Genomic DNA, 707,987 nt, shown 5'->3' on the forward strand with positions numbered 1-707,987 from the left:
AAACGCCCGGTTACATTCCGAACCCGGAAGCTAAGCCTTACAGCGCCGATGGTACTGCAGGGGGGACCCTGTGGGAGAGTAGGACACCGCCGAACAATCATTCAAAGGGTTGGTCCCTGAACTTTGGTTCAGGGACCAACCCTTTTTTGTTTTCGGCCACTTGAAGTTCATGTTCCGCCTTCAGCATCCACGACATGGGTACTGCCGCAATGCTCAGGGCCGCAGGCGTCGGAGTCGGTGACGAGGTCATCGTGCCGGCCTTCGGGAATATGGAAGTCGCCGGAGCGGTCGCCCTTGCGGGGGCGCTTCCGGTGTTCGCCGATGTCGATCCGGTGACGTACTGCCTGGACCCGGCCGCCGTCGAAGCGGTCGTAACTCCGCGCACCGCGGCGGTTGTTGTCGTGCACCGCTTCGGCCGGCCGGCGGATGTGGGGCGGTTGCACGGGGTGGGTCAGCGGCACGGGCTGCTGGTGTTGGAACAGGGCGAGTCCGAGGCGCCGTACGCCGAGATCGCGCAGCGTCGGGAGCGGGCGGCTTACCTGGACGGGCGGTTGCGTGGGGTGCGGATGCCGGACGGCGGGGACGGGCACACGTATCAGCAGTACGTCGTACGGGTGCCGGGGAACGGTCGGCCCGATCGCGACGCCTTTGCGCGGGCCTTGCGGGGAAAGGGAGTCGAGTGCCGGGTGCCGGTGAAGACCCCGTTGCACCGGCTGCCCGAGTTCCGGCGGTGTGTGTCCCTGCCGGAGACCGAGCTCGCGGCGGACGAGACCCTGGCGCTGCCGGTGGACGCCTCGCTGACGAAGCGGGACATGCAGCGGATCGTGTCCGCCTGCAACGCGCTCGGCGGACTGCTTCAGCCCGCCTTCTGAACGAGTTTGGGAACACCGGCCACTTCGGGGTACGATCTGTTCTGTTGCCGCGAGGGAAACCTCGAAAAAGCAGCCGGCCCTCTTAGCTCAGTCGGTAGAGCGTCTCCATGGTAAGGAGAAGGTCAACGGTTCGATTCCGTTAGAGGGCTCCACAAAGAAAGCCCCCGCCCTTCCGGGCGGGGGCTTTCTCATGCCCTGCGTACTTTCTTCTCACGCCACTCGCATCGCCAGGATCGCCATGTCGTCGGAGGGGGCGTCGGACGCGAAGCGTTCCACCGCGCGCATGATGCGGGCCGCGACCGCGCCGGCGGTGAGACCGGTGCAGGTGGTGAGGACGTCGGCGAGGCCGTCGTCGCCCAGCATGCGAGTGCCCTCACGGCGTTCGGTGACGCCGTCCGTGACGCAGAGCAGGACGTCGCCCGGATCGAGGATGACCGTCTGCTCGTAGAGCTCCAGGTCCTCCATGACGCCCAGCAGCGGCTGGGGCTCGGCGGCCGCCTCGACCGTGCCGTCCTGGCGCAGGCGCAGGGGGAGCGGGTGGCCGGCGCAGACCACCTTCAGCTCGGCGCTGCCGTCCTCGTGCGGGCGCATCTCGCCGTAGAGGAGGGTCAGGAAGCGGCTGCGGGCGCCCTCGTCGAGGATCGCGGAGTTCAGACGCTCCAGGACGGCCGGGCCGCTCAAGCCCTCCCTGGCCAAGAGCCGCAGGGCGTGCCGGGCCAGTCCCGTCACCGCCGCCGCGTTCGGTCCCGTGCCGCAGACGTCGCCGATGGCGAAGCCGTAGACGCCGTCGCTGATGGGGAAGACGTCGTAGAAGTCGCCGCCGACTTCGTTGCCCTCGCCGGCCGCGCGGTAGATGACCTCGACCTCGACGCCGTCGATCTTGGGAGTCTCCGGGGGCAGGAGGCTGCGCTGGAGGGCCTGGCTGATGGCCGTGCGCTCCGAGTAGAGGCGGGCGTTGTCGAGGGCGAGGGCCGCTCGGCGGCTCAAGTCCTCGGCCAGTTCCAGGATTTCCTGGCGGAAGTGTTCGTCGGTGGGCTTGCCGAGGGTCAGCATGCCGATGACGCGGTTGCGGGCGACCAGCGGAAGGACGACCGTCTCGCCGCCCACCGCCGAGGCGGTGGCGAGCGTGGGGCCGATGCCGGACGCCACCTGGTGGTTCGGGCCGCCGGTCAGGCCGAGGCTGCGCATGGAGCTGCGCAGGGCCGCGTCGTGGGCGGCGGCGGCCGGGGCCGCCCAGACCCGGGCGCCCGGGGTGGGGACCGGGTCGGGCGGTGCGATCTTCGAGAGCAACGACTTGATGCCGTCGATGAGTTCCTCGTCCTCGTGCAGGACGTACGACAGGTAGGGGTCGGAGGCCTGGTCGGCGATCGTGTAGACGGCGCACCAGGTGGCCAGGGTCGGAACCGTCATCTGGGCCATCAGAGCCAGGGTCTGATCGCGGTCCAGGGTGCCCGCGAGGAGGTCGGAGGCCTCGACGAGGAAGCTGAGGGAGCCTCGGCGCAGGCGTTCCAACTCGCCGAGGCGGGCCGACTCCACGGCCAGGGCGATGCGGTCGGCCGCGAACTGGAGGCGCAGCGCCTCCTCGTTGGAGTAGCGGCCGGCGCCCTCCGCCGCCACGCCGAGGGAGCCCGTCAGGCGGCCCTCGACCTTGAGCGGGACGGTGACGACGGAGCGCATTCCCGTGCCGTTGAGCAGGGGGACGGCGCCGGGGACGGCCAGGAGGTCCTCGTGGACGGCCGGCATGCGGGCGGAGCCGTAGCGGCCGGGGCCCGCCTCGACGGGCACGCGCGCGAAGCGCTGGCGGGCGGAGGGCAGGCCCGTGGAGGCGCGGACCTCCAGCTCCGTCTCGTCGTCGGTCGCCAGCAGGAGGAAGGCCGAGTCGCCGTCGAGCATGTCGCGGGCGCGCTCGACCGTGCGCTGGAGGAGGCCGTCGAGATCGTCCGGGGCCGGGGAGCCGATGAACACCTCGAAGGGGTCGGTGTTCTGGCCGTCCGAGGTGGTGGCCTGGTCGGAGGCCGGGCCGCGCGACGGGGTCTGGAGGACCGCGCGTTCGTGGTCGCGGACGAGCAGGCAGACCGTGGAGGGCTCGCCGTCGGTGTCGCGGACGCGGAGGTGGGAGGCGTACACGGGTGTGACACGGCCGTTGGCGCCGCGCACGCCGTAGCTGCCCTCCCAGCGGGAGAGCTGGAGGGCCTCGACGATGCCGGTGCTCGTGCCGGGCGTCTGCGGCCAGGCGGCGAAGTCGGTGAGGGGTTTGCCGGTGACCTGGTCGGCCGGGTAGCCGAAGAGTTCCTCGGCGTCCTCGTTCCAGGCCGAGATGGCGCCCGCCCGGTCGATCTGGACGACGGCCACGCGTACCCGGCTGTCGGCGAGCGGGAGGAGGTCGGCCGGGAGGGAGGGGCCGGCCGTGCGGGTGCCGACCGGGCGGTCGGGGAGGTCGAGCTGGAACCAGACCTGCTTGTGGGTGGGGGTGTACTCGACGCCCCAGCGGCCGGCGATGGCCGCGCACAGCTGGAGGCCGCGGCCGCCTTCGCGGTCCGGGCTGCCCATGGTGGCCAGCGACCCCTGGAGGGGAATCTCACGTTCCGGATACCGGTCCGACACCTCGACGCGTACGCCGTCGGCGCTGCGCAGACACAGGACGTCGGCGTGGGTGCCCGCGTGGACGACCGCGTTGGTCACCAGTTCGCTGGTGAGGACCACGGCGTCGTCGATGATGTCGGCGAAGCCCCAGCCCTGGAGGGTGTCGCGGACGAAGGAGCGGGCGGTCGCCACAGATCTCCCGACGGGCTCGAAACTGGCAGCCGCGCGCGCGGTGATCACTGAACTCCTCGGCCGGTCGTCGACGTGCAGGGCTCCCTGGCCGGTCAGGTCGCCTCGCTGGTGGGGCGGGCGCGTGCTGGAAGGCCGGGGGTCCGGGGTCTGTCCCCCCGGGATCAGTCCGGTGGTCATGTGTGCGGCCGCCCCTCCGATGCCCGCTCGTGCTCGTGCCACCGCCCAGGCCGGTCGGACCGGCGTGGCTGGACAGCCGCATGCAAGGTTACTTACCTTCCCGGCCCGTACGGATGCCGGTCGCCAGTGTTTCCGCCCGAGGGTGTGCGGACGATGTGCGAAGCTGCCGAACTGTTATGGCCTGGTTCGGCAAGGGTGAAACACTGGGCAGGCTCCTTGTGAAGGTCCGGGCAGACCGGGTGTCTTCTGAGTACAGGGGGCAGCAGCCCCCCGGGTCCGCCTGATTTCATCGGGCGGGAAACCGAGTGGCAACAGGTACGGCGAGCAGTAGTACCCAGGCACAGCGGTAACGGTCGACCCCTGCGGGAGGGACAAGTGGAGTCTGGCGCAGCGACGCGGGGCACTAAGGCGCGCGCGAAAGGCGGACAGTCTCTGAGCAGGCCACGGACACCTGGTGGGACGACCGTCGTGGACACGGCGGCCCTGAACCGGCTGCTGGGGGCCCTCGGCTCCATGCGGGACGGTAATTTCCGCAAGCGGCTCACGGTGTCCGGCGACGGCGTGATGTCGGAGATCGCGGCCGTGTTCAACGAGGTCGCGGACCGGAATATGCATCTCACGGGTGAGCTGTCGCGGGTGCGGCGCATGGTGGGACGTGAGGGAAAGCTCACCGAGCGGCTGGAGACGGGCGCCTGTGAGGGCTCCTGGGCGACGGCCGTCGACAACTCGAACGCGCTGGTCGACGACCTCGTACGGCCTGTCTCCGAGGTCGGGCGGGTGCTGTCGGCGGTCGCCGAGGGCGATCTGTCGCCGCGGATGGAACTCAGGACGCACACGCCGGAGGGGACCGGGCATCCGCTGCGCGGTGAGTTCCTGAAGGTGGGGCGGACGGTCAACAACCTCGTCGACCAGCTCTCCACGTTCACCGACGAGGTCACGCGTGTGGCCAGTGAGGTGGGGACCGAGGGCAAGCTGGGCGGCCAGGCCCAGGTGCGCGGTATGTCCGGTTCGTGGAAGGACCTCACCGAGTCCGTCAACACGATGGCGTACCGGCTGACGGCGCAGGTGCGGGACATCGCGCTGGTGACGACGGCCGTGGCCAAGGGTGATCTGTCCCGGAAGGTGACGGTTCACGTCGAGGGCGAGATGCTCGAGCTGAAGAACACCGTCAACACGATGGTGGACCAGCTCTCCGGGTTCTCGGTCGAGGTGACCCGGGTCGCCCGCGAGGTGGGCACCGAGGGCATCCTCGGCGGCCAGGCGCAGGTGTCCGGTGTGGACGGCGTGTGGAAGGAGCTCACCGATTCGGTGAACACCATGGCCGGGAACCTGACGGCCCAGGTGCGCGGGATCGCGGAGGTGACGACGGCGGTCGCCAACGGCGACCTGTCGCAGAAGGTGACGGTGTCGGCGCGCGGTGAGGTCGCGCAGCTCGCGGACACGATCAACCAGATGACCGAGACGCTGCGGACCTTCGCCGACGAGGTCACGCGGGTGGCCAACGAGGTGGGGGCCGCGGGACAACTGGGCGGCCAGGCGAACGTGCCGGGCGCCGCGGGTACCTGGAAGGACCTGACGGACTCCGTCAACACCGTCTTCCGGAACCTGACCACTCAGGTACGGGACATCGCGGCCGTGACGACGGCCGTGGCCAGCGGAGACCTGTCGCAGAAGGTCACGGTGGACGTGGCCGGCGAGATGCTGGAGCTGAAGAACACCGTCAACGGGATGGTCGACCAGCTGTCGGCCTTCGGCGCCGAGGTGACCCGCGTGGCGCGGGAGATCGGGGTCGAGGGTGAGCTGGGCGGCCAGGCGCAGGTGTCGGGTGCGGCCGGGACGTGGAAGGACCTGACGGACTCCGTCAACACGGCGTTCCGCAATCTCACCGGACAGGTGAGGAACATCGCGCAGGTCACCACGGCCGTGGCCAACGGTGACCTGTCGCAGAAGGTCACCGTGGACGTCTCCGGCGAGATGGCCCAGCTGAAGAACACCGTGAACACGATGGTGGACCAGCTGTCGTCGTTCGCCGACCAGGTGACCCGGATGGCCCGGGACGTGGGCACCGAGGGCCGACTGGGCGGGCAGGCCCGGGTGGACGGCGTGTCGGGCACCTGGAAGGAGTTGACGGACTCCGTCAACTCGATGGCCGGGAACCTGACCTCCCAGGTGCGCAACATCGCGCAGGTGACGACGGCCGTGGCCCGTGGTGACCTGTCGCAGAAGATCGACGTCGACGCGCGCGGGGAGATCCTCGAGCTGAAGAACACCATCAACACGATGGTCGACCAGCTCTCCGCCTTCGCCGACCAGGTGACCCGGGTGGCGCGGGACGTGGGCACCGAGGGCCGGCTGGGCGGGCAGGCGCAGGTGCCCGGCGTGGCCGGTGTGTGGCGGGACCTGACGGACTCGGTGAACGGCATGGCCGGGAACCTCACCGCGCAGGTGCGCAACATCGCCCAGGTCGCCACCGCCGTGGCCCGCGGTGACCTCTCGCAGAAGATCACCGTGGACGCGCGCGGGGAGATCCTCGAGCTGAAGAACACGCTGAACACGATGGTGGACCAGCTGTCGTCGTTCGCCCAGGAGGTCACGCGTGTGGCCCGTGAGGTGGGTACGGAGGGGCAGCTCGGCGGGCAGGCCGAGGTGCAGGGTGTCTCCGGCACCTGGAAGGACCTCACGCAGTCCGTGAACTTCATGGCGAACAACCTGACGATCCAGGTGCGTCAGATCGCCGAGGTCACGACGGCGGTCGCCAAGGGCGACCTGTCGAAGAAGATCACCGTGGACGCCAAGGGCGAGATCCTGGAGCTCGTCACCACCGTCAACACGATGGTGGACCAGCTGTCGTCGTTCGCCGAGCAGGTGACCCGGGTGGCCCGCGAGGTGGGCACCGAGGGCATTCTGGGCGGTCAGGCGCACGTGCCGGGCGTCACGGGCATCTGGAAGGACCTCAGCGGCAACGTCAACCTGATGGCCAAGAACCTGACCATGCAGGTGCGCAACATCTCGCAGGTCGCGGCGGCCGTCGCCAACGGTGACCTGACGCGGCAGGTGACGATCGAGGCGCGCGGTGAGGTCCAGCAGCTCGCCGACACCTTCAACACCATGGTGAAGACGCTGAGCTCGTTCGCCGAGCAGGTCACCAAGGTGGCCCGTGAGGTGGGCACGGACGGCATCCTGGGCGGTCAGGCGCATGTGCCGGGTGTGGCGGGCACCTGGAAGGACCTCACCGACTCGGTGAACGGCATGGCGTCCAACCTGACCGGTCAGGTGCGCAACATCGCCATGGTCACGACGGCCATCGCCAAGGGTGACCTGACGAAGAAGATCGACATCGACGCGCGCGGGGAGATCCTCGAGCTGAAGACGACCATCAACACGATGGTCGACCAGCTGTCGTCGTTCGCCGAGGAGGTCACCCGGGTCGCCCGCGAGGTGGGCACCGAGGGGCAGCTGGGCGGTCAGGCACGCGTGCGTGACGTCGACGGCACCTGGCGCGACCTGACCGAGTCCGTGAACGAGATGGCCGGGAACCTGACCCGGCAGGTGCGTGCCATCGCGCGCGTGGCGACCGCGGTGACCCGCGGTGATCTGAACCTGAAGATCGACGTGGACGCGTCCGGGGAGATCCAGGAGCTCCAGGACTACATCAACAAGATGATCGCCAACCTGCGCGACACCACGATCGCCAACAAGGAGCAGGACTGGCTCAAGGGCAACCTCGCGCGCGTGTCCGCCCTGATGCAGGGCCGGCGCGACCTCCAGGACGTGGCCTCGCTGATCATGAGCGAGCTGCCGCCCCTGGTGGCCGCGCAGCACGGCGCGTTCTTCCTGGCGATGCCGCCGGCCGAAGGGGACACGGACCTGTACGAGCTGCGGATGCTGGGCTCGTACGGCTACTCGATGGGCTCCATGCCGACGTCGTTCCGGCCCGGTGAGGCGCTGGTCGGGACGGCGGCGGAGGAGAAGCGGACGATTCTCGTCGCGAACGCCCCGACCGGCTATCTGAAGATCTCCTCGGGGCTCGGCGAGGCGCCGCCCGCGCAGGTGATCGTGTTGCCGGTGCTGTTCGAGGGCCAGGTGCTCGGGGTGATCGAGCTGGCGTCGTTCACGCCGTTCACGCAGATCCAGAAGGACTTCCTGAACCAGCTCGCGGAGATGATCGCGACCAGCGTCAACACGATCTCCGTCAACACCAAGACGGAGCAGCTGCTGAAGAACTCGCAGGAGCTGACCGAGCAACTGCGGGAGCGGTCGGCCGAGTTGGAACAGCGGCAGAAGGCCCTTCAGGCGTCCAACGCCGAACTGGAGGAGAAGGCCGAGCTGCTGGCCCAGCAGAACCGCGACATCGAGGTGAAGAACACCGAGATCGAGGAGGCGCGGCAGGTCCTGGAGGAGCGCGCCGAGCAACTCGCGGTGTCGATGCGGTACAAGAGCGAGTTCCTCGCCAACATGTCGCACGAGCTGCGCACACCGCTGAACTCGCTGCTGATCCTGGCCAAGCTGCTCGCCGACAACGCGGACACCAACCTGACGCCGAAGCAGGTCGAGTTCGCCGAGACGATCCACGGCGCCGGGTCCGACCTGCTCCAGCTGATCAACGACATCCTCGATCTGTCGAAGGTCGAGGCGGGCAAGATGGACGTCTCGCCGACGCGTATCGCGCTCGTCCAGCTGGTCGACTACGTGGAGGCCACCTTCCGCCCGCTGACGGCGGAGAAGGGCCTCGACCTGTCCGTGCGGGTGTCGCCGGAGCTGCCGGCCACGCTGCACACCGACGAGCAGCGGCTGCTCCAGGTGCTGCGCAACCTGCTGTCCAACGCGGTGAAGTTCACCGACTCCGGGTCGGTCGAGCTGGTGATCCGGCCGGCCGGGGCGGAGGTGCCGGTGGCGATCCGGGAGCAGTTGCTGGAGGCCGGTTCGCTGACCGACGCGGACGCGCCGCTGATCGCGTTCTCGGTGACCGACACCGGCATCGGGATCGCGGCGAGCAAGATGCGGGTGATCTTCGAGGCGTTCAAGCAGGCGGACGGCACCACCAGCCGTAAGTACGGCGGTACCGGCCTCGGGCTGTCGATCTCGCGGGAGATCGCGCAGTTGCTCGGCGGTGAGATCCACGCGCAGAGCGAGACGGGCCGCGGCTCGACGTTCACGCTGTATCTGCCGCTGCACCCGAGCGAGCTGCCTCCGCAGGGCTACCAGCAGGTCGTGCCCGCCCTGGAGGCCGGTGACCTGGTGGCCTCGGAGAACGGGGCGCGCGAGCTGTCGGAGCTGTCCGAGGCGGAGATCCAGATGCCGGCCGAGGTGCGGTCGTACCAGGACGCGCAGAACGGACCGGCGGCTCTCTTCCGGCGCCGGCGTCGATTGGTGAGCGGCGGCGAGCAGGTGGGGCGGCCGGAGCAGTGGCCGGCCCGCGTGCAGGAGGCCGGGGCGTACCAGCGCGAGGGCATCCGGTTCGGCGGTGAGAAGGTGCTGATCGTCGACGACGACATCCGTAACGTGTTCGCGCTGACCAGCGTCCTGGAACAGCACGGTCTGTCGGTGCTGTACGCGGAGAACGGCCGTGAGGGCATCGAGGTCCTGGAGCAGCACGACGACGTGGCGGTCGTCTTGATGGACATCATGATGCCCGAGATGGACGGATACGCGACGACGACGGCCATCCGCAGGATGCCGCAGTTCTCGGGGCTGCCGATCATCGCGCTGACCGCGAAGGCGATGAAGGGCGACCGGGAGAAGGCGATCGAGTCGGGCGCCTCCGACTACGTGACGAAGCCGGTGGACCCCGATCACCTGCTGTCGGTGATGCGGCAGTGGATGCGGGACGAGTGAGGTGACCTGCGGCGTGGCGGGAACCTTCGGGAGGTGCCCGGAGTTGCTGACTCAGGGTGTCCGTTGTCGTGTAGCGGGACGGAATTCGGGGAACCTTCTGGTCTCCTGCTGCGTTCCTGCTACGTGCACAGTGACATCACGGTGACAGGGTGTGGCGACGGTCGGGGTGCGGCTACCATGACCGGCACAAGGAAGGGCGGCGCAACGGAGTCGTCCCCAGGGGCGGCGCCCGGTGCACTGCCGGGGCGAGGAGGGCGGGCCATGGTGCAGAAGGCCAAGATCCTCCTGGTCGATGACCGGCCGGAGAATCTGCTGGCGCTGGAGGCGATCCTCTCTGCGCTCGATCAGACGCTGGTGCGGGCATCGTCCGGGGAAGAGGCGCTCAAAGCACTGCTGACGGACGACTTCGCGGTCATTCTGCTGGACGTCCAGATGCCGGGAATGGACGGCTTCGAGACGGCTGCGCACATCAAGCGGCGGGAGCGGACCAGGGACATCCCGATCATCTTCCTCACCGCGATCAATCACGGGCCGCACCACACCTTCCGCGGATACGCGGCGGGCGCGGTGGACTACATCTCCAAGCCGTTCGACCCGTGGGTGCTGCGCGCGAAGGTCTCGGTGTTCGTCGAGCTCTACATGAAGAACTGCCAGCTGCGCGAGCAGGCGGCGCTGCTGCGGTTGCAGTTGGAGGGTGGTGGCGGCAAGGCCGCCGCGGGCGGTGGCGTCAAGGAGTCGGCGGGGCTGCTCGCCGAGCTCTCCGCGCGCCTCGCGGCCGTCGAGGAGCAGGCCGAGGCCCTGTCCAAGCAGTTGGATGACGAGTCCGCGGACGCGGCGGCGGTGGCCACGGCGGCGCACCTGGAGCGCAAACTCACCGGTCTGCGCCGGGCGCTTGACGCCCTGGAGCCGGGCACCGGTGGGGGCACGGCCGCGCTGCCGTCGCCGAACTGAACGGAACTGACGCGTGCGACGCATCGAGTTGTGCGTGAGGGCGCGTCAGTTCCCTCTCCACCGAAGGCAGACGTGTCAGTTCCGCGCCTTCGGGACGGCGACACGAACGGGTGAAGCAGTGGGCACACGTGTCCGCTGCGGTCTCCACCGGTAACCTCACACCCATGGCCTCACGTCCGTCCGCAGCCAAGAAGCAGCCCGCCAGGAAGGCGGCTGCTCCCGCGAAGGCTCCGGCGAAGAGGGCCGCCGCCAAAAAGGCCCCGGCGAAGAAGGCGCCCGCCAGGAAAGCCGCGGCCAAGAAGCCCGCGCCCGCGCCGGCCCCCAGTCCCACGGGGGGCGTCTACCGGCTGGTGCGCGCCATCTGGCTCGGACTGGCGCACGCCGTCGGCGCCGTGTTCCGCGGCATAGGGAACGGCGCGAAGAACCTCGACCCCGCGCACCGCAAGGACGGCGTCGCGCTGCTGCTGTTCGGCCTCGCGCTGATCGTCGCCGCGGGGACCTGGGCCGACCTGCGCGGCCCGGTCGGCGACCTGGTCGAGATCCTGGTGACCGGTTCCTTCGGGCGGCTCGACCTGCTGGTGCCGATCCTGCTGGCGGTCATCGCCGTGCGCTTCGTCCGGCACCCCGAGAAGCCCGAGGCCAACGGACGTATCGTGATCGGCCTGTCCGCGCTCGTCATCGGCGTGCTCGGGCAGGTCCACATCGCCTGCGGTGCGCCCGCCCGCAGCGACGGCATGCAGGCGATAAGGGACGCGGGCGGACTCATCGGCTGGGGTGCGGCGACCCCGCTGACCTACACCATGGGCGAGGTCCTCGCCGTACCGCTGCTGGTGCTGCTCACGGTCTTCGGGCTGCTGGTCGTCACGGCCACCCCGGTCAACGCCATCCCGCAGCGGCTGCGGCAGCTCGGGGTGCGGCTGGGTGTGCTGCACGATCCGGCGGCGGACGAGTACGACGACCTCGACGACGACGCGCGCTACGACGAGCAGTGGCGCGAGGCGCTGCCCGGGCGCCCCCGTCGGCGCTCGGGCGCCCCCCAGGCGCACGATCCCGAGGACGCCGAGCAGGAGGCGCTCTCCCGGCGGCGCGGCCGCCCCAGGCGCTCCGCGGTGCCGCAGCCGGCCATGGACCGTCGGCTGGACGCCGTGGACATCGCCGCGGCCGCCGCGGCCGACCTCGACGGCGCCGTCCTGCACGGCATGCCGCCCTCGCGGATCGTCGCCGACCTCACCCAGGGGGTGAGCGGCGGCGACGGGGAGCCGACCACGCCGACGCCCGTTCCGGCACCGGCCTCGCGGCCCAAGCAGGAGAAGCTCAGGACGGGCGGGGGAGCGGTCCCCGACCTGACCAAGTCGGCCCCCCAGGAGACGCGCGAGCTGCCGCCGCGCGCGGAGCAGCTCCAGCTGTCCGGCGACATCACCTACTCGCTGCCCTCGCTCGACCTCCTGGAGCGTGGCGGCCCCGGCAAGGTGCGCAGCGCGGCCAACGACGCGGTCGTCGCCTCGCTGACGAACGTCTTCACCGAGTTCAAGGTCGACGCGGCCGTCACCGGCTTCACGCGCGGACCGACGGTCACCCGCTACGAGGTCGAGCTCGGCCCCGCCGTGAAGGTCGAGCGGATCACCGCCCTGGCGAAGAACATCGCGTACGCCGTCGCGAGCCCCGATGTACGGATCATCAGCCCGATCCCCGGCAAGTCCGCGGTCGGCATCGAGATCCCGAACACCGACCGGGAGATGGTCAACCTCGGCGACGTGCTGCGGCTCGCCGAGTCCGCCGAGGACGACGACCCGATGCTGGTCGCCTTCGGCAAGGACGTCGAGGGCGGCTACGTCATGCACTCGCTGGCGAAGATGCCGCACATGCTGGTCGCCGGCGCCACCGGTTCCGGCAAGTCGTCCTGCATCAACTGCCTGATCACCTCGGTCATGATCCGGGCGACCCCGGAGGACGTCCGGATGATCCTGGTCGACCCCAAGCGGGTCGAGCTCACCGCCTACGAGGGCATCCCGCACCTCATCACGCCGATCATCACCAACCCCAAGCGGGCCGCCGAGGCGCTCCAGTGGGTCGTACGCGAGATGGACCTGCGCTACGACGACCTCGCCGCGTACGGCTACCGGCACATCGACGACTTCAACCGCGCGGTGCGCGAGGGCACCGTCAAGCCGCCCCCGGGCAGTGAACGCGAGCTCCAGGCGTACCCCTACCTGCTGGTGATCGTCGACGAGCTCGCCGACCTGATGATGGTCGCGCCGCGTGACGTCGAGGACTCGATCGTGCGCATCACGCAGCTCGCGCGCGCGGCCGGCATCCACCTGGTGCTCGCCACCCAGCGGCCGTCGGTCGACGTCGTCACCGGCCTGATCAAGGCGAACGTGCCCTCGCGGCTCGCGTTCGCGACCTCCTCGCTCGCCGACTCGCGCGTCATCCTCGACCAGCCGGGCGCCGAGAAGCTGATCGGCAAGGGCGACGGGCTGTTCCTGCCGATGGGCGCGAACAAGCCGACCCGTATGCAGGGTGCCTTCGTGACCGAGGCCGAGGTCGCGGCCGTCGTGCAGCACTGCAAGGACCAGATGGCGCCGGTCTTCCGGGACGACGTCACCGTGGGCACCAAGCAGAAGAAGGAGATCGACGAGGACATCGGCGACGACCTCGACCTGTTGTGCCAGGCGGCCGAGCTGGTCGTCTCCACCCAGTTCGGATCGACGTCCATGCTCCAGCGCAAGCTGCGCGTCGGTTTCGCCAAGGCCGGACGGCTGATGGACCTCATGGAGTCGCGGAACATCGTCGGGCCCAGCGAGGGTTCCAAGGCGCGTGACGTTCTCGTGAAGCCGGACGAGTTGGACGGCGTGCTCGCCGTGATCCGGGGGGACTCTGGGGGGTAGACGTCAGTCAGGGAAGTGGAGGCCGGCCGTGACTCACCCGTTAGAGAGCAGTGGGCAACCGTTTCCCTTTGGCATACGTCCAGTTGAGCGAGAGGACAGGTGCGGCTCCCCGCCGGGGCCGTAACCGGCCCGTCATCGGTGTGACCGGCCATACCGATGGCGTACAAAGTCGTACCGCCCGGTTGCCCCTCCCTTTGGCACCCCCCCTAGACTGAACCTCCAGCACAGGTGGCTACACGCTCGAAAGGCGCCCCCGTGTCCATCGGCAACTCTCCTGAAGACGAGCGTCCGTTCGAAGACCCGTCCGAGGAAGCCCCCCTCTCCATCGGCCGCGCCCTGAAGCAGGCCCGTATCGCGGCCGGGCTGACCGTCGATGACGTCAGTTCAGCCACCCGGGTCCGCATCGTCATCATCCACGCCATCGAGTCGGACGACTTCGCCCCCTGCGGCGGGGACGTCTACGCCCGCGGGCACATCCGGACCCTGGCCCGGGCCGTCCACCTCGACCCCGCCCCGCTGATGGAGCGGTTCGACGACACCCACGGCGGCCGTCCGGCGCCGACCCCGGCCGCGCCCCTTTTCGAGGCGGAACGCATCCGCCCCGAGCGGCGCGGGCCGAACTGGACCGCGGCTATGGTCGCCGCGATCGTCGCCGTGGTCGGCTTCGTCGGCTTCACCGCGTTCACCGGCGGTGACGACGACGGGTCCAAGGAGCAGGTCGCCGACGGCGCCACCCCCACGACCGGCAAGACCGCCTCACCCACGACGAAGTCCGACAAGCCCGTCACCGAGAAGCCGGAACCGTCCGACAGCGCCATCGCCGCGGCCCCCCAGGACAAGGTCACCGTCCAGGTCAGCGCCACCGACGGTCGTAGCTGGGTCGCCGCCAAGGACCACAACGGCCGGCTGCTCTTCGACGGCCTGCTCAAGCAGGGCGACTCCAAGACCTTCCAGGACAGCGAGAAGATCAACCTGGTCCTCGGCGACGCCGGTGCGATCGATCTCTACGTCAACGGCAAGAAGCTCGACGACGATTTCCGGCCCGGCGCCGTGGAGCGGCTGACGTACACGAAGGGCGACCCTCAGGTCGGATAGGCCAGGCGTGCCTTCGGGTGTACGGGGTTGGCGAAGATCGCCAACCCCGTCGACGTTCGGTGTCGGTGGGACAAAGTAGTCTTGAGCCCATGCCTGAACGCCGTACCGTCGCACTCGTCACCCTTGGCTGCGCCCGTAACGAGGTGGACTCGGAGGAGCTCGCAGGCCGTTTGGAGGCGGACGGCTGGCAGCTCGTGGAGGACGCCGAGGACGCGGACGTCGCCGTCGTCAACACCTGCGGCTTCGTCGACGCCGCCAAGAAGGACTCCGTCGACGCCCTGCTGGAGGCCAACGACCTCAAGGGGCATGGCAGAACCCAGGCCGTCGTGGCGGTGGGCTGCATGGCCGAGCGCTACGGCAAGGAACTCGCCGAGGCCCTGCCCGAAGCCGACGGCGTGCTCGGCTTCGACGACTACTCCGACATCTCCGACCGCCTCCAGACCATCCTGAACGGCGGCATCCACGCCTCCCACACCCCGCGCGACCGGCGCAAGCTGCTGCCGATCAGCCCGGCGGAGCGGCAGGAGTCGGCCGCGTCGGTGGCCCTTCCCGGGCACGGGCCCAACGATCTCCCCGAGGGCGTCGCCCCGGCCTCCGGCCCCCGCGCGCCCCTGCGCCGCCGGCTCGACGGCGCCCCGGTCGCCTCGGTCAAGCTCGCCTCCGGCTGCGACCGGCGCTGCTCCTTCTGCGCCATCCCGTCCTTCCGCGGCTCCTTCATCTCGCGCCGGCCGAGCGATGTGCTGAACGAGACGCGGTGGCTGGCCGAGCAGGGCGTCAAGGAGATCATGCTGGTCTCCGAGAACAACACCTCCTACGGCAAGGACCTCGGCGACATCCGGCTGCTGGAGTCGCTGCTGCCCGAGCTGGCGGACGTCGACGGCCTCGAGCGGGTGCGCGTCAGCTACCTCCAGCCGGCCGAGATGCGGCCCGGCCTGATCGACGTGCTGACCTCGACGCCGAAGATCGCCCCCTACTTCGACCTGTCCTTCCAGCACTCGGCGCCCGGCGTGCTGCGCGCGATGCGCCGCTTCGGCGACACCGACCGCTTCCTGGAACTGCTCGACACCATCCGGAGCAAGGCGCCCCAGGCGGGTGTGCGCTCCAACTTCATCGTGGGCTTCCCCGGCGAGTCGGAGGCCGACCTGGCCGAGCTGGAGCGCTTCCTGAACGGCGCGCGGCTCGACGCGATCGGCGTCTTCGGCTACTCCGACGAGGAGGGCACCGAGGCCGCGTCGTACGACGGCAAGCTCGACGTGGACGTCGTGGCCGAGCGGCTCGCCCGGGTCTCCCGGCTCGCCGAGGAGCTCGTCTCGCAGCGCGCCGAGGAGCGGGTCGGCGAGACCGTGCACGTACTGGTCGAGTCGGTGGACGAGGAGGGCGTGTACGGCCGCGGGGAGCACCAGGCTCCGGAGACGGACGGCCAGGTGCTGCTCACATCGGGCGAAAACTTGAGCGTCGGTCGTATGGTCGAGGCGAAGGTGGTCGGTACGGAAGGTGTCGACCTGGTGGCCGAGCCTCTGCCGGGCTCGATCGGGTGTAGCGAGGAGGCGGGCAGATGACGGGTGTTCCGGCATCGGCTGCGGGCGGCTCCTCGCAGGCTTCACCGGCTTCGCAGGCTCCACCGCCTTCGCAGACCTCACCGGGTTCGCAGACCTCAGCGGGTTCCCAGGCTTCGCAGGCCGGGCAGGCGGCGGGAGCCGTGGCGGCTCCTTCGGGAGTGCCTGCCGACGCGGCCGCGATCGTCGACCCGGAGGATGCCGGCAGGCCGCCGCGGGGCGCGAAGCTGGCGGCCGCGGCCGTCAACCAGGCGAGCGTGTGGAACATCGCCAACCTGCTGACCATGCTTCGGCTGATCCTGGTGCCGGGCTTCGTCGCGCTGATGCTGGCCGACGGCGGTTACGACCCGGCGTGGCGGGCGTTCGCCTGGGCGGCCTTCGCCATCGCCATGATCACCGACCTGTTCGACGGGCACCTGGCGCGGACGTACGACCTCGTCACCGACTTCGGGAAGATCGCCGACCCCATCGCCGACAAGGCGATCATGGGAGCGGCGCTGATCTGTCTCTCCTCGCTGGGCGACCTGCCGTGGTGGGTGACGATCGTGATCCTCGGCCGGGAACTCGGGATCACACTGCTGCGTTTCCTGGTCATCCGGTACGGGGTCATCCCGGCGAGCCGGGGCGGGAAGCTGAAGACGCTCACGCAGGGCGTGGCGGTCGGGATGTACGTCCTGGCGCTGACGGGGTGGCTGGCCACCCTGAGGTGGTGGGTGATGGCCGCGGCGGTCGTCCTGACCGTGGTGACCGGGCTCGACTACGTGCGACAGGCCGTTGTGCTGCGCAGGCAGGGAATCGCCGAGCGCAAGGCCGCGTTGGAGGAGACGCAAGCGTGAATTCCCCGGCCACCGAGGTGGTGCGACTACTCACGGTGAACGAGCAGACGCTCGCCGTGGCCGAGTCGTTGACCGGTGGCCTGGTCGCGGCGGAGATCACCACGGTCCCCGGCGCGTCCAAGGTCTTCCGGGGTTCCGTGACCGCCTACGCCACCGACCTCAAGCACGGACTGCTCGCGGTCGACGCGGACCTTCTGGCCGCACGCGGAGCCGTGGACGCGCAGGTCGCGGCCCAGATGGCCGCCGGAGTGCGGAAGGCGCTGGGCGCCGACTGGGGCATCGCGACCACGGGCGTCGCCGGCCCCGACCCCCAGGACGGACAGCCGGTGGGGACGGTTTTCGTGGCGGTGGATGGCCCGTCCGCGGTGGATTCCGGTTCCGCCGGCGGCGGAAAAGTGGAGGCCCTGCGGTTGAACGGCGACCGGGCGGAAATTCGTAGAGAGAGTGTACGGAGCGTACTCGCACTGCTCCTGACAGGGCTTGCGGGCGAACACACCGGGAATGAGCGGGCACAGGATACGGAACAGAACGGGGGGTTTTGATGTTTGCAGCCCTGAGTGAACACGACATCGCTCCCCGCACGGCCGCAGCGCGAGGCGGTACGGTGGGGCGTGAAGGATGCGGCTACGCGGTCCGAGGAGGGAGCCACCGATGATTCTGCTCCGTCGCCTGCTGGGTGACGTGCTGCGTCGGCAGCGCCAGCGCCAGGGCCGTACTCTGCGCGAAGTCTCCTCGTCCGCCCGAGTCTCACTCGGCTATCTCTCCGAGGTGGAGCGGGGGCAGAAGGAGGCTTCCTCCGAGCTGCTCTCCGCCATCTGCGACGCGCTGGACGTACGGATGTCCGAGCTCATGCGGGAAGTGAGCGACGAACTCGCTCTCGCCGAGCTGGCTCAGTCTGCTGCCGCCACCCCCAGGGAGCCTGTACCGACGTCGGTTCGTCCGATGCTGGGTTCCGTATCGGTGACCGGTGTGCCACCGGAGCGGGTGACCATCAAGGCACCCGCCGAGGCGGTGGACGTGGTCGCCGCGTGACATTCACGCGCGCGGGCGTGTGCCGCGTGAACGTGTGACGTGACGCAAGCACGTATGTAGGCATGTGTGAGGCCCCGGCCGGGGCTTCTCCGGGAAGACCCGGAGAGGGTGCGGTCGGGGTTTTTCGCGTCCGTCGTCCGTTTGCCGGTGTCGGGTGCCGCGGTCATCGTGGAGGGGCACGACGGGGGCCAACCACCGGAGGTACGGATGTACGTCGTGAAGAGTCCCCTGTCCGACGCCGATCTGAAGACCGTCTCCGAGGCGCTGCAAGGCGCGCTCGTCGACCTGGTCGACCTGTCGCTCGTCGCCAAACAGGTCCACTGGAACGTCGTCGGGCCCCGGTTCCGGTCCGTCCACCTCCAGCTCGACGAGGTCGTGGACGTCGCCCGCACCCACTCCGACACCGTGGCGGAGCGTGCCTCGGCGCTGGGCGTCTCGCCGGACGGACGTGCGGCGACGGTGGCGGCCGGCAGCGGGATCGGTGCGGCGCCGGGGGGCTGGGTCAAGGACTCCGACGCCGTGGGCACGCTCGTCGCCGCTCTGGGCGCGGTGATCACCCGGATGCGGGAACGGGTGACGGCCACGGGTGACGCGGATCCTGTGAGCCAGGACATCTTCATCGGGATCACCGGCGATCTCGAGAAGCATCACTGGATGTTCCAGGCGGAGAGCGTGTGAGGCCCCAGGAGTGCGAGCGGCGGATCGGCTCGGCCGATGCGCCGATGTGCCGCCCGTGCGCCCTGCCGGGGGTGGAGGCGGGCGTCTAGCGTCCTCTGCGGAGGAGCGGAGGAGCGGAGGAGCGGGGGGGGGTCACGGGGGCTACGGGGGTGTCGTGGTGAGGCTCGGGCTGGAGGTGACGGCCGTGGTGGCTCGAATAGCAGGGCGAGGGGCCGCGCTCGGGCTCGGCCTGGGGCTCGGCGCGGCGTGGTGGTGGGCCGTGCTGAGGCTCGCCGTGGCGCCCGACGCCGGGGCGCTGGAGGGAGCCGTCGCCGCCGGAGGGTGGGGGCTGAGCCTGCTACCGGTGCACTGCGTGGCCAAGGTGCGTGCGGTGGGGGCGGTCGGGGAGGGGCGATGGAAAGCCGCCTGGCGAGGAGTCGCGGCGGGCGGGGGCGGGGGCGGAGGCGGAGGCAGGAGCGTCGACGGTTAGGGCGGCGGGGACGGTCGGGGCGCGGGGGGTGGCGGGGGGCCGGTGGGGCTGTGGGGGAGGCGCCGGGTTGAAGGTGCTGGGGATGGGGGCCGGATTCTCTCCCGGGCGGGGTGTGGGCGCGGTGAGCGGTTGGGGGTGGAGTGGGACGCGGGCAGGGTGGGTTCGGATGTGGGCGCTATGAGGCGGTTGAGGGTGGGGCGCGGGTGTGGTGGGCCGGGAGGTGGTTCGAGGGCAGGTGGGGGCGCGGGGCCGGGTGTGGGCGCGTTGAGGCGGTTCGGGGATGGGTGGAGGGTGAGTGTGGTGGGCCTGGGAGGCGGTGCGGGGTCTGGTGGGGTGAGTGTGGTGGGCCCGGGGAGGCGGTTCGGGCGGTGGGTCTGGGAGGGGTGGGAGTGACGTGGCCATGGAGGGGGCCGGGGAGGTGTCCGGGGGCAGTGGTTACCAGGGCATGGCTACGCCGCCGTTCGGGCGGAGGATCTGGCCCGTGGTGAACGCCGACGCGTCCGAGGCCAGGTGGAGCACGGCGTGGGCGATGTCCTCGGGTTCGCCGACCCGGCCCAGCGGCGACATGCGGGCCATGAGCGCCTCGGTGTGCGCCTGTGCGCCGGGTTCGTGGCGGTCGGTCATGGGGGTGCGGATCCAGCCCGGGGCGACGGCGTTGACGCGGATGCCGTGTCGGCCGACCTCCGTCGCCAGCGTCTTCGTCAACTGGACCACGGCCGCCTTGGCGACGCCGTAGCAGAGCAGGCCGGCGCCGCCGGTGTCCACGGCGCCCGAGGCCATGGTGACGATGCTGCCGCCGGTGTCGCGCGCCAGCATCAGACGGGCCGCCTCCTGGCACGCGTACAGCACGCCCTTGAAGTTGACGGCCAGGACCCGGTCGAGATCCTCGTCCCGGGTCTCCAGGACCGGACTGCTGTGCATGATCCCGGCGACGGCGGCCATGACGTCGAGCCGCTCGCAGGACTCGACGGCCTGCCGGATCTGGGCGCGATCGGTGACGTCGAGAGGGTGGGTGCGGGCCGTGCCGCCCCGGTCCTTGATCAGCGTCGCCGTCTCGTGCAGGCCCTGCTCGTCGCGATCCGCGCCGTGCACGGTGGCGCCCGCCTGGGCGAGCAGCACGGCGCAGGCACGGCCGATTCCGCTCGCGGCGCCGGTGACGAATGCGGTGCGTCCGGTGAGGTCGTACGCCTTCACGGCCATGAGGGGACGGTACGAGGGTTTCTGACGGTCCGTCAATTGTGGTGGGATTGTTCGGTGCTGCGCGAGGCGCGTCAACTCGTCGACGGGGTTCCGCGGATCGGTCGTCGAGGGACGTCACCGGATGGTGCGGGGGCGGAGGCGGCGCGTCGGCGGGGAGCCCGGCGCCGGCACGGGGCCGATCTGGCAGGCGGGGCACCAGTAGGTCGGGCGCTCGCGGGAGCCGTCGCCCTGGTCGGCGACCCGGACCTGCGTCCCGCAGCGCAGACAGGGGCGGGGCGCGCGGCCGTAGACGAACAGGTTCTGGCCGCGGCGGCCCGTCGTGTTGCGGGCCGGACGGTCGCGGTTGGCCTCCAGAAGCTTCTTCGCGAGGGCGGGCAGCTTCACGGCGCGGTCGGCGGGGAGCGCGCCGACGGGGAGCCATGGGGTGACGCCGAGGAGGAAGCAGAGCTCGCTCTTGTACACGTTGCCGATGCCGGCGAGGTTGCGCTGGTCGAGCAGGGCCTCGCCGAGGGAGCGGGCGGGGTCCGTCAGGAGGTTGGCGAGGGCTCGCTCGGGGTTCCAGTCGGGGCCCAGCAGGTCGGGGCCGAGATGGCCGACGGCTCGTGACTCGTCGGCGGTGCGCATCAGGTCGAGGACGGGGAGGCGGTAACCGACGGCGGTGCGGCCGTGGGTGCCGAGGATCGCCCGGATCTGGTGCGCCGGGCCGCCGGTCCAGCGCTGGCCGTCCGTGAACACCTTCCAGGAGCCGTCCATCCGCAGGTGCGAGTGGAGCGTCAGGTCGCCTTCGACGCGGGTGAGGAGATGTTTGCCGCGCGCAGTGACGTCCAGGACGGTGCGGCCGGTGAGGTCGGCGGTGGCGTACTTGGGCACCCGGAGATCCGAGCGGGTCAGTACCTTGCCCGCGAGGGCGTCGTGCAGTCGCCTCGCGGCCTGCCAGACCGTGTCACCTTCGGGCATGGGTCAAGGGTGACATGCGAGTCGCTCCGGGCGGGGTATGGCGGTCATGCGCGCAGGCGCAGGCCGCGAGGGGTCGCGATGAAGCCCGCTCCTTCCAGCAGGGTGCCGATGGGGGAGGTGAGTGCCGAGGCGCCGTTGACGCGCTCCACCGTGACCGTGCCGAGGGAGCCCGCGCGCGCGGCCTCCGCGAGAGCCTCCGCGGCGGTGTGCAGGCGTGGGTCGTCGGCGGGGGCGTCCTCGCCGTCCGGGGTGGAGGGCCAGGCCAGCAGGGTCTTGCCGCCGCGCTCCATGTAGAGCGTCAGTTCGCCGTCCACGAGCACCACCAGGGAGCCTGCCTTGCGGCCGGGCTTGTGCCCGGCGCCGCTCGGTGGCTCGGGCCAGCCCAGGGCGGCGCCGTACGCGTTCGCCGGGTCGGCGGCGGCGAGGACGACGGCACGGGAGACGCCGGACGGAGTGCCGTAGCGGTCGCGGCTGTTGGCGCTCCGGGGGTTGTGGTGGTCGGGGAAACCTGAGCCGGTCGGGAAGCCGGAGCCGTTCCGACCGCCTGAGGCGTTCGGGAAGCCGCTGCCTCCGCGAGGGCCGCCGGCGCCCGCCGAGGCGAAGTCGTGGGGCGAGACGTACTCGTCCGGCGAGGCGAGGCCTGGCGGGGCGTCGAAGGGGGACGGCGAGCCGGCGTCGAGGCCCGGGACGTCCCAGGCGTCGGCGGACGGGAAGCCGGGGGAGCCGTCGGGGAAGGCGAAGCCGTCGGAGGAACCCGTCGCCGAGTTGGGGCCGGGCGGCGGCTCGCCGCGGTCGCGGGCGTTGGCCACAGCGCGGAGCCGGTCCACGGCGCCGTCCATGGCGAACTGCGCGGCGCCGAGGCCTTCGACGACGTACCCGCGACGGGCCTGACCGCTCTCCTCGAAGACGGACAGGATGCGGTAGATCGCCGAGAAACCGCCTTCGACGCCCTCGGCCGCGACCGCGCCCCGCGTCACCACGCCGTGCCGGTCGAGGAGCGTGCGGGCGAGGGCGTGGGCGCGGACCGTGGGGTCGGACTCGTGGGCCGGCAGGAGGGACCAGCGTCCGGCGACCGTCGGGGGTCCGCCGCGCGAAGCGGGGCGGACCGCGGCCGTCAGCGAGCCGTAGCGACCGCGCGGGACGCTGCGCTTGGCACGGTGGGCCGTGGAGCCTGCCGTGCGCCCCGAGCCCAGCAGGGCGCGCAGGGGGGTGAGCGTGTCGTTGGTGAGCCGGCCGGACCAGGCCAGGTCCCAGACGGTGTCGGCGAGCTGCGGGTCGGTGGCGTCGGGGTGCGTGGTGGCGCGAACCTGGTCGGCGATCTGGCGGAAGAACAGGCCGTAGCCCCCGGCGAGGGCGTCCAGGACCGACTGGTGCAGCGCCGTCAGCTCCAGGGGGTGGGGCGGCGACAGGAGCAGGGGCGCCGCGTCCGCCACGTACAGGGAGATCCAGCCGTCCTTGCCGGGGAGGGCGCCCGCTCCGGCCCAGACCACCTCTCCGGCCGCGGTGAGTTCGTCGAGCATCGCCGGGGCGTAGTCCCGCACGCGGGAGGGCAGGACGAGCTTCTCCAGGGCGGAGGCGGGCACCGACGCGCCCTGGAGCTGCTCGACGGCGCGCACCAGTCCGTCGGTGCCGCGCAGGGAGTGGCCTCGGCCGATGTGCTGCCACTGGGGCAGGAACTGGGCCAGCGCGGGCGGCGGGACCGGCTCCAGCTCGTGCCGCAGGGCTGCCAGGGAGCGGCGGCGCAGCCTGCGCAGGACCGTCGCGTCACACCACTCCTGGCCGATGCCGGCCGGGTGGAACTCGCCCTGGACGACGCGCCCGCTCGCCGCGAGCCGCTGGAGGGCGCCCTCGGTCACCGCCACGCCGAGGCCGAAGCGGGCGGCCGCGTCTGCCGAGGTGAACGGGCCGTGCGTGCGGGCGTGACGCGCGAGGAGGTCGCCGAGCGGGTCCTTGACCGGTTCCGTGAAGGCTTCCGGCACGCCTACCGGGAGGGCCGTGCCGAGCGCGTCGCGCAGTCGGCCCGCGTCCTCGATCGCGGCCCAGTGGTCGGCGCCGGCGATACGGACCCGGATGGCGCGGCGGGCGGCGGCCAGTTCCTGCGCCCACCGGGGGTCGGCGCCGCGCTCGGCCAGCTCGGCGTCGGTGAGCGGGCCGAGGAGGCGCAGGAGGTCCGCGACGCCCTCGGGGTCCTTCACCCGGCGGTCCTCGGTGAGCCACTGGAGTTCCCGTTCCAGTTCCGTGAGGACCTCGGCGTCGAGCAGTTCGCGCAGCTCCGCCTGGCCGAGCAGCTCGGCCAGCAGGCGTGAGTCGAGGGAGAGAGCGGCCGCGCGGCGCTCGGCGAGCGGGGAGTCCCCTTCGTAGAGGAACTGGGCGACGTAACCGAAGAGGAGGGAGCGGGCGAAGGGCGACGGCTCCGGGGTGGTGACCTCGACCAGGCGTACCTTGCGGGCCTCCAGGTCGCCCATCAGCTCCACGAGGCCGGGAACGTCGAAGACGTCCTGAAGGCACTCGCGGACCGCTTCCAGGACGATCGGGAACGAGCCGTACTCGCTCGCCACCTGGAGCAGTTGGGCGGCGCGCTGGCGCTGCTGCCACAGCGGGGTGCGCTTGCCGGGGTTGCGGCGCGGCAACAGCAGCGCGCGGGCGGCGCACTCGCGGAAGCGGGCCGCGAACAGGGCCGAGCCGCCGACCTGGTCGGTGACGATCTGGTCGACCTCGCCCTTGTCGAAGACGACGTCCGCCGCACCGACCGGTGCCTGCTCGGCGTCGTATTCCGTGCCGGCCCTCGTCGGCTCCTGGTCGAGCAGGTCCAGGCTCATGAGGTCGGCGTCCGGCAGTCGCAGGACGATGCCGTCGTCGGCGTGCATGACCTGGGCGTCCATGCCGTAGCGCTCGGAGAGTTTGGCACCCAGCGCCAGGGCCCAGGGGGCGTGGACCTGGGCGCCGAAGGGGGAGTGGACGACGACCCGCCAGTCGCCCAGCTCGTCCCGGAAGCGCTCCACGACGATCGTGCGGTCGTCGGGGATGTGCCCGCAGGCCTGGCGCTGCTCGTCCAGGTACGAGATCACGTTGTCGGCCGCCCAGGTGTCCAGCCCCGCGGTGAGCAGCCGGAGCCGGGCGTCCTCCTTGGACAGGGAGCCGACCTCGCGCAGGAACGCGCCGACCGCGCGGCCGAGCTCCAGCGGGCGACCCAGCTGGTCGCCCTTCCAGAACGGCAGACGGCCCGGGACACCGGGGGCGGGGGAGACCAGGACGCGGTCACGGGTGATGTCCTCGATACGCCAGGAGCTGGTGCCGAGCGTGAAGACGTCGCCCACGCGCGACTCGTACACCATCTCCTCGTCGAGCTCGCCGACCCGGCCGCCGCCCTTCTTGGGGTCGGCGCCCGCCAGGAACACGCCGAACAGGCCACGGTCTGGGATCGTGCCCCCGGAGGTGACGGCGAGACGCTGGGCGCCGGGACGGCCGGTGATCGTGCCCGCGACGCGGTCCCAGACGACGCGCGGGCGCAGCTCGGCGAACGCGTCGGACGGGTAGCGGCCGGCCAGCATGTCCAGGACCGCCGTGAACGCGGACTCGGGAAGTGACGCGAACGGGGCGGCCCGGCGGACCGTGGTCAGCAGGTCGTCGACCTGCCAGGTGTCGAGCGCCGTCATGGCGACGAGTTGCTGCGCCAGGACGTCCAAGGGGTTGGCGGGGACCTTCAGGGACTCGATCGAGCCCGTACGCATCCGCTCGGTGACCACCGCCGCCTGGACGAGGTCACCGCGGTACTTCGGGAAGACCACACCGGTGGACACCGCGCCCACCTGGTGTCCCGCGCGGCCGACGCGCTGGAGGCCCGAGGCCACCGACGGCGGGGACTCGACCTGGACGACGAGATCCACCGCGCCCATGTCGATGCCGAGCTCGAGGCTGGAGGTCGCCACGACGGCGGGCAGCCGGCCCGCCTTGAGGTCCTCCTCCACGAGCGCGCGCTGTTCCTTCGAGACCGAACCGTGGTGGGCGCGCGCGATGACGGGCGGGGCGCCCTGGGCCGCGCCCGAGCCGCCCATGAGCTCAGCGGGGGAGTGGTGCTCCTTCAGCGGCTCGCCGGTGGCCCGCTCGTAGGCGATCTCATTGAGCCGGTTGCACAGGCGTTCGGCGAGCCGGCGGGAGTTGGCGAACACGATCGTGGAGCGGTGGGCCTGGACGAGGTCGGCGATCCGCTCCTCGACATGCGGCCAGATCGACGGACGCTCCGCCCCTTCGGAGCCTTCGGCGACCGGGGAGCCGCCCAGTTCGCCCAGGTCCTCCACCGGGACGACGACCGAGAGGTCGAACTTCTTGCCGGACTTCGGCTGGACGATCTCCACCTTGCGGTGCGGGGAGAGGTAGCGCGCCACCTCGTCGACCGGCCGGACCGTGGCCGACAGGCCGATGCGGCGGGCCGGCTTGGGCAGCAGTTCGTCCAGCCGCTCCAGGGAGAGCGCCAGGTGCGCGCCTCGCTTGGTGCCCGCCACCGCGTGCACCTCGTCCAGGATCACCGTCTCGATGCCCGTCAGGGCGTCGCGCGTGGCCGACGTCAGCATCAGGAACAGCGATTCGGGTGTCGTGATCAGGATGTCCGGGGGGCGGGTGGACAGCGCGCGGCGCTCCGCGGGCGGGGTGTCGCCGGAGCGGATGCCGACCTTGACCTCCGGCTCGGGCAGGCCGAGACGCACGGACTCCTGGCGGATGCCCGTGAGGGGGCTGCGCAGATTGCGCTCCACGTCGACCGCGAGGGCCTTGAGAGGCGAGACATAGAGGACTCGGCAGCGCTTCTTCGGGTCCGCGGGAGGGGGCGTCGAGGCGAGCTGGTCCAGGGCGGCGAGGAAGGCGGCCAGGGTCTTCCCGGAGCCGGTCGGGGCCACCACCAACACGTCCGAGCCCTCGCCGATGGCCCGCCACGCGCCCGCCTGGGCCGCGGTGGGCGCGGAGAACGCCCCCGTGAACCAACCGCGGGTCGCGGGGGAGAAGCCGTCGAGGGCTCGGTGTGCGGAGCTGACCATGCGTCCATCCTGCACCCGGCCACTGACAATTGCTCTGACCTGCGCAGATGCGGCGTTCTCTCGTGCCCAGGCTGTCGGCTCCCTCCGTGCCCGGACTGTCGGAGTTCGCCGTGCGGCGGGGCGCGGGATGGCCGGGGGGGGAAGGGGCTGAGGTCCGGTGGGTCGGGGGCGCGGAGCACAGTGGCTCGGGTGGCCGGTGGTCCGGTGGCGTGTCGCGGAGAATGGGCAGGTGGTGCATTCGGGTTCTGGATCGGGTGAGCTGGCGCGGCACTGGCGGTATGCGGAGCTGCCCGGCGTCGATCTGCTGCGGGCCCGGTACGTCCGCAAGACGTTCGTGAGGCACACCCACGAGCACTTCGTGATCGCCGCCATCGCCGAGGGGGTGGAGGTCTTTCACCACCGTGGGGCCGATCAGTACGCGGGGGCGGGAACCCTCGCACTGGTCAACCCGGACACTCCGCACACCGGGCGGGCCGGGGTGCCGCAGGGCTGGCGGTACGGAGCCGTGTATCCGTCGCCCGAGGTGGTGGCCGAGATCGCGGCCGAGACCACGACCCTTCGGGGCGCCCCGGGATTCGTCAGCCCCGTGCTGGACGACGCGTACGCCGTCGGGCTGGTGCACCAGGTGCTCCGAGCCGCTGAGGAGGGCAACGCGCTGGCCGCCGACACGCTGCTGCGGGTGGCGGTGACGCGGCTGCTGCGGCTCAACGGCGGACCGCTGCCCCAGCGGGAGGTGCGGTCGGCCGGAGCGCGCATCGCCGCACGCGCGCGTGGCGTGCTGGAGGAGCGGTTGGCCGATCCGCCGACGCTGGAGGAGCTGGCCGCGGACCTGGGGACCAGCTCGTTCGCGCTGCTGCGGGCCTTCCGGGACGTGTACGGGCTGCCGCCCCACGCCTGGCTGACCGACGCCCGTGTACGGCGGGCGAGGCGGCTGCTGGACGCGGGGACCGCACCCGCGGAGGCGGCCGTCGCGGTGGGGTTCACCGACCAGCCGCACCTCAACCGGCACTTCGCCCGGATCGTCGGAGTCCCTCCGGGGGCGTACCAGCGTGAGCGCAAGAACGTACAAGACATGACCGGAGGGCTGCTCGTACCGTCGGGGTCGTGGCAGAACAGACAGCTCTCACGGACATACGCGCCGACGGCGGAGGACGGCCCGACGCCGCCGTCGTACGGGACGCCCTCGGGGTCGGGATCGCCGTAGGACTCTCGGGGTTCGCCTTCGGGGTGACCTCGGCGGGCAGCGGACTCTCGGTGTGGCAGACCTGCGCGCTCAGTCTCCTCGTCTTCACCGGTGCGTCCCAGTTCGCGCTCGTCGGGGCGCTGGCGGCGGGCGGCAATCCCCTGACGGCGGCCGCGGGCGCCTTCTTCCTGGGTGTGCGCAACGCCTTCTACGGCCTGCGTCTGTCGCAGTCGCTGGCGCTCCCGCGCGCGGTGCGCCCGTTCGCCGCCCAGTGGGTGATCGACGAGACGGCGGCGGTCTCCCTCGCCCAGCCCGGACGGCGTGCCGCGCGCATCGGCTTCGGCGTCACCGGGCTGACCCTCTACGTGCTGTGGAACCTCACCACGCTGCTGGGCGCCCTGGGCGCCGAGGCCATCGGGGACACGGACGCGTGGGGGCTCGACGCGGCCGGGCCCGCCGTCTTCCTGGCGCTGCTCGCGCCCATGCTGAAGACCACCGCCGAGCGGGCCGTCGCCGGACTCGCGGTGCTCCTGGGGCTGGGCCTGCTGCCCGTGCTGCCCGCCGGAGTGCCTGTGCTGGCGGCCGCGCTCGCCGCGCCCGTCGTGCTGTACCTCGAGGGTCGGCGCCGGGTCGGCGGGGCCGACCGGGTCGACACGGGGGAGGAGAAGCGTTGAACACCTGGATCGCGATCGCCGCGACCGCTCTCGGCTGCTACGCCGTCAAGCTCGCCGGCCTGCTCGTGCCCGCGGGCCTTCTCGAACGGCCCGTCGTCAGGCGGTTCGCCGCCCTGCTCCCTGTCGCCCTGCTGGCCGCCCTCACCGCCCAGCAGACCTTCGCGGACGGGCAGGCGCTCGTGCTGGACGCGAGGGCCGCGGGGCTCACCGCGGCTGTCGTCGCCCTCATCCTGCGGGCTCCCTTCCTGCTGGTCGTCGCGGCCGCTGTGCTGGTGACGGCGGGGGTGCGGGCCCTGGGTGGGTGAGAGACAGGGCAGGACGGCCGGTCCGGGTGATGGGCGGCGCCGGCGGCACGGGCGGGGATCAGCCGATGGCGCGGCCGTAGGCCCTGAGGGTGCGCAGGGCCTCGATCGTCACGATGGGGCGGGCCTCCAGGGCGGTGCCCGGCGCCCAGCGGCGCCACCGGATGGGCCAGCCGCCGTCCGGCCGCTGATCGTCGGCGAGATGGTCCAGGGAGCGCTCCATCTCGTCGTCGGTGAACCACGCCCGCGCGAGGGAGTGCGGTGTCCGCGCGAAGTCGTACGGGAAGTGGTGCTCGCCGGGGGCGTAGCCGGGTGCGACCGGATACGCGTCCAGGTGGTCCGGGTCCAGCACGGCGAGCCGGTGCGCGCGCACCAGGCGGCCCAGACGGTCGGCGGCCGCCTCCGCGCGCGGGCGGTCGGAGGCGGAGTCCAGGAAGGCCACGGCGGCCTGGATCTCGTACGGGTGGGACCGCTCCAGGGAGTCCACCGCCTGCCAGCAGAAGTCCGTGGCCCTGAACAGCCAGGCGTGCCATACGTCGTTGCGGTGCAGCAGACCCACGACCGGACCGGTGGACAGGAGTTCGCTGGGCGGGTCGTCCACGATCGGGATGAAGGGCGCCGCCGGGTACCCGCGCTGGCTGGGATGGACCGCCGGCAGCGCGCCGTCGCCGGTCGAGACCGAGGTCAGGTAGCGGCACACCCGATCCACGCGCCGGCCGCCGAGGCGCCCGACGGAGTCCAGGACGCGCAGCGCCCGCGCGGTGTGCAGGGGCTGGCTCACGGGGCCGCGCAGATCGGGCTCCAGCGCGTGGCCGTATCCGCCGTCCTCGTTGCGGTAGGCGTCGAGCGCGGTCTCGACGGGGTCGGCGGCGCCGTGCAGGAAGTCGTGCGCGAAGAGGCGCTGCTCCAGCACGCGCGCGGTGAGCCAGACGAAGTGCTCGGCGCGGAAGAGCGGGGAGCGCGCCGGGGGCGTCGGGGGGAGTGGGGATGCTCCGGATTCGGCCATGCGTCAGACCGTAGGGCGGAAAGCGGTATCGGCAGGCGGTCCCGGCGAGGGCCACCCCCGCGCGCGGGATACTGATGTCATGCGGTTGACGGTCTTCTGGCAGCGAATGGACGAGCACTTCGGCGCGGGGTACGCCGAGACGTTCGCGCGCGATCACGTGATGGCGGAACTCGGCGGACGCACGGTGCACGAGGCGCTGGCGCACGGCTGGGAGGCCAAGGACGTGTGGCGCGTGGTGTGCACGGTGATGAACGTTCCACAGGAGATGCGCTGATCCCACAAGAAGATCGCAGGCGGTTCTCCGATTGTCGGTGGCGTAGGCGAGACTTGGCCCGTGGCACCCACTGACGAGACCGGACAGGTCGCCCGGCACACATCCCGGCTCGGCGCGACGCCGCCCACCGGGCCGCCCCCGGCCGACGGCGGCGCCGGTCAGGGCGCGCGCATGCCACGCTGGCTTCCGCGCGCCATGGTGCTCGCGCTCGCTCTCATCGGTGTGTTCCAACTGGGCCTCTGGGCCTTCCACCAGCTCATCGGTCTGCTGCTCAACATCATGATCGCGTTCTTCCTGGCCCTCGCCATAGAGCCGGCGGTCAGTCGGATGTCGGCCCGCGGGATGCGCAGGGGGTTGGCCACCTTCCTGGTCTTCTTCGGCCTGCTGATCGTGGTCGCCGGCTTCTTCACCCTGCTGGGCTCGATGCTCGCGGGTCAGATCATCAAGATGATCGAGGGCTTCCCGGAGTACCTCGACTCGGTGATCAACTGGGTCAACACCACGTTCCACACCGACCTCAGGCGTGTGGACATCCAGGAGGGCCTGCTCCACTCCGAGTGGCTGAAGAAGTACGCCCAGAACAGCGCCGCCGGGGTGCTGGACGTCTCCACGCAGGTCCTCGGCGGTCTCTTCCGGCTGCTGACCATCGCCCTGTTCTCGTTCTACTTCGCCGCCGACGGACCACGCCTGCGCCGCGCGCTGTGCTCCGTCCTGCCGCCCGCCCGGCAGGCCGAGGTGCTGCGGGCGTGGGAGATCGCCGTCGACAAGACCGGCGGCTATCTGTACTCGCGCGGGCTGATGGCGTTGATCTCAGGCGTCGCGCACTACGTGTTGCTCGAGGCCCTCGGCATCCCGTACGCGCCCGTGCTCGCCGTCTGGGTCGGCGTGGTCTCGCAGTTCATCCCCACCATCGGCACCTATCTCGCGGGCGCCCTGCCCATGCTGATCGCCTTCACCGTCTCGCCCCTGTACGCGCTGTGGGTGCTCATCTTCGTCGTGGTCTACCAGCAGTTCGAGAACTACATGCTTCAGCCCAAGCTGACCTCGAAGACCGTCGACATCCACCCCGCCGTCGCCTTCGGCTCCGTCATCGCGGGCACCGCCCTGCTCGGCGCCGTCGGCGCGCTGATCGCCATCCCGGCGGTCGCGACGCTCCAGGCGTTCCTGGGCGCCTACGTGAAGCGTTACGACGTCACGGACGACCCCCGCGTCCACGGACACCGGGGGCGCGGGGAGGGCCCGCTCACGCGCGCGCGGCGGCTGTGGGGGCGGGTGCGGCACCGTCGGGACGGGTCCGGCTGAGGGGGAGCGGCAGTCAGTACCTGAGGACCGCCCACGCTCCGGCCGCGACGACCGCGGCCGTGTAGCAACCCACCGCAGCGGCCACGATCCGCCGGCGTAGGGCCTCGCTCCAGGGCGTGCGGGACAGCAGCCGGGCCAGGGCGGGCAGCACCAGGACGGCGTGCAGGCTCACCCCGTGCAAGGGCTTGAGCGAGGCCGTCGAGTGGTACGCCGCCTCCTGGTGTCCGGTGCGGGTGAGCACGACACCGCGCGCGATCATCGCCGCCCCCGAGGCGAGCGCGACGAGCAGGATCGCGAAACCGGAGCGCACCGCGAGGGCCATCCCGGCCGGGCCTGTCGGCCGGTGCCGGAAGGACGCCAAGGCGAACCAGGCGAGCAGCACCACGAGGACCCCGCCGCCGACCGCCAGCGTCATGGACACGGCCGTGTCGAAGGGCGTCTCCATGTCCAGGTGCGAGGGCACTTTGCGCCATGCCTGGAGGGTGATGCCGGCGACCTCCACGACGCAGTCCGCGGCGAAGACCCCGAGCAGCGCGGCGCGCAGCCGTGGTCCGACACGCACGTACGAGGTGACCCGGACGACCGCGAGGAGCGTCACCCCGAAGGAGAGTCCGAAGGTCACCGGCTTGCGCCAGGAGACGGGTCCGCTCCAGGGGCCGCCGTCGACGGCGAATACCGCGAGATGGACGAGCCCGGAAAGGATCAGCGCGAGCGCCGTCGCCTCGTAGAGGTGGTATCGGCGGGATCGGGGGTACCGGACGTCCTGGTGGCACCGGCTGTCCGGGGGACGTGGGTGCGGGATCGGGTGCCCGGTCTCCGCTCCGCCGCGGGCGTGCCCGGTCTTCTGCTGGTCCATGCACCGAGCGTCCCTGCCACGTCGTCCACCGTCGTCGTCCTGCCGAAGACACCCGCCGTACGTCCGGGGAAGTAGCCGGGGTCGCCCGGGACGAAGGCATGCGTGAGCCGGATCGGGGGGCGTTGTCGGCGTGTGAACGTAGCCTCGGAAGTGCCGCGTGGTGCGCTTGACACGGAAATCGAACATCCATTCTTATTAAGGCACCGGTGAGACGCTGGTCGGGTGTTCTGTCCTGGTTTGGATGGAGAAGCGCCCGAGTTATCCACAGGCCGGACCGGCGTCGGGGCGCATTGTCAGTGGCAGGCGTTAGCGTCTTTGACGTGAAGCGATCGACTCAAGCAAACCGGGTGGAACCCATGGCAGGAACCGACCGCGAGAAGGCACTGGATGCCGCACTCGCACAGATTGAACGGCAGTTCGGCAAGGGCGCCGTGATGCGTCTCGGCGAGCGACCGAACGAGCCCATCGAGGTCATCCCCACCGGGTCGACCGCACTCGACGTCGCCCTCGGGGTCGGCGGGCTGCCGCGTGGCCGCGTGGTGGAGGTGTACGGCCCGGAGTCCTCCGGTAAGACGACGCTGACGCTGCACGCCGTGGCGAACGCGCAGAAGGCCGGCGGCCAGGTCGCCTTCGTGGACGCGGAGCACGCCCTCGACCCCGAGTACGCGAAGAAGCTGGGCGTCGACATCGACAACCTGATCCTCTCGCAGCCGGACAACGGCGAGCAGGCCCTCGAGATCGTGGACATGCTGGTTCGCTCCGGCGCCCTCGACCTCATCGTCATCGACTCCGTCGCCGCGCTCGTCCCGCGCGCCGAGATCGAGGGCGAGATGGGAGACAGCCACGTCGGTCTCCAGGCCCGTCTGATGAGCCAGGCACTGCGGAAGATCACCAGCGCGCTCAACCAGTCCAAGACCACCGCGATCTTCATCAACCAGCTCCGCGAGAAGATCGGCGTGATGTTCGGCTCCCCGGAGACCACGACCGGTGGTCGGGCGCTGAAGTTCTACGCCTCGGTGCGCCTCGACATCCGGCGTATCGAGACCCTGAAGGACGGTACGGACGCGGTCGGCAACCGCACCCGCGTCAAGGTCGTCAAGAACAAGGTCGCGCCGCCCTTCAAGCAGGCCGAGTTCGACATCCTCTACGGGCATGGCATCAGCCGCGAGGGCGGTCTGATCGACATGGGCGTGGAGAACGGCTTCGTCCGCAAGGCCGGCGCCTGGTACACGTACGAGGGCGACCAGCTGGGACAGGGCAAGGAGAACGCCCGTAACTTCCTGAAGGACAACCCCGACCTCGCCAACGAGATCGAGAGGAAGATCAAGGAGAAGCTGGGCGTCGGCGTGCGTCCGGAGGAGCCTGCCGCCGAGCCGGCCGCGGTCGCCTCGGCCACCTCGGCCACCCCGGGCACGCCCGCGGAAGACGCCGCCAAGACGGTTCCGGCTGCCGCGGCCAAGACGGCCAAGACCAAGGCCGCGGCTACCAAGAGCTGATCCGTGACGCGACGAACGGACTGGGCCGAGTACGTCCCCCCCGACACTCCCCGGGGGGCGGGGGGCGGGGTCGACGGCGGCCCCGCCCAGGCCGGCGACGACCGGCCGGAGAGCGGCTCGCACCGCGCTGACGGGACGGTCGGCGACGCCCGGCCCCGTAGCGGCCGGGCGCGGCGCGGCGACGAAGGAGGTCCACGCGGTGGGCGTGGGCGCCGTCGGCGCGGCTTCGCAGAACCGTCCGCCGAGGACGAAGGCGCCTCCTCCTCGTCGAGGGCCGAGCAGGGGGAGCCTTCAGGGGACCCGGCTGAGCGGGCACGGGCGATCTGCCTGCGCCTGCTCACCGGGACCCCGCGCACCCGTAAGCAACTCGCCGACGCCCTGCGCAAGCGGGAGATCCCGGACGACGTGGCGGAGGAGGTGCTCTCGCGGTTCGAGGAGGTCGGGCTGATCAACGACGGCGCCTTCGCGGACGCCTGGGTGGAATCCCGGCACCACAGCCGGGGGCTGGCCCGACGAGCGCTCGCCCAGGAGCTGCGGACCAAGGGGGTCGACTCGGAGCTCATCGAAGAGGCCGTCGCCCAACTCGACTCCGACCAGGAGGAGGAGACGGCGCGCGAGCTCGTCGCCCGCAAGCTGCGCTCGACCCGCGGTCTCGACCGCGACAAACGGCTGCGCCGCCTCGCCGGCATGCTCGCACGCAAGGGCTATCCCGAGGGCATGGCCCTGCGGGTGGTCCGACGGGCGCTGGAGGAGGAGGGCCAGGACACGGAGTTCCTGGACGACGAGGGGTTCTGAACGAGACGTTCGCCGGCAGTGGGGTGGGGACAACCCCCCACTGAGGACGCCGGGCCGCCGCAGTGCACAGGCATCTGTGCACAGGCGAGTGTGTACGCATGCCTCAGGAACCCGGTGCCAACGAGCCCCCGGACGCGGAACACGCCTCCGCGGCCCCCGTCGAACTCGGCGACCTCGCCGCTCTCAGGGCGCTCGCCCAGCCGCGTCGTCAGCGCATGCTCGAACACCTCACCCTGCACGGCCCTGCCACCTCGGCGACGCTCGCCCGCGCCCTCGGCCTGAACACCGGATCCACCAGCTACCACTTGCGTGAGCTGGCCAGATACGGCTTCGTCGAGGAGACCGACGCAGAGAGGTCCGCGCACCGGGGCGAGAACCCGGCCGAAGCGCGGCACGCGGAGCCGTCCACGCATCGGGAGCGCTGGTGGCGGGCGGTCCCCGGGGACCGCCGGTTCCCACCGCGCAGCCGTCAGAGTCCCGAGATGCGGCTCGTCATGGACGAGCTGAACCACCATGCCTACGCGGCCGATCTGGACCTCTTCGAGCGGCTCCAGCGGGACGCGGAGGGCGACGACCCGTGGGCGGACGCCTTTCCCTACTCACGCGGCACCATCCGGCTCACGCTGCCCGAACTCCGGGACTTCTTCGAGGAGTACATCGCTCTCCTCAACCGCTACAAGCGACCCGCATCAACGACGCCTCCGGGCGCGCGCACCCTCCTCACCCGCTTCCTCGCCTTCCCCACCTCCCCTCCCGACTCCGCCCCCTGCGTCAGCGACGGAAGAGAGGCCGATCCCTCATGATGCTGCGCTATGCCCTGAAGACCGTTCGTGCCCGCAAAGCGGGCTTCCTGGGGGCCTTTCTCGCGCTGCTGTGCGCGGCCGCCCTGATCAGCGCGTGCGGGACCCTCCTGGAGACGGGGCTGCGGGGCACCATCCGCACCGAGCGCTATGCCGCGTCGCCGGTCGTGGTCTCCGCCGACCAGAACGTCCACCGGACCACCGTCAAGCACAAGAAGGGCAAGACCAAGGTCAAGCACAAGGCCAAACCCATCGCCGAACGCGCCTGGCTCCCGGCCGACCTCGAGCGCAGACTCGCCACGGCACCCGGTGTCGCTCGTGTGATCCCCGAACTCACCTTCCTCGCCGAGCCGTTGACCACCTCCGGTACCCCGGACGCCGACGGCAGGCCGGCCTACGGCCACGCCTGGGACTCCGCCGCGCTGACGCCGTACCGGCTCACCGCGGGCACCGCTCCCGCAGCCGCCACCGACGTGGTCGTCGACCGCGACCTCGCCGTACGCGCCGGCCTCGCCCCCGGCGACCGGATCACCGTCCAGTCGACACAGGCCCCGCGCACCTACCGCGTCTCGGGCATCGCCGCCCCCGCCGCAGCCGTACGCCACCAGAGCGCCCTCTTCTTCTCCACCGACGAGGCCCGCCGTCTCGCCGCACACCCGGGGCAGGTCACCGCGTTCGGCGTGCTGCCGAAGGCGGGCATCGGGCCGAGCCGGCTCCGCGAGGCCCTGGCCGCGGCGCTGCACGGCACCGGAGTCCAGGTCAGCACCGGTGACGACCGAGGCCCCGTCGAGTTCCTCGACGCTGCCGCGGCCCGCGTCAGGCTGGTCAGCATGGGCGGAGCGATGGGAGGCACCTCGCTGCTCGTGGCGGTCCTGGTGGTCGTCGGGACCTTCGCGCTCTCCGTCCAGCAGCGCGAGCGCGAACTCGCCCTGCTGCGGGCCATCGCCGCCACCTCCGGGCAGATCCGCGGCCTTCTCGGGCGCGAGGCCCTGATCGTGGCGCTGGCCGCGGGCACGGCCGGAGCTCTCCTGGGGCTTCCTCTGGGGGGTTGGCTGCACGGCAGGTTCGTCGCCCTCGGTGCCGTACCGGCCACGCTTCAGCACACCGTGAGTGCCCTCCCTCCGCTCGCCGCGGTCGCCGCGACCCTGTTCGGCGCCTGGGCCTCGGCGCGGATCGCCTCCCGCCGAGTGGCCCGGATCCGTCCGGCCGAGGCATTGGCCGAGGCGCGGACCGAGCGCACCCGGCCCGCCTGGGGGCGCCTTCTCGCCGGCCTGTTGTTGCTCGCCGCCGGGGCGGTCCTCGTCACCCTGCTCGGCTTCCTGCGCACCGAGCCCGCCTCGACGCCCGTGACATTCCTCGCCGTCGTCGTACTGTCCACCTCCGTCGCGCTGCTCGGACCGCTCCTGGTCAAGGCGGCCGCTCTTCTCCTCGGTCCGCTGCGCCTGACCGGTCCCAGCGGCAGGCTCGCCACCGCCAACCTTCACGGGAACGCCGCCCGCATGGCCTCCGTCGTCACCCCTCTCACCCTGCTCATCGGCATGACCTGCACGGTGCTGTTCGTCCAGCCCACCCTCGGCGACGCGGCCCGCGCCGAGGTCCGCGAGGGCGTACGCGCCGACTGGGTCGTCGCCTCCCAGGGGCCCGGTGTGCCCGGCGAGGCGGCACGACGACTGCGTAGGCAGCACGACGTCGTCACCGAGGTGGTCCGTACGACCGTCAGGGTCGGCCTCGACAAGTACGCGGCCCAGGGCGTCACTCCGGCCGCCGTCAGCCGTACCTGGGACCCCGATGTCACCGCCGGCTCCCTCGACGGGCTCACCGAGCACACCGTCGCCGTCAGTGAACTGGCCGCGGACCAGCTCCACCTGGCGCCGGGAAGCACCCTGAAGCTCACGCTCGGCGACGGCACGCCCGCCACACTCACCGTCGCCGCCGTCTACGCCAGGGGTCTCGGCTTCGGCGACCTCACCTTCGCGCACGACCTGGTCGCCCGCCACGTCGACAACCCGCTCGCCTCCTCCCTGCTCGTCAGCACGACCCGTACACAGACACAACTAGCGACTACACTGCGTGAGTTCCCGGGACTCAGGGTGATTTCCCCGGCCGTCGCCGACGCGCTGCGGGCCGAGCGGCAACAGACGAACGCGGAGGTCGACTTCCTGGCCATGGGGCTGATGCTGGCGTTCACGGCCATCGCCGTGGTCAACACGCTCGCCATGTCGGTCGCCGAGCGGGTGCGGGAGTTCGCACTGTTGCGCCTCGCGGGGGCGACCCGTCGTCAGGTGCTGCGCATGCTGCGTACCGAGGCCCTGTCGGTCCTGCTCCTGGCCGTCGCCCTCGGCAGCGCCATCGCCGTGGCGGTCCTGACCGCGTTCAGCATCGGCATGACCGGGCGGGCGGCCCCGGCGGTCGTACCGCTCGTGTACGCCACGGTGGTCGCCGGGGCCGGGCTTCTCGCGCTGATCGCCACCGCCGTGCCGGGACGCGTGGCGCTCAGGGTGCGCGCGGTGACGGTGGCGACCGCGAAGGAGTGAGCGACGCTCCACCTCCCCGCCGGGAGGCGTGATCTCCGAGACCCCCTGGGAGCGCAGGATTACCTTGCGCTCCCAGGAGGGTGAGTTCGTCCGGCCTGCCGGTACCGTCTGCTGCCGCCCGTGAACCCCCCTCTCTCCTGCGGGGGTTGTCTCCCGCACCTCCTGACAGGCGGCCTTGCCATGCCCGTGCCCACCCGCTCCCGAAGACCGTTCGTCGTCTCCGCCCTCGGCGCCGGTCTGCTGCTCACCGGCTGTGGAGTGTGGCCCTCACAGGCCTCGGCGCCCGCGGGCGCGGTCAAGGGCAGGATCACGCTGGGCTTCGTCAACGGCGGTACCACCGAATTCCATACGTGCCTCCAGGAGTCCGTCGAGCGGACGGCCCGCAACAACGGTGTCCATCTGCTGACGGCCAACTCGCGCCAGGACGGCGCCACGGAGGTCTCCAACATCGAGGACATGATCGCCCGCAAGGTGGACGCGCTGGTCGTACAGACCGTCGACGTCGACGCCCTCAAGGGGGACATCGCCGAGGCGAAGGCCGCCGGGGTGCCGATCTTCCTCACCTCGGTGGCCCCTGACGACACGTCCGATCTCCTGGGGGCCGTCGTGGTAGACCTGAAGGAGGTGGGGAAGCTGGACGCCGGGTGGATCGAGCGGGACGCCGCCGGCCGCGAGGTCGGCGTCGCCGTGATCGCGGGAGCCCCCGGTGCCGCCTCCGACGTGCTCACCGAGGCCTTCACCAAGAGGCTGCCGGACAACGCCGAGGTGGTCGCGAGCCGGCCCGGCATGTACGACCCCGTCAAGGCGCGGACGGTCGCCGCGGCCATGATCAAGGAGAATCCCGGCCTGGACTACGCCTTCGTCGCCAACGAGGAGATGGCGTTCGCCGCCCGCAAGGCATTCGACGCGGCCGGTGCCGAGGACGTCAGGATCGTGACGGTCAACGGCACCGACGAGGCGCTGGCCGCGCTCAAGGCCGGCAGTCTCGCCGCCACCGTCTCCAACTCGGCCGCGGACACCGGCGAACTGGCGGTGCAGAACGTCGTCTCCCTGCTGCGCAGGGACAACAGGGCCGACAAGATCGACAAGACGCCCGTCCGCCTGGTCACCAGGGACAACGCGGACACTGCCCCGCTGTACTGTCCGCGGGACTGAGCCCGGCGCACCACAGTCCCGCTACGACGTCACGGGGAGCCCCGCCGCCCGCCACGCCTGGAAGCCGCCGACGAGGTCGGTGGTCCGGTGCAGCCCCAACTGGTGCAGGGAGGCGGCGGCCAGGCTCGACGCGTAGCCCTCGTTGCAGATCACGATCGCCCGCACTTCATGACTCGCGGCCTCGGGGAGGCGATGACTGCCCTGGGGGTCGAGACGCCACTCCAGTTCGTTGCGCTCGACGACCAGGGCACCGGGGATCAGACCGTCCCGCTCGCGCAGGGCCGCGTACCGGATGTCGATGAGCAGCGCCTCACCCGCGCGGGCGGCCTCGTACGCCTCCCGCGCCTCCACGCGCGCGTACCCCTCACGCACCCGCTCGAGCAGCTCGTCCACACCCGTCGGCCGCTCCTCCCGAGATGCGCCCGGGCCGCTCACTGCCAGTCCTCCGGGCGCTCGACCTGCTCCAGCCGCAGGACGTGTCCCGTACGGCTGTAGCGGCGGATGCGGGGCAGCGGGGGGTAGTAGGCGTGGACGGAGACGGCATGTTCCTCGGTGGACCGGTTGAGGACCTCGTGGACGTGGTGACGTCCGAAGGAGCGGCCCCGGCCGGCCGGCAGTGTGCGCTCCCGGTCCACGTCGTCCGTCAGTTCGAGGGTCTTCCAGCCGTCGGTGGGCAGCCGCGCGGCGAGCGAGTACTCCTGCAGCTCGCCCCGCGCGGTCAGGAACGCGCCGACCGAGTCGGCATGGTCGTGCCAGCCGGTGCCGGTGCCGGGCGGCCAGCCGATCAGCCAGGCCTCGCTGCCGCCGGGGCCCTCCAGGCGCACCCAGGTGCGGCCTTCCGGGTCGAGGGGGAGCGAGGCGATCAGCTCGGCGTCGGCGGCCGTGCGGCGGACGAAGTCGAGGAGGTCAGCCTGCGTGGGCGCGGCGACCGCGGCGGTGGGCACGGAGGGGGAGACAGACACGGATACCGTCCTGAGAACGTTCGCGGGAGCGCACGGCCGCGCACGAGACGAAAGTGCGCATCGGCGGCGCGCGCCGGTGGAAAAGGGGGATGCGAGTTCAGCAGGACGGGCGACACACGCAGCCCGCATAGCGGACGAGGTCCATATGGACCCTCCGCCACAGGCGCACATCGGTGTCGGTCACGATCCGGAGTACACCACGCCGGTGTACCCCGGTCAACTCACCGTCACCATGTGGACCGCACAGTCACAGCCGGTACGAGCGCGCGTTCGTCGCCCGGCTCTCCTCCGGTCGTCGGCCGGGCTTCGTATGGGCTGCGCACGGGCGTGCGCCGGGCGGGGCCCCGCCCTCACTTGGCCGCGGAGCCGGCCGTGGCACCCGCTTCGGACGTCTCCCGTGCCCCCTCCGGCCCGCCCACCGTCGCCTCCGCCGCCGCGTACAGGTCGGCCGGACGTACTCCGTTGAGCGCGGTGACCAGACGGCCGTCGGGCCGGATCAGCAGCACGGTGTGCGCGGCCGCGCCCGGATAGCTCTCGGCCACCAGCAGCTCGGCCGGGCTCGGCAGGGCCGTCACCGCAGCGGCGAGCCGGGGCATGATCCCGGCGCCCACCCAGTGCCTGCGCTCCCACACGCCGGTGCCCGGCGCGATCAGCAGGACGAGCAGGGCACCGCGTCCCAGCCGGTCCCGCAGCCGTACGAACGAGCCGTCCTCCGCGGTCACGCGCACGTCCTCGACCGGCGCGCCCGGAGGCGTGTCCACCGGCACCTCCGCCTCCAGGTGCCGGGGCGCCAGAGGCGAGCCGTCGTAGGCGCCCGGCGCGCCGAGCGGACCGCGGCCGAGGTGACCGTCGGTGAGCAGCACGTCGTGACCGCGGGCCGTGCCGGGGACGTACGCCCTTATGCCCGCGCCGCCGCGCAGCACCGGCAGCGCCTGGTCGGCGGCCCGCAGCCGGGCGGCGACGGCCGCGCGCCGCTCCGCCTGGTAGCTGTCGAGCAACGCCTCGTGCGACCCGTGGTGCCAGGCCAGGGCCAGTTTCCAGGCCAGGTTGTCGGCGTCCCGCAGGCCTTCGTCGAGGCCCTGGGTGCCGAGCGCGCCGAGCAGGTGCGCGGCGTCCCCGGCGACGAAGACCCGCCCCACGCGCCAGCGGCGGGCCAGCCGGTGGTGCACGGTGTGGACACCGGTGTCGAGCAGCTCGTACGGAGGCGTGGAACCGCCGCTCCAGCCCGCCAGGGTCTCGCGGATGCGGGCCACGAGCAGCTCGGGCGTGACGAGGTCCTTGCCGGGCGGCAGCAGCCAGTCCAGGCGCCAGACGCCGTCCGGCAGCGGGCGTCCGGTGACTTCCCCGGCGGAGGGGCCGGACACCCGCCACGGCGGTGTCCGATGGAGCAACGCTTCGTCGGGCCACGGAAGTTCCGTGCGCAGCGCGGCGACGGCGTGTCGTTCCACCGCCGTACGGCCGGGGAAGCGGATGTCGAGGAGTTTGCGGACCGTGGAGCGCGGGCCGTCGCAGCCGACCAGGTGGCTGCCGCGCCACCAGGTGCCCCGGGGGCCGCGCGTGTGGGCCGTGACGCCGGAAGGTTCCTGCTCGATGCTGTCCAGGCGGCTGTCCACGGCGACCTTCACCAGCCGCTGTCCCACCAGGGCGGCGCGCAGGACGCCCGTCAGCACGTGCTGGGCGATGTGCAGGGGAGCGGGATCCGCCGGGTCGTCGAAACTGACCTCGCGCGTCACCTGCTTGCGCCGCATCGACCGCCATCCGGCCCAGTGGACCCCGGCCTCCTCGAGGGACGCTCCGGTGAGCCGCTCGATGAGGGCGGCCGTGTCCTCCCGCAGGACGACGGTGCGCGCGAGCCGTGGCTCGTCCTTGCCGGGGCCCTCGTCGAGGACCACGGAGGGCACCTGCTGGCGCGCCAGCGCCAGGGCGAGCGTGAGCCCCACCGGCCCCGCTCCGACGATGATCACCGGGTCCACGGCGTGCCGCCCCCTGCCCGTGACGGTGTCCGCGGGGACGTAAGGGAACAAGAGGTAGGAGCAGGGTGCACGATCACAGAACGTATGCAACCCATTGCCGCTGCTTGCGTCAAGTGACGGAGGCAGCGGCGCGCACGCCACTGCCTCCGTACAGGTCACACCACTTGAGTGGACGTCAGGCCGACGCGCCGCTCCCGAAGCCGCCGCCGACCTCGGCCGCGTTCAGATCGTCCACCTTGTCGACGCCGAGCACCGCGCCCGTGCTGCGCTTGCTGCGCCGCAGGTAGCGCTCCAGCCAGCTCGCGAAGCTGGTGAGGATGAAGTTCAGCACGATGAACATGATCGCGACGACGATGAAGCTCGGGATCACGTTGGCGTAGTTGGCCGCCAGCGTGCCGCGGGAGTTGAGCAGCTCGGGGAACCCGAGCATCACGCCGCCGAGCGCGGTGTCCTTCACGATGACCACCAGCTGGCTGACGATCGCCGGGAGCATCGCGGTGACCGCCTGCGGAAGCAGGATGCTGCTCATCGTCTGGCCCTTGCGCAGGCCGATCGCGTACGCGGCCTCCGTCTGTCCCTTGGGCAGGGAGAGGATGCCGGCCCGGACGACCTCGGCGAGGACCGAGGCGTTGTAGAGCACCAGGCCGGTGACGACGGCGTAGAGCGGCCGGTCCTCGCTGGTGACGTCCGTGGAGCGGGCGTAGAACTCGTTGGCGAACAGCATCAGCAGCAGCACCGGGATCGACCGGAAGAACTCGACCACCGTGCCGGACACGGCCCGCACCCACCGGTGGTCGGACAGGCGGGCGATGCCGAAGACCGCGCCGAGCGGAAGGGCGATCACCATGGAGAGCGCGGCCGCTTTGAGCGTGTTCTCGAGGCCGGGCAGCAGGTACGTCGTCCAGGCCTCGGACTCGGTGAACGGCTTCCACAGCGCGGAGGTGAGCTGGTCCTTCTCGTCCATCGTCTGCCACACCCACCACAGGAGCAGGGCGAGCAGGACGGTGAAGACCACCGAGAAGAGGACGTTGCGCCGCTTGGCGCGGGGTCCGGGAGTGTCGTAGAGGACCGAGCTCATCGCTTCACCGCCAGTCGCTTGCTGAGCCAGCCGAGGAAGAGGCCGGTCGGCAGGGTCAGTACCACGAAGCCGAACGCGAAGACCGCGCCGATGAGCAGCGTCTGCGCCTCGTTCTCGATCATCGTCTTCATCAGGTAGGCGGCCTCGGCGACGCCGATGGCGGCCGCCACCGTGGTGTTCTTGGTCAGGGCGATCAGGACGTTCGCCAGCGGCCCGATGACCGAGCGGAACGCCTGGGGAAGCACGATGAGCGTCAGGGTCTGGGTGAAGCTCAGCCCGATGGCCCGGGCCGCCTCCGCCTGCCCCATGGGCACCGTGTTGATGCCGGAGCGGATCGCCTCGCACACGAAGGCCGCGGTGTAACCGATCAGACCGAGCACGGCGAGCCGGAAGCCCTGGACCTTGAAGTCCTCCGCGCCCAGGGTCATTCCGAAGACGTCGGCCAGGCCGAGCGAGCTGAAGAGGATGATGACCGTCAGGGGGATGTTCCGGACGATGTTGACGTAGGCGGTGCCGAACCCGCGCATCAGCGGGACCGGACTGACCCGCATTCCGGCCAGCAGGGTGCCCCAGATCAGGGAGCCCACGGCGGAGAGGGCGGTGAGCTTCACCGTCATCCAGAACGCCCCTAGGACGTCGTAACCATCAAGAAAGTCGAACACGATCTCCCGCGCTTCCGGGTGGGTGGCCTATGAGGAGGGCGGGGCGCGCCGCCGCCGTGATCGCGACGGACGGCGGCGCACCGCAGGTACCCCGCTGGGTGAGCTGTCGTTACGAGGCGTTCGGGACGATGACGCCGATCTTCGGGGCAGCCTCGTTCTTGTAGCCCGCCGGGCCGAAGTTGGCGTCGACGGCCTTCTGCCACGAGCCGTCGCTGACCATCTGCTCCAGCGCCTTGTTGATCTTTTCCACGGTCGCGGTGTCGCCCTTCTTGACGCCGACGCCGTAGTTCTCGTTGCTGAGCTTCAGGCCCGCGAGCTTGAACTTGCCCTTGTACTGGTCCTGCGCGGCGAAGCCGGCGAGGATCGAGTCGTCAGTGGTGACCGCGTCCACGGAGCCGTTCTGGAGGCCGGCGATGCACTCCGAGTAGGAGCTCACCTCCTTGAGGTTCGCCTTGGGGGCGATCGACTTCTGCACGTTCTGCGCCGAGGTCGAACCGGTCACGGAACACAGGTTCTTGCCGTTGAGGTCGTCGCCCTTGGCGATCTTCGAGTCCGTCTTGACCAGCAGGTCCTGGTGGGCCAGCAGGTACGGGCCGGCGAAGTCGACCTTCTGCTTGCGCTCGTCGTTGATCGAGTAGGTGGCCGCGATGAACTTCACGTCACCGCGCGCGAGGGCGTTCTCGCGGTCGGCGCTCTTCGTCTCGACGAACTCGATCTGGTCCGGCTCGTAGCCGAGCTGCTTGGCGACGTAGGTCGCGACGTCCACGTCGAAGCCGGCGAAGGACCCGTCGGGCTTCTTCAGACCGAGGCCGGGCTGGTCGTACTTGATGCCGACCTTGATCTTGCCGCCGCCGCCGCTGGAGCTGCTGCTGCCGCTGTCGTCCTTGTTGTCGTCGCCACCACAGGCGGTCGCGGTCAGGGCGAGGACGAGGGCTACGGCGGAGGCGGCGGTGACCTTGCGAAGCTTCATGAGGAACTTCCTTAGAAGAGTGGTGAAGTACTGCGTGCGGTGCGGGTTCCGTCAGTGATGCAGGTCAGCGCTGCAGGTCAGTGGTGCAGGATCTTCGACAGGAAGTCCTTGGCACGGTCGCTGCGCGGATTGCTGAAGAACTGGTCGGGCGCAGCCTCTTCGACGATGCGTCCGTCCGCCATGAACACCACGCGGTTTGCAGCCGATCGTGCGAAACCCATCTCGTGGGTGACGACGATCATCGTCATGCCGTCCCTGGCCAGCTGCTGCATGACTTCGAGGACCTCGTTGATCATCTCGGGGTCCAGGGCCGACGTCGGCTCGTCGAAGAGCATGACCTTCGGGTCCATCGCCAGCGCCCGCGCGATGGCGACGCGCTGCTGCTGACCGCCGGAGAGCTGCGCGGGGTACTTCTCGGCCTGGGTGGCCACACCGACCCGGTCGAGGAGGGCGCGCGCCTTCTCCTCGGCCTTCTTCTTGTCGGCCTTGCGGACCTTGATCTGGCCGAGCATCACGTTCTCGAGCACGGTCTTGTGCGCGAACAGGTTGAACGACTGGAACACCATGCCGACGTCGGCGCGCAACCGGGCCAGTGCCTTGCCCTCCTGGGGCAGCGGCTTCCCGTCGATGGTGATCGCGCCGTCGTCGATCGTCTCCAGGCGGTTGATGGTGCGGCACAGGGTCGACTTGCCGGACCCGGAGGGTCCGATGACCACGACGACCTCGCCGCGGTCGATCGTGAGGTCGATGTCCTGGAGAACGTGCAACGCGCCGAAGTGCTTGTTGACGCTCTTCAGGACGACCAGTTCACCGCTCGCGACCGCGTCTTCCTTGGTCACCGATACTTCGGTCATCGCTCTGGTGCTCCGTCCTCCTCGGTTTCGGAGGACAGTAGTGACCTGCCGCGACCAGCGTCATTACATCTGAGGGGAATCTGAGCATCACGATCCGATAGCAATCGGACACGTGTCGTAGCACTTGCGACCTGCGGGCGTATCGGGCGGATAACGGAAGCCGGGTGCAACCGGAACCCTCTTGACTGCGTCCTCGTCCATCAGCGTGACTGCCATGATGCACACACGCGTGTGCCCGCGTTTTTCCGACCGAAGAACCGAACACCCGTTTTAGTGAGTCAGACCGTATGACCGATGAACCGGAGGAGGCCGGCATGAGACTGCTGCTCGTCGAGGACGACAACCACGTCGCCGCCGCCCTGTCCGCGGTCCTGAAGCGGCACGGTTTCGACGTCACCCACGCGCGCAGTGGCGAGGAGGCGCTCCAGGCGCTCGTCCCGGAGGGCCCCGGCTTCAGTGTCGTGCTGCTCGACCTGGGCCTTCCCGACCAGGACGGATACGAGGTCTGCGGCAAGATCCGCAAGCGCACCGCCACCCCGGTGATCATGGTGACCGCCCGCTCCGACGTGCGCTCCCGCATCCACGGCCTCAACCTGGGCGCCGACGACTACGTGGTGAAGCCGTACGACACCGGGGAGCTGCTCGCCCGTATCCACGCCGTCAGCCGCCGCACCGTCCACGAGGACCCGGAGGCCGGCGGGGAGGACGCGCTGCGCCTGGGCCCCGTGCACATCGAACTGCCCACCCGGCGCGTCACGGTCGACGGTTCGGTCGTCCAGCTGACCCGCAAGGAGTTCGACCTCCTGGCGCTGCTCGCCCAGCGTCCCGGTGTGGTCTTCCGCCGCGAGCAGATCATCAGTGAGGTGTGGCGCACCAGCTGGGAGGGGACCGGGCGCACCCTGGAGGTGCACGTGGCCTCGCTGCGCGCCAAGCTGCGCATGCCCGCGCTGATCGAGACCGTACGCGGCGTCGGCTACCGGCTCGTCGCCCCGGGCGCGTAGCGGGGACCGCGGTTGCGTACTCGTCTTCTGCCGCTGCTCATCGTGCTGATGGCGGCCGTGCTGCTGGCCCTCGGGGTGCCGCTGGCCGTCAGCGTGGCGGGCGCCCAGCAACAGAACGTGGTCGTCGACCGCATCGACGACACCGCGCGGTTCGCGGCGCTCGCCCAGTTCGTCACCGCCTCGTCGGGAGTCAACGACTCCGCGTCGGCCACGAACGAACGACGCGCGACGCTCAGCAGGGAGCTCGACAGCTACTACGACGTCTACGGCATTCGCGCCGGTGTCTTCTACGGCACCGACACCCCCATGGCTCATGCCCCCAGCGACTGGTACCTCCCCGAAACGGGGGAGGTGCGGGAAGCCTTCGAGGAGGCGCTGCTCAGCCGTCGCAGCCACGACCCCCGGCAGGTGTGGCCGTGGCAGCGCAACCGGCTCGTCGTGGCGTCTCCGGTCATCCGGGACGGTGACGTCGTCGCCGTCGTCGTCACCGATTCGCCCACCGGGCCGATGCGGTCGCGGATCCTGCACGGCTGGCTGGTCGTCGGCGCGGGCGAGATCGCCGCGATGCTGCTGGCCATCGGCGCCGCCCTGCGGCTGACCGGCTGGGTGCTGCGACCGGTACGGGTCCTGGACGCCACCACCCACGAGATCGCGAGCGGCCGCCTGAAGTCCCGGGTCGCGGTGGCCGGTGGGCCCCCGGAACTCCGGCGGCTGGCCGGGGCGTTCAACGAGATGGCGGACAACGTCGAGGACGTGCTGGAGCAGCAGCGCGCCTTCGTCGCCGACGCCTCGCACCAGCTGCGCAACCCGCTCGCCGCACTGCTGCTGCGCATCGAACTGCTCGGGTACGAACTCCCGGAGGGCAACGAGGAGATCGCCTCCGTCCAGAACGAGGGCAAGCGACTGGCCCAGGTCCTGGACGACCTGCTCGACCTGGCCCTGGCCGAGCACGCCGAGGCCGACCTGCGGGTCACCGACATCGGCGCGCTGGCCGCCGAGCGCGTGGCCGCCTGGGCGCCCACCGCCGCGGCCAAGGGCGTCCGGCTGGTCGGCGACTGCCCGCCCACCACGGCATGGGCCGACCCGGTGACGCTGTCCAGCGCGCTGGACGCCGTGATCGACAACGCCGTGAAGTTCACCCCGCGGGGGGAGAACGTCACGGTCACCGTCGCGGCCGACGGCGAGACGTCGACCGTCGTCGTCACCGACAACGGGCCGGGGCTGACCGACGAGGAACTCACCCGTGTGGGCGACCGTTTCTGGCGCAGCGGCCGCCACCAGAACATCAAGGGCTCGGGGCTGGGCCTGTCCATCTCCAAGGCCCTGCTCGCGGCGGGCGGCGGCTCCCTCTCCTACGCCCACCACGAGCCCGGTGGACTGACGGCGACGGTGTCCGTGCCGAGGTCGCCGACGTCGTAGCCGGCGGTCCTACGGCTTCACGGAGCGGTAGTAGCGCCGGGCGCCCTCGTGCAGCTTCAGCGGGTCGGTGTAGATGGCCGTGCGCAGGTCGACCAGCTGCGCGGAGTGCACATGCGCACCGATCCCGTCCCGGCTCTTGATCACGGTTCGGGTCAGCCACTCGGTGAGCCGGGGCGCCATGTCCGTACGGGTCATCAGCAGGTTGGACACCGCGATCGTCGCCACGGTCGAGCCGTTCTGGATCGTGGGATACGCCGACTCGGGCATGTTCGTGGCCCGGTAGAACCCGGTGGCGTCGTCCTGGTCGTGCATCTTGGCGACGAGGTCGGGGCCGATCGGCACGAACCGGAAGGTGAAGTCGTCGGCCAGCTTCTCCAGTCCGGCCGTCGGCACCCCGCCGGACCAGAAGAAGGCGTCGATCCTGCCCTTCTTCAGCTGCTCGGGACCGGTGTCGATGCCCTGCGACACGGCGTCGATGTCCTTCGCCGGGTCCAGGCCGGCCGCCTTGAGCACCCGCTCGGCGATCAGCCGCACACCCGAGCGGGGCAGCCCGGTCGCCACGGTCCTGCCCCGCAGGTCAGCGACGGACCGGATGTCGGAGTCGCGCGGCACCACGAGCTGGACGTAGTCGTCGTACAGGCGGGCCACCCCACGCAGCCGGGCGGCCGAGCCGGGGTGCTGCCGCTCGTACGTCTCCACCGCGTCGGCCGCGGCGATCGTGAAGTCGGCCTTGCCGGTCGCCACGCGCTCGACGTTCTCCTGAGATCCGTTGCTGGTCGACAGCTTCACGTCCAGGTCGGGCATGTCGCGGGCGAGCTCCGCGCGCAGGCGGCTGCCGTACTCGTAGTAGACGCCGCTCGACGTGCCCGTGCTGAAGGTGATCGACCCGCTCGGCGGGTCCTCGCCCAGCGGCAGCAGCCACCACAGCAGCAGCCCGAGGACGACGACACCGGCGGCCGTGCCCTGGAGGGCGCGGCGCCTGTCGATACGGGAGAACAACGGGGACATGGGCGCGATCCTGCCAGCCGGAACGCGGTGCTGACCAGGGCGGGGCTCACAGGGCCGGTTGCGGACCGCAGTGTCAGTGGCCGTCGTTACAGTCGGTGCATGAGTTCCTCGCCCGCCGAACTGGTCCGTGAGTTCCACCGTGCCTTCGGGCTCGACGCCCGCAGCACGCCGACGGAGGTGTCGCCCCGCCTCGCCGCGCACCGCGGAGAGCTCCTCGCCGAGGAGGCGGCGGAGGTCGCCGAGGTGTCGGTGAGCGGCCCGCTGGACCGGCTTGCGCACGAGCTGGCCGACGTCGTCTACGTCGCCTACGGCACGGCCCTGGTGCACGGGATCGACCTCGACGCGGTGCTCGCCGAGATCCACCGGTCCAACATGACCAAGCTGGGCCCCGGTGGCCAGGTCGCCCGCCGTGCGGACGGCAAGGTCCTCAAGGGCGAGCACTACGAGATACCGGACGTGTCCGCGGTGCTGCGCCGCCAGGGCTGGACCCCTGGCGGCGCGGCCTGAGGCCGGTGGTCCGGTCAGGAGGCCGACCCGCCGCCCGCCAGCTTCCACTCCCGGTGCAGCGCGCCCAGCGGGATGTCCCGCTGGAACACGGGCGTGCCGAAGATCGTCAGCTGGAGCCGCAGGGTGCCGCTCAGGTCGACACCGCCGTACACGGCCCAGGAACCCGCGGCATCGAACACCGCGTCGGTGCCGGTGACCGTGCCGGCGCCCTCGCCGCGGACGTAGGGCGCCAGATCGGCGACGACGCCGACACTGCCGTACAGGCCCACCGTGGCCTGGGCGCCGAGGGCCGCCTTCACGCTGCCGGCGGTGGTGACGGAGGTGCGCACCGGAGTGCTCTTCATGTTTGAGGAGCTGACCGGGGTCCAGCCCTGGCCGAGGCCGAAGGTGCCGCCCGCCGTGAAGTCGCCCTGGAGGCTCTGCTCCACGTCGACGGTGATCCTGCCGTCGCCGCTGATCTGGAGGTAGCAGGTCAGGTCCAGGTTGACCACGACGGGCACGGGGCCGACCTGGAGGACCGGATCGGCGTGCAGGGTGGCGAAGGGGATCCGCACCGGAGTGGCGGAGGCGCCCGCGCGGCCCTTGAGCGACCAGCCCGAGGTCCAGTCGCCGGACACGCCCAGGTACGCCGAGGCGGGCGCGGCGTCGGTGCCCTCACCGCCGTAGCGGAAGTCGACCTGCGGGGCGACCTGCACGAAGCCGGAGACGGAGGCGGCCGCCGACGCGGATGTGTCCCCGACGGTCGGGAGGTCGGCGCGCACGTCGAGTCGCAGGCTGCCGAGCGGAACCGTCGCGCCCTCCGGGCCGACGTGCACGTCGGCCGTCTTCGACCAGGAGACGTCGACGTCGGGCAGCAGCTCGTCGATGTCGAAGGCGGCCGGGGCGACCGGCACGCTGCCCTTGGCGGTGTCGTTCCCGAGCAGGGCGTTGAGCTGAGCCGGCGCGGTCTGCACCTCGGTGCCCTCGTCGGTCTCGCCGATCACCTTCGTGACCTCGGCGAGGAGCCCGTTCGGGGCACCGGGCGCGGGGGCGCTGGCGATGACGTCGCCGACGGCGGTGCGGTGCGGGGCCGACGACGCGCCCGGCGAGGCCGAGGCCGAGGAGGAGCTCGTGGCGGAGGGCGTGGCGGAGGGTGCGGTGTCGGAGGCGATGACGGCCCGTCGGGTCTTGCCGTCGTACGAGCTGACGCTGAGCTTCGTCCGGTGGGCTCGTCCGTCGGAGTCCCCGGGGTGGGCCGTGGCGGTCGCGGTGCTGCCCGTGGGGGCGGCGGCCACCGCCAGCGAGCGGTCGGCGGCGGAGGCGGCGGTCTCCGCGTCGGCCTGACGGGCGGCTGCCGAGGAGGAGGGTTCGGCCTGCGACGAGGGGGAGGAGCAGCCCGCGGCGAGGAGGAGGGCGGATACGGCTAAGGCGGGCATGAGGGCACGGGAGTGCCTCGTGCGTGTGCGCAAGGTCGGTCCTGGAGGTGGGGGAGAGGAAGGGGGGACCGGCCTGGCAGCGGATTCCTACTGGCCGGTAACGAGCCATGAGCATGCCATGACCGTCTCCTCGCCACTCCGTGATCCGGACACGCTGTGCTGTGACGTGCGCCACGGAGTGTGGCGGGCCACGGGGTGTGGTGAGGGCCCGGCCACGGGGTGTGGTGAGGGCCCGGCCACGGGGTGTGGTGAGGGCCCGGAGGGGGTCCGGGCCCTCACCACGCCTCAGTACCTCAGTCGCGCACCGGCGTCTGCGTCCGCGCCTCGGGCGACTGCTCGGTCGTGGCGTGCTCGTGCGGCGTCCGGCGCCGTGCCCACCAAGCCGCCAGCGGCTCCGTGTAGCGGGCGGTGAGCGGGCCCAGGACGACCAGGATCAGGACGTACGCCGTGGCCAGTGGTCCGAGAGAGGACTCGATCCCGGCGGTGACCGCCAGCCCGGCGATGACGATCGAGAACTCCCCGCGAGCCACCAGCGAGCCGCCCGCCCGCCAGCGCCCCTTGACCGAGATCCCGGCTCGCCGGGCCGCCCAGTAGCCGGTGGCGATCTTCGTCGCGGCGGTGACCACCGCCAGCGCGAGGGCGGGCAGCAGGACGGGAGGGATGCTCGCCGGGTCGGTGTGCAGCCCGAAGAAGACGAAGAAGACGGCGGCGAACAGGTCGCGCAACGGGCTCAGCAGCGTGTGCGCGCCCTCGGCGACCTCGCCGGACAGCGCGATGCCCACCAGGAACGCCCCCACGGCCGCCGACACCTGGAGCTGCTGCGCCACGCCGGCGACCAGGATGGTGAGCCCCAGCACGACGAGGAGCAGCTTCTCCGGGTCGTCGCTCGACACGAACCGGGAGATGACCCGGCCGTAGCGCACCGCCGCGAACAGCACGAGACCCGCGACGCCCAGCGCGATCGCCAGGGTGACGCTGCCGGCCGCCAGCCCGACCCCGGCCACCAGAGCGGTGACGATGGGCAGGTAGACCGCCATGGCCAGGTCCTCGAGGACCAGCACGCTGAGGATCACCGGGGTCTCCCGGTTGCCGACCCGGCCCAGGTCGCCCAGCACCTTGGCGATCACCCCGGACGACGAGATCCAGGTGACGCCCGCCAGCACCACGGCCGCCACCGGCCCCCAGCCCAGCAGCAGCGCGGCGGCCGCGCCCGGCAGGGCGTTGAGGGCGAAGTCGACGAGACCGGCCGGATAGTGGGCCTTGAGGTTGGAGACCAGATCGCTGGCCGTGTACTCCAGGCCGAGCATCAGCAACAGCAGGATGACGCCGATCTCGGCACCGGTGGCGACGAACTCCTCGCTCGCGCCGAGCGGCAGCAGCCCGCCCTCGCCGAAGGCCAGACCGGACAGCAGGTACAGCGGGATCGGCGAGAACCGGAAACGGGCGGCGAACCGGCCGAGCAGGCCGAGGCCGAGGATGATGGAACCGAACTCGATCAGCAGGACCGCGGAGTGCACTCGATCACTCCCGACCGAGTATGGCCGCGGCCGCGTCCACACCTTCGCGGGTGCCGATGACGATGAGGGTGTCACCGCCCGCGAGACGGAAGTCCGGCGCCGGCGACGGGATCGCCTCGGCCCGCCGCAGCACCGCCACGATCGAGGAGCCGGTCTCCGTCCGCATCCGGGTGTCGCCCAGCAGCCGCCCGTTCCAGCGCGAGGTGGCCGCCACCTCGATGCGCTCGGCGACCAGCCCCAGGTCGGTGGTGTAGAGCAGGCTCGCGCTGTGGTGGGACGGCATCAGCGCGTCGATCAGCGAGCCCGCCTCGGCTCCGGTCAGCCGTAGCGACTGGGCGCAGGAGTCGGGGTCGTCCTCCTGGTAGAGACCGACCGTCCGCGTGCCGTCGCGATGGGCCACCACGGACAGGTGGCGCTGCTCCCGCGTCACGAGGTCGTACTGGACTCCGATGCCTGGCAGCGGTGTCGTCCGGAGGCGTGGAGCAGACACGTTTCTTCCCCTTGCTGGTCGTTTGCTGGGCGTTTCGTGGTCGTTCCTGGGACGTCTGGGACGGGTGCCCAAAACCGCCATGCTGCCATCCACACGTACGGTGACGACATGGGTGTCGTGACGGATGGACAGGGCCGACGGTGGGCGGAGAGGCTGGTCACGGCGGTGCCATGGAGAAGCGGCCGGTATCGCCCCGGGAGCCGACAGGAGCCGGAAACCGGAAGGCCCGCAAGGCCCGCAAGGCCTGCAAGACCCGGAAAGCCCGGAGGGGCCAGAGGGGCCGGAGCGGCGGGAGGGGCGGGAGCGGCCGGAGCGGCGGGAGGGGCGGAAAGAGCGGCACGACCTGCACGAGACCAACGAGACCAACCAGATAAGCGAGGCGGACGAGCCAGGCGAGTCTGCGGAGTCAGGCGACTTCACGGAGTCGGGCGAGTCAGCGGAGTCGGGCGAGGAGGAGCCGCGCACATGTCGCTGTTCTGGCGGATCTTCGTGCTCGACGCAGTCGGCCTGGTCGTCGCGGCCGCACTGCTGCTGGGCCCGGTCACCGTCTCCACGCCCATACTGCCGGGCGAGGTGCTCGTCGTGGTCGCGGGACTGGCCGCGCTGCTGACCGTCAACGTGGTGGTGCTGCGCGTCGGACTGGCCCCGCTGGGGCGGCTGGGACGGGCCATGGCCGCCGCCGACCTGCTGCACCCCGGGGCCCGTGCCGTGGTCGCGGGACCGGTCGAGACGGCCGAGCTGATCACGACGTACAACGCCATGCTGGACCGGCTGGAGGCCGAGCGCGCCGCCAGCGCGGCCGGGGCGCTGTCCGCCCAGGAACGCGAGCGTCACCGCATCGCCCGCGAACTCCACGACGAGGTCGGCCAGACCCTCACCGCCGTGCTGCTCCAGCTCAAACGCGTCGCCGACCGGGCCCCGCGCGACCTGCGCGAGGAAATCGGCCTGGCGCAGGAGGCCACCCGCGCCGGCCTCGACGAGATCCGCCGCATCGCCCGTCGGCTGCGCCCCGGAGTCCTCGACGAACTCGGACTGCTCAGCGCCCTGCGCTCGCTCGCGGGCGAGTTCACCACCCATGGACTGACGGTGCGCCACGACCTTCGCGCCGGTCTGCCCCTGCTGACCGAGGAGACGGAACTCGTGCTCTACCGCGTGGCCCAGGAGGCCCTCACCAACACCGCCCGGCACTCCGGCGCCGACCGCGCCGAGCTCCGCCTCCACCCTGTCGCCGACGGGGTCGAGCTCCTCGTACAGGACAACGGCAGGGGTCTGGGCGCGACGGCCGGGGAGGGCGCCGGGATCCGGGGGATGCGGGAGCGGGCCCTGTTGATCGGCGCGACCCTCACGGTGTCGTCGAGGGCGGACGGCGACGGCGGAACGGGCATACGGCTACGGGCGGCGGCGAGTGCCGGCCGGGACGCGGACGCGACGGCCCCGGTCGGAGGCCGCTGATGGTGGACGGCACGGCACCGGTCGGAGGCCGCTGATGGCGGACGGCACGGCACCGGCCGCACCCGGGTCCGCGACCTCTCCGACCCGCGTCCTGCTCGCCGACGACCACACCCTCGTACGCCGGGGGGTACGGCTCATCCTGGACGGCGAGCCCGATCTGACGGTGGTCGCCGAGGCCGGGGACGGCGCCGAGGCGGTCGATCGCGCCCGGGCCGGGGACATCGACCTGGCCGTCCTCGACGTGGCCATGCCCCGGATGACCGGTCTCCAGGCGGCCCGTGAACTGTCCCGCCGCCTCCCGGCCCTGCGCATCCTCATCCTGACCATGTACGACAACGAGCAGTACTTCTTCGAGGCGCTCAAGGCCGGAGCCGGCGGGTACGTCCTGAAGTCGGTCGCCGACCGGGACCTGGTCGAGGCGTGCCGGGCGGTGGTGCGGGACGAGCCGTTCATCTATCCGGGCGCGGAGCGGGCCCTGGTCCGTTCGTACCTGGAGCGGCTGCACCGCGGCGACGGTGTCGACGGGCTGCCCGCGCGGCCCATCACCGAGCGCGAGGAGGAGATCCTCAAGCTCGTCGCCGAGGGGCACACCTCCAGGGAGATCGGCGCGCTGCTGTTCATCAGCGCCAAGACGGTGGAACGCCACCGCGCCAACCTCCTGCACAAACTCGGCATGCGCGACCGTCTCGAGCTCACCCGCTACGCGATCCGCGCGGGCCTCATCGACCCCTGACGCCCGTCCCGGTCGTGGCCGCGCGATCTCCGGCCCCGGTCCCGCCGGTCCGCGGGTCGTGAGAACGGAGGACCGACGGGCGTTCCTCGGGGAGCGCCTACCCTTGAGCCATGACCAGCAGCAGCGACCGGAGCCTCGCAGTGGACGTTCACACACCCAAGAGCTACGAGATCCGCACCTATGGGTGCCAGATGAACGTCCATGACTCCGAGCGATTGTCCGGGCTGCTCGAAGAAGCCGGGTATGTACGCGCCCCCGAGGGGTCCGACGGCGACGCCGACGTCGTCGTCTTCAACACCTGCGCGGTGCGCGAGAACGCCGACAACCGCCTCTACGGCAACCTCGGCCGGCTCGCGCCGAGGAAGGCGAGCCGGCCCGGGATGCAGATCGCGGTCGGCGGCTGTCTCGCCCAGAAGGACCGCGACACCATCGTCAAGAAGGCGCCCTGGGTGGACGTCGTCTTCGGCACGCACAACATCGGCAAGCTCCCGGTCCTGCTGGAACGCGCACGCGTCCAGGAAGAGGCCCAGGTGGAGATCGCCGAGTCGCTCGAAGCGTTCCCGTCCACCTTGCCGACGCGGCGCGAGAGCGCCTACGCGGCGTGGGTGTCGATCTCCGTCGGCTGCAACAACACCTGCACCTTCTGCATCGTCCCGGCCCTGCGCGGCAAGGAGAAGGACCGCCGCACCGGCGACATCCTCGCCGAGATCGAGGCGCTGGTCGGTGAGGGCGTCTCCGAGATCACCCTGCTCGGCCAGAACGTCAACGCCTACGGCTCCGACATCGGCGACCGCGAGGCCTTCAGCAAGCTGCTCCGCGCGTGCGGCGCGATCGAGGGCCTGGAGCGCGTCCGCTTCACCTCCCCGCACCCGCGCGACTTCACCGACGACGTCATCGCGGCGATGGCCGAGACGCCCAACGTGATGCCGCAGCTGCACATGCCCCTCCAGTCCGGCTCGGACACGGTCCTGAAGGCGATGCGCCGGTCCTACCGGCAGGAGCGTTACCTGGGGATCATCGAGAAGGTGCGCGCGGCCATCCCGCACGCGGCGATCACCACCGACATCATCGTGGGCTTCCCCGGCGAGACCGAGGAGGACTTCGAGCAGACCCTGCACGCGGTCCGCGAGGCCCGTTTCACGCAGGCGTTCACCTTCCAGTACTCCAAGCGCCCCGGCACCCCGGCCGCGACCATGGAGAACCAGATCCCCAAGGAGGTCGTGCAGGCGCGCTACGAGCGTCTCGTCGCCCTCCAGGAGGAGATCTCCTGGGAGGAGAACAAGAAGCAGGTCGGTCGCACCCTCGAGCTGATGGTGGCCGAGGGGGAGGGCCGCAAGGACGGCGCCACCCACCGCCTCTCCGGCCGCGCCGCTGACAACCGCCTGGTCCACTTCACCAAGCCGGAGCAGGAGGTGCGCCCCGGCGACGTCGTGACCGTCGAGGTGACGTACGCCGCTCCGCACCACCTTCTGGCCGAGGGCCCCGTCCTGGACGTGCGCCGCACGCGCGCGGGGGACGCCTGGGAGAAGCGCACCGCCGAGAAGGCGGCGAAGCCGGCCGGCGTCCTGCTCGGCCTGCCCAAGATCGGCGTGCCCGCGCCGCTGCCGGTGGCCGCGGGCAGCGGCTGCGGCTGCGACTGACAGCCGGCGCGACGCCTGGTCGGTAGCCCCGTGGCCCTTGTACGGGGTTACCCTGCCGATCATGCTTGTCGCCGCCGCAGTCTGCCCCTGTCCGCCCCTGCTGGTGCCCGAGGTCGCCGCGGGCGCCGCTGCCGAGCTGGATGCCGCGCGAGCCGCCTGCTCGGACGCGCTGGCCGTGCTGGCCGCCGCCCGGCCGGATCGGCTCGTGGTCGTCGGGCCGGCCGAGGAGTCCGGGCGTGGCCCGCACCCGGAGGGCGGACGGGGTTCGTTCTCCGGCTTCGGGGTGGATCTCGCCGTACGGCTGGGCCGGGGCGGCGGGGACCCGCCGTCCGCACGCGAGCTGCCGCCGTCGCTCGCCGTCGCCGCCTGGCTGCTCGAACGGACGGGGTGGTCGGCCGCCGCCGTCGAGGGGCTCGGCGTCGGGGAACCGCTCGCGGCCGAGCGGTGCGTCGAAATCGGCCGGGGCATCGGCGCGGCGGCGGAGCGGGTCGCGCTGCTGGTGATGGGCGACGCCAGCGCTTGCCGGACGCTGAAGGCGCCGGGCTATCTCGACGAGCGCGCGGCGCCGTTCGACGCCGAGGCCGCGCGGGCGCTCGGCACGGCGGACCTCGCGGCCCTCAAGGCGCTGGACGCCGACCTGGCGTACGAGCTCAAGGCCTCGGGCCGGGCGCCCTGGCAGGTGCTGGCGGGCGCGGCCGAGGGCGCCGGACTGACGGGCGCGCTGCTCTACGAGGACGCGCCCTACGGGGTGGGATACGTGGTCGCGGCCTGGTCGTAGGGGCGCAGGTGGCGTAGGGGGCCTCTGGGGGCGTGCGGGTCGCAGGCGGCCGGACGGCGACGTCGTGCGGCCCCGGGGAGCGGCGCTGCCGGTGAAACGGCGGACGGCCGCGAGCGTCTCCGCCGCGCGGCCGTCCGCCGATCGATGGGCCCGTGTGAGGTGCCGCTCAGGAGGCCGGCGGGGGAGTGTTCGGCGGGGTGAAGGTGTCGCCGCCCCCGGCGGGTTCGTCCTTGTGCGCGAGCCGGTCCATGGCGCCCTTGGCCTTACCGGTGCCCGACTGGATCCTGTCGCTGTACTTGCCCTTGGTCTTCTCGTCGACGACCTTCGCGGCCTTGTCGAGACCGTGTTGGACCTTGTCCCCGTGCTGTTGCGCGAGGCCCGAGACCTTGCCCTTGGCCGGGGAGAGCCTGGCCTTCAAATTGTCCAAAAGACCCATGGGGCACCTTCCTCGCGGGTTCCGTCACGCACGAGCGCCTTCGCCCGCTTCGCTGTCGGCCGCCTCTTCGGCGGACTGCTGCCGAGGAATCTCGACCCCGTCGGTAGCGGCGACGGGGTCGAGTTCCTTCGTCTTCACCGGCTCCGGCTCGACGGCGCCTTCGGCCTCCTCGGTCCCGGCCGGCTCCCGCGCCGACGTCGGCTCGACCGTCCGCTCCGCCTCGACGCCGTCCGCCGGCGTACCGGCCGACGCGTCGGCGGCGCCCGCCGCCTCCGCCGTCGCCTCCTCCGTCGTCCTCGACCTCCGAAAAATTCGCGCCAATACGCCCATAACCACTCCATACGGTACTCGTGCGGGCGAAATCCCGCGTTGGCCGGTACGTCCGTTTGCGTCACCGGGGTCACCGCCCCCGTGAAGGGAGACGGGAATCTCGCAACGGGCAACGACGTCGGACCGGCGCCGTCACGTAACTCGTTCGAGGGCGGGGGCCGGGGTTTGCGAGACTGGTGCCGTGAGCAGCGCACCCCCCGCCCCCCGCGTCATCGCCGTCGTCGGACCGACCGCGGCCGGAAAGTCCGATCTGGGCGTATTCCTGGCCCAACGGCTCGGCGGCGAGGTCGTCAACGCCGACTCCATGCAGCTCTACCGAGGGATGGACATCGGCACCGCCAAACTGACGCCCGATGAGCGCGGTGGCGTCCCGCACCACCTCCTGGACGTCTGGGACGTGACGGAAACCGCCTCCGTCGCCGAGTACCAGCGGCTGGCCCGCGAAAGGATCGACACCCTGCTCGCCGAGGGTCGTTGGCCGATTCTCGTCGGCGGCTCGGGGCTGTACGTCCGGGGCGCCGTCGACAACCTGGAGTTCCCCGGCACCGACCCCGAGGTCCGGGCCCGGCTGGAGGAGGAGCTCACGCTGCGCGGCTCTGGCGCGCTGCACGCCCGGCTGGCCGCCGCCGACCCCGAGGCCGCGCACGCCATCCTGCCCGGCAACGGCCGCCGTATCGTCCGGGCCCTCGAGGTGATCGAGATCACCGGCAAGCCGTTCACGGCCAACCTGCCAGGTCACGACTCGGTCTACGACACCGTCCAGATCGGGGTCGACGTGGCGCGCCCCGAACTCGACGAGCGGATCGCCCGCCGCGTCGACCGGATGTGGGACGCGGGGCTCGTGGACGAGGTCCGCGCGCTGGAGGCGCGGGGCCTGCGAGTGGGGCGCACTGCCTCGCGCGCGCTCGGCTACCAGCAGGTCCTCACCGCCCTGACCGGCGAGTGCACACAGGATGAGGCGCGCGCCGAAACGGTCCGTGCCACCAAGCGCTTCGCGCGCCGTCAGGATTCGTGGTTCAGGCGCGACCCGCGGGTGCACTGGTTGAGTGGGGCCGCTGCTGACCTCACAGAACTTCCGGAGCTCGCGTTGGCGTTGGTGGAACGACCGGTCACAGCCTGATCACGTCATGGCATCGGGACGCCCAGGCCGTCATCCGGGCATCCGACGCCGTGCCATCATCGAGCTTCGATCGACCAAGTGGAGTCCGAGTTGGGAGGGCGCGTGGCGATGGAGGCCGGCCCTCGCGACACCGCAAAAGGCACCGAGCACCTCACCACCGAGCGTGGTGAACCGGAGCCCGAGGAAGTCCGTCTGAGCCCCGACGGGCCGGACGAGGACGACACCCGGGACGGCGTGAGCGACGACGGGCCCGAGCCCGAGGAGATGTTCGCGGGCGGCCCCGAGGTCGAGGTCGAGCTGCGCCCGCAGCGACGGCTCCAGATCTGGCAGCTGGCGCCCATCGTGGCGCTGGCCGCGGTCGGCTCCCTGATGTTCGCCTTCCCGCTCGCGTTCGACTTCGGTGACAGCGGCGCCATGATCGCCATGCTCGGGCTGCTGATCTGCTCCTGTGCGGCCGGCTGGGGAATGACGGCCGCGCGCCGCGTGGGTTACACGTGGCCCGGTCTGCCGCAGCGCGGCTCCGGTCGCCGTCCCGACTGGCGGGTCGTCCTCGCGTACGTCGTGATGGTCGCCGCGGTGGTGGCTCTGGCCGTGGGGCGGGTCGCCCGGCTGCGCTGAGCTCCACGCGCGCGTGGAGCTCACCGGCGTCGCCGCCCGGGACGGGGTGTCCTACCCACCCCGTACGATCGAGGAATGAGCACGCGGATCGCCTTCCTCAAGGGGCACGGCACCGAGAACGACTTCGTGATCGTCCCGGACCCCGAGAACGCCATCGACCTCCCCCCGACCGCCGTGGCCGCCCTGTGCGACCGCCGCGCGGGCATCGGCGGTGACGGGCTGCTGCACGTCGTGCGGTCCGCCGCGCACCCCGAGGCGAAGGACATGGCGGCCGAGGCGGAGTGGTTCATGGACTACCGCAACGGCGACGGCTCCGTCGCGGAGATGTGCGGCAACGGCGTCCGGGTGTTCGCGCGCTACCTCCAGCACGCCGGTCTCGTCACCGAGGGCGACCTCGCGGTCGCCACGCGCGGGGGCGTGAAGCGTGTGCACCTCGACAAGGAGGGCGACGTCACCGTCGGCATGGGCAGGGCCCGCCTCCCCGAAGGGGATGTCACGGTGAGAGTCGGCGAGCACAGCTGGCCCGCGCGGAACGTGAACATGGGCAACCCGCACGCCGTCGCCTTCGTGGCGGACCTCGCGCACGCGGGCGATCTCCTCGCCCCGCCGCCGTTCAGTCCCGCCTCGGCCTACCCGGACGGGGTCAACGTCGAGTTCGTCGTGGACCGCGGCCCGCGGCACGTCGCCCTGCGCGTGCACGAGCGCGGATCCGGCGAGACCCGCTCGTGCGGCACGGGCGCGTGCGCCGTCGCCGTGGCGGCCGCGCGCCGGGACGGCGCCGACCCGGCGGTCACCGGTGTGCCGGCGACATACGTCGTGGACGTCCCCGGTGGACGTCTGGTGATCACCGAGCGGCCCGACGGCGAGATCGAGATGACCGGGCCCGCAGTGATCGTCGCCACAGGCGAGATCGATCCGGGGTGGCTGGAAACAGTCGCCCGCTGATTCCGTCGAGGCTTGGCATCGGAGGCGGGACCGGCCCGACGACCCTGGGGGTCGCACCCCGGGGTCCGGTCGCGGGCTCGAATTCACGATCGAGATCGAGTCAGGCGGCTCAAAATCGTAAACCCCTGACCCTTCGCTCGAATGGGTGATCCGTTTCACGCTCGGCGAGAGGCGGTCAGTCGCGCGTGATGGGCTCGGTAGCATCAAGCACCGGCCCGGACGGGGAACCGTTCGCCAGTCCCCTGAGCCGTGTCCGCCCTGGGACACCCCGTCCGCCGGTCCACGCAGCCGGAGGTGCCCATGAGTGCGGAGGCCACGAATCCCGCGACCCCAGGCCCGGTAGTGCCTTCAGCGCCCCGCAGGCGCAGTCGCCCCCGGATCGACCTGCGGCGCCTGGGCCGGGCCGCGCTGCTCGGCCCGGCCTCCCGCGGCCGGCTGCCCGACGCGATCGGCCATGTGGTCGAGGCCCATCGCGCCCACCACCCCGACGCCGACCTGGAACCGTTGCACCGCGCTTATGTGCTCGCCGAGTCCTCGCACCGCGGCCAGATGCGCAAGAGCGGCGAGCCCTACATCACCCACCCGCTCGCCGTGACCCTGATCCTCGCCGAACTCGGCGCGGAGACCACGGCCCTGACGGCCTCGCTGCTCCACGACACCGTCGAGGACACCGATGTGACGCTCGATCAGGTCGGCGAGGAGTTCGGCGCCGAGGTGCGCTATCTCGTAGACGGCGTCACGAAGCTGGAGAAGGTCGACTACGGCGCGGCCGCCGAGCCCGAGACCTTCCGCAAGATGCTCGTCGCCACCGGCAACGACGTCCGCGTGATGTCGATCAAACTCGCGGACCGGCTGCACAACATGCGCACCCTCGGCGTGATGCGCCCCGAGAAGCAGGAACGCATCGCCAAGGTCACCCGCGACGTCCTCATCCCGCTCGCAGAACGCCTGGGTGTCCAGGCCCTCAAGACCGAGCTGGAAGACCTCGTCTTCGCGATCCTGCACCCCGAGGAGTACGAGCACACCCGCGAACTGATCGTCGACAACGCCTCCCGCGCGGACGACCCCCTCGCGGAGTTCGCCGAGGCGATGCGCACGGTCCTGCGCGACGCCGACATCCAGGCCGAAGTCCTCATCCGGCCAAGGCACTTCGTCTCCGTGCACCGCGCGTCCCGCAAGCGCGGCCGGATGCGGGGCGCCGACTTCGGCCGGCTGCTGGTGCTGGTGAACGAGGACGCCGACTGTTACGCCGTCCTGGGCGAACTGCACACCTGTATGACGCCGGTCGTCTCGGAGTTCAAGGACTTCATCGCCGTTCCCAAGTTCAACCTGTACCAGTCCCTGCACACCGCCGTCGCCCGCGAGGACGGCCAGGTCGCCGAAGTCCTCATCCGCACCCACCAGATGCACAAGGTCGCCGAGGCCGGCGTCATCGCCCTCGGCAATCCCTACACGGCTCCCGCGGAGGAGCAGGCCCGGGGGAGGGTCCCCGCGGACGAGGAACGCGTCGACCCGACCCGGCCCGGCTGGCTCTCCCGCCTCCTGGACTGGCAGGAAGCCGCGCCCGACCCCGACACCTTCTGGTCCACCCTGCGCGAGGACCTCGCCCAGGACCGCGAGATCACCGTCTACCGCCCCGACGGCGGCACGCTCGGCCTGCCCGAGGGAGCCACCTGCGTCGACGCCGCGTACGAGCAGTACGGCGAGGACGCCCACGCCTGCATCGGCGCCCGGGTGAACGGCCGTCTGGCGACCCTCAGCACCGTCCTGCGGGACGGCGACACCGTCCAGCTCCTCATGGGCCAGGACCCCGCCTCGGAGCCCTCCAGGGAGTGGCTGGAGCACGCCCACACCCCCGCCGCCCGCATCGCCATCCAGCGGTGGCTGGCGACGCACCCCGCCCCGGCCGAGCACGAGGGCGCGGAGAGCGCGGAGGACTCCGGGACCGCCAAGGCCGCCGAGGCGACCGCCCGTTCCGCCGCCGACACGGCCACACCGGACGCCCCCGCATCACGGCCCGGCGCCGCGATCACCGTCGTCGGCCGGCCCGACGCGAGCGTCCGGCTCGCCGGGTGCTGCACGCCCGTGCCCCTCGACGAGGTCACCGGCTTCGCGGTCCGCGGGGGAGTGGTGACCGTGCACCGCGCCGAATGTTCCGCAGTGGCGCGCATGGCGGACGCGGGCCGCGAAGAGGTCGACGTGCGCTGGGGCGACACCACCGGATGCCGGGTCACCCTGGTCGCCGAATCGTTCGGCCGCCCCCATCTGCTCGCCGACCTCACCGAGGCCATGGCACTGGAGGGCGCCGAGATCGTCGCCGCGACCGTCGAGCCACCGAGCCAGCAGCGGGTGCGCCACACGTACACCGTGCAACTCCCGGACGCCGGCCACCTGCCCACCCTCATGCGCGCCATGCGGAACGTGCCCGGGGTCTACGACGTGGGCCGCGCGCAGCATCACGCACCCGCATCCCCGGAGCCGACGTAGCAGGTGTCCACGCGCCCACGTGCGTGCGCCGCGCCGACCTCCACGCGCGCGTGGAGCGAAGGCGCGTCGCGCAGGTGTCCTCCCGGGCGTCAGGCACACGCGCGTGCGCAACCCGTTCGAGTGGGCCGGGCGCGCGTCGCCGACGCGACGGACGTGCGCGCTGGTAGCGGTGGTGCATGCTGCTCACCCCTCGCGCCCGGCTGAAATCCGCGCTCCTCGCCTCGGCCGTCTCCGTCTGCCTCGTCGCCGCGAGCGCCCGGGCGGTCCCGCTCGGCGTCGGCGACCGTCTGTTCCCGTACCTGGGCAACCCGGGGTACGACGTCGCCTCGTACGACTTGGCCTTCTCGTATTCGGGCACCAACACCAAGCCCCTCCAGGCGATCACCACCATCGACGCCTGGACCACCACCGCCCTGGACCGGATCAACCTCGACTTCGCCCAGGGCAAGGTCGAATCCGTCGAGGTCGACGGCGCGCCCGCGACCTTCAGCAGCGCCGGCGACGACCTGGTGGTCACCCCGGAGGACTCGCTGCCGGCAGGCAGCTGGATGCGGATCACCGTGCGGCACACCAGCGACCCCGTGAGCACCGACGGCCGGGACGGCGGCTGGGTACGGACCGCGGACGGCCTCGCCATGGCCAACCAGGCGGACGCCGCGCACCTGGTCTTCCCGTGCAACGACCACCCGTCCGACAAGGCGATGTTCACCGTCCGGATCACCGCTCCCAACGGCTACACGGCCGTCGCGGGCGGGCTGCCGACCGGGGTCGAGCGGGCCGAGAAGGCCACCACCTGGACCTACCGCACCCAGCACCCCATGGCCACCGAGCTCGCCCAGGTGTCCATCGGCCGTTCCACGGTCGTGCACCGTGAGGGGCCGCACGCCCTGCCCGTACGGGATGTCGTGCCCACCAAGGACCGAGAACTCCTCGAACCGTGGCTGAAGAAGACCCCCGACCAGATCGCCTGGATGGAGGGCAAGGTCGGCCCCTATCCCTTCGAGACGTACGGCCTGCTCATGGCCGAGGCCTCCACCGGGTTCGAACTCGAGACGCAGACCCTCTCCCTCTTCGAGAGGGACCTCTTCACCGAGCCCGGCTACCCCAAGTGGTACGTCGAGTCGATCATGGTGCACGAGCTGTCCCACCAGTGGTTCGGCGACAGCGTCAGCCCGCGCACCTGGTCCGACCTGTGGCTGAACGAGGGACACGCCACCTGGTACGAGGCGCTGTACGCCGAGGAGAAGGCGGGACGCACCCTGGAGGCGCGGATGAAGGCGGCGTACGGCGCCTCCGACCGCTGGCGCTCCACGGGCGGCCCGCCGGCACAGCCCAAGGCCCCCAACCCCGGCCAGAAGATCAGCATCTTCCGGCCCAACGTCTACGACGGCGCGGCCCTCGTCCTCTACGCCCTGCGTCAGGAGATCGGCCGGACCGCGTTCGAGCACCTGGAGCGGGCGTGGGTCCACAACCACCGGGACTCCACGGCGACCACGGCCGACTTCGAGCGCCTCGCCCAGGAGATCTCCGGACGCGATCTGGCCCGGTTCTTCAAGGACTGGCTGTACGGCGAGAAGACCCCGCCGATGCCCGGCCACCCGGACTGGAAGCCGGCGGCACCGGTCGCCAAGGGCGAACCGAAGGCCGCGCCGAAGGTCGCCCCGCCGGCTCGGCGGACCGCGAAATAAGGCCGTGACGAGACGGGCCGTACCGTGCGACCATCGTGAGGTCGGTGCGGCGCGGGACACGGGAATCTCCCAGAGTGCTCGCGCGTTGACCCTCATGAAGGCCGCTGTACCGGCATCCAACGACGTAAGGACCCAATGACCTCCTCTTCTTCCCCTTCCCAGGACACCCAGCGCGTTGCGCACGCCTACCCCGAAGGTCTCCGGGCCGATGCCCTGATGGAAGAGGACGTCGCCTGGAGCCACGAGATCGACGGAGACCGGGACGGCGACCAGCTCGACCGCTCCGAGCGCGCGGCCCTGCGGCGCGTGGCGGGCCTCTCCACCGAACTCGAGGACGTCACCGAGGTCGAGTACCGACAGCTCCGCCTGGAGCGGGTCGTACTCGTCGGCGTCTGGACCACGGGAACCGCACAGGACGCGGACAACTCCCTCGCGGAGCTGGCCGCCCTCGCGGAGACGGCCGGCGCGCTGGTGCTCGACGGCGTCATCCAGCGCCGTGACAAGCCCGACGCGGCCACCTACATCGGCTCCGGCAAGGCCCAGGAGCTGCGCGACCTCGTGCTCGAGACGGGCGCGGACACCGTCATCTGCGACGGTGAGCTCAGCCCGGGCCAGCTGATCCAGCTCGAGGACGTCGTCAAGGTCAAGGTCATCGACCGCACGGCCCTGATCCTGGACATCTTCGCCCAGCACGCCAAGTCCCGAGAGGGCAAGGCGCAGGTCGCGCTCGCGCAGATGCAGTACATGCTGCCGAGGCTGCGCGGCTGGGGTCAGTCGCTGTCCCGGCAGATGGGCGGCGGCAAGGGCGGCGGCCTCGCCACCCGTGGCCCCGGTGAGACCAAGATCGAGACGGACCGGCGCCGGATCCGCGAGAAGATGGCGAAGATGCGCCGGGAGATCGCGGACATGAAGACCGGCCGCGAGATCAAGCGCCAGGAGCGCAAGCGCCACAAGGTGCCGTCCGTCGCCATCGCGGGCTACACCAACGCCGGCAAGTCGTCGCTGCTCAACCGCCTCACGGGCGCGGGCGTCCTGGTCGAGAACTCCCTGTTCGCGACCCTGGACCCGACCGTGCGCCGGGCGGAGACGCCGAGCGGTCGCCTGTACACGCTGGCCGACACGGTCGGCTTCGTCCGGCACCTGCCGCACCACCTGGTCGAGGCGTTCCGCTCCACCATGGAGGAGGTCGGCGAGGCCGACCTGATCCTGCACGTGGTGGACGGCTCGCACCCGAATCCGGAGGAGCAGCTGGCCGCCGTACGCGAGGTGGTCCGCGACGTCGGCGCCACCGGCGTGCCCGAGATCGTCGTGATCAACAAGGCGGACGCGGCCGACCCGCTGACGCTCCAGCGGCTGATGCGGATCGAGAAGCGCTCCATCGCGGTCTCGGCCCGTACCGGCCAGGGCATCGACGAGCTGCTCGCGCTGATCGACAACGAGCTGCCGCGGCCGTCGGTCGAGGTGGAGGCGCTCGTGCCGTATACCCACGGCGGCCTGGTCGCCCGCGCCCACACCGAGGGCGAGGTGATCTCCGCGGAGCACACGGCGGAGGGCACCCTGCTGAAGGTGCGGGTGCACGAGGAGCTGGCGGCGGACCTCGCGCCGTACGTACCGGCTCAGCTCGCCTGAGCCCTCGCGGCCCGCTGAACGCCCGAAGGCCCGCCCCCGCTTGCCGCAGGGGCGGGCCTTCGGCGTGCTCGGCTCACTGACCGCCGTACGTCTTGCTCATGTTCTCGTAGAGCGCCTCGGCCTCCGGGCCGAGCTGGGGCCCGGCCAGCCAGCTGTTGTCGGCCGGGCCGATCGAGGTGTTGGAGACCAGTTCGGTCCTGCCGTCCACCACCCGGAACCAGCCGCCGCCGGACGAACCGCCCGTCATCGTGCAGCCGATGCGGTACATCGCCGGCAGCGAGGGGTCGAGTGAGAACCGCCCGGGCCGGTCGAGGCACTTGAACATCTTCAGCCCGTTGTAGGGCGGGGCCGCCGGGTAGCCCCAGGCGCCCATCGCGGCGACCTCGGTCGCGGACGGCGCGGAGAAGTCCACGTCCAGTGCCCCGCCGACCGTCTCCTCCAGCGACTTGGAGCCCTGCTCCGGCGTCACGTGCAGCACGGCGTAGTCGTACGCGGCTCCCGCGCCGCCCGTGTCCGAGCCGCCGGCGATCCACTCGTTCGACGTCGACGCCCAGTCGGCCCACCAGTTGCCGTAGGGGGCGATCTCCGAGGCAGTGGCGTCACCGAGCTGCGCCTCGGACTTGCCGAGGTCGTTGTAGGCGGGGACGAAGACGAGGTTGCGGTACCAGCCACCGTCGCCGCCGGCGTGCACACAGTGCCCGGCCGTCCAGACGAGGTTGGACTTGCCGGGGTGGTTCACGTCCTTGACGACCGTGCCGGAGCAGACCATCGCGCCCTCGGGCGAGTCGAAGAAGACCTTGCCGACCGGGGCCGCGTTCTCGTGGTACGGCGTCTTCTCGGCCTCCGCCTTCACGGCCGTCGGATCCGGATCGCCGGCGCTCTGGTCGGCGGCGGCGTCCTTCGTGGTGACGGTCTTGTTCGCCTCCTTCGCGGACTGCATCCGCTCGGGCTTCCACAGCCCCTCGATCACCGGATTGACGAAGTCCTTGGCCGCGCTGAGCCACTTGTCCTTGTCCCAGTCCTGCCAGCCGCCGTCGGCCCACTTGTCGACGTCGACGCCGTGCTTCGCGAGCTTGTCGGCGACGCCGGCCGGGACCCGGACCTTGCTGTCACCAGAGCCGGAGCCGGAGCCGGCGGCCGTCCCGGAGGCGGTGGCACCGGCTTCGGCGTCGTCGGAGCCGTTGCACGCGGCGGTCGTCAGAGCCAGTGCGGTGACGAGCCCGGCCGCGAGCAGGGTGCGCCGTCGGCCGTGTGGGCGCGCGACGGGCGTACGTGTGGAACGCATGGTGCGAGGTCCCCCGTTGAAGCGTGTGTAGGTGGAGCGGGTGTCGGTGAATCGGGTGAACGTGAAGCGGGCGAACGTGAAGCGGGTGGATCGTCGAACGTGCGAGACGACCTGGAATGTCATGCGCCTGACAGGTGAATCGCCGAGTCGACGCGGCGCTCGCCCGCAGGCAACACCCCACTATGCCCGTGGAATTCGGGACGAACAGCGGTGGGACGGTGAAGGTTCCCGACAGGCGTCCCACCGCCGATCAAGCTACTGACCGGCGAACTTGTCGCTCACCGAGTCGTACACGCCCTTGGCCACGGCACCCAGCCGCGGCCCCGCGAGCCAACCCGCGTTCACCGGGCCGATCGAGGTGTTGGACACCAGCGAGGGCTTCCCGTCCGACCCCGCCGCGACCCAGCCGCCGCCCGACGACCCACCGGTCATCGTGCAGCCGATGCGGTACATCGTCGGATCCGAGGAGCTCAGCGAGAACCGCCCCGGCTTGTCCTGGCACTGGTAGAGCTTCTGCCCGTCGTACGGCGCCGCCGCCGGGTAGCCGGTCGCGGTGATGCTGCTCACCTTCGGCACCGCCGGGGCGTTGAAGTTCACCGGGAGCGCCGAACCGACCGTCTCCTCCAGGGACTTGCCCGTACCGCCCTCCTCCGGCGTCACATGGATGACGGCGTAGTCGTACGAGGCGCCGTCGCCGCCGGTCTGCCCGCCCTGCGCGATCCACTGGTCGGACGTCTTCGTCCAGTCGCCCCACCAGACCCCGTACGGAGCCGCCTGCTCCTTGGTGGCCGTCTCCAACTGCTCGGCCGACATGCCCGAGTCGTTGTACGACGGCACGAACGCGATGTTGCGGTACCAGCCGCCCCCCTTGCCGGCGTGCACGCAGTGGCCGGCCGTCCACACCAGGTTGGACTTCCCGGGGTGAGCCGGGTCCTTCACGACCGTCGCCGAGCAGACCATCGTGCCCTCGGGAGAGTCGAAGAACACCTTGCCCGCCTCGGCGGCGTTCTCGTGGTACGAGGGGGAAACGGCCTTCGCGTCCACCGCCTGCGGCGTCGCGTCGGTCACGCCCTGGTCACCGGAGAGATCGTTCTCGTCGACGCTGCGGTCCGGGTCCTCGGCCTCTCGCATCCGGTCCGGGTCCCACAGCCCCTCGATGATCGGGTTGACATAGTCCTGCGCCTCACGCAGCCAGTCGTCCCGGTCCCAGTTCTTCCAGGCGCCGTTCTTCCACTTGTCGAGGTCGATCCCGTGCTCTTTGAGCCTGTCCTTGATGTCGTCCGGGATCGTGATCTTGCCGTCGCTGCCGGTCGACGCCGTCGCGTCGGTCTTGCTGCCCGCGTCGGTGTCGCCGGAATCACAGGCGGTCGCGGTGAGCGCGAGCACCGAGGCGAGGGCCACGGCGCCCAGTACGGGGGAGATTCCGCGGCGCGCGTTCCTCCCCCGCCGAGCGGTGAACGACGGCCGTATGGATCGCATGATCTGACTCCCCCTGCTGTCAACGAACTTGAAGTACCGGCCGGTCCCCGCGCAGTGGAACTCATGGTGATCTCACACCGAGTTCAAGCGGGTCTCACGGCCATGTGTGATGCCACCACACGATATGCGGTCGCCGCGGAGGACTCCCGACCGAATGGCAACTGTTCCGCCACAGACCACCGACGGGACCCGACAAGGGGGGATCGCAACGGGCGACGTGGGGTGCACAGGCGTCGGCGCGGGCACGGTCATTCTCGTCACGACCCGTAACCAGTACGGCTGTCCGGTGTTGGTAGCGGTGGGAACTGCTGTGTGTGCTCGCCCTTCGACCGGCGGGAGGACAGAGGAGGCGTGGCCGTGACCGAGCCAGTACCCGAGGAGGCCCCCTCGGGGCGTACCACCGCGACTCGCCCCGACGGAGCTCCTGGCGCCGAGTCTTCCGTCGCGGGAGCCCTCGTCGCCGATACGGCCGCCGCGGCGGGGAGCGGGACGGGCGGCCGGCCCGCGCACGAGGGGATCCTGCGGCGTCAGTCGGCTCGTGAGTCCGCCGCGCGCACCTACGCCCGTGCCCTGCCGATCGTGCCGGTACGGGCACGCGGGCTGACCATCGAGGGCGCGGACGGCCGTCGCTACCTGGACTGTCTCTCGGGCGCCGGAACGCTCGCACTGGGCCACAACCATCCCGTCGTGCTGGAGGCCATCCGCAAGGTCCTCGACTCGGGGGCGCCCCTGCACGTCCTCGACCTGGCCACCCCGGTCAAGGACGCCTTCATCACCGAACTGTTCCGGACGCTGCCGCCCGGTCTCGCCGACCACGCGCGCGTGCAGTTCTGCGGACCGGCAGGTACGGACGCCGTGGAGGCCGCCCTCAAGCTGGTCCGGGCCGCCACCGGCCGCACCGGTGTCCTGGCCTTCACCGGTGCCTACCACGGGATGACCGCCGGATCGCTCGAAGCCTCCGGGGGCGCCTTCGACGTGCGGGTGGCGCGACTGCCCTATCCGCAGGACTACCGCTGTCCGTTCGGCGTCGGCGGCGAGCACGGCGCCGAACTGGCCGCCCGCTGGACCGAGTCCGTCCTCGACGATCCCAAGTCGGGGGTACGGCACCCCGCCGGGATGATCCTCGAACCGGTCCAGGGCGAGGGCGGTGTGATTCCCGCGCCGGACGGGTGGATGCGGCGTATGCGGCAGATCACGGCCGAACGCTCGATCCCGCTGATCGCCGACGAGGTCCAGACCGGCGTGGGCCGGACCGGCGCCTTCTGGGCGGTGGAGCACAGCGGGGTCGTCCCCGATGTGATGGTCCTGTCCAAGGCCATCGGAGGCAGCCTGCCGCTCGCCGTCATCGTCTACCGTGACGCCCTGGACGTCTGGCGACCCGGCGCCCACGCGGGCACGTTTCGCGGCAACCAGCTCGCCATGGCCGCCGGCACGGCAACCCTCGCCTACGTCCGAGAGAACCGCCTCGCCGAACGCGCGGCCGCCCTGGGAGCCCACCTGTTGGGCCGACTCCGCCGCCTCGCCCAGGACTTCCCGTGCATGGGAGACGTGCGGGGGCGCGGGCTGATGATCGGGGTCGAGATGGTGGACCCCGAAGCGGAATGCGGGCCCGGCGCGCTCGGCGCTCCACAGGCCGTCGCGCAGGCCGGTGACGAGCCCGGCGGGTCGGCCGGCGCCGTCCATGCCAATGACGTGACGCCCCGCCCGATGCTGCCCTCGGCTCCCGGGCCCGCTCCCTACCCCGCCGCCCCCGCGCTGGCCGCCGCCGTCCGGCGGGAGTGCCTGCGGCGGGGCCTGATCGTCGAACTCGGTGGCCGCCACGCCAGCGTCGTACGGCTGTTGCCGCCCTTGACGATCACCGACGAGCAGGCCGCCGCGGTACTCGACCGACTGGCGGACGCGATGGCGGCCGTGTCCCGCAGCCACAGCCGCGGCGCGAGCCGCAGGGTGCCCGATCAGCCGACCCGTCAGCCTCACCCCGATCACCAGCCCGAGCCCCAGTCCGAGTCCCAGGCCCAGCCCCGGAGCCAGAGTCGGCCGGGTCTGCCGCCCGGTACGGACCGACGGCAAGGTGGCCCTGCCGAGTGGGCGGGGTAGCCCCGGCAACCGCCGGCGCATCCACGCGACCGCGAGCACGGGCGTCGGCGGTACCGGTAAGGACCTCTCGGTCGGTGCGCGACGCCCACGACCCGCGAGCGCGCGAACTCGACGCCACCGCCTGCCCCCCACGGCCTGGTCCCCACGGCCTGCTCGCGGCCGACCCACGACTTCACGAGGAACGACCTTGACCACCTCTTCCCATCAGTCCACCTCCCTCACGTCCCCCGTCCCCCATCAACAGGGAGACGCCGTCCCCATGACGCCGCCGAGCCGCGCCGCCGATCTCCTGGACCATCCCGATCCGTACACGGCGGCCGACGCGGCTGCCGTGGAGAACCTGCTGCGCTGCTGGGTGCGCGAGACGGGCTTGCCGGCACCCGATGACGGCGTCCTCCGCGTGCCGCTGCCCGCCAGCGGCATCACCTTGCTCGTCCCCGTCCCCTACTGGTCCCCGACCGGCTGGCACCGCTTCGGCCTTCCGCGCCTGGCCGACGCACCCGAACAGTCACCGCCCGTCGACGCCGTCACGGTCGCGGCCCTGTTGGTCCGCGAGACGCTCCGGAACGGTGGCCCGTCCGACGGATCCGCCGAAGCCGCGACGGCGGTCGACACGGGCGCCCTCTCGGTGGAACGCGCCTCCGCTGCCGAGCGGACGCCCTGTCCCGCGCCCGTGAAGACGAGGGGCGGCGAGGGGTCCGACCTCGTCGCCCGCGTCGCCGACTCCGTCCGCCGTACCGCGGTGTTCATCGGCGAGCGCCGGGAGCGCCCCGGCGACGAATCCGACCTGTTCCTGACCGCCGAACAGGCGCTGTTGCTCGGGCACCCGATGCACCCGACGCCGAAGAGCCGGGAAGGCCTCTCGGACGGCGAAGCGGGCCTGTACTCGCCGGAGTCGCGTGGCTCCTTCCCCCTTCGCTGGCTCGCTGTCGCTCCTTCCGTGGTCGCCACCGACTCCGCCTGGACCGAAGGCGGCCGTCCCGTCCCCGCCGCCCGGCTGACGGCCCGACTCGGCGGCTCCGGGCTGCCGTTGCCGACCGGGTTCGCCGCGTTGCCGATCCACCCATGGCAATTGCGTGAGGCGCGGCACCGTCCCGAGGTCGAGGCCCTGTTCGACGCCGGACTTCTCCAGTACCTGGGCGTCCATGGACCTTTGTGGCATCCGACCTCCTCGGTACGCACCGTCCACCGGCCCGGATCCCCCGTGATGCTCAAACTGTCGCTGGGGCTGCGCATCACCAACTCCCGTCGTGAGAACCTCCGCAAAGAACTCCACCGTGGTGTCGAGGTGCACCGCCTGCTCCGCGCGGGGGTGGCCAAGCAGTGGCAGGCGGCCCACCCGGACTTCGACATCGTCCGGGATCCGGCCTGGCTCGCGGTCGACGGTGCCGACGGCCTCCCGCTGACGGGCCTCGACGTGATGATCCGGCACAACCCGTTCGCTCCGGCGGACGACGTCTCCTGCGTAGCCGGTCTCGTCGCGCCCCGGCCGGATGCGGCTTCCGCCCACCGCTCCCGGCTGACCGCCATCGTCGGGCGCCTCGCCGCGCGGACAGGCCGTCCGCCGTCGGCTGTCGCCGCCGAGTGGTTCCTGCGCTACCTGGAGCAGGTCGTCCGTCCCGTCCTGTGGCTCGACGGGCAGGCGGGGATCGCCCTGGAGGCGCATCAGCAGAACACCCTCCTCCTCCTGGACCCCGACGGCTGGCCCGCCGGCGGTCGCTACCGTGACAATCAGGGCTACTACTTCCGCGAGTCCAGCCGCGCGGAACTCGAAGCCCAGCTGCCCGGTATCGGCGAACGCAGCGACACCTTCGTGTCCGACGACGTCGCCGACGAGCGCTTCGCCTACTACCTGGGCATCAACAACGTGCTGGGACTCATCGGCGCGTTCGGGTCGCAGCGGCTCGCCGACGAGCGACTGCTGCTCGCCGCCTTCCGGCGGTTTCTCACCGACGCCGCCTCAGGCCCCCGCCGGCTGAGCGGTTCGCTGCCCGCCCGGCTGCTCGACTCGCCCCGCCTGCGCTGCAAGGCCAATCTGCTGACCCGGTTGCACGGCCTCGACGAACTCGTCGGCCCCGTGGACACGCAGTCCGTCTACGCCACCATCGCCAACCCCCTGTGCTCCTGAACCGTCGCCCCATCGGCCACCCACCCCTGCCTTTCTCCGGTGAACATGCCCCACCCGACCTGCTGAGAGGAGCTGCCGTGGCTCCCGTCGAGACAGCCGCCGACAGCCGTACCCCTTGCGCCGCCTCCGACCTGCTCGACCGCGTCGGCTCCTGGGGGCCCACCGCCACCCCGGCAGGTATGTTCCACCTGGTCCCCGTACAGGTCGAGAGGGACCTCTGCCTCGTCGGCCGGTGGATGAACGACCCCGCCGTCGCGGCGTTCTGGGAACTGGCGGGACCCTGGTCCATGACGGCGCGACACCTGCGTCGCCAACTCGCCGACGACGGGCGCAGCGTCCCCTGCCTCGGAGTGCTGGAGGGCCGGCCCATGAGCTACTGGGAGATCTACCGGGCGGACCTCGACCCGCTGGCATGCCACTATCCGGCCCGACCGCACGACACCGGTATCCATCTGCTCATCGGCGGTGACGCCGACCGCGGGCGAGGCCTGGGGAGCCGTCTGCTCAGAGCCGTCGCCGACCTGGTCCTCGACAGGAGGCCCGCCTGTGCCCGTGTCGTCGCCGAGCCCGACCTTCGCAACACTGCGTCCATCGCCACCTTCCTGAGCGCGGGTTTCCGTTTTCTCGCAGAGGCCGATCTGCCCACCAAGCGGGCCGCCCTCATGGTCCGGGACCGGGTCCCGTGCGATCTGTCATGACGCTGTGTAATCGCACCGTCACATCTCGAACGCCTCACGCGGCCCGTCAGTTCCCGGTCCCGCGGAAGTCCGGCGTTCCCACCCCCACCGAGAAATCCACAGTCTTGATCCATTCCCTGTCGTCCGCCTTGACCACACGTTTGTCAGTGCCGCGCCGTAGGGTGGTCGCGCTATGACGAAGCCCTCACTCCCCGAACTCCTGCACGCTGCCGTCACCGCTGTCGGCGGCACGGAGCGCCCCGGCCAGGTGACCATGGCCGAAGCCGTCGCCGAGGCGATCGACGACGGATCCCATCTGCTGGTCCAGGCCGGCACCGGCACCGGCAAGTCGCTCGGCTACCTCGTGCCCGCACTCGCGCACGGGGAGCGCGTCGTGATCGCGACCGCCACGCTGGCCCTGCAGCGCCAGCTCGTGGAGCGCGACCTGCCGCGTACGGTCGACGCGCTGCATCCGCTGCTGCGCCGCCGCCCGGAGTTCGCGATGCTCAAGGGCAGGTCGAACTACCTGTGCCTGCACCGACTCCATGAAGGCGTCCCGCAGGACGAGGAAGAGGGCCTCTTCGACCAGTTCGAGGCGGCCGCACCCACCAGCAAGCTGGGCCAGGACCTGCTCCGGCTGCGGGACTGGTCGGACGACACCGAGTCCGGTGACCGGGACGACCTCACGCCCGGTGTCTCCGACCGGGCCTGGGCGCAGGTGTCGGTGTCCTCCCGGGAGTGTCTGGGAGCCACGAAGTGCGCCTACGGCGCCGAGTGCTTCGCGGAGATGGCCCGCGAGCGCGCCAAGCTCGCCGAGGTCGTCGTCACCAACCACGCGCTGCTCGCCATCGACGCCATCGAGGGTGCGCCGGTCCTTCCGCAGCACGAGGTGCTGATCGTCGACGAGGCGCACGAGCTGGTCTCGCGGGTCACCGGTGTGGCCACCGGCGAGCTCACTCCCGGCCAGGTCAACCGGGCCGTACGCCGGGCGGCGAAGCTGGTCAACGAAAAGGCCGCCGACCAGCTCCAGACCGCCGCCGAGGGCTTCGAGCGGCTCATGGAACTGGCGCTGCCCGGCCGTCTGGAGGAGGTCCCGGAGGATCTCGGCTATGCCCTCATGGCACTGCGTGACGCCGCGCGGACCGTCATCTCGGCCATCGGCGCGACCCGCGACAAGTCCGTCCAGGACGAGGACGCGGTCCGCAAGCAGGCCCTCGCGTCCGTGGAGAGCGTGCACGACGTGGCGGAGCGGATCGTCAACGGCTCCGAGTACGACGTCGTCTGGTACGAGCGGCACGACCGCTTCGGCGCCTCCGTGCGCGTCGCGCCCATGTCCGTGTCGGGCCTGCTGCGGGAGAAGCTCTTCGCCGACCGCTCCGTGACCCTGGCCTCGGCGACCCTGAAACTGGGCGGGGACTTCAACGGTGTGGGTGCCTCGATGGGGCTGGCCCCGGAGGGCACCGAGGGTGAGGACGTCCCGCAGTGGAAGGGCATCGACGTGGGGTCGCCCTTCGACTACCCCAAGCAGGGCATCCTCTATGTGGCCAAACACCTGTCGCGTCCCGCCCGGGACGGCGACCGCGGCGACATGCTGGACGAACTGACCGAGCTGATCCAATCGGCCGGCGGACGTACGCTCGGACTGTTCTCCTCCATGCGGGCCGCGCAGCTCGCCGCCGAGGAACTGCGCACGCGTGTCCCCGAGTTCCCGATCCTCCTCCAGGGCGAGGAGACACTGGGTGAGCTGATCAAGAACTTCGCGGCTGATCCGAAGACATGCCTCTTCGGCACCCTGTCGCTCTGGCAGGGCGTGGACGTCCCCGGGCCCAGCTGCCAGCTGGTCGTCATGGACAAGATCCCGTTCCCGCGCCCGGACGACCCTCTGATGAGCGCCCGCCAGAAGGCGGTGGAGGACGCCGGCGGCAACGGCTTCATGGCCGTCGCGGCCACCCACGCGGCGCTGCTGATGGCCCAGGGCGCGGGCCGACTGGTACGGGCGTCGGGGGACCGCGGTGTGGTCGCCGTACTGGACCAGCGGCTGGCGACGGCCCGCTACGGGAGTTATCTGAAGGCGTCCCTGCCGGACTTCTGGTACACCACGGACCGCAATCAGGTCCGCAAGTCGCTCGCGGCGATCGACGCGATGGCAAAGCAGGCGGAGGCACAGTGAAGGAGGGGGCCGTCCCACTGCCGGGACGGCCCCCTCCTTCATGGTTCAGCGGGCACGGCGCCAGGGCCCCGGAACCGGCGCAGGGCCCCGGAACCGGCGCAGGGATCCCGGGGCCCAGTTTCAGGGGGCGGACGGAGACGGGTCCCGTCCGCCGCCGTACTCAGATGCGGCGGAGTACGGCCACCACCTTGCCGAGGATGGTCGCGTCGTCGCCCGGGATCGGCTCGTAGGCCGAGTTGTGCGGGAGGAGCCACACATGGCCGTCCTCGCGCTTGAAACGCTTGACGGTGGCCTCGCCGTCCAGCATCGCGGCCACGATGTCGCCGTTCTCGGCGACGGGCTGGCGGCGGACGGTGACCCAGTCACCGTCGCAGATCGCGGCCTCGATCATCGAGTCACCGACGACCTTCAGCACGAAGAGCTCGCCGTCGCCCACCAGCTGCCTCGGGAGGGGGAAGACGTCCTCGACCGACTCCTCGGCGAGGATCGGGCCACCGGCGGCGATGCGGCCGACCAGCGGGACGTACGACGCGGCGGGCTTGCCGGCGGTGTCCGTGGGCTGCACGGAGCTGGCCTGGTCGGAGCCTCGCACCTCGTAGGCGCGGGGCCGGTGCGGGTCCCGGCGCAGGAAGCCCTTCCGTTCCAGTGCCATCAGCTGGTGGGCGACCGAGGACGTGCTGGACAGGCCGACCGCCTGACCGATCTCCCGCATGGACGGCGGGTAGCCGCGCCGCTGTACGGAGTCCCTGATGACCTCGATCACTCGGCGCTGCCGGTCGGTGAGTCCCGAGCTGTCGGCGCGGATGCCTGGAGGTCGCCCAGGCAGAGAGCGCTTTTGTGCCTCGGGATTCATGGCTTCGTTCATCGCATGCACCGGCTCGAGTCGGCCCTGGGAGCGGTCCTGGGCAGTGATGGTGGCACTGTCTGCGGTGGTGGTCACGTCGGCCCCTCTCGATTGTCTCCCTGCTGGACAACGGTAGTTGCTTTCGAAAGGTTGCGCCAAACACACGTTCGAGTGAAAAAGCGTGGATAGCCTGACTTGATCATGTGTCTAGGTGTATGGCTAACGTGCCGCACGGCAGGCGGAAGGGCTCATTGTTGTACCCTTCACCGCCGAGACGGGTGACCTTGTTGAGGGCCGGCCCCAGTCTGCCATCCGGCGCTCCGCGGGCCGGGAATTGGCCCCGCTCTGCGCGAGAGTCCCACCACTCCTCCCTGCGACGCCCACGGTATCGCCGTATCCGGCGCGCCGATACAGGTGCACGCGCGCGTGCACGGGTGGTTTTCGGGTGCTCGGCGTGACGATGGAATCGCGAGGGGTGAGGTCGTCGGACGCGACACGCGATACAGCCTGGATGTATGGGCCAAGCCCCCATATGTAGTGGTTGGATTGCACCAGCGGCCCAGAAGTTGTGGTCCCTGGTGTCTTCGGATGCTCATGGATCCCCTATGCTTGGGGCTGCTTCGAGGGGCCCGTGAGGTCCGGCGAGGCTATTGAGTCTGCTCTGAGGAGGGTTGGAGTTCATGCACTGCCCCTTCTGCAGGCACCCCGACAGCCGTGTCGTCGACAGCCGTACGACGGATGACGGCACGTCGATCCGCAGGCGCCGCCAGTGCCCTGACTGCTCCCGTCGTTTCACGACCGTGGAGACGTGCTCGCTCATGGTGGTGAAGCGGTCCGGAGTCACCGAGCCCTTCAGCCGTATCAAGGTCATCAATGGCGTGCGTAAGGCATGCCAGGGGCGGCCTGTCACCGAGGACGCTCTGGCTCAGCTCGGCCAGCGGGTCGAGGAGGCGGTGCGGGCCACCGGAAGCGCCGAGTTGACCACCCATGACGTGGGGCTGGCCATACTCGGCCCGTTGCAGGAACTCGACCTCGTCGCCTATCTGCGATTCGCCTCCGTCTACCGGGCGTTCGACTCGCTGGAGGACTTCGAGGCCGCCATCGCGGAACTCAGGGACCAGCCGGCACGCCCCGACGCGGACGACGACGACCGTGAGGGAGTTGCAGGGGCTGTCGTGGGGAGCCGGGAGGACGAAGGCGGGTCCGGAGGGACCGGGCAGGTCCCCGAGCCCGCTCACGCCGCCGACTGACCGGAGCGCCGGAACCGGGGTTTCGAGTCCGGGGACGGCCGGGCGGCGGCGGACCAAGACCTGCTGTGGGCGATAGCGCGTGGGTGCTCACAGCACAAGACAGAACACCGTGTCACGGGAACAACGTGGCATTTCAGGGCGTTTTCGCCCGTAGAGGGAGGCGGCATGACAGAGACGGCGAGCGGTCCGGCGCGAGGTTCCCGAGCCAAGGGGACCAAGATCACCAAGGGCCTGCGTATCGAGCGCATCCACACGACCCCCGGCGTGCACCCTTACGACGAGGTTGCCTGGGAGCGTCGTGACGTCGTCATGACCAACTGGCGCGACGGCTCGATCAATTTCGAGCAGCGTGGCGTCGAGTTCCCCGACTTCTGGTCGGTGAACGCGGTCAACATCGTCACCAGCAAGTACTTCCGCGGTGCCGTGGGCACCCCTCAGCGCGAGACCGGTCTCAGGCAGCTGATCGACCGCATCGTGAAGACGTACCGGAAGGCCGGCGAGGACCACAAGTACTTCGCCTCGCCCGCCGACGCCGAGATCTTCGAGCACGAGCTGGCGTACGCCCTCCTGCACCAGATCTTCAGCTTCAACAGCCCCGTCTGGTTCAACGTCGGTACCCCCCAGCCTCAGCAGGTCTCCGCCTGTTTCATCCTGGCCGTCGACGACTCCATGGAGTCGATCCTCGACTGGTACAAGGAAGAGGGCATGATCTTCAAGGGCGGCTCCGGCGCAGGCCTGAACCTGTCCCGCATCCGCTCCTCCAAGGAGCTCCTCTCCTCCGGTGGCAACGCCTCGGGACCGGTCTCCTTCATGCGTGGCGCCGACGCCTCCGCCGGCACCATCAAGTCCGGTGGAGCCACCCGTCGCGCGGCCAAGATGGTCGTCCTCGACGTGGACCACCCGGACGTCGAGGACTTCATCGCCACCAAGGTGAAGGAAGAGGAGAAGATCCGCGCTCTGCGTGACGCGGGCTTCGACATGGACCTGGGCGGCGACGACATCACGTCCGTCCAGTACCAGAACGCCAACAACAGCGTCCGCGTGAACGACGAGTTCATGACGGCCGTCGAGAACGGCACCGAGTTCGGCCTCCGCGCCCGTATGACCGGCGAGATCATCGAGAAGGTCGACGCCAAGGCGCTGTTCCGCAAGCTCGCCGAGGCCGCGTGGGCCTGCGCCGACCCGGGCATCCAGTACGACGGTGTGATCAACAACTGGCACACCTGCCCCGAGTCCGGCCGGATCACCGCGTCGAACCCGTGCAGCGAGTACATGCACCTGGACAACACGTCCTGCAACCTCGCCTCGCTGAACCTGATGAAGTTCCTCAAGGACGACAGCAAGGGCAACCAGTCCTTCGAGGCCGACCGCTTCCAGAAGGTCGTCGAGCTCGTCATCACCGCGATGGACATCTCCATCTGCTTCGCGGACTTCCCCACCGAGAAGATCGGCGAGAACACCCGCGCGTTCCGCCAGCTCGGCATCGGCTACGCCAACCTCGGCGCCCTGCTGATGGCCACCGGCCACGCCTACGACTCCGACGGCGGCCGTGCGCTGGCCGGCGCCATCACCTCCCTGATGACGGGCACGGCCTACCGCCGCTCCGCCGAACTGGCCTCCGTCGTCGGCACGTACGACGGCTACGCCCGTAACGCCGACGCCCACAACCGCGTCATGAAGCAGCACTCCGACGCCAACGGGGCGGCCGTCCGCATGGACGACCTGGACTCCGGCGTCTGGGCCGCCGCCACGGAGGCCTGGCAGGACGTCCTGCGGCTCGGTGAGAAGAACGGTTTCCGTAACTCCCAGGCGTCCGTGCTGGCCCCGACCGGCACCATCGGTCTGGCGATGTCCTGCGACACCACCGGCGTCGAGCCCGACCTCGCCCTGGTCAAGTTCAAGAAGCTGGTCGGCGGCGGCTCGATGCAGATCGTCAACGGCACCGTCCCGCAGGCCCTGCGCCGCCTGGGTTACCAGGAGGAGCAGATCGAGGCGATCGTCGCCCACATCGCCGACAACGGCAACGTGATCGACGCCCCCGGTCTCAAGCCGGAGCACTACGAGGTGTTCGACTGCGCCATGGGCGAGCGTGCCATCTCCCCGATGGGCCACGTCCGCATGATGGCCGCGATCCAGCCCTGGATCTCCGGCGCCATCTCCAAGACGGTCAACATGCCGGAGACGGCGACCGTCGAGGAGGTCGAGGAGATCTACTTCGAGGCCTGGAAGCTCGGAGTCAAGGCGCTCGCGATCTACCGCGACAACTGCAAGGTCGGCCAGCCCCTCTCCGCGAAGACCAAGGAGAAGGAGAAGACCGAGGTCACCGCGAAGGCCGAGGAGACGATCCGCACCGCGGTCGAGAAGGTCATCGAGTACCGCCCGGTCCGCAAGCGTCTGCCTAAGGGCCGTCCCGGCATCACGACCTCCTTCACGGTCGGTGGCGCCGAGGGTTACATGACCGCCAACTCCTACCCGGACGACGGTCTCGGCGAGGTCTTCCTGAAGATGTCCAAGCAGGGTTCGACCCTCGCCGGGATGATGGACGCCTTCTCCATCGCGGTCTCCGTCGGCCTCCAGTACGGCGTGCCGCTGGAGACGTACGTCTCGAAGTTCACCAACATGCGCTTCGAGCCGGCCGGCATGACCGACGACCCGGACGTGCGGATGGCGCAGTCGATCGTCGACTACATCTTCCGTCGCCTGGCGCTCGACTTCCTGCCCTTCGAGACGCGTTCGGCGCTCGGCATCCACTCCGCCGAGGAGCGTCAGCGCCACCTGGAGACCGGTTCGTACGAGCCGACCTTCGAGGAGGAGAACGTGGACGTCGAGGGGCTCGCGCAGTCCGCTCCGCGTCAGACGGACCTGAAGGCCGTCGCCACTCCCAAGGCCGACGTCGAGGTGGCCGAGCCCGCCCCGAAGCAGGCCCACACCAGTGCCGAGCTGGTGGAGATGCAGCTGGGCATCCAGGCCGACGCCCCGCTGTGCTTCTCCTGCGGCACGAAGATGCAGCGGGCCGGTTCCTGCTACATCTGCGAGGGCTGCGGTTCGACCAGCGGTTGCAGCTGATCCCAGCCGTGCCGGTCAGGTCGCGATGACCTGACAAAGGGCGGTGGAGCCGGTTCTCGGCTCCACCGCCCTCGGTGTTTTCCGGAGGTCCACCGGCCGCGAGGGGCCGGTGGCGTCCGCCGTGCCTTCAGGAGTGGCGCACCTGGCCCATGGTCCTCGTGAACGTCGCCGGGTCGTCCTCGAAGCCCTGGACGCCGGGGTGGAACGACCACCCGTCGGACGACTCGCGCAGGAACTCCCCGACCGTCGCCGCGGTGGCACCGAGGACGCCGGCGAAGTCGTCCTGGTCCAGGACGGTGTAGCCCTCCCGTATACGGAAGGCGGGGTTGAGCACCCCCACGAACGTCCGGTGCTCCGGGTTCTGCTGGATGACGACACCGACGACCACGCGCGCGTACCGCGCGTCGAGGCGGTCGAGCTCCAGGGTCATCACCTCGTCCCAGCCGAAGCCCTTGCCGTCCTTGCTGTCCCGGTTGAGATAGATCGTTCCGTCGGGGGAGCGACTGTCGAAGTGCACCACATAGGCAGGAGCCCCATGCGGATCGCTCTCCAGGTAGGTGGCGGCCACGATGTCCAGGTCGGTGGGCGGCTGCCCCGTCGGACTCGGGTCCCACTTCAGCGCCATCTCGACCTTGCGGATTCCTTTGTTGAGGCCGCTCACCGGAATTCCCCTCCCCGTTTCCCCGTCTGACATCGCCCCGAACCCGCCGACTTGCAGGGCCGGTTGTCCATCCTGCCACGCGTGCGTGCGCCAACGCAGCGCCGCACTGTGAACGAGCGTGACCAACGCCACGCCCACTGGCCTTACCATGGCGCGGTGCTGGTCAAGTGGATTCGCTGCACCGTGGTGGACCGCCGCGGTTTCGAACGGGGACAGCGAAAGTGGGCGGGGCTTCTGGGGGAGCCGGGGTTCCGGGGGCAGGGCGGGGGCTGGAGCAGGGCGCGGCCCTCCGTCGCGCATGTCTTCGCGTTCTGGGAGAGCCGTGCCTTCTACGACTCCTTCATGGCGCGCTCCCACGACCGGCTGGCGGCGACTCAGTCGGGCACCTTCAAGGACGCCCAGGTGCGGCTGTTCGACTACCGCTTCGACGTGAAGACGGGCTTCGAGCCCCGCTTCACCGACTCCGACCTGCTGCGGGTGGCGCTCTGCCGGGTCCACGAGGAACGCGCCGAGCACTTCTCCCTCATGCAGGAGAAGGTGTGGAACCCCGCCATGGCCGGCTCGCCCGGCATGATCCGGGGACTGTTCGCCGAGGCGCCCGGGCACGAGTTCATGGTGCTCTCGATGTGGCGCTCGGCGGCCGAACACGGAAAATACCGAACCGAACGCGTGGAACGGCTCGCGCTGCGGGCTCAGACGGAAGCGGACATATCCTCTCTCACCGGTGACATCGTCGAACTCGAGTCCACCTGGACGGTTTGAAAACCGGACTCACTGCCGGCTCGCGGATCGTGCCTTGTATGCGCTTTCTGGTGCGGGATTCGTGTGACCTACGCTGTATGGAGGCCGTACGAGTGCTCGATCGGCCGTCACCCGATCTAGGGTTTTGGCATGGCACGACCACGGCGCATCGTCCTTGTCCGGCACGGGGAGTCAACGGGCAATGTTGATGACACCGTCTACGAGCGTGAACCCGACCACGCACTGGCCCTGACCGAGCGAGGCTGGCAGCAGGCCGAGGAGACGGGAAAGACCCTGCGGGAGGTGTTCGGCCGCGAGCCGGTCAGCGTGTACGTCTCCCCTTACCGTCGTACGCACGAGACGCTCCGGGCCTTCCACCTGGACCCCGAGCGCATACGCGTACGTGAGGAGCCCCGGCTGCGCGAGCAGGACTGGGGAAACTGGCAGGACCGCGACGACGTACGGTTGCAGAAGACGTACCGGGACGCCTACGGGCACTTCTTCTACCGATTCGCCCAGGGCGAGAGCGGCGCCGACGTCTACGACCGGGTCGGCGGTTTCCTGGAGAGCCTCTTCCGCAGCTTCGAGGCCCCCGACCACCCGCCGAACGTGCTCATCGTGACCCATGGCCTAGCGATGCGGCTGTTCTGCATGCGCTGGTTCCACTGGACGGTCGCGGAATTCGAGTCCCTCGCGAATCCGGGGAACGCCGAGATGCGGATGCTCGTTCTCGGGGGCGACGACCGGTACACGCTCGACCGGCCCTTCAACCGCTGGCGAGATCCGGAACCGTACGGAATCACCGGATAGAGTGGCAGACCGATGACCGTTGACTCCTCTCCCGACCGGCGCCTGGAGCGCGCGCTGGCCAGCCTGCGCGGCCTGGCCGTGGGTGACGCGCTGGGCTCACAGTTCTTCGTGCCGGTGAACTATCCGCTGCTCCAGCGCCGTGAGCTGCCGCCCGGCCCCTGGCACTGGACCGACGACACGGAGATGGCCTGCTCCGTCGTGGCCGTCCTGGCCGCCCACCACCGCATCGACCAGGATGCGCTGGCCCAGTCCTTCGCGCAGCACCACGACTTCGACCGCGGGTACGGTCCCGCGGTCAACCGGCTGCTGAGGTTGGTCAGGGAGGGCGCCGACTGGCGTGAGCTCGCGGCCGCCCTGTTCAACGGGCAGGGATCCTGGGGCAACGGCGCCGCGATGCGCGTCGCCCCGCTGGGCGCCTGGTACGCGGACGATCCCGAGCAGGCGACCCATCAGGCCGAGATCTCCGCCTACCCCACGCACCAGCACCGGGAGGCCGTGGTCGGGGCCATGGCCGTCGCCGCGGCCGCCGCGCTGGCCGGTGCCCCCGGAGGGCCGCCCACCGCCGAGGCGCTCCTGGACGGCGTCGTCGCCCTCGTCCCGAAGAGTGCCGTCGGTGCCGGTCTGCGGCGCGCCAGGGACATGCTCGACTACGCCGACGCGGCCACCGTCGCGGCGGTGCTGGGGTGCGGGAGACGGACGTCGGCCCACGACACCGTCCCCTTCGCGATCTGGTCGGCGGTGCGCGCCCTCGGCGACTACGAGACGGCGTTCTGGACGACCGCGCAGGTCGGCGGCGATGTGGACACGACCTGCGCCATCGTGGGCGGCATACTCGCGTCCGGCAAGGCGGGGGCTCCCCCGGAGGCGTGGGCGGGGCAGGTGGAGGCGCTGCCGGGGTGGATGCCCGCGCGCCACGTGATGCCCGAAGCCCGAAGCTGACGCCGGATGCCTGACGTCTGACGTCTGACGCTTGACGTCTGACGCCCGAGGTGGGCCCGCGTCGGCGCGCCGGGCCGGGTGGTGCGGAGGGCCGCTGAGAACTCTCGGTGTCCGATGGGAACTCTGTGTGACCACTCGCGCGTTGTTCGGACATCCGCTGTGCGGCCTGTGCGTGCAGGTGGGCGGGTGACCGTGGGACGAAATCGGGGGTGGGCATGCGGTTCGAGCTGCTGGCGATCATGTCGGTGTCGGTTTCGAGAGGCCGCGCGGGCCGACCCGGAAGCGGTGGACGCGCCCTCGGTGTGACAGGCGGTGACGCTCCCGGGTCGGCCGGCGGCGGTGTTCCGTCAGCCGGCGGTGGGGGCCGCCGTGCCGGACAGTGCCTCCAGGTCGCTCTTCTGGATACGGATGACGAACCAGGCCGTCACCAGAGCGAGTACGGCCATCGCGGCGGCCGGGATGAAGGCCGTCGAGATGCCGTGGGCGAGTACCTCGTGCCCCCAGGGGGCGGGCAGCTGGTGCGTCTTGGCGAACTCCGCCTTCTGTTCCGGGGTTCCATCCGTGAGGAACTTCGGCAACTGCTTCTCCGCCTCGTCCTTGCTGGCCGTACCGAAGACGGTCGTGAGGATGGACAGGCCGAGCGAACCCCCCACCTGCTGCGTGGCGTTGAGCAGGCCGGACGCCGCGCCCGCTTCGTGCGGGGCGACACCCGAGACGGCGGTGACCGTCACCGTCACGAAGTTCAGTCCCATGCCGAAGCCGAAGACCACCATCGGTCCGAGCACCCCGCCGACGTAGGAGCTGTCGGGGCTGATGAAGGCCTGCCAGGTGAGGCCGAGCGCCACCAGCGCGGAACCGACGATCATGAATGGCTTGGGGCCGACCGTAGGCAGGAAGCGCTGCGACAGCCCCGCGCCCGCCGCGATGGCGACCGTGACGGGAAGGAAGGCGAGACCCGCCTTGATCGGGCTGTAGCCCAGCACGTTCTGCACGAAGAGCACGATGTAGAAGAACATGCCGAACATGGCCGCGGCGAGGCTCAGCATGATCACGTAGGTACCGGAGCGGTTGCGGTCCGCGAACATCTTCAGCGGAGTGATCGGCTCCTTGGCCCGCGCCTCCGTGAACACGAAGGCGACCAGCAGGACCAGCGCGACCGCGAAGGCGCCGAGGGTCACGCCGTCCCGCCAGCCCTCCTCCGCCGCGCGGATGAACGCGTAGACCAGGGAAGCCATGCCGAGCGTCGAGGTCAGCGCGCCGGCTATGTCGAAGCGTCCGGGGTGGCGCTCGGACTCGCTGATGTAGAGCGGCGTGACGAAGGCGATGAGTATCCCGATGGGCACGTTGACGAACAGGACCCAGCGCCAGTCGAGCCACTCGGTGAGCATGCCGCCCGCGAGCAGGCCGATGGCGCCACCACCTGCGGAGACCGCGGCGAAGACTCCGAAGGCCCGGTTCCGCTCCGGCCCCTCGGGGAACGTGGTGGTGATGAGCGCCAGCGAGGTGGGCGACGCGATGGCGCCTCCCACGCCCTGGAGGGCGCGTGCGGCGAGCAACTGCCAGGGTTCCTGCGCCAGTCCGCCCAGGAGCGAGGCGAAGGTGAAGAGGAGGATGCCGGCCATGAACACTCGTCGCCGGCCGAGGATGTCGCCCGCTCTGGCGCCGAGCAGCAACAGGCCGCCGAAGGTGAGCGTGTAGGCGCTGACCACCCAGGTGAGATCGGTGGTGCTGAACTTGAGCGAGTCTTGAATGTGCGGGAGCGCGATGTTCACAATCGTCGCGTCGAGTACCACCATGAGTTGGCAGGCCGCGATCACGGTGAGTGCGATGCCGGGGTGTCCCTCCCGACGGGCCGCTCCGGGTTTCTGGTTCTGAGTCAGCTGAGAGGTTGTCACTATGAGTCCCCCACAAGAGCGTTAGTGAACGATGGCGTTCACTGGCCCGTCAACGGTAGTGAGTTCTTCGTAGTGAACGCAAGCGTTCACTCGCGGCGTCGCCTCTCGGCGTGTCCCCCGTCGCGGTCGCGGTCGCGCAGAGCATCGCTCCGACCCTTGATCCCCGCTCCCTCTGCTCGCTGGAGACACTCGGATGGTTACTTCGCGCTGGACGGCCGCCCCCGCTCGGGCGTCCTCTCCCCGCCGGCGCGGCGCCGTGCTCGAACGTGCGATTCTCGATGCCACGCTGGAGCAGTTGGGCACCGTCGGCTGGAACGGCCTCACGATGGAGGGGGTGGCGGCCGGCGCCCAGACCGGCAAGGCCGCCGTCTACCGCCGCTGGCCGTCCAAGGAGGCGCTTGTCGCGGACGCCCTGCGGGCCGGATTGCCCCGGCTGGACGCCGTACCCGATCTGGGCAGTGTGCGTGAGGATCTGATGGCGCTGTGCCGTGACGCGCGTGACGCGATGTTCTCCCGCCCCGGGTTCGCGCTCCGCTCGATCATTCACGAATGCGATCCGATCCAGGTCGAACGCTTCCATGCCTTGATCATCGAGGGAGTGGTGGAGCCGACCGTCAAACTCCTCCACGAGGTGGTCTCCCGCGGAATCGAACGAGGTGAGGTGCGGCCCGACGCGGCGAACGGCTATGTCTTCGATGCCATCCCGGCCATGATGATGTACCGCTCAAAGATGTGCGGATGCGAATGGAATGATCGTGAGCTCGATGAGATGATCGACTGGTTCATGCTGCCGCTGCTGCGACCGGACATGCCCTGAGGACGGATTCGGCGCACCTGCGCCCGGTCGGCGCCCGGTCGGCGAGGGGTCGGCGGCGACCGGGGTGTCGCGACGGGATCCGGGCGGCGTAATCTAAGGGCGCCATGCCGTACGAACCACCCACTCACGCCGTCGAGCGCTCCCTTCGCGCCACGACCGGAGCGAAGGTCATCGCCGGCGTCGACGAGGTGGGCCGAGGTGCCTGGGCCGGACCCGTCACCGTCTGCGCGGCCGTCACCGGACTCCGTCGACCTCCCGTAGGCCTTACCGATTCCAAGCTGCTCACCGTCAAGCGGCGCAACGAACTCTCGCAGGAGCTGCTGACGTGGGTCACGTCGCACGCCCTGGGGCACGCCTCCCCGGAGGAGATCGACGACCTGGGGATGACCGCCGCGCTCCGGCTCGCCGCCGGGCGGGCGCTGGAGGCCCTCCCGGTCCGCCCGGACGCGGTGATTCTCGACGGGAAGCACGACTACCTCGGCGCCCCGTGGAGGGTCCGCACGGTGATCAAGGGCGACCAGTCCTGTGTGGCGGTCGCGGCGGCCTCGGTGATCGCCAAGGTCCAGCGCGACAAAATGATGGCCGAACTGGGCATCGAGCATGCAGACTTCGGTTTTGCGGACAATGCCGGGTATCCGTCGCCCGTGCACAAGGCCGCACTGGAGGAGCGGGGACCCACTCCGCTCCACCGGTTGTCGTGGGCGTATCTTGATGCGCTGCCCCAGTGGCGGCACCTCAAGAAGGCCCGTACCTGGGCGATCGGGAGCGTTCCGGGAGTCGAAGGTCAACTCGGCTTCGACTTCTGACGATTTCGGTCGCACTGATGTGCCACCCGCTGGCGCTTCCCGCGCCACCGTTTGATAAATAACAGCTCATGCCTCTCATTCCCCAGGAGCCTCAGATTCACGAGAGTGCCCAGGGTCCTCGCGCCACCGCGGCCAGCGGCCGCACAGCGCCGACCCCTCGACCTGTACCCGGACCCCGTCCCGCGGCTCCGTCGCGTCCCGGTCGTCCAGGACCCGTCCGGCCCACGCCACCGGCGCAACGCGCGCCGCGTGACGCGGCCGCCAAGCCCGGGCCCTTGGCCCCGGCCGCCCCTGTCGTCGCCGCGTCCGGTTCGGCGACTCCCCAGGTCCAGTTGCTCCCGGCCTCGGCCGAGGGCGCGCTGGACGCCGCCGAGGAGGCTGTGGACCTCCTCCTGGACTCGGGCCGTACTCCGGGGGACGTGCTGGTGATCACCACCGGCGAGCAGCACCCCTGGGCCACCCATGAACTGACCTTCGGCGAGGCGTCCTACTGGGCGCAGCATGACGCGGGAGACGACGTCTTCTACGCCGATGCCGCTGTGGTGGACCGGGCGGGCGTACGTCCCGTCGTCGTGGTCGCCGTCAACGGCGGCCCCGACACCGTGGCCACCACCGTTCTGCCGCTGGCCCGTGCTCGGGCGGCCGGCCTGCTGATCGTCTGTGGCGACCCGCAGCAGATCAACGCGGCGTTGGGCGCGGGCGTCTGAGCCGGCTCCGGTAGGCCGGGAGGCGCCGGGCCCACGGAGGCGTCGCTGTCGCGGCGCCTCTGTCGTGTGCCCTTGCGATCCGACCTCGCGCGGAGGACCCAGGTCTCGGCGCGCGACGGTGCATGGCGGCCCCCGGGAGGTTTACGCTCTCCGGGGGCCGACGTCTTTTGCGGGTGCTGGCCGACCGGCCGCCTCTCAGCGGGCTGCCGCGCGACGTAGTACCTCCGAGGCGGCGCCGCCGGTCCGGGGCAGCATCGGTGGGGCCTCGGACAGAGCGAAGGGTTCCGGAGTCGAATCCGCGTGGGGCCGACGGCCTCCGCGCCCCTCACCGAGGACCTGCCAGCCGTCCCGGGTGAGAGTGATGTACGCCCCGCAGCGCAGCCCGTGCAATGTGCAGGCATCTCGCAGACCCCACATCCACGCCCCGTCCTCCTCGGTCCAGCGCGCGTCGCCGTCACGGCAGTAGAGCAGCACGGCGGTGCGCACGGGGGTGCGCAGCCGCAGATCGTGCGGGATGACGCGGCGCAGCTGGGCGAGCAGGGCGTTGCGGAACATCCAGCCGTCGGTCGATGCCTGGCGCCGGGTGAACGAGGCGCTGGCCCGCACCCGTTCGTCCTGGTCGAGCACGGCCACGATCGCCGTGGCCGGCCGTGGTCGGTGGCGAGAGTGCAGTCCGCTGACGACTTCCCGTGGGTTGCGCAGCAGGGGGATGCCGGCCGCTGCCCATTCGGCGGGCTCGAGCAAGCGGGTGGCGGAGGTGGCGGACGTGGACGTCGACAACGATGCCGCCGAGGACGGAGCGAATCCGAAGGTCACGATCCTCCCTTCGGCTACGGCCCACATGCGGGCGGGTCGGGTTCGGGGGAGCGCACGCCGCAGCAGAGCCCTACCGGACTACGGGCGAGCCGTGCGGGGAGCGGAACTCAATTCTTCCTGCCGAACTTGGATGCGGCAACGAGCAATTGGGGCCACCGACCGTTATGTGACGATGAGTGACTTATATCCTTACCCAGTGATTCGCGGAAGGACACGTGAGCCGGCAGCTCACGCCTCGGGCGCGCTTCCGAAGCGGCGGATTCGACGGCACACGGACGCCGAGGCGCCACCGGCAGGCAGCCGGGGACGCTCGGGGCCGGCTGCGTCGGTCGCCATCTGTGGTCAGCCTTGCACAGCCAGTACCAGGGGCAACACCCCTTGCGCGCCCGCACGACGGAGCATCCGGGCCGCGACCGCGAGGGTCCAGCCCGTCTCGGTGTAGTCGTCCACGAGGAGAACGGGCCCTGGGGTCTCACTGAGTGCGGCGGCGAGCGCGGGCGGCACCTCCAGCATGCCGTGGAGCGCCTTGAGGCGTTGGGCGCTGTTGCTCCGGGAGATCGGCGAAGCGTCAGCGGTGTACTCCACCGAGCCCAGGAGCGGCAGTCGGCCGACTTCGGCGATGCGCGCGCCCAGCGAGTGGATCAACCGCGGTCGGGTGCGGGAGGCGATGGTGACCACGCCGACCGGCCGCGGCGAGGCGTCGGCCACCGCGGAGGCCCAACCGCCGGGGCCCTTCGCCCAGTCGGTCAGTACTCCCACCACGGCCTTCGCCACATCGTCCGGAACCGGCTCGTCGGCAGCCTGGGCGGTGAACATCGGGCGCAGCCGATTGCCCCAGCCGATGTCCGAGAGGCGCCCCAACGCACGCCCGGTCGACGCCTGCTCACCGGCCGGAATGCGCCCCTTGAGCTCTACGCCGATGGCCGGGAGGCCGGTCGGCCACATCCGGCGGGACTCCACCTCGACGCCCGCGCGGCCCAGGTCCACTCGCGCGGCGTCCAGTGCGGCCGTGGACGTCTCGGCGGCGTAACGCGCTCCCGCGCAGTTGTCGCAGCGGCCGCAGGGCTTGGCGCCTTCGTCGTCGAGCTGGCGCTGAAGGAACTCCATGCGGCAGTCCGTCGTCGACGCGTACTGCCGCATCGCCTCCTGTTCGGCCTTGCGCTGTTTGGCGACCCACTCGTACCGCTCGGTCTCGTACCTCCACGGCTGCCCGGTCGCGAGCCAGCCGCCCTTGACCCGCTTGACCGCCCCGTCCACGTCGAGGACCTTGAGCATGGTCTCCAGGCGGGAGCGGCGCAGTTCCACCAGGGGTTCCAGGGCGGGCAGCGACACGGGCCGCTCCGCGCGCGCGAGGACGTCCAGCGTGCGGCGCACCAGCTCCTCCGACGGGAAGGCGAGCGACGCGAAGTACTCCCAGATCGCCTCGTCCTCCTTCCCCGGCAGCAGGAGCACCTCCGCGTGCTCCACGCCGCGACCGGCCCGGCCCACCTGCTGGTAGTACGCGATGGGGGAGGAGGGCGAGCCCAGGTGCACGACGAATCCGAGGTCGGGCTTGTCGAAGCCCATGCCGAGCGCGGAGGTGGCGATCAGCGCCTTGACCTTGTTGGCCAGCAGGTCCTCCTCGGCCTGCTGCCGGTCGGCGTTCTCCGTGCGTCCGGTGTACGAGGCGACGATGTGGCCGCGCTGCCGGAGGAAGGCGGTGACCTCCTCCGCGGCGGCGACGGTGAGCGTGTAGACGATTCCGGAGCCGGGGAGGTCGTCGAAATGGTCGGCGAGCCACGCCATCCGGTGCGCGGCGTCGGGCAGCCGCAGCACGTTCAGGCTGAGGCTCTCCCGGTCCAGTGGACCGCGCAGCACCAAGGCGTCCGAGGTGCCGCCGGTGCCGAGCTGTTCGGCGACGTCAGAGGTCACGCGCGCGTTGGCGGTCGCGGTCGTCGCGAGTACCGGCACGCCCGGCGGGAGATCGGTGAGCATGGTCCGCAGTCGACGGTAGTCCGGGCGGAAGTCGTGACCCCAGTCGGAGATGCAGTGGGCCTCGTCGACCACGAGCAGGCCGGTCGCGGCCGCCAGCGCGGGCAGTACCTCGTCACGGAAGTCCGGGTTGTTGAGCCGCTCCGGGCTGACCAGCAGGACGTCGACCTGGCCGGCGGCGATCTCCTCCTGCACGGTGTCCCACTCCTCGGTGTTCGAGGAGTTGATGGTCCGTGCGTGGATGCCGGCCCGGGCCGCCGCCTCGACCTGGTTGCGCATCAGGGCGAGCAGCGGAGAGACGATCACCGTGGGGCCGGAACCACGGGCTCGCAGCAGAGAGGTCGCCACGAAGTAGACGGCGGACTTGCCCCACCCCGTCCGCTGCACGACCAGGGCCCGGCGCCGGTCCGCGACCAGCGCCTCGATCGCCCGCCACTGGTCCTCGCGCAGCCGGGTCACACCTGTGTCGTCCCCGACGAGGCGGGCGAGGACGGCGTCGGCGTCGGCCCGGAGATCCGCGTTGCTCGTGTGCTCCATGCCCCCATACAACAGGACGGCGCTGACAATCCGGTCAGCGGCGGGAAGGAGCAGGGCTTCGCTCGGCGGTGCCGGGGCCCGTCCACCCCGGATGTCTGACGTGTTCCTGATCGGACTTATCCACAGGCTAAGCGGAACTTCATGATCCGCGAGATCGTCGGCGCATGACGAATCACAGCGAAACCACCGGATCCTCCGAAAACGGCGACATCACCGGACGGGACGGAAGTGAGCACCCGGCCTACGTCAGCCACACGATGTACGACGGAGAGGTCGGGTACGGCACACGCCCCGCCGACCACCAGGTCACCCTGCGGACGCCGGGAGAGCTGGCCGACGCCCTGCCCTATCTGCTCGGGTACCGGCCGGAGGACAGCATCGTCCTGGTCGCCCTGCACGACCGCGGCGGGCGAGGCCGGTTCGGCGGCCGGGCCCGGCTCGGCATTCCCGCGAACCCGGACGACTGGGAAGCCGTCGCCCAGCAGCTGGCGCAAGGGCTCGTGAAGGGCAGCGAACGCCGTGGCACCCGTCCCGCGAACATGGTCGCCTACCTCTGCCAGGAACCGGGGAAGGGGGAGACGGGCCGTCAGGTCATGGAGCGGCTGCAGCCGCTGGCCCACCGACTGCGTCTCGAATGCGGCCGCCTCGAGGTCCCCGTGATCGAGGCGCTCTGTATCTCCGACGGCCGTTTCTGGTCGTACTGCTGCGGCGGCAAGGGCTGCTGCCCGGTCGAAGGGGTGGCGATGGGGTTGCCCGGCACCTCCGTGCTGGCCGCGGCCGCGACCTACGCGGGGATCCAGGTCCGGGGCACCTTGCGCGAGTTGCGTGCCCGACTGCTGCCCCTGGAGACCGGCGCCGCGCTGGAGCAGGAGGTCGCCCTGGACACGGCAGGCATGGCGCTCGTCCCGCGGATGCTCGACGAGGCGAGTCGCGCGGAGGTGGCCGAGGAGACGCTCGAACTGGCCGGACGGCTGGTGCGCCGTCTCGCTGAGGCGCCCGTCGTGCCGGGTGCTCTGGTCGCGGACCGCCGAGACGACGGACTCCTCGGATTCGACGAGGCCGCGGCTTTGATTCTCGGCCTTCAGGACCGGGTGACGCGTGACCGGGCGGCGGGGTGGATGGAGGGCGACGAGGCGGCCCCCGCCCTGCGTCTCTGGCGGGCACTGTCGCGGCGCTGCGTCGGGCCCTACGGCGAACACGCGGCGGCGCCCCTCACCCTCGCCGGCTGGGTCGCCTGGTCCAGCGGCGATGAACTCGAGGCGAGGGAGGCCCTCGCCATGGCCCTGGGCGCGGACCCGGACTATCTGTTCGCCCGCCTCCTGCACCAGGCCTGCAACGAAGGCCTCGACCCCGAGTCGGTACGACGCTGCCTGCGCACCGAGCGAGAGGGACGCGTGCTGCCCGCGGCAGTGGAAACGCCTGGCAAGGCGGCTGAGGCCGAGGACTCCGAAGGCGTCGAGGGCGCACAGGACCCGGGCGGGACGGAGCTCCGCGCAGGCCCGTGCGGAACCGAACGGGGAGGCGCGTCCACTGACCTCCGGTGTCCCGAAACGGAGAGTCACCCCGGCGACGGAAGCTGCCCCGAACAGCGCGACCGCTCCGGCCAAGGGAACCGCTCCGGCGAACCGAACGACGGAGACGGTTCCGGCGAAGCCGCGCACGAGGACCGACCCGGCGATGGGAAGGGCACCTCCGGCTCAGTCCCCGGCACTCCGGCCGCCTGCGCAGCGGAACCGGCGCCGACCTCCGCCCTCACGCCTGCTCGCAGGCGTCGCCGCGTCCGCTCCACCGATGCCGACGCGGGCCACGCGAAGGCTGTGGCCGGAGCGGAAGAAGGCCAGGAACCGCAATGCCGCACGCGGGGAACGAACAAGCTTCGCGCTCACCCGCCGAGGCCGCACACCACGCGTCCCGCCGCGCCGAGCCGAGGAGGATCCCGCACCCGCCCGGTGGGGAAGGCCTCCACGCGCCGCCGCGACGACTCCTCGGAAGGCCAGAGGCCCGACAGCGACGACACCATGGGGAAGGGGTGACGCCCGCCCTGCCATCGTGGTGAGGGAGGGTGCCCGCGCGGGCTGCCGACGACGACCGAAGCCGGCACGAGCGGCCTGCCGGGCCCGAGGAACGCCGATGGTCGGACACGCATCCCGGCCGGCCCAGGGTGCCCCGAAGCCGGCTCCGGCCTGTTCGGATCCGGCCGCCATTCGGTGGCCCTGTGGGCACGGGGCGTGACCTGGGGGAGCCCCGCCCGTTCACCTGAGTGGCGGAACGCCCGCACGGGTCGTGCCGCCGCAGCGCACCCGCCCTGCCGGAGCCGCCCACCCGGCCTCGACCATGCCCGAGGCGCACAGAGAGCAGAAGAAGTCACCGCATGCATCAGCCGACTCCGCCCTCAGCCGCCGACGAACGCTCCAGCCACGAGAACCCGGTGCCGGCCCCTGGCGCGGGGGCCGACCCACCGCGCGCGGGCGGAGCCGCCCCGCAACGGGCCGGATCTCCGGGCGAGGGCCGGCGCACCTCGCCACCCTCTCCACCCATCGGGCCGGCGGGAGGCCCGCGCCTGTCCGCCGGTCCGGGCATCCGCAGCACGTCCGCCTTCCCGGCGGCCGGCACAGGGCGTCGCCCGCCGCCAACCCCGTCCAGAGGCGCCGGGCCACCGCCCGGGGCGCCGACCCAGTCACGCTCCGTCGGCCTGCCCCCCGCCCACACGGCGATGATCTGCGTCGCCCTGCCGGGTCTCGCCATCTCCACGGAACAGGGGCAGCTGACGGGACACGGGCTGGAGGGGTTCTACCGGGCGGGCCGGCGCATCCTGTCCCGTTGCCAGGTGCGGGTGGCGGGACGCGAACCGCTGGCGGTCCAGGCCCGGATGACCTCGGCCGACCGGGCCCGCTTCGTCGGCACGCTCCGTGTCACACCGCACGGCGGCCCGGACCCGGACATCGTCGTCGAGCGGACCCGCTCCGCGGACGGTACGGAAGTGATCACGCTGCACAGCGCCGCCGCCCGGCCGCTGCGCCTCCCGGTCGAGGTGGCGCTCGGCGCCGATCTGGCCGACCTGGGGGCGATCGCGTCCGGCACCGCGGGACCCGAACTGGCCGCCAGCGTCCACGATTCCGGTCTGCGGTGGTCCTGCGCCGCCGGGGCCTCGTACGTCACGGCCGACCCGCCCCCGGCCGACGCGATCGCCACCGCGGGTCTGCTGCGCTGGAACTTCGACGTGCCTCCCGGCGGCACCGTCCGTCTGGAGTTGAGGGTCCGCCTCGACGGTGCGGGGCCGGTCCGAGCCGTGGGGCGGGTGGCCACGAGCCCGTTGTCTCCGGCAGCGGCGACGGGCGACGATCCGCGCGTCCCGGCGCTCCTGGCGACGAGCGTCGCGGATCTCCAGGCCCTGTTGGTGCGAGACCCCGCGCACCCCGCCGACACCCACCTCGCGGCAGGGGCGCCGTGGCGCTGCGGTCTGGCACCGGCGGACGCGCTCGCCGCGGCCCGTATGACACTGCCTCTCGGAACCCGGCTCGCCTCGGGCACGCTGCGCACCCTGGCCCGCACACAGATCACGGCTCCGGGGCCGCGGTGCGGCATGATCCCCGGCCCCCGGCGGGACGCGGGCGCGCACCTTCCACCGGGCTGTACCGGCACCGAGGCCACACTGCTCTTCCCGGTACTCCTCGCGGAGGCCCGCCGATGGGGCCTGCCCGACCACGAGACCGAGGAACTGCTGCCGACGGCCGAGCGCTGCCTGACCTGGCTGCGGACGACGGTCGGCGAGGGGCCCTACCTCAGCGACCCCCAGCCCAGTGGTCCCGTCCGCTGCGAGACACAGGCCCACGCCCACCGGGCCGCACTGCTCGGCGCCGACCTGCTCGACGCCTGCGGCAGACCGGGCGGAGGCGGGCTACGGGAGTGGGCCCGGAAGCTGCGCGCCACCTTCCGGCGGGACTTCTGGATCGACGGTCCCGGAGGCGGCCGACCCGCGGCCGCCCGTACCCCGGACGGGCGGCCGCTGCCCCACCTCTGCGCGACGGCCGTCCACCTCCTCGACACCGGGTTGCTGGGCGGCGGCGCCCACGCCCCCGGGCTGTTGGACCGAGTGCAGACCGAACAACTCGCCCGGTTGCTCGGCAGTCCCGTCATGGACTCGGGCTGGGGACTTCGTGGCCTCGGCGCGAAGGAGGTCGGCTACAACCCCTTCGGCCACCGCAGCGGTGCCGTCCGGGTCCACGAAACGGCCGTCGCCGTAGCCGGCCTCGCCGCCGCGGGTTACGAGAAGGAGAGCGCCGCGCTGCTGCGAGGCGTGCTGACGGCGGCCGAGGCCTTCGGGCACCGGCTCCCGGAGATGTACGCGGGGGAGCAACGCGGTGACGGGAGAGCCCCGCTTCCCCATCCGGCCGCGTGCCGTCCCGCGGCCACGTCGGCGGCGGCCGGTGTCCTGGTGTTGACCACGCTGGCCGGCGTCCGGCCCGACGCTCCGGCCGGAAAGGTCACCCTGCGACCCCTGCGCGGCGCGCCCCTGGGGGAGATCGGTCTGACCGGGCTGCGGGTCGCCGACGCGCCCTTCTCCGTACGGGTCAGTCGGCTCGGTCTCGCCATGGTGGAGGAGGCGGCCGACGGACTGCAATTGGGAGTGTGACCTCGTACGACGCGGCTCCGGACGTCGGCCGGGTGGACGACGACGACCCTGCGGCACCGAAGTGGATCAGCCATCGAAGCGGCCGACGAAGGGAGTGTTTATCGTCAGGAAGACGACTATGATCGCCGCATGCCCTACGACCCGTCAGCCTTTCCGCCCTTCGCCGTCACCGTGGACCTGGTCGTGCTGACCGTGCGCCGCCATGCCCTGTGCGCGTTGGCGGTGCGCAGGGGTGAGGCGCCGTTCCAGGGGCGGTGGGCGCTTCCGGGCGGCTTCGTACGGGCCGACGAGGATCTCACCCAGGCTGCGGCGCGCGAGCTGGCCGAGGAGACCGGACTCCGTGCCCACGACCCCTCGGCTCCGGCCCACGACAACGGCGCCCACCTGGAACAGCTCGCCACGTACGGCGATCCCAAGCGCGACCCGAGGATGCGGGTCGTCAGCGTCGCGCACCTGGCGCTCGCCCCGGACCTGCCGGCGCCGCGAGCGGGCGGAGACGCCAGCAACGCGCGTTGGGCGCCGGTCGAGGAGCTGCTTCAGCACGGCGGTTACGGCCGCGACGGGGAGCCGGTCGCACCGCTCGCCTTCGACCATGCCCAGATCCTCGCCGACGGCGTGGAGCGGGCCCGTTCCAAGATCGAGTACTCGTCCCTGGCGACCGCGTTCTGCCCCACCGAGTTCACGGTCGGCGAGCTCCGCCGGGTCTACGAGGCGGTGTGGGGCGTGGCGCTCGACCCGCGGAACTTCCACCGCAAGGTGACGGGCACGCCCGGCTTCCTGGTGCCCACCGGTGGCACCACCACTCGGCAGGGTGGCCGCCCGGCCCAGCTCTTCCGGGCGGGCGGCGCGACCTTGCTCAACCCGCCGATGCTGCGGCCCGAGGTGTGACCCGGGCCGACCGTGCCACTGACAGCCGGGGAGGGATTCCGAACCGATCGGTCGAGGCTGCGTGACCGTCCGCACGGTGTCACCGTGCGGTGAACGGAGAAAAGGGATATAACGCGCTATCTTGCTACGGGTGATCCAGGCCTTCGGACTGACCAGCAACCCCCGCAAGGCGCTTCCGCCCGCCGTCGACGATGTCTCCTTCGAGGCGCGCGCGGGCCGCGTCACCGTGCTGCTCGGAGCGCCGGGCGCGGGCAAGACCACGGCGCTGAGACTCATGCTCGAACTCGAACAGGGCCGCGGCCTCACCCACTTCCGGGGCCGTCCGCTGCACCGCATCGCCCACCCCTCGCGTGAGGTCGGCGTCCTCCTCGGCGACGTGCCGGGTCACCCGGCCCGCACGGTGCGGGGCCACCTGCGCATGCTGTGCGCGGCCGCCGGGGTGCCGGTGCGGCGGGCCGACGAAGTGCTCGAGGTGGTCGGCCTGGTCAGCCTGCGCGACGAACGCCTCGGCACCCTGTCCCGTGGCGTGGACCGGCGGCTGGGACTGGCCTGCGCTCTTCTCGCGGACCCGCACACCCTCGTCCTCGACGATCCGACCGACGGGCTCTCCGGGCGCGAGAACCGTTGGCTGCACGGCATGCTGCGCGCCCACGCGGACCAGGGCGGTACCGTCCTGACGACCACGACCGACCCCAAGGAGGCGGCTCGCACCGCCGACCGGGTCGTCACCCTGGACCGGGGCACCCTGGTCGCCGACCAGGAGGCCGCCGACTTCGCCCGCACCCGGCTGCGCCCCCGGGTGGTCGTCCGCAGCCCACACGCCGTCCGCCTGGCCACCTTGCTGGCCAGGGAGGCCCGAGCCGCGCAACGCTCCGTCGAGGTGGTGCACGAGGACGGCAACCGGCTCTCCGTGTACGGCAGTAGCTGTGCCCTTGTCGGCGAGACGGCGTTCCGGCACGACATCCTGGTCCATCAACTCGCCGACGAGACCGGCGACATGGGGCCCGGAGCAGGAGCGGAAGCTCCGTCGCGTACGCACTCCGAGGCGAGGCCGGCCCCGTCCGGGCAAGCGGACCAGGGCTTCCGCGGCGGCGAACCGGCCACCATCCCCGCCTCCGAACCGGACACGGAACGCGCGGGGGTCCCGGCAGGCGCACGTGTGGCGAGCGAATCCTGGCGCACCGGCGCCGCGGACGCGTCGTGCCGCCCCGACGGCGGACCGCCGCCGTCTCCAGCGCCGTACCGGCCGGTCGACGCGGGGCCGCACGACGGCATCCTGTCCTCCGACGGCGACTTCCCGTCCGGTGTCGTCGCACCGGCTGTCGTCGGTCGGGCTGCGGAGACCTCGGAGGCGACGGCGTCCCCGACTGTCCCGGGCAGGCGCCCTGCCAGTGGTCCGGACGCCTCCGAAGACACGGTCGTCGGCGAACTCCGGCAGCCCGGAGAGGTCGACGCCGCGGACGGCACCACCTCCGGTGCCCACCCCGACGCCTCCCGTTCCCCGGCCGCGTCTGTCATGCCCTCGGCGCAGCGCCCCATGCGCCCCTCCGCGTCCCGTGGTGTCGACACCCTGCCCGCCCTGCCCCCTCCCATCTCCGTCCGCTCGGCCCCGAGCCCTCTGCGTCCACTCCGCTACGAACTCCGTCGCGCCACCGGGATCGGCACCGGATTCACCACCGGCGCCCTGGTCCTGGTCGTCTCAGCCCTCACCGCCGTACTCCTGGCCCGCGTGGGCCACACCCCGCCGGCACGGCTGCTGGCCGCGTGGCCCACGGAGCTTCCGCTGCCGCCCGCGGCGCTCGGCGCGGGACTGCTCGGTGCGCTGGCCTTCGGAGACGAGTTCCGCCACCCCGCCCTGGCCGCGGACCGCGGTACCGTGCCCCGAAGGCTGGGTGTGCTCACCGCCAAGCTCCTCGTCGCCGCTCTCACCGCACTGGTGCTGGCCTTTCTCACGGTGGGCTGCGACGCCGAAGCGCTCTATCTCGTCTACGGACGGGAGGTCGCACAGGTTCCCGCGGGCTGGCTTTCACTGAGTGCGAGTTGGATCGCTCTCGTGGTCGGCTGCGCCTGGACCGGTGTGCTGGCCGCCGGCGTCTTCCGATCCACCACGGCCGGGCTGGCGGCGGTGGTCGCCATGCCCGTCGTCGTCCTGCCCGTCGTACAGAAGGCCGTGGAGAGCGCGTCCGTGCGGACGGCGGCCGGATTCTCGATGCGGTTGCGTGAGCTGCTCCTGGTGCAGTGGCCCTTCGGCGGCGAGCGCTACCTGGCCGCCGTGGCACGCCTGGTCGCCCAACCGGTCGGCGGGGCAATGGCGTTGTCGCTGACGGCCCTGCTGTGCGCGTACCTGCTCACGACCCTGCGCAGCAGAGTCCGATGACCACCGTCCAGGTCGGATCCGATCCCGGTGTGTGCGCAACTCCCCGCAGAAAGCTCATTTCTTTCCGATAAGGCGTCAATTGCGACGGGGTGAGCGATCACCCTTTCGTGTGCTTTTCACCAAAGACCTCAAGGGAGTTGGGAGCAGCGCCGACAAAGGATCCGTGAGTACCCTTGCGCACACCATGATGACCGCCGCCCGCTCCACCGACTCCGGTATGGCCGGCCCGGGCGAACTCGACCGCTACCCCTTCGGTGAGGCTCCTGTGGCCGAACGTGTCGGAGCCCCCGTCTGGGAGTCCGCGGAACCCGAGCTGGGCCGCGTGGGCCGCCGTACCGCGGGCAGCCGCGGACGCGGGCTGCACGGCCAACTCGTCCAGCAGCTCGGGCAGATGATCGTCTCGGGCGACCTGGGCGCCGATCGACCGCTGGTGCCCGAAGAGATCGGTCAGCGGTTCGAGGTGTCCCGCACCGTCGTCCGCGAGTCGCTGCGTGTCCTCGAGGCCAAGGGCCTGGTCAGCGCCCGGCCGAACGTCGGCACGCGCGTGCGTCCCGTGAGCGACTGGAACCTTCTCGACCCGGACATCATCGAGTGGCGGGCGTTCGGCCCTCAGCGAGACAATCAACGGCGCGAGCTGAGCGAGCTGCGCTGGACGATCGAGCCGCTTGCCGCTCGTCTCGCCGCGGGGCACGGGCGCGCCGACATCCAGCAGCGACTGTCCGACATGGTCGAGATCATGGCGCACGCCATGGGGCAGGGGGACGCGCTCACCTACTCCCGGGCCGACGCCGAGTTCCACTCGTTGCTCATCCAGGTCGCGGGCAACCGCATGCTGGAACACCTTTCCGGGATCGTGTCGTCCGCCCTCCAGGTCTCCGGCGGCCCGGTCACGGGCTGTGACCGCCCCACCGACGCGTCGCTGGGGCACCACGGCCGGATCGCCGACGCCCTCGCGGCGGGCGACGGCGCCGCGGCCGAGACGGCCATGCGCCAGCTGCTCACCGTTCACCCCGAGGTGGAGCGCGTCGTGCCGGCACCGCGCGAACACTGACCGCATCGCGCGGGAGGTGCGGTCGGGGGACGTCCTCCCCCTCCCGCGTCGTCCTGGGCCGCTGTACCCGCACTTCCGTCGGACCCCGCAGAACCCGTCACGGGGGCTGCGGGGTCCGACGATCGACATGGCGGAACCGGTCCCGGCGGCACCGGTAGGCTTCAGGGGTGACCTCGTCTGCCCGCGTCTGACCTTTTTTGAACGCTTACGGGGTGTGACTCGGGCCACGAAGATTGGGCGTAACGCTTGTGGAAACAACGCGATGACCTAAGAGGTGACTGCCGCGGAGGGAATACGGACGCCGTTCAAGGCGCTGTGAATCCTCCCGGCCCCCGCCCGCGCCGTCGGCCCACCTCCAGGCCGGTGGTCGGCTCCTGTCCGTCACGGACGGGGCCGGAAGCCGTTTTCCAACGTTCCGAGAGGTTGTTCGTGTCGGCCAGCACATCCCGTACGCTCCCGCCGGAGATCGCCGAGTCCGTCTCTGTCATGGCGCTCATTGAGCGGGGAAAGGCTGAGGGGCAGATCGCCGGCGACGATGTGCGTCGGGCCTTCGAAGCTGACCAGATTCCGGCCACTCAGTGGAAGAACGTACTGCGCAGCCTCAACCAGATCCTCGAGGAAGAGGGTGTGACGCTGATGGTCAGTGCCGCGGAGCCCAAGCGCACCCGAAAGAGCGTCGCAGCGAAGAGTCCGGCCAAGCGCACCGCCACCAAGACGGTCGCGGCGAAGGCGGTGACCACGAGGAAGGCCACCGCCACGGCCGCCCCGGCCACCCCGGCCGCTCCCGCTGTGGACGATCCCGCAGACGAAGCCGCCCCCGCGAAGAAGGCGGCTGCCAAGAAGACGACCGCCAAGAAGACGGTCGCCAAGAAGACCGTCGCGAAGAAGACGGCGGCCAAGAAGACCACTTCCGGCAAGGACGACGCCGAGGTCGCCGAGGACGAGGTCCTCGAGGACGCCAAGCCCGGCGAAGAGGAAGAGGAGGGGGGCGAGAACAAGGGCTTCGTCCTCTCCGACGACGACGAGGACGACGCGCCCGCCCAGCAGGTCGCCGTGGCCGGTGCCACCGCCGACCCGGTGAAGGACTACCTCAAGCAGATCGGCAAGGTCCCGCTGCTCAACGCCGAGCAGGAGGTCGAGCTCGCCAAGCGCATCGAGGCCGGTCTGTTCGCCGAGGACAAGCTGGCCAACGCCGACAAGCTCGCCCCCAAGCTCAAGCGCGAGCTGGAGATCATCGCCGAGGACGGCCGACGCGCCAAGAACCACCTCCTGGAGGCCAACCTCCGTCTGGTGGTCTCCCTGGCCAAGCGTTACACCGGCCGCGGCATGCTCTTCCTGGACCTCATCCAGGAGGGCAACCTCGGTCTGATCCGCGCGGTCGAGAAGTTCGACTACACCAAGGGCTACAAGTTCTCCACGTACGCCACCTGGTGGATCCGTCAGGCGATCACCCGCGCGATGGCCGACCAGGCCCGCACCATCCGTATCCCGGTGCACATGGTCGAGGTCATCAACAAGCTCGCGCGCGTGCAGCGTCAGATGCTCCAGGACCTGGGCCGCGAGCCCACCCCGGAGGAGCTGGCCAAGGAACTCGACATGACCCCGGAGAAGGTCATCGAGGTCCAGAAGTACGGCCGCGAGCCCATCTCGCTGCACACCCCGCTGGGCGAGGACGGTGACAGCGAGTTCGGTGACCTCATCGAGGACTCCGAGGCCGTGGTCCCGGCCGACGCGGTCAGCTTCACTCTCCTCCAGGAGCAGCTGCACTCGGTTCTCGACACCCTGTCCGAGCGCGAGGCGGGCGTCGTCTCCATGCGGTTCGGTCTCACCGACGGTCAGCCGAAGACCCTCGACGAGATCGGCAAGGTGTACGGCGTGACGCGCGAGCGCATCCGTCAGATCGAGTCCAAGACCATGTCCAAGCTGCGCCACCCGTCCCGTTCACAGGTGCTGCGCGACTACCTCGACTAGGTCGTAGCCGTACGAAGCGAAGGCCCGGTCTCCCGTGAGGGGGACCGGGCCTTCGGCTTGGGCGCGGGTGCGGGGTGCCGCGCGTTGGATCACTCTGGGTGTCCATCGGTCACTCCAAAGTGAGGAGCGCGCATGCGTCGTCCCCTTGTCCGGGCCCTGTCCCGGCCGTTGATCCTGGCGGCCGCGGCGGTGGCCATACCCTTGGCCTCCGCCGCCCCGGCGGCCTCCGACGGTGTCGTCGTGGGCGGCTTCCCGGTCGACGTCTCCCAGAGCCCCTGGACGGTCGCGCTGTCCAGTCGTGACCGGTTCGGAGGTATGCGTTCCGGGCAGTTCTGCGGAGGCGTGGCGGTCGGCCCGTCCACCGTGCTCACCGCGGCCCACTGCATGGGCGAGGACGTCCTGGGAGCGCCGCCGGGGCAGGTGGCCGACCTGAAGGTCGTCGCGGGCCGTACGGACCTGTACAGCGACACCGGGCAGGAGGTCTCGGTGCGCAGTGTCTGGGTGAATCCCGCCTACGACAGTTCCAGCAATGTCGGGGACTTCGCCGTACTCACCCTCGCCGAGCCCCTTCCCGCGGGTGCCGTCATCGCCATGGCAGGCGAGGGCGACCCGGCGTACGCGGCCGGCACGGACGCCGTCGTCTACGGGTGGGGCGACGCCACCGGGTTCGGCGCGTACCCCCGCGCCCTGCGAGCGGCTCGGGTCCATGTGCTGGCCGACGCGCAGTGCGAGCAGGCGTATCCCGGTACCTCCGACGGCACCTACGACGCGAGGAGCATGGTGTGCGCCGGGGAGGTGCGGGGCGGTCGCGATGCCTGCCAGGGGGACAGCGGCGGGCCGCTGGTCGCCCAGGGCCGAGTCATCGGGCTCGTGTCGTGGGGCAGCGGCTGTGGGCGGCCGGGCAGTCCGGGCGTCTACACGCGCGTGTCGGACGCCGTACGGACGCTGGGCTGGGCGCGGAGCGCGGAAGGCTCCGAGAAGCCCTCTGAGGGCGTCTGAGCGGGTCTCACCGCAGCATGGCCGGCTTCCTGCCATGAGAGCGGGCGGCCGCCCCTGGGAGCAGGGACGGCCGCCCGGATACCGGCCTGTGCCGGTTCTGGCTCGTCGTGGACGCGCAGATCAGCGATCTTCTTCCGAACTGGAAGCCGGAACGGTCGTCAGCCGCTCTGTCTCGTCCTGTATCTCAGCGGCGATCTTCTTGAGTTCCGGCTCGAACTTGCGGCCATGGTGGGCGCAGAAGAGCAGTTCTCCGCCGCTGAGCAGCACGACGCGTACGTACGCCTGGGCGCCGCAGCGGTCGCAGCGGTCAGCGGCCGTCAGCGGGCTCGCGGGGGTCAGAACAGTAGTCACGTCGCCTCTTCTCTAGCTCGACGAGCTGTCGTACCAGGGTCAACATCCAACCAGCCCCAAAACGTTCCCGCTCGTGGCTTGTCCTCGAAAAAATCTTTCCGAGGTGGCCGTCTGCTGCCGGTTTGGCGGCGAATGTGCCGTATTGCGTGGTCTGTGGTGCTTACGGTTTCGCTCTGTCGGTCATGGTTCCATCCTCCCGGCCGGCTTGCCGGTTTGTTCATGAGGACGTGCCCGGAGCCTAAATGGTTCATGCCCCGAAGGGAACGTGATATGTACTTCACTCCATCGAGGGATCGAACACGCATGCGACGCTGGACTAGTCTGAGTTTCGGACGAGGGTGGCGTTACAACGGCTCTACCAGGCCTCGGTACCCTCTTGGCGGCTACCCAAGCCGCGCCCTTACCCAGAAGGGCCCCAAGTGAAATTCAGCGAGGAGCGAACCGCGTGACCGCCGAAACGTCCGTGCCGTCCACAGCGCTGCTGGCAGGAGCAGACCGGGACGGTTCCAACTACACCGCGCGGCACCTACTCGTCCTCGAGGGGCTCGAGGCCGTGCGGAAGCGCCCGGGTATGTACATCGGCTCGACCGACAGCCGTGGTCTGATGCACTGCCTGTGGGAGATCATCGACAACTCCGTCGACGAGGCCCTGGGCGATTATTGCGACCACATCGAGGTGATCCTCCACGACGACGCCTCGGTCGAGGTCCGTGACAACGGCCGAGGCATCCCCGTCGACGTCGAGCCCAAGACGGGTCTGTCCGGCGTCGAGGTCGTCATGACCAAGCTGCACGCCGGCGGCAAGTTCGGCGGCGGCTCCTACGCCGCCTCCGGGGGTCTGCACGGCGTCGGCGCCTCCGTGGTGAACGCCTTGTCCGCCCGCCTCGACGTCGAGGTGGACCGCGGCGGCCACACACACGCCATCAGCTTCCGGCGCGGAGTTCCGGGCTCCTTCGCCGCGGACGGTCCCGACTCCAAGTTCGAGCCGGGCGGTCTGCGGAAGGTCAAGCGGGTCGCCAAGAACCGGACCGGCACGCGGGTGCGTTACTGGGCCGACCGCCAGATCTTCCTCAAGGACGCCAAGCTCTCCCTGGAGAACCTCCACCAGCGCGCCCGCCAGACCGCGTTCCTGGTGCCCGGCCTGACCATCGTCGTTCGTGACGAGTACGGTCTCGGCGAGGGCGGAAGCAAGGGCGAGGAGTCCTTCCGCTTCGACGGTGGCATCAGCGAGTTCTGCGAGTACCTGGCCACCGACAAGCCCGTCTGCGACGTCCTCCGCTTCACCGGACAGGGCACCTTCAAGGAGACCGTCCCGGTCCTGGACGAGCACGGGCAGATGACTCCGACGGAGGTCACCCGTGAGCTCGGCGTCGACGTGGCGCTGCGCTGGGGCACCGGCTATGACGCGAACGTCAAGTCGTTCGTCAACATCATCGCCACGCCCAAGGGCGGCACCCACGTCGCCGGCTTCGAGCAGGCGGTCGCCAAGACGATGAACGAGGTGCTGCGCGCCAAGAAGATGCTGCGCGTCGCCGAGGACGACATCGTGAAGGACGACGCTCTGGAGGGCCTGACGGCCGTCGTCACGGTGCGCCTCGCCGAACCCCAGTTCGAGGGTCAGACCAAGGAGGTCCTCGGCACCTCGGCGGCCCGGCGCATCGTGAACACCGTGATCTCCAGGGAGCTCAAGGCGTTCCTGACCTCAGCCAAGCGGGATGCCGCAGCTCAGGCGCGGGTCGTCATGGAGAAGGCGGTCGCTGCCGCACGGACGCGTATCGCGGCCCGGCAGCACAAGGACGCGCAGCGCCGCAAGACGGCTCTGGAGTCCTCGTCCCTGCCCGCCAAGCTCGCCGACTGCCGCAGCGACGACGTCGAGCGCAGCGAGCTGTTCATCGTCGAGGGAGACTCCGCGCTCGGTACGGCCAAGCTCGCCCGCAACTCCGAGTTCCAGGCTCTGCTGCCGATCCGGGGCAAGATCCTCAACGTCCAGAAGTCGTCCGTCACCGACATGCTCAAGAACGCCGAGTGCGGGGCGATCATCCAGGTCATAGGGGCGGGCTCCGGGCGCACCTTCGACATCGACGCGGCCCGCTACGGCAAGATCATCATGATGACCGACGCCGATGTGGACGGCTCCCACATCCGGACGCTGCTCCTGACGCTGTTCCACCGCTACATGCGGCCCATGGTCGAGGCCGGGCGGGTGTTCGCCGCGGTCCCGCCCCTGCACCGCATCGAGCTCGTCCAGCCCAAGAAGGGCCAGGACAAGTACGTGTACACGTACTCGGACCGTGAGCTGCGCGACAAGCTGATGGAGTTCCAGAGCAAGAGCGTCCGGTACAAGGACTCCATCCAGCGTTACAAGGGTCTCGGCGAGATGGACGCCGACCAGCTGGCGGAGACGACGATGGACCCGCGCCACCGCACTCTGCGTCGCATCAACCTGTCCGACCTGGATGCGGCCGAGCAGGTGTTCGATCTGCTCATGGGTAATGACGTGGCGCCGCGCAAGGAGTTCATCTCCAGCTCGGCGGCGACGCTGGACCGGTCCCGTATCGACGCGTAACCGCTGCGTCCGGTCCGGCCGGGTCGCGCGGCTCAGCCCGGGTTTCGCGGCTCCGGCCGGGCCTCAAGCAGGGCGGGCCGGGTCTCAGGTATCTCCGGCCGGGTCTCAGGCAGGTCCGGCTCGGGGAGTTCTCCACCTGCGGGTGGAGAACCCCGGCCTCCGGAGATCCACCCATGATCCACCCCTGCTCCGATCTGCGGACCGGCGCGTTTCCGTAGCGTCGAAGGCGTCGGCAGCGCTCGCTGCCGGCCTCCCCTTCCCGCTCGCGGAGGCTGATGTCCGGGCTCGTCAACGCACTGGTGATCGTGGCTGTGGCCGCACTCGTGATCGTGCGGCAGTTCCGCGCGAGCCGCATCGACACGGATCGGCGATGGTGGCTCCTTCCGGGAATCCTGGCCGTCATAGCGCTGCGCGAACCCGATCTGCTCGACGCCCGTCACCACACCCGGTCGGCCTTGGTGCTCGGCGCCGAACTGCTCGTCGCCCTGGCCATGGGAGCCGCCTGGGCCTGGACCCCCCGCATCTGGGTGGAGCCGGACGGCAGCGTGTGGAGCAAGGGCACCAAAGCGAGCGTGGGCGTCTGGGGAGCCGGCATCGGTCTGAGGGTTGGCCTCCTCGGGGTCGGCGCACTGCTGGGCCTCCACCAGGACAGCGCGGCCCTGATGCTGGGACTCGCGGCCACTTTGCTGGTCCGCTCCGGGATCCTGATCTGGCGCGCGCAGTCTTTGAACCGGACTCCTGTGCACGCCACGGCGTACGGTGACCACCTGCCCCGGTCCCCGTGGAAGGAGCGCGTGTGACGGACAACGTCTGGACACGCTGGCCCTCACGGGAGGCGCTAAGACCCAGGGGGATCTCGCGCCCCAGGCGGCTGTTGGCCTGGGCCGTCAGGCTGCTGGTCGTGGGCGCGCTCCTGTGGAGCGCTTTCCACGACAGCCGGATCCAGGGGTGGGTCGCGGTCGCCGGGGCCGGCGGCGTTCTGGTGACAGGTGGGCTGGCATGGGCCCTGTTCCGGACGACGCTCGAACACCGGCTGTGGCCGTCCCTGACACTGCTCCTCATGCTGCTGGGGCTGGCGGCCGGGGCCGAGGCCGCGGACTTCCGCTCCCCGGCCACGGTCCTGTGGTGCGGGTGCGCCATCGCGGCACTGGAGCGACTGCCCCTGGGGGCGGCGCTGCCGGCGGCTTCGGTCGGGTTCGCCGCCTTCGCCATGGTCAACGACGACTCGGGGGTGACCTCGGCCGCCGCCATCGGGGGCATGGCCCTTGCCGGATATGCGCTGCGTCTGGACGCCGAAGCCAGAGGCACCGCTCAGCGACTGCTCGCCCAGGAGCGGGCGGCGCGGGTGGCCGAGGCCGAATCGGCCGCACTCGCGGAGCGGGCCCGCATCGCCCGGGAGATCCATGACGTCCTGGCCCACAGTCTCTCGGCGCAGCTCGTGCACCTGGAGGCGGCCCGGCTGCTGATCGAGCGGGGCGCGGACCGCGAGCAGATTCTCGACCGGGTGGTGGCGGCCCGAGGGATGGCCCGCGACGGTCTTGAGGAGACCAGGCAGTCGCTCTCCGCGCTGCGCGGTGAACTGACGCCGCTGGAGGACTTCCTGACCGATCTCGTCCGCATGTCCGACGGTGCCGAGGTCACGGTGGGGGGTGAACGCAGACCGCTGACGGTCGAGGCGTCGCAGGCCGTGCGCAGAGTCGCGCAGGAGGCTCTGACGAACGCACGCAAACACGCGCCGGGGGCCAAGGTGCGTGTGCGGCTGGACTACGGCCGGCATGAAGTGACCCTGGACGTGCGGGACTCGGGTGGTCCGCCGGGCGAACTCGCAGGGGCCGGAGGCGGGTACGGTCTGCTGGGTATGCGGGAGCGCGCCGAACTGCTGGGCGGGTCGCTCGCTGCCGGGCCGCACGAGGAAGGGTTCGTGGTGACGCTGAAGGTGCCGGTATGACGGAGGCGGCGGCGGGGAAGACCGCCAGGGTCGTGGTCGCGGACGATCAGACGGTCGTTCGGGAAGGCATCGTCATGCTGCTCGGGCTGCTGCCGGGAGTCGAGGTGGTGGGCGCCGCCGGGGACGGGGAGGAAGCCGTGCGGCTCGTCGCGGAACTGGCTCCCGACGTGGTGCTGATGGACCTGCGCATGCCTCGCTGCGACGGAGTGGAGGCGACCCGGCGGATCCGGTCCGAGCATCCCGGGACACAGGTCGTGGTCCTTACGACCTACGCGGACGACGAGTCCCTGTTCCCCGCGCTGAAAGCGGGCGCACGGGGGTATCTCACCAAGGACGCGGGCGGGGACGAGATCGTACGGGCCGTGCACAGTGTGCTGTCCGGGGACGCGGGGCTGTCGCCGAGTGTCCAGCGGAGGCTGCTGGAGCGCCTGTCGGCGCCCGAACCGGAGCCGGCTGCCCCCGCCGTCGCCCCCGACGGGCTCACGACACGGGAGGCGGAGGTGCTGGTGCTGATCGCCGAGGGGCTCAGCAACCAGGAGATCGCGCGCAGGCTGAGCGTGTCCACCGCGACGGTGAAGACGCACATCAACAACATGTTCTCCAAGACGGGGCTCAAGGACCGGGCCCAGGCGGTGCGTTACGCGTACGGGAAGGGGCTGGTCCGGCCGCCTGCGGGGTGAACGGCGCGTTGGTCACCTGATGGGGTGAAGTGTTCGGGGAACAATAGTCGGGGATCTTCCCGTTCTGTCCATCCTTGGGCATGCAGTCAAGCAACGGTCGTGCCCGCGCCGACGGGGACGGTTCCGATAGCGGTGCCTCCACGCCACACGCGCACGGACATCATCAAGACCAGGGCCAGGCGTACGCCGAGGCGCCAGGGGACGTGCGCTACGAGGACCCGTGGTACGACGCGCTCGCCTCGGGCTGGGGCGAGTCGGCCATCATGAGCACCCCCGGGCCCGAGGTTCCCGCGGCACGTCGGCGGGAGACCGGAACCGGGGCAGCGGCTCAGATCTACCTCGAGGTGCAGAAAAGCGCGGCCTTCCAGGAGGTGCGCAGCCGGTACCGACGGTTCGTGGTGCCCGCCACGGCAGGGTTCTTCGTCTGGTACGTGGCGTACGTGGTGACCGCGACGACCGCGCCCGGACTGATGGCGCGGCCGGTGGCGGGCGCGGTGAACGTGGCACTGCTCGCCGGGCTGGGGCAGTTCCTCAGCACGTTTCTGCTCACCTGGGCCTACGCCCGGCACGCGCGGCTGCGCCGGGATCGTGCCGCGCTCGAACTGCGCTGGGACACACAGGAGTTGACTCGGGGAGCAAAGGGCGGTGCGTCGTGACCGGCAACCATCAGGCGCTGGCGTTGTTGCTGTTCAGCGCCTTCGTCGCGGTCACCTTGGGGATCACGACCTGGGTGAGCCGCAATCGCCATGGTTCGGAGGAGGAGTTCTACGTCGGCGGGCGGCTGTTCTCCCCGATGGAGAATGGTTTTGCCATCGCGGGCGACTACATGTCGGCCGCTTCCTTCCTGGGGGTCACCGGGCTCATCGCGCTGTTCGGGTACGACGGGCTGCTGTATGTGGTCGGCTTCCTCGTGGCCTGGCTGGTGGTGCTGTTCCTCGTCGCCGAACTGGTGCGCAACTGCGGACGGTTCACGCTCGCCGACGTGGTCGCCGCACGGATGAGCGAGCGCCCGGTGCGGATCGCGGCGGGAACCGCCTCGGTCACCGTGTCCGTTCTCTATCTGGTGGCCCAGATGGTGGGCGCCGGCAGCCTGGTCGCGCTGCTCCTCGGGAACACCGGGGAGGCGGCCCAGTCCTGGGCCGTCATCGGGGTCGGTGCGCTCATGGTGATCTACGTGTCGTTGGGAGGGATGCGGGCGACCACGTGGATCCAGATCGTCAAGGCGGTTCTGCTGCTGGCCGGCACCATCGCCCTCACCGTGCTCGTCCTGCTGCGCTTCCACGGTGACTTCGACCAGTTGCTGCGTACGGCGGCCGAGCGCAGTGGGCACGGTGACGCGTTCCTGGCGCCCGGGCTGAAGTACGGCGGGGACTGGACCGCGCGTTTCGACTTCATGAGCCTGGGGCTCGCGCTGGTGCTGGGTACGGCGGGACTGCCGCACATCCTCTCCCGCTTCTACACCGTGCCGACCGCGCAGGCCGCCCGTCGCTCCGTCGTGTGGTCGATCGGGCTGATCGGCGGCTTCTACCTGATGACCATCGTCCTGGGTTTCGGTGCGGCCGCGATCGTCGGCCCGGAGGCGGTGCGCGGCTCGAACGCGTCCGGGAACACGGCGGTTCCGCTTCTGGCACTCGACCTGGGCGGCGGGGCCGACTCCACCGGCGGAGCGGTGCTGTTCGCGGTCGTGGGGGCCATCGCCTTCGCCACGATCCTCGCGGTCGTCGCCGGGATCACGCTCGCCTCCTCGGCGTCGGTGGCGCACGACCTGTACGCCTCCTTGCGCCGTCGGCAGGCCAAACCCCGCAGCGAGGTCGCGGTGGCGCGGGTCGCCGCCGTGGGGGTCGGCGTGGTCGCGATCGCCCTCGGCCTGCTGGCCCGCGATCTCAACGTCGCCTTCCTGGTCGGGCTCGCCTTCGCCGTCGCGGCGTCCGCGAATCTGCCGGTCCTGATGTATTCGCTGTTCTGGCGGGGCTTCACCACGCGGGGCGCCGTATGGGCGGTGTACGGCGGGCTGGTCCCGGCCCTGGCGCTGGTCGTGCTGTCGCCGGTGGTGTCCGGCAGCCCCGAGTCACTCTTCCCGAGCGTGGACTTCCAGTACTTCCCACTGCAGAACCCCGGCCTGGTCTCGATTCCGCTGGGCTTCCTGGCGGGCTGGCTCGGCACGGTCACCTCGGCCGAGATGGCGGACGAGGCGAAGCACGCGGAGACCGAGGTGCGGTCACTGACCGGGGCGGGCGCCGCGTAGCGGGCGAGTCCTCATCGCCGTACCGCATCGGAGTCCTGGCGCACGGCTACGGCGCCACCCAGGCGTACCGGTGTTCCGGGCGGCCCGTGTCGCCGTACTTGAGGGAGAGGTGCAGGCGTCCGGCCTGTTCCAGGTGGCGGAGGTAGCGCTGGGCGGTGGAGCGGCTCAGTCCGGTCTCGGCGGCGACCTCGTGGGCCGACAGCGGGTGGTTCGCGCGGTGCAGAACGTCGCAGATCAGGTCCGTGGTCGGTTCCGAGTGGCCGCTCGGCAGGCCGGGGGACGACGGCGCAGGTCCGGTGCGCAGGGCGCCGAAGATCCGGTCGACCTGCTCCTGGCCGGCGATGCCCTGCCCACCGACCCGGTCCACCGTGCGGCGCAGGGCGGCGTACGAGTCGAGGCGGGTGCGCAGGGCGGCGAAGGTGAACGGTTTGACCAGGTAGTGCAGGGCGCCCAGGCGCATCGCGGTCTGGACCGTCGTGACGTCACCGGCCGCCGTGATCATGATGACGTCGGTGCGATGGCCCTGTTCCCGCATGCGGTGGATGAGCTGGAGGCCGGTCTGGTCGGGCAGATAGTGGTCGAGCAGCACGAGGTCGATGGTTCCGCGCTCGATGGCTCCCAGCGCCTGGGCGGCACTGTGCGCGCGGGCGGCCACCCGGAAGCCGGGAACCTTTCCCACGTACTTGGCGTTGATCTCGGCGACACGGAAGTCGTCGTCCACCACCAGGACGTCAATCATCGGGCCTCTCTCCGTGAAGGCCAGGCGGGCGTTAAGCCCGTGTTTCGGCTTCGCTGTTCTAGCGGGAGCAAAACGAGCACAACAGGCTACTGCAAGCAAAAGAAGCGCATGCGGCCAGAAGGCTGATGCCGCCTCCCGGGTCACCTCTACCGTCCCCGGCCATGAGCGCACACACCAGCCCCGCCATCGAGCTGCGGGGCGCGAGCAAGGTCTTCAGGACCCCGTCGGGGGCCCCGCACACCGCCGTGCGGGAACTCGACCTCACTGTCGGACGTGGCGAGTTCGTGGCCGTCGTCGGCCCGACCGGCTGCGGCAAGTCGACCACGCTGACCCTGGTCAGCGGTCTGGAAGAGCCCACTCAGGGCGAGGTGATGGTCGCCGGGCAGCCCGTGCGTGGCGTCGGTGACAAGGTCGGCTTCGTCTTCCAGCAGGACGCCACTTTTCCCTGGCGGACGGTCCTGTCCAACGTCATGGCCGGGCCCCGTTTTCGCGGTGTGCCCAAGGCGGAGGCGAAGCGGAAAGCGCGTGAGTGGCTGGCCCGGGTCGGGCTCACCGACTTCGAGGACCGCTACCCGCACCAGCTCTCCGGCGGTCAGCGCAAGCGCGTGGCCCTCGCCGCGACCTTCGTGAACGACCCCGAGATCCTCCTCATGGACGAGCCGTTCTCGGCGCTCGACGTGCAGACCAGGGCATTGATGTCGGACGAACTCCTCGAGCTGTGGGAGGGCACGGGCGCGTCCGTCGTCTTCGTCACCCACGACCTGGAGGAGTCCATCGCGCTGGCCGACAGGGTCGTCGTGATGACCGCCGGCCCCGCCACCGTGAAGCAGGTCTTCGACATCGACCTGCCGAGGCCGCGCAAGGTCGAGTCGGTGCGTCTGGAGCCGCGGTTCATCGAGATCTACCGCGAGATCTGGGAGTCCCTCGGCGAAGAGGTCCGCATCACCCGCGAAAGAGGTGCCGCCCGTGTCGCCTGAGCTGCTCAGCACACCGGTCGTCGACACGGCCAAGGCACCTGACCGCGCCCACTCACGCGCGCGTGCCGCTCGCAGACGCAAGGCCGTCGTGACGGCGTTCCGTGTCCTGCTCCTGGTGGCCGTGCTCGCCCTGTGGGAGGCGCTCTCCCGGGCCGAGGCCATCGATCCCTTCAACTTCTCGATGCCCACGAAGATCTGGGACCAGATCTGGACGTGGGTGACGCACGGGACCGCGCTCGGGTCACTGGGCGAGCAGATCTGGTACACGCTCTACGAGGCGCTGCTCGGCTGGGTCATCGGTGTGGTCGCCGGTGTCGTGTGCGGTATCGCACTGGGGCGGATCACCTTCCTCGCCGACGTCCTTGGTCCATACATCAAGGTGCTCAACTCCATACCCAGGATCGTGCTGGCCCCGATCTTCGTGATCTGGTTCGGCCTCGGCCCCGCCTCCAAGGTCGCCTCGGCCGTCGTCCTGGTGTTCTTCCCGGTCTTCTTCAACGCCTTCCAGGGCGCCCGCGAGGTGGACCGCAATCTGGTCGCCAACGCCCGCATCCTCGGCGCGAGCGACCGCAGGGTGACGCTCCAGGTGGTCGTCCCGTCCGCCACTTCCTGGATCTTCACCAGCCTCCATGTGAGCTTCGGCTTCGCCCTGATCGGCGCCATCGTCGGCGAGTACATCGGCGCGACCAAGGGCATCGGCCTGCTCGTCGCGCAGTCGCAGGGCACGTTCAACGCGGCGGGTGTCTACGCCGCGATGGTCATCCTCGCCGTCGTCGCGCTCGTCGCGGAGGGCCTGCTGACCTTCGCCGAGCGCCGCATCTTCCGGTGGAAGCCGTCGGGCTCCGACAGCTGACCCGTCGTTGAACGATCCCCCCAGGAGCCGTTCCCGCGAAAAGGCCCTCGGGGTCTTCCGTCGACGGTGTCTCCCCGCCCCCCTCACCCCTGTCCCACCTCCGCATCGCCCTCTCACAAGGACGTGAACCCGCCATGCGCACAACCGCCAGATACACGGCCCTGGCCGCCGCCGGTCTGCTCGCCCTCTCCACGCTCACCGCCTGTGCCAACGACGCGGCGAGCACCGCGTCCACCGGGTCCGGAGGCAAGGGGGACGGCAAGGGCACCAAGGTCAAGATCATGGTCGGTGGCCTGGACAAGGTCATCTACCTGCCCGCCATGCTCACCCAGCGTCTGGGCTACTTCGACGCCGAGGGGCTCGACGTCGAGATGCTGAGCGAGCCGGCCGGTGTCCAGGCCGAGACAGCGCTCGTCTCCGGCCAGGTGCAGGGAGCCGTCGGCTTCTACGACCACACCCTCGACCTTCAGGTGAAGGGCAAGGAGGTCGAGTCCGTCGTGCAGTTCTCGCACGCGCCCGGTGAGGTGGAGATCGTCTCCACCGAGGCGGCGGACGACATCACCTCGCCGAAGGACTTCAAGGGCAAGAAACTCGGCGTCACGGGCCTCGGCTCCTCGACCGACTTCCTTACCAAGTACCTCGCGGTCAAGAACGGCGTGAAGGTCAGCGAGTTCACCCCGGTCGCCGTGGGCGCGGGGCCGACCTTCATCGCCGCGCTCCAGCAGGGCGCCATCGACGGCGGTATGACGACCGACCCGACCGTGGCGACCATCCTGGACAAGAAGGCCGGCAAGGTCCTGCTCGACATGCGCACCCCGCAGGGCTCCGAGGACGCGCTCGGCGGACCGTATCCCTCGTCAAGCCTGTACATGCAGACGGACTGGGTCAACAGTCACCAGGACACCGTCCAGAAGTTGGCCAATGCATTCGTCAAGACGCTCAAGTGGATGTCCACCCACAGCGCGGCCGAGATCGCCGAGAAGATGCCGACGGACTACTCCCAGGGGAACAAGCTGCTGTACTCGGTGGCCATCAAGAACACGCTGCCGATGTTCACCAAGGACGGCGTGATGCCCACGAACGGTCCCGAGACCGTCGAGAAGGTCCTCAAGGCCTTCAATCCCAACATCCAGAACGCCGACGTGGACCTGAGCAAGACCTACACGACCGAGTTCGTCGACAAGGCGGTGGACTGACGGTCGAGCAGCGGGCGGGCCGGGATCCGTGTCCCAGGAGGGGCACGGTTCCTTCCCCCGCCCCCGAGGACCGTGCCCTCAGGCGCGGGTCGCCCACACGTAACGGTGTTCCGGGCGGCCCGCGTCGCCGTACTTCAGCGTCAGCCGGGCCCGCCCCGTGCGTTCCAGGAGCTTCAGATAGCGCTGGGCGGTCTGGCGGCTCACGCCGGTCCGGTCGGCGATCTCCTGGGCCGACAGGGGCCCTTCGGCGTTCATCAGGGATTGGCGTACGAGTTCGGCGGTGGTGGGGGAGTGCCCTTTGGGCAGACCGGGCTCCGAGGGGGCGGACAACGCGCCGAAGATGCGGTCGACATCGGCCTGTTCGGCCTCGCCGCCGCCGTCCAGCGTGCGGCGCAGCTCGGCGTACGCCTCCAGCTTGGCGCGCAGACCCGCGAAGGCGAACGGTTTCACCAGGTACTGAAGGGCGCCCTGGCGCATCGCCGCCTGCACCGTCGTCACGTCCCGTGCGGCCGTCACCATGATCACGTCGGTCTGGTGGCCGCGTCGGCGCATCTCCTGGACGACCTCGAGACCCGTGTCGTCGGGCAGATAGTGGTCCAGCAGGACGAGGTCCACGCGGGGCAGCAGCTCCAGCCGGCGCAGCGCGTCGGCCGCGTTGTGGGCCTCGCCGGCGACGTGGAAGCCCGGCACCTTCTCGACGTAGGCGGCGTTGACCTGGGCGACCCTGGTGTCGTCGTCCACGACCAGGACCTCGATCATCGCGACTCCTCCTCGGCAGTGCTCTGCGCCGGTGCGGCCAGGGCGGGTTCCAGGTCGGGCTCGGTCAGTGCCTCGGGCAGGACGACGGTGAACTCGGCGCCCCCACCGGTCGCTTCGTCCACCGTGGCGTGGCCGCCCTGCCGCTCGGCGAGCCTGCGCACGAGGGAGAGCCCGATGCCACGCTTGCCGTGCGCAGGCGGCTTCTTCGTGGACCAGCCCTCGGTGAAGATCAACTCCCGCTGCTCGGCCGGGATGCCGGGGCCGGTGTCCCGCACCCGCAGAACCGCGGTACGGCCCTCCGCGCGCAGTTCGACCTCCACGCGCGCGTGCGGCTTGCCGGCGACGGCGTCGAGCGCGTTGTCCACGAGGTTGCCGACGACCGTGACCAGCCCGCGCGGGTCGATCAGGCGGTCGGGCAGCCGGGTGCGGTCGGAGACCCACAAGGCGACACCGCGCTCGGCCGCGACGGTCGCCTTGCCGACCAGCAGAGCGGCGAGCAGCGGGTCCGCGATCTTCTCGGTCACCTGCTCCGCGGTCGCCCGGTGATCGCCGACCACCTCCCCGACGAAGTCCACCGCGTCGTCGTACATCTCCAGTTCGAGCAGCCCCAGCAGCGTGTGCATGCGGTTGGCGTGCTCGTGGTCCTGGGCGCGCAGCGCGTCGATGAGGCCGTGCGTCGAGTCGAGTTCGCGCCCGAGCTGCTCCAGCTCGGTGCGGTCGCGCAGGGTGGCCACGGCGCCGCCGTCGTCGGTGGGCATGCGGTTGACGACCAGGACGCGCTGTCCTCGCACGGCGATCAGGTCCGTGCCGGTCACCCGGCCCGCCAGGACGTCGGCCGTACGTCCCGCGCCGAGCGCCTCGTCGGGTGAAGCTCCCACCGCCTCCTCGCCGATGCCGAGGAGGCGCTGGGCCTCGTCGTTGAGCAGCCGGACGCGGCCGACGCGGTCCAGTGCGACGACGCCTTCCCGGATGCCGTGCAGCATTGCCTCCCGCTCGGAGAGCAGCGCCGAGATGTCCGAGAACGCCAGGTCACGCGTCTGGCGCTGGACCCGCCGGGAGATCAGCCAGGCGGCCAGCGCGCCCACCGCGAGGGCGCCGCCGGCGTAGGCGAACAGTCCCGGGATCGCGTGGATCAGGCGGGCGCGCACGCTGTCGTACTCGATGCCGACCGAGACCGCGCCGACGATCTTGTCGTCGCCGTCGCGCAGGGGCACCTTGCCGCGGGCCGAGCGGCCCAGGGTGCCGCTGTCGATCTCCATGACGTCCTGACCCGCCAGGGCCTGGCTCGGGTCCGTCGACACATGGCCGCCGACCTGCTCGGGGTCGGTGTGCGACCAGCGGGTGCCGTGCAGATCCATCACCACGACGTACTCCGCGCCACTGGCCTCGCGGATCCGCTCGGCCTCCCGCTGCACCGGTCCGTCGACCGAGGGCCGAGTGGTCCGGAGGTCCTCGGCGATCTGCGGCACCGCCGCGGTGGTCTGCGCGATGGCGAGGGCTCGGCGCATCGCCTGGTCGTCCAGCTGATCGCTGAGCGGAGCGAGGAACAGCCCGGTCGCGAGCACCACGACCCCCGCGGCGATCGTCAGCTGCATGAGCAGGACCTGCGAGAACATGCGCCGCGGCATTCCGAGGCGCAGACGGCGGGCGGGGGGAGTGGGGCTCATACCCAAGACGGTACGTGGGTGGACCGGCGCAGCCGTAGGGGTGGGTGATGTGGATCTCTTGACCGACTCAAGAGGAAAGGATTCCGCCGCGCCCGCGCGGGGTGTGGCCGCATCGCGTTTGGATGCGTGTCAGCCCACCAGGGCCGCCCCGGCCAGCTCGCGTACCGCCACCACGTCCATCCGTGCAGGTGAACCGAGGACCGAGGTGCCGCAGCTTTCCGGCCGGGGCGGCAGCGAAGCGCCCTGGGCGACGACGACCTGCCAGTGGCGTCCGTCCGTGTGCGCGACGGTCACCTCCCAGCGCGGTGCGCCGCCCGTGGTCCGCACGACGCTCAGCGCCTCGGCCGCGTCCTCGCCGGTCGCCGAGCGCACCGCCAGTTCCGCCGCCTGTCCGGGCCGCTCCCAGGCCGAACACCCGCGGCACCCGTCCACGACGATCCGCCCGCCCCGGACGCCGCGCAGGACCTCCTTGACGGTGTGGGCCTCGGCGCGGCCGTACGCGTACCCGTACGGCAGGACGAGCAGGGTGGGGGAGAAGCGATGACCCCCCAGATGAGTGACCTCCCAGGCGCCCCGCACCCCCGACGCGGCGAGCTCCGCGGCCAGTGGACGGCCGAGGAGCGCACAGCAGCGGTCGCGCTTGCCGTTGGTGCAGACGAGGGCGAGCGGGTCACCCGTGTGGGGCCCGCCCCGCAGCGCGGTGTCGAAGATGTGGTGGTCGCCCCTGCCGAGCGCGGCGAAGTCGAGGTCCAGCAGCTGACGTGGGTCGTGGGTGGTGGCGCTGCGTAGCCACACCTTGCCGGGGACGGTGTGGGCCGCGTACACCTGCCGCAGGGGCGACGCGCCGAAGTCCGCGTGGCGCCCGGGGCGGCGGATGAGCGCGACGCGTACGCCCGTGTCCCGCGCGGCGGCGTTCAGGGCGCGGCCCAGAGCCGGGTCCAGGTGGCTCGAGACCAGCGCTTCGGCACCCCAGGGGCCGGGCTGTTCCAGGAGGAGCCAGGTCGTTGCCGTGGCCGCGGTTCCGGAAATGGGCTCGTCGAGATCCCGCGAGACGGTCGCGCACGTACTCACAGAGGCAAGCCTAACCTGACTTGCCGGAGCGCGACTTCCGGCCGGGTCATACGCTCGGCCGCCCGGGTCCGCGTGCGCGTGCCACGAGAGGAGGCCCCGGTCTCCCCGGGAGTCGCGCTTGGTCACGGCGGTGCCGCTCCTGCGCTCCTTCCGGAACGGTGACCGTGGCCCGCTCGCGACGTGATCGCGGCCCCTCCTACCTCGGTAGCGGCTGGGGTGGCTTGGGCCCCACGTAGTGTCCGCTCGGGCGCATCCGCAGGGGCCGCTCGCCGTACTCCTCCAGGGCATGGGCGATCCAGCCCGCCGTACGGGCGACGGCGAAGAGCGTCTCGCTGGCCGAGGACTCCATGCCGCACGACGCGGTGAGGACGGCGAGCGCCAGGTCGACGTTGGCGTGCAGCGGCGTGTGCCGGGCGGTCGTGGCGACGATGTCCCGGGCCGCGGCGAGGGCCGGCCCGGCAGCGGGGATCTCCTCCAGGAGGGCGAACAGGGCACGCGCGCGTGGGTCCTCGCCGGGGTAGAGCCGGTGACCGAGGCCCGGAATGCGGCGGCCGGCGCGTAGCTCCTCGGCGATCACCGGGGCGGCACTGCCGATGTCGAGCACCTCGAGCAGCAGGCGGTGTGCCAGCCCTCCGGCCGCGCCGTGCAACGGCCCCTCGATCACCCCGAGCCCGGCGGAGACCGCCGCGTAGGCGTGTGCGCGGGCCGACGCGGCGACGCGCACCGCGAGCGTCGAGGCGGCCAGGTCGTGGTCGACGAGCAGGCCGAGCGCCGTGTCGAGGACGCGCAGCTGCGCCTTCTCGGCGGGCCGTCCACTGAGCCGACCCCACAGGCGCAGGGCGAGCGGGCCCTCGTCACGATGCGTGGGCACCTTCGGGGGCAGGGCGGCGACGAGGGTCGGGATCAGGATGCGGGCGGTGCCGAGGACGGCGTCCTCGGAGAGGTCGAACCGCAGTGGGTCGGCTGCCGCGGCGGCGACGGCGGCGACCCGCAACCGGTCGGTGGGACCGGTGTGTTCGGGCAGCGCCTCGACGACGCGCCGGGCGGCCTCGACGGACGCCTCGGGCGCGGCGAAGGTGACGCCGGGCCGCAGCCGACCCGTCCACAGCCACTCCGCGACCTCTTCGTAGGAGTGCCGGGAAGCCAGCTCGACCGCGTCGACGCCCCGGTAGTAGTAGCGGTCCTGGTCGATGAAGGTGACACGCGTGCGTACGGACAGCTCCGCCCCGGAGCCCGGACTCCCGCTGCTCTCCCGCTTGTTGCGTCGAGCGAGCGCCTCGACCTCCTTGGCGTCGAAGGTGCTGCCCCGGCCCCCGGGCGTGCGCCGGCTGCTCAGCTGGCCGCGACTGACGTACGCGTACACGGTCTCGGGTTTCACACCGAGCAGCTCGGCGGCTTCCTTGGTGCTCAGCCGTCGTTCGGGGTGGCCGGGGCCGGGTTCCTGATCACGCATGGGGGTCACCGTATCCACAAGACGCATGCATTGATTCAATCAATATTGACAGAGAATGAGTCAAGCATGGACAGTCGAATCAAGTTCAGGGAGGAAACATGTCCGTCAACCTGTCAGCAGCCTCTTCCATCGACGTGCCCCGGGGACTCGCGGGCGTCGTCGTCGCCGACACGGAGGTCGGCGACGTCCGAGGACGCGAGGGCTTCTACCACTACCGCCAGTACTCCGCGGTGGACCTCGCGCGCACGCGCCGCTTCGAGGACGTCTGGCACCTCCTGGTCCACGGTGAGCTGCCGGACGCGCGGCGGAGCGCCGCCTTCGCCGCCGAGACCGCGGCGCTGCGGAGCCTTCCCGCGGAGGTCGCCGCCGCCCTGCCCGCACTGGCGGCGGCCGGCGCGGACGCGAATCCGCTGGCCGGGATGCGGACGGCGTTGTCGTTGCTGGGCGCGGCGAAGGGCTTCCGACCGGTGTACGACATCGACGCGGACCGGCGCCGCGAGGACACCTTGGTCGCGTCCGCGGCCGTGCCCACGCTGCTCACCGCGCTGTACCGGCTGGGGCGCGGCCTCGACCCGGTCGAGCCGCGCGAGGACCTGCCGTACGCGGCGAACTACCTCTACATGCTGACCGGCGTCGAGCCCGATCCGGAGTCGGCCCGGGCGATCGAGCAATACTTGATCTCGACCATTGATCACGGCTTCAACGCATCAACCTTCACGGCCAGGGTCATCGCCTCGACCGGGGCGGACGTGGCCGCGTGTCTCGTGGGGGCGGTGGGAGCGCTGTCGGGGCCGCTGCACGGTGGCGCGCCCAGCCGGGCCCTGGACACCCTGGACGCGATCGGCACCCCGGACCGCATCGATCCCTGGATCCGCGAGCGTGTCCTCGCCGGTGAGCGCATCATGGGCTTCGGCCACGCCGTCTACCGCACGGAGGACCCGCGTTCGCGCATGCTCCGCGAGATCGCCCGGCGATTCGGAGGCCCGCGAGTGGAGTTCGCCGTCGAGGTGGAGCGGTGCGTCGAGGCGATCCTCGCCCAGCTGAAGCCCGGCCGGGAACTGCACACCAACGTGGAGTTCTACGCGGGCCTGGTCATGGAGCTCTGCGGGCTGCCCCGCGAGATGTTCACCCCGACCTTCGCGGCGGCGCGGGTGGTGGGCTGGAGCGCCAACATCCTGGAGCAGGCGGAGGACTCGAAGATCATCCGTCCGGCTGCGCGGTATGTGGGGCCGTGGGCGCCGGCCGAGGTGCCTGAGGTGGCCTGAATGTGCCCCGAGGGCACTCGAACGCGAGGAAGGCCCGGCATCGCGGGCGGGCCGGCCGGGCCGTTCCTCGCGAAAGACGCTAAAGGTCCGGAATATCGGCCTTCGCGCGAATCAGAGTCTCGCGGGTGATGACGACAATTCTCTCGTGGTCGCCGCGTGAGGCGTCGGAGGGAAGGTCCGGGTCCAGTGAATCCGTGGCATCCGTGCCGATAACGGCGAAATTGCCATCGGCAAGCTCGAAAATATCGGGGCAATTTGCACCGCTCACGCTTCCCCGAGCGCGCGGAGATGCACCGATCCGACGGATGATCTGACTCACTGTTGCTTCCTTGGGTCCGTTGGTTTGCGCACGACGACTGCGCGGTGCAGCGGGCCCTGTGGGGTCGCTCGTCATCCGGCGGCGTAGGCGACGATCTGGTGGGGTCCTCTACGCGATCAAGCGCGAGTCAACTCCCTGACGCCCCACTTAACTCTGGACTTGACCTTTTCGTAATGGGCCGAGGGTGTGATTCCGCTGGAGGGGGTGCGAGCCCCGGAGCGTGAGCCCTCGGCTGTCGGAGTGCGCCGAGGGCCGGTGGAAGTTCACGAGCTCGGCGGCTCGCCCACCACCCACCATTCGTCGGCGTCCGACTCCTCGAGTTGCGTCAGGAGTTCGTCCACCATACGGCCGAGTTCCGCTTCGTCCGAACCGTCGGCAATGGTCGCCCGCTGGTGTCGTGTCGCGTACCAGTACTCCCGTACCACAGGGTTCTGAAGAATGCCCCGAATGTACCCGAAGAACTCCTCGCGGGAGATGTTGCCTATCCGGTAATAAAACAGCGCGTTCGTATAGAGAGCGTTGGCGTAGAGGTACTGGCGCCGTTGCTTGGTGGAAACGGGCGCCTCGAAGAGGTCCAACACTTCCGCCAGTTCGGGGTCGTCGATGGCTTTGCTCAGCAATTCCCAGTGCAGGCGCTGCTGGTTGGCCAGATTGGTGTGCTGCTGGGAGTGGGCGGTCCGTTCCAGGTGCTCCAGTCGTACCCGCAGTGTCTCCAGCGCATGGCGTTGTGCGGCCATGGTGACGAGGGCACCCGCGGCCATGCCGGCGGCCGCCGCCGCGGCGACTGCACCGAGTCCGCGTACCCGAAACCTCTGTGTGGCCATGTCAAAAACCCCCGATCGAGCGGCCGTGCGCCGGTCGTCGGGGTGCGGGTGGACGTGACGGGGACCGGCGAGCGGTGGGCGGCGCTTGCCGTCTCCCAGAGTGCCGAGCGGCTCTGATCGGCGGGGGAGGCGGAGGGGAGGCGCACGGAGGGAAGCGAGGGTCGCACGCCAGGGCGCCTTGCCCAACGTCTGCCCCGCGGACGCTGCTAACAATCGTTCACTTCGCGGTGATTCCTGCGGCTCGTATCCTGGGGCGGCATTCAATCCTCGTACGCGCGCCGGGCCGCGCGCCGGTGCACGCGTAGGTTTCAGAAAGGTCGCACGTGTCGCAGAGCCGCAGTCCGCAGCAGATCCCGGTCGTCGTACTCGCTGGATTCCTCGGTTCCGGCAAGACGACCCTGCTCAACCATCTCCTGCATCGCAGCGGAGGCAGCCGCATCGGCGCGATCGTGAACGACTTCGGCGCCATCGAGATCGACGCCATGGCCGTGGCCGGCGCGCTCGGCGACTCCACCGTCTCCCTCGGCAACGGCTGTCTGTGCTGCGCCGTCGACGCCAGTGAACTCGACGTGTACCTCGAACGGCTCGCCGGGCCGGCCGTCGGCATCGACGTCATCGTCATCGAGGCCAGCGGTCTCGCCGAGCCCGAGGAGCTCGTGCGGATGGTGCTGGCCAGTGAGCATCCCGGCATCGTCTACGGCGGGCTCGTCGAAGTCGTCGACGCCGCCGAGTTCGACGAGACCCGGGCGAAGCACCCCGGGATCGACCGGCATCTCGCCCTCGCCGACCTCGTCGTGGTGAACAAACTCGACCGCGCGCCCGATGCCGACCGCGTCCTCGGACTGGTCCGCTCCCTCGCCGACCGGGCCGCCGTCGTCCCCGCGACCTACGGCCGTATCGACCCCGAGTTCCTCTTCGACTGCCGGCCGGGCGAGGAGCGTGTCGGGCAGCTCTCCTTCGACGACCTGCACGACCACTGCGGAGACAATCACGCGGAGCACCTCCACAGCTCCTACGACAGCGTCTCCTTCACCGCCGAAGCGCCCCTCGAACCCCGCCGGTTGATGGAGTTCCTCGACAGCCGGCCCGAGGGGCTGTACCGGATCAAGGGGTATGTCGACTTCGGCCCGCACGACCCGGCCAACCGGTACGCGGTGCACGCCGTCGGGCGCTTTCTCCGCTTCTACCCGGAGCCCTGGCCGACCGCCGAGGGCCGCCTGACCCAGCTCGTCCTCATCGGCTCCGGCATCGACACCGCCGCCCTCGGCAAGGAACTCCAGGCGTGCGAGGACGATGCCCCACACGCCGACGAGCACGGCATGTGGGGCGTCCTGCGCTACGTGCGGGCTCCCGACGGCGAGGCCTTCCAGGAGGCCTAGACCGGCCCCGCCACCACCGAGACCGTCTTCATCAGCGACACACCCGAGCCGTCACGGCGCGGGTCCATCTCCGGCAGCTCGGCCGGCAGGCCGTTCTTCTGCGCGGCTTTGGCTGGCACGGGGCCCGCCCAGGCCAGGGACAGGCAGTCCTCGCCCTTCAGGAACCGCTGGCAGCGCACACCGCCCGTGGCGCGGCCCTTGCGCGGGTACTGGTCGAAGGGGGTCACCTTGGCGGTCGTCTGGACGGAGTCGTCCAGGGTTCCGCGCGAGCCCGCGATCGTGAAGACCACCGCGTCCACCGCGGGGTCCACGGCCGTGAACGAGATCACCTTCGCGCCCTCGGTGAGCTTGATGCCCGCCATACCGCCCGCCGCGCGGCCCTGCGGACGCACCTGCGAGGCCTGATAGCGCAACAGCTGGGCGTCGTCGGCGATGAAGACCAGGTCCTCCTCGCCGGTCCGCAGTTCGACGGCACCGACGATCCGGTCGCCGTCCCGGAGGGTGATGACCTCCAGCTCGTCCTTGTTGGTCGGGTAGTCGGGCACGACCCGCTTGACGACGCCCTGTGCCGTGCCGATGGCCAGGCCCGGGGACGACTCGTCGAGCGTGGTCAGGCACACCACCGTCTCGTCGCCCTCCAGGGAGACGAACTCCGCCAGCGGGGCACCGCCCGACAGGTTCGGCGCCGAGGCCGTGTCCGGGAGCTGCGGCAGGTCGACGACGTTGATCCGCAGCAGACGGCCCGAGGAGGTGACCGCGCCGATCTCCCCGCGCGCGGTGGCGTGCACCGCCGAGACGATCACATCGTGCTTGGTGCGCTTGCCGCCCTCGTCGTCGGCGTCCTCGGCGTCCCGCGTGAAGGGCTCGCCGTTCGCCGTGCGGGCCAGCAGGCCCGTGGAGGACAGCAGGACACGGCACGGGTCGTCCGCGACCTGGAGGGGCACGGCGGTGGCCGTGGTACCCGACGACTCCAGCAGGACCGTACGGCGCTCGGTGCCGAACTTCTTCGCCACCGAGGCCAGTTCGGCCGAGACCAGCTTGCGCAGCTCCGCGTCCGAGTCCAGGATCCGGGTCAGCTCGGCGATCTCCTCGTTGAGCCTCTCCTTCTCCGCCTCCAGCTCGATGCGGTCGAACCTGGTGAGCCGGCGCAGCGGGGTGTCCAGGATGTACTGGGTCTGGATCTCCGACAGCGAGAAGCGCTCCATCAGGCGCTGCTTCGCCTCCGCGCTGTTGTCGCTGGAGCGGATCAGGCGGATGACCTCGTCGATGTCGACGAGCGCCGTCAGCAGGCCTTCCACCAGGTGCAGCCGGTCACGGCGCTTGGTGCGGCGGAACTCGCTGCGGCGGCGCACCACGGTGAAGCGGTGGTCGAGGTAGACCTCGAGGAGCTCCTTGAGGCCCAGCGTGAGCGGCTGGCCGTCGACCAGCGCCACGTTGTTGATGCCGAAGGACTCCTCCATCGGGGTCAGCTTGTACAGCTGCTCCAGGACGGCCTCCGGCACGAAGCCGTTCTTGATCTCGATGACCAGGCGCAGACCGTGCGCGCGGTCGGTGAGGTCCTTGACGTCGGCGATGCCCTGGATCTTCTTCGAGCCGACCAGGTCCTTGATCTTGGCGATGACCTTCTCGGGCCCGACGGCGAAGGGCAGTTCGGTGATGACCAGACCCTTGCGGCGGGCCGTGACGGTCTCCACCGAGACCGTGGCGCGGATCTTGAACGTGCCGCGGCCGTTCTCGTAGGCGTCCCGGATGCCGGAGAGGCCGACGATCCGGCCGCCGGTGGGCAGGTCGGGGCCCGGAACGTACTTCATCAGGGCGTCCAGATCCGCGCCGGGAAAGCGGATCAGATGGCGGGCGGCCGCGATGACCTCGCCCAGATTGTGCGGCGGCATGTTCGTGGCCATGCCGACCGCGATCCCGGACGCGCCGTTGACCAGGAGGTTCGGGAAGGCGGCGGGCAGCGCGACCGGCTCCTGCTCCTGGCCGTCGTAGTTGGGCGTGAAGTCGACCGTGTCCTCGTCGATCGACTCCGTCATCAGGCTCGTCGCCGCGGCCTGGCGGCACTCGGTGTACCGCATGGCGGCCGGCGGGTCGTCGTTGCCCAGCGAACCGAAGTTGCCGTGGCCGTCGACCAGCGGGAGCCGCATGGAGAAGGGCTGGGCCATCCGCACCAGCGCGTCGTAGATCGACGCGTCGCCGTGCGGGTGCAGCTTGCCCATGACCTCGCCGACGACCCGGGCGCACTTCACATAGCCGCGCTCCGGGCGCAGGCCCATCTCGTTCATCTGGTAGACGATGCGGCGGTGCACCGGCTTGAGGCCGTCACGGGCGTCCGGCAGGGCGCGGGAGTAGATGACCGAGTACGCGTACTCGAGAAAGGAGCCCTGCATCTCGTCGACGACGTCGATGTCGAGGATCCGCTCCTCGTACGAGTCGTCGGGCGGCGGGGTCTTCGTGCTGCGGCGGGCCATCGCTGCCGGCTCCTTGCTGGGGCGTGATACGGGATCTGACGCGGACCATTGTGGACCGTGGCACTGACAGCGCGGGCGAGGACCTGGCGTCGGCAGTCCGGCCCGAACGCAGAGGCATCTCCTCCACGGCTGCCCGCAGGCTACGCGATCTCGCTCTCGGCGTATGTCGCCCGGGAACTTCGCGGACCGTCCGCACGCTTGCATACAGTGGCAGGACCGGCAGGAAAACCGCGGTTTCGACGACCGCGTCCGCGATCGGAAGGGACGTACATGCCCATGGGTCACACGGCCACAGCCCAGGCAGGCTCCGGGGGCCTGACAGCGACCGAGCACCGTCTGGCCAACGGCCTGCGCGTGGTGCTCTCGGAGGACCACCTGACCCCCGTCGCGGCGGTGTGCCTCTGGTACGACGTCGGTTCACGCCACGAAGTCAAGGGGCGTACGGGTCTTGCTCACCTTTTCGAGCACCTGATGTTCCAGGGCTCGGGCCAGGTCAAGGGCAATGGCCACTTCGAGCTGGTCCAGGGGGCCGGCGGCTCGCTCAACGGCACCACCAGTTTCGAGCGCACGAACTACTTCGAGACCATGCCCACCCACCAGCTGGAGCTCGCCCTCTGGCTGGAGGCCGACCGCATGGGCTCGCTGCTCACCGCGCTGGACGACGAGTCGATGGAGAACCAGCGCGACGTCGTCAAGAACGAGCGCCGTCAGCGCTACGACAACGTCCCCTACGGCACGGCCTTCGAGAAGCTGACGGCCCTCGCCTACCCGGACGGCCACCCCTACCACCACACGCCGATCGGCTCGATGGCCGACCTGGACGCGGCGACCCTGGAGGACGCGCGCGCGTTCTTCCGCACGTACTACGCGCCCAACAACGCGGTCCTCTCCGTGGTCGGCGACATCGACCCGGAGCAGACCCTCGCCTGGGTCGAGAAGTACTTCGGCTCCATCCCCGGCCACGACGGCAAGCCCGCGCCCCGTGACGGCGGCCTGCCCGACGTCATCGGCGAGCAGCTGCGCGAGGTCGTCGAGGAGGAGGTGCCGGCCCGTGCGCTGATGGCCGCCTACCGGCTGCCCGAGGACGGCACGCGTGCGTGCGACGCCGGCGACCTGGCGCTCACCGTCCTCGGCGGCGGCGAGTCCTCCCGCCTCTACAACCGGCTGGTGCGCCGCGACCGTACGGCCGTCGCGGCCGGCTTCGGCCTGCTGCGGCTCGCCGGAGCGCCCTCCCTGGGCTGGCTGGACGTCAAGACGTCCGGCGACGTCGAGGTGCCCGTCATCGAGGCCGCCATCGACGAGGAGCTCGCCCGGTTCGCCGAGGAGGGCCCCACGGCCGAGGAAATGGAGCGGGCCCAGGCGCAGTTGGAGCGCGAGTGGCTCGACCGGCTCGGCACGGTCGCCGGCCGCGCCGACGAACTGTGCCGGTTCGCCGTCCTGTTCGGTGACCCGCAGCTCGCCCTCACCGCCGTCCAGCGCGTGCTGGACGTCACGCCGGAGGAGGTGCGGGAGGTCGCCAAGGCCCGCCTGCGCCCCGACAACCGCGCGGTGCTCGTCTACGAGCCGACCGCCGCCGAAGCCCCCGCCGACCAGGACGAGAACGAGGAGGCGGCCCGGTGACCGAGCTCGCCACGATGGACTTCCACCCCCAGCCCCGGGCGGGCGAGGCCAAGCCGTGGGCGTTCCCGGCGCCCGAGCGCACCGCGCTGGCCAACGGCCTGACCGTGCTGCACTGCCACCGTCCCGGCCAGCAGGTCGTCGCCGTCGAGATCCTCCTCGACGCGCCCCTGGACGCCGAGCCGGCCGGCCTCGACGGCGTCGGCACGATCATGGCGCGCGCCTTCTCCGAGGGCACCGACAAGCACTCCGCCGAGGAGTTCGCCGCCGAACTGGAGCGCTGCGGCGCCACCCTGGACGCGCACGCGGATCACCCCGGTGTCCGGCTGAGCCTCGAAGTGCCGGCCTCGCGCCTGCCCAAGGGCCTCGGTCTGCTCGCCGACGCCCTCAGGGCCCCGGCCTTCGCCGACAGCGAGGTCGAGCGCCTCGTCCGCAACCGCCTGGACGAGATCCCGCACGAGCTGGCCAACCCCTCCCGGCGCGCCGCCAAGGAGCTCTCCAAGGAGCTGTTCCCGGCCACCGCGCGGATGTCACGCCCGCGTCAGGGCACCGCGGAGACGGTCGAGAAGATCGACTCCGCGGCCGTACGCGCCTTCCACGAGAAGCACGTCCGTCCCGCCACGGCCACGGCCGTGATCGTCGGCGACCTCACCGGCGTCGACCTGGAGGCGCTTCTGGGCGACACCCTGGGCGCCTGGACGGGCTCCTCGGCCGAGCCGCGGCCCGTGCCGCCGGTGACCGCCGACGACACCGGCCGGGTCGTCATCGTGGACCGTCCCGGCGCCGTCCAGACGCAGTTGCTGATCGGCCGGATCGGCGCCGACCGGCACGACCGTGTGTGGCCCGCGCAGGTGCTCGGCACGTACTGCCTCGGCGGCACCCTCACCTCCCGGCTGGACCGCGTCCTGCGCGAGGAGAAGGGCTACACCTACGGTGTCCGCGCGTTCGGGCAGGTCCTGCGGTCCGCCCCGGACGGCTCGGGCGCCGCGATGCTCGCCATCAGCGGGTCCATCGACACCCCGAACACCGGTCCCGCTCTGGACGATCTGTGGAAGGTGCTGCGCACCCTCGCAGCCGAGGGGCTGACCGACGCCGAGCGTGACATCGCCGTGCAGAACCTGGTCGGTGTGGCGCCGCTGAAGTTCGAGACCGCCGCGGCCGTCGCCGACACGCTGGCCGACCAGGTCGAGCAGCACCTGCCGGACGACTTCCAGGCCACGCTGTACCGGCAGCTGGCCGCGACCGGCACGGTGGAGGCCACCGCGGCGGCCGTGAACGCCTTCCCGGTGGACCGGCTGGTGACCGTCCTCGTCGGCGACGCGGCCCAGATCAAGGAGCCGGTCGAGGCCCTCGGCATCGGCGAGGTCAAGGTCGTGTCCGCGGAGTAGTTCCCGGCAACGGCACACGCGTGTGGGGGCCCTGGTCGACGAAAGCGTCACCAGGGCCTCCGCATGTCCGAATTGATGCGGAGGTTGCCTGTCTGCCCTGTGGGATGCGCTACAAAAGCCGGGATCCGTTTGAGGATTGAAACCCGCGCCGCTTAGCGTCATCCGGGCTGTTCGTCAGGCAGTGCGCCGCAGCCGCGGCACCGGACAGTCATCGCCGAGTCCCCGTATGGCGCGAGCCAGGGGAGCCGGGGACCCACTTGTGAAGTCCCTGGGGTGAATCGGACGCCCGCGCGTGAACGCGAGGGGGTCCGTAGGAGACCTTCCTGCTCCGAACCCGTCAGCTAACCCGGTAGGCGAGAGGGAAGGAAAGGACACCCCCAACTTCATGGCGTTCACCTGCGCCACCGGCAAGCACCGTCGGCCCAGCCGGATGCAGCGCACCAGCGTCCGCGCTGCGGGCATCGCGGCGCTCACCACCACCGGTGTCATGGCCACCGTCGCCTCCACCCCGGCCTTCGCCGCCGAGCCCACCCCCGAGCAGACCGGGCTGATCCCCGTCGTCGCCGCCGGCGAGTCCGTCGCCGAGCAGATCGACGACCAGGTCGCCGTGCAGAAGCACGCGGCCTTCGAGGAGGCCGCCCGCCAGGCCGCCGCGAAGAAGGCCGTGGAGGAGCGCGAGGCACGCGTGCGTGCCGCCCGCGACGCCGAGCGCAAGCGCCTCAACACCTTCGTGTCGCCGATCACCGGTTCCTACGTCTCCACCGGCTACCAGGCCAGCAGCTCGCTGTGGTCCTCCGGCAGCCACACCGGCATCGACTTCCACGCCGCGAGCGGCACCTCCGTGCACGCGGTCGGCTCCGGCACCGTGGTCGAGGCCGGCTGGGGCGGGTCCTACGGCAACCAGATCGTGATCAAGATGAACGACGGGACCTACACCCAGTACGGTCACCTGTCGTCCCTCGCGGTGTCGGTGGGCCAGACGGTCACCCCGGGCGAGCGGATCGGCCTGTCCGGCGCCACCGGCAACGTCACCGGCCCGCATCTGCACTTCGAGGCCCGCACCACCGCGGAGTACGGCTCGGACATCGACCCGGTCGCGTACCTCCGCAACCACGGTGTGAACGTCTGACGACCCTCGGCGACAGATCGTCTTGCCCCGGCCCTCCCGGCCGGGGCTTTCGCCGTTTCCGAGACCCTGCTGTCCAAAAAATATCCCTGGATTCCGGCCCGCCATCGGAAATTCCCGCTGATTGCAATAGAGTCACGGAACACACGTCAATCGTCGACGTTTCACGGGGATTAAGGCGGAGGTCCGTCATGCGTATTCCGGCGCACTCGGTGTGCACGGCCATTCGGGACGACATCGTCGCGGGTGTCTACGAGCGCGGCAGCCGCCTCACCGAGGAACTCCTCGCCCGTCGCTACGGCGTTTCCCGCGTCCCCGTCCGCGAGGCGCTGCGCACGCTGGAGGCCGAGGGCTTCGTCGTCACGCGGCGGCACGCGGGCGCGTGCGTCGCGGAGCCGACCGAGCAGGAGGCGGCGGACCTGCTGGAGATGCGCATGCTCCTGGAGCCGCTCGGCGCCTCCCGGGCCGCCCAGCGGCGCACCGAGGCCCATCTGAAGGTGCTGCGCGGACTCGTCCGGCTGGGCCAGGAGCGGGCCAGGCGGGGCAACAGCGAGGATCTGCGCTCCCTGGGGAGCTGGTTCCACGAGACCCTCGCCCAGTCCTCCGGAAGCCATGCCCTGACGTCGATGCTCACTCAGCTCCGCCACAAGATCGCCTGGATGTACGCGGTGGAGGCGCCGGCCAACCCCGTGGAGTCCTGGGCGGAGCACGGCGCGATCGTGGACGCGGTGGCGCGCGGCGACGGCGAGCGCGCGCGGGCGATCACGGCGCTGCACACGGAGCGCGCGACGTCCGCGCACCGGCTGCGCTTTTCCGGCGGCCCCGAGCGCGCCGACCGTGTGAGGACTTCGCAACCTCCCGTAAACATGACGGGTCTGCGGCATTAACACGGGGGCCGTATACAAAGAGGGGGATAATTCGCGGGGGATTATTTCTGCTGCCCGTAAGGGGAAATGCGAAGGGCTCGCCCGATAATTCGGACGAGCCCTTCGGGGTCAGCGGGACGGCACTTTAGAAGTGACGAACACCGCCACCGTCAATTGAGCAACCCCGACGACGCGCGACCGCGTCCGCGAGAGCGGCGTCGGCTCGGGCGCACAGAGGGCTGCGCGCTCAGACGGTCTCGGGGAGCTCCTCGAGACCCTCGGCGACCAGCTTCGCCAGCCGGTCGAGGGCCGCGTCCGCGCCGTCGGCCTCGGAGGCGAGGACGATCTCCTCGCCGCCCTGGGCGCCCAGGCCGAGAACGGCCAGCATGGAGGCCGCGTTGACGGGGTTGCCGTCGACCTTGGCGATCGTCACCGGGATACCTGCGGCCGTGGTGGCCCGGACGAAGATGGAAGCGGGGCGGGCGTGAAGGCCCTCGGCCCAGCCGACGTTGACGCGGCGCTCAGCCATGTGATGCTGCCCTTCAGTGTTCAGGTTGTCTAGACCAGTGTTCCACACGTGAAGCGAGTGAGGGAGGGGTCGTGTGGTCCCCTCCCGACGTGGACGTCGGATCGCGGCCTCGATCCGACGTGCGTCCTCCACAGACTGCCTCGCGCCGTTGTCGTACGCGAGCCGTACTCTGGGCCCCATGCAGAGCGCGTCGGACCGGCACGAGTACCCCGCCCACTGGGAGGCCGACGTGGTGCTGCGCGACGGCGGCACCGCGCGCATCCGCCCCATCACCATCGATGACGCCGAGCGCCTGGTCAGCTTCTACGAGCAGGTTTCGGACGAGTCGAAGTACTACCGTTTCTTCGCGCCCTACCCGCGCCTGTCCGACAAGGACGTCCACCGCTTCACGCACCACGACTTTGTGGACCGGGTGGGACTCGCGGCCACGGTCGGCGGCGAGTTCATCGCCACCGTACGCTATGACCGCATTGGTGCCGACGGCATGGCAGCCTCGGCGCCGGCCGACGAGGCCGAGGTCGCGTTCCTCGTGCAGGACGCCCACCAGGGCAGGGGCGTCGCCTCCACGCTGCTCGAGCACGTCGCGGCCGTGGCACGCGAGCGCGGCATCCGCCGCTTCGCGGCCGAGGTGCTCCCCGCCAACACCAAGATGATCAAGGTGTTCACGGACGCCGGTTACACCCAGAAGCGCAGCTTCGAGGACGGCGTCGTCCACCTGGAGTTCGGCCTCGAACCCACCGAGCGCTCCGTCGCCGTGCAGCGCGCGCGGGAACAGCGTGCCGAGGCGCACTCCGTGGGGCGGCTGTTGGCGCCCGGCTCCGTAGCCGTCGTCGGCGCAGGCCGCACCCCCGGCGGCGTCGGCCGAAGCGTCCTCGGCAACCTCCGCGAGGCGGGCTTCACCGGGCGGTTGTACGCCGTGAACAAGGCTTTCCCCGAGGACCTGAAGGAACTGGACGGGGTGCCCGCCCACCGCTCGGTGCGCGACATAGCGGCGCCCGTCGACCTCGCGGTCGTCGCCGTCCCGGCGGAGCAGGTCCCCGAGGCCGTCGCCGAGTGCGGCGAGCACGGCGTGCAGGGACTCGTGGTCCTCTCCGCCGGTTACGCCGAGAGCGGCCCCGAGGGGCGGGAGCGCCAGCGCCAACTCGTCCGGCACGCACGCGCGTACGGTATGCGGATCATCGGCCCCAACGCCTTCGGAGTCATCAACACCTCCCCAGAGGTGCGGCTGAATGCCTCGCTGGCCCCGGAGATGCCGAGGCCCGGCCGCATCGGTCTGTTCGCCCAGTCCGGCGCCATCGGCATCGCCCTGCTGTCCCGCCTCCACCGGCGTGGCGGGGGCGTCACCGGCGTCACCGGCGTGTCGACGTTCATCTCCTCGGGCAACCGCGCGGACGTCTCGGGCAACGACGTCCTCCAGTACTGGTATGACGACCCCGACACGGACGTCGCCCTCATGTACCTGGAGTCCATCGGCAACCCGCGCAAGTTCACGCGCCTCGCGCGGCGGACGGCGGCCGCCAAGCCCCTGGTCGTCGTCCAGGGCGCCGGTTCCGCCCCGCAGGGACACGCCGTACGGGCGACGCGGCTGCCGCACGCGACGGTGTCGGCGCTGCTGCGGCAGGCCGGCGTGATCCGCGTGGACACCATCACCGAACTGGTCGACGCGGGCCTGCTGCTCGCCCGACAGCCGCTGCCGACCGGCCCTCGGGTGGCGATCCTCGGCAACTCCGAGTCGTTGGGCCTGCTGACGTACGACGCCTGTCTCTCGGAAGGGCTGCGGCCGCTGCCGCCGCTGGACCTGACGACCGAGGCGTCGGCCCAGGACTTCCACGCGGCGCTGGCCCGGGCGCTGGCCGACGAGACGTGCGACGCGGTGGTCGTGACGGCGATCCCCGCGATCGGGGAGAGATCGCCCGGGGACGCGGAACTCGCGGAGGCCCTGCGGTCGGCCGCGGCGGCCGCTCCGGCCAAACCGGTGCTCGTCGTGCACGTGGAACTCGGCGGTCTCGCGACGGCGCTGTCCGCCGCGACGAGCACCGCGCCGCGCGCGGAAGCGGCCCCACGCGCGCGTGCCGACGTGTCCGGCGGCGCGCAGCCGGTGCCCGCCGCCGTCGAGGCCCCCGAGGGAACGCACCTCATCCCCGCCTACCCCGCCGCCGAACGCGCCGTCCGCGCACTCGCGGAGGCCGTGAAGTACGCCCAGTGGCGGCGCGAGGCGGCCGACGCCGGCAAGGTGCCCGAGTACGAGGACGTCGACGAGAAGGGCGCCGCCGAGCTGATCGGCGGGCTCCTCGCGCGCGGTCAGGGCCTGACCCTCGGCGCCGACGACACGTGTGAGCTGCTCGGCCGCTACGGCATCCGCACCCGGCGGGCGATCCCGGCGCCCACTCCGGACGAGGCCGCGCGGGCCGCGGACGCCCTCGGCTACCCCGTCGCCCTCAAGGCCACCGCGCCGCACCTGCGGCACCGCGCCGACCTGGGCGGCGTACGGCTCGACCTGGCCGACGAGGAGCAACTGCGCCGGTCGTACGCCGAGTTGACCGAGCTCTTCGGCAAGCCGGAGGAGATCCGCCCGGTCGTCCAGGCGATGGCACCGCGCGGCGTCGACACGGTCGTCCGCGCGGTCATCGACCCGGCGGCCGGAGCCGTACTGTCCTTCGGGCTCGCCGGGGCCGCCTCACAGCTGCTCGGGGACATGGCGCACCGGCTGGTTCCGGTCACCGACCGCGAGGCGACCTCGCTGATCAGGTCCATCCGGACCGCCCCGCTCCTCTTCGGCTGGCGCGGCTCGACACCCGTCGACACCGCCGCCCTGGAGGACCTGCTGCTGCGGGTGTCCCGGCTGGTCGACGACCATCCCGAGGTCGTCGCGGTCACCCTGGAGCCGGTCGTCGTCGCCCCGCACGGCCTGAGCGTCCTCGGCGCCTCCGTACGCCTCGCACCCCCGCCGGCACGCGACGACCTCGGACCGAGGACGCTGCCGACCTACTGAGCAGCCCGTCCCGGAGCACCTCGTCGGGCACGCGCGCGAGGACACGCGGCCCGGGCGGCGGCTCGCCACGGGGAGGCGTACCCCGGACCGCCGACGGAGCGCGCCCCGGCCGCCGCCGACGTACCGGAGCGGTGCCGAGCGGTGCCTCGCAGTCAGTGGGTCCCCGTAGGATGGAGGGCATGGCCAAGACCAGTACGACGACCCAGGGGCTGCGCGCGGCGATCGAGCGCAGCGGCTACTACCCGGCCCTCGTGGCCGAGGCGGTGGAGGCCGCCGTGGGCGGCGAGCCGATCCGGTCGTACCTGGTCCACCAGGAGACCACGTTCGACCAGAACGAGGTGCGCCGGCATGTGACCGTGCTGGTCCTCACCGGCAACCGCTTCATCGTCAGCCACACCGACGAGCAGGCCGCCGACACCACCTCCCCGACGCCCTACGCCACGACGTCCACGGAGTCCGTGAAGATCGGCCGGATCTCGTCCGTCGTCCTCAGCCGGGTGGTCGCCAACCCGGAGTCGTACACGCCGGGCACCCCGCCGCGCGAGGTCGTGCTGACCATCGGCTGGGGCGCCGTCTCCCGTATCGACCTGGAGCCGGCCGCCTGCGGCGACCCCAACTGCGACGCCGACCACGGCTACACCGGCAGCTCGACGGCGGACGACCTCAGCCTGCGCGTGAGCGAGGCCGGCGACGGCCCGGAGACGGTCCGCCAGACGCTCGTCTTCGCGCAGTCCCTCTCCGAGGCGACAGCGGACGTAACCCGCTGATGTCCCACCCGCCTCCCCCCGCCGCCCATGACCGAGGGCGCTCCGCGCCCGCCCCTTCCGACACCGCGCCCTGGGACTTCCCCGAACCGCTCGCCGTCGGCTCCGCCCCCGTCCCCGAGTACGGCTCCGGCTCCCTCGCCGACCTGCTGCCCACGCTGGCGGCCGGCATGGGCGTACCCGGCACGACCGCGGCGATCCCCGAACTCGCCCCGGCCGACCGCAACTGCGTCTTCCTGATCGACGGCCTCGGCTGGGAGCAGATCAAGTCGCACCCCGACGAGGCGCCCTATCTGCACGCGCTGCTCGGCAGCTCGCGGGGCGGCACCGGACGCCCGCTCACCGCCGGCTACCCGGCGACCACCGCGACCTCCCTCGCCTCCGTCGGCACCGGCCTCCCCCCGGGCGCGCACGGCCTGCCCGGCTACACCGTGCGCAACCCGGCGACCGGCGCCCTGATGAACCAGCTCCGCTGGCAGCCGTGGACGGACCCGGGCGCCTGGCAGCCGTATCCCACGGTCTTCCAGCTCGCCCACGAGGCGGGTGTGCACGCCGCCCAGGTGTCGTCCCCCACCTTCCAGAACACCCCGCTGACCAAGGTCGCGCTCAGCGGCGGAACGTTTCACGGGCGGCTGACCGGCGAGGAGCGCATGGACTTCGCCGCCGAGCAACTCGCCGCCGGCGACCGCTCCCTCGTCTACACGTACTACGCGGAACTGGACGGCGCCGGGCACCGCTACGGCGTCGCCTCCGACACCTGGCGCGGCCAGCTCATGTGCGTCGACCGGCTCGTCCAGCGCCTCGCCGAGCAGCTCCCGCCGCGCAGCGCGCTCTACGTCACCGCCGACCACGGCATGGTCGACGTGCCCTTCGACGAGGAACACCGCATCGACTTCGACGCGGACTGGGAGCTGCGCGCCGGGGTCGCCCTGCTGGGCGGCGAGGGCCGCGCCCGCCATGTCTACGCCGTGCCGGGCGCCGAGGACGACGTCCTGACCTGCTGGCGCGAGGTGCTCGGCGAACAGTTCTGGATCGCCTCGCGCGACGAGGCGATCGCCGCGGGCTGGTTCGGGCCGCAGATCGACGAGCGGGTGTACGCCCGCCTCGGCGACGTGATCGCGGCCGCCCGGGACGACGTCCTGATCATCGCCTCCGAACGGGAGCCCAAGGAGTCGGCGATGGTCGGCAACCACGGTTCGATGACCCCTGCCGAGCAGCTGGTCCCGCTGCTCGAAGTACGCTCCTGACGCCCAGAACCGTTGCTTCTCCTCATCCTTCAACCTCCAACCTTCACCGAAAGGCGCTCGACTCCCCATGCCCGAGCTGGTGTTCTTCTCCGGAACCATGGACTGCGGGAAGTCGACGCTGGCTCTCCAGATAGAGCACAACCGCTCCGCGCGTGGTCTCCAGGGCATGATCTTCACGCGGGACGACCGCGCGGGCGAGGGCAAGCTGTCCTCCCGCCTGGGTCTGGTCACCGACGCGGTCGAGGTCGAGGACGGTCAGGATCTCTACGCCTCCCTCGTCGACCACCTCTCGCAGGGCGGCCGCGCGGACTACGTGATCGCGGACGAGGCGCAGTTCCTGGCCGAGGAGCAGATCGACCAGCTCGCGCGCGTGGTCGACGACCTGGACATCGACGTCTACGCCTTCGGGATCACCACCGACTTCCGCTCCAAGCTGTTCCCCGGCTCCCAGCGACTCGTCGAACTCGCCGACCGGGTCGAGGTCCTCCAGGTCGAGGCCCTGTGCTGGTGCGGCGCCCGCGCCACGCACAACGCCCGCACCGTGGGCGGTGTCATGGTCGTGGAGGGCGCCCAGGTCGTCGTCGGCGACGTCGACCAGGCGGACACGGTCGGCTACGAGGTCCTGTGCAGGCGCCACCACCGCCGCCGTATGACCTCGGCGTCGGCGCGGGCTGCGGCCCTGTCGCCGGACGTGCTGCCGGTGCAGCAGGTCTAGCCGCCCACGCCTTCCGGGAGCGTTCCTCACCGAGGCCCCTGGATCAGGGAGAAGTGGGCCCCCTCGGGGTCGGCCACGCCCGCCACGCGCCCGTGCTCGCTGTCCTGAGCCGGTTCGAGGATCCGCCCGCCGAGCTCGACGACGCGGCCGAGCGTCGCGTCCGTGTCGGCCACCTCGAAGTACGTCGTCCAGTGCGGTCCCCGGTCCCGGGGCAGCGCGGCGCCCACCCCGTGGATGCCGGCGACCGGACGGCCGGCGACGTGCAGGGTCACATGGTCGAAGTCGGCGGACACCACCGTCTCCTCGTAGCCGAAGACCGTCTCGTAGAACTTCCGGACGCTCGCGGCCTCGTAGGTCGTCAGCTCGTTCCAGGCGGGGGTGCCGGGCACGCCGGTGATCGTGGTGCCGACGTGGGCCGCCGCCTGCCAGACGCCGAAGACGGCGCCGGAGGGGTCGGAGCCGATCGCCAGCCGGCCGGCCTCGGAGGCGTCCAGGGGGCCGACCCCGATCGTGCCGCCGCACAGCCGGACCGTTTCGGCGGTCGTGTCCACGTCGTCCGAGGCGAAATAGGGCGTCCAGGCGACCGGGAGGTGGCGGTCCGGGGGCAGTTGGCCGATGCCGGCCACCTCGCTACCGTCGAGCAGCGCCTGCACATAGGGGCCCAGCTGCTGCGGGCCGGGCCGGAACTCCCAGCCGAACAGCTCGCCGTAGAACTCCTGCGTCGCGGTCAACCCGTGCGCCATCAGACTCACCCAGCAGGGTGTACCGGGCGCGTACCGGGCGTGTGCTGCGCCGATCGGGCCGGCCGACCCACCTGCCTCGGTCATCGTCACTCTCTCCTCGGCCCCTTGCGGTGGCCGTGTCGCGTCCGCCCTCGGAGGATGCCTGATAGGGGGTTTCTCATTGGTTTACGCGTGGTTGTCGACGTATGTCGATCGCCTGTACGGCATGTGCTCGATCCCGCACGCCCCGTGATCGAGCCTGTCCGGCCGAGCAGAGTAGCCGGACACGAGCGATGGGGCCACCCCGTGCGCGAGGATGGTGACCATGAACGCCATCATCACCGCACCGGAACTGGCCGGCGACCTGGCGGGGGAGAATCCGCCCGTCGTCCTCGACGTCCGCTGGCAGCTCAGCGTGGCAAAGGCGGCGGGGGAGCCGCCGTTCGACGGGCGCGCCGCGTACGAGGCCGGGCATGTGCCCGGTGCGGTCTACGTCGACCTGGACCGGGAGCTCGCGGGAGCGGCGGGCGGCCGCGGCCGGCATCCGCTGCCCGACATCGCGCTGTTCGGTTCCGCGATGCGCCGGGCGGGTGTCTCGGCGGGCAGGCCGGTGGTCGTGTACGACGGCGGGCAGGGCTGGGCGGCGGCCCGCGCGTGGTGGCTGCTGCGCTGGACGGGTCACCCGGACGTGCGGGTCCTCGACGGCGGGTTGCCGTCGTGGCAGGGGGACCTCTCGGTCGACGTCCCCGCGCGCGGGGAGGGCGACTTCGAGCCGGTGCCGGGCGCCACGGGACTCCTGGACGCCGACGGGGCCGCCGCTCTCGCCCGCTCCGGAGTGCTGTTCGACGCTCGCGCGGGGGAGCGCTACCGGGGTGAGGTCGAGCCGATCGACCGGGTCGGCGGACACATTCCGGGTGCCGTCTCCGCGCCCACGAACGACAACGTGGGCCCGGACGGCCGGTTCCTGTCCGCCGAGGACCTCAAGGACCGCTTCAAGGCGCTCGGGGCGTCCGACGACACCGAGGTCGGCGTGTACTGCGGCTCGGGCGTCTCCGGCGCCCACGAGGTGCTGGCCCTGGCGGTCGCGGGAATTCCGGCGGCCCTGTACGTCGGCTCCTGGTCGGAGTGGTCCTCGGACCCGGCCCGGCCGGTCGCCGTGGGCCCCGATCCCCGCTAGTCCCCCCGCACACACATGGGGGAGGGCCGCACCGAACGGGTGCGGCCCTCCCCCATGTGTGTACTGGCGTGCTCACCGGATCACGCGAACCGGCCGACGCCCCGGGCGAGTTACCCGAGGGCCGGTTACTCCTGCTTCTTCCGCCGGGTGCCGAACACGATCTCGTCCCAGCTCGGCACCGCGGCCCGGCGGCCCGGACGGACGCCGTCCGCCTCGGCCTGACGGTCGGTGGCGCCGACGAGACGGTCGCGGTGGCTGCCGACGGAACGCGGCATGAGGACGTCCGCGTAGGCGGATCCGGCGGAGGCGGCCGGTGCCGGGGGCTCCTCGGCCTCGGGCTCCTGCTCGTCGGGCTCCTCCGGGGCGGGCTCCGTCGGTCGTTCCGGGACGACCATGTCGCCACGGAAGCTCGGCACGGCCTCCAACAGGCTGGTCAGCGAGTCGCGTTCCCGCTCGCCGGTGCTCTCGTCGGCCGACTCGGACGGCAGGGCCGGCAGGCCGGGCCGGTCGAGCGCGCGGTCCAGCGGACGGTCGCGCGGCAGCCGTGCGATGCGCGGGACGAACGGAAAGCTGGGCTCGGGAGCGGCCAGGTCGTCGGACTCGCCGATCAGCGAACGCGCCTCGTCGTCGACGGCCTGGACGAGCCGCCGGGGCGGGTCGTACGTCCAGCTCGCCGAGTGCGGTTCGCCCGCGACCAGGTAGACCAGCAGGACTTCCCAGGTGCCGTCGTCGCGACGCCACGAGTCCCACTGGACGGTGTCCTTGTCGGCGCCGCGCAGCAGCAGCCGTTCCTGGACGGCCTCGCCGAGTTGGGGGCCGGCGTTCTCACCGGGCCGACGGACCGGAGTCTTCCGGGCCCGCTCGGCCATGAAGGCGCGCTCGGCCAGCACGGGGCCCTCGAAGCGGCGCACACGGTCGACAGGGATGCCGGCCATCTGGGCGACTTCTTCCGCGGTGGCGCCGGCACGTATACGCGCCTGGATGTCACGGGGGCGGAGATGGCTCTCCACCTCGATCTCGATCTGGCCGAGGCGGGGACGGTCGCCGCGGACGGCGGCACGCAGACGCTCGTCGATCGGAAGCGTGTACTCCGTGCTGTCCGCAGCCTTCAGCACCAACCGTGTGCCGTCATTCGAGACGGCCACGACACGCAGTTCGGGCATGGGGACCTCCCGGGTGGTGCCTGCCGACGTCACGTGCGTCGCTGCTTCCGCTAGTCGAGTGTGGCCTGCCCGGGTGCAGCCTGCCACAACCTTGCCGAGTTGCCCGGCGTGTCGCGCTCAGGTCCCGCGTCGCCGTTATGGCACGGTTACCTGTTTCGCCACGCTAAGTGACCAACACCGTCACCCTGTGCAACTAGCCCCCCTCAAGCGGTCCAGCGAGGCCCCGGACATCCTGGAGGGAGACCGGGCCCAGGGCTCGCAACAGTACTCCATTTGGGCCACGTGCGTGGATTGGCGCGCCATCCAACTTCTGTCGAGAGGTGGGACTTGACCGTCCGTGGCGGGCTTTTCGTGATCTTGGGCGTGGCGTAGTTCACGCAATCTCCCGAAAAGGAACTATCGGTTTCGTCCGTACGTCCCCTTCTCGTGCAGTTGATTGATCAAGTGCGGGAAAGGCAGGCAAGCTCCCGGTATGCGTGAAAGGCCCGAAGTCGTTGGTGCGTCGAGTGCCGGGGAGGAGGTGAAACGGAAGCGGATCGATCTGAGCGTGCCTCAGGTCGCCGGCAGCGCCGTGGCCGCGGTCGTGGCCGCGAAACTCGCCTCGTACTTCGGGGTCTACGGCACGATCCTCGGCGCGGGTCTGGTCAGTGTCGTCGCCACCTGCGGTGGATCGCTCTTCCAGCACTTCTTCAGGCGCACCGGGGAGCAGTTCCGCGACGTGCAGACGCACGACGCACAGATGGCTGTGCCACTGACCGTGCGAGTGCCGCCCGCCACGGGCGAGTTCACCGAGGGCACCGTCCACCGCGCCCGGATCGGGCGCCGCAAGCGACCGATGGTGGCGGCCGCGCTGGTCTTCGGGGTCGCGATGGCCGGGATCACCACGTACGAGCTGGTGTCGGGCGACAGCTTCAGTGGCGACCGGAGCACGACGGTCGGTCAGGCGGTCACGGGCGGCGGTTCGTCGTCCGGTTCCCCGTCCGGCTCCTCCGACGAGGACTCGGCCACCACCTCGCCGTCGCCGTCCTCGTCCTCGACCTCCCCTCCTCCGACCGGGGAGACGGCTCCCTCGGGCGGGGCGTCCTCCTCGGCGAGCGACGGCGGGGAGGACGCGGGCGACGACACCGGCGACGGTACGACGGGCGGCACCGCGCCGACTCCCGCGGCCACGGAGGACGGCACCGGGGCCGGCGACTCGGCGGCCCCCGCACCCACGGAGTCCGCTACTACCCCAGCACCCTCCGCAAGTAGTCGTTCTGGAACAGGCGATCAGGATCCAGCCGATCCCGCAGCGCCGTGAACTCGCCGAAGCGCGGATAGACACCGGCGAAGTACTCCGCGTCCCGCGTGTGCACCTTGCCCCAGTGCGGCCGGCCCTCGTGCGCGGTGAAGATGCGCTCGGCGGCGGTGAAGTACCCCTGGTAGGGCGCGCCCTTGACCATGTGGACGGCGATGTAGGCGCTGTCGCGGCCCGAGGCGGTGGACAGCGTGATGTCGTCGGCGGGTGCGGTGCGCACCTCCACGGGGAAGCTGATGCGCAGGCCCGAGCGGTCGAGCATCGCCTTCAGCTCGCGCAGCGTCTCGGTCACCGCCTCGCGCGGGACGGCGTACTCCATCTCCACGAAGCGAACCCGGCGCGGAGACGTGAAGACCTTGTAGGGGATGTCCGTGTAGGTGCGCGCGGACAGGGCCTTGCTGGACACCTGCGCGATCGTCGGGATCGTGGCGGGCGCCGCCCGGCCCACCCACTGGGCCACCTGGAAGACGCCGTTGGAGAGGAACTCGTCCTCGATCCAGCTCGAGACCCGGCTCACCGGTTCGCGGGGGCCCGCGCTGCGGTTGTTGCGCTTGGTGTTGGTGCTGCCGGTGTGCGGGAACCAGTAGAACTCGAAGTGCTCGTTCTCGGCCCACAGCTCGTCGAAGTCGGCGAGGACCTTGTCCAGGGGCATCGGTTCCTCCCGCGCGGTGAGCAGGAAGACCGGTTCCACGGCGAAGGTGATCGCGGTGACGATGCCGAGGGCGCCCAGGCCGATCCGGGCGGCGGCGAAGAGCGCGCGCTCCTCTTCGGTGCCCTTCTCCGAGCAGGTGAGCACCGAGCCGTCCGCCGTGACGAGTTCGAGGCCCTTGATCTGGGCGGCGATCGAGGCGGACTCGCGGCCGGTGCCGTGCGTGCCGGTGCTGGTGGCCCCGGAGACCGTCTGTTCCATGATGTCGCCCATGTTGGTGAGCGACAGACCCTCGCGCGCCAGCGCCAGGTTGAGCCTCTTGAGCGGCGTGCCGGCCTCGACCGTGACAGTCATGTTGTCGCGATCAATGTTGCGGATGCCGGTCAAGAGTTGAGGGCGGATCAATACGCCGTCGGTCGCCGCGATCGACGTGAAGGAGTGGCCGGTCCCGACGGCCTTCACCTTCAGCCCGTCCTCGGCGGCCCGGCGCACGGCCTCGGCCAGTTCGTCGACGGAGGCGGGCGTGACCTCCCGCGCGGGACGTGCGGCGACATTGCCGCCCCAGTTACGCCACGTGGCGTTCGTCCCGCTCGCTGTGCTGCTCAACGGTGCCTCCCCGACCCGGAGCCGGCCTGCTCAGCCGGCGGTACCCCAGGAAACCGACCGCGACCGCGACGGCTCCGGACACCGCCGGAACCCCGTACCCGGCCCGTGCGCCCGCCGCGTCGATGACCCAGCCGGCGATGGAGGAGCCGAGCGCGACGCCGACCGCGAGCCCGGTGCTGATCCATGTCATGCCCTCGGTCAGTTGTGCGCGTGGTACGTGCTCTTCGATGAGGGACATCGTGGTGATCATCGTGGGAGCGATGGCCAGACCCGCAAAGAACAGCGCCACGGCCAGAAACGGCAAGTTTCCGACCAGTAGGAGGGGGATCATACTCACGCCCATCATGAACACGCCCAGCAGCCAGCGACGTTCCGGTGCCCCCTTGAGGTGCAGCAGGCCGAACACGAGCCCGGCCACGCAGGAACCGGCCGCGTAGAGGGCCAGGACGACACTGGCGGCGCCCTTGTGGCCCTGCTCGTCGGCGAAGGCGACGGTGACCACGTCGACCGCCCCGAAGATCGTTCCGGTCGCCACGAAGGTGACGGCCAGGACCTGGAGTCCGGGCGAGCGCAGGGCCGAACCGCCGCCGCGCTGCTCGCGCGGGTGCGGCGCGGGCTCGGTGGCCCGCTGGGCCGTCAGCCAGAAGACGCCGACCGCGAGGAAGCCGGCCGCCAGCAGCGGTCCCGCCTCCGGGAACCAGGCCGTGGACAGACCGATGGAAATGATCGGCCCGAAGATGAAGCACACCTCGTCCACCACGGACTCGAAGGAGTACGCGGTGTGCAGGTGCGGCGTGCCTCGGTACAGGGCCGCCCAGCGGGCCCGGATCATCGCGCCGAGGCTCGGCACGGAACCGATCCCGGCGGCGCACACGAACAGCACCCAGTCCGGCCACTCGAAGTGCGCGGCCAGCAGCAGCCCGGTCGCGGCGGCGAGCGCGACCAGCGTCGCGGGGCGCAGCACCCTGCGCTGACCGTGTACATCCACCAGGCGCGATATCTGCGGTCCGAAGGCCGCCGCCGCCAGCGCGATGGTCGCCGACAGGGCGCCCGCGAGCCCGTAGCGCCCCGTGAGCTGGGAGACCATCGTGACCACGCCGATGCCCATCATCGACAGCGGCATCCTGCCGACGAGCCCCGCGGCGGAGAAGCCCTTGGAGCCGGGGGCGGCGAACAGGGCGCGGTAAGGGCTGGGCACGGGGTCTCCGGTGGGTCCGGGCACGCGCGCGTGACGGCTCGGCGCGGCGTGAGGGAAGGCGGCTCGGCAGGGACTCGGTAAGGCGTGCGCAGAGCCCGGCAGAACCGGTAAGGCGTGAACGCGGCTCATACAGCTTACGAAGTTAGGCAACCCTAACGCATGCGGGTGCGGGCGACACCCCGCCCGGGACCCCGCCGTTCACGGCCTGTCAGAGGCGGGTGGCAGGATCGACTCATGCGAGACGCGCTCGATGCCACCCCCTACGACGCCCTGCTCCTGCTCTCCTTCGGCGGCCCGGAAGGCCCGGACGACGTGGTTCCGTTCCTGGAGAACGTGACGCGCGGGCGCGGCATCCCCAAGGAACGCCTCAAAGAAGTGGGCCGGCACTACTTCCTGTTCGGCGGGGTCAGCCCCATCAACGACCAGAACCGCGCCCTCCTGGACGCCCTGCGCAAGGACTTCGCCGGCCACGGCCTGGACCTGCCGATCTACTGGGGCAACCGCAACTGGGCCCCGTACCTCACGGACACCCTGCGCGAGATGGTCACCGACGGCCGCCGCCGCATCCTCGTCCTCGCCACCAGCGCCTACGCCTCGTACTCCGGCTGCCGCCAGTACCGCGAGAACCTCGCCGACTCGCTGGCGACGCTGGAGGCCGAGGGCCTCGAGCCGCCGAAGGTCGACAAGCTGCGGCACTACTTCAACCACCCCGGCTTCCTGGAGCCCATGATCGAGGGCGTCCTGCGGTCGCTGGCCGACCTCCCCGAGGAGGTCAGGGAGGGCGCGCACCTCGCCTTCTCGACCCACTCCATCCCCCACGCCTCCGCGGACACCTCCGGCCCGGTCGAGGACCACGGCGACGGCGGCGCGTACGTGAAGCAGCACCTGGACACCGCGCGGCTCATCGCCGACGCCGTCCGCGAGCGCACCGGCGTGGACCACCCCTGGCGGCTCGTCTACCAGTCCCGCTCCGGCGCCCCGCACATCCCCTGGCTGGAGCCCGACATCTGCGACCACCTGGAGGAGCGGCACGCGGCCGGCGTCCCGGCCGTCGTGATGGCCCCCATCGGCTTCGTCTCCGACCACATGGAGGTCCTCTACGACCTCGACACGGAGGCCAGGGCCAAGGCCGAGGAACTGGGTCTGCCGGTGCGCCGCTCGGCCACCGTCGGCGCCGACCCGCGCTTCGCCGCCGCGATCCGTGAGCTCGTCCTGGAGCGTGCCGCGGCCGAGAGCGGCCTCGAGGTCACCCCGTGCGCCCTGGGGGCGCTCGGCGCGAGCCACAACCTGTGCCCGGTCGGCTGCTGCCCCGCCCGCGCCCCCAAGCCCGCCGCCGCGGGCGCCGACAGCCCCTACGCGTGAGGAACGGCGTGACCGACCCCCTGCACACAGAACTGCTCGAGATCGCCAAGGAGGCCGCCCGCCGGGCCGGCGAGCTGCTGCGGGACGGCCGCCCGGCCGACCTCGCGGTCGCCGCCACCAAGTCGAGCCCGATCGACGTGGTCACCGAGATGGACATCGCGGCCGAGAAGCTGATCACGACACTCATCTCCGGGCACCGTCCCGACGACGGCTTCCTCGGCGAGGAGGGCGCCTCCAGCGAGGGCGGCAGCGGCATCCGCTGGGTGATCGACCCCCTCGACGGCACGGTCAACTACCTCTACGGACTGCCCACCTGGGCCGTCTCCATCGCCGCCGAGCAGGACGGCGAGACGGTCGCCGGGGTGGTCGAGATCCCGATGCGCGGTGAGACGTACCACGCGGTGCGCGGCGGCGGGGCGTGGGGGAGCGGCGCCCGGGAGGGCGAACACGCCCTGTCCTGCCGTCCCGCGGCCCCCCTCGACCAGGCCCTGGTCTCCACCGGCTTCAACTACGTCACCGAGGTCCGCGCCCACCAGGCCGACGTCGCGCAGCGGCTGATCCCGCTGCTGCGGGACATCCGGCGCAGCGGCTCGGCCGCGGTCGACCTGTGCGACGTGGCCGCGGGTCGCCTCGACGGCTACTACGAACGCGGGCTGCATCCCTGGGACCTCGCCGCGGGCGACCTGATCGCCCGGGAAGCGGGTGCGCTGACCGGTGGGCGGCCCGGAGAGCGCCCCGCACGTGACCTGACGGTGGCTGCAACCCCCGGCGTCTTCGAGCCCCTCCAGCGACTCCTGGAGGACTTCGGCGCCTGGCACGACTGAGCCGCTCTCCCGGGCCACGCGAAGGGGCCCCGGCGCTGGATTCGCCGGGGCCCCTCCGCGTACCTGCGAACTGCTCAGACGACGCTGATCGCGCCGACCTCCACACCGTGCTCGGCGGCGAGGCGGCGCAGGTCGTCGAGCTCGGCCTGTTCCACCTCGACGAGGAAGTCGTCGCCCTCGTCGCGAGCCCGCGTCAGGTCGGACTCGGTCGTCCTTATGCGGTGCAGAAGACCTGCGGTGAATGCGTCCATGCTGCGCCCCCTCGTCCTGGGTCGTGGGTCGGTGGCACGGGGGTGTGCCGGTTGGGAAGGGGCGATCACGTCTGCCATAGGTGCCCAGCGCTGCCCTGCCGGGCGGCGACGGTGCCGGACACCCACGCCCGCTCTGCGGCAAACGGACCGCGGAGTACCGCATGGTGCTGCGGCACATGCAGAGCGTGATCGCGGGGTGTAAAGCCGTCCTCCCCCCGCGCTCTTCCACGGAAACCTCAACCTCACGAGAAAATCTCGCATTCCCGGGCTTCACACCCGTCCTTCATCTCCCGCCCACCCGCCTTACCGCCGACTTATGGCCGAAAAGGGCAGGATGGAGGCCCACGCTCACCCAAACCCCTGCCCGAGAGCGCTCACGGAGCGCTACGCGGGTGGACACAGGAAGGACAAGCGACGTGCGCGTACTCGTCGTCGAGGACGAGCAGCTGCTCGCCGATGCGGTGGCCACCGGACTGCGCCGGGAGGCCATGGCCGTCGACGTCGTGTACGACGGTGCGGCCGCCCTGGAGCGCATCGGCGTCAACGACTACGACGTGGTCGTCCTCGACCGGGACCTCCCCCTCGTCCACGGCGACGACGTCTGCCGCAAGATCGTCGAACTCGGCATGCCCACGCGCGTGCTGATGCTCACGGCCTCGGGCGACGTCAGCGACCGGGTCGAGGGTCTGGAGATCGGCGCCGACGACTACCTTCCCAAGCCCTTCGCCTTCAGCGAGCTGATCGCACGCGTGCGTGCCCTCGGCCGGCGCACCAGCCTGCCGCTGCCGCCCGTCCTGGAGCGGGCCGGCATCAAGCTCGACCCCAATCGCCGCGAGGTCTTCCGCGACGGCAAGGAGGTCCAGCTCGCGCCCAAGGAGTTCGCCGTCCTGGAGGTGCTGATGCGCAGCGAGGGAGCGGTGGTCTCCGCGGAGCAGCTCCTCGAGAAGGCCTGGGACGAGAACACCGACCCGTTCACCAACGTCGTGCGCGTGACCGTCATGACGCTCCGCCGCAAGCTGGGCGAACCTCCGGTGATCGTCACCGTCCCCGGTTCCGGCTACCGGATCTGATCCGCCGTGGCATCGACACCCGCGCCTCCCCAGGCGCCCCCGAAGCCCACCTGGGACCCCAGGAGCCCGCAGACCCCGTTCCCCTGGCTGCGCCCGACCATCCGGATACGCCTCACGCTGCTGTACGGCGGGATGTTCCTGATCGCCGGCATCCTGTTGCTGTCGATCATCTACCTGCTGGCCGCGCAGGCCCTGCACGAGGGCGGCGGCGGCCAGTCCCTGCAGGTGAGCGGGGTCAATCTCAAGGTCACCAGCGCGTCCTGCCCCGCCGTGAACTCCGCGACCGGGGACGAGATCAACTCGGTGCTCAAGCAGTGCGACGCCGTCCAGCGGCAGCACGCCCTGGACGACCTCCTCAGCCGGTCCCTGCTGGCCCTTCTGGGGCTCGCCGTGATCGCCTTCGCGTTCGGCTACGCCATGGCCGGCCGGGTGCTGTCCCCGCTCGGCCGGATCACCCGGACCGCGCGCGCGGTGGCTGGCTCGGACCTGTCCCGCCGTATCGAGCTGGACGGACCGGACGACGAGCTGAAGGAGCTGGCCGACACCTTCGACGACATGCTGGAGCGCCTCCAGCGGGCCTTCACGGCGCAGCAGCGCTTCGTGGGCAACGCCTCGCACGAGCTGAGGACGCCGCTGGCGATCAACCGCACGCTGCTCGAAGTCCACCTCTCCGATCCGAACGCGCCGGTCGAGCTGCAACAGCTCGGCAAGACGCTGCTGGCCACCAACGAGCGCAGCGAGCAACTCGTCGAGGGCCTGCTGCTGCTCGCCCGCAGCGACAACCAGATCGTCGAGCGCAAGCCGGTCGACCTCGCGGAGGTCGCCGAGCAGGCCATCGACCAGGTGCACGGGGAGGCGGTGGCCAAGGGCGTGGTGATCCGCGGGGAGCAGAAACCCGCGGTCGTCCAGGGCAACGGCGTCCTGTTGGAGCGGATCGCGCTGAATCTCGTGCAGAACGCCGTACGGTACAACGTGTCCGAGGACGGCTGGGTCGAGGTGACCACCGAGGTCCGGCACGGACAGGCGGTCCTCGTCGTGTCGAACACCGGCCCGGTCGTTCCCGCCTACGAGATCGACAATCTGTTCGAGCCCTTCCGTCGCCTGCGTACGGAGCGGACGGGCAGTGACAAGGGGGTCGGGTTGGGCCTGTCCATCGTGCGGTCCGTGGCTCGGGCGCACGGCGGCCATATCGCGGCCCAGCCGCGCGAGGGGGGTGGGCTCGTGATGCGGGTCACCTTCCCCGTCTGAGATCATGTCGCCGACACACGCGGGGATGTTCGCTTTGCGCGGAATTTTCTGGGTCCCGACCTAGGTTCCCCGTGTGTGATCGATCACAAGGGCAAATTTCGGGCCATCTACTCTCCGTGATCATGAATGCCGTCGTAAAGCCCGGAAAATCCGGGTTTTCAGGGGTCCCGATCACGGGAAGTACACGGTGAGACGCCTTTGAAGTGCGGCATTCGGACCGTGTACGGTCCCGATCGCCATCCAAGCCGATCACTCGTGAGGAGTTCGGTTGGGTGTCGATTGAGTAACAGACCTTGATGTGAGGCAAAATCTCCGCCTCGGGGCGGGCACAAGTCCGGCCTCTCACGCGTTACGTGCGCTGGAGACACCAGCAGATACCCAGAGGGGGAGAGGCGAAATGGCTACCGATTACGACACCCCACGCAAGACCGATGACGATGTCGACTCAGACAGTCTCGAAGAGCTGAAGGCCAGGCGGAACGACAAGTCCGCCTCCGCAGTCGACGTCGACGAATTCGAGGCCGCGGAGGGGCTCGAGCTGCCCGGCGCAGACCTCTCGAACGAGGAACTGGCCGTCCGGGTGCTGCCGAAGCAGCAGGACGAGTTCACTTGCATGAGCTGCTTCCTTGTGCACCACCGCAGCCAGCTGGCCCGGGAGAAGAACGGCCAGCCGATCTGCCGCGACTGCGACTGAGGCGGGGTCGGCCGTGACTGGCTCGACCCCACCTCGGAAGCGCCGCTTCCCCCCGTGGGGAACGGACAAGGGGCCCTCCCGGGGCCCTCACGGCGTGCGTGACGACGAGCGAGGCTCATCCGGTACGGGAGCGGTCCCTGCGGGATCGGCCTCGCTCGAACCCGCGGCTGACCGGGCTGACCTCCCGGTCCCGACGCGGAGCGCCGCCCCCGTCGCCAAGCGGCGGGCGGCGGTCATCCGGGACAGAGCGACGGACCTGGCCCGGGAAGGCGTCCGCAAGGGCGGCAACCGCGCCAGGGCGGGCCTGGGGCACCTCGCCGACCGGATCATCGACATCGCCCCACGGGTCCCCGTACGGGACCTCCAGACGCTGCGCAGGCAGTTCCCCGGTCTCGGGCCCGAGCAGCTCGCGGACAAGCTCGTGTCGGGCGCGGCGAACGCCACGTCGACCGTCGGCGCGGGCATCGGGGCGGCCGCGATGCTGCCCGTGCCGCCCGCGATGCCGACCGAGCTGGCCGCGGAGATCACCGGGGTCGCGGCGATCGAGCTGAAACTGATCGCCGAGCTCCACGAGGTCTACGGCGTGCGGCCGGCGGGCAACCTCAAGGACCGCAGTGCCGCGTATCTGCGCTCGTGGTCGGGCGAGCGCGGCGTCAACGTCATGAAGCCGTCCTCGATCAACTCGGCGCTCGGCGGCCAGATGAAGCGTGAGCTGCGCCAGCAGATCATGAAGCGCATGCTCCGTGACCTGCCGAACCTGATGCCCTTCATGGTGGGCGCCGCCGTCGGCGCGGTCATGAACCGCCGGGACACCAGGAGAGTGGCCGCGAAGATCCGGGCCGACCTGCGGAAGACGCAGGTGCCGTGGGACGCGCTGCCCGAGCTTCCGCCACTGGAGAGGCCGACGGATCCCCTGGCCATGGGGGAGATCTCCAGAAACCCCTTGAACCCCCTGGGTCCCGACGACCGTGAGAACCCTGAGAACCCGAGAGAGCTCGGGGGCTGAGGGCTCCGGTCAGGCCGTCGCCTCCCGGGCCGCCTTCAGCGCCTCTGCCAGGCGCTCCGGCTCCCGCGTCGACAGATACAGGTAGGGCGTCGGGTCGTCCGGGTCGGTGACCTCGACCCGCAGGGCCCCCGGGATGTAGGAACGCAGCAGCAGGAAGGCCCGGGTGTCGGCCTTGTACGTGCGCCAGGCGCGCGCCTCGTCCGCGTCCAGGACCTCCGTCCCGCCCAGGGCCGCGACCGGGATCTTCGCCTCGCCCGCGATCAGCGAGTCGCCGACGACGCGGATGCGCACGGAACCGTAGGAGCTGGCCACCACCGCCGCGGCAGCGGTGCCGCCGACCAGACCGCCGAGCAACGGCAGGGTGCCGAAGGGCAGCAGGATCAGGGCCAGGGAGACACCCACGAGGAACGAGACGAACCACCACGACCGGGGGGCGGTGAGGCGTTCTTCGTACGGGGTGGTCGAGAGCTGCATGGAGCCAAGCTTGGCACGGTGTCCTGATACGGCGGACGCGCGGGTAAGGTCTGCGGCTGTGAGTGGTACTTCCGCAGCTCTTGAGCCTCCGGCCGATGCCGTGAAACCCGTTCGGCACCCCGACGCTCCCGTGCCCGGCGAGCTTCTCGGTGCCCACTACGAACACTGTTTCGGATGTGGCGGCGAGCAGACCCATGGGCTGCGTCTGGAGGCACGGGCCGGCGAGGGAGTGACCGTCACCGCCGAGTTCACCGTGCAGCCCGCCCATCAGGGCGCGCCCGGCCTGGCGCACGGCGGGATCCTGGCCACCGCCCTCGACGAGACGCTCGGCTCGCTGAACTGGCTGCTGCGGACGATCGCCGTGACCGGACGGCTGGAGACCGACTTCGTGCGGCCCGTGCCGGTCGGTACCACGCTGTACCTCGAGGCCGAGGTGACGGCGGTGGCCAGGCGCAAGATCTACTCGAGTGCCACCGGACGGATCGGCGGTCCCGAAGGGCCGCTCGCCGTCCGTGCCGACGCGCTCTTCGTCGAGGTCGCGGTCGAGCACTTCGTGAGCCATGGCCGTGAGGCGGAGATCCAGGCCGCGATGAGCGACCCGGACCAGATCAGGCGCACTCGCGCCTTCGAGGTGAACCCGTGAGCCGCGACCCCCTGCCCGTTCTGATCCGGCGCGTCGACCCCGACGTACCGCTTCCGACGTACGAGCACCCGGGCGACGCCGGGGCCGATCTGCGCACCACGCGCAGCCATGAACTCGCGCCGGGGGAGCGGGCCGTACTGCCCACGGGGGTGTCCATCGCCCTGCCCGAGGGGTACGCGGCCTTCGTGCACCCGCGATCGGGGCTGGCCGCCCGGTGCGGCGTCGCCCTCGTGAATGCCCCGGGGACGGTTGATGCCGGGTACCGTGGGGAGATCAAGGTGATCGTGGTGAATCTCGACCCGCGCGAGTCCGTGCGGTTCGAGCGCTTCGACCGGATTGCCCAACTGGTCGTCCAGCAGGTCGAGAGGGTCCGCTTCCAGGAGGTGGCGGAGCTTCCCGAATCGGCGCGGGCCACAGGGGGCTTCGGGTCCACCGGCGGGCATGCCGCCGTGGGCGGTGAAAGCGGTACAAGCGCCTCGGCCGCCGAGGGCGGCGCGACGGGTGGGAATCGATACGCATCGGTCGTATCCGACCGGGAAGGACAGTGACGTGTTCGGACGTCGCAAGAAGAAGGGTGCCGCCGAGGACGCGGCCGGCGAGGCCGAGCAGGTCGTCGACAGTGTCGACGCTGAGGCGGACGACGTAGAGGGCGAGCGCGAGCGGGTGCGGCTCGAGCCCGAGCCGCGGCCCGACGGGCCCTGGGACGACTCGGAGGTGCGCGACCCGGCCGAGGGCCGCGTGGACCTCGGCGGGATCTTCGTGCCCGGGGTCGACGGCATGGAGCTGCGGGTCGAGGTCGCCGGTGACGCGATCGTCGCGGCGACCGTCGTGCTGCGCGACAGCGCCATCCAGCTCCAGGCCTTCGCCGCTCCCAAGCGCGAGGGCATCTGGGGCGAGGTGCGCGAGGAGATCGGCTCCGGCATCACTCAGCAGGGCGGCATCGTCGACGAGGTCGAAGGCCCGCTGGGCTGGGAGCTGCGCGCCCAGGTGCCGGTGCAGCTGCCGGACGGCACGGGTGGCTTCCACGTCGTGCGGTTCGTCGGTGTGGACGGTCCCCGCTGGTTCCTGCGCGGAGTGATCTCGGGCCAGGGCGCGGTGCAGCCGCAGGCGGCCGGTCTGCTCGAGCAGATCTTCCGGGACACCGTCGTGGTCCGCGGCGAGGGCCCGATGGCGCCCCGCGACCCGATCGTCCTCAAGCTGCCGAACGACGCGCAGATGGTCCCCGAAGGCGTCCAGCAGCAGCAGGACGACAGCTCCCGCTTCTCCGGCGGCATGGGCCAGCTCCAGCGCGGACCGGAGATCACCGAGGTCCGCTAGTCCACGACGGCAGACCTCCGTACGACGACAAAGGGCCGCACCCCCGCTCGGGGTGCGGCCCTTTGTCGTGTTCGCGTCGCGCTCTTCTCGTGTGTGAACCCTTGACGGTCCATTGGTCTGGACCTACGGTCTCCGCTCAACGCCTGAGTTCATAAGGGCGCTCTGTGTTCATATACACGAACGAGAACGGAGCTGCTGTGCGTCGAACCGCATTCCTGGTGACCGTCACCGCCCTGGTCCTGGGCGCTCTCGTGTCCCCGAACGTCCCGCGGGCCCAAGCCGCCCCCGCCGCCTTCGCCCACCCCGGGGTCACCGTCTCCCGGGCGCAACTGGACTTCGTCCGGGGCAAGGTCGACTCCGCCGCCCAGCCCTGGAAGGGCGCCTTCGACCAGCTGCTGGCCGGCAAGTACGCCAGTCTGAGCCGCACCCCCAAGCCCCGCGCCGTGGTCGAGTGCGGGTCCTACTCCAACCCGAACTACGGCTGCACGGACGAGCGGGAGGACGCCCTCGCGGCGTACACCGACGCCCTCGCCTGGTACGTCACGCGGGACGAGCGGTACGCGAAGAAGGCCATCGAGCTGATGGACGCCTGGTCGGCCGTCGTCAAGGACCACACGAACAGCAACGCGCCCCTCCAGACCGGCTGGGCCGGCTCGTCCTGGCCGAGGGCCGCCGAGATCATCAAATACACGTACACCGGCGGCTGGGCCAACTCCGGCCGCTTCGCGAGCATGCTGCGGGACGTCTACCTGCCCGAGGTCATCAACGGCTCCAACTCCAACGGGAACTGGGAGCTGTCCATGACGGAGGCCGCGATCGGCATCTCCGTCTTCCTCGAGGACAGGACGTCGTACGACAAGGCCATGGCGAAATTCCGCACCCGCACGGCGGCCTACGTCTACCTGGCCTCCGACGGCGAGCTGCCGAAGACCGTGCCGAGCCAGAACCTGAACACCCGGGACAAGATCGTCGCCTACTGGCAGGGCCAGGGCACCTTCGTCACCGGCCTGACCCAGGAGACCTGCCGCGACCTCACCCACACCGGGTACGGCATCTCCGCGATCTCGCACGTCGCCGAGACCAGCCGGATCCAGGGACAGGACCTGTACGGCACCGACGTCGGCGAGCGGCTGCGCCAGGCCCTCGGCTTCCAGTCGAAGTACGAGCTCGGCGCGGCCGTTCCGAGCTGGCTGTGCGGTGGCTCGCTGAACCAGGCGCTCGGCCCGGTCACCGAGGTCGGCTACAACGCGCTGCACAACCGTCTGGGCATCGCGATGAGCAACACCCAGACGCTGACCCTCCAGAACCGCCCGGCCGGCAGCAACAACCTCTTCGTCGCCTGGGAGACGCTCACCCACGGGGACAATCCCGCGTGACCCGGTGGGCGCGGCCCGTGTCCGTGCCCCGATGTGCGTGAACCGATTCGAGGGGCTCGTCCGATGAAGGGGTGAGGGGCGCCGGTGTTCGTCCGACCGCGTCAGGGTTGCGTCAAAGGCGCTCCTCACCCTTCAGCTCGTCCCTTATGCCGGAAGTGTTGGCCGTAAGGTCGACGCTGCGTACGCAGGAGTCACGGGAAGACAATGAGGCCATGGCACGCGGAAAGCTTCGGATCTACCTCGGCGCGGCACCGGGCGTGGGCAAGACGTACGCGATGCTGTCCGAGGCGCACCGCCGGGTGGAGCGCGGCACGGACTGCGTGGTGGCGTTCGTCGAGCACCACGGGCGGCAGCGCACCGAGGTGATGCTGCACGGCCTCGAGCAGGTGCCGCGCCGGGAACTGGAGTACCGGGGCGGCGTCTTCACCGAGATGGACGTGGACGCCGTCCTCACCCGGGCCCCGCGGGTCGCCCTGGTGGACGAACTCGCGCACACCAACGTCCCGGGCTCGCGCAACACCAAGCGCTGGCAGGACGTGCAGGAACTGCTCGCCGCCGGAGTCGACGTGGTCTCGACCGTGAACATCCAGCACCTGGAGTCCCTGGGTGACGTCGTGGAGTCGATCACGGGGGTACGGCAGCAGGAGACGGTGCCCGACGAGTTCGTCCGGCGCGCCGACCAGATCGAGCTGGTGGACATGTCACCCCAGGCGCTGCGGCGGCGGATGGCGCACGGGAACATCTACAAGCCGGACAAGGTCGACGCAGCCCTGTCCAACTACTTCCGGCCCGGGAACCTCACCGCCCTGCGGGAGCTGGCCCTGCTGTGGGTCGCCGACCGGGTCGACGAGTACCTGAAGCAGTACCGCAGCGAGCACCATGTGTCGGCGATCTGGGGTTCGCGCGAGCGGATCGTGGTCGGGCTGACCGGCGGCCCCGAGGGACGCACCCTGATCCGGCGGGCCGCGCGGCTGGCGGAGAAGGGCGCCGGCGGGGAGGTGCTGACCGTGTACATCGCGCGCAGTGACGGCCTGACCTCCGCCTCGCCCAAGGAACTGGCGGTCCAGCGCACCCTCGTGGAGGACCTGGGCGGCACCTTCCACCACGTGGTCGGCGACGACATCCCCGCCGCGCTGCTCGACTTCGCCCGCGGGGTCAACGCCACGCAGATCGTGCTCGGCTCCTCGCGCCGCAAGGCCTGGCAGTACGTCTTCGGGCCCGGGGTCGGCGCGACGGTCGCCCGGGAGTCGGGGTCCGACCTCGACGTGCACATCGTCACCCACGACGAGGTGGCCAAGGGGCGCGGGCTGCCGGTGGCCCGGGGCGCCCGGCTCGGGCGGGCCCGGATCGTCTGGGGCTGGCTGGTCGGCGTGGTGGGCCCCGCGCTGCTGGCGCTGCTGCTGAACACCGTCCACCTCGGCCTCGCCAACGACATGCTGCTGTTCCTGGCCGTGACGGTGGCGGCGGCGCTGCTCGGCGGGCTGCTGCCGGCCCTGGCCTCGGCGGCGGTGGGCTCGCTCCTGCTGAACTACTTCTACACGCCGCCCCTGCACAGATGGACGATCGCCGACCCGAAGAACATCGTCGCCATCTTGATCTTCGTCGGGGTGGGGGTCTCGGTGGCCTCGGTGGTGGACCTGGCGGCCCGGCGTACGCACCAGGCGGCCCGGCTGCGGGCCGAGTCGGAGATCCTGTCCTACCTGGCGGGCAACGTGCTGCGGGGCGAGACCAGCCTCGAGGCGCTGCTGGAGCGGGTGCGCGAGACCTTCGGGATGGAGTCGGCGGCACTGCTGGAGCGGGCGGACGACAGAGCGCCGTGGACCCGCGCGGGCCACGTCGGGTTCGGACGACCGGTCGAGCGGCCCGAGGACGCGGACGTGGACGTGCCGGTCGGCGACCACCTCGCGCTGGCGCTCACCGGGCGGTTGCTGCCCGCGGAGGACCGGCGGGTCCTGGCCGCGTTCGCCGCGCAGGCGGTCGTCGTACTGGACCGGCGGCGCCTCCAGGAGGAGGCCGACCAGGCCCGTGCGCTGGCCGAGGGCAACCGCATCCGCACGGCCCTGCTGGCCGCCGTGAGCCATGACCTGCGGACCCCGCTGGCCGGGATCAAGGCGGCGGTGTCCAGTCTCAGATCCGACGACGTGGCCTGGTCGGAGGAGGATCAGGCGGAGCTGCTCGAGGGCATCGAGGAGGGCGCGGACCGCCTCGACCACCTGGTGGGCAACCTACTGGACATGTCCCGCCTCCAGACCGGTACGGTCACGCCGATCATCCGGGAGATCGACCTGGACGAGGTGGTGCCGATGGCGCTCGGCGGGGTGCCCGATCCGGCGGCGAGCGTGGAGCTGGACATCCCGGAGTCGCTGCCCATGGTCGCCGTGGACGCCGGGCTGCTGGAGCGGTCGGTCGCCAATCTCGTGGAGAACGCGGTCAAGTACAGTCCGGGCGGCGAGCCCGTACTGGTCTCGGCGAGCGCGATGTCCGACCGGGTCGAGGTACGGGTCGTGGACCGCGGGCCGGGCGTTCCCGACGAGGCCAAGGAGCGGATATTCGCTCCCTTCCAGCGCTACGGCGACGCCCCGCGCGGGGCCGGGGTGGGACTGGGCCTCGCGGTCGCGCGTGGCTTCGCCGAGGCCATGGGCGGAACCCTCAACGCCGAGGACACCCCCGGCGGCGGCCTCACCATGGTCCTCACCGTCCGCGCGGCGGGACCGCGCCTCGAGTCGCAACCCGCGCAACCCGCGCAACCCGAAAGGCACGCCTCATGCTGAGCCCGGCCGAGGGGACGCCCCAGGCCCCCACGAGAGTGCTCGTGATCGACGACGAGCCGCAGATCGTGCGCGCCCTCGTGATCAACCTCAAGGCCCGCAGGTACGAGGTCGACGCGGCCCACGACGGCGCCACCGCGCTACGGCTCGCCGCCGCCCGCCACCCGGACGTGATCGTCCTCGACCTGGGGCTGCCGGACATGGACGGTGTCGAGGTGATCAAGGGGCTGCGTGGCTGGACCAGGGTGCCGATCCTGGTGCTGTCCGCCCGGCACTCCTCGGACGAGAAGGTCGAGGCGCTCGACGCGGGCGCCGACGACTACGTCACCAAGCCGTTCGGCATGGACGAGCTGCTGGCCCGGCTGCGAGCCGCCGTCCGCCGGGCGGAACCCGCCGGGGGCGCCGAGGACGAGGTCCTGGTGGAGACCGACGGGTTCACCGTCGACCTGGCCGCGAAGAAGGTCAACCGCGCCGGGAAGGACGTACGGCTGACCCCCACGGAGTGGCATCTGCTGGAGGTGCTGGTGCGCAACACCGGCCGGCTGGTCAGCCAGAAGCAGCTGCTCCAGGAGGTGTGGGGGCCGTCGTACGGGACGGAGACCAACTACCTGCGGGTGTACATGGCGCAGCTGAGACGCAAGCTGGAGGCGGACCCCTCGCATCCCAGGCACTTCGTCACGGAACCCGGGATGGGCTACCGGTTCGAGCGCTAGTGCGACGGGTGGGGCGGCGGCTACGGCTCTGTGGGCGTGCCCCGGTACCCTTCAGACATGAGTGCTGTCCCTCGTTCCGAAAAGCCGGTGGGCCGGTTCCGGCGCATGCTCGACCGGCTGTCCTCGTCGCAGGAGGACCTGGAGTCCGAGGAGCTGCGAGAGGAAGCCGAGACGGTCGGGTGTACGCGGATCGGCGACTGCCACGACCGCCAGATCGTCACGGTTACTGGTACCTTGCGCACGGTCACTCTGCGGCCACGCGCCGGGGTTCCGGCCCTGGAGGCCGAGCTGTTCGACGGCAGCGCCGCGCTGGACGTGGTGTGGCTGGGCAGGCGCTCCATAGTGGGCATAGAGCCGGGACGCAGGCTCATCGCATCGGGGCGGGTCTCCATGAGCCGGGGCCGCCGGGTGCTGTTCAACCCCAAGTACGAACTGAGACCCCTGGGTAGGGAGTAGCCGGTGACGTCGCTCGACAAGCCGACCGAAGAAACGACCGCGGACGACACGACCGCGGCCGACGCCCGGGCGGTGACCGAGGCTGCGCTGTTCGAGGCGTTCGGCGGGGTGCGGGGCATGGTCGAGACGGTCGTGCCCGGCCTGCTCTTCGTCACGATCTTCACGATCAACAAGGATCTGCACATGTCCGCGATCGCCGCGCTCGCGGTGTCGCTGATCCTGGTCGTGGTCCGCCTGGCGATGAAGGACACGGTCAAGCACGCCTTCAGCGGGGTCTTCGGCGTCGCCTTCGGCGTGGTCTTCGCGATGATGACCGGCAACGCCAAGGACTTCTATCTGCCGGGCATGCTCTACACGCTGGGCCTGGCCCTCGCCTACATCATCACGACGCTGTGCGGGGTGCCGCTGATCGGTCTGATCCTGGGCCCGGTCTTCAAGGAGAACCTCTCCTGGCGGACCCGCAACCCGGGCCGCAAGAAGGCGTACGCCAAGGCCAGCTGGGCGTGGGGACTGATCCTGCTCGCCAAGTGCGCGATCCTCTTCCCGCTCTACTGGTGGGCCAACACCGCGCAGCTGGGCTGGGTGCTGATCGCCCTGAAGATCCCGCCGTTCCTGCTCGCGGTCTGGCTGACGTGGGTCTTCCTCGCGAAGGCGCCCGCGCCGATCGACGTGTTCGCGGAGATGGAGGCGGAGGAGAAGGCCGCTGCCGCGGAGAAGGCGTCGTCGGAGACTGGTGCGCGGCACCGTCGGGAGGGCTAGCACCCGCGTTCCGGTGACCGGCCCTGGGGGCTGCGCCCCCAGCCCCCCGCTTCGGCCCCGAACGGGCCTCGGCCTCAATCGCCGGACGGGCTGGTAGCGCGGACCGGCGTCCATGTCGTGCCGTGCGCCGCAGACACTGCGATGGGGGCGCCCGGAGATCTCCGGGCGCCCCCATCGGCGTGTCTCTCGGACCGAAGGTCAGCTGCCGGTGTCGTCCTTGCGGACCGACAGCAGGTCCTCCAGCTGTTCCTCCCGGGCCTGGGCGGCCACGAAGAGCAGTTCGTCGCCCGCCTCGAGGGAGTCCTCGCGGGTCGGGGTCAGGACCCGGGTGCCGCGGATGATGGTGACCAGCGAGGTGTCCTCCGGCCATTCCACGTCGCCGACCTGGGTGCCGGCCAGGGCCGACTCCTCGGGGAGGGTCAGTTCGACGAGGTTGGCGTCGCCGTGGCTGAAGCGGAGCAGGCGGACCAGGTCGCCGACGCTGACCGCCTCCTCGACCAGGGCCGACATCAGACGCGGGGTGGAGACGGCCACGTCCACGCCCCAGGACTCGTTGAAGAGCCACTCGTTCTTCGGGTTGTTCACCCGGGCGACGACGCGCGGGACGCCGTACTCCGTCTTGGCCAGCAACGACACGACCAGGTTGACCTTGTCGTCGCCGGTCGCGGCGATGACGACGTTGCAACGCTGGAGGGCCGCCTCGTCGAGGGAGGTGATCTCACAGGCGTCGGCCAGCAGCCACTCCGCCTGCGGGACGCGCTCGACCGAGATGGCGGTCGGCGCCTTGTCCACGAGCAGGACCTCGTGGCCGTTCTCCAGCAGTTCGCCGGCGATCGAGCGGCCGACGGCGCCGGCTCCGGCAATGGCGACCCTCATCAGTGACCGTCCTCCTTGGGACCCTCGGCGAACGAGGCCTCGACCTTCTCGACCTCGTCGCTCCGCAGCATCACGTGCACCAGGTCGCCTTCCTGGAGCACCGTCTGGGAGGTGGGCAGGATCGCCTCGCCGAGGCGGGTGAGGAACGCCACGCGGACGCCCGTCTCCTCCTGAAGCCTGCTGATCTTGTGGCCGACCCAGGACGGGGCGGCGTGCACCTCGGCGAGCTCGACGCCCCCGGTGGGGTCGCGCCACAGCGGCTCGGCGCCCGAAGGGAGCAGCCGGCGCAGCATCTGGTCGGCCGTCCAGCGGACGGTGGCGACGGTGGGGATGCCCAGGCGCTGGTAGACCTCGGCGCGCCGCGGGTCGTAGATGCGGGCGGCGACGTTCTCGATGCCGAACATCTCACGGGCCACCCGGGCGGCGATGATGTTGGAGTTGTCGCCGCTGGACACGGCGGCGAAGGCGCCGGCCTCCTCGATGCCGGCCTCGCGCAGAGTGTCCTGGTCGAAGCCGACTCCGGTGACCCGCCGGCCACCGAAACCCGAGCCCAGCCGTCGGAAGGCGGTGGGGTCCTGGTCGATCACGGCGACCGTGTGCCCCTGTTGCTCCAGGGTCTGCGCGAGGGCGGAACCCACCCTGCCGCAACCCATGATGACGATGTGCACGACCGTCCTTCCGAGGTCAAGAAGTCAAGAAGTCAATAAAAATTCTGGCCTGGCTTTGAACAGGGTCTCAGACCGTCGACCAAGCTACACACGTGCGGTCGGCGCAGGGCACCCCCGTGCACGCTTTGCGCGATCATCGGCGGCTGATGCTCCAGAGACTGAGGAAGGTAAGGATTCCGAGGCCGACGAGGGTGCCGACGGCGCCGATGATCTCCGCGGTCGTGTGCATGGACCCTCCAAGGGGGCGGCAGCGGGCGGGGATTGTCATATAGGCATGGGGATCGGCACGGTCGCAGAATCCGCAGCGCGGGCATGGCCGATTTCACCCGGGAGGCAGACGCGGCACGCCATCACCCGACTGAGGCCGGGGGAGGGTGGGCGGTCCCGTGTTCGAAGGCCTACGATCCTCTGTTGTGTCCAAACTGACCGACGTGCCCAAACGGATTCTGATCGGGCGCGCACTGCGCAGTGATCGGCTCGGAGAAACGCTCCTGCCGAAGCGCATCGCCCTGCCCGTCTTCGCTTCCGACCCGCTGTCCTCCGTGGCCTACGCGCCCGGGGAGGTACTGCTGGTCCTGTCCATCGCGGGCGTGTCGGCCTACCACTTCAGCCCCTGGATCGCCCTCGCGGTCGTCGTGCTGATGTTCACGGTGGTCGCCTCCTACCGGCAGAACGTCCACGCGTACCCCAGTGGCGGTGGCGACTACGAGGTGGCCACCACCAACCTCGGCCCCAAGGCCGGCCTGACCGTCGCGAGCGCGCTGCTCGTCGACTACGTCCTGACCGTCGCCGTCTCCATCGCCTCCGGCATCGAGAACCTCGGCTCCGCCATCCCGTTCGTGGTCGAGCACAAGGTGGCCTGCGCGGTCGCCGTGATCGTGCTGCTGACGCTGATGAACCTGCGCGGCGTCAAGGAGTCCGGCAAGCTCTTCGCGATCCCGACCTACGTCTTCGTCGCGGGCGTCTTCATCATGATCGCCTGGGGCGCCTTCCGCGGACTGGTCCTCGACGACACCATGCGGGCGCCGACGGCCGAGTACACGATCAAGGCCGAGCACCAGGGCCTGGCCGGGTTCGCCCTGGTCTTCCTGCTGCTGCGCGCCTTCTCCTCCGGCTGTGCCGCGCTCACCGGCGTCGAGGCGATCTCCAACGGCGTCCCCGCCTTCCGCAAGCCCAAGTCGAAGAACGCGGCGAGCACCCTCGCCGCGATGGGCCTGCTGGCCGTCACCATGTTCTGCGGCATCATCGTCCTGGCGCTGGTCACCGACGTCCGGATGGCCGAGAACCCGGCCGTCGACCTGCTGCACAACGGGGTCGCGGTCGGCGCCGACTACGTCCAGAACCCGGTGATCACCCAGGTCGCCGAGGCCGTCTTCGGCAAGGGCAGCTTCCTCTTCCTCGTACTCGCCGCGGCCACCGCCCTGGTGCTGTTCCTGGCGGCGAACACCGCCTACAACGGCTTCCCGGTGCTCGGCTCGATCCTCGCCCAGGACCGCTACCTGCCCCGCCAGCTGCACACCCGCGGCGACCGCCTCGCCTTCTCCAACGGCATCGTGCTGCTCGCCGGCGCGGCCACCCTGCTCGTCGTCATCTACGGCGCCGACTCCACCCGCCTGATCCAGCTGTACATCGTCGGCGTGTTCGTGTCCTTCACGCTCAGCCAGATCGGCATGGTCCGGCACTGGAACCGCCTCCTGGCGACCGAGACCGACCAGCTCAAGCGCCGCCACATGGTCCGCTCCCGCGCGATCAACACCTTCGGCGCCTTCTTCACCGGCCTGGTCCTGGTCGTCGTCCTGGTCACCAAGTTCACGCACGGCGCCTGGGTCGCCCTGCTCGGCATGGTGATCTTCTACGGGACGATGACCGCGATCCGCCGCCACTACGACGGCGTCTCCGCGGAGATCGCCGCTCCCGAGGGCCCCAGCGACGACACCGTCCGGCCCTCGAGGGTCCACTCGGTGCTGCTGATCTCCAAGATCCACCGCCCGACGCTGCGTGCCCTCGCCTACGCCAAGCTGATGCGCTCCGACACCCTCGAGGCGCTCACCGTCAACGTCGACCCGGCCGAGACGAAGACGCTGCGCGACGAGTGGGAACGGCGCGGGATCGACGTACCGCTGAAGGTCCTGGACTCGCCCTACCGCGAGGTCACCCGGCCGGTCATCGAGTACGTCAAGAGCCTGCGCCAGGAGTCGCCGCGCGACGCGGTGTCGGTGATCATCCCGGAGTACGTGGTCGGCCACTGGTACGAGCACCTGCTGCACAACCAGAGCGCGCTCCGGCTCAAGGGCCGGCTGCTGTTCACACCGGGCGTCATGGTCACATCCGTCCCGTACCAGCTCCAGTCCTCCGAGGTGGCCAAGAAGCGGGCCCGCAGGCGCTCGGAGTGGAACGCCCCGGGCGCGGTGCGACGCGGTCCCCTGCAGGAGGGACGCCCGAAGGAGCCGTCGGGCACCGGTTCCGGCAGCGCCCCGGGCAGTGCTCCCGGCAGCGCTCCGGGGTCCTCGAAGCCGGACGCGAAGAACTGACCCTCGCGCCGGGCGGGCGCTCGACCCTCGCCCCTCGTCCCGGCGCGTGGTGAACGGCCGGACGACAGCCACGTAGACTGGTGGGCTGTTGTCCGGCCGTTCCTCGTTCGACGTTGTGGAGTCACCCCGCCATGCAGGCAGAACCGAAGAAGTCGCAGGCGGTGTCGCTCGTGGGGCAGGAATACGAGGTCGAGATCGGCCCCGTCGCCCACGGCGGCCACTGCATCGCCCGAACGGAAGCCGGCCAGGTGCTGTTCGTCCGGCACACGCTGCCCGGCGAGCGGGTCGTGGCCCGGGTGACCGAGGGCGAGGAAGGGGCCCGGTACCTGCGCGCGGACGCGGTGCAGGTGCTCGAGGCGTCCAAGGACCGGGTCGAGGCACCCTGTCCGTACGCCGGCCCCGGCCGCTGCGGCGGCTGCGACTGGCAGCACGCCAAGCCGGGCGCCCAGCGCCGCCTCAAGGGCGAGGTGATCGCCGAGCAGCTGCTGCGGCTCGCGGGCCTCACGCCCGAGGAGGCCGGCTGGGACGGCACCGTGATGCCGGCCGAGGGCGACAAGCTGCCGCCCGGCCAGGTGCCCGCATGGCGCACCCGTGTCCAGTACGCGGTGGACGCCGACGGCAACGCCGGCCTGCGACGCCACCGCTCGCACGAGGTCGAGCCGATCGAGCACTGCATGATCGCGGCGCCGGGCGTCAGCGAGCTGGGCATCGAGGACCGCGACTGGTCCGGCATGGAGTCCGTCGAGGCGATCGCCGCGACTGGTTCCCAGGACCGCATGGTCATCCTCGAGCCCCGCCCCGGTGCCCGCCTGCCCCTCGTCGAACTCGACAGGCCCGTGTCCGTCATGCGCGTCGAGGAGCACGACGGCGGTATCCACCGCGTCCACGGCCGGGGGTTCGTCCGCGAGCGGGCCGACGGCCGGACGCACCGCGTCGGCAGCGGCGGCTTCTGGCAGGTCCACCCGCAGGCCGCCGACACCCTCGTCAAGGCGGTCATGCAGGGCCTGCTGCCGCGCAAGGGCGACATGGCGCTCGACCTGTACTGCGGCGTCGGCCTCTTCGCGGGCGCCCTCGCCGACCGCCTCGGCGACAAGGGAGCGGTCCTCGGCATCGAGTCCGGCAAGCGCGCCGTCGAGGACGCCCGGCACAACCTCGCCGGCTTCGAGCGGGTGCGGATCGAGCAGGGCAAGGTCGAGGCCGTACTCCCGCGCACCGGGATCACCGAGGTCGACCTCGTCGTCCTGGACCCGCCGCGCGCGGGAGCGGGCAAGAAGACGGTCGAGCACCTGGCGTCCCTGAAGCCGCGCAAGATCGCGTACGTGGCCTGCGACCCGGCGGCCCTCGCCCGCGACCTGGCGTACTTCCGCGACGGGGGCTACAAGGTGCGGATGCTGCGGGCGTTCGACCTGTTCCCGATGACCTCGCATGTGGAGTGTGTGGCGATTCTCGAACCGGCTTCAAAGGCGCTCTGACCTGCGGTTTTCGTGGACTGCTCAGGTGCGTCGAGGTGTGCCCGACCTATTTCCCTCAGTCCATCGCGTGGAGTGCGTCGCAGGCTCGTGTCACATGCCTCACCTGCTGCTTCGAACAGCGGGGTGCGGGCGATGAGCGTTCTGCCCCGTCTTCGTGAGGGGCGGTGGGGGACATGTCTTGACGCTCGTTCGACGCTGCTTCTGATGGGGCGTCACGGCGCTCGTTCGATTGGCTGTCAAGCCCGCGAAGGTCCTGTTCGGCGTTCGCGGTGTCGGTCTCGGCGGTTTCCGACGCGCGGTTGAGGTGCAGGGCCAGTAGGACCAAGCGGTCAGAAGACCTCCCCGAGGCCGGTGACTAGCGTGTCTCTTTGATCTGCTCGTCGGTTGATCGGATGTGTCTGTCCGGTGGGTGATCACTGATGCGATGTGGGACCGGATCGAACCGTTGATGCCGGCCGATCCGGTCCGTGGTCGGCGATGGGCCGGCCATCGTCGAACCTGGAGGCCATCGCGTGGAAGTACCGCACCGGCTCGCCTTGCCGTCCACAGCCCACCTGAGCAGCCGTTTGTGAGCGGTCTGGAATGAACGCTGCGCTCCTGGCAGCGGCCGATGGTGCTGACGACATCTGCCGGGCTCACCAGCACGCCGCCGGGGCCAGGAAAAAGGGGCGCCATTTCGGGCTGAGCCTGATGACCAACCGCTCGGACGTTCCCGCGGCGGCCTGAGTACGAAGGCCCATCTCGTCAGCGACAGCCATGATCACGACGGCGCCGGTCGCCGCGCGTCACGTCACGCGAATGCCCTCGCGGTCTTCGAGGGCGCTGATGGCGGTGGCGGTGAGGCTGTGTGTGACGTGGCCTCGCATCAGCTGGGCGGCTTCGGCGGCACGGCCGTCCACGATGAGGGAGACAAGTTGGTGGTGTTCCTGTAGGTCCCTGGTACGTGGTTCGTCACCGGGAGGGAGTTCGAGGCCGAGGCGCCGGTAGCGATCGGACTTGTCCCACAGGTCGTCCAGGAGACGGATGAGTACGTCGTTGTGGGAGGCCCGGTATAGCGCCTGGTGGAACGCGCGGTGGGCCGTGAGTGCCTCCTCCCCCCATTGGCGGGTGACGGGGAGGAGCTTGTTGACGGCGGCCTGCATGGTGGCGATGTCGTCGTCGGTCCGTCGCTGGGCGGCAAGTTCGGCGGCGGTCGGGTCCAGGGACAGACGTACCTCGAAGAGCTGGCGGGCTTCGTTCGAGTTCATGACGGAGACCCGGACGTCGCGGTGGGTCTCGACGGTGACGAGTCCCTCGCTGCTGAGGCGGCGGATGGCCTCGCGCAGGGGCGTGATGCTCATGTTGAGGGACTCGGCGAGGTCGTACTGGGCCAGCCGTGAACCGGCAGGGAGAGTGCCGGAGAGGATCTGATCGCGGAGTTCCGCGTAGGCGAGGTCGCTCTTGCTGAAGAACAGGTTCTGCCCTGCCATAGCCCCCTGACCGTTCCCTTCCGAAGGTTTCCCACCCCTTGACATCCCGCATCGGACCAGCTCAGTCTAACAGGCGTCGTATCTTATAAGATATTAGAGAGGTTCGCAGTGAAGATCACCAACGTCTACGAGGGCGTCGTTCCGATCAGCTCCTCCATCCGCAACGCCTGGATCGACTTCAGCTCCATGGACTGTTCGATCGTGGCGATCGAGAGCGACGTCATCGTCGACGGCAAGCCCGTGGTGGGCTACGGCTTCAACTCCAACGGCCGCTACAGCGCCGGAGAGATCCTGCGCCGCCGGGTCCTCCCCCGCCTCCTGGAGGCCGAGCCCGGCAGCCTGCTCGACGAGCGGGGCGACCTGGACCACGCCAAGGCGTGGGACGTGATGATGAACAACGAGAAGCCCGGCGGGCACGGTGAGCGTTCGGTCGCGGTCGGTGTGGTGGACATGGCCCTGTTCGATCTGGCCTCCAAGATCGAGGGCAAGCCGCTGTACCGGTATCTGTCCGAGCGCTACGGCGACGGGCAGCCCGACGACTCCGTCTTCGTCTACGCCGCCGGCGGCTACTACGCCCCTGGCAAGACCCTCACCGACCTTCAGGACGAGATGCGCGGCTTCCTCGACCTGGGCTACGACGTCGTCAAGATGAAGATCGGCGGCGCCGACCTGGCGGAGGACCTGCGCCGTATCGAGGCCGTCATCGACGTCCTGGACGGCGACGGCTCCCGGCTGGCCGTCGACGTCAACGGCCGCTTCGACCTCAACACGGCCCTGGAGTACGGGCGGGCCATCGAGCCCTACGGGCTGTTCTGGTACGAGGAGATCGGCGACCCGCTCGACTACCACCTCAACGCCACCGTCGCTGAGCACTACACCGGCTCCATCGCGACAGGTGAGAACCTCTTCTCCCTGCAGGACGCCCGCAACCTGATCCGCTACGGCGGCCTGCGCCCCGACCGCGACACCATCCAGGTCGACCCCGCGCTCTCCTACGGTCTGGTGGAGTACCTGCGCATCCAGGACATGCTCCGTCAGCACGGCTGGTCATCGAGGCGCTGCATCCCGCACGGCGGGCACCAGTTCTCCCTGCACATCGCAGCCGCCCTCAAGCTCGGCGGCAACGAGTCCTACCCGGGCGAGTTCCAGCCCACCGGCGGCTTCGCCGACGACGCCGTCGTCGAGAAGAGTCGTGTCGGCCTGACCGAGACCCCCGGCATCGGCTTCGAGAGCAAGGCCGCCTTCCACAAGGTGCTGCGCGCCCTGCACAGCTGACCGCCACCCCACCGCGGACGCGCCCGCCACCGGGCGGGCGCCGTCGGCCGGCGCCGCCGGATAGAGCCGGATAGGGGCGCCACACACGAGATCGGGGGCGCGCGAGCCGCGTCGCGTCCCTCGCGACCCCCCACGGGACAGGGCTACACACGATCGTCGTGCAAGGGAGCACCAACGATGACAAGCACCCACACCGCCGGCCGCCCGCAGCGGTCACGGCTGAGCCGTCTCATACATGAGCTGTGGTTCCAGGTCGTACTGGCCGCCGTCCTCGGCATCGCCGTCGGCATCCTTGCGCCCGGGCTGGGTGAGGACCTGAAGCCGCTCAACGACTGGTTCATCGCGCTGGTCAAGATGATCGTGATCCCGGTCGTCTTCTGCGTGGTCACGACCGGCATCGCCTCCATGGACAACCTGCGCAAGGCCGGCCGGATCGGTGTGAAGGCGATCGGCTACTTCCTGGTGCTGTCCCTGGCGTCCATGCTGATCGGGCTGGTCGTCGCCAACATCTTCCAGCCCGGCTCCGGCCTGCACGTCGACCCCTCGTCACTGAACGCCGACGACGTCCCCAAGACCGCCGCCGAGCACGCCACCTTCACCGGCTTCGTCTCCTCCCTCATCCCCGCCTCCCTGCTGGGCGCGATCACCGGGGACGCGATCCTGTCCGCGCTGATGGTCTCGATCGTCTTCGGTGTGGCCCTGAACATGGCCGGCGAGGAAGGGGCACCGCTGACCGGCGGCATCAAGGCGCTCTCGGACGTCGTCTTCCGCATCGTGGGCTGGGTGATGCGGCTCGCGCCCTTGGGCACCTTCGGAGCCCTGGCCACCGTGGTCGCCACCTACGGCGCCGAGAGCCTCAAACAGCTTGGCTTCCTCATCATCCTGTTCACCGCGACCTGCATCATCTACGTCCTGGTCGTCCTCGGCGCCATCATGCGGGCCTGCCGCCTGAGCCTGTTCGGCCTCATGCGCTTCCTCAAGGCCGAACTGCTCGTCGCCCTCAGCACCTGTTCCAGCGAGGCCGTCCTGCCCCAGCTGGTACGCAAACTGGAGATCCTCGGCGTCGGCCGGCCCGTGGTCGGCATCGTCATCCCCTCCGGGTTCTCCTTCAACCTGGACGGCTCCGCGGTCTACCTCACGATGGCCTCCCTCTTCCTGGCCCAGGCCATGGGCATCGACCTGTCCTGGCAGCAGCAGCTGATCATGGTCGGCGTCATGATGCTCACCAGCAAGGGCACCGCCGGGATCGCGGGCGGCGCGTTCATCGTCCTCGCCAGCACCGTCACCGCGGTCGGCCACATCCCGCTCGCCGCCCTCTCCCTGATCGTCGGCATCGACCGCATCCTCAACGAGGGCCGCGTGTTCATCAACGTCCTCGGCAACGCCGTCGCCACCATCGTGATCGGCAAGTGGGAGAACGACTTCGACACCGAACAGGCCCGCAAGGTCCTGCACTCTCGCACCACCACGCCGCCGCAGGCCGACTTGGACACCGCCAAGGTCGGCGCGGGCAAGTAGCCGTGCCCGTCGAGCGCAGTCACACCTCGACGGCATATATCTCACCCACCGGCGGCATCCTCCAGGCCGCCGTGCGCCAGCACAGATGAGGGCCCGAGGGTCCTTCCCGTGAGCACGCCCAGCGTCTCCTTCTCGATGATCATCCGGCTCGAAGTCCCGCGGCAGGAACGCGGTCTTTCAGCTGACGGCCACGATGGAGGCGCTGGGCGGTCCAGTCACCGTCCTCGCCTCGCCAGCCGCCTTCCCTGAGATTCTCGACGGAGTGCCTGGGCCCAATGCAGGGCACATCCGAGCCTCCTTCCATGGCTGCGCGTTCGCCCAGGGACCAGGTCTCAGCGCTGAGGTAAAGCAGGGGAAGGGGCGCACCTTGCGGATCGTCTCTGACCAGGCACCCCACATCCACGAAGGCGCCCGCTGGTCAGCCGGATCGGCCTGGCGGATGTGGCGTGTGCGGCTATCCGACGGGCTTGGGCCCCAGAGCGGCTGGACTGTTCAGTTCCCGGTGTCAGAAGGGGAAGTCAGTGTGGGCACGTCCAGGGCCAACCTCGATTGACGCGACGCCGAAGCGACACCGGATCCACTGGGTGGGGCCACTCCACCAGGCAGAGACCGCCGATCCATGGATAAACCGTCCTCTCCCGCCCCTGCGCGGGCGCCCCTACCGTCGAGGCTGCGGGCGCTCACCGGCCCGCCGTACCGAAGGAGCAGGACCCCCATGAAGATCACCGGCAACACGATCCTGATCACCGGCGGCACCTCGGGCATCGGGCTCGGCCTGGCCCTGCGTCTGCACGAGGCCGGCAACAAGGTGATCGTCGCCGGCCGGCGCAAGGAACTCCTCGACGAGATCACGGCCGAGCACCCGGGCATCGACGCGCTCGTTCTCGACGTCGCCGACCCCGACTCGATCGCCCGGGCCCGTGAGACCGTGGCGGCGAGCCACCCGGATCTGAACGTCCTGGTCAACAACGCCGGCATCATGCTGCGGGAGAACATCCTCGACCCGGCCGAACTCACGGTCGCCGAGGACCACGTCGCGACCAATCTGCTCGGCACGATCCGGATGACGTACGCCTTCCTGCCGCTGCTGGCGGGCAAGGACGACGCGGTCGTCATGAACGTCACCTCCGCGCTGGCGTTCGTACCGTATGCGAGCACCCCGACCTACAGCGCGACCAAGGCCGCGCTGCACTCCTTCTCCGAGAGCCTGCGCATCCAGCTCGCCGGTGCTGACTCCGGCGTCCAGGTGATCGAGGTGGTCCCGCCCGGGGTGCGCACGACCCTGATGGGCCAGCAGGACAACGAACACTCCATGCCGTTGGACGACTTCCTCACCGAGGCTCTCGACCTGCTGCGCGAGAAGCCCGACGCGAAGGAGATTATTGTCGAGCGCGCGAGGTTCATCCGCGACGCGGTGGCCGCCGGCTCCTACGACGATGTCCTCGCCATGATCGCCGGCAGCTGACCGACCTGTAGTGGCGTACGCGGAACAGCAGCAAGCGGGAAGGTCCTGTTGGGCCACATCATGGACGAACGCGAGCTGGAACGCCTCGGGGAGGGACTCACCGGACGCGCGGAACGGTGAGGAAGCGTCTTCGGCGTCGCCACGCTCGTCGCACGGGAGGCGCCCCGCTGCGTCCTGAGTGCCGTCGGGAAGGCGAGCGCCTGGCCGACACTGCGCACATCGTCGTCCGCCAGCCCGGCCGCGAGGCCCGGGGACGTTCCCAAAGCGTCGGGCGCCGTCGACGGGGGACCGTCGCCGCACGCCGCCTTCCATACCCGGTGGCCTGCGGCGTGCCGTCGACGGCCAGCGCATTTCCCAGCGGGTCATGCAGGTCAAGGGCCCATCGGGTCTTCCTGCCGCGAGCGGCCTCGGCATCGGCCTCACTCAGGGGCGGCTTGGCGCGGGTGGGAGAGGAGGGCTCAGCCATGGATCAGTGGTCTCTGGATAGCCGGGCGGGATACGGCGAGGATGGACGGCATGGACAAGAAGGAACTGGCGGAATTCCTGCGCCACCGACGTGAGACGCTGCGGCCCCGCGACGTCGGACTGGTCGAGGGGCCGCGCAGGCGTACCCAGGGACTGCGCCGCGAGGAGGTCGCGCAGCTCGCCGGCATGTCCACCGACTACTACGCCCGGCTGGAACAGCAGCGTGCTCCGCAGCCCTCCGTCCAGATCACCACGGCGCTGGCCCGGGCGCTGCGGCTGTCCCTGGACGAGCGCGATCATCTCTTCGTCCTCATCGGCCACAACGCTCCGGCCCGCTGCCACCGCTCCGAACATGTCAGCCCGACGCTGCTGCGGGTCCTGGACCGCCTGGACGACTCCCCTGCCATGGTGCAGACCGATCTGTTCGACACCCTCGCGATGAACCCCTTGGCCGTGGCGCTGCTCGGCGACCAGACCCGCCACACCGGTCTGGCCCGCAGCGGGTACTACCGCTGGTTCATGGATCCGGCCGAACGTTTGATGGTTCCCGAGGAGACCCACGAAAGCCACGGCCGTGCCCAGGCGGCACGTCTGCGGGCCGCGCTGACAGCCGGCAGCGACACCCCTCGAGCCGCCCGGATCCTCGCCGACCTCCAGGAACACAGCCCCGAGTTCGTCCGCATGTGGGAACTTCAGGAGGTCGCACAGAGCTACGACGACTGCAAGACCATCCTGCATCCCGAACTCGGCCGCATCGACGTCGACGCTCAGCTCCTGTACACCGAGAACCGCGCCCAGAGCCTGGTGGTGCTGACCACCCGCCCCGGCACCGAGAGCCACAGCAAACTCGAACTGCTCTCCGTCATCGGACACCAACAGCTCACCCCCTGACGTCCTGGACCGGGTACCGGGCCGGGCTCGGCGCGGGAGGGGCCGGACAAGGGCACGCTGGAACGGTGCAGCCCGCACCCCTTCTGTCCTGCGATCTACGGCCAAATATGTTGGCCCCCTGCGATGTCCGGACTCCGCGCCCAGGCCGCCGGTTTGACCGGACGCTGCCTCCGTTTTACTCTCGACTAAGTGCGGAGGCAGCATCCGTTTTGATGCGGCCGCAGGATCACGAGAGTCAGGAGGGCGCATGAGCGCCGGTGAACAGCGGGGACGCAGGCCCCGCGCGGACGTCCAGCGCAACCGCGCTGCCCTCCTGGAGACCGCGCAGCGTCACTTCCTGCAGCACGGGGTCGGCACTTCTCTCGAGGCGGTGGCCAAGGAGGCGGGCGTCGGGCCCGGCACCCTGTACCGGCACTTCCCTACCCGGGAGGCACTGCTGGCGGCCGTGCTGCAGACACGCTCCGAGGAGCTGGTGGCCCGCCAGGCGGACATCGAGCAGCTCGGCGACCCGGCCGAGGCGCTGGAGCAGTGGCTGCGGGCGATGGAGGAGTACTTCAGCGCCTTCAGCGGGCTGCCGGACCCGCTCATGGCCGCGGCCCGGGCGCAGGAGCCGGACAACCCGCTCACCATTCCCTGCCACATCCTCATCACCGCCACCGATCAATACGTGCGAGCCGCACAGCTCGCGGGGTGCGTGCGCGCGTCGGTGCGGGGGTACGACCTATTCCTCGCCGCCTGCTCCATCGCCTGGATCAAAGGCAACGGCGCCGAAAAGGAGTCGCTCGACCGGCTCCGCACGCTCATCGCGAGCGGCTACCGCCAACAGGACACCCAGGCGTAAACCGCCGGGCACCCCGCCCCGGCCCCCGCAACGCCAGGCGGCACCATGACCCGGCCATCACATCGCGCTGCCCTCAGGGGCAGCGCAACCTCTGAAGGAACAAATCATGAAAATTACTGTCATAGGCGCCGGTGCCATCGGCGGGAACCTCGCTGCCAAGCTCAGAACGGCCGGTCACGACGTCCAGGTGGCCGACGCCCGCGGCCCCGAGGCCGTCCGGGCGGAGGTGCTGGAGTCCGGGGCCCGCGCGGTGGAGCTCTCCGACGCCGCCGTCCAGGGCAGGGACGTCATCGTCCTGTCGATCCCGTTCGGGGTGGCGGGGCAGCTGGCGGACCTGTTCGCGTCGGCGCCCGACGAGACGGTGGTCATCGACACCTCGAACTACTACCCCGGCATGCTCAGCGAGCCGATCGAGGCGGTGGACAACGGCCAGGTGGAGAGCGTGTACACCGCCGAGCAGCTCGGCCGCCCCGTGGTCAAGGCGTGGAACGCCGCCCTGGCAGAAACGCAGCGCACCAAGGGTGTCCCGGCCGGAACGCCCGGCCGCCTCGCCATCCCCGTCGCCGGCGACTCCGAGGAGGCGCGGAAGGTGGCCATGAGCCTGGTGGACGACACCGGCTTCGACCCCTGCGACGCCGGCACGCTGGCCGACTCCTGGCGCCAGCAGCCGAACAGCCCCGCCTACTGCACCGAACTGACCCTCGACGAGCTGCCGACGGCCCTGGCCGCGGCCGACCGCGTCAAGGACGCGGCCATCCGCGACAGCCTCCCGGAACGCTTCGCCGCCCTCCCGGCCAACCCCACCGTCGACGACGTCGTCGAGATGAACCGCGCCGCCCACCGCTGAGACACCCGACGCGGCACTCGTGCACCCAACGGCACGAGGGCGGCAGCGCCGGCACGCCGCGAACACACAAAGACGAACACGAAGAGCGCACAGTCCCCCACGCTGCAGCCTCGGCACCCCGCTGCCTGCGAACATCCGCAAGCCTGCAGGTACCCGCAAGAGTGCATCTCGCGTCCGGCCCTCACTTCGGTTGCCACCTCGCATGGCCTGCCGTACTGCGCTGTGCCGCGGCCGCCGTGGCGGCGACTGCGCGCCATGGAGAGGAACCGCCTTGCCCGACACCGCATCGCCCTTTACCGAGATCGCACGCTCCCGACGCTCTCCCCGGCGGTTCCTGCCCACCTCCCTGTCCCCTTTGGACATCCGCGGTGTGCTGGAAGACGCACAGACGGCCCCCTCGAACAGCAACACCCAGCCGTGGACGGTGCACGTCGTCTCGGGTGCGGCGCGGGAGTCCCTGGGCAACGAGCTACTCCGGGCCGAGGAGGAGGGAGGGACCTCTCCGGATTTCACTGATGGCTACGGCGAGGGCATCTACCTCGAGCGGGCGCAGGCCCTGGGCGCGAGCAACTACCGGATCCGGGGCGTGGAACGCTCGGACCGGGACGGCAGGAGGGCGGCGGTCCGCGAGAACCTGGAGTTCTACGGCGCTCCCCATGCCGCCTTCCTGTTCATGCCGGCGCTCGGCGACGGGGTGCGGACGGCCGGCGACATCGGCATGTACGCGCAGAACTTCCTGCTCTCGTTGGCGGCCCGGGGGCTGGCCGGCATCCCGCAGACCGTACTCGGCGTCTACGCCGACATCGTCCGCGAGTTCCTGAGTGTCCCCGCGGAGCTCAAGCTGCTGTTCGGCATCTCCTTCGGCATGGCCGACCCGGCGGCACCGGTGAACACGCTCCGCACGGAGCGGGTTCCGCTGCAGCGGAGCGTGGTCCTCCACGACACACCCGGAGTCCTCGACAGGCCGTAGATCCTCCGCCCGCAGAACCATCCGGTGCCGTGCCCGGGTTTGGGGCCGACACTCGGCCCCAAACCCGGGCACGGCACGGCCTTTGACCACCCCGAAGATGCCTCCGTCCTCGAGAAAGCAAGGGGAGGTGTTCTCCCCTTTCCATCGCTCATCCTGGAGAAGTAACCGTGACAAGCCGACAGATGGTCCTGGGCATGCAGTTCAGCGGCGGATACGGGGCCGCACCCGGGGCCTGGCGGCTGCCGGGCGCGAACCTGAACAGCTACACCGACATGGACCAGTTCGTGCGGTACGCGCAGGCCGCCGAACGCGGCAAGATCCAGCTGCTGTTCATCGCGGACACCCCGGTCCTGGACGTCGATCTCGACCACCATGCCCCGCACCACATGATCGACCCCCTGCTGATCCTGACCGTCCTCGCGCGCGAGACCGAGCGGATCGGCCTGGTCACCACCGCCTCCACCACGTTCACCGAGCCCTACAACCTCGCCCGCCAGTTCAAGGCCCTGGACGTGATCAGCCACGGCCGGGCCGGCTGGAACGCGGTGACCACCTCCGACCCCGCAGCCGCGGCGAACTTCGGCGCGACGATCCCGCCGCGCGCGGAGAAGTACGAGCGTGCCCATGAGGTCATCCAGATCGTGCAGGGGCTGTGGGGCAGCTGGGAGAAGGACGCCTGGCTGCTCGAGGTCGAGGCGAAGCTGTTCGCGGACATGGACAAGATCCAGCCGGTCAACCTGCAAGGCAAGCACGTCGCCTCCCGTGGCCCGCTGCCCATCCCGCCGTCCGAGCAGGGTCAGCCGGTCATTTTCCAGGCGGGCGGAGGCAGTTACGGCCTGGAGCTCGCGGGCCGTTACGCCAGCGGCGTCTACGCCAATCCGTACACCATCGAGGACGCCCGGGCCCAGCGCCAGGCCCTGCGGGACGCCGCCGAGCGCGCCGGCCGCGACCCGGACGAGGTGAAGATGCTCGCCGGCTTCATGCCGACCATCGCCCCCTCCCGCCAGGCCGCCCTGGAAAGGCGCCGCTTCCTGGACGAGGTCGTCGACCTGAACCAACGCGTCCGCTACCTCGGCGCCATGATCGGCCTGCCGCTCGGCCCCGGCCAGCTCGACGAGCCCTTGACCGCGGCCCAGCTCGCCGACGCCATACCCAGCCCGCACGACCCACGCTCCGCCCGCGCCCTCGAAGTGGCCCGGGAAGGCTGGACTTTGCGCGACGTGCTCGCCCACGGCGTCATCGACTACCACCCGGTGGTCGCCGGCACCGCCGCCGACGTCGCCGACCACATGCAGCAGTGGTTCGAGGCAGGGGCATGCGACGGCTTCTCGATCGCCATCGACAGCTACCACGACGGCTTCGACGCCTTCGTCGACCAGGCCGTCCCGATCCTGCAGGAACGCGGCCTTTTCCACGACGACTACGAAGGCCCCACCCTGCGCGAGAACCTCGGCGCCCATGAGCAGTACGGCCTGGACCCGCGCCTCGTAAAGCCGGCCCGGTCATGACCACCACCGGAAAGGTCAGAGAGAGTGCCTCGTGAGCGGCCGCCACTCCAGCCCGAACAGGTTCCACGCCTCCGTGCCGCCCTTGGCGCGGTAGGCGAACCGTAGATCCAGGGGGTACGGGGAGCCGAGGGCGATCACGTCCGCCAGGAGCTGTGCGTGCGACTCCGGCATGTCCGTCACGCGGCTGCCCGGGTGCGGGAGGCGAGCTGCGGGAAGGCGTCCTCCCATACGGTGCGCACGGTGCGACCGACGAGGATGCGCAGCACGGGCCACATCTCGAGAAGCAGGTCCTGGTCGAGGTAGTGAGGCAAGTCGTCGTGCAGGCCCTCATGCAGGACAGTGCGGTACAGGCCCATGCGCCGGCGAGGGTTGCTTATGTCGTACGAGGTCATCCCGGACCAGGCGATGTGCAGCGGCAGCTTCACAACCCCCTGGGTGGGGCCGCGCAACACGTCCAGTGACTCCGGCAGACGACGCTGGAACTTCTCCCGGTACAGCGCGAGGTCGTCGGTGTCCGGGCCCGAGAGATCCCTCGGTGCGGGAGCGGGGTGCTGTGGGCTGGAGGGCATGGACCCCATTATGGCGGTGCGAGAAGAGGCGACCGGCGTGATGTGTGAGCCCGTGGTTGGAATGAGCCGCGGTGTCTCGGGAGATGCTTGAGACGGCAGTCGCTCGTGACGCTCGTTTGACGCTCCGGCTGGTTCGCGGTCCCTCTGTCGGGCAGGAAAATTGTGCCTGACCTGCATGTTTTTCGATCGAGCTTCCCTGTGACATCTTTCCGATGACGCATCACGTGGAGTGCGTGGCTATTCTTGAGCCTGCCCAAAAAGGGCTGTGACCTGGGGTTTTCTTGGATTCTTCAGGATTGGCCGGCGGTGTTCGACCTGTTTCCCGAAATGAACGCGGTTGAACCTGTCCTGGCATAGGAGAGCGGGTTTGACCTGCGGCTTTTGTAGACGTCTCGGGAAATGATGGACTCTTTCTCCGCGCTGCGTGGGGCATACGCGAAACGGTCCTGACGCTCATTTGACGCAGCTTCTGACGGAGCGCCAGGGAGGCCAGCTCGCCTGCTTGGCCGCGGCTGGCCCTGACGTACTCGTCCGCGGCCGCTCTGTCCCGCGTCGGGACAGGCGATCCTGTCTTCGTCGGGGATGGTCTCCGCCTGTCAGAGAGCAGGGGCGAGATCCACCGGTCGCCTCCGGGAGCGGCCCGTCGCCGTCAGCTTATGAGGGTGCGATTGCCTCGCGCCTGTGTACGGCGAGCGGACGGCCAACCCGACCGGGTGCGCCGGTATCCGTCGGACATGAACGGACGCGGGGTGGGCGGCCGTCCGGCCGTTGCTGCCGGTGCCGACCTGGCTTCCCGGCCTGCCCTCCTACGCCGTCGCGGGCGTACTGACCAGCGGCAAGGTCTCCATCACGGCCGGCCTGACACCCACTCGACGCATCCGTTGAGGGAGATGAACCCGACGACGATCCGTCCCGCGCGCTGACCGTGGCGCACCCGACGATGCCGGCGCGACGTACATCTCACTGATGGGCAACACCTACGGCATGCGGGTCACCGGCGAGTCGACCAGCGGCCGCTATTGCCTGATCGACATGCACGTCCCCGACGGCGGCGGCCCACCGCCACACCGGCCTGACTTCGAGGAGATGTTCACCATCCTCGAGGGCGAGATCGTTCGCCTTCCGCGGTGAAAGGCACACCGTAGAGGCTGGGTAAGGATGCGCCGGCGCAGCTCGCCACATCCATGCCCGTGCTCTCCGCCGAAACGTCCACGCCTGCCTCCGGCCGTCTCGCGGCGTCCGATCGCCCTGCCAGCAAGAGCCGTTGAAGTGTCAGGTTCCCGAAGCTCCGACAGCTCGGAGTGTGCCCTTTGCGGAGTGTGTCGGCCATGCGATCGCCGAGCGGGGGGAAATGGGTTACCCGCGCCTCTCGCGGCGGAACGCGTGGGCGATGGCGCGCGCCTCGATGCCCGCCTGTCGAAGGACACCTGTGAGGGGATTGGTGTATCCGGCGAAGTAGAGACGCGGGGCCCCGGGATGGGTCTGTGCCCCTACGGCGAGGGGGCGCCCCTCATCGTCGAGTACGCCCAGGGACCCGACCAGGTCGTGCAGGTCGGGCCGGTACCCCGTGGCGGCGATGACCGTGTCGGGTCGCAGGCGGGTGCCGTCGGCCAGTATCACGTAGGGGCCGTCGAACGCCTGGACGGCCGCGACCGGTTCGACCTGCCCGGAGCGGACGGCGTCCACGAAGCCGTGGTCGAGCACCGGGTTGACCGCTTCGCGGGCGTTGCGGGTGTACAGGCCCGTGCGGGGCCGCGGCAGTCCCCGAGAGGTCAGGTCGGGCACCGCGAGACGTTGCGTGAGCAGGGAGGTGCGGTCGCGCCACGCGAGCGGGAGGGCCTCCGTCAGCCGGCCGGCCGCATGCCATCGGGCGCTGGAGCGGGGCAGGATGTTGGGTGGGGTACGGACCGCGATCCGTACCCGTTCGGCTCCGGCTCCGGCCAGGACGCTCGCGATCTCGGTCCCGCTGTTACCGGCGCCGACAACGAGGACGTGCTGCCCGCGGTAGGGGGCTGGACAGCGGTAGTGGGCCGAGTGCAGCAGCGTGCCGGTGAAAGTCGAACACCCCTGCCAGTCGGGGATGTTCGGGGTGTGGCAGCGTCCGGTGGCCACCACGACCGCGCCAGTGGGCACCGAACCGTCGGGAGTATGGACCAGCCACCGCGCTCTCGAACCCGGCTCGGCCCGCTCGATGCGCTGCACCGGGGTTGCCAGCCGGACGTCGAGCCGATGATGGACGACGTACCCCTGCAGGTAGCGCACATAGTCGTCCCGGCTCACCCACCGGCCCGCCTGGCGCGGCACCGGCAGGCCGGGGAGTTTCGACGTGCTGGGAGTGGTGTGCAGGCGCAAGTGGTCGTAGCGCTGTGCCCAGCTCGCTCCCACGTGGTCCGACCGTTCCAGGACCACGGCCGGCTCTCCGGAGCGGTTCAGCAGCGCGGCGGCCGACAGGCCGTGGGGGCCGGCTCCGATCACGATCGTGGGAGCGCTGAGGTCTCGTGGTGGTGTCGTGGGCATCGCCTCCTACAACGGCGCACCGCGGCGCACGTCACGCCCAACTGGCGGTCGGAGACAAGCGGATGACCACCGTTACACCGGCGGTGCGCAGTCGTTGGACACCGGGCAGCAGACCTTGCGGGGGGGCATGAGCCTGCGGGGCCCTGGTCCTGCCTCTGTGCGGGCCTTTCCTCCGGGTTCGGCCCGCTCGACCTGTCCGATCCTTCGAGGGGCTCATGTGCCGGCAGTGACGACGCGCCACCGGTCACACCGGCCACGGCTGCGGATCAGCGGAGTCTGCAAGGGGTACGGCGGCAGGCAGGTCCTGCACGATGTGGATCTTGATGTGTCTGCCGGGACGCTGGTGGGAGTCGTCGGCGAGAACGGGGCGGGGAAGAGCACTCTTCTGGAGATCGCCGTGGGGCACCTCGCACCCGATCGCGGAACGGTGACACGGACCGGGACGGTGGGGTACTGCCCGCAACGGGCGGTGCTGAACGACGGGTTCACCGTCGGACAGCATCTGCGGTTGTTCCAGATGGCCTACCGGCTGCCGACACTGGAGCGCGCCGACGAGCTGATGGAGCTGCTGGCGCTGACCGGCTGCCGGCGGCAGCCGGCCGGCGAGCTCAGCGGCGGAACGCGACAGAAGCTGAACCTGGTCATCGCTCTCATGCACGATCCGCAGTTGCTGGTCCTGGACGAGCCCTACCAGGGCTTCGACTGGGACACCCATCAGCGGTTCTGGACCCTGGCCGCCGACCTGCGTGATGAGGGCCGGTCCATCATCGTGGTCTCTCATCTGCTGCACGACCTGCACCACTTCGACGCGATCGCTCACCTGCGCCAGGGCCGTCTGCACTTCAAGGAGCCCGACCGATGAACCTCTCCCGGACGGCATTCACCGAACTGCTGCGCTGCACTTTGCTGGGTCACCTGCGCAACCGGCTGGCCCTGGTTCTGGCGATCGCGTTCATCCCCGTCTGGATCGCCGTGGCACGCCTGTGCACCTCCGGCCACGTGGTGCACATCCGGCTCGACGCCATCAGCACCCCCGTCCACGCCCCGGCCAGCCAGGCCGGCCAGGTGGCCAGCGCGCTGGGCGCCATCACCATGGTCGCCGGCTTCATCGCCTTCACCGAGACCTTCCAATCGCGGGAGATGGACCGCCGTCTGCTGCTGGCGGGCTACCCTCGGCTGCCGATACTGCTGGCCAAGCTCGCTGCCGTCGCCCTCACCGCCGCCCTGCTGGCCCTCTACACCACGATCCTGCTGTGGGTCTCCCTGCCCGTACGCCACACAGCACCCCTGGCGCTGGCCCTTGCGGGCGCCGGCCTCGTCTACGGCGGCATCGGTCTTCTGCTCGGTTCTCTGGTCCGCGGCGAGCTGGAGGGCTTCTTCCTCATCATCATGCTCAGCCTGGTCGACACCGGCCTGCAGAATCCCGTCTTCAACACGCTCATGGATGTGGCGGGCGTGTCCGCGCTTCCTCTGTACGGCGTGAACCAGCTGGCGCTGAGCTCAGCCCTCACCCCGCACATCCCCTGGTCACACGGCCTGCTCTCCCTCACCTGGTCCGCAGCGACCGGCGCTCTGGCACTGCTCGTCCTCCACACGCCCCGCCCTTCCCGCTCCCCGTGGTCTCGCAGAACGAGAGTCCAGACAGGGCGGTCACGGTGAGGAAGGTCTCCCTCCAGGGCCCTGATCGATGGCAAGTTCCGCGCGACGCCGCCAGGGCTCCGGCTGGCGGACTGGGCGCTGTTCGACCACGGATCACGTCAGCGGGATCGATCGGCGTGAGTGTCTTCCACTACCCCTCAATGCCCCCCATGCGGCCCCAGGTGGGGCGCGAATCGACACGTATTGCGACCCCCTGTCGCTGTGGTGGATCTTCGACCAGGTCGAGCGGGCGATCTTCCAGTGACGGGGCCGCCGTCCGGTCGTGGCGGTGCGGTCGAAGCATCGCCCGTGATCGGCCGCGGTTGACGCCCGGCGTGGCAGCTACCACGCTGGTGAGGGGCGGCGAAAGGACCGCGGTCGTGAGTGGTGGGCGCAGTGGGTATCCCGAGCTGCTGACGGCTGCGGAGACGGCGGCGCCGGCGGAGGCCGTCGACGTGTTCGCGGAGGAGTTGCGGCGGCGTTTCGGCGCCCAGAAGGTGTCGTTCCTCATCGTCGATCTGACGGGGAAGGCGGTGGCGCGGCTCTCCACAGCCGGGACGGTGGAGGAGGGGCGGGATGTGGAGCGGATTCCTCTCTCCGGCAGCGTCTACGAGGTCGTGATCCGGACCCAGCGGCTGTGCCAAGAGGCGATGGACCAGGGGCAGCGGGTGATCGTGCCGGTCACCAACCGCGGAGACGCCATCGGGTTGCTGGAACTGCTCCTGCCGACCACCCCCGGCCCGGACGTCCTGGAAGCGGTCGAGGAAGCCGCTCACGTGCTGGCGTACGTCGTGATCGCCAACGGGCGCTTCACCGATCTGTACACCTGGGGCAAACGCTCCCGGCCCTCCACCCTGGCGGCGGAGATCCAGTACCAGCTGCTGCCCCAGTCGCTGTCGTGCGAGGCTGCCCAGTTCACTCTGTGCGGGAGTCTGGAGCCCTCCGCAGCCCTGAGCGGCGACACCTTCGACTACGCCCTGGACCGTGACACTCTGCACGTATCGGTGACCGATCCCATGGGCCACGACATCGACGCGGCCCTGGCCGCCACGGTCCTGGTGGGCGCCCTGCGCGGCGCCCGCCGGGCAGGAGTCGGCCTCGCCGAGCAGGCCCACCTGGCCGACCAGGCCCTGGCGGGCCACAACCGCGGCCACGCCACCGGACAGCTGCTGCGCATCAACCTCCATACGGGGCGGGCCCAGCTCGTCAACGCCGGCCACCCATGGCCCCTGCGTATGCGCGACGGGATCACGGAGACGATGACCTGCGAGGTGGACCACCCCTTCGGGCTGTCCGTGGACGTGCCCCACCCCTACCGGGTCCAGGACCTCGATCTGCGCCCCGGTGACCGTCTGCTCATGCTGACCGACGGCATGCTCGAACATCACGGAGAGAAGGTCGATCTGCCTGCCCTGCTGGAGGGGAGCCGGGATCTGCACCCCCGGGAGGCCGCGCTGATGTTGACCTCCGCAGTCCTGGACGCGGCCGGCGGCCGGCTCGAAGACGATGCCACCGTGATGTGCCTGGACTGGCACGGTCCCCAGCACACGCAGCGACACGTCAGCTCCGGCGCGGACACCCGTCAGGCCTCGGCCGCCCGTATGAAGCAGCCGTGACGGCGGGCGTTCTCCCGGAGCATCCTGGCCGCGGACTCGAGTGACGGTGAGGGCGGTCCCGCCCGCTCGTCTCCTGCCAGGGGGCCAGGGGGGATGCCGTCTGTTCCGCCTGTTGCCGGTGGCTGCGACAGGTGGACGTCGAACGTGGTTGTCATCGGGCAGCGCGAATATCGGTTCGCAGCGCCGACCGGAGCCAGTTGACGATCGGTTCGGGGACGTGGCTGGAGTTGGCCTCGATCATCGGGGCGTGGCCGTTTCCGGTCAGGCCGGTGTCGGCGCCGCCGATGACCACAGCGCCGTGGGCGGAGAGCGCCTCTCCGATGACGTGGCTCGCCGCGTCGGAGCAGAGCCACAGCACGGTCTGGGCTACTTCCTCCGGTTGGCCCAGGCGGCCGATGGGCGTTACCGAGAGCATGCGGTCCTTCACCACGTCGGGGAGGGCTGCGATGAACGGTGTGTCGTCCGATGACGCCGTGCTTGGACGCGGTGTACGTCGCCGGCCAGTACCCGCCGACGAGCCCGGACGCGGAGGCGGTGTTCACGATCGCTCCGCCGCCGCTTTCGAGTATCGCGAGGTCCGGCGGCACACGCTCAGGAGTCGATGTCACAGGACGGCGCCGTCAGCGTCGGATGATCTCTTCCAGCCGCCTTCATGGCGGTGGCCCGTCGCGGTCAGCCGGCGGGGGAGGAGGCCGGCAGGTCCTGGTCGGCGGCCCAGGAGGCCAGGATGCGCAGCCGTTCGTGGGTGGGGGAGCCGGGCGCGGCGGTCCAGACGGTCAGATGCTGGTCGGGGTCGGTGTTGGCGGTGAGGGTGTCCCAGTCCAGGACGAGTTCGCCGACGACCGGATGGTCGAGGGTCTTCGTGCCCACGGTGCGGGCGGCGACGTGGTGATCGCCCCACCAGCGGGCGAACTGCTTGTCCCGAAGGGACAGTTCACCCACCAGCTCGATCAGGCGGGGGTCCTCGGGATACTTCGCGGCCTCCATGCGGAGCTGGGCGACGGCGATGTGCGCGGAGCTCTCCCAGTCGGCGTACAGGGTGCGCATAGCGGGGTCCGTGAAGATGATCCGCGGGTAGTTGCGGTGCTTCTCCTCGATGCGGGAGAAGTCGGTGACCAGGGCGGCGGCCAGCGCGTTCCAGGCCAGGATGTCCCCGCGCCGGCCCTGCACGACGGCCGGAGTGGCGGTGAGGTCGTCCAGGACCCGTTGCAACTGCGGCTGGACCTTCTGCCGGCCGCGGCGCCGGGTGCGGGTGGTGGTCTTGCCCGCCAGCTGGAAGAGGTAGCCCCGCTCGTCGTCGTCCAGATGGAGCACCCGCGCGAGGACGTCCAGCACGGGCGCCGATGCCTGCATACGGCCTTGTTCCAGGCGGGTGTAGTAGTCGGTGCTGATACTGGCGAGCTGGGCGACCTCCTCGCGGCGCAGCCCCTCCACCCGGCGGGGCCTGTCGGTCTCGGGCAGGCCGACCGTGCGCGGGCTCAGCACGGAGCGGCGCTTCTTGAGGAATTCTCCCAGCTCATTGAGGGGGACGTTGGCGGTCATGCTTCCCAGCATGGCACCGATCGCATCTGCGCAAGGGGGGAGAGTTTCCTCCCCGGATGTTTCTCTCCCGGGATACTTCTCTCCGCTTTTCGCGCCTGTTCTCGCGTGTGACTCTCGATCGTGAGCAGTCGTTCCTGACCGCGGCTGCGGTCCGCAGACACCCGCACCGAAGGAAGCACCCCATGCGCGGAGCAGTCATTCACGCCCCCGGCGACGTGCGTTTCGAGAGCCTCGACGACCCGAAGCTCATCGAGTCGACCGACGCGGTGATCCGTACGGTCGCCACCTGCGTGTGCGGCTCTGACCTGTGGCCGTATCGCGGTCTCGAGCCGGTCGGCGACCCGCACCCGATGGGACACGAGTACGTGGGCATCGTCGAGGAGGTCGGCAGCGAGGTCACCAACGTCGGGCCCGGCCAGTTCGTGGTCGGTTCCTTCGCCACCTCGGACAACACCTGCGTGAACTGTCTGGGCGGCTGGCAGTCGTCCTGCCTGAACCGTGAGTTCATGAGCACCTGCCAGGCCGACTACGTGCGCATCCCCAACGCGCACGGCACCCTGGTCGCCACCGACGAGCACCCCGACGCCGAGATGGTGCCGAGCCTGCTCGCCGTGTCCGACGTGATGGGCACCGGCTGGTACGCCGCCCTCGCCGCCGAGGTGAAGCCCGGCTCCACCGCGGTCGTGGTCGGTGACGGGGCGGTCGGCCTGTGCGGAGTGATCGCCGCGAAGGAACTCGGCGCGGAACGCATCATCGCCATGAGCCGTCATGAGTCCCGTCAGAAGCTCGCCCTGGAGTTCGGCGCCACCGACATCGTCGGCGAGCGCGGCCTTGACGGCGTCGCCAGGATCAAGGACCTCACCGGCGGCATCGGCGCGGACTCCGTGCTGGAGTGCGTGGGCACCGCCGAGTCCATGAGCCAGGCTCTGCACTCCGCGCGGCCGGGCGGCAACGTCGGCTTCGTCGGCGTCCCTCATGAGGTGGCCGTCGACGGCCAGGAGCTGTTCTTCTCCCAGGTCGGCCTGCGCGGCGGCCCCGCCCCCGTACGCCGCTACCTGCCCGACCTCATCGACCGCGTCCTGACCGGCCGCATCAACCCGGGCAGGGTCTTCGACCTCACCCTGCCCCTGGACCAGGTCGCCGAGGGCTACCGGGCGATGGACGAACGCCGCGCCGTCAAGGCCCTCCTCAAGCCCTGATCTCCAGCCCGTGACCGGCTGGCCCTGTCGAGCACCACGGAAATGAGACAAAAAGTGCCTGCAGCGGACAATTACATCTTCGACCTGGACGCGAACGTCACCCGGAAGCCGGTGTCGTACGAGAACAGGTACGGGATCACCCTCTCCGCGGACCTCTACCGGCCGAAGGACTTCGACGCCTCCCAGGAACACCCCGCGATCATCGTCGGCGCACCGTACGGCGGCGTGAAGGAGCAGGGCCCGGGCATCTACGCCCAGAATCTGGCCCGGCGCGGCTTCGTGGCCCTCGCCTTCGACCCCTCCTACAACGGCTGCAGCGGCGGCGACCCCCGACACGTCTCCTCCGCCGACGTCTTCACCGAGGACTTCAGCGCGGCCGTCGACTACCTGGGCACCCGTGACTTCGTGAACCGGGACCGCGTCGGCGTCATCGGCATGTGCGGCAGCGGCGGCTTCGCGCTCAGCGCGGCCCAGGTCGACCGGCGCATCAAGGCGGTCGCCACGGTCGTCATGTACGACATCGCCCGGATCGCCTCGGAGGGCTGGCAGGGCTCTCTCACCGCGGAGGAGCGAGGCGCCATGTTCGACGCGATCGCCGAGCAGCGGTACGCGGACTTCGAGGCCCCCGCCCCCGCCGTGACCCCGCGCGGCGCGCCCATCGGGTTCGACGAGAACACCGATCCGGTCGGCCGCGAGTTCGGTGAGTTCTACTCCACTCCTCGGGGCTACCACCCGAACTCCATCACCCAGTTCACGCTGACGAGCGGCATGTCGCTGATGAACTTTCCGCTGCTGTCGAAGATCGAGTGGATCGCGCCGCGGCCCATCCTGTTCGTCGTCGGCGAGAACGCCCACTCGCGGTACTTCAGCGAGGACGCCTACGAACTCGCCGCCGAGCCCAAGGAGTTCTACGCCGTCCCGGGCGCCGGACACGTCGACCTGTACGACAGTACGGACCTGATCCCGTTCGACAAGCTGGAGGAGTTCTTCAGCAAGAACCTGGCCTGATCGCACGCCGCGCATCGCGTACGGCCGCACCGGACGGCGCGGGGCGCGGATCGTCACGGCCCCTCGGCCCCCTCCCGCCCACACGCACACCGTCGGGCCGCATCACCGACAGCGCGGATGCCGTCGGGAGCCACCGCCTCACCCAAGGAACGACGACATCCATGACGACCTTCGCGCTCATCGGCGCCGGCCCCGGTCTCGGGCTGGCCACCGCCCGCCGCTTCGGCGTCGCCGGCCACACCGTCGCCCTCCTCGCACGCAACGCCGAGCGCCTGGAGGAGATGACGGCCGAGCTGGTCCGCGACGGCATCCGGGCTCGCGGCTTCACCGCCGACGTCCTCGACATCGAGTCGCTGACCACGGCCCTGCACGCGGCGGGGACCGCACTGGGGCCCATCGAGATCCTGCAGTACAGCCCGGTGCCGCGCGCCGACTTCATGAAGCCGGTCCTCGGCACGAGCGCTGACGACCTGGACGCGCCCCTCGCCTTCTCCGTCAAGGGCCCTGTCACCGCCGTGAACGCCGTCCTGCCCGGCATGCTGGCCCTCGGCCGCGGCACCCTGCTGTTCGTCAACGGCTCCAGCGCCGTACGCCCCAGTCCGAACGTGGCCGGCACCTCGATCGCCTTCGCCGCCGAGAGCGCGTACGCCCGCATGCTGCACGACACGCTCGCCGGGGAGAACATCCACGCCGCCCAGCTGATCATCCCGGGCGCCATCCGGCCCGACGCCGAGCACAGCGGCCCCGAGACGCTGGCACAGCGGCTGTACGACATGCACGCCGAGCGGGACGGCTTCCGCCACTACGCCGAGCCCCTGCCCGACCAGCCACAGGTGACGTCGTGAACCTGGCACCCCTTCGCGCTGTCGCCCGCGTGGTCCCGGCCGCCGCCCTGCTGCTGGTCGTGACCGCCTGCACCGACGACTCCCCGTCCTCCGCCACTTCCGGGCCGGCATCGGCTCAGGCTTCGTCAGCCCCGGTCGCCCCCACCTCATCCGGCAGGACAACCGCCATGAACATCCGGCTCACGCTCAACGGCCACCCCATCGCCGCCACCCTGAACGACAGCGCCACCGCCCGCGACTTCGCCGCCCAGCTCCCGCTCACCCTGTCGCTGCGCGACCTCAACGCGGCCGAGAAGATCGCCGACCTGCCCCGGAAGCTGTCCACCTCCGGCGCCCCGGAAGGGGCCGATCCCGAGGTCGGTGACCTGGCGTACTACGCCCCCTGGAACCAGCTCGCCACGTACTACCGCGACGCTCCCTATGCGGCCGGCCTGGTCATCCTCGGACACATGGCCGACGGCGGCACCGAGCAGCTCGCCACCGCCGACGAGATCACCATCGAAGCCACGCCCTGACCCGCCTCCCCACCGCTCGCCCTCAGGGAGGCGGCCTCAGCGGCCTCAGCGGCCTCATAGGAAGGGGGGAGGGGATCCTCTCCTTTTCGTCCGGTTCGCTTCATGGAACCGTCGAAGACGCGGCCACGCCGTCCGCGGTCCGCCGAGACGGCTCCGCCGCCCCCTGATCCGTCGTCTTCCACGCAAGGAGAGACCACACGTATGCCTTCCGCATCCGGGACCACCCCCGGCAAGCTTCCCTTCGTCGTCTGGGTGCTCGCCGCCGGCACGTTCCTGATGGGGACCACCGAGTTCGTCGTCGCCGGCCTGCTGCCGGAGCTGGCCGGCGACCTCGGAGTCAGCGTCTCCCACGCCGGCCTGCTGATCACCGCCTTCGCCCTCGGCATGATCATCGGCGCGCCGACCATGGCCATGGCCACCCTGCGCCTGCCTCAGCGCCGGACGCTGGTCCTCGCCCTGTCCGTGTTCTGCCTCGGACATCTGGTCGCCGCCCTCAGCACGTCCTTCACGATCGTCCTCCTCGCCCGAGTCGTGACCGCTCTGGCGACCGGTGCGTTCTGGTCCGTCGGCTTCGTCGTCGCCACCAGGGCCGCGGGACCGCGCAACGCCACCCGCGCCACCGGCGTCATGATCGGCGGCCTGACCCTGGCCAACGTCGTCGGCGTGCCGATCGGCTCCTTCGCCGGCCAGTTCACCGGCTGGCGCGGCCCCTTCTGGGCCCTGGCCGTCCTCTCCGGGCTTGCCGCCGTGTTCATCGGCCGCTTCATCCCGGCCCAGGAGCAGCGCGCCGAGGTGTCCCTCCGGGCCGAGGTCCGGGCTCTGCGTCAGGGCCGGCTGTGGCTGGCCCTCGGCGCCGCGATGCTGATCATGGGCGGTGTCCTGGCGACGTACACCTATGTCACGCCGCTGCTGACCGACCGCGCCGGCATCCCTGCAGGCGCCGTACCGCTCGTCCTGATCGCCTTCGGCGTCGGCGCCCTGGGCGGCACCACCACGGGCGGCCGCCTGGGCGACCGGCGTCCGATGGTCACCACCATCACGGCCGCCGCGGCCACCGCCCTGGTCCTGTTCCTGCTGATCCCGCTGTCCGGCACCCCGGTGACGGCCACCGTCCTCGTCTTCCTCATGGGTCTGACCGGCTTCACGGTCAACCCGGTCGTGACGGCCCTCGCCATGCGCTTCGCGGACGACGCTCCCACCCTCACCTCGGCGCTGACCACCTCCGCCTTCAACACCGGCATCGCCGCCGGTTCGTTGATCGCCGGTACGGCCCTGGACTCCTCCCTCGGCCTGACCGGACCGCCGCTGGTCGGCACCGTCATCGCCGCTCTCACGCTGCTGCCCCTGATCGCCCTCGCCGTCCACGGCACTTCCCACAAGGGCCGGATCGTGGCCCGGAGCAGCGCTCCCACGCACACGCGACACGACGAACCAGCGCAGGCGCCGTCGCGGCACTGACCCAAGCCCGGATCCGCGTACTGCCGATACGAAACCGACGACGTACCAGCATGCGAGAGGACTCTGCCCATGACTGTGAACAACGCGGCCTTCACCGGCAAGGTGGCCTTCGTGACCGGAGCCGGCTCCGGCATCGGTCGCACCACCGCCGTCGCCTTCGCCCGCGCGGGCGCCCGCGTCGCCCTCGCCGACCTGTCCGATGACGGCCTGCGGGAGACCGCCCGGCTCATCGAGGAAGCGGGCGGGCAGGCTCTGGCCCTCGCCTGTGACGTCACCAGTGAGGACGACGTGCGGTCCGCGCTGGACGACACCATCGAGGCGTTCGGACGACTGGACGCGGCCTTCAACAACGCCGGCGTCGAGCAGCCGGTCAAGCCGGCCGCGGACATCGAGAAGGACGAGTGGGACCGCGTCATCGGCGTCAGCCTGACCGGGATGTTCCTGTGCATGAGACACCAGATCCCCCTCATGCTCCGGCAAGGGGGCGGCGCGATCGTGAACGCCTCGTCGGGCGCCGGAGTCAAGGGCTTCAGGGGACAGGCGGCCTACGCCGCCGCCAAGCACGGCGTCATCGGCCTGACGCGCTCGACCGCCCTCGACTACGCGGCGTCCCACGTGCGGGTCAACGCCGTCTGCCCCGGCATCATCGACACCGAGATGATCCGGCGCTTCGCGGAGAGCACCCCCGGAGGACGGGACGCCCTGATCGCGGACGAGCCCATCGGACGGCTCGGCACACCGGAAGAGATCGCGGCCGCCGTGCTCTGGCTCTGCTCGGACGCCGCCTCCTTCGCCACCGGCCACGCCCTGGTCGTCGACGGCGGCCAAACCGTCTGACGGCGGCGAAACCGTCCGACGGCGGTCCATGGCAAGGCGTCGTGCCGCCGCAGACCGTCCGGGCGGACCGACGCCACTCGCGCCACCACCCCTCCGCACTCGAACGGAGACCACGACGTGAACCCCAACGCCATCGACCTCCGCGGCGTGTGGGCCTGCATGAAGCACGAGCTGCGGCACATGCCGGCCCGGGGCAGCGGGGCCATCGTCAACTGCCCCTCCCTCGGCGGCCTGGTCGGCCTTCCCGGTCGCGCCTCGTACCCCGCCTCCAAGCACGGCGTGATCGGCCTGACCACCAGCGCCGCCCTCGAATACGCCCCCGGGGCATCCGCGTCAACGCCGTCTGCCCCGGCACCATCGACACCCCCATGGTCAGCGACATGATCGCCAAGGGGGAGCTCGACCGTGCCGAGGCCGAGGCCGACCAGCCCATCAACCGGCTCGGCACCGCCGAGGAGATCGCCCAGGCGGTCCTGTGGTTGTGCAGCCCCGGCGCGGGTTTCGTCGTCGGGGTCGCCCTCCCCGTGGACGGCGGCTACGTCGCCCGCTGAAGACAGCCCACACACGAAGGAGAGCTGAGAGACACCATGGAATTCATCAAGCAGCAGCCCAGCAGCAAGGCCCCGGCGGACTGGTTCACCGGCGACGTGTGGTGGGACGTCATCGTGGCCGGTCAGGAGCCGTCGAGGATGCGTGCCAACCTGGTCCGCTTCTCGCCGGGCGCCCGCACCCACTGGCACTCCCACGCCGTGGGCCAGACCCTGCACGTCGTATCCGGCGTCGCCCTGATCGGCACCCGGGACGGCACCGTCTTCGAGGCCCACCCCGGTGAGACCGTGGCGTGCCCGCCGAACGAGGAACACTGGCACGGCGCCGCTCCCGACCGGTTCATGGAGCACATCGCCCTGTGGGAGGGCACCGGTGACGGCACCCCCGAGACCACGTGGGCCGAGCCGGTCACCGACCAGCAGTACAACGGCCGCCGCACTCGCGACCGGTAGCCCCGGCCCGTTCATCACGCATCCGGGGCCCACTCAGGACGTCACCGCATCCCGGCCACAACCCGGGAAGCGAGGCTCCGTCCTGCCTCGCCCCGCGCGTGAGTGCCCCCGATGATGTCGCTCAGTCGCTCCTGACGGAGCTTCAAGGGGGGAGAAAAGTCTCCCTGTCACGAGCGTTGCCGGTGGTGCAACACTCCCCAGGTGACCAGTAGCCGCGGCCAGAGCACGCGGTTGCCGGCGTTCCCGCGGTGACGACGATCCACTCTCCCGTCCCGCTGATGTGTACGGCCGATCCGTCCGCGATACGAAGGCGTACGTATGTCCACTGAACTCCCCGAGTCTGCCGTTCCGCCCCCCACCGGCGCCGGCGAGTCCTCCCCGGCGCCCAGCCGGCGCACCTTCATCGCCACGAGTACCGCGGTCGGTGGCGCGGTCGTCGCGGGGGGCGTGCTCGCAGGAACCTCCCTCGTCGGCGCGGAAGAGGCGACGGCTGCCGAGAGGTCGCCCTCCAGCCGTGTCACCCTGACGGTCAACGGCACCCGCCGGACGGTGACGGTCGACAACCGCACCTCGCTGCTGGACCTGCTGCGCGAGCATCTCGGTCTGACAGGCTCGAAGAAGGGCTGCAACGCCGGGGCCTGCGGTGCGTGCACCGTGCTGGTCGACGGCCACCGGGTCAACGCCTGCCTGACGCTCGCAGTGCGGCTGGAGGGCGCCGAGGTCACCACGATCGAGGGCCTGGCAGACGGGAACGAACTCCACCCGTTGCAGCAGGCGTTCATCGACGAGGACGCCTTCCAGTGCGGTTACTGCACCCCGGGTCAGATCGTCTCCGGGGTGGGTTGCATCAAGGAAGGCCACACCGGTTCGCCGCAGGAGATCCGGGAGTGGATGAGCGGCAACATCTGCCGCTGCGGCTGTTACGTGAAGATCGTGCGCGCGGTCGAGCAGACCGCGCGACGGAAGTGAGGATCGGCCGCCATGCATCCCTTCTCCTACTCACGTGTCTCCGACACGCGTGAAGCTCTCGACGCCGGTGGCCGAGGCGGGCGTTACATCGCCGGTGGGACCACCCTGGTCGACCTGATGCGCGAGACCGTCGAGCGCCCCGGCAGCCTGGTCGACATCAGTGGCCTGCCCTTGCGTGAGGTCACGGTGACCGAGCGCGGGGGTCTGCGGATCGGCGCCCTGGTGACCATGTCCGAGGCCGCCGCCGACGCAAAGGTGCGCACTTTGTATCCCGTCGTCTCCGAGGCGCTGGAGCTGAGTGCTTCGGCTCAGCTGCGGAACATGGCGACCATCGGCGGCAACATCATGCAGCGCACCCGGTGCACGTACTTCCGGGACGTGACCGCCGACTGCAACAAGCGTGAGCCGGGCTCGGGTTGTGCCGCCCTGCACGGCCACAACCGCACGCACGCCATCCTCGGGACGTCCGACGCCTGCGTGGCCACCCACCCCTCCGACGCCGCCGTGGCCTTCGCCGCCCTGGAGGCCCGGGTGCACCTGCTGGGCCCGGACGGGGCACGCCAAGTCCCCTTCGCCGAATTCCTGTTGCGGCCCGACGGCACCCCACAACGCGAACAGGCGCTGCGTAAGGGTGAGTTGATCACCGCCGTGGAGATCCCCGCTCTTCCGCGCCCGCTCAGGTCCGGCTATCTGAAGGTGCGTGACCGGCAGTCGTACGAGTTCGCCCTGACGTCGGCGGCCGTCGCGCTGCAGGTACGCGGCGGGGTGATCCGCGAGGCCAGGGTCGCCGCCGGGGGAGTGGGCACCGTGCCCTGGAAGCTGCCCGCCGTCGAGCAGCACCTCATCGGCGAACGCCCCTCGGCGGCCCTGTGGGCAGTGGCCGCCGCGAAGGCGGCGGACGGCGCCCGTCCCCTACAGCACAACCGGTTCAAGGTCGAGTTGCTCAAGCGCACTGTCGAACGCCAGCTGCGCGTCGTAGGAGGTGCGAAGTGAGCCCCCAGCCGCAGGCAGCCGTGGGTGCGCCGCTGTCCCGGGTGGACGGCCGGCTGAAGGTCACGGGCAAGGCGTTGTACGCCGCCGAGCACGATGTCGACGGGACCGTGCACGCCGTGATCGTCGACGCGAGCATCGGCCGCGGCCGCGTCACGGCGATCGACACCGGCGCCGCCGAAGCCCTTCCGGGCGGGCTCAAGGTGATCCACCACCGCAACGCGCCGAAGCTGCCCTACCGCGACAACAGCGGGTCGAACAACCCGCCCGGCCGGCGACTTCGCGTCTTCCAGGACGACCGTGTCCGCTTCCACGGTCAGCCGGTCGCCGTCGTGGTGGCCACCACCCTGGAGGCCGCGCAGCACGGTGCGAGCCTGGTCGAGGTGCGCTATGACGCCGAGCAGCCCTCGACCGACCTCACCGAGGCCGAGCCGGACGAGCCGACCCGATACGCGCGCGGCGACGCCGACGCGGCTCTGCGCTCGGCGGCCGTGCGCCTGGACCTGACGTACCGCACGGCCCGCAATCACCACAACCCGATGGAGCCGCACGCCACCATCGCCCGCTGGGACGGCACCAAGCTGACCGTATGGGACAAGACGCAGTGGGTGGTGGGCACGCAGACCGAACTCGCCGCGGTGTTCGGCCTGGAGACGGACGCGGTGCGCGTGATCTCGCCGTTCGTCGGCGGCGGATTCGGCACGGCATTGCGCTGCTGGCCGCACGTGGTCGTCGCCGCGCTGGCCGCCCGTGAGACGAAGCGTCCGGTCAAGCTCGTGCTCAGCCGCAAGCAGATGTACCTCGGGACCGGTTTCCGGCCCTCGTACGAGTACCGCCTGCGTCTGGGCAGCGACCGGCGGGGCCGTCTGTCCGCCGCGGTGCACGAGCTGGACGCGGAGACATCGTCGTACGAGACGTTCACCGAGTCCATCCTGGCGGCCGGACAGATGCTCTACAGCATGCCCAACGTCAGCCAGGCGTACCGGACGGTGCCGCTGGATCTGCCCACGCCGCTGTACATGCGAGGCCCCGGCTTCCAGACGGCCTCCTTCGTCATCGAGTCGGCCATGGACGAACTCGCCCACAAGCTCGGCGTCGACCCGATCGAGCTGCGCCGGCGCAACGAGCCGAACGAGGACGAGTCGTCCGGGCTGCCGTTCTCCACCCGTCGGCTGCGCGAGTGCTACGCGGCCGGCGCGCGCGAGTTCGGCTGGGATCGCCGCGACCCCAGGCCCCGCGCGACGCGTGAGGGGGACTGGCTGATCGGCAGGGGCATGGCCGCCGGCGTCTACGACACCGCGCGCATGCCCGCCCGGGCCCGGGCCCGCCTGGACGCCGACGGCACCGCGCTCGTCGAGGCCGCCGCCACCGACATGGGCCCGGGCACGTACACCTCCCAGACCCAGGTCGCCGCCGACGCCCTCGGACTGACCGTGCGCACGGTGACCTTCCGGCTGGGGGACTCTCTCTACCCGCCGACCCCACCGCACGGTGGCTCGATGACCATGGCCAGCGTCGGCTCCGCCACCCTCGACGCCTGCGACAAGGTCCGCCGTCAGGCGATCGAACTGGCCGCCGGGGACCGCGAGTCGCCGCTGTACGGGGCGGCGGCCGACGATGTCGTGGTACGCAACGGCCGACTGCACCTGAAGAACGATCCCGCGCGCGGTGAGACCTACCGGCGGCTGCTGACCCGCAACGACCGCACCCACCTGGAAGCGGACGGCTCCTTCGCCCCGCCGTCGGGCCCGGAGCGGCACTCCTTCTACGGCTACAACGCGACCTTCGCCGAAGTGGCCGTCGACGCGACCCTGGGCCTGGTGCGGGTACGGCGGGTCCTCGGCGTGTACGACGCGGGCCGCATCATCAGCCCCAAGCTCGCCGACAGCCAGGCTCTCGGCGGCATGGTCGGCGGCATCGGCACGGCCCTGCTGGAGCACACCGTCACCGACCACCGCGACGGACGCATCGTCAACGCCAACCTCGCCGACTACCTCGTCCCCGTCAACGCCGACATACCCGACCTCAAGGCGATCTACCTGGACGGCGAGGACCGCGAGGCCGACCCGCTCGGCGTCAAGGGCCTCGGCGAGCTCGTGATGATCGGGGTGGCACCCGCCATCGCCAACGCGGTCTTCAACGCCACCGGCCGCCGGGTCCGCGAACTGCCCATCACCGCGGAGGCGTTGCTCTGACCCACCGCCACTTCGGCCCGGCCAAGTGCGCACCGCTCGTCCGGCAGCCTGCCCGGTCCGGCTGCCGGACTTCCCAGGGCCGCCGCCGCGTGACGTCTCCCCGGCGTCGTGGCGGCGGCCCGCTCCCCATCCGACCCCGGTCCTGCCATGGAGAACCCCCATGCTGAACATCGCGGACACCCTGCACCGCTGGTGCCGCGAGGCACGTCCCTTGGCCCTGGCCACCGTCGTCGGCGTGCACGGCAGTGCCCCTCTGCCGGTCGGTACGTCGGTCGCCGTGGACGAGGACGGCAACGCCGTCGGCAGCATCTCCGGCGGCTGCGTCGAGGGAGCGGTCTACGAGCTGTGCCGACAGGTGCTCCGTGACCCGGGCACTCCGCGGCGGGCCTGGTTCGGCTACTCCGACGACGACGCTTTCGCCGTCGGCCTGACCTGCGGCGGCGAACTCGACGTCTTCGTCCAGCGCATCGATCCCGCAGCCCAGCCGCACCTGTCCACGGCCCTCGCCGACATCGATCGAGGGCGACCGGTCGCCGTGGCACAGGTCGTGGACGGCCCGGAGGGCCTCCTCGGCTCCACGCTGAGCGTGCTCGGCGGCGGCCATGTCATCTACGGCCGCGTGGACGGCGGCCCGGCGGACCGGGCGGTGGCCGACCGGGCCAGGGCCCTGCTGCGGGCGGGCCGCACCGTCCGCGTCGACATCGGCGGGCAGGCGGACGAATGCCCCGAACGGCTGTCCGTCCTCGTTCATGTCCATGCGTCCCCGCCGCGCCTGCTGGTCTTCGGCGCCGTCGACTTCGCCGCGGCCCTCAGCCGGGCCGGCCGCTTCCTGGGCTACCACGTCACCGTCTGCGACGCCCGCCCCGTCTTCGCCACTTCCGCCCGCTTCCCGCACGCGGACGAAGTGGTGGTCGACTGGCCCCACCGGTACCTGGAACGCACCGAGGTGGACGTCCGCACCGCTGTATGTGTCCTCACGCACGACGCCAAGTTCGACATCCCGCTGCTTCGCCTGGCACTCGACCTGCCCGTCGCCTACGTCGGGGCCATGGGCTCCCGGCGCACCCACGACGCGCGCATGGGCCGCCTGCGCGAGCAGGGCGTCACGGAGAGCCAGTTGGCCCGGCTGCGTTCCCCCATCGGCCTCGATCTCGGAGCCTCCACACCGGAGGAGACGGCCGTCTCCATCACCGCGGAGATCATCGCCCAGGCCAACCACGGCACGGGCCGGCCACTGACCCGGATCACCGGCCCGATCCACCGGCCGTCGGAGTCGGCGAGCTCCCGGTAGGCCGGTCTCGCGAACCGACAAGGGCTCATCGTCCCTCTGAGGGCAGCCGTCGGCCTGGAAGAACCGAGGCCCAGGCGTTCTCGACGGAGCGCAGGGGTTACGGCTTCACCGGAGGCATGCCTGCCGTGCCGACGGGTCGTGCCGGGGCAGTCGGTCGTGGCGGCCTGTTCCGTCCCGGAGAGGAGGGACGTGCTGTACCTCGTGACGCTCGTTTGCCGCTCTGGGCTCCCGCAGGCGGCACAGCGAGCCGAGAAATGGCCTCTGACCTGCCCTTTCATGAGATCCGCTCAAGCCGACATCTTTCCGATGACGCACCACGTGGAGTGCGTGGCGATCCTGGAGCCGGTGGGCAAGGGGGCCTGACCGCACGGCCGAGGGGGCTTCGCCGGCTGCGTTCCGGTGATCGGTCGCTCGTTCCACGACTCCCGGCAGGCGGATTCAGAAGAGGACGAGAGCGCTGAGCAGGCGGTGCAGGTCGTCGCTCCACTGGAACTGAACGAAGGGCAGGAGGCGGTCATCCGGGCCGTCATGGTCCGCAGACTCACTGTCGCCACCGGACCGCCCGGCACCGGGAAGAGCCAGCTCATCGTCAACGCGGTCGCCACCGCCAGAGCGGCCGGCCAGACCGTGCTCGTCGCGTCGACCAACAACAAGGCGGTGGACGAGGTCTGGGAGCGCTGCGAAGACCTGGCACCCGGCCTGCTCGTACGTACGGGCAACCAGGCCGCCGTCGAGGAAGAGCTGCGGACTGGAGCGGCTGACTCGACGCGCCCGGCCCCACCGGTCTTCCCAGGCGCACCGGGGCGAGCTGCGGAACCAGCTCCGGGAGCAGGAGGCGCTGCGCCGTCAACTCGCGGAGGTCGCAGGGAGAGAACGGGAACTGGCAGACCTCGGTCGATTGCACTTCTCCTACGCCGAGGGGCGTCAAGGTGACCCTCAGGCGCTCGCTACGGCCCTGGGTGACGAGGTGTCCCTCAGCCGGTGGCTGCGCCGGGCTCGCACGGCGGTACGCCTCGGGATCTTCGGCGGGTGGCTGCGAAGCCGGTGCTTGCGAGGTCTCGCCCCGCTGTCCGTGCAGGCCGCAGGGCGACCGGAGTTCGCCGGCCTGGTGTCCTTCGCTGAGGCCGAGGCCGCCTGGCGGCGGAAAAGCACCGAAGCCGACGCGGTAGCGGACGACCGCCGGCTCCTGGCAGCGCTTCGGGCGACCGATCGACAGGTCCGGGACACGGCGGCAGCGCTGTTGCAGGCCCTGGTGGCGGAGCAGGCGACGACCGCGCGGGCTGCCATACACGATCGCATCGAAGCCGTGAAGTCGCGATCACCGCGTCAGTGGTCGTCCTTGGAGCGGATCATGCCGCAGGTGTCGGGCTGGGCCGTCACCGCCAGGTCCCCCCGGCGCTTCCGGGACCGGGCCGCCCTCTTCGATCTGGTCATCGTCGACGAGGCGAGCCAGTGCTCCACACCGGATGTGCTGCCCTTGCTCTTCCGCGCACGGCGAGCCCTGGTGATCGGTGACCCCATGCAGTTGCAGCACATCACCACACTTCAGCCCCGGCAGGAGGCCGAAGCGCACCGTGGGGCGGGGTTACGGGCGAGCTGGCTGGATGAGCACCGGCTTGAACACCGCCGCTACTCCTCGTTCCATGCGGCTGCCCGAGCAGCAGGACGTGATCCTGTTGTCGCTTGTCGCGGGCGCGAGAATGCGCCCCAGTGCGGTCAACTGGCTCTGCCGCGAGGTCAATCTGTGGAACGTCGCCATCACGCGCGCACGTTCGCATCTCATCGTGTTCGGCGACCGTGACTTCTGGTCGGCCCGGTCGGGGATGCCGCACGCGCTGCTGGACGCGGCCGAAGCCAAGGCCTCGCTGTTGTCGCCCGCAGCGGACCCAGGACAGCAGCACGAGCTTGTCGGTGTCCGCCTTCAACTCCTGCTGACGGACGAGATCCCCGGAGTCCTGCTCGACCGGAACGTCACGACCGACGGCTATGCCTGCGACTTCGACGTCCGCCGGGGCACGGGTGCGGCCCAGGTTCGGTTGGACCACGGGGCACCTGCCGATGTGGAGGTCGCTCGCCATCTGAGGCTTGCCCTCAGTCACGCAGCCCTTCTGCCGAACGGAGTGCGACTGCCAGCCTGGCACGTGTGGGCCGGCCGGCCGGAACGCGTGACGGGGCGACTCGACGGCCGATGAGGACGAAGCGCGGATACCGGCGTGCGGACAGCGACCGTGCCGACCGTCCGCCCGGAGGCGTGCCGACAGCGAAGGGAGGCCGAATTAAAGGATCTTGGCGAGGGCATTTTGAGCACGTCCGCCCCTACGCCGACGTCCTCGCACTACCATGCGATCGGGGGATCTCGGTGACTCGGCGTGCGCGCTGGTGACCGAACGTCTGCATGTCGCACGAGCGCCTTCGACGACCGACTTCTTCACAGTCCGGCAGGAGCCCAACGTGCCGTATACGGCAGAGATCAGCCGCAGCAATCCGACGAGCATCATTTTCCTCGTCGACCAGTCGACCTCCATGACCGATGCCATCGGCGGTGAAGTTCCTCAGCAGAAGGCTGATGTCGTTGCCGACGCCATCAACCGGCTCCTCACCGAACTCTCCGTCAAGTGCGCGAAGGAAGAAGGCGTACGCGACTACTTCCACGTCGCGGTCGTCGGATACGGCGCCACCGTCGGCTCGGCGTTCGCAGGCTCGCTCGCCGGACGGGACATCGTTCCTCTCAGCGAGGTGGCGGACAACCCGGCCCGCGTCGACGAGCGAACCAAGAAGGTGCCCGACGGCGCCGGCGGTCTGGTCGAGACCGTGGTCAACTTCCCGCTGTGGATGGACCCGATCGCCCACGGCGGAACCCCGATGAACCGCGCTCTCCAGTACGCCGAGAGCCTCGTCGCCGGGTGGACCGAGCGCTACCCGGCCGGCTTTCCGCCCATCGTCATCAACTTGACGGACGGGGAGTCGACCGATGGCGACCCGACCGCGGCCGCCGAGGCCATCACCTCGCACGCCACGGCCGACGGTGCGGCGCTGCTGTTCAACTTGCACGTCTCCGCGGCCGGTGGAACACCCACCGCCTTCCCCGACAGCGCGGACGGTCTCCCCGACAGCTACGCCCGCACACTCTTCTCCATGTCGAGCCCTCTGCCGAGTCATATGCGTTCGTACGCCGCCTCGCAGGGCCAGCGGGTCAGCGAGACTACCCGCGGCTTCGTCTACAACGCCGACATCACCACAGTCGTGCAGTTCCTCGACATCGGCACCCGCGCCACCGAGCTGCGGTGACGGCTCCACCCTCCTGCGTGTATGTCACGCACCTTGTAGCCCCCAAGTACGGGAGCACGGAGGCGGAATGTGAGGATGCCGTCGTCGTGCTCCCCGACCGCTCGCACGACCACATGCTGCGAGAACCGCTCACCGCGGGCGTCTGTGACGGGGCGACGGAGAGTGCCCTGGCCAAGGACTGGGCCCGGCTCCTGTCCCGCGCGGCGGCCGAACACGCCATGCGTCGCCCCGACCTGCTGCACGGTGGTGCCGCCTTCGAGGAGTTCGCGTCTTCGGCTGTCGCTCAATGGGAACCCTGGCTCGCGCAGTACACGCAGGCGCGCAGTGCGGAAGGGCGCCCCTTGAAGTGGTACGAGCACACCAAGCTCGCAGAAGGCGCCTACGCAACTCTGCTCACGGTGCGCGTCGACCCGGACCCCGGTCCCGGCTCGAGCGCGGACTCCGACCCGTCTGAACCGGCGTGGCGCTGGCGGGCCGCCGCGCTGGGAGACAGCTGTCTCTTCCATCTGCACGACGACCGGCTGGTACAGGCCTTCCCAGTGGAGACTGCCGACGACTTCGGCACAGCCCCCGACCTCTTCGGCAGCCGCAATCACGATGTGGCGCTGCTGGCCTGCCGTACTCGGTTTACCGAAGGCCGGTGCCGGCCCGGCGATCGGCTGCTCCTGATGACCGACGCACTGGCCGCGTGGTTCCTGTCGGCCCCCGACCAGGACACCGCGGTGCGCCAGCTACTGGAATTCTCTGGGCCCGACGACCTGGGTGCTTTCGTGGACTGGCTGAACGGTCTCCGGGACCGCAAAGAGCTACGTAACGACGATGTGGCCGTCGTGCGAATCGATTTCGAAGGACGGTGAACGTGGGCTCGCCCACCGGTCAGCAGAGACAGTTCCCCAGTGGCGCCGCCTACGCCGAGGCCTTGCAGCACACACAGCTGTGTTTCGAGCACCCCGAGCTCAAGGGTGCGAGGCCGGAACTGACCAAGCTTGGCCTGCCCCGCGCCATCTCCGGCGCCTTCGCGAGCGTGTTCTCGCTGACCTCGGCCGCGTCGGGTCGGCGGTACGCGGTCAAATGCTTTACCCGCCACGTCCCTGATCAGGAACTTCGCTACCAGGCCATCAGCAGCAGACTTGCGCAGCTTGACCCGGCCGAGCTCTCCCAGCCGTGGAACCTCGGCTTCGAGTACCTACCTGATGCGATCGGCGTCGGCCAGGAGCGTTACCCGGTCCTGAAGATGGAGTGGATCGAGGCCGTCACCCTGTCGTCCTGGCTCGACGACAACCACACCGACCGGTTCGCCGTCGAGCGCCTGGCCGCCAGGTTCGAGGCGCTGACCCGCGATCTGTCGGAACACGAGATCGCCCATGGCGACCTCCAGCACGGCAACCTGCTTGTCGCGAGCGACGACACCCTGCGCCTCGTCGACTACGACGGCATGTACGTGCCGGCGCTGGCAGGCCTCGGCGGCACCGAGCGGGGCCACCGTAACTACCAGTCGCCCATGCGTGGAAACGATGACTTCGGGGCGGCGTTGGACCGGTTCTCCGCCTGGGTCATCTTCATGTCGCTCAAGGCAACCGCCGCCGACCCCGCTCTGTGGCATCGGCTGCACGAACCCAGCGGCGAGTTCCTGCTGCTCACCGAGGAAGACTTCAAGAGTCCGGGCGGCTCCACAGGGCTCCGGACGCTACTGGCCCATCCAGACCCGACGGTGAGTGGGCTCGCTGACCAGGTGAGGTCCCTGGCCTTCCAGCCCTTGGACGTACTGCCTCCGCTCGCCCACGCGATCCCCAAGCAGCGGGCCGCCGCGACGACGACCACTTCGGCATCGGCTCCCCCCACGACCACAGCTCCGGGTATGGGGGGACTGCCCGACTGGATGACCGGGCACGTTTCCCCGCAGGCCGCGCCGCCACCGGCCGGGCCCGCCGCCACTTCACCGGACGGCTTCCACACCCGGACGCCGTTGGACGTCGTGGCGGCCGTGCTCTGGCCGCTGTTGTCGGCCGCGACGGCCTTGATGATCGTCGCAGGATTTCCGACCCCCCTGATCGGATCCGGAGCTCCTGTCATCGTCGCGGCCGTCATCACCGCCTTCGCACGGAGCCGTCGGGCGGAGAGGGCCCGCTCACGGGCCGTCCTGGCCGGCCTGACGGACGAACTGGCCCGGCTTGACGACCCCGTCAAGGGAGCGGCGAAGCTGCGTAAGGACAAGGAGAAGTTCGACGCGGCGGAGGCGAAGCGGACCACCGCCTACCCGCAGGCACAGGTCAGGCTCACGGCTCAGTATCACGCCGCGCTCAAGGAGGCCGAGAAGCGCAAGGTCCGCAAGCAGCGTGACATCGACAAGAAGATCGACGGGCTCTCGGAGGAACTCCGCAGAGCCTTGGCCAAAGCGCTTGCCGACAAGCAGACCGCGTACGTTCGGGACCAGCTCGGCCGTCGGCTGATCGTCCAGTCCCCGCCGCACGGCATCGGGCCGAAACTGGCCGCTCGTCTGGCCGCGGCGGGCATCCGGTCGGCAGCTGATTTCAAGGGCTACCGCTCCGTGCAGAACAACGCCTACAACAGCACCGGCGCCGTACTCGTGCTGACCAGCGGCCGGACCATCAACGTTCAGGGAATCGGCGAGGCCAAGGCCATCGCTCTCGAGGTCTGGCGTAAAGACCTGTTCGCGTCCGCCGTCGCGCGCCAGCCGAGCGCTCTCAGCGCGGCGGAACGACAGCAGATCGAGCAAGGCATCACGCACCGCCGGGCCCAACTCACGGTCCAGCGCAAGGCCGTGGACTCCGAGATCGAGGCCTCGCGCGAGCAGGCGCGGAAGCATCTGGAGGACGGTCAGGAACGGCTCGCCCGGGAGAACACGCTTGCGGGCGACCGGGCCCGGCAACAGCGGCAGGAGTTCGGCCGGCGCACCGTCGCACTCCAGCAGAACAGCGCACTCCACGGGAGACTGAGTGCTGCCATGGAAGCCGCCGAACTCCGGCACCGCAGGCTGTCGTACGTGTCCTACGTGCGGTTCCTCTATATCGGTCGCTGAGACCGTGCCCGGCTGGGGATGGGCTGTGGAACGGCCGGATCGGGGCGTCGCGACCCGGTGTCGCAACGGACTGCGCGGAGTCCTCCGGATCGGCGGACTCGCCGGGTAACTGGGTCTGGGGACCGACCAGTTCACGGCTCTGTCGGTCGAACCTGAGCTCGTCAGGGGTGTCCCACAGCCATGGCTCGCTGCCGTAGGTGTCCCGCAGGAACCGTCGGTGTTCCTCCACGTTCGCGTACGGCGCGATGTGTACGCGGAAGTCGCGGAAGTCGAAGCGCCGCATCCGGGGCAGCGGGGGGTCCGTCTTTGTCGCGTGCCGGCAGTCGTCGCGGGTGAGTGTCGTGGTGCGTGTCGCCTCGGCGAGGCTGACCTCACCAGGTTCCGTAGTCCTCGACCAGTGTGGCGATCAGTGCGAGCAGCGCGTCGGCACGGTGTCGGTCCTCGGGCTGGTTGCGCAGGGACTCGTGGGCGGCTCGGAGCCGGGCCAGGGCGGGCGGTTCGCCGTCCATCACGTCTTCGATCACCGGCGTGGTGATCAGGTCCAGGCATTCGGTGAACAGGCGGCGGGTGGCGGGCGAGGGCGGGTCGGGGTCAGGGGCGGCGAACCCAGGGGTCAGGTACCGGACCGGGTCGGTGAGGCTCCAGCCGACGACCGTGCCCCGCTGGACGAGGAGCGCCACGTCGGGGGCGATGCCGATGCGGGCCTCCAGCGGCTCGTCGAGGACGTCGAGGTCGCGCAGACAGGTGAGCACGGCATCGCCGGGGGCGCGGCACAGCACCGTGCACATCTCGTGCCGGAAGTTCTCGACCTCGTCCGCGCGGAGGCCGCCCGGGCGTACCGGGGGCGTGACGGGGAGGCGGGCGCATTCCTCGGCCGGCGCGGACTCTTCCGGAATCCGGAATTCGGCACCGACCAGCTGTCGGCCGGTCGGGTCGAAGCGGAAGACGTCAGGGAGGTCCCACAGCCAGTCCTGGCTGCCGAACGTGTCCGCGAGGAACTTCTCTCGTCCCACGCTGTCCGCATAGGGGGAAAGGATCAAGAAAGTGCCCACGAGCCGGGGCACGAGGTGGAGCGGTTCGTCCGTCACGGTCGCCTGCCAGCCGCCGTCGAACTTCAGTGTCGTCGTCATCCCTGCCTCATCTGATCCGCACCGCCGGAGGCTGGAAGCCGCCGTCCTTGGCGGGAATCCTGCCCGTCACGATGGCCTCGTCGGTCACCGGCGCACCCGGGTCCGTGGGTTTGCCGCCGAGCGCCTCGGCTCCGGAGGGGCCCTTGACGCCTGACGGCCCGTACGCCGTGATGGCCTGACCCTGGGTGGTGCCGGGACCGTCGATCACGACGATGTCCTCGCCCTGTCTGAAGGTGAACGTCCCGGCCGTGCCCGTCGAGTGGTACACGGCGTCCGGGTTCTTCAGGATCTCGATGACCCGTTCATCGCTGAAGGCGTGCCGGGTGTCCCCGTGGTAGTCGAAACGCTTCTTGAACTCCGCGTTGTTCGCCCTGTCGACGATGCCGTCCACGATCTTGTCGATCCGCTTCTGGGCCCGCTCCTCCCTCGTGTACTTGGGCATCAGGCCCAGCGGGTCGCACCCGGAGTGCGGGTTGTCCACATAGGCGACGGGATTCGGCCCGGGAGCCAGGCCGAGGGGGTCGGGGGAGGTGTAGCGGCCGGTCTCGGGGTCGTAGTGGCGGAAGCAGTTGTAGTGGAGGCCGGTCTCGGGGTCGTAGTACTGGCCGGGGAAGCGGAGCGGGGTGTAGGCGCTCGCGTCACGGGACCAGGCCGTGGTGCCCCACAGCGTGCTCCTGCTGCGCCAGGCGATGTCGCCCGTCTCGTCGATGAGTTCGGTCGGGGTACCGACGAGGTCGGTGGCGATGGCGAAGAACCGTCGGTCGATCTCCTCCTGCCGGGCGTCGGCGGTGAGGATGCGCTCGGTCTGGGTCAGGGGGACGACGTCCCGGTGGTCCCAGGTGAGGGCGACCGTGTGCGGAGCGTCCGGTTGGTGGCTCGTCTGCTCGCACAGGGTCAGGCCGTCCCAGGTGAAGCGGACCTCCTCGACCACGCTCTCGCCGTCGGCCGCCAGGCGCTGTTTCGCGGTGCGCCGGCCCAGGGGGTCGTAGCGGTACCTCCACCGTGTTCCGTCGGGGGTGGTGACGCAGGTGAGGCGGTTCTCCGAGTCCCACGCGAAGCGCCATGTGTCGGGCTTGCGGGAGAGACGGGTCTTCTGCCGGAGGGTGACCCGCCCGAGGGCGTCGTGCTCGAAGCGGACGTCCCCGGCGCGGGTCAGGGAGGTGCCGCTGTAGGCGCGCTCCCCGGTCGCCTCGCTGCCCGAGTGCCGGGCCGGCCAGGACGCCGACGTCTGGTTGCCCGCCTCGTCGTACGCGTACCGCTCCGTCCAGCCCGGCGCGTGGACGGCGGTGACCCGGCCCATCGGGTCCAGGTCGAACGTGCGGGTGCCCGACAGCCGGTCCACGACGGAGGTCGGACGACCGTCGGCGCGGTAGGTGTAGGCGCGGTCGTTGACGGTGCGCGCTCCGGCGGTGATGTGCTGCGCGGTCAGCCGTCCGACTCCGTCCCAGGCGGAGGTCACGGCGATCGTGTCGTCGAAGACGCGGGCGAGTTCCCGGCCGGCGGCGTCGTGGGTGAAGTCGACGTGGTGATCACCGCTGGTCAGGCGGTGCGGTGTTCCGTCGGCGGCGTAGGCGTAGGTGGTGACATGGCCCGTGGGGGTGGTGCGGCGTGTGCGGCGGCCGAGGGCGTCGTAGGCGTAGGTGACGGGACGGCCGTCCGTCAGCTCGGTCTTGACCATGCCCCGGCGGTCGTACTGGTAGCGGAGTTCGCCGTCCGGGCCGGCTGCCTCCAGCAGGCGCCCGGCCCGGTCGTAGGCGTACGTCGTCACCCGGCCGTCGACGTCCTTGGCGACCACCTGGCCGAGCCGGTCGCGCTCGAACGAGACGGTCCCGCCGAGCGCGTCGCCCCGGGCGGCCAGCCGGCCCGCGGCGTCCACCCGGTACGTGAGGGTGCGGCCGTCGAAGTCGGTCTCGGAGACGACGTTGTCGGCGGCGTCGTACTCGTAGGTCCAGGCCAGCCCCTGCGGGCCGGTGACGCGGGTGAGGCGCAGCGCGGCGTCGTGCTCGAACTCGTAGCGCGCGCCGTCGGGTCGCGTACGGGCGGCCGGCAGGTCGAAGTGGGTGTACTCGAAGCGGGTGACGCCACCGGACGGGTCGGTGCGGGTGAGCAGGTTGCCCTCGCCGTCGTGGGTCCACGACTCGGTGGCGCCGTCGGGACCGGTGCGCCGGGCGAGCTGCCCGTCTGCGTCCCACTCCAGGCGGGTGACGCCGCCCACCGGATCGGTGACGCGGATCGGCCTGCCGAGGGCGTCCCGCTCCGTGCGGGTGAGGGCGCCGACCGGGTCGGTCACCTCCACGGGCAGCCCCGCCGCGTCACACACCACGTGCGTCGTGGATCCGAGAGGGTCCGTGATCGAGGTGAGGCGGCCGGTGTGGTCGTACGTGTAGCGGGTGGTGGCGCCGGCCTGGTCGGTGATCGCCGTGCGGTTGCCGCGCTCGTCGTACGCGTGGACCATACGTGTGCCGTCGGGGCTGATGACCTCCACCGGCAGGCCGAACGGCCCGCGCACCGTGCGCAGTTGGCTGCCGTCGGGGCGGACGGCGGAGACGACCCGGCCCTCCTCGTCGTAGGCGAAGGCGGTGGTGAGGCCCAGCGGGTCGGTGCGGGCCACGAGGTTGCCGCTCGTGTCGTGGTGGAACCGCGTGGTGTGGCCGAGCGGGTCGGTGGTGGCCAGGACGTGGCAGCCGGGGCCGATCAGATGCCGGGTGGCCCGGCCGTCGGCGGTGGTCAGGACCGTCGTGCGGTGACCGGTCTCGGCGTCCGGTTCGGTGTAGGTCAGGGTGATCTGGACGTGACCCGCCTCGCCGCCCTCCGCCACGACGCGGTCGCGGTCGTCGTAGACGTAGTCGTAGCGGCTTCCGTTGGAGTCGATCCAGGCGATGACGCGGCGGCGGTCGTCGTAGAGGAAGGTGGTGACGGCGCCCGACGGCTTGGTGACCGTGGTGAGGTCGCGGTCCTGGTAGCCGTAGCTCATCAGCGGCAGATCCGTCCCGCCCTCGCCCGCGCCGACCAGGGACAGGCCGGTGACCAGGCCGTCGGTGACGGACAGGTTCACCCGGTGGCCGGCCGAATGGACCAGGGCCAGCGGCAGTCCGTCCTCGCCGCGGTCGACTTCGACGGCGTGGCCGTTGCGTTCGGTGATGCCCGACAGCCAGGCCACGCCGTCGCCTCCTGGTTCGCCCCCGGACGGGGCGGTGAAATGGAAGGCCAGGCCGCTGTCGAGGGCGGTGACCGTGTAGCCGCCATCGGTGTCGCGGGCCAGCAGCGTGCGGGCCCGGCCCGTCTCCGGCCGGGTGGGCGAGCCCGGGACCGGGTGCGGGTACGGCACCAGAAGTCCTTCGGCGGTGACGTGGACGACGCCGATCGCGTCGATCTCCAGACGCTCGTCGACCGTGGACGTCCACGCGGGCCCCAGGAAGCGGCCGGCCGTGCAGCCCGACTCGGTGCGGCGGGTGAAGAGCAGCGGCAGGATGCCGGGGATCACGAGGTCGGTCTGGGGCAGGAACATCCGGCCCGAGGCGAGGTCCACCGGGTCCGTGCCCTCGGCCGGGCGCTCCCCGTCCGGTCGGCTGTGGGTCCCGTCCGGGGCGTCGTCGATCAGGCGACGCAGCCGCGCGGCGTCGGCGGCCTCCTCGGCGATCCGCACGCCCTTCACCGCGGCGCCGCCGCCCCCGGTGGCCGCGGTCAGGGCGAGGTCGGGGATCAGCCGGCCGAAGCCCTCGGCCGGGTCCTTCATGAAGTCCTTGACCATCTGGGTGCCGGTGCCGACCGGGTCGTTGGCGGCCACCACCAGACCCGCGGCCAGGCTGTTGAGGGACGTGGCGTACTCGGCCGGGTGCGTGATGTTGTACGGGTCCATGGGGTTGACGCTGCGGACGAAGTTCAGCAGCCCCGCCGTGCCCTTGACGACACCGCCGCCGACATGGTCGCCCATGAGCTGGAGCTCCTGCATCCCGTCGCCCAACTGCTCGGCGTAGGACGGCTTCTGCGGGGCCATGTCGCGGGCGGCGCGGACCGCCGTGCGCGCGGTCTCCGCCGCCGAGTTGCGCTGCTTGCGGGCCTCGGCCAGAACGTCCTGGGCCTCCTGCATCAGCTTCTTGCCTGGGTCGTCGAACGTCGCCGTGGGCTTGGGAGGGAGCGAGGCCGGGTCGCGTTTGTCGGCGGGCTGGGCGTTGTAGCGATCGACGGCTTTGTTGTAGTCGTCGACCTTCTGGCGGTGGGCGTCGGCTGCGTCCTCGGAGGCCTTGACGCCCTCCTTCCACTTGTCGATGGCCGTCTGTGCCTGTGCCTGCGCCCAGGTCACGGTGCCAGCGAACGCGTCCAGCGCGCCGACCGCCTTCGCGCAGGCGTCGGCGGCGGTGTACCACTTGGGCGGCTGGGTGCTCACCGCGGTGCGCAGCGCGTCGGCCGTCTCACCCTTGAGCCGGGACGAGTCGAGGCCCTTGAGACCGTCGCCGGCGTCGTCGAACGCTGACTGGAAGGCTCGGAGTTTCGTGGCGGTGGAGGTGATCTCGCTCGGGCTGCCGTAGATCAGCTCGGTCTTGTCCTCGGTCTGCCCGAGGTCCATCTCGTCGACCTCGGCGCCCAGCCGGTTGGCGACCGAACGGGACTGTTCACGCACCCAGTCCGCGCCGGACTCCCAGCCGACGTCGTCCAACCGGTCGGCGGTCCAGTCGCCCGCGTCCTCGACCCGGTCGCCCACCCACTCGACGCCGTCCTCGACCGCGTCCTCGACCGAGTCGGGCGTGATGTCACTGATGAAGTCGCCGATGCCCACCGTCAGTTCCCCCCGGACTCACCCTGCTGCCGCTCCTGCTGGGCGCGTTCCTCCGGCGAAGGGCCGAAGGTGTCGTCCAGTGCCTGGTTCCACTGGTCGTCGGAGATGCCGAGAGCGTCGTTGAGCACGCGCGACTGCTGACCGCCGTGGCCCTCGGTGAGCACCGTGCGGCCGGTGTCCTTCCACGTCTGCTCCATGTCCTGGCCCGCCTTGTCGAACGATTCGGCGCTCCAGTCCGGGTCCAGGTAGTCCGGCGTGAAGATGTCGCCCCAGTTCTGCTGGGCGATCTCCTCCTCACTGGCGTGCGGGTTCCCGCCGAACAGGGAGTTGGCGCCCACCTTGAGCGTGGCCGCGACGTACTGGTCGTGCTCCCACTGGGTGCCCGCTGCCAGGCCGAGGCGGTTCGCGAGCGCACTGGCGTCGTGCACCAGGGCGCGCACGCCCCACTCCCAGCGCTCGCAGAAGTCCTCGAAGTCGACCGCGAGGCCGTGGTGCCCGGCCTCCATCCCGGTCATCGCCAGTTCAGAGAAGCCCTTCCCCAGCACCGACCCGGTGGCGCCGCCGAGTTCACCGAGCTGGTCGATGGTCGCGCCCACGCCCTGGGTGAACTTGGCGACGGACGCCTTGTCGAGCCGCAGGTCCGGTCCCTCACCGCTCATGACCGCGGCCCCTCTCCCGCCGCGCCGGCGTCGACGGCGGCCGCGTCCGGCACGATGCCGACGACCGGCGGGAAGAACATCGACCCGTCCTCGGTGGCGATGTCGACGGCGAGACCGGCGGGCTCGCCCAGGGCGGGCACGATCTCGTCGACGATGCGCGCGCCCAGCAGCGCCGCGTAGTCCATGGGCTCGTCACCGCGCGTGTGGCGCAGGGCGAACCGGGCCAGGGCGGCCTCGTCGGTGAACCCGCAGATCCACCGCACCCCGCCCGAACGCACCGACCACAGAACTCCGTCGGCCATCGGCACCAGGAGCACCGAGCGTCTCATCTCGCCGACCAGAGCACGCGGGTCGTCGCCTCCGCTCCTCCGCTCGGCGATGCGTTCGGCGAGCGCCGCCTTCGGCTGCTGCACGGTTCCTCCCCGGTCGTGGGTGGTCGTAGGTGGTCGTAGGTGACTGATGGCACCGTAGAGCAGGACGCGCGAGAAGAAGCCGGCGGTTCTGTCGAGGTGTACCCGAGCCGACTCGCCCCGCGCGGCCGTGGCAGGGGCACGGGGAACCGACCTCGGTGTGACACGGCGGTCTTCGGTCCGACGCGGTGCTCTTCGGTCTGAAACGGTTGTTTTCGGTCCTAAGCGGTGGTCTTCGGTACGAAGGTGTCGGATTCTGTCGTCGGTGCGACGCTGACCTCGTTCCGGTTCGTGCCCGAGTCGCGCCAGGTCATACGCGAGTCGCGCTCAGGTCGCACCCGATTCGCGCCCAGGTCGCACCCGGTTCGCGCACGGGCCGTGCCCGATTCGTGCACAGGCCGCACCCGAGTCGCCCCCACGGCGAAGATCCGCCACAATGGGCGCCCATCGACCGTTCGTCCGCACCGAACCACCCGAGGTTTCCCGTGACCCACTCCGTGGCCCGCGAGCCGCAGCGGCGTAATTCGCGGTCCAACCGGGCGCGCATCCTGGCCACGGCCCGGCAGGAGCTCGGCCGGAACCCGGACGTCACCCTGGAGGAGATCGCGCGGGCCTCCGGCGTCGTACGACGGACCCTCTTCGGCCATTTTCCGGGGCGGGCGGCGTTGTTGGAGGCGCTCGCGGAGGAGGCGTCCGAGGCGTTGTGTGGCGCGCTGGCGGTCGCGGCGGCGCCGCAGGAGCCGGCCGAGCGGGCGCTCGCGCACTTCGTGCACACGATCTGGCCGGTGGGCGACCGCTACCGGCTGCTCCTCGCGCTGGCCCGGCGTGACCTGGGCGACGAGCGTGTCGCCGAGATCCTCGCCCCCGCCCGAGACGAGGTCACCGCCATCCTGGCGCGCGGGCAGCGCGACGGTGTCTTCCACACGCAGCTGCCGCCCGCCGTGCTGAGCGCGGGGCTCGAGGCGATGCAGGTCGCGCTGCTGGAGGAGGTCAACACCGGGGCGTTGGAGGACGACGGGACCCGGACGGCCGTCGTGACACTCGTCGCGGCAGGTGTGCCGGAGGAGCGGGCCCGGGCCGTGGTCGGGGAGGTCGCGTCGTCGGCGGCAGCGGCGGCGGCAGTGGCAGCGGTGGCCGAGCCGGGGCCTGAGGAGCCCGGATCGCCGTAGGGCCCGGCCTTTCCGTTCCGTGCTCAGAGGTCCTCCAGAGATCCTTAGAGGCCCCGGAAGTCCCCAGAAGTCCTCAGAGGTCCTGGTTCGACGACGTCTCGTCCGGCCGGAAGGTGACCGACCTGCCCGTGAAGCGGGCGTCCAGGCCGGTGGCGGTGGCGGTCACGGAGCGCAGGCTCAGGCCGTCGGGGAGGTTCCGCAGCTGGATCGGCTGCGCGAAGACCTGGTCGAGCACCGCCTGCCCCAGCGCGGGCAGCACGCCGCCATCGACCTGGAAGTCGTCGAACGCGATCCGGTTGCCGGACGCAGCCGAGACGGTCGTGGTCACCGTGATCCGCCCGCCCCCGAGAGGCAGCAGGACGTCCGCGCTGATCCGGCCCGGGCCCGTGCCCTGGGACACCTCCAGACCGAGGGCGTCGGACACGTCCCGGTACGTCAGGCGGGCGGTCGCCTCCGCGGAGCGGGCCCGCGCCTCGCTGTCGTCGTCGGATGTGGTCAGCCCGTCCAGCCGTAGGTCGAGTTCGGACAGCGGCAGCGGGCGGGCCGACCCGTCGGCGGGGATGTCGTGGGCGGTGATGTCCACCCGCCGCAGGGTCCCGGAGGCCACCTGCGTCAGGACGGGGAACCCGCGCACGTGAACCTCGGGCCGCGCCGGGGTGTCCATGCCCTCCTGGAACGCCTTCGCCGTTCGGGACTCCACCCGTGCCGTCACGAGTCGGTCGACCGCGACGGGGAGCAGGACCAGCGTGAGCAGGGCGGCGAGGGCGATGGCGGTGGCGGACGGTCGCCGCCGGCGTCGGGTGCGGGGCGCTTCGGGTGTGTCGTAGGACGCGCCGGTCTCGTACGTGGGCTGGTACATCAACTCTCCTTCACGGCAGGCGGCTTGGTCTGCGGGCGGTGTGCGGGCGGCGGGCGGCGGGCGCCATGCGGTCGAGGCCGCGGTGTCGCGGTGTCGCCTTCGGTGTCCGCGGCGGCGATCAGGGCGAGGAAGCAGCGGCAAGAAGGCGGTGCGGGACTGTCATGTCCCGGGTGGTGGTGAGGAGTTCGCCCCGGCGAGCGGCGTGAAGGCCTGGCGGGTGAGCCGGTGAGCGAGCGCGATGCGGGAGCCCGGTGAGCGAGCCCGATGAGCGTGCGGTATCGGCCGTCCGTCGCCCAGGAGGTGAGGACGGAGCGTGCCAGGGCACCCGTGGCGTCGGGGATCTCTGCGGTCTCGGCGGTCTCGGCGCACTCGGGGATCTTGGTGGGGCCGCCGTCGGGGCCACGGCCCGGATCCCGCAGCGGCGATCGGCCGGTCACTTCGCCTCCTCTGGGCTCGGAAGGGCGGGTCGGTGTGCAGCGGGCGTCGGGGTGACGAGACGGCGGGTCAGTGGGGCGGCAGGGATGACCGAAGGGCGGGTCACGAAATATTTGCACACCAGTGGGCAATAAACTAGTCTGCACATCAACGGGCAATTAAATCGTCCTCCGAGGAGCCCCCCATGCCCTTCCCCGTCCGCACACCCGTCGAGAAGATGACCGGGCCGTACGCCAAGCGCTGGTCGGCGCTGATCGTGCTCTGCCTGAGCCTGTTGATCGTGGTCATGGCCAACACCTCGCTGATCGTGGCCGCGCCGGACATGACCATGGACCTGGGCCTGAGCAGCAGTGACCTTCAGTGGGTGATCGACGGCTATACGGTCCCGTACGCCGCGCTGATGCTGGTGCTGGGGTCGATCGGCGACAAGTACAGCCGTCGTGGCGCGCTCGTCACCGGGCTGGTGGTCTTCGCGGGCGGTTCGGTGATGGGCAGCCTGGTGGACCAGACCGAGTTGGTCATCGCGGCCCGCGCGATCATGGGCGTCGGTGCCGCGGTCGTCATGCCGGCCACGCTGTCGCTGCTGGTCGCGATCTTCCCCCGGCGTGAGCGGGCCAAGGCCATCACCGCCTGGACGGCCACCTCGGGGCTCGCCATCGCCGTCGGTCCGCTGGTCGCCGGCTGGCTGCTCCAGGACCACGCGTGGGGCTCGACCTTCCTGATCAACGTCCCCATCGCGGTCGCCGCCGTCGTCGGCGCGCTCGCGCTGGTCCCGCCGTCCAAGGCGGCGGGCATGGGCCGGATCGACTACGTCGGCGCACTGCTGTCGATCGTCTCCGTCGGCTCGCTGGTGTACGCGACCATCGAGGGCCCGCACTTCGGCTGGGGCGCCGGTCCGATCGCCGCGGCCGTGGTCGCCGGGGTCGGCCTGGCGGGGTTCGTGGCCTGGGAGCTGCGGCACCCGCATCCGATGCTGGACGTCCGCAGGTTCCGGCTGCGTCCCTTCAGCGGTTCGATGCTCGCGGTCCTGTTCTTCTTCTTCGGCACCTTCGGCGCGATCTACTACTCCACCCAGTTCCTCCAGTTCGTGCTGAACTACGACGCGCTGCAGACCGGTGTACGGCTGCTGCCGCTGGCCGGCGCGGTCTTCGTCGGCGCCGCGGTGACCGGGCGGCTGACCCCGAAGCTGGGCGTGCGGGCGATGGTCGTGTCCGGCATGGTGATCGGCACCGCGGGCGTCTTCATGCTCACCCGGGTCGACACGGGTTCGACGTACGCGGACTTCCTCGCGCCGATGATGATGCTGGGCTTCGCGATCGGCCTGAGCGTGTCGCCGGCGACCGACACGATCATGGGCTCGTTCCCGGAGAGTGAGCTGGGCGTCGGCGGCGGCGCCAACGACACCGCGCTGGAGCTGGGCGGTTCGCTCGGCATCGCGATCCTCGGCTCGCTCCTCGGCACCGCGTACCGCGACGAGCTGACCGACCTGGTCGGCGGCAACCTCCCGGCCACCGCGCTGGAGACCGCCAAGGACTCGGTGGGCGGTGGCCTGGCGGTCGCCGAGCAGGTCGCGAAGGACCCCGCCGGTGGGGTGCAGCAGGCGCAGGCCCTGGTCGAGGCTGTGCACGAGGCCTTCGCGCACGGTGTCGCCCAGACCAGCCTGGTCGGCGGGATCATCATGGCCGCCGGCACGATGATCGTCTTCGCGGTCCTGCCCGGCCGCAAGGCCTCCGTGGACACGGAGGCGTCGGAGCGGCTGGAGGGGGCGGACCAGGACGCGGACGCGACCGCGGAGGAGTACTCCGACGCCGCCCGGTAGGACGGCCCACTCTGCCGCCTGCCGCCTGCCTGTCTGCTGCCTGCCGGCCCGCCGGTCGCCCGTTCTCGCCCCGCCGTGGTGTTCCTCGGAACTCCGCCGGTGGGGCGTCCGGCGTCTCCCGCGGATCATCTCGGCCGAGTTCCTCGCGGCGCGGAGCGGGCGGCCGTCAACCCGAGGGGTCGGCGGCCGTCAAGCTGTCGGGGCTCAGGGCTGCTCAGGGCTACTCAGGGCCGTCCAGGACTGCCCAGCGCTGCTCAGCGGCGCTCAGATATGTACGTGCCCAGGGGCTGGGGAGGGCGGAGCGGCGTCCGGGACTTCAGTCCGAGACGGTGGCCGGCTGCGGCTCCGACTCCGCCGCCGCGTCCGTCGCCGCCTTGGGCATCAGCCCGCTCATCGCGGCGCACTGCTCGGGCCCCATGACATGGGCCAGCGCCCCCGTCACCGTCTCGGCCAGGGCGCCGGACGCCTCCCGGAGCATGGCCCGGGCCTTTTCGGTGAGGGCCACCTCCACGCCGCGCTTGTCCTCGCACACGGACCTGCGGGTGACGAGACCGGCGTGCTGCAGGCAGGCGATCTGGTACGTCAGCCGGGTCTTGGGCCGTCCCAGCAGTTCCGCGACGCGGGTCATGCGGAGGCCGCCCTGGGGCTGCTCCGCCAAGAGGCACAGGACCAGGAACTCGTCGTGCGAGACGTCGAGCCGCTCCTTGACCACCGAACGCAGCCGCTGCTCCACGGCGCCCGTCGCGGCCAGCAGCAACATCCAGCCACGCAGCTCGGGCGGCAGGAGGCCGGCCCCGGCGCCCTGCGCGGACGGGCATGGAGGCAGGTCGGCGGGGTGTTCAGGGGAATCGGCCATGGTTCGAGTGTATCTCTAGTCCAAATTTGCATGACCCTGTTGTTCAGATTTGGATAACCGGCTAGCGTGGCCATGACCCTTATCCAGATGTGGAACACCAAGGAGAACGTCCATGACCGTCGCCGTGGAAACCGGACTGTGGCAGCTCGACGCGGGCGCCTCCACCGTCGCCCTGAAGCACAAGGCGATGTGGGGCCTGGTCACTGTCAAGGGCGTCTTCGCCACTGTCGGCGGCGGGGGCGAGGTGGCCGCCGACGGGACCGTCACCGGCACCCTGGTCCTGGACGCGGCCTCTGTCGACACCAAGAACGCCAAGCGGGACACGCACCTGCGCAGCGCGGACTTCTTCGACGTCGAGAAGCACCCCGAGATCACCTTCGCGGTGCGCGCCGCCGAACTCGGTGCCGACGGGGTCGTGAAGGTGTCCGGCCAGCTGACGGTGCGCGGCATCAGCCGGCCGCAGACCTTCACCGCTCGCCTGAGTCAGGCGGACGCCGACGCGGTCACCCTGGACGCGACCTTCACCGTGGACCGGAACGAGTTCGGCGTGACCCTGAACCAGTACGGCATGATGGGCGGCCTGACGACGATCACCACCACGCTCCGTTTCACGCGCACGGTCGCCGCCTGAGTCGTCGCCTGACGCAACGTCAGTGAGTGTTCACACGCAGGGTTTTGCCCACGACCGCGCTCGACGACGTCCATGGCGTCGAGCGCGGACGTGGATGCGGCGCCGGTGGGGGCGCGGATGCCGGCGCGGGCAGTCAGATCCGAACGTCCGGGCCCGCAGCGTTGACCTCCCTGCGGGCGACCGGAGTTCGTAGTTCGCGAGAACGCTGTCACCCGTGGTGCCGACATCAAGTGCCATGTGCAAGGCGGCAGTCGCGAAGGTCCGTCGGCCGTCAGCGCGGCCACTGTGATACGAGTCGCCCTCTCGCGTGCGCCGGCCGGCCTGAGCGGGCGCGGCTACCCGACGCGAGGACCGAGCCGACGCACGAACGGCACCGGCAGCAGCACCAGCGACGGCAGCGCTAGCAGCACCAGCACCAGCAGCAGCACCGGCACCACCAGCGCCAGCAGTACCAACAGCATCAGCACCAGCAGCGCCGCCGCCGCCGTCAGCATGCTCGCGTGCCCGGCCCGCACCGGGAGCCGGTGGCTGTCGCCGGTGAAGCGCAGCGACACGCCCACGGGGGCCGTGGTCATGGATCGCCGCGCCCTGGGCGGCGGCAGCGTGATCCCCCGTGACTTTGCCCAGTACGCGGTTTCGCAACGTCATCGTGGCTGGTGGGCGGGGCGCGCCCGGAGGCGAGGATTCCCCCCGTGGCCTCGCTGCGAACCCCCTGCACGGCACCGGAGACGGTGGCGGTCCGTGTCGCTGTTGGGCTGAACGGGTGACTTGGCGTAAGAATGGCTGGTGCAGGCATTGAAGGCGAGTCAGTTCGGGGGGTGCCGGTGAACCGTTACGACGTCACCGATGAACAGTGGGAAGGCCTCGCGCAGGTTGTTCCGCTGCGAGGCCGGGACGCGTGGCCGTCGGCGGTGAGCCACCGCTCGCTCCCCGACGCGGAGACGGAGACCAGGCGCCGTTTCGTGGTGCTGCGGGTCAATGTCTTCGCGGACGCCCGCGAGGTCGCCGAGACGCTGATGTCGGGCATCCCGGTGCTGCTCGACCTGACGGGCGCGGAGACCGACACCGCCAAGCGTGTCCTGGACTTCTCCACCGGAGTGGTCTTCGGCCTGGCCAGCGGCATGCATCGGGTCGACCGCAACGTCTTCCTGCTGACCCCGCCGGGCACCGAGGTCAGCGGAATCATGGAGGGGGCGGGGGTTCCCGGGGTCTGAGCCGAGGCTGAGCGGATCGTGGGCGTCGAGTGACCGCGCCGAGCGCGGCGCTCGGCGTTCTGCGCTCGGCGGCCTTCCGGCCCGTCGGCGCGCCGCCTTCACCGCTCCCGCCGCATGTCGCGCTCTCCGCGACCGATGTCGGGGTCGCTCGATCGTAGGAAGCTTCTCGGGGCGGAACGGTTCGTCTGGTGGCGGAGTCCTACGGTCCGGATATGCCCTCGCCGTATGCCTCCCCCGCCGCCTTTTCCGCTGTCTCTTCCGCGCCCTTATCCCACCCGACGTCCGACCACCCGACGTCCGACGCGCCGCCGTTCGACAGTCCGCCGTCCGACGGTCCGCCGTCCGGGGACGTTGCCCCTACCGTGCCCGCGCAGGCGCAGCCAGCGGCGGAGGGCCACGTTTCGCCAGCGGCGGAGGGGCAGGTTCCGTCAGTGGCGGAGCGCCACGCTCCGTCTTCCGCGCCGGGTCCCCGTACGACGTCCGCCCAGGTGCGTCACGTCCGGCCCTGCGTCACCGAACTGCGGCTCTCCGCCTTCGCGGGGCATCGGCGGGCGCGCTTTCCGCTGGGGCCGGTCACGCTGTTCGTCGGGGCCAGCGGGAGTGGCAAGAGCAGCGCGCTGCGGGCCTACGAGGCGCTGGCCCGGCTGGGGGGCGGGGCCCCGCTCGCCGAGGTGTTCGCCGACCCGGCCGCGTGTGTGCCGCAGGGGGCGCGGCCGGATGCCCAGCGGCGTCGGGGGTTCCGCATCGGATGCACGGCCGACGGACCCGGCGGACCGGTTCGGCTCGACGTCGCCGTGCAGGCCGAGCCCGAGCTGCGCATCGTCGGGGAGCGGCTGAGCGCGGCGGGTGTCGTGCTGCTGGAGACGGCGCTGCGCGATCCCGGGCGCCGCTCGGTACAGGCGGCCTGGCACACCGGCGGCTCCGCGCCCGTGACGCGCGCCCCCCTGCCCGACGACCGGCTCGGCACCGCCCTGCTGCCGCTGCGCGTGGCCGGCAAGACCGACGGACAGCGGCAGGTGCTCGCCGCCGCCGAACAGATGGTCGTCGCCCTGCGGTCCGTCTTCGCCTGCGATCCGCAGCCCGACTGGATGGGGGTCCCCGTCCCCACCGGCTCCGGCCGACTGCTCACCGGCTGCGACAACCTCGCCGACGTCCTCTGGCGCACCCGCGAGGAGTGCGGACGGCGGCACGCGCAACTGGTGGCCGCGCTGTCGGCCGGATTTACCGGACCGGTCGTGGACCTGCGCGCCGAGCCGTTGGCCGACGGTACGGTCCGCGCGCTGCTCCACCGCGCCGACGGCAGCCGCACGGAGCTCGCCCGGCTGGGATACGGCGAGCTGCGCTATGTCGCCCTGGCCTTGGTGCTGCTCACCGGGCCGGGCGTCCTCGACGTGGACCCGGCCGGCGAGGTGCCCGCCGCGATGCAGACCCTCACCCTGCTCGCGGACGGCCTCGACCGGGGCCTCGACGTACGACAGCGCGCCGAACTGCTGCGGCTGGCGGTGCGGATGGCCGAGCGCGGGCACATCCGCTGCGTCGGCGCGGTCGGCGACGGGTACGGTGCCGCCGGGACGGAGGGAGTGACGGTGGTACACCTGGGTCCGTGACAGAACAACACCTCGACGTGGCGAAGCTCCAGCGCAGACTCGCCGAGTTCGCGGCCGCGCGGAACTGGCAGCCCTTCCACACCCCGAAGAACCTCGTCTCCGCACTCAGCGTGGAGGCGTCCGAACTGGTCGAGATCTTCCAGTGGTTGACGCCGGAGGAGTCGGCGGACGTGATGGCAGACCCGGACACCGCCCACCGGGTGACGGACGAGGTCGCCGACGTGCTCGCCTATCTGCTCCAGCTCTGTGAAGTGCTCGGTGTCGATCCGCTGGCCGCGCTGGCCGCGAAGATCGACCGCAACGAGCACAGGTTCCCTGCGCCGTAGGTGTTGCCGTAGCGGTGCCGTAGCGGCGCCTCGGAAGTGAGCCGAGCACTCCGTTTTCACTCTCCGGAGTCAGCAGGCGGACCGAAATCGATTTGTTGTCCACAGATTTCGGTCTTCCTCTGGCTTTTCGTCCCACAGACCCTCACTCTGGGTAGTGGACTGGTGGACACGGGTGTTCGGGCGGACGTGCGGGCAGCACGTCGGGGCAGACGGGGGCAGCGCATGGACGCGGTGCGGCTCATCCTGACGAGCAGGCGCGCGCTCGCGGGCAGCGGCGACGGAGCGAGGATCCTCGCGGAGGTGTGGCAGGCGCAGGCCCTGGCGCAGGCGATCGGCAGTCGCCTCGCCGTCTCGGGCCCGCCCGAACTGCGCGGCGAGGCACTGGGACTGACCGAACTGGCGGGCAGAGGCTGCGGTGTGCTGGGCGCGCCGGACCTCGACCCCGGTGATCTGCTCGCCGCACGGCTCACCGAACTGGACGACGCCCGCCGGGCGCTGATCGATCTGAGCGGCCTGCTGGGCGAGGTCGGCATCGCCCTGGTCGGCCTGGCGAGCTCGGCGGACGACCAGGGCACGTACTGGAAGTGCATGGAGGCCATCGACGCGGCGGACGAGTCCAGGGACCGGGTCCTGGAGATGCTGCGCAAGTTGGCGGCGAGGGAGGAACGGGAGGAGAGAGAGGGCGCGCTACCGGAGAGGTAGGCAAACCCGACCTGTCCGGTGCTCGGGGAGAGGGAGAGGAGAAGGGGCGGGGGGGAGGGGGGAGGGGGGAGAGGGAAGGGGGTCAGCCCGTCGTGCCGCCTTCGTCGCTCGGCATCCGCCGCGCGCCCCCGGGCGGGGCAGGGGACCGGTGGGGTTGACGGGAGGGCCGGAGTGCAGGATGGGGGTATGGATCTGCGTATCTTCACCGAACCCCAGCAGGGGGCGACCTACGACACCCTCCTCACCGTGGCCAAGGCCACCGAGGACCTCGGGTTCGACGCCTTCTTCCGGTCCGACCACTACCTGAAGATGGGTGACGTGAGCGGCCTCCCGGGCCCCACGGACGCCTGGATCACCCTCGCCGGGCTCGCCCGCGAGACCAAGCGCATACGCCTCGGCACGCTGATGACGGCCGGCACCTTCCGGCTGCCCGGCGTCCTCGCCATCCAGGTCGCGCAGGTGGACCAGATGTCCGGCGGGCGCGTCGAACTGGGCCTGGGCGCCGGCTGGTTCGAGGAGGAGCACGCGGCGTACGGCATCCCCTTCCCGAAGGAGAAGATCGGCCGGCTGGAGGAGCAGCTGGAGATCGTCACCGGCCTGTGGGCGACGGAGCTCGGCAAGACCTACGACTTCCACGGCACGTACTACGACCTCACCGACTCGCCCGCGCTGCCCAAGCCCGCGCAGGCGAGGATCCCGGTGCTGATCGGCGGCACCGGCGCGACCCGCACGCCGCGGCTGGCCGCCCGGTTCGCCGACGAGTTCAACATGCCGTTCGGCTCGGTCGAGGACAGTGAGCGCCAGTTCGGCCGGGTACGGACCGCCGCGGGGGAGATCGGCCGGGCGGCCGACGCGATCACCTTCTCCAACGCCCTCGTCGTCTGCGTCGGAAAGGACGACCAGGAACTCGCCCGGCGCGCCGCCGCGATCGGCCGCGAGGTCGACGAGCTGAAGGCCAACGGGCTGGCGGGCTCCCCGGCCGAGGTCGTCGACAAGATCGGCCGCTACGCCGAGGCCGGCTCTCAGCGGTTCTACCTCCAGATCCTCGATCTCGACGACCTGGACCACCTGGAGCTGATCTCCGCCCAGGTGCAGGCGCAGCTGACCTGACATCTGGTACGGCGATCAGGGACGCGGGACGGCGGCGTGCCCCGGCCCGGCTTGGACATCGTTGTCCTCCTTGTCCGGCGGCCGGGACGCGCCGACGATCGTCTGTGACACGGCTGTGACCGGAGGTGTGGCTTCCGTCACGGTCGCTGCGGCCGGGCGCTGATGAGCTGGCCGGATGCGCAGACCCCTCCCGCTTCTCCCGGCCCTCGCCGCCGTGCTGCTCCTCACGGCATGCGGATCGGAACACGCCGGCGCGCAGGACGACGGCGTCGGCACGAGCGGCTCGACGCCACGGACCCAGGTCACCGAGCCCCTGGTGGACGGGGTCCGGATCACCTCGGTGACCGTCCCCTCCGCCGCCGCGACCCCCGGCGCTTCCGGCGACGGCCTCGTCGAGGCCGAACGCCTCCCGAACGGGCTCGCCGCCGACTCCGGTATCTCGGCCGCCTACGAGGTGACCAACTCCGGAACCGAAGAGCTGACGTACACCGTCCGCTTCGACTTCACGACGAGCGCGGGCGAGGTCATGAGCAACGAGAAGGTGACCGTGCGCTCGGTGGGGGCCGGCCGGACGGTACGGGGGACCGTCCGACCGGGGATGCTCGCACCGGGAGCGTCCGCGGTGACGGCGGTGAAGGTCGGCGAGGTGACCAAGGTCCCGGCGGACGAGGCGCCGACCGAGGCCGGGGTCTGCCCGCCCTCGGGGATCCGTGTCTCGGCCGACGACGGCGACGCCGCGATGGGGCTGCGCGTCGTGGGACTCGTCCTGGAGAACTGCGGACAACGGGACTACACCCTCGACGGCTATCCGCAGGTGAGCCTCCTGAACGAGGACCATGAGCCGGTCGACGGCGTCAAGATCTTCAAGGGCGGCGGCGGCATCTCCACCGTCGCCGGGTTCGACGACCCGCCCCGGCCCGTCACCCTGAAGCCCGGCGAACGTGCGAGCGCCGGACTGATGTGGCGCAACACCACCGGCTCAGGCACCGCGGTCGACGTCCCCTACGTGAGGGTGCGAGCCAGGTCCGACGCCGCGCCGGTGACGGTGACCCCCCACCTGGACCTCGGCACCACCGGAAAACTGGGCGTGAGCCCGTGGCGAAGCACGCCGGAGTAGCCGACGGCGGGGCGGAACGGCGGAGGTCCGGCGATTTCTCCTGCCCACCGGCACCCCCTCGCCCCTCTCCCCCCCCCGCCACGCCTTAGGCCCGGTGTCTGACCAGCACGGACAGGTGTCGACCGGCCGGGAAAATCGCGAGTGGCGCGGAAACGTTCTCTGTACGTTGTAGGGGTGCGCGAGCGCACGATCAGCGCTTCCGCTCCTCCTTCCGAACCCTACCGAGGCACCCACGTGTTCCTGACGATCAGCACCACCGGCACTCCCGAACGCCCCGCCACCGACCTGGGCTTTCTGCTGCACAAGCATCCCGACAAAACGCAGGCGTTCTCCACCTCCTACGGCAAGGCCCACGTCCTCTACCCCGAGGCCGATGCCGAGCGCTGCACGGCGGCGCTGCTGCTGGAGGTGGACGCCGTGGCGCTGGTCCGGCGCGGCAAGGGCAAGGGCCGGGGCGGCGCTCCGGACGCGGCCCTCGCCCAGTACGTCAACGACCGCCCCTACGCGGCCTCCTCGCTGCTCGCGGTCGCCCTGAGCGGCGTGTTCTCCAGCGCGATGCGCGGCGTGTGCGCGGCGAAGCCGGAACTCCCTTCGCAGACACGGCCGTTGCGGGTCGAGGTGCCCGCACTGCCCGCACGCGGCGGCGCTGATCTCGTCCGCGGTCTCTTCGAGCCGCTCGGCTGGGCGGTGAGCGCCGAACCGGTGGCCCTCGACCCGGAGTTCGAGGAGTGGGGTGACTCGCGGTACGTGAGCCTGGTCCTGGAGTCGGAGGCCCTCACCGTCGCCGAGGCCCTGCGGCACCTGTACGTCCTGCTGCCCGTCCTCGACGACGCCAAGCACTACTGGGTGTCCTCCGACGAGGTCGACAAGCTGCTGCGCGCCGGTGAGGGCTGGCTGTCCGACCACCCCGAGCAGAAACTGATCACCAGTCGTTACCTCTCCCGCCGCTGGTCGCTGACCCGGCAGGCGATGGAGCGGCTGGAACTGGTCCGGCTCGCCGAGGCCGACGACAGCGAGGTCGAGGAGATCGACAACGCGGTCGAGCCCGAGGCCGAGACGGAGGACCGCCCGACCCCGCTGGCCGTGCTGCGCCGCGAGGCGATCGTCACGGCGCTGACGGAGTCCGGCGCCGCCCGGGTCCTCGACCTCGGCTGCGGGCAGGGCCAGTTGGTGCAGGCGCTGCTGAAGGACCCGCGCTTCACCGAGATCGTCGGCGTCGACGTGTCGATGCGGGCGCTCACCATCGCCTCCCGCAGGCTGAAGCTGGACCGCATGGGCGAGCGGCAGGCCTCCCGCGTCCAGCTCTTCCAGAGCTCGCTCGCCTACACCGACGCCCGCCTCAAGGGGTACGACGCCGCCGTGCTCAGCGAGGTGATCGAGCACCTCGACCTGCCCAGGCTGCCCGCCCTGGAGTACGCGGTGTTCGGTGCGGCCCGTCCGCGCACGGTCCTGGTGACCACCCCGAACGTCGAGTACAACGTCCGTTGGGAGAGCCTCCCGGCAGGCCACGTCCGGCACGGCGACCACCGCTTCGAGTGGACCCGCGAGGAGTTCCGCGGCTGGGCGACCGCGGTCGCCGAACGGCACGGATACGGCGTCGAGTTCGTACCCGTCGGCCTGGACGACCCGGAGGTCGGCCCGCCCACCCAGATGGCCGTCTTCACCATGAGCAGCGTGAACGAGAAGGAGGCGAAGGCAGCATGACCGAGACTCAGGTTTCCACGAAGCAGGGCCGTGTGCTGCCCGTCACCGATCTTTCCCTCGTCGTCCTGATCGGCGCGTCGGGGTCCGGCAAGTCCACCTTCGCCCGCCGCAACTTCAAGCCCACCGAGGTCATCTCGTCCGACTTCTGCCGAGGTCTGGTCTCCGACGACGAGAACGACCAGAGCGCGACCCGGGACGCCTTCGACGTCCTGCACTACATCGCGGGCAAGCGGCTCGCGGCCGGGCGGCGCACGGTGGTCGACGCCACCAGCGTGCAGCAGGACGCCCGCCGCCAGCTGATCGAGCTGGCGAAGCAGCACGACGTGCTGCCCATCGCCATCGTGCTGGACGTGCCGGAGGAGGTGTGCGCCGAACGCAACGCGGCCCGCACCGACCGCGCCGACATGCCCCGCCGGGTCATCCAGCGTCACACCCGCGAACTCCGCCGCTCGCTGCGTCACTTGGAGCGTGAGGGCTTCCGCAAGGTGCACGTCCTGCGGGGCGTCGAGGACATCCAGAACGCCTCGGTCGTCACCGAGAAGCGCTACAACGACCTGACCCACCTCACCGGCCCCTTCGACATCATCGGCGACATCCACGGCTGTGCCCTCGAACTGGAAGGTCTCCTCGGCAAGTTGGGCTACGTGGACGGCGTCCACCCGGAGGGCCGGCAGGCCGTGTTCGTCGGCGACCTGGTGGACCGGGGCCCGGACAGCCCGGGCGTCCTGCGCCGCGTCATGGCAATGGTCAAGTCGGGCGACGCCCTGTGCGTTCCCGGCAACCACGAGAACAAGTACGGCCGTCACCTGCGCGGCCGCAAGGTCCAGCACACCCACGGCCTGGCCGAGACCATCGAGCAGATGGAGAGCGAGAGCGAGGAGTTCCGCACCGAGGTACGGGAGTTCATCGACGGCCTCGTCAGCCACTACGTCCTCGACGGCGGCAGGCTCGTCGTCTGCCACGCGGGTCTGCCGGAGAAGTACCACGGCCGCACCTCCGGGCGCGTCCGCTCGCACGCGCTGTACGGCGACACCACCGGCGAGACCGACGAGTTCGGCCTGCCGGTGCGTTACCCGTGGGCCGAGGACTACCGGGGCCGCGCGGCGGTGGTCTACGGCCACACGCCCGTCCCGGAGGCCACCTGGCTGAACAACACCATCTGCCTGGACACCGGCGCCGTGTTCGGCGGCAAGCTGACCGCGCTGCGCTGGCCGGAGCGCGAGCTGGTCGACGTACCGGCGGAGCGGGTCTGGTACGAGCCGACGAAGCCGCTGCGCTCCGAGGCGCCCGGTGGGCACGACGGACGCCCGCTGGACCTGGCGGACGTGCGCGGCCGACGCATTGTCGAAACCCGTTACGACGGCCAGAACCGTGTCTCGATCCGCGAGGAGAACGCGGCCGCGGCCCTGGAGGTCATGAGCCGTTTCGCGGTGGACCCGCGGCTGCTGCCGTATCTGCCGCCGACGATGGCGCCCACGGCCACCTCGCACGTCGAGGGCTACCTGGAGCACCCGGCGGAGGCGTTCGCGCAGTACGCGCAGGACGGTGTCGCGCGGGTCGTGTGCGAGGAGAAGCACATGGGCTCGAGGGCGGTGGCCCTGGTGTGCCGGGACGCGGAAACAGCGCGTAAGCGTTTCGGAGTGGACGGCCCCACTGGATCCCTCTACACCCGCACGGGCCGGCCGTTCTTCGACGACGAGAGCGTGACGGAGGAGATCCTCGGCCGGATACGGACGGCGGTGGACGAGGCGGGCCTCTGGTCCGAGCTGGCCGCACCCGACAGCGCCTCCGGCACGGTGGACTGGCTTCTGCTGGACGCCGAGCTGATGCCCTGGTCGCTGAAGGCCTCGGGTCTGCTCCGCTCGCAGTACGCGGCCGTGGGCGCCGCGTCCCGCGCGGTCTTCCCGGGTGCCCTGTCCGCCCTGGAAGGCGCGGCGGCACGGGGCGTCGACGTCGAGGGCCTGCTGTCCCGGCAGCGTGAACGCGCTTCCGACGCGGCCGCGTTCACCGAGGCGTACCGGCGTTACTGCTGGACGACGGACGGCCTGGACGGCGTACGCCTGGCCCCGTTCCAGATCCTCGCGGTCCAGGGGCGCAGCCTCGCGGGCCTGCCCCACGACCAGCAGCTGTCGCTCCTCGACCGGCTGGTGGAACACGACAACACGGGGCTGCTCCAGACGACCCGGCGTCTGTACGTCGACACGGCCGACCCCGAGTCGGTCCAGGCCGGCGTCGACTGGTGGCTGGAGATGACGGGCCGAGGCGGCGAGGGCATGGTCGTCAAGCCACTGGGCGCCCTGGTCCGACAGGGGTCCCCCCGTCCGGGCGAGGCCGAGAGCGGGGGAGGGGTGGGCCGGCTGGTGCAGCCCGGCATCAAGTGCCGGGGCCGCGAGTACCTGCGGATCATCTACGGCCCGGAGTACACCCGTCCCGACAACCTCACCCGACTGCGTGGCCGCTTCCTCAACCACAAGAGGTCGTTGGCGATCCGCGAGTACGCCCTCGGTCTGGAGGCATTGGCCCGCCTGGCCGAGGGTGAGCCCCTGTGGCGTGTCCACGAGGCGGTGTTCGGGGTCCTGGCCCTGGAGTCGGAGCCGGTGGACCCGCGGTTGTGAGCGGGACGTCGCACTGCGACGCGAGGGTCGAGGGGGCCGGGCGAGGGTCGAGGGGCGACGGACGACGGGCGAGGAGCAGGCAGCCTGACCGGTGGGCCTGCGCAGCAGTTCCCGGCCCGACCGGTGGGCGGGGGCGCGGCTCAACCCCTGACCGGCGGGCGGGGGCCGGCGCGGCGGCTCAGCCGACGAGCCGCAGCGCCGCCTCCGCCCGTCCCACCCGTACCCGTTGGCCCCACGTCAGCTCCACCGCATCGCTCTCGATCCCGTCCCCGAAGGCGATGAGCCGTTCCGACTCGACGGTGAGGGTCAGCCGGCCGCCGGCCGCGAGCTCGCCCGCGACCAGCGAGGTGCCGGTCGCGGGGGACGGCCACGCCTCCCGCACGAACCACACCAGCCGGTCCTCGGTCGGGCCCGGAAGCCGCAGGCCGCTGTCGCCCGGGCCGCCACCGCCCCGCTCCTGCCACACCGACCGGATCCAGCCGGTCGCCCCGGTGCCCGTGCCCACCAGCACCCCGGAGGAGGCCTGGGCTTCGACGGCACCCCCGTCGTCGTCGAGGCCCAGGCGGTAGCGGGCGGTCTGGTGCCCCGCGGCGCCCAGATAGATCTCGTTGAGGGCCAGCAGCCGCTGGGTGTCGTCGGCCACCGCCTCGACCATGGTCAGCCCGTCCGTGCCGGTGCCCGCCGCGAGCACGGAGGGCAGGAGCAGCCGGGCGTCCGCCGGGCGGTGGCGGACCAGGACGCCCGGATTGCGGCCGGGGTCGGTGTCGATGCCCACCACCGGCTGACCGGCCAGGTACTTGGCGACGTTCGCCACCAGCCCGTCCTGGCCGACCACGACCACCACGTCCTCCGGTGCGAAGAGGAAGCGGTCCAAGTCCGCTCGCTCCACCCGGGTCTGGCGCCAGGTCAGGGGAATGGCCGCTGTCACCTCCGCCATGGCCCGCCTGGTACGCCGGTGGCGTTCGGCGATCTCCTCGATGTCCCGGCCCCGCGAGGAGAGGAAGAAGGCGGCCTGGCCGTGCGTGCCGTGCCGGGCCACCAACTCCTCGTACTCCGTGATGCGGTGGACCAGCACGGCCCGCGGGGCGAGACTCATTCCCGTTCCCCGGCGCCGAGCCTCGACAGCAGCCCGGTGAGGACGTCCGGCGAGATCGTCACGCTGTCGATGCGCGGGAGGTTCTCGGCGAGACGCGTCCCGGTGAGGGCGTGCAGGGTCGCCACGTCGACGTCCGCGTGCACGCGCAGCCAGGCCGCCTGTGCCTGGGCCCGCGCCTCGCCGACCTCGCGCGCCGCCTGTGCCTCGGCGTGGGCGAGCTGGACCGAGCGGGCCGCCTCCGCCTCCGCGAGCCGGACTGTGCGGGTCGCCTCCGCCTGGCTCAGCCGCTCCGTGCGCTGTGCCTCGGCCTCCGCCAGCCGCACCTGCTTCGTGGCCTCGGCCTCCGCCAGCTTCACCGCCCGCGCGGCCTCCGCCTCCGCGAGCCGTACGGATCGCGTGGCTTCCGCCTCCGCCCGCACCTTGTCCGCCGCCGCGCTCTCCTCCGCCTCACGACGGGTGTTCGTACCGCGCTGCTCGACCAACTGCTCCTCACGACGGGCCAGTTCGATCTTGCTGGCCAGCTCGTTCTCGGCGATCGTCCGCTCCCGCTCGACGGCCACCGCCCGCCGTTCGTACGTCGCCCGGTCGGCCTCCTGCTGGATCTGCTCGCGCGCCGGGGTGCGCAGTGCCCGCTCCACCTCCGGCTCCGGACGCAGCGCGACGACCCGTACGGCCACGATCTCGATGCCCGTGGCCGGCAGCCGAGGCTCGGCCGCCAGCCCCGCCGCGACCCGCTCCCGTACCGACTTCACGCCGTCCATCAGCGCCGACGCCAGCGACGTACGGGCGAGGACGTCCAGCGCGTGCTGCTGCGCCATCTCCGTCAGCAGGGTGCCGAGCTGTTCCAGGGGCGCACTGCGCCACGCGCCCGTGTCGGGGTCGATGGAGAAGTCGAGGCGGGCGGCGGCGACAGCCGGGTCGCTGATCCGGTAGGTCACCGTCGCCTGCACCGCCACGTCCTGGAAGTCGACCGTGCGGGCGTGGAAGGTCATCGCCAACTCGCGGTCGTCCACCGGCACTTCGGAGAGCGCCGCGCTCAGCGGGCGGAACCAGAAACTGAGCCCGGGACCGTCGTGCGCCAGCCTGCCGGAGCGGTGGTGGCGCACGTGCGCCGTCGGGGCGCCGCGCAGATGGCGCCAGCCCAGGCGCCGGGTGATGTCGGCCATGAGAGACCCCCCTCGTTCCTTTTCTCGTCAGTGCGACGATAAGAAAAACGATAGCCGCGCGTTCCCCTTGTCGTCAAGGGGACGAGAAGCGGTGGAGGTGACGGAAGGTAACGGAAGGCGACGGAAGACGGTGGAGGGCGGTGGGGGCGACGGAGGGCCGCGGGCGGTTTGAGGACGGCGGAGAACGGCCCGGCGAGGAACAGACTCGCGCGGAAACGGTCCAGTAGGGGGTGAAGGTGGTCCCCGATGGTCAGGATGGAGACATGGGATTCCATGTCGACTCCGAGGCCGGGCGGCTGCGCCGCGTCATCCTGCACCGGCCGGATCTCGAGCTCAAAAGGCTCACCCCCAGCAACAAGGACGCACTTCTCTTCGACGACGTGCTGTGGGTGCGCCGGGCGCGCGCCGAGCACGACGGGTTCGCCGACGTGCTGCGCGACCGCGGTGTCGCCGTACACCTCTTCGGCGACCTGCTCACCGAGGCCCTGGAGATCCCGGCGGCCCGAGCGCTCGTCCTGGACCGCGTCTTCGACGAGAAGGAGTACGGGGTGCTCGCCACCGACCACCTTCGCGCCGCCTTCGAGACACTCCCCGCCTCGGAACTGGTGGAGGCCCTCGTCGGCGGCATGACCAAGCGGGAGTTTCTGGAAGCGCATACCGAACCGACCTCCGTGCGCTTCCATGTGATGGACCTCGACGACTTCCTCCTCGACCCCCTGCCCAACCACCTCTTCACCCGCGACACCTCCGCCTGGATCTACGACGGCGTCGCGATCAACGCCATGCGCTGGCCGGCCCGGCAGCGCGAGACCGTCCACTTCGAGGCGATCTACCGGCACCACCCCCTGTTCCGCGGCGAGACGTTCCGCGTCTGGTCCGAGGGGCAGGCTGACTATCCGTCCACCATCGAGGGCGGTGACGTCCTCGTCATCGGCAACGGCGCCGTGCTGATCGGCATGAGCGAGCGCACCACCCCGCAGGCCGTCGAGATGCTCGCCCACAAGCTGTTCGCGGCGGGCTCGGCCGAGACCATCGTGGCCCTCGACATGCCGAAGCGGCGCGCCTTCATGCACCTCGACACCGTGATGACGATGGTCGACGGCGACACCTTCACCCAGTACGCGGGCCTCGGCATGCTCCGCTCGTACACCATCGAACCGGGCGTTGGCGAGAAGGAGCTGAAGGTCACCGACCATCCGCCGGAGCACATGCACCGCGCGATCGCCGCCGCCCTCGGCCTGAGCGAGATCCGCGTGCTCACCGCCACCCAGGACGTCCACGCGGCCGAGCGCGAGCAGTGGGACGACGGCTGCAACGTCCTCGCCGTGGAGCCGGGTGTCGTCGTCGCCTACGAGCGCAACGTCACCACCAACACCCATCTGCGCAAACAGGGCATCGAAGTGATAGAGATCCCCGGCAGCGAGCTGGGCCGGGGGAGGGGCGGGCCCCGCTGCATGAGCTGCCCGGTCGAACGGAGTGCCGTATAGGCGTACATGTGTCTGTATAAAAATGCTGAGCGTCGTATAGACTTCCGAGGGTCCCTGCCACCGCAGTCCCGTGCACTGCATCTCTTCACCGCACTTCTGGAGCGACCCCCATGGCGACAGTCCCGACCGCCCTCGCCGGCCGCCACTTCCTCAAGGAGCTGGACTTCACCGAGGAGGAGTTCCGCGGCCTGATCGAGCTGGCCGCCGAGCTGAAGGCGGCCAAGAAGGCCGGGACCGAGGTCCAGCACCTGCGCGGCAAGAACATCGCCCTGATCTTCGAGAAGACCTCGACGCGCACCCGTTGCGCGTTCGAGGTCGCCGCCGCCGACCAGGGCGCCTCCACCACCTACCTCGACCCCTCCGGCTCCCAGATCGGCCACAAGGAGTCGGTGAAGGACACCGCCCGCGTGCTGGGCCGGATGTACGACGGCATCGAGTACCGCGGGTCCAGCCAGGACAAGGTCGAGGAGCTCGCCGCCCACGCGGGCGTGCCCGTCTTCAACGGCCTCACCGACGACTGGCACCCCACCCAGATGCTCGCCGACGTGCTCACGATGACCGAGCACTGCGCCAAGAACCTCGTGGACGACGGTTTCGTGCTCGCCTACCTCGGCGACGCCCGCTTCAACATGGGCAACTCCTACCTGGTCACCGGTGCCCTGCTCGGCCTGGACGTCCGTATCGTCGCGCCGGAGGAGTACTGGCCCGGTGACGAGGTGATCGCGCTGGCCCGCAAGCTGGCCGAGGACTCCGGGGCCGAGATCCTGCTCACCGAGGACGTCGCCGAGGGCGTGGCGGGCGCCGACTTCGTCGCCACCGACGTGTGGGTCTCCATGGGTGAGCCCAAGGAGGTCTGGGACGAGCGGATCGCCGCCCTCGGCCCGTACGCCGTGACGATGGACGTGCTGCGCGCCACCGGCAATCCGGACGTCAAGTTCCTGCACTGCCTCCCGGCCTTCCACGACCTCGGCACCAAGGTCGGCCGCGAGATCCACGAGACCCACGGCCTGGACTCCCTCGAGGTGACGGACGAGGTGTTCGAGTCGGCCCACTCGGTCGTCTTCGACGAGGCGGAGAACCGCCTGCACACGATCAAGGCCGTGCTGGTGGCGACGCTCGCCTGAGCGGACGCCCCGATTCCGCGCTCCCTGTCTTCTCTGTGGGGGCGCAGTGGTTCGCGGCTCTACGGGTGGCGTGGCTCGCGTTCGGCGCGGGGCACGCCTGTCGGGGCCGGGTCGGCGCAGGTCACGCCGGATGCGGACGCCACTGCGGCGGAACGGCGGTCAGTCTGAACCACACCGCCTTGCCCTGGTCGGTGGGCCGGTGTCCGCAGGACGAGCTGAGGCTGCGGATGAGCAGCAGCCCGCGCCCGTGCTCCTGCCAGGGGTCGGGCTCCTCCCCGGAGGGGCGGGTGAGATCCCCGGGCGGTACCGGGTCCGGGTCGTGCACCTCGACCTGGCAGCCGGTCGGCTGCAACTCCACCACCAGCTCTATCGGGGCGTCCCCGGCGGTGTGCTCCACCGCGTTGGCGACCAGCTCGGCGGTGAGCAGTTCCGCGGTGTCGCTGTCCGCCCCGTGCTTCAGGTCGGCCAGCGCCGTGCGGACCAGCGCACGGGCCACCGGCACGGCCGCGGCGGAGTGCGGCAGCGCGATACGCCAGGAGGCGGCCGGCTCGGAGGGGCGTTCGTACAAGGCGAGTCCGTTCATGGCGCAGGGGCCGGTGATCGACATCAGGCGGTCCTGCTTTCAACTTCAGGAATGGTACGGCGGCTCCGGCAGAGGCGCTCGTCGGGTGCCGTAGGGGACCTTCGGCCCCTGCCGGCGACTTACCCGCGTCAACGGTCCCTCTCGCGTACCTGATCCCGTTGTTACCGCGTTATCGACGACCGGTGACGTGTGTGACGAGAACATGCCGTGCGGTGACACAGCGAGTCTTCCCGGCACCCCTATCGCGTACTCATGACGACAGTCACCAAGAGGTGATAACTTCGGGGAGACTGTCGAGGAGGCCGCCCTCATGAGTCCCTTCACCGGCTCCGCCGCCCGCACCCCCGACTGGCGCCACCTGCGCGTCGAACGCACCGACGGCATCGCCACCGTCACCCTGGCCCGTCCCGAGAAACTCAACGCCCTCACCTTCGGCGCCTACGCCGACCTGCGCGACCTGCTCGCCGAACTGTCCCGGGAACGGTCGGTCCGCGCCCTGGTACTCGCCGGCGAGGGCCGCGGCTTCTGCTCCGGCGGAGACGTCGACGAGATCATCGGCGCCACCCTCGGCATGGACACCGCCCAGCTCCTCGACTTCAACCGGATGACCGGCCAGGTCGTGCGCGCCGTACGGGAGTGCCCCTTCCCGGTCATCGCGGCCGTGCACGGCGTGGCGGCGGGCGCCGGCGCGGTCCTCGCCCTGGCCGCGGACTTCCGGATCGCCGACCCCAGCGCCCGCTTCGCGTTCCTCTTCACCCGCGTCGGCCTCTCCGGCGGCGACATGGGCGCCGCCTACCTGCTGCCCCGGATCGTGGGCCTCGGCCACGCCACCCGGCTGCTGATGCTCGGCGAACCGGTCCGCGCCCCCGAGGCCGAGCGCATCGGCCTGATCAGCGAACTGACGGACGAGGGCCGGTCCGACGAGGCAGCCCAGGCACTCGCCCGCCGCCTGGCCGACGGACCCGCACTGGCGTACGCCCAGACCAAGGCGCTCCTCACGGCCGAACTGGACATGCCGCTCGCCGCGTCCGTCGAACTGGACGCCTCCACCCAGGCCCTGCTCATGAACGGCGAGGACTACGCCGAGTTCCACGAGGCGTTCACGCAGAAACGGCCGCCGCAGTGGCGGGGGCGGTGACCATGACAGCCGAAGCGGGGCCACCGGCGTCCACGGCGCCGAGCCGTGCCGACACGCGGCTCCACCGAGGGCCGCGGCGCATCGCGATCATCGGCGGAGGCCCCGGCGGTCTCTACGCCGCAGCCCTGCTCCAACGCCTCGACCCCGCCCGCGAGATCACCCTCTGGGAACGCAACGCCCCCGACGACACCTTCGGCTTCGGAGTCGTCCTCTCCGACGAGACCCTCGGCGGCATCGAACACGCCGACCCGCAGGTCTACGCCGCCCTCCAGCGGGACTTCGTCCGCTGGGACGACATCGACATCGTGCGCCGAAGCACCCGGCACACCTCCACCGGACACGGCTTCGCCGCCCTCGGCCGGCGCAGACTCCTGGAGATCCTGCACGAACGCTGCCGCTCCCTCGGCGTCGACCTGCGCTTCCGCGCCGAGGCGCCGGACCCCGCACGACTGGCGGAGGAGTACGACCTCGTCATCGCCGCCGACGGGGTCCACAGCACCACCCGAGAAACGTACGCCCGAGTGTTCCGGCCCCAGGTGACCGCGCACCGCTGCCGCTACATCTGGCTCGCCGCGGACTTCGCCTTCGACGCCTTCCGCTTCGAGATCGCCGAGACCCCGCACGGCGTGATGCAACTGCACGGCTACCCCTACGCCGCCGACTCCTCGACCGTGATCGTCGAGATGCGCGAGGAGGTCTGGCGGGCAACCGGTTTCGACGAACTCGACGAACAGGAGTCGGTCGAGCGCTGCGCCAAGATCTTCGCGGACGCCCTCGGCGGACGCTCACTCAAGTCCAACCACTCCACCTGGACCACGTTCGCGACCGTCGTCAACGAACGCTGGTCGCACGGCAACGTCGTCCTGCTGGGCGACGCCGCCCATACCGCCCACTTCTCCATCGGATCCGGCACCAAGCTCGCCGTCGAGGACGCCCTGGCGCTCGCGGCCTGTCTGCACGAACACCCCGATCTCCGCACCGCGTTGACCGCCTACGAGGAGGAGCGCAAGCCCGTCGTCGCCTCCACCCAACGAGCCGCTCGCGCCAGCCTGGAGTGGTTCGAGAACATCGGCCTCTACCTCGACCAGCAGCCCCGCGGATTCGCCTTCAACCTGCTCACCCGCAGCCGCCGCGTCACCCACGACAACCTGCGTCTGCGCGATCCCCACTTCACCGAGGCCGTGGAACGGGAGTTCGGCTGCCCGCCCGGCACGCCCCCGATGTTCACCCCGTTCCGACTGCGTGGCCTGACCCTGCGCAACCGGGTCGTCGTCTCGCCCATGGACATGTACTCGGCCACCGACGGCCTCCCCGGCGACTTCCACCTCGTCCACCTCGGCGCCCGCGCGCTCGGCGGGGCCGCACTGGTGATGACCGAGATGGTGTGCGTGTCTCCCGAGGGACGCATCACGCCCGGCTGCACCGGCCTCTACACCGATCGCCAGACCGACGCCTGGCGGCGCGTCACCGACTTCGTGCACGACCGGGCGCCGGGTACCGCGATCGGCGTCCAACTCGGCCACTCCGGGCGCAAGGGGTCGACGAAGCTGATGTGGGAGGGCATGGACGAGCCACTGCCCGACGGCAACTGGCCGCTCGTGGCCGCCTCCCCGCTGCCGTACAAGCCGGGCGGTCAGCAGCCCCGCGAACTCACCACGGCCCGACTCGCCGACATACGCGAGGAGTTCGCCGCCGCCGCCGAGCGCGCCGCCCGGTCCGGCTTCGACCTGCTCGAACTGCACTGCGCCCACGGCTACTTGCTGTCCGGCTTCCTCTCCCCGCTGACCAACCGCCGAACCGACGCCTACGGGGGCTCGCTCGCCCGGCGGCTCCGCTTCCCACTGGAGGTCTTCGACGCGGTCCGCGCGGTATGGCCGACGGAACGCCCGATGACCGTCCGCATATCCGCCACCGACTGGGCCGAGGGCGGCACTTCGGCCGACGACGCCGTAGAGATCGCCCGTGCCTTCGCCGCACACGGCGCCGACGCGATCGATGTCTCGACCGGCCAGGTGGTGGCCGAGGAACGGCCCGAGTTCGGACGCTCGTACCAGACGCCGTTCGCGGACCGGATACGGCACGAGCTGGGCGTGCCCGTGATCGCGGTAGGCGCGATCTCCTCCTGGGACGACGTCAACTCGCTCATCCTGGCAGGCCGTACGGACCTCTGCGCCCTCGCCCGGCCCCACCTCTACGACCCGAACTGGACCCTGCACGCGGCCGTCGAGCAGGGCTACTCCGGACCGGGCGCCGACTGGCCGGCGCCTTACCGGGCAGGCAGCCGACAGCCGCGTACCGGACGCACGGACGCACCGAAACCCCGCCTGACACTCACGAGTTGAGGTGCTGGGGAGCAGAGCCGGGGGCCACCCCGTGAGCTGCCCCGGGGGTTGCCCCGGGGGCCGTGCCATGAGCCGTCCCATGCGCCGTGCCACGGGCAGCGCCATGTGCCGTGCCATGAGCTGAGCACGCCCCGTTCACACCAGCCCCCGCTCCGCCAGCACCGCGTACACCGCGTCCGCCGAGTCCGGCGGGGTCCGATCCTGTGTCGTGAGTACGAGCTCGGGGTCGACCGGCGCCTCGTACGGGTCGTCGACGCCGGTCAGCCCGGTCAGCTCGCCCGCGGCCTGCCGGGCGTACAGCCCCTTCACGTCCCGCTCGCGGCACACCTCGACCGGGGTCGCGACATGCACCTCGATGTACGGTGTGCCGCTCCTCTCGTGCCGGAGCCGCACCGCCTCGCGGCTGTCGGCGTAGGGCGCGATCACGGGGACGACGGACAGGACGCCGTTGCGGGCGAGGACCTCCGAGACAAGACCGACCCGCTGCACGTTGATGTGCCGGTCGGCCCGGGAGAAGCCGAGTCCGGCGGACAGGAAACGGCGTATCTCGTCACCGTCGAGGACCTCCACCCGACGTCCCTCCGCCTTGAGTCGATCGGCCAGGAAACGTGCGAGCGTCGTCTTACCCGCGCTCGGCAGCCCCGTGAGCCAGACCGTGGCCCCCCGCGTCCTCGGCGTGACGGCCCTCGGCGCGAAGGCCTGCGGCTGGACGGCCCTCGGTGGGACTGCCCTCGGTGGGACGGCCTGCGGTGTGACGGCCCTCGGTGGGACGACCTCCGGCTTTTCGGTCATGCGCAACAGTCCTCTTCCCTGCCCGTCGTACAACCCCGTACAACCTGTCGAACGGTAGGTAAGGAATCTGAGAGGACCGGTCAAAGAGCCTGAGGTTTGCCTGAGTGACTCATGGCGTGTGCGGGGCCACTCCCGCGAACTGCGCCCCCGCGTCCCGCAACCGCTCGTGCAGTCCCTGGAACACGGCCGCCGAACGGGTCCCCGGCCACTCCTCGGGCAGCAGGCGGGCGGGCAGGCCGGGGTCGGTGTAGGGCAGGTGACGCCAGGCGTCCAGGGCCAGGAGGTAGTCCCGGTAGGCCTCCTCCGGCGGGGTGTCCGGACGCTGCCGCCAGGCGTGCAGCACGCGCGCGTGACCGTCGAGAAACGTCTCGTGCTCCTTGGCGATGGCCGCCAGGTCCCACCAGCGGGCGACGGACTCGACGGTCGGCGAGAAGCCGAGGTGCTCGCCGCGGAAGAGGTCCACGTACGGGTCGAGGCCCAGCCGTTGAAGGGTGTGCCGGGTCTCGTCGTGCAGCCGCGCCGGCGCGATCCACACCCCCGGTGCGGCGGTACCGAACCCCAGGCCCGCGAGCCGCGACCGCAGCACATGCCGCTTCTGCCGCTCCGACTCCGGCACGGAGAACACCGCCAGCACCCAGCCCTCGTCCGGCGGCGCGGCCGTGGCGTAGATGCGCCGGTCACCGTCGTCGAGCAACTCCCGTGCCTCATCGGACAGTTCATAACCGGCCGCGCCCTGTGCCGTACGGGCCGGCAGCAGCAGTCCGCGCCGCTTCAGCCGGGACACCGAGGAGCGTACGGAAGGCGCGTCGACGCCTACCGCGGCTAGCAGCCGGATCAGCTCGGCGACGGGCACCGGGCCCGGCGCGAAGCGGCCGTACGCGCCGTAGAGCGTGACGATGAGAGACCGGGGTGCGGGCTGGTCGGACACGTTGATCATCTTAGGTCTTTGGTATCACTGCTGGTCACCATTGGTGTCATCACTGACGTGATCTTCACTGCGGTCTTCGCTGCGGTCCTCGGTGCGACCCTCGCCGAGGGCTTGGGCGCGGGCTTGGGTGGGCGCTTTGGCGCGGGCGTCGGTGCCGGCATCGGCGCCGGCTTCGCCGTGGCCTTGGGTGCGCAGCCTGAATCTCTGGAGCTTTCCGGTCGCCGTGCGGGGCAGCGCGTCCAGGAAAACGAACTCGCGCGGGCACTTGTACGGTGCCAACTCCTCCTTGAGGAAGGCTCGCAGCACGTCCGTGTCGCGCCGGACGCCCGCCCGCAGGACGGCGAACGCGACGACCACCTGCCCCCGTTGCTCGTCGGGCCGTCCCACGACCGCCGCCTCCACCACGTCCGGGTGGCGCAGCAGCGCCTCTTCGATCTCGGGGCCGGCGATGTTGTACCCGGCCGAGATGATCATGTCGTCGGCGCGGGCGACGTACCGGAAGTAGCCGTCGGCCTCACGGACATAGGTGTCGCCGGTGACGTTCCAGCCGTCGCGAACGTACTGCTGTTGACGCGGGTCGGCGAGGTAGCGGCAGCCGACCGGGCCGCGTACGGCGAGCAGTCCGGGCTCGCCGTCGGGCACGGGCCTGCCGCCGGGGTCCTGCACGCGCGCGTGCCAGCCGGGGACGGGCACGCCGGTCGTGCCGGGCCTGATGCGTTCGTCGGCGGCCGAGATGAAGATGTGCAGCAGTTCGGTGGCGCCGATGCCGTTGATGAGCCGGATCCCGGTCCGCTCGTGCCAGGCCCGCCAGGTGGACGCGGGCAGGTTCTCGCCGGCGGAGACGCAGCGGCGCAGCGAGGAGACGTCGTGCGCGTCCGGGAGGCTGAGGTCGCTGAGGTCGCTGAGCTTGTTGGGGTTGTTGCGGCCGTTCAGGTCGTCGAGCATCGCGCGGTAGGCGGTGGGAGCTGTGAACAGCACGGTCACCCGGTGCGCGGCGATCGCGGGCAACAACTGTCGGGGGCCGGCTTGTTCGAGCAGCAGTGCGCTGGCGCCGGCCCGCATCGGGAAGACCACCAGCCCGCCGAGGCCGAAGGTGAAACCGAGCGGGGGACTGCCGGCGAAGACATCGTCCGGAAGCGGTTTCAGTATGTGCCGCGAGAAGGTGTCGGCGATCGCCAGTACGTCCCGGTGGAAATGCAGACACCCCTTCGGGCGGCCGGTGGTGCCGGACGTGAAGGCGATCAGCGCCACGTCGTCGGAAGCGGTTTCGACGGCTTGATACGGCTCTGGCGGCGCCGACCGGTTCAGCAGATCGTCGGGGGCGTCACCGCCGTACGTCGTGATCCTGAGCCCGGGTATCTCCGCCTTGGCGAGGTCGTCCACGGCCCTGATGTCGCAGAGCGCATGCTCCACCCGTGCGATCTCGCACATGGTGCGCAGCTCGTTCGGCCGCTGCTGGGCGAGGACGGTGACCGCGATCGCGCCCGCCTTCAGCACCGCCAGCCAGCAGGCCGCGAGCCAGGGCGTGGTGGGGCCGCGCAGCAGCACACGGTTGCCGGAGGCGACCCCGAGGTCGCCGCTGAGCAGATGCGCGATCCGGTCGACGCGGGTGCGCAGCTCCCCATAGGTCCAGGACGGCCCGGAGACGGTGTGGAACACGGGCCGGTCCGGTGCGGTGCGGTCGAGCAGCTCGGCGGCGCAGTTCATCCGATCGGGGTAGTCCAGTTCGGGCAGATCGAAACGCAGGTCGGGCCAGTGGCCGGGCGGCGGAAGGTGGTCGCGCGCGAAGGTGTCCACGTAGGCCGAGACGTTCATGGGCGTTCGCCCCCCTTGCCTGGATGGACTGTCCGGCTGGGCTGCCCGGGCGGGCGTCGCCCTGGGGTCACTGGGGTCGCGCAAGGAGCGTAGCGCGTTGGTGACGACAGTCAACGGTACGCGATACCGTCATGGGAAGGCGCGAACGGCCGAGCTGAACATGCGGAGCACGAACACGGCAGGGCGGCCACGACCTCTCGGGCACGGCAGAAACGGTTACGGCAAGCCCACCGCAGCGGAAACAACACGACGGAAACAGGTACAGCAGAGACAGGCCCAGCAAGACAGGCCCAGCAGGTCATGTACGGCAGAGGGGACAGGCGATGCCCGCATTCTCGCTCGAACCGGCGCAGGTCGCCTGGTGCGCCGAACTGCGCGCCCTTGCCGCCGAACGGCTGCGCCCACTCGCCGAGAAGGGCGAACCGGGTCGCGTCAACCGCCCGCTCGTCGCCGAACTCGGCCGGCTCGGCCTGCTGGCGCGGCTGTTCACCTCCGGCGCCGTCGACCTCTGCCTGATGCGCGAGTCCCTCGCGTACGCCTGCACGGAGGCGGAGACCGCGCTCGCGCTGCAAGGACTGGGCGCGCATCCGGTCCACGCCCACGGCACCCCCGCCCAGCGGCAGCACTGGCTGCCCCGCGTCACCGACGGCACCGCGATCGCCGCCTTCGCCCTCAGCGAGCCGAGCGCGGGCTCGGACGCGGCGGCCCTGTCCCTGGCCGCCGAGCGGGACGGACCGGACGGCTGGCGGCTCACCGGGGAGAAGTGCTGGATCTCCAACGCCCCCGAGGCCGACTTCTACACCGTCTTCGCCCGTACCACCCCGGGGGCCGGCGCCCGTGGCGTAACCGCTTTCCTCGTTCCCGCCGACCGTGCCGGCCTCACGGGCTCCGCCCTCGACATGCTCTCCCCGCACCCCATCGGCGCCCTACGCTTCGACGCCGTCCCGGTCACGGTGGACGACGTGCTCGGCGAGCCCGACCGCGGCTTCCGGGCCGCCATGAGCACCCTCAACCTGTTCCGCCCCAGCGTCGGCGCCTTCGCCGTCGGCATGGCTCAGGCCGCCCTCGACGCGACCCTGGCCCACACCGCCCGACGGGACGCGTTCGGCGGCAAGTTGAGCGGCCTGCAGACGGTCGCCCACCAGGTCGCCGAGATGGCCCTGCGCACGGAGGCCGCGCGTTTGATGGTCCACGCCGCGGCGACGGCGTACGACAGCGGTGCTTCGGACGTCCCGAAGCGTGCCGCGATGGCCAAGCTGTTCGCCACCGAGACCGCGCAGTACGTCGTCGACACGGCCGTCCAACTCCATGGCGCACGAGCCCTGCGCCGCGGCCATCTGCTCGAGCACCTCTACCGGGAGGTGCGCGCGCCGCGGATCTACGAGGGGGCCAGCGAGGTCCAACGCGGCATCATCGCAAGGGAGTTGTACGCGGAACTCGCAGACCTGGAGGCCAGGTGACCATCGAACGCGTCAACCCGCCCGAACTCTCCCCGCCCGTCGGCTTCTCCCACGCCGTCGTCGCCGCCGGCGGACGGATCGTCTTCCTGGCGGGCCAGACCGCACTCGACGCCGACGGGAAGATCGTCGGGGAGTCGCTGCCGGAGCAGTTCACCCGGGCGCTGACGAATCTGCTGGCCGCGCTGACGGCTGCGGGCGGTACGGCGTCGGACCTGGCGCGCGTCACCGTCTACGTCACGGACGTCGCCGTGTATCGCGAGAAGGCTGCTGAGCTGGGCGCGATCTGGCGGGAGTTGGCGGGCCGCGACTACCCGGCGATGGCGGTCGTCGGGATCGTACGACTCTGGGACGAGCAGGCACTCGTCGAACTGGACGGCTTCGCGGTGCTTGACCAGTGAATCGGGCCGGTAACCGGTATCAGCGACGGGTTTGCGTAACCGGTATCGGCGACCGGTTTGCGTAACCGATATCAGCAGCCGTTTCTGACAATCGGTGTAACCGGTGTAACCGTTGTCAGTGACCGGCTCCGGTAACCGGTGACAGAAACCGCCATAGGCGACGCTTGCGTAACCGGTGTCAGGAACCGCCTCAGCCACCGGCTTCGGTGAAGCCGATCGGCGGGCCGGCCTCGATGATCAAGGTCAGGCGGCGACGGCCAGCTGTCCGGCGGTCACCCGGTGCGGGTCCACGACCCGGCCGTCGGGCAGCAGTTCGCCGGAGTCGTCGAAGATGATGGTGCCGTCGCACAGCAGGTTCCAGCCCTGCTCCGGGTGGGCGGCGACGATGTGTGCGAGGTGTGCCGGGCGGGCGTCGGCAGAAGCGCTGGGAAGCTGGTGAGAACACATGGAGCACCTCCACGTCGGTGGGGTCGGCCGTCCGGTCGGCCCCATGGTTAGACCATGCGCCCGACCCGCGGGCATCTCCAGAGGGTGCTCGGAAGCGTGACAGCACCAGGACAACTCCAGGACCGTTCGTCGACGACCGGTGCGGACTCGCCACCGAAGGAGTGACGATCACCGTCCCGGGCGCGCCCGCCCGGTACCTGTGGAGGCCCCCCACAACAGGAGGTACTCCCATGTCGTTGCGTCCCGCCCTCTCCGCGGCCGTCGGTGCCGTTCTGCTCCTGCTCGCCGCCCCGGCGGTCACGGCCACCGCTGATGCGTCGGAGTCCGTCACCGTCGACCTGGTCGGCAGCATCGCCTCGGACGGCACCGTCACCCTCTCGGGGACCTACCGCTGTGTCGGCAACACGGGTCCCGTCTTCGTCAGTTCCTCGGTCGGCCAGGGTTCCGGCAAGGTCCGGCACGGCATCGGCGGCACGCGTGCCGTGTGCGACGGCGCCGAGCACGCCTGGAAGAACACCGGCAAGGCCACTCCGGCCGACCTCGTACCCGGGGCGGCCCACGTCGAGGCCACGCTGATGGAACTCCGCCCCCAGGGCAGCCTGCCACTGCCCCGCTTCCGCGCGGCGCAGGAGCGGGACATCACCCTGACCGCCGGCTGAGCGGCCGGTCCTGGACGGCGGGCCCCTTGACGGGCACCGCATCCTGAGCGGCGGGCCCGACGGACGGCCCGCCGCTTCCGGCGTCGCGTACGGGGTCGACCGTCGAGGCTAAGTTTGAAAGTTCAATCGGCTGTGCTGGGGGCGTGCCCCGCAGCACACAGCACGCAGCACACAGCACGCAGCACACAGCACGCAGCACACAGCACGCAGCGCACAGCACACAGCACGCAGCGCACAGCACGCAGCGCACAGCCAGAGCCGACAGCCGAGCCGACAGCCAGTGGACGCCCGCACTGAGGCCGAGACGGAGACAGAGACCGAGACCGAGACAGAGACCGAGACCGACAGCCAGTCGACGTCGATGGCCGACAGCGGCGACGGCGCGGTGCCGTCTTCAGGTGCGGGCTCAGACCGGGTAGGCGTGGGTCTGGGTCGCCTTCACGGTCGCCCAGACCCGCGCGCCCGGGTGCAGGTCGAGTTCGGCCGCGGCGACCGTGGTGAGGTCCGCGGCGAGCGGGAGCTCGCCGGTGAGGTCGGCGCGGATCTGGTCGCCGTGGGTCTCCAGGCCCGCGACCTCGCAGCGCCAGAGGTTGCGGGCGCTGGCGCCGGTCGGGCGGTCGCGGTAGAGGGTGACCGCGCTCGGCGGGAACGCCACGAACACCGGGCCGGACAGGACGTCGGTGGTGGTGATGAGCGGGCCGGAGTCGAGGCGGACGGTGTGGCCGTCGGATTCGCCCCGGTAGAGGTTCAGGCCGACCAGCTGGGCGATGTAGTCCGTACGGGGATGGCGGGCGATGTCGGACGGCGCGCCCTCCTGGACGACCCGCCCGTGCTCGACGACGACCAGCCGGTCGGCGAGCACCATGGCGTCCAGCGGATCGTGTGTGACCAGGACGGCGACGGCCTCGAACTCGGCGAGATGGCGCCGAAGCTGGGAACGGACCTCCAGCCGGGTGCGCGCGTCAAGCGCCGCGAGCGGCTCGTCGAGGAGCAGCAGCCGCGGGCGGGTCGCCAGCGCACGGGCCAGAGCGACCCGCTGGGCCTGGCCGCCGGACAGCCTGCGCGGCTTGGCGCCGGCGTGTGCCGCCAGGCCCAGACGGTCCAGCCACGCGGCGGCCTGGGCGCGGGCCTCCGCCTTGGTCGCGCCCTGGCAGCGCGGCCCGAAGGCCACGTTGTCCAGGGCGGTCAGATGCGGAAAGAGCAGATAGTCCTGGAAGACGACACCGACGGGGCGGGACTCCGGCGGCGTACCCTCCAACGCGCTGCCGTCCAGTCGTAGCCGGCCGCCGGTGAGCGGCGTCAGACCGGCGAGCGCGCGCAGCGCGGTGGTCTTCCCCGCGCCGTTCGGACCGAGCAGGGCGACCACCTCACCCGGTGCCACGCTCAGCGCCACGTCCAGTCGGAACGCGCCGCGCTCCACGACCAGGTGGGCGTCGAGCCCGTTCGCGGGGGTGCCGGCGTGGACGTCGAGCCCGTCCGCGGGCGCATCGGCGCCACGGACGCCACGGACGCCACGGACGCCACGGACGCCACGGACGCCACGGACGCCACGGACGTCGTGGACGGCCCGGGAGTCGGCGGCGGTCTCCTGGGGCTCGGTCATCGCGCTGTCATCCAACGGTCGCGCAGGCCCGCCAGTACCGCGACGGACACCGCAAGCAGGACCAGACTGAGGGCGATGGCGGCCTCCGGGTCGCTCTGAAGGGCCAGATAGACGGCCAACGGCATGGTCTGGGTACGGCCGGGGAAGTTGCCGGCGAAGGTGATCGTCGCGCCGAACTCGCCGAGCGCCCGGGCCCACGCCAGGACCGCGCCGGCCGCGATGCCCGGCGCGATCAACGGCAGCGTGACGCGGCGGAACGCGGTGAAACGGGAGGCGCCGAGGGTGGCCGCCGCCTCCTCGTAGCGCGGGTCGGCGGCACGCAGGGTGCCCTCGACGCTGATGACGAGGAACGGCATCGCGACGAACGCCTCGGCGACCACGACCCCCGCGGTGGTGAACGGCAGCGTGACGCCGAACCACGAGTCCAGCGTCTTCCCGACGATGCCGTTGCGGCCCAGCGCCATCAGCAGCGCCACACCGCCGACCACCGGCGGCAGAACCAGCGGCAGGGTGACGAGGGCCCGGACGATGCCACGCCCCGGGAACTCGACGCGGGCCAGCAACCAGGCCAGCGGCACGCCGACGACCAGACTCACGGCGGTCGCGGCGGTCGCGCAGACCAGCGACAACCGGAGCGCCTGCCACACCTCGGCGCTGGTCAGCAGCTCGGGCAGACTGCGCCACGGGGCCCGCACCAGCAGGGCGATCAGCGGCACCACCAGGAATGCCAGGCCGATCAGCGCGGGCACCAGCAGGGGCAGCGGCACGCCGCGCACCTGGGCCCGGACACGCCGACGCCGCGGCCCACCCCGGACGGTGTCGGCCGCGACGTCGGACCTGCCGGTCGGGAGGGTCACGGCTGGAGGAACCCTGCCTCGGTCAGGACCTTCTGGCCGTCGGCGGACTGCACCAGCGCGATGAACGCCTTGGCGGCGTCGGTGTTCTGCGCGTCCTTGAGCTGGACGATCGGGTAGTCGTTGATGGCGTCGGCGGACTCGGGGAACTCCACGCCCTCCACCTTGTCACCCGCCGCGTGCACATCGGTCTTGTAGACGACGGCCGCGTCGGCCTCCTTCAGCTCGACCTTCGTCAGAGCGGCTTTGACGTCCTGCTCGTAGGAGACGGGGGTGAGCTTCAGCTTGCTGGCGTCGAGGGCCTTCTGGGCGGCGGCGCCGCAGGGCACCGTCTTGTCGCACAGCACGACCTTCAGGCTCGACTTGGTGAGGTCCTTGAGGGAGGAGATCTTGTCGGGGTTGCCCGGCAGGGTGGCGATCTCCAGCTGGTTGCGGACGAAGGTGGCGGGCGTCCCCGAAGCGTCGCCCGCGTCCGTCACGATCGCCATCGTCTTGGGGCTGGCGGAAGCGAACACGTCCGCCGGGGCGCCCCCGGTGATGCTCGCGGCGAGGGAGTCGCTGCCGCCGAAGCTGAAGGTGACCTTCGTACCCGGGTGCGCCTTCTCGAACTCCTTGCCCAGCGTCGTGAAGCTCTCCTTCAACGAGGCCGCGGCGAACACGGTGACCGTGCCGGACAGCTTGTCCGAAGCGGACGCGGATGCGGACGCGGAGGAGTCCGACTTCGCCGACGAGGAGTCGTCGGACGACGAGCAGGCGCCCAGGGCCAGCAGCGCGGTGACTCCCAGGGCGGCCACCTGCATCGATCGGCCGGTCCGGCGCGCGGTACGGGTCATCACGGGTCCACTCCCTCTGGTCCTCACGGACACAATCACGTGTGGTCCTGGCGGACCATCTACGGTCTCTCGACGACCACGTTGGTCGACTTGATCACGGCAATCGCCGGAATCCCGGGCTCCAGCTCCAGTTCATCGGCCGACTCGCGGCTGACCAGTGCCACCACCCGGAACGGTCCGGCCTGGATCTCCACCTGCGCCGACACATCGCCGAGGAGCACGTCGGTGACGATGCCGGAGAGGCGGTTGCGGGCCGAGGAGCCGGTGGGCCCCCATTCCGCGCGGTGCACCTGCCGGGCGTAGGCCGCGAGAGCCGGCCCGGGAATGATCCGGCGGCCCAGCTCATCGCGTTCGGCGGTGAGTTTCCCGCCGTCGACCAGGCGCCTCACGGTGTCGGCGCTGACACCGAGTAAGGCCGCGGCGTCCCCGATCCAGTAGGTGTGCACGCGCTGATGATACTGCCGCAGATGCGAGGGAAAAGTCTCCTGTGGCTTCGCATGAGCCGGAACTGCGATCGACAGGGGTGGCATGTGCGTTTGCACGGGAGGCGGCTCCGGGTACGGTCATGAAGGAGGTGATAGCCCATGAGCCAGTCCCTCGCAGCAGCCGGTACGCCCGCCGGTACGGCCGCCAGTACGACTACGAGCACGGTCGCCGGTACGGCTGCCAGTCCGGCCACCAGCACGGCCACCAGGAGGGCCACCAGTCCGGTCGCCGGTACGGCTGACGGCCCGGCGGCGGAACTCGTCCTCGCCGGTGATCTGAGCCGACCGGCCCGGCTCACGGTGCCCGACCTGCTCGGCTGGCCGCAGCATCAGACCGAGGTGGCCTTCGAGTGCGCCACCAGCGGTGTCCGGCACCATCGCTTCACCGGACCACTGCTCCACGAGGTCCTCGCGGACGCGGGCCCCGGCTTCGACCCGGCCCGGCGCAAGGACCGCCTGCGCTTCCTGATCGCGGTGTCCGGCGCGGACGGCCACCACGCCCTGCTGTCCTGGGCGGAGATCGACCCCGACTTCGGGCGCGCGCCCGTCCTCCTCGCGGTCACCATCGACGACACCCCGCTCGACCACGCCGGACCCCAGCTCGTCCTGCCGCAGGACCGCTGCGGTGCCCGGCACATCAGCGGAGTCAACGCGATCCGCGTGGATGGCGGCTACACCTCGTGGGCGTGACACCGAGCGATGTCGGCCCCTTGAGACCTCGGCCCCTTGAGACCTCGGCCCTGAGACCTCGGTCGCCGGGCACCTCGATGGCCCGACAGCTCTCAGGTCCGGTCGATGTGCACGTTCGTCGACTTCACCCGGGCGGTGGCCTCCACCCCGACCTCCAGGCCCAGTTCCTCCACGGCCTCCCGCGTCAGCAACGACACCAGCCGGTGCGGCCCGGCCTGGATCTCCACCTGGGCGGCGACATCACCGAGTTTCACGGCCGTGACGATGCCGGGAAACGCATTACGGACCGAGGTGTACGAGGCACCCTCATCGCCGCCGTCGTTCTTGGCCAGCTCCACCGAGAAGGCAGCCAGATCCCGGCCGTCGATGAGGCGTCGTCCGCTCTCGTCCCGGTGTGTGGCCACCCGGCCGGCGTCCGCCCACCGTCGAGCGGTATCCGGACTCACTCCGAGCAGACGCGCCGCCTGGCCGATCGTGTAGGACTGCATAGGCGCCAAGATAGGCGATCAACGGCCACCCGACCGTGCACAGGGGTGCGCATCCCCGCGCAACCAGAAGAACCGAGGCCTGCCGGCCCAGGGACCTTGGGGCTCAGGGCAGCAGAGCCCCAGCCTTAGTGGTCGACGCTGGAAGTCCTTCGGAGGTTGATCAGGCTGCCAGGGCAGCGGAGGATTCTTGGTGTCGGTCGGCGGGTGGGCGTCGGTCGAGCCGGGCCAGTAGATCGTCCGGGTCTTGTGGCCGTAGGCCATCTTCTTGAGCCGGTGGCGCTCGGCAGCGGTCAGTTCCAAGGGCACGGCGGAACACGGGCACGGACGGAGGGCGGCCCATCTGTCCGTAGTGGAGAACGAAGTGGCCGGGCCGGCTTCCCGCACGGGCCGTCGGCTCGCCAGGGCCACAGACTGGGCATCGGACCCGGTGAACCTTCCAGGTCAGAGCCGAATTACTCGTCAGGCGTTGGAGTGAACACCGATGCCGCCGGAGACGGTGAGGTTGTCGCCGGTGATGTAGCCGGCGGCGTCCGAGGCGAGGAAGGCCACGGCTTCGGCGATGTCGGCGGGAGCGCCGACGCGGCCGAGCGGGACGTCCCGGGCCCAGGAGTCGATCATTTCCTGGGAGACGCCCATCTTGCCGTAGGCAGGGGTGTTGACCAGTCCTGGGCTGACGGCGTTGACGCGGATGCGGCGGGGGGCGAGTTCGAGGGCAAGGGACCGCATGAGGGGCAGCAGAGCGCCCTTGGCCGCTGTCATCGCGGCCCCGAGCCCTTCGGCGGCGCCCACGGTGAACACGACCGAGGCGCCCTCGTTGAGAGCGGCAGCGCCTTTTGCAGGGTGAAGAAGTTTCCCTTGACGTTGATGTCGAACAGGGCGTCGAAGGCGTCTTCGTCGGTTGATTCGATCGGGCCGGGGCGGGAGATGCCCGAGTTGAGGAAGAGCAGGTCGAGGGAGCCGAGTTGCCGGCGCGCCTGGTCCATCGCCTGGTCGATGTCCGGCAGGGACCGCGCGTCGGCCCGGACAGCCGTGACGTCCTCGGGAAGTCCGGCGTCGGCGACATTGCCGAGGCCGGTGACCATGACGCGGTAGCCGCGGGAGTGGAGCAGTTCGGCGGTCGCCTTGCCGATGCCGCTGGTTCCACCGGTGATCAAAGCTGTGGGTGCAGGCATGATGCCGTACTTCTGGGCGGGGGGCGGCTCTGTCCGTGGGGCAGTGGCGGTGCTGCGCCACCGCCCGCTGGCAGCGTACAACAGTCTGACAGTGACTGCCAAACAGGATGTGACTGTCGGCCTGGCAGTGCTGAGCTAGTCTGGTGACATGAAGCAGGAAGCCAAGTCAGCGACGGGCGCACCGACCACGCTGTGGGACCGGACGCGGCAGCTGGCTTCCCAGGAGATCCTCGAGACGGCGCTGCGCCTGTTCACCGAGCAGGGCTACGACGAGACGACCATCGCCCAGATCGCCCGGGAGGCCGGCGTCTCCCAACGCACCCTCTTCCGCTACTTCGGCACCAAGGAGGACCTTCTCGGCGGCGGCCAGGACCGGTTCGGCCAGGTCCTGATGGACACGATCAGCGAACTGCCCGCCGATGCCGGTGTCTGGGAGGCCCTGCGCGCAGGGGTTGCTGCCGTACAGGCCTTGCATGACAGCCGCGAGCAGGCCCTGGAGCGGTTCCGCCTCCTGCACAACACCGCCTCGCTTCGTGCCGGTTGGCTCGAAAAGCGACTGCGGTTCCAGGAGAACCTGCTGCCGCTCATCGAGACCCGTATGGACGCAGCTGCCGGCAACGAGGGCGCGAAGGCCCGCGCGGTGATCGCGACGGCGTTCGCGTGCCTGGACGCCGCATCGATGACGTGGGTCGCCAACGACGGCAAGGGCGACATCATGGACCTGTACGACGAGTGCCTGGCTGCGGTGCGCGGCTGACCCGCAGCGGCAGACCAGCCCGGAAACCGTGGACGGAAACGGGGCACATCCGCTGCCACAGACCGGGTCCGTATCCGGATCTCCCACCTGGGAGCCTCCGCCATCTTGATTTCGGCTGGTCGCGGGCCCTGGCGTGATGGTGGGTGGGGCTGCTCGGGCTGGTGGCGGGGCAGTGTCCAGCATGTAGATCATCTGTGCAGGCCGTGGCGGTGGTGCTTGCCGGGAAAGTTCTTCCGGTCTTCCCGTCCGGTGCGGCGCAGGGCGGGGATGAGGGTGCCGTCGACCAGGACGACCTCCCCGCCTCGCTTCGCAATCTTCTTCAGGGCCCGGTCCAGACGCGGGGCCTTCGCGGCGAGCAGGCCGATCATCTCGTCGCGCCAGCGGCGCACGGTGGTTCGGCGACATGGTTGCCGCCGGCCATGTCGGTCAGGCGCTGGCCGTGACGGAGCACAGCCAGGACGATCACCGCGATCTTCCCCGGCGGCAGCGACCGTCAGCGGGAACCTATCGATTTCAGGTGGCTCCGCAGCAGGCCGGCGAGGTGGTTGACGGTGCTCGTGGACAGCGGCAGACGGCACTTGTAGACAAGGGACACGGTGTCCCCGGCGTGCTCTTCGGTTTTGCTCACACATTCCCAACGAGCCCCGGAGACACCGCAGTTACGCCCGCCCCCACTGGCTCGCGCCTCACGGGCGGACGGTGAACCGCCCGTCGGGACGCTTGCGCAGCCAGCCCCGGTCGGCCAGCTTGGTCAGCGAACGCGACAGCGAACCGGAACAAGCGAACCGCCCCGCCCGACGATCTACATGCTGGACACTGCCCCACCCACCATCACGCCAGGGCCCGCGACTAGCCGAAATCAAGTTGGCGGAGGTTCCGTGAAGCGAGTCTGCGATCGTAGGCGTTGTGTGCAGCGTAGGGACGGTTCGTCCAACGTCTCGGTTCGTCAGGGACGGAAGCCGTCGGCGTTGTCCTGCGCCCATTGCGCGAAGGTCTGGGCCGGCCTGCCGGTTAGCTTCTCGATGATGAGCCCTGACGTGTCCGGGACCGTGTCGACGCCCGCCTGCCACGCGCCCATGTGCGTCACGACCCTGGTCGCGGGCACCCTCTTGGCCAGCTCGGCCCGTGCCTCCTCCGGTGTCACCTCTTCGACCGGGATCTTCCTGCCGATGGCGGCGCCGATGTGATCGACTTGCTCGCGCAGGCTGAGCGCATGCGGCCCGTACAGGGTGTACGCCTGCCGCGAGTGTCCCGGCTCGGTCAGCGCGGTCACCGCGACCGCGGCCATGTCCCGCTCGCTGATGGGAGCCGTCAGCGAGTCCGGGTACGGCAACAGCACGGGCTTCCCGGCCTTGATCGTCTCCCCCCACCACCGCAGGGCGTTGCTTGAGAACATCCCGGGCCGCAGGAACGTCCAGGACAACCCGGACTCCATGAGAGCCGACTCCACGACCTTGTGGTCCCGTCCGACCGGCTGGTGGTCGGCGCCGGGCAGGACGACGCCCGCGGACGAGAGCAACACGACATGCCGCACGCCGGCCGCACACGCGGCCTCGACGAACGCGTAGATGCCTGCCGACTTGCTGTACAGAAAGACCTGCTCCGCGCCCTCCAGTGCGGCGGGCAGCGATTCCGGCGCTTCCAGATCCGCCGGCACGTGAGAGGCGTCCGGCGTCCGGCTCGTGCGCCGGAGGGGTACGTCCAAGGCCGTCAGACGTGCGGCGACATGGCGGCCGACGTTTCCCCGAGCGCCGAATACAACTGTGGCCATCGGGTAGGGCTCCTCTGATTCTCTTGATCCTCTGTGAGCACGTCGAGAAGTCGGGTGCGCGGGGGACTGCTGGGCGGGTGACACCGGGCTGCGTTGCCATGAGCGCTGACGGCGCCCACGACCGCTTGACCTCTTGCCAGACATGGGGCGGTTCTTGATGCAGTTCGCAAATGTGCGCGCCGTAAGTCGCTGAGCAGCGATGATGCCCGTTGCTGCCTGCTGCCTGCTGCCTGCTGCCTGCTGCATGGAGACGTTACGGAGCGCGCGCTGCCCTCATATCGGGGAATCCGCAGTCCACCGTGAGTCACTTGGTGGCGCCTCGCGTGATGCGTGATGCGTGTGCCATCTTGCCGACGGCGTTCGACGCCGGTCAGTACCGCCGCCCGTGCGGCGCGTCCGCACTCCCGAGCAGATCGCGGCGACGATCTTCTCCCTCGTCTTGCCGCGGTACCTACGTCACCGGCAAGACCATCGAGGTCGACGGCGGGAGTCAGGTCTATCCCCTCCACGGCCGACTGCTGGATCTGTGACGGGCCATTGATGCAAGGGCGGAGGGAGCCCCGGCCTGTCCGGGCCGCCCATCGCCGGTCCCCGAGCGCGCTTACGGCGTTTGAAGAACTCGCCGTCACATGGGCTGCGGCGCCGATGCCCGCTCAGACGGGGAACGTGACCCCGGTCAGTTACTCCGAGACGGTCCACAGGCGGCGCTGGGCGGCCGGGTCGTGGGATTGCTCGCTGGATTCGACAGGCTTCGGGTAGCCCTTGTACTGCTGGAATCCGCCAGGGCCGTAGTACTGGCCGCCGATCACGTCGGGGTCGGTCGCGGCGCGCAGCGTGGGCAGGGCGCCCATCGCAGGCTTCTGTGTCATGACCGGTGCGAGGAGGCTGTTGATCGCGTGCATGGGCGCGGGCGAGTTGCGCGTCAGCTCGGTGTCGGCGAAGCCCGGGTGGGCGGCGGCCGCGATGGTGGTGCCCGAGGTGGTCAGGCGGCGCTGCAACTCGTAGGTGAACATCAGGTTCGCCAGTTTGGACCGGCTGTAGGCGGCCGTGCGGCTGTATGCGCGCTCCCACTGCAGGTCGTCGAAGTCGATGCTGGTCCCGCGGTGGGTGAGGCTGCTGACCGTCACCACGCGGGAGCCTGGTACCGGCAGCATGTGCTCGATCAGCAGCCCGGTGAGCGCGAAGTGACCGAGGTGGTTGATGCCGAACTGCAGCTCGAACCCGTCGCGGGTGAGCTGCTTGGGCGGGTACATCACCCCGGCGTTGTTGATCAGCAGGTCGATTTTCTGGTGCTTGGCCCGCAGGGCGTCCGCGGCGGCGCGGATGGACTCCAGGGAAGCCAGGTCGAGGCGCTGGACCATGACGTCCGCGCCCGGGGCTGTGTCGGTGATCCGGGTGGCGGCCTGCTTGCCCCTTTCCACGTCCCGCACCGCCAGTACCACGGATGCGCCGTGTGCAGCGAGGACGCGGGCGGTCTCAAAGCCGAGGCCGGTGTTCGCGCCGGTGACCACGGCGAGTCGGCCGTCCTGCGCCGGCACGTCGCCGCTCGTCCACTTTTCGTTCATGACCCCTCCGGTGCCAGACCTGCGGCCTGGTGTTGCAGGCGTTCTCCTACTCCGAGGAGAACCGGTGAGATCCATTGCATCGCTCGAGCAGTGGGCAGGCTAGAACTATCCTCGCTGCTTCTTGCACGATCCTCCTCCGCGGCCCTCTGTTCAGGGCAGGAGTCCCTCCGGGACTCGTACGGTGTTCCGCAGACCGGCCGCGTCCCGGCTCGGAGGGACGCCGAACTGGCGGCGGTACTCCCTGCTGAACTGCGAGGGGTTGTCGTAGCCGACGCGCTGGGCGACCCCGGTGACGTCGCGGGGGTGGGTGGCGAGCAGCAGCCGGGCCTGCTGCAGACGGATCTGCTTCTGGAACTGGATGGGGCTCATCGCGGTCACTGCCTGGAAGTTGCGGTAGAAGGCGGACACGCCCATGCCGGACATGCGTGCCACATCCTCGACGCGGAAAGGCTGCGCGTAGTGCTCGCGGATCCAGCGCACGGCCCGGGAGATGTGGCTGAGGCTGCTGTCCGCCAGGCCGAGCTGGCGCACCGTAGCACCCTGCTCGCCGGTGATCAGCCGCCACAGGATCTCGCGTTTGACCAGCGGCGCCAGCGCGCCTCGGTCGCCTGGTTCGTCAAGCAGGCGCAGCAGCCTGACCACCGCATCGAGGAGCGCGGCGGGAGCGTCGCTGACGGCGATTGCCGATGGCACGCCTACGCCGGTGTGCGGGATATCCCCAGGGCCGGCCTCCAGCAGCAGTTCGGCGACGGCGGACGCCTCCAGCGTGAGAAGGAAGCCGAGGGCGGGCTGGTCGGGCTCGACCTGCAGGAGCTGCCCCGTGACGGGCAGATCGACAGACGCGATCAGATACCGCCCGGGGCCGTACTCGTAGACCCGGTCGCCCAGCGCGAGGCGTTTGGCGCCCTGGGCGATGAGCCCCAGCACCGTGCCGGACATGAAAGGCGCCGGAGGATCCGGCCGGTCGACTTTCGAGAGGAAGACGCCGTCGATGGCCGTGGTCCAGTCAGAGCGGGCATGCCGGGCTACCAAGGCGCGGAACTCGTCGAGGCACATGCGCCCATTGCAGCACGATTCCGCACCATGGCTCTGATATTCGCGAGCATCGTGCAAGTACAGCCTGCACCCCAGGTGGCGTACGTAGGCCCGGACCGCGGGCGCGTGGGCGTCGAGCGGTCTGTCCGCCGCGGGTGCCGTCCGCTTCAGCCGGGGCAGTCCGCCCTCGTACGCGGCGGCGGGTGGGTCGGAGAGCTTCGCGATGTAGGTGCCCTGGACTTAACTCGCCTCGTTCGCGGGGAGTTGGTCTCAGAGGCCTGAGCCGGGGGTATGGCGGTGGCCAGCTCAGCGTCAGGGCTCCGGCGAGGAGTGGTGCGAGGGCGACCGGGACCGTTCTCGGGTGTATGTGACGATCTGATCGGGTGGCACAACCGCCAGGGACTGTCCGAACCGGCCAACCAGTTCCACTACGCCCGGATGACCGCCGACCACCGCATCCTCTTCGGCGGCTACGACGCGATCTACCATGCCGGACGACTGATCCGGGAGAAATACGAGGACCGGCCCGCGACCTACCGGAAGCTGGCCTCGCACTTCTTTACGCTCTTCCCCCAGCTGGAAGGCATACGGTTCACCCACCGCTGGGCGGGCGCGATCGACACCTCGACCCAGTTCTGCGCATTCCACGGGCTGGCCGGGAACGGCCGAATCGCCTACGCGGCCGGCTTCACCGGACTCGGCGTGAGCGCAACACGTTTCGCGGCGGAGGTGATGCTCGACCGTGCCGGCGAGACGACGGAACGCACCGCGCTGGAGATGGTTCGGCGCAAGCCCCTGCCCTTCCCGCCGGAACCGGCCGCCTACGCGGGCATCCAGCTCACCCGTTGGGCCCTGGACCGCGCCGACCACCGGCAGGGCAGCCGCAACGCGTTCCTGCGCGCCCTCGACGCACTCGGGCTCGGATTCGCCTCGTGATCGTCGCGTGACTGGTTCCGGGAACGGGTTCTGGACCACACGCCAGAACGGGGCCAGTGCAGACCGTTGACGCCAGGAGGCGGCCGCCGCACTGAAGGCGCGGCGCTCACCGAGGCGTACCGGGCCGCGACCGGGCACGCCGTCTTCTCCCTGGTCTTCTCCGACTGGTGCCAGGAGCCGACCACCAGCGACGCCCTGCAGATGGCGGGGAAGGCGAATCGCCGCAGGTCAGCCGGCATGTTGAGATGTCGTGCCCCTTGCTTGTGGGGGGCACGGCATCGCGCCCCTCAGATGTCTCTGCCCGGCCGCGCGAGAAGCTTCCGTGCTGACCGGGTTCGGCCTCACTCTGGGGAGCTTGATCGCGTCGGTAGCGGGGTGTGACGAGCTGTTGTGCGTCAGGGCGGAAACTGTCCGAACAGAGAACGGCCCGGTTGTCTGATGAGCCATGCGACTGCGATGCCGCCGTCGCATGGCACCGTGATGTTGATGTTGGCGCCAGATCCGGGGGAGGCCGTGATCGTCGGCTGTTTGCTGGCGCGCCGCAGACGCGACGAACCGGCGGTTGGGGGGCTGGCGGGTGGTGGCCACGGCGTGGAAGACAGCAGAACGGCGGCGATGAGCAGGAGAGGGACGGCCGTGTCGGTTGCGGTCCCCTCACCGCTGTCGGAGAACGGAGCCGGCGCGAGGCGGGGCACCGTCACGGACAGGACGGCCACGACGCTGGACGCCGCGCTCGTCTTCGCGCTCACGGCCGTCGGAGCACCGGGGCAGACGGCGATCTCGGCGGTCATCGGCTACCGCCTGCTCACCGGATGGCTGCCGATGGCACCGGGACTGCTGGTCCTGGGGGTGCTCGCCCGCCATTCGGCGCTCCCGCGGCCGTCACGTCGTGATCGCTGAGCGGTCGGGGTCCCTTACGTCACGGACGGGTCTTCTCGAAATCGCTTTGCGGGGGAGAGTGTTCGGATGGGTGGCTGGAGCCGTGCCGCCTGAACACCCAGGTGCGGTACACCCAGAAGCGGAAGCCGGTTGCGGCTGCCAGGCCGATGGCCTTGAACAGGTTGCTCTGGAGAGCGGTGTCCCAGCCGAACCGGTAGGTCGCCGCGTACAGCACGCCGTTCTCGATGACCAGGCCGATGATGCTGAACACGACGAACAGGGTGAACTCGCGGGCCGGCCGGCGCTTGTCCCGGTCGCGGTAGGCGAAGTAGCGAAAGCCCAGGTAGTTGACGAGAACCGCCACGCTGGTGCTGATCACGCTGCACCGCACCACAGGCAATGTCGTGACCGCGCGGCACAGGTTGAACACCGCGAAGTTCACCAACACACCGAGCCCGCCGACCGCCGCGAACCTCATGATCTCGCCCGTCAGGGCGCGACGCGTCCGGGTGCCCGGCGGCCGATCAGGAGCGGAATCCGACGTGAACATGATCGTGATGGGTCGGGTCGCTGAAGAACCGGCCTGCGCCGGCACCGCTCGGCAGTACCGGTCCACCCACGTTGTAGGAGCCGGCCATCGCAGCATCCCGCATGAACGACTCGATCAGACGGCGGGGGGTGGCCGAGTCGACCACGGGGCGGCCATCGATCTGCCAGACATCGAACACCCGGCCGCGCGGGTGGTCGCTGGGGCGGGCCGTGCCGAAGACGTTCAGCGGATGGCCCGAGCGGATCACGCTCAGGTTCATCCTGTACGTGTCCGCCAGCCGCAGCAACGCCTCCAGGACACTGGTGTGGATGTGCCCGCTGCGCACGTCGGCACGTGCGGCCGGCGGCAGACCGACATGCGGGTCGTCCAGCACCTTGCGTGCGGCTGGGGGCAGGGACGAGACCGCCGGACCCGGGCGGGCCGGATGCAGGGCGGTGACCGCCCACCGCGGACGGGCACGGCTCAGCCGTACGTCCATGGTGGTCCCACCCGCAGTGACCGCGCCTGCCTGGCGGGTCCATTGCCGGCAGACCACCAGCACGCTGGCCGCGTCCGTCAGCATGCCGCCGTACTGGGCGTCCACCACCCGCACCACGGCCTCGTCGGCCGAGGCCAGCAGCGGCCCCGCCTGTCCCACGAGGCCCGGATCCAGCCCGAGGGCGGATACCCGGCGCTGGGCCGCGGCCACCCCCTGCTCCCCGGTGCGCCAGTTGCCGAGAGCCTCGATGAGCTGTACGGCGCGCAGCTTGACCTGCGGATCGACATCATCAGGGCTGGGATGCCACGGCGTGGCGCGCGGGAGTCCCGACGGGCTTGCGGGGCTTTCCGCTGCGGTGGCATGAGGGCGGTCACTGGAACAGCCTGCGGCGCCGAATGCCATTCCACCCGCCGCCAGCAGTACCGTCCGGCGACCGACCAGTGATGCCGACTGCCCGAAGTCACGCATCAATCAGTCCCCTCCTTGCCCGGAAGGTGCGCCGGGCCGTCCCGGCGCGAGAACCAGAGCCCTGTGCGCCTGACGGAGCGGCCCCGGTTCTGGTGAGAGACGCCGCAATCAGGGGCTGGGCTGGGGAATGACAAGCCCGAAGGCTCTTTTGGTCGATTTCAGCAATTAACTCATTGTTTGGCAGTATTCGCAGCAGATTATGGGAGCAGGGCGTGGTCACGGCGTCCGGTTCGTGCGCTGCGGTCCGGTGCCGCGACGAGGGCGTCGGTCTCGGTGGTGGTGAGGTGGTTGACGATGGCTCGGTCGAAGCGTTCGGGCCCCGCTGGATCACGCCGCGTGTCCGGGTGCCCGTAGGCCTCGTAGCGCAGGAACGATTGCATCGCGGCGAGACGGATGTGGCGGGTCGCCGCGGTGTTGCCGCGGACTGTTTCGAGGTGCTGGAGGAACGCACCGATCGTCGGTGCGTCCAGGTCGGCGATGCTCAATCGGGTCGGCTGCCAGCCGGTGCGCCGCCCTGCGAAGCCGAGCAGGAAGGTGAAGGTGTCGCGGTAGTCCGCGAAGGTGCGCCGGCTCTCCTGGAGCTGGAGCATCGGTTTTTCGGTGCAGAAACTCTGCGGCCGGGGGTACGAGGTCGCTCATGACCGGACTCTGAAGCTGTGCACAGGAGGGCGTTGATCCCAGTCGGCGACCGAGTCAGGCGTGATGCGTGCGGACAGGTGAGGACGGATCTGCCCGTCAGGTCCGGGCGGTCGCGGTTACGGCCTGCCGGGCCGCCCGCTCCACCAGTGAGATGCCGTCGCTCATCGACGCGCTGCCGTCCGACAGCACGGTGACGAGGTAGTGGTGTCCGTCCACCGTGATCCGGCCGACGCTGTTGACGTCCCAGAGCCCGGAGGTGGTGCGCTGCAGCCAGCCGTTCTTCAATGCGTACTCGGCGCCGGAGGCTGTCGAGACGCCCCACGCCTGATCGCTCGCGATACGACTCATCAGGATTTGGATGTAGGTCCGGGACTCTTTGTTCAGCGGGGAGCCGGTCTTCGACGTCGCAGCGCCGTCGAACACGGAGAGCAGGAGCCTGATCTGGTCACTCGCCGTCGTCCGCGTCAGCCCCCACTTCCTGCCGTGACCACCCTTGGTCGAGGTCAGTCCCAGACGTTCGTTCGCCGCCTCCAGGCCGGGTGCCTGGCCGATCTCGCGCCACAGGAGGTTCGCCGCCGCGTTGTCGCTGTTGCGGATCATCGGTTCGGCCAGCGCGCGTTCATGGGGGGTGAGGTGCCGGCCCGCGTCCTGAGCCTGCAGCAGCAGTGTCGCGAGGATGTCGACCTTGATGATGCTGGCGGTGTCGTACAGGGCGTCCTGACCGTACAGCGACGGCTCCCGGCTGCCGCCGTCGAGGCTGAGCACGGCCGCTGTCACGCGTGCCTTGCTCTGAGGCTGCATCGCGGCGTTGACGCCGGCCGTGGCCTGGGTCTGCGCCGACAGCGCGGGCGCGGCTACCGCGGGTGCCGTGTGCAGGGCGCCAAGGGAGAAGAGGGTCGTCACCGAGGCCAGGATCACACCGGTGCAGGCGCCGACGCGGCTTTCACGGCGCCTGGCTGACGTCTTCGAATACGTTTTAGAACGCGGGCAGGGCATGGTCGGGCAAGCCTCGCAATGGGTCGACAAAGGGGAACTGCATGGCAAACGTAGGGATCATGTGCGCGAAGTGAAGTGGTCCCCGTCACTACGAACCCATTTCGGCCCGAATTGTGAGAAGGCTCATGTGGCCGTGATCTCGGCATACCGGCTCCGTCGCGAGTTCCGTGAAACCCGAGATGTCGATCTTCGTTTCCTCTGATCATGCTGGGCCCGCCGCCGCGCCCTGCTCGGCGAGGCCGTTGACGGCCCTCGCTATGGCCTGGCGGCGACTGCCGTGGTCGCGTCGGGGTCGTCGCCATGTCCGCCGTCCTGCTGGTCGGGACGGTGCTCGGCTGGTTCGGTCTCGCCTGGCGCTCCGCCTCGGACTTTGCCCCGCCATTGCTCCTTCATGACCAACTGACTACAGGCCTGTAGTCATGATGGACCGGGCATGGATAAGGTATGCCTTCGCTAACTTGTGCCGGCTCGGCCGGAGCTGGGAGGGCCGTATGTGGGGCGACGCGTTTCCGAGTTTCCTGATCGGGCTGAGGGAGGGACTCGAAGCGGGACTCATCGTCTCCATCCTGGTCGCCACCCTGGTCCGGGCCGGGGCCACGTCCCGTCTGTCGCAGGTATGGACGGGCGTCCTGGCGGCCGTCGCCCTGTCCATGAGCTTCGGCGCGGTGCTCACCTTCACCGCCGCCTCCCTGTCGGCCGCCGCCCAGGAAGCCTTCAGTGGCACTCTCAGCGTGATCGCGGTCGTGTTCGTCACCGCGATGGTCTTCTGGATGCGCCGCTCCGCACGCGGCCTCTCCGGCGAGCTCAGGGAGAAGGTCACCGGTGCGCTCGGCACTGGCGCCGGTGTGCTGATCGTCACCTCCTTCCTCGCGGTGGGTCGTGAGGGCCTGGAGACGGCGCTGTTCCTGTGGACCACCGCCCAGGCCGCCGGCGAGTCCGCGGGCCCCCTCGCCGGCGCCGGGATCGGCCTGGTCCTTTCGACCGGGCTGTGCTGGGGCCTCTATCGCCGGGCCCTGAAGATCAACCTCACGAAGTTCTTCACCGCCACCGGCGTCGTCCTCATCGTGATCGCCGCCGGTGTCCTCGGCTACGGCCTCCGCGACCTCCAGGAAGGCGGTGTGCTGCCCGGCAAGTCGGCCTACGCCCTCGACCTGAGCGGCAGCATCGACGCGGGCTCCTGGTACAGCACCCTCGTCCAGGGCGTGTTCAACCTGACCCCGACGATGACCTGGCTCCAGGTCCTCGCCTACGTAGGCTACCTCGCCGTCGTCATGACCCTGTTCGTCCGCGGTGTACGCGCCCCCAGCCGGACCACGAAGACGGAGTCCACGAAGGCCGACGCGGCGAAGGAGCCGGGGGAGCGGGCCGGGAAGGGCGAGAAGGCACCCCGTCGCCGTCCCACCTGGGTCGTCCCCGTCACCGTCGTCGCCGTCCCCGTGGTGATCGCCTCGCTCGCTGTCGCCCTCGGCCGCCCCAAGCCCACGGCCGCGCAGACCATCGCCGTCTCCGAGAAGGAGTGCGGCAACGGCTTCACCGCGCCCGAACCGGGTCGGCAGACCTTCCAGATGCACAACACCGGCGGCAAGACATCCGAGGTGTACCTGATCGACCCGTCGACGAGCGCCGTCTACGGCGAGATCGAGGGACTGGCCCCTGGCACCACCCGCGCGCTGGTCGCCACCGTCGCCGGCGGCACCTACGCCTGGCGTTGCGTGCCCACCGGCGGGACCGCCGTCACCTCCAAGGCCGTCCGCGTCACCGGCGGCGGCAGCGGCAAGGCCGTCGTGCCGGTCTCGGAGGAGGACCTCGCCGCCCCGCTCCAGGAGTACAAGGCGTACGTCAACCACGGCTTGGCGACCCTTGTCACCCAGACCCGCACCCTCGACGATGACATCAAGGGCAACCACCTCGACAAGGCCCGCACCGACTGGCTCACCGCGCACCTCACCTACTCCTCCCTCGGAGCCGCCTACGGCACCTTCGAGGACTTCGACAGGAAGATCAACGGCCGGGCCGACGGCCTTCCAGGCGGCGTGCGGGACAAGGACTTCGCCGGGTTCCACCGCCTCGAGTACGGCCTGTGGCACGGCGACCCGGCCGCGAGCCTCAAGGCCCCGGCCGACCAGCTCGTCGCCTCGGCCGCCGGGTTGCAGAAGGCGTTCCCCAGCCAGGACTTCGACCCGTCGGACCTGCCGCTGCGCGCCCACGAGATCCTGGAGAACACACTCCAGTTCGAGCTCACCGGCGACACTGACGAGGGCAGCGGCACCAACCTCGCCACCGCCGGCGCCAACCTGGCCGGCACCCGCGAGCTGCTCACCGTACTCAGGCCGCTGCTGACCACTCGCGCGCCCGAGCTGCTGCCGACCGTCGACGGGGACATCGCCCGTCTGCAGACGCTTCTCGAGGCCGCGCCGCACGGCACCGCCTGGACCCCCGTGGATCACCTGGACGCAACCACCCGGGCCCAGGTCAACGGAGCCACCGGACAGCTTCTTGAGGACCTGTCGCCCGTCCCGGACCTCCTGGAGATCAGGAAGGCCGACGGATGACCGCCGAGCACCCCGTACCCACGCCCGCATCCATGGAAGGGAACCAACCGATGCCGTCCGCCGAAACGCCCCCCTCGTCGGGCGGCTGCCCCGCCGGTCACGGCCGCCGCGCCTTCGTGAGGTCGGCGCTCGGCGCCGGAGCCGCCGGCGCGGTCCTGGCGGGCGGAGGATTCGCCCTCAGCCAGGCCGACGCGCCTCAGGCGCAGGCCGCGGACACCACGAACGCGACCAAGGTGCCCTTCCACGGTGCCCACCAGGCGGGCATCCTCACCCCCACTCCGACGGCGGCCACATTCGTCTCCTTCGCCGTCATCGCGCCGTCCCGCGCGGAACTGGCCGGCCTGTTCAGGACGATCACGGAGCGGGCCCGTTTCCTCACCGAGGGCGGTACCCCCGCCGACCTGGGCGTCGGCGCCCCGCCCTCCGACAACGGCATCCTCGGCCCGACCGTCCCCGCCGACGCGCTCACCGTCACCGTCGGCGTCGGCGCCTCCCTCTTCGACGAACGCTACGGCCTCGCCAAGGCCAAGCCGGCCCACCTCACACCGATGCGGACCTTCCCCAACGACAACCTCGACCCAGCTGAGTGTCACGGCGACCTCTCCCTGCAGATCTGCGGCAACCGCCAGGACATCGTGCTGCATGCGCTGCGCGACATCGCCAAGCACACCCGCGGCGCCATGCAGATCAAGTGGCGCATAGACGGGTTCCAGAACACCCCGCGTCCCACCGGCGCCCCGCGCAACCTGCTCGGCTTCAAGGACGGCATCGCCAACCCGGACGTCACCTCCACCCGTGAGACCAGCCGCGTGATCTGGGTCGGCGACGGCCAGGGCGAGCCCGCCTGGGCGAGGGGCGGCAGCTACCAGGTGATCCGCATCATCCGGATGCTGGTGGAGTTCTGGGACCGGGTGTCGCTCAGCGAGCAGGAGCTGATGTTCGGCCGCCGCAAGGACACCGGCGCCCCGCTGGACGGCGCCAAGGAGACCGACATCCCCCAGTACGCCAAGGACCCCAAGGGCAACGCGATCCCGCTGGACGCCCACATCCGGCTGGCCAACCCGCGCACCGCCGCCACTGACACCTCCCGCATCCTGCGCCGCGGTTACAACTACGACCGCGGCGTCGACAACGTCGGCAACCTCGACATGGGGCTGGTCTTCTGCTGCTACCAGCAGGACGTCAAACGGCAGTTCGAAGCCACCCAGACCCGCCTGATCGACGAACCCCTCGTCGACTACATCTCCCCCACCGGCGGCGGCTACTTCTATGCCCTGCCCGGTGCCCGCAACTCCTCCGACTGGCTCGGGCGCACCCTGCTGGAAGCATGAGCGGCGTCCTTCACCTGGTGGCGGGGCGGCTTCGGCGTTCAGGCGGCCCACACCCCGGTTGAAGCGGCGCAGCAGGAGGACAACGGTGGCGGCGCGGCCGGTGAGCAGGTCGACCAGCCAGTGACCGACGACGGTGACCCGGAATCTGCCCCTGACCACAGTGAGTTTGCGGCTGACGCCGACGGACACGGCGTGCGCCAGACCGTCGGCGACCTGGGGGACTGTGCAGTCGAGCTGGCCTCGGCCGGCCGGGCCCCGGTGTGTACCCGGCCGGGGAAGATGGAGTATTGAGATGCGAGAATCTAGGGTCGGCACGTGGCTTTCATCCTGGTGTGCGAAGACGACGCGGCGGTTCGTGGCATCCTCAGGCGTGCCCTGGAGCACGACGGGCACACCGTTTCCGTCGCTGCCACGGCAGACAGTCTGCTGCGGCAGCTCGCACCGGTGCCCCAGCTGGTCGTCCTGGACCTCGGGCTGCCGGACGCCGACGGCCGCGATGTCTGCCTGGCCCTGAGGGCTCGCGGCGTCGACGTGCCGGTGCTGATGCTCACCGCCCTGGACGGTCTGCATCACAAGGTGGGCGGCTTCGAGGCGGGCGCCGACGACTACATGACCAAACCTTTCGACATCCCGGAACTGCTGGTCCGCGTCCGGGCGCTGCTGCGCCGGGCCACCGTGGCGCCCGCATCGCACGAGGTCGTCCTCGATCCGGCGAAGCACATGGTGACCTACGATGCGGCGAGCATGAGCCTGACCCCGACCGAGTTCCGTCTGCTGGGCCGCCTGATCGCCTCGCAGGGCGACGCGGTGCGCCGCCATGCCCTCGTCGCCGCCGGCTGGCCGCACGGGGCGCACGTCAGCGACAACACCCTCGATTCCTATGTGCGCCGGCTGCGGACGAAGCTCGGTCCGCTGGGCGTGGCCGGGCGTCTGGCGACGGTCCGCGGTGTGGGTTACCGATGGCAGTGACGGGTTTCCGCAGAAGCGTCGTCGCGCTCACCGTCCTGATCGCCACCGCCGTGGTCGCCATCCTGGTCGTCGTCTCGCACGTGCTGCTGAGCAGGGTGACGGACGCCGACGCGCACGATCTGGCCCGGACGCGCGCCGAGGCGGTCGCGGCGAACGTCACCGCCAAGGGCGGCCGTGTCGTGCTCACGGAGAACGGCAGCGAGGCGCTGGACGAGGTCGCCTGGGTGTATGCCGACGGCCGCCTGGTCGACGGTAACGTACCGGCGAGCATGGTCGGGCGGGTCGAGGAGCTGGTGGACTCGGGGCGCTCGCAGACCGCGACCGTCGGCGACTCCCTCCTGTACGCGCGGCAGGTCCCCGTCGACGGCCACCACGTGATGGTGGTCGTCCGGGTGGACCTCACGCCTTATGAGACGTCCGAGCAGCGCAGTCTGACCTTGTCGCTGATCCTGGGCGGCCTCACGATCGTCCTCGCCGGCGGTGTCGCGCATCTCGTGGTGCACCGCGCGCTGCGGGTCGTGCACGAAATGGCCGCCCTCGCCGACGACTGGGGCCATCACGAACCCGGGCGCCGCTTCGACCTCGGCGTCCCCCGCGACGAGTTCGGGGAACTGGGACAGACCCTGGACCGCCTCCTGGAGCGCGTCGACAACGCGTTGGCGGACGAACGCCGGCTCACCGACGAGATCGCCCACGAACTGCGGACACCGCTCACCGTCCTGCGGGGCGAGGCGCAGCTGGCTCAGCTGTCCGGCGACCCGGTGCCGCCGGAGGCGGTACTGAGCGAGGTCGACCGCCTCGACGCGGCGATCACGACGATCCTGCGCGCCGCACGCGCCCGCACGGACGAGGGGACTCGGTGCGATCTGCGCTCCGCCGCGCGGCAGGCGATCGGCGATCGCGCGGTCGAGGTCGCCTTTCCCGCGAAGATCGAGGTGGCCGTGGCACCCGACGTCGCCGTGTCGCTGCTGTCCCCCCTGCTCGAGAACGGCCTGCGGCATGCGCAGACGCGTGTGTGGATCACCGCACGCAACCAGGGTGCGGCCGTCGTGGTCGATGTCCTGGACGACGGCCCGGGGTTCGATCCCGCGGATGTCGAGCGGGTCTTCGAGGCGGGTGTGACCGGCGGCGACGGATATGGGCTGGGGCTGCCGGTGGTCCGGCGCATCGCCGCCTCGGCCGGTGTGGAGGTCCGTGCGATCGCGGACGGCCGCGGGCACGTCGAGGTGACGCTCCCGGCCGTGCGTGCGATCACGTAGTCAGGTTGCTTGCAGGTTCCCCGCGTGAACCTGGCCGCATGACAACGACAGCGGAAACGCGCACGCGCAGCGGGCGCCTCATGCTCAACAAGGTCCCCGAGGTCACCATCTGGTTCTGGGTGATCAAGATCCTGTGCACCACTGTGGGTGAGAGCTTCGCCGACTGGATCAACATGAAGCTGGGCGTCGGCCTGGTGAACACGGCCTGGATCTTCACCGGGGTGTTCGTGGTGGTCCTGGCCGTCCAGCTGCGGCTGAAGCGGTACGTCCCGTTCCCCTACTGGCTGACCGTGGTCGTTGTCAGCGTCACGGGAACCCTGTACACCGACATCCTCACCGACCAGCTCAACGTGCCGCTGTGGATCAGCTCCGCGGTCTTCTCGGTGCTGCTCGCGGTGGTCTTCGGCGTGTGGTGGCTGCGCGAGCGGACGCTGTCGATCCACTCGGTCACCACGCTTCCGCGCGAGTCGTTCTACTGGCTCGCCGTACTCGTCACCTTCGCGCTCGGCACCGCGACCGGCGACTGGACGCTCGAGCTCACCGGCTGGAGCCCGGGCGCCTCGGTGTTGCTGCCGCTCGGCCTCATCGCCGCGATCACACTGCTGTGGAAGTTCGGCGCGAACCCGGTGCTGTCCTTCTGGCTCGCCTACATCCTGACCCGCCCGCTGGGCGCGAACATCGGCGACTGGCTCGCCTCCCCGAAGGTCGCCCAGCCGGGCGAGCCGACCGGCCTCGCGCTGGGCACCTTCACCACCAGTCTGATCTTCCTCGGCCTGATCCTGGCGACCGTGGTCTACCTGACGGTGACGCGCTCGGACGTGACCGAGACCTACGACGCCGCCCACGCCGTCCACGCCACCGGCGACCTGCGAAAGGAACGCGTCGGCCTGGCCGGCTTCGCGCTGCTTGCCGTCGCCACCGCAGGCCTGCTGATCTGGGCCCACGGCCAGCCGCACACCGGCCCGGCACCGGAGGAGGACAACACCTCCGCGGTCCAGATGGCCCCCGGTGAGGCGGTGAAGAAGTTCCCGCCCGCCAAGGTCGCCGCCCTGAAGGCTCTCGCCTCCACCTCGCTCAAGGACGCACGCTCGGGGAACGCGAAGGGTGCGCACACGGCCGCACAGTCGCTGCGTGACCTGTGGGATGCCGACCAGGCCTCGCTGGAGCCGCTGGACCCGACCGGATGGGACTCCGTCGACGCCCAGATGGACAAGGTGCTGGGGACCTTCGGCATCGATCACTCGAACCCGCCCATGCCGCCCGCGCAGCAGGAGAAGGAACTGAGCGCCCTCCTGACGGACATGGGCTGACCGGCCACCCCGTCTCCGCGAACGCCGTCGGGGCGGTCGAAGCCGGTGTTGACGGCTCCGACCGCCCCGTGTCCCACACAGGTGGGGGGCATCCCGGTCCGCGGTCTCACCTCATGCCGCGGCGTGCGCGCCCCTGTCGCGTTGTGACACGGCCAGGTAGCCGACGAATCCGATGATCGCCACCGTCCAGGCGAGGGTGACCGGTGCCAGGCCGAGGTCGAGACCGCCGCGGGTGTGGGGGAGGGCCATCCAGTCGGCGAGGGAGGCTCCGAGGGGGCGGGTGATGACGTAGGCGGTCCAGAAAGCGGTCACCGCGCCGAGGGTGCCGAAGCGGTGGGCCAGGGCGGGTACGCAGATCGCGGCCGCGAAGAGAGCGACCGAGCCCAGGTAGCCGAAGCCGACCGTGGCCGTGAGATCGCCCGCGGCGGTACCGAGGGCGAAGGTGGCCAGGACGGCCGCCCAATAGAACGCCTCGCGGCGCCGGGACCGGATCGTGTGGATGGAGAGGGTCCGCTCGCTCGCGTACCAGAGAGCGAAGACCACGGCCAGTACGACGAGGAACGCCGGCGTCGAGACGGCGTACGGCACGCCGAGGCCCACGTGCAGGACATCGGCGGCCATGGTGCCGAAAACGCTGACCATGACGACGGCGGTCCAGTAGGCCCAGGCGACATACCGGCGGAGCGTGAACTGCACGGCCAGGGACGCCACGAGGGCGAGGCCGCCGAGCGCCACCGCCGGGATCGGACCGAGCGTGCGGGCCAGGAGGTCCGACGCCGTCTCGCCCATACCGGTGGTCAGCACCTTGATGATCCAGAAATAGACGGTCACCTCCGGCACCTTGTTCGCCAGTTGCCGTGCGGGGGTGAGGGGGCGTTCGTCGAGGACAGGTTCTGCGGTCATGATCCGCACGATCGCACTCCGAGCATGAACGCAACCTGAATGGGGCCGCTACGCCGTTCGGGCCCTCTCGTGTGGGCTGCGGGCCGCCGTCCCCTCACCGTGGACAGGGGTGGAGGGAGACGACTCCTCTCACCCGTCTCTAACCGACGAGCCGTACGGTGCAGTGGCCTCCTACGAGGTGTAGGAGATCATTTTTCCGGGGCGCGTGACGACGAAAGGTGCAGGATGGCCGACGGCCCGAACGTCACGTTGACCGGTGCCTCTCGCACCGGCTTCCCGCCGTGGACGGCCCGGCCTCGGCACCGGTGGGGCGAACCTTGGCTCGCGGCGGTCGCGGGAGCTTTCACGCTCGCCCAGATCGTCCTCGTACGACCGGATCTTGGTCTCGGCTGGGACGAGACGGTCTACGTCAGCCAGGTCAGCGGCCAGGTTCCCGCCGCCTTCTTCAGCGCGCCCCGCGCCCGTGGCATCTCCCTGCTCGCCGCGCCGATCGCGTCGTGGTCCGACTCCACCGCCCTTCTCAGGGGCTACCTGGCGGTCCTCTCCGGTCTGGGCCTCTACTTCGCGCTGCGCGTCTGGCGAGCCCACGTCATGCCGCGCGTCCTGGCGCTGGCGGGTGCCCTGTTCGCCTCCCTCTGGGTGACCTTGTTCTACGGCCCGCAGGCCATGCCCAACTACTGGGTCGCCGTCGGTGCCCTGGCCTGCGTCGGCTGCTTCCTGCGGGTCCGCGCGAACGCAGGGGACCGGGCAGCCTGGTGGGGTGTGTTCGCGGGCGCGGCACTGATGGCGTGGATGCGCCCTATGGACGCCGTGTACGTGGTGCTTCCCCTGCTCGCCCTCGCCCTCGCCCTGCGCCGCCCCCGCCTCCTCGCCGTGCTGGTCGCCGGCCTGCTGGCCGGCGCCGGTGAGTGGGTGATCGAGGCATACATGAGCTACGACGGCCTCGCGCAACGCCTCTCCGACGCCTCCCGCATCCAGGGCGGCCTCGGTCTGCACCTGGCAGTCGTCGACCAGTTGCACAGTCTCGGCGGGCGTACCCTCTGCCGCCCCTGCACCGGATCGGCCCCCAACCCGGTGGTGACCCTGTGGTGGTTCGCGCTGCCCGCCCTCGCCGCGCTCGGCGCCGTCACCGCCGTCCGCGCCCGACGCGCCCTGCCCGTCCTGCTGCCGCTGGCCTGCGCGGCCACGGCCGCCGTCCCCTACCTGTTCCTCATCGGCTACGCAGCCCCCCGCTTCCTGCTGCCCGCCTACGCCCTGCTCGCCCTCCCTGTCGCCCACGGCCTCGCTCACCTGGTCGGCGCCCCGACCCGGGGGAGCGCGCGCATCGTCGCCGTGAGCCTCGTCGCGGCCTGTCTGGCGGCTCATCTGGCCGTGCAGTACGTCGTCCTGGAACACACCGTGCGCAGTTCCGCCGCCAACCGAGACAACTGGTCCCGCACCGCCTCAGCCCTCCACACGCTCGGCGTGCGGCCACCGTGCCTGCTCAGCGGTTACGAGGCCGTGCCCATCGCCTTCTACACCGGTTGCGGCTCGGCACAGACCAGCGGCCACGACACCAGCACCACCGCGGCCGCACTGGTCCGGGCCGCCCACCGGACCCCCCTCGCCGTCCTCACCCAGCCCGGCGACCGTCCGCCCGCCTACGCGCGCACCTGGCCCATGAAGCGGGCCGGCGTTCTCCACGCCTACGTCGCTCCCGTCGTCCGGCAGGGGCGGTGACGGCGGTGACCGTGACCGACAGCGTGACCATGTCCGACAAGGTGACCGTGACCGCGGGCAGGCGCCACTACGTCCAGCTGGGCATCACCCTCGTGGTGCTCCTCGCCGCCGGCGCCATCCTCGCGGCGCACCGGGCCACCCTCGACAGCGGTACCGACCAACTGGCCGCAGCCGACGGGGAATGGCTCGTGCTCGCCTGCTTCGCCACCGTCGCCACGTGGGTGTGCGCGGCTGTGGCGCAGCAGGGGGCGGTCGTCGAGCGGCTGCCGAAGGGACGGCTGGTGGCCGCTCAGTTCGCGGCGTGCGCCGCCAACCACCTCCTGCCCGCGGGAGCCGGGGCGAGCTTGGTCAACCTGCGGTTCCTGACCCGGTGCGGCCTGTCCACCAGGCGCTCGGCGACCGCGCTGGCGGTGAAGGCGGCTGTCGGCGGGATCGTCCGGTGCGTGCTCGGCGTCGCCCTGCTGGTGGCCTCACCGGGCGCTGTCCCGCTGTCGGCGCGGGTCCCGCACGCGCTGGTCCTGGTGCCGGTGATGGCGGCAGCCGTCGTGCCGGCGGTGATGACCAACGGTCGGATCAGGCGGGCGGTGCGGCGGGCCGTGACCGACGTGCGGGAGGTGCATCGCTCCCGAGGGCGGGCCTGCGCGCTGTGGGGCGGCTCGGTCGCGTTCGCGTTGCTGCACGCGGGAGTGGTCGTCGCCGTGGTCCACGCGCTCGGCCTCACGTTGCCCACCAGCCATGTGGTGATGGCGTACCTCGTGGCCAGCGGGGCGGCGGCCCTGCTTCCCACGCCCGGTGGGCTGGGGTCGCTGGACGCCGCGCTCGCCTTCGCGCTCACGGCCGCCGGAGCGCCGGGGCAGACGGCGATCTCGGCGGTCATCGGCTACCGCCTGCTCACCGGATGGCTGCCGATGGCACCGGGGCTGCTGGTCCTGGGGTTGCTCGCCCGCCGTTCGGCGCTCTGAAACGGCGGAACGCCCTTGCACGGTCCGCTCCAACGGCCCTGCATGTCCCTGCCCTCAGCGACGTGGCAGCCGTTTCATCGGCCGCCTCGCCCTGCGTGGCGATCCGGTCGGCGGGCGGTGCAGGCGATGGCGGGCGACGAGTTCGAGCGTCACCGCGACCGCGACGGACTGCACTGCCATGAGCGCGATCAGGACGAACAACTGCACCGCCCCGGCCATCACGGGACTCGCCCCTGCCATCAGCATGCCGACGAAAGCACCGGGGAGGGTGACCAACCCGACCGTCCGAGTCTGGTCGAGGCCCGGCAGGAGTGCCTCTGATGCCGCCGGGCGTGCGATCTCCATGCGCGCGTCCCGGTCCAGGAAGCCCAGTGCCATCGCGGCTTCCACCTCTCCATGGCGCTGGGTCAGTTCGTCCAGGGCACGACGTCCGGCGAGGACGGTCACGGTGAGTGCGCCGCCGATGAGGATGCCCGTGATCGGGATCAGTGCTATGCCGCGCAGCGGGACGAGCCCCGTCAGCAGCAGTGCCGCGACGACCGGCACCACGCCGGCGGCGATCGGGGCGGCCGTGAGCCACCAGGTGTGGTCGCTGGTGATTCGCCGTCCGGCCGTACGCACCGCCACCGAGAACATGACGGCAAGGAACGCCAGCAGCCCTGCCACGGACTTGACGGCCCACGCGATGACCACCGACACGACGGCGAGCTGGGCCGCGGCCCGCAGCCCGGCGACGAGGATCTCCCTGGCCCGGCTCTTGTACGGGTACGGATCGAGATGGAACCGCCCCGCGACCACGGCCGCCGCCAGGAGCAGAGCGGCGAGCAGGACGCCGAGGGTGATGTTGACCGGGACGAGGGAAGCCGCACTCGACGTCACGTTCTCCACCTGTCCTTGCCCGCGGACACGTCAGCCGCTTCTCAACCCACCGGATCCGGCGGCCGTTCCAGCCGGTATCCGTGCCCTCGCAGCGTAGTGATCTCCGGAAGGCGGGCAGGGCCGCCCCCCGCCTGCACCGCCTCGGTCAGTCTGCGTCGCAGGCCCGCCATCGTCACGTCGAGAGTCTTGGTGGGTCCGAACCAGTTCTCGTCCCACACCTCGGCCATCAACGTCTCCCGCGACACCGCCTCGCCGACCCGCTCGGCCAGCACCGCGAGCAGGTCGAACTCCTTGGCCCGCAGGGGGATTTCGACACCGTGCAGCGCGCATCGCCGGGCCGAGACGTCGACGACCAGATCGCCCAGCCGCACCGGCTTCCGGACCGGGGCGGCCACTGCCTGCCGCCGCAGATGCGCTCGCAGCCGGGCGAGCAGCACGGTCATGCTGAACGGTTTGACGAGATAGTCGTCGGCCCCGGCATCCAGTCCGGCGATGACGTCGATGTCCTCGGTCCGCGCGGTCAGCACGACGATCAACAGATCGGGGAGGCGGGCCCGCAGATCCCGGGCCACGTCCAGGCCGTCCATGTCGGGCAGCCCCAGGTCCAGCAGCAGCACGTCGTACGGTGCCCGCGCGGCCTCGGCCAGCGCTCCCGCCCCCGTACGGCACCAGGTCGGCGCGTAGTCGTGGCCGCGCAGGCCGGCATCCAGATGGCGGCCGATGGTGTCGTCGTCCTCGACGACGAGGACACGGTGGTGGTAGCGGTCTGCTGCGGCGGGCGTGCGCATGGACGACAGCCTAGGAGTGGACAGGGTGGCGAGCCCGTCGTACGCGCGGGGAGTGTTCACAGGTCGCGGAGCTCCTCCACGGCGGGGCGTCGGGTGGTGCGGATGCCGTTGAGGGCCGCGGCGAGGATGGCGGCGACGGCGGCGGTGCCGGTGAGTGCGAGGTAGGTGCCGGGGACCGAGAGGCCGGCGGGTGGGGGATCGAAGACGCCGGTCAGGACCTTGACCAGCATCTGTGACAGGGCCCAGCCGATCAGGGCGCCTCCGGCGAGACCGCCGGCGGCCAGCAGCAGGGCCTCGGTGAGGACCATGCCGCGCAGGTGGCGTGCCCGTGCGCCGAGGACCGTGGCGATCGCGAAGGTACGGCGGCGTTCGGCGAGCCCGAGGGCGAGGACGAGCCCGCCGGCTCCCGCGGCCAGCAGTACCGCGAAGGCGAGTTCGATGCGCGTCAGGCCCGCCAGATCGACCGAGGTCAGGCTGGTGCCGACGGTGCCGCGGGTCTGGGTGAGGTCGGTGACGGTGGCACCGGTGCCGAGCTGCCGGTGCAGCTGAGCGGCGATCTGCTTCTGGTGGCTGCCGCCGGTGTCGAGGAGGAAGGCGCCCACCGCGTCGCTGCCGGTGGCCTTGGCGATGTAGGAGGCGTTGGCGACGAAGAAGCTGTCCTTGGGGGCGGTGGGGAACTCCTTGGCGATGCCCGCGTAGTGGAAGGGGACCGTGTGCAGGGCTTTGGTGCGGGCGTCCTGGACGCGCAGGTTGACGGTGTCGCCGGGGGAGAGCTGGAAGTCGTTGACCGTCTCGACGCTGACCAGCAGGTTGTCCGGGTGCTGGGCAAGTCGTTGCATCAGCTGCCGGGCGGTGCCGCCGGCGAAGTAGGCGTCCTGGAGCGAGGTGGCCCTTGCGATGGTGTCCGGGCGGACGCCGTAGAGGTCCTGGAGGTCGGAGCCGACGTAGGCGAAGCGGTGCTGGAGGGGTTCGACGTGCCGGACACCCGAGATCTTCAGGGCCGCGCCGGAAGCGGGTGGGACCTGGGCTCCGGGCGGTTCGGTGACGGTGACGTCGGCGCCGTTGGTGAGCCGGGCGTCGACCTCGGCCTGTTGCTGGTACGTGGCGTTGAAGACGGCGGTGGACACGGCGAAGGAGACGGCCAGGGCGAGCAGCACCACCGAGCGGGCGAGCGGTCGTCGGCGCCGGGTCAGTACGGCCGCCGTGGTCCCGGCCAAGGTCGCGGTCAGCGGGCGGGCCAGCCGGGTCAGAACGGGACGGCCACGGGTGAGGACCAGCAAGGTCAGGCGCCACAGCAGCAGGGCCGCGCCGATCCAGAGCAGGGCCGGGCCGAGGAAGGCCCAGTACGACACGGAGATGCTGGGAACACCCTCGGGGGCGAGGACCAGCGCGTACTGGTTGCCGGAAGAGGCACGGAAGACCAGCCACGAGCCGATCAGGAGCACGAAGTCCAGGCCGTACCGCAGCCACCAGGGCGACCGGGAGGGGCGTACGCCCTCCTGTTTGCGGGTGTCGGCGACGGTGACTGAGCGCAGGTCCCGCCACGCTGGGACGAGCACGGCTCCGGCGGCCACCGCTGCTCCCAGTGCGAAGGCGATCGCGTACCAGACGGTCCACGTCCCCGCGCTCGCGCCGAACGAGGCCGTGCCGAAGGCGAGACGGCCGGTGAGCGCGGCGACCCCCAGCCCCGCGAGGCCCCCGGCGAGGCCGATGAGGGCGGCTTCCAGGCCCGCGAGGCCGGTGATCTGGCGGGGCCGCAGCCCGCGCAGTCGCAGCAACCCCTGTTCCTGGCGCCGCCGTTCGCCGCCGGCCGAGGCGACCGCCGCCGTCAGCGCGGCCGCCAGGGCCGCGCCTGGCACGCCGAGGAAGAGGAAGAGGATCTGGGCGTACAGGGCGTCCTGGCGGGCGGAGTCGAGAGCGGCGCCGATGTTGTTGCCGACCAGGGCGGTGCCTGCGGAGCGTGCTTCCAGGTTGTGTGCGGCACCGGTGACCGAGGAGAACGCGGCGGCCGGGTCGGAGGGCAGCCGGGTGTTGTCGCGGTCGACGTGGATCTGGGTGGTGACGGCGGTGGCGCCGCGGGTGAGGGAGGCGAACCGGGCGGTGGGCAGCAGGACGACGTTGTCCGGGGGCGCGGTCGGCTGCGACTGGCTGGGGGCACCGACGGTCTGGAAGAGGGAGTCGGCCTGCGGCAGGTCGACCACGCCGTCCACCTTCACCCGGTGCAGGCCGGCACCGGGAAGCCGGATGGTGATGGTGTCACCCGGGGCGGCGTGCAGGTTGGAGGCGGTCTGCTGGGCCAGCAGGACGCCGGTGGAGGAGCCCGACAGCGTACGGACGGCGTCCGGGAAGCGGGCCCGGTAGCCGTCGGGCAGCCCGAGGGCGACACCGGGGCCGGTGGTCTGGGTGCTGCCCTGCACGCGGGCGGTGAAGCCGCTGGTGTGGGCGAAGCCGACCGGCAGCGCGGCGCGCGTGCCGGGGGTCTTCTGGACGAGGGACAGGACGGCGTTCGGGTCGGCGCCCGGCTGCACCTGGACCTGCCAGTCCACGGCGACCGAGCGCAGGGCGCGCTGGGTCATGGTCGCCTTGGACGCGGTGAGGAAGGAGCCGAGCGCGGCGACGAGGGCGACCGCGAGCGTGACACCTGCCAGGGCGGCCAGCAGCCGGCCGGTGCGGTGGCGGGCCAGTCCACTGGCCCATGCGGTGATCATGACACCTCCTCGGGTGCGAGCAGTCGTCCGTCGCGCATGCTGCGCCGGACGGTGAGCCGGGCGGCGACGGCCGGATCGTGGGTGGTGACGACGAGCGCCGCACCGGTGTGGTCGGCGGCCGTCAGCAGGGCGTCCAGGACACGGGTGCCGGTGGCGTGGTCGAGGCGGCCGGTGGGTTCGTCGGCGAGGATCAGGCGAGGTGCCTGGGCCAGCACCCGGGCGGCGGCCACCCGTTGGGCCTGGCCGCCGGAGATCTCCTCGGGCAGCCGTTCGGCGAGGTCGGCGGCGTTCACCAGGGCGAGCGCGGCGAGGGCGGTCCGCCTGGCCTCGTCCTCGGCGCGGTCGGTGAGGACCAGTGGCAGGGCGGTGTTCTCGGCGACGTTCAGGGCGGGGATCAGGCTGTCGCCCTGGAAGACGAGGCCGATGTCGTACGGCCCGAGGGAGGCGGCGCGGGTGACGGTGCCGCGGGTGGGCTGTTCGAGTCCGGCGATCAGATGGAGCAGCGAGCTCTTGCCCGATCCCGAGGGGCCGACCACCGCGAGCCGGTCCCCGGCCCGGATCTCCAGGTCGGCGCCCTGCACGGCCACGACCGCCTGGGCTCCCCGGCCGAAGGTCAGGGCCGCGTCCGTGCAGCTGACGAGCACGTCATCCGACGACATCGTGTGCCCCCTCACGGTCGTGCGGCGGCGGGGCACTGGTGGCCCTGCCGTCTGTCAGCGTGATCACCCGGTCCGCGACCCGGACCGCCTCCGCGCTGTGCGTGACGAGCAGCACCGCGCAGCCTTCCGTGGCCCGCTCCCGCAGCAGTGAAAGCACCAACTGTTCGGTCTCGCCGTCCAGCTCACCGGTCGGTTCGTCGGCGAGCAGGACGGCGGGCGCGTTGGCCAGGGCGACGGCGAGCCCTGCCCGGGCCAGCTCGCCGCCGGACAGCTGCCGGGGCAGGGCACGTGCCCGCCCGGCCAGCCCGACCTGCGCCAGCAGGGTCTGGGCCCGGACGGGGGCCCTGCGGCCCTGCGCCCGCTGCGGCAGGCGGACGTTGTCGAGCACGTTCAGGTGGGGCAGCAGATTGCGGGTCTGCAGCAGGACGCCGATGTGCCGGGCACGCAGCCGGGCCCGCTCGGTCTCCGGCCGGTGGCTGATCCGTACGTCCCCCACGTGGACCTCGCCGCCGGAGGGTTCGTCGAGTCCGGCCAGGCATGCCAGCAGAGTCGACTTTCCGGCCCCGGACGGTCCCACCACCGCGACGGTCTCACCGCGTCGCACCGTCAGGGACACCCCGCGCAGCGCGAGCGTCTCCTCCTCGCCGGCGCGGTAGAAGCGGTACAGCTCTCGGGCCGTCAGCACATCGTCGGCCGAGCCGCGGGAGTCGTACGAGTCGACGGGCATCGCGCTCACCGCCACGAGAAGGAGTCGCTGACGATGCGCCAGGGATCGACGTTGTCCGCCTTGACCGGGCCGGACAGGGTCAGGTCGACCTCGTGCCCCGCGCGATAGAAGGCATACCGTTCGAACGCGTCCCGCACGACCTTGCCGGTCACCGGGTCCTTCGCCGAGTCGCCCTGGTAGGTCAGCAGGACCACGCGGCCGGAGCGCCGCGTCACCTCCGACACCTTGGGAGCGGCGAACTTCGGTACCTGGGAGCGCAGTTGCGGTACCACCCTGTTGGTGACCGAGCCGGTCGTCGGCGCGCTGTTGGCGGAGACCGCCGTGATCTTCACGGTGTTGAGCTTGTCCGTGAACACGGTGGTGCTGCCCTGGTCGGTGCGGGCCCAGCCCTCGGGCACCTTGACCGTGAAGCCGGTGAAGGAACCGCCGCTCGGCCGGTAGGCGACGAACGCCTGGTTGTCGGGGATGTCACCGGGAGGGTTGGACTCGGTGGGCGCCGCGTTGTTCTGCCCGCCGCCCCCTCCGCCGCCTCCGGAGGAGGAACCGGCCGTGGGAGCGGCCGGGGACGTCGTCGAACCGGAGCCCGAACCCGACCCTGACCCCGTCCCGGAACAGCCCGCGGTCACCGCTGCCACGAAGGCCAGTCCGACGACCGCGTACGTCCGTGTGCGTGCTGCCATGACCACTGCCCTCCAGGGGAGTCCTCGGACCGGACGATCCACAGCACCGACGCTAGGGAGAGGCCGGTTAACGCCCTGCCCGTCGCGGGTTAGAGGACGGCAAAAGCGGGTGGCGCATCGCGTCCGCCCAGGTGAACGGCCCGCATGATGGGGTCATGAGACAGCGTGTGGTGCGAGTCGCCCTGACCGCCGCTCTGGTCGCCGTCGTCCTCCTCGCCGTCCCGCTCGCCCTGGCCATCAGGTCGTCCCTGTACGCCGGCCAGCGCGACACGCTGGAGCGGTCCGCCCTGGCCGGGGCCGTACGTGTGAGCCCGGACTACGCGACCGGCGACCCGGTGGAACTACCCAAGCCCCCGGCGGGCGGGCACCTCGGTCTGTACGACCCGCAGTCGCGGCTGCGGGCGGGCAGCGGCCCCCGTTCGGGCGATGCCCCGGTCCGTCGCGCCCTGGGCGGAGAGGCCGTGCGGGGCCGCTCGGGCGGTGATCTGGTGGTCACCGTGCCCGTCTCCCACGCCGAGAAGGTGATCGGCGTCGTGCGGGTCTCGTCCCCCGTGGCCTCCGTGCGCGATCGCGTCCTCGTCGCGTGGGCGGTGCTGCTGGGGGTGGCGGCGTTGGCGCTGGCCGTCGCTGTCGTCGTCGCCCGCCGTCAGGCACGCGCCCTGGCAGCCCCGTTGGAGGATCTCTCCCGCCACTGCCGGGCCGTGACCGAGGGCGACCTGAACGCCCGGGCAGCCCCGAGCAGCATCGCCGAGATCGACCAGGTCGCCCGCACCCACAACGAGATGCTGCACAGCCTCTCCGAACTCCTTCGCCACGAACGCGACTTCACCGCCAACGCCTCCCACCAGCTGCGCACCCCGCTCACCGGCCTGCAACTCGCCCTGGAGGCGGGCCTCGCCCAGGACGACGACGCCGGGCTGCGACCCGTCCTGACCGAAGCACTGGCCACCACCCACCGACTGCACCACACGGTGGAGGAGGTGCTGCGTCTGTCGGGTGCCGGCAAGGTGTCTCCCTCCGCCGCCGGGAAGATCACGGTGGGGCAGCTGCTGCGGGATGCCGAGGAACGCTGGCACGGCCTGTTCGCCCGGGACGGCAGACGCCTGGAGTGCGCCGCACGGGACACACCGACCGATGTGCTGGTCCCGGCCTCGCCTGTGTCGGAGGTGCTCGGAAATCTGCTGGACAACGCCCGCGTGCATGGGCGCGGCACCGTCCGGGTCGCCGTGCGGGACCTGGAGGACGCCCTCGCCTTCGACGTGAGTGACGAGGGTGCCGTGGCGGGCGAGCCGGCCCGGCTGTTCGACCGGGGGCACACCGGGGGCGGACCGGGGGCGGGCATCGGCCTGGCCCTCGCCCGTGACCTGGCCGTCTCGCTCGGCGGCAGGATCTCCCTGACCAGTGCTCGCCCCGCCACCTTCACCTTGCTCATTCCCGTCGACCGGGACGAGGCACCAGAGTCGTCCGGGTGAGAGGGCCGTGCTGCGCCGCCCTGCCGGTCGTGGCTCACTCGGCATGCGCATGCCGAATTGGTCCGGCGGTGCCGTACTCGAAGCCTGGCCGGAACGGACGCCGGCCTCGTCGCGGGTCTGGTGCCTCTTTGGACCGGGCTGCTCGACGGGGCTGCGGCCGTCCTTCGGTCTTGAAGACCTCGCTCCCTGCAGGCTGTGCGCGAGGAGCACACCACGGTGCTGCCGGTCCGCTGACCGGTCCGGTGCGCCCCGCCTGACGCGGGGCGCACCGGCCGCTTCCCCGTCGAAGCGCGTGCTCACGGCTCCCGCAGCAGTGCGGTGACCTCGATACGGTCGATGCGACGCAGTGCCGAGCCCAGCGCGAGTGCGGAGAGGGCCACGACCAGGCCGGCCAGCAGGGCGAGAGCACCGAAGGGGACGGTGACCAGGGGCGGAGGAAGAGCGAAGAACAGGCCCAGGACACGGATGGAGAGCACACCGGCGCCAAGGCCCAGGGGTATGCCGATCAGCAGGCTGCCGGCCACGGCGACGATGCCCTCGACGACGGGGCCGGTCAGGGCCTGTCCGGCAGCTGCGCCGACCGTACGCAGGACGGCGAACTCCCTTCTGCGTTCGAGGATCAGGAAGGCGCCGAGCAGCCCGACCCCCAGCGCGGCGACCGCCCCGGACGAGACGGCCTCGATACGGCTCAGACCGTCGAGGTTGAGCGCGGTCAGCCCGCGCTGCTGCTGCCGGACGCGTTCGGTGAGCGTGGAGACGGTGTAGCCCGCGGGTCTGCCCTCCTGCCGCATCCGGTCGGCGACCGCGCCGGGGCTGAATCCCGGGGCCACGGCCGCGAGATAGAAGTCCGGTGGAGGCAGCGGGGCGGGGACTTCGGAGACGCTCATGACCATCTCGGAGAGGGGGTCGGTGGGCGGGAAGGCACGGTAGACGCCGACCACGTGCAGGTCGAGCTTCTGGGACAGGTCGAGGTCGTCCGGGAAGACGGTGACGGGGATGGTGTCGCCGGGGGCCACGCCGAAGTCCTGGGCGATCTCCTGGGAGACGAGTACCCCGTTCGCCCGGCGGGCCAGGGTGTCGAGCCCTCCGCCCCGGGTGATCTGCGGCGCGGTGACGGCCGCGGAGCGGTACGAGCCGGGATCCACGGCCATGATCGTCTTACGGTCGCTGCCCGCGCGGGCCGGAACGGCGCGGATCGGTGTCATCGCCCGTACTCCCGGCCCTCCGTCGGGCGGCGGCTGTGTCACCTCGGTGGCGGGTGTGAACCGTAGATCGGCGCCGAACGATGCCTGGGCGTCCCGGTGCGCGGCCGTGCGGTAGGTGGCTGCGAAGGTCGCCGTCTGCGCGGCGAACGCCACCGCGAGCACTCCGAGGGTCAACGCCACGGCCGTACGGGACGGTCGGCGGCCCAGCCAGCGCAGCATGGTCCCCGGCCAGGTGGTCAGCGGCCGGGGCCGGTCGGGCCTGCTCCACCGGGCGAGCAGCGCCAGCAGACCGCGTACGGCGAGCAGGGCCGTGCCGAGCCAGAGCAGCAGCGGTGCGAGCAGTACGTAGAAGGTCAGAGCCAGGGCCGGCCCCTGGACCGGGACCGGCTTCAGCCCGCCCGAGGCGAAGTTGCCGGCCAGGATGCCCAGCCCGACGACGACAGCTACGGCGTCCAGATGGGCCCGGCGCCACAGCGGGGGCCGTGGCGGCGGGAGCAGGCGCCGGTCGACGACCACCGCGGCCTTGCGTCCGGCCCTCACGAGCGGGATGAGGCGGGCGGCGGTCACCGACGTGCCGACGAGGACCGCCAGTACGACGGCGACGGTCAGCGAGCCTGCCGGAATGTCGCGCCACACGGCGTGGCCGACGACGCCGGACACCGCGGCGCCCGCTGCCACGAGACCGATGACGGTCCCGGCGGAACCCGCGAGCGCCCCCTGCTCGACGGCCAGCCGCACGAGGTGGGAGTCGGACGCGCCCCGCAGCCGCAGCAGTGCGTCTTCTCTGCGGTGGGCCTCGGCCAGTGCGGAGGCGGCGGCCAGGCCCAGGGCTGCCGACACCAGCACTCCGGGGATGCCGAGGAGGAAGAAGAGGGACCTCGCGTTGGTGGCGTCGGTGCCCGCTTCGAGGAGTGGTTCGGCCGCGTTGTCGGCGACGAGGACGTCACCGGGTGCGCGGCGCTCGAGCGTCCGGCGCAGGGTGCCCGACCACCGCTCGGCGGCGGACGGGTCGGCGGGATAGGTGCCGTGGTCGACGGCGACATGCGATTCCAGGCTCACCGGCGGCAGTTCGGACAGCCCCGGGTTGGTGATGGAGGTGGCGGGCCCCAGCGCGTGGCGGACGGCGGGCAGGACCGTCCGCCGGAAGGTCGCGTAGTCCACGACGATCGCCCGTGGCACCTGGGCGATGTCGCCCTGGACGTCCCCGGCGGGGATGGCGTACCAGGTCGTGGCATCCCGCAGGTCGGCCCGGCCCGCGACCGGCACGGACAGCCCGAGCGGCTTGTAGTCGCCGCGCAGGTCGACGGTGACCCGCCGCGCCCCGGAGAAGCCGGGTGAAGCGGCCACGGCGTCGTTGAGCAGCACCCCGGCCCGCAGGTCGCCGTACGCGTGCACCCACGAATGGTGCGCCAGGTATGCAGGGTCGACGGCGAACAGCCGCGCGCTCACCCGGGCCTGCGAGCCGGGCGCGGACACCACGACGTCGGCGGAGGCGAAGACGTCGGCCTGTTTCACCCCGGGCACGCTTCGCAGCTGCTGCCCGAGCCGTACGGGGTCGCTGTCCAGGGTCGTGGCGAGGGCGCGCATCTCCACCTGGACCGGCTGAAGCGCGACCCTGGTCATGGCGCGGGAGGCGTCGTCGACGTACAGGAGAGTCGCGGCCAGCGTGGCCACGGGGAGCGCCACGGCCAGTGCTGCCAGCAGCAGTCGCAGCGGCGCGCGGCGCGCGATCTGCAGGACGAGCCAGAACATGCCGCTCACTCCTCGGGCGACTCGTGTACGGGGGTGTCGAGCCGCCCCGAGTGGAGACGGGCGATCACATCGGCGTGCCGGGCGACCTGCGGGTCGTGGGTCACCAGCACCACCGCGGCGCCGCGTTCCCGGGCCGCCTCCAGCAGCAGGCGGACCACGGACGCGGCGGTCGCCGAGTCGAGGCTGCCGGTCGGCTCGTCGGCGAGGATCAGGGCCGGTCCGTTCACCAGTGCCCGAGCGATGGCCACGCGCTGCTGCTGGCCGCCGGAGAGCTGGTCGGGCAGTTTGGCGCCCTGGTCCGCCAGGCCGACGAGGGCGAGGGCCTCGGCGACCCGAGTCCGCCGGGCGCCCGGCGCCACACCGTCGAGCAGCAGCGGAACCTCGATGTTCTCGGCGGCCGTCGCCTGCGGCAGCAGGCCCAGCCCCTGGACGACGAACCCGCAGGTGCGCCGTCGGAAGCGGGCCCGCTCACTCCCGTGCAGCGTCTGCCAGTCCGTACCGGCGACACACGCACGGCCCTGGTACCCGGTGTCGAGGCCGCCGAGGATGTGGAGCAGGGAGGTCTTGCCCGCCCCGCTGGGACCGGTCACGGCCACCACCTCGCCGGCCGACACGGTCAGCGACACCTGGTCAAGGCTCTTCAGCTCGCGCCGCCCGTCGCGATGGACGCGGGTCACCCGCTCGGCGCGCACCGCCGGGCCTTCGGGCGCCGGGTCACTCGATGACGATTCCATCGCGCATCCTCAGACGTAGGTCCGCTCGTTCCGTGACGGACGGATTGTGCGTGACTGTCAGAATCGCCGTGCCCTCGTCGTCCCGTACGCGAGCCAGGATGTCGAGGACACCGGTGGCGGTCCGCGCGTCCAGCTCGCCGGTGATCTCGTCGGCGAGGAGGACGGTGGGCCGGGCCGCGAGGGCGACGGCGATCGCCACCCGCTGCGCTTCGCCACCGGAGAGCTGCCCCACCGGCGCTCGCGCGCGGTCGGACAGGCCAAGGCCGTCGAGCAGCTCGCGTACGCGACTGCGTATGTGAGGAGCGGACCGCCCGTCCAGGCGCAGCGGGAGGGCGATATTGCCCCCCACGTCGAGCAGGGGGTGGAGATTGTCGCGCTGCAGCACCATGCCGATGCGGCGTCGGCGTCGCCGGGCGCGTTCCGCGGGCGGCAGGCGGGTGATGTCCTCGCCGTCGATGACGACGCGGCCACCGCTCGGTTCGAGCAGGCCGCCCAGGACATGGACCAGGGTGCTCTTGCCGCTGCCGGATGGGCCCATCAGGCTGGTCCAGGTGCCCTCGGGCAGCGCGATCTCCGCTCCCCGCAGGGCCACGGTCTCCAGGTCGCGCTCGCGGTAGATGACGTAGAGCCCCTCGGCTTCGACAGCCGCCGCGGTGGACATCAGCCGCGCCTCTCGGTGAGTGCGATGTGTTCGGGGTGGCCGCTGCGGACCCGGTCGGCCAGCACCAGGCCGACGCCCGGTGCGTACGACTTGTGGTCGGCCTTGTCGGGGTTGAGCGGGTCGGTGTCGTCCGTCACGACGACGTTCGTGAACCGCCCCACCGGCACCTTGACCGTGGCCGTCGTACGCAGCACCTTCGCCATGTCCTCGGCCTCGCCGGGCCGGTACTCCTGGCGGTAGCTGTCACCGGGCGTGGGGTGCGCCTTCATGACGACGCCCGGCTGAGCGGTGTCCACGCCGGCCTCCCACGAGCCCTTGGTGCTGGTGAGGTTGCCGTTGGTGTACTCGCCGGTGGCCTCGCCGAAGTACCAGACATCGCCGACGGCGGACTGCGCGTACCAGTCGGTGGTCTTCTCCACCAGGGCCCCGTTGCTCGTCACGGTGTCCCGGACGACCGTGCAGCGCACGCCCAGGATGACGCGCGTCTCCTTGGTGATGACCACCTCGTCGCGCTGGGGGCGTCCGTCGCGGGTCCCCTCGTAGACCAGCGTGGTGCCGACCGGGAGCGGGAGGTACCGGTTGGTGACGCGGTTGCTGAACTTCGCCGGATCGATCACGGGGTGGTACGCCCGGTCGCGTGGTGCGGTCGATGACGGTGGGGACGGGGGCGACGGGGCCGGAGCGGGGCCGGACGTGGTGTCCGAGCCGCCGGACGGGCCGGCACCGGAACCGCAGGCACCGACGGCGACGCCGGAGCCGATCAGGACGCCGATCATGGTCAGCAGGGTGGGTTTGCGGGTCATGGCTCCTCCCCAGGGCCTGGTGAACCCACAGCGTGTGCGGCCCCGGGTAAGCGCCCCTTAAGAGAAGGCCCGTTCGGGAGGGGGCGGCCGTCTCTTGCCGCTCTCTTACCGGGGCGAAGTAAAGTCAACGCACAGTAGTCAGGGGAGGTGTCGTCATGACAGCTCGCCAGTCGGCCCGGGTTCTCGTCGTGGAGGACGAGACCGCGCTCGCCGAGGCTCTGGCCGAGGGCCTGCACCAGGACGGATTCGCCGTGGAGACGGTGGAGGACGGCCTGCTCGCCTGGGACCGGCTGCTGCACCGGACGTACGATTTGATCCTGCTCGACCTGATGCTGCCGGGGCTGGGCGGCCTGCCGCTGTGCGCCCGGCTGCGTGACACGGGCGTGGCGACCCCCGTCCTGGTCCTGACCGCCCGCAGCGCCGAACCCGACCAGCTCCGCGCCTTCGACACGGGCGCCGACGACTTCCTGGCCAAGCCCTTCTCCTACCAGGTGCTGCTCGCGAGGGTGCGGGCGCTGATCCGTCGTACGACGAAGGCCGACGCCCGGATCCTCACAGCCGGTGACCTCGTACTCGACCGGGGCGCCCGCAGCTGCCGCCGTGCCGGGACCGAAATCGAGCTGACCCCCCGGGAGTTCGCCCTTCTGGAACTGCTCATGGCCCGGGTCGGGCAGGTGGTCAGCCGGCGATCGGCCCTGGACGAGGTGTGGGACTTCGCGCTGGAGGAGGAGTCGAAGGTGCTCGATGTCTACATCGGTTACCTGCGGCGGAAGGTCGACCTGCCGTTCTCGCGGCACGCGGTGCAGACCGTGCGCGGTGTCGGCTACCGGCTCGATGCCGGCGGCGGATAGGGCCGGGGGAGTTGTCCGTCGTGGCCGGCCGCATCGCTGACGGAGCGTCGCGGCCACAGGGGCGGCCGGGGTGGTGGGGGCGGCTGCTGCGACGCCGGCCGAGCGGCATTCGTGTGCGCCTGACGCTGCTTGCCGTCCTGGTGGTCGGAGCCGGTCTGGTGCTCGCCTCGGTCGTCGTGCTCGCCCTCGTCAGGAACGACCTCACCGGCAATGCCCGCTCGGCGGCCACGGAGCGGGCACAGGACACGGCGTCCCAGCTGACGTCCGGTGCACTGCCGGTGCTGCCCGGCACCAACGAGGACCGTCCGGTCCTGCAGATCGTCGACCAGCACGGAACCGTGCTCGCCGCCAGCCCCGAACTGCGCGGCCGGGGCCCCCTGCTGCCGCAACGCCCGACGGATCACGCCGTCGGAAGCCGACTGCGCCGGCTGCCGATCGGTGACGGCGCTCCTTACTGGGCGGTGGGTGTGCCGGCCCACCTCGCCGGCCGCCCGGTGGCCGTCTACGCGGCCGCCTCACTCGAACCTGTCGGAGAAGGCGTGGACGCCGCGCTCTCCGCACTCCTGGTCGCGAGTCCGGTGATCCTGGTCGTCGCCGGAGCAACGGCCTGGCTGCTGGTCGGGCGGGCGCTGCGGCCGGTCGAGGCCATGCGCCGCCAGGTCGCGGAGATCACCTCCAGCGAACTGGACCTGCGCGTACCCGAGCCGCCCGGTACGGACGAGATCGGGCGGCTCGCAAGGACGATGAACGCCATGCTGGATCGGCTGCAGCAGGCAGGCGAGCGACAGCGCCAGTTCGTCAGCGACGCCTCGCACGAACTGCGCAGCCCGCTCGCGGTGCTGCGGACGCGTACCGAAGTAGGGCTGGCCCACCCGGCGGCCACCGAGTGGCCGGTCCTTGCCCGTGACGTGCACAGAGAGGTGGGACGACTGGATCAACTCGTCGAGGAACTACTGGAGTTGTCGCGGTCGGGCAACGGTAACGGCGCTGCTCCCGCCTCGTCGGTGGACCTCGACGAGCTGTTGCTGACGGAGGTGGAGGCGATCCGCGCCCGCGGTCGAGTGGACGTCGACCTGTCAGGGCTGTCGCCGGTCCGCGTCCAGGGCCACCCGCAGCAGCTGCGGGCTGTCGTACGCAACCTGCTCGACAACGCGGAACGGCACGCGCACGCCAGGATCGCCGTACGCCTGTTCCCCGTCGGGGACGGGAGTGGGCGCGGGTACGGGAACGTCGGCCGAGCCGAGGCGGGCCCGGCGGCCGAGCTGGTCGTGGCCGACGACGGTCCGGGGATCGACCCCACCCACCGCGAGCAGGTCTTCGACCGGTTCTTCCGCGTCCAGTCCGCCCGCGACCGGAACTCCGGCGGCGTCGGGTTGGGCCTTGCGATCGTCCAGGACGTGGTCACCTCTCACGGCGGCCGCGTGTGGGTCGCCGATTCTCCGACCGGCGCCGAGTTCCACGTGCGGCTGCCCGTGATGCCTTCGTGACTCATCGGTGTGGAGCCGCCCAGCCGATGCTGCTGGTGCGGCTCCGTGAGCGATGCGTGCGGCTCAGCCGTTCGGTCCTGCCGGGGTCGTGGTGGTCTTGAAGCCCTCGGTCTTGTTGGCCTGGAGGGCGAAGTCGTTGGTGAACGTCTTGCCGAGATCGACCGACCCCTTCACATTGCCCACCAGCTTCTCCGTCGCCAGGGAGGTCTTCGGACCGCCGGCCGGCATGAGGCCGTCGGGGAGGAACTGACCCTTGTCCTCGGTCAGGGCCGCGATGTAGTCGGCCTTGGTCACCAACTGGTTCGACACGTACGACGCGGGCAGCTTGTTCGCGATGTCGGCCGCACTGTGGGTGTTGATCCAGTGCATGGTGGCGACGAGCGCGTCGACGACCTTCTGCACGGTGTCCTTGTGCGAGTTCACCCAGTCGGTGCGGGCGAGCACACTGGCCGCGGGAAAGGCGCCGCCCATCGCCGCCGTGGCACCCTGCGTGGTGGCCAGGTCGATGGCGGAAGTACCGACGCCCTTCTTCTGGATCGCGGCGACCGTCGGCTGCGTCGTCATCACGCAGTCGACCTTCCCGTTCTGCAGCGCGGCGATGGCGGTGGATCCCGCACCGACTCCGATCCGGTGGAACTCGCTGGTCTTTACGCCCTTCTTGGCGGCCAGGAACTGGGTGAGGGTGTCGGTGCCCGACCCCAGGTCGGTGACACCGAGGGTCTTGCCCTTGAAGTCGGCGCCCGAGGTGACGCCCGACTTCTTGGTGCACATCTCGCGCTCGCCCGGCGCGCCGGACAGCTGGACGACGTCCTCGACGGCCTTGCCCTTGGCCTGGAACTCGATGGTGTGGTTGTACCAGGCGCCCGCCATGTCGACCTGTCCCGAGGCCATGGCCTCCTCGGCGCCGACACCGCCGTCCTGCTCGGTGCTGAGCTCGACGTTGACGCCGTACTTCTTGTAGAAGCCCAGCTGCTGCGCCAGCTGGTACGGAAGGTAGATCTGCTTGTCGAGTCCGCCGGCCATGAGCTTCACGGTCGGAGTGGAGCCCGAAGTGCCGGTCGAGGCCGAGGAGTTGCCGGAACAGGCGCTGACGGCGCCGAGGGCGAGAACGGTGAGGACGGACGCGGCGACGGCGGCGGGTCGTCTGGACATGGCTGATCACATTCCTTTGCTGAGGGTGTTGGGTGAAGGAGGGGGAAGGGCGGGGAGGTCAGATGGTGTTGGCGGCCTCGGACGGGGCCGGCGGCCGCCAGGACAGCAGCCGGCGTTCGAGCTTGCCGATCAGCCACTCGGCGCCGAGCACGATGACCGAGATGACGAGCATCGTGGCGAACACGCCGTTGGGGTCGAAGTTGTTCTGCGCGGTCTTGATGACCAGGCCAAGGCCGCTCTGCGCGCCGAGCACCTCGCCGACGAGCGCACCGACGATGGCGAAACCGAAGGCGCTGTGCAGGCTGGCGATGATCCACGTGAGTGCGGAGGGCACGGTGACGTGCCGGATCGTCTGCCACTGCGAGGCGCCGAGGACCTTGGTGTTGGCGAGGATGTTTCGGTCGACCTCGCGGACGCCCTGGAAGGCGTTGAAGAAGACGATGAAGAACACCAGCACGGCGGCGAGCAGGATCTTCGGCAGCACACCGATGCCGAACGCGACGATGAAGATCGAGCCGAGGACGATACGCGGGATCGCGTTGACCATCTTGATGTAGGGGCCGAGCACGTCGGCGAGGAAACGGCTCTGGCCGAGCGCGACGCCGACGACCACTCCCGTGACGGCTCCGAGGGCGAAGCCGGCGAGCGCCTCCTGGATGGTGGTCCAGATGTTGGCGTAGAAGGACCCGAACTCGGTACCGTGCCGGAAGAGGTCGACGAGCCGTTGGGCGATGCCGGACGGCTGCCCGAAGAAGAACTTGTCGACGATCCCCCACGCGGTGAATGCCTGCCAGCCACCGAGGACGAAAGCCGCGAGACCGACGCGCCCCGCCCACACCAGCGCGGTGCGCCGCCGGACGGCGCTCCTGGCGGCGGCCGCGGCCGAGACGGGTGAGCCGTCCTTGACCGGGGCCGTGGAGACGGTGGACGTCGTACTCATGCCGTACCTCCTGCGGTGCGTGCGTAGGCGCGCTCCACCTCCTCGCGCAGCGAGTCCCAGATCTGGTGCTGAAGTTCGATGAACCGCGGCTGGAAACGGATCTCCTGGACCGAGCCGCGCGGACGGGGCAGGTCGATGTCGAAGACCGCCTTGACCGAGCCGGGGCTGGACGTCATCACGACGACCCGGTCGGCGAGCGCCACTGCCTCGTCGAGGTCGTGGGTGATGAAGATGACCGACGGGCGGATCTGCTCCCACAGACCGAGCAGTTCGGTCGACATGATCGCCTTGGTCTGCACGTCCAGGGCGCCGAACGGCTCGTCCATGATCAGGATCCGGGGTTCGTTGATCAGTGCCGCGGCCATCGCCACGCGCTTGCGCATGCCGCCGGAGAGCTGGTGCGGGTAGCGGTCCTCGAACCCCGTCAGACCCACCCGGCGCAGCCAGTCACGGGCCGAGGCCTGGGCCTGCTGCTTGGGCACCCTGCGGAAGACCGGGCCCATCAACACGTTGCCGAGGACCGTCTTCCAGGGCAGCAGCGCGTCACTCTGGAACATGAAGCTGACGCCGTCGGTGACGCCGTTCACCTCACGGCCACCGACCTTGACCGAGCCCTCGCTGGGCCGGTCGAGCCCGGACACCATGCTCAGCGTCGTCGACTTGCCGCAGCCGGTCGGGCCCACCACCGCGCAGAACTGGCCGGGCTCCACGGTGAACGAGACGTCCCGCAGCGCCGTGAACACTCCACCCGCGGGGGTCAGAAACCGTTTGGTGAGTCCTGAGATCTCGACTCGTGCGCTGTCCCGGCCGGTCGTCCCGGCACCTGGGCTCGTCGCAACATCGTTTCGCGAAGCCATCTGAGGCTGTCTCCTTCCTGACCTCGGAGGTCGAGGAAGGCAGACGCTAGATGCCGGCGGGTGTTACGTCGCTGTTTCATCCGTATCTCGCGTTAGCCGTGTTAGCCATGCTTTTGCTCGTTCTGCTCAGCAGGGCGGGGGTGGGCAGAAGGCCGGTGACGGGGGCACAATCACGCCACCACGGGTACGGCGCAGGGGCCGCGCCCGGCAGCCGTACGACAGGCAAGAGACACCCGTGACACGCATCCGTATCCCGATCGGCCGCGGTGGGAAGGGGCGGCTCTCCGCGCGGATTCTGGCCAACCAGTTGGCCATCCTGGCGCTGACCGGGCTGATCGGTTTCGTGCTGTTCGCCTTCGCGCAGCGAGGTGAGATCGACCGTGCCTATGAGAAGCGGGCCCTGGCCATCGCCGAGACCACGGCCGCCGAACCGCGGATCCGCCACGCCATGCAGTACGGGGGCGGCGGCGACGTGGTGCAGACGGTCGCCGAGCGGATCCGCAAGGCGTCGGGCGCGTCGTACGTGGTCGTGCTCGACCTGCGCGGTATCCGCCACTCGCACCCCGACCCGGCGCTGGTCGGTGAACCGACGGGGGACCGGATCGTGGTGCTGGACGGCGGGACGCACGTCGGCACCGACCAGGGCGCGACGGGGCGCTCCGCCAACGGCAAGGCCCCGCTGTACGGGCCCACCGGCAAGCTGGTCGGCGAGGTGTCCGCAGGGATCCCCGAGCACTACGTGCTGGGTGAGCTCTGGCGTGAGCTGCCCACCTTCGGCCTGTACTCCGCCATCGCCGTCGCGCTCGGCTCGACGGCCGCGTTCCTGCTGGCCGGCCGGCTCAAGCGGACGACGTTCGGGCTGGAGCTGGAGGAGATCGCCGGGCTGTTGCAGGACCGGGAGGCGATGCTGCACGGAATTCGTGAGGGAGTCGTCGCCTTCGACCCGGACGGCCGCATCACGCTGGTCAACGACGAGGCCCGCGACCTGCTCGGACTCGGCACCGCGCTCGGCAGCACGCTGGCGGAGGTCCTGCCCGACGGGCGGCTGCGCCGAGCCCTGGACGGCACCCTGACGGGCGGCGACATCAGCGTGCTCACCGACGACCACTGCCTGGTCGTCAACCGGATGCCGGTCGCCTTGCACGGACGGGAACTGGGCGCCGTGGTCACCGTGCGCGACCGCACCGAGCTCATCGGTCTGCTGCGCGAGCTGGACTCGGTGCGCGGGCTGACGGACGCGCTGCGCGCCCAGCAGCACGAGTTCACCAACCGTATGCACACGGTGGCCGGGCTGCTGGACATCGGCGACCACGACGCCGCCTACGAGTTCGCCGTCGACACGGCCGGTGCCGAGCAGGGGCTGACCGAGTCCGTACGGGAACGGATCGGCAACCCGCTGCTCGTGGGACTGATCGTCGCCAAGACCACGGTGGCCGCGGAACGCGGCGTACGGATCGTGCTCAGCGAGGACTCCGCCCTCGGCGAGGACCCGCCGCATCTGCCCAGGCTGCTGACCATCGTCGGCAACCTGCTGGACAACGCGATCGACGCGTCCGCGACCGGAGCGGCGCCCTCGGGCGGTGCCGAGGTCTGTCTGTCGCTGATCGAGGCCGTCGACGCGGTGCGGGTGGAGGTGGCCGACACCGGCCCCGGCATCCCGCCGGACACCGCCGAGTCCATCTTCGAGGACGGCTGGTCGACCCGTCCGGACCGCGGCACCGCCCGGCGCGGCCTCGGCCTCGCCCTCGTCCACCGGCTGGTGCAGCGGCACGGCGGCACGATCGCCGTCAGTGAAGGGCCCGGCGCCGTCTTCACCGTGATGCTGCCGGTGCCCGATGCCACTCCAGGCCCCCGGGGCGCCCTGTTCACGACGGCCTCGCCGGTCTTGGACGGCGTGGCGGGAGGTGATCGCTGGTGATCCGGACCCTGGTGGTGGACGACGACTTCCGGGTGAGCGGCATCCACTGCGACTACGTGTCCCGCGTCCGGGGCTTCGAGGTGGTCGGTCAGGCGGCGACGGTGGCCGAGGCGCTGGCCGCGGTGCGCGACCTCCACCCCGACCTACTGCTGCTCGACATCTTCCTGCCGGACGGCAGCGGACTGGACGTGCTGCGCCGGCTCAGCGGCGACGAGGGCGGCAATCGCCCCGACGCCATCATGATCACCGCCGACCGGGACATCACCTCGGTACGGATCGCGATGAAGCTCGGCGCCGTCGGCTACCTGGTCAAGCCCTTCGGCGCGCCCGACCTCGCCGAGCGGCTCACCGCCTACCGGGAGCTCCAGCACCGTATGGACGCCCTGGGTACGGTCCCCGAGACCGACCAGGCCGACGTGGACGCCCTGTTCAGCGCCGCCCGGCCGCCGGCCGTGCCGCGCGTCCCTGCGAAGGGTCACTCCGCGCCGACGCTTGCCCTGCTGCACCAGACCCTGCGCGGCGCGCACGACGCCCTGTCGGCCGCGGAGGCCGCCGAACGCACCGGAGTCTCCCGCGCCACGGCTCAGCGTTATCTCTCCTACCTGGTCAAGGAGGGCATGGTCCGCCTCGAACTTCGCTACGGGGCCACCGGCCGCCCCGAGCACCTGTACCGCATCACGCACTGAGCGCAGTTCACGGTGACGCAGGGCAGGGCGGGTGCCGACGAGCCGCTGTCCGCACGACCCGGCTCGCGGCCGTCTTCTGCAGCAGCCCGTAGGCGAGCACGGGCAGGAGCAGGTGTGGTTTGTCGGGCAGCGTGGTGGTGATCAGGACCGCGCTCGCGCTGCTGTTGTTCATCCCGCAGGCGAGGGTCAGCGAGGAGGAGGCGGGGGCGTCCAGGCGCAGGAGCCGAGCGGCGGTCCGGCCCAGCATGAAGGACAGCAGGCAGACGAGCGCGGCCACGACCAGTGCGGCGCCGAACAGCAGCGGGCGCGGATGCGCGAGGAAGGAGCCCAGGGCGCCACTGGCGTTGACATAGGTCAGGACGAGCGATCCGAGCAGCGCGACGGGCACGATCACGCGCAGGGCCCGGCTGAGCCACCCCGTCGGCAGCGCGAGTCGGAACAGGATGCCGAACGCACAGGGGAGGACCACGGTGACGAGGGCGAAGCCGCCCTGGGCCGTGTGGCCGGTCGTTGCCAGTGTGTCCGCGTAGCCGCCGTCGAGGAGCGGCACCAGGGTGGTGATGATCAGCGGGATGGTGAGCGGGCTGAGGAGGGTGGAGGCGAGGACGAGCCCCACCATGGCGGGTTGGTCGCCGTCACCCTTGCCGGTCCAGACGGTGGCTCCGGCGGCCACCGGCATCGCCACGATCAGGATCATCGAGGTGATCAGTCCGCTGCCGCCGTCGCTGTCCGGGGTGCGGTGCAGTCCGAACGCGACGACGGGGATGACCAGGAGCGGGATCACGAGGTGGAGGACCATTCCGGCCAGCAGGGTGGTCGGCTTGCGGAGCAGGCGGCCCAGTTCGCGGACGGGTACCTGGAGTCCGGCGGAGAAGAGCACCAGGGACAGCAGCAGCGGGGCGGTGCTCACAGGCAGGCCGGTCACGGTGCCGATCGGCACGGTGTGGTCCCGGCGCAGCCACAGGCCGGGGGCGGGCAGGACGAGGGCGGCGGCGTAGGACAGCACGACAGCCCGGCCGAGCCGACGGCGCAGCCAGGTCGTCACCGGGTCAGCAGACGGTGGGGAGGCAGTTGGACGGTTCAAGGCGGCCTTCTTCCAGGGCGGCGGAGGGGACGGGGCGTAACGCCGCTATGCAGGAGCCGTGATCACGAGTCGTCATGTCACTCATAGTGCTCGGGTGAGGCGGATGGGGCAGCCGATGACGCACGGCGGTCAGGATGCGTTCAGGTATCCCATGGCACGGTCCGGCCTCATGACATACGAGACCTCCCAGACGCCCACGCCCTCGGCGGCCGACATCCAGGTCTCGCCCTCCGACCGCCGACCGGACTGGAACAAGGTGCCCCGAGTCACCGTCTGCTTCTGGGTCATCAAGGTGCTGTGCACGACGGTCGGTGAGACCGCGGCCGACCTGCTCGACGAGAAGGCCGGTCTCGGTCTGACCGGTGTGTCGGTGCTGATGAGCGCCCTGCTGGCGGTCGTCCTGGTCGTGCAGTTCCGCACCGGCGCCTACCGCGCCGGGGTGTACTGGCCCGCAGTCGCCCTGATCGGCGTCGTCGGCACGCTGATCAGCGACAACCTCACCGACAACATGGGCGTACCGCTGGAGACCGGCACGACCGTCTTCGCGGTGATCCTCGCGATCGTCTTCCTGGTCTGGTACCGGTGTGAATGGACGCTGTCCATTCACCACATCGACACCACCGGACGGGAGTCCTTCTACTGGCTCGCCGTCCTGTTCACCTTCGCACTCGGCACCGCGGCCGGCGACCTGGTCTCCGAGCGCATGGTCCTCGGCCACTGGCTCTCCGCGCTGCTGATCGCCCTGGTCATCGCCGCGGTCGCCCTCGCGCACTTCTCCCTCGGCCTGGACGAGGTGTGGAGTTTCTGGATCGTCTACCTCCTCACCCGTCCGCTCGGCGCGTCCGTCGGCGACTACCTCTCCCAACCCACCGGCGACGGCGGCCTGGGCATGGGAACCGTCGTCACCAGTGCGCTGTTCCTCACCGTCATCCTCGGTCTGGTCGTGCATCTGGCGGTGACCCGCAAGGACGTGGCGCAGTCGCGGTGCGCCGCCAGGCATGCGGCCTGAGCAGGGGCGCGGCCTGCGTTCAGGATGCGTTCAGGCTGGCGCTGTCAAGATCGGCTGCGGCGATCACTCTTCGAGGTCGCTCTGTTGCAAAGGGTGCTCGCCCCTCAGTCTCGGGGCGGGCGTTCTGCCGTACGACCGAATCGGAGCCCCCCACCGTGCAGCAACCGGAAGTGTTCACTGATCTCGACGTCGCGAGCGCGACCAAGTCGGTGATGAAGAAGCTGCCCGAGGTCACTCTGGCGTTCTGGATCATGAAGATCGCCGCGACCACCCTCGGTGAGACAGCGGGCGACCTCTTCGCCCAGACCCTGAAGCTCGGCTACTTCCTCACCACGATCGCCCTGTTCCTTCTGTTCGTGGTGACCTTGGTCGTCCAGCTGAGGTCCAGCCGCTACAACCCGTTCTTCTACTGGACCGTGATCCTGTCGACCAGCATGGCCGGCACCACGATGTCCGACTTCATGAACCGTGACGCGAGCACCAAGTACCTTTCCGGCGGCGCCACTTCGCTCGGCTGGGGACCTCAGGGTCTCGGCCTCGGCTATCCCACTGGGGCGGCGATCCTCATCTCGATCCTGCTGGTCATCTTCGCCGTCTGGAAGATGTCCGGGATGACCTTCCAGATCCGTGACATCGTCACCTTTCGCGGCGAGGCGCTGTTCTGGTCGGCGATCCTCGTCTCCAACACCCTCGGCACCTCCATGGGTGACTTCCTCTCCGACAGCTCCGGGCTCGGTTATGCCGGCGGCGCTCTGCTCGTGAGCGGGGCGCTCGCCGTGCTCGTCGCCCTGATGAGGGTGCCGGTGGTGCCGAACGTGCTGCTGTTCTGGATCGCCTTCGTGCTCACCCGCCCCCTGGGCGCCACCGCGGGTGACTTCCTGACCAAGCCGGTCGCCAAGGGCGGCCTGGACCTCGGCACCGCAGGGTCCTCGGCCGTGCTCCTGGGCATCCTGCTCGCTCTGGTGGCCTACGCGAAGGTCCAGGAACGCCGGACCACCGCACCGCGGCCGGCGGGACGGGAGCCGGTCACTCAGCGGGCCGACTGACAGCGGGCCGACCGAGTCCGGTCACCCGACAGGCAGGTCGACGTGGAAGCGTGCCCCGCAGGTGTGACCGCGATCGTGGGACACCTCGCCGCCGACGGCGCGGGCCAGGCGCCGTGCGAGCGGCAGTCCGAGACCCGCGCCGTCGTGCCCGTCGTCGGTGTCGGCGCGGCGGCCGGGCTGGAAGAGGTCGTCGGCGAACGACGGCGGCACACCGGGGCCGTCGTCGGTGACGTCGATACGCACGCTGCCGGTCAGCTGCCGCGCGGAGGCGGTCACCTCAGAGTGTGCGTAGCGGACCGCGTTGGTCAGCAGCGGGCTGACGATGCGTTCGAGGAGGGCGGGTGCGATGCCCGCCTGCACTCCTGGATCCCCCACGTCGACGAAGATCTTCACCTGCTCCGGTGCGTCGAGGCTCTCGACCAGTCGGTGCAGGACCGGCACGACGGAGGTGGTGCCAGGGGCCGTCGAGGCGTTCTGCGCTCTGTCCCGGGCGTCGTCGAGGAGCGTGTCGCAGATGGTGCGCATGGACTGAGCGGCCTCGGCGATCACCCGATGGGTTGCGCGGGTCTCGGCGGCGGTGCGCGGGCGCGCCTGCCACCAGTCGAGCTCGACGACGATCCGGGTGAGCGGGGTGCGCAGTTCGTGGGACAACTCCCCGGTCAGCTGCTGCTCGTGACGCAGCACGGTGCGGATGCGGTCCAGCAGTGCGTCCAACGAGGTGCCCAGACGGGCCAGTTCGGCCGGCTGGTCCTCGGCGCCGAAACGCTGGTCGGAGCCGACGGCGCTCCACTGGCCGGCCTGGTCGGTCATGGTGCGCACGGGGCGCAGCGCCCGTCCGACGGCCAGCCGCGTCAGCGCGTAGGTGCACGCGAGCATGACAGCGTCGGCGGTCGTTGACGGTCTCCGGGACCCGCACCCGGGGCCCGCTGGTGTCGATGGTCGTGGCGACGGCCGCGGCACGGTTGCGCAGCTGGTCGTCCGCCTGGTGCTGCAGGTGCCGGTCCATCGCGGTGTTGAACACGACGGTCAGCACGGTCATCAGCAGCGCGGCGGTGGTCAGTGCCACGAGGGAGAGCCGACCGCGCAGCGTGCGGGGCGCCAGATGGCGCGCGAGATGGTTCATGACAGGCGGTGTCCGATCCCGCGCGTCGTGGTGAGGCCGAGGCCGCTGCCGGCCTCGCGCAGCTTGCGGCGCAGCCGGCTCAGATACTGGTCGAGGGTGTTGTCACTGACCTGCGCGCCGTCCGGCCACGCGGCCCTGACCAGGTCGCGGCGGGACACGAGGGTGCCGCCCGCGGCCATGAGCGTGGCCAGCAGACGGAACTCCGTGGGAGACAGGTCGACGTGGACGTCACCGACGTGCGCGCTGTGCCGGGTCGCGTCCAGGACCAGGTCTCCGGCGGTGGCCACGGCCGCGGGCGCGGCTCGTTTGAGTGCGGCCCTCAGCCGGGCGGCGAGTTCGGCGAGATGGAACGGCTTGGGCAGGTAGTCGTCGGCTCCGGCGGAGAACCCGGACAGCCGGTCGGTGAGGTGATGGCGGGCCGTCAGGAAGATGATCGGGGCGGTGAACCCGCCCGCGCGCAGCGCCTGGCAGACGTCCCGGCCGTCCGCGTCGGGCAGCCCGACGTCCAGGACGGCCGCGGCGATGCCACCGGTGGCCAGTCGCAGGGCGGACGCCCCGTCCGGGGCGGGCACGGGGTCGAAGTCCTCGTCGCGCAGGCCGCGCAACAGGACGTCACGCAGGCCGTGATCGTCCTCAACGACCAGGATCTTGTGGCGCATGGCCCTCCGTTGGATTGTCCGGCGCATGGGGCGTCCCGGAGACGAACGCTGCGGGCAGCCACCGGGTCATCGCGTACAGGCACACGCCGAGCCATCCGGTGGCGAACAGCCAGCCTCCGATGACGTCGGTGAACCAGTGCACGCCGAGATAGACCCGGGACAGCCCCACCAGCACGCCCCAGCAGGCGATGACGATCCGGAGCGAGGTGGCGCCGCGCGGGGCGCGCAGCGAGAGGGCGACGATCAGTAGCCCGGCGGTCAGGGCCGCTGTGGTGGTGTGCCCCGAGGGGAACGCCCAACCGCCCGCGGACGCCGCCCAGTCGGCATGCGCCGGGCGCGGCCGCTGGACGAGCGCCATCACGCCGTAGCGCAGCGCCTGCCCGGTCCCCAGACAGGCAAGGCTCAGCGCGGCGGCCCACATCCGTTGCCGCACGCTTCGCCCCGCGATCATGCCCGCCAACAGCGCGAGGCCGTAGGGTACGGCGCCGCTGCCGGTGTCGGTCACCCCCCGGCCCAGCGCCTGGGCCACGTCGGGGCGGTGGCTGAGCGACCAGGTCAGGAAACCGTCGTCCGCCCACAGCGGAGCGCCGTTGTGGCCGGTCACCAACCTGGTGAGGACGCCGAATGCCACCCAGGCGCCGAGACCGACGGTCCCGGCCAGGTTGGCGGCGTCGCGCCGGTTCATGAGGCGGTAAGCAGCGGGCGCAGGCGTCCGGAGGTCAACCATCCGGCCACCGGTCGCGACCACCGCCGCAGAGCGAGCATCGAGCCCAGGGCGACGAGCCCGCCGACGATCACCCCGGCCACGACGTCGTGCGGATAGTGCGCGCCGACCCACACCCGCGAGACCGCCATCGCCAGGGCCGCCACGGCCGCGACCGCCCCCAGCCGACGCGTGACGAAGAGCAGGGCCACGGCAGCGGCGGCGGCGATCGCCGCGTGGTTGCTGGGGAAGGACCAGTCGCCGGGCGCCGGACACGTCTCCAGGGTCTTCACTCGCAGACTCTGGCACGGCCGGTCCTCGCGCACGGCGAGCTTCACCAGGGCATCCACGCCATACGCAACGACCACGACCACCGGTACGGCCAGCGCCCTCACCGCAGCCGCATCCCCACCCCGTCGAGCGAACCACCAGCCCACTACCGCGAGCATGGCGAACACCGCGAGCCCGTACGTCGACCAGAACGACACCGCTCCGTCCAGCCAGGCCAGCGCATGCCGGGCCAGACGCACCACATCCAGATACGCGGAGCCGTCTACAGACGACCCGTCGAAAGCCATGATCACCTGCGTCCCCCCTCGGGCCGGCCATCCCGCCGAGCCCTGTACACCTCGGCAGCCAGGGGGATCAGCGACACGAAAATGATCAACGCCACCAGCGGGAGCAGGTAACGGTCGACGTTCGGGATCGACGAGCCCAGCGCGTACCCCGCGAGGGTGAGTCCGAGGCTCCACACGAGCCCGCCGATGATCTGCCACAACGTGAACGTCCGCACCGGTACCTCCAGCGCGCCGGCCATCGGATTGAGTACGGTCCGCACCACCGGCACGAAACGGGCCAGCGCGATCGCCTTCGCATGTCCGTACCGCTCCAGCAGTTCCTCGGCGCGTTTCGCACCCTCGTGCAGACGCTGCGAGCGGCTACGGGCCAGCAGTGCCCCACCCGCCTTCCGGCCGAGCACATAGCCGCACTGTGCCCCGGCCAGGGCGCCTGCCGCCGCCGCGACCAGGAGCGGTCCCAGCGACAGGTGGACACTCGCCTCCGCCGAGCCCGTGCACAGCAGACCGGCTGTGAAGAGCAGCGAGTCGCCCGGCAGGAAGAAGCCGACCAGCAGCCCTGTCTCCGCGAACATCACCACCCCGACGCCGAGTACGCCGAACGCCGCCAGCAGCGAATGAGCGTCCAGCACGTTCACGGCCAGCTGTGACGCCGGATGCATCGGTGTGGTCATGGCGAGGATGCCTTTCCCGCAGACAGATTGTTCGTCCATCCGCGTGTACGTGGCCTGGATGGAACCGCACGCGCCGAGCCTACATCTACAACATGTAGTAGATGTTCTGTGGGTGGCCGGATGCAAACGGTCACTCAAACGGAAGACGAGGCGGAGGAGACGGGCGTCATGGCTGACACCTATCGCACCGGGACCGGCACCTGGACTCTGCGGCGTGCGGCCACGAACCCGACGGCGCCACCCCCGACCCCGGCCCGGGTGTCCGGTGTCCCGGGCGCCGGGCCCCAGCAGTTGCACCGAGGGATGACCCTCGTGGCCACGATCAGCCTGTTCATCGGGACACGGTCCGCCTGGACGACCGCGATGGCCTCACGTCCGGCCGTCGCCGGCGTCATCTCCGTCTGCTACGCCTCGATCCTCATCTGCGCCGCTCTCAGCCTTCTCGTACGGAGCCGTCGGGCGCTGATCAGGGTCGACGCCGTTGTACTGATGACCGCCGTCGCACTGGTGATCTGCGGCTACCTGCTCGATCACGCGGGCACCGACGAGGGAGTGCTGACCGCCCAGGCGGCGAACGAGATCCTGCACGGCCGTCCGGTCTACGGCCAGCCGTGGCCCTGGCTGTTCGGCACACCGCGCGTCGGGATCACCAAGACCATGTCCGGCGGTGCCGACTACACCTACGGCTACCCGCCGCTGACCGCACTGCTCGCGGCCCCGGTGCACGCCGTGGTCCACTCGACGGCGGCCGCCACCCTGGTCACCACGGCCGCGCTGCTCGTCTCCTCGGTCCTGCTGTGGTTCCTGCTGCCGGCACCCTGGAGGTCGGCCGCCACCGCGGTCTGTCTCGGCTTCGGCCTCCTGCCCCACTACGCCTACGCCGGCTACCCGGCGATCACGGCTCTCGCCCTGCTCATCCCTGTGGTGGTCCGCTGGCCCGCAACCGGTGAGGGTGGCCGTCTCGGCTCAGGGGGAGTGCTGCGGGCGGCGTGCCTGGGCGCTGCCTGCGCGGCCCAGTAGCTCGCCTGGTTCCTCGCCCCGTTCCTGCTGATCGGCCTGTACGCGGTCAGGCGCGGGGAACTCGGTCCGAGGCGGGCTCTGGGGGTGACCGCCCGCTACACGGCTACCGCCGCCCTCACCTGCGCAGCGGCCAACGCCTACTTCGCCGTCGAGGGCTTCTCCGCCTGGTTGCAGGGCGTACTCCTGCCGCTCGACCAGAAGGCGATCCTGCACGGCCAGGGCCTGATGGGCATCTCGTACTACTTCACCGACGGCAGCAGCCGCCTCGACTACTACTCCTACGGCAGCCAACTGTTCCTGCTCGGCCTGCTCGTCGCCACCCTGCTGTTCGTCCGGCGGCTCGGCCCCGCTCTCACCGTCCTGCCGTGGGTGGCGTTCTACCTCGCCACCCGCTCCCAGGACGGCTACTTCCTGATGATGACCCCGCTGTGGCTGGCGGCCGCAGCCACCGTCCCGGCCGCCGCGTTCGCCAACGCCTGGCAGCCGCGTCTTCCCCTCGTCACCGGCCACCGTGTGAAGGCCGTCGTGGCGGGAGGCTTGCTCATCCCCGCCCTGGCGTGCGTCGTGATCGCCGCGGCGAGCCCGCCGCCCCTGCGTATGAGCCTCTCGCCGCACTTCGCCACGCACCACGCGCGCGTGGGTGTCACCGCAATCGAGGTGCGGGCCGTCAACACCACCGGTACGGCGCTCACCCCGCACTTCGCGAGCCGCACCGGGCAGGGTGCCTCCAACTGGTGGACCATCGCCTCCGGTCCCGCGGTGCTCGCCCCGCACACCACCGGCGTCTACGACGTGAAACCCGCGGGAGGCTTCCGCGCGATGCCGGGCGGCCACGGCCCGGGTGCCTCTCTCATCGCCGTCACCGGCACCCCGATGACGATCACCACGGCTCACATCCCGGCTGCTCCTTCCGCGATCCAGTAGCGAGGGAACCAGGCGGGGGTACATCCACGGGCGCGCCTGGCGAAGCTGCGGTAGCTGCCGGCGACGTGCGTTGCCGAGCCCGTACCCCGACTGTTCGGCGTGCGTGTTGGTCAGCCGTGGTCGCGCAGCGGACCGACGCCGTAACCCCCTTCCTGGCAGGTGTCGAGGATCCGGGGCAGCGCGCCCAGCGCCGAGCGCCAGGCGCCCGGTGCTGAGGTGCAGTCAGAGTCGTGGAGCAGGATCGTGCCGCCGCCGTCCAGGTCGGCGGTGACGGTGCGGTGGACGGAGTGCGGGGTGGCGCGTGCCGTCCAGTCCTCTCCCCAGCAGGTCCACAGCACCGGGGTCAGGTCGAGGCGGCGGGCCGCGAGGTGGGCCGCGGTGGACATGACGCCGTACGGGGGCCGGAAGAGTGTGGGCTGCCGTCCGGTGATCGCCGCGACGGTGTCGCGGGCCCGGCGGAAGTCGTCATGGGTGGCACGCGGGCCGCGCAGCAGAAGGGGGCGGTGCAGCCAGCCGTGGACGGCGACCTCGTGACCGGCTGCCGCGATCTCGCGGACCAGGCCGGAGGAGCGGTGTGCCTCGCTGCCGAGCAGGAAGAACGTGGCGTGTACCCGGCGCTCGGCGAGCAGATGCAGGAAATGCGGGGTGGAGCGGGGGTCGGGGCCGTCGTCGAAGGTCAGGGCGACATGGTCCGGGCGGCCGTGGCCGGCGAGGCGGGGCATGAGGCGGTTGCGCAGCGGCCCGAAGGTGGAGATGACGGGCGCGGCGTGGGCCACGGTGAGGACGGGCAGGGCGGCCAGGGCGGCCGTGCGCAAGGTCCGGGCGGCGTTCACGAGTGGTGGTCTTTCGACCGGGAGGGGGTGTGACCCGGTGGGAAGTCGTCCAGGCCGAGGCGGTGGCCGAGGGAATGGATGAGGTCCGGGGTGCCGTAGGTCGTCACGACTCCGGTGGCGACGGCGCCCGCCCAGATGGAGGAGGCGAGGGCGGCGGTGGCGGCAAGCCGGCGTGGAGTGCGGCGCCGGCGTGTGACGGGACGCAGACTCCGGCCCGGGACTCCTCCTGCCCGGTGCACGCGCGCAATCTCGGCTGCCGGACCGGCGTCCGGGGTCCGGGCGAACAGAGCGAGCCCTGTTGCCCGTTGGCGAAGTCCGAGCGGGCCGTCGATCAGGTCGCACAGCACCGTCTTGAGGTCGGCCGGGTCGCGTATCCACACGGCCGCACCGGCCTCGTCCAAGGCTGCGGCGTTGGTCAGCCCGTGCCCTGGTATGCAGCGGTAACTGGCCACGGGTAGGCCCGACGCGAACGCCTCCAGCGAGGTCAGCCCGCCGGCGTTCTGCACGAGGACGTCGGCGGCGTGCATCAGGGAGGGCATGTCGTCGACCCAGCCGAAGGCATGGTCGATGCCGTCCGCGCGCAGCTGCTCGGCGAGGGCCTCGTTGCGTCCGCATACGACTGCCGGCACGGCGGCGCCGCAGTCGCGTAGTTCCAGCGCCACCCTGCGGACCGGGCCGACGCCCCAGGACCCGGCGACCAGCAGGGCCAGTGGGGCGTTGCGCGGCAACCCGAAGACGGCCCGCGCCCGCTGGCGCCGCTCTGTGTCGCAGGGCCGGAAGCGCGGATCGGTGACCGGTCCGCATACGCGCACGTCCCGGGCCCCGACGGCCCGCGCCTGGGCGGCGGGCACGGCGTGGGCGGCGAGGTGGACATCCACGCCCGGGGCGACCCACAGCGGATGCACCGAGAAGTCGGTCAGGTAGGTGAGGACCGGCGCGGCCAGCCGACCGTCCAGGCGCAGGTTGCCCAGCACCCGGCTGGCCCCCGGATAGGTCGAGACGATGGCCCCGGTGTCCGGGGGCAGAGTACGCAGTACCCGGTCCTGCGCCGTGCGCAGCAGCGCCCGCGCCAGCTGACCGCCGCCCCCGGTACGCTCGGTGCTGGTGTAGATCCGCTGGTAGGCCCATGGGGCCCGCACCAGCATCCGGTGGTAGCCCTCCTGGACGGTCCGCCCGAGGTGGGCGGGCAGCAGGTCCAGCAGGTCGAAGCGGTCCACGGCGTAACCCTGTGCGCTGAGGCGACGGGCGAGCTCGGCGGCGGCACCGTCGTGACCGGCTCCGACACTGGCGGAGACGATCGAGACCCGGCCCGCGCCGGACGTCGCGGCGCGTTGCCGGGGAACAAGGGCTGCGGGCGCGCGTGTGGGCGCCGTGTTTGCGGCGTGGGGCATGGGGCTTCCTCCGCGCATGACGGGAGCGGCGGAACTCTACGAGATGTAGTAGTTCGCGGGTCGAGCCCGGAGCATACCTCCTACGACTAGTAGGAGGTTGCGGGGGTAGTCTGTGCGGGCGACTGGCGAAGAGAGGATTCCGGTGGAGGAGCGAGGGGGCGAGGGTGTGTCCGGGGTGTCGGGCCGGCGGGCCCGCGGTGAACTGGAGAGCGATGTCCTTGCCGCGCTCTGGGCCGCCGACGGACCCCTGACGGCCCGCCAGGTCCGAGAAGCGTTGCCGGGTGACCTGGCCTACACGACCGTGCTGACCATCCTGTCCCGGCTCTACGACAAGGAGATGCTCGTCCGGCACCGCGAGGGCCGTGGCTACGCGTATGAGCCGGTGCGGGACGAGGCGTCGCACACCGCCCAGCGAATGCGGTCGCTACTCGAGGGTGGTTCCGACCGCGAGGCGGTCCTGGCCCGCTTCGTCTCGGAACTGTCCGAGCAGGATGAGCACGTGTTGCACCAGCTCCTGTCCGGGCATGATGCTCGCACCGGAGAAGATCGCTCAGGAGGGAGGGCGTAAGCCCGTGCTGTTCAGCGTCTACGTCCCCTTCGCAGTCACGGCTGTGCTCGCCGTGCTCGCGCCCCGACTGGCGCACATGCTGCCCCCGCGCCGCGCTGCCTGGGCCCTGGCCTGCGCCGCGCTCGTGACTGCGATCGGCTGGGCGGGGGCACTCGCCTTGCTCGCCTTCACCGGCGTGGCACAGATCCCGGAAGTTGCGGAGGAGGGCCGCTGGTCGGTGGCCGCCCTGCAAGCCGAGGACCCGGTCTACCTCGTCGTCGCGGGAGGCAGTGCCCTGATGCTGGCCGCGGGCGTCGTCTCGCTGGGCGTGGCCGCCGTGGGACAGGTCCGCCTCTTCGTCCGGGCGCGCCGGGAGCACGCCCGGCTGCCGGAGGAGACGGAGCTGGTCGTGGTCGACGACGACGGCCCGGTGGCCTTCGTGTTGCCCGGGCCGCCGGGCCGGATCGTGGTCTCCCGTGGGATGCTGCGCTGTCTCACGGACCGCGAGCGCGAGGCCCTCCTCGCACACGAGCGGGCTCACCTACGCTGCCGTCATCACCTCTTCCAGATCCTGTGGCGGCTCACGGCCGCCTTGAACCCGCTGCTGCGGCCGCTGGCCGTCGCGGGCGGCTTCGTCCTGGAACGCTGGGCCGACGAGGAGGCCGCGCAGCGCGTCGGCGACCGTAAGATCGTCGCGCACGCCGTCGGGCGCGCCGCGCTGGCATCCGCCGGTGCCTCATTCCCGGCCGCACTGGCCGCGACCGGCGGGGCGGTGCCGCAGCGGGTGCGGGCCCTGCTGGCCCCGCCGCCCCCGCGCCGGAGCCTGCCCCTGGTCGCGGGTGGCCTCCTGCTTGCCGTGTGCTGCGCGAGCCTCGCCAACGCCGCATCCGACAGCGATCAGCTGGTGGACAGTGCGCAGTGCGCGGCGTACGCCGCCACGGCGAGCGCACCGTCGGCCGGAGACCACCGGCACGGGCCCGACTTCTGCTTCGGGGAACACGATCGCCGGGAACTTCAGGAGCACCGCCCGTAACGAGGCGGCCGGGACCTGTCGGCTACGCGTCTTCAGGTCGCGAGCAGTCCGCGGCCGAACCAGTCCCCGCTGTGGCGGACGCCGGGCAGGGCGAAGAAGTAGCCGCCGCCGGTGGGGGAGACGTAATCGACGAGGGGTCTGTCGGTCAGGCGGGTCTGGGTGGCCTCGCACGGTCGCGGCACGTCCTGCTGAGAGCAACAGCTCACCCAGGCCCATGTCGAGGTTTCCGACGTGGTCGTCCCGCGGTCGTAGTTGTAACCACGGTGCACGATGCGGGAGTTGTCGGTCTTCGCGGTGCGCGGGTCGGCCGGCGGATGTGGGTGTCCAGCGGGATTGCGCTGCCAAGCGGGTCCTTGGCGTAATTCGGCAACGAAGCTGCGCTGTGACGCCGTTGAGGGGCAGCTGACGGTGCATCCACCAGGTCATGGCGCTTCCACGTCAGGGCGTTCGAGATCTGGCGGGTAGCCCTTGGCGCGCAGCCAGCTGTCGAGAGCCAGTGCGACGATGTCGCCGTGCGGTAGGTCGTGGTCGGCGTTGTAGCGGCGGACGCGTCGCTGGAGCTGGAGCGCGTCGGGAACGGCGTAGTTGAACTGTCCCCGTTTGGTGTGGCGGTTGCCAATGACCTGCATCGTGTCGGGGTGGGGGGAGAAGGCATCGCAAACGACGGAGCGGCGTGACAGACGGCGACGGAGTCGGGCCGACCGGGGCGACCCCGGTGACGTCAGCCGCTCACCGCCCGCAGCGCTCCGGGCCTACGGCCGTTGAGACGGTCGAGCGCGGTGGCCGTGGCCTCGTCGGCCGGGAAGTGCACCACCAGGCGCTGGCCCTCGTCCGAGAGCGTGAGCGTCTCGTACGACAGGCGGAGGCGGCCCGCCTCAGGGTGGTCGACGAGCTCGGTCCCGAACCGGGTGGGCAGGGCCGGAACGGCGAGCCGGTCGCTGAACGGCGCCCCCACCGTCGCGGTCAACTCCTTGGCCAGGGCGGCCACATACGGGTCGTGCGGCGAGGCTTCGTCGCGCAGATGGGCGACCTGTTCGTCGGCCAGCTTGCCCCATCCCGGGTACACCGCGCGTGCCCGGGCATCGGTGAACAGATACCGCATCATGTTGGGCGGATCGCCGTCGAGCAGGCCGAGCGGGCGGGCGTACCGCTCGTAGCCCTGTGTGCAGGCCACGATGTCACCGATCCAGTTGAGCAGGACGGCCGGTGCGGGCTCCAGATGGTCGAGAAGCGCCTGGAAGGTGGCACGCACTGTACGTACCGGCGGTACGGTGACCGACTGACACACCGCCTTGGCATCGCCGTGGTCCTTGGCCAGCCGGTGCATCAGGAGACGATCCGCGTGCGACAGGCGCAGGGCGTCGCCGATGGCGCCGAGCACCGGGGGCGAGGGGTTGCGGTCGCGGCCCTGTTCGAGCCGGGTGAGGTACTCGACGCTGATGCCGGCGAGCGTGGCGAGCTCGGCCCGGCGCAGCCCCGGCGCAGACCCGTGGGCAGACCCACCTCGGCGGGGGTGACGGCTTCACGGCGGGTGCGCAGGAAGGTGCCCAACTCGTTGTCGTTCACCTGTCGAACCGTACAGCGCGTGCCGTCGCGGAGGATGGCCCTGCCACTACTACCATTCGCCCCGCCTCCCTCGCCCGCCTCGGGGCTCGCACGATGAAGCCATGAGCAATGACAACTCCGCGAACATCACCGCCGCTTCCGTCGCCGCGCTGCCCCTCTCCCCGGGCGACTGGGAACTCGACCCCCTTCACTCGGCGGTCAACTTCACCATCCGCCACCTCGGGATCGCCAAGGTCCGCGGCCGGTTCACCGAGTTCAAGACCGCGCTGTACGTCGGTGAGACCCTCGACGCCGTGCGGGTGAGCGCCGAGATCGCTCTCGCCTCCATCGACACCGGCAACTCCGACCGCGACGCGCACACCCGCTCCGCCGAGCTGCTCGATGTGGAGAAGCGGCCGACGATGGCGTTCCGCTCGACACGGGTGTCCGGAGAGGGCGAGGACTGGACGATGGCGGGGGACCTGACCATCGGGGACGTGACCCGCCCGGTCACGCTCGCCGTCGAGTTCGGCGGGGTGGTGGACCACCCTGTGGACCAGAGGAAGCACGCCGGGTTCGAGGCGACGGGTGAGATCCGGCGCAGCGACTTCGGGCTGGACTTCGGCACCGGGCTACTCGGCGATGTCGTCAAGCTTCACCTGGACATGCAGTTCGTCGGACCGCAGGGCCAAGACGGCTGACCGAGGACGGGCAGCGCCTCGCCGGGAGTCTCCGTGGGGCGCCGCCCGGCACGCGGCCGACATCGTCATGGCCTGGCACGTTCCGTTCCTGCTCCAGTACGTCCATGCAGGGGCCCAGCGGCCCGACCGGCGCCGCACTCTCCTCGCCGGTGAACTGGGCGGTCGGCGTCGGCGCCCGCGTCGACGCCGGCCAGGACGGCGCGACCTGGTCGGTGAGGCGGGTCTCCAGAACCGCCGGGCCGCTGACGTTCGACGAGCTGTCCCAGGGCGCCGCAGTGACACCCCCCCAGCTGGAATCTGCGCTCTTCCGCCTCGACTTGCTCGGCCTCATCGCCCCCCAGAGGCAAAGGAGAAGCCGTACGTCTCGTCGCGGGCCGCATTGCCTGGGCCGCTCTGCATCAGCTGACCGACCTGCGGAGACGCGTCATCGACACGGTCCGCGAGTAGACGCAAGCCCACCTCCACCCGGCACCGGCTTACCTCGCGCTGAATGGCACCGTCCTCGAAGGAACGGCATCACATCCCGTGGACGTACAAGAGCTGATCTTCGTTGCGCCGACAACCACTCCGGCTGACTGGCAGGACGCGGGCGCCGCCCTCGCCACACAGCTGTCCCATGATCTGGGCAACGTCGTCGTCCACCGCGGCGCCCATGACACCCAGGAGGCGGAGGCCATGGGGGAAGGAGCGCCGTACGCGTTGTCCCTCCGTGATGGCCAGGACATGTTGGCTGACGCAGTGTCGTGGCCCGGTGCAGACGAAGGGTCGCCTACGCCTGGATCCACCGCCTCAGCGCCTCGACCGTGTTCTCCGGCGACGTGTTGAAGCACAGCCGGATCCCGGGCGCCTCCTCGGTGAGGAGGTTGCACTCCTGCGGCGAGGGGCGGGCCCCGCATATCGGGAGCAGGCCGCCGGGATGGATGGGTCGCAAAGGGCCGAATTCCGCAGGCAGTTTGCGCTGCCTGTTCGCGGGACCGGTGTGTCAGAGCATGCCATGCGGCGAAGCCGTACCGCCCCCCGATCGCCCGAAATGTCTGCCGAATGGTCAGTCCTGTTCCAGCATCCGATGTCACGCGGTGACACCGGGCTTCGGCCCAGGCGGCCCTGATACGGATGGTGTCCCGCCGGGTGGTGCAGCCGATCAAGTCGCCGGAATCCGCATATCGGCGGCGGTGGCTCCGCACGACCGGTCGCTCAACTCGCCCCAGCATCGCGCCTCGTGGATCGCTGGCTCGGCGAAGATCACCTGGAGTCTCGTACCGGAACGCCCAACGCTTGATCCCCTACACCACGACGCGGGACGCGACCCTGATACGGATCTGCGGTGTCACGACCAGTAGTCCCGGCCCCACCTCGGATACAGCCGGTCACAACGGTGGTCATCCGTGTTCCAGACCTGCTTAAACACCTGACCGAGGGCTGACCATGACTTTCGAGGGACACACCGATCGTGCGCCGCGCCTCCTGCCGCACCGCGAGCAGGGCGAAGCGCTCCTCGCCATCCGGGAAGCCGTCCCGACGGCGCCCAGCGAAGAGGGCATCGATCTCTTCGCCGTGCCCGCCGGTGAGGTTCAGGGGCGCGGCTTCGACATCTCGCGCTTTCACCGGCTCTCGCGCCTGCCGGCCGCGCCGAATGGATCGGTCTCGCCTTCGACTGACGGCCCGCCGGACGCGGCCTGAGTGGCCCGGCCACGTACCCCGAGTTGCAACTCGAACCGGCCTCGGCCCTCTGAGGCGCGACGACACCCTGACGAGAGGATGATCATGACCGCTCCCACTCACGAATCGCCACCGGCTCCGGCCGCGCCGAACGACCACAGGTCGCGCGCTCTTCTCCTCGACCTCGACGGCGTCCTGCTCGACACGCGTCCGGTGATGCGGAAGGCGTGGCAGAGGGTCCAGGAGATCCATGGCGTCGCGTTCCCCTTCCGTGACTACGAGCGCCACCTGGGCCGCGAGTTCGGGGACATCATGCAGCGATTGGGCCTGACCGACATCGAAGCGGTCCGCCAGACGTACGAGGCGGAGTCCGTGGCCACCGCGCACCTAGCGGAGGAGTTCGCCGGCATCGTCGAGACGCTCCACGCCTTCGTGGCCGCCGTGGCGGCTGGGCGTCGTGACGTCCAAGCACGTCGACCGGGCGGCCCCGCTCCTTGCGCGCCTTGGGTGCCCCTTCGCGACCGTTCGCACGCCCGCGGGAGCGGGCCGGACGAAGCCGGCCCCGGATCCCCTACTCCTGGCGCTGGTCGACCTGGGAGTCGACCCCGCCGCCGCCGTCTACGTGGGTGACATGGCGGTCGACCAGGAGTCCGCCGCACGCGCCGGCGTCCCCTATGTACACGCTGGATGGGGCTACGGGCAGCCGACGGATCCCGCCCCCGAGACTGCCGCTTCGCCCAAGGAACTGCTGAGCTTCCTCCTCCCTGCCAAGCAGCTCGTCGAGGGGAGCACGGTGTGAGTCCCCGCACGACTGGCGGCCTCGGCCTGGTCCGCTCCTCCGACGCCGGGAAGCCGACGTGGGCTCTCGTCGGAACCGGTGCCCTGGCGCACGCGCGAACCGACCACGTCCACACCACGGACCTGGAAGCGACGACCGTCGACAAGCAGGTACTGCGCTCCGGCGTCGAAGACGTCATGGCCGCCCTCGACCACTACAGCGCCACACTGGCCTCCACCCCGGGCGGAGCCGGCTGGCTCCACGTCCAGCACGTCCCCGTGCGACGCTTCGTCGCCGATATCGTGCGCAAGCTCCTGGCCCTGAACGCCTGGGCACCGTTCGCCTCGACCCCAGGGCCCCTGACCCTGGCCCCGTACGAAGGACTCGTGGGACTGCGTTCGAGCAGCTCGCGTGAGTACCTGGCCTACACCGTGACGTGGTCCGGCGTCGCGTACGTGCTCGGTGCTGCGGCACCGCACAACCCGACCCGCTCCGCCCAGCTCCGCGACCGCGCCCGGACGAGTACGGCGAACACGGAGCCGAGTCCGCTCCCCTCGGATCTCGGACGGCAGGACGTTCTGGCGCTGTCATGGACCTCCCGCCACGCGGCCACGCTGACCCCGGTTCTCGCCGAACTGGCGCGCGGCGGGCAGAGGAGTCTCCTGCTCGATCTCGCCACTGATGCCGCCGAGCGGTGCAGCGCGGGATCGGTCACGGGTATCGAGCTGCGCTCGGCTCCGAGCGACCTCTTCACCCTCTCCGGCACCGCCGAGGGCCTCCACCGTCCCGACGACGAGCACGTCGTCCAGGTGGGAGGCCACGGTGTTCAACTTGCCCGGCTCATAAGGCTCTTGTCCGTGCTCTTGGAGACCAGCGGGGGCTGCACCCAGCCGTCGTGGCGGACGGTGGTGCGGGCGGAGAGCTGGCTCGACGACATGCTGTCGACCACCCGGCCGCACACCGTCTTGCTGAGCAACGACACCAGCCCCCTGGGCGTGCTGGCCGCGCACGTCGCCGAGCGGCACGGGGCGAACTCGGTGCACGTCCAGCACGGGGCGTGGACGGCGGAATCGGTCGTCTGGCCGGCCCTGCACAGCCGCGACATTGTCGTCATGGGCGAGCGGGACCTCGCTCTGGGCCAGAGGTGGGCACGCCACCCCGAGGCCGAGGTGCACGTCCTCGGGCAGCCACGCTTCGACATCCTCGCCGGCCTTGGCCGCCAGGCACAGCGGCGGTACCTGGAGAAGATGTTGGCTCCGGGTGGATGGCGCGCGCCCGCCCGGATCGCGGTGTGGGCCTGCCAGCCCTTCAACCCCGATCACCTCAAGTCCCGCGCGGACGTCCTCCTGGACGGGCTCGCCGAGGCGGACGGCGACTGGGGGCTCGTCATCGCTCCACACCCGGCACAGGGAGCCGACGCCTTCACCGCTCTGGTGAAGCGGGACGGCGGGACGCCGGTCGCGGTGGCCGATCCCCGGGTCGGAGCACGAGGCTGCCTCGCCGGCGCTGACGCCATAGCGAGCGCGTACTCGACGTGCGGGATCGAAGCCGCGCTGCCCGGCATCCCGGTCCTCGAAATCGGCCCGCCGGGCGAACGCACCCTGGGCCTGACCGGTCACGGACTGGCGACCCGGTGCGAGGCAAGCGGTGACGTCGCCGAAGCGCTCTCCGGCGTGCGCGGGGGCCCGGCGCCGATCCCGCGGGCGGCTCTCGACGAGGTCTGCCGGTGGCGCGGCGACAGCGCCGCTCGGATCGCCCGGCTCATCACCGACCGCGCCCCCTCCGGCCCGAGGGCCGACGACTCCACCCACCACCACCCGGGCGCCGCTGCGTCGCCCCAGGACGAAGGAGCATCCGTCCGATGACATCCCTCACGGCCGACAGCATTGGCGAGCCGGGGGCCGGGGCATATCAGCCCGGGGTCCGAGGTGGCTGGGTGAAGGTTCGGCATGCCGAAGCCCGTCCCGCCGATCTCCGTGCCGCCACCGGGTCCTCGTCTCCATCCTGACCATCTTGTTGGTCGGGTTCGACGACAACAACACACATCTCACTGCTCACCTGACGCGCTACTGAACAGGGCTGCTGCGCATGCGGCGAGCGCCTCGGTCGGCAAACCACCGCCCCGGACGTGGGGGCAGCCGGATGACCGAAGGAGTGCCAGTACGTGTGGAGGTCCGGGCCGGAACTGGCCGTAGCCGTGTGATGCGCGTGCGCGGCGAGGGCTGAACTCCGAATTTTAAGGGACGTCAGTGGCGGCGTCGTTGCGGGCATGGCGAGGCCCCTCTGGTGAGCACTCTCCGTAAAGGATGACGGGCAATCAAGCATGCCTGACGCATCGTTACCCATTCAAGATCATCTTGCACACGCGTGCGCAAGGTGATGAAAAGTGGCGGTGATCAATGGAAGGTCGAGAAAGGGTATAACCGCAGGTCGTCAGGCATTTAGGGGTGTCGTGCCCCGTGCCCCCAAGGGGCACAACGCCCCGCCGGTCAGATGTCCCGGAAGATCTCGATCTGCGCCCCGACGGAGTTCAGCCGTTCGGCCAGGTCCTCGTAACCGCGGTTGATGACGTACACGTTGCGCAGCACCGACGTGCCCTCCGCCGCCATCATCGCCAGCAGGACGACCACCGCGGGCCGCAGGGCCGGCGGGCACATCATCTCGGCGGCCCGCCAGCGCGTCGGACCCTCGACCAACACCCGGTGCGGGTCGAGGAGTTGGAGCCGTCCGCCGAGCCGGTTCAGGTCCGTCAGATAGATCGCACGGTTGTCGTAGACCCAGTCGTGGATGAGGGTCTTGCCCTGCGCGACGGCCGCGATGGCCGCGAAGAAGGGGACGTTGTCGATGTTCAGCCCGGGGAACGGCATCGGGTGGATCTTGTCGATCGGCGCCTCCAGCTTGGAGGGCCGGACCGTGAGGTCGATCAGACGAGTGCGGCCGTTGTCGGCCGGGTACTCCGGCGTACGGTCGTGGTCGAGCCCCATCTCCTCCAGGACCGCCAGCTCGATCTCCAGGAACTCGATGGGTACCCGGCGCACCGTCAGCTCCGACTCGGTGACGACGGCGGCGGCCAGCAGGCTCATCGCCTCGACCGGGTCCTCGGAGGGCGAGTAGTCGACGTCGACGTTGATGTTCGGCACGCCGTGCACGGTGAGCGTGGTGCTGCCGATGCCCTCGACCCGCACGCCCAGCGCCTCCAGGAAGAAGCACAGATCCTGGACCATGTAGTTGGAAGAGGCGTTGCGGATAACGGTTGCACCGTCGTACCGGGCCGCCGCCAGGAGAGCGTTTTCGGTAACCGTGTCCCCGCGCTCGGTCAGCACGATCGGCCGGTCCGGGCGGATGGCGCGGTCGACGACGGCGTGGTACTGCCCTTCCGTCGCCGCGACCTCCAGCCCGAACCGGCGCAGCGCGATCATGTGCGGCTCGATGGTCCGCGTACCGAGGTCGCAGCCACCTGCGTACGGCAGCTTGAAGTGGTTCATCCGGTGCAGCAGCGGACCGAGGAACATGATGATGGAACGGGTGCGTACGGCGGCCTCGGCGTCGATCGCCGCCATGTTCAGCTCGGCCGGCGGCACGATCTCCAGGTCGACACCGTCGTTGATCCAACGGGTCCGTACGCCGATGGAGTTCAGGACCTCGAGGAGGCGGTAGACCTCCTCGATCCGGGCGACCCGACGCAGCACCGTGCGCCCCTGGTTGAGCAGCGAGGCGCAGAGCAAGGCCACGCAAGCGTTCTTGCTGGTTTTCACGTCGATCGCGCCGGACAACCGACGGCCGCCCACGACTCGCAGGTGCATCGGTCCCGCATAGCCCAGAGAGACGATTTCGCTGTCCAGGGCTTCACCGATTCGAGCGATCATCTCAAGGCTGATGTTTTGGTTGCCTCGCTCGATGCGGTTGACGGCACTCTGGCTGGTTGCGAGCGCCTCGGCCAGCTGCGCCTGTGTCCAGCCCCGGTGCTGCCGGGCGTCACGGATGAGCTTGCCGATGCGTACGAGGTAGTCGTCTGCCATGGGGTTGAGGTTATCTCAGATATGAGATGGCACCTCTTAGGGGGTCCGTTCGGGTGACGTCCCGTCAATGGTGCCCGTCCTTACGGGTACGGCGCCACCCGAAAGGTCCGGGCAAATCAACCGATGTCGTACGACGTCCGGTACTGCTGTGCGTGTGACGGGGTCCGTGCTTGCCGCCGCCGGTCGTGATGGACCAGGAATGCCGATTGATGTTCAGCCGCACCCCGGGAAGGATGCGGAAACTCTTGCGGAAAGTGAGGGGCATCGAGCCTCCTTCGTCGCGTGGCGTCCGTCCGCACACGTCTACCCCGACTCGGCGAACCCATGACCGGCGTGTTGTCAATGCCCCTCTCTTCGAGGCTCGTTCAGGCGTCGACGTCCCGCACCGCCGTCACCGTGACCGTCGGGTGCGGAGCGGTGAGGCCGCCGCCCCTCGTCCTGATCGCGGCCCCGACCTCGGCTCCGGCTCCGACCCCGACCTCGGCTCCTGCGGAACTCGGCCGCTTGGTCGGCCGGAAGGCGGGTGAGGATGCCGTGGCCGACGCTGCCCTGCCCTGCCCGCCGATGGAAGGCGTGAGGTGTCGATGACCTCGCCCTCCCGGCTCGGTTCGTCGGCGCGGTATCTGAGCGTCGTGCGACCGGCCGAGTCGAGCGCTGTGGGTCACAGGCTGTGGGCGAGGGGGTGCAGCGGTTCGTACAGCGGAAGTTCGGCGCCGCTGGGAAGCCGGATCGCAGTCAGTTTGCCCCAGCGTTCTTCGCTGACCGGGCGGGTGATCTCAACACCCTTGGCACGGAACTCGCCGAGCTGGGAATCGAGGTCGTCGCACATCAGGTAGAACTCGTGCTGGGGCGGGCCGTCGGTCGGGTGCACGGCGACTTCGGCCGGGGGCAGCTTGAAGATGAGCCAGCCGCCGCCCGCGTCGACGTCGGGAAGGTCGAGGACGTCTCAGATGAAGGCGCGGTCCGCCTCGGCGTCCTGGCTGTAGAGGATGACATGCGCACCGCTGATCATGGCTGGCTCCGGTCCTCGGCGGGCTGGCGGTCGTGTCCCCGGCATCCTGGCACCCCAAGGTCAAGAAGATCTTCGACTGGGTTCGATGACACGGCGACCGACCTGAATGTCAATGGACGAGCGAGCCCGGGCATGACCATTCAGCCCCCATGTACTAGAGTTATCTCGACATCGAGATATCTGCCCAGGCGTCCCGCAGCCGCCAACCCGGTAAGGGTTACCTAACTTAGCCTGACCTCAGCGGATCGGCCAAGTCTGCGTGGCGGCAGGATGCGGTGGTAAGCGCACATCAATGAAGGAGACTGTCGTGTCGGCGAACAGCTTCGACGCCCGCAGCACGCTGCAGGTGGGCGACGAGTCGTACGAGATCTTCCGGCTGGACCAGGTGGAAGGCTCGGCTCGCCTTCCGTACAGCCTGAAGGTGCTGCTGGAGAACCTGCTCCGTACCGAGGACGGCGCGAACATCACCGCCGACCACATCCGTGCGCTCGGCAACTGGGATTCCCAGGCCCAGCCGGCGCAGGAGATCCAGTTCACGCCGGCTCGCGTGATCATGCAGGACTTCACCGGCGTGCCCTGTGTCGTCGACCTCGCCACCATGCGTGAGGCCGTCAAGGAGCTCGGCGGCGACGCGGCGAAGATCAACCCGCTGGCCCCGGCCGAGCTGGTCATCGACCACTCCGTCATCGCCGACAAGTTCGGCACCAACGACGCCTTCGCCCAGAACGTCGAGCTGGAGTACGGCCGCAACAAGGAGCGCTACCAGTTCCTGCGCTGGGGCCAGACCGCGTTCGACGAGTTCAAGGTCGTCCCGCCGGGTACCGGCATCGTCCACCAGGTGAACATCGAGCACCTCGCTCGCACGGTCATGGTCCGCAACGGCCAGGCCTACCCCGACACCCTGGTCGGCACCGACTCGCACACCACCATGGTCAACGGCCTCGGCGTCCTCGGCTGGGGCGTCGGCGGCATCGAGGCCGAGGCCGCGATGCTCGGACAACCGGTTTCGATGCTGATCCCGCGCGTCGTGGGCTTCAAGCTCACCGGCGAGCTCACCCCCGGCACCACCGCCACCGACCTTGTGCTGACCATCACCGAGATGCTCCGCAAGCACGGCGTCGTCGGCAAGTTCGTCGAGTTCTACGGTGAGGGCGTCGCCGCCACCTCCCTCGCGAACCGCGCCACCATCGGCAACATGTCGCCGGAGTTCGGCTCCACCGCCGCGATCTTCCCGATCGACGACGAGACGCTGAAGTACCTCAAGCTCACCGGCCGCTCCGAGCAGCAGGTCGCCCTCGTCGAGGCGTACGCCAAGGAGCAGGGCCTCTGGCTGGACCCGCAGGCCGAGCCGGACTTCTCCGAGAAGCTCGAGCTGGACCTCTCCACCGTCGTCCCGTCCATCGCCGGCCCGAAGCGCCCGCAGGACCGCATCGTCCTCGCGAACGCCGCCGAGCAGTTCAAGACGGACGTGCGCAACTACGTCGACTCCGTGGACGAGGCCGGCCAGGAGTCCTTCCCGGCCTCCGACGCCCCGGCCGTCGCCCCGAACGGCACCCCGTCCAACCCGGTCACCGTGACCGCCCCCGACGGCTCGACGTACCAGCTCGACCACGGTGCGGTGACGGTCGCCGCCATCACCTCCTGCACCAACACCTCCAACCCGTACGTCATGGTCGCCGCCGCGCTCGTCGCGAAGAAGGCCGTGGAGAAGGGCCTGACCCGCAAGCCGTGGGTCAAGACCACGCTCGCCCCGGGTTCGAAGGTCGTCACCGACTACTTCGACAAGGCGGGCCTCACCCCGTACCTCGACAAGGTCGGCTTCAACCTCGTCGGCTACGGCTGCACCACCTGCATCGGCAACTCCGGCCCGCTGCCGGAGGAGGTCTCCAAGGCCGTCAACGACCACGACCTCGCGGTCACCTCGGTCCTCTCCGGCAACCGGAACTTCGAAGGCCGGATCAACCCCGACGTCAAGATGAACTACCTGGCCTCCCCGCCGCTGGTCGTCGCCTACGCCCTCGCGGGCTCCATGAAGGTGGACATCACGCGCGACGCCCTCGGCACGGACCAGGAGGGCAAGCCGGTCTTCCTGGCCGACATCTGGCCCTCCGAGGCCGAGGTCAACGACGTCGTGGCGAACTCCATCGGCGAGGACATGTTCAACAAGTCCTACCAGGACGTCTTCGCGGGCGACGCCCAGTGGCAGGCGCTGCCGATCCCGACCGGCAACACCTTCGAGTGGGACGCCGAGTCGACCTACGTCCGCAAGCCCCCCTACTTCGAGGGCATGACGATGGAGACCACCCCGGTCTCCGACATCGTCGGCGCGCGCGTCCTGGCCAAGCTGGGCGACTCGGTCACCACCGACCACATCTCCCCGGCCGGTGCCATCAAGGCCGACACCCCGGCCGGCAAGTACCTCACCGAGCACGGTGTCGAGCGTCGTGACTTCAACTCCTACGGCTCCCGCCGAGGCAACCACGAGGTCATGATCCGCGGTACGTTCGCCAACATCCGCCTGCGCAACCAGATCGCGCCGGGGACGGAAGGCGGTTACACCCGCGACTTCACGCAGGACGGCGGTCCGGTGTCGTTCATCTACGACGCTTCCCGCAACTACATCGAGCAGGGCACCCCGCTGGCCATCCTGGCCGGCAAGGAGTACGGCTCCGGCTCGTCGCGCGACTGGGCAGCCAAGGGCACCGCGCTCCTCGGCGTCAAGGCCGTCATCGCCGAGTCGTACGAGCGCATCCACCGCTCGAACCTCATCGGCATGGGCGTGCTCCCGCTCCAGTTCCCGGAGGGCGCCACCGCCGAGTCCCTCGGCCTGACCGGCGAGGAGACCTTCTCCTTCACCGGCGTCGAGGAGCTCAACAACGGCACCACCCCGCGCACGGTCAAGGTCACCACCGACACGGGCGTCGAGTTCGACGCGGTCGTCCGCATCGACACCCCCGGTGAGGCCGACTACTACCGCAACGGCGGCATCATGCAGTACGTGCTGCGCAGCCTGATCCGCAAGTAAGCGATCGGGTAAACGCTTCCGCAACCGATCGGGTAAGCGGTTCCGTAAAAGATCGAGCAGCGGATCCGTAAGCGGTAGGGCAAGCAGTACGGCACGGTAGTGGAGGGCCGCATCCCCGTCAGCGGGGGTGCGGCCCTCCGACGTGCCGCCCGGACGCCGATCTCCCGTGACCGACGAGTGTCAATGCCCCCTTGGGGCAGGGCAGTTGGCAGACAGTCGGTGGATCTCCCCGGGCCCTGGGGAGGCCTACCGCGGGAAGCCCACAGATCCGCGCAGGTGGGAAGAATCCCGGTTCGCACGGCTTCGGCTCAGTCGGAACACAGGGTTCCCTCAGCCAACCGGGACAGGATCAGGACATGGCTGGCATCTCCGGTACCCGAAGCGAACGGGTCCGCGTTCTGATCGTCGACGACGAGCCCGCGCTCACCGAAGTTCTCTCCGTGGCCGTCACCGAGGCGGGCTGGCGCCCATACCCCGCCGCCGACGGACACAGCGCGCTCAGGATCGCGCGCGGCTGCGCCCCGCACGCCGTCGTCCTCGACGGCATGCTGCCCGACCTCGACGGCATCCAGGTGCTGCGCCGTCTGCGCTACGAGAACCCCGAGCTGCCCGTCCTCATGCTCACCGCCCGCGACGCCCTGGAGTTCCGCATCGACGGGTTGGAGAACGGGGCCGACGACTACGTCACGAAACCGTTCTCCCTGGAGGAGGTCGTGCTGCGACTGCGCGGACTGCTGCGCCGGTCCGGTGCCCAACGGACCCGCACCGACGACTCCGTACGCGTCCTCGGCGACCTGGTGCTGACGGGCGAGAGCCGTGAAGTGCTCCGTGACGGTTCGCGGATCGCCCTGACCGCCAAAGAGTTCGAACTCCTCAGCCTGCTCATGGAGCACCCGCGGCAGGTGCTGAGCAAGACGCAGATCCTCGACCACGTCTGGACCAGCTCCTTCGACGGCGGCGGCAACCTCGTCGAGGTGTACATCTCCAGCCTGCGCCGAAAGCTCGACCGCGGCCGCTCACCCATGATCCACACCGTGCGCGGGCTGGGGTACGCCATCAGGCCGGTGGAGGACGGAAGATGAGCATGCATCCGAGTGGCGTCCACCCGAAGGCCGCCGGTCCTGGAGATGCCGGTCCGAGAGGCGCCGGTCCAAGGGACTCCCGCCCGAAGGATGCCCGACCCATGGATGCCTGTCTGAAAGACGCCGGTCCGAGGGATGGCCGTGCGGCGGAGGTTCCTCCGAGAGGTGTCCGGCGATGCGGTTTCCGTATGCGGGACGCCTCTTCGCGGGGCGGCTCCCTGCGCACCCGTCTCCTGATCTTCATCAGCGTCGTTCTCGTCGCCGTGTGTGCCGTGATGGCTCTCACAACCGTTTTCGCCCAGCGTGCCTACCTACTGGGCAACCTGGACGACCGTGTCACCAACGCCGCGGAACGCAGCCTGGGCGGCGCATCGCTCCACCCGCAGCTGACGCAGGACCTCACTTTTCTCAACGAGAGCGGCCAGCCGGCCGGGATGCTCGCCGCCCGCCTGGACACCGACGGCGCCGTCCTCGCGGCGGCGACGGTGGGCCAGGACGCACCGCCGCGGAACCTGACGGAAACCCAGATCGCGGCCCTGAACGGCATCGGGACCGACGGCGGCCTGCACACCAGGACGGTCCCCGGCCTGGGCACGTACCGCTTCACCGCACTCGACAACAACGGCGTACGCGTTCTCACGGGACTCCCGATGGACGACGTCCAGGACATGATCAGCGGCCTGGTGGTCGTAGAGGCGGTCGTGGCCGCGGCGGGCCTCACCGTGGCCGGCTGTGTCTGCGCGGTGGTCATCCGACGCCAGCTGCGCCCCCTCGGCAGGGTCGCCGCCACCGCCGTCGAGGTCTCGCACGCCCCGCTCTGCCGTGGCGAGGTAACCGGTCTCACCAGAGTTCCCGAACGAGACACCGATCCCGGCAGCGAAGCCGGTCAGGTAGGCGCCGCCCTGAACCGCATGATCGACCACGTGGAGTCCTCGCTCGCCGAACGCCAGCGCGGCGAGGAGCGCATGCGCCGCAGCGAGGAACGCATGCGCCGCTTCCTGGCCGACGCCAGCCATGAACTGCGCACCCCTCTCGCCTCCATCGCCGGATACGCGGAGCTGATGAACCGGGGAACGGACCGCATCGAACCGGGACTGGCCTGGCGCCGGGTGACGGCCGAGTCGGCGCGGATGACGGGCCTGGTGGAGGACCTGCTGCTGCTCGCCCGACTGGACGAGGGCAGACCGCTGCAATCCGCCGAGGTGGACCTGGCGGCGCTCGTCGCCGAGGCGGTGTGGGACGCCCGGGCCGCGGGCGGCGGTCACGACTGGCAACTGGAGCTGTGTCTCGACGAGGCGCCCCTGGTCCACGGCGACGAGGCACGCCTTCATCAGGTGGTCGCCAACCTGTTGGCCAACGCGCGTGTGCACACACCCGTCGGCACGAGTGTCGTGGCGGTGGTGGAGGCAGGGCGGGGGATGTGCGCGGTGCGCGTCCGGGACGACGGCCCCGGCATCCCGCCCGACCTCCTCCCGAGGGTCTTCGAACGCTTCACCCGCGCCGACGCCTCCCGGGCCCGCGCCACCGCAGGCAGCGGCGCCGGCCTCGGCCTCGCCATCGTCGCGGCGATCACGGCGGCCCACGGCGGTCACATCGACGTGCACAGCGAACCGGGCCGCACGGAGTTCACGGTGGAGCTGCCGCTCGCGGGCGACACCGGCGCGGACACCCTGACCTGGAGTCCGCGGGTGTCGGTGCGATGAGCTGAGACGCCCCCGAGGCGCCCGAGCCGGTGAACCCCGCCATCCAGAGCCCGGTCGAAAGGAGTTCCTGCGCCGGCATCTTCCGACCTCGTCGCACCGCCACTGACGGCCGACGTTTCGCAGGAGCGTCGTACGCGGCCCGTTTACAAATGGTCCGTACGGCGCTACCTTCCGCCACAGGTGAGGTGGGAGCGCTCCCATATCCGCTCGTGTCCGGCGGACCGGAACCTGTCGGGCTCGGGTCCGGGAGGCTCCCACCTCACGCCCCCACACCCGCATCCGCAGTGCACCCCATGCACGCACGGTCCGTACACGGAAGGCGGACTCATTTGCCATGCAATCTGTCATGATCACGTCAGACCCGAGGTCGAGGTTACGCACCCGGGCCCTTCTCCTCGTCGTCCTCGCTCTGCTGGCCACCGTCCCCGCTCTGGGCCTGATCGTCACGACCGGCGGCAGGGCCGAGGCTCACGGCACCCCCATGAAACCCGGCAGCCGCACGTTTCTGTGCTGGCAGGACGGGTTGACCGACACGGGTGAGATCAAGCCGGTCAACCCCGCCTGTAAGAACGCGCAGCAGGTAAGCGGTACCACGCCGTTCTACAACTGGTTCTCGGTGCTGCGCTCCGACGGGGCCGGCCGCACCCGCGGCTTCGTGCCGGACGGTCAGCTGTGCAGCGGCGGTAACGCCAACTTCACCGGTTTCAACGCGGCCCGCAGCGACTGGCCGCTCACCCACCTCACCTCGGGCGCGAACGTCGACTTCTCCTACAACGCCTGGGCGGCGCACCCCGGTTGGTTCTACGTCTACGTCACCAAGGACGGTTTCGACCCCACCCAGACCCTCACCTGGGACGCGATGGAGAGCCAGCCCTTCCTCTCCGTCGACCACCCGCCGCTCAACGGCAGTCCGGGCACGGTCGAGGCCAACTACTCCTGGACCGGCCAACTCCCGGCGAACAAGTCCGGCCGGCACATCATCTACATGGTCTGGCAGCGCTCTGACAGTGCCGAGACCTTCTACTCCTGTTCCGATGTCGTCTTCGACGGCGGAAACGGCGAGGTAACCGGCATCCACGAACCGGGCAACCCGACCGAGCCCGTTCCCGGTGCCTGCACCGCCACTCGGCGGACCACCAACAGCTGGACCGGCGGCTACCAGTCCGAGGTGACCGTCACCAACTCCGGCGATGTTCCGATGCTCGGCTGGATGGTCGACTGGACGCTGCCCGGCGGCCAGTCGGTGGCCAGTCTGTGGAGCGGCAACGCGACGTACAACGGGCAGGCGGTGATGGTCCACAACGCCGACTGGAACGGCTCGTTGAGTCCGGGCCAGAGTACGACGTTCGGATATGTCGTATCCGGTTCGGGCGGCGACAGTGCCACGAGCCTTCCATGCAGGGTCGGTTGAGCAAGAGCAGCTCAGGGCGGGCCCGGTGGGCGGGGAGCCACACGCCCACCGGGCCCGCGAGCCGGGCCTGCCCCAAGGGGGGAGCGGGGCGGTCCGGGGTGTCCCCGCCCGGACGGTGCCACGGACGGGGAACGCGGTTCGACAACGTTGTCTCGACGTTGTATCGATGACCCTACCGGGTCAACGCGTGTAGGAGCCAACCGAGTTGACCGTAGTTGGCCGGGAAGCGCCTGTCGGCGCCCAAGTGCCTGCGCTCAACTGCCTGCGCACGTTCTCACGGGGATGCCTGATCGCCGCGGCCTGACGCGTGGAGCCCCGCTCCGCAGCAGGGCCCGGCTTCCCCCGTGACGTACAGCGCCGGCGGCCTCGAGCGGGTGATGGCGCGATGTGGCTGTCAGCCGGTCAACGTCGCTGAGAGCCAACGCAGTTGGCGTGCCACCTGCTCTCCCTCGCCGCCCTCGTGCCCGTTGAACGGGTACGCGTGCATCTCCCTCCGAGGAGCGGCGCCGCCGCTCAGCTCCCCGTACCGGTTGAACGCGGCGTACGCCCCGCTCGGCGGACAGACCGTGTCGCGCAGGCCTGTGCCGAAGTGCGCGGGGGCTTGGGCGCGGCGGGCGAAGAAGACGCCTTCCAAGTAGGAGAGCGTGCGGTACGCGGCTTCTTCGGCGCCGCGGTGGACGGAGAGGTAGGTGGCGATCTCGCCGTACGGACCCGTGTCGGTCAGGGCCAGGGCGCGCCGGATCCCGCACAGGAGTGGGGCTGTGACCAGGACGGCGGCCAGGTCGGGGACCAGACCCGCGACAGCGAGGGCGAGCCCGCCGCCCTGACTGTTGCCGGCGGCGACCGTACGGGTGGAGTCGACACCGGGTAGCGCCCGAGCCGCCGTCACCGCTCGCACCGCGTCCGTGATCAGACGGCGGTAGTGGTGGTCATGCGGGGAGAGAAGGCCGCGCACGGCCGGACCGGGACCGCCGGGCGCGGTGGCGTGCGGGTCGGGGGTGGCGCCTCCGTTTCCGTACTGGTCGCCTTGGCCGCGGTTGTCCATCAGCAGGTGGGCGTAACCGGCGTTCACCCAGGTCAAACGCTCGTGGGGGAGACCGCGGCCACGTCCGTAGCCGACGTATTCGACCACCACCGGAAGCGGTTCCCGAGCGCCTGCCGGCAGGCTGAACCAGGCGCGCACCGGATCCCCCGCGAAGCCCCGGAATGTCACGTCCCAGGTGTTCGTGAGGCAGAGACCGGTTTCGACGGGGTGGACCGACACCAGTGGGGCCCGCTGCCCGGCCTCCCGCAGGGTGTCCCTCCAGAACGCGTCGAAGTCAGCGGGCTCGTCGAGCTCGGGGCGGTGTCGTTCCAGCTCCGGCAGCGGCAGGTCGAACGCGGGCACGAAGGCACCTCGCAGAGGTCGGGGGCGAGCGATCGTTGCGTAGGTCGGCCAGAAATTTGCGGTGGACGCTAGCACTCAACTTCCCGGTTCTACCCCATGAGTGACGGAATCCAACACCACGAGCCGTCCCACCAGTCCGCCGTGCAGCACCCATTGACAGCGCTTTCCGTGAGCCCATACGTTGCCGCAGAGTTACCGGTAAGGGCACGAAAGTTTCGAGATCACGCGCTGCGAGTCGAGCGTTTCGAAGAACGCCCCGGGAGGCCCGAGCATGAGCACCTCCACCACATCGGCCCCACCCCCAGGAACCCAGGACCCGCCGTCCAAGATCCGGCGCCGTCCCGCGCATCCGGTCACCGCGCGCCGCGGCTGGCGGCGAGCGCTGCGCCGCGATTGGCAGTTGTATTCGCTGGCCGTGCTGCCGTTGCTGTTCTTCCTGGTCTTCCGCTATCTGCCGATGATCGGAAACGTCATCGCGTTCCGCCGTTTCGAACCGGGCGGATCCATCCTGGGGGAGCAATGGGTGGGTCTGCGCTATGTGCGGATGTTCCTGACCGACCCCACTTTCTGGCAGGTCTTCCGCAACACCTTGTGGCTCGGCGGACTGACGCTCCTGTTCTGTTTCCCCATCCCGATCGTCCTGGCACTGCTGCTCAACGAGGTGCGCCGCCGCTCGCTGAAACGGTTCGTGCAATCGGTTTCGTACCTTCCGCACTTCCTGTCGATCGTGATCGTCGCGGGCATCACCATGCAGATGCTGGCCACGGACGGCCCGGTCAACCATGTGCTGGACTGGTTCGGCCACGATCCGGTCCGGTTCATCCAGGAACCCGGGTGGTTCCGCACGATCTACGTCGGCTCCGAGATCTGGCAGACCGCGGGGTGGGGCACGATTCTCTACCTCGCCGCGCTCACCACGATCGACGAGGACCTCTACGAGGCCGCCCGGATCGACGGTGCGAGCCGCTGGCGGCAGATCTGGCATGTCACCCTGCCCGGCATCCGCCCCACCATGATCACGTTGCTGATCCTGAACATCGGCACGTTCATGGCGGTCGGTTTCGAGAAGGTCCTGCTGCTCTACAACCCGCTGACCTACCCGACGGCCGACGTGGTCTCGACCTACCTCTACCGGGCCGGCGTCGAGTCCAACAGTTTCAGTTACGCCGCCGCGATCGGGCTGTTCGAAGCGATCACCGGCCTTGTGCTGGTCACCGGCGCGAACCAGCTGTCGCGCCGCACGGTGGGGACGAGCCTGTGGTGAGCCTCCTGACGTCCCGTGCTCCGCGTCCGCGCACCTCCGTGAACCAGCCGACACGTGGTTACCGCGTCTTCCAGGGCGTGAACGGTGTGATCCTCACCGTTGTCGTGCTGGTGACCCTCTACCCCTTCGTCAACATCATCGCCCGGTCCTTCAGCGGGGAACGCCAGATTCGCGCCGGTGAGGTGACCCTGTGGCCCGAGGGGTTCAATCTCACCACCTACAGAATCGTTTTCCAGGACTCGATGTTCTGGCGCAACTACGGAAACACCGTGCTGTACACGGTTGTGTCCACCGTCGTCGCCATGGTTCTGACGACCTGTTACGCCTACGTCCTGTCGAAGAGGAACCTCAAAGGGCGGGGCGTTCTCGTCGGAGTCGCCGTGTTCACCATGTTCTTCACCGGCGGTCTCATCCCGAACTACGTCCTGGTCACCAGCCTCGGTCTGAAGAACTCCGTCTGGGCGATCGCGCTGCCCAACGCGATCAGCGTCTTCAACCTGCTGGTCATGAAAGCCTTCTTCGAGAGCCTGCCGACCGAGCTGGAGGAGGCCGCGGCGATCGACGGCCTGAGCACCTACGGCATTCTGCTCAGGGTCGTGCTGCCGCTGTCCAAGGCGGTCATCGCGACGATGCTGCTCTTCTACTCCGTGTCCTTCTGGAATTCCTGGTTCTCCGCGTACCTCTACATGGACCGGACCGAGCTCATGCCGGCCACGGTCTATCTGCGCAACCTCATCTCCGGCGCCACCACGGGAGGCAACGCTGGCGCCGGTACGGAGCAGCTCAGTCAAGTGGGGGCCAATATCCAGGCGGTCACGATCGTGCTGACGTCGTTGCCGATCCTCTGTGTCTACCCGTTCGTCCAGCGCTATTTCGTCTCGGGCGTGATGCTCGGCGCGGTCAAGGGCTGAGAACCGTCCCTCTTACGGAACAAGGGAGTATCCGTGAAGAACGCCGGTCAGCTGTCCCGACGTCAGATCCTCACCGCCGCGGGCTTCATCGGCCTCGCCACGCTCACCGGGTGCGGCAGCGGCGACGACGGAGAGGATTCCAAGGACCTCTCCAAGAAACAGAACGGCGCGATGAAGGAGTACCGCGCGGGCCAGCAGTTCAAGGCGTCGAAGCCGCTTTCCTTCTCGATCCTGCACAACAACAACCCGGTGTACCCGTTGAAGGACAGCTGGCTCTTCTGGGCGGAACTGACCAAGCGCACCGGTATCACGCTGAAACCCGTTGCCGTGCCACTGAGCGATTACGAGAAGAAGCGCAGTGTCCTCATCGGCGCGGGCGACGCCCCGTTCCTGATTCCCAAGACGTACCACCCGTCGGAGGTCGCCTTCGTCTCGTCGGGTGCGATCCTCCCGGTCAGCGAGTATGTGCACCTGATGCCCAACTTCCAGGAAAAGGTCAGAAAATGGAAGCTGGAACCGGAGCTGGATTCCATCAGGCAGTCCGACGGCAAGTACTACCTTCTCCCCGGCCTGCACGAGAAGGCCAAGTCCGGCTACTCGCTGTCCTTGCGCACGGACGTCCTCGACAAGCTCGGCCTGAGCCTGCCCACCACCTGGGACGAGGTGTACGACGTCTTCAAGGCGATCAAGGCCGAATATCCCGATCGCTACCCCCTCACCGATCGCTGGAGCACCAACACACCTTTCCCGGCAGCGGCGTTGCTCAGCTACCTCGGCCAGGCGTACGGGGTGAAGGCGGGGTGGACCTACGACAACATCAGCTTCGACACGAAGGCCGGGGAGTTCGTCTTCACCGGCGCCACGGACGGCTACCGCCAGATGGTCGAGTACCTGAGAAGGCTCGTCGCCGAGAAGCTGATGGACCCGGAGAGCTTCACCCAGACAGATGACGACGCGGTGCAGAAGCTGCTGGGCGAGAAGTCCTTCGCGATCAGCGCCAACCCGCAGGAGCTGGTCCAGAACTACCGCTACAACCTGGAGAAACAGGTCAGCGGAGCGAAGATAGAGATGGTGCCCGTACCGCTCGGCCCGGCCGGTCCGGTGGTGATGGGCGGCGTTCGGTTGGAAAACGGTGTCATGGTCTCCACCAAGGCGCTCAAGAGCGACACCTTCGTCGCGATGATGCAGTTCGTCGACTGGCTGTGGTACTCGGACGAGGGCGAACGGTTCGCCAAATGGGGTGTCCAGGGCGTCACCTACACCCGCTCCGGCGACCAGTACGAGCTGGAGCCCGGCATCACCCTCATGGGCTCGGATCCGGACGCCCCGAAGGACCTGCAGAAGGACTACGGCTTCTTCAACGGCGTCTTCACCTACGGCGGCAGCTGGGCGCTGGTCTCCTCCTCCTTCGGCCCGGACGAGAAGAAGTACCAGGACGCGATGGCCCAACGCGAGCAACTGCCGATAGACCCGGCCCACCCGTTGCAGTCCGTGGAGCAGGAGCAGGCATCGCTCTGGGACACGCCCCTGAGGGACCACGTCACCCAGAACACGCTCAAGTTCGTCATGGGTAAGCGCCCGCTCTCCGAATGGGACGACTACGTCACCGAGTTGAAGGCCAAGAACATGGATCAGCTCGTCGGCCTGCACAACAAGGCACGTGAACGCTTCAAGAAGGAGAACGGGTGAGCACTGTTTCCGCCGAGCCGATGGGCCGGCTCTCCGACGCCTGGCGATTCTGTGTGGGCACCGGCCGGGTCGAACTCGCCCTGCGGCGTGACTACCAGGACTCCCTCGCCCTCATCCAGCGCGAAATCGGTTTCCGACACATCCGCGGCCATGGCCTGCTCAGTGACGGCATGGGCACGTACCGCCCGTACGACCATGAGGGGGTCCGCCATGTCCACCACTCCTTCACCTACGTCGACCAGGTCGTCGACGCGTACCTGGCGGCCGGCATCCGCCCCTTTCTCGAGCTCGGCTTCATGCCCGCGGAGCTGGCCTCCGGAAACCGGACCGTCTTCTGGTGGCGGGGCAATGTCACCCCGCCCCGCTCACACCGTGAGTGGGCCGACCTGGTGCGCTCCACCCTCGTCCACCTCGTCGACCGCTACGGCCTCGACGAGGTGCGCACCTGGCCGATCGAGGTGTGGAACGAACCGAACCTGCCCGACTTCTGGCAGGACGCGGACGAAAAGGCGTATCACCGCCTGTACGAGGTCACCGCGCACACGGTGAAGGAGGTGGACGCCGGCCTTCAGGTCGGGGGCCCGGCGATCTCCCCGGGCGCCGACGACTGGCTGGAGCGGTTCGCCGAATTCGCGGAGCATCGGGACGTGCCCGTCGACTTCGTGTCGAAGCACGCGTACACCTCCGGCCCCGCGCAGCACGTGCCGTTCGGCGTTCACCAGACCCTGGCCCCGGCGTCCGGCCTGCTCGACCAGTTCGGCACACCCCGTGCACTCCTCAAGGGCACCCGGCTGGCAGGACTACTGGTACACATCACGGAGTTCAACTCCTCCTATCGTCCCGACAACCCGATCCACGACACCGCTTTCCATGCCGCATACCTGGCCCCGGTCCTCGCGCACGGCGGCGACCTCGCCGACTCCTTCTCGTACTGGACGTTCAGCGACATGTTCGAGGAAACCGGTGTCCCCACGGCCCTCTTCCACGGCGGGTTCGGGTTGCTCACCCACCGACAGATCAGGAAACCGACCTACCACCTGTACGCCTTCATGGCGCGGATGGGCCCCGACCTGCTCGCCCGCGGCGACGACCACCTGGTCACCCGCCACCCCGACGGCCGGATCACGGTCCTGGCCTGGGCGCCCGTCGACCCGACCGGCGAAACCCACGGCCCCGACCGGCACGTGCTGCGACTGTCGCTCCCGGTCATGGCGCGCGAGGTCTTCGTCCGCCGGTCCACCGTCGACGACGAGCACGGAAACGCCTACACCGCCTGGCGGCACATGGGCAGTCCGCGCTCGCCGAAGCCCGGGCAGCTGGACGTCCTGCACGATGCCGCCGAACCCGCCCGCAGTCACCGACGGCTGCCCGCCCGGGAGGGGCGCGCCGAGCTGGACCTCACCCTGGCCCGCCACGAGATCACCCTCGTCGAACTCACCCCGGTCACCGACGAGACCCCTCCCTGGTGGGACGAACGGCGGCTGCTCGGCGGGACGGCGGCATGAACCCGGTAAGTGCTTCGACACCGCTTTCCTCCTTCGCCGGTCACCCGGCGGAGAGACCTCATGAGCGGCTGCGTGAGCGCTTTCGACACCGGTTTCCCGCCCCGCGGCCGACCACCCCGCGGCCGACCACCCCGCGGCCGACCACCCCGCGGCCGACCACCCCGCGGCAGGGGCGCCCGGGCCGCAGCCTGAATGCTTTCGGAACCGGTTCCCCCCGCCGCAGCCCGCCGACGGCAAGGAAAACCTCCTCATGAGCACCGCGAGCACCGCAGGCGGGTTCGGCACCGGACCCCTGTCCCGCGCCGCCGCCCTCCTGCACACCCTCCTCACCGTCGAGGCCCTTCTGCTCGTGACTGCTGCCCCCGGTCTGATCGGCCTGCTCTTCCTGGGTCCCGACCCGGCGAATTTGCCCCTCGCCGCCGGCTGTCTGCTGCCACTCGGCCCGGCCGCCTCCGCCGCCCTGTACGCCCTGCGCCACCGCAGCCGCGACCTCACCGACCTCCACCCGGCCCGCGTCTACCTGCGAGGCTGGCGTCTCAACGCCTTCCCCGCGCTGAAACTCTGGGCACCCCTGCTGGCCTGGCTCACCGTGATCGCGTTCACCCTCACCCACTTCGCCGCCACCGGTCTGCCCGGCTGGTGGGCGGTGCTCCTCGGAGTGATCGGCGTGGCCTCGCTCCTGTGGGGCGCCCACGCGCTCGTCCTCACCTCGCTGTTCACGTTCCGCGCCCGTGACACCGCTCGCCTCGCCGCGTACTTCCTGCTCCGGAGGGGCCGCGCCACCCTCGCCGCGGCCTCCCTGCTCGCCCTCGGGGGCGGTCTCACCGCCCTGCTCACGGAAGTCCTGCCCGCGCTGTTGGCCGCACCGCTGCTGCTCTCCCTGCTGGGGTCGAGCGGCCCGGTGATCGTCGAGACTCAGGAGGACTTCACCGTATGACCGTGCCCGACAGCGGAAACGACGGCCGTCTCCCGCACACGAACGGCATCCCGTACGGCGGCGACTACAACCCCGAGCAGTGGCCGCAGGACGTCTGGGACGAGGACCACCGCCTGTTCACCCAGGCCGGTATCGACACCCTCACCGTGGGCGTCTTCATCTGGTCGCTCACTCAACCTGACGAAAGCGTTTACGACTTCACGATCCTCGACGGCATCCTCGACCGGGCCGCGGCCGAGGGGCGGCAGGTCTGCCTCGCCACCGGCACCGCCGCCCTCCCGCCCTGGCTCGCGAAGAAGTATCCCGAGGTCAACCGCACCGACTTCGAAGGCCGCCGGCACCGATACGGCCAACGGCACAACTTCTGTCCCAGTGCACCCGACTACCGTCGACTGGCCACGGCTCTGGCCGGTCGCCTCGCGGAACGGTACGCCGAACACCCGGCATTGCTGGCCTGGCACATCAACAACGAATACGGCGGGGCCTGTTACTGCGACCTGTGTGCCGCAGCCTTCCGGCACTGGCTGCGTGAACGGCACGGCACACTCGACGCCCTCAACGACGCCTGGTGGACGACGTTCTGGTCACACCGCTACACCGACTGGGACCAGATCGAGCCGCCCAGCGCCCTCACCGAGCACTGGCGCGGCCCCGACCACACCGCCTTCCAGGGCGTCACCCTCGACTACCAGCGCTTCATGACCGATGCCCTGCTCGGCTGCTTCACCGGCGAGAAGGAGGCCATCCGCGCCCACGACCCCGACACGCCTGTCACCACCAACCTCATGGGCGCCTACCGTCCGCTCGACTACCACCGTTGGGCGCCCCACCTCGACTTCGCCTCCTGGGACAACTACCCGCCCCTCGACGCTCCGCCCACCCGCCCCGCCCTGGCCCACGACCTGATGCGCGGCCTCAAGGACGGTGCTCCCTTCTGGCTGATGGAGCAGACCCCGTCCACCACGGCCTGCCGTGACGTCAACCCTTTGCGCCGCCCGGGCGAACTCCGCCTTGCGACCTGGCAGGCCATCGCCCACGGGGCGGACGCCGCCCTCTACTTCCAGATGCGCGCCTCACGCGGCGCCTGCGAGAAGTACCACGGTGCGGTCATCGGTCACGCGGGCCGTGACGACACCCGCGTGTTCCGCGAAGTCGCCGCCCTCGGCCGGGAACTGGGCGAGCTCGGAGCGGCCACCCTGGGCGCCCGGACCCCGGCCCGCACCGCACTTCTCTTCGACTGGGACAGCTGGTGGGCGCTGGAGATCTCCGACGGCCCCTCACGACTGATCCGTTACCAGGACGTCGTACACGCTTACTACCGAGCCGCCCGCGAGGCGGGAGCCGACGTCGATGTCGTGGCGGCGACCGCCGAGCTCACGCCGTACGACGTGGTCCTCACCCCCGTGCTCCATCTCGTCAAGGACGATCTGGCGAAACGCCTGGAGACGGTGGCCCGACGAGGCGGCACCGTCCTCGCCACCTTCCTCACGGCCCGCTCCGACGAACACGACCGTGCCTTCCTCGCCGATGTCCCCGGCCCGCTCGCTCCCCTCATGGGCATTCGGGTCGACGAATGGGACGCCCGGCCGGATGGCGTCGAACAGCCGGTACGCATGGGCAAGGTGATGGCACAGGCCCGCCTCGTCTTCGAGATCGTGCAGCTCCGGGGCGCCGAACCGGTCGCCACCTACGGAGCCGACTTCTACGCCGGCACCCCGGCCGTGACCCGCAACCTCTTCGGCGCGGGTCAGGCCTGGTACGTGGCGACCGCCCTCGACCAGCCCGGCGTCGACCACGTCGTCCGCCAGGTCCTCGCCCGCCATGACCTGATCGGCCCCTACGCCGACCATCCCACCGTCGAGACCGCCACCCGCGTCGCGCCCGACGGAACCCGTCTCCTCTTCCTCCTCAACCACGCGTCTGAGCCCGTCCGAATGCCTGCCCACACCGCCGCGACCGACCTCCTCACCGGCAAACGGCTCGAGCAGGGCGAGGTGCTCGCCCTGGACCCGCTGGGTGTGGCCGTCCTTCGGCTTCAGTAGATCGTGCGTCCCCGGCCGTCCGGGATGCCGGACTTCCGCAGGAAGTAGCTGTTCACCTGGTCCCGCCACTCGCGTGCGCCGCGCACCTGTTCGTCGTACCGTTCCGCCACGCGCGCGTGCCACGCCGGTTCCGCCAGGTCCGCGAGGCCCGCCCACACCCGGCGGGCCTCCTCAGCCTCCTCCACGCCCTCGAAGTGCGTGTCGTAGATGTGTTGCACAACCGTTTTCCCGCTCCTCAGCACATGCCCGTACGGCACGTGGTGGAAGAACAGCAGAAGCTCGTCGGGGCACGACGCGGCCGACTCGTACAGCTCGGCCCAGGGCTTGGCGTACTGCGCCGCGTACCCCGTGCCGGTGGCCGCGCTGCGGTCGACGCCGATCCCGTCCCGGTCGGCGAAGTGGTAGGTCCCCCAGGGGCTGTATTCGTAGCCGTCGACACTTGGCCCATAGTGGTGGCCCGGCTGCACCATGAAGCCGACGCCGAGCGGCGCGGTGTACTTCTCGTACGTCCGCCAGGAGCCGTGCAGCACCGCCCGCAGCCCGGCGGCCAGCCGCTCGGAGGCGCACGGGAAGGTGAGCGCGATCCACTCGTCCAGGATCCGATGCGGGTCGGCATCCGGGTGCCAGGCGAGCCGGCCGAAGGTGTAGAGGTTCGCCTGTGCCAGCGGATGCCCGGTCCAGAACGGGTCGTCACCGACGTTGGCGACCGCCACCAACCCGCCCCCCGCCAACTCCGCTACGCGCGGGCGCTGTTCACCTTCCGGCCGGAAGCGCAGCACCTCGCTCCACATAGGTCCGAGCCAGCACGCATGCCGTTGCTGCCCGGTGTACTCCTGAGTTGCCTGCACCTCCACAGCGAGCCGTGTGCGAGGCAGGGCTCCCAGCACCGGTGAGACCGGCTCGCGCACCTGGAAGTCCATCGGTCCGTGTTTCACCTGCAGCACGGCGTTGTCGGCGAACTTGCCGTCCAACGGGGCGAAATGGTCGTACGCGGCCCGCGCCCGGTCCGTCGAACGGTCCCGCCAGTCCTGGCGGTGGTTGTACACGAACGCCCGCCAGTGAACGGTGCCGCCGTGCGGAGCGAGAGCCTCGGCCAGCATGTTCGCGCCGTCCGCGTGCGAGCGGCCGTACGTGAACGGCCCCGGCTGACCCTCCGAGTCGGCCTTCACCACGAACCCACCGAAGTCCGGGATTGCCGAATACACCCCCCGCACGGCCCCAGCCCACCAGTCGCGCACCGCCTCGTCCAGCGGGTCGGCGGTGGACAGTCCGCCGAGCACGACCGGCGCGGCGAAGTTCACGGACAGATGTGTGCGGATCCCGTACGGGCGCAACGCCGCGGCGATGTCGGCGACTTCGCCGATCCAGTCAGTGAGGAGGTGCGCCTCGGTCTCATGCACGTTGACGTTGTTGACCGAGACGGCGTTGATCCCGCAGGCCGCGAGAAGCCTGGCGTACGACCGGACACGCTCCCACTCGCCACGTGCTATCCCGTCCCGCCAGAAGAGGGAGCCGCCCGCGTAACCGCGTTCCACCTGGCCCATCACCGGATGCACGGCCACGTTGTCCCAGTGGTCCAGCATCCGCAGCGCCGTCGCCGGGCGGTGTGCCTCACGCGTTCGCGTGTCCCTGAAGGCGTCCTCACCGAGCCTTACGACATGGAACAGGCCGTACAGGAGGCCGGGTTGACCCCCTGCGGTGACGGCGGTGATCCCGTGGGTCCGCTCGACGACGAACCCATCCGCACCGAGTTCGCCGCCATCACCCCGGCCACCGAAAGCACTCGGGCCACCGACAGCACCCGGGCCACCGGCGCCACCGGTGCCGCCGGCACCACCGAGACCGTCGAGGCCGCCATGGCCCCCGACAACGCCGAGACCCGGACCGGAGTCACTGGAGTCACCGGAGTCACCGGAGTCACCGACATCAGCCACCCTCAGCACGAGGTCGTACGAGGACGACACATCCGATCTGCCCCGTATGATCACCTCGCCGCCGAACTGCGCACACGCGTGCGCCAGTTCACCGTGCACCGTGTCCACCAGCGGGCCCGAACCGTCGATCAGTGTTCGTCGGCTGCCGACCGGCCGGAACGCCTCAAGTGGCAGCCAGGCGGGGTCGATCCCCTCGGGCAGGACGGGCACGGTGAGCGGCATGGTCCCTCCGAGTGTTGCGGGCTTGCCTAGGCGATGGCCGATCCGGTGCCGCGGGCGGCGCCGATGAGGTCGGTGAGCGCTGCGTCGTCGTAGACGGAAATGTCGACGAAAGCGCCTTCGGGCAGGTCGAAGTCCTGAACCTGGTAGTCCAGCACCGCCGTGGTCCCGGGCGGGCTGAAGGTGCCCAGGTCGTGGGTCGTGCCGCCGGACGTGTAGCTGACCTTGACGTAGTACGTGTCACCGTCGTTGGCGGTGTCGTACACCCACAGCTTCTCGTCGTTGGGGTGGAATTCCACCTTGCCGACGAATGCCCCCGAGTTGGTCAGCTCCATCTTCACGGCGAGGCCGCCGGCGTCGTTCGCGAAGTACGTGTTGTCGAACGGGTCGGTGAGGTCACCGCCGCTGCAGGGGCAGTTGTCGGTGTCGTAGTAGTAGGCGTGGAACACCGGGTTGGGGCTGTACGCCTGTGCCGGAGCCGCTGTCGCGAACAGGGCTCCCGCTCCCAGTGCCGCACCCGCGAGCAGTCCCGTGAACCGTCCGATGATGTTCATGTGCCGTTCTCCCCCTCCATGACGGACCGCCCGGTGTCCGCGGGCGGCCTGGTCATTCTGGAACACGGGTGACAGCAGGTACAGCAGGCCATCGCTGTTGGTTACCGGATCAGGACAACAACTCGACCTCCGCGAGGCTGACTTGGGCTGCTTGGGCTCCGGGGGTCGCGTTGCCCGTAGCGCCCCCGGTGCCCGCCCCTCCCGCGTCGCCGTCGAGGACGAGCCGGTAGTGCGCGTACGTGCCCGGCTGTTGGAGTGTGAAGGCGCGTGTCTGCCGGTCCCACGGGAAGGTCTGGCCGGAGCGCCGGTCCAGGTCGGTCCACGTCAGCCCGTCGGCGGAACCCTGGAGTGCCCAACTCGTCGGTGCCTGTGTGTGGTCGGCCGAGGTGAGGGTGTACTGCACTGCTCTGGTGGCGGCCGTGATCGGCAGGGCGAGTGGGCTCGACACCGTTTCCTGTGTTGCCGACGTGTCGTCGAACAGCGCGCCCGCGCCCTTCAGCACGTCCGTGCGCGGCGCCGGCGTCTTGTCGTCCTGAGTGATCGAGACCGGACCCGCGTTCTTTCCGGAACCCCATGAAGAGGGCCGCGGTCCCATGTCGAACTCCAGGACCCCACCCTTGGCAAGGAGCGTATGGGGCAACGAAGTCGACGTCCAGGCACGGCCGTTGACCTTCAGGCCCTGTACGTACACGTTCTTGGCGCTGTTCTTCGGAGCCTTGACCACCAGGTCCTTGCCGTTCTCCAGGTGCACGGTCGCCTTGGTGAACAACGGTGAGCCGACGGCGTATTCGCCGCTTCCCATCACCAACGGGTAGAAGCCGAGCGCGGAGAACAGGTACCAGGCCGACTGCTCGCCGTTGTCCTCGTCGCCGTGGTACCCCTGCCCGATCGAGCTGCCGGTGTAGAGCCGTGCGAGCACCTCGCGGGCCTTCGCCTGCGCCTTCCAGGGCTGCCCGGCCGCGTCGTACATGTAGATCGTGTGGTGGGCGACCTGGTTGGAGTGCCCGTACATGCCCATCCGCACGTCCCGCGCCTCCGTCATCTCGTGGATGACGGAACCGTACGAACCCGCAAACTCCGGGGAAGCGGTTTCCGGGGTGGCGAAGTAGGTGTCGAGCTTCTTCGCCAGACCGTCGCGGCCGCCGTACAGGTTCGCCAGGCCCCGGCTGTCCTGCGGGGCGGTGAAGGCGTAGCCCCAGCCGTTGGTCTCGGTGTAGTCGTAACCCCACACCCGCGGGTCGTAGGCCTCCGACGCCACCCGCCAGTCGCCCTTCTCGTCCTTGCCCTGGAAGAACCCCGCCTTCGGGTCGAAGAGGTGGGCATAACCCTGTGCGCGGTTGAGGAAGTAGTCGGATTCCTCCTGGTACCGCTTCTCGCCGGTCTTCCGGTACAGGGCTTGGCCCATGCGGGCGATGCCGTAGTCGTTGAGGTAGCCCTCCAGTGCCCAGGACAGGCCTTCGTGCGTCGTCGTGCTCGTATAGCCGAGGAAGGGCGAGGTGGACATGCCCTTGCGGCCCACCCCTGACGCCGGGGGCACGACCGTCGCGTTCTTCAGAGCCGCCTCGTACGCCGCCTTGGCGTCGAAGCCGACTCCCTTGACGAACGCGTCCGCGAAGGCGACGTCGGACGAGGTGCCGGTCATCAGGTCGGCGTACCCGGGCGAGGACCAGCGAGAGGTCCAGCCGCCGTCCTTGTACTGCTGGACGAAGCCGTCGGTCAGCTGGCCGGCCTGAGTGGGTGTCAGAAGGGCATAGGCGGGCCAGGTCGTCCGGTAGGTGTCCCAGAAACCGTTGTTGACGTACACCTTGCCGTCCACGATCTTCGCACCGGTGTGCGTCGGGGTGTCCGGGCCCGGCATCGGTGAGAAGGGCGACGCGTACTGGTACGTCGAACCGACCTTCTCGAAACCGGAGTTGGGGTACAGGTAGAGCCGGTACAGGCTGGAGTACAGCGTCGTGAGCTGGTCCTGGCTCGCGCCCTCGACCTCCACCGTGCCGAGGAGCTTGTCCCATTGCTGCTGGGCCCGCTGCTTGACCGTGTCGAAATCGGTGTCCTGCGGGATCTCCTGGCGGAGGTTGTCGCGGGCCTGGTCGACGCTGATGAGGGAGGTCGCCAGGCGCAGGGTGACCGTGCGGTCGGCGCCCGCGTCGAAACGCAGGTAACCCTTTACGCCGCTCGACGTACCGTCCGTCACCGGGGCGTCGAACTCGCCGTACACGAAGAGCCGGGTCGCTCCCGTGGACAGTCCCGACTTCACGTCCGAGTAACCGGTTACGACGCCGGCTTCCTTGTCCAGGGTCAATCCCGCCTGGTCGGTCACGTTGTCGAAGACGACGCTCGCGTCCGAGCCCGGGTAGGTGAAGCGCAGGGCGGCCGCATGGTCGGTCGGTGCCATCTCCGCGGTGAGACCGTTTTCGAAACGGACTCCGTAGTAGTACGGGCGGGCGGTCTCGTTCGCGTGCCGGAAGGCCAGGGCCCGGGCCGTGCGCCCGGTGTCCGGGACGCCGGCCGCGGCCGACGGCATCAGCTGGAAGGTCTGCCGGTCGCCCATCCACGGACTCGGCTCGTGACTCGCGCTGAACGCCTGGATCGTGGGCAGGTTGTCCGCGTTGTTGGCCCGCGCGTAGTCGTACAGCCAACCGAGTGAGGACGCGTTGGTCACCGGCGTCCAGAAGTTGAAGCCGTGCGGCACGGCCGTGGCGGGAAACGTGTTTCCGCGCGAGAAGCCTCCGCTGGAGTTGGTGCCGCGGGTGGTCACCGCGTAGTCCGACAGATGTGCCTTCGCCGTCTCGGGGGCAACGGTGCGCAGCGCGATGTCGTCCACCCAGCCCCTGAACCGGGCCGGTCCGCCGGGGGAGTCGTAGGCGATGAGGATTCGGTCGACCGTCTTCCCGGCCGCCACGGTTCCGATCCCCGACACCACGTCGTTCCACTGGTTGACGTACAGCACCTTCGCGGCGCCCTGCCCACGAGGCGACAGGGGGAAGCCGTACTGGTCGTTCGCGCCGAGCCCGCTCAGATACGTGCCGTCCGTGAAAGCCAGGTCCACGGAAACATGTGTCGCGTCGTAGTCGCGGTCGCCGTCCGCCATCCCGGGGAAGATCCGGTACGCCAGCTGCGTGCGTGAGCCGACCCGGACATTCACGTCGAAAACCTTGTTGTACGAGTACCCCCGGCCGGAAGCGGTGTGTCGACCCGCGTATCGCAGCGCCCGTCGCCCGCTGAACCCGGCGCCCGACTTCGCGGTCGGTGAGCCGCTCGGGCCCCGGTCGACGACGGTGAGCATGTCCGGCGGGACCGGCCCGTCGCTGGCGCCCGTGCCGAACCGCACGTCGGCGAGCTGGAGGATCCCGGCGCCGTGGTTGCGGGTGACCTCCAGTCGGAAGTGCCGATACTCGGCCGGCGCCGCGAGGGTGTACGTACGGGTCTGGAACCGCTCGGCGAAGGATTCCCCGGAGCGGGTGTCGAGGGAGGTCCAGGCGGTGCCGTCCGCCGAGCCCGAGAGGGTCCAGTCGGCGGGGTCGCGCTCGGCGGAGTCATTGGCCGAGGTGAGTGCGTAAGCGTTTACCCGCGCGGGCTCGTCGAGGTCGAACTCGACCCACCCGGTGGACGCGAACGCCAGCCACTTGGTGCTCGCCTCGCCGTCGACGAGGTTCTCCTTCACCTCGCCGGCGCCCGTGTTCTCCGCGCTCGCCCGGACGTCCGTGACCCGCTCGGTCACATCGCCGGGCAGCCCGCCGCCGTAGCCGCCGTCCACCCCCGAGGCCCGCTTGGCGCCTCCGGGCGTGGTGTCGACGGTGCTCTGCCAGTCGGGGGCGTGCTCACCCGCCTCGAAGGAGGAGGCGAACCCCCGGCCCGGTATCGGCACCGGGGAAGGCAGTGCGACCGCCGTCCCCTGTGCGCCGACCGCCATGACCAGAGCAGCCGTGATCACGACCGCCCGCAACCGTCCCAACCGCTGCATGCGTGAGCACCCTCCCCGCGCCGGACAACGCCCCGGACAACGTTGTCCTCGTGGTTGCGCAGGAATCAGTAGGTGGCCAAGTGGACAGTGATGTCAAGGATGTTGATTGCGCCAGGCGAGGCTCATGTCATGCAATTTTCCGGCAAGGTGCCCACCGGCCGGTCATATTTCCGGGAGGTCTCAACTCGGAAAAGACCAACGGCCAACCTTGCATTCGATCTTGCTCCGCTGGCAAGAAGTGGACTATACCTGTCGGCGATTCACCCTCGATTCCGGTGATGCCGTCCGACCGCACGATCCGTACGACCCTGCTTGACCTGACCGCGGTGCCGGGAAGGATCCGGTGCACCGCCTGAGTCCTGGAGAAGGCGAGGACTTGAGCATGGGATCCCACACCGAGAACATCGGCTCGAACAAGAACGGCTCCGCAGGTGTCGGCCGCCGAGACCTGATCAAGAGATCCGCGGCGCTCGGCCTGATCTCCGTCCCCACGATGAGCTTTCTGTCCGCCTGTGCCAGCAGCGGCGGAGGTGACGAGGACAAGGCCAAGGCCGGTAAGAAGAGCGCGAAGAATCCTCTCGCGGTCAACGAGACCGCCCAGATGGAATTCGTCCTGTTCGACGGCGGTTTCGGCAAGGAGTACGCCGAGGACGCGGTCAAGATCTATGAGAAGGGCTTCCCCGACGCGAAGGTGAAGTTCTCGGCCACCCAGAAGATCCAGTCGACCCTCCAGCCCCGCTTCAACCAGGGCACCCCGCCCGACCTCATCGACAACTCCGGCGCCGAGCAGATGGACATGGGCGTCCTGGTCGGCAAGAAACAGCTTGCCGACCTCACGCCGCTCCTGGACGCCCCGTCCTACGACGACCCGAACAAGAAGGTGCGCGACACCCTGCGGCCCGGCATCGTCGAGATGGGCCAGTTCGACGGCGACCCGGTCTGGATCATGTACTACGCCTACACCGTCTACGGCGTCTGGTACTCGCAGAAGGCCCTGGACTCGCTCGACGCCACGTATCCCGAGACCTGGGACGAGATGCTCGCGGTCTGCGAGAAGGCCAAGAAGAAGGACATCGCGGGCTGGACGTACGCGGGCAAATACCCGTACTACCTCCCGTTCTCGCTGTACCCGATGATCGGCAAGGTGGGCGGTCGCGAAGTCCTCGACGCCATCGACAACCTGGAGCCGAACGCCTGGAGACACCCGGCGGTAAAGGCTTGCTTCGACGCCTACTACGAGCTCTACAAGAAGGGTTACATCCTTCAGGGCACCCCGGGCCTGGACCACATCCAGTCGCAGACCGCCTGGGCCAAGGGCAAGGCCCTGTTCATCCCCAACGGCTCCTGGGTGGAGAACGAGTCGGCGAACGTCATCCCCGCGGACTTCGACCTGGCCGTCTCCGCGCCCACCGGCATCGACTCCTCCGACAAGATGCCCTTCGGCACCATCTGGGCCTCCGGCGGCGAGCCGTTCGTCGTACCGGCCAAGGCGAAGAACACGGCAGGCGGCATGGAACAGCTGCGCATCATGCTCAGCGAGGCGTCCTCCAAGAACTTCACCGCCAAGGTCAAGTCGCTGACCGCCTACAACGGCGGCACCGACGGCATCACCCTCACTCCGGGCCTCAAGTCGGGCGTGGCGGCACTGGACAAGGCCGGCGAGAACGTGGTGAATCCGCGACTTCAGGACTGGTATGTCCAACTGCAGAAGGAGAAGATCGGGGTGTCCGGTCTCGGCGAGATGATGGCCGGCCGACTCACTCCGGCCGAGGCGATCAAGAAGATCCAGGGTTACGCCGACGAGGCCGCGAAGGACACGACGATCAAGCATTACAAGCACCAGTGACGGTGGGAATCACGGCGAAGTATCCATAAAAGCACCGGAGTGGCGATGCAGCACGGCAAGTACCGGTTCATCGTGGGGTTCCTGGCGCTCCCCCTGGGACTGTACGCGCTCTTCGTGGTGTGGCCGTTCGTCCAGTCCATCTACTACTCGTTCACGGACTGGACCGGCCTGAGCCCCGAATTCAAGATGGTCGGCCTGGACAATTACCGGAGGATGCTGGACGACGAGATCTTCTGGAAGTCCTTGCAGCACAGCTTGATGTTCGCGGTCGTGCTGCCGCTGGTGACGATCAGCCTGGCGTTGTTCTTCGCCTTCATGATCAATGTCGGTGGCCGGCGGCGGAAGGGCGGCCCGGCGATCTCCGGGGTCCGCGGCTCTTCCTTCTACAAGATCGTGTACTTCTTTCCGCAGGTGTTGTCGATCGCCATCGTGGCGTTGCTGTTCGCCTTCGCGTACAACCCGGACAGCGGCGCGATCAACTCCTTCTTCCGGGGGATCGGGCTGGACGGTCTCCAGCCCCTCTGGCTCGGCGACCCGGATCTCGCGCTGTGGTGCGTGATGGCGGTGCTCGTCTGGTCCACGGTCGGTTTCTTCGTGGTCCTGTTCTCGGCGGGCATGGCCTCCATCCCGGCGGACCTGTACGAGGCCGCGCTGCTGGACGGCGCGGGCCGGGCCGCGACGTTCTTCCGCATCACCCTGCCCCTGCTCTGGGACACCGTGCAGTCGGGCTGGGTCTACATGGGGATCCTCGCGCTCGGCGCCGAGTCGTTCGCGGTCGTCCAGATCATGACGACCGGACCCGGCGGCCCCGACTACTCGACCACCGTCATGGTCCTTTACGTGTACCAGAAGGCCTTCCGTGACGGTCAGGCCGCCTACGCCACCACCATCGGCGTCGCCCTGCTCATCGTGACGCTGGCCTTCGCCGCGGTCGTGATGCGGCTGGGACGGCGCGAGCGGCTGGAGTACTGACGATGAAGACGACCGAAACCCCCGCGCCCCTGCCCGCCGAGTCCGGCTCGGCTCTCCCTGTCACGAAGGTCGGTCTGGCCACCAAGAAACCGCCTACGGAGAAGAAAACGGAAGGAAACGTTCTCAACGCCTTCTCCCACGGCATCCTGGTCCTCTGGGCGATCATGGTCGTCCTGCCGTTGCTGTGGGCGGTGATGACCTCCTTCAAGAACGACAGTTCCATCTTCGGGTCGCCCTGGTCGCTGCCGGACAAACTGCACTTCGACAACTGGTCACGGGCCTGGACCCAGGCCAACATGAGCGACTACTTCCTCAACACCATCCTGGTGGTGGGCGGTTCGCTCATCGGCACGCTGGTCCTCGGCTCCATGGCGGCCTACGTCCTGGCGCGTTTCGACTTCCCGGGCAACCGCTTCATCTACTACCTCTTCATCGGCGGCATGAGCTTCCCGATCATGCTGGCGCTGGTCCCGCTGTTCTACGTCGTGAACAACATGGGCCTGCTGAACTCCATCCACGGCCTGATCCTCGTCTACATCGCCTACTCGCTGCCGTTCACGGTGTTCTTCCTGACGGCCTTCTTCCGCACGCTGCCGACCTCGGTGGCGGAGGCCGCCTTCGTGGACGGCGCCTCGCACAGCCGTACGTTCTTCCAGATCATGGTGCCCATGGCCAAGCCGGGCCTGATCAGCGTCGGTATCTTCAACTTCCTGGGCCAGTGGAACCAGTACATGCTCCCCACGGTCCTCAACACCGATCCCGACAAACGCGTCCTCACCCAGGGCCTGGTCCAACTGGCCGTCAGCCAGGGCTACAAGGGTGACTGGTCGGGGCTCTTCGCGGGCCTCGTGATGGCGATGCTCCCGGTGCTCGCCGCGTACATCGTCTTCCAGCGGCAGGTGGTGCAGGGGCTGACCGCGGGGGCGCTGAAGTAGGAGCGCGTCCGGAACACGGCCGGGCGCCCGCGTCGAGCCGCCCTTCGGTTCTGCGCGGGCACCCGCTCAACTCAACCGAGATCGCCCGCGCAGCCCTGCCGTCAGCCGTCAGCCGTCAGCCGTCCTCCGTCGCCGTTCGGCCGTCGCACCTTCGCCGTCACCCTTGCGGCGCTTGCCCGTGGCGCCATGCCCGCCCTCCCGGGGCCCGCGTTCATCGTCGTTCACGTCCTCAGCCGGCCTCCGTAGTCGTTAACGTCCTCCGTCGGCCTCCGTCGGCCTCCGTCGTCCTCCGTCGGCCTCCGTCGTCCTCCGTCGGCCTCCGTCGGCCTCCGTCGGCCTCCGTCGCCGTTCGCGCCTTCGCCGGTCTTCCGCAGCGGTTTCGACGCAAGGCCGCGCCACCCGCACTCTCTTCCGGACGTCGGCTCCGCCGCCGGGACCCGGCTCCCCGCACGGACTCCGATGGCGGCCGCGCGCGTGGCCGTGGCCGTGACCCTGGCTTGGTTTGGCATGGCATGGCGTGGCGTGGCATTGCCACGGCAGGGCGGGTGCCGGCCGAGGAAATGTGGCGAAACCGGCTTCGCCTTCATTACCTGGCCCCGGACGCTCACCCCTGCGGCCCGCCGCCCCGCACTCTCCCCGGGCGCTCACTCCACGCCGCCCCTTTTCACCACCTGTTCTCCCTGCCCCCAGCCCCGGCCGAGCCCTGGCCGCAACGCCCCGCAGCCGCTCTTGCACGCCGCGCAACCGCGGCTCGGACACCCTCCGTGTCTCTTCGCACGCATGCGGATACTGTTCAACCTCTTGACGGGAGGCGACCCGAACGGCTCAGCTTAGAGTTCACTAGTTGGACATAGACGGGGCCTCATTGAAGCGGTCCCGCGCGCAGGAGGTCGTCGTGGAGACTCCGGGGTCGCAGTCGTCGCTGCACCGAGCCAACTTGGAGCGGGTCGTACGCGCCGTGCGTCTGGCAGGGTCCCTGACGCAAGCGGAGATCGCCCGGAGCACGGGTTTGTCCGCTGCGACCGTCTCCAACATCGTGCGGGAACTCAAGGACGGCGGAACCGTCGAGGTGACACCCACCTCGGCGGGTGGACGAAGGGCTCGCAGCGTCAGTCTGAGCGGCGACGCGGGCATCGTCATCGGGGTGGATTTCGGCCATACCCACCTCCGGGTCGCCGTGGGCAACCTGGCGCACCAGGTCCTCGCGGAGGAGTCCGAGCCACTCGATGTGGACGCCTCCTCGACACAGGGCTTCGACCGGGCGGAACAGCTGGTCAACCGGCTGATCGAGGCCACCGGGGTGGACCGCGAGAAGGTCGCGGGAGTCGGTCTCGGCGTGCCCGGGCCGATCGATCTGGAGTCCGGGACGCTGGGTTCGTCCGCCATCCTGCCCGGCTGGATCGGTACCAGACCCGCCGAGGAGATGAGAGGCCGCCTCGGCGTGCCCGTGCACGTGGACAACGACGCCAATCTGGGTGCCCTCGGCGAGATGGTCTGGGGCAGCGGCAGAGGTGTACGTGATCTTGCATACATCAAGGTCGCGAGCGGTGTCGGCGCCGGTCTGGTGATCGACGGCAAGATCTACCGGGGTCCCGGCGGTACCGCTGGAGAAATCGGACATATTACACTTGACGAGTCCGGCCCCGTCTGCCGCTGCGGAAATCGGGGCTGCCTGGAGACCTTCGCGGCGGCGCGCTATGTGCTCCCGCTCCTCCAGTCCAGCCACGGCACGGATCTGACGATGGAAGGCGTCGTGCGGCTGGCGAGGGACGGTGATCCGGGCTGCCGTCGGGTGATCGCCGACGTCGGCCGACACATCGGCAGTGGAGTCGCCAATCTCTGCAACCTGCTGAATCCGAGCCGGGTGGTGCTGGGCGGTGATCTCGCCGAGGCCGGTGAGCTGGTGCTCGGTCCGATCAGGGAGTCTGTCGGCCGCTATGCGATCCCGAGTGCGGCGCGCCAACTTTCCGTTCTTCCGGGGGCACTTGGTGGCCGTGCGGAGGTGCTGGGGGCGCTCGCCCTCGCGCTGAGCGAGATGGGCGATTCGACCCTTTTGGACGGCACGCTGACCGCGGCGACACCTGCCTTCACTTAGAGAACGAATGAGGCCGTTGCCATCTCGTTAAGTATTTACTTCTTGACGTCGAACTTGCGGCCGAGTTGACTTCGAGCCACCTCGGCCGCAGCGTTGCGGCCCTGTCAGGGAGGCACACCTCAAATGAACGCAACGATGCGTAGAGTCGTGATCGGCGCCACCGCCGTGTCCATGGCGCTTTCGATTGCCGCGTGTGGCAAGGCGGGCGACGACAAGGACAGCGACTCCGGCAGCAGCAGCTCGGGCGACAAGTCCATCGGCCTGCTGCTCCCCGACAGCGTCACCGCGCGGTACGAGAAGTTCGACAAGCCGTACTTCGACGCCAAGGTCAAGGCGCTCTGCTCCGACTGCAAGCTCGAGTACGCGAACGCCGCGGCCGACTCGGCCAAGCAGGCCCAGCAGGTCAGCAGCATGGTGACCAAGGGTGTCAAGGTCATCGTGATCTCCGCCCAGGACTCCGCCGCGATCAAGTCCTCGATCCAGTCCGCGGTGGACAAGGGTGTCAAGGTCGTCGCGTACGACCGCCTCGCTCAGGGCCCCGTCTCGGCCTACGTCTCCTTCGACAACGTCAAGGTCGGCGAGCTCCAGGGCCAGGCCCTGCTCGACTCCCTCGGCGCCAAGGCGACCCCCAAGGCCAAGGTCGTCATGATCAACGGTGACGACGCCGACCCGAACGCCGGCCAGTTCAAGGAAGGCGCTCACAAGGCCCTCGACGGCAAGGTCGACATCGCCTACGAGCAGTCCGGCCTCTGGAAGGACACGGTCGCCGCGCAGAAGATGTCCGCGGCCATCACCCAGCTCGGTGCCAAGAACATCGCGGGCGTCTACGCCGCCAACGACGGCATGGCCGGTGGCATCGCCAACACCCTCAAGGGCGCGAAGATCAGCGGCATCCCGCTGACCGGCCAGGACGCCGAGCTCGCGGGTATCCAGCGCATCGTCGCCGGCACCCAGTCCTCCACCGTCTACAAGGCCTTCAAGCCCGAGGCCGAGGCCGCCGCCCAGCTCGCGGTCGACCTGCTGGAGGGCAAGGACATCAAGGCCCTCGCCACCGAGACGCTGACCAGCGGCTCCGGCGACAAGGTCCCCTCGCAGCTGCTGACCCCGGTGTCGGTCACCAAGGCCAACATCAAGGACACGGTGATCAAGGACGGTCTGTACACCGTCGCGGACATCTGCACCGCCGAGTACGCCGCCGCCTGCAAGACCGCCGGTCTCCAGTAGTCCGCCGGTCCTCCCGTAGGCACCGGGTCCCGAGGGCCCTCGCGAGTCGCTTCTCGAGCCGGCCCTCGGGTCCCACCGACCGCTCAGCGGTCCCGTGAGACCTGTTCGACGCCCGCCCCACCTCATACCCCGCTGCCGGGGCGGGCGTCGGACGGAACCGTTGCCAAGCGCAGCGGATTCACGCATGTTCATCTTGTAAACCTCGTGCGACGGCATCGCGTACCCCGCGTGTCGCGCACATCCCTCCGCGCCTGTCTTTGAGCGCGGCATCCCCGCCGGTCAGGCGGCGAAGGAGATGGTTCACGTGTCCGCTACGCCCGTGCTGGCGTTGCGCGGAGTCTCCAAGCGATTCGGTGCGGTGCAGGCACTCACCGACGTCGAGCTGGAGGTTCACGCCGGAGAAGTGGTCGCCCTGGTGGGCGACAACGGCGCAGGAAAGTCCACCCTGGTCAAGACGATCGCGGGTGTCCACCCCATCGATGAGGGCGTCATCGAGTGGGAGGGAAGCGCGGTCAGCATCAACCGGCCGCACGACGCTCAGGGACTCGGCGTCGCGACCGTCTACCAGGACCTCGCCCTGTGCGACAACCTCGACGTGGTCGGCAATCTCTACCTCGGGCGCGAGCTGCTGCACCGCGGCGTCATCGACGAGGTGACGATGGAGAAGAACGCCCGCGAGCTGCTGTCCACGCTCTCCATCCGCATCCCGAGCGTCCGCATCCCGATCGCCAGCCTCTCCGGCGGTCAGCGCCAGGTCGTCGCCATCGCGCGCGCCCTCATCGGTGACCCGAAGGTCGTCATCCTCGACGAGCCCACCGCCGCCCTCGGCGTCGAGCAGACCGCCCAGGTCCTCGACCTGGTCGAGCGGCTGCGTGAGCGCAACCTCGGCGTCATCCTCATCAGCCACAACATGGCCGACGTCAAGGCGGTCGCGGACACCGTGGCCGTCCTGCGTCTGGGCAAGAACAACGGCTCCTTCCCCGTGAAGGACACCAGCCATGAAGAGATCATCGCCGCGATCACCGGGGCCACGGACAACGCCGTGACCCGTCGTGCGGGGCGTCGCACCGCGGAGGCGGCAAAGTGAGCGACACGTCCAAAACCGTGAAGAGCGAATCCTCGGAGCCCGGGAAGGTCGAGAAGACCGGGGGCGTCATCGAGGACCAGACCACCGTCGCTCCCGCCGACGACCCGACGGCCGCGCCGGTCTCCGTCGTCGACCCGCGCCTGCTGGTGCGGGAAGAGGGCTTCAAGGGCTACCTCACCGAGTTCAAGCGCAAGGTGAAGGGTGGCGAGCTGGGCCAGATCCCCGTCGTCATCGGTCTGATCGTCATCTGGACGATCTTCCAGGCGAAGAACGACCTCTTCCTGAGCGCCGACAACCTCTCGAACATCAGCTACTTCATGTCGGCCACCGGCATGCTGGCCATCGGCCTGGTGTTCGTCCTGCTGCTCGGCGAGATCGACCTGTCGGTCGGTTCCGTCAGCGGCCTGGCGTCGACACTGTTCGCCGTGTTCGTGGTGGACCACACCATGAACCCGTGGCTGTCGCTGGTCCTGACGATCGCCGTCGGCGCCGGCATCGGCGCACTGCAAGGCTGGTTCTTCGCGAAGATCGGCGTACCGGCGTTCGTGGTCACCCTGGCCGGCTTCCTCGGCTGGAACGGTCTGATGCTGTGGCTGCTGGGCTCCAGCGGCACGATCAACATCCCGTCGGACTCCGGCCCGGTGCACCTGCTCGGCCAGAACTCCTTCTTCATGGACCAGGCCATCATCGGCGCCTACCTGCTGGCCGGTCTCGCGGTCGTGCTGACCGCCGTCGGCAACTTCGGCGAGCAGCGCCGGCGTCGGGCCGCCGGTGTGCCGTTCCGGCCGACCACCGAGATCCTGCTGCGCGTCGGTGCGCTGGCCGTCGCGTCCTTCCTCGCGGCGAGCGTGCTGAACAACGCGTCCGGTGTCTCCAACGCGCTGGTCATCTTCCTGGCTGCGCTGGTGATCGTCGACTTCGTGCTCCGTCGCACCACGTACGGCCGTAAGGTCTTCGCGGTCGGCGGCGGTATCGAGGCGGCCCGCCGCGCCGGTATCAACGTGCCGATGGTCCGTATCACCGTGTTCTCCATCTCCGGTGGCTTCGCGGCGGTCGGCGGCATGTTCTTCGCGGGCCAGACGGCGTCCGCGACGCTGAACGCCGGTGGCGGCAACACCCTGATGCTCGCCATCGCGGCGGCCGTCATCGGTGGTACGAGCCTCTTCGGCGGCCGCGGCACGGTGTGGTCCGCCCTCCTGGGCATGCTGGTCATCCAGTCCATCCAGACCGGCCTCGACCTGCTGAACATGAACACCTCGATCCAGTACATGATCACCGGTGGTGTTCTGCTGGGCGCGGTCGTCATCGACTCCATCTCCCGCAAGAGCCAGAAGGCCGCCGGTCGCGGCTGACGCTCCAGATGGCCCCCTGTGCCCGGCATCCGTCTCGATGCCGGGCACAGTCGTGTCATAGGAAAGGCTCATTCTGGGTACGGCCGTTCGCGTGACCTATGACGCATGGGCCGGAGTCCGACCGCCCGGGCGGAACATTAGACTCGACGAGCCCGGCAACAGCTCGATCAGCTTTTACTGCAAGGAGGCACGGGTGCCGCTGCTGACCCGCATCAGGGGACCGCGTGATCTGGACCGGCTCAGCCCGGAGGAGCTGGACCAGCTGGCGGAGGAGATCCGGACCTTCCTCGTCGACGCCGTCTCCAAGACCGGTGGCCACCTCGGCCCCAATCTCGGCGTGGTCGAGCTCACCATCGCCCTGCACCGGGTCTTCGAGTCTCCGAAGGACAAGGTGCTGTGGGACACGGGCCACCAGTCCTACGTGCACAAGCTGCTCACGGGCCGCCAGGACTTCTCCCGGCTGAAGATGAAGGGCGGCCTCTCCGGCTACCCCTCACAGGCCGAGTCCGAGCACGACGTCATCGAGAACAGCCACGCCTCCACGGTGCTCGGCTGGGCCGACGGCCTCGCGAAGGCCAACCAGATCCTCGACCGCGACGACCACGTGGTCGCCGTCATCGGTGACGGCGCGCTCACCGGCGGCATGGCCTGGGAGGCGCTGAACAACATCGCCGACGGGGACCGCCCGCTGGTCATCGTCGTCAACGACAACGAGCGCTCCTACGCGCCCACCATCGGCGGTCTGGCCAACCACCTCGCCACCCTGCGTACGACGGACGGCTACGAGCGCTTCCTCGCCCGCACCAGGGAGGTGCTGGAGCGCACCCCCGTCGTCGGCAGACCCCTCTACGAGACCCTGCACGGCGCCAAGAAGGGCCTGAAGGACTTCATCGCCCCCCAGGGCATGTTCGAGGACCTCGGCCTGAAGTACGTCGGCCCGATCGACGGCCATGACATCGAGGCCCTGGAGTCCGCCCTGGCCCGCGCCAAGCGCTTCGGCGGCCCGGTCATCGTGCACTGCCTCACCGAGAAGGGCCGCGGCTACCAGCCCGCCCTCCAGGACGAGGCCGACCGCTTCCACGGCATCGGCCCCATCCACCCCGACACCGGTCTGCCGATCAAGGCCTCGGGCGCCGACTGGACCTCGGTCTTCGGCGACGAGATGGTCGCGCTCGGCAAGGAGCGCGAGGACATCGTCGCCATCACGGCGGCGATGCTGCAGCCGGTCGGCCTGAAGAAGTTCGCGGACGCCTTCCCGAACCGCATCTACGACGTCGGCATCGCCGAGCAGCACGCCGCGGTCTCCGCCGCGGGTCTGGCGGCGGGCGGGGTGCATCCGGTGTTCGCGGTGTACGCCACATTCCTCAATCGTGCCTTCGACCAGGTCCTCATGGATGTCGCCCTCCACAAGTGCGGTGTGACGTTCGTACTGGACCGGGCCGGTGTCACCGGCACCGACGGCGCCTCCCACAACGGCATGTGGGACATGTCGATCCTTCAGGTCGTCCCGGGCCTCAGGCTCGCCGCCCCGCGCGACGCCGACCAGGTCCGCGCCCAGCTGCGCGAGGCCGTCGAGGTCGAGGACGCGCCGACCGTCGTCCGCTTCTCCAAGGGCGCCGTCGGCCCCGCCGTACCCGCCGTGGGACGCGTCGGCGGCATGGACGTACTGCGCGAGAGCGGCACCGACACCCCCGACGTGCTGCTGGTCTCCGTGGGCGCCCTCGCCCCGATGTGCCTGGAGATCGCGACCCTCCTCGACCGGCAGGGCATCACCACCACGGTCGTCGACCCCCGCTGGGTCAAACCCGTCGACGAGGCCATGGCCCCGCTCGCCGAGCGGCACCGCGTGGTCGTCACCGTCGAGGACAACTCCCGCGTCGGAGGCGTCGGCTCGGCGATCGCCCAGGCACTGCGCGACGCCGGCGTCGACGTCCCGCTGCGCGACTTCGGCATCCCGCCCCGCTTCCTCGACCACGCCTCCCGCGCCGAGGTCATGGCCGAGATCGGGCTCACCGCCCCCGACATCGCCCGCCAGGTCACCGGCCTGGTCTCCAGGCTCGACGGCAAGTACGGCAGCACGGCCGCCGAGGTCGACTCCGTGGAGTCCGCGCGCGACTGACGCCGTCCCCGGCAGGACGACACACCCGGATGGGCCGGTTCAACCACTGTGAAGAGTGGTTGAACCGGCCCATTCGCGTTAACTCGCCCGCGTCGGGGCATACGCTCTACGCCCCCTCTCGATCATGTCGAGGACGACACTGCGTGGGAGGTACCCCGTGAGCAGCACCCTCTTCCGGACGAAGAAGGTCGAACAGTCCATCCTCGATACCGAGGAACCCGAGCACGCGCTCAAGAAGTCCTTGTCCGCGCTCGATCTGACCGTCTTCGGCGTCGGCGTCATCATCGGCACCGGCATCTTCGTCCTGACCGGCACGGTGGCCAAGAACAACGCCGGTCCCGCCGTCGCTCTGGCCTTCGTGGTGGCCGGGGTCGTCTGCGCGCTCGCCGCGCTCTGCTACGCCGAGTTCGCCTCGACCGTGCCGGTGGCCGGCTCGGCCTACACGTTCTCGTACGCCTCCCTCGGTGAGCTCCCCGCCTGGATCATCGGCTGGGACCTGGTCCTGGAGTTCGCGCTCGGCACGGCGGTGGTGGCCGTCGGCTGGTCCGGGTACATCGCCTCGCTGCTCGACAACGCGGGCTGGCACCTGCCGGCGGCGCTCAGCGGCAGGGAGGGAGCCGACGGCTTCGGCTTCGACATCCTGGCCGCCGCCCTCGTCCTGGTGCTGACCGTCATTCTCGTGATCGGCACGAAGCTCTCCGCGCGGGTCACCTCCGTCGTGGTCGCCATCAAGGTGACCGTCGTCCTGACCGTGATCATCGCGGGCGCCTTCTTCATCAACGGCGACAACTACGACCCCTTCATCCCGAAGGCACAGGCCGTCGACGCGGGCGACGGACTCCAGTCCCCGCTCATCCAGCTGATGTTCGGCTGGGCGCCCTCCAACTTCGGCGTGATGGGCATCTTCACCGCCGCCTCCGTCGTCTTCTTCGCGTTCATCGGTTTCGACGTCGTGGCCACGGCCGCCGAGGAGACCAAGAACCCGCAGCGCGACATGCCCCGCGGCATCATCGGCTCCCTCATCATCTGCACGGTCCTGTACGTGGCCGTGTCGATCGTCGTCACCGGGATGCAGCACTACACCAAGCTGTCGGTCAGCGCCCCGCTCGCCGACGCCTTCAAGGCCACCGGGCACCCCTGGTTCGCGGGCTTCATCAGCTTCGGCGCCGCCGTCGGCCTGACCACCGTCTGCATGATCCTGCTCCTCGGCCAGACCCGGGTCTTCTTCGCGATGAGCCGCGACGGACTGCTGCCGCGCTTCTTCTCCCATGTCCACCCGCGGTTCAAGACCCCGCACCGGCCGACGATCCTGCTCGGCGTCCTCATCGCGATCCTGGCCGGCTTCACCAGCCTCAGCGAGCTCGCCGAGCTGGTGAACATCGGCACCCTCTTCGCCTTCGTGGTCGTCGCGATCGGCGTGATCATCCTGCGTAAATCCCGCCCCGACCTGCCGCGGTCCTTCCGGACCCCGTGGGTGCCCTTCCTCCCGATCCTGTCGGTGTGCGCCTCGCTGTGGCTGATGCTCAACCTGCCCGCCGAGACCTGGCTGCGGTTCGGCATCTGGATGGTCATCGGGTTCGTCGTGTACTTCCTCTACGGCCGCTCGCACAGCCGTCTGGGACGGCGCGAGGCGGCGACCGCCGACGGGACCGTCGGGCCGGGCCGCGACGACACCGTGTGACGCCTGTGGAGCCCCGGCCCCGCACCGTTCACGCGGGGCCGGCTCCGGTGCCCTGCCGCATCGGCGGCGGGCCGCTTCAGTCCCGTACCGAGCGCGGTCCCGTCACGTCCGCGCCCAGCTCCGTCACCCGGCGGCGCAGCTCGCGGTCGGCCGTGACCACCAGGCGGGAGCGCCCCGCGGATCCGGCGACCAGCTCGACGACACGGTCGTCCCCGCTGCCGGGCGCCGCCTCCACCCGGACGCCGGGCACCGGCTCCACCCCGCGGGCCGCGCCCTCCACGACGAGGACGATCTCCTGGGGCCCCTCGTGCCCCCGCAGCCCGTCCACGGCCAGCCGGTCGCGCAGGCGCTCCGCGGCCCCGCGCCGGTCCCGCCACCATCCGTCGGGCACCGACCCGACGACGTTCGCGGCGTCGACGATCACGAGCAGCGCGGCGTTGTCGTCCATGGGCCCAGCGTCGCACGGACGACCCCCCCCGGGTGTGACCCTCGCGCAGGCGCCGCCAAGGGTCCGACATAAAGTGATCGGGTGAACGGCGACTGGCTCATACGCGGCCGCGACGGGCGGCTCGGTGTCTATCTGATGTCGGACGACGCCGTCCTGTGCCGGGCGGAACGTACCCCGGGCGGGCCCTGGGAGGCCCCACGCAGGGTGGGCGGCGACCAGAAGGTGTATCCGGACCCGGCCGTCGGCCAGGGCGCCGACGGCTACGCCCATCTGGCCTCCTGGCGGCCCACGGTGAAGGGGGAGGCGGGCCTGGTGCACTCCGCGCACTTCCGGCCGCACCTCGCCGCCCTGGACTGGACACCCATCGGCCATCCCAACAAGAAGGGCGACCGCACCGGCACGCCCGCCGTCGCGGTGGACGCCCAGGGACGCGCGCACGTCTTCGCCCGCAACATCGGCACGGGACTGTGCATGGTCGCCCAGAAGGAGAAGGGCGGCTGGGACCCGTGGCGCGACCTGAAGGGACAGGGCGTCGAGGGGCCGCCGATCGCGGTGACGGGGGAGTCCGGCTGCGTCCAGGCGTACGCGGCCGTCTCCGGCGGGATCCTGCACTGGCGCCAGGAGACGCCGGGCGCCCAGCCGGTGCTCCAGGAGCCCCTCAAGACACCGGTCCGACCCCGCACCCTGCGGGCGTTGGCCACCTCCCCGGAGCACACCACGCTCTTCTACACCGACGACTCCGGTGACGTGTGCGCGTGGCGTCCCGGCACCGAGCCCGTCTCCGTGCTCGCCGCCGCCGGCCCCGGCCCGGTCGCCGCGATCCGCACCGAACTCGACGGTCACGACTGCACGTTGCTCGCCCAGCGCTCCGCGAGCGGCCGGGTCGCCTTCGCGGCGTATCCGACCGAACGGGAGTCGGCGGGCGCCTGGTGGGCCGAATCGGGTCCTCAACTGCCCGCCGACGCCGTGGTGGCGCTCGCCAAGGACCACGAGGAACGGGTGGTCGCCGCGGCCCTGTCCCCGTCGACCGGCCTGCTCCAGCTCACCCGCCGCAAGGACGAGCCCGGCCTGGCCCTGATGGCCTGGCGGACGGTGTGACGCGGAACGACCGGGTGACGCGTCCGCCGCGATAGGCGGTACGCCCACTTGCATCGCCGTATCGCCGTATCGCCGTATCGGAGGCCGAGGACGCCGAACCGGAGGCGGGCTGGTCGCCGGGGCCCGACAGGGCGGCTGGAACGCAGGAAAAGAGGGCCTCCGCCGGTGGCGGAGGCCCTCTTCACGTCCGAGGACGCCGGACGGCTGTAGCGGTGACGACGGTTACGCCGGAACCGAGGCCAGGCCCGGCGCCAGGAACTTCTTGCCGTTCACGCGCTCGGAGACGCCCTCGCGGTCCAGGTACGGCGTGATGCCGCCCAGGTGGAAGGGCCAGCCGGCGCCCGTGATCAGGCAGAGGTCGATGTCCTGAGCCTCGGCGACGACACCCTCGTCGAGCATGAGGCCGATCTCCTGGGCCACGGCGTCCAGGACGCGCGCCCGCACCTGCTCCTCGGTCAGGACGGTGTCGCCCTGCTTCAGGAGCGCGGAGACCTCGGGGTCCAGCTCGGGCTTGCCGCTGTCGTAGACGTAGAAGCCGCGCTTGCCGGCCTTGACGACGGCCGCGAGGTTCGGGGAGACCGTGAAACGGTCCGGGAACGCGCGGTTAAGCGTTTCCGAGACGTGCAGACCGATCGCCGGACCGACCAGCTCGAGGAGCACCAGCGGGGACATCGGCAGGCCGAGCGGTTCCACCGCCTTTTCCGCCACCTCGACCGGGGTGCCCTCGTCGATGACGTTCTGCACCTCGCCCATGAAACGGGTGAGAATGCGGTTCACGACGAACGCCGGAGCGTCCTTCACCAGGACCGCCGTCTTCTTCAGCTTCTTGGCGACGGCGAAGGCGGTGGCCAGCGAGGCGTCGTCGGTCTGCTCGCCCCGGACGATCTCCAGGAGCGGCAGGATCGCGACCGGGTTGAAGAAGTGGAAGCCCACGACCCGCTCGGGGTTCTTCAGCTTCGACGCCATCTCGGAGACCGACAGCGAGGAGGTGTTCGTGGCGAAAATCGCGTGCGCCGGGGCGACCGCCTCGACCTCCGCGAACACCTGCTGCTTGACGCCGATCTCCTCGAACACGGCCTCGATGACGAAGTCCGCGTCGGCGAACCCCTCGGCCTTGTCCAGCACACCGGTCACCAGGGCCTTCAGGCGGTTGGCCTTGTCCTGGTTGATGCGGCCCTTGCCGAGCAGCTTCTCGATCTCGGCGTGGACGTAGCCCACACCCTTGTCGACGCGCTCCTGGTCGATGTCGGTCAGCACGACCGGCACTTCGAGACGGCGCAGGAACAGCAGCGCGAGCTGCGAGGCCATCAGGCCCGCGCCCACGACGCCGACCTTGGTGACCGGACGCGCCAGGGACTTGTCCGGGGCGCCGGCCGGGCGCTTGCCACGCTTCTGCACCAGGTTGAACGCGTAGATGCCGGCGCGCAGTTCGCCACCCATGATCAGGTCGGCGAGCGCGACGTCCTCGGCGTCGTAGCCCTGCTGAAGGTCGCCGTTCTTGGCGGCGGCGATGATGTCGAGGGCGCGGTAGGCGGCCGGGGCCGCGCCGTGCACCTTGCTGTCCGCGACGAACCGGCCGCGCGCGACGGCCTGGTCCCAGGCCTCACCGCGGTCGATCACCGGGCGCTCGACCTCGACGTCGCCCTTGAGGACGTTCGCCGTCCAGATCAGCGACTGCTCCAGGAAGTCCGCGCCCTCGAAGATCGCGTCGGCGATCCCCAGGTCGAAGACCTGCTGGCCCTTGAGCTGCTTGTTCTGGTTGAGGCTGTTCTCGATGATCACCGAGACGGCCTTGTCGGCGCCGATCAGGTTCGGCAGCAGGGTGCAGCCGCCCCAGCCGGGTACCAGGCCGAGGAACACCTCGGGGAGGGAAAACGCGGGAAGCGCCTTCGAAACGGTGCGGTACGCGCAGTGCAGACCGACCTCGACGCCGCCGCCCATGGCCGCACCGTTGTAGTACGCGAACGTCGGGACCGCGAGGCCCGACAGGCGCTTGAAGACCTCGTGACCGCCCTTGCCGATGGCGAGCGCGTCCTTGTGCTCCTTGAGGAGCTCGACGCCCTTGAGGTCCGCGCCGACGGCGAAGATGAACGGCTTGCCGGTGACGCCGATACCGACGATCTCGCCGGCCGCGGCCTCCTTCTCCACCTGGTCGATCGCGGAGTCGAGGTTCGCGAGGGACTGCGGGCCGAAGGTGGTCGGCTTGGTGTGGTCGAAACCGTTGTCCAGCGTGATCAGGGCGAAGCGCCCCGCGCCGTAGGGCAGGTCCAGATGACGGACGTGCGCCTGGGTGACTACCTCGTCCGGGAACAGCTCGGCCGCGCCCTTCAGGAGTTCGGTGGTGCTCACTTGTCGCCTCCGGCGGCCTCGAAGTGCGGGTTCTCCCAGATGACGGTGGCGCCCATGCCGAAGCCGACGCACATGGTGGTCAGGCCGTAGCGGACGTCGGGCTGCTCCTCGAACTGGCGGGCCAGCTGCGTCATCAGGCGGACGCCGGAGGAGGCCAGCGGGTGACCGAAGGCGATCGCGCCGCCGTACTGGTTGACGCGCTCGTCGTCGTCCGCGATGCCGTAGTGCTCGAGGAAGGCCAGGACCTGGACGGCGAAGGCCTCGTTGACCTCGAAGAGGCCGATGTCGGAGATGGACAGACCGGCCTGGGCCAGCGCCTTCTCCGTGGCCGGGATCGGGCCGTAGCCCATGACCTCCGGCTCGACACCCGCGAAGGAGTACGAGACGAGGCGCATCTTGACCGGCAGGTTGTTCTCGCGGGCGAAGTCCTCGGACGCGATGAGGGAAGCGGTTGCGCCGTCGTTCAGACCGGCCGCGTTACCGGCCGTGACCCGGCCGTGGACCCGGAACGGGGTCTTGAGACCAGAAAGGTTTTCCAGCGTCGTTCCCGGGCGCATCGGCTCGTCGGCGGTGACCAGGCCCCAGCCCGTCTCACCGGCGTCCGGGTTGGTGCGGCGGACCGAGACCGGCACCAGGTCGGCCTGGATCTTGCCGTTCGCGTAGGCCTTGGCGGCCTTCTCCTGCGAGCGCACGGCGTACTCGTCGGCGCGCTGCTTGGTGATCTGCGGGTAGCGGTCGTGCAGGTTCTCGGCGGTCATGCCCATGAACAGGGCGGACTCGTCGACCAGCTTCTCGCTGACGAACCGGGGGTTGGGGTCCACGCCCTCGCCCATCGGGTGCCGGCCCATGTGCTCGACGCCGCCGGCGATGGCGATGTCGTAGGCGCCGAAGGCGACGGAGCCGGCGACCGCGGTGACGGCCGTCAGGGCGCCCGCGCACATGCGGTCGATGGAGTAACCGGGCACGGAGGTCGGCAGACCGGCCAGGATGCCGGCGGTGCGGCCGATGGTCAGGCCCTGGTCGCCGATCTGCGTGGTCGCGGCGATGGCGACCTCGTCGATCTTCTTCGGGTCGAGACCGGGGTTGCGGCGCAGCAGCTCCCGGATCGCCTTCACGACGAGGTCGTCGGCCCGGGTCTCGTGGTAGATGCCCTTCGGGCCCGCCTTGCCGAACGGGGTACGGACGCCGTCGACGAAGACGACGTCCCTGACGGTACGAGGCACGATGGCTCTCCTCCAGGTGCGGGATGGCACTGCTGCGGCACGCAAGCGCTGAGCGCGCGCTCAGTACCCATGCTACTTGTGGGTAACGTAGCTGCCCAGTCCCGGAGGGCCAAGCGGCGAACGTCACACCCGGAACGGGTCCGAGGTCACCCTCGCACTCAGCCCCGCGGCGGCGCCGTCGAGCCCCGCGGTGTCAGCACGGGCGTCGGCACCGGGTGCGATCCGGGACCCGACCCGGTGATCACGCCGAACAGCGTCCGTGCCGCCTCCGCGCCGAATCCGTGCACGTCATGGCTCATCGCGGAGAGCGTCGGATGAGTGAGCCGGCACAGCTGGGAGTCGTCCCAGGCGAGGAGGGAGACGTCGCCCGGCACCCCGAGCCCCATCTCGGCGGCGACGGCCAGCCCGGCCACCGCCATGATGTCGTTGTCGTAAACGATTGCCGTCGGCCGGTCCGCCGGGGCGGCGGTCAGCATCGACCGGGTCGCCCGCGCCCCCGCCTCCCCGGAGTAGTCCGTGGCGACCTGCCACGCCCCGGCCAGCCCCAGAGTCCGCGCCGCCGCGTCGAAGGCAGCGGTCCGCATCACGGTGTGCCCGAGCGCGGCCGCGCCCCCCACCCGCGCGATCCGCCGGTGCCCGAGCGCCGCCAGGTAGCGCACCGCCTCCGTCACCGCCGTCGCGTCGTCGGTCCACACCGACGGCAGGCTCCCGGTCAGGGCGGGGTGCCCCACCGCGACCACGGGCATCCCGAGCCGCTCGGCCGCCGCCACCCGGGGGTCGTCGGCCCGGAAGTCGACCAGGATCGAGCCGCCGATCTGCCGCCCCCGCCACCACGACTCCAAGAGCCCCGCTTCCTCCTCGACGGTGCGCACCAGCCTCAGCAGCAGCGAACAGGAGTGCTCGGTCAGCACGCTCTCCACCCCCGAGACGAACTCCATGTAGAACGGTTCCAGGCCCAGCATCCGCGCCGGCCGGCAGATCGCGAGCCCCACCACGTCCACCCGCGAACTCGACAGCGAGCGTGCCGTGAGGTTCGGCTCCCAGCCCAACTCCCGCGCCGCCGCGAAGATCCGGTCCCGGGTCGCCTCCGACAGCCCCGGCTTGCGGTTGAAGGCGAGCGACACGGCGCCCTTGGACACACCGGCGCGCGCCGCGACCTCCTTGATGGTGACGCGGGGCGACGGGGACGCTGTCATCGAGCGGGCTCCTGGCAGTACAGCGCGGCCCGGGCGGCGGCGACGTCCGGAGTCTCCCAGCCCTCGACCCCGATGGTCACCCGTTCCCCGGGCAGCAAGGTCACGAGCCCCCGGTCGGCGCGCGCCCGCGGCCCCAGTCGGTCGGCCTGGAGCAGCAGATCCCGTACGAGGGTGTGGGCCGTCACCGTGACACTCCCCGGCGCCACGGTCACCTCGAACCGCGGTTCCCTGTACGGGATTTCGCGGTCGGGCACCGGAAAGTGAACGGCCCGCAGCCCTCCGCCGATCTCGGCCTCGCGCCCACTCTCGGCTTCGCCACCACTCTCGGCTCTGCTCGTGCCGGGGGAGCCCCATGAGCGGGGGGATCCCGATGGGCGGGGGGATCCCGATGGGCGGGGAGACCCCGAAGCGTCGGCCACCAGGAACTCCTTCGCCCCGGCCGGCTCCAGCTCCGCCGGCACCCGTACCTCGCCCACCACCCGGGCGCCGACCGCCAGTTCCACGCTCGCCGCGCCGATCACCTCGCCCTCCACGGACATCCGCCGCAACGACAACGTGCCCGCCCACGGCTCAGCCGACTGATTGACGGCCGCCAACACCAGGTCGGCACCCCGCGCTTGAAAGGTGAGCAACCGGTCCGCATAGAGCCGCCGCAACTCGTGGTACAGCGGTTTCTCCCTCCCGTCCCCGTCTATCGCCGCCCAGGAGGTCACCGGCCAGCAGTCGTTGAGCTGCCAGACGATCGTGCCCGCGCACACCGGCCAGTGCGACCGCCAGTGCTCGATCCCGGTCGCCACGGCGCGCGCCTGATTGACCTGCGTGAGGTAGTGCCAACGGTCGAAATCCCCGTCCGGGACGGTGAAGTGACGGGCGAGACCGCGCTCCAGCTTGCCGTTGCCGTCCTCGGCCTTCTGGTGGTGCAGCATGCCGGGGGAGTCCACCGCGAGCTCCTCGCCCGGCAGCGCCCGCCGCAGAGTCGCCAGCGCGGGCGGCGCCTGCCAGCCGAACTCGGCCACGAACCGCGGCACTTCGCTCCGGTACTCGGCGTAGTCCCGCCGGTTCCACACCTCCCACGAGTGATGCGTCCCGTGCGCCGGGTCATTGGGATGGTGCCGCCACGACCCCGACCACGGACTCCCCGCCGTGTACGGCCGCGTCGGATCCAACTCGGACACGACCCGGGGAAGCATGCCCAGGTAGTACCCCTCGCCCCAGGAGTCCCCGCCGAGCCGCTCCTCCCATCCCCAGTCCCTGAACCCCCACAGGTTCTCGTTGTTGCCGTTCCACAACACGAGCGACGGATGCGGCATCAGCCGTACGACGTTCTCGCGGGCCTCCGCCTCCACCTCGCCCCGCAACGGCTGCTCCTCGGGATAGGCCGCGCACGCGAACGGGAAGTCCTGCCATACCAGCAGGCCCAACTCGTCGCAGGCGTCGTAGAAGTCCTCGCTCTCGTAGATCCCGCCGCCCCAGACCCGGACCAGGTCGACCCCGGCGTCGGCCGCCTGTCGCAACCGCTTGCGGTAACGCTCCCGAGTCACCCGGGACGGAAACACATCGTCCGGGATCCAGTTCACGCCCCGGGCGAAGAGCCGCTCCCCGTTGACGACGAGGGTGAAACCGGTTCCGTGGGCGTCCGCGGAGGTGTCCAGCACGACGCCGCGGAATCCGACGCGCCGCTGCCACGCATCGAGCGGCGTGCTCCCGTGATGCAACGTCAGCTCGACCTCGTAGAGCGGTTGCCCGCCGTATCCACGCGGCCACCACAGCTGAGCGTCCGGCACCTCGACGCGCACGACACCGCTGGTGCCCGTCACCCCGGCGCGCACCGACCGCCCCGCCACCCGGGCCTCCAGCGTGAGCCCGGCCTCCACCCGGGTCCGCTCCACCTCCACCCGCAGCTCGACGATCCCGACGCCCTCCTCGACGGTCACCAGCGGGCGCACCCGGGCGAGCCGCGCCGTCGACCAGCGCTCCACCCGTACCGGCCGCCAGATCCCGGCCGTCACCAGGGTGGGCCCCCAGTCCCAGCCGAACGAGCACGCCATCTTGCGGAGGTACTGATACGGCTCGGCGTAGGCGGCCGGGCGGTCGCCGACCTTGCCGCGGACGGCCTCCGCCTCGGCGTAGGCGGAGACGAACCGGACGGCCAGCGGCCCCTCCAGCCCCGTCACGTCGAAGCGGTACGAACGGTGCATGTTCCGCACCTGGCTGAGGAGTTGACCGTTCAGGGTGATCTCCGCGACGGTGTCGAGCCCGTCGAAGACCAGGTCGGTCTGCTCGTGCCCGGACGGCACGGCCGACAGCTCCCTCTCGTACGTCCACTCGCGCCGCCCCACCCACGCGACCTCGTCCTCACCCCGGCCGAGGAAGGGGTCCGGGATCACCCCGGCGGCGAGCAGATCGGTGTGCACACAGCCCGGCACCACGGCCGGGAGCAGCTTTCCCTCGTGCCGCAGGTGCCATCCGTCGTCGAGCGGTGAGGCCTCCAGCATGCGCACTCCCTAAACCGGTCAAGCCCACGGCTGAGCGCCATTTCTTCATCGTTGGCGGGAATCGGACTTTACCGGTTGAGAAAGCGCTGTCAGAGTGCCGAATCAGCCAACCCGCTCGTGCTCGACCAACCCGCACGTGCTCGTCCGTCCCGAGAACATCCCGAGAACGGAAGTGATGCACATGAACCGCCGTACAGTCACGGTCCTCGCCACGGTCGCGGGAGCCGCCCTGCTGCTCCCGGGCTGCACCGGCACCGGGGGCAGCGCGAAGGGCGCGGACGCCAAGGCGCCCGACGACCCCTCGAAGGTCAGCGGAACCATCACCGTCCTCACCGTGCGCACCGACCTCGTGCAGGACGGCACGATGAAGAAGTACGCCGCCGAGTTCAACAAGACCTATCCCAAGGTCAAGGTGGAGTTCCAGGCCCTCACCAACTACGAGGCCGAGATCAAGATCCGGATGAACACGGACGACTACGGCGATGTCCTGCTGATCCCCGCGGTCATCAAGAAGGACGACTACCCGAAGTTCTTCGCCTCCCTCGGCACCGCCGCCGAACGCGGCAAGAAGTACCGCTTCACCGACTTCACCACCGTCGGCGGCAAGGTCTACGGCCAGAGCCCGGTCGGCGTGATGCCCGGCTTCGTCTACAACAAGCGGGTCTGGAAGGAGGCGGGGGTCACCGAATGGCCCACCACCCCGGCCGAGTTCCTCGCCGACCTGAGGGCGATCAAGACGAAGACCGACGCGGTCCCGTACTACACCAACTTCGCCGCGCAGTGGCCGCTGACCTCGTGGACGTACGTCGACGGCGCGGTCCACTGCGACCCGCAGGCGACCACGAAGCTCGCCGAGGACGATCCCTGGGCCGAGGGCTCCGACCTGCGCGTCGGGGACACGCTGCTGCACGACATCGTCAAGCAGGGCCTCGCGGAGAAGGACCCGACGACCAGCAACTGGGAAGAGTCCAAACCCCGGACGGCCAAGGGCGAGATCGCCACCCAGTGGCTCGGCACCTGGGCGATCATCCAGTTCCAGGACGCCGCGAAGAAGGCCGGCGTGAACCCGGACGACATCGGTTTCATGCCGTTTCCCGCCCAGACGGACGGCGCCTTCTGCGCGACCGTGGGCCCCGACTACAACCAGGCCGTGAACGTCCACTCCCCGCACAAGGAGGCGGCCCGCGCCTGGATCGACTGGTTCACCGACAAGTCCGGCTACGACAAGGACAACCTGGCGATCTCCCCGCTCAAGGACGCGGCCATGCCCGAGGTGCTGAAGCCGTACGAGGAGGCGGGCGTCAAGCTCATCGAGCTGGACGATTCCGCGGGCGCGAAGGTCAAGCTGATCGACGACCAGTCCGAGGTCGGCATCTACAAGCCGGAGTACCGCCAGGACCTGGTCGATCTCGCACGCGGCGCCAAGAAGGGCAGCCTGGACGACTTCCTCGGTGACCTGGGCGAGAAGTGGACCGAGACGCAAGCGAACGTGAGCGACTGATGGCGCACGCGCACCCGCGAACGCACACCCCGGCGCACCGCGGCGAGCAGACCGACTCCGAGGCCGTGAAACCGGTTTCGAAGCCTGCCGCTCCCGCACCGGCCCCACGCCGGGCGCGCACCTGGCGGCTGGTGACCCCCTGGCTGTTCCTGCTCGCCCCGCTCGCGCTGCTGATCACTTTCACCTACGCGCCGATCGCCAACATGGTCGCCTACAGCTTCACCGACTGGGACGGCGTGAGCCCCGAACTGCACTACACGGGCGCCGAGAACTACACGGAGATCTTCACCAGGGAGGACCTCTTCCAGGTCTTCTGGGTAAGCGGCTACTACCTGGTTGCCTCGGTGATCCAGATCGTTGCCGCGCTCTACTTCGCGACGATCCTGAGTTTCACCGTCCGTTTCCGGAACTTCTTCAAGGGCGTGCTCTTCTTCCCGTCCCTGGTGAACGGCGTGGCAATCGGTTTCGTCTTCCTCTACTTCTTCCAGGACGGCGGCACCCTCGACACGGTCCTCGGCCTCTTCGGCTACCACACCGACCACGCCTGGCTGGGCACCCCGGCCTCGGCGAACGTCTCGCTCGCGGGCGTGTCGATCTGGCGCTACCTCGGTATGAACTTCGTCCTGTTCCTCGGCGCGATCCAGTCGATCCCGGGGGAGTTGTACGAGGCGGCCGAACTGGACGGCGCCGGCCGCTGGCACCAGTTCCGCTACATCATCCTGCCCGGCATCAAGCCGGTGCTGACCCTCACGGTGATCCTGTCCGTCTCCGGTTCTCTCTCGGCCTTCGAGATCCCGTACATCATGACCGGCGGGGCGACCGGTACCGAGACCTTCGTGATCCAGACCGTGAAGCTGGCCTTCCAGTTCAACAAGACGGGGCTCGCCTCGGCGGCGGCGGTCGTGCTGCTGCTGATCATCCTGCTGGTGACCTGGGTGCAGCGACGTCTCGTCCCCGACGACAGGGTGGACCTCGTATGACACGCCGTACCGTGGCCCGGGCCCTCGTGTACGTGTCGCTGATCGCCGCGACGCTGGTCGTCCTGCTCCCGCTGGGCGTCGTACTCCTGACCTCGCTAAAGACCGAGAACGAGACGGCGAACGGCAGTGGGGCGCTCACCCTGCCGCACGACCTGTTCAACTTCCACAACTACGTGACGGCGTTCCAGGACGGCGGCATGCTCACGGCGTTCGGCAACACCGCGTTCATCCTCGTCGTCTCGGTCGGCGGAACCGTTCTCATCGGGTCGATGACGGCGTACGCGATCGACCGGTTCACGTTCCGTTTCCGGAAACTGGTGATCGCCCTGTTCCTGGTCGCCGCGCTGGTTCCCGGGGTGACCACCCAGGTGGCCACCTTCCAGATCGTCCACAGCCTAGGCATGTTCGACACCCGCTGGGCCCCGATCGCCCTCTACATGGGTACGGACATCGTCTCGATCTACATTTTCCTGCAGTTCGTGCGTTCGATCCCGATCTCCCTGGACGAGGCCGCCCGCCTCGACGGAGCCAATGCCTTCACGATCTACCGGAAAATCATCTTTCCGTTGCTGAAACCGGCGATAGCGACGGTCGTGATCGTGAAGGGGATCGCCGTCTACAACGACTTCTACATCCCTTTCCTCTACATGCCCTCACAGGATCTTGGCGTGATCTCGACGTCCCTGTTCCGCTTCAAGGGGCCCTACGCCGCTCACTGGGAAACGATCTCGGCAGGAGCGGTGTTGGTCATCCTGCCGACACTGATCGTCTTCCTCGCCCTTCAGAAATACATCTACAACGGTTTCATGAGAGGAGCGACGAGGTAACCGCTTGCGGCTCCCGCGCCTCGTGCAGCCCGTTCTCGGGCGCCTCAGACGCCTCAGGCACGTCAGACGCCTCAGGCGCCCCGGACGGGTCCGCGGCGGTCAGGCGTCCTGACCGGACAGTGCCGCGGCGAGCACCGGCGCGACCTGTTCCACCTGCCACGGCCGGGCCCCGTACGACGCGAGCGCATCGGCAACCGCTTCCTCGTCGGCCGCCGGCGGCTCCCAGCAGACCCGCCGCACCGCGTCCGGAGCGATCAGGTTCTCCTGCGGCATGTTCAGCTCCTCGGCCAGCGCGGAGACAGCGGTCCGCGCCGCGGACAGCCGTGCCGCCGCCACGGGGTCCTTGTCGGCCCAGGCCCGCGGCGGCGGCGGGCCCGCCACCGGCTGCCCGGGCTGCGGCAGCTGCGACTCGCTCAGCTCCTTCGCCCGGTCGACCGCCGCCTGCCACTGCTCCAGCTGGCGCCGGCCCATCCGGTGCCCGAATCCGTTCAGCGCGGCCAGCGCCTGCACGTTCACCGGGAGCGACAGGGCCGCCTCCACGATGGCCGCGTCCGACAGCACCTTGCCCGGCGACACGTCCCGCCGCTGCGCGATCCGGTCCCGCGTCTGCCACAGCTCCCGCACGACACCGAGCTGCCGCCGCCGGCGCACCTTGTGCATGCCGGACGTACGACGCCAGGGGTCCTTGCGGGGCTCGGGCGGCGGGGCGGACGCGATGGCGTCGAACTCCTGGCGGGCCCAGTCCAGCTTGCCCTGCCGGTCCAGCTCCTTCTCCAGCGCGTCGCGCAGGTCGACCAGGAGCTCGACGTCGAGAGCCGCGTACCGCAGCCAGGGCTCGGGCAGCGGCCGGGTGGACCAGTCCACCGCGGAGTGGCCCTTCTCGAGGACGAAGCCCAGTACTGACTCGACCATCGCGCCGAGGCCGACCCGCGGGAACCCGGCGAGCCGTCCGGCCAGCTCGGTGTCGAACAGCCGCGTCGGCACCATGCCTATCTCGCGCAGACACGGCAGGTCCTGGGTGGCCGCGTGCAGCACCCATTCCACGCCGGACAGCGCCTCGCCGAGCGCGGAGAGGTCGGGGCAGCCCACGGGGTCGATCAGCGCGGTGCCCGCGCCCTCGCGCCGCAGCTGCACCAGATAGGCGCGCTGTCCGTAGCGGTAGCCGGAGGCGCGCTCGGCGTCCACGGCGACGGGGCCGGTGCCGGCGGCGAAGGCGGCGATCACCTCGGCGAGGGACGCCTCGTCGGTGATCACGGGAGGAATGCCCTCGCGCGGTTCGAGCAAAGGTGTCGGCGCCCCGGAATCAGCTGATCCGCCGTCGTCCGGAGGGGCGCCTCCGGTGGTTCGCAGTGAACTGGCTGCTGCGGTTTCTTGGGCGTCGGTCACCTGTCAAGGGTATCTGTGTATGGACGGCACCCGCCGACGGAACGTTCCGTCGGCGGGTGCCGGAGGGTCGTAAACCAGTCAGGACGGTGAACGACAGGGAAGGGATCGGGAGGAAACCGGGCAGAGTCGGGAGGAGCCGGGCGGGGGGTGCGGGTTCCCGGGGGAGGTCCCCGGGTGCCGGGTGGGGTGTCAGTGGATGATGCCGGTCCGCAGGGCCACCGCGACCATGCCGGCGCGGTCGCCCGTGCCGAGCTTGCGGGCGATGCGGGCGAGGTGGCTCTTGACGGTCAGCGCGGACAGGCCCATGGAGACGCCGATCGCCTTGTTGGACTGGCCTTCCGCGACCAGTCGCAGCACCTCGACCTCGCGGCCGGAGAGCTCGCGGTAGCCGCCCGGGTGACTCGGGGCACCCGGGGGGCGGCGGTGCATACGGGCGGCGGAGCCCATGGGAGCGGCACCGGGTCGGCTGGGGAGGCCGAGGTTGGTGCGGGTGCCGGTGACGACGTAGCCCTTGACGCCGCCCGCGAGGGCGTTGCGCACGGCGCCGATGTCGTCGGCGGCGGAGAGGGCCAGCCCGTTGGGCCAGCCCGCGGCGCGGGTCTCGGACAGAAGGGTGAGGCCGGAGCCGTCGGGCAGGTGGACGTCGGCGACGCAGATGTCGCGGGGGTTGCCGATGCGGGGACGAGCCTCCGCGATGGACGAGGCCTCGATGACGTCGCGCACACCGAGCGCCCACAGATGGCGGGTGACGGTGGAGCGGACGCGCGGGTCGGCCACGACCACCATGGCGGTGGGCTTGTTCGGGCGGTAGGCGACCAGGCTTGCGGGCTGCTCGAGGAGAACGGACACCAGGCCTCCTGGGTGGGGGACGGGGGCCGGCTCGCGGGGCTTGTGGGGAGGAAGCCGGGACGAACCGTGCTTTCAAGGTCACAGTCGTCTTCGGCAGCGAACCCGGGGTCCTTTAGAGAATGATCACGATCTAGTGAGTAACAATACGTGCAATTCGGACACGCGATCGATCATCCGAAGATCGAGTCGGTTTAAGTGGGCGTCTTACGGGATCGAAAATGGCCGTATCGACAAAGAGATGGTCAACGCGACTGGGGCCCCCTGCGCTGCGGCAGCGTCACCACCGACGCGTCACCCGGACCGGCCGGCGGCAGCCCCGCCACCTGCGCCAGCAGATCGCACCAGGACGCCAGGTGCGCCCCCGCCTCCGGCACCCCGCCCAGCCCCTCACGCGGGGTCCAGGAGGCCCTGATCTCGATCTGCGAGGTCGCCGGGCGCTCCGCCAGCCCGCCGAAATAGTGCGAACTCGCGCGCGTGACGGTCCCGCTCGGCTCGCCGTACGTCAGCCCGCGCGCCTGGAGCGCGCCGGTCAGCCACGACCAGCACACCTCCGGCAGCAGCGGGTCCGCGGCCATCTCCGGCTCCAGTTCGGCCCGGACGAGGGTCACCAGCCGGAACGTTCCGTGCCAGGCGTCGTGCCCGGCCGGGTCGTGCAGCAGCACCAGCCGGCCGTCGGCCAGGTCCTGGTCGCCGTCCACGACCGTCGCCTCCAGCGCGTACGCGAACGGGGCGAGCCGCTTCGGGGCCGGTGTCGGCTCCACCTCGATCTGCGGCCGCAGCCGCGCCGCCCTCAGCTGGTCGACGGCCGCCCGGAAGGGCGGTGGAGCCGACCTGGTCCCATCCGGGTCCCCCTCGTTCGCGTCATCCATCCCGCCAGCGCCGTCCGACAGTCGTCCCTGAGCCGCAGCCATGCGGGGAAGATTAAGGGGAACGGGGCCTTCGCGCAGGGCAAGACACCCGTGCGGGGCTCGCGGACGGGTGCGCGCTGGGCGAACAGGCGCACGGACCGCGCACGCCCGAGGCGCCCGACACCGGTGGGACGGAGGCGGGGCGGGGGCGGGGCGGCGGCGGGGCGCGGGCACGGCAGGGGGCGGCCTCACCGCCCCCGGCGCCGTGCGAGACTTGCCGTCGTGAGTGCGAACGAGAGCCCGGCGGGCCGGCAGCCGACAGCGACCTACGACAGTGCCTTCCTGAAGGCGTGCAGGCGCGAACCGGTGCCGCACACGCCCGTGTGGTTCATGCGGCAGGCCGGGCGCTCACTGCCCGAGTACCGCAAGGTCCGCGAGGGCATCGGGATGCTCGATTCCTGCATGCGGCCCGAGCTGGTCACCGAGATCACCCTCCAGCCGGTGCGCCGGCACGACGTGGACGCGGCGATCTACTTCAGCGACATCGTCGTCCCGCTCAAGGCCATCGGCATCGACCTCGACATCAAGCCGGGCATCGGCCCGGTCGTCGAGCACCCGATCCGCACCCGCGCCGACCTCGCCCAGCTGCGCGACCTCACCCCCGAGGACGTCTCCTACGTCACCGAGGCCATCGGCCTGCTGACCGCCGAACTCGGCGCCACCCCCCTCATCGGTTTCGCGGGCGCTCCTTTCACCCTCGCGAGCTACCTCGTCGAGGGCGGCCCGTCCCGCACGTACGAGAACGCCAAGGCGATGATGTACGGCGACCCCGAGCTCTGGGCCGACCTGCTCGACCGCCTCGCGGAGATCACGTCCGCCTTCCTGAAGGTGCAGATCGAGGCGGGCGCCAGCGCCGTCCAGCTCTTCGACTCCTGGGCCGGCGCGCTCGCGCCTACGGACTACCGCCGCTCGGTGCTGCCCGCCTCCGCGAAGGTCTTCCGCGCGGTCGAGGGGTACGGCGTCCCGCGCATCCACTTCGGCGTGGGCACCGGCGAGCTGCTCGGGCTGATGGGCGAGGCCGGAGCGGACGTCGTCGGCGTCGACTGGCGCGTCCCGCTCGACGAGGCCGCCCGCCGGGTCGGCCCCGGCAAGGCGCTCCAGGGCAACCTCGACCCGACCGTGCTGTTCGCCGGCGCCGAGGCCGTCGAGGCCAAGACCCGCGAGGTCCTCGACACGGCCACCGGCCTCGAGGGCCACGTCTTCAACCTCGGCCACGGCGTGATGCCGTCCACCGACCCGGACGCGCTCACCCGCCTCGTCGAGTACGTCCACACGCAGACCGCCCGCTGAACCCTCTCACCAGGTGTGCCGGGGACGCGCCCGTCTGCCGAACAGCAGACCGCGCGGCTCCGGCGGCGGGGGAGTGCCCGGCTTGAGCGGCCAGGCGAGCAGCATGCCGGCGAGGAAGCCGACGACGTGCGCCGCGTACGCCACGGTGCCCGCGCCGGAGACGCCCTCCCCGGAGGAGTACGCCGCCTGGAGCACGAACCAGAAACCCAGCACCAGCCAGGCCGGCAGCCGCAACGGCAGAAACACCAGGAACGGGACGAGCACCCACACCCTGGCCTTCGGATACAGCACGAGATATCCGCCCAGCACCCCCGCGATCGCCCCCGACGCGCCGATCAGCGGGTCGGTCGAGTCGGCGTTGAGCAGGGCGAATCCGTAGGACGCCGCGTAGCCGCAGGCGACGTAGAAGAGCGCGAAGCGGACATGCCCCATGCGGTCCTCGATGTTGTTTCCGAAAATCAGCAGAAACAGCATGTTGCCCAGCAGGTGCAGCCAGCCGCCGTGCAGGAACATCGCGCTGAGCACGCTCAGTGCCGGCGACTTGGCGTAGCCCGGCGGGGCGAGCGCGCAGCCCGCGCCCCGCACATCGCCGCTGGGGACCAGCTGCGGCAGCTGATGGTGGATCAACTCCCGTGGCACGGCGGCGTAGTGCTCCAGAAAGGCGTGCAGATGACACGTCTGGGCCAGGCTGCTGTCGCCCGCCGTGGAGCCGGACAGGCCGGGCATGAACAGGAAGACGAAGACGTTCGCCGCGATGAGGGCGTACGTCACCACCGGCGTGCGGCGCACGGGATTCACGTCATGGACGGGGATGACCACAAGGAATTACTGCCCCCGATCCGTTCGGCGAACCGGTGAACGGGGCTCCCCACGGGCGCGTATGAACCGTCAACCGCTCGCGGCACGAGGAAGGCGGGCCGCGGGGACGACGTGAGGAACAGGCGATGAACGACCGAGTTACTGCCCCGATGCACGCGACTCCGGACGGCGAGGCGGAGATCTCCCTGGTGATCCGGCTGCCCTGGGAGGACGTGGCACGGCTCGGCCAGGAGGCCGGGCGGCTCGCTGCGCAGATGCAGCGGCCGGTGACGCTGGACGAGGCTGTCAGCAGCCGTCTGCGGTCGAGGCCGGCGCCGGCGGCGCATGCCAAGCCCGCCGAACAGGCGCCCGCCGCGGCCGTGTCCGCGCTGCCACGACTCAGTGGAACCGCTTGAGCAAAGTTGCGGAGTCCGGGTGCGCGGGGGCTGGGGCTGGTCGCACAGCTCCCCGCGCCGCTCGGGCCGGCCGCCCCGGCGCCACGACCGGCTAGGAGTCGCGTACCTTCGCCGACGCCTTTCTCGCCGCGACCAGGACCGGATCCCACACCGGTGAGAACGGCGGCGCGTACCCGAGGTCCAGGGCCGTCATCTGTTCCACCGTCATCCCGGCCATCAACGCCACCGCCGCGATGTCGACGCGTTTGCCCGCGCCCTCCCGGCCGACGATCTGGAGGCCCAGCAGACGGCCCGTCGCTCGCTCGGCCAGCATCTTGACCGTCATGGGAGAGGCGCCGGGGTAGTAGCCGGCGCGGCTGGTCGACTCGATGGTGACCGCTTCGAACCGGAGGCCGACGCGACGCGCGTCCTTCTCCCGGAGGCCGGTGCGGGCGATCTCCAGATCACAGACCTTGCTGACCGCCGTGCCGACCACACCGGGGAACGTGGCGTAGCCGCCCCCGACGTTGGCGCCGATGACCTGGCCGTGCTTGTTGGCATGGGTGCCCAGGGGCGATGTGGCGCTCCTGGCCGGAGACCAGGTCCCGGACCTCGACGCAGTCACCGCCGGCCCAGACCCTTCCGTCGGCGAGGGGCCCGCGCACCCGCATCGCCAGATCCGTGAGGAGCCCGCCGTGACTGCCCAGAGGCAGGCCCGCGGCCTTCGCGAGCCCGGTCTCCGGACGGACCCCGATGCCCAGCACGACCACGTCCGCGGGGTACTCGGCGTCCTCGGTGACCACCGCCCGAACGTGGCCGTCCTCGGCGGTGCGCAGTGCGGTGACCTCGGTGTCGTTCACCATCGTGATGCCCAGGCCCTCCATGGCCCGGCGCACCAGCCGCCCCATGTCCGGGTCCAGGGTCGACATCGGCTCGCTGCCCCGGTTGACGACCGTCACCTCGTAGCCGCGCTTGATGAGCGCCTCGGCCATCTCCACACCGATGTAGCCCGCCCCCACGACCACGGCCCGCCGCCCACGCGCGCGTGCCAGCGTGTCGATCAGCGCCTGCCCGTCGTCCAGGGTCTGCACCCCGTGCACGCCCTGCGCGTCCACGCCCGGCATGTCCGGCCGGATCGGGCGGGCCCCCGTCGCGATGACGAGCTTGTCGTACGACGTCCAGGACTCCGCCCCGGAATCCAGCGCACGCGCGCGTACCCGCCGTCCCGCGACGTCGATCTCGGTGACCTCCGTGCGCAGCCGCAGGTCGATCCCCCGCGCGCGGTGTTCCGCCGGGGTGCGGGCGATCAGATCGTCCCGCTCGGTGACGTCACCGCCCACCCAGTATGGGATGCCGCACGCGGAGTAGGACGTGAAGTGGCCGCGCTCGAAGGCCACGATCTCCAGCTCCCCGGGCCCCTTCAGACGGCGGGCCTGGGACGCCGCGGACATGCCCGCGGCGTCCCCGCCGATCACCACCAGTCGCTCGATGCTCATGCGAACACGCTACGGGGGGCTCGCAGTTCAGTGCTGCCCGGGCTCGCCCGTCTCGCTCCCGGCCTGTGCGGCTCCGGTGTGCCCGGCCTCGGCCTGTGCGGCTCCGGTGTGCCCGGCCTCGGCCTGTGCGGCTCCGGTCTGCCCCGGCACGCCCAACCGGGCCCAGCTCGCCTCCGCGGCCCGCCGCCGCGGCCGCACCAGCCGCAGCCACGCCAGCACGAGCAGGACGCCCACCGCGAGGAACGGCAGCGCCGCCCCGAACACGACGGCGATCCACCGCAGCATCGTCACGAACGCGTCCCAGCCGCCCGCCACCGCGTCCACGAACCCCGGGTCGTCGTCCTCGGCGGCCCGGACGACCGGCTTCTCGGACAGGGTCAGCGTGACGGTCGCCAGGCTCGTGCGGTCCTTCAGGGACGCCTGCTGGGCGAGCAGCGCCTCGAGGTCGCCCTCCCGGCTGCTCAACTCACCCTCCAGGGTGACCACGTCGCTCAGCTTGGTGGCCCGGTCCATCAGCTCGCGGACCCGGGCGACGCTGGCGCGCTGCGAGGCGATGCGGCTCTCGACGTCGACGACCTGGTCGGTGACGTCCTGTGCCTTCGCCGTGCGCTCCAGGAGCTTGCCCGCGCCCTGGAGAGCGGCGAGGACGTCGTCGTACTTCGCGACCGGCACCCGCAGCACCACCCGGGTCCGCTCGGCGCCGTCCTCGTCCCGCACGGTCGTCTCGTCGCCGACGTACCCGCCCGCGTTCTCGGTGGTCGCGCGAGCCTCGTCCAGGGCTTTCGGCACCTCCTTGACCTGCACGGTCAGGGAGGCGGTGCGGATGATGCGGTTGAGGGTGAGATCCGGGGCGGCGGTGGCCTTCGAGCCGCTCGAGCCCGCGCCCTCCTTCGCGTCCTGCGCGGCGTCCGCGTCACCGGCGCCGGCCTCCCCGACGGCGGCCTTGTCGGCCGTGCTGTTCGCGCCCGAGTCGTTCGCGCCGCTGCATCCGGCGAGCGCGAGGGCCGCGGCCAGCAGGATCCCGGCCAGGGCGTGGGTGGGGCGGGCGGAACGTCGTGCGGAGCGTTCCGCGGAACGTCGTGTGCGCATGTGGGTGTACCCCCGAGACGGTGACGACTGTGACGTTCCTTGGACGCCCGGGCGGGCCGGGACGTTGGCGGGGATCGGTTCCGAACAGGTCACGGTCGGGACGCGGGGAGGACACCGGGCCCCGACGGGGGTGTCGGTGGGGTCTGAGAGAGTGGACGCATGAGCTCAACGGGTACGGGCACGGGCCACCGCACGGGGCAGCACGTCGTCGTCATCGGCGCCGGGATCGCCGGGCTGGCCGCCGCCCACCGGCTGCTGCGGCGCGGGGCCCGGGTGACCGTCCTCGAGGCCTCCGACCGGGTGGGAGGCAAGCTGCTGCCCGGCGAGATCGCGGGCGTGCGCGTGGACCTCGGCGCCGAGTCGATGCTGGCCCGCCGGCCCGAGGCGGTCGCCCTCGCGCGCGAGGTGGGCCTGGCCGACCGCCTGCGGCCGCCGGCCACCGCGACGGCCTCGATCTGGACCCGCGGCGCGCTGCGCCCCATGCCCAAGGGCCACGTCATGGGCGTGCCGGGCACGGCCGCCGCCCTCGCCGGACTCCTCTCCGACGAGGGGCTGGCCCGGATCGAGCGCGACGCGGACCTGCCCCGCACCGAGGTCGGGGACGACGTGGCGGTCGGGGAGTACGTGGCGGCGCGCCTGGGCCGCGAGGTCGTCGACCGCCTCATCGAACCGCTGCTCGGCGGGGTGTACGCGGGCGACGCCTACCGGATCTCGATGCGCTCCGCCGTCCCGCAGCTCTATCAGGCGGCACGGACCCACACCTCGCTGACCGAGGCCGTCCGCGAGATCCAGGCCAAGGCCGTCGCCGACCCGCGGACCGGCCCGGTCTTCATGGGCGTCGAGGGCGGTGTGGGCTCCCTGCCGCTCGCGGTCGCCGAGTCCGTGGCGGCGCGCGGCGGCGAGATCCACACGCGCGTACCCGTGACCGGACTGCGCCGCGCGCCCGGCGAAGGCTGGCGCGTCACCGCCGGGGAGCGGGTGCTGCACGCCGACGCCGTGGTCGTCGCCGTGCCCGCGCCGGCCGCCGCCGCGCTGCTGGCCGCCGAGTCCCCCGAGGCCGCCGCCGCACTGCGCACGGTCGAGTACGCCTCCATGGCCCTGGTCACCCTCGCCTACCGGCGTGCCGACACCGCCGGCGTCCTGCCCGACGGCAGCGGTTTCCTCGTCCCGCCCGTCGACGGACGCACCATCAAGGCGTCCACCTTCGCCTCCCAGAAGTGGGGCTGGATCGCCGACGAGGACCCGGACACGGTCGTGCTGCGCACCTCCGTGGGGCGGTACGGCGAGACGGAGATCCTGGGCCGCGAGGACGCCGGCCTCGTCGACGTCTCCCGGCGCGACCTGCGCGCCGCCACGGGCCTGGACGCCGCACCCCTGGAAACCCGCGTCACCCGCTGGACTGACGGCCTGCCCCAGTACCCGGTCGGCCATCACGCGCGCGTGGCCCGCATCCGCGAGCACGTCGCCGAGCTCCCGGGCCTCGCGGTCTGCGGCGCCCCGTACGACGGCGTGGGCATCCCGGCCTGCATCGCGAGCGCGTACGCCGCCGTGGACCAGCTCGGCGGCGACCTGAGCGCCGTGCGGGAGCTCGCGGCCAACCCGGTGCAAAGTCTGCACGGCGGAGCGGGAGAATGAGAGCCATGAGCGACGACGCCCCCACCACCGAGTCCGGCAGGGTCCCGAACAAGGGCAAGCTGGCCAAGGACCTCAACGAGGTCATCCGCTACACGCTGTGGTCCGTCTTCAAGCTGAAGGACGTGCTCCCCGAGGACCGCGCGGGCTACGCCGACGAGGTCCAGGAGCTGTTCGACCAGCTCGCCGCCAAGGACGTGACGATCCGCGGCACGTACGACGTGTCCGGCCTGCGCGCCGACGCCGACGTCATGATCTGGTGGCACGCCGAGACCGCCGACCAGCTCCAGGAGGCGTACAACCTCTTCCGCCGCACCCGGCTGGGCCGCGCCCTGGAGCCCGTGTGGTCGAACATGGCGCTGCACCGCCCCGCCGAGTTCAACCGCTCGCACATCCCGGCGTTCCTCGCCGACGAGACGCCCCGCAACTACGTGAGCGTCTACCCCTTCGTGCGCTCCTACGACTGGTACCTGCTGCCCGACGAGGACCGTCGCCGCATGCTCGCCGACCACGGCAAGATGGCCCGCGGCTACCCGGACGTCCGCGCCAACACCGTCGCCTCGTTCTCCCTGGGCGACTACGAGTGGCTCCTGGCCTTCGAGGCCGACGAGCTGTACCGCATCGTCGACCTCATGCGCCACCTGCGCGCCTCGGAGGCCCGCATGCACGTCCGCGAGGAGGTCCCGTTCTACACGGGCCGTCGCAAGGACCTCACGGAGCTCGTCGCGGGCCTCGCCTGATCAGCGCCCCGGCCGGGCGGCGCGCTCCGCGGGGGCGACCGCCGGCTCGGGTTCCGGGTGCGGTGCGCAGGCCGCGCGCCGCACCGGGAGCCGGCCCTCCAGCAGGTACGCCTCCAGGTGGCCGTTGACGCACCGGTTCGGGCCGCCCGCGATGCCGTGCGTGCCGGCGTCCCGCTCGGTCACCAGCACCGAGCCCGTCAGCCGCCGGTGCATCTCCAGCGCCCCGGCGTAGGGCGCCGCCGCGTCCCGTTCGGAGGCCAGGATCAGCGTCGGCGGCAGCTCGCCCGGACCGGTCCGCACGTCGACCGGCTGCTGCCGGGGCGCCGGCCAGTACGCGCACGGCAGGTTCGCCCACACGTTGTCCCACGTCTCGAACGGCGCGACGCGCGCCAGCCGCGTGTTGTCGCGGTCCCACACCCTCCAGTCCGTCGGCCAGGACGCGTCGTTGCACTCCACGGCCGTGTACACGGCATTGGCGTTCTCCGCCTCCGCGGCGGCCTCCCGTACCGGACCGGCCTGCGCGATCAGCTGCTTCGGGTCGCCCTTCAGATACTCCGACAGCGCCTGCGCCCGCGCCGGCCAGTAGTCGTCGTAGTACCCGGCCTGGAGGAACGCGCCCTGGAGCTGCCCCGGGCCCACCTTCCCGCCGGCCGGCTCCGCGGCCAGCATGGCGCGCGCCCGCTCGTAGCTGTGCAGCACCGCCTCCGCCGTGCCGCCCAGGCCGTACACGTCGTCGTGCTTCGCGACCCACTCCCGGAAGTCCGTCCAGCGGCTCTCGAACGCCGCCGACTGGTCGAGGTTGTTGCGGTACCAGATCTGCGTCGGGTCCGGGTTCACGGCCGCGTCGAACACCATCCGCCGCACGTGGGAGGGGAACAGCGTCGCGTAGACCCCCCCGAAGTAGGTGCCGTACGACGCCCCCATGAACGTCAGCCGCTCCTCGCCGAGCGCGGCGCGCAGCACGTCCAGATCACGGGCGTTGTTGAGCGAGTTGTAGTGCCGCAGTGCGCTGCCCGACCGCTTCGCACACCCCTGCGCGTACGCCTTCGCCTGCGCGATGCGCTCCCGCTTGTACGACTCCGAGGGGTGGTCCGGGGCGGGGGCGGGGCCCTTGAAGAAGCGCTTGGGATCCTGACAGGACAGCGGCGCCGAACGGCCGACCCCGCGCGGGTCGTAGCCGACGAGGTCGTAGGCCGCCCCGATCCGTTTCCACTCCGGCAGCAGCCCGATCAGCGGGAAGTAGAGGCCCGAGCCGCCGGGACCGCCCGGATTGAAGACCAGCGCGCCCTGCCGGGGCACCCGGTGCTTGCTGTTGTGCGGATCCCGGTGGGTGGCCCGCACCCGGCTTACGGTGAGCCGGATCTGCCGGCCGTTCGGGGCCGCGTAGTCGAGCGGGACGGAGACCGTGCCGCACTGCATGCTGCCGGGCAGGTCCTGCGCGTCGGAGCAGTTCCCGAAGTCGACGCCCTTCGCCGCGGCCCGCGCGGCGGCCCGCACGACGCCGGCCGAGCCGGGCAGGCCGCCGGCGTTCGGGGCGCCGCCCGCCGGGACGGCGGAGAGGGCGGTCAGGAGGAGGGCTCCTGCGGCCGAGTGGAGGGCGGCGGCTCTCATCGGGTGTCCCTTCGGTGCACGGCGGCGACAGAAGGGATGTTTGGTTCGACCGTGGGGGAAGGCAAGCACCGTCGGCGGGTGTCGGCGCCAATGCCCCTTGTGCGCCCCCCGGTGGTCGAGCGCGCCCTGCCTCAGTCCCGCCCGTACTGCTCACGATGGGCGAACGCAGCCCGCAGGTCCGGCTCGCCCACCGCGCGGATCCCGCGTACGGCGACGGAGGTCAGGTACGTGCGATCGTCCCCCGGGCCGCCGGCCCGACGGGCCAGCGCGCCCAGCAGTCGCTGCCCGGCCGGGGAGGCCCAGCGCGAGTACGGATGCACCTCCACCCGCGCTATCGCGAGGCAGCTCAGCGTGAGCGCCAGGGGCAGCGCGAACCAGAGCGCGACGAGGTTGCGGGGCATGTCCGGGGTGGCGGGGACCAACAGTGCGGTGACGCCCAGCGCGAGAACGGCCACGGCCGCGACCCGCACCTGCCGCACCCCGGTCGCCACCGTCGTACGGGCCCCGTCGGGCACCGCGAGACCGGCGCGGACCAGCCGGTTGGCCAAGCCGCCCACCGCGTCCGCGGCGGCCGCCGCCGCCCGCGCCGGGGCGATCCGGGACTGTCCCTCGGGCCCGATGGCCCCTATGACCGAGCGCTCCATCTCGTCGCGCCCGCGCGGGTCCACGACGGTCGCCCAGCCGGTGCGCGCGAGCACCAGCCGCCGCTGTCGCGCCATGGAGACCATGGTCAGGTCGGCGACCCTGCGCGGACCGCCGGACAGGAAGGCCGCCTCGTAGAGCGTCAGATCATGTCCCTGGCCGGCGTTCTCGTCGACGGCCGCCGCCCGTACGGCGGCCAGGCACAGCCGTGTGCACGCCGCACCCGCGACGGTCCATGCCAGCAGCAGGAGAAGCACCCAGACCATGCCGCGTTTCTATGCCATGTGCCCCGAGAAACGCCATGCCCTGTTCACCATCCGGACCGAGCGTTGTGGATATGTGACGTTCCGCTTCCCCTCGCGGGTTTCAGCCGCCGGGTGGCGGGCTGGCCGCGGCCGGCGGGAGCGGGTAGGTGGGATACGGCGACGGCGTCACCGGCACGGCCGACCCGGGGTCGGCCGTCGGGCCCGGCGGGCCGGGGGAGCGGGTGATCGGCGGCGTGCTGTCGGCGGCCAAGTCCCGGGCGAGGGCGTCGAAGTCGACGTCCCCGGTGGCCTCCAGGATCTTGATGTGGTCCAGCACGGTGGTGTTGGCGTCGTCGGCGAGCTCGCGCACCAGCGAGTTGCGGGTACTGGCCCGCACCTGGGCGACGACGGAGAACACCCGGCCGTGCGCGAGACGCAGGATGTTGGCGAACTTCCAGTCGTACTGCTGCCCCTGCGCCGCGTCGAGCTCGCTCAGCCAGCCCTTCTGCTGGTCGTTGGGCTCGTTCGGCAGCGAGAGGCCCAGCCGGGAGGCGACGGTGCGCACCCGAGCGTCCAGGAAGGTGTGCCCCTCGACCAGGTGCCGGCCCGCCGTCCGTACGGCCTCGGTCGTGCCCTTCGTCTGCGCCTGCTGGCCGGCGGGCAGCTCCCACAGCCCCGCCAGCCGGACCTTCGTGACGAACTCCCGGTCCAGCGCGGACAACGGCCCGTACTGCGTCGACACCGTCTGCGCGTTCAGCACGTCCACTCCGGTGCCCGACCGGTCGGCGTACGACCAGATAGGGAAGACCAGCGCCGCCAGGGTCGCCGCCAGGCCCGTGATGATGAGCCCGGTGCCGCTGAAGATGCCTCTGCCCTGGATGGGGGGTCGCGGCCGCATGGGTGCCTCCTGCTCGCGGCACTGCACGCTAGTGCGCTTTCGGTTGCGGGACTGGCTGGCATATTACTGCGCCTGCACCGTCAACTGCCGTACAGGGGCAAACGGTTACAACGAGGGCATCGCGTGCGAAACGGGAGGACTGGAAGAGGCTCCAAAACGGGAGAAACCATGTGGAAACGGTGAGGGAACGGTTGCGGAGCGCGTCGCGGGCTGCGGGGTGTTAACCCCGGCACATTCGGGCGGCCCACGGGCCCGGATCCCTCACCGTCGTGTCAACGTCCGCCCCACCCGTCCTGCCCGTCCCACCTGCCCCAGCCGTGACTTCGGCCTCGGGGCGGGGCCCGAGCGGTCCAGCCACCAGCGGCGCAGTTCGCGGCGGGCCCGGCCCTCCGTCAACCGTCCGCCCAGAAGCGTCGCCTCGGCGAAGTCGAGGGCGTCCTGCCGGTAGCCGCCGTGCATCGGACGCCCTTGGGCGTACGCGAGGAAAGCGGTGCGGTAACCGCTTCCGAGAATCAGCGGCAGCTCCGGGGCCACCTTCGCCACCACATCCGCCCGCTTCGCCGCCAGCGCCCGGGACTGTACGCCGAGTCGCACCCGGTCGAAGCCCTCGGGGACCGGTGTCCCGGCGACCAGCGCGGACAGCAGGGAGGCCTGCGCGAGACCGAGGCGCTGACGAGTGGCCTCGCCGAGAGCGGCCGGGACCGGCTCCGGGGTGCGCGAGGCCGATTCACCACCGGCCCTTGTGTCGGTCCCGGCACCGGTCGCGGTCCCGGCACCGGTCGCGGTCCCGGCACCGGTCGCGGTCCCGGCACCGGTCGCGGTCCCGGCACCGGTCGCGGTCCCGGCACCGGTACCAGTCGCGGTTCCGGTCCCGGTGCGGGTCTCGGTCCCAGCCTCGGCTCCGGTCCGCGTTCCCGTCTCCGTCGCGTCGTGCGGCCTCGCGCTCGAACCGGCTCGCGCGAGGGCGCCCTCTCGCCCGCCGGCTTCGACGGCCGCCCTGATCGTGCCCAACTCCCTTTCCAGTTCGGCCGGCTCGGGGAAGTTCTCGTCCCGCTCCAGCAGCACCCCCGGCGGCGACACCCGGCACGCAAGGTCGGTGAGGATGTCGAGGACCGGCCGGGGCACCGGGTGGGCGTGACTGTCGTGCCAGACGCCGTCCCGCTCGAAACCGCCGGCGACATGGACGTAGGCGATGGCCTCCAGGGGAAGTTCGGCGAGCGCCTTGGCGGGGTCCTCGCCCCGGTTGACGTGGTTGGTGTGCAGGTTGGCCACGTCGATGAGCAGCCGTACGCCCGTGCGGTCGGCCAGCTCGTACAGGAACTGCCCCTCGGTCATCTCCTCGCCCGGCCACGCGAGGAGCGCGGCGATGTTCTCGACGGCGAGCGGCACGGGCAGCGCGTCCTGCGCGATGCGCACGTTCTCGCACAGCACGTCGAGGGCGTCACGAGTGCGGGGCACGGGCAGCAGATGCCCTGCCTCGAGCCGCGGGGAAGCCGTCAGGGGGCCGCCCGCGCGGACGAACGCGATGTGCTCGGTGACCAGCGGCGAACCCAGTGCCTCCGCCCGCTCGGCGAGCGCGGCCAGCCGCCCCGCGTCGGGCCGCTCCGCGTCGCCCAGTCCGAGCGAGACGCCGTGCGGGATCACGGTGACCCCGCGCTCGCGCAGCCGTAGCAGCGAGTCGGGCAGATGCCCGGGACACACGTTCTCGGCGACGGCCTCGACCCAGTCGATGCCCGGCATGCGCTCCACGGCGTCCGCGATCTCCGGCCGCCAGCCGATCCCCGTCCCCAGTCGCCTCATGGTCCCCGCCTCCTTCGTGCCCCCTGCGTGGTGACGGTGGTATGGCCCCGCCACCGCCTCCCGAACCGCCCGCCACCCTCCTTCAGAGCAACATTTGAGGTTCGGGCGGGAGGGTGGAGGGCTGAAGGGCCGGAGGGCTGGAGGGCTGGGGAGCTGGGGAGCTGGGGAGCTGCTGCGGGGTCGTCCGGCTGTAGGGGCGAGGGACGGTGGGCTCGGGGCTCGGGGCTCGGGGCTCGGGGCGAGGGACGGTGGGGATTGGAGCTAGGAAGCGGCCCTCAGGGCCGGGTGGTCCGCGACCACCGTGCAGCTGCCCGGCGCGATCTCGGTGAATCCCGCGTCCCGCACCAGCGGCAGTCCGCTCTCCGTCAGCTCACGCCACCGTCGCGGATCCGCGGTCCGCACGGCGAGCGGGAAACCCGCCTCGCGCCAGGCGGCCTTCTCCTCGTCCGACAGCTCCCACCAGGCGAGCTGCGCGCCATGCCCGGCCTGCGCCATCGCCTTGCCCGCGGACATGCCGACCTCCGGGTTCTGCCAGATCACCGGAGCCGTCGGGTCGATGTCGGCCGGCGGCTCCGGGTCCTCGAGATCGGTTCCGGAAACCTGGAGCTTCGCCAGGTCCTTGGGCCAGCCGTCCAGCGGAACGGGCGGGAAAACCCTTACTTCCGCCGCCTTGCCCGTGACCGTGATGCCGGGCAGCGCCTCCGCCCGCCGCCACTCGGCGCCACGCGCCCGCCGCACCACCTTGCGGATCCGGGCGTCCTGCCAGTCACGCACGGCCGCCGCCCACTCGCCGTCGCCCAGCGCCCGCTCGTCGGCGAGGAGGGTCAGCACGGCGCGCGCGGCCGTCTCCAGCGCGTCCGTGCGCGCCGGCGGGTCGGCACGCTCGATACGGACCACCAACGGCAGGACGAACTGCGGGGCCTCGTCCCGTATCGAACGCTCGGAACGGAAAGGGCTGTCGCCGGGAACGGCCGGATCACTGGTCACGTCCTCCAGTCTGCCAGGTGGAAGATCCCTGCATCCGCGGCGAGAGGACGGTCCGCATGCCACGTGAGCTACGGCTGGAGGCCGTGGGCCGCCGCTACGGCGTTCGCGGCCCCTGGGTGTTCCGCGACGTGCATCTGAACCCGGCCCCCGCCACCCTCACCCGGATCGAGGGCCCCAACGGCACCGGGAAGTCCACCCTGCTCCGACTGCTCGCCCGCATCGACGCCCCGACCGAAGGCAGGGTCACCGGCACCCCCCGCACCGCCTACGTTCCCGAACGTTTCCCCGCCGCCCTCCCCTTCACCGCCCTCGGCTACCTCACCCACCTCGGCGCGCTGCACGGCCTGTCCCGTCCGGCGGCCGGACGTGCCGCGGCCGACTGGCTGGACCGCTTCGGCGCCACCGCACACGCCCACACCCCGATGAGCCGCCTCTCCAAGGGCAGCAGCCAGAAGGTCGCCGTGGCACAAGCACTGCTCGCCGAACCGGAGTTGCTGATCCTGGACGAGGCATGGACCGGACTCGACACCGACGCGCGCGCCGAACTCGAACGTGCCGTCGCCGAGCGGACGGTCGCCGGAGCGGCCGTCGTCTTCGTCGACCACGACACCCGCCGCCTCGCCGGCCGGGCGGACGCCGAGTACACCGTCCGCGACGGCACCCTCCACCGCCGAACCGCGCCGGAGCCGACCACCGCGCCCGACGGTCCCCACATGACCATCGAGGTGCACGGCCCGTCCGCCCCGCTCCCGCCGGAGGCGCTCCGGCTGGCCACCGCCACCGAGGAGACGGCCGACCGCACCCACCGGCTCACCGTCCCCGCCTCCCACTCCGACGTCCTGCTCCGCGCCCTGCTGACCGCCCGTCCGCCGTGGCACGTGGTGAGCGTCCGTCAGGACGGGAGGCCTCACCGGTGATCGCCCTCCTGCGCTATCAGACCGCGCTGCTCCTGCGCTCGCAGCGCTGGCTGCCTCCGTTCCTCCTCTACGCCGTCTTCCTGGGCGTCGGCGTGCAGGGAGGCCAGCCGCTGCTGGACTCGCTCGGCTACACGGCCGCGTTCCTGCTGCCCGTCGCCGCCTGGCTGGTGCGGATCTGTGTCACCAACGAGCCCCCGGCCGCCCGCACCGTCGTCGCGGCGGCGATCGGGCCCGGGCGGGCGCATCTGGCCTGTGTCCTGGTCGCGCTGACCACGGCCGTCGCGTTCGGTACGACGGCGACTGTGATGGTCACGCTCATCAGCGACCCGGTCGGCAGCAACCACGACAAGCGTGTTCCCGTCCTGGAGGCCGCCGGCGCCGGACTGCTCGCCGTCCTGACCTGCGCCCTGCTCGGTGCGGCCGTCGGCGCGCTCACCGCCTGGCCCGTGCTCCGCTCGCCCGGCCGCGCGGTTCCCGCACTGCTGCTGGCGGCCCTGCTGGCGCTGGTGGTAACCGGTTCCCCGGCGCAGGCGGCGGTGAGCGGCCTGGTCGGCGGCTCCCACTCGGCGACCGTCCACGTGCCGCTCCTGCCCGCGGCCGCGGCAGCCTTGCTGAGCGCCGCCGCGACGGCCGTCGCGTGCGCGCTTACGTCCCGCCGATCGCCGTGAGCGGCGTGAGCGGCGTGAGCGGCGTGAGCGGGGGAGGGGCGTGAGGGGGAGGCCCGGGAAAGCGGTTACGCATCAGTGGACGATTGCGCGCCGGTGATGTGCGGTGGTAACCGATTACGGCCCAGCAAGCGAACGGGCGTGTGCTGACGCCCGGGTAACCGATTACGCGTCGGTGAGACGATCGCGCGCCGGTAAGCGGAAGCGGTAACGAACCAGTGTCCGGCCGCTAGCCACCCGCCACAGCCACCCGGCCCACCGCCACGGGCCACCCGCCCACCGCCACGGGCTACCCGTCGGCAACCGGTTACTTGCCGGGTAACCGGTTGCCCGGCCGTGCCTGGTCGCGGTCGCGCGGGACAAGCGGTTACCTTGCGCACGCCTCGCGAGGCAAGGGCAAGCGGTTACCCCGAGCACGCCGTCCGCTGCGCCTCCTGCCACTCGCACACCGGGCACAGCGTGATCCCCTTGTACGACTCCGGATACTCCGTCGGCTTCCGGCACAGCACGCACTCGGCGTAGGGCGGCCCCTCGGCCCTGGGCGGCGTGGTCGCGTCGATCAGGCAGTAGTCCCGGTCGCTGTCGTCGCTCATACCTCCACCGTACGTAAGCGGTGACCACGTACGAAGCGAGATCGGCGGCCGGAGCGGGGCGTGGCGGGGCGTGCGTGGTTCACCGCCGTCCGCTCGCCGCCCCGATCAGCTCGGACACCTTCACGAACCGGTATCCCCGACGGCGCAGCTCCGGCACGACGGCCCGTACCGCCCGCTCGGTCGTCGGGGCGGCGGTGCGCGTGCAGTGCATGACGACGACGGAGCCGGGCCGGACCCCTTCCAGCACCTGCCGGGCCACCGCGTCCGCGTCGGTCGCGAACGCGTCCCCGCTCACCACGTCCCACTGCACCGCGGTCACGCCCATGCCGCTCACCGCGCGCAGCGCCCGCCGGTCGTAGCAGCCGCCGGGAAAACGGAAGTACGGCATCGCGTCCGGCACCCCGGCCTTGCGGAACGCCGTGTACGCCCGCTCCACGTCCGCGCGCATCCTGTCCTCGGGGACGGTCGGCAGGCCGTAGCAGTCATCGGTGAAGGCGTAGTGGCTGTAGGAGTGGTTGGCGATCTCGAAGCGGGGGTCGCGGCCGAGGGAGCGGGCCTGGTCCGGGTACTCCTCGGCCCAGCGGCCGGTCATGAACACGGTGGCCGGCACCTTCAGCGCCCGCAGTGCCGCGATCAGCCCCGGGTTGTCGAAGTGCTCGCCGGCCGCCGCGCGGGCTCCCTGGTCGGCGGTCATGTCGGCGTCGAAGGTGAGGGCGACCGTCTTGTCGGCGGTACGGGGCGCGTTGCTGAAGACGGGGGTGATACCGGCCGGACCGGGGGCCAGGGTGGGGGGCCGGGCGGGGGCGGTGGAAGCGTGTGCGGGGGCGGCCGGACGCGCGGCGTGCGGTTCCTGAGGGGCGCCGCAGGCAGCGAGGGGGGCGAGTGCGGCCCCGAGGGCACAGAGGGCGGCGAGGCGACGTACGGGAAGGATCATCGTATGAAGTTATGAGGGTTGTGCTGGTGTTTGTGCCGATATGTGACCGCGCCTCGGGTTGTGTCACCCAGCCGGGCTCTCGTTCGCCCAGGCGGTGTCAGGCGGTGTCAGGCGTTGTTCAGGCAGTGTCGAGGCGATGTCCAGGCAGTGGCCAGGCGGGCGAGGACGCGGAACGCTCGTGCGCCGACGGCTCCCGTGACGTCACGTCAAGGCCGAGCGGGCCAGGAGCTGCCCCACCGCACGCCGGTCCGGGGCCGTGCCGGTGGGGCGACTCCCGGAACCGGTGTTAGCGCCGCCAGGGCCCCGTGACCGCGAAGGTCGTTCCCGGGGTGTAGCAGTTCACGTACATCGTGTCGCCGTCGGGGGAGAAGGTGACGCCGGCGAACTCGCCCCATTCGGGGGCCTGGGGTGTTCCGATGTTCTGGCGGCCCCGCGCCATCGCGTACACCTCGCCGGTCCTGGTCACGCCGAAGACGTGCTGGGCGCCGTTGCCGTCCTCGCAGACCATCAGGCCGCCGCTGGGCGCCAGGCAGATGTTGTCCGGGGACTCGCCCGGGAGCTGGACGTCCGTGTCCGGGCCGAAGACGATGACGAGGGTGAGGCGGCGGAGCTTCGGGTCGTACCGCCAGATCTGGCCGAAGTGGTCGGCCGCCGAGCCGTCCGAACCGTGTGCGAACGACGACACGAAGTACACGCACCGCCCGCCCCAGTAGCAGCCCTCGAGCTTCTGGGCGTGCGTGATGCCCTTCGGGCCGAAGTCCTGGAGGCGGACCGGGGTTTCGACGGCGAGGGGGTCCGGTACGTCGACCCACTCGATGCCGTCGAAGGTGGCGCCCGTGTCCTGGATCGAGGACAGGTCCGGAACGCCGGGTACGCGCATCGCCTGGAGACGGCCGCCCGCGCGCAGCGAGCCCGCCCCGCCGAGCGGTTTCTTCGGCAGAAAGCGGTAGAAAAGGCCGAACGGCTCAAGAAACGCGTCCTCGGTTTCGTAAACGATTCCGAGCCGCGGGTCGACGGCGATCGCCTCGTGCTGGAAGCGGCCCATCGCGGTCAGCGGGACCGCTCCGCTGCGGTGCGGGTCGGCCGGGTCGACCTCGAAGATGAAGCCGTGATCCTTTGTGTAACCGTTTGTGCCGGCTTTGTCCTCGGTCTCCTCGCAGGTCAGCCAGGTGTGCCACGGAGTGGGTCCGCCCGCGCAGTTGACGGCGGTACCGGCGATGGCCACGCGCTCGGAGAGCACGTGGTTCCGGGAGTCCAGCGTCAGGGCCGTACAACCGCCCTTGCCCGCCGGGTCGTAGGTCAGCCCTTCGACCGTGGGGACGGGGAACTTCGCCGCGGGGCGGTTCTCGTGGTTGCGGACCAGGTGGACGCGACCGCCCCGGCCGGGCAGGGCCGTCATGCCGTCGTGGTTCGAGGGCACCGGACCCTCCCCGGAGCGCAGCGGGTCGCCCTCGCGGGAGAGGACCCGGTAGCGGAAGCCCGCGGGGAGGTCGAGCAGGCCGTTCGCGTCGGGCACGAGGGGGCCGTAGCCGTCGCGGCCGAGGCTCTGCGCGGCGGCGGTGCCCGCGAAGAGGTCGGAGAGGGCACCGGTGAACGCGATGCTCGCGCCCACTCCCAGGGCGCCGGTGCCGGCGAGGATCTGACGTCGTGTCGCAGACATGGGGAAACCTTCCTGCTGGCGGACAGGAACTGTGATCCCGCTGTGTCTATCACCCGGAGTGCGCCCCGGGAACCACGCGCGTAGCTCGTGTCACTCCTCCCCGTCCTTCGGGGACGGGGACTAGGGCGGGGGAGGCGGCAGGGGCGGTTGTTGTGGTGGCTGTTGCTGTGCCTGCTGCCGTGGCTCTCGCGGTGGCTCCTGCGGTGGATTTTGTGGGAGCGGTTGCTGGGCTTTTTCCAGGAAACGCAGCAGCTCCACCGGGAACGGCAGGACGAGGGTGGAGTTCTTCTCGGCGGCGACCGCCACCACCGTCTGGAGCAGTCGCAGCTGGAGTGCGGCGGGCTGGTCGGACATCTCCTTCGCCGCCTCGGCGAGCTTCTTCGACGCCTGGAGCTCGGCGTCGGCGTTGATGATCCGGGCCCGCCGCTCACGGTCGGCCTCGGCCTGCCGGGCCATCGACCGTTTCATCGTGTCCGGCAGGGACACGTCCTTGATCTCCACCCGGTCGATCTGCACGCCCCAGCCGATGGCGGGGCTGTCGATCATCAGCTCCAGGCCCTCGTTGAGCTTCTCCCGGTTGGACAGCAGGTCGTCCAGCTCGCTCTTGCCGATGATCGAACGCAGCGAGGTCTGCGCCATCTGCGAGACGGCGAAGCGGTAGTCCTCGACGTTGATGATCGCGGCCGCCGCGTCCACCACCCGGAAGTACACGACGGCGTCGACCCGCACGGTCACGTTGTCGCGGCTGATGCCCTCCTGGGCCGGAATGGGCATGGTCACGATCTGCATGTTGACCTTGTGCAACCGGTCCACGGCGGGGACGACCAGGGTGAACCCCGGCGGGCGGACCTCGCCGCGCAGCCGGCCTAGCCGCAGGACCACCCCGCGCTCGTACTGCTTGACGACCCGCGCCGCCGCCCCGACGTACACGAGGCCTCCGGCGGCGACCGCCGCGGCCACGCCCAGCAGCTCCTGGAGCATGTCGACCTCCTCGGCAAGAGGCCCGTAAGAGCGTTTCTGTCCGCCCTGTAACGATATGCCCGCCGTCCGGTCCGGGGCCACGCCCCGAGTCCCGGGCCGGACGGCGAGGGGGGCGGGGCTACACGGTCGTCACCGGTTCCGTGACCTTCACGGGTGCCGTGCCGGCCGCGCTGTGCCGTTCGGCCCAGGTCTCCAGCGCCGTACGGCAGGCGTGGTCGAGGTGGTGCAGACCGGAGAGGTCCAGCTCGACGGGGCGGTCCTGCGGAAGGGCCTCCAGGCTGTCGAGGATCTTCGGCAGCCGCAGGAACGTCGCGTTGCCCGACAGGTACGCCTGGACGGGGCCGGCGCCCTTGTCGACGACCTCCAGCCTGATGTGCGAGGCCTCCCAGGCCGTCTTGGCGACGGCCAGCGCGAGACCGATGAGAACGCCCTCGAACATGCTGACCGCGACGATCGACACGGCTGTGACGACCAGGATCAGCGCCTCGCCGCGGTGCTCGCGCCACAGCCCCACGACCGCCCGCACGGGGACGAGCTTGGCGCCCGCGTGCACGAGGATGCCGGCCAGCGCCGGGATGGGTATGTACGCCAGCACGTTCGGCAGCAGGGCCGCGAACAGCAGCAGCCACACGCCGTGCAGGACGCGCGAGGCCTTCGTCCGCGCGCCCGCCTGTACGTTGGCCGCGCTGCGCACGATCACCGCGGTCATCGGCAGCGCGCCGAGCGCCCCGCAGATCGCGTTGCCCGCGCCCTGCGCCATCAGCTCCCTGTCGTACTCGGTGCGCGGACCGTCGTGCAGCCGGTCCACCGCCGCCGCGCTGAACAGCGACTCGGCGGACGCGATCAGGGTGAACGCGACGATCGTGCCGAGCAGGCCGACGTGCGCCAGTTCGCCGAAGGAGCTCAGCGACGGAGGCTGGACGGAACCGAGCAGGCCCTGCACCTCGACCGTGGCCACGGGCAGGTTCAGCAGCAGGGCGCTGAGCGTCGCCAGGCCCACCGCGGCGAGCGGGCCGGGCACCGTACGCACCTTCGCCGGCAACCGCTTCCACAACACGAGCACCGCGATGGTGCCGGCGCCGATCGCGAGCGAGGCCAGTGAGGAGGTGCTGCCGGCCGCGTCCACGAGGGCCTCGGGCAGTCCGGTGATCTTGTCGACGCCGGACGCCGGCGCCTTGGCGCCCGCTGCCGCGTACAGCTGACCGGCGATCAGCACCAGGCCGATTCCGGCCAGCATGCCCTCGACGACCGAGACCGAGATGGCCCGGAAGTAGCGGCCCAGCTTCAGGGCGCCCATGGCGAGCTGGAGGACGCCCGTGGCGAGGACGATCACTCCGAGGGCGGACAGGCCGAACTCCTGCACCGCCTCGAAGACCAGCACGGTCAGGCCGGCCGCCGGACCGGACACCTGGAGGGAACTGCCCCGCAGCAGACCGGTGACGATGCCGCCGACGATGCCGGTGACGAGCCCCAGCTCGGCCGGCACGCCGGAGGCCACGGCCACGCCCACACACAGCGGCAGCGCGACCAGGAAGACGACGAGAGAGGCGGCGAAGTCCTGCCTCAGGTGGGGGAACCGGGATATTCGTCCGGCGGGCGTCTGGTTCATCGCGGCGCTCACAGGGCCTCGAAGCCGTCGGTGTCCACGCGGTGTTCGCGTACGGCACCGGTGTGCACCTCGTAGTACCAGCCGCGCACCCGCAGCCGGCCGTCGGCCAGCCGCTTCTCCACGCACGGGTAGGAGCGCAGCCGCAGCAACTGGGCGAGTACGTGGTTCTGCACCGCCCGCATGACCGTCGGGTCGTCGGGGTCGGCGGTCCCCGGTTCGTCCGCGGCGTGCGCGAGCCAGTCGCGTACGGCGGGGACGCCGTCGAGGTCGTCGCCGCGCACCAGCGCGCCGACGGCGCCGCAGTGCGAGTGGCCGCAGACGACGACGTCCTGGACGCCTAGGACCTCGACGGCGTACTCGATGGTGGCCGCCTCGCCGGTGGGGCGGTCGGAGCCGTAGGGGGGCACGATGTTGCCCGCGGTGCGCAGCTCGAAGAGCTCGCCGGGCCGGGCGCCCGTGATCAGGGCGGGAACGACCCGCGAGTCGGAGCAGGTGATGAACAGGACCTCGGGGGACTGGCCCTCCGCGAGCCTGGCGAACTCCTCAGGGCGCTGTCCGAACGTACGGGCGTTGTCGATGAGGGGCTGCATGACGTGGTGACTCCTCCTGGCGCGCCGTGGGGGCGCGTCGGATGTGCAGGACACAGGACAGGTGGGGGAACTGCTGTTCTGCTCTGCTCTCTCAGCAGCGGAAGACCTGGAGGGCCGCCGGAGAATGGGCCGCCGAGGATCTCGACGAGCGGTGATAGGGGTCGCCGGGCCGGGGCGGCTGATGCGCGGCCGCGGGATCCTGCGCCAGCAGCGCGCGCTCGGGCTCCTGGGGTGCCGAGGCGGCCGAGGCGGAGGTCGTGGCGCGGTGGCGGTCGCGGGTGCGCAGTGGATCGGAGTCGGCGAGGCCGCCGGAGCGGTCGCAGTCGCGGAACGTGGCGATCTCGTCGCGCATCGCTTTGCCGGAGGGTGTGATTCCGGGCTGGGTCTTGGCCTCGGCCTGACGCACCGTGTGCGCGTGTGCGAAGGATGACGTGGGCGCGAAGAACGGGAGGGCGAGCAGGACGGCGGCGAGGATCGAGATGACGGTCCGGGACGTCGTACCTCGGAACATGCGCCCCCCTTCGGTCGGTTCGCGTTTCTAGTCCAGACCAACGGTTGGTCAATCACTGGTCAAGAAACACGTTAACCCTGCGAAGTTGTTTGCAGGGTTAACGCGACGTTGCGAGATGAAGTGCGCCTCAAAAGGGAGGTGTTCTTGGCGCGAACCACCTCTTGACCTGACGGCCAAGATCGTTTATTGGGTCTCGACGAGCCGCTTGGCGTCGCGGGCCAGTGCGGTGAGCCGGGAGATCGCGCGGAAGTACTTCTTGCGGTAGCCGCCGTTCAGCATCTCCTCGCTGAACAACTGGTCGAAGGGGAGCCCGGAGGCCAGGACCGGGACCTCGCGGTCGTAGAGCCGGTCGGCCAGGACCACCAGCCGGAGAGCCGTGGACTGGTCGGGCACCGCCCCCACGTCCGTGAGGCAGACCGCCTTCAGGCCATCCGTCAGCGCGCCGTAGCGGCTCGGGTGGACCTTGGCGAGGTGCTCCAGCAGATGCGGGAAGTCGTCGAGCGACGCGCCGTCGGCGGCGTACGCCGCCTTCGTCACCTGCTCGTCGGAGTAGGGCGCCGGCGCCTCGGGCAGACCGCGGTGGCGGTAGTCCTCGCCGTCGATGCGCAGCGCGCGGAAGTGCGCGGACAGACCCTGGATCTCGCGCAGGAAGTCGGCCGACGCGAACCGGCCCTCGCCGAGCTTGCCCGGGAGGGTGTTGGAGGTGGCGGCGAGCGCGACGCCCGCCTCGACCAGCTTGCCGAGCAGCGTCGAGACGAGGACGGTGTCGCCCGGATCGTCCAGCTCGAACTCGTCGATGCACAGCAGCCGGTGCCCGGACAGGGTCCGTACCGTCTGCTGGAAGCCGAGGGCGCCGACCAGGTTGGTCAGCTCGACGAAGGTGCCGAAGGCCTTGAGGGCGGGCTCCGCGGGGGTGGCGTGCCACAGGGACGCCAGCAGGTGGGTCTTGCCGACGCCGTAGCCGCCGTCCAGGTAGACGCCGCGCGGCCCGGCGGGGACCTTGGGCGTCCTGGACCTGCCGAAGCCGAGGAACCCCCGCCTGGCGCCGCCCGTGGCGTGCGCGCCGCCGAGCCCGGTCGCGAATCCCTCCAGGACGCCGACCGCCTCGGTCTGGCTGGGCTGGTTCGGATCCGGGATGTAGGTGCTGAAACGGACCGAGTCGAAGCGGGGCGGCGGCACCATCTCGGCGACCAGCCGGTCCGCGGGGACGTGCGGCTGACGGGTGCAGAGGGACACCGGGGCCGCGTCGGCTATCGGGCTGAGGCCGGGGGCGGAGGAGGAGGACGACACGGTTCCCCATGCTACGGGGCGTGCCAGACTGCCTGGCATGCGACGGCTGTTCCCTGTGACCGACCAGACAGTGACGACCGGCTCCGGCGGCAGGCCGCTCGGGGCCCCCGACGAGGGCGGTGGCGAGGGGGGTGGCGCGCCGGAGGACCATGAGTGGAGCCTCGACGAGCTCGCCGACGCCTACGCGTATCCCGCGCCCGGACCCGGTGGGCCGGGGCCCTGGCTGCGGGCCAACATGGTGTCCACGCTCGACGGCGCCGCCCAGCACGACGGGCGCTCCCAGCCCATCTCCACCGCCACCGACATGCGGATCTTCGGCACGCTGCGGGGGCTCGCGGACGTGGTGGTCGTGGGCGCGGAAACGGTACGTCTGGAGGGGTACCGTCCGGCACGCGCGCGTGCCGAGTTCGCCGAGCGGCGCGAGGCGGCCGGGCAGGGTCCCGCGCCGGCCGTCGCGGTGGTGACCGCGAGCCTCGACCTGGACTTCTCGCTCCCGCTCTTCACCTCGCCGCTGGTCCCCACCCTGATCCTGACCGGCGCCGCGGCGGCCCCCGACAGGGTCGCGGCCGCGGAGAAGGCGGGCGCGCGCGTGGTGATCGCCGGCGACGGCACGGGGGTGGAGCCGGACCGGGCCGCACGGGCGCTCACCGAGCTCGGGCACACCCGGCTGCTGACGGAGGGCGGGCCCCGGCTGCTGGGTCAGTTCGTGGCGGCCGGGGTGCTCGACGAGCTCTGTCTGACCGTCTCCCCGATGCTCGCCGTCGGCGACGCGCAGCGGATCGCGGGCGGGCCGTCGGTCGCCGTTCCGCGGCGGTTCGCACTGGTGTCCCTCCTGGAGGAGGAGGGTTTCCTGTTCAGCAGGTATCAGCGGCGTGATGCCGGATAGGAGTTCGAACGCCACCGTCGGTCCGGAAAGATCGGAATGAACCGTTCCGTTTAGCCTCCGGCGGGCACACTGAATGTCGCAGTCCCTGTGCGCACACGGGGAAGGATGGTTTCCGCAGGGCCGCGAACGGCCCACGGAGGAGAGAGGGCCACGGGGGTCCTCGAAGGAGAATGGGGCGCTGGTGTTCACAAGCGTTTTGATGATCGAGAAGGCCCTGACGTCCGCCGACGTGGAGTTCGTCAGCACCTTGCACGGGGACGAGCAGGTCACCTTCCACGTGCTGCTCCAGCCGCGCGGCGACCAGGCGGACCGCTTGCTGCGGGCCATCGACGACGTGGCTCTCGGCGAACTGGACGAGGCCGCCCGGGAGGGCGAGACGCCCGAGGGGGACGAGGCGAAGGGGTTCGGCGTACGGGCCCTGGAGGTGTCCTTGCAGGCCCTGCACGCGGCGGGCCACGACGCGGTGGGCCGCCTCGTCGAGGACCATCCGCTGGACGCGCTGACGTCCCTGGTGGCGGAGGCGGGGGCGGACGAGGTGATCGTGCTGACCGACCCCCACTACGTCGAGGAGTTCTTCCACCGGGACTGGGCCTCCCGGGCTCGGCACAAGGTGGGCGTGCCGGTGCTGAAACTCTTCTCGCACAGCAAGGCGTGAGCGGACCCCGGTGAGGTGCGGGTGCGGGTGCGGGTGCGCGGTGGCCGCTCGCGCCCGCGCGGCGCGGTCGTACACCGATACGGTCCCGCGCCCCTGGGTGGGTGCGGTGCGCCTCGCGCAATAGGGTGGGGGCGCACCGAACCGTCGTAGCGCACCCTGGGAGAACACGCATGGCACCCGGCCTTCCTACCGCCATGGACCGACCGCACTTCATCGGCATCGGTGGGGCGGGGATGTCGGGGATCGCGAAGATCCTGGCGCAGCGCGGCGCGAAGGTGGCCGGCAGCGACGCCAAGGAGTCCGAGACCGCGGCGGCGCTGCGGGCGCTCGGCGCGACCGTGCACATCGGCCATGCCGCCGGCCACCTGGCCGACGACGCCAGCTGCGTCGTCGTGTCGTCGGCCATCCGCGCGGACAACCCGGAGCTGGCCCGCGCGGCCGAGCTGGGGATTCCGGTGGTCCACCGCTCGGACGCGCTCGCCCGGCTGATGGACGGGACGCGACCGATCGCCGTCGCCGGCACCCACGGCAAGACGACCACCACGTCCATGCTGGCGGTGTCGCTGTCCGAGCTGGGACTCAACCCCTCGTACGCGATCGGCGGGGACCTGGACGCGCCCGGCTCCAACGCGCTGCACGGCGACGGCGAGATCTTCGTCGCCGAGGCGGACGAGTCGGACCGCAGCTTCCACAAGTACGCGCCCGAGGTCGCCATCGTCCTCAACGTCGAGCTGGACCACCACGCGAACTACGCCTCCATGGACGAGATCTACGCGTCCTTCGAGACCTTCGCCGAGAAGATCGTGCCCGGCGGCACCCTGGTGATCACCGCCGACCACGAGGGCGCGCGGGAACTGACCCGGCGGGTCGAGGGCGTGCGGGTGGTGACCTACGGGGAGGCCGAGGACGCCGACGTGCGCGTGCTGGCCGTCGTCCCCCAGGGGCTGAAGAGCGAGGTGACCGTGCTACTCGACGGGCAGCAGCTCACCTTCACGGTCTCCGTGCCCGGCCGCCACTACGCGCACAACGCCGTCGCCGCGCTGGCCGCGGGCGTCGCCCTGGGCGTCCCGGCCGCGGAACTGGCCCCCGCCCTGGCCGCGTACACGGGCGTCAAGCGCCGGCTCCAGCTCAAGGGCGAGGAGGCGGGCGTCCAGGTCATCGACTCCTACGCCCACCACCCGACGGAGATGACGGCCGACCTGGAGGCGATGCGCGCGGCGGTCGGCGACGCCCGCATCCTCGTCCTCTTCCAGCCCCACCTGTTCTCCAGGACCCAGGAACTTGGCAAGGAGATGGGCCGGGCCCTGGCCCTCGCGGACGCCTCCGTCGTCCTCGACATCTACCCCGCCCGCGAGGACCCGATCCCGGGCGTGACCAGCGAGCTGATCATCGACGCGGCCAGGGCGGCCGGCGCGGACGTGACCGCGGTGCACGACAAGGACCTGGCGCCGGAGGTCGTGGCGGGAATGGCGAAGGCGGGTGATCTCGTTCTCACCATGGGCGCGGGCGACGTGACGGACCTGGGCCCGCGCATTCTGGACCGTCTTTCCCAGTAAAGGGGCTGAGGCTCATGTCGTACGACGTCGAGAAGCCGGACGAGCAGTGGCGGGCGGAGCTGACGCCGGGCGAGTACGCCGTCCTGCGGCAGGCCGCGACCGAGCCCGCGTTCACCGGTGAGTACACCGACACCAAGGCCGAGGGGGTCTACTCCTGTCGTGCCTGCGGCGCCGAACTGTTCACCTCCGAGACCAAGTTCGACTCCCACTGCGGCTGGCCGTCCTTCTTCGACCCGAAGGACACCGACGCCGTGGAGCTGATCGAGGACCGCACGCACGGAATGCTGCGCACCGAGGTGCGGTGCGCCCGGTGCGGTTCGCACCTCGGACACGTGTTCGCGGGCGAGGGGTACGGGACCCCGACCGACCAGCGGTACTGCATCAACAGCATCTCGCTGCGGCTGGCGGCCGACGGCGAGGGCTGACGGCAGGGCAGGGCTGACGGTGGGGCAGGGCTGACAAGAGCAGGGCTGACCGGGGCAGGGCTGGCTGGCGGCCGACGGGGAGGGCCGACGGCTCACAGCTGCTTCCGCTGAACCAGCGCCGAGAGCACCAGCATCCCGGGCAGCAGGGGCAGCCACACCGTCAGGACCCGGTAGCCGATGACCGTCGCCGTGGCCAGGGGCAGCGGGGTGCCGTAGCCGGCCAGGGTGAGGACCAGGGCCGCGTCGACCGGGCCGATGCCGCCGGGTGCCGGGACGGCGCCGGCCGCGGTGCTCGCCGCGAGGAACGCGAAGAGCAGCTGCGGCCAGGAGAGGGGCAGGCCCAGCGCCGTTCCCACCGAGGCCACCACGCTCGCCTGGATCAGCGGCGCCGCGACCGCCCCGCCCCACAGGGGGAGGAAGCGGGCGGGGCGGGTGTGCAGATGCCGGGCGTCGGTGAGGGCCGTACGGACGAAGTCCAGGGCGGGGCGCCGCAGCGGCCGTACGAGGACGAGCAGTGCCGCGGTCGCCGCGGGGGCCAGCAGGAGGCCCGCGGCGGCCAGCAGCAGCGTCCGTCCCTCCGGGAGAAGCCTGGCGGGAGGTATGGCGCTGGGCGCGGCAAGCAGGAAGATCAGCACAACGGGAGTCTTCGCCACGGCTCTGACCAGGGAGTACAGGGCGATCGAGGCGGTGGCGCGGGGGAGGGCGACGCCCTGGCGTTGCAGGAAGCGGACCGTGACCGCGTGGGCCCCGATACTCGCGGGCAGTATGTGGTTCGCGGCGCCCGCGGCGATCTGGGAGGCCAACAGCAGACCCGGTGGCAGCCGGTCCGGGATCGCTCCCTGGCGGACGCAGGCCGCGGCGACCGAGCCCAGGTAGGTGAAGAGGAGTCCGACCAGCAGCCACCAGGGATCGGCGGTGGCCAGCAGGGCGGTGCCGTCTCGCACGGCACTCCAGTCGAGCGCCGCCCACACCGCCAGCAGCAGGATCGGGGACAGGCCGATGGCCCGGCGGGTGGCGGTGGCGGCCAGGGGGCGGCGGCCGTCCTCCGTGAGCTGGGGCTGGGGCTGAGGCGGGGGTGGGGACGCGGGATCGTCGAGGGGCAGCAGGGACACGGCGCACGTCGTCCTTCCGCGTCGTGACCGCGCGCGGCGGCGCGACGGATCGGGCCTGGGGAGGGGACGGGGATGTCGTTCCCCTCCGGTGTGACGGTGCGGTGTCCGTAAGCCGACGGAGTGCGGGCCGAAGGGCGACCGCAGTGCGGTGAGGCGGGGTGCGGTGCGGCTGGTGCCGTGAGGCGGGGGGAAGTGCGGTGAGACTGTGTGATTTCTGCCCGCACCCCCCGGGGTTCATCCCGGGCATGGCCCGAGGTTCACCGGCCCGCAGTACGGTCGGCCCCTCCCGCGCGATCCGGTCGGTCGCCCTCGGGGCGACGGAAAGTTTGTTCCCGGCGCACCCGAAACAGCTGTTCGGCTTCTCGGCGACGGTGACGGTGACAGCGGCCCGCTCGCGTGCCGGTCTCTCCACCACGGATGATCGTTGCGGTTGCGGTTGCGGTTGCGGTTGCGGTTGCGAGGGCCGGGCCGTGCGCAGAAACTCCCGGATCACCGATTCTTCGCGTTACTGCGTTACTGCGTTACTGCGTTACTGCGTTACTGCGTTACTGCGTTACTGCGTTACTGCGTTACTGCGTGACCGGGCCGGCTGCGCCCCGCCCGGGCGTGACCGGTCCCCGTGGCAGCGTCACCGTGAACACCGTGACCCCCTCCCTGTCGCCCAGTTCCAGCGAGCCCCCGTGTGCCCGCACCAGGGATCGGGCGACCGACAGGCCGAGGCCGCTGCCGCCGCGGTCACGGCTGCGGGCCTTGTCGACGCGGTAGAACCGGTCGAAGACGCGGTCGCGGTCGCCGGGCGGGATCCCGGGGCCCTTGTCCGTGACGTGGACGCGTGCCGTGTCCGGCGAGACGGCGACCTCGACGCGGACGGCGGTGCCGGCCGGGGTGTGCACGGCCGCGTTGGTGAGGAGGTTGTCCAGGACCTGGCGGATGCGGTGCGGGTCCATCCGCAGCGGTACGGCGGCCGGGCCGGGGGACACCGTCAACGGATGGCCGGGGTGGCTCGCGCGGAACGCGTCGGCCGCCTGCTCGACCAGTTCCGTCAGGTCGGCGTTCTCCATCCGCAGGGGCGTCTCCACCTCGGCCGCGTCCAGGCGGGCGAGCAGCAGGAGATCGTCGAGGAGGACGCCCATCCGGGCGGCCTCGGCACGCAGCCGGGCCAGATGCTTGTCCCGTTCCTCGGGCGCGTTGGCGGCCGCGTACTGGAAAAGGTCCGCGTAACCGCGTACCGACATCAGGGGCGTGCGCAGTTCGTGCGAGGCGTCGGCGACGAAGCGGCGCAGGCGTTGTTCGGCCTCCGCCCGTACGGCGAGGGAGTCGTCGATGTGCTGCAACATCGTGTTGAAGGCGGTGCGCAGCTCCTCGACCTCCGGGCCGCCGCCGGGTGCGTCCGCGCGCAGGTGCAGCCGGGACGCCGACTCGGTCAGGTCGTGCGAGGCGATGCCGTGCGCGGTGTGCGCCATGTCGCTCAACGGTTTCAGACCGTGTTTCAGCATCCGCCGGCCGAACACCACGAGGGCCAGCAGGGCGAGGCCGAAGGCGACCACCTGCACGGTGATCAGCTGGCGCACCGTGCCGTCGATGTCCTCCGTCGGCGCGGCGCTGACCAGGACGACGCCGGGTGAGACCTCGCAGGCGCGCAGCAGATAGGTGCCCTCGCCGTCGATCCGTACCGTGCGGGTGACGTCGTCGTCGACGTCCTCCATCCGGCGGGCGAGGGCGGTGAGCGCGGTGGTGTCCGGCGGCACGTCGGCGGGCTTGCGCAGCACGGCCGAGCCCGCCGAGACGTCGTACACGGCCGTGTACCAGCCGTAGTACGGCTTGCGTTGCACGATGCCGTGCGCCTTGGCGTCCTTGGACTGCACGACCTGGACCAGCTTGATCTGGTCGCGCAGCTGATGATTCAGGTAGTCGCGCATGTACATGGTCAGCGTGGCGCCGACCACCGCGAACACGACGAGCGACAGCGCGCCCAGGCCGAGCGCCAGCCGGGTGCCGAGCCGCAGTCTGCGGTACGCGTGCCAGAAGCGGCTGATCACTCGGCCGCCTGCCGGATCACGTACCCGAAACCGCGTACCGTCTGGATCAGCGGGTCGTCGCCCGTCGTGTCGAGCTTGCGACGCAGTCGGCTGACGACCAGTTCGACGACGTTGGAACGGCCGCCGAAACCGTATTCCCACACATGGTCGAGTATCTGCGCCTTGGTGAGCACGGTCGGTGACTTCCGCATCAGGTAGCGCAGCACCTCGTACTCGGTGGGTGTCAGCGTCAGCAGTTTTCCGCCGCGCCGGACCTCCCGGGTGTCCTCGTCCATGGTGAGGTCGGCGACCCGCAGTACAGAGCGCTGGACACCGGGACCGGCGCTGCGCCGCAGCACGGTCCGCAGCCGGGCCATCAGCTCCTCCACGGCAAACGGTTTCACCAGATAGTCGTCCCCGCCCCGGGTGAGCCCCGCGACCCGGTCGGCGACCCCGTCGCGCGCCGTCAGGAACACCACCGGCACCATCGTGCCCGTCTGTCGCAGCCGGTCGAGCACGCCGAAGCCGTCGATGTCGGGCAGCATCAGGTCGAGCACCACGATGTCGGGATGGAAGTCGGCGGCGCGGCGCAGCGCCTCCGCACCCGAGTTGGCGGTGACCGCGTCCCAGCCTTCGTAGCGGGCGACCGTCGCCACGAGATCGGCGATCGGCGGGTCGTCGTCCACGACGAGGAGTCGTACTTTTTCCACCCGCTCATAGTGCGCCACACACCCCGCAGCGCCAGACCCTCGTCTCACGCGCGCGCGAATCGATAAGATCTTGAAAGTTGAACGACAGGAAAACGACAGCGAAGCACGGACAAGCTCTGTGTTCTGAGGACCCGATCTAGGAGTTTCCGTCCGTGACGACCGTCCAATCGCCTCCCGTACCCCCCACGGCGATACGTCCCAAAGTCGTGGCCCGCACCGGCCTGTACGCCGTGCTCGCCGCGAACGCGGCCGTCGTGACCCTCTTCGCCGTCCAGGCGGGCTTCGCCTCCAACGCGCTCGTCGTGATCGGCCGCTTCGCCGGCCTGTACAGCGCCCTGCTGATGGCGTTCCAGCTGCTGCTGGTGGCTCGGCTGCCCTGGCTGGACCGCCGCATCGGCATGGACCGGCTGACCAACTGGCATCGCTGGACCGGTTTCAGCCTGTTGTGGACGCTGGTCGGTCATGTGGTGTTCATCACCCTTGGCTATGCCGACTCCTCGTCGATGAACCCGGTGAGCCAGCTCGTCGACCTCGCCGAGACCGTCGAGGGCGTGCTGCGCGCCGCCGTCGCGATGGTGCTGATCCTGGTCGTCGGCGGCGCCTCCGGCCGCTGGGCCCGTCGGCGCCTCGCCTACGAGACCTGGCACTTCATCCACCTGTACACCTACATCGCCGTGGTGCTGGCCTTCACGCACCAGGTCGCGGTCGGTACGACCTTCACCGCGTCGTCCGCCGCCACGGCGTACTGGTACGCGGTGTGGGGGGTGGCCCTCGGCTCGGTGTTCCTGGGGCGGCTGGTCCTGCCGCTGTGGCGGAACTGGCGCCACCAACTACGCGTCGAGGCCGTCGTTCCCGAGGCCGACAACGTCGTAAGCGTTTACATCACCGGTCGTGACCTGGACCGGCTGCCCGCCCGGGCCGGCCAGTTCTTCCTGTGGCGGTTCCTGACCAAGGACCGCTGGTGGCAGGCGAACCCCTTCTCCCTCTCGGCCGCGCCCGACGGCACCCGGCTGCGCCTCACCGCGAAGGCGGCCGGCGACGGCTCCGCCGGACTGCGCCACCTCAAGCCCGGCACCCGCGTCTTCGCCGAGGGCCCCTACGGAGCCTTCACCGCCATGCACCGCACCCGGCCCGAGGCGCTGCTCATCGCCGGCGGCGTCGGCGTCACCCCGATCAGGGCGCTCCTCGAGGAGATCGACGGGCATGCGGTGGTCATCTACCGGGTGGCCGGCGAGCGGGACGCCGTGCTCTACGACGAGCTGCGCGAACTCGCCCTGACCAAGGGCGCCGAGCTGCACCTGGTCACCGGACCGCCGGTGCCGGACCAGCTGGCGCCGCGTGAACTCGCCGCGCTCGTACCGGACATCGCGGAGCGGGACGTCTTCCTGTGCGGGCCGCCGCCCATGATGAACGCGGTCCTCGGCACCCTGCGCGAGCTGGACGTGCCCAAGCCACAGATCCACTTCGAGCGCTTCAGCCTGGCGGGATGAGAGAGACATCGTGAAGCGAGTAATACCTGTCCTGGTCCTGTCCGTGGCGGGTCTGATCCCGGTCTGGCGCTACGAGCCGTCGACCGGTACGACCTCCACCACCGAGGCCGCCTCGACGCCCTCCGTGTCCTCCTCCTCGGGCTCCTCCGGCGCCTCGGGATCGAGCACCTTCACCGGTTCGACCGTGGGCACGGAGAAGGGCGACGTCCAGGTCCAGATCACCTACGACGCCGACAAGATCACGGCTGTGAAGATGCTGAAGCAGCCGAATCATCCGCAGACGACCGCGGCGGTGCCGAAGTTGATTGCAGAAACGCTTACCGCGCAGAGTGCGGACATCGACACCGTTTCCGGCGCGACCATCACGAGCGACGGTTACAAGGAGTCGCTCCAGGCCGCGATCGACGCGCAGGCGGCCGCCGCCACCGCGACCCCCTCGGCATCGGCTTCGGAAGCCGCCACGGCCTCGCAGACCGTGGCGGGTTCGACCGTGGCCACGGAGAAGGGCGACGTCCAGGTCCAGATCACCTACGACGCCGACAAGATCACGGCTGTGAAGATGCTGAAGCAGCCGAATCATCCGCAGACGACCGCGGCGGTGCCGAAGTTGATTGCGGAAACGCTTACCGCGCAGAGTGCGGACATCGACACCGTTTCCGGCGCGACCATCACGAGTGACGGTTACAAGGAGTCGCTCCAGGCCGCGATCGAAGCGAAGGGCGCCTGACGTGCACCGCGTCGAACACGTCATGGGGTTTCCGGTGTCGCTGCGGGTCGACGACGCCGTCGTCCCCGACGAGACCGGGGACGCCGTGTTCGCGTGGCTGCGCGAGGTCGACGCACGGTTCAGCCCGTTCAAGGACGACAGCGAGGTCTCCCGGTACGGCCGGGGCGAGCTGTCGGCCGACGAGCTGAGCGCCGACCTCGTGGAGGTGCTCGAGATCTGCGAGCGGTACCGGGTGGCCACCGGCGGCGCCTTCGACATCCGGCTGCCCGGTCGCGGCCTGGACCCCTGCGCGGTGGTCAAGGGCTGGTCCGTGCAGCGGGCGGCGGAGCTGCTGACCGGGGCCGGGCTCAGCCGGTTCTGCCTCAACGCGGGGGGCGACGTGGTCGTCTCCGGCGGGCCCTGGCGGGTCGGCGTACGGCATCCCGAGATCGCCGACCGGCTGTGCACCGTCCTCGAGCTCATCGACGGGGCCGTCGCGACCTCCGCTCGCTACGAGCGCGGCGACCACATCCTCGACGGCCGCACGGGCCGTCCGGTGACCGACCTCGACAGCCTCACCGTGGTGGCCCCGACCCTGACCGAGGCGGACACCGTCGCCACGGCCGCCTTCGCCATGGGCGCGGACGGTGTCGAGTGGGCGGCCGCGCGGGACGGCTGCGAGGTGTACGCCGTACTGCCCGGCGGGCGAGTGCTGCGCACCGGCGGGTTCCCGGCGGCGGAGGCAGCGGCCGCGTGAGCGCCGAGGCGGGGGCCCTGGGAGCGGCCCTGTGGCTGCTCGGCTGGAGTGCCACGGTTCTCGCCTGGACGTCGAGGCGGGGACGCCGGCCGCAGACCCGTCATCCCCGCCGGTGTCGCTGACCGGGCTGCTCCGGTACCACTCGCTCCGAAGCGGTTTCACAACGGGTTTCGGAGCAGCAGAAGAGGCGGGCCGCCGAGTGAAACCGGCGGCCCGCCTCTTCTGCTGACGACCTGACCCGTCGTTCTCAGCCGACGTCGGACGCGTCCAGGCGGTAGAGACCGCTGTAGTCGGACACGGCCGTGCCGTTCGCCTTGACCCAGGTCGAGATCTCGGAGTTCGAGGAACCCTGGCCGCTGTCGCTGACGACGATGTAGTGCAGCTTGCCCGCCTTCACGAGACTCTTCAGCTTGGCCAGGGTCATCGCGTTGTCGCTGCCGGACCAGCCGCCCATCGAGATGACCGGCTCACCGGACTCCAGGATGATCGAGGAGGCCGTCTGGTCGGTGGCCACCGCCACCAGCCAGGTGGCGCCGTCCTGGTTCGTCTTCAGGTACGTGATCATCGCGGACGACACCTCGGTATCGCCGCCCATACCCCCGCCGGTGCGACCGCCGGCGGTGCCGGACTCCGCAGTACCCGACTCGGTTGTGCCGGACTCCGCCGTGCCGGATTCGGTCGTGCCCGACTCCGTCGAGCCGCCGTCGGCCGTGGAGCCGCCGCTGTTCGACGGCGGCTGACCCATTTCCTGGCCTTCGCCCGAACCGCTGGGCGCCTCACCGGAGTTGGTTCCCGTTCCGCCGTCGGCGCCGCTGGGCCGCTGGCCTCCGTCACCGCCCATGCCCCCCATGCCGCCGGTGCTCGGCCCGGCCGTCGGATTGGTGCCGTTGGTGCTGGAGGTCGCGGCCGAGGCCGAGTAGGCGGCCGGACCGGCGAGCAGCGCCACGACCGCCGCCAGCGCCGCGACGCCCATCAGCCGCTGCCGCTTGGTGAACCGGCCGACCAGCAGCCCGATCACCGAGGCGGCCCCCGCCACACCGGCCACGACCTCGGCGACGGTGTACAGCGTTCCGGAGCCGGAGACCCGCTGCAGCAGGACGACCGCCCACAGCGAGCTCGCCGCCACCGCGCCCGGCAGCACCCAGCCCCACTTGACCGCCGATCCGTTTCGGAAAGCGTTGTAGAGCATGACGCCGCCCGCGCCGGCCAGGGCCGCGATTCCGGGCGCCATGGCGGTGACGTAGTACGGGTGGAAGGTGCCCTCGGCGAGCGCGAAGGTCAGGTAGTGCAGGACGAACCAGCCGCCCCACAGCATCAGCGCGGCCCGCCTGGCGTCCGTACGGGGCGCCCGGCCGCGCAGGACGAGACCCGCCACCAGTGCGATCGCCGCGAACGGGATCAGCCAGGAGATCTGGCCGCCCATGGTGTCGTTGAACATCCGGTACAGACCCGCCTCGCCGCCGAAGCTGGCGCCGTTGCCCTGTGAGCCCACCGACGAGCTCGCCCCGAAGATACGGCCGAAACCGTTGTAGCCGATGACGAGGTCCCAGACCGTGTTGTCCGTCGAGCCGCCGATGTACGGGCGGGACGAGGCCGGGATCAGATCGACGACGACCATCCACCAGGCACTGGAGACGATCAGCGCGACCGTGCCGACGGCAAGGTTGCGTATCCGCTTGCCCAGCGAGGCGTTCGCGGCCCACAGGTACACCAGGAAGAACGCGGGCAGGACGACGTATGCCTGCATCATCTTCGTGTTGAACGCGAAACCGATTGCGACCCCCGACCACGCCAGGGGCATCAGTCGGCCGGTGCGCACGGACTTCAGCAGTGCCGCCGCGCCCAGCAGCATCAGGAAGACGAGGATCGGGTCGGGGTTGGTGTCCCGGGTGATGGCGACCGTGATCGGGGTGAGTGTCAGCGCCAGCGCGGAGATGGTCGCCGCGACCGCGCCGAAGTCCCGCTTGATCAGCCGGTACAGAAGCGCGACGGAACCGGTTCCCACAGCGACCATCGGCAGCGTCAGCTGCCAGGTGCCGTACCCGAAGGCGCGGGCGGACAGGCCCATCACCCACAGGGCGAACGGCGGCTTGTCGACCGTGATGAAGCTGCCCGCGTCCAGGGCGCCGAAGAAGAACGCCTTCCAGCTCTTGGTGCCGCTGTAGACGGCCGCGTCGTAGAAGGTGTTGCCGGTGATCGAGGAGAGGTTCCAGGCGTAGAGGGCCGCGGCCAGGACGAGGATCGCCCAGAGGGTCGGGCGGGCCCAGCGCGGATCCTCGGGTGCGCCGGTGAACAGGCGCCTGGCGCGGGAGGAGAGTCCGCCGTCACCGGGCGGTGCAGCCCGGTGACGGGTGCCGTCCTGTCGGGCGGGGGCGGGCGGCGGGGCGAGAGTCGTCATGACGCGTGCTCCAGGTGGGTGTTCGCCCCGGTGGGCAGGACGGCGGAGGAGATGGTCGTGTGTGCCGCCGACACCTGGGGGGTGCTCGTGCGGCCGGGTAGGGCGGGGACGCGGGTGCGGCCGGTGAGGGTGGAGCGGAGCATCCGGCCCCTGCCCTTGAGGCCGTCGACGGCCGTGCGGACGATGTCGCCCTGGCTGTCGGGGGTGTCGGGGCTGCCGGGGGCGTCGGGGGCGTCGGGGGCGTCGGTCCAGTCGACCGGCACCTCGTGGACGCGGAGCCCGTTGCGCCGGGCCAGGACCAGCAGTTCGGTGTCGAAGAACCAGGCGGTGTCCTCGATGTGCGGGGCGAGCGCGCGGAAGACGTCGGCGCGGACGGCCGTGAAGGCGCACTGCGGGTCCGATATGGGGTTCCCCCCGATCGAACGGAGCCGCGAGTGCGGGAGGGCGCCGAGGCCGGCCCTGAGCAGGAGGTTGTGGAAGCGGGAGGCGAACTCCCGCTGGGTTCCCCGGGCCACGGTCGCCCGTCGGTGCAGCCGGCTGCCGATGGTGAGGTCGCTGTGGCCGGACAGCAGTGGGGCGACCAGGGGGAGGAACGCCTCCAGGCCCGTCGACAGGTTCACGTCCATGGAGGCGACGACGTCTGCGCTGGAGCGGTTCCACACGTGTTTCAGGGCGTGGCCCCGACCCTTCTCCTCCAGCCGCAGGGCGTGCACGTGCGGGAGGCGGAGTGTCAGGTCGGTCGCCGTGAACCAGGTGGCGTCCGTGCCGGCGGTGTCCGCGATCGTGATGCGGAACGGGAACGGGAAGGACCCTTCGAGGTATGCGTGGAGACGGCCGATGCTGTCGGCGAGGACGTGTGGCTCGTTGTCCACCGGCACCACGATCTCGACCGACCGTTGCCGGACGCCTCCCGCGTTCGTTTCGTTCATGGCCATGACGATCGGGGCCATGTCTGGGGGATCCCTGAGCCGGCCCTGAGGGAAGAGTGAGAATCAGCGGACTCACAGGCTGCGCACAGAGGTTGTGCGCAGAGGTCGCGCCCAGAGGCTGTGCGCAGAGGTTGTGCGCGGAGGAAACCCCTTTCACCCAGGGGCGGGTGACGTGATCCGCTGAGGGCGTGAGCCTGACGAGCGAGGTCTTCATGGTGGGGGACGACGGCGACCTCGACATCCTGGCCGGGGAACGGGACGGCCGGCCCGACGGCATGGATCTGGCCGGGACGGAGCCGTGGCGCACAACGGTCCGGGGAGCGCGGCCCTGGTGAGCGTGCATGAGGGTGACGTCGTCGCTCCGGACGAGATCCCCGCCTTCCTGGCGGAAATCGCTCCAGTACGCGCTTACTCGGAGCAGCTCGTCGTCGAGACCCGTCCACCCGACCAAACGGTCGAGAGCCACCGCCACCACACCTTTGGCCGTTTGGCCGGCGTCGAAGCGAGCGCGCGGTACGCGCAGGGGACCGGCGGCGGACTGCTGATCTGGTAAGCGGTCTAGACTCTCCCCGCAACGGCCCGAACTCGTATCGAGAGCGGGCAGAAATTGCCAGACCCGAAGGGTATTCGGCGCTTTGATACGGATAGATTCAGTCACCAAGCGATACCCGGACGGCACGGTGGCGGTCGACCGGCTCTCCCTCGACATACCGGACCGTTCGATCACCGTCCTCGTCGGCCCCTCGGGCTGCGGCAAGACGACCACCCTGCGGATGATCAACCGGATGGTCGAGCCCAGCGAGGGCACGATCCTCATCGACGGCGTGGACAGCCGTCAGCAGCCGGTCAACACCCTGCGCCGGTCCATGGGTTACGTCATCCAGAACGCCGGACTCTTCCAGCACCGCACGATCGTCGACAACATCGCCACCGTGCCCCGGATGCTCGGCTGGAGCAAGGACAAGGCCCGCGCGCGGGCGCGGGAGCTGATGGAACGGGTGGGGCTCGACGCCTCGTTCGCCAAGCGCTACCCCTACCAGCTCTCCGGCGGCCAGCAGCAGCGCGTCGGCGTGGCCCGCGCGCTCGCCGCCGACCCGCCGGTGCTGCTGATGGACGAGCCGTTCTCCGCCGTCGACCCCGTCGTCCGCAAGGGTCTTCAGGAAGAACTGCTGCGCATCCAGGCCGAGTTGGGCAAGACCATCGTCTTCGTCACGCATGACATCGACGAGGCCGTCAAGCTCGGCACGATGGTCGCGGTGCTGCGCACCGGCGGCCGGCTCGCCCAGTTCGCGCCGCCGGCCGAGCTGCTGTCCGACCCCGCCGACGCGTTCGTCGAGGACTTCCTCGGCGCCGACCGGGGCATCCGGCGCCTGTCGTTCTTCTCCTCCGCCGGCCTGGAGCTGCTCACCGCCCCGATCGTCGCGATCGACTCCACGGCCGAGCAGATCGCCGCACGCGGCGCGAGCGACGCCCCCTTCCTCCTCGTCACCGGACTTGACGGCCGTCCGCTCGGCTGGAGCGAGCCCGGCGCGCTGACCGCCGGCCGGATCGACGCCGACCGACTGCTGCCGTACGGGAGGCCGTTCGTCGCCGGGCGGGACTCGCTGCGCGCAGCCCTCGACTGCGCGGTCCTGTCGCCCACCGGCTGGGCGGTCGCCGTGGACGCCGAGGGCCGGGCCGCCGGAGTCGTCTCCCAGTCGGCCATCGGCGATGCCATCCGCGGCGCCCACGCGGCAGGCCGTGAGGAGAGGCCGACGCCCGAGGAGACCGCCCAGAAGGTCATCCGGTGAACCGCTTCTTCGACATCCCCAGCGACCTCCAGCACGACTGGCTCGGCCTCATCGGGCTCCACCTGCGCGAGGCCCTGCTGCCGGTGCTGGGCGGACTGCTGCTCGCGCTCCCGCTGGCCCAGCTCTGCGTGCGGCTGCGCTGGCTGTACCCGCCCGTGCTGTGGGTGACGACCGTGCTCTACGCCATCCCGTCCCTGGCCTTCTTCGTCGTCCTCATCGACTACACGGGGCAGACCGAGCTGACGGTGATGATCCCGCTCACCACCTACAGCCTGGTCGTGCTCGTCCCGGCGATCGTCGACGGTGTCCGTTCGGTCCCGCAGGAGACCCTCGCCGCCGCGACCGCCATGGGCTTCGGGCCCGTACGCCGTTACCTCCAGGTCCAGTTGCCGATCGCGGTGCCCGCCATCATCGCCGGCCTTCGGGTGGCCACCGTGTCCAGCATCAGCCTCGTCAGCGTCGGCATGCTGATCGGCAACCAGGGTGCGCTCGGCAACCTGCTGCACGACGCGCAGATCTACAACCGGCCGGAACTCGCCTGGAACTCCGTGATCACCAGTGCCGCGCTGGCGGTGCTCGCGGACGCCGTGCTGGTCGTCGTGCGCATCCTGCTCACCCCCTGGATGCCGAGCGGCGCGCGCGGCGGAAAGACCAAGCCCGCCGGGGTCCGGCCCGATCCGGCCGTGCCCGTTCTGAAGGACGCAGCCCGGTGAACGTAATCAACTTCGTCAGCGCCTTCTTCAGCGACAGCGCGCACTGGCACGGCTACGACGGAATTCCCACCCGCTTGTGGGAACACGTCCAGTACTCCCTGGAAGCGCTTGCCATCGCCACCGCCATCGGGCTGCCGATCGGCCTGGTAACCGGTCACTACGGACGGGGCGGAAACGTCCTTTCCCTGGTCGCCACCGCCGGCCGGGCGCTGCCCACCTTCGGCCTGCTGGTGGTGACGACCATCGTCCTCGGGTTCGGCATGCTGCCCGTGATGATCCCGCTGGTCGTCCTCGCCGTCCCACCGATCCTGGTCACCACCTACGAGGCCGTGCGCTCCGTCGATCCGTCCCCCGTGGACGCCGCGCGGGGCATGGGCATGGGCGAGGCAGGCGTCCTGCTGCGCGTCGAACTACCCGTCGCTCTCCCGCTGATCTTCGGCGGTATGCGCTCGGCGGCCATCCAGATCGTCTCCACGGCCACCATCGCCGCGTACGTCAGCCTCGGCGGCCTCGGCCGCTACATCGTCGACGGTCTCTACCAGCACGACTACGAGAAGGTGGTGGGCGGCGCCACCCTCGTCGCCGGCATGGCACTCGCGACGCTCGCGGTGTTCTGGGCGGCGGCGAAGGTGACGGTCTCACCGGGGGTGCGCCGGAGCAACTAGGACAGGTCCTGGTCCCGGCCCTGGTCCCGGCCTTGGCCCCGGTCGCGGTCCCGGCCCCCGTCCTGGTCCCGGGGCGAAGGCCGTACGGCGATCGCGTCGACCTCGAACAGCATGCCCGGCAGGGCGAGCGAGGCGACTCCGCTCAGGGTCTGCGCGGGCAGCCGCTCACCGAAGCGAGAATGCAGGGCCTTGCCCAGGATCTCGAGCCTGCCGGGGTCGTGGTCGACGATGAACGTGCCCAACCGCACGACATGCCGCAGCCCGAGGCCCACTCCGGCCAGCGCCGCCTCCAGCCGGTCGAAGGCCAGCCCCACCTGGGCGGCGAAGTCGCCGGGCACGGGGGCGCCCGACGCGTCCGAGGCGTACTGACCCGCGAGGAAGACCGGCTCGCCGGGCGCCGACACGGCATGGCTGTAGCCGAAGGGCGTGGGGTCGTGCAGGGCCGGCGGATTGGTGATCGTACGGTCGTCGTGGCTGAAGTCGCCGACGTGGCTGTCGCGGTGGCTCATGACGGAACAACCGCGGTGCGGGGGACAGTCATTCCCCCGCACCGCAGTACTGGCTCTGCTGCAACTGGCTTTGCCGTTTCCGACTGTTCCGGCTCTCCCGACTGTTACAGCCGTTTCCAGCCGTTTCCGGCCATGTCAGCCATTTCTTTCGTTTCTGTCGTTCCAGGCGTCTCTGTCGTTCCAGGCGTTTCGGCCGTTTCGGGCCGTCCGCGGCGGCGTCAGCCGCCCGAACGCGCCAGCGCCTGTTCCAGTACGACCAGCAGGGCGTCGCGTACCGACCCGCGCTCGCGGGCGTCGAACACGAGCAGCGGGATGCCTTCGGACACGTCGAGGGCCCAGCGGACCTCGTCCAGCGTGTGCGCGATCTGGCCGTCGAAAGCGTTTACGGCAACGGCGAACGGGATCTGCTTGTGCTCGAAGTAGTCGACCGCCGCGTAACAGTCGTCGAGCCGGCGGGTGTCCACGATGACGAGCCCGCCGACCGCGCCCTCCACGATGTCGTCCCACATGAACCCGAACCGCTCCTGCCCGGGTGTGCCGAACAGATACAGCTTGAGCGTCGGGTCGATGGTGATGCAGCCGAAGTCCATCGCGACCGTGGTGGTGGTCTTGCGCGGGGTGTGGCTGAGGTCGTCCACACCCGCCGCGACCTCGGTGATGGCCGCCTCGGTGGTCAGCGGCTCGATCTCGGAGATCGAGCCGACGGCGGTGGTCTTGCCCACGCCGAAGCCGCCCGCGATCACCAGTTTCACCGGCAGCGGCGGCCGTACGGCGGCCTGGCCGGCCGAGGTGCGGACCAGCGGTTCAGTCGGTGTCACGGAGTACCCCCCGGGAGTCGGGGATGGCCCGTAGGCCATCGATAACCCTGCGCAGAACGGAGGCGTCGTGGGTGACGCCGGAGTCGGGCACGTGCACCGACAGCTGCCCCGCCGTCCGGAGGTCCTCGGCGAGGACCCGCACCACGTTCAGGTGCAGCCGCAGCCTGGCCGCGATCTCCGCGATGGACTGCGGGACGCGGCAGGCGGCGACGATGTCGTGCTGTTCGAAGGAGAGCCGGTCGAGCGCGTCGAGCCCGCCGGTGGTGGCCACGAGCTGAGTCTCCACGGGCATCGTCCGGCCCGACGACGCCTCGCCGACGGCGCCCGCCACCCGGCCGGCGGTGACCAGGAAGGGCCGGACGGCGGGTGCGGGGCCGACGGGGGCGACGCCGTCCTCGCCGGCCCCGCGCGGTGTGCGGCCGTCCGCCATCGGTGTTCGCTCTCCCTACGGTGGCACGCGCTCAGCGCGTACGCGTGGCGCCGACGCTGTTCTTCAGTTCCAGGACGAGCTGCGGGCTGAGCGCCGTGCCGGCGCGGTTGGCGAACACCGTCATCTCGTAGGCGATGTTGCCCAGCTTGGCCTCCTTGTCGGTGACGACGCCGAGCACGGCGCCGCTGCCGATCGCGGAGACCAGGACGTGGCCGCCCTCCAGGTCGATGATGACCTTGTTCAGGCCGCCCAGGCCGTAGTTGCCTGAGGCGCCCGCGGCCAGGCTGGTGATGCCCGAGACGATCGCGGCCAGTCGTTCGGAGTCCGCGTGCTCGCGCAGCTCCGACACCGCGATCAGCAGTCCGTCGGAGGACACCGCGATGGCGTCCACGACCCCTGCGGTCTCGGTGGCGAAGCGGTTGAGCAGCCAGGTGAAGTCGGCTGCGGCGGCCCGCAGGTCGGTCGGCCTGGCGTCTCCGGCGGGAGTCTCACCTGTCGACGTGCTCACTGCTCGGCTCCTTCCGGAAGGTGGTTCTGGTGGTGCGTGGTGTCCCGGACGTTGATCGGATCGGCGATCGGTTCGGTCCGGTCGGACGCGTCGGACGGCTCTGTCCGGTCGGTCCGGTCGGGCGAAACGTCGGGACGGTGGTCGTGCCGGTGGTCGGGCCGGCGGTGGATCGGGTCTTCGGCGGTGGGGGCGAGGGGGCGGGTCTCGGCGGGGCGCGGGTGCTCGCCGGTGTCCCGGTGCGCGCGGGCCACGGCCGCCTCGAACTCGTCCAGCGAATCACGCACGGCGTCCGCGTCGGCGGGGCGGACGGCCTGCCGTGCGGCCTGTTGGGCGGCGGCGTCGGCGGTCGTCCGCAGCGTCGCCCCGCGCACCCGTCGCCGGAGCGGACGGGAGCCGTCGGGACCGACGGCGAACGGGTCGGCCCCGGCCCGGTCGGGAGCGGAGGGGGGACCGGCGGGCCCGGCGGCTCGGTCGAGCGCGGACGGTTCGGCGCCACGGTCGGCGGCGACCCGCTCCGTCCCGCGGACGAGGTCGCCCTCGGGGCCGGACGGGTGGGCGTGCGGCGCGGGCCCCGTCGTACGGGCGGCGGGCCGGGACTCGGCCGCGCGGCCGTACGACGCCTGCGCCGTGCCCGTGAGGGTCGTGCCGGCGAGGGTCGTGTGCTGCGCGGTACGGGCGTGGTCCTGGTCCCCGGGTTCGTCCTCGGCGCGGGCGTGGAGCGTCGCCTCGGCCGGGCGAGGCGCCGGGATCCCGACGCCGGCCGGGTAGGCGGGGGCCGCGGGCTCGGCCGTGGTCCCCGGCTCGGCCCCGGTGGTGGCCGGATCCTCGGACGGGTCGGGAACGGCGAGGGAGGCGGACTGCGCCGTACGGGCGGAGACACCGGTTTCGACGGCACGGTCGGAGGAAGCGGTTACCGCCGTACGGCCGGAGGCTGAGGAACCGGTTCCGGCAGCAACGCGGGAGGAATCGGTTTCCGCCGCACGGGTCGAGATACCGCTTTCATCGGTTTCGGCGGAGGCGCCGGTCACCGTGGAGGCGGTGTCGCGCGGCGGGTCGTCGGTGCCGGCCACCGGAGTGAGCGGGGCTTCGGTCTCTCGCTCGCCCGGGGAGGGGTCGCGGCGGGGGACCCGGCGAGGGAGCGCGGTCGGATCGTCCTCGCTGGTGGCCCAGGAGGGGACCGTGGACGGGATCGAGGACGACGGCGAGGGGCCGGCCGCGGGGGCCGACGGAGCGGCGAGCGTCGCCGCGGCCGGGGACGAAGCGGTGCCGGTGGCTGCGGGCCTGGCCACCGCGCCCAGCTCGCTCACCGTCAGGAGCAGCGTCGACGGGATCAGCACCTCGGCCGTCACGCCGCCGCCGGGGGTGCGGGACAGGGTGACGTCGACGTCCCAGCGACGGGCCAGGGCGCCGACCACGAACAGACCGAGCACCTTCGTCGGGACGACGTCGAGGCGTTCACGGCGCACGAGGCGGGAGTTCTCCTCGGCGAGGCGCTCGGCGCTCATGCCCAGACCGTGGTCGGCGATGGTGATCGAGGCGGCGTCGTCGTCGGAACCGACCACCACCTCGACGGGGCTGCCCTCGGGCGAGAACGACACGGCGTTCTCAAGGAGTTCGGCGATCATCAGCGTCAGGTCGCCGATGATGTCGGGCTCCACCATGGCCTCGCTCGCGGCGCGCAGCCGCACCCGCTGGAAGCCCTCGATCTGGCCCAGCGCGGCGCGTACGACGTTGGTGAGCTCGGTCGGCCCGGCCTCCAGGACGGTCTCGCGGATGCCGGCCAGCAGCATCAGGCTGTCGGCGTTGCGGCGCAGGCGGACCGCGATGTGGTCGATGGAGTAGAGGCGTTCGAGCAGCGCCGGGTCCGTCTCGCCGCGCTCCACCGCGTCGATCAGGGCGAGTTGACGAGTCGTCAGGTTGCTGACGCGGCGACCGACGTTGCCGAACATCTCGGCGACGTTGCGCCGGCTGAGCACCTGGCGTTCCAGCAGTGCGGCCGCGGTGGTCTGCACGTTGTTGAAGGCCTCGGCGAGTTCACCGATCTCGTCGTCCGCGGTGACCGGCAGCTCACGCAGCTTCGGGGGGCCGGACTCCTCGGCGTCGTCGTCGGCGACGCGGGCGAGCTCGCGGCCCGCGACGTCGGCCACCTCCTGGGCGGCCCCCGTCAGCGCCAGCACCGGGCGGACCACGGAACGGCGTACCAGGATGGAGAAGGCGATCCACAGGGCGAAGCTGAGCAGGGCCAGGTTCAGCAGCAGGCCCGCGCGCCACTGGGCGCTGGAGGCGGTGTCGTCGGCCCGGTCGGCGATCTGGTCGATGAGCGACGCGGTGATCTTCAGCCGGGTCCGGGCCTGTGCGCTGTAGTCGGGGTAGGAGGCGATGGCCGCCCGGAACGCCGTACGGATCTCGGCCTTGGAATCGGCCTGCAACGCGCTCGGATCCACGGCCAGTTCGGCGTAGTGCTGGCCGATCGAAGCCTGCGAGGAGTTGTGCTCGATACCGCCGAACTCGTCGGTCTGCGCCTCGTTGGCGAACCGCCCGAACCGCTCGGCCTGGTAGGTGAACAGTTCGTACGAGCCGACCGCGCCGGTGAACTCGATGAGGGCGTTGCTGTCGCCGGTCCGGGCGGAGAACACGCCGGTCTCGAAGGCGCCGTGCGCGGCGTCGGCGCGCAGCAGCGAGTCGAGGAGGTTGCCGGTGAAGGTCGTCGCGAGGTCGGCGTTGCGGTCCAGGCCCAGGCCGTCGATGAGGCCGTCGGCCGCACCCGAGTACGCCGGGTCGATGTTGTCCGCGGGCAGATAGCCCTGCTCGATGGTGGCCCGCAGGCCGGCCAGGCCCTGGACCTCCTTCAGAGCCTGTACCTCGGAGTCCGGAAGCCGGTCGCCGAAGGCGTCGACCACCTTCTGCACCTGCGTGTCCACGGCGGCCTGGGCCTGCCGGTAGCCGTCGGTGGAGGGGGTGCCGCCGTCGAAGGACGCCTCGTGCCGCACGGAGAGCAGGATCGCCTGCTGGTGTTCGTCCTGCAGCACGGCGACGAGCTGGGCGACCTGGGCGCTGTCGCGCACCAGTTGGGCGGCGTCCTCGGCGCGGTTGGACTCCTGCACCAGGTCGACGATGAGGTACGTCAGCAGCAGCGCGATCACCGTCAGCGGGATACCGACGAGTACGTTCAGCTTGCGCTGGAAGGGCCACCGGTCTGCGAAACCCCGCAGGCCGCGGCGTGCGGACGGGGGTGCCGAGGATGCCGACCGGGCGGGCGCGTCCACCTCTTTCGTGGACACCGGGCCTCCTTCAAGGGGGTGCTGCGGGCGTGCGAGGGGCTTCTGCATGCATGCCGACTTTCTGCACACACGTGTCCGAATATGAATGATACGGAAGCGGCCCCCGTACACCGCTGTGGCCGACGCCGACTGCTGTGGCGGACGCCAACTCCGGCGAGACTATCCCCTATTCGAACGGTCGAGCGCGTCGCCCTACGTCAAGAATCCATTACGAAGAGGTGTACAGGCGCCTTTCGGGGGCCTCCCGGGAGGTACACAGGTGATCTTCCATTCGTGCGCAAGTGATCACGGATCGAAGCCAATCGGTAACCCGGCTCCTCTTGACTGATCAAGAAGCGGGTGGATTGGATCAGGCCAGAGTGTTTGAGTTCTCATCAACCCCCCAGCTCGGAACGGGAACCGTGACTACCAACGCCCACAGCAGCAGGTCCATCAGGAACCACCCAGGTGCGGCGGCCGTCGCCCTCGCGGCGGCGACGGTCCTGCTGGCGGGATGTTCCTCCTCGTCCGACGACACCTCCGACCCGCTCGCCGGCGACAAGGCGGCCGGCGACACCGTGGTCGTCGGCTCCAACAACTTCGCCGAGAGCATCCTGATCGCCGACATCTACGGCGAGGCCCTCAAGGCCAAGGGCATCAAGGTGTCCTACAAGCCCAACATCGGCAGCCGTGAGACCACGTACGGCCTGCTCAAGAACGGTTCCATCACCGTCCTGCCGGAGTACAACGGCTCCCTGCTGGCCTACCTGGACGCGAAGGCCGAGCAGACCTCGCTCGCGAAAGTGAACGCCGACACGAAGGCCAAGCTCGACTCCAAGCTGACGCTGCTGGAGTCGTCGCCGGCCGAGGACAAGGACTCCGTCACCGTCAACGCGGCGACCGCCAAGAAGTACAACCTCACCGCCACGTCCACGCTCGCGGACCTCAAGGACATCGCGCCGGACCTGGTCCTCGGTGGTTCGCCCGAGTTCCAGACCCGCCAGCAGGGCATCCTCGGCCTGGAGTCGGTCTACGGGCTGAAGTTCAAGTCCTTCAAGGCCCTCGACGCGGGCGGCCCGCTGACCCAGGCCGCGCTGAAGAAGAACACCGTGCAGGCCGCGGACATCTTCACCACGGACCCGACCATCACCCAGGAGAAGTTCGTCGTCCTCCAGGACCCGGAGAACCTCTTCGGATTCGCGAACGTGACCCCGCTGGTCTACAAAAGCGGGCTCTCCCAGGAGGGCGTCGACGCGCTCAACGCCGTCTCCGCCAAGCTCGACACCAAGGCCCTGCTCGACCTGGACTCCCAGGTGCAGCTGGAGAGCAAGGACCCGCTGGACGTCGCCAAGGCCTGGCTGAAGTCCGCCGGCCTCGGCTGAGGTTCCACCGGATCGCCTGAACCGTCGGAAACGACAGCGGACGGACCGGTCCGGGTTCCCCCGCACCGCGGGGACGCCTGGACCGTCCGGACCGTCCTGAACGGAACCACCCTCACCGTCGGCGAGCCGATCGCGCTCGTCGACGGTGAGGCCGTGCCCACGGTGTGCCTTCGAGGTCCGTCAGCGGGCAGCCCTCTCCTGGCGCACCCCGCCACCCGTGCGCTCCCCGCCGGGGCCAACGGCGGCGGCCGAACTGCTGCCGGTGCCGGCCGAGTTGTGAGCCGGCCGGCCCGGGGGCCCCGGTGAGGAGCCCGACTCAGTAACCCACGTAGAACGTCGCGTCCTGCTTCTCGGCGGTCGTCGAGACCGGGTCGATGCGCAGTACGTAGTTCGCGTGCCGGATGTAGCGCGTCGGGTTGTTGTAGGAGCGGAAGGACGCCCATCCGGAGTCCGCCAGGCCCGCCGTGCGGTAGAAGGTCGCGTCTCCGGCGAACGTCGATGTGCCGTCGTTGACGTCGAGTTGGAGCTGGTAGTTGTAGTGCCGCAGGTACCTGGTCGGGTAGTTCACCGACTGGAAGGAGACCCCGGAGCTGTCGGCCAGGCCGGGGACGAGCTTCCACTGCGAGTCGGTGTACAGGTCGAAGGGGTACGTGTCGATGCGGCCGACGTAGTTGGCGTGGCGGACGTAACGGTCCGGGTAGTTGAAGGACTTGAGCCGGTTCCAGGCCGGGGCGCCCCACTTGGCGACGAGGTTGCTGTACTGCGTGCTGGTGATCGTCGTGACGCCGCAGTGCTTGGAGTTCACCGGCTGGGTGTACGTCTTCTGGTCGAGCGCGGTCCAGGTGCCCGCCGACAGGTCGGTGGACTGCCAGGCGTAGAAGACGCCGTTGGGCGTGTAGGTGTCCCCCCACAGCCACCAGGTGCTGGAGGTGAGCGACTTGACGAGGGTCGGCGCCTCGGTGCCGCCGTGGGCGACCCCTGTGTTGAAGACCGTGAAGCTGCCGGGGTCGAGGGAGCTGGACCGCGCGCCGACCAGCGTCTGGTCCTTCTTGAAGTAGAGGTAGTTGACGCCGTTCACGCCCACGGCCATGTCGCCGTCGATCACGTCGTAGCCGGGGTCGAAGAAGACCTGAGGGGCCGAGGCGGTGACGAAGTCGGTGGTGTAGTTCACCATGATCACGTTGTGGCCGCTGCTGTTCACGGCGGAGTAGATCAGTGCGTACTGCCCCCGGCCCGCGTCCCAGAACGCCTCCGGCGCCCAGCTGTGGGTGTTCATGTCGTGCAGCTTCAGCCGGTGGTAGCCGGTGAAGGTGCGCAGGTCGGTCGAGTTCCACACGTGCACGTACTGGCTGACGTAACTCCAGTCGGTGCCCTTGAGGTCGGTGGCGATCACCACGTAGGTGCCGTCCTGCTTGCGCAGGATGAACGGGTCGCGCAGCCCCAGCGCGCCCTCGGTGGGCGTGACAACGGGGTTGTTCTGGTTCAGCGGCATCCACTGCAATCCGTCCGTGCTGACGGCGAGGTGGAGGCCGTAGTCGGTGCCGGCGCCGAGGCTGGTCGACTCGGTGAAGTAGCCCATCACATAGGCCGAGTCGGCCGCGTGGGCGGACGGGACGCCGAGGGTGAGGGCCAGGGGGACGGAGGCGGCCGCGCTCAGGACGAGGCGGCGGGAGGGGTTGGGGGTCATATGCGCTCCAGGGGTGCGGGGTGCCCTTTGATGCCGACCCTGGGTTCGAAATGTCGAACCAGGTTCGGTGAGTCGGTCAGAAAGTAGGGGCGTGTGGGGACCAGGTCAATCACCGGGACACGCTTGGCGGTTTTCCGCCTTGCACCCGTGTGCGGCCCAGGGAAATTCCGGCGATGCCGTCGGCCGTCCGGGCTAGTCTCGGCGACCGTGAACAGGAGACGGCAGAAGAAACTGACGAAGCGTCTGTTGTCGGCGGTGATGTTCGGCGGCGGTCCTCAGGTCGACCGGCTGCTGCGGGCCGGCGCCGACCCCACGGCCGCCGACGTCCACGGGACAACCCCGTTGTACGAGGCCTGCGTTCAGGGTTCCGCCGATGCCGCACGCAGACTGCTCGAGGCCGGTGCGCCGCCCGACGCCGAGAGCGCGGGCCTGGGCGCCGAGGGAACCCCGTTGTGCGCGGCGGCCTGTTGGGGCCACCTCGACACGGTCCGCACCCTGCTCGCTCACGGCGCCGACCCCAACCTTCGCGAGGACCACGGCACCGGAATGACCCCACTGGAATGGGCGGCCGCGGGACCGCACCCGGAAACGGTTGCCGCACTGCGCGCCGCGGGAGCTCACTGACGGAGTCCCGGATACCCGGGGCGGTCCGGCGGTCCGGCGGGCAGTCGGGCGGTCGGTCACGCGTGTCCGGACGCGGTCAGTGTGCCGGGCTCGACCGGAGGACGACGTCTTCGATCAGCCGGTCGATCAGGGCGATCAGTACGTCCCGGCACGAGTCGCGCTCCCGTGCGTCGCACAGCAACACGGGAACATGCGCCGGCAACGCCAGCGACTCCTTGATCTCCTCCGTCGGATACGGGTGCAACCCGTGGAAACCGTTTACCGCGACGACGAACGGGACACCCCGGCGCTCGAAGAAGTCGATCGCGGCGAAGCTGGACTCCGGCCTGCGCACATCGATGAGCACCACCGCCCCCAGGGCGCCGATGGCCAGGTCGTTCCACATGAACCAGAACCGCTGCTGGCCGGGCGTGCCGAAGAGGTACAGCACCAGGTCGTCGCCGATGGTGATCCGGCCGAAGTCCAGGGCCACGGTGGTGGACCGTTTCTCCTCGATGCCCTTCAGGTCGTCCACCTCCAGCCCGGCAATGGTCAGCGGTTCCTCCGTGCGCAGGGGCGTGATCTCGCTGACCGACCCGACCATGGTGGTCTTCCCGACGCCGAAGCCGCCGGCGATGAGGATCTTCACCGTGTCGGGTGCCGCGGCCGGCCCGGCGCTGAGGGCGGTGGGAGCGGTGGAGTCAGATCCGGCCAAGGCCGTCCCTCACTTTCTCCAGCAGGTCGAGATCGGAGGTGCCGGTGACCGGGCGGGGCGGCCGGGCCGTGATCAGGCCCGCTTCCAGCAGGTCGCAGAGCATGATGACGACCACGCTCACCGGCAGGTCGAGATGGGCCGCGAGTTCCGCCACGGCGAGCGGCCGGGCGCACAGCCGCAGGATCCGGGTGTGCTCCGGCTGCGGCCGCGCGGCCCGCTCGGGCGGCGGGTCGACCGCGGTCACCGTCGTGATGAGCGTGAAGTCGGCACGGCTGGGCCGGGTCCGGCCACCGGTGAGGGTGAACGGCCTGACGAGTCGGCCCGCTTCGTCGCCTCCGCTCACCTCACCCGCCGTTGGTGCGGACGGCGGGACCGACATGGGCCCGCGGCGCCGCGCTGAGGTGCTCGCCGATCTTCTTCACCAGCATGTTCATCTGGTACGCCACCACGCCCACGTCCGCGTTCTTCCCCGCCAGCACGACGAGATGGGCCCCCGGGCCGGCCGAGGTGAGGATCAGGTAGCTGTTGGCCATCTCGATGAGCGCCTGGCGCACCGGGCCGCCGCGGAAATCCATGCTGACGCCCTTGCTGAGACTCATCAGGCCGGACGCGGTCGCCGCCAGCCGCTCGGCGTCCTCGCGCAGGAAACCGGTGGACTTGCTCACCACCAGCCCGTCCTCGGAGAGTACGACGGCCTGGTTCACGTCGGCGACGCGGTCCACGAGACCGGTGAGCAGCTGGTCGAGCTGGGTGTTCGTGCCGGGGATGGAGGGTGTCATCGCGAAGTCCTTCATGAGCGGTCGGCGGGCGGTGTCGGGGTCTGGGAGGTGCCCGCGGCGGTGACCGGCGGGCCGGGGGTCTCCTCGGCGGATGTTTCCTGCGGGTCGTCGAGCGACAGGTCGGCGTCGGCGTCGGCGTGTGCCCGCAGCGTGCCCCGCTGGAAACCGGCGAGGGAAGAGGCGGCGCGCTCCGCGGTGAAGTCGTCCGGGAAACCGTCCTCCTCGACGGCCGAGGCGGAGGCGGAGTCCTCGCGCAACTCGGTGGCGAGGCTGGTCTGCGGGATCCTGCGGGGCAACGGGGTGAGACCTGCGGACCGAGCGGCCGGAACCGGTGACCTGGCCGTGGCGGCCGCCACCCCGCTCGCCGGGAGGCCCACGCCGTCCGCGACGCCCGGTGCACCGGAGGCGGTGCCGGACGCGCCGTCCGCGTCCGCGGGGCCCGTCGGGAGGGACGAGTCGCTCGTCGAGGACGCGACGTCCGCCGAGGTTGCGGTGTCCGCCGTGGACGGGGAGTCGGCCGTGGACGGGGAGCCCGTTGAGGACGGTGACGGAGAGTCCGTCGAGGACGGGGAGTCGGCCGAGCCGGGGGCGGGACGCTTCGGGGCGGGTCGGCTGAGTGCCGGGTCCCACCTACTGGCCGCCCGGGACGGCGAGTCGGGCGCCGGAGCGGAGGTGTCCCGAGTGGGGAGGGGCGACGCGACCGGGTCGGCGCCCGACCTGCTGTGCTCACGCGCCGCGTCCGGTGTGTCCCGCGCAGGTGACGCGAGGCCCGCCTCCGGGGAGGGGGAACCGGCGGTCGTCGGCTCGCTGGAGTCCTCCGCCGCCGGGGCCGATGGGCCCAGGGCCTCGCGGACCACGATGTCGTGCGGGACCAGCACGATCGCCGTGGTCCCGCCGTACGGTGACGAGCGCAGGGTGACGGCGATGCCGTGCCGGGTCGCGAGCCGGGCGATCACGAACATGCCCAGCCGCAGGTCGTCGGCGAGCGCCACCACGTCGAACTGGGGCGGGACCGCCAGCTGCGCGTTGAACGAGGCGTAGTCCTCCTCGGACAGGCCGAGCCCACGGTCCTCGACCTCGATCGCCAGGCCCCGGGCCACCAGCGCGGCCCGTACGCCGACCGGGCTGGGCGCCGGTGAGTAGGAGGTCGCGTTGTCGATGAGCTCGGCGAGCAGATGGATCAGGTCCGCCACGGCGGGTGGCGCGATGTACACGTCCTCCTCGGTGTGCACCTCGGCCCGCCGGTACTCGGCGACCTCCCCGACGGCGCTGCGCAGGATGTCGATCAGCGCCACCGGCTCCGTCCAGCTGCGTCCCGGCCGGCCACCGCTGATGATGACGAGGTTCTCCTCGTAACGCCGCAACTGGCTGGCCGTGGAGTCCAGTTCGTAGAGGCCGTTGAGGACGTCCGGGTCCTGGTGCCGCCGCTCCAGCGCGTCGAGCTTGCTGAGCTGGAGGTTGACCAGGTTCTGGCTCTGCCGGGCGATGCCCAGGATGACCTTCTGGAAGCCGCGCCGGGTGTCGGCGAGTTCGACCGCGGTGTGCACGGCGGTGCGCTGCGCCGTGTTGAACGCCGCGGCGACCTGGCCGAGTTCGTCGCCGCCGTAGTCCAGAGGAGGGGTGGCCGAGTCCACGTCGACCGTCTCGCCCCGGTCCAGCCGGGCCACGACGTCCGGGAGCCGTTCGTGCGCGAGGCTCAGCGTGGCCATCCGCAGCCCGTGCAGCCGCCGGGACAGCGAGCGGGTGATACGCCAGGACATGCCGACGCACAGCAGCAGTGCGACGAGACCGCCGGCGCTGAGTGAGGCCGCCGTGATGAGCAGCTCGCGCGCCTCGTCCGCGCTGCGCTGGAGCAGCGTCGTGGTCTGCAGCCGGATCAGTCCCGAGTACTGGTCGGAGACCTCGATGAGCGCGGCACGCCACTGCTTCTGTACGTCCGGCAACGCGATGTCACCGTTTTCGCCCTGTTTCGCGCGGGCCGCGAGCACCTTGTCCTCGACGGACTCCAGGATCTGCCACTGGTAGCTCGTGAGGATCTTCTCGGTCTGCGCCTTCGCCGCGCCGGTGAGTGAGGGGACGATCTGGTCCTGCACGAGCCAGCGCCGGGTGTTCACCAACTGGGCGAACTCCGCCCACGTCTTCTCGTCCATCCGCTGCCGGGGCCCGGCGAGCGTGAGCTGGAGGTCCTCCTCGGAGACCAGTTCGGCCGCGTGTTCCAGGGCGATGAGCGGTCCGGCCTGTGAGGTGAGGTCGCCGTCGTCGACCTGGGACAGCTCCTGGAAGGCGTGGATCTGGTCGTCGATGATCGACGTGTACTGGTCCAGCGCCTGGGCGGCGGTGATGTCGACGGGGTCGTCCACCTGGCCCCGGTAGTACTCCAGGCTGCCCACGGAGGCGACGACCGAGTACATCCGGTCCCTGACGCGATCGGACGCCTGCTGGATGTCGTCCGACCGGGCGACGAGCCGCGCGACCGCCGCGTCCGTCTTCTCGCGCTGTGCCTCCAGCGCGGCCCGGGAACCGGCGGGTCCCGAGGCCAGCCACACGGCGGACAGGCTGCGTTCCTGCTGGAGCATGAGCGTCGCCTCGGTGCCCATGGCGCCGGTCGACCGGCTCAGTTCGGTCTGCGCGCGCAGCCGCAGCCCCTCCGCGAACATCTGGGTCGTCGTCACACCCCACATGGCGGCGAGGGTGACGCTGGGCACCAGCGCCAGCAGGATCAGGGAGAGACGTATGGAGCCGAGACGTCGGCGCCGGGCACCTGTCCGTGGAGACATAGTCGTCCTAGAGCGATCAGCGGAGGGAGGGGGAGGGGGAGGGAGGCGCGGAAGAGCTGGGGGAGGGGGAACGGCTCGGTCAGCGGGTGCCGGCGTCGGCGAAGCGGGCGACCTCGGCGACGTTGGTCTTCGTGACGAAGGCGGGGCCCGTCAGTACGGGCGCCGTGCCGCCGCCGCTGAGATTGCCGTTGGTCTTGTAGAGCCAGAGCCCGTCGACGGCCAAATAGCCCTGAAGGTAAGGTTGTTGGTCCACCGCGAACTGCACGCTGCCGTCGCGTACCGCCGTGACCAGGTCCTTGTTGAGGTCGAAGGTGGCGACCTTGGCCTTGCTGCCCGCCTTCTCGGTCGCCTGCACCGCGGCGAGGGCGAACTGCGCCCCGTTGGCGATGACTTCGTCGATGTCGGGTTCCTGCCGCAGGCGTGCCGCCACGGCGGCGGTCATGGCGTCCATGTCCGTTCCGTCGACGTAGAGCATCTCGGTCTCGCCGGTGAACGTCTTCTTCACGCCCGCGCAGCGCGCCTCCAGGGCGATGTTGCCCCGTTCGTGGATGACGCACAGGGCGTGCTTCGCGCCGAGGCTGTCGAGTTTGTCGCCGACGGCGCGGCCCGCGACGCTCTCGTCCTGGCCGAAGTACTCCAGAAGGCCCGCCGAACGCCAGGCGTCGATACCCGAGTTGAGTCCGACCACGGGTATTCCGGCCGCCTTGGCCCGGGCCACCGGACTCTTCATCGCCTGCGGCTTGGCGAGGGTCACCGCGATGCCGTCGACCCGGTCGCCGATCGCGTCTCGCACCAGTTCGGCCTGTCCGGCGGCGTCGGAGTCGCTGGCGTAGGTCAGATCGACGCCGTCCTTGGCGGCCGCGGCCTCGGCGCCCTTGCGCACCAACTCCCAGAAGTCGTCGCCCTCGGCGCCGTGGGTGACCAGGGTGATCTTGATCCGGTCGCCCGAGCCGCCGGCCGTGTCCATGTCCGCGCCGGACGACGAGGAGCCGGAACAGCCGGTCAGCAGGAGGAGGCAGCAGGCCGCGGCCAGGGCGGTGAGGCGTACGGATCCGAGGGGGACGGAAACGGAGGGAGCGGGGAGGGGAGTGTTCATGGGGGGCTGCACCTCGCTGTGCGGCAGAGCAGGGAGGACGGGGCGAGCGCCGCCGGAGCGAGGGGGTGTGCACCGGCGAGAGGCATTCGTTGGCTCGGAGCCAACCGTGTGTGACCGCTGGTAGTCAAGTGAGCAACCACATGGGGTGAGGAGCTGCTGCCGCATTGTGATCCGGGGCGGTGCGGCGAGGACGCAAGGGAGCATATCCGCAGCTGAATTGACTGATCGTCAATCTTGTCGACCGGTTCGGGGCTTGTGGGCCACCGCCCCGTACATCGCGATGTCCGCGTCGCGGGGGAAGTGGTCCTTGCCGCCGATGATGTAGTCGTAGATCCGGGCGGAGTGCGCGGTCCCGGTGTCGACCGCGTCGCTTTCGGGACTGGTTTCGGCGCCGGTCGCTCCGCCGCAGTCCCATTCGTCGCTGTCCATGGTTGTCAACCTTCCACTGACGCACACCGGTTGAGCCTGAAAACGCGTTTCTGCCCCGGGTGGACCCTGGACCTCCTCCGACTTCGCGCCTTTCTCCCGCTTCGCGCTCTTCTCCCGCTCCGCCAGTCCTCCTAGTCCCCCTGTCCTCCTGGTCCTCCTGGCGTCTAGTCCTCCTGGCCGTCCCAGCCGTCCTGGCCGTCCTCGCTCTCCTCCGCTTCGTCCTCTTCCTCTTCCTCCCCCTCGAAGAAGTCGTCGATCTCGTCGACCACTTCGGCCGCCACCATGCCGCCGACGACCCCCACGGCCAGACCCGCCGCGCCCGCGGCGACGGCCGTGCCCACGCCCACGCCGGAGCCGCGGCCATGGACGGCGAGGTGGTCGGCGTGCGGCGCGGAGTGGACGTACGCCTGCGCGCCGTACGCCTCCCGGTGCTCGGTCAACTTGCGGATCCAGCCGTCGACCTCGCTGTTCCAGTCGGGGACGGGCACGTCCTCGTGGCGCACGGTGAAGCGGGTCAGCACGTCATGGCCGGGGGTGAGCGGGCCGCCGCGCTTGTCGGCCTCCAGTACGACCTCCAGGCCGGAGGCGGTGGCGAGGAAGGTCAGCTCTATCTCGGTCACCGCGTGCGCGTACCGCGGGGGAGGGGTGAGCTCGATCTCCTGGTAGAACGGCAGCCGTTGACCCGTGCCCCCGATGCGGCCGTGCTCCAGGTCGGCGGAGCGGAAGCCGAACCCGAGCTGCCCGAGCGCCTCGAGGACCGCCTCCTGCACGGGCAGTGGACGGACGGCGAGCGGGTCGAGATCGCCCCGGTCGCGGGCGTCGGCCACCGCGAGTTCCGTGCGCACGCCCAGGACGACGCCCAGCGGCTGCCCGTACAGCTCGGTGACCGGTGTCTCCCAGGGCAGCGTGACCGTGAACGGCACACCGCGTTCCTCGTTCTCACCGAGTCGGAAGCCCCCGCCGACGACGTAGCGCTCGAACGTGACGGTGCCCTCGCTGTCGCCCTCCTCGTGCTCCACCTCGACGCGGGCCACCAGCTCCAGGCCGATCTCCTCGATCTCCACGGCCGCACCGCCGCCCCGCAGCCGGACCTGCCCCGACAGTGCCCCACCCGGCAGCACCGCGCCGCCGCCGTCGAGCATCGTGTCCACCGAGGGGCCGCCTACGCCGATCGCCCCGAGCAGCCGTTCGAACGCCATGCCGCTGTCGCTCCTTCACGCCGAACCCATTGCCTCGAACCCATTGCAGTGATCTTCCGCTGAACTCGCCGCGACGGCAAAGAAGTTCCCAAGTCACCTGTTCGAATGACGTGCGGTGGAGGGGTGACGAAACCGGCGGGGCCGGGAGCGGCCTGCAGCGCGCAGGTCGTCCCGGCCCCGCCGGTGAGGTGGCGTACAGCCGGCTGTCACGGCCGTACGTCAGGTCCGTACGTCAGGTCCGCGCGTCAGTCCGCGCAGCTCCGCGTGTCAGGCGGTCTTTCCCGCTCCGGGCAGTGGACCGTCCTGCCGGACCGCATCGGCCGTGTGTTCCGTCCGCAACTCCTTGCGCCGCTGCCGGCGGCTCGAGCGCGGCTCCTGGTCGGGCAGCCAGCCGAAGGACAGGCTGCTGCCCACGGCGCCCATCAGGAGGCCGATGACGAAGCCGCCGATGTTGGAGGTGAGCCAGGTGCCCAGGGAGAGCAGGATGGCGATGATCGAGTAGAACAGCCGCTGGGTCGGGTTGAAGATGATCAGCAGACCGCAGAGCACCATCAAGGTGGGCAGGAGGTAACCCGCCAGGCCCTGCATACCCACATGAAGGATCACCGGGAGCGGCGCCTTCATGGTCACCAGGATCTCGGCGCCGCCCAGGACCAGCAGCACGCCGCCCGCGAAGGGCCGGTGGCCTCTCCACGCCCGGAAGCGGTCCCGCCACTGGGTGAAGGTCATTACTTGCAGCCCTCGCTCGAGAAGCTCATCTTCAGTCCGGGAAGCTTGAAGACGGCGGCGGTGGCCGCGTAGTTGTGCTGGTACAGGTTCTTGATGACGACCGTGTCCGCCTGCTGGCCGTAGACACCCGCGGGGCCCTGGATCGGGACCTTGTCGAAGGTGCTGGAGTCGCGGCCGATCTCGATGTTGGTCATCTCGGCGTCGCCCGAGACGACGTCGGAGTCGATGGCGAGATTCTTCACGCTCACCGGGGTGGATCCGCCGCCGGCCTTGAGGATGAGCTGGATGCCGCCGAGGTCGACGCTCTGGCACATGTTGGTGATCTTGCCGTTCTTCACGACCGAGGTGACGACCAGGACCTGGCCGCCGGTGTCGCCCTGGTTGGGGCTGTTCTCGATCATGTTGTCCAAGCCGCCGAACTGCGCGAAGCCCTCGCCGTCGAGCCTGTCGGCGGTGACCACGAACGGCATGCCGGAGATCGCGAACTGCACGCCCAGGGCGCCCTGCGCGGTGAGGACCGCGAGCCCCGCGGCGACGAAGGTGGCGGGCACCGCCATGACGGCGGCCCGGCGCAGCCGGACCCTGCCGCGTCTCGTTGCGGAACCGCTTTCAGGGTTCTCGGGTGTGTTGTCGGCGGACGAAGTGACGTCCGGGGACGAGGCCATGTCTGCTCCCATGCGCTTAGTCATGCGGGTTGGGCTTCAGTGGCACGTTGTCCTGGCGCGGACAGCGGCTGCCGCGCACGCCCCCTCGCAACTCCCGGAAACCGCAAGGGCTTTCTGGTTACGCAGCAGTAGCCGTCGAGGAAGTTACCGATGGTTACACCACCCGGTCAAGGGAGATGTGGAAAAAGAGTGTTCATTATGTGCTGCCTGTCGGTCGAGTGCCCCGACGGCCTTCCGCATATATCTGTTGGGCCATCAACTTCGTTCAAGGGCCTTGACGTTGACTGAGCATCAGGTCTAGAACTCTCCCTGGTTCAGCCGGGATCCGTGGCGCCGGATCCGCAGCGCGACGACATGGCCGCGCTCCCGGACGCTTTTCAGCCAGTACGGGCCACTCGGTCCCGAGCTCGATCCCTTCACGGCACCGGTACGGCCGCTTTCCCCCGCGGGCCGCAACCGGTTGCCCCTCCCCGCCCGGCCCGGCCGGAGTCACTCGCCAGTGCCTCCGTCCGGTCACCGGCCGGCCGCCGTTGCCGGTCCGTCACGTACGGAGAAGGCGTCACGGGCCGGCGACGGCGGACGCCGATCAGCGTCCCCTCCTGTTGCGACAAGCGACGCGCCGGTTCACCCCCCCCACCGACCGATCCCCCCCCATGAAGCCCCACTTGAGAAAGAGGCACCCGCATGCTGCGCACCCGCTCCCTCCTCGCCCTCGCAGGTACTGTCGCCGCCCTCTCGCTCACCGCCGTCACCCCGGCCTCCGCGGCCGGCGCGGTGCTGACGACCGCCAACGGCGACGTCGCCGTCGGTGACGTCCTCAACGCCTCCCTCGCCACCGGCACGGCCGCCACGCTGTACTCCAGCGCGACCGGCACCAGCGGCGTCTCCTGTGCCGCGTCCGCGTTCAGCGCCACCGTCACCGACAACCCCACCGCGCCCGGCACCGCCACCGAATCGCTCACCTCGCACACCTTCGGCAGCTGCACCGCGAACGTCATCGGAGTGCTCGGCGTCACCAGCATCACGGTCAACAACCTGTCGTACACCACGAGCGTCGGCTCGGACGGCACCGTCACGGTGACTCCGCCGAGCGGCTCCACCATCCAGACCACGGTCGTGCTGCGCACCCTGCTGGGCAGCATCAACTGCGTCTACCAGGCGCCCAGCCTGACCGGCACGGCGAGCAACGCCGACAACAGCATCACCTTCACCGGCCAGCAGTTCACCAAGACGTCCGGCTCGTCGCTCTGCTTCGCCAACGGCTACTTCACCGCCAAGTACGCCCCGGTGACCGACGCGGGCGCGGCCGTCACCGTCAACTGAACACCGTCACCGTCACCGTCGACTGAAAACCGTCCGCGCGACTGATCGGTGATGCGCAACCGAAGGCCGTGTCGACGGAGTTCAGCGCCGACGCAGACGTACGACGAGGGCGGCACCGCCGGTGAGCAGCAACACCGTCGCGGCGCCGCCCGCCAGCATCGGCGCGGACGGCCCGGAGCCGGTCCCGGTGGTGGACGCCACCGGGGTGCTCTCCGGGCCGGCCGCGGCGGCCCGGTCGGGTGCGGCGTCGGACGCGGTCGACACCGACGGAGCGGCGGACGGTGAGCCGGGCGTCGTGCTCGCGGACGCCACTGGGGTGGCCGAAGCGGGCGCCTTCGTCGTCGGGGTCGGGCTGCTCTCCGGCTTGCTTTGTGAAACCGCTTCCGGGAACACCACGTCCGAGCAGGAGTAGTACGTGTCCGGCGTGCTGCTGTTCTGCCAGATCGTGTAGAGCATCTGACGTCCCGTCCGGTCGGCGGGCAGCTTCGCCGTGAGGTGGTAGGCGCCCTTCGTCAGCGCCGGGTCCTTGATCTCGGCGAACGGATTCGTCGGCAGATCGGACCAGGTGAGCGGTTTCGACGGGTCGTACCCCGGCTTCGTCAGATACAGCTTGAACGTGCCGGTGTGCGCGATCGTCGAGGCGTACGTCATGCGCAGCGTCCCGCCCGGGGTGAGCCGGGTCGACGGCCAGTCGGCGCGGGCGAGGTCGAGTCCCTTGTACGCGGACAGGCCGCCGCTGCACAGCTGCCCGTCGGGAATGGTCTGCCGGTCACGGCCGTTCACGTTGGCCACCCGCAGGTTGTCCCACGCGGTGAACGAGGCGCCGTTGGCGTCGACGGCCGCCCGGCAGGCGGCGGTCCTCGCGTCGGCTCCGCCTTCGGGGGAGCAGGCGAACACCCGGCTGACGGGATCCGTGGGGGCGCCGTGCGCCTGAGCCGGTCCGGCGGCCCACAGGCCCAGCAGGAACGGGCTCACGGCGGCTGCCGCCAGAGCTGCGGTGCGGTGTGCGGTGGTGCGGGGCATCGGGGACGTCTCCTCGGCCTGCGCGGGAACGGTCTGTGGTGAGTACGGGAATCCGGTCCGGCGCGTTCAGTTCGCCGCCCGATGGCTGTCGAGCCGCACGGACACGATCAAATCGGGCGTGCAGTGACTGATTGTCGTCGTCGAGGGTGGGTTTTTGGCCGGATCGAGGGTTTCCCCTGTATCCGGATGACTGATCCTTTGCCTATCGTTCCTGCACAGCCGACCCACAGGTAACCCCGACGGGGTCGGTTCCCGCGCCTGGCCGGCCTTTCGCGCTGCTCTTCGACGCACCCCCCGCCGCTTCCCCGCCGAAGCGAATCGACCGCCGCTCCGCCCTGTCCGGAGACGGTTACGAAAGGCACGCCCTTGCGCACCTCACCCACCCTGAGACGAAAGCTGATATCCGTCGCCGCGGCCTCCGCGGCCCTGCTCACCGCCGCGTCGACCGCCTCGGCCGTCGCCGCCCAGGAAACCGTTTCCCAGGGTTCCGCCGTCCCCGCCGCCCAGACCGAGGCGGCGCCCGGCATCGCGGCCGAGCGCCTCATCGTCGGCTACAAGTCCGGTGCCGCCGAGGCCAGGTCGAACCCGGCCGCCGAGGCCGACGCCGCCGCCAAGGGCGAGCAGAGCGGTGAGGACGTCGACTTCCAGCGCCGTCTCGGCACCGGCGCCGCCCTGGTCGACCTGGGCGACGACCTCACGAAGGCGGACGTCGCCGACGTCGTCGCCCAATACCGGGCGGACCCGCAGGTCGCCTATGTCGTCCCGGACCGGTTGAACAAGCCGAAGGCCGACCCGAACGACACCGAGTACACCAAGCAGTGGGACCTCTTCGAGTCCACCGCCGGTATGAACGTGCCGGGCGCCTGGGCCACTTCGACGGGCACCGGTGTCACCGTCGCCGTCATCGACACCGGTTACGTCGCGCACACCGACCTCGCCGCGAACATCGTTGGCGGTTACGACTTCATCGCCGACACCGCGGTCTCCGTGGACGGCGACGGCCGCGACAGCAACCCGGCCGACCCGGGCGACTACTACGCCGCCAACGAGTGCGGCTCCGGCATCCCGGCGAGCAACTCCTCCTGGCACGGCACCCACGTGGCCGGCACCATCGCCGCCGTCACGAACAACAACAAGGGTGTCGCGGGCATCGCGTACGGCGCGAAGATCTCCCCGGTCCGGGTGCTCGGCAAGTGCGGCGGTTACGACTCCGACATCATCGACGCGATCACCTGGGCGTCCGGCGGTACCGTTTCCGGTGTTCCCGCCAACTCCAACGTCGCCAAGGTCATCAACATGAGCCTGGGCGGCGACGGGGCCTGCACCTCGGCGACCCAGAGCGCGATCACCGCCGCCGTGAACCGGGGGACGACCGTCGTGGTGGCCGCCGGCAACGAGAACGACAACGTCGCGAACCACTCGCCGGGCAACTGCAACAACGTCATCTCGGTCGCGGCGACCAACCGCACCGGCGCCAAGGCGTCCTACTCCAACTACGGTTCCCTCGTGGACATCTCGGCGCCCGGCGGCCAGACCAGCACCGGCACCGCGAACGGCATCCTGTCCACCCTGAACTCCGGGACCAAGACGGCGTCGACCGAGTCGTACGCCTACTACCAGGGCACCAGCATGGCCACCCCGCACATCGCGGGCCTGGTCGCGCTGGTCAAGTCGGCGAACTCCGCGCTGACCCCCGCGCAGATCGAGACGGCCATCAAGAACAACGCCCGTGCCCTGCCCGGCGCCTGCTCCGGCGGCTGCGGCGCGGGTCTGGCGGACGCGGCCAGGACGGTGCAGGCGGTGAACGGCTCCGGCGGCTCCACGGGGGGCACCACCTTCTCCAGCACGACCGCGCTCTCGATCCCGGACAACGGTTCCGCCGTCGAGTCCTCGATCGCCGTCAGCGGCCGCACGGGCAACGCCCCGGCCGCCCTTCAGGTCGGCGTCGACATCACCCACACCTACCGCGGCGACCTGGTGATCGACCTCGTCGCGCCCGACGGCACCGCCTACCGGCTGAAGGCGGCCAGCTCCTCGGACTTCGCCGACAACGTCAGCACCACCTACTCGGTGAACGCTTCCGGTGAGACCGCCAACGGCACCTGGAAGCTGCGCGTCCAGGACACCGCCGCGCAGGACACCGGCAAGCTCAACGGCTGGCAGCTGACCTTCTGAGGAAACGCGCTTCTCGCCGCGCGCGACGAACGGGCGGGCCGGCCGGTGTGGATGGACACCGGCCGGCCCGCCCTCTGTCTGTCTCTGTCTGTGTCGGTAAGTGCCGGTCATGGGCAACGAGTTGTCTGTGTGTTTCCAGCCGTTTCCCCGGAAAACAAACCGGTCGCCTCGCACATGAATGCCGCCCGAAAGGTGTGCTCCGCAGGGTGCCGTGGAAAGCTCGGTATGCGGTTACACGTGTCGATCGAGCGTTCCGGCATCCTGTCCTTCAAGGGCTCACAAGCGGAAACCGCACACCCCGTCTCTTTTGATTGCGGCTCGATTATGCCGCCGGTACGTTCTCTGTGGCAGGCTTCCGGTAGCGGGCCAGCGGTGGCGCACAAGTCGGGTGAGCGCAGGGGCCGTCGGCGGTCTTCACTCCCGTGGCCAATACAGTCGTACCGTGAGCTATTGTGTACGGGGGGTAAGAAAAAACGGCATGACCCGTTCGTTACCGGCCCGGGAGAGTACCAGTCGATGGCGAGGCAGTTACGCGCCGAACAGACCCGCACGACGATCATCACGGCCGCCGCCGATCTGTTCGACCGGCACGGCTACGAGTCGACAAGCCTCAGTGACATCGTCGCGCACGCCCATGTCACCAAGGGCGCCCTCTACTTCCACTTCGCGGCGAAGGAGGATCTGGCCCACGCCATCATGGAGTTGCAGTCCTCGGCCTCACGCCGGATCGCCGGCGAGATCGACGACCGGGGTTACGCCTCCCTCGAAGCCCTGATGCGCCTGACGTTCGCCCTGACGCGACTGTCGGTCGAAGGGCCGATCCCCCGGGCCGGCCTGCGGCTCGCCACGGGGGGAGTGGCGGTCCGACCACCCTTGTCGCATCCCTTCGTGGAGTTGCTGGACCTGATCTCCCGGCGGCTCGGCGGCGCTCTCAAGGAGTCCGACATCCATCCGGACGTCGACGTCGACGTCGTGGCGCACTCCCTGGTCTGCTTCTTCGTCGGCACCCGAGTCGTCGGCCGCTCCCGCGAACCCGCCGGCCGGCTGCCCCGCCGGATGGCCGAGATGTGGCACGTCCTCATCCGTGGCTTGGTACCGGTACCGCGCCGACCGCGCTATCTCAGCCTCGCGGCACGACTGGAGCGGGAGATCATGGCGGCGGTGTGAGGAGCGCGGGGACGCCTGCTCTTCGGCGCCCGGTTCTCGACGCTGACCGTGTGGCGCTCGCCGTGTGATGCTCGCCGTGTGCGCTCGGCGTCCGAGGTGAGGGGCTCGGGGCGCGCGGCCGTGGTGCGGTGACGGTCGGCCCGAGCGATGCGCCCCCGGGATACGGTGAGCCGCATGTCCGACACCCCCGCGCCGCCGGTGATCCGCGGCGACGAGCCCGGCTCGTTCCCCCACAGCGTCCTGGCCGAACGGCATCCGGCGATCATCCAGCAGGTGCGGGAGGCGTTCCCCTACGGTCCCGACATCCACCGGAGGCTGGACGCGCTGCTCGACAACTGCGCCAAGGGTGTGATCGAACCGCTCTCCGTCACCGCGCCCGACCGGGAACGGTGGCGGAGCTGGGGTCTGGACGCGTACGCCGGCCGCTCCTGGTTCGACGTGCCCTGGCTGTGGTCGGAGAGCTACTTCTACCGGCAACTCCTCGACGCCGTAGGTTACTTCGGGCCGGGCGCCTGGCAGGGCATCGACCCGTTCCGCCCCTTCAAGCTCGCCGAGCTCGACGCGCCCGAGACCGACGAGGAGTTGACCGCGCTCGACACCCTCGAGGACCGACCGGTCGACGAGCGGGCCCGCGCGCTCCTGCACGGATCCCTCTGGGGCAACCGCGCCGATCTCGGGTTCCGGCTGTCCGACGTCGAGGCGGAGAAGCGGGCCGCGGTGCCGGGGCTGGTCGCCGACGACAGCGAGACGCTGTGGTCGCTGCTGCCGGACACTTCGGCGGACACAGGCACGGAAAACGGTTCCAGCAACAGGACGAGCATCGCTAGGGGCGCCGGCAGCACCGGCACCCTGTGTCTGGTCGCCGACAACGCGGGACGGGAGCTGATCCCCGATCTCCTCCTGGCCGCCCATCTGCTCGCGCACGGGCGGTGCGGCCGCGTCGTCCTGCACGTCAAGCCGTACCCCTACTACGTCTCCGACGCCACCACGGCCGATGTCGTCGACGCGCTCAGGAAGCTGACGGCCGCGCGGGGTTCGGCCGGCGACCACGGTCGGCGACTCTGGGCGGCCATGGCCGACGGCACCCTCACGGTGCGCGCCCATCCGTTCTCCGCCGCTCCGCTGCCCTACGCCGCGATGCCGGAGGACCTGCGGGCCGAGTTCGCGGCGGCCTCCCTGACGATCGTGAAGGGCGACCTCAACTACCGTCGTCTGGTGGGCGACAGCCGGTGGGCCCCGACCACCCCGTTCGCCGACGTCACCGCCTACTTCCCCGGCCCGGTCGCGGCCCTGCGCACCCTGAAGTCCGACGTGATCACCGGCCTGGACGCCGACACCGAGGCGGCCCTGGTCGCCGCCGAGGGGCAGCGCTGGCGCACCGGGGGAACGCACGCGCTGATCCAGGTACGGGCGTGACGTTCGCCGGGTGACCGAACGCAGACGCCTTCGCGGACGGCGAGGCCGGCCGGGCGGTAAAGGGCGCCGAACCGCCCGGCGAACGCGGTCGAAGTGCCAACCAAGCGCCGAACGAACCGCCGCCCGAAGCCCCGGCCGGAGCGCCGAACGAACGGTCGCCCGGAGCGGGCCCGCGTGCACGGCGCCGCCCGACGACGATCGGGCACGCGGCGCGAGGGCCGCGCCGACGGATACGCCAAGTCCGGTGCGGTGCACGGCTTCCCGCCCGATTCACGCGATGGTGTGATCATGTGCCGCCCCGTGGATGACCGTGCGGACCCCCGGGTAGGGCCCGGCCATGACGCAACCGTTCGAACTCCCGCACTTCTACATGCCGCACCCCGCGCGCCTGAACCCGCACGTCGAGGAGGCGCGGACCCACTCGACGCAGTGGGCGCGCGACATGGGCATGCTGGAGGGGTCCGGGATCTGGGAGCAGGCCGACCTGGAGGCGCACGACTACGGCCTGCTCTGCGCCTACACCCACCCCGACTGCGACGGTCCCGCGCTGTCGTTGATCACCGACTGGTACGTGTGGGTGTTCTTCTTCGACGATCACTTCCTCGACATGTTCAAGCGCACCCCGGACCGGGCCGCCGGCAAGGCGCACCTGGACCGGCTGCCGCTGTTCATGCCGCTGGACCTGTCGACTCCCGTGCCCGAGCCGCGGAACCCGGTCGAGGCGGGCCTCGCCGACCTGTGGACGCGCACGGTGCCGGCCATGTCGCAGGACTGGCGACGCCGATTCGCCGTGGCGACGGAGCACCTGCTCAACGAGTCGATGTGGGAGCTGTCCAACATCAACGAGGGGCGGATCGCCAACCCCGTCGAGTACATCGAGATGCGGCGCAAGGTGGGCGGAGCGCCCTGGTCGGCGGGGCTCGTGGAGTACGCGACCGCCGAGGTCCCGGCCGCCGTCGCCGGGTCGAGGCCGCTCAGGGTGCTGATGGAGACCTTCTCCGACGCCGTGCACCTGCGCAACGACCTGTTCTCCTACCAGCGCGAGGTGGAGGACGAGGGCGAGAACAGCAACGGCGTGCTCGTGCTGGAGACGTTCTTCGGCTGCACCACCCAGGAGGCCGCCGACACCGTCAACGACATCCTCACCTCCCGCCTGCACCAGTTCGAGCACACCGCGTTCACCGAAGTGCCCGCGGTGGCCCTGGAGAAGGGCCTCACGCCCGACGAGGTCCTCGCGGTCGCCGCCTACACCAAGGGCCTGCAGGACTGGCAGTCCGGCGGCCATGAATGGCACATGCGCTCCAGCCGCTACATGAACAAGGGCGCCACCTCCGAGGCGCCCTGGCAGAAGCTGACCGGCCCCGGCGCCTCCGCCGCCGACGTCGGCGCGCTGCTCGCCTCGGCCGCCGCCGAGCGTTTGCGGGCGTACGCGCACGTGCCGCACCAGAAGGTCGGCCCGTCGCTGCTGCCCGACTTCCACATGCCCTTCCCGGTGGAGCTGAGCCCGCACCTGGAGGCGTGCCGCCCGCGCCTGACGACCTGGATGCACCGGATGGGCATGCTCGAGGAGGGCGTCTGGGACGAGGACAAACTCGCCGCCTACGACCTTCCGTTGTGCTCGGCCGGTCTCGACCCGGACGCCACCGCGGACGAACTCGACCTCAGCGCCGCGTGGCTCGCCTGGGGAACCTACGGCGACGACTACTACCCGCTCGTCTTCGGCAACCGTCGCGACCTGGCCGCCGCCCGCCTGACCACGGGCCGGCTGTCCGCCTGCATGCCCGTCGACGGCGAGGAGGCGCCCGTCGTCCCCGTCAACGGCATGGAGCGCGGTCTGATCGACCTGTGGGCGCGCACCACCGCGGACATGACCCCCGACCAGCGGCGCACCCTGCGCGAAGCGGTCGACGTCATGACCGAGAGCTGGGTGTGGGAGTTGTCCAACCATCTCCAGAACCGTGTCCCCGACCCGGTCGACTACCTGGAGATGCGCCGCGCCACCTTCGGCTCCGACCTCACGCTGAGCCTGTGCCGCATGGGCCAGGGCCCGGCCGTCCCGCCGGAGGTCTACCGCAGCGGCGTCGTCCGCTCGCTGGAGAACGCCGCCGTGGACTACGCGTGCCTCACCAACGACGTCTTCTCGTACCAGAAGGAGATCGAGTACGAGGGCGAGATGCACAACGCGATCCTCGTCGTGCAGAACTTCTTCGGCTGCGACTACCCGACCGCGCTCGGCATCGTCCATGACCTGATGACCCAGCGCATGCAGCAGTTCGAGCATGTCGTCGCGCACGAACTGCCGGTCCTCTACGACGACTTCGACCTCTCGCCCGAGGCGCGCGAGGCGATGGGGCACTACGTCGCGGACCTGCAGAACTGGCTGGCCGGCATCCTGCACTGGCACCGCGAGGTCGACCGCTACAAGTCCACGTACCTGGCCCGCCGTACCCACGGCTTCCTGCCGGACTTCGCGCCGCCGACGCCCCTGTCACAGCTGTCGGTCTCCGCGCTCTCCTACAGCTGACGCTCCTTGCGGGAGGCGTGCTCGACCGCGGCTCGCGCCAGTGCCCGCACGATCGGGTGCGGGCGCGAGCCGTCGCCGGACAGCTCCGGCTGGAAGAGGGAGGCGAGGAAGAAGGGATGGCCCGGCAGCTCGGCGATCCGGACCTGGCCCTCCTCGTCGTGGCCGGAGAAGCGCAGGCCGTGGGCGCGCAGGGTGTCGAGGTGGCGGGAGGGGCCGTACGCGCAGAAGTAGCGCTCGACCGTGCGCTCCGAGCCCATCACGGACTGGGCGAGTGATCCCGGCTCGATCGTCACGACCCCCTCGTGGCCCACGAGCGAACAGGCCAGGGGCTCGATGAGCAGGTCGTCCGCCTCGGGGTCGTTCTCGGCGTGCGCGGCTCGCGACAGTCCGCAGACGTCGCGGGCGTACTCCAGGAGGGCGTGCTGGAAGCCGCCGCAGGTGCCGAGGAACGGGATGCCCTCCTCGCGCGCCGTGCGGATCGCGGACAGGACGCCCGCCTCGCTGCGGTAGGGGCTGCCCGGCACCACCCACACCGCGTCGAATCCACGCACCGCGCCCTCGGCCTCCGCCTCCTCGGAGGGGATCCAGTAGGCGTCCAGGACGAGCCGGTCCCGGGCGGCGAGAGCGTCCACCAGGAGCGGGATACGAGTGTGCGAGACGACGTTCGGGGAGCGGTCGCCGACCAGGGCGACCTTGGCGATCTGAGCTGTGGTGTCGGTCATGCCGTTCATCCTGGGGGCGTCCCGGACTTCACGTCCAACGATGATCCCTGCACTGTCGATAAGCAGAACTGATGCGGTCTGCGACCCTGGGCGCATGGACCCGCATCTGCTGCGCACCTACGTCACCGTCGCGCGCCTCGCCTCGTTCTCCGAGGCCGCCCGGGAACTCGGCTACACCCAGTCCGCCGTCTCCCAGCACATCGCGGCCCTCGAACAGGACCTGGGTGCGCCGCTGCTCACCCGCCGGCCCGTCCTCCCCACCAGCGTGGGCGAGCGGCTGCTCGAACACGCGGGGCCGCTGCTGTTGCGCCTGGACGCGGCTCGCGCGGACGTCGTCCGGATCGCCTCGGCGCCCTCGCACGGGCTGACCCTGGCCGGTTCGCCGACCGCCCTCGGCCCGGCCGTCCTCGCCGCACTCCCGCCCGCCGGTGTGACGCTGCGGGTGCTCGGCCGTGACGCCGTCTGTACCGCCGTCGCCGACGGCACGGCCGACGTGGGCCTCGTCGACGGTCTGGCCGCGCCCAGCGACCCGCTCCGGCTGCCCGACGTCGCGCCGCTGACCACGTACGGCGTCGGCGAGGAGCCGGTCCGCGTCCTGCTGCCCACCGGTCACCCGCTGGCCCGGCGCAGCGGGCTGCGCCTCGGCGACCTCGCCGACGCGCGCTGGCTGGACGCCCCCGACGCCGGGCTGCCGTTGCCCCAGCTGAGGGCCGCGAACGGCGGCCACGGCTTCCGGCCCGCCCTGCGCTACGACGGCGCCGACCTCCGCGTCCTGACCGCCCTGGTGGCCGCCGGCCACGGCCTCACCCTGCTGCCCCGCGCGGTGGCGGCCGATGTGCCGGGCACGGCCGCCGTCCCGGTCACCGGCCCCCGGGTCGTGCACCGGGTCGAACTCGTGTACGCGGGTGCGCCGTCGGGCGCGGCGCGGACGCTGGTGGAGTCGCTGTCCACCCGCCCGTGACCTGCGCCGCGGCCGACGCGTACCGCTCCTGAACCTGGGTCAGTCTCACTCGTTCGTGGCTCGTGGGGCGCCGGTGCGCCGGGTAGAGCATCAGCCGGAGGCGATCCATGGAACAGACAGCGTTGCGTCCCAAGCCCATGCCCGGTTCCGAGCCCGGCGGCGGTGCCGGGCCGGGCGGCGGCGTCGGGCCGGGCGGTCAGGGTCGGCGCCCGCATGCCGCGCGCCGCCGCGGCCGACGGCTGACGACCCTGCTGTTCGGCCTGTTCGCCGGCACCGTCCTGGTCCTGTCCGGCGTCGGGCTCGGCACCGTGGGGGCGACCGTGATCGGCATGAGCAGACTGGCCGAGCTCCAGCGGCAGGCGGGGCCGGGCGTGCCGGGCCCGGCGGGCGTCGTGTCCGCCCCGGGCCGGCCGAGCCCGGCCACACCGGACGGTCCGTCCGGGTCGGCCACCGCGCCACGGCGCGCACCGGATGCCACCCTGGGCCTGGAGGCCGTGGACGCGGAGCGGGCCGGCGCCGAGATCGTCGCCGTCCACATCCCCGGCCCCGGCTACACGTCGGGCCTGGTCCGCGGCGACGTCCTGCTGAAGTTCGGCGATACCGGGATCGGCTCGGCGACGGACCTCGCCCGGGCGGTCGACGAGGCCCGCCCCGGCAAGAGGATCCAGCTGACGGTGCGTCATCGCGGCGGCGGATACGGGCGGTTGACGGTGATCCCCGGCGTCGTCACATGAACGGCGCTCGGCGCGGCCGCCCGCACCGCCCGGCCGCCGGCGCCCAGCCGTCGCCACCACCGGGGCGCAACGCCGGTCAGGTCGCGGGCCCCGCCACGTCACTGTGAGCGCCTGCCGACCTTCCTCCTGACCTTCCCGGGCGCCCGCACCCTCGTCGCCGCCTCACCCGGGCCGAGCACCCTGTGCCTCCTCGGCCTGCGCAGGGCTCTGGACGGCCGGCCCGGGGCCGGTCACCCGCCCGACCCGCCCGAAAGCATCGTCAACCGGCTCGCGCGACCCCCGCCGGGCGGGCAGGATGCTGCCCGTGGTCATCACGCCAGCATCACCACGTCCGTCACACGTCAGTCGCCACGTCCCCTCTGGGAGGCCCGGATGACCGGCACCGCCCCCGCGCCCTTCACTGCCGACGACTACCGGGCCCGCATGGAGCGGGCCGCGCGCCAGGCCGCCGACGCCGGACTCGCCGGGCTGCTCGTGGCGCCCGGACCCGACCTCGTATGGCTCACCGGCTACGCGCCCACCGCCGTCACCGAACGGCTCACCCTGCTCGTCCTCGCCCCCGGCCGGGACCCCGTCCTCGTCGTGCCGACGTTGGAGGCCCCCGACGCCGCGAAGGCGGTCGGCGCCCCCGCCCTCGGCCTGCGGGACTGGACCGACGGCCAGGACCCCTACACGGCCACCGCCGCCCTCCTCGACACGGGCGGCCGGTTCGGGATCAGCGACAACGCCTGGGCGATGCACCTGCTGGGCCTCCAGAAGGCCCTGCCCGCCACCTCCTACGCCTCGCTCACCGAGGCCCTGCCGATGCTGCGCGCCGTCAAGGACGCGGCGGAGCTGGAGCTGATGGCGGCCGCGGGAGCGGCCGCGGACGCCACGTTCGAGGAGATCCGCACGGTTCGCTTCGGCGGGCGCCGGGAGACGGAGGTCGGCGCCGACCTCGCCGCACTGCTGCGCCGGTACGGGCACTCCCAGGTCGACTTCACCATCGTCGCCTCCGGGCCGAACGGCGCCAACCCGCACCACGAGGTCGGCGACCGGGTCATCGAACACGGTGACATGGTCGTCCTGGACTTCGGCGGCCTCAAGGACGGTTACGGCTCCGACACCTCCCGCACCGTGCACGTCGGCGAACCCACCGACGAGGAACGCCGGGTCCACGACCTCGTGCGCGAGGCCCAGGAGGCGGGTTTCAGGGCGGTCCGGCCGGGCGTCGCCTGCCAGGAGGTCGACCGGGCCGCCCGCGCGGTCATCGCCGACGCCGGCTACGGCGAGTACTTCATCCACCGCACCGGCCACGGCATCGGCGTCACCACCCACGAGCCGCCGTACATGATCGAGGGCGAGGAGCGGCCCCTCGTGCCCGGCATGTGCTTCTCCGTGGAGCCCGGGGTGTACCTGCCGGGCCGGTTCGGCGTGCGCATCGAGGACATCGTCACCGTCACCGAGGACGGCGGCCGCCGTCTCAACGACACCACCCGTGAGCTGGTCATAGTGGACTGACCCGCCTCCAGGAGTCCCGGCATCCCACCCGAACGGCAACGGCGCGACCATGACCCAGGCACCGACACCCACCGCGGACACCGTCCGCCGACTGGTCCGCGCGCTCCTCGACGAGGGCGGCGCGGGCGGCTCCGGACCGGAGGTACGGCCCGTCGCCGAGGGCGGCACGCCCTCCACCTGGTGGGTCGGCGCCCGCCATGTGCTGCGCCTCGCCACCGACCGCGAGACGACCCTGCGCCGCCGCCGCGAACTGCGGCTGCGCGACCTCGTCCGCCCGCACGTCCCGGTCGCCGTGCCCACCAGCGTCGCGCACGGCGAGTGGTCGCCCGGGCTGGCGTACACCCTCGACACCAAGCTGCCCGGCGGCACCGCCGAGGAGCACGACGTGTCGGCCGTCGGCGAGGCCGACCTCGCCGGACTGCTCCGAGGGCTGCGCGAGGTGCCGCCCCGGCAGGCCGAGGCGCTCGGCGTGCCGCGCACCGCCCCGCGCTCCCTGGAGGCGCTGCGCCGGATGGCCGTGGCCGCCGCCGAGCGCCTCGCCCGCGCCGACGAGTTCGACCCGGCCCGCCTGCATCAGCTCACCTCGCCCGGCGCGGCCCAGCTGGCCGCCCAGCCCGGCACCGCCGTCCTCGTCCACCACGCCCTGCGGGGCGAGCACCTCGTGGTGAGCGCGGACGGCCGGGTGCGCGGCGTCCTCGACTGGACCGGCGCGATCCTCGGGGATCCCGCCGAGGACATCGCCGGGCTCGCCCTCGCCGTCGGATCCGGCGCCGCCGTCCGGGCCGCCACCCTCGCCGGTTACGGACCCCGCCCCTGCCTGCGCGGCCTGTGGCTCGCCCGCTGCGACACCGTCGTCCGCCTCGCGCAGCGCCTCGACGGCCGCACCACCGGCCCGCACGACGCCGAAGCGCTCACCCTCCCGCGGGTCCGGCTGGGACGCGCCTGGGAGGCGATCCTGCTGGAGCGGGTGACGGAGCTGCGCGAGGAGGGGGAGAGCGGCGCGGCCGACGAGAAGGGCTGAGGGCAGGGGACGGAGGACAGGGCAGGAGGCGACGGAGACCGCGCGCCGCCCCTGCCCCTCCGCCGGGGGTTCCTCAGTCCTGCCGCAGCACCACACACGACTCGCCGGGCACATGCAGCAGCCCGTCCCGGCCCGGTACGTCCACCGGGTCCCAGGTGGCGAGTACGCGGGCCGGGCGCGGGCCCAGGGGGATCGCGGCCGGCTCCTTGCCGAGGTTGACGGCCACCCGGACGTCGCCGCGCCGGAACGCCAGCCAGCGGGCCGGCGCGTCGTAGGCGACCTTGATGTCGGCCAGATCCGGATCGGTGAGGTCCGCGGTCGCGTGCCGCAGCGCGATCAGCTCGCGGTACCAGGCCAGCACGCGCGCGTGGGGCTCGCGTTCCGGCTCGGACCAGTCCAGGCACGAGCGCTCGCGCGTCGCCGGGTCCTGCGGGTCGGGCACGTCCTCCTCGGCCCAGCCGTGCGCCGCGAACTCCCGCCGCCTGCCCCGCCGTACGGCCTCGGCGAGCTCCGGGTCGGTGTGGTCGGTGAAGTACTGCCAGGGCGTGCCCGCCGCCCACTCCTCGCCCATGAAGAGCATCGGCGTGAACGGCGCGGTCAACGTCAACGCCGCCGCGCAGGCCAGCAGGCCGGGGGACAGGGACGCCGAGAGACGGTCGCCCTGGGCGCGGTTGCCGACCTGGTCGTGGGTCTGTCCGTACCCGAGGAGCCGGTGCGCGGGCAGACGGGTGCGGTCCAGCGGGCGGCCGTGGCGCCGGCCACGGAAGCCGGAGTACGTGCCGTCGTGGAAGAAGCCGCCGGTGAGGGTCTTGGCGAGCGCGGCGAACGGGGCGTGCGCGAAGTCGGCGTAGTAGCCCTGGGACTCACCGGTGAGCGCGGTGTGCAGGGCATGGTGGAAGTCGTCGTTCCACTGCGCGTGCAGGCCCAGACCGCCCGCCCGGCGGGGCGTGATCAGGCGCGGGTCGTTCAGGTCGGACTCGGCGATCAGGAACAGCGGCCGGCCGGTCTCCGCGGCGAGGGCGTCCACCGCCGTCGACAGCTCCTCCAGGAAGTGGCACGCGCGCGTGTCCGCCAGCGCGTGCACGGCGTCCAGCCGCAGTCCGTCGAGCCGGTAGTCGCGCAGCCAGGCCAGCGCGCTGCCCAGCAGGTAGGAGCGCACCTCGTCCGAGCCGGGCGCGTCCAGATTGATGGCGGCGCCCCACGGCGTGTGGTGGGTCTCCGTGAAGTACGGGCCGAACTCGGGCAGGTAGTTGCCGGACGGGCCCAGGTGGTTGTGCACCACGTCCAGGACGACGCCCAGCCCGAGCGCGTGGGCCCGGTCGACGAACCGCTTCAGCGCCTCGGGACCGCCGTACGGCTCGTGCACCGCCCACGGCGACACCCCGTCGTACCCCCAGCCGTGCCGGCCGGGGAACGCGCACAACGGCATCAACTCGACGTGGGTGACGCCGAGTTCGGCGAGGTGTCCCAGTCGCTCCGCGGCCGCGTCCAGGGTGCCCTCGGGGGTGTAGGTGCCCACGTGCAGCTCGTACAGGACCGCGCCCGGCAGCGGGCGCCCGGACCACTCCGTACGCCACGTGTGGCGGGTCTGGTCGACGACCGCGCTCAGCCCGTCCGGGCCGTCCGGCTGACGGCGGGAGCGGGGATCGGGGCGGACGGGTCCGTCGTCCACCGCGAACCCGTACCGCGTGCCGTCGACGGCCTCGGCTTCGCCCGTCCACCACCCCGCCCGCTCCTGATCGCGCTCCAACGCGCGGGTGACGCCGTCGCACTGGAGCGTCACACGTTCGGCCTGCGGTGCCCACACCTCGAACTGCACGGACGGTTCCCCTTCGTCTGCTCACCGTGATGTAGCCCGTTCGCGTCCATCGTGCTCCACCCGAGATCAATCCGCTTTTGGAACACTCCCATTGCCGGTACGCGCGCGTGCCGGGCGTTTCGCGTCTTCTGGACACCCGGGGCCCGCTGACCGACAATCACGAGCGTGACGTCGTCCTTCGAGTTCAACACGTACCCCGCGCGGCTGTCCGACGTGGAGCGCGACCAGGCGCTGAAGGTGCTGCGTGACGGCGTCGCCATGGGGCGACTGTCGCACGACACGTTCATCCGGCGCATGGAGCTGGCTCTTGTCGCGCGCCGCTCCGACGAGCTCGCCGTCCTCACCGCCGACCTGCCCCGGGAGAACCGCCTCTCGCGGGCCGTCTTCGGTACCGTCGAGGCGGTCTCCGGCTTCACCGTCCGGCTGCGCAGGGCCTGGCAGGCCGAGCGGCTGCCCAAGCTGCTGCTGCCGCACCCCGGCACCGAGAGCGCGCTGCGCATCGGCCGCGACCCCGTGAGCGGCCTCAGGCTGACCCACGAGAGCGTCTCGCGCGTGCACGCCGAACTCAGCCGCCGGGGCGGGATGTGGGTGCTGCGCGACCTCGGCTCCACCAACGGCACCACGGTCAACGGACGTCGTGTCATCGGCGCGGCCGTGGTCCGCGAGGGCGACCAGGTCGCCTTCGGCCGCATGGCCTTCCGCCTCTCGGCGAACTGAGCCCCGCGACCGCCCCGCCGACCGGCTCGCGTGGCCCACGACCATGCTCCGCCGGCCCGTCCGGGATCGGCGTTGCAGCCCGAGCCGCCGCCTCGCCACCCCGCCGGGCTCGCTCGGCCCGTCGGTTCGCATACGGCCCGTCGAACCGTGGCGTCCCGGCGGACCGACGGGACCCTCGAGCTCGCTCGAATCGTCCTAGTCCGCTCAAGTCCGCACGCTTACCGCGGTGTTGACGAACCCCCGGCCCATGACTCACTGTGCGTACACCAGACACGCCAGGTGAACCGACGGCGCCGCCTTGTGGGAGGTGTGCCCTGCCGCCCCTCCTCCGCTACCCGACCGTGGACGAACTCGCGGCCCGCGCGGCCGCGCTCGCCGTCCGTGGTTCCGGGGACGTCCGGCTGCGCCGCGTCGGGGTCTCGCGCGCGGGCTCGCCGCTGTGGCTGCTGTCCGTCGGCCGGGGCTCCCGCCAGGCCCTCGTCGTCGCCGGACCGCACGCCAACGAGCCCGTCGGCGGCGCCACCGTCCTGCGGCTGGCCGAACGCGTCCTCGCCGACCCGCGGCTCACCGTCGGCGCCGACGCCACCTGGAACCTGCTGCTCTGCCTCGACCCCGACGGTCTGCGCCGCAACGAGAGGTGGCTGACCGGCCCGTACAGCCTCGGCCGCTACTTCCGTCACTTCTTCCGGCCCGGCTTCCTGGAGCAGCCCGAGTGGCTGCCCGACGGCGCGGCCGCCGCCGCGCTGCCGGAGACCCGTGCGCTGCTCCGTCTCCAGGACGAACTGAAACCCTTCCTCCAGTGCTCGCTGCACGGCGTCGACGTCGGCGGCGCCTTCGTGGAACTCACCCGCGACCTGCCCGGACTCTCCCGGCGCGTCGCCCACGCCGCCGCCCGGCTCGGCATCCCCCGCGAACTCGGGCCCTACGACACCCTGTACTGGCCGCGCCTGGGACCCGCCGTCTACCGGATCCCGCCACCGCGGCCGCGTGATCTGGCCGCCGCCATCACCGAGGCCGCCGTCGAGTCGACCTGGTACCACCCGCACCGGCACGGCACGGTGACCGCGGTCGTCGAGGCGCCCATGTGGGGCGTCGCCACCGTCGAGGACGGCTCCCCGCCCGCCGACCGGGACGCGGTACTGCGTGCCGTCAGCTCTGCCCTGCGCCATGACGCGCAGTTGCTGGAACGTATCCTCGCGCGGGTGCGGCCCCACCTCGCCGGCACCCCCGACACGGCCCGTCTGCTCGCTCCGGTCGACGACTATTTACTGGTCTGCCCCGGTCTCGCGGACGCCTGGGACCCCGCCACCGCCGACCCCGCCCGCCCGCTGCCCCCGCTCAGCACCGCCCATCTGACCGCGCTGCGCATCGCCGGCCGCCGGATCGCCGTCCGGACGGCGGGACTGCTGCACCAGCTCGTCACCGGCGCCGGACGTGACCCCGCGGGCGCGCTGCCGGAGCTGGACGGGCTCATCGACGCGTGGTGCGCCGGGTACGAGGAGTGCGGGGCGCGCTGGATTCCCGTCGCGCGCCAGGCGGAGTATCAGGCGCGGGTCGTGTTCGCCGCGTTCGAGCTGGCCGGCCGCCGAGCCGCCGAGTCCGCCGGTGCCCGTTCGGGTGAGTCGGACTGGGGTACACGGCCGGCCGTGCCGATGCATCGGGAATGACGTACTTCCTCACCTGTCTCCGGTCGGCGAAAGCCGTACGGCGCGCGCTCCCGGCCGCGGCCGCCCTCCTTCTCGCCGCCGGCGCCACCCCGGCCCTGGCGGCCTCCCACGACGCCCTCCCCGGCAACTGGCTCCAGCTCACCGTCACCCGCGGCGACGCCCGCTCCAGCGACACCCGAGGCACCCTGCTGCTGTGCGACCCGCCCCAGGGTCACTCCCGCGCCGCGGAGGCCTGCGACGTCCTGGCGAAGGCCGACGGGGACGTCGACGCCCTCACGTCCGACGGCAGCCGCATCTGCCCGCTCGTGTACGCGCCGGTGACGGTCCGCGCGCAGGGGCAGTGGAACGGGCGCCCGGTCGACTACGAGCGCACCTTCGGCAACGACTGCGAGCGGGAGGCGCTGACGGGAGCCGTGTTCGCCCTGGACGACCAGGAGGTGCCCGAGGTCTGACCCGGCCAGGTCGGCTGCGGGCACGCGCGGGCGCCCGCGCGTGCCCGCAGCCACCGCCCCGCCCCTCACGCCGCCCGTTCGCGCGCGTGCAGGGCCGCCGCGACGACCGTCCGGGACTGGTGCTCGACCTGGTGCTCCAAGGGCACCCAGCGGGCCCGGAAGCGATAGGCGAACGCGTCGCTCCAGGTCTCGACGAGCTGTTCCAGACGCGGTGCGGCGTGGTCGTCGCTCTCCTGGAGGACCCGCCACAGCATCGCGGCCGCCCGCAGCGGCAGCCGCCGGGCGAAGGCGTCCACACTGCCGACGTACGCCATCGTCGTGTCGGCGGGCGGGGTGTCCGTCCAGTCCGCGGCCAGCCCCGGCACCAGCTCCAGCGCCCACTTGGCCGCCCGCAGCAGGGGCCCGTCGACGCCCTCCAGCCGCGGCAGCGCCTCGACGAGCACCCGCTCCACCTCCGTGGTGTCCCGCAGCAGCCGCTGCGCCAGCCGCCGTATCGCCGCGGCCGGGGCGGGATGCGGGGCGGGGTCGTCCACCATGTCGCTCGCCCACATCGGCACCTCCACCACCGCGGTCAGACCGCCGTAGCGATGGGCGTGGTACCAGGTGCTGTGCCGAGCGTCGTCCGGCATGCTCGGGTACGCCGCCTCCGCCCCGGCGGCCGGCATCACGTGCACGCCGGGCCCGGACGCGGGCCAGCCCGCCGCGTCCGAGGCGCCCGTCTCCACCGGGATGTGCAACTGGGCCGCGGACTTCACGAACGGCTCGGCGAGACCCGGGATGTCCTTGGTCAGCTGCACCCAGCTGCCGCCCAGATCGGTGCCGTGCAGCGTCACCTGGAGGTAGGGCCGCAGCTCGTCGATGACCCGGGTCAGCGCGCGCGTCTCGGGCGGCAGCCGGTCCGGCGGCAGCACGGCGGGGGACCACTCCGGCTGTTCCGGACCGGCGGGCCGGAAGAAGCCGAGGTGGTACTCCAGCAGGCTGCGCGGAGCCGGCGTCACATGCAGGCTCGCCCCGTCGGGGTCCGCGCACAGCAGGAAGTGCCAGGACGTTCCGTCCCGCAACTCCCTTTCCTGGACGACCCGTTCGGCGAGCGCCAGCAGCGTCGAGCCCCCGGTCGGCTCGTTGGCGTGGGCGCCCGCGACGACGAGCACGGCCCGCCGGGCGCGCCCCACGGACAGCAGATGCAGGGGCCGGCCCGCACGGGAGACGCCCACCTGTCGTAGCGCGCACATTCCGGGCTGGTGAGCGGCCAGCGCCCGGACAGCAGAAGTCAGTTCGGCCACCGTGGGGTAGCGCAGCTCCGGCAGGAGACTCACCCCCGTATTGGTCCGCCCGGCCTTCGCATCCGCAGTACCCCATGGTCTCTGGGAACTGTCAAGAACGCCTGGGGGGAGGCTCCAGGGGGCGCTCGGATGCGCGCGCCGGCGGTGGGTACGACCGTGCCGTCCTCACTCCTCGTGCTCCCTCCCGGCTCCGGCAGGCCTCGCGGGCGGGGCCGGGGGCCGGGGGACCCGAGCGAGGAGCGGGACGTTCGTCGCCTCCTCGAAGTCGAGGTGGATGTGCAACTCCCGTGACGTGAAGCCCAGTTCGGTATGGAAGCGCTCGGGGTCGGCGATGGCGACGCCCGCCGGCAGGGTCACCGGTTCGTAGGAGATCGCCCCCGCGCCCTCACTCCGCCCGCTCCAGCAGCGCCACCGGCAACTGCTCGAACAGGTCCGCCACGCGCGCGTGGCCCGTGAACTCCCGCTCGGGAGCCAGGACGTCGACCCACGTCCCCGGGGGCAGCGCCAGCCGGGTCTCGCGCCAGCCGCCCCCCTCCGCCAGCCGCAGCGACAGCCGCGTCACGGCCGTCACCACCCGGCCCGAGCGCGCGAACGCCAGACAGTGGGCCGCGGCCGCTCCCTCGGCGGGCAACGGCTCGTACGCCGCCAACTCCCCGAAGACCTCCGGCCGCCGCCGGCGCAGCCGCAGCGCGGCGGCGGTCACCGCGCCCTTGACACCGGTATCCTCCGGCGGGAACCGCACCGGGCGCCGGTTGTCCGGGTCCACCAGCGCCCGGTACTCGCTCTCCGTGCCCTGGTAGACGTCCGGCACCCCGGGCATCGTCAGATGCACCAGCGCCGTACCGAGCACGTTCGCACGGATGTGCGGCTCCAGTGCGGCGCGCAGCGCGGCCACCCGATCGCCCGGCGCCCCGCACGGTCCGGCCGCCACGAACGCGGCCACCGCCTCCTCGTACGCCGGCTCCTGCTCCGTCCAGCTCGTGTACAGCCCCGCCTCGCGCGCGTGCTTGAGCAGCGCCTCCTGGACGCGCTCCGGGGCCGCCGGGCCGAGTCCGAAGACCGTCTGCCAGGCCGCCCACGCCAGCTGTCCGTCCGGTACGCCCTCCTCCGCTCGGGTGACCTCCGCGAGGACGTCCGCCCAGCGGCCCGGGCACTCGGTGAGCACGGCGAGCGCGGCGCGCACGTCGGCGCTGCGCTTGGTGTCGTGCGTCGTCACGACCGTCCCGGAGGCCGGCCAGTCGCGCTGCACGCGCGCGCAGTAGGCGTGGAAGCCGGCCGGGGACACCCCCGGGGCCCCCGGGTCGCCGCCCACCTCGTTCGCCGCCGCCAGCGGCACGTACCGGTAGAAGGCCGTGTCCTCCACCGACTTGGCGCGCAGGGCGGACGCCGTCTGCGCGAACCGCGCCCGGAAGTCCGCCCCCGACGCTCCCTCCCCGCCGAGCACCAGTCCCCGCACCACGTCGACGGCGCCCGCCTCCTCCGGCACGACGAACGCCTGCCGCGCCTGGGCGGCCGCCTCCTCGGTGACGACGGCGGCCGGGTCGCCCGAGGCGTACGGCCGGTACACCTCCATGCGCACGAGGAGCTCCTCCAGTGCCGTCCGCAGCGCCCAGGGCGCCCGGTCGCGCAGGCCGGCGTCGGCCGACGCGGCGCACACCCGGGTCGCCGCCCGCGTCAGCCGCTCCGTCTCGGCCGCCAGCTCGTGCGTGAGCACCTTGTACGCCGCCCGGCGCACCGTCGCCGCCCAGTCGCCGCCCCGGTCCGTCTGCGGGGCCGCGAAGCGCCGGTAGATGTCCAGCAGCTCCCCGGCCCCCTCGACGTTCGTGAAGAGGCCGTCGATGTGACGCAGGGCGTCGTAGCCGGTGGTGCCCGCCACGGGCCAGGAGTCCGGCAGCCGCTCCCCGTCGGCCAGGATCTTCTCGACCACCGTCCAGCGGCCGCCGCTCGCCGTGTGCAGCCGCTCCAGGTAGGCGTCGGGGTCGGCGAGGCCGTCGGGGTGGTCCACGCGCAGCCCGTCGACGACGCCCTCGTGCAGCAGCCGCAGGATCGTGCCGTGGGTGGCCTCGAACACCTCCGGGTCCTCCACCCGCACCCCGATGAGCTCGGAGATGCTGAAGAAGCGCCGGTAGTTCAGCTCGGTGCGGGCCAGCCGCCACCACACCGGCCGGTACCACTGGGCGTCCAGCAGCCGCGGCAGCGGCAGCCCCTCGGTGCCCTCGCGCAGCGGGAGGACGTGGTCGTGGTAGCGCAGGACGTCGCCGTCCACGCGCAGGTGGGCCAGCTCCGTCCCGACGGGGCCGCCGAGCACCGGGAGCAGCATCTGGCCGCCCTGCGCCTCCCAGTCGATGTCGAACCAGCGCGCGTACGGCGACTTCGGACCCTCCCGCAGCACCTCCCACAGGGCGTGGTTGTGACGCGGGGCCATCGCCATGTGGTTCGGCACGATGTCCACCACCAGCCCGAGCCCGTGCTCCCGCGCGGTGCCCGCCAGCGCCCGCAGCCCCTCCTCCCCGCCCAGCTCCGCCCGCACGCGCGTGGGGTCCACGACGTCGTAGCCGTGCAGGGAGCCCGGTACGGCCTCCAGGACGGGGGACAGGTGCAGATGCGAGACGCCGAGCGAGGCCAGGTACGGCACGGCGGCCGTCGCCGCCCCGAACGGGAACTCGGGCTGGAGCTGCAACCGGTAGGTCGCCGTGGGCGGCACGGGAACGGAGGCGTCACGTCGCTCAGGGGTCATGACAACCTACGTACCCGTCCCGCGGCGTTTCGTGTCACACCCCCCTCCAGGCGGGTCGCGCCCGCGCCGTCCACGGACCGGCTAGGTCGGCCGCTGCAGCACCGTCATGCTCCGGTCCACCAGGGTCAGCCGGGCCCCGGCCTGCACCTTCGGTCCCGCGCCCGGCGCCGGCGCCTCCGGGTTCCCGGTGTCCACGACCACCTGCCACTGCCGCCCGTGGTCGACCGGCACCACGAACTCCATCGGCTTGGCGGAGGCGTTGAACATCAGCAGGAAGGAGTCGTCGGTGATCCGTTCGCCGCGCGCGCCCGGCTCGGAGATCGCGTTGCCGTTGAGGAACACCGACAGCGCGGACGCCTGTGCCCGGTCCCAGTCCCGCGGCGCCATCTCCTTGCCCTCGGGAGTGAACCAGGCGATGTCCGACAGCTCGTCGTGCGTGCCCTCCACCGGCCGGCCGTGGAAGAAGCGGCGCCGCCGGAAGACGGGATGCTCCTTGCGCAGCCACACCAACGCGCGCGTGAAGTCCAGCAGCTCGCTGCCCTCCTCGGGCCACTGGACCCAGGCCAGCTCGCTGTCCTGGCAATAGGCGTTGTTGTTGCCCTTCTGGGTGCGCCCGAACTCGTCCCCGTGGCTGATCATGGGCACGCCCTGGGACAGCATCAGCGTGGCGAGGAAGTTCCGCATCTGCCGGGCCCGCAGCTCCAGGACCCCGGGATCCTCGGTCGGGCCCTCCGCGCCGCAGTTCCAGGACCGGTTGTGGCTCTCGCCGTCCCGGTTGTCCTCCCCGTTGGCCTGGTTGTGCTTGTCGTCGTAGGACACCAGGTCGTGCAGGGTGAACCCGTCGTGGCAGGTCACGAAGTTGATCGAGGCCAGCGGGCGCCGGCCGTCGTCCTGGTAGAGGTCGGAGGAGCCGGTCAGCCGGGAGGCGAACTCGCCGACCGCGCGGGGCTCGCCCCGCCACACGTCCCGCACGGTGTCGCGGTACATGCCGTTCCACTCGGTCCACAGCGGGGGGAAGTTCCCCACCTGGTAGCCGCCCTCGCCCACGTCCCACGGCTCCGCGATCAGCTTCACCTGGGACACCACCGGGTCCTGCTGGACCAGGTCGAAGAACGACGACAGCCGGTCCACCTCGTGGAACTGACGGGCCAGGGTCGCCGCGAGGTCGAACCGGAACCCGTCGACGTGCATCTCCAGCACCCAGTACCGCAACGAGTCCATGATCATCTGAAGGACGTGCGGGGACCGCATGAGCAGCGAGTTGCCGGTGCCCGTGGTGTCCATGTAGTACCGGGGGTCGTCCGTCAGCCGGTAGTACGACGCGTTGTCGATGCCCCGGAAGGACAGCGTCGGGCCCAGGTGGTTGCCCTCGGCGGTGTGGTTGTAGACCACGTCGAGGATGACCTCGATGCCCGCCTCGTGCAGCGCCCGCACCGCCGACTTGAACTCCAGGACCTGCTGACCGCGGTCGCCCCAGGAGGCGTACGCGTTGTGCGGGGCGAAGAAGCCGATCGTGTTGTAGCCCCAGTAGTTGTTCAGGCCCATGTCGACCAGCCGGTGGTCGTTGACGAACTGGTGCACCGGCATCAGCTCCAGGGCCGTCACCCCGAGTTCCGTCAGATGCTCGATGATCGCCGGGTGCGCGAGGGCCGCGTAGGTGCCGCGCAGCTCCTCCGGCAGCCCCGGGTGGCGCATCGTGAGGCCCTTCACATGGGCCTCGTAGATCACCGTGTGGTGGTACTCGGTACGCGGCCTGCGGTCGTCGCCCCAGTCGAAGTAGGGGTTGACCACGACCGACGTCATCGTGTGGGGCGCCGAGTCGAGGTCGTTGCGCCGCTCGGGGGCGTCGAAGTGGTAGCCGTACACCTCCTCGCCCCAGCGGATCGAGCCGCTGATCGCCTTCGCATAGGGGTCGAGCAGCAGCTTCGCCGAGTTGCAGCGCTGCCCGCGCGCGGGTTCGTAGGGGCCGTGCATCCGGAATCCGTACCGCTGTCCGGGCATGACGCCCGGCAGGTACGCGTGCCGGACGAACGCGTCGCTCTCGCGCAGTTCCACCGCCGTCTCCGAGCCGTCGTCGTGCAGCAGACACAGCTCTACTCGGTCCGCGGCCTCCGTGAAGACCGCGAAGTTCGTGCCGGCGCCGTCGTACGTGGCACCGAGTGGATACGCCTCTCCAGGCCATACCTGCATGGACACGACTCTTTCAGGTGTCTCGCCCCGTCGGGGGCGCCTTGGGGTCGAGTCTCCAGGAAAGTGAGGGAACCACCTGTGACTTACGCCCCTCTTACCGAACGACCAGTGCACAGGACGACAGGTGACCCACGTCCTGTGCCGAACCAGTGGGGCATACACGTACTCCCGGGCAACAGGGGGAGTAGGGGGAATTTGTGCGCACGACAGTGCGCCGCCACCTGGGCAAGGTGGTGGCGGGTACGGCCATCGCGGTGGCCGCGACGGCCGTGATGGTGGGGATCACCCTGCCGGGCACGGCGGGGGCGGACGACACAGGAGGCGGCAAGGGCGGGCAGAGCACCGGGCAGGCGGCCGGACAGCCGCAGGGGGACGCGGCGGCGGCGGTACAGCCCGGTGTCGTCGAGACGGCGCCCGCCGAGGGGACGAAGGGCGAGGGCCGCGACCCGCTGACCGACGACGAGATCGCGCGCGTCGAGAGGATCGCGCTCGACCGGCAGCGGTTCAACGCGAGCGAGGACGTGGACGGCGACCGCGGTCCGCAGCGCCTCGGCGTGGACCTCGCCGAGCCGGCGGCCGACGAGGTGGACGACCCCGACGCGCCCCGGCGCGCGGTGGTGTCGTTCTACGACTACAAGGACGACACGCTCGTCACCAGGACCGTCAACCTCGACACCGGCAAGGTCGAGGGCACCGGCACCCAGCACGGCGTTCAGCCGCCGCTCAGCGCCGCCGAGCAGACCGAGGCCGCGAGCCTGCTGATCGCCGACCCGCTCGGCGCGGGTCTGAAGGCCGACTTCAAGGACGCCACCGGCAAGGAGCTCAGCTCCCCGGAGCAGCTGCAGATCGCCGCCATGATCTACCGGGCGGTGCCGGGCGCCGAGCCCGCCGTCCTCGACAAGTGCGGGGAACACCGCTGCGTACGGCTGCTGCCGAAGGTCAAAAACGGCCCGTGGATCGACGCCCGGTCCCTGGTGATCGACCTCAGCACCCGCAAGGTCGCCCGGCTCACCGGCTGAATCCGTGGCAGGCCCACCTCCACGTCCGTTTTCCGAGGTGCTTCCCGCAGCGGGAGGCAAAGGGAGTCATGTCCTCATGCGTGTTCCGAATCTGATCGGCGGCCTCCGGCCGCAGGGCGCCGTCCGTGCCCGCCGGGGGGCGGCCGTCGGCCTCTGTGTGGCCGCGCTGGCCGCCGGCGCGGCCGCCGGAGCCGGTCCCGCCGCCGCCCAGCCGAAGGCGGCCCCCGCGGCCGCCGCCGACTGCAGCGCCGCCTACCGCATCGAACAGAAGCTCGCCACCGGCACGACCTGGCGCATGTGCTGGCGCTTCGAGGCCAAGTCCGGCCTGGTGCTGGAGAAGATCTCCTACCAGCCGCCCGGCGAGGCCAAGCCGATCAGGGTCCTCAACAGCGCCAAGATCGCCCAGATCCACGTGCCGTACGACGACGGCAAGAACGAGTACAACGACATCACCGACTACAACTTCGGCTCGGGCCTGGTCAACATGGCTCCCGCCGAGTGCCCCGGCGGGACCATCAGGACGGTGAAGGTCCCGGAGTCCTTCTCCGACAACCCGAACGTCAAGGGCCTGTGCACCACGACCCGTTCGCGCGGTCACGCCTACCGCATGCAGGCCGACACGGGCAACAAGGTCTTCCAGGCCCAGGGCAAGGACCTGATGATCTACACCGTCAACAAGGTCGGCTGGTACGAGTACATCACCGAGTGGCGCTTCTCCGACGACGGCGCGATCAACATGAACGTCGGCGCCACCGGCAGCCTCTCGCCCTTCGACTACGACGCCGGCGACGGCCGCGGCTGGCCGATAGGCAAGGGCGCCAAGTCCTACGCCACCAGCCACAGCCACAACGTCTTCTGGCGGCTCGACTTCGGTCTCGACGGCTCCTCGGCCACCAAGGTGGAGCAGTACGACTCGGTGGTCAGCCCGCCCGCGGGCGGACAGCAGGGCCCGACCAACAAGACCACCCGCACGGCCGTCACCAAGGAACTCGCGGGCGACGCCCAGAACATGCGCTGGTGGCGCGTGGTCAGCGCGACCGGCAAGAACAAGGACGGCCACGCCCGCTCCTACGAGCTCGTCCCGGGCGCCACCACCAAGTACTCGGGCCGCAAGTTCACCCAGCACGACGTGTACTTCACCCAGTACAACCAGTGCGAGCAGTACGCCAGCAACAACGTCCGCGACTGCGGCAGCCCCCTGCACGGCGTCTCCGTCGACAAGTGGGTGAACGGACAGACCCTCACCCACCCCGTGACCTGGGTGAACGTGGGCTTCCACCACATCGCCCGGGACGAGGACCAGCAGCCCATGCCGGTCCACTGGCAGGGCTTCTCGCTCGTCCCCAGGGACGTCACCGCTATGAATCCGCTCACTCCGTCCGCGCTGGCGGGACAGAACGGACAGTCGAACAGCGGTAGTTGAGAAACGACCTGTCCATCCGGCTGCACCGCCCGCCGCTCCCGGAGTACCCTTCCTTGATCGTTGGGACGGGGATGCTCGGGGGAGCGGAAGGCGGTGCGCGGGTGGGCTCGGGAGGGCTGGAGCTGCCCCCTGGTGACCAGGGTCACGAGGGGGGCTCCGCAGACGTCCCGCCCGGCACGGTGTCCCTGGCCCGGCCGATGGAGACGAACGCCATCGGACCGGAGCTGGACTGGGACGCCGAAGCCTGGCGCGAGGTACGCACCCGCGCCCAGCGGGCCGGCCGGGCCTACATCTGGCTGAACCTCGTCGAACAACGGCTGCGGGCCGTCGTGGCCGCCGTGCTGCGGCCCATCTACGAACCCGTCCACGGCGACGAGTGGGTGGTCGCCGCGGCCGGACCCGCCGGCCAGGAGTGGGTGCAGCGCGCCGTCGCCGTACGCGAAGTCAGCCGCCGCAAGGGCTACTTGCTGGACCCGGCCGACGACAACGTCATCTCCTTCCTCACGCTGCCGCAGCTGCGCGAGCTGATGGTGCAGCACTGGCCGTGCTTCGAGCCGTACTTCGACGACCGCCGGGACGTCGAACTCGCCCTGGACGAGCTGGAGGTGACCCGCAACGTCGTCTCCCGCAACCGGGCCCTGTCCGAGGCCGTCCTGGGCCAGGCCGAGCGGGCGTCCGCGCGCCTGCTGGAGATGCTCGGCACCAGCGGCGACGTGCCCTCGGCGCGCCGGCTGCCCGTCGACGCCGTCGAGGACCTCGTCGGCGACCGGTACGCGGACGTGGTCGCCGTCCACTCCGACCGGGTGCGGCTGCTGCGCCAGTTCCCCGCCGAGGACATCTTCGACGGCGCCCGCCGCCTCGACGCCATCGGCATCGGCCTCAACCTGCTCGTGCAGAACTTCTCCGGCCGCCGCCTGGTCCGCCTCGCCGAGGCCGGCTCCCGCGTCCGGCTGCTGTTCCTCAACCCGGCCTCCAGCTCGGTCAAGCGCCGCGAACGGGAGCTCGGGATGAAGCGGGGCGAGTTGAGCCGGGCGGTGGAGATGAACATCCTGCACATGCGCCGGGTCCGCGCCCGGCTGCGCGACCCGGGGGCCTTCCAGATCCAGGTGTACGACGAGACGCCCCGCTTCACCGCCTACCTGGTCGACGGCGACGGCACCGACGGCATCGCGGTGATCCAGTCCTATCTGCGGCGGATGCGCGGCATGGAGGCGCCGGTGCTGGTGCTGCGCAACGGCAACCGGGTGGTCAAGCCGGGCGAGATGGACGACGGCGGACTTTTCCCGGCATACCGCGAGGAGTTCGAGCTGGCCTGGGCGGACTCACGGCCGGTGTCCTGAATCATCCGTTTCGGCCCCTGCGTAAGCGGAACGCGATCCTCTGATTGTCAGTGGCGCATGCGAGGGTGGAGACCACTGGGGGAAGCACCACCAAGAAGGGGGGCCACCATGGCCTGGTACCGGGAGCTGCTTGTCGGCTTCGACCTGGAGACGACCGGGACGGACCCGCGCGAGGCGCGCATCGTCACGGCAGCCGTGATCGAGGTCAGGGACGGGCAGGTCCTGGGACACCGCGAATGGCTGGCGGACCCGGGCGTGGAGATCCCGGCGGACGCCGTGGCGGTGCACGGGATCACCAACGAGCGGGCCGCCGGCGAAGGCGCCCCCGCCGACCGGGTCGCGGACGCGATCGCCGACGTCCTCGCGGGCTACTGGCGCACCGGCGTCCCGGTCGTCGCCTACAACGCGGCCTTCGACCTGACCCTGCTCTCCGCCGAGCTGCGACGCCACGGACTGCCCTCCCTGCGCGACCGGCTGGGCGGCCAGGACCCGGCGCCGGTCGTCGACCCGTACACCATCGACCGCTCGGTCGACCGCTACCGGCGCGGCAAGCGCAACCTCGAAGCGGTCTGCGCCGAGTACGGCGTCCTCCTGGACTCCGCGCACGACGCCTCCGCCGACGCCCTCGCGGCCGCCCGCCTCGCCTGTGCGATAGCCGGCCGCCACCCCAAGGTCGCGGCCCTCGGCCCGGCGGAGCTGCACCGCCGCCAGATCGAGTGGTACGCCGAGTGGGCGGCGGACTTCCAGAGCTTCCTGCGTCGCAAGGGGGACGCGGACGCGGTGATCGACGGCGCCTGGCCGGTCCGGGAGCCGGCGGAGAAGACCGTCTGACGCTCCCGCGCACCCGACCGCCTCACCGACCGCCCTCACCGGCCGTCGGACGGGGGCTCGTCGGCGTCCTTCCCGATCCGGGCGGCGGCCCGCCACGCCCGCAGCACCCGGATCAGAACGGATACCACCGCACCGCCTCGTCGCCGTCCCGCAGCGACGCCACCCGGCGCCGGAACTCGGCCAGGGCCTTGGGGTCGGTGGGCGCGTGCTGGGCGACCCAGGCGCAGCTCGCGGTCTCCCGGGCGCCCCGCAGGACCGTGCAGCCCGCCCACTCCCGCACGTCCCAGCCGTAGCTCCCGGTGAAGGCGTCGTAGGCCTCGGCGGGCAGCCCGTACCGGTCGCGGGAGAGCGCCATCACCACCAGGTCGTGCTCGCGCAGATCGGCGGAGACGGTCTCCAGGTCGACCAGGACCGGGCCGTCGGGCCCGATGTGCACATTGCGGGGCAGCGCGTCGCCGTGGATCGGGCCGGGCGGCAGATGCGGGGTGAGCGCGGCGGCGGCCGTGGCGAAGCCGTCGCGGCGCTCGCGCAGATACGCCGCGTCGGCCGGGTCGATCGCGTCGCCCGCGAGCCGCAGCCAGCGTTCGACCCCCGACAGCAGATCACGCGCGGGCAGACCGAACGAGGGGGCGGGCAGGGCGTGCACGAGACGCAGGAGTTCGGCCAGATCCCGTGGTCCCGCCGGGCGCACGGGGTCGGGCAGCCGGTGCCACAGGGTCACCGGATGCCCTTCGACGAGCAGCGGCTCCGGTTCGGCGGCCCGCACCGCAGGGACGCCCGCGCCGGCCAGCCAGGCGGCGACGTCCAGTTCGCGCCGGGCCCGGTCGAGGAGTTCGGCGGCACGGCCCACCTTCACCACCAGGTCGCCGGCGGCGAACACCGCGTTCTCGCCCAGGGCGAGGAGAGCCGCGTCCGCCGCCCGGCCGGGCAGAACCTCCGCCGCGGCGAGTACGTCCCGCGCCCGTGCCTCGTCCATCGTCCGCCTCCGTGTGGTGCGCCGCCCGTCCCAGTCGGACGGCGTCGGGATCCGGCCATCCGACGGCCAGTGTCGCATTCGCACAGATCGGGCCGTGCGCAAGGTCTCTTGACGGGGTACAGCACCTTCACGACCATGGCGGCGCCCGTCACAGCCGCGGGAAGGGGGCCGTTCCGGTGTCGTTGGCGACCGAGAAGAGACGGACCGCGCGTCGCGTGTCCGGCGCCGGCCCGCCGCGCGGCACCGCGGGCGGCCACGGCGCGTGGTTCCTCGTCCTCCCCGCCCTGCTCCCCATCCTGGCCCTGAGCGTCGGCCCGCTGCTGTACGGGATCCTGCTGGCGTTCACCGACGCCCAGTCGGGCCGTACCGCGCCCACCCGGTGGATCGGCGTCCTCAACTTCTCCGACCTGCTGCACGACACGCTGTTCTGGGAGTCGTTCCGGATCGGCCTGCTCTGGGCGATCGGGGTGACCGTCCCGCAGTTCCTGCTCGCCCTCGGCCTCGCCCTGCTCCTCGACCAGGACCTGCGGCTGCGCTCGCTGGCCCGCGCCCTCGCGATCATCCCCTGGGCGATGCCCGAGGTCGTGGTCGGCGTCATGTGGCGGCTCGTCTACAACCCGGACGCCGGCATCCTCAACGAGACCCTGCGCGACCTGGGCCTCGGCGACGGGCGGGACTGGCTCAGCGGGCTGGCGACCGCGCTGCCCGCGGTGATCGTCGTAGGCGTGTGGGCGGGCATGCCGCAGACGACGGTCACCCTGCTCGCCGGCCTGCAGAACACCCCGAGGGAACTGCACGAGGCGGCCGCGGTGGACGGCGCGGGCGCCTGGCGCCGCTTCCGGACGGTCACCTGGCCCGCCCTGCGGCCCATCGCCCTCGCCGTCACGGCCCTCAACTTCATCTGGAACTTCAACTCCTTCACCCTGGTCTACGTGCTGACCAACGGCGGACCCGGCGGCCGCACCCGGCTGCCCATGCTCTTCGCCTACGAAGAGGCCTTCCGCTACGGCCAGTTCGGGTACGCGGCCGCGATGGGCTGTGTGATGGTCGCGGTGATCTCGGTGTTCCTGGCCCTGTTCCTGGTGGGCCGGATCAGGGGAGGTGACGACCGTTGAGGACCCGCCCCGCGGCCCGGGCCGGACAGTACGCGGCCCTGCTCGGCTACCTCGTCTTCCTCGCCTTCCCCTTCCTCTGGCTGCTCTCCGTCGCGTTCAAGCCCGCACGCGAACTGGGCAGCCTGCACCCCACCTGGATCCCGGAGCACCCCACCCTCGCCAACTTCCGCCAGGCGTTCGACGAACAGCCCCTGCTGCACGCCGCGTTCAACTCCCTGCTCGCCGCGGCGAGCGCCGCCGTGATCGCCGTGGTCCTCGCCACCCCGATGGCGTACGTCATGGCCCGGCAGCGCACCCGGCTCGCGCGGGCCGCGTCCGGCTGGGTGGTGGTCAGCCAGGCGTTCCCGTTCGTGCTGGTGATCATCCCGCTGTTCCTGGTGCTGAAGAACCTGCGGCTGATCGACTCCGTGCCGGGGCTGGTGATGGTGTACGTGGTGTGGGCGCTGCCCTTCGCGCTGTGGATGCTCGTCGGATACGTCCGGGCCGTCCCCGTCGAGCTGGAGGAGGCGGCGGCGATCGACGGCGCCGGGCGGCTGCGGACGCTGGTCTCGGTGACGGCGCCGCTGCTCGCTCCCGGGATCGTGGCGACGGGGCTGTTCGCGTTCATCACGGCGTGGAACGAGTTCTTCTTCGCGCTGGTGCTGCTGAAGACCCCGCAGAGACAGACCCTGCCGGTCGTCCTGACCCACTTCATCGGCGCGGAGGGCGTCGCCGACCTGGGCCCCCTGGCCGCCGCCGCCTTCCTCGCCACCCTCCCCTCGCTGGTCGTCTTCGCGATCGTCCAGCGACGGATCACGGGCGGCATGCTCGCCGGGGCGGTGAAGAGCTGATGCGGACCGCGGCGCTGATGCGGACCGGAGCGCTGATGCGGACCGGAGCGCTCATCGTGGCCGCCCTGCTGCTCCTCGCGGGCTGCACCGCCGGCGGCGAGGACGACGACGGCCCCGTCACCCTCCGCTTCCAGTCCCTGGCCTGGCAGGAGGAGTCCGTCCAGGCCAACAAGGAACTGGTCGAGGAGTGGAACGCGACCCACTCCGACGTCAAGGTCGAGTACGTGCAGGGGAGTTGGTCGAGCGTCCACGACCAGCTGCTCACCTCCTTCGAGGGCGGCGAGGCCCCCGACATCATCCACGACGCCTCCGACGACCTCGCCGACTTCGCCTACGGCGGCTACCTCGCCGACCTGACCGACCTGCTGCCCGCCCGCCTCAAGTCCGACATCTCGCGGCGCAGTTGGGAGACCACCACCTTCGACGACGGCGTCTACGGCGTGCCGTTCCTCCAGGAACCGCGCGTCCTCGTCGCGAACGCGACCTGGCTGAAGCGCTCCGGCGTACGGATCCCGACCCCCGAACACCCCTGGAGCTGGGCGGAGTTCCGGCGGATCACCGAGCAGCTCAGCGGCGACGGCAGGTACGGCGTGGCCTGGCCGCTGAAGGAGCCCGTCTCCGCCACCCTCAACCTCTCCCTGTCGGCGGGCGGACAGCTCTTCCACCGGGGAGCGGACGGAAAGGTCACCGTCCGCTTCGAGGCCGGCGACGAGGTCGTACCGCGCACCGTCCACGACCAGGTCGACACCGACCACAGCGCCTCGCCCACGACGCTGGGCAGCGGCGGCTCGGACACCCTGCCGGGCTTCTTCGGCGGCCGGTACGCGATGGTCCCGCTCGGCTTCTCCTACCGCCAGCAGATCGTGCAGCAGGCGCCCGAGGGGTTCGACTGGCAGGTGCTGCCCGCCCCGGCGGGCGCCGACGGACTCGCCCAGGGGGTCAGCCCGCAGACGCTGTCCGTCGCCGAGGACAGCCCGCACAAGAGGGAGGCGGCGGCGTTCATCGACTTCCTGCTCCGGCCGAAGAACATGGTGCGCCTCGCGCTGGGCGACTGGATGCTGCCGACCGGCACGCGGGCCCTCGCCGACCCCGCCCTGCACACCGCGAAGGACGACTGGGCGACCGGCACCGCCCTCGCCGAGCACCTGCGCCCGGCGCCCGCCCAGTCCGTCAGGGGCTACGCCGAGTGGAAGGACAAGGTCGCCACCCCCGCCTTCCAGGAGTACTACAGCGGGGCGATCGGTCTCGGTGAGCTGCGCGAGCGGCTCGAGCGGGACGGCAACCTGGTGCTGGCCCGCTACCAGCGCTGAACGGCCGGTTCAGGGAACGGCGGGGCCGGTGACGAGCCGTCCCCGGTCGTCGTACGGCCAGACGTTGGGGACACAGCCGTCCATGCCCTTGATCTGCTGCATCATCGCCGGGGCGGGCTTGCCCGGACCGGGACAGCCGACGTGCCCGTGACCGAGGAAGTGGCCCACCTCGTGGTTGACGATCAGCGCGCGATAGGCGGTGACGTCCTTGGCGTAGACGGGGGTGGCCAGCAGCCAGCGCTTGAGGTTGACCATGACGTTGTCGGCCACGCTGCAGTTGACCTCGCCGCCGGTGTCCAGTCCGTACTCCCCGCAGATCTTGTCCACGGTGCCGGGCGTCGCGACCCGTACGACGAAGTCGGTGGCGCCGCCGGAGACCCGCCGGAACGCCGAGCGACCGTCCGCCGTCCAGCCGCGCGGGTCGCCCAGGATGATCTCCACCTGGCGGGCCACGTCGGTGGCGGACAGGTCGAGGCCGTCCTCGACGTCGACCCGGTAGCGCAGGGCCGTGCCCTTGCCCACCTTGGCGCTCGTACCGGAGGCGGTGGTGAAGGTGCCCGGGCCCGAGGCCGGGATGTCCGACGCGGACGGCCCGGCGGGCGCGCCGACGGATGTCCCGGCCGACGGACTGCCGGACGGACTGCCGGACAAGCCTGCGGACGAACCGGCCGGCGGACTGCCCGAGGTGTGCGAGGCGGCGCCGGCCGTCGGCCCGGTGGGCGCGGGGCCGGACTTCCCGGATCCGCCCGGTTCGTCGGACGCGGTGGAGCGGCCCTCGGCCGACGTCCCGCCCGCGTCGGCCGAGGTCCAGCCCACGGCCGTGAGACCGGCGGCGCCCAGCACGACCAGCGCGGCGGTCCCACCCCACACCGAACCCTTCCGGACACGTCGGTCGAAAGCGTGCGCGGGGCCGCTCCGACGGCGACGGGTGGGGGAGGGAGTTGCTTTGTGCGCGGTCATGGTCAGTCAGATTGTGATTGCCATGTGATCGGATCTGGCCCGGACGGTAACGAAAGCATAACGACCAGACCGGTTCCGTTTCATGTGATCATCCGGTAACAGTGCTCCGAACGGGCCGACGGCGTACGGATACTGAACACATGCCACGAGTTCTGCTGATCGAGGACGACCGCGCCGTGCGGGACGGCGTCGCCCTCGCGCTGCGCCGCCAGGGCCACGAGGTCGCCGCCGCCGAGACCGGGGAGGACGGCCTGGACCGGGTGCGGTCCTTCCGGCCCGACGTCGTGGTGCTGGACCTGATGCTGCCCGGCATGACCGGCCTGGACGTCTGCCGCAGGATGCGGGACCTGGACCAGACGCTGCCCATCATCATGGCGACCGCGCGTGGCGACGACGAGGACATCGTTGTCGGTCTCGAGGCCGGCGCGGACGACTACGTGGTCAAGCCCGTTCCGGCCCGAGTGCTCCAGGCCCGCATCCGCGCCGTCCTGCGCCGGGCGGCCGGCGCGCCCGCCGACGGCGGCATACCGAAGATCGACACCTACGGCGACCTCACCGTCGACCGGGCCGGACTCTCGGTCACCTGGCAGGGGGCGCCGGTCGCCCTCGCCCCCTCCGAACTGCGACTGCTGCTGACCCTGTCCGCCTCGCCCGGCCAGGTGTTCAGCCGGCAGCAGCTCCTCGAGGCGGTCTGGCAGCACAGCTACCACGGCGACGCGCGCCTGGTGGACGCCTGCGTCAAACGGCTGCGCGCCAAACTGGGCGAACCCCCGCGCGAGCCCCGACACATCCACACCGTGCGCGGCTTCGGCTACCGGTTCGCCTCCCGGTGAGGCCCCTGGCGACCCGCGTCGGGACGCATCGACTGCGGGGTCTGCGCGTGCGGCTGGTGGTGGCGTTCGCGCTGGTCGCCGCCGTCACCGCCACGACCACCGGCGCGCTCACCTTCCGTGAGGCGCGCACCGGCGTGCTCCAGCAGAGCCAGGACACCGTGATCGAGCGGCTGCGCACCCAGGTGACACGGCTCGCCCCCGCCCTCGTCCTGCCGACCGGCCGGGACGAACTGCGGAGGTTCGCCGCCGAGGTGGCCGACGCCGAGCCGTCGGGCGCCTGGCGCGTGCTGGTCGCCTACCGCGGACTGGAGGCCACGTCCGTCGCCGACGACCCGTTCGAGGAACTGACGCCCGCCCTGCGCGAGGCGGTCGACTCCCGGTCGGCCACCGTCTTCCAGCGGGTGAACCGCGCGGACCACACCGCACTCGTCGTCGGCATGTCGGTCGCCTTCACCTCCTCCCTGTCGAGCAGATGGCCCCTCTCCGGACTCCAGGTGTTCCTGACGGTGCCGCAGACCACCGAACAGGCCTACGTGGACGCCCTGGTGACCGCCGTGGAGCGGGCCGCCGTCCCCGCCCTGGCCCTCGCCGTCCTGCTCGCGCTGCTCGCCGCCCGCGGGGTGCTGCGGCCGGTACGCGCGCTGCGCCACGCCACCCGCAGCATCGCCGAGGGCCGACTGGACACCCGTCTCGCCGTCGACGGCTCCGACGAACTCGCCGAGCTGTCGCACACGTTCAACGAGACGGCCGCCGCCCTGGAGGAGTCGGTGGCCGAGCTGCGCGGCATGGAGGCCCGGGCCCGCCGTTTCGCCGCGGACGTCTCGCACGAGCTGCGCACTCCGCTGGCCGCCATGTCCGCCGTCACCGACGTCCTCGACGAGGACGCCGCCGGCCTCGACCCCGACACCGCCACCGCGGTCCGGCTGATCAGCGAGGAGACCGTGAAGCTGGCCCGGCTCGTGGACGACCTGATGGAGATCTCCCGCTTCGACGCGGGCGCGGCCGTGCTGCATCTGGACGAGATCGACCTCGCCGAGTCCCTCCGGCGCACCCTCGCCGCCCGGGGCTGGACCGACACCGTGGAGGCCCGCCTGCCGGAGCCGGACGCGCTGCGCGGACGCGTCGACCCGCGCCGCCTCGACGTCGTCGTCGCCAACCTGGTCGGCAACGCCCTGCGGCACGGCGCCCGTCCGGTGCGGTTGAGCCTCCACGAGAGGGGGAGTCAGGTCGAGGGCCGGGTCGAGAGCCAAGGTCAAGGCCAAGGTCAGGGCGAGGGCGAGGGGTCCGGCACCGGACGGCGGGCGGTCATCGAGGTGCTGGACAGCGGGCCCGGCATCCCCGACGGCGTGCTGCCCCATGTCTTCGAACGCTTCTACAAGTCGGACGCCGCCCGGTCCCGGACCGAGGGCAGCGGACTGGGGCTGGCGATCACCGAGGAGAACGTCCGGATGCACGGCGGCACCGTCCGGGCGGCGAACCGACCCGAGGGCGGCGCCGTCTTCACCGTGGAACTCCCGCTGCGCCGGGACGAGTCGGCGCTGAACGAGCCGGCGCTGGACGGGCCGACCCTGGACGGGCCGAGGTGGGGCGGGCCGACGTGGGACGCATCCGCGCCCGACGAGCCCCTACGGGAGGAGCGAGCATGAGGGCCCTGCGTCGAGCCTTGGCGCTGTGCGTCCCGGCGCTGTGCACGCTGGTCTCCTGCGGCATTCCGGCGACCGGCGTGGTGGAGGCGGGCGGACCCGCGCACGGGATCGTGCCGATGGTGCGGGTCTATCTCGTCGAAAGCGGTTCCCTGGTCGCGGTCCCCCGCAGACCCGTCGGTGCGGTCGACGCCGAGTCGGCGGTGAGGAGCCTGCTCGAGGGTCCTACGGACGCGGAACGGGCGAAGCGGCTGACCACACTGCTGCCTCCGCTGACGGCCGCCCCGACACTCGCCCCGACGCCCGTCGCGACGCCCGGCGCGAGCGTGGCTCCCGTCACCGGCGCGTCCGGCGGTCCCGCCGACGAGGCTCCGGCGTCGGCCACCGTGTCCGTGAACGCGCGGAGCGGTGTGGTGTCGATCCAACTGCACGGTTTCGCCGAGGAGTTGGCCGACCTGGCGGTGGCGCAACTGATCTGTACGGCAGCCGAGGCGCAGCGCACCACGGACATCGGCGCCGGGGCCGGGGCCGGGGCCGGGGCCGTGACCGTGAAAGTGACGAACGCGCTCGGCCGGAGCGTCGAAGGATCCGATGAACGCTGTCCCGATGACTGACGGCCGCGTTATTCACATTGCACGAGACGTCTCGTCTCGCTTAGGGTCGACGACATGACCAGTCGCCCCGCCCATGTCGCCATGTTCTCCATCGCCGCCCACGGACACGTGAACCCGAGCCTCGAGGTGATCCGCGAGCTCGTCGGGCGCGGGCACCGGGTGACGTACGCGATTCCGCCCGTCTTCGCCGAGAAGGTCGCCGGTACCGGCGTCGAGGTCAAGCCGTGGCGCTCGACGCTGCCCTCGCCCGACGACGACCCCTCCGCCTGGGGGAGCACCCTCCTCGACCACGTCGAACCCTTCCTGGCCGACGCGATCCAGGCCCTGCCCCAGCTGATCGAGGCCTACGACGGCGACGAGCCGGACCTGGTGCTGCACGACATCACCGCCTACCCGGCCCGCGTCCTCGCCCGCCGCTGGGGCGTGCCGGCGATCTCCCTCTCACCCAACCTCGTGGCCTGGGAGGGCTACGAGGAGGAGATCGCCGAACCGATGTGGGCGGAGCCGAGGGAAACAGAGCGCGGGAAGGCTTACTACGCGCGTTTCCATGCCTGGCTGGAGGAGAACGGGATCACCGAGCACCCCGACTCCTTCGTCGGCCGCCCGGCCCGCTCCCTCGTGCTGATCCCCAGGGCGCTCCAGCCGCACGCAGACCGGGTCGACGAAAGCGTGTACACGTTCGTCGGCGCCTGCCAGGGCGACCGCGCCGCCGAGGGTGAATGGACGCGCCCCGAGCAGGCCGAGAAGGTCGTCCTCGTCTCGCTGGGCTCGACCTTCACCGACCAGCCGGACTTCTACCGGGAGTGCCTGCGGGCCTTCGGCGACTTGCCCGGCTGGCACCTCGTGCTCCAGATCGGCAGGCACGTCGACCCCGCCGCGCTGGGCACCGTACCCGACAACGTCGAAGTACGTTTCTGGGTACCGCAGTTGGCGGTTCTGAAGCAGGCAGACCTGTTCGTCACGCACGCCGGCGCGGGCGGCAGCCAGGAGGGGCTGGCCACGGCCACACCGATGATCGCCGTACCGCAGGCCGCCGACCAGTTCGGCAACGCCGACGTGCTCCAGGGCCTCGGTGTGGCCCGGCGGATCGCCACCCCCGAGGCGACGGCCGAGACCCTGCGGGAAACCGCCCTCGCGCTCGTCGACGATCCGGACGTGGCGCGTCGGCTCAAGGCGATCCAGGCGGAGATGGCGGACGAGGGCGGCACCCGCCGGGCGGTGGACCTCATCGAGGCCGAGCTGATGGGGAAGCGGTCCTGAACATCGTCCCGAAGCCTTGAGTACCGGTCCTCGACCGGTACCGAACCGATCCATGACCGGTCCTGGATCGGTCGCCTGTCCAACCAGGCGTGAGTGAGGGCCCGTTGGCTCCCCCGGGAGGTCAACGGGCCCTCGGTTCACGCTGCTTCAGCAGGCCTCGCTCGGTGTCAGACCCGCAGCGACTCGCCCTCGTCCCGCGTCACCGGCGCGACCGCCTCGGGCGACTCGTCGTGGGTGAAGTCGGGCAGCCAGTGCAGCCACTTCGGCAGGTACCAGTTGCGCTCGCCCAGCAGCGCCATCACGGCCGGGAGCAGCACACCCCGGATGATCGTCGCGTCGATCAGCACCGCCGCCGCCAGGCCCACGCCCATCTGCTTCATGGACTGCATGGACAGCGTGCCGAAGATCGCGAACACGGCGACCATGATGACCGCGGCGCTGGTGACCACACCGGCCGTGGTGACCACACCGTGCTTGATGGCCTCGTTCGTCGAACGGCCCCGCATCCGCGCCTCACGGATCCGCGAGACGACGAACACGTGGTAGTCCATCGACAGGCCGAACAGGATCACGAAGAGGAACAGCGGCAGCCAGGTGACGATGGCGCCGACACCCTCCGCGCCCACCAGCGACGCGCCCCAGCCGTGCTGGAAGACGGCGACCAGGATGCCGTAGGCGGCGCCCACCGACAGCAGGTTGAGCACGATCGAGGTGATCGCGACCGTCAGCGACCGGAACGACAGCAGCATCAGCAGGAAGGCGAAGACCACGACGAACGCGAACACCGGGGCGACGGCGCCGCCCAGTTGGTCGTTGAAGTCCTTCGAACCGGCCACCTGTCCGGTGATCGGCGCCTGAAGGCCGTCGATCTTGCCGAGCGTGGCGGGCCGCACCTCGTCGCGCAGCTTGTCCAGGCTCGCCCCCGCCTTGTCCAGGTCGGAGCCGCCGACCAGCGGAACGTACACGTACGCGATGTTCTGCGCGTCGTGCAGCTTGATCTCGACCGGTCCGCGGGAGGCGCCCGAGCTGACCGCCCGCTCCTTGAACTGCGCCAGCGCGGTCTTCACCTCCGCGGCGTTGATGTCGTCCGCCTTGACGATCATCTCGGCCGGTTCGGAGCCGCCCGGGAATGCGTCGTTGACCCGGTTGTAGGTCTGCACGATGGGCAGCGAGTCGCCGAACTCCTGGTCCAGGGTGAGGTTCTGGGTCTTCATGCCGACCGCCGGAGCGGCGATCGCGAGCAGCGCGCCGGCCGCCACGACCAGCGACACGCCGGGCTTGGCGAGGACGACCTTGAGGACGGCACTCCAGAACCGGCTGCCCTCGTCGGCGCGCCCGCCGTTGCCGTTCTTGCGGCGCTTCTCGGGGTGCAGGAACGGGATCCGGCCCTTCTCCACCCGTCGGCCGAGCAGCGACAGCAGCGCGGGCAGCACGGTCACCGAACCGACCATGGCGACCGCGACCACCATCAGGGAAGCCAGACCCATCGCCTCGAACGTCGCGAGCCCGGTGAACAGCATGCCCGCCATCGCCACGCACACGGTGACACCGGAGACGATCACGGCCCGGCCACTGGTGGCCGCGGCGATCCTGAGAGCGGTTTCCGGGTCACGTCCCGCGGCCCGCTCCTCGCGCTCGCGGCGCAGGTAGAACAGGCAGTAGTCGACGCCGACGGCCAGACCGACCAGCAGCATCACGGAGCTTGCGGTGTCGTCCATCGGCTGGAAGTGGCTGACGATGCTCATCAGGCCCATCGTCGCCATGATCGCGGTGACCGCGAGCGCCACCGGCAGCAGCGCGGCCACCAGCGCGCCGAACGCGATCAGCAGAATGCCCAGGGCCACCGGCACGGCGGAGAGCTCCGCCTGCTGGAAGTCGTCGCCGAACGCGTCGTCGAACGTCTTCATCATGCTGGCGCCGCCGATCTCCTCGATCCGCAGCGAGGAGTGGTCCTTCTGGACGCCCTCGACGGCCTCGAGAACCGGCTCCACCCGCTCGCCCGCGGTGTCGGAGTCGCCGCGCATGTCGAACTGCACGAGCGCGCTGCGACCGTCCTCGGAGATCGTGCCCGAGTCGTACGGCGAGGTCACGTCGGTGACCTTGCCGGTCTTGTCGACGGCCGCGACGACGGCGGCGACGGCGGCCTTGAACTCCGGGTCCGTGGCCTTGACGGAGCCGCCCTTCGACTGGATGAGGACCGTCTCACTGGCCGGCTCCTCGATGCCTGCGTCCTCGATGATCAGGGCGGCCGTGTGGGTCTCACCCCCGAGCTGGTCACTCTCCTTGACCTCGACGGTGCCCGCCGCCGAGCCGATCCCCATGGCCAGGACGACGAACAGCACCCAGATGCCCACGGCGGCCCATCGGTGCCGGGCGCTCCAGCCGCCTGCCCGCGCGGCGATGCCCCGCACCCGTATATCTCCGGTCCCCATGACGGGCCTGCCCTCTTGTGATGTGGTGGAAGCCCCCTGCCGCCACCTTTCGATTCGAAGGTATGGGCTGGATAAGGCCATCTCGTCGTGCTGCCCGGTGAGGTGCCGGACCCTCGACTCCTCCCGTCGGACCCCGTCGTCTCACCGCTGGGGAGGACAGGGGTCCCCTACATCTATCCGGGGATCTCGGGGATGACGATCAGGGTGCGAGCCGGCGGCGGAGGCCGATGGACGGTACGAGGGTGAAGGTCGGTTCGGTGATTACGAAAGTTTGTCGAACAAGTCGCAAGCCTGTGGAGATGTTCGGAAGATGTCGCTCCGCGCCCCGTCGATCGGCCAGAGTTTCGCCCGACGCTCCACCCCGGCCGCGGCCGTCGTGCCCACCCCCACGGGGCACGACGGCCGCTTAGGGTGAGCGGATGACGACGACGTACGCGGCACTGCTGCACGGCATCAACGTGGGCGGCAGCAGGAAGGTCCCGATGGCCGAACTGCGCACCCTGCTGGACGGACTCGGCCTCGGGGACGTCCGCACCTACCTCCAGAGCGGTCAGGCCGTCTTCTCCTCCGCCCACGGGGACGAGGAGAGCATCGCCGCGGAGCTCACGGCCTCGATCGAGAAACACTTCGGCTTCGCCGTGGGCGTGATCGTGCGCGACCACGCCTTTCTGAAAGCGGTTGCCGACACTTGCCCGTTCCCGGCCGCCGAGCTGGAGGCCAAGCAACTCCACGTCACATATTTCTCCACCCCCGTCGAAGCGGAGCGCTACGCCGGGATCGACCAGGCCGCCCACCTCCCCGAGGAGTTCCGCCTCGGCGACCGTGTCCTGTACCTGTACGCCCCCGAGGGCCTCGGCCGGTCCAAGCTCGCCGAGCAACTGTCCAGGCCACGGCTGAACAAGGGGCTCATCGCCACGACCCGGAACTGGAACACCGTCGTCAAACTGGTGGAGATGACGGGAGCGTGACCGTGCGCAGCGCAGCCCGGGGAAGGGCGCCAGGGACAGGATCTCGCGGGGCACGGTGAGCCGCGGATCGGCGTAGCGCCGCCCTCCTCGCGGGTGCGGGCGGCCCTCCTCGCAGGTGCGGGCGGCGGCCACCGCGTCCACGGCGGCGGCCGCCTGCACGGGAGCGACGGCCGCGCTCCCGTGCAGGCGTACCCGCCCCGGATGCGGGACGGCGTCCCCGTCGCGCACAGCAGCGAACACAGCAGCAGCGAACAGGGACTCCGCGTCGAGGTGCAGCCGCTCCCCGGGGAGATCTGGTCCCGGACTCCTTCTCCTTCCGGCCGATGCACCATCAGATCGCGTACAGGGCACATGAGTTCACGAGGATCGCGGGGCGGATCGGAGACGTCCAGGTCGCCCGGATCGCGGTACGGCGTCCGCCGCAGGGAGGCATCGTCCCTGTCCGGACCCTCGGCCCTGTCCCAGAGACAAGGTCAACCCGGGCCGGACCTTTTTCCCACGCTTTCGACGGGGCGTACGCACTGCTGTGCGAGGCTCGTCCCATGCGTTACATCATCATCGGGGCAGGGGCGATCGGCGGCACGGTCGGCGGACGACTGGCGGAAGCCGGACAGGAGGTCGTCCTGGTCGCGCGCGGCGCGCACCGGACGGCGCTCACGGAGGGCGGACTGCGGCTCAGGGTGCCGCAGGGCGAGCTGACGTACCGGCTGCCCGTCGTCGACGGACCGGACGCGCTCGGCACGCTGCGCGCCGACGACGTCCTGTTCCTCGCCGTCAAGACCCAGGACACCGAGGCGGCGCTCCAGGCGTGGGGCCCGGCCCCGGTCGAGGGCGGCGGCACGGCCGCCGAGCTGCTGCCCCTGGTCTGCGCACAGAACGGGGTGGAGAGCCCGCGCCTCGCCCTGCGCCGCTTCCGGCACGTCTACGGCGTCTGCGTCTGGCTGCCCGCCACCCATGTCGAACCGGGTGTCGTCTCCGCCGCCGGCACCCCGCTCACCGGCATCCTCCACCTCGGCCGGTACCCGCACGGCACGGACGACACGGCCCGCCGTATCGCCGCCGACCTGGAGAAGGCGCACTTCGAGGCGCCGGTCGTGCCCGACGTCTCCCGCTGGCAGTACGCGAAGCTGCTGTCCAACCTCGGAAACGCCCTGGAAGCGGTGAGCGGCCTGGTGGGCGACCCCGAGGCAGAGGCGCTGTACGCGAGGGTGCGGGCCGAGGGCGAGGCCGTGCTGCACGCCGCCGGGATCGCGTGGGCGAGCGCCGAGGAACAGCAGGCCCTACGCGGTGACAAGGTCACCCTGGTCCCGCTCGCCGGCGCCCCGCGCGGCGGCGGCTCCTCCTGGCAGTCCCTCAGCCGTGGCGCCGGCACCATCGAGGCCGACCACCTCAACGGCGAGATCGCGCTCCTCGGCCGTCTGCACGGCGTACCGACCCCGCTGAACGAGTTGCTGCAACGACTTGCCAACCAGTTCGCCCGGGACCGGAGGGCGCCCGGCTCCCTGCCGCTGCCGGAGCTGATCAGGCTGGCCGACGACCGGACCGCCGGCGCTGTCGCGTTTGTTCAAGAGTCCTGAGCACTCCGCTGCCTAGCGTGGGGCGCATGAAGTACGACGAGACACACCAGTACATGTCCGAATGCGCCGCCGAGGCGTCGCGCGTCGCCCGAGGTGTCCCGACGGCACGGTTGAACGACCCGACGCACTGCCCGGGTTGGGACGTCCGCACCCTGGTCGACCACTGGGTCCTCTACACCTCCCACGGCCTCGAGCACCGCGCCCTGCGCAAGCAGCTCCCCGACGACCTGATCGCCCGTGACTTCACCGCCGACCCGCAGTGGGCCGAGGCGTACGCCGACCAGCTGGAGCGCGCGGTCGCGGCCTGGACGGATCCGGCCGTGTGGGAGGGCGAGGTCGACATGGGAGCGGGCTCGATGCCCGCCGCCGAGCTCGCCTCGATGATCGTCAAGGAGATGGCGGTGCACGGCTGGGACGTGGCGGTCGCCACCGACCAGGAGTTCCGCATCTCGGACGACGCCGCCCGCTTCGTCCTCGACGTCGTCGAACGGCACGGCGACCTCTACCGCCAGTACGACGGTTTCGCGGCCGTGGTGCCGGTGGCGGAGGACGCGCCGGTGTTCGAGCGGGCACTGGCGGCGAGCGGGCGCGATCCGCGCCAGGGCGCGGCCCACGCGGACCGCTGAGCGATCACCTCGGGCCGACTTCACCGGCCCCGATCGGTTTCGCAGGTTTCAGCAGATGTGTCGTACCGGTGTTGCAAAACGAAATCGGTACGGCAGCAGAGAGGTGCCGCGTCGGAAACCGCTGTCGAAAAGGAAACCGGTACCGCAACGGAAACCGGTACCGCAACTCAGACCGGGCCCAAAACAGAAACCGGTACCGCAACTCAGACCGGCACCGCAGCGGACACCGGATCGCAGCGAAACCGGTACCGCAACAGAAACGGAGCCCCTCGCGGCGCGAGGGACCCCGGCGTCGGTCAGGCGCCGACAGCGGCCAGCGCCGGCGTGCGTGCCGCGTCGTACCGTTCCAGCAGCACCCGCGCCACCTCGGGCGCCGCACCCAGCACGTCCGCCAGGACATCCGCCCCGGCCGCGCCTCGCGCGATGCGGTCCGGCAGAAAGCCGGGGGCCAGGACGTACGGGGCGACGGCGACCCGCGAGCACCCCAGCGCCCGCAGTTCGCGGACCACGTCCTCGGTGCGCGGGAACCCCGAGGGAGAACCGGCGGAGGCGAACGCAGGCCGCACGGCACACCAACCGGTGCGCCGCCACTCCCGCGCGATTTCTGCGATCACTGCGATCGCCTCCGGGTCGGTGGACCCCGCCGAGGCCAGCACGACCCCGGTCGAGGACTTGTCGGCGGGCGTCAGGCCGGCCTCGTACAGCCGTCGTTCCAGGACGGCGAGCAGCAGCGGCGACGGGCCGAGTACCTCGGCCTGTCTGATCCGCAGCTGCGCCGGAGCGTCCCGCAGGACCGCCGGGATGTCCGCCTTCGCGTGGAACGCCCGGGTCAGCAGCAACGGCAGCGCCACGACGTCACGGACGCCCTCCGCCGCCAACGACTCCAGCACTCCAGCGACGGAAGGGATGTTGAAGTCCAGGAAACCGGTCTCTACCCGCAGGCCCGGCCGCAACGACCGCACCCGCCGCACCAGGGCGTGCACGGTCGCTGCGTGCCGCGGATCACGACTGCCGTGGGCAATCACCACGAGAACGGGAGGAACCGGTTTCCTGTACATGGGACTTCAGCTCTTCACCAGCAGACCACGGCTTCGCAGCACCCACCGCTCCAGCGGACTGAAGATCAGCAGGTCGATGGCGATGCCGACGAACAGGATGAGCAGGATCGCCTCGAACACCATCGACATGTCACTGGCGTTGCGCCCGTTCTCCAGCAACTGACCGAGACCGACGCCGAGGTCGGGGAAGGACGCGATGATCTCCGCCGCCATCAGCGAACGCCACGAGAACGCCCAGCCCTGCTTCAGACCCGCCACATAGCCCGGCAGCGCGGCCGGCAACGTGATGTACACGGTTCCCCTCAGACCCGTCGCGCCCATGGTGCGACCCGCCCGCAGGAACAGCGGCGGCACCTGGTCGACGCCGGACACCAGTCCGTTGGCGATGGACGGCACCGCGCCGAGCAGGATCACCGCGTACATCATCGAGTTGTTCAGGCCCAGCCACAGCACGGCCGGCGGCACCCACGCCACCGACGGCAGCGACTGGAGACCGGACAGGATCGGACCGATCGCCGCCCGCACGAACTTCACCCGTGCCACCAGCAGACCCAGCGGGGTGCCGATCGCCAGCGCGAAGAGGAAACCGAGCAGACCGCGCGAGACGCTGGTCCAGATGTAGCCGAGCAGCTTGCCCTCGAGCCAGGCGTCCTGCAGCGTCCGCCAGACGTCCAAGGGAGAGACCAGCTTGGTCGGGTCGTCGACGACCTTGTAGGTGATCTGCCAGACGATCAGCAGCAGCACCGTCGCCAGGATCGGCGGCAGGATCTTGTCGACGAAGGTCCGCCGAAAGGGCGTGCGGACGGCGGGCGCCACGACGTCCAGCGCGTCGAGCCCCGCCTCCACCCCGGCAAGCTCGGTGGTACCCGCCTTCGTCACCGTCGACTTCGTCTCAGTGCTGGCCATGACGGCGGATCTCCCCACGCAGGACTTCGGTGATCTCGATGGACAGTTCCGCCACCGGGGCGTCCTCGATCCGGCGTGGCTGCGGGATGTCGACGGTCCACTCGCGCGCGACCCGGCCGGGCCGGGAGGACAGCAGGACGACCCGCTGCGCGAGCCGTACCGCCTCCCGCACGTTGTGCGTGACGAAGAGGACGGACAGTCCCGTCTCCCCCCAGATCCGGGTGAGCTCGTCGTGCAGAACGTCCCGCGTGATGGCGTCCAGCGCCGCGAACGGCTCGTCCATCAGCAGCATCTTGCTCTCCTGCGCCAGCGCGCGGGCCATCGCCACGCGCTGCCGCATACCGCCGGAAAGTTCGTGAACACGCTTTCCGTACGCGCCCTTCAACCGCACCAGCTCGAGGAGCTCCTCGGCCTTGTCGCGCCGCTCGGTCTTCGCGACGCCCCGGAGCTTCAGGGCGAGCTCGATGTTCTTGCCCGCGGTCAGCCACGGGAAGAGGGCGTGCTCCTGGAACATCAGCGCCGGACGGCCGTCCGTCGTGATGGAACCGGCGGTGGGCTCGTCGAGCCCCGCCACCAGGTTGAGCAGAGTGGACTTGCCGCAGCCCGAAGCCCCCAGGAGGGTGACGAACTCGCCGGGAGCGACATCGAGGGTGATGTCGTCCAGGACGAGCTGCTGCCCGCCCGGCCCCGCGAAGGACTTCGAGACGTGCTCAAGCCGGGCCGCGTATTCCACGGACTCCGCGGACTCGGCGGCCTTGGCGAAGGTCGTGGCCATGGTCGTCACCTCCTGGGAACTCATCGGACTCCGATCAGCTGACGCCGAGACCGGCGTCGTCGACCGTGGACTCACCCTCGGCCTTGAGGACCTTGTTCAGGATGCTCAGGTCGTAGATGCCCTTGAGGTCGGGCTTCTCCAGCAGGCCCGCCTTGACCGCGTGCTCCGCCTCGCTGTTGAGCGTGGAGGCCAGCGGGTCGTTGATGAACTGGATCGACGTCCACGCCGGGTCGAGCACCTCGGTCGGCAGCGCCTTGCCGGAGTCCGTCTCCAGCTGCTTGTTCGCCGCGGCCTTGGCCGCCGCCGGGTTGGCGTTGATCCACTTGTTGGAGTCGACCGACCCCTTCAGCACCGCCTCGACGACCTTCGGGTGCTCGGTGAGGAACTTCTGCGACACGATGATGTTCGTGATCACGAACTTCTTGTCGGGCCACAGCGACGCCTCGTCGAGCAGCACCTTGCCGCCCTCGGCGACCAGCTTGGACGCGGTCGGCTCCGGCACCCAGGCGCCGTCGAGCGAACCGGCCTTGAAGGCGTCCGGAGTCACCTTGTTGTCGCTGCGGACCACGGTGACGTCGCCCTTGCCGCTCTGCGCGTCGACCTTCCAGCCCTGGTCGGCGATCCAGTTCAGGAACGCCACGTCCTGCGTGTTTCCGAGCTGCGGCGTGGCGATCTTCTTGCCCTTGACGTCCTTGAGGGACTTGATCTTGTCCGGGTTGACGACGAGCTTCACACCGCCGGACGCCGAACCGCCGATGATGCGCAGGCTCTTGCCGGCGGACTTGGTGAAGCCGTTGATCGCCGGGGAGGGGCCGATCCAGCCGATGTCGATGGAGCCGGCGTTCAGCGCCTCGATCTCGGACGGGCCCGCGTTGAAGGTCGCGTACGACGCCTTGGTGGCGCCCAGCGCCTTCTGGAAGATGCCCTGCTCACGGCCGACCAGCGCGGTCGCGTGCGTCAGGTTGCCGAAGTAGCCGATCTTGACGGTGTCGAGCCCGTCGATCTTCTCCGATCCGGCGGCGACCTTCTCGTTGGCGTTGTCGTCCTTGGCGTCGGAACCGTAACCGCAGGCGGCGAGGGCGAGCAGGGGAAGGGCCGCTGCGGCGGCGATGCCGCGGCGAAGAAGAGCTGAGCGGTTGGCAGGCACGGGAGGGGTTCCTCTCGTTGGCCCGGCGGTCACGGATTTTCAGGTCGTGGCCGGGAAATCGGCAAAGGGTTTTCGTCGCTTCCGGGACGGCGGGTGGGGGGACGGGGCGCGCAGGCAGTGCGCGTACGTCAGAGCGCACATCGCGCGACTCCGCCCTGCCCGCTGCCGAGGGCGCCGCTGCCGATGCGGCCGCCCTCCTTCGCGAACGTGGAGTAGAAATCGGTTGTGGTCATTTTCAGAAGTCCCAACCGTCGTCGTCGGACTCGTCCTTGACCGGCTCCGGCGACGCGAACGACTCGCCGACCATGCCCGCGGTGAGCGTGGTGCCGTCGGCCGGGTCGATCAGGATGAACGAGCCGGTGCGGCGGGAGTCGGCGTAGGAATCCACCGGAAGCGGTTCCGAGGTGCGGATCTTCACGCGGCCGATGTCGTTGGCGACGAGCTGTCCCGGGTGCGGGTGCAGGGACAGGTCGTCGAGCGTGAGTCGGGACGGGATGTCCTTGACGATCGCCTTGACCGTGCGGGTGCCGTGCTTGATCAGCACCCGGTGCCCGACGGTCAGCGGCTGGTCCGCCACGTGGCACACGGTCGCCTCGACGTCCTGTGTGGTGGGCGGCGCGTCCTTGGTGGGCACGATCAGGTCGCCGCGCGAGATGTCTATGTCGTCCCTGAGCAGCAAGGTCACCGACTGGGTCGTCCACGCCGCGTCCACCGGCTCGCCCAGCAGGTCGATGCCGGCGATCGTCGAGGTACGGCCGGACGGCAGAACCGTCACCGCCTCACCCACATGGAACGTGCCGGCCGCGATCTGGCCCGCGTATCCCCGGTAGTCCGGGTGCTCGGCGGTCTGCGGACGGATCACGTACTGCACGGGGAGCCGTGCGTGGCAGTGCGCCAGGTCGTGACTGACCGGAACCGTTTCCAGGTGTTCCAGGAAGGTCGGCCCGCCGTACCAGTCCATGTTCGCCGACGGATCCACCACGTTGTCACCGGCGAGCGCCGAGATCGGGATCGCGGTGACCTCGGGAACGCCGAGCTCGCTCGCGTACGCCGTGAACTCCTCGGCAATCTCCGCGAAGACGGTTTCCCTGTACTCGACGAGGTCCATCTTGTTGACGGCGAGGACGACGTGCGGAACACGAAGCAGGGCCGCGATCGCCGCGTGCCTGCGGGTCTGTTCCACAACCCCGTTGCGGGCGTCGACCAGGATCACCGTCAGCTCGGCCGTGGAGGCACCCGTCACCATGTTGCGGGTGTACTGCACATGGCCGGGCGTGTCGGCGAGGATGAAGCGGCGCCGGGGCGTGGCGAAGTAGCGGTAGGCCACGTCGATGGTGATGCCCTGCTCGCGCTCGGCGCGCAGGCCGTCGGTGAGGAGCGCCAGGTCGGGGGTGTCCTGACCGCGGTTCGCCGAGGCACGCTCCACGGCCTCCAGCTGGTCGCTGAGGATCGACTTGGAGTCGTGCAGGAGCCGGCCCACGAGCGTGGACTTGCCGTCGTCGACGGAACCGGCGGTGGCGAACCGCAACAGGGTCGTGGCCGAGAGTTCCTCGGAGGTGATCGTGCTCATGCTTAGAAGTACCCCTCGCGCTTGCGGTCTTCCATCGCGGCCTCGGACATCTTGTCGTCGGCGCGGGTGGCGCCGCGTTCGGTGAGCCGGGAGGCGGCGATCTCGGCGATGACGTCGTCGAGCGTCACCGCGTCGGAGTCGACGGCGCCGGTGCAGGACATGTCGCCGACGGTCCGGTAGCGCACGAGGCGCTTCTCGACGGTCTCGCCGTCCTTCGGCCCGCCCCACTCACCGGCGGTCAGCCACATCCCGCCGCGCCGGAAGACCTCCCGGTCGTGCGCGAAGTAGATCTCGGGCAGTTCGATGCCCTCACGGGCGATGTACTGCCAGACGTCGAGCTCGGTCCAGTTGGACAGCGGGAACACCCGGACGTGCTCACCGGGGGCGTGGCGGCCGTTGTAGAGGTTCCACAGCTCCGGGCGCTGGCGGCGGGGGTCCCACTGGGAGAACTCGTCGCGCAGGGAGAACACCCGTTCCTTGGCGCGGGCCTTCTCCTCGTCGCGGCGTCCGCCGCCGAAGACGGCGTCGAACTTCTCGGACTGGATCCTCTCCGTCAGCGGAAGCGTCTGGAGCGGGTTACGCGTGCCGTCGGGGCGTTCGCGCAGCGCACCGCGGTCGATGTAGTCCTGGACGGAGGCCACATGGAGGCGCAGCCCGTGCGCGGCGACGACCCGGTCGCGGTACTCGAGGACCTCGGGGAAGTTGTGCCCGGTGTCGACGTGCAGGAGCGAGAAGGGGACCGGGGCCGGGGCGAAGGCCTTCAGGGCCAGGTGCAGCATGACGATGGAGTCCTTGCCACCGGAGAACAGGACCACCGGGTTCTCGAACTCGCCCGCCACCTCGCGGAAGATGTGCACCGCCTCGGACTCCAGCGCGTCCAGGTGGCTGAGGGCGTACGGGCTGGCCGTGCCCTCCTCGGCCTCGGCGACGGTCGTCGTCATGCCAGTCCCCTCTCGGTGAGCAGGGCGTACACCGACGCCGCGGACTCCTGCACGGTCTGGTCCTGGGACTCGATCCGCAGATCCGGCGACTCGGGGGCCTCGTAGGGGTCGTCGACCCCGGTGAGCCCGGTGAGTTCGCCCGCCGCCTGCTTCGCGTACAGACCCTTCACGTCCCGGACCGAGCACACCTCGACCGGGGTCGCCACGTGCACCTCCAGGTAACCGGTTCCGCTCTCCTGATGGCGCTTGCGCACCGCTTCACGGCTGTCTGCGTAGGGCGCGATCACCGGAACCAGGGCCGTGACGCCGTTACGGGCGAGCAACTGGGCCAGAAAACCGATGCGCTGCACGTTGATGTGCCGGTCCTCGCGGCTGAAACCGAGGCCCGCGGAGATGAACTCACGGATCTCGTCGCCGTCGAGCACCTCGACGCGGTGGCCCTCCTCGCGCAGCCGGCCGGCCAGCTCGTACGCGATGGTGGTCTTGCCGGCGCTCGGCAGACCCGTGAGCCAGACGGTGGCTCCGGTCGTCACGTGGTTCTCCCGGTTCGTAGAAGTGGGGGTGGGGGTGGGGATGTTCGTGGAGGTCGAGGCCATGGCGGTCAGCCGTGCAGCCCGCACTCGGTCTTCGCGCGTCCCGCCCAGCGGCCGGCGCGCGCGTCCTCGCCCGCCTGCACCCGGCGGGTGCACGGGGCGCAGCCGACGGAGGCGTAACCGTCCATCAGCAGGGGGTTGGACAGCACCCCGTGCTCGGTGATGTACGCGTCGACGTCGTCCTGGGTCCAGCGGGCGATGGGCGAGATCTTGACCTTCTGCCGCTTGTCGTCCCAGCCGACGACCGGAGTGCCCGCCCGGGTGACGGACTCGTCGCGCCGCAGGCCGGTGGCCCAGGCCCGGTAACCCGTGAGGCCCTCCTCCAACGGCTGCACCTTGCGCAACTTGCAGCACAGGTCCGGGTCGCGGTCGTGCAGCTTCGGCCCGTACTCGGCGTCCTGCTCGGCCACCGTCTGTCGCGGGGTGAGCGTGATGACGTTGACGTCCATCACGGCCTCCACCGCGTCGCGGGTGCCGATGGTCTCGGGGAAGTGGTAACCGGTGTCGAGGAACACCACGTCCACGCCCTTCTGGACCCGGGACGCCAGATGCGCGACCACGGCGTCCTCCATCGAGGACGTCACGCAGAACTGCTTGCCGAAGGTGTCCACCGCCCACTGGAGGATCTCCAGCGCGGAGGCCTCCTCCAGATCGCGGCCGGCCTGTTCGGCCAGCGCCTTCAACTCCTCGGTGCTACGGCCTTCCTGAAGCGTCGTCATATCCGGTCCTCTCCCGGGTCGGTGCGCTGAACGCCCCGGGCGAGCAGCCCGAGGAACTTCAGCTGGAATGCGCGATTGCACGCCGCGCATTCCCAGGCGCCGTGACTGGCTTCCGCGGCTTCGCTCGGACGAAGGTCCTCGTCGCCGCAGTAGGGGCAGTAGAAAGGGGCGGCCCGCTCGCTCATGAGAGGGCCTCCTCGCTGGCGCGCGTGGCCCAGACCGCGAAGCGCTCGCCGTCCTCGCGCTCGTCCTGGAACCGCTTCAGTACGCGTTCCACGTAGTCCGGCAGCTCCTCCGAAGTGACCTTCAGACCACGGACCTTGCGGCCGAAAGCGGCTTCCAGCCCGAGCGCTCCGCCCAGGTGCACCTGGAAGCCCTCGACCTGCTCGCCCTGGTCGTTGAGGACCAGCTGACCCTTGAGACCGATGTCCGCGACCTGGATGCGGGCGCAGGCGTTCGGGCAGCCGTTGATGTTGATGGTGATCGGCTCGTCGAACTCCGGGATGCGGCGCTCGAGTTCGTCGATCAGGGTGGAGCCGCGCTGCTTGGTCTCGACGATGGCGAGCTTGCAGTACTCGATACCGGTGCAGGCCATGGTGCCGCGCCGGAACGGGGAGGGCTTGGCGGTCAGGTCCAGCGCCTCCAGCGCCTCGACCAGCGACTCGACCTGCCCCTCCTCGACGTCGAGGACGATCATCTTCTGCTCGACGGTGGTACGCACCCGACCCGAGCCGTGCGCCTCGGCGAGCTCCGCGATCTTCGTCAGGGTGGCGCCGTCCACGCGGCCGACGCGCGGGGCGAAACCGATGTAGTAACGGCCGTCCTGCTGGCGGTGCACACCGACGTGGTCGCGCCAGCGCTCGACGGGGGCGGCGGGCGCCGGGCCGTCGGTGAGCGCGCGCTTGAGGTACTCGTCCTCCAGGACCTGGCGGAACTTCTCCGGGCCCCAGTCGGCGACCAGGAACTTCAGGCGCGCCCGTGTGCGCAGACGCCGGTAGCCGTAGTCGCGGAAGATGCCGATCACGCCCGCCCAGACGTCCGGGATCTCGTCCAGCGGGACCCAGGCGCCGAGCCGTACGCCGATCTTCGGGTTGGTGGAGAGCCCACCGCCGACCCACAGGTCGAAGCCGGGGCCGTGCTCGGGGTGCTCGACGCCGACGAACGCCACGTCGTTGATCTCGTGGGCGACGTCCAGGAGCGGGGAGCCGGAGATCGCCGTCTTGAACTTGCGCGGCAGGTTGGAGAACTCTTTGCTGCCGATGAACCGGCGGTTGATCTCCTCGACGGCCGGGCTGCCATCGATGATCTCGTCCTCGGCGATGCCCGCCACCGGCGAGCCGAGGATCGTCCGGGGCGTGTCACCGCAGGCCTCGGTGGTGGAGAGACCGACCGCCTCGAGGCGGTTCCAGATCTCGGGCACGTCCTCGATGCGGATCCAGTGGTACTGGACGTTCTGCCGGTCGGTGAGGTCGGCGGTGCCGCGCGCGAACTCCTGCGAGATCTCGCCGATCACCCTCAGCTGCTCGGTGGTGAGTCGGCCGCCGTCGATGCGGACGCGCAGCATGAAGTACTTGTCGTCCAGCTCCTCCGGCTCCAGGATCGCCGTCTTGCCGCCGTCGATCCCCGGCTTGCGCTGGGTGTACAGCCCCCACCAGCGCATCCGGCCGCGCAGATCGTTGGGGTCGATCGAGTCGAAGCCCCGCTTGGAGTAGATCGTCTCAATGCGTGTCCGCACATTGAGACCGTCGTCGTCCTTCTTGAACTGCTCGTTGCCGTTGAGCGGGGTGAAGTGTCCCGCGGCCCACTGGCCCTCACCGCGGTGACGGCTCACCTTGCGGCGGGGAGTCTCGGCGGCAGGGTTCTGCGGGGTGGCGGCCATGGTTGATACGTCCTTCGGGACAGCGGAGGAAGGTGTCGGCGCGTGGCGCCGTCCGTGCGGGGTGCGGGTCGGTGACGTGCGGCGGCTCTGACCTGCGTGCGGGCGCATGGAGATACGTGCGCGTCATTGCGCAGGCGGGAGGACTCGAGCGGAGATGTCCGGCGCTGCCGCGGCCCGTCAGCTCGCCGGACAGATGGCGCTGGACATGCGGCCGAGGTCGACGTGCCGCCGACTCACCAAGGCAATTCCAGTTCCGGACATGGCGAAAGCGTGTCACGGCGATCTGGACACAGTCCAGCTTCGTCCGCGATGCGGACACCCTGGTCCCGAAATGTGAGACAAGGGTGTCCTCGATCACATGCCCTGTGAGGCCTCTTGTCGGCGCAGGTCACAGCCGGTATGAGCAAGGGGTCAGACCGGGAGGGCGCCCGGCCAGGGGCCCGGCGCGGACACCTCGGGCTGCTCCTCGACCTTGGTGTCGAACAGCTTGAAACCGCGCCGCTGATAGTTGTCCATGGCGTGCTCGCCGTCCAGGCTGCACGTGTGCAGCCACACCCGCTTGGTCTGCGGCAGCCCCGGCCAGCGGTCCGTGAGGTCCCAGGCCCGAGCGGCGCCGTACGCCAGCAGGTGCCCGCCGATGCGCCGCCCTCGGAAGGCCGGGAGCAGACCGAAGTAAACGATCTCTACGACACCGTCGTCCTGCGGCTCCAGCTCCACGTACCCGGCCGGCGTGCCCCGGTCGTAGGCGACCCAGGTCTCGACCCCCGGACGCCCCAGATGCTCCTGCCACTGCGCGTACGTCCAGCGCAGCCGGTCGATCCAGCGGATGTCCCCGCCGACGGACGCGTACAGGAAACGGCTGAACTCGGGGGAGGGGACCTCGGAGCGGACGATCCGGACGTCGCCCTCGGGCGCGGCGGCCGGGAGGACGTCGGTCGGGTCGGTCTGCTCCAGGGACCAGGTGGTCACGGGGATGTTGGTCATGCCCGTCAGGGAATCATCTACCCGCTTGTTCTGTCGATCGAGGCCAGCGGCAGCGCGAAGAGCGCACGTCCCGACTGGGTCCAGACCTCGCCTGTCTCCTCCCAGTAGGAAAGGGATTCGGTCTGCGGGCTCCAGCAGCTGTGCGTTTCCTCGGCACCGCACACGGCCGCCTCGGATCCGCCCGTCCTGTCGTCCTCGTCGTCACTGGCGCCGGCGTCCTGCCGCCACAGCGTCCCTTGTTCCTCCTGCGGGCCGGCGGCACGGGTCACGTACCACTCCGCCCCGTACGACAGCACGCCCCGTACGCCCGTCACCTTCGTCCGGTAGGCCTCCGAGGCCCGTACCCGGCCGGTGGCGCTCGTCGCGAGAAGTCCCTCGTGGCCGGGGGCGCCGCTGAAGGGGTAACGCCACAGGCGGGCGGTCCGGTCGCCGTCGTCGCGGGTCCACTCCCCGGCGACCAGGCTGTCCGGCACGGTGCTGCGGTCGAGGGAAACGGTTGCCGGGTGCGGGGCGTCGGAGCCGCCACTCAGCTCGTAGGAGCCGATGGCCGGCAGTACGAAGCGGTAACCGTTTGCGGACCAGCCGCCCGGCACCCGCCCGACCGCGTCATCGGTGATACCCGCCCGCTGGACGCGGTTCATGTCGTACACATAGAGCGCCGTACGGTCTCCGTCGTCGGCGGTGACCAGCAGTTTGTCCTGGTACCAGACCATGCCGGAGACATGCGAGACCAGTCCCCGGTAGTCCCGCCCCTCGTCCACCGGGACGGCGAGCAGCGCCCAGGTGTAGGTGAGGTGGCTCAGGTCGCCCGCGTTCACGAAGCCGACCCGGGCCAGACCCCGGTCGGCGGCCGGGCCGCCGCTGCGCGACCAGCCGGAGAGGATCACCCGGTTCGAGCCCCAGACACCGTCGTCGTCCGCGTCCCCCGACGTGGTGACCGCGCCCGGCTGCCAGCCCTCGGTGTCGTCCGTGTTCCAGCAGTAGGCACGGGAGGCCACGGGGGAGACGGGCAGGGCCCTGCGCTCGCCTGCCGAGCAGTCGATCGCGTCCCGCAGGGTGCGGTCGGCCTCGTCCAGCACCGCGCCGACGCCGACCGGTCGGCCCATTCCCGCGGCGAGCCGGTCCAGGGAGGCCTGCGGTACCCGGTTCTCCGTCAGGCGCAGTTTTCCGATCTCGGCCGAGGCCGTAAGCGGTTTCAGATCCCCGGGTCCGTCGTCGGTGACCGTGGCCTGGGAGGCGCTGATCATGGTGGCGGCGACGGTGAGCGCGAGGGCGGTTCCGGAGAGGAATGCGCGCAGTGCCCTGCCTCGTCTGCGCCGGCGGTGTCGGCCACGTTGCTTCATTTGCCCTCCCGAGGCGGGCCAACTGCGCCTGATGATCCGTACGTTGACCGAGGAGCAGGTGGGGTGACCCGTAGAGGGATGCTACGGCAGTCGGGCGCCGTCAGGGGCGAAGACCCCGCAAATATGCGGAAGACGCCACCGGAAGGACGCGGGTGAGCCATGGTCGCTACGGTGCCGCCGCCCGGTTTCTCACCACTGCGGGCGCGGTCGAATGCGGTAGCAGACCCTTCGGATCTTCCGGCAGGAGCACCTCGACCTCGGCGTCCTCGCAGAAACGATACGGCCGATGTTCCAGAAAACCCCCGAGATACCGCCGCACCCGGGACATCTCGGCCCGCACCGTCACCGTACGGCCCGAGTCGCCGAACACGTCCTCGGCCAGGCCCGCCGCGCTGCGGCCGCCACGGTCGGCCGCCAGCAGGTAGAGCAACTCGGCGTGCCGAGGACTGAGTTCGTGGGACCACGACCCCGCGCCCCCCGACACCGTCACCGACCAGCGCCGGGGCCGGGTCAGATCCAGCACGATCCGGGTCGCGCCGCGCGGCAGCGGCTCGGCGGTCTCGTCCACCGACCGCACCAGCCAACCCCCGGCCAGCGGCTCGATCGAGCAGAGCCCGAGCGCCGGGAGCCAGCGGCGGCCCGGGGACGGCGACTTGGGCAGCGCGATCCGGCTCGCGTACGGCATCCCGGTCACCGCGGCCGTCCACCCGTCCGCGTCCACCGCGGCCGCCCGGCCGCCCAGCCGGGCCAGCACCGGTGCCGCCACCGCGCGCAACCGCTCGAGCGAACCAAGGTGCCTCACCCGAAGCCTCGACTCGGCGAGCTTCGCCACCGAGTCGACCCAGGCGAGCGTGGCCGGATGCATCGTCTCGAGCGGCCCGCTGACATCGACGACGCCGAGCAGCCGGCCGTTGCGCGGGTCGGTGATCGGGGCGCCCGCACAGGTCCAGGCGGCCTGCGAGCGCACGAAGTGCTCGGCGGCGAACACCTGCACGGGGCGGCGCACCACCGCCGGCGTGCCCACGCCGTTGGTGCCGACGACGTCCTCGCCCCAGTCCGCGCCCAGCTCGAAACCGAGCCCGTCGGCCTTGCGCAGCACGGGTCCGCAGCCCTCGCGCCACAGCACCCGGCCCTCCTCGTCGGCGACGACCATGATGTGGTGCGCGACGTCCGCGACCGAGAGCAGCCCCTCGCGCAGCACCGGGAGCACCTCCCGCAACGGCGACGCCTCCCTCCTGCGCCGCACCTCGTCGGCGCTGAGCAGCCCCGCTCTGAAGTCGTGCTCCGGGTCGACACCGCTGCGCAGCATCCGGTCCCAGGACTGCTCGATCACGGGACGCGGGGCCACACGCGCCTGCTGACCGGCCAGCCGGGCGTCGCGCACCTCGCTGAGCACCCGCGCCGCCCGCGCGGCGTCGACGGCCGCGAGTTGCGGCACGTTCATCCGTGGCATCACCACTGGGCCTCCCGTGAGCACACAGTCGGACAATCGGATGTCAAGTTTCTGCACCGAATGTTTCCGGTCTTGCTGAAGGCCCCCATCTTGCCGCCCACGGGTGACGGAGGGGCACAGTCCGGTCACAACCACCGATGAGTTGCAACCCCCTGCAACCCTGGTGAACATCCACAGGGTGTTTGAAACTTGAGCCACGTCGTCCCGAGCGGCGATTCTGGCCTCGCAGGGCCATTGCGGCGGGGGTGGTGCCGTGTCGGCGCAGCACCACCCCCGCTTCCTGTTCGCGCAGGCCGGCGCGGTCAGGAGCGAGGCGCGGCCCGCTCGACGATCGACGCCAGGTCCAGGCTGTGGGGCAGTGTCCCGAAGGCCGCGCCCCCGTCCCCGCCCAGCCGCGAGGCGCAGAACGCGTCGGCCACCTCCGGCGGCGCGAATCGCACGAGCAGTGCCCCCTGAAGCACCAGAGCGAACCGCTCCGCCAGTCGGCGCGCCCGTCCCTCGACGCCGTCCAGATCAGCCAGTTCCGTCAGCAGGCTCTTGGTCGCCCTGTCCAGCCGGTGATCGGCCCCGCGCGCCTGCCCCACCTCCTGGAGATAGGCGTTCAGTGCCTGCGGCTCCCGTTGCAGTGCGCGCAGCACGTCCAGTGCCTGGACATTTCCCGCGCCCTCCCAGACCGAATTCAACGGCGACTCGCGCACCAGCCGGGGCATCCCCGACTCCTCGACGTAACCGTTTCCACCCAGGCACTCCGACGCCTCCACCGCCAGCGGCGCACAGCGCTTGGTCACCCAGTACTTGGCCGCCGGAACCGCGATCCTCAGCAGCGCCCGCTCCTGCTCCCCACCGTCGTCATAGGCCGCCGCGAGCCGCAGCGCGAGCACGGTCGCCGCCTCCGACTCCAGCGCGAGGTCGGCCAGAACGTTGCGCATCAGCGGCTTGTCGACGAGCTTCCCGCCGAACGCCTCACGGTAGGTGCAGTGATGGATCGCCTGCGCCACCGCCTGCCGCATCAGCCCCGCCGAGCCCAGCACACAGTCGAGCCGCGTCGCCGCCACCATGTCGATGATGGTGCGCACCCCGCGCCCCTCCTCACCGACCCGACGGGCCCACGTCCCGTCGAACTCGACCTCGGCGGACGCGTTGGACCTGTTTCCCAGCTTGTCCTTGAGCCGCTGGAGGCGGAAAACGTTTCGGGAACCGTCTTCCAGCACGCGCGGCACGAGGAAACAGGTGAGCCCGCCTTCGCCCCGGAAAGGGGTTGCCTGCGCGAGCACCAGGAAACCGTCCGACATGGGCGCCGAACAGAACCACTTGTGGCCGGTCAGTTCGTACGTTCCGTCCTCGGCGAGAGGCGTGGCGACCGTCGCGTTCTCCCGTACGTCGCTGCCACCGTGTTTCTCCGTCATTCCCATGCCGAACAGCGCCCCGGCCTTCAGCCGGGCCGGGCGCAGCTCACGGTCGTAGATCGTGGACGTCAGCCGCGGCTCCCACTCGGCGGCCAGCTCCGGATCGGCGCGCAGCGCGGGCACCGCCGCGTGGGTCATGGACAGCGGACAGCCGTTGCCCGCCTCCACCTGCGTCCACACCAGAAAACCCGCCGCCCGACGCACATGCCCACCCGGCCGCACCCAGGCATCCGTCAGATGGGCCCCGACGCCCTTGCCGAGCAGCCGGTGCCACGCCGGATGGAACTCCACCTCGTCGATGCGGTGGCCGTAACGGTCGTGCGTAAGCAGTTTCGGCGGATGTTCGTTCGCCTGCACCGCCCACTCCTGCAACTGCGCCGATCCGGCGGCCCGGCCGAGCGCCGACAACTCGCCGTGCGCCTCGTCGAGCAGTTCCGGATCGAGATGCCGTTCCACGGCCGCCACCAGCGCTTGATCGGCGCCGTACACGTCGTACCCGGTCAGGGGCGGGGGCTGGTTGGTCACGGTGTGCGTGGTGCCTGCCATGGCCCGAACCTACCCCCGGGTACGACGGTCATGGCCATCCGGGAGCCCGCGAGCCGCTCCCCGACCCGGTGAAGCGGCCTTGCCGGAGGTGAGTGCAGCCCCGAACGGCGGATACCTTTAGGGCGTGCAGCCAGGAAGTCAGTCACCCGAGCAACCCGGGAGCCCCACCGGGCGTCTCCACCGGGCGCGTGCCCTTTACCGGAACGTTTCCAAGCGACGGACAGCCTGGCTGCTGTTGAAGGACACCGTCAACTCCTGCATCGAGTACCGCATCCTCGGTCTCGCCGCCGAAGCCGCTTTCTTCACGTTGCTGTCCGTGCCGCCGCTGCTGCTCAGCCTCATCGGCCTGCTCGGCTACGTCGACGACTGGACCGGTACCGACACCATCACCAGCTTGGAGGCCAACCTCCTCGACGCCTCGCGCACGGTCCTGTCGGACAAGGGCGTCCGGCAGATCGCCCAGCCGATCCTCGACGATGTGATGAAGGGCGGCCGCCCCGACGTCATCTCCATCGGCTTCCTGTTCGCCCTCTGGTCCGGCTCGCGCGCGGTGAACGTCTTCATCGACACCATCACCGTGATGTACGGCCTCGACGGCGTGCGCGGCATCGTCAAGACGCGGCTGGTGGCCTTCCTGCTGTTCGTCGGGGCCCTGCTGATCGGCTCGATCGCGCTGCCGCTGATGGTCGCCGGGCCGGACGCGGTGGTGCGGATCGTCCCCTGGTCGACCACCGTGGTGCAGGTCCTGTACTGGCCGGTCGTGATCGTCCTGTCCGTCGCGTTCCTGACAACGCTCTACCACGTCTCCGTACCCGTGCGCTCGCCGTGGATCGAGGACGTCCCCGGCGCGCTCGTCGCCCTCGCCATGTGGGTGCTCGGCAGTTTCCTGCTGCGCATCTACCTGACGAACACGATCGAGGGCGCCACCATCTACGGCTCCCTCGCCGCCGCCGTCGCCGTACTGCTGTGGATCGGTGTGTCCGCGTTCGCCGTGCTGGTCGGCGCCGCCATGAACGCCGCTATCGACCGGGTCTGGCCGGCCGCCGCGACGGCCGCGGCCCGCGCCGCCAACGAACGGCTTCGCGAGGAGGAGGCCGCGGAATATGTGGCCCGCATGGCGGCGATCCGCTCCCACGAGGACGACGACCCCGACGACCCCGACATGCCGTCCGAGTTTCCCGAGCGGTGGTCCCGCTTTCTTCCACCGGAGGACGTGACGGGACGTTTCCGGACGCATGTGAGGAGTTATCCGAAGGGACACGGGGGAAACGCCGGGAACGGGGAAGAACAGCCTCCGGAGAAGTGAGCCCCGGGCAGCGAAGCGAGGAGATGCGTCCCCGGAGCGCCCCGGAAACGCGGGAGCTACGCCTTCCAGACGCCCGCCCCCGCCGACTCCTTCGCGAACTCCGCGAAATCACGCGGCTCACGGCCGAGCACCTGCCGGACGCCGTCCGACAGGTAGGCGTTGCGGCCGTCCAGCAGTGACTCGAACAACTCCACCAGGAAAGCGACTTCCTCCGGCGGTACCCCGAACCCGGCCAACTGCTCGCCGTACTGAAGCGCCGGCACGGGGGTGTACGTCAGCTCGCGCCCGGCCGCCCGCCCGATCTCCGCAACCGCTTCCCGAAACGTCAGCAGCCGCGGCCCGGACACCTCCAGCGCCTCGCCCACGTACTGGTCACCCTCGGTAAGCGTTTTCACCACCACGTCCGCGACATCCCGCAGGTCGATGAACGGCTCTTGCACCTCCCCACCCGCGAACACCAGCTCCCCGCTCTGCCGCAGCCCCTCCACTAGCGGCCCCTCACTGAAGTTCTGCGCGAACCACGCGGCCCGTACGACCGTCCAGTCGGCGCCCGACGCCCGCAGCGCCTCCTCGGTCGGCAGCGCCCGCTCCTCACCCCGCGACGACAGCAGCACCAGCCGCCGCACCCCGAGTGCGACCGCCTCCCCGGCCAGCCGTCCCACCGCCTCGGCCGCGTCCGGCGCCCCCACATCCGAGGGATACACCAGGTACGCCGCGTCCGCGCCGCGCAGCACGTCCGCCCACGTCGAGGCGTCGTGCCAGTCGAACCCCTGGGCCCGCGAGGCCGTCCGTACCGTCAGCCCGGCCGTCCCGGCCGCCTGCGCCACCCGGCTGCCCGTACGACCGGACGCGCCGGTCACCACCACCGTCATCCGCTGTGCCGTGTTCTGTGTCATGCGTTCAGTCAACTGCCGTACACCGCACGGTCCCATCGCTGAACGGCTCATTCCCATAAGCGCGCGTCTACGCTGGCCTCATGGACGCTCCTCCACGTTCGAACATGCTCACGCGGGGGGACCCCCTCGCGGGCCTGCTGGAGGGTCCACGCGCGCGTGGCGCTCTCATGATCCGCGCGTGCTTCGACCCGCCGTGGGCCGTACGGGTCGAGGACCGCGCCCCGCTGACGGTGATGCTCATGGTGCGCGGCGAGGGCTGGGTCGTGCCGGACAAGGGGGAGGGCGTCCGCCTGCGGGCCGGCGACCTCGCCATCGCCCGTGGCCCCGCCCCGTACACCTGCGCCGATGTCCCCGGTACGCCTGCGCAGGCGCTGATCCTCCCCGGCGGAGAGTGCGCCTACCCCGACGGACGCCTCCTGAACGGCTCCATGGACCTGGGCGTGCGCACCTGGGGTGACCGCCTGGACGGCTCCACGGTCGTCCTGATCGGCACGTACCTGATGCAGGGCGAGATCAGCGGCCGGCTGCTCGACGCGCTGCCCCCACTGCTGTCCCTCACCTCCGACATCTGGCAGTGCCCGCTCACCCCACTGCTCATGGAGGAGATCGTCCGTGACGAACCCGGTCAGGAGGTCGTCCTGGACCGCATGCTCGACCTCCTGGTCATCGCCGCGCTGCGGGCCTGGTTCTCCCGCCCGGAAGCGGCGGCCCCGGCCTGGTACCGAGCACTGGCCGACCCGGTCGTGGGCCGCGTTCTGCGGCTGGTCCAGGACGACCCGGCGCACCCCTGGACCGTCGCGACCCTCGCCGCGAAGGCGGGCGTGTCCCGGGCGGCCATGGCCCGCCGCTTCAGCGACCTCGTGGGCGAACCCCCGATGACCTACCTCACCGGCTGGCGCCTCGCTCTCGCCGCGGACCGACTGCGCGACACCGAGGACACCATCGGCGCGATCGCCCGCCAGGTCGGTTACGGAAGCGCTTTCACCCTTTCCAGCGCCTTCAAGCGGGTGTACGGCGTCAGCCCACAGGAACACCGGACACGGGCGGCTTAAGGGGCCCAGGGGGGAGGGGAGGAAGAGGCACCCGGTCGGCGGTTTGGGGAAAGGGGCGGTCGGGGCGGTGGAGCAGACGGTGCGATGCCCTGCGCAGATAGGCATATCGGGAGGGAAACGGCCGGGGCGAGGTGACGGCAGCGTGTTTCGGTTGGCGTTTCGGTGGGTGTCTCGGTCCTGCGGCAACCGGCCTGACGCCGTGGCTACGACGGTGTCCGGATCGAGGCCGTGGAGCGCGGTAGCCGGCGGTATGCCGTTTCCTCGCCTTCCTCGCCGTGTCAGCTGGCAGTGCTGCGCCGGCGTGATGTGTTTCAGCCGCCCGGGCGCGGCTTCGTGACTCAGGGGGAATCCGGTTTCCGCCGCGGACGGACGCTCTGACACCGCGCGGTGCAGAGGCCCCGACCGCGCACGAGGCGGTGGCGGAAGCGAGCGGGAAGCGGTGGCGGGAGCCGCGGGAAGCGGTGCTGCTCCGTCTGCGTACCGGCACCCCGTGTCCCGGCGGCGTAGCCTGGCGTACATGTACGAGGAGCGGCCCTCCCGGCTGGCCGGGGCGGTGGTGTGGACGAACACGCCGTCCGCGGCACTCGGCGCACTCCCCGTACTCCCCGACGGCTGCATGGACCTGCTGTGGCGCGAGGGCAGACTGCTGGTCGCCGGACCGGACACTCAGGCTCATCTTCCCGAGGGCCCGCCCGCGTCCTGGGCCGGCATCCGCTTGTTCCCCGGCACCGCGCCCGCGCTGCTCGGCGTACCGGCCCATGAACTACGCGATCGCCGCGTTGAGTTGACCGACCTGTGGCCGGCACCGGAAGTGCGTCGCCTGACCGGCCGGGTCGCCGCGGCCGCGTACCCGGCGTTGGCACTGGAGGAGCTGGCGCTGGAGCGGGCGGCACCGCCGGACCAGGCGCTGCGGAGACTGGTCGCCGCCCTCGCCGCAGGTGCGACGGTGTCCGAGACGGCCGACGAACTCGGTCTCGGAGCGCGCCAGTTGCACCGCCGTTCGCTTGCCGCCTTCGGCTACGGCCCCAAGACGCTCGCCAGGATCCTGCGCCTGCAACGGGCTCTCGCGCTGGCTCGGCAGGGCGTGCCGTACGCGGACACGGCGAACCGGGCCGGTTACGCCGACCAGGCCCATCTCTCGCGGGACGTCAGGGAGTTCACGGGCCTCACGCTGGGCGCCCTGCTGCGCTGAGCGGGCCGGGTCACTGGGGGAGCGGTGCGAACAGGTCGACACCGTTGCCGTCGGGGTCGAGCACGACGGCGTAACGCTGGCCCCAGAAGGCGTCCCACGGCTTCAGGTCGCCTCGGTGACCGGCGCCCAGCAACTCCTCGTACACGGAGTCGACCTCGCCCGGTGTGTCACAGCGCAGCGCGAGTGAGGCCCGACCACCACCGGACGGCGGCTTCCACTCCGGATTGAACGACCGGACGGTGTCCTCGGTGTCCAGCAACAGCCGCAGTCCACCCGGCAGTTCGGCCTCTGTGTGCGGCTCCTGCTCGGCCCCCTCGGGAAAGGCGAAGCCGAGTCGGCGGTAGAAGGAGACGGACGCGGCCATGTCGGAGACGATCAGGCCGATGGCATCGAATCGTGGACTCATGCGGCAACGGTAGGCAGCGCCGGCGCGGACGGTCTTGAAAGAAACGGACACGCCCCGGAAAACCTTTCCGCACCCCCCGGACGGCGCTGGTGGCGGGAAACCCGACCAGGCGGACTCGGAACCCGCCCCCGTCCCGGCGGCCGGCTGAGCCTTGTTACCGATCGTCTTCTCGGCTGCCGCTTGCCACGGGGCGCGCGGACCCGCGCCGGACAGGGGCGGGAGAAACCTGCCATCGGTTGGCTCAGGGGCGTGGGCGGGGAGCGGACGGCCGCTGCCGCGAGGTTCACCGACGCGGACTCGGCCGGCCCACTCCGCTTCCCGGCAGGGCCGGGGCCGGACGGTTGCGCCCGTTGAGGCGGGGGCGCCCCGGGTCAGCTGAAGGTCACCGGCCCGTTGGGCGTGGCCACCGTGAAGGAGAATCCCGCCGGGCCCTCGGTGAGGGCGAGGTCGGTACCGAGGGCGGTCAGCAGGGGGCGGACCTCTTCGGGGTCAGGAGCGGTGGCAGTCAGCTCCAGCAGGGGAATGACGGGCAGGCCGGACGCGGAGGGGTGGATCGTGCTGCCCCAGTCGATGAGGAAGGGCACCAGGCCGGACGGATGCGGGGAGCCGCCGTCGGTCAGCCGCCATTGAAGCAGGCTGCCGTCGGGGCGACGCCGGCTCATCTCCCGTACGTCACCGGTGTCGTAGCCCCGAGCACGGGCGCCCGCAACCGTCGCGTCGAGGTCGGGCGGGCTGATGGCCCAGGTGATCGTCCGCGCGGAGGCGAGCGCGTCCACGCCGAAGGGGCGCGGGTCGGTGGGCGCGGGCTGTTCCGGGTCGGGGCCGATGATCTCCAGATACGCGCAATGGCCCAGGCCGACGAGGTAGTTGCGGGTGCCGAGCCCGACATGCACACCACCCGGCGCTGGGGCCACTCCCGTGCGCCGGGTGAACTCGGCGACCGTCGCCGCCAGATCGGGCGTTGCGAGGACGATGTGGTCGAGGCGTGCGGGAATGGTGTTCATCCCGCCCGAGCCTACGCGCCCGGCTTCTGAAACGGCCGCGCCCATGGAACACCTGTACGGCAGGCCGGCGTGCGGGGTCCAGGCCTTGCTCGAGACCGATGCCGTACCCACGCGGCCGGTATAGCTGCTGATCCGAGCGCGTTCGTTGTCGACGGCCAGGAGTGATCGGCGGCGGTCGGCATCGGAAACCGCATGAAAGCGGTGGACCCGCTTGTTACTGCTTATTACCGCTTGTGACGGGGCGTCAAGCGGAAATGCCGGGCAGACAGCGGAGTCGCGCGAACACGAGGCAACCGGTTACACCCCTGCTCAGCTGTCCTTCTCCGGTTCAGCTTCTCTGAACCTGAACGCTCCGACCGGGATCCTTCCCACGCATGCGCGCGGGTCCCGCAGGCGTGGGCGCCGCGTCCGGCTCGGGGCCGAGCCCGTGCCACCGCCTCCGGAACGACGGCCACCGCCGAAACTGTCGCCCCGATCATCTCCCTGGGACCCGAACTCCCGTCGGCCTAGGCTCGTCCCCATGACCGCCCGCCTGCTCGTGTACACGCGTACCACCGATTACCGCCACGACTCCATCCCGGACGCCGTCGCCGCCCTACGCGGGCTGGACGGGTTCGCCGTCGACCACACCGAGGACCCGGCCGTCCTGGAAGCCTCGCTGGACGGATACGCGGCCGTGGTCTTCCTCTCCACCAGCGGCGAGGTGCTGACCCCGGCCGGGCAGGAGCGTCTTGCCGGTTACATCGAGGCGGGCGGCGGTTTCGCCGGGGTGCACGCGGCGGCCTGCACCGAGTACGACTGGCCGTACTACGGCGAACTCCTCGGCGCCCGCTTCGCCCGCCACCCCGAGTACCAGCCGGGCAAGGCGGTGATCGAGGACCACGACCACCCAGCCACCCGCTCGCTGCCGACCGTCTGGGACTTCACCGACGAGTGGTACGACTTCCGCGCCAACCCCCGCGGGCGGGTACGCGTTCTCGTCGCCGCCGACGAGTCGTCGTACACGGGAGGCGGGATGGGAGCCGACCACCCGCTGGCCTGGTGCCGTGAGCAAGGCCGGGGACGCGTTTTCTACACGGCACTCGGACACGCGTCCCAGGCCTACGCCGACCCCCACTTCCGTGCCCATCTGGGCGGTGGCGTCGCCTGGGCCGCTCGGCTGCGGGACCAGTGACGTTTCTCCGGTGAACAGGTTGCGCCATTGGGGTGAGCAAAGCCTTCACATGGAGAGAGCCGTGCATCGACATAGAGATCCTTTTGTCTTCGTAAAGGGCTGTTGTGTCGCAATGGCTGTCTTGCACCTGGTGTGTTGACCCCTCGACTCCATTGGAGGAGCCGGACGGTGACTTACGGGAACAAGTTGCGGGAGCGGATTACCGACCCGGGAACGACCCCGCTGATCGGCGTGTACGACATGTACTCGGCGTCGATCGCGGCGGAACACTACGACGGGATGTTCGTCTCGGGCTTCGGTTTCGCGGCCTCGCACTACGGGCTGCCGGACATCGGTTTCATCGCCTGGCCGGACATGGTGGCGTTCGTCCAGCGGTTGCGGGGCGCGTTCCCGCAACAGCACCTGCTGGTGGACATCGACGACGGGTACGTCGATCCGGAGGTCGCCTGTCACGTGGTGGAGGGTCTCGAGCGCATCGGGGCCTCGGGTGTGATCCTGGAGGACCAGAAGCGGCCGCGCCGGTGCGGGCACGCCGACGGCAAGCAGGTGCTGCCGCTGAGCGAGTACCTGGCGAAACTGGAGATGGTCCTGGCCACCCGGCGCGACCTGGTTGTGGTGGCCCGCACGGACGCCACCGACGAGCACGACATCCTGCAGCGGGCCAGGACGCTGGCCGCCACCGACGCGGACGTGATCCTGGTCGACGGGGTCCGCACCGTGGAGTGGATCCGCCGGATCCGTGACGTGGTGGGAGACAAGCCGCTGCTGTTCAACCAGATCGCCGGCGGAAAGTCCCCGAGGCTCTCGCTGAGCGAGCTGTCCGACCTGGGCGTGAACGTCGCGATCTACAGCACGCCGTGCCTCTTCGCCGCCCACGCGGCGATGCACTCCGCGCTCGTCGACCTCAAGCAGACCGACGGCCGGCTCCCCGAGGTCGACGCGGTGAGCGGCATCGGCGTGCGGGCCTCGACCGAGTTGTTGGAGCGGAACATCGCGCGCCTGCGCACCGCGCCCGAGAGCGTGAACGCGTGAGCCCGGTCGCTCCCCGGCGCAGGACGGCGACGATCCTGGCAGCCGTCCTGCTGGGCGCCGCCGCGACGCCGGCGGTCGCCGAGGGCAGCCTGATCACCGTGATCGACAACTCGCACGCCGACTCGATCCTGGAGGTCGACCGGGCGGCCAACGTCCAGCAGGGCAGCAGCGGCACAGCGGGCAGCGACCACGACGGAAGCGCCGTCGACATGATGGAGGCGCTGGTCGGCGCGCCGGATCGGGGTGAGGACTGAGAAGAGGCGAACACCGGCCGGGAGCCACCGTGATGGTGGCGCCCGGCTTTCCGCTGTCGTTACGACGCTTTTTCTCGGCCACCTCAGCGAGCGCTCCGCCGCCAGGTGAACTACCCCAGGGTGAAGAAACGCAGCACAGCGACGGTGAGGGCGACGGCCGGGACCCGGGTCACGGCCGTGACGTTCGTGACATGCCGAAGCATGCGAGCGGCACGGACCGTGCGTGCGGGTTGCCGGACGGTTCGTCAGTCCTCGTCGACGTCGGGGCGTCCGGCCTCGTCCAGTTCGACGTCTTCGGGCTCGTCGCCGGTCTAGTCACCGGATTCGCTCACGGTGGCGTGGGCGGTGGCGTCCCGGGGGACGGGACCGAGAGTCGTGGCCCGGGCCGTCCCCATGACGGTGATGAGGGCGGCGGAGGCAACGACGAACACGACTGTGGTGCGGGTGTTGAGATTCATGCCCGGAAAACGATCAGTAACGCCGGGAGGTCACCGTTTCACGCTCTTGCCCGCCGGTGCGGCGGAGCGGTGCTCGCCCGCTCCACGAGCCGTGTCGACAACTCCGTCCGTGTCCCCTCCGGGTGCTCGCCGTCCATCATCCGCAGCAACAACCGCAACCCCGTTGCCGCCATCTCCGCCAGTGGCTGGCGCACGGTGGTGAGAGCGGGGGTGGTCCACCGCGACTCCGGCAGGTCGTCGAAACCGACCACGCTGACGTCGTACGGGATCCTCAACCCTCTTTCCGCCAACGCCAGATAGGCGCCGAGGGCCATGCGGTCGGAGCAGACGAAGACGGCCGTAGGAGGTGCGGGGAGATCGAGCAGTTCCTGCATACGCCGGTGGGCGACGGACTCGTCGAAGCCGCCGTCGCGTAGGTACTCGGGGCGGAACGCGACCCCTGCCGACGCCAGGGCCGAGCGGTAACCGGCGACCCGGGCGCTGCTGCACATCTTGCGGCGCGGGCCGGCGATCACGGCGATGCGTTCGTGGCCGAGCGCCAGCAGGTGCTCGGTCGCCGTCACCCCGCCCTGCCAGTTCGCCGCGCCCACCGACACCACCCCGGGCGGCGGCTCGACCACCGGGTCGATCAGCGCGAACGGGGTGCGGTGCTGCTCCAGCCAGGCGTACTGAGAGCCCGTCAACTCAGTCAGGTTGAACAGGACTCCGGCCGATCCGCGCACCGTCAGCTTGTCCAGCCAGCCGCGCTGCGGGCGGCCGACGCGGGTGCGGGACAGGGCGGCCGAGACGACCACGTCCAGACCCGCGTCGTATGCCGCCTCCTCCACGCCGTGCAGCACCGCGCCCGACCAGGAACTGTCCAGCGAGTGCACGACGAGGTCGATGATCCGGGGCGGCTTGGACGCGTCGAAGCGTGGTCTGCGTACGTACCCCAGCCGGTCCAGCGCCTCCGTCACCCGGCGTCTGGTCTCGGGGGCGACATCCTCCCTGCCGTTGACCACCTTGGAGGCGGTCGGCACCGATACCCCCGCCTCGCGGGCCACGACCGCCAGGGTCGGCCCAGCCGCCACGCCCGCACCCGTGCTTGCCGTGCGCACCATCGGGAACCACCTCTCCGGCCCGCCCGAAGGCCGGCGAAAGTTCGACCAGCGCCCTTTCGGAGCCGATACGGAAACAGACGGCTCACAGAAAGCGCTTGCTATCCTAGGTGTGCCTCGGCGTGACGTGAAGACTCCGGAAAACGCGGGATCTTGGGCGCGGCAAATTTTTCGAAACTGCGGACAGGTGACGCAGCCCGGACGGCAACGGGCGCCTGAGCGCGACGGACGCCCCGAAGCAGCCAGCGGACGCCGGACCGGGTCGGGTGCGCCCAGCCGGTACACGTCGGCAGAGCCGGTGTCGCGGCTCCCGGACTGCACGGTGACTTCACACGGGCGAGCAGGTCAGCCGGAAGTCCCTGAAGTCGGCGGTGAAGGACGCGTCGACCAGGTCCCGGACGTGGATTCCGGCCAGGGTGCCGGTGAAGCGCAGTCGGCCGCCGTGGTCGTCCGACAGTCGGCCGGCGTCCAACGGCGGACCGACCGGAGTGCGTACCCCGTCGCACACGTACCAGAATCGCGCCTCCGCCCCCGCCACCGTCACCGTCACACCCACCGTGACCGGCGCATTCGGGTCGACGTCCACGACCGCCGCCTGTCGCGCGCCGTTCTCGTCGCGCTCCACCAGACTGAGCACCGTCCGTCCCACACCGCGCCACTGTTGACCGCGCTGCGGTTCGGCCGGGGGCTCCGCCCACGTCAGATCGAGGGACAGGTACGCCTCCGCGTCGTAGCGAAGGATGAGCCCCGCGGCCTGGGTGAAGGTCGAGGGCCGTGCCTGCAGGGTGACTTGGACGGTGGCCCGGTGTTCGGTGAGGCGCTGCGCGAGCAGGCTCTGCGCCCAGCGCGACTCCGGACCGTGCCGCCCGCGCAGCCGGATCCAGCCGTCCCGGATGACGAGGTCCACCCAGGACGGATCCGGTGGTTCACGCAACGTGCTCCAAGGCCAGCCCAACACGTCTTCCGTCGAAGCCTGTTGGACGACCTCGCAGGGGATTGTGGGGACCTCGACCTCGACCGCCGGGAGCCAACCACCCTGCCGCAGCCTAGGCTTGCCCGCCGCGTCCCAGATCACCGCCTGGATCGCGGTTTCCCTGCCGAGGGTGCAGCGGAAGCCGTTTGCCGTGTCGAGCGGACGGGCCGTGAGGTGGCTCAGAAACCACTCGCCGTCCGGCGTCTCCACCAGCTCGGCGTGTCCCGCCTTCTGCAGCGGCAACTGAGGGTCGTCGCGAGACGTGAGCAACGGACGGTCGTCGAGTGCGTAGGGCCCGGTGAGACTGCGGCTGCGGGCCGTACGGACGCCGTGCTCGAAACCGGTTCCACCCTCGGCGAGGACCAGGTGGTACCACCCCGCATGGAAGAGCAACTTTGGTCCCTCGATGAGCCGTTCATGCTGGACCAGGAGGTGGGTGACGCCGAGCGGGGCGAGCGTGCCGCGGTCCAGTTCCGTCAGGACGACGCCCGCGAATCGCGCTGCGCCGGGCCGGTGATCGTTCTGGAGGTTGAGCAGCCACAGCCGGCCGTCCTGGTGGAAGAGGGCGGGGTCGAAGCCGTGACTCGCGATACGGCGCGGTGGTGCCCAGGGGCCGGTCACGTCACTGGCCGTGGTCACGTAGGTGTCCTGGTCGAAGTACGGCGTGCCGACGGACCGTACGACCGTGTAAACCACCCAGAAACGCTTGCCGTCCCAGCTCAGCGACGGCGCCCAGATGCCGCCCGAGTCGGGGACGCCGGCCAGCGTGCCGCCCGGAGCGGCCCCCTGGACGTGCCCCGCGTACTCCCAGTGCGCCAAGTCACGCGATCGGTGGATCGGGATCGTCGGGAACCATTCGAAGGAGCTGGTCGCCACGTAGTACCAGTCGCCGACCCGGATCAGGGAAGGATCGGGCGCGAAACCGCGGATCACGGGATTGCGCAGGACGGTCACTTGAGCGCCCCCAGCGTGACCCCGGTCCGCCAGTAGCGACGCATCGCGACCATCATGACGGCCATCGGCACGATGGACAGCAGTGCGCCGGTCAACACCAGGCTCGTGAGGTCGACGCCGGATTCCAGGCGCTTGCCGCTCCAGTTGTAGAGGCCGATGTTGAGCGTCCAGTTCTCCTGACCGCGCAGTACGGTCAGCGGCAGGAAGAACGCGTTCCAGGTGTTGACGAAGGCCAGCAGGAACACGGTCGCGCCGCCCGTCGTCATCATGCGCAGCACGATGCTGACGAAGATGCGCAGTTCGCCCGCGCCGTCGAGGCGGGCCGCCTCGAGCAGCTCGAAGGGAATCGTCGCCTCGGTGTACACCTTGGCGAGATACACGCTGAACGGATTGATCAGGCAGGGGATCAGCATCGCCCAGGGAGTGTCGACCAGACCGATCTCCGAGAACAGCAGATACAGCGGCAGCGTGAGCAGGGCTATCGGGATCAGGAACGAGCCCACCACACAGGCGAAGACCACGGCGCGGCCTGGAAAATCAAAGCGGGCCAGGCCGTAACCGGTTGCGAGCGCGACCAGGGTGCCGCCGAGTGAGCCGACACCGGCGTACAGCAGGGAGTTGGCTGTCCAGCGCAGGAAAATGCCGTCCTCATAGGTGAACAGCTGATGCAGGTTGTTCCAGAGGTGCATGCCGGAGAACCACAGACCGTTGCTCTGGTAGAGCCCGGTGCGATCCTTGGTGGCGGCGACGATGAGCCACCACACCGGGAACAGACTGTAGGCGCTTGCCAGGACCAGTCCCCATAGCAGGAACCGCTGGCCGCCCTGCGAACGGGCGGCGGGGTCGGGGTCCGTACGTCGGCGCACTGCCGACGCCGGCTTCTTGCGCGCGCGGTCTTCGGTGAGCGTCATCAGTAGGCCTCCCTCGAAGTCAGCCGGTAGAAGAGGAAGGAGGCGACACCCAGAATCAGCGCGAGCAGTACCGACAGGGCGGCGGCGTAGTGGTAGTTGCCGGCGTTGAACGCCTGGTTGTAGATGATCATGATCGGGGTGAAGCTGTCGTCCACGGTCTGCGGAGTGACATTTCGAAACAGTGCCGGCTCATTGAAGATCTGCAACATCTGGATGACGGAGAGGAGCCCAGTCAGCACCAACGCCCCGCGCACGTAGGGCACTTTGATGCTGCGGGCGATCCGCACCTCGGAGGCGCCGTCCAATCGAGCAGCCTCGAACAGCTCGCGAGGCACGGCCTGAAGCGCCGAGTAGATGATCACCATGTTGTAGCCGATGCCATGCCAGGTGAGCAGATTGCCGATCGACGGCCAGACCATGGACGGTGAGAAGAAGTTCCAGTCGGCGCCGAACAGCTTGCCCAGCGGGGTGAGCGGACCGACGTCCGGGCTGTAGAGGTTGATCCACACGAGGGCGGCCACCACCCCGGGGATCATGTACGGGACCAGCAACAGGATCCGGAAACGGCTCGCCGCCCGTGAGCTGAGTGCGTCCAGGAACAGCGCCAGCACCAGACTGACGAAAAGCATCACCGGTATCTGTACACAGGCGAACAGCACCACACGCAGGATGGAGCTGACGAATGCCGAATCGGTCAGACCCTGTTGGTAGTTGTCCAGGCCGGAGAACCTCTCCGACGCGCCTCCGAAACCGAGCCCGGACTGCTGGGTGCGGAACAGTGACTGGTAGACGGCGTAGCCGATCGGCACCAGATACAGGAACACGAAGCCGAGTTGGAAGGGCACCGTGAACGCGGCGCCCTTCCAGCGCAGGGAGTGAATCACCGGCTGCGCCTCAGCCCTCGACGCTGATGCCGCGGGACTTCAGGTCGTCGACCGTCCACTCCTGCATGTGCGCCAGCAGGTCGGTGACTTTCTGGTCCTTGTTCACGACCTTGGCCCAGCCGGCCTGCATCTCGGTGAACATCGCCGTCCAGTCCGGGCCGAAGGTCCAGTCGGTGGTAACCGTGTTCAGGCTGTCTTTCACGATCTGCTGAGCAGGTTCGTAGTTCGTGCCGAGCAGCTTGTCGGAGATCGCCTCCCCGACGTAGACGCCGCTGTCGGCCAGCGCAGGCATCACACCGTTGCCCGTGGTCGGGCTCGCCATCGTCTTGACCGCGGCGGTGTCGGTGGACATCCACAGCGCTGCGTCGGCTGCCTGTTGCGGGGTCTTGCACTGCTTGGTGACCAGGGTCAGACCACCGCTCTGGTTGGTGCCCGCAGGGGTTTTGGCCGTCCCGCCGGGGAACGTCGGCCAGGGCGCGAGCGCCCACTTGCCGAAGGATTTGGTGAAGTTCTGCACCATGCCGGCCATCTGCCAGGTGGAAATCTGGCGGGTAGCGGTGCCGCCGTTGTCGTAGTTGCGCTGGACGGCGGCGTAGTCGGCGAAGGAAAGCGTGGAGTTGAGGTCGTTGTCGACTATCTCCTGGATCACCTTTGCGGCCTTGAGCGTGCCCTCGTCCTGGAAATTCACTTTCCAGGAGTTTCCGTCGATCGCGTACCAGTGGGCGCCGCCCTGCATGGCGAGCACCTCGAGGGTGCTGGGGTCCTCACCGGCGTAGTTGGTGATCTTGACGCCGTGCTTCTTCAGCTCCTTGCCTGCGGCTATGAAATCGTCCCAGGTGGCAGGCGCCTTCAGTCCGTACTTGGCGAAGACGTCCGTGCGGTAGATGGTGAAGGAGGGCGCCGAGCTGGTCGGCACGCCGTAGACCTTGCCCTGCACCTGCCCGGCGGCCCAGGAACCGGCGTTGAACTTGTCCTTGCTCGACTCGACGTACTCGGTGATGTCGGCGAGTGCTCCTTGCGACACCCAACTGGTCACGTACTCGGCGGTGTTCTGCACCAGACAGGGCGCGTTACCCGCCTTGACCGCATTGGTCAGCTGCTTCTGCATGGTCAACTGGTCGGTGACCTTGGTGTACTTCAGCTGGATGTCCTTGTGGGAGGCGTTGAACGCCTTGACGACCGCCTCCTGCCCGTTTGCCCAGCCCCAGAAGGGGAGGGTGACAGGGCCGGACGCCGAGGAGTCCCCGTCGCCCGACCCGCCGCAGGCGGAGAGCAGACCTGTCAGCGCGATACCCGCCACGGTGCGGGCGAACCTTCTCCGGGAGCTGGTGGAGTTCATCTGACCGTGATCCTTCGGAAGTAGGCGTCTCGGAACGAGAGAACAGCGGCTCGGTGCTGGCCGGGAACGGCGGCTGGGAGGCCGGACGACGTCGGCATAGCGGAAGTTGTAGTAACCGGTTGCTACGAAGGTAGGCCGAGAGATTCGGCTGTATCAAGGGGCGCGCAGGAAAATGTTGCGTCGGTGCGTCGCGGTGGAGCCTCGTACGGTGCGGAGAGCCCATGATGCCTTCTATAGAAGCAGCTCAGGGGCGTATTTCAGCAGTGGGTCGAGTTCCGTGGCAGAGCCTCCGGAGAGGCCCGCCCACACGGAAGACGCAGGGAAAACGGTTACGAAACAGATCGATGATCAGCGCTCTGCGGACGCTGCGGCTCACCTACGCCGCTTGGGCGGCCGCACCGAGTCCCGTACGACGACATGGGTGCCCAGGACCAAGTGCTCGGCGTCTCCGCTCTTGCGCCGGGCGCCGCCCCCGGGCCCCTGCCGCCGGTCGGCCACCGCGCGCAGGGCGACCCGGCCCATTTCCTCGTAAGGCACGTGCACCGTGGTCAGTTGAGGGGTGAGCTGGGACGCGAGGGGGATGTCGTCGTAGCCCGTGATCGACACGTCGTCCGGCACTCGCAGACCTGCCCCGCGCAGTGCCTGCATGGCCCCCGCGGCGACGATGTCGGTGCCCGCGAGCACGGCGGTGAAGTCCGGAGGCTCGTGCAGAGCCGCCTGCACCGCGGCGTACCCGTGCTCGTCGTCGTACGGACCGTGCCGTACCAACCCCTCGTCGAACGGCACCCCGTATGCCTCGAAGGCTCGTCGGGCACCCTTCAACCTGCCCTGAGCAGTGGTGAGTTCAGCCGGACCGGGCAGGGTCAGGATTCGCCGGTGGCCGGCCGAGAGCAGGTGGCTGGCCATGGCGTAGGCACCGGACTCGTTGTCGTAGTCGATGGTCGTGGCCGGGACGTCTCCCTCCAGCGGTGGCCTGCCCACCAGGACCAGATGCGAGCCGGCCGCGTCCAGGGAACGGGCGAACCGGGCCATACGCAGCTGGTACTCGTCGTAGTCGTAGGCGCCGCCGAGCAGGACCACAGCGTCGACGCCCTGCTGGCGCATCAGGTTGACGAGCGCGAGCTCGCGTTCAGGATCGTCGCCCGTGGTGCCGACGATCGACAGCCAGCCGCGCAGGGTGGCCGCACCCTCGACGCCCTTCGCCACGTGGGCGAACGCGGCGCCGGTGATGTTGTTGATCAGTATCGCCACCGTCGGAGTGGCACCACCGGCCAGGGAGCGGGCGTGCGCGTTGGTGACGTAGTCCAGGTCGCGGACGACCTTCATCACGCGGCGCCGCAGTTCCTCGGAGACCGGGTAGTTGCCCGACAGCACGCGGGAAACGCTTGCTACGGACACACCCGCGCGTTCCGCCACATCCCGTATGGTCGCCCGGCCGGCGTCACCCGTCGTCCTGCGCTGACTCACGTTGCGGCTCCTTCACTGTTCGTGGGCGCCGACGAGGGCGCCATGGAGGCCACGCTCGCGGACATCGCCGTGGCCTGGTCAAAGCACGGCCGGGGCCCGGCCCCCCGTTGGTGCGGGAACCGTATCCCAACGGTCTGCCAGGGGGACCGGCCTGTGGATAACCCCGGTCATCGCCGTGGCCAGAGACCTCGCCAACGGGGTGGACCTGCGCATCACGCCACTCGGGCCAGGTCGGCGTGGCGTACCTCGTGGGCGAGGGGCAGGCCCTCGGCCAGGCGTTCCAGCTCCTCGACGACGATGCGGCCGAGCCGTTCCAACTCGTTTCCGAGGGAGCCGGCGATGTGCGGGGTGAGGAACACGTTCGGCAACCGGTACAGGGGAGAGCCTGGGGGCAGCGGTTCGGGTTCGGTGACGTCCAGGACGGCATGCAGTCGACCGGAGACGAGCTCGTCGGTGAGGGCGGAGTGGTCGACGAGGGCGCCCCGAGAGGTGTTGATCAGCACGCCGCCGTCACGGACCAGGGCGAGACGGGCGCGGTCGAGCATGTGGTGGGTCTCGGGGATATCGGGCGCATGCAGGCTGACGATGTCGCTGTGTCGCAGAAGATCTTCCAGAGAGAGGAGCCGCGCACCGAGTTCTGAGGCCTCCGCCGCGTCCACGTACGGGTCGTGCAGGAGGACCTCGAAGTCGTACGGACGCAGCAGTTCCAGGAGGCGGCGCCCCACACGCGAGGCGCCGATGACACCGATCCGGCGGCCGAGGTTGCCGGTGGCCGCGGTCTCGGCGGGGGTCGGCTGGGCGTGGGTGCGGCGAAAACGCTCACGATGGACGAAGGCGTCCTTCCCGGCGAGCAGGATCATCGCGAGTGTGTACTCGGCGACCGGGACGGCGTTGCCGGTCACCGCGCTGGAGACGGTCACCCCTCGGTCCCACAGGGCCTCTCCGACCAAGGGGCGTACCGAGCCCGCAGCATGCAGGACCGTGCGGAGCCGAGGTGTCGAGTCGAGGATGTCCGTGTCGAGGCGGGGACAGCCCCAGCCAGTGATCAGGATCTCGGCACCGGCCAGCGCAGACGCCGCGGCGGGCTCTGTGAAATCCCTGACGACGAGCGCGGGGTCGATCTCGGCCGCCCGCCGCAGTCGGGCCACGAGGGGCGGGGGGAACAGCAGAGGAAGGTGCACCGGATCCATGGCGAACACGGCCCTGGGCAGCTGGGCGCTGGGCATGACTCTCCTGAGGTGCGTGGGAAACGTTTTCTGAAAGCGTCTTCTACCGTAGATCTGGCGCAGAGGCGGGGTCAATCGGTCGAGGGTCGCCAGGGGTAAGCCTTTCGGATGGCTCTCGAGTAAATGGGCACCTCAGAGCGGCTTTTGAGGCGGAATTCAGGGCTGGCTCCGTCGGATGCGAGGCCAGGTGGAACCTGTTTCCGACAGGCGAGGCGTGAAGGGCGAGAGGGGGATGAGGGGTGTTGGATCAGCGTGCGGTACGGCAGTGCATTAGCAACCGGTTGTCGCGGTCTCGTCGAAAGTCGCGCGCCCGATGGACCGCTTCGGCCGGCATGGCATGGTCGGCTGGTGCCGGGATGCGCGTAGGGGCAGTTACTCCGATCTGTGCAGGTCGGGGAGTCGCCGTCCATAGTCGACGTGACAACTGTCCGCAGGCGGGGACGTATCTGGGGCGCGCTCGGAGTTTTCGAAAGTCTGCGGGGCCCCTTGACGGGCCACCGGGAGCGGAAGAAGCTCTGGCCACCTCGTCGTAGCAAACGGTTCCTACCTGTTACTGCCTCGCGCTCCGCGACTGTAACGCTCGCGCCCACCGAGTCCGAAACGCTCACTCCACCGAGTCCGGGACGCTTACGTCCTCCCGAAACAGAAGCCGAGGCTCCCCATGCGCTTCCACGTCGGTACTTCTCCCAGCCGCCGAGCTTCCTCTCCCCGGCGGTCGAAGGCGTCGGGGTCGGCACGGCGACCCTCAACGGGTGTGCGTTGCGGGCGTCGAGCGGAGTGGGCGGACCGGGCGAGACCGTCACGTCGAGGGTCATGCCCGACGACATCTCCCCGGAACTGATCGAGCAGGCCCAGAAGAACAGCGGCGTCAAGACCGTCACCGTCAGGTACGACATCACCCAGCTGCTCGGGTGACGACCAGGGACGGCCCGCCCGACCTGCTGTGCGGTGTCGGTTCCGTGGATGCGCCGTACTGGGCGGCGCGGGACGTGAGGGAGGAACTGGACCGGTGATGTACGCCGTGCCCGTCCGGCTGGTCTTCCTCGTCGCTCAGCGAGCCTTCGTTGCAGGGATGGCGACGTCCGGCCTCGAGTAGTCCGACGTTCCGGATTTCGAAGTAACCCCTTACCTACCGTTGCAAGGAGTCATGCATGAACACGCCCCTGTCCCGTCGCACCGCCCTCCAGGCGGCCGGCGCCACCGTGCTCACCGCCGGCCTGTCCGGGGGTCTCACGGCCACGGCGGCTCACGCGGAAAACAGCAACTCCCCCTCCAAGCTGGTCACTTACCCTCGCCCGGCCACCCTGCCGACCAACACCAGCTTCAAGGTGCGTGTGCGCACCGCCCCTGACGGCGACTGGCGGACCCTCGACATCTACCGGCCTCAACTGGAGGAGATCAACGCCACCACCGGTTCCGGCAAGGTCTACAACACCTCGATGGTGTACTTCGATTTCCGTGGTTCCGTGGAGCTGGAGATCACCTACCTCAAGGGTGGCGCGACCAAGGCCGGAGTGCGGCCGGACGCGCTGGGTATTGCGCCCGAACTCCTAGGGGACACGCTTCGGTTCACCCTCGACGAGCCGCGCGACGTGGTCGTGCAGATCAATGACGAGATCTTCGACTGCCTACACGTCATCACCAACGGCATCGACCCGCATCCGCCCTGCGCCGACGACCCCGACGTGATCTACTTCGGCCCCGGCGTGCACACGGTCACCGGCAACGTCCTCACCGTGCCCAGCGGCAAGACCGTTCACCTTGCCGGTGGCGCCGTCCTCACCGCCCAGGTCTTCTTCAAGGACGTCGAGAAGGCCGCTCTGACCGGCCACGGCATGCTCTACGCCGGCCCCGGCGGGATCCTCTGCGAGGGCAGCAAGAACATCCGCGTCCAGGACGTCATCATCATGAACCCCAACGGATACGCGGGCACGTTCGGCGAGAGCGAGAACGTGCACGTCAAGAAGGCCCGTTCGTTCAGCTCGAAAGGCAATGGAGACGGTTTCGACGTCTTCTCCTCGACCGGGATCGTCTTCGACGGCTGCTTCATGCGCAACTCCGACGACTGCTTCGCCATCTACGCCCACCGCTGGGACTACTACGGCGACACCCGTGACATCACCATCCAGAACTGCACCCTCTGGGCTGACGTCGCCCACCCCATCAACGTCGGCACCCACGGCAACACCGATGCTCCCGAGGTGATCGAGAACCTCGTCATCAAGAACCTGGACATCCTCGACCATCGTGAGCCGCAGATGGGATACCAGGGTTGCATCGCCCTCAACCCCGGTGACTCCAACCTCATCAAGAACGTCCGCATCGAGGACGTACGGATAGAGGACTTCCGCTGGGGCCAGGTCATCCACATGCGGATCATGTACAACACGAAGTACAACACCTCGGTCGGCCGCGGCATCGAAGACGTCTACATCAAGAACCTCAGCTACCGCGGCACCCACGCCAACCCGTCGCTGTTCCTGGGCTACGACACCGAGCACGCCATCAGGAACGTCACCTTCGAGAACCTGGTGATCAACGGGCAGGTCATCGCCGACTCGATGAAGAAGCCCAGTTGGTACTACACCACCGACGCCGTGCAGTGGTTCTACAACGAGCATGTTCTGAACCCCAAGTTCCTCACCACGGCAGAGGCAGAGGCGGTCGCGCAATGAGCGACATCAGTCGCCGCGGCCTGCTGAAGTCATCCACGGCACTGTTGCTCGCCGCGGGCGCGAGCATCCCCTTCGCGCCTGCGGCCCGGGGGGCAGCGACTGCGGGGACGGCAGGTGACGGCTCCACGTTCGCCTTCACCCACCCCGGTCTGCTGCACAGCGCAGCCGACCTCGCACGTATGAAGTCCGCAGTCGACGGTAGACAGTCACCTGTCTACGACGGATTCCTCGCGCTCGCCGCACACAGCCGATCGCAGACTGCCTACCTCATCCAGAACACCGGCCAGATCACCTCCTGGGGCCGCGGCCCCACCCATTTCATGAACCAGGCCGTCGCCGACTCGGCCGCCGCCTATCAGAACGCACTGCTGTGGGCTGTCACCGGAGAGCGCGCTCACGCCGACAAGGCCCGCGACATCCTCAACGCCTGGACGGCCTCCCTCACGAAGATCACCGGAGCCGACGGACCGCTCGGCGCCGGCCTCCAGGCCTTCAAGTTCGCCAACGCGGCCGAACTCCTCCGCCATACCGGCTATGACGGATGGACCGACTCGGACATCTCCCGCTGCGCGGAGTCCCTTCTGGACGTCTGGTATCCCGCAGTCTCCGGGTACATGCTCTACGCCAACGGCAACTGGGACCTGACGGCCATCCAGTCCATCCTGGCCATCGGCGTGTTCTGCGAGCAACGCACCCTTTTCGAGGACGCCCTACGGTTCGCCGCGGCCGGCGCCGGAAACGGCAGCGTGGCCCACCGCATCGTCGCGGCGACCGGACAGGGGCAGGAGACCGGTCGCGATCAGGGCCACGAACAGCTAGCCGTGGGCCTCATGGGCGACGCCGCCCAGGTCGCCTGGAACCAGGGCGTCGACCTGTGGAGCTATGACGGCAACCGTATTCTTGCCGGCGCCGAGTATGCCGCCCGCTACAACCTCGGTGGCGAAGTCCCCTTCACCCCTGACCTCGACCGCACGGGCAAGTACATCAAGAAGGCGGTTTCGGCGACCGGACGTGGCACCCTGCCTCCGATCTACGAGATGTACCACGCGCACTACGCGGGAGTCCGAGGCCTGGAAACCCCCTATACGCGGGCGGCGGTGTTTCGCGGCGCAGGCGGCGTACGAGTCGTCGAGGGCAGCAACGACGACCTGCCCGGCTGGGGAACCTTCGCCTACGCCGGCGCGACCACCCCCACCCCGACCGACCCGGCATCGCCGGCCGGTGTCACGGCGGTGGGGGAGGAACGGTCCGTCACGGTGTCATGGCTGCCGTCCACCTGGGCGGCCGGCTACACGATCCTGCGCGGGACCGCCCCCGAGGGCCCCTTCGAGCGGCTCGCGACCGAGGTTCCAAAGCCTGCGTACACCGACACCGACGTACGGGCGGGGCGCACCTACCACTACCTGGTCGCCGCAGCCAACTCACTTGGCATCAGCGGGAGTTCGATGGTGACATCGGCTGCCGCCGGGCTGCCCGGGCCGTGGTCGACGACCGACGTCGGCGCCGTCGCGATCCCGGGCTCGGCCACCTTCGACGGCGAGCGGTTCCTGCTGGAGGCTTCCGGCGACGCCGACTCCTCTCGCCTCGTGCACCTCCCTCTGCGCGGCGACGGATCGGTCACCGCCCGCATCGTGTGGCCACTCAGCTCCCAGTACTCCAAGATCGGCGTCACCGTCCGCGCCTCGCTGGACGCGGACGCGGCGCACGCGTCCATGCTGATCCAGGGGCTGCCCCTGCACACATGGAGCGGTGTGTGGACCGTACGGCCGAGCGCCGGGCTGCCCGTCTCGGCGACCGGGAGTACGCCCGTCCCCCCGTCGCAACAGGAGGCGATCACCAGCAAGGCCTCGTTCCCGATCTCCGACCTGGGTGCCTTGCCCGAGTCCGCCACCCCGATCCAGGCCCCCTACGTCGAAGGCGCCGGCGACGGATATCGCATGCGGGCGCCGTACTGGGTGCGGGTGACCCGGAAGGGCCGACGCTGCACAGGATCCATCTCGCCAGACGGTATGCAGTGGACCGTAGTCGGTACGACGGACGTCGACGATATGTCGCATATTGCATACGCCGGCCTCGTTCTTACCTCCTCCCTCGGTATGGCCGAGGAGTACGCCGAGACAGGCACCGGCGCCTTCGACAACGTCAGTGTCACCGGGGCGAGCGAGGACGTCTGGCGCACGCCTCGTCCCACCCGCACAGCCGCCGACCTGAGCGCCACCACCGGCGCCGACGGCGTCCGCCTGACGTGGACCGACTCCGACCTGTCCGCCCGCTACACGGTGCTGCGCGCCTCACGCACGCATGGCTCCTACCGGACGATCGCCACCGCCGTCGGGCCGGTCGGCTTCGGCACTCGCATCCGCTACATCGACGCGAGCGGCACCGCCGGGATGACGTATTACTACGTTGTTTCCAAGACCAACTCATCCGGCCGGGGCCCTCGTTCGAAGCCGAGCAGCGCCGTTGCGCCGGTTCTCTCCGTGACCGCCGCCAAGCCGATCCGCGTCGGAGCCGGGCCTCTTCCGGCTCCCTGGACGTACGGCGACCTCGGTGACGTGGTTCTCGAGCCGAGGGACTACGGAACCTTCGGCGCCGTCGCCGTCTTCACGCCCGGCGACACGGCGTACGACGACGGGACTTTCGTCGTACGCGGATCGGGTGTCGATCTCAATGTCAACTCGCAAGGCATGACAGGACAGTTCGCCCGGCGGAGCATGTCCGGGGACGGTGAGATCGTCGCGCGCCTGCTCGCCCGCGAAGGGGCGACCGCCGACAGGGTCGGTCTGCTGATGGCCAAGTCCCTGTCGCCGTTCGACCAGGCGGCCGGTCTGATCGTCACCGGCGGTACGACCGCGCAGCTCATGCTGCGCCCCACGGCGGCCGGCGCCTCCGCCTTCTCCGGCGCGGTCGACGTCCAACTCCCGCTCCTCTTGCGGCTGAAACGCGCGGGAACCGCATTCGCCGCCTCCGTCTCCGCCGACGACGGCGTCACCTGGGCCCTCCTTGCCGAGGGCTCGATCCCCGGTTTCGGCGACGCCGCCTACTACGTGGGCCTGGTGGTCTGCTCCCGCAGCCCGCTGGCCCTCGGCACCGCACGGTTCGCCGAGGTGATCGTCACCTCGGCCTAGCCAACCCGGGATCCCCCACGGATCCGCCACGATGGGAGCCGCACTCCATGAGCCGCACATCCCCCCACCACGAAGATGACCACCGTGTGAGCCGTCGCGGACTGCTGCGGTCCGTCGGTGGTCTCACCGCCGCACTCGCTCTGGGCGCGAGCGCCACCACCACCACCACGGCGGACGCGGCGCCGGCCGCCTTCACCCACCCCGGCATGCTGCACAACGCCGGTGACATCAATCGTGCCAAGGTCAGGGTCGCGGCAGGGGCCGATCCCTGGCTGTCCGGCTGGAACAAACTGACCGCCAACCCCCACTCGCTGTCCAGCTGGACGCCCAGGGCGACAGCGACGGTCATCCGCGGCGGCACCGGCGAGAACTACAGCCTGCTCTACAACGACATAGCCGCCGCCTATCAGAATGCCCTGCGCTGGCGGGTGGGGGGCACCGAAGCCAACGCGCGGTGCGCGGCGAGCATCCTCAACGCCTGGGCGAAAACGCTTACTGCGGTCATCGGGAACGCCGACCGCTTCCTCGCCGCCGGCCTCTACGGCTGGCAGTTCGCCAACGTGGCCGAGCTGATGCGGGGGTACGACGGCTTCGACCTGTCCGCCTTCCAGGAGATGATGGTCAACGTTTTCTACCCGCTCAACAACAGTTTCCTGACCCACCACAACGACGCCTGCATCACCAACTACTGGGCCAACTGGGACCTCTGCAACACGGCCTCCATCCTGGCGATCGGCATCCTCAACGAGGACTCCGCCAAGTACGACCAAGCAGTCGCCTACGCCAGGTCCGGCGCGGGAAACGGTTCCATCGCACACGCTGTGCCGTACCTGTACACGGATGCGGACGGTTACGCCCTCGGCCAGTGGCAGGAGTCGGGCCGGGACCAGGGGCACACCGTGATGGGCATGGGGCAGATGGGCGCGATCTGCGAGATGGCCTGGAACCAGGGCGACGACCTCTACTCCTACGACAGCAAGCGGTTCCTGAAGGCCGCCCAGTACGTCGCCACATACAACCTCGGCAACGACGTGCCCTTCACCACCTACACCTGGGGCAGCGGGCAGAACTGTGCGCAGAACTCTCAGACCGTCATCTCCACCTCGTCGCGTGGGCAGGTCCGTCCGGTGTGGGCGATGCTCCACTACCACTACAACCGACGCCTGTCCCTCGACGACAAGTACATCTCCCAGATGTGCTTCTCCGTCGCCCCCGAGGGCGGCGGCGGGGACTACGGCGCCACCAGCGGCGGCTACGACCAGCTCGGGTTCGGCACCCTGATGTACGCCAAATAGCCCTGCCACAGGCTCGTGCACCGGAATACCGCGTGTTGTTGTGGTGCTCTGGTCATACCGGTGCGCGAGCGCGGCGAAGGGCTGGTGAGCAGATGGCTGTAGACCAGACGTTCCCACGGGCCGAGGCCCAGGGGGACCCCGACCCCGTCGTCACGACCCCCTACGGGGCCGTACGCGGGAGGCACGAGAACGGCATCGCCGCCTTCCGCGGGATCCCGTACGCGGCGCCCCCCTTCGGGGCCCGCAGGTTCAGGCCGCCCGTTCCGCCCGAGGCCTGGGACGGGGTGCGCGACGCGGGAGCCTTCGGCGCGACGCCGCCGAAACCGCCGTACTCCGAAGCCTTCGCCCAGTACCTGTCCGACCCCGTCGTGGCGGGCGACGACTGCCTCAACCTCAACGTCTGGACGCCCGAGCCAGGCCCGGCCGCGCGGCTTCCCGTCCTCGTCTGGCTGCATGGCGGCGCCCTGACCAGGGGCTCCTCGGCAGTGCCGGTCTACGACGGACGCAACTTCGCCCGCGATGGAATCGTTTTCGTCTCGATCAACTACCGGCTGGGGGTGGAGGGCTACGGACTGTTCCCGGATGCTCCCGCGAATCCCGGTCTACGTGATCAGCTCGCCGCGCTCGAATGGGTGCATCGCTCGATCAGGGCTTTCGGCGGTGACCCCGACAGGGTCACCCTGGCGGGACAGTCCGCCGGAGCCATCAGCGCCGGAGCCCTGATCGCGGCCCCGCAGGCACAGGGCCTGTTCCGACGGGCCATCCTCCAGAGCGGACCCCCGGAGGCCTTCGAACGGGACAAGGTCCGGCGCATGGTCCGCCGTATGGCGACCCGGCTGAAGATCCCCGCCACCGCCGAGGCCTTCGCCGCCGTCGACCGGGATCTGCTGCTGCGCACCCAGGCGGAGGTCGGCCGGCTCAGCAGCCCCGTCCTGGGCGGGCCCGCCTTCGGCATCATCGTCGACGGCGACCTCGTTCCGCGCGACCCTCTTCAGGCACTCGTCACCGGGGACGCGGCACCCGGCGTCGACCTCCTCGTTGGCTGGACTCGGGACGAGTACCGGCTGTGGCTGGTCCCGGGCGGTCTGATGGAGCGCGTCGACCGGCTGGGGGCCGTCGCCCTCGCCGGCGCCATGGCCCGCTGTCACTGTGGCCACGAGGTGCCGCGCGGCTACCGCGCCCTGCACCCCGAGGCCGGCACCGCCGAGATCGTCGGCCAGATGGTCACCGACAACCTGCTGCGCCGCCCCCTGCAACAGCTGGCCGAAGCTCGCCCCGGGTCGTCCTATGTGTACGAGTTCGCCTGGTCCTCGCGTCGGCCCGGCCTCGGTGCCTGCCACGCCCTCGAGCTCGGCTTCGTCTTCGACACCGGCGAGACGGCCGAGTCCGCGAAACTCGCCGGGGACGGTGCCCCCCAGGAACTCGCCGACGCGATGCACGGGGCGTGGACCCGGTTCGTCGCTCTGGGCGACCCGGGTTGGGAGGCCTGGGGACCGGCGCATCCCGTGCGGATCTTCGGCGAGGTGGACGGCGGGCGGTATGAGGACGACAGTATGGCGCACGAGGTGGACGGTATGTCGTATACCGCATACGGTCCCCAGGACCGTGAGCTAGCCCTGTGGGCCGCGGAGGCAGCGAGCGCTCCACCGGGAGAACCCATCGACGGGACGGCGACGCCGGATCCGCCGCTCGGCAAGACCCTGCGTAGTACGGAGCTCAGGTCCGCGATGCGCCGACTGCGCCGGGCCGGGGGAGTGAGAGGACGCTGACCGCCGGGCCACCGCGGCGCTGGGGGTGGTAAGTGGTTTCCACGTTACGTCGGAAACCGAGTCACCCCGCGAGTGCCGTGGCGGAGGTCAGCAGCGGCGGGCGGGTGGCCGGAGAGCTACACGGAGATCAGCGTGCGGGCGATCGATGCGACCGCTTCCGGACCGACCCGGCAGCAGCCGCCGATCAGACGCGCCCCCGACTCCCGCCATCCCAGGACCTGTTCGGCGGTGAAGGTGGACCGGCCGTTCCAGGCGCGGGCATCCGCGTCCCACACTTCGCCGCTGTTGGGGTAGACCACGACCGGTTTGCCCGTCGCCCGAGCCGCGGTCGTCACAGCTGCTTCGACGTCTTCCGGGGCGCAGCAGTTCACCCCGACCGCGATCACCTCGTCGGAGTCGGCAGCCAGAGCGAACGCCTCTTCCAGCGGCTGCCCGGCGCGTGTACGGTCGCCGGCGATCGAGTACGACAGCCAGGCGGGCACGCCGAGCCCGCGTACCGCCCGCAGCAGCGCCTCGGCCTCGTCGGCGTCGGGAACCGTTTCCAGCGCCAACACATCAGGCGCTGCGGCGGCCAGGACCTCCAGCCGGGGACGGTGGAAACGTTCCAGTTCCTCGACGCTCAACCCGTAGCGGCCCCGGTACTCGGAGCCGTCCGCGAGCATCGCCCCGTAGGGCCCCACCGACGCGGCCACCCACAACGGGTGAGCGAGGCCCTTGTGCCGGGCCTGCCGGGCGGCCTCCTGGGCCAGTTCCACGCTCAGCGCCAGCAGTCGGGCAGCCTCGGCGTGGTCGATGCCGCGCTTGGCGAAGCCCTCGAACGTGGCCTGGTAGCTGGAGGTGATCGCCACGTTCGCGCCCGCCTCGAAGTACGCGAGGTGCGCCTGGGTGATCGCCTCGGGCTGCTCGGCGAGCAGCCGCGCCGACCACAGTTCGTCGCTCAGGTCGTGCCCGGCTGACTCGAGCTGGTTGGACATACCGCCGTCAAGGACGACGGCGCCGACGGCGAGAGCTGTGCCGAGGGAGGTCTCGGCCGGGGAAGCAGGGATGTCGCTGGTCATGCCACGACGCTAGTCGAAGGGGCGGAGGACGGTCGGATCCGTCCGGTGTATGAACGCGGTGACCACGATGTGGGACAGGCGATGGGGGCGGGGCGCCCTTGCCCCACTTTTCCCTGCCCGGGTGACATGCGACGGCTCATCGCCCGTGCGCCGAGTGCCGTCCAGCTTGGCGACGCGCGCCGCCCCGCGCGCGCTTGGTCGCAGGGACCAGTAGTCCGCCGAGCAATCCGGCTGCCAGGACGTACGGCCACCAGCCGAACGCGCCGCTCTCGGCCGCGCTCGTGCTGCGCGTCTCGGCTGTCACCGACCCCGACGAGGCCTGTCCGTGCGAGCCCGCCGAGCGGCTCACGGCTGTCGCTGTGAGGACGACGTCGTTGCCGTCCCCGCCCTTGTAACTGATCCGGTAAACGGTGTCGGCGAGTTTCACCTCGGCTCCCTCGCGCAGCTTGTCGAAGGTGCCTGTCGTGGGGGCGTCACCGGTGTGGTCCAGGACGGTGATCTCCTGGGCCGGCGTGTCGCCGGTCGCGGGGGAATCCTTGCCGGAACCGGTACCAGTTTTGGTCGGGGCGGAGGATGTGTCGTAAGCGGTACCAGTCCGGGTCGTCGCAGTGGCCGTACCTGCCGCGGACAGGTCGAGTCCGCCGCCCAGCGTGACCTTGCCGCCCACCTTCAGGGGCGTGTCCGCCAGGACCAGTTGCCCCTTGTCGTTCTGCGTGTAGGCACCGGTCACGGTCAGCCCGCCCGTGACCACACCCTCGTTCGTCACGGCGCCGTTCACGGTGCCCTTGCCGCTGAGTGCGCTCGTCACCCGCAGTGCCGAGCCGCCGGTGTCCAGCCGCGCTCCCGCCGACGTCAGTCGGACCGCCCTGCTGTTGGCGAGGGTGGCCCCGTCCCTGAGCGCCAGGGTTCCCAGCTTGACCGTCGTCGTCCCGGTGTACGTCACCGCGGTGCCCGTAAGAGTCGTCGTCGCCGCTCCGGACTGGACGAGCGAGCCGCTGCCGCCGAGCCGGGAAAGAGAGATCGCGGTCTTCGTGTTGCGCACGACGAGAGTGCCGTTGTTCACGATCCGGCGCCGGTCGGTACCGGTGAGCAGGGAGCCGTCTCCCTGTGCCGACCCGAGTCGCAGAACGGACCCCTCTTGTACGGTCGTTGAACCGTCGTAATACTGCGCGGCCGCGAAGGTGACGTCGTTGCCCTTGGTCCCGGCGATGACGACGTCACCGGCGCCGGGCGCGGCCAGGGTGTCGTGATACTTGCCGCCGCCGATCGGCGCTCCCAAGGTGACCGGCCCGTCGTAGTCGAACGTCAGCAGCGACCGCCGTCCGCTGGCCTCGTGCAGGTTGATGTAAACGGTGTCCTTTGTTCCCGGCATGAAGATCTTGTGCGTGGTGCCATCGCCCCACTGCACGTCGGCGCCCTCGATGTTGGTGCCGCGCTTGTTCAACTGGTGCGCGACGGGACGCCAGTTGATGTCCGGGTCGCTGAGCGAAGGATCGGTGTCGCCGCCCTGGTCGCTGTAGCTGTACTGCCCGGTGAGGATGACCTTGCTGCCGGGCCGCGAGTGGACGTTGACGTCGCTGCCGTACTCCCGCTGGTAGAAGTCCTGCCGCAGGGTGATCGTCTGGTACAGCGGGGTGTCGATGATCCAGCTGCCCTGGTTGAGGATCGCCCGGGCGTGGGGCAGCGACACCGCGTACTCGGGGCGGCCGACCGCCATCCCGGTGCCGTTGTCGATGACCCCGGAGAAGGGGTGGGTGCCCGCCAGGTCGAGGGTCCCCCACATGTTGCGGGGCTGGGTGACGAGGCCGGAGCCGCTGATCGTGCCGATGTTGAAGGTGCGGGTCAACGAGAGCCGGAGAGTGCCGTCGACGCGGACGTTGAGCTGATTGAGCTGGTAACCGGGAGTGTCGTAGGGGAAGTGCCCGATCAGCCCCGTGCCCCCGCCGGTGCCGTACTGGAGGGTCGTCCCACGCTCCACTGTGATCGCGGGCGGATCGGGGTTGCCGACCGTCGTGTAGGGATGGTTTCCGCCCTGTGTGCGCACCACCTGCCGCTGGCGTGCCTTGGGCAACGTGAAATCGCTGTCCTTGCTCAGGACCAGCGTTCCGCCACCGCGCACGGTAAGCGTTCCCTGGCCGCGGAAAACGCCGTCGTAGGTCGTTGTCCCGGAAGCCACGGTGACCACGGTGTCGCCGGCGAGCGTCACGTCCCGATTCGCGAGGACATCGGCGGTGACGTCCCGGGCGCCGGCGGCCACGGCCGGGGGAGCGGTGGCCACGAGGGCGGCGACGGCCGCGAGGGCGCCGACGACCGCTGCTGAGGTGTGGAGAGGGCTGCGCACGAAGAGGAGACGTGTCGGGGCGACACGGATAACAGAAATTTGTTCCCCCGAGTGTCGACGGGCGCCTCGCCGCACCCAGAAACGCCCTTCCCGCCGGAAACCTCCGGAAAGGGCTTTCCGTCAAGTCCCGTCCGACCCGTTGACCTGCTCGTAACGCACCCTTACCTTTTCGGCGTTCGCCATTCCACATGTTGTTCGCAGTTCCGAACAATTTCTGAACACCCCCAGTCGCCAGACCCGGATCCAGGCATGCGGCCCGCACCTGGACGGCACCCCTACTTCGGCGTCCCCGTCGCCGACCCTGTGAAGGAGAGTGCGTGAGATGAGACGTGCATACACGACCCTGCTCGCCCTCTGTCTTGTGCTGATCGGCGCCCTTGCGACGGCGGGACCCGCCCAGGCGGCTCCTGTCACGATCGTCAACGGCACCCAGTTCACCGACAGTTCCGGCAGCCCCGTACACGCCCATGGCGGCGGCGTCCTCAAAGTGGGCTCCTACTACTACTGGTTCGGCGAGAACCGCAACGCCGACAACACCTTCCGGTACGTGGACGCCTACCGCTCCACCGACCTGAAGAACTGGGAGTTCCGTAACCACGTCCTGACCCAGTCGAGCGACTCCGAGTTGGCCGCCGCCAACATCGAACGTCCGAAGGTCATGTACAACGCGTCCACCGGCAAGTTCGTGATGTGGATGCACAAGGAGAACGGCACCGACTACAGCGAGGCCCGAGCCGCCGTCGCCGTGTCGGACACCGTCGACGGAAACTACACCTGGCAGGGCAGTTTCCGCCCGCTCGACCAGCACATGTCCCGTGACATCACGGTTTTCGTGGACAGCGACGGAGCCGGATACATGGTCTCGGCCGCACGCGAGAACTACGACCTCCAGATCTACCGGCTCACCGCCGACTACACCGGTATCGCGAGCCTGGTCGCCGACCCCTGGCACGGCGGTCACCGTGAGGCGCCGGCGCTGTTCAAGCGGGGTGGCGTCTACTTCATGCTCACCTCCGGCGCGACCGGCTGGAGCGCCAACCAGCAGCAGTACGCCACCGCGACCTCACTCGCCGGCCCCTGGTCGGCCATGACGAACGTCGGCGACTCGACGGCGTACGGCTCGCAGACCGCGTACGTACTGCCCGTCCAGGGCACCTCCGGGACCTCGTACCTCTACCTGGGTGACCGCTGGGGCAACTCCTTCGGCGGGACGGTCAACGACTCCCGTTACGTCTGGTTGCCGCTGACCTTCCCCACGACCACCTCGCTGTCGATGTCCTGGTCCCCCGAGGTCACCGTCGACGCGGCGGCTGGAACGATCACCGGAACGAGTGCCACGTACAACACGCTCATCGCCCGGCACAGCAGCAAGTGCGCGGATGTCACGAGTCAGTCCCTCTGGGCGGGTGCCCAGATCAAGCAGTACGACTGCAACGGCGGTAACAACCAGAAGTACTGGTTCAAGTCCGTCGGAAGCGGTTACTACCAGTTGATCGTCAGAAGCAGTTCTCTCTGCGTGCAGGAGAACGAGAGCTCGGTCAGTCAAGAGAACTGCACGACGGCCACCGGTCAGCAGTGGTCGCTGACGACTTCGGGCAGCTACGTCAACGTCAAGTCCCGCGCGAGCGGCGAGTGCCTGGACGTGAACGGCGCGTCCACCGCCAACTCCGCCGCCCTCATCACCTACACGTGCAACGGAGGAACCAACCAGCAGTGGACGCGCGGCACCTGACCGATCTACGTCAGGCGAGCAGGTCGATCGCGTCGATCGACGTGCCCGCGCTGAGGTAGGAGGTCGTCCCCGAACCGCTCACCACGTTGATCTTCAGCACGTTGTACTGGCTGGTGTCCGTGAGCCACGCGCTCGCCGGCACGCTGTAGGTGAACGTGTAGTTGTTGCCCCGGTAGGACCCGTTGGTCAGGGACCGGGTGCTCGGCTGGGTGGGCGGGGAGGGGATGGCCGAGGTCCAGGCGTCGTTCACCGCGACCTGCGGCCGGCCGTTGGCGTAGGCCGTCGTCACGCCGATGCGCAAGGTGTGCGCGGCGGCGGCCTGGGCCGCGGTCAGCTTGAAGTACACGAGCAGACCGCTGTTGACGTCCTTCCAGATGTAGCAGGGGAAGGCCGAGGTCTCGCTGCCGCTGCCGATCACCACGTTGCCGGTCCAGGCAGCGGCCCGCACGTCCGACGGGTGCGCGTACGTCATCAGGTCGGCGTTCTTGAATCCGCTCGGTGTGCCGGTCCAGTCGTTGATCCGCCAGATCGCGCTCGCGTTGCCCGGGTCGTTCGAGGTCGGGATCGAGAGGGAGTTGAGGGTGGTCGTCCCGCCTGCGGACACAGTCACCTGTGTACTGTATACAGCCAGTTCGCTCTTGTGGACGGTCAGTGTGTACGTTCCCGGGAGCACCCCGCCGATCGAGAAGTAGCCGTCGGACGACCGTGCCGAACCCCAGTACTGAGCAGCCGAGTTGGCCAGGCCGACCGTGTATGGGTAGGCCGTGTTGCGTCCCGTGATGCCGACTCCCGCGACCCGGCCCCGGCCGCTCGCCGCGACGTAGCCCGAGATGCCGAGCGAGTCCGCCCATGAGGTGGTCAGGGTCCCCGGGAACAGTGACGAGGAGGGTGCGCCGCCGTCGGTGAAGGCGATGACGTAGGGGCCCTGGAGGCCGAAGCGCTGCTCCTCGGTCTGGTTCTGGCCGTAGTACAGGATCTCGTACAGGCCGCCGCCGTCGGCGCTCTGGTGGCGCAGGAGGGAGCGGTAGAAGGGGCCGCCAGACGCCTTCTCGTGGTTGCTGCGCACGATCCACAGACCGACGCTGCCGGTCGTCCAGCCGATGTAGTTGTAGTCGATGACGCGCAGCTTGGAGTAGTGCTTGGAGCGGGTCTGGCCGTCGGACTTCGCGAAGACGTCGGAGGCCTCGATGGTGCTGGTCGTGTACGTGTAGGAGTCGGGCTCGTCGTTGAGGAACAGGCCCGCTTTGACACGCACGATGTAACGGGTTGCCGAAACGGATGTGTCGGCCTTGTTGGTCCACAGGTAGACGTTGTTCTCGCCGCTTCGGGCCGCGTAGTAGTGCTTGAGGGTGCCGTGTGTGACCGAGATCAGGATCGTCGAACCGGACTGCGTGATCGTCACGGTGGAACTGCCGAGGCCCGACTCGATGTGCGAGTTCATGCCGCCGTAGCCCTGGTACTCGGTTCCCCTGTAGACCAGTGAGGTCAGGTCACCGGTGGATTTGCTGACCTTGAAGACCAGGTTGGCCCCAGTGTCGACGACGTAGTTCGAGCCGTCGTCGGTGTAGCCGAAGGCTGCTGCGGCGGCCGGCGCGGCGAGCGGCCCGGCCAGGGCGGCCGAGCCTGCCGTGGCCGCGGTGCCGAGGACGAAGGTGCGGCGTCGGATCGGCCGGTGGCTCTCGGATCCGGACATGGGGGTGCCTCCTTCGGGAGGTGTGGGGGTGCGGGTGCCTGAGAGAGTGACAGTTGAATCGATTTCGCGAAAGGGCTTTCACTCGCGGGAGGTTGGCAATCTTGTGAAATCGGCCCCAGGTCTAGAAAGCGCTTGCCGGAGGCGGTACGGTCCAGCCGCCAGCCCTGTTGCCGTGACGGAGGAGCCGCAAGTGAGACGTTTCAACATCGCCGTCCTGGCGGCGCTGACCCTGACCGTCGGTCTGACGTCGGTACCCGCCGCTCAGGCGCGCAGCGGTCACACGCCCCTCGGTATCGAAAACTGCACAGCAACCGCTTGCCACTTCGATGTCCCGCCCGGCACCTACAACGTTGAGGTCGTCCTCGGTGGCGACGCCGAGTCGAGCACCGGCATCAGCGGGGAGACCCGGCGCGCGCTTCTCCCCGAGACCGGCGCTCCCGCCGGTGAACGCGTTGTCCGCAGCTTCACGGTGAACGTCCGCACCCCGGAGGGCGAACCGACGGGGGCGGCCGGAACCGCCGGTCTGGATCTGGCGGTCGGCGGCTCGGCGCCGGCCCTTGCCGACATCAGGGTCACCCCGGCCCGGCACGCACGGCAGGTCTTCCTCGTCGGTGACTCCACCGTCTGCGACCAGCCGGCGGATCCGTACACCGGCTGGGGCCAGCAGTTGCCGCAGTACCTGCGCAGGGGCGTCTCGGTCGCCAACTACGCCGACTCCGGAGAGAGTACGGTCACCTATCTGGGGAACCCGCTGCTCTGGGCCACGGTTCAGCCGCTGATCCGCCCCGGCGATCTGGTCCTGGTCCAACTCGCCCACAACGACAAGACGACCGACGAGGCGACCTACCGGGCGAATCTCGAGACACTGGTGGCGGGAGTGAGGGAGAAGGGCGGGCAGCCGGTCCTGGTGACCCCCATCGTGCGCCGCTGGTTCAACGCCGACGGCACGCTGAACAATGGAACGGCCCTGCTGGTCAACGGGCTTGGCGTGGACCACCCGGCGGTGATCCGCTCGGTCGCCGCCACTCAGGAGGTTCCGCTGATCGACCTCACCGCCAAGACCAAGGCGCTGGTGGAGTCCCTGGGCGTCGAGGGCTCCAAGGCGCTCTACCTCTACAACGAGAAGCGCGACAACACACACACCTCCGTGCACGGAGCAACGGTCTACGCGGGCCTGGTCCGCGATGAACTCGTCGCCCAGCATCTGGTGCCGAGGGGCACCGTGCGGGTGGGATGAACGCCTGGGGGCGCCCCGACCGGAACCGGGACGCCCCCAGGTCCTGGCATCACCAGGCTCCGCACCGGCCGCGAAGGAAAGAAACAGCAGATGCACCTGCCCCCGCCCGACCTCGCCCGCAGCCCCCGCACCGGCTACACCCGCGCCCACTGGGAGGCGGCCGCCGACGCGCTGCTCGCCGCGGTGGAGCCGTACGCCACCGAGGATCGCGCTCTCTACCACTTTCCCGGTGACCGAGCGAGCTGGTCGGGCCGCCTCTCCGACGGCCTGGAAGGGTACGCCCGTACGTTGCTACTGGCGGCCTTCCGTCGTGACGAGACGGCGCTGGAGCGTTACGCAAGCGGTCTCGCGGCCGGCGTCGGCGGCGTCTGGCCCCGCATCGAGGACCGCGGTCAGCCCCTCGTCGAGGCGGCGTCGATCGCCCTGGCACTGCGACTCACCCGTCCGCTGCTCTGGGACCGTCTCGACGACGGCGTCCGACAGCGCGCGGCGGCCTGGCTCGGAGACGCGCTCACCGCCGAGGCCTGGCCCTGCAACTGGGAGCTGTTCCCGGTGACGGTAGGCGGTTTCCTGGAGTCCGTCGGCCATGAACCGGAGGACTCTCGCAAGGCGATCGACCGAGGGCTGGAGCGCATCGAGCAGTGGTACGTCGCCGACGGCTGGTACAGCGACGGGGCCGGCCGGGCCTTCGACTACTACAACGGCTGGGCGATGCACCTCTACCCGGTTCTGCACGCCTGGCTGGCCGACGACCCCGAGCTGCTCGCCCTCTACGGCGGACGGCTCAGGACCCATCTCGACGACTACGCACGCCTGTTCGGAGGCGACGGCGCCCCCCTGCACCAGGGCCGTTCCCTCACCTACCGCTTCGCCACCACCGCCCCCCTGTGGCTGGGCGCCCTGACCGGCCACACCCCGCTGCACCCCGGCGAGACCCGCCGCCTGGCCTCGGGAGCGCTGAAGTACTTCCTGGAACGCGACGCGGTCGACGCACAGGGCTTGCTGACCCTCGGCTGGCACGGTCCCGACGAGTCGGTCCTCCAGGGCTACTCGGGACCCGCCTCCCCCTACTGGGCGAGCAAGGGATTCCTCGGTCTGCTGCTTCCACCGGAACACGAGGTGTGGACGGCCACGGAGGAGGCGGGTCCGGTGGAACGGGGAAACGCGGTTACCCCCGTTGCCGCTCCCAATTGGCTTCTTCAGTCGACGAGTTCGGACGGTCTGGTCCGCCTGCACAACCACGGCAGCGAAGACGTCCGCTACGACCCGTACTACACAAGGTTCGCGTACTCCACGGTCACCCGGCCGCTGGACGCGCCACCGGACAACGTCGTCATGGTCGGTGGCGACCCGCATCGCGAGGGCATCGTCCCGCTCGGAGTGGGGGAGGACTGGGCGGCCTCCCGATACGTGCTGAGCTCCGGGGCCGAAGTCACCAGCCTGGTGGTGGCCGACGGCGCGGTGGAGGTGCGGGCCCACCTGGTGGCCGGAGCGGAGCCGGGAACGGAAGTGCGCATCACGGGCTGGGCGCCGGTGGCGGGCGGGGCCGAGCGGGCGGAGCTCGTGCCCGTGCACGGGCTGGCGGGCACGTCCCCCCTGTCGGGTGTGCTGGGAGAGGGGCCGGCGACACTCTTCGTCGCGCTGGCCCGCCTCACCGCCGAGCCGGACCCCCTGCCCCTGCGGGAACTGGTGTCCGTGGAGGTGCAGAGGGCCGATGCCGACACCGCTCATGGCGCGTACGACCTGAGCGTCCGCCGGCCGACGGGTTCGGAACGCCACTTCCGCTTCATGGCTTCAGACGAGCGATCCGCAACGTCGTCGTGGTCGGTGACGCCCCGGTGAGCGGCTTTGCGTAGGTCGGCGTCACGGGGGCGTAGGCCCAGGTCAGTGTCCCGTCCTTGAGGACCGCGAGGTCACCGGTGATGCGGGTGCCCACCACCTTGTCCGGGCTCTGGAACCTGCCGTTCCAGTCGACGAGACGCAGGTGGGTGCCCGTGAAGGCGCCGGTGCAGGTACCGCTCGCGCACTTGGCGCCCTTGAGGGACTCCCAGGAGACGAGGAGGCGGTCCTTGCCGTACGGGGCGACATGGACGTTGACGTTCTCCGTGCCGGCGGCGCTGGTGAGATAGACGGCCTTGCCCGGACCGGAGTTGCGGTTCTTCAGGAACGCCAGCGCGACCTGATGGGTGCTCGTCTTCGGCTTCACCGTCCAGCCGCGGCCGCTGGCGTCGTCCGGGTTCTTCTTGGCGGAGGCGGCGCCGCGCGAGGCGAAAGCGATTACGTAACGGCCGGTGGACGACTTCACGAGGTCGCCGGTGCGGCCGGGGAAGGTACCGCCGCAGTACCCGGCCCAGCACTGCTCGCGCTGCACCACGGGAGCGGTGTCCGGAGCCCCGATGCCGGTCGAGACGAACAGCCCCGAGCGCCAGTCGTCGAAGCACAGGGAGGTGAAGGCACCGGAGGTCTCCGCGTGCAGGGCGATGCCCTCGTTGTGGCTGCAACCCCAGCTCCAGCCCCCGGTGAGCTTCGCCCCCTTGGCGCTGAGGTACGCCATCCTGTCCCCGAAGTGCCCGTCGGCGAAGCCGCCCGCTCCGTGCACGACGAAGTAGGCGCCGTACTTCGTGCCGTTCCAGGTGAGTTGCCCGTCGAGCAGCGGAGCGGTGTCGTGGGAAGCGGTTCCGGTGAGTTTCGTGAGGAAGGTCCGCTTGCCACCCGTGTAGCGGACGATGGCGGCAGCCGTCTCCTTCCACTTGTTCGTGTCGGCGACTCGAGTGAGCAGGGCGAAGCCGTCATTGTGCGCGACCAGGCCGCCGACCTCCTTGGCGCCCTTGACGACGGTGTCGGCGCCCGAGCGCTTTCCGGCCGCGGTGAGCGGGGTGACGTGCACGCCGTCCGCCGCCGGCCAGGCGACGCGGAGTGTGCCGTTCGGGGCCACCGCGGTCGTCGTCCGCGTCCACTCCCGGGTGTTGTTGTAGCCGGCCGACAGATAGGGGAACTTGGCGGCGAGCGTGACGGCGGTGGTGGTGGGGGTGAGGTTAGGGGAGGTCGTCGCGGCCCCGGCGGTGCCCCACCAAGCGCCGGCGACCACCCCGGCAGCCGCGAGAGCGCCGATCGCGGGCTTGCGGGCAGCGCGTAGACGGCGGTGGCGCGTCGTGCGTCGTGCAGATGTCATGGCCATTGGTCGCTACAGGGCAGGAAAAAGTTGCCGTGCCGGGTGGACACGGAGACTGTCGTGGCGGACGGGGCCACGATTAACTGGAACCGAGCCGGCTTGGCGGACGCGGCTCTGTCCGGGCGCCTCCATGTGTGCGTGCAGGTGGAGGGGGGAGATTCTCCGTTGCCCCGCGTGAGCGGAGTGCACAAGAATCCTCGTATGACTTCTGCCATCCGTCACGTGACGATCGACAGCTCCGACGCCTACGCCCTCGGCACCTTCTGGTCCGAGGCGCTCGGCCAGCCTCTTCACGAGGACGACAAGCCGGGCGACGAGGAGGCGTTGATCGAGGGCGCGGGAATACTCTTCGTCACCGTCCCGGAGACCAAAAGCGGGAAGAACCGCATCCATTTCGACCTCCAGCCGCAGGACCGTACCCGCGAGGAGGAGGTCGAGCGACTGCTCGCCCTCGGCGCCACACTGATCGACGACCGACGAAGGGCCGACGGCACCGGGTGGGCGGTCCTCGCGGACCCGGAGGGGAACGAGTTCTGCGTGGAGCGCAGCGCAGGAGAGCGGGCCGCAGGCTGAGACGGCGGTAACAGAGCAGGAAACGGATGGGCCGGCAGCCCCCTCTCCAGTAGGCGGCCGGTGAGGAAGAAAATTCCGCTGGAAACAGTTCGTTGGAAGTTCGCCGGAAACAGCCCGGCGAAGACGGATCAGCGGAGACAGTTCGGCGGAGGCCGAAAGGACGCGCCCCTAGCGTGGACCGCATGCGTGCACTCAGGGCGACCTCGAATCCCTTCGCCGACCTTCACCACGCCGAGACCCCCTTCCTCTTGCCCAACGCCTGGGACCACGCCAGCGCGATGGCCATGGCGGGAAAGGGTTTCCGAGCGATCGGCACGACGAGCCTCGCGGTGGCGGCGGCGGTGGGGCTGCCGGACGGTGCGTCGGCGACGCGCGACGAAACTCTGCGGCTCGCGCTGATCCTGGGTTCGCAACCGTTTCTCCTGTCCGTCGACGCGGAAAGCGGTTTCAGTGAAGATCCCGACGAGGTGGGCGAGTTCGCCTGTCAGCTCGTGGCGGTGGGTGCGGTCGGCATCAACCTGGAGGATGCCCTGGGGTCGGCCGACCAGCACGCCGCGAAGATCGCCGCAGTGAAGGCGGCCGCGCCCGGCCTATTCGTCAACGCACGCACTGACACGTACTGGCTCGCCGACCATGGCGAACGTGGCGCACGCGAGTTACGCAACGGAGCCGAAACGCTGTCCCGCCTCGATGCCTATCAACAGGCGGGCGCGGACGGGGTCTTCGTCCCGGGTCTGACCGATGCGCGTGAGATCGCAGCTCTCGTCGCACGACTGGACGTTCCCCTCAACGTCCTCTACTCGCCGACCGGCCCCACGGTTCCCCAGCTCGGCGACCTGGGGGTGAGTCGGATCAGCCTCGGCTCGTTTCTCTACCGGCGAGCCATGGGCGCGGCGCTTGACGCGTTGGACGAGATCCGTGAAGGGCGTGAACCGGGTGGTCGCACGCCCACGTACCAGGACGTACAGGAGAGGGGCGCTGACATAGCGGACCATGTCTGACGGCGTCAGCCACCGGCGTCGCCGGTGTCGGTCTCCCGCGGCCAGTGGGTCAGGGCCATGTGCAGGGCCTCGATCGCCTTGTCCCACGACCGCTGCACATCCCGGGGCGCTCCGAAGCCGCCCGCGGCCTCCAGCGTGCAGTACCCGTGGAAGGTGCTGCGCAGCAGGCGAACGGCGTCGGTGAGGTCAGGTTCGTCGAGACCGTAGGCGCGGAGCATTCCGTAGGTGATCTCGACGGTCCGGCGCGGAGCGGGGGACTGGGCGGCCAGCTCCCGGTCGATCTCCTGGTCGATCCGGATCTGGGTGGCGGCGTACCGGCCCGGGTGCTGGAGGGCGTACTCCCGATACGCCCCGGCGAAGGCGACCAGCGCCTCCTTGCCGGCGAGTCCCACGACGGCCACGGCGATCCGGTCGATCATCTCGCCGCCGACCAGCAGCGCGAGCCTTGTCCGCAGTTCCCGGAGGTTTCTGACGTGCGAGTACAGGCTCGCGTCCTTGACTCCGAACCGACGGGCCAGCGCCGAAATGCTGACCTTGTCGAAACCGACTTCGTCGGCCAGCTCCGCGGCGGCTTCGACGAGGCGGTCGGTGGTCAGGCCGACTCGTGGCATGGGGACCGCCTTGTGTGCGCTCGGACCTGCAGGTATCAGCCAGGATCCTAAGGGTTTCCCAGGTGGGACAACGGGGCGGCGGGTGGAGACTCCACCCTGGGGTCGAGCCTAGGGCCCTGGAACGCTCCGTAACGGCTTACCTGCTTCGCCCCACAGCTCGACGCACCTGGTCTGCCCGGCCAGGAAATGACGGGCACCGAACGACATGGGCTGCGATCATGACCGGCACACCGACCTCGGCACACCGACCCCGGCGCCCAGCCCCAGCCCCAGCGCCAGACCCAGAACTCTGATCCGCCGCGCCCAGACCCGAGTCGCCGGCCCCGAGCCTCATGAGGACGCATCGCATGCCAGTGCCCGCCGACCCCACCCTCCTGCACCCCATGCCCGAGCAGCCGCGGGTCGTGCTGCTCAGGCCGCTGGTGAAGTCTCCGCTGATCGAAGTCGGGGAGTACACGTACTACGACGATCCCGGGGACGCCACCGCGTTCGAGACGCGCAACGTGCTGTACCACTACGGTCCGGAGAAGCTGGTCATCGGCAGGTTCTGCGCGCTGGGAACCGGGGTGCGGTTCCTCATGAACGGCGCCAACCACCGCATGGACGGCCCCTCCACCTTCCCCTTCCCCACCATGGGCGGTTCCTGGTCCGAGCACTTCGATCTGCTCACCGGCCTGCCGAACCGCGGGGACACCGTGGTCGGCAACGACGTCTGGTTCGGTTACGGCACGACGGTGATGCCCGGCGTCCGGATCGGGCACGGCGCGATCATCGGTGCCGGGTCCGTGGTCACCGCCGACGTGCCCGACTACGGGATCGTCGGCGGCAACCCGGCCCGTCTCATCCGCACCCGCTACAGCGCAACGGACGTCGTCCGGCTGCTGGCGGTCGCCTGGTGGGACTGGCCCGCCGAGCACATCACCCACCAGGTACGGACGATCATGTCCGGCAGCGTCGACGACCTCGAAGCCGCCGCGCGGGCCTGACAACCTGGAAGCCGCCACGCCGGGCTGACTACCTCGCAGTCGCCGCTCCGGGCTCCGCGGCCCCGCGCACGGCCACTCCGGAAACCGTTTTCCCGGAGGCTTCGGCGTCCGCGCGAGGGCCTGTCTGGCCCGCCGGGCGCCTGGGCGGAGGTTCTGCCACAGGACCCGGCGGGGGAGTACTCGTCGACTTTACCCGTGGACGTGGACGTGGACGCGGATCAGCTGATCGGCGCGTACAGCACGCCCAGCTTGTCCACCTCGTCGGCCGCGCGGCCCGTGAACCCGACGATCTGCCAGCCGGACGGGGCCGTGAAGGTGGCGGCGTCGGTCGTCGCCGTGCCGGAGGTCAGTGTGCGGTTCTTGTCGGTCGTGAACGCTGCCGAGAAGACCCTGGTGTGGCCGTCCTTCTGGCCCTGGGTCAGCTTTACCGAGGTGAGGTGTTCGCCCGTCGCCAGCGTCAGTGACGTCGCCCTGCCGCCCGTGCCCCCGTGCGTGACCGTCGTACCGCCGTCGTGGGTCAGCGTCACCGCGTCGAGTCGGGCGCCGCCCCGCAGGGTCAGCGTGCGCGGGGCCGGAGTGGCCGGCAGGTCGTCCGCGTCGTTGAACGCGGTACCGTGCGGGCCGCCGAAGAAGTCGCTGGCTCGCAAAGTCGAGTTGAGGGTGTAGGAGAAGTCGACCGTGTGCGGAAAGTGGTCCGACAGGTTGCCGCCGGCGGAGTCCAGGAACGACGCCCACTCGTTGTTGTAACGGGTTGCGTTCAGGGTCAGGAGCTTGCTGCCCCGGTAGAAGACCTTGTCCACGACCTCGCAGTCGTTGGTCGGCGCGGTCGTCGGGCACAGCAGCGCGTCCGCGCCCTGGGTGGGCCGCGTGCCGCCCTTCACCCGCTGTACCCACGCGTCCGTCAGGCCGTTCTCGTCGGCGAGGGTGCGGATGTTGTCTCCGGTGCGGGTGTAGCGCGTGTTGGTGTCGCCCATCACGAGCACCGCGTTGCCGGACGAGTTCGCCTGGATGAAGTCCGACAGCTGCTCGATGTTGGCGCGGCGGGCGGCCAGTGCGTCGTCCGAGTCGTCGGCGTTGGTGTGCACGTTGTAGAGGTCCACGAAGACGCCTTCGGCCAACCGCACTCGAGACAGCGTGAAACCCTTGGGCGTGAGGCAGTTGGTACCGGTGCAGTCGTTCCAGCGCACTCGCTCGAAGTCGTCGAAGGCGTAGTCCGAGAGGGTGTTGAGCCCGTCGCCTATGCCCGCGCCGCCGCTGGTCGCGGTGCGGTACGGGTGGTTGTCGCCCGCGTAGAGCGCCGCGTGGTAGTTGAAGTCCTCCTGGACGTTGACGATGTCGTATGCCGCCAACCGCGGTGACAGCAAAGGGGTGTTGGTCGCCGGGTGGCCGGAGCTGAGGCCCTCGGGCAGGCCTGCGACGTTGTACGTCAGGACGTTGAAGGTGCCGGACGTGGCGGCGGTGGCTGCCTGGGCAGGGGCTGCGGCGGTCGCGGTGAGACCGGTCAGGGCCAGGACGCCGGCCGCCAGGGTGCCGATGAGTCGTCTCATGTGAGGGTGTCTCCGGTGGGGGAAGTGCGGCGGAGGAGCTGAACAAAGCTCAGATTGGGGCCGCCCGGAGTGACGCACAAGGGCTGTTGAGGAAACAGTGAGCGCGGAAGGGAAAACGCTTACCGCCGCGGGTTCTTCTTGCTCCGCTTGTTCTGTTTGCGCTGCTTGCGGCGCTCCCTCCGCGACCGGTGCCACTCCTCCAGCTTCCCGACCGGCGCCTGCACGTGCCCCGGTTCCCGCTCGTCGCTTCCGCCCGCGCACCTCCACACCGCCGGCCCGTGTTCTTCACCCGCCTGCATCCTGAGCGGCTGCTCGGTGCAGACGGGCCACACCTGCCACAGGCACCCGAGCACCGTCTCCGCACCGGCTCCTGCGCGGCCTCGGCGAGTGCGTTGCCGGGGCCGGGGCCGGTGCTGGTGCCCGCGTCCTGGGTGGGTTGTTGCCGTCGCGGCGGACGTCGGGGAGGGCGACGTACACGTGCGCGGTCGCACCTCAATAACGGGACCATTCCCTGAGCATGTCCTCTCTGGACGTACGAGAGGACACGTCAGGCACGTCAGGCGTTCGGGTCGAGCCCGTTGGACAGCCCGGTGTACGCGGGCTTCGCCGCGTAGCTCTCGTTGTACGGCAGGGCCGCCCCGTACCCGCTGAACGTTCCCGGCACCCACGAGTACTTGTCGCTGACGCCCCAGAGAGTGACGCCGGCGCAGCGTGGCACGCCCAGGCAGTTCTCGCTCGCCGTCTTGTAGTCGGCGGACTGCTGGGCGAGTTCGGCGGAGGAGGCGGGCAACGGGATACGGATGTCCAGCTCGGTGATCGACACCTCCAGGCCGAGGTCGGAAAACCGTTTCAGGTTCGCCTTCATCGACGTCGGAAGCTTGCCGACCTCGAAGTGCGACTGGAAGCCGATGCCGTGCAACGGCACTCCCTGCGCCAGAAGTTGCTGCGCCAGGGCGAACAGGGCGTCGCTCTTGGCGTTGTCCGCCTCGATGTTGTAGTCGTTGATGTACAGCTTCGCGGCGGGGTCGGCGGTGTGCGCCCAACGCAGTGCGTTGGCGATGTAACCGGTTCCGAGCTTGTCCTGCCACAGCGAGCTTCGCATCGAGCCGTCCTCGTTGAACGTCTCGTTGATCACGTCCCAGGCGTACACCTTGCCCCTGTAGCGGCCGACCTCGGTGTCGATGTGACTCTTCAGGATGGTGTTCAGCTCGGTGGCGGAGAAGTTTCCGTTCTTCAGCCAGGACGGCAACTGGGCGTACCAGGCCAGGGTGTGACCGCGTACGCCCTGGTTGTGGGACGCCGCATGGGCCACCAGCCGGTCGGCGGCCGCCCAGTTGAAGCTGCCCCGGTTCGGTTCTACGGCGTCCCACTTCATCGCGTTCTCCGCCGTCACCGAGTTGAACTCCCGGTCCAGGACCGCGGTGTACGACGCGTCGGAGGTCAGCGGGGTGTCGCCGACCGCCGCGCCGATCTTCACGCCCCGCCCGTCTGCGAATCCGCGCAGGGTGGTGGCGGCCGAGGCTTCCGGCGTGAGCTGCGGCAGTGCGACGGTGGCCGTGGCGACGAGCGCGGCCGCGAGGGCGAGCGGGACCGGGCGCGGAGCGCGGTGGCGGCGACGGTGGGTTCCCGGTGTGTGGGGCACGGCTGCTCCTTGGGGGAGTGGGGGAGTGGGGGATGCGGGTGCTCACCCCCTTGTCGCCGGAGACGCACGCAAGGTTGCCGCAGACCTTGGGGACTTGGGGACTTGGGGACCTGGGGAGGGCAGGTAGGCGCCGGCGCGGGCGGCCACACCGCCTCCGACGCGCTCTCTCGAGCCCTCACCCGGCGGTGTACGCGGCCCCCACGCGGCGGAGTTCGGCTCCCCCCCCCGCGGTGTACGGCTCCCCTCCTCGGCGGTGTACAGCCCTTATCCGGTGGTGTACGACCTCACCCGGTGGTGTCCAGTCAGCCGTTCACCCCCGTGTAGTGCCCCAGACTCCACCGCCACAGCAGCCGGGAGCCGAGGTACGCCAGCAGGCCCAGCAGCGGGGACGCCGCCGCCAGCCAGTAGGGGACACCGGTGGCGTGGCCGTGGCCGGTCAGGACGGCGGCGGGGAAGTACGCGACGAACGCGAGCGGGAGGCCGTACGTCAGGAGGCCGCCCACCGCCTTGGGCAGCACGTTGAGCGGGTAGCTGCCGAAGGTGCCGAGGAGTTCCTCCAGCCAGCGGCCCCAGTAGTCGGCGGTCGGGAAACGCAGAGCGGCGGAGGCGACCGCCGTGAACAGGGCGGCCTCCAGCAGCATGCCGCCGAGCACGGCCGCCACGAGGTACGAGATCCGGCCCGAGGTCCAGTCGAGGTGACTGCGGCCGAGCGCCGCCACCATCAGCCCCACGGCAACGGTCAGATCGCCGATGGCGTTGGTGGGAAACACGCGCAGCTGGACCTGGAGATGCACCGGCAGCGGCCGCACCAGGCAGACGTCGATCTGGCCTTCCTGGATGTAGTAACCGATTCCGTGCATGCGTCCCAGGAAGAGGACGAACAGACCGTGGGCGAGCATCCGGGTCGCCGGGATGAGCAGCACGTCCGAGCTGTCCCAGCCGCCCATCCCGCTGAAGCGGGTCAGCAGCACGGTCGCGAACACGATCACCGAGACCTGCCAGACGGCGCCGATCGCGACCATCATCAGGAATTCGGAACGGTATTCCAGCTGGGCACGGAAGTTGAGACGGGTGATGCGCCATGCGAGGCGTACGGCTTTCAAGGGCATCAGCCTCCTTGGGAGATGACCCGCCGGGCGGCGAGTCGCCACACCAGCCGGGTGAACAGGGCCAGCACCGCCACCCAGGCGACCTGCACCAGCAGGGCGGGGACGGCGTCCGACAGCGGGATGCGACCGACGTAGAGCGACAGCGGAACGCTCAGCGTGGCCTGGAACGGCAGGAAACCGCTCAGCGTGACGAACCAGTCGGGGAAGAACCACAGCGGTGCGTACACCCCGGACAGCAGGTTCTGCGCGAAGATCAGGATGAGCATCGCCGCGTTGTTGCGCAGGGTGAAGAAACACAGCTGGTCGATGGCCAGCATGACGTAGTACAGGATCCACTGGCCGAGCAGGAGGCTCAGGGCGAAGACTCCCGCCACGGCGGCCGACCGGGGCGGATCCACCACCCCGGCGGCGAGGCAGACACTGAATCCGGTCAACGCCCAAGCCAGACCGTACAGTTGCTCGCCCAGTGCCCGCAGGGCGTAGTAACGCTGGGGCGACAGCGGACGCAGGTACCAGTAGACGATGGTGCCGAAGTGCATGTGCTGGATCACGGTGTCCCGGGCCGCGTACTGGTCCAACTCCCGCAGCCGAGAGGCCAGTACGGCCAGCACGGCGTAGGTGACCGCCTGGTCGCGGGTCATGCCGGCGGTGGTCCCCGTGTGGGCGTAGAGGCCGTGCCACAGGGACGCGACCAGCACCACCTGGACGGCCAGTCGCAGCAGGGCCGCGGTCATCCGGGGCGGGGTGTGCAACTCGCCGAGCGGGGTGACCCGGGCCGTGCGCCAGGCGTGCAGGACCGCCATCACGCGTCTCCGGCCTGCACGTAGGCGGCCCGCATGACGTCCTCCAACTCGGCCTCGTCGAGGGCGATGTCGGTGACCTCGTACCGTTCGATGACCGACTTGAGCGCCTGGTGCACCGTCGGTGCGCCGGGTCCGTCCGGTCCGAACACCATGTGGGACCCGTCGTGGCGCAGCACCGCGATGCCCGGCAGTGCCACGACCTCGGTGTGCGGGTCGGCGAGGGTGGCCCGCACCTGCCATGTCGAGCCGAACTTGCGACGGATCTCGTCGAGGGTGCCGTCCAGGACCAGCCGTCCGTGGTTGATCAGCACCACGCGCTCGGCGAGCCGCTCGACCTCCGTCATGTCGTGGGTGGTCAACAGGACGGTCCGGCCCCGTTGTTCGACCTGGTGGCGCAGGAACTCGCGGACCTGTTCCTTCACCACTACGTCCATCCCGATCGTCGGCTCGTCGAGGAAGACGACGGGCGGGTCGTGCAGCAGGGCAGCCGCGAGGTCGCAGCGCACACGCTGGCCGAGGGAGAGATGGCGCACACGGGTGTCCCAGAAGGAGGACAGTTCCAGCAGGGTGTCGAACTCCCGCAGCCGGACGGCGTGTTCGGCCCTCGGCACGTCGTAGATGTCCCGCAGGATCGCGAACGACTCGCGTACCGGCAGGTCCCACCACAGCTGCGTGCGCTGCCCGAACACGGCGCCTATGTTGCGGGCGTTGCGTTCCCGTTCCCGGTACGGCACCACCCCCGCGACGCGTGCCTCGCCGGAGGTGGGGGTGAGGATGCCGGTGAGCATCTTGATGGTGGTGGACTTCCCGGCGCCGTTCGGGCCGAGCAGGGCGAGGAGTTCGCCCGCGGCCACGTCGAAGGTGATGTCGCAGACGGCTTGCTTGGCGACCCGCTCGGGGTTGACCAGGGAGCGCAGGCCGCCGGCCAGGCCGGGTCGGCGGACGGTGGTGTGGAAGGTGCGGGAGAGGTCGCGCACTTCGATGCTGCCGATCACTTGTTCAACCTCCAGTGCGGCGCGGCCGGCCGGCTGGGGGCCGGCCTGCCGCGGGAGACGTCATCACCGTGGCGGAATGTCGATCAAATGGTCAATCGATTAATCGATCTCCGAGAACACGAAGGGGAAGAAGGAGAACTCGACAGGTTCGGCGTTCAGGAAGTACCGCGGAAGCGGGCCCGGGCCGCACGGCTGGGAGCCGATGCCGAGCCGATCGTGGTCGAGGTTGACCCGGACCGTGTCGCCGGGTGTGAGGTCCGTCAGGTGGCGCGCCGCTTCCAGTTGTTCGGTCGTCCAGCGCCGCGCGGAGAACCAAGGACTCCGGGTCGCCCTCGCTCCGCGGTCCGTCGGGCTCCGCCTAGCGGACGTCGGCCCGGGCGGCGTTCGCCTGTGGGCGCACGTACGGGGTCCGCGTCTCCTCGATGCTCCCGTCCCACTGGCCGGGCATGGCCGCGGCCCTGGTGTCCGGGTAGGCCTCGACCAGGCCCGGTGACGGCCTCCGGTCCGGGAAGACCGGACCGTCGCGGACGAAGTTCCCGTCGTGCGGCTCCTCGCCGAAGTCGTCGAAGTCGCCGCCGTAGGCGCAGTCCTGCTTGGGGTGCCTGACGCCGTGGTCAATCAACTCCCGTACGGGGGCAGCCTGGAGGCGCTCGTGCGCCGCGAAGAGCCGCTGGTGGTCGGCCAGTCCGCCCGGCCCCGTCGCCCATGGCGTCGGCGTACTCGCAGAGCGCGTGCGGGGCGGAAGGGCCCCGCTGCCCGGCGAGACGTTCTCGACGTGGTCGGCGGCCTTGGTGCGGAAAGCCATCGCTCTCCTGGGTCAGCCCTTGATGCCGGTCTGCGCGATCCCCTGGACCAGCCAGCGCTGGAGGAAGAGGAACACGAACACCAGGGGCAGGATGGAAAAGGCGGTGGCCATGAAGATCAGATGGAAGACGACGGTCTGGTTGGTCATGTAGTTGGAGAGCGCGACCTGGACGGTCCACGACCCCGGGTCCTGGCCGATGACCAGCGGCCAAAGGAAGGAGTTCCAGCCGTTGATGAAGGTGATGGTCGCCATGGCCGCGAAGAAGTTGAGCGAGTTGGGCACCACGATGCGCCAGTACGCACCCCAGTAACCCAGTCCGTCCACCCTCGCCGCCTCCTCCAGCTCCTTGGGGAACCCCAGGAAGTACTGCCGGAACAGGAAACAGGTGAAACCGCTGAACAGGCCCGGAATGATCAGACCCCGGTAGGTGTCCACCCAGCCGAGCGACGAGACCAGGACGAAGCTCGGGACGAAGGTGACCGCCGTCGGGACCATCAGGGTGCCCAGGACGGCGTAGAAGACCTTGTTGGCGTGCCGGTACGGGATGCGGGCGAGACCGTAGCCCGCGAGGGAGCACACCAGCAGGACGCCGACGGTGTGCAGGGTGGCCACGACCGCGGAGTTCCACAGGGACTGGGCGAAGGGAACCGTCTCGTCGGTGAACAGTTCGCTGATGTTGCCCCACTGGATGTCCGTGGGGAAGAACTTCCAGTTCTCGCCGGTGATCTCGGCGTCCGTGGAGAGGGCGTTGCGGATCAGCAGGTAGAACGGGACCAGGAAGAAGAAGCAGGCGACGCCGGTGGCGAGGTAGAGGCCGGTGGAGCTCATCACGCCGCCGCCACGACCGTGGCGGCGGGGCCTGTCCGACGGCGGCGCGGATTCCCGTACTTCGGGCAATGTGGTGGTCACTTGGAGTCCTCGCCCCTTCCGAAGCCCAGGAACTTGCCCTGGAGCAGGGTCACGGCGCAGATCAGCACGGTCAGGATGACCGCGCCCGCACTGCCGGCCCCGTAGTCCTGGCTCTCGCCCAAAGCCTTGTAGTAGAGCTCGACGAGGGGTGGACGGCCCCATGTGGTCTTCGACAGCAGGTTGAAGAACTCGTCGAAGGCCTGGTACGCCGCGATGAGCAACAGCAGGATCACCGCCGTGGACGTGGCGCGCAGTTGGGGCAGGGTGATGTACCGGAAGGTCTGCCAGCCCGGCTTGGCGCCGTCGATGGCGGCGGCCTCGTACAGCTCGCCCGGGATGTTCTGGAGCGCGGCCAGGAACAGGATCATGTAGAAGCCGGACTGGAGCCACAGCCGAGCGCTGACGATGACCACCCAGTACCAGGGCGGATTGGGATCGACCAGCCAGGCGATGTTCTCGATTCCGAACCAGCCGAGGACCGTGTTCATCAGGCCGAACCGGACCCCGCTGAAGATGGACATCTTCCAGATCAGCGAGGCGGCGACGTAACTGCACGCGGTGGGCAGGAAGAAGACCGAGCGGAAGAACGCCCGCATGAAGCGCAGCCGGTTCACGAGCAGGGCCAGGCCCAGGGAGAGCGCCCAGGTGGTGGGCACGATGAACGCGGCGAAGGCGGTGAAGGTGCCGAGCGAGCCGACGAAGTCGTCGTTCGTCAGCATGTACGTGTAGTTCTCGAAGCCGACGAACTTGTCGGGCGTGACGGTGAAGCGGGCCTCGAAGAAGCTGAGCCAGAGGCTCCAGAGGATCGGCGCGTAGACGAAGATCGCCAGACCGACGAGGAACGGCCCGGTGAAGAGCCAGAAGTTGAAGGTGGGGCTGCCCCGCAGACCCCGCCGCGGCTTGGCCGTCGAGGCCTTCGCCGGGGCGGGGCGCGCGAGGTCGCGCGTCTCGGTCGTCGACATGTCGTGATCCGTCCCGCGGCCTATCCGAACAGCTTCTTGAGTTCGCGGTTGACGGCCGTGTCGGCCTTGTCGAGCGCGGCTTCCGGGTCCATGTCCTTGCGGACGCTGTTGGCGAAGACGTCCTCGAGGGAGGTGATCATGGCCTGGGTCCAGCCGATGTTGTCGAAGTGCCCGAACTCGTTGAAGAGCCTGACGCCTTCAGCGGCGTTGCCCGACTTGAGCTTGGTGGCGCCCTGCGCGATCGAGGTGCGCGGCGGAATGTGGAAGCCGAAGTTGGTGGCCCACTCCTCCTGGTACTTCTTCTGGTCGATCCAGAGCCACTTGACGTACTCCTTGGCGGCCTCGACGTTCTCGCCCTTGGCGTTGACGAACATCGACCAGCCGCCGTTGTAGACCGACTGCTTGCCGGAGTCGATGGTCTTCGGGAACGGGAAGACCCCCCAGTCGTCGCCCAGCGCGGTCTGGATCCCCGGCATCGCCCACATGCCGCAGAACTGGATGGCGCACAGGCCCTGGTTGAGGGAGGAGGGGTCCCACGAGGCGGTCGGTGCGCCGAGGAGGAGGTGGCCGCTGGTGAACAGCTTGCGCATCTTCTTGATGCCCTCGATGACGCCGTCCGTGTGGTAGGCGATCTCGTTCTTCTCATTGAGGGTGTCGGCGCCGGCGGACCAGATCATCGGGTTGATGACGCTGTGCAGGTCGTCACCCATGTACAGGCCCTTGACCTTGCCGGTGGTGAGCTTGGCGGCGGCCTCCATCAGCTCGTCGAGCGTGGTCGGCACCTCGACCTTGGCCTTCTCCAGCATCGACTTGCGGTAGAAGAAGAACTGCGGGTCGTCGATCATGCGGACGCCGTAGATCTTGCCGTCGACCGTGTGCGACTGGATGTCGGCCGGATTGAAATCGCTCTTGACCGGATCGATGAGGTCGGTCAGGTCCGCCACCTGACCGCTCTTGATCATCTGGATCTGCGGGTGGAACTCGAAGAGGTCGGGCGCGTTCTTGGTCAGCAGGGTCGCGAAGAGCTTGCTCTCGAAGTCGGCACTGGTGATCCACTGCGTGGTCACGTCGGCCTTGTCGTAGGCCTTCGCGTACTTCTTGATGGCCTGCTCGGTGCCCGCCTCGCCGTACGCGTGGAAGTACTGGGTGAGGCCGACACCCGAACCGGATCCGCCACTGCGGCCGTTGTTGCCGCCGCAGGCGGCGAGCGTGCCGGCGGCGGCCATGCCCGCGGCGGCTCGGAAGAGGGACCTGCGGGACCAGTTGCTGTTGCTCATTGCCGACATGGCGGACGTCCTTGTCTCGAAGTGCGGCTACGGCTCTGTGGCGCGGCGCAGGTGGCTCAATTCCTGTCGCGGAGCGGGACGTTAACCTTCGGCTAAGCCTTCGGCAAGGGGTTGGACGAAGTCTGTTCGAAGCGTTGTGATCGGTTCGGCATGGCGAACGAGAGGGGCCGCAGCAAAGGGTGTGGAGTGCTTGTCGCAGGGGTAACGCGGGCGCGTGACAAGGGGGTTGAGGGCCGCCGGTGTCAGGGCCGGCGGCCCTCGGTCAGTGGGGTGTCCCCGGACGACTATCGCCTGGTCAGGGCCGCGTCGGCCTCGCCGGCGGCGTCGTGGAGGATCACTTTTGAGCCGCCGAGGGTTTTCTCGGGTTGCCCGGGTCTCCCCGGGCGGGGGACGTACGTGGTTGTCGGTGCGCGTAACACTGCGTCCCTTCCGGCGTGGTGAAGGTGGTGCGGTTCCGCATGGTTCACGCGGGCGGTGCGGTACGGCCCCTCACGGCGGCGAGAGCGGCGCGCTTGGCGTTTCTCTGCCCGACCGACTGCAACGCCCCTTCCAGGGCGAACGTCGCCGCCCCCAGACACGCCGGGTCGGAGGGGATGGGGGAGAGGACGATCCGGTTGGCGGCCAGGGGTCGTTTCAGCGCGTGCCGGGCGACGGCCTCCCGCACCTCGTCGAGGAGGGGTTCGCCGAGCCGGGCGGCGACCCAGCTGCTCAGGACGACCACCTCGGGGTTGAGCACGTTGACCAGGTTGGCGATGCCCGCGCCGAGATAGCGGGCGGTGTCACGGACGACCTTGACGGCGACCGGGTCGTTCGCGGCGACCCCCGCGGCCAGGGCGTCGATGGTCGCGGTCTGGTCATCGGGATGCAACAGCGGGCTTCGCGGACTGAGTTCACGCAGGTTCTGCATGATGCCGGGCGCGCCGACGTACGTCTCCACGCAGCCGTGGTTGCCGCAGCGGCACAGCCGCCCGTCGAGCACGAGCGTGGTGTGCCCCCACTCGCCCGCGCTGTTGCTGACGCCCCGGTGCAGCCCGCCGCCGAGGACCAGGCCGGCCCCGACTCCCGTGCCCAGGTTGACCACCACGGCGTCCCCGTGCCCGCGCGCCGCCCCGAACCACAGCTCGGCGACCGCGCCGGCCCGCAGCGGGTTGTCCAAGTACAGGGGATACGCGATGTGTTCGGAGAGCAGGTCGAGCAACGGCACGTCGTGCCAGTCCCAGTTGGGCGCGTACTCGGAGACGCCGGTGGCGCGGTCCACCTGCCCCGGCACGCTCACCCCGACGCCGAGCACTCGGGCGGCCTCGACCCCTGCCTGTGCGACCACCGAACCGGCGGCCGCGGCGACATGGCCGACCACCTGCTCGGGGCGGCTCTCGCCGGGCCGCATGTTCTCCTCGGCGCGGGCCAGCACGTTCAGGGCGAGGTCGAAGAGCTCGACATGGACGTAGGTCTCCGCGATGTCGACGCCGATCAACGCGCCCCCCGACGCGTTGACGGCCACGAGGCCCCGGGGGCGGCCACCCGCCGAGTCCTCGAAGCCGACCTCGGTGATCATGCGGAGGTCGAGCAGCTCGCCGACGAGGGTGGCGACGGTGGCGAGCGAGAGACCGGTCGCGGCCGCGAGCTCCTGCCGGGAGGTGGGCGAGGCGGCGATGATCTGACGCAGCACCTCGTAGCGGTTCGCGGTGCGGATGTCACGTGATGTGCCGCGCTTCATGCAGCGTGCCCCCTCATCCCTTCCGTGCCTTTCCATGCAGGGCGGGCCCGCACTGCGACGGCACCGGCGCCGCGCCAGGTTATGGGCTGTCGAACCGTTCGACAAGGGGTTAGGAAAGGGGCTTTATAAAGTCGTCCGCTACGGTTGTCAGCCCGCCAGGACGTCGCGCACGAAGGCGTTGGTGAACTTCCCGGCCGGATCCAGCACCCGCGCCAGAGCCGTGAAGTCGTCGATCCGCGGGTACCGCCCGCGCACCACGCCGGCCGGCACCTCGAACACCTTGCCCCAGTGCGGCCGCGGCGCGAAGGGCTCCAGTGCGGCTTCCACCGCCCGTACCACCGGGAGCACGGCCGCCGTGTCCTCGACCCAGGTGAAGTGCAGCGCCACGGTGTCCCGCCCGTAGGAGGGGCTCAGCCACTGCTCGTCGGCGGCGACCGTGCGCACCTCGCAGACCTGGAGCACGGGGGCGACCGTCTGCCGGATACCGTCGATCGCATGCAACGCCTCGGTGGCGTGCCGACGCGCCAGCAGGTACTCGCTCTGCAACTCGTTCCCGCTGCTCGGGGTGAACTCCGCCCGGAAATGCGGCAGCCGCTCGTGCCACGGCCCCGGCACCCCGAACTGCTCGGTGCAGTTGACCGCCGGCATCCCCGGCACCGGATGCAGCGCCTCCACGGCCGGCGTCGCCCACGGGAAGTCGGCGAGGGGCTCGTCCGTGCGTCGTTTCAGCCACACCTGTCGGAAGCCGGGCGCGCCCCAGTCGGTGAACAGGCTGACGCTGTACGCGGCCGCCGCGATGGTCTCGAAGTCCAGCCCGTCCAGGGGAAGTTCGGTGAACAGATGCTGCTCGACCTCATAGTCGGGCTGAAGATCGAGGACGAGCGCGGTGACCACCCCGAGAGCGCCGAGCGAGGTGACGGCCCCGCCGAACCGCCGGTCGCCGCGTCCGATGACGACGGTCGAACCGTCGGCGGTGACGATCTCCACCTCCCGCACGGCCGAGGCGAGCGAGCCGTTGCCCACCCCCGACCCGTGCGTACCGGTGGCCACCGACCCGGCGACCGAGATGTGCGGCAAGGAGGCCATGTTCGGCAGCGCGAGCCCGCGCTCGTGCACGCGGCGCGCCAGTTCGGCGTACCGGACCCCGCCGGCGACCCGTACGGTCCGGGCCGCCGTGTCGACGTCGACCTCATCGGCCAGCGCGCCCAGCGACAGCAGCACCCCGTCGACGCCGGGCTCGGCGATCTCGTTGAAGGAGTGCCCGCTGCCCAGCACCCGCACCCGACCGCTGTCCGCCACGAGGGAGCGGAGCGCGTCGAGGGAGGCCGGTCGGTGCAGCTCGCCGGCGGCGAAGGTGATGTTGCCGGCCCAGTTGGTAACGGTTTCGGTCATGCGACTGCTCGCCCCTCCCGAGGAGATCGAGAACCCGGAATTCCCAGGTGGAACCTACCCTGCCCGCAACACGAGCCCCCCGCCCCCGCCTCCGCCTCGCCGGGGGCATACCGTGAGGAGTCGTACGCCTGAGCCGGGAGGAGAGAGGGATGGACAGCCGTACCGCGCTGGTCGAGGATCTGATGGAGCGGTTTCCGCATGTTCCGCGGGAGGCCGTTTTCAAGGAGGACCTGCTGCGCGGAGGTGTGGCCTTCGACCCCTCCGCGCTGAGCGACAACGAGTCTGGCGAGGTCAAACCGAAGTCCTACTTCATCTTCTCCTTCGACCACGGCACCCTGCCCGAGCTGGGCGAGGCCGCGCTGCGCCGCCCGCCGGAGGAGATCATCCTCACGGGAGGCCCGTACGACCTGCGGCGGACGGTCGTCTCGGTCCGGGTGAATCCCTCCTCCCCGTACCGTGTCGCGGCGGACGACGAGGGTCTGCTCGGGCTCTACCTCGACGGAAAGCGCATCGCCGACGTCGGCGTGCCGCCGATGCCGGAGTACTACCGGCACAAGCTCTCCAACGGGAAGTCCGTCATGGAGGTCGCCCCGACCATCCAGTGGGGTTACCTGATCTATCTGACCGTTTTCCGGGTGTGTCAGTACTTCGGCGCCAAGGAGGAGTGCCAGTACTGCGACATCAACCACAACTGGCGCCAGCACAAGGCGGCCGGCCGGCCGTACACGGGGGTGAAGGACGTCGAGGAGGTCCTCGAAGCCCTGGAGATCATCGACCGGTACGACACCCAGAAGGCGTCCACCGCCTACACCCTCACCGGCGGCGCGATCACCAAGACCGTCGCCGGGCGGGACGAGGCCGACTTCTACGGGCACTACGCCAAGGCCATCGAGGAACGCTTCCCGGGCCGCTGGATCGGCAAGGTCGTCGCCCAGGCGCTGCCCCGCGACGACGTGCAGCGCTTCAAGGACTACGGGGTGCAGATCTACCACCCCAACTACGAGGTGTGGGACCGCCGTCTGTTCGAGCTGTACTGCCCGGGCAAGGAGCGCTACGTCGGCCGCGACGAGTGGCACAAGCGGATCCTCGACTCGGCGGAGATCTTCGGCGCGCGCAACGTGATCCCCAACTTCGTCGCGGGCGTGGAAATGGCCGAGCCGTTCGGTTTCACCACCGTCGACGAGGCCATCGCCTCCACCACGGAGGGCCTGCGCTTCTTCATGTCGCAGGGCATCACGCCCCGCTTCACCACCTGGTGCCCGGAACCCACCACCCCGCTGGGCAAGGCCAACCCGCAGGGCGCGCCGCTGGAGTACCACATCCGGCTGCTGGAGGCCTACCGCGCCACCATGGACGAGTTCGGTCTCGCCTCGCCGCCCGGCTACGGACAGCCCGGGCCCGGCCGCGCGGTGTTCTCCGTGAGCTCCTTCATGGACAGCCTTCCGGCGGAGGACTCGGCGACCGTATAGTCCGGGCAACGGTCACCACAGTCCGAAGAACTCCGCGAAGAAGTCCGCGAAACCGGTGTCGAAACATGGCGCCGGCAGTGAACACAGGGCGGTCCGCGTCCGTACTACAGGCCGGAGTACCGGGCGCGGCCGCCTTCTCGCCGTCTCGTTCAGCTGTCTGTCCTGCTGTCCTGACATGACATCTGAACAGGGCGCTTGTCAGTTGTGTTGGAAACGTGAAAAGCTCTGCCCCTGCCGCGAGGTTCCCCCCAACTCCATTGCCGTCATGGTGAGTTGACCTCGCTTGTGGATGCAGGAGACTCATGCCCGACCTGCCGACCCCGAAGGACGCCGCCGAGGCCGCGCTGTTCTCCGAGTGCTGGGACGCCGTCCTGTCGTACGCCGACCTGTGCACGTCCGGCTCGACCGCGGCGAACCAGCTGGCCCGCGAGGCGTTCGCCCTCGGCATACGCGAGGCCCGCGCCGCCGAGGACGGTACCGCACGAGGTGCCGGCCGTCGCTCGTCCCGGTTGCCCCGGATCCCGCTGCTGCTGACCGCCGTACGCACCACGGCCGCCACCTGGGAGGCCCGAGGACAGGGCCACAAACTCGACCCCGATCTGCGCCTGTGGCTGAACTCGGACAAGGCCGCACGGTACGTCGGACCGCCCCTGAGCCGGCCCATCGCCCTGCGCGGCCTGCGTGACATGCAGGAACCGGACGCCGCTCTGCTGTGGCTGGCGGAGGTGGAGGCACTGCCGCTGCACGCCGTGGTCCGCAGGCAGGGCCTCGACCCGACCACCGCGGTGGAGGAGCTGAACCAGGTCCGCGGACTGTTCCGGGACCGCTGCCACCGCAACCATCTCGACACGCCGATGGACGCGGAGTGCCGCAGCTACGTCCGGCTCCTGGACGCCGTCACCCGCTCGCCCGCCGCCGACACGCCCCCCGACCTCTCCCGCCACCTCGCCACCTGTGTGGAGTGCGCGGAAGCCGCCGCCTGTCTGCGGCTGCACGGGGGCGGGCTGCCCGCCGCCCTCGCCCAGGGCGTCATCGGCTGGGGCGGCCTCGCCTACCTGGAACGCCGCCGCCGGGCCGCCGAGGTGCGTCTCGGCGCCGGACGCCCCGACGCGCTGGACGCCGAGGGCGCGGCGGCACAGGCCGCCGCCGGCAGGGCGCGCGTGCTGCGGAGCGGAATGCTCGCCGCCGCCGTCCTGGTCTCCGTGGTGGCACTCGCCGTGTCGATGATGCCCGGCGACACCGGCGGCGGCACCGGCGGCGAGAACGTCGCCCAGGGCAACCCCGCCGACAGCAGCCCGGTGGCCGGTCCCGGCTCCGTCCCGCCGTCCTCGGACGCCGCCACCTCCGCCGCGCCGTCCTCGTCCGGCCCGGCCGCGAGCGGTACGCCCTCGGCGACGGGTGGCGACGACGCCGAGAAGCCCGACCCCGAGCCGCAGGGCACCTCCTCGGCCACCGCCGGCGCCGGGGGGAGCGAGGACGCGGCGGCCTGCGAGGTCACGTACGACCTCGTCAACCAGTGGCCCGACGGCTTCCAGTCCACGGTCACCGTCACCACCGCCGTGACGCTCGACTCCTGGCGCGTGGCCTGGTCCTTCCGCGACGGTCAGAAGGTCGACCAGATGTGGGACGCGAGCGTCGCCCAGAACGGCTCACGCGTCACCGCGACCGCCGCCGACTACAACAGGTCCGTCTCGGCGAACGGCACGCTGACCTTCGGGTTCCTCGCCTCCTGGCAGAACAAGAACAGCGCGCCGTACGCCTTCACCCTCAACGGGCGGACGTGCACGATCTCTTGACGCACGGCGGCTGAACCGACGGGCGCCGCCGGTCATGGGCGACACCGCCCGGCCGGCGGCGGGACCGGCGTTCTGCCGGGCTGAGCAGAGAGTGATCCGGGAAGGGCCCGTCGCGTAGGCCACGCGCGCGTGACGACATCGGCGAGCGGGCCGAAACTGGGTAGCAACCGGCTTCCGGCGCCCCTATCCTGAGTGAGCATCGAGCGGGCCGACGGCCGCGCTGTCAGTCGTGCGAGGAACATGAGGAACGGGAGGTGTGACCGATGACTGTCGCCGAGAAGGGTGCTGTCCGCAGCGACCAGACGTTCGTCCACTCCACCTCCGCGGTCTCCGGCTGACCACTTCTTCCGCTTCGCTTGTGCGAGCGCGCCGGGGCCGTCCCTGTGAAGGGTCTCCCTTGCATTTCTCCTCCACCCCCTCCTCCTCTGACTCGTCGCCTTCGCCTTCGTCGCTGCCTCTCGCCGCGTACGGCTGGGACGCCGACCGGGAAGCCGAGTTCGTCCCCTACGCCCAGCAGGGCCTGCTGCCCGGCCGCGTCGTGCGGGTCGACCGGGGGCTGTGCGATGTCGTCACCGAGGCGGGCATCGTGCGCGCCGACACCGAGTTCGTCGTTCCCCGTGACCCGCTGAAGGTCGTGTGCACGGGCGACTGGGTCGCCGTCGACCCCGAGGACGCCGATCCGCGGTACGTACGGACACTTCTGACGCGCCGTACCGCCTTCGTGCGCTCCACTTCCTCCAAGCGGTCCGAGGGGCAGATCCTCGCCGCCAACGTCGACCACGCGGTCGTCGCGATGTCCCTGGCCGTCGAACTCGACCTCGGTCGCATCGAACGGTTCCTGGCGCTGGCCTGGGAGTCCGGCGCCCAGCCCGTCGTCGTGCTCACCAAGGCCGACCTGGTGCCCGACCCGGTCGCGCTGTCGTACCTCGTCGACGACGTCGAGGCGAGCGCGCCCGGCGTGCCCGTGCTCACCGTCTGCGCGCGCGACGGCGACGGCGTCGAGGAGCTCGCCGCGCTCCTCGGCCTGGGCACCTCCGTGCTCCTCGGGGCGTCCGGCGCGGGCAAGTCGACGCTCGCGAACGCCCTCGTCGGCGAGGACGTGATGGGCGTCCAGGCCACCCGCGACATGGACGGCAAGGGACGCCACACCACCACCACCCGCAATCTGCTGACGCTGCCCGGCGGGGGCGTCCTGATCGACACGCCCGGACTGCGCGGCGTCGGCCTCTGGGACGCCGGCGCCGGGGTCGGACAGGTCTTCGCGGAGATCGAGGAGTTCGCCCGGGGCTGCCGGTTCCACGACTGCGCGCACGAGTCCGAGCCGGGGTGCGCGGTGCGGGCGGCCGTCGAGGACGGAGACCTGCCGCCGCGCCGACTGGAGAGCTACCACAAGCTCGTCCGGGAGAATCGATGGATCGTCGCCAAGTCCGACGCCCGCGTGCGCGCCGACGTCCGCCAGGACTGGCAGCGCAAGCAGGCCGCCGGCCGGGCCGCCGGGGAGGCGAAGCGGGGACGCGGGCCGTGGCGACCCGCTCCTCCGCGGTAACGCTTGCCTGTTCCGGTAACGCGTCCCCGTTCCGGTAACGCGTGCGTGGTGCGGTGACGCGCGCCTGTTTCGGTAACGCGTGCGTGGCCCAGCGATGGGTGCCTATTTCGGTAACGCGTGCGTGGCCCGGTGACGCGCGGCCGTTCCGGTAACGCTTGTCGGACCCGGTGAACGGGTACCTGTTTCGGCAACCGTTTGCCGACCCCGGAATCCGCTCTGCCGGTCCCGGAAACCGTTTCCTCGTCGCGGTAACCGCTTCCGGGTTCGCGGTAACCGCTTCCCGGTTCGCCGTAACGCGTGCGGTTCGCGGTAACGCGTGCGGGGGTCGGTAACGCTTGCCCGGCCGGTGTCGTTTGCCGGTCCGGCAAGCGTTACCGGTCCAGCGTCACGTCCGATTTCCGCTAGCACGGTTTCCCTCGGGCGCGAAGACTGGGGTCCATGAAGGACCAGGACACGCGTTACGAGGCGGTTCGCAGCAGGGACGCCCGGTTCGACGGCGAGTTCTTCTTCGCCGTCGAGACCACCGGTATCTACTGCCGCCCCAGCTGCCCCGCCGTGACGCCGAAACGCCGCAACGTGCGTTTCTTCGCGACGGCCGCCGCCGCGCAGGGCTCGGGTTTCCGGGCCTGCCGGCGGTGCCGCCCGGACGCCGTGCCGGGATCGGCCGACTGGAACGCGCGTGCCGACGTCGTCGGCCGGGCCATGCGGCTCATCGGTGACGGCATCGTCGACCGGGAGGGCGTCACCGGGCTCGCCGTACGGCTCGGGTACAGCGCCCGCCAGGTGCAGCGGCAGCTCACCGCCGAACTCGGCGCGGGGCCGGTGGCCCTCGCCCGCGCGCAGCGCGCGCACACCGCGCGGGTCCTGCTCCAGACGACGGGCCTGCCGGTCACCGAGATCGCCTTCGCGGCCGGATTCGCCAGCGTGCGCCAGTTCAACGACACCGTCCGGACCGTGTACGCGACGACGCCGACCGAACTGCGGGCCGCGGTACGCGCGACCCGCCGCACCGCCACTCCGTCCGCCGGGATCCCGCTGCGGCTCGCCCACCGGGGCCCGTACCACGCGGGCGCCGTGTTCGACCTGCTGCGGCGGGAGGCCGTGGCCGGGGTGGAGGAGGTGAGCGGGCCGCCCGGCGGGCGCACCTACCGCCGTACGCTGCGGCTGCCGTACGGCACCGGGATCGTCGCGGTGGACGAGCGGGCGGGCGACCCGGGCCGGGCGTCGGCCGTCCATCCCGGCGGTTGGCTCGACGCCCGGCTGCATCTGACCGACCCGCGCGACCTCACCACCGCCGTCCAGCGGCTGCGGAGGCTGTTCGACCTCGACTCCGACCCGTACGCCGTCGACGAGCGGCTCGGCGCCGATCCGCGGCTCGCCCCGCTGGTCGCCGCCCGGCCCGGACTGCGTGCGCCGGGGGCCGCCGATCCCGAGGAGCACGCGGTGCGGGCGGTCGTGGGGCGGGTGGCGGCGGAACGGCTCGTTCGCGCCTACGGCAAGGCCCTCGACGCGCCCTGCGGGACCCTGACCCACCTCTTCCCCGAGCCGGCCGCCCTGGCGCAGTCCGAGCCCGAGGGGCCGCTGGGCGCCCTCACCGCCGCCCTCGCCGACGGCACCGTACGGCTGGACCCGGGCGTCGACCGGGACGACGCCCAGGAGGCGCTGCTCGCGGTGCCCGGGCTGGACGCCCGTACCATCGCGGAGATCCGTGCCCGTGCCCTCGGCGACCCCGACGTCGTGCCGCCCGGCCCGGACGTCCCCGACACCTGGCGCCCCTGGCGCACCTACGCCCTGCACCATCTGCGCGCCGCGGAGGAACGATGACCGACCTGACGTACTGGACCAGCGTGGCGAGCCCGCTCGGCCCCCTGCTGCTCACCGCCGACGCCGACGCCGCGCTGACCTCTGTCTCCGTGCCCGGCCAGAAGGGCGGGCGGACCGTCCAGGACGACTGGCGGCACGACCCGGGGCCCTTCCGCTCCGCCACGGAGCAGCTCGCCGCCTACTTCGCCGCCGAGCTGAAGGAGTTCCGGCTGCCGCTGCGCAGCGACGGCACCGAGTTCCGCGAGCGCGTGTGGGCCGCCCTGGAATCCGTGTCCTACGGGGCGACCACGACCTACGGTGAGATCGCCGCCCGTGTCGGCGCCTCGCGGATGGCCGTACGGGCCGTCGGCGGGGCGATCGGGGCGAATCCGCTGCTGATCGTGCGCCCCTGCCACCGGGTGATCGGCGCCGACGGCTCGCTGACGGGTTACGCGGGCGGGCTGGAGCGCAAGGTGCGGCTGCTCACGCTGGAGGGCTCGCTCGAGGAGCGGTCGCGGACCCTCGCCTGATCGAGAGGCCGCCGCCGGGGCGCGTCATCCCAGAGACGTCATCCCCAGACGTCATCCCCAGACGTCATCCCCAGAGACGTCATCCTCAGAGCAGTCATCCCCACAGAACCGTCCCCAGCCACGCCCCCATGATCAACAGGCAGGTGAACAGCTCCGCGAGGACGCTGGAGCCGCCCGAGCGCATCGCCGTGCGCAGGGACGCCCGCGCTTCGCCGGGGCGGCCCAGGCGAAGACGCTCGCAGAGATAGATGCCGCCCATGAAGCCGGGGATCGCGCCGATCACGGGGAGCAGGAAGAAGCCGAGGAACGCGCCGAGCCCCGCGTACACCGCCATCCGAGGGGTCGCGCCGCTCTCCCGCAGCCGACGGGGCGGCAGCGTCCAGCGCACCACCTGTGACAGGAACAGCGTCACCGTGGCACCGACCAGCACGCCCCAGGCGACCGGCTGCGGATCCTCCAGCGCCCACCACAGGACCGCGGCCCACACCAGCCACGACCCCGGCACGCCGGGCACCAGCACTCCGCACAGGCCGAGCAGAATGACCAGTCCGACCAGTAGGAGTTGTGCCACTCCCATCTGCCCAGGGTGCCCGAGTCGACGAGAACGCGCAGGTCAAGACGTACGGCCCGACCCGGCCCCGCCCGGCCCGGCCCGATGACCCGTGCGGTCAGTGCTCGCGGGCCACCCAGCCGCGTTCGTACGCGTGCCAGCCCAGTTGCAGCCGGGTGGTCACTCCCGTCAGCTCCATCAGCCTCTTCACCCGGCGCTGTACGGTCCGCAGCCCGAGGTCGAGCTGCTTGGCCGCGCTCGCGTCGGTCATCCCGGCCAGCAGCAGGGAAAGGATCTCCAGGTCGGCGGCGTCGGGACCGTCCGGGACCTGTTCGACGACGCCGGCCGTGCCGAGGCGCAGCGGCAGCGCCTCCCGCCACACCGACTCGAACAGACCCGACAGCAGCTCCAGCAACCCGCTGGCGTGCACCACCAGCGCGGCGGGCTCCGCCGAGCGGCCGGTCAGCGGCACCAGGGCGAGCGAGCGGTCGGCGACGACCAGCTTCGTCGGCACCCGGTCCACCACCCGCACCTGTTCGTCCCGGTTCAGCGCGGCGGTCAGCTCCGTCATGCCGTCCGACCGGTCGAGCACCGCCCGTTCCAGTACGACGCGGTAGCGCACCCCGCGGGCGGTCGCCCGCTCCTCGGCGTCGTTCTCGCCGCCGGTCACGGCCACCGGGGTACCGGTGACCAGCGCGCAGACCTCCTCGCTCGCCCCGAGCTGGATCTGCAGGAAGCGCTGGGCGACGGCGGCGGCGCCCGTCACCACCTCGACCAGGTCGTGCACCGCCGGTTCGGCGGCGGCCGCCCGGTACTCCTCGGCGAGCAGGGCCGCCGCCAGTTCCGCCTTCTCCAGCTCGTGCCGCTGCTGGGTGAGCAGCGCGCCCAGTGCGACGCCCGGAGGCGCGGCGACCCAGCGACCGGGGCGACCCGAGGACTGCGCGGCGAGGCCGTGCCGCTCCAGCCGGCGCAGCGCGCGTTCGGTGTCGTGCTCGCCGAGGGCCAGCCGACGCGCCAGGTCGGGCACGTCGGCGGCGCCCACGGACACCAGCGCCCGGTACGCCGACTCGTGCGTCTCGTCCAGCCCTATCGCTCCCAGCATCGGGGGTCTCTCTCCTTCTGACGTCCCGTGAAGTGGCGGGAAACAGCCACGGCGTAAACCCGCCGCCGCACATCATCGCCGTACCGCCGGTCACTCTGCCAAGGTGTGGCCACGGCGGAAACACGTGATCATCCACTGAACATCCACAGCGGAGGTCCAGGAACGCCGTGCAGACTCGGGCCGGTCGGCCACCGCGCCGCGGCGCGGAAACCTTTCGAGAACGTGATCCGGGCTCATGACGCGCAGGGGCGCATAGGGGATATGAGCGTGGGTCACCCCATGTCGCCGGGCGGTTCCCCCGTGGGGGGTGGAACCGCCCGGCGACCTTTGTCGCACCATGCTTCGCACTGCCGTTCAGGACGTCACTCGGCCCCCTGTTCGACACACGTGCGGTGGCGCATTTTCCGGATGCCCCGTTTTCATCGGGCCCGCGCGGTGGACAATTGGGGGCATGAGCCAGCAGGGGGGAAGGCCCACCGGTCACGAGGACGACTGGTGGGGGCAGTTGTACGACGACGCCACCGAGGACGCGGGGCCCGCGCGCACCGCGGACTCCCTGGACGACCGTTTCGCCTCGGCCGCCGGAGCGGTGCGCTCCGCGGATACGGCGGAGAGCGCCGGTACGGCGACGAAGGGTGCGGGTACGCCGGACGGCGTCGGCGGCACGGGAGGCACGGCGGCTCCTCGGCGCCCGGAGGACACGGGCGGCAGACAGGGCCACGCGGGCGGCGCGGACGTTCCCGGCGGCGCGGGCCCGGTGCCGCCACCCCGCACCGAGCGGTCCGGTTCCGCCGGGCAGACCGACTGGTGGTCCTCGTCCGCCGCGACGACGGCAGGGGCGCCGCCGTCCCCGGATGCCACCGTTCCGCTGCCCCGGAGCCGATCCGCCGCCGAGTCCGCCCCGCGGCGGGAAACCGGGTGGAACACCCCCTGGAATACCGGGCCTGACCCCGAACAGCCTGGTGCTGGTGCTGGTGCTGGTGCTGGTGCTGGCGCCGGTGCCGGACGCGAAGGTGACGAGCGTCGTGACGGCTGGAGCGACGCCGAGCGGGACGGCACCGGACGTGACACTGAGCGTGACGGCATCGGACGCGGTGCGGAGCGTGACGTCGCCGAACGGGGGGCGGGCCTCGGCGCAGGCGCCGTGGAAGCGGACCAGGGTGCCCGTCCGCCGGGACGGCACCGCGCTCCGTGGGAGCCGCCGTCGGCCACGCCCGCCGGTCCCACGAACTTCCCGCCCCGCCAGCTGCCACCGGGATTCGCCCAGCGGACGCTCCATGACTCCGCCCCCGCGCCCACTCCCACTCCCGCCCCCGCCGCCGACGACGACGGCCTTGCGCCGAGGGAGACGCCCCCCGGCGTCTCCGAACCCCCGTTGCCGTCCACTCCACCCGCGCCGCCGTCCACCCCGTCCACGCCGCCGTCCACCCCGCCCCCGCCGCCGCCGAGCTCACCCGCCGGTTCGGTGACCGCGACCGAGTCCGTGGAGGGCGCCACGTCCGCCTCACCCGCCGCGCCGCCGCCACCGCCCGCGATGCCACCCGTTCCGGCCCACGCGCCGCCGCCCCCACAGGCCCCCACCGCCTCCGTCGACGGCTCGGCAGCCCCCCTCCACGCGACGGACCCCGCGCCCGCCCCGGGACGCGAGCCGGACTCGGAAAGCGCGTCCGTCACCCCGAGCACCGCCCCGCCGGACCATCCCCCCACCGTCCTCAGCCTGCCCGCCCCGCCCGCCCGGCCGCCCCTGTCCACCTCCAAGGACTACGTCGGTTCCGGGCCGCCCACCTACGACGCCGAGCCCACCGCTCTTCCGCCCGCGGACCCGGACGACCTCGCCGACCTGGTCGCCGACACCGTCCTGGACGGCGCCCGGTACGGGACCTGGGCGCTGCGGGCCGCGTCGGTGCGGGGGGACTCCGCGCGGTATCGCGGGGAGCCGCGCCGCGACTCGCTTCTCACCGCCCGCTTCGGCACGGGCGAGCAGGCGCTGATCCTCGTCGCGCTGGCGACCGGCGCCCGGGCGACCCCGGGAGCGCATCGGGCGGCCGCCGAGGTGTGCCAGTGGATCGGGCGGGCCGTGGGCCGCAGCCACGTCCGGCTCTCGGAGGACATAAGGGCGGCCCGGCGCGGCGACCTGAAGTCGGGCCTGCACCGGCTCACCGACCGCAGTCTCGGGCGGCTCCGCGCCGGCGCCGCCGAACAGGGCCTGGAACCGGACGAGTACGCGGCCACCTTGCGTTGCCTGCTCCTGCCCGCCGACCCGGCCTGCCGCACGCGCGTCTTCTTCGGCGTCGGCGCCGGCGGACTGTTCCGGCTGCGGGGAGGCGTGTGGCGGGACATCGAACCGCAGGTGGGCGCGGTGGCGGGCGAACCGGTGGTCGGGTTCGGCTCGCTGCCCGCGGAGACGCCCGAGGGCGACCGGCTCACCATGGACCTGGGCATCACCACACCGCCGAACCCCTACGACCCGGACCCGGAACCGCCCCGCGAGCCCTTCCGTTTCCGCGCCTCGGTAGCCCGCCCGGGTGACACGCTCCTGATGTGCAGCGACGGTCTGGCCGAACCCCTGCGCGGGGAGCCGGAGCTGTCCGGGTACCTGACGGGGCGCTGGTCGGGCCAGTCCCCGCCCGGTCTCGCCGCCTTCCTTGCCGACACCCAGGTGAGGGTGAAGGGCTACGCCGACGACCGCACGGCGGCGGCCGTCTGGGAGGCGTAACCGGGTCACCGCGGCCACTGTGGAGGGAGGGAGCCCGAGGAGACCGAAGGGTGCGTCGAGCCATGGCCAAGCAGAACGTCGCGGAACAGTTCGTGGACATCCTCGCCCGCGCGGGAGTGCGGCGTCTCTACGGTGTCGTGGGGGACAGCCTCAACCCCGTCGTGGACGCGGTGCGGCGCAACCCCGGCATCGACTGGATCCACGTCCGGCACGAGGAGACGGCCGCCTTCGCCGCCGGGGCGGAAGCCCAGATCACCGGGAAGCTCGCGGCCTGCGCGGGGTCCTGCGGACCCGGCAACCTCCATCTCATCAACGGCCTCTACGACGCCCACCGCTCCATGGCCCCCGTCCTGGCCCTCGCCTCGCACATCCCGTCCAGCGAAATCGGTCTCGGCTATTTTCAGGAAACCCACCCCGATCAGCTGTTCCGCGAGTGCAGCCACTACAGCGAGCTGATCTCCAGCCCGAAACAGATGCCACGGCTGCTGCACACGGCCATCCAGAACGCGGTCGGGCGCGGCGGCGTCAGCGTCGTGTCGCTCCCCGGCGACATCGCCGACCGGCCCGCTCCCGAGAAAGCGGTCGAAACCGCTCTCGTCACCGCACGGCCCACCGTCCGCCCCGGCGACGCCGAGATCGACGCGCTCGTCGCGATGATCGACGCGGCGGACAAGGTCACCCTGTTCTGCGGCAGCGGCACGGCCGGCGCGCACGCCGAGGTCATGGAGTTCGCCGGGAAGATCAAGTCGCCGGTGGGGCATGCGTTGCGCGGCAAGGAATACATTCAGTACGACAATCCGTACGACGTCGGGATGAGCGGTCTCCTCGGTTACGGCGCCGCCTATGAGGCCACGCACGAGTGCGACCTGCTGATCCTGCTCGGAACCGATTTCCCCTACAACGCCTTCCTCCCCGACGACGTGAAGATCGCCCAGGTCGACGTGCGCCCCGAGCACCTCGGCCGACGCTCGAAACTGGACCTCGCCGTGTGGGGCGACGTACGGGAGACCTTGCGCTGTCTCATCCCGCGTGTGCGGGCCAAGGAGAACCGGCGGTTCCTCGACCGGATGCTGAAGAAGCACGCCGACGCGTTGGAGGGGGTGGTGAAGGCGTACACGCGGAAAGTGGAGAAACACGTTCCCATCCATCCCGAGTACGTTGCCGCCGTCCTCGACGAACTCGCGGACGACGACGCCGTGTTCACCGTCGACACCGGTATGTGCAACGTCTGGGCCGCCCGCTATCTCACGCCCAACGGCCGTCGCCGTGTCATCGGTTCCTTCTCGCACGGTTCCATGGCGAACGCGCTGCCGATGGCGATCGGCGCCCAGTTCACCGACCGCCGCCGTCAGATCGTGTCGATGTCCGGCGACGGCGGTTTCGCCATGCTGATGGGCGACTTCCTGACGCTGGTGCAGTACGACCTGCCGGTGAAGGTCGTCCTCTTCAACAACTCGTCACTGGGCATGGTCGAGTTGGAGATGCTGGTCGCCGGTCTGCCCTCGTACGGCACGACCAACAAGAACCCCGACTTCGCCGCCGTCGCCCGCGCCTGCGGTGCCCACGGTGTGCGCGTCGAGAAGCCCAGACAGCTGGCCGGCGCCCTGCGGGACGCCTTCCGGCACAAGGGTCCAGCCCTCGTCGACATCGTCACCGACCCCAACGCCCTGTCCATCCCGCCGAAGATCAGCGCCGAGATGGTAACCGGTTTCGCACTCTCCGCCTCGAAGATCGTTCTCGATGGCGGAGTGGGCCGGATGCTTCAGATGGCCCGTTCCAATCTGCGCAACATGCCACGGCCGTAGGACGGTGGATGGTGGACGGTAGTGGACGGCGACGGCCGGCGGACGGCGACGGCCGGGGTCAGGGGTGTCAGTCGCCGGTCGGGACCCACTGACGTTCGCCGTTCTCGGAGCCGTACCAGTAGCGCGGCAGTCCCTTGATGCCGCTCGTGCGGAACGGGCGGCCGTGGTCGTCGACACGGGCCGTGCCGGTGCGGCCCTGGGACGACCAGTCCAGTTCGAGGTACCAGTCGCAGGCGCAGGTCTCGGTCCGTGCCGTGACCAGGAGCACCTCGGGGTCGGCGCTGGACACGCGGTAGGGCAGGCTCACCGCCGGGATCGGCGTGCCCGCGTCGTCGCCGGCGACCGAGTGCGCCACCGGACGGTCCTTGTCCAGGTCGACCGCGAAGTAACGCTTGCTGAGCGAGCCGCCGCAGCCCTGGTCCATGGCGTACGCCGTGCCCGGCACGGGGGAGGCACGACCGACGACCCGCACCCGCAGCGCGGTCAGCACGACGGCCGTGGAGGTGCGGCCCTGCACCGAGATCTCCACATTGGTCTCCCGCCCGTGCACCGCGCCCTGGGCGGTCGCCCAGGGGCCGGCGTCCTGCTCCGCCGGGGGCGGCGGGACCTGCGCCGGCGGCTTGTCGATGACGTAGTCGTGACCGCAACCCTGCGCCCACAGCTGCGAGTCGACGGTCCAGGCGAGCGGCACGCCCGACGCGGGCGCCGAGGCCTTGCCGCCGGCCGGGGAGGTGCCCGGGGAGAGGGTGGTCCTCGTGGGGCGGGCGGAGGCGGAGGAGGCGCCGGGTGTGGAGGAGGCGGTCGAGCGTTCGCCGGTCGTCGGGGAGGGGGACGGGGCCGTCGTCCGGGGCGCGGCCGTGGCGGAACCGGAGGACGGGGCCGCGTCGCCGGAGGCCGAGGGGCGGCCGCCGCCGGGCAGCGCGGACAGCGTTCCGAGGGTGGCGAGCAGTGCGCAGGCGACGCCGACGGCGACCGTGGTGCGCCGACGGCGGTACCAACGGCGAGGCGGTACCTGTTTCCCGTCAGGTTTCCGAGCCTGCGCTTCTGCCGAAGGCCGGGCGTCCGTTTCCGCCGGCGTTTCAGCGGGTTTCACGGTCTCTGAGGTTGCTGCGGTTGCCGGCGTTTCCGGCGCCACCGACGTTTCTTTCGTTACCGGCGTTACCGGTGTCCCCGTCGTTCCCGGTGTTTCCGACTGTTCGTAGGGCTCACGTGTTTCCCGGGCTTCCCGGGCTTCCTGTGTTTCCGGGGCTTCCTGTGTTTCCGGGTTCTCCGAAGTCGCCGTGATCCGGGACCGTTGGCGGGCCGCCACCGCTCGCAGCCAGCGTCGGTGCAGTTCGAGGCGTTCGTCCGGTGTCGCGCCGCAGAACTCCGCGAGCCGTTCGACGGGGGCGAAATCCTGCGGAACCGCTTCCCCCGCGCAGTACCGGTGCAGCGTCGAGGTGTTCATGCCCAGCCGGCGGGCGAGGGAGCCGTAACTGCGCTCCGTGCGGCCCTTCAGTTCCGTCAGCAGCGCCGCGAACTCCGCCACATCGGCCACGCCGTCGTCGGTCGACACCGTTCTCCCCGTGTTCGTCCGGCCCGGCGGTCATCCCAGGCACTCATATACCTGCACGTCAGATGGGATGGGATGGTTCCACCCCGGCCGATCGGGCGTCGAGCGTTGCACCGAGCCGCCCGGACCGCCGATGCTCTTGGTGTCGCACCGACCAGGGCCGGACCGACCAACCGGTGTCGAGATGACAACCCACAACCATGCACTGACTCACGGGGGACACCCATGTCCAAGCGCACCCGAGCGGGCACGCTCACCGGGCTCACCGCACTCACGGCCGCGGGCCTCGCCCTCGGCTCCGTGCTCGCCGTACCGGCGGGCGCCGCCACCGTGCGACCGCCCGGATTCCTCTCGGCCGCCGACCTTCCGCCGCACCCCAGCTCGTCCTGGACGGCGGGCAAGATCACCGCCGGCGCGTCACCGGACGTCGAGGTGGACCGCTGCCTCGCCATGGTGCTGGGCGACGGCCGGAACTCCTGGTACCGGGACTTCCGGACCGACCTCGACACGAGTGCCCGTCAGGTGAGCGTCGAGCTGTCGAGCGTCAGCGCGGCGAAGGGGCGGTTCTCGCGGGTCGACCGGGACATCAAGTCCTGTCCCGCGTGGATCGAGCAGGCGGACCCGGAGGTCGAGGCCACGCTCAAGGACTACGGGAAGCTGAACGTGGAGGAAGGCGCCCACGTCTACGGCCTGCACACCGAGACCTCCTGGGGCGCGAACGACATCCGCCTCCTCTCCGTCGGCCGCGACGGCACGACGGTGACGGTCGTGGACTGGGGCCAGCTGGGCGACTTCGGCGACGCCCCGGTGAAGGCCTTCAAGAAGACGACCGTCAGGGCCGTCAACAAGCTCCACTGACACACGACCACCGAGGAAGAACCGGGGCCGCCGCCCTCCCGCCACGGGGGTCGGGAGGGCGGCGGCCCCGCACGACCACGCAGCCACCAGTGGGGCCGCATGGGCCGCACACACGAGACCGACGGGGAACACGCACATGACCAGCGACAACAGCACGACCGGCACCATCGACACGACCGACACCATCGACACGATCGGTGCGGGCAACACGACCGGCAACGGCACGTCCCGTTTCCGTACCACCCGGCGCCGTACGGCAGTGGCCGCCGGCCTCGCCCTGGCCCTGGGTCTCGGCGTGACGGCGCAGGCCTCCGCCGGCAGCCCGCGCAGCGTGAGCGGCAAGCCGTCGGACAACATCACGCGCATCGCCGACTTCTACGGCGCCTACATCGACGCGGTGAGCGACGAGGGCGGCGACAAGCTCGCGGACGAACTCCGCAAGCACTACCTCACCCCCGCCTTCCAGAAGGAGCTGGCGGCCTGGGAGGACAAGAACCACGCCAACGGCGTCCTCCAGGCTCAGAACGTCCCGCTCGCGTGGAAGGTCACCGACAACGGGACGGCGAACTACACGGAGGCCGTCGTCACCCTCACCTGGGGCGACCAGACCACGAAGCTGATCGTCGACATGACCCGTGGGACCCGCAAGATCTTCCACATCGGCACGACGGGAGCCGAGGTCGGCTAGAGCACCCCGCACCCACGCACCGCCGCGCCCGGCACCGCCGCGCCCACGCACCGCCGCTCGGCCGGACGCCGATGCCGCACACGCCAGGCCGACGGGGTGAGCGTTCGGCCGAGGGGGGCCTCTGTTTCTGCCAGCTGTCTACTGTCTGCTGTCTGCCGGGGCACTTCCGGCGACGCGTACGTCGATCGCCCGACCACCGGCTCGATCGTCGGTCCACCCCACCGTTTTCCCCGCCGCGGCCGTTCGCGCACCAGCGGATTCCGGCCAACCTCGTCGGCCCTGCGAGGGCGCGCTCGTCGCGGCGGGGCGGTGCGGGGCCGCGGTCGACGCGGTGCGGGCGGTACCTGCTGCCCCACCGCTTCTTCGCATACGGCCAGGTCGGCAGGGGCGACTCGGCAGACGGGCCGATCCCCGGCGGTCAGTCGGCCACCCGGGTGCGTAGGTCCGGAGCCGGGCGGGACGGTCGGATCGGCGGCCGTATCGCACCGCGGGTACGCCGGCTCACTCCCGCTCGCCAGGGAGGAGACGGTCAGATTCCGTTGCGCGGGCGCGCGCCCCCCGACGGCACGTCGGCGCCGTCGTACGGCAGCCCCATCGGCGGGAAACCGGGGCCGATCACCGTCCCCGCCCGGCGACCCGCCCTCTTTCCCGGTATTCACCCCGCCAAGCGGAACCGGCCGCTCGACCTGGGCTTTTCTCTCGGGGCGTCGGCCGCGGCGGGATCGTGGGCGGCGCGCACGGCCCGGTCCGCCGGCGTCGGCCCGTCCGGCCTGTGCCGCGCCGACGTCACCGGCGGCGCACGGGCCACGTACCGCGCAGGAGGTGCGAACCGTCCCGGCGCTCGCTCCGGACGCGCTCGATCGAGGGGCGGACGCGCCGTGGAAGGCCCCTCCCCGGCGGCCCGAACAGTGCTGTCGGGCGGTCACCCCCTTCCCGGGAGCGTCCTGGCGGCCCGCCCGAACATGGCCGAACACCCGGGCGTCGATGATTCGACATGACTGGCGAGGTGTCGACCGGGCAAGGATCCCCGTGAACGTGTTCGAGCAGGAGGGGAACCCACATCGACACGCGGGCGGGGGTCATGGAGAGGCAGGCACGGGGAAGCGGTCCGACGGCGATCGTGGGCACCTCGGCGACGAGACAGGCGGGGGAGAACAGGGCCGAGGACGTGACGGATCAGGACCGGGCGTCGCAGCTCAGGCGCAGACTGGGGCGGGCGGACCTGCGGGCGGTGCCCGAGACGCGCCGGGCGCTGAGGGAGCTGTTGCGGGGCTGGGGAAGGCCGGGGCGGTCGGAGACGGCGGAACTGCTCACCAGCGAACTCGTCACCAACGCGCTCGTGCACACCGATGACGACGCGGTCCTGACGGCCACCGTCTCACCGTCAGGCCTGCGGGTGGAGGTGCGGGACTCCGCGGCCCACCGCCCCCGGCCGAGGGTGCCGAGCGCCGACGAGGCCACGCACGGCCGGGGTCTGGTCCTGGTGGAGTCCCTCGCGGACACGTGGGGGATACGGGCGCAGGGCGGCGGCAAGGTCATCTGGTTCGAGCTGGGCGCCGGGGCCGCGTGAGCGCAGGCCGACGGGCGAGCGGCCGACTGGCGAGCGGTCGTCGGGCAAGGGGCCGACGGGCAACCGGTTGTCGAGCGGCGGCCGCTGAGCGGCGGGCAACGGGAAGGGGGCGCGACCTCGGCGGTCGCGCCCCCTTCCCGTGACAACCGATGATCCGTCAGCCGAACTGCTGCTCCAGGTCCTTGAGCTTGCGCTCCAGGGAGTCGAGGCGCGGCAGGGCCATGGTGTCGTCCTCCGCGGTGAGGTCGACGGTGATCGAGGAGTCAGCACCGTGGCGTACGGGCTGCAGGGAGTGACGTGAGCGTGCGGGCAGCTGCTCCGCCGAGTTGGCTATGGCAGGCTCCGCGGCGACCCGCTCGGCCGTGGCCGGCTCCAGGGCGGCCGGAGCCTCCACCGGACGGCCACCGCCGCCACCGCGACCGGGGAAGCGGGGGCCGTGGCCCCGGCTGATCGCCTTCAACTGGGCCCGCTCGACGCGGTGCTGCTCGCGGCGCCGCAGCTTCGTCTCTTCCTTGCGGGCCTTGTCCTCGCGGACCTCGTCGACGGCCTCGTCCAGGCTGCGCACGTTCTCGAGCAGCATCAGCGACCAGGCCTTGTAGGTCTCGCGGGGGGCACGGGCCCAGCGCACGACACGGATCTGCGGGAGCGGACGGGGCACGAGGCCCTGCTCGCGCAGCGCGGCCCGGCGGGTCTGCTTCAGGGCCCGGTCGAAGAGTACGGCCGCCGAGAGGGACATGCCGGAGAAGAACTGCGGCGCGCCGTCGTGACCGAGACCCCTGGGGGCGTGCACCCAGTTGAACCAGGCTGCCGCGCCCGCGAACGTCCATACGAGTATCCGGGAGCCGAGTGCGGCGTCACCGTGACTGGCCTCGCGCACCGCGAGCACGGAGCAGAACATGGCGGCGCCGTCGAGGCCGAACGGGACCAGGTACTCCCAGCCGTTGGTGAGGCCGAGGTTCTGCTGGCCGAAGCCGACCAGGCCGTGGAAGGAGAGCGCGGCGGCCACGGCCGCGCAGCAGAAGAGAAGAACGTAGGAGGCAGTGCCATATATGGCCTCCTTGCGCCTGCGGCGCTCCTCGGTACGCTCCCACGAATCGTCCGCGCTCGCGTTTGCCCCGGAGGAGCGCTTGCCGCGCGCGAGCACCGCCACCGCCGCCAGCATGCCCAGGAGCAGTACGGCGCCGGGAAGCAGCCAGTTCAGCGATATGTCGGTCAATCTCATCAGGGGTCCCTTGCATTGGGATAGGGCGTAACGCCCGCCATAGTGGCGCAATCCCGCCGTCCCTCAGGGGGTTTCGGGGCAAGAGGCCGCCAAGGAAGTGCAAGGGGATGCCCAGGGCGACGTTCTGCTCGAACTGCCGCTTGAGGGGCGGGAGTTGAGTTCGAATAAGACTACCCGTACGAGTGGTTCCTCGGAAAGTTCCCGGGGGAAGTGAGGAAGTTGTGAATTGCCTGTAACCCGGGGGAGTCTCGTCCGGGTGATCTTACGGGACGTCCGACTGCGTCCGGCCCCGGGGGTGTGCCTGAGGCGCCCTCAACTGGCGGCGACCGCGGTGAGCTTGGTGACGCGGTCCGCGTCGCAGGTGCGCGGGCAGGTGGCGCAGGTGTCGTCGGGGCGCAGTGTGTAGAACATGCAGCAGCTCGCCCGGTCCCGGGTGGGCAGGGTCGCGCCGTCCGGTCCGGTCAGCTCACGGAAGGAGGCCGAACCGACGTAGGGGCGGGTGGCGCCCGGCAGGAGCAGCTCCAGTTCCCGACGCGCCCGGTCCTTCTCGCCCTCGCCGAGCAGCTCGGCGACGTACCAGAGGCCCTCGACGATCTCGTCGGTCACCATGCCCCACAGGGCCCGGCCCCGGCGTCGCGTGGGCGGTCCGAACCCGGCGAGCACCGGCTCGTGGTGCTCGGCTATCGCCACCCGCACCTCCGCCCGCAGTGCCTCCTCGTCCGGGACCACCCGGGCGCCGGGCAGCAGTGCAGCCGGATCGCCCGGCAGACAGGCGAAGGAGGTGGGCGGCCGGACGGCCATCCGCATGCCGTCGCCCGTGCGGTCGTACGAGACGTGCGTCACGGGGAGGCGGGGCACCCGGCGGTGCAGGAACCAGGGGACGGTGATCAGCAGGCAGGCGGGCCAGGAGTACCGGTGCAGTCCGAAGCTCGCCACGACGTCCGGGCGGGCGGGTCGTCCGTAGTCACGGACGACCTGGGCGTCGTCCCAGGCGAGGAAGGCCTCGAGTGCCGGTCCGCCCTTCGCGAGGTCGGCCGCCGTGACCCAGCCGCCGCCCTGCGGAAACGGTTCCTGGTGCCCCAGCTCCGTGACGGTCAGGTCCGGGAAGACCTCCGCGAGACGGGTGTAGGCCTCCGCTGTGGCCGACGGGGCTGTGGGCATGCCGGGACCGCCGTTTCGAGTGGGATTAAAGGTAAGCCTTACCTTACTGAGTATGGTCGGGATTTGAACTGACGGCCAGTACGCCTAAGGTGCTTGACGGACGAGTAACAACCCGCCGTAATGACCCCAAGTACCGACAAGGCCGGAGGAGGCCCCGTGGAGCAGGGTGCGCAGGGCTCCACCGGTACCGGGACCCCGGCCGTGCCGGGGGCCGAAGGCCGTGCCCGGGTGCCGGCGCAGTCACGGGGGTCCGCCGAGTACGGCGCGGGCGCGGACCGGGAGAGATGCGGCCCGACGGGCGCCGCGCGCGGTGAGCACACGCACAGCGAGACCCCTGTCCCGCGCCCCCGGCCGGTGGTGCAGCGCGCCTCGGTGCGCGGCCAGATCCTCGACGCCCTGCGCACCGCGCTCGTCGCCGGGGAACTGCTGCCGGGCGAGGTCTACTCGGCGCCGGTCCTCGGTGACCGCTTCGGGGTCTCCGCGACGCCGGTGCGCGAGGCGATGCAGCAGCTGGCGCTGGAGGGCGCCGTCGAGGTCGTCCCGAACCGGGGCTTCCGGGTGATCGTGCGCAGCACGCGCGAGCTGGCCGAACTGGCCGAGGTGCGCGCGCTGATCGAGGTTCCCGTGATGCTGCGGCTCGCCAGTACGGTGCCCGCCGAGCGCTGGGCGGAGCTGCGGCCGGTCGGTGAGGCGAGCGTGCGCGCGGCGGCCTCCGGCTGTCCGGCCACGTACGCGGAGGCCGACCGGGTCTTCCACCGGGCGGTGCTCGCCCTGGCCGGCAACGAGCAGCTGGTCGGCGTCGCCGAGGACCTGCACCGGCGCTCGCAGTGGCCGCTGGCCGGCGGGTCGGTGCGGCGCGGGCGGGCGGATCTCATGGCCGACGCGGCGGAGCACATGGCGCTGCTGGAAGCGCTGACGGCGGGGGAGCCGGACCGGGCGCAGACGCTGGTGCGCGGCCACTTCGCAGGCACGCGCAACTGAACCGCCCCTGTGCGCGTCGACACGGTGGTGCCCGGTGCGATCGGCGCCGTGAGCATCCATCCCTCGTTCGGTGAGTTCGGCGAGTACGAGAACGACTTCGACCCGGACCTCGCGAACAACACGGCGGTCCTGACCGTCAACTGACGTGCCCGGCCAGCGCGATGAACACCCCGGCCGGGCATGCGGTGCGCTGTCACTCCTTTGAGCTGCTCAGGCCGTCGGAGCAGAACAGCATGCCGTCGGGGCGGCCCATGGTGAAGTCGTCCGCCGCCCTGTCGTACGACGCTCCAACCGGGCGCCGGCTCCTCCCACGCGGGGAAGTCTCGAACCCGGTCGCGTCTGGACATACATCCATCCGCAGGACGCGCCGCGTGGGGCCGGGGCAGGACCGCCCCGACCCCTCCTGGTCACTACTCCCGGCTGAGGTAGTCCGGAGGACGGCCGCAGCCAGGACGCTCCAGATGATCCACTCGGAGGCTGCGGCCCAGGGCAGGGTGTTCGTCAGGTGGGCCGCCAGCAGCATCAGGCAGACGTGCAGCAGGAGAACCCTGCGCGGGGGCCGGTGGACGGCGAACGACCCGATCTTCTTGCCGTCGTCGGTGTGGAAGCCGCCGGGACTGGCGCAGTGCCCGGCAACACCCATCGGGCCCGGAGCCAGGCAACTCGGGTCGGACAGCCGGCCCCGACATCACCCAATCAAGTTCAGTGGCTCCTCATTCCGCCGCTTGCTGGAGGCCGTCGAGGATGAGGTCCAGTCCGAATTCGAACTCGTCGCCGTAGGCGTACCCGGGACGCAGCACGTGAGCGGTCGCGATCTCGGTCAGGTACGGGTACTCGCCGTCGGCGAAGCCGCTCATGATGGACTCCGCCAGTTCAGCGGTCTCCTCCGGGGTGTCGAAGGGCAAGGCCTTCTCCTGCAGGGCGAACCCGTAGATGTAGCTGTCGATGAGCGAGATGGCGTGGGCAGTCCGGGTGAGCGAGAACCCGCCCTGCCGCAGGCAGCCGAGAACGGCATTGTGGTGACGCAGGGTGGCCTTGCCCGGAGTGGATCGTGACGCCATCAGCCCGATCGCCCAGCGGTGGCGGGACAGCACGAGGCGCATCGAGATTGCCCGCTGCCGCATCGCCTGCCGCCAGTCGTCACCCGGCGTGGGCAGTTCGACATCGCCGAAGACCAGGTCAACCATGCCGTCGAGCAGGTCCTCCTTGTTGGCCACATGGTTGTACAGGGACATTGCCTCGACTCCGACGGCCTCGCCCAGCTTGCGCATGCTGAGCGTCTCCAGGCCGCCGCTGTCGGCGAGTTCGACGGCTGCTTGCAGTACCCGCTGCCGGGTGAGCGTCTCGCGGGTCGGCTGCGGGGTGGTGCGTCGAGTCACTGTGGTCGCTCACTCCCTCTTGAGGTTTCCCAGCATTGACGAGCTTACGCCGTAAGTGCTCTACTTACGGCGTAAGCATTTACTTACACCGTAAGTAAGCAGGGGACGATGCAGAACATGAGCGAGCCGATCACAACCACCGGTGGGGTGAGGACGATGGTGGCGGTCGTGCAGGAGCGCTACGGCGTCGAGCCGGAAGACGTGCTGCGCACGGCGCGGTTGGCCCGGCCCGGCATCGGGCCGGGCGAGGTGCTGGTGCGGGTGCGCGCCTCCAGCGTGGACCGGGGCACCTGGCACATGATGGCCGGTCTGCCCTACGCGGTCCGGCCCGTGAGCGGGCTGCGCAGGCCGAAGCTCCCCAACCCCGGCCGCAACATCGCCGGCGTCATCGAGGCGGTCGGCTCCGACGTGACCGGGTTCGCGCCCGGCGACGCGGTCTACGGCACGGCGGTCGCAGCGTTCGCCGAATACGCCGCCACCCGTCCCGACAGGATCGCTCCCAAGCCGACGGGACTCACCTTCGAGGAGGCGGCGACGGTACCCGTCAGCGCGCTCACCGCACTCCAGGCGGTCCGCGACAAGGCCAAAATCCGGGATGGCCACCGTGTCCTGATCACTGGAGCCGCCGGCGGCGTGGGCACCTTCGCCGTCCAACTCGCCCACGCCTTCGGCGCCCGGGTCACAGCCGTCGCGAGCACTCTCAAGCTCGACGCCGTACGGGCGCTGGGCGCCGACCACGTGATCGACTACTCCCGCGAGGACTTCCTCGTCGGCCCGCGACGCTACGACGCCATCATCGACATCGCGGGCAACCGCGGTCTGCGGGATCTGCGCCGCGCCCTCACGCCCCGCGGCAGGCTGGTCATCACCGGCGGTGAGACGAAGGAGCCCTGGCTCGGCGGCGCCGACCGGCAGCTGCGCGCACAGATGCTGTCCCCGTTCACCGGCCGGCACCTGGGCACCTTCATCTCCTCCGAGCACGCCGACGGGCTGCGCGATCTGACCGGTCTCTTCGACGCGGGCGCGCTCCGCCCTGTCATGGACCGCGTCTACCCACTCGCCGAGACTGCCGCAGCGGTCCGACACCTCCTCGACGGCCGCGTCACGGGCAAGCTGGCGCTCACCCTGCCCGCCGGGTGACACCGTGGCCGACACCGACAACGTGCCATCCACCAGCAACTCCTGGGCATCTCCACGCCTGGCGACCGACTGCCCCGCTTGCCCGACAGCGGCAACGCCTCCCCAACCGGCCACTGAGCACAGAGCAGCGAACTGAAGGCTCTCTCGCCAACCGGGTGGGCCAGTTCGACGCCCATCGGCTGCCATGCTATTTTTTGTGATCGATCGTTCAACTATGCGTTCAGCTATGGAGGGCCGGTGGGACGTAAACAGCTCTGGAACCGGGTGGAGGTCCTTGCCTCCGCCATGCGACTGTTCCGCCACCGGGGATACCTCGGAGCCTCGCTGCGGGACATCGAGGAGGCGACCGGGTTGCACCCTGGCAGCCTGTACCGGGCCTTCGAAAGCAAGGACGGCCTGTTCCGCGCCGCCCTGGACGCCTACAACGACCAGGTTGTCCACGGCCGGGTCCGAGTCCATCTCCTGGAGTCGGCAGACCCCGTGGCGGGCATCCGGTCGTTCTTCACCTCGGCGTTCCAGACCGGCCCCGAGCCCGATCCGGGCTGTCTGCTCACCAACACCGCCGTGGAGTCCTTCACCGTTCCGCAGGCCGCCGCCGGAGTACGCCGAGGGCTGGAGACGATCGAGTCAGGCTTCGCCGAAGCCCTGACGCGCGGCCGCGCCCTCGGCCTGCTCTCGGCGGATCTGAACGTCGAGGTGTCGGCAGCCCACCTGCTGGCGCTCTATCAAGGCCTGTTGGTACTGGTCAGGGCTGGCACGCCCTTCACCAAACTGCACACGATCACCGACGGCGCGATGGCGTCGATCGGCCCCGAGAAAGAGGGACAGCGATGAGTGACTCACAGCAGCTCTGGGAGAACTATGCCGCGTGCTGGTCGATCGACCCCGGCGAGCGGCTCACCGCACTCGACGCGGTCGCGGTCAAAGACGTCGCCTACCGGGACCCGGGCACGGAGGTCGGCGGACTGACCGAGCTGGCCGCCTACATGACCGGATTCGCCGGAGCCTTCCCCGGCCACCGGTTCCGCATCGACCAGGTACTCGACCACCACGACCGGTCGCTCGCACGGTGGACCCAGCTCGGCGAGCACGGCGAACCCGCCATGGCAGGCGTGAGCACCGCACTCCACCGCGACGGCCGACTCGCCGACATCACCGGGTTCTTCCTCCCCGCATAGCGGATCCCGCAGCCTCGCTGAGCGCCTCGCCGATCAGCCGGCGCCGCTCGGCGAGGTCACTGTCGACCGTCCCCCAGGAGTACCCGGAGTTACTCCGCACCCTCGTCGGCAGGTGGCCGGCCGACCAGTACCGCGCCTTGTCCGCCCTGTTGGACGCGTGCGAGGAGAAACCCCGCTCTGAGACTCTCTCCTGCATTTACGGCCTCCTCCCCACGGTGACGCGGCTCGGCGGCCCGGACACCCCGGAGGGCCTGTTCCACGTGGTCGACGAGATCGTCACCACCTGGCCCTGACCGCTGCCTCCGCACCGGTGTGGACCGATCCCCTACGTGGTGATTGGACCGTCGAGCGCACGCTCGGCTGGCTGATGAATCACCGCCGCCTCGCCCGCGACTACGAAGCCAAACCCCACCGCTCCGAAGCCATGATCCACGTCGCGATGATCAACCTCATGACCCGTCGACTCACCCACGAATCCACCCCTACACGGCGCGGCACCCAGAACCCACCGAACCGGGACATCAAGGGACTGAATCTTTGGAGAAAACGCCCTCTGAGCCGGGCGGAGGCTCCGCCTGCTCGCGCCCCGGCGAGATCTCGCCTGCTTGCGCCCTACGAGACACCGCCCCATGCACCCCGGCCAGGCCCCATGCGCACCCCGACCAGGCTTCACCCCATGTGCACCCCGGCCAGGCGTCGCCTATGCACACCCGACCAGGCTTCGCCTGCCCGGCTCCGATCGGGCCTCGTTCTCAGACTCCGGACGGGCTGGGCGTCGGCGGTGGGGTCAACTGCCGTGCCAGCCAGGTCGGTACGCCGCCCAGCAGTCGGAACAGCCGGCGCGCCTCCTCCCGCAGCCGTGAGGCCTCCGGGTCGACCTCCGCGTCCGCCAGCGAGGCCAGTGCCGGGGCGGTTCCCACCAGGTAGCCCAACTCCTCCCGGATGCGCAGGGATTCGGCGAAGCCGTGCCGGGCCTCCGCCATCTCGCCGTCGCGCAGGGCGAGTCCGGCGAGGTGGCGCCAGGTGAAGGACAGCAGCAGCAGGTCGGAGTGGGCCGCGGCCGCCGTGTGGGCGCGGCGGTACGCGGCCCTGGCCGCCTGCGGGGAACGCGAGATGTTCTCCGCGAGCAGGCCGCGGCGGAAGTCCAGCAACGCCCGTCCGGGCGCGTCCGGCGGGATCAGCGCCGCCGCCCGGCCGAGCGCGGCCCGCGCCTCGTCCACCCGGTCGCGCACGCCGTGCAGCGTGGCCGCGTACGCAAGCTGCCCTCGTTCACAAGCGGCCGCGCCGCGCTCCTCGTCGTCGTGGGCCAGCGCCTCCGCCGTGCGCAGCGCGTCCTCGGCGTCCTGCCAGCCCTGCTCGGTGTACAGGCACCGTTCCACGAGCAGCGCGGCCCGCTGGATCGAGCCCGCCGCGCTGTCGGGCGGGAGCAGGGCCGCCGCGTCGGTCCAGCAGGCGCGCGAGCGCAGCCGCCATACCGCGGTCTGGAGGGGGTCGTCACCTGAGGTCGTTCCGGTACCAGACATGGCGGTGTACGCCACGTTGCCCTCCCCGAGCGCGCCGTCGAGCTTTGAGTGGTGGCCGCATCTCAGCACGGAACGCGGGGCCGGGCCAAGGGGGCGGGTGAAGGATTTCACAAAGTCGTGGACTCCGCGCCCCGAAGGTGTCGACCGGCCGTGACCCAGGGGTGGCGACCGGCGCCGGTCCGGTATCAGCTCATCCGCAGTGCGAGAAAGAAATCCAGCTTGTCCTCCAGCCGTGAGAGGTCACGGCTCGTCAACTGCTCGATCCGTCCGACCCGGTAGCGCAGCGTGTTGACGTGCAGGTGCAGACGGGACGCGCACCGGGTCCACGAACCGTCGCAGTCCAGGAACGCTTCGAGGGTCGGGATCAGCTCGGCGCGGTGCCGTCGGTCGTACTCGCGCAGCGGGTCCAGGAGACGGGCGGTAAACGCTTTCCGCACATCGTCGGGGACGAACGGGAGCAGCAGCACGTGCGAGGCCAGTTCCTGATGCCCCGCGGCGCAGACCCGGCCGGGGCGGGCGGCGGCCACGCGCCGGGCGTGTCGTGCCTCCTCCAGGGCCCCGCGCAGCCCCTCCGCCGAGTGCACGGCCGCGCTGACGCCGAGGGTGAGCCGCCCGTCGCCGTCGAGGCCGGACGACAGCGGCTCCCGAACGGCCGCGAGCAGCGCGTCGGCGAGGACGCCGGTCTCGGAGCCGTCGTGCTCGCTCGACACCGCGGGCAGCGGGACCAGGGCGATGGCCTCGTCGCCGGTGTGGGCCACGGCGATACGGTCGGAGGGCTCGGGTCCGGTGGCGAGCGGGTCGACCAGGATCTCCTCCAGGAGCGACTGGGCGACCGGGCCGGCCTCCGGCCCGCCGTCGTCCCACTCGACCCGGGCCACGATCACCTGCCAGTGCGGGGCGGCCCCCAGCCCAGGCAGCAGCACCGGCGCGGCCACCCGCAGGCGGGCCGCGATCTCGGCCGGGGCCGCGCCCGTCTGGACCAGCTCCAGCACCTCCTGCGCGAGACGCCTGCGCACCGTGCGCGCGGCGTCCCGGCGGTCCCGTTCGACGGCGATCAGCTGGGTGACGCCCTGGAGCAGGTCGAGGCGCTCGTCCGCCCAGTCCCCGGCGTCCGCCTCGACGGCCAGCAGCCAGTCCGACAGGACGCTCTCGCGCACGTCCCGTGATGCCTGGAGGGCCTGTGCGGCACGTGAGGTCTGCGCAGCGCGGCCACCACCGTTGCGGATCGGGAACAGCGAGTACGTCGTCTGGCCCAGGATCACCCGGTGCGGTCCGCGCCGTCCGGTGCGGACGGCCGCCAGGTGCTCCGCCGCCAGCTTCGCGCACGCGTCGGGCGGCAGCCCCGGGCCGGCCATCTTCGGGCCCGCGATGAGCCGCCCGGTGGGGGACAGGACCCAGGCGCGCAGGTCGAGGTCGGAGCCGAGCAGGTCGAGGACCACGTCCGGGCCGCCGCCCGCCGGGCCCGAGGTCATCATCCGGCGGTGCCGGTCCACGACGGCCGCCAGGTCCCCGGCGCGCTCGCCGGACACCTGCCGCACGACATGCTCGGTGATCGTCGCGAAGGCCACCGACTCGTGCACCGCGAACAGCGGGAGACGGTGCCGGGCGCAGGCCACGGCCAGGTCCTCCGGAACGTCCCCCAGCTCCGCCTCGCCGGCCGCGAGCGCGGTCACCCCGGCCTGCACCAGGATCCGCACGAACGGCTCGGAGTCCGCCGCGTCCCGGCGCCACGCCAGGCCCGTCAGCACCAGCTCGCCCCCGGAGAGGTAGCGGCTGGGGTCCCGCAGGTCGGTGGTCATGACACCCCGTACCGTGCGGTCCAGCTCGTCCTCGCCGCCGAGGAGCCTGAGGCCCAGCGCATCGGTGTCCAGCAGTGCGCGCAGCCGCATCTCGTCGCCGCCGTTCTTTGTCTCGAAAACTACGATGAATCCTGAAGGACAGGGTGGAGGAGGACCCGCCGTCGGTCCCGCTCCCGAGGGCCCGGCCGGTGCGGCGGACAGTCACGAACCGCATTCTTCGGTCGCCAGGTTGTTTCCTACGTTTCCACAGGAAAACCAGGAGGTTACTGAGGGCCTCCGTTCATACGAATCTACAAGATGCCTGGGCCGACCAGCCAACTCCTTCATGGTTTCCGTGACTGACCCGGTCGGAGCAAGGCGCTGTGTACTGGCCCCACTCCGCGTGAACACCACATGAACGAGCTGGGCCCGCCGCACCCGATTCTGGCTCGATACGACTCACGAGACTCAAGAGACGAAGAAGAGAGCCGGTCATGGACTTCCTTCGCCCCGCCAGCTGGGAGGAGGCGCTCGCCGCCAAGGCCGAGCACCCCACCGCTGTGCCGATTGCGGGTGGCACCGACGTGATGGTCGAGATCAACTTCGACCACCGCAGGCCCGAGTACCTGCTCGACCTCAACCGCGTGGGTGATCTCTACGAATGGGAGGTCGGCGAGGAGAGCGTGCGGCTCGGCGCCTCCGTCCCCTACACCCGGATCATGGAGAACCTGCGCGCCGAGCTGCCGGGCCTGGCTCTCGCCTCGCACACCGTGGCCTCTCCGCAGATCCGCAACCGCGGCGGCGTCGGCGGCAACCTCGGCACCGCCTCCCCGGCCGGCGACGCCCACCCCGCCCTGCTGGCGGCCGGCGCCGAGGTCGAGGCGGAGTCGGTACGCGGTACCCGCCGGATCCCGATCGACGCCTTCTACACCGGCGTGAAGCGCAACGCGCTCGCTCCCGACGAGCTGATCCGCGCCGTCCACATCAACAAGGCCGACGGCCCGCAGCAGTACTCCAAGGTGGGCACCCGCAACGCCATGGTCATCGCCGTCTGCGCCTTCGGTCTCGCGCTGCACCCGCGGTCCCGGACCGTCCGTACCGGCATCGGCTCGGCCGCGCCCACCCCCGTTCGGGCGAAGACCGCCGAGGACTTCCTCAACGCGGCGCTCGAAGAAGGCGGTTTCTGGGACAACGGAAAGATCATCGCCCCCTCGGTCGCCAAGCAGTTCGCGGACCTGTGCGCCGCCGCCTGCAACCCCATCGACGACGTCCGGGGGACGGCGAGTTACCGACGGCACGCGGTGGGCGTCATGGCCCGCCGCACGCTGACCTGGACGTGGGAGTCGTACCGCGGCCCCCGCCGCACCGCGAAGGGAGCCGCGTGATGCGCGTCAACTTCACTGTCAACGGACGCCCGCAGGAAGCCGACGACGTGTGGGAGGGCGAGAGCCTGCTCTACGTGCTGCGTGAGCGGCTCGGGCTGCCGGGGTCGAAGAACGCCTGCGAGCAGGGCGAGTGCGGCTCGTGCACGGTCCGGCTGGACGGCGTCCCGGTGTGTTCCTGCCTGGTGGCCGCCGGACAGGCCGAGGGCCGTGACATCGTCACCGTCGAGGGCCTCGCGGACTTCGCCAAGCAGCGCGCCGAGCACGGCGGCGCCGGTTGTGGAACCGGTTCCTGCGGCACCTCGGGAACGGCGGTAACGCCTGGCGCGGCGGGAACGGCGGGAACGGCGGGAACGGCGGGAACGGCGGGAACGCCGGAAACGGCGGGCACCTCTCCCTACCCCGGCGGGGCCGACGGCCGGCCGGCCGAGGGCGCCGACTCCCAGACCCGCGAGGGAACCGAACTCGCCCCGATCCAGCAGGCGTTCATCGACGCAGGCGCCGTCCAGTGCGGTTTCTGCACACCGGGTCTGCTGGTCGCCGCCGACGAGATGCTGGAACGCAACCCCAACCCGAGCGACGCGGACATCCGCGAGGCGCTCTCCGGCAACCTCTGCCGGTGCACCGGCTACGAGAAGATCATGGACGCGGTCCGCCTGGCGGCCGCCCGTCAGGGAGAGGCGGTCTGACCCCGATGCCCACCAACGGCACTCCCACCACCCTCACCCAGGGCTCCCGCACCAAGGGCGGCATCGGCGAGTCGACGCTCCGCCCCGACGGCACCCTCAAGGTCACCGGCGAGTTCGCCTACTCGTCCGACCTGTGGCACGAGGACATGCTCTGGGGCCAGATCCTGCGCTCCACGGTCGCCCACGCCGAGATCGTCTCCATCGACACGTCCGAGGCCCTGGCCCTGCCCGGCGTCTACGCCGTCATGACGTACGACGACCTGCCGACCGACGTGAAGAACTACGGCCTGGAGATCCAGGACACCCCGGTCCTGGCCCACGGCAAGGTCCGGCACCACGGCGAGCCGGTCGCGATCGTCGCGGCGGACCACCCGGAGACCGCCCGCCGCGCCGCCGCGAAGATCAAGGTCGAGTACCGCGAGCTGCCCGTCGTCACCGACGAGGCCTCGGCGACCGCGCCGGACGCGATCCTGATCCACGAGGGCCGCGACGACCACCACGTCGGTCACGTCGCGCACCCGAACATCGTCCACCGCCAGCCGATCATCCGGGGCGACGCGACCGCGGCCGCCGCGCGCGCCGACGTCGTCGTCCGGGGCGAGTACACCTTCGGCATGCAGGACCAGGCCTTCCTCGGCCCCGAGTCCGGCCTCGCCGTGCCCGAGGAGGACGGCGGCGTCCACCTCTACATCGCCACCCAGTGGCTCCACTCCGACCTGCGCCAGATCGCGCCCGTCCTCGGCCTGCCCGAGAGCAAGGTGCGGATGACGCTGGCCGGCGTCGGCGGCGCGTTCGGCGGCCGCGAGGACCTGTCGATGCAGATCCACGCCTGTCTGCTGGCCCTGCGCACCGGAAAACCCGTCAAAATCGTTTACAACCGTTTCGAGTCCTTCTTCGGTCACGTCCACCGCCACCCGGCGAAGCTCTCCTACGAGCACGGCGCGACCAGGGACGGCAAGCTCACCCACGTCAAGTGCCGGATCGTCCTCGACGGCGGCGCGTACGCCTCGGCCAGCCCGGCCGTCGTCGGAAACGCCTCCTCGCTCGGTATCGGTCCGTACGTCGTCGACGACGTCGAGATCGAGGCCATCGCCCTCTACACCAACAACCCGCCCTGCGGCGCGATGCGCGGCTTCGGCGCGGTCCAGGCGTGCTTCGCCTACGAGGCCCAGATGGACAAGGTCGCGGCCGAACTCGGCATGGATCCGGTGGAGTTCCGCCGGCTCAACGCGATGGAGCAGGGAACCCTCCTGCCGACCGGGCAGCCCGTCGACTCCCCGGCGCCGGTCGCCGAGATCCTGCGCCGCGTCAAGGCGATGCCGTTGCCCCCGGAGCGCCAGTGGGAGAGCAGCGAGGGCGCGGACGTACGGCAGTTGCCCGGCGGTCTGTCCAACACCACGCACGGCGAAGGCGTCGTACGCGGAATCGGTTACGCGGTCGGCATCAAGAACGTCGGTTTCTCCGAGGGGTTCGACGACTACTCGACCGCCCGGGTCCGCATGGAGGTCATCGCCGGCGAGCCCGTCGCGACCGTCCACACGGCCATGGCGGAGGTCGGCCAGGGCGGTGTCACCGTCCACGCGCAGATCGCCCGCACCGAGCTGGGCGTCTCGCAGGTGACCATCAATCCCGCGGACACCCAGGTGGGCAGCGCCGGCTCGACCTCGGCCTCCCGGCAGACGTACGTCACCGGCGGCGCCGTCAAGAACTCCTGCGAGCTCGTCCGGGAGAAGGTCCTGGAGATCGGCCGTCGCAGGTTCGGCTCCTACCACCCCGCCTGGGCCACCGCCGAGTTGCTCCTGGAGGGCGGCAAGGTCGTCACCGACGGCGGTGAGGTCCTCGCCGACCTGGTCGACGTGCTCGAGGGCGAGAGCGTCGAGGTCGAGGCGGAGTGGCGGCACCGGCCCACCGAACCGTTCGACCTGCGCACCGGGCAGGGCTTCGGACACGTCCAGTACTCCTTCGCCGCGCACCGCGCCGTCGTCGAGGTCGACACCGAGCTCGGCCTGGTGAAGGTCATCGAGCTGGCCTGTGTCCAGGACGTCGGCAAGGCGCTCAACCCGCTGTCCGTGATCGGTCAGATCCAGGGCGGCACGACCCAGGGCCTGGGCGTGGCGGTCATGGAGGAGATCATCGTCGACCCCAAGACGGCGAAGGTCAGGAACCCGTCGTTCACGGACTATCTGATCCCCACGATTCTCGACACGCCGACCATCCCGGTCGACGTGCTCGAACTCGCCGACGACCACGCCCCCTACGGGCTCCGCGGCATCGGCGAGGCACCCACCCTGTCGTCCACTCCGGCGGTCCTCGCGGCCATCCGGAACGCGACCGGGCTGGAGCTCAACCGCACGCCGGTACGTCCGGAGCACCTCACCGGAACGTGACCCCACGGGGTCTGAGCAGGTGTCGTCCGGGGGTGCCGCACCCCCGGACCACCCCCCCCTTGTTCGTCTCGGGCCGTCCCCCGGGTCGTCCATTCCCAAATCCCGCGACCTGCCGAAGGCACCGCGCGGGTGTCCCTTTGAACCTTGGGAGATGGCCCATGACCCAGCAGTCACTGGAGCCGAGGACCACAGCCGAAGACGCGGGCGAAGGCACCCGCGTCCCGGCCGGACGGTCCTGGCTCGATCGGTACTTCCACATATCCCAGCGAGGATCCACGGTCGCCCGCGAAGTGCGCGGCGGCGTCACCACCTTCATGGCGATGGCGTACATCCTCCTGCTCAACCCCCTGATCCTGTCCGGCAAGGACGCGGCCGGGGACACCCTCGGCCAGCAGGCGCTGATTACCGCAACCGCTTTCGCGGCTGCTTTCAGCACGCTGCTGATGGGCTTCTTCGGCAAGGTGCCGCTCGCGCTCGCCGCCGGACTCTCCGTCTCCGGCGTCCTGTCCTCCCAGGTCGCCCCGGAGATGACCTGGCCGCAGGCGATGGGCATGTGCGTGGTGTACGGCGTCGTCATCATGCTGCTGGTCGTCACCGGCCTACGCGAGATGATCATGAACGCGATCCCGCTCGCGCTCAAGCACGGCATCACCATGGGCATCGGCCTGTTCATCGCGCTCATCGGTTTCTACAAGTCCGGCTTCGTGCACCAGGGCGAGGCGACCCCTCTCACCCTCGGCCCGGCGGGCGAACTCGCGGGCTGGCCCGCCCTGTTGTTCGCCGGCACGCTGCTGCTGATCTTCATGCTCCAGGCCCGGAACATCCCCGGCGCCATCCTCATCGGCATCGTCGGCGGCACGGTCGTCGCCGCGGTCCTCAACGCCACCGGGGTCGTCGACCCGAAACAGTGGGCGGCCGGCGCTCCCGAACTGCACGGCAGCGCGGTCTCGATGCCCGACTTCTCGCTCTTCGGGGACGTGGAGTTCGGCGGCTGGGGCGAGGTCGGGGCGATGACCGTCGGCATGATCGTCTTTACGCTCGTCCTCGCCGGGTTCTTCGACGCGATGGCCACCATCATCGGCGTCGGCACCGAGGCGAAGCTGGCCGACGACAAGGGCCGAATGCCGGGCCTGTCCAAGGCGCTGTTCATCGACGGCGCCGGCGGGGCGATCGGCGGGGTGGCCGGCGGCTCCGGTCAGACCGTGTTCATCGAGTCGGCGACCGGTGTGGGCGAGGGCGCCCGTACGGGTCTCGCCTCGGCCGTCACCGGCGCCTTCTTCGCGGCCTGTCTGTTCTTCACCCCGCTCACCGCGATCGTCCCGCAGGAGGTCGCCTCCGCCGCCCTGGTCGTCATCGGCGCGATGATGCTGATGAACGCCCGTCACGTCGACTGGGCCGACCGGGCAACCGCTGTCCCGGTGTTCCTGACCGTCGTCCTGATGCCGTTCACGTACACCATCACCACCGGTGTCGCCGCGGGCGTCATCTCCTACGCCGCCATAAAGGCCGCGCAGGGCAGGGCGCGGGAGATCGGCACCTTCATGTGGGTGCTGACGGCGATCTTCCTCGTCTACTTCGCCCTCAACCCGATCGAGAGCTGGCTGGGCGTGCACTAGCCGCCCCGGCCGGCGGGCACCCGCCCAGCACGCACGCACGCACCCGCCCGCCACGCACCCGCCGTACAACCGCCCTCCACACCACCGCAGTCAAGGAGACCGAGAGATGCTGGACATCGCCGAGGAGCTGAACCGGTGGGTCGAGCAGGGCCGTGACTTCGCCGTCGCCACCGTGGTGGCCGTCGGTGGCAGCGCGCCCCGCCGGCCGGGCGCCGCCCTGGCGGTGGACTCCGAGGGCACCGCGATCGGCTCGGTCTCCGGGGGTTGCGTGGAGGGCGCGGTGTACGAGCTGTGCCGGCAGGCGCTCGAGGACGGGGAGTCCGTCCTCGAACGCTTCGGTTACAGCGACGACGACGCCTTCGCCGTCGGCCTCACCTGTGGCGGGGTCATCGACATCCTCGTCACCCCGGTGCGGGTGGGCGACCGGGTCCGTCCGGTGATCGCGGCCGCTCTGGAGACCGCCGCCTCCGGCGGGGCCACGGCGCTGGCGAGGATCGTGACCGGACCGGCCGATCTCGTCGGCCGTGCGCTGCTCGTCCGCCCCCGCGGCAGCGACGACAGCGGTTCCTACGGGAGCGCCTCTTACGACAGCGGTTCCCACGACCGTGCTTCCCGTGACGGCGGTTCCCACTACAGCGGTTCCCGCGACGGCGGTTCCTACAAAAGCGGTTCCTACAAAAGCGGTTCCTACGAAGGTGGCTTCGGCGCTCATCCGGAGCTGGACCGCACGGTCGCGGCCGAGGCCGGCGCCTTCCTGGACGCCGGCCGCACCGGCACCCTGGAGATCGGCGAGCAGGGTTCCCGCTGCGGGGCGCCGCTCACGGTCCTGGTCGAGTCGTCCGTCCCGCCGCCCCGGATGATCGTGTTCGGCGCGATCGACTTCGCGTCGGCGCTGGTGCGGGTCGGCAAATTCCTGAACTACCGCGTGACGGTGTGCGACGCGCGTCCCGTCTTCGCGACCGAGGCCCGTTTCCCGGAGGCCGACGAGATCGTGGTCGAGTGGCCGCACAGGTACCTGGAGCGCACGCGGGTGGACGCGCGGACCGTGCTGTGCGTCCTGACCCACGACGCCAAGTTCGACGTACCGCTGCTCCGCCTGGCGTTGCGGCTCCCGGTCGCCTACGTCGGCGCGATGGGCTCACGCCGCACCCATCTGGACCGCAACGCCCGGCTGCGTGAAGTAGGCGTCACCGAGCTGGAGTTGGCCCGTCTGCGGTCACCCATCGGTCTCGATCTGGGCGCCCGCACGCCCGAGGAGACGGCGCTGTCGATCGCCGCCGAGATCGTGGCCGACCGGCGCGGCGGCAGCGGGGTCTCACTCACCGGCGCGCACACGCCCATCCACCACGACGCGGCCTCACTGCCCACGGGCCGGATCGGCTCGGTGGCCTGACCCGCCGCACGGCCGGTCCCGCGCACGGCCGGCCGGTCCGGCCAGGTGAACGCGGGCTCCAGTCGTTCCCCGGTCCGGCCCGGGCCCGGACGGCCCGGACGGTCCCGGCCGATGCGACGCTCGCTCGGTCATCGGCCGCGGAGCAGGCGGTTGACCGCGCGCCCGAAGACCGAGCGGGCCGTGGCTCCGAGGAGCGGGTCGAAGAACGACGGTAGAAAACGCACTCGCAACTCCTCCCGCCAGAGCACCCTGGCCCGCCCGCCGGGGCCCGGCCGCACCTCGATCTCGGCCCAGCCCAGGACGACCCGGCCACGTTTCTCCAGCCGGCACCGGCCCGGCTCGTCGTCGGACGGCGGCTGCCACACGGTCACCTCCATCCGGTCGGCGAAGGCGAACGGGCCGAGACCCGAACGCGCGACGAAGACCGTGCCCTCGCGGGTCGGGGCGGGAGTGAGCACGGCGACGTGGGTGAGCGGTACCACGTCGCCGTGCCGGGACCACTCCGTCAGACGACGCCAGGCGTCGTCCAGGGAAAGCGGTACCGTGCGTTCGAGCTGGAAGAAGACCACGCGCCGATCGTAGGGAGTCGGGGTCGTCCGACGGAGTATTACCCTCCGTCTCACAGGTTCGGACTCATCTTCGCGGTGTGGTGTTCGGGTCAGCGGTAGACCTGCCCCGGCACCGCCGTCCCCGGCGCCAGCAGCTGAGGAACCGTCACGAAAACGTATCCGCGCTCTTTCAGCGCGTCGATGATCCCTGGTACGGCCGGCACGGTCCCGTCGTAGATGTCGTGCAGCAGGATGATGCCGTCCCGGTCGGCCTGGGCGAGGACCCGGCGCTGTATCAGCGCGGAGTCGGTCGTCGTGTAGTCCTTGGCGGTCACCGTCCACAGCACCTCGGCGAGGCCCAGCTCGCGGCAGATCTCGGGCACGGTCTCGTTCGTGCGGCCCTGCGGCGGGCGCATCAGGGTGGGGCGGCGGCCGGTGAGGCGCTCTATCTCGTCGTTGGGGCGCTGGAGTTCCTCGTGTATCTCCTCCGGCGTGATCCTGGTGAGGATCTTGTGGTCCCAGGTGTGGCTGGCCACCTCGTGTCCCTCGGCGGCCATGCGCCCGACGAGCTCCGGGTACTTCTCGATGTGCCGCTCGCCCAGCAGGAAGAAGGTCGCCGGGACCTGTCTCTCCTTCAGGATGTCGAGCAGGCGGGCCGAGTTCTCGCTCGGGCCGGCGTCGAAGGTGAGGGCGATGCACTTCGCCTCACGGCAGTCGACGGCGCCGAAGCGGGCGGCCTGGGTGGTGGCGGCGGGGAGGGCGCGGGCGGCGCTCGGCCGGGTGATGTCGGCGCCGCCGCAGCCGGTCAGCGTGACCGCCAGGCAGGCGGCCGCCGCCGAGACGGCGACGGCCCGCAACCTGGCCCCCGTTTTCTTCATCTTCCTGGTCAGAGAAGGCATGTCGAGACTATACATAGAGCGTATACACCCTATGTATAGTCTCGGTCGTCATGCGCTCCTCAGGCCGGGCGGAGCCTCACTGGGCGTAGAAGGTCGCGTCTCCCCTGTCCGTGGCCGTGCTCGGCGTCTGCACGTACAGCACGTAGTTGTAGTGGCGGACATAGCGACCGGCGTAGTTGTACGACTCGTACGAGACCCCCGCGGAGTCGGCGAGGCCGGCCCGCCGGTAGAAACTCGCGTCGGACGCGAACGCCGACGTGCCGTCGTTCTTCTCCAGCCACACCTCGAAGTTCTTGTGCCGCAGGTAGTAGCCGGGGAAGCCGGCCGCTTCCAGGGAGACCGTTCCGGTGCCCGCGAGACCGGTGACCACCCGGAACTGCGAGTCGGCGAGCGGGCTGACGTTCGCCTCGATGCGGGCGCGGTACTCCCAGTGCCGGATGAAACGGTCCGCGTAGTTGTAGGAGGAGAAGCGCTGCGGCGTGACTCCGTCGGCCACCGGGATGCCGAAGTCGGGGGTGCCGTCCGCCTTCCAGTACACCTTCTGCACCCGGGTGCGGCGGTTGGGGTCGTTCAGCGGGTCGCCGGTGATGTCCTTGTAGCTGCGGTCGTGGTAGACGAGGATGTCGGACTTGCCGTCCTCGGAGACCGTGAACGAGTTGTGGCCCGGCCCGTACTGCGAGGTCGAGGCGTTCGAGGTGAAGACGGGCTGCGTCCCCTTGGTCCAGGACGCCGGGTCGGTCAGGTCGGCCGTCGCGGAGGCGGTCAGCATGCCCAGGCAGTAGTTGGCGTCGGTCGCACTCGCCGAGTAGGTCATGAAGACCTTGCCGCCGTGCTGGATCAGCGCGGGGCCCTCGTTGACCTTGTAGCCGACGGTCTCCCAGGAGAGCGTCGGCTGCGAGATCTCCGCGGCGGTCCCCGAGATCGTCCAGGGATTGGCCATCTTGGCGATGAACAGGCTGGTGTTGTTGTCCTCGGACGGGTTGCGCTGGGCCCAGGCGAGATAGCGGACGCCGTTCACGACGAACGTGGTGGAGTCCAGCGAGAAGCTCTCCCACGTGGTCTTGATCTGGCCCTTCTCGGTCCAGGTCGCGGTGAGCGGGTTGGCGCCGGTGCCTTCGAGCACGTACATCCGGATCGCCCAGATGTCACTGGTGGATCCGGCCGCGAAGTACACGTACCACTTGCCGTCGATGAAGTGGATCTCCGGCGCCCAGATGTGGGCGCCCATGACCCCGCTGCTGTGCTTGGTCCAGGTGGTGACCTCCTGGGCCGTCGACAGGCCCTGGATGGTCGTCGCCCGGCGCAGCACGATGCGGTCGTACGCGGGGACCGTGGCGGTGAAGTAGTAGTAGCCGTCGGTGTGCTTGTAGATGTGCGGATCGGCGCGCTGCTCCGCGATCGGGTTGGTGTACGTCACCGCGGGGGAGTCGGGCACGGCGGCCTGGGCGGGGGCGCCCACGCCGGCGAGGACGGCCGCGAGGGCGACGAGGCCGGCCAGGATCAGCCGAACGGCGTTGCGTCTCAAGGGTGTTCTCCAGACGAAGGGAGAGAGGAGGGGGAGGGAAGGGAGGAAAGTCTTTCCCGGGTGTTTCTCCCGGGTGCTTCCTCGGGGTGTTTCTCCGAGATGTTTCTTCAAGGTGGGGGAGGTGGCGGCGGGGCTCAGGTGGTGGGCACGAGGCGCCACTGCTGGCAGGTGTTGTTCAGCCAGGTCCACTGCCGTACGTCGGTGCCGTTCGCGGTTCCGCAGTCCGCGACGTCGGCGACCTTGCCGCTGTTCTCGCCCACGAGCCGGACGTAGTCGCCGGTCGCGGTGAAGACGAGACGGAAACGCTGGCAGGTGTTGTTCAGCCATGACCACTGGCGCAGGTCGGCGCCGTCGGCGGTGGAGCAGTCGGCGGTGTCCATCACCCCGCCGGTGGCCACGTTCACCAGCCGGGCGGTGTCGTCGCCCTGGTCCTCGATCCGCCACTTCTGGTTGGTCCCGCCGGTGCAGGTCCACTGGAGGATGTTGGTGCCGTTGGCCGTGGAACCGCCTTCGACGTCAAGGCACTTGCCGCTGTTGCGGTTGACGAGGGTGTACGCCGTCGGGGTCGCCGCCGTCTCGCCGGACGGACCGGGGAGCGTCGTGCCCAGTGCGACGGGGGTGCCGAAGTTCGGGGTGCCGTCGGCGTTCCAGGTGAACTTCTGGGCGCGGGTCGTCCGGCCGTTGCCGCAGCCGCCGCTCGCGGAGGAGTTGGCGTGGTAGACGATCCAGTTCTCGGTGCCGTCGGGTGAGGTGAAGAAGCCGTTGTGCCCCGGGCCGTAGACGCCGGCCGTGTCGTTGCGCTGGAAGACGGGCGTCTGCTTCTTGGTCCACGACGCCGGTTTCAGCGGATCGCTGCCCGTCAACTCGAGTTGGCCGAGCTTGTAGTCGGCGGTCTGGCAGTAGCTGGCGGAGTAGCTGAGGAAGGTGCGGCCGTTGTGGTACAGCGGTTCCGGTCCCTCGTTGACGGGCGCGCCCACCCGTTCCCAGTCCAGTGTGGGGCTGGAGATCACCGTGAAGGTGCTGCTGGACAGCGTGTACGGGTTGCTCATCGGCGCGATGACCAGGCTCTGCGCGCTGCCGTTCACGGAACCGCTTCCGACGAGATACAGGTTTCCGTTCGCCTGGAGCACGCTCGCGTCGATGAGCCAGCCGCCCGGCGTGAGGTTGGAGCCGGTCAGGGAGCCCTTGTAGGTGTAGGGGCCCAGCGGGTCGGTGCCGGCGCTCTCCAGGACGTGGGTGCGCTGGGAGTCGCAGCAGGCGGTGCCGCCCTGGCCGGCCGAGTAGTACAGGTACCAGTGGCCGTTGAACTGGTGGATCTCCGGGGCCCAGATGTTGGTGTTGCGGGTCGAGGTGGTGTCCGACCACACCTGCACGGTGGGCGCGGTGGCCAGACCCGCCAGGGTCGGGGCCTTGCGCATGCCGAGGACGCCCGTGAACGTCGTGGTGATCAGGTAGTAGTTGCCGTCGTAGAACTCCAGCCAGGGGTCCGCGCCCTTGGTCGACTTCAGCGGGTTGGTGTACGGGCGGCCGGCGACCGCGGCTGCCGGCTGGGTCGCCGCCACCAGGGCGACGAGGAGGGCCAGGACGCAGACGAGCAGGGGTCTGCGGCGGTACTTCCGAGGCATACAGGACCGTCCCTTGTCCGTGAAACTGCCTGTCCGGGATTTCGAACATGGTTCGTAACTTCGGCCAGAAGATAGGGGGCGAGCATGTTCTCGTCAATGGTTTCGACAGTCCCGCCGGCATCGGGAGCCCGTCGGGGCGACAGCCGTCACCGCACGGCAGGCGCACGCCGGGAAACGCGCCGGGGCGCCCCGCCCGGTCACTGTGAGACCGGGCGGGACGCCCTGGACGTGTTGCTGTTCTATTCCTTCCGGCCTCTCCCGGCGGAGAGTCCGGGATCAGACCAGGTCGAACCGGTCGAGGTTGGAGACCTTGACCCACGCGGCGACGAAGTCGTTCACGAACTTCGCCTTCGCGTCGTCGCTCGCGTAGACCTCGGCGAGCGCGCGCAGCTCGGAGTTCGAGCCGAAGACGAGGTCGGCGCGGGTGCCGGTCCACTTGACCTCGCCCGTGGCGGCGTCGCGGCCCTCGAAGGTGGTCTGGTCCGAGGACGTCGACGACCACGTCGTGCCCAGGTCGAGCAGGTTGACGAAGAAGTCGTTGGTCAGCGTGCCCGGCGTGTCGGTGAAGACGCCGTGCGAGGACTGGCCGTGGTTGGCGCCCAGCACGCGCAGACCGCCGACCAGGACGGTCAGCTCGGGGGCGCTCAGGGTCAGCAGGTTCGCCTTGTCGAGCAGCAGGAACTCGGCCGGCAGGCGGTTGCCCTTGCCGAGGTAGTTGCGGAACCCGTCGGCGGTCGGCTCGAGCGCGGCGAACGACTCGACGTCCGTCTGCTCCTGCGTGGCGTCCACGCGGCCCGGCGTGAAGGGGACCTCCACGGCGTGACCGGCGTCCTTGGCGGCCTTCTCCACGGCGGCGGCGCCGCCGAGGACGATCAGGTCGGCCAGCGAGACCTTCTTCGCGCCGGAGTTGAACTCCTGCTGGATGCCCTCCAGGACGCGCAGCACCTGGGCCAGCTCGTCCGGGTTGTTGACCTCCCAGCCGCGCTGCGGCTCGAGGCGGATGCGGGCGCCGTTGGCGCCGCCGCGCTTGTCGCTGCCGCGGTGGGTGGAGGCCGACGCCCACGCGGTGGACACCAGCTGCGAGACGGTCAGTCCCGAGTCGAGGAGCTTGGCCTTGAGGGCGGCGATGTCCTCGGCGCCGATGACCTCGCCCTCGGCCTCCGGCAGCGGGTCCTGCCACAGCAGGGTCTCCGCCGGGACCTCCGGGCCGAGGTACAGGGACTTCGGGCCCAGGTCGCGGTGGGTCAGCTTGTACCAGGCGCGGGCGAAGGCGTCCGCGAACTCGGCCGGGTTCTCGTGGAAGCGGCGCGAGATCTCGCCGTAGATCGGGTCGAAGCGCAGCGCCAGGTCGGTGGTGAGCATCGTCGGGAGCTTCTTCTTCGACGGGTCGTGCGCGTCGGGGATGATCGCCTCGGCGCCCTTGGCCACCCACTGCTTGGCGCCGGCCGGGGACTCCGACAGCTCCCACTCGAAGCCGAAGAGGATGTCGAAGAAGTCGTTGCTCCACTGGGTGGGCTTGGAGGTCCAGGTGACCTCCAGACCGCTGGTGATGGCGTCGCCGCCCTTGCCGGTGCCGTAGGAGGACTTCCAGCCCAGGCCCTGCTGCGCGAGGGCGGCGGCCTCGGGGTCGTCGCCGACGTGGTCCGCCGGACCGGCGCCGTGGGTCTTGCCGAAGGTGTGACCACCGGCGATCAGGGCGACGGTCTCCTCGTCGTTCATCGCCATGCGGCGGAACGTCTCGCGGATGTCGCGGGCCGAGGCCAGCGGGTCCGGGTTGCCGTTCGGGCCCTCGGGGTTGACGTAGATGAGGCCCATCTGGACCGCGCCGAGCGGGTTCTCCAGCTCACGGTCGCCGGTGTAGCGCTGGTCGTCGAGCCAGGTGGTCTCCGGGCCCCAGTACACGTCCTCGTCGGCCTCCCAGACGTCCGCGCGGCCGCCGGCGAAGCCGAAGGTCTCGAAGCCCATCGTCTCCAGCGCGACGTTGCCGGTGAGGATCATGAGGTCGGCCCAGGAGATGGACTGGCCGTACTTCTTCTTGACCGGCCACAGCAGACGGCGGGCCTTGTCGAGGTTGGCGTTGTCCGGCCAGCTGTTCAGCGGGGCGAAGCGCTGCTGTCCGCGGCCACCGCCACCGCGGCCGTCGCTGATGCGGTAGGTGCCGGCGCTGTGCCAGGCCATGCGGATCATCAGCGGGCCGTAGTTGCCGAAGTCGGCGGGCCACCAGTCCTGCGAGGTGGTCAGCACCTCGGCGATGTCCTGCTTCACGGCCGCCAGGTCGAGGGCTTCGAACGCCGCGGCGTAGTCGAACTCGGCGCCGAGCGGGTTCGCCACGACGGGGTCCTTGGCGAGGATCTTCAGGTTGAGGCGCTCCGGCCACCACTGACGGTTTCCACCGCCCTGGGTCGGGTGCGCGGCGCGGTCGTGCGCGACCGGGCAGCCACCTGCCTCCGCCGCCTTCGAGTCGGTCACGATCGCATCATGGTTCTCGGTCATGGGGGAATCCTTCTGGACTGGTCGGATCACATGCTCACGTACCGCAGGCGTCGGTTCCTGCGGGCGCTCAGGTGCTGCGGGCGGTGGAACAGTCGGGGCACAGGCCCCAGTAGATGACCTCGGCCTCGTCTATGGCGAAGCCGCGGTCGTCGGAGGCGGTCAGACAGGGGGCGTGGCCGACGGCGCAGTCGACGTCGACGACCGCGCCGCAGGACCGGCAGACGAGGTGGTGGTGGTTGTCCCCCACACGTCCCTCGAACCGGGCGGGGCTGCCCGGGGGCTCGATGCGGCGCACCAGTCCCGCGCCGGTCAGCGCGTGCAGGGCCTCATACACGGCCTGGAGGGAGATGTGGCCCACGCGGCCGCGCACCTCGGTGGCGATCGCCTCGACACCGAGGTGGTCGCCGTCCCGGACGGTCTCGAGCAGTGCGACACGGGCGGCCGTCACCCGCAGGCCGACACCGCGCAGCTCCTCGGCGGTGGTCGGTGTACGGGGTGCTGTCATGGCGTCGAACCTACTTCATAAACACGAACCATTCAAGAAAACGAATGGTGCAAGTCTGGGAAACGGCACACGTCAGAGAAACGAGGCGAGCCCGTCGAGGAGCCTGTCGACGTCCTCGGCGTCGTTGTAGGGCGCGAGGCCCACCCGCAGCGCGGGCTCGTCGAGCTTCAGCGCGGTGAAGGCCTCGTAGGCGTAGAACGAGCCCGCCGGGGCCACGACACCCCGTGCGGCGAGATGCGCCTGTGCCGCGCGTGCGTCCCGGCCCTCGAAACTCATCAGCACGGTCGGGGTGCGGTCCTTCGCCCTCGAATGGACGGTGACCGCGCCGCCCAGCGCGCGCAGCCCCTTCTCCACCCCGGCCCGGACCTCGTTCTCGTGGTCGTGCAGGGCCCGCAGCGACCGCGCCAGCCGTTCCCGGCGCGACCGCGCCGTCCCCGGCGCGTCCCCGGGCGCCCCTGACGGCCCCGGCCCGATCGTGTCGAGCGCGGCCAGGAAGTCCACGGCGGCCGTGGCGCCCGCCAGGATCTCGTAGGGCAGCGTCCCGAACTCGAAGCGCTCCGGCACGGTGTCCGGCGACGGCAGCAGCTTGTCCGGTGAGAGCGTGTCGAGGACGTCGGGCGATCCGGCGAGCACCCCGCAGTGCGGACCGAGGAACTTGTACGGCGAGCAGACGAACAGGTCGGCCCCGAGCGCCGGCACGTCCACCAGGTGATGGGCGGCGTAGTGCACCCCGTCCACGAACACCAGGGCGCCGGCCTCGTGGGCCCGGTCGGCGATCCGGCGCACCGGCGGCCTGGTGCCCAGCACGTTCGAGGCCGCCGTCACCGCGACCAGCCGGGTCCGGGGCGACAGCGCGCGCTCGTAGGAGCCGAGGTCGAGTTCCGTGGTCGCGCCGTCGATCTCGATCCAGCGCACGGTGACCCCGGCGCGCTCCGCCGCCTGGACCCAGGGGCGGACATTGGCGTCGTGATCGAGCCGGCTGAGGACGATCTCGTCGCCGGGCCGCCAGTGCTTGGCCAGGGTCCGGGAGAAGTCGTACGTGAGCTGCGTGGCGCTGCGACCGTGCACGACGCCTGTCTCCGGCACGCCCAGCAGGTCGGCGTAGGCGGCCCGGAAGCCGGCGACGGCCTGTTCGGCGTTGCGCTCGGACGCGCTGACCAGCCCCCGGTTGGACAGCGGACCGGTCATCGTCCTGGTGACGGCCTCGGCGACGGGGAGAGGCGTCTGGGTGCCGCCCGGTCCGTCGAAGAAGGCGAGACCCTGTGCGAGGGACGGGAAATGCGCCCGGAGGGCGGCGACGTCGATGGCCATGGCCCCGACTCTGGCACCCGGGCCCCGGGCCCACCAGGGAGCCACGGGAAAAGGATCTCCAGGTCTGGTTCGGGTGCCGCTCGGGCGGGAGGCCGGGACCCATTCGTGGACCGACGCGACGAATTACGCGACGAATGCCGGACAGAGGACTACGACTGACCTGACCTGACCTGACCTGACCTGACCTGCCGTCGAGAGGTCCTCGCATGCATTCCGTACTCGACCGTGCGCTCGACTGTGTCGTCGGCGCGCTCGGGAAGACCACCGACCCGACCGGAGTCACCCTGCACCGTTCCCCGGACTCGGGACGGGCGCGGCTGGCCGACCGGGCGTTCGACTTCAACAGTGCGGTGCCGTCCGGAGTGCGGTTCGAGATGCTCACGGACGCCACCGAGCTCGAGCTCGACGCCCGGCTGACGGTGGTCCTGCCCCTGGGCCTGCCGTCCCGGGGCAGCGTCTTCGACCTGGTGGTCGACGGCGAACTGCGCGAGCCGGTGGTGGCGACGGAACAGAGCCCGGTCTTCTTCGACCTCGCCACCGGCTCGCTGGAGCCCGGGCCGGACGAGCCCGCGACCGTGCGCTTCCGCCTCGGCCCGCGGGCCCGTGAACGCCGCGTGGAGATCTGGCTGCCCGTCACCCCGGCCGTCACGCTGATCGACGTCCGCGTCCCGGACGGTGCGTCGGTGCGTCCGGCTCCGGCGAGCGGCCCGCTGTGGGTGCACTACGGCAGCTCCATCAGCCAGTGCTCGGACGCGGACCGCCCGACCTCCACCTGGCCGGCCGCCGTGGCCCGCGCCGCCGGCCGGTCCCTGGTCAATCTCGGCCTCGGCGGACAGTGCCAGCTCGACCCGTTCATGGCCCGCGCCGTCCGCGACCTGCCCGCGAGCGCGATCAGCCTCGAACTGGGCATCAACGTCCACAACGCCGACAGCATGCGGGAACGCGCCTTCGTCCCGGCCTTCCACGGCTTCCTCGACACGATCCGCGACGGGCACCCGCACACCCCGGTGCTGATCATCAGCCCCATCGTCTGCCCGGCCGCCGAACAGCGCCCCGGGCCCACGCTGGTGGGCTCCGACGGTATGGTCCACACCGTCGACCGCCCCGCCGAACTCGCGTTCGGCGCGCTCACGCTCACCCGCATCCGCGAACTGCTGGGCCGGCATGTCGAACGGCGCCGCGAAGAAGGCGACGACCGGCTTCGACTCATCGACGGGACCACGCTGTTCGGGCCCGGCGACGTGGCCGACCTGCCCGACGGCCTGCACCCGAACGCGGCCGGCTACGCCCGGATGGCCGAGCGCTTCCTGCCCCTCTCCTTCGGCAGCTCGGGCGCGTTCGGACGATCCGGCGGCGGCGCGGGGGTCAACTCCCGTGCGTGACGCTGACCTTCACGGTCAGCGCGCCCCGGTTGTCCTCGGAGCAGAGCCCGGCGGTGTCGTTCATGCCCAGCTGAAGGGTCCCGTTCCCGGTGGCCGTGAAGGTCAGCTTCTTCCCGACGGTGCGGACGGGGGAGTCCTCGTCGCCCGCGAGGACCGCCAGCAGGGTGCCGAACGGCGCCTCGGGATCGACCTTGCAGTCCTGCGCGCCGGCCAGCAGCGCGTCGGTGTCCGCGTCATAGCCGGCCGGCCCGGTCAGGGGCATGTTGCGGTGGTCGGCCGTCCATTCGCCCGAGACGAACCGCACCGTGACCCGGTCGCCCCGCTCGACGGCCGCTCCGGTCACCGGCTGCCAGCCCGTCGCCGACTGGACGACCTGACCGACGGTCGTCGTCTTCCGGGCACTCTCGAGCGGCAGCACCCCGGTGAGGAACAGCCCGGCCGCGACGGCCGCCGCCGACACCGCCGTACCGGCCGCCGCCGTCCACAGCCGCTTCGCGCCCGAGGAGCGGGACGCCCCGCGCCGCGCGGGCTCGGGCGACGCGGTGTGCCGCGCCGTCGGCACGGTCTCCCCGGCCGGGACGAGCCCCGTCCGGTCGCCGCTGCTCACGGTGTCCGCGTCGGCGAGCGGGGACGACGGCCGGGGCACCCGCACGGTCGCCGACGGCAGTGGCCCGGCGTCCGCCTCCCCCGCCGCGACGCGGCGCAGGGCGGACCGCGCACCGGCCGCCGAGGGGCGATCGCCGGGGGACTTGCGCAGCAGCGCCTCGACGACGGGCCGCAGCGGGCCGAGCCGGTCCGACAGGACGGGTTCCTCGTACGCCACCGCGTGCAGGGTCGCGGGCCCTCCCGGTCTGCGGAAGGGGGAGTGGCCGCCGCAGACCGTGGCGAGGGTCGCGCCCAGGGACCACAGGTCGGAGGCGGGTCCGGTCCGCGATCCCGTCACCCGCTCGGGCGCCATGAAGTCCAGGGAGCCGACCATCTCGCCGGTGGTCGTCAGGAACTCGCCGTCGTCCAGGGCCGCGATGCCGAAGTCGGTGAGGACGGCGCTGCCGTCGCGGCGCAGCAGGACGTTGGCGGGTTTGACGTCACGGTGCAGGGCGCCGGCCGCGTGCACGGCCTCCAGGGCGTCGAGCAGCTGCTGACCGAGGGCCGCCGTGTGCTGCGGGGTGAGCGGTCCGGTCTCGGCGAGGTACTGGGCCAGCGAGGGCCCGTCGACGAGTTCCATGACGATCCACAGCCGGTCCTCCGCCTCGACCAGGTCGTGGACGCCGACCACGTGCGGGTGCGGCACCCGGGCGACCGCGCGTGCCTCACGGACGGCGCGGCGCATCCGTACGCGGTGCTCGTCGTCGCCGTGGGTGAGGATGTGCAGTTCCTTGGCGGCGACCGGGCGGTCCAGCAACTGGTCGTGGGCTCGCCAGACCGTGCCCATGCCGCCTCGGCCGAGCAGGTCGTGGAGCAGATACCGGCCGGCGATCAGTCGCTCCGGGCGGCGTTCGGAACGCGTCGCTGCCTGGTCCTCGCCGTGTCCCGGTGTCACGCGCTCTCTCACGTTTCCTTCCCGGGAGGGCTCGGCGCCCGCCGGGACATCGCTCGCTCGATCGATATGTCGTTCGGCCGGTCGTCACTCGTTCGAACGGGGCTGAGCATAGCGGAGCGCGGGATGATCACGTGCCGTCAACTGTGGTGCGCCGCACGGACTTTGGACCCGGCGGCGGGCCCACGGTGCCGGAGGGGACGGTCGGACCTCCCTGCTGAGGTCGGCGTTCCTCGCTCGGCGTCCGCCCGGCTACCGCGCGCCGCCGGCGCCCCGGACGACGTCGAGCACGTGCCCGGCCCGCGTGCCGTCCGCGCCCCGCCACGCGATGTGCTGGTCGGGCCGGATCAGCAGCAGGGGGGCGCCGTAGCGTTCGGGCGGGGCCAGGCCGGTCAGGTCCACGGCGGTGAGGGGGACGTTGCGGGCCGCGGCCTCCCGGGTGAAGGCGGCGCGGTCGGCTTCCCGGTCACCGGCCAGGAGGAGCAGCGTCAGACCGTCGCCGAGCAGGTCGTACAGGGAACGGCCGTCGGGGAGCCAGCTGTGCGGCAGCCGGGCGCCCGGGAAGGACAGGCCGTGGTAGCTGCGCGGCACGAGGGGCGGGATGGCGGAGCCGTCGTCGACGACGACGGGGGACGAGGCGTAGTGCTGGCCGAGGACGAGGCCCTCGCTGTGGAACTCACCGGCCTTGGCCCGCAGGGTGACCGCGGTCCGCGCACGACGGCGGCCGGCCTCGGGACCGTCCCCGAGGAGTGCGGGGTCGGCGAAGGACGGGGCGAGGAGCCGGTCCTGGGCGGCGCCGCTCGCGATGATCTGCTGAGCCACCGGGCGCCGCTCGATCTGGTAGCTGTCCAGCAGCTCCGCGCCACCCCAGCCCTGGAGGACCGCGGCGAGTTTCCAGCCGATGTCCACCGCGTCGCCGACACATGTGTTGAAGCCGTGCCCGCCCCACGGGGGGTTCAGATGCGCGGCGTCGCCCACCAGGAAGACGCGGCCGCGCCGGTAGCGGTCGACCAGCAGCATGCGCGCCGTCCAGGGGTCGGTGGCGAGCACCTCCACGGGCCCGGGATGTCCGCCGCCGACGAGGCCGCGGACCAGTGCCTCGGGCTCCACCGGTCGGCCGGGGTCGGTCCGCTGGACGATGGCCCACCACCGGTCGTCCAGGTCGAGACGGCCCATCAGACCGGACGCCTCGGGGCTCACCACCCAGTACTGCACCGCCCGGTCCAGGCCGACGGCCTCGCCCAGGCCCGGCGCCCGGAAGACGACGCTGAGGTTGGGCCGTTCGCCGGACGAGCCGGCGTACACCGCTCCGACGGCCTGCCGGACGACCCCGGCGCCGCCGTCACAGCCCAGCAGATAGTCGGCCGTGAGCACGCGGACGGAGCCGTCGTCGTCGGCGACCGTGGCGCGCACGGCGTGTTCGTCCTGCTCGACGGCGGTGACCCGGTGGCCGGTCAGGCAGGTGACCGAGGGCAGTTCGGCCACCGCCGCGCGCAGGATCCGCTCGACGACCGGCTGCGGAACCTGCTGGCCCGGCTCCGCCCAGCGCTCGTCGCGGCCGTCGTACAGCCCGAACACGTTGCGGAACCGGGTCAGTTCGGTGCCGAGGAGCGCGGTGCAGAAGATGACGTCCTGGGACCAGGCCACGGGCAGCGGAGCGGCCGTGCGCAAGCGGTCGGCCAGGCCCCAGCGGCGGAAGTGCTCCATGGTGCGGATGCTGGTGGTCTTGGCCCGCGGCCGGTCGTCGTCGACGGTGGTGCGCGGCTCGACGAGCACGGTGCGGATGCCGCGGCGGCCGAGCTCGACCGCCGCGGCGAGACCGGACGGCCCGCCGCCGGCGATCAGTACCCGGACGCTCGTCCCGGTCACGCGCCGGACCTCGCGGACGCGTCCGTGACGGGCGTGCGCAGCGTGCCGAGCCGGTCGACCTCCACCTCGACGACGTCGCCGGAGCGCAGCAGACGGGGCGGCGTACGGACGTAGCCGACGCCCTCCGGGGTGCCGGTGGCGACGACGTCGCCCGGATGCAGGGTCAGGGTGGCGCTGATCCGGGACAGCAGCTCGGGCACCCCGAAGATCATGTCGCGGGTGTTCCCGTCCTGCACGGTCTCCCCGTTGACGCGGGTGACCAGGCGCAGCCCGTCGGAGAGGCTGCCCACCTCGTCGGCGGTGACGATCGTCCCGATCGGGCCGCTGAGATCGGCGTTCTTGCCCAGCGTCCACTGGGCGGTGAGCTTCTGCGCGGTACGGGCGGTGAGGTCGTTGAAGACGGCGTAACCGAGGACGGCGGCCTCGGCCTCCCGCTCGCCCGCGTCGCACAGCCGGGCGCCGACGACGGCCACGACCTCGCCCTCCCAGTCCAGGCCCGGTTCGTTCGCGGGCACCGGGACCGGTGTGCCGTCCACCGACAGGGAGGCCGTCCAGCGGCCGAACAGGGTGGGGTGCTCCGGCGCCCGGAAGCCGCCCTCGGCCGCGTGCGCACGGTAGTTGAGACCCACGCACAGCACCCGCGCCGACGCCGGGACCGGCGGGGCCAGGGACACCTCCGCGAGCGGGATCGTGCCGTGGCGGACCGTGCGGGCCCGCTCCAGCCAGTGGGGGAGGTCCGCGTAGAAGTCGTCCACCTCCGTGAGCGGGGTGACGCGACCGTCCACGGCGACGCCGATCATGACCTGCCTGCGGCCGGACCCCCGGTCCGGATCCACCATGCCGACGAGCTTCATGCGCGCGTTCCTCCTGTTTCCGCCGCGGGCGCCGCGGCCAGACGGATGTCGAACTCGGCCTCCAGGAACGGCCCGTCCATGCCGAACCGGCGTGCCGTGTCCTCGTCGGCGGCCGGTGCGAAGGGCGCGATCAGCGCGTCCTTCACGGCGAACGCCGCGTCGGAGCCGAGGTAGGGGTCTTCGGCGGCGAACACATGGGTGGTGAGGGACCGGTGACCGGCCGCCTCCACCCGCAGGTGGATATGGGCGGGACGCATGGGGTGCCGGCCGAGCGCCCGCAGCAGTTCGCCCACCGGGCCGTCGGTCGGTACCGGGTAGCTGGCGGGCTTGACCGTACGGAACCAGTAGGCGCCGTCGGGGCCCGTGGTGAACAGCGCGCGCAGGTTGCCGTCGGGCTGCTCGTCGTCCTGACTGTCGTACAGACCCGTGTCGTTCGCCTGCCAGACGTCCAGCACGGCGCCGGCCAGCGGCCTGCCGTCGCAGTCCGTGATCCGGCCGTGCACCACGGCCCGCTCACCGCGCCGGAGTTCGGGGCCCTCGGCGATCCAGGCACCCATCGGGCGGGGCGGCGCCGGCGAGTGGAAGGGGCCCTCGACCGAGCTGGGCGTCATGGTGGGCGGACCCGTGTGGTTGACGTCGTCCACGGCCGAGGTGAGGCCCAGCATGTCGGAGAGCAGGATGAACTCGTTGCGGCGGTCGGTGCAGGCCCGGCCCGTGCGGACCAGGAAGTCCACCGCGCGCAGCCACTCGTCCTGGGAGGGCCGGGTCTCCCGCACGAAGGCGTGCAGATGGGTCACGAGGCCGCCGATCAGCTCCCGCAGCCGCTCGTCGTCGCCCCGGACCGTGGAGAGGACCTGGCGCGCCAGATCGTCCGGCCGGCGGTCGTGGGCGGTGCCGGTGTTGGTGCCGGTGTCGGGGCCGGGGGGCGCCGTCGCTCCCGCGGGGGTGGGTCGGGCCGTTCCGGTGGGGTCGGTCATGCGGTCGCTCCCATGGGAGTCGGGGCGGCGTCCGGTGCCGCGCAGTCGTAGGCGTGGATGCCGGGCCCGGCGTCGTGCCGGGCGCCGTCGGGCAGGGCGATGTGCGCGGTGGTGCCGGGCGGCACGGTGACGGAGAGGCGGAAGCGGCCGTCCTCGAGGTGCCAGGACGAGGCGATCGGCCCGTACGGCGAGTGGTGCTCGGCGCGGGCCCGGGTCAGGCCCCCGCCGGGGCGGGGCGCCACGGTGAAGCGACGGTAGCCCGGAGCGTCCTCGTCGGGCCTGATCCCGGCCGTGCAGCGGTGCAGGAAGGAGACGACCGCGCCCTTGGAGCAGTGGTTGAGGGAGTCGTGCGGGGTGCCGTCCGCGCCGACGCCGTCCCAGTGCTCCCAGACGGTCGTCGCGCCCCGGTCGATCATGTGGAGCCAGGACGGGGCGGTGTCCTGGAGCAGCAGTTCGTACGCGACGTCCAGGTGCCCGGAGTCGGCGAGCACCGGCAGCAGGTCCGGGGTGGCGAGGAAGCCGGTGCCCAGGTGCGTGCCCGCGGCGCGGACGAGTTCCACCAGCCGTTCGGCGGTCCGCGTCCGCAGTCCGGCCGGGACCAGGTCGAAGGCGAGCGCCCGCACATGGTGGGCCTGGGTGTCCGGGCGCAGCGAGCCGTCGGCCGCGATGAACTCCGTCCGCCAGGCGTTGCGCACCCGTTCGCTCAGCTCCCGGTAGCGGTCGGCGTCCTCGTAGCGGCCCAGGACGCGGGCGACGCGCGCCGCCAGCCGGGTGGAGTGGGCGTAGTAGGCGGTGGCGACGTCCGCCTTGTCCAGGGCCGCGTACGCCTCCAGGTCGCCGATGTGTTCACCGGGCACGAGCCACTCGCCCCAGTGGAACCCGGTGTCCCACAGATACCGTTCATGCGGCGCCGGGCGGGGGGAGCGCCGGATCCGGTCCGGGTGACGTTCCTCGCGGGCGGCCCGTTCGACCCGGCCGAGCCAGGCGGTCATGGCCGGCCACAGCTCCTCCAGGATCCCCGGGTCGCCGTACGCCAGGTACAGCTGCCAGGGCACGATGACCACCGCGTCGCCCCAGCCGGCGGAGCCGTTGAGGTGCGCCACCGGCCCCTTGGGGCCCTCGGTGCGGCAGGCCGGTGAGATGTTGGCGACGGTGCCGTCCGGCCACTGGTCGGCGGCCACGTCGCGCAGCCACTTCGCCGAGAAGCCCGACACGTCGTAGAGGAAGGCGGCGGTCGGCACGAACAGCTGCCAGTCCCCGGTCCAGCCGGCGCGTTCGCGGGTCGGGCAGTCCGTGGGGATGTCGCAGACGTTGCCGCGCAGACCCCACCGGGCGGCCTCGTGCAGCCGGTCGACCCGCTCGTCGTCGCAAGTGAACCAGCCGGTCCGCCGCAGGTCGGAGTGGACGACCACGCTGCGCAGGTCATCGGCGGTCAGCTCGCCGGGGTGGCCCTCGACGCGGACGTAGCGGAAGCCGTGCGTGGTGTGCCGCGGTTCGAAGACGGCACCGGGCCGGCCGGCGGAGACGACCTGGTCGACCTGGCCGGCGGCGAGGGGCTCGGGCAGGAACGGCATGTCCACGCGGAGGTGATCCGTCGTCACATCGCCGTCGGGGCCCAGGGACTCGCCGTGCGTGAGGGTGAGACGGGTGCCCGCGGGACCGAGGTCGGTCAGCCGCACCCAGCCGTTGATGTTCTGGCCGAGGTCGAAGACCTGCCGGTCGGGGCGCGGGCGGGTCACGGAGACCGGGGCCAGTTCCTCGACGCGCCGCACGGGCGGGGCGGGTGAGGCGACCAGCCCGGCGTGTCCGTGGTCGGCGACCTCCACCGGCGTCCACGCCGAGTCGTCGTAGCCCGGCAGGTCCCAGCCGACGGGGGTGCGGCGCAGATCGGTGACCTGTCCCGCGATCAGGTCCGCGGCCACGATCGGCCCGGGAGCCCAGCGCCAGTGCCGGTCGGTGCACACGACGGACGTGGTGCCGTCGGCGTGCTCGAGGCGCAACTGGGCCAGGAACGACACCCGTTCGCCCCACTGGTCGTGGGCCCGGGTGACACCCACCTGTCCGCGGAACCACCCGTCGGACAGCACCGCCCCCAGGGCGTTCTCGCCCTCCCGCAGCAGCGCCGTCACGTCGTACGCCTGCACCTGGAGGCGTACGTCGTACTGGGTGAAGCCCGGCGTCAGCTCGGCGTCCCCGACCCGCTCCCCGTTGAGGAAGACCTCGTAGAGACCCTGCGCGGTGGCGTAGAGGCGGGCCCGGCGGACCGGGGAGCCCGCGGTGAACGCCGTGCGCAGCAGGGGGGCGGGCCGGTGTCCGGCGGGCGGCGCCGAGTGCTCGGCGGGCTCGACCCAACGCGCCTGCCAGTCGGCGGGCTCCAGCAGACCGGTCTCGAACCAGGCCTCGTGCGACCACGCGCTCTCGCCGAGGTCGGTCCAGACCTTGACCCGCCAGGTGATCCGCTCCCCGGAGCCGGGCGGCGGCCCGTCGTACGGCACGTGGGTGCTGTCGGAGGAGTCGACGCGGCCCGAGTCCCAGCCCGCGCTCGTGGCGACGCGGTAGGCGAACTGCTCGCCCGAGCCCGGCGGCAGCCACCAGGACAGCCGGGGACGGCGGTTGCCGAGGCCCAGGGGCTGTTCCAGCTCGTCGGCACGCAGGCAGGTGGGAGCGGCGTTCATGCGGGTGACCCAACGTTCGGTGGCGCGAGGACACCGGTCTGCCGACCGGTGGACGGGCAGGAGGAGTCAGGACGGGGCGGGAAGCCCGCGGGGATCGCAGACCTGGACGGCGAACTCCAGGGCCTCGTCGAACACGGTCTCCGGGTCGGGCAGCCCGGCCCAGAAGTGGTCCGCGCCCTCGACCAGGTGCAGGCTCACCCGGCAGCCGTGGGCGCGCAGGGCGGCCGCGAGTTGTTCGCTCTGCCCGGTGGGGACGAACCGGTCGGCCGTGCCGTGGGCGAGCAGGAACGGCGGGGCGGCGGCGGAGACGTGGCTGACCGGGCTCGCCGCGGCGGCGCGTTCCGGAGCCGCCGGTACGGGTGCGCCGATGAGGAGCGACTCCCGCGAGTCCACGGCGTCCGCGGAGCACACCGCGTCGGGCCGGGACTGGCTCTGCATGGTGCGCAGGTCCGCCGGTCCGAACCAGTCGACGACCCCGGTGACGCGCACGCCCGGTCCGGGCTCTCCGACGTCGCCCTCCCACTCGGGCCTGCCGTCGGTCAGCGCGAGGAGGGCCGCGAGATGACCGCCCGCCGACTCGCCCCACAGCACGACCCGTCCGGCGTCGAGCCCCAGCGCGTCGGCGTGCGCGCGCAGCCAGCGCAGCGCGGCCTTGCCGTCGTGCAGCTGGGCCGGGAAGACGGCCTCGCCGCTGAGCCGGTAGTCGAGGGAGGCGACCGCGAAGCCCGCCCGGACGAGACGGTCGAACGGGCCGACCTGCCATCCGGCGAAGGCCGAGCCGAACTGGTCCCGCCGTCCGGTCCGCCAGCCGCCGCCGTGCAGGAAGACGATCAGCGGGGCGGGCTGCTCGGGGTCGCGGGCGGGGCGGTACAGGTCGAGCAGCAGCGGCCGGAATCCGAGCGGCGAAGCGTAGGCGACCCCTCGCAGCAACCGGGCGCCCGCGGCGGTGGTCTGCTCGGCCGGGAGGGCGGCGGCGTCCGCGGTCATGTCAGCCGTCCAGGGGGCGGAGGTCGAACCGGAACTCCTGCCGGTACTCGCCGGCGGCCCGGCCCAGCTGCTCGGGGGAGGGGATGTACGGCGGGTCCGGAAGCTCCGTCGAGTCCGTGCGGGTGCCGGCCGTGCCGAAGAACCGCTCGAAGCCCGCGCTGGACACGCCCATGATCTTCGTGTCGTCGGCCTCGACCCGGAAGGTGTGCAGACAGCCGGCCGGCACGTAGCCGAAGTCGCCGGGCTTCATCAGCTTCTCGTACCGCTCTCCGTCGGGGTCCTGGATCCAGACCCGGGCACGGCCGGAGAGGATGTAGAAGGTCTCGTGCACGTCGGCGTGGCTGTGGGTGGGGATCGCGTCGCCCTGGGGAGCCGCGAGGGTGAAGATGCCGAACTGGCCGGCCGTCTCGTCCTTGCTGAGCAGCACGGTGATGAGGGAATCGAACAGGTGTGCCCGCTCCCCCTCTCCGTCCGCCAGGAAGAAGGGCGTCGGCTTCCCCGGCAGGGGCAGGTGCAGCGCACCGCCGCCGCTCTGGGCGAACTCCGCGGTCATGAGGTCTCCTCGGAAATCTGATCGGCTCCGCCCGAGGTGGGCAACACGTCGACGTGTGCGGTCAAGAATGCGATCCGCCGCACCGGCCCACCAGGCGGAATTCCATTGAATGGAATACGTTCGAAACCTGGTCGCCACGCGTTCCCGGTCACCGGGTGGGTCACACTGCACGGGTGACGAACGACGCGGGCGCTCCCCGCCCCGCCGCCCGGGGAAGACGGCCGCCGCAGGGCGAGCCGGTCATCGACCGTGCGTTCGCGCTGCTCACGGCCTTCACCGAGGACCGCCGCGCGCTGACCCTCGCCGAGCTCAGCCGCGTCACGGACACGCCGGCGAGTACGACGCTACGCCTGGCCCGGCGGCTCGTGCACTGGGGCGCTCTGGAGCGGGACGCCGACGGCCGCTACGTCGTGGGCCTGCGGCTGTGGGAGGTGGCCTCGCTGGCGCCGCGCGCGCACGGGCTGCGCAGGGTGGCGCTGCCGTACATGGAGGACCTGTACGAGGCGACCCACCAGCACGTCCTGCTGGCCGTACGGGACGGCGCGGACGCGTTGCTCGTCGAGCGGCTGTCGGCCCACACCGCCGTCGACGTCCTGTACCGGGTGGGCGGCCGGCTGCCGCTGCACTCCACCGGCGTCGGTCTGGTGCTGCTGGCCCACGCCGAACCCGACTTCCAGGACGAGATCCTCGCGCAGGCCCTGACGTACGAGCCGGAGGGCGTCCCGCTGTCCTCCGCCGCGCTACGGCGCTCCCTCGCCGAGATCCGCAGCACCGGGGTGGCCGTCGTCAACCGCGCGGAGCCCGTCCCGCTGCACGCCGTGGCGGCACCCGTGCGAGGGGCCGACGGCGAGGTCGTCGCGGCGCTGTCGGTCGTCGTGCCGGCCGGCCACGCGGAGCCCCGCGTGCTCGCCCCCGCTCTGTGCGCCACGGCCCGGGCCCTGTCCCGCAGCCTCGGCGCCGTCACGGCCCCACCGGCTCCGGCGCAGGGCGGCCTGCGCCGACGGCAGTGAAGCCCCGGTCCCGCGAGGTCGAACCCCGGCGGATCGACGTCGTCGCCCCCCGCCCTGGGGCTCGGCGGGGGGCGACGGTGGCGGTGCGGCTCGGTCAGGCGGCGGCCGGGGCCGCGTCGCTCTCCGCCGGATCCCGCAGGGCCGGGATGAACAGGGACACCGCCAGCGCCGCCAGCAGGATCAGCGCTCCGGTCCAGAACACCCAGGTGTAGCCGCCGTCGAGGTAGAAGGCGGTGCCCCGCAGAACCGTGCTGTGCGCGGCGAGGACGGCGAAGCACACGGCGGGGACGACCGTGCCGAAGAAGTTGAAGAGCATCTGCATCAGGCCGCTGCCCTGCCCCTGCTCCTCCACCGAGACCACGCCCAGGACCAGCACGGGGGCGATGGAGACGATGAGGCCGGTGCCGAGGTTGGCCAGACACGCCGTCAGGACGAGCTGGGCGGCGTCGGCGTGGAAGAGACCCATCAGCCCGTATCCCGCCGCGCCCAGCCCCAGTCCGACCGCCCACAGCACTCGGGCGTCGGCCTTGCGCAGCAGGCGGCCGGCCATGAAACCGGTGCCGAGCATGACCAGGTTCCAGGTCAGGCCGATCCGCGCGTTGTGCGTGCTGGTCCAGCCCAGCCCGTCGGAGACCCCGGGGATGCTGGGGTAGAGGGCCAGCAGGATGCCCATGGAGGCCATCGCCAGCGCGGTGGCCTGGCCCACGGCCGCGGCGCCGACGGTCAGCGCGACCGGTCGCCGGCCGAGCACGCGCAGATCGAGGATCGGATGGGCGCTGCCGCGCTCGACGCGGACGAAGGCGACGAGCGCCAGCAGTCCGCCGGCCGTCCAGCCGAGGGTCGCACCGCTCGTCCAGCCCCAGCTCTGCCCCTGGCCGACCGCGTACACCACGGCCGTCAGGCCGCCGCCGAGCAGCGTTGCGCCCAGCCAGTCGAAGCCGTTCTGGAAGTCGTGCCGCGGGGTCTCGGGCACCAGCAGGGCCACCAGGACGAACGCCACCGCGGTCGCCGCGGCGATGAACCACAGCGCGGCCCGGTAGCCCCCGGCGTCGATCAGCCGGCCGGCGAGCAGCGGCCCCACGACGCCCACCAGACCCATGCTGCCGCCGAGGACGGCGCTGGCCTGCTTCACCATCCGGGCCGGGAAGAGGTCACGCACGGCGGGGAAGGACAGGGCGGCGAACGGGGCGTAGCAGGCGGCGACGCCCCGGCCGACCAGCAGCAGCCAGAAGCTGCCCGCCATGGCCGCGACGATGTCGCCGACGACCCCGAGGCCGATCATGGCGAGCATGATCCGCCGCCTCCCGTACCGGTCGCCCGCCTTGATGACGAACGGGATGAGCAGGGTCGACACCATGGTGACGATCAGCGAGAACCAGGCGACCTGGGTGGTGTGGAAGCGTTGCGCGATGTCGGCCGTCGTGTTGGCCGTGACGATGCCGGCCACGGCCAGCAGCTGCGTCGGCCAGATCAGGGCCACCAGCAGGGACACCAGCCGGGGGTTCCAGCGTTCGCAGGTCCGGGCGGACGATGCCGTGAGCGAGGGGCTTGCAGACGTCGATGTCACGCAGCCGCTCCTTTCGGGAGCCGGGCGGTAAGGGCAGAACGCTCGGGAGCGGCATGTCCGACACATGACGGTCGGCCCCCGCGAGGCGTGCGGCAAGAATGGGCGTACGCCGCCCCGGCCACCAGGCGGATTTCCATTGAATGGCATACGACCGAAACGTGTCCGCACCGCGTGCCCGGCACCGGGCCGGGTCCGCCGGGTCCGGTCCGCCGGGCCCGGCGCGGACGCCTTCCGTCCGCGCCCGCGGGTGCGTTGCGGACGGAAGGTGTCCGCAACTCCCGTTACGTTGCCGTACATGACGAAGACGACGTACCCGGCGGGCCCCGTGCTCGGCGCTCGCGCCCTCAACCGCGCCACCCTCGACCGGCAGTCGCTGCTGCGGCCGTCGTCGATGTCCGCCGGGGCCGCCGTGGCGCACCTGCTCGGACTCCAGGCGCAGAACGTCAAGCCGCCGTACTACGCGCTGGCCGCCCGTCTCGACGGCTTCGTCCCCGAGGAGCTGTCGACGCTGATGGCCGACCGCGAGGTCGTCCGCATCGTCAGCATGCGTTCCACCATCCACACCCACACCGCCGACGACTGCCTGACGCTCCGGCCGTTCGTCCAGCCCGCCCGCGAGCGTGAGCTGACGTACTTCCGCAAGGGCCTCACCGGAGTCGACCTCGACCGGCTCGCCGCCCTCGCCCGCGACCTCGTCGAGGCCGAGCCGCGCACCATGAAGGAGCTGCGCGAGGCCCTCTCCGCCGAGTGGCCGGACGCCGACCCCCAGTCCCTCGCCGTCGCCGCCCGCTGCCGTCTGCCCCTCGTCCAGGTCACCCCGCGCGGGCTGTGGGGCAGGAGCGGACAGGTCGCGCTCACCACCGCCGAGCACTGGCTGGGCCGGCCCGCGCGGCCCGCCCCCACCGCCGACTCCGTGGTCCTGCGCTACCTGGCCGCCTTCGGCCCGGCCTCCGTCAAGGACATGCAGACCTGGGCCGGCCTGACCCGGCTGCGCGACGCCTTCGAGCGCCTGCGCCCGCAGCTCCTCACCTTCCTCGACGAGCAGGGCGTCGAGCTCTTCGACCTCCCCGACGCGCCGCGCCCCGACCCGCACACCCCGGCCCCGCCCCGCTTCCTCCCCGAGTTCGACAACCTCCTTCTCTCCCACGCCGACCGCACCCGGGTCGTCCCGGCCGAGTACCGGGGCCGCTCCTGGCAGGGCAACCAGGCGTACCGCACCCTCCTCGTCGACGGCTTCCTGGCGGGCGTGTGGAAACTGGAGCGGGACGCCCTGGTCGTCGAGCCCTTCGGCGCCCTCGACGAGGCCCGGCGCCGGGACGTGGCCGCCGAGGGCGAGCGGATGCTGGCCACCGTGCACCCGGGGCAGTCCTACGACATCCGGTTCGGGACCGTCGTACGGCCGTGACCGCCGCGCTCCACCGGCAGCCGAGAAGCCCCCACCGGCGACCGGTGAGGGCTTGGAGAGGGGGCGCTGCGGGCCGCTCGTGGAGGCTCGCAGCGCCCCCCGGTCTTTCCCTGAGGGGTACTCAGGAGATCTCGGGGACTGCTACGCGGTCACCGGTCAGGAGCTGACCGGCTAGGAGTTGACCTGCGTCGTCACCAGGCTGGAGAAGGTGGTCAGCCGGGTGTACACACCCGGGTAACCGGCCTCCGCGCAGCCCTCGCCCCAAGAAGTGATCCCTGCCAGGACGCCCCCGATGAGCAGGGGACCGCCGCTGTCGCCCTGGCAGGTGTCTACGCCGCCGGATGTGTATCCGGCGCAAACCATGTCGGTCGCGACGAAGTCGGAACCGTAGGAAGTCTTGCAGCTGGAGTCGGACACGATCGGGACGGTCGCGGTCCGCAGCTGGTTGGAGGAGCTGCCGCTCTCCGAGGTGGTGCCCCAGCCGATGATGCGGGCGGTGGTGCCGGCCGCGTACACGCTGGTCTGGGACGAGGAGACGTACGACGCCGTGGTGTAGGGCATCGACGTCGACAGGGTCAGGACGGCCACGTCGTCACCGTTGGTGGCGTCCGTGTAGCTCGGGTTGATCCAGATCTTGCTGACCCGGCTGACCGTGCCGTTGGTGCCGTTGAGGTAGGTGCGCCCACCGACGACGCGCACACTGCTCGTGGTCTCGCCGACCATACAGTGGGCGGCCGTGACCACCTTGGTCGCCGAGACCAGGGTGCCGCCGCAGAACTGGTTCTGCGAGGCGTCCGTGATCTGCATCATGAACGGGTACGTCGTGGTCGTCGTCGTCGTGCCGCCGACGATCGGCTGCGGCGCTGCGACAGCGGTGGGGGCGCTGAGCAGTGCGGTCGCCGCCGCCGCGGCGGTCGCCGCGAGGACGGCGGCGGTCTTCTTGAACCGGTTGAGCCCGAACATGGATCTCCTCGGTGGGGGGTTGCCGGTGGGGGAGTCGCGCGGGTGTGGGGGGTGACACGGGGGTCGCGGGACCGACCCCCGTATGCCCGGGCGAGCGGCACGTCCCTTAAGCTAGAACCCGGCACCCGTTCCCCCCAATGAGGGAACCCCCTAAGGGAGTTGGGGCAGGGAAAACCCTCGGTCGGCTCAGGCGAGCCACAGTCGCCGCCGAGGGGACGCTCAGAGAACCCGCCGCGCGGGGCGCAGCACCCGCCGAGGGTGGGGAGCCCCTGAGGGGCAGTTAACCCGCGGTTTCCTCACTTCGCATGACGCCCCGCCGCCAGTCGGACGATGTCCACCCGCGAACGGATCCCCAGCTTGCGGTACACCCGGGTCAGGGTCGCCTCGACCGTCTTGACGCTGATGAACAGGCGCGCGGCGATCTCCCGGTTGGTCGCGCCCTCCATGACGAGCGCGGCGACCTGACGCTCCATCGACGCCAGTCCCTCCAGCGCGTCGGACGGGGGAGCCGTCTGCTGGGGCACGGCGACCGCCCCGGGCGCCGCCGCCGCGACCGCCGCGTCCACCTGGCGCAGCCAGGGCAGCGCCCGGCACCGCCGGAACAACCGCGCCGCCTCGTCGTACGACGTCGGACCCGGCCGTCCGGTGCGCAGCACGGCCAGCACGAACGCCGCCCGCGCCTCCTCCAGGCCGTACCCCAGCTTGGCGAGCCGGTCCTGAACGGACGTCAGCCGCGACAGCGCCGCCTCGTGGTCGCCGCGCGCCGCCCGCACCATCGCCTCCGCCCGGTCCAGCACGGCCAGCACGCTCTCCCGGCCCAGCCTCAGCGCGTGCTCGCGCGTCACGTCGATGACGTCCTGCGCCTCGCCCGGCTCGCCGACCCGGACCAGCGCCTCCGCGAGGTCGCCCTGCCAGCGGCCCCGGGCGGGGTCGGTGATCCCCAGACCCTGCTCCAGTTCCCGCACCCGGCGCAGCGAGCCGACCGCGCCCGCCGCGTCCCCGGCCACCAACTGGGCGTGGCCGAGCGCGGCGAGCGCGCGCGAGACGTACATCTGGTCGCCGTCCTCCTCGGCCTTCCCCGCCGCCTCCCGGGCCAGCGCCAGCGCCCGGTCGACGTCGCCGCCGGAGGCCTCGGCGAGGGAGGCCAGCATCGCGGAGGCGCCCAGGCCGATGCCGGAGTCCCGGGCCAGCCGGAGGCTCTCGCGAGCGAGGTCCAGGGCGCGCCCGCAGTGCCCGGAGCGCAGTTCGGTCTCGGCGAGGAAGCGCTGGAAGTGCACCTCGCTCTCGACCATTCCGCGCCGGCGCACCTCGCGCAGCAGCGCGGTGATGGTCGACCGGGCCTCGGGCAGCTGATCGCTCATCAGCAGCCAGCGGAACCGGGCCGCCCCGACGCCGTTGTGATGGCACGCCACATAAGGGTCCTGGGGTTCCCGCAGGGCCCGCTTGATGGTGGTGGGGGCGTTCGGGTGGCCCATCAGGGTCTCGGTCGAGGCCTGGAAGGAGAGCGCCATCAGCTCGGTGCGCCGGTCGTCGCCGCGGGCCGCCAGGTCGGCCGTGTGCGCGGCCTCCTCGCGGGCCTCGGCGAAGTCGCCCTCCACGATCAGCTTGCGCCAGGCCAGCCGGTAGTGGACCAGGGCCAGCAGCCGCGGGTCGTCGCCGGCGTCGGCGAGGGCCTGCGGGAAGACGGCGTCGACCTCGCCCAGGGACTGCCCGGCGGCCTCGATCACCACCTCCCAGGCCCGGATCCGCTCGGCGGGCACGGTCGCCCGGGTCAGCACCTCGCGCGCGATGTCCCGGGCGAGGTCCACCTCGCCGGCGGTGATCGCGTCCTCGGCGGCCTGGAGCCGCCGGTCGTCCGGCGCGGGGGCGCCGTCCGGCGGGGTGTGCCGGGCGGCGAGCAGTCCGAGGGAGGCGGCGACCGAGGGGGCGCCCCGGTCCCGGGCGAGCGCGGCGGCCTCGGCGAGCCGGGCGGCGACCTCCGGGTCGGTGCCGGTGGTCGCCAGGGCGAGGTTGCGGGCCCGCTCGATCGGATCGGAGGCGGCGGTGGACAGCGCGGCGTGCGCGGCCCGGCGCTCCTGGGCGGGCGCCTCCGCGTACAGCGCGGCCGAGATCAGCGGATGCGCGAACCGTACGGCCGGCCCCTCGGGCTCCGTCGCCAGCAGCCCGAGCGCCGCGGCCTGCGCCGTCTCGGCCTCGGCGTCCTCACGGCCGGCCGCGTGCAGCAGGGCCAGCGTGGGGCGGGCGCCGGCACTGGCCACGAGCAGGGTGCGACGGGCCTCGCCGGACAGCATGTCGAGGCGGCTGAGGACCAGGGCGCGCAGCGAGGTCGGCACCGGCAGCGGCTCGCCGGGCCGGGGCGGCGTCGGGCTCTCGCCGAGGGCACGGCCCAGTTCCAGGGCGAAGAGCGGGTTGCCGCCGCTGGTGCGGTGGATCTCCCGCATCGTCGAGCGGGGCAGGTCGGTGTAGCCGCGGTGGTCGAGCAGCGCGGAGACCTGGGCACGGGAGAGGGGGTTGAGCCGGACGGCGAGGGTGTCGGGAGGGGACGCGCGTAGATGACGGTCGTACTCCTGCTCCTCCGTCCGCACCGCGCACAGCAACTGGACGGGGGTGTCGCCGAGGCGGCGGGCGGCGAAGCCGAGGAGTTCGGCGCTGGCGGAGTCCAGCCACTGCAGATCGTCGGCGACGAGCAGGACGGGCCCCGCGGCGGCGAGGGCGCGCAGGGCCGACAGCACGGCCAACCGCAGGGCGAGGCCGTCGCGTTGCAGAGTCGATTCGCCTCGGCCGGTGAGCGCCGACTCCAGGGCGGTGCGCTGGGCGACGGGCAGCTTGTCCGAGATCTCGTCGAGCACGAGGCCGAAGAGGTCGGCCAGAGCCAGGAAGGGGAGGTGGGATTCGGACTCGGTCGCCGAGCAGCGCAGGACGGTGCGGGCCGACTCGCCGTAATCCGCGGCCAATGCCCGCAGCACGGTCGACTTTCCTATTCCGGCCGGGCCGTGCAGCAGCACACTGCCGCCCCGCGTCAGCTGGTCGCGGGCGGCCGTGAACAGCTCGTCCCTGCCGATGACCAGGTCGGGGCGGCATCTGGCAGGCTCCTTGAAGTCCCGTCGCACGGTCACCGCTCCCCTCCGAGTGTCGTGTCCGGGGCAAATTCTAGGCAACGTCCCTTTGAAATTCGGAGACACGGCGTGGTGAGGCATATAACAACGTGACGCATAGGGAAATTCATAGAGACGATGAATGAATGGTCACTTGTCGTGAGGGGCCTCCCTGGCTTGATGTGATCGCTGCTCCCAGGCATCTTGCACCGTCCGCGCTACGGCCATGTTGCGCGCCCCGAGTTCAGGGCAGCAGCCCCGCCCGCCGGGCCGCGACCACCGCCTCCCCCCGGGTGCGCGCGCCCAGCCTGCGCATCGCCGACCTCAGATAGCCCTTGACCGTCTCCGGGCGCAGCCCCAGCCGCTCGGCGACCGCCGCGTTCGTCGCTCCCGCCGCCACCCACGCCAGTACGTCCAGCTCACGCGGGGCCAGGGCGACCGGCTGCCCCGCCGACCGCTCCGGCGACCCCGAGGTCAGCAGCCCGCACACCTCGAGGAGCTCGGCGCGCAGAGCCGGGTCGGCGATCCGCGGAGCCAGGGCGCGCAGGGCCGTGTGCGCCTCGCGCACCTGCTCCCAGCCGGCCCCGGCCCCCGCCGCTGCCCCCGCTCCCGGCCCGCCGCCGGGACCGGGACCGGCGCCCGGACCGGGCCCCGTATGCGCCGCGCCCGGCCGGGCCGCCGTCAGCAGGTCGCGCGCCTCGTCCCCGACCACCAGCGCCTGCTCCACGTCCCGCGCCGCCTGCACGGCCGCGGTCAGCGTGCGGTCGCCCAACGGCTGGGCCGTGCGCAGGGCGCCGTACAGCACCCCGCGCACCCGGCGCCGTACGACCACCGGGATCGCCAGCACCGAGCGCAGGCCCTCCTCGGCGACGGCCGCGTCGTACTCGTGACTGATCTGCCGGGACAGGGAGTAGTCGGTCACCGCGCACGGGCGGGCCAGCGCCACCGCCTTGCCGCCGAGACCGTTGCCCGACGTCACCGCCAGTCCGCGCAACGCGAGACCGGCCACGCCGCTGAACTCGCTGATCCGCATCCGCTGCCGCCCCGGCTCCACCAGACCGCCGAAGGCGACCGGCAGCCCCGTCACCCGCCGCAGCCGCGCCAGCGCACCGCGAATCTCCACCGTTCCGGCCGCGTATGCCGCCACGTTCTCGCCCTTTCCGCGCGGCGTGGTGCCGCACACCCCCGTCCGGGGGTAGTGAGACCTGCATCACGGATTACACGATGGCAGAGAGCCGCCCGGCAATGGTCCGGCAGCACGGGAGTGAGCCGCAGGGGCTGAGAGCGCCCCGGAGGCGCACGACCGAGCAGGCCGAGAGGACGAGTGAGGACAGATGACGACGGCGACGGAGCGTTTCCGCAGAGCCCGCGACTTCCTGTTGGAGCACCGCGAGGACTACACAACCGCTTACGAGCGTTTCGAGTGGCCCCGACCGGAGCGCTTCAACTGGGCGCTCGACTGGTTCGACGTCATCGCCGACGGCAACGGGCGCACCGCCCTGCACCTCGTGGAAGAAGACGGTTCCGAAACCCGTCTCAGCTTCGCCGAACTGTCGGAGCGTTCCGACCGGGTCGCGAACTGGCTGCGCGGGCAGGGCGTCGCCGCCGAGGACCGGATCCTCGTCATGCTCGGCAACCAGGCCGAACTGTGGGAGACCGCGCTGGCCGCGATGAAGCTGCGCGCCGTCGTCGTCCCGGCCACTCCGCTGCTCGGCCCCGCCGACCTCAGCGACCGCGTCGAACGCGGCCGCATCCGGCACGTCCTCGTCCGCACCGAGGACACCGGCAAGTTCGACGAGGTGCCCGGCGACTACCGGCGCATCGCGGTCGGCGGCGCACCCGAGGGCTGGCAGCCGTTCGAGGACGCCTACACCGCCCCGGCCGGCTTCACCCCCGACGGCCCCACCCTCGCCGACGACCCGCTGATGCTGTACTTCACCTCCGGCACGACCGCCCGCCCCAAGCTGGTGGAGCACACCCACACCTCGTATCCGATCGGCCATCTGTCGACGATGTACTGGATCGGGCTCCGGCCCGGCGATGTGCACCTCAACATCTCCTCGCCCGGCTGGGCCAAGCACGCCTGGTCCAACCTCTTCGCCCCGTGGAACGCCGAAGCAACCGTTTTCATCCACAACTACACCCGCTTCGACCCGGCCCGGCTGATGACCGAGATGGACCGGGCCGGGGTGACGACGTTCTGCGCCCCGCCCACCGTCTGGCGCATGCTCATCCAGGCCGACCTCACCCAGCTGCGCACCCCGCCCCGCGAGGCGGTGGCCGCGGGCGAGCCGCTCAATCCCGAGGTCATCGAGCAGGTGCGGCGCGCCTGGGGAGTGACCGTCCGGGACGGCTTCGGGCAGACCGAGACGGCCGTGCAGATCGCCAACAGCCCCGGACAGGAGTTGAAGACCGGCTCGATGGGCCGGCCGAGCCCCGGCTGCCGGGTGGAGCTCCTCGACCCGGTGTCGGGCGCGCCGGGCGCGCAGGAGGGCGAGATCGCGCTGGACCTGGCCGCCCGGCCGGTCGGCCTGATGACCGGTTACCACGGCGACGCCGACCGGACGGCGGAGGCGATGGCCGGCGGCCACTACCGCACCGGTGACATCGGCAGCCGCGACGAGAACGGTTACATCACCTACGTCGGCCGGGCCGACGACGTCTTCAAGGCCTCCGACTACAAGATCAGCCCCTTCGAGCTGGAGAGCGCGCTCCTGGAGCACGAGGCGGTCGCCGAGGCGGCCGTCGTCCCCGCCCCGGACGCACTGCGCCTCGCCGTGCCCAAGGCGTACGTCGTGCTCGCCGAGGGCTGGGAGCCGGGCCCCGACACCGCGAAGGTGCTGTTCGAGCACTCCCGCGAGGTCCTCGCCCCCTACAAGCGCGTGCGACGCCTGGAGTTCGCCCCGCTGCCCAAGACGGTGAGCGGCAAGATCCGCCGGATCGAGCTGCGTCAGGCGACCGAGGCGGGCTCGCCCGACGAGTACCGCGAGGAGGACTTCCGGTGAGCGAGGCGTCGTACCCGCGGGGCAAGACCGTTTCGTACGCGCACGGGACGAGCGCGACCGCGCTGCTCGGGGACACCATCGGCGCCGACCTGGACCGGACGGCGGAGCGCTGGCCGGACCGCGAGGCGCTCGTCGACGTGCCGTCCGGGCGGCGCTGGACGTACCGCCGATTCGTCGAGGACGTCGACCGGCTGGCGTGCGCGCTGCTCGCGAGCGGGGTCGCCAAGGGCGAGCGGGTGGGCATCTGGGCGGTCAACTGCGCCGAGTGGGTGCTCGTGCAGTACGCCACCGCCCGCATCGGCGCGATCATGGTGAACATCAACCCGGCGTACCGCACGCACGAGGTCGAGTACGTCCTCCAGCAGGCCGGGATCTCCGTGCTGTTCGCCTCGCTGAGCCACCGGACGAGCGACTACCGGGCGATGGTCGAGCAGGTACGCGGCAGATGCCCGCAACTGCGGGAGACCGTTTACTTCGGGGATCCGAGCTGGGATGCGTTGCTGGGGCGCGGAACGCCCGACCTCCACGAGGAGCTCCTCATCCGCGGAAACGAGTTGTCCTGCGACGACCCGGTCAACATCCAGTACACCTCGGGTACCACGGGCTTCCCCAAGGGAGCCACCCTCTCCCACCACAACATTCTCAACAACGGTTACTTCGTGGGCGAGTCGATCGCCTACAGCGAGCAGGACCGGATCTGCATCCCGGTGCCCTTTTATCACTGTTTCGGCATGGTGATGGGAAACCTTGCGGCCACCTCGCACGGCGCCTGCATCGTCGTCCCGGCCCCGTCCTTCGACCCGAAGGCCACGCTGGAGGCGGTCCAGCGGGAGCGGTGCACCTCCCTGTACGGCGTGCCGACCATGTTCATCGCGGAGTTGAACCTGCCGGACTTCGCGACCTACGACCTGTCCTCCCTGCGCACCGGCATCATGGCGGGCTCGCCCTGCCCGGTCGAGGTGATGAAACGGGTGGTCGCGGAGATGAACATGGCGGAGGTGTCGATCTGTTACGGCATGACGGAGACCTCGCCCGTCTCCACCCAGACCCGCCGCGAGGACGACCTGGAGCACCGCACCGGCACCGTGGGCAGGGTCCTGCCGCACATCGAGGTGAAGGTGGTGGACCCGGTGGACGGGGTGACCCGGCCGCGCGGAATCGCGGGCGAACTGTGCACCCGCGGTTACAGCGTGATGCTCGGTTACTGGAACGAGCCCGAGAAGACCGCCGAGTCGATCGACGCGGGACGCTGGATGCACACCGGGGACCTGGCGGTGATGCGTGAAGACGGTTACGTCGAGATCGTCGGCCGGATCAAGGACATGATCATCCGGGGCGGGGAGAACATCTACCCGCGCGAGATCGAGGAGTTCCTCTACGGCCACCCGAAGATCCGGGACGTCCAGGTCGTCGGCGTCCCGCACGAGAGGTACGGCGAGGAGGTCCTCGCCTGTGTGATCCCGGCCGACGCGGCGGACCCGTTGTCGCTGGAGGAGCTGCGCGCCCACTGCGAGGGCCGGCTGGCGCACTACAAGATCCCGAGCAGGCTGCGGATCATGGAGACCTTCCCGATGACCGTCTCGGGGAAGGTACGCAAGATCGAGCTGCGCGAGGGGTACGCCCCTTAGCGGTGGCCGGCGCCTCGGGTGCCTCGGGTGCCTCAGGCGCCTCCGGCGTCGAGTGCGTCGGCCATCGCGTTGACCGGCTGCGGGGTGCCCGTGAGGTCGAGGACGAAGAGCGGGACCCGCAGCTGGTCGGCGCGGGCCCGGGCGTCCTCGGCGTACCCCGCGAGGGAGAAGTAGACGCAGTCCGCGGATTCCGTCATGGCCGTCAGCCACAGACACTCCACGTCCCGCAGTGAGGCCGGGCGCACGCTGGGGTCCACCTGGGCCACCAGCCCGCGGGCGGCGAGGCCGATACCGGAGGTGGGCCGCTGATCGGCCCGCCGGATGTCCCCGTGTCCGAGCCAGTTCAGATAGAGCGCGGCGGCCGTGACCGCGTCACGGGCCGTACGGATGGCGACGGGTCGGAAGGGACGCCGTTGCTCTGCGGGTGCGGGTGCGGGTGCGGGTGCGGGTGGGGCTTGCGGCGGCGGTGTTGATGTCGATGTCGATGTCGGCGCTGTTGGGTCATGCCCCGACTCAGGCTCCGGCTCCGGCGCCTGCCCCGGCCCCGGCCCCGACTCGGGCACCGACTCGTGCGCCTGCCTCGCCCCCGCCCCCGGCCCCGACTCCGCCCTCGAATCGGGCCGCGCCCCCGCCTCCGGCTCGGGGGTCGGGTCGGTCACCGGGATTCGTATCACCGCTCCGCAGGCGCAGCCCAGTTCAGGGTGCGGCCACTGGTGCCGGCGGCGGCAGGCGGGGCACCGCAGGGCGACCCACTCGTCGTCCCACGCCCGGTGTACGACGGTCGTCGGCGTCGTCCGCCGGTCCAGCACAGGCGTGACGGGAGCACCGCACGCGCACGGGTAGCACGGTGCGGTGTAGAGGCGCTCGCGCCGACAGGCCGGGCAGCGCACCGGCACGCTCTCGGACATGGCCCCATCGTCCTCCTCCGGCCTCCGCTTGTCCGTCTCTTGACGACCTTCGCGTGCCCACTTACATTACTTCCAGATAGCAGAAACTGTTTTCCGCATTACGGAAACATACGCAATGCTCGAAACCGATGGAAGGGCTCACCGCGGGGCGCGACGGGAGAGCGAATCCGACAGCTGAAGCAGCTGAAGCAGTCGAAGCAGGAGTAGCCCATGGCTCGTATGACCGCTGCCCGCGCGGCAGTCGAGATCCTCAAGCGCGAGGGCGTCACCAGCGCGTTCGGTGTCCCCGGCGCGGCGATCAACCCCTTCTACGCGGCGCTCGAGGCCTCCGGTGGCATCAACCACACCCTCGCCCGTCACGTCGAGGGCGCCTCGCACATGGCCGAGGGCTACACCCGTACCCGTCCGGGGAACATCGGTGTCTGCGTCGGCACCTCCGGCCCGGCCGGCACCGACATGATCACCGGGCTCTACTCCGCCATCGGCGACTCCGTCCCGATCCTGTGCATCACGGGCCAGGCCCCGACCGCCGTGATCCACAAGGAGGACTTCCAGGCCGTCGACATCGCCTCCATCGCCAAGCCGGTGACCAAGATGGCGGTCACCGTCCTGGAGGCGGCCCAGGTCCCCGGCGTCTTCCAGCAGGCCTTCCATCTCATGCGCTCCGGCAGGCCGGGTCCGGTCCTGATCGACCTGCCGGTCGACGTCCAGCAGACGGAGATCGAGTTCGACGTGGACACGTACGAGCCGCTGCCCGTCTACAAGCCGGCCGCGACCCGTGTGCAGATCGCGAAGGCGCTCTCCATGCTGAACGCGTCAGAGCGGCCGCTGATCGTCGCGGGCGGCGGTGTCATCACGGCCGATGCCACGGAACTCCTGCTGGAATTCGCTGAGTTGACGGGTACTCCGGTCATCCCGACACTGATGGGCTGGGGCGCGATCCCCGACGACCACGAGCTGAACGCCGGCATGGTCGGCCTGCAGACCTCGCACCGCTATGGCAACGCGACGTTCCTGGAGTCCGACTTCGTCCTCGGTATCGGCAACCGTTGGGCCAACCGTCACACCGGCCGCGTCGACGTCTACACGGCCGGCCGCACCTTCGTCCACGTCGACGTCGAGCCCACCCAGATCGGCAGGATCTTCGCTCCGGACTACGGGATCGCCTCGGACGCGAAGGCGGCTCTGGAGCTCTTCGTCGAGGCGGCGAGGGAGTCGAGGGCGGCGGGCACGCTTCCCGACCGTTCCGCGTGGGCGGCCGCCGCGCAGGAGAAGAAGGCGACCCTCCAGCGCCGTACCCACTTCGACGACGTCCCGATCAAACCGCAGCGCGTCTACGAGGAGATGAACAAGGCCTTCGGCCCGGAGACCCGGTACGTCACCACCATCGGCCTCTCGCAGATCGCCGGCGCCCAGATGCTGCACGTCTACCGGCCACGCCACTGGATCAACTGCGGCCAGGCGGGGCCCCTGGGCTGGACGATCCCGGCGGCGCTGGGCGTGGCGAAGGCCGACCCGGAGGCGCAGGTCGTCGCCCTCTCCGGGGACTACGATTTCCAGTTCATGATCGAGGAGTTGGCGGTCGGGGCGCAGCACAAGATCCCGTACGTCCACGTCCTCGTCAACAACTCCTATCTGGGGCTGATCCGGCAGGCGCAGCGGGCGTTCGACATCGACTTCCAGGTCAATCTGGAGTTCGAGAACATCAACTCGCCCGAGCTGGGCGTGTACGGCGTCGATCACGTCAAGGTGGCCGAGGGCCTCGGCTGCAAGGCGATCCGGGTGACGGACCCCGCGGAGTTGGCGGCCGCCTTCGAGCAGGCCAAGAAGCTGGCCGCCGAGTTCCAGGTGCCGGTCGTCGTGGAGGCGATCCTGGAGCGCGTCACCAACATCTCGATGAGCGGCACCAACGACATCGGCAACGTGGTGGAGTTCGAGGAACTCGCCACCGAGCCGGGGCACGCGCCGACATCGATCAGGACGCTGAAGGTCTGAGGCTGAACGGCTGACGCCGAAGGTCTGACGCCGAAGGGCTGGTGGCGAAGGTCTGACGCCGAAAGGCTGACGCTGGGGGTCCGGCGAGGCTCGCCGTCGCGAAGGGCGGCCCATCCGGGGGATGGGCCGCCCTTTTCCGAATGCGCTTTCCGAAAGTTGCCGTGCGTAGTACGTCCCGTAGGCGTTTTCTGAGCCCGTTTCTGGAGGGCGAGGAGGCTCAGTCCGAGCCGCCGCCCCCGCCTCCGCCCCCGCAGGAGTACATCCCGCCGCCTGTGCCGCCGCCCCGCGGCGAGCGCCGGTGGAACCCCTTGTCCGCCACCTCGGCCCGGGCGATCAGACCTGCCCGGAGGGCGAAGCGCGCCGCCAACACACTCAGGGCGGACTCGCCGTACAGGGCCACCGCCATCAGGATGTCGTCCGTCGCCAGCCCCTTCCTGCCGGCCGGCAGGGGATGCCCCTCCCGCAGGGCGCGCAGCGCGCGTCGAGCCGTGCGGGTCCGGCGCGGCGGAAGGGAGCGCAGCATCCCGGCCGCCACCAGCTGGACCCGCAGCCCGGACAGCGCCCCCCGCACATCCGGCCGGGCCTGCAACTCCGCGATGCTCGCGGGCCGTTGCAGCGCCGCGTACACCACCTCGGGCAAGGCGGCCAGGGCAGGCAGGGCGGCCAGGGCATCCAGGGTGGGCCGACCGTCTCCCGGCTCCTCGGCCGGCGTCGCCCCCGCTGCCCCCGCTACCCGCGCCGTTCCCGTCGCCCCCGCCGTTCCCGTCGCGCGGATCCTCCCCTGTCGGCCCGCGTCGACCAGGCCCCTCAGTTGAAGGGCGAGCGCGGCCACCGTGACCGCCGCCCGCCGCCCGCGGACCGCCCCGCAGCAGTGCGACCTCGTACGGCTTCAGTCGGACCGATCCAGCGCCGTTCATGTCCCCACCCCCGGAACGAGGCCCGCCGCCCCCGTGTCGGCGGGCCCCGCGTGACCACAATGTGCCCTTCCCCGGGGGTGGTTGAAGCCTGTTGAACAGAGTTCAGAGGTTGATTTGAGGTTGGCGCGCCCGGTCTACTCCCCGTGCTCCTCCGACAGTCCCGGCCAGTCGTCGGGCCCGCCGCCCTGCCACTCGATGAGGTCGCTCTCCTCCACCTCGATCCGGTCCAGGTCGGCCAGGCGCAGGATCTCGACGACGTCGTCGAGATGGGAGGCGACCCCGAGCACGGCATCACCCGAGGTGACCCGCCGGGAACCGTCCAGCGCCGGAGGGTGGACCACGATGTGCGGATATTGCGGTGAATCATTCATATTCGTATTCATATCCAGACCGCCGCGCTATCCGTAGGGCAACGCGCAGCGCTCCCTCGTCGGTCCTGCTGACGGGGGAGCGCTGTGGCAGGGGTGGCCGTCCGACGGCGCGAGGCTGGGCGCGACAGGACGTTCGCGCCGCCGGACGGAGCTCTCGGGAGGGGGCGGGGTGAGGCGGGTGAGGCGGGGTGGCGAGGTGCGGGGTGGGGTCGAGGTGGGGGCAGGGACCGCGGCGGGTTGCGACGGAGCCGGGAGCGGGCTTCCCTCAGGTCGAGAAGCGGGCCCCGTTCCTTCACCACCGCACTGGCTCGCACGCCGCCGCGGTCCTCGCCCTGCCCGCGCCCGTACCCGGCGACCACCCCTCATCCGGGTCGCACGGTACGTCCGCGGGCCGCGCGCACGGCATCATGACCTACCGTCAGATCCCGTACGCGAGCCTGGTGTTCGGTTGTCGCCGGGGTGGTGCGCACCGACGACAACCGGTTGCTGAAAGCGGTTCAGCGGTTTCCGGACGGCGTCGCCGCCTGGGCGCGACAGGACAGATGTCAGCGACGGCGCCGCCCGGAAGTCTCAGAGTCGCGCGCCCGACAGGCGCTCCACGGCCCGCAGCAGGGCCGAGTGGTCCAGCCCGCCGTCGCCCTGCGCGCGCAGGCTCGCGACCAGCTGGGCGACCACCGCGCCGACGGGCAGGGCCGCGCCGACGTTGCGGGCGGCGTCCGTGACGATGCCCATGTCCTTGTGGTGCAGGTCGATGCGGAAGCCCGGCTTGAAGTCGCGGGTGAGGAAGTTGTCCTTCTTGCGGGCCAGCACGGTGGAGCCGGCGAGGCCGCCGCCCAGGACGTCCAGCGCCGCCTTCAGGTCCACGCCCGACTTCTCCAGGAAGACCACGGCCTCGGCGCACGCCTGGATGTTCACGGCGACGATCAGCTGGTTGGCGGCCTTCACGGTCTGGCCCGAGCCGTGCGGACCGCACAGCACGATGGTCCTGCCGAGCGCCTCGAAAAGGGGTTCCGCCTCGTCGAAGTCGGCCTGCTCGCCGCCCACCATGATGGACAGCACGGCCTCGACGGCGCCGGCCTCACCGCCGGACACCGGGGCGTCGAGCACCCGGATGCCCCGGTCCTTCGCCGCCCGTGCCAGGTCGATCGAGGTCTGCGGGGTGATCGAGGACATGTCGATCAGGAGCGCCCCGGACCGCGCGTTCTCCAGGATGCCCTCGGGGCCGTAGGCGATGGCCTCGACCTGCGGGGAGGCGGGCACCATCGTGATCACGACGTCGGCGTCACGGACGGCCTCGGCGATGGACCCCGCGGCGCTGCCGCCGGCGGCGGTCAGCCGGTCCAGCTTGTCCTGCTCCAGGGTGAAGCCGGTGACGTCGTAGCCCGCCTTGACGAGGTTCTCGGACATGGGCGAGCCCATGATGCCGAGGCCGATCCAGGCGATCTTGGGAAGTGCGGGAACCGCGGGAAGTGCGTTGCTCATCGGGGGTGCCTCTCGGTACGGGGGATCAGCGGGGCAGCCAGTCGAAGGCCTCGGCGCTCGGACGGTCGCCCGGCTTGTACTCGAGGCCGACCCAGCCGTCGTATCCGGCCTTCCGCAGCCGGTCGAGGAGGTCCTCGAGGGGCAGCGAACCGGTGCCCGGCGCGCCTCGGCCCGGGTTGTCGGCGATCTGCACATGGCCGGTCCTCGACGCGTACCGCTCGATCACCGACGGCAGGTCCTCGCCGTTCATGGACAGGTGGTACAGGTCCATCAGGAACTTCGCGTTGCCGAGCCCCGTCGCCTCGTTGACCTTGTCGACGATGCCGATCGCGGCCGGTGCGCTGACCAGCGGGTAGCGGGGCGACTCGGGCCGGTTCAGCGCCTCGACCAGCAGGATCGCGCCGATCCGGTGTGCGGCCCGGGCCGCGAGGGCCAGGTTCTCCAGCGCGAGCGCGTCCTGCTCGGCCGGGTCCACGCCGTCGAGGCGGTTGCCGTACAGCGCGTTGAGCGCGCCGCAGCCCAGCGACTGCGCGAAGCCGGCGGCCACGTCGATGTTGGCGCGGAACCGCTCCGACTCCTCGCCGGGCAGCGACAGGGCGCCACGGTCGGGGCCCGGGAGCCGGCCGGCGTAGAAGTTGAGGCCCGTGAGCCGCACGCCCGCGTCCTCGATCGCCTTCCTCAGGGCGTCCAGCTCGGACGGCTCGGGGGTGGGGGAGTCGATCCAGGGCCACCACAGCTCGACCGCGGTGAAGCCGGCCGCGGCGGCGGCCGCGGGGCGCTCCAGGAGCGGGAGTTCCGTGAAGAGGATCGACAGGTTGACGTTGAAGCGCCGGTCTTCGAATCCCATAGGGGTTCCGCGCTCCCTTCCGTGTCGAGTGTTTCCGTATTGCGGAAGTTATTTTCTGCTTGTTGGAAGATTGCCGTTCGGTCGGGCGGCTTGTCAAGGGGATGGGGGAGCGTCGGAGCCCGGCCGAGGTGGAATCCCGACTCCCGCGTGATCGTCCGTCCGGTCCGTTAGGGTCGGGGTCCGGGCGCCGACGGTCCGGTCCCGTTGAGAGAGGTGTGGGGCGCGATGCGACTGAAAGTGGAGTTCACCACCGAGCCCTTCGACCTCGACGAGGCGCCCGCGCACGCGCTGGTCGCCCGTGAGGTGATCGAGGCGGCCGACCTGGACACGGTGGACGTCGGGCCGTTCGGCAACACCGCGGAGGGTGCCGCCGACGCCGTGCTCGCCGCCGTGGACACCCTGCTGCGCAAGTCCCTCGGCGCGGGCGCCACCCGCATCTCGCTCCAGGTCAACGTCATCGGGGACGCGGACCGGGCCGCGGAGGGCGACGTCGTCGGGGAGGGCGTGTGAGCGCCGCCGGCGACGAGGCCTTCATCGCGGCCGTGAAGCCGCTGGTCGACGCGATGGGCGGGGAGATGCTCCCGCCGGACGAGGCCGGTGTCGACGACGTCGTCCTGGCCTGGGAGGGAGTCGACGCCGTCGCGGTACGCCTGCCCCAGCTCGCCGACTCCCTCGATCACATCCTGGCCGCCATGGAGCGCAGGAAGGGCAGACCGCTCGCCGACCTGGACCGCAAGGCCAAACAGGAGGTCGTACGGATACTCGAGGCGCGCGGCGCCTTCTCCGTACGGCACGGCGTGGAGACCGTGGCGAGCGCGCTCGGGGTGAGCCGCTTCACGGTCTACAACTATCTCAACCGGGAGAAAGAGGCCTGAGTGCCGTCCCCGGGGGAGGCTCCGGGGCGGTGGAGGGGCCGGCGGGTTTCGTTACCCGGAATTTTCAACAAAGTGTTGACGTGGTGTCGCGGACAGGCGTTAGCTGGCCGCAGCCCGCTCAAGCACGAAGGCCGTCTCGCGGCCACGGAGGCTCCCGTGACTTCGACTTCCCCACCCCCGGGCCCGGCCCGGTTCAACGACCTCGAGGAGTCCGCGGCCCGCGCCGCGCTCCACGAGGCGTGCGCCTCCACGGCGTGGGCCACCCGACTGCTCGCGGCCCGCCCCTACGCCACCGTCGCCGACCTGTACGCCGCCTCCGACGCCGCCATGGCCGACCTGACCGCCACGGACCTGGCGGAGGCGATGGCCGGGCATCCGCCGATCGGCCGCCCGAAGCCCGGCGACCCGACCTCGGCCCGCGAACAGCGCGGTATGGCCGGGGCCTCCGAGGACCTCAAGGCCGAGATGCTCGAACTGAACCTGGCCTACCAGGAGAAGTTCGGCCATGTCTTCCTGATCTGCGCCACCGGCCGTACCGGCGAGCAGATGCGCGACGCGCTCAAGGAGCGGATCGGCAACGCGCCGGAGCAGGAACGGGAGATCGTCCGCGTCGAACTGGGGAAGATCAACCGTATCCGCCTCGCCCGACTCGTCGAAGAGGACTGACACACCCCATGAGCACCAGCGGCACCGCATCGGTGTCCACCCACATCCTGGACACCTCCGTCGGCCGACCCGCCGCGGGAGTCGGCGTCCACCTCTCCGCCCGTTCGGGCCTGGACGCCCAGCACGGGCAGGGGGCGGACTGGCGGGCGCTCGGGGGTTCCGCGACCGACGCGGACGGCCGCTGCAAGGACCTGCCGGCGCTGCCGGAGGGGACCACCCATGTACGGCTCGACTTCGCCGTGGAGGCGTATTTCGAGCGATCCGAGAAGAAGCGATCCGAGAACAAGCAAGCCGATGCGCAGCAGGACGCCCCCGCGAATCGGGACAGCGGTGCCACCCGGGTGTTCTTCCCGGAGGTGGCGATCACGTTCGCCGTCGAGCCGGGCGAGCACTACCACGTACCGCTGCTGCTCAACCCGTTCGGCTACTCCGTTTACCGAGGGAGCTAGCTAGATGACTGACCATTCCCACCCGGCCCGCCCTGTGTTCCTGGGACAGAACCAGTACGGCAAGGCCGAGAACCGAGTCGTGAAGATCACGCGGGACGGCGCCACGCACCACATCAAGGACCTCAACGTGTCCGTGTCGCTGAGCGGCGACATGGACGAGGTCCACTACTCCGGCTCGAACGCCAACGTCCTGCCGACGGACACCACCAAGAACACGGTGTACGCGTTCGCCAAGGAGCACGGCATCGAGTCCGCCGAGCAGTTCGGCATCCACCTCGCCCGCCACTTCGTGACCTCGCAGGAACCGATCAGGACCGCGCAAATCCGGATCGAGGAGTACGCCTGGGAGCGGATCGAGACGCCCGGCGAGGACGAACACTCCTTCGTCCGCCAGGGCCAGGAGACCCGCCTCGCCCAGATCACCTACGACGGCTCCTCCTGGGAGGTCGTCTCCGGGCTCAAGGACCTGACCGTCATGAACTCGACGAACTCCGAGTTCTGGGGCTACGTCAAGGACCAGTACACGACCCTGCCCGAGGCGCACGACCGCGTCCTGGCGACCGAGGTGTCCAGCCGCTGGCGCTTCAACTGGTCCGACGACGCCCAGCAGGCGCCGGACTGGGAGGAGTCGTACGCCCAGGTCAAGAAGCACCTGCTGCTGGCCTTCGCGCAGACGTACTCCCTCTCCCTGCAGCAGACCCTGTACGCCATGGGCGCGCGGATCATCGACCACCGCGACGAGATCGACGAGGTCCGCTTCTCGCTCCCCAACAAGCACCACTTCCTGGTGGACCTGAAGCCGTTCGGACTGAAGAACGACACCGCCGACGGAGCCGTCTACTTCGCCGCCGACCGTCCCTACGGCCTGATCGAGGCGACCGTTCTGCGGGACGGCTGCGAGGCGAAGATCCCGGTGGACCTCACCAACCTCTGAACCGCCCCCTTTCGAACCGCCCCCTTTTCGGCACCCGTGGCCGGCGAGCCCGCGCCTCACCGGCCACGGCACTCAAACTCCCAGGGTCCTGCCGTGCCCTCTCCACCAGAGTCCACTGAGTGAAAAGGACGAAACCATGGCAGCAGACCGGCGCACCGTCATCGAGAACTGTTCGATCGCGACCGTCGACGCCCAGGACACCGAGTACGCGAACGGTCACGTCGTCCTCGTCGGCAACCGGATCGAGTCGCTCGGCGCGGGCAGGGCCCCGGACGGCCTGGAGAACGTCGAGCGCCGCATCGACGCCACCGGGCACCTGGTCACCCCGGGCCTGGTCAACACCCACCACCACTTCTACCAGTGGATCACCCGGGGCCTGGCGACCGACCACAACCTCTTCGACTGGCTCGTCGCCCTCTACCCCACCTGGGCGCGCATCGACGAGCCGATGGTCCGCGCGGCCGCCCAGGGCTCCCTCGCGATGATGGCCCGCGGCGGCGTCACCACCGCCATGGACCACCACTACGTCTTCCCCAAGGGCTCCGGCGACCTGTCCGGCGCGATCATCGGCGCCGCCCGTGACATGGGCGTCCGCTTCACGCTCGCCCGCGGCTCCATGGACCGCAGCGAGAAGGACGGCGGCCTGCCGCCGGACTTCGCCGTCGAGACCCTGGAGGGCGCCCTCGCCGCCACCGAGGAGACCGTCCGGCAGCACCATGACGCCTCCTTCGACGCGATGACCCAGGTCGCCGTCGCTCCCTGTTCGCCCTTCTCCGTCTCCACCGAACTGATGCGCCAGGGAGCCGAGTCGGCCCGCCGGCTCGGTGTGCGCCTGCACACCCACGGCTCGGAGACGGTCGAGGAGGAGAAGTTCTGCCACGAGCTGTTCGGCATGGGCCCGACCGACTACTTCGAGTCCACCGGCTGGCTCGGCGAGGACGTGTGGATGGCGCACTGCGTCCACATGAACGACTCCGACATCGACGCCTTCGCCCGGACCGGGACGGGCGTCGCCCACTGCCCGTCGTCCAACGCCCGGCTGGCGGCGGGCATCGCCCGGGTCCCCGACATGCTGAAGGCCGGCGTCCCGGTCGGCCTCGGCGTCGACGGCACGGCCTCCAACGAGTCAGGCGAGCTCCACACCGAGCTGCGCAACGCCCTGCTCATCAACCGCCTCGGCGCCCATCGCGAGGCCGCCCTGAACGCCCGTCAGGCGCTGCGTCTCGGCACGTACGGCGGCGCCCAGGTCCTGGGCCGCGCCACGCAGATCGGCTCCCTGGAGCCCGGCAAGCTGGCCGACCTGGTGCTGTGGAAGCTGGACACCCTCGCCCACGCCTCCATCGCCGACCCGGTGACCGCGCTGGTCCTCGGCGCGGCCGCCCCCGTCACCGCCTCCTTCGTGAACGGCCGTCAGATCGTGGAACACGGACGCCTGTTGCACGCCGACGAGGACGCGATCGCCCGCTCGACGCGGGAGGAAGCGCAGCGGCTGGCGCGTATCGCCGCCCAGGGCTGAACACCCCCGCCCCGTGAGGGACCCGGTCCCCGCGGGCACTGAACTCCGGTCGAGGGGGACGGCCCTCGACCGGTAGCCGTGGCCGGGGCGCGCGCGTCCGCGCGTGCCCCGGGAAACGGTTCCCCCGCCGTTCCCGTCTCCGGGTACCCCGGTTGCAGGTACCCCCGCTTCCAGACACCCCCGCTTCCAGAAACCCCCCGCTTCCAGGTGCCTCCGGCTTCAGGTACCTCCAGCACCGCCGCACCACCTCCCTGACACCCGCGTCAGAGCCGACGCGTACCCGACCGGAGGAGAGCCGCCGTGTCCCCGCATGCAGTCGACCACCCCGTCGACGAGAAACTCCCCGCCCTGAGAATGGCGACGAGCGGCCTCCAGCACGTGGCCGCCATGTACGCGGGAGTCGTCGCCCCGCCCCTGATCGTCGGTGCGGCCGTAGGCCTCACCGGCACCGAACTCACCTTCCTCACCGGCGCCTGTCTGTTCACGGCAGGCCTCGCCACCTTCCTCCAGACGCTGGGCGTCTGGAAGATCGGCGCCCGCCTTCCCTTCGTCAACGGCGTCACCTTCGCCGGGGTCGCCCCGATGACGGCGATCGTGGCCTCCACCGACGACAAGCGGGACGCCCTGCCCGTCATCTTCGGCGCGGTGATCGTCGCCGGCCTGCTGGGCTTCCTGGCCGCGCCCGCCTTCTGCAAGGCGGTCCGCTTCTTCCCACCGGTCGTCACGGGGACGGTCATCACCCTGATCGGCGTCTCCCTCCTCCCCGTCGCCTTCGGCTGGGCGCAGGGACCCGACCCCGCGGCGCACGACTACGGTTCGACGACGAACCTGGGCCTTGCCGCGGCGACGCTCCTGATCGTGCTGCTCCTGCGCCGCTTCACACGCGGCTTCGTCAAGCAGATCGCCGTGCTGCTGGGGCTGCTCGCCGGCACGCTCGTCGCGATCCCCTTCGGCGTCACGGACTTCGGCCCGGTGGCCGAGGCGGACGTCATCGGCTTCCCCACCCCGTTCCACTTCGGCGCCCCGCAGTTCCAGCTCGCGGCGATCCTGTCGATGTGCGTGGTGATGGTCGTCTCGATGACCGAATCCACCGCGGACATGCTGGCGTTGGGGGAGATCGTCGAACGTCCGGCGGACGAGCGGACTATCGCGGCAGGTCTGCGCGCCGACACCCTGGGCTCGGCGCTCAGCCCCGTCTTCAACGGCTTCATGTGCAGCGCCTTCGCCCAGAACATCGGTCTGGTCGCGATGACGAGGATCCGCAGCCGCTATGTCGTCGCCACCGGCGGCGGTTTCCTCGTCCTGATGGGCCTGTGCCCGGTGGCCGCCTCGCTCATCGCCGTCGTACCCCGCCCGGTGCTCGGCGGAGCCGGCGTCGTCCTGTTCGGGTCGGTCGCCGCCAGCGGCATCCAGACCCTGGTCCGGGCCGGCCTGGAGAAGGACAACAACGTCCTGATCGTCGCCGTCTCGCTCGCCGTCGGCATCATCCCGATCACCGCGCCGGAGTTCTACCACGCCTTCCCGGAGACGGCGAAGATCGTCCTGGACTCGGGCATCTCCACGGGCTGCCTGACCGCCGTCCTGCTCAACCTGGTGTTCAACCACATCGGCCAGGGGCGGAACGCGGCCGACGTGACCCACCCGATGGAGGCGGGGGAGGAACTCACCGGGACGAACCGGGCCCCGGCCACGCCATGAGGTTCGCGAGCAACTCGGCCTGTTCGACGGCGTCGTCCAGCGCATGGTGCGTGTGAGGGCGCCTGGACAGCAGGTGCGCCGGCATCGTCCGCTTCGCCACCGCCCGCAGCGGCAGCCCGGCCTTGGTGGCGTACAGCGTCTTCATGTCGAGGCAACCGGAGTGCCCGAAGGGACTCTCCCCGGTGAAGCGGATCAGGTACCAGTACAGGAACGTCCAGTCGTACGACGCCGGGTAGCCGCACATCACCGGCTGGGCGTCGGCGCTCACCTCGCGCACCCACCCGGTGAACTGGGCCAGCGCCAGGGCGGGTTCGAGCCCCTCCTTGGCCAGGCGCTTCCGATCGAGTCCGCTCACGGCCAGCGCCTCGGGGACGAACTCGTCGCTGATCGGCCGTAGTTCACGGTAGAAGGTGTGCCGGGTGGGGTCGGTCGCGGTGAACCCGTCGGCGTCCTGCCGTCCCGCGACCGCCGCACCCAGGCTCAGCAACGAGTACGGTCCCGGGATCGGGCCGTCCGCCTCGACGTCGACGGAAATGTAGAGGCTGGGTTTCACGCGTCGTACGGACATGGGACCGGAGCATCGCAGGCCCGCGCGGCTCTCCGCATCCGAATTCACCGCTGCCGGAGCGCCTGGCAGGGGGTGGCCCGGGGCAGCCGCACGGTGAAGAACGCCCGTGGCGGGACACCCATCAGGGTGCGGAAGTCGGCCGTCATGTGCGACTGGTCGTAGTAGCCGGTGGCGGCGGCGAGCTCGGCCCAGGGGGCGGATGCCGCGTGCGTGAGGAGGTGGCGCAGCCGGTCGATACGGGCGTAGTGCTTGGGGGAGACGCCCACGCCGTCGGCGAACAGGTTGCGCAACTGGCGTTCGCTGACGGCGAGTTCGCGGGCCACTTCGCGTACGGGGGCGGGGGTCCGGTACGGGCGGGTCGACAGGGCGTCGACGGCGGCCCGCAGCAGCCGCTCGCGCGGGCCGTCCCCGGCGGGCGGGAGCAGGTCCGCCAGACGTGCCGTGATCCCGTCCCGCTCGACCCCGGTCAGCTCGCGGGCGAGCCGCCGAGCCGTCCCGGCCGGCAGGTCGCCCAGCGGGACCGCCCGGCCGACGAGGTCCACCGCCGCCACACCGAACAGCGGCCCCACCGCCCCTGGTTCCAGGCGCAGTTGGACACAGGACACCGACCGCTTGTGCAGGTCCGTGTGGTACGAGGCACGGGTGCGCGGGCCCACCAGCAGGGTGTCGCGCCGCCCGTTCCTCTCCTCCCGGACGACCACCTTCGTGTCCGTGTCCGGTACTTGCGCGAAGGCGTCGTCTAAGGGGCCGTCGACCGTGACCGCCCCGATGCCGGTGAACCAGGGGCGCAGCGCGGAGGGGACGGGCACGGCCCGCTCGGGCGGGGGCGGGGACGGGGGAGGCGATGGGGACGGGGACGGGTACGGCGGATCTGCCGGATCCGCGTTGGTGTTCGTCACGCCTCCACGGTAGGCGCGTCCCGGGGCCCCCGGGCGGCCGAAGCGTGCCGGAATTTCCTAGAGACGCGGCGAGGGCGGACGGCAGCGTGGTCCACATGATTCTCGTGACCGGTGCCACGGGCACCATCGGCAGCGAACTCGTACGACACCTGGCCGCGCGCGGAGAGAAGGTGCGTGCGCTGACCCGCGACCCGGCGAGGTCGAGGGTGCCTTCGGGGGTCGAGGTGGCACGTGGGGACTACCTCGACCGGTCCTCCCTGGAGGCGGCGATGTCCGGAGTGACGGCGGCCTTCCTGGTGGGTCTGCCCGGGCCGTCCGTGCAGCACGACGGCGCGCTGGTGGCGGCGGCGCGGGCCACGGGCGTGGGACGGCTGGTCAAGCTGTCCGCGATCGGCACCGGGGATCCCGCGGTGGGCCCGGGAGGGGAGTGGCATGTCGCCGGTGAGCGGGCCGTCCGGGAGAGCGGGGCGCAGTGGGTGGTGCTTCGGCCCTCCTCCTTCGCCTCGAACACGCTCGCCTGGGCGCAGCCGATCGGCGCCGACGAGCCGGTGCCGAACCTGAGCGGCGACGGGCTCCAGGGCGTCGTCGACCCGCGGGACGTGTCCGAGGCGGCGGCCGCGGTGCTCCTCGACGAGCGGTGGGCGGGGCGGACGTACACGCTGACCGGACCCGAGGCGATCAGCGTGCCCGGCCAGGCCGCCGTCCTCGCCGATGTCCTCGGCCGGCCGGTGACGACACACGACCTCGCCCCGGACGAGGTGCGCGAGCACCTCCTCGGCCAGGGGCAGGACGAGGCCGTCGCGGACGGGGTCGCGAGGGGTTCCGCGTACGTCCGCCGAGGCGGGAACGCCGTCGTCACCGAGGACGTGCGGGAACTGCTGGGGCGTCCCGCGCGAACGTACCGCGCATGGGCGCGGGACCACCGGGAGGCCTTCGGGGCGGCATGAGGAAGCGGGGGCGGCCGCCGGCCTCCACGCCCGCAGCCCGCCCCCGCCGTCCTCGCCGCCCGGCTCCGCGGGGCCTTGGCCGGCCTTGCCGCGTACCGGGGTCCGCCTTCGCGCCGCTGGATCTCGACCGGCGTGGCCTTCGCCTCGCCAGGCCTTCGTCCTCTCAGTCTCCGCCGCTCTCAGCCCCGGCCCCTCTCAGTTCTCGTTCCTCTCGTCCGGGTGCCGTGTGCGGAGGGTCAGTGCTGCAAGTGCCAGGGCTGTCACCGCGGTCGCCGAAGCGACCCGGAACGCCAGTTGGTAGCCGTCCGCCGTGGCCTGCGACAGCTGGGCGCCCCCGTCCAGCAGGTCGTCCGTGTGGCTCGCGGCCAGGGTGGACAGGATCGCGAGGCCGAGCGAACCGCCCACCACCTGCGTGGTGTTGAAGAGGCCGGACGCCAGGCCGCCGTCCTCCTCCCGGGCCCCCGACATGGCCAGTCCGGTCAGCGCGGGCATCGCGGCGGCGAACCCGGCGGACATCAGCATCATGGGCGGAAGGAAGTCGGCGGCGTAGGAGCCGTCGGCCGGTGCGCGGCTCAGCAGGGCCATGCCGGCGGTGATCAGCAGCAGACCGGCCAGCAGGACCCGGTACGGGCCGAAACGGCCGATGGTCCGCGCGGACAGGACCAGCATCAGCAGGCCGATCGCGATCGGCGCGGGCAGGAACGCCGTGCCGGTCGCCAACTCGCCGTATCCGAGGACACGTTGAAGGTACAGCGCGCCGATGAACTGGAAGCCGAACATCGTCGCGATCATCAGTACCTGGACGGCGTTCGCCCCGCTGAGCAGCCGGGAGCGGAACAGCCGCAGCCGCAGCAGCGGGCGCGCGGCCCGGGCCTGGCGCAGGACGAACGCCGTGAACAGGACCGTGGCGAGCAGGGCCAGGAGCGCGGTGGCGGCGCCGTCGCGGTCGCCGGCGCCGACGATGACGTACACGGTCAGCATGAGCGCGCTCGTGACCAGGGCCGCGCCCGGGTAGTCGGCGCCCTTGCCGAGCCCGGCGCCCTTCTCCGGCGCGAGGACACGGACGGCCGCGAGCCAGGCCACGATGCCGATCGGCAGGTTGATGAGGAAGATCCAGTGCCAGTTGACGAGTTGGGTGAGCGCCCCGCCCAGGAACGTGCCCAGCGCGCCGCCCCCCGCGCCGACCGCGCTGAACACCGCGATGGCGCGGGCCTGTTCGCGCGGCTCGGGGAAGAGCGTCACGAGCATGCCCAGGACCACCGCCGAGGTCATCGCCCCGCCGACACCCTGGAGGGCACGCGCCGCGATGAGGGCACCCTGGCTGCCGGCGACCCCGCACAGCACGGACGCCGCGGTGAACACGGCGAGGCCCGCCGTGAACATCCGCTTGCGTCCCACCAGGTCGCCGAGCCGGCCGACCAGCAGGAGCAGACCGCCGAAGGGGATGAGGTAGGCGTTGACGACCCAGGCCAGACCCGGGCCGCTGAACCCGAGGTCGCTCTGGATGGCGGGCATCGCCACGGTGACGATGTTGCCGTCCAGGATCGTCATCAGGGTCCCCGCGCACAGGACGACGAGGGACGCCCAGCGGGAGTAGGTTCGTTCCGACGCCGACGGGTGTGTCGGTGTCGGTGTCGACGCCGGTGTCGGGGACTCGGTTGTGACCGTCATGGCGGCGTGGCCTCCACATTCTCCAGGGGAACCCTTGGTGCACGACTTGTAACGGGGACCATCGTGGGTAACCATGGAGATCGGCATAAGGAGGCACTTCGATGTCCCAGGGGAACACCGGTGTTACCTCGCAGGTCGTGAACGCGCACGCCTGCCCGGTGCGAGAGGTTCTTGACAGGGTCTCGGGGAAGTGGAGCGTGCAGATCCTCGTCGCGGCGACGCACGGCCCCATCCGCTTCACGGAGCTGGAGCGCAGCATCGAGGGCATCAGCCGCCGCATGCTGACGCTCACGCTGCGCAACCTGGAGCGCGACGGGCTCGTCACCCGCACGGTGCATCCGACGGTTCCGCCGAAGGTCGAGTACGCCCTGACCCCGGTGGCGCAGGAGTTGCACGAGACCCTGCAGCGTCTGACGAACTGGGCCGAGCGCAACAGGGTCTATATCGCCGAGGCCCGGGCGGCCTACGACACCGAGCGGGAGACGGAGTCGGCGTGACGGCGGAGTCGGCGTGAAGACGGGACCGGCGTGAAGACGGGACCGGTGTGAAGGTGCGACCGATGTGAGCTACAGGCCGAACAGGCCCGGATCCGTGGCCAGTTCCTTGAAGTGGACCGTCGGGTCGGCGACCATCCGGCGTTCCGTGAGGTCCAGCAGCCCGCCGATCGAGGTGAGTTCGGCGGACACCGTGCCGTCCGCCTTGCTGATGGTCTGTCGGATCCGGAACGTCTTGCCGCCGCTCCACTCGAACACGCAGGTCACGTCGACCTCGTCACCCGCGAGGAGTTCGCGCCGGTAGCGGATGGTCGTCTCCAGGGCGACCGGACCCACCCCCTTGGCGCGCAGACCGGCCTGGGTGATGCCCGCGGCCTGGAGCAGTGACCAGCGGGCGTGTTCCGCGTAGTTGATGTAGACGCTCTGGTTGAGGTGCCCCTGCACGTCGGTCTCGTATCCGCGCACGGTGATCCGTACGGAGAACGGCTCGCTCACGGTGTCCCCTTCTCGCTTTCTCGATGTCGGTGCCTGACCGCCGATCTTGGCATGTCCCTCACACCCGGCGCGGGGAGGCCAGCAGATAGCGCGCTCTCGTGCGGGGATCGGTGTGCTCGCCGGCCTGCCAGCCCGCCTTCTCCAGCGTCGCCGCGCAGGCCCGCAGTGTCGCGTCGTCCGGTCCGTGCACGGCGACCGCCTCCGGCTGCGGGGTCGCCCGTACCCGGTAGCCGTCGGCGCCCCGCGGCCCGGCGGGACGGTGGCCGGCGGCCTCCAGGGCCAGCGCGGCGGCCCGCACGAGGTGGGTGCGCTCCCAGCCGCACGGTCGGTCCGTGCCCCCGTCCGGGTTGGTCATCCGACGCAGTTCGAGCAGGCCCTGCCAGGCGCTGTGCACCTCGCGGGCCCGGGAAGGAGCGACCTGCCCGGTGTCCTCCTCGCCGCCGACGCGGGCGGCGAAGACCCCGGTGTCCGCCGGCGGCCGCTCGGGAGCGACCCGCGACGCGTCGTGTGAAGCGGCTTCGGACGCGGCCGCGGGCGCCGCCGGGACCTCGTCCCGTGTCCGATGCCCCGCCGGGGTCAGGAAGTGATCGTGCGGCGGGCGCGGGTGCCGGAAGGCGAGTCCGTGCCGCACCAGCGCCGCCAGCTGGGTCGCCGTGCCCCGCAGCCGCCCGGTGACCGGTTCGGCGGCGTCGATCACACGCCGCTGGGCGGCGGTCGGCGGTCGTGTCACGGCGTGCTCCCCTCGCGTGTCGCCCCCGGACGGGGGCCTCATCGAAGGCTACGACCCGGGTCTGACATTCCAGGCGGCGATCACCGGCCGCCCGTGCTCGGTGCCCAGTCGGCACAGCGTCCCCGTCGCCAGCTGGAACAGCGCTCCGGCCGACGCCGGCAGTCCGAGCCGGCGGGCGGTCAGCACCCGCAGGAAGTGCCCGTGCGCCACCAGCACCACGTCTGCCTCGGCGGCGGCCTGCGCCGCGTCGACCTGGGCCAGCACCCGGTCGGCCCGCTCGCCGACCTGCTCGGGCGTCTCCCCGGGATGGTCGGCGGGGCCGGGTGCGACCCCGTCCGTGAACAGGAACCAGCCCGGTCGCGTCCGCTGGATCTCGGGCGTCGTGACGCCCTCGTAGCCGCCGTAGTCCCACTCCCGCAGACCGGCGTCGACCTGGACGTCGTGCAGTCCGATCAGCTCCGCCGTCTCCCGCGCGCGCTGCGCCGGGCTGACGAACGCGGCCCCGATCCGGTGTGAACGGATCAGCGGCTCCAGCCGTCGTGCCTCGTCCCGGCCGTGCTCGGTGAGCGGGACGTCCGTCGATCCGGTGTGCCGGCCCGAGCGTGACCATTCGGTCTCCCCGTGCCGCACGAGAAACAGGTCGCCCACGCGCGCGCTCCTTCTTTCTGCCGTGCTTCCCAGCACCGTGCCACAGGGGCTCGGGGCACGCGGTCCGGGCTGGGCCGATCGGCCGCTTCCAGGCCGACGGCCTCCCTCGGGGGTTGGCGGGATCAGCTGGACTCCCTCAGGCTTGCCGGGCGGGAGGAACCGATGGCCGAATCCGGGTACGCCGTCAAGGCCCCCCGGACGGCTACGCGGCCCCCTTCTCGGCTGACGCACGTATGGCTGACGCCCCGCGTGCTGCGGGGCGTCGATTCGTCGTATGTCAGTGATCGGCGGCGTACGAGACGAAGGCGGCCCACTCGGTCGCACCGAAGGCGAGTTGGGGGCCTTGCTCGATCTTCGAGTCCCGTATGTGGATGGCCCCTGGGGCTGAAGCGACCTCGACGCAGGCGGGCCCGTCGTCGGTGCTGTAGCTGCTCTTGAACCACTTCAGCTCGGAGCCGTGACCGGCCGAGGGCTTCACGCCACCCCTCACTTCACCATCCGTCTCTCGGCCACGCCCAGAGGCGCCCGCCTCGCCCGTCACCTGGCCGCCGAGCAACTCGACACCTGGGGCTGGCCCTACGCCACCGACGCCAACGGCACGGCCGCCCTGCTCGTGGCCGAACTCGCGGCGAACGCCGTACGGCACGGCCGGGAGCGGGGCCGCGACTTCCGGCTCCGCCTCACCCTCCACCCGGAGAACGCCACTCTCCGTATCGAGGTGACCGACGCCCGCCCCGGCCGCCGTCCGCCCACCCCCGGAACCCTCGAACCACCTGCCCCCTACGCGGAGTCGGGCCGGGGCCTCCTCCTCGTCGAGGCCCTGGCCGGTCACTGGGGAGCCACGTGGGGCGACCAGTACACCAAGACGGTGTGGTGTGAAGTCGCGCTCACCTGAGTGTCAGTGGCGTCTGCGACTCTGCCGACATGACACGGACGGTGTTCGGGGAGATCTCGTTCTTCTGGTTCTGGTGGACTCTTTACGAGGCGGTGCTGATCCTCGCGCCGTGGACGAGCCGCACTCGGGTGCTGGGTGCGCGTCTGCAGCGCGTTCCGGGAGTGATGCGCATCCGGCGTCGTGCGACGGAGAGACGAGTCGGGCAGGTTCTGGCCCACCTGGAGCGGGTGGGCGTGCCGGTGCGGGACACGCCGGACCCGGATCAACTCGTGGACCGGTGGCACCGGATGGGAGTCGGCCGCGCTGCCGGTGTCCTGCTCCAGGCGGTGCCGCTGATGGTCGTGGTCGTCTCGATGTGCCGGATGACGCCGGCCGGCGGAGCCTCGGTCGTACCTCTGTGGATGTTCGCGTCCTTCGCCGCGTTCGGCGTGCTGTCCATCGGGCTCATGGTGCTCGACGACCGAGCCGTCTCCGTGTCCGACGCGGCCGGTGGCGTGACGTCCAAGGCAGTGCTCTTCCTGGAAGCGCTGTTGGTGCGTGAGGAACGCAGGACGGAGCAGTCGGCGCTCGACACCCACGGAGGGGCGTTCGACCTGCTGTGCCGCGCCCTCCGCGCCCAGGCCCGGCACGAGACGCGCAAGATGGCCTCCGAGGTCCGCGAGCAGGCCCGCCAGGACACGGAGCGGCTGGTCGCGGCCCTCACCGAGTACCACCGTCGCGTGCTCTTCGGCGAGGGAACCGAGAAGGAGGCGGTGGTGCGTGACCTCGCGCACCTCGTCTCCAGCACGTTGCGTTACAGCTGTCGCCCCCGGGTGCGGCTCGACGGACTGGTGATCGTCGCACCGGCACTGCTCGCGGACACACCGGTTCCCGAGGCGTCGGCCACCGCGGGAGAACCGCCGCGGACGCGGATCGCCCGGGCGGCCGGACGGCTCGCCGTAGCCGCCGGCCTGCTCGCCGCGGCAGCGCTGTTCCCCGGCGCGGGGGCTGCGACGGAACTGCTCACCGCCGCCGGGCTGGTGAGCCTGGCGCTCGTCTGCCCGCCGCTGCGCGAAGCCCTGGAACGGGTCAGGGAGCTGCTGTCCCGAGAGCCCCCTGCGGATCCGGGATGCGAGCAGCCCGCTCCACCTCCCCCCTGCCCCCACTGCGCAGCCCGATCCGCCGTCACCGCGGGATCACGGCCGGTACGCTGACGGGCGACCAGGAGTGACAACATCCGTCCGGACCTGTCACGGTCCGAGCTTCTCGACGGCCTTTCCTGACGCTTGCGGCGCTTCCGTCTTCCCCTGGGCTCCGGCATGCTCCCTTCCGCTGTTGGGGGAGCAGGGCGGTATTACCCGCTGACGCCGCCTACTGGCGGTACCCGCTGAGGAACCGCCCGATGCGGCCGATCGCCGCCTCCAGGTCGTCCGCGTGCGGCAGGGTCAGGATGCGGAAGTGGTCGGGGGTCGGCCAGTTGAAGCCGGTGCCCTGGACGACCTGGATCTTCTCCCGCAGGAGCAGGTCCAGGACGAACTTCTCGTCGTCGTGGATCTTGTGCACCTTGGGGTCCAGACGCGGGAACGCGTACAGCGAGCCCTTCGGCTTCACGCAGGACACGCCGGGGATCTCGTTGAGCTTCTCCCAGGCCACGGTGCGCTGCTCGTGCAGGCGCCCGCCCGGGGCGGTCAGCTCGTGGATGGACTGGCGGCCGCCGAGCGCGGCCTGGATGGCGTACTGCGCCGGCGCGTTGGCGCACAGCCGCATGGAGGCCAGCATGGTCAGGCCCTCCAGGTAGCTCTTCGCGTGCTGCTTCGGGCCGGTGACCACCAGCCAGCCCGAGCGGAAACCGGCCACCCGGTACGTCTTGGACAGGCCGCAGAAGGTCAGGACCACCAGATCGGGCGCGAGCGCCGCGACCGAGTGGTGGACGGCGTCGTCGTAGAGGATCTGGTCGTAGATCTCGTCGGCGAAGACCATCAGTCCGTGCCGGCGGGCCAGGTCGAGGATCCCCTCGAGGATCTCCTTCGGGTAGACGGCGCCGGTGGGGTTGTTCGGGTTGATGATCACGACGGCCTTCGTGCGGTCGGTGATCTTCGAGGCCATGTCGTCCAGGTCCGGGTACCAGTCGGCCTGTTCGTCGCAGAGGTAGTGGACCGCCTTGCCGCCCGCGAGCGTGGTGACCGCCGTCCACAGGGGGAAGTCGGGGGCCGGGATCAGGATCTCGTCGCCGTCCTCGACCAGTGCCTGTACGGCCATCGAGATCAGCTCGGAGATGCCGTTGCCGAGGAAGACGTCGTCGACGCCGACCTCCAGTCCCAGCGTCTGGTAGCGCCCGGCCACGGCCCGGCGGGCCGACAGGACGCCCCGCGAGTCCGTGTAGCCGTGTGCCTGGGGGAGCATCCTGATCATGTCCTGGAGGATCTCCTCGGGCGCCTCGAAGCCGAAGAGCGCGGGGTTGCCGGTGTTCAGGCGCAGGACGCTGTGGCCCGCCGCCTCCAGCGCGTCGGCGTGCTCGATCACCGGGCCGCGGATCTCGTAACAGACCTCGCTCAGCTTGTTCGACTGCCGGAACTCCATGCGCGCTCGCCCCTCCGGTTCGTTGTGTTGCTTGGTTTTACCAAGTTCCAGCTTGGAAAGTCCAACGACATGTCTAGACTGCGTGCCATGTCACCTCGCCGAAGCTACGACCAGTACTGTTCCGCCGCCCGTGCGCTCGACGCCGTGGGCGACCGCTGGAGCCTGCTGATCGTCCGGGAGCTGCTCGCCGGCCCGCGCCGTTACACGGACCTGCACGCCGATCTGCCGGGCGTGAGCACGGACGTGCTCGCCTCGCGGCTGAAGGACATGGAGCGGGACGGGCTGACCACCAGGCGCCGGCTGCCTCCGCCGGGCGCGGCCTATGTGTACGAACTCACCCGACGCGGCCGGGAGTTGCTGCCCGTCCTGCAGGCCCTGGGGAAGTGGGGAGAGGGCGAACTCGGTGAGCGGCGGCCCACCGACGCCCTCCGTGCGCACTGGTTCGCGCTGCCCCTGCTGCGCGGACTCGACGCCGAGGGGGCCGCGGGGGCCGGGAGCGCGGGGCTCGTCGAGGTCCGGCTCGACGAAGGGGTCTTCCATCTGTACGTCGGCGCGGAGGACGGGCAGGTGTACGGAGACGGACCCGCGCCCGGTGAGCCCGACGCGCGACTCGTCCTCGACACGGACACCTGCACGGCCATCGCCCAGGGCGAGTTGGGCGTGCTCGACGCGGTACGGGCCGGGCGGATCGAGGTCGGCGGCGACGGCACCCTGGCCAAGGCCCTGCGAGAGGCGTGAGGGCAGGTTCGGGGAGGGCGTCACGGACGGGCGGGGTTTACGGCGGAGGGCCGGGGAGGGGGACGGCGGGGCGGGCGCGCCGGGCGGGCGGTATGGCGGAAGGCCCGCCGCTGTGCAGCGGCGGGCCTTCTGATGATCTGTCAACCGACGCTCACGCGCCCGGCGGTACGTGCCGTGGCCGTCCCGATCCCCGCGTCAGCGTGTACCCGCCGATCCCGGCGAGGGCGGCCAGCACCGCGCCGATCGCGGTCCACACCCAGCGGTCCGACCACCAGCCGGACGCCCATCCGTCGTCCGGCTCGATGCTCGACAGCACGGCCGTGGCCGACGAATCGTCGTCCTTCGCGTCGGACGTGACGGCGATGCCCGGGACCAGCGGCTCCGCCAGCGAACCGTCGACGGCCGCGGCGCCCCCGATGTCCTTGGAGTCCACCCGCAGTTCCGTGCCGACCGGCAGGCCCAGGTCGGCCGGCTTCAGGTCGAGGGCCGTCAACCGGACGTAGTACGTGCCCGGCAGCGGGTCGTCGGCCCACGGCTCCGACCAGGCGCGGACCGTGCGCAGCACACAGGCCAGCTCCACCGAGGCCGTGCCCTGGGCCGCGGTGCGCGTCTGGGCGCCGTACTGGCAGGCCTGGCGGCGCCGCAGACCGTCGTACACGTCGACCTGCCAGGTCTGCGTGGTGTGGCTCTCCGGCAGCTTCACCGTCGCCTTGACGGTGGGGCGTTGGCCGGAGTCGGCCGGGAACGACCAGTAGAGGTAGTCGCCCGCGGAGCCGCTCGCCGTCGCCGTCTGCCCCTGGTCGATCTCCGTCGACGTACGGAACGAGGTGCCCGCCTCGGTCGGCGCGGAGCTGTCGTCGGACGGGCTCGCCGACGGGGTGGAGTCGGCCGCGGCCGGTGCGGCCGCCGGCCCGAGCGCCAGCCCGAGCACCGGACCGAGCGCCAGCAGGGTGCCGCTCAACACACGTGTGATACGCATCAGTTGGTCCTCCAGACCGCGACCCGCCAGCGGGACGCCCAGCCCCACAGCACACCCGCGAGGAAACCGAACAGCACCAGGACGCCCAGCAGCCACCAGCCGCGCCCGAGGCCGAAGGAGGCCACGTCGCTCGCCTGCGAGGGGCCGTCGACCACGTCCACGGTCAGCTCCAGCGGCATGCCCGGCGTGGTCTTCACCCCCGCGGCCGCCGAGTAGGAGTTGGTCACCTGCACGCACACCGTCTCGGCGGGCGCCTCGTCCTCGTCGCTCTCCGCCTTCGGGTAGCGCAGACCGGTCGAGATGACGTCGGTACGGCCGTTGCCGGCCGCCTCGCCGCGCACGATCTCCCGGCCGTGCACCGTGACCGCGCGCAGCAGCACCCCGTAGTCGGGGTTCATGGTCCGGTCCGCCGACACGCTCACCGAGGCGCGCAGCTCCTGGCCCGGCTCGACGTCGACCTTGTACCAGCGCTCCTGGCCGAACTCCTCGCGGTCGGTGTACAGGCCGGACTTCAGGGCCGGGGCCGCGGAGCAGGAGGCCGCGCCCTCGGTGGCGACCGGCGTCACCACGGGGTCGGCGGCCCGGTCGACCAACTGGTTGACGCGGTCGGTGAGTTCGTCGGTGTGCTCCACCGAGGTGTAGGTGCCGCCGGTCGCCTCGGCGATGCAGCTGAGCTGCTGGCGCATCTTGACGTTGGGCACCAGGCCGAGCGTGTCGATCGTCAGGCCGATGCCCTTCGCCGCGATCTCACGGGCCACCTCGCACGGGTCGAGCGGAGCGCAGGTGTCCTCGCCGTCACTGATCAGCACGATGCGCTTGGATCCGGTGCCGCCGTCGAGGTCGTCTGCCGCCTTCAGCAGGGCGGGGCCGATCGGCGTCCAGCCCGTGGGCGACAGGGTCGCCACCGCGGTCTTGGCCTCGGTCCGGTCCAGCGGGCCGACCGGATAGAGCTGCGCGGTGTCCTTGCAGCCGGTTTTCTGGTCGTCTCCCGGGTAGTTGGCGCCCAGGGTGCGGATGCCCAGGAGAACGTTCTCCGGGGTCGCGTCCAGCACCTCGTTGAACGCCTGCTTGGCCGCGGCCATCCGCGTCCCGCCGTCCATGTCCTTCGTCCGCATCGAACCGCTGACGTCGAGGACCAGGTCGACCTTGGGCGCGGTGGCGGTGGTCTCGTCGGCGACCGCCCCGGCCGGGAACGCGATCCCGGCCGTGAGCGCGGCGAGCAGGGCGCAGACGCCCGCCGCCAGCCGTTGTGTTCTGATCATCGGCGGATCCTATTGATCAGAGGCGTCCGGCCACAAAACGGCGGCGGAACCGGATTCGACTTCCGGGTCGGACCTCGTCGTCGGCACGCGCTCGTCTCCCGGTCAACACGCGTCCCCGGCCAGCGGGTTGGGCAGCAGGGCCCACTGGTCCCCGGGCGTCCCCGTCGACAGCCGCATCAGCGTCAGCGCCTTGGCCGGAAGCGGTTCCTCGCACAACGCCACGAGGTCCGGCGAGCGGGGGAGCTCCCGTACCGCCGCCTCCAGGGCCGCCCGCAGGGCCGGAAGGCTGCCCGCCGTCCCGGCCAGCGCGCCCGCGATCAGGGAGCCGAACAGCTTGCGCCGCAGCGCGGTCACGTCGTCCGTGCGGATCCGCTCGGGTAGTTCGTCCGGCAGCGGGATGCCGTGCCGGGCCAGCCGGGCCGGGCTGACCCGGATGTCGGCCAGATCGCGGTAGACCAGCCGCAGTGGGGCGCCCGACGCCGACAGCACGACCAGCAGGTTCTGGCCGTGCGCCTCCAGCGCCACGCCCAGCTCCAGCAGCCGCAGCCCGACGGTGAGCGCGAGACGCGCGAAGTCCGCCAACCAGGAGGAGGAGTGCGGTAGTCCGGTGCCGGAGAGCGCGGCCACCGGGACGACGTGCTCGCCCGGCGCCCCGAACACCCGCGGCGACTCCCGGAACACGGCCGCCAGATCAGGGGAGTTCGCGGTGGCCGCGCCCAGGGTGCGGGTCATGTGCAGCAGGCCGTCGGTGTGCGGGGTCAGGGTCTCCGCGAACGCCGAGAGGGCCGCGGAGGCGGCGATGGAGCCGACGGAGATGTCCCGGACGGAGGACGTCAGCCGGGTGCTCAGAGCGGTCTTGACGTGCGGACCGTCGGGAAGGGCGAGCGTGCGCAACGACATCAGCGGATGCGCGGGGACCCCCCGCTCGCAGGATCGCTTGAGCACGTGCGCCGCCTGCCACGGATGCACCGGGATCACCAGCCGCGTCCCGTCCCGCAGCTCCCGCGGCCACGCGCCGGACACCAGGCACTCGACGGCCGGCACCGGCAGCAGACCCAGCCGCACCGAGGGCCGGTGCTCGGGCCCGTACGCCAGCTGCTCCGCCACCGAGAAGCCGGGCCGCGCACGGCAGTTGGGATGGTACGGATGCCCGTCGACCACCCGCTGCTCCCACTCCCAGTCGTGCACCGGCCACTCGCCCGGATCCGTCAAGGAGACGAGGTCGGGCTCCTGCCCGGCCCGTGACAGAGCCAACGACACCACGCTGTGGCCGAGTTCGCCGGCGAAGCCGGTGCCGTGCGGCACCGCCAGCTCCGTCATCAGCCGCGCCGGATCTTCGTACGCCACGCCGTCCAGCCGTACGTCCGTCACATAGGCGGCGGTCGCGTACGGATCCGCGCGCGGGCCGTGCAGCCGGCGGCCGTCGCGCAGCCGCAGCAGGCTCTCCCCGCCGGACTCCTCCCGGCGCGTGATCCACGGCAGGGGTTCGTGGACGAGCGCCCGCCACAGCCGGGTCAGCACGGCCGCCCTCGCCCCGGGCAGCGCGGCCGTGAACCGGGGGCCGAGCGAAGGGCGTACGGCGGCCAGTTCCGCGGCCAGCTCGGCCTCGGCGGTGGGGGGACGGTGCACGGGTGGGCTCCTGAGGGTGCGGGTACGACGTCACGGAGGGGCCGTGACGACAGCGATACTGATCGTCTCCGCCCGGAAGAACCGTAGGGAACCAGGGAACCAGTGGATCGCGTGGACCTCATCCCCCCGCCCGCCGAGGCCGCGGCGCCCGCCGACGGCGTCGCCGAGCGCGCCGACGCCTACGCGGCGGCGCCGCTGCTGAACTGTCTGCTGCGGGAGGTCGCCGAACCGCTGCCCCACCCGCCGGACGGCGACGGACGGTGCGACGGCCGGTGTGACGGTAGGTGTGACGGTAGGTGTGACGGCCGGTTCGTGTACCGGCTGCCCGGCGAGGGGTCGCCCGGCGGCGGCCGGCTGCTGCGGGTGCGCGGCGCCCGGCGGCCCGCCGAGCCCGAGGTGTACACGGCGGGCGCCTGGCGCCGCCTCGGCCATGCCGAACTCGTCGCACTGGTCGCCGAGGTGCTGCGCGGGCACACCGGGCTGGACAACCGCGAGCTGCCCGCCGAGATGACCGACAGCAGGGACGTGGTCGCCGCGATGCTCACCGCACGCGCGCGTGCCACCCCGCCGCCGGGCGCCTATCTGCTCTCCGAGCAGTCGCTTCTCACCGGCCATCCCCACCATCCCGCGCCCAAGGCGCGCGGCGGCGGCCCGCCGGCCGGCTGGCTGCCGTACGCCCCGGAGGCTCACGCCCGCTTCCCGCTGGTCCTGCTGGGGCTGCGCGAGGACGCGGTCGTCGAGGAGGGCGACACCTGCGCGCTGGACGCCCTCGGCACGGCCCCGCCCGGCTACCGGCTGCTGCCCGCCCACCCCTGGCAGCTGGAGCTGGCCGGACCGGAGCTCGCCCCGGCCTTCGCCGACGGCCGTCTGATCCGGCTCGGCACGACCGGTTTCGACGCCTGGCCGACGGCCGCCGTACGGACGCTCTACGCACCCGAGCGGGACCTGTGCCTGAAGTTCAGCCTCGACGTCCGGATCACCAACGACATCCGCCGGCTGTGGCGGCACGACCTGCTGACACTGCGCCGCACCGACGAGGCGGCGGTCCAAGCCTTCGCGGCGGGCGGCGGCTCCGACGCCCGCCGTCCGGCGGTCTGGCTGAGCGACCGCGGCTACCGCACCGCCGCGTTCGCCTTCGAGGCGCTCGCCGTCCTGGTCCGCGACGGGCTCGCGGGCGCGCTGCCGCCCGGCACGACCCCGCTGCTGGCCGCCGGTCTGGTGGAGGGTTTCGACGGCAGCCCGCCGGCCCCCGCGGCGGACCCGGCGGCCTGGTGGGAGGCGTATCTCGCCGTCGTCGTCCCCCCGGCGCTGACGGCCTTCGCCGACCACGGTGTCGTCGTCGAGGCCCATCTCCAGAACACGCTCGTCGCCGTGGACGCCGACGGCACCCCCGTGCAGGCCCTGTTCCGGGACGCCGAGGGCGTGAAACTGCTGGCGGACGTGGGGCGGGCGGCCGGCTGGGAGCGGCTGGTGTACTGCCTGGTCGTGAACCATCTGTGGGAGGTCGCGGCGGCGCTCGCCGAACGTCACCCCGGCCTCGACCCCTGGCCGGCCGTGCGCCGTGAACTGGCCCGCCACGACCTTCCCGAGGTCACCGCCCTGCTGACCGCGCCCACCCTGCCCGGCAAGACGAACCTGCTGCTGCGCTGGACGGGCGCGGACGGCGCCGACGCCCGCTATCTGCCGCTGCCCAATCCCCTCGTTCGGTGAGGCGGACCGGGGGACGGAAGCGTGATCAGTAGATAAGGTAAGCCTAACTTTACCTGGCGGGATCCTCGGGGTGGGGAGAGACGCCCGGCGCAGAGAGAGGCTCTTATGGCGGACTACGCGAGCGCCGCACTGACGCTCGACCGGGTGCGGCTCGGCGCGGGCGGGCCGCTCGCCCGGCTGCGGATCGCGGACGGCAGGGTCACCCACGTCGTCGCGGAGGCGGAGACCGGGGGACGGGCGGTGGAGGCCGACGGCGAGCGCGTCGTCGACCTGGACGGGCGGGTGCTGCTGCCGGGCCTGTGGGACGCCCACGTCCACATGGCGGAGTGGGCGAGCGCCCGGCACCGCCTGGACCTGGCCGGCACCGCCTCCGCACGGGCGGTGGCCGACCTGGTCCGGGAGCGCGGCGGCGCGGCGCCCGACGGCACGGTGCTCTTCGGGTACGGGTTCCGGGACGGACTGTGGCCCGACGCCCCGCACAAGCGGCTCCTCGACGCGGTCCTGCCCGACCGGCCGGTCGCCCTGGTCAGCGCCGATCTGCACGCCGCGTGGCTGAACTCCGCCTGTCTCGCCCTCGTCGGCCGGGGCGACCACCCCACCGGCCTGGTCAGGGAGACCGAGTGCCACGAGGTCCTGTCCGCCCTCCCCAAGGCGCCGGCCGCGGTGGTCGACGGCTGGATCGCGGACGCCTGCGAGGCCGCCGCCGCACGCGGGGTCACCGGCGTCATCGACTTCCAGTTCGGCGACACGGTCGCGGACTGGGAGCGGCGCTCGGCCGCGTTCCGGCCGGCCGTGCGGGTGTCGGCCGCGATCTACCCGAGCCGCCTGGACGCGGCCGTGGAGCGTGGACTGCGTACGGGGGACGAGGTCGGCGCGCCCGGCGGCGTGGTGCGGGTGGGCCCGCTGAAGCTCTTCACCGACGGCTCGCTCAACACCCGCACCGCCCTGTGCCGCGATCCCTATCCGGGGCTGGAGGGCACGGACGGTTCGCACGGCATCGAGGAGACGCCCCCGCACGAGCTGGTGCGGCTCATGCGGCGGGCCGCCGCGCACGGCGTGGAACCCGCGGTGCACGCCATCGGCGACCACGCCAACACGATGGCCCTCGACGCCTTCGAGGCGGTGCGCTGCCGGGGCCGGATCGAACACGCGCAGCTGCTGAGCCCCGAAGACCTTCCGCGGTTCGCGCGGCTGGGCGTCACGGCGGGCGTCCAGCCCCGGCACGCGACGGACGACCGCGACGTGGCGGACCGGCACTGGGCCGGACGCACCGGACGCGCCTTCGCCTACGCCGATCTGCTCGCCGCCGGGGCGCGTCTGGAGTTCGGTTCCGACGCCCCGGTCTCGCCGCTCGACCCGTGGCTCGCCATCGCGTCGGCCGTCAGCCGGACCGACGACGAACGCCCCGCCTGGCACCCGGAGCAGCGTCTGTCCGTCCAGGACGCGCTGGTCGCGGCGGCCCGCGGACGCCGGCTCATCAGGGTCGGGGACCCGGCCGACCTGGTGGTCGTCGACGTGGACCCCTCGGAGGCCGGCCCGGACGCCCTGCGCGCGATGCCCGTGCACGCCACGATGACGGACGGCCGCTGGACCCATGGGCCGTACTGAGGCGGGGAACGACGGCCCGGCCACGCCGCCCCCGGACCGGTCGGGCCGGCCCGTCCCTCCGCGGCGCGCCGCTCTCGCGGTCCTGACCGCCCGGAACCACGTCCTGCGCGGCCTACGGGAATGCTGCACGCCGGTAGCCCAACTCCTCGCAGCGGTCAGCCTGTTGACGTGGTCGGCGCGGGCGTGCGTCCGGTGTGCGGCCGGGCGCGGCGCCCCGGAGCGGGGCGCCCGGCCACCGAATGGTGCGGGGGCTTCGGGGCGGACCCCGGGCCCGGAAGGGACCGTACCCTGCGGGCCCGGGGAGTTCGGGTGCGGTCAGGCCGCCGAGCTCCCGGCCAGCACGGAGCGGTGGATCTCCTCCGCCCGGACGGCGACCGTCGACAGCAGGGTGCTGGTCAGGACGGCCAGCCAGAGGGCGAGCCGCCCGGCGTCCCGTCCGGCCACGGCCTGGTCGATGACGACGCCGATGAGCACCGGTACCAGAGCTTCCCCGAGTTGGTGCACACACCCGAGCGCCGCGCCGAGACCGACGCGTCGCGCCTGCCCCTTGAGCGAGCGCGCCAGGACGTCCCGCCCCGACTGTTCCCCTGATCTCACCAGCCACCCTCCGGAAACCGGTCAACTTAGGCGAGGCTACTCTAAATAGATGCGGGCGAGTCAATGCCTTGTCGGCCCGCCGACCGCGCGCGAGCTCCCGCCCGCGACGGTGGTCCGGCCGGGCCGGGACCACTGTGCTTCAGTGAAGGGCGCGACCTTTTCGGCCGCGCCGCTCGGACCTCGTATCGCGGAAGGGACCCGGACTCCGTGCACGTACTGATCCTGGGCGGGACCACCGAGGCCCGTCGCCTCGCCGAACTCCTGGCGGCCGACGCCCGGCCCGGGATCCGCGTGACGACCTCCCTGGCCGGACGGGTGGCCGCGCCCCGGCTGCCGCCCGGCGAGGTCCGGGTGGGCGGCTTCGGCGGGGCCGGGGGGCTGGCCGCGTGGCTGGGCGGGCACGGAGTCGACGCGCTCGTCGACGCCACCCACCCCTTCGCCGGGACCGTCAGCCGCAACGCGGCGAAGGCCGCGGCCGACACCGGTGTCCCCCTGCTCGCGCTGCGCCGCCCGGGCTGGGTCCCGGTGGCCGGCGACGCCTGGCACGAGGCCGCTTCGCTGACGGAGGCCGCCGAGCTGCTGCCCTCGCTCGGCCGACGGGTGTTCCTCACCACCGGACGCCTGGGGCTGGCCGCCTTCGCCGCCCTGGACGACCTGTGGTTCCTCGTACGGTCCGTCGACGCGCCCGAGGCGCCCGCCCCGTCCCGCATGGAGGTGCTGCTCGATCGCGGGCCGTTCACGTTCGACGGCGAGCGCGAACTGCTGTGCCGTCACCGCATCGACGTCCTCGTGACCAAGGACAGCGGGGGAGCGGCCACCGCCCCGAAGCTGGCCGCAGCCCGCGCGGCGGGGCTGCCCGTGGTCGTGGTGCGCAGACCGCCGACGCCCGCGGGCGTCCGGGTCGTGGCGGGGCCGGAGCAGGCCCTGGAATGGCTCAGGGGCGTCGAACCGGATGGACCCGATGGGCCGGATGGACCGGGCGAACGGTGGGAACGGGCAGGGGAATAGGGGGCGTCGACGCCGCGTCAGGGGTGGACACGGCGCCGGGAAGCGTATGTGCGGGCGGTCGTCGGGGCCGCCGCAGGCCACCGCGCGCCCCTCCTCGAGGACGACGAGCCGGTGGTCGGCACGCCTGGTTACTATGTTTCTCCAGGCCAGAGGGAGAGCCATGTTGACCGAGGTCACAGCGACCCGCTACGTCGCTCCTCTGCGGGCGGGCGGCTCGGTGCCCGCCGTCGTCGAGGCCGACGACCTGGGCACCTACGTCGTGAAGTTCACGGGCTCCGCGCAGGGCCGCAAGGCGCTCGTCGCCGAGGTGATCGTCGGCGAGCTGGCGCGCGCCCTCGGGCTGCGCTTCCCCGAGCTGGTCCTGGTGCACTTCGACCCGGCGATCGCGGAGCGCGAACCGCACCAGGAGGTACGGGACCTGCACGCCGCGAGCGCGGGGCTCAACCTCGGGATGGACTTCCTGCCGGGCGCGCGGGACTTCACGCCGGAGGTCGCGGAGGCCTTCCCGGTGGAGCCGCTGGAGGCCGGGAGGATCGTCTGGCTGGACGCCCTGACGGTGAACGTCGACCGTACGGTCCACAGCTCCAACCTGATGGTGTGGCCGACGCTCGGCACCGTCCCGCCCCGGCTGTGGCTCATCGACCACGGCGCCGCCCTCGTCTTCCACCACCGCTGGGACGGCGCCGACCCCGAGAAACGCTACGACTTCCGCCACCACGCCCTCGGCCGCTGCGCCCCGGACACCAGGGCGGCCGACGCCGAGCTGGCGCCCAGGGTGACCGAGGAGCTGCTGCGCCGGATCGTGGCGGAGGTGCCGGACGCCTGGCTGGCCGACGAGGCGGAGTTCGCGGCCCCGGACGCGGCCCGGGAGGCGTATGTGCGCTACCTCCACGCGCGCGCGGCGGCCTCCGCGGCCTGGCTGCCCACCGACTTCCCCGCCCCGGAGGAGCTCGCCGCCGACGAGGCCCGGCGCGCGGCGAGGACCCGGCAAGGACGGCCCGACTGGCTGAAGCAGGTCCCCGACCTGCACGGCAAGCCGGCCGCGGAACAGGATTGGTCGGTGCACCTCGGATGAACGAGACGAGTGACGCGAGCGGGCGGGTCGAGATCGAGTACTGCACCCAGTGCCGGTGGCTGCCGCGCGCGGCCTGGCTGGCGCAGGAGCTGCTCACGACCTTCGAGGCCGAGCTGACGGAGCTCGCCCTGAAGCCCGGCACGGGCGGGGTCTTCGTCGTCCGGGTGAACGACGAGGTGGTCTGGGACCGCCGTGAACAGGGCTTCCCCGAGCCGACCGCGGTGAAGAAGCTCGTACGCGACCGAGTGGCCCCGGGGAAGTCCCTGGGCCACTCGGAGAGGTGAGCGGTCCGGTCGGCGCCGGTGCTCAGCCCTGGAGCCGCTCGTACGCGGGCAGGGTGAGGAAGTCCGCGTAGTCGTCGTCGAGGGAGACCGTCAGCAGCAGGTCGTGGGCCTGCTGCCAGTGGCCCGCCGCGAAGGCCTCCTCGCCGATCTCCGCGCGGATCGCGGCCAGTTCGGCGGCGGCGATCTCGCGGGCCAGCTCGGGCGTGGCCTTCACGGTCGTCCCGTCGTGCTCGAACTCGACCCCCGCGTTGATCCACTGCCAGATCTGCGAGCGGGAGATCTCGGCGGTGGCCGCGTCCTCCATCAGGTTGAAGATGGCGACCGCGCCCAGGCCGCGCAGCCAGGCCTCGATGTAACGGATCCCGACCTGCACGGCGTTGACCAGGCCCGGGTACGTCGGCCTGGCCTCCAGCGAGTCGACGGCGATCAGGTCCGCCGCCTTGACGTCGACGTCCTCGCGCAGCCGGTCCTTCTGGTTCGGCCGGTCGCCGAGCACGGCGTCGAAGGAGGCCAGGGCGATCGGCACCAGGTCCGGGTGGGCCACCCACGACCCGTCGAAACCGTCGTTCGCCTCGCGGTCCTTGTCCGCCTTGACCTTCTCGAAGGCGACCTTGTTGACCTCCTCGTCGCGGCGGGACGGGATGAAGGCCGCCATGCCGCCGATGGCGTGCGCGCCGCGCTTGTGGCAGGTGCGGACGAGGAGTTCGGTGTACGCCCGCATGAACGGGGCGGTCATCGTGACCGCGTTGCGGTCCGGGAGGACGAACTTGGCGCCGCCGTCACGGAAGTTCTTGATGATGGAGAACAGGTAGTCCCAGCGGCCGGCGTTCAACCCGGAGGCGTGGTCGCGGAGTTCGTACAGGATCTCGTCCATCTCGTACGCGGCCGTGATCGTCTCGATGAGCACGGTGGCGCGGACGCTGCCCTGCGGGATGCCGACGTGGTCCTGCGCGAAGACGAACACCTCGTTCCAGAGGCGGGCCTCCAGGTGCGACTCCGTCTTCGGGAGGTAGAAGTACGGGCCCTTGCCCAGGTCGAGGAGACGCTGGGCGTTGTGGAAGAAGTAGAGGCCGAAGTCGACGAGGGCGCCGGGGACCTGACGGCCGTCCGCGTCGACGAGATGACGCTCGTTCAGATGCCAGCCGCGCGGGCGCATGACGACCGTGGCGAGCTCGTCCGCGTCCTTCAGGGCGTACGACTTGCCCGAGCCGGGATCCGTGAAGTCGATGCGCCGGGTGTAGGCGTCGGCCAGGTTGATCTGACCGAGGACGACGTTCTCCCAGGTCGGCGCCGAGGCGTCCTCGAAGTCCGCGAGCCAGACACGGGCGCCCGAGTTGAGGGCGTTGACGGTCATCTTGCGGTCGGTCGGGCCGGTGATCTCGACCCGGCGGTCGTCCAGGGCCGCGGGGGAGGGGGCCACCCGCCAGGAGTCGTCGGCGCGGATCGCGGCGGTCTCCGGGAGGAAGTCCAGGGTGGAGGTGCGGGCGATCTCGGCGCGGCGCTCCGCGCGCCGGGCGAGGAGCTCGTCACGGCGCGGGGTGAACCGCCGGTGCAGCTCGGCCACGAAGGCGAGCGCCGCCTCGGTGAGGACCTCCTCCTGCCGCGGCAGGGGCTCGGCGTCGACGATGGCCAGCGGGGACGGCGCTGGTGCGGACATGAGCGGTCACTTCCTTCAGCGGTGGCACCGGGTGCCAGTCGAACCGGGTGCGGCGGGCGGGGGCCCCGGACGGGCCGGGTCCTTCTGAACAGTGGATACTAGTTTCCTCATCGTGGAACTTCAATGATTTGTTGATGTCGAGAATCTCTGCGTCGAGGCGAGGTGGCGCTCAGTGCCAGGCCCCTCACTCAAGGTGGACGAGATCCTGCGGGGTGTCGATGTCGAAGGGGCGGGCCACGTCCGCGCACTCGACGAGCGTGATCGCCTGCTCGTGCTCCTTCAGATAGGCCCGCGCCCCCCGGTCGCCGGTGGCGGTCGCGGCGATGCCCGCCCAGTGGGCGGCCCCGAACAGGACGGGATGGCCGCGTACGCCGTCGTAGGCGGCGCACACGAGCGAGGACTCGTCCTCGTGGGCGGCCAGCACCCGGGCCACGGCCCGCGGCCCGATGCCCGGCTGATCGACGAGGAGGACCAGCGCGGCGCGCGCCCCCGTCCCGGCGAGCGAGTCCAGCCCGGCCCGCAGCGACGTGCCCATGCCCTGCTCCCACTCCGGGTTCGGCACGATCACGCACCCCTCCAGCCGCGCCCGCTCCCGTACGGTGTCGGCGGCGGCCCCGAGGACCACGTGCACCCGCGTGCAGCCCGCCGTACGCAGGACCCCCACCGCGTGTTCGACGAGCGGCCGACCCCGGTGTTCGAGCAGCGCCTTGGGGCGCCCGCCGAGCCGGCGGCCCCCGCCCGCCGCGAGGAGCAGGCCGGTCACCTGGTGCGCGGCCCGGTCTTCGTTTTGCGTCATGCGTCCTGCATACCTGACGTGGCGTCGGCCGCGCGGTTTCGTGGGGCTGAATTTCGGTCCGCGCAGTGGCGCGCGCCGCATCGGGTGGCGTTTACTGACCCGCGCGTCCTACGGTTCCCGGGCGGTGCCGCGGGGCTGCGGGGCGGGTGGGCGCGCACGCGCGCCCAGTGGAGCGCGCGGGGGGAGAGCTGTGTTGCGGAGCTTGAGACAGAGGGCAGTGACCGGCAGCTACGAGGATCCGAGGGTGGTGCGACTGCGGACCGCGGTGTCCCGGCTGCGCCGCGAACTCGCCACGTATCCGGCCGAGTTCCCGGACCGGGCGATCGCCGAGGACGAACTCGCCGCGCTCGCCGCGATGGTGACCCACGGCGTCCCCGAAGTCCCCCGGTTACGCCGCTCCTTGCTGCTGATCGCGAGCGCGATCGGCTCGGTGAGCGCACTGGCCCGGGGCCTGTCGGAGGTACGTGACGCCGTGGAGCTGTTCGGGCGGACGCCGCGCCGCTGAGCGGTCGAGGGCGCCGCCGGGCGGGTGGCGGCGAGACCCCGCCGCGGGCCCGTCCTAGACCGCGGGACCGGAACTCGTCAGCGCCTGTGACAGCTCCACCGCCACCTGCCGCAGTACCGGCACGATCTTCTCCGTGGCCGACTCCGTGACGCGGCCGGCCGGGCCGGAGATGGAGATCGCCGCGGGGGTGGGGGAGTCCGGCACCGGCACCGCCAGGCAGCGCACGCCGATCTCCTGCTCGTTGTCGTCGACCGCGTAACCGGCCTGCCGCACGTCCGCGAGGGCCGCGAGGAAACCGTCCGCGGTGGTGATCGTCTTGTCGGTGGCGGCGGGCATGCCGGTGCGGGCCAGCAGGGCGCGCACCTCGTCGTCCGGGAAGCCCGCGAGCAGCGCCTTGCCGACGCCCGTGGAGTGCGGCAGGACGCGACGGCCGACCTCGGTGAACATCCGCATCGAGTGCTTGGACGGCACCTGCGCCACGTACACGATCTCGTCGCCGTCGAGCAGCGCCATGTTGGCCGTCTCGCCGGTCTCCTCGACCAGGCGGGCCAGGTAGGGGCGGGCCCAGGTGCCCAGCAGCCGGGCGGCGGACTCGCCGAGCCGGATCAGCCGAGGGCCCAGCGCGTAGCGCCGGTTGGGCTGCTGGCGGACGTAGCCGCAGACCACCAGGGTGCGCATCAGGCGGTGAATGGTCGGCAGGGGCAGCCCGCTGCTCGCGGACAGCTCGCTCAGGCCGACCTCGCCGCCCGCGTCCGCCATCCGCTCGAGGAGATCGAAGGCGCGCTCGAGGGACTGGACCCCGCCGCTGGCTGACTTGGCGGAGTCGGTGGTGCTGGCGCTGGACGTCGGCACGGCGCGTTCCTTTCGAAACCTGGCGGAAGGGCTGAAGCCTACCCGGCGGTCGGTTGACTCCCTGCTTGCGCGTCGTTAGGTTCTGCTGGCCGGAATAGTAATTCCATTATGTGGAAACGTCCAGAGTGTCGGGGGTGGGTGCACTCTGGGGGAGTGTGCCCTTGACGGCATGGGGGCGGGAGGGAAGACTCCTTCAACAGAACGTTGAATTCCGTTACGTGGAAGTTTCTTCGGCGTGACCGGAGGAGAACGGAAGAGAGGGGTCCGGGTGTCCGACGCCGAACTGGTGCTGCGCTCGACGCGCGTCATCACTCCCGAAGGGTCACGGCCCGCCGCGGTCGCGGTCGCCGCCGGCCGGATCACGGCCGTCCTGCCGTACGACACCCCCGTCCCCGAGGGGGCCGGGCTGGAGGACTTCGGCGACGACGTCCTGCTGCCCGGCCTGGTCGACACCCATGTGCACGTCAACGATCCCGGCCGCACCCACTGGGAGGGCTTCTGGACCGCCACCCGGGCGGCGGCCGCCGGCGGCATCACGACCCTCGTCGACATGCCCCTCAACTCCCTCCCGCCGACCACGACGGTCGACCACCTCCGGATCAAGCGGGAGGTCGCCGCCGACAAGGCGCACATCGACGTCGGCTTCTGGGGCGGCGCCCTGCCCGACAACGTCAAGGACCTGCGCCCGCTGCACGAGTCCGGCGTCTTCGGCTTCAAGGCGTTCCTCTCCCCGTCGGGCGTCGACGAGTTCCCGCACCTCGACCAGGACCGGCTCGCCCGCTCCCTCGCCGAGATCGCCGGCTTCGACGGCCTGCTGATCGTGCACGCCGAGGACCCGCACCACCTCGACGCCGCCCCGCAGCAAGGCGGCCCCAGGTACGCCGACTTCCTGGCCAGCCGTCCCCGCGACGCCGAGGACACCGCCATCGCGCATCTCGTCGCGCAGGCGAAGCGCCTGCACGCGCGCGTGCATGTGCTGCACCTCTCCTCCAGCGACGCGCTGCCGCTGATCGCCGCCGCCAAGGCGGAGGGCGTCCGCGTCACGGCCGAGACGTGCCCGCACTACCTGACCCTGACGGCCGAGGAAGTCCCCGACGGCGCAAGCGAGTTCAAGTGCTGCCCGCCCATCCGCGAGTCCGCCAACCAGGAGCTGCTCTGGCAGGCCCTGGCGGACGGCACGATCGACTGTGTGGTCACCGACCACTCCCCGTCCACGGCCGACCTCAAGACCGACGACTTCGCGACGGCCTGGGGCGGCATCTCGGGCCTTCAGCTCAGCCTGGCGGCCGTGTGGACGCAGGCCCGCCGACGGGGCCACGGCCTCGAGGACGTCGTCCGGTGGATGTCCGCCCGCACGGCGGCCCTGGTGGGCCTCCCCGGCAAGGGCGCGATCGAAGCGGGCCGCGACGCCGACTTCGCCGTCCTCGCCCCCGACGAGACCTTCACCGTCGACCCGGCGGCACTCCAGCACCGCAACCGCGTCACGGCGTACGCCGGGAAGACCCTGTACGGCGTCGTGAAATCCACCTGGCTGCGCGGCGAACGCATCTTCTCGGACGGCGAGTTCACCGAGCCGAAAGGCCGGCTCCTCACCCGCACCCCCTGAGCCGAAGGGGCGCCCGACCCGCCCTCCGGCTCCAACCCGCACCGGCCGACTCCCGAAAGGCAGACCTGATCACCGTGACGGCGATAGAGAGCTTCACCGGCGACGCGAACCCCTACGGCGGCGGCGACCCGTACGCGGACTACCGCACCGCCGACTTCCCCTTCACCCGGTACGCCGACCTCGCCGGCCGGCAGCTCGGAGCCGGGGTCGTCGCCGCCAACGACGAGTTCTTCGCCCAGCGCGAGAACCTGCTGACGCCCGGACCCGCCGAGTTCGACCCGGAGCACTTCGGGCACAAGGGCAAGGTCATGGACGGCTGGGAGACCCGCCGCCGCCGCGGCGCCTCCGCCGACCACCCCTGGCCGACCGCCGAGGACCACGACTGGGCGCTCGTCCGCCTCGGCGCGCCCGGCGTGATCCGGGGCATCGTCGTCGACACGGCGCACTTCCGCGGCAACTACCCGCAGGCGGTGTCGGTCGAGGGCGCCTCGGTACCCGGCTCGCCGTCCCCCGAGGAGCTCCTCGGCGACCATGTGAAGTGGACGACGCTGGTCCCGCGCACACCGGTCGGCGGCCACGCGGCGAACGGCTTCCCCGTGTCGGTGGAGCAGCGCTTCACCCACCTGAGGGTCAACCAGCACCCCGACGGCGGCATCGCCCGCCTGCGCGTGCACGGGGAGGTCGTGCCCGATCCCGGGTGGCTGACGGCGCTCGGCACCTTCGACGTCGTCGCCCTGGAGAACGGCGGCCGCGCCGAGGACGCCTCCAACCTCTTCTACTCGCCGGCGAGCAACACCATCCAGCCGGGCCGCTCCCGCAAGATGGACGACGGCTGGGAGACCCGCCGCCGCCGCGACCGGGGCAACGACTGGATCCGCTACCGCCTGGCGGCCCAGGCGCGGATCCGCGCGCTGGAGATCGACACGGCCTACCTGAAGGGCAACAGCGCCGGCTGGGCCTCGGTGTCGGTCAAGGACGGCGAGAACGGCGAGTGGACGGAGATCCTCCCGCGCACCCGTCTCCAGCCCGACACCGACCACCGCTTCGTCCTGCCGGCCCCGGCGGTCGGCACGCACGCGCGCGTGGACATCTATCCCGACGGCGGCATCTCCCGTCTGCGCCTGTTCGGCTCCCTCACGGAGGCGGGCACGGCGGCGCTGACGGCCCGCCACCAGGAACTCGGCGGCTGAGCCGACCGCCGCCCCCGTGCCCCCCGAAAGGGAGGCGGCGTTCACGGGGGCGGTGACACGCCCCCGTCCGCCCCCCACCCTCCACGAGAGCCTCACCCGACCCGGGCCTGATCCTGATCCCGGCCCGGCCCTGATCCCGGCCCGGGCCCGGGCCCGGGCCTGATCCCGGCCCAGGCCCCGGCCCCGGTCCTGATCCCGGTCCCGGTCCTGATCCCGGCCCAAGCCCGATCCCGGCCCCGCCCCCGGTTCCGATCCCGGCCCCGATCCCCATCCGGATCTCGGCCCCGGCCCCGGCCCGGTTCCGATCCCGGGCCGATGCCGATGCCGATGCCGATGCCGATGCCGACGGCGATGCCGATCCCTATGCCGCGTGACCGCCGTCGACGGCGAACTCGGCGCCCGTGACGTACGCGGCCACCGCCAGGTGCGCGACCGTCGCGGCCACCTCCTGCGCCGTGCCGAAGCGGCCCAGCGCGGTCATCGTCGTCTGACCCGCCGCGTACGGGCCGTCCGCCGGGTTCATGTCCGTGTCGATCGGGCCGGGGTGGACGAGGTTCGCGGTGATCCCGCGCGGGCCCAGTTCCCGGGCGAGCGCCTTGGTCAGGCCGATCAGGGCCGACTTGCTCATCGCGTACAGGGTCCCGCCGGGGCCGGGCACCCGCTGGGTCATACAGGTGCCGATCGTGATGATCCGGCCGCCGTCCGCCATCCGCCCGGCGGCGGCCTGCGAGGCCAGGAAGACCCCGCGCACGTTCACGGCGAGCACCCGGTCGACGTCGGAGAGGCCGAGCCCCTCCAGCGGCCCGAGGACGCCGATACCCGCGTTGTTCACCAGCACGTCGAGGCCGCCCAGCGCCCGGACCGTACGGTCCACCGCCCCGGCCGCCTCGTCCGGGTCCGCCGAGTCCGCGCGCAGGGCCACCGCCCGCCGTCCCAGCGCCTCCACCGCCCGTACGACGTCCTCCGCCGCCTCCTTGTCGTTCACGTACGTCACCGCCACGTCCGCGCCCTCGCCTGCGAGCCGCAGGGCGGTGGCCGCTCCGATGCCGCGGCTGCCGCCGGTCACGAGGGCCACCTTGCCGTTCAGCGTCTTCTCGGTCGTTGTCATGGGTCCATCCCAGCGGCCGGCTCCGCGTCCTGCTGGCGGTGAACGGACGTCGAGGTCCGGCCCCGCGCGGGTACGCCGTCCGAGGAGACCGGAACTCTTTCCTCCGCCTTCCGCGTTCTCCTTCTGTGACCCTTCAGCAAGAGATCGTCGGCAACGCCATGCAGATGGCGGTCGTCAGCCTGCAGCCCGGCCAGACCGTGTACTGCGAGGCGGGAAAGTTCCTCTTCAAGACCACGAACGTGACCATGGAGACCCGGCTGGGCGGCCCCTCCGGCGGCAGCGGTGGGCAACCGCAGGGCGGCGGCCCGTCCGGCGGCGGCATGGGCGGCATGCTGCGCCAGGCCATGGGCACCGCCATGCAGGTCGGCCAGCGCGCGCTCGCGGGCGAGTCGCTGGCGTTCCAGTACTTCACCGCCCAGGGCGGCGAGGGCACGGTCGGCTTCGCGGGCGTGCTCCCCGGTGAGATGCGCGCCCTGGAGCTGGACGGCACACGCGCGTGGTTCGCCGAGAAGGACGCCTTCGTGGCCGCCGAGGCCAGCGTCGACTTCGGCATCGCCTTCCAGGGCGGCCGGACCGGCATGAAGGGCGGCGAGGGCTTCGTCCTGGAGAAGTTCACCGGCCGCGGCACGGTGATCATCGCGGGGGCCGGCAACTTCATCGACCTCGATCCGGCCGACTTCGGGGGCCGCGTCGAGGTGGACACCGGCTGCGTGGTCGCCTTCGAGGAGGGCATCCGGTACGGCGTCCAGCGCGTCGGCGGTCTCAACCGCCAAGGGGTCATGAACGCGGTGTTCGGCGGCGAGGGCCTGTCCCTGGCCACCCTGGAGGGCAGCGGCCGCGTCATCCTCCAGTCCCTCACCATCGAGAGTCTCGCCAACGCCCTGAGGAAGGCCCAGGGCGGCGACAAGCAGGGGCCGACCGGCGGACTGTTCTCGACGAACGCGGGCTGAACCGAGAACCCTCCTCGGCCGTCGCGCCGACCGGCCGGACGTGCCTCGCCCCGCGGCCTGGAGACGTGGGGGGTCCGCGGGGCGAGGGTCTGGGGATCGGACTGGCGAGCGGTGTCGGTCAGCAGCCGTAGTTGATCAGGTTGAAGGTGACGTAGTGGTCCGCGGTGTAGTAGTCCTCGGCGGACTTCTTCCCGGTCACGATGCGGCGCGCGCCGCGCGTCGAGGAGCCCGGGGTCTTCACCGTGTACTCGTGGTAGTAGCCGGTGGTCTGACCGGGCAGCACGCCTTCCCGGTTCTGGAAGACGGCGCCGTCCTGCGAGTACGGGAACGGCCCGCCCGCGTCGATGAGGTCGAGCGTGTCGTACGCCTGGGCGGGCAGCTTCGTGTAGCAGACGCTGCCGACGGCGGCGTGCGCCGTGGTGGCGGAGACGGCGCCGCCGACGAGGAGGGCGGACAGGACGGCCGCCGACGTGACGGTACGAGTGATCCGTGGGGGGAATCTCATGGCCACATGATGACGCGCGTAGACAGTGTCATGTCAATGACAAGGCGCGGGAATTCGCCTTCGGGTCCGAGAAGTTTTCACGGCGTTAACCGGAGTCCGGACCCGTGCGCTCAGCCGGACTTCCGGCTCTCCGCACCGGCGAACAGGGCGAACGCCGGCACGATCGGCGCGGCGCTCAGGCACACCTCGTAGCCGTCGAGGAACCCGAGGCGCCGCAGTGCGCAGCCTCCGGTGCGCTGGTGACCCGGCGGTCGCCCCGCCCAACCCCCGCCTGCCGCCGGGCCCCGGCGCCGGCTCACCCCGTCCCGGAAGTCACCGGGATCTCCGCGAGCCACACCGCCCTGCGGTCCCGCCGGGACAGCTCGCAGGCCTCGGCGATCCGCAGGGCCTCGAGCGCCTCGCGGCCGCCGCAGGGGTTGGCCCGCTCGCCCCGCACCACGTCCACGAAGGCGTTCAGCTCCGCCGTGTACGCGGGCTCGAACCGCTCCAGGAACCCCGTCCACGGTTTGTCCGCGGCCGGTGGACCGGTGGGTTCGGTGGACGCGATCGGGGTGCGGTCGTCCAGGCCCACGACGATCTGGTCGAGCTCCCCGGCCAGCTCCATGCGGACGTCGTAGCCCGCCCCGTTCAGCCGCGTCGCCGTCGCCGTGGCGAGGGTGCCGTCGTCGAGCGTGAGGACCGCCGCCGCCGTGTCCACGTCCCCCGCCTCGCGGAACATCGCGGGCCCGGCGTCGGAGCCGGCGGCGTACACCTCCGTCACCTCGCGGCCGGTCACCCAACGCAGACAGTCGAAGTCGTGCAGGAGCGCGTCCCGGTAGATCCCGCCGGACACGGGCAGCCACGCGGCCGGCGGCGCCGACTGGTCGGACGTCAGCGCCCGCACGGTGTGCAGCCGCCCGAGCCGCCCCGAACGCACCGCTTCCCGGGCCCCTGTGTACCCCGCGTCGAAGCGGCGCTGGAAGCCCATGTGAAGGATCGTTCCGGCGGTCTCGACCTCGGCGATCGCCTGTAAGGTCCCCGCCAGATCGAGGGCGATCGGCTTCTCGCAGAAGACCGGAAGCCCGGAGCGTGCTGCCCGACCGATCAGTTCGGCGTGGGCCGAGGTGGCCGTCGTGATGACCACGGCGTCCACGCCCCAGCGGAAGATCTCGTCCACCCCTGGGGCGGCCGTCTCGCCCAGCCGGTGCGCGAGCTCCTGGGCCCGCGCGTGGTCCGCGTCCGTCAGGATCAGGGATCCGACCTCGCGGTGACGGCTGAGTGTGTTCGCATGAATGGTGCCTATGCGGCCCGTCCCGATGACCCCGATGCGCATGAGACAAAGGTGCGTTGCGGGCCGGGCGCTGTCAATGCGTATGTCCGGACAACCGAACTACACAACTTCCCGTCAACCGGTCACGGAGCTACGCTCGGGCCGTGCCGAAACCAGAAGTGGACCCGACCGTGCAGCTAGAACTACGTGTGGACCGAAGTTCTCCGGTGCCGTTGTACTTCCAGCTCGCCCAGCAGCTGGAGGCCGCTATCGAGCACGGATCGCTCACTCCCGGCAGCCTGCTGGGCAACGAGATCGAACTCGCCGCCCGGCTCGGCCTGTCCCGGCCGACCGTCCGCCAGGCGATCCAGTCGCTCGTCGACAAGGGCCTCCTCGTCCGTCGCAGGGGGGTCGGCACGCAGGTCGTGCACAGCCAGGTCAAGCGCCCGCTGGAGCTCAGCAGCCTCTACGACGACCTGGAGGCCGCCGGGCAGCGTCCCGCGACGACGGTGCTGGTCAACACCATGGTCCCGGCGTCCGCCGAAGTCGCCGCCGCGCTCGCGGTGGCCGAGGGCAGCGACGTGCACCGGGTGGAGCGGCTGCGCCTGGCGCACGGGGAGCCGATGGCGTACCTGTGCAATCACCTGCCGTCCGGCCTGCTCGACCTGGACACCGGGCAGCTCCAGGCCACCGGCCTGTACCGGCTGATGCGGTCCGCCGGGATCACCCTGCACAGCGCCCGCCAGTCCATCGGCGCCCGCGCCGCCACCGCCGCCGAGGCCGAGCGGCTCGCCGAGGAGGAGGGCGCCCCGCTGCTGACGATGCAGCGCACGACCTTCGACGACACCGGCCGGGCGGTGGAGTTCGGCGACCACATCTACCGGCCGACCCGCTACTCCTTCGAGTTCCAGCTGCTCGTACGCCCCTGAGGACCACTCGTGCACCCCTGAGGACCACTCGTGCACCCCTGAGGACCGCTCGTGCGTCCCTGAGTTCCGGCTGCGCGATCGGCCCGCGTAGGTCGCATTGTCCGGACAATGTGACCGGATGTCCGGACAAGGGGAGTGATGGGTGATCTCCGCCCCGCACGTGCGTGACCCTTGTGTTCGACAAGGGAGTGTCCGGCACGCGTCCTGCGGAGGGGCGACCCGCCGCCTCGAGATCGCACGCGCCGGACGCCGCGAGCCTCGCCCTTCGGGCACCCGGCGCCCCACCGCGGACCCGAGCCGGGGGGCGCGGGGCCGTGCCGAGGCGCAGACGGCGCGACCGGCCACGACCCGCCCGGGCCCGGCACAGGCCGCCCGGCCCCGCCGCCGCCCCGCTCGGCACCCGGCGGGAGGGTGAGGCAGAATCGGCGGCGATGAGCACCTACGGCAACTTCACCGCCCCCATCGGCTCCCGCCGCGCCCCCGCACTCCGCACCGTGGGCACCAGGGAGCGCCGATCGCACCTCACCGCGCCCCGAGTGCCGACGGTCGGCATCGACATCGGTGGCACCAAGGTGATGGCGGGGGTCGTCGACGCCGACGGCAACATCCTGGAGAAGATCCGCGCGGAGACTCCGGACAAGTCCAAGAGCCCGAAGGTCGTGGAGGACACGATCGTCGAGCTGGTCCTGGACCTGTCCGACCGCCACGACGTGCACGCGGTCGGCGTCGGCGCGGCGGGATGGGTCGACGCGGACCGCAATCGCGTCCTGTTCGCACCCCACCTGTCCTGGCGCAACGAGCCGCTGCGCGACCGCCTCTCCGGCCGTCTCGCGGTTCCCGTGCTGGTGGACAACGACGCCAACACCGCCGCCTGGGCGGAGTGGCGTTTCGGCGCGGGCCGCGGCGAGGACCACCTGGTCATGATCACCCTCGGCACCGGAATCGGCGGCGCGATCCTGGAGGACGGGCAGGTCAAGCGCGGCAAGTACGGCGTCGCCGGTGAGTTCGGCCATATGCAGGTCGTGCCCGGCGGCCACCGCTGCCCGTGCGGCAACCGCGGCTGCTGGGAGCAGTACAGCTCGGGCAACGCGCTGGTCAGGGAGGCCCGTGAACTGGCCGCCGCCGACTCCCCGGTGGCGTACGGGATCATCGAGCACGTCAAGGGCAACATCGGCGACATCACCGGCCCGATGATCACCGAGCTGGCCCGCGAGGGCGACGCCATGTGCATCGAGCTGCTCCAGGACATCGGCCAGTGGCTCGGCGTCGGCATCGCCAACCTGGCGGCCGCCCTCGACCCGTCCTGCTTCGTGATCGGCGGCGGAGTCTCCGCCGCCGACGACCTGCTGATCAGCCCCGCGCGGGACGCGTTCAAGCGCCAGCTCACCGGCCGCGGCTACCGCCCCGAGGCCCGGATCGTCCGCGCCCAGCTGGGCCCCGAGGCGGGTATGGTCGGCGCGGCCGACCTGGCCCGCCTGGTCGCCCGCCGCTTCCGGCGCGCCAAGCGCCGCCGCGTGGAGCGCTACGAGCGCTTCGAACGGTTCACCGAGGCGGCCCGCCGTACCACCCAGGACACGGCGTGACCGCCGTACCGCCCCGCCCCCAGGACACCGCATGACCGCCGCACGACCCCGCACGACCCTGGACACCGCATGACAGCATCGCTGCCCCGCCAGGCCGCGCCCCCCGACGAGCCGCACCGCCCGCCGGAGGACCGCCGGCACGTGATCCGCCGCAGGGCGCTCACCCTGCTGATCATCGTGCTGCTCATCGGCGTCCCGGCCGGCTACCTGGTGATCTCCGCCAACCAGAGCCGCGACAGCGGCAAGGACAAGGAGGCCAAGTACTCGGCGACCGGCCTGACCGAGGGCTGGCCGTCGAAGGTCCAGCGCCGCCTGTACCAGGTGCCGATCCCGCACCCCTCGAACCAGGTCGCCTACTACGAGACGAACAACTGGAAGACCAGCCGTCTGTACGCGCAGTTCCAGACCACACAGGTCGGACTCGACGAGTTCCTCGCCGGCATCGGCGTCAGCAGGGCCGACCTGAAGAAGGGCGAGATCACCATCAGCGCCCGCGACCAGGAGGTCACGGGCTGGAAGTTCACGGGCCCCGGCTCGCGCCCCGGCGACGACTTCGGCATCGTCCACGAACAGAAGAAGCCCATGCCGACGCTGGACGTCGTGGTGAACACCGGCAACGCGATCTACCCCTTCGTCTACGTGGTCTCCCGTACCGTCCCCTGACCGGCCTCGGCCAAGGTCCCGGCCGGACCGCGAAGCGGTGCCCCGGCCGGCCGCCGGGACCGATTGTCAGACCCCGCCCGTAGAGTCGAAGACGACTGATCCGACACGCGGGCGGGAGGTGGACACCCGGCATGAGCGTCATGGCCGACGGCACGGCCGAGGCGGAGCCCGGCTCCGTCTCCGTGCGACTCGCCGCCGTCTTCCTGCCCGCGCCCCTTCCGCGCGAGGGCCGCGTCGCCTTCTGGGACCCGGACGACGGCCCACTGCCCGGCACACCGGACGCGGAGCACACGGAGCTCACCGTCGTCCGGCGGCAGGGCTCGTCCATCCGCCGCCGGCAGGCCCCCGCCCTCTGCCTGCCGCTCGACAAGGCGCTCCCGCTGCTCGTGCGGGCCCGCCGCGACCCCGCCGCCCACCCGGCGACCGCCTGCTGGGGCGCGGCGGCGCTGCACGCGCTGCGGCTCACCGCCCGCGGCCGCCTGCTGCCCGGCCTGACACCCACAGGCCACGACGCCTGGCGGGCGGGCCCGCTGGACCCGGAGGACATCGCACATCTGCGCGCGGTCGCCGCCGCGCTCCCGCACGAGGGCCACGCGGTGCCGCTCCCCGGCTCCGGGCCGCTCCTGCTGCCCCGCCCCGAGGCCCTGATGCGGTCCTTCCTGGACGCCGTGGCGGACACCCTGCCCCGCACCCCGGCCGCGCCGCACGCGTGCGGGAAGCCGTTCGCCGACCGTCGGCCCCAGCGGCTGCCCGGCGCGCACGACTGGGCCGCGGAGGTCGCCGCGGGCATGGACGCGGGCGTGCGGATCTCGCTCCGCCTCGACCTGTCCGCGTACGACATGTTCGACCGGCTCGACGACGGCGAGCGGGCGCGCCGGGCGGGCGCGGCGATCGTCCAGGTGCACAGCCTCGCCGACCCCACCCTGATGACCGACGCGGCGGCCCTGTGGGCGGGCGAGGCCGACGCCGCCTTCGGGGCACGCGCACGCGTGGACGCCGCCCTCGCCGTACGGCGCGCCGCCCGCGTCTGGCCGCCGCTCGCCCGGCTCGCCGAACAGGACGCACCGGACGTCCTGGCCCTGTCCGAGGACGAGCTGGGCGATCTGCTCGGGGTGGCGGCCACCCGGCTCGCGGCGGCCGGGGTCGCCGTGCACTGGCCGAGGGACCTGGCGCAGGACCTCAGCGCCGCCGCGGTGGTCCGGACCGCCCCCGGTTCGGCGACCGACGGCACCGGCTTCTTCGAGAGCGAGGAACTGCTCCAGTTCCGCTGGCAGCTGGCGCTCGGCGGCGACCCGCTCAGCGAGGCCGAGATGGACACCCTGGCGGAGGCCCACCGCCCGGTGGTCCGCCTCCGTGACCAGTGGGTCCTGGTCGACCCGGCGCTGGTGCGCAAGGCCCGCAAGCGGGAACTGGGTCTGCTGGACCCGGTCGACGCCCTGTCCGTCGCCCTCAGCGGCACCGCCGAGATCGACGGCGAGAGCGTCGAGGCGGTGCCCGTCGGCGCCCTGGCCGCCCTGCGCGACCGCCTCACCGCCGGTGTGCACCCCGCCGACCCGCCCGCAGGCCTGCACGCCACCCTGCGCGACTACCAGCTGCGCGGCCTGGCCTGGCTGGACCTCATGACCTCCCTGGGCCTCGGCGGCTGCCTCGCCGACGACATGGGCCTCGGCAAGACGATCACCGTCATCGCCCTGCACCTGAAGCGGGCCCGCACCGAACCGACCCTGGTGGTCTGCCCGGCCTCCCTCCTGGGCAACTGGCAGCGCGAGATCAACCGCTTCGCGCCCGGCGTCCCGGTCCGCCGCTTCCACGGCGCCGACCGCAGCCTGGCGGACCTCGACGGCGGCTTCGTCCTCACCACGTACGGCACGATGCGCTCGGCGGCGCCGACCCTGGCCGGGCAGTCCTGGGGCATGGTCGTCGCGGACGAGGCCCAGCACGTGAAGAACCCCTACTCGGCGACGGCGAAGGCGCTGCGCACGATCCCGACCCCCGCGCGCGTGGCCCTGACCGGCACCCCCGTCGAGAACAACCTCTCCGAGCTCTGGGCCCTGCTCGACTGGACGACACCGGGACTCCTCGGCCCCCTGAAGTCCTTCCGCGCCCGGCACGCGCGCGCGGTCGAGAACGGCGAGGACGACCAGGCGGTGGAGCGTCTCGCCCGTCTGGTCCGCCCGTTCCTCCTGCGCCGCAAGAAGTCCGACCCCGGCATCGTGCCCGAGCTGCCGCCCAAGACCGAGACCGACCACCCGGTCCCGCTCACCCGTGAACAGGCCGCGCTGTACGAGGCGGTGGTACGCGAGTCCCTGCTGGCCATCGAGACGGCGGACGGCATCGCCCGGCGCGGCCTGGTGCTGAAGCTGCTGGGCGCGCTCAAGCAGATCTGCGACCACCCGGCCCTGTACCTCAAGGAGGAGACCGCCTCCGTCGGGGACGCCCTGGCCGCCCGCTCCGGCAAGCTCGCCCTGCTCGACGAGCTGCTGGACACCCTGCTCGCCGAGGACGGCTCGGCCCTCGTCTTCACGCAGTACGTCGGAATGGCCCGCCTGATCACCGCCCATCTCACCGCCCGCGCGGTCCCGGTCGACCTGCTGCACGGCGGCACCCCGATCCCTGAGCGGGAGCGGATGGTGGACCGTTTCCAGGCCGGGGCGACCCCGGTCCTCGTGCTCTCCCTGAAGGCCGCCGGCACCGGCCTCAACCTCACCCGCGCCGGCCATGTCGTCCACTTCGACCGCTGGTGGAACCCCGCGGTGGAGGAACAGGCCACCGACCGCGCCTACCGCATCGGCCAGACCCAGCCGGTCCAGGTGCACCGCCTCATCACCGAGGGCACGGTCGAGGACCGTATCGCCGAGATGCTCCAGGCGAAGCGAGCCCTGGCCGACGCGATCCTCGGCTCCGGCGAGTCGGCCCTCACCGAACTCACGGACCGTGACCTGTCCGACCTGGTCAGGCTGCGGAGGGAGGCGTGATGGGGGAGACGGAGAAAGCCGAGACTCCGGCCGAGAGCACGGCCGAGAGCACAGCAGTGAGCACGGCCGAGACCGCAGCCGCCGTCACGGCCGGGGAGCGACGGGAGAAGGCCGCCGGCCCGGCCGACGAGGCACGCCGGGCGCTGCGGGCGGCTCGGGAGCGCACGCAGGAACAGGAGCCGACGCAAGGACCGACGAACGGACCGACGAACGGGCCGACGAACGGGCCGTCGCCCGAGTCCTCGGTGCGGCCCGAAGGACCCGCCGTCAGGCCCGGCGACGCGGCCCGCGCGGCCCTGCGGCGCACGGCGGAATCCGCGCCGCCGGCCGACGCCGTGACCGTGGCGGATCCGCCCCCCGTGGAAGCCGCTGGGGCCGACGCCGCCGCCCCCACCACGGCCCCCACTCCGCCGGCGAACCCCATGCCGACGGACCCCACGCCCTCGACCCCCACCTCGTCGGATGCCTCGCCCTCGACCCCTACCTCGTCGGATGCCTCGCCGGCGGACGCCGAGCCGCGCGCCCCGCAGGCCGGCACCGGCTCGCGCCCCGGGGACATCGCGCGTGAGGCGCTGCGCGCCGCCCGCGCGGAGGCCCGGCAGGGCCCGGCCGAGCCCCGGACGCGGGCAGGCCGCAGGACCCCGCGCGGCGACGGCGGCCTCCGCCCCCGCGCCGACGCAGGTCCCACCGACGCGCGTCCCACCGACGCCCGGCGACACGGCAGCGCACACGACCGTGTCGCCGACGAACGAGCGCGAGTCGTACGGGAGTTGCTCGCGGGCGCCTTCCAGATGCCGTCGGAGGATACGGCCGGGGCCGAGGTCCAGGCCGAGGCCCGGGCCGCGGGTGAGGTCCAAGCCGAGGGCGAGGTCCAGGCCGAGGGTGAGGCCGAAGTCCAGAGCGAGGGCGAGGTCCAGGCCGAGGGTCAGGCCGAGGGCGAGACCAGTCCCGGCAACGCGACGGCGACGGCGTCGGCGACCGCGGGAAGTTCACCCGAAGGTTCACCGTTCGCGGCTCCGGTCGGAAGCGCGCCCGCGTCGCCCCACCGGCTTCCCGAACCGCCCCACACCCCCCGCACCATGGCCGCCCCCGCACGGGACGGCGAGCACCGCCGCACCTTCCCCGCCTTCCCCCCGCGCACCGGCGGATCCTTCGCCGGGACCTGGTGGGGCAACGCCTGGGTGACCGCGCTGGAGGAGGGTGCGCTCGACCCCGCGCGCCTGGCCCGCGGACGCGGTTACGCGGAGCGGGGGAACGTGGACGCGATCACCGTCACCCCGGGGCTCGTCCTGGCGTACGTGCAGGGCAGCCGTCCCCGCCCCTACCGCGTGCAGGTGCGGCTGCGCACCCTCGGCGGCGAGGACTGGGAGCGCTTCCTGGAGGCGGCCGTCGAGCGCCCCGGGCACATCGCCGCGCTGCTCGACAAGGAGATGCCCGAGTCCCTCGCCGAGTGCGGGGTGCCGCTGCTGCCCGGTCCCGGCGACCTGGAGCCGCAGTGCAGCTGCCCCGACCGCGGTCACCCCTGCAAGCACGCGGCCGCCCTCTGCTACCAGACCGCGCGGCTGCTCGACGCCGACCCGTTCGTCCTGCTCCTGCTGCGCGGCCGGGGCGAACGCGAGGTGCTCGACGCGCTGTCCCGCCGTAACGCCACCCGCGCGGCCCGCGCCGCTCAGGAACAGGAGCCGGAGCCGCTGCCGGGCGTAAGGGCCGCCGAAGCCCTCGCCGAGCGCCGGCTCCCGCCGCTGCCCGCCCCGCTGCCCGTGCCGCCGCATCCCGAGCAGCCCCCGGCCTACCCGTCCGCGCCGAACGGCCCCGACTCCTTCGCGCTGGACCACCTCGCGACCGACGCCGCCGCCCGCGCCCACGCCCTGCTGACCACCGGCCACGACGAGATCGGCGAACTCGACCTGTGGCGGGACGCCGTACGGCTCGCCGCGTCCCGCCCCGGTTCCGGGCTCACCGTCACCACCCGCGCCCTCTACGCCGCACTCGCCGCCGCCGTCGGCCGCACCCCCTCCGACCTGGCCCGCGCGGTGGCCGCCTGGCGGCAGGGCGGACCGGACGGCCTGACCGTCCTGGAGGAGACCTGGGACCCGCCGGCCGGCCGCTTCGACCGGGCCCGGCCGCTCCTCCTCGCCGCCGACCTCCCGGCCTTCCGCCCGCGCCGCAACCACCTCACCCACCCGCGCGGACACGTCCAACTCCGCTTCGGCCGCGACGGGTTGTGGTACGCGTACGAGTCGGAGCCGGGCCACGACGACTGGTGGCCTCGCGGCACCCCCGACCCGGACCCGGTGGGCGCGCTGACCGGACTGGGCGGCTCGGGCGAGCTCTGACCCGCCCTGCGCGTTGCCGCGTGCCGCCGGGTGTTCACCGGGCCGGTGGGCGGCATCCAGGCCAGCGACCACTACGGTGTCGTCGCGGATCTGGCGCTGCCGCCGCATACCCCCGGACGCTGGGCCGAGGCACAGGGGATTACCGCCGCAGAGCACAACGGCGGTGGGAGGGCCGGGCGGCCGGTGCGGGACGAGGAGGTGATCGGGTCCGGCACGGTCACGCCGTCGCGGCACCGCCTGGGCCGGCCCGCATGCTGAGGATCGGAATTCCTGTCATCGGCGTCTCGGACATCCCCCGTGCAGCGGCCTTCTGGACGCGGGCCCTGGACCTGGTGGCCAGCGAGGAATGGAAGAGCGAGACGTGGCAGACGCTCAACCACACCGACGGCTCCGGCCGAGCAATCGGCTTGCTCCGCAGCACGTCGCGGGCGGAGCCGCACCCCCGTCTCCACCTGGATCTCTTCATCGACACGACGCAGGAACAACAGGCAGAGGTGGAGCGACTGGTCGGCCTCGGTGCACAAGTGGTCGACCGGGACCTCTACCCGCCCGACCCCGATTTCGTCGTGCTCGCTGACCCGGACGGAAACATCTTCTGCATTGTCGACCTGAGCCGTGCTCCCAGCGGCGGCAATCGACCGACGCCCTGAAGGCCCTATCCTCCCGCTGGATCTGCTTCGACCCGGGGCGAGAAACTCACCTGTTACCGACCATGCGTGGACTGATCGTAGGCCCACGAACCAGACATCATCATTCACGAGCCGACCCGATCCGCTGCCGGACCCTCCTCGCCCTGCGCCAGGCGCCGGCCTACCCCGCCGACCTTGCCGACACCCTCGGCATCTCCCGCACCCGCTTGTCCGACCACCTGGCCTGCCTGCGTGACTGCGGCCTGGTCGTCACCATCCTTGACGGACGACGCACCCGCTACGAGCTCGCCGACGAACGCCTCGGCCACGCCTTGGAACACCTGCTCGCCTCGGTAGTCGCGGTCGAGGCGGACAGCATCTGCCCGGACGCCGCCGAGAAGGGCTGCTGCTGACGTCACCGCGATATCCCTCGGGCCGTCCCCGGCCCACCGCGATGTCCTCACCCGGCGCATACGCCTGCTGGTCGCCGCGACCATCACCTACAACGTCATCGAAGCCGTCGTCGCCCTCACCGCCGGCACGATCGCCTCCTCCACTGTGCTGATCGGCTTGGGCCTGGACTCCGTCATCGAGGTGTCCTCGGCTGGGGCGGTCGCCTGGCAGTTCTCCGCCCGCGATCACGCCGTCCGCGAAGCCCGCGACCAGCGCACGCTACGGATCATCGCCGTCTCCTTCTTCGCGCTTTCCGCCTACGTGAGCATCGACGCCATCCGCGCCCTGACCGGACAGGAGGTACGTTTTCCGGCAGCAAACGTCTCACGAGGTCGGTTGTGCGCGGCGCGTCCCGCGGGCCTTCCCGGGAATCCAGTGAGGTCGACCGTTCCCTCCCCGGCATCGTCATCGCCGCCCTCTCACTGGAGATCATGCCGTTCCTGTCCGCCGCCCAGCGCAAGGCCGGGCGCGACCTCGGCTCCGTCAGCGCCGTCGCGGATTCCAAGCAGACCCTGCTGTGCACCTGCCTCTCCGCCGTCCTCCTGCTCGGGCTGGTCCTCAACGCCACCCTCGGCTGGTCCTGGGCCGACCCGATCGCCGCCCTCGTCATCGCCACCATCGCCGTCAGGGAAGGCCATGACGCCTGGCAGGGCAAGGACTGCTGTGCTCCCACCGCCCACACCCCGGCTTCCGCCGGGACCGCTGCGGCTGTGACGGACACGGTCCGTTGGCGCGGATGGCTCGTTCGGCCAGGTGCGAGGCGATGGCTCGGGGAAGACGACTACGGCGGACATGGCTCATCGTCCCGCCCTCCGGTGAAGTCTCCGCGCCTCCTCGCGCAAGTCCGCGTTGCAGAGCACGTCCGCGGCCGTGCAGGCCAGCGCGCTGGTGACGGCGACGAGTACGTCGCGGGCCCGGGGGGAGGCGGCTGCGGCGGCGAACTCGGGGGTGTGGTCGGACCCGTCGTCCATGATGGCGACGAAGGGGTGGATGGCGGGCACGTGTGTACTGACGTTGCCGATGTCCGACGATCCCAAGTAGACGCCCGGCGCAGGTGGCGTCAACTCGATCCCCGCCCCGGACAGGTGTCCGGCGAACGTCTCGGACAGCAGGCCGCTGTCACGGAAGTGCTCGTAGCGGACCGTGGCTCGTTCCACCTCGGTCCTGGTGCCCGTGGCGTGGGCCACGCCCTCGGCGCCGGTGCGCAACTGCCCCGTCAGGTCGTCCAACGCATCGGTCGTTGCCGCGCGCAGGCCGAACAGCCCCTCCGCGTACTCCGGGACGATGTTGGTGGCCTTGCCCCCGTCGGTGACGATCCCCTGAATGTGAGAGGCCGCCGGCAGACGCCTGCCCAGGGCGGTCAGGACGTTGAACAGTTCGAGCAGCGCCAGGAGAGCGTCGACACCTTCGGTCGGGTTGCCTGTGGGGTGCGCGGCGCGGCCGTGGAAGGCCACCCGGTACTGCACCTGCGCCGTCAGTGGCGCCCGCGTCCAGTTGTACACGCCCGGGTGGAACATCAGCGCGGCGTCGACGTCGTCGAACACGCCGGCCTCCACTTCCAGGACCTTTCCGCCCCCGCCCTCCTCGGCCGGCGTCCCGACAGCCGTGACACGTCCGGTCGAGGTGGCCAGCACAGAGTTCAGCGCGAGCGCCGCTCCCAGACCGGCGGCTGCGATGAGATTGTGCCCGCAGGCGTGGCCGAGGCCCGGCAAGGCGTCGTACTCCAGCAGCAGTGCCACGGCGGGACGGCCTTGACCCGAGTGGGCGGTGAACGCGGTGGGCATCCCGGCCACCCCGCGCTCGACCTCGAAACCGGCCTTTTCCAGTTCGCCCGTCAGCAGTGCCGCGGCCCGGTGCTCGGCGAAGGCGTGCTCGGGGTGGGCGTGCAACTCGAGGGCGGTCTCCCACAGCAGATCCGCCCGTTTCGCGACCTCCACGCGTAGCCCGGCGTGGACATCGGCGCTCAAGTCGTCGCCGGAAGGCGTACGGGCCACCTGGCCTCCTCTGATCGAAGTGCCGTCGTCCGTCTTCGCTTCGTGCACCACCGGGTGCCACCAACCGGGCGTCGCAACACCCCGGGGTTTCAACCGAGGCACCGGTGCAACTCGTCCGGTGCGCTCTCGGACGACGCGAAGCAAGTCATGCCGAAGTGCGGCCGGGCGGAGGATGACCGCTGGGAGGAACGATGGATCACTCGCGGGTACCCGTGCTGGAGGCGCTCCAGGAGTTCCGGCGTCGTGGAGACGTGGCGTTCGGCCCGCCGGGGCACAAACAGGGCCGCGGCGTGGATCCGCGGGTGGCTGACATCGTCGGGCTCGACGTGTTCCGGTCGGACGTACTGTCCCTCAACGGATTGGACGACCGCCGTCAATCCCAGGGCGTGCTCAGCCAGGCTCAGGAATTGATGGCCGACGCGGTGGGGGCCGAACAGGCGTTCTTCTCCACCTGTGGCAGTTCCCTGTCGGTCAAGACCGCCATGCTGGCCGTGGCCGGTCCCGGCGAGAAACTGCTGCTGTCCCGCAACGCGCACAAGTCGGTGATCGCGGCCGTCGTCGTCAACGGCGTGGAGCCCATCTGGGTGCACCCGAAGTTCGACGCCGAACGGCACCTCGCGCACCCCCCGGAGCCCGACGACGTCCGGCGCCGTCTCGAGGAGCACCCGGACGCCAAGGGCATGCTGCTGATCACTCCCACCGACTGGGGCACCTGTGCGGACGTGGCGGGCGTGGCCCGTGTCTGCCACGAGTTCGACGCACCACTGATCGTCGATGAGGCATGGGGGGCTCATCTGCCGTTTCATCCCGGACTGCCGGCCTGGGGCATCGACGCCGGGGCCGACCTGGTGGTCACCAGCGTTCACAAGATGGGCGGGGCCATCGAGCAGAGCTCCGTCTTCCACCTCCAGTACGACCGGGTGTCGCCGGAGGCCCTCAAACAGCGGGAGGACCTGCTGGGCACCACGAGCGCCTCGTCCCTGGTCTACGCGACCCTCGACGGCTGGCGCCGTCAGATGGTCGAACACGGGCGCGATCTCCTGGAGGCCGCGCTGCACCGGGCGGAGCGCATTCGGTCGGCCGCCGCAGATCTGCCCGGTCTGCGACCCATGGGCGGGGAGGTTGTCGAGGAAGGGTTCGCCGCCGCGTTCGACCCGCTGAAGATCGTGATCGACGTACGGGAACTGGGTATCAGCGGCATGCAGGCGGCCGAGTGGTTGAGGGCGAACCGGCACGTGGACGTCGGTGGCTCCGACACCTGCCGGATCAGCGCGTCCATCACGCACGCCGATGACGACGAGACCGAGAAAATCCTGCTGGACGCCCTGCGCGCGCTCGTCGAGGGCGCCGACTCCATCGAGAAGCAGCCGCCGGTGCGCCTGCCCGAGCCCTCGGACCTGGAACTGGAGCAGGCGATGCTGCCGCGGGAGGCGTTCTTCGCCCCGGTGGAGCACGTGTCCGCCGAGCGCGCCGCCGGACGGATCGCCGCGGAGATGATCAGCCCGTACCCGCCGGGGGTGCCCGTTGTCGCTCCCGGTGAGGTCATCACCGACGAGGTTCTGGACTACCTGCGCAGCGGTGTCGAGCACGGGGTCCTGATCCCGGACGCGGCCGACCCGTCGGTCAAGACGCTCCGTGTGGTGGCGCGGAACTGACGACGGTTGATCAGAGACATGGTCCTTCTCGGTGCGGCGAGTACCTGAATGTCGGCGTCGGCAGTGACCGACGTGATGCCCCCGCCGCGAAGCGGGCCCCGAGGCGCTCCCCTTCGGCCCGCGACGCCGGGGGCGCCGGAGGCCCTTCTCAGGAACCCGGGATGGGCCTCCGGCGCTGCTCAGCGGTCAACAGGCGCCCGTCATGAGTGCTGTGCACCGCCAGGCCGCGAGCGCTGAGCGGCACGGCGGCGCAGGCGCAGCGGCAGCACGTACCAGCACAGACCGAACCACAGCATGACTCCGCCGACCAGCACTTCGGCCAGGACACCAGGCACCACGAAACGCAGGATCAGCAGGAGCGTGCAGCCGATGGTCAGCGCCAGGAGGACCATGCCGCACATCATCAAGCGGCAGGCGGCCTCGACCACCTCGTTCTTCATCCGCTGACCGGACAGGAAGCGGTGGATGGAAACGGGGGCTATGAGCGATCCGGTGGCCGCCGCGCCGAGCACCACGGTCAGGACGTAAATGACGCGGTCCACCGTCTCCAGCTCTCGGAACAGGGGGGTGAAGGCCACGCTGAGCAGAAAACCGAAGAGAATCTGCACGCCCGTCTGAGTGACCCGCGTTTCCTGCAGGACCTCGTTCCAGCGGCGGTTGACGCGCTCACGCGGCGACTCCGGCTCATCTCCACCGGATCCCGGATAATGGCGGTGGTGGTGCGGGCAGCAGGCGGTGTCCTCTTTCGCCAGGTGCCCCGGCTGTTCTGTCATGGTCAAGGCATCCTCCGATTCCCAGGAACAGCGGTTGCCCCGATTGGCGCCTTTCATGCAGGTCGGGGCCGTGTTGGCGCGACCGGTCCGAGCGGGCGGGGGAGAGGGTGTCGCATGCCCGTTCGGATGCGCTGGGCGTCTGTGGCTGGGTTATGCGCTGACCGGTTCGTGTCGGCGTAAGGTCCTCATATGGGCGCATCACGTCACGCCCGGCTAGTCGGCTTCTCGTCGACCGAGGAGGTGTCTCGTGGTCAGCGCGGGCGACCCCTCTGTCGCGGACGATCCTGTGGAAGCGGCGTTCGCTGACTCGGTCCGCCGGACCGGCGCTTCCCTCGGCGCTCTCTTCCTGCTGGAAGCGGACCGTCGGCTGCTGCGGCTGCAGCTGTTGAGCGGAGCACCGGCCGAGTTCGCCGCTCCCTGGTCGCAGGTGCCACTGACTGCGCCCGCACCGGTGGCCGACGCGGTCCGCGAGGAACGTCTGGTGTGGGTGAGCAGTCACGAGCAGATGGCCCACGCCTATCCGCGCACCGCCATGGCGCTTCCCTACCCACTGGCCATGGTCGCCGCTCCGGTCATCGGGGTCCGGCCGCACGGAGCCATGCTGCTGATCTGGCCGGCCGGCCGCCCGCCGTACATGACCGCCCGGGAGCGCGGCAACATCGAGTCCAGTTGCCGACGCCTGGCCCGGCTGCTGGAAGAATCCGCGGAGGCCGGCGTGAGCACGGTCTCGGCCGATGGACCTCGCGTCGTCCGCCTGGGCACCGGCCGACCGTCCGTGAGCCAGGAGCTGGCCGCGGCGGACCTCGTGGAGCGCCTGCCCGGCGGAAGCTGTTCCGTGGATCTGGAAGGGCGGATCACGTACGTCAGCTCCGGGGCCTGCGAGCTGCTGGGCCGCCCCGCAGACCAACTGCTGGGCACACTGCCCTGGCAATCCCTGCGCTGGCTCGACGAGCCCACGTACGAGGACCGTTACCGCGCCGCTGTCATCAGCCGCGAGCCTGTCGTGTTCTCGGCGTGCCGTCCGCCGGACCTGTGGCTGGACTTCCACCTCTACCCTGACGCGAGCGGCATCAGCGTGCGCATCGTACGCACCGGTTCCGACCCGCCGCCGGTCCCCGCGCCCCCCGGCTCCCCGCGCAGCGCCGCACCGACCCGCGCCGGCCAGCTCTACCAACTCGTACATCTCGCGGCCGCGTTGACGGAGGTCGTCGGCGTCCAGGACGTCATCGACCTGGTCGCCGACCAGGTCATGCCGGCCTTCGGGGCGCAGGGTCTGGTGCTGTCCATGGCCGAGGCCGGCCGACTGCGGATCACCGGCCACCGTGGCTACCCCGCCGACGTCGTGGACCGACTCGACCACCTGCCCCTCGACACCGCCTTCACCCCGGCCGGGCGTGCCCTCGGCAGCGGCATCCCCGCGTTCTTCTCGGATCCGGCCGAGATGCGGCGCATCAGTCCGGAAGCTCCCTTGGCCAGTGGCAAGCAAGCCTGGGCCTTCCTGCCGCTGATCGTGTCAGGCCGGCCGGTAGGGATCTGCGTCCTGTCGTACGACACCCCGCACGTGTTCTCGGCGGCGGACCGGGCCGTGCTGACCTCGCTCGCCGGGTTGATCGCCCAGGCTCTGGACCGTGCCCGCCTCTACGACACGAAGCACGACCTCGCCCACAACCTTCAGCAGGCGCTGCTCCCTCGTGCTCTGCCCGCGGTCACCGGCCTACAGACGGCGGCCCGCTATCTGCCCGCGACGCGTGGCATGGACATCGGCGGCGACTTCTACGACTTCATCCCGCTCGGGACCGCCGGCGCCGCGGCCGTCATCGGAGACGTCCAGGGACACAACGCCGCCGCGGCCGCCCTCATGGGGCAGGTGCGTACGGCAGTACACGCCCACGTGGCCCTCGGCGCGGCCCCGGACCAGGTGCTGTCCCGTACCAACCGGCTCCTGACCGATCTGGGTCCCGATCTGTTCACCAGCTGCCTCTACGCGCACGTCGACACCCTTCGCGGGCACGTGACGTTCGCCAGCGCGGGCCACCCGCCACCCGTGCTGCGCGGGCCCGACGGCGCCGCTCTGCCATTGGACGTTCCGCCCGGGCCTCTCCTGGGCATCGATCCCGACGCCGCTTTCCCCCTGACCGAGGTTCCCTTCGTCCCGGGAGCCGTGCTGGCGTTCTACACCGACGGTCTGATCGAAGAGCCAGGAGCGGACCTCGACGACTCCATCGCCCGCCTCGCCCGGCGACTCGCTCACATCGGCGACGGCCCCCCGGACGCGCTCATCGACGACCTGCTCAGGACGGCCGGTCCGGGAGGGCAGCGCACGGACGACATCGCCGTGCTCCTCCTGCGCCGGGCCGTGCCGGGCTGAGCGGGGGGTGCGCTTTTCGGCCCAGCCCTGAAACCGGGCGAGCGAGGCGCACGGACGGCGTCCGGCCAACGGCTCCGTCCAGCGCCGGAGCCCAACCGGCCAGGCCGCAGCAGCCAAGGCGGAGGCGACGTCGACGGCCGTGCCGAGGTGCACCTGGATGACCAGGCGGTGACCGGTGGTGTCGGACTTGTCCCTGGGAGTGACCTGCCGCGTGTTGCGCTCTTCCCACTCGTGACGGTTACGCCCGCTGTGCCGCGACATCGGCCGAGTGGTCCTCGCGCGTCGAGGGGCCGCTTGCAGGTACGTCGACGTAATGACCCCGCACATGAAGAGGCCCTCGGCATGACGACCGACGAGGCGGCAGCCGCCCGCATCGCGGCACTGGCCGGGGAACTGCCCACGACGGAGCTTCCCCGGCGTCTGTGCTCGGCGGCGTGTGCCGCACTCGACGCAGACGGGGCCACCCTGTCGCTGCTCACCGACACTCCCGCCCGCCAACTCCTCGCCGCCTCCGGCGCGACGGCACTGCGGCTCGAGGAGATCAAGTTCACCGTGCTGGAGGGTCCCTGCATCACGGCCGCGGCCGCAGGTGTCTCGGGGCGGCTTTGGCCGGGGGCAGGGCGCTAATGCTTTTTCAGTAATGCTTTTCATTCAGTGCACCGAATGCGTGGAGGGACGAGCACCGGGGTTACGGGGACGCGATGCCGGGGTACCGAGGATGCGGTCGGCGCGGCGGGTGCCGGCTGTGATGGAGAGGTCCGGCATGGACGCTTCGGTGGACCGCATCGCGCAGCCGTGGGGCGGCCGCACTCCGTATGGGCGCCACGAGGTGTGGCCCGCGCGGGTGGACACTCATCTCGAAGAGGGCGTCGCACCGGATGACGTTCAGCGATGGGTGCAGACCGCGTCGATTCTGCACTCCGACGGTGACGCGATGGACATCGCGGTCATGGACGGTCGGATGGTCGGCGTCCGGGGACGCGCGCAGGACCGGGTGAACCACGGCCGCCTCGGGCCGAAGGACCTGTTCGGCTGGCAGGCCAACGCCTCTCCCGACCGGCTGACCCGGCCGCTCGTCCGCGCGGAAGGCCGTCTGGTCGAGACCGACTGGGCAACCGCCATGGACCGGATCGTGTCCCGCTCCCGGACTCTTCTGCACGAGAAGGGCCCCGGTTCGATCGGCTTCTACACCACCGGCCAACTGTTCTTGGAGGAGTACTACACGCTGGCGGTGCTGGCCCGCGCCGGCATCGGCACGAATCACCTGGACGGCAACACCAGGCTCTGCACCTCCACGGCCGCCGAAGCGCTCAAGGAGTCCTTCGGCTGCGACGGCCAGCCCGGAAGCTACGACGACGTCGATCACGCGGACGTCATCGCGTTGTACGGGCACAACCTGGCCGAGACGCAGCCGGTGCAGTGGATGCGCATCCTGGACCGGCTCGACGGCGCCGATCCGCCCCGCCTGGTCTGCGTGGACCCCCGGCCGACGCAGGTGGCGCGCCGGGCTACGGTGCACCTCGCCCCGCGCGGCGGCACCAACGTGGCGCTGCTCAACGCGCTGCTGCACGAGATCATCCGCACCGACCGGGTCGATCACGCCTACGTCGAAGCGCACACCGTCGGCTTCGCGGAGCTGGAAGCCCGGGTCAAGGAGTGCACCCCCGAGTGGGCGGCCGGCATCTGCGACGTCCCGGCCGCGCGCATCCGCGAGGCGGCGGAGACCATCGGCTCGGCCGACCGGCTGCTGTCGACGGTCCTGCAGGGCGTCTACCAGTCCCACCAGGCCACCGCGGCCGCCGTGCAGATCAACAACATCCACCTGATCCGCGGCATGCTCGGCCGACCGGGAGCGGGCGTGCTGCAGATGAACGGCCAGCCCACCGCCCAGAACACCCGGGAGTGCGGCGCCAACGGTGACCTGCCGGGCTTCAGGAACTGGGAGAACGACCAGCACGTCGCGGACCTGGCGAAGGTCTGGAACGTCGAACCGAAGCAGATCCCGCACTACGCGCCGCCCACCCACGCGATGCAGATGTTCCGCTACGCCGAACAGGGCTCGATCCGCATGCTGTGGATCAGCGGCACCAACCCCGCCGTCTCCCTGCCCGCGCTGTCCCGCATCCGCTCGATCCTGTCGCAGGAGCGGCTGTTCGTCATCGTGCAGGACCTGTTCCTGACGGAGACCGCCCAACTGGCCGACGTGGTGCTGCCCGCCGCGACCTGGGGGGAGAAGACCGGGACGTTCACGAACGCCGACCGCACCGTGCACCTGTCCGACAAGGCCGTCGACCCGCCGGGCGAGGCCAAGCCGGACCTGGACATCTTCCTCGACTACGCCCGGCGTATGGACTTCCGCGACAAGGACGGCGGCGCCCTGATCCACTGGCACGACCCGGAGTCGGCGTTCGAGGCGTGGAAACGGTGCAGCGCCGGCCGGCCGTGCGACTACACCGGCCTCACCTACGACAGACTGCGCGGTCCCAGCGGTATCCAGTGGCCGTGCAACGAGGACGCACCCGAAGGCACGGAACGTCTCTACACCGACGGCATCAGCTGGGCACACCCCGATGTGTGCGAGACGTACGGAAAGGATCTCCTCACCGGTGCGACGGACAGTGTGGTGGAGTACCGCTCCCTGAATCCGGACGGCAAGGCGGTGATCAAAGCCGCCGCGTATGTGCCGCCGCATGAGCAGCCCAATGCGGAGTACCCGTTCCAGCTCACCACCGGGCGGACGATCTATCACTTCCACACCCGGACCAAGACCGGGCGTGCCCCGCAGTTGAACGCAGCCGCGCCCGATGTATGGGTGGAGGTTTCCGTCGCCGACGCGGACGAGCGGGAGGTGAACGAAGGCGACCTGGTGGAGGTCTCCACGCCCCGCGGCGCGCTGCGGGCACGGGTCCGGGTCACCGACATCCGGCCGGGACTGCTGTTCGTGCCGTTCCACTACGGCTACTGGGACACCCCGGCCGGTCACGGCCCGGACGAGAAGACGCCCGGGCGCGCCGCCAACGAGACGACCGTCACCGACTGGGATCCGGTCTCCAAGCAGCCGTTGTTCAAGACGGCCGCGGCGGCTCTCACCCTCGTCGAACGCGGTGACGGCCAGGCGGCCACCGCGCCGACCACCACCGCGTCCGCGCCGTCACGGAGCGGCGGCGTTCCCGCAACGGCGGGAGGCCCCTCGGCGAGCGTGGCGCAGTCGGACGGCGCCGCATGGCACGGACAGGCGGAGGGAAGCCGGTGAACGGCATCACCCTGACCCTGCGCCTGCTGCACCACGGCGAAAAGCATCTCGCCAGGCATCTGGTCACGGTGGCGGAACGTCATCGCGTCGAGCACGAGATCCACCACGTCGCCACCGACCTGGCCGTCTGGTCCCGCGAACACGTCCAGCGACTGGCCGACACCGGTCACCACTACGGGGTGAAGCTCGATGAGCCGGCTGACTCGTCCGACTCGGGCGTCCTGGCGACACTCAGGGAGAAGGCGGCTGAGGCCATGGGCCACCGGCCCGAGCCCGGCCTGCTCCTGCTGCGCGACCTGCGTGAACTGCATCTGGGAGCGACCGAGAACTCGCTGCACTGGGAGATGCTCGCCCAGGCGGCCCAGGCCACCCAAGACGACCGGCTCCTGGCGCTCGCCTCGTCCTGTCACCCGCAGACCCTGCGGCAGATGCGCTGGTCCAACACCATGATCAAGAACATCTCCCCGCAGATCCTGACCAGCCTCTAGCCGGCAACAGGACGGCCAGGGGTCGCGGGCGAGGACGACGGTTCGGGGCCGGCCGTCACGGGCGTCGTCATGCCGGTCAGCAGCAGCGCTCCTGCTCCTCCCACGCCCTCGTCGCGTCCGGCGTGCTCCACAATGCCGAGGTGGCCTCGGCCGGCAGCGTCAGCCGGTCCAGTGCCTTCCGCGGTACCTCATCGACGTCATGGTCATCCATCGGCCCCACCGAGGTCGCGCGATGCACGGGAACGCCGTTCCCGTACTCCACTCCGGGAGTCACCAGTCCACGTCGGTACGGCACCGCACGAGCTCCGGCCGCGGTCCCGCTGGATGCTCCGCCTCAATGACCACAGCCCTGCCCGCCCGGGCGTGGCGAGGCACAGACCGCGTACGAGCGGCCGGGGGACACGTCCTGGCCGGGCAGAGCACCGCGCGTCACCGAACCACATCAAGGGGCCCCACGGCGCTTGGCACACGGCGCGGCGGTTACTCGTCCGCCATGAAGCACACACCGCCAATCGCCCTGATCACCGGCGCGTCCAGCGGAATCGGCCGTGAGCTGGCCCGGCAGTTCGCGCTCCACGGTTACGACCTCGTGGTGAACGCCGAGGACGAGCGGCTGGAGTCCGCCGCGCAGGATCTGCGCGAGTCGGGCGCGGAGGTCCACGCGGTGCGCGCCGATCTCCGGACGGCCGCAGGACGACACCGGCTGCTGGACGCGCTCGACGGGCTGACGGTCGACGTCGCCGTCCTCAACGCGGGAGTCGGCCGGGGCGGTGCTTTCGTCGACACCGACCTGACCGACGACCAGGAGATCATCGATCTCAACATCACCGCGACCGTTCGGCTGGCCAAGCCGCTGCTGCGGGCCATGGTGGAGCGCGGTGCCGGCCGGATCGCCTTCACCTCGTCCGTGGCCGCGACGATGCCGGGCTCTTTCCAGCCCGTCTACAACGCGTCCAAGTCCTTCGTGCAGTCCTTCGCCGAGGCGTTGGCGGAGGAGGTGAAGGACACCGGTGTCACGGTGACCTCGTTCATGCCGGCCGCCACGGAGACGGACTTCTTCCGGCGGGCGGGCATGGCGGAGGACACCCGGATCGGCACCATGAAGAAGGACGACCCCGTACACGTGGCCGAGCAGGCGTTCAAGGCGATCGTGGAGGGCGAGAAGAAGGTCGTGACGGGATCCTTGAAGGCCAAGGCACAGGGGCTGGCCGGAAAGGTGCTGCCCGACGGAGTCAAGGCGGCGGCCCACCGGCGGCTGGCGGAGCCGGGGACCGGGGCCGGGACCGAGGAAGATCCCGGGCGGCGGGAGTGAGGGCGTGACCGCCGTCGGCGGCTGAAATCGTGCCCGTGTCGGGAAGGCCGCCACGGGCACTCCGGTGCCATGAGTTCTCACCGATCGGTTCCCGAATCCCTGGCTCTCCTGACGGAGGGCTACGCCTGGTTGCCCGACCTGATGCGCGCCGAGGGCGACACCGCGCTGAACCTGCGCGTCCTCGGACGCCCGGCCCTGGCCGTGCGGGGCCCCGAGGCGGTCCGGTTCTTCTACGACGAGGAGCACGTCCGGCGCCACGGCGCACTTCCCGGCCCGGTCCTGAGCACCCTCTTCGGCCACGGCGCGGTTCACACCCTCGACGGCGACGCCCACCGGCAGCGCAAGTCGCTCTTCCTGCCCCTGCTGGAGACCGACGCGGTGACGGGCTCGGCCGAGCACATCGCCACCGCCTGGGACGAAGCCGTACCGTACTGGCGGCAGCAGCCGAGCGTGGTGCTCTTCGATGCCGTCGGCCGGGTGATCACGCGCGGTGTCTGCCGCTGGGCCGGCGTCCCCCTCGCCGAGGACGAGGAGGAACCCCTGGCGCGGGACCTGCTGGCCATGGTGGACGGGTTCGCCACGGCGGGCGCCCGGCACTGGCGGGCCAGGCGAGCCCGCACCCGCCAGGAACAGCGGTTCGCCGGCCTCGTCACCGAAGTGAGGTCCGGGACGGCTCGGGCCCCGGAGGATTCCGTGCTGGACCGGGTCTGCCGCCACCGCGACGCCACCGGCGCCGAAATGACGCCCAGGATCGCGGCGGTGGAGCTGCTCAACGTCATCCGCCCCACCACGGCGCTGAGCTATTTCGTGGCCTTCGCGGCACACGCCCTGCACCGTTGGCCCGAGCACGGGAAGCGCCTGCGCGCGGGTGAGGCGGGGTTCGCCACGGCGTTCGCCCACGAGGTCCGCCGGTTCTACCCCTTCGCCCCCTTCCTGGGCGGCCAGGCCGTCACCGACCTGACCTGGCAGGGCCGCCACGTCCCGGCCGGCGGCCTCGTCCTGTTGGACGTCTACGGCCAGAACCACGACGAACGCCTGTGGAAGGATCCGTACTCCTTCCGCCCGGAGAGGTTCCTCGACCGTCCGCCCCGCCGTGACGAACTGATCCCTCAGGGCGGTGCGGACCCACGGACCGGACACCGCTGCCCCGGCGAGGCCCTGGCGGTGGGCATCCTGGAGACGCTTTCCCGTCGCCTGGCCGACCTGAGTTACGAGGTTCCGCCGCAGGACCTGACCATTTCCCTGGACCGCATCCCCACGCGGCCGCGCAGCGGAATGATCATCCGAACGCTCGGGTAGCACGGATCACGGAGCCGCGTGCAGCGGTAGTTGTGGTCACGCCGGGTGCAGCGCGTTGGGCGGCCACGGGGCAGGTCCTGGCAGAACCGGCTTTCCGGCCCATCGGCAGAGGCTGCTGGGCGTCGGTGCCGACCCTGTACCGCAGGCGCTGCGTAAACCCGCAGCGTGCGGCGAGTCCGCCCCTGTGCCGGCGACTGTCGAGACGCTCGACGGCAGGCTCACGGGATGAATGTCTCGGCTGAACGTTTGGGGCGGAGCCCGTGAGCCACCCGTGTGATCGGCAAGTGTTTCGGTGTCGAGGTAAAGCAAGCGCGAGGTAACGCAAGGAGGAGAGCCGATGTCGAACCCGCAACAGCCCGAGCTGCGGCGCAGTGACAAGGGGGCGGGCACTCCGCAGGACAGCCAGGCCCGCAAGGCGGAACAGCCCGCCCACGAAGGCGGCAGCCATGCCCATGGCACGGACCGCGGCGACAAGGGCGGAGGAGAGGGCGGCGGTACGCCTCCCGAGCAGCAGCCGGACCACCCGGCCTGAGCCCGCCGTAGGAACGAGCGAGGAGAAGTCGTGACCGTACCCGAGGAGAACCGCCCGAAGACGACGTCCACCGATGACGTCATCGAGACGCCTGGTGCCGAGACCACCAGCGGGCAGGGCGACGGCGCCACCGGCCGCACCATGCGGGAGACGATGGAGGAAGCCGGGCTTAGCCAGGACGACGTACGCGACGAATCTTGAGGCCCTCGCCAAGCCGGACTTCGCCACGCGCGGGGTCCGGCATTGCCGTCCGCGCCGTCCCCGCTCGCCCGCCACAGTCCGAGGGGATGGGACTTGGGGGGCCTTGTCTCACGGTCCATCTGGGCGCGGCGGGGGGCCGATCCACCGCTCCTGAAGCCGCCAGACCTCTCCCCACCACGCTGGGACGACGACTTGCCCTGCGGCCCACCCTCGGATGCTCCCCGTCCCTTGGCGCTGTTCGTGAGGTAGTGGCGCCGCGAGCTGATCGCTCCCTTTCGGTGCCCGACGTGCAGCTTTCTGCTGAACCGTCGGTTCCACGCGTCTCGGGCGGACGCCCCTCAACGCGAGGGAAACGGCTGCGTGTCAGGCTGACAATGCGATGAACTGCCGCAGGAGAGGCAGCGGGTATCCCGCAGCGAGCAACGGGCCACGGACATCGCGGTCGAGGTCGGGCAGGTAGCCCATGAGGACGTCGGCCGGTCCGCTGATCTCGACGTCACGGCACGCCGCGGGCAGCAGGAGTGTCTCCGCGCGGCCGAGTTCTTCGATCCATGTGTCGGCCCGGACTCGTACGGGGGCGCCGACGTTCGAAAGGATCTGCGCGGTGCTGAAGGTGTGTCGCAAAGGTTCCGCGGTTCCGGCACGCCAGCGTTCCAGCGCGACGTACGGGCCGGCACAGAGGCGGACAGGTCCAGGCTGGTGCGCCCGGAGCGGATGACGCCGTCGCTGGCGGCCCGCTGTCCGGGGCGCGGCAGCATCACATCGCCCGGCGCCAGGTCGCCGGGGGCGAGTTGGACCTCGTGTCCGCCGCGGAGGACAGAGGCGGTGTCGGGGACCAGGTTGAGCAGGACGCGCAGGCCGTGCCGGGGTGCGGACGACCGCGTAGTGCTCGAGCCCTTCGGCGATGGAGAAGAGCACGCCGAGCATGGCGGCCTCGAAGAACTGACCGAGTGCCACCGCACCAACCGCGGCGATGGTCATCAGCGTGCCGACACCGACGTGCCGGTGCGTGAACAGGTTACGGACGGCCGCCGGGACGAAGGTGGAGGCGCCGACCGCGACTGCGGCCAGCTCCAGCACCTTGAGGGTCTTCGCCCCGGCGCGGCCGGTCAGCCACGCGGCCAGCAGCAGGGTGCTCTGGCCATGGCCCACGAACCCCAGGCAGATCACCAGCCCGTTGAGCAGCACCGTGAGGTCAGGGCAAAGCGCCGCGATCCGCGTGGTCCACCGTGTTCCGCGGGCCGTGTCTCGTGTCCGACTCCCCATCACCGTTGATACCAGGGGGGGCGCTATGGGTGAGCCGTCCGCTGCGCCCGGATCCTCAGTGGTCCTGGCCGTCTGCCGCGCCGGATTCGGGGCGGACGAAGGCGCGGGCGACGACGCCCCGAGCAGAGCATCCATCTCCCGGAGAAGGTAAGGGGAAACGGGCGAGAATCTCGCGCAGCAGCTACAGAACTTGTGGCCGGCCGCTTACCAACAGAGGGTCCGAGGCCGTTCGTGCCCCGGTCGACGAAGGACAGCCGATAAGGCGGGCCACACGGCTGCCCGTCAATGCCGGTCACGAGCAGACGAAGAGTCAACTCATTGTCACCCCGCCCAGGCCAGGTTGAGCGCCGGTTCGGCCGAAGCCATCCGGCAGTGATCGAGTCATGCCGTTGTGCCGGGATCAATGGGACGGTTGCGCGATGCCGTCCCGGACGGGGGTCTGACTCATGAGATCTATGACCGAAGTGTCCAGTCACGGGCTTGTCGACTGTCGTTGCGGGATGGCGCCTGCTGGTACCGAGCCACAGGGCGTGTCCCCATAGGGGCCTTGCCGACGATCAGGCGCCATCACAGTTCAGACCGCCCGAGCAGGCCGGTGCCATCCACCCAGCCAGCACGTCACACACGTGGGAGGCGAACCATCATGACGACCAGACAGCGCAGCACCTCCTCCAGCACGGATCCTCCAGTTCGGCGCGAGGTCGTTCTGGGCGTGGACACGCACGGAGAGGTGCATGTCGCCGCCGTGGTCTCCCCGCTCGGGAAAATCCTGGGCACCAAATCCTTTCCGGCCACGGCGGCCGGCTACCGACAGCTGCTCGTCTGGGCCCGCAAGCGGGGGACGGTGCGCCGGGCCGGCGTGGAGGGCACCGGCACCTTCGGAGCGGGCCTCTCCCGGTACCTGCTGGCTCAGCACGTCAAAGTGATCGAAGTGAACCGGCCCGACCGCACGGCCCGCCGGCTGCTCGGCAAGTCGGACCCGCTCGACGCGCAGGCCGCCGCGCGGGCCGTGCTCAGCGGCCGCGCCCGGGCCCGGGCCAAGTCCGGCGACGGTCCGGTGCACAGCGCCCGGATCTACAAGCTCGCCAAGGACTCCGCGGTCAAGGCCCGCACCCAGGCGATCAACCAGCTCAAGGCCGTCCTGGTCATAGCCGACCCCGCCCTGAGGGAACGAATGTCGAGCCTCGGCAACGCCGAGCTGTTCCGCACCTGCGCGCGCCTCGGCCCACTCGACGGTGGGGGAGACGAGGACGCGGTGACCCAGGCCACCCACATGACGCTGCGTATGCTCGCCGAGCGCATCGAACAGCTCACCGGACAGATCGACGAGCTCAACCAACGCCTGACCCGGCTCGTCGAGCGTCACGCCCCACAGCTGCTGACACCGGTGGGCATCGGTCCGGACAGCGCCGTCACTCTCCTGATCACCATGGGAGACAACCCCGAGCGGCTGAACACCGAGGCGTCCTTTGCTGCCCTTTGCGGAGTCAGCCCGATCGAGTACTCCTCTGGCCGGCGGAGCACGCGCCGGCTCAACTACGGCGGCGACCGCCAGGCGAACGCCGCCCTGCACCGCATCGTCTTCACCCGGCTGCGCCACGACCCGCGCACCCAGGCGTACTACGGACGCCGCACCCAGGAGGGCAAGACCCGTCGTGAGATCATCCGATGCCTCAAGCGATACGCAGCCCGCGAGGTCTTCAACCTGGTCAGACCGGTTTCCCGCACCCCCGCGTTATAGGGGCGTCTGTGAGACGTGAGAGGGTCTGGGGCGTGAGTGAGACACCGTCGAACACCCTGCAATACCGCTTTGACGGGCCAGAAGAGGCTCCCGTCCTGATCCTCGGTCCCTCACTGGGTACCACCTGGCACATGTGGGACCGCCAGGTCCCCGAGCTGGCTCAGCAGTGGCGGATCTTCCGGTTCGACCTGCCCGGCCACGGCGGCGCCCCGGCCTACCCGGTCGGCTCGGTCTCCGACCTCGCCGCGCGGCTGCTCGCCACCCTGGACGCGCTGGGTGTGCAGCGCTTCGGGTACGCGGGCTGCGCGTTCGGCGGCGCGGTCGGCGTGGAGCTGGCGCTGCGGCACCCGGAGCGGGTCGCCTCGCTCGCGCTGATCGCGGCCTCGCCGCGGTTCGGCACGGCCGACGAGTTCCGGCAGCGGGGCGTGATAGTCCGCACCAACGGCCTCGACCCCATCGCCCGCAGCTCGCCCGACCGCTGGTTCACCAGCGGCTTCGCGGCCGCACAGCCCGCGATCACCGAGTGGGCCGTGCAGATGGTGCGCACCACCGACCCGGGCTGCTACATAGCGGCCTGCGAGGCCCTCGCCGCCTTCGACGTGCGGGCCGAGATCGGCCTCGTCGGGGTGCCGACGCTGGTCCTCGTCGGCTCGGACGACCAGGTCACCGGCCCGGCCGAGGCGCGCACCCTGGTGGCCGGCATCCCGGACGCCCGGCTGGCCGTCGTACCGGGCGCCTCGCACCTGGTCCCGGTGGAGCAGCCCGCGGCCGTGACCGACCTGCTGGTCCGCCACTTCTCCACCGCCTGGCAGCCCGCCCACGACTCGGCCACCGGGCAGACGGCCGTCCCGGGCATCCCCGTCAGGGCGGTCCCGAGCGCGCCCCAGCAGCCTTTGCAGCCGGTGGCCATCGCGGAGATCGCCCCCGCCCCGGTCCTCGAACCGGTGCAGGTCATGGGCCGCCCCGATCCGTACGACGCCGGTCTGAAGGTGCGCCGGGAGGTCCTCGGCGACGCCCATGTCGACCGGGCGCTGTCCCAGGCGGACGACTTCTCCGGGGAGTTCCAGGAGTTCATCACCCGCTACGCCTGGGGCGAGATCTGGGACCGGCCCGGTCTGGACCGGCGCTCCCGCTCCTGCGTCACGCTCACCGCGCTGGTCGCGGGCGGCCACCTGGAGGAGCTCGCCTTCCACATCCGCGCCGCGCTGCGCAACGGCCTCACCCCCGGCGAGATCAAGGAGGTGCTGCTCCAGGCGGCCGTCTACTGCGGCGTACCGGCGGCGAACAGCGCGTTCAAGGTGGCGCAGGAGGTCATCCGGGAGGAGACCACCCCCACCGAGTGAGCCCCGCACAGGACGCGGGGGCAGGATGGACCTCATGACGGCTCTGAAGCTCACCAAGAAGTCGCACGCGTGTGTGCGCCTGGAGAAGGACGGCCGCACGCTCGTCCTCGACCCGGGCGGGTTCAGCGAGGCGGACGCCGCTGTCGGCGCGGACGCGATCCTGATCACGCACGAGCATCCCGACCACTTCGACGAGAAGCGGCTGCGGGCAGCCCTGGAGGCCGACCCGGCCGTCGGGATCTGGACCCTGAGGTCCGTCGCGGAGAAGCTGTCCGCCGCGTTCCCCGGCCGGGTGCGCACCGTCGGCCACGGCGACACGTTCACGGCCGCGGGTTTCGACGTGCAGGTCCACGGCGAGCTGCACGCCGTCATCCATCCCGACCTCCCGCGCGTCACCAACGTCGGCTTTCTCGTCGACGAGGGCCGCGTCTTCCACCCGGGAGACGCGCTCACCGTCCCCGAGCACCCGGTGGAGACCCTGCTGGTCCCGGTCCAGGCCCCCTGGAACAAGATCTCCGAGGTCATCGAGTACGTCCGCGAGGTCCGGCCGCAGCGCGTCTACGACATCCACGACGCCCTCCTCACCGACCTCGCCCGCCCGATCTACGACACCCACCTGGGCAACCTGGGCGGCGCCGACCACGGCCGGCTGTCGCCGGGGGCGTCCGCGGAGGTCTGAGGGAGGGCGTTGTCGGACCCTCCGGGTAGGTTGTGAGGCATGCGCATCGCGACCTGGAACGTGAACTCGATCACCGCCCGCCTGCCCAGGCTGCTGGCCTGGCTGGAGAGCAGCGGCACCGACGTGCTGTGCCTCCAGGAGGCCAAGGTCGCCGAGGCGCAGTTCCCGCTCGACCAGCTGCGCGAGCTGGGCTACGAGGCCGCGGTGCACGCCACGGGCCGGTGGAACGGCGTGGCGGTGATCTCCCGCGTCGGCCTGGCGGACGTCGTCAAGGGCCTGCCGGGCGACCCCGGCTACGAGGGGGCGCAGGAGCCGCGCGCCATCTCGGCGACCTGCGGCCCGGTCCGCGTCTGGTCGGTGTACGTGCCGAACGGCCGCGAGGTCGACCACCCGCACTACGCCTACAAGCTCCAGTGGTTCGAGGCCCTCAAGGCGGCCGTCGCGGGCGACGCGGCGGGCAGCCGCCCCTTCGCGGTGATGGGCGACTACAACGTGGCGCCGACCGACGACGACGTGCACGACGTGGCCGCCTTCGAGGGCCTCACCCATGTCACCCCGGCCGAGCGCGCCGCCCTGGCGTCGCTGCGCGAGGCCGGCCTGTCGGACGTCGTCCCGCGCCCTCTCAAGTACGACCACCCCTTCACGTACTGGGACTACCGTCAGCTCTGTTTCCCCAAGAACCGCGGCATGCGCATCGACCTGGTGTACGGCAACGAGCCGTTCGCCCGGGCCGTCAAGGACGCCTACGTCGACCGTGAGGAGCGCAAGGGCAAGGGCGCCTCGGATCACGCCCCGGTCGTGGTCGACCTCGAGGTGTAGCGGGAGCCGGGGCCCGGCCGACGACGTGCGCCCCCCGCCCGGGCCGGGGCTTCGGCCGTCGGCGTATGCCAGCGCGCCTGTGGTGCGCACGCCGGTACGAATGTCACGCTGGGCTTATGAACATCCCTTTCCTGGGCAACAGGAGCAAGAAGTACCGTGCGACGGTGCTGGCCGAGGACCCCGAGGGGATCGCCGAACTCCTCTCCGAATGCGAGCTGTTGCGTGCGCACGCGGCCCGGCAGGGGATCGGGCTCGACGACACGGCCGCCTCGTTGGAGGCGCTGGACCAGCTTCCGCCGCGCTGGCGCGAGGACGACGAGACCCTGCCCTGGTTCGGTCACGACGCCGGGCTCTACCTGGGGACGGTCGTGGTGCGTACGGTGCCCGGCGCCGTCTGGGCGATCTGGCCCGGCGGGGAACCGGTCGTCAGGCTGACGTCCGGCCGCGAGGTCGACGTGGTCGCCGCAGGGCGCGAGTGGGCCGCGACCGGGACCCCCGAACTGTCCCAGCTGTACGCCGAGGTGGCCGAGAACTGAGGCGCGAGCGCGTAAATACGGCTAATGACAGAAAAGTGCGTGTCGTGCCTCAACCCCATTCTTATGTGGATAGTTTGCGGCAACCACGACACAGCTGAAAGTGAGTAGGGCTGCGCATGGCCGTCGATCCGTTGATCGAGCTCCGTGACGTCAACAAGTACTTCGGGGAGCTGCATGTCCTGCAGGACGTCAACCTCACCGTCGGCCGGGGCGAGGTGGTCGTGGTGATCGGCCCTTCGGGGTCGGGGAAGTCGACACTGTGCCGCGCGATCAACCGGCTGGAGCCCATCCACTCCGGTTCGATCACGCTCGACGGACAGCCGTTGCCCGAGGAGGGCAAGGCTCTGGCGGGACTGCGTTCCGAGGTCGGCATGGTCTTCCAGTCCTTCAACCTGTTCGCCCACAAGACCGTGCTCGCGAACATCTCGCTGGGCCAGGTGAAGGTGCGCAGGCGCAAGAAGGACGAGGCCGACAGGCGCTCCCGTGAACTGCTCGACCGGGTGGGCCTCGCCGACCAGGCCGACAAGTTCCCCGCCCAGCTCTCCGGAGGCCAGCAGCAGCGCGTGGCCATCGCCCGCGCCCTGGCCATGGATCCCAAGGCGCTCCTGTTCGACGAGCCCACCTCCGCCCTCGACCCGGAGATGATCAACGAGGTCCTCGAGGTCATGCAGCAGCTCGCCGAGGAGGGCATGACCATGGTCGTGGTCACCCACGAGATGGGCTTCGCGCGCTCGGCCGCCAACCGCGTGGTCTTCATGGCCGACGGCCGCATCGTCGAGGACCGCACCCCCGAGGAGTTCTTCACCGCCCCGCGCAGCGACCGCGCCAAGGACTTCCTCTCCAAGATCCTCAAGCACTGAGCGACGGCGTCAGCCGCAGAGCCCACCCACCCCGGCGGCGGCCGGAGATCACTCCTCGCGCAGCGGAACCGACACGTACGACGGGTCGTTCGCCGGCGAGGAGAAGGTCAGCCGCGCGCCGGACGGGTTGTGCTCGATGTAGAGCGGGTCGACGGTGTCGACGACCAGGGCGAGCCGGTGCCCCGCCGGGACGTCGTAGGCCGTGGAGAACAGGTCCAGATCGAGACCGAACGGCTCGCCCGGCGTGTTCCCGTGGAAGGTGTACGGCGCGTTGGCGACCAGCTTGCCGAGGCCGAGCGGCCCCACGTCGTAGAGGTAGGCGACGAGGGTGCCGCTCTCCTCGGTCGGGGTGACGGTGGTGTGCACCTTCGCGGTGCCGCGCACCCGCTGGGCGGTGGCGTACGTCCCGGACTGCCATACGGCGGTCCAGCGGCGGAGGAGCAGGGGGATCGCGGCCACGGGGGGCAGCTTCGCCGCCTGGTCGAGGATGCTGGACAGGAAGACGATGCCGCCGTCGGCGCCCGAGTCCACGTTGGTGTGGATCGTGGTGGAGCCCGCGAGGGCGATCTTCCCGCGGGTCGCGTTCACCGACTTCCAGTCCGGATATCCCTCGTAGCCGCCGGTGGAACGGGACTTGAGCCGGACGGGCTGTTCGCGGTCGATGCCGTTGTCCTCGCCCTTGAGGTAGTGGTCGAACCAGCGCGCGGTGTCGGTCCACACGTCGTTGGGCAGCCCGAACAGACCGGTGAGCTCGGCGGTCGCGTGGTCGCCGGGGCGCAGCTCCAGCCGCTTCGGGCCGGTCAGCTTCTCGTAGAAGGCGGCGGACTGGTTGGGCGGGAAGATCGTGTCGCCCCAGGCGCCGGCCATCATGATCGCCGTGTCGTTCTGGTTGAGCTGGTCCAGGTAGGTAGCGGGGGAACGTTTCTGCCCCCAGGCGACGATCTCCTTCTCCTTCGACAGGTCGGAGGAGTAGAAGGCCGAGAAGACCTCCTGGGACTCGGCGCTCCGGCGGCCGACGACCGCGCCCACCGTGTCGAGCACGGCGGCGGCCTGGACGTGCTGGGTGCGGCCGGAGTAGATCGAGTCGATCAGGTCGCCCCAGCCGCTGAGCGAGGCGACGGCCTTGACGCGCGGGTCGTGGGCGGCCGCCAGCAGGCTGATCCCGGCGCCGTACGAGACGCCCGCCATGCCGACGTTCTCCGGGTCGCTGGGGGTGTGGGCGAGTGCCCAGTCGACGACCTTGGCGGCGTCGGCGACATCGTGCGGCCCGGCCACGTCGATCTCGCCGCCGGACTGCCAGAAGCCGCGCACGTTGTAACTGAGCACGACATAACCGGAGTCGGCGAGTCGCTGCGCCTGGGCGAGGTACTGCACCTGGGGGAAGCCCCAGCTCGTCGGCAGCACGATCAGCGGGTGGCGGCCGGCGTTGTCGGCGGGGGTGACCACGTTGGCCTTGAGGACCGTGCCGCCGTCCCCGGCGATGTCGACGTAGCGGACCGCGCCGGTGGCGGCCCGGGCGGCGGGCGTCAGGCCCAGCACCCCGCCGGCGACCAGGGTCGCGCAGGCGGCGCCCATGGCGGTCGTACGAAGGGCCATGCGGTGCTGTCGTCCCACGGGTCACTCCTCTTGCCTGCGCCATCGCAAAGTGACCCGACGGTAACCGCTCCGCCCCACCAGAGGTAACCGTCGGTAAGTTACGTGGGAGTAACAATTGTTGGGTCCGGCAGGGGCGCCTGCGCCGCCCGGGTCACGTCCTCGACCAGTTCGACCACATCGGGGCCGTACGCCTGGGAGTTGATGACCTTCAGGAGCAGCACGAAGGAGCCGTTCCCGTGTTTGCGGGCCAGTCGCTCGTGGTTGCGGACCAGGTAGCGGGTGGCGGCCTGGTTGTTGATCGCGCGCTGGCCGCAGAACAGGAACACCGGCCGCGCCTCGCGCCGTCGGCCGGCGGTGAGCCGGGCCAGCAGGACGTACTCGGTGACGCCCGGTTCCATACGGTGGTGCTCGCCGCCTATCTGGAACGCCAGCCGGTCCGGGCCCGGTTCGCGGTCGGTGTTGACGCGCACCCCGGGCAGCATGGCCTGGATGTGGGCCGCCATCCGGCGGTTCGACCCCGGGCCGCCGACGCAGAACTCCGTCCGCTCTCCGAAACCCTGCCGGGCCACGTCCTGGGTGACCACCTCGGCGCCCGCCCCGCAGTCCTTGATGAGCGCGGCGAGCTCCAGCAGTGCGAACACGTCGTGGCGGTGCACCGCGAGGTCGGGGCTGCCCGCGTCGCGGTTGACGACGAGCAGGCACTCCGAGTTCTCGGGCAGCCCGAAGAAGGCCTGCTTGCGCCGGAGTCTGCGCTTCCACAGATGGGTGCGGGTCAACCAGCCGAGCGCGGCACTGATGCCGGCCGCGACCACGCCCAGGACGATATTGCGCACGTCGTCGTTCATGGGCGCGCATGGTAGCGGGCGAGCACGGCCGGGGCGTACCCGTGTTCGAGGTGTGGCAGTCGTATGACAGTGCCCGGAAGGAGGCTGTCGGGGCCCCGGGAAACTGGTTACGCTGCGCGGACGTTCCTGGACTGGAGGTACGGATGCGTCGCCCTGTCGCGCGGAAACTGTCGGTCCTGGCGGTCTCGGCCGCCGTGGTCACGGTGGGGGCCGCGGCGCCACCCGCCGCTGAGAGAGCCACTGTCGCGAAGGTCCCGGTCGCCGTCGGCTACGGCGGTGCGGTCGCCAGCGTCGACGCCGACGCCTCCGCGGCCGGCATCGAGGTGCTGCGCAAGGGGGGCAACGCCGTCGACGCGGCCGTGGCCACCGCCGCCGCCCTCGGCGTCACCGAGCCCTACTCCTCCGGCATCGGTGGAGGCGGCTACTTCGTCTACTACGACGCCAGGTCCCGTACGGTGCACACCATCGACGGCCGTGAGACCGCCCCGCTGAGCGCGGACTCCGGTCTCTTCCTGGAGAACGGCAAGCCGCTCGCCTTCGCCGACGCCGTCACCAGCGGTCTGGGCGTCGGCACCCCGGGGACCCCCGCCACCTGGGCGACCGCGCTGAAGGAGTGGGGCAGCGAAAAGCTCGGCACGGTCCTGAAGCCCGCCCAGCGCATCGCCCGCGACGGCTTCACCGTCGACGACACCTTCCGCACCCAGACCGCGGCCAACGAGACCCGCTTCCGCTACTTCCCGGACACGGCGAAGCTGTTCCTGCCCGGCGGTCAACTCCCCGTGGTGGGATCCACGTTCAAGAATCCCGACCTCGCCCGCACCTATGAGGAGCTGGCCCGCAGGGGCGTCGGCGCGATCTACCGCGGCGACCTCGGCGACGACATCGTCTCCACGGTGAACAAGCCACCCGTGGACCCGGGTTCGGGCTGGAACGCCCGGCCGGGCGAGTTGTCCGCCAAGGACCTCGCGGCCTACCGCGCCAAGCTCCAGGCCCCCACGAAGACCTCGTACCGCGGCCTGGGCGTCTACTCCATCGCGCCCTCGTCCTCGGGCGGCACGACGGTCGGCGAGGCCCTCAACATCCTGGAGAGGACGGACCTCTCGAAGGCGAGCGAGGTCCAGTACCTGCACCACTACCTCGAAGCCAGCCGGATCTCGTTCGCCGACCGCGGGCGCTGGGTCGGCGACCCCGCCTTCGAGGACGTCCCCACCAAGCAGCTGCTGTCGCAGAAGTACGCCGACTCGCGCGCCTGCCTCATCAAGGACGACGCGGTCCTCACCAGCCCGGTGGCGCCCGGCGACCCGCGCCACCCGGCCGCCTGCGGCACGGGCGGCACGGCGGCGCCGACGACGTACGAGGGCGAGAACACCACGCACCTCACCGTCGCCGACAAGTGGGGCGACGTGGTCTCCTACACGCTCACCATCGAGCAGACCGGCGGCAGCGGCATCACGGTGCCCGGCCGCGGCTTCCTGCTCAACAACGAGCTGACGGACTTCTCCTTCGCCCCCGCGAGCCCGACGGTCCACGACCCGAACCTGCCAGGACCGGGCAAGCGGCCGCGCTCGTCGATCTCGCCGACGATCGTGCTCGACCGGAACGACAAGCCGGTGGTGGCGCTGGGTTCGCCAGGCGGCGCGACCATCATCACCACCGTGCTCCAGACCCTGACCGGGTTCCTCGACCGCGGACTGCCGCTCGTCGACGCGATCGCCGCCCCGCGCGCCAGTCAACGCAACGCCGCCCAGACGGAGTTGGAGCCCGCGCTCTACAACGACACCAGTCCCGACGGGCTGCGGGCCCGCCTGGAGGCCATCGGGCACTCCTTCAAGCTCAACCCCGAGATCGGCGCGGCGACGGCCGTGCAGCGGCTGCCGGACGGCAAGTGGCTGGCCGCCGCCGAAACCGTACGACGCGGCGGCGGTTCGGCCCAGGTGGTGCGTCCGGCGCCGTAGAGCCGTCCGGTCGCCCCGACAGGATTCAGCTCCCGGGGGCGGGTGGTTCGCCGGTGTTCGTACGGAACGCGAGCCGCCCGTCCTCGACCTCCACCCTCACCCGGTCGCCCTCCTCGACCCGCCCGTCGAGCAGCAGCCGGGACAGCTGGTTGTCGACCTCGCGCTGGATCGTGCGGCGCAGCGGGCGGGCGCCGTACTCGGGCTGGTAGCCGCGCTCGGCGAGCCAGTCGACGGCCGCGTCGGTGAACTCGGCCGTGATGCCCTGGGCTTGCACCAGCCGCCGCGTCCGCTCCAGCAACAGGTCGGTGATCCGCCGCAGTTGCTCACTCGTGAGCTGCCGGAACACGACGATCTCGTCGATCCGATTGAGGAACTCCGGCCGGAAGTGCTCGCGCAGCGGACGCAGGATCTGCTCGCGCCGCGCCTCCTCGTCGGCGTCCGCGCCACCCGATCCGAAGCCGATGCCGGCGCCGCGCCGGGTGATCGCCTCCGAGCCCAGGTTGCTGGTCATCACGATGACCGTGTTGGTGAAGTCGACCGTACGGCCCTGGGAGTCGGTGAGCCGGCCGTCGTCGAGGACCTGCAGCAGGATGTTGAAGACGTCCGGGTGCGCCTTCTCCACCTCGTCGAGCAGGAGCAGCGAGTACGGGTGCCGGCGGACGGTCTCCGTCAGCTGCCCGGCCTCCTCGTGGCCGACGTAGCCGGGCGGGGCGCCGACCAGACGGCTCACCGTGTGCCGCTCCTGGTACTCGCTCATGTCGAGCCGGACCATGCGATCCTCGCTGCCGAACAGCGACTCGGCGAGCGCGCGGGCCAGTTCGGTCTTGCCGACCCCGGTCGGGCCGAGGAACAGGAAGCTGCCGATCGGCCGGTCCGGGCTGGCGAGCCCGGCGCGCGAGCGCAGCACCGCGTCCGCGACGACCCGTACAGCCTCCTCCTGGCCGACGACCCGCTCGTGCAGGTGCTCCTCCAGGGCGAGCAGGCGGGCCTTCTCCTCCTGGGTGAGGCTGGCGACCGGGATGCCGGTCTGCCGGGACACCACCTCGGCGATCGCCTCCGCGGTCACCTCCAGATGCCGGCCCTCGTCGGAGGTGGCCTCGCCGCTCGCGTCCGCGATGCGCTGCTTCAACTCGACGATGCGGTCCCGCAGCCGGGTGGCCTGCTCGTACTGTTCGTCCGCGACCGCCTGGTCCTTGTCGCGGGCCAGTTCCTCGGCCTCGCGCTCCATGGCCCGTACGTCCGTGCCCTTGGTGCGGGCGCCGAGCCGCACCCGGGCGCCGGCCTGGTCGATCAGGTCGATCGCCTTGTCGGGCAGGCGGCGGTCGGTGAGGTAGCGGTCGGACAGCTCCACGGCCGCGACGAGCGCCTCGTCGGTGTAACGGACTTGGTGGTGGGCCTCGTAGCGGTCGCGCAGCCCGCGCAGGATCTCCAGCGCGTCCACGACGGACGGCTCCGGGACGAGGATCGGCTGGAAGCGGCGGGCGAGCGCCGCGTCCTTCTCGATCCGCCGGTACTCCTCCAGCGTCGTCGCGCCCACGATGTGCAGCTCGCCGCGGGCCAGGGCCGGCTTGAGGATGTTGCCGGCGTCCATCGACCCCCCGCCCTCGCCACCGCCTCCCGCGCCGACGACGGTGTGCAGCTCGTCGATGAAGACGATCAGCTGGTCGGAGTGGGCGCGGATCTCGTCGACGATCGTGGTCAGCCGCTCCTCGAAGTCGCCGCGGAAACGGGTGCCCGCGACCACGCCCGTCAGGTCCAGGGCGACCACGCGCCGCGCGACGAGGACGTCCGGCACGTCCCCGTCCACGATCCGCTGGGCCAGTCCCTCCACGATGGCGGTCTTGCCGACGCCCGCGTCACCGATCAGCACCGGGTTGTTCTTGCCGCGCCGGGAGAGCACCTCGATGGTCTGCTCGATCTCGTCGTCCCGGCCGATCACCGGGTCGATCCGGCCCTGGCGGGCCAGCTCCGTGAGATCCGTGCCGTACTTGTCCAGCGTCGGCGTGCCGGTGGGCCGCTGCCGGTCACCGGGGCGGGACGCCTGCGCGGTGTCCGGCGGGTCGCTCGGCAGGCCCGTGGCGGCGAAGCGGGCCGCGTTGAGGATGTGCCCGGCCGCGGAGTCCGGGTTCGAGGCGAGAGCGCTGAGCACGTGCTCCGGGCCGATGTAGCCGGCGCCGCGCGAGCGGGCCAGGTCGTGCGCGTCCAGCAGGGCGCGTTTGGCGGCCGGGGTCAGCGACAGCGACGTGGGAGGCGGCACCTCGCCCGGCGGGTGCTGGACCGGGCCCGAGCGCTCGTCGATCTCCGACGCGAGGGACTCGGGGTCGGCGCCGGCCCGGCTGAGCAGCGTGCGGGTCGGCTCCGCGCCGAGGGCCGCGCGCAGCAGGTGCTCGGTGTCCAGGTCGCGGCTGCCGTGCTCGGCCGCGTACTGGGCCGCGCCGCGCACGAGCTCCCTCGCGGGCCGGCTGAGGAGCTGGCCGATGTTGATCTGCCGGGGGCCGGGGCGGGGTCCGCCGAAGAAGCGGGCCAGGAACTCTCCGAAGGGGTCGCCGTACCCCTCCGGGCTGGAGAAGTCGCTGGTCATGGCGTTCCGTTCGATCGACGTGCGCTGCCGGAGCGGACGGTTGCCCGTGTCCGTGCCGGGCTACACCACGATGGCACGATCCGCAGGGCGCGGCATGTCCTGGGACCCGCCGCCGTACGGCGTCCCGCCGACGCCCCGCGCCCCTCGGCGGAACGGTCCTACCGGCGCTCGGTGAGGATCCTCGGACCGCTTTCCGTGATCGCCACCGTGTGTTCCGCGTGGGCCGCCCGCGAACCGTCGTTGGTGCGCAGGGTCCAGCCGTCCTCGGCCTCGTGGTAGCCGTCCTTGCCGCTCGCGATCAGCATGGGTTCGATCGCGAGGGCCATGCCGTGGCGCAGGGGGTAGCCGCGGCCAGGGCGGCCCTCGTTGGGGACCGAGGGGTCCTCGTGCATGTGGCGGCCGATTCCGTGGCCTCCGAAGCCTTCCGGGATGCCGTAGCCCGCCTCCCGGCACACCGTGCCGATCGCGTGCGCGATGTCGCCGATGCGGTTGCCGACGACCGCCGCCTCGATGCCGGCCGCGAGGGCGCGCTCGGCGGTCTCGATCAGCCGGACGTCCGCCGGGCGCGGCGTGCCCACGGTGAAGCTGATCGCGGAGTCGCCGGCCCAGCCGTCGAGCGTGGCGCCGAAGTCGGCCGAGAGGAGGTCGCCGTCGCGCAGCCGGTATCCGGTGGGGATGCCGTGCACGATCGCGTCGTTCACGGACGCGCAGAGCACCGCCGGGAAGGGCGTCATGGCGAAGGACGGGCGGTAGCCGAGGAAGGGGGACGTCGCCCCCGCCTCCCGCAGCACGTCGTGCGCCAGCTCGTCCAGTTCCAGCAGGGACACGCCCACGTCGGCGGCGTCCCGCACGGCCGTCAGCGCCCGTGCGACGACCTGTCCCGCTGCGTACATGGCCTCGATCGATGTGTCTGTCTTGAGCTCCACCATGCCAATTACTATACCGGTATTAGAATGGGGTCATGGTGCGTACCCCCCTCACCCCCGAAGAGCGCGAACGCGGCGAACGGCTCGGGCTGCTGCTGCGCGAGGCCCGCGGCGGCCGGAGCATGGCCATCGTCGCGGCGAACGCCGGCATCTCCGCCGAGACCCTCCGCAAGATCGAGACCGGCCGCGCCCCCACCCCGGCGTTCTTCACCGTCGCCGCGCTCGCCCGCGTGCTCGGCCTGTCGATGGACGAGCTGGCGGGGCTGTGCGTGCCCGCCCCGGCGTGACACCCTGGGGTCGCTGTCCGCGCCCGGTCGCGATCGTGCGCACACGTCGTCGCGTCGGTTTCGAAAACTGGCCGTAGCCGCGCTGTAACACCGTTGGTGTTTTCTACGAACCGGAGTGTTCCGGTCGGGGCGGGAGTCGAGCGATGGTTGTGGATCAACTCCCGGGCCGGGTACGGGAGTTCGCGAGCTACCTGAACGGACTGCTGGCACGCCTCGATCAGGGCGCCGGCTGGTGCGCGGTGTTCTGGCAACGCGATCCCGACGGCATGCAGGCCTGCCTGGACGGGCGTGAGGTGCCGCCCTGGGACGTGGTGGAGGCGGTGCTCCAGGACCTCGCCGCCGAGTACGGGACCGCGGTCGCCGAGCAGCAGGCGGAACGGGTCCGGCCCCTGCACGCCGCCGCCCTCGCCGCCCACGACGCCCGGCCCGGTGGCCGCGACGCCCTCGGGGACCGGCTCGACGTGATGCTCCGCGAGCAGCGCTACGCCGCCGAACGACTGGCCGACCTGGGGCGCAGGCTCCCGTCCGCGGCCACCCAGGAGCAGGCCGACGCGATCCGTCTCGACCTCGCCTGGGCCCACGACGACCATGAACGGGCCACTGCGCGGTGCGCCGAACTCCGCTACCGGATGGCGGAGTCGGACCGGCTCCCGACGCCCGGCGCGCCCCCCGGCCCCAGGCCCGCCCAGCACACCGCCGACCCCGCCCACGGGGCTCCCGCCGCCCACGGAGCTCCCACCGGCTACGACTCACCTGCCGGGTACGACGCCTCCACCGGGTACGACGCTTCCACCGGGTACGAAGTCTTTGCCGGTCATGGCGTCGCCCAGCCCACGGCCGGACCGCAGGTCGACGCGTACGAGGCCGAGGCGCCGGCGGCCGACGCCGCAGCCCCCCGGCCGGCCCCCGTCGAGCCGGCTCCCGCCGAGGACACCGCCGCCGCGGCCCCCGTCCCCAAACAGCGCAAGCGCCGCCGCGGCAGCGCCCGTTTCGCCGGGATGGCCGAGGAGGAGGCGGACGCCGCCTCCGCCGCCGTACCGCCCGACACCGCGCCGGTGGCGCCCGCGCCCGCCCCGACCGGGCGCCGCACGCCGCGCGGCGCCCGCTTCGCCGGGGCCGCCGCCGAGACCGCCGAACGGACCGAGCCGCGGCGCGAGCCGCTGGACACGGCGGCCCGGCGGGAGACCGTCGAGACGGTCGAGCGTCTGGTGCGCCTGCGCGGGGAAGGCCGCAGCGGCGAGGCGCACGCCCTGCTCGTCGAGCTCGCCTACTGGCCGGCCGCCCGCATCCCGCTGCTCGCGGCCGAACTCCAGCGCGCCGGGCTGACCGCCGACTGGACCACCCTGCTCTGGGAGGCCGCCTCCTTGCCCGCCGACCGGCTCGTCGCCGCGGCCGACGCACTGGTCGCGGTGGGGCGCACGGCCGACGGCGAGCAGATCCTGCGCCAGGGCGTCGCCCGGCCGGCCACCGAGATCGGGCAGGCCGTCCTCGGTCTGGTCGAGGAGGGCCGGCGACGCGAGGTCAGCGCGCTGCTCGACGCCTACGTCCGGGTCCGCACCCCCGAGGAGGCCGCCCGCAGCGTCGCCCCGGCCCCGCAGACCCTCGTCCCCCTCGTGCTGGAGGCCGCCCGGACCGTCTCGGAGGAACGCCACTGGGACCTGGTGCACGCCCTCAGGGTGGCCGGCTTCACCGCCTGACCCGGTCACCCCTTGCGCCGTACGGCCCGCGACTCACCCACCGGAGTGTGAAACGCGATCGACTCGGCGGGTTAACGACGATGGTCTTGGCAAGCCCGTCCCGGAGGCTTACGTTCGTCCCTCTACGACCTTCGTCTACGGGCGTAGAGGCTCTGACGTCCCGTCGAAGGAGCAGCTCATGGCCAACGTCGTACGTGCCGCACTCGTCCAGGCCACCTGGACCGGCGACACCGAGTCCATGGTGGCGAAACACGAGGAGCACGCCCGCGAGGCGGCCCGTCGGGGCGCCAAGATCATCGGGTTCCAGGAGGTCTTCAACGCTCCCTACTTCTGTCAGGTCCAGGAGCCGGAGCACTACCGCTGGGCCGAGCCGGTCCCCGACGGGCCGACCGTGCGTCGTATGCAGGAGCTCGCGCGCGAGACGGGGATGGTCGTCGTCGTGCCGGTCTTCGAGGTCGAGCAGTCCGGTTTCTACTACAACACCGCCGCCGTGATCGACGCCGACGGGTCGTACCTCGGCAAGTACCGGAAACACCACATCCCGCAGGTGAAGGGTTTCTGGGAGAAGTACTACTTCAAGCCCGGCAACATCGGCTGGCCCGTCTTCGACACGGCCGTCGGCAAGGTGGGCGTCTACATCTGTTACGACCGGCACTTCCCGGAGGGCTGGCGGCAACTCGGTCTCAACGGCGCCCAACTGGTCTACAACCCGTCCGCGACCCACCGCGGCCTCTCCGCCCACCTCTGGCAGCTGGAGCAGCCCGCGGCCGCGGTCGCCAACGAGTACTTCGTCGCCGCGATCAACCGGGTCGGCGTCGAGGAGTACGGGGACAACGACTTCTACGGGACGTCGTACTTCGTCGACCCGCGCGGGAAGTTCGTCGGCGAGGTCGCGAGCGACAAGGACGAGGAACTCGTCGTCCGCGACCTCGACTTCGACCTGGTCGAGGAGGTCCGCCAGCAGTGGGCCTTCTACCGCGACCGCCGACCCGACGCCTACGACGGGCTGGTGCAGCCGTGAGGGACCTCCACGCCCGCCACCGGAAGGTCCTGCCGGACTGGCTCGCCCTCTACTACGAGGACCCGCTGGAGATCACCCACGGCGAGGGCCGGCACGTCTGGGACGCCGAGGGCAACAGGTACCTCGACTTCTTCGGCGGCATCCTCACCACCATGACCGCGCACGCGCTGCCCGAGGTCACCAAGGCGGTGAGCGAGCAGGCCGGGCGGATCATCCACTCCTCGACGCTCTATCTCAACCGGCCCATGGTCGACCTCGCCGAGCGCATCGCCCAGCTCAGCGGCATCCCCGACGCCCGCGTCTTCTTCACCACCTCGGGCACCGAGGCCAACGACACGGCGCTGCTGCTCGCCACCACCCACCGGCGCAGCAACACCGTGCTCGCGATGCGCAACAGTTACCACGGCCGTTCCTTCAGCGCGGTCGGCATCACCGGCAACCGCGGCTGGTCGCCGACCTCGCTGTCCCCGCTCCAGACGCTCTACGTGCACGGCGGGGTACGCGGACGCGGCCCGTTCGCCGCGCTCTCCGACGCCGAGTTCATCGAGGCCTGCGTCGAGGACCTGAAGGACCTGCTCGGTCACACCCGCCCGCCCGCGGCCCTGATCGCCGAGCCCATCCAGGGGGTCGGCGGGTTCACCTCGCCGCCGGACGGACTGTATGCGGCATTCCGTGAAGTGCTGAACGCATACGGGATCCTGTGGATCGCCGACGAGGTGCAGACCGGCTGGGGCCGCACCGGCGAGCACTTCTGGGGCTGGCAGGCGCACGGCCGCAGCGGACCGCCGGACATCGTCACCTTCGCCAAGGGCATCGGCAACGGCATGTCCATCGGCGGTGTCATCGCCCGCTCCGAGATCATGAACTGCCTGGACGCCAACAGCATCTCCACCTTCGGCGGGACCCAGGTCACCATGGCGGCCGGCCTCGCCAACCTCTCCTACCTGCTGGAACACGACCTCCAGGGCAACGCCCGGCGGGTCGGCGGCCTGCTCATCGAGCGGCTGCGGGCCGTCGTCGCCCAGGATCCGGGGGTACGGGAGGTGCGCGGGCGCGGGCTGATGATCGGCGTCGAACTGACGAAACCCGGCACCGACCAGGCGGACCCGGACCGCGCGGCCGCCGTGCTGGAGGCGGCCCGCGCCGACGGGCTGCTGATCGGCAAGGGCGGCGGCCACGACACCAGCGCCCTGCGCGTCGCCCCGCCGCTGTCCCTGACGGTGGCGGAGGCCGAGGAGGGCGCCGCCATCCTCGAAGGCGCGCTGAGGAGCACGCGGTAGCGCAGGCATGAGCCAAGGGAACACAACGCCATGACCATCACCCTGGAGCCCTGGGGGCCCGTAGAACCCCTGGAACCCGCACTGTCGGTCCGTCAGGTCCTGGCCCTGGAAAGGGTGCTGGCCGGGGAGCCCGAGGTGGTGGCCGGCGCGGCCCAGCTCGACCGGCCGGTGCGCTGGGTGCACGTCGCCGAGGCCGCGGACGTCGGCGTGATGCTCAGCGGCGGCGAGATGGTCCTCACCACCGGAGTGCTGCTCGCCGGTGACGAGAACGCGCAGACCGAGTACATCCAGTCCCTGCACCGCGCGGAGGCCGCGGCCGTGGTGCTGGGGCTGGGGCGGGCCTTCCCCGCTCCGCCGGACGTGATGCGGCGGGCCGCCGAGCGGTGCGGACTGCCGATGGTCGTCCTTCACCGCCCTTTCCCCTTCGCCGAGTTGACGGAGGAGGTCCAGTCCCGGCTGGTCCGGCGGAAGTTCGCCGCCGTCAGCCTGTCGGAGGCGGTACGGACCGCCCTCACCGGACTGATCACCGCGGGCGCCCCGCTCCAGCTGCTGCTCGACGTGATCGCCCAGCACGCCGCCTGTCCGGTCGTCGTCACCAACCTCGCCCACCGGGTGCTGGCGACGGCGGGGGAGCGGTCGGCGGTCGACGACGTGCTGCGGGACTGGGAGCGCATCGCCCGCCAGGCCGGCGGCAGTGAGGGCGACGGCTGGATCCGCGCCGAGCTGGGCGGACGCGGCGAACGGTGGGGGCAGATCATGCTCTGCGGCCACCGCGGCGACACCGCGGGCGGACGGCTCCTGGCCGACCGGGCCGCGGAGGCCCTCGTCCTGCACCGCATGCTCGGCGGCGCCTCCGCCCACACCTGGGAGGAACAGTCCGCGCAGAGCCTGCTCACCGACCTGATCTCCGGTGTCGTGCCGGCCCGGCAACTGCTGCCCCGGGCCCGGGCGGCCGGGCTCCCCGTCAACCGGCGGACCTTCGTCCCGCTGGTCGTCCGGGACGGCGATCCCGCCCAACTCGAGCGCATGCTCCGCCTGCTGGGGATGCCCGGGCTGGTCGCCGAGCTCGCCGACGGGGCCACCGCCCTGCTGCTCAGCCTCGCCCGCGACCAGGACGCCGAGGCGCTCGCCGCGCACTTCGCCGCCCGGCTGCGGACCGAGTCGGGGGAGAGCCGTACGGTCGTCGCGGCGGCCGACCCGCGCATCGTCTGGGACGACGTGCCCGCCGGGCTGCGCGAGGCCCAGCATGTCGCGGACGCCGTGGCCGACTCCTCGGCCGCCCTCGCCCTGCCGGCCGTCGTCCGCCTGAAGGACGTCCATCTGCGCGGCCTGGTCCGGCTGCTGCGGGACGACCCGCGGGTGCAGTCCTTCGCCGAGCGGGAACTGGACGGACTGCTGTGCGCGGCCGGGGACGACCTGCTCGCCGTGCTGCGGACCTATCTGGCAACGGGCCGCAACAAGTCCCGCACCGCCCAGCTCCACCATGTCTCCCGGCCCGCGCTGTACCGCCGGCTGGAGGCGATAGAGGGGCGGCTGGGCGTGGACCTCGACGACTTCGAACAGGCCGCATCGGTGCACATCGCGCTTCTCGCGCACGACGCGCAACTGGGCTGACCGCGCACCGCGGCAACAGCTCCGAAACATGGAACGACCAGGGAAAACGGTGGTGAAACATGGGTCCGGCAAGACGTGACACGGTGGCACGCCGGACGCCCGTAGGCGTGACACCGTGCAACTCAAAGCGGGCTCGCCGGCTTCCTAGGCTCCTCGTACACCGAGCGACCGGAGGTCCCGATGAGCAGAGTGATCCGTGCCGCCGTCTTCCAGACGGCCTGGACCGGCGACAAGGAATCGATGATCCAGGTACACGAGCAGGCGGTCCGCGACGCGGCCGCGCAGGGTGCTCAGGTCCTGTGTTTCCAGGAGCTGTTCTACGGACCGTACTTCTGCCAGGTCCAGGACCCGCAGTTCTACGAGTACGCCGAGCAGATCCCGGACGGCCCGATCGTCAAGCGTTTCCAGGCGCTCGCCAAGGAGCACGGCATCGTCCTGGTGCTGCCGATGTACGAGGAGGAGCAGCCGGGCGTCCTCTACAACACCGCCGCCGTGATCGACGCCGACGGCTCGTACCTCGGCAAGTACCGCAAGCACCACATCCCCCAGGTGAAGGGTTTCTGGGAGAAGTTCTACTTCCGGCCCGGGAACGTGGGCTGGCCGATCTTCGAGACCGCTGTCGGAAAGATCGGCGTCTACATCTGCTACGACCGCCACTTCCCCGAGGGCTGGCGCGCGCTGGGGCTGGAGGGCGCCGAGATCGTCTTCAACCCGTCGGCGACCTCGCGGGGTCTGTCCGCGTACCTGTGGCAGCTGGAGCAGCCGGCGGCGGCCGTCGCCAACGAGTACTTCGTCGGCGCGATCAACCGGGTCGGTGTCGAGGACCTCGGCGACAACGACTTCTACGGGACCTCGTACTTCGTGGACCCGGAGGCCCAGTTCGTCGGCGAGGTGGCGAGCGACAAGGAGACCGAACTCGTCGTCCGCGACCTCGACATGGCCAAGCTGCGCGAGGTCCGCGACCGCTGGCAGTTCTACCGGGACCGTCGCCCGGAGGCCTACGGCCCGCTGACCGCACCGTAAGACCCGAGGCCCCCGCGTCCCCGTCCGGGGCGCGGGGCAGCGTCCGTGGGCGGCTCCGCCGCGGGGCGCGACCGGCCTCGAACGACCCGCACGTCACGACCTCAACCCAGCGGAGCGTCCACGTATGAGCACCCGTACCGTCATCCGCGGCGGCCTCGTCGTCACCGCGTCCGACGAGATCCACGCCGACGTCCTGATCGAGGACGGCCGTATCGCCGCCCTCGCCGCCTCCGGCACCCCGGCCGCCGCGGCCTGGACCGCCGAGCGGGTCATCGACGCCACCGGGAAGTACGTGATCCCGGGCGGGGTCGACGCCCACACCCACATGGAGCTGCCCTTCGGCGGCACCTTCGCCTCCGACACCTTCGAGACCGGTACCCGGGCGGCCGCCTGGGGCGGCACGACCACGATCGTCGACTTCGCCGTGCAGAGCGTCGGACACAGCCTGCGCGAGGGGCTGGACGCCTGGCACGCGAAGGCCGAGGGCAACTGCGCGATCGACTACGGCTTCCACATGATCGTCTCCGACGTGAACCAGGACACGCTGAAGGAGATGGACCTGCTGGTGGAGGAGGGCGTCACCTCCTTCAAGCAGTTCATGGCCTATCCCGGCGTCTTCTACAGCGACGACGGTCAGATCCTGCGCGCCATGCAGCGCTCCGCCGAGAACGGCGGACTGATCATGATGCACGCGGAAAACGGTATCGCCATCGACGTCCTGGTCGAACAGGCGCTGGCGCGCGGCGAGACCGATCCGAGGTATCACGGCGAGGTCCGCAAGGCGCTCCTCGAGGCCGAGGCCACCCACCGCGCCATCAAGCTCGCGCAGGTCGCGGGTGCTCCGCTGTACGTGGTGCACGTATCGGCGATGGAAGCGGTTGCGGAACTGGCCCGGGCGCGCGACGAGGGGCTCAACGTCTTCGGTGAGACCTGTCCGCAGTACCTGTTCCTGTCGACGGACAACCTCGCGGAGCCCGACTTCGAGGGCTCGAAGTACGTGTGCTCGACGCCGCTGCGGCCCAAGGAGCACCAGGCCAAGCTGTGGCAGGGCCTGCGGACCAACGATCTCCAGGTCGTCTCCACCGACCACTGCCCCTTCTGCTTCGTGGGTCAGAAGGAGCTCGGCCGGGGCGACTTCTCGAAGATCCCCAACGGTCTGCCGGGGGTCGAGAACCGGATGGACCTGCTGCACCAGGCCGTCGTCGACGGGCACATCAGTCGCCGTCGCTGGATCGAGATCGCCTGCGCCGCCCCGGCCCGCATGTTCGGCATGTACCCGAAGAAGGGCACCATCGCGCCGGGCGCCGACGCCGACGTCGTGATCTACGACCCGCACGCCGAGCAGATCATCTCCGCGGACACGCACCACATGAACGTCGACTACTCGGCGTACGAGGGCAAGCGGCTCACCGGCCGCGTCGAGACGGTCCTGTCGCGGGGCGAACTCGTCATCACCGAGCGGGAGTACACCGGACACGCCGGTCACGGCGCCTACACCCCGCGCTCCACCTGTCAGTACCTCAACTAGGAGCAGCGCACATGGACTTCGGACTCGTCCTGCAGACCGACCCGCCGGCCTCGAAGGTCGTCGAGCTGATGAAGCGTGCCGAGGGCAACGGCTTCACGTACGGCTGGACCTTCGACTCCGCCGTGCTCTGGCAGGAACCGTTTGTGATCTACAGCCAGATCCTGGCGAACACCAGCAGCCTGACGGTGGGCCCCATGGTGACCAACCCGGGCACCCGTACCTGGGAGGTCACCGCCTCCACCTTCGCCACCCTCAACGACATGTTCGGCAACCGCACGGTCTGCGGCATCGGCCGCGGCGACTCCGCGATGCGCGTCGCGGGCCGTACCCCGAACACGCTCGCCCGGATCAGCGAGGCCATGAAGGTCATCAGGGCGCTCGGCTCGGGCCAGGAGGCGGACCTCGGCGGCACGGTCGTCAAGTTCCCGTGGATCAAGGAGGACGCGCACCTCCCCGTCTGGATGGCCGCCTACGGCCCCAAGGCGCTGAAGATGACCGGCGAGGAGGCCGACGGCTTCATCCTCCAGCTCGCCGACCTCTACCTCACCGAGTACATGGTGAAGGCCGTCAAGGACGCCGCCGTCGCCGCCGGCCGCGACCCCGCCGAGGTGAAGATCTGCGTCGCCGCCCCGGCGTACGTCACCGAGGACGACTCGCCCGAGGCGCTCGCCCACGCGCGGGAGCAGTGCCGCTGGTTCGGCGGGATGGTCGGCAACCACGTCGCCGACCTGGTGTCCAAGTACGGCGAGCACTCCGCCGCCGTACCGGACGAACTCACCGACTACATCAAGTCCCGTGAGGGGTACGACTACTCGCACCACGGGCGGGCCGACAACCCCGACACCGCCTTCGTGCCCGACGAGATCGTCGACCGGTTCTGCGTCATCGGCCCGGTCGAGAAGCACATCGAGAAGCTCGAGGCGCTGCGTGCGCTGGGCGTGGACCAGTTCGCCGTCTACGACATGCACGACGCCCAGGAGGCCACCATCGACGCCTACGGGGCACGGGTGATCCCGGCCGTCAACGGCTGACCCGTGCGCACGACCGCCGTACGGCGCCACGGACCGCCGTACGGCGTGGAAAACCGCAGAAACCAGCGAAACCGCTCAACTCCCCATCCCCCCACTCCAGTTCTCCCCTCCCCCGACTTTCCGGGGGAGGGGGCCGGAGCCCGCACGGCCTTTCCGGATCCGCCCCTCGTTTGATTGGCCTGCCCATGACCGACACCGCTCCCACGGCCATACCGCCGACTTCCCAAGTCACCCTCGCCGACGGCCGGGTGGAGATCGCCCCGGGCGCGCCGCAGCCCAGCGGCCCCTACGCCAACGAGGACCTGCTTCCGGTCCCGGTGGAGAAGCGCACCTGGACCACGTACAACTTCTCCGCGCTGTGGGTCGGCATGGCCCACAACACGGCGTCGTGGACGCTCGCCTCCGGTCTGATAGCCGTCGGCATGGACTGGAAGCAGGCGGTGCTCACCATCGCCCTGGCCAACGTCATCGTGCTGGTCCCGATGCTGCTCACCGGGCACGCGGGGCCGAAGTACGGTATCCCCTTCCCGGTCTTCGCCCGTGCCTCCTTCGGTGTCCGCGGCGCCAACCTGCCCGCCGTCGTGCGGGCGTTGGTGGCATGCGGCTGGTTCGGCATCCAGACCTGGATCGGCGGCGAGGCGATCTACTTCCTCGCCGGGAAACTGATCGGAAACGGCTGGAGCGACGCCGGTGAGATCGGCGGCTACGCCTGGACGATGTGGCTGTCGTTCGCGATCTTCTGGGCGATCCAGGTCGCGATCATCTACCGGGGCATGGAGACGATCCGGCGCTTCGAGAACTGGGCGGCGCCGTTCGTCCTCGTCGGCGCCCTGGTGATGCTGATCTGGATGAGCAACAAGGCAGGCGGTTTCGGCCCGTTGCTCGACCAGCCGTCGAAGCTCGGCTGGGGCGGCGACTTCTGGAAGCTGTTCTGGCCGTCCCTGATGGGCATGATCGGTTTCTGGTCGACGCTGTCGCTGAACATCCCGGACTTCACGCGGTACGGAAAGTCGCAGAAAGCGCAGACCTGGGGACAGGCGCTCGGTCTGCCGACCACCATGACGCTGTTCGCCCTGCTGTCGGTGATGGTCACCTCCGGTTCGCAGGCCGTGTACGGCGAGACGATCTGGGATCCGGTACAGCTCGCCGCCAAGACGGACAACGTCTTCGGTCTGCTGTTCGCGCTGGTGACCGTGCTGGTGGCGACCCTGTCCGTGAACGTCGCGGCCAACCTGGTCTCGCCCGCCTTCGACTTCTCCAACATCGCGCCCCGGAAGATCAGTTTCCGAACCGGCGCCCTCGCCACCTGTGTCCTCGGGGTGCTGATCTTCCCGTGGAAGCTGTACTCCGACCCGCAGGGCTACATCTTCACCTGGCTCGGTCTGGTCGGCGGTCTGCTGGGCACGGTCGCCGGCATCCTCATCGCCGACTACTGGGTGCTGCGCCGCGGCAAGCTCGACCTGACCGATCTGTACCGCACGGGCGGCCGTTACTGGTACGACGGCGGCTGGAACTGGCGGGCCGTGGTGGCCTTCGCGACCGGCGGAGTGCTCGCCGTCGGCGGCGCCAGCTTCAAGCCGCTGGTCGACGGACGGCCGATCCCGGCGCTGGAATCCCTCGCCGACTACGGCTGGGCGGTCGGGCTCGGCACCTCGATGGTGCTGTACCTGGCCCTGATGCTGCTGCTGCCCCCGCGGCAGGAACAGGACGCCGTCTGACGGACAAAACGAGAACGGCCGGAGGAGCGACCGGGCTCCTCCGGCCGTTCTCGTGCCTCGGCCCGTGCGTCTCGGTGCGTGTGTGTCTCACTCCGTGCGGTTCGGCCTGTGCGGCTCGGTGCGTGCGGGGCGCGGCGGGAGCGTGCGGTCAGCTCTTCTCGCCATTCAACAGGGCGGCCACCACTTCCTTCGCGGCCTTGATCGCGCCCTTGTTGATCTCGTCGGTGCTGGGCGCCTTCTTCGTCTCGAAGTCGCTGCCGTTGAAGTTGACGACCACCAGCGCGTTGGACACCCGGGCGATGACGACGCCCTCACGGGTCTGCTGCTTGTCCTCGGTCGTCAGGTTCACCACCGAGTAGGCCTCGTCACCGAGCCCGGGGACCGCGCCGCCGCCGCTCTTCTCGCCGGTCCGCTCCTTGTACGACGTCCGGGCCGCGTCGTCCGACTCCGTGATCTCGAAGGAGACGTCGAGCCACCGGTAGTCGTATCCCTTGAGCGCGTTCCATGAGCAGGTGCGGCGCAGAGCGGTGTCCGTGGACGGGATCTCCTTGCCCGCCGTCTTGGCGCCCGGCACGAGGGCGGTGACCGTCTTCGCGGCGACGCTGGTGCACGGGGCGGGCGCGGCGGCGTACGTCTTGGACACGGCCGTGGAGGAGGGGCCGGACGTCTTCTCGGACTGGGTCTTCTGCGTGTCCTTGACCGCCGTGTCCTGCTTTTCGGTCAGCGGCCCGGACGACATCGCCCAGCCCGCGCAGGCGAGCACGACCACGGGGGTCAGGCGCGCGGTGAGGGCGAGCGGCAGTGGGAGTGAGCGCACGGCGCACTTTCGTGGGGGACGGTGCGGACGGAGTCCGCAGTGCGGACGGGGGACGCCAGTGTCACACGACTCCCTGTGGGGCGGAAGCGTGAACTCGCTCCGTGGCTGCGCGGTGACGAAGGGGCCCGGCCCAACCGGGACATCACGGTTCTTCATGGGGCACCGGCCGGGGAACGGTGCCACCGGCCGGGGAACGGTGCGAGCGCGCGGCGGGTGCGTGCGTACGATCCCGGGAACGGCCGCAGCGCAGTGAGGAGCCCCCGTGTTCACCACCCGCCCCACCCTCCAGGGCACCTTCGGCATGGTGTCCTCCACCCACTGGCTGGCCTCGCAGTCGGCGATGGCCGTCCTGGAGGGCGGCGGCAACGCCTACGACGCGGCCGTGGCAGGCGCCTTCGTGCTGCACGTCGTCGAACCGCATCTCAACGGGCCCGCGGGCGAGGTGCCCATCCTGCTCGCCCCGGCCGGCGGCGAGGTGCGCGTGCTGTGCGGGCAGGGAGTGGCGCCGGCGGGCGCGAGCGTCGCCCACTACCGGGCACTCGGCCTGGACCTCGTACCCGGCACCGGACCGCTGGCCGCCGCCGTGCCCGGCGCGTTCGACGCCTGGATGCTCCTCCTGCGCGACCACGGCACCAAGTCCCTCGACGACGTACTGCAGTACGCCATCGGGTACGCCGAACACGGGCACGCGCCCGTGGAGAACGTCGGCGCGACCGTCGAGACCGTACGCGAGCTGTTCGAGACGGAGTGGACCTCGTCGGCGGAGGTGTACCTGCCGGGCGGGAGGCCGCCGCGCCCCGGCGCGCTGCTGCGCAACCCGGCCCTCGCCGCCACCTGGAGGCGACTGCTCGCCGAGACCGCCGGGGCGGGCGACCGGGAGGCGCGGATCGAGGCCGCACGCGCGGTGTGGCGGACCGGGTTCGTCGCCGAGGCCCTTGTCCGGCAGGCCGCCCGGCCCACCCTGGACACCAGTGGGGAGCGCCACACCGGCACGCTCACGGCCGCCGATCTCGCGGCCTGGTCCGCGTCCTACGAGGCGCCGGCCACGTACGACTGGAACGGCTGGACGGTGTGCAAGGCCGGCCCCTGGAGCCAGGGCCCTGCCCTCCTCCAGCAACTCGCCCTGCTCCCGCCCGAGCTGCCCGCGTACGGCTCCGCCGACTACGTCCATCTCCTGATCGAGGGCTGCAAGCTCGCCATGGCCGATCGCGAGGCCTGGTACGGCGACGCGGCCGAGGTCCCGCTGGGCGAGCTGCTCGGCGCCGCCTACAACGCGGACCGGCGCCGGCTGATCGGCGACAAGGCGTCGTACGAGCTGCGGCCCGGCAGCCCCGGCGGGCGTACCCCGCGGCTGAGCACGCACGCGTACGTGGTCGCCGACGACGACCCCGCCTTCAGCCCCATGGGCGCCGGCGAGCCGACGGTCGCCAAGAGCACCACGTCCCCGGTGCCGGGCGAACCGGAGGTCGGGGCGCAGGGGGCCACCCGGGGGGACACCTGCCACCTCGACGTCGTGGACCGCTGGGGCAACATGGTCGCCGCCACGCCCAGCGGCGGCTGGCTGCAGTCCAACCCGGTCGTGCCCGAGCTGGGCTTCCCGCTCGGCACCCGGCTCCAGATGACCTGGCTGGAGGAGGGCCTGCCGAACTCGCTGACGCCCGGCCGCCGCCCCCGCACCACCCTCACCCCCTCGATCGCGCTGCGCGACGGGGTGCCGGTGCTGGCGTTCGGCACCCCCGGCGGCGACCAGCAGGACCAGTGGCAGCTGCACTTCCTGCTGGCCGTCGCGCTCCGCGCGCGGGTGCGCGGCGGTCTGGACCTCCAGGGCGCGATCGACGCCCCGAACTGGCACAACGACGCCTTCCCCGGTTCCTTCTACCCGCGCGGCATGCGGCCGGGCTCCGTCACCGTGGAGTCCCGGATGCCGGCCGGGGTGGTGGAGGAGCTGCGGCGACGCGGCCATGACGTGAGCCTCGGCGACCCGTGGTCCGAGGGCCGGCTGTGCGCGGTGGCCCGCGACCCCGAGACCGGGATCCTGCTCGCGGCCGCGAACCCGCGCGGGATGCAGGGATACGCGGTGGGTCGCTGACTCGGATGCGGCACGGGCCGCCGGGGTGCGGACGGGCCGGGTTGCCCACGCGCGCGTGCGGGGCGGGTTGCCGACTCGGGTGTGTGGGGCGCGGCTGACGCGGGGGAGCGGTGGGGCGCGAGAGAGCGGAGGGAAGCGTTCCTGTTCTTCATCCCGATTACACCCGGGATGCACCGGGCGGGTGGGGATTGTCAGTGGGGCGTGCTCTCATGGATGCATGATCGAAGACACGGAAACCATCGACGAGTTTCTCGCCCGCCACTCGGCCGACGTGGAGGAGGCGGTCCGCAAGGCCGCCGCGGCCGAGATCATGCCCCGCTTCCGGCAGCTCGGCGCGCACGAGGTGGACCAGAAGAGCGGACCCCACGACCTGGTGACGGACGCCGACCGCAATGCCGAGCTGTACCTCACACGGGCCCTCGGAGCCCTCCTGCCCGGCTCGGTCGTCGTCGGCGAGGAGGCCGTGCACGCCAACCCGGCCACGTACGAGGCGATACAGGGCGACGCGCCGGTCTGGATCGTCGACCCCGTCGACGGGACACGGCAGTTCGTGCACGGCGACGACGGCTTCTGCACCCTGGTCGCGCTCGTCCGGCACGGCGTCCTGCTCGCCTCCTGGACCTACGCTCCGGCCCGCGACCAACTCGCCACGGCCGTCCGCGGCGGCGGCGCCTTCCTGGACGGCGAGCGGCTGTTCGCCGGTCCGCCCGAGCCGGGCCGCGACCTGAGGGTGGCCACCTCCCACCCCGACTACACGACCGACGAGCAGAAGCGTGCCCTGCTGGGTGTGTGGACGGACGGCGTCGCACCGCGCGCGTGCGGATCGGCCGGGCTCGAGTATCTCGCCATAGCCCGGGGCGAGTTGGACGCCACGGCGTTCTCGTGGGAGGCGGCCTGGGACCACGCGGCCGGCCTCCTGCTGGTCGAGGAGGCGGGCGGCGCCCATCTCACCCTCGACGGCGGTCCGTTCCGCGTCACGGGCGGCAACTCCCTGCCGTTCACGGCGGCCCGGGACGCGGCGACGGCCCGACGCGTGGCGGGACTGCTGTCGGGCGTGGGGTCGGACCCGAGGTGAGGCGGCACGGGTGAGGCGGCACGGGGCGGCGGCACGGGGAGAGGCACCCCGAGGTGAGGCGCCCCGGGGAGAGGCCGGTGCCGGGAATCCGACGGGACTGAAGCCGCTCCGGCCGGGCGCGAGCGAGGCCCTGCCGCGTCGGGAGATCCTGGCCCGCGTCCAGCCACCCGCACGGAGTCCTTCCGGCGGACGCCCTCCCGGGACAGTTCGACCGTGGCATTCGGGGTCGAGGGCCCCGCGCCGCAGGTGTCGTCGTACCCCCGGCATATCCTGATCGTGGGGGCCACCGGTCTACGGAGGTCACCGGCTGACGAAGGGGTCGAAGTGCCGTCGATGCTCGATGCGGTCGTGGTGGGAGCGGGGCCCAACGGGCTGACCGCGGCGGTGGAGCTGGCCAGGCGCGGCTTCTCCGTGGCGATCTTCGAAGCGCGGGACACCGTGGGCGGGGGAGCGCGCACCGAGGAACTCACCCTGCCGGGCTTCCACCACGACCCGTGCTCCGCCGCACACCCCCTCGGCATCAACTCGCCCGCGTTCCGCGCGCTGCCCCTGGAGCGCTACGGCCTGGAGTGGCTGCACGCCGAGCTCCCCATGGCCCACCCCTTCCTCGACGGCAGTGCCGCGGTGCTGTCGAGGTCGGTCGCCGAGACGGCCGCCTCCTTCGGGCCGCGCGACGCGGGCACGTACCGCCGACTGGTCGAGCCCTTCCTGCCCAAGTGGGACACCCTGGCCCGCGACTTCATGTCGCTGCCGTTGACCGCGCTCCCGCGCGACCCGGTCACCCTGGCCCGTTTCGGCCTCGTCGGCCTGCCCCCGTCCAGCTGGCTCACCCGCCGCTTCCGCGACGAACGGGCCAGGACCCTGTTCGCCGGACTCGTCGGGCATGTCATGGCCCCGCTGAGCGGCTTCGCCACCGGCGCGATCGGTCTGGTCTTCGCCCTCGCCGCGCACGCCCGCGGCTGGCCGGTGGCCCGCGGCGGCTCCCAGTCCATCTCGGACGCCCTCGCCGCCTACCTCGAGGATCTCGGCGGCAGCATCCACACCGACTACCAGGTCAAGCGCCTCGACGACCTGCCCCCGGCCCGCGCCTACGTCTTCGACACCTCGCCCACCGCGCTCGGCCGCATCGCCGGTTTCGGCAACTACTACGAGGGATACCGGTACGGACCCGGCGTATTCAAGATCGACTACGCGCTCGACGGTCCGGTCCCGTGGACCGCGAAGGAGGCCCGCGCCGCCGGCACCGTACAGATCGGCGCGGACAGCGCGGAGATCGGCGCCGCCCTCAGAGCGGTCTCCCGGGAGGGCCGGGCACCCGACCGACCCTTCATGATCACGGTGCAGCCCGGCGTCGTCGACCCCAGCCGCGCCCCGGCCGGCCGGCACGTCTTCTGGGCGTACGGCCATGTGCCCAGCGGCTGGACCGGCGACCTCACCGACGCCATGGAACGCCAACTGGAGCGCTTCGCCCCGGGATTCCGCGACCGGGTCCTCGCCCGCGCCACCGCGGGCCCCGCCGAACTCGCCGCCCGGAACGCCAACTACGTGGGCGGCGACATCGCCTCCGGAGCGGTCTCCGGGCTCCAGATCCTGCTGCGTCCCAAGCTGACGCCGTTCCCGTACGCCACTCCGCACCCGGCCGTCTTCATCTGCTCCTCGGCGACCCCGCCCGGACCCGGTGTGCACGGCATGTCGGGCCACAACGCGGCGAAGGCCGTATGGCGCAGGCTGCGGCAGCAAAGGTGAGCGGACGGCCGGTTCCCGTTGGTATACACACCATCATGACCACGATCACCCTCGTCCAGGGCGACATCACCCGGCAGTCCGTGGACGCCATCGTCAACGCGGCCAACTCCTCACTGCTCGGCGGCGGTGGCGTCGACGGCGCCATCCACCGCCGGGGCGGCCCCGCGATCCTCGCCGACTGCCGTCGGCTGCGCGCCGCGCACTACGGCAAGGGCCTGCCCACCGGCCGGGCGGTCGCCACGACCGCGGGGAACCTGGACGCGCGCTGGGTGATCCACACCGTGGGCCCCGTGTACCAGGTCTCCGGCAGCGACCCCTCCCTGCTGGCCTCCTGCTACCGCGCGTCGCTGGAGGTCGCGGACGAGCTGGGCGCGCGGACCGTCGCGTTCCCGGCCGTCTCCACCGGGGCGTACGGCTGGCCGATGGCGGATGCCGCCCGTATCGCGGTCGAGGCGGTGCGCGCGGCGCGCACGGCGGTCGAAGAGGTGCGGTTCGTGCTGTTCGACGACAAGGCGTACCAGGTGTTCGCCGAGCTGATCCACTGACCGGACCGGACCGGTTAGTGGAGCGGACTGGACCGGACCGGACCGGACCGGTTAGTGGAGCGGACTGGACCGGACCGGACCGGAGCGGACTGGCGACGACCGGCCACGACCGGCGAGCGGCAACGGATCCGCGGGTGACGCCGGACGGCGTCACCCGCGGATCCGGTGGGCGATGGATGGCCGACGGCGGTCCGGGCCGGGTCAGCCCTCGATGCGGTGGGTGGTCCAGAACGACGTCAGGTCGGTGGTCGTGGCTGCCTGGGCGGCCGCCTTGAACTCGGCCGTGGTCGAGACGCCGTACCAGTGCGAAGTGGCGTAGTCCTTCAGCAGCTTGGCCATCGCGGTGTCGCCGATGAGCCGCCGCAGGTCGTGCAGGGCGCACTTGCCGTAGCCGTAGACGACGGTGGAGTACCGGGAGGAGTGGGTGTCCCAGTAGGCCATCGAGTTGGTGATCTTCTCCGCCGACGAGGCCCACGAGACGCTGCTCCAGCAGCTGGTGCCCGTCTTGCCCAGCGCCAGGTCGGTGGCGTAGTCCGTGAACGACTCGTCCAGCCACGGGCTGTTGTACTCGTCGTCGCCGACGATCCCGTACCACCACTGGTGGCCGATCTCATGGGTCAGCGCCGTGGTGCTGACCAGGTCGAGGACGAAGCCGGGGTACTCCATGCCGCCGAACCAGAAGCTGTTGTCGATGACGGCGTCCAACTCGCCGTACGGGTAGGCCCCGAAGCGGGCGGCGTGCGCGTCCACGGCGGTCTTGGCGGTGGTGAGCATCGACTGGGCGTTGGCCGAGCTGATGCCGGTGACGGAGTAGACGTTGATCGGGGTCCCGCCGGTCGAGGTGCCGGAGATCTTGCTGAACGGGCCGGCCGCCCACGCGAAGTCACGGACCTTGGTGGCGGTGGCCGTGGTGACGGTGCGGCCGCTGGTGCCGGCCGCGTCGACCGAGGCGCCGGTGGCCGGCACCAGGAGGGTGGTCGGATGGTCGAGGGTCACCTTGAAGTCCGCGGCCAGCGAGTAGAACGACTCGCCGTTGTTCGTGTACGGGTCCAGGTGCCAGCCCGTCCCGTCCTTCACCGCCAGCAGGGGCAGCGCGTTGCCGATGAAACTGAACGCCCCGTCGTAGCCGAACCGGTCGGCGCCGCTGGGCACGGTGATGCCCAGGTCGAAGCCGATCGTGGCGCTCTGCCCCTGGGTCAGGGGAGTGGCGAGCGTGATCGGGAGGGCGGTGCAGCCCACGGACAGGGCGCCCGCGGTGCCGCCGGTGACGTTGCTGACCGCGATCGGCATCGAGGTGCAGGTGCCGTGGTAGTTGTCCCAGAGTCGCAGGTACACCTCGCTGAGCGCGGTCGAGGAGGCGTTGGTGAAGGTCGCGCTCTCGTGACCGGTCCAGACCGTGCCGGCCGTGTTGCTGGTCAGGTTGACGGTGTACGACGGCGCCGCCGGGGTGCGGGTGGAGTCGGCGGGCGGAGCGGTGTCGCCGGAGGTGTTGAGCGCGAGGTCGTCGAGGACGAAGCTCGACTGGAGGCTGGAGTCCTCGGTGCCGGTGAAGGCGAGGCTCACGGTCTGGCCCGCGAACGCCGACACGTCGAACGACTTCTGCACGTAGCCGGTGTTCTTGTCGAGGTTCGAGTACGTGGCCAGCGTCGTCGTGCCGATCTTGGCCGTGAGCTTGTCGTACGCGGTGGACGAGGTCGTCTCGGCCGTGTCGATGTGCAGCCAGAACGTGAGGGTGGCGGCGGCGCACCCGGACGGGATCGTGAGGCTCTGCGAGAGCGTGTCGGTGTGGGTGCTGCCCACGCCGTCCAGCCAGGCGAAGGCGGTGCCGCCGTGGGCGCTCTGCCCGGTGCGACTGGTGATCACGCTGGTCGAGGACTGGGTCCACGACGAGACGCCGCTCTCGAAGCCGCCGTTGGTGATCACCTGGGCCGGGGTGCAGGCGTCGGCCGCGGCGGCCGCCTGCACGGGAGCGACGGCCGCGCTCCCGGCTGCGACAGCCGCGCTCCCGGGTGCGGCGACGCTCGTGGAGGCGATCCCGTCCGGCGCGACGGCTGCCGCGGGTGCGGCGGGGAGCGAGACGGTGGCCAGCGCGGCGAGGGTGAGCGCGCTCGTGGCGAGGGCCTTGCGGGGGGTGGGTCTCACACGTGGCTCCTTTGCGGCGGCCGGGTTTCCGGCCTGCTCGGTGGCTGTCCCCGACGGCGTGGGTGTGCCGGAGGGCGGTGCGCGACGGCTGCCGGAAGCCTGACAGATTTGACGCGGCCATGCCATCAGACTTTGGCAAAGGGTCCCCTCCGCAACCGGACGCGAAGCCCCCGCTCACAGCCCCGGAGCCTCCCGTGCGCGGCCGTGCGAGGAGCGGCCCGGTGAAGCTGCGGACCCCGGCCGCGCGCACCCCCGGGGCGCGGTCCTGCCCCACTCGAGGCGGGGTCCCTGCCCCACCTCTGGGGCGCGGTCCTGCCCTCCATCGACCCGCGAAGCTGTACCTCACCGCCCGGCACGCGAAAATCTATGCTGGCTGGAGTAGACATTGCCCAATGGCATGGTTATGGTTTCTCTCGTAGCCAGAGAGACAGAAGGGCCCGGCAGACATGAACTGCCGGGCGGAAGTACCGCAGTTGTAGTACGCAGGACGGTGCGGTGGTGGAGTTGCGAAGCCAGGGTTGTTGCAGGACGGCGACGGGACTGACGACCGGACCGGGCGGCCGCGGTTCAGGGGCCGCCGTGAGCAGTACAGGTAGTACCAGCAGTACAGGCAGTACCCAGCAGTGAAGTCAGTGAGCAGCACCTCGGTGAAGGCGTCGGCTGCGGACGCGCGCACCGGGAGGTTCGGCAGTGGGGTTCCAAGCCAGAGCAGACGCAGGACGGGCGAACGGGGCTGGCTGCCGAAGAGTGGCGCTTCACGAGGCCACCAGCAGTTCGCAGTACAGGCAGTACCAGCAGTACAGGCAGTACCGGCATCACCAGTAGTACCGGTAGTTCGTAGTTTCCCGTGTGGTAGGCAGTTGATCATCGAGGGAAGAACGGAGGGGCCGAGCGCCATCAGGATCGCCCGGGCGTGAGTGTGGAG

595 protein-coding genes, 1 tRNA gene, 1 rRNA gene, 14 pseudogenes and 1 riboswitch are annotated in these 707,987 nt (G+C 70.9%); of the genes and pseudogenes, 339 read left to right on the forward strand and 272 right to left on the reverse strand.

The features are described 5' to 3' along the window. The 3 genes from rrf to ACIRPU_RS08755 form a co-directional block, all read left to right on the forward strand. Positions 1-95, forward strand: a 5S ribosomal RNA gene (rrf, locus tag ACIRPU_RS08745); the annotation flags it as partial. Between the two features lie 114 nt (positions 96-209). After that, positions 210-872, forward strand: coding sequence for a DegT/DnrJ/EryC1/StrS family aminotransferase (locus ACIRPU_RS08750; protein ID WP_385565786.1), 663 nt, complete (start codon positions 210-212; stop codon positions 870-872). A gap of 76 nt (positions 873-948) precedes the next feature. Then, positions 949-1,024: transfer RNA gene (locus tag ACIRPU_RS08755), tRNA-Thr, on the forward strand. Between the two features lie 58 nt (positions 1,025-1,082). On the opposite strand, the gene ACIRPU_RS08760 is transcribed toward ACIRPU_RS08755, so the two are convergent. Continuing rightward, on the reverse strand, positions 1,083-3,824 hold the full coding sequence (locus tag ACIRPU_RS08760; protein ID WP_403863633.1) for a SpoIIE family protein phosphatase: 2,742 nt from the start codon (positions 3,822-3,824) through the stop codon (positions 1,083-1,085). 375 nt (positions 3,825-4,199) lie between these two features. On the opposite strand from ACIRPU_RS08760, the gene ACIRPU_RS08765 reads away from it, so the two are divergent. The 10 genes from ACIRPU_RS08765 to ACIRPU_RS08810 all read left to right on the forward strand — a co-directional run bounded on the left by ACIRPU_RS08765 (position 4,200) and on the right by ACIRPU_RS08810 (position 19,164). Then, positions 4,200-9,659 carry a HAMP domain-containing protein gene (locus ACIRPU_RS08765; protein ID WP_403863636.1) on the forward strand — a complete coding sequence of 1,820 codons (5,460 nt, stop codon included), beginning with the start codon at positions 4,200-4,202 and terminating at the stop codon, positions 9,657-9,659. Between the two features lie 261 nt (positions 9,660-9,920). Next, a complete protein-coding gene (locus ACIRPU_RS08770) occupies positions 9,921-10,610 on the forward strand; it encodes a two-component system response regulator (protein WP_057605621.1) in 690 nt (229 codons plus the stop codon). Positions 10,611-10,774: 164 nt separating this feature from the next. Beyond that, positions 10,775-13,498, forward strand: a complete 2,724-nt coding sequence (locus ACIRPU_RS08775; RefSeq protein ID WP_403863641.1) for a DNA translocase FtsK — start codon at positions 10,775-10,777, stop codon at positions 13,496-13,498. 255 nt (positions 13,499-13,753) lie between these two features. Then, entirely contained in the window at positions 13,754-14,593 is an 840-nt protein-coding gene (locus ACIRPU_RS08780) for a helix-turn-helix domain-containing protein (RefSeq protein WP_384117069.1), read from the forward strand. 89 nt (positions 14,594-14,682) lie between these two features. Beyond that, positions 14,683-16,152 (forward strand): 30S ribosomal protein S12 methylthiotransferase RimO, encoded by a 1,470-nt coding sequence (gene rimO, locus ACIRPU_RS08785; protein WP_384117071.1) that lies wholly within the window; start codon positions 14,683-14,685, stop codon positions 16,150-16,152. Continuing rightward, the gene (gene pgsA / locus ACIRPU_RS08790) at positions 16,149-16,985 is read left to right on the forward strand and encodes a CDP-diacylglycerol--glycerol-3-phosphate 3-phosphatidyltransferase (protein ID WP_403863645.1); all 837 of its coding nucleotides are present in this window, start codon (positions 16,149-16,151) and stop codon (positions 16,983-16,985) included. The genes rimO and pgsA overlap by 4 nt, the downstream gene beginning before the upstream one ends. After that, a complete protein-coding gene (locus ACIRPU_RS08795) occupies positions 16,982-17,527 on the forward strand; it encodes a CinA family protein (protein WP_403863648.1) in 546 nt (181 codons plus the stop codon). The genes pgsA and ACIRPU_RS08795 overlap by 4 nt, the downstream gene beginning before the upstream one ends. Before the next feature lie 109 nt (positions 17,528-17,636). Further along, positions 17,637-18,017: a helix-turn-helix transcriptional regulator gene (locus ACIRPU_RS08800; protein ID WP_351766100.1), complete on the forward strand. Its 381-nt coding sequence runs from the start codon at positions 17,637-17,639 to the stop codon at positions 18,015-18,017. A 207-nt stretch (positions 18,018-18,224) separates the two neighbouring features. Next, positions 18,225-18,695, forward strand: coding sequence for a Dps family protein (locus ACIRPU_RS08805; protein WP_403863651.1), 471 nt, complete (start codon positions 18,225-18,227; stop codon positions 18,693-18,695). A gap of 187 nt (positions 18,696-18,882) precedes the next feature. Continuing rightward, entirely contained in the window at positions 18,883-19,164 is a 282-nt protein-coding gene (locus tag ACIRPU_RS08810) for a hypothetical protein (protein WP_403863654.1), read from the forward strand. 435 nt (positions 19,165-19,599) lie between these two features. On the opposite strand, the gene ACIRPU_RS08815 is transcribed toward ACIRPU_RS08810, so the two are convergent. From ACIRPU_RS08815 to ACIRPU_RS08825, 3 genes are all read right to left on the reverse strand, one after another. Beyond that, on the reverse strand, positions 19,600-20,364 hold the full coding sequence (locus tag ACIRPU_RS08815; protein ID WP_403863657.1) for an SDR family NAD(P)-dependent oxidoreductase: 765 nt from the start codon (positions 20,362-20,364) through the stop codon (positions 19,600-19,602). Positions 20,365-20,478: 114 nt separating this feature from the next. Next, positions 20,479-21,321 (reverse strand): Fpg/Nei family DNA glycosylase, encoded by an 843-nt coding sequence (locus ACIRPU_RS08820; RefSeq protein WP_403863660.1) that lies wholly within the window; start codon positions 21,319-21,321, stop codon positions 20,479-20,481. Positions 21,322-21,365: 44 nt separating this feature from the next. Then, positions 21,366-26,351 (reverse strand): ATP-dependent helicase, encoded by a 4,986-nt coding sequence (locus ACIRPU_RS08825; RefSeq protein WP_403863663.1) that lies wholly within the window; start codon positions 26,349-26,351, stop codon positions 21,366-21,368. 229 nt (positions 26,352-26,580) lie between these two features. On the opposite strand from ACIRPU_RS08825, the gene ACIRPU_RS08830 reads away from it, so the two are divergent. From ACIRPU_RS08830 to ACIRPU_RS08840, 3 genes are read left to right on the forward strand one after another with little or no spacing between them, the layout of a single operon-like run. Continuing rightward, on the forward strand, positions 26,581-27,555 hold the full coding sequence (locus tag ACIRPU_RS08830) for an AraC family transcriptional regulator (protein WP_403863666.1): 975 nt from the start codon (positions 26,581-26,583) through the stop codon (positions 27,553-27,555). Then, the gene (locus tag ACIRPU_RS08835; protein WP_403863669.1) at positions 27,456-28,208 is read left to right on the forward strand and encodes an AzlC family ABC transporter permease; all 753 of its coding nucleotides are present in this window, start codon (positions 27,456-27,458) and stop codon (positions 28,206-28,208) included. The genes ACIRPU_RS08830 and ACIRPU_RS08835 overlap by 100 nt, the downstream gene beginning before the upstream one ends. Then, a complete protein-coding gene (locus ACIRPU_RS08840) occupies positions 28,205-28,513 on the forward strand; it encodes an AzlD domain-containing protein (protein WP_403863672.1) in 309 nt (102 codons plus the stop codon). Before ACIRPU_RS08835 ends, ACIRPU_RS08840 begins: the two co-directional genes overlap by 4 nt. 58 nt (positions 28,514-28,571) lie before the next feature. Here ACIRPU_RS08840 and ACIRPU_RS08845 read toward each other — a convergent pair whose 3' ends face one another. Then, complete coding sequence (locus ACIRPU_RS08845) at positions 28,572-29,516, reverse strand: hypothetical protein (protein WP_403863675.1); 945 nt, start codon at positions 29,514-29,516, stop codon at positions 28,572-28,574. 79 nt (positions 29,517-29,595) lie between these two features. On the opposite strand from ACIRPU_RS08845, the gene ACIRPU_RS08850 reads away from it, so the two are divergent. Together ACIRPU_RS08850 and ACIRPU_RS08855 are read left to right on the forward strand one after the other, a co-directional pair. Beyond that, on the forward strand, positions 29,596-29,790 hold the full coding sequence (locus tag ACIRPU_RS08850; RefSeq protein WP_171399881.1) for a DUF3046 domain-containing protein: 195 nt from the start codon (positions 29,596-29,598) through the stop codon (positions 29,788-29,790). A gap of 60 nt (positions 29,791-29,850) precedes the next feature. Beyond that, positions 29,851-31,092: an AI-2E family transporter gene (locus tag ACIRPU_RS08855; protein WP_403863678.1), complete on the forward strand. Its 1,242-nt coding sequence runs from the start codon at positions 29,851-29,853 to the stop codon at positions 31,090-31,092. 13 nt (positions 31,093-31,105) lie between these two features. Here ACIRPU_RS08855 and ACIRPU_RS08860 read toward each other — a convergent pair whose 3' ends face one another. After that, complete coding sequence (locus ACIRPU_RS08860; protein ID WP_403863681.1) at positions 31,106-31,948, reverse strand: hypothetical protein; 843 nt, start codon at positions 31,946-31,948, stop codon at positions 31,106-31,108. Positions 31,949-32,304: 356 nt separating this feature from the next. On the opposite strand from ACIRPU_RS08860, the gene recA reads away from it, so the two are divergent. From recA to ACIRPU_RS08885, 5 genes are all read left to right on the forward strand, one after another. Next, entirely contained in the window at positions 32,305-33,444 is a 1,140-nt protein-coding gene (gene recA / locus ACIRPU_RS08865; protein ID WP_403863683.1) for a recombinase RecA, read from the forward strand. Positions 33,445-33,447: 3 nt separating this feature from the next. Further along, positions 33,448-34,239 carry a recombination regulator RecX gene (gene recX / locus ACIRPU_RS08870; RefSeq protein ID WP_403863686.1) on the forward strand — a complete coding sequence of 264 codons (792 nt, stop codon included), beginning with the start codon at positions 33,448-33,450 and terminating at the stop codon, positions 34,237-34,239. Between the two features lie 98 nt (positions 34,240-34,337). Continuing rightward, positions 34,338-35,042 carry a winged helix-turn-helix domain-containing protein gene (locus tag ACIRPU_RS08875; protein ID WP_403863689.1) on the forward strand — a complete coding sequence of 235 codons (705 nt, stop codon included), beginning with the start codon at positions 34,338-34,340 and terminating at the stop codon, positions 35,040-35,042. Next, the gene (locus ACIRPU_RS08880) at positions 35,039-37,573 is read left to right on the forward strand and encodes an ABC transporter permease (protein ID WP_403863692.1); all 2,535 of its coding nucleotides are present in this window, start codon (positions 35,039-35,041) and stop codon (positions 37,571-37,573) included. The genes ACIRPU_RS08875 and ACIRPU_RS08880 overlap by 4 nt, the downstream gene beginning before the upstream one ends. Positions 37,574-37,753: 180 nt before the next feature. Next, complete coding sequence (locus tag ACIRPU_RS08885) at positions 37,754-38,728, forward strand: sugar ABC transporter substrate-binding protein (RefSeq protein ID WP_403863695.1); 975 nt, start codon at positions 37,754-37,756, stop codon at positions 38,726-38,728. Positions 38,729-38,749: 21 nt separating this feature from the next. On the opposite strand, the gene ACIRPU_RS08890 is transcribed toward ACIRPU_RS08885, so the two are convergent. The 8 genes from ACIRPU_RS08890 to ACIRPU_RS08925 all read right to left on the reverse strand — a co-directional run bounded on the left by ACIRPU_RS08890 (position 38,750) and on the right by ACIRPU_RS08925 (position 45,227). After that, on the reverse strand, positions 38,750-39,169 hold the full coding sequence (locus ACIRPU_RS08890; protein ID WP_403865034.1) for a rhodanese-like domain-containing protein: 420 nt from the start codon (positions 39,167-39,169) through the stop codon (positions 38,750-38,752). Beyond that, positions 39,160-39,690 (reverse strand): cysteine dioxygenase, encoded by a 531-nt coding sequence (locus ACIRPU_RS08895; RefSeq protein WP_403863698.1) that lies wholly within the window; start codon positions 39,688-39,690, stop codon positions 39,160-39,162. Before ACIRPU_RS08895 ends, ACIRPU_RS08890 begins: the two co-directional genes overlap by 10 nt. 97 nt (positions 39,691-39,787) lie before the next feature. After that, the gene (locus ACIRPU_RS08900) at positions 39,788-39,874 is read right to left on the reverse strand and encodes a putative leader peptide (protein ID WP_311605579.1); all 87 of its coding nucleotides are present in this window, start codon (positions 39,872-39,874) and stop codon (positions 39,788-39,790) included. A gap of 166 nt (positions 39,875-40,040) precedes the next feature. Next, positions 40,041-41,663 carry an FAD-dependent monooxygenase gene (locus ACIRPU_RS08905; RefSeq protein ID WP_403863701.1) on the reverse strand — a complete coding sequence of 541 codons (1,623 nt, stop codon included), beginning with the start codon at positions 41,661-41,663 and terminating at the stop codon, positions 40,041-40,043. A gap of 175 nt (positions 41,664-41,838) precedes the next feature. Continuing rightward, the gene (locus tag ACIRPU_RS08910; RefSeq protein WP_403863704.1) at positions 41,839-42,741 is read right to left on the reverse strand and encodes an amino acid ABC transporter permease; all 903 of its coding nucleotides are present in this window, start codon (positions 42,739-42,741) and stop codon (positions 41,839-41,841) included. After that, complete coding sequence (locus ACIRPU_RS08915; protein ID WP_355703490.1) at positions 42,738-43,403, reverse strand: amino acid ABC transporter permease; 666 nt, start codon at positions 43,401-43,403, stop codon at positions 42,738-42,740. Before ACIRPU_RS08915 ends, ACIRPU_RS08910 begins: the two co-directional genes overlap by 4 nt. Before the next feature lie 109 nt (positions 43,404-43,512). Then, positions 43,513-44,373: a glutamate ABC transporter substrate-binding protein gene (locus tag ACIRPU_RS08920; RefSeq protein ID WP_403863707.1), complete on the reverse strand. Its 861-nt coding sequence runs from the start codon at positions 44,371-44,373 to the stop codon at positions 43,513-43,515. A gap of 77 nt (positions 44,374-44,450) precedes the next feature. Beyond that, entirely contained in the window at positions 44,451-45,227 is a 777-nt protein-coding gene (locus ACIRPU_RS08925; RefSeq protein WP_384117135.1) for an amino acid ABC transporter ATP-binding protein, read from the reverse strand. 314 nt (positions 45,228-45,541) lie between these two features. On the opposite strand from ACIRPU_RS08925, the gene ACIRPU_RS08930 reads away from it, so the two are divergent. Continuing rightward, positions 45,542-46,228, forward strand: a complete 687-nt coding sequence (locus ACIRPU_RS08930; protein WP_351766143.1) for a response regulator transcription factor — start codon at positions 45,542-45,544, stop codon at positions 46,226-46,228. A 12-nt stretch (positions 46,229-46,240) separates the two neighbouring features. Then, positions 46,241-47,647 carry an ATP-binding protein gene (locus tag ACIRPU_RS08935; RefSeq protein ID WP_403863710.1) on the forward strand — a complete coding sequence of 469 codons (1,407 nt, stop codon included), beginning with the start codon at positions 46,241-46,243 and terminating at the stop codon, positions 47,645-47,647. A 9-nt stretch (positions 47,648-47,656) separates the two neighbouring features. Here the strand turns inward: ACIRPU_RS08935 and ACIRPU_RS08940 are convergent, their stop codons facing one another. After that, the gene (locus tag ACIRPU_RS08940; protein WP_403863713.1) at positions 47,657-48,655 is read right to left on the reverse strand and encodes a TAXI family TRAP transporter solute-binding subunit; all 999 of its coding nucleotides are present in this window, start codon (positions 48,653-48,655) and stop codon (positions 47,657-47,659) included. A gap of 99 nt (positions 48,656-48,754) precedes the next feature. Here ACIRPU_RS08940 and ACIRPU_RS08945 point away from each other — a divergent pair, with 99 nt between their 5' ends. Continuing rightward, positions 48,755-49,162, forward strand: coding sequence for a MazG nucleotide pyrophosphohydrolase domain-containing protein (locus ACIRPU_RS08945; RefSeq protein WP_385565752.1), 408 nt, complete (start codon positions 48,755-48,757; stop codon positions 49,160-49,162). 14 nt (positions 49,163-49,176) lie between these two features. Here ACIRPU_RS08945 and ACIRPU_RS08950 read toward each other — a convergent pair whose 3' ends face one another. The 3 genes from ACIRPU_RS08950 to ACIRPU_RS08960 all read right to left on the reverse strand — a co-directional run bounded on the left by ACIRPU_RS08950 (position 49,177) and on the right by ACIRPU_RS08960 (position 52,584). Next, on the reverse strand, positions 49,177-50,577 hold the full coding sequence (locus ACIRPU_RS08950; RefSeq protein ID WP_403863716.1) for a hypothetical protein: 1,401 nt from the start codon (positions 50,575-50,577) through the stop codon (positions 49,177-49,179). A gap of 293 nt (positions 50,578-50,870) precedes the next feature. Next, complete coding sequence (locus ACIRPU_RS08955; RefSeq protein WP_403863719.1) at positions 50,871-52,094, reverse strand: cation:proton antiporter; 1,224 nt, start codon at positions 52,092-52,094, stop codon at positions 50,871-50,873. A 4-nt stretch (positions 52,095-52,098) separates the two neighbouring features. Beyond that, a complete protein-coding gene (locus ACIRPU_RS08960) occupies positions 52,099-52,584 on the reverse strand; it encodes a cation:proton antiporter regulatory subunit (protein WP_403863722.1) in 486 nt (161 codons plus the stop codon). 465 nt (positions 52,585-53,049) lie between these two features. On the opposite strand from ACIRPU_RS08960, the gene ACIRPU_RS08965 reads away from it, so the two are divergent. From ACIRPU_RS08965 to ACIRPU_RS08980, 4 genes are all read left to right on the forward strand, one after another. After that, complete coding sequence (locus ACIRPU_RS08965; RefSeq protein WP_403863725.1) at positions 53,050-54,036, forward strand: sensor histidine kinase; 987 nt, start codon at positions 53,050-53,052, stop codon at positions 54,034-54,036. 34 nt (positions 54,037-54,070) lie between these two features. Further along, positions 54,071-54,769 (forward strand): response regulator, encoded by a 699-nt coding sequence (locus ACIRPU_RS08970; protein WP_403863728.1) that lies wholly within the window; start codon positions 54,071-54,073, stop codon positions 54,767-54,769. Between the two features lie 110 nt (positions 54,770-54,879). Continuing rightward, the gene (miaB, locus tag ACIRPU_RS08975; protein WP_403863731.1) at positions 54,880-56,409 is read left to right on the forward strand and encodes a tRNA (N6-isopentenyl adenosine(37)-C2)-methylthiotransferase MiaB; all 1,530 of its coding nucleotides are present in this window, start codon (positions 54,880-54,882) and stop codon (positions 56,407-56,409) included. A 61-nt stretch (positions 56,410-56,470) separates the two neighbouring features. Next, positions 56,471-57,187 (forward strand): class III extradiol dioxygenase subunit B-like domain-containing protein, encoded by a 717-nt coding sequence (locus ACIRPU_RS08980; protein WP_403863734.1) that lies wholly within the window; start codon positions 56,471-56,473, stop codon positions 57,185-57,187. Between the two features lie 166 nt (positions 57,188-57,353). On the opposite strand, the gene ACIRPU_RS08985 is transcribed toward ACIRPU_RS08980, so the two are convergent. Together ACIRPU_RS08985 and ACIRPU_RS08990 are read right to left on the reverse strand one after the other, a co-directional pair. Next, positions 57,354-57,623, reverse strand: a complete 270-nt coding sequence (locus ACIRPU_RS08985) for an antitoxin (protein WP_355703477.1) — start codon at positions 57,621-57,623, stop codon at positions 57,354-57,356. A gap of 24 nt (positions 57,624-57,647) precedes the next feature. Continuing rightward, on the reverse strand, positions 57,648-57,953 hold the full coding sequence (locus ACIRPU_RS08990; RefSeq protein ID WP_403863737.1) for a hypothetical protein: 306 nt from the start codon (positions 57,951-57,953) through the stop codon (positions 57,648-57,650). Positions 57,954-58,134: 181 nt separating this feature from the next. Between ACIRPU_RS08990 and miaA the strand changes: the two genes are divergently transcribed. The 6 genes from miaA (at position 58,135) to hflX (ending at position 66,440) form a co-directional block, all read left to right on the forward strand. After that, complete coding sequence (gene miaA / locus ACIRPU_RS08995; RefSeq protein ID WP_355703475.1) at positions 58,135-59,073, forward strand: tRNA (adenosine(37)-N6)-dimethylallyltransferase MiaA; 939 nt, start codon at positions 58,135-58,137, stop codon at positions 59,071-59,073. Between the two features lie 108 nt (positions 59,074-59,181). Continuing rightward, positions 59,182-59,691: a hypothetical protein gene (locus ACIRPU_RS09000; RefSeq protein WP_403865037.1), complete on the forward strand. Its 510-nt coding sequence runs from the start codon at positions 59,182-59,184 to the stop codon at positions 59,689-59,691. Positions 59,692-59,766: 75 nt separating this feature from the next. Beyond that, a complete protein-coding gene (gene dapF / locus ACIRPU_RS09005; protein WP_403863740.1) occupies positions 59,767-60,636 on the forward strand; it encodes a diaminopimelate epimerase in 870 nt (289 codons plus the stop codon). A gap of 300 nt (positions 60,637-60,936) precedes the next feature. After that, a complete protein-coding gene (locus ACIRPU_RS09010) occupies positions 60,937-63,123 on the forward strand; it encodes a RelA/SpoT family protein (RefSeq protein WP_403863743.1) in 2,187 nt (728 codons plus the stop codon). A gap of 176 nt (positions 63,124-63,299) precedes the next feature. Then, complete coding sequence (locus tag ACIRPU_RS09015; RefSeq protein WP_403863746.1) at positions 63,300-64,811, forward strand: M1 family metallopeptidase; 1,512 nt, start codon at positions 63,300-63,302, stop codon at positions 64,809-64,811. Between the two features lie 135 nt (positions 64,812-64,946). After that, a complete protein-coding gene (gene hflX / locus ACIRPU_RS09020; RefSeq protein WP_403863749.1) occupies positions 64,947-66,440 on the forward strand; it encodes a GTPase HflX in 1,494 nt (497 codons plus the stop codon). A 73-nt stretch (positions 66,441-66,513) separates the two neighbouring features. Here hflX and ACIRPU_RS09025 read toward each other — a convergent pair whose 3' ends face one another. Both ACIRPU_RS09025 and ACIRPU_RS09030 read right to left on the reverse strand, forming a co-directional pair. Then, a complete protein-coding gene (locus ACIRPU_RS09025) occupies positions 66,514-67,725 on the reverse strand; it encodes a trypsin-like serine peptidase (protein WP_403863752.1) in 1,212 nt (403 codons plus the stop codon). Between the two features lie 255 nt (positions 67,726-67,980). Beyond that, positions 67,981-69,204 carry a trypsin-like serine peptidase gene (locus ACIRPU_RS09030; protein ID WP_403863755.1) on the reverse strand — a complete coding sequence of 408 codons (1,224 nt, stop codon included), beginning with the start codon at positions 69,202-69,204 and terminating at the stop codon, positions 67,981-67,983. 351 nt (positions 69,205-69,555) lie between these two features. Here ACIRPU_RS09030 and ACIRPU_RS09035 point away from each other — a divergent pair, with 351 nt between their 5' ends. From ACIRPU_RS09035 to ACIRPU_RS09050, 4 genes are all read left to right on the forward strand, one after another. Beyond that, complete coding sequence (locus tag ACIRPU_RS09035; protein ID WP_403863758.1) at positions 69,556-71,301, forward strand: diaminobutyrate--2-oxoglutarate transaminase family protein; 1,746 nt, start codon at positions 69,556-69,558, stop codon at positions 71,299-71,301. Positions 71,302-71,560: 259 nt separating this feature from the next. After that, positions 71,561-73,429: an IucA/IucC family protein gene (locus ACIRPU_RS09040; RefSeq protein ID WP_403863761.1), complete on the forward strand. Its 1,869-nt coding sequence runs from the start codon at positions 71,561-71,563 to the stop codon at positions 73,427-73,429. Continuing rightward, positions 73,324-74,127, forward strand: coding sequence for a GNAT family N-acetyltransferase (locus ACIRPU_RS09045; protein ID WP_403865040.1), 804 nt, complete (start codon positions 73,324-73,326; stop codon positions 74,125-74,127). The genes ACIRPU_RS09040 and ACIRPU_RS09045 overlap by 106 nt, the downstream gene beginning before the upstream one ends. Positions 74,128-74,299: 172 nt before the next feature. Beyond that, positions 74,300-76,276, forward strand: a complete 1,977-nt coding sequence (locus tag ACIRPU_RS09050; protein ID WP_403863764.1) for an ATP-dependent DNA helicase — start codon at positions 74,300-74,302, stop codon at positions 76,274-76,276. Positions 76,277-76,436: 160 nt separating this feature from the next. On the opposite strand, the gene lexA is transcribed toward ACIRPU_RS09050, so the two are convergent. Then, positions 76,437-77,216, reverse strand: coding sequence for a transcriptional repressor LexA (lexA, locus tag ACIRPU_RS09055; RefSeq protein ID WP_355703466.1), 780 nt, complete (start codon positions 77,214-77,216; stop codon positions 76,437-76,439). Between the two features lie 584 nt (positions 77,217-77,800). Between lexA and nrdR the strand changes: the two genes are divergently transcribed. Then, positions 77,801-78,370, forward strand: a complete 570-nt coding sequence (gene nrdR / locus ACIRPU_RS09060) for a transcriptional regulator NrdR (RefSeq protein WP_403863767.1) — start codon at positions 77,801-77,803, stop codon at positions 78,368-78,370. Between the two features lie 165 nt (positions 78,371-78,535). Continuing rightward, a complete protein-coding gene (locus ACIRPU_RS09065) occupies positions 78,536-81,436 on the forward strand; it encodes a vitamin B12-dependent ribonucleotide reductase (RefSeq protein ID WP_403863770.1) in 2,901 nt (966 codons plus the stop codon). A gap of 127 nt (positions 81,437-81,563) precedes the next feature. Here the strand turns inward: ACIRPU_RS09065 and ACIRPU_RS09070 are convergent, their stop codons facing one another. Further along, positions 81,564-82,097 (reverse strand): TerD family protein, encoded by a 534-nt coding sequence (locus ACIRPU_RS09070; protein WP_403863773.1) that lies wholly within the window; start codon positions 82,095-82,097, stop codon positions 81,564-81,566. Positions 82,098-82,253: 156 nt separating this feature from the next. Here ACIRPU_RS09070 and ACIRPU_RS09075 point away from each other — a divergent pair, with 156 nt between their 5' ends. The 3 genes from ACIRPU_RS09075 (at position 82,254) to ACIRPU_RS09085 (ending at position 84,587) form a co-directional block, all read left to right on the forward strand. Then, positions 82,254-82,859, forward strand: a complete 606-nt coding sequence (locus tag ACIRPU_RS09075; protein WP_351766193.1) for a YdbC family protein — start codon at positions 82,254-82,256, stop codon at positions 82,857-82,859. 129 nt (positions 82,860-82,988) lie between these two features. Further along, on the forward strand, positions 82,989-83,648 hold the full coding sequence (locus ACIRPU_RS09080; protein ID WP_403863776.1) for a histidine phosphatase family protein: 660 nt from the start codon (positions 82,989-82,991) through the stop codon (positions 83,646-83,648). 12 nt (positions 83,649-83,660) lie between these two features. Then, a complete protein-coding gene (locus ACIRPU_RS09085) occupies positions 83,661-84,587 on the forward strand; it encodes an ADP-ribosylglycohydrolase family protein (RefSeq protein WP_403863779.1) in 927 nt (308 codons plus the stop codon). A 347-nt stretch (positions 84,588-84,934) separates the two neighbouring features. On the opposite strand, the gene ACIRPU_RS09090 is transcribed toward ACIRPU_RS09085, so the two are convergent. Continuing rightward, entirely contained in the window at positions 84,935-86,482 is a 1,548-nt protein-coding gene (locus ACIRPU_RS09090; RefSeq protein ID WP_403863782.1) for an MFS transporter, read from the reverse strand. A 193-nt stretch (positions 86,483-86,675) separates the two neighbouring features. Between ACIRPU_RS09090 and ACIRPU_RS09095 the strand changes: the two genes are divergently transcribed. From ACIRPU_RS09095 to ACIRPU_RS09105, 3 genes are all read left to right on the forward strand, one after another. Then, positions 86,676-87,299: a TetR/AcrR family transcriptional regulator gene (locus ACIRPU_RS09095; protein WP_403863785.1), complete on the forward strand. Its 624-nt coding sequence runs from the start codon at positions 86,676-86,678 to the stop codon at positions 87,297-87,299. A 104-nt stretch (positions 87,300-87,403) separates the two neighbouring features. Next, positions 87,404-88,105, forward strand: coding sequence for a ribonuclease HII (locus tag ACIRPU_RS09100; protein ID WP_403863788.1), 702 nt, complete (start codon positions 87,404-87,406; stop codon positions 88,103-88,105). Positions 88,106-88,173: 68 nt separating this feature from the next. Further along, on the forward strand, positions 88,174-88,812 hold the full coding sequence (locus tag ACIRPU_RS09105) for a hypothetical protein (RefSeq protein ID WP_403863791.1): 639 nt from the start codon (positions 88,174-88,176) through the stop codon (positions 88,810-88,812). Positions 88,813-89,007: 195 nt separating this feature from the next. Here ACIRPU_RS09105 and ACIRPU_RS09110 read toward each other — a convergent pair whose 3' ends face one another. Beyond that, positions 89,008-89,628 carry a hypothetical protein gene (locus ACIRPU_RS09110; RefSeq protein WP_384122988.1) on the reverse strand — a complete coding sequence of 207 codons (621 nt, stop codon included), beginning with the start codon at positions 89,626-89,628 and terminating at the stop codon, positions 89,008-89,010. Between the two features lie 342 nt (positions 89,629-89,970). After that, positions 89,971-92,136: a RecQ family ATP-dependent DNA helicase gene (locus ACIRPU_RS09115; protein ID WP_403863794.1), complete on the reverse strand. Its 2,166-nt coding sequence runs from the start codon at positions 92,134-92,136 to the stop codon at positions 89,971-89,973. 164 nt (positions 92,137-92,300) lie between these two features. On the opposite strand from ACIRPU_RS09115, the gene ACIRPU_RS09120 reads away from it, so the two are divergent. The 7 genes from ACIRPU_RS09120 (at position 92,301) to ACIRPU_RS09150 (ending at position 104,055) form a co-directional block, all read left to right on the forward strand. Further along, positions 92,301-94,169 (forward strand): DUF4192 domain-containing protein, encoded by a 1,869-nt coding sequence (locus ACIRPU_RS09120; RefSeq protein WP_403863797.1) that lies wholly within the window; start codon positions 92,301-92,303, stop codon positions 94,167-94,169. Between the two features lie 680 nt (positions 94,170-94,849). Then, positions 94,850-96,769: a glycogen debranching N-terminal domain-containing protein gene (locus ACIRPU_RS09125; protein WP_403863800.1), complete on the forward strand. Its 1,920-nt coding sequence runs from the start codon at positions 94,850-94,852 to the stop codon at positions 96,767-96,769. Positions 96,770-96,898: 129 nt separating this feature from the next. Beyond that, positions 96,899-97,657: an NUDIX hydrolase gene (locus ACIRPU_RS09130; protein WP_267021135.1), complete on the forward strand. Its 759-nt coding sequence runs from the start codon at positions 96,899-96,901 to the stop codon at positions 97,655-97,657. Between the two features lie 130 nt (positions 97,658-97,787). Continuing rightward, positions 97,788-100,034 carry an ATP-binding cassette domain-containing protein gene (locus tag ACIRPU_RS09135; RefSeq protein ID WP_403863803.1) on the forward strand — a complete coding sequence of 749 codons (2,247 nt, stop codon included), beginning with the start codon at positions 97,788-97,790 and terminating at the stop codon, positions 100,032-100,034. A gap of 163 nt (positions 100,035-100,197) precedes the next feature. After that, positions 100,198-101,085, forward strand: coding sequence for an FCD domain-containing protein (locus ACIRPU_RS09140; protein ID WP_355703452.1), 888 nt, complete (start codon positions 100,198-100,200; stop codon positions 101,083-101,085). A gap of 429 nt (positions 101,086-101,514) precedes the next feature. Then, positions 101,515-103,056 (forward strand): RNA polymerase sigma factor, encoded by a 1,542-nt coding sequence (locus tag ACIRPU_RS09145; protein WP_384122976.1) that lies wholly within the window; start codon positions 101,515-101,517, stop codon positions 103,054-103,056. A 132-nt stretch (positions 103,057-103,188) separates the two neighbouring features. Then, positions 103,189-104,055 carry a serine protease gene (locus tag ACIRPU_RS09150; RefSeq protein WP_403863806.1) on the forward strand — a complete coding sequence of 289 codons (867 nt, stop codon included), beginning with the start codon at positions 103,189-103,191 and terminating at the stop codon, positions 104,053-104,055. Between the two features lie 120 nt (positions 104,056-104,175). On the opposite strand, the gene ACIRPU_RS09155 is transcribed toward ACIRPU_RS09150, so the two are convergent. Further along, the gene (locus ACIRPU_RS09155; protein WP_355703449.1) at positions 104,176-104,406 is read right to left on the reverse strand and encodes a hypothetical protein; all 231 of its coding nucleotides are present in this window, start codon (positions 104,404-104,406) and stop codon (positions 104,176-104,178) included. A gap of 445 nt (positions 104,407-104,851) precedes the next feature. On the opposite strand from ACIRPU_RS09155, the gene ACIRPU_RS09160 reads away from it, so the two are divergent. The 6 genes from ACIRPU_RS09160 to ACIRPU_RS09185 all read left to right on the forward strand — a co-directional run bounded on the left by ACIRPU_RS09160 (position 104,852) and on the right by ACIRPU_RS09185 (position 111,845). Beyond that, on the forward strand, positions 104,852-106,972 hold the full coding sequence (locus tag ACIRPU_RS09160; RefSeq protein WP_385567035.1) for a type IIA DNA topoisomerase subunit B: 2,121 nt from the start codon (positions 104,852-104,854) through the stop codon (positions 106,970-106,972). 275 nt (positions 106,973-107,247) lie between these two features. After that, positions 107,248-107,772, forward strand: a complete 525-nt coding sequence (locus tag ACIRPU_RS09165) for a DUF1453 domain-containing protein (RefSeq protein ID WP_403863810.1) — start codon at positions 107,248-107,250, stop codon at positions 107,770-107,772. Next, positions 107,769-108,920, forward strand: coding sequence for a sensor histidine kinase (locus ACIRPU_RS09170; protein ID WP_403863813.1), 1,152 nt, complete (start codon positions 107,769-107,771; stop codon positions 108,918-108,920). The genes ACIRPU_RS09165 and ACIRPU_RS09170 overlap by 4 nt, the downstream gene beginning before the upstream one ends. Then, positions 108,917-109,600 carry a response regulator gene (locus tag ACIRPU_RS09175; protein WP_403863816.1) on the forward strand — a complete coding sequence of 228 codons (684 nt, stop codon included), beginning with the start codon at positions 108,917-108,919 and terminating at the stop codon, positions 109,598-109,600. The genes ACIRPU_RS09170 and ACIRPU_RS09175 overlap by 4 nt, the downstream gene beginning before the upstream one ends. Before the next feature lie 80 nt (positions 109,601-109,680). Beyond that, entirely contained in the window at positions 109,681-110,256 is a 576-nt protein-coding gene (locus ACIRPU_RS09180) for a DUF485 domain-containing protein (protein ID WP_403863819.1), read from the forward strand. Beyond that, positions 110,253-111,845 carry a cation acetate symporter gene (locus ACIRPU_RS09185; protein ID WP_403863822.1) on the forward strand — a complete coding sequence of 531 codons (1,593 nt, stop codon included), beginning with the start codon at positions 110,253-110,255 and terminating at the stop codon, positions 111,843-111,845. The genes ACIRPU_RS09180 and ACIRPU_RS09185 overlap by 4 nt, the downstream gene beginning before the upstream one ends. A 46-nt stretch (positions 111,846-111,891) precedes the next feature. Here ACIRPU_RS09185 and ACIRPU_RS09190 read toward each other — a convergent pair whose 3' ends face one another. Beyond that, complete coding sequence (locus tag ACIRPU_RS09190; RefSeq protein WP_351766238.1) at positions 111,892-112,584, reverse strand: response regulator; 693 nt, start codon at positions 112,582-112,584, stop codon at positions 111,892-111,894. A gap of 161 nt (positions 112,585-112,745) precedes the next feature. Between ACIRPU_RS09190 and ACIRPU_RS09195 the strand changes: the two genes are divergently transcribed. The 3 genes from ACIRPU_RS09195 to ACIRPU_RS09205 all read left to right on the forward strand — a co-directional run bounded on the left by ACIRPU_RS09195 (position 112,746) and on the right by ACIRPU_RS09205 (position 115,610). Continuing rightward, the gene (locus ACIRPU_RS09195; RefSeq protein ID WP_384120683.1) at positions 112,746-113,561 is read left to right on the forward strand and encodes an ABC transporter ATP-binding protein; all 816 of its coding nucleotides are present in this window, start codon (positions 112,746-112,748) and stop codon (positions 113,559-113,561) included. After that, on the forward strand, positions 113,551-114,414 hold the full coding sequence (locus ACIRPU_RS09200) for an ABC transporter permease (protein ID WP_403863826.1): 864 nt from the start codon (positions 113,551-113,553) through the stop codon (positions 114,412-114,414). Before ACIRPU_RS09195 ends, ACIRPU_RS09200 begins: the two co-directional genes overlap by 11 nt. Positions 114,415-114,548: 134 nt before the next feature. Next, a complete protein-coding gene (locus tag ACIRPU_RS09205; protein ID WP_403863829.1) occupies positions 114,549-115,610 on the forward strand; it encodes an ABC transporter substrate-binding protein in 1,062 nt (353 codons plus the stop codon). A 78-nt stretch (positions 115,611-115,688) separates the two neighbouring features. On the opposite strand, the gene ACIRPU_RS09210 is transcribed toward ACIRPU_RS09205, so the two are convergent. From ACIRPU_RS09210 to ACIRPU_RS09225, 4 genes are all read right to left on the reverse strand, one after another. Then, entirely contained in the window at positions 115,689-116,369 is a 681-nt protein-coding gene (locus ACIRPU_RS09210; protein ID WP_355703439.1) for a response regulator, read from the reverse strand. Next, entirely contained in the window at positions 116,366-118,036 is a 1,671-nt protein-coding gene (locus tag ACIRPU_RS09215) for an ATP-binding protein (RefSeq protein ID WP_384120687.1), read from the reverse strand. Before ACIRPU_RS09215 ends, ACIRPU_RS09210 begins: the two co-directional genes overlap by 4 nt. A 129-nt stretch (positions 118,037-118,165) precedes the next feature. After that, complete coding sequence (locus tag ACIRPU_RS09220) at positions 118,166-119,107, reverse strand: sucrase ferredoxin (RefSeq protein WP_403863833.1); 942 nt, start codon at positions 119,105-119,107, stop codon at positions 118,166-118,168. Positions 119,108-119,303: 196 nt separating this feature from the next. Beyond that, on the reverse strand, positions 119,304-120,560 hold the full coding sequence (locus ACIRPU_RS09225) for a citrate/2-methylcitrate synthase (RefSeq protein ID WP_403863836.1): 1,257 nt from the start codon (positions 120,558-120,560) through the stop codon (positions 119,304-119,306). Between the two features lie 98 nt (positions 120,561-120,658). On the opposite strand from ACIRPU_RS09225, the gene ACIRPU_RS09230 reads away from it, so the two are divergent. After that, positions 120,659-121,825: a citrate synthase/methylcitrate synthase gene (locus tag ACIRPU_RS09230; protein ID WP_403863839.1), complete on the forward strand. Its 1,167-nt coding sequence runs from the start codon at positions 120,659-120,661 to the stop codon at positions 121,823-121,825. Between the two features lie 79 nt (positions 121,826-121,904). Here the strand turns inward: ACIRPU_RS09230 and ACIRPU_RS09235 are convergent, their stop codons facing one another. Next, a complete protein-coding gene (locus ACIRPU_RS09235) occupies positions 121,905-122,144 on the reverse strand; it encodes a hypothetical protein (RefSeq protein ID WP_230194432.1) in 240 nt (79 codons plus the stop codon). A gap of 263 nt (positions 122,145-122,407) precedes the next feature. After that, positions 122,408-122,968 carry a DUF6082 family protein gene (locus tag ACIRPU_RS09240; protein ID WP_384120694.1) on the reverse strand — a complete coding sequence of 187 codons (561 nt, stop codon included), beginning with the start codon at positions 122,966-122,968 and terminating at the stop codon, positions 122,408-122,410. A gap of 323 nt (positions 122,969-123,291) precedes the next feature. Here ACIRPU_RS09240 and ACIRPU_RS09245 point away from each other — a divergent pair, with 323 nt between their 5' ends. Then, on the forward strand, positions 123,292-124,347 hold the full coding sequence (locus ACIRPU_RS09245; protein ID WP_403863843.1) for a CobW family GTP-binding protein: 1,056 nt from the start codon (positions 123,292-123,294) through the stop codon (positions 124,345-124,347). Here the strand turns inward: ACIRPU_RS09245 and ACIRPU_RS09250 are convergent. Then, a complete protein-coding gene (locus ACIRPU_RS09250; RefSeq protein WP_403863846.1) occupies positions 124,344-126,818 on the reverse strand; it encodes a DNA topoisomerase (ATP-hydrolyzing) subunit A in 2,475 nt (824 codons plus the stop codon). The genes ACIRPU_RS09245 and ACIRPU_RS09250 overlap by 4 nt on opposite strands. Positions 126,819-127,088: 270 nt before the next feature. Here ACIRPU_RS09250 and ACIRPU_RS09255 point away from each other — a divergent pair, with 270 nt between their 5' ends. The 4 genes from ACIRPU_RS09255 to ACIRPU_RS09270 all read left to right on the forward strand — a co-directional run bounded on the left by ACIRPU_RS09255 (position 127,089) and on the right by ACIRPU_RS09270 (position 131,836). Then, positions 127,089-128,438: a pitrilysin family protein gene (locus ACIRPU_RS09255; protein WP_355703431.1), complete on the forward strand. Its 1,350-nt coding sequence runs from the start codon at positions 127,089-127,091 to the stop codon at positions 128,436-128,438. Continuing rightward, positions 128,435-129,823: a M16 family metallopeptidase gene (locus ACIRPU_RS09260; protein WP_403863849.1), complete on the forward strand. Its 1,389-nt coding sequence runs from the start codon at positions 128,435-128,437 to the stop codon at positions 129,821-129,823. The genes ACIRPU_RS09255 and ACIRPU_RS09260 overlap by 4 nt, the downstream gene beginning before the upstream one ends. 202 nt (positions 129,824-130,025) lie before the next feature. Further along, positions 130,026-130,194, forward strand: a riboswitch (cyclic di-AMP (ydaO/yuaA leader). Between the two features lie 14 nt (positions 130,195-130,208). Then, positions 130,209-130,952 carry a M23 family metallopeptidase gene (locus ACIRPU_RS09265; protein WP_403863852.1) on the forward strand — a complete coding sequence of 248 codons (744 nt, stop codon included), beginning with the start codon at positions 130,209-130,211 and terminating at the stop codon, positions 130,950-130,952. A gap of 188 nt (positions 130,953-131,140) precedes the next feature. Beyond that, positions 131,141-131,836: a GntR family transcriptional regulator gene (locus ACIRPU_RS09270; RefSeq protein ID WP_355703428.1), complete on the forward strand. Its 696-nt coding sequence runs from the start codon at positions 131,141-131,143 to the stop codon at positions 131,834-131,836. 226 nt (positions 131,837-132,062) lie between these two features. On the opposite strand, the gene ACIRPU_RS09275 is transcribed toward ACIRPU_RS09270, so the two are convergent. Beyond that, complete coding sequence (locus tag ACIRPU_RS09275) at positions 132,063-132,344, reverse strand: HPr family phosphocarrier protein (protein WP_403863855.1); 282 nt, start codon at positions 132,342-132,344, stop codon at positions 132,063-132,065. Between the two features lie 178 nt (positions 132,345-132,522). Here ACIRPU_RS09275 and ACIRPU_RS09280 point away from each other — a divergent pair, with 178 nt between their 5' ends. The 4 genes from ACIRPU_RS09280 to ACIRPU_RS09295 all read left to right on the forward strand — a co-directional run bounded on the left by ACIRPU_RS09280 (position 132,523) and on the right by ACIRPU_RS09295 (position 138,062). After that, on the forward strand, positions 132,523-135,336 hold the full coding sequence (locus ACIRPU_RS09280) for a GNAT family N-acetyltransferase (protein WP_403863858.1): 2,814 nt from the start codon (positions 132,523-132,525) through the stop codon (positions 135,334-135,336). A gap of 179 nt (positions 135,337-135,515) precedes the next feature. Continuing rightward, positions 135,516-136,103, forward strand: a complete 588-nt coding sequence (locus ACIRPU_RS09285) for a DUF5998 family protein (protein ID WP_351759610.1) — start codon at positions 135,516-135,518, stop codon at positions 136,101-136,103. Next, on the forward strand, positions 136,103-137,347 hold the full coding sequence (locus ACIRPU_RS09290; RefSeq protein ID WP_403863861.1) for an alkaline phosphatase family protein: 1,245 nt from the start codon (positions 136,103-136,105) through the stop codon (positions 137,345-137,347). The genes ACIRPU_RS09285 and ACIRPU_RS09290 overlap by 1 nt, the downstream gene beginning before the upstream one ends. Before the next feature lie 67 nt (positions 137,348-137,414). Continuing rightward, on the forward strand, positions 137,415-138,062 hold the full coding sequence (locus ACIRPU_RS09295; RefSeq protein WP_351909609.1) for a thymidine kinase: 648 nt from the start codon (positions 137,415-137,417) through the stop codon (positions 138,060-138,062). Positions 138,063-138,088: 26 nt separating this feature from the next. Here the strand turns inward: ACIRPU_RS09295 and ACIRPU_RS09300 are convergent, their stop codons facing one another. Continuing rightward, positions 138,089-138,889, reverse strand: coding sequence for a VOC family protein (locus tag ACIRPU_RS09300; RefSeq protein WP_403863865.1), 801 nt, complete (start codon positions 138,887-138,889; stop codon positions 138,089-138,091). A gap of 220 nt (positions 138,890-139,109) precedes the next feature. On the opposite strand from ACIRPU_RS09300, the gene ACIRPU_RS09305 reads away from it, so the two are divergent. Beyond that, the gene (locus ACIRPU_RS09305; protein ID WP_384120708.1) at positions 139,110-139,961 is read left to right on the forward strand and encodes a sulfurtransferase; all 852 of its coding nucleotides are present in this window, start codon (positions 139,110-139,112) and stop codon (positions 139,959-139,961) included. A 125-nt stretch (positions 139,962-140,086) separates the two neighbouring features. Here the strand turns inward: ACIRPU_RS09305 and sepH are convergent, their stop codons facing one another. After that, positions 140,087-141,124: a septation protein SepH gene (gene sepH / locus ACIRPU_RS09310; protein ID WP_403863868.1), complete on the reverse strand. Its 1,038-nt coding sequence runs from the start codon at positions 141,122-141,124 to the stop codon at positions 140,087-140,089. A 472-nt stretch (positions 141,125-141,596) separates the two neighbouring features. Between sepH and ACIRPU_RS09315 the strand changes: the two genes are divergently transcribed. Further along, positions 141,597-142,424, forward strand: a complete 828-nt coding sequence (locus ACIRPU_RS09315; protein WP_403863871.1) for a hypothetical protein — start codon at positions 141,597-141,599, stop codon at positions 142,422-142,424. Here the strand turns inward: ACIRPU_RS09315 and ACIRPU_RS09320 are convergent. After that, positions 142,351-143,676 (reverse strand): D-arabinono-1,4-lactone oxidase, encoded by a 1,326-nt coding sequence (locus tag ACIRPU_RS09320; RefSeq protein WP_403863874.1) that lies wholly within the window; start codon positions 143,674-143,676, stop codon positions 142,351-142,353. The genes ACIRPU_RS09315 and ACIRPU_RS09320 overlap by 74 nt on opposite strands. Continuing rightward, on the reverse strand, positions 143,636-144,874 hold the full coding sequence (locus ACIRPU_RS09325; RefSeq protein WP_403863877.1) for an MFS transporter: 1,239 nt from the start codon (positions 144,872-144,874) through the stop codon (positions 143,636-143,638). Before ACIRPU_RS09325 ends, ACIRPU_RS09320 begins: the two co-directional genes overlap by 41 nt. Positions 144,875-145,108: 234 nt before the next feature. On the opposite strand from ACIRPU_RS09325, the gene ACIRPU_RS09330 reads away from it, so the two are divergent. Further along, complete coding sequence (locus ACIRPU_RS09330) at positions 145,109-146,236, forward strand: ferrochelatase (RefSeq protein WP_403863880.1); 1,128 nt, start codon at positions 145,109-145,111, stop codon at positions 146,234-146,236. An 8-nt stretch (positions 146,237-146,244) separates the two neighbouring features. Then, positions 146,245-147,060: an inositol monophosphatase family protein gene (locus tag ACIRPU_RS09335; protein WP_403863883.1), complete on the forward strand. Its 816-nt coding sequence runs from the start codon at positions 146,245-146,247 to the stop codon at positions 147,058-147,060. Positions 147,061-147,134: 74 nt separating this feature from the next. Here the strand turns inward: ACIRPU_RS09335 and ACIRPU_RS09340 are convergent, their stop codons facing one another. Continuing rightward, positions 147,135-147,311, reverse strand: a complete 177-nt coding sequence (locus ACIRPU_RS09340) for a hypothetical protein (RefSeq protein ID WP_403863886.1) — start codon at positions 147,309-147,311, stop codon at positions 147,135-147,137. Positions 147,312-147,727: 416 nt separating this feature from the next. On the opposite strand from ACIRPU_RS09340, the gene ACIRPU_RS09345 reads away from it, so the two are divergent. From ACIRPU_RS09345 to ACIRPU_RS09360, 4 genes are all read left to right on the forward strand, one after another. After that, the gene (locus ACIRPU_RS09345) at positions 147,728-148,381 is read left to right on the forward strand and encodes a response regulator transcription factor (RefSeq protein WP_020125132.1); all 654 of its coding nucleotides are present in this window, start codon (positions 147,728-147,730) and stop codon (positions 148,379-148,381) included. A 6-nt stretch (positions 148,382-148,387) separates the two neighbouring features. Beyond that, complete coding sequence (locus tag ACIRPU_RS09350; RefSeq protein WP_403863889.1) at positions 148,388-149,629, forward strand: sensor histidine kinase; 1,242 nt, start codon at positions 148,388-148,390, stop codon at positions 149,627-149,629. 397 nt (positions 149,630-150,026) lie between these two features. Beyond that, positions 150,027-150,323, forward strand: a complete 297-nt coding sequence (locus ACIRPU_RS09355) for a DUF4193 domain-containing protein (RefSeq protein WP_003993510.1) — start codon at positions 150,027-150,029, stop codon at positions 150,321-150,323. Between the two features lie 13 nt (positions 150,324-150,336). Further along, positions 150,337-151,329 carry a hypothetical protein gene (locus tag ACIRPU_RS09360; protein WP_403863892.1) on the forward strand — a complete coding sequence of 331 codons (993 nt, stop codon included), beginning with the start codon at positions 150,337-150,339 and terminating at the stop codon, positions 151,327-151,329. Between the two features lie 9 nt (positions 151,330-151,338). Here the strand turns inward: ACIRPU_RS09360 and ACIRPU_RS09365 are convergent, their stop codons facing one another. Beyond that, positions 151,339-151,803 (reverse strand): DUF3093 domain-containing protein, encoded by a 465-nt coding sequence (locus ACIRPU_RS09365; RefSeq protein ID WP_403863895.1) that lies wholly within the window; start codon positions 151,801-151,803, stop codon positions 151,339-151,341. 58 nt (positions 151,804-151,861) lie between these two features. On the opposite strand from ACIRPU_RS09365, the gene ACIRPU_RS09370 reads away from it, so the two are divergent. The 8 genes from ACIRPU_RS09370 to ACIRPU_RS09405 all read left to right on the forward strand — a co-directional run bounded on the left by ACIRPU_RS09370 (position 151,862) and on the right by ACIRPU_RS09405 (position 159,835). After that, positions 151,862-152,446: a PaaI family thioesterase gene (locus tag ACIRPU_RS09370; RefSeq protein ID WP_384124442.1), complete on the forward strand. Its 585-nt coding sequence runs from the start codon at positions 151,862-151,864 to the stop codon at positions 152,444-152,446. Then, on the forward strand, positions 152,443-152,994 hold the full coding sequence (dut, locus tag ACIRPU_RS09375; RefSeq protein WP_384124444.1) for a dUTP diphosphatase: 552 nt from the start codon (positions 152,443-152,445) through the stop codon (positions 152,992-152,994). The genes ACIRPU_RS09370 and dut overlap by 4 nt, the downstream gene beginning before the upstream one ends. Position 152,995: 1 nt before the next feature. After that, positions 152,996-153,763: a DUF3710 domain-containing protein gene (locus tag ACIRPU_RS09380; protein ID WP_355703409.1), complete on the forward strand. Its 768-nt coding sequence runs from the start codon at positions 152,996-152,998 to the stop codon at positions 153,761-153,763. 197 nt (positions 153,764-153,960) lie between these two features. Then, positions 153,961-155,139 carry an alginate lyase family protein gene (locus tag ACIRPU_RS09385; protein ID WP_403863899.1) on the forward strand — a complete coding sequence of 393 codons (1,179 nt, stop codon included), beginning with the start codon at positions 153,961-153,963 and terminating at the stop codon, positions 155,137-155,139. Positions 155,140-155,351: 212 nt separating this feature from the next. Further along, positions 155,352-157,910: an ATP-binding protein gene (locus ACIRPU_RS09390; protein ID WP_403863902.1), complete on the forward strand. Its 2,559-nt coding sequence runs from the start codon at positions 155,352-155,354 to the stop codon at positions 157,908-157,910. Further along, positions 157,904-158,620, forward strand: a complete 717-nt coding sequence (locus ACIRPU_RS09395; protein WP_355703406.1) for a response regulator — start codon at positions 157,904-157,906, stop codon at positions 158,618-158,620. Before ACIRPU_RS09390 ends, ACIRPU_RS09395 begins: the two co-directional genes overlap by 7 nt. A 57-nt stretch (positions 158,621-158,677) precedes the next feature. Continuing rightward, positions 158,678-159,076 carry an OB-fold nucleic acid binding domain-containing protein gene (locus tag ACIRPU_RS09400; RefSeq protein WP_403863905.1) on the forward strand — a complete coding sequence of 133 codons (399 nt, stop codon included), beginning with the start codon at positions 158,678-158,680 and terminating at the stop codon, positions 159,074-159,076. A 3-nt stretch (positions 159,077-159,079) separates the two neighbouring features. Beyond that, positions 159,080-159,835 carry a DUF3159 domain-containing protein gene (locus ACIRPU_RS09405; protein WP_403863908.1) on the forward strand — a complete coding sequence of 252 codons (756 nt, stop codon included), beginning with the start codon at positions 159,080-159,082 and terminating at the stop codon, positions 159,833-159,835. Between the two features lie 198 nt (positions 159,836-160,033). Here the strand turns inward: ACIRPU_RS09405 and ACIRPU_RS09410 are convergent, their stop codons facing one another. Both ACIRPU_RS09410 and ACIRPU_RS09415 read right to left on the reverse strand, forming a co-directional pair. Further along, positions 160,034-160,711 (reverse strand): potassium channel family protein, encoded by a 678-nt coding sequence (locus ACIRPU_RS09410; protein WP_389499299.1) that lies wholly within the window; start codon positions 160,709-160,711, stop codon positions 160,034-160,036. Beyond that, the gene (locus tag ACIRPU_RS09415) at positions 160,711-161,379 is read right to left on the reverse strand and encodes a TrkA family potassium uptake protein (protein ID WP_314224645.1); all 669 of its coding nucleotides are present in this window, start codon (positions 161,377-161,379) and stop codon (positions 160,711-160,713) included. Before ACIRPU_RS09415 ends, ACIRPU_RS09410 begins: the two co-directional genes overlap by 1 nt. A gap of 413 nt (positions 161,380-161,792) precedes the next feature. Here ACIRPU_RS09415 and ACIRPU_RS09420 point away from each other — a divergent pair, with 413 nt between their 5' ends. The 3 genes and pseudogenes from ACIRPU_RS09420 to ACIRPU_RS09430 all read left to right on the forward strand — a co-directional run. Beyond that, positions 161,793-163,910 (forward strand): APC family permease, encoded by a 2,118-nt coding sequence (locus ACIRPU_RS09420; RefSeq protein ID WP_403863912.1) that lies wholly within the window; start codon positions 161,793-161,795, stop codon positions 163,908-163,910. 131 nt (positions 163,911-164,041) lie between these two features. Further along, complete coding sequence (locus tag ACIRPU_RS09425; protein ID WP_403863916.1) at positions 164,042-165,382, forward strand: class I SAM-dependent RNA methyltransferase; 1,341 nt, start codon at positions 164,042-164,044, stop codon at positions 165,380-165,382. Positions 165,383-166,041: 659 nt separating this feature from the next. Further along, positions 166,042-166,140, forward strand: a pseudogene (locus tag ACIRPU_RS09430) (IS5/IS1182 family transposase); the annotation flags it as partial. A 27-nt stretch (positions 166,141-166,167) separates the two neighbouring features. Here ACIRPU_RS09430 and ACIRPU_RS09435 read toward each other — a convergent pair. Continuing rightward, a complete protein-coding gene (locus tag ACIRPU_RS09435; RefSeq protein WP_403863919.1) occupies positions 166,168-166,851 on the reverse strand; it encodes a GntR family transcriptional regulator in 684 nt (227 codons plus the stop codon). Positions 166,852-166,959: 108 nt separating this feature from the next. Between ACIRPU_RS09435 and ACIRPU_RS09440 the strand changes: the two genes are divergently transcribed. From ACIRPU_RS09440 to ACIRPU_RS09475, 8 genes are all read left to right on the forward strand, one after another. Then, positions 166,960-168,126 (forward strand): mandelate racemase/muconate lactonizing enzyme family protein, encoded by a 1,167-nt coding sequence (locus tag ACIRPU_RS09440; protein ID WP_403863922.1) that lies wholly within the window; start codon positions 166,960-166,962, stop codon positions 168,124-168,126. A 177-nt stretch (positions 168,127-168,303) separates the two neighbouring features. Next, the gene (locus tag ACIRPU_RS09445) at positions 168,304-169,644 is read left to right on the forward strand and encodes a cation:dicarboxylate symporter family transporter (protein WP_403863925.1); all 1,341 of its coding nucleotides are present in this window, start codon (positions 168,304-168,306) and stop codon (positions 169,642-169,644) included. 715 nt (positions 169,645-170,359) lie between these two features. After that, on the forward strand, positions 170,360-171,109 hold the full coding sequence (locus tag ACIRPU_RS09450; RefSeq protein ID WP_403863928.1) for an SDR family oxidoreductase: 750 nt from the start codon (positions 170,360-170,362) through the stop codon (positions 171,107-171,109). 516 nt (positions 171,110-171,625) lie between these two features. Then, the gene (locus ACIRPU_RS09455; RefSeq protein ID WP_403863931.1) at positions 171,626-172,465 is read left to right on the forward strand and encodes a helix-turn-helix transcriptional regulator; all 840 of its coding nucleotides are present in this window, start codon (positions 171,626-171,628) and stop codon (positions 172,463-172,465) included. A 247-nt stretch (positions 172,466-172,712) separates the two neighbouring features. Continuing rightward, positions 172,713-173,306, forward strand: a complete 594-nt coding sequence (locus ACIRPU_RS09460; RefSeq protein WP_403863933.1) for a TetR/AcrR family transcriptional regulator — start codon at positions 172,713-172,715, stop codon at positions 173,304-173,306. 106 nt (positions 173,307-173,412) lie between these two features. Beyond that, positions 173,413-174,153 (forward strand): NADPH-dependent F420 reductase, encoded by a 741-nt coding sequence (locus tag ACIRPU_RS09465; RefSeq protein ID WP_403863936.1) that lies wholly within the window; start codon positions 173,413-173,415, stop codon positions 174,151-174,153. A 271-nt stretch (positions 174,154-174,424) separates the two neighbouring features. Next, positions 174,425-175,123 (forward strand): nitroreductase, encoded by a 699-nt coding sequence (locus ACIRPU_RS09470; protein ID WP_403863939.1) that lies wholly within the window; start codon positions 174,425-174,427, stop codon positions 175,121-175,123. A gap of 167 nt (positions 175,124-175,290) precedes the next feature. Further along, on the forward strand, positions 175,291-176,631 hold the full coding sequence (locus ACIRPU_RS09475; protein ID WP_403863941.1) for an NtaA/DmoA family FMN-dependent monooxygenase: 1,341 nt from the start codon (positions 175,291-175,293) through the stop codon (positions 176,629-176,631). A 15-nt stretch (positions 176,632-176,646) separates the two neighbouring features. On the opposite strand, the gene ACIRPU_RS09480 is transcribed toward ACIRPU_RS09475, so the two are convergent. Together ACIRPU_RS09480 and ACIRPU_RS09485 are read right to left on the reverse strand one after the other, a co-directional pair. Beyond that, a complete protein-coding gene (locus ACIRPU_RS09480) occupies positions 176,647-176,802 on the reverse strand; it encodes a hypothetical protein (protein ID WP_403863943.1) in 156 nt (51 codons plus the stop codon). Between the two features lie 5 nt (positions 176,803-176,807). Beyond that, entirely contained in the window at positions 176,808-177,200 is a 393-nt protein-coding gene (locus ACIRPU_RS09485) for a hypothetical protein (protein ID WP_403863946.1), read from the reverse strand. 966 nt (positions 177,201-178,166) lie between these two features. Between ACIRPU_RS09485 and ACIRPU_RS09490 the strand changes: the two genes are divergently transcribed. Continuing rightward, entirely contained in the window at positions 178,167-178,331 is a 165-nt protein-coding gene (locus tag ACIRPU_RS09490; RefSeq protein WP_403863949.1) for a hypothetical protein, read from the forward strand. Positions 178,332-178,556: 225 nt separating this feature from the next. Here the strand turns inward: ACIRPU_RS09490 and ACIRPU_RS09495 are convergent, their stop codons facing one another. Further along, positions 178,557-179,717: a flavin-containing monooxygenase gene (locus ACIRPU_RS09495; RefSeq protein ID WP_403863952.1), complete on the reverse strand. Its 1,161-nt coding sequence runs from the start codon at positions 179,715-179,717 to the stop codon at positions 178,557-178,559. A gap of 259 nt (positions 179,718-179,976) precedes the next feature. Between ACIRPU_RS09495 and ACIRPU_RS09500 the strand changes: the two genes are divergently transcribed. The 3 genes from ACIRPU_RS09500 to ACIRPU_RS09510 all read left to right on the forward strand — a co-directional run bounded on the left by ACIRPU_RS09500 (position 179,977) and on the right by ACIRPU_RS09510 (position 182,971). Continuing rightward, the gene (locus ACIRPU_RS09500; protein ID WP_403865043.1) at positions 179,977-180,579 is read left to right on the forward strand and encodes an ABC transporter ATP-binding protein; all 603 of its coding nucleotides are present in this window, start codon (positions 179,977-179,979) and stop codon (positions 180,577-180,579) included. Continuing rightward, complete coding sequence (locus tag ACIRPU_RS09505; protein ID WP_403863954.1) at positions 180,576-181,376, forward strand: hypothetical protein; 801 nt, start codon at positions 180,576-180,578, stop codon at positions 181,374-181,376. The genes ACIRPU_RS09500 and ACIRPU_RS09505 overlap by 4 nt, the downstream gene beginning before the upstream one ends. A 389-nt stretch (positions 181,377-181,765) precedes the next feature. Further along, the gene (locus ACIRPU_RS09510; RefSeq protein WP_403865046.1) at positions 181,766-182,971 is read left to right on the forward strand and encodes a PP2C family protein-serine/threonine phosphatase; all 1,206 of its coding nucleotides are present in this window, start codon (positions 181,766-181,768) and stop codon (positions 182,969-182,971) included. Between the two features lie 151 nt (positions 182,972-183,122). Here the strand turns inward: ACIRPU_RS09510 and ACIRPU_RS09515 are convergent, their stop codons facing one another. The 3 genes and pseudogenes from ACIRPU_RS09515 to ACIRPU_RS09525 form a co-directional block, all read right to left on the reverse strand. Then, a complete protein-coding gene (locus ACIRPU_RS09515) occupies positions 183,123-183,401 on the reverse strand; it encodes an SDR family oxidoreductase (protein ID WP_403863957.1) in 279 nt (92 codons plus the stop codon). A 43-nt stretch (positions 183,402-183,444) separates the two neighbouring features. Further along, positions 183,445-183,579, reverse strand: a pseudogene (locus tag ACIRPU_RS09520) (hypothetical protein); the annotation flags it as partial. Between the two features lie 64 nt (positions 183,580-183,643). After that, complete coding sequence (locus ACIRPU_RS09525) at positions 183,644-184,525, reverse strand: helix-turn-helix domain-containing protein (protein WP_403863960.1); 882 nt, start codon at positions 184,523-184,525, stop codon at positions 183,644-183,646. Positions 184,526-184,695: 170 nt separating this feature from the next. Between ACIRPU_RS09525 and ACIRPU_RS09530 the strand changes: the two genes are divergently transcribed. From ACIRPU_RS09530 to ACIRPU_RS09610, 17 genes and pseudogenes are all read left to right on the forward strand, one after another. Beyond that, on the forward strand, positions 184,696-185,712 hold the full coding sequence (locus ACIRPU_RS09530; RefSeq protein ID WP_403863963.1) for a zinc-dependent alcohol dehydrogenase family protein: 1,017 nt from the start codon (positions 184,696-184,698) through the stop codon (positions 185,710-185,712). Positions 185,713-185,766: 54 nt separating this feature from the next. Next, positions 185,767-186,720 carry an alpha/beta hydrolase gene (locus ACIRPU_RS09535; RefSeq protein ID WP_403863966.1) on the forward strand — a complete coding sequence of 318 codons (954 nt, stop codon included), beginning with the start codon at positions 185,767-185,769 and terminating at the stop codon, positions 186,718-186,720. A gap of 161 nt (positions 186,721-186,881) precedes the next feature. Beyond that, on the forward strand, positions 186,882-187,565 hold the full coding sequence (locus ACIRPU_RS09540; RefSeq protein WP_403863969.1) for an SDR family NAD(P)-dependent oxidoreductase: 684 nt from the start codon (positions 186,882-186,884) through the stop codon (positions 187,563-187,565). After that, on the forward strand, positions 187,562-188,080 hold the full coding sequence (locus tag ACIRPU_RS09545; protein WP_403863972.1) for a cyclophilin-like fold protein: 519 nt from the start codon (positions 187,562-187,564) through the stop codon (positions 188,078-188,080). The genes ACIRPU_RS09540 and ACIRPU_RS09545 overlap by 4 nt, the downstream gene beginning before the upstream one ends. 201 nt (positions 188,081-188,281) lie before the next feature. Further along, positions 188,282-189,538 (forward strand): MFS transporter, encoded by a 1,257-nt coding sequence (locus ACIRPU_RS09550; protein WP_403863975.1) that lies wholly within the window; start codon positions 188,282-188,284, stop codon positions 189,536-189,538. A gap of 69 nt (positions 189,539-189,607) precedes the next feature. Next, positions 189,608-190,375 (forward strand): SDR family oxidoreductase, encoded by a 768-nt coding sequence (locus ACIRPU_RS09555; protein ID WP_403863978.1) that lies wholly within the window; start codon positions 189,608-189,610, stop codon positions 190,373-190,375. Positions 190,376-190,501: 126 nt separating this feature from the next. Further along, positions 190,502-190,926: pseudogene (locus tag ACIRPU_RS09560) on the forward strand (SDR family oxidoreductase); the annotation flags it as partial. 36 nt (positions 190,927-190,962) lie between these two features. Then, positions 190,963-191,376, forward strand: a complete 414-nt coding sequence (locus tag ACIRPU_RS09565) for a cupin domain-containing protein (protein ID WP_403863980.1) — start codon at positions 190,963-190,965, stop codon at positions 191,374-191,376. A 318-nt stretch (positions 191,377-191,694) separates the two neighbouring features. Next, positions 191,695-192,345 (forward strand): (2Fe-2S)-binding protein, encoded by a 651-nt coding sequence (locus tag ACIRPU_RS09570; protein WP_403863983.1) that lies wholly within the window; start codon positions 191,695-191,697, stop codon positions 192,343-192,345. Positions 192,346-192,357: 12 nt separating this feature from the next. Next, entirely contained in the window at positions 192,358-193,338 is a 981-nt protein-coding gene (locus ACIRPU_RS09575) for an FAD binding domain-containing protein (RefSeq protein ID WP_403863986.1), read from the forward strand. After that, a complete protein-coding gene (locus ACIRPU_RS09580) occupies positions 193,335-195,530 on the forward strand; it encodes a xanthine dehydrogenase family protein molybdopterin-binding subunit (RefSeq protein WP_403863989.1) in 2,196 nt (731 codons plus the stop codon). Before ACIRPU_RS09575 ends, ACIRPU_RS09580 begins: the two co-directional genes overlap by 4 nt. Positions 195,531-195,690: 160 nt before the next feature. After that, positions 195,691-196,821, forward strand: a complete 1,131-nt coding sequence (locus ACIRPU_RS09585; protein ID WP_403863992.1) for an XdhC family protein — start codon at positions 195,691-195,693, stop codon at positions 196,819-196,821. Positions 196,822-197,289: 468 nt separating this feature from the next. Beyond that, entirely contained in the window at positions 197,290-197,754 is a 465-nt protein-coding gene (locus ACIRPU_RS09590) for an AAA domain-containing protein (protein ID WP_403865049.1), read from the forward strand. Between the two features lie 710 nt (positions 197,755-198,464). Beyond that, complete coding sequence (locus tag ACIRPU_RS09595; protein WP_403865108.1) at positions 198,465-199,013, forward strand: hypothetical protein; 549 nt, start codon at positions 198,465-198,467, stop codon at positions 199,011-199,013. A 259-nt stretch (positions 199,014-199,272) separates the two neighbouring features. Then, positions 199,273-200,109: a vWA domain-containing protein gene (locus ACIRPU_RS09600; protein WP_403863995.1), complete on the forward strand. Its 837-nt coding sequence runs from the start codon at positions 199,273-199,275 to the stop codon at positions 200,107-200,109. An 86-nt stretch (positions 200,110-200,195) separates the two neighbouring features. Then, a complete protein-coding gene (locus ACIRPU_RS09605) occupies positions 200,196-200,966 on the forward strand; it encodes a hypothetical protein (RefSeq protein ID WP_403863998.1) in 771 nt (256 codons plus the stop codon). 2 nt (positions 200,967-200,968) lie between these two features. Further along, on the forward strand, positions 200,969-203,149 hold the full coding sequence (locus ACIRPU_RS09610; RefSeq protein WP_403864001.1) for a hypothetical protein: 2,181 nt from the start codon (positions 200,969-200,971) through the stop codon (positions 203,147-203,149). Between the two features lie 371 nt (positions 203,150-203,520). Here ACIRPU_RS09610 and ACIRPU_RS09615 read toward each other — a convergent pair whose 3' ends face one another. The 4 genes from ACIRPU_RS09615 to ACIRPU_RS09630 are packed head-to-tail and all read right to left on the reverse strand — an operon-like array spanning position 203,521 to position 210,128. Next, the gene (locus ACIRPU_RS09615) at positions 203,521-204,279 is read right to left on the reverse strand and encodes a hypothetical protein (protein WP_403864004.1); all 759 of its coding nucleotides are present in this window, start codon (positions 204,277-204,279) and stop codon (positions 203,521-203,523) included. Between the two features lie 7 nt (positions 204,280-204,286). Further along, on the reverse strand, positions 204,287-209,056 hold the full coding sequence (locus ACIRPU_RS09620) for a putative T7SS-secreted protein (protein WP_403864007.1): 4,770 nt from the start codon (positions 209,054-209,056) through the stop codon (positions 204,287-204,289). Between the two features lie 2 nt (positions 209,057-209,058). Beyond that, a complete protein-coding gene (locus ACIRPU_RS09625; protein WP_384115009.1) occupies positions 209,059-209,715 on the reverse strand; it encodes a hypothetical protein in 657 nt (218 codons plus the stop codon). After that, entirely contained in the window at positions 209,712-210,128 is a 417-nt protein-coding gene (locus ACIRPU_RS09630) for a hypothetical protein (protein ID WP_403864011.1), read from the reverse strand. The genes ACIRPU_RS09625 and ACIRPU_RS09630 overlap by 4 nt, the downstream gene beginning before the upstream one ends. Before the next feature lie 482 nt (positions 210,129-210,610). Here ACIRPU_RS09630 and ACIRPU_RS09635 point away from each other — a divergent pair, with 482 nt between their 5' ends. Further along, complete coding sequence (locus ACIRPU_RS09635; RefSeq protein ID WP_403864014.1) at positions 210,611-211,294, forward strand: TetR/AcrR family transcriptional regulator; 684 nt, start codon at positions 210,611-210,613, stop codon at positions 211,292-211,294. 73 nt (positions 211,295-211,367) lie between these two features. On the opposite strand, the gene ACIRPU_RS09640 is transcribed toward ACIRPU_RS09635, so the two are convergent. Continuing rightward, complete coding sequence (locus ACIRPU_RS09640; protein WP_403864017.1) at positions 211,368-212,153, reverse strand: DUF2993 domain-containing protein; 786 nt, start codon at positions 212,151-212,153, stop codon at positions 211,368-211,370. A gap of 619 nt (positions 212,154-212,772) precedes the next feature. Here ACIRPU_RS09640 and ACIRPU_RS09645 point away from each other — a divergent pair. After that, positions 212,773-214,407: an MFS transporter gene (locus ACIRPU_RS09645; protein ID WP_403864020.1), complete on the forward strand. Its 1,635-nt coding sequence runs from the start codon at positions 212,773-212,775 to the stop codon at positions 214,405-214,407. Between the two features lie 316 nt (positions 214,408-214,723). Here the strand turns inward: ACIRPU_RS09645 and ACIRPU_RS09650 are convergent, their stop codons facing one another. Further along, positions 214,724-215,263, reverse strand: a complete 540-nt coding sequence (locus tag ACIRPU_RS09650; RefSeq protein WP_403864023.1) for a MarR family winged helix-turn-helix transcriptional regulator — start codon at positions 215,261-215,263, stop codon at positions 214,724-214,726. 112 nt (positions 215,264-215,375) lie between these two features. On the opposite strand from ACIRPU_RS09650, the gene ACIRPU_RS09655 reads away from it, so the two are divergent. Further along, positions 215,376-215,894 carry a YceI family protein gene (locus tag ACIRPU_RS09655; protein ID WP_403864026.1) on the forward strand — a complete coding sequence of 173 codons (519 nt, stop codon included), beginning with the start codon at positions 215,376-215,378 and terminating at the stop codon, positions 215,892-215,894. A 335-nt stretch (positions 215,895-216,229) separates the two neighbouring features. On the opposite strand, the gene ACIRPU_RS09660 is transcribed toward ACIRPU_RS09655, so the two are convergent. Further along, a complete protein-coding gene (locus ACIRPU_RS09660; RefSeq protein WP_403864029.1) occupies positions 216,230-216,469 on the reverse strand; it encodes a hypothetical protein in 240 nt (79 codons plus the stop codon). A gap of 249 nt (positions 216,470-216,718) precedes the next feature. Between ACIRPU_RS09660 and ACIRPU_RS09665 the strand changes: the two genes are divergently transcribed. The 8 genes from ACIRPU_RS09665 (at position 216,719) to ACIRPU_RS09700 (ending at position 226,289) form a co-directional block, all read left to right on the forward strand. After that, positions 216,719-217,108: a cell division protein SepF gene (locus ACIRPU_RS09665; protein ID WP_355703366.1), complete on the forward strand. Its 390-nt coding sequence runs from the start codon at positions 216,719-216,721 to the stop codon at positions 217,106-217,108. 488 nt (positions 217,109-217,596) lie between these two features. Beyond that, positions 217,597-218,715, forward strand: a complete 1,119-nt coding sequence (locus ACIRPU_RS09670) for an ATP-binding protein (protein WP_403864032.1) — start codon at positions 217,597-217,599, stop codon at positions 218,713-218,715. After that, positions 218,712-219,041, forward strand: coding sequence for a nucleotide pyrophosphohydrolase (locus ACIRPU_RS09675; protein ID WP_403864035.1), 330 nt, complete (start codon positions 218,712-218,714; stop codon positions 219,039-219,041). The genes ACIRPU_RS09670 and ACIRPU_RS09675 overlap by 4 nt, the downstream gene beginning before the upstream one ends. A gap of 222 nt (positions 219,042-219,263) precedes the next feature. Next, complete coding sequence (locus ACIRPU_RS09680) at positions 219,264-219,743, forward strand: DUF6099 family protein (RefSeq protein WP_403864038.1); 480 nt, start codon at positions 219,264-219,266, stop codon at positions 219,741-219,743. A 186-nt stretch (positions 219,744-219,929) separates the two neighbouring features. Next, positions 219,930-220,853 carry an LLM class F420-dependent oxidoreductase gene (locus ACIRPU_RS09685; protein WP_403864041.1) on the forward strand — a complete coding sequence of 308 codons (924 nt, stop codon included), beginning with the start codon at positions 219,930-219,932 and terminating at the stop codon, positions 220,851-220,853. Positions 220,854-221,028: 175 nt separating this feature from the next. Beyond that, entirely contained in the window at positions 221,029-221,970 is a 942-nt protein-coding gene (locus tag ACIRPU_RS09690; protein WP_403864044.1) for a DUF4232 domain-containing protein, read from the forward strand. Positions 221,971-222,204: 234 nt separating this feature from the next. Next, positions 222,205-223,674: a 3' terminal RNA ribose 2'-O-methyltransferase Hen1 gene (locus ACIRPU_RS09695; RefSeq protein WP_403865052.1), complete on the forward strand. Its 1,470-nt coding sequence runs from the start codon at positions 222,205-222,207 to the stop codon at positions 223,672-223,674. Then, a complete protein-coding gene (locus ACIRPU_RS09700) occupies positions 223,671-226,289 on the forward strand; it encodes a polynucleotide kinase-phosphatase (protein ID WP_403864047.1) in 2,619 nt (872 codons plus the stop codon). Before ACIRPU_RS09695 ends, ACIRPU_RS09700 begins: the two co-directional genes overlap by 4 nt. 178 nt (positions 226,290-226,467) lie before the next feature. Here the strand turns inward: ACIRPU_RS09700 and ACIRPU_RS09705 are convergent, their stop codons facing one another. Continuing rightward, on the reverse strand, positions 226,468-227,385 hold the full coding sequence (locus ACIRPU_RS09705) for a hypothetical protein (protein WP_403864050.1): 918 nt from the start codon (positions 227,383-227,385) through the stop codon (positions 226,468-226,470). Next, positions 227,382-228,551 (reverse strand): SPFH domain-containing protein, encoded by a 1,170-nt coding sequence (locus tag ACIRPU_RS09710; RefSeq protein WP_403864053.1) that lies wholly within the window; start codon positions 228,549-228,551, stop codon positions 227,382-227,384. Before ACIRPU_RS09710 ends, ACIRPU_RS09705 begins: the two co-directional genes overlap by 4 nt. Before the next feature lie 263 nt (positions 228,552-228,814). Here ACIRPU_RS09710 and ACIRPU_RS09715 point away from each other — a divergent pair, with 263 nt between their 5' ends. Continuing rightward, positions 228,815-230,038 (forward strand): arginine deiminase, encoded by a 1,224-nt coding sequence (locus tag ACIRPU_RS09715; protein ID WP_403864056.1) that lies wholly within the window; start codon positions 228,815-228,817, stop codon positions 230,036-230,038. Positions 230,039-230,148: 110 nt separating this feature from the next. After that, a complete protein-coding gene (gene argF / locus ACIRPU_RS09720; protein ID WP_403864059.1) occupies positions 230,149-231,162 on the forward strand; it encodes an ornithine carbamoyltransferase in 1,014 nt (337 codons plus the stop codon). A gap of 121 nt (positions 231,163-231,283) precedes the next feature. On the opposite strand, the gene ACIRPU_RS09725 is transcribed toward argF, so the two are convergent. Next, on the reverse strand, positions 231,284-231,745 hold the full coding sequence (locus tag ACIRPU_RS09725; RefSeq protein ID WP_403865055.1) for an ATP-binding protein: 462 nt from the start codon (positions 231,743-231,745) through the stop codon (positions 231,284-231,286). Positions 231,746-232,055: 310 nt separating this feature from the next. Between ACIRPU_RS09725 and ACIRPU_RS09730 the strand changes: the two genes are divergently transcribed. Together ACIRPU_RS09730 and ACIRPU_RS09735 are read left to right on the forward strand one after the other, a co-directional pair. Beyond that, entirely contained in the window at positions 232,056-232,883 is an 828-nt protein-coding gene (locus tag ACIRPU_RS09730) for an enoyl-CoA hydratase family protein (RefSeq protein WP_403864062.1), read from the forward strand. A gap of 2 nt (positions 232,884-232,885) precedes the next feature. Next, entirely contained in the window at positions 232,886-235,225 is a 2,340-nt protein-coding gene (locus ACIRPU_RS09735; RefSeq protein ID WP_403864065.1) for a bifunctional salicylyl-CoA 5-hydroxylase/oxidoreductase, read from the forward strand. Positions 235,226-235,360: 135 nt separating this feature from the next. On the opposite strand, the gene cysC (ACIRPU_RS09740) is transcribed toward ACIRPU_RS09735, so the two are convergent. The 3 genes from cysC (ACIRPU_RS09740) to ACIRPU_RS09750 form a co-directional block, all read right to left on the reverse strand. Beyond that, positions 235,361-236,017, reverse strand: a complete 657-nt coding sequence (gene cysC / locus ACIRPU_RS09740) for an adenylyl-sulfate kinase (RefSeq protein ID WP_403864068.1) — start codon at positions 236,015-236,017, stop codon at positions 235,361-235,363. A 109-nt stretch (positions 236,018-236,126) separates the two neighbouring features. Next, complete coding sequence (locus ACIRPU_RS09745) at positions 236,127-236,954, reverse strand: PaaX family transcriptional regulator C-terminal domain-containing protein (RefSeq protein ID WP_403864071.1); 828 nt, start codon at positions 236,952-236,954, stop codon at positions 236,127-236,129. 15 nt (positions 236,955-236,969) lie between these two features. Next, complete coding sequence (locus tag ACIRPU_RS09750) at positions 236,970-238,760, reverse strand: AMP-binding protein (protein WP_403864074.1); 1,791 nt, start codon at positions 238,758-238,760, stop codon at positions 236,970-236,972. Positions 238,761-239,083: 323 nt separating this feature from the next. On the opposite strand from ACIRPU_RS09750, the gene ACIRPU_RS09755 reads away from it, so the two are divergent. Together ACIRPU_RS09755 and ACIRPU_RS09760 are read left to right on the forward strand one after the other, a co-directional pair. Next, positions 239,084-240,220, forward strand: coding sequence for an acyl-CoA dehydrogenase family protein (locus tag ACIRPU_RS09755; RefSeq protein ID WP_403864077.1), 1,137 nt, complete (start codon positions 239,084-239,086; stop codon positions 240,218-240,220). After that, positions 240,217-240,618 carry a RidA family protein gene (locus ACIRPU_RS09760; RefSeq protein ID WP_403864080.1) on the forward strand — a complete coding sequence of 134 codons (402 nt, stop codon included), beginning with the start codon at positions 240,217-240,219 and terminating at the stop codon, positions 240,616-240,618. Before ACIRPU_RS09755 ends, ACIRPU_RS09760 begins: the two co-directional genes overlap by 4 nt. A gap of 243 nt (positions 240,619-240,861) precedes the next feature. Here ACIRPU_RS09760 and ACIRPU_RS09765 read toward each other — a convergent pair whose 3' ends face one another. Further along, the gene (locus tag ACIRPU_RS09765) at positions 240,862-241,065 is read right to left on the reverse strand and encodes a DUF5999 family protein (RefSeq protein ID WP_403864083.1); all 204 of its coding nucleotides are present in this window, start codon (positions 241,063-241,065) and stop codon (positions 240,862-240,864) included. 230 nt (positions 241,066-241,295) lie between these two features. Here ACIRPU_RS09765 and ACIRPU_RS09770 point away from each other — a divergent pair, with 230 nt between their 5' ends. Continuing rightward, entirely contained in the window at positions 241,296-241,724 is a 429-nt protein-coding gene (locus ACIRPU_RS09770; protein ID WP_403864086.1) for a DUF6299 family protein, read from the forward strand. Between the two features lie 406 nt (positions 241,725-242,130). Here the strand turns inward: ACIRPU_RS09770 and ACIRPU_RS09775 are convergent, their stop codons facing one another. The 4 genes from ACIRPU_RS09775 to ACIRPU_RS09790 are packed head-to-tail and all read right to left on the reverse strand — an operon-like array spanning position 242,131 to position 245,460. Further along, a complete protein-coding gene (locus tag ACIRPU_RS09775) occupies positions 242,131-243,327 on the reverse strand; it encodes an ABC transporter ATP-binding protein (protein ID WP_403864089.1) in 1,197 nt (398 codons plus the stop codon). Next, positions 243,324-244,184 carry a molybdate ABC transporter permease subunit gene (gene modB, locus ACIRPU_RS09780; RefSeq protein ID WP_384113807.1) on the reverse strand — a complete coding sequence of 287 codons (861 nt, stop codon included), beginning with the start codon at positions 244,182-244,184 and terminating at the stop codon, positions 243,324-243,326. Before modB ends, ACIRPU_RS09775 begins: the two co-directional genes overlap by 4 nt. Next, the gene (modA, locus tag ACIRPU_RS09785) at positions 244,181-245,014 is read right to left on the reverse strand and encodes a molybdate ABC transporter substrate-binding protein (RefSeq protein ID WP_403864092.1); all 834 of its coding nucleotides are present in this window, start codon (positions 245,012-245,014) and stop codon (positions 244,181-244,183) included. The genes modB and modA overlap by 4 nt, the downstream gene beginning before the upstream one ends. 59 nt (positions 245,015-245,073) lie before the next feature. After that, the gene (locus ACIRPU_RS09790; protein WP_403864095.1) at positions 245,074-245,460 is read right to left on the reverse strand and encodes a molybdopterin-binding protein; all 387 of its coding nucleotides are present in this window, start codon (positions 245,458-245,460) and stop codon (positions 245,074-245,076) included. Between the two features lie 138 nt (positions 245,461-245,598). On the opposite strand from ACIRPU_RS09790, the gene ACIRPU_RS09795 reads away from it, so the two are divergent. Beyond that, positions 245,599-246,189 carry a molybdopterin-dependent oxidoreductase gene (locus ACIRPU_RS09795; protein WP_403864098.1) on the forward strand — a complete coding sequence of 197 codons (591 nt, stop codon included), beginning with the start codon at positions 245,599-245,601 and terminating at the stop codon, positions 246,187-246,189. Positions 246,190-246,281: 92 nt separating this feature from the next. On the opposite strand, the gene ACIRPU_RS09800 is transcribed toward ACIRPU_RS09795, so the two are convergent. The 3 genes from ACIRPU_RS09800 to ACIRPU_RS09810 all read right to left on the reverse strand — a co-directional run bounded on the left by ACIRPU_RS09800 (position 246,282) and on the right by ACIRPU_RS09810 (position 247,849). Further along, entirely contained in the window at positions 246,282-246,677 is a 396-nt protein-coding gene (locus ACIRPU_RS09800) for a molybdopterin-binding protein (RefSeq protein WP_403864101.1), read from the reverse strand. A 459-nt stretch (positions 246,678-247,136) separates the two neighbouring features. Next, positions 247,137-247,436: an SDR family oxidoreductase gene (locus ACIRPU_RS09805; protein WP_403864104.1), complete on the reverse strand. Its 300-nt coding sequence runs from the start codon at positions 247,434-247,436 to the stop codon at positions 247,137-247,139. After that, the gene (locus ACIRPU_RS09810) at positions 247,433-247,849 is read right to left on the reverse strand and encodes an SDR family oxidoreductase (protein WP_403864107.1); all 417 of its coding nucleotides are present in this window, start codon (positions 247,847-247,849) and stop codon (positions 247,433-247,435) included. The genes ACIRPU_RS09805 and ACIRPU_RS09810 overlap by 4 nt, the downstream gene beginning before the upstream one ends. 148 nt (positions 247,850-247,997) lie before the next feature. Between ACIRPU_RS09810 and ACIRPU_RS09815 the strand changes: the two genes are divergently transcribed. Next, complete coding sequence (locus ACIRPU_RS09815; RefSeq protein WP_403864110.1) at positions 247,998-248,606, forward strand: TetR/AcrR family transcriptional regulator; 609 nt, start codon at positions 247,998-248,000, stop codon at positions 248,604-248,606. Between the two features lie 188 nt (positions 248,607-248,794). On the opposite strand, the gene ACIRPU_RS09820 is transcribed toward ACIRPU_RS09815, so the two are convergent. The 5 genes from ACIRPU_RS09820 to ACIRPU_RS09840 all read right to left on the reverse strand — a co-directional run bounded on the left by ACIRPU_RS09820 (position 248,795) and on the right by ACIRPU_RS09840 (position 252,998). Beyond that, complete coding sequence (locus ACIRPU_RS09820) at positions 248,795-248,995, reverse strand: hypothetical protein (protein WP_403864113.1); 201 nt, start codon at positions 248,993-248,995, stop codon at positions 248,795-248,797. Positions 248,996-249,099: 104 nt separating this feature from the next. Further along, on the reverse strand, positions 249,100-249,234 hold the full coding sequence (locus ACIRPU_RS09825; RefSeq protein WP_403864116.1) for a hypothetical protein: 135 nt from the start codon (positions 249,232-249,234) through the stop codon (positions 249,100-249,102). A 318-nt stretch (positions 249,235-249,552) separates the two neighbouring features. After that, positions 249,553-250,377 (reverse strand): NAD(P)H-binding protein, encoded by an 825-nt coding sequence (locus ACIRPU_RS09830; protein ID WP_403864119.1) that lies wholly within the window; start codon positions 250,375-250,377, stop codon positions 249,553-249,555. 680 nt (positions 250,378-251,057) lie between these two features. Beyond that, positions 251,058-251,942: an SDR family NAD(P)-dependent oxidoreductase gene (locus ACIRPU_RS09835; protein ID WP_403864122.1), complete on the reverse strand. Its 885-nt coding sequence runs from the start codon at positions 251,940-251,942 to the stop codon at positions 251,058-251,060. Positions 251,943-252,092: 150 nt separating this feature from the next. After that, entirely contained in the window at positions 252,093-252,998 is a 906-nt protein-coding gene (locus ACIRPU_RS09840; protein WP_403864125.1) for an AraC family transcriptional regulator N-terminal domain-containing protein, read from the reverse strand. A 357-nt stretch (positions 252,999-253,355) separates the two neighbouring features. Here ACIRPU_RS09840 and ACIRPU_RS09845 point away from each other — a divergent pair. Both ACIRPU_RS09845 and ACIRPU_RS09850 read left to right on the forward strand, forming a co-directional pair. Beyond that, positions 253,356-253,913: pseudogene (locus ACIRPU_RS09845) on the forward strand (FAD-dependent oxidoreductase); the annotation flags it as partial. A 636-nt stretch (positions 253,914-254,549) separates the two neighbouring features. Next, positions 254,550-254,813 (forward strand): hypothetical protein, encoded by a 264-nt coding sequence (locus tag ACIRPU_RS09850; protein ID WP_403864128.1) that lies wholly within the window; start codon positions 254,550-254,552, stop codon positions 254,811-254,813. A 19-nt stretch (positions 254,814-254,832) separates the two neighbouring features. Here the strand turns inward: ACIRPU_RS09850 and ACIRPU_RS09855 are convergent, their stop codons facing one another. The 4 genes from ACIRPU_RS09855 to ACIRPU_RS09870 all read right to left on the reverse strand — a co-directional run bounded on the left by ACIRPU_RS09855 (position 254,833) and on the right by ACIRPU_RS09870 (position 257,923). Next, complete coding sequence (locus ACIRPU_RS09855) at positions 254,833-255,342, reverse strand: GtrA family protein (RefSeq protein ID WP_200723804.1); 510 nt, start codon at positions 255,340-255,342, stop codon at positions 254,833-254,835. After that, on the reverse strand, positions 255,317-256,288 hold the full coding sequence (locus ACIRPU_RS09860; RefSeq protein ID WP_403864131.1) for a hypothetical protein: 972 nt from the start codon (positions 256,286-256,288) through the stop codon (positions 255,317-255,319). The genes ACIRPU_RS09855 and ACIRPU_RS09860 overlap by 26 nt, the downstream gene beginning before the upstream one ends. A 197-nt stretch (positions 256,289-256,485) precedes the next feature. Then, positions 256,486-256,878, reverse strand: coding sequence for a hypothetical protein (locus tag ACIRPU_RS09865; protein ID WP_403864134.1), 393 nt, complete (start codon positions 256,876-256,878; stop codon positions 256,486-256,488). Between the two features lie 145 nt (positions 256,879-257,023). Continuing rightward, a complete protein-coding gene (locus ACIRPU_RS09870) occupies positions 257,024-257,923 on the reverse strand; it encodes a serine hydrolase (protein ID WP_403865059.1) in 900 nt (299 codons plus the stop codon). Here ACIRPU_RS09870 and ACIRPU_RS09875 point away from each other — a divergent pair. The 6 genes from ACIRPU_RS09875 (at position 257,850) to ACIRPU_RS09900 (ending at position 265,344) form a co-directional block, all read left to right on the forward strand. Beyond that, positions 257,850-258,125, forward strand: a complete 276-nt coding sequence (locus ACIRPU_RS09875) for a hypothetical protein (RefSeq protein ID WP_403865111.1) — start codon at positions 257,850-257,852, stop codon at positions 258,123-258,125. The two genes, ACIRPU_RS09870 and ACIRPU_RS09875, sit on opposite strands and share 74 nt — an antisense overlap. A 289-nt stretch (positions 258,126-258,414) precedes the next feature. Continuing rightward, on the forward strand, positions 258,415-260,475 hold the full coding sequence (efeU, locus tag ACIRPU_RS09880) for an iron uptake transporter permease EfeU (RefSeq protein ID WP_403864137.1): 2,061 nt from the start codon (positions 258,415-258,417) through the stop codon (positions 260,473-260,475). Positions 260,476-260,525: 50 nt separating this feature from the next. Further along, positions 260,526-261,806, forward strand: a complete 1,281-nt coding sequence (gene efeB, locus ACIRPU_RS09885) for an iron uptake transporter deferrochelatase/peroxidase subunit (protein ID WP_403864140.1) — start codon at positions 260,526-260,528, stop codon at positions 261,804-261,806. A 315-nt stretch (positions 261,807-262,121) separates the two neighbouring features. Continuing rightward, positions 262,122-262,775, forward strand: a complete 654-nt coding sequence (locus ACIRPU_RS09890) for a response regulator transcription factor (protein WP_403864143.1) — start codon at positions 262,122-262,124, stop codon at positions 262,773-262,775. Then, on the forward strand, positions 262,766-264,034 hold the full coding sequence (locus ACIRPU_RS09895; protein WP_398645761.1) for a sensor histidine kinase: 1,269 nt from the start codon (positions 262,766-262,768) through the stop codon (positions 264,032-264,034). The genes ACIRPU_RS09890 and ACIRPU_RS09895 overlap by 10 nt, the downstream gene beginning before the upstream one ends. Before the next feature lie 38 nt (positions 264,035-264,072). Then, the gene (locus ACIRPU_RS09900) at positions 264,073-265,344 is read left to right on the forward strand and encodes a hypothetical protein (RefSeq protein WP_403864146.1); all 1,272 of its coding nucleotides are present in this window, start codon (positions 264,073-264,075) and stop codon (positions 265,342-265,344) included. A gap of 111 nt (positions 265,345-265,455) precedes the next feature. Here the strand turns inward: ACIRPU_RS09900 and ACIRPU_RS09905 are convergent, their stop codons facing one another. Next, the gene (locus tag ACIRPU_RS09905) at positions 265,456-266,247 is read right to left on the reverse strand and encodes a hypothetical protein (protein ID WP_403864149.1); all 792 of its coding nucleotides are present in this window, start codon (positions 266,245-266,247) and stop codon (positions 265,456-265,458) included. Positions 266,248-266,472: 225 nt separating this feature from the next. Here ACIRPU_RS09905 and ACIRPU_RS09910 point away from each other — a divergent pair, with 225 nt between their 5' ends. Both ACIRPU_RS09910 and ACIRPU_RS09915 read left to right on the forward strand, forming a co-directional pair. Continuing rightward, positions 266,473-267,966, forward strand: a complete 1,494-nt coding sequence (locus ACIRPU_RS09910) for a hypothetical protein (protein ID WP_403864152.1) — start codon at positions 266,473-266,475, stop codon at positions 267,964-267,966. A 29-nt stretch (positions 267,967-267,995) separates the two neighbouring features. Then, the gene (locus ACIRPU_RS09915; protein ID WP_403865062.1) at positions 267,996-268,928 is read left to right on the forward strand and encodes a YbhN family protein; all 933 of its coding nucleotides are present in this window, start codon (positions 267,996-267,998) and stop codon (positions 268,926-268,928) included. Between the two features lie 54 nt (positions 268,929-268,982). Here the strand turns inward: ACIRPU_RS09915 and ACIRPU_RS09920 are convergent, their stop codons facing one another. Genes ACIRPU_RS09920 through ACIRPU_RS09945 form a run of 6 tightly spaced genes read right to left on the reverse strand, consistent with a single transcriptional unit; the run spans position 268,983 to position 275,369 of the window. Next, on the reverse strand, positions 268,983-269,807 hold the full coding sequence (locus ACIRPU_RS09920; RefSeq protein WP_403864155.1) for an ABC transporter permease: 825 nt from the start codon (positions 269,805-269,807) through the stop codon (positions 268,983-268,985). Between the two features lie 41 nt (positions 269,808-269,848). Beyond that, positions 269,849-270,595 carry a response regulator transcription factor gene (locus tag ACIRPU_RS09925; RefSeq protein WP_403865065.1) on the reverse strand — a complete coding sequence of 249 codons (747 nt, stop codon included), beginning with the start codon at positions 270,593-270,595 and terminating at the stop codon, positions 269,849-269,851. 56 nt (positions 270,596-270,651) lie between these two features. Continuing rightward, positions 270,652-273,303 carry an FtsX-like permease family protein gene (locus tag ACIRPU_RS09930; protein ID WP_403864158.1) on the reverse strand — a complete coding sequence of 884 codons (2,652 nt, stop codon included), beginning with the start codon at positions 273,301-273,303 and terminating at the stop codon, positions 270,652-270,654. After that, positions 273,300-273,962 (reverse strand): ABC transporter ATP-binding protein, encoded by a 663-nt coding sequence (locus ACIRPU_RS09935; RefSeq protein WP_403864161.1) that lies wholly within the window; start codon positions 273,960-273,962, stop codon positions 273,300-273,302. The genes ACIRPU_RS09930 and ACIRPU_RS09935 overlap by 4 nt, the downstream gene beginning before the upstream one ends. After that, the gene (locus ACIRPU_RS09940) at positions 273,949-274,689 is read right to left on the reverse strand and encodes an ABC transporter ATP-binding protein (protein WP_403864164.1); all 741 of its coding nucleotides are present in this window, start codon (positions 274,687-274,689) and stop codon (positions 273,949-273,951) included. Before ACIRPU_RS09940 ends, ACIRPU_RS09935 begins: the two co-directional genes overlap by 14 nt. Positions 274,690-274,694: 5 nt before the next feature. Further along, a complete protein-coding gene (locus ACIRPU_RS09945) occupies positions 274,695-275,369 on the reverse strand; it encodes a hypothetical protein (RefSeq protein ID WP_403864167.1) in 675 nt (224 codons plus the stop codon). A 155-nt stretch (positions 275,370-275,524) separates the two neighbouring features. On the opposite strand from ACIRPU_RS09945, the gene ACIRPU_RS09950 reads away from it, so the two are divergent. After that, on the forward strand, positions 275,525-276,841 hold the full coding sequence (locus ACIRPU_RS09950; protein ID WP_403864170.1) for an ATP-binding protein: 1,317 nt from the start codon (positions 275,525-275,527) through the stop codon (positions 276,839-276,841). Between the two features lie 296 nt (positions 276,842-277,137). Here ACIRPU_RS09950 and ACIRPU_RS09955 read toward each other — a convergent pair whose 3' ends face one another. From ACIRPU_RS09955 to ACIRPU_RS09970, 4 genes are read right to left on the reverse strand one after another with little or no spacing between them, the layout of a single operon-like run. After that, positions 277,138-279,798, reverse strand: a complete 2,661-nt coding sequence (locus ACIRPU_RS09955) for an ABC transporter permease (protein WP_403864173.1) — start codon at positions 279,796-279,798, stop codon at positions 277,138-277,140. A gap of 5 nt (positions 279,799-279,803) precedes the next feature. Next, positions 279,804-280,532, reverse strand: a complete 729-nt coding sequence (locus ACIRPU_RS09960; RefSeq protein WP_403864176.1) for an ABC transporter ATP-binding protein — start codon at positions 280,530-280,532, stop codon at positions 279,804-279,806. Then, positions 280,513-281,193 (reverse strand): ABC transporter ATP-binding protein, encoded by a 681-nt coding sequence (locus tag ACIRPU_RS09965; RefSeq protein WP_403864179.1) that lies wholly within the window; start codon positions 281,191-281,193, stop codon positions 280,513-280,515. Before ACIRPU_RS09965 ends, ACIRPU_RS09960 begins: the two co-directional genes overlap by 20 nt. After that, entirely contained in the window at positions 281,193-281,996 is an 804-nt protein-coding gene (locus ACIRPU_RS09970) for a hypothetical protein (protein WP_403864182.1), read from the reverse strand. The genes ACIRPU_RS09965 and ACIRPU_RS09970 overlap by 1 nt, the downstream gene beginning before the upstream one ends. 155 nt (positions 281,997-282,151) lie before the next feature. On the opposite strand from ACIRPU_RS09970, the gene ACIRPU_RS09975 reads away from it, so the two are divergent. Both ACIRPU_RS09975 and ACIRPU_RS09980 read left to right on the forward strand, forming a co-directional pair. Then, positions 282,152-282,847: a response regulator transcription factor gene (locus ACIRPU_RS09975; RefSeq protein ID WP_403864185.1), complete on the forward strand. Its 696-nt coding sequence runs from the start codon at positions 282,152-282,154 to the stop codon at positions 282,845-282,847. Between the two features lie 113 nt (positions 282,848-282,960). Further along, positions 282,961-284,334 (forward strand): sensor histidine kinase, encoded by a 1,374-nt coding sequence (locus ACIRPU_RS09980; protein WP_403864188.1) that lies wholly within the window; start codon positions 282,961-282,963, stop codon positions 284,332-284,334. A gap of 63 nt (positions 284,335-284,397) precedes the next feature. On the opposite strand, the gene ACIRPU_RS09985 is transcribed toward ACIRPU_RS09980, so the two are convergent. From ACIRPU_RS09985 to ACIRPU_RS09995, 3 genes are read right to left on the reverse strand one after another with little or no spacing between them, the layout of a single operon-like run. Next, on the reverse strand, positions 284,398-285,486 hold the full coding sequence (locus tag ACIRPU_RS09985) for an ABC transporter substrate-binding protein (protein ID WP_403864191.1): 1,089 nt from the start codon (positions 285,484-285,486) through the stop codon (positions 284,398-284,400). Positions 285,487-285,544: 58 nt separating this feature from the next. Continuing rightward, a complete protein-coding gene (locus ACIRPU_RS09990) occupies positions 285,545-286,426 on the reverse strand; it encodes an ABC transporter permease (protein WP_403864194.1) in 882 nt (293 codons plus the stop codon). Beyond that, positions 286,423-287,283, reverse strand: coding sequence for an ABC transporter ATP-binding protein (locus tag ACIRPU_RS09995; protein WP_403864197.1), 861 nt, complete (start codon positions 287,281-287,283; stop codon positions 286,423-286,425). The genes ACIRPU_RS09990 and ACIRPU_RS09995 overlap by 4 nt, the downstream gene beginning before the upstream one ends. A gap of 235 nt (positions 287,284-287,518) precedes the next feature. On the opposite strand from ACIRPU_RS09995, the gene ACIRPU_RS10000 reads away from it, so the two are divergent. Both ACIRPU_RS10000 and ACIRPU_RS10005 read left to right on the forward strand, forming a co-directional pair. Beyond that, complete coding sequence (locus ACIRPU_RS10000) at positions 287,519-289,201, forward strand: ATP-binding protein (RefSeq protein WP_403864199.1); 1,683 nt, start codon at positions 287,519-287,521, stop codon at positions 289,199-289,201. Then, on the forward strand, positions 289,198-289,887 hold the full coding sequence (locus ACIRPU_RS10005) for a response regulator (protein WP_403864202.1): 690 nt from the start codon (positions 289,198-289,200) through the stop codon (positions 289,885-289,887). The genes ACIRPU_RS10000 and ACIRPU_RS10005 overlap by 4 nt, the downstream gene beginning before the upstream one ends. Before the next feature lie 7 nt (positions 289,888-289,894). Here the strand turns inward: ACIRPU_RS10005 and ACIRPU_RS10010 are convergent, their stop codons facing one another. Then, positions 289,895-290,932 carry a sodium-dependent transporter gene (locus ACIRPU_RS10010; RefSeq protein ID WP_403864205.1) on the reverse strand — a complete coding sequence of 346 codons (1,038 nt, stop codon included), beginning with the start codon at positions 290,930-290,932 and terminating at the stop codon, positions 289,895-289,897. Between the two features lie 208 nt (positions 290,933-291,140). Between ACIRPU_RS10010 and ACIRPU_RS10015 the strand changes: the two genes are divergently transcribed. Continuing rightward, entirely contained in the window at positions 291,141-291,980 is an 840-nt protein-coding gene (locus ACIRPU_RS10015) for a hypothetical protein (protein WP_403864208.1), read from the forward strand. Positions 291,981-292,135: 155 nt separating this feature from the next. Further along, on the forward strand, positions 292,136-293,026 hold the full coding sequence (locus tag ACIRPU_RS10020) for a hypothetical protein (RefSeq protein WP_403864211.1): 891 nt from the start codon (positions 292,136-292,138) through the stop codon (positions 293,024-293,026). A gap of 21 nt (positions 293,027-293,047) precedes the next feature. On the opposite strand, the pseudogene ACIRPU_RS10025 reads toward ACIRPU_RS10020, so the two are convergent. From ACIRPU_RS10025 to ACIRPU_RS10045, 5 genes and pseudogenes are all read right to left on the reverse strand, one after another. Next, a pseudogene (locus tag ACIRPU_RS10025) lies at positions 293,048-294,149 on the reverse strand (sensor histidine kinase). Further along, a complete protein-coding gene (locus ACIRPU_RS10030) occupies positions 294,146-294,808 on the reverse strand; it encodes a response regulator transcription factor (RefSeq protein ID WP_403864214.1) in 663 nt (220 codons plus the stop codon). The pseudogene ACIRPU_RS10025 and the gene ACIRPU_RS10030 overlap by 4 nt, the downstream one beginning before the upstream one ends. Next, on the reverse strand, positions 294,783-295,493 hold the full coding sequence (locus tag ACIRPU_RS10035; RefSeq protein WP_403864217.1) for a phosphatase PAP2 family protein: 711 nt from the start codon (positions 295,491-295,493) through the stop codon (positions 294,783-294,785). Before ACIRPU_RS10035 ends, ACIRPU_RS10030 begins: the two co-directional genes overlap by 26 nt. Continuing rightward, positions 295,490-296,095 carry a phosphatase PAP2 family protein gene (locus tag ACIRPU_RS10040; protein WP_403864220.1) on the reverse strand — a complete coding sequence of 202 codons (606 nt, stop codon included), beginning with the start codon at positions 296,093-296,095 and terminating at the stop codon, positions 295,490-295,492. Before ACIRPU_RS10040 ends, ACIRPU_RS10035 begins: the two co-directional genes overlap by 4 nt. Then, positions 296,092-296,760, reverse strand: a complete 669-nt coding sequence (locus ACIRPU_RS10045) for a DedA family protein (protein WP_403864223.1) — start codon at positions 296,758-296,760, stop codon at positions 296,092-296,094. The genes ACIRPU_RS10040 and ACIRPU_RS10045 overlap by 4 nt, the downstream gene beginning before the upstream one ends. A 168-nt stretch (positions 296,761-296,928) precedes the next feature. Between ACIRPU_RS10045 and ACIRPU_RS10050 the strand changes: the two genes are divergently transcribed. Continuing rightward, complete coding sequence (locus tag ACIRPU_RS10050; protein ID WP_403864226.1) at positions 296,929-297,780, forward strand: hypothetical protein; 852 nt, start codon at positions 296,929-296,931, stop codon at positions 297,778-297,780. An 84-nt stretch (positions 297,781-297,864) separates the two neighbouring features. Further along, on the forward strand, positions 297,865-298,704 hold the full coding sequence (locus ACIRPU_RS10055) for a hypothetical protein (RefSeq protein ID WP_403864229.1): 840 nt from the start codon (positions 297,865-297,867) through the stop codon (positions 298,702-298,704). A gap of 110 nt (positions 298,705-298,814) precedes the next feature. Here the strand turns inward: ACIRPU_RS10055 and ACIRPU_RS10060 are convergent, their stop codons facing one another. Next, positions 298,815-299,537, reverse strand: coding sequence for a polysaccharide deacetylase family protein (locus ACIRPU_RS10060; RefSeq protein WP_403864232.1), 723 nt, complete (start codon positions 299,535-299,537; stop codon positions 298,815-298,817). Further along, on the reverse strand, positions 299,534-300,928 hold the full coding sequence (locus tag ACIRPU_RS10065) for a glycosyltransferase (protein ID WP_403864235.1): 1,395 nt from the start codon (positions 300,926-300,928) through the stop codon (positions 299,534-299,536). Before ACIRPU_RS10065 ends, ACIRPU_RS10060 begins: the two co-directional genes overlap by 4 nt. A 142-nt stretch (positions 300,929-301,070) precedes the next feature. On the opposite strand from ACIRPU_RS10065, the gene ACIRPU_RS10070 reads away from it, so the two are divergent. Both ACIRPU_RS10070 and ACIRPU_RS10075 read left to right on the forward strand, forming a co-directional pair. Next, the gene (locus tag ACIRPU_RS10070) at positions 301,071-301,496 is read left to right on the forward strand and encodes a BlaI/MecI/CopY family transcriptional regulator (RefSeq protein WP_403864238.1); all 426 of its coding nucleotides are present in this window, start codon (positions 301,071-301,073) and stop codon (positions 301,494-301,496) included. After that, complete coding sequence (locus tag ACIRPU_RS10075) at positions 301,453-302,508, forward strand: M56 family metallopeptidase (RefSeq protein WP_403864241.1); 1,056 nt, start codon at positions 301,453-301,455, stop codon at positions 302,506-302,508. Before ACIRPU_RS10070 ends, ACIRPU_RS10075 begins: the two co-directional genes overlap by 44 nt. A gap of 32 nt (positions 302,509-302,540) precedes the next feature. Here the strand turns inward: ACIRPU_RS10075 and ACIRPU_RS10080 are convergent. From ACIRPU_RS10080 to ACIRPU_RS10090, 3 genes and pseudogenes are all read right to left on the reverse strand, one after another. After that, positions 302,541-302,875, reverse strand: a pseudogene (locus ACIRPU_RS10080) (deferrochelatase/peroxidase EfeB); the annotation flags it as partial. 55 nt (positions 302,876-302,930) lie between these two features. Beyond that, positions 302,931-303,137 carry a hypothetical protein gene (locus ACIRPU_RS10085; protein WP_403864244.1) on the reverse strand — a complete coding sequence of 69 codons (207 nt, stop codon included), beginning with the start codon at positions 303,135-303,137 and terminating at the stop codon, positions 302,931-302,933. 92 nt (positions 303,138-303,229) lie between these two features. Further along, a pseudogene (locus tag ACIRPU_RS10090) lies at positions 303,230-304,074 on the reverse strand (helix-turn-helix transcriptional regulator). 101 nt (positions 304,075-304,175) lie between these two features. Between ACIRPU_RS10090 and ACIRPU_RS10095 the strand changes: the two are divergent. Continuing rightward, on the forward strand, positions 304,176-304,754 hold the full coding sequence (locus ACIRPU_RS10095; RefSeq protein ID WP_403864247.1) for a YceI family protein: 579 nt from the start codon (positions 304,176-304,178) through the stop codon (positions 304,752-304,754). A gap of 769 nt (positions 304,755-305,523) precedes the next feature. Here the strand turns inward: ACIRPU_RS10095 and ACIRPU_RS10100 are convergent. After that, a complete protein-coding gene (locus ACIRPU_RS10100; protein WP_403864250.1) occupies positions 305,524-305,685 on the reverse strand; it encodes a hypothetical protein in 162 nt (53 codons plus the stop codon). A gap of 494 nt (positions 305,686-306,179) precedes the next feature. Here ACIRPU_RS10100 and ACIRPU_RS10105 point away from each other — a divergent pair, with 494 nt between their 5' ends. The 4 genes and pseudogenes from ACIRPU_RS10105 (at position 306,180) to ACIRPU_RS10120 (ending at position 309,056) form a co-directional block, all read left to right on the forward strand. Then, a complete protein-coding gene (locus ACIRPU_RS10105; RefSeq protein WP_403864253.1) occupies positions 306,180-306,434 on the forward strand; it encodes a hypothetical protein in 255 nt (84 codons plus the stop codon). A 195-nt stretch (positions 306,435-306,629) separates the two neighbouring features. Beyond that, positions 306,630-306,782: pseudogene (locus tag ACIRPU_RS10110) on the forward strand (HAD family hydrolase); the annotation flags it as partial. A gap of 88 nt (positions 306,783-306,870) precedes the next feature. Next, positions 306,871-307,212 carry an HAD family hydrolase gene (locus ACIRPU_RS10115; RefSeq protein WP_403864256.1) on the forward strand — a complete coding sequence of 114 codons (342 nt, stop codon included), beginning with the start codon at positions 306,871-306,873 and terminating at the stop codon, positions 307,210-307,212. After that, on the forward strand, positions 307,209-309,056 hold the full coding sequence (locus ACIRPU_RS10120; protein ID WP_403864259.1) for a hypothetical protein: 1,848 nt from the start codon (positions 307,209-307,211) through the stop codon (positions 309,054-309,056). The genes ACIRPU_RS10115 and ACIRPU_RS10120 overlap by 4 nt, the downstream gene beginning before the upstream one ends. Positions 309,057-309,680: 624 nt before the next feature. On the opposite strand, the gene ACIRPU_RS10125 is transcribed toward ACIRPU_RS10120, so the two are convergent. The 3 genes from ACIRPU_RS10125 to ACIRPU_RS10135 form a co-directional block, all read right to left on the reverse strand. Further along, complete coding sequence (locus ACIRPU_RS10125) at positions 309,681-311,210, reverse strand: UDP-N-acetylglucosamine 1-carboxyvinyltransferase (protein WP_403864262.1); 1,530 nt, start codon at positions 311,208-311,210, stop codon at positions 309,681-309,683. Between the two features lie 64 nt (positions 311,211-311,274). Further along, positions 311,275-311,475, reverse strand: coding sequence for a DUF4236 domain-containing protein (locus ACIRPU_RS10130; protein ID WP_403864265.1), 201 nt, complete (start codon positions 311,473-311,475; stop codon positions 311,275-311,277). A 396-nt stretch (positions 311,476-311,871) separates the two neighbouring features. Next, entirely contained in the window at positions 311,872-312,081 is a 210-nt protein-coding gene (locus ACIRPU_RS10135; RefSeq protein ID WP_403864268.1) for a VOC family protein, read from the reverse strand. 448 nt (positions 312,082-312,529) lie between these two features. Here ACIRPU_RS10135 and acnA point away from each other — a divergent pair, with 448 nt between their 5' ends. The 4 genes from acnA to ACIRPU_RS10155 all read left to right on the forward strand — a co-directional run bounded on the left by acnA (position 312,530) and on the right by ACIRPU_RS10155 (position 319,443). Beyond that, entirely contained in the window at positions 312,530-315,247 is a 2,718-nt protein-coding gene (acnA, locus tag ACIRPU_RS10140; RefSeq protein WP_403864271.1) for an aconitate hydratase AcnA, read from the forward strand. 356 nt (positions 315,248-315,603) lie between these two features. Then, positions 315,604-316,329 (forward strand): response regulator transcription factor, encoded by a 726-nt coding sequence (locus ACIRPU_RS10145; protein WP_403864274.1) that lies wholly within the window; start codon positions 315,604-315,606, stop codon positions 316,327-316,329. A 188-nt stretch (positions 316,330-316,517) separates the two neighbouring features. Beyond that, positions 316,518-318,032 carry an ATP-binding protein gene (locus ACIRPU_RS10150; RefSeq protein ID WP_403864277.1) on the forward strand — a complete coding sequence of 505 codons (1,515 nt, stop codon included), beginning with the start codon at positions 316,518-316,520 and terminating at the stop codon, positions 318,030-318,032. Between the two features lie 346 nt (positions 318,033-318,378). Further along, entirely contained in the window at positions 318,379-319,443 is a 1,065-nt protein-coding gene (locus tag ACIRPU_RS10155) for a lytic polysaccharide monooxygenase (RefSeq protein WP_403864280.1), read from the forward strand. Positions 319,444-319,837: 394 nt separating this feature from the next. Here the strand turns inward: ACIRPU_RS10155 and ACIRPU_RS10160 are convergent, their stop codons facing one another. Further along, a complete protein-coding gene (locus ACIRPU_RS10160; RefSeq protein WP_403864283.1) occupies positions 319,838-320,830 on the reverse strand; it encodes an acetylxylan esterase in 993 nt (330 codons plus the stop codon). Positions 320,831-321,101: 271 nt separating this feature from the next. Here ACIRPU_RS10160 and ACIRPU_RS10165 point away from each other — a divergent pair, with 271 nt between their 5' ends. The 6 genes from ACIRPU_RS10165 to ACIRPU_RS10190 all read left to right on the forward strand — a co-directional run bounded on the left by ACIRPU_RS10165 (position 321,102) and on the right by ACIRPU_RS10190 (position 329,178). Further along, positions 321,102-322,094: an ABC transporter permease gene (locus tag ACIRPU_RS10165; protein WP_403864286.1), complete on the forward strand. Its 993-nt coding sequence runs from the start codon at positions 321,102-321,104 to the stop codon at positions 322,092-322,094. A 38-nt stretch (positions 322,095-322,132) separates the two neighbouring features. Beyond that, positions 322,133-323,005, forward strand: coding sequence for a carbohydrate ABC transporter permease (locus ACIRPU_RS10170; RefSeq protein ID WP_384113780.1), 873 nt, complete (start codon positions 322,133-322,135; stop codon positions 323,003-323,005). A gap of 33 nt (positions 323,006-323,038) precedes the next feature. Continuing rightward, the gene (locus ACIRPU_RS10175) at positions 323,039-324,694 is read left to right on the forward strand and encodes an extracellular solute-binding protein (protein ID WP_403864290.1); all 1,656 of its coding nucleotides are present in this window, start codon (positions 323,039-323,041) and stop codon (positions 324,692-324,694) included. A 20-nt stretch (positions 324,695-324,714) separates the two neighbouring features. Beyond that, the gene (locus ACIRPU_RS10180; RefSeq protein WP_403865068.1) at positions 324,715-326,199 is read left to right on the forward strand and encodes a xylan 1,4-beta-xylosidase; all 1,485 of its coding nucleotides are present in this window, start codon (positions 324,715-324,717) and stop codon (positions 326,197-326,199) included. Between the two features lie 250 nt (positions 326,200-326,449). Further along, positions 326,450-327,136 (forward strand): hypothetical protein, encoded by a 687-nt coding sequence (locus tag ACIRPU_RS10185; protein ID WP_403864293.1) that lies wholly within the window; start codon positions 326,450-326,452, stop codon positions 327,134-327,136. Further along, positions 327,133-329,178 (forward strand): beta-galactosidase, encoded by a 2,046-nt coding sequence (locus tag ACIRPU_RS10190; protein WP_403864295.1) that lies wholly within the window; start codon positions 327,133-327,135, stop codon positions 329,176-329,178. Before ACIRPU_RS10185 ends, ACIRPU_RS10190 begins: the two co-directional genes overlap by 4 nt. On the opposite strand, the gene ACIRPU_RS10195 is transcribed toward ACIRPU_RS10190, so the two are convergent. The 3 genes from ACIRPU_RS10195 to ACIRPU_RS10205 form a co-directional block, all read right to left on the reverse strand. Then, positions 329,172-331,334, reverse strand: a complete 2,163-nt coding sequence (locus ACIRPU_RS10195) for an alpha-glucuronidase (RefSeq protein ID WP_403864298.1) — start codon at positions 331,332-331,334, stop codon at positions 329,172-329,174. The two genes, ACIRPU_RS10190 and ACIRPU_RS10195, sit on opposite strands and share 7 nt — an antisense overlap. Before the next feature lie 26 nt (positions 331,335-331,360). Beyond that, on the reverse strand, positions 331,361-331,885 hold the full coding sequence (locus ACIRPU_RS10200) for a hypothetical protein (RefSeq protein ID WP_403864301.1): 525 nt from the start codon (positions 331,883-331,885) through the stop codon (positions 331,361-331,363). A gap of 109 nt (positions 331,886-331,994) precedes the next feature. Next, positions 331,995-335,798, reverse strand: coding sequence for a GH92 family glycosyl hydrolase (locus tag ACIRPU_RS10205; RefSeq protein WP_403865071.1), 3,804 nt, complete (start codon positions 335,796-335,798; stop codon positions 331,995-331,997). 433 nt (positions 335,799-336,231) lie between these two features. Between ACIRPU_RS10205 and ngcE the strand changes: the two genes are divergently transcribed. The 9 genes from ngcE (at position 336,232) to ACIRPU_RS10250 (ending at position 349,160) form a co-directional block, all read left to right on the forward strand. Continuing rightward, entirely contained in the window at positions 336,232-337,695 is a 1,464-nt protein-coding gene (gene ngcE, locus ACIRPU_RS10210) for an N-acetylglucosamine/diacetylchitobiose ABC transporter substrate-binding protein (protein ID WP_403864304.1), read from the forward strand. A gap of 45 nt (positions 337,696-337,740) precedes the next feature. Then, a complete protein-coding gene (locus ACIRPU_RS10215; RefSeq protein ID WP_403864307.1) occupies positions 337,741-338,667 on the forward strand; it encodes a carbohydrate ABC transporter permease in 927 nt (308 codons plus the stop codon). Between the two features lie 2 nt (positions 338,668-338,669). Further along, positions 338,670-339,602 carry a carbohydrate ABC transporter permease gene (locus tag ACIRPU_RS10220; protein ID WP_403864310.1) on the forward strand — a complete coding sequence of 311 codons (933 nt, stop codon included), beginning with the start codon at positions 338,670-338,672 and terminating at the stop codon, positions 339,600-339,602. A gap of 895 nt (positions 339,603-340,497) precedes the next feature. Further along, complete coding sequence (locus ACIRPU_RS10225; RefSeq protein ID WP_403864313.1) at positions 340,498-341,697, forward strand: ROK family protein; 1,200 nt, start codon at positions 340,498-340,500, stop codon at positions 341,695-341,697. Positions 341,698-341,820: 123 nt separating this feature from the next. Then, a complete protein-coding gene (locus ACIRPU_RS10230; protein WP_403864316.1) occupies positions 341,821-342,921 on the forward strand; it encodes a sugar ABC transporter substrate-binding protein in 1,101 nt (366 codons plus the stop codon). A gap of 295 nt (positions 342,922-343,216) precedes the next feature. Next, positions 343,217-344,008: an ATP-binding cassette domain-containing protein gene (locus ACIRPU_RS10235; protein WP_351759404.1), complete on the forward strand. Its 792-nt coding sequence runs from the start codon at positions 343,217-343,219 to the stop codon at positions 344,006-344,008. After that, complete coding sequence (locus ACIRPU_RS10240) at positions 344,005-345,360, forward strand: sugar ABC transporter permease (protein ID WP_403864319.1); 1,356 nt, start codon at positions 344,005-344,007, stop codon at positions 345,358-345,360. The genes ACIRPU_RS10235 and ACIRPU_RS10240 overlap by 4 nt, the downstream gene beginning before the upstream one ends. A 193-nt stretch (positions 345,361-345,553) precedes the next feature. Next, positions 345,554-347,479 carry a 1-deoxy-D-xylulose-5-phosphate synthase gene (dxs, locus tag ACIRPU_RS10245; protein ID WP_355703516.1) on the forward strand — a complete coding sequence of 642 codons (1,926 nt, stop codon included), beginning with the start codon at positions 345,554-345,556 and terminating at the stop codon, positions 347,477-347,479. Positions 347,480-347,636: 157 nt separating this feature from the next. Then, complete coding sequence (locus tag ACIRPU_RS10250) at positions 347,637-349,160, forward strand: amino acid permease (RefSeq protein ID WP_403864322.1); 1,524 nt, start codon at positions 347,637-347,639, stop codon at positions 349,158-349,160. Positions 349,161-349,236: 76 nt separating this feature from the next. Here the strand turns inward: ACIRPU_RS10250 and ACIRPU_RS10255 are convergent, their stop codons facing one another. Beyond that, positions 349,237-349,608, reverse strand: a complete 372-nt coding sequence (locus ACIRPU_RS10255; protein WP_355703316.1) for an NTP pyrophosphohydrolase — start codon at positions 349,606-349,608, stop codon at positions 349,237-349,239. An 81-nt stretch (positions 349,609-349,689) separates the two neighbouring features. Here ACIRPU_RS10255 and ACIRPU_RS10260 point away from each other — a divergent pair, with 81 nt between their 5' ends. After that, a complete protein-coding gene (locus tag ACIRPU_RS10260) occupies positions 349,690-350,706 on the forward strand; it encodes a hypothetical protein (protein ID WP_403864325.1) in 1,017 nt (338 codons plus the stop codon). 222 nt (positions 350,707-350,928) lie between these two features. Here ACIRPU_RS10260 and ACIRPU_RS10265 read toward each other — a convergent pair whose 3' ends face one another. The 4 genes from ACIRPU_RS10265 to ACIRPU_RS10280 form a co-directional block, all read right to left on the reverse strand. Further along, a complete protein-coding gene (locus ACIRPU_RS10265) occupies positions 350,929-353,055 on the reverse strand; it encodes a 3-hydroxyacyl-CoA dehydrogenase NAD-binding domain-containing protein (RefSeq protein ID WP_403864328.1) in 2,127 nt (708 codons plus the stop codon). Further along, on the reverse strand, positions 353,052-354,278 hold the full coding sequence (locus ACIRPU_RS10270; protein ID WP_355703302.1) for an acetyl-CoA C-acyltransferase: 1,227 nt from the start codon (positions 354,276-354,278) through the stop codon (positions 353,052-353,054). The genes ACIRPU_RS10265 and ACIRPU_RS10270 overlap by 4 nt, the downstream gene beginning before the upstream one ends. A gap of 158 nt (positions 354,279-354,436) precedes the next feature. Continuing rightward, on the reverse strand, positions 354,437-355,474 hold the full coding sequence (locus ACIRPU_RS10275; RefSeq protein WP_403864331.1) for a LacI family DNA-binding transcriptional regulator: 1,038 nt from the start codon (positions 355,472-355,474) through the stop codon (positions 354,437-354,439). After that, positions 355,471-357,969, reverse strand: a complete 2,499-nt coding sequence (locus ACIRPU_RS10280) for a glycoside hydrolase family 2 protein (protein WP_403864334.1) — start codon at positions 357,967-357,969, stop codon at positions 355,471-355,473. Before ACIRPU_RS10280 ends, ACIRPU_RS10275 begins: the two co-directional genes overlap by 4 nt. Positions 357,970-358,150: 181 nt before the next feature. On the opposite strand from ACIRPU_RS10280, the gene ACIRPU_RS10285 reads away from it, so the two are divergent. Genes ACIRPU_RS10285 through ACIRPU_RS10295 form a run of 3 tightly spaced genes read left to right on the forward strand, consistent with a single transcriptional unit; the run spans position 358,151 to position 361,277 of the window. Further along, positions 358,151-359,470 (forward strand): extracellular solute-binding protein, encoded by a 1,320-nt coding sequence (locus tag ACIRPU_RS10285; RefSeq protein ID WP_403864337.1) that lies wholly within the window; start codon positions 358,151-358,153, stop codon positions 359,468-359,470. Next, positions 359,470-360,450, forward strand: a complete 981-nt coding sequence (locus ACIRPU_RS10290) for a carbohydrate ABC transporter permease (protein WP_403864340.1) — start codon at positions 359,470-359,472, stop codon at positions 360,448-360,450. The genes ACIRPU_RS10285 and ACIRPU_RS10290 overlap by 1 nt, the downstream gene beginning before the upstream one ends. Beyond that, on the forward strand, positions 360,447-361,277 hold the full coding sequence (locus tag ACIRPU_RS10295) for a carbohydrate ABC transporter permease (protein WP_384113722.1): 831 nt from the start codon (positions 360,447-360,449) through the stop codon (positions 361,275-361,277). The genes ACIRPU_RS10290 and ACIRPU_RS10295 overlap by 4 nt, the downstream gene beginning before the upstream one ends. 99 nt (positions 361,278-361,376) lie before the next feature. Here ACIRPU_RS10295 and ACIRPU_RS10300 read toward each other — a convergent pair whose 3' ends face one another. The 3 genes from ACIRPU_RS10300 to ACIRPU_RS10310 form a co-directional block, all read right to left on the reverse strand. After that, entirely contained in the window at positions 361,377-362,663 is a 1,287-nt protein-coding gene (locus tag ACIRPU_RS10300) for a ribonuclease D (protein WP_403864344.1), read from the reverse strand. Positions 362,664-362,852: 189 nt separating this feature from the next. Continuing rightward, positions 362,853-363,512, reverse strand: coding sequence for a response regulator transcription factor (locus ACIRPU_RS10305; protein ID WP_351759371.1), 660 nt, complete (start codon positions 363,510-363,512; stop codon positions 362,853-362,855). 242 nt (positions 363,513-363,754) lie between these two features. Continuing rightward, positions 363,755-364,381, reverse strand: coding sequence for a DUF3000 domain-containing protein (locus tag ACIRPU_RS10310; protein WP_384119617.1), 627 nt, complete (start codon positions 364,379-364,381; stop codon positions 363,755-363,757). A gap of 261 nt (positions 364,382-364,642) precedes the next feature. On the opposite strand from ACIRPU_RS10310, the gene hemE reads away from it, so the two are divergent. Then, positions 364,643-365,710: a uroporphyrinogen decarboxylase gene (gene hemE / locus ACIRPU_RS10315; RefSeq protein ID WP_355707418.1), complete on the forward strand. Its 1,068-nt coding sequence runs from the start codon at positions 364,643-364,645 to the stop codon at positions 365,708-365,710. A 6-nt stretch (positions 365,711-365,716) separates the two neighbouring features. Here the strand turns inward: hemE and ACIRPU_RS10320 are convergent, their stop codons facing one another. After that, on the reverse strand, positions 365,717-366,529 hold the full coding sequence (locus ACIRPU_RS10320) for a rhomboid family intramembrane serine protease (protein WP_355707416.1): 813 nt from the start codon (positions 366,527-366,529) through the stop codon (positions 365,717-365,719). A gap of 125 nt (positions 366,530-366,654) precedes the next feature. Between ACIRPU_RS10320 and ACIRPU_RS10325 the strand changes: the two genes are divergently transcribed. Further along, a complete protein-coding gene (locus ACIRPU_RS10325; RefSeq protein WP_384119625.1) occupies positions 366,655-366,924 on the forward strand; it encodes a hypothetical protein in 270 nt (89 codons plus the stop codon). 91 nt (positions 366,925-367,015) lie between these two features. Here ACIRPU_RS10325 and ACIRPU_RS10330 read toward each other — a convergent pair. After that, positions 367,016-368,399 (reverse strand): annotated as a pseudogene (locus ACIRPU_RS10330) (FAD-dependent oxidoreductase). Positions 368,400-368,426: 27 nt separating this feature from the next. Continuing rightward, positions 368,427-369,488, reverse strand: a complete 1,062-nt coding sequence (locus ACIRPU_RS10335; protein ID WP_403864350.1) for a DUF4349 domain-containing protein — start codon at positions 369,486-369,488, stop codon at positions 368,427-368,429. A gap of 159 nt (positions 369,489-369,647) precedes the next feature. Between ACIRPU_RS10335 and hemG the strand changes: the two genes are divergently transcribed. Both hemG and hemQ read left to right on the forward strand, forming a co-directional pair. After that, positions 369,648-371,123, forward strand: a complete 1,476-nt coding sequence (hemG, locus tag ACIRPU_RS10340) for a protoporphyrinogen oxidase (RefSeq protein WP_403864353.1) — start codon at positions 369,648-369,650, stop codon at positions 371,121-371,123. Positions 371,124-371,128: 5 nt separating this feature from the next. Beyond that, positions 371,129-371,860 carry a hydrogen peroxide-dependent heme synthase gene (gene hemQ, locus ACIRPU_RS10345; RefSeq protein ID WP_307165903.1) on the forward strand — a complete coding sequence of 244 codons (732 nt, stop codon included), beginning with the start codon at positions 371,129-371,131 and terminating at the stop codon, positions 371,858-371,860. Here the strand turns inward: hemQ and ACIRPU_RS10350 are convergent, their stop codons facing one another. The 5 genes from ACIRPU_RS10350 to ACIRPU_RS10370 form a co-directional block, all read right to left on the reverse strand. Further along, complete coding sequence (locus tag ACIRPU_RS10350) at positions 371,861-373,471, reverse strand: alpha/beta hydrolase (protein ID WP_403864357.1); 1,611 nt, start codon at positions 373,469-373,471, stop codon at positions 371,861-371,863. A gap of 131 nt (positions 373,472-373,602) precedes the next feature. Continuing rightward, entirely contained in the window at positions 373,603-374,379 is a 777-nt protein-coding gene (locus ACIRPU_RS10355; RefSeq protein WP_403864360.1) for a TIGR04222 domain-containing membrane protein, read from the reverse strand. Positions 374,380-374,479: 100 nt separating this feature from the next. Further along, positions 374,480-375,256: a DUF4142 domain-containing protein gene (locus ACIRPU_RS10360; protein ID WP_403864363.1), complete on the reverse strand. Its 777-nt coding sequence runs from the start codon at positions 375,254-375,256 to the stop codon at positions 374,480-374,482. Positions 375,257-375,517: 261 nt separating this feature from the next. Further along, entirely contained in the window at positions 375,518-377,056 is a 1,539-nt protein-coding gene (locus tag ACIRPU_RS10365; RefSeq protein ID WP_403864366.1) for a DUF692 domain-containing protein, read from the reverse strand. A 261-nt stretch (positions 377,057-377,317) separates the two neighbouring features. Continuing rightward, on the reverse strand, positions 377,318-378,043 hold the full coding sequence (locus ACIRPU_RS10370) for a peptidyl-tRNA hydrolase (protein WP_403864369.1): 726 nt from the start codon (positions 378,041-378,043) through the stop codon (positions 377,318-377,320). Positions 378,044-378,099: 56 nt separating this feature from the next. On the opposite strand from ACIRPU_RS10370, the gene ACIRPU_RS10375 reads away from it, so the two are divergent. Together ACIRPU_RS10375 and ACIRPU_RS10380 are read left to right on the forward strand one after the other, a co-directional pair. After that, entirely contained in the window at positions 378,100-378,960 is an 861-nt protein-coding gene (locus tag ACIRPU_RS10375) for an ATP-binding cassette domain-containing protein (protein WP_403864372.1), read from the forward strand. After that, positions 378,957-379,628, forward strand: a complete 672-nt coding sequence (locus tag ACIRPU_RS10380; RefSeq protein WP_403864375.1) for an ABC transporter — start codon at positions 378,957-378,959, stop codon at positions 379,626-379,628. Before ACIRPU_RS10375 ends, ACIRPU_RS10380 begins: the two co-directional genes overlap by 4 nt. A gap of 401 nt (positions 379,629-380,029) precedes the next feature. Here ACIRPU_RS10380 and ACIRPU_RS10385 read toward each other — a convergent pair whose 3' ends face one another. From ACIRPU_RS10385 to zapE, 8 genes are all read right to left on the reverse strand, one after another. Continuing rightward, positions 380,030-380,218: a hypothetical protein gene (locus ACIRPU_RS10385; RefSeq protein WP_384119651.1), complete on the reverse strand. Its 189-nt coding sequence runs from the start codon at positions 380,216-380,218 to the stop codon at positions 380,030-380,032. Positions 380,219-380,297: 79 nt separating this feature from the next. Next, complete coding sequence (locus tag ACIRPU_RS10390) at positions 380,298-381,152, reverse strand: polysaccharide deacetylase family protein (RefSeq protein ID WP_403864378.1); 855 nt, start codon at positions 381,150-381,152, stop codon at positions 380,298-380,300. A gap of 286 nt (positions 381,153-381,438) precedes the next feature. After that, the gene (locus ACIRPU_RS10395; protein ID WP_403864381.1) at positions 381,439-382,812 is read right to left on the reverse strand and encodes a PhoX family protein; all 1,374 of its coding nucleotides are present in this window, start codon (positions 382,810-382,812) and stop codon (positions 381,439-381,441) included. 120 nt (positions 382,813-382,932) lie between these two features. Continuing rightward, on the reverse strand, positions 382,933-383,793 hold the full coding sequence (locus ACIRPU_RS10400) for a slipin family protein (protein WP_403864384.1): 861 nt from the start codon (positions 383,791-383,793) through the stop codon (positions 382,933-382,935). Between the two features lie 118 nt (positions 383,794-383,911). Further along, entirely contained in the window at positions 383,912-385,402 is a 1,491-nt protein-coding gene (locus tag ACIRPU_RS10405; protein WP_403864387.1) for a SulP family inorganic anion transporter, read from the reverse strand. A gap of 8 nt (positions 385,403-385,410) precedes the next feature. Then, a complete protein-coding gene (locus ACIRPU_RS10410) occupies positions 385,411-385,992 on the reverse strand; it encodes a carbonic anhydrase (protein ID WP_403864390.1) in 582 nt (193 codons plus the stop codon). Positions 385,993-386,083: 91 nt separating this feature from the next. Beyond that, on the reverse strand, positions 386,084-386,503 hold the full coding sequence (locus tag ACIRPU_RS10415; RefSeq protein WP_403864393.1) for a hypothetical protein: 420 nt from the start codon (positions 386,501-386,503) through the stop codon (positions 386,084-386,086). 183 nt (positions 386,504-386,686) lie between these two features. Continuing rightward, positions 386,687-387,793: a cell division protein ZapE gene (gene zapE / locus ACIRPU_RS10420; RefSeq protein WP_403864396.1), complete on the reverse strand. Its 1,107-nt coding sequence runs from the start codon at positions 387,791-387,793 to the stop codon at positions 386,687-386,689. A 37-nt stretch (positions 387,794-387,830) separates the two neighbouring features. Here zapE and ACIRPU_RS10425 point away from each other — a divergent pair, with 37 nt between their 5' ends. From ACIRPU_RS10425 to msrB, 4 genes are all read left to right on the forward strand, one after another. Next, positions 387,831-388,679: a pyrimidine reductase family protein gene (locus ACIRPU_RS10425; protein ID WP_403864399.1), complete on the forward strand. Its 849-nt coding sequence runs from the start codon at positions 387,831-387,833 to the stop codon at positions 388,677-388,679. 181 nt (positions 388,680-388,860) lie between these two features. Continuing rightward, a complete protein-coding gene (locus ACIRPU_RS10430; protein ID WP_403864402.1) occupies positions 388,861-389,334 on the forward strand; it encodes an indole-3-glycerol phosphate synthase in 474 nt (157 codons plus the stop codon). A gap of 170 nt (positions 389,335-389,504) precedes the next feature. Then, a complete protein-coding gene (gene murC / locus ACIRPU_RS10435) occupies positions 389,505-390,890 on the forward strand; it encodes a UDP-N-acetylmuramate--L-alanine ligase (protein ID WP_403864404.1) in 1,386 nt (461 codons plus the stop codon). Positions 390,891-390,904: 14 nt separating this feature from the next. Beyond that, positions 390,905-391,315, forward strand: a complete 411-nt coding sequence (gene msrB / locus ACIRPU_RS10440) for a peptide-methionine (R)-S-oxide reductase MsrB (RefSeq protein WP_355707368.1) — start codon at positions 390,905-390,907, stop codon at positions 391,313-391,315. Positions 391,316-391,407: 92 nt separating this feature from the next. Here the strand turns inward: msrB and ACIRPU_RS10445 are convergent, their stop codons facing one another. The 3 genes from ACIRPU_RS10445 to ACIRPU_RS10455 form a co-directional block, all read right to left on the reverse strand. Further along, complete coding sequence (locus ACIRPU_RS10445) at positions 391,408-392,427, reverse strand: YbhN family protein (RefSeq protein WP_403864408.1); 1,020 nt, start codon at positions 392,425-392,427, stop codon at positions 391,408-391,410. 569 nt (positions 392,428-392,996) lie between these two features. Then, a complete protein-coding gene (locus ACIRPU_RS10450; protein WP_403864411.1) occupies positions 392,997-394,466 on the reverse strand; it encodes a sensor histidine kinase in 1,470 nt (489 codons plus the stop codon). Next, complete coding sequence (locus tag ACIRPU_RS10455; protein WP_355707362.1) at positions 394,463-395,155, reverse strand: response regulator transcription factor; 693 nt, start codon at positions 395,153-395,155, stop codon at positions 394,463-394,465. The genes ACIRPU_RS10450 and ACIRPU_RS10455 overlap by 4 nt, the downstream gene beginning before the upstream one ends. Positions 395,156-395,307: 152 nt before the next feature. Between ACIRPU_RS10455 and ACIRPU_RS10460 the strand changes: the two genes are divergently transcribed. The 3 genes from ACIRPU_RS10460 to ACIRPU_RS10470 are packed head-to-tail and all read left to right on the forward strand — an operon-like array spanning position 395,308 to position 398,108. Further along, on the forward strand, positions 395,308-396,645 hold the full coding sequence (locus ACIRPU_RS10460) for a ferric reductase-like transmembrane domain-containing protein (protein ID WP_403864414.1): 1,338 nt from the start codon (positions 395,308-395,310) through the stop codon (positions 396,643-396,645). 10 nt (positions 396,646-396,655) lie between these two features. Next, positions 396,656-397,372, forward strand: a complete 717-nt coding sequence (locus ACIRPU_RS10465; RefSeq protein ID WP_403864417.1) for an FMN-binding protein — start codon at positions 396,656-396,658, stop codon at positions 397,370-397,372. 22 nt (positions 397,373-397,394) lie between these two features. Then, on the forward strand, positions 397,395-398,108 hold the full coding sequence (locus tag ACIRPU_RS10470; RefSeq protein ID WP_403865074.1) for an FAD:protein FMN transferase: 714 nt from the start codon (positions 397,395-397,397) through the stop codon (positions 398,106-398,108). Positions 398,109-398,355: 247 nt separating this feature from the next. Here the strand turns inward: ACIRPU_RS10470 and ACIRPU_RS10475 are convergent, their stop codons facing one another. Further along, positions 398,356-400,506 (reverse strand): glycosyltransferase family 39 protein, encoded by a 2,151-nt coding sequence (locus ACIRPU_RS10475; protein WP_403864420.1) that lies wholly within the window; start codon positions 400,504-400,506, stop codon positions 398,356-398,358. Beyond that, positions 400,503-401,435 (reverse strand): glycosyltransferase, encoded by a 933-nt coding sequence (locus tag ACIRPU_RS10480; protein ID WP_403864423.1) that lies wholly within the window; start codon positions 401,433-401,435, stop codon positions 400,503-400,505. Before ACIRPU_RS10480 ends, ACIRPU_RS10475 begins: the two co-directional genes overlap by 4 nt. Positions 401,436-401,623: 188 nt before the next feature. On the opposite strand from ACIRPU_RS10480, the gene ACIRPU_RS10485 reads away from it, so the two are divergent. The 5 genes from ACIRPU_RS10485 to ACIRPU_RS10505 all read left to right on the forward strand — a co-directional run bounded on the left by ACIRPU_RS10485 (position 401,624) and on the right by ACIRPU_RS10505 (position 404,603). Beyond that, complete coding sequence (locus ACIRPU_RS10485; protein WP_403864426.1) at positions 401,624-401,770, forward strand: hypothetical protein; 147 nt, start codon at positions 401,624-401,626, stop codon at positions 401,768-401,770. Then, positions 401,767-401,988 (forward strand): hypothetical protein, encoded by a 222-nt coding sequence (locus ACIRPU_RS10490; protein ID WP_403864429.1) that lies wholly within the window; start codon positions 401,767-401,769, stop codon positions 401,986-401,988. The genes ACIRPU_RS10485 and ACIRPU_RS10490 overlap by 4 nt, the downstream gene beginning before the upstream one ends. 82 nt (positions 401,989-402,070) lie before the next feature. Beyond that, a complete protein-coding gene (locus ACIRPU_RS10495) occupies positions 402,071-403,225 on the forward strand; it encodes an ABC transporter ATP-binding protein (protein WP_403864432.1) in 1,155 nt (384 codons plus the stop codon). After that, positions 403,222-403,938: an ABC transporter permease gene (locus ACIRPU_RS10500; protein ID WP_403864435.1), complete on the forward strand. Its 717-nt coding sequence runs from the start codon at positions 403,222-403,224 to the stop codon at positions 403,936-403,938. The genes ACIRPU_RS10495 and ACIRPU_RS10500 overlap by 4 nt, the downstream gene beginning before the upstream one ends. Next, positions 403,935-404,603, forward strand: coding sequence for an ABC transporter permease (locus tag ACIRPU_RS10505; protein WP_403864438.1), 669 nt, complete (start codon positions 403,935-403,937; stop codon positions 404,601-404,603). Before ACIRPU_RS10500 ends, ACIRPU_RS10505 begins: the two co-directional genes overlap by 4 nt. Here the strand turns inward: ACIRPU_RS10505 and ACIRPU_RS10510 are convergent. From ACIRPU_RS10510 to ACIRPU_RS10530, 5 genes are all read right to left on the reverse strand, one after another. Beyond that, complete coding sequence (locus ACIRPU_RS10510) at positions 404,600-405,112, reverse strand: RidA family protein (protein WP_403864441.1); 513 nt, start codon at positions 405,110-405,112, stop codon at positions 404,600-404,602. The two genes, ACIRPU_RS10505 and ACIRPU_RS10510, sit on opposite strands and share 4 nt — an antisense overlap. A gap of 218 nt (positions 405,113-405,330) precedes the next feature. Continuing rightward, positions 405,331-405,930: an ATP/GTP-binding protein gene (locus ACIRPU_RS10515; RefSeq protein ID WP_351759268.1), complete on the reverse strand. Its 600-nt coding sequence runs from the start codon at positions 405,928-405,930 to the stop codon at positions 405,331-405,333. Next, complete coding sequence (locus ACIRPU_RS10520; RefSeq protein ID WP_355707348.1) at positions 405,917-406,360, reverse strand: DUF742 domain-containing protein; 444 nt, start codon at positions 406,358-406,360, stop codon at positions 405,917-405,919. The genes ACIRPU_RS10515 and ACIRPU_RS10520 overlap by 14 nt, the downstream gene beginning before the upstream one ends. A gap of 31 nt (positions 406,361-406,391) precedes the next feature. Beyond that, the gene (locus ACIRPU_RS10525; RefSeq protein ID WP_190147619.1) at positions 406,392-406,868 is read right to left on the reverse strand and encodes a roadblock/LC7 domain-containing protein; all 477 of its coding nucleotides are present in this window, start codon (positions 406,866-406,868) and stop codon (positions 406,392-406,394) included. Next, positions 406,865-410,149, reverse strand: a complete 3,285-nt coding sequence (locus ACIRPU_RS10530; protein WP_403864446.1) for an ATP-binding protein — start codon at positions 410,147-410,149, stop codon at positions 406,865-406,867. Before ACIRPU_RS10530 ends, ACIRPU_RS10525 begins: the two co-directional genes overlap by 4 nt. A gap of 401 nt (positions 410,150-410,550) precedes the next feature. On the opposite strand from ACIRPU_RS10530, the gene ACIRPU_RS10535 reads away from it, so the two are divergent. Next, the gene (locus ACIRPU_RS10535) at positions 410,551-411,510 is read left to right on the forward strand and encodes an ABC transporter substrate-binding protein (protein ID WP_403864448.1); all 960 of its coding nucleotides are present in this window, start codon (positions 410,551-410,553) and stop codon (positions 411,508-411,510) included. A 316-nt stretch (positions 411,511-411,826) separates the two neighbouring features. Here ACIRPU_RS10535 and ACIRPU_RS10540 read toward each other — a convergent pair whose 3' ends face one another. Further along, positions 411,827-413,197, reverse strand: a complete 1,371-nt coding sequence (locus ACIRPU_RS10540) for a glycoside hydrolase family 43 protein (protein ID WP_403864451.1) — start codon at positions 413,195-413,197, stop codon at positions 411,827-411,829. Between the two features lie 207 nt (positions 413,198-413,404). Here ACIRPU_RS10540 and ACIRPU_RS10545 point away from each other — a divergent pair, with 207 nt between their 5' ends. Beyond that, on the forward strand, positions 413,405-413,821 hold the full coding sequence (locus tag ACIRPU_RS10545; protein WP_384122588.1) for an ankyrin repeat domain-containing protein: 417 nt from the start codon (positions 413,405-413,407) through the stop codon (positions 413,819-413,821). A gap of 76 nt (positions 413,822-413,897) precedes the next feature. Here the strand turns inward: ACIRPU_RS10545 and ACIRPU_RS10550 are convergent, their stop codons facing one another. From ACIRPU_RS10550 to ACIRPU_RS10590, 9 genes are all read right to left on the reverse strand, one after another. Further along, complete coding sequence (locus ACIRPU_RS10550; RefSeq protein WP_385556359.1) at positions 413,898-414,515, reverse strand: ATP/GTP-binding protein; 618 nt, start codon at positions 414,513-414,515, stop codon at positions 413,898-413,900. After that, positions 414,502-414,858: a DUF742 domain-containing protein gene (locus ACIRPU_RS10555; RefSeq protein ID WP_403864456.1), complete on the reverse strand. Its 357-nt coding sequence runs from the start codon at positions 414,856-414,858 to the stop codon at positions 414,502-414,504. Before ACIRPU_RS10555 ends, ACIRPU_RS10550 begins: the two co-directional genes overlap by 14 nt. 1 nt (position 414,859) lies before the next feature. Then, the gene (locus ACIRPU_RS10560) at positions 414,860-415,294 is read right to left on the reverse strand and encodes a roadblock/LC7 domain-containing protein (RefSeq protein WP_384122594.1); all 435 of its coding nucleotides are present in this window, start codon (positions 415,292-415,294) and stop codon (positions 414,860-414,862) included. Positions 415,295-415,305: 11 nt separating this feature from the next. Continuing rightward, complete coding sequence (locus ACIRPU_RS10565) at positions 415,306-418,071, reverse strand: nitrate- and nitrite sensing domain-containing protein (protein WP_403864459.1); 2,766 nt, start codon at positions 418,069-418,071, stop codon at positions 415,306-415,308. A gap of 79 nt (positions 418,072-418,150) precedes the next feature. Next, entirely contained in the window at positions 418,151-419,167 is a 1,017-nt protein-coding gene (locus ACIRPU_RS10570) for a substrate-binding domain-containing protein (RefSeq protein WP_355707340.1), read from the reverse strand. Between the two features lie 228 nt (positions 419,168-419,395). Then, positions 419,396-419,596, reverse strand: a complete 201-nt coding sequence (locus ACIRPU_RS10575) for an SAM-dependent methyltransferase (protein WP_403864463.1) — start codon at positions 419,594-419,596, stop codon at positions 419,396-419,398. Between the two features lie 164 nt (positions 419,597-419,760). After that, on the reverse strand, positions 419,761-420,795 hold the full coding sequence (locus tag ACIRPU_RS10580; protein WP_403864465.1) for a sporulation protein: 1,035 nt from the start codon (positions 420,793-420,795) through the stop codon (positions 419,761-419,763). Positions 420,796-421,062: 267 nt separating this feature from the next. Beyond that, on the reverse strand, positions 421,063-421,524 hold the full coding sequence (locus ACIRPU_RS10585; protein WP_403864468.1) for a DUF6114 domain-containing protein: 462 nt from the start codon (positions 421,522-421,524) through the stop codon (positions 421,063-421,065). After that, a complete protein-coding gene (locus ACIRPU_RS10590) occupies positions 421,524-422,189 on the reverse strand; it encodes a DUF6230 family protein (protein WP_403864471.1) in 666 nt (221 codons plus the stop codon). Before ACIRPU_RS10590 ends, ACIRPU_RS10585 begins: the two co-directional genes overlap by 1 nt. Before the next feature lie 687 nt (positions 422,190-422,876). Here ACIRPU_RS10590 and ACIRPU_RS10595 point away from each other — a divergent pair. Next, complete coding sequence (locus tag ACIRPU_RS10595; protein ID WP_355707424.1) at positions 422,877-423,512, forward strand: Tat pathway signal sequence domain protein; 636 nt, start codon at positions 422,877-422,879, stop codon at positions 423,510-423,512. Positions 423,513-423,593: 81 nt separating this feature from the next. Here ACIRPU_RS10595 and ACIRPU_RS10600 read toward each other — a convergent pair whose 3' ends face one another. Next, a complete protein-coding gene (locus tag ACIRPU_RS10600) occupies positions 423,594-424,535 on the reverse strand; it encodes a lytic polysaccharide monooxygenase (RefSeq protein ID WP_403864474.1) in 942 nt (313 codons plus the stop codon). A 366-nt stretch (positions 424,536-424,901) separates the two neighbouring features. Here ACIRPU_RS10600 and ACIRPU_RS10605 point away from each other — a divergent pair, with 366 nt between their 5' ends. The 4 genes from ACIRPU_RS10605 to cyc2 all read left to right on the forward strand — a co-directional run bounded on the left by ACIRPU_RS10605 (position 424,902) and on the right by cyc2 (position 431,817). Next, positions 424,902-426,710: a S8 family peptidase gene (locus ACIRPU_RS10605; protein WP_403864477.1), complete on the forward strand. Its 1,809-nt coding sequence runs from the start codon at positions 424,902-424,904 to the stop codon at positions 426,708-426,710. Positions 426,711-427,226: 516 nt separating this feature from the next. Next, positions 427,227-427,877: a ScbR family autoregulator-binding transcription factor gene (locus ACIRPU_RS10610; protein ID WP_384118917.1), complete on the forward strand. Its 651-nt coding sequence runs from the start codon at positions 427,227-427,229 to the stop codon at positions 427,875-427,877. Between the two features lie 174 nt (positions 427,878-428,051). Next, complete coding sequence (locus tag ACIRPU_RS10615; protein ID WP_403864481.1) at positions 428,052-429,293, forward strand: damage-control phosphatase ARMT1 family protein; 1,242 nt, start codon at positions 428,052-428,054, stop codon at positions 429,291-429,293. A gap of 337 nt (positions 429,294-429,630) precedes the next feature. After that, the gene (gene cyc2, locus ACIRPU_RS10620) at positions 429,631-431,817 is read left to right on the forward strand and encodes a germacradienol/geosmin synthase Cyc2 (RefSeq protein ID WP_403864484.1); all 2,187 of its coding nucleotides are present in this window, start codon (positions 429,631-429,633) and stop codon (positions 431,815-431,817) included. On the opposite strand, the gene ACIRPU_RS10625 is transcribed toward cyc2, so the two are convergent. Then, complete coding sequence (locus ACIRPU_RS10625) at positions 431,808-432,539, reverse strand: hypothetical protein (protein ID WP_403864487.1); 732 nt, start codon at positions 432,537-432,539, stop codon at positions 431,808-431,810. The two genes, cyc2 and ACIRPU_RS10625, sit on opposite strands and share 10 nt — an antisense overlap. A 94-nt stretch (positions 432,540-432,633) precedes the next feature. Here ACIRPU_RS10625 and ACIRPU_RS10630 point away from each other — a divergent pair, with 94 nt between their 5' ends. The 4 genes from ACIRPU_RS10630 (at position 432,634) to ACIRPU_RS10645 (ending at position 436,755) form a co-directional block, all read left to right on the forward strand. After that, positions 432,634-433,500 carry a LysR family transcriptional regulator gene (locus ACIRPU_RS10630; protein WP_403864490.1) on the forward strand — a complete coding sequence of 289 codons (867 nt, stop codon included), beginning with the start codon at positions 432,634-432,636 and terminating at the stop codon, positions 433,498-433,500. Between the two features lie 107 nt (positions 433,501-433,607). Beyond that, the gene (locus tag ACIRPU_RS10635) at positions 433,608-434,234 is read left to right on the forward strand and encodes a PDZ domain-containing protein (protein WP_403864493.1); all 627 of its coding nucleotides are present in this window, start codon (positions 433,608-433,610) and stop codon (positions 434,232-434,234) included. Positions 434,235-434,606: 372 nt separating this feature from the next. Beyond that, entirely contained in the window at positions 434,607-435,734 is a 1,128-nt protein-coding gene (locus tag ACIRPU_RS10640; RefSeq protein ID WP_403864496.1) for an aminopeptidase P family protein, read from the forward strand. A 49-nt stretch (positions 435,735-435,783) separates the two neighbouring features. Beyond that, on the forward strand, positions 435,784-436,755 hold the full coding sequence (locus ACIRPU_RS10645) for an aminoglycoside phosphotransferase family protein (RefSeq protein ID WP_403864499.1): 972 nt from the start codon (positions 435,784-435,786) through the stop codon (positions 436,753-436,755). A 73-nt stretch (positions 436,756-436,828) separates the two neighbouring features. Here the strand turns inward: ACIRPU_RS10645 and treZ are convergent, their stop codons facing one another. After that, positions 436,829-438,574 carry a malto-oligosyltrehalose trehalohydrolase gene (treZ, locus tag ACIRPU_RS10650; RefSeq protein ID WP_403864502.1) on the reverse strand — a complete coding sequence of 582 codons (1,746 nt, stop codon included), beginning with the start codon at positions 438,572-438,574 and terminating at the stop codon, positions 436,829-436,831. A 165-nt stretch (positions 438,575-438,739) separates the two neighbouring features. Between treZ and ACIRPU_RS10655 the strand changes: the two genes are divergently transcribed. The 3 genes from ACIRPU_RS10655 to ACIRPU_RS10665 all read left to right on the forward strand — a co-directional run bounded on the left by ACIRPU_RS10655 (position 438,740) and on the right by ACIRPU_RS10665 (position 441,410). Further along, the gene (locus tag ACIRPU_RS10655) at positions 438,740-439,291 is read left to right on the forward strand and encodes a DUF1707 and FHA domain-containing protein (protein ID WP_355707326.1); all 552 of its coding nucleotides are present in this window, start codon (positions 438,740-438,742) and stop codon (positions 439,289-439,291) included. Between the two features lie 341 nt (positions 439,292-439,632). Then, positions 439,633-440,958 carry a M14 family zinc carboxypeptidase gene (locus ACIRPU_RS10660; protein WP_403864505.1) on the forward strand — a complete coding sequence of 442 codons (1,326 nt, stop codon included), beginning with the start codon at positions 439,633-439,635 and terminating at the stop codon, positions 440,956-440,958. After that, on the forward strand, positions 440,955-441,410 hold the full coding sequence (locus ACIRPU_RS10665; RefSeq protein ID WP_384118901.1) for an SSI family serine proteinase inhibitor: 456 nt from the start codon (positions 440,955-440,957) through the stop codon (positions 441,408-441,410). The genes ACIRPU_RS10660 and ACIRPU_RS10665 overlap by 4 nt, the downstream gene beginning before the upstream one ends. A gap of 65 nt (positions 441,411-441,475) precedes the next feature. Here ACIRPU_RS10665 and ACIRPU_RS10670 read toward each other — a convergent pair whose 3' ends face one another. The 4 genes from ACIRPU_RS10670 to glgX all read right to left on the reverse strand — a co-directional run bounded on the left by ACIRPU_RS10670 (position 441,476) and on the right by glgX (position 447,620). Further along, positions 441,476-442,726 carry a M14 family zinc carboxypeptidase gene (locus tag ACIRPU_RS10670; protein ID WP_355706013.1) on the reverse strand — a complete coding sequence of 417 codons (1,251 nt, stop codon included), beginning with the start codon at positions 442,724-442,726 and terminating at the stop codon, positions 441,476-441,478. A 132-nt stretch (positions 442,727-442,858) separates the two neighbouring features. Next, positions 442,859-443,050 carry a hypothetical protein gene (locus ACIRPU_RS10675; RefSeq protein ID WP_403864509.1) on the reverse strand — a complete coding sequence of 64 codons (192 nt, stop codon included), beginning with the start codon at positions 443,048-443,050 and terminating at the stop codon, positions 442,859-442,861. Between the two features lie 28 nt (positions 443,051-443,078). After that, the gene (treY, locus tag ACIRPU_RS10680; RefSeq protein WP_403864512.1) at positions 443,079-445,430 is read right to left on the reverse strand and encodes a malto-oligosyltrehalose synthase; all 2,352 of its coding nucleotides are present in this window, start codon (positions 445,428-445,430) and stop codon (positions 443,079-443,081) included. 81 nt (positions 445,431-445,511) lie between these two features. Beyond that, positions 445,512-447,620, reverse strand: a complete 2,109-nt coding sequence (gene glgX, locus ACIRPU_RS10685) for a glycogen debranching protein GlgX (RefSeq protein ID WP_355706010.1) — start codon at positions 447,618-447,620, stop codon at positions 445,512-445,514. A gap of 197 nt (positions 447,621-447,817) precedes the next feature. Between glgX and ACIRPU_RS10690 the strand changes: the two genes are divergently transcribed. From ACIRPU_RS10690 to ACIRPU_RS10705, 4 genes are all read left to right on the forward strand, one after another. Beyond that, positions 447,818-448,639 (forward strand): Tat pathway signal sequence domain protein, encoded by an 822-nt coding sequence (locus tag ACIRPU_RS10690; protein ID WP_403864515.1) that lies wholly within the window; start codon positions 447,818-447,820, stop codon positions 448,637-448,639. A 76-nt stretch (positions 448,640-448,715) separates the two neighbouring features. Continuing rightward, entirely contained in the window at positions 448,716-450,062 is a 1,347-nt protein-coding gene (locus ACIRPU_RS10695; protein ID WP_384118894.1) for a copper amine oxidase, read from the forward strand. A 71-nt stretch (positions 450,063-450,133) separates the two neighbouring features. Then, a complete protein-coding gene (locus tag ACIRPU_RS10700) occupies positions 450,134-451,402 on the forward strand; it encodes an SAV2148 family HEPN domain-containing protein (RefSeq protein WP_403865078.1) in 1,269 nt (422 codons plus the stop codon). 108 nt (positions 451,403-451,510) lie between these two features. Beyond that, positions 451,511-452,233 carry a 3'-5' exonuclease gene (locus tag ACIRPU_RS10705; RefSeq protein WP_355706007.1) on the forward strand — a complete coding sequence of 241 codons (723 nt, stop codon included), beginning with the start codon at positions 451,511-451,513 and terminating at the stop codon, positions 452,231-452,233. Positions 452,234-452,345: 112 nt separating this feature from the next. On the opposite strand, the gene ACIRPU_RS10710 is transcribed toward ACIRPU_RS10705, so the two are convergent. Beyond that, positions 452,346-453,209 carry a phosphotransferase enzyme family protein gene (locus ACIRPU_RS10710; RefSeq protein WP_403864519.1) on the reverse strand — a complete coding sequence of 288 codons (864 nt, stop codon included), beginning with the start codon at positions 453,207-453,209 and terminating at the stop codon, positions 452,346-452,348. Between the two features lie 176 nt (positions 453,210-453,385). Here ACIRPU_RS10710 and ACIRPU_RS10715 point away from each other — a divergent pair, with 176 nt between their 5' ends. The 3 genes from ACIRPU_RS10715 to ACIRPU_RS10725 are packed head-to-tail and all read left to right on the forward strand — an operon-like array spanning position 453,386 to position 456,464. After that, positions 453,386-454,324: a carbohydrate ABC transporter permease gene (locus ACIRPU_RS10715; protein ID WP_403864522.1), complete on the forward strand. Its 939-nt coding sequence runs from the start codon at positions 453,386-453,388 to the stop codon at positions 454,322-454,324. After that, entirely contained in the window at positions 454,321-455,154 is an 834-nt protein-coding gene (locus tag ACIRPU_RS10720) for a carbohydrate ABC transporter permease (RefSeq protein ID WP_403864525.1), read from the forward strand. Before ACIRPU_RS10715 ends, ACIRPU_RS10720 begins: the two co-directional genes overlap by 4 nt. A gap of 35 nt (positions 455,155-455,189) precedes the next feature. Beyond that, positions 455,190-456,464 carry an ABC transporter substrate-binding protein gene (locus ACIRPU_RS10725; RefSeq protein WP_403865081.1) on the forward strand — a complete coding sequence of 425 codons (1,275 nt, stop codon included), beginning with the start codon at positions 455,190-455,192 and terminating at the stop codon, positions 456,462-456,464. A gap of 9 nt (positions 456,465-456,473) precedes the next feature. Here ACIRPU_RS10725 and ACIRPU_RS10730 read toward each other — a convergent pair whose 3' ends face one another. Then, positions 456,474-457,334, reverse strand: a complete 861-nt coding sequence (locus tag ACIRPU_RS10730) for a DUF3152 domain-containing protein (RefSeq protein ID WP_403864528.1) — start codon at positions 457,332-457,334, stop codon at positions 456,474-456,476. A gap of 230 nt (positions 457,335-457,564) precedes the next feature. Between ACIRPU_RS10730 and ACIRPU_RS10735 the strand changes: the two genes are divergently transcribed. The 4 genes and pseudogenes from ACIRPU_RS10735 to mgt all read left to right on the forward strand — a co-directional run bounded on the left by ACIRPU_RS10735 (position 457,565) and on the right by mgt (position 461,774). After that, the gene (locus ACIRPU_RS10735) at positions 457,565-458,257 is read left to right on the forward strand and encodes a response regulator transcription factor (RefSeq protein WP_351759159.1); all 693 of its coding nucleotides are present in this window, start codon (positions 457,565-457,567) and stop codon (positions 458,255-458,257) included. A gap of 47 nt (positions 458,258-458,304) precedes the next feature. After that, positions 458,305-459,903: a sensor histidine kinase gene (locus tag ACIRPU_RS10740; protein ID WP_403864531.1), complete on the forward strand. Its 1,599-nt coding sequence runs from the start codon at positions 458,305-458,307 to the stop codon at positions 459,901-459,903. After that, complete coding sequence (locus ACIRPU_RS10745) at positions 459,900-460,514, forward strand: hypothetical protein (protein ID WP_403864534.1); 615 nt, start codon at positions 459,900-459,902, stop codon at positions 460,512-460,514. Before ACIRPU_RS10740 ends, ACIRPU_RS10745 begins: the two co-directional genes overlap by 4 nt. A gap of 17 nt (positions 460,515-460,531) precedes the next feature. Further along, positions 460,532-461,774 (forward strand): annotated as a pseudogene (gene mgt, locus ACIRPU_RS10750) (macrolide-inactivating glycosyltransferase). A 167-nt stretch (positions 461,775-461,941) separates the two neighbouring features. Here mgt and ACIRPU_RS10755 read toward each other — a convergent pair. Beyond that, positions 461,942-464,206: an MMPL family transporter gene (locus ACIRPU_RS10755; protein WP_403864537.1), complete on the reverse strand. Its 2,265-nt coding sequence runs from the start codon at positions 464,204-464,206 to the stop codon at positions 461,942-461,944. A gap of 419 nt (positions 464,207-464,625) precedes the next feature. Here ACIRPU_RS10755 and ACIRPU_RS10760 point away from each other — a divergent pair, with 419 nt between their 5' ends. The 3 genes from ACIRPU_RS10760 to ACIRPU_RS10770 all read left to right on the forward strand — a co-directional run bounded on the left by ACIRPU_RS10760 (position 464,626) and on the right by ACIRPU_RS10770 (position 467,377). Beyond that, the gene (locus ACIRPU_RS10760; protein WP_403864540.1) at positions 464,626-465,174 is read left to right on the forward strand and encodes a DUF1697 domain-containing protein; all 549 of its coding nucleotides are present in this window, start codon (positions 464,626-464,628) and stop codon (positions 465,172-465,174) included. A gap of 542 nt (positions 465,175-465,716) precedes the next feature. Further along, the gene (locus tag ACIRPU_RS10765; RefSeq protein ID WP_403864543.1) at positions 465,717-466,751 is read left to right on the forward strand and encodes a ketopantoate reductase family protein; all 1,035 of its coding nucleotides are present in this window, start codon (positions 465,717-465,719) and stop codon (positions 466,749-466,751) included. A 26-nt stretch (positions 466,752-466,777) separates the two neighbouring features. Further along, the gene (locus ACIRPU_RS10770; RefSeq protein WP_403864546.1) at positions 466,778-467,377 is read left to right on the forward strand and encodes a TIGR03086 family metal-binding protein; all 600 of its coding nucleotides are present in this window, start codon (positions 466,778-466,780) and stop codon (positions 467,375-467,377) included. A 296-nt stretch (positions 467,378-467,673) separates the two neighbouring features. Here ACIRPU_RS10770 and ACIRPU_RS10775 read toward each other — a convergent pair whose 3' ends face one another. From ACIRPU_RS10775 to ACIRPU_RS10845, 15 genes are all read right to left on the reverse strand, one after another. Further along, entirely contained in the window at positions 467,674-468,435 is a 762-nt protein-coding gene (locus ACIRPU_RS10775; RefSeq protein WP_403864549.1) for a sirohydrochlorin chelatase, read from the reverse strand. Between the two features lie 6 nt (positions 468,436-468,441). Further along, the gene (locus ACIRPU_RS10780; protein WP_403864552.1) at positions 468,442-469,341 is read right to left on the reverse strand and encodes an ABC transporter permease; all 900 of its coding nucleotides are present in this window, start codon (positions 469,339-469,341) and stop codon (positions 468,442-468,444) included. After that, a complete protein-coding gene (locus ACIRPU_RS10785; RefSeq protein ID WP_384112934.1) occupies positions 469,328-470,140 on the reverse strand; it encodes an ABC transporter ATP-binding protein in 813 nt (270 codons plus the stop codon). Before ACIRPU_RS10785 ends, ACIRPU_RS10780 begins: the two co-directional genes overlap by 14 nt. A gap of 10 nt (positions 470,141-470,150) precedes the next feature. After that, positions 470,151-471,263, reverse strand: a complete 1,113-nt coding sequence (locus ACIRPU_RS10790) for an aliphatic sulfonate ABC transporter substrate-binding protein (protein WP_403864556.1) — start codon at positions 471,261-471,263, stop codon at positions 470,151-470,153. 235 nt (positions 471,264-471,498) lie between these two features. Then, positions 471,499-472,833, reverse strand: coding sequence for a GTP-binding protein (locus tag ACIRPU_RS10795; protein WP_355705991.1), 1,335 nt, complete (start codon positions 472,831-472,833; stop codon positions 471,499-471,501). Between the two features lie 2 nt (positions 472,834-472,835). Beyond that, positions 472,836-473,774, reverse strand: a complete 939-nt coding sequence (gene cysD, locus ACIRPU_RS10800; protein WP_403864559.1) for a sulfate adenylyltransferase subunit CysD — start codon at positions 473,772-473,774, stop codon at positions 472,836-472,838. Next, the gene (cysC, locus tag ACIRPU_RS10805; RefSeq protein ID WP_403864562.1) at positions 473,771-474,307 is read right to left on the reverse strand and encodes an adenylyl-sulfate kinase; all 537 of its coding nucleotides are present in this window, start codon (positions 474,305-474,307) and stop codon (positions 473,771-473,773) included. Before cysC (ACIRPU_RS10805) ends, cysD begins: the two co-directional genes overlap by 4 nt. Positions 474,308-474,375: 68 nt before the next feature. After that, complete coding sequence (locus tag ACIRPU_RS10810; RefSeq protein ID WP_403864565.1) at positions 474,376-475,086, reverse strand: phosphoadenylyl-sulfate reductase; 711 nt, start codon at positions 475,084-475,086, stop codon at positions 474,376-474,378. Next, positions 475,083-475,271 (reverse strand): hypothetical protein, encoded by a 189-nt coding sequence (locus ACIRPU_RS10815; protein WP_403864568.1) that lies wholly within the window; start codon positions 475,269-475,271, stop codon positions 475,083-475,085. Before ACIRPU_RS10815 ends, ACIRPU_RS10810 begins: the two co-directional genes overlap by 4 nt. Further along, entirely contained in the window at positions 475,268-476,965 is a 1,698-nt protein-coding gene (locus ACIRPU_RS10820) for a nitrite/sulfite reductase (protein WP_384112949.1), read from the reverse strand. Before ACIRPU_RS10820 ends, ACIRPU_RS10815 begins: the two co-directional genes overlap by 4 nt. A 177-nt stretch (positions 476,966-477,142) precedes the next feature. Beyond that, on the reverse strand, positions 477,143-477,226 hold the full coding sequence (locus ACIRPU_RS10825) for a putative leader peptide (protein WP_309486338.1): 84 nt from the start codon (positions 477,224-477,226) through the stop codon (positions 477,143-477,145). Positions 477,227-477,376: 150 nt separating this feature from the next. Further along, positions 477,377-477,949: a GNAT family N-acetyltransferase gene (locus ACIRPU_RS10830; protein ID WP_384112952.1), complete on the reverse strand. Its 573-nt coding sequence runs from the start codon at positions 477,947-477,949 to the stop codon at positions 477,377-477,379. Positions 477,950-477,966: 17 nt separating this feature from the next. After that, positions 477,967-479,292: a hypothetical protein gene (locus ACIRPU_RS10835; RefSeq protein ID WP_403864572.1), complete on the reverse strand. Its 1,326-nt coding sequence runs from the start codon at positions 479,290-479,292 to the stop codon at positions 477,967-477,969. A gap of 166 nt (positions 479,293-479,458) precedes the next feature. Further along, positions 479,459-480,736: a GAF domain-containing protein gene (locus ACIRPU_RS10840; protein ID WP_403864575.1), complete on the reverse strand. Its 1,278-nt coding sequence runs from the start codon at positions 480,734-480,736 to the stop codon at positions 479,459-479,461. A gap of 311 nt (positions 480,737-481,047) precedes the next feature. Next, complete coding sequence (locus ACIRPU_RS10845) at positions 481,048-482,697, reverse strand: acyl-CoA dehydrogenase family protein (protein WP_403864579.1); 1,650 nt, start codon at positions 482,695-482,697, stop codon at positions 481,048-481,050. A 124-nt stretch (positions 482,698-482,821) separates the two neighbouring features. Between ACIRPU_RS10845 and ACIRPU_RS10850 the strand changes: the two genes are divergently transcribed. Continuing rightward, positions 482,822-484,003 carry a YihY/virulence factor BrkB family protein gene (locus ACIRPU_RS10850; RefSeq protein WP_403864582.1) on the forward strand — a complete coding sequence of 394 codons (1,182 nt, stop codon included), beginning with the start codon at positions 482,822-482,824 and terminating at the stop codon, positions 484,001-484,003. 56 nt (positions 484,004-484,059) lie between these two features. Here ACIRPU_RS10850 and ACIRPU_RS10855 read toward each other — a convergent pair whose 3' ends face one another. Beyond that, complete coding sequence (locus ACIRPU_RS10855) at positions 484,060-484,899, reverse strand: NmrA family NAD(P)-binding protein (RefSeq protein ID WP_403864585.1); 840 nt, start codon at positions 484,897-484,899, stop codon at positions 484,060-484,062. 80 nt (positions 484,900-484,979) lie between these two features. Here ACIRPU_RS10855 and ACIRPU_RS10860 point away from each other — a divergent pair, with 80 nt between their 5' ends. After that, positions 484,980-485,951 (forward strand): AraC family transcriptional regulator, encoded by a 972-nt coding sequence (locus ACIRPU_RS10860; RefSeq protein WP_403864588.1) that lies wholly within the window; start codon positions 484,980-484,982, stop codon positions 485,949-485,951. A gap of 517 nt (positions 485,952-486,468) precedes the next feature. Beyond that, positions 486,469-487,143, forward strand: coding sequence for a helix-turn-helix domain-containing protein (locus ACIRPU_RS10865; protein WP_403864591.1), 675 nt, complete (start codon positions 486,469-486,471; stop codon positions 487,141-487,143). Between the two features lie 10 nt (positions 487,144-487,153). On the opposite strand, the gene ACIRPU_RS10870 is transcribed toward ACIRPU_RS10865, so the two are convergent. Next, positions 487,154-487,549 carry a VOC family protein gene (locus ACIRPU_RS10870; protein WP_403864594.1) on the reverse strand — a complete coding sequence of 132 codons (396 nt, stop codon included), beginning with the start codon at positions 487,547-487,549 and terminating at the stop codon, positions 487,154-487,156. A gap of 371 nt (positions 487,550-487,920) precedes the next feature. Continuing rightward, a complete protein-coding gene (locus tag ACIRPU_RS10875) occupies positions 487,921-488,553 on the reverse strand; it encodes a VOC family protein (protein WP_403864597.1) in 633 nt (210 codons plus the stop codon). Between the two features lie 520 nt (positions 488,554-489,073). Here ACIRPU_RS10875 and ACIRPU_RS10880 point away from each other — a divergent pair. From ACIRPU_RS10880 to ACIRPU_RS10890, 3 genes are all read left to right on the forward strand, one after another. After that, positions 489,074-489,727 (forward strand): ThuA domain-containing protein, encoded by a 654-nt coding sequence (locus tag ACIRPU_RS10880; protein ID WP_355705978.1) that lies wholly within the window; start codon positions 489,074-489,076, stop codon positions 489,725-489,727. Positions 489,728-489,895: 168 nt separating this feature from the next. Further along, positions 489,896-490,759 (forward strand): oxaloacetate decarboxylase, encoded by an 864-nt coding sequence (locus ACIRPU_RS10885; protein ID WP_403864600.1) that lies wholly within the window; start codon positions 489,896-489,898, stop codon positions 490,757-490,759. Continuing rightward, positions 490,756-491,013, forward strand: a complete 258-nt coding sequence (locus ACIRPU_RS10890) for a hypothetical protein (protein WP_355705976.1) — start codon at positions 490,756-490,758, stop codon at positions 491,011-491,013. Before ACIRPU_RS10885 ends, ACIRPU_RS10890 begins: the two co-directional genes overlap by 4 nt. 311 nt (positions 491,014-491,324) lie before the next feature. Here the strand turns inward: ACIRPU_RS10890 and ACIRPU_RS10895 are convergent, their stop codons facing one another. The 8 genes from ACIRPU_RS10895 to ACIRPU_RS10930 all read right to left on the reverse strand — a co-directional run bounded on the left by ACIRPU_RS10895 (position 491,325) and on the right by ACIRPU_RS10930 (position 500,322). Beyond that, positions 491,325-491,471 (reverse strand): hypothetical protein, encoded by a 147-nt coding sequence (locus tag ACIRPU_RS10895; RefSeq protein WP_403864603.1) that lies wholly within the window; start codon positions 491,469-491,471, stop codon positions 491,325-491,327. Positions 491,472-491,509: 38 nt separating this feature from the next. Beyond that, positions 491,510-492,571, reverse strand: coding sequence for a LacI family DNA-binding transcriptional regulator (locus ACIRPU_RS10900; RefSeq protein ID WP_403864606.1), 1,062 nt, complete (start codon positions 492,569-492,571; stop codon positions 491,510-491,512). Positions 492,572-492,896: 325 nt separating this feature from the next. Further along, complete coding sequence (locus tag ACIRPU_RS10905) at positions 492,897-494,495, reverse strand: family 43 glycosylhydrolase (protein ID WP_403864609.1); 1,599 nt, start codon at positions 494,493-494,495, stop codon at positions 492,897-492,899. Then, positions 494,492-495,406, reverse strand: coding sequence for a carbohydrate ABC transporter permease (locus tag ACIRPU_RS10910; protein WP_403864612.1), 915 nt, complete (start codon positions 495,404-495,406; stop codon positions 494,492-494,494). The genes ACIRPU_RS10905 and ACIRPU_RS10910 overlap by 4 nt, the downstream gene beginning before the upstream one ends. Beyond that, the gene (locus ACIRPU_RS10915; protein WP_403864615.1) at positions 495,406-496,290 is read right to left on the reverse strand and encodes a carbohydrate ABC transporter permease; all 885 of its coding nucleotides are present in this window, start codon (positions 496,288-496,290) and stop codon (positions 495,406-495,408) included. Before ACIRPU_RS10915 ends, ACIRPU_RS10910 begins: the two co-directional genes overlap by 1 nt. A 10-nt stretch (positions 496,291-496,300) precedes the next feature. Beyond that, complete coding sequence (locus ACIRPU_RS10920; protein WP_403864618.1) at positions 496,301-497,629, reverse strand: ABC transporter substrate-binding protein; 1,329 nt, start codon at positions 497,627-497,629, stop codon at positions 496,301-496,303. 372 nt (positions 497,630-498,001) lie between these two features. Then, positions 498,002-499,096 carry a LacI family DNA-binding transcriptional regulator gene (locus ACIRPU_RS10925; RefSeq protein ID WP_403864621.1) on the reverse strand — a complete coding sequence of 365 codons (1,095 nt, stop codon included), beginning with the start codon at positions 499,094-499,096 and terminating at the stop codon, positions 498,002-498,004. A 212-nt stretch (positions 499,097-499,308) separates the two neighbouring features. Then, positions 499,309-500,322 carry a hydroxyacid dehydrogenase gene (locus ACIRPU_RS10930; protein ID WP_403864624.1) on the reverse strand — a complete coding sequence of 338 codons (1,014 nt, stop codon included), beginning with the start codon at positions 500,320-500,322 and terminating at the stop codon, positions 499,309-499,311. Between the two features lie 1,151 nt (positions 500,323-501,473). Here ACIRPU_RS10930 and ACIRPU_RS10935 point away from each other — a divergent pair. The 4 genes from ACIRPU_RS10935 (at position 501,474) to ACIRPU_RS10950 (ending at position 509,189) form a co-directional block, all read left to right on the forward strand. Next, positions 501,474-502,997: a glycosyl hydrolase family 28 protein gene (locus ACIRPU_RS10935; RefSeq protein ID WP_403864627.1), complete on the forward strand. Its 1,524-nt coding sequence runs from the start codon at positions 501,474-501,476 to the stop codon at positions 502,995-502,997. Continuing rightward, entirely contained in the window at positions 502,994-506,125 is a 3,132-nt protein-coding gene (locus ACIRPU_RS10940) for an alginate lyase family protein (RefSeq protein ID WP_403864630.1), read from the forward strand. The genes ACIRPU_RS10935 and ACIRPU_RS10940 overlap by 4 nt, the downstream gene beginning before the upstream one ends. Before the next feature lie 47 nt (positions 506,126-506,172). Then, positions 506,173-507,420: an alginate lyase family protein gene (locus ACIRPU_RS10945; protein ID WP_403864633.1), complete on the forward strand. Its 1,248-nt coding sequence runs from the start codon at positions 506,173-506,175 to the stop codon at positions 507,418-507,420. 92 nt (positions 507,421-507,512) lie between these two features. Further along, a complete protein-coding gene (locus ACIRPU_RS10950; RefSeq protein WP_403864636.1) occupies positions 507,513-509,189 on the forward strand; it encodes a carboxylesterase/lipase family protein in 1,677 nt (558 codons plus the stop codon). 116 nt (positions 509,190-509,305) lie between these two features. Here ACIRPU_RS10950 and mmuM read toward each other — a convergent pair whose 3' ends face one another. Together mmuM and ACIRPU_RS10960 are read right to left on the reverse strand one after the other, a co-directional pair. Next, a complete protein-coding gene (gene mmuM / locus ACIRPU_RS10955; RefSeq protein WP_403864639.1) occupies positions 509,306-510,247 on the reverse strand; it encodes a homocysteine S-methyltransferase in 942 nt (313 codons plus the stop codon). A gap of 136 nt (positions 510,248-510,383) precedes the next feature. Continuing rightward, positions 510,384-512,588 (reverse strand): autotransporter, encoded by a 2,205-nt coding sequence (locus tag ACIRPU_RS10960; protein ID WP_403864642.1) that lies wholly within the window; start codon positions 512,586-512,588, stop codon positions 510,384-510,386. A gap of 322 nt (positions 512,589-512,910) precedes the next feature. On the opposite strand from ACIRPU_RS10960, the gene ACIRPU_RS10965 reads away from it, so the two are divergent. Further along, positions 512,911-514,320, forward strand: a complete 1,410-nt coding sequence (locus ACIRPU_RS10965; RefSeq protein WP_403864645.1) for an RICIN domain-containing protein — start codon at positions 512,911-512,913, stop codon at positions 514,318-514,320. A 10-nt stretch (positions 514,321-514,330) separates the two neighbouring features. Here the strand turns inward: ACIRPU_RS10965 and ACIRPU_RS10970 are convergent, their stop codons facing one another. Beyond that, positions 514,331-516,013 (reverse strand): rhamnogalacturonan lyase B N-terminal domain-containing protein, encoded by a 1,683-nt coding sequence (locus tag ACIRPU_RS10970; RefSeq protein WP_403864648.1) that lies wholly within the window; start codon positions 516,011-516,013, stop codon positions 514,331-514,333. Positions 516,014-516,203: 190 nt separating this feature from the next. On the opposite strand from ACIRPU_RS10970, the gene ACIRPU_RS10975 reads away from it, so the two are divergent. Together ACIRPU_RS10975 and ACIRPU_RS10980 are read left to right on the forward strand one after the other, a co-directional pair. After that, entirely contained in the window at positions 516,204-517,250 is a 1,047-nt protein-coding gene (locus tag ACIRPU_RS10975) for a rhamnogalacturonan acetylesterase (RefSeq protein ID WP_403864651.1), read from the forward strand. A gap of 90 nt (positions 517,251-517,340) precedes the next feature. Further along, entirely contained in the window at positions 517,341-519,092 is a 1,752-nt protein-coding gene (locus ACIRPU_RS10980) for a DUF2264 domain-containing protein (RefSeq protein WP_403864654.1), read from the forward strand. Here ACIRPU_RS10980 and ACIRPU_RS10985 read toward each other — a convergent pair. Then, a complete protein-coding gene (locus tag ACIRPU_RS10985) occupies positions 519,037-520,422 on the reverse strand; it encodes a hypothetical protein (protein ID WP_403864657.1) in 1,386 nt (461 codons plus the stop codon). The two genes, ACIRPU_RS10980 and ACIRPU_RS10985, sit on opposite strands and share 56 nt — an antisense overlap. A gap of 201 nt (positions 520,423-520,623) precedes the next feature. On the opposite strand from ACIRPU_RS10985, the gene ACIRPU_RS10990 reads away from it, so the two are divergent. Both ACIRPU_RS10990 and ACIRPU_RS10995 read left to right on the forward strand, forming a co-directional pair. Beyond that, positions 520,624-520,995, forward strand: a complete 372-nt coding sequence (locus tag ACIRPU_RS10990; protein WP_403864660.1) for a VOC family protein — start codon at positions 520,624-520,626, stop codon at positions 520,993-520,995. Positions 520,996-521,177: 182 nt separating this feature from the next. Continuing rightward, positions 521,178-521,996, forward strand: coding sequence for an isocitrate lyase/phosphoenolpyruvate mutase family protein (locus ACIRPU_RS10995; RefSeq protein ID WP_403864663.1), 819 nt, complete (start codon positions 521,178-521,180; stop codon positions 521,994-521,996). A 5-nt stretch (positions 521,997-522,001) separates the two neighbouring features. On the opposite strand, the gene ACIRPU_RS11000 is transcribed toward ACIRPU_RS10995, so the two are convergent. Continuing rightward, positions 522,002-522,607, reverse strand: a complete 606-nt coding sequence (locus ACIRPU_RS11000; RefSeq protein ID WP_403864666.1) for a TetR/AcrR family transcriptional regulator — start codon at positions 522,605-522,607, stop codon at positions 522,002-522,004. A gap of 347 nt (positions 522,608-522,954) precedes the next feature. On the opposite strand from ACIRPU_RS11000, the gene ACIRPU_RS11005 reads away from it, so the two are divergent. Beyond that, complete coding sequence (locus ACIRPU_RS11005; RefSeq protein ID WP_403864669.1) at positions 522,955-523,593, forward strand: CatB-related O-acetyltransferase; 639 nt, start codon at positions 522,955-522,957, stop codon at positions 523,591-523,593. 218 nt (positions 523,594-523,811) lie between these two features. Here ACIRPU_RS11005 and ACIRPU_RS11010 read toward each other — a convergent pair whose 3' ends face one another. From ACIRPU_RS11010 to ACIRPU_RS11065, 12 genes and pseudogenes are all read right to left on the reverse strand, one after another. Further along, on the reverse strand, positions 523,812-525,140 hold the full coding sequence (locus tag ACIRPU_RS11010; protein WP_403864671.1) for a jacalin-like lectin: 1,329 nt from the start codon (positions 525,138-525,140) through the stop codon (positions 523,812-523,814). A 556-nt stretch (positions 525,141-525,696) separates the two neighbouring features. Continuing rightward, a complete protein-coding gene (locus ACIRPU_RS11015) occupies positions 525,697-526,782 on the reverse strand; it encodes an endo-1,4-beta-xylanase (protein WP_403864674.1) in 1,086 nt (361 codons plus the stop codon). Positions 526,783-527,084: 302 nt separating this feature from the next. Beyond that, positions 527,085-527,891: an ABC transporter permease gene (locus tag ACIRPU_RS11020; protein ID WP_403864677.1), complete on the reverse strand. Its 807-nt coding sequence runs from the start codon at positions 527,889-527,891 to the stop codon at positions 527,085-527,087. Continuing rightward, entirely contained in the window at positions 527,891-528,694 is an 804-nt protein-coding gene (locus ACIRPU_RS11025) for an ABC transporter permease (RefSeq protein WP_403864680.1), read from the reverse strand. The genes ACIRPU_RS11020 and ACIRPU_RS11025 overlap by 1 nt, the downstream gene beginning before the upstream one ends. Further along, entirely contained in the window at positions 528,694-529,689 is a 996-nt protein-coding gene (locus ACIRPU_RS11030; protein ID WP_403864683.1) for an ATP-binding cassette domain-containing protein, read from the reverse strand. Before ACIRPU_RS11030 ends, ACIRPU_RS11025 begins: the two co-directional genes overlap by 1 nt. A gap of 99 nt (positions 529,690-529,788) precedes the next feature. Further along, a pseudogene (locus tag ACIRPU_RS11035) lies at positions 529,789-530,167 on the reverse strand (beta-galactosidase); the annotation flags it as partial. Between the two features lie 54 nt (positions 530,168-530,221). Then, positions 530,222-530,494, reverse strand: a pseudogene (locus tag ACIRPU_RS11040) (hypothetical protein); the annotation flags it as partial. Between the two features lie 12 nt (positions 530,495-530,506). After that, positions 530,507-531,403: a carbohydrate ABC transporter permease gene (locus tag ACIRPU_RS11045; protein ID WP_403864686.1), complete on the reverse strand. Its 897-nt coding sequence runs from the start codon at positions 531,401-531,403 to the stop codon at positions 530,507-530,509. Then, positions 531,400-532,365, reverse strand: a complete 966-nt coding sequence (locus ACIRPU_RS11050; RefSeq protein WP_355705953.1) for a sugar ABC transporter permease — start codon at positions 532,363-532,365, stop codon at positions 531,400-531,402. The genes ACIRPU_RS11045 and ACIRPU_RS11050 overlap by 4 nt, the downstream gene beginning before the upstream one ends. Positions 532,366-532,385: 20 nt before the next feature. Beyond that, positions 532,386-533,651: a sugar ABC transporter substrate-binding protein gene (locus ACIRPU_RS11055; protein ID WP_355705952.1), complete on the reverse strand. Its 1,266-nt coding sequence runs from the start codon at positions 533,649-533,651 to the stop codon at positions 532,386-532,388. A 463-nt stretch (positions 533,652-534,114) separates the two neighbouring features. Next, positions 534,115-535,368 carry an ROK family transcriptional regulator gene (locus tag ACIRPU_RS11060; protein WP_403864690.1) on the reverse strand — a complete coding sequence of 418 codons (1,254 nt, stop codon included), beginning with the start codon at positions 535,366-535,368 and terminating at the stop codon, positions 534,115-534,117. A 147-nt stretch (positions 535,369-535,515) separates the two neighbouring features. Then, positions 535,516-536,760, reverse strand: coding sequence for an FAD-binding protein (locus ACIRPU_RS11065; protein WP_403864693.1), 1,245 nt, complete (start codon positions 536,758-536,760; stop codon positions 535,516-535,518). A 149-nt stretch (positions 536,761-536,909) separates the two neighbouring features. Here ACIRPU_RS11065 and ACIRPU_RS11070 point away from each other — a divergent pair, with 149 nt between their 5' ends. The 5 genes from ACIRPU_RS11070 (at position 536,910) to ACIRPU_RS11090 (ending at position 543,904) form a co-directional block, all read left to right on the forward strand. Further along, on the forward strand, positions 536,910-538,229 hold the full coding sequence (locus ACIRPU_RS11070; protein WP_403864696.1) for a radical SAM protein: 1,320 nt from the start codon (positions 536,910-536,912) through the stop codon (positions 538,227-538,229). 302 nt (positions 538,230-538,531) lie between these two features. Continuing rightward, the gene (locus ACIRPU_RS11075) at positions 538,532-540,025 is read left to right on the forward strand and encodes a cellulose-binding domain-containing protein (RefSeq protein ID WP_403864699.1); all 1,494 of its coding nucleotides are present in this window, start codon (positions 538,532-538,534) and stop codon (positions 540,023-540,025) included. A gap of 397 nt (positions 540,026-540,422) precedes the next feature. Further along, entirely contained in the window at positions 540,423-541,571 is a 1,149-nt protein-coding gene (gene rsgA / locus ACIRPU_RS11080) for a ribosome small subunit-dependent GTPase A (RefSeq protein WP_403864702.1), read from the forward strand. A 438-nt stretch (positions 541,572-542,009) separates the two neighbouring features. Beyond that, positions 542,010-543,395, forward strand: a complete 1,386-nt coding sequence (locus ACIRPU_RS11085) for a bifunctional transcriptional activator/DNA repair enzyme AdaA (RefSeq protein ID WP_403864705.1) — start codon at positions 542,010-542,012, stop codon at positions 543,393-543,395. After that, on the forward strand, positions 543,392-543,904 hold the full coding sequence (locus ACIRPU_RS11090) for a methylated-DNA--[protein]-cysteine S-methyltransferase (RefSeq protein ID WP_403864708.1): 513 nt from the start codon (positions 543,392-543,394) through the stop codon (positions 543,902-543,904). Before ACIRPU_RS11085 ends, ACIRPU_RS11090 begins: the two co-directional genes overlap by 4 nt. A gap of 94 nt (positions 543,905-543,998) precedes the next feature. On the opposite strand, the gene ACIRPU_RS11095 is transcribed toward ACIRPU_RS11090, so the two are convergent. Then, the gene (locus tag ACIRPU_RS11095; protein ID WP_384113077.1) at positions 543,999-544,481 is read right to left on the reverse strand and encodes a DUF456 domain-containing protein; all 483 of its coding nucleotides are present in this window, start codon (positions 544,479-544,481) and stop codon (positions 543,999-544,001) included. 91 nt (positions 544,482-544,572) lie between these two features. Further along, positions 544,573-545,556 (reverse strand): helix-turn-helix domain-containing protein, encoded by a 984-nt coding sequence (locus ACIRPU_RS11100; protein WP_403864711.1) that lies wholly within the window; start codon positions 545,554-545,556, stop codon positions 544,573-544,575. 451 nt (positions 545,557-546,007) lie between these two features. Between ACIRPU_RS11100 and ACIRPU_RS11105 the strand changes: the two genes are divergently transcribed. Both ACIRPU_RS11105 and ACIRPU_RS11110 read left to right on the forward strand, forming a co-directional pair. Then, a complete protein-coding gene (locus ACIRPU_RS11105; protein WP_403864714.1) occupies positions 546,008-548,272 on the forward strand; it encodes a protein phosphatase 2C domain-containing protein in 2,265 nt (754 codons plus the stop codon). A gap of 62 nt (positions 548,273-548,334) precedes the next feature. Beyond that, positions 548,335-550,077 (forward strand): pyruvate dehydrogenase, encoded by a 1,743-nt coding sequence (locus tag ACIRPU_RS11110; protein WP_403864717.1) that lies wholly within the window; start codon positions 548,335-548,337, stop codon positions 550,075-550,077. A 67-nt stretch (positions 550,078-550,144) separates the two neighbouring features. Here ACIRPU_RS11110 and ACIRPU_RS11115 read toward each other — a convergent pair whose 3' ends face one another. Further along, on the reverse strand, positions 550,145-551,632 hold the full coding sequence (locus ACIRPU_RS11115; protein ID WP_403864720.1) for a helix-turn-helix domain-containing protein: 1,488 nt from the start codon (positions 551,630-551,632) through the stop codon (positions 550,145-550,147). A 222-nt stretch (positions 551,633-551,854) separates the two neighbouring features. Between ACIRPU_RS11115 and ACIRPU_RS11120 the strand changes: the two genes are divergently transcribed. From ACIRPU_RS11120 to ACIRPU_RS11130, 3 genes are all read left to right on the forward strand, one after another. Beyond that, the gene (locus ACIRPU_RS11120) at positions 551,855-552,487 is read left to right on the forward strand and encodes a hypothetical protein (RefSeq protein WP_403864723.1); all 633 of its coding nucleotides are present in this window, start codon (positions 551,855-551,857) and stop codon (positions 552,485-552,487) included. Between the two features lie 136 nt (positions 552,488-552,623). Continuing rightward, positions 552,624-553,175, forward strand: coding sequence for a hypothetical protein (locus ACIRPU_RS11125; protein ID WP_403864725.1), 552 nt, complete (start codon positions 552,624-552,626; stop codon positions 553,173-553,175). A 1,081-nt stretch (positions 553,176-554,256) separates the two neighbouring features. Further along, positions 554,257-554,745: an ATP-binding protein gene (locus tag ACIRPU_RS11130; RefSeq protein ID WP_355705938.1), complete on the forward strand. Its 489-nt coding sequence runs from the start codon at positions 554,257-554,259 to the stop codon at positions 554,743-554,745. A 157-nt stretch (positions 554,746-554,902) separates the two neighbouring features. On the opposite strand, the gene ACIRPU_RS11135 is transcribed toward ACIRPU_RS11130, so the two are convergent. Next, a complete protein-coding gene (locus tag ACIRPU_RS11135; RefSeq protein ID WP_403864728.1) occupies positions 554,903-555,967 on the reverse strand; it encodes a DUF2637 domain-containing protein in 1,065 nt (354 codons plus the stop codon). A gap of 312 nt (positions 555,968-556,279) precedes the next feature. Beyond that, positions 556,280-557,128 (reverse strand): (2Fe-2S)-binding protein, encoded by an 849-nt coding sequence (locus tag ACIRPU_RS11140; protein WP_403864731.1) that lies wholly within the window; start codon positions 557,126-557,128, stop codon positions 556,280-556,282. Between the two features lie 156 nt (positions 557,129-557,284). Between ACIRPU_RS11140 and ACIRPU_RS11145 the strand changes: the two genes are divergently transcribed. After that, positions 557,285-558,109, forward strand: a complete 825-nt coding sequence (locus ACIRPU_RS11145) for a GntR family transcriptional regulator (RefSeq protein WP_403864734.1) — start codon at positions 557,285-557,287, stop codon at positions 558,107-558,109. 193 nt (positions 558,110-558,302) lie between these two features. Here ACIRPU_RS11145 and ACIRPU_RS11150 read toward each other — a convergent pair whose 3' ends face one another. Both ACIRPU_RS11150 and ACIRPU_RS11155 read right to left on the reverse strand, forming a co-directional pair. Then, complete coding sequence (locus ACIRPU_RS11150) at positions 558,303-558,752, reverse strand: hypothetical protein (protein WP_403864737.1); 450 nt, start codon at positions 558,750-558,752, stop codon at positions 558,303-558,305. 70 nt (positions 558,753-558,822) lie between these two features. After that, positions 558,823-559,488 carry a TetR/AcrR family transcriptional regulator gene (locus ACIRPU_RS11155; protein ID WP_403864740.1) on the reverse strand — a complete coding sequence of 222 codons (666 nt, stop codon included), beginning with the start codon at positions 559,486-559,488 and terminating at the stop codon, positions 558,823-558,825. A 117-nt stretch (positions 559,489-559,605) separates the two neighbouring features. Here ACIRPU_RS11155 and ACIRPU_RS11160 point away from each other — a divergent pair, with 117 nt between their 5' ends. The 5 genes and pseudogenes from ACIRPU_RS11160 to ACIRPU_RS11180 all read left to right on the forward strand — a co-directional run. Continuing rightward, positions 559,606-560,628: an NAD(P)-dependent alcohol dehydrogenase gene (locus tag ACIRPU_RS11160; RefSeq protein WP_403864743.1), complete on the forward strand. Its 1,023-nt coding sequence runs from the start codon at positions 559,606-559,608 to the stop codon at positions 560,626-560,628. Positions 560,629-560,865: 237 nt separating this feature from the next. Further along, positions 560,866-561,462, forward strand: coding sequence for a TetR/AcrR family transcriptional regulator (locus ACIRPU_RS11165; RefSeq protein ID WP_403864746.1), 597 nt, complete (start codon positions 560,866-560,868; stop codon positions 561,460-561,462). Further along, positions 561,459-561,806, forward strand: a complete 348-nt coding sequence (locus tag ACIRPU_RS11170) for a nuclear transport factor 2 family protein (protein WP_403864749.1) — start codon at positions 561,459-561,461, stop codon at positions 561,804-561,806. The genes ACIRPU_RS11165 and ACIRPU_RS11170 overlap by 4 nt, the downstream gene beginning before the upstream one ends. A 137-nt stretch (positions 561,807-561,943) precedes the next feature. Beyond that, positions 561,944-562,099, forward strand: a complete 156-nt coding sequence (locus tag ACIRPU_RS11175; RefSeq protein ID WP_403864752.1) for a hypothetical protein — start codon at positions 561,944-561,946, stop codon at positions 562,097-562,099. Between the two features lie 44 nt (positions 562,100-562,143). Further along, a pseudogene (locus ACIRPU_RS11180) lies at positions 562,144-562,305 on the forward strand (IS5/IS1182 family transposase); the annotation flags it as partial. 253 nt (positions 562,306-562,558) lie between these two features. Here the strand turns inward: ACIRPU_RS11180 and ACIRPU_RS11185 are convergent. Further along, positions 562,559-563,344: a hypothetical protein gene (locus ACIRPU_RS11185; protein ID WP_355705934.1), complete on the reverse strand. Its 786-nt coding sequence runs from the start codon at positions 563,342-563,344 to the stop codon at positions 562,559-562,561. Positions 563,345-563,514: 170 nt separating this feature from the next. Beyond that, positions 563,515-565,218 (reverse strand): PucR family transcriptional regulator, encoded by a 1,704-nt coding sequence (locus tag ACIRPU_RS11190; RefSeq protein ID WP_403864755.1) that lies wholly within the window; start codon positions 565,216-565,218, stop codon positions 563,515-563,517. 383 nt (positions 565,219-565,601) lie between these two features. Between ACIRPU_RS11190 and ACIRPU_RS11195 the strand changes: the two genes are divergently transcribed. The 5 genes from ACIRPU_RS11195 to ACIRPU_RS11215 all read left to right on the forward strand — a co-directional run bounded on the left by ACIRPU_RS11195 (position 565,602) and on the right by ACIRPU_RS11215 (position 572,574). Beyond that, a complete protein-coding gene (locus ACIRPU_RS11195; RefSeq protein ID WP_403864758.1) occupies positions 565,602-566,492 on the forward strand; it encodes an FAD binding domain-containing protein in 891 nt (296 codons plus the stop codon). Further along, positions 566,492-567,178: a (2Fe-2S)-binding protein gene (locus tag ACIRPU_RS11200; RefSeq protein WP_403864761.1), complete on the forward strand. Its 687-nt coding sequence runs from the start codon at positions 566,492-566,494 to the stop codon at positions 567,176-567,178. The genes ACIRPU_RS11195 and ACIRPU_RS11200 overlap by 1 nt, the downstream gene beginning before the upstream one ends. Positions 567,179-567,183: 5 nt before the next feature. After that, positions 567,184-569,565: a xanthine dehydrogenase family protein molybdopterin-binding subunit gene (locus ACIRPU_RS11205; protein WP_403864764.1), complete on the forward strand. Its 2,382-nt coding sequence runs from the start codon at positions 567,184-567,186 to the stop codon at positions 569,563-569,565. Between the two features lie 158 nt (positions 569,566-569,723). Beyond that, a complete protein-coding gene (locus ACIRPU_RS11210) occupies positions 569,724-571,181 on the forward strand; it encodes an NCS2 family permease (RefSeq protein ID WP_403864767.1) in 1,458 nt (485 codons plus the stop codon). 106 nt (positions 571,182-571,287) lie between these two features. Then, positions 571,288-572,574: an XdhC family protein gene (locus tag ACIRPU_RS11215; protein ID WP_403864770.1), complete on the forward strand. Its 1,287-nt coding sequence runs from the start codon at positions 571,288-571,290 to the stop codon at positions 572,572-572,574. A gap of 128 nt (positions 572,575-572,702) precedes the next feature. On the opposite strand, the gene ACIRPU_RS11220 is transcribed toward ACIRPU_RS11215, so the two are convergent. The 7 genes from ACIRPU_RS11220 to ACIRPU_RS11250 all read right to left on the reverse strand — a co-directional run bounded on the left by ACIRPU_RS11220 (position 572,703) and on the right by ACIRPU_RS11250 (position 581,480). Then, entirely contained in the window at positions 572,703-573,143 is a 441-nt protein-coding gene (locus ACIRPU_RS11220) for an SRPBCC family protein (protein ID WP_403864773.1), read from the reverse strand. An 89-nt stretch (positions 573,144-573,232) separates the two neighbouring features. Continuing rightward, positions 573,233-574,000 carry a polysaccharide deacetylase family protein gene (locus tag ACIRPU_RS11225; RefSeq protein ID WP_403865085.1) on the reverse strand — a complete coding sequence of 256 codons (768 nt, stop codon included), beginning with the start codon at positions 573,998-574,000 and terminating at the stop codon, positions 573,233-573,235. A gap of 97 nt (positions 574,001-574,097) precedes the next feature. Continuing rightward, the gene (locus ACIRPU_RS11230) at positions 574,098-575,546 is read right to left on the reverse strand and encodes a family 43 glycosylhydrolase (RefSeq protein WP_403864776.1); all 1,449 of its coding nucleotides are present in this window, start codon (positions 575,544-575,546) and stop codon (positions 574,098-574,100) included. Between the two features lie 134 nt (positions 575,547-575,680). Next, on the reverse strand, positions 575,681-577,171 hold the full coding sequence (locus ACIRPU_RS11235) for a family 43 glycosylhydrolase (RefSeq protein ID WP_403864779.1): 1,491 nt from the start codon (positions 577,169-577,171) through the stop codon (positions 575,681-575,683). 276 nt (positions 577,172-577,447) lie between these two features. Continuing rightward, complete coding sequence (katG, locus tag ACIRPU_RS11240; protein WP_403864782.1) at positions 577,448-579,664, reverse strand: catalase/peroxidase HPI; 2,217 nt, start codon at positions 579,662-579,664, stop codon at positions 577,448-577,450. 67 nt (positions 579,665-579,731) lie between these two features. Beyond that, the gene (locus tag ACIRPU_RS11245) at positions 579,732-580,169 is read right to left on the reverse strand and encodes a Fur family transcriptional regulator (protein WP_355705923.1); all 438 of its coding nucleotides are present in this window, start codon (positions 580,167-580,169) and stop codon (positions 579,732-579,734) included. A 72-nt stretch (positions 580,170-580,241) separates the two neighbouring features. Next, entirely contained in the window at positions 580,242-581,480 is a 1,239-nt protein-coding gene (locus ACIRPU_RS11250) for a cysteine desulfurase-like protein (RefSeq protein ID WP_403864785.1), read from the reverse strand. A 206-nt stretch (positions 581,481-581,686) separates the two neighbouring features. On the opposite strand from ACIRPU_RS11250, the gene ACIRPU_RS11255 reads away from it, so the two are divergent. Continuing rightward, positions 581,687-582,862, forward strand: a complete 1,176-nt coding sequence (locus tag ACIRPU_RS11255; protein WP_403864788.1) for an SGNH/GDSL hydrolase family protein — start codon at positions 581,687-581,689, stop codon at positions 582,860-582,862. Here ACIRPU_RS11255 and ACIRPU_RS11260 read toward each other — a convergent pair. From ACIRPU_RS11260 to ACIRPU_RS11290, 7 genes are all read right to left on the reverse strand, one after another. After that, a complete protein-coding gene (locus tag ACIRPU_RS11260; RefSeq protein WP_403864791.1) occupies positions 582,846-584,414 on the reverse strand; it encodes a serine/threonine-protein kinase in 1,569 nt (522 codons plus the stop codon). The two genes, ACIRPU_RS11255 and ACIRPU_RS11260, sit on opposite strands and share 17 nt — an antisense overlap. 237 nt (positions 584,415-584,651) lie before the next feature. Continuing rightward, positions 584,652-586,268, reverse strand: a complete 1,617-nt coding sequence (locus tag ACIRPU_RS11265; protein WP_403864794.1) for an FAD-dependent monooxygenase — start codon at positions 586,266-586,268, stop codon at positions 584,652-584,654. After that, complete coding sequence (locus tag ACIRPU_RS11270; RefSeq protein ID WP_403864797.1) at positions 586,265-587,122, reverse strand: fumarylacetoacetate hydrolase family protein; 858 nt, start codon at positions 587,120-587,122, stop codon at positions 586,265-586,267. The genes ACIRPU_RS11265 and ACIRPU_RS11270 overlap by 4 nt, the downstream gene beginning before the upstream one ends. Then, positions 587,119-588,099 (reverse strand): dioxygenase, encoded by a 981-nt coding sequence (locus tag ACIRPU_RS11275; protein ID WP_403864800.1) that lies wholly within the window; start codon positions 588,097-588,099, stop codon positions 587,119-587,121. The genes ACIRPU_RS11270 and ACIRPU_RS11275 overlap by 4 nt, the downstream gene beginning before the upstream one ends. Further along, entirely contained in the window at positions 588,096-590,774 is a 2,679-nt protein-coding gene (locus tag ACIRPU_RS11280) for a glycoside hydrolase family 78 protein (RefSeq protein ID WP_403864802.1), read from the reverse strand. The genes ACIRPU_RS11275 and ACIRPU_RS11280 overlap by 4 nt, the downstream gene beginning before the upstream one ends. 66 nt (positions 590,775-590,840) lie before the next feature. Next, a complete protein-coding gene (locus ACIRPU_RS11285) occupies positions 590,841-591,761 on the reverse strand; it encodes an alpha/beta hydrolase fold domain-containing protein (protein ID WP_403864805.1) in 921 nt (306 codons plus the stop codon). A 1-nt stretch (position 591,762) separates the two neighbouring features. Beyond that, positions 591,763-592,314, reverse strand: coding sequence for a quercetin 2,3-dioxygenase (locus ACIRPU_RS11290; protein ID WP_403864808.1), 552 nt, complete (start codon positions 592,312-592,314; stop codon positions 591,763-591,765). Between the two features lie 173 nt (positions 592,315-592,487). On the opposite strand from ACIRPU_RS11290, the gene ACIRPU_RS11295 reads away from it, so the two are divergent. Further along, the gene (locus tag ACIRPU_RS11295; protein ID WP_403864811.1) at positions 592,488-593,324 is read left to right on the forward strand and encodes an IclR family transcriptional regulator; all 837 of its coding nucleotides are present in this window, start codon (positions 592,488-592,490) and stop codon (positions 593,322-593,324) included. A gap of 94 nt (positions 593,325-593,418) precedes the next feature. Here the strand turns inward: ACIRPU_RS11295 and ACIRPU_RS11300 are convergent, their stop codons facing one another. Further along, entirely contained in the window at positions 593,419-594,891 is a 1,473-nt protein-coding gene (locus ACIRPU_RS11300; protein WP_403864814.1) for an MFS transporter, read from the reverse strand. Between the two features lie 295 nt (positions 594,892-595,186). Between ACIRPU_RS11300 and ACIRPU_RS11305 the strand changes: the two genes are divergently transcribed. Next, on the forward strand, positions 595,187-596,296 hold the full coding sequence (locus ACIRPU_RS11305) for a winged helix DNA-binding domain-containing protein (protein ID WP_403864817.1): 1,110 nt from the start codon (positions 595,187-595,189) through the stop codon (positions 596,294-596,296). A 171-nt stretch (positions 596,297-596,467) separates the two neighbouring features. On the opposite strand, the gene ACIRPU_RS11310 is transcribed toward ACIRPU_RS11305, so the two are convergent. The 3 genes from ACIRPU_RS11310 to ACIRPU_RS11320 form a co-directional block, all read right to left on the reverse strand. Beyond that, on the reverse strand, positions 596,468-597,259 hold the full coding sequence (locus ACIRPU_RS11310) for a serine protease (protein WP_355705910.1): 792 nt from the start codon (positions 597,257-597,259) through the stop codon (positions 596,468-596,470). A 296-nt stretch (positions 597,260-597,555) separates the two neighbouring features. Next, positions 597,556-600,375: an AAA family ATPase gene (locus tag ACIRPU_RS11315; protein ID WP_403864821.1), complete on the reverse strand. Its 2,820-nt coding sequence runs from the start codon at positions 600,373-600,375 to the stop codon at positions 597,556-597,558. Positions 600,376-600,598: 223 nt separating this feature from the next. After that, positions 600,599-601,501, reverse strand: coding sequence for a LuxR C-terminal-related transcriptional regulator (locus ACIRPU_RS11320; protein ID WP_403864824.1), 903 nt, complete (start codon positions 601,499-601,501; stop codon positions 600,599-600,601). A gap of 187 nt (positions 601,502-601,688) precedes the next feature. On the opposite strand from ACIRPU_RS11320, the gene ACIRPU_RS11325 reads away from it, so the two are divergent. Together ACIRPU_RS11325 and ACIRPU_RS11330 are read left to right on the forward strand one after the other, a co-directional pair. Further along, positions 601,689-603,359, forward strand: coding sequence for an AMP-binding protein (locus ACIRPU_RS11325; protein WP_403864827.1), 1,671 nt, complete (start codon positions 601,689-601,691; stop codon positions 603,357-603,359). Then, positions 603,356-604,987: an AMP-binding protein gene (locus ACIRPU_RS11330; RefSeq protein WP_403864830.1), complete on the forward strand. Its 1,632-nt coding sequence runs from the start codon at positions 603,356-603,358 to the stop codon at positions 604,985-604,987. The genes ACIRPU_RS11325 and ACIRPU_RS11330 overlap by 4 nt, the downstream gene beginning before the upstream one ends. 32 nt (positions 604,988-605,019) lie before the next feature. Here the strand turns inward: ACIRPU_RS11330 and ACIRPU_RS11335 are convergent, their stop codons facing one another. Then, positions 605,020-605,895, reverse strand: coding sequence for a hypothetical protein (locus tag ACIRPU_RS11335; protein ID WP_403864833.1), 876 nt, complete (start codon positions 605,893-605,895; stop codon positions 605,020-605,022). A gap of 210 nt (positions 605,896-606,105) precedes the next feature. Between ACIRPU_RS11335 and gcl the strand changes: the two genes are divergently transcribed. Beyond that, positions 606,106-607,890 carry a glyoxylate carboligase gene (gcl, locus tag ACIRPU_RS11340; protein ID WP_403864836.1) on the forward strand — a complete coding sequence of 595 codons (1,785 nt, stop codon included), beginning with the start codon at positions 606,106-606,108 and terminating at the stop codon, positions 607,888-607,890. Positions 607,891-608,107: 217 nt separating this feature from the next. Here gcl and ACIRPU_RS11345 read toward each other — a convergent pair whose 3' ends face one another. The 4 genes from ACIRPU_RS11345 to ACIRPU_RS11360 form a co-directional block, all read right to left on the reverse strand. Further along, complete coding sequence (locus tag ACIRPU_RS11345; RefSeq protein ID WP_403864838.1) at positions 608,108-608,530, reverse strand: hypothetical protein; 423 nt, start codon at positions 608,528-608,530, stop codon at positions 608,108-608,110. Between the two features lie 411 nt (positions 608,531-608,941). Beyond that, on the reverse strand, positions 608,942-609,178 hold the full coding sequence (locus tag ACIRPU_RS11350; RefSeq protein ID WP_403864840.1) for a hypothetical protein: 237 nt from the start codon (positions 609,176-609,178) through the stop codon (positions 608,942-608,944). Between the two features lie 570 nt (positions 609,179-609,748). Further along, positions 609,749-610,660 carry a 2-hydroxy-3-oxopropionate reductase gene (locus ACIRPU_RS11355; RefSeq protein ID WP_403864842.1) on the reverse strand — a complete coding sequence of 304 codons (912 nt, stop codon included), beginning with the start codon at positions 610,658-610,660 and terminating at the stop codon, positions 609,749-609,751. Between the two features lie 25 nt (positions 610,661-610,685). Next, complete coding sequence (locus ACIRPU_RS11360; protein ID WP_403864845.1) at positions 610,686-611,507, reverse strand: TIM barrel protein; 822 nt, start codon at positions 611,505-611,507, stop codon at positions 610,686-610,688. A 225-nt stretch (positions 611,508-611,732) separates the two neighbouring features. On the opposite strand from ACIRPU_RS11360, the gene ACIRPU_RS11365 reads away from it, so the two are divergent. From ACIRPU_RS11365 to ACIRPU_RS11395, 7 genes are all read left to right on the forward strand, one after another. Next, the gene (locus tag ACIRPU_RS11365; protein WP_403864848.1) at positions 611,733-612,017 is read left to right on the forward strand and encodes a hypothetical protein; all 285 of its coding nucleotides are present in this window, start codon (positions 611,733-611,735) and stop codon (positions 612,015-612,017) included. Next, complete coding sequence (locus tag ACIRPU_RS11370; RefSeq protein ID WP_384116718.1) at positions 612,014-612,382, forward strand: helix-turn-helix domain-containing protein; 369 nt, start codon at positions 612,014-612,016, stop codon at positions 612,380-612,382. Before ACIRPU_RS11365 ends, ACIRPU_RS11370 begins: the two co-directional genes overlap by 4 nt. 156 nt (positions 612,383-612,538) lie before the next feature. Continuing rightward, on the forward strand, positions 612,539-613,048 hold the full coding sequence (gene uraD, locus ACIRPU_RS11375; protein WP_403864852.1) for a 2-oxo-4-hydroxy-4-carboxy-5-ureidoimidazoline decarboxylase: 510 nt from the start codon (positions 612,539-612,541) through the stop codon (positions 613,046-613,048). A gap of 8 nt (positions 613,049-613,056) precedes the next feature. After that, positions 613,057-613,497: a hydroxyisourate hydrolase gene (uraH, locus tag ACIRPU_RS11380; protein ID WP_403864855.1), complete on the forward strand. Its 441-nt coding sequence runs from the start codon at positions 613,057-613,059 to the stop codon at positions 613,495-613,497. A 4-nt stretch (positions 613,498-613,501) separates the two neighbouring features. After that, the gene (pucL, locus tag ACIRPU_RS11385; RefSeq protein WP_403864858.1) at positions 613,502-614,431 is read left to right on the forward strand and encodes a factor-independent urate hydroxylase; all 930 of its coding nucleotides are present in this window, start codon (positions 613,502-613,504) and stop codon (positions 614,429-614,431) included. A 136-nt stretch (positions 614,432-614,567) separates the two neighbouring features. Continuing rightward, complete coding sequence (locus ACIRPU_RS11390) at positions 614,568-615,947, forward strand: 8-oxoguanine deaminase (protein ID WP_403864861.1); 1,380 nt, start codon at positions 614,568-614,570, stop codon at positions 615,945-615,947. Between the two features lie 354 nt (positions 615,948-616,301). After that, positions 616,302-617,645 carry a nucleobase:cation symporter-2 family protein gene (locus tag ACIRPU_RS11395; protein ID WP_403865087.1) on the forward strand — a complete coding sequence of 448 codons (1,344 nt, stop codon included), beginning with the start codon at positions 616,302-616,304 and terminating at the stop codon, positions 617,643-617,645. Here the strand turns inward: ACIRPU_RS11395 and ACIRPU_RS11400 are convergent. Both ACIRPU_RS11400 and ACIRPU_RS11405 read right to left on the reverse strand, forming a co-directional pair. Beyond that, entirely contained in the window at positions 617,611-618,213 is a 603-nt protein-coding gene (locus ACIRPU_RS11400) for an exonuclease (protein WP_403864864.1), read from the reverse strand. The two genes, ACIRPU_RS11395 and ACIRPU_RS11400, sit on opposite strands and share 35 nt — an antisense overlap. 44 nt (positions 618,214-618,257) lie before the next feature. After that, positions 618,258-619,112, reverse strand: a complete 855-nt coding sequence (locus tag ACIRPU_RS11405) for a helix-turn-helix domain-containing protein (protein ID WP_403864867.1) — start codon at positions 619,110-619,112, stop codon at positions 618,258-618,260. 86 nt (positions 619,113-619,198) lie between these two features. Here ACIRPU_RS11405 and ACIRPU_RS11410 point away from each other — a divergent pair, with 86 nt between their 5' ends. After that, positions 619,199-620,059 carry an NAD(P)H-binding protein gene (locus ACIRPU_RS11410; RefSeq protein WP_403864870.1) on the forward strand — a complete coding sequence of 287 codons (861 nt, stop codon included), beginning with the start codon at positions 619,199-619,201 and terminating at the stop codon, positions 620,057-620,059. A gap of 195 nt (positions 620,060-620,254) precedes the next feature. Here the strand turns inward: ACIRPU_RS11410 and ACIRPU_RS11415 are convergent, their stop codons facing one another. After that, entirely contained in the window at positions 620,255-621,610 is a 1,356-nt protein-coding gene (locus ACIRPU_RS11415) for an MFS transporter (RefSeq protein WP_403865090.1), read from the reverse strand. 221 nt (positions 621,611-621,831) lie between these two features. On the opposite strand from ACIRPU_RS11415, the gene ACIRPU_RS11420 reads away from it, so the two are divergent. Further along, entirely contained in the window at positions 621,832-622,227 is a 396-nt protein-coding gene (locus ACIRPU_RS11420; RefSeq protein WP_403864873.1) for a winged helix-turn-helix transcriptional regulator, read from the forward strand. Between the two features lie 69 nt (positions 622,228-622,296). Here ACIRPU_RS11420 and ACIRPU_RS11425 read toward each other — a convergent pair whose 3' ends face one another. The 4 genes from ACIRPU_RS11425 to ACIRPU_RS11440 all read right to left on the reverse strand — a co-directional run bounded on the left by ACIRPU_RS11425 (position 622,297) and on the right by ACIRPU_RS11440 (position 624,575). After that, positions 622,297-622,719, reverse strand: coding sequence for an acyl-CoA thioesterase (locus ACIRPU_RS11425; protein WP_403864876.1), 423 nt, complete (start codon positions 622,717-622,719; stop codon positions 622,297-622,299). Positions 622,720-622,777: 58 nt separating this feature from the next. After that, entirely contained in the window at positions 622,778-623,449 is a 672-nt protein-coding gene (locus ACIRPU_RS11430) for a hypothetical protein (RefSeq protein ID WP_403864879.1), read from the reverse strand. Between the two features lie 48 nt (positions 623,450-623,497). Then, a complete protein-coding gene (locus tag ACIRPU_RS11435; protein ID WP_403864882.1) occupies positions 623,498-624,097 on the reverse strand; it encodes a histidine phosphatase family protein in 600 nt (199 codons plus the stop codon). A gap of 277 nt (positions 624,098-624,374) precedes the next feature. Beyond that, complete coding sequence (locus ACIRPU_RS11440; protein WP_403864885.1) at positions 624,375-624,575, reverse strand: DUF397 domain-containing protein; 201 nt, start codon at positions 624,573-624,575, stop codon at positions 624,375-624,377. Here ACIRPU_RS11440 and ACIRPU_RS11445 point away from each other — a divergent pair. Together ACIRPU_RS11445 and ACIRPU_RS11450 are read left to right on the forward strand one after the other, a co-directional pair. Continuing rightward, positions 624,555-624,992 carry an ATP-binding protein gene (locus ACIRPU_RS11445; protein WP_403864888.1) on the forward strand — a complete coding sequence of 146 codons (438 nt, stop codon included), beginning with the start codon at positions 624,555-624,557 and terminating at the stop codon, positions 624,990-624,992. The two genes, ACIRPU_RS11440 and ACIRPU_RS11445, sit on opposite strands and share 21 nt — an antisense overlap. Positions 624,993-625,021: 29 nt before the next feature. Next, the gene (locus ACIRPU_RS11450; RefSeq protein WP_403864891.1) at positions 625,022-626,185 is read left to right on the forward strand and encodes a hypothetical protein; all 1,164 of its coding nucleotides are present in this window, start codon (positions 625,022-625,024) and stop codon (positions 626,183-626,185) included. A gap of 157 nt (positions 626,186-626,342) precedes the next feature. Here ACIRPU_RS11450 and ACIRPU_RS11455 read toward each other — a convergent pair whose 3' ends face one another. Next, positions 626,343-627,551: a pyridoxal phosphate-dependent aminotransferase gene (locus tag ACIRPU_RS11455; protein WP_385557064.1), complete on the reverse strand. Its 1,209-nt coding sequence runs from the start codon at positions 627,549-627,551 to the stop codon at positions 626,343-626,345. 87 nt (positions 627,552-627,638) lie between these two features. On the opposite strand from ACIRPU_RS11455, the gene ACIRPU_RS11460 reads away from it, so the two are divergent. Next, entirely contained in the window at positions 627,639-628,289 is a 651-nt protein-coding gene (locus ACIRPU_RS11460) for a winged helix-turn-helix transcriptional regulator (protein ID WP_403864895.1), read from the forward strand. A 151-nt stretch (positions 628,290-628,440) separates the two neighbouring features. On the opposite strand, the gene ACIRPU_RS11465 is transcribed toward ACIRPU_RS11460, so the two are convergent. The 3 genes from ACIRPU_RS11465 to ACIRPU_RS11475 form a co-directional block, all read right to left on the reverse strand. Further along, positions 628,441-629,268 (reverse strand): hypothetical protein, encoded by an 828-nt coding sequence (locus ACIRPU_RS11465; protein ID WP_403864898.1) that lies wholly within the window; start codon positions 629,266-629,268, stop codon positions 628,441-628,443. After that, positions 629,268-630,530 (reverse strand): VWA domain-containing protein, encoded by a 1,263-nt coding sequence (locus tag ACIRPU_RS11470; protein WP_355706974.1) that lies wholly within the window; start codon positions 630,528-630,530, stop codon positions 629,268-629,270. Before ACIRPU_RS11470 ends, ACIRPU_RS11465 begins: the two co-directional genes overlap by 1 nt. Before the next feature lie 102 nt (positions 630,531-630,632). Next, on the reverse strand, positions 630,633-632,159 hold the full coding sequence (locus ACIRPU_RS11475; protein ID WP_403864901.1) for an IucA/IucC family protein: 1,527 nt from the start codon (positions 632,157-632,159) through the stop codon (positions 630,633-630,635). 102 nt (positions 632,160-632,261) lie between these two features. On the opposite strand from ACIRPU_RS11475, the gene ACIRPU_RS11480 reads away from it, so the two are divergent. After that, positions 632,262-633,869: an IucA/IucC family protein gene (locus ACIRPU_RS11480; protein WP_403864904.1), complete on the forward strand. Its 1,608-nt coding sequence runs from the start codon at positions 632,262-632,264 to the stop codon at positions 633,867-633,869. Between the two features lie 105 nt (positions 633,870-633,974). Further along, positions 633,975-635,477 (forward strand): amidohydrolase, encoded by a 1,503-nt coding sequence (locus ACIRPU_RS11485; protein ID WP_403864907.1) that lies wholly within the window; start codon positions 633,975-633,977, stop codon positions 635,475-635,477. Between the two features lie 315 nt (positions 635,478-635,792). Here ACIRPU_RS11485 and ACIRPU_RS11490 read toward each other — a convergent pair whose 3' ends face one another. Then, positions 635,793-636,074: a hypothetical protein gene (locus ACIRPU_RS11490; RefSeq protein ID WP_403865114.1), complete on the reverse strand. Its 282-nt coding sequence runs from the start codon at positions 636,072-636,074 to the stop codon at positions 635,793-635,795. A 207-nt stretch (positions 636,075-636,281) separates the two neighbouring features. Here ACIRPU_RS11490 and ACIRPU_RS11495 point away from each other — a divergent pair, with 207 nt between their 5' ends. From ACIRPU_RS11495 to ACIRPU_RS11505, 3 genes are all read left to right on the forward strand, one after another. After that, positions 636,282-637,082, forward strand: a complete 801-nt coding sequence (locus tag ACIRPU_RS11495) for a cobalt-precorrin-6A reductase (protein ID WP_403864910.1) — start codon at positions 636,282-636,284, stop codon at positions 637,080-637,082. A gap of 160 nt (positions 637,083-637,242) precedes the next feature. After that, entirely contained in the window at positions 637,243-638,157 is a 915-nt protein-coding gene (locus ACIRPU_RS11500; RefSeq protein WP_403864913.1) for a HipA family kinase, read from the forward strand. Next, entirely contained in the window at positions 638,154-638,441 is a 288-nt protein-coding gene (locus ACIRPU_RS11505; RefSeq protein ID WP_355706960.1) for a SelT/SelW/SelH family protein, read from the forward strand. Before ACIRPU_RS11500 ends, ACIRPU_RS11505 begins: the two co-directional genes overlap by 4 nt. Before the next feature lie 22 nt (positions 638,442-638,463). Here the strand turns inward: ACIRPU_RS11505 and aceB are convergent, their stop codons facing one another. Both aceB and ACIRPU_RS11515 read right to left on the reverse strand, forming a co-directional pair. Next, positions 638,464-640,098: a malate synthase A gene (gene aceB / locus ACIRPU_RS11510; RefSeq protein ID WP_384119365.1), complete on the reverse strand. Its 1,635-nt coding sequence runs from the start codon at positions 640,096-640,098 to the stop codon at positions 638,464-638,466. 184 nt (positions 640,099-640,282) lie between these two features. Further along, a complete protein-coding gene (locus ACIRPU_RS11515; RefSeq protein ID WP_403864916.1) occupies positions 640,283-640,894 on the reverse strand; it encodes an NTP transferase domain-containing protein in 612 nt (203 codons plus the stop codon). A 190-nt stretch (positions 640,895-641,084) separates the two neighbouring features. Between ACIRPU_RS11515 and ACIRPU_RS11520 the strand changes: the two genes are divergently transcribed. Then, positions 641,085-641,399, forward strand: a complete 315-nt coding sequence (locus ACIRPU_RS11520) for a DUF5955 family protein (RefSeq protein WP_403864918.1) — start codon at positions 641,085-641,087, stop codon at positions 641,397-641,399. Positions 641,400-641,453: 54 nt separating this feature from the next. Here the strand turns inward: ACIRPU_RS11520 and ACIRPU_RS11525 are convergent, their stop codons facing one another. Continuing rightward, complete coding sequence (locus ACIRPU_RS11525; protein ID WP_385557121.1) at positions 641,454-642,251, reverse strand: IclR family transcriptional regulator; 798 nt, start codon at positions 642,249-642,251, stop codon at positions 641,454-641,456. A 268-nt stretch (positions 642,252-642,519) separates the two neighbouring features. Between ACIRPU_RS11525 and allB the strand changes: the two genes are divergently transcribed. Together allB and alc are read left to right on the forward strand one after the other, a co-directional pair. Further along, positions 642,520-643,857 (forward strand): allantoinase AllB, encoded by a 1,338-nt coding sequence (allB, locus tag ACIRPU_RS11530; protein ID WP_403864921.1) that lies wholly within the window; start codon positions 642,520-642,522, stop codon positions 643,855-643,857. 74 nt (positions 643,858-643,931) lie between these two features. Next, entirely contained in the window at positions 643,932-645,047 is a 1,116-nt protein-coding gene (alc, locus tag ACIRPU_RS11535; protein WP_403864924.1) for an allantoicase, read from the forward strand. 361 nt (positions 645,048-645,408) lie between these two features. Here the strand turns inward: alc and ACIRPU_RS11540 are convergent, their stop codons facing one another. Next, positions 645,409-646,155, reverse strand: coding sequence for a 3-oxoacyl-ACP reductase family protein (locus ACIRPU_RS11540; protein ID WP_403864927.1), 747 nt, complete (start codon positions 646,153-646,155; stop codon positions 645,409-645,411). A gap of 125 nt (positions 646,156-646,280) precedes the next feature. Between ACIRPU_RS11540 and ACIRPU_RS11545 the strand changes: the two genes are divergently transcribed. Beyond that, positions 646,281-647,105 (forward strand): AIM24 family protein, encoded by an 825-nt coding sequence (locus ACIRPU_RS11545; protein ID WP_403864930.1) that lies wholly within the window; start codon positions 646,281-646,283, stop codon positions 647,103-647,105. Positions 647,106-647,223: 118 nt separating this feature from the next. On the opposite strand, the gene ACIRPU_RS11550 is transcribed toward ACIRPU_RS11545, so the two are convergent. Both ACIRPU_RS11550 and ACIRPU_RS11555 read right to left on the reverse strand, forming a co-directional pair. Further along, a complete protein-coding gene (locus ACIRPU_RS11550) occupies positions 647,224-647,610 on the reverse strand; it encodes a ribonuclease domain-containing protein (protein ID WP_403864933.1) in 387 nt (128 codons plus the stop codon). A 295-nt stretch (positions 647,611-647,905) separates the two neighbouring features. After that, positions 647,906-648,922 (reverse strand): Gfo/Idh/MocA family oxidoreductase, encoded by a 1,017-nt coding sequence (locus tag ACIRPU_RS11555; RefSeq protein ID WP_384119346.1) that lies wholly within the window; start codon positions 648,920-648,922, stop codon positions 647,906-647,908. Between the two features lie 128 nt (positions 648,923-649,050). Here ACIRPU_RS11555 and ACIRPU_RS11560 point away from each other — a divergent pair, with 128 nt between their 5' ends. The 9 genes and pseudogenes from ACIRPU_RS11560 to ACIRPU_RS11600 all read left to right on the forward strand — a co-directional run. Beyond that, positions 649,051-649,788 (forward strand): GntR family transcriptional regulator, encoded by a 738-nt coding sequence (locus ACIRPU_RS11560; protein WP_403865093.1) that lies wholly within the window; start codon positions 649,051-649,053, stop codon positions 649,786-649,788. A gap of 431 nt (positions 649,789-650,219) precedes the next feature. Continuing rightward, on the forward strand, positions 650,220-651,371 hold the full coding sequence (locus ACIRPU_RS11565; RefSeq protein WP_355706949.1) for an ROK family glucokinase: 1,152 nt from the start codon (positions 650,220-650,222) through the stop codon (positions 651,369-651,371). Between the two features lie 69 nt (positions 651,372-651,440). Next, the gene (locus ACIRPU_RS11570; protein WP_327185837.1) at positions 651,441-652,034 is read left to right on the forward strand and encodes a sugar kinase; all 594 of its coding nucleotides are present in this window, start codon (positions 651,441-651,443) and stop codon (positions 652,032-652,034) included. Between the two features lie 140 nt (positions 652,035-652,174). Next, positions 652,175-655,009, forward strand: coding sequence for a DEAD/DEAH box helicase (locus ACIRPU_RS11575; RefSeq protein WP_403865096.1), 2,835 nt, complete (start codon positions 652,175-652,177; stop codon positions 655,007-655,009). Next, positions 655,009-657,345: an SWIM zinc finger family protein gene (locus ACIRPU_RS11580; RefSeq protein WP_403864938.1), complete on the forward strand. Its 2,337-nt coding sequence runs from the start codon at positions 655,009-655,011 to the stop codon at positions 657,343-657,345. Before ACIRPU_RS11575 ends, ACIRPU_RS11580 begins: the two co-directional genes overlap by 1 nt. A 45-nt stretch (positions 657,346-657,390) precedes the next feature. Continuing rightward, positions 657,391-657,603 (forward strand): hypothetical protein, encoded by a 213-nt coding sequence (locus tag ACIRPU_RS11585; RefSeq protein WP_403864940.1) that lies wholly within the window; start codon positions 657,391-657,393, stop codon positions 657,601-657,603. After that, positions 657,597-657,995, forward strand: coding sequence for a VOC family protein (locus ACIRPU_RS11590; RefSeq protein WP_403864943.1), 399 nt, complete (start codon positions 657,597-657,599; stop codon positions 657,993-657,995). The genes ACIRPU_RS11585 and ACIRPU_RS11590 overlap by 7 nt, the downstream gene beginning before the upstream one ends. 62 nt (positions 657,996-658,057) lie before the next feature. Then, positions 658,058-658,387 (forward strand): ArsR/SmtB family transcription factor, encoded by a 330-nt coding sequence (locus ACIRPU_RS11595; RefSeq protein WP_403864946.1) that lies wholly within the window; start codon positions 658,058-658,060, stop codon positions 658,385-658,387. Positions 658,388-658,397: 10 nt separating this feature from the next. After that, positions 658,398-659,125: pseudogene (locus tag ACIRPU_RS11600) on the forward strand (cation transporter); the annotation flags it as partial. Positions 659,126-659,224: 99 nt separating this feature from the next. On the opposite strand, the gene ACIRPU_RS11605 reads toward ACIRPU_RS11600, so the two are convergent. After that, complete coding sequence (locus tag ACIRPU_RS11605) at positions 659,225-660,421, reverse strand: amidohydrolase (RefSeq protein WP_403864949.1); 1,197 nt, start codon at positions 660,419-660,421, stop codon at positions 659,225-659,227. Between the two features lie 191 nt (positions 660,422-660,612). On the opposite strand from ACIRPU_RS11605, the gene ACIRPU_RS11610 reads away from it, so the two are divergent. After that, positions 660,613-662,076, forward strand: coding sequence for an aminotransferase class I/II-fold pyridoxal phosphate-dependent enzyme (locus ACIRPU_RS11610; RefSeq protein ID WP_403864952.1), 1,464 nt, complete (start codon positions 660,613-660,615; stop codon positions 662,074-662,076). 200 nt (positions 662,077-662,276) lie between these two features. Here ACIRPU_RS11610 and ACIRPU_RS11615 read toward each other — a convergent pair whose 3' ends face one another. Continuing rightward, on the reverse strand, positions 662,277-662,849 hold the full coding sequence (locus ACIRPU_RS11615; protein ID WP_397666491.1) for a DUF6328 family protein: 573 nt from the start codon (positions 662,847-662,849) through the stop codon (positions 662,277-662,279). Between the two features lie 247 nt (positions 662,850-663,096). On the opposite strand from ACIRPU_RS11615, the gene ACIRPU_RS11620 reads away from it, so the two are divergent. From ACIRPU_RS11620 to ACIRPU_RS11635, 4 genes are all read left to right on the forward strand, one after another. Continuing rightward, complete coding sequence (locus tag ACIRPU_RS11620) at positions 663,097-665,217, forward strand: SpoIIE family protein phosphatase (RefSeq protein ID WP_403864955.1); 2,121 nt, start codon at positions 663,097-663,099, stop codon at positions 665,215-665,217. A 342-nt stretch (positions 665,218-665,559) separates the two neighbouring features. Then, positions 665,560-665,844: a hypothetical protein gene (locus tag ACIRPU_RS11625; protein ID WP_403864958.1), complete on the forward strand. Its 285-nt coding sequence runs from the start codon at positions 665,560-665,562 to the stop codon at positions 665,842-665,844. A gap of 136 nt (positions 665,845-665,980) precedes the next feature. Continuing rightward, on the forward strand, positions 665,981-668,470 hold the full coding sequence (locus ACIRPU_RS11630) for a molybdopterin oxidoreductase family protein (RefSeq protein ID WP_403864961.1): 2,490 nt from the start codon (positions 665,981-665,983) through the stop codon (positions 668,468-668,470). Continuing rightward, positions 668,467-668,958, forward strand: a complete 492-nt coding sequence (locus ACIRPU_RS11635) for a hypothetical protein (protein ID WP_403864964.1) — start codon at positions 668,467-668,469, stop codon at positions 668,956-668,958. The genes ACIRPU_RS11630 and ACIRPU_RS11635 overlap by 4 nt, the downstream gene beginning before the upstream one ends. A 76-nt stretch (positions 668,959-669,034) precedes the next feature. Here the strand turns inward: ACIRPU_RS11635 and ACIRPU_RS11640 are convergent, their stop codons facing one another. After that, positions 669,035-669,169: a hypothetical protein gene (locus tag ACIRPU_RS11640; protein ID WP_403864967.1), complete on the reverse strand. Its 135-nt coding sequence runs from the start codon at positions 669,167-669,169 to the stop codon at positions 669,035-669,037. Between the two features lie 282 nt (positions 669,170-669,451). On the opposite strand from ACIRPU_RS11640, the gene ACIRPU_RS11645 reads away from it, so the two are divergent. From ACIRPU_RS11645 to ACIRPU_RS11660, 4 genes are all read left to right on the forward strand, one after another. Then, positions 669,452-670,270, forward strand: coding sequence for an SDR family NAD(P)-dependent oxidoreductase (locus ACIRPU_RS11645; protein WP_403864970.1), 819 nt, complete (start codon positions 669,452-669,454; stop codon positions 670,268-670,270). A gap of 69 nt (positions 670,271-670,339) precedes the next feature. Then, positions 670,340-671,569 (forward strand): cytochrome P450, encoded by a 1,230-nt coding sequence (locus ACIRPU_RS11650; protein WP_403864973.1) that lies wholly within the window; start codon positions 670,340-670,342, stop codon positions 671,567-671,569. A gap of 337 nt (positions 671,570-671,906) precedes the next feature. Next, on the forward strand, positions 671,907-672,101 hold the full coding sequence (locus ACIRPU_RS11655) for a hypothetical protein (protein WP_403864976.1): 195 nt from the start codon (positions 671,907-671,909) through the stop codon (positions 672,099-672,101). Positions 672,102-672,131: 30 nt separating this feature from the next. Further along, on the forward strand, positions 672,132-672,302 hold the full coding sequence (locus ACIRPU_RS11660; protein WP_403864979.1) for a hypothetical protein: 171 nt from the start codon (positions 672,132-672,134) through the stop codon (positions 672,300-672,302). A gap of 363 nt (positions 672,303-672,665) precedes the next feature. Here ACIRPU_RS11660 and ACIRPU_RS11665 read toward each other — a convergent pair whose 3' ends face one another. Further along, positions 672,666-673,490, reverse strand: a complete 825-nt coding sequence (locus ACIRPU_RS11665) for a hypothetical protein (RefSeq protein WP_403864982.1) — start codon at positions 673,488-673,490, stop codon at positions 672,666-672,668. Between the two features lie 721 nt (positions 673,491-674,211). Between ACIRPU_RS11665 and ACIRPU_RS11670 the strand changes: the two genes are divergently transcribed. The 6 genes from ACIRPU_RS11670 to ACIRPU_RS11695 all read left to right on the forward strand — a co-directional run bounded on the left by ACIRPU_RS11670 (position 674,212) and on the right by ACIRPU_RS11695 (position 679,546). Next, a complete protein-coding gene (locus tag ACIRPU_RS11670) occupies positions 674,212-675,309 on the forward strand; it encodes an IS110 family transposase (RefSeq protein ID WP_403864985.1) in 1,098 nt (365 codons plus the stop codon). A gap of 32 nt (positions 675,310-675,341) precedes the next feature. Then, positions 675,342-676,652 (forward strand): 4-carboxymuconolactone decarboxylase, encoded by a 1,311-nt coding sequence (gene pcaC / locus ACIRPU_RS11675; protein WP_403864988.1) that lies wholly within the window; start codon positions 675,342-675,344, stop codon positions 676,650-676,652. Between the two features lie 43 nt (positions 676,653-676,695). Further along, positions 676,696-677,331 carry an MBL fold metallo-hydrolase gene (locus ACIRPU_RS11680; RefSeq protein ID WP_403865099.1) on the forward strand — a complete coding sequence of 212 codons (636 nt, stop codon included), beginning with the start codon at positions 676,696-676,698 and terminating at the stop codon, positions 677,329-677,331. A gap of 39 nt (positions 677,332-677,370) precedes the next feature. Further along, positions 677,371-678,150: an exodeoxyribonuclease III gene (locus ACIRPU_RS11685; RefSeq protein WP_403864992.1), complete on the forward strand. Its 780-nt coding sequence runs from the start codon at positions 677,371-677,373 to the stop codon at positions 678,148-678,150. 116 nt (positions 678,151-678,266) lie between these two features. Beyond that, positions 678,267-678,686: a DUF6278 family protein gene (locus ACIRPU_RS11690; RefSeq protein ID WP_403864995.1), complete on the forward strand. Its 420-nt coding sequence runs from the start codon at positions 678,267-678,269 to the stop codon at positions 678,684-678,686. A 116-nt stretch (positions 678,687-678,802) separates the two neighbouring features. Beyond that, positions 678,803-679,546, forward strand: a complete 744-nt coding sequence (locus ACIRPU_RS11695) for an amino acid ABC transporter ATP-binding protein (RefSeq protein ID WP_355709289.1) — start codon at positions 678,803-678,805, stop codon at positions 679,544-679,546. Positions 679,547-679,594: 48 nt separating this feature from the next. Here the strand turns inward: ACIRPU_RS11695 and ACIRPU_RS11700 are convergent, their stop codons facing one another. Together ACIRPU_RS11700 and ACIRPU_RS11705 are read right to left on the reverse strand one after the other, a co-directional pair. Then, complete coding sequence (locus ACIRPU_RS11700; RefSeq protein ID WP_403865102.1) at positions 679,595-681,142, reverse strand: CocE/NonD family hydrolase; 1,548 nt, start codon at positions 681,140-681,142, stop codon at positions 679,595-679,597. 98 nt (positions 681,143-681,240) lie between these two features. After that, the gene (locus ACIRPU_RS11705; protein WP_385557229.1) at positions 681,241-681,987 is read right to left on the reverse strand and encodes a hypothetical protein; all 747 of its coding nucleotides are present in this window, start codon (positions 681,985-681,987) and stop codon (positions 681,241-681,243) included. Positions 681,988-682,130: 143 nt separating this feature from the next. On the opposite strand from ACIRPU_RS11705, the gene ggt reads away from it, so the two are divergent. Next, on the forward strand, positions 682,131-683,942 hold the full coding sequence (gene ggt / locus ACIRPU_RS11710; RefSeq protein ID WP_403864998.1) for a gamma-glutamyltransferase: 1,812 nt from the start codon (positions 682,131-682,133) through the stop codon (positions 683,940-683,942). Between the two features lie 25 nt (positions 683,943-683,967). Here ggt and ACIRPU_RS11715 read toward each other — a convergent pair whose 3' ends face one another. Both ACIRPU_RS11715 and map read right to left on the reverse strand, forming a co-directional pair. After that, the gene (locus ACIRPU_RS11715) at positions 683,968-686,523 is read right to left on the reverse strand and encodes an ATP-dependent Clp protease ATP-binding subunit (RefSeq protein WP_403865001.1); all 2,556 of its coding nucleotides are present in this window, start codon (positions 686,521-686,523) and stop codon (positions 683,968-683,970) included. Between the two features lie 158 nt (positions 686,524-686,681). Then, on the reverse strand, positions 686,682-687,452 hold the full coding sequence (map, locus tag ACIRPU_RS11720; RefSeq protein WP_403865004.1) for a type I methionyl aminopeptidase: 771 nt from the start codon (positions 687,450-687,452) through the stop codon (positions 686,682-686,684). A gap of 32 nt (positions 687,453-687,484) precedes the next feature. On the opposite strand from map, the gene ACIRPU_RS11725 reads away from it, so the two are divergent. The 9 genes from ACIRPU_RS11725 to ACIRPU_RS11765 all read left to right on the forward strand — a co-directional run bounded on the left by ACIRPU_RS11725 (position 687,485) and on the right by ACIRPU_RS11765 (position 698,648). Next, complete coding sequence (locus tag ACIRPU_RS11725) at positions 687,485-687,736, forward strand: helix-turn-helix domain-containing protein (protein ID WP_403865007.1); 252 nt, start codon at positions 687,485-687,487, stop codon at positions 687,734-687,736. 143 nt (positions 687,737-687,879) lie between these two features. Continuing rightward, positions 687,880-689,433, forward strand: a complete 1,554-nt coding sequence (locus tag ACIRPU_RS11730) for a hypothetical protein (protein WP_403865010.1) — start codon at positions 687,880-687,882, stop codon at positions 689,431-689,433. Positions 689,434-689,611: 178 nt separating this feature from the next. Next, positions 689,612-690,454 (forward strand): nitrilase-related carbon-nitrogen hydrolase, encoded by an 843-nt coding sequence (locus tag ACIRPU_RS11735; protein WP_020125512.1) that lies wholly within the window; start codon positions 689,612-689,614, stop codon positions 690,452-690,454. After that, a complete protein-coding gene (locus ACIRPU_RS11740) occupies positions 690,451-691,734 on the forward strand; it encodes an aspartate aminotransferase family protein (protein ID WP_403865013.1) in 1,284 nt (427 codons plus the stop codon). Before ACIRPU_RS11735 ends, ACIRPU_RS11740 begins: the two co-directional genes overlap by 4 nt. Before the next feature lie 30 nt (positions 691,735-691,764). Continuing rightward, on the forward strand, positions 691,765-693,348 hold the full coding sequence (locus ACIRPU_RS11745) for a PucR family transcriptional regulator (RefSeq protein WP_403865016.1): 1,584 nt from the start codon (positions 691,765-691,767) through the stop codon (positions 693,346-693,348). Positions 693,349-693,528: 180 nt separating this feature from the next. Further along, positions 693,529-694,371, forward strand: a complete 843-nt coding sequence (locus tag ACIRPU_RS11750; protein WP_355709311.1) for a nitrilase-related carbon-nitrogen hydrolase — start codon at positions 693,529-693,531, stop codon at positions 694,369-694,371. A 124-nt stretch (positions 694,372-694,495) separates the two neighbouring features. Next, the gene (gene hydA / locus ACIRPU_RS11755; protein WP_403865019.1) at positions 694,496-695,899 is read left to right on the forward strand and encodes a dihydropyrimidinase; all 1,404 of its coding nucleotides are present in this window, start codon (positions 694,496-694,498) and stop codon (positions 695,897-695,899) included. Between the two features lie 11 nt (positions 695,900-695,910). Then, entirely contained in the window at positions 695,911-696,930 is a 1,020-nt protein-coding gene (locus tag ACIRPU_RS11760; protein ID WP_384118299.1) for a TIGR03842 family LLM class F420-dependent oxidoreductase, read from the forward strand. Between the two features lie 185 nt (positions 696,931-697,115). After that, positions 697,116-698,648 carry an NCS1 family nucleobase:cation symporter-1 gene (locus tag ACIRPU_RS11765; protein ID WP_355709317.1) on the forward strand — a complete coding sequence of 511 codons (1,533 nt, stop codon included), beginning with the start codon at positions 697,116-697,118 and terminating at the stop codon, positions 698,646-698,648. Between the two features lie 148 nt (positions 698,649-698,796). Here ACIRPU_RS11765 and ACIRPU_RS11770 read toward each other — a convergent pair whose 3' ends face one another. Further along, a complete protein-coding gene (locus tag ACIRPU_RS11770; RefSeq protein ID WP_403865024.1) occupies positions 698,797-699,465 on the reverse strand; it encodes a hypothetical protein in 669 nt (222 codons plus the stop codon). 262 nt (positions 699,466-699,727) lie between these two features. Between ACIRPU_RS11770 and ACIRPU_RS11775 the strand changes: the two genes are divergently transcribed. From ACIRPU_RS11775 to ACIRPU_RS11790, 4 genes are all read left to right on the forward strand, one after another. After that, a complete protein-coding gene (locus ACIRPU_RS11775; RefSeq protein WP_403865027.1) occupies positions 699,728-701,554 on the forward strand; it encodes a gamma-glutamyltransferase family protein in 1,827 nt (608 codons plus the stop codon). A gap of 217 nt (positions 701,555-701,771) precedes the next feature. Next, positions 701,772-702,629 (forward strand): inositol monophosphatase family protein, encoded by an 858-nt coding sequence (locus ACIRPU_RS11780; protein WP_385557264.1) that lies wholly within the window; start codon positions 701,772-701,774, stop codon positions 702,627-702,629. 333 nt (positions 702,630-702,962) lie between these two features. Beyond that, positions 702,963-704,375 carry a phytoene desaturase family protein gene (locus ACIRPU_RS11785; protein ID WP_403865105.1) on the forward strand — a complete coding sequence of 471 codons (1,413 nt, stop codon included), beginning with the start codon at positions 702,963-702,965 and terminating at the stop codon, positions 704,373-704,375. Positions 704,376-704,410: 35 nt separating this feature from the next. Further along, positions 704,411-704,920, forward strand: coding sequence for an O-acetyl-ADP-ribose deacetylase (locus ACIRPU_RS11790; protein WP_355709328.1), 510 nt, complete (start codon positions 704,411-704,413; stop codon positions 704,918-704,920). Between the two features lie 201 nt (positions 704,921-705,121). Here the strand turns inward: ACIRPU_RS11790 and ACIRPU_RS11795 are convergent, their stop codons facing one another. Further along, positions 705,122-707,062 (reverse strand): M1 family aminopeptidase, encoded by a 1,941-nt coding sequence (locus tag ACIRPU_RS11795; RefSeq protein WP_403865031.1) that lies wholly within the window; start codon positions 707,060-707,062, stop codon positions 705,122-705,124. Between the last annotated feature and the right edge of the window lie 925 nt (positions 707,063-707,987).

Origin of the sequence: Streptomyces sp. NPDC102259 (assembly GCF_044766465.1) — a bacterium.
Lineage (GTDB): Bacteria > Actinomycetota > Actinomycetes > Streptomycetales > Streptomycetaceae > Streptomyces.

Coding starts and splice junctions, on each gene's coding strand:
- ACIRPU_RS10640 (WP_403864496.1), top strand. CDS start 434,607: ATGACCGGCACCGCCCCCGCGCCCTTCACTGCCGACGACTACCGGGCC.
- ACIRPU_RS09190 (WP_351766238.1), bottom strand. CDS start 112,584: ATGATTGACGTCCTGGTGGTGGACGACGACTTCCGTGTCGCCGAGATC.
- ACIRPU_RS09065 (WP_403863770.1), top strand. CDS start 78,536: ATGACAGAGACGGCGAGCGGTCCGGCGCGAGGTTCCCGAGCCAAGGGG.
- ACIRPU_RS09355 (WP_003993510.1), top strand. CDS start 150,027: ATGGCTACCGATTACGACACCCCACGCAAGACCGATGACGATGTCGAC.
- ACIRPU_RS10325 (WP_384119625.1), top strand. CDS start 366,655: ATGAACGACCGAGTTACTGCCCCGATGCACGCGACTCCGGACGGCGAG.
- ACIRPU_RS10355 (WP_403864360.1), bottom strand. CDS start 374,379: ATGGTCTGGGTGCTTCTCCTGCTGCTGGCATGGACCGTCGCGGGTGCG.
- ACIRPU_RS11420 (WP_403864873.1), top strand. CDS start 621,832: ATGTCCCAGGGGAACACCGGTGTTACCTCGCAGGTCGTGAACGCGCAC.
- ACIRPU_RS10130 (WP_403864265.1), bottom strand. CDS start 311,475: ATGCCCCTCACTTTCCGCAAGAGTTTCCGCATCCTTCCCGGGGTGCGG.
- ACIRPU_RS09485 (WP_403863946.1), bottom strand. CDS start 177,200: ATGCCCTCCAGCCCACAGCACCCCGCTCCCGCACCGAGGGATCTCTCG.
- ACIRPU_RS09795 (WP_403864098.1), top strand. CDS start 245,599: ATGAGCCAGTCCCTCGCAGCAGCCGGTACGCCCGCCGGTACGGCCGCC.
- ACIRPU_RS11055 (WP_355705952.1), bottom strand. CDS start 533,651: ATGTCGGCAATGAGCAACAGCAACTGGTCCCGCAGGTCCCTCTTCCGA.
- hemG (WP_403864353.1), top strand. CDS start 369,648: ATGAGCTCAACGGGTACGGGCACGGGCCACCGCACGGGGCAGCACGTC.
- ACIRPU_RS09765 (WP_403864083.1), bottom strand. CDS start 241,065: ATGTGTTCTCACCAGCTTCCCAGCGCTTCTGCCGACGCCCGCCCGGCA.
- ACIRPU_RS09650 (WP_403864023.1), bottom strand. CDS start 215,263: ATGGCCGATTCCCCTGAACACCCCGCCGACCTGCCTCCATGCCCGTCC.
- ACIRPU_RS09025 (WP_403863752.1), bottom strand. CDS start 67,725: ATGCGTTCCACACGTACGCCCGTCGCGCGCCCACACGGCCGACGGCGC.
- ACIRPU_RS10290 (WP_403864340.1), top strand. CDS start 359,470: ATGGCGCACGCGCACCCGCGAACGCACACCCCGGCGCACCGCGGCGAG.
- ACIRPU_RS11395 (WP_403865087.1), top strand. CDS start 616,302: ATGGCGACGAGCGGCCTCCAGCACGTGGCCGCCATGTACGCGGGAGTC.
- ACIRPU_RS09270 (WP_355703428.1), top strand. CDS start 131,141: ATGCGTATTCCGGCGCACTCGGTGTGCACGGCCATTCGGGACGACATC.
- ACIRPU_RS10410 (WP_403864390.1), bottom strand. CDS start 385,992: ATGCAGCCCCTCATCGACAACGCCCGTACGTTCGGACAGCGCCCTGAG.
- ACIRPU_RS09895 (WP_398645761.1), top strand. CDS start 262,766: ATGGCAGTGACGGGTTTCCGCAGAAGCGTCGTCGCGCTCACCGTCCTG.
- ACIRPU_RS11485 (WP_403864907.1), top strand. CDS start 633,975: ATGGCGGACTACGCGAGCGCCGCACTGACGCTCGACCGGGTGCGGCTC.
- ACIRPU_RS09125 (WP_403863800.1), top strand. CDS start 94,850: ATGATCTGCGTCGCCCTGCCGGGTCTCGCCATCTCCACGGAACAGGGG.
- ACIRPU_RS10580 (WP_403864465.1), bottom strand. CDS start 420,795: ATGGCGTTCGAACGGCTGCTCGGGGCGATCGGCGTAGGCGGCCCCTCG.
- ACIRPU_RS09040 (WP_403863761.1), top strand. CDS start 71,561: ATGACGCCGCCGAGCCGCGCCGCCGATCTCCTGGACCATCCCGATCCG.
- rimO (WP_384117071.1), top strand. CDS start 14,683: ATGCCTGAACGCCGTACCGTCGCACTCGTCACCCTTGGCTGCGCCCGT.
- ACIRPU_RS09715 (WP_403864056.1), top strand. CDS start 228,815: ATGGGATTCCATGTCGACTCCGAGGCCGGGCGGCTGCGCCGCGTCATC.
- ACIRPU_RS11630 (WP_403864961.1), top strand. CDS start 665,981: ATGGACGCTTCGGTGGACCGCATCGCGCAGCCGTGGGGCGGCCGCACT.
- ACIRPU_RS11465 (WP_403864898.1), bottom strand. CDS start 629,268: ATGCGTATCACACGTGTGTTGAGCGGCACCCTGCTGGCGCTCGGTCCG.
- ACIRPU_RS10275 (WP_403864331.1), bottom strand. CDS start 355,474: ATGACAGCGTCCCCGTCGCCCCGCGTCACCATCAAGGAGGTCGCGGCG.
- ACIRPU_RS10735 (WP_351759159.1), top strand. CDS start 457,565: ATGCCACGAGTTCTGCTGATCGAGGACGACCGCGCCGTGCGGGACGGC.
- ACIRPU_RS09505 (WP_403863954.1), top strand. CDS start 180,576: ATGAACCTCTCCCGGACGGCATTCACCGAACTGCTGCGCTGCACTTTG.
- ACIRPU_RS11745 (WP_403865016.1), top strand. CDS start 691,765: ATGACCATCACCCTGGAGCCCTGGGGGCCCGTAGAACCCCTGGAACCC.
- ACIRPU_RS09830 (WP_403864119.1), bottom strand. CDS start 250,377: ATGGCCACAGTTGTATTCGGCGCTCGGGGAAACGTCGGCCGCCATGTC.
- ACIRPU_RS10510 (WP_403864441.1), bottom strand. CDS start 405,112: ATGAGCCACCGCGACAGCCACGTCGGCGACTTCAGCCACGACGACCGT.
- ACIRPU_RS08985 (WP_355703477.1), bottom strand. CDS start 57,623: ATGGGTCTTTTGGACAATTTGAAGGCCAGGCTCTCCCCGGCCAAGGGC.
- ACIRPU_RS09910 (WP_403864152.1), top strand. CDS start 266,473: ATGGCCGACGGCCCGAACGTCACGTTGACCGGTGCCTCTCGCACCGGC.
- gcl (WP_403864836.1), top strand. CDS start 606,106: ATGGCTCGTATGACCGCTGCCCGCGCGGCAGTCGAGATCCTCAAGCGC.
- ACIRPU_RS09115 (WP_403863794.1), bottom strand. CDS start 92,136: ATGGAGCACACGAGCAACGCGGATCTCCGGGCCGACGCCGACGCCGTC.
- ACIRPU_RS10780 (WP_403864552.1), bottom strand. CDS start 469,341: ATGGCCAGCACTGAGACGAAGTCGACGGTGACGAAGGCGGGTACCACC.
- glgX (WP_355706010.1), bottom strand. CDS start 447,620: ATGCAGGTATGGCCTGGAGAGGCGTATCCACTCGGTGCCACGTACGAC.
- ACIRPU_RS08800 (WP_351766100.1), top strand. CDS start 17,637: ATGATTCTGCTCCGTCGCCTGCTGGGTGACGTGCTGCGTCGGCAGCGC.
- ACIRPU_RS11640 (WP_403864967.1), bottom strand. CDS start 669,169: ATGGATGACCATGACGTCGATGAGGTACCGCGGAAGGCACTGGACCGG.
- ACIRPU_RS09905 (WP_403864149.1), bottom strand. CDS start 266,247: ATGACCGCAGAACCTGTCCTCGACGAACGCCCCCTCACCCCCGCACGG.
- ACIRPU_RS10855 (WP_403864585.1), bottom strand. CDS start 484,899: ATGACACAGAACACGGCACAGCGGATGACGGTGGTGGTGACCGGCGCG.
- ACIRPU_RS10705 (WP_355706007.1), top strand. CDS start 451,511: ATGGCCTGGTACCGGGAGCTGCTTGTCGGCTTCGACCTGGAGACGACC.
- ACIRPU_RS09165 (WP_403863810.1), top strand. CDS start 107,248: ATGTCCGGGCTCGTCAACGCACTGGTGATCGTGGCTGTGGCCGCACTC.
- ACIRPU_RS09000 (WP_403865037.1), top strand. CDS start 59,182: ATGGAGGCCGGCCCTCGCGACACCGCAAAAGGCACCGAGCACCTCACC.
- ACIRPU_RS11570 (WP_327185837.1), top strand. CDS start 651,441: ATGACAGCATCGCTGCCCCGCCAGGCCGCGCCCCCCGACGAGCCGCAC.
- ACIRPU_RS10935 (WP_403864627.1), top strand. CDS start 501,474: ATGAACACGCCCCTGTCCCGTCGCACCGCCCTCCAGGCGGCCGGCGCC.
- ACIRPU_RS10695 (WP_384118894.1), top strand. CDS start 448,716: ATGCGTGTTCCGAATCTGATCGGCGGCCTCCGGCCGCAGGGCGCCGTC.
- ACIRPU_RS11050 (WP_355705953.1), bottom strand. CDS start 532,365: ATGTCGACGACCGAGACGCGCGACCTCGCGCGCCCCGCCCCGGCGAAG.
- ACIRPU_RS10980 (WP_403864654.1), top strand. CDS start 517,341: ATGCACCTGCCCCCGCCCGACCTCGCCCGCAGCCCCCGCACCGGCTAC.
- hydA (WP_403865019.1), top strand. CDS start 694,496: ATGAGCACCCGTACCGTCATCCGCGGCGGCCTCGTCGTCACCGCGTCC.
- ACIRPU_RS09400 (WP_403863905.1), top strand. CDS start 158,678: ATGAGTGCTGTCCCTCGTTCCGAAAAGCCGGTGGGCCGGTTCCGGCGC.
- ACIRPU_RS09950 (WP_403864170.1), top strand. CDS start 275,525: ATGAGACAGCGTGTGGTGCGAGTCGCCCTGACCGCCGCTCTGGTCGCC.
- ACIRPU_RS10755 (WP_403864537.1), bottom strand. CDS start 464,206: ATGGGGACCGGAGATATACGGGTGCGGGGCATCGCCGCGCGGGCAGGC.
- ACIRPU_RS09805 (WP_403864104.1), bottom strand. CDS start 247,436: ATGACAGCGGCCAAGGGCGCTCTGCTGCCCCTCATGCGGTCCCTTGCC.
- ACIRPU_RS10970 (WP_403864648.1), bottom strand. CDS start 516,013: ATGTCCGGATCCGAGAGCCACCGGCCGATCCGACGCCGCACCTTCGTC.
- ACIRPU_RS10785 (WP_384112934.1), bottom strand. CDS start 470,140: ATGAGTTCCCAGGAGGTGACGACCATGGCCACGACCTTCGCCAAGGCC.
- ACIRPU_RS10930 (WP_403864624.1), bottom strand. CDS start 500,322: ATGCCCAGCGCCCAGCTGCCCAGGGCCGTGTTCGCCATGGATCCGGTG.
- ACIRPU_RS10200 (WP_403864301.1), bottom strand. CDS start 331,885: ATGAACATCATCGGACGGTTCACGGGACTGCTCGCGGGTGCGGCACTG.
- pgsA (WP_403863645.1), top strand. CDS start 16,149: ATGACGGGTGTTCCGGCATCGGCTGCGGGCGGCTCCTCGCAGGCTTCA.
- ACIRPU_RS09645 (WP_403864020.1), top strand. CDS start 212,773: ATGCCCTTCCCCGTCCGCACACCCGTCGAGAAGATGACCGGGCCGTAC.
- ACIRPU_RS11195 (WP_403864758.1), top strand. CDS start 565,602: ATGGACTTCCTTCGCCCCGCCAGCTGGGAGGAGGCGCTCGCCGCCAAG.
- ACIRPU_RS09570 (WP_403863983.1), top strand. CDS start 191,695: ATGTCCACTGAACTCCCCGAGTCTGCCGTTCCGCCCCCCACCGGCGCC.
- ACIRPU_RS08980 (WP_403863734.1), top strand. CDS start 56,471: ATGCTTGTCGCCGCCGCAGTCTGCCCCTGTCCGCCCCTGCTGGTGCCC.
- ACIRPU_RS11625 (WP_403864958.1), top strand. CDS start 665,560: ATGACGACCGACGAGGCGGCAGCCGCCCGCATCGCGGCACTGGCCGGG.
- ACIRPU_RS09970 (WP_403864182.1), bottom strand. CDS start 281,996: ATGACCCGCAAACCCACCCTGCTGACCATGATCGGCGTCCTGATCGGC.
- katG (WP_403864782.1), bottom strand. CDS start 579,664: ATGACCGAGAACCATGATGCGATCGTGACCGACTCGAAGGCGGCGGAG.
- ACIRPU_RS09730 (WP_403864062.1), top strand. CDS start 232,056: ATGAGTCCCTTCACCGGCTCCGCCGCCCGCACCCCCGACTGGCGCCAC.
- ACIRPU_RS11685 (WP_403864992.1), top strand. CDS start 677,371: ATGCGCATCGCGACCTGGAACGTGAACTCGATCACCGCCCGCCTGCCC.
- ACIRPU_RS11765 (WP_355709317.1), top strand. CDS start 697,116: ATGACCGACACCGCTCCCACGGCCATACCGCCGACTTCCCAAGTCACC.
- ACIRPU_RS10825 (WP_309486338.1), bottom strand. CDS start 477,226: ATGTCCGGAACTGGAATTGCCTTGGTGAGTCGGCGGCACGTCGACCTC.
- ACIRPU_RS09450 (WP_403863928.1), top strand. CDS start 170,360: ATGAAGATCACCGGCAACACGATCCTGATCACCGGCGGCACCTCGGGC.
- ACIRPU_RS09340 (WP_403863886.1), bottom strand. CDS start 147,311: ATGGACGCATTCACCGCAGGTCTTCTGCACCGCATAAGGACGACCGAG.
- ACIRPU_RS11090 (WP_403864708.1), top strand. CDS start 543,392: ATGACCGACCTGACGTACTGGACCAGCGTGGCGAGCCCGCTCGGCCCC.
- ACIRPU_RS09860 (WP_403864131.1), bottom strand. CDS start 256,288: ATGCGTGACTTCGGGCAGTCGGCATCACTGGTCGGTCGCCGGACGGTA.
- ACIRPU_RS10405 (WP_403864387.1), bottom strand. CDS start 385,402: ATGAACCAGACGCCCGCCGGACGAATATCCCGGTTCCCCCACCTGAGG.
- ACIRPU_RS09710 (WP_403864053.1), bottom strand. CDS start 228,551: ATGGCCGACATCACCCGGCGCCTGGGCTGGCGCCATCTGCGCGGCGCC.
- ACIRPU_RS08860 (WP_403863681.1), bottom strand. CDS start 31,948: ATGGACCAGCAGAAGACCGGGCACGCCCGCGGCGGAGCGGAGACCGGG.
- ACIRPU_RS11120 (WP_403864723.1), top strand. CDS start 551,855: ATGTCCAAGCGCACCCGAGCGGGCACGCTCACCGGGCTCACCGCACTC.
- ACIRPU_RS11705 (WP_385557229.1), bottom strand. CDS start 681,987: ATGAACGACGACGTGCGCAATATCGTCCTGGGCGTGGTCGCGGCCGGC.
- cysD (WP_403864559.1), bottom strand. CDS start 473,774: ATGACGACGACCGTCGCCGAGGCCGAGGAGGGCACGGCCAGCCCGTAC.
- ACIRPU_RS10895 (WP_403864603.1), bottom strand. CDS start 491,471: ATGAATCTCAACACCCGCACCACAGTCGTGTTCGTCGTTGCCTCCGCC.
- argF (WP_403864059.1), top strand. CDS start 230,149: ATGGCGACAGTCCCGACCGCCCTCGCCGGCCGCCACTTCCTCAAGGAG.
- ACIRPU_RS11255 (WP_403864788.1), top strand. CDS start 581,687: ATGCATTCCGTACTCGACCGTGCGCTCGACTGTGTCGTCGGCGCGCTC.
- hemQ (WP_307165903.1), top strand. CDS start 371,129: ATGAGCGACGACGCCCCCACCACCGAGTCCGGCAGGGTCCCGAACAAG.
- ACIRPU_RS11565 (WP_355706949.1), top strand. CDS start 650,220: ATGAGCACCTACGGCAACTTCACCGCCCCCATCGGCTCCCGCCGCGCC.
- ACIRPU_RS10880 (WP_355705978.1), top strand. CDS start 489,074: ATGACCGCCCGCCTGCTCGTGTACACGCGTACCACCGATTACCGCCAC.
- ACIRPU_RS09195 (WP_384120683.1), top strand. CDS start 112,746: ATGAGCGCACACACCAGCCCCGCCATCGAGCTGCGGGGCGCGAGCAAG.
- ACIRPU_RS08940 (WP_403863713.1), bottom strand. CDS start 48,655: ATGTCCCCGTTGTTCTCCCGTATCGACAGGCGCCGCGCCCTCCAGGGC.
- ACIRPU_RS10835 (WP_403864572.1), bottom strand. CDS start 479,292: ATGAAGCAACGTGGCCGACACCGCCGGCGCAGACGAGGCAGGGCACTG.
- ACIRPU_RS09050 (WP_403863764.1), top strand. CDS start 74,300: ATGACGAAGCCCTCACTCCCCGAACTCCTGCACGCTGCCGTCACCGCT.
- ACIRPU_RS10375 (WP_403864372.1), top strand. CDS start 378,100: ATGCCACGTGAGCTACGGCTGGAGGCCGTGGGCCGCCGCTACGGCGTT.
- ACIRPU_RS10165 (WP_403864286.1), top strand. CDS start 321,102: ATGAGCACCTCCACCACATCGGCCCCACCCCCAGGAACCCAGGACCCG.
- ACIRPU_RS08965 (WP_403863725.1), top strand. CDS start 53,050: ATGTCGCTGTTCTGGCGGATCTTCGTGCTCGACGCAGTCGGCCTGGTC.
- ACIRPU_RS10395 (WP_403864381.1), bottom strand. CDS start 382,812: ATGTCTGCGACACGACGTCAGATCCTCGCCGGCACCGGCGCCCTGGGA.
- ACIRPU_RS09280 (WP_403863858.1), top strand. CDS start 132,523: ATGCAGAGCGCGTCGGACCGGCACGAGTACCCCGCCCACTGGGAGGCC.
- ACIRPU_RS11275 (WP_403864800.1), bottom strand. CDS start 588,099: ATGACCGACCCCACCGGAACGGCCCGACCCACCCCCGCGGGAGCGACG.
- ACIRPU_RS10940 (WP_403864630.1), top strand. CDS start 502,994: ATGAGCGACATCAGTCGCCGCGGCCTGCTGAAGTCATCCACGGCACTG.
- ACIRPU_RS11360 (WP_403864845.1), bottom strand. CDS start 611,507: ATGGGATTCGAAGACCGGCGCTTCAACGTCAACCTGTCGATCCTCTTC.
- ACIRPU_RS08850 (WP_171399881.1), top strand. CDS start 29,596: ATGCGGTTGACGGTCTTCTGGCAGCGAATGGACGAGCACTTCGGCGCG.
- ACIRPU_RS10540 (WP_403864451.1), bottom strand. CDS start 413,197: ATGACCCCCAACCCCTCCCGCCGCCTCGTCCTGAGCGCGGCCGCCTCC.
- ACIRPU_RS09755 (WP_403864077.1), top strand. CDS start 239,084: ATGCCCGCATTCTCGCTCGAACCGGCGCAGGTCGCCTGGTGCGCCGAA.
- ACIRPU_RS11580 (WP_403864938.1), top strand. CDS start 655,009: ATGGGGGAGACGGAGAAAGCCGAGACTCCGGCCGAGAGCACGGCCGAG.
- ACIRPU_RS08820 (WP_403863660.1), bottom strand. CDS start 21,321: ATGCCCGAAGGTGACACGGTCTGGCAGGCCGCGAGGCGACTGCACGAC.
- ACIRPU_RS09655 (WP_403864026.1), top strand. CDS start 215,376: ATGACCGTCGCCGTGGAAACCGGACTGTGGCAGCTCGACGCGGGCGCC.
- ACIRPU_RS09725 (WP_403865055.1), bottom strand. CDS start 231,745: ATGAACGGACTCGCCTTGTACGAACGCCCCTCCGAGCCGGCCGCCTCC.
- ACIRPU_RS10745 (WP_403864534.1), top strand. CDS start 459,900: ATGAGGGCCCTGCGTCGAGCCTTGGCGCTGTGCGTCCCGGCGCTGTGC.
- ACIRPU_RS11790 (WP_355709328.1), top strand. CDS start 704,411: ATGACCACGATCACCCTCGTCCAGGGCGACATCACCCGGCAGTCCGTG.
- ACIRPU_RS09105 (WP_403863791.1), top strand. CDS start 88,174: ATGCCTCTCATTCCCCAGGAGCCTCAGATTCACGAGAGTGCCCAGGGT.
- ACIRPU_RS10335 (WP_403864350.1), bottom strand. CDS start 369,488: ATGCGCACACGACGTTCCGCGGAACGCTCCGCACGACGTTCCGCCCGC.
- ACIRPU_RS10035 (WP_403864217.1), bottom strand. CDS start 295,493: ATGAACCGGCGCGACGCCGCCAACCTGGCCGGGACCGTCGGTCTCGGC.
- ACIRPU_RS09525 (WP_403863960.1), bottom strand. CDS start 184,525: ATGCTGGGAAGCATGACCGCCAACGTCCCCCTCAATGAGCTGGGAGAA.
- ACIRPU_RS09175 (WP_403863816.1), top strand. CDS start 108,917: ATGACGGAGGCGGCGGCGGGGAAGACCGCCAGGGTCGTGGTCGCGGAC.
- ACIRPU_RS11025 (WP_403864680.1), bottom strand. CDS start 528,694: ATGGCGGTCCTGCACGCCTGGCGCACGGCCCGGGTCACCCCGCTCGGC.
- ACIRPU_RS10775 (WP_403864549.1), bottom strand. CDS start 468,435: ATGTACAGGAAACCGGTTCCTCCCGTTCTCGTGGTGATTGCCCACGGC.
- ACIRPU_RS10085 (WP_403864244.1), bottom strand. CDS start 303,137: ATGCAGGTCATTGGCAACCGCCACACCAAACGGGGACAGTTCAACTAC.
- ACIRPU_RS10095 (WP_403864247.1), top strand. CDS start 304,176: ATGAGCAATGACAACTCCGCGAACATCACCGCCGCTTCCGTCGCCGCG.
- ACIRPU_RS10190 (WP_403864295.1), top strand. CDS start 327,133: ATGACCGTGCCCGACAGCGGAAACGACGGCCGTCTCCCGCACACGAAC.
- ACIRPU_RS09530 (WP_403863963.1), top strand. CDS start 184,696: ATGCGCGGAGCAGTCATTCACGCCCCCGGCGACGTGCGTTTCGAGAGC.
- mmuM (WP_403864639.1), bottom strand. CDS start 510,247: ATGACCAGCGACATCCCTGCTTCCCCGGCCGAGACCTCCCTCGGCACA.
- ACIRPU_RS11210 (WP_403864767.1), top strand. CDS start 569,724: ATGACCCAGCAGTCACTGGAGCCGAGGACCACAGCCGAAGACGCGGGC.
- ACIRPU_RS11290 (WP_403864808.1), bottom strand. CDS start 592,314: ATGACCGCGGAGTTCGCCCAGAGCGGCGGCGGTGCGCTGCACCTGCCC.
- ACIRPU_RS09205 (WP_403863829.1), top strand. CDS start 114,549: ATGCGCACAACCGCCAGATACACGGCCCTGGCCGCCGCCGGTCTGCTC.
- ACIRPU_RS09985 (WP_403864191.1), bottom strand. CDS start 285,486: ATGTCCAGACGACCCGCCGCCGTCGCCGCGTCCGTCCTCACCGTTCTC.
- ACIRPU_RS09460 (WP_403863933.1), top strand. CDS start 172,713: ATGAGCGCCGGTGAACAGCGGGGACGCAGGCCCCGCGCGGACGTCCAG.
- ACIRPU_RS09465 (WP_403863936.1), top strand. CDS start 173,413: ATGAAAATTACTGTCATAGGCGCCGGTGCCATCGGCGGGAACCTCGCT.
- ACIRPU_RS11505 (WP_355706960.1), top strand. CDS start 638,154: ATGAACGAGACGAGTGACGCGAGCGGGCGGGTCGAGATCGAGTACTGC.
- ACIRPU_RS09745 (WP_403864071.1), bottom strand. CDS start 236,954: ATGATCAACGTGTCCGACCAGCCCGCACCCCGGTCTCTCATCGTCACG.
- msrB (WP_355707368.1), top strand. CDS start 390,905: ATGTCGTACGACGTCGAGAAGCCGGACGAGCAGTGGCGGGCGGAGCTG.
- ACIRPU_RS09410 (WP_389499299.1), bottom strand. CDS start 160,711: ATGAGGGTCGCCATTGCCGGAGCCGGCGCCGTCGGCCGCTCGATCGCC.
- ACIRPU_RS10770 (WP_403864546.1), top strand. CDS start 466,778: ATGAAGTACGACGAGACACACCAGTACATGTCCGAATGCGCCGCCGAG.
- ACIRPU_RS11730 (WP_403865010.1), top strand. CDS start 687,880: ATGGTTGTGGATCAACTCCCGGGCCGGGTACGGGAGTTCGCGAGCTAC.
- ACIRPU_RS09915 (WP_403865062.1), top strand. CDS start 267,996: ATGTCCGACAAGGTGACCGTGACCGCGGGCAGGCGCCACTACGTCCAG.
- ACIRPU_RS10965 (WP_403864645.1), top strand. CDS start 512,911: ATGAGACGTGCATACACGACCCTGCTCGCCCTCTGTCTTGTGCTGATC.
- ACIRPU_RS11215 (WP_403864770.1), top strand. CDS start 571,288: ATGCTGGACATCGCCGAGGAGCTGAACCGGTGGGTCGAGCAGGGCCGT.
- ACIRPU_RS10700 (WP_403865078.1), top strand. CDS start 450,134: ATGCTCGGGGGAGCGGAAGGCGGTGCGCGGGTGGGCTCGGGAGGGCTG.
- cyc2 (WP_403864484.1), top strand. CDS start 429,631: ATGACGCAACCGTTCGAACTCCCGCACTTCTACATGCCGCACCCCGCG.
- ACIRPU_RS08825 (WP_403863663.1), bottom strand. CDS start 26,351: ATGGTCAGCTCCGCACACCGAGCCCTCGACGGCTTCTCCCCCGCGACC.
- ACIRPU_RS10390 (WP_403864378.1), bottom strand. CDS start 381,152: ATGATCCTTCCCGTACGTCGCCTCGCCGCCCTCTGTGCCCTCGGGGCC.
- ACIRPU_RS09810 (WP_403864107.1), bottom strand. CDS start 247,849: ATGCCTGCACCCACAGCTTTGATCACCGGTGGAACCAGCGGCATCGGC.
- ACIRPU_RS11715 (WP_403865001.1), bottom strand. CDS start 686,523: ATGACCAGCGACTTCTCCAGCCCGGAGGGGTACGGCGACCCCTTCGGA.
- ACIRPU_RS11355 (WP_403864842.1), bottom strand. CDS start 610,660: ATGAGCAACGCACTTCCCGCGGTTCCCGCACTTCCCAAGATCGCCTGG.
- ACIRPU_RS11075 (WP_403864699.1), top strand. CDS start 538,532: ATGCCCGACCTGCCGACCCCGAAGGACGCCGCCGAGGCCGCGCTGTTC.
- ACIRPU_RS11190 (WP_403864755.1), bottom strand. CDS start 565,218: ATGCGGCTGCGCGCACTGCTGGACACCGATGCGCTGGGCCTCAGGCTC.
- ACIRPU_RS11700 (WP_403865102.1), bottom strand. CDS start 681,142: ATGGCCCTTCGTACGACCGCCATGGGCGCCGCCTGCGCGACCCTGGTC.
- ACIRPU_RS09940 (WP_403864164.1), bottom strand. CDS start 274,689: ATGCCCGTCGACTCGTACGACTCCCGCGGCTCGGCCGACGATGTGCTG.
- ACIRPU_RS10050 (WP_403864226.1), top strand. CDS start 296,929: ATGGCTGACACCTATCGCACCGGGACCGGCACCTGGACTCTGCGGCGT.
- ACIRPU_RS11595 (WP_403864946.1), top strand. CDS start 658,058: ATGCGTGGACTGATCGTAGGCCCACGAACCAGACATCATCATTCACGA.
- ACIRPU_RS10255 (WP_355703316.1), bottom strand. CDS start 349,608: ATGGACGACAACGCCGCGCTGCTCGTGATCGTCGACGCCGCGAACGTC.
- ACIRPU_RS11365 (WP_403864848.1), top strand. CDS start 611,733: ATGCGACTGAAAGTGGAGTTCACCACCGAGCCCTTCGACCTCGACGAG.
- ACIRPU_RS11690 (WP_403864995.1), top strand. CDS start 678,267: ATGAACATCCCTTTCCTGGGCAACAGGAGCAAGAAGTACCGTGCGACG.
- ACIRPU_RS10635 (WP_403864493.1), top strand. CDS start 433,608: ATGGAACAGACAGCGTTGCGTCCCAAGCCCATGCCCGGTTCCGAGCCC.
- ACIRPU_RS10520 (WP_355707348.1), bottom strand. CDS start 406,360: ATGGCGGACGGCCGCACACCGCGCGGGGCCGGCGAGGACGGCGTCGCC.
- ACIRPU_RS08945 (WP_385565752.1), top strand. CDS start 48,755: ATGAGTTCCTCGCCCGCCGAACTGGTCCGTGAGTTCCACCGTGCCTTC.
- ACIRPU_RS11020 (WP_403864677.1), bottom strand. CDS start 527,891: ATGCCCTTGAAAGCCGTACGCCTCGCATGGCGCATCACCCGTCTCAAC.
- ACIRPU_RS10585 (WP_403864468.1), bottom strand. CDS start 421,524: ATGACCTTCACCCAGTGGCGGGACCGCTTCCGGGCGTGGAGAGGCCAC.
- ACIRPU_RS10045 (WP_403864223.1), bottom strand. CDS start 296,760: ATGACCACACCGATGCATCCGGCGTCACAGCTGGCCGTGAACGTGCTG.
- ACIRPU_RS10125 (WP_403864262.1), bottom strand. CDS start 311,210: ATGGCAGACGACTACCTCGTACGCATCGGCAAGCTCATCCGTGACGCC.
- ACIRPU_RS09585 (WP_403863992.1), top strand. CDS start 195,691: ATGCTGAACATCGCGGACACCCTGCACCGCTGGTGCCGCGAGGCACGT.
- ACIRPU_RS10285 (WP_403864337.1), top strand. CDS start 358,151: ATGAACCGCCGTACAGTCACGGTCCTCGCCACGGTCGCGGGAGCCGCC.
- sepH (WP_403863868.1), bottom strand. CDS start 141,124: ATGCCCGAACTGCGTGTCGTGGCCGTCTCGAATGACGGCACACGGTTG.
- ACIRPU_RS08930 (WP_351766143.1), top strand. CDS start 45,542: ATGAGACTGCTGCTCGTCGAGGACGACAACCACGTCGCCGCCGCCCTG.
- treY (WP_403864512.1), bottom strand. CDS start 445,430: ATGACCCCTGAGCGACGTGACGCCTCCGTTCCCGTGCCGCCCACGGCG.
- ACIRPU_RS09945 (WP_403864167.1), bottom strand. CDS start 275,369: ATGGCAGCACGCACACGGACGTACGCGGTCGTCGGACTGGCCTTCGTG.
- ACIRPU_RS10610 (WP_384118917.1), top strand. CDS start 427,227: ATGGCGAGGCAGTTACGCGCCGAACAGACCCGCACGACGATCATCACG.
- ACIRPU_RS08815 (WP_403863657.1), bottom strand. CDS start 20,364: ATGGCCGTGAAGGCGTACGACCTCACCGGACGCACCGCATTCGTCACC.
- ACIRPU_RS10795 (WP_355705991.1), bottom strand. CDS start 472,833: ATGAGCACGATCACCTCCGAGGAACTCTCGGCCACGACCCTGTTGCGG.
- ACIRPU_RS11500 (WP_403864913.1), top strand. CDS start 637,243: ATGTTGACCGAGGTCACAGCGACCCGCTACGTCGCTCCTCTGCGGGCG.
- ACIRPU_RS10155 (WP_403864280.1), top strand. CDS start 318,379: ATGATCACGTCAGACCCGAGGTCGAGGTTACGCACCCGGGCCCTTCTC.
- ACIRPU_RS11760 (WP_384118299.1), top strand. CDS start 695,911: ATGGACTTCGGACTCGTCCTGCAGACCGACCCGCCGGCCTCGAAGGTC.
- ACIRPU_RS09550 (WP_403863975.1), top strand. CDS start 188,282: ATGCCTTCCGCATCCGGGACCACCCCCGGCAAGCTTCCCTTCGTCGTC.
- ACIRPU_RS10900 (WP_403864606.1), bottom strand. CDS start 492,571: ATGGTGCGCACGGCAAGCACGGGTGCGGGCGTGGCGGCTGGGCCGACC.
- ACIRPU_RS09180 (WP_403863819.1), top strand. CDS start 109,681: ATGCAGTCAAGCAACGGTCGTGCCCGCGCCGACGGGGACGGTTCCGAT.
- hflX (WP_403863749.1), top strand. CDS start 64,947: ATGACCTCCTCTTCTTCCCCTTCCCAGGACACCCAGCGCGTTGCGCAC.
- ACIRPU_RS10360 (WP_403864363.1), bottom strand. CDS start 375,256: ATGCGGCCGCGACCCCCCATCCAGGGCAGAGGCATCTTCAGCGGCACC.
- ACIRPU_RS11470 (WP_355706974.1), bottom strand. CDS start 630,530: ATGATCAGAACACAACGGCTGGCGGCGGGCGTCTGCGCCCTGCTCGCC.
- ACIRPU_RS09365 (WP_403863895.1), bottom strand. CDS start 151,803: ATGCAGCTCTCGACCACCCCGTACGAAGAACGCCTCACCGCCCCCCGG.
- ACIRPU_RS11750 (WP_355709311.1), top strand. CDS start 693,529: ATGAGCAGAGTGATCCGTGCCGCCGTCTTCCAGACGGCCTGGACCGGC.
- ACIRPU_RS11455 (WP_385557064.1), bottom strand. CDS start 627,551: ATGGAGTTCCGGCAGTCGAACAAGCTGAGCGAGGTCTGTTACGAGATC.
- ACIRPU_RS09250 (WP_403863846.1), bottom strand. CDS start 126,818: ATGGCCCGCCGCAGCACGAAGACCCCGCCGCCCGACGACTCGTACGAG.
- ACIRPU_RS09085 (WP_403863779.1), top strand. CDS start 83,661: ATGACCGTTGACTCCTCTCCCGACCGGCGCCTGGAGCGCGCGCTGGCC.
- ACIRPU_RS11550 (WP_403864933.1), bottom strand. CDS start 647,610: ATGAGATTCCCCCCACGGATCACTCGTACCGTCACGTCGGCGGCCGTC.
- ACIRPU_RS09215 (WP_384120687.1), bottom strand. CDS start 118,036: ATGAGCCCCACTCCCCCCGCCCGCCGTCTGCGCCTCGGAATGCCGCGG.
- ACIRPU_RS11095 (WP_384113077.1), bottom strand. CDS start 544,481: ATGGGAGTGGCACAACTCCTACTGGTCGGACTGGTCATTCTGCTCGGC.
- ACIRPU_RS11310 (WP_355705910.1), bottom strand. CDS start 597,259: ATGTTCGGGCTCAACCGGTTCAAGAAGACCGCCGCCGTCCTCGCGGCG.
- ACIRPU_RS10840 (WP_403864575.1), bottom strand. CDS start 480,736: ATGAACGTGCCGCAACTCGCGGCCGTCGACGCCGCGCGGGCGGCGCGG.
- ACIRPU_RS09965 (WP_403864179.1), bottom strand. CDS start 281,193: ATGTCCACCGCGGCGGCTGTCGAAGCCGAGGGGCTCTACGTCATCTAC.
- ACIRPU_RS08920 (WP_403863707.1), bottom strand. CDS start 44,373: ATGAAGCTTCGCAAGGTCACCGCCGCCTCCGCCGTAGCCCTCGTCCTC.
- ACIRPU_RS11655 (WP_403864976.1), top strand. CDS start 671,907: ATGTCGAACCCGCAACAGCCCGAGCTGCGGCGCAGTGACAAGGGGGCG.
- ACIRPU_RS10220 (WP_403864310.1), top strand. CDS start 338,670: ATGAAGACGACCGAAACCCCCGCGCCCCTGCCCGCCGAGTCCGGCTCG.
- ACIRPU_RS09955 (WP_403864173.1), bottom strand. CDS start 279,798: ATGTTCTGGCTCGTCCTGCAGATCGCGCGCCGCGCGCCGCTGCGACTG.
- ACIRPU_RS09735 (WP_403864065.1), top strand. CDS start 232,886: ATGACAGCCGAAGCGGGGCCACCGGCGTCCACGGCGCCGAGCCGTGCC.
- ACIRPU_RS11350 (WP_403864840.1), bottom strand. CDS start 609,178: ATGAATGATTCACCGCAATATCCGCACATCGTGGTCCACCCTCCGGCG.
- ACIRPU_RS08845 (WP_403863675.1), bottom strand. CDS start 29,516: ATGGCCGAATCCGGAGCATCCCCACTCCCCCCGACGCCCCCGGCGCGC.
- ACIRPU_RS10180 (WP_403865068.1), top strand. CDS start 324,715: ATGGGCCGGCTCTCCGACGCCTGGCGATTCTGTGTGGGCACCGGCCGG.
- ACIRPU_RS10235 (WP_351759404.1), top strand. CDS start 343,217: ATGGTTCACGTGTCCGCTACGCCCGTGCTGGCGTTGCGCGGAGTCTCC.
- ACIRPU_RS09030 (WP_403863755.1), bottom strand. CDS start 69,204: ATGCGATCCATACGGCCGTCGTTCACCGCTCGGCGGGGGAGGAACGCG.
- ACIRPU_RS10845 (WP_403864579.1), bottom strand. CDS start 482,697: ATGGCAGGCACCACGCACACCGTGACCAACCAGCCCCCGCCCCTGACC.
- ACIRPU_RS09800 (WP_403864101.1), bottom strand. CDS start 246,677: ATGCAGTCCTACACGATCGGCCAGGCGGCGCGTCTGCTCGGAGTGAGT.
- ACIRPU_RS11245 (WP_355705923.1), bottom strand. CDS start 580,169: ATGACAGCACCCCGTACACCGACCACCGCCGAGGAGCTGCGCGGTGTC.
- ACIRPU_RS08775 (WP_403863641.1), top strand. CDS start 10,775: ATGGCCTCACGTCCGTCCGCAGCCAAGAAGCAGCCCGCCAGGAAGGCG.
- ACIRPU_RS11200 (WP_403864761.1), top strand. CDS start 566,492: ATGCGCGTCAACTTCACTGTCAACGGACGCCCGCAGGAAGCCGACGAC.
- ACIRPU_RS10295 (WP_384113722.1), top strand. CDS start 360,447: ATGACACGCCGTACCGTGGCCCGGGCCCTCGTGTACGTGTCGCTGATC.
- ACIRPU_RS10945 (WP_403864633.1), top strand. CDS start 506,173: ATGAGCCGCACATCCCCCCACCACGAAGATGACCACCGTGTGAGCCGT.
- ACIRPU_RS10860 (WP_403864588.1), top strand. CDS start 484,980: ATGGACGCTCCTCCACGTTCGAACATGCTCACGCGGGGGGACCCCCTC.
- ACIRPU_RS08880 (WP_403863692.1), top strand. CDS start 35,039: ATGATGCTGCGCTATGCCCTGAAGACCGTTCGTGCCCGCAAAGCGGGC.
- ACIRPU_RS11225 (WP_403865085.1), bottom strand. CDS start 574,000: ATGAAGAAAACGGGGGCCAGGTTGCGGGCCGTCGCCGTCTCGGCGGCG.
- ACIRPU_RS10870 (WP_403864594.1), bottom strand. CDS start 487,549: ATGAGTCCACGATTCGATGCCATCGGCCTGATCGTCTCCGACATGGCC.
- ACIRPU_RS11170 (WP_403864749.1), top strand. CDS start 561,459: ATGAGTGACTCACAGCAGCTCTGGGAGAACTATGCCGCGTGCTGGTCG.
- ACIRPU_RS10480 (WP_403864423.1), bottom strand. CDS start 401,435: ATGAACGAAACGAACGCGGGAGGCGTCCGGCAACGGTCGGTCGAGATC.
- ACIRPU_RS09315 (WP_403863871.1), top strand. CDS start 141,597: ATGCGTGAAAGGCCCGAAGTCGTTGGTGCGTCGAGTGCCGGGGAGGAG.
- ACIRPU_RS09130 (WP_267021135.1), top strand. CDS start 96,899: ATGCCCTACGACCCGTCAGCCTTTCCGCCCTTCGCCGTCACCGTGGAC.
- ACIRPU_RS09210 (WP_355703439.1), bottom strand. CDS start 116,369: ATGATCGAGGTCCTGGTCGTGGACGACGACACCAGGGTCGCCCAGGTC.
- ACIRPU_RS11555 (WP_384119346.1), bottom strand. CDS start 648,922: ATGCGCATCGGGGTCATCGGGACGGGCCGCATAGGCACCATTCATGCG.
- ACIRPU_RS09225 (WP_403863836.1), bottom strand. CDS start 120,560: ATGCGTGATCAGGAACCCGGCCCCGGCCACCCCGAACGACGGCTGAGC.
- ACIRPU_RS10065 (WP_403864235.1), bottom strand. CDS start 300,928: ATGCCCCACGCCGCAAACACGGCGCCCACACGCGCGCCCGCAGCCCTT.
- ACIRPU_RS09540 (WP_403863969.1), top strand. CDS start 186,882: ATGACGACCTTCGCGCTCATCGGCGCCGGCCCCGGTCTCGGGCTGGCC.
- ACIRPU_RS10830 (WP_384112952.1), bottom strand. CDS start 477,949: ATGACCAACATCCCCGTGACCACCTGGTCCCTGGAGCAGACCGACCCG.
- ACIRPU_RS10150 (WP_403864277.1), top strand. CDS start 316,518: ATGCGGGACGCCTCTTCGCGGGGCGGCTCCCTGCGCACCCGTCTCCTG.
- ACIRPU_RS09150 (WP_403863806.1), top strand. CDS start 103,189: ATGCGTCGTCCCCTTGTCCGGGCCCTGTCCCGGCCGTTGATCCTGGCG.
- ACIRPU_RS09395 (WP_355703406.1), top strand. CDS start 157,904: ATGCTGAGCCCGGCCGAGGGGACGCCCCAGGCCCCCACGAGAGTGCTC.
- ACIRPU_RS09490 (WP_403863949.1), top strand. CDS start 178,167: ATGGGCAACACCTACGGCATGCGGGTCACCGGCGAGTCGACCAGCGGC.
- ACIRPU_RS11415 (WP_403865090.1), bottom strand. CDS start 621,610: ATGACGATCCTGGACGGCAACATCGTCACCGTGGCGATGCCCGCCATC.
- ACIRPU_RS11085 (WP_403864705.1), top strand. CDS start 542,010: ATGAAGGACCAGGACACGCGTTACGAGGCGGTTCGCAGCAGGGACGCC.
- ACIRPU_RS11130 (WP_355705938.1), top strand. CDS start 554,257: ATGGAGAGGCAGGCACGGGGAAGCGGTCCGACGGCGATCGTGGGCACC.
- ACIRPU_RS11540 (WP_403864927.1), bottom strand. CDS start 646,155: ATGACAACGACCGAGAAGACGCTGAACGGCAAGGTGGCCCTCGTGACC.
- ACIRPU_RS09960 (WP_403864176.1), bottom strand. CDS start 280,532: ATGGAATCGTCATCGAGTGACCCGGCGCCCGAAGGCCCGGCGGTGCGC.
- ACIRPU_RS09425 (WP_403863916.1), top strand. CDS start 164,042: ATGCAGGCAGAACCGAAGAAGTCGCAGGCGGTGTCGCTCGTGGGGCAG.
- ACIRPU_RS11150 (WP_403864737.1), bottom strand. CDS start 558,752: ATGGGTGTTGCCGGGCACTGCGCCAGTCCCGGCGGCTTCCACACCGAC.
- ACIRPU_RS10195 (WP_403864298.1), bottom strand. CDS start 331,334: ATGCCGCTCACCGTGCCCGTCCTGCCCGAGGGGATCGACCCCGCCTGG.
- ACIRPU_RS09690 (WP_403864044.1), top strand. CDS start 221,029: ATGCGCAGACCCCTCCCGCTTCTCCCGGCCCTCGCCGCCGTGCTGCTC.
- ACIRPU_RS10280 (WP_403864334.1), bottom strand. CDS start 357,969: ATGCTGGAGGCCTCACCGCTCGACGACGGATGGCACCTGCGGCACGAG.
- ACIRPU_RS10425 (WP_403864399.1), top strand. CDS start 387,831: ATGCGACGGCTGTTCCCTGTGACCGACCAGACAGTGACGACCGGCTCC.
- ACIRPU_RS11100 (WP_403864711.1), bottom strand. CDS start 545,556: ATGCTGGGAGCGATAGGGCTGGACGAGACGCACGAGTCGGCGTACCGG.
- ACIRPU_RS09660 (WP_403864029.1), bottom strand. CDS start 216,469: ATGACCACGGCCCCCGTGGGCGTGTCGCTGCGCTTCACCGGCGACAGC.
- miaB (WP_403863731.1), top strand. CDS start 54,880: ATGACCAGCAGCAGCGACCGGAGCCTCGCAGTGGACGTTCACACACCC.
- ACIRPU_RS10185 (WP_403864293.1), top strand. CDS start 326,450: ATGAGCACCGCGAGCACCGCAGGCGGGTTCGGCACCGGACCCCTGTCC.
- ACIRPU_RS09705 (WP_403864050.1), bottom strand. CDS start 227,385: ATGAGTCTCGCCCCGCGGGCCGTGCTGGTCCACCGCATCACGGAGTAC.
- ACIRPU_RS10625 (WP_403864487.1), bottom strand. CDS start 432,539: ATGACCGACACCACAGCTCAGATCGCCAAGGTCGCCCTGGTCGGCGAC.
- ACIRPU_RS09870 (WP_403865059.1), bottom strand. CDS start 257,923: ATGCCCTGCCCGCGTTCTAAAACGTATTCGAAGACGTCAGCCAGGCGC.
- ACIRPU_RS11070 (WP_403864696.1), top strand. CDS start 536,910: ATGGACAGCCGTACCGCGCTGGTCGAGGATCTGATGGAGCGGTTTCCG.
- ACIRPU_RS10310 (WP_384119617.1), bottom strand. CDS start 364,381: ATGGATGACGCGAACGAGGGGGACCCGGATGGGACCAGGTCGGCTCCA.
- ACIRPU_RS10950 (WP_403864636.1), top strand. CDS start 507,513: ATGGCTGTAGACCAGACGTTCCCACGGGCCGAGGCCCAGGGGGACCCC.
- ACIRPU_RS09925 (WP_403865065.1), bottom strand. CDS start 270,595: ATGCGCACGCCCGCCGCAGCAGACCGCTACCACCACCGTGTCCTCGTC.
- ACIRPU_RS08805 (WP_403863651.1), top strand. CDS start 18,225: ATGTACGTCGTGAAGAGTCCCCTGTCCGACGCCGATCTGAAGACCGTC.
- ACIRPU_RS08925 (WP_384117135.1), bottom strand. CDS start 45,227: ATGACCGAAGTATCGGTGACCAAGGAAGACGCGGTCGCGAGCGGTGAA.
- ACIRPU_RS11250 (WP_403864785.1), bottom strand. CDS start 581,480: ATGGCCATCGACGTCGCCGCCCTCCGGGCGCATTTCCCGTCCCTCGCA.
- ACIRPU_RS09770 (WP_403864086.1), top strand. CDS start 241,296: ATGTCGTTGCGTCCCGCCCTCTCCGCGGCCGTCGGTGCCGTTCTGCTC.
- ggt (WP_403864998.1), top strand. CDS start 682,131: ATGCGTCGCCCTGTCGCGCGGAAACTGTCGGTCCTGGCGGTCTCGGCC.
- nrdR (WP_403863767.1), top strand. CDS start 77,801: ATGCACTGCCCCTTCTGCAGGCACCCCGACAGCCGTGTCGTCGACAGC.
- ACIRPU_RS11280 (WP_403864802.1), bottom strand. CDS start 590,774: ATGAACGCCGCTCCCACCTGCCTGCGTGCCGACGAGCTGGAACAGCCC.
- ACIRPU_RS09255 (WP_355703431.1), top strand. CDS start 127,089: ATGCCCATGGGTCACACGGCCACAGCCCAGGCAGGCTCCGGGGGCCTG.
- ACIRPU_RS11270 (WP_403864797.1), bottom strand. CDS start 587,122: ATGAAGCTCGTCGGCATGGTGGATCCGGACCGGGGGTCCGGCCGCAGG.
- ACIRPU_RS11590 (WP_403864943.1), top strand. CDS start 657,597: ATGCTGAGGATCGGAATTCCTGTCATCGGCGTCTCGGACATCCCCCGT.
- ACIRPU_RS11065 (WP_403864693.1), bottom strand. CDS start 536,760: ATGACCGAAACCGTTACCAACTGGGCCGGCAACATCACCTTCGCCGCC.
- ACIRPU_RS09080 (WP_403863776.1), top strand. CDS start 82,989: ATGGCACGACCACGGCGCATCGTCCTTGTCCGGCACGGGGAGTCAACG.
- ACIRPU_RS10865 (WP_403864591.1), top strand. CDS start 486,469: ATGTACGAGGAGCGGCCCTCCCGGCTGGCCGGGGCGGTGGTGTGGACG.
- ACIRPU_RS11650 (WP_403864973.1), top strand. CDS start 670,340: ATGAGTTCTCACCGATCGGTTCCCGAATCCCTGGCTCTCCTGACGGAG.
- uraH (WP_403864855.1), top strand. CDS start 613,057: ATGAGCACCAGCGGCACCGCATCGGTGTCCACCCACATCCTGGACACC.
- ACIRPU_RS09445 (WP_403863925.1), top strand. CDS start 168,304: ATGACAAGCACCCACACCGCCGGCCGCCCGCAGCGGTCACGGCTGAGC.
- ACIRPU_RS10810 (WP_403864565.1), bottom strand. CDS start 475,086: ATGACGACGCTTCAGGAAGGCCGTAGCACCGAGGAGTTGAAGGCGCTG.
- ACIRPU_RS09995 (WP_403864197.1), bottom strand. CDS start 287,283: ATGGCTTCGCGAAACGATGTTGCGACGAGCCCAGGTGCCGGGACGACC.
- ACIRPU_RS10615 (WP_403864481.1), top strand. CDS start 428,052: ATGTCCGACACCCCCGCGCCGCCGGTGATCCGCGGCGACGAGCCCGGC.
- ACIRPU_RS09930 (WP_403864158.1), bottom strand. CDS start 273,303: ATGATCACCGCATGGGCCAGTGGACTGGCCCGCCACCGCACCGGCCGG.
- ACIRPU_RS09865 (WP_403864134.1), bottom strand. CDS start 256,878: ATGCTCCAGCTCCAGGAGAGCCGGCGCACCTTCGCGGACTACCGCGAC.
- ACIRPU_RS10995 (WP_403864663.1), top strand. CDS start 521,178: ATGCGTGCACTCAGGGCGACCTCGAATCCCTTCGCCGACCTTCACCAC.
- ACIRPU_RS10565 (WP_403864459.1), bottom strand. CDS start 418,071: ATGTCTCCACGGACAGGTGCCCGGCGCCGACGTCTCGGCTCCATACGT.
- efeU (WP_403864137.1), top strand. CDS start 258,415: ATGTGGGGCGACGCGTTTCCGAGTTTCCTGATCGGGCTGAGGGAGGGA.
- ACIRPU_RS09285 (WP_351759610.1), top strand. CDS start 135,516: ATGGCCAAGACCAGTACGACGACCCAGGGGCTGCGCGCGGCGATCGAG.
- ACIRPU_RS10815 (WP_403864568.1), bottom strand. CDS start 475,271: ATGAGCGAGCGGGCCGCCCCTTTCTACTGCCCCTACTGCGGCGACGAG.
- ACIRPU_RS10015 (WP_403864208.1), top strand. CDS start 291,141: ATGACATACGAGACCTCCCAGACGCCCACGCCCTCGGCGGCCGACATC.
- ACIRPU_RS11670 (WP_403864985.1), top strand. CDS start 674,212: ATGACGACCAGACAGCGCAGCACCTCCTCCAGCACGGATCCTCCAGTT.
- ACIRPU_RS11160 (WP_403864743.1), top strand. CDS start 559,606: ATGAGCGAGCCGATCACAACCACCGGTGGGGTGAGGACGATGGTGGCG.
- ACIRPU_RS11615 (WP_397666491.1), bottom strand. CDS start 662,849: ATGACAGAACAGCCGGGGCACCTGGCGAAAGAGGACACCGCCTGCTGC.
- ACIRPU_RS08885 (WP_403863695.1), top strand. CDS start 37,754: ATGCCCGTGCCCACCCGCTCCCGAAGACCGTTCGTCGTCTCCGCCCTC.
- pucL (WP_403864858.1), top strand. CDS start 613,502: ATGACTGACCATTCCCACCCGGCCCGCCCTGTGTTCCTGGGACAGAAC.
- ACIRPU_RS11515 (WP_403864916.1), bottom strand. CDS start 640,894: ATGACGCAAAACGAAGACCGGGCCGCGCACCAGGTGACCGGCCTGCTC.
- ACIRPU_RS09815 (WP_403864110.1), top strand. CDS start 247,998: ATGAAGCAGGAAGCCAAGTCAGCGACGGGCGCACCGACCACGCTGTGG.
- ACIRPU_RS11460 (WP_403864895.1), top strand. CDS start 627,639: ATGTCACCTCGCCGAAGCTACGACCAGTACTGTTCCGCCGCCCGTGCG.
- ACIRPU_RS09275 (WP_403863855.1), bottom strand. CDS start 132,344: ATGGCTGAGCGCCGCGTCAACGTCGGCTGGGCCGAGGGCCTTCACGCC.
- ACIRPU_RS09290 (WP_403863861.1), top strand. CDS start 136,103: ATGTCCCACCCGCCTCCCCCCGCCGCCCATGACCGAGGGCGCTCCGCG.
- ACIRPU_RS10600 (WP_403864474.1), bottom strand. CDS start 424,535: ATGCCCCGCACCACCGCACACCGCACCGCAGCTCTGGCGGCAGCCGCC.
- ACIRPU_RS10645 (WP_403864499.1), top strand. CDS start 435,784: ATGACCCAGGCACCGACACCCACCGCGGACACCGTCCGCCGACTGGTC.
- ACIRPU_RS10575 (WP_403864463.1), bottom strand. CDS start 419,596: ATGGACAGCGACGAATGGGACTGCGGCGGAGCGACCGGCGCCGAAACC.
- ACIRPU_RS09595 (WP_403865108.1), top strand. CDS start 198,465: ATGCGGCTGCCCGAGCAGCAGGACGTGATCCTGTTGTCGCTTGTCGCG.
- ACIRPU_RS09240 (WP_384120694.1), bottom strand. CDS start 122,968: ATGGCCACACAGAGGTTTCGGGTACGCGGACTCGGTGCAGTCGCCGCG.
- ACIRPU_RS09975 (WP_403864185.1), top strand. CDS start 282,152: ATGACAGCTCGCCAGTCGGCCCGGGTTCTCGTCGTGGAGGACGAGACC.
- ACIRPU_RS09295 (WP_351909609.1), top strand. CDS start 137,415: ATGCCCGAGCTGGTGTTCTTCTCCGGAACCATGGACTGCGGGAAGTCG.
- ACIRPU_RS09750 (WP_403864074.1), bottom strand. CDS start 238,760: ATGAACGTCTCGGCCTACGTGGACACCTTCGCGCGCGACCACCTTCCG.
- ACIRPU_RS11695 (WP_355709289.1), top strand. CDS start 678,803: ATGGCCGTCGATCCGTTGATCGAGCTCCGTGACGTCAACAAGTACTTC.
- ACIRPU_RS10205 (WP_403865071.1), bottom strand. CDS start 335,798: ATGGCGGTCGGCGCACAGGGGACGGCGGTCGCACTGCCTTCCCCGGTG.
- ACIRPU_RS09835 (WP_403864122.1), bottom strand. CDS start 251,942: ATGAACGAAAAGTGGACGAGCGGCGACGTGCCGGCGCAGGACGGCCGA.
- ACIRPU_RS09015 (WP_403863746.1), top strand. CDS start 63,300: ATGCTGCTCACCCCTCGCGCCCGGCTGAAATCCGCGCTCCTCGCCTCG.
- ACIRPU_RS09305 (WP_384120708.1), top strand. CDS start 139,110: ATGAACGCCATCATCACCGCACCGGAACTGGCCGGCGACCTGGCGGGG.
- ACIRPU_RS10350 (WP_403864357.1), bottom strand. CDS start 373,471: ATGAGAGCCGCCGCCCTCCACTCGGCCGCAGGAGCCCTCCTCCTGACC.
- ACIRPU_RS09095 (WP_403863785.1), top strand. CDS start 86,676: ATGGTTACTTCGCGCTGGACGGCCGCCCCCGCTCGGGCGTCCTCTCCC.
- ACIRPU_RS11725 (WP_403865007.1), top strand. CDS start 687,485: ATGGTGCGTACCCCCCTCACCCCCGAAGAGCGCGAACGCGGCGAACGG.
- ACIRPU_RS10105 (WP_403864253.1), top strand. CDS start 306,180: ATGACTTTCGAGGGACACACCGATCGTGCGCCGCGCCTCCTGCCGCAC.
- ACIRPU_RS11205 (WP_403864764.1), top strand. CDS start 567,184: ATGCCCACCAACGGCACTCCCACCACCCTCACCCAGGGCTCCCGCACC.
- ACIRPU_RS10030 (WP_403864214.1), bottom strand. CDS start 294,808: ATGCGCCACAAGATCCTGGTCGTTGAGGACGATCACGGCCTGCGTGAC.
- ACIRPU_RS11140 (WP_403864731.1), bottom strand. CDS start 557,128: ATGCCCACAGCCCCGTCGGCCACAGCGGAGGCCTACACCCGTCTCGCG.
- ACIRPU_RS09555 (WP_403863978.1), top strand. CDS start 189,608: ATGACTGTGAACAACGCGGCCTTCACCGGCAAGGTGGCCTTCGTGACC.
- ACIRPU_RS11645 (WP_403864970.1), top strand. CDS start 669,452: ATGAAGCACACACCGCCAATCGCCCTGATCACCGGCGCGTCCAGCGGA.
- ACIRPU_RS09495 (WP_403863952.1), bottom strand. CDS start 179,717: ATGCCCACGACACCACCACGAGACCTCAGCGCTCCCACGATCGTGATC.
- ACIRPU_RS11060 (WP_403864690.1), bottom strand. CDS start 535,368: ATGAAGCGCGGCACATCACGTGACATCCGCACCGCGAACCGCTACGAG.
- ACIRPU_RS09615 (WP_403864004.1), bottom strand. CDS start 204,279: ATGACGACGACACTGAAGTTCGACGGCGGCTGGCAGGCGACCGTGACG.
- ACIRPU_RS11110 (WP_403864717.1), top strand. CDS start 548,335: ATGGCCAAGCAGAACGTCGCGGAACAGTTCGTGGACATCCTCGCCCGC.
- ACIRPU_RS09700 (WP_403864047.1), top strand. CDS start 223,671: ATGACCGAGACTCAGGTTTCCACGAAGCAGGGCCGTGTGCTGCCCGTC.
- ACIRPU_RS11235 (WP_403864779.1), bottom strand. CDS start 577,171: ATGCCTCGGAAGTACCGCCGCAGACCCCTGCTCGTCTGCGTCCTGGCC.
- ACIRPU_RS10560 (WP_384122594.1), bottom strand. CDS start 415,294: ATGACACCCTCCATCCCCGGCACGAACACCCAGCTCGACCAGCTGCTC.
- ACIRPU_RS10765 (WP_403864543.1), top strand. CDS start 465,717: ATGCGTTACATCATCATCGGGGCAGGGGCGATCGGCGGCACGGTCGGC.
- ACIRPU_RS11305 (WP_403864817.1), top strand. CDS start 595,187: ATGACGAAGACGACGTACCCGGCGGGCCCCGTGCTCGGCGCTCGCGCC.
- ACIRPU_RS10075 (WP_403864241.1), top strand. CDS start 301,453: ATGATGCTCGCACCGGAGAAGATCGCTCAGGAGGGAGGGCGTAAGCCC.
- ACIRPU_RS09625 (WP_384115009.1), bottom strand. CDS start 209,715: ATGAGCGGTGAGGGACCGGACCTGCGGCTCGACAAGGCGTCCGTCGCC.
- ACIRPU_RS09935 (WP_403864161.1), bottom strand. CDS start 273,962: ATGTCGTCGGATGACGTGCTCGTCAGCTGCACGGACGCGGCCCTGACC.
- dapF (WP_403863740.1), top strand. CDS start 59,767: ATGAGCACGCGGATCGCCTTCCTCAAGGGGCACGGCACCGAGAACGAC.
- ACIRPU_RS08990 (WP_403863737.1), bottom strand. CDS start 57,953: ATGGGCGTATTGGCGCGAATTTTTCGGAGGTCGAGGACGACGGAGGAG.
- ACIRPU_RS11105 (WP_403864714.1), top strand. CDS start 546,008: ATGAGCCAGCAGGGGGGAAGGCCCACCGGTCACGAGGACGACTGGTGG.
- ACIRPU_RS09575 (WP_403863986.1), top strand. CDS start 192,358: ATGCATCCCTTCTCCTACTCACGTGTCTCCGACACGCGTGAAGCTCTC.
- ACIRPU_RS09265 (WP_403863852.1), top strand. CDS start 130,209: ATGGCGTTCACCTGCGCCACCGGCAAGCACCGTCGGCCCAGCCGGATG.
- ACIRPU_RS09990 (WP_403864194.1), bottom strand. CDS start 286,426: ATGAGTACGACGTCCACCGTCTCCACGGCCCCGGTCAAGGACGGCTCA.
- ACIRPU_RS11325 (WP_403864827.1), top strand. CDS start 601,689: ATGACGACGGCGACGGAGCGTTTCCGCAGAGCCCGCGACTTCCTGTTG.
- ACIRPU_RS11400 (WP_403864864.1), bottom strand. CDS start 618,213: ATGTCCGTACGACGCGTGAAACCCAGCCTCTACATTTCCGTCGACGTC.
- ACIRPU_RS11390 (WP_403864861.1), top strand. CDS start 614,568: ATGGCAGCAGACCGGCGCACCGTCATCGAGAACTGTTCGATCGCGACC.
- ACIRPU_RS10760 (WP_403864540.1), top strand. CDS start 464,626: ATGACGACGACGTACGCGGCACTGCTGCACGGCATCAACGTGGGCGGC.
- ACIRPU_RS09435 (WP_403863919.1), bottom strand. CDS start 166,851: ATGGCAGGGCAGAACCTGTTCTTCAGCAAGAGCGACCTCGCCTACGCG.
- ACIRPU_RS08970 (WP_403863728.1), top strand. CDS start 54,071: ATGGCGGACGGCACGGCACCGGCCGCACCCGGGTCCGCGACCTCTCCG.
- ACIRPU_RS11005 (WP_403864669.1), top strand. CDS start 522,955: ATGCCAGTGCCCGCCGACCCCACCCTCCTGCACCCCATGCCCGAGCAG.
- cysC (WP_403864068.1), bottom strand. CDS start 236,017: ATGACCGAAAAGCCGGAGGTCGTCCCACCGAGGGCCGTCACACCGCAG.
- ngcE (WP_403864304.1), top strand. CDS start 336,232: ATGGGATCCCACACCGAGAACATCGGCTCGAACAAGAACGGCTCCGCA.
- ACIRPU_RS10910 (WP_403864612.1), bottom strand. CDS start 495,406: ATGACGCTCACCGAAGACCGCGCGCGCAAGAAGCCGGCGTCGGCAGTG.
- ACIRPU_RS10570 (WP_355707340.1), bottom strand. CDS start 419,167: ATGAACACTCCCCTCCCCGCTCCCTCCGTTTCCGTCCCCCTCGGATCC.
- aceB (WP_384119365.1), bottom strand. CDS start 640,098: ATGTCCGCACCAGCGCCGTCCCCGCTGGCCATCGTCGACGCCGAGCCC.
- ACIRPU_RS09685 (WP_403864041.1), top strand. CDS start 219,930: ATGGATCTGCGTATCTTCACCGAACCCCAGCAGGGGGCGACCTACGAC.
- ACIRPU_RS10990 (WP_403864660.1), top strand. CDS start 520,624: ATGACTTCTGCCATCCGTCACGTGACGATCGACAGCTCCGACGCCTAC.
- ACIRPU_RS09640 (WP_403864017.1), bottom strand. CDS start 212,153: ATGTACCAGCCCACGTACGAGACCGGCGCGTCCTACGACACACCCGAA.
- ACIRPU_RS10630 (WP_403864490.1), top strand. CDS start 432,634: ATGGACCCGCATCTGCTGCGCACCTACGTCACCGTCGCGCGCCTCGCC.
- ACIRPU_RS10920 (WP_403864618.1), bottom strand. CDS start 497,629: ATGAACTCCACCAGCTCCCGGAGAAGGTTCGCCCGCACCGTGGCGGGT.
- ACIRPU_RS11010 (WP_403864671.1), bottom strand. CDS start 525,140: ATGAGACGACTCATCGGCACCCTGGCGGCCGGCGTCCTGGCCCTGACC.
- ACIRPU_RS10215 (WP_403864307.1), top strand. CDS start 337,741: ATGCAGCACGGCAAGTACCGGTTCATCGTGGGGTTCCTGGCGCTCCCC.
- ACIRPU_RS11610 (WP_403864952.1), top strand. CDS start 660,613: ATGGATCACTCGCGGGTACCCGTGCTGGAGGCGCTCCAGGAGTTCCGG.
- ACIRPU_RS10230 (WP_403864316.1), top strand. CDS start 341,821: ATGAACGCAACGATGCGTAGAGTCGTGATCGGCGCCACCGCCGTGTCC.
- ACIRPU_RS08875 (WP_403863689.1), top strand. CDS start 34,338: ATGCCTCAGGAACCCGGTGCCAACGAGCCCCCGGACGCGGAACACGCC.
- murC (WP_403864404.1), top strand. CDS start 389,505: ATGGCACCCGGCCTTCCTACCGCCATGGACCGACCGCACTTCATCGGC.
- ACIRPU_RS10475 (WP_403864420.1), bottom strand. CDS start 400,506: ATGACGACTCTCGCCCCGCCGCCCGCCCCCGCCCGACAGGACGGCACC.
- ACIRPU_RS11125 (WP_403864725.1), top strand. CDS start 552,624: ATGACCAGCGACAACAGCACGACCGGCACCATCGACACGACCGACACC.
- ACIRPU_RS10470 (WP_403865074.1), top strand. CDS start 397,395: ATGGGGTTTCCGGTGTCGCTGCGGGTCGACGACGCCGTCGTCCCCGAC.
- ACIRPU_RS10365 (WP_403864366.1), bottom strand. CDS start 377,056: ATGAGGCGACTGGGGACGGGGATCGGCTGGCGGCCGGAGATCGCGGAC.
- ACIRPU_RS08750 (WP_385565786.1), top strand. CDS start 210: ATGCTCAGGGCCGCAGGCGTCGGAGTCGGTGACGAGGTCATCGTGCCG.
- ACIRPU_RS09230 (WP_403863839.1), top strand. CDS start 120,659: ATGTCCGTCAACCTGTCAGCAGCCTCTTCCATCGACGTGCCCCGGGGA.
- modA (WP_403864092.1), bottom strand. CDS start 245,014: ATGACCCGTACCGCGCGCCGGACCGGCCGATCGATGCAGGTGGCCGCC.
- ACIRPU_RS10590 (WP_403864471.1), bottom strand. CDS start 422,189: ATGGCCTCGTCCCCGGACGTCACTTCGTCCGCCGACAACACACCCGAG.
- ACIRPU_RS11135 (WP_403864728.1), bottom strand. CDS start 555,967: ATGAGATTGACCGACATATCGCTGAACTGGCTGCTTCCCGGCGCCGTA.
- ACIRPU_RS10710 (WP_403864519.1), bottom strand. CDS start 453,209: ATGGACGAGGCACGGGCGCGGGACGTACTCGCCGCGGCGGAGGTTCTG.
- ACIRPU_RS11785 (WP_403865105.1), top strand. CDS start 702,963: ATGCTCGATGCGGTCGTGGTGGGAGCGGGGCCCAACGGGCTGACCGCG.
- ACIRPU_RS11735 (WP_020125512.1), top strand. CDS start 689,612: ATGGCCAACGTCGTACGTGCCGCACTCGTCCAGGCCACCTGGACCGGC.
- ACIRPU_RS10400 (WP_403864384.1), bottom strand. CDS start 383,793: ATGCTCCAGGAGCTGCTGGGCGTGGCCGCGGCGGTCGCCGCCGGAGGC.
- ACIRPU_RS09680 (WP_403864038.1), top strand. CDS start 219,264: ATGGACGCGGTGCGGCTCATCCTGACGAGCAGGCGCGCGCTCGCGGGC.
- efeB (WP_403864140.1), top strand. CDS start 260,526: ATGCCGTCCGCCGAAACGCCCCCCTCGTCGGGCGGCTGCCCCGCCGGT.
- ACIRPU_RS10875 (WP_403864597.1), bottom strand. CDS start 488,553: ATGAACACCATTCCCGCACGCCTCGACCACATCGTCCTCGCAACGCCC.
- ACIRPU_RS09390 (WP_403863902.1), top strand. CDS start 155,352: ATGGCACGCGGAAAGCTTCGGATCTACCTCGGCGCGGCACCGGGCGTG.
- ACIRPU_RS10145 (WP_403864274.1), top strand. CDS start 315,604: ATGGCTGGCATCTCCGGTACCCGAAGCGAACGGGTCCGCGTTCTGATC.
- ACIRPU_RS09565 (WP_403863980.1), top strand. CDS start 190,963: ATGGAATTCATCAAGCAGCAGCCCAGCAGCAAGGCCCCGGCGGACTGG.
- ACIRPU_RS09300 (WP_403863865.1), bottom strand. CDS start 138,889: ATGACCGAGGCAGGTGGGTCGGCCGGCCCGATCGGCGCAGCACACGCC.
- ACIRPU_RS10725 (WP_403865081.1), top strand. CDS start 455,190: ATGCGGACCGGAGCGCTCATCGTGGCCGCCCTGCTGCTCCTCGCGGGC.
- ACIRPU_RS11285 (WP_403864805.1), bottom strand. CDS start 591,761: ATGACCGCGGACGCCGCCGCCCTCCCGGCCGAGCAGACCACCGCCGCG.
- ACIRPU_RS09900 (WP_403864146.1), top strand. CDS start 264,073: ATGACAACGACAGCGGAAACGCGCACGCGCAGCGGGCGCCTCATGCTC.
- ACIRPU_RS10385 (WP_384119651.1), bottom strand. CDS start 380,218: ATGAGCGACGACAGCGACCGGGACTACTGCCTGATCGACGCGACCACG.
- ACIRPU_RS10820 (WP_384112949.1), bottom strand. CDS start 476,965: ATGGCCGCCACCCCGCAGAACCCTGCCGCCGAGACTCCCCGCCGCAAG.
- ACIRPU_RS08910 (WP_403863704.1), bottom strand. CDS start 42,741: ATGAGCTCGGTCCTCTACGACACTCCCGGACCCCGCGCCAAGCGGCGC.
- ACIRPU_RS09840 (WP_403864125.1), bottom strand. CDS start 252,998: ATGTGCCTCGACGAGTTCCGCGCCTTGGTAGCCCGGCATGCCCGCTCT.
- ACIRPU_RS09100 (WP_403863788.1), top strand. CDS start 87,404: ATGCCGTACGAACCACCCACTCACGCCGTCGAGCGCTCCCTTCGCGCC.
- ACIRPU_RS09855 (WP_200723804.1), bottom strand. CDS start 255,342: ATGTTCACGTCGGATTCCGCTCCTGATCGGCCGCCGGGCACCCGGACG.
- ACIRPU_RS11780 (WP_385557264.1), top strand. CDS start 701,772: ATGATCGAAGACACGGAAACCATCGACGAGTTTCTCGCCCGCCACTCG.
- ACIRPU_RS10665 (WP_384118901.1), top strand. CDS start 440,955: ATGACGTACTTCCTCACCTGTCTCCGGTCGGCGAAAGCCGTACGGCGC.
- ACIRPU_RS09455 (WP_403863931.1), top strand. CDS start 171,626: ATGGACAAGAAGGAACTGGCGGAATTCCTGCGCCACCGACGTGAGACG.
- ACIRPU_RS11335 (WP_403864833.1), bottom strand. CDS start 605,895: ATGTCCGAGAGCGTGCCGGTGCGCTGCCCGGCCTGTCGGCGCGAGCGC.
- recA (WP_403863683.1), top strand. CDS start 32,305: ATGGCAGGAACCGACCGCGAGAAGGCACTGGATGCCGCACTCGCACAG.
- ACIRPU_RS09330 (WP_403863880.1), top strand. CDS start 145,109: ATGCGAGACGCGCTCGATGCCACCCCCTACGACGCCCTGCTCCTGCTC.
- ACIRPU_RS09480 (WP_403863943.1), bottom strand. CDS start 176,802: ATGCCGGAGTCGCACGCACAGCTCCTGGCGGACGTGATCGCCCTCGGC.
- ACIRPU_RS08760 (WP_403863633.1), bottom strand. CDS start 3,824: ATGACCACCGGACTGATCCCGGGGGGACAGACCCCGGACCCCCGGCCT.
- ACIRPU_RS08950 (WP_403863716.1), bottom strand. CDS start 50,577: ATGCCCGCCTTAGCCGTATCCGCCCTCCTCCTCGCCGCGGGCTGCTCC.
- map (WP_403865004.1), bottom strand. CDS start 687,452: ATGGTGGAGCTCAAGACAGACACATCGATCGAGGCCATGTACGCAGCG.
- ACIRPU_RS10985 (WP_403864657.1), bottom strand. CDS start 520,422: ATGACATCTGCACGACGCACGACGCGCCACCGCCGTCTACGCGCTGCC.
- ACIRPU_RS11575 (WP_403865096.1), top strand. CDS start 652,175: ATGGCCGACGGCACGGCCGAGGCGGAGCCCGGCTCCGTCTCCGTGCGA.
- ACIRPU_RS08770 (WP_057605621.1), top strand. CDS start 9,921: ATGGTGCAGAAGGCCAAGATCCTCCTGGTCGATGACCGGCCGGAGAAT.
- ACIRPU_RS11000 (WP_403864666.1), bottom strand. CDS start 522,607: ATGCCACGAGTCGGCCTGACCACCGACCGCCTCGTCGAAGCCGCCGCG.
- ACIRPU_RS11450 (WP_403864891.1), top strand. CDS start 625,022: ATGACACGGACGGTGTTCGGGGAGATCTCGTTCTTCTGGTTCTGGTGG.
- ACIRPU_RS09120 (WP_403863797.1), top strand. CDS start 92,301: ATGACGAATCACAGCGAAACCACCGGATCCTCCGAAAACGGCGACATC.
- ACIRPU_RS09775 (WP_403864089.1), bottom strand. CDS start 243,327: ATGACCGAGCCCCAGGAGACCGCCGCCGACTCCCGGGCCGTCCACGAC.
- ACIRPU_RS10415 (WP_403864393.1), bottom strand. CDS start 386,503: ATGTTCCGAGGTACGACGTCCCGGACCGTCATCTCGATCCTCGCCGCC.
- ACIRPU_RS09010 (WP_403863743.1), top strand. CDS start 60,937: ATGAGTGCGGAGGCCACGAATCCCGCGACCCCAGGCCCGGTAGTGCCT.